General features: G+C 38.3%; 774 protein-coding genes, 13 tRNA genes, 6 rRNA genes, 1 other RNA gene, 8 pseudogenes, 1 CRISPR repeat array and 4 riboswitches (2 of these 807 cut by a window edge). Of the genes and pseudogenes, 329 read left to right on the forward strand and 473 right to left on the reverse strand.

Going from position 1 to position 922746, the window contains the following annotated elements:
* Positions 1–25 carry the final stretch of a DUF2251 domain-containing protein gene (locus SB028_RS14135; RefSeq protein WP_069367745.1) on the forward strand. It extends 380 nt beyond the left edge of the window, so only the last 25 of its 405 coding nucleotides appear in the window; its start codon lies off the left edge, out of view; it ends in the stop codon at positions 23–25.
* Positions 26–49: 24 nt separating this feature from the next.
* Here SB028_RS14135 and SB028_RS14140 read toward each other — a convergent pair.
* The 6 genes from SB028_RS14140 to xerD form a co-directional block, all read right to left on the reverse strand.
* Positions 50–123: transfer RNA gene (locus SB028_RS14140), tRNA-Gly, on the reverse strand.
* A 192-nt stretch (positions 124–315) separates the two neighbouring features.
* Positions 316–1830 (reverse strand): lysine--tRNA ligase, encoded by a 1515-nt coding sequence (gene lysS / locus SB028_RS14145; protein WP_069367744.1) that lies wholly within the window; start codon positions 1828–1830, stop codon positions 316–318.
* 8 nt (positions 1831–1838) lie between these two features.
* A protein-coding gene (prfB, locus tag SB028_RS14150) for a peptide chain release factor 2 (RefSeq protein WP_109371064.1) occupies positions 1839–2937 on the reverse strand; the annotation gives its coding sequence in 2 pieces (ribosomal slippage) (positions 1839–2861 and positions 2863–2937; 1098 coding nt in all).
* Positions 2938–3107: 170 nt separating this feature from the next.
* Positions 3108–4841 (reverse strand): single-stranded-DNA-specific exonuclease RecJ, encoded by a 1734-nt coding sequence (recJ, locus tag SB028_RS14155; RefSeq protein ID WP_069367743.1) that lies wholly within the window; start codon positions 4839–4841, stop codon positions 3108–3110.
* A gap of 9 nt (positions 4842–4850) precedes the next feature.
* Positions 4851–5558 carry a bifunctional protein-disulfide isomerase/oxidoreductase DsbC gene (gene dsbC, locus SB028_RS14160; protein WP_069367742.1) on the reverse strand — a complete coding sequence of 236 codons (708 nt, stop codon included), beginning with the start codon at positions 5556–5558 and terminating at the stop codon, positions 4851–4853.
* A gap of 33 nt (positions 5559–5591) precedes the next feature.
* Positions 5592–6530 (reverse strand): site-specific tyrosine recombinase XerD, encoded by a 939-nt coding sequence (xerD, locus tag SB028_RS14165; protein ID WP_069367741.1) that lies wholly within the window; start codon positions 6528–6530, stop codon positions 5592–5594.
* A 108-nt stretch (positions 6531–6638) separates the two neighbouring features.
* On the opposite strand from xerD, the gene fldB reads away from it, so the two are divergent.
* Positions 6639–7157, forward strand: coding sequence for a flavodoxin FldB (gene fldB / locus SB028_RS14170; RefSeq protein WP_069368022.1), 519 nt, complete (start codon positions 6639–6641; stop codon positions 7155–7157).
* 62 nt (positions 7158–7219) lie between these two features.
* On the opposite strand, the gene SB028_RS14175 is transcribed toward fldB, so the two are convergent.
* A complete protein-coding gene (locus SB028_RS14175; RefSeq protein ID WP_069367740.1) occupies positions 7220–7627 on the reverse strand; it encodes a protein YgfX in 408 nt (135 codons plus the stop codon).
* 481 nt (positions 7628–8108) lie between these two features.
* Entirely contained in the window at positions 8109–8384 is a 276-nt protein-coding gene (gene sdhE / locus SB028_RS14180; protein ID WP_036913402.1) for an FAD assembly factor SdhE, read from the reverse strand.
* Positions 8385–8652: 268 nt separating this feature from the next.
* Here sdhE and ygfZ point away from each other — a divergent pair, with 268 nt between their 5' ends.
* Both ygfZ and SB028_RS14190 read left to right on the forward strand, forming a co-directional pair.
* On the forward strand, positions 8653–9639 hold the full coding sequence (ygfZ, locus tag SB028_RS14185; RefSeq protein WP_069367739.1) for a tRNA-modifying protein YgfZ: 987 nt from the start codon (positions 8653–8655) through the stop codon (positions 9637–9639).
* A 31-nt stretch (positions 9640–9670) separates the two neighbouring features.
* Positions 9671–10273: an HD domain-containing protein gene (locus tag SB028_RS14190; protein ID WP_069367738.1), complete on the forward strand. Its 603-nt coding sequence runs from the start codon at positions 9671–9673 to the stop codon at positions 10271–10273.
* A 91-nt stretch (positions 10274–10364) separates the two neighbouring features.
* On the opposite strand, the gene gcvP is transcribed toward SB028_RS14190, so the two are convergent.
* The 7 genes from gcvP to SB028_RS14225 all read right to left on the reverse strand — a co-directional run bounded on the left by gcvP (position 10365) and on the right by SB028_RS14225 (position 19816).
* The gene (gene gcvP / locus SB028_RS14195) at positions 10365–13241 is read right to left on the reverse strand and encodes an aminomethyl-transferring glycine dehydrogenase (protein WP_260664939.1); all 2877 of its coding nucleotides are present in this window, start codon (positions 13239–13241) and stop codon (positions 10365–10367) included.
* A gap of 133 nt (positions 13242–13374) precedes the next feature.
* Positions 13375–13767, reverse strand: a complete 393-nt coding sequence (gcvH, locus tag SB028_RS14200; RefSeq protein WP_069367736.1) for a glycine cleavage system protein GcvH — start codon at positions 13765–13767, stop codon at positions 13375–13377.
* 34 nt (positions 13768–13801) lie between these two features.
* Positions 13802–14896, reverse strand: a complete 1095-nt coding sequence (gcvT, locus tag SB028_RS14205; protein ID WP_069367735.1) for a glycine cleavage system aminomethyltransferase GcvT — start codon at positions 14894–14896, stop codon at positions 13802–13804.
* A 413-nt stretch (positions 14897–15309) separates the two neighbouring features.
* The gene (ubiI, locus tag SB028_RS14210) at positions 15310–16545 is read right to left on the reverse strand and encodes an FAD-dependent 2-octaprenylphenol hydroxylase (protein ID WP_069367734.1); all 1236 of its coding nucleotides are present in this window, start codon (positions 16543–16545) and stop codon (positions 15310–15312) included.
* 144 nt (positions 16546–16689) lie between these two features.
* Positions 16690–17862, reverse strand: a complete 1173-nt coding sequence (gene ubiH, locus SB028_RS14215) for a 2-octaprenyl-6-methoxyphenyl hydroxylase (protein WP_069367733.1) — start codon at positions 17860–17862, stop codon at positions 16690–16692.
* 13 nt (positions 17863–17875) lie between these two features.
* Complete coding sequence (gene pepP / locus SB028_RS14220; protein WP_069367732.1) at positions 17876–19186, reverse strand: Xaa-Pro aminopeptidase; 1311 nt, start codon at positions 19184–19186, stop codon at positions 17876–17878.
* A gap of 51 nt (positions 19187–19237) precedes the next feature.
* Positions 19238–19816, reverse strand: a complete 579-nt coding sequence (locus tag SB028_RS14225) for a YecA family protein (protein WP_069367731.1) — start codon at positions 19814–19816, stop codon at positions 19238–19240.
* A 176-nt stretch (positions 19817–19992) separates the two neighbouring features.
* Between SB028_RS14225 and zapA the strand changes: the two genes are divergently transcribed.
* The 6 genes from zapA (at position 19993) to SB028_RS14255 (ending at position 27047) form a co-directional block, all read left to right on the forward strand.
* Entirely contained in the window at positions 19993–20322 is a 330-nt protein-coding gene (gene zapA, locus SB028_RS14230; RefSeq protein WP_069367730.1) for a cell division protein ZapA, read from the forward strand.
* A gap of 109 nt (positions 20323–20431) precedes the next feature.
* Positions 20432–20615, forward strand: a non-coding RNA gene (ssrS, locus tag SB028_RS14235) — 6S RNA.
* Between the two features lie 173 nt (positions 20616–20788).
* Positions 20789–21382 carry a 5-formyltetrahydrofolate cyclo-ligase gene (locus SB028_RS14240; protein ID WP_069367729.1) on the forward strand — a complete coding sequence of 198 codons (594 nt, stop codon included), beginning with the start codon at positions 20789–20791 and terminating at the stop codon, positions 21380–21382.
* Positions 21383–21491: 109 nt separating this feature from the next.
* Entirely contained in the window at positions 21492–23546 is a 2055-nt protein-coding gene (locus SB028_RS14245) for a peptidase domain-containing ABC transporter (RefSeq protein ID WP_318859621.1), read from the forward strand.
* 2 nt (positions 23547–23548) lie between these two features.
* On the forward strand, positions 23549–24910 hold the full coding sequence (locus SB028_RS14250; RefSeq protein WP_069367728.1) for an HlyD family type I secretion periplasmic adaptor subunit: 1362 nt from the start codon (positions 23549–23551) through the stop codon (positions 24908–24910).
* A gap of 19 nt (positions 24911–24929) precedes the next feature.
* Positions 24930–27047: a type I secretion system permease/ATPase gene (locus tag SB028_RS14255; RefSeq protein ID WP_069367727.1), complete on the forward strand. Its 2118-nt coding sequence runs from the start codon at positions 24930–24932 to the stop codon at positions 27045–27047.
* Between the two features lie 70 nt (positions 27048–27117).
* Here the strand turns inward: SB028_RS14255 and serA are convergent, their stop codons facing one another.
* Positions 27118–28368 carry a phosphoglycerate dehydrogenase gene (serA, locus tag SB028_RS14260; RefSeq protein ID WP_069367726.1) on the reverse strand — a complete coding sequence of 417 codons (1251 nt, stop codon included), beginning with the start codon at positions 28366–28368 and terminating at the stop codon, positions 27118–27120.
* 272 nt (positions 28369–28640) lie between these two features.
* Positions 28641–29297 (reverse strand): ribose-5-phosphate isomerase RpiA, encoded by a 657-nt coding sequence (gene rpiA, locus SB028_RS14265; protein WP_069367725.1) that lies wholly within the window; start codon positions 29295–29297, stop codon positions 28641–28643.
* 160 nt (positions 29298–29457) lie between these two features.
* Here rpiA and SB028_RS14270 point away from each other — a divergent pair, with 160 nt between their 5' ends.
* Entirely contained in the window at positions 29458–30357 is a 900-nt protein-coding gene (locus tag SB028_RS14270) for a LysR family transcriptional regulator ArgP (protein ID WP_069367724.1), read from the forward strand.
* Positions 30358–30431: 74 nt separating this feature from the next.
* Here SB028_RS14270 and SB028_RS14275 read toward each other — a convergent pair whose 3' ends face one another.
* The 10 genes from SB028_RS14275 to ampD all read right to left on the reverse strand — a co-directional run bounded on the left by SB028_RS14275 (position 30432) and on the right by ampD (position 44890).
* Positions 30432–31166 carry an oxidative stress defense protein gene (locus SB028_RS14275; RefSeq protein ID WP_069367723.1) on the reverse strand — a complete coding sequence of 245 codons (735 nt, stop codon included), beginning with the start codon at positions 31164–31166 and terminating at the stop codon, positions 30432–30434.
* A gap of 86 nt (positions 31167–31252) precedes the next feature.
* Positions 31253–31876: an arginine exporter ArgO gene (gene argO / locus SB028_RS14280; RefSeq protein WP_069367722.1), complete on the reverse strand. Its 624-nt coding sequence runs from the start codon at positions 31874–31876 to the stop codon at positions 31253–31255.
* 477 nt (positions 31877–32353) lie between these two features.
* Positions 32354–33214 (reverse strand): small-conductance mechanosensitive channel MscS, encoded by an 861-nt coding sequence (mscS, locus tag SB028_RS14285; protein ID WP_069367720.1) that lies wholly within the window; start codon positions 33212–33214, stop codon positions 32354–32356.
* Between the two features lie 92 nt (positions 33215–33306).
* Entirely contained in the window at positions 33307–33678 is a 372-nt protein-coding gene (locus SB028_RS14290; RefSeq protein WP_069367719.1) for a YacL family protein, read from the reverse strand.
* 137 nt (positions 33679–33815) lie between these two features.
* On the reverse strand, positions 33816–36413 hold the full coding sequence (acnB, locus tag SB028_RS14295; RefSeq protein WP_069367718.1) for a bifunctional aconitate hydratase 2/2-methylisocitrate dehydratase: 2598 nt from the start codon (positions 36411–36413) through the stop codon (positions 33816–33818).
* A 499-nt stretch (positions 36414–36912) separates the two neighbouring features.
* A complete protein-coding gene (gene lpdA / locus SB028_RS14300; RefSeq protein ID WP_069367717.1) occupies positions 36913–38340 on the reverse strand; it encodes a dihydrolipoyl dehydrogenase in 1428 nt (475 codons plus the stop codon).
* 201 nt (positions 38341–38541) lie between these two features.
* Positions 38542–40410, reverse strand: a complete 1869-nt coding sequence (gene aceF, locus SB028_RS14305) for a pyruvate dehydrogenase complex dihydrolipoyllysine-residue acetyltransferase (protein ID WP_069367716.1) — start codon at positions 40408–40410, stop codon at positions 38542–38544.
* A gap of 12 nt (positions 40411–40422) precedes the next feature.
* Positions 40423–43089, reverse strand: coding sequence for a pyruvate dehydrogenase (acetyl-transferring), homodimeric type (gene aceE, locus SB028_RS14310; RefSeq protein WP_069367715.1), 2667 nt, complete (start codon positions 43087–43089; stop codon positions 40423–40425).
* A gap of 163 nt (positions 43090–43252) precedes the next feature.
* Positions 43253–44023, reverse strand: a complete 771-nt coding sequence (gene pdhR, locus SB028_RS14315) for a pyruvate dehydrogenase complex transcriptional repressor PdhR (RefSeq protein WP_069368021.1) — start codon at positions 44021–44023, stop codon at positions 43253–43255.
* Positions 44024–44347: 324 nt separating this feature from the next.
* On the reverse strand, positions 44348–44890 hold the full coding sequence (gene ampD / locus SB028_RS14320; protein WP_069367714.1) for a 1,6-anhydro-N-acetylmuramyl-L-alanine amidase AmpD: 543 nt from the start codon (positions 44888–44890) through the stop codon (positions 44348–44350).
* A gap of 211 nt (positions 44891–45101) precedes the next feature.
* Between ampD and ppdD the strand changes: the two genes are divergently transcribed.
* The 6 genes from ppdD to yacG all read left to right on the forward strand — a co-directional run bounded on the left by ppdD (position 45102) and on the right by yacG (position 49812).
* Entirely contained in the window at positions 45102–45545 is a 444-nt protein-coding gene (gene ppdD, locus SB028_RS14325) for a prepilin peptidase-dependent pilin (RefSeq protein WP_069367713.1), read from the forward strand.
* Positions 45546–45645: 100 nt separating this feature from the next.
* Positions 45646–46746, forward strand: a complete 1101-nt coding sequence (locus SB028_RS14330; RefSeq protein ID WP_069367712.1) for an ATPase, T2SS/T4P/T4SS family — start codon at positions 45646–45648, stop codon at positions 46744–46746.
* A complete protein-coding gene (locus SB028_RS14335; protein ID WP_069367711.1) occupies positions 46743–47942 on the forward strand; it encodes a type II secretion system F family protein in 1200 nt (399 codons plus the stop codon). Before SB028_RS14330 ends, SB028_RS14335 begins: the two co-directional genes overlap by 4 nt.
* Before the next feature lie 234 nt (positions 47943–48176).
* Positions 48177–48800 carry a dephospho-CoA kinase gene (gene coaE, locus SB028_RS14340; protein WP_069367710.1) on the forward strand — a complete coding sequence of 208 codons (624 nt, stop codon included), beginning with the start codon at positions 48177–48179 and terminating at the stop codon, positions 48798–48800.
* Positions 48793–49545, forward strand: coding sequence for a cell division protein ZapD (gene zapD / locus SB028_RS14345; protein ID WP_069367709.1), 753 nt, complete (start codon positions 48793–48795; stop codon positions 49543–49545). The genes coaE and zapD overlap by 8 nt, the downstream gene beginning before the upstream one ends.
* Before the next feature lie 54 nt (positions 49546–49599).
* A complete protein-coding gene (yacG, locus tag SB028_RS14350; RefSeq protein ID WP_069367708.1) occupies positions 49600–49812 on the forward strand; it encodes a DNA gyrase inhibitor YacG in 213 nt (70 codons plus the stop codon).
* A gap of 76 nt (positions 49813–49888) precedes the next feature.
* Here yacG and mutT read toward each other — a convergent pair whose 3' ends face one another.
* The 4 genes from mutT to tnaC form a co-directional block, all read right to left on the reverse strand.
* Positions 49889–50281 (reverse strand): 8-oxo-dGTP diphosphatase MutT, encoded by a 393-nt coding sequence (gene mutT / locus SB028_RS14355; RefSeq protein ID WP_069367707.1) that lies wholly within the window; start codon positions 50279–50281, stop codon positions 49889–49891.
* A 125-nt stretch (positions 50282–50406) separates the two neighbouring features.
* A complete protein-coding gene (locus tag SB028_RS14360; RefSeq protein WP_069367706.1) occupies positions 50407–51657 on the reverse strand; it encodes an aromatic amino acid transporter in 1251 nt (416 codons plus the stop codon).
* Positions 51658–51730: 73 nt separating this feature from the next.
* Positions 51731–53134, reverse strand: a complete 1404-nt coding sequence (locus SB028_RS14365) for a tryptophanase (RefSeq protein ID WP_069367705.1) — start codon at positions 53132–53134, stop codon at positions 51731–51733.
* Between the two features lie 114 nt (positions 53135–53248).
* Positions 53249–53353, reverse strand: coding sequence for a tryptophanase leader peptide (gene tnaC, locus SB028_RS20760; protein WP_071788547.1), 105 nt, complete (start codon positions 53351–53353; stop codon positions 53249–53251).
* Between the two features lie 831 nt (positions 53354–54184).
* Here tnaC and SB028_RS14370 point away from each other — a divergent pair.
* From SB028_RS14370 to cueR (SB028_RS14385), 4 genes are all read left to right on the forward strand, one after another.
* A complete protein-coding gene (locus tag SB028_RS14370) occupies positions 54185–55870 on the forward strand; it encodes a ShlB/FhaC/HecB family hemolysin secretion/activation protein (protein ID WP_069367704.1) in 1686 nt (561 codons plus the stop codon).
* A gap of 33 nt (positions 55871–55903) precedes the next feature.
* Positions 55904–60637 (forward strand): calcium-independent hemolysin HpmA, encoded by a 4734-nt coding sequence (hpmA, locus tag SB028_RS14375; protein WP_069367703.1) that lies wholly within the window; start codon positions 55904–55906, stop codon positions 60635–60637.
* 282 nt (positions 60638–60919) lie between these two features.
* Complete coding sequence (locus SB028_RS14380) at positions 60920–63409, forward strand: heavy metal translocating P-type ATPase (protein ID WP_069367702.1); 2490 nt, start codon at positions 60920–60922, stop codon at positions 63407–63409.
* 108 nt (positions 63410–63517) lie between these two features.
* Positions 63518–63967, forward strand: a complete 450-nt coding sequence (gene cueR / locus SB028_RS14385) for a Cu(I)-responsive transcriptional regulator (protein WP_069367701.1) — start codon at positions 63518–63520, stop codon at positions 63965–63967.
* Between the two features lie 85 nt (positions 63968–64052).
* Here cueR (SB028_RS14385) and secA read toward each other — a convergent pair whose 3' ends face one another.
* Both secA and secM read right to left on the reverse strand, forming a co-directional pair.
* Complete coding sequence (gene secA, locus SB028_RS14390) at positions 64053–66761, reverse strand: preprotein translocase subunit SecA (protein ID WP_069367700.1); 2709 nt, start codon at positions 66759–66761, stop codon at positions 64053–64055.
* A gap of 99 nt (positions 66762–66860) precedes the next feature.
* Positions 66861–67388, reverse strand: coding sequence for a secA translation cis-regulator SecM (gene secM, locus SB028_RS14395; protein ID WP_069367699.1), 528 nt, complete (start codon positions 67386–67388; stop codon positions 66861–66863).
* Positions 67389–67433: 45 nt separating this feature from the next.
* Here secM and SB028_RS14400 point away from each other — a divergent pair, with 45 nt between their 5' ends.
* Positions 67434–67949 (forward strand): DUF721 domain-containing protein, encoded by a 516-nt coding sequence (locus SB028_RS14400; protein ID WP_069367698.1) that lies wholly within the window; start codon positions 67434–67436, stop codon positions 67947–67949.
* A 34-nt stretch (positions 67950–67983) separates the two neighbouring features.
* Here SB028_RS14400 and lpxC read toward each other — a convergent pair whose 3' ends face one another.
* The 19 genes from lpxC to leuO form a co-directional block, all read right to left on the reverse strand.
* Positions 67984–68901, reverse strand: a complete 918-nt coding sequence (gene lpxC, locus SB028_RS14405) for a UDP-3-O-acyl-N-acetylglucosamine deacetylase (RefSeq protein ID WP_036913397.1) — start codon at positions 68899–68901, stop codon at positions 67984–67986.
* Between the two features lie 98 nt (positions 68902–68999).
* Complete coding sequence (ftsZ, locus tag SB028_RS14410; protein WP_023581499.1) at positions 69000–70166, reverse strand: cell division protein FtsZ; 1167 nt, start codon at positions 70164–70166, stop codon at positions 69000–69002.
* 70 nt (positions 70167–70236) lie between these two features.
* Positions 70237–71493 (reverse strand): cell division protein FtsA, encoded by a 1257-nt coding sequence (ftsA, locus tag SB028_RS14415; RefSeq protein ID WP_006533748.1) that lies wholly within the window; start codon positions 71491–71493, stop codon positions 70237–70239.
* A 45-nt stretch (positions 71494–71538) separates the two neighbouring features.
* The gene (gene ftsQ / locus SB028_RS14420) at positions 71539–72324 is read right to left on the reverse strand and encodes a cell division protein FtsQ (RefSeq protein ID WP_069367697.1); all 786 of its coding nucleotides are present in this window, start codon (positions 72322–72324) and stop codon (positions 71539–71541) included.
* Position 72325: 1 nt separating this feature from the next.
* Positions 72326–72682: a hypothetical protein gene (locus SB028_RS14425; RefSeq protein ID WP_069367696.1), complete on the reverse strand. Its 357-nt coding sequence runs from the start codon at positions 72680–72682 to the stop codon at positions 72326–72328.
* A 5-nt stretch (positions 72683–72687) separates the two neighbouring features.
* Positions 72688–74151, reverse strand: coding sequence for a UDP-N-acetylmuramate--L-alanine ligase (gene murC / locus SB028_RS14430; protein ID WP_069367695.1), 1464 nt, complete (start codon positions 74149–74151; stop codon positions 72688–72690).
* A gap of 41 nt (positions 74152–74192) precedes the next feature.
* Positions 74193–75275: an undecaprenyldiphospho-muramoylpentapeptide beta-N-acetylglucosaminyltransferase gene (murG, locus tag SB028_RS14435; RefSeq protein ID WP_069367694.1), complete on the reverse strand. Its 1083-nt coding sequence runs from the start codon at positions 75273–75275 to the stop codon at positions 74193–74195.
* On the reverse strand, positions 75272–76465 hold the full coding sequence (ftsW, locus tag SB028_RS14440; RefSeq protein ID WP_069367693.1) for a cell division protein FtsW: 1194 nt from the start codon (positions 76463–76465) through the stop codon (positions 75272–75274). The genes murG and ftsW overlap by 4 nt, the downstream gene beginning before the upstream one ends.
* Positions 76465–77775, reverse strand: coding sequence for a UDP-N-acetylmuramoyl-L-alanine--D-glutamate ligase (murD, locus tag SB028_RS14445; RefSeq protein WP_069367692.1), 1311 nt, complete (start codon positions 77773–77775; stop codon positions 76465–76467). Before murD ends, ftsW begins: the two co-directional genes overlap by 1 nt.
* A 1-nt stretch (position 77776) precedes the next feature.
* Positions 77777–78859 carry a phospho-N-acetylmuramoyl-pentapeptide-transferase gene (gene mraY / locus SB028_RS14450; protein ID WP_023581493.1) on the reverse strand — a complete coding sequence of 361 codons (1083 nt, stop codon included), beginning with the start codon at positions 78857–78859 and terminating at the stop codon, positions 77777–77779.
* Positions 78853–80235: a UDP-N-acetylmuramoyl-tripeptide--D-alanyl-D-alanine ligase gene (gene murF, locus SB028_RS14455; protein ID WP_248619884.1), complete on the reverse strand. Its 1383-nt coding sequence runs from the start codon at positions 80233–80235 to the stop codon at positions 78853–78855. Before murF ends, mraY begins: the two co-directional genes overlap by 7 nt.
* Positions 80232–81719, reverse strand: a complete 1488-nt coding sequence (murE, locus tag SB028_RS14460; protein WP_069367690.1) for a UDP-N-acetylmuramoyl-L-alanyl-D-glutamate--2,6-diaminopimelate ligase — start codon at positions 81717–81719, stop codon at positions 80232–80234. Before murE ends, murF begins: the two co-directional genes overlap by 4 nt.
* A complete protein-coding gene (gene ftsI / locus SB028_RS14465) occupies positions 81706–83502 on the reverse strand; it encodes a peptidoglycan glycosyltransferase FtsI (RefSeq protein ID WP_069367689.1) in 1797 nt (598 codons plus the stop codon). Before ftsI ends, murE begins: the two co-directional genes overlap by 14 nt.
* A gap of 11 nt (positions 83503–83513) precedes the next feature.
* Complete coding sequence (gene ftsL, locus SB028_RS14470) at positions 83514–83831, reverse strand: cell division protein FtsL (RefSeq protein WP_069367688.1); 318 nt, start codon at positions 83829–83831, stop codon at positions 83514–83516.
* Positions 83832–84779 carry a 16S rRNA (cytosine(1402)-N(4))-methyltransferase RsmH gene (rsmH, locus tag SB028_RS14475; protein WP_069367687.1) on the reverse strand — a complete coding sequence of 316 codons (948 nt, stop codon included), beginning with the start codon at positions 84777–84779 and terminating at the stop codon, positions 83832–83834.
* A 3-nt stretch (positions 84780–84782) separates the two neighbouring features.
* The gene (mraZ, locus tag SB028_RS14480; RefSeq protein ID WP_069367686.1) at positions 84783–85241 is read right to left on the reverse strand and encodes a division/cell wall cluster transcriptional repressor MraZ; all 459 of its coding nucleotides are present in this window, start codon (positions 85239–85241) and stop codon (positions 84783–84785) included.
* 683 nt (positions 85242–85924) lie between these two features.
* The gene (gene cra, locus SB028_RS14485; protein ID WP_036912429.1) at positions 85925–86932 is read right to left on the reverse strand and encodes a catabolite repressor/activator; all 1008 of its coding nucleotides are present in this window, start codon (positions 86930–86932) and stop codon (positions 85925–85927) included.
* Between the two features lie 221 nt (positions 86933–87153).
* A complete protein-coding gene (locus tag SB028_RS14490; RefSeq protein ID WP_069367685.1) occupies positions 87154–88959 on the reverse strand; it encodes an AMP-dependent synthetase/ligase in 1806 nt (601 codons plus the stop codon).
* Between the two features lie 521 nt (positions 88960–89480).
* Positions 89481–90425: a transcriptional regulator LeuO gene (leuO, locus tag SB028_RS14495; RefSeq protein ID WP_069367684.1), complete on the reverse strand. Its 945-nt coding sequence runs from the start codon at positions 90423–90425 to the stop codon at positions 89481–89483.
* Positions 90426–91291: 866 nt separating this feature from the next.
* On the opposite strand from leuO, the gene leuA reads away from it, so the two are divergent.
* The 6 genes from leuA to mutH all read left to right on the forward strand — a co-directional run bounded on the left by leuA (position 91292) and on the right by mutH (position 99242).
* Entirely contained in the window at positions 91292–92851 is a 1560-nt protein-coding gene (gene leuA, locus SB028_RS14500) for a 2-isopropylmalate synthase (RefSeq protein ID WP_069730280.1), read from the forward strand.
* A 2-nt stretch (positions 92852–92853) separates the two neighbouring features.
* The gene (leuB, locus tag SB028_RS14505; protein ID WP_069367683.1) at positions 92854–93945 is read left to right on the forward strand and encodes a 3-isopropylmalate dehydrogenase; all 1092 of its coding nucleotides are present in this window, start codon (positions 92854–92856) and stop codon (positions 93943–93945) included.
* Between the two features lies 1 nt (position 93946).
* Entirely contained in the window at positions 93947–95356 is a 1410-nt protein-coding gene (gene leuC / locus SB028_RS14510; RefSeq protein ID WP_069367682.1) for a 3-isopropylmalate dehydratase large subunit, read from the forward strand.
* 8 nt (positions 95357–95364) lie between these two features.
* On the forward strand, positions 95365–95970 hold the full coding sequence (leuD, locus tag SB028_RS14515; RefSeq protein WP_069367681.1) for a 3-isopropylmalate dehydratase small subunit: 606 nt from the start codon (positions 95365–95367) through the stop codon (positions 95968–95970).
* Between the two features lie 291 nt (positions 95971–96261).
* On the forward strand, positions 96262–97941 hold the full coding sequence (gene sgrR, locus SB028_RS14520; protein WP_069367680.1) for an HTH-type transcriptional regulator SgrR: 1680 nt from the start codon (positions 96262–96264) through the stop codon (positions 97939–97941).
* A 623-nt stretch (positions 97942–98564) separates the two neighbouring features.
* Positions 98565–99242 carry a DNA mismatch repair endonuclease MutH gene (mutH, locus tag SB028_RS14525; RefSeq protein WP_069367679.1) on the forward strand — a complete coding sequence of 226 codons (678 nt, stop codon included), beginning with the start codon at positions 98565–98567 and terminating at the stop codon, positions 99240–99242.
* Positions 99243–99302: 60 nt separating this feature from the next.
* On the opposite strand, the gene SB028_RS14530 is transcribed toward mutH, so the two are convergent.
* The 3 genes from SB028_RS14530 to speA all read right to left on the reverse strand — a co-directional run bounded on the left by SB028_RS14530 (position 99303) and on the right by speA (position 103345).
* Positions 99303–100082, reverse strand: coding sequence for an acetoin reductase (locus SB028_RS14530; protein ID WP_069367678.1), 780 nt, complete (start codon positions 100080–100082; stop codon positions 99303–99305).
* 332 nt (positions 100083–100414) lie between these two features.
* On the reverse strand, positions 100415–101335 hold the full coding sequence (gene speB / locus SB028_RS14535) for an agmatinase (protein ID WP_318859627.1): 921 nt from the start codon (positions 101333–101335) through the stop codon (positions 100415–100417).
* Positions 101336–101437: 102 nt separating this feature from the next.
* Entirely contained in the window at positions 101438–103345 is a 1908-nt protein-coding gene (gene speA / locus SB028_RS14540) for a biosynthetic arginine decarboxylase (RefSeq protein WP_069367676.1), read from the reverse strand.
* A 689-nt stretch (positions 103346–104034) separates the two neighbouring features.
* Here speA and metK point away from each other — a divergent pair.
* Entirely contained in the window at positions 104035–105189 is a 1155-nt protein-coding gene (gene metK, locus SB028_RS14545; protein WP_069367675.1) for a methionine adenosyltransferase, read from the forward strand.
* A gap of 182 nt (positions 105190–105371) precedes the next feature.
* Here metK and bcsG read toward each other — a convergent pair whose 3' ends face one another.
* Complete coding sequence (gene bcsG, locus SB028_RS14550) at positions 105372–107117, reverse strand: cellulose biosynthesis protein BcsG (RefSeq protein WP_069367674.1); 1746 nt, start codon at positions 107115–107117, stop codon at positions 105372–105374.
* A gap of 846 nt (positions 107118–107963) precedes the next feature.
* Here bcsG and bcsR point away from each other — a divergent pair.
* From bcsR to bcsC, 5 genes are read left to right on the forward strand one after another with little or no spacing between them, the layout of a single operon-like run.
* Positions 107964–108155, forward strand: coding sequence for a cellulose biosynthesis protein BcsR (bcsR, locus tag SB028_RS14555; protein WP_069367673.1), 192 nt, complete (start codon positions 107964–107966; stop codon positions 108153–108155).
* 8 nt (positions 108156–108163) lie between these two features.
* Positions 108164–108901 (forward strand): cellulose synthase operon protein YhjQ/BcsQ, encoded by a 738-nt coding sequence (locus SB028_RS14560; protein ID WP_069367672.1) that lies wholly within the window; start codon positions 108164–108166, stop codon positions 108899–108901.
* The gene (bcsA, locus tag SB028_RS14565; protein ID WP_069367671.1) at positions 108901–111486 is read left to right on the forward strand and encodes a UDP-forming cellulose synthase catalytic subunit; all 2586 of its coding nucleotides are present in this window, start codon (positions 108901–108903) and stop codon (positions 111484–111486) included. Before SB028_RS14560 ends, bcsA begins: the two co-directional genes overlap by 1 nt.
* Before the next feature lie 56 nt (positions 111487–111542).
* Positions 111543–113867, forward strand: a complete 2325-nt coding sequence (bcsB, locus tag SB028_RS14570; RefSeq protein ID WP_069367670.1) for a cellulose biosynthesis cyclic di-GMP-binding regulatory protein BcsB — start codon at positions 111543–111545, stop codon at positions 113865–113867.
* A gap of 3 nt (positions 113868–113870) precedes the next feature.
* The gene (gene bcsC / locus SB028_RS14575; RefSeq protein WP_069367669.1) at positions 113871–117197 is read left to right on the forward strand and encodes a cellulose synthase complex outer membrane protein BcsC; all 3327 of its coding nucleotides are present in this window, start codon (positions 113871–113873) and stop codon (positions 117195–117197) included.
* An 81-nt stretch (positions 117198–117278) separates the two neighbouring features.
* Here the strand turns inward: bcsC and SB028_RS14580 are convergent, their stop codons facing one another.
* Genes SB028_RS14580 through SB028_RS14590 form a run of 3 tightly spaced genes read right to left on the reverse strand, consistent with a single transcriptional unit; the run spans position 117279 to position 118458 of the window.
* The gene (locus tag SB028_RS14580; RefSeq protein ID WP_069367668.1) at positions 117279–117692 is read right to left on the reverse strand and encodes a DUF6691 family protein; all 414 of its coding nucleotides are present in this window, start codon (positions 117690–117692) and stop codon (positions 117279–117281) included.
* A 4-nt stretch (positions 117693–117696) separates the two neighbouring features.
* Positions 117697–118131, reverse strand: a complete 435-nt coding sequence (locus SB028_RS14585) for a YeeE/YedE family protein (RefSeq protein WP_069367667.1) — start codon at positions 118129–118131, stop codon at positions 117697–117699.
* Between the two features lie 3 nt (positions 118132–118134).
* Positions 118135–118458 carry an ArsR/SmtB family transcription factor gene (locus tag SB028_RS14590; protein WP_036912417.1) on the reverse strand — a complete coding sequence of 108 codons (324 nt, stop codon included), beginning with the start codon at positions 118456–118458 and terminating at the stop codon, positions 118135–118137.
* A gap of 105 nt (positions 118459–118563) precedes the next feature.
* On the opposite strand from SB028_RS14590, the gene SB028_RS14595 reads away from it, so the two are divergent.
* The gene (locus SB028_RS14595) at positions 118564–119079 is read left to right on the forward strand and encodes a SprT family zinc-dependent metalloprotease (protein WP_139151977.1); all 516 of its coding nucleotides are present in this window, start codon (positions 118564–118566) and stop codon (positions 119077–119079) included.
* 68 nt (positions 119080–119147) lie between these two features.
* Here SB028_RS14595 and mgtE read toward each other — a convergent pair whose 3' ends face one another.
* The 4 genes from mgtE to hcp all read right to left on the reverse strand — a co-directional run bounded on the left by mgtE (position 119148) and on the right by hcp (position 124008).
* Complete coding sequence (mgtE, locus tag SB028_RS14600; protein WP_069367665.1) at positions 119148–120221, reverse strand: magnesium transporter; 1074 nt, start codon at positions 120219–120221, stop codon at positions 119148–119150.
* Positions 120222–120296: 75 nt separating this feature from the next.
* Positions 120297–120468: riboswitch (M-box (ykoK) riboswitch) on the reverse strand.
* Positions 120469–120684: 216 nt separating this feature from the next.
* Positions 120685–121020, reverse strand: coding sequence for a DUF6694 family lipoprotein (locus SB028_RS14605; RefSeq protein WP_069367664.1), 336 nt, complete (start codon positions 121018–121020; stop codon positions 120685–120687).
* A gap of 272 nt (positions 121021–121292) precedes the next feature.
* Positions 121293–122297: an NADH oxidoreductase gene (gene hcr, locus SB028_RS14610; RefSeq protein WP_069367663.1), complete on the reverse strand. Its 1005-nt coding sequence runs from the start codon at positions 122295–122297 to the stop codon at positions 121293–121295.
* Positions 122298–122355: 58 nt separating this feature from the next.
* The gene (gene hcp / locus SB028_RS14615) at positions 122356–124008 is read right to left on the reverse strand and encodes a hydroxylamine reductase (RefSeq protein ID WP_069367662.1); all 1653 of its coding nucleotides are present in this window, start codon (positions 124006–124008) and stop codon (positions 122356–122358) included.
* A 491-nt stretch (positions 124009–124499) separates the two neighbouring features.
* On the opposite strand from hcp, the gene SB028_RS14620 reads away from it, so the two are divergent.
* Positions 124500–125981 (forward strand): aldehyde dehydrogenase family protein, encoded by a 1482-nt coding sequence (locus SB028_RS14620; protein ID WP_069367661.1) that lies wholly within the window; start codon positions 124500–124502, stop codon positions 125979–125981.
* 184 nt (positions 125982–126165) lie between these two features.
* On the opposite strand, the gene SB028_RS14625 is transcribed toward SB028_RS14620, so the two are convergent.
* Complete coding sequence (locus SB028_RS14625; protein WP_069367660.1) at positions 126166–127566, reverse strand: alanine/glycine:cation symporter family protein; 1401 nt, start codon at positions 127564–127566, stop codon at positions 126166–126168.
* 195 nt (positions 127567–127761) lie between these two features.
* Between SB028_RS14625 and clcA the strand changes: the two genes are divergently transcribed.
* Positions 127762–129177, forward strand: a complete 1416-nt coding sequence (gene clcA / locus SB028_RS14630; protein WP_069367659.1) for a H(+)/Cl(-) exchange transporter ClcA — start codon at positions 127762–127764, stop codon at positions 129175–129177.
* A 73-nt stretch (positions 129178–129250) separates the two neighbouring features.
* On the opposite strand, the gene tehB is transcribed toward clcA, so the two are convergent.
* The 6 genes from tehB to SB028_RS14660 form a co-directional block, all read right to left on the reverse strand.
* Complete coding sequence (gene tehB / locus SB028_RS14635; protein ID WP_069367658.1) at positions 129251–130105, reverse strand: SAM-dependent methyltransferase TehB; 855 nt, start codon at positions 130103–130105, stop codon at positions 129251–129253.
* A 77-nt stretch (positions 130106–130182) separates the two neighbouring features.
* Complete coding sequence (locus SB028_RS14640) at positions 130183–131298, reverse strand: NAD-binding protein (protein ID WP_248619905.1); 1116 nt, start codon at positions 131296–131298, stop codon at positions 130183–130185.
* A gap of 76 nt (positions 131299–131374) precedes the next feature.
* On the reverse strand, positions 131375–132460 hold the full coding sequence (locus tag SB028_RS14645; RefSeq protein WP_139151976.1) for a linear amide C-N hydrolase: 1086 nt from the start codon (positions 132458–132460) through the stop codon (positions 131375–131377).
* 211 nt (positions 132461–132671) lie between these two features.
* A complete protein-coding gene (locus SB028_RS14650; protein ID WP_069367655.1) occupies positions 132672–133250 on the reverse strand; it encodes a YceI family protein in 579 nt (192 codons plus the stop codon).
* A 33-nt stretch (positions 133251–133283) separates the two neighbouring features.
* Positions 133284–133838, reverse strand: coding sequence for a cytochrome b (locus SB028_RS14655; RefSeq protein ID WP_069367654.1), 555 nt, complete (start codon positions 133836–133838; stop codon positions 133284–133286).
* A gap of 317 nt (positions 133839–134155) precedes the next feature.
* Positions 134156–134356, reverse strand: a complete 201-nt coding sequence (locus SB028_RS14660; protein WP_069367653.1) for a hypothetical protein — start codon at positions 134354–134356, stop codon at positions 134156–134158.
* A 495-nt stretch (positions 134357–134851) separates the two neighbouring features.
* On the opposite strand from SB028_RS14660, the gene SB028_RS14665 reads away from it, so the two are divergent.
* From SB028_RS14665 to SB028_RS14700, 8 genes are all read left to right on the forward strand, one after another.
* Positions 134852–135679: a MurR/RpiR family transcriptional regulator gene (locus tag SB028_RS14665; protein WP_069367652.1), complete on the forward strand. Its 828-nt coding sequence runs from the start codon at positions 134852–134854 to the stop codon at positions 135677–135679.
* 229 nt (positions 135680–135908) lie between these two features.
* Complete coding sequence (locus tag SB028_RS14670) at positions 135909–136658, forward strand: YadA-like family protein (RefSeq protein WP_069367651.1); 750 nt, start codon at positions 135909–135911, stop codon at positions 136656–136658.
* 227 nt (positions 136659–136885) lie between these two features.
* Positions 136886–137377, forward strand: a complete 492-nt coding sequence (locus SB028_RS14675) for an acetyltransferase (RefSeq protein ID WP_069367650.1) — start codon at positions 136886–136888, stop codon at positions 137375–137377.
* A 326-nt stretch (positions 137378–137703) separates the two neighbouring features.
* The gene (locus SB028_RS14680) at positions 137704–139263 is read left to right on the forward strand and encodes a sulfatase-like hydrolase/transferase (RefSeq protein WP_069367649.1); all 1560 of its coding nucleotides are present in this window, start codon (positions 137704–137706) and stop codon (positions 139261–139263) included.
* A 146-nt stretch (positions 139264–139409) separates the two neighbouring features.
* The gene (locus SB028_RS14685; RefSeq protein WP_069367648.1) at positions 139410–140294 is read left to right on the forward strand and encodes an OmpG porin family protein; all 885 of its coding nucleotides are present in this window, start codon (positions 139410–139412) and stop codon (positions 140292–140294) included.
* A gap of 36 nt (positions 140295–140330) precedes the next feature.
* Complete coding sequence (locus tag SB028_RS14690; protein ID WP_248619909.1) at positions 140331–142496, forward strand: autotransporter domain-containing protein; 2166 nt, start codon at positions 140331–140333, stop codon at positions 142494–142496.
* An 11-nt stretch (positions 142497–142507) separates the two neighbouring features.
* Complete coding sequence (locus SB028_RS14695; protein WP_069367646.1) at positions 142508–145582, forward strand: chondroitinase family polysaccharide lyase; 3075 nt, start codon at positions 142508–142510, stop codon at positions 145580–145582.
* 54 nt (positions 145583–145636) lie between these two features.
* Complete coding sequence (locus tag SB028_RS14700; protein WP_069367645.1) at positions 145637–148678, forward strand: chondroitinase family polysaccharide lyase; 3042 nt, start codon at positions 145637–145639, stop codon at positions 148676–148678.
* Between the two features lie 1703 nt (positions 148679–150381).
* On the opposite strand, the gene SB028_RS14705 is transcribed toward SB028_RS14700, so the two are convergent.
* From SB028_RS14705 to agaR, 11 genes are all read right to left on the reverse strand, one after another.
* Positions 150382–151443 carry a glycoside hydrolase family 105 protein gene (locus SB028_RS14705; RefSeq protein WP_069367643.1) on the reverse strand — a complete coding sequence of 354 codons (1062 nt, stop codon included), beginning with the start codon at positions 151441–151443 and terminating at the stop codon, positions 150382–150384.
* Positions 151444–151460: 17 nt separating this feature from the next.
* Positions 151461–152216 carry a 2-dehydro-3-deoxy-D-gluconate 5-dehydrogenase KduD gene (kduD, locus tag SB028_RS14710; protein WP_069367642.1) on the reverse strand — a complete coding sequence of 252 codons (756 nt, stop codon included), beginning with the start codon at positions 152214–152216 and terminating at the stop codon, positions 151461–151463.
* Between the two features lie 78 nt (positions 152217–152294).
* Entirely contained in the window at positions 152295–153125 is an 831-nt protein-coding gene (gene kduI, locus SB028_RS14715) for a 5-dehydro-4-deoxy-D-glucuronate isomerase (RefSeq protein WP_069367641.1), read from the reverse strand.
* A 42-nt stretch (positions 153126–153167) separates the two neighbouring features.
* Positions 153168–154337: an N-acetylglucosamine-6-phosphate deacetylase gene (gene nagA / locus SB028_RS14720; protein ID WP_069367640.1), complete on the reverse strand. Its 1170-nt coding sequence runs from the start codon at positions 154335–154337 to the stop codon at positions 153168–153170.
* Positions 154334–154768, reverse strand: coding sequence for a PTS galactosamine/N-acetylgalactosamine transporter subunit IIA (gene agaF / locus SB028_RS14725; RefSeq protein WP_069367639.1), 435 nt, complete (start codon positions 154766–154768; stop codon positions 154334–154336). Before agaF ends, nagA begins: the two co-directional genes overlap by 4 nt.
* A gap of 99 nt (positions 154769–154867) precedes the next feature.
* Positions 154868–155758, reverse strand: a complete 891-nt coding sequence (locus SB028_RS14730; protein WP_069367638.1) for a PTS system mannose/fructose/sorbose family transporter subunit IID — start codon at positions 155756–155758, stop codon at positions 154868–154870.
* The gene (agaW, locus tag SB028_RS14735) at positions 155748–156515 is read right to left on the reverse strand and encodes a PTS N-acetylgalactosamine transporter subunit IIC (protein WP_069367637.1); all 768 of its coding nucleotides are present in this window, start codon (positions 156513–156515) and stop codon (positions 155748–155750) included. Before agaW ends, SB028_RS14730 begins: the two co-directional genes overlap by 11 nt.
* Before the next feature lie 47 nt (positions 156516–156562).
* A complete protein-coding gene (agaV, locus tag SB028_RS14740) occupies positions 156563–157057 on the reverse strand; it encodes a PTS N-acetylgalactosamine transporter subunit IIB (RefSeq protein WP_069367636.1) in 495 nt (164 codons plus the stop codon).
* Between the two features lie 24 nt (positions 157058–157081).
* The gene (locus SB028_RS14745; RefSeq protein ID WP_069367635.1) at positions 157082–158272 is read right to left on the reverse strand and encodes an SIS domain-containing protein; all 1191 of its coding nucleotides are present in this window, start codon (positions 158270–158272) and stop codon (positions 157082–157084) included.
* 13 nt (positions 158273–158285) lie between these two features.
* On the reverse strand, positions 158286–159566 hold the full coding sequence (gene kbaZ, locus SB028_RS14750) for a tagatose-bisphosphate aldolase subunit KbaZ (RefSeq protein WP_069367634.1): 1281 nt from the start codon (positions 159564–159566) through the stop codon (positions 158286–158288).
* Positions 159567–159619: 53 nt separating this feature from the next.
* Positions 159620–160399, reverse strand: coding sequence for a transcriptional repressor AgaR (agaR, locus tag SB028_RS14755; protein WP_036912386.1), 780 nt, complete (start codon positions 160397–160399; stop codon positions 159620–159622).
* Between the two features lie 534 nt (positions 160400–160933).
* Between agaR and SB028_RS14760 the strand changes: the two genes are divergently transcribed.
* The 36 genes from SB028_RS14760 (at position 160934) to SB028_RS14935 (ending at position 203888) form a co-directional block, all read left to right on the forward strand.
* Entirely contained in the window at positions 160934–162169 is a 1236-nt protein-coding gene (locus tag SB028_RS14760; RefSeq protein WP_069367633.1) for an anaerobic sulfatase maturase, read from the forward strand.
* A gap of 39 nt (positions 162170–162208) precedes the next feature.
* A complete protein-coding gene (locus SB028_RS14765; protein WP_069367632.1) occupies positions 162209–163819 on the forward strand; it encodes a sulfatase in 1611 nt (536 codons plus the stop codon).
* A gap of 54 nt (positions 163820–163873) precedes the next feature.
* Positions 163874–165349 (forward strand): DUF2264 domain-containing protein, encoded by a 1476-nt coding sequence (locus tag SB028_RS14770; protein WP_069367631.1) that lies wholly within the window; start codon positions 163874–163876, stop codon positions 165347–165349.
* 114 nt (positions 165350–165463) lie between these two features.
* Positions 165464–166318 (forward strand): tagatose bisphosphate family class II aldolase, encoded by an 855-nt coding sequence (locus SB028_RS14775; protein WP_069367630.1) that lies wholly within the window; start codon positions 165464–165466, stop codon positions 166316–166318.
* Positions 166315–167286 (forward strand): sugar kinase, encoded by a 972-nt coding sequence (locus SB028_RS14780; RefSeq protein ID WP_069367629.1) that lies wholly within the window; start codon positions 166315–166317, stop codon positions 167284–167286. Before SB028_RS14775 ends, SB028_RS14780 begins: the two co-directional genes overlap by 4 nt.
* Positions 167267–167908, forward strand: a complete 642-nt coding sequence (locus SB028_RS14785) for a bifunctional 4-hydroxy-2-oxoglutarate aldolase/2-dehydro-3-deoxy-phosphogluconate aldolase (RefSeq protein ID WP_069367628.1) — start codon at positions 167267–167269, stop codon at positions 167906–167908. The genes SB028_RS14780 and SB028_RS14785 overlap by 20 nt, the downstream gene beginning before the upstream one ends.
* Before the next feature lie 5 nt (positions 167909–167913).
* Positions 167914–168495 carry a DJ-1/PfpI family protein gene (locus SB028_RS14790; RefSeq protein ID WP_069367627.1) on the forward strand — a complete coding sequence of 194 codons (582 nt, stop codon included), beginning with the start codon at positions 167914–167916 and terminating at the stop codon, positions 168493–168495.
* A 1040-nt stretch (positions 168496–169535) separates the two neighbouring features.
* Positions 169536–170033: a type VI secretion system contractile sheath small subunit gene (tssB, locus tag SB028_RS14795; RefSeq protein ID WP_069367626.1), complete on the forward strand. Its 498-nt coding sequence runs from the start codon at positions 169536–169538 to the stop codon at positions 170031–170033.
* A gap of 23 nt (positions 170034–170056) precedes the next feature.
* Entirely contained in the window at positions 170057–171604 is a 1548-nt protein-coding gene (tssC, locus tag SB028_RS14800; protein WP_139151974.1) for a type VI secretion system contractile sheath large subunit, read from the forward strand.
* Positions 171605–171616: 12 nt separating this feature from the next.
* Entirely contained in the window at positions 171617–172954 is a 1338-nt protein-coding gene (tssK, locus tag SB028_RS14805; RefSeq protein WP_069367624.1) for a type VI secretion system baseplate subunit TssK, read from the forward strand.
* Positions 172951–173619 carry a type VI secretion system protein TssL, short form gene (tssL, locus tag SB028_RS14810; protein ID WP_069367623.1) on the forward strand — a complete coding sequence of 223 codons (669 nt, stop codon included), beginning with the start codon at positions 172951–172953 and terminating at the stop codon, positions 173617–173619. Before tssK ends, tssL begins: the two co-directional genes overlap by 4 nt.
* The gene (locus SB028_RS14815; RefSeq protein WP_260665142.1) at positions 173619–175337 is read left to right on the forward strand and encodes an OmpA family protein; all 1719 of its coding nucleotides are present in this window, start codon (positions 173619–173621) and stop codon (positions 175335–175337) included. Before tssL ends, SB028_RS14815 begins: the two co-directional genes overlap by 1 nt.
* Positions 175338–175359: 22 nt before the next feature.
* A complete protein-coding gene (locus tag SB028_RS14820) occupies positions 175360–175851 on the forward strand; it encodes an Hcp family type VI secretion system effector (RefSeq protein WP_023583757.1) in 492 nt (163 codons plus the stop codon).
* A 299-nt stretch (positions 175852–176150) separates the two neighbouring features.
* Positions 176151–178820, forward strand: coding sequence for a type VI secretion system ATPase TssH (gene tssH, locus SB028_RS14825; protein WP_069367621.1), 2670 nt, complete (start codon positions 176151–176153; stop codon positions 178818–178820).
* A gap of 36 nt (positions 178821–178856) precedes the next feature.
* Complete coding sequence (locus SB028_RS14830; protein WP_077885087.1) at positions 178857–179387, forward strand: DUF3304 domain-containing protein; 531 nt, start codon at positions 178857–178859, stop codon at positions 179385–179387.
* Positions 179372–179902 carry a DUF3304 domain-containing protein gene (locus tag SB028_RS14835; RefSeq protein ID WP_069367620.1) on the forward strand — a complete coding sequence of 177 codons (531 nt, stop codon included), beginning with the start codon at positions 179372–179374 and terminating at the stop codon, positions 179900–179902. The genes SB028_RS14830 and SB028_RS14835 overlap by 16 nt, the downstream gene beginning before the upstream one ends.
* Positions 179887–180411 (forward strand): DUF3304 domain-containing protein, encoded by a 525-nt coding sequence (locus tag SB028_RS14840; protein WP_069367619.1) that lies wholly within the window; start codon positions 179887–179889, stop codon positions 180409–180411. The genes SB028_RS14835 and SB028_RS14840 overlap by 16 nt, the downstream gene beginning before the upstream one ends.
* Positions 180396–180926, forward strand: a complete 531-nt coding sequence (locus SB028_RS14845; RefSeq protein ID WP_318859641.1) for a DUF3304 domain-containing protein — start codon at positions 180396–180398, stop codon at positions 180924–180926. The genes SB028_RS14840 and SB028_RS14845 overlap by 16 nt, the downstream gene beginning before the upstream one ends.
* Positions 180911–181441 carry a DUF3304 domain-containing protein gene (locus SB028_RS14850; RefSeq protein WP_318859643.1) on the forward strand — a complete coding sequence of 177 codons (531 nt, stop codon included), beginning with the start codon at positions 180911–180913 and terminating at the stop codon, positions 181439–181441. The genes SB028_RS14845 and SB028_RS14850 overlap by 16 nt, the downstream gene beginning before the upstream one ends.
* Positions 181426–181956, forward strand: coding sequence for a DUF3304 domain-containing protein (locus SB028_RS14855; protein WP_069368855.1), 531 nt, complete (start codon positions 181426–181428; stop codon positions 181954–181956). Before SB028_RS14850 ends, SB028_RS14855 begins: the two co-directional genes overlap by 16 nt.
* Positions 181941–184613: a T6SS phospholipase effector Tle1-like catalytic domain-containing protein gene (locus tag SB028_RS14860; protein ID WP_069368854.1), complete on the forward strand. Its 2673-nt coding sequence runs from the start codon at positions 181941–181943 to the stop codon at positions 184611–184613. Before SB028_RS14855 ends, SB028_RS14860 begins: the two co-directional genes overlap by 16 nt.
* A gap of 122 nt (positions 184614–184735) precedes the next feature.
* Entirely contained in the window at positions 184736–187135 is a 2400-nt protein-coding gene (locus tag SB028_RS14865) for a type VI secretion system Vgr family protein (protein ID WP_069368853.1), read from the forward strand.
* Complete coding sequence (locus SB028_RS14870; protein ID WP_069368852.1) at positions 187128–187910, forward strand: DUF4123 domain-containing protein; 783 nt, start codon at positions 187128–187130, stop codon at positions 187908–187910. The genes SB028_RS14865 and SB028_RS14870 overlap by 8 nt, the downstream gene beginning before the upstream one ends.
* A 48-nt stretch (positions 187911–187958) precedes the next feature.
* On the forward strand, positions 187959–188216 hold the full coding sequence (locus SB028_RS14875; RefSeq protein WP_069368851.1) for a PAAR domain-containing protein: 258 nt from the start codon (positions 187959–187961) through the stop codon (positions 188214–188216).
* A 50-nt stretch (positions 188217–188266) separates the two neighbouring features.
* Positions 188267–188794: a DUF3304 domain-containing protein gene (locus SB028_RS14880; RefSeq protein WP_318859649.1), complete on the forward strand. Its 528-nt coding sequence runs from the start codon at positions 188267–188269 to the stop codon at positions 188792–188794.
* Positions 188779–189327 carry a DUF3304 domain-containing protein gene (locus SB028_RS14885; RefSeq protein WP_318859651.1) on the forward strand — a complete coding sequence of 183 codons (549 nt, stop codon included), beginning with the start codon at positions 188779–188781 and terminating at the stop codon, positions 189325–189327. Before SB028_RS14880 ends, SB028_RS14885 begins: the two co-directional genes overlap by 16 nt.
* Positions 189312–191750, forward strand: coding sequence for a DUF2235 domain-containing protein (locus SB028_RS14890; RefSeq protein ID WP_318859653.1), 2439 nt, complete (start codon positions 189312–189314; stop codon positions 191748–191750). The genes SB028_RS14885 and SB028_RS14890 overlap by 16 nt, the downstream gene beginning before the upstream one ends.
* A gap of 56 nt (positions 191751–191806) precedes the next feature.
* Positions 191807–192940, forward strand: coding sequence for a hypothetical protein (locus SB028_RS14895; protein WP_069369139.1), 1134 nt, complete (start codon positions 191807–191809; stop codon positions 192938–192940).
* Positions 192927–196283, forward strand: coding sequence for an ImcF-related family protein (locus SB028_RS14900; RefSeq protein ID WP_318859654.1), 3357 nt, complete (start codon positions 192927–192929; stop codon positions 196281–196283). Before SB028_RS14895 ends, SB028_RS14900 begins: the two co-directional genes overlap by 14 nt.
* A 45-nt stretch (positions 196284–196328) precedes the next feature.
* Positions 196329–197948, forward strand: a complete 1620-nt coding sequence (tssA, locus tag SB028_RS14905) for a type VI secretion system protein TssA (RefSeq protein WP_069368380.1) — start codon at positions 196329–196331, stop codon at positions 197946–197948.
* A gap of 32 nt (positions 197949–197980) precedes the next feature.
* The gene (gene tssF / locus SB028_RS14910; RefSeq protein ID WP_069368379.1) at positions 197981–199744 is read left to right on the forward strand and encodes a type VI secretion system baseplate subunit TssF; all 1764 of its coding nucleotides are present in this window, start codon (positions 197981–197983) and stop codon (positions 199742–199744) included.
* On the forward strand, positions 199708–200802 hold the full coding sequence (gene tssG / locus SB028_RS14915) for a type VI secretion system baseplate subunit TssG (RefSeq protein ID WP_069368378.1): 1095 nt from the start codon (positions 199708–199710) through the stop codon (positions 200800–200802). Before tssF ends, tssG begins: the two co-directional genes overlap by 37 nt.
* Complete coding sequence (gene tssJ, locus SB028_RS14920) at positions 200783–201340, forward strand: type VI secretion system lipoprotein TssJ (protein ID WP_069368377.1); 558 nt, start codon at positions 200783–200785, stop codon at positions 201338–201340. Before tssG ends, tssJ begins: the two co-directional genes overlap by 20 nt.
* Positions 201341–201342: 2 nt before the next feature.
* On the forward strand, positions 201343–201771 hold the full coding sequence (gene tssE / locus SB028_RS14925; RefSeq protein WP_069368376.1) for a type VI secretion system baseplate subunit TssE: 429 nt from the start codon (positions 201343–201345) through the stop codon (positions 201769–201771).
* Between the two features lie 83 nt (positions 201772–201854).
* Positions 201855–203240, forward strand: coding sequence for a VasL domain-containing protein (locus SB028_RS14930; RefSeq protein ID WP_069368375.1), 1386 nt, complete (start codon positions 201855–201857; stop codon positions 203238–203240).
* 9 nt (positions 203241–203249) lie between these two features.
* On the forward strand, positions 203250–203888 hold the full coding sequence (locus SB028_RS14935; protein WP_069368374.1) for a hypothetical protein: 639 nt from the start codon (positions 203250–203252) through the stop codon (positions 203886–203888).
* Between the two features lie 432 nt (positions 203889–204320).
* Here SB028_RS14935 and SB028_RS14940 read toward each other — a convergent pair whose 3' ends face one another.
* The 3 genes from SB028_RS14940 to SB028_RS14950 all read right to left on the reverse strand — a co-directional run bounded on the left by SB028_RS14940 (position 204321) and on the right by SB028_RS14950 (position 208103).
* Positions 204321–204614 carry a helix-turn-helix domain-containing protein gene (locus SB028_RS14940; protein WP_069368373.1) on the reverse strand — a complete coding sequence of 98 codons (294 nt, stop codon included), beginning with the start codon at positions 204612–204614 and terminating at the stop codon, positions 204321–204323.
* 731 nt (positions 204615–205345) lie between these two features.
* Positions 205346–206761 carry an NAD(P)/FAD-dependent oxidoreductase gene (locus SB028_RS14945; RefSeq protein WP_069368372.1) on the reverse strand — a complete coding sequence of 472 codons (1416 nt, stop codon included), beginning with the start codon at positions 206759–206761 and terminating at the stop codon, positions 205346–205348.
* Positions 206762–207680: 919 nt separating this feature from the next.
* Positions 207681–208103 (reverse strand): hypothetical protein, encoded by a 423-nt coding sequence (locus SB028_RS14950; protein WP_069368371.1) that lies wholly within the window; start codon positions 208101–208103, stop codon positions 207681–207683.
* 352 nt (positions 208104–208455) lie between these two features.
* Here SB028_RS14950 and SB028_RS14955 point away from each other — a divergent pair, with 352 nt between their 5' ends.
* The gene (locus SB028_RS14955) at positions 208456–208764 is read left to right on the forward strand and encodes a helix-turn-helix domain-containing protein (RefSeq protein WP_069368370.1); all 309 of its coding nucleotides are present in this window, start codon (positions 208456–208458) and stop codon (positions 208762–208764) included.
* A 544-nt stretch (positions 208765–209308) separates the two neighbouring features.
* Here SB028_RS14955 and SB028_RS14960 read toward each other — a convergent pair.
* Positions 209309–209385 (reverse strand) — tRNA-Arg (locus tag SB028_RS14960).
* 189 nt (positions 209386–209574) lie between these two features.
* On the opposite strand from SB028_RS14960, the gene folD reads away from it, so the two are divergent.
* The 4 genes from folD to SB028_RS14980 all read left to right on the forward strand — a co-directional run bounded on the left by folD (position 209575) and on the right by SB028_RS14980 (position 212936).
* Positions 209575–210447, forward strand: coding sequence for a bifunctional methylenetetrahydrofolate dehydrogenase/methenyltetrahydrofolate cyclohydrolase FolD (gene folD / locus SB028_RS14965; RefSeq protein WP_069368369.1), 873 nt, complete (start codon positions 209575–209577; stop codon positions 210445–210447).
* A 3-nt stretch (positions 210448–210450) separates the two neighbouring features.
* Positions 210451–210663, forward strand: coding sequence for a ribosome-associated protein YbcJ (gene ybcJ, locus SB028_RS14970; protein WP_069368368.1), 213 nt, complete (start codon positions 210451–210453; stop codon positions 210661–210663).
* A 650-nt stretch (positions 210664–211313) separates the two neighbouring features.
* Positions 211314–212255 (forward strand): 1-phosphofructokinase, encoded by a 942-nt coding sequence (fruK, locus tag SB028_RS14975; protein ID WP_069368367.1) that lies wholly within the window; start codon positions 211314–211316, stop codon positions 212253–212255.
* 237 nt (positions 212256–212492) lie between these two features.
* Positions 212493–212936, forward strand: a complete 444-nt coding sequence (locus SB028_RS14980) for a hypothetical protein (RefSeq protein ID WP_069368366.1) — start codon at positions 212493–212495, stop codon at positions 212934–212936.
* A gap of 89 nt (positions 212937–213025) precedes the next feature.
* On the opposite strand, the gene cysS is transcribed toward SB028_RS14980, so the two are convergent.
* Positions 213026–214417: a cysteine--tRNA ligase gene (gene cysS / locus SB028_RS14985; RefSeq protein WP_069368365.1), complete on the reverse strand. Its 1392-nt coding sequence runs from the start codon at positions 214415–214417 to the stop codon at positions 213026–213028.
* 375 nt (positions 214418–214792) lie between these two features.
* On the opposite strand from cysS, the gene ppiB reads away from it, so the two are divergent.
* The 7 genes from ppiB to SB028_RS15020 all read left to right on the forward strand — a co-directional run bounded on the left by ppiB (position 214793) and on the right by SB028_RS15020 (position 222558).
* The gene (gene ppiB / locus SB028_RS14990) at positions 214793–215287 is read left to right on the forward strand and encodes a peptidylprolyl isomerase B (protein ID WP_069368364.1); all 495 of its coding nucleotides are present in this window, start codon (positions 214793–214795) and stop codon (positions 215285–215287) included.
* Positions 215288–215299: 12 nt separating this feature from the next.
* Positions 215300–216022, forward strand: coding sequence for a UDP-2,3-diacylglucosamine diphosphatase (locus SB028_RS14995; RefSeq protein WP_318859656.1), 723 nt, complete (start codon positions 215300–215302; stop codon positions 216020–216022).
* A gap of 134 nt (positions 216023–216156) precedes the next feature.
* On the forward strand, positions 216157–216678 hold the full coding sequence (purE, locus tag SB028_RS15000) for a 5-(carboxyamino)imidazole ribonucleotide mutase (protein WP_069368362.1): 522 nt from the start codon (positions 216157–216159) through the stop codon (positions 216676–216678).
* Positions 216675–217742, forward strand: a complete 1068-nt coding sequence (gene purK, locus SB028_RS15005) for a 5-(carboxyamino)imidazole ribonucleotide synthase (protein ID WP_069368361.1) — start codon at positions 216675–216677, stop codon at positions 217740–217742. Before purE ends, purK begins: the two co-directional genes overlap by 4 nt.
* A 123-nt stretch (positions 217743–217865) precedes the next feature.
* The gene (locus tag SB028_RS15010) at positions 217866–219125 is read left to right on the forward strand and encodes a CynX/NimT family MFS transporter (protein WP_069368360.1); all 1260 of its coding nucleotides are present in this window, start codon (positions 217866–217868) and stop codon (positions 219123–219125) included.
* Positions 219126–219192: 67 nt separating this feature from the next.
* Positions 219193–220218 (forward strand): mechanosensitive ion channel family protein, encoded by a 1026-nt coding sequence (locus SB028_RS15015; protein ID WP_069368359.1) that lies wholly within the window; start codon positions 219193–219195, stop codon positions 220216–220218.
* Between the two features lie 177 nt (positions 220219–220395).
* The gene (locus tag SB028_RS15020) at positions 220396–222558 is read left to right on the forward strand and encodes an ornithine decarboxylase (protein ID WP_318859657.1); all 2163 of its coding nucleotides are present in this window, start codon (positions 220396–220398) and stop codon (positions 222556–222558) included.
* Between the two features lie 85 nt (positions 222559–222643).
* Here SB028_RS15020 and ybbP read toward each other — a convergent pair whose 3' ends face one another.
* Together ybbP and ybbA are read right to left on the reverse strand one after the other, a co-directional pair.
* A complete protein-coding gene (gene ybbP, locus SB028_RS15025) occupies positions 222644–225085 on the reverse strand; it encodes a putative ABC transporter permease subunit YbbP (RefSeq protein ID WP_069368357.1) in 2442 nt (813 codons plus the stop codon).
* Positions 225082–225768, reverse strand: a complete 687-nt coding sequence (gene ybbA / locus SB028_RS15030; RefSeq protein WP_069368356.1) for a putative ABC transporter ATP-binding protein YbbA — start codon at positions 225766–225768, stop codon at positions 225082–225084. Before ybbA ends, ybbP begins: the two co-directional genes overlap by 4 nt.
* On the opposite strand from ybbA, the gene tesA reads away from it, so the two are divergent.
* The 5 genes from tesA (at position 225739) to SB028_RS15055 (ending at position 229597) form a co-directional block, all read left to right on the forward strand.
* Positions 225739–226368 carry a multifunctional acyl-CoA thioesterase I/protease I/lysophospholipase L1 gene (tesA, locus tag SB028_RS15035; RefSeq protein ID WP_069368381.1) on the forward strand — a complete coding sequence of 210 codons (630 nt, stop codon included), beginning with the start codon at positions 225739–225741 and terminating at the stop codon, positions 226366–226368. The genes ybbA and tesA overlap by 30 nt on opposite strands.
* Before the next feature lie 50 nt (positions 226369–226418).
* Positions 226419–227204, forward strand: a complete 786-nt coding sequence (locus tag SB028_RS15040) for an SDR family oxidoreductase (protein ID WP_069368355.1) — start codon at positions 226419–226421, stop codon at positions 227202–227204.
* Between the two features lie 84 nt (positions 227205–227288).
* Positions 227289–228146: a co-chaperone YbbN gene (locus SB028_RS15045; protein WP_069368354.1), complete on the forward strand. Its 858-nt coding sequence runs from the start codon at positions 227289–227291 to the stop codon at positions 228144–228146.
* Between the two features lie 36 nt (positions 228147–228182).
* Entirely contained in the window at positions 228183–229106 is a 924-nt protein-coding gene (locus tag SB028_RS15050) for an SPFH domain-containing protein (RefSeq protein ID WP_006533996.1), read from the forward strand.
* 2 nt (positions 229107–229108) lie between these two features.
* The gene (locus SB028_RS15055) at positions 229109–229597 is read left to right on the forward strand and encodes an NfeD family protein (RefSeq protein ID WP_069368353.1); all 489 of its coding nucleotides are present in this window, start codon (positions 229109–229111) and stop codon (positions 229595–229597) included.
* On the opposite strand, the gene cueR (SB028_RS15060) is transcribed toward SB028_RS15055, so the two are convergent.
* Complete coding sequence (gene cueR, locus SB028_RS15060) at positions 229551–229964, reverse strand: Cu(I)-responsive transcriptional regulator (RefSeq protein WP_069368352.1); 414 nt, start codon at positions 229962–229964, stop codon at positions 229551–229553. The genes SB028_RS15055 and cueR (SB028_RS15060) overlap by 47 nt on opposite strands.
* A 132-nt stretch (positions 229965–230096) precedes the next feature.
* Here cueR (SB028_RS15060) and copA point away from each other — a divergent pair, with 132 nt between their 5' ends.
* Positions 230097–233039: a copper-exporting P-type ATPase CopA gene (gene copA / locus SB028_RS15065; protein WP_069368351.1), complete on the forward strand. Its 2943-nt coding sequence runs from the start codon at positions 230097–230099 to the stop codon at positions 233037–233039.
* Positions 233040–233408: 369 nt separating this feature from the next.
* Complete coding sequence (locus SB028_RS15070; protein ID WP_069368350.1) at positions 233409–234680, forward strand: YadA C-terminal domain-containing protein; 1272 nt, start codon at positions 233409–233411, stop codon at positions 234678–234680.
* A 71-nt stretch (positions 234681–234751) separates the two neighbouring features.
* Here the strand turns inward: SB028_RS15070 and SB028_RS15075 are convergent, their stop codons facing one another.
* The gene (locus SB028_RS15075; protein WP_318860131.1) at positions 234752–235921 is read right to left on the reverse strand and encodes an RNA-guided endonuclease TnpB family protein; all 1170 of its coding nucleotides are present in this window, start codon (positions 235919–235921) and stop codon (positions 234752–234754) included.
* 56 nt (positions 235922–235977) lie between these two features.
* On the opposite strand from SB028_RS15075, the gene tnpA reads away from it, so the two are divergent.
* The 3 genes from tnpA to ybaK all read left to right on the forward strand — a co-directional run bounded on the left by tnpA (position 235978) and on the right by ybaK (position 237880).
* Positions 235978–236403, forward strand: a complete 426-nt coding sequence (tnpA, locus tag SB028_RS15080; RefSeq protein ID WP_318859658.1) for an IS200/IS605 family transposase — start codon at positions 235978–235980, stop codon at positions 236401–236403.
* Between the two features lie 153 nt (positions 236404–236556).
* A complete protein-coding gene (locus SB028_RS15085; RefSeq protein ID WP_069367343.1) occupies positions 236557–237366 on the forward strand; it encodes a TraB/GumN family protein in 810 nt (269 codons plus the stop codon).
* A 34-nt stretch (positions 237367–237400) separates the two neighbouring features.
* Entirely contained in the window at positions 237401–237880 is a 480-nt protein-coding gene (gene ybaK / locus SB028_RS15090) for a Cys-tRNA(Pro)/Cys-tRNA(Cys) deacylase YbaK (protein WP_069367342.1), read from the forward strand.
* Between the two features lie 121 nt (positions 237881–238001).
* Here the strand turns inward: ybaK and ushA are convergent, their stop codons facing one another.
* On the reverse strand, positions 238002–239666 hold the full coding sequence (gene ushA, locus SB028_RS15095) for a bifunctional UDP-sugar hydrolase/5'-nucleotidase UshA (protein WP_069367341.1): 1665 nt from the start codon (positions 239664–239666) through the stop codon (positions 238002–238004).
* Between the two features lie 261 nt (positions 239667–239927).
* On the opposite strand from ushA, the gene SB028_RS15100 reads away from it, so the two are divergent.
* Both SB028_RS15100 and ybaL read left to right on the forward strand, forming a co-directional pair.
* Positions 239928–241166 (forward strand): MFS transporter, encoded by a 1239-nt coding sequence (locus tag SB028_RS15100; RefSeq protein WP_069367340.1) that lies wholly within the window; start codon positions 239928–239930, stop codon positions 241164–241166.
* Positions 241167–241404: 238 nt separating this feature from the next.
* Positions 241405–243165, forward strand: a complete 1761-nt coding sequence (gene ybaL / locus SB028_RS15105) for a YbaL family putative K(+) efflux transporter (protein WP_260664720.1) — start codon at positions 241405–241407, stop codon at positions 243163–243165.
* A gap of 118 nt (positions 243166–243283) precedes the next feature.
* Here the strand turns inward: ybaL and SB028_RS15110 are convergent, their stop codons facing one another.
* The 8 genes from SB028_RS15110 to SB028_RS15145 all read right to left on the reverse strand — a co-directional run bounded on the left by SB028_RS15110 (position 243284) and on the right by SB028_RS15145 (position 253492).
* A complete protein-coding gene (locus SB028_RS15110) occupies positions 243284–244594 on the reverse strand; it encodes an inosine/guanosine kinase (protein WP_069367345.1) in 1311 nt (436 codons plus the stop codon).
* A 103-nt stretch (positions 244595–244697) separates the two neighbouring features.
* The gene (gene wzz(fepE), locus SB028_RS15115; RefSeq protein WP_069367338.1) at positions 244698–245816 is read right to left on the reverse strand and encodes an LPS O-antigen length regulator Wzz(fepE); all 1119 of its coding nucleotides are present in this window, start codon (positions 245814–245816) and stop codon (positions 244698–244700) included.
* 163 nt (positions 245817–245979) lie between these two features.
* Entirely contained in the window at positions 245980–246960 is a 981-nt protein-coding gene (gene hemH / locus SB028_RS15120) for a ferrochelatase (protein ID WP_069367337.1), read from the reverse strand.
* Between the two features lie 164 nt (positions 246961–247124).
* The gene (gene adk, locus SB028_RS15125; RefSeq protein WP_069367336.1) at positions 247125–247769 is read right to left on the reverse strand and encodes an adenylate kinase; all 645 of its coding nucleotides are present in this window, start codon (positions 247767–247769) and stop codon (positions 247125–247127) included.
* A 181-nt stretch (positions 247770–247950) separates the two neighbouring features.
* On the reverse strand, positions 247951–249834 hold the full coding sequence (gene htpG, locus SB028_RS15130) for a molecular chaperone HtpG (RefSeq protein ID WP_069367335.1): 1884 nt from the start codon (positions 249832–249834) through the stop codon (positions 247951–247953).
* A gap of 255 nt (positions 249835–250089) precedes the next feature.
* Positions 250090–251277 (reverse strand): formate-dependent phosphoribosylglycinamide formyltransferase, encoded by a 1188-nt coding sequence (gene purT, locus SB028_RS15135; protein ID WP_069367334.1) that lies wholly within the window; start codon positions 251275–251277, stop codon positions 250090–250092.
* A 124-nt stretch (positions 251278–251401) separates the two neighbouring features.
* Positions 251402–252313, reverse strand: coding sequence for an EamA family transporter RarD (gene rarD / locus SB028_RS15140; protein ID WP_069367333.1), 912 nt, complete (start codon positions 252311–252313; stop codon positions 251402–251404).
* A gap of 231 nt (positions 252314–252544) precedes the next feature.
* On the reverse strand, positions 252545–253492 hold the full coding sequence (locus SB028_RS15145) for an aminoimidazole riboside kinase (RefSeq protein ID WP_069367332.1): 948 nt from the start codon (positions 253490–253492) through the stop codon (positions 252545–252547).
* A 270-nt stretch (positions 253493–253762) separates the two neighbouring features.
* Here SB028_RS15145 and SB028_RS15150 point away from each other — a divergent pair, with 270 nt between their 5' ends.
* Positions 253763–255235 (forward strand): glycoside hydrolase family 32 protein, encoded by a 1473-nt coding sequence (locus tag SB028_RS15150; protein ID WP_069367331.1) that lies wholly within the window; start codon positions 253763–253765, stop codon positions 255233–255235.
* Between the two features lie 23 nt (positions 255236–255258).
* Here SB028_RS15150 and SB028_RS15155 read toward each other — a convergent pair whose 3' ends face one another.
* Positions 255259–256254 (reverse strand): LacI family DNA-binding transcriptional regulator, encoded by a 996-nt coding sequence (locus SB028_RS15155; protein WP_069367330.1) that lies wholly within the window; start codon positions 256252–256254, stop codon positions 255259–255261.
* 467 nt (positions 256255–256721) lie between these two features.
* Here SB028_RS15155 and SB028_RS15160 point away from each other — a divergent pair, with 467 nt between their 5' ends.
* From SB028_RS15160 to allS, 6 genes are all read left to right on the forward strand, one after another.
* Positions 256722–257357 (forward strand): response regulator transcription factor, encoded by a 636-nt coding sequence (locus tag SB028_RS15160; protein WP_069367329.1) that lies wholly within the window; start codon positions 256722–256724, stop codon positions 257355–257357.
* Positions 257358–258299: 942 nt separating this feature from the next.
* Positions 258300–258962: a CDP-alcohol phosphatidyltransferase family protein gene (locus SB028_RS15165; protein WP_248620090.1), complete on the forward strand. Its 663-nt coding sequence runs from the start codon at positions 258300–258302 to the stop codon at positions 258960–258962.
* A gap of 3 nt (positions 258963–258965) precedes the next feature.
* The gene (locus SB028_RS15170) at positions 258966–259679 is read left to right on the forward strand and encodes a lysophospholipid acyltransferase family protein (protein WP_069367327.1); all 714 of its coding nucleotides are present in this window, start codon (positions 258966–258968) and stop codon (positions 259677–259679) included.
* Complete coding sequence (locus SB028_RS15175) at positions 259666–260601, forward strand: phosphatidate cytidylyltransferase (RefSeq protein ID WP_069367326.1); 936 nt, start codon at positions 259666–259668, stop codon at positions 260599–260601. The genes SB028_RS15170 and SB028_RS15175 overlap by 14 nt, the downstream gene beginning before the upstream one ends.
* A gap of 322 nt (positions 260602–260923) precedes the next feature.
* Positions 260924–261745: a CPBP family intramembrane glutamic endopeptidase gene (locus SB028_RS15180; protein ID WP_069367325.1), complete on the forward strand. Its 822-nt coding sequence runs from the start codon at positions 260924–260926 to the stop codon at positions 261743–261745.
* Positions 261746–262123: 378 nt separating this feature from the next.
* Positions 262124–263038: an HTH-type transcriptional activator AllS gene (allS, locus tag SB028_RS15185; protein WP_036934748.1), complete on the forward strand. Its 915-nt coding sequence runs from the start codon at positions 262124–262126 to the stop codon at positions 263036–263038.
* Between the two features lie 59 nt (positions 263039–263097).
* Here the strand turns inward: allS and SB028_RS15190 are convergent, their stop codons facing one another.
* The 7 genes from SB028_RS15190 to SB028_RS15220 all read right to left on the reverse strand — a co-directional run bounded on the left by SB028_RS15190 (position 263098) and on the right by SB028_RS15220 (position 271030).
* Positions 263098–264339 carry an MFS transporter gene (locus tag SB028_RS15190; protein ID WP_069367324.1) on the reverse strand — a complete coding sequence of 414 codons (1242 nt, stop codon included), beginning with the start codon at positions 264337–264339 and terminating at the stop codon, positions 263098–263100.
* 25 nt (positions 264340–264364) lie between these two features.
* Positions 264365–265270 (reverse strand): carbamate kinase, encoded by a 906-nt coding sequence (locus SB028_RS15195; protein WP_069367323.1) that lies wholly within the window; start codon positions 265268–265270, stop codon positions 264365–264367.
* A 47-nt stretch (positions 265271–265317) separates the two neighbouring features.
* Entirely contained in the window at positions 265318–266145 is an 828-nt protein-coding gene (locus SB028_RS15200) for a DUF2877 domain-containing protein (RefSeq protein WP_069367322.1), read from the reverse strand.
* Between the two features lie 42 nt (positions 266146–266187).
* Complete coding sequence (locus SB028_RS15205; RefSeq protein ID WP_069367321.1) at positions 266188–267453, reverse strand: DUF1116 domain-containing protein; 1266 nt, start codon at positions 267451–267453, stop codon at positions 266188–266190.
* 12 nt (positions 267454–267465) lie between these two features.
* A complete protein-coding gene (locus SB028_RS15210; protein WP_069367320.1) occupies positions 267466–269133 on the reverse strand; it encodes an acyl-CoA synthetase FdrA in 1668 nt (555 codons plus the stop codon).
* A gap of 547 nt (positions 269134–269680) precedes the next feature.
* Entirely contained in the window at positions 269681–270247 is a 567-nt protein-coding gene (locus tag SB028_RS15215) for a YceI family protein (protein WP_069367319.1), read from the reverse strand.
* A 105-nt stretch (positions 270248–270352) separates the two neighbouring features.
* Positions 270353–271030, reverse strand: coding sequence for a hydrolase (locus SB028_RS15220; protein ID WP_069367318.1), 678 nt, complete (start codon positions 271028–271030; stop codon positions 270353–270355).
* A 276-nt stretch (positions 271031–271306) separates the two neighbouring features.
* Between SB028_RS15220 and SB028_RS15225 the strand changes: the two genes are divergently transcribed.
* Positions 271307–272179 (forward strand): pirin family protein, encoded by an 873-nt coding sequence (locus SB028_RS15225; protein WP_069367317.1) that lies wholly within the window; start codon positions 271307–271309, stop codon positions 272177–272179.
* Positions 272180–272255: 76 nt separating this feature from the next.
* Here SB028_RS15225 and SB028_RS15230 read toward each other — a convergent pair whose 3' ends face one another.
* Positions 272256–273161 (reverse strand): LysR substrate-binding domain-containing protein, encoded by a 906-nt coding sequence (locus tag SB028_RS15230; protein ID WP_069367316.1) that lies wholly within the window; start codon positions 273159–273161, stop codon positions 272256–272258.
* A gap of 531 nt (positions 273162–273692) precedes the next feature.
* Between SB028_RS15230 and SB028_RS15235 the strand changes: the two genes are divergently transcribed.
* Positions 273693–275165, forward strand: a complete 1473-nt coding sequence (locus tag SB028_RS15235; RefSeq protein WP_069367315.1) for an anion permease — start codon at positions 273693–273695, stop codon at positions 275163–275165.
* Between the two features lie 134 nt (positions 275166–275299).
* Positions 275300–277908: direct repeats of the CRISPR family, unit length 28 nt; unit sequence TTTCTAAGCTGCCTGTATGGCAGTGAAC.
* A gap of 130 nt (positions 277909–278038) precedes the next feature.
* On the opposite strand, the gene cas6f is transcribed toward SB028_RS15235, so the two are convergent.
* From cas6f to cas1f, 6 genes are read right to left on the reverse strand one after another with little or no spacing between them, the layout of a single operon-like run.
* Entirely contained in the window at positions 278039–278671 is a 633-nt protein-coding gene (gene cas6f / locus SB028_RS15240) for a type I-F CRISPR-associated endoribonuclease Cas6/Csy4 (protein ID WP_069367314.1), read from the reverse strand.
* A gap of 8 nt (positions 278672–278679) precedes the next feature.
* The gene (gene csy3, locus SB028_RS15245) at positions 278680–279696 is read right to left on the reverse strand and encodes a type I-F CRISPR-associated protein Csy3 (RefSeq protein ID WP_069367313.1); all 1017 of its coding nucleotides are present in this window, start codon (positions 279694–279696) and stop codon (positions 278680–278682) included.
* A 20-nt stretch (positions 279697–279716) separates the two neighbouring features.
* Positions 279717–280619: a type I-F CRISPR-associated protein Csy2 gene (csy2, locus tag SB028_RS15250; protein ID WP_069367312.1), complete on the reverse strand. Its 903-nt coding sequence runs from the start codon at positions 280617–280619 to the stop codon at positions 279717–279719.
* On the reverse strand, positions 280616–281872 hold the full coding sequence (gene csy1, locus SB028_RS15255) for a type I-F CRISPR-associated protein Csy1 (protein WP_069367311.1): 1257 nt from the start codon (positions 281870–281872) through the stop codon (positions 280616–280618). The genes csy2 and csy1 overlap by 4 nt, the downstream gene beginning before the upstream one ends.
* The gene (gene cas3f, locus SB028_RS15260; RefSeq protein WP_069367310.1) at positions 281869–285333 is read right to left on the reverse strand and encodes a type I-F CRISPR-associated helicase Cas3f; all 3465 of its coding nucleotides are present in this window, start codon (positions 285331–285333) and stop codon (positions 281869–281871) included. The genes csy1 and cas3f overlap by 4 nt, the downstream gene beginning before the upstream one ends.
* Positions 285330–286307 carry a type I-F CRISPR-associated endonuclease Cas1f gene (gene cas1f / locus SB028_RS15265; protein ID WP_069367309.1) on the reverse strand — a complete coding sequence of 326 codons (978 nt, stop codon included), beginning with the start codon at positions 286305–286307 and terminating at the stop codon, positions 285330–285332. The genes cas3f and cas1f overlap by 4 nt, the downstream gene beginning before the upstream one ends.
* 495 nt (positions 286308–286802) lie before the next feature.
* Here cas1f and SB028_RS15270 point away from each other — a divergent pair, with 495 nt between their 5' ends.
* The 3 genes from SB028_RS15270 to SB028_RS15280 all read left to right on the forward strand — a co-directional run bounded on the left by SB028_RS15270 (position 286803) and on the right by SB028_RS15280 (position 289551).
* On the forward strand, positions 286803–287627 hold the full coding sequence (locus tag SB028_RS15270; protein WP_069367308.1) for a VanW family protein: 825 nt from the start codon (positions 286803–286805) through the stop codon (positions 287625–287627).
* Between the two features lie 222 nt (positions 287628–287849).
* Positions 287850–288431 (forward strand): YebB family permuted papain-like enzyme, encoded by a 582-nt coding sequence (locus tag SB028_RS15275; protein WP_069367344.1) that lies wholly within the window; start codon positions 287850–287852, stop codon positions 288429–288431.
* Between the two features lie 190 nt (positions 288432–288621).
* Complete coding sequence (locus SB028_RS15280; protein ID WP_069367307.1) at positions 288622–289551, forward strand: Dyp-type peroxidase; 930 nt, start codon at positions 288622–288624, stop codon at positions 289549–289551.
* Between the two features lie 41 nt (positions 289552–289592).
* On the opposite strand, the gene SB028_RS15285 is transcribed toward SB028_RS15280, so the two are convergent.
* The 5 genes from SB028_RS15285 to SB028_RS15305 form a co-directional block, all read right to left on the reverse strand.
* Entirely contained in the window at positions 289593–290810 is a 1218-nt protein-coding gene (locus SB028_RS15285) for a PD-(D/E)XK nuclease family protein (RefSeq protein WP_069367306.1), read from the reverse strand.
* Between the two features lie 53 nt (positions 290811–290863).
* A complete protein-coding gene (locus tag SB028_RS15290) occupies positions 290864–291211 on the reverse strand; it encodes a hypothetical protein (protein ID WP_069367305.1) in 348 nt (115 codons plus the stop codon).
* Positions 291212–291399: 188 nt separating this feature from the next.
* Positions 291400–293760 carry a penicillin-binding protein 1C gene (gene pbpC / locus SB028_RS15295; protein ID WP_069367304.1) on the reverse strand — a complete coding sequence of 787 codons (2361 nt, stop codon included), beginning with the start codon at positions 293758–293760 and terminating at the stop codon, positions 291400–291402.
* A 42-nt stretch (positions 293761–293802) separates the two neighbouring features.
* Positions 293803–299748 carry an alpha-2-macroglobulin family protein gene (locus tag SB028_RS15300; protein ID WP_069367303.1) on the reverse strand — a complete coding sequence of 1982 codons (5946 nt, stop codon included), beginning with the start codon at positions 299746–299748 and terminating at the stop codon, positions 293803–293805.
* Between the two features lie 324 nt (positions 299749–300072).
* Positions 300073–301191, reverse strand: coding sequence for a DUF3829 domain-containing protein (locus SB028_RS15305; RefSeq protein WP_069367302.1), 1119 nt, complete (start codon positions 301189–301191; stop codon positions 300073–300075).
* A 341-nt stretch (positions 301192–301532) separates the two neighbouring features.
* Between SB028_RS15305 and SB028_RS15310 the strand changes: the two genes are divergently transcribed.
* Positions 301533–301694, forward strand: coding sequence for a hypothetical protein (locus tag SB028_RS15310; RefSeq protein ID WP_248620079.1), 162 nt, complete (start codon positions 301533–301535; stop codon positions 301692–301694).
* A 112-nt stretch (positions 301695–301806) separates the two neighbouring features.
* On the opposite strand, the pseudogene SB028_RS15315 reads toward SB028_RS15310, so the two are convergent.
* From SB028_RS15315 to licT, 4 genes and pseudogenes are all read right to left on the reverse strand, one after another.
* Positions 301807–302120: pseudogene (locus tag SB028_RS15315) on the reverse strand (transposase); the annotation flags it as partial.
* 91 nt (positions 302121–302211) lie between these two features.
* A complete protein-coding gene (locus tag SB028_RS15320) occupies positions 302212–303036 on the reverse strand; it encodes a PHP domain-containing protein (RefSeq protein WP_069367301.1) in 825 nt (274 codons plus the stop codon).
* Between the two features lie 81 nt (positions 303037–303117).
* Positions 303118–305007 (reverse strand): beta-glucoside-specific PTS transporter subunit IIABC, encoded by a 1890-nt coding sequence (locus SB028_RS15325; RefSeq protein ID WP_069367300.1) that lies wholly within the window; start codon positions 305005–305007, stop codon positions 303118–303120.
* 107 nt (positions 305008–305114) lie between these two features.
* Positions 305115–305975: a BglG family transcription antiterminator LicT gene (gene licT / locus SB028_RS15330; protein ID WP_077885074.1), complete on the reverse strand. Its 861-nt coding sequence runs from the start codon at positions 305973–305975 to the stop codon at positions 305115–305117.
* A gap of 699 nt (positions 305976–306674) precedes the next feature.
* Between licT and SB028_RS15335 the strand changes: the two genes are divergently transcribed.
* On the forward strand, positions 306675–307292 hold the full coding sequence (locus tag SB028_RS15335) for a Fic/DOC family protein (RefSeq protein WP_069367298.1): 618 nt from the start codon (positions 306675–306677) through the stop codon (positions 307290–307292).
* On the opposite strand, the gene SB028_RS15340 is transcribed toward SB028_RS15335, so the two are convergent.
* Complete coding sequence (locus tag SB028_RS15340) at positions 307289–307453, reverse strand: hypothetical protein (protein ID WP_171729898.1); 165 nt, start codon at positions 307451–307453, stop codon at positions 307289–307291. The genes SB028_RS15335 and SB028_RS15340 overlap by 4 nt on opposite strands.
* A 412-nt stretch (positions 307454–307865) precedes the next feature.
* Here SB028_RS15340 and mutS point away from each other — a divergent pair, with 412 nt between their 5' ends.
* On the forward strand, positions 307866–310430 hold the full coding sequence (mutS, locus tag SB028_RS15345; protein WP_069367296.1) for a DNA mismatch repair protein MutS: 2565 nt from the start codon (positions 307866–307868) through the stop codon (positions 310428–310430).
* Between the two features lie 86 nt (positions 310431–310516).
* On the opposite strand, the gene SB028_RS15350 is transcribed toward mutS, so the two are convergent.
* The 17 genes from SB028_RS15350 to cysJ all read right to left on the reverse strand — a co-directional run bounded on the left by SB028_RS15350 (position 310517) and on the right by cysJ (position 329227).
* Entirely contained in the window at positions 310517–311671 is a 1155-nt protein-coding gene (locus SB028_RS15350; protein WP_069367295.1) for a hypothetical protein, read from the reverse strand.
* A complete protein-coding gene (locus SB028_RS15355; RefSeq protein WP_069367294.1) occupies positions 311668–312927 on the reverse strand; it encodes a hypothetical protein in 1260 nt (419 codons plus the stop codon). Before SB028_RS15355 ends, SB028_RS15350 begins: the two co-directional genes overlap by 4 nt.
* Before the next feature lie 171 nt (positions 312928–313098).
* The gene (gene rpoS / locus SB028_RS15360; RefSeq protein ID WP_069367293.1) at positions 313099–314082 is read right to left on the reverse strand and encodes an RNA polymerase sigma factor RpoS; all 984 of its coding nucleotides are present in this window, start codon (positions 314080–314082) and stop codon (positions 313099–313101) included.
* A 678-nt stretch (positions 314083–314760) separates the two neighbouring features.
* Positions 314761–315867 carry a murein hydrolase activator NlpD gene (gene nlpD / locus SB028_RS15365; protein WP_069367292.1) on the reverse strand — a complete coding sequence of 369 codons (1107 nt, stop codon included), beginning with the start codon at positions 315865–315867 and terminating at the stop codon, positions 314761–314763.
* A gap of 153 nt (positions 315868–316020) precedes the next feature.
* Positions 316021–316647 carry a protein-L-isoaspartate(D-aspartate) O-methyltransferase gene (locus tag SB028_RS15370; RefSeq protein ID WP_023582674.1) on the reverse strand — a complete coding sequence of 209 codons (627 nt, stop codon included), beginning with the start codon at positions 316645–316647 and terminating at the stop codon, positions 316021–316023.
* Positions 316641–317405, reverse strand: coding sequence for a 5'/3'-nucleotidase SurE (surE, locus tag SB028_RS15375; protein ID WP_069367291.1), 765 nt, complete (start codon positions 317403–317405; stop codon positions 316641–316643). The genes SB028_RS15370 and surE overlap by 7 nt, the downstream gene beginning before the upstream one ends.
* Positions 317383–318435 carry a tRNA pseudouridine(13) synthase TruD gene (truD, locus tag SB028_RS15380; RefSeq protein ID WP_069367290.1) on the reverse strand — a complete coding sequence of 351 codons (1053 nt, stop codon included), beginning with the start codon at positions 318433–318435 and terminating at the stop codon, positions 317383–317385. Before truD ends, surE begins: the two co-directional genes overlap by 23 nt.
* Positions 318432–318917, reverse strand: coding sequence for a 2-C-methyl-D-erythritol 2,4-cyclodiphosphate synthase (ispF, locus tag SB028_RS15385; RefSeq protein WP_023582677.1), 486 nt, complete (start codon positions 318915–318917; stop codon positions 318432–318434). The genes truD and ispF overlap by 4 nt, the downstream gene beginning before the upstream one ends.
* A 4-nt stretch (positions 318918–318921) precedes the next feature.
* Positions 318922–319668 carry a 2-C-methyl-D-erythritol 4-phosphate cytidylyltransferase gene (gene ispD / locus SB028_RS15390; RefSeq protein ID WP_069367289.1) on the reverse strand — a complete coding sequence of 249 codons (747 nt, stop codon included), beginning with the start codon at positions 319666–319668 and terminating at the stop codon, positions 318922–318924.
* 39 nt (positions 319669–319707) lie between these two features.
* Complete coding sequence (ftsB, locus tag SB028_RS15395) at positions 319708–319998, reverse strand: cell division protein FtsB (protein ID WP_069367288.1); 291 nt, start codon at positions 319996–319998, stop codon at positions 319708–319710.
* 329 nt (positions 319999–320327) lie between these two features.
* Complete coding sequence (gene cysC / locus SB028_RS15400) at positions 320328–320942, reverse strand: adenylyl-sulfate kinase (RefSeq protein WP_069367287.1); 615 nt, start codon at positions 320940–320942, stop codon at positions 320328–320330.
* The gene (gene cysN, locus SB028_RS15405) at positions 320942–322393 is read right to left on the reverse strand and encodes a sulfate adenylyltransferase subunit CysN (protein WP_069367286.1); all 1452 of its coding nucleotides are present in this window, start codon (positions 322391–322393) and stop codon (positions 320942–320944) included. The genes cysC and cysN overlap by 1 nt, the downstream gene beginning before the upstream one ends.
* Positions 322394–322405: 12 nt before the next feature.
* Entirely contained in the window at positions 322406–323314 is a 909-nt protein-coding gene (cysD, locus tag SB028_RS15410; RefSeq protein WP_069367285.1) for a sulfate adenylyltransferase subunit CysD, read from the reverse strand.
* A 12-nt stretch (positions 323315–323326) separates the two neighbouring features.
* The gene (gene cysG, locus SB028_RS15415) at positions 323327–324751 is read right to left on the reverse strand and encodes a siroheme synthase CysG (protein WP_069367284.1); all 1425 of its coding nucleotides are present in this window, start codon (positions 324749–324751) and stop codon (positions 323327–323329) included.
* Between the two features lie 205 nt (positions 324752–324956).
* Complete coding sequence (locus SB028_RS15420) at positions 324957–325688, reverse strand: phosphoadenylyl-sulfate reductase (protein WP_069367283.1); 732 nt, start codon at positions 325686–325688, stop codon at positions 324957–324959.
* Positions 325685–327415, reverse strand: a complete 1731-nt coding sequence (cysI, locus tag SB028_RS15425; RefSeq protein WP_069367282.1) for an assimilatory sulfite reductase (NADPH) hemoprotein subunit — start codon at positions 327413–327415, stop codon at positions 325685–325687. The genes SB028_RS15420 and cysI overlap by 4 nt, the downstream gene beginning before the upstream one ends.
* Positions 327416–329227: an NADPH-dependent assimilatory sulfite reductase flavoprotein subunit gene (gene cysJ, locus SB028_RS15430; protein WP_069367281.1), complete on the reverse strand. Its 1812-nt coding sequence runs from the start codon at positions 329225–329227 to the stop codon at positions 327416–327418.
* Positions 329228–329525: 298 nt separating this feature from the next.
* Here cysJ and queD point away from each other — a divergent pair, with 298 nt between their 5' ends.
* Positions 329526–329891 (forward strand): 6-carboxytetrahydropterin synthase QueD, encoded by a 366-nt coding sequence (gene queD / locus SB028_RS15435; RefSeq protein ID WP_109400217.1) that lies wholly within the window; start codon positions 329526–329528, stop codon positions 329889–329891.
* Positions 329892–329971: 80 nt separating this feature from the next.
* Here queD and queE read toward each other — a convergent pair whose 3' ends face one another.
* Entirely contained in the window at positions 329972–330643 is a 672-nt protein-coding gene (gene queE / locus SB028_RS15440) for a 7-carboxy-7-deazaguanine synthase QueE (protein WP_069367280.1), read from the reverse strand.
* Positions 330644–330809: 166 nt separating this feature from the next.
* Between queE and SB028_RS15445 the strand changes: the two genes are divergently transcribed.
* Entirely contained in the window at positions 330810–332177 is a 1368-nt protein-coding gene (locus SB028_RS15445) for an amino acid permease (protein WP_069367279.1), read from the forward strand.
* Between the two features lie 86 nt (positions 332178–332263).
* On the opposite strand, the gene SB028_RS15450 is transcribed toward SB028_RS15445, so the two are convergent.
* From SB028_RS15450 to gmhB, 10 genes and pseudogenes are all read right to left on the reverse strand, one after another.
* Entirely contained in the window at positions 332264–333445 is a 1182-nt protein-coding gene (locus SB028_RS15450) for a methionine gamma-lyase (protein ID WP_069367278.1), read from the reverse strand.
* A gap of 19 nt (positions 333446–333464) precedes the next feature.
* Positions 333465–333863, reverse strand: a complete 399-nt coding sequence (locus SB028_RS15455) for a hypothetical protein (protein WP_069367277.1) — start codon at positions 333861–333863, stop codon at positions 333465–333467.
* An 11-nt stretch (positions 333864–333874) separates the two neighbouring features.
* A pseudogene (locus SB028_RS15460) lies at positions 333875–335068 on the reverse strand (NAD(P)/FAD-dependent oxidoreductase).
* Positions 335069–335238: 170 nt separating this feature from the next.
* On the reverse strand, positions 335239–336024 hold the full coding sequence (locus SB028_RS15465; RefSeq protein WP_069367275.1) for an endonuclease/exonuclease/phosphatase family protein: 786 nt from the start codon (positions 336022–336024) through the stop codon (positions 335239–335241).
* 216 nt (positions 336025–336240) lie between these two features.
* Positions 336241–336317: transfer RNA gene (locus SB028_RS15470), tRNA-Asp, on the reverse strand.
* A 49-nt stretch (positions 336318–336366) separates the two neighbouring features.
* A 5S ribosomal RNA gene (rrf, locus tag SB028_RS15475) occupies positions 336367–336482 on the reverse strand.
* Positions 336483–336599: 117 nt separating this feature from the next.
* Positions 336600–339502, reverse strand: a 23S ribosomal RNA gene (locus tag SB028_RS15480).
* A 366-nt stretch (positions 339503–339868) separates the two neighbouring features.
* Positions 339869–339944 (reverse strand) — tRNA-Glu (locus tag SB028_RS15485).
* Between the two features lie 84 nt (positions 339945–340028).
* A 16S ribosomal RNA gene (locus tag SB028_RS15490) occupies positions 340029–341571 on the reverse strand.
* The 16S, 23S and 5S rRNA genes sit together here with 2 tRNA genes alongside, the layout of an rRNA operon.
* Before the next feature lie 395 nt (positions 341572–341966).
* Positions 341967–342533, reverse strand: a complete 567-nt coding sequence (gmhB, locus tag SB028_RS15495; protein WP_069367269.1) for a D-glycero-beta-D-manno-heptose 1,7-bisphosphate 7-phosphatase — start codon at positions 342531–342533, stop codon at positions 341967–341969.
* A gap of 193 nt (positions 342534–342726) precedes the next feature.
* On the opposite strand from gmhB, the gene metN reads away from it, so the two are divergent.
* The 7 genes from metN (at position 342727) to SB028_RS15530 (ending at position 349433) form a co-directional block, all read left to right on the forward strand.
* Positions 342727–343758, forward strand: coding sequence for a methionine ABC transporter ATP-binding protein MetN (metN, locus tag SB028_RS15500; protein WP_069367268.1), 1032 nt, complete (start codon positions 342727–342729; stop codon positions 343756–343758).
* Complete coding sequence (locus tag SB028_RS15505) at positions 343751–344404, forward strand: methionine ABC transporter permease MetI (protein WP_023582692.1); 654 nt, start codon at positions 343751–343753, stop codon at positions 344402–344404. The genes metN and SB028_RS15505 overlap by 8 nt, the downstream gene beginning before the upstream one ends.
* 66 nt (positions 344405–344470) lie before the next feature.
* Positions 344471–345286, forward strand: coding sequence for a MetQ/NlpA family lipoprotein (locus SB028_RS15510; RefSeq protein ID WP_069367267.1), 816 nt, complete (start codon positions 344471–344473; stop codon positions 345284–345286).
* Positions 345287–345416: 130 nt separating this feature from the next.
* Positions 345417–345827, forward strand: a complete 411-nt coding sequence (rcsF, locus tag SB028_RS15515; protein ID WP_077885071.1) for an Rcs stress response system protein RcsF — start codon at positions 345417–345419, stop codon at positions 345825–345827.
* Positions 345824–346531, forward strand: a complete 708-nt coding sequence (gene tsaA, locus SB028_RS15520; RefSeq protein ID WP_069367266.1) for a tRNA (N6-threonylcarbamoyladenosine(37)-N6)-methyltransferase TrmO — start codon at positions 345824–345826, stop codon at positions 346529–346531. Before rcsF ends, tsaA begins: the two co-directional genes overlap by 4 nt.
* Before the next feature lie 478 nt (positions 346532–347009).
* On the forward strand, positions 347010–348725 hold the full coding sequence (gene proS / locus SB028_RS15525) for a proline--tRNA ligase (RefSeq protein ID WP_248619918.1): 1716 nt from the start codon (positions 347010–347012) through the stop codon (positions 348723–348725).
* 321 nt (positions 348726–349046) lie between these two features.
* On the forward strand, positions 349047–349433 hold the full coding sequence (locus SB028_RS15530; protein ID WP_069367264.1) for a YceK/YidQ family lipoprotein: 387 nt from the start codon (positions 349047–349049) through the stop codon (positions 349431–349433).
* Positions 349434–349739: 306 nt separating this feature from the next.
* Here the strand turns inward: SB028_RS15530 and nlpE are convergent, their stop codons facing one another.
* Positions 349740–350420: an envelope stress response activation lipoprotein NlpE gene (gene nlpE / locus SB028_RS15535; RefSeq protein WP_077885070.1), complete on the reverse strand. Its 681-nt coding sequence runs from the start codon at positions 350418–350420 to the stop codon at positions 349740–349742.
* 262 nt (positions 350421–350682) lie between these two features.
* Between nlpE and SB028_RS15540 the strand changes: the two genes are divergently transcribed.
* Positions 350683–350943 carry a Rho-binding antiterminator gene (locus SB028_RS15540; protein WP_069367262.1) on the forward strand — a complete coding sequence of 87 codons (261 nt, stop codon included), beginning with the start codon at positions 350683–350685 and terminating at the stop codon, positions 350941–350943.
* A 33-nt stretch (positions 350944–350976) separates the two neighbouring features.
* Here the strand turns inward: SB028_RS15540 and tilS are convergent, their stop codons facing one another.
* The 19 genes from tilS to rpsB all read right to left on the reverse strand — a co-directional run bounded on the left by tilS (position 350977) and on the right by rpsB (position 373002).
* Entirely contained in the window at positions 350977–352308 is a 1332-nt protein-coding gene (gene tilS, locus SB028_RS15545; RefSeq protein ID WP_069367261.1) for a tRNA lysidine(34) synthetase TilS, read from the reverse strand.
* Positions 352309–352477: 169 nt separating this feature from the next.
* A complete protein-coding gene (locus SB028_RS15550) occupies positions 352478–353221 on the reverse strand; it encodes an SDR family NAD(P)-dependent oxidoreductase (protein WP_069367260.1) in 744 nt (247 codons plus the stop codon).
* 241 nt (positions 353222–353462) lie between these two features.
* A complete protein-coding gene (gene accA / locus SB028_RS15555; RefSeq protein WP_069367259.1) occupies positions 353463–354422 on the reverse strand; it encodes an acetyl-CoA carboxylase carboxyl transferase subunit alpha in 960 nt (319 codons plus the stop codon).
* 12 nt (positions 354423–354434) lie between these two features.
* Positions 354435–357917, reverse strand: a complete 3483-nt coding sequence (dnaE, locus tag SB028_RS15560; RefSeq protein ID WP_069367258.1) for a DNA polymerase III subunit alpha — start codon at positions 357915–357917, stop codon at positions 354435–354437.
* A 21-nt stretch (positions 357918–357938) separates the two neighbouring features.
* Positions 357939–358529: a ribonuclease HII gene (gene rnhB, locus SB028_RS15565; protein WP_069367257.1), complete on the reverse strand. Its 591-nt coding sequence runs from the start codon at positions 358527–358529 to the stop codon at positions 357939–357941.
* Positions 358529–359701: a lipid-A-disaccharide synthase gene (lpxB, locus tag SB028_RS15570; RefSeq protein WP_069367256.1), complete on the reverse strand. Its 1173-nt coding sequence runs from the start codon at positions 359699–359701 to the stop codon at positions 358529–358531. Before lpxB ends, rnhB begins: the two co-directional genes overlap by 1 nt.
* Positions 359702–359708: 7 nt before the next feature.
* Positions 359709–360512, reverse strand: a complete 804-nt coding sequence (lpxA, locus tag SB028_RS15575) for an acyl-ACP--UDP-N-acetylglucosamine O-acyltransferase (protein ID WP_069367255.1) — start codon at positions 360510–360512, stop codon at positions 359709–359711.
* Between the two features lie 3 nt (positions 360513–360515).
* Entirely contained in the window at positions 360516–360968 is a 453-nt protein-coding gene (fabZ, locus tag SB028_RS15580) for a 3-hydroxyacyl-ACP dehydratase FabZ (protein WP_069367254.1), read from the reverse strand.
* Between the two features lie 123 nt (positions 360969–361091).
* Positions 361092–362120: a UDP-3-O-(3-hydroxymyristoyl)glucosamine N-acyltransferase gene (gene lpxD, locus SB028_RS15585; protein WP_128860584.1), complete on the reverse strand. Its 1029-nt coding sequence runs from the start codon at positions 362118–362120 to the stop codon at positions 361092–361094.
* Between the two features lie 3 nt (positions 362121–362123).
* Complete coding sequence (locus tag SB028_RS15590) at positions 362124–362621, reverse strand: OmpH family outer membrane protein (RefSeq protein WP_036934019.1); 498 nt, start codon at positions 362619–362621, stop codon at positions 362124–362126.
* A gap of 92 nt (positions 362622–362713) precedes the next feature.
* Positions 362714–365119, reverse strand: coding sequence for an outer membrane protein assembly factor BamA (gene bamA, locus SB028_RS15595; RefSeq protein ID WP_069367253.1), 2406 nt, complete (start codon positions 365117–365119; stop codon positions 362714–362716).
* Positions 365120–365158: 39 nt separating this feature from the next.
* On the reverse strand, positions 365159–366511 hold the full coding sequence (rseP, locus tag SB028_RS15600; RefSeq protein WP_069367252.1) for a sigma E protease regulator RseP: 1353 nt from the start codon (positions 366509–366511) through the stop codon (positions 365159–365161).
* 9 nt (positions 366512–366520) lie between these two features.
* Positions 366521–367384: a phosphatidate cytidylyltransferase gene (cdsA, locus tag SB028_RS15605; RefSeq protein WP_069367251.1), complete on the reverse strand. Its 864-nt coding sequence runs from the start codon at positions 367382–367384 to the stop codon at positions 366521–366523.
* A 1-nt stretch (position 367385) separates the two neighbouring features.
* Positions 367386–368087, reverse strand: a complete 702-nt coding sequence (gene uppS, locus SB028_RS15610) for a polyprenyl diphosphate synthase (RefSeq protein WP_248619927.1) — start codon at positions 368085–368087, stop codon at positions 367386–367388.
* 283 nt (positions 368088–368370) lie between these two features.
* Entirely contained in the window at positions 368371–369564 is a 1194-nt protein-coding gene (gene ispC, locus SB028_RS15615) for a 1-deoxy-D-xylulose-5-phosphate reductoisomerase (protein ID WP_069367249.1), read from the reverse strand.
* A 191-nt stretch (positions 369565–369755) separates the two neighbouring features.
* Positions 369756–370313: a ribosome recycling factor gene (gene frr, locus SB028_RS15620; RefSeq protein WP_069367248.1), complete on the reverse strand. Its 558-nt coding sequence runs from the start codon at positions 370311–370313 to the stop codon at positions 369756–369758.
* A gap of 112 nt (positions 370314–370425) precedes the next feature.
* Positions 370426–371154 carry a UMP kinase gene (gene pyrH / locus SB028_RS15625; RefSeq protein WP_069367247.1) on the reverse strand — a complete coding sequence of 243 codons (729 nt, stop codon included), beginning with the start codon at positions 371152–371154 and terminating at the stop codon, positions 370426–370428.
* Positions 371155–371289: 135 nt separating this feature from the next.
* Complete coding sequence (tsf, locus tag SB028_RS15630) at positions 371290–372141, reverse strand: translation elongation factor Ts (RefSeq protein WP_004248719.1); 852 nt, start codon at positions 372139–372141, stop codon at positions 371290–371292.
* A 135-nt stretch (positions 372142–372276) separates the two neighbouring features.
* Positions 372277–373002, reverse strand: a complete 726-nt coding sequence (gene rpsB / locus SB028_RS15635; RefSeq protein ID WP_023582712.1) for a 30S ribosomal protein S2 — start codon at positions 373000–373002, stop codon at positions 372277–372279.
* Between the two features lie 598 nt (positions 373003–373600).
* Between rpsB and map the strand changes: the two genes are divergently transcribed.
* The 4 genes from map to SB028_RS15655 all read left to right on the forward strand — a co-directional run bounded on the left by map (position 373601) and on the right by SB028_RS15655 (position 378514).
* Positions 373601–374398, forward strand: coding sequence for a type I methionyl aminopeptidase (gene map, locus SB028_RS15640; protein WP_069367246.1), 798 nt, complete (start codon positions 373601–373603; stop codon positions 374396–374398).
* Between the two features lie 154 nt (positions 374399–374552).
* The gene (glnD, locus tag SB028_RS15645) at positions 374553–377198 is read left to right on the forward strand and encodes a bifunctional uridylyltransferase/uridylyl-removing protein GlnD (protein WP_069367245.1); all 2646 of its coding nucleotides are present in this window, start codon (positions 374553–374555) and stop codon (positions 377196–377198) included.
* Positions 377199–377232: 34 nt separating this feature from the next.
* Positions 377233–378057, forward strand: coding sequence for a 2,3,4,5-tetrahydropyridine-2,6-dicarboxylate N-succinyltransferase (gene dapD / locus SB028_RS15650; RefSeq protein WP_069367244.1), 825 nt, complete (start codon positions 377233–377235; stop codon positions 378055–378057).
* Positions 378058–378127: 70 nt separating this feature from the next.
* Positions 378128–378514: a DUF3461 family protein gene (locus tag SB028_RS15655; protein ID WP_069367243.1), complete on the forward strand. Its 387-nt coding sequence runs from the start codon at positions 378128–378130 to the stop codon at positions 378512–378514.
* Between the two features lie 144 nt (positions 378515–378658).
* Here the strand turns inward: SB028_RS15655 and SB028_RS15660 are convergent, their stop codons facing one another.
* The 7 genes from SB028_RS15660 to syd form a co-directional block, all read right to left on the reverse strand.
* Positions 378659–379102 carry a flavodoxin gene (locus SB028_RS15660; protein ID WP_069367242.1) on the reverse strand — a complete coding sequence of 148 codons (444 nt, stop codon included), beginning with the start codon at positions 379100–379102 and terminating at the stop codon, positions 378659–378661.
* A gap of 95 nt (positions 379103–379197) precedes the next feature.
* Positions 379198–380205, reverse strand: coding sequence for a hypothetical protein (locus tag SB028_RS15665; RefSeq protein ID WP_069367241.1), 1008 nt, complete (start codon positions 380203–380205; stop codon positions 379198–379200).
* A gap of 134 nt (positions 380206–380339) precedes the next feature.
* Positions 380340–380657 (reverse strand): hypothetical protein, encoded by a 318-nt coding sequence (locus SB028_RS15670; RefSeq protein WP_318859662.1) that lies wholly within the window; start codon positions 380655–380657, stop codon positions 380340–380342.
* 158 nt (positions 380658–380815) lie between these two features.
* Positions 380816–382261 carry a PTS glucose transporter subunit IIBC gene (gene ptsG, locus SB028_RS15675; RefSeq protein ID WP_069367239.1) on the reverse strand — a complete coding sequence of 482 codons (1446 nt, stop codon included), beginning with the start codon at positions 382259–382261 and terminating at the stop codon, positions 380816–380818.
* Between the two features lie 299 nt (positions 382262–382560).
* The gene (gene truC, locus SB028_RS15680; RefSeq protein WP_069367238.1) at positions 382561–383325 is read right to left on the reverse strand and encodes a tRNA pseudouridine(65) synthase TruC; all 765 of its coding nucleotides are present in this window, start codon (positions 383323–383325) and stop codon (positions 382561–382563) included.
* An 8-nt stretch (positions 383326–383333) separates the two neighbouring features.
* On the reverse strand, positions 383334–383657 hold the full coding sequence (locus tag SB028_RS15685; RefSeq protein ID WP_069367237.1) for a YqcC family protein: 324 nt from the start codon (positions 383655–383657) through the stop codon (positions 383334–383336).
* A gap of 466 nt (positions 383658–384123) precedes the next feature.
* The gene (gene syd, locus SB028_RS15690) at positions 384124–384675 is read right to left on the reverse strand and encodes a SecY-interacting protein (RefSeq protein ID WP_069367236.1); all 552 of its coding nucleotides are present in this window, start codon (positions 384673–384675) and stop codon (positions 384124–384126) included.
* Between the two features lie 156 nt (positions 384676–384831).
* Here syd and queF point away from each other — a divergent pair, with 156 nt between their 5' ends.
* The 3 genes from queF (at position 384832) to xni (ending at position 387892) form a co-directional block, all read left to right on the forward strand.
* Entirely contained in the window at positions 384832–385677 is an 846-nt protein-coding gene (queF, locus tag SB028_RS15695) for an NADPH-dependent 7-cyano-7-deazaguanine reductase QueF (RefSeq protein WP_069367235.1), read from the forward strand.
* A gap of 91 nt (positions 385678–385768) precedes the next feature.
* Positions 385769–387136, forward strand: coding sequence for a nucleotide 5'-monophosphate nucleosidase PpnN (ppnN, locus tag SB028_RS15700; RefSeq protein WP_069367234.1), 1368 nt, complete (start codon positions 385769–385771; stop codon positions 387134–387136).
* Between the two features lie 6 nt (positions 387137–387142).
* Entirely contained in the window at positions 387143–387892 is a 750-nt protein-coding gene (gene xni, locus SB028_RS15705; RefSeq protein ID WP_069367233.1) for a flap endonuclease Xni, read from the forward strand.
* A 100-nt stretch (positions 387893–387992) separates the two neighbouring features.
* Here the strand turns inward: xni and rlmM are convergent, their stop codons facing one another.
* From rlmM to SB028_RS15720, 3 genes are read right to left on the reverse strand one after another with little or no spacing between them, the layout of a single operon-like run.
* The gene (gene rlmM, locus SB028_RS15710) at positions 387993–389090 is read right to left on the reverse strand and encodes a 23S rRNA (cytidine(2498)-2'-O)-methyltransferase RlmM (protein ID WP_069367232.1); all 1098 of its coding nucleotides are present in this window, start codon (positions 389088–389090) and stop codon (positions 387993–387995) included.
* Positions 389083–389478 carry a DUF423 domain-containing protein gene (locus tag SB028_RS15715; protein WP_069367231.1) on the reverse strand — a complete coding sequence of 132 codons (396 nt, stop codon included), beginning with the start codon at positions 389476–389478 and terminating at the stop codon, positions 389083–389085. Before SB028_RS15715 ends, rlmM begins: the two co-directional genes overlap by 8 nt.
* Positions 389479–389521: 43 nt before the next feature.
* On the reverse strand, positions 389522–390442 hold the full coding sequence (locus tag SB028_RS15720; RefSeq protein WP_023582728.1) for a transcriptional regulator GcvA: 921 nt from the start codon (positions 390440–390442) through the stop codon (positions 389522–389524).
* A gap of 663 nt (positions 390443–391105) precedes the next feature.
* Here SB028_RS15720 and csdA point away from each other — a divergent pair.
* The 3 genes from csdA to SB028_RS15735 all read left to right on the forward strand — a co-directional run bounded on the left by csdA (position 391106) and on the right by SB028_RS15735 (position 393130).
* A complete protein-coding gene (csdA, locus tag SB028_RS15725) occupies positions 391106–392317 on the forward strand; it encodes a cysteine desulfurase CsdA (RefSeq protein WP_069367230.1) in 1212 nt (403 codons plus the stop codon).
* Positions 392318–392322: 5 nt separating this feature from the next.
* Positions 392323–392775, forward strand: coding sequence for a cysteine desulfurase sulfur acceptor subunit CsdE (csdE, locus tag SB028_RS15730; RefSeq protein WP_069367229.1), 453 nt, complete (start codon positions 392323–392325; stop codon positions 392773–392775).
* A 184-nt stretch (positions 392776–392959) separates the two neighbouring features.
* Positions 392960–393130 carry a hypothetical protein gene (locus SB028_RS15735; protein ID WP_171729896.1) on the forward strand — a complete coding sequence of 57 codons (171 nt, stop codon included), beginning with the start codon at positions 392960–392962 and terminating at the stop codon, positions 393128–393130.
* On the opposite strand, the gene tcdA is transcribed toward SB028_RS15735, so the two are convergent.
* On the reverse strand, positions 393082–393933 hold the full coding sequence (gene tcdA, locus SB028_RS15740; protein WP_069367273.1) for a tRNA cyclic N6-threonylcarbamoyladenosine(37) synthase TcdA: 852 nt from the start codon (positions 393931–393933) through the stop codon (positions 393082–393084). The two genes, SB028_RS15735 and tcdA, sit on opposite strands and share 49 nt — an antisense overlap.
* A 104-nt stretch (positions 393934–394037) precedes the next feature.
* On the reverse strand, positions 394038–395132 hold the full coding sequence (gene mltA, locus SB028_RS15745) for a murein transglycosylase A (RefSeq protein ID WP_069367228.1): 1095 nt from the start codon (positions 395130–395132) through the stop codon (positions 394038–394040).
* Between the two features lie 293 nt (positions 395133–395425).
* Between mltA and SB028_RS15750 the strand changes: the two genes are divergently transcribed.
* The 3 genes from SB028_RS15750 to SB028_RS15760 all read left to right on the forward strand — a co-directional run bounded on the left by SB028_RS15750 (position 395426) and on the right by SB028_RS15760 (position 395708).
* Positions 395426–395502: transfer RNA gene (locus SB028_RS15750), tRNA-Met, on the forward strand.
* 30 nt (positions 395503–395532) lie between these two features.
* Positions 395533–395609 (forward strand) — tRNA-Met (locus SB028_RS15755).
* A gap of 22 nt (positions 395610–395631) precedes the next feature.
* A tRNA-Met gene (locus SB028_RS15760) sits at positions 395632–395708 on the forward strand.
* Between the two features lie 214 nt (positions 395709–395922).
* Here SB028_RS15760 and amiC read toward each other — a convergent pair.
* Positions 395923–397185 (reverse strand): N-acetylmuramoyl-L-alanine amidase AmiC, encoded by a 1263-nt coding sequence (amiC, locus tag SB028_RS15765; RefSeq protein WP_069367227.1) that lies wholly within the window; start codon positions 397183–397185, stop codon positions 395923–395925.
* A 240-nt stretch (positions 397186–397425) separates the two neighbouring features.
* On the opposite strand from amiC, the gene argA reads away from it, so the two are divergent.
* Positions 397426–398760 (forward strand): amino-acid N-acetyltransferase, encoded by a 1335-nt coding sequence (gene argA / locus SB028_RS15770; RefSeq protein WP_069367226.1) that lies wholly within the window; start codon positions 397426–397428, stop codon positions 398758–398760.
* A 60-nt stretch (positions 398761–398820) separates the two neighbouring features.
* On the opposite strand, the gene recD is transcribed toward argA, so the two are convergent.
* The 12 genes from recD to rppH all read right to left on the reverse strand — a co-directional run bounded on the left by recD (position 398821) and on the right by rppH (position 417470).
* Entirely contained in the window at positions 398821–400731 is a 1911-nt protein-coding gene (gene recD, locus SB028_RS15775; RefSeq protein WP_069367225.1) for an exodeoxyribonuclease V subunit alpha, read from the reverse strand.
* 2 nt (positions 400732–400733) lie between these two features.
* Complete coding sequence (recB, locus tag SB028_RS15780; RefSeq protein WP_069730274.1) at positions 400734–404345, reverse strand: exodeoxyribonuclease V subunit beta; 3612 nt, start codon at positions 404343–404345, stop codon at positions 400734–400736.
* Positions 404342–407230, reverse strand: a complete 2889-nt coding sequence (gene ptrA, locus SB028_RS15785; RefSeq protein WP_069367224.1) for a pitrilysin — start codon at positions 407228–407230, stop codon at positions 404342–404344. The genes recB and ptrA overlap by 4 nt, the downstream gene beginning before the upstream one ends.
* A gap of 15 nt (positions 407231–407245) precedes the next feature.
* On the reverse strand, positions 407246–410629 hold the full coding sequence (gene recC, locus SB028_RS15790) for an exodeoxyribonuclease V subunit gamma (RefSeq protein WP_318859663.1): 3384 nt from the start codon (positions 410627–410629) through the stop codon (positions 407246–407248).
* Positions 410630–410644: 15 nt separating this feature from the next.
* Positions 410645–410986 (reverse strand): hypothetical protein, encoded by a 342-nt coding sequence (locus tag SB028_RS15795; RefSeq protein ID WP_248619937.1) that lies wholly within the window; start codon positions 410984–410986, stop codon positions 410645–410647.
* Positions 410974–411435 (reverse strand): DUF2509 family protein, encoded by a 462-nt coding sequence (locus SB028_RS15800; protein ID WP_069367222.1) that lies wholly within the window; start codon positions 411433–411435, stop codon positions 410974–410976. The genes SB028_RS15795 and SB028_RS15800 overlap by 13 nt, the downstream gene beginning before the upstream one ends.
* Entirely contained in the window at positions 411432–412076 is a 645-nt protein-coding gene (locus SB028_RS15805) for a prepilin peptidase-dependent protein (RefSeq protein WP_069367221.1), read from the reverse strand. The genes SB028_RS15800 and SB028_RS15805 overlap by 4 nt, the downstream gene beginning before the upstream one ends.
* Positions 412070–412579: a potassium:proton antiporter gene (locus tag SB028_RS15810; RefSeq protein WP_286138760.1), complete on the reverse strand. Its 510-nt coding sequence runs from the start codon at positions 412577–412579 to the stop codon at positions 412070–412072. The genes SB028_RS15805 and SB028_RS15810 overlap by 7 nt, the downstream gene beginning before the upstream one ends.
* 236 nt (positions 412580–412815) lie before the next feature.
* Positions 412816–413667, reverse strand: coding sequence for a thymidylate synthase (locus tag SB028_RS15815; RefSeq protein ID WP_069367220.1), 852 nt, complete (start codon positions 413665–413667; stop codon positions 412816–412818).
* A gap of 45 nt (positions 413668–413712) precedes the next feature.
* Positions 413713–414603, reverse strand: coding sequence for a prolipoprotein diacylglyceryl transferase (gene lgt / locus SB028_RS15820; protein ID WP_006535954.1), 891 nt, complete (start codon positions 414601–414603; stop codon positions 413713–413715).
* Between the two features lie 81 nt (positions 414604–414684).
* On the reverse strand, positions 414685–416931 hold the full coding sequence (ptsP, locus tag SB028_RS15825; RefSeq protein WP_069367219.1) for a phosphoenolpyruvate--protein phosphotransferase: 2247 nt from the start codon (positions 416929–416931) through the stop codon (positions 414685–414687).
* Between the two features lie 8 nt (positions 416932–416939).
* A complete protein-coding gene (rppH, locus tag SB028_RS15830; protein WP_069367218.1) occupies positions 416940–417470 on the reverse strand; it encodes an RNA pyrophosphohydrolase in 531 nt (176 codons plus the stop codon).
* 112 nt (positions 417471–417582) lie between these two features.
* Positions 417583–417674: riboswitch (TPP riboswitch) on the forward strand.
* Between the two features lie 106 nt (positions 417675–417780).
* On the opposite strand from rppH, the gene thiB reads away from it, so the two are divergent.
* The 6 genes from thiB to rluA all read left to right on the forward strand — a co-directional run bounded on the left by thiB (position 417781) and on the right by rluA (position 427266).
* Positions 417781–418752, forward strand: coding sequence for a thiamine ABC transporter substrate binding subunit (thiB, locus tag SB028_RS15835; RefSeq protein WP_069367270.1), 972 nt, complete (start codon positions 417781–417783; stop codon positions 418750–418752).
* The gene (gene thiP, locus SB028_RS15840; RefSeq protein ID WP_069367217.1) at positions 418752–420332 is read left to right on the forward strand and encodes a thiamine/thiamine pyrophosphate ABC transporter permease ThiP; all 1581 of its coding nucleotides are present in this window, start codon (positions 418752–418754) and stop codon (positions 420330–420332) included. Before thiB ends, thiP begins: the two co-directional genes overlap by 1 nt.
* Positions 420325–421026 (forward strand): thiamine ABC transporter ATP-binding protein ThiQ, encoded by a 702-nt coding sequence (gene thiQ, locus SB028_RS15845; protein ID WP_069367216.1) that lies wholly within the window; start codon positions 420325–420327, stop codon positions 421024–421026. The genes thiP and thiQ overlap by 8 nt, the downstream gene beginning before the upstream one ends.
* A gap of 89 nt (positions 421027–421115) precedes the next feature.
* Positions 421116–423470 carry a DNA polymerase II gene (locus SB028_RS15850; RefSeq protein WP_069367215.1) on the forward strand — a complete coding sequence of 785 codons (2355 nt, stop codon included), beginning with the start codon at positions 421116–421118 and terminating at the stop codon, positions 423468–423470.
* Between the two features lie 183 nt (positions 423471–423653).
* Complete coding sequence (gene rapA / locus SB028_RS15855) at positions 423654–426557, forward strand: RNA polymerase-associated protein RapA (RefSeq protein WP_069367214.1); 2904 nt, start codon at positions 423654–423656, stop codon at positions 426555–426557.
* Between the two features lie 55 nt (positions 426558–426612).
* Positions 426613–427266, forward strand: a complete 654-nt coding sequence (rluA, locus tag SB028_RS15860; RefSeq protein ID WP_069367213.1) for a bifunctional tRNA pseudouridine(32) synthase/23S rRNA pseudouridine(746) synthase RluA — start codon at positions 426613–426615, stop codon at positions 427264–427266.
* A 243-nt stretch (positions 427267–427509) separates the two neighbouring features.
* Here the strand turns inward: rluA and djlA are convergent, their stop codons facing one another.
* Positions 427510–428310 carry a co-chaperone DjlA gene (djlA, locus tag SB028_RS15865; protein ID WP_069367212.1) on the reverse strand — a complete coding sequence of 267 codons (801 nt, stop codon included), beginning with the start codon at positions 428308–428310 and terminating at the stop codon, positions 427510–427512.
* 430 nt (positions 428311–428740) lie between these two features.
* Here djlA and lptD point away from each other — a divergent pair, with 430 nt between their 5' ends.
* From lptD to apaH, 6 genes are read left to right on the forward strand one after another with little or no spacing between them, the layout of a single operon-like run.
* Positions 428741–431113, forward strand: a complete 2373-nt coding sequence (lptD, locus tag SB028_RS15870) for an LPS assembly protein LptD (RefSeq protein ID WP_069367211.1) — start codon at positions 428741–428743, stop codon at positions 431111–431113.
* A 50-nt stretch (positions 431114–431163) separates the two neighbouring features.
* On the forward strand, positions 431164–432501 hold the full coding sequence (surA, locus tag SB028_RS15875) for a peptidylprolyl isomerase SurA (protein WP_074454063.1): 1338 nt from the start codon (positions 431164–431166) through the stop codon (positions 432499–432501).
* The gene (pdxA, locus tag SB028_RS15880; protein ID WP_069367209.1) at positions 432491–433489 is read left to right on the forward strand and encodes a 4-hydroxythreonine-4-phosphate dehydrogenase PdxA; all 999 of its coding nucleotides are present in this window, start codon (positions 432491–432493) and stop codon (positions 433487–433489) included. Before surA ends, pdxA begins: the two co-directional genes overlap by 11 nt.
* Positions 433482–434300, forward strand: coding sequence for a 16S rRNA (adenine(1518)-N(6)/adenine(1519)-N(6))-dimethyltransferase RsmA (rsmA, locus tag SB028_RS15885; protein ID WP_069367208.1), 819 nt, complete (start codon positions 433482–433484; stop codon positions 434298–434300). The genes pdxA and rsmA overlap by 8 nt, the downstream gene beginning before the upstream one ends.
* A gap of 25 nt (positions 434301–434325) precedes the next feature.
* Positions 434326–434703 (forward strand): Co2+/Mg2+ efflux protein ApaG, encoded by a 378-nt coding sequence (apaG, locus tag SB028_RS15890; RefSeq protein ID WP_069367207.1) that lies wholly within the window; start codon positions 434326–434328, stop codon positions 434701–434703.
* A 2-nt stretch (positions 434704–434705) separates the two neighbouring features.
* Positions 434706–435527, forward strand: a complete 822-nt coding sequence (apaH, locus tag SB028_RS15895; RefSeq protein ID WP_069367206.1) for a bis(5'-nucleosyl)-tetraphosphatase (symmetrical) ApaH — start codon at positions 434706–434708, stop codon at positions 435525–435527.
* 442 nt (positions 435528–435969) lie between these two features.
* Here apaH and folA read toward each other — a convergent pair whose 3' ends face one another.
* Entirely contained in the window at positions 435970–436455 is a 486-nt protein-coding gene (gene folA / locus SB028_RS15900) for a type 3 dihydrofolate reductase (protein WP_069367205.1), read from the reverse strand.
* Positions 436456–436629: 174 nt separating this feature from the next.
* Between folA and SB028_RS15905 the strand changes: the two genes are divergently transcribed.
* The gene (locus tag SB028_RS15905) at positions 436630–437244 is read left to right on the forward strand and encodes a LysE family translocator (protein WP_069367204.1); all 615 of its coding nucleotides are present in this window, start codon (positions 436630–436632) and stop codon (positions 437242–437244) included.
* A gap of 44 nt (positions 437245–437288) precedes the next feature.
* Here the strand turns inward: SB028_RS15905 and SB028_RS15910 are convergent, their stop codons facing one another.
* The 4 genes from SB028_RS15910 to SB028_RS20765 form a co-directional block, all read right to left on the reverse strand.
* Positions 437289–438419 (reverse strand): hypothetical protein, encoded by a 1131-nt coding sequence (locus tag SB028_RS15910; RefSeq protein ID WP_069367203.1) that lies wholly within the window; start codon positions 438417–438419, stop codon positions 437289–437291.
* A 109-nt stretch (positions 438420–438528) separates the two neighbouring features.
* Entirely contained in the window at positions 438529–441741 is a 3213-nt protein-coding gene (pta, locus tag SB028_RS15915; protein WP_069367202.1) for an autotransporter Pta, read from the reverse strand.
* Positions 441742–442195: 454 nt separating this feature from the next.
* Positions 442196–443617 (reverse strand): cell division protein FtsP, encoded by a 1422-nt coding sequence (gene ftsP, locus SB028_RS15920; RefSeq protein WP_069367201.1) that lies wholly within the window; start codon positions 443615–443617, stop codon positions 442196–442198.
* Between the two features lie 284 nt (positions 443618–443901).
* Positions 443902–444216, reverse strand: coding sequence for a DUF2628 domain-containing protein (locus tag SB028_RS20765; protein WP_413242927.1), 315 nt, complete (start codon positions 444214–444216; stop codon positions 443902–443904).
* Positions 444217–444264: 48 nt separating this feature from the next.
* On the opposite strand from SB028_RS20765, the gene SB028_RS15925 reads away from it, so the two are divergent.
* Positions 444265–444660, forward strand: coding sequence for a hypothetical protein (locus SB028_RS15925; RefSeq protein ID WP_069369146.1), 396 nt, complete (start codon positions 444265–444267; stop codon positions 444658–444660).
* Between the two features lie 67 nt (positions 444661–444727).
* Here SB028_RS15925 and SB028_RS15930 read toward each other — a convergent pair whose 3' ends face one another.
* The gene (locus tag SB028_RS15930; protein ID WP_069369147.1) at positions 444728–444925 is read right to left on the reverse strand and encodes a hypothetical protein; all 198 of its coding nucleotides are present in this window, start codon (positions 444923–444925) and stop codon (positions 444728–444730) included.
* A 318-nt stretch (positions 444926–445243) separates the two neighbouring features.
* On the opposite strand from SB028_RS15930, the gene SB028_RS15935 reads away from it, so the two are divergent.
* From SB028_RS15935 to SB028_RS15945, 3 genes are read left to right on the forward strand one after another with little or no spacing between them, the layout of a single operon-like run.
* Positions 445244–446338: an S-type pyocin domain-containing protein gene (locus tag SB028_RS15935; protein ID WP_318859664.1), complete on the forward strand. Its 1095-nt coding sequence runs from the start codon at positions 445244–445246 to the stop codon at positions 446336–446338.
* Positions 446339–446359: 21 nt separating this feature from the next.
* Entirely contained in the window at positions 446360–446626 is a 267-nt protein-coding gene (locus SB028_RS15940) for a hypothetical protein (protein WP_069369630.1), read from the forward strand.
* Entirely contained in the window at positions 446623–447135 is a 513-nt protein-coding gene (locus SB028_RS15945) for a DUF6392 family protein (protein ID WP_069369631.1), read from the forward strand. The genes SB028_RS15940 and SB028_RS15945 overlap by 4 nt, the downstream gene beginning before the upstream one ends.
* A gap of 531 nt (positions 447136–447666) precedes the next feature.
* Here the strand turns inward: SB028_RS15945 and SB028_RS15950 are convergent.
* The 7 genes and pseudogenes from SB028_RS15950 to nudF form a co-directional block, all read right to left on the reverse strand.
* Positions 447667–448416: a 1-acylglycerol-3-phosphate O-acyltransferase gene (locus SB028_RS15950; protein ID WP_069369632.1), complete on the reverse strand. Its 750-nt coding sequence runs from the start codon at positions 448414–448416 to the stop codon at positions 447667–447669.
* Positions 448417–448480: 64 nt separating this feature from the next.
* Positions 448481–449206 (reverse strand): DNA gyrase C-terminal beta-propeller domain-containing protein, encoded by a 726-nt coding sequence (locus tag SB028_RS20770; RefSeq protein ID WP_409565603.1) that lies wholly within the window; start codon positions 449204–449206, stop codon positions 448481–448483.
* A gap of 33 nt (positions 449207–449239) precedes the next feature.
* Positions 449240–451438: pseudogene (gene parC, locus SB028_RS15955) on the reverse strand (DNA topoisomerase IV subunit A); the annotation flags it as partial.
* 32 nt (positions 451439–451470) lie between these two features.
* Positions 451471–453366 (reverse strand): DNA topoisomerase IV subunit B, encoded by a 1896-nt coding sequence (gene parE / locus SB028_RS15960; protein ID WP_069369634.1) that lies wholly within the window; start codon positions 453364–453366, stop codon positions 451471–451473.
* Between the two features lie 124 nt (positions 453367–453490).
* Positions 453491–454066 carry an esterase YqiA gene (yqiA, locus tag SB028_RS15965; protein WP_069369799.1) on the reverse strand — a complete coding sequence of 192 codons (576 nt, stop codon included), beginning with the start codon at positions 454064–454066 and terminating at the stop codon, positions 453491–453493.
* A 3-nt stretch (positions 454067–454069) separates the two neighbouring features.
* Entirely contained in the window at positions 454070–454909 is an 840-nt protein-coding gene (cpdA, locus tag SB028_RS15970; RefSeq protein ID WP_069369635.1) for a 3',5'-cyclic-AMP phosphodiesterase, read from the reverse strand.
* 226 nt (positions 454910–455135) lie between these two features.
* Positions 455136–455771, reverse strand: a complete 636-nt coding sequence (gene nudF, locus SB028_RS15975; RefSeq protein ID WP_069369636.1) for an ADP-ribose diphosphatase — start codon at positions 455769–455771, stop codon at positions 455136–455138.
* 214 nt (positions 455772–455985) lie between these two features.
* Here nudF and tolC point away from each other — a divergent pair, with 214 nt between their 5' ends.
* From tolC to SB028_RS15990, 3 genes are all read left to right on the forward strand, one after another.
* Positions 455986–457383 carry an outer membrane channel protein TolC gene (gene tolC, locus SB028_RS15980; protein WP_069369637.1) on the forward strand — a complete coding sequence of 466 codons (1398 nt, stop codon included), beginning with the start codon at positions 455986–455988 and terminating at the stop codon, positions 457381–457383.
* A 328-nt stretch (positions 457384–457711) separates the two neighbouring features.
* Entirely contained in the window at positions 457712–458440 is a 729-nt protein-coding gene (locus SB028_RS15985; protein WP_069369638.1) for a DUF1190 family protein, read from the forward strand.
* An 8-nt stretch (positions 458441–458448) separates the two neighbouring features.
* Positions 458449–459612, forward strand: a complete 1164-nt coding sequence (locus SB028_RS15990) for a glutathionylspermidine synthase family protein (protein WP_069369639.1) — start codon at positions 458449–458451, stop codon at positions 459610–459612.
* Positions 459613–459944: 332 nt separating this feature from the next.
* Here SB028_RS15990 and ygiD read toward each other — a convergent pair whose 3' ends face one another.
* A complete protein-coding gene (gene ygiD, locus SB028_RS15995) occupies positions 459945–460730 on the reverse strand; it encodes a 4,5-DOPA dioxygenase extradiol (RefSeq protein ID WP_069369640.1) in 786 nt (261 codons plus the stop codon).
* Between the two features lie 177 nt (positions 460731–460907).
* On the reverse strand, positions 460908–461561 hold the full coding sequence (ribB, locus tag SB028_RS16000; protein ID WP_069369641.1) for a 3,4-dihydroxy-2-butanone-4-phosphate synthase: 654 nt from the start codon (positions 461559–461561) through the stop codon (positions 460908–460910).
* A 124-nt stretch (positions 461562–461685) separates the two neighbouring features.
* Positions 461686–461845, reverse strand: a riboswitch (FMN riboswitch).
* A gap of 202 nt (positions 461846–462047) precedes the next feature.
* On the opposite strand from ribB, the gene ubiK reads away from it, so the two are divergent.
* Positions 462048–462368, forward strand: coding sequence for a ubiquinone biosynthesis accessory factor UbiK (ubiK, locus tag SB028_RS16005; protein ID WP_069369642.1), 321 nt, complete (start codon positions 462048–462050; stop codon positions 462366–462368).
* 98 nt (positions 462369–462466) lie between these two features.
* On the opposite strand, the gene SB028_RS16010 is transcribed toward ubiK, so the two are convergent.
* Positions 462467–463789 (reverse strand): 6-phospho-alpha-glucosidase, encoded by a 1323-nt coding sequence (locus SB028_RS16010; protein ID WP_069369643.1) that lies wholly within the window; start codon positions 463787–463789, stop codon positions 462467–462469.
* Complete coding sequence (locus SB028_RS16015) at positions 463789–465417, reverse strand: alpha-glucoside-specific PTS transporter subunit IIBC (RefSeq protein ID WP_069369644.1); 1629 nt, start codon at positions 465415–465417, stop codon at positions 463789–463791. The genes SB028_RS16010 and SB028_RS16015 overlap by 1 nt, the downstream gene beginning before the upstream one ends.
* Positions 465418–465717: 300 nt before the next feature.
* Between SB028_RS16015 and SB028_RS16020 the strand changes: the two genes are divergently transcribed.
* Complete coding sequence (locus tag SB028_RS16020; RefSeq protein ID WP_069369645.1) at positions 465718–466422, forward strand: GntR family transcriptional regulator; 705 nt, start codon at positions 465718–465720, stop codon at positions 466420–466422.
* Between the two features lie 94 nt (positions 466423–466516).
* Here the strand turns inward: SB028_RS16020 and hldE are convergent, their stop codons facing one another.
* The 3 genes from hldE to SB028_RS16035 form a co-directional block, all read right to left on the reverse strand.
* Positions 466517–467941 (reverse strand): bifunctional D-glycero-beta-D-manno-heptose-7-phosphate kinase/D-glycero-beta-D-manno-heptose 1-phosphate adenylyltransferase HldE, encoded by a 1425-nt coding sequence (gene hldE, locus SB028_RS16025; RefSeq protein WP_069369646.1) that lies wholly within the window; start codon positions 467939–467941, stop codon positions 466517–466519.
* A 172-nt stretch (positions 467942–468113) separates the two neighbouring features.
* Positions 468114–470948, reverse strand: coding sequence for a bifunctional [glutamate--ammonia ligase]-adenylyl-L-tyrosine phosphorylase/[glutamate--ammonia-ligase] adenylyltransferase (glnE, locus tag SB028_RS16030; protein WP_069369647.1), 2835 nt, complete (start codon positions 470946–470948; stop codon positions 468114–468116).
* Positions 470949–470974: 26 nt separating this feature from the next.
* The gene (locus tag SB028_RS16035) at positions 470975–471898 is read right to left on the reverse strand and encodes an inorganic triphosphatase (RefSeq protein WP_069369648.1); all 924 of its coding nucleotides are present in this window, start codon (positions 471896–471898) and stop codon (positions 470975–470977) included.
* 219 nt (positions 471899–472117) lie between these two features.
* Here SB028_RS16035 and SB028_RS16040 point away from each other — a divergent pair, with 219 nt between their 5' ends.
* Together SB028_RS16040 and SB028_RS16045 are read left to right on the forward strand one after the other, a co-directional pair.
* Positions 472118–472738, forward strand: coding sequence for a TIGR04211 family SH3 domain-containing protein (locus SB028_RS16040; protein WP_069369649.1), 621 nt, complete (start codon positions 472118–472120; stop codon positions 472736–472738).
* Positions 472739–472766: 28 nt separating this feature from the next.
* The gene (locus SB028_RS16045) at positions 472767–474005 is read left to right on the forward strand and encodes a multifunctional CCA addition/repair protein (protein ID WP_069369650.1); all 1239 of its coding nucleotides are present in this window, start codon (positions 472767–472769) and stop codon (positions 474003–474005) included.
* Here SB028_RS16045 and folB read toward each other — a convergent pair whose 3' ends face one another.
* Positions 474006–474356, reverse strand: coding sequence for a bifunctional dihydroneopterin aldolase/7,8-dihydroneopterin epimerase (folB, locus tag SB028_RS16050; RefSeq protein ID WP_069369651.1), 351 nt, complete (start codon positions 474354–474356; stop codon positions 474006–474008).
* Between the two features lie 104 nt (positions 474357–474460).
* Between folB and plsY the strand changes: the two genes are divergently transcribed.
* The 5 genes from plsY (at position 474461) to SB028_RS16075 (ending at position 478928) form a co-directional block, all read left to right on the forward strand.
* Entirely contained in the window at positions 474461–475117 is a 657-nt protein-coding gene (gene plsY / locus SB028_RS16055; protein WP_023582777.1) for a glycerol-3-phosphate 1-O-acyltransferase PlsY, read from the forward strand.
* A 627-nt stretch (positions 475118–475744) separates the two neighbouring features.
* Positions 475745–476443: an RraA family protein gene (locus SB028_RS16060; protein WP_069369652.1), complete on the forward strand. Its 699-nt coding sequence runs from the start codon at positions 475745–475747 to the stop codon at positions 476441–476443.
* Positions 476444–476458: 15 nt separating this feature from the next.
* Complete coding sequence (locus SB028_RS16065; protein WP_069369653.1) at positions 476459–476983, forward strand: prephenate dehydratase domain-containing protein; 525 nt, start codon at positions 476459–476461, stop codon at positions 476981–476983.
* Positions 476984–477057: 74 nt separating this feature from the next.
* Positions 477058–477456: a cupin domain-containing protein gene (locus SB028_RS16070; protein ID WP_069369654.1), complete on the forward strand. Its 399-nt coding sequence runs from the start codon at positions 477058–477060 to the stop codon at positions 477454–477456.
* 59 nt (positions 477457–477515) lie between these two features.
* On the forward strand, positions 477516–478928 hold the full coding sequence (locus SB028_RS16075) for a 3-deoxy-7-phosphoheptulonate synthase class II (RefSeq protein WP_069369655.1): 1413 nt from the start codon (positions 477516–477518) through the stop codon (positions 478926–478928).
* 80 nt (positions 478929–479008) lie between these two features.
* Here the strand turns inward: SB028_RS16075 and tsaD are convergent, their stop codons facing one another.
* Positions 479009–480028 (reverse strand): tRNA (adenosine(37)-N6)-threonylcarbamoyltransferase complex transferase subunit TsaD, encoded by a 1020-nt coding sequence (gene tsaD / locus SB028_RS16080; protein WP_069369656.1) that lies wholly within the window; start codon positions 480026–480028, stop codon positions 479009–479011.
* A 342-nt stretch (positions 480029–480370) separates the two neighbouring features.
* Between tsaD and rpsU the strand changes: the two genes are divergently transcribed.
* The 11 genes from rpsU (at position 480371) to SB028_RS16135 (ending at position 492963) form a co-directional block, all read left to right on the forward strand.
* Positions 480371–480586: a 30S ribosomal protein S21 gene (gene rpsU, locus SB028_RS16085; protein ID WP_001144069.1), complete on the forward strand. Its 216-nt coding sequence runs from the start codon at positions 480371–480373 to the stop codon at positions 480584–480586.
* A 112-nt stretch (positions 480587–480698) separates the two neighbouring features.
* Positions 480699–482447: a DNA primase gene (gene dnaG / locus SB028_RS16090; protein WP_069369800.1), complete on the forward strand. Its 1749-nt coding sequence runs from the start codon at positions 480699–480701 to the stop codon at positions 482445–482447.
* Positions 482448–482633: 186 nt separating this feature from the next.
* Positions 482634–484490, forward strand: coding sequence for an RNA polymerase sigma factor RpoD (rpoD, locus tag SB028_RS16095; protein WP_069369657.1), 1857 nt, complete (start codon positions 482634–482636; stop codon positions 484488–484490).
* 317 nt (positions 484491–484807) lie between these two features.
* Positions 484808–484884, forward strand: a tRNA-Ile gene (locus tag SB028_RS16100).
* 1580 nt (positions 484885–486464) lie between these two features.
* Positions 486465–487016 carry a fimbrial protein gene (locus tag SB028_RS16105; RefSeq protein ID WP_069369658.1) on the forward strand — a complete coding sequence of 184 codons (552 nt, stop codon included), beginning with the start codon at positions 486465–486467 and terminating at the stop codon, positions 487014–487016.
* A 60-nt stretch (positions 487017–487076) separates the two neighbouring features.
* Complete coding sequence (locus SB028_RS16110; protein WP_077885159.1) at positions 487077–487601, forward strand: fimbrial protein; 525 nt, start codon at positions 487077–487079, stop codon at positions 487599–487601.
* Between the two features lie 131 nt (positions 487602–487732).
* The gene (locus tag SB028_RS16115; RefSeq protein ID WP_171729956.1) at positions 487733–490135 is read left to right on the forward strand and encodes an outer membrane usher protein; all 2403 of its coding nucleotides are present in this window, start codon (positions 487733–487735) and stop codon (positions 490133–490135) included.
* Positions 490136–490161: 26 nt separating this feature from the next.
* A complete protein-coding gene (locus SB028_RS16120) occupies positions 490162–490902 on the forward strand; it encodes a fimbria/pilus periplasmic chaperone (protein WP_069369660.1) in 741 nt (246 codons plus the stop codon).
* A complete protein-coding gene (locus SB028_RS16125) occupies positions 490902–491531 on the forward strand; it encodes a fimbrial protein (protein ID WP_171729957.1) in 630 nt (209 codons plus the stop codon). Before SB028_RS16120 ends, SB028_RS16125 begins: the two co-directional genes overlap by 1 nt.
* An 11-nt stretch (positions 491532–491542) precedes the next feature.
* The gene (locus tag SB028_RS16130; protein WP_069369662.1) at positions 491543–492091 is read left to right on the forward strand and encodes a fimbrial protein; all 549 of its coding nucleotides are present in this window, start codon (positions 491543–491545) and stop codon (positions 492089–492091) included.
* Between the two features lie 11 nt (positions 492092–492102).
* Positions 492103–492963 carry a hypothetical protein gene (locus SB028_RS16135; protein WP_260663817.1) on the forward strand — a complete coding sequence of 287 codons (861 nt, stop codon included), beginning with the start codon at positions 492103–492105 and terminating at the stop codon, positions 492961–492963.
* Between the two features lie 233 nt (positions 492964–493196).
* Here the strand turns inward: SB028_RS16135 and SB028_RS16140 are convergent, their stop codons facing one another.
* Complete coding sequence (locus SB028_RS16140; RefSeq protein WP_069369664.1) at positions 493197–494726, reverse strand: methyl-accepting chemotaxis protein; 1530 nt, start codon at positions 494724–494726, stop codon at positions 493197–493199.
* Positions 494727–495850: 1124 nt separating this feature from the next.
* Here SB028_RS16140 and SB028_RS16145 point away from each other — a divergent pair.
* From SB028_RS16145 to SB028_RS16170, 6 genes are all read left to right on the forward strand, one after another.
* Positions 495851–496150, forward strand: coding sequence for a helix-turn-helix domain-containing protein (locus SB028_RS16145; RefSeq protein ID WP_069369665.1), 300 nt, complete (start codon positions 495851–495853; stop codon positions 496148–496150).
* A gap of 313 nt (positions 496151–496463) precedes the next feature.
* Entirely contained in the window at positions 496464–497027 is a 564-nt protein-coding gene (locus SB028_RS16150; protein ID WP_069369666.1) for a fimbrial protein, read from the forward strand.
* A 64-nt stretch (positions 497028–497091) separates the two neighbouring features.
* Complete coding sequence (locus tag SB028_RS16155) at positions 497092–497811, forward strand: molecular chaperone (RefSeq protein WP_069369667.1); 720 nt, start codon at positions 497092–497094, stop codon at positions 497809–497811.
* Positions 497812–497849: 38 nt separating this feature from the next.
* Positions 497850–500501 (forward strand): fimbria/pilus outer membrane usher protein, encoded by a 2652-nt coding sequence (locus tag SB028_RS16160; protein WP_077885160.1) that lies wholly within the window; start codon positions 497850–497852, stop codon positions 500499–500501.
* Positions 500502–500504: 3 nt separating this feature from the next.
* Positions 500505–501665 (forward strand): fimbrial protein, encoded by a 1161-nt coding sequence (locus tag SB028_RS16165; protein WP_069369668.1) that lies wholly within the window; start codon positions 500505–500507, stop codon positions 501663–501665.
* Positions 501666–501878: 213 nt separating this feature from the next.
* Complete coding sequence (locus SB028_RS16170) at positions 501879–502565, forward strand: HAD family hydrolase (protein ID WP_069369669.1); 687 nt, start codon at positions 501879–501881, stop codon at positions 502563–502565.
* A 59-nt stretch (positions 502566–502624) separates the two neighbouring features.
* Here SB028_RS16170 and SB028_RS16175 read toward each other — a convergent pair whose 3' ends face one another.
* From SB028_RS16175 to SB028_RS16200, 6 genes are all read right to left on the reverse strand, one after another.
* Complete coding sequence (locus SB028_RS16175; RefSeq protein ID WP_069369670.1) at positions 502625–503200, reverse strand: TerD family protein; 576 nt, start codon at positions 503198–503200, stop codon at positions 502625–502627.
* Between the two features lie 79 nt (positions 503201–503279).
* Positions 503280–503858: a TerD family protein gene (locus SB028_RS16180; protein WP_006536043.1), complete on the reverse strand. Its 579-nt coding sequence runs from the start codon at positions 503856–503858 to the stop codon at positions 503280–503282.
* A gap of 53 nt (positions 503859–503911) precedes the next feature.
* The gene (locus SB028_RS16185; RefSeq protein WP_069369671.1) at positions 503912–504952 is read right to left on the reverse strand and encodes a TerC/Alx family metal homeostasis membrane protein; all 1041 of its coding nucleotides are present in this window, start codon (positions 504950–504952) and stop codon (positions 503912–503914) included.
* A 34-nt stretch (positions 504953–504986) separates the two neighbouring features.
* The gene (locus SB028_RS16190) at positions 504987–505442 is read right to left on the reverse strand and encodes a tellurite resistance TerB family protein (protein ID WP_318859665.1); all 456 of its coding nucleotides are present in this window, start codon (positions 505440–505442) and stop codon (positions 504987–504989) included.
* A 25-nt stretch (positions 505443–505467) separates the two neighbouring features.
* On the reverse strand, positions 505468–506634 hold the full coding sequence (locus SB028_RS16195) for a TerD family protein (protein WP_069369673.1): 1167 nt from the start codon (positions 506632–506634) through the stop codon (positions 505468–505470).
* Positions 506635–507219: a TerD family protein gene (locus tag SB028_RS16200; protein WP_069369674.1), complete on the reverse strand. Its 585-nt coding sequence runs from the start codon at positions 507217–507219 to the stop codon at positions 506635–506637.
* A gap of 324 nt (positions 507220–507543) precedes the next feature.
* On the opposite strand from SB028_RS16200, the gene SB028_RS16205 reads away from it, so the two are divergent.
* The 13 genes and pseudogenes from SB028_RS16205 to SB028_RS16260 all read left to right on the forward strand — a co-directional run bounded on the left by SB028_RS16205 (position 507544) and on the right by SB028_RS16260 (position 519941).
* The gene (locus SB028_RS16205; protein ID WP_069369675.1) at positions 507544–508611 is read left to right on the forward strand and encodes an ATP-grasp domain-containing protein; all 1068 of its coding nucleotides are present in this window, start codon (positions 507544–507546) and stop codon (positions 508609–508611) included.
* 2 nt (positions 508612–508613) lie between these two features.
* Complete coding sequence (locus tag SB028_RS16210; protein ID WP_318859666.1) at positions 508614–509762, forward strand: phosphoribosyltransferase domain-containing protein; 1149 nt, start codon at positions 508614–508616, stop codon at positions 509760–509762.
* Positions 509755–510525 (forward strand): hypothetical protein, encoded by a 771-nt coding sequence (locus SB028_RS16215; protein WP_248619963.1) that lies wholly within the window; start codon positions 509755–509757, stop codon positions 510523–510525. The genes SB028_RS16210 and SB028_RS16215 overlap by 8 nt, the downstream gene beginning before the upstream one ends.
* 2 nt (positions 510526–510527) lie before the next feature.
* Positions 510528–511272: pseudogene (locus SB028_RS16220) on the forward strand (cysteine protease StiP domain-containing protein); the annotation flags it as partial.
* Positions 511273–511397: 125 nt separating this feature from the next.
* Positions 511398–511604, forward strand: a pseudogene (locus SB028_RS20775) (RNA-binding protein); the annotation flags it as partial.
* Positions 511604–512548 carry an HpcH/HpaI aldolase/citrate lyase family protein gene (locus SB028_RS16225; protein WP_069369679.1) on the forward strand — a complete coding sequence of 315 codons (945 nt, stop codon included), beginning with the start codon at positions 511604–511606 and terminating at the stop codon, positions 512546–512548. The pseudogene SB028_RS20775 and the gene SB028_RS16225, both read left to right, overlap by 1 nt.
* 285 nt (positions 512549–512833) lie before the next feature.
* The gene (locus tag SB028_RS16230; protein ID WP_069369680.1) at positions 512834–513325 is read left to right on the forward strand and encodes a tellurium resistance protein TerW; all 492 of its coding nucleotides are present in this window, start codon (positions 512834–512836) and stop codon (positions 513323–513325) included.
* A 512-nt stretch (positions 513326–513837) separates the two neighbouring features.
* Positions 513838–514476, forward strand: a complete 639-nt coding sequence (locus SB028_RS16235; RefSeq protein ID WP_069369681.1) for a vWA domain-containing protein — start codon at positions 513838–513840, stop codon at positions 514474–514476.
* 16 nt (positions 514477–514492) lie between these two features.
* The gene (locus tag SB028_RS16240; RefSeq protein ID WP_069369682.1) at positions 514493–515134 is read left to right on the forward strand and encodes a TerD family protein; all 642 of its coding nucleotides are present in this window, start codon (positions 514493–514495) and stop codon (positions 515132–515134) included.
* On the forward strand, positions 515134–515772 hold the full coding sequence (locus tag SB028_RS16245) for a vWA domain-containing protein (protein WP_069369683.1): 639 nt from the start codon (positions 515134–515136) through the stop codon (positions 515770–515772). The genes SB028_RS16240 and SB028_RS16245 overlap by 1 nt, the downstream gene beginning before the upstream one ends.
* Positions 515773–515877: 105 nt before the next feature.
* Positions 515878–516918 carry a TerY-C metal binding domain-containing protein gene (locus SB028_RS16250; RefSeq protein ID WP_069369684.1) on the forward strand — a complete coding sequence of 347 codons (1041 nt, stop codon included), beginning with the start codon at positions 515878–515880 and terminating at the stop codon, positions 516916–516918.
* Entirely contained in the window at positions 516918–518414 is a 1497-nt protein-coding gene (locus SB028_RS16255) for a PP2C family serine/threonine-protein phosphatase (protein ID WP_069369685.1), read from the forward strand. The genes SB028_RS16250 and SB028_RS16255 overlap by 1 nt, the downstream gene beginning before the upstream one ends.
* Positions 518415–518441: 27 nt before the next feature.
* A complete protein-coding gene (locus SB028_RS16260) occupies positions 518442–519941 on the forward strand; it encodes a helix-hairpin-helix domain-containing protein (protein WP_069369686.1) in 1500 nt (499 codons plus the stop codon).
* 47 nt (positions 519942–519988) lie between these two features.
* On the opposite strand, the gene SB028_RS16265 is transcribed toward SB028_RS16260, so the two are convergent.
* The gene (locus tag SB028_RS16265; RefSeq protein ID WP_069369687.1) at positions 519989–520363 is read right to left on the reverse strand and encodes a TonB family protein; all 375 of its coding nucleotides are present in this window, start codon (positions 520361–520363) and stop codon (positions 519989–519991) included.
* A 265-nt stretch (positions 520364–520628) separates the two neighbouring features.
* Between SB028_RS16265 and aes the strand changes: the two genes are divergently transcribed.
* Positions 520629–521597, forward strand: coding sequence for an acetyl esterase (gene aes, locus SB028_RS16270; RefSeq protein WP_069369688.1), 969 nt, complete (start codon positions 520629–520631; stop codon positions 521595–521597).
* Positions 521598–521608: 11 nt separating this feature from the next.
* Here aes and SB028_RS16275 read toward each other — a convergent pair whose 3' ends face one another.
* Positions 521609–522322 (reverse strand): NUDIX hydrolase, encoded by a 714-nt coding sequence (locus SB028_RS16275; RefSeq protein ID WP_069369689.1) that lies wholly within the window; start codon positions 522320–522322, stop codon positions 521609–521611.
* A gap of 153 nt (positions 522323–522475) precedes the next feature.
* Between SB028_RS16275 and SB028_RS16280 the strand changes: the two genes are divergently transcribed.
* Both SB028_RS16280 and SB028_RS16285 read left to right on the forward strand, forming a co-directional pair.
* Positions 522476–523495 (forward strand): SPFH domain-containing protein, encoded by a 1020-nt coding sequence (locus SB028_RS16280; RefSeq protein WP_069369690.1) that lies wholly within the window; start codon positions 522476–522478, stop codon positions 523493–523495.
* Positions 523495–524439: a sugar kinase gene (locus SB028_RS16285; RefSeq protein WP_069369691.1), complete on the forward strand. Its 945-nt coding sequence runs from the start codon at positions 523495–523497 to the stop codon at positions 524437–524439. The genes SB028_RS16280 and SB028_RS16285 overlap by 1 nt, the downstream gene beginning before the upstream one ends.
* A gap of 2 nt (positions 524440–524441) precedes the next feature.
* Here the strand turns inward: SB028_RS16285 and tetR(H) are convergent, their stop codons facing one another.
* Entirely contained in the window at positions 524442–525065 is a 624-nt protein-coding gene (gene tetR(H) / locus SB028_RS16290; protein WP_069369692.1) for a tetracycline resistance transcriptional repressor TetR(H), read from the reverse strand.
* A 90-nt stretch (positions 525066–525155) separates the two neighbouring features.
* Here tetR(H) and tet(H-J) point away from each other — a divergent pair, with 90 nt between their 5' ends.
* Entirely contained in the window at positions 525156–526370 is a 1215-nt protein-coding gene (gene tet(H-J), locus SB028_RS16295; protein ID WP_069369693.1) for a Tet(H)/Tet(J) family tetracycline efflux MFS transporter, read from the forward strand.
* An 11-nt stretch (positions 526371–526381) separates the two neighbouring features.
* Here tet(H-J) and SB028_RS16300 read toward each other — a convergent pair whose 3' ends face one another.
* Positions 526382–526726 carry a hypothetical protein gene (locus tag SB028_RS16300; protein WP_069369694.1) on the reverse strand — a complete coding sequence of 115 codons (345 nt, stop codon included), beginning with the start codon at positions 526724–526726 and terminating at the stop codon, positions 526382–526384.
* A 74-nt stretch (positions 526727–526800) separates the two neighbouring features.
* Complete coding sequence (locus SB028_RS16305) at positions 526801–527103, reverse strand: phage holin family protein (RefSeq protein ID WP_069369695.1); 303 nt, start codon at positions 527101–527103, stop codon at positions 526801–526803.
* A gap of 579 nt (positions 527104–527682) precedes the next feature.
* Here SB028_RS16305 and SB028_RS16310 point away from each other — a divergent pair.
* The 4 genes from SB028_RS16310 to dhaM all read left to right on the forward strand — a co-directional run bounded on the left by SB028_RS16310 (position 527683) and on the right by dhaM (position 531421).
* Positions 527683–527943 carry an ogr/Delta-like zinc finger family protein gene (locus SB028_RS16310; RefSeq protein WP_069369696.1) on the forward strand — a complete coding sequence of 87 codons (261 nt, stop codon included), beginning with the start codon at positions 527683–527685 and terminating at the stop codon, positions 527941–527943.
* 273 nt (positions 527944–528216) lie between these two features.
* Positions 528217–529281, forward strand: a complete 1065-nt coding sequence (gene dhaK, locus SB028_RS16315; RefSeq protein WP_069369697.1) for a dihydroxyacetone kinase subunit DhaK — start codon at positions 528217–528219, stop codon at positions 529279–529281.
* Between the two features lie 30 nt (positions 529282–529311).
* Positions 529312–529944 carry a dihydroxyacetone kinase subunit DhaL gene (gene dhaL, locus SB028_RS16320; RefSeq protein WP_069369698.1) on the forward strand — a complete coding sequence of 211 codons (633 nt, stop codon included), beginning with the start codon at positions 529312–529314 and terminating at the stop codon, positions 529942–529944.
* Positions 529945–529972: 28 nt separating this feature from the next.
* Positions 529973–531421, forward strand: coding sequence for a dihydroxyacetone kinase phosphoryl donor subunit DhaM (gene dhaM / locus SB028_RS16325; protein ID WP_069369699.1), 1449 nt, complete (start codon positions 529973–529975; stop codon positions 531419–531421).
* A 104-nt stretch (positions 531422–531525) separates the two neighbouring features.
* Here the strand turns inward: dhaM and SB028_RS16330 are convergent, their stop codons facing one another.
* The 10 genes from SB028_RS16330 to SB028_RS16375 form a co-directional block, all read right to left on the reverse strand.
* On the reverse strand, positions 531526–532362 hold the full coding sequence (locus SB028_RS16330) for a hypothetical protein (RefSeq protein WP_077885161.1): 837 nt from the start codon (positions 532360–532362) through the stop codon (positions 531526–531528).
* A gap of 6 nt (positions 532363–532368) precedes the next feature.
* Positions 532369–532905, reverse strand: coding sequence for a fimbrial protein (locus tag SB028_RS16335; protein ID WP_318859667.1), 537 nt, complete (start codon positions 532903–532905; stop codon positions 532369–532371).
* Positions 532905–533396 carry a fimbrial protein gene (locus SB028_RS16340; protein WP_069369702.1) on the reverse strand — a complete coding sequence of 164 codons (492 nt, stop codon included), beginning with the start codon at positions 533394–533396 and terminating at the stop codon, positions 532905–532907. Before SB028_RS16340 ends, SB028_RS16335 begins: the two co-directional genes overlap by 1 nt.
* Positions 533397–533412: 16 nt before the next feature.
* Positions 533413–533898: a fimbrial protein gene (locus SB028_RS16345; protein WP_069369703.1), complete on the reverse strand. Its 486-nt coding sequence runs from the start codon at positions 533896–533898 to the stop codon at positions 533413–533415.
* 5 nt (positions 533899–533903) lie between these two features.
* Complete coding sequence (locus SB028_RS16350) at positions 533904–534650, reverse strand: fimbria/pilus periplasmic chaperone (protein ID WP_069369704.1); 747 nt, start codon at positions 534648–534650, stop codon at positions 533904–533906.
* A gap of 26 nt (positions 534651–534676) precedes the next feature.
* Positions 534677–537172 carry a fimbria/pilus outer membrane usher protein gene (locus tag SB028_RS16355; protein ID WP_248619975.1) on the reverse strand — a complete coding sequence of 832 codons (2496 nt, stop codon included), beginning with the start codon at positions 537170–537172 and terminating at the stop codon, positions 534677–534679.
* 96 nt (positions 537173–537268) lie between these two features.
* The gene (locus SB028_RS16360; RefSeq protein WP_069369706.1) at positions 537269–537835 is read right to left on the reverse strand and encodes a fimbrial protein; all 567 of its coding nucleotides are present in this window, start codon (positions 537833–537835) and stop codon (positions 537269–537271) included.
* A gap of 1230 nt (positions 537836–539065) precedes the next feature.
* A complete protein-coding gene (locus SB028_RS16365; protein ID WP_069369707.1) occupies positions 539066–540343 on the reverse strand; it encodes a sigma-54-dependent transcriptional regulator in 1278 nt (425 codons plus the stop codon).
* Entirely contained in the window at positions 540321–542696 is a 2376-nt protein-coding gene (locus tag SB028_RS16370) for an ATP-binding protein (protein WP_069369708.1), read from the reverse strand. The genes SB028_RS16365 and SB028_RS16370 overlap by 23 nt, the downstream gene beginning before the upstream one ends.
* Positions 542697–542753: 57 nt before the next feature.
* A complete protein-coding gene (locus SB028_RS16375) occupies positions 542754–544043 on the reverse strand; it encodes an ABC transporter substrate-binding protein (protein ID WP_069369709.1) in 1290 nt (429 codons plus the stop codon).
* Positions 544044–544355: 312 nt separating this feature from the next.
* Here SB028_RS16375 and SB028_RS16380 point away from each other — a divergent pair, with 312 nt between their 5' ends.
* Positions 544356–545693: an MFS transporter gene (locus SB028_RS16380; protein ID WP_069369710.1), complete on the forward strand. Its 1338-nt coding sequence runs from the start codon at positions 544356–544358 to the stop codon at positions 545691–545693.
* 65 nt (positions 545694–545758) lie between these two features.
* Positions 545759–547210: a pyruvate kinase gene (pyk, locus tag SB028_RS16385; protein WP_069369711.1), complete on the forward strand. Its 1452-nt coding sequence runs from the start codon at positions 545759–545761 to the stop codon at positions 547208–547210.
* 105 nt (positions 547211–547315) lie between these two features.
* Here the strand turns inward: pyk and SB028_RS16390 are convergent, their stop codons facing one another.
* Positions 547316–547720 (reverse strand): Rap1a/Tai family immunity protein, encoded by a 405-nt coding sequence (locus SB028_RS16390; RefSeq protein ID WP_069369712.1) that lies wholly within the window; start codon positions 547718–547720, stop codon positions 547316–547318.
* 284 nt (positions 547721–548004) lie between these two features.
* Here SB028_RS16390 and SB028_RS16395 point away from each other — a divergent pair, with 284 nt between their 5' ends.
* The 4 genes from SB028_RS16395 to SB028_RS16410 all read left to right on the forward strand — a co-directional run bounded on the left by SB028_RS16395 (position 548005) and on the right by SB028_RS16410 (position 552148).
* Positions 548005–549192, forward strand: a complete 1188-nt coding sequence (locus SB028_RS16395) for an ROK family transcriptional regulator (protein ID WP_248619977.1) — start codon at positions 548005–548007, stop codon at positions 549190–549192.
* Positions 549193–549231: 39 nt separating this feature from the next.
* The gene (locus tag SB028_RS16400; RefSeq protein WP_069369713.1) at positions 549232–550533 is read left to right on the forward strand and encodes a hypothetical protein; all 1302 of its coding nucleotides are present in this window, start codon (positions 549232–549234) and stop codon (positions 550531–550533) included.
* 27 nt (positions 550534–550560) lie between these two features.
* Positions 550561–551721 carry an MFS transporter gene (locus SB028_RS16405; protein ID WP_069369714.1) on the forward strand — a complete coding sequence of 387 codons (1161 nt, stop codon included), beginning with the start codon at positions 550561–550563 and terminating at the stop codon, positions 551719–551721.
* Positions 551722–551881: 160 nt separating this feature from the next.
* Positions 551882–552148 carry a DksA/TraR family C4-type zinc finger protein gene (locus tag SB028_RS16410; RefSeq protein ID WP_069369715.1) on the forward strand — a complete coding sequence of 89 codons (267 nt, stop codon included), beginning with the start codon at positions 551882–551884 and terminating at the stop codon, positions 552146–552148.
* A 96-nt stretch (positions 552149–552244) separates the two neighbouring features.
* Here SB028_RS16410 and SB028_RS16415 read toward each other — a convergent pair whose 3' ends face one another.
* Positions 552245–553981, reverse strand: coding sequence for a pyridoxal phosphate-dependent decarboxylase family protein (locus SB028_RS16415; RefSeq protein WP_069369716.1), 1737 nt, complete (start codon positions 553979–553981; stop codon positions 552245–552247).
* Between the two features lie 692 nt (positions 553982–554673).
* On the opposite strand from SB028_RS16415, the gene SB028_RS16420 reads away from it, so the two are divergent.
* Positions 554674–555123, forward strand: a complete 450-nt coding sequence (locus SB028_RS16420) for a hypothetical protein (RefSeq protein WP_069369717.1) — start codon at positions 554674–554676, stop codon at positions 555121–555123.
* Positions 555124–555205: 82 nt separating this feature from the next.
* Here the strand turns inward: SB028_RS16420 and deoD are convergent, their stop codons facing one another.
* The 11 genes from deoD to SB028_RS16475 all read right to left on the reverse strand — a co-directional run bounded on the left by deoD (position 555206) and on the right by SB028_RS16475 (position 567882).
* On the reverse strand, positions 555206–555922 hold the full coding sequence (gene deoD, locus SB028_RS16425) for a purine-nucleoside phosphorylase (protein ID WP_069369718.1): 717 nt from the start codon (positions 555920–555922) through the stop codon (positions 555206–555208).
* A 77-nt stretch (positions 555923–555999) separates the two neighbouring features.
* Positions 556000–557226, reverse strand: coding sequence for a phosphopentomutase (gene deoB, locus SB028_RS16430; protein ID WP_069369719.1), 1227 nt, complete (start codon positions 557224–557226; stop codon positions 556000–556002).
* 66 nt (positions 557227–557292) lie between these two features.
* On the reverse strand, positions 557293–558615 hold the full coding sequence (deoA, locus tag SB028_RS16435; protein WP_248619981.1) for a thymidine phosphorylase: 1323 nt from the start codon (positions 558613–558615) through the stop codon (positions 557293–557295).
* A gap of 70 nt (positions 558616–558685) precedes the next feature.
* Entirely contained in the window at positions 558686–559465 is a 780-nt protein-coding gene (gene deoC / locus SB028_RS16440; protein WP_069369721.1) for a deoxyribose-phosphate aldolase, read from the reverse strand.
* Between the two features lie 520 nt (positions 559466–559985).
* Complete coding sequence (locus tag SB028_RS16445; protein ID WP_069369722.1) at positions 559986–561287, reverse strand: NupC/NupG family nucleoside CNT transporter; 1302 nt, start codon at positions 561285–561287, stop codon at positions 559986–559988.
* 369 nt (positions 561288–561656) lie between these two features.
* Complete coding sequence (locus SB028_RS16450; protein WP_069369723.1) at positions 561657–562439, reverse strand: TatD family hydrolase; 783 nt, start codon at positions 562437–562439, stop codon at positions 561657–561659.
* Entirely contained in the window at positions 562432–563496 is a 1065-nt protein-coding gene (locus tag SB028_RS16455) for a patatin family protein (RefSeq protein WP_069369724.1), read from the reverse strand. The genes SB028_RS16450 and SB028_RS16455 overlap by 8 nt, the downstream gene beginning before the upstream one ends.
* Before the next feature lie 120 nt (positions 563497–563616).
* Positions 563617–563961 (reverse strand): BON domain-containing protein, encoded by a 345-nt coding sequence (locus SB028_RS16460; RefSeq protein ID WP_069369725.1) that lies wholly within the window; start codon positions 563959–563961, stop codon positions 563617–563619.
* 834 nt (positions 563962–564795) lie between these two features.
* Entirely contained in the window at positions 564796–566385 is a 1590-nt protein-coding gene (prfC, locus tag SB028_RS16465) for a peptide chain release factor 3 (RefSeq protein WP_069369726.1), read from the reverse strand.
* A 671-nt stretch (positions 566386–567056) separates the two neighbouring features.
* Positions 567057–567503 carry a ribosomal protein S18-alanine N-acetyltransferase gene (gene rimI / locus SB028_RS16470; protein ID WP_023582914.1) on the reverse strand — a complete coding sequence of 149 codons (447 nt, stop codon included), beginning with the start codon at positions 567501–567503 and terminating at the stop codon, positions 567057–567059.
* Complete coding sequence (locus SB028_RS16475) at positions 567472–567882, reverse strand: DNA polymerase III subunit psi (protein ID WP_069369727.1); 411 nt, start codon at positions 567880–567882, stop codon at positions 567472–567474. Before SB028_RS16475 ends, rimI begins: the two co-directional genes overlap by 32 nt.
* Positions 567883–568011: 129 nt before the next feature.
* On the opposite strand from SB028_RS16475, the gene rsmC reads away from it, so the two are divergent.
* The 3 genes from rsmC (at position 568012) to SB028_RS16490 (ending at position 569389) form a co-directional block, all read left to right on the forward strand.
* Positions 568012–569028, forward strand: a complete 1017-nt coding sequence (gene rsmC / locus SB028_RS16480) for a 16S rRNA (guanine(1207)-N(2))-methyltransferase RsmC (RefSeq protein ID WP_069369728.1) — start codon at positions 568012–568014, stop codon at positions 569026–569028.
* Between the two features lie 152 nt (positions 569029–569180).
* A tRNA-Leu gene (locus tag SB028_RS16485) sits at positions 569181–569267 on the forward strand.
* Positions 569268–569302: 35 nt separating this feature from the next.
* Positions 569303–569389: transfer RNA gene (locus tag SB028_RS16490), tRNA-Leu, on the forward strand.
* Positions 569390–569454: 65 nt separating this feature from the next.
* Here SB028_RS16490 and SB028_RS16495 read toward each other — a convergent pair.
* The 5 genes from SB028_RS16495 to SB028_RS16515 all read right to left on the reverse strand — a co-directional run bounded on the left by SB028_RS16495 (position 569455) and on the right by SB028_RS16515 (position 575723).
* Complete coding sequence (locus tag SB028_RS16495; RefSeq protein WP_069369729.1) at positions 569455–569718, reverse strand: DUF1435 family protein; 264 nt, start codon at positions 569716–569718, stop codon at positions 569455–569457.
* 208 nt (positions 569719–569926) lie between these two features.
* Complete coding sequence (locus SB028_RS16500) at positions 569927–570475, reverse strand: GNAT family N-acetyltransferase (protein ID WP_069369730.1); 549 nt, start codon at positions 570473–570475, stop codon at positions 569927–569929.
* 2 nt (positions 570476–570477) lie between these two features.
* Positions 570478–572109 carry a Na/Pi cotransporter family protein gene (locus tag SB028_RS16505; RefSeq protein ID WP_069369731.1) on the reverse strand — a complete coding sequence of 544 codons (1632 nt, stop codon included), beginning with the start codon at positions 572107–572109 and terminating at the stop codon, positions 570478–570480.
* A gap of 419 nt (positions 572110–572528) precedes the next feature.
* Entirely contained in the window at positions 572529–573968 is a 1440-nt protein-coding gene (gene phoA / locus SB028_RS16510) for an alkaline phosphatase (protein ID WP_069369732.1), read from the reverse strand.
* 222 nt (positions 573969–574190) lie between these two features.
* Positions 574191–575723, reverse strand: a complete 1533-nt coding sequence (locus SB028_RS16515) for an alpha/beta hydrolase-fold protein (protein ID WP_248619987.1) — start codon at positions 575721–575723, stop codon at positions 574191–574193.
* Positions 575724–575801: 78 nt separating this feature from the next.
* On the opposite strand from SB028_RS16515, the gene SB028_RS16520 reads away from it, so the two are divergent.
* Positions 575802–575981 carry a hypothetical protein gene (locus SB028_RS16520; protein ID WP_069369734.1) on the forward strand — a complete coding sequence of 60 codons (180 nt, stop codon included), beginning with the start codon at positions 575802–575804 and terminating at the stop codon, positions 575979–575981.
* Between the two features lie 134 nt (positions 575982–576115).
* Positions 576116–576895, forward strand: a complete 780-nt coding sequence (locus SB028_RS16525; RefSeq protein WP_139151995.1) for a hypothetical protein — start codon at positions 576116–576118, stop codon at positions 576893–576895.
* Positions 576896–576975: 80 nt separating this feature from the next.
* On the opposite strand, the gene SB028_RS16530 is transcribed toward SB028_RS16525, so the two are convergent.
* The 4 genes from SB028_RS16530 to serB form a co-directional block, all read right to left on the reverse strand.
* A complete protein-coding gene (locus SB028_RS16530; protein WP_077885162.1) occupies positions 576976–578115 on the reverse strand; it encodes an ElyC/SanA/YdcF family protein in 1140 nt (379 codons plus the stop codon).
* A gap of 385 nt (positions 578116–578500) precedes the next feature.
* Positions 578501–579745: a multifunctional transcriptional regulator/nicotinamide-nucleotide adenylyltransferase/ribosylnicotinamide kinase NadR gene (gene nadR / locus SB028_RS16535; protein WP_069369736.1), complete on the reverse strand. Its 1245-nt coding sequence runs from the start codon at positions 579743–579745 to the stop codon at positions 578501–578503.
* 11 nt (positions 579746–579756) lie between these two features.
* Entirely contained in the window at positions 579757–581148 is a 1392-nt protein-coding gene (radA, locus tag SB028_RS16540) for a DNA repair protein RadA (RefSeq protein ID WP_069369737.1), read from the reverse strand.
* Positions 581149–581186: 38 nt separating this feature from the next.
* Positions 581187–582164, reverse strand: coding sequence for a phosphoserine phosphatase (gene serB / locus SB028_RS16545; protein ID WP_069369738.1), 978 nt, complete (start codon positions 582162–582164; stop codon positions 581187–581189).
* Between the two features lie 109 nt (positions 582165–582273).
* On the opposite strand from serB, the gene SB028_RS16550 reads away from it, so the two are divergent.
* The 4 genes from SB028_RS16550 (at position 582274) to SB028_RS16565 (ending at position 589262) form a co-directional block, all read left to right on the forward strand.
* Positions 582274–583002: a YtjB family periplasmic protein gene (locus tag SB028_RS16550; RefSeq protein ID WP_069369739.1), complete on the forward strand. Its 729-nt coding sequence runs from the start codon at positions 582274–582276 to the stop codon at positions 583000–583002.
* Between the two features lie 226 nt (positions 583003–583228).
* On the forward strand, positions 583229–584770 hold the full coding sequence (locus SB028_RS16555; RefSeq protein WP_069369740.1) for a YjjI family glycine radical enzyme: 1542 nt from the start codon (positions 583229–583231) through the stop codon (positions 584768–584770).
* A complete protein-coding gene (locus SB028_RS16560; protein ID WP_069369741.1) occupies positions 584742–585608 on the forward strand; it encodes a YjjW family glycine radical enzyme activase in 867 nt (288 codons plus the stop codon). Before SB028_RS16555 ends, SB028_RS16560 begins: the two co-directional genes overlap by 29 nt.
* A 153-nt stretch (positions 585609–585761) precedes the next feature.
* Complete coding sequence (locus tag SB028_RS16565; RefSeq protein WP_318859668.1) at positions 585762–589262, forward strand: autotransporter domain-containing protein; 3501 nt, start codon at positions 585762–585764, stop codon at positions 589260–589262.
* A gap of 76 nt (positions 589263–589338) precedes the next feature.
* Here the strand turns inward: SB028_RS16565 and SB028_RS16570 are convergent, their stop codons facing one another.
* The 6 genes from SB028_RS16570 to SB028_RS16595 form a co-directional block, all read right to left on the reverse strand.
* Entirely contained in the window at positions 589339–589983 is a 645-nt protein-coding gene (locus SB028_RS16570) for an ATP-binding cassette domain-containing protein (protein WP_069369742.1), read from the reverse strand.
* Between the two features lie 59 nt (positions 589984–590042).
* Positions 590043–590840, reverse strand: a complete 798-nt coding sequence (locus tag SB028_RS16575; RefSeq protein WP_069369743.1) for an ATP-binding cassette domain-containing protein — start codon at positions 590838–590840, stop codon at positions 590043–590045.
* Positions 590834–591646 (reverse strand): ABC transporter permease, encoded by an 813-nt coding sequence (locus tag SB028_RS16580; RefSeq protein WP_069369744.1) that lies wholly within the window; start codon positions 591644–591646, stop codon positions 590834–590836. The genes SB028_RS16575 and SB028_RS16580 overlap by 7 nt, the downstream gene beginning before the upstream one ends.
* The gene (locus tag SB028_RS16585) at positions 591643–592626 is read right to left on the reverse strand and encodes an ABC transporter permease (RefSeq protein ID WP_413242928.1); all 984 of its coding nucleotides are present in this window, start codon (positions 592624–592626) and stop codon (positions 591643–591645) included. The genes SB028_RS16580 and SB028_RS16585 overlap by 4 nt, the downstream gene beginning before the upstream one ends.
* On the reverse strand, positions 592611–594194 hold the full coding sequence (locus SB028_RS16590; protein WP_069369745.1) for an ABC transporter substrate-binding protein: 1584 nt from the start codon (positions 594192–594194) through the stop codon (positions 592611–592613). Before SB028_RS16590 ends, SB028_RS16585 begins: the two co-directional genes overlap by 16 nt.
* Positions 594195–594597: 403 nt before the next feature.
* Positions 594598–595587 carry a glycosyltransferase gene (locus SB028_RS16595; protein ID WP_069369746.1) on the reverse strand — a complete coding sequence of 330 codons (990 nt, stop codon included), beginning with the start codon at positions 595585–595587 and terminating at the stop codon, positions 594598–594600.
* 385 nt (positions 595588–595972) lie between these two features.
* Between SB028_RS16595 and SB028_RS16600 the strand changes: the two genes are divergently transcribed.
* Both SB028_RS16600 and SB028_RS16605 read left to right on the forward strand, forming a co-directional pair.
* The gene (locus SB028_RS16600) at positions 595973–597346 is read left to right on the forward strand and encodes a type II toxin-antitoxin system HipA family toxin (protein WP_069369747.1); all 1374 of its coding nucleotides are present in this window, start codon (positions 595973–595975) and stop codon (positions 597344–597346) included.
* Positions 597343–597714, forward strand: a complete 372-nt coding sequence (locus SB028_RS16605; protein WP_069369748.1) for a helix-turn-helix transcriptional regulator — start codon at positions 597343–597345, stop codon at positions 597712–597714. The genes SB028_RS16600 and SB028_RS16605 overlap by 4 nt, the downstream gene beginning before the upstream one ends.
* 128 nt (positions 597715–597842) lie before the next feature.
* Here SB028_RS16605 and hycI read toward each other — a convergent pair whose 3' ends face one another.
* The 14 genes from hycI to efp all read right to left on the reverse strand — a co-directional run bounded on the left by hycI (position 597843) and on the right by efp (position 612250).
* The gene (gene hycI / locus SB028_RS16610) at positions 597843–598343 is read right to left on the reverse strand and encodes a hydrogenase maturation peptidase HycI (protein WP_069369749.1); all 501 of its coding nucleotides are present in this window, start codon (positions 598341–598343) and stop codon (positions 597843–597845) included.
* A complete protein-coding gene (locus tag SB028_RS16615; RefSeq protein WP_069369750.1) occupies positions 598340–598753 on the reverse strand; it encodes a formate hydrogenlyase maturation HycH family protein in 414 nt (137 codons plus the stop codon). The genes hycI and SB028_RS16615 overlap by 4 nt, the downstream gene beginning before the upstream one ends.
* Positions 598746–599528, reverse strand: a complete 783-nt coding sequence (locus SB028_RS16620) for an NADH-quinone oxidoreductase subunit B family protein (RefSeq protein WP_069369751.1) — start codon at positions 599526–599528, stop codon at positions 598746–598748. The genes SB028_RS16615 and SB028_RS16620 overlap by 8 nt, the downstream gene beginning before the upstream one ends.
* Positions 599525–600079 carry a hydrogenase 4 subunit H gene (gene hyfH, locus SB028_RS16625; protein WP_069369752.1) on the reverse strand — a complete coding sequence of 185 codons (555 nt, stop codon included), beginning with the start codon at positions 600077–600079 and terminating at the stop codon, positions 599525–599527. The genes SB028_RS16620 and hyfH overlap by 4 nt, the downstream gene beginning before the upstream one ends.
* 11 nt (positions 600080–600090) lie before the next feature.
* A complete protein-coding gene (locus SB028_RS16630; protein WP_069369753.1) occupies positions 600091–601824 on the reverse strand; it encodes an NADH-quinone oxidoreductase subunit C in 1734 nt (577 codons plus the stop codon).
* A gap of 1 nt (position 601825) precedes the next feature.
* The gene (locus SB028_RS16635; RefSeq protein ID WP_069369754.1) at positions 601826–603394 is read right to left on the reverse strand and encodes a hydrogenase 4 subunit F; all 1569 of its coding nucleotides are present in this window, start codon (positions 603392–603394) and stop codon (positions 601826–601828) included.
* 4 nt (positions 603395–603398) lie between these two features.
* On the reverse strand, positions 603399–604049 hold the full coding sequence (gene hyfE, locus SB028_RS16640) for a hydrogenase 4 membrane subunit (protein ID WP_036934333.1): 651 nt from the start codon (positions 604047–604049) through the stop codon (positions 603399–603401).
* Between the two features lie 12 nt (positions 604050–604061).
* Positions 604062–605513, reverse strand: a complete 1452-nt coding sequence (locus SB028_RS16645; protein WP_069369755.1) for a hydrogenase 4 subunit D — start codon at positions 605511–605513, stop codon at positions 604062–604064.
* A gap of 6 nt (positions 605514–605519) precedes the next feature.
* The gene (locus tag SB028_RS16650; RefSeq protein WP_069369756.1) at positions 605520–606470 is read right to left on the reverse strand and encodes a respiratory chain complex I subunit 1 family protein; all 951 of its coding nucleotides are present in this window, start codon (positions 606468–606470) and stop codon (positions 605520–605522) included.
* A 12-nt stretch (positions 606471–606482) separates the two neighbouring features.
* Complete coding sequence (hyfB, locus tag SB028_RS16655; protein WP_069369757.1) at positions 606483–608498, reverse strand: hydrogenase 4 subunit B; 2016 nt, start codon at positions 608496–608498, stop codon at positions 606483–606485.
* Between the two features lies 1 nt (position 608499).
* Positions 608500–609120, reverse strand: coding sequence for a 4Fe-4S dicluster domain-containing protein (locus SB028_RS16660; RefSeq protein WP_069369758.1), 621 nt, complete (start codon positions 609118–609120; stop codon positions 608500–608502).
* A gap of 318 nt (positions 609121–609438) precedes the next feature.
* Positions 609439–610335: a pirin family protein gene (locus tag SB028_RS16665; protein ID WP_069369759.1), complete on the reverse strand. Its 897-nt coding sequence runs from the start codon at positions 610333–610335 to the stop codon at positions 609439–609441.
* Between the two features lie 159 nt (positions 610336–610494).
* Positions 610495–610971, reverse strand: a complete 477-nt coding sequence (locus SB028_RS16670; protein ID WP_069369760.1) for an RpiB/LacA/LacB family sugar-phosphate isomerase — start codon at positions 610969–610971, stop codon at positions 610495–610497.
* A 712-nt stretch (positions 610972–611683) separates the two neighbouring features.
* Positions 611684–612250: an elongation factor P gene (gene efp / locus SB028_RS16675; protein ID WP_036934346.1), complete on the reverse strand. Its 567-nt coding sequence runs from the start codon at positions 612248–612250 to the stop codon at positions 611684–611686.
* A 44-nt stretch (positions 612251–612294) separates the two neighbouring features.
* Here efp and epmB point away from each other — a divergent pair, with 44 nt between their 5' ends.
* Positions 612295–613323: an EF-P beta-lysylation protein EpmB gene (gene epmB / locus SB028_RS16680; protein WP_069369761.1), complete on the forward strand. Its 1029-nt coding sequence runs from the start codon at positions 612295–612297 to the stop codon at positions 613321–613323.
* Positions 613324–613545: 222 nt separating this feature from the next.
* Positions 613546–614184 (forward strand): NAD(P)H-binding protein, encoded by a 639-nt coding sequence (locus tag SB028_RS16685; RefSeq protein WP_069369762.1) that lies wholly within the window; start codon positions 613546–613548, stop codon positions 614182–614184.
* 103 nt (positions 614185–614287) lie between these two features.
* On the opposite strand, the gene SB028_RS16690 is transcribed toward SB028_RS16685, so the two are convergent.
* The 8 genes and pseudogenes from SB028_RS16690 to SB028_RS16725 all read right to left on the reverse strand — a co-directional run bounded on the left by SB028_RS16690 (position 614288) and on the right by SB028_RS16725 (position 622035).
* Positions 614288–614632, reverse strand: a complete 345-nt coding sequence (locus SB028_RS16690; RefSeq protein ID WP_069369763.1) for a DUF4156 domain-containing protein — start codon at positions 614630–614632, stop codon at positions 614288–614290.
* Between the two features lie 325 nt (positions 614633–614957).
* Positions 614958–616589, reverse strand: a complete 1632-nt coding sequence (locus SB028_RS16695) for a Na+/H+ antiporter (protein ID WP_069369764.1) — start codon at positions 616587–616589, stop codon at positions 614958–614960.
* Positions 616590–616981: 392 nt separating this feature from the next.
* Positions 616982–617815 (reverse strand): DUF4435 domain-containing protein, encoded by an 834-nt coding sequence (locus SB028_RS16700; RefSeq protein WP_069369765.1) that lies wholly within the window; start codon positions 617813–617815, stop codon positions 616982–616984.
* Entirely contained in the window at positions 617815–618903 is a 1089-nt protein-coding gene (locus tag SB028_RS16705; protein WP_069369766.1) for an ATP-binding protein, read from the reverse strand. The genes SB028_RS16700 and SB028_RS16705 overlap by 1 nt, the downstream gene beginning before the upstream one ends.
* Positions 618903–619156 (reverse strand): annotated as a pseudogene (locus tag SB028_RS16710) (class I SAM-dependent DNA methyltransferase); the annotation flags it as partial. The gene SB028_RS16705 and the pseudogene SB028_RS16710, both read right to left, overlap by 1 nt.
* Positions 619157–619366: 210 nt before the next feature.
* The gene (gene groL / locus SB028_RS16715; protein ID WP_069369767.1) at positions 619367–621013 is read right to left on the reverse strand and encodes a chaperonin GroEL; all 1647 of its coding nucleotides are present in this window, start codon (positions 621011–621013) and stop codon (positions 619367–619369) included.
* 52 nt (positions 621014–621065) lie between these two features.
* Positions 621066–621359 carry a co-chaperone GroES gene (locus SB028_RS16720; protein WP_036914050.1) on the reverse strand — a complete coding sequence of 98 codons (294 nt, stop codon included), beginning with the start codon at positions 621357–621359 and terminating at the stop codon, positions 621066–621068.
* Between the two features lie 169 nt (positions 621360–621528).
* On the reverse strand, positions 621529–622035 hold the full coding sequence (locus tag SB028_RS16725; protein ID WP_069369768.1) for an FxsA family protein: 507 nt from the start codon (positions 622033–622035) through the stop codon (positions 621529–621531).
* Positions 622036–622409: 374 nt separating this feature from the next.
* Here SB028_RS16725 and aspA point away from each other — a divergent pair, with 374 nt between their 5' ends.
* From aspA to SB028_RS16770, 9 genes are all read left to right on the forward strand, one after another.
* Positions 622410–623834, forward strand: coding sequence for an aspartate ammonia-lyase (aspA, locus tag SB028_RS16730; RefSeq protein ID WP_069369769.1), 1425 nt, complete (start codon positions 622410–622412; stop codon positions 623832–623834).
* A gap of 158 nt (positions 623835–623992) precedes the next feature.
* Positions 623993–625318 carry an anaerobic C4-dicarboxylate transporter gene (locus tag SB028_RS16735; RefSeq protein WP_069369770.1) on the forward strand — a complete coding sequence of 442 codons (1326 nt, stop codon included), beginning with the start codon at positions 623993–623995 and terminating at the stop codon, positions 625316–625318.
* Between the two features lie 181 nt (positions 625319–625499).
* Positions 625500–626072, forward strand: a complete 573-nt coding sequence (dicD, locus tag SB028_RS16740) for a division control transcriptional repressor DicD (protein WP_069369771.1) — start codon at positions 625500–625502, stop codon at positions 626070–626072.
* A 295-nt stretch (positions 626073–626367) separates the two neighbouring features.
* Positions 626368–626443 (forward strand) — tRNA-Phe (locus SB028_RS16745).
* A 612-nt stretch (positions 626444–627055) separates the two neighbouring features.
* Positions 627056–627703, forward strand: a complete 648-nt coding sequence (locus SB028_RS16750) for a CPBP family intramembrane glutamic endopeptidase (RefSeq protein ID WP_069369772.1) — start codon at positions 627056–627058, stop codon at positions 627701–627703.
* Positions 627704–628005: 302 nt separating this feature from the next.
* On the forward strand, positions 628006–628635 hold the full coding sequence (locus tag SB028_RS16755; RefSeq protein ID WP_069369773.1) for an OB-fold-containig protein: 630 nt from the start codon (positions 628006–628008) through the stop codon (positions 628633–628635).
* A gap of 84 nt (positions 628636–628719) precedes the next feature.
* Positions 628720–630915 (forward strand): hypothetical protein, encoded by a 2196-nt coding sequence (locus SB028_RS16760; RefSeq protein WP_069369774.1) that lies wholly within the window; start codon positions 628720–628722, stop codon positions 630913–630915.
* Between the two features lie 90 nt (positions 630916–631005).
* Complete coding sequence (locus SB028_RS16765) at positions 631006–635940, forward strand: DNA repair ATPase (RefSeq protein WP_069369775.1); 4935 nt, start codon at positions 631006–631008, stop codon at positions 635938–635940.
* Positions 635941–636601: 661 nt separating this feature from the next.
* Positions 636602–637567, forward strand: a complete 966-nt coding sequence (locus SB028_RS16770; RefSeq protein WP_069369776.1) for a helix-turn-helix domain-containing protein — start codon at positions 636602–636604, stop codon at positions 637565–637567.
* Between the two features lie 71 nt (positions 637568–637638).
* Here the strand turns inward: SB028_RS16770 and SB028_RS16775 are convergent, their stop codons facing one another.
* From SB028_RS16775 to fixA (SB028_RS16850), 16 genes are all read right to left on the reverse strand, one after another.
* A complete protein-coding gene (locus tag SB028_RS16775) occupies positions 637639–637923 on the reverse strand; it encodes a ferredoxin (RefSeq protein WP_060556296.1) in 285 nt (94 codons plus the stop codon).
* Positions 637920–639206, reverse strand: a complete 1287-nt coding sequence (locus SB028_RS16780; RefSeq protein ID WP_069369777.1) for an FAD-dependent oxidoreductase — start codon at positions 639204–639206, stop codon at positions 637920–637922. Before SB028_RS16780 ends, SB028_RS16775 begins: the two co-directional genes overlap by 4 nt.
* 63 nt (positions 639207–639269) lie before the next feature.
* The gene (locus SB028_RS16785; RefSeq protein ID WP_069369778.1) at positions 639270–640211 is read right to left on the reverse strand and encodes an FAD-binding protein; all 942 of its coding nucleotides are present in this window, start codon (positions 640209–640211) and stop codon (positions 639270–639272) included.
* Between the two features lie 11 nt (positions 640212–640222).
* Positions 640223–640999 (reverse strand): putative electron transfer flavoprotein FixA, encoded by a 777-nt coding sequence (fixA, locus tag SB028_RS16790; RefSeq protein ID WP_069369779.1) that lies wholly within the window; start codon positions 640997–640999, stop codon positions 640223–640225.
* A gap of 53 nt (positions 641000–641052) precedes the next feature.
* Positions 641053–642192 (reverse strand): acyl-CoA dehydrogenase family protein, encoded by a 1140-nt coding sequence (locus tag SB028_RS16795; protein ID WP_069369780.1) that lies wholly within the window; start codon positions 642190–642192, stop codon positions 641053–641055.
* A 95-nt stretch (positions 642193–642287) separates the two neighbouring features.
* Positions 642288–643607, reverse strand: a complete 1320-nt coding sequence (locus SB028_RS16800; protein WP_069369781.1) for a GntP family permease — start codon at positions 643605–643607, stop codon at positions 642288–642290.
* An 80-nt stretch (positions 643608–643687) separates the two neighbouring features.
* Positions 643688–644821 carry a 2-hydroxyacyl-CoA dehydratase subunit D gene (locus SB028_RS16805; protein ID WP_069369782.1) on the reverse strand — a complete coding sequence of 378 codons (1134 nt, stop codon included), beginning with the start codon at positions 644819–644821 and terminating at the stop codon, positions 643688–643690.
* Positions 644821–646062 (reverse strand): 2-hydroxyacyl-CoA dehydratase subunit D, encoded by a 1242-nt coding sequence (locus SB028_RS16810; RefSeq protein ID WP_069369783.1) that lies wholly within the window; start codon positions 646060–646062, stop codon positions 644821–644823. Before SB028_RS16810 ends, SB028_RS16805 begins: the two co-directional genes overlap by 1 nt.
* Positions 646059–646886, reverse strand: coding sequence for an acyl-CoA dehydratase activase (locus tag SB028_RS16815; protein ID WP_069369784.1), 828 nt, complete (start codon positions 646884–646886; stop codon positions 646059–646061). The genes SB028_RS16810 and SB028_RS16815 overlap by 4 nt, the downstream gene beginning before the upstream one ends.
* 35 nt (positions 646887–646921) lie before the next feature.
* Positions 646922–648157: a CaiB/BaiF CoA transferase family protein gene (locus tag SB028_RS16820; RefSeq protein ID WP_069369785.1), complete on the reverse strand. Its 1236-nt coding sequence runs from the start codon at positions 648155–648157 to the stop codon at positions 646922–646924.
* Between the two features lie 66 nt (positions 648158–648223).
* Positions 648224–649861: an AMP-binding protein gene (locus tag SB028_RS16825; protein ID WP_069369786.1), complete on the reverse strand. Its 1638-nt coding sequence runs from the start codon at positions 649859–649861 to the stop codon at positions 648224–648226.
* 470 nt (positions 649862–650331) lie between these two features.
* Positions 650332–651654 carry an MFS transporter gene (locus tag SB028_RS16830; protein WP_069369787.1) on the reverse strand — a complete coding sequence of 441 codons (1323 nt, stop codon included), beginning with the start codon at positions 651652–651654 and terminating at the stop codon, positions 650332–650334.
* An 85-nt stretch (positions 651655–651739) separates the two neighbouring features.
* A complete protein-coding gene (gene fixX, locus SB028_RS16835; protein WP_023582978.1) occupies positions 651740–652027 on the reverse strand; it encodes a ferredoxin-like protein FixX in 288 nt (95 codons plus the stop codon).
* Positions 652024–653316: an FAD-dependent oxidoreductase FixC gene (gene fixC / locus SB028_RS16840; protein ID WP_069369788.1), complete on the reverse strand. Its 1293-nt coding sequence runs from the start codon at positions 653314–653316 to the stop codon at positions 652024–652026. Before fixC ends, fixX begins: the two co-directional genes overlap by 4 nt.
* Positions 653317–653373: 57 nt before the next feature.
* Positions 653374–654312 carry an FAD-binding protein gene (locus SB028_RS16845; protein ID WP_069369789.1) on the reverse strand — a complete coding sequence of 313 codons (939 nt, stop codon included), beginning with the start codon at positions 654310–654312 and terminating at the stop codon, positions 653374–653376.
* An 11-nt stretch (positions 654313–654323) separates the two neighbouring features.
* Complete coding sequence (gene fixA, locus SB028_RS16850; protein ID WP_069369790.1) at positions 654324–655097, reverse strand: putative electron transfer flavoprotein FixA; 774 nt, start codon at positions 655095–655097, stop codon at positions 654324–654326.
* 600 nt (positions 655098–655697) lie between these two features.
* Here fixA (SB028_RS16850) and caiT point away from each other — a divergent pair.
* The 6 genes from caiT (at position 655698) to caiE (ending at position 662811) form a co-directional block, all read left to right on the forward strand.
* On the forward strand, positions 655698–657212 hold the full coding sequence (gene caiT / locus SB028_RS16855; protein ID WP_023582982.1) for an L-carnitine/gamma-butyrobetaine antiporter: 1515 nt from the start codon (positions 655698–655700) through the stop codon (positions 657210–657212).
* A gap of 41 nt (positions 657213–657253) precedes the next feature.
* A complete protein-coding gene (caiA, locus tag SB028_RS16860) occupies positions 657254–658396 on the forward strand; it encodes a crotonobetainyl-CoA dehydrogenase (protein ID WP_069369791.1) in 1143 nt (380 codons plus the stop codon).
* A 68-nt stretch (positions 658397–658464) separates the two neighbouring features.
* On the forward strand, positions 658465–659685 hold the full coding sequence (caiB, locus tag SB028_RS16865; protein WP_069369792.1) for an L-carnitine CoA-transferase: 1221 nt from the start codon (positions 658465–658467) through the stop codon (positions 659683–659685).
* A gap of 74 nt (positions 659686–659759) precedes the next feature.
* The gene (gene caiC, locus SB028_RS16870) at positions 659760–661316 is read left to right on the forward strand and encodes a crotonobetaine/carnitine-CoA ligase (RefSeq protein WP_069369793.1); all 1557 of its coding nucleotides are present in this window, start codon (positions 659760–659762) and stop codon (positions 661314–661316) included.
* Between the two features lie 76 nt (positions 661317–661392).
* Positions 661393–662178 (forward strand): crotonobetainyl-CoA hydratase, encoded by a 786-nt coding sequence (gene caiD / locus SB028_RS16875; protein WP_069369794.1) that lies wholly within the window; start codon positions 661393–661395, stop codon positions 662176–662178.
* Between the two features lie 39 nt (positions 662179–662217).
* Entirely contained in the window at positions 662218–662811 is a 594-nt protein-coding gene (gene caiE / locus SB028_RS16880) for a carnitine operon protein CaiE (protein ID WP_069369795.1), read from the forward strand.
* Positions 662812–662883: 72 nt separating this feature from the next.
* Here the strand turns inward: caiE and caiF are convergent, their stop codons facing one another.
* The 12 genes from caiF to SB028_RS16940 form a co-directional block, all read right to left on the reverse strand.
* On the reverse strand, positions 662884–663276 hold the full coding sequence (gene caiF, locus SB028_RS16885; protein WP_069369796.1) for a carnitine metabolism transcriptional regulator CaiF: 393 nt from the start codon (positions 663274–663276) through the stop codon (positions 662884–662886).
* Between the two features lie 561 nt (positions 663277–663837).
* The gene (fsa, locus tag SB028_RS16890; protein WP_069369797.1) at positions 663838–664500 is read right to left on the reverse strand and encodes a fructose-6-phosphate aldolase; all 663 of its coding nucleotides are present in this window, start codon (positions 664498–664500) and stop codon (positions 663838–663840) included.
* A 295-nt stretch (positions 664501–664795) separates the two neighbouring features.
* Entirely contained in the window at positions 664796–665407 is a 612-nt protein-coding gene (locus tag SB028_RS16895) for a lytic polysaccharide monooxygenase (RefSeq protein ID WP_069369807.1), read from the reverse strand.
* 390 nt (positions 665408–665797) lie between these two features.
* Complete coding sequence (locus tag SB028_RS16900; RefSeq protein WP_069369798.1) at positions 665798–668719, reverse strand: cytotoxic necrotizing factor Rho-activating domain-containing protein; 2922 nt, start codon at positions 668717–668719, stop codon at positions 665798–665800.
* Between the two features lie 203 nt (positions 668720–668922).
* A complete protein-coding gene (locus SB028_RS16905; protein ID WP_069730296.1) occupies positions 668923–671805 on the reverse strand; it encodes an RHS repeat domain-containing protein in 2883 nt (960 codons plus the stop codon).
* A 4-nt stretch (positions 671806–671809) separates the two neighbouring features.
* The gene (locus tag SB028_RS16910) at positions 671810–671941 is read right to left on the reverse strand and encodes a hypothetical protein (RefSeq protein WP_286145850.1); all 132 of its coding nucleotides are present in this window, start codon (positions 671939–671941) and stop codon (positions 671810–671812) included.
* A gap of 91 nt (positions 671942–672032) precedes the next feature.
* Entirely contained in the window at positions 672033–672389 is a 357-nt protein-coding gene (locus SB028_RS16915; protein WP_069366921.1) for a DUF2570 domain-containing protein, read from the reverse strand.
* Positions 672386–672775: a M15 family metallopeptidase gene (locus SB028_RS16920; protein WP_069366922.1), complete on the reverse strand. Its 390-nt coding sequence runs from the start codon at positions 672773–672775 to the stop codon at positions 672386–672388. Before SB028_RS16920 ends, SB028_RS16915 begins: the two co-directional genes overlap by 4 nt.
* Positions 672772–673089, reverse strand: a complete 318-nt coding sequence (locus tag SB028_RS16925; protein WP_069366923.1) for a phage holin family protein — start codon at positions 673087–673089, stop codon at positions 672772–672774. The genes SB028_RS16920 and SB028_RS16925 overlap by 4 nt, the downstream gene beginning before the upstream one ends.
* Positions 673090–673151: 62 nt before the next feature.
* Complete coding sequence (locus SB028_RS16930) at positions 673152–674012, reverse strand: hypothetical protein (protein WP_318859669.1); 861 nt, start codon at positions 674010–674012, stop codon at positions 673152–673154.
* Entirely contained in the window at positions 673951–677478 is a 3528-nt protein-coding gene (locus SB028_RS16935) for a SpvB/TcaC N-terminal domain-containing protein (RefSeq protein ID WP_318859670.1), read from the reverse strand. The genes SB028_RS16930 and SB028_RS16935 overlap by 62 nt, the downstream gene beginning before the upstream one ends.
* 59 nt (positions 677479–677537) lie before the next feature.
* Complete coding sequence (locus SB028_RS16940; protein ID WP_069366925.1) at positions 677538–684389, reverse strand: neuraminidase-like domain-containing protein; 6852 nt, start codon at positions 684387–684389, stop codon at positions 677538–677540.
* 423 nt (positions 684390–684812) lie between these two features.
* Here SB028_RS16940 and SB028_RS16945 point away from each other — a divergent pair, with 423 nt between their 5' ends.
* The gene (locus SB028_RS16945; protein WP_069366926.1) at positions 684813–685685 is read left to right on the forward strand and encodes a LysR family transcriptional regulator; all 873 of its coding nucleotides are present in this window, start codon (positions 684813–684815) and stop codon (positions 685683–685685) included.
* 4 nt (positions 685686–685689) lie between these two features.
* Here SB028_RS16945 and SB028_RS16950 read toward each other — a convergent pair whose 3' ends face one another.
* On the reverse strand, positions 685690–686151 hold the full coding sequence (locus SB028_RS16950) for a regulatory protein RecX (RefSeq protein ID WP_069366927.1): 462 nt from the start codon (positions 686149–686151) through the stop codon (positions 685690–685692).
* A 361-nt stretch (positions 686152–686512) separates the two neighbouring features.
* Here SB028_RS16950 and SB028_RS16955 point away from each other — a divergent pair, with 361 nt between their 5' ends.
* From SB028_RS16955 to SB028_RS16985, 7 genes are all read left to right on the forward strand, one after another.
* A complete protein-coding gene (locus SB028_RS16955) occupies positions 686513–687499 on the forward strand; it encodes a hypothetical protein (RefSeq protein ID WP_069366928.1) in 987 nt (328 codons plus the stop codon).
* Complete coding sequence (locus SB028_RS16960) at positions 687499–688641, forward strand: BamA/TamA family outer membrane protein (RefSeq protein ID WP_069366929.1); 1143 nt, start codon at positions 687499–687501, stop codon at positions 688639–688641. Before SB028_RS16955 ends, SB028_RS16960 begins: the two co-directional genes overlap by 1 nt.
* Positions 688641–689795: a DUF4056 domain-containing protein gene (locus SB028_RS16965; protein ID WP_069366930.1), complete on the forward strand. Its 1155-nt coding sequence runs from the start codon at positions 688641–688643 to the stop codon at positions 689793–689795. Before SB028_RS16960 ends, SB028_RS16965 begins: the two co-directional genes overlap by 1 nt.
* Before the next feature lie 275 nt (positions 689796–690070).
* Positions 690071–690865 (forward strand): protein bax, encoded by a 795-nt coding sequence (locus tag SB028_RS16970; protein ID WP_069366931.1) that lies wholly within the window; start codon positions 690071–690073, stop codon positions 690863–690865.
* 163 nt (positions 690866–691028) lie between these two features.
* Positions 691029–692447, forward strand: coding sequence for an MBOAT family O-acyltransferase (locus SB028_RS16975; protein WP_069366932.1), 1419 nt, complete (start codon positions 691029–691031; stop codon positions 692445–692447).
* The gene (locus SB028_RS16980) at positions 692434–693636 is read left to right on the forward strand and encodes a GDSL-type esterase/lipase family protein (RefSeq protein WP_069366933.1); all 1203 of its coding nucleotides are present in this window, start codon (positions 692434–692436) and stop codon (positions 693634–693636) included. The genes SB028_RS16975 and SB028_RS16980 overlap by 14 nt, the downstream gene beginning before the upstream one ends.
* Positions 693611–694843, forward strand: a complete 1233-nt coding sequence (locus SB028_RS16985) for an SGNH/GDSL hydrolase family protein (protein ID WP_069366934.1) — start codon at positions 693611–693613, stop codon at positions 694841–694843. Before SB028_RS16980 ends, SB028_RS16985 begins: the two co-directional genes overlap by 26 nt.
* Positions 694844–694910: 67 nt before the next feature.
* On the opposite strand, the gene SB028_RS16990 is transcribed toward SB028_RS16985, so the two are convergent.
* From SB028_RS16990 to gntR, 4 genes are all read right to left on the reverse strand, one after another.
* A complete protein-coding gene (locus tag SB028_RS16990; protein WP_069366935.1) occupies positions 694911–695849 on the reverse strand; it encodes a methyl-accepting chemotaxis protein in 939 nt (312 codons plus the stop codon).
* A 149-nt stretch (positions 695850–695998) separates the two neighbouring features.
* The gene (gntU, locus tag SB028_RS16995) at positions 695999–697336 is read right to left on the reverse strand and encodes a gluconate transporter (RefSeq protein ID WP_069366936.1); all 1338 of its coding nucleotides are present in this window, start codon (positions 697334–697336) and stop codon (positions 695999–696001) included.
* On the reverse strand, positions 697333–697887 hold the full coding sequence (gene gntK, locus SB028_RS17000) for a gluconokinase (RefSeq protein WP_069366937.1): 555 nt from the start codon (positions 697885–697887) through the stop codon (positions 697333–697335). Before gntK ends, gntU begins: the two co-directional genes overlap by 4 nt.
* A gap of 321 nt (positions 697888–698208) precedes the next feature.
* Positions 698209–699204, reverse strand: coding sequence for a gluconate operon transcriptional repressor GntR (gntR, locus tag SB028_RS17005; RefSeq protein WP_069366938.1), 996 nt, complete (start codon positions 699202–699204; stop codon positions 698209–698211).
* A 231-nt stretch (positions 699205–699435) separates the two neighbouring features.
* Here gntR and SB028_RS17010 point away from each other — a divergent pair, with 231 nt between their 5' ends.
* The 6 genes from SB028_RS17010 (at position 699436) to SB028_RS17035 (ending at position 706015) form a co-directional block, all read left to right on the forward strand.
* The gene (locus tag SB028_RS17010) at positions 699436–700467 is read left to right on the forward strand and encodes an ABC transporter substrate-binding protein (protein WP_069366939.1); all 1032 of its coding nucleotides are present in this window, start codon (positions 699436–699438) and stop codon (positions 700465–700467) included.
* Complete coding sequence (locus SB028_RS17015) at positions 700464–701462, forward strand: FecCD family ABC transporter permease (RefSeq protein WP_069366940.1); 999 nt, start codon at positions 700464–700466, stop codon at positions 701460–701462. Before SB028_RS17010 ends, SB028_RS17015 begins: the two co-directional genes overlap by 4 nt.
* Positions 701459–702253: an ABC transporter ATP-binding protein gene (locus SB028_RS17020; RefSeq protein ID WP_069366941.1), complete on the forward strand. Its 795-nt coding sequence runs from the start codon at positions 701459–701461 to the stop codon at positions 702251–702253. Before SB028_RS17015 ends, SB028_RS17020 begins: the two co-directional genes overlap by 4 nt.
* On the forward strand, positions 702240–703064 hold the full coding sequence (locus SB028_RS17025; RefSeq protein ID WP_069366942.1) for a class I SAM-dependent methyltransferase: 825 nt from the start codon (positions 702240–702242) through the stop codon (positions 703062–703064). The genes SB028_RS17020 and SB028_RS17025 overlap by 14 nt, the downstream gene beginning before the upstream one ends.
* Complete coding sequence (gene modD / locus SB028_RS17030) at positions 703061–703912, forward strand: ModD protein (protein ID WP_069366943.1); 852 nt, start codon at positions 703061–703063, stop codon at positions 703910–703912. The genes SB028_RS17025 and modD overlap by 4 nt, the downstream gene beginning before the upstream one ends.
* Before the next feature lie 156 nt (positions 703913–704068).
* Entirely contained in the window at positions 704069–706015 is a 1947-nt protein-coding gene (locus tag SB028_RS17035; protein ID WP_069367024.1) for a TonB-dependent receptor plug domain-containing protein, read from the forward strand.
* 100 nt (positions 706016–706115) lie between these two features.
* On the opposite strand, the gene SB028_RS17040 is transcribed toward SB028_RS17035, so the two are convergent.
* The 18 genes from SB028_RS17040 to SB028_RS17125 form a co-directional block, all read right to left on the reverse strand.
* A complete protein-coding gene (locus SB028_RS17040; RefSeq protein WP_077885047.1) occupies positions 706116–707159 on the reverse strand; it encodes an IpaD/SipD/SspD family type III secretion system needle tip protein in 1044 nt (347 codons plus the stop codon).
* 133 nt (positions 707160–707292) lie between these two features.
* A complete protein-coding gene (locus SB028_RS17045) occupies positions 707293–708537 on the reverse strand; it encodes an IpaD/SipD/SspD family type III secretion system needle tip protein (RefSeq protein ID WP_069366944.1) in 1245 nt (414 codons plus the stop codon).
* A gap of 4 nt (positions 708538–708541) precedes the next feature.
* A complete protein-coding gene (locus tag SB028_RS17050) occupies positions 708542–709366 on the reverse strand; it encodes a type III secretion protein (RefSeq protein ID WP_069366945.1) in 825 nt (274 codons plus the stop codon).
* A 27-nt stretch (positions 709367–709393) separates the two neighbouring features.
* On the reverse strand, positions 709394–711574 hold the full coding sequence (gene sctE, locus SB028_RS17055) for a type III secretion system translocon subunit SctE (RefSeq protein WP_318859671.1): 2181 nt from the start codon (positions 711572–711574) through the stop codon (positions 709394–709396).
* Entirely contained in the window at positions 711567–712082 is a 516-nt protein-coding gene (sicA, locus tag SB028_RS17060) for a type III secretion system translocator chaperone SicA (RefSeq protein ID WP_069366947.1), read from the reverse strand. The genes sctE and sicA overlap by 8 nt, the downstream gene beginning before the upstream one ends.
* 146 nt (positions 712083–712228) lie before the next feature.
* On the reverse strand, positions 712229–713293 hold the full coding sequence (locus SB028_RS17065; protein ID WP_069366948.1) for an EscU/YscU/HrcU family type III secretion system export apparatus switch protein: 1065 nt from the start codon (positions 713291–713293) through the stop codon (positions 712229–712231).
* Complete coding sequence (gene sctT / locus SB028_RS17070) at positions 713286–714059, reverse strand: type III secretion system export apparatus subunit SctT (RefSeq protein WP_069366949.1); 774 nt, start codon at positions 714057–714059, stop codon at positions 713286–713288. The genes SB028_RS17065 and sctT overlap by 8 nt, the downstream gene beginning before the upstream one ends.
* Positions 714060–714064: 5 nt before the next feature.
* The gene (gene sctS, locus SB028_RS17075; protein WP_069366950.1) at positions 714065–714319 is read right to left on the reverse strand and encodes a type III secretion system export apparatus subunit SctS; all 255 of its coding nucleotides are present in this window, start codon (positions 714317–714319) and stop codon (positions 714065–714067) included.
* Entirely contained in the window at positions 714319–714978 is a 660-nt protein-coding gene (locus SB028_RS17080; protein ID WP_069366951.1) for an EscR/YscR/HrcR family type III secretion system export apparatus protein, read from the reverse strand. Before SB028_RS17080 ends, sctS begins: the two co-directional genes overlap by 1 nt.
* 4 nt (positions 714979–714982) lie before the next feature.
* Positions 714983–715900, reverse strand: coding sequence for a FliM/FliN family flagellar motor switch protein (locus SB028_RS17085; RefSeq protein WP_069366952.1), 918 nt, complete (start codon positions 715898–715900; stop codon positions 714983–714985).
* Entirely contained in the window at positions 715897–717192 is a 1296-nt protein-coding gene (locus tag SB028_RS17090) for a hypothetical protein (RefSeq protein WP_069366953.1), read from the reverse strand. Before SB028_RS17090 ends, SB028_RS17085 begins: the two co-directional genes overlap by 4 nt.
* On the reverse strand, positions 717173–717634 hold the full coding sequence (locus SB028_RS17095) for a type III secretion protein (RefSeq protein WP_069366954.1): 462 nt from the start codon (positions 717632–717634) through the stop codon (positions 717173–717175). Before SB028_RS17095 ends, SB028_RS17090 begins: the two co-directional genes overlap by 20 nt.
* Complete coding sequence (gene sctN, locus SB028_RS17100; RefSeq protein WP_069366955.1) at positions 717618–718919, reverse strand: type III secretion system ATPase SctN; 1302 nt, start codon at positions 718917–718919, stop codon at positions 717618–717620. The genes SB028_RS17095 and sctN overlap by 17 nt, the downstream gene beginning before the upstream one ends.
* Positions 718920–718922: 3 nt before the next feature.
* Entirely contained in the window at positions 718923–719336 is a 414-nt protein-coding gene (locus SB028_RS17105) for a type III secretion protein (protein ID WP_069366956.1), read from the reverse strand.
* 8 nt (positions 719337–719344) lie between these two features.
* Positions 719345–721450 carry an EscV/YscV/HrcV family type III secretion system export apparatus protein gene (locus tag SB028_RS17110; protein ID WP_069366957.1) on the reverse strand — a complete coding sequence of 702 codons (2106 nt, stop codon included), beginning with the start codon at positions 721448–721450 and terminating at the stop codon, positions 719345–719347.
* A 16-nt stretch (positions 721451–721466) separates the two neighbouring features.
* Complete coding sequence (sctW, locus tag SB028_RS17115; RefSeq protein WP_069366958.1) at positions 721467–722552, reverse strand: type III secretion system gatekeeper subunit SctW; 1086 nt, start codon at positions 722550–722552, stop codon at positions 721467–721469.
* Positions 722553–722556: 4 nt separating this feature from the next.
* Positions 722557–724269 carry a type III secretion system outer membrane ring subunit SctC gene (sctC, locus tag SB028_RS17120; protein WP_069366959.1) on the reverse strand — a complete coding sequence of 571 codons (1713 nt, stop codon included), beginning with the start codon at positions 724267–724269 and terminating at the stop codon, positions 722557–722559.
* Positions 724253–724951, reverse strand: coding sequence for a helix-turn-helix domain-containing protein (locus SB028_RS17125; RefSeq protein ID WP_318859672.1), 699 nt, complete (start codon positions 724949–724951; stop codon positions 724253–724255). Before SB028_RS17125 ends, sctC begins: the two co-directional genes overlap by 17 nt.
* A 354-nt stretch (positions 724952–725305) precedes the next feature.
* Between SB028_RS17125 and SB028_RS17130 the strand changes: the two genes are divergently transcribed.
* Genes SB028_RS17130 through SB028_RS17160 form a run of 7 tightly spaced genes read left to right on the forward strand, consistent with a single transcriptional unit; the run spans position 725306 to position 729401 of the window.
* Positions 725306–726382, forward strand: a complete 1077-nt coding sequence (locus SB028_RS17130; protein WP_318859673.1) for a PrgH/EprH family type III secretion apparatus protein — start codon at positions 725306–725308, stop codon at positions 726380–726382.
* A 48-nt stretch (positions 726383–726430) separates the two neighbouring features.
* Positions 726431–726685, forward strand: a complete 255-nt coding sequence (locus SB028_RS17135; RefSeq protein WP_069366962.1) for an EscF/YscF/HrpA family type III secretion system needle major subunit — start codon at positions 726431–726433, stop codon at positions 726683–726685.
* 23 nt (positions 726686–726708) lie between these two features.
* Positions 726709–726993 (forward strand): type III secretion system inner rod subunit SctI, encoded by a 285-nt coding sequence (gene sctI, locus SB028_RS17140; RefSeq protein ID WP_069366963.1) that lies wholly within the window; start codon positions 726709–726711, stop codon positions 726991–726993.
* 2 nt (positions 726994–726995) lie between these two features.
* Positions 726996–727757, forward strand: coding sequence for a type III secretion system inner membrane ring lipoprotein SctJ (gene sctJ, locus SB028_RS17145; protein ID WP_069366964.1), 762 nt, complete (start codon positions 726996–726998; stop codon positions 727755–727757).
* Positions 727738–728301 carry a type III secretion protein gene (locus tag SB028_RS17150; RefSeq protein WP_069366965.1) on the forward strand — a complete coding sequence of 188 codons (564 nt, stop codon included), beginning with the start codon at positions 727738–727740 and terminating at the stop codon, positions 728299–728301. Before sctJ ends, SB028_RS17150 begins: the two co-directional genes overlap by 20 nt.
* Positions 728282–728980, forward strand: a complete 699-nt coding sequence (locus tag SB028_RS17155; protein ID WP_318859674.1) for a type III secretion protein — start codon at positions 728282–728284, stop codon at positions 728978–728980. The genes SB028_RS17150 and SB028_RS17155 overlap by 20 nt, the downstream gene beginning before the upstream one ends.
* Positions 728964–729401, forward strand: coding sequence for a hypothetical protein (locus SB028_RS17160; protein WP_286138941.1), 438 nt, complete (start codon positions 728964–728966; stop codon positions 729399–729401). The genes SB028_RS17155 and SB028_RS17160 overlap by 17 nt, the downstream gene beginning before the upstream one ends.
* Positions 729402–729407: 6 nt before the next feature.
* On the opposite strand, the gene soxR is transcribed toward SB028_RS17160, so the two are convergent.
* Positions 729408–729857 carry a redox-sensitive transcriptional activator SoxR gene (gene soxR / locus SB028_RS17165; RefSeq protein WP_069366966.1) on the reverse strand — a complete coding sequence of 150 codons (450 nt, stop codon included), beginning with the start codon at positions 729855–729857 and terminating at the stop codon, positions 729408–729410.
* Positions 729858–729961: 104 nt separating this feature from the next.
* On the opposite strand from soxR, the gene SB028_RS17170 reads away from it, so the two are divergent.
* The 5 genes and pseudogenes from SB028_RS17170 (at position 729962) to SB028_RS17190 (ending at position 735452) form a co-directional block, all read left to right on the forward strand.
* The gene (locus SB028_RS17170) at positions 729962–730384 is read left to right on the forward strand and encodes a DoxX family protein (RefSeq protein ID WP_069366967.1); all 423 of its coding nucleotides are present in this window, start codon (positions 729962–729964) and stop codon (positions 730382–730384) included.
* Positions 730385–730428: 44 nt separating this feature from the next.
* Complete coding sequence (locus SB028_RS17175) at positions 730429–731535, forward strand: efflux RND transporter periplasmic adaptor subunit (protein ID WP_069366968.1); 1107 nt, start codon at positions 730429–730431, stop codon at positions 731533–731535.
* A gap of 12 nt (positions 731536–731547) precedes the next feature.
* A complete protein-coding gene (locus SB028_RS17180) occupies positions 731548–734625 on the forward strand; it encodes a MexW/MexI family multidrug efflux RND transporter permease subunit (protein WP_069366969.1) in 3078 nt (1025 codons plus the stop codon).
* A 181-nt stretch (positions 734626–734806) separates the two neighbouring features.
* A pseudogene (locus tag SB028_RS17185) lies at positions 734807–735181 on the forward strand (type II toxin-antitoxin system RelE/ParE family toxin).
* Positions 735153–735452, forward strand: a complete 300-nt coding sequence (locus SB028_RS17190; protein WP_069366970.1) for a helix-turn-helix domain-containing protein — start codon at positions 735153–735155, stop codon at positions 735450–735452. Before SB028_RS17185 ends, SB028_RS17190 begins: the two are co-directional and overlap by 29 nt.
* 89 nt (positions 735453–735541) lie before the next feature.
* Here the strand turns inward: SB028_RS17190 and SB028_RS17195 are convergent, their stop codons facing one another.
* The 20 genes from SB028_RS17195 to yddG all read right to left on the reverse strand — a co-directional run bounded on the left by SB028_RS17195 (position 735542) and on the right by yddG (position 754589).
* Positions 735542–736867 (reverse strand): protein-tyrosine phosphatase family protein, encoded by a 1326-nt coding sequence (locus tag SB028_RS17195; protein WP_286138942.1) that lies wholly within the window; start codon positions 736865–736867, stop codon positions 735542–735544.
* Positions 736868–737074: 207 nt separating this feature from the next.
* Positions 737075–737401 (reverse strand): DMT family transporter, encoded by a 327-nt coding sequence (locus tag SB028_RS17200; protein WP_004245856.1) that lies wholly within the window; start codon positions 737399–737401, stop codon positions 737075–737077.
* Between the two features lie 83 nt (positions 737402–737484).
* Positions 737485–737901: a DMT family transporter gene (locus SB028_RS17205; protein ID WP_069366971.1), complete on the reverse strand. Its 417-nt coding sequence runs from the start codon at positions 737899–737901 to the stop codon at positions 737485–737487.
* Positions 737902–737936: 35 nt separating this feature from the next.
* Positions 737937–738641, reverse strand: a complete 705-nt coding sequence (locus SB028_RS17210; RefSeq protein ID WP_069366972.1) for a hypothetical protein — start codon at positions 738639–738641, stop codon at positions 737937–737939.
* A gap of 17 nt (positions 738642–738658) precedes the next feature.
* The gene (locus tag SB028_RS17215; RefSeq protein WP_069366973.1) at positions 738659–739303 is read right to left on the reverse strand and encodes a phosphate propanoyltransferase; all 645 of its coding nucleotides are present in this window, start codon (positions 739301–739303) and stop codon (positions 738659–738661) included.
* Positions 739303–739773: a BMC domain-containing protein gene (locus tag SB028_RS17220; RefSeq protein ID WP_069366974.1), complete on the reverse strand. Its 471-nt coding sequence runs from the start codon at positions 739771–739773 to the stop codon at positions 739303–739305. The genes SB028_RS17215 and SB028_RS17220 overlap by 1 nt, the downstream gene beginning before the upstream one ends.
* Positions 739774–739786: 13 nt before the next feature.
* Complete coding sequence (cutD, locus tag SB028_RS17225; protein WP_069366975.1) at positions 739787–740737, reverse strand: choline TMA-lyase-activating enzyme; 951 nt, start codon at positions 740735–740737, stop codon at positions 739787–739789.
* A 100-nt stretch (positions 740738–740837) separates the two neighbouring features.
* Positions 740838–744266 carry a choline trimethylamine-lyase gene (gene cutC / locus SB028_RS17230; RefSeq protein WP_069366976.1) on the reverse strand — a complete coding sequence of 1143 codons (3429 nt, stop codon included), beginning with the start codon at positions 744264–744266 and terminating at the stop codon, positions 740838–740840.
* 56 nt (positions 744267–744322) lie between these two features.
* Positions 744323–745471: a 1-propanol dehydrogenase PduQ gene (locus SB028_RS17235; protein ID WP_069366977.1), complete on the reverse strand. Its 1149-nt coding sequence runs from the start codon at positions 745469–745471 to the stop codon at positions 744323–744325.
* A 7-nt stretch (positions 745472–745478) separates the two neighbouring features.
* Positions 745479–745742: a EutN/CcmL family microcompartment protein gene (locus tag SB028_RS17240; protein WP_064721253.1), complete on the reverse strand. Its 264-nt coding sequence runs from the start codon at positions 745740–745742 to the stop codon at positions 745479–745481.
* Positions 745743–745768: 26 nt separating this feature from the next.
* The gene (locus tag SB028_RS17245) at positions 745769–747436 is read right to left on the reverse strand and encodes an acetaldehyde dehydrogenase (acetylating) (RefSeq protein ID WP_248620162.1); all 1668 of its coding nucleotides are present in this window, start codon (positions 747434–747436) and stop codon (positions 745769–745771) included.
* A gap of 73 nt (positions 747437–747509) precedes the next feature.
* Complete coding sequence (locus SB028_RS17250) at positions 747510–747788, reverse strand: BMC domain-containing protein (protein ID WP_006536328.1); 279 nt, start codon at positions 747786–747788, stop codon at positions 747510–747512.
* 14 nt (positions 747789–747802) lie between these two features.
* Positions 747803–748087, reverse strand: coding sequence for a BMC domain-containing protein (locus tag SB028_RS17255; protein WP_006536329.1), 285 nt, complete (start codon positions 748085–748087; stop codon positions 747803–747805).
* 20 nt (positions 748088–748107) lie between these two features.
* Positions 748108–748386, reverse strand: a complete 279-nt coding sequence (locus SB028_RS17260; protein ID WP_004249182.1) for a BMC domain-containing protein — start codon at positions 748384–748386, stop codon at positions 748108–748110.
* Positions 748387–749047: 661 nt separating this feature from the next.
* A complete protein-coding gene (locus SB028_RS17265; RefSeq protein WP_006536331.1) occupies positions 749048–749566 on the reverse strand; it encodes a FidL-like protein in 519 nt (172 codons plus the stop codon).
* Positions 749566–750420 (reverse strand): transcriptional regulator, encoded by an 855-nt coding sequence (locus tag SB028_RS17270; RefSeq protein WP_069366980.1) that lies wholly within the window; start codon positions 750418–750420, stop codon positions 749566–749568. The genes SB028_RS17265 and SB028_RS17270 overlap by 1 nt, the downstream gene beginning before the upstream one ends.
* Before the next feature lie 20 nt (positions 750421–750440).
* Entirely contained in the window at positions 750441–751034 is a 594-nt protein-coding gene (locus SB028_RS17275; RefSeq protein WP_069366981.1) for a TetR/AcrR family transcriptional regulator, read from the reverse strand.
* Between the two features lie 339 nt (positions 751035–751373).
* Positions 751374–752039, reverse strand: coding sequence for a hypothetical protein (locus SB028_RS17280; protein WP_069366982.1), 666 nt, complete (start codon positions 752037–752039; stop codon positions 751374–751376).
* 127 nt (positions 752040–752166) lie between these two features.
* The gene (locus tag SB028_RS17285; RefSeq protein WP_069367028.1) at positions 752167–753441 is read right to left on the reverse strand and encodes a bifunctional O-acetylhomoserine aminocarboxypropyltransferase/cysteine synthase; all 1275 of its coding nucleotides are present in this window, start codon (positions 753439–753441) and stop codon (positions 752167–752169) included.
* 233 nt (positions 753442–753674) lie between these two features.
* Positions 753675–754589 (reverse strand): aromatic amino acid DMT transporter YddG, encoded by a 915-nt coding sequence (gene yddG, locus SB028_RS17290; protein ID WP_069366983.1) that lies wholly within the window; start codon positions 754587–754589, stop codon positions 753675–753677.
* Positions 754590–755466: 877 nt separating this feature from the next.
* On the opposite strand from yddG, the gene SB028_RS17295 reads away from it, so the two are divergent.
* The 6 genes from SB028_RS17295 to SB028_RS17320 all read left to right on the forward strand — a co-directional run bounded on the left by SB028_RS17295 (position 755467) and on the right by SB028_RS17320 (position 761288).
* Entirely contained in the window at positions 755467–756027 is a 561-nt protein-coding gene (locus SB028_RS17295; RefSeq protein ID WP_069366984.1) for a fimbrial protein, read from the forward strand.
* A gap of 97 nt (positions 756028–756124) precedes the next feature.
* A complete protein-coding gene (locus SB028_RS17300; protein ID WP_069366985.1) occupies positions 756125–756805 on the forward strand; it encodes a molecular chaperone in 681 nt (226 codons plus the stop codon).
* Positions 756806–756840: 35 nt separating this feature from the next.
* Entirely contained in the window at positions 756841–759360 is a 2520-nt protein-coding gene (locus SB028_RS17305; protein WP_318859675.1) for a fimbria/pilus outer membrane usher protein, read from the forward strand.
* Positions 759360–759878, forward strand: coding sequence for a fimbrial protein (locus SB028_RS17310; RefSeq protein ID WP_069366986.1), 519 nt, complete (start codon positions 759360–759362; stop codon positions 759876–759878). The genes SB028_RS17305 and SB028_RS17310 overlap by 1 nt, the downstream gene beginning before the upstream one ends.
* Positions 759878–760951 carry a fimbrial protein gene (locus SB028_RS17315; protein WP_069366987.1) on the forward strand — a complete coding sequence of 358 codons (1074 nt, stop codon included), beginning with the start codon at positions 759878–759880 and terminating at the stop codon, positions 760949–760951. Before SB028_RS17310 ends, SB028_RS17315 begins: the two co-directional genes overlap by 1 nt.
* Positions 760952–760976: 25 nt before the next feature.
* Positions 760977–761288, forward strand: a complete 312-nt coding sequence (locus tag SB028_RS17320; protein WP_069366988.1) for a helix-turn-helix domain-containing protein — start codon at positions 760977–760979, stop codon at positions 761286–761288.
* A 99-nt stretch (positions 761289–761387) separates the two neighbouring features.
* Here the strand turns inward: SB028_RS17320 and potD are convergent, their stop codons facing one another.
* From potD to SB028_RS17480, 32 genes are all read right to left on the reverse strand, one after another.
* The gene (gene potD / locus SB028_RS17325; protein ID WP_069366989.1) at positions 761388–762431 is read right to left on the reverse strand and encodes a spermidine/putrescine ABC transporter substrate-binding protein PotD; all 1044 of its coding nucleotides are present in this window, start codon (positions 762429–762431) and stop codon (positions 761388–761390) included.
* A 113-nt stretch (positions 762432–762544) separates the two neighbouring features.
* Positions 762545–763324 (reverse strand): spermidine/putrescine ABC transporter permease PotC, encoded by a 780-nt coding sequence (potC, locus tag SB028_RS17330; RefSeq protein ID WP_069366990.1) that lies wholly within the window; start codon positions 763322–763324, stop codon positions 762545–762547.
* Positions 763321–764181: a spermidine/putrescine ABC transporter permease PotB gene (potB, locus tag SB028_RS17335; RefSeq protein WP_023583058.1), complete on the reverse strand. Its 861-nt coding sequence runs from the start codon at positions 764179–764181 to the stop codon at positions 763321–763323. The genes potC and potB overlap by 4 nt, the downstream gene beginning before the upstream one ends.
* Positions 764165–765280 (reverse strand): spermidine/putrescine ABC transporter ATP-binding protein PotA, encoded by a 1116-nt coding sequence (potA, locus tag SB028_RS17340; RefSeq protein WP_069366991.1) that lies wholly within the window; start codon positions 765278–765280, stop codon positions 764165–764167. The genes potB and potA overlap by 17 nt, the downstream gene beginning before the upstream one ends.
* A 545-nt stretch (positions 765281–765825) precedes the next feature.
* Positions 765826–767112, reverse strand: a complete 1287-nt coding sequence (locus tag SB028_RS17345) for a S8 family peptidase (protein ID WP_069366992.1) — start codon at positions 767110–767112, stop codon at positions 765826–765828.
* Between the two features lie 160 nt (positions 767113–767272).
* Entirely contained in the window at positions 767273–767863 is a 591-nt protein-coding gene (cbrC, locus tag SB028_RS17350; RefSeq protein WP_069366993.1) for a PF03691 family colicin E2 tolerance protein CbrC, read from the reverse strand.
* Positions 767864–768202: 339 nt separating this feature from the next.
* Positions 768203–769732 (reverse strand): hypothetical protein, encoded by a 1530-nt coding sequence (locus SB028_RS17355; protein ID WP_318859676.1) that lies wholly within the window; start codon positions 769730–769732, stop codon positions 768203–768205.
* 15 nt (positions 769733–769747) lie between these two features.
* Positions 769748–773086, reverse strand: coding sequence for a DUF1983 domain-containing protein (locus SB028_RS17360; protein WP_318859677.1), 3339 nt, complete (start codon positions 773084–773086; stop codon positions 769748–769750).
* Positions 773087–773485, reverse strand: coding sequence for a DUF6950 family protein (locus SB028_RS17365; protein WP_260664443.1), 399 nt, complete (start codon positions 773483–773485; stop codon positions 773087–773089).
* Between the two features lie 57 nt (positions 773486–773542).
* A complete protein-coding gene (locus SB028_RS17370) occupies positions 773543–774193 on the reverse strand; it encodes a hypothetical protein (RefSeq protein ID WP_072063031.1) in 651 nt (216 codons plus the stop codon).
* A gap of 18 nt (positions 774194–774211) precedes the next feature.
* A complete protein-coding gene (locus SB028_RS17375) occupies positions 774212–774793 on the reverse strand; it encodes a hypothetical protein (RefSeq protein WP_161769687.1) in 582 nt (193 codons plus the stop codon).
* Positions 774790–775389 (reverse strand): hypothetical protein, encoded by a 600-nt coding sequence (locus tag SB028_RS17380; protein WP_318859678.1) that lies wholly within the window; start codon positions 775387–775389, stop codon positions 774790–774792. The genes SB028_RS17375 and SB028_RS17380 overlap by 4 nt, the downstream gene beginning before the upstream one ends.
* Positions 775390–778671, reverse strand: coding sequence for a phage tail tape measure protein (locus SB028_RS17385; protein ID WP_260664446.1), 3282 nt, complete (start codon positions 778669–778671; stop codon positions 775390–775392).
* A 250-nt stretch (positions 778672–778921) separates the two neighbouring features.
* Positions 778922–779272: a phage tail protein gene (locus tag SB028_RS17390; RefSeq protein WP_260664447.1), complete on the reverse strand. Its 351-nt coding sequence runs from the start codon at positions 779270–779272 to the stop codon at positions 778922–778924.
* Positions 779272–779748, reverse strand: coding sequence for a phage tail protein (locus SB028_RS17395; RefSeq protein WP_260664448.1), 477 nt, complete (start codon positions 779746–779748; stop codon positions 779272–779274). The genes SB028_RS17390 and SB028_RS17395 overlap by 1 nt, the downstream gene beginning before the upstream one ends.
* Positions 779749–779759: 11 nt before the next feature.
* Entirely contained in the window at positions 779760–780161 is a 402-nt protein-coding gene (locus tag SB028_RS17400) for an HK97-gp10 family putative phage morphogenesis protein (protein WP_318860148.1), read from the reverse strand.
* Positions 780161–780550 (reverse strand): hypothetical protein, encoded by a 390-nt coding sequence (locus SB028_RS17405; RefSeq protein WP_318859679.1) that lies wholly within the window; start codon positions 780548–780550, stop codon positions 780161–780163. The genes SB028_RS17400 and SB028_RS17405 overlap by 1 nt, the downstream gene beginning before the upstream one ends.
* Positions 780537–780863, reverse strand: a complete 327-nt coding sequence (locus SB028_RS17410; protein ID WP_318859680.1) for a phage head closure protein — start codon at positions 780861–780863, stop codon at positions 780537–780539. Before SB028_RS17410 ends, SB028_RS17405 begins: the two co-directional genes overlap by 14 nt.
* A gap of 6 nt (positions 780864–780869) precedes the next feature.
* Positions 780870–781172, reverse strand: coding sequence for a head-tail connector protein (locus tag SB028_RS17415; protein ID WP_270756004.1), 303 nt, complete (start codon positions 781170–781172; stop codon positions 780870–780872).
* 86 nt (positions 781173–781258) lie between these two features.
* Complete coding sequence (locus SB028_RS17420) at positions 781259–782488, reverse strand: phage major capsid protein (RefSeq protein ID WP_318860149.1); 1230 nt, start codon at positions 782486–782488, stop codon at positions 781259–781261.
* A 15-nt stretch (positions 782489–782503) separates the two neighbouring features.
* The gene (locus SB028_RS17425) at positions 782504–783109 is read right to left on the reverse strand and encodes an HK97 family phage prohead protease (protein ID WP_006533922.1); all 606 of its coding nucleotides are present in this window, start codon (positions 783107–783109) and stop codon (positions 782504–782506) included.
* Positions 783099–784328, reverse strand: a complete 1230-nt coding sequence (locus tag SB028_RS17430) for a phage portal protein (protein WP_318859681.1) — start codon at positions 784326–784328, stop codon at positions 783099–783101. Before SB028_RS17430 ends, SB028_RS17425 begins: the two co-directional genes overlap by 11 nt.
* Positions 784318–784479, reverse strand: a complete 162-nt coding sequence (locus SB028_RS17435) for a hypothetical protein (RefSeq protein WP_006533924.1) — start codon at positions 784477–784479, stop codon at positions 784318–784320. Before SB028_RS17435 ends, SB028_RS17430 begins: the two co-directional genes overlap by 11 nt.
* The gene (locus tag SB028_RS17440) at positions 784476–786206 is read right to left on the reverse strand and encodes a terminase large subunit (RefSeq protein ID WP_252957043.1); all 1731 of its coding nucleotides are present in this window, start codon (positions 786204–786206) and stop codon (positions 784476–784478) included. The genes SB028_RS17435 and SB028_RS17440 overlap by 4 nt, the downstream gene beginning before the upstream one ends.
* Positions 786203–786697, reverse strand: coding sequence for a phage terminase small subunit P27 family (locus tag SB028_RS17445; RefSeq protein ID WP_161706117.1), 495 nt, complete (start codon positions 786695–786697; stop codon positions 786203–786205). The genes SB028_RS17440 and SB028_RS17445 overlap by 4 nt, the downstream gene beginning before the upstream one ends.
* A 232-nt stretch (positions 786698–786929) precedes the next feature.
* Complete coding sequence (locus tag SB028_RS17450; RefSeq protein ID WP_318859682.1) at positions 786930–787277, reverse strand: HNH endonuclease; 348 nt, start codon at positions 787275–787277, stop codon at positions 786930–786932.
* 86 nt (positions 787278–787363) lie between these two features.
* On the reverse strand, positions 787364–787783 hold the full coding sequence (locus tag SB028_RS17455; RefSeq protein ID WP_318859683.1) for a hypothetical protein: 420 nt from the start codon (positions 787781–787783) through the stop codon (positions 787364–787366).
* Positions 787784–788310: 527 nt separating this feature from the next.
* Positions 788311–788472 carry a hypothetical protein gene (locus tag SB028_RS17460; RefSeq protein WP_318859684.1) on the reverse strand — a complete coding sequence of 54 codons (162 nt, stop codon included), beginning with the start codon at positions 788470–788472 and terminating at the stop codon, positions 788311–788313.
* The gene (locus tag SB028_RS17465) at positions 788469–788930 is read right to left on the reverse strand and encodes a lysis protein (protein ID WP_318859685.1); all 462 of its coding nucleotides are present in this window, start codon (positions 788928–788930) and stop codon (positions 788469–788471) included. Before SB028_RS17465 ends, SB028_RS17460 begins: the two co-directional genes overlap by 4 nt.
* A 2-nt stretch (positions 788931–788932) precedes the next feature.
* The gene (locus tag SB028_RS17470) at positions 788933–789091 is read right to left on the reverse strand and encodes a hypothetical protein (RefSeq protein ID WP_318859686.1); all 159 of its coding nucleotides are present in this window, start codon (positions 789089–789091) and stop codon (positions 788933–788935) included.
* Positions 789073–789543 carry a lysozyme gene (locus SB028_RS17475; protein WP_318859687.1) on the reverse strand — a complete coding sequence of 157 codons (471 nt, stop codon included), beginning with the start codon at positions 789541–789543 and terminating at the stop codon, positions 789073–789075. Before SB028_RS17475 ends, SB028_RS17470 begins: the two co-directional genes overlap by 19 nt.
* Complete coding sequence (locus SB028_RS17480; protein ID WP_036904926.1) at positions 789543–789812, reverse strand: bacteriophage protein; 270 nt, start codon at positions 789810–789812, stop codon at positions 789543–789545. Before SB028_RS17480 ends, SB028_RS17475 begins: the two co-directional genes overlap by 1 nt.
* A 170-nt stretch (positions 789813–789982) precedes the next feature.
* On the opposite strand from SB028_RS17480, the gene SB028_RS17485 reads away from it, so the two are divergent.
* Positions 789983–790162, forward strand: a complete 180-nt coding sequence (locus tag SB028_RS17485) for a hypothetical protein (protein WP_290013701.1) — start codon at positions 789983–789985, stop codon at positions 790160–790162.
* Here SB028_RS17485 and SB028_RS17490 read toward each other — a convergent pair.
* The gene (locus SB028_RS17490) at positions 790152–790325 is read right to left on the reverse strand and encodes a hypothetical protein (protein WP_318859688.1); all 174 of its coding nucleotides are present in this window, start codon (positions 790323–790325) and stop codon (positions 790152–790154) included. The genes SB028_RS17485 and SB028_RS17490 overlap by 11 nt on opposite strands.
* A 250-nt stretch (positions 790326–790575) precedes the next feature.
* Here SB028_RS17490 and SB028_RS17495 point away from each other — a divergent pair, with 250 nt between their 5' ends.
* Positions 790576–791490, forward strand: a complete 915-nt coding sequence (locus SB028_RS17495; RefSeq protein ID WP_318859689.1) for a hypothetical protein — start codon at positions 790576–790578, stop codon at positions 791488–791490.
* Between the two features lie 109 nt (positions 791491–791599).
* On the opposite strand, the gene SB028_RS17500 is transcribed toward SB028_RS17495, so the two are convergent.
* From SB028_RS17500 to SB028_RS17555, 12 genes are all read right to left on the reverse strand, one after another.
* Positions 791600–792151, reverse strand: coding sequence for a DUF1133 family protein (locus SB028_RS17500; protein WP_318859690.1), 552 nt, complete (start codon positions 792149–792151; stop codon positions 791600–791602).
* A 26-nt stretch (positions 792152–792177) separates the two neighbouring features.
* Complete coding sequence (locus tag SB028_RS17505) at positions 792178–793203, reverse strand: DUF968 domain-containing protein (RefSeq protein ID WP_318859691.1); 1026 nt, start codon at positions 793201–793203, stop codon at positions 792178–792180.
* Entirely contained in the window at positions 793200–794003 is an 804-nt protein-coding gene (locus SB028_RS17510; RefSeq protein ID WP_318859692.1) for a KilA-N domain-containing protein, read from the reverse strand. The genes SB028_RS17505 and SB028_RS17510 overlap by 4 nt, the downstream gene beginning before the upstream one ends.
* A gap of 18 nt (positions 794004–794021) precedes the next feature.
* Complete coding sequence (locus tag SB028_RS17515) at positions 794022–794408, reverse strand: RusA family crossover junction endodeoxyribonuclease (RefSeq protein ID WP_318859693.1); 387 nt, start codon at positions 794406–794408, stop codon at positions 794022–794024.
* Positions 794409–794470: 62 nt separating this feature from the next.
* Positions 794471–794641, reverse strand: a complete 171-nt coding sequence (locus tag SB028_RS20780; RefSeq protein WP_198794126.1) for a Lar family restriction alleviation protein — start codon at positions 794639–794641, stop codon at positions 794471–794473.
* A complete protein-coding gene (locus tag SB028_RS17520) occupies positions 794638–795033 on the reverse strand; it encodes a hypothetical protein (RefSeq protein WP_318859694.1) in 396 nt (131 codons plus the stop codon). The genes SB028_RS20780 and SB028_RS17520 overlap by 4 nt, the downstream gene beginning before the upstream one ends.
* Positions 795030–795668, reverse strand: coding sequence for a phage N-6-adenine-methyltransferase (locus SB028_RS17525; protein WP_318859695.1), 639 nt, complete (start codon positions 795666–795668; stop codon positions 795030–795032). Before SB028_RS17525 ends, SB028_RS17520 begins: the two co-directional genes overlap by 4 nt.
* Positions 795665–796729: a conserved phage C-terminal domain-containing protein gene (locus tag SB028_RS17530; RefSeq protein ID WP_318859696.1), complete on the reverse strand. Its 1065-nt coding sequence runs from the start codon at positions 796727–796729 to the stop codon at positions 795665–795667. The genes SB028_RS17525 and SB028_RS17530 overlap by 4 nt, the downstream gene beginning before the upstream one ends.
* Before the next feature lie 181 nt (positions 796730–796910).
* Positions 796911–797090 carry a hypothetical protein gene (locus tag SB028_RS17540; RefSeq protein ID WP_318859697.1) on the reverse strand — a complete coding sequence of 60 codons (180 nt, stop codon included), beginning with the start codon at positions 797088–797090 and terminating at the stop codon, positions 796911–796913.
* An 88-nt stretch (positions 797091–797178) separates the two neighbouring features.
* The gene (locus tag SB028_RS17545) at positions 797179–797637 is read right to left on the reverse strand and encodes a YmfL family putative regulatory protein (protein WP_318859698.1); all 459 of its coding nucleotides are present in this window, start codon (positions 797635–797637) and stop codon (positions 797179–797181) included.
* Between the two features lie 15 nt (positions 797638–797652).
* Positions 797653–798315, reverse strand: a complete 663-nt coding sequence (locus SB028_RS17550) for a hypothetical protein (protein ID WP_318859699.1) — start codon at positions 798313–798315, stop codon at positions 797653–797655.
* 50 nt (positions 798316–798365) lie between these two features.
* Entirely contained in the window at positions 798366–798545 is a 180-nt protein-coding gene (locus SB028_RS17555) for a Cro/CI family transcriptional regulator (protein WP_318859700.1), read from the reverse strand.
* A gap of 105 nt (positions 798546–798650) precedes the next feature.
* Between SB028_RS17555 and SB028_RS17560 the strand changes: the two genes are divergently transcribed.
* The 9 genes from SB028_RS17560 (at position 798651) to SB028_RS17600 (ending at position 803737) form a co-directional block, all read left to right on the forward strand.
* On the forward strand, positions 798651–799289 hold the full coding sequence (locus SB028_RS17560) for a LexA family protein (protein ID WP_375804079.1): 639 nt from the start codon (positions 798651–798653) through the stop codon (positions 799287–799289).
* Between the two features lie 126 nt (positions 799290–799415).
* Positions 799416–799619: a hypothetical protein gene (locus SB028_RS17565; RefSeq protein WP_318859701.1), complete on the forward strand. Its 204-nt coding sequence runs from the start codon at positions 799416–799418 to the stop codon at positions 799617–799619.
* Between the two features lie 366 nt (positions 799620–799985).
* Complete coding sequence (locus SB028_RS17570) at positions 799986–800858, forward strand: recombination-associated protein RdgC (protein WP_318860150.1); 873 nt, start codon at positions 799986–799988, stop codon at positions 800856–800858.
* A gap of 81 nt (positions 800859–800939) precedes the next feature.
* On the forward strand, positions 800940–801473 hold the full coding sequence (locus SB028_RS17575; protein ID WP_318859702.1) for an HD family hydrolase: 534 nt from the start codon (positions 800940–800942) through the stop codon (positions 801471–801473).
* A complete protein-coding gene (gene ssb, locus SB028_RS17580) occupies positions 801466–801918 on the forward strand; it encodes a single-stranded DNA-binding protein (RefSeq protein ID WP_318859703.1) in 453 nt (150 codons plus the stop codon). Before SB028_RS17575 ends, ssb begins: the two co-directional genes overlap by 8 nt.
* Positions 801919–802175: 257 nt before the next feature.
* Positions 802176–802457, forward strand: a complete 282-nt coding sequence (locus SB028_RS17585) for a hypothetical protein (protein ID WP_318859704.1) — start codon at positions 802176–802178, stop codon at positions 802455–802457.
* A gap of 2 nt (positions 802458–802459) precedes the next feature.
* Positions 802460–803035: a hypothetical protein gene (locus SB028_RS17590; protein WP_318859705.1), complete on the forward strand. Its 576-nt coding sequence runs from the start codon at positions 802460–802462 to the stop codon at positions 803033–803035.
* Between the two features lie 2 nt (positions 803036–803037).
* Positions 803038–803244, forward strand: a complete 207-nt coding sequence (locus SB028_RS17595) for a hypothetical protein (RefSeq protein WP_318859706.1) — start codon at positions 803038–803040, stop codon at positions 803242–803244.
* A gap of 247 nt (positions 803245–803491) precedes the next feature.
* On the forward strand, positions 803492–803737 hold the full coding sequence (locus SB028_RS17600) for a pyocin activator PrtN family protein (protein WP_072065179.1): 246 nt from the start codon (positions 803492–803494) through the stop codon (positions 803735–803737).
* Positions 803738–803780: 43 nt separating this feature from the next.
* Here SB028_RS17600 and SB028_RS17605 read toward each other — a convergent pair whose 3' ends face one another.
* Both SB028_RS17605 and SB028_RS17610 read right to left on the reverse strand, forming a co-directional pair.
* Positions 803781–804068: a DinI-like family protein gene (locus SB028_RS17605; RefSeq protein ID WP_318859707.1), complete on the reverse strand. Its 288-nt coding sequence runs from the start codon at positions 804066–804068 to the stop codon at positions 803781–803783.
* 53 nt (positions 804069–804121) lie between these two features.
* Positions 804122–805204 (reverse strand): site-specific integrase, encoded by a 1083-nt coding sequence (locus SB028_RS17610; RefSeq protein WP_318859708.1) that lies wholly within the window; start codon positions 805202–805204, stop codon positions 804122–804124.
* 96 nt (positions 805205–805300) lie between these two features.
* Between SB028_RS17610 and dusA the strand changes: the two genes are divergently transcribed.
* Entirely contained in the window at positions 805301–806335 is a 1035-nt protein-coding gene (gene dusA / locus SB028_RS17615; protein WP_069368321.1) for a tRNA dihydrouridine(20/20a) synthase DusA, read from the forward strand.
* Positions 806336–806373: 38 nt separating this feature from the next.
* On the opposite strand, the gene SB028_RS17620 is transcribed toward dusA, so the two are convergent.
* Positions 806374–806688 carry a hypothetical protein gene (locus tag SB028_RS17620; protein WP_069368322.1) on the reverse strand — a complete coding sequence of 105 codons (315 nt, stop codon included), beginning with the start codon at positions 806686–806688 and terminating at the stop codon, positions 806374–806376.
* A gap of 191 nt (positions 806689–806879) precedes the next feature.
* Entirely contained in the window at positions 806880–807863 is a 984-nt protein-coding gene (locus tag SB028_RS17625) for a quinone oxidoreductase (protein WP_069368323.1), read from the reverse strand.
* 155 nt (positions 807864–808018) lie between these two features.
* Here SB028_RS17625 and dnaB point away from each other — a divergent pair, with 155 nt between their 5' ends.
* Genes dnaB through SB028_RS17640 form a run of 3 tightly spaced genes read left to right on the forward strand, consistent with a single transcriptional unit; the run spans position 808019 to position 811810 of the window.
* Positions 808019–809428, forward strand: a complete 1410-nt coding sequence (gene dnaB / locus SB028_RS17630) for a replicative DNA helicase (protein WP_023583065.1) — start codon at positions 808019–808021, stop codon at positions 809426–809428.
* Positions 809429–809468: 40 nt separating this feature from the next.
* Positions 809469–810560: an alanine racemase gene (gene alr / locus SB028_RS17635; RefSeq protein ID WP_069368324.1), complete on the forward strand. Its 1092-nt coding sequence runs from the start codon at positions 809469–809471 to the stop codon at positions 810558–810560.
* 53 nt (positions 810561–810613) lie between these two features.
* The gene (locus SB028_RS17640; protein ID WP_069368325.1) at positions 810614–811810 is read left to right on the forward strand and encodes an aromatic amino acid transaminase; all 1197 of its coding nucleotides are present in this window, start codon (positions 810614–810616) and stop codon (positions 811808–811810) included.
* A 102-nt stretch (positions 811811–811912) separates the two neighbouring features.
* Here SB028_RS17640 and SB028_RS17645 read toward each other — a convergent pair whose 3' ends face one another.
* The 3 genes from SB028_RS17645 to uvrA all read right to left on the reverse strand — a co-directional run bounded on the left by SB028_RS17645 (position 811913) and on the right by uvrA (position 818155).
* The gene (locus tag SB028_RS17645) at positions 811913–813262 is read right to left on the reverse strand and encodes a serine dehydratase subunit alpha family protein (protein WP_069368326.1); all 1350 of its coding nucleotides are present in this window, start codon (positions 813260–813262) and stop codon (positions 811913–811915) included.
* 61 nt (positions 813263–813323) lie between these two features.
* A complete protein-coding gene (locus SB028_RS17650) occupies positions 813324–814655 on the reverse strand; it encodes an amino acid permease (protein ID WP_069730284.1) in 1332 nt (443 codons plus the stop codon).
* A 665-nt stretch (positions 814656–815320) separates the two neighbouring features.
* Positions 815321–818155 carry an excinuclease ABC subunit UvrA gene (gene uvrA, locus SB028_RS17655; protein ID WP_069368327.1) on the reverse strand — a complete coding sequence of 945 codons (2835 nt, stop codon included), beginning with the start codon at positions 818153–818155 and terminating at the stop codon, positions 815321–815323.
* A 252-nt stretch (positions 818156–818407) separates the two neighbouring features.
* Here uvrA and ssb1 point away from each other — a divergent pair, with 252 nt between their 5' ends.
* Both ssb1 and zur read left to right on the forward strand, forming a co-directional pair.
* Positions 818408–818935, forward strand: a complete 528-nt coding sequence (ssb1, locus tag SB028_RS17660; RefSeq protein ID WP_069368328.1) for a single-stranded DNA-binding protein SSB1 — start codon at positions 818408–818410, stop codon at positions 818933–818935.
* Between the two features lie 317 nt (positions 818936–819252).
* Positions 819253–819783, forward strand: a complete 531-nt coding sequence (zur, locus tag SB028_RS17665; RefSeq protein ID WP_069368329.1) for a zinc uptake transcriptional repressor Zur — start codon at positions 819253–819255, stop codon at positions 819781–819783.
* Between the two features lie 23 nt (positions 819784–819806).
* Here the strand turns inward: zur and SB028_RS17670 are convergent.
* From SB028_RS17670 to SB028_RS17680, 3 genes and pseudogenes are all read right to left on the reverse strand, one after another.
* Positions 819807–820039: pseudogene (locus tag SB028_RS17670) on the reverse strand (type II toxin-antitoxin system RelB/DinJ family antitoxin).
* 162 nt (positions 820040–820201) lie between these two features.
* Positions 820202–820813 (reverse strand): transcriptional repressor LexA, encoded by a 612-nt coding sequence (gene lexA / locus SB028_RS17675; RefSeq protein ID WP_069368330.1) that lies wholly within the window; start codon positions 820811–820813, stop codon positions 820202–820204.
* Between the two features lie 127 nt (positions 820814–820940).
* Entirely contained in the window at positions 820941–821312 is a 372-nt protein-coding gene (locus SB028_RS17680; protein WP_006536373.1) for a diacylglycerol kinase, read from the reverse strand.
* Between the two features lie 130 nt (positions 821313–821442).
* Between SB028_RS17680 and plsB the strand changes: the two genes are divergently transcribed.
* Positions 821443–823926: a glycerol-3-phosphate 1-O-acyltransferase PlsB gene (plsB, locus tag SB028_RS17685; protein WP_069368331.1), complete on the forward strand. Its 2484-nt coding sequence runs from the start codon at positions 821443–821445 to the stop codon at positions 823924–823926.
* 102 nt (positions 823927–824028) lie between these two features.
* Here plsB and ubiA read toward each other — a convergent pair whose 3' ends face one another.
* The 3 genes from ubiA to pgi all read right to left on the reverse strand — a co-directional run bounded on the left by ubiA (position 824029) and on the right by pgi (position 827289).
* A complete protein-coding gene (ubiA, locus tag SB028_RS17690) occupies positions 824029–824883 on the reverse strand; it encodes a 4-hydroxybenzoate octaprenyltransferase (RefSeq protein ID WP_069368332.1) in 855 nt (284 codons plus the stop codon).
* Positions 824884–824911: 28 nt separating this feature from the next.
* Entirely contained in the window at positions 824912–825421 is a 510-nt protein-coding gene (gene ubiC / locus SB028_RS17695) for a chorismate lyase (protein ID WP_069368333.1), read from the reverse strand.
* Positions 825422–825642: 221 nt separating this feature from the next.
* Positions 825643–827289, reverse strand: a complete 1647-nt coding sequence (gene pgi / locus SB028_RS17700; protein WP_069368334.1) for a glucose-6-phosphate isomerase — start codon at positions 827287–827289, stop codon at positions 825643–825645.
* Between the two features lie 265 nt (positions 827290–827554).
* On the opposite strand from pgi, the gene lysC reads away from it, so the two are divergent.
* Together lysC and SB028_RS17710 are read left to right on the forward strand one after the other, a co-directional pair.
* Entirely contained in the window at positions 827555–828934 is a 1380-nt protein-coding gene (gene lysC / locus SB028_RS17705) for a lysine-sensitive aspartokinase 3 (protein WP_069368335.1), read from the forward strand.
* Positions 828935–829236: 302 nt separating this feature from the next.
* Positions 829237–829899 (forward strand): hypothetical protein, encoded by a 663-nt coding sequence (locus SB028_RS17710; RefSeq protein ID WP_318859709.1) that lies wholly within the window; start codon positions 829237–829239, stop codon positions 829897–829899.
* Positions 829900–829974: 75 nt separating this feature from the next.
* Here the strand turns inward: SB028_RS17710 and SB028_RS17715 are convergent, their stop codons facing one another.
* Together SB028_RS17715 and metH are read right to left on the reverse strand one after the other, a co-directional pair.
* On the reverse strand, positions 829975–830553 hold the full coding sequence (locus SB028_RS17715) for a hypothetical protein (RefSeq protein ID WP_069368337.1): 579 nt from the start codon (positions 830551–830553) through the stop codon (positions 829975–829977).
* 127 nt (positions 830554–830680) lie between these two features.
* Positions 830681–834358 carry a methionine synthase gene (gene metH / locus SB028_RS17720; protein ID WP_069368338.1) on the reverse strand — a complete coding sequence of 1226 codons (3678 nt, stop codon included), beginning with the start codon at positions 834356–834358 and terminating at the stop codon, positions 830681–830683.
* A 241-nt stretch (positions 834359–834599) separates the two neighbouring features.
* On the opposite strand from metH, the gene iclR reads away from it, so the two are divergent.
* The 3 genes from iclR to SB028_RS17735 all read left to right on the forward strand — a co-directional run bounded on the left by iclR (position 834600) and on the right by SB028_RS17735 (position 838315).
* Positions 834600–835436 carry a glyoxylate bypass operon transcriptional repressor IclR gene (iclR, locus tag SB028_RS17725; RefSeq protein WP_069368339.1) on the forward strand — a complete coding sequence of 279 codons (837 nt, stop codon included), beginning with the start codon at positions 834600–834602 and terminating at the stop codon, positions 835434–835436.
* A gap of 303 nt (positions 835437–835739) precedes the next feature.
* Positions 835740–837596, forward strand: a complete 1857-nt coding sequence (edd, locus tag SB028_RS17730; RefSeq protein WP_069368347.1) for a phosphogluconate dehydratase — start codon at positions 835740–835742, stop codon at positions 837594–837596.
* Between the two features lie 77 nt (positions 837597–837673).
* Positions 837674–838315: a bifunctional 4-hydroxy-2-oxoglutarate aldolase/2-dehydro-3-deoxy-phosphogluconate aldolase gene (locus SB028_RS17735; RefSeq protein WP_069368340.1), complete on the forward strand. Its 642-nt coding sequence runs from the start codon at positions 837674–837676 to the stop codon at positions 838313–838315.
* Positions 838316–838402: 87 nt separating this feature from the next.
* Here the strand turns inward: SB028_RS17735 and aceK are convergent, their stop codons facing one another.
* The 3 genes from aceK to aceB form a co-directional block, all read right to left on the reverse strand.
* Entirely contained in the window at positions 838403–840112 is a 1710-nt protein-coding gene (gene aceK, locus SB028_RS17740) for a bifunctional isocitrate dehydrogenase kinase/phosphatase (RefSeq protein ID WP_171729926.1), read from the reverse strand.
* A 70-nt stretch (positions 840113–840182) separates the two neighbouring features.
* A complete protein-coding gene (gene aceA, locus SB028_RS17745) occupies positions 840183–841487 on the reverse strand; it encodes an isocitrate lyase (protein ID WP_069368342.1) in 1305 nt (434 codons plus the stop codon).
* Positions 841488–841556: 69 nt separating this feature from the next.
* Complete coding sequence (gene aceB, locus SB028_RS17750; RefSeq protein WP_069368343.1) at positions 841557–843149, reverse strand: malate synthase A; 1593 nt, start codon at positions 843147–843149, stop codon at positions 841557–841559.
* 339 nt (positions 843150–843488) lie between these two features.
* On the opposite strand from aceB, the gene metA reads away from it, so the two are divergent.
* Positions 843489–844418 (forward strand): homoserine O-acetyltransferase MetA, encoded by a 930-nt coding sequence (gene metA, locus SB028_RS17755; RefSeq protein ID WP_069368344.1) that lies wholly within the window; start codon positions 843489–843491, stop codon positions 844416–844418.
* Between the two features lie 57 nt (positions 844419–844475).
* On the opposite strand, the gene SB028_RS17760 is transcribed toward metA, so the two are convergent.
* A complete protein-coding gene (locus SB028_RS17760) occupies positions 844476–845579 on the reverse strand; it encodes a glycerol dehydrogenase (RefSeq protein ID WP_069368345.1) in 1104 nt (367 codons plus the stop codon).
* A gap of 252 nt (positions 845580–845831) precedes the next feature.
* Here SB028_RS17760 and SB028_RS17765 point away from each other — a divergent pair, with 252 nt between their 5' ends.
* Complete coding sequence (locus tag SB028_RS17765) at positions 845832–846476, forward strand: epoxyqueuosine reductase QueH (protein WP_069368346.1); 645 nt, start codon at positions 845832–845834, stop codon at positions 846474–846476.
* Positions 846477–846602: 126 nt separating this feature from the next.
* The gene (gene idi / locus SB028_RS17770) at positions 846603–847139 is read left to right on the forward strand and encodes an isopentenyl-diphosphate Delta-isomerase (RefSeq protein WP_074454085.1); all 537 of its coding nucleotides are present in this window, start codon (positions 846603–846605) and stop codon (positions 847137–847139) included.
* An 86-nt stretch (positions 847140–847225) separates the two neighbouring features.
* Here idi and rrf (SB028_RS17775) read toward each other — a convergent pair.
* The 5 genes from rrf (SB028_RS17775) to SB028_RS17795 form a co-directional block, all read right to left on the reverse strand.
* Positions 847226–847341 (reverse strand): 5S ribosomal RNA (gene rrf, locus SB028_RS17775).
* Between the two features lie 116 nt (positions 847342–847457).
* A 23S ribosomal RNA gene (locus SB028_RS17780) occupies positions 847458–850361 on the reverse strand.
* A gap of 338 nt (positions 850362–850699) precedes the next feature.
* A tRNA-Ala gene (locus tag SB028_RS17785) sits at positions 850700–850775 on the reverse strand.
* A gap of 132 nt (positions 850776–850907) precedes the next feature.
* Positions 850908–850984: transfer RNA gene (locus tag SB028_RS17790), tRNA-Ile, on the reverse strand.
* Between the two features lie 71 nt (positions 850985–851055).
* A 16S ribosomal RNA gene (locus SB028_RS17795) occupies positions 851056–852598 on the reverse strand.
* Positions 852599–853214: 616 nt separating this feature from the next.
* Between SB028_RS17795 and purH the strand changes: the two genes are divergently transcribed.
* On the forward strand, positions 853215–854804 hold the full coding sequence (gene purH / locus SB028_RS17800; RefSeq protein WP_069368757.1) for a bifunctional phosphoribosylaminoimidazolecarboxamide formyltransferase/IMP cyclohydrolase: 1590 nt from the start codon (positions 853215–853217) through the stop codon (positions 854802–854804).
* 12 nt (positions 854805–854816) lie between these two features.
* Complete coding sequence (gene purD, locus SB028_RS17805; protein ID WP_069368756.1) at positions 854817–856106, forward strand: phosphoribosylamine--glycine ligase; 1290 nt, start codon at positions 854817–854819, stop codon at positions 856104–856106.
* A gap of 24 nt (positions 856107–856130) precedes the next feature.
* Here the strand turns inward: purD and SB028_RS17810 are convergent, their stop codons facing one another.
* The 6 genes from SB028_RS17810 to nudC all read right to left on the reverse strand — a co-directional run bounded on the left by SB028_RS17810 (position 856131) and on the right by nudC (position 860577).
* A complete protein-coding gene (locus tag SB028_RS17810) occupies positions 856131–856823 on the reverse strand; it encodes a DUF1481 domain-containing protein (RefSeq protein WP_077885125.1) in 693 nt (230 codons plus the stop codon).
* A 14-nt stretch (positions 856824–856837) separates the two neighbouring features.
* Entirely contained in the window at positions 856838–857110 is a 273-nt protein-coding gene (locus SB028_RS17815; protein WP_004246922.1) for an HU family DNA-binding protein, read from the reverse strand.
* A 193-nt stretch (positions 857111–857303) separates the two neighbouring features.
* Complete coding sequence (locus SB028_RS17820; protein ID WP_069368754.1) at positions 857304–857894, reverse strand: YjaG family protein; 591 nt, start codon at positions 857892–857894, stop codon at positions 857304–857306.
* Between the two features lie 74 nt (positions 857895–857968).
* Positions 857969–858637, reverse strand: a complete 669-nt coding sequence (gene nfi / locus SB028_RS17825) for a deoxyribonuclease V (protein ID WP_069368753.1) — start codon at positions 858635–858637, stop codon at positions 857969–857971.
* Positions 858630–859703 carry a uroporphyrinogen decarboxylase gene (gene hemE, locus SB028_RS17830; protein WP_069368752.1) on the reverse strand — a complete coding sequence of 358 codons (1074 nt, stop codon included), beginning with the start codon at positions 859701–859703 and terminating at the stop codon, positions 858630–858632. Before hemE ends, nfi begins: the two co-directional genes overlap by 8 nt.
* Before the next feature lie 88 nt (positions 859704–859791).
* A complete protein-coding gene (gene nudC / locus SB028_RS17835) occupies positions 859792–860577 on the reverse strand; it encodes an NAD(+) diphosphatase (protein WP_069368758.1) in 786 nt (261 codons plus the stop codon).
* Positions 860578–860722: 145 nt separating this feature from the next.
* Here nudC and SB028_RS17840 point away from each other — a divergent pair, with 145 nt between their 5' ends.
* The 7 genes from SB028_RS17840 to thiH all read left to right on the forward strand — a co-directional run bounded on the left by SB028_RS17840 (position 860723) and on the right by thiH (position 867133).
* A complete protein-coding gene (locus SB028_RS17840) occupies positions 860723–861403 on the forward strand; it encodes an HAD family hydrolase (protein WP_069368751.1) in 681 nt (226 codons plus the stop codon).
* Between the two features lie 44 nt (positions 861404–861447).
* Positions 861448–861570: riboswitch (TPP riboswitch) on the forward strand.
* A 141-nt stretch (positions 861571–861711) separates the two neighbouring features.
* The gene (gene thiC / locus SB028_RS17845; RefSeq protein WP_069368750.1) at positions 861712–863664 is read left to right on the forward strand and encodes a phosphomethylpyrimidine synthase ThiC; all 1953 of its coding nucleotides are present in this window, start codon (positions 861712–861714) and stop codon (positions 863662–863664) included.
* Positions 863648–864298 carry a thiamine phosphate synthase gene (gene thiE / locus SB028_RS17850; RefSeq protein WP_069368749.1) on the forward strand — a complete coding sequence of 217 codons (651 nt, stop codon included), beginning with the start codon at positions 863648–863650 and terminating at the stop codon, positions 864296–864298. Before thiC ends, thiE begins: the two co-directional genes overlap by 17 nt.
* Positions 864288–865037 (forward strand): HesA/MoeB/ThiF family protein, encoded by a 750-nt coding sequence (locus tag SB028_RS17855; protein WP_069368748.1) that lies wholly within the window; start codon positions 864288–864290, stop codon positions 865035–865037. Before thiE ends, SB028_RS17855 begins: the two co-directional genes overlap by 11 nt.
* Positions 865034–865234 (forward strand): sulfur carrier protein ThiS, encoded by a 201-nt coding sequence (gene thiS, locus SB028_RS17860; RefSeq protein WP_069368747.1) that lies wholly within the window; start codon positions 865034–865036, stop codon positions 865232–865234. Before SB028_RS17855 ends, thiS begins: the two co-directional genes overlap by 4 nt.
* A 1-nt stretch (position 865235) precedes the next feature.
* Entirely contained in the window at positions 865236–866015 is a 780-nt protein-coding gene (locus SB028_RS17865; RefSeq protein ID WP_069368746.1) for a thiazole synthase, read from the forward strand.
* Entirely contained in the window at positions 866015–867133 is a 1119-nt protein-coding gene (gene thiH / locus SB028_RS17870; RefSeq protein ID WP_069368745.1) for a 2-iminoacetate synthase ThiH, read from the forward strand. The genes SB028_RS17865 and thiH overlap by 1 nt, the downstream gene beginning before the upstream one ends.
* A gap of 231 nt (positions 867134–867364) precedes the next feature.
* Here thiH and SB028_RS17875 read toward each other — a convergent pair whose 3' ends face one another.
* From SB028_RS17875 to SB028_RS17955, 17 genes are all read right to left on the reverse strand, one after another.
* A complete protein-coding gene (locus SB028_RS17875) occupies positions 867365–868333 on the reverse strand; it encodes an Rpn family recombination-promoting nuclease/putative transposase (protein ID WP_069368744.1) in 969 nt (322 codons plus the stop codon).
* A 191-nt stretch (positions 868334–868524) separates the two neighbouring features.
* Positions 868525–872754, reverse strand: coding sequence for a DNA-directed RNA polymerase subunit beta' (gene rpoC, locus SB028_RS17880; RefSeq protein WP_069368743.1), 4230 nt, complete (start codon positions 872752–872754; stop codon positions 868525–868527).
* Between the two features lie 122 nt (positions 872755–872876).
* The gene (rpoB, locus tag SB028_RS17885; RefSeq protein WP_036933953.1) at positions 872877–876905 is read right to left on the reverse strand and encodes a DNA-directed RNA polymerase subunit beta; all 4029 of its coding nucleotides are present in this window, start codon (positions 876903–876905) and stop codon (positions 872877–872879) included.
* Between the two features lie 351 nt (positions 876906–877256).
* Complete coding sequence (gene rplL / locus SB028_RS17890; RefSeq protein ID WP_023583093.1) at positions 877257–877622, reverse strand: 50S ribosomal protein L7/L12; 366 nt, start codon at positions 877620–877622, stop codon at positions 877257–877259.
* A 63-nt stretch (positions 877623–877685) separates the two neighbouring features.
* Entirely contained in the window at positions 877686–878183 is a 498-nt protein-coding gene (rplJ, locus tag SB028_RS17895; RefSeq protein WP_069368742.1) for a 50S ribosomal protein L10, read from the reverse strand.
* Between the two features lie 324 nt (positions 878184–878507).
* Positions 878508–879209 carry a 50S ribosomal protein L1 gene (rplA, locus tag SB028_RS17900; RefSeq protein WP_069368741.1) on the reverse strand — a complete coding sequence of 234 codons (702 nt, stop codon included), beginning with the start codon at positions 879207–879209 and terminating at the stop codon, positions 878508–878510.
* 4 nt (positions 879210–879213) lie between these two features.
* Entirely contained in the window at positions 879214–879642 is a 429-nt protein-coding gene (rplK, locus tag SB028_RS17905) for a 50S ribosomal protein L11 (protein ID WP_069368740.1), read from the reverse strand.
* A 146-nt stretch (positions 879643–879788) separates the two neighbouring features.
* Positions 879789–880334 carry a transcription termination/antitermination protein NusG gene (gene nusG, locus SB028_RS17910; protein WP_004246900.1) on the reverse strand — a complete coding sequence of 182 codons (546 nt, stop codon included), beginning with the start codon at positions 880332–880334 and terminating at the stop codon, positions 879789–879791.
* 7 nt (positions 880335–880341) lie between these two features.
* Positions 880342–880719, reverse strand: a complete 378-nt coding sequence (gene secE / locus SB028_RS17915; protein ID WP_023583091.1) for a preprotein translocase subunit SecE — start codon at positions 880717–880719, stop codon at positions 880342–880344.
* A gap of 273 nt (positions 880720–880992) precedes the next feature.
* On the reverse strand, positions 880993–882180 hold the full coding sequence (gene tuf, locus SB028_RS17920) for an elongation factor Tu (protein ID WP_318859710.1): 1188 nt from the start codon (positions 882178–882180) through the stop codon (positions 880993–880995).
* A gap of 67 nt (positions 882181–882247) precedes the next feature.
* Positions 882248–884362: an elongation factor G gene (fusA, locus tag SB028_RS17925; RefSeq protein WP_069369619.1), complete on the reverse strand. Its 2115-nt coding sequence runs from the start codon at positions 884360–884362 to the stop codon at positions 882248–882250.
* 81 nt (positions 884363–884443) lie between these two features.
* Complete coding sequence (rpsG, locus tag SB028_RS17930; RefSeq protein WP_004246897.1) at positions 884444–884914, reverse strand: 30S ribosomal protein S7; 471 nt, start codon at positions 884912–884914, stop codon at positions 884444–884446.
* Positions 884915–885013: 99 nt separating this feature from the next.
* Complete coding sequence (rpsL, locus tag SB028_RS17935; RefSeq protein WP_004236497.1) at positions 885014–885388, reverse strand: 30S ribosomal protein S12; 375 nt, start codon at positions 885386–885388, stop codon at positions 885014–885016.
* Between the two features lie 127 nt (positions 885389–885515).
* Complete coding sequence (gene tusB / locus SB028_RS17940) at positions 885516–885809, reverse strand: sulfurtransferase complex subunit TusB (RefSeq protein WP_069369618.1); 294 nt, start codon at positions 885807–885809, stop codon at positions 885516–885518.
* Positions 885810–885840: 31 nt separating this feature from the next.
* Entirely contained in the window at positions 885841–886209 is a 369-nt protein-coding gene (gene tusC / locus SB028_RS17945; RefSeq protein WP_077885157.1) for a sulfurtransferase complex subunit TusC, read from the reverse strand.
* On the reverse strand, positions 886209–886604 hold the full coding sequence (tusD, locus tag SB028_RS17950) for a sulfurtransferase complex subunit TusD (RefSeq protein WP_069369617.1): 396 nt from the start codon (positions 886602–886604) through the stop codon (positions 886209–886211). Before tusD ends, tusC begins: the two co-directional genes overlap by 1 nt.
* A gap of 9 nt (positions 886605–886613) precedes the next feature.
* The gene (locus SB028_RS17955) at positions 886614–887318 is read right to left on the reverse strand and encodes a transcriptional regulator (protein WP_069369616.1); all 705 of its coding nucleotides are present in this window, start codon (positions 887316–887318) and stop codon (positions 886614–886616) included.
* A gap of 345 nt (positions 887319–887663) precedes the next feature.
* On the opposite strand from SB028_RS17955, the gene SB028_RS17960 reads away from it, so the two are divergent.
* Both SB028_RS17960 and SB028_RS17965 read left to right on the forward strand, forming a co-directional pair.
* Complete coding sequence (locus tag SB028_RS17960) at positions 887664–887822, forward strand: hypothetical protein (RefSeq protein WP_171729954.1); 159 nt, start codon at positions 887664–887666, stop codon at positions 887820–887822.
* Positions 887823–887968: 146 nt separating this feature from the next.
* A complete protein-coding gene (locus SB028_RS17965; protein ID WP_069369615.1) occupies positions 887969–888850 on the forward strand; it encodes a DMT family transporter in 882 nt (293 codons plus the stop codon).
* 93 nt (positions 888851–888943) lie between these two features.
* Here the strand turns inward: SB028_RS17965 and fkpA are convergent, their stop codons facing one another.
* Complete coding sequence (gene fkpA / locus SB028_RS17970; RefSeq protein ID WP_069369614.1) at positions 888944–889696, reverse strand: FKBP-type peptidyl-prolyl cis-trans isomerase; 753 nt, start codon at positions 889694–889696, stop codon at positions 888944–888946.
* A gap of 334 nt (positions 889697–890030) precedes the next feature.
* Here fkpA and SB028_RS17975 point away from each other — a divergent pair, with 334 nt between their 5' ends.
* Positions 890031–890249, forward strand: coding sequence for a SlyX family protein (locus SB028_RS17975; protein WP_023583298.1), 219 nt, complete (start codon positions 890031–890033; stop codon positions 890247–890249).
* 80 nt (positions 890250–890329) lie between these two features.
* Here the strand turns inward: SB028_RS17975 and slyD are convergent, their stop codons facing one another.
* The 4 genes from slyD to kefG all read right to left on the reverse strand — a co-directional run bounded on the left by slyD (position 890330) and on the right by kefG (position 893679).
* Positions 890330–890968, reverse strand: coding sequence for a peptidylprolyl isomerase (slyD, locus tag SB028_RS17980; protein ID WP_069369613.1), 639 nt, complete (start codon positions 890966–890968; stop codon positions 890330–890332).
* Positions 890969–891057: 89 nt separating this feature from the next.
* Entirely contained in the window at positions 891058–891261 is a 204-nt protein-coding gene (locus SB028_RS17985) for a YheV family putative zinc ribbon protein (protein WP_036914399.1), read from the reverse strand.
* 13 nt (positions 891262–891274) lie between these two features.
* Entirely contained in the window at positions 891275–893128 is a 1854-nt protein-coding gene (kefB, locus tag SB028_RS17990) for a glutathione-regulated potassium-efflux system protein KefB (RefSeq protein ID WP_069369612.1), read from the reverse strand.
* A complete protein-coding gene (gene kefG / locus SB028_RS17995; protein WP_069369611.1) occupies positions 893128–893679 on the reverse strand; it encodes a glutathione-regulated potassium-efflux system ancillary protein KefG in 552 nt (183 codons plus the stop codon). The genes kefB and kefG overlap by 1 nt, the downstream gene beginning before the upstream one ends.
* A gap of 121 nt (positions 893680–893800) precedes the next feature.
* Here kefG and SB028_RS18000 point away from each other — a divergent pair, with 121 nt between their 5' ends.
* The 3 genes from SB028_RS18000 to SB028_RS18010 all read left to right on the forward strand — a co-directional run bounded on the left by SB028_RS18000 (position 893801) and on the right by SB028_RS18010 (position 900040).
* On the forward strand, positions 893801–895735 hold the full coding sequence (locus SB028_RS18000; RefSeq protein ID WP_069369610.1) for an ABC transporter ATP-binding protein: 1935 nt from the start codon (positions 893801–893803) through the stop codon (positions 895733–895735).
* Between the two features lie 332 nt (positions 895736–896067).
* Complete coding sequence (locus tag SB028_RS18005) at positions 896068–897756, forward strand: methyl-accepting chemotaxis protein (RefSeq protein ID WP_069369609.1); 1689 nt, start codon at positions 896068–896070, stop codon at positions 897754–897756.
* A gap of 538 nt (positions 897757–898294) precedes the next feature.
* Positions 898295–900040 carry a methyl-accepting chemotaxis protein gene (locus SB028_RS18010; protein ID WP_069369608.1) on the forward strand — a complete coding sequence of 582 codons (1746 nt, stop codon included), beginning with the start codon at positions 898295–898297 and terminating at the stop codon, positions 900038–900040.
* 99 nt (positions 900041–900139) lie between these two features.
* Here the strand turns inward: SB028_RS18010 and SB028_RS18015 are convergent, their stop codons facing one another.
* From SB028_RS18015 to SB028_RS18025, 3 genes are all read right to left on the reverse strand, one after another.
* Positions 900140–901684: a methyl-accepting chemotaxis protein gene (locus tag SB028_RS18015; RefSeq protein ID WP_069369607.1), complete on the reverse strand. Its 1545-nt coding sequence runs from the start codon at positions 901682–901684 to the stop codon at positions 900140–900142.
* A 150-nt stretch (positions 901685–901834) separates the two neighbouring features.
* The gene (locus tag SB028_RS18020; RefSeq protein ID WP_069369606.1) at positions 901835–902695 is read right to left on the reverse strand and encodes an SIS domain-containing protein; all 861 of its coding nucleotides are present in this window, start codon (positions 902693–902695) and stop codon (positions 901835–901837) included.
* Positions 902696–903405: 710 nt separating this feature from the next.
* Positions 903406–904011, reverse strand: a complete 606-nt coding sequence (locus SB028_RS18025; protein ID WP_069369605.1) for a LysE family translocator — start codon at positions 904009–904011, stop codon at positions 903406–903408.
* A 99-nt stretch (positions 904012–904110) separates the two neighbouring features.
* Here SB028_RS18025 and SB028_RS18030 point away from each other — a divergent pair, with 99 nt between their 5' ends.
* The 3 genes from SB028_RS18030 (at position 904111) to SB028_RS18040 (ending at position 906244) form a co-directional block, all read left to right on the forward strand.
* Entirely contained in the window at positions 904111–905091 is a 981-nt protein-coding gene (locus SB028_RS18030; protein ID WP_069369604.1) for a hydrolase, read from the forward strand.
* On the forward strand, positions 905088–905309 hold the full coding sequence (locus SB028_RS18035) for a YheU family protein (protein ID WP_023583288.1): 222 nt from the start codon (positions 905088–905090) through the stop codon (positions 905307–905309). Before SB028_RS18030 ends, SB028_RS18035 begins: the two co-directional genes overlap by 4 nt.
* Positions 905310–905374: 65 nt before the next feature.
* On the forward strand, positions 905375–906244 hold the full coding sequence (locus tag SB028_RS18040) for a phosphoribulokinase (protein WP_069369603.1): 870 nt from the start codon (positions 905375–905377) through the stop codon (positions 906242–906244).
* Between the two features lie 89 nt (positions 906245–906333).
* Here SB028_RS18040 and SB028_RS18045 read toward each other — a convergent pair whose 3' ends face one another.
* Positions 906334–906741 carry an OsmC family protein gene (locus tag SB028_RS18045; protein ID WP_069369602.1) on the reverse strand — a complete coding sequence of 136 codons (408 nt, stop codon included), beginning with the start codon at positions 906739–906741 and terminating at the stop codon, positions 906334–906336.
* A gap of 313 nt (positions 906742–907054) precedes the next feature.
* Between SB028_RS18045 and crp the strand changes: the two genes are divergently transcribed.
* Positions 907055–907687, forward strand: a complete 633-nt coding sequence (gene crp, locus SB028_RS18050) for a cAMP-activated global transcriptional regulator CRP (RefSeq protein ID WP_004246872.1) — start codon at positions 907055–907057, stop codon at positions 907685–907687.
* Positions 907688–907780: 93 nt separating this feature from the next.
* Here crp and argD read toward each other — a convergent pair whose 3' ends face one another.
* From argD to ppiA, 3 genes are all read right to left on the reverse strand, one after another.
* On the reverse strand, positions 907781–908995 hold the full coding sequence (gene argD, locus SB028_RS18055) for a bifunctional acetylornithine/succinyldiaminopimelate transaminase (RefSeq protein WP_069369601.1): 1215 nt from the start codon (positions 908993–908995) through the stop codon (positions 907781–907783).
* Between the two features lie 117 nt (positions 908996–909112).
* On the reverse strand, positions 909113–909688 hold the full coding sequence (locus SB028_RS18060) for an aminodeoxychorismate synthase component II (RefSeq protein WP_069369600.1): 576 nt from the start codon (positions 909686–909688) through the stop codon (positions 909113–909115).
* Between the two features lie 372 nt (positions 909689–910060).
* Positions 910061–910630, reverse strand: a complete 570-nt coding sequence (ppiA, locus tag SB028_RS18065) for a peptidylprolyl isomerase A (protein WP_069369599.1) — start codon at positions 910628–910630, stop codon at positions 910061–910063.
* Positions 910631–910899: 269 nt separating this feature from the next.
* On the opposite strand from ppiA, the gene yihA reads away from it, so the two are divergent.
* The 3 genes from yihA (at position 910900) to SB028_RS18080 (ending at position 913168) form a co-directional block, all read left to right on the forward strand.
* On the forward strand, positions 910900–911532 hold the full coding sequence (gene yihA, locus SB028_RS18070; protein WP_069369598.1) for a ribosome biogenesis GTP-binding protein YihA/YsxC: 633 nt from the start codon (positions 910900–910902) through the stop codon (positions 911530–911532).
* A gap of 485 nt (positions 911533–912017) precedes the next feature.
* On the forward strand, positions 912018–912536 hold the full coding sequence (gene def / locus SB028_RS18075; RefSeq protein ID WP_069369597.1) for a peptide deformylase: 519 nt from the start codon (positions 912018–912020) through the stop codon (positions 912534–912536).
* Between the two features lie 173 nt (positions 912537–912709).
* Positions 912710–913168, forward strand: coding sequence for a hypothetical protein (locus tag SB028_RS18080; protein ID WP_069369596.1), 459 nt, complete (start codon positions 912710–912712; stop codon positions 913166–913168).
* Positions 913169–913222: 54 nt separating this feature from the next.
* Here the strand turns inward: SB028_RS18080 and polA are convergent, their stop codons facing one another.
* The 4 genes from polA to SB028_RS18100 form a co-directional block, all read right to left on the reverse strand.
* Positions 913223–916021, reverse strand: a complete 2799-nt coding sequence (gene polA, locus SB028_RS18085) for a DNA polymerase I (protein WP_069369626.1) — start codon at positions 916019–916021, stop codon at positions 913223–913225.
* 627 nt (positions 916022–916648) lie between these two features.
* Positions 916649–917272, reverse strand: a complete 624-nt coding sequence (gene dsbA, locus SB028_RS18090; RefSeq protein WP_069369595.1) for a thiol:disulfide interchange protein DsbA — start codon at positions 917270–917272, stop codon at positions 916649–916651.
* Between the two features lie 20 nt (positions 917273–917292).
* Positions 917293–918288, reverse strand: a complete 996-nt coding sequence (locus SB028_RS18095; protein ID WP_069369594.1) for a serine/threonine protein kinase — start codon at positions 918286–918288, stop codon at positions 917293–917295.
* 14 nt (positions 918289–918302) lie between these two features.
* Complete coding sequence (locus SB028_RS18100) at positions 918303–918572, reverse strand: YihD family protein (protein WP_023583277.1); 270 nt, start codon at positions 918570–918572, stop codon at positions 918303–918305.
* A gap of 220 nt (positions 918573–918792) precedes the next feature.
* Here SB028_RS18100 and mobA point away from each other — a divergent pair, with 220 nt between their 5' ends.
* Together mobA and mobB are read left to right on the forward strand one after the other, a co-directional pair.
* Positions 918793–919377: a molybdenum cofactor guanylyltransferase MobA gene (mobA, locus tag SB028_RS18105; protein ID WP_069369593.1), complete on the forward strand. Its 585-nt coding sequence runs from the start codon at positions 918793–918795 to the stop codon at positions 919375–919377.
* Positions 919378–919388: 11 nt separating this feature from the next.
* On the forward strand, positions 919389–919907 hold the full coding sequence (gene mobB / locus SB028_RS18110) for a molybdopterin-guanine dinucleotide biosynthesis protein MobB (protein WP_069369592.1): 519 nt from the start codon (positions 919389–919391) through the stop codon (positions 919905–919907).
* A 60-nt stretch (positions 919908–919967) separates the two neighbouring features.
* Here mobB and SB028_RS18115 read toward each other — a convergent pair whose 3' ends face one another.
* A complete protein-coding gene (locus SB028_RS18115; protein WP_069369591.1) occupies positions 919968–921626 on the reverse strand; it encodes an alpha-glucosidase in 1659 nt (552 codons plus the stop codon).
* A 192-nt stretch (positions 921627–921818) separates the two neighbouring features.
* On the opposite strand from SB028_RS18115, the gene SB028_RS18120 reads away from it, so the two are divergent.
* Positions 921819–922746: the 5' portion of a LacI family DNA-binding transcriptional regulator gene (locus SB028_RS18120; protein WP_141002578.1), read on the forward strand. The gene runs 77 nt beyond the window's last position; the window shows 928 of its 1005 coding nt (coding positions 1–928); its start codon is at positions 921819–921821; the stop codon falls past the right edge of the window.

The raw sequence follows: 922746 nt of genomic DNA on the forward strand, positions 1-922746 counted from the left end.
CGCTGTTGATGACTTTTTTAGATAATTTCTGGATAGGTTTGTTTGAATTTGGAGCGGGCGAAGGGAATCGAACCCTCGTATAGAGCTTGGGAAGCTCTCGTTCTACCATTGAACTACGCCCGCAATTGATTTTACTAATTATACGCCTCCTTGATTGAACGACAATCCCCCTTCTTATTCAAATGATTACTTTATCACCACTCAAAAGATAACCCTTTGTTTTAAAAAACAATAAAGCCACCTTTCGGTAGCTTTATTATTATATCGGTATTCCTTAATGCTATTCGCTAATAAATAATTTATTTAACATAATAATTATTTATTAGGACGCATTGCTGGGAATAAAATAACATCACGGATTGTATGGCTGTCAGTAAATAACATTACCATACGGTCAATACCAATACCTAAGCCTGCTGTTGGCGGTAAGCCATGCTCTAATGCCGTGATGTAGTCATGATCGAAGAACATGGCTTCTGCATCACCGGCTTCTTTTTGGCGGACTTGATCTTCAAAACGCTCTGCTTGGTCTTGTGCATCATTTAATTCTGAGAAACCATTACCAATCTCACGACCACCAATAAAGAATTCAAAACGGTCAGTGATAAATGGATTATCATCGTTACGACGAGCCAGTGGAGAAACTTCTGCTGGGTATTCAATGATGAATGTAGGTTGAATTAAGTGGCTTTCTGCAACTTCTTCAAAAATTTCACACTGAACACGACCTAAGCCCCAGCTGTTCTCAATCTTAATACCAATAGATTGAGCAATAGCAACCGCTTTATCCATATCATCAAGATCAGCCATTACGGTTTCTGGACGATATTTGCAGATAGCTTCTTTCATGGTTAATTTGGCAAATGGTTTACCAAAATCAAACTCTTGATCACCATATTTCACCAATGAAGAGCCGAGTACATTTTCAGTTAATGTACGGAATAATTCTTCAGTTAATTCAATCAGATCACGGTAATCTGCATACGCCATATAAAGTTCCATCATAGTGAACTCTGGGTTATGACGTGGCGATACACCTTCATTACGGAAGTTACGGTTGATTTCGAATACACGATCAAAACCACCGACAACCAAACGTTTTAAATATAACTCAGGTGCAATACGCAGATACATATCAATATCTAATGCATTATGGTGAGTAATAAACGGACGAGCACTTGCTCCACCAGGGATAGTTTGCATCATCGGCGTTTCAACTTCCATAAAACCTTTATTCACCATAAATTGACGGATACCCGCCATGACTTGTGAACGGATTTTGAAGGTTTTACGCGATTCTTCATTAGAAATCAGATCTAAATAACGCTGACGATAACGCGTTTCTTGGTCAGCTAAACCGTGGAATTTATCGGGTAATGGGCGCAGTGCTTTAGTTAATAAACGCACTTCTGTACAGTGAACACTTAATTCGCCCGTTTTCGTTTTGAAAACACGACCGCGAGCACCTAAAATATCACCCAGATCCCATTTTTTAAATTGCTCGTTATAGATACCTTCGGGTAAATCATCACGAGAAACATAAAGCTGAATACGGCCACCCATGTCTTGCAATGTAGCGAAAGATGCCTTACCCATAATACGGCGAGTCATCATACGACCTGCAATAGAAACTTCCACATTTGCTGCTTCTAATTCTTCAGCACTCATTGCATCATACTTTTGATGTAACTCGTCAGACAGAGAATCTCTACGGAAATCATTTGGGAATGCGTTACCATTATCACGTAAAGCGGATAATTTTTCGCGGCGTGTTTGCAGTTCGTTATTTAAATCAGGTGCCTGCTCCGCACCTTGTTGCTGTTGCGACATGTTTTTCCTCACAGGCCCGCTTTTAAGCTAGCTTCAATAAATTTATCAAGATCACCGTCTAATACTGCTTGTGTATTACGCGTTTCCACACCAGTACGTAAATCTTTAATACGTGAATCATCAAGAACATAAGAACGAATTTGACTACCCCAGCCAATATCGGACTTGTTATCTTCCATGACTTGCTTGTCTGCGTTTTTCTTCTGCATTTCCAGCTCGTATAACTTCGCTTTCATCTGCTTCATTGCCTGATCTTTGTTCTTATGCTGAGAGCGATCGTTTTGGCATTGAGTGACAAGACCTGTTGGAACGTGGGTAATACGAACCGCAGATTCTGTTTTGTTAACGTGCTGTCCACCCGCCCCTGAAGCACGGTAAACGTCAATACGTAAATCAGCTGGGTTGATTTCAATATCAATATTGTCATCAACTTCAGGGTAAATAAAGGCTGAACTAAATGAGGTATGGCGGCGGCCACCTGAGTCAAATGGACTTTTACGAACTAGGCGATGAACACCTGTTTCTGTACGTAACCAACCATAAGCGTACTCACCAATAATTTTGATCGTCGCTGATTTTAATCCTGCAACATCACCGTCAGACTCTTCAATAATTTCTGTTTTAAAGCCTCTTGATTCAGCCCAACGTAAGTACATGCGCATCAGCATACTTGCCCAATCTTGCGCTTCTGTACCACCAGAACCCGCTTGTAAATCAAGGTAGCAATCTGCACTGTCATATTCACCAGAGAACATACGACGGAATTCTAATTGCTCAAGCTTTTTATTTAAACCATCTAATTCTGCAATGGCTTCGTTAAATGTTTCTTCATCATCAGCTTCAACCGCTAATTCAAGTAAACCAGAAACGTCTTCTAGTCCTTGCTCTAACTGATCGATTGTTTCTACGATAGCCTCAAGAGATGAACGCTCTTTGCCTAATGCTTGTGCCCTTTCTGGCTCATTCCATACATCTGGCTGTTCTAGTTCAGCGTTAACTTCTTCTAAACGCTCTTTCTTGGCATCATAGTCAAAGATACCCCCTGAGAACATTTGTTCTTTCAGAGACTTCTTCAATTTGGTGTTTTACAGGGTTGATTTCAAACATACTTTTTCGTCTTTATGTTGTTTTCAAAAACAATTGGAATAAATTTTGAACCGCATATTGTAACGGATATATCTGCGGGTTTATAGCATTTATATACAATTGTCGATCAGATAGTTGTTACCATAACAACACGACTCTTTATATCACGATAAATTGTTTAACTATTCGTGTTAACAAGGCCAAATGTGCTCAACAAGCAGTTGTGCATTACGTTGCCCTCTAAACTCGTTTACATCTAATCGATAAGCTAACTCAACCATTTTTATACTGTTATCAGGCCATATATTGATATCAACATTAAATGCAATTGCATCAATCATAAGATGACTATTGACTGGCTGAAGCATCATTTTCAAATGCTTACTACCCACTATACGTTGTTGTAACAGCGTAAATTTACCGTCAAATAAAGGTTCTGGAAAAGCCTGGCCCCAAGGACCCGCTTCTCTAAGCATTTCTGCAATAGGCAATGAAAGTTGATTATCGGTTAGTTCACCATCCGATAAAATAACACCTTGCAACTGTTCATCAGAAACTAACTCTGCCATTAAAGATGAAAAATGACGCTGAAATAATGGAAATTTATCTTCTTCAAGTGAAAGCCCTGCCGCCATTGCGTGCCCGCCAAATTTCACCATCAAACCTGGATTTAATGTATTTAATCGTTCTAAGGCATCTCGTAAATGAACGCCACTAATTGAACGACCAGAGCCTTTTAATAGACCATCACCACTAGGTGCAAACGCGATAACAGGGCGATGCAATTTTTCTTTAATGCGAGACGCTAAAATCCCTACAACACCTTGGTGCCATTCAGGATGGTAAATCGCTAAACCATTTGGTAAATCCTGTTGCGTTCCCATAAATTGGCGGAAAATAATTGAAGCTTCTTCTTGCATACCGGCTTCAATTTCACGCCGAGTTTGATTTAATCCATCAAGTTCATTAGCAATTTCACGTGCCGTGCTAATATTGTCAGTTAAAAGTAACGCAACACCTACCGACATATCATCAAGGCGTCCTGCTGCGTTTAAACGTGGCCCTAAAGAGAAACCTAAATCACTACTCACCAATTGAGATAACGCTTTACGAGAAACCTCCGTAAGTGCTTTTATCCCTACACAACAACGACCAGCTCTAATTCGACGTAATCCTTCATAAACAAAAATACGGTTATTTTCATCAAGAGGAACAACATCTGCTACTGTACCAAGTGCAACTAAATCAAGAAAATCGGCCATATTGGGACGAGTTAAGTTTTGTTGCTCAAACCAGCCTTGTTTTTCTAATTCAGCTCTTAATGCCGTCATTAAATAAAAAGTAACACCAACACCCGCTAATGACTTAGATAAAAAAGGACAATCTGCTAAGTTAGGATTAATAATCGCATCAGCGGTGGGTAAGGTTTGCCCTGGTAAATGGTGATCGGTAACGAGGACACGAATACCATATTCATGAGCCGTATCCACACCGTCAAAAGAGGAAATTCCATTATCAACAGTGATAATAAGATCAACACCTTTTTTAGCAACATCATGAACAACTTGAGGGCTTAAACCATAACCATCATCAAAACGATTAGGAATATGATGGCTAACCTGCTTAAATCCCATTTGGCGTAATGCTTTAATCGCAAGTGCGGTACTGGTTGCCCCATCAGCATCAAAATCGCCGACAATAACAATACGGGATTGTTGCTGTAATGCCTCAATCAGTAATGAAATTGCCGTTTCTATTCCTGTTAATGTTTGATAATGAAGTAAGCCCTTTAACGATCGTTCTAGTTGAACTTCAGATGTTATTCCACGATTAGCATAAATTTGTCGTAATAAGGGATCTAAGTTATCTGGTAATTGAGTTACCTGTGCGATTCGACGACGCAGTGTCGGTTCAATAGTGACCATAAAACGTAATTACTTCTCTTTTTTATCTAATAATTCAACAAGGTTTTGAGCAGAAATATATCCACCATAAATACTGGCATTAGGTAATACAATAGCGGGTGTGCCTTGGATACCCATCATGGTGCCTAATTTAAAGTGTTCATTGATATTGATTTTTGTACACTCATCAATAGGAATAATTTTGTCCCCTTTAAATGCACTATCTAACGATTTATTAGGAAAACCACTACACCACACAGCATTCATTTCTTTACTGACGATATTATTGCCAACACCATTACGAGGAAATGCTAAATAACGCACTGTTATCCCTTGTTTATTCAGCTCAGGGACTTCTTGATGTAGTTTTTGACAATAAGGGCAACTGATATCGGTAAAAATGGTGATCACATGGCGCTCATTACGCGCTTTATAAACAATCATTTCATTTTTAAGTGAGTCTACTTTTTTCATAATAACTTGATTAGCAATACTTACAGGCTCACCATTACTAATGTTATAAATAGGCCCCGCGGTTAGATATTTACCATCATCTGTAATATAAAAAATACCTTTATCTGATAATACGGCATTTAATCCAACAATCGGTGTGGGTTGAATACTTTCTGCTTTAATTTGCATTTTTGCCAATTGCGCTTCAATCGAAGCATTGTCAGCAAGCACTGGCATTGACACCATCGTTAATAATATTGGCAACCAGAATAATTTCTTTTTCATTTGAATTCCTATTTAACGCCCACTCTTTAGCAGCTATCCCCTTGGATGATGTTGCTGATGAAGCACTTTCAAGCGTTCCGTTGCAACATGGGTATAAATCTGTGTTGTAGAGAGGTCACTGTGCCCCAATAACATCTGTACAACACGCAAGTCTGCTCCATGATTTAAGAGATGTGTCGCAAATGCATGACGCAACACATGGGGTGATAATTTTTCAGTATCGATCCCCGCTATCACAGCATAATGCTTTATGCGATGCCAGAACGTTTGTCGTGTCATTTTTTGCCCTCTTAAGCTAGGAAAAACAATATCGTCCGTTTTCCCTTGCATTAAAGTGGGTCTTCCATATTGCAGATATTGCTCTAACCAGTAAATAGCTTCTTCACCTAAAGGAACTAATCGTTCTTTATCGCCTTTACCAATCACACGTAACACACCTTGCCGTAAGCTGATATCAGAGAGTGATAATCCCACTAATTCAGAAACACGAAGTCCACATGCATAAAGAACTTCAAGCATGGCTTTATCGCGCAATTCAAGTGGCTCATCAATGCAAGGGGCATTAAGTAAATCATCAACTTGTCGTTCACTTAAATCTTTTGGTAAACGCTTGGGAAGCTTAGGCGTTGAAAGCAATGCGCTAGGATCGTCTAAACGTAATTTTTCGCGATATAAATATTGGAATAACCGACGCAATGTACTGAGTAATCGAGCTGCGCTGCTGGCTTTGTAACCCTCATCTAAACGTGTTGCGAGAAAAGATTGCAAATCCAAAGTGGTAACGGATAACCAATCTAATTTGTGATGTGCAAGCCATTGCCCTAATGCTTGTAAGTCTAAGCGATAAGAGCTGAGCGTATTTGCGGATAAGCCTTGCTCTAACCAAATATTGTCGAGAAATTGTTCAATAATAATATCAGTATCTTCATTGATATGAGCTGTCTTTTTTGTCGATAATTTGGTTTGTGACACCGTCTTACTCTCCCTATCTTTAGCTTATCGCCTTTACATTATGCCTTATAAAAAAATTTTTCTGGTACAATAGTGACCTTTATTGGCAAAAATATCCTAAAAATCTTTATGAAAATTGGTCTATTTTACGGTTCCAGTACCTGTTACACCGAAATGGCAGCAGAAAAAATTCGTGATATTCTCGGTGAAGAGTTCGTTGATCTTCATAATGTTCAAGAGTGTGATATCACGCTTATGGAACAATATGACATCCTTATTTTAGGTATTCCAACGTGGGATTTTGGTGAGATCCAAGAAGATTGGCTCAGTATTTGGGATACATTACCGACATTAAATTTAAAAAATAAGCTTATTGCAATGTATGGAATGGGCGATCAAGTTGATTATAGCGAATGGTTTCTTGATGCACTAGGTATGCTTTACCATCATTTATTACCAAGTGGTGTTAAATTTATTGGATTTTGGCCTATTGATGGATATGAATTTGTCAGCCCAAAACCGTTATCCGATGATGGTAAACATTTTGTTGGTCTTGCATTAGATGATGTAAACCAGTTTGAAGAAACTGATGAACGTTTATCACAATGGTGTATGCAAATTCTACGTGAAATAGAAGAAAATTTTTAACATCCTCCCTCCTCTAAAGGACAGGGTTTTACGGCACCTTGGATAAATTTAGTATCCAGGTATTAAATATCTGGATATTGCATTAATAATTGAGAGAAGTTACGCCACTCATTTTCATTCATACTGTCAAAAGCAACCCATAACGTGATTTGCTTTTTATTGAGAATGGATGTCAATGTTATTCGAGTACCGAAACGGCTGATCCAAGGGCGTTTTGTTATTTGCCATTCATGCAGTTTCCATTGAATTCGGTTGCCATTCAATAAAACAAAATCCCCTTTGATACGACTAATATTTTTTTGTGTGAAGTACCAACTACATATCAGAAAAAGCAACAATGGAACCCAAACATAAATAAAATCCGGAGGCCATGGATACAACAGCAAGCCTATCACAAAGGAAACATAAGCAACCGTTGAGAAGAGTTGGGTGAACCATGATACTGTGAGGTGCGATTTCCATAAAATCACGAGTTATATTAACTCCTGCTGTAATTCTATACGGATATAAATAAGTTAAAGATAATTAATAAAGACTAACCTATTTATCATGTAACTTCTTCTTTAACCTTGCAAATAGTTTATCTTCGATTTTAACTTAATTATTTATTATTACTTTCACTATTTAATATATATTCAAAAATACAACTTAATAATTAGTCTGTAAGTTCTACTCTTTCTTAATGTGATTTTAATAAAGCTAGCATACCTGATTTATTACGCATAGTGTGAAAAACATCGAGAAAAGGCGATTTAGGCGATCATTTTTAGATATAGTGCGCAAATTTAACGCAACTACATTTTTTATTTCAGTAAATTTTAGCGGGTTATTAATATTATTAACTTTTTATATAAAAATAAAAACGCCTTTATTTGATGAGAAAATAAAAGCGTTATTTTTAATCAATCTTAATTACTATTTAATCTATCGTTGATTTGATAATCTATTTTATTAATATTTATCAACGATCTCCGCCATTCTCGCTTTATTGCGATCTTGGATTAATTTCACCATATAATAGAGTGCATCATCATCAGGGCGTCCATGATTCATCAACCAGTTAAATAAATCAGGATCTGCACACTCGAGTAAACGAACAAAAAGGGCTTTATCGTTATCAGATAGCGTATCGTACTCATTCTCGAAAAAAGGCATGATAGAAATATCCAGTTCACGCATTCCACGACGACATGCCCAGTTAATTCGTGCTTTATTCTCTATATCGATAGTCATACTCTGCTCTTTACATTGTTCAAATCAAGAAATACCACTCACTATTTCTGCCTAGTACTGATAATAGTCTTATCGTAAGATTTTTAACATCAAAATGATCACAGTTTGCAGGTCTAGTCTCATGAGCAACTTATTGAACACGCTTTCATTTGTTATTTATCACGTTCATTTTCTGTGCGTTAAAAATAATAATGACTTGCATTGTCTTGCCACTCTTTTACCATAACTGATGTATCTGATTAATTTAATAGCTGGTGATATCATGACTCAAAATTCTACTCAGGCTAAACGCCCTCATGCAGCAATCAATTTGCCATTAACACTGGTTTCTTTAGATGAATGGTCACTGATAACAGCAACAGGTGCTGACAGTGAAAAATATCTGCAAGGTCAACTAACAACGGATATTGCAGCACTTCCAACAACGACACATACATTGGCTGCACACTGTGAAGCAAAAGGTAAAATGTGGAGCACACTTCGCTTATTCCACCAGCAAGAGGGCTTTGCTTATATTTTGCGTAAAAATGTCGCACAAAAACAACTTGCTGAATTAAAAAAATATGCCGTATTTTCAAAAGTAACCTTAGCTGAAAATACAGATAGCGTTTTATTAGGATTAGCAGGGCAAGGCGCTGCGCTTGCATTAGCTAATTACTTTCCAAATATCCCTCGTAAAGCAAACGAAGTCGTTAATCACAATAATACTTATATTCTTCAATTACCTTTACCTACGGAACGCTTTTTAATCGTAACAGACGAAGAAACCGCAAAAAATCTAGCTACAACACTAGAAGCAGAAAACAGTAATAGTGAGCAATGGTTAGCCTTAGATATTGAGGCTGGATATCCTATTATTGATACTCCAAATATTGAACAATTCTTACCTCAAGCAACAAATCTGCAAGCATTACCAATGAGCATCTGCTTTAAAAAGGGCTGTTATACTGGGCAAGAGATGGTATCTCGTGCGAAATTCAGAGGCGCCAATAAACGTGCAATGTATCTGTTATCAGGTGGTGCTACTGAATTACCAGAGATCGGTGGTAGCGTTGAATGGCAATTAAGCGAAGATAAATGGCGCAAAACGGGAACGGTATTAAGTGCTGTACGTATGGCTGATAATACGATTTTGGCTGAAGTTGTTATGAATAATGATATGGAACCTGATAGTGTATTTCGAGTTCCAAACGATAGCATCAGTCGCTTATCCATTAAGCCACTACCTTATTCTTTAGATGAAGAGTAATTCTTATTTATCATAATCAATACGGATTTTTATGACACAATTACCTAAAGGGGCATTTGGCCCCTTCTCTGATACGATTAACTTTATTATGGAGTTAGATAAACTAAAACGTGTTTATCGCAAAAATAATGTATTAGACAATAGCCGTTCCGAAAATACCGCAGAACATAGCTGGCATTTTGCCGTTGCCGCGATGAGTTTTCAGCCTTATGCTGGTAACATTGATATGGGGCGCGTTATTCAGTTAGCCCTTGTTCATGATATCGTTGAAATAGATGCTGGCGATGTAATGGTGTATGACGTTGCCGCTCGCGAAGCCATTAAAGAACACGAGCAAAAAGCCGCAAAACGTATTTTCTCTTTATTACCTTCCCCACAAAGTGAATATTTCCTCAATTTATGGCTCGAGTATGATGCAGCGGAAACGCCCGAATCTCAGTTTGCCAATATTCTTGATCGTGCCATGCCGATGCTGATGAATTTACATAATGAAGGTCAAAGCTGGGTCGAAAATAATATTCGTCTAGAGCAAGTCTTGGCTAGAAATCTGTTTATTGAAAAACAGTGGCCCGAATTCTGGCAATATCTCTACCCTCAATTATTAGAGGCGCAGAAAAAAGGCTGGCTGAAGTAATATCTTCAATACTGTGCTTGTTAAATAAAAAAATACCGAAGGCTAACTTAACCCTCGGTATTTAAATTTAAGAATATAGCTAGATTAAAGCTTATTCATAATCACTAATTGGCGCACATGAACAATGCAAATGACGGTCGCCATACACATCATCCAGACGTTTAACCGCTGGCCAATATTTGTTTTGTTTCGTTGCTTCACTTGGGAATACGGCACATTCACGACTATAACTGTGTGACCACTCTTGTACTAATTCGTATTGAGTATGAGGTGCATTAACTAATGGGTTGTCATCGATTGGCCATACGCCGTTGTCTACCTGTGCAATTTCAGCACGAATAGAAAGCAGTGCTTCAATAAAACGATCAATCTCAACTTTACTTTCAGACTCTGTTGGCTCAATCATTAATGTCCCTGCAACAGGGAATGACATGGTTGGAGCGTGGAATCCATAATCAATTAAACGTTTAGCCACATCCATCTCACTGATACCGTAATTCGCTTTTAATGGTCGAATATCGATAATACATTCATGTGCGACATAACCATCAGCACCAGCATAAAGAATGTCATAATCATTTTTCAGACGTTGTGCGATATAGTTCGCATTTAAGATTGCCACTTGGCTTGCTCGTTTAAGCCCTTGCGCACCCATCATACGAATATACATCCAACTAATTGGCAGTATTGAAGCGCTACCAAATTGAGCAGCTGAAACCGCACCTTGTGTCGTGACATTTTCCATTTCAACAACAGAATGTCCTGGCACAAATGGCGCTAAGTGTGATTTCACACCAATAGGCCCCATGCCAGGACCACCACCACCATGAGGAATACAGAAAGTTTTATGTAAATTTAAGTGGGAAACATCAGAGCCAATAAAGCCCGGTGTTGTGATCCCCACTTGCGCATTCATATTGGCACCATCAAGATAAACTTGCCCGCCATATTGATGAATGATTTCACAAACTTCACGGATCCCCTCTTCATAGACACCATGTGTTGATGGATATGTCACCATCACACAAGAGAGTTCAGCTTGATGTTTTTCTGCTTTGGCTTTTAAGTCGGCAATATCGATATTACCGTTATCATCACAACCCACCACGACCACTGTCATTCCTGCCATATGGGCAGAGGCTGGGTTAGTACCGTGTGCTGAACTTGGGATCAAACAGATATGTCGTGCACCTTCACCACGACTTTGATGATAACGACGAATAGCTAATAAACCTGCATATTCGCCTTGAGCTCCTGAGTTTGGTTGCATACACATCGCATCATAACCCGTTAATGCAGCAAGCCAATTGGAGAGTTGTCCAATCATCACTTGATAGCCTTTCGCTTGATAAGCTGGGCAGAAAGGATGTAGCTCTGTAAATTCAGGCCATGTGATTGGGATCATTTCAGCAGCAGCATTAAGTTTCATCGTACATGATCCTAATGGGATCATCGCTTGATTCAATGCTAAATCTTTATTTTCTAAACGATGCATATAGCGCATCATTTCTGTTTCACTGTGATACTGATGAAAGTTTTCATGTGTCAGCACAGTGTCTTTACGTTGCATAGAAGCAGGTATTGATACTGATGAAGAGGCAACTTGTTTATCAAGTGCATCAATATCACCAGCTAATGCTTTACCACTAATAACTTCAACAAGCTTTAATACATCTTCACGAGTTGTAATTTCGCTTAGCGTTACCCCCACGGCACCCACAATATCAGTACGTAAGTTGAGTTCAGCCTCTTTAGCGCGTTGTAGTACAGCCGCTTTATCAGCAGTATCAATCGTTAATGTATCAAACCAAGTTTTATGGCGTAATGCCATCCCGTTTTGTTGTAAACCTGCCGCTAAAATATCCGTTAGACGATGGATACGTTGAGCAATGGTCTTTAATCCCTCTGGTCCATGATAAACCGCATACATCGCTGCAATATTGGCAAGTAACACTTGGGATGTACAAATATTAGAGTTCGCTTTTTCACGACGAATATGCTGTTCACGCGTTTGCATCGCCATACGCAATGCACGATTACCCGCAGCATCACGAGAAACACCAATAATACGCCCTGGCATCGCACGTTTATATTCATCACGACAAGCAAAGAATGCCGCATGTGGGCCACCGTAACCCATAGGGACACCAAAACGTTGTGCTGAGCCTAATACAATATCAGCGCCTTGATGACCTGGTGCAGTAAGGACGACCAGTGCCATTAAATCAGCCGCAACACTGGTAATAATTTTGCGCTCTTTTAGGGCGGCTAATAACTTGCTATGATCATGAACTTCACCCGTTGTGCCAACTTGTTGTAATAGCACACCAAAAACACCTTCAAGCTCTAATACTTTTTCAGCTTTATCAACAACAACGTCAAAACCAAAAGTATCTGCACGCGTTCTGACAACATCCAAGGTTTGAGGGTGAATATCATCAGCGACAAAGAAGCGATCGGCATTTTTTAATTTACTTACACGTTTAGCCATTGCCATTGCTTCAGCGGCTGCCGTTGCTTCATCTAGCAACGATGCAGAAGCAAGATCCATTCCTGTGTAATCAATTGTCACTTGCTGGAAATTCAATAATGATTCTAGACGGCCTTGAGAAACTTCTGGCTGATAAGGTGTATAAGCGGTATACCAACCCGGATTTTCTAGTAAATTACGCAAAATCACAGGAGGTAATATAGAAGGCGCGTAACCCATTCCAATGTAAGAAGTAAAACGTTTATTTTGGCTGGCGATCGCTTTCAATTCAGCCAAAGCTTCTTGCTCTGTTGCCCCTGCACCTACATCTGGTGGTGTTTCTAATTGAATATTATCTGGAACAATTTTTTGAGTTAATTCATTTAATGAGGAGACGCCAACAGCACTGAGCATCTCTTTAATCTGTTCTGGTGATGAACCAATATGGCGACGAATAAATTCATCGCGATACTCTAACTGATTTAAAGTCTGTGTCATTGCAAGTAATTTCCTGAATTCACTATGAATGGATAGGTAAATAGCATATGGCTTAAAGCATGTTGAGATAGCATTACAATAGCAAGCTAACAAATAAAAACGCCCCGGCATTGATTTGACGGGGCGCTTCGTTTTACTCTTCGCTATCTACCAATTCTTGATAACCAGCGGCATCAAGTAAGTCATCTAATTCGCTTTCATTATTTGCTTTAATGCGAAATAGCCAACCGTCTCCGTAAGGCGCACTGTTCACAAGTTCTGGAGAACCCTCTAATTCTTCATTTACGGCGATAATTTCACCCGATAATGGTGCATAAATATCTGATGCTGCTTTTACGGATTCCGCGACCGCACAATCATCACCCGCGGCAACTTCTCTACCCACTTCAGGTAGATCAACAAACACCATGTCACCTAATAATTCCTGTGCATGTTCAGTAATACCAATAGTGTATTCACCATTACCTTCTGAACGGATCCACTCATGAGATTGTGCGTATTTTAATTCACTAGGTATTTGACTCATTGACCTTACTCTCCATTTAAAATAATTGTGCGTGTTATACCAATGCTCTACCTGATCGAACAAAACCAGGTTTTACCACTTCGACGGGCATCTCACGATTACGCATTAATACAATTGCGCTATCTTTTATGCCTGCTGGTACTCTTGCTAATGCAATACTAAAGCCTAATGTAGGCGAAAAAGTACCACTTGTAATAATACCTTCTCTTAACTCGCCTACATCATCCGTAAAGTGTACGACAGTGCCAGCACGCAACACGCCTTTCTCTCGCATAACAAGACCAACAAGTTTATCTGTGCCTGTTGTGCGTAATTTTTCTAATGCTTCTCGACCAATAAACTGGCGATCTTCTGGTGCCCATGCAATCGTCCATCCCATATTCGCTTCAAGTGGATTAATAGTTTCATCCATCTCTTGGCTATATAGGTTCATTCCCGCTTCTAAACGTAATGTGTCTCTTGCACCTAATCCTGCGGGCTTCACTCCCACCGCTAATAATTTTTTCCAAAAATCGACGGCTTGTTCTTTTGGCATTGCAATTTCATAGCCTGCTTCACCGGTATAGCCCGTTGTTGCAATAAACAAATCGCCAAGCTCCACGCCATAGAAAGGTTTCATAGCGGAAACGACTTGACGTTGCGCTTCACTCAATAAACTTTGTACTTTCTCTTGTGCATGGGGACCTTGAACAGCAATTAATGCCAAATCGTCACGAACGGTGATATCAACGACATAATCTGAAGCGTGTTGTTCAATCCATGCTAGATCTTTCTCACGAGTAGCAGAGTTCACAACGAGGCGATAAAAAGAGTCATCAAAATAGTAGACAATAAGATCATCAATTACCCCCCCCGATGCATTTAGCATACCGGTATAAAGTGCCTTACCTTTTTCGGTGAGTTTAGCGATATCATTCGCTAATAAATAACGTAGAAAATCTTTAACTTGTGAGCCATGTAAGTCAACAATAGTCATATGAGAAACATCAAACATCCCTGCATCACGACGTACAATATGATGTTCATCTATTTGGGAGCCATAATGTAGCGGCATCATCCACCCATGAAAATCGACCATACGAGCACCGCAGGCTACGTGCTCATCATACAACGGAGTCTGTTTTGCCATTTTTCCCTCTTTCTACTTTTACTTTAGATTATTCAGAGAACGCAACTTGTTAAATATAAAATTAAACTTGATTTGAAATCATAGTGTTAATCTCAAACTTAAGTTTATTTTTAAACATAGCTTTAACAAACACGAGCAATTAACGTACAACGCAAACGATACCATCTCTTTGAACTTAGCATTGTGAGAAAAAATAAACCATAAGTTAAAATAGGGTATTGTGTCTCTTCATCATAATGTAGACATATAGGTATGCAGAACTAATGATTGCAATTATGCGTATCAGCGCTCATTTTTAGTGAGAAATTACTAAAAAAAAGAATTAGCACAAAGAATAGACTGAAAAAATAGATTTTTTTAGTTCCATTTCTTCAGTCAGATATAAATAAAAGTAATGTGAAATAAGAGAGGAATTAGATTTTTTCAACTGAAGTGTAATTTTTATCACTTAGCCATTCAGGTAAATCAGAAAGTCCCATTGCTTGCTCGAGTAACTTAGGTTTTACCCCCGGTAAACTATCTGCTAACGAAAGACCGATATCTCGGACGAGTTTTTTAACGGGATTATTGCCAGCAAAAAGTTCACGGAATCCTTGCATACTTGCCAGCATGACAGCCGCCGCATGTTTACGACGACGCTCAAATCGTCTCAAATAGAGATATTCACCAAAATCTTTACCTTCTGCTTTTAAGCGACGGATCTCACCAATTAACTCCGCAACATCCATAAAACCAAGGTTAACACCTTGTCCTGCTAAAGGATGGATAGTATGAGCAGCATCACCTAATAACGCTAAGCGGGGAGCGGCAAACTGGCGAGCATAACGGCCTGTTAATGGTATTGTCATGCGATCGCTCGTTAATTCACATTGGCCTAAACGCATATCAAAAGTCACACCTAATGTGCGCTCAAATAGGATTTTTTCTGCGTTTTTATAACTTTCAGCAAGGTTGCTGGGTAAAGACCAAACAATAGAACAAGTATGAGGATCAGAAAGAGGGAGAAACGCCAAAATGCCTTCACCATGGAAGACTTGGCGTGCAATATTTTCATGAGGCTGTTCAGTACGAATAGTCGCCACTAAGGCATGATGTTCGTAATCCCAGAAAGTCAGGGGAATATCTGCGTGTTTACGTAACCACGAATTGGCGCCATCGGCTCCGACAACTAATCTTGCTGTCAACATTTCACCATCATTAAGGGTAATAAATGCATCATTTTCCCCCCACACTACGCGCTCAATCTGCGTTGATGAATAGAAGGTAATATCACTATGGCTTTCACATTTTTGCCAAAGGACTTCACGAATAAGGTGATTTTCGATAATAGAGCCTAAGTGGCTGAACCCTTCTTTTTGTGCTGAAAATTCAATACGTCCAAAACTATCTTGATCCCAAACTTCCATACCTTGATAAGGTGTAGCTCGTAATGCTTGTAAACTTTCCCAAACACCTAATTTTTTCAGCAACATTTCACTGGCTGTATTAATAGCAGATACCCGTAATGAAAAATCATCTTGTGGGTGAAAAAGCTTCGTTACTGGGTGATTTTCTATTATCGCTATACGTAATCCACACCCATGTAATCCACTGGCTAATGCAAGCCCAACCATTCCACCACCAGCAATAACAACATCAAATGATTTCATAATATAAGTATCCTAAAAAGCGATTATTTTAGAGCCGCTGTTCTTTTCTGCTTATTTTTACAACAAAAAAAAATTATAAAGCAAACTAGTTACTATTTTAGATATTGATCGATATTAACAATGACTATCAAAGATCAACACGCTCTAGTCTGTCCAGCCAAGTGTTTGATGCGCCAATTTATCTCTCATCATTGGGAGCAACTCCATCGTCATTAATCCTAAGTTGCGAGAGACAATCAGAGGCACACAACGATTTGCAAACACTTTCACCAATCCATCAGTAATAGAGATAGTTTTTTCTCTATCTTGTTGGCGAATTTGTTGATATTGAGAGAGTACTCGATAACTACCAATATCAATATTGGCATTAATCGATTGAGTGATCGTATTGGCGAGCGCCATAACATCACGCAAGCCAAGGTTAAAACCTTGTCCTGCAATAGGATGAAGCGTTTGCGAGGCATTTCCAACTAACGCTAAACGATGACCAATAATTTGATTGGCTTTTTGTAGTACTAAAGGGTAGCAATTTCGCTTACCAATATGCTCTATCTTTCCTAAACGCCAGCCAAAATCACGCTGTAAATGCGCGATAGTTGTTTCATCATCCCATTGAGAAACTTCATCCCATTTTTCAATAGGATGACACCACACTAATGAGCTACGCCCTTCACTCATGGGTAACATGGCTAATGGACCAAATTCGGTAAAACGTTCAAATGCTTTACCTTGGGGATCGATTTGCGTTTTAACATTAGCGATCATAGCCACTTGATGATAAGGCTCTCGCTGCCATTGAATATGGCACTGGTGACCAACAGGTGAGTGTGTACCATCAGCAGCAATCAGTAAATCACCCGATAATTGTGTACCATCATCAAGTGTTACCTTAACAACATCAATATTACGTTGAACCTGCTCAACTTTAGCGGGGCAATAAAGTGTGATATTGGATTGTTTTTTTAACTTAGCAAAAAGCTGACGTCCTGCATCATGCAATTCAATAACATAACCCAGTGCTGAGATATCATAGTCTTGTGCATAAATATTAACAAAACCACAATGACCTTTATCAGAGACATGAACATGATTAATGGGAGTGACAAAAGGTTTTAATGTTGACCAAAGCCCGATTTGCTCTAACCGTTTCGCTGTTCCATGCGCTAATGCGATCGCTCTTGCATCAAACCCAGGGTGCCCATTGTCAGGCTCTCTTGCTTCAATTAACGATATTGAAATTTTACCTTTATTTAATGCAGAGAGTGCCAGTGCTAATGTCGCCCCTGCCATTCCACCACCCACAATAATCACATTCATGCTGATTTTAGCCTTAAATTTTTCCTGCCATCAGAGCTTCAATTTCATCAGGATCTTTAACGACAGATGCCGTTAAATTCTCATTACCTGTTTCCGTGATAACAATGTCATCTTCAATACGAATACCAATACCACGATACTCTTGTGGTACATCTGCATCTGGCGCAATGTAAAGTCCAGGTTCAATGGTCAATACCATGCCCGGCTCTAAAATACGATCGCGCTCCACGCCATAATGTCCAACATCATGAACATCAAGGCCTAACCAATGACTTAAGCTATGCATAAAGAAACGCTGATAGGCTTTTGTCTCAATAAGATGCTCAATTTCACCGTGCATAATGCCCAGTTTAACCAGCCCTTCGACCATGATATACACGACATGCTCAGTCACTTCTTTGATACTTGTACCTGGTTTGTACAATTCCAAAGAAACATTGATGGATTTTAAGACAATGTCATAAATTTCGCGTTGTTGACGGCTAAATTTACCATTAACAGGAAAAGTACGAGTGATATCACCTGCATAACCTTCATATTCACAACCAGCATCAATAAGAACTAAATCTCCATCACGCATTTTAGCTTCATTTTCGGTGTAGTGCAGAATACAACCATTTTCACCGCTACCGACAATACTGTTATAAGAAGGGAAACGTGCACCATGAGAGACAAACTCATGTTCAATCTCACCTTGAAGTTGGTACTCATACATACCTGGCTGACATTTTTGCATCGCTCGCGTATGTGCTAATGCGGTAATTTTTCCAGCTTTGCGCAGTAATTCAAGTTCAAAATCAGATTTAAATAGGCGTTGTTCATGAACAATTGGACGCCAATCAATAAGAGTTTGAGGTGCTTTTAAGTTACGACGAGAACCTTTTCTTAAGGTTTCTAACGCACCAAAGACTATCTCATCAGCAAACGCATATTCACCTTGAGCATGATAAACAACATCTAACCCGTTTAGTAATTGGTAAAGTTGTTCATTCGCATCTTCATAAGGTAACGCCTTATCAACCCCCAATTTTTCAGGCGCAGCTTCTTGTCCAAGACGGCGACCAAACCAAATTTCAGCCGTTAAATCTCTAACACGATTAAAAAGCACACTATGATTATGTGTTTCATCACTTTTAATCAGCACAAGAATAGCTTCAGGCTCGCTGAAACCGGTTAGATAAAGGAAATCACTATGTTGGCGATAAGGATACTCACTATCGGCATTACGTTGCGCTGGTGGTGCGGCAAAAAAGATAGCTGCACTCGCAGGCTTCATTTGAGCTAATAATGCCTGACGACGGGATAAAAATTCTTGCTTATTCATACCCACTCCTGTCTTTCATTTATCTTTATGGTTATCTAATTAATGATGAAATTAATGTAGTACACGTTGCTCATTTTGTTTGTCATTTCCTTTGTCTTTTGGTGCGACAAAAGTGATATAACAAAGCTGAACAGAGACTTTTACATATTCACTAACTTCTTCAAGCGCATCTTCAAGTTCTTCTTGGTTTTCGTCTTCTTCGTAACCTAGTGCACCAATATTACGCAAATCAGTAATCACTTCAGTCAATTCTTTATGATCAGACAACTTAGGTTGAGCAACACCCAGGCCTAAAAGAAAATGATTAACCCAACCCGCAAGGGCATCAGCTCTTGAAAAAACAGATTCAGATTCGTCAGGTACTAACATAGAGAAGTTGAACACACTGTCATCAAGCTGTTCATGAGTGATGTGATAAAGTTCTTCGAGTGGCTCTGATAGTGTTTTAGGAAAAGCTAAACCTTCATTGGTCAGATCGTGTAATAAGGTTTTCCAACTGCTATCACGCACGGCACCGCAAATAAATCCTGTAATCAAACCATGCATTTCAGCCGCGGTTAAAGGTACTGTATGTTGCTGTAATAATGCATCAATAGTTTGGTAATTCGGTAATGTGTTCTGTTTTGACATAAGAATAAACGTCGCATTTAGGGGAATAGTTCAAGATATGCTACCATCAATAGAAGTCGCTGTACCAGTTAAGCCACGTTAATCATTGGAATTTTTGCAGTAATAGCGTTTAATACAGCGTTATAACCGTATACACTACTAAACACGTAGCACAGATTTTATGTCAGGAAGGAATCATGTCCGCACAACCCGTTGATCTTCAAATTTTTGGGCGCTCATTACGTGTCAATTGCCCACCAGAACAAAGAGATGCTTTACTGGCTTCTGCTGCTGAACTGGAACAACGATTACAAGATCTCAAAGAACGCAGTGGCGTTTCCAACACAGAGCACTTAATTTTTATCGTGGCATTAAATATGAGTCATGAGTTGGCAGAAGAAAAGTTAAAAACCAGAGACTACGCCTACAACATGGAAGAGAAGATAAAAATGCTACAACAATCCATTGAACAGGCTTTACACGATCAAGGCAAGCACCATGATCGCACTTTTTCAACATCGAAGTAGATTTGTTCAGAAAGCACGCGTATGCCACGAAATTCACAGATAATAGGTTGCTTTCTACAATTAAAATAATACAATAGTTCATAGATAAGGTGCTTAACGCACCCACCCAATTTCTCTGAGATGTTTGCCAGCGGGCCAGTCCCCTGAGCCGATATTCGAAACACATAGAACGTGGTGATCTGTTGCTTGTGAGCATACCCGATTCGTTCAGGCAGCCTAATGGTAGCAACACTATGTTCACCTTGGACCATGGGTTCAAGGGTTACAGCTTGCGGCGGCATCTTGGAGACCCCCTACTAAGGTTCTAAACACTAAGTATTTTATAGCGACTTAATGTTTAGAACTTTTTTTATGCTTCTATTCTCATATTTTGTTAACTTCTTCGCTTTTTTACCTCTAAAGTGTGATAAATTGATTCAAATGATGGTTGTCGCTTAATGCCAACTCCTTATTGATGGATTGATGAATGTCACACACTTCACTTTTTCAGCAAAGAGATGAAATCCGCAAAGCTATTCGCCAAAAACGACGTTTACTTACATTAAATGAGCAACAACAGGCTGCTAATAAACTGTGTGAACACGTTCTTTCTCACCCCAAAATCAAGCAGGCGCAGACTATTGCACTGTTTCTTTCTTTTGATGGGGAAATTGATACATCACCGTTGATCTCCCAACTATGGGCATTAAATAAACAGGTTTGCTTACCTGTATTGCATCCCTTTCATCGCCATCACCTCCTGTTTTTACGCTACACGCCTTCGACTATGTTGGTAAAAAATCGTTTTAATATTTCTGAACCGCCTTTAAATGTGAACAGGGTTATTCCTATCTCCCATATTGATGTTATTTTTACACCGTTAGTGGCATTTGATGCACAAGGTCAACGATTAGGGATGGGAGGCGGTTTTTACGATAGGACATTAGAAAACTGGCAACAAAAATCATTTTACCCAATGGGACTTGCTCATACTTGCCAACAAGTTGGATCTCTCCCTACGGCTAATTGGGATGTTCCATTACCTGAAATTATCACCCCTGAAAAAATATGGCATTTTTAAATCATTCTATTTTTTACTATCAATGATCATCTGCGTTTTTTTATATTCTTTATAAAAAAATTTTTTTTAAATATCTTTTATATTCTCTTACTAAAAGGTATTGATTCTAATGAATAGTAAAAAAGATATTCATTTAATTAAGTCTATTCACATTATTATTGGTCTAATTAAAAATAAAAAAATAAAAATAGACTATAATCATACAGTAAATTCATTAGAAAAAGACCACCAATTTAAATTAAAGAAAATAAAAAAAACTATTTTATTAAAAAAACAAATAAATCATAAATTAATTCTACTAGATAATAATGATAATGTATTTATCCTACTAAAAAATGACAACAATAACCTTCTTCTTTATAACACTCAAACAGAGAAAACAGAGAAAATTAGCAAAGATGATTTATTTGAACCTAAAAATATCTACCACCTTGATTTTAAAGCAAATAATGAATTTAACATTGCTTGGTTTTTACCTGTATTTAAAAAATATAAAACTCTTTTTTATGGTGTCTTTTTTTATTCATTGATTTTGCAGTTATTATTATTAGCATTCCCTTTAGTTACACAAATTATTATGGATAAAGTCATTATTCATCAGGCATTATTAACGCTTGATATTTTAGTTGTTGCTCTTGTTTTTATTGCTATTTATGAAGGGGTATTAAAAGGTATTAGAGAATATATCTATCACCACACGGCAAATAAAATTGACATTACCTTAAGTTTAAAGCTTACTGAACACTTATTTAAATTACCGATTAGCTATTTTAAATCTCGGCAAACGGGTGCCATTGTCAATCGTGTAAAAGAGCTAGATATTATTAGAGAATTTATTACTAATACATTGTTAATGTTAATTGCCGACTTCTCTTTTATCTTTATCTTTCTCTTTGCAATGGCAATGTTTTCTCTCAAATTAACTCTTCTCTTTATTATCACCATCCCTTGTTATCTTTTTTTAGCCAAATTCCTTGCACCTAAAATAGAATTTGCTGTTCAACAACTGTATCAAGAAGCAGCAATTAATAGTGGATTCCTCACAGAAAGTTTAGGGGGAATTGAAACAATTAAAAGCCTTTCCCTTGAACCTCGATTTACACATCAGTGGTATACACAAACACATCAACTCACGACTAAAAGCTTCGCACTTCAAAGAATTGATAATTTTTCACGCATTATTGTGTTATTTATTAACAAAACAACAATAGCATTTTTGCTATGGCAGGGTGCCTATGAAGTCATGTCACTGTCAATGACAATAGGTCAACTTATTGCATTTATAATGCTTCTGAGATTCTGTTTACAACCCTTTGCGACGGCAATCGATGTCTGGGGTAAATATATCAGAACTAAAACTGCGATCTATAACTTACAAGATATTCTTAATCTTCCCAAAGAACAGGATCTAGCAACACTGCAATCGAGCATCAAGGGTGAAATTATCTTTAACAACGTCAGTTTTTATTATCAAAGCAATACGCCTGCTATTTTAAATAATATTTCATTACATATTAAAAAACGTGAAGTTATTGGTATTGTTGGTACTTCAGGATCGGGTAAAAGCACTTTAGCACGAATGCTTTCAGGTCTTTATATTCCACAATCAGGCTGTCTAAAAATTGATGGTATCCCACTTACGCAATTTCATTTAACTCACCTACGCCAACAAATCGGTTTCGTGTTACAAGAAAATTTTTTATTCCACTTAAGTGTCTTTGATAATATTCGATTAACTCATCAACAAGCTACTTTAGAAGACGTTATTCATGTTGCCAAAATAGTCGGAGCACATGAGTTTATTCTAAAACTCCCCTTGGGGTACGATACTCTTATTACAGAAGGTGGATCCTCATTATCAGGAGGTCAACGCCAACGTATTGCGATGGCTAGAGCCTTATTACCATCACCTAAGATTTTAATTTTCGATGAAGCCACCAGCGCTTTAGATGAAGATTCTCAAACCATCATTCAAAACAATCTCCCCCTTATTACTAAAGATAAAACCGTTATTATCATTGCTCATCGACTTTCAACTATTAGAAATTGCTCTCGTATTATTGTGTTAAATAAAGGGCAACTTGTTGAAGAAGGAAAACATGAAGAGTTAATTGAAAACAGTCGTTACTACAAAAAACTTTGGCAACTTCAGCAAGGATGCTAAGCATGAAACTAAATATTCTCTCTATTTTTCTTACTTTTTTTCAGCGTAAACATAAAGTAAGTCATTACGATTTTTACCCTAACCATATTGCTCTTATTGAAAAACCTATTACACCTTATAGTCGTTATATTGCGATACTTATTTCATTACATGTTATAGCCTGCCTTCTATGGACTTATTTTGGTAAATTGAATATACAAGCCTCTGCAACAGGTAAGCTTATCGCTATCGAACATTCTCAACATGTTCAAATACATGAACATAGTCGATTAGCAACACTTCATGTAAAAGAAGGACAAAAAGTGAATCAAGGCGATATATTATTAACACTTGATATATTGGGTATTGATGAAGAAATAATAGGAATAAGAAAAAAAATAGATAATATTTTACAACTAAAAATACGTTATCAAGCATTAAGCCAAAAAATATCTCCTCAAAAACTTTACCATTTTAATACATTAAATGAGAAAGCAAAAATAAACATCTTAGCTAGTTACCAAAAAGAAAAGGACGAGTTTGATAGTAATATAAAAGCAATAGAGATAGACGCTGAAGTAAATAATAAAAATAAATTAATGATCTACAATGATTTATTGTCATTAAAAAAATTAAAAGAAAATATTGAACAACGATTCATATTGAAAGAAACACTATATATAAAAAAATTTATTAGTAAAATTGAGTATCTCGAAAATCAAAAAGAATTACTAGAAATAAAACGACTTATAAAAATAAAAAACTCAGAATATAACCTATTAAAAAGCCAAGAAAGACAACAAAATCAAAATCTAAATCGATTAGAGAAACAAAAACAGTTAGAGTGGCATGACAAATATAAACAATATGAAAGTGAACTACATATTTATAATCAAACCCTTAGTCATATTCAAAAAAAACAACAATTAAAAAAAGTACGTTCCCCAATAACAGGTACGGTACAACAAATTTCAACTCATACACTAGGCAGTGTATTACAGCCATCACAAGCAGTGATGATGATAGTCCCTGCTCATCAAGATAATATTGCAGAAGTTAATTTACTTAATAAAGATATTGGTTTTGTTCATCGAGGACAAAAGGCAATGATAAAAATAGACGCTTTCCCTTATACACGTTATGGCACTATTGAAGGAGAAGTCATCAATATTGCCAGAGATGCCGTACAACATGAACAACTAGGCTTAGTTTATCCAGCAATCATTAAATTAAACAAACAGACAATTAATAATAATCAAAGAGAATATCCATTGACTTCAGGTATGTCTTTAACGGCTGAAATAATCACGGAACAACGTCGTGTCATTGATTACATTTTAAGCCCAATAGAAGCTTATCGTCATAACGCACTGACCGAGAAATAAGCATAAGGTAACTTATATTATGGAAAACAGAGTTAATATGGAAGAAAACCAATATCATCACTCTATTATTGATGGATTACTTTATTTTTCTAAAAAAAACAGAGGAAATATAAAAAAAGAACAAATCATTCATTTTCTTGGTTGTGATAATCATTTTAATAAGTGGCATATTTTTGAAACAGCTCAATTACTAAACTTAAAATGTCGATTTGACACTTTTGATTATGATAATAAAAACAGTTCGATGATTAACACAATGATTGAAATAAATAATTATTGGTATATTTTAAAAAATACAAAAAATGAGAAACTCACTATTTTTGATCCTAAAAATAGCATTGAAAAAGAGTTTATTATTGATAAAAAAAAGAACCTCAATATATTATTACTTATTGCTAAAAAGCCATCATCACTATCAACAAAATTTAATTTTCGCTGGTTTATCCCATCCTTATTAAAACAAAAAAATACATTATTATTTATCTTTATTTTAGCTTGCTGTTGTCAAATTTTTGCATTAGTTACTCCTTTAATTTTTGAGATCATGATTGACAAAGTACTAACAGGCAGAAATCTATCTAATCTACATCTTTTTGGTTATCTATTAATAATGATGGCGATTACAGAACCGTTCTATATTTATTTACGTGATAAGCTATATATTTTTATTTCTTGTCAATTAAGCGCTGAATTTTCAGGAAAAGCATTTCAACATCTTATCCGTTTGCCTAGCCATTTTTTTTATCAACGCCAGTCAGGACAAATCATTACCCGTATTCAAGAGCTTTCACATATTCGGCAATTTATGACTAACTCAGCATTTATGCGAATACTAGATCTGATTTTTATTGTTGTATTTATTTTTGTCATGTTTACATATTCACCACTGTTAACGTGGATAACCTTAGGTGCATTAACACTCTATTTTATCCTCTGGCTTATTTGTGGTCCTTTTATTCGCTATTGGGTTGAGCAGGAATATCAAGCCAACGCGGATAGTACCAGTCTACTAACAGAAGCAATAAACGGTATTGAAACGATAAAAATAACTGCAACAGAAAATGATTTTATAGAAAAATGGCAATTCAAACTTACAGACCATATTAACAAACGCTTTTCTGGTGCTAAAAAAGCGTTATTTGCACAACAGTGCATTTCTATCATTCATAAAATCGCAACAGCTATTATTTTATGGCAAGGTGTTAATTTAATTATCAAAGCACAAATGACTGTGGGTGAACTTATTGCTTTTAACCTCTTTGCAGCTCATATCACACACCCTATTTTACGCTTAGCACAATGCTGGCAAGATTTTCAGCAAGCAACTATTTCTCTACGTCGTGTTGGTGATATTTTAAATACACCAACCGAACATCAATCTCATGGAATAGCAACCGTTCCTAAAATGACAGGAAGTATTGTTTTTTCAAATGTCTATTTCCGTTATACCCATAACACACCTGATGTTATTGAGGCACTCTCTTTGTCTATTCCAGCAGGGAAATTTATTGGTATTACAGGTCGCTCAGGATCAGGGAAAAGCACGCTTACACGTTTGATCCAACGTTTTTATATCCCTCAGCAAGGACAAATTTATATTGATGGGATGGATATCGCTATCGCAGATCCACTCTCTTTACGCAAAAGTATAAGTCTTGTTTTACAAGAAAATTTTTTATTTAGTGGTTCAATTCTTGAAAATATTCGTTTATCAAAACCGAACGCAAGCGAAAGAGAAATAATAGAAGCTTCCCAACTTGCTGGAGCTTTGGACTTTATTGAGCAACTTCCTTTAGGCTTTAATACTCAAGTTGGAGAAAGAGGCCACAATTTATCTGGAGGGCAACGTCAACGTATTGCACTGGCGAGAGCCTTATTAACAGATCCTCGTATCCTTATTTTAGATGAAGCTACATCAGCATTAGATTACGGATCAGAAGCACAAATTTTAGCGAACTTGCCTATGATTTGTAGAAACAGAACCATCATTAGTATTGCACATCGCCTCAATACATTAGCGCATTCAGATTATATCTATGTAATAGATAAAGGACGAGTACTAGAAGAAGGTACACATATTCATTTAATAGAAAATAGAGCACTTTATTACCAATTATGGCAGCAACAAACTCAATAATTAAAGATTAAAAATACAGAAAGGCTCGATATTTCGAGCCTTCAATATATTACGGATAACTTATCAATAATTAGTAAAGCATACGGGCACGGATAGTTCCCGGTAATGCTTTGATTTTTTGTAACACTAATTCAGCTTGAGCTTTTGTTTGTGTTGTAATATCGATGACAACATAACCTACGTTACCGGATGTACGTAAATACTGTGCAGCGACGTTGATGTTTTCTTCAGTAAAGACCTTATTGATACTATTCATCATACCCGGGCGGTTTTCATGAATATGCAGTAAACGGTTTACATCATCACCATGGCTTGGTAATGATACCTCAGGAAAGTTAACAGCAGATAATGTAGAACCGTTATCTGAATATTTCGCTAATTTACCCGCCACTTCATAACCAATGTTTTCTTGTGCTTCTTGGGTAGAGCCACCGATATGCGGTGTTAATATCACATTGTCAAATTTAATCAGTTCAGATACAAACGGATCGTTAGGATCGTTATTTGCACCCGGCTCTGATGGGAATACATCAATCGCAGCACCAGATAAATGTTTTGAGTCTAATGCTTGTGATAAGGCAGGAATATCAACCACAGTACCACGAGAAGCATTGATAAGAATGGAGCCTGGTTTCATGCGCTGAATTTCTTCATGCCCTATCATATTCTTGGTTGATGGTGTTTCTGGCACATGTAAGCTGACAATGTCACACATATTCAATAGTTCAGACAGATGGCGAATTTGTGTTGCATTACCTAATGGTAGTTTATTTTCAATATCATAAAAATAGACATCTAAACCAACACTTTCTGCCAAAATACCTAACTGGGTACCAATGTGACCATAACCAATAATACCCAATTTTTTACCACGGGCTTCAAAACAGCCTTTGGCTTGTTTATCCCAAATCCCACGATGCGCTTTCGCACTTGCTTCTGGAATACGGCGCAGTAATAGCAGTAATTCACCGAGCACCATTTCAGCCACGGAACGAGTGTTTGAGAAAGGTGCGTTAAAAACGGGAATACCGCGGCGAGCAGCGGCCTCTAAATCAACCTGATTAGTACCAATACAGAAGCATCCCACAGCAACTAATTTTTCAGCCGCCGCAAAAATGTCTTCTGTTAAGTGAGTGCGGGAACGAAGACCAACAAAACGTGCATCACGGATAGCTTCTTTTAATTCTTCATCCGATAATGCGCCTTTGTGATATTCAATATTGGTATAACCCGCAGCTCTTAAATTTTCTACTGCACTTTGATGCACTCCTTCAAGGAGTAGAAACTTTATCTTTTCTTTTTCCAAAGATACTTTGACCATTTACCCTGCCCTATCGTTATTACATTTAATGAAAAACAAAATCCTGTCTCATCAACATAACAAAAATAGATTTTGTGGCAATACAACCGATTGCAATGATGACAGAATAAGCGGTAAATAAAGTGATTTTCTACCGAGTAAAATGATTTTGACTTTGAAAATGGCAGGATTTTAGAGAGACATATAACTATCGTGTGATATATATCACTGAATTTGCAGTTTCTAAAATAATTTTAAAAATAGGTAGCCATCGCTACCTATCTTAAAAAGAACTACTTAAGGGTTTTCACACCTTCAGAGGTACCCATTAAAACAATATTTGCGCCACGGTTAGCAAATAATCCTACGGTTACAACACCCGGAATACTGTTAATTTTGTTTTCCAGTTCAATAGGATTAAGGATCGTTAAATTATGAACGTCTAAAATAACATTACCGTTATCTGTTACTACGTTTTCACGGTATTCAGGTAAGCCACCTAACTTAACGAGTTCACGCGCAACATAAGAGCGCGCCATTGGGATCACTTCTACGGGGAGTGGAAATTTACCTAATACATCAACTTGTTTAGATTCATCAACGATACAGATAAATGTTTTTGCTACGCCTGCAATGATTTTTTCACGCGTCAATGCAGCACCACCACCTTTGATCATCTGCATTTGATGGTTAATTTCATCAGCACCATCAACATAGATATCTAGAGAATCGACTTCATTACAGTCAAAAACGGGAATACCGTAACTTTTTAGTTTTGCCGTTGATGCTTCTGAACTTGAAACTGTGCCTTCAATTTGACCTTTCATTGTTGCTAAAGCATCAATAAAGTGAGAAGCCGTGGAACCTGTACCGACACCCACAATCATGCCTGGTTTTACATATTCAAGCGCGGCCCAACCTACTGCTTTTTTCAATTCATCCTGAGTCATTTAAATAACCTTATTTATCACGTTAATGGCTTAAGAATAGCATATTGCATTCAAAACTAGCACGAGACACATCAAAAACTGAGAAGCAACATTTTAACTCATTGCAACAAAAAATATGGCATAGTAAGCAATAGAATATAAAATCGAAGAGAGTCTGTTAATGAAACGCCCTGATTATCGAGCATTACAAGCCCTTGATGCCGTCATTCGAGAACGTGGTTTTGAAAGAGCCGCGCAAAAATTGTGTATTACACAATCTGCCGTTTCTCAGCGTATCAAACAGTTAGAAAATTTATTTGGACAACCGTTATTAGTGAGAACGGTTCCCCCTCAACCTACTGAGCAAGGACAAAAATTATTAGCACTATTGCATCAAGTAGAATTACTTGAAGAACAATGGTTAGGTGATGAAAACAGCGGTTCTACACCGCTTTTACTCTCTTTAGCGGTAAATGCTGATAGTTTGGCAACGTGGTTATTACCTGCTTTGCATCCAGTTTTAACACAACTGCCAATTCGACTTAATATTCAAGTTGAAGATGAAACACGAACACAAGAACGATTAAGACGAGGCGAAGTTGTTGGTGCTATCAGTATTCAACCACAAGCACTACCAAGTTGTCTTGTCGATCAATTAGGCGCTCTCGATTATCTATTCGTTGCTTCTCCTGACTTTGCTCAACGCTACTTTGCAAACGGTGTAACAAAATCTTCGTTATTAAAAGCGCCAGCCGTCGCCTTTGACCATCTTGATGATATGCATCAGGCATTTTTACAACAAAATTTCGGTTTATCGCCCGGTAGTGTGCCGTGCCATATCGTGAACTCCTCTGAAGCCTTTGTGCAATTAGCTAAACAAGGTTCAACCTGTTGTATGATCCCACATCTACAAATTGCTAATGAACTAAAAAGTGGAGAGTTGGTTGATTTAACGCCGGGGCTTTGCCAGAGACGTATGCTCTATTGGCACCGCTTTGCACCAGAAAGTAGAACCATGAGAAAAGTAACAGACGCACTCATTGATTTTGGTCGCAAAGTTTTAAAACAAGATGAAGAATGACACGACTATTTTCATTTTTAACACAAAAAAATAGGCTTCGCTAAGAAGCCTATTTTGTTTTTATTGCGTCATGATTATTTCGTGCGTTTTAATTCAAACACCACATCAACATAATCTTTAAATTCGATACTTTGTTGCTCATAAGTTTCTTGCACTGCCGCTGGTGCTTGGGCTTTTAATGACATTGCATCCATACGCACTTGTGCAATTGGATAAGGTGTTGCCTCTGGTGCACGATAGCTGACACTGTATACCGCACCTAAATCAGCACCAAACCCTTTTGCTACTGACGTTGCTTGATCAATGGCATTTTTAATCGCAACTTCACGTGCTTTTGTTTTGTATTGCTCAGGATTATTTACGCCAAATTCAACGTTATTAATTTCATTTAAACCAGCTGCTAATGCGCCATCAAGCAACGTATTAAGCTGTTCTAACTTCTTAATTTTGACATTCACCGTACGTGTTGCGGTATAGCCATTAATCACTGAGCGCTCTGCTTTTTTATCATACTCATAGTTTGGTTGAGTACGGATATTAGCAGCATCAATATCTTCCTTCACAACACCATTTTCTTTTAAGAAGGCAAAATATTTTGCAACACGCTCATCGACTTGCTTCTTCGCCTGAGCTGCATCTTTTGCTCTTTCGTTAACCTGAATATTTAATGTTGCCATATCAGGAGCGGCTTTAATTGTCGCATTACCCGATGTTGTAATATGTGGCCCTTCTGGCTCAGACGCCGCTAATACAAAAGAAGGTAATCCCAGTGTAAACACGGATGCTAATACAATCGCTTTTAATTTCACAAAAACCCCCTGACATAATAAAATTTAAGACCATCTTTTTATGGCTAAAAAGAACCTTAGCATATCTGATGTAAAGTTCTTTAAGATTAAAAGAGAGTTTTCCAACCTTGCGCTGCCAATTGAACAGCAATAAACCACATTACACATCCGACAAATAGATTAATAATACGTTGTGAGCGTACTTTGCTTAATATTGGAGAAAACCAAGCTGCCAGTAGTGATAATGCAAAAAACCAGCTTATAGACGCAAATATCGCACCACATGTAAACCAAGGACGCAGTTCTGACGTCAATTGCCCGCCAATGCTGCCTATCACAACAAAAGTATCTAAATAAACATGAGGATTAAGCCAAGTTACGGCAACTAATGTCACAATCACACGCCAACGGCTTTTTACCTGATTTTTACTTTGTGATAATTCAATATCTTTTGAAAGCGCAGTTTTAAATGCATTCCAGCCATACCATAATAAGAACGCCACACCTCCCCAAGTGATCAGTAATAAAAGTATTTCTGATTGGCTAAGTAGCGCACTTCCACCAAAGACACCGGCGGTGATCAAAATAACATCACTCAAAGCACATAATAATGCACTCATTAAATGAAACTGTTTTTTACTTCCTTGTTGTAAAACAAAGGCATTCTGAGCACCAATTGGCAAAATCATTGCTGCGCTTAATAGAAACCCCTGAAAAAAAGTCGTGAACATGCAAAATATCCCAATAATTATTCGTTTAATAATGGATGAATAATAGAGAGGTTTTGATATTAGAGGAAATGAATCATTCTTATTGATAATAAGAAAAACTAATGGTAATAAAATAGGAAAAATAAAGTTTCAGCAGAATGAGTAAGATGAAATAGCCATATTCATTAATAACATGAAAATAAAATTAAACCCGATTGTGATATGAGGTGTAACCACAATTAAGGCGATAATAAATAAGATAATACGTGTTCGTTTTTTCTCTGCTTTATGGGAATACCATAATAATAATAGTGCTAAAGCAAACACAATATAACTATCAAAATAATGAAAAACAAAAAAGAAACTCCTTAAGATTATCTCCATTAATAGTATCTAGCCCCTGTTATCATCAGTGTAACCTTATTATTTTTTCTTTGTTGTTATCATACAAAAAAGCCACGTTATTAACGTGGCTCTAGATCATCTATTATTGTGAGACTATTCTACTTTCGCTGTCGCACTTTGTGTTTGATGCATATAAACATCCATTTGTGGGAATGGAATACCAATATTATTCGCATCTAATGTGCGTTTAAAATCTTCCATCAGATCCCAATAAACAGGCCATGCATCACCATTAGTTGTCCAAACACGAACTACAAAGTTTAATGAAGACGGTGCCATTTCATGTAAACGGATAGTGACGCCTTTATCATGTTGAATACGTTTATCTTTAGCAACAACATCACCTAGGACTTGTTTCACTTTATCAATATCAGCATCATAAGCCACACCAACAATAATTTGTGTACGGCGATTAGGCTCGCGGCTTAAGTTGATTACTTCACTACTGATAATTTTACTATTTGGAATAACAATTATTCTGTCATCTGCTGAACGTAATGTGGTAGAAAAAATCTGCACATCTTTCACGGTACCTTCGACAGAACCAATCATCACATATTCATCTGTACGTATTGGACGGAAAATAACAATCAGTACACCAGCAGCAAAATTAGACAGTGAACCTTGTAATGCTAAACCGACAGCTAAACCAGCGGCACCCAATACAGCGATAACAGATGCTGTTTGAACCCCTAATCGCCCTAATACTGCAATTAAGGTAAAAGCAACAACGGTATAACGAACTAAAACAGACAAAAATGTCACGACGGTAGCATCAATGTGGCGCAGCGTTAAAACTCTTGCGACACCTTTACCAATCATTTTTGACACAAAAAGACCAACGAACAGTATCAAGAATGCAGCAATAATATTCACAGCATACTGAATAAAGAGATCCTGATTTGCCACAAACCAACCTGTTGCTTCATCTAAACTAGCCGGTAATTCATTCATTAGACCACCTTTTAAACTTAAAAACGTAATGAAAAGAATAGTAATTCAATAGTGTATTGTGGCAGATTTATTCAAAAAATATATAGGATTTGTTAATTTCTTCTATTTTCCAGAATAAATAACCGATATTTTTGCAGCATAGTAGCAAAATCATCTAAACCACAAAAAGAGATACTTTCATTATCGTAATAGCTCATGCCCTCTTCCATTTCATCCGTTTCAAAATGCAAGGTATTGGCTCTTACCATCACTTCTTCGTCATCAATAGAAAGACTGTATTCTTTACCGATAAGTTCCCACTGTTTTTCACTGCCTTTAATTCTTTCCATTTCTTCAAGAATTTGATCTATCAGGCTGATATCGCCTTGAATTTCATCATTCAACCAATAGCCTATTGCTTCATGATCCATCGAAAAACGGGCTAATATACCGCCAGTGAGATCTCGCTGAAATTCATAATCCATGGTGTACGCCCCTTATAAAGCTCTCGCTTTTTTAATAAAAAAATATCTTATTCTTATTATGACAAAAATAACAAAAAACGGGAGGCGTTTGCCTCCCGTTTGTTCATATAAAATACTTTAAAGCAATAAATTAACCGTTATACCGTTGTTTGGAAAATAACTTGGTCTGCTTTGTCTGTATATTGCTCTAGTTGGTCAAAATTTAGATAGCGATAAGTATCTTCAGCTGTTTCATCCACTTTATTCATGAAATCCAGATACTCTTGTGGCTCTGGTAAACGACCTAATAATGAAGCCACAGCCGCAAGCTCCGCGGAAGCCAGATACACATTTGCACCTGTACCTAAGCGGTTAGGGAAGTTACGTGTCGAAGTTGAAACAACGGTTGCACCATCAGCAACTCGCGCTTGGTTACCCATACAGAGTGAACAACCTGGTACTTCAATACGTGCTCCACTCTTACCAAAAACGCTATAATAGCCTTCTTCCGTTAATTGTGCTGCATCCATTTTTGTTGGTGGAGCAACCCATAAACGTGTTGGTAATTGACCTTTGTGTTGATCAAGCAGTTTACCCGCCGCACGGAAGTGACCAATGTTCGTCATACAAGAACCAATGAAGACTTCATCAATTTTGCTGTTTGCCACTTCTGATAATAGGCGAGCATCATCTGGATCGTTAGGTGCACACAGAATTGGCTCTTTGATCTCATTTAAATCAATTTCGATCACTGCCGCATATTCTGCATCTGCATCGGCTTCAAGTAATTGCGGATCTTTCAACCAGTTTTCCATTGAAGTGATACGGCGCTCGATAGTACGGCGGTCGCCATAACCTTCAGCAATCATCCATTTCAGTAAAATGATATTAGATTGCAGGTACTCAATAATAGGCGCTTTATCCAGTTTAATGGTACAACCTGCCGCTGAACGTTCTGCTGATGCATCAGCAAGTTCAAATGCTTGTTCTACTTTCAGTTCTGGTAAACCTTCAATCTCAAGAATACGACCAGAGAAAATGTTCTTCTTACCTTTTTTCTCAACGGTCAGTAAACCGTCTTGGATCGCGTAATAAGGGATAGCATGAACTAAGTCACGCAGTGTCACACCTGGCTGCATTTCGCCTTTAAAACGTACCAGAACAGATTCTGGCATATCTAATGGCATAACCCCAGTAGCGGCTGCAAAAGCCACTAACCCAGAGCCTGCTGGGAATGAGATCCCAATAGGGAAACGCGTATGCGAGTCACCACCTGTACCAACAGTATCAGGCAATAACATACGGTTTAACCATGAGTGGATAATACCGTCGCCTGGACGCAGTGAAACACCACCACGGTTCATAATGAAATCAGGTAATGTGTGATGTGTTGTAACATCTACCGGTTTTGGATATGCCGCGGTATGACAGAATGATTGCATCACTAAATCAGCAGAGAAACCAAGGCATGCCAAGTCTTTTAACTCATCACGAGTCATTGGGCCTGTTGTATCTTGTGAACCTACTGAAGTCATTTTGGGTTCACAGTATTCGCCTGGGCGAATACCAGGACGACCACAAGCACGGCCTACCATTTTCTGAGCGAGTGAGAAACCACGGTTGCTTTCTTCAACAGGTTTCGCATGACGGAACAATGTGCTAACCGGTAAACCTAATGATTCGCGCGCTTTTGATGTTAATCCACGACCAATGATCAATGGAATACGCCCTCCCGCCCGAACTTCATCAATTAATACTTCGGTTTTCAGTTCAAAGGTTTCCAGTAATTCATTCGTTTCATGGTTGCGAATTTCACCTTTGTATGGGTAGATATCAATGACATCCCCCATATTTAATTTAGAAACATCGACCTCGATAGGGAGTGCGCCCGCATCTTCCATAGTATTAAAGAAGATAGGTGCGATTTTACCGCCAAGAACAACGCCACCACCACGTTTATTAGGAACAAACGGAATGTCCTCACCCATAAACCAAAGTACAGAGTTAGTTGCTGATTTACGTGATGAGCCAGTCCCTACAACATCACCAACATAAGCCAGTGGGAAGCCTTTCTTATTTAATGCTTCGATTTGTTTAATTGGTCCTACGCTACCCGGCTGGTCAGGTTCAATACCTTCGCGTGCATTTTTCAACATTGCTAAGGCATGTAATGGGATATCAGGGCGGGACCAAGCATCAGGTGCTGGAGATAAGTCATCGGTATTGGTTTCACCAGTGACTTTAAATACGGTAACTGTAATTTTTTCTGCTAATGCAGGGCGCTCAGTAAACCACTGTGCATCAGCCCAAGATTGCATAATTTGCTTAGCATAAACATTGCCTGCTTTCGCTTTTTCCTCAACATCATAGAAGTTATCAAACATCAGTAATGTGTGAGAAAGCGCTTTGGCTGCAATTGGGGCTAACTTATCATTTTCCAGAGATTCGATTAAAGCATGGATATTATAGCCACCTTGCATAGTGCCTAATAATTCAACCGCTTTTTCTGGTGTGATAAGTGGTGATGTGGTTTCGCCTTTCGCGAGGGCAGTTAAAAAACCCGCCTTAACATAGGCAGCTTCATCAACTCCAGGTGGAACGCGGTTAACAATTAAATCAAGAAGAAATTCTTCTTCACCTTTAGGGGGATTTTTTAATAGCTCAACAAGTGCGGCTGTTTGTGTGGCATCGAGAGGTTTTGGAACGACACCTTCAGCTGCACGCTCTGCTACGTGCTTACGGTATTCTTCTAGCACGACTGTCTCCTCGCTTCTTTGTCATTTTGTATAACCCGGCTGTCTGCACCCTGTCTGTTGAAGGATGCCAGGTCAGAGGATCTTTTGCTCGCATAAAACATAAGAGGTTGTAAAATTATGCCCAGCTAAGGGCTATCAGCATAGCAAATCTTCAACACGATGTTAATTCGTTCACATAAAAGTAACATTAATCAGATTCAAATATCCACTTATTCAGATTAAAACACTTAAACAAAATATATAACAGGGACTTTTAACCAAGATTTTGGTTAATAACCACACTTTTTATAGTTTTTTTTATCCTCAAATTAGCACTAAAGCGAAATTCACGGTTAAATAAACAACAAAGAAAGACTAATCGCTAATACTCCCCCATCACTACGCAATACTTGTCTCAACAAAAAAGCATAAAAAAAGAGCCAAGTTCTATAAAGAACTTAGCCCTTATCATTTAAACTACTTTATTAAACTGTTTTCAGTAAATCAGTAAACAAGTCGCTTATTTTTTCTTTTTCGCTTTTGGATTTGGCAGGTCAGTGATACTACCTTCAAATACTTCCGCAGCCATACCGATTGATTCGTATAACGTTGGGTGAGCGTGGATAGTTAATGCGATATCTTCAGCATCACAACCCATTTCGATTGCCAGACCGATTTCACCTAACAGTTCACCACCGTTAGAACCCACAATTGCACCACCGATAACACGGTTAGTTTCTTTGTCGAAAATCAGTTTAGTCATACCATCAGCACAATCTGATGCGATTGCACGGCCTGATGCCGCCCAAGGGAAAGAAGCCACTTCATAGCTAACACCTTTCTCTTTCGCTTCTTTTTCCGTCATACCAACCCATGCAACTTCTGGTTCAGTATAAGCGATTGATGGAATAACTTTAGGATCAAAGTAATGTTTCTTACCAGAGATAACTTCTGCTGCAACGTGGCCTTCATGAACACCTTTGTGAGCCAGCATTGGTTGACCAACGATGTCACCGATAGCAAAGATGTGAGGTACGTTAGTACGCATTTGTTTATCAACATGGATAAAGCCACGATCATCAACTTCGATACCTGCTTTACCTGCGTCTAACAGTTTACCGTTAGGTACACGACCGATAGCAACTAAAACGGCATCGTAACGCTGTGGTTCTGCTGGGGCTTTTTTGCCTTCCATTGTTACGTAGATGCCATCTTCTTTTGCTTCAACAGCAGTCACTTTAGTTTCTAGCATCAGGTTAAATTTCTTGCTGATACGTTTGGTAAATACTTTAACCACGTCTTTATCAGCAGCAGGAATAACCTGATCAAACATTTCAACTACGTCAATCTGAGAACCTAGAGCGTGATAAACCGTTCCCATTTCCAGACCGATGATACCGCCACCCATAACCAGTAAACGCTCTGGTACGGTTTTCAGTTGCAGTGCATCTGTTGAGTCCCATACACGTGGGTCTTCATGTGGAATGAATGGTAATTCGATTGGACGTGAGCCGGCAGCAACGATTGCATTGTCAAACGTGATGGTCGTTGTACCTTCGGCACCTTCAACAGACAATGTATGAGAACCCGTGAATCGTGCTTCGCCATTAACGACAGTCACTTTACGGCCTTTAGCCATGCCCGCTAAGCCACCCGTTAACTGAGAGATAACTTTATCTTTCCAGATGCGAATTTTGTCGATATCTGTTTTTGGTGCGTCAAATACAACACCGTGTTCAGATAATGCTTTCGCTTCTTCGATAACTTTAGCAACGTGGAGTAACGCTTTAGAAGGGATACAACCCACGTTCAGACAAACACCACCTAACGTAGAGTGACGTTCAACTAAAACTGTTTCTAAACCTAAGTCAGCGCAACGGAACGCTGCGGAATAACCCGCAGGGCCTGCACCGAGAACCACTACCTGTGCTTTAATTTCAGTACTCATCGTGACCTCATTATTTATTTGTCCGGCGAGTCAGACGATAATCCATATTTAACACCGAGACTTACATACCGCATGCAGTTTACAGAAATGTTAATAAACTGAAAAGCGCTCTAACATGACGGATCTCACAACCTAAGATGTATGACTGTAAAATCCATCATCGTAATCAGAGAAACCGGCGCCAAGCACCGGTTTAAATAATTACATTACCAAACGACGTAAATCACTCATGTACTGATTAATCAGAGTGATGAATCGAGCACCGTCAGCACCATCAATCACACGGTGATCGAAAGATAGTGACATTGGTAAAATCAAGCGTGGTACGAATTCTTTACCATTCCATACTGGTTTCATAGAAGAACGGGAAAGTCCCATAATCGCAACTTCTGGCGCGTTAACGATTGGTGCAAAACCGGTAGTACCGATACCACCAAGGCTAGAAATGGTGAAACACCCGCCTTGCATATCTGCTGCTGTCAGTTTACCTGCACGTGCTTTCTTAGAAACTTCTGCTAACTCATAAGACAGTTCGAGAATGCCTTTTTTGTTAACATCTTTGAAAACAGGAACAACAAGACCATTAGGTGTATCTACAGCAATACCGATATTGATGTATTTTTTCAGGATCAGTTTCTGTCCATCTTCAGAGATAGAGCTGTTAAAGCGTGGCATATCTGCCAGTGCTTTCGCTGCTGCTTTCATGACGAAGACTAACGGCGTGATCTTAACATCCAGTTTTTTCTTCTCGGCTTCTTTATTTTGCTGTTTACGGAATTCTTCAACCTCAGTGATATCTGCTTCATCAAACAGATTTACGTGAGGGATCATCACCCAGTTACGGCTTAAGTTAGCACCCGAAATTTTCTGGATACGGCTTAATTCAACTTCTTCAATTTCACCAAACTTACTGAAGTCAACTTTCGGCCAAGGTAGCATGCCTGGTAATCCGCCACCTGCATTAGCAGGCGCTGATTCAGCACGTTTAATTAACTCTTTCACGTAAGACTGAACGTCTTCACGTAAGATACGACCTTTACGACCTGTCCCTTTTACTTTCGCTAAATTCACACCAAATTCGCGTGCTAAACGGCGAATAACAGGCGTTGCATGAACGTAAGCATCATTTTCAACAAATTCTTCTTTTGCTGCTGGTGCTGGCGCTTGTGCTTTCGCAGGTGCTGCTGGTGTAGAATTTGCTGGAGCAGGTGCGGCAGCGGCTGGAGCTGCAGGAGCTGGAGCAGCACCAGCAACTTCGAACATCATGATCAGTGAGCCCGTTTTCACTTTGTCACCCACTGCAATTTTGATCTCTTTAACCACACCTGCAAATGGTGCAGGAACTTCCATTGAAGCTTTATCACCTTCAACCGTGATCAGCGATTGTTCTTCAGAGATGGAATCACCTACTTTTACCATCACTTCAGTCACTTCAACTTCGTCACCACCGATATCTGGAACATTCACTTCTTTCACAGCAGATGCTACTGGTGCAGATGCTGCTGGAGCGGGTGCGGCTTGAGCAACAGGTGCGCTACCAGCAACTTCAAATACCATGATAAGAGAGCCTGTGCTCACTTTATCACCTGTTGCGATTTTAATTTCTTTCACTACACCAGCAAACGGTGCTGGAACTTCCATTGAAGCTTTATCACCTTCAACAGTAATCAGTGATTGTTCTTCAGCAATGCTATCGCCCACTTTGACCATGACTTCAGTTACTTCAACTTCGTCACCGCCGATATCTGGAACGTGAACTTCTTTTAGTTCGCTAGCTGCGGGTGCCGCAGCAGAAGGTGCTGGTGCGGCTTCTTGAGCAGGTGCTGCTTGCGCGGCACCCTCTGCTTCAAAAATCATGATAAGAGAGCCAGTTTGGACTTTATCGCCCACGGCAATTTTAATCTCTTTAACCACACCCGCTTGTGGTGATGGAACTTCCATAGACGCTTTATCGCCTTCTACGGTGATTAAGGATTGTTCTTCCTCAATGCGGTCGCCCACTTTCACCATCACTTCGGTGACTTCAACTTCATCAGCACCGATATCTGGGACTTTAATTTCAATAGACATTCACTTTACCTCTTACGCCAGACGTGGATTTACTTTTTCAGGGTTGATGTTGTATTTTTTGATTGCTTCTTCAACAACCTTCACATCAATCTCACCACGTTTAGCTAATTCACCTAATGCAGCAACAATCACATACGAAGTATCAACTTCGAAATGGTGACGCAGGTTTTCACGGCTATCAGAACGACCGAAACCATCTGTACCTAATACGCGGTAATCATCTGCTGGTACATAAGTACGAACTTGTTCAGCGAACAGTTTCATGTAGTCAGTAGATGCAACAGCTGGCGCATCATTCATAATTTGAGCGATATAAGGTACGCGTGGTGCTTCAGATGGGTGTAGCATATTCCAACGTTCACAATCTTGACCATCACGAGCCAATTCAGTGAATGAAGTTACGCTATAAACATCAGAACCAATACCGTATTCAGCAGACAGGATTTGCGCTGCTTCACGAACGTGACGCAGAATAGAACCTGAACCCAGTAACTGAACTTTACCTTTCGCGCCTTCCAGAGATTCCAGTTTATAGATACCTTTACGGATACCTTCTTCAACACCTGCTGGCATTGCTGGCATATGGTAGTTTTCGTTCAATGTAGTGATGTAGTAATAAACGTTTTCTTGTTTATCACCATACATACGCTCTAAACCGTCTTGCATGATAACAGCAACTTCATAAGCGAATGCTGGATCATAAGAGATACAGTTAGGAATAGTCAGCGATTGAATATGGCTATGACCATCTTCGTGCTGTAAGCCTTCACCGTTAAGTGTTGTACGACCTGAAGTACCACCGACTAAGAAACCACGTGCTTGTTGGTCTCCCGCAGCCCAGCATAAGTCGCCGATACGTTGGAAACCAAACATGGAGTAGTAGATATAGAATGGGATCATTGGCAGATTGTTAGTGCTGTAAGATGTTGCAGCTGCTAACCAAGATGCGCCAGCACCCAGTTCGTTGATACCTTCTTGCAGAATTTGACCTTTAACGTCTTCTTTATAGTAAGCAACTTGCTCACGATCTTGAGGCGTATATTGTTGGCCATTCGGACTATAAATACCGATTTGACGGAACAGACCTTCCATACCGAAAGTACGCGCTTCATCTGCAATAATTGGTACTAAACGATCTTTGATAGATTTGTTTTTCAACATCACGTTCAGGGCACGAACAAATGCGATAGTTGTTGAAATCTCTTTAGATTGTTCTTCCAGTAATTGGCTGAAATCTTCTAGTGTTGGAATATCCAGTTTTTCGTCAAAGCGTGGACGACGAGCAGGTAGGTAACCTCCTAAATCCTGACGACGTGCATGCAGATATTTGTATTCTTCTGATTCTTTATCAAAAGTAATATAAGGCAGATCTTTGATTTGCTCATCAGCAACAGGAATATTGAAACGATCACGGAAATGATGAACGCCATCCATGTTCATTTTTTTAACTTGGTGAGCAATATTTTTACCTTCTGCTGTTTCACCCATACCATAACCTTTGATGGTTTGAGCTAAAATAACAGTTGGTTGGTTTTGAGTATCTTTTGCTTTTTGGAATGCAGCAAAAACTTTCTTCGGATCGTGACCACCACGGTTTAATGCCCAGATTTCATCATCAGTCATATCTTTAACTAATGCGGCAGTTTCTGGGTAACGATTGAAGAAATGCTCACGGACATAAGCGCCGTCACGAGATTTAAATGTCTGGTAGTCACCATCCAGAGTTTCATTCATTAATTGAATGAGTTTACCGGAAGTGTCTTTACGCAGAAGCTCATCCCAACGATCGCCCCACATAACTTTGATAACGTTCCAGCCAGCACCTGCGAAGATACCTTCTAATTCGTTAACAATTTTTCCGTTCCCTGTAACTGGGCCATCAAGACGTTGTAAGTTACAGTTAATCACGAAACACAGATTGTCTAATTTTTCGCGAACTGCGATGGTGATAGCACCTTTAGATTCTGGCTCGTCCATCTCGCCATCGCCTAAGAACGCATAAACAGTTTGTTTAGTTGTATCTTTTAAGCCACGGTGATTCAAATATTTCAGGAATTTAGCTTGGTAAATTGCAGATAGTGGTCCCAGACCCATAGAAACGGTTGGGAACTGCCAGAACTCAGGCATTAATTTAGGGTGTGGATAAGAAGATAGACCTTTACCACCGATTTCTTGACGGAAGTTATTTAATTGCTCTTCAGTTAAACGACCTTCTAAGAATGCACGAGCGTAGATACCTGGGGAGATATGACCTTGGAAGTAAACTAAGTCGCCGCCATCAGTTTCATTATGTGCGCGGAAGAAATGGTTAAAACACACTTCATATAAAGTTGCAGAAGATTGGAATGACGCCATGTGTCCGCCGAGTTCCAAATCTTTTTTGGATGCACGCAGAACCATCATTACTGCGTTCCAGCGAATAGCAGAACGAATACGACGCTCTAATTCCAGATTGCCAGGGTAAGCGGGTTCATCTTCAGCAGGAATGGTATTGATATAATCACTGTGTACAGAACCGCCTAAAGCAATATTAAGACCACCATTACGGGCTTGTTTTAATACCTGATCAATCAGGAACTGTGCACGCTCAACACCTTCTTCACGGATGACCGAGTCGATCGCTTGTAACCAGTCGCGAGTTTCGATCGGATCCACGTCATTTTTCAGCATATCTGACATGGTGTATTCCTTATCTGTTATCTGTTTTTAATGGTTATGGGAGCCTATCTTCCCGTTATACCCAATTGATATGACGGGAAGATAGGCCCTGCTGTTATTACCGCTTCCCCTGAAAATCACAGGGCGATAGGTAGTACAGACTCAGCGGTCAGGATCTGTGCTACTAAAATAAATCAGGGTGTTGTTGTAGCCGGCGCAAAGAACGCTCACGGCGAGTATGTTCACGACTCATATCCAACAAAACATCTTCAATAAAGGCCAAATGGCGATGCGATGCTTCACGCGCAGCTTCTGGCTCTCTATTAATAATAGCCTGATAAATCTGACGACGATGCTCACTTACTGCAGTTAACATCTCTTTACGAGTGTAAAGAAACTCAAAATTCTGGCGGATATTTTGCTCAAGCATGGGCACCATGCATCGTAATAGATGCAATAAAACAACATTATGAGCAGCTTCCGTAACAATTAATTGATATTGCAATACGGCTTCAGACTCAGCGGCTAAATCCCCTTCTTCATGGGCTTTCAAAATGCAGTCATGGCTAGCTTTAATACGTTCAAGATCTTCATCTGTACCTCGTAATGCTGCGTAATATGCAGCAATACCTTCGAGTGCATGACGAGTTTCTAAAAGATCAAATTGAGATTCGGGGTGCCCGCTAAGCAGTTGAGCTAAAGGATCACTAAAACTTTGCCAGAGATTGTGCTGAACAAAAGTACCACCGCCTTGGCGACGGAGTAAAAAACCTTTAGCTTCTAATTTTTGGATAGCTTCACGCAATGAAGGCCGAGATACATCAAATTGTTTCGCCAGTTCACGCTCAGGTAAGAGTTTCTCTCCCGGACGCAGAGTACCTTCTAAAATCAGATGTTCAAGCTGTTGCTCAATAACATCAGAAAGCTTAGGTTGGCGGATTTTTGTATAAGCCATATTGCTAGAAGCCATTATTGGATAACTATTACCTTAGTGATTGAGTTGTCAATTGGTAATACCAATTTAATATAACGGATAATAAAGTAACAAAGTATTCACTAACTGTCCATACAGTTGTTGAGCGAAATCATAAAAACCTGCAAATTTTAACAAATTATTTTAAAAATTCATAAAAAGTGATAACTAGATCGCATTATCTAGATACCTTAAAAATAAATTTTTTAACGTTTTTTAAACACATAAACAGTCAAACTGAAGCGTGACAGCAATATTATTTTGAATTAAAAACCAACACAAATAAATTTATATTCAAACAAAACGTTATTTCGTTAACAAACTGCGGTAATAAGCCCAATTAAAGTGAGGTCCCGGATCGGTTTTTCTATTTGGTGCAACATCACTATGCCCGGTAATGTTTTCTTCAATAGCAGGATAAAGCGCAATAAGCGATTGAGTTACTTTCACTAATTGTTGATATTGCTGCTGGGTAAAATCACACTCATCAGTGCCTTCAAGCTCAATACCAATGGAGAAATCATTACATTTTTCTCTGCCTTTATATAAAGAAATACCAGCATGCCATGCCCTCTCAGTAAAAGGCACATATTGCACAATTTCTCCATCTCGACGAATAAGACAATGAGCCGATACTCTTAAGTTAACAATCTCACTAAAAAAAGGGTGCTCTTGCTCTGACAATGTATTGGTAAAAAGTTGGTCAATATAAGGACCACCAAATTGGCCTGGCGGTAAACTGATATTATGAACAATTAATAAAGAAGGAATCTCACCTTCAGGTCTCTTATCATGATTAGGTGAAGGAACCCGTCTAGCATCGATTAGCCAACCTTGTTTAATTTCCATATCACCCCTCTTTTATTTTGTTTTAGCCATTATCAATAGCTTTATTAACTCAGACTCATCAATAAATGCGAACGTTCCCTCAATAATAAGGGTTAAATATGTATCTCTCCTTTTTCTTTTCGATATTTTACTCAAACTTTATTTTATTTATTCGCTAATAAAGCCCTTTTTTTTCATACTTCTAGTGTCTATTACTCAAGGAGGACGCTAGATGAATGTACTTAATTATCAATCTAATGAAAATGGTTTTACCCTTATGGAACTTATGATTGTGATTGCTATCATCTCGATTTTAAGCTCTGTTGCTATTCCTGCCTATCAAGGTTATATCCAAAAAGCCGCATTAACCGATGTATTACAAACACTATCACCCTATCGTTCGGCAATAGAATTATGTCGTTATGAAAACGATCCTCAACACTGTCATTCTGATTCAACCTTTATGCCGCAACAATTTCATAGTCGATATTTGTCCGATATTAATGTACGAAACGGCGTGATTAGCGCAACAGGGAAATCACAGCTTGAGGGTCTAACGATCACAATGTCTTTAGAAAAAAGTGTTAACGAGCCCCTTCCGAAATGGAGGATACAGTGTTCAGCAAAAAGTCTTACGTTGCAAAAGCAGTGCAGTGAGATTTTAAAATCATATTAGTGCTTTCGATTGAAAGGAGCACTCATATTGAGTGTTCCTATTACGCACGTTACACATTGAAAATAACGTAGATAAATCAAAAGGTATATAGAGGTGAAGAATGGATATCACACACTCTGCAACAGAATTTATTGAGCATTTATTACGTGAAAGTATTTTAAAACGCGTCTCTGATTTACATATAGAGCCTCAACAAACCAGTGTAAGAATTCGCGCTAGGATAGATAATCATTTATATCTATTATCGTCTCCGCCAGATGAATTTTCTAAAGAAATAGTCACTCGATTAAAGGTACTTTCTAACTTAAATATTGCAGAAAAACGACTGCCTCAAGATGGACAATTTAGTTGGTCTTATCATGAAAAAAACTATTCAATACGAATAGCGACACTCCCCACACTGTATGGTGAAAAAATTGTTCTACGGCTTATAAATAATTTACAACAACCAGAATTGAATCATCTAGGCTTTCAACCCTCGCATTTAACGCTATTAAAGAAATATTTAAACTTACCGCAAGGAATGATTTTAGTTACAGGACCAACGGGAAGCGGAAAAACACTCACTTTATACAGTTGCTTACACTATTTAAATAAAGAGAACCTAAATATAAACAGTGTTGAAGATCCGATTGAATTACCTCTGAAGGGTATTAATCAAATTCAAATTTCTGAAAAATCAGGGATCACATTCACGACAATATTACGGGCATTACTACGCCAAGATCCTGACATTATTATGGTAGGAGAAATACGTGATCAATCTACTGCTGAAATGGCAATAAAAGCAGCACAAACAGGGCACTTAGTATTATCAACCTTACATACCAATTCGGCGTCATCGACATTAATGCGTCTACATAACTTAGGTATTGAAAAAGATCTTATTCATTCCTGTGTTAGTTTAATTATTTCACAACGATTAGTTCGTTGTTTATGCCCACACTGTAAAATATGCTTATTCGATAAACAGCATATTAATATAAATAAAGAAATGGTCGAATTACCCAATTGGCAAGCCGTTGGTTGCCAACAATGCTGTTCAGGATATAGCGGAAGAACAGCTATCTATGACTGCTTTGAGCCATCTAAACAAACACAGTCATCCCCTTATCATTTATTCTACTCCGGCTTTTCATTAATTAAACAAGGAATAACGACACTTGAGGAGGTTTATCAAACACTAGGAGATATTGAATGAGACTACAGCTAATCTATCGCTATGATGCATTAACGTATCAAGGGGAGTGGTGTACAGGAAAAATACTTGCGTCCTCGAATAACGAAGCATTTATTAACTTGACTCAACAACAAAAAACGCCCATCAATATCCGTTTATATAAAATTGTTTTATTTCAAGATGCTGATAAACAATATCGAATTCAATTATTAGAACAATTAGCTTTATTACTTCACTCTGGTTTAGCGCTTCTTCCTGCATTAACACTATTAAAAAATGAATGTCATTACTCGCATTGGCAATGTGTATTAGAAGATATTATTTTTAACTTAATGCAAGGAGGTTCACTTTCTAAACAATTAACTCGCTATCCACTTTATTTTCCAACTTCATTAAGTCGTTTTATTTTTATTGGTGAAGAAAGTGGAAAATTAGATGAAGTGATTAATCTACAAATAATTCAGTTAAAAAAACACCAAGAAATTGTAAAAAAAATCAAAAAAGCGTTTAAGTATCCTTTCTTTTTACTGACTGTATTAGTTTTTATTACCAGTATTATGTTGTTCTATGTTTTACCTGAATATCAATCCTTATATAGTACCTTTAATGCAGAGCTTCCTCATTTAACACTAGCCCTTATTACTTTTTCAACATGGCTTACTGATTATATCAGTATGATAACGTTTATCTTTATCGGATTAATATTTGTTTATCGTTTAATTCGTTACTCTTTCCCCTCTTTTTATTTCGCAGAACAAGCACTCTTTCTTCGTATTCCCTATTTGGGTAAATTTTTAAAGTATCAGCAATTACATCTTATTTTTCAGATAATGAGTATTACACAACAAGCAGGATTATCTTTATTACAAGGATTAAAAATAGGAACAGAACAACTTATACATCCTATTTATAAGCAAGTACTTTCTCAAATGAGTGACCATATTATGCAAGGTAAATCGTTGAGCTTATTTATGAAAAATGAGCCTCTTTTTACACCTATTTGCCATCAATTTATTATTTGTGCAGAAAATTCAGGGCAATTGCTCTATTTTTGCCAGCAACTCAGTGATTGGTTTTATCATCAACTCGATGAGCAATTAAATACAATGAGTGCTTGGTTAGAGCCAATACTGATGGCTGTCATTGCATTAATTATTGGTACATTAATCATTGCTATGTATCTTCCCATATTACAGTTAGGTGATACTATACAGTGAATCACAAATTTTATGAGTAACATGCTGTTATCATATGTTGCACTAATCTATTGATTAATGATAATTCTATTACATATTATGAGGTAGGGTATCAGGGTAGCAGAAAATCATCTATCATAATAACCGAATAAAACCCAAATATTGCGGTTATTATCTTGTGATAAAAACAAAATTAAGCTTTAGAATACCTAGACTCATAGTAAATTTTAATTCATTAAAAACAGATAAACACAAATGGCTTATACGGTTGCTCTTACAGGTGGCATTGGCAGTGGTAAAACTACCGTTGCTAATGCTTTTGCCTCATTAGGTGTACCTCTTGTTGATGCTGACATTATTGCTCGATTAGTCGTAGAACCTCACTCTTTAGGGCTAAATGCACTGCATCAGCACTTTGGTGACTGCATTTTGCTACCCAACGGCTCATTAAACCGAGCAAAATTGCGCCAGATTATTTTTGAAAATAATGAAGAAAAAACGTGGGTTAACAATCTTCTTCACCCATTGATACAACAAGAGACTCAAAAACAGATACAGCAAATTAAAGCGCCCTACTTTATTTGGGTTGTTCCATTATTAATTGAAAACAAATTAACGCATCTCGCCTCCCGTGTTCTTGTTGTTGATGTGACACAAGAAGAGCAAATAGAAAGAACCATGAAACGAGATGGCGTGAGCCGAGAGCAAGTTCTCAATATTTTAAAAGCTCAAGCTCAAAGACAGGAAAGATTAGCCGTCGCTGATGATATTATTGAAAATCACGATAATAGCCAAAATATGATCGAAAAAGTTAAGCAACTCCATCAGCATTACTTAGAATTAGCTCAACAAGCGTTACAGGACAATCGCCATGAGTGATGACATCACAACAATCATCTTCGAACACCCTCTTAATGAAAAAATGCGTTCATGGCTTAGAATTGAAAACTCATTGATTCAAATTAACAGTTTTAGTGCAATTGATTCATTGCCCACCGCACTCTCATTTTTCCGTGCAATATCAGAATTTATTGAAGTACTTGATCGTGGCGAAATCCGCGCTGAATTACTGAAAGAACTAGAAAAAAGACAAAAAAAATTACAGCAATGGCTGTCATTTCCTAATGTTGATAAAGCGATTGTCACTCAAATTATTGATGAATTAGCCCAAAATGCAGCCGTATTAAGTAAAGCGCCTCGTATTGGGCAACATTTAAAACAAGATAAAATCATCAGTTTAGTTAAACAACGCCTAAGTATTCCTGGTGGATGTTGTAACTTTGATGTGCCTGCATTACATCTGTGGTTAAGTTTACCTCAAGCAACTCGTGATGATAGATTACAAAACTGGTTGACGGGCTTATTACCACTACAAAACACATTGAATAGTTTACTCATGCTTATTCGCCAATCAGATACATTTAAGCCTGCACTCAGTCACCGTGGTTTTTATCAAGACAGTGCTGAAGAAGCTGAATTATTACGTATTAAAATAGCCATTGATCACCAGATCTATCCTCAAGTCTCTGGGCACAAAAATCGCTACGCGATCCGCTTTTTACCCCTTGATAGTGAAAATGGAACAGTACCTCTAGAGCTACCTTTTGAGATCGCTTGTTGCTAACATTATATTTATTGCTATAAGCATAACTCGCACCAATGAAATCGAGGAGAGATAATGAGCGAAGAATTAGTTGTAAAATGCCCAACCTGTCAAACAGAAGTGGTTTGGAATGAAAGTAGCCCTTATCGCCCTTTTTGTAGCAAGCGTTGCCAACTTATTGATTTAGGTGAATGGGCTGATGAATCAAAGCGTATTCCAAGCCAAAGCGATATTAATGACAGCGATGATTGGAGTGAAGCGCCGCAACAAGAGCCCAAAGACTTTTAATTTTCCAATCCTGAACATAAAAATAGCCACTCAACCAAGTGGCTATTTTATTTATAAACGCTTAGTTAGCACTATCCTACTTTTGCAATAACGCCACAATGCTACGGTTAGCAGGCGGAAAATCATCAGCATTTAACGATCTAATAGATGTCCACTTAAATTCTTGCCCTTCTTTGCCATAAGGCTCATTATCCCATTTCGTTACTAAGAAAAAAGATAAAGTAATGTGTCGATCTGGAAAATCATGCTCAACGGTTTCAAAAAGTGAGCATTGCGTTACATCAATACCGATTTCTTCTTGTAACTCACGGACTAGCGCCTGCTCTGGCGTCTCTTTATCTTCTAATTTTCCCCCAGGAAATTCCCAAAATCCGCCCATATGTGATTTTAGAGGACGTTGGGTGATAAAGACATTATTGTGTTGATCACAAATAATACCCGCAGCAATATGTAGCTTCTTTTTATCCATTATAGACAACCTATTGAATAGTCACGTCATTATAACAACTTAACGTTATTATAACGTATATCCAATGGTGCTACTCTGGTTTTCTTTCCCTGACTATCTGGATTAATTCACGATAACTCGATTAATTAACCATAAATAGGTAAGAATCCGAACTGTGCTAATGTTTGGCAAATAATCCCTACGGCACCAAAAGTGATAACAGCATAAATTAATCCTTTACCTCCCCACACTTTGAAGCCTGAATTTGGAAATTTCTCACGTGCTTTAAGTGCCATAACCGCAGGACAAATAATTGCCCATACACATGCTGCTGTTCCTGCGTAAGCAATCGCAATTAAGAAACCATTAGGGAAAAGTAAACATAATAGTAAAGGTGGAGTGAAACATAAAACGCCCGATTTTAAACGCCCTGTTTTATTATCTTCAAATTTTAGTGATGCTAAAATATAGTCAAATAGACCAATCGCTACCCCTAAAAATGAACAGAATACAGCACTAATAGAAAACCATAATAAAAAGCCTTCAATATATTTACTATTTAATACAGTGTATAACGAATCAACAAAGGCATCTAAGTTACCGCCCTTTTGGATAATCGTAATAAATTGCTCACGAGGTAAATTCCCCATGGTGCCAATCATCCAAAGTAAATAAATTACCAGCGCTAACACACAACCAATAATACAACTTTTTACAACTTTTCTTTCATTTTCATGATAAAGCTTATAAAGGCTACAAACATTACCATGATAACCAAAAGAAGTTATAGCATAAGGGATGATGATAAAAATAAAAGGATAAAGATATAATTGGCTTTTACCTTCAAAAGTTGCAGTAAATAATAAATCACCTCTCGCTTTAAAAAATAAGCCCGAGAATGCTAATACAAATAGAACAATCTTAATAAATAAAAATATTGAGGTTAAACGGCTAGCACAAGCGCCTCCCCACCATATTGTCGCCCCAAGTACTATGGTAAAGACAAAGAAGATCACTCTCAGATTTAAATTAAAACCATATAATGATGAAGCTTCATAAATAATCGACCCCGCAGCAGAGATATAAGCATAAATTAATATATACAAAACAAATATCAAGGAGGCATTCGCGAGATAACACGCCCATTTAGGTAATAACTCTTTCGATATATGAAAATAATTTGTTCCTGCACCATATTTCGATATACATTCAAGAATATAAATTCCAGAATGAAACATAAAGAAGCAAACAATAAATAATATAAAGAGTGAGTTAATAAACCAAGCACCAGACATTATTGTTGGTAGGCTAAACATTCCCGCACCGATCATGGCGCCACCCAACACAAATCCCCCTACAATAATTGAGGGTTCTTTATTTACTGACTTATTTTCCATTTTTTTAGTCCTTACTGAAATAAGGATAGGGCTCTCGCATTGCACGAGAGCCATTATTATTGTGGAGTATTATTTATTTGATAGGTTTTAATCTAGCAGTAAAGTGTCTTAATACAGGTGGTTCATATTCGAACTCAAGACCTTTAAGCGTTTTAAATTTATCTTTTAAGCCAATAAGTGCATCAGCAATATAATCCATATGGTCGTTAGTATAGACGCGACGTGCAATGGTTAAACGCATAAATTCCATATCTGCGTGTTTTTGTTCACCCGTTGCAGGATCACGACCTAATAAGAACGAACCAATTTCAACAGCACGGACACCAGACTCTAAGTAAAGTGCGTTAATGACAGCTTGAGCTGGGAATTGATCACCTGGGATATGTGGCACTAATTTTTTACAGTCGACGAAAACAGCATGTCCACCAGTAGGGTATTGAATTGGAATACCCCCTTCGCGTAGACGATCGCCCAAATATTGAACCTGACCAATACGATAATGCAGATACTCTTCTTCAGTACCTTCCTCTAAACCTTGTACCATTGCAGCCATATCTCGACCCGCTAAACCACCATAGGTAACAAAGCCTTCCATTGGTACACAGCGTTGTCTTGCTAATGTGAATACTTCTTCATTATCTCGAATTGAGACTAAACCACCGATATTTAATAGCGGATCTTTCTTCGCTGACATTGTTAATGCGTCAGCATATTTATACATATCTAAAATAATTTCTTTTATCGTTGCATTTTTATATTTAGGATCACGTTGTTTAATGAAATACGCATTTTCACAATAACGCGCTGAGTCCATAACAACAAAAATACCGTGTTGTTTTGCGATTTCGTAAACTTCTCTTAAATTATCCATTGAAACAGGCTGACCACCAGCACTATTACAAGTCACAGTTGAAACAATGGCAACAACGTTATCTGCACCATATTTAGCAATATTGTCTTTTAATTTAGCAATATCAAAATTGCCTTTCCAATCATCATAGGTTTCTGAATCAAATGCTTTTTCAGTCACAATATTAATTGCTTTACAGCCATTTAATTCAACGTGAGCGGCTGTTGTATCAAAATGGAAGTTAGAAATGAATACAGGATTTTTCGCTTTTCCATCTTTTTGTTTATATTTTAATAATACAGGGAAAAGAATATTTTCAGCACCGCGTCCTTGGTGAGCTGGAATAATATAATCGTAGTTAAATAACTCTTTGGCTTTATCTTTCAAATCATAATAGTTTCTTGAACCTGCATAAGCTTCATCACCTGTTATCATTGCTGCCCACTGGCGATCACTCATTGCGTTAGTACCAGAGTCTGTTAATAAATCAATATAAACAGCATGACTTGGTAATAAGAATGGGTTATATCCTGCTTCTTTTAATGCAGCTTCACGTTCTTCTCTTGAAGGAACACGAATTTTTTCTACCATTTTAATACGGAATGGTTCTACGATTCTTTTAGCCATGATAATACCTTTAATATAAATTAAATAATGAAATTAGAATAAATAAAATAATCTTCCCATTTTAATTAAATGGAAAAAGAGTATTAAATTATTTGGGATGGTTATAAAAAAGGATTATTTTTCAGGAAAGAAGAAGGCGAGTTCAGAATCAATATTAAACCATTTCTTCAATCTGAAGAAACCTCTTAATATTATCAAAACATTAAATGATGAGAACATACTTTAACCCTTATAGTCAGGAAATAGTACAATTTATGCGTTAATTTATATAACAGTTAAACACAATTAGTAATATAACAATAGTATATTTTGGACAAAAATCACACTATTCATAATAAATGATATATTAACGTGATCGCTATCACTTATTTCAATATTTAATAAAATATTTTTTATAACTTAAATTTTTATTGATACCATAAAGTGGTAATACATATATTTATATTGCATTTATCATAGAATAAAAACGCACTGTAAATAACCATGGTTTTTATAATGATTAATAATTTAACAATAAGACGCTAATCTTTTTACTTTTCCATTACCTGTTTTATTCATTAAAACAAAATAATAATTCATGAAATATTTATTTCATAATAAAACATTAATAAACTTATAAATAACAAATGAAAAGCTAATTTAAACTCTGCTTTTTTTATATCTTCGAATATCCTCTCATTATTTATTTTCTCTTTATAAAAAATGAAAAAAACGCAATTAACATGGCTAAATTGATGGTAGTTTAAGCAAGATAAAAAATAACACATGAGATTATAACTATAAAAATCAATACACTAGACATCATTTAAATAAATCATTTGTTTGAGTAATGATATTTGAGATATCAATCATTTTAGTTATGTCGTTATTTAATATCGAGAGAAATAAAAATTTCTCTTTATTTCATCGATTTTTAATTTCTTTTCATATTGAGAGTAGCCGGTATTTATTATTCTGAAATTAACGATAATATAAAAACATTAATTATTACCTATCTATATTTAAACAATATTATTTATATTTGAATTAATACCTTTATATTGAGGTAAAATGAGAAAAAAAGTTATTTTATTAACACTATTAAGTAGTTTTTCAGCCAGTGGATTAACAGCAAATGATGCCGGTTATTTAGGTTCGATGGGAGAATCGCGGCGCGCATTACAAGATAGTCAACGTGAAATAAATCAACTTATTGAACAAAATCGCTATCAACAACTTCAAGAAAATGTATTAGAGGTTTCACCTACCCCCACACTTATTACTGAATCAAAACATTGTTTACCTATTAATGGCGTTTACATTCAAGGAATTACTTTACTTAATGACAAAGATCTTGATTCTTTAACGCCATTGCCAGAGCAATGTATAAAAAGTGCTGACGTTAACCGTTTAGTCAAAGAGTTAACTCAACGCTACCTTCAGCATGGTTATATCACAGCCAGAGTCCAATTTTTACGCCCAAATCAAGAGCAACAACTTGGGTTGTATGTTATTGAAGGTTTTATTGAAAAAATAGAAGGTGGTGATCGAGGCGTTAACACTGCGTTACTTTTCCCTCATATTGAAGGAGAGCCTCTTAAACTTTCAAAATTGGACCAAGGACTCGATCAAGCAAACCGCTTACAATCGAATAAAGTGAAACTCGATATATTGCCTGGTACGCAATTAGGTGGCTCTATTATTCAGCTAACCAATCAGCGGCAAGCACCATGGCACATAAATATTTCAAGTGATAATTATGGACAAAAAAACTCAGGACGCTGGTTAGTTCGAACAAATGCAAGCTTAGACAGCCCATTAGGGTTATCTGATTTTGTTAGCTTAAATGCCAACATTACCACTGATAATCCCAATACACGTTTTAATCATGCTTATACCCTACTCTATTCTTTACCTTATGGCGCATTGACATTCAGTACGTTTGGTAGCTATTCCGAGTATGAATTTCATCAAGCATTACAAACACGTACTGTGCGTTTATCGGGTGATACCACACAAGTTGGTTTAAGGGGTGATTACGCTTTTTATCGTAGTCAAAAACAGATTGATACCTTAAATATACAGGTAACACATAAAAGAATACGTAACTATTTCAGCCAAATCCGCCTTGACCTAAGTAGCCCTGCACTTACAACGGTAGAGCTAGGCGTTAACCATTTACACATTATTCCAAGTGGTGTCATCAGCATTAATTTAAGTGCTGAGAAAGCCATTGGTTGGTTTGGTGCAGACGGATCACCTCATGTTACGAATAGCAATGGTAATGACTATCGCTTTACAAAAGTTAAGCTTTTTGCCAATTGGCAACACCGTTTTGCACTCTCAAATTCTACATTTTTATTCAATAGCGCCTTATTGGGTCAATATAGTCCTGATAGTTTACCCGGTGTGGAATGGCTTAGTTTAACGGATAAAAACGCCCTTCGAGGCTTTGATAAAAGCACGCTATCTGGCGATAACGGTGGCTATTTGCGTAATACGCTTTCTTATCCTTATCGAATAAATACATTTTCAATCACCCCTCGAATTGGTCTTGATGTGGGCCGAGTTCAACAACATGGCAACTCTGAAGGATGGCGTAGTGGCTATGGGCTAAGTTCGGGCTTAAACCTCCAATATCAAAAAGCACAATTCGATCTTGAAGTTGCTAAGGGACATTTACTTTACAACCAAACGAATTCCAATAAAACCAAAGACCCTACTCAAGTGTTAGTTAGATTTTCATATTTATTTTGATTCACACTCATAGCAATAAACGGAGAAAACTCTATGAAATCAAAAAACTTCAAGCTCTCTCCTTCGGGTAGGCTTGCTGCATCGTTAGCGATTATTTTCGTATCACTAAATGCATATGCTGGCGGTATTATTCCTGATGCGGGCAATCAAGGACCGAATGTTTCATCAGTTAATGGTGGCACTCAAGTCATTAATATCGTTACGCCCAACAGCGAAGGTATTTCTCATAACCAATATCAAGACTTTAATGTAGGCAAACCAGGCGCTGTTTTTAACAACGCTTTAGAGGCAGGACAATCACAACTTGCTGGGCAGCTAAACGCCAACAGTAACTTGAATGGACAAGCTGCTTCTTTAATTTTAAATGAAGTTGTTAGTCGTAACCCTTCATTCTTATTAGGTCAGCAAGAAGTTTTTGGTATAGCAGCGGAATATGTACTTTCTAACCCAAATGGTATTACCTGTGATGGATGCGGTTTTATCAATACTAGTCGCTCTTCTTTGGTTGTAGGTAATCCACTATTTGAAAATGGTGAGTTAAAAGGTTATAGCACGCTCAATAATACGAATTTGCTTTCTATTGGTAAAAACGGGTTACTCGCCCCCGGTCTTTTGGATTTAATTGCACCTCGGATTGATAGCAGAGGAAAAATAACAGCTGCAGAAATTTCTGCATTAACGGGTCAAAATACGTTTTCTCAACGTTTTGATATTCTTTCATCACAAAAACCTGCGTCAGCCTTAGATAGTTATTTCTTTGGTAGTATGCAATCGGGCCGTATTCGTATCATTAATACAGCTGAAGGGAGTGGTGTAAAATTAACGGGTAAATTTGTTTCTGATAACGAATTAACTGTCAAAGCAGACAATATTCAAACGGATAGTCAAGTTCGTTATGACAGTTATGACAAAGACGGTAGTGAAAACTATCAAAATTATCGAGGTGGTATTGCTGTTAATAACAGTGGTTCAAGCCAAACTCTCACAAAAACAGAGTTAAAAGGTAAAAACATCACTTTAGTCGCTGATAATAAAAACCAAATCAAAGCCTCTGATTTAATGGGGGATGATATTTTATTACAAGGGGCTCATTTAACTGTTGATGGCAAACAGTTACAGCAAAAAGACACGGATACTGATAATCGTTGGTTCTATTCTTGGCAATATGATGTCACTAAAGAAAAAGAGCAAGTACAACAAGTGGGTAGCCATATTGATGCCAAAAATAGTGCAACATTAACGGCCACTAAAGGCGATGTTACACTTGAAGGCGCCAACGTTAATGCGGGTAACACGCTAGCAATTAATGCCAATAAAGATATTAATATCCATGGATTAATTGAGAAAGAAAATCGCAGCGAAAATGGCTATAAACGAAACCATACTTCGCGTTTAGAGACAGGTAGCTGGAGTAATAGCCATCAAACAGAAACCTTAAAAGCGAGTGAACTGACTGCCGGTAAAACGCTGGGCTTAAATGCTGAAGGCTCTGTTACCGCTCAAGGTGCAAAATTACATTCTAATGAGAATGTTGTCGTTAACGCTAAAGAAGATATCCATCTTAATATTCAAAATACCAACAATGATAAAACCATCACCGACAATCATGTTGTTTGGGGAGGTATCGGCGGCGGTAATAATAAGAATAATAACAACAAACAAGAAGTCAGCCATTCAACACAATTAACGGCTGACGGACAGCTGTTACTTGCCGCAGATAACAGTGTCAAAATCACGGGTAGTCAAGTAAAAGGCAATCAAGGTGCCTTTGTTAAAACGACGCAAGGTGATGTTGTTATTGATAATGCGATTAGCGAAACCATCACTAAAACAGATGAACGTACAGGTACCGCATTTAACATTACTAAAAATTCTCACAAGAATGAAACTAACCAACAGCATTCAACCGGTAGTGAATTAGTTTCTGATGCAGAATTAACCGTAGTGAGTGGCAAAAATGTCAATGTAATTGGCAGTTTAATTAAAAGTGCCGATGAATTAGGTATTAAGTCTTTAGGTGATATCAATGTTAAATCTGCACAGCAAACGACAAAAATCAATGATGAAAAAACATCATTAGAGATCACCGGTCATGCTAAAGAAGTTGAAGACAAGCAATATAGTGCAGGTTTTCATATCACTCATACATCCAATAAAAACAATAGCACTGAAACTGAACAAGTCGGATCGACGATTAGTGGTGGCAACGTTAAAGTTCAAGCGGATAAAGATGTCACTTTTGCTGGTTCTGATTTGAAAACAACAGCAGGTAATGCCACTATTTCTGGTGACAATATTGCTTTTGTTTCAACAGAAAACAAAAAAGAAACAGACAGTACAGATAGAACCATTTCAGGTGGTTTTAGCTATACGGGGGGGGTTGATAAAATCGGTAGTAAAGCTGATTTCCAATATGATAAACAGCATACAACAACTGAACTCACTAAAAATAAAGGTAGTGAAACTCAAGTTGCGGGTGATTTAACCATCACTGCAAACAATGATGTAACGCATCAAGGTACATCACACAAAGTTGACGGTGCATATAAAGAATCCGGTGAAAATATCAATCACCTTGCTGCAAATGACAGTGCAACATCTCAAACAGACACCTTAAATATCGGTGTCGATGTGGGTGTCAATCTTGATTACAGTGGTGTTACTCAGCCAATTAAAAAAGCCGTTGAAGATGGTGTTGATGTCGCTAAACCTGATAGCAACAAAGGTATTGATAAAAAAGTAACCTTCAAAGATGCCATTAGTAATCTTGCTAACTTAAGTAACCTAGAAACACCGAATGTCGGCGTTGACGTCGGTATTAAAGGGGGGAGCAGCCAGAAATCACAAAGCGATAGCCAAGCGGTTTCAACATCCATTACTGCGGGTAAAATCAATTCTGATAGTAATAACAACTTGCATGACCAAAGTGCTCATTACCAATCCACACAAGGTGATGTATCACTAACCGCAAATACTCACACCAGTGAAGCAACTCAAAATAAACACCAAGCGTCTTTCCATGAAACAACGGGGGGTGGTCAAGTTGGTGTCAGCACGAAAACAGGTAGTGATATTACCGTAGCGATTAAAGGCGAAGGTAAAACCACAGATACAAACCTAACCACAACGAAAGCTAATGGTAGCCAGTTTAACTCAGCCGGCAATATCAATATTAATGTACGTGAAGATGCATATTATGAAGGTGCTAAGTTTGACGCTCAAGAGGGTAAAACGGTGATCAATGCTGGCGGTGATTTAACACTGGCACAAGCAACAGAGACTCACTCTGAAAGCCAACATAACGTGAATGGCAGTGCAAACCTCAAAGTAGGTACAACACCAAACAGTAAAGATTACGGTGGTGGCTTTAACGCAGGTGGTGCGAATCATCAAAAAGATCAGACAATAGCAAAAGCAGGTTCAGCGAATGGCTCTCAAGGTATTGAGTTAAATTCAGGTCATAATCTAACTTTACAAGGTACTCATTTAACCAGCGAAAATGATGTTGCTCTGATAGCAACTAACAAAGTTGATTTCCAAGCAACTGAATCTCAACGTACTGAAACGGGTAAAAACTTATCGGGTGGATTACAAGCAGGTTTCGGTCAAAAAACAGGAGAGAAATCTTCTTCTATCAATGGGTTAGGTGGCGCGGAATTTGCTATTGGTAGACAAGATGAAAAAACGGTCTCTCGTGAAGGTGGAACAATTGCTAACCAAGGCAATTTAACCGTCAACGGTAGCTCTGTGAATCTTCAAGGTACTCAAGTTAATAGCAAAGATGCACAATTAACGTCTCAATCTGGTGATACCACACTGACATCAGCACAATCCACGGATTACAAAAATAATTGGGGTACTGATATTTCTTTAAATGGCAAACAAACTAATACGACGCCAAAAGAAGTGTCTGAAGAAAATCCAGCGACCTCGATTCATAATATTGGTGGCAAAGTGTTAGTCAACGTTGAAGATCAACAAAAATCCACACACCAAAATGCTTCAGTTGATACAGGGACATTAACAGTAAATAGTGACAAAAATCTCGCTCTTTCTGGTGCCAATGTTTCTGCGGATAATGTGACAGGTCATGTGGGCGGTGACTTTACAGTGACTAGCCAAAAAGACAGCGATCGCCACGTTAATGTTGATGTCAATGTCGGTTACAACCACAATAATGATCCTAAATCTAGCCAAGTTGATAAAACAGCAAAAGCAGGTGGATCACTATTAGAAGACACGATCAAAGAAACAATTGATTCAGGTATCAAATCGGCAACTGATGTTATCTCTGATAAATATCAGTCACTTTCTTCAACTATCGCAGATAAAACCGGCATCAGTAGCGAAACAAAAGCCAAAATTGATAAAGGCGTTGGTACCGTAGGTAATGGTATCAAAAATATCGTAACAGGTGCTGAAGGCCATACAGCAAATGCGGATATCAACATTTCTCATATTGATAATGATGCCGTTACTCAAACCACAACGTTAACAAGTAAAAATGATATTTCACTAAATGTAAGCGGTACAACTAAACTGACAGGCGCTGAAATTAAAAGCGAGCAAGGACAGGTAGATTTAGGCGGTAGCAATGTCCAATTAAACAATATTGAAGGTCATCAATATGAAGCTGGTGCAGATCTTGATCTCAAATCATCCGCTGTTAATTTAGTGAAACAACTTGCAGGAGGTGACTTGTCATTAAAATCACCAGTTAAAGTTAATGAAACGGTAAACACTAAATCGTCTATTTCTGAAAAATAATAGACACGCAATAAAAGAGTAATGCCTATTCTTTTGTAAACCAAACCCGCTTGTTATCAAGATAAGCGGGTTTTTTATTTACCTGCTTCAATTTCTCTTAATTAGACGAAAAATTTACACTTCTTTAAAATTCAAATAAAATACAAAAAATAACAAAAAAAGTATAAGATATTGAATTAAAAACATAAAATCATATAAAATAAATTATCCTTGCTCCCTTGACCTTCCCCTAATGGTAAAGCCTAAGCTTTATCCTATACCATATTTAAGAGGGGAATTCTGATGAACACAAAGACTACGTTGTCCTCTGCCAATCGGCTGAGTTTACCTGTTGAAGGCATGACATGTGCATCATGTGTTGGTCGTGTCGAACGTGCCTTAAAAGCCGTACCGCAAATACAAGATGCTGTTGTCAATCTTGCCACTGAACGTGCTGATATAACATTTACAACGACTCCCGATCCTACCGTTGCTGTTAATGCTATTGAAAAGTCAGGGTATAAAGTACCCGAAGAGATCACTGAACTGGCAATTGAAGAAATGACCTGTGCATCTTGCGTTGGTCGTGTAGAAAAAGCATTAGCTCAAGTACCTGGTGTATTAGAAGCCACGGTAAACCTTGCAACTGAACGTGCCCGTGTGCGCCATTTATCAGGTTTGGTCTCAATTACCGATTTAGAAGCTGCCGTTGTACATGCAGGTTATAAACCACGTCGTTTATCTGATGATCCAGCAAATACACGAGATCTGGGTGAAGAGCGTCGTGAAAAAGAGGAACGTTCATTACGTCGTGCATTACTTATCGCCACGATATTCACATTACCTGTTTTTGTTATTGAAATGGGATCGCACTTTATCCCTGGTGTACATAGTTGGGTTACTCAAACACTGGGGCAGCAACTAAACTGGTATATTCAATTTATCCTCGCCACTATTGTGATGTTTGGTCCTGGATTACGCTTTTTCCAAAAAGGAATACCTGCGTTATTACGCGGTGCTCCAGATATGAACTCATTAGTGTCTGTTGGTACAGCCGCCGCTTATGGCTATTCGGTGGTATCAACCTTTATTCCTCAAGTCTTACCTGCGGGCACAGCAAATATCTATTTTGAAGCAGCGGTGGTGATTGTCACCTTGATCTTGTTAGGAAGAATGCTTGAAGCCAAAGCGAAAGGAAATACATCCCAAGCAATTAAACGTTTGGTGGGTCTGCAAGCCAAAACAGCGCGAGTTTCTCGTCAAGGTGAGACATTAGAAATTCCTCTCGATCACGTTGTGATAGGAGATATCGTTTTTGTTCGTCCTGGTGAGAAAATACCAGTTGATGGCGAAATTGTTGACGGTCACTCTTACGTTGATGAAAGTATGATAACAGGCGAACCTGTCCCTGTATCAAAAGAGATTGGCTCTGATGTTGTTGGTGGAACTATCAACAAAACAGGTGCTTTTAGTTTTAAAGTCACCAAAGTTGGTTCCAATACCGTATTAGCACAAATCATTCGCTTAGTAGAAGAGGCTCAAGGCTCTAAACTCCCTATTCAGGCACTTGTTGATAAAGTCACCATGTGGTTTGTACCTGCGGTAATGTTAGGTGCAACGATCACCTTCTTTATTTGGTTAGCTTTTGGTCCAGAGCCAGCATTAACCTTTGCGCTTATTAATGCTGTTGCCGTATTAATTATTGCCTGCCCATGTGCAATGGGATTGGCAACACCAACATCTATTATGGTGGGTACAGGGCGAGCTGCAGAATTAGGTATTCTTTTCCGTAAAGGTGAAGCCTTACAAGCCTTACGTGATGTCAATGTTGTAGCACTTGATAAAACTGGCACCTTAACAAAAGGTCGCCCTGAATTAACCGATTTAATTCCAGCAGAAGGTTTTGAATATAACGAAGTTTTAAGCCTTGTCGCTGCTATTGAAACGTATTCGGAACACCCCATTGCAGAAGCGATTGTTAATGCGGCTAAAGAGGCAAAACTCTCGCTCGCTACAGTTGAAAATTTTGAAGCAGTTCCTGGATTTGGGGTTAGTGCAACAGTAGGTGGAAGATCGGTATCTGTTGGTGCTGATCGCTTTATGAAACAACTGGGATTAGATGTTAGCCACTTTATCTCTTCAGCTCAACAACTTGGTGAGCAAGGGAAAAGCCCGCTTTATACAGCTATTGATGGACGTCTTGCTGCAATTATTGCCGTTGCAGATCCAATTAAAGAAACAACACCAGAAGCGATTAACGCCTTACATAGTTTAGGTCTGAAAGTTGCTATGATCACAGGTGATAACGAAGCGACTGCAAAAGCAATAGCTAAACAATTAGGTATTGATGAAATTGCAGCAGAAGTGCTTCCTGATGGAAAAGTTGAAGCCTTAAAACAATTTAGTAATAAAGGTGCCAAAGTTGCTTTTGTTGGTGATGGTATTAATGATGCCCCAGCGCTTGCACAAGCGGATGTTGGATTAGCAATTGGTACAGGAACCGATGTAGCCATTGAAGCTGCTGATGTCGTGTTAATGTCAGGTGATCTGCGTGGTGTCGTTGATGCAATCGCGTTAAGTCAAGCGACTATTCGTAATATCAAACAGAACTTGTTTTGGGCTTTTGCCTATAACGCCTTATTAATTCCAGTCGCAGCTGGCATGCTTTATCCCATTAATGGCATGTTACTTTCACCCATCATTGCAGCTGCAGCAATGGCGCTTTCAAGTGTATTTGTATTGGGTAATGCCTTACGACTAAAACGTTTTCAAGCACCGATAAAAAAACATTAATGCATTGATTTCCTTTATAGCCAGATTCAATAAGAGTCTGGCTCAATAGTATAAAACAGCTACTTTATACTTATAGAGAGTGCTTTATTATCCGATAAGGAGAACATAATGAATATTGGTCAAGCCGCAAAAAAGTCTGGTATTTCAAGCAAAATGATCCGCTATTATGAACAGATTGGCTTAATTCCAAAGGCTATTCGTACTGACTCAGGTTATCGCGATTACACTGATGCAGATGTCGCTTGCTTCCGTTTTATTCGCCATTCTCGAGCCCTTGTTTTTTCAACAGAACAGATATCAACGTTGTTAATTTTATGGAATAACGGAGAACGAGCTAGTGCTGATGTGAAATCTATTGCCCTCTCCCATATTGAAGATCTCAATCGTAAAATTACCGAACTACAACGAATGACAAAAACGTTAGAACATTTAGCGAAAGATTGCCAAGGCGACAATAACCCAGATTGTCCGATTATTGAGGGATTAGTTAAACCGAAGTCAGATCCTGAAAGTAAAGCTACAAAAAGTCATCTTTCCTATCTTCGCTCTTCAATTTAATTTTTTCTATCAACCATAAAAAATCCCGCTTATATAACTAAGCGGGATTTTCTTTGTTCAACGAAAGGTTAGATAACGACTATCATTAACCTAACTGACCATGACAATGCTTAAATTTCTTACCTGATCCACAAGGGCATGGTTCATTACGCCCCACTTTTTTACCTGCGGCAACTTGACCATCTACTGCTGACATTTGAGACTCTTTTGTCACTTCATGGCTTAATTGTTGTTGTTTTGCTAAACGCTCGGCATCTTCACGACGACGACGTTCTAACTCTTCAACTTCTTCAGGTAAACGAACTTGTACTTTGCTTAGTGTGCTGATAACTTCATATTTCAATGATTCCAACATGTTAGCAAACATAGCGAACGATTCACGTTTGTACTCTTGTTTTGGATCTTTTTGTGCATAACCGCGTAAATGGATACCTTGACGTAAATAATCCATTGCTGCCAAGTGCTCTTTCCACAATGAATCCAACGTTTGTAACATCACACCTTTTTCAAAGTTACGCATCATTTCAGCACTAACGATCTCTTCTTTCGCTTTATAGACTTCGATAGATTTTTCTAAAATGCGCTCACGTAATGTTTCTTCGTGTAATTCTGGCTCTTTATCTAACCATTCTTTGATTGGTAAATTTAAATCAAAGTCTTTTTGGAGACATGCTGTTAACCCTTCGATATCCCACATTTCTTCCAGTGATTGAGGTGGAATATAGTTATCAATCATTGATGTGAAGACGTCTTGACGAATGCTATCAATGGTTTCGCTTACGTCCGCCACATCCAGTAATTCATTACGCTGAGTATAGATTGCACGACGTTGGTCATTTGCCACATCATCATATTCAAGCAGTTGCTTACGAATATCAAAGTTACGGTTTTCTACTTTACGTTGTGCATTAGCAATTGCTTTCGTTACCCAAGGATGTTCAATCGCTTCGGTTTCATTCATGCCTAATTTACGCATCATGCCAGACACTTTATCTGAAGCAAAAATACGCATTAAGGAGTCTTCCATAGATAAATAGAAACGCGAAGAACCTTCATCCCCTTGACGACCCGCACGACCACGTAACTGGTTATCAATACGACGAGATTCGTGACGTTCAGTACCAATAATATGTAAACCACCTGATGCTAATACGGCATCATGGCGTTCTTTCCATTTAGCTTTGATTTCTTCAATTTGCTCTTCAGTTGGCTCTTCGAGTTTAGCCACTTCTGTTTGCCAGCTCCCCCCTAACACGATATCGGTACCACGACCAGCCATGTTAGTTGCGATAGTGACGGCTGAAGGTAAACCTGCGTTAGCAATAATATCCGCTTCCATTGCGTGGAATTTCGCATTCAGTACATTATGGTGAACATTCGCTTTAGTCAGCGCTTTAGAAATCTCTTCTGATTTTTCAATGGAAATGGTACCAACAAGAACAGGCTGACCATTTTGAGTCCGTTCACGAATGTCTTCAATAATAGCTGCAAATTTACCTTGCTCATTCATATAGACTAAGTCAGGGAGATCTTTACGTATCATTGGGCGGTTAGTTGGGATAACAATGGTTTCTAAACGATAGATAGAGTTAAATTCAAATGCTTCAGTATCCGCAGTACCTGTCATCCCTGCTAATTTTTCGTATAAACGGAAATAGTTTTGGAATGTGATTGACGCTAATGTCTGGTTCTCATTTTGGATCTTCACACCTTCTTTTGCTTCAACCGCTTGGTGTAAACCATCAGACCAACGACGACCTTGCATTGTACGACCGGTATGTTCGTCAACAATAATCACTTCGCCATCTTTAACAATATAGTCAACGTCTTTGGTAAATAGTGCGTGAGCGCGTAATGCAGCTGTCACATGGTGCATTAACATAATATTAGCAGGTGAGTATAATGACTCCCCTTCTTTCATCATGCCAGCTTCTGCTAATAATCCTTCGATTTTAACCAGACCGCGCTCAGTGATGTTCACTTGACGTGTTTTTTCATCAACAGAGTAGTCGCCTTCACCTTGGAAAGTATCTGAGTCTTCTTTTTCTTGAGGGATCAAGTGAGGGATCACTTTATTCATTTGGATATAAAGCTCAGAACTATCTTCTGCTGGACCTGAAATGATCAGCGGTGTACGCGCTTCATCGATTAAGATTGAGTCAACCTCATCCACTAATGCATAGTGTAATTTACGTTGAACACGCTCTTGAGGGCTAAATGCCATATTGTCACGTAGGTAGTCAAAACCGAATTCATTGTTTGTACCATAAGTGATATCAGCATTATAGGCTTCACGTTTTACTGGTGGCGCCATATTAGGTAAGTTGATACCCACACTTAAACCTAAAAATTCAAACAGAGGACGGTTATTTTCGGCGTCACGCTGTGCAAGATAGTCATTGACAGTAACAACATGAACCCCTTTACCTGATAGCGCGTTTAAGTATGCGGGTAATGTTGCTGTTAATGTTTTACCTTCACCTGTACGCATTTCTGCAATACAGCGCTCATTTAGAACCATACCACCTATTAATTGTACATCGAAGTGGCGCATACCAAAGACACGCTTACTGGCTTCACGCACAGTGGCAAATGCTTCAGGTAAAATATCTTCTTCTTTTTCACCATTTTTTAAACGCTCACGAAATTCATTTGTTTTCGCTTTTAGCTCATCATCTGTCAGCTTTTCAAATTCTGGTTCTAGTTTATTAATTTCAGCAACAACTTTGCGCATACGACGGATTGAACGATCATTACGACTACCAAAAATTTTGGTTACAATTTTACCTAACATAAATCTTTATTCTCATTTATGGCGTGAAACGCCGAAAACAGCCTCTGTATCTATCAATAAACAGAGATAATCATAATCTTATTAGATTAAGTGACTCCATTAAGCTGTTAGGTAAGGCCCTGCGCGGATACCACGGATTTGAGCAAGCCATAATCCGGTATGATAAGAAATGGTATTCTGAACTAAAATATAGCTAGAAAAAGGAAGGCTACTTAGTGCGGATGATGGCGTCTCTGTTAATAATGCATACAGAGTATCGAGCATAACCTCAGCAACATTAGAAACAGGTAACGGTTCATCTTTGGCTTTCACCATCAATTCAGGCGAATTAATGGTGAATGCAAAAGAGAGCTGTTTGATCACATTTTTTACTGCGTGTTGTTGCCAGTAATTAAAGGTGAAGGATGAGGCAGGATTCTGTACACTTTGGCGTAAGAATAAGTTATCAAACGCAATAAGTGCCTGACTTTGACGGTTTTGAGATGAAGGAGTATCAGTTTGCTGCGGATTTTCAGCATGAGCAGACAACAGCGAAGGCATTCCAATACCTGCTGCTACCATCCCTAAAAGCAGATGCGACCAAAAATATCGCCTGCCAAACTGTCGCCAAAAACTTATAATACTCATTAACCTTCGTTGCTCATTAATCTTTATTTTGTGGAGTCAAAATCTATGCGGGATAGTTACCCACAATCATTGGAAAAAATCTTCATTGAACTTGAAGGTTCCAACAAGAGTACATTACAACTTATACAACAGCGCGCAACGATTTTACTAAAATTAAATCGTGCCGTCATGGCTCTTTTACCCGTTCCTTTACGAGATAAGTGCCGTGTTGCCAATTATCGCAATGCTATTTTAATTATTGAAGTTGCAAACGCAAGTTGGTTGACCCGCTTACGTTATGAAATCCCATCATTACTTTCTGCATTGAGACAAGAAATTTTACCATCCTTATCCTCAATAGACATCAAAATAAATCCGTCTTTAGGAATAAAACAAGAAAAAAAATCTTTAATATCATCATTAAAAGAACAACAGCCTACAAAGAGACGTCATTTAAGTTTAGAAAGTGCACAATCATTGAAGTATTTAGCTGAGAAAAGTCCGAAGAGATTAAGAGAGAGATTAGAACGGTTGGCTGCACTTGCCGGAGAGAGTACAAGTACAGCCAAAGATGAACGTTAATTAGAGATAATTAACGTGCTTTCCTTCGCAGGAATTAAGCAAAGACCATTGAGGGTGCTTTGAAGGCTACTGGCATTTGTGCTTCGTCTTCAAATGTAACAAATTCCCACGCAGATTCTTTTGCTAATACAGCTTGGAGCAATTTATTGTTCAGTGCGTGACCTGATTTAAACGCGGTGAACTCACCGATAATGTTATAGCCACACATAAATAAATCACCAATTGCATCCAACATTTTGTGACGAACGAATTCATCTTCAAAACGCAGTCCATCGTCGTTGAGAACACGATAGTCATCAACTACGATTGCACAATCGAAGCTTCCGCCTAAACACAATCCTTTAGATTGCAGATATTCAATATCACGCATAAATCCGAAAGTACGAGCACGGCTAATTTGGCTCATAAAAGATTCAGCGGAGAAATCTAATTTATAACGCTGTGTACTTGCATCAATGGCAGGGTGATTAAAATCGATAGTAAAATCTAATTTAAATCCGTTGTATGGGCGCATTTCTGCCCATTTATCGCCATCTTCTACACGTACTGTTTCTTTGATGCGAATGAATTTCTTCGCGGTACGAAGTTCTTCAATACCGGCATCAAGTAACAAGAAAACAAAAGGTGCTGCACTTCCATCCATAATTGGAATTTCAGGTGCATTCACTTCGATTACGATATTATCAATGCCTAAACCAGCCAGTGCTGCGTTTAAATGCTCAACGGTTGATATACGCACATCGTCTTCGTTTACTAAGCAAGTACATAACATAGTGTCACGAACTGATTTTGCGTCTGCTGGAAAATCCACCGGTGGATTTAAGTCAGTACGACGGTAGATGACCCCAGTGTTTGCTGGCGCCGGACGCATTGTAAGCGTAACTTTTTTACCCGTGTGAAGTCCCACACCAGTTGCTTGTACAATTCGTTTTAATGTCCGTTGTTTGATCATCATTTTATCTCGCAATGTTATCCGTCCTACCAATCATTATACTTATAATTGGCAGGACAGTTTAGCACAAAAAGCGGAGATGCCAATCTTTTTGGCGATTAATCAGCCTGTTTTCTCAGGAACGCAGGGATATCTAAATAATCTGGTTCTTTGTTTGCCTGAGTCGATTGTTCGTTAACAGCTTTTGCAGCAGGCTTACTTTCTTCTACGGCAGAGAAAGAAGACATACTATTTTGCATTTGCTGGTAACGGTTCTCCATTGCGCTTTGCTGATTCTGTTTATTAGTTACCAGCGTAATTTCTGGACGCTTGTCCATACCAATACCTGTTGCAACCACAGTCACACGCAATTCATCATTCATTTCTGGGTCAAGGGAAGTACCGATAACCACAGTCGCGTTATCTGATGCAAATGCACGAATGGTATTACCCACTGTTTCAAATTCATCAAGACGTAAATCAAAGCCAGCTGTGATGTTAACTAACACACCACGTGCACCAGATAAGTCGATATCTTCCAATAATGGACTTGAAATCGCCATTTCTGCAGCTTCTTCAGCACGATCTTCGCCTTTCGCAGCACCTGAGCCCATCATGGCATAGCCCATTTCAGACATCACAGTTCTTACGTCAGCAAAGTCAACGTTCATTAAGCCAGGACGAGTAATTAGCTCAGCGATACCTTGAACTGCGCCTTTTAATACATCATTAGCTGCACCGAACGCATCTAATAATGAAATTCCACGACCAAGTACTTTTAGTAATTTATCATTTGGAATAGTAATTAATGAGTCAACATGTTTTGATAGCTCAGTAATACCTTGTTCCGCAAATGCCATACGCTTTTTGCCTTCAAAATTAAAAGGCTTAGTCACTACAGCAACGGTCAAAATGCCTAATTCTTTAGCCACTTCAGCAACAACAGGCGCAGCACCAGTACCAGTACCACCGCCCATACCTGCCGCGATAAAGACCATATCAGCACCTTCAAGTGCTGCACGTAATCCTTCGCGATCTTCCTCAGCAGCATTACGGCCCACTTCAGGATTTGCACCTGCACCTAAGCCTTTCGTAATGGCATTACCAATTTGAATAGTCTGTCCGACCGCTGTTTTACGTAGCGCTTGAGCATCCGTATTGACTGCAAAGAAATCTACACCTTCAATACGTTCACGAACCATGTGCTCAACCGCATTACCGCCGCCGCCACCAACGCCGATGACTTTGATCACCGCATCGTTGGTTAATTCCATAGGTTCAAACATAATTTCTCTCCGTTTTGTGCCTTCTCAGGGCCGCTTGCTCAAACGGCCTCTTTTTAAATTTGTCTGATTATTAAAACTCTCTTTTTAGCCAACCAGTGAGTTTCTTAAATAACCCACTGACAGCAGAGCGTTTTTCGGTTTCAGTTTCCTCACCAAAGTGAGATTCTTTACCGTAATGCAAAAGCCCAACCGCTGTTGAATAGTAGGGATCCTGCGCATAATCTGTTAGCCCGGTAATATTTAACGGTTTACCGATCCGTACTTGCGTGTGGAAAACACGTTGAGCACATTCAACAAGTCCATCAATCTGTGCAGCACCACCTGTTAGCACGATACCTGCGGCTAAATGATGCTTAATCCCTTGCTGTCGTAACTGTTCTTGAACTTTTAAAATCTCTTCATTAACAAGATTGAGCAGTTCGGTATAACGAGGCTCAATCACCTCAGCAAGCGTTTGTCGTTGCAGACTTCTTGGTGGTCTACCTCCGACACTTGGAACTTCAACATTTTCATCTTTACCAACTAAAGATCCTAATGCACAACCATGGCGAACTTTGATCGCTTCAGCATCATTTGGCGGAGTGCCAAATGCGTAGGCGATATCACTGGTTACAACATTGCCTGCATAAGGAATAACGCGGGTATGTCTTAATGCGCCACCGGTATAAATAGCGATATCCATTGTACCGCCACCAATATCAACAACACACACACCTAATTCACGTTCATCTTCTGTCAATACAGCGAAACTAGAAGCGAGTCCCGCAAAAATCAGTTGATCCACTTTTAATCCACAGCGTTCAACTGCTTTTACAATATTCTTTGCCATATCGTTATGGCAGGTAATTAAATGAACTTTAGCCTGCATACGCACGCCCGATAATCCAACCGGGTTTTTTATCCCTTCTTGATAATCAATGGCATACTCTTGCGGTATAACGTGTAAAACACGGTGTTCATCTTTTACTTTAACGGATTTCGCGGTATGAACCACGCTATCAACATCATCTTGGGTCACTTCTTCTTCTGAAATTGGCACCATACCAATCTCATTTTGGCAACTGATATGCTTACCTGATAACGCCAAATATACTGAGGATATTTGACAGTCAGCCATCAGCTCAGCCTGATCTACCGCCCGTTGCACACATTTTACGACGGATTCGAGATCATTAACGCCACCTTTATCCATGCCCCGAGATGGACAACTTCCCACCCCGATAATATTCACTACACCATCAGGCAGGATCTCACCGACAAGGGTAGCTACTTTGGCCGTACCAATCTCAAGACCAACTACTAATTTTCTGTCCGTCGCTTTGATCATTATTGTTCTGCCTTCGCCTTCATCGTGTCATCTGCCACGTCTTGTTTATTCATTCTCAAGTAATAAAGGAGCCCATCCGACTGCACCACCACTGTCATAACGCAGATCTACGTAATCAACTCGCTTATCTGTTTGTTGTTGCAGTATCGGATACAACTCAATAAAGCGAGCGATCCGTTTTTCGTTATCCTTACGACCTAACTCCAATCGGACATCATTGTCTAAAACTAATTGCCATCCTTGACGGGCAGACATTGACGCTGCTTTTAAATTCAGGTTACTTGCAAGAAGCTGATCTCTCATTGCCATATAACCTGACAACACCATTTTTTCGCTTCCTTGAGGGCCATATAACAAAGGATAATTTCCTTTGGTTTCTAACTGCGTTGGCAGACTGAAAACGCGCCCTTCTTTATCAAGAAAGTAAGTATCATTCCAACGGGTAAAGGGAACATATTCTACCAGATGGATTTTAAGTTCATCAGGCCACTGTTTACGAACAGTGACTTGCCTAATCCATGGCATGCGTTCAATTTTTTGCTGAATGATATTCACATCCTGTGTCATAAATGTGCCCGGTTGCCCTAAAGACAAAATGGCCTGACGCACATCATCATTCGTTGTGTAATGCCGCTCACCCGTTAATACAAGTTTTGAGATGGGCAGACGATTTGCGTCTTTCATCCAGTTAACTACTTGTATTCCACCCCAAACGATGGTGCCAATCACACATAAGAAAAAGATTAATCCTGATAAATAAGTCCCATTACTCGGTCTGCCAGAATGTTGCTTATCTTTGTGCTCTTTTATATTTAGCGCTGCTTGTGACATATTAACCCACTAACTCCTGAGCAACGTTTAAACAAGAGAATCGCCCATCCTTTTGTCCGATATTCCAGCGATTAATACTTTTCCTACATATATATACTTTACGAACACTTTTAGGTTTGATAATTAAATCACTAAATTGTTCAATCTGTTGAGAATTATTTACTTTAAAAGAAGAAATAGCGAATTTTTCTGCATTTTTCTTGCTTTTAAACTGATATTTTTTCTCAACATGGATTTGAGCAAGCGAATTTTCGATCGTTTTTTTCGCTAATATTGTGTCATTTTCCTCATAACACCCCATCATTACAGCTATTTTATTAACTATTTCACCATATATGATGTTCACTTGCTCAAACATCTGTCTTAATCCTCGCTGAAAGATGGCTGTAATTTCGTCTCGGCCAAGCGACGCGCTATTTTACCAATATTTCCAGCACCTTGAACTAAAACAAGATCATTATCTGTTAATACACCTGCTAATATTGATGAAATATTATCCACATCAGAAACCCAGATAGGATCTAGCTTCCCACGTTGACGAATTGTTCGACAAAGTGAGCGACTATCAGCACCTGCAATAGGTGCTTCCCCAGCAGAATAAACATCTGTTAATAATAAAATATCAACCTGATTGAGAACAGTGGCAAAGTCTTCATATAAATCACGAGTACGTGTATAGCGATGAGGTTGGAAAATCATCACTAATCGTTTATCTGGCCATCCTGCTCTCGCCGCTTTTATCGTTGCATCAACTTCTGTTGGATGATGACCATAATCATCCACTAGCATCACTTCACCTTCTTGACCATTAACATGCTCAAGACCGTAGTAACCTAAGAAATCGAAACGACGTCCAGTACCTTGGAAGTTAAGTAATGCGGCTAAAATATGTTCGTCAGCAATACCTTCTTCTGTGGCGACAGCAACCGCAGCTGTCGCATTCAATGCGTTATGGCGACCAGGTGCATTTAATACAACTTGTAAATCTGGCATACCTTCACGAGATATAGTGAAAAAACCCTGAGCACCTTTTTGTTCATAATGCGTAATACGAACATCAGCATCTTCACTAAAGCCATAAGTCGTAATATAACGCCCCACTTTAGGGATAATCGAACGAATAACATCGTCATCCAGACACATCACCGCACGACCATAGAAGGGTAAATTGTGCAAAAAGGTAATAAACGTCTCTTTTAGATTGTCAAAATTACCGTGATATGTGTCCATATGGTCTGCTTCAATATTCGTAACAACAGCAACCATTGGTTGTAAATGTAAAAACGATGCATCGCTTTCATCAGCTTCAGCAATTAAATACCGACTGCAACCTAAGCGAGCATGAGTACCCGCCGATTTAACAAGACCGCCATTAACAAATGTAGGATCTAAACCTGCTTGCGCATAAATATTTGAAATCATCGCTGTTGTTGTCGTCTTGCCATGTGTTCCAGCAATTGCAACACCATGACGATAACGCATCAATTCAGCCAGCATTTCAGCACGACGAATAACGGGAATACGTGCTTCTCTTGCTGCAATAATCTCAGGATTTTCTGCACTAATTGCTGTTGAAACCACAACAACACTTGCGCCACGAATATTTTCAGGGCGATGATTAAAATAGACTGTCGCGCCTAAGGCAACGAGTTGTTGTGTGACTACGTTTGGTGCTAAATCAGAACCACTGATTTGATACCCTTCGTTAGCCAACACTTCGGCAATTCCCCCCATACCCGCACCACCGATGCCGATAAAGTGAATATGCTTAACTTTTCTCATTTCAGGCACAAACGATCTTAATTTTGCCAGTTGTTGTGTATTCACTATTTACTTCTTCACTCTAAGTTAATGGTTACAAGTTACGTTTATTTTTTTGCCACTTCGATTATCACATTTGCTACGCGCTCTGTGGCATCCGTAATCGCAACACTTTTTGCTTTCTCTGCCATTGCTAATAAGGTTTCTCTATCCCAATTTTTCAGGATTTGTGCAATGACTTCTGGCGTTAAATCATTTTGTTCGATAATTCGCGCGGCACCCGCTTTTTCTAGTGGTAGTGCATTCCAATATTGCTGTCTATCTTTGTGCTGAAAAGGAACAAAAATAGCGGGTAATCCCGCTGCGGCAATTTCACTGACTGTTAATGCGCCGGAACGACACACAACAACATCAGCCCATTGGTAAGCTTGCGCTATATCATCAATAAATTCAGTAACTTTATATTCAGATTTAACTGAATTTTTTGCTAATTCATTCTGATAGCGTATTTTTGTATCACTTTCGCCACCTTTTCCTGCTTGATGCCAGATTGTAACATGTTCACCTAATAAACCAGCAACTACGGGTAAGGTATGATTTAATATTCTAGCACCTTGGCTACCACCAATAATCAGTATACGAATAGGCCCCGTTCTCTCTTTTAATCGTACTGACGGTGCTTCAAGTGCTAAGACATCTTCACGAACAGGATTGCCAACAACAGGGGCGTTAGGAAATGCCCCCGGGAAAGCCTGTAATACACGTTTTGCAATTTTTGATAACCAGCGATTAGTTAATCCAGCGATACCATTTTGCTCATGCAAAATAACGGGGATCCCGCACATCCAAGCTGCTACACCACCAGGACCTGAAACGTATCCTCCCATGCCAAGTACTGCATCTGGCTGATAGCGTTTCATAATAGCTCGTGCTTGAAAAATCGCTTTAATGATACGAATAGGTGCAGCGATTAATGCTTTAATACCTTTACCACGTAAGCCTGAAATACGAATAAATTCAATTTCGATACCGTGCTTAGGGACTAAATCAGCTTCCATTCTATCCGCTGTTCCTAACCATCGGATTTCCCAACCTTGAGATTGTAGATAATGAGCAACAGCCAGTCCTGGGAATACATGTCCCCCAGTACCACCGGCCATAACCATTAAACGGCGTCTACGCTCGCTCATTTCGGGCTCCTTACAAACGCCTGAGCTTGTGCTAGACGTGTTTCATAATCAATTCGTAATAACATCACGATGGCGGTTGACATAATAATCAAGCTCGAACCACCGTAACTAATAAGAGGAAGGGTTAAGCCCTTTGTTGGTAACATGCCTGCTGCTGCGCCTACATTGACCAATGATTGGAATGTAAACCAGATCCCGATAGAGCAAGCTAAAAAGCCTGAAAAACGTTGTTCGAGGAGCAGCGCACGTCGCCCAATTTGCATCGCGCGAAAAGCGATGAAGAATACCATTAAAAGCACCAAAACCACACCGATATAACCAAGTTCTTCAGCAAGAATGGAGAAAATAAAGTCGGTATGTGCCTCAGGCAAATATTCTAGTTTTTGTACTGAGTTTCCTAAACCTTGCCCAAGTAAATCGCCACGGCCAAATGCCATAAGAGATTGAGTAAGCTGATAACCACTGCCAAATGGATCTTCCCAAGGTTCTAAGAAAGAAGTAATACGTCGAACACGGTAAGGTTCAACGATAATCAACATAACAACAGCAGCGATGCCTGAACCGATAATGGCTAAGAACTGCCAAATTTTAGCGCCAGCTAAAAATAACAGCGCTAATGTTGTTACGAATAAAACCACAACTGTTCCTAAGTCTGGCTGTAATAACAATAAAATAGCCAGTACTAACATCACACCCATCGGCTTACAGAAACCCCAAAAGTTATTTCTGACCTCTTCAACTTTTCGGACTAGATAGCTCGATAGATAACAAAACAGTGCAAGTTTTGATAATTCAGCTGGCTGGAAATTAAAAGGTCCCACCGCAATCCAGCGTGAAGCCCCATTTACTGAACTCCCAACCACCAATACCACCAGTAAAAGGAGTATTGAACCAAATAACATTAAGCTGCTATAACGTTGCCAAATTGCCATTGGGATACGCATGGTGACTAACGCAAGACAAAATGCGACAACAATATAGATGCCATCACGTTTAGCAAATAAGAAAGGATCTTCTGCAAGACGTTGACCAACAGGCATTGAAGCCGATGTCACCATAATAAAGCCGACAACCGCTAATCCGAAAGTAAACCAGAGCAAAGTGCGATCATACGGCACAAATGCCGTATTCTCAGTTTGATAACTGCCCACTAGCCACTGTTTTAATCTTCGCATTGCGAATATGCTCATCAGCCAAGCTCCCTTGCTAAACGTGCAAATTCATCACCACGCTGCTCAAAACATTTAAACTGATCTAAGCTTGCACATGCAGGAGAGAGCAACACCATATCTCCTGATTTTACAGTAGGCGCTAAGGCGCGTATGGCTTCTTCCATTGTTACGGTTAATAAAGAAACATCTGGTCGCAAATTTGCCAATGCTTGTCCATCTTGTCCAAAACAGTACAGACGAATATTGTCACCGCTGATATAAGGTAATAAAGAAGTGAAATCAGCCGATTTTCCATCACCGCCTAATAAAAGATGGAGTGTGCCTTCAACTTCAAGTCCTCGTAACGCCGCTTCTGTACTTCCCACATTGGTCGCTTTCGAGTCATTTATCCAACGCACATTTTGATGTGAATAAACTAATTGAAAACGGTGAGCAAGACCGTGGTACGTTTTCAATACCTCGGTTGCCGCTTTACGAGAAATTCCCACAGCATCAGCCAGTGCTAATGCAGCTAATGCATTGGTATAATTATGTTGTCCTGCAAGATACATTTCAGCGGTTGAAAGGACTTTTTCACCTTTCACTTTTAAAATGCGATTTATGTTATCAAGCTGATAATCGCCTTGTCCAACACCAAAACTAACACAACGATTATCTTTACCCGCTAAAGGTAATGTTAATGCATCATCTTCGTTATAAACGCAGGTTTTAGCATTATCATAGATACGTAGCTTCGCTTCACGGTATTGTTCTAATCCTAATGGATAGCGATTCATATGATCTTCGCTAATATTTAATACCGTTGCAGCAGCGGCGTGTAAACTATACGTCGTTTCTAATTGAAAACTCGATAATTCTAATACATATAAATCATGAGGCTCAGTTAATAAAGTCAGGGCAGGAACACCTATATTGCCCCCGACGCCAACGCGAATACCATCCGCACTTGCCATCTCACCGACCAGCGTTGTCACAGTGCTTTTACCATTAGAGCCAGTAATCGCAACAATAGGTGCGTTAGCTTCACGGCAAAATAGTTCGATATCACCAATAATTTCAACACCATGACTGACGGCTTCAACAAGCTCTGGCGTCGATAGTGCAATACCAGGGCTTGAGATAATTAAATCAGCATCGTTAAGCCATGCTTGGTGAAAACTACCCGTATGATATTCAACGTCAGCAGGAAGCTTATCTAAGCCTCCTGGTTTTTGGCGTGTATCAATAACCTTAGGTGTAACACCTTGGCGGATAAAAAAGTCAACGCAGGAAAGGCCTGTTATTCCAAGCCCTACAACAACCACTTTTTTTCCTTGATAATTTGCCATCTTAACGTACCTTTAATGTCGCCAAACCAATAAGCACTAACATCAGTGAGATGATCCAGAAACGGACAATAACACGAGGTTCAGGCCAACCTTTTAATTCATAATGGTGATGAATTGGAGCCATACGGAAAATGCGTTGACCACGCAATTTAAATGAGCCGACTTGTAAAATTACGGAAAGTGTTTCAACAACAAAGACCCCTCCCATAATGACTAATAAGAACTCTTGACGTAATAACACTGCAATTGTTCCTAGTGCACCACCTAATGCAAGAGAACCGACATCACCCATAAAAACTTGAGCGGGGTAAGTATTAAACCAAAGGAAACCTAGGCCCGCACCCACAATAGCAGTACAGACAATCACCAATTCACCCGCATGCATCAAATAGGGAATTTTTAAGTAGCTTGCAAAATTAACGTTACCCGTCGCCCATGCAACTAATGCAAAACCCGCGGCAACAAAAACGGTTGGCATAATCGCTAAACCATCTAAACCATCGGTTAAGTTAACGGCGTTACTTGTTCCAACAATAACAAAATAAGCCAACAAGATATAAAGCATACCCAGTTGAGGCATAACATCTTTAAAGAATGGCACGACTAACTGTGTTGCTGGTGTATCTTTGCCAATAGCATACATACTAAATGCCACAACAAGCGCTAATACGGATTGCCAGAAATATTTCCAACGAGCGATTAAACCTTTGGTATCTTTACGAACCACTTTACGATAATCATCAACAAAACCAATCACGCCATAACCAATTAAAACCAGCAATACACACCAAACATAAGGGTTATCTAATCTTGCCCATAATAGTGTAGAGATGGATATGGAGAACAGGATCATAATCCCGCCCATTGTTGGTGTACCACGTTTGCTAAAGTGCGATTCTGGACCTTCGCTACGAACCACTTGTCCAATTTGCATTTTTTGTAACCATGCAATGAGATGAGGCCCCATCCATAAAGCAATAATTAACGCCGTCAATAAACCAACAATCGCCCTGAATGTCAGATAAGAAAATACATTAAAAAATGTATGGTATTTAACCAAATATTCGGCTAGCCAAACTAACATTCAAAGCACTCCTTTAATGCGTTCACAATATCTTCCATCGCGGAGCTTCGTGAACCTTTTACTAAAACTGAAACAACATCATGCTGCTGTAATAATGGAATTAATTGAGCAAGTAAGTCAGCTTTAAATGCAAAATGCTGACCACCTTGATTTTCATCACTAATAAAATGGCTGTGATGCCCAACAGTAAAGACCTGATCAATCCCTGCATTGTGAGCAAAACGGCCAACATCGCGGTGACACTTTTCTGAATCTTTACCTAATTCAGCCATATCCCCTGCAACAAAAATTTTATATCCAGGTAATTGTGAGAGCACTTGTAAGCCCGCAATCATCGAGCCATCGTTCGCATTATAAGTGTCATCTAACACCATTTTTCCTGATGTTAATTCAACAGGGTACAATCTTCCCGGAACTGCTTTTAATGTCGATAAACCAAGGCGAATATCTTCAAGTGTTGCCCCAGCAGATAGCGCCAGTGCGCTTGCAGCTAACGCATTCGCAATATTATGGCGACCTGGTAATGGAAGAGTGACATCAACACAACCTTCTGGTGTGTGTAAAGTGAAGTTTGTGATGAATTGCTTGACTACGATCTCGGTAGGATAAAAATCGGCATTACGTTGTGCAGATAAAGAGAACGACCATTGTGTTTGGCGCGCATTTAAATGATGTTGCCAAAGAGGTAAGTCATTACTATCAAGATTAATAATGGCTGTACCTTGTTCTTTTAAGTGCGTAAAAATCTCGCCTTTTGCCTGAGCAATACCTTCCAGTGAGCCAAAACCTTCAATGTGTGCAGAAAAGAGGTTGTTTACCAATGCACTATCTGGTTTTACCATATTTACGGTATAAGCGATCTCACCAATATGATTTGCACCTAATTCGATAACCGCAAAACGGTGCTCAGGTGTTAAACGAAAAAGCGTTAAAGGTACGCCAATATCGTTATTTAAATTGCCATGGGTATATAAGGTTTCACCACAGTGACGCAAAATAGAAGCCGTCATCTCTTTAACAGACGTTTTTCCAGAAGAGCCTGTCAACGCAACAATCTTAGCTGGGCTTAACGAACGAATATGTGCTGCAATTTCCCCCATTGCTAAATGGGTATCTTTCACAATAAGTTGCGGACAATCGACATCAATTTCACGATTAACTAAAACTGCAACAGATCCCTTTTCTTTTACATCAGCAATAAAATCATGTGCATCAAAACGCTCACCCGTTAACGCAATAAACAGGCAATCTTCATCAATTTTACGACTATCTGTTGAAATCGATTTGATAATAAGCTGATCCGCTTGGCTTTGAGTGATATGACTCAATGTACCTTTGGTAACTTGTGCAATATTTCCTAAAGACAGAGGGATCACGCTATCACCCCCAATAACCGTGCAACGGTTAATCTGTCTGAATAATCAAGGCGACGCGAGCCAACTAACTGATAATCTTCATGCCCTTTACCTGCGACTAAAATCATATCATTGGTATCTGCTTGCATAATCACGTTAGTGACCGCTTCAGCTCGACCTTCAATAGCCATCGCACGCCCCGGATCCATTAAACCTGAAAGAATATCTTGGATAATCGCTTGAGGCTCCTCACTACGAGGATTGTCATCGGTGATAACCACTTTATCAGCTAGCTCTTCTGCGACAGCGCCCATTAGTGGGCGCTTACCTTTGTCTCTATCTCCGCCACAACCAAATACACACCACAGTTTCCCCGTGCAGTGTAAACGAGCGGCTTGAAGTGCTTTCTCTAAAGCATCTGGGGTATGGGCATAATCGACAATAACTGTAGGGCGATTATCCGCACTAAAGACTTCCATGCGACCACAAACAGGGGTGAGTACAGATGAAGCATTAATCACAGCATTTAATGGGTATCCGAGTGCTAATAATGTGGCTAAAGCACATAAAAGATTACTAACATTAAAAGCCCCCATAAGTGGACTTTCAATTTCACCATCACCCCAGCTAGAACTAAAGTGAATCGTTGCACCCGCATCATGATAATGAATATGGGTTGTTTTAACGAATCGACCTTGCCAATTTTGTGGCAATTTATTTTCCATTGTCACAGCAACAGCATCAGGCAAACGTGATAACCATTTTTGACCAACGGTATCATCTGCATTAATGATTTTTTCCCCACTCTGATGGGTAGAAAATAGTAACCATTTTGCGTCTTCGTAGTTAGCCATATCACCGTGATAATCAAGATGATCACGACTCAAATTCGTAAAGACACTCGCCACAAAAGGCAATGCACTGACACGACCTTGAACTAAACCATGAGAAGAAACTTCCATCGCTGTCAATGTCGCGCCTTGATTTAATAATTGCTGTAACTCTAATTGAATATCAACGGCAGATCCTGTGGTGTTCATCGCAGGAACAACATGACCTAAAAGGCCGTTACCGACTGTTCCCATCACAGCACTTGTTTCACCTAAACCGTGTGCCCACTGTGCTAACAATTGTGTTGTTGTCGTTTTTCCGTTAGTCCCAGTAACACCAATCAGTTTCAGTTTTTCTGCAGGTTGATGATAAAAATGCCCCGCTAACTTTGACAACTCTGCATTGAGGTTATCAATATAAATCACAGGAATGCCGTGGCTTTCACGGATTTCACCATGCGTTGCAACATCTTGTGCTTCTGCTAATACTGCCGAAACACCTTGAGCAATTGCTTGAGGAATATAGCGTCTACCATCAGTTTCATGACCTTTAATGGCGATAAAAAGATCACCGCTCGCCGCTTTTCGGCTGTCGAGTGTCATGTCTTTGAGCATCAATGATGGTGCTTGTATCCCGAGTGCCCCTAATAGGTCACTTAAGTTAGGATCGGCCACTTGTATCCTCTTCTTTTTTAATCACAAATTCATTTTTATCGTCTGGCATCAATGCATCAGGTTCTACATTCATTGTTCGTAAAACCGCGCCCATGATTGTGCCAAACACCGGTGCAGATACTGCGCCTCCATAGTACTTACCTGCTTTAGGCTCATTGATTATCACAACCAATGCAAAGCGAGGACGACTTGCAGGTGCAACACCCGCTACATAAGAAATATACTGTTCAATATATTTACCGTCAGGCCCAACTTTTTTCGCCGTTCCTGTTTTAATCGCAACCCGATACCCTTTGATTGCCGCACTCACTCCCCCACCACCAGGTAATGCAACGCTTTCCATCATGTGTACGACGGTTTTCATCACCGGTTCAGGAAAGACTCGAGTTCCAGGTACAGGAGGGTCAACTTTCGTAATAGAAAGAGGTCGGTAAATACCAAAACTACCAATTGTTGCGTAGACACGCGCTAACTGTAACGGTGTTACCATTAGCCCATATCCGAATGAGAAGGTGGCCCTTTCAAGATCGGACCACCGTTGTTTTTTTATTGGAAATATGCCACTACTTTCACCAACTAGCCCCAAGTTAGTTGGTTTCCCGAATCCAAAACGTGAATAGACATCCACAAGTTCAGATGCAGGCATCGCTAACGCTAGTCGTGAAACACCAACGTTACTCGATTTCTGTAATATTCCTGTTATCGACAGCTCATTATATCGTCCTACATCTTTGATTTGATGGCCGTTAATACGATAAGGAACAGTATTAATAACACTATTTTCTTGAATAATATGATTGTGAAGTGCACTCATCACAACCATGGGTTTAACAGTAGAACCCGGTTCAAAAATATCGGTAATAGCACGATTACGCATCGCATCTTTAGGTGTACCCGCTAAATTATTGGGGTTATACGATGGACTATTTGCCATTGCCAGCACTTCACCTGTATTGACATCAACTAAAATTGCTGTTCCCGATTCAGCTTTATTTTTAATAACCGCATTGGTCAATTCGCGATACACCACAGATTGTAAACGCTCATCAATACTTAACATCAAGTTGTGAGCTGCTTGACTGTCTGTTTGAGCGATATTCTCGATAACACGGTTAAAACCATCTTTACGAACAACGCGCTCTCCAGGGGCACCTGTCAGCCACTGATTAAAGCTTTTTTCAACACCCTCAATACCATCACCATCAATATTTGTTACACCAATGATGTGAGCGGTTACTTCACCTGATGGGTAATAGCGTTTTGATTCTTGGCGCATATTAATCCCAGTGATTTTGAGTTTACTAATATAATCACTAATCTCAGGATTCACTTGGCGAGCCAAATAGATAAAACGAGCAGAAGGCGTTGCGACAATCTTTTGCTCAATTTGATTCACTGGCATTTTCAGTGCATCAGCAAGTGCTAACCAACGAGAGTCCGTCATATCGGGATTAGCATCTAATACAACTTTAGGATCTGCCCAAATGGCAAAAACAGGCACGCTAACGGCGAGAGGTCTTCCCATTCTATCGCTGATCATGCCTCTTGCGGTTGGTACTTTTTGCACACGTAGAGAACGCATATCCCCTTCACGAATAAGGGGATCGGGATTAATAACCTGTAAATAGGCAACGCGGATTAATAGCGCGGCTAAAGCGATACCAATACCACCGCAAAGCAACGCAAAACGCCAACTCACAAATCCTGTTTTTTCTTCAGGCTTGCGTAGTTTGGCATTTGACTTTGTCTTTGCTTTCGCTTTTGCCGAACGTGAAAATTTCATACTTGCCTTAATTATTTAGTAACCACGATGTTCTCTTTGGTTGGGTCAACATGGATCATCCCCAAACTATCACTTGAAAAACGCTCTACTCGGCTATGGTCTGCCAGCGCGTTTTCTTCAAGAATGAGATTGCGCCATTCGATCTCTAATACGTTTTTCTCCAGCACTAAACGCTCTTTCTCTGCTGTCAATAAACGAGTTTTATGTGCTGTCGTCACGACATACACTGCAGAAATAATCACTGCAACCAGTAAACATACTGATAATTTGCCATGACGCAGTAGATCCTGCCCAATAACTCCCGGTAATGAGTGTCGTTCAGTAGACATTTATTCCTCAATACGTTGTGCTACACGCAATACGGAGCTCCGTGCCCGTGGGTTTTCTTCAACTTCTACGCCTGTCGGTTTCATCTTGTGAATACTTGATAAGCGAGCACTTCCTAACTCTTTTATCTGCGCTTGTGTGAGAGGAATACCTGCGGGAACAACAGGTCCCTTGCTCTCATCTCGAATAAAACGCTTCACCAATCGATCTTCCAACGAATGGAAACTAATGACTGATAAACGTCCTTCAGGTGCTAACACTGAAACAGCACCTTTTAATGCTTTTTCAATTTCATCTAATTCGCTATTGATATAGATACGAATTGCCTGAAAACTACGCGTTGCTGGGTGTTTATGTCGCTCTTTTACTGGGCTTGCATCGCTAATTAAATCCGCCAATTGCTTAGTTCGAGTCAAAGGCTCTTCTGTTTTGTTACGTGCAACAATGGCGCGAGCAATACGCTTAGCAAAACGCTCTTCACCAAATGTTTTCAATACCCATGTAATGTCGTCTTCTGCGGCTGTCATCAGCCATTGTGCAGCTGATTGCCCTGATGTAGGGTCCATACGCATATCAAGAGGCCCATCACGCATAAAAGAGAAGCCGCGTTCAGGATCATCTAGCTGAGGAGAAGAAACACCTAAATCCAGTAATACACCGTCAATTTTTCCGGCCAAACCAAGCTCATTAACATACTGCTCAATATTTGAAAAAGGCCCATGAACAATAGAAAATCGAGCATCATCAATTTCATTTGCAACAGCAATAGCTTGTGGATCTCTGTCTATCGCAATCAAACGACCTTGTTCACCCAATTGCGATAAAATTAAACGGGAGTGGCCTCCGCGACCAAATGTTCCGTCAATATAAATACCTGAAGGTTTAATATTCAGGCCATTCACTGCTTCATCCAGTAATACACTGGTATGACTAAAATTATTCGTTGTCATTATTTAAAGTGATAAATCCAATAGTCGTGTCGATAACGGTTCCTGTGAGGTTTGCTCGGCGACAATGTCTTGTTCGATCTGTTTGTACCAGACCTGTTCATCCCACAATTCAAATTTATTGAATTGACCGACTAACATGACCTCTTTTGTTAGCCCCGCATGCTGTCTTAGCGTGCTAGCTAACAAAAGACGTCCTGCGCTATCCATTTGGCATTCGCTGGCGTGACCTAATAACAAACGTTGAACTCGACGTTCCGCGGGGTTCATGGAGGACAAAGCCGCTAATTTTAACTCAATCTTTTCCCATTCAGGAAGGGTATAAAGTAATAAACATGGTTGATTGAGATCGATGGTACAAACCATTTGACCTTCAGAAATCTCACTCAGCGTTGTTCGATAACGGGAAGGAACTGTTATTCGCCCTTTGCTGTCAAGATTAACGAGTGTTGCTCCACGAAACATCCTCATTACCCCCAGCTTTGTAATTTACACCACATTATCCCACAAATCCCCACAAATAGAGTTTACGGATGGTATGAAAACGTTGTCAAGCCAGATATAGGAAGCTTTATTTATATTTACAGTAATTTGATAAGCACACTGAAATGTTTAAATTATCGACGAAAAGAAAAATAAAACATTAACACTATGATTAATAGAGATTATTTTTTAAATTCTATTTTTAATCACAAAAAGTAATTATTTATAGTGATTACAAGGAAGAAAATCAGATAAAGAAATCATAATAAGTAAATCATGATTTTTATTATAAAAAACTAATTTATTGCAGTTCATTTACCTTTAGCCAACATAATAATTTGAGGTTGCTTTTATATAAATAAAAATAGCAAGATGAAAAAAAATAATTCAATATCATGAAGATAGTTATTTGTTTTTTTCTTAAGTTTCCCAAAATAAAATTTATCACTTATTAAATTTAAGCAATATCACTTATGGGTACGTCAAAATTTACTCGATTCACTTAGTAAAATGAGAGAAAGAGTAAAAAAAAGCTTAAGATTAATCTCAAATTTAATATTCTCTAAGCAATTCGACATTCTTAAATCAAATAAAACATCCCCGTTTTAATTTAATAAAACGGGGATAGGTATAAATGCAGATAATTACTAACAGAGCGATATCAATTAACGCGCACGTCCCAAACTACCTCGGCGGCATAAGTCACGACGAATACGTGTAATTCCTGCTTGTGGTTTTTGTTCTTCTTCAAGACTCGCAAGAACAAGTTCTAACACGCGTTCTGCGATATCTCGATGTCGTTGAGCGACAGATAAAACAGGACACTCAAGGAAATCCAATAACTCATGATCACCAAAAGTCGCAATAACCAATTGCGTTGGTAAACGACCACTGCGTTGTAAAGTCACATCCATAACCCCTTGTAATAAAGCAAAAGAGGTAGTGAATAACGCATCAGGCATTGGATTGCTATTTAACCATTCAGAAAAAGCAGCAGCCGCAGCTTCTCGTTCATAGCTATTTGCATATAGGTAGGTGACTTCTCTAGGATCATCTTTCCATACATTACGAAAACCTTGTTCACGTAAAAAACTCACAGAGAGTTCAGGAAGTGCACCTAAATAAAGTACAGATTGTGAAGGGAATGCTTTTAATTCTGTTGCCAGCATTTTGGCATCTTCTAAGTCATCACCAACAACGCTGATAAAATGTTCACTTTCTAATGCACGGTCAAGCGCAATAATCGGTAATGAGCGATTTGCCCAACGCTGATAGAAAGGATGCTCGGGTGGCAATGCTGTTGAAACAATAATCGCATCAACTTGACGTTGCAGTAAGTGTTCAACACAACGAATTTCGTTGTCTGGTTGGTCTTCTGAACAGGCAATCAGTAATTGATAACCACGTTGGCGCGCTTGTCGTTCAAGGTAATTTGCGATCCTGGTATAACTGGTATTTTCCAAATCAGGAATAACCAAACCAATAGAACGCGTACGACCAGCACGTAATCCCGCGGCAACAGCGTTCGGGTGGTAATTATGCTCTCTGACCACCGCCATCACTTTTTCAACAGTCTTGTCACTTACACGGTACTGTTTTGCTTTACCATTAATGACATAACTTGCTGTTGTTCGTGAAACACCAGCCAAGCGGGCGATTTCATCCAGTTTCACATTAGCCTCTTTTAATTATTAAATGTGTTATTTGTTACATATTGCTATGAATTTCAGTCATCATGCTGATCTGATTTTGTATTTTAACACAATTTACTGATAAAACCGTATGCGTCAACGTTTCCGTTTATGTCTTTTATCAATTATTTCAATCATCGTTATCTATCAATACGTAATTTTTAAAAAAAAAGCACCATTAGGTGCTTTTTTATCAATTAAAATTAATCTTGATACATTAATTCGATTTCATTTCGATAGCGTTCAGAAATAATTTTACGGCGAAGTTTCAATGTCGGTGTTAATTCACCCGATTCCATTGAAAAGCCTTCAGCAAGAAGAGTAAAGCGCTTAACTTGATGAAAACTTGCAAAGTTTTTTTGCATTTCACGTAAACGTTCATCAAATAACTCTTTAATTTTAGTATGGCGTAATAATTCCATACGATCTTGATATTTTAAATTTAATGCGCGCGCGTGTTCTTCTAATGCCTCAAAGCAAGGCACGATAAGCGCAGAAACAAATTTACGTGTATCCGCAATCACCGCAATATGCTCAATAAAGCGGTCTTGCCCTAATGTTCCTTCGATCATTTGTGGCGCAATGTATTTACCATTTGACGTTTTCATTAAATCTTTTAAACGCTCCGTGATAAATAACATACCATCACTATCAAGTGCACCAGCGTCTCCAGTGCGTAGCCATCCATCTTCTGTAAAGGCTGCCGCCGTATCTTCAGGCTTATTGAAATACCCTTTCATGACAATGCTGCCACGCACTTGGATTTCGTTTTCTTCGCCAATACGTACTTCAACGCCTGGTAATGGGGTACCAATCGATCCTAATTTATATTTGTTCTCTTCCCAACATGAAACCGTTGCGCAGGTTTCTGTCATACCATAGCCATATTTAATATTAATACCGGCTGCCAAGAAGAAACGGATCACTGCATCATCTAAACGAGCACCAGCCGCGGGTAAAAACCGAACTCGCCCCCCTAAAATTTGACGTAATGGATTTAACACTTTTTTATCTGCAAAACGATAACATAAGCGGGAAATAAAATTCTGTTGATGCTGATTCAGTTGTGCTTCACGCTTTTTTTCCCCCTGCTTTATCGCCCATTTAAAAATAAATTGACGAAATACTGAAGCTTGAGACACTTTATCTTGAATAGCGCTATACACTTTTTCATAAAAGCGAGGAACTGCGCACATCACCGTCGGTTTAACCGCACTCATTGCTTCTCTGACGGCATGAGTGTCTGTTAAATACACATTAACCGCACCTGTATGCATCACATAGAAGCTCCACGCGCGTTCAAAAACGTGAGAAAGGGGTAAGAAACAGAGCGAAACATCTTTATCAGATAATGAAAGGCGCTCATCATGTAGGTAAAGTTGCGATGCCAGACTTGTATAGTCGAGCATAACGCCTTTCGGCTCTCCAGTCGTTCCTGATGTATAAATCAGAGTAAAGAGATCATCTAAACTGCATTCATTAATACGCTGTTTTAATACGTCATCATGCTGAAATTCTAACTGATTAGTTAAACTTTCCAGATAGCATGAAGGTGTATTTTCGTTTAACACAACCTCAGAGTTAAAGACAATAATATGTTCAAGCTGAGGGCATAACGCTAATAATTCAGAAACAATATCGTATTGTTTTTGGTCACCAACAAAAAGAATGCGAATATTCGCATCATTTAAAATGTAAGCGGCTTGTTCAACACTACTTGTTGCATAAAGAGGAACCGTTACTGCACGTAGTTGCAAAGATGCAATATCAGCTAAGGACCAATCAATGGTGTTTTGAGAAAAGATCCCGATGTTTTCTTGAACATCCACACCCATTTCTAATAATGCATTTGAGAGTGCGCGTGTTTTCTTTTCAACTAACTTCCATGACATGTCGATCTTACGCTTAGCATCCCACTGACGATAAGCAATTTTATTCCCGCTGTGCAAAAACTGCATCTGCAATCTTCTAATTATATGATAATCATGAAGATTATTATTAGTTATCATAATTTTCCTGCTATTTATGGAAAAGCGACCGTGTAATGAAACTGAAATGAAGAAAAAGCGTCTCTTACAATTTCAGCTTACACATGTTCGCTGACTCGAATAAAAGTCTAAGTGATCCTCCCAAATAAAGGAATTCAAATTTACATAAATTTGTAAAATTGTGAGTTATGAAAAGTTTTGTCAGAAAAAGCTATATCATCACCGTGAGAAAAATAAATATTATGATCTTATTTTTTATGGAAGGCTGAAAAGAAAAGCTGATAAATAACAATGGGTAATTATCATAACTTAATCAATGAAAATCTAAATAGGAGGGATATTATTGCAAAAAATAGCTTTAACAGAGTTATAATACGAATAAGAGTCATTATTACAAAGAATGGGCAAAAATAGTGACAGCTATCTAATTTAGTTTACCTAACTGCATCAACGCCATTTGGGGTCATTGACCGAATAACTAATGTTACCTGCCACTATTTCTGCATAATTAGTCATAAACACTAATTATGAGCAAAAACACTCTAGTTTTGACAAACTTCACTTAATAAATTTTTCATCCATAAATGCCCTTTATCACGCGCTGTTGACTCATGCCAAATCAAGTAACATGGACGCTCTGTTTTTTCCCAAGGTAACGACACGGCTTTAATATCTAATTGCTCAGAATAACTCTCAACTAACCATCTTGGTGCAATAGCCACCAAATAAGTTCTAGATACAATATTTAATACACTATTTAAATCTGTCCCTTGATAAGTGATTAAATCTTCCCAATGAGTATCTTTATAATAAGGTGCACTAAATGAACCAACATCATCTAAAGAAACAATGGAATGTTGTTCATTTAATAACATTTCTTGAGTCACACTTTCTTTAATGCGAGGATGTTTATTAGAAACAGCCAAAACAACGTCGTCATTAAATAGTGGTTGTGAATGAAATTCAGTCTTTTCAAATTCCTTATAGCTAATAAAAAACTCAATTTCTTGATATTTTAATTGGTGCTCTATATTGCTATTTAAATAAGATTTAATATTAACATTAATATTAGGTGTTTCATTTTTAATTTGTTCAACTATTTTGGGTGCTAATTTTATATCTAAAGGGCTACAAATAGATAAATTAAATATACGTTCACTTTGTTCTGGTTCAAACCCTGCACCGGGAAGCTCGTTCTGAACCAATTGTAACGCTTGTCTCACGGGACCAAAAAGTTGTTTAGCTCTTAATGTAGGTTGAATACCTCGGCCATAACGAACAAATAATTCATCATTAAACATTACCTTAAGGCGAGATACTGCATTACTTACTGCGGGTTGTGACATGCCCAATACTTGTGCAGCACGAGTAACATTCTGCATTTGCATAACAGCATCAAATACCGTTAATAAATTAAGATCAACATTACGTAAATGCATATCTGCTGATTCTCTACTGGTAACTGTTGCTGATGTGTAATCCGTCATTTCTTACTCCACTATGTTATCATAATAGCCAAATAAATATTATTAACCGAATATTATTAATAATAGATACACTTTAACTATCACTTAAACTATTTATTAAAATTTATTATTCATCATCCATGCATATAACTAAACACATAAGTTTCATATCAATAAAAAATATATTTCATACAAATAATGAAATTTGATATTAAAATTACATGTATAGAAAATGATTATATCAATATATATTACAACCTGTTTTACCTTCTGCCTTGCAAATAATAAAACAAAGTATGATAAAAATCATAATAAAATAATGTACTTTCACTCCTAAAATAGGTATCCGACACCTATTACCTTTTATAATACAATGATTTTTATTCTTACATTCAAAACGTTGCTCACATTCATCAATCATCCTTTCCCTAATACCCTCTTTTTTTCTATCAACTGGCTGATTAAAAAAAAAGCAAACAATTGTTTAATTTTTCATTTCACTCTTTTTCAAACAATGTATGGAACATTAACCCAATCAATGAATGCTTAATAGTTATAATCATTAGTAAAAATTTAGATATTAGTCAGAATCACTGTGATAAATTTAAAAATAACACTGACAAATGAATTAATAAATTCCAATGCTTGACATCTTTATTGGTATTAGGTATCAATAAATACAGATTATTGAGAACTTATCTAAGGATGTTTCATGTTAAACGCAATTTTACTATCAAGCCTACTACTACTCGCAACTTTTATGCGCGGTCGGCTTATGGGTAAAAAGTGAAACACACCTGCCCTTAGAGAGAAAACCCGCGCTAGTCGCGGGTTTTTTTATACCTGGGAGAGCGCAAACAGCAAATAAAAAGAGAAAGGAACAGATTATGAGCAATAACGTGATTATTTTTGATACCACATTGAGAGATGGTGAACAAGCATTGCAGGCGAGCTTAAGCGTAAAAGAGAAGTTACAAATTGCTTACGCTTTAGAGCGTTTAGGTGTGGATATCATTGAAGCGGGCTTTCCTGTTTCTTCTCCTGGTGATTTTGAATCCGTACAAACCATTGCACGCGAAATAAAAAATAGCCGTATTTGTGCATTAGCACGCTGCGTTGATAACGATATTGATGTTGCAGCAGAGTCTTTAAAAGTCGCAGAAGCTTTTCGTATCCACGTATTCTTGGCAACCTCGGCATTGCACGCTGAACATAAATTGAAGAAATCATTTGAAGATATTATTCAAATGGGCGTGAACTCAATAAAACGTGCTCGTCGTTATACCGATGATGTGGAGTTTTCTTGCGAAGATGCCGGCCGTACTCATATTGATAATTTATGTCGAATTGTTGAAAACGCAATTAATGCTGGTGCAACCACGATTAATATTCCAGATACCGTAGGTTATACAACGCCCTATCAGTTTGGTGGCATTATCACCAACTTGTTTGAGCGTGTTCCCAATATTGATAAAGCCATTATTTCCGTTCACTGCCATGATGATTTGGGTATGGCTGTCGCTAACTCCATTACCGCAGTACAAGCAGGCGCAAGGCAAGTAGAAGGAACCATTAATGGCTTAGGTGAACGTGCAGGTAACTGCGCATTAGAAGAAGTCATTATGGCGATAAAAGTGCGTGAGCAAATGATGAATGTTCAGACACGCATTAATCACAAAGAAATTTATCGTACCAGCCAATTAGTCAGTCAATTATGTAATACGCCAATTCATGCTAATAAATCTGTTGTTGGCTCCAATGCATTCGCGCATTCATCGGGTATTCACCAAGATGGCGTTTTGAAGAACCGAGAAACCTACGAAATCATGACTCCAGAATCAATCGGATTAAAAGAAGTGCAATTAAATTTAACTTCTCGCTCAGGTCGTGCAGCTGTTAAACATCGTATGGAAGAGATGGGTTATCGTGAGACAGATTATAACTTGGATACTTTATATTCGGCCTTCTTACGCTTGGCAGATAAAAAAGGCCAAGTCTTTGATTACGATTTAGAAGCTTTAGCATTTATGGGACAACAGCAACAAGAGCCTGATGAGTTTGTCATGAATTACTTTAATACTCAATCTGGTTCATCAACCGTTGCTACTGCAAGTGTCAGCATTACTCATGGTGACAAAGAAATTACTGAAGCAGCAACGGGTAATGGTCCCGTCGATGCAGTTTATCAAGCCATCTCGCGTGCAACGGGTTATCCATTGAAATTAGTCACTTATCAATTAACAGCTAAAGGTGAAGGCAGAGATGCTTTAGGGCAAGTTGATATCGTCGTTGAATATCAAGGACGTAAATTTCATGGAATGGGTTTAGAAACTGACATCGTAGGTTCATCAGCGAATGCCATGATCCACGTTATTAATAGCATTTGGCGATCAGAGCAAGTCGAAATAGAAAAACGCAAACAACATACAACACAAGAAGCGGTTTAATTATGTCAAAAAATTATCATATTGCAGTATTACCCGGAGATGGTATTGGTCCTGAAGTCATGGCTCAAGCGCAAAAAGTGATGAAGGCAGTTAGTGAACGTTTCTCACTCAATATCACAACAAAAGAATACGATATCGGTGGCATTGCCATTGATAAACACAGCACTCCGTTGCCCACAGATACCTTAGTAGGTTGTGAACAAGCAGATGCGATTTTATTTGGTTCTGTCGGTGGTCCTAAATGGGAACATTTACCCGCAAACGAACAGCCAGAACGCGGTGCTTTATTACCATTACGTAAGCATTTTAAATTGTTCTGCAATTTACGCCCTGCTCGCTTATATGAAGGTTTAGAAGCCTACTGCCCATTGCGTGCTGATATCGCACAACGTGGTTTTGATATTTTATGTGTACGTGAATTAACCGGTGGTATCTATTTCGGTCAACCTAAAGGTCGTGAAGGTGAAGGTGCACAAGAGCGTGCTTTTGATACTGAAATTTATCATCGTTATGAAATTGAACGTATTGCACGCTTTGCGTTTGAATCGGCGCGTAAACGCCGTCATAAAGTAACCTCAATTGATAAAGCTAACGTATTACAAAGCTCTATTTTATGGCGAGAGGTTGTAACTGAGATCGCAAAAGAGTACCCAGATGTTGAAATTCAACATATGTACATTGATAACGCAACAATGCAGTTAATTAAAGATCCTTCTCAGTTTGATGTATTGCTGTGTTCCAATATTTTTGGCGATATTTTATCTGATGAATGCGCGATGATCACCGGCTCTATGGGAATGTTACCCTCTGCTAGTGTCAACGAAGAACGCTTTGGTTTATATGAACCCGCAGGAGGCTCAGCCCCTGATATAGCAGGTAAAAACATTGCCAACCCTATTGCACAAATACTGTCTGCTGCACTGTTATTACGTTATAGCTTTAATGAAGATAATGCAGCTCAAGCCATTGAAGATGCAATCACACAAGTCTTAGCAAAAGGCTATCGCACCGCAGATTTAGCGGGCGATGGTAACGCAATTACAACCACCGAAATGGGTGATCGTATTGCTCAATATATTCGTGAAGGGGCATAACATGGGTAAAACATTATATCAAAAAATTTATGATGCACATGTTGTCAGAGAAGTGAGTGATGAAACACCCATTTTGTATATCGATCGACATTTAGTGCATGAAGTCACATCGCCTCAAGCCTTCGATGGATTAAGAACAAAAGGTCGCCCTGTTCGTCAACCGAATAAAACCTTTGCAACGATGGATCACAACGTATCAACACAAACTAAAGATATTAATGCTTGTGGTGATATGGCAAGAATTCAAATGCAAGAATTAATGAAAAACTGTCAAGAGTTTGGCGTCACGCTGTACGATTTAAACCATCCTTATCAAGGCATTGTTCACGTGATGGGGCCAGAACAAGGCTTAACCTTACCAGGCATGACGATTGTTTGCGGTGATTCACATACAGCAACTCATGGGGCTTTTGGCTCATTAGCGTTTGGAATTGGTACTTCAGAAGTTGAACATGTTTTAGCAACTCAGACCTTAAAACAATCTCGTGCCAAAACATTAAAAATCGAAGTTCAGGGTAAAACCGCTATTGGGATCACGGCGAAAGATATCGTATTAGCCATTATCGGTAAATTAGGGAGTGCTGGTGGTACGGGCTATATTGTTGAATTTGCGGGTGAAGCCATTGAAGCTTTAAGCATGGAAGGTCGAATGACCTTATGTAATATGGCGATTGAAATGGGTGCTAAAGCAGGTTTAGTCGCACCTGATGACACCACTTTTGACTACTTAAAAGGGCGTCAATTTGCACCTAAAGGTCAGTCATGGGATGAAGCTGTCGCGTATTGGAGAACCTTAAAATCTGATCATGATGCAACGTTTGATGCCACAATCACGATTAATGCGGCAGAGATTGCACCGCAAGTCACGTGGGGCACTAACCCAGGGCAAGTTATTGCTATTGATCAAATAGTTCCGTTATTGAATAGCTTTAATGATCCCGTTGAACGCGCTTCTGCTGAAAAAGCCTTGGCTTATATGGGATTAAGTGAAGGTATCAACTTAACAGATGTCACTATCGATAAAGTCTTTATTGGCTCTTGTACAAACTCACGTATTGAAGATTTACGAGCTGCTGCTGAAATCGCAAAAGGCCATAAAGTCGCCTCGCATGTTCAAGCGATTGTCGTTCCAGGCTCTGGGCCTGTTAAAGCCCAAGCGGAAGCGGAAGGCTTAGATAAAATCTTTATTGAAGCAGGCTTTGAATGGCGCTTACCCGGCTGTTCAATGTGTTTAGCTATGAATAACGACCGATTAAATCCGGGCGAACGCTGTGCATCCACTAGCAACCGTAATTTTGAAGGTCGCCAAGGGCGTGGAGGTCGAACACATTTAGTCAGTCCTGCAATGGCGGCAGCAGCGGCTATTAATGGCCATTTTGCCGATATTCGTACATTTGCAGTAGCATCTTAAAGGAGAACATGATGAATAAATTTACTCAACACACGGGTATTGCGGTTCCTTTAGATGCGGCGAATGTGGATACCGACGCCATTATTCCTAAGCAATTTTTGCAGAAAGTAACACGTACAGGCTTTGGTAAACACCTATTTCATGATTGGCGTTTTTTGGATGATGAAGGCACTCAGCCTGATCCTGCATTTATTTTAAATCAATCAATTTACCAAGGTGCTTCTATTTTATTGGCACGAGAAAACTTTGGTTGTGGATCATCTCGTGAACACGCACCTTGGGCATTAACTGATTATGGTTTTCACGCTGTTATCGCCCCCAGCTTTGCGGATATTTTTTATGGGAATGCATTTAATAATCAATTATTACCAATCAAATTAAGTGATGGTGAAGTCTCACAATTATTTGATTGGGTAAAAGAACATGCGGGTACCCCAATTACCGTTGATTTAGTGGCTCAAGAGGTTAGAGCGGGAGAATTACATTTCTCTTTTGAAATTGACTCATTTCGCCGCCACTGCATGATTGAAGGATTAGACAGTATTGGATTAACGCTACAACACCAAGATGAGATTAGTGCTTACGAGGCAAAACAACCCGTTTTTATGCGCTAACTAGAGCAATTTTTCACCTTCTTCTACTTTCTGTGATGTTTACTTTGTCATTCTTGCCGTAAATTCATTTACGGCTTTTTTTTGCCCCAACAAAACTATTTCATACATAATCCATAAAAAAGCCAGTGATTAATCATCACTGGCCGGTAATCACCGAATGCTCAAATGGGGGAGTCTGTCAGTATTCGTCATTTCTGATAACTAACATGAGAGCTAACTTTAAACACAATCATTATCGGTTTAATATAAGGAAATTAAAATTGATCACTTTATTAAGGGATTTCCTCTTTTATGATCTCACCCCGCTTAGAGTTACAATTTATTCGCTTATGGCAAACCTTTCAGGGAAAAGCAACCGAAACAACGTTACAAGAATTAGCCCAAACCCTGCATTGCACACGTCGTCATGTCCGCTCTTTATTAAATAAAATGCAAGAAATAGGTTGGATACATTGGCAAGCAGAAGTCGGCAGAGGTAAAAAATCCACGCTTATTTTTCATTCTAATGCATTTGAGATCCAACAAAATCGCGCCGAAAGGCTGATAGAAGAGAATGATATTGAAAAGCTTGTCGCACTTATGGGTGATAAAGATTCTGTACGCCAAATGGTGCTCTCACAGATTGAAAAAAGCTTTCATCCCGGTCAACAATTGCTGCGTATTATTTACTATCGTCCTTTTAGAAATTTACTCCCTGGAACACCATTAAGACGCTCTGAATTACATTTAATGAGTCAGATATTCAACTCATTAGTCCATCTAAAAGAGGAAAATGGGGAAATCGAAGCCGAATTAGCTCATCATTGGCAAATGATCACAGAGCAACATTGGCGATTTTATTTACGTCCTTCTATCTATTTCCATCATGGTCGAGAGCTCACTCTTGAAGATATCAGTACATCTTTAATGAGAATGAAATACTGCAACCCTCTTTATGCACATATAGAACAAATTTCTTCACCTCAACCTTATGTGCTCGATATTTTCTTAAGCGAAGCAGATAAGCAGTTTGCAACGTTATTAGGCAGCCCACAAGCCGTTATTTTGCCACAAGAATGGGCATCACTCCCCTCTTTTGCACAACACCCTATTGGTACAGGCGCTTATCAAGTGATCGCTAATGATAAACACAAACTACAAATCAAAGCTTTTAATCGCTATTTTGGTTTACGGGCATTATTAGATGAAATTGATATTTGGGTGGTTCCAGAACTGAATAACAAGATGGTCTGTTCAACTATTCATTTAACAGATGATGATACCAATAAAGATTCGCTAGAAAGTCGTAAAGAGGAAGGGTGCTATTTTCTACTTTATGATAGTCGCTCCAAGCAGTGTCAGCAGACTGAAATAAGGGAATGGTTAAGCAGCGTGTTAACGCCTGTTAATATGCTAACGCATTGCGATCCTTTCTATCAACGCCATTGGTCTCCTGCTTATGGGTTATTACTTCATTGGCATCACAGTAAATTAATTCGCCAACATCCAAAACCGACTTCATTAACAAAACTCACTGTGACTCTTTATAAAGAGCATCATGAATACAGCACTATTGCAGATTTAATAAAAAGCATTTTATCTCAGTATGATATTGAACTGACTATTCAAATACTTGATTATGAACAATGGTATTATGGTGAAGCTAATAGTGATATTTGGTTAGCAACCGTGAATTTTTACAAGCCGCTAGAGTTCTCCATATTTGCAGCACTTTATGAATTACCCCTCTTTCACCAATGTTTGGGAGCATCGTTTTCACAAGAGCTCTCATTATGGCACCAAAAATCGTTGCCACTCGAAGAGTGGTGTCGCCAACTAACACAAGATATTTGGCTTTATCCTCTATTTCACCATTTGCTAGAACTACAAGGACAAAGAACCATACGGGGTGTCAAAATGAATACTTTTGGCTGGTTTGATTTTAAATCAGCATGGTTTACACCGGATATTGATACACCACAATTAAAATAGGTTCCTGTCTCTTTTCAGTGTTCAGATTAGCCCTTATTTACGTTAATTCACAGAAACCTTGAAAGTTATAAACATCCACATAAACACTTAGGGGATTTATTCACTTTTTCTGTGGATATCTATGTGAAAAAGAGTGAGATAATCAGGGTATAGTTTTTATATTGTTAGGAAGGCTGTTGATACAAATTTTAAAATATCACTTATAATTCAAATTAGTAGCAAGTTTTTAATGCCTATTTCAGCGATTGGGTAAAACAATTAAAATCCCCTTCGGCTCAAATCGTATAAAAAATATACACAGGGTGTTTTATCCACAGGTTATGCCGATTAGTTAAACAAAATAGGGTAATTTTGGCAAATATCTGCAAAAGTCAAGGCTGTAAATCAGAACAGTGATCTTACTTTCTGTGAGTTATCCCATAAAGCTGTGGATAACCTAGTGTAAAAGCCTGTTTATGATCTCAGGATAACCGTGCACAACTTAAAATAATAAATTTCATTTGGCGAATTAACTCAAAAAAATGATGATATATCATGCTATTATGATTTAAATAAAATAAAGCTAAATACGCTATCAATAACCTGTTTTTTCTGCCTATTATTTATACAAGAAGATAATAACTATGTTTATGCCACCACGAGCCCCCGAAAATGAACACGTTTTATTAGAACGAGCAAAAGCGCTTGCGGGTTATACTTTTGGTGAACTTGCTACCTTTGCACAACTTCCTATCCCCATTGACCTTAAAAGAGATAAAGGCTGGGTAGGTATGTTGTTGGAATATTATTTAGGTGCAAGTGCAGGTAGCAAACCTGAACAAGACTTCAGTGAATTGGGCATTGAGCTCAAAACCATTCCAATTGATAGATTTGGTATGCCTTTAGAAACGACTTTTGTCTGTGTCGCCGCATTAACTGGAAACAGCGGTATTACATGGGAAAATAGCCATGTAAAACACAAGCTTTCAAAAGTGTTATGGGTGCCTGTTGAAGGAGAAAGGACAATACCATTAGCACAACGTCGCGTCGCTTCTCCGTTACTTTGGCGCCCTAATAGTACGGAAGAAAATCTATTACGTCATGATTGGGAAGAGCTCATGGATATGATTGTGTTAGGTAAAGTAGAAAGCATTACTGCACGCCATGGACAAGTCTTACAAATCCGTCCCAAAGCGGCAAACAGTAAAGCATTAACAGAAGCTATTGGTGAAGATGGGCAGCGTATTATGACCTTACCTAGAGGCTTCTATTTAAAAAAGAATTTTACCGCACCTCTACTTGCTCGTTATTTCCAACTATAAAATACCCTGTGTCATTAAGTTAAATCACACAGGGTATTGATAAACAATCTTGATTAGTGATTAACGATAAACAATACCGCCATCAGTTAAAATTGCTTGTCCTGTAATATAGTCAGAGTCATCACTTGAGAGGAAAGCAACAAGGGCTGCGACATCATTAGGCGTTTGAGCACGCCCTAACGCAATACCTTCAACATATTTTTTATAGGTCTCACCTTTTGGTGCCCCAGTTATCTCCGAAAAACGCTCATCAATCTCAACCCACATATCAGTACCTACAATACCAGGGCAGTAAGCATTGACCGTAATACCCGCGCTGGCATACTCTTTTGCTGCTGCTTGAGTCAGCGCGCGTACCGCAAATTTAGTTGCTGAATAAACACCTAACATTGCAAAGCCATCATGCCCAGCAATAGATGAAGCGTTAATAATTTTACCTTTATGACCCCGTGCCTTAAATTTTTCTGCGGCGGCTTGAATACCCCACATAGTTCCATTTACGTTTATTTTGAAGATCCTATCCATATCTTCAGGTGTGACGTCAGCCAGAGGTTTTACTTGTGCAATGCCCGCATTATTAATCATGACATCAAAACCACCTAATGTCTTTTCAGCGTGCTCAACAGCTGCAAAAACGTCATCGCGCTGACTAATATCAGCAGTAAAAATTGTTGTTTTACGCCCTAATGCTTCAATCTCTTTTGCGACATCCGCTAACTTATCTGCTTTCAAGTCAACCAGAGCAATATCAGCACCATCTTTTGCTAAACGCAATGCAATGCCACGGCCAATTCCCTGAGCAGCGCCTGTAACTAAAATTACTTTACCATTCAAAGCCATTGTCTTTCTCCTGAATATTTACAGATGAAAAAGCCCTTATAAAAAGAACTTTGTTAATAGATTAACAGTAGCAATTAAACGGACGAGTGACAAAATTACAATTATTCACTAATAAATTCGGTAATACCGATCAAACATTCTGTAAATAATTATCATTCAGAATAATGGCTTAATAAAAAGGAAAATAAGCACGAGAAAGAGCAGAAAAAACATTCAAGTAGGATCTGAATTTGTTAGCAAAAAATGCTTAACTCATTCATAGATAGAGTAAAAAACAAAAAGCGATACCTAATAGATATCGCTTTCTCTTTATTTTCAGGGATTAACAGACCTTATTTTTTTGCGGCTTGCAGATATAACATATCAAGAGCAATAGTTGCTCCTGCAAGTGCTGTAATATCTGATTGATCGTAAGCGGGAGAAACTTCAACCAAATCCATACCGACAATATTTAACGGTTGTAATGCACGTAAAATCTTCAGTGCTTTATCGGTTGTTAAACCGCCTACAACTGGTGTGCCTGTTCCTGGTGCAAACGCAGGATCAAGACAATCAATATCAAAAGTCAGGTAAACAGGTAAATCGCCAACAATGCTTTTGATCTGATCGACAAGATCGGATACACCACGATCGTTAACTTGTGCTGCATTCAATACAGTGAAACCATTATCACTGTCATGATCAGTACGAATACCAATTTGAACAGAGTGGTTAGGATCGATTAATCCTTCATTGGGAGCATGGAAAAACATTGTGCCATGGTCAAATTTACTGCCATTACCATAAGTATCAGTATGTGCATCAAAATGAACTAATGCCATTTTACCAAAATGTTTTGCATGAGCGCGTAATAAAGGTAGTGTAACAAAATGGTCACCACCAAACGTTAAGCATTTTTTACCTGCTGCTAATAACTTCTCTGTATGAGCTTGTAACTTATCGCTCATATCCTGTGCATCACCGAAGTTAAAGACTAAGTCACCACAATCAACAACGCTTAAACGTTCACGCATATCGAAATCCCACGGCCAGCGATTACCTTCCCACGCTAAATTCGTTGAGATTTGACGAATAGCACCTGGTCCATGACGAGTTCCTGCACGACCAGACGTTGCCATATCAAAAGGCACTCCCGTAATAACCCAGTCTGCATCACTGCTGTAAGGCTGAAAATTCAGTGGAAAACGTAAAAAACCAAATGCATTAGAGATCAATGAATTATCAGTCTCATTACCTAACGTACTATTTTTCATGCTATTACCTCTGTTACTTATAAAAAATAAGCAACATATAATCAATATGATAGATAAAGAGTGATGTTTAAAGACATCACTCTTGCATTAAAAAGTGAAGAATTACTCTTCTTCTTCCAGATACGTATAACCGTATAAACCACTTTCAAATTCAGTCAGGAATTGCTCTTGTAACGCTTCATCTAACTGCGCATTTTTTACTTGAGTACGGAAACGATCTAACAGCACGGTAGGATTTAACTTAACGTACTGGAGCATATCGGCAACCGTATCACCTTCTTCACTTTGCTCATAGGTCAGATTACCTTTCTCATCAAGGTAAACGTCAACAGCGGCAGTATCACCAAATAAGTTATGCATATTACCGAGAATTTCCTGATAAGCCCCGACCATAAAGAAACCGATCATGGGTGGATATTCAGGATCATAAGCGGGCATTGGCATTGTGGTTTCAACCCCATCACCATCCACATAGTGATCAATAATACCATCTGAGTCACAAGTGATATCGAGCAACACTGCACGACGATCAAGCGGTTTATCTAGCCCTTCAATAGGTAATACAGGGAATAACTGGTCGATCCCCCATGCATCAGGTAAAGATTGGAACAGTGAAAAGTTAACATAGAACTTATCTGACATACGTTCTTGTAACTCATCAATAATAGGGCGATGAGCACGATTACTCGGATCCAAATCGTACTGAATACGACGGCAGATGTTCAAATACAGCTCTTCTGCCCATGCACGCTCTGTTAGGCTTAACATGCCGTGAACATATTGAGTATGCACATCGTGTAAGTCTAATTGGCTATCGTGTAACCATTCACGTAATGAACGACTATTCCCCTTCGTTTGCATCTCTTCCCAGGTTTCCCAAAGGCTAGCGATCGGTCTTGCAGCATCTTCCTCAGGAGGGGTTATTGCCGTAAATTCATTACGTTCAACACCAATCACATTAGAAATTAATACAGTATGGTGTGCCGTTAATGCACGACCCGATTCAGTAATAACGGTGGGATGTGGTAAATCATTTTCATCACATGCGTCACCAATCGCCCAAATAACGTTATTCGCATATTCATTAAGGCCATAGTTAACAGAGCAATCAGATTGTGAACGAGTACCTTCATAGTCCACACCTAAACCACCACCCACATCGAAATACTGAATATTTACACCTAATTTATGCAGTTCAACATAGAAGCGTGCAGATTCGCGAACACCGGTAGCAATATCACGGATATTTGCCATTTGTGATCCCAAATGGAAATGCAATAATTGCAGACTATCTAAGCGATCTGCTTGGCGTAACATATCAATTAACTGCAGAACTTGTGTCGCTGCTAAACCAAATTTTGATTTTTCACCGCCACTTGCTTGCCATTTACCTGATCCTTGAGAAGCAAGACGAGCACGAACGCCTAAACGAGGAATAACTTCTAAACGTTCAGCTTCTTCAAGAACCATTTTAATCTCAGACATTTTCTCAATAACTAAGAAAACTTTATGTCCAAGTTTTTCACCTGTAAGCGCTAAGCGAATATACTCACGGTCTTTATAACCATTACAAACAATCACAGAACTTGTCATATTGGCATGAGCAAGTACTGCCATTAATTCCGCTTTAGAGCCAGCCTCTAAACCTAAAGGCTCTCCTGCATTCACTAATGATTCAATAACGCGACGTTGTTGGTTAACTTTAATCGGATAAACTAAAAAATAGTCACCTTGATAACCATAGGATTTACGCGCACGATGAAACGCAGCATTAATCGAACGTAAACGATGTTGTAGTATTTGAGGAAAGCAAAAAAGTGCAGGTAACCGCAGATTCGATTGCTCTTCTTGGACTCGTTTAACTAATTCAGTTAAATCAAAAGTAGCCTCAGGAACATCAGGATTAGGACAAACGCTAATATTTCCCCGATTATTCGCTAAATAGTAACCGCCCCCCCAATATGCAATGTTATAGGTCTGCTGCATCTTACGAGCGATGTTATCATTCATGACATTCTCCTTAGGGAGTATGAGTTTATACCTTGCCTGTCACCATAGTAGTCAATTATCTGACAAAAATCTGAAACGACTGATAAATAACAGTTGGAAGTAATGACTCACTATATATTTTTATATGATTATCCAGCTATACGCAGGACATAATAGTAGAAAGTTCTTGAGTTAACCTATAACGAGTTAACACAATCACCTATTGGCAAGTAACAGACAACTTCGCTCTAAAGAAAAAGAGCTCAAAGAGGAAATTACTCTAGATATACTATGTGTATAGTATTGGTGAGTACGGTTTTGGTTTTTGAAAAGACTAACCTGTAGACAATGGATCATTACCCATTCACTCCACACATGGCTTAACCCTATAAGCCATTTCCCTAACAGAGAAACAGGATCAGAAATCCTGCGGTTTACACTGTGTTCAGATTTCACAGTAACCGCGAGGTTATACCTTTAGTTAGGTAAAAATGCAAAGCAAAAAGTACAAAAAAATTTTTTTTCTCTAATCGCTATTTTCTTGATACAAAAATAGCAAGTAACAAAAAATAAGATTAACTGTTTGATTCTGCTTTATCCCTATATTTGATTAAAAAAAACTGGAATTAAAGAGAAAAGAGTCCTAAAATGGACGTCTAGATGTTAAAACATCCATCCTTAAACCGTTTGTATTAAGGTAACGAGATATAATGACTACACACCTTTTTACTTCTGAATCAGTCTCAGAAGGTCATCCTGATAAAATTGCAGATCAAATTTCTGATGCTGTTCTGGATGCAATTTTAGAACAAGATCCAAAAGCACGCGTTGCCTGCGAAACTTACGTTAAGACAGGCATGGTGATGGTAGGCGGAGAAATTACCACCAAAGCTTGGGTCGATATCGAAGAAATTACACGTAACACTGTTCGTGAAATCGGCTACACCAGTTCTGACATGGGCTTTGATGCTAATTCCTGCGCAGTTATCAGTGCGATTGGTAAACAATCACCGGATATCAACCAAGGTGTTGACCGTGCAAATCCACTAGAACAAGGCGCTGGTGACCAAGGTTTAATGTTTGGTTATGCAACCAACGAAACTGACGTATTAATGCCAGCTCCAATTACTTATGCTCATCGCTTAGTTCAACGCCAAGCACAAGTCCGTAAAAATGGAACTTTATCTTGGTTACGCCCTGATGCGAAAAGCCAAATTACCTTCCAATATGACAACAATAACGTTGTTGGTATTGATGCTGTTGTGTTATCAACTCAACACTCTGAAGATATTTCACAAAAAGATCTGCATGAAGCGGTGATGGAAGAGATCATTAAGCCCGTTCTACCCGCAGAATGGCTAAATGAACAAACTAAATATTTCATCAACCCAACGGGTCGTTTTGTTATTGGTGGACCAATGGGTGATTGTGGCTTAACAGGCCGTAAAATCATTGTCGATACTTACGGCGGTATGGCGCGTCATGGCGGTGGTGCTTTCTCTGGTAAAGATCCATCGAAAGTAGACCGTTCAGCGGCTTATGCTGCACGTTACGTTGCAAAAAATATTGTAGCAGCCGGTTTAGCTGATCGTTGTGAAATCCAAGTTTCTTACGCAATCGGTGTGGCAGAGCCAACATCAATTATGGTAGAAACATTTGGTACTGAAAAAGTCCCAACAGCACAACTGGTTCTGCTAGTGCGTGAATTCTTTGACTTACGTCCTTATGGGCTCATTCAAATGTTAGATTTACTGCACCCAATCTACCAAAAAACCGCGGCTTACGGTCACTTTGGTCGTTCAGAATTCCCTTGGGAAGCAACAGATAAAGCTGAAATCTTACGTGAAGCAGCTGGCTTAAAATAAGTCTCTTACCAATAACGTCACGTGATTGATTTTACTAAGACCACATCTTTATGGATGTGGTTTTTTTATGGTTTCTATTTATAAAGTCTATAAAAAAACCCCGTATCATACGGGGTATCAATAAGAGAAAGCGAGAAATAGAAATTTATGATGAAACGGTTTCTTATAAAAAGTTAATAAAATTAATTAGGATAATTAATCCACTCACCACCATTTAATTTGATATAAGACTGTCCTTGATAATCAATCACAACCGTAGCTTGGTTTTCTGCAACATTAGCAGTTTGAGGAAGTTCACTGACTAATGCATTCCAATCGATAACAGATTGATTAAAGATCTCCCCATTTACATTACGAGAAATAAACTCAGAAATAGCTAAATAGCTACTTGGTTCATCAACAATCACAGGAGGATAAAATTGTGCTCGGTTTTTTATTCCAGTAAAACGAATACCGACAGGTACGGTAGTAATGCTTTGGCTTGGAATATCTCTTAACCCTGACATTTGTGTTTTATCACCTTGTAAAGCCGCACCATGCTCAGGCACAATCACCACCATCACTTTTCTTCCTTTTTTATCTAGCTCATTCATAAAGTTATCTAAATTATCAAGTAATGTAGAGGCTCTCTTGCCATAATCAGCAGTGCTATTCTCTCCTACATAGCGGTTACCATCATGTAGTGATATCAAGTTCACAAAGGTCACAGTCCGATTCTCATTAGACAACTCTCTCGCTTTCAACCAACGTTGTAATGTTTCCTTATCATTGTAAATTTTGGTGCCATCAAATGCGGTAATTTGATGAGAAAGATTTTCTTGATCTTGCAAAGCGATATGAAGATCACCAAGTTGCTGAACCTCTTTAAGGTAATTACCAAACTTTCCGTTATGGTCAAGCACTAATTTCTTAGCAAATCCTAATGATGATAAATTATCCATTAGCAAGCATTGTGTCTCTGTGGGATCGTATAAATCAGAGTGTTGAGTCTGACCACAACTTGCGCGTAATAATCTTAACGATGCAGGACCACTATAAGAAGATACTGTATTAAAGTGGCTAAATAGCACATCAAAGTTCCCCCAAATGGGGTGTTCTTGCAGTCCAACTGCCGCCACATCCGCGGTAGAAAGTGAACAAATATTGATAATCAAGATATCAAAAGGCTGGGCATTAGATGCTAACTGCGCAGGAAATGGTGTCATACGTTTTTTCTCATAACCATAAAACTGTGTAAGCCAATCATCCAATGCTTTATTACTGACCTTCTGGTTTTGTGGTGGATAAACGGTATTCATTGATGTGGTTTCTACCTCTTTACTCGATCCCACCTCAGGAGGTACTTGTGATTCGAATGATGCTGGCAACACTTCATGAGCGTTGATTGGTGTCGTATTTTTTTCACTATTAATGTTACTTTCTTGCATAAAAGTATTTGCTGAAACAGAAGGCACCACACCTTGAGAAAAATGAGTAAACTCACCAATATTTAGCCACAAAACACCGGCAATAATAAAAACAGATACCCTTACCCACTGTTCAATAAAAAGGTAGCCCACTAACAAAATAAAGGCGACACCAATCATTTTGATATTGATAAAGTTAACCGTTAATTCAACAAGGTAATCGAAGGAAAACGCTTTAAGCTGCCCACCTTGAGCAACGATGGTTGAAAAGCTGGGTAACCAAGTATCATGATAAAATAAAACTATCCCTATTGGGATAGCGACCCAATTACGCATTTTATGCCAACTATTTTTGGGTAATGGGAACAACAAAAAGGCAAGAAAAAGTAAATTGCTAAAAGCATCAAAATTTAAATAACCATACCAAAGTAAAACAAACTTTAGTAAGAAATAGAAATTCCAGGCTCCCAACCCATGCCAGTAATGTAAAAAATCGAATTGGGTTGCATTAGATTTTTTCATTTTAACTTCCTACTCTTTAGTATAAACAAATTCAACTCGACAGTTATATGATTTCTCATATCTGCCTTTTTATTACTTCTGATATTTAATTAACTACTAAACAAACATATAAGAGAATATTTATTTAAATCTAAGTAAAAACCCTCAAATAAAAAAATAACGAAAAAGAATATTTCGCCATAAAACTCACCTCTTATATAAAAGAAAAATAATTATACCAGACAACTTATTTAAGCCAGATTAAGAAATCACTAACGCTCTATTTATAGAATAGCGTCTATTTTTAAAAATGATGTTTTATTTACATTAAATAATAAAACACAGAGTTATCTTATTTTTATATTTCCAAACGAAGACGAGAAAAAATATATCAATAACATCAAAAAAACAATTAACAAGAATTATTAGCAACAAATAAACAATCACCTCAATATAAAAACACAACCAATCAATAAAAGACCATAATATAATGATTTTCATATAAAAAATGATAAAGATCAATATACAATACTGATCATCGAATTTGAATAATTTAATATATTGTTATAACCAGCTATTTTACATTTATTTTTTATTGATTTATTTTGAAGTAAATCTATTTTTGTTATTATTTAAAAATTCAATAAAAATAAAATACAAAGGAGAAAACCAATAGCTATTACTGACATACTTAAAATAATAAATACTCATTTTATGTGTTTTTACGTAATTGAAATTATCTATTTTAAAGCATATTCTAAAATAAACAGTTTAATGAAATAGAACGAATCATTAATTAACCACTATTTTTATCGGTTCTTTAACTTTGATAAAAATTCATCTCGCCTTTATATAGAGATTATTAAAATGAAAAACGAAAATTTTATTAACTCCAATATGAAAATAGAAAAAAATGATCTAAATAAGGATATCAACAAATTAAAAAAATTATTTTCATTAAATAACTATCACTATCAGGATATTAATAAAAAAGAAGAAAATAATGAGCTTATTTATCGCTGGCCATTACTTAATACATTTAATTATATAAGTAAATGAGGCTAACTATGCCACTTATTGTATTGAAAGGGCTCAGAGGCGGAGTAGGTACAACCTCGACGGCAATTGCACTTGCTCGGCAATTTCATCAACAAAATAAAGAAGTGCTTATTATGGATAATTGCACTGAAAATATTTTGTCTTTTTATTTTCCAGCACAGGAAAGAAGTACCACATTAAGTCAGGCATTATTAGCAGAAACGCCAATCGAGCAGAATACTTTTTACTATCGACCACACTATCAAGTATTACCTTTTGGCTTAGTGAATAAGAAAGATAATTTGCTCTTACAGTTGTCATTTTCCGCTAAACAACATCTTACTCATTTTTTAACGACATTTATGCAGTTACACCCTGATGCCATTATTTTAATGGATTTACAGCATACGCAAGACACTCTGTTCACGCCTTGGATAGAAAAAGCAGATATTTTTCTCTCTGTGACAATGGCAGAAAGCAACTGTCATATTCGCCTTAATCAACACACATTTATCGATAATGAATATGTATTGATTAACCAATTTCGTGCCACCAGCCAAATTCACCAAGATTTTTATCAATTTTGGCAAACGACGTCACTGCCATTATGCCCTATCGTTCTTCATCGAGATGAAGCCTCGCTAGAGGCCTGTGCTTCACGTTTACCTTTATATGATTACCGAACTAATTGCATGTTAGTAGAAGAAATATCGCAACTTGCTCAATGGTGTTTTTCGTTATTTGAGAGGAAAGAAGGACAGCCATAATGCCATCATCTTACGATACCTCGAAGAAAGCCGAAAAGAAGGTGACACAACATCTTCTTATTCGTTACTACACGTTTTATCGCCATAACGGTGCATCTCGTAGCGCAGCGATTATTAGTGAACTATTTATGGGCATTATGTGGTTTTTTTTACGGATGGAATCCCCTTTTTGGCGAAAAATTGCCAAAAAACAACGAGCACTCTATCCTCATATTGATCCTCGTTGTCCTAAAATTTTCGATCCTCTGCGCTATTTGTTACAAAGTATTTGGCTAGTTTGCCATTATGTCGGACATTTACTGATTAAAAAACCCATACAATTTATTTTTTATATTCGAAAATCCTATAAAAAACTCGTTGTTCATGTTTCACCTATTGCGGTTGGGATCATTGAACATAAGAAAAAAACCACGCCATTTTGGCAATATATTCTCTACTCCATCATCGCTATTTTTGCCATTTTCTTTATTTTACTCAGTATCACTCAGCCGTTTGATCTGACATTCCAGTTTGTTTTTGTGATTGTTATTTGGTTAGTTGCCTTAGCTATCCGTGATATTCCAGGGCGTTTCTCTTCAATCGTAATGGTGATATTAGCGCTGATAATCGCATGTCGATACATTTGGTGGCGTTATCACTCAACCCTTTATTGGGTTGATAATTTCAGCCTGTTTTTTGGTTTACTGCTTTTACTGGCTGAAACTTACGCATGGTGTGTGTTATTCCTTAGTTTTATGCAATGTATTTGGCCGCTGCATCGAAAACCCATATCGATGCCTGAAGATATTACACAATGGCAAAGCGTTGATATTTTCATTCCTACCTATAACGAAGATCTACACGTTGTTAAACCTACAATCTATGCCAGCTTAAATCTAGATTGGCCTAAAGATAAGCTCACTATTTATCTACTTGATGATGGTTCCCGTCCTGAATTTAAAGCGTTCGCTCAAGAAGTGGGTATTCGTTATATCGCTCGCGAAAAACATGATTTTGCTAAGGCTGGTAATATCAATCACGCCTTAACACTCGCTTCAGGTGAATTTGTTGCTATTTTTGACTGCGACCATATTCCAACGCGTTCCTTTCTACAATTTACAATGGGATGGTTTTTAAAAGATGAAAAAATGGCTTTGGTACAAACACCTCACCATTTTTTCTCACCTGACCCTTTTGAACGTAATTTAGGTAATTTTCGTGAAACCCCCAATGAAGGCACACTTTTTTACGGGTTGGTTCAAGATGGCAATGACACTTGGAATGCGACTTTTTTCTGTGGCTCATGTGCTGTTTTACGTCGTACTGCATTGGATGAAATTGGAGGCATTGCCGTTGAAACTGTTACAGAAGATGCGCATACCTCATTGCGCTTACACCGTCATGGCTGGAGATCCGCTTATATTCGCATTCCACAAGCCGCTGGTTTAGCGACAGAATCGTTATCCGCACATATAGGTCAACGTATTCGCTGGGCGAAAGGGATGGTGCAAATATTCCGACTTGATAATCCACTCTTTGGTAAAGGTTTGAGCGTGGCACAACGCCTTTGTTATTTAAATGCCATGTTACATTTTTTTTCTGGTATTCCGCGAATGATTTTCTTACTCGCACCACTGACGTTTCTTATTTTCCATGCCTATATCATTTATGCACCAGCGATTGCGATCGCGCTCTATGTTGTGCCGTATTTGATCCATATTTCACTCGCCAGCGCAAAGTTACAAGGCGCTTATCGCCACTCATTTTGGGGTGAAGTGTATGAAACGATTTTAGCGTGGTACACCACTCGCCCTGTCTTAAGTACCTTTTTCTCTCCTCATAAAGGAACTTTTAACGTGACAAGCAAAGGTGGCGTGATGGAAGAAGGTTTTGTCGATTGGCAAATTAACCGTCCTTATTTACTCTTTCTCAACCTAAACTTACTCGGCATTTTATTTGCTTTTTGGCGCATTGCAACGGGGGATCCCGACGAAGCATGGGCTGTTGCTATGTGTTTATTATGGGTGTGTTATAACCTTATCTTACTCGGTGTTGCGATTGCCGTTTCTGTTGAAACAAAACAACAACGCCGTTTTCCTCGTGTTCGCGTTAAAGTTCCAGCCATGTTGTTATTAAATAATGGCTCACTCTATCGCTGTTACCTCTATGATTTTTCTGATAATAGCGGTGCGATTTTATTACCTGACAATGTCACACTTTCACTCTCTCCAAATGAAAACATCACACTATTACTCAGTCAAAATCAGCGTGAACATGCCTTTAAAGCCAATATTTCACGTATTGATGGGCAAATTATTGGATTACAGCTTCTTGAAATGACAACGCAAAAAGCTATCGAGTTTACTGCATGTACTTTTGAGCGAGCCGATACTTGGGCTGACTGGCAAAATGAACTTCCAGCTGACAGACCTTTAAGCAGTCTCAAGAATATTATTTTTATCAGCATGCAAGGTTATAACACCTTATTAAAGCGTGCTCCTTACTTTATTTACGCCACTTTCCGCTTACTCGGTCTTTTTTTACTGTGGCTTTCATCGTTACTCCCTCAACGCGTTAATGTTTCACAAATATTTCATCACTCTTAAAGGAAAACTCCGTTTTTCTGGGAATTTACTAATAAACAATAAGATGGGTAACAATAATGAAAAAACGTTTTCTCATATTTGCCTTATTTATGCTCACTTCTTCAGTTCATGGCGATGAAACTCAAGAAGCGAAAACCAATATTTCAGAGCCTCCTGTTACAATAACAGAAGCGGCACCTGAAGCTATTTCTCAAGCAGAGCTGACTGGTGATACCCCCTTACCTTCTACGGATGTTACGCCTTCCTCTCACCAGAAAATATTAACATTTGCTGAGACAGCACCTAGCTATGGCGCGATCCATTTGACAGGTATTACCCCTGATGGTTATTTAGAATTTGGTGTACGTAGTGATGAATATGTTTCAAAAGCCACTCTCGATTTAGAATTTACACCGTCTCCATCACTACTTCCTGTGGAATCTCATTTTAATGTTTATTTAAATAATGAATTAATGGGAGTAGTTACCTTAAAACAGGAAGATTTAGGTAAGAAAAATCAAATTACGATACCTATTGATCCTTTATTTATTCAAGATTTTAACCATATAAAACTCTCTTTTATTGGTCATTATCGTGAAATTTGCGAAAATCAAGCGAATACAACACTCTGGCTTGATATAAGTAAAAGCAGTCAATTAAATCTAACCTTTCAATCACTCCGTTTAGGTAATGAATTAGCGTATTTCCCAGAGCCATTTTTTGATAGCCGTGATTTTGGAGAATTAACACTACCGATTATCTTCAGCCAGTCGCCTAATTTGGTTCAACAAAAAGCGGCAGCAATTCTCTCTTCTTGGTTTGGCACTCAAGTTGATTGGCGTAAACAAAATTATCCTGTTTATTATGATACTTTACCCAATCAACACAGCATTGTTTTTGCAACTAATAAACAAAAACCCACATTTTTAAAACAGCATCCTGATGTAAAAGAGCCAACCATCGAAATGCTGACACATCCAACCAATCCTTATATTAAGTTACTTCTTATTATGGGACGTGATGATAACGATTTGATCACAGCCGTAAACGGAATAGCTCGTGGGCAAGTTATCTTCAGAGGGAATATTGTTACAATTAATGAAGTGGAAAAATTGATCCCGCGTGAACCTTATGATGCGCCAAAATGGGTGCAGTTAAATAAACCTATCTACTTTAATACGCTACAAGACTATGAAGGCCAGTTGCAATCTCGTGGGTTAAACCCGAGCCCTATTACATTAAATATGACCTTACCGCCAGATCTATTTATGTTTAATAATACGGGATTACAAATGCAATTACGTTATCGCTACACCACACCTGCATTTCAAGATAACTCTCGTATGTCTATCTCAGTAAACGACCATTTCATTAAAGCTTATCCTCTTGAGAAAGAGAAAAAAGATAATCTCGTCATCGCTTATTTACCGCTTATTCAAGGGTGGATTGAGCATAAGAATTTATTGAATATTCCCGCTGTAAAATTGGGTGAGCGTAACCAAATTACATTTGCCTTTGATTACACCAACCCCATTCCAGGCGGATCAGTCGATCAGTGTATTACTTATCAACCCGTACCAAATACTGTCGCCATTGATGATTTATCTAGTTTTAATTTTACAGGTGATTATCGACACTATATTGCATTACCTGACTTACGCGTTTACAGCCATGCGGGTTTTCCATTTAGCCGTTATGCGGATCTGTCAGAAACCTTGGTTTTTGTTAATCAGCAACCTTCTCCAACACAATTATCTACCCTATTAATTTCAATGGGGAATATCGGCGCTCAAACAGGTTACCCTGCTCTAAATGTTTCATTAACGAGTTCATTGGATGAAGTGCAAAAAAGGGATGCTGATCTGCTACTTATTGGCACCATTCCACCCGCAATAAATAATGATAAACAGATGAATATACTGATCGATAAAGCACGTAGTGAAATCACTCTGCCTTCTCGTGAAACCAGTATCTTTAGCCACACTAATTATCAACCCGCTGATAAACGTCCTGACAGTCGAATTTCTCTGACTTCAAAAGGATCTATGGGAGCGATTATTGGTTTCCAATCTCCTTTCTTTTCACAGCGTAGTGTTGTTGCATTATTAGCCGATAGTACACAAGGTTATAAACTGTTAAATGAGGCAATAAGTGACAGTGGTAAGCGTGATGCTATGCATGGTTCAGTGGTATTAATCAGAGACTCTGGCGTAAATAGTTTGCGTGTGGGCGAGACGTATTTCGTCGGTTATTTACCTTGGTGGGAAGAAGTTTGGTATGTGTTTGCTTCCCACCCTATATGGCTTGGTTTAGCGGCAATTGTCGGCATTATTCTAGTTTCTCTTCTTATTTGGCGAGCAATGAAAATAAGAAGTCAACGTCGTTTGTCGACTAAGGACTAAGCTATGTGGCAATTTGATCACACACATCGCTACTCTATTCTTGCTTTCTTTTTGCTGACAGGCATTATGCCTGTCACGCAAGCTAATGAAGAGACGACGGAAGCCTTTTTACAAGAACAAGTAAGATTAGGAGTATCCACAGAAAATGAAACTTTAGTGGCTCAATCGTTGCATCGTTTAGCATTAATTAAACCCAATGATCCTAATATCTTATTAATGCAAATTCAGTTTGCCGTAAAACAGAAAGACAATGCAAAAGCACAACAGTGGTTTACCCAACTAGGTACTCAATTTCCACAATCAGAGCAATATCAGCGTGCAATAAAAACCTTATCACTGACAACCGATATTAATCGGCAAAAATTACAGCGAGCTCAGCTTTACCGTACCGCTGGACGCTATGATGATGCGTTAAATTTATACGATGAAGTTTATCGTGGAATACCGCCAGATGAGGCTTTAGCGATAGAATATATCCAAGTGCTTATGCAGTCTTCTCACGATGATAAGATAGATAGACTTAATCACATTTATCGCCAATATCCTCAGAATGCGACAATAGCAAACCTCTTCCAGCAACAATCCACACTAAAATCAGCAGTGACACCAAACATTATAAATACTGCTTCCTCTGTAAAATCAAAAACAGATATCTCCTCATTATCCATTACGACTTTAAAACAAAAAGCACGACAACAACCTGATAATGCTGATGTTGTAGGTACTTTAGGTGTACGTTATTCTAGATCCAACCAACGTGGTGCGGCTATTTTTTATCTGTCACAAGCGCTAAAATTATCACCCAATCATGATAATAGTGGTCAATGGCGAGCGATGTTGCAGGCTAATCAATATTGGCACCTCCTTTCAAAAGGCGATGATGCACTATTAAAAAAAGATTATGAATTAGCTGAACGTTATTTTAACCAACTCAATAAGTTAAGCCCTTATAAAAGTGAGCCTTATCTTGGTTTAGGTAACATTGCAGTTGCACGGCATCAATTAGCGCTTGCTGAAAGTTATTATTTGCAAGCTTTAAAATATCACCCCAATCACTCTGCAACTTTACATCGCCTGGCAAAACTTTATCGCCAGCAGTCACATGATAAAGCACAACAATTTATTCATGGTTTAACACCAAGCCAATATAACAATTTAGCCGAAGATTATGGCTATATTATCTCGGGTATAAGACAAGATTTAGCCGAGGATGATGAACATAAAGAGCAATACCTGAGTGCGATTGAAAAACGTAAGGCTATTGCTAAAGATTTTCCTAATGATGTTTGGAATATTTACCGCCTTACTGATGATTTATTAATCACACAGCAAGACGCTGTGGCTGAAGCGTATTTTAATCAGCTTAATCACCGTCTCCCTAATGATGCATCTCGTCTTTATGCCTACGCACTCTATCTCAATAAAACAGGACGAGGATCTCAAGCACTTGATACGCTAAAAACAATCCCCTTATCTCAACGCAGTGAGAGCATGAAAGCATTAGATAGCCAATTACGTTTTGGTGAAATAGTAACCCATGCAGAGTCTCTACGCGCAAAAGGGCAAGAACAACGTGCAGTCGATTATCTTTTTGCGCATATGCCGCCAGAACAAAAAATTCAGACTTATTTACTATTAGCAAACTGGGCACAAGAACGAAATAACCTTGAACAAGCCCTCAGTTATTATCATACCGCGCTAAGTTTAGACTCTAACAATGAAACGGCATTATTAGGTGCAACAGATATTGCTTTAGCACAAGGACAAGAAACACAAGCAAAACACTATCTTGCAAAAATAGAAACACTTTCACCTAGCCAGTTTAATAGCAATGCGATTAGACGCGTCGCCAATGCAGAAAAAGCCGTAGGTAACACAGAAAACGCACAACACTATTTTGCTTATTTAGCACAACAAATCGAAATAGAGCCAGACAATGCTGAGCCATTAGTATTACGCGATATTGCACGCTTTCAGCGTGATGAACAGCATAGTCAGCAAGCTCACTATTATTATCAACAAGCTATGCTCAAGGATGAAATAACCGATAGATTGCCAAAAGACAATATTGAATACACCACATTAATGCGTAATGACGAAAAAGATAATTGGCTCTCTCGAAGCCTACGAGCCGATGCCCACTCTCTTTATCGTCAACAAGCGTGGCGTTTTACTCTTGAGCACGATTATTGGGGATCTAATGGTAGCGAAGGCTATTCAAAGCTGCGCGCGCACACCACAATGTTACAACTCGACCATCCTATTTATGATGGTCGCTTCTTCTGGCGTGCAGACTTAGTTAATCTTCATAGTGGCAAACTAGGTACCTCACCTTATGATGCCAAATTTGGGACCTGCTATCGGACAGGTTGTTTTCCACTAGAACAAAAATCCTTTGGCATTAGCCCTGCCATTGGCTGGGAAAACAGTCAATGGCAATGGGATCTTGGTACAACCCCTCTGGGTTTCAACGTAACAGATTGGGTCGGTAGAGTCGCCTATAGTCATGATCTCTTTAATGTAGGCTGGACACTGGATGTGCATCGTCGCCCTGTTAATAGCTCGTTGCTTGCTTTTGCTGGTCAACGTGATCTTTGGACAAATCAAATATGGGGCGGAGTTAGAAGAACGGGCATTCGTTTAAGTGGGAGCTATGACTTAGGCGGAAAAGACGGTTATTGGGGCGAGGTTTCTGTTGATAAATTGACAGGTAAAAACGTTGAAGATAATCACAGTGTTCGAGGTATGGGCGGCTATTATTATAAGCTTATTAATGAGAACAACCGCCGAGTTTCTGTTGGGGTAAGTACGATGCTTTGGCATTATGATAAGGACTTAAGCGGGTATACTTTAGGACAAGGTGGTTATTATAGCCCTCAAAAATATATCTCTTTAGGGATCCCCATTAATTATCGTCAACGCACTGAAAATTGGTCTTGGGAATTATCAGGTTCCGTTTCTTGGTCTTACTCTCAAACGGATGACAGAAAGCGCTATCCCTTACAAAATCTCGTCTCTATCGATAAATTTAATCACTATATGAATGGACTTACCCCTGAAGATCGAGAAGAGATGATGAGGCTTTATTATCAAGAGCGGGATGCTGTTGATGAAGGTGACTCTAGCCATGGTTTTGGTTATACCGCAAGAGCATTAGTTGAGCATCGTATTACGCCGCATTGGTTTATCGGTGGGGCTATCGATATTCAACAAGCCAAAAACTATACTCCAAGCCATGCATTAATATACTTACGTTATTCATTTGATGGTTGGAATGGTGATTTAGATTTACCCCCAAACCCTCTTATTCCTTATGCTGACTTTAAATAACGTTCAATGTATAAATACACAAACGGGAAGCTCTGGCTTCCCGTTTAACGTTTTCGCTAAAATGGTGATAGCAAGTCGCCATTATTGTGCTTTACGAAAAAAGCCAACAAGCAACCAACCGACAATCATGGCAAGAACAAATAAAATACCTTGATAAAAACCAGCACCTGCCAATACCAAACCGGGTCCAGGGCAAATTCCAGCTAACCCCCAGCCAAGACCAAATAATACACTGCCTAGTACTAAGGGTTTATCAATCACTTTATTGGTCGGGATATTTAAAGGACATGCTAGTACACTTTGTTGCCTACGACGTGTTAATTGGTAACCTATCACACTGACAACCAGCCCTGCTCCCATGATTATCAATAAAGACGGATCCCAGTTCCCAGTAATATCCAAAAAACCGAGAATTTTTTGCGGATTGCTCATTCCACCAACAATCAATCCTGCACTGAATAAAAGGCCACAAAGAAAAGCAACAAACTTAGTCATTTTCTTAGCCTCCTATCACATGACGCTGAATATAAACGGTAATAAAAGCAGTTACCATAAAGACCAAAACGGCCACCATTGAGCGACGCGATAAGCGCGCTAATCCACAAATACCATGACCACTAGTGCAACCATTACCTAAACGTGTCCCGACTCCCACCAAGACACCGGCAATAATTAACATCCAAGGTGATGTTTCAATCACGGGTGATAAAGGTTTATCAAAAAAATAAAACAGTGTAGGTGCGATTAACATGCCAAGTAAAAATGCCCAACGCCAACCATTCCCTTGCTGCTTTGTTGATAAAACACCGCCTAGAATGCCACTTATTCCTGCAATGCGGCCATTAAATAACAGTAAAATGGCGGCGGCAGCACCTATCATCAGCCCACCAATTGCCGCACTTAAAGGCGTAAAGTGAACCCAATCTATATTCATAAATTAACCTGCTATCGGGCAATAAAGCTGATAAAGCGTATTGAGTAGTACAAGCACTTTTTCATCAGCAATAGAATAAAAGATACGTTTTCCATCACGACGAGTATTCACTAACCCTTCATTACGCAAAACGGTTAGTTGTTGAGAAAGTGTCGGTTGACGGATCCCTAAACTCTCTTCTAATTCACTCACACTTTTTTCGCCCTGACTTAATTGACACAATAATAAGAGGCGATCGCCGTTTCCTAGCGTCTTAAGCATGCTGGACGCTTCATTAGCCGCCAATTTCATTGCATCTAATAAATCAGGTTGAACTCGTTGTGTCATGGTAAACTCCATAATCAATATACTTTTTAATAATATGTTAATTTATATATTGTGCAAGTTTTCTTTTTATTGCGTGTTTGTATAAGGCGCTATATGCTCTATAACATGAAAACGGTAAGAATCCCCATCGCCTTAGTGCAAAGCGTTATGCGAACACTGCGTGAAAAATTGCAGCAGGCTAATCTTTATCTTAATACAAATTACCCAGAACCTACCCTACATTATAATCAGAGAGGAACTATTGCAGGCAGTGCCTATTATGCAAATTGGGAAATCCGTATTAATCCTACATTATTGATTGAAAATAAACAGAATTTTATTGAAGAAGTTATTCCTCATGAATTAGCACATTTATTAGTGAATCGCCATTTTGGTCGTGTAGCACCTCATGGGAAAGAGTGGAAATGGATGATGGAAACCGTATTACAAGTTTCCGCGAAACGAACCCATCATTTTGATGTCAGCACAGTTAAGGCTAAAACCTTTCCTTACGCTTGCCATTGTGAAGAGAAACACCAGCTGACTATTCGTCGTCATAACAAGGTATTACGTGGTGAAACACAATATCGTTGTCGTCATTGTCAGTCAATTTTGCAGTTTATAGAACATGAATTAACATAGATAAAAATAAAGCCGATGTATTAGATAAATAACATCGGCTTTACTTTGAAAAAATAGGTGGAATAGTCTTAAGCAAACTCGCTCATCACATGAGATGCGATTTCAAAGTAAATAATCAGACCTGTACCATCAATTAACGTCGCGATAAACGGTGCTGAAACAACAGCAGGATCAATACCTAAACGCTTTAAGACCATTGGAATAACAGACGAAACAATCGCACTCCAAACCGTGATTGAAATAAGCGTTAAGCCAACAACAATCATCACTTCCATACCCACGCCTAAGAACCAAGCACGCACAAAACCAGCAATCCCCATAGTCAGTGCAACCATTATGGATGTGGTTATCTCTTTTCTTAATACAGACCAAACATTACGTAAGCTCACTTCCCCTAATGCCATAGCACGGACTAATGTTGAAGTGATCTGAGTACCACTATTTCCGCCAGTACCAATCAGCAATGGAATAAAGAAGGCTAATGAAATTGCGGCTTCTAGTCTATCTTCAAAAGCATGTAATACGGTACTGGTATACGCTTCTGCCACAAACAGCATCAACAACCACACAACACGTTTACGCCATAATGTGACTGGACTCGTTTCTAAATAAGGTTGCTCTAAAGGCGAAGTCGCACCCTGCATTTGTGCATCAAGTGTATTTTCATCTTCAATTAATTCAGCAATATCTTGAGGACGTAACACACCCACTAATTTTCCAAAATGCATCACAGGTACACTGTCTAAACCACTATGACTAATCAATTGGTAGACATCGTGTCGATTTTGTTCTGGTGACACAGAGAAAAAAGTTTGACGCATCACATCAGAGACAAACAGATCATTCGCGGCTGTTAATAATGATTTAACAGGTAAAATCCCATTGAGATAATTATCTTTATCTACCACATATAAATAAGTTGGAATTAATTCATCTTTTAAATCATTAACCAATTGAGCTTTCACATTTTCAACAGAATCAGCGACAGAAACCGCAATATAAGACTGGCTCATATAAGCACTCACGGTTGCATCATCTTTTAAACGATTATATTGGTCTTGAGTTGAGTTATTTTGAGGTGTGTTTAAGGATGTATCTGCAACTAATACAGCATCCATTTTGTTTTGAGTATTGAATTTCATTTTGTGGTTCCCTATTACTGTTTGTGTTTAGCAAATCAGTTCTCCATAGGGGCGAAACCAGAAGCGAGAATGCAAAAGCTATCTACACGTCTCGGTTTTAGCACTATACAACGTATCCGATGAATACTGGAAGTTACATGGGGATATACCTTCGGTCGATATATCCTGTCCTAATCTTGGGCGTCTCTCGACGTCGTCAGATCAGTAACCTATGTTTGTATAGGAGCCTCGCCTAACGAGATACTGCACTTTTCTTGCGAATGCGGCGCGCATTATAACCACTCACAATATAATGGAAAGCACGATAGCGATTTTGTTTAAGTTCTATTGAAAAATAACTCGAAGCATTTACCATGCAATTAAAGAATACAAATGCATTCAAAAACAATATACAAAAAAAGAAATGAAGTTTTCCTATGAAAGCTAAAATTATAGAGTAAAAGATAATCTGTATATTAATTGATTATTTTAATGCTAATTTTTGTACTTTTATTTCTTCTGCTTGCAAAAATATCTCTTTTGCCGTTTTACCATCTAATGATTGGCACATTTTGCGCGTGATAATATCCGAATTTTTATAACGACCTGCGATCACTAAATCATTAAAATTAATATCATTAAGAATAGCTAATTCTATTGCTTCATCAAAGCGCGATTGTTCATCAAGGGGGAGTGAATTGCGCATTTCAACAATTGAGATACGTAGCGACTCGACATTCGAGCCATCAAGGGTTTGTTGAGGTTTTTCACAGCCAGATAACATGACACTAAATAAACAAATAACTAACAATTTTTTCATATATCCCCCTTACCCAGTCAATAGTTTAAATAATAGCAGAATGTTTATAAGGAAACTCCCCACTAACTAAAATATATTTTTAATTAATCATCATTTCCAATATTTTTATTATTATAAATAAAAGCCACCTTTAATTTAAAATAAAGGGAAGCATTTTCCAGATTATTCGATCTTTTAATGGGAAGAATAGACATAAAAAACCCTGTTAATAAAGTAACAGGGTAAAAAAGCAGGAAAATAGATAGAAGGAAATGCGACTTAATAGAAAGAGATTAAGCGAGTTCAACATCTCCTTTTAAACGACAGCTACATGCTAAGACATAACCTTGCGCTATCTCTTCAGCCGTTAATGTACTGGTACTGCTAACATCATAATCACCACTCGCAATACGTGTTTTACAACTACCACAAACCCCTGCTCGACAAGCTGCAAAAACAGGAACTTTATTTTCTTCCATCGCGGATAATAAAGTGACGCCAACAGGCACTTTAATTTGTGATAATGGATGGCGAATAGTCATCGTTAATTGTTCATTTTCATCGACACAAACAGGCTCATCACCAAAACGTTCCATAAAAATATTCTCAGCAGGTACACCAAGATTTCTTGCAAAACGTCCTGTATCTTCCATATAGCTATTTGGGCCACAACACATAACCGTACGCCCCGCAATATCAGGAACTAATGCCGCTAATTTTTCTTGGGAAATGCGTCCACTAAATAACCCTTTATTATCAGGCAATTTAGGCATCATGATAAAATTAAGATTATATGGATAGGCATTTGCCAATTCGATCCACTCTTTCTCAAAAATAAACTGGCTTTGCTCACGAATATTAAAAATAACGGTGATATCCGCTTTAGGTTGATTATTTAACAACCAACGCGTCATCGACATAACGGGTGTCACACCACAGCCTGCTGCCAACATCAAATAGCGCGCATCTTCTTTACCCGCACAAGTAAATTCCCCCTGAGCATCAGATAACCAAAGATAATCACCCGGTTTTACTTGTGATGTTAACCAACTTGAACCCACGCCATTTTCTAAACGGCGAACGGTTAAAGTGATAAATGGACTTAATCCCGGAGAAGATGAAATGGTATAAGCACGCATTATCTCATCACTATTATTGATACTCACCAGAGCAAATTGACCTGGTTTATACGAATAAAAATCATGATTAATTAAATTTAGCGTCCACACTTCAGGTGTTTCCTGAACAATAGAGTGAACTTGCATACGATTAGGACAAAGAGAAGTAGGCATCGTCATGGATATTGAACCCTCACCGAAGCCCATAGGCTTCGGTAATGATAATGAATTTAACACATTAAGCAGAAAGAATATCTTTAAGATCTTGTTCTGGTGTAGTAATAGAGCGCATACCAAATTTCTCATTTAGTATTGCCAGCAGATTGTCAGTTAAGAACGCCGGTGCTGTTGGGCCGGTATAAATGTTTTTCACACCCAATGAAAGCAGAGTCAATAAGATAACAATCGCTTTTTGCTCGAACCAAGAAAGAATTAGAGACAGTGGTAAGTCATTCACGCCACAACCTAATTTCTCAGCCAGGTTAACCGCTAGCATAATCGCTGAATACGCATCGTTACACTGACCCACATCAAGTAAGCGTGGTAAGCCTTCTAAAGTACCGAAATCCAGTTTGTTGAAACGGTATTTACCACACGCCAAGGTCATAATTAAGCAGTCCTGTGGAATTTCTCTTGCAAGATCGGTGTAGTAACTACGTTCACCACGGCTACCATCACATCCCCCCACTAAGAAAACATGGCGTAATTTTTTCTGTGAGACTAAATCAATCACAGTATCAGCGGCATTTAAGAGTGTTTCACGACCAAAGCCAACTGTAATTAAATGCTCAATTTCATTGTATGGAAAACCTTCTAATGATTGTGCTTGTGCAATCATTTCAGAAAAGTCATCACCCGTAATATGTTTTACGCCTGGCCAACCAACAATACTACGCGTCCAAATACGATCACCGTAATGACCTACATTCGGATCAATAATACAGTTTGAAGTCATTAATACAGGGCCAGGGAATTTTGCAAACTCAATTTGCTGATTCTGCCAACCGCTTCCGTAGTTACCGACTAAATGTTTGTATTTTTTAAGTTCGGGGTAACCATGAGCAGGCAACATTTCACCATGAGTATAAATATTGATCCCTTTTCCTTCTGTTTGCTCAAGTAACATTTGGAGGTCTTTCAGGTCATGACCTGATATTAAAATCGCTTTACCAGCAACAGGGCGCACGTTAACCGTAACTGGTGTCGGGTTGCCGTAAGCTTGAGTTTCGCCTTTATCAAGGATCGCCATAATGCGGAAGTTCATTTGACCAATGCCCATCGCATTTTCTAACAACTCATTCATATCAGAAGGATCAGTACCTAACCACGCCATATAATGGTGATATTCTGCATAAATTTCATTGTCATACTGACCTAAAACATGCGCGTGCTCCATATAAGCCGCAGCCCCTTTTAAGCCATACAAACACAGCATACGTAATCCATGAAGATCATCACCGATTTGTGCTTTATCCGCATTTAAAGCAAAAAGCTGAGCTTGCTTTTGTAAGCTACCTAAATCGTTACCCGCTAATTGGATTTCAGCCCTTGGATTAGTGACTTGAATGGCTGCATTTTTCGCTAAAGTACGAGATTTCAAACTTTCACGGAAATAGATAGCTTCTTTCGCATAACCGACAATGCGATCAGAATCAAAGTTGACGTTAGTTAACGTAGAGAAAAAAGCACGAGGCGCAAAACTATCTATATCATGGTCAATTATGCCAACGCTACGCGCTGCTAGAGCCCACGCTGAAAGCCCTTCTAATACAGCAACGAGTAAATCCTGAAGATCAGAAGTTTCTGCTGTCTTACCACACATACCTTGCGCATAGGCACAGCCATTACCTACAGGCGTTTTCATTGTTTGTTCACATTGCACACAATACATATCGTATTCCTTCTAATAAGAGATAATGCTTTATTTTTATAAGTTGCATTACAGATGCAACATAAGAATACGCCATTTTGATAAGAGAGAAAGTGCAATATTGAACAATTTAAACGTTGCTTGATCTAACGCAATTTCTAGCAAATCTTTTAATATCTCTTTTTTCTCCTTTGATTTGGCTTAAACCTCAAAAAAATGTCTAAGAAAGAGCGCGTTATTGCATTACATCGATAATGACTAAATAAGAAATAATATTTAAGAATTATTGATGGTTATTTTTTGTTTAATCATATAAAGACTGAGAGATGAAACGATTAAGTTTATTCATTCTTGTTAGGTCAGTAATATTCATTACTATTTTTTATAGTTAATATCACCTATTGCATTAATAGCTAATCAAATTATTTCAATTGATATATGTTATTAACACGAGTATTACGAAATGAAACTACATATTTGAATGATGCTCATCCCTACATTGGAGATTAAAAATGATTAAACTAAATAATGTTCCATCAGAATTTCGCCCTCTAGAAAGCTACAAAATGCTAATTGGAGGAGAATGGGTATCTAGCACATCACACAAAACAACCAAAACCTATAGTCCAGCTACGGGTGAATTATTAAGCGAATATCAATCGGGTAGTGCTGAAGATGTTGAACTTGCAGTGAGTGCCGCACGTAATGCATTCAAAACATGGAGTAAAACGTCACCTGCTGAACGCCAAGCTCTCTTATTAAAAATCGCGGATCGCTTAGAGCAAGAACAAGAACGCTTTGCTTGGATTGAATCGCTCGATAACGGTAAACCACTCAATGAGTCAAAAAACATAGATTTACCTGCCTCTATTGACCATTTTCGATATTTTGCAGGCGTGATACGCTCTCATACCGATGAAAGTGCCGTCCTAGATGAAAATACCATTAGCCTTGTGATTCGCGAACCTATTGGTGTTGTGGGTCAAATTATTCCATGGAACTTCCCATTATTAATGGCAGCATGGAAATTAGCACCAGCGATCGCGGCAGGTGACACCGTCGTTATTAACCCAGCAACGCTGACTTCCCTTTCATTATTAGAGCTAGGTCGTATTTTAAATGAAATATTACCAGCGGGCGTGATTAATATTGTTACGGGACGCGGATCTGTTGTAGGACAAGCTATTTTAGAGCACGAAGATATTGATAAACTTGCATTTACAGGTTCAACCAATGTGGGTTATACCGTAGCAGAAGCCGCAGCAAAAAAAATGGTTCCAGCGACATTGGAACTAGGGGGTAAATCGGCCAATATCGTGTTCCCTGATGCAAACATGAAAAAAGCGGTCAAATATTCTGCATTAGCAATATTGATGAACCAAGGACAAGCTTGTGAATCAGGTTCACGGTTGTTCCTACATAAAGATATTCATGATGAATTTTTGAAGGCATTAAAAACTGAATTTGAAAGTATTCGTGTCGGTGACCCACTTGATCCAAATACACAAATGGGAACGCAAGTTAGTCAAGATCAAATGGATACTATCTTAGGCTATGTTGAACTCGCGAAAAAAGAAGGTGCAACTATTTTAACCGGTGGTGAGCGTATTACAGGTGAAGGTTATGATGATGGATTCTTTGTTCGTCCAACGATCATCATCAACGCAACAAACCAAATGCGTGTAGCCCGAGAAGAAATTTTTGGCCCTGTATTGTGTGTCATTCCATTTGATAATGAAGATGACGTGATCGAAATGGCGAATGACTCTGAATATGGTCTTGGTGGCGGTGTTTGGACTCAAGATATTAACCGCGCCTTACGTGTTGCAAAAGCAGTAAGGACTGGTCGTATGTGGGTTAACACTTATCACGAACTCCCTGCTCATGCACCATTTGGGGGCTACAAAAAATCAGGTTTAGGACGTGAAACACATAAAATGATGTTAGATGCTTATAGCCAAGTGAAAAACATCTTTATCAGTATGAAAGAATAACACTTATCTCTTTTCTAAATTCTTATAAATATAATATCTATACTCATCTCTTCGCCTTCTCCCCAGAAGGCTTTTTATTATCTATAATTACTCACACCCCAAGTTGTTACCATAAAAAAACCACATACTTATCATAAAGTATGTGGTTTGATGTTGTGTTGTTAGCCAAATAAGTAAGAACGAGTTACTCTGCTTCAGCTTCTTTTTTACTTACTGAGTAAGCTTCTTTATCTAATTCAATCTTATCAGCGTTAACATCTTTTATATGATCTCTTGTTAAGCGATAAACAACAGGGCTTAATAACGCTAATGCGATTAAGTTAGGGATAGCCATCATTGCATTGAGTGTATCCGCTAATAACCACACAAACTCTAACGATTGCGTTGCACCAATCGGTAACGCAATTAGCCATGCAATCCGAAATGGCATAATCGCTTTAGATCCAAAAAGATATTGCACACATTTTTCACCGTAAAAACTCCAGCCTAAAATAGTGGTAAATGCAAAAATAGCTAATGCAATTGCCACAATATAGTTACCACCTGGAATCGCGGTAGAGAATGATGCCGCCGTTAATGTTGCGCCACTTTGCCCTGTTAGCCATTGTCCTGTGATAACAATGGTTAATCCTGTCACAGAGCAGACAATGATGGTATCAATAAAAGTCCCCAACATCGCAATCAAACCTTGGCGAACAGGGTTCTGTGTTTTTGCCGTCGCATGGGCAATAGGCGCACTCCCCAATCCTGCTTCATTTGAAAAAACACCACGCGCTACACCAAAGCGGATCGCAGCCCAAACCGCAGCACCAGCAAAACCCCCTTGCGCAGCAACAGGTGTAAATGCAGATTTAACAATAAGGACAACGGCATCTGGAATTGCAGTCACATTCAGTGCAAGAACAACAATACCTGCACCAAAATAGCCAACGGTCATAATAGGGACTAATTTACCAGCAACATCGGCAATACGCTTAATACCGCCAATAAGCACAGCACCGACTAAAATAACGAGTACAGCAGCCGTAATTGTTGTCGAAATACCAAAATTACTTTCCAGTACATCAGCCACGGAGTTTGCTTGCACTGTATTGCCAATACCAAACCCAGCAAAACTCCCAAAGACAGCAAAAACAGTACCTAGCCAAACCCAATTTTTACCTAAGCCATTTTTGATGTAATACATTGGTCCACCGACATAGTTTCCATACTTATCAACTTCCCGGAAACGTACAGCAAGCACGGCCTCTGAATATTTAGTTGCCATTCCCACTAATGCAGTCATCCACATCCAAAACAATGCACCAGGACCACCTAAGACAACAGCTGTTGCAACACCAGCAATATTACCCGTTCCGATAGTGGCAGAAAGTGCCGTCATTAACGCATTAAATGGCGATATTTGCCCTTCGCCTCTTTTATCATTTTTTTCAAATAAAAGCTTAAACCCTGTACCTAACTTCCTAATAGGTAAAAAACCAAGTTTAAACTGCATAAAAAGGCCGATACCAAGAATACCGACAAGCATCGGAACTCCCCATACCACGCCATTTATAGCACTTAATATATTTGTGATGAAATCCATAAGTTACCCTTTCTCGTCCAAATGTTATATAAATATGTATTTTTTGTTATCAACTACACTAAAGATGAAAAAGTGAAAATATGCTAGAAAAAAAAACGACTAATTCTAAAATTGACTTAGTTATGTGAGAAATATCACTTCATTATTAAATTACGCTATCATTAAGCTCATCGTTACAATACTTCAATCAAAGTTATGCATAATTATAAATCAGCACAAAACATTCAAAATGAACAACGTTTTAATTTGTTCAGAAAAGCGCAAGAAACCAACCTCGCACCACTAAAAACGCTACTATTATCCGCGGTGGTCGGCTCTCTAGCTGGATTAATAGGTGTTTTATTTGAAAAAAGCGTTAGTTGGGTGATTCATTTTCGACAAGAAGAATTTATTAAAACCTTTACTAATCCTTATATTCTAGCGATCTGTACATTACTTTTTTCCTCTATCTTAGCAATGCTGGGATATTACCTAGTCAAAAAGTTTTCACCCGAATCTGGGGGATCAGGAATACCTGAAATTGAAGGTGCCATGATAGATATTCGCCCAGTTCGTTGGTGGCGAGTATTACCGATAAAATTTATTGCCAGTATTGGAACTTTAGGTTCTGGTATGGTATTAGGACGAGAAGGCCCCACGGTTCAATTGGGCGCCAATATTGGTCAGCTCGTAAATGATATTTCTCGCGTTAAAGATAAAGAGTCACGTCATACTCTGTTAGCGACGGGAGCCGCAGCAGGATTAACCGCTGCTTTTAATGCACCTCTAGCGGGTATTTTATTTATTATCGAGGAGATGCGTCCTCAATTTAAATACAGTCTTATTTCAATTAAAGCTGTCTTTATTGGCGTTATTATGTCTTGCATTGTTTTTCGCCTATTTAATGGTGAAGGCGGTGTTATTCATATTGGTAAATTTTCATCTGCACCACTAAATACGCTTTGGTTATATTTAGTATTGGGTATGTTATTTGGTATTATTGGCGTTATATTCAGTAAATTACTTTTCTATGTCCAAACCCAATTTCAGCATTTTTATCAGGATAAAACATCTCGTTTTGTTTTAACCGGTGGCATCATCGGTGGTCTCTGTGGTTTATTAGCATTAATTATCCCTGAAATAACTGGCGGTGGATTTGATATTATTCCTGCGCTTAGTACGGGACAATATTCTCTTATTGCACTATTATTTTTCTTTATTTTACGAACTATCACATCCATTATCAGTTTTGCCTCTGGTGCTCCTGGCGGCATATTCGCCCCCACTCTGGCATTAGGCACCTTATTTGGCAGTGCTTTCGGATTAACTGCAACCTTACTTTTCCCTGATTACCAAATTCAAATTGGTACGTTTGCTATTGCTGGAATGGGTGCATTATTCGCAGCAACGGTAAGAGCACCGCTAACGGGGATCGTTCTCGTCTTAGAAATGACCGATAATTATCAACTTATCCTGCCGATGATCATTACCTGTTTAGGTGCAACAATGCTGGCACAGCTACTCGGTGGTCGCCCTATTTATACCGTTTTATTAGAACGCATATTACAAAAATCTGAGGAAAAAGAACAAAAAGATCAATCTCTCGATATTAAAAGTGATAAATCACCATAATAATAAAACTCACTTAAACAGATAAAAATACCCCAAATATTTGGGGTATTTGAAAAGAGACAATAGTGCTTAACTATTTTTTTCGTGCGATTAACGTAGCAAAATTTAAGGCGATACGATTGCCATTTGCATCTGTTTTATGTAAATGCCCGAGATCCTCATTATATTTAATAATTTCCCAGTCTTTATAATAATCCGCCAATTCGTTTGGACGCAAAAAGGTTTTAAATGGAATTTCAGTAGGATCACTATTTGGCGTTTCAACAGGACAAACAATCACATTAATACCGTTAGAATTGGTACATTCCTGCATATTTTTAATAATACTTTCAATACGCTCCCGTTGGCAGAACATCAATACAACGGTTGAAAGAATAATATCGTATTTCTCAGTAAGTGAAGCTTCATTAATATCATATAATCCACTTTTTACTGCCAATCCTGTTTGGGTTTTCACTGTTTCAATAGCATCAATATGTGAAGCATTAATATCTAACGCTGTCACCTCATAACCTTGAGATGCTAAATAGAAACTATTTCGACCACGGCCAGCACCTAAATCTAACACCTTGCAAGGCTGGGTAAACGTTGCCATATAACGGACTTCAGAATGCGGTAATGATAAGTCGTTTTCTTTAAACAGTTTATCTTCCGGGGCACATAAAAAAGAGAGCTGACAACGTATATCATCACTTGCTTTATCTATTTTATGCCACTGTTGAGGCTGAATTAAAGGCGGTTGATTTTCAGTATCACACTCAACTGAAATTTGTGAACCATCATCATTAAAAACAACAAATGTCATGTTACCTTGCAGTATCCGCATTTGGGCATAAGTGCCTTCCTTTGTATTGTGGCGTTCTAATAACGCTAAAGGAATGGATGTACGAGTCCACTCTGGCATGGTTTTATAACTTACAAGTTCCATAATTCAACCTCAATAAGATGCATTTTAAATACATCTTATGGCAATCATGATCATTCGTAAAGAAGGTTTTATCTAAATTATGATTTTAAATATTTGTTTAAAAGTAAATCAGTCACATCTGAGGAAGAAATAGACTCACCACACAAAACTTTCATCATGATTTCTTTACCTAATGATGCTAAAGAAAACAGCATATCTGGGCGTAACCGACTGATTTTATCTCTATTTTCATCTTGATTAATAATAGTAATCAATTTCGCATTAACATGAGAGCATTCTTGGATAGTGAGTAAAATAAAGGTATTTTCTGCATCACTTTCAGATAAAGTCACAATCCAACTTGCTTTCGCAATATTGGCTGATAGCAATGTTTTAAGATCCGTTGGGTCGCCTTCAATAATATTAGCTTGCGTATCATAAGAGGCGTTACTTTTATCAGCACAAATCGCAATAACGGATTTTCCTTGTTCTCTTAACCCTTTTTCTAATTGAGAAGCTAATGCCGATGAACCAATAATAATAAAATGATTATGCATTTTAGCGATCCTTTTCTTAACAATATCGCGAGTACCGCGTGCAAGAAATCCCATGACATACACAATGGAAGTAGTAAAAACGGTGATTCCCAAAATAACAACAGTGAGCGTAAAAATACGGGCATTCGTACTAATTGGCACAATATCGCCAAATCCTAGTGTCGTCATGCAGACAATAGAAAAATAGAATGCATCCATCAACGTTGTAATATGTGGCTTAAATTCATCACCAATATAAAGACTTCCTAGCATTGAGAATAACAGCAAAGACAGAATACATATAAAAGCCACAAAACTAGCGCTAGTTAAACTATGATGTGGAAATGCACGCCAACTCATTAACAATCCAATCACTAAAATAAAAGAAAAATAGGATTGAAAGTCCATTTGCCGATAAACAGCCACATCAAGAAAAACAAGGGTGACTAATAAAATCAAAGAGACACACCACGCAATTCTGGCGCCAAGATACATAAATATTGAAAGAAAAATTAATGCACAACCTAGCATGACCTTTGGTATATCGAGAAGTTTTAATACACCTAAAGATTTAAGCCATGCTGAAAATCCATGGATTTTCCAATCCAGATAAATACCGCGAGACAGTAAAATAGAGTAAATGATAAAAATACCATTTAAGATAAGTAATAAAGACATCGTTTTTCTTGTCACTTTAGATGTCTCTATTACATTTAATAGAGCGGATAATTTCATATTAGATATATGTGAATACTCAGTTATTTAAAGGAATATGATCTAATCCTTGAAATTTAAAAGGCTCTGCGGGTTTAAAATGACTTGTCGCATTAGCCGAATAGATTATCGACTGCTCTTCACCCAATGGTAATGTCATTACTTTCCCACTCTCTTTTGAAAAATCAATTTCCTTTAAATTAACCCAAAAAGTATTCGGCGATAATGCTGACTCGAAAAAATATAATTGGTTTTTATGATCAGCCACCGTTCTCCACCGTGTGGATGAAATTTCAGGTGATTCAGCCGTACTCAACCCATAAGGTACAGATACATTTCTGATCACACCGAATACGCTAGCGAGCGATTTTTTACTCGATTGAGTTTTAGGAATGGCATTCACATAAAAAGAAGCTCTGGCAAAACGATCTGAAGCACGATTAGTCCCAGGTAACATGACTGTTCCACCGATTTGCTGCCAATAACTATTCAATGCTAATTGTTCTGAAAAAATAGGAGAATTCGTCATCACTTGATACTCTTTGCTGTGATGAATCACTTGCTTGCCATTTATATATTCAATAATGGCGCTATCTCCCGTTGCATCCGAAAGCGAAAGATGTAGTGTTGCCATTCTATCTTGTCCGGGAACTTTATCCGTTAATACAATAAAAGGCTCACTGTCTAATGCATTCACAGCTTCTTCAACTGAAGCAAAATTATCTAACACATACTGAGCCCATGCAGAAATTGAAATAGCGGGTTTTTCTTTGGTATATGCGGGATAATCAGATTCTGCCAACCACAATAAATTAGCCACTAAACCTTTTTCATTCATACCATCTGTTGTAGAAATATCATAACCAGATGCAATCACACTTCCATATTTAGATGTCCATTTTATTGAGTTATCACCCGCTTCTCCTGAACGTTGCATCCCTTGTGGAAATATCCATAAACTTGTTCCTATGTCATATTTCCAGTCCATTGAGCGAGCAGTAATAATTTGGTTATTGTCACCTAAATAAACAACTCGAGTGCATGCATCAACATCGGTGATGCCAGCAGTAAAAAGACCAGATATAAATAGAGTCCCTAAAAAAGTATGACGTAATTTTTTCATTATTCACTCTTTCTCGTTAAATAAATGGATGGTTTCTTTATTATGACCGTTCTTTGCGCTGACTTAAAATCGATAAAACCTCAAAATAAATATTAGCCCTATTAAAAAATAGAAATTATGACTTAAGTATAGAGTCATTCATCATAATTGCGCATAAAAAAACCGATACATTAAAGTATCGGTTTGGCTTTATTAACTTACAAAAAGCATTTAATTACGCTTTTTTTACACCTTCGACAGAGATAATTAACTCTGCTTCTTGTGATTTTGGTCCTAAGTCCGATTTAAAATTAAACTCTTTCAGATTCACTTTACCTGTTGCTTCAAAACCAGCACGGTAACCTTTCCAAGGATCAGTACCTTCACCAATTAATTTTGCATTTAATGAAACAGGTTTAGTCACACCATTTAATGTTAAATCACCTGTCACTACATAATTTTCGCCATCACGAGTAACTTGAGTTGAGACGAATCGAGCTTCAGGATATTTGCTTGCATTAAAGAAATCAGCGCTACGTAAGTGCTTATCACGTTCTGCGTGGTTAGTGTCTAAGCTTCCTGTTTTAATCACGACATCAACTTTGTCTTTTGATGGATCTTCTTTATCGTAACTAAATGTACCATCGAAATCTTTAAAAGTACCGTATAACCAACTATAACCTAAATGTTGAATACGAAACTGTATAAATGCGTGTTGGCCTTGTTTATCAATGGCATAATCTGCTGCTAAAGCAGTGCTTGCATTAAATAATAACGCACCTGCTGTTAAACCTAATAAAGCTTTCTTAAACATTGTTATCTCCATAATTTCGTTTAATAAGTTTAATTATTTAGTCCGCATTCCTAGCATGCGTTTTAACGTAACATCTTTATCAATAAAATGATGTTTTAAACCACCAGCAGCATGTAATAGCGATAAAAGAACTACTGCCCAAGCTAAATAAAGATGAATATCACCCGCTAAATCCGCTTGTTTGGCTTCCCCTGTAAAAATCGCGGGCACTGAAAACCAATCAAATACAGATATAGCTTGCCCATCAGCGGTCGAAATTAAATAACCACTAATCAGAATTGAAAATAAGATTAAATATAAAAGCATATGTGCAATATGAGCACTAATACGTGTCAATTTACTGTAACTTGATAACGCTTTAGGTGGTGGAGAAATCCAACGCCATATCACACGTACTATCAAAACAATAAATAACAGAATACCAATACTCTTATGTATTTCAGGTGCAGAATGATACCAACTATCATAGTACCCTAGCGTCACCATCCAGAGCCCTAAAGCAAACATACCATAGACAGTAAGCGCCGTCCCCCAGTGTAAAAGGAGTGACAAGTGCCCATAGCGAGACGTATTATTTCGCCATTGCATAATAAAAACCCAATAGTTTCTAATTCATTAAAATAATGTTACTTATTTTAGTGTATTGGAAATAAATTGTTAGCCCATAATTCAACAAATAATTTGTTTATCATTATCAATAATAATCAATAAGTAATAAGCTCTTATTAGTCACTTTGTTGATTATCTAATCAATGACATAGTGAGATCAGTTTTTTCAAAATTAAGATAGGTGTATTGGCAGGTATTTAAAGACATAATAAAACATAAATATAGAGGCAAAAATAATCAACGAAATAAGATCAACACAACAATTGTCTAGCTATAAATACAATTGTATTGTTAATTTATCCTAGATTCGAACTTATTAAGCAAAATACAATAATAATTAAAGGAACCGTAAAAAAAACGGATAACCAGCGCATATCTCGTACAACACCAAAAATAATACCTACAATACAGATAAAAAATATAACAGGCATCATTTCTGAGTAATGTTCATGACAATAGTGCATTAATAAACTAATCCATGGGTGATCGTTTTGCATATAAAAATCTCAACGAGTAAGAGTAAATTTAAATTAAGATAGTGATAAATTACTATCATTAACAAATAAAACAAGCGTCGTATTATAAATATCGATCATTGCGCACAAAGATATTAAAAAACTTCACATTTAAAATAGAGACAACATTAGCAAATAAAAATAACAATCTAAGCTAAATTTACAATAACATAAAACAAACAAGGTCAAATAAAAATAAAATCATTAAAATAAAACCAACATCAATATTAATATAACTTTAGTTAAATGAAATAATCATTTCATTTAATCTCAAATAAAGAAAATTAATTTCATAAGGTTATAATAAAATTAACAAAGAATAAATAAAATAGAGTTTTAAACATCAAATAATTACCTTTAGGTCATTAATTTATTTGGAATTAACTCTATATTTCATTTTAATTACTATTAGCTAAAAACATTCAAATGCCACGCAAAAAATACTACAATTATACTAGTATTTTTATTGAGGGTACTATGTCTACTGCAACAAATCTGAATGAACTACAGGAACAAGTTCGCTCCCGCTATAATGGATTAAGTAAAAGGCTACAGCAGGTTGCACATTATCTACTTGATAATAAAAACAGTGTGGCATTTGATACAATTGCGATCCTTGCAGATAAAGCAAATGTTCCTCCATCAACATTAATTCGTTTTGCCAATGCATTTCATTTCAATGGCTTTAATGAAATGAAACAATTATTTCAAAACCACTTGATGAATGAAATGGTAAATGAAAATGAAAATTTAACTTATAAACAAAAATATAAAGAGGAGCCTCCTAATCTGAATGAGCCTGCCTATATCTTGCAAGAATTTGCACAAGCAAATAGCCATTCATTGCAACAATTGGCAAATCAAACTCACAGAGAAATGTTAAATAAAACATTACAATTGCTTGAACATGCTGACACAATTTATATTTGTGGTTTTCATCACTCATTCAGTGCTGCAAGCTATTTTTTTCATGCTCTCTCGCATATTCCTTGTGAGACTGTTTTTGTTAACAGCCTAGGAGGGATGTACAAAGAGCAATTAAGAAATATTACACATCGTGATGTGCTCTTTGGCATTCACTTCCATCCGTATTCAGATGAAATGCAAAAAATGTGTGAAATGGCGACTTACAAAGAAGCAAAACAGATTATTGTTACTGATAGCCCAATTAGTCCATTAGCGAGTTTAAGTGATGTTTGTTTAACGGTTAAAGAAGCTCAAATAAAAACCTTTCGTTCCCAAACGTCAACAATGTGCTTGCTACAAGCAATCTCTGTTGCTTTTGCTTTTAGAAAAAAACATTAATAACTTTTTTATCTTAAGCTGCATCTTAATTAAGATGCAGCTTTTTATAAAATAAATATATTTTTAAATATTATCTAATGAAATATAACCATTAACCACATATTAAATAGCTTAGCATTTTATTTAAAACTATTTTTGAGAGTAAATACAGAATGTTTTGTTTGTGATGAGAAAAATAATCATTTAGCATTAATTTATACCACCAAAGATTATTAAAGGATTAGATTAAATGTTATTTAAAAAATTATTTTTAATTGTTTTCTTATTTCCAAATTTCTCCTACTCGAATACACATTCAATAAAGAAAAATAGAGAAGAACCCGTCATTGTTAATATTCCCAGTATTTCACTAGGTGACCAAAGTAATGCATCTGGTAACGGTTCAATTGCAATAGGAACCAATAGCCAAGCTACAAATACATACTCAGTTGCTATTGGTCCTAACTCATTAGCAACAGAAGAAAATACAGTATCGTTTGGTAATATTGAAAATAAATACACTTCTCGACTAGTTAATATTAGTGATGGAAAAAACAATACAGATGCCGTTAATCTTATTCAAACTAAAAAAATGGTAGATAAAAATAGAATAGCAACAAATAATACCATCAATCAGCTAAAGAGAACGGTCAGTGCAGATATCAGTAATCTCAAAACTCATGTTAATGATTTTGACAGTTATTACAGAAAAAGATCAGCTGAAATAACAGACTCAATAGCAACGTTAGACAAAGAAATTATCGCGTTAGAAAAAAAAGTATTTGCCGGTATTGCCTCATCAGTTGCAATGACGAGCATTCCTTATCTCGCTCATCACACATTAAGTGGTGGAATTGGTATTAGTAATTATCGAACCGGCACCGCATTTGCCGGAGGTGTGCAATATAAGCCCAATAACGATATTGCATTTAGACTAAACTCATCCATTAATAGCGAAAAAGAAATTATTATTGGTGGTGGACTAGCTTATGGTTGGTAAACAATTTTCTTTACTATAATCAGATTATAAAAAAATAACTTTATAATTAAAGCAGTAATAATTTAAATAAAATTACTGCTTATTTATAATAAAAATATTTTAATTGATAATAAATAAATCATTCTAATAATTGATAAGTATAACTTTAGTGTTTCTGATATATTTTTTGTAATGTACATTATTTTTTATATACTAGGATTATAAAATAGAGTAAAAAGGAATAAAAAATGAATTATATATTTCAAAAAATGACGGCTAAAGATATTAGTGCAGTAGCACTATTATTACAAAAAAATTCTGAATCTCAGCAAGGTGGATTATATGGTGAATACCCTTTAAATAAAGTTGAGGCGATGTATCAGAGTAGTACTAGCGCTGTTGTTGCATTTTATCAAGAAAAGATTGTTGCTGTTGTTTTTAGCTTTCCTGTTACCTCTTTTTCGATCCCTCCAGTTGCTCAAGCTATTAATCAACGCTTTCCTGAAATAACGCAAAACAATTGGTTTTATGGCCCTGTTTGTATTGATGAATTACATCGAGGAAAATCACTATTAAAAGATCTCTACCAACAGATCTGTTCTTTACATGGCGGAAACCCTATTGCATTCATTAATAGCGAAAATATTCGGTCACTAAAAGCACATCAAAAATTAGGCATGAAGCTTGTTAAAAGCTTTGAGTTTAAAGATACGTCCTGGTGGATAATAAAAGGACAATGAAAACAAACGAAAGAAAAATACTTACACAATCTGTGATCCTATTTTCTGGCTGAAAATGGAAGCTATTCGGTATTTTTGCAACCGACATCACAAAACAAAAAATAACAATAAAAATCAATGAGATATAAAAACCAATAAAAAGTTAATCTATTCTTAACAATATTCCAACTCTTATTTTAGCTGTCAAATTGCTTACAATTTGACATCATTCTGTGATCTCCCTTTCAATTCTAGATCTTTCGTTAACTTACTTTTTGATCTTATACAAAAGTATAAATAAGATAAAAGACACCAAATCGAAAGTAAACGTAAAATAGGAGGAAGCAATGACTGTTTCCCGCAGAACTTTTATCAAAGGACTCGCAGCCAGCGGTGCAGCAATGACTGTCTCTACCCCTGTTATTGCTAATTCAGGGAGTTCGACTTCTAACACGCGATCGCGTCCAGAAAATGCCCCTAACCTATTAATTGTTTTCCCAGATGAAATGCGTGCTCATGCATTACAGTTTATGGGGGAAGATCCTTCAATTACACCTAATTTGAACAAATTTGCGAAGCAAGCCAAAGTAATGACGCAGATGGCTTCAAACTACCCTCTTTGTTCCCCATTTCGTGGCATGTTTATGACTGGCCAATACCCTGTTCGCAATGGCATTACAGGAAATGCACATGATTATGGTGGCAAAGTAGGTATTGATTTATCACCTTATGCAAAATGTTGGTCTGATGTTTTAAAATCTCTCGATTACAGCACTGGCTATATTGGTAAGTGGCACCTTGACGCACCTTACGAACCATTTATTGAAAGTTATAATAACCCAATGGAAGGTCGTTATTGGAACGAATGGGCAGCACCAGATAGACGCCATGGTTTTGATTTTTGGTATTCTTATGGCACTTATGATTTACATTTAAAACCAATGTATTGGGCAAACGATACCCCTCGTGATAAACCAATTTACATTGATCAATGGGGACCTGAACATGAAGCTGATATGGCAATTAAGTTCCTCAAAAATGAAAACAATCAATTTAGAGATAATTCAAAACCTTTTGCATTAGTGGTTTCAATGAATCCACCGCATTCACCTTATGATCAAGTACCGAAAAAATACCTCGATGCTTATCAAGGTAAAACATCAAAAGAGCTAAATACACGCCCTAATGTGCAGTGGGATTCTGAATATCAAGAAGGCTATGGTCCTCAATATTTCAAAGAATATATGGCAATGGTCAACGGTGTTGATGAGCAATTTGGTCGCATCGTAGATGAATTAGAAAAACAAGGTCTTGCTGATAATACTCTCGTCGTTTTCTTCTCTGATCATGGCAGTTGCTTGGGCGCAAATGGACAAGCAACAAAAAATAATCCTTATGAAGAATCCATGCGTGTTCCTATGATGTTTCGTTTACCGGGTAAAATTAAACCAGGCTCTGACGATGCATTAATGTCAGCACCTGATATTTACCCAACTATCTTAGGACTACTTGGGTTATCAGAATGGATCCCTGATTCAGTAGAAGGTACTGATCTTGCGGATAGAGTAATCACAGGCAAAGGTGACACAGCAAATTCTCAGCTTTATCTTTTTATTCCTTATGGTGAGCCTTCATTCGGTAAACGAGGTGTAAGAACAAAAACTCATACTTTGGTTATAGATAGACAAGATGGGCAACCATTAAAATATACTTTATATGACAATGTGAACGATCCATATCAAATGAAAAATATAGCCAAAGATAATATGCCTTTAATTGAGAAATTAATTAAAGAAGAATTAACCCCTTGGTTGGAAAAAACAGGAGATTCTTGGCGCGCCACTGAATTCATTACGGCAACAACCAACAAATTAAATAAAACAATATCAACATGTAAAGAAAAATAATAAAAATATCTGCGCCATAATTTTATGGCGCTATATATAAACCCAATTCGCTGATATAAAAAATCCTTTTAATAAAATAAAGGGAAAGATGTCCTACACCTAAAAATTGACACAAATAAAAGCGAATAAAGAATTGGATATACACCATGAACAAACTTCGTATTGCTCTTTTTTTACCTTTTCTTGGCTTAGGTTTAACTTCTTTTCATTCTCAGGCAGCTAATGTCAACGCCATGTTTTCTTGGGAAACAGCAGATTACGATACTCCCAATAACTATTCTGGTTATCGTGTAGATTTTAATATTAATCCCGATAAGTCTAACTGGTATTTCGATGTAGGTTTTCGTCAACGTGAACATGACAATAAGAACCGTTATCAGCGTTATGATTTACAGGGTAGTTATCGTTTTAAATTAAATAACGGTTGGATCCAACCCGGTTTAAAAGTACGTCAAGACCTCACTAATTATGATAATGGTAGCCGATTAACAATTGATTTTTATGAGTCAAAAACCAATTACCAATTTCCAATTAATAAAGATTGGGTTTTAACTGGTAGTGTTTTATTTGGTTTACAAAAGAAAGAAGACAAACGTAGTAATGGCGTCACAAACACGGATTACTTAGGTTGGGAAATTGAACCTGGTCTACGTTATTTTGTCACGCCTAATATTAATACAACCGTTGCTTATTTTGATGGTGGTAAGCAAGCAATACGACATCAAGAATATGACACAAAAGAAACAAACCATAATCAACAATTACGTATGTATGTAAACTGGACAACACCAATCGGATTAATTGTTTCTCCATCAATGCGTAAATCTATTTTTGGAAAAATAGAAGATAGAACAAATAAAGGCGTTTATATCGAAAAAGATATGACACGTTATACCTTACAAATGGCTTATCAAATATCACCACAATGGCGAGTCATGACGGAATATTATAATGAACGAGTTGAAAATAAAAATGATGGTAGTAAATCAACTCAGGATTATTTCAAAGTTTCATTCCGAGCAACATTCTAATAATTAAAACTATACAATTGTTCATGGAGTTATATTGTGAAAAATAAAAAATTATTATTTTTGAGCGCTGCGATTTTATCAGCTATTTATGGTTCAGCGTGGGCAACAGAATGTGATCCCACTTTAAATATTTGTGAAACCGTGAATGTTAAAGACGGTAATACCGCGCAAATAAATAAAGATATTACAGTTTCCCAAGGTGATGGCGTTGTATTTAATGGCTCGTCAACAGAATATAAAGCTCAAGCCATTACAAAAAATATTACGGTTACAGGGGATGGTGCAAGTGCCATCAAGATAAATCAAGGGGCTTCTTTTAGCAGTAATATCAACTTAAATGGTGCTAACGTGACCAGTGAGAATGGCGCAGCCATATTGGTTGAAGGTGAATTTCCTAAACGCGGTACCGGTGTTTATGTCAGAGACGGAGCCATTATTCGTGGAAAAACGGCGGCTATTGATTTTAGAACATTGAAAACAGGTTTTAGAAGTGATGTCAATGGTGAGATCCATGGTGATATTCTAGGAAATGGTCATGCGGATACTAAAATAAATTTTGCTTATCAAGGTGGTGCTCAAAATGCCCTATTTGATGGGTATAAAATTACAGGAGTTCCGTTAATTGAAAACCATGGCAATTTAACTATCCAAGGAAAAGACAGAACAATTCACTGGGAAGGGAATTTCATGAATAAGGAAAATAGCCAGCTAATTTTCCGCCTTGATGATAATACCAATACTGATGAAACTATTCTTCATGTTGACGGGGATGTTACCTTTAAAAAAGGCAGTCAAGCCAAATTAGATTTTAAAGGCACTAGTGTCGATAACATCATAAATAAAGATATTATTTTAATTTCTTCCAATTCAGCGATTAAAGATGAAGCGGGAATTACAGTTACGGACGCTAATGCTATTGCCCCCGATGTTTCACCTTTATTAGAAAAAACAGATTCATGGTTAGAAACCACACCACCTAATATTAGCGGTGGTGTTAGTGGCAATCAACTAGTTGCACGTTATGGTATTAGCTATGAAGGTGGCAATAATTTTATTAGTGCAGCTGAACGTGGTGGGGTCAATGAAAACGGATTAGCGGCAGCTAATTTTGTTATTCCAACTGTTTTAAATGAATTTAATAATACGCGTAGCCAAGTTTCAGACGAAGCACTGAGTCTATTAGTCGCAGCTGGAAATGACGATAATAATATTGCTGAATTATCAAACGATTTAGCCCCTATCGCTGATGGTAGTGATATTCAAGCAGGCTTAATTATGGTTGAAGATATGCGCAATAATATCGCTCATCGCTATTTACGTTATGACAACCAATTACCGATTGAAGAAAGAGAAGCTGGCTGGAATAGTTGGGCAAACATGCTATACGGTTATGGCACACAAAGTCATCAAGATGGCATTAACGGTTACAACACCTACCGCACAGGTATTCAAATCGGTACTGATTACGAAATTAACCAAGATGCGCTTATTGGTGTTTCTTTTGCTTATAACTACGCCAAAGCTGACGCGAAACAACGTAATGCAAGTAAAGAAATTAACCATTTTGAATTTATGCCTTATACCGGTTGGTATAGTGACACATTATTCTTAAACGGTAATTTAAATATTGGTTATTACACAGTTGATAGTGAGCGAGATATCGGTGGCAATACCGGATGGCAAGGAAATACCAAAGCAAAAGGTGATTATTCTGGTGTGCAATTAGGTTATCAAATTAATGCTGGAACCTATTTTGATTTTGATTTCATCCATATAAAACCGATGCTGACTTACCAGTATCAATGGCTCAATATTGATTCATGGGAAGAAACAGGCGCTGCATTATCTATGCGAACTAATGGCCAACGCTACGCTGTTAATCAATTAGGTGGTTCAGTTGCTTTATGGAATAGCTATCAAACCGCTTATGGCAAATTAACACCATCCCTTAATCTGCGTTACATCAAAGATATTGCAGGTAACAATAATATTAATCAACGTCATAGCCTCACCTATTTTAATACAGGGGGAAGTACCTTTGATGTTAAAGGAAATCGTGTTGGTGGTGACATTATTAGTGCTGAATTAGGGACAAATCTCGATATTACCCAGTCGTTGAATTTAGGTACAACAATGGGATATCAGCGTTATGACAAGTTCAATGAAGGACGCATTGGTTTCACTGTTAGCCAGCGTTTCTAAGGAGAAAAATAATGCCGATATTTCGCTTTACTGCACTTGCTATCACATTGGGGCTACTATCCGCCCCTTATAATGCGATTGCAGCCACCAACAATCCTGCATTTGATCCTAAAAATCTGATGCAGTCAGAAATCTACCATTTTGCGCAAAGTAACCCATTAGCAGACTTTTCATCAGATAAAGACTCCACACTGACGTTATCTGATAAACGTAGCATTATGGGAAGCCAATCCTTGTTATGGAAATGGAAAGGTGGAAGTCACTTTACGTTACATAAAAAGCTTATTGTACCGACAGATAAAGAAGCCTCTAAAGCATGGGGACGTGCATCTACCCCCGTTTTATCATTTTGGCTTTATAACGAAAAACCCATTGATGGTTATCTCACTATCGACTTTGGGGAGAGGCTCAATTCAACCAGTGAAGCGCAAGCAGGTTTTAAAGTAAAATTGAATTTTACTGGCTGGCGTGCTGTTGGGATCTCTTTAAATAACGATCTTGAAAATAGAGAAATGACCTTAAATGCAATGAATACCTCTTCCGATGGTACTCAAGACAGTATTGGTCGATCTTTAGGCGCTAATGTTGACAGTATTCGATTTCAAGCCCCATCTAATGTGAGCAAAGGTGAAATCTATATCGATCGTATTATGTTTTCTATCGATGATGCTCGCTATCAATGGTCTGATTATCAAGTGAAAACACGTTTATCAGAGCCTGAAATCCAATTTCATAACGTGCAACCTCCGTTGCCAGTGACGCCCGAAAATTTAGCAGCGGTTGATCTTATTCGCCAGCGCCTAATTAATGAATTTGTAGGTGGTGAAAAAGAGACAAATCTCGCACTAGAAGAAAATATTAATAAATTAAAAAGTGATTTTGAAGCACTCAATATTCGTGTTTTAGCGGATGGCGGAATACAAGGGCGACATCTGATCACAGATAAACAAACTATTATTTATCAACCAGAAAACCTTAATTCTCAAGATAAACCACTTTTTGAAAATTATGTCATTCTTGGTAACTACACAACATTAATGTTTAATATCAGCCGTGCTTATGTTCTTGAAAAAGATCCGACACAAAAAGCCCAGTTAAAACAGATGTACTTATTAATGACAAAGCATTTATTAGATCAAGGCTTTGTTAAAGGGAGTGCATTAGTCACAACCCATCACTGGGGATACAGTTCTCGTTGGTGGTATATTTCCACACTATTAATGTCTGATGCTTTAAAAGAAGCAAACCTACAAACTCAAGTTTATGATTCATTATTATGGTATTCACGAGAGTTTAAAAGTAGTTTTGATATGAAGGTAGGCGCAAACAGCTCGGATTTAGACTATTTCAACACCTTATCTCGTCAACACTTGGCTTTATTACTACTAGAACCTGATGATCAAAAGCGCATCAACTTAGTTAATACTTTCAGTCATTACATTACTGGTGCATTAACTCAAGTTCCTCCAGGCGGTAAAGATGGTTTACGTCCTGATGGTACAGCGTGGCGACATGAAGGTAACTACCCAGGTTACTCTTTCCCTGCCTTTAAAAATGCCTCTCAGCTTATTTATTTACTGCGTGACACTCCCTTTGCTGTGGGTGAAAGCGGTTGGAATAACTTGAAAAAAGCGATGGTATCGGCGTGGATTTACAGTAATCCAGAAGTCGGATTACCGCTTGCGGGGCGACATCCTTTTAACTCACCATCGTTAAAATCCGTCGCTCAAGGCTACTACTGGCTTGCAATGTCTGCAAAACCATCTCCAGATAAAAAGCTCGCGTCTATTTATCTTGCGATTAGTGATAAAACGCAAAATGAATCGACTACTATTTTTGGCGAAACTATTGCGCCAGCGGCTTTACCTCAAGGCTTCTATGCTTTTAATGGCGGTGCTTTTGGTATTCATCGCTGGCAAGATAAAATGGTGACATTGAAAGCTTATAACACCAATGTTTGGTCATCTGAAATTTATAACAAAGATAATCGCTATGGCCGTTATCAAAGTCATGGTGTAGTCCAGATAGTCAGTAATGGTTCGCAACTTTCACAAGGCTATCAACAAGAAGGCTGGGATTGGAATAGAATGCCAGGAGCAACGACTATTCATCTTCCTCTTAAAGAGTTAGATAGCCCTAAACCTCATACGTTAATGCAACGTGGAGAGCGAGGGTTTAGTGGGACATCTGCCCTTGATGGTAAATATGGCATGATGGCATTTGATCTTATTTATCCGACCAATCTTGAACGTTTTGATCCTAATTTCACCGCGAAAAAGACCGTATTAGCGGCGGATAATCATTTAATTTTTGTCGGTAGCAATATTAATAGTAGTGATAAAAATAAAAATGTTGAAACTACCCTATTCCAATATGCTATTACACCTGAATTAAACGCCATTTGGATTAATGGGCAAAAAGTTGAAACCTTTCCTTATCAAGCAACACTGACACAAGGTGATTGGTTAATTGATAGCAATGGTAATGGTTACCTCATTACTCAAGCTGAAAAAGTGAATGTCAGTCGTCAACACCAGACTTCAGCTGAAAATAAAAATCGCCAACCAACAGAAGGAAACTTCAGTTCGGCGTGGATTGATCACAGCGTTCAACCTAAAGACTCCAGTTATGAGTATATGGTCTTTTTAGATGCAACGCCTGAAAAAATGGGGGAAATAGCGCAGAAGTTTCAAGAAAACAATGGGTTATATCAGGTTCTTCGTAAAGATAAAGATGTGCATATTATTTACGATAAACTCAGCAATATAACGGGATATGCCTTTTATCAATCCGCTTCAATTGAAGATAAATGGATCAAAAAGGTCGATAAGCCCGCGATTGTGATGGCTCATCATCAAGGAAATTCGCTGACTATTAGTGCCGTGACACCTGATTTAAATATGACACGACAAAAAGCAGCAACTGCCGTGACTATCAATGTTATCGTCAATGGGAAATGGCAACCAACTGAACCTACTGATAAAAATAACAAAGTAAAATATCACGTTTCAGGTGATAACACTGAACTCACTTTCACCAGTTACTTTGGTATTCCACAAGAAATCAAACTTTCGCCTCTCTCTTGATATCACTAAAAGGAACGCATTTGTGTTCCTTTTTTATTTGCAGGAAATCTGATTATGCTAATTAAAAAACCTTTAGCACATGTAATGGCATTAAGCTTATGTTTATCATTACCCGCACAGGCATCTCCCTCTCTTTCTCATGAAACTTTCGGTGATATTTATCTCTTTGAAAGTGAAATACCCAATACCCTCACCGCCTCAGAGAAGGATCAATTATCACTAAGTAAACAGCACGCTAAAGATGGTGAACAATCGCTTAAGTGGCAATATCAACCACAATCAACATTGACGTTGAATAATATAGTGAATTACCAAGACGATAAAAATACAGCTACACCACTCACTTTTATGATGTGGATTTATAATGAAAAACCTCAAGCTTTCCCATTAACATTGCAATTTAAGCAAAATAATACCGTTGCATTAAGTTTTGATACTCAGCTTAATTTTACGGGATGGCGAGGTATTGCAGTTCCCTTTCGTGATATGCAAGGTGCTGCAAAAGGTTCGTTTGATCAATTAGTAATAACAGCCCCAGATCAGGCTGGAACTCTCTTTTTTGATCAAATTATTATGAGCGTACCGTTAGACAATCGTTGGGCTGTTCCTGACTATCAAGCACCATACGTAAATAATGCAGTAAACACGATGGTCAGTAAAAACTGGAGTGCTTTATTGATGTACGATCAGATGTTTAAAGATCATTATCCTACTCTAAATTTCGATACTGAGTTTCGCGATGATCAAGCTGAAATGGCATCAATTTATCAGCGTTTTGAATATTATCAGGGAATTAACAGCGATAAAAAAATTACATCAGACATGCTAGATAAAAATTTAGCCCTTTGGGCAAAACTAGCATTAACACAACACGCTGATGGCTCAATAACAGGAAAAGCACTCGATCACCCTAACCGACAAAACTTTATGAAAGTTGAAGGTGTATTTAGTGAAGAGACGAAAGAAACATTGCTTGATACCAATATGCTAAGAGATGTTGGTAAAACGCTTCTCCAAACGGCTATTTATTTGCGTAGTAATTCCTTGTCGGTAGCCGATAGAAAAAGATTAGAAGATCTTTATTTATTAGGGACTCGTTACGTTCTTGAACAAGGTTTTACACGAGGTAGTGGTTATCAAATTATTACTCATGTTGGATATCAAACCAGAGAACTTTTTGATGCATGGTTTATTGGTCGTCATATTCTGGCAAAAAATAACCTTTTAGCTCCCACTCAACAGGCAATGATGTGGTACAACGCCACAGGGCGAATTTTTGAAAAAGATAATGAAATCGTTGATGCAAATGTCGATATTCTCAATACTCAATTGCAATGGATGATAAAAAGCTTACTGATGTTACCAGATTATCAACAGCGCCAACTCGCCTTAGCACAACTGCAAAACTGGTTAAATAAAACCATACTAAGTTCAAAAGGAGTTGCTGGTGGCTTCAAACCTGATGGTTCTATTTTTCATCATTCACAACATTACCCAGCTTACGCTAAAGACGCATTTGGTGGTTTAGCGCCGAGTGTTTATGCATTGAGCGATTCACCTTTTCGCTTATCAACTTCAGCACATGAGCGTTTAAAAGATGTTTTATTAAAAATGCGTATCTACACTAAAGAGACGCAAATTCCGGTGGTATTAAGTGGTCGTCATCCCACTGGATTACATAAAATAGGTATTGCTCCATTTAAATGGATGGCATTAGCAGGAACCCCTGATGGTAAACAGAAATTAGATCCCACATTATCCGCCGCTTATGCAAAATTAGACAACAAAGCATATTTTGAAGGTATTAAAGCTGAAAGTGAACCTGTTGGTGCATGGTCCATGAATTATGCATCAATGGCAATGCAACGCAGGGCATCAACTCAATCACCGCAGCAAAGCTGGCTTGCGATTGCTCGTGGTTTTAGTCGTTATCTGGTTGGTAATGAAAGTTATGAAAATAACAATCGCTATGGGCGCTATTTACAGTATGGTCAATTGGAAATTATTCCTACTGATTTAGCCCAATCAGGATTTAGTCATGCTGGATGGGATTGGAATCGATACCCAGGAACAACCACAATTCATCTTCCCTATAACGAACTTGAGGCAAAACTTAATCAATTACCCGCTGCGGGTATTGAAGAAATGTTACTTTCAACAGAAAGCTATTCTGGTGCTAATACACTTAATAATAACAGTATGTTTGCCATGAAATTACATGGTCACAGTAAATATCAACAGCAAAGCTTAAGGGCTAATAAATCCTATTTCTTATTTGATAATAGAGTCATTGCGTTAGGATCGGGTATTGAAAATAATGATAAACAACATACAACAGAAACAACACTATTCCAGTTTGCCGTTCCTAAATTACAATCGGTGATCATTAATGATAAAAAGGTAAACCAATTAGGTACTCAATTAACTTTAAATAATGCAGATACCTTAATTGATCCTGCGGGCAATTTATATAAGTTGAGTAAAGGGCAAACGGTAGAATTTAGTTATCAAAAACAGCATTCTCTTGATGATAGAAATTCAAAACCAACAGAACAACTATTTGCAACAGCCGTGATCTCTCATGGCAATGCGCCGAGTAATGCAACTTATGAGTATGCGATAGCGATTGAATCACAAGATAATAAAGTACCTGAATACACTGTATTACAACATAATAAGCAGCTTCATGCTGTAAAAGATAAAATAACCCAAGAAGAGGGATACGCATTCTTTGAAGCAACCGAAATTAATTCCCCTCAAGCTTTATTATTATCGAGCAACTCACCAACGATGGTAATGGCTAAAATACAAAAACAACAATTAACGCTGAGTATTGTTAATCCTGATTTAAATTTATATCAAGGTATTGAAGCGGATCAAGTTGATAATAAGGGGAATCAGGTTGAGGTAAGTATTTATTCTCGCCAATGGCTGACAGCCGATCCTAAACCAACAAGTAGTACAATTACCATAAAAGGAATGTGGAAATTAGCAACACCTCAATCCGGTATTAATATTCAACATCAAAATAATAATACGCTAATTACGACAACAACCACACAAGCAAAACCAATAGTTATTGATTTGGTTAAGTAGAGTTTCTAACATTTAAATCATAATATCCCTCATAGAACGGGAGATTATGATTTATAACTCAGCTTAACGAATCAATTATTTACTTTAAATAATAAAGAGTCATACCTTTATTATTATTGCTAATAAATGTATTGTCTCATTTAAATAGTTTGCTATGCTCTACGCGGGTGCTTGGATCAATCTGGTTCAAGCATTTTGCAAGTACCAGAAAGAGAAAAGCCCCGGAAAATATATTGTATATTCACCGAGGCGGACTCAAACCCAACAACTTGATTCTGCCTCCTTATAAAGGAGCTGTCAAGAAGATGAACAAATATTCTCTGATTAGAGTGATTGTTATAAGTGTAAATATCACGCTATTACTGATAACTTTATTCTATAATAATCCAATCGAGAATTTCACTATTCAGAGTGAATATATAAATGTTCAGGTTAAGTTTATCAACAATAAACACTAACCTTGTGGGGGAGCAATCCCCCGCAGTTTTCTAATTAAGTGATTGCGGTTTAATCTAAGCGCCCTAATTTACAAGAAGAGGTAACCATTATCTGTTACCTCTTCTTTTATTTATAACTTAACGAATCAATTATTTACTTTAAATAATAAAGAGTCATATCTTTATTTATTATTGCTAATAAATGTATTGTCTCATTTAAATAGTTTGCTATGCTCTGCGCGGGTGCTTGGATCAATCTGGTTCAAGCATTTTGCAAGTACCAGAAAGAGAAAAGCCCCGGAAAATATATTGTGTATATTCACCGAGGCGGACTCAAACACGAGAACTTGATTCTGCCTCCTTATAAAGGAGCTGTCAAGAAGATGAACAAATATTCTCTGATTAGAGTGATTGTTATAAGTATAAATATCACGCTATTACTGATAACTTTATTCTATAATAATCCAATCGAGAATTTCACTATTCAGAGTGAATATATAAATGTTCAGGTTAAGTTTATTAATAATAAACACTAACCTTGTGGGGGAGCAATCCCCCGCAGTTTTCTAATTAAGTGATTACGGTTTAATCTAAGCGCCCTAATTTACAAGAAGAGGTAACCATTATCTGTTACCTCTTCTTTTATTTATAACTTAACGAATCAATTATTTACTCTAAATAATAAAGAGTCATACCTTTATTTATTATTGCTAATAAATGTGTTGTCTCATTTAAATAGTTTGCTATGCTCTGCGCGGGTGCTTGGATCAATCTGGTTCAAGCATTTCGCAAGTACCAGAAAGAGAAAAGCCCCGGAAAATATATTGTATATTCACCGAGGCGGACTCAAACATAGACAATTTGATTCTGCCTCCATTTTTATCGGAGTGCAAGAGGAAATGAAAAAATATTCTTTAATCGGACTCATGATCGTGACGATGATAATATCGAATAACGCATTATTACAGAATAAACCTTTCGTTTATTCACACCAACTAATGGATATTTAATAATTCAGATTAATATATTTTTACGTTATATTAATCTTGTGGGGGATTACTCCCCCACAATTTCCCAATCCTATTGTTGTGTTTTATCTAAGCACCCTAACTTATAATAAGAGGTAACAGATTATTGTTACCTCTTATTATTATATAAAAAACCGTCCCCTATTTTTGGTCGGGAACCTAGATAGGAAAATATTGCGCGGAAGGTATGTAAAGTGCAAGAAAAATAACAAAGTTCAATATCAACGCTCTAGGAATTTTACAAAAGACTTAAAACTTCACTTCCTGCTAATAAATAAGCACCAGCACCATAATCCATATTATGCTCAAACTTGACCTCTCGCGGATTAAATGCCGGAAGTTGTACCCAGCCTATCATGCCATTGTCATGAATACAGGTTTGTAATGCTGACCACGCTCTGTTTAATGCAGGTAAATACACCTCTTTTTCTAGTACTCCCTGATTAATTCCCCATGCGAGTCCATAACAAAATAACGCTGTTGCTGAACTTTCTGGTGCAGGAAAATTATCAGGATCGAGTAAGCTGGTTCGCCAAAAACCATCTTCATGTTGATAATCTAGGATGGATGTCGCTAATTCTTTAAATAATGCAATATAACGTTCACGACCATGATAATCATCAGGCATATATTTTAGGATACGAGGTATCGAAGCAAGAACCCAACCAATACCACGGCTCCAAAATACTTTTTCACCATTAGCCTCGCGTAATTCATTGCCTTCACCATCAGGAATATAGCGATGATCACGGAAGATAAGCCCTGTTTCAGGATCACGTAAATGTTCAATCGCATCCCAATAAGCCGTATGCATGTAATCCAAATAACGTCGTTCGTTGGTAATTTCAGCCAAAGTAGCAAAACCAGGAGGCGCCATAAAGAGAGCGTCACACCACCACCAATCTTCACGACCCGGTTTAGGATCATCAAGCATAATGTCAAATGCTTTAATGGTTGGCTCCAGAATTTCAGTTTGTTCAAAAAGCGGACTTACTGCAAGATAAGCTTGTACACAAACATGATCATCTGCGAAACGAGCATTAGGACCCGTTCTAAATCCTGTATGTAACGTGTAATTCAACACACCATTAAGATACTCTTCGTCTTGCGTTGCCTGCCATGCGGCACTTACGCAACTCCATAAAACACCGCGCTCCCAATCAGTGTCTTTAATAAAACGGGTTTTACCACTACGGCGGCGAACACTACGAACTTGATTAGCCGATTGATAACGATACACTCGCTTCATGTTTTGTAATACAAACTCTCTTTGCAAAGTCTCTGTATTAGCGTGTTCCATCCTACTTCTCCATGAAATTAACGAGCTAACCAACCACCATCAACCGCAATGGTGTATCCATTTACATAATCACTCGCTTTAGACGCTAAGAAAATCGCAGGACCAGCAACATCTTCAGGCGTTCCCCAACGTCCAGCAGGAATTCGCTCTACAATAGCGGCATTACGAACATCATCAGCACGCAGTGCCGCGGTGTTATCTGTTGCCATATAGCCCGGAGCAATAGCATTTACATTGATATTATATTGAGAAAGTTCAGTCGCCAATGCGCGAGTTAATCCCATGACTGCAGATTTACTTGCGGTGTAAGAAGGTACACGAATTCCGCCTTGATAAGAGAGCATAGAAGCAATATTAATTATCTTGCCTCCCTCTCCTTGTTTCACAAATTGACGAGCGACTTTTTGAGATAAAAAAAACAGTGTTTTCTGATTAATATCAATCACATCATCCCAATCTTTTTCACTAAATTCCAAGAGATCTTCGCGGCGAATAATACCTGCATTATTCACTAAAATATCAATGCGCCCCATGACAGAAACGGCTTCATCCACCAGCGCTTGCAATCCATCTTGTTTCATTAAATTTTGCGTAATGTAATGAAAGCGACGCCCCAATGCTTCTACTTGTTGACGAGTTTCAGGTGCATCTTGAATACCCACCCCCACAATATCTGCACCCGCTTTGGCTAAACCGATCGCCATGCCTTGACCTAATCCAGTATTACAACCCGTGACAATAGCAACCTTGCCATTTAAATCGAATAAATTCATAACAATAACCTCTTAGGTGTGGCTATAAAGCCACACCTTTTTATATGTAGGGTAAAAAGAAAATATGACTATTTGTGATTATTTCAGATCTTTCATTGCAACATGATCCATATCGTGGAAGACCTGATTTTCACCAACCATTCCCCAAATAAAGGTATAAGATGCAGAGCCAACACCAGAATGAATTGACCAGCTAGGACTTATCACGGCTTGCTCATTACGGACAACTAAATGACGTGTTTCCGTTGGTTCTCCCATATAATGGAAAACCACATTGTCCTCTTTCATATCAAAATAGAGATAGACTTCCATACGACGCTCATGGGTATGGCAAGGCATGGTATTCCATAGGCTACCCGGTTCAAGAACCGTCATCCCCATAGACAATTGGCATGTAGGCAAAACTGAAGGGTGTAAGAATTTATAAATAGTACGAACGTTACAGTTTTCTACATTACCAATTTTTTCTGGTGATGCTTGCTGTTGTGTTATTTTGCGCGTTGGGTAAGTATGATGGGCTGGCGCGCAATTCATATAAAAACGAGCCGGTGTTTCTACACTATCACTGGTAAATTCAACACTTTTAGCACCCATTCCAATGTAAATCGCTTCACGAGCACCAATATCAAACACTTCACCATCAACAATCACTTTGCCAGCACCACCAATATTAATGGCACCTAACTCACGTCTTTCTAAAAAGAAATCAACGCCTAATGCTTTACCTGCCATTAACGCTAAAGGCTGTGTTGTAGGAACAATACCGCCAACAATAATGCGATCTATATGGCTATAAGTGAGATTCATTTCCCCTTCACAGAATAGGTTTTCAATCAGGAACTCCTTGCGAAGTCCTTCTGTATCAAGCCTTTTAGCATGTTCACTATGAATTGGCTGACGAATTTCCATTATAAATACCTCATTTTTACAGATGGGTGCATAACTGAAAAACTATGCATTTTCCCCGGATACAGAGTAAATATGATTTCCTCTGATGAATGTATCGGTGAGATGAAAACACTCATCCACCACAGCAAAGCTGGCTTCTCGCCCCGCTTTGATATAACCCAATTTATCGCCGATACCGAGATACTCGGCAGGGATCGCACTCGCCATTTGCACGGCTTCCCACTCAGGGACATGAGCGAGTTGCACCATATTTCTTAATGCACTATCTAAGCTACAAGTACTTCCAGCCAACGAGCCATCGGCTGTTTTTGCTTGACCTTGGGTGACGCACACTGTTTGAGCGCCCAGCGTGTAATCACCATCAGGTAATCCCCCCGCACGCATGCAATCTGTAATTAAAGCGAGTTGTTGGTAGCCTTTCATGCGATACGCTAATTGCATCATAACGGGATGAACATGAATGCCATCTGCGATCAATTCCGCCAAGACATTGTGATATAACACGGCACCACAACATCCTGGCTCGCGATGATGAAGCCCCGTCATACCGTTATACAAGTGCACACCACAATCTGCGCCATGTAAAAATGCAGCTGATGCTTGTTCATAAGTTGCCGCTGTATGCGCCACACTAGGCTTAATACCTCGATTGACCAACCAATCAATCGCTTCCATCGAACCTTGAGCTTCTGGCGCAACAGCAACACGCAATAGTGTGTCACCCGCACTTTCAAGCAGTGTTTCTAGCTCTGATATTGTGGGTGCTTTTAGATATTTCACCGGATGCGAACCTCTATGACGTTCGGTAAAATAAGGCCCTTCTAAAAAACTCCCAAGCAACAACGCACCGGATGTTTGTGGCTTTGATAAGAACTCACGTACTTGTGATAATGCGAGGCGAATATCATCTATAGGCGCAGTCACCGTTGTACCTACCCATGCAACAACGCCCGTCTTCACTAAAGCATCCGCAATGGTTTGTAACCCTTGCTGAGTCGCATCCATTACATCAGCACCTTCACGTCCATGAATATGAATATCCACAAATCCAGGCAATAACGATCGCCCTTTTAGGCGAATAATGGGGCAATCTATTGGCGCTTGTGTGGTAATTGATTCAATAACATCGCCTTTAATATGGACATAGCAAAGATAACGAATACCTTCTGGTGTAAAGGTTCTATCTGCTAAAATGGCATATCGCTGACTCATAAACCGTCTTCTTCTTCAACATCATTACTGTCTATTTGCGCCAGCTGCTCACGAATATCTTGGATACTTTCTTGACCTATTTCGCGCAACGTTTGCACTAACTCTGACACTGAACCCCCCTCTCGTTCAAAAGCGGCATTCACAATCATTGGTAAATTCACACCGGCTAGCACTTCAACAGCCGGGTTTTGCATCATAATTGCCATTGCACGATTACAGGGGGTGCCACCAGGTAAATCCGTTAAAAAGAGATATTGCTGACATGACATTGAGTCAATTGCTTCACACATTTTTTCTTCTAATTCATCAGGGGAAATTGACTCAACAAAATCAATAAACGCGATATCTTCCTGTTCTCCAGCAATCGCTTTTACCGCTGATGCCATACCAGAGGCAAAATTAAGATGCCCTGAAACAATAAGACCGATCATGAGTGACTCCTTGCGGGCAGCAGAACACTCTCCTGCCCGTTTATAGCAAGTTAATAATGTATTTCGATTAACAATAACTACTGTGATAAAGGCTTTCTGTTATAAGAATCCTAATACGTGACCGACAACGCCAAATGCAAGCGTTGAGAAAATCAATACTGGAGGCTTACCCCAAAAACCCGTACTTTTCACCATTTTGTACATTAGGAAAACTAAGCACAGAGGCAGTAAATTCGGCATAATTTTGTCAAAGAGTGCGGTTTGCAATTCAACCACTTTCCCTCCGAGCTCCAGCGAGGCGGTGGTTTGTACCTTAATAAAGGTCGCACTAAGCGCACCGATAACAAAAATCCCCATGATATTGGCGGCTTTAGCTAGTTTTTCAGTGGCATCACTCATATTGACCATCGCCGCAGTGCCCGCGCGATACCCCATAAACATCAGCCCGAAATACACTAAAAAGTGAACAATTTGATATAAGAAGAAGAAAACAAAAGGCCCTGCTATCGAACCTTCCATTGCAATGGAAGCACCTAATGCTAATGTCAGTGGCATTAAGGTCATATGGTCAATAGCGTCACCAATGCCTCCTGTTGGTCCCATTCCCGCGACTTTCATCACGTTAACCGTCGATGGTTTTTCTTTATTTTCTTCCATTGCAACGGCTGTACCCAATAAAAAGGTAAACAGCTTAGGACTGGCATTAAAAAATTGCAGATGGTTTTTTAGTGATGTTGCATAGTCACGTTTATTATTCCCATGAATTTTCTTTAGCGCCGGGATAATCGAGAAAGCAAATCCCCCACCTTGCATACGCTCAAAGTTAAAGTTGCCTTCCATAAAGAGGCCTCGGAACGCACACTTCCAAAGATCACCTTTCGTAATCACTTTTCTGATTGTGGTATCTTGATACTCATCAATGCCATCAATCAAAGAACCCGTTTCTGGTTTATCCTGTGTTTTCAATACGGTGCTATTATCAGATACCATCTTCGAAATCCTCATTTTGCTGACTTGTATTTTTGTTATTACCACTAAAGAAGAAGTAGAGCGCAGCGGCTGATGCGCCTAAAATAGCGACCGCCATAATTGGGAGTTTTAAATAGGTTGTCATGACGAAACCAATGAAGAACACACCAGCCACTTCTTTTGACCACATGATTTTCAACAACATTGCGAAACCAATAGCAGGAACCATCTTCGCGCCAATACCTAAACCTTCAAGCAACACTTTCGGGGTATTATCATCAATCCACTGAGCCGCGTGTTCACCAAAATAGACCGTTACGAAGGCAACTAAAGCATAAAGTAACGAGCGAACAATGATCGTGATAATCAGTAGCCGCGATACTCCACCAGCATCAGCTCTTTCTGCGTATCTATCCGCTTTACCCATAGTGAAAGCCGTCATTGCAAAGAAGCCGATCACCAACATTTGCATTAACACGGCAATTGGCATACCAATCCCCATCGCAACTTCAGGTGATTGATTTGTCATTACGGCAAAAGCAACCGCTGCAATAGTACCTAGTGTGACATCTGGTGGCTGAGCGCCTGCATTAGGTACAAGTCCTAACCAAGCAAGTTCTAATGTTGCTCCCGCAATCAATCCAACCTGCATATCACCCATAATCAGGCCAACGACAGGACCTGTAATTAATGGTCTATGAATATTTAATGCAACGTCATACTTATCGATACCGCAAAAGAAGGCCCATAAAGCCACTAAAGAAGCTTCAAAAATCATAAATAATCCTCAAACCTGCTAATGCAGATTTTTTATTCAGGAAATTATCAGGCTGATGCGAGCGCTAACACATCAACAGGTGTCTGATCGGGAGTGTTTTGAATTGTGCAAGTCACCCCATTTGCGACAAGGCTTTTGAACGCATCAATGTCAGCATCATTGACTGATACGGTTTTCGCAATTTGGCGTTTCCCCTCATGAAAATGCATATTGCCAACATTACAGTGAGTAATGGGCACCCCCCCTTCCACTAAACGGGCGACATCTTTCGGGTTATTACACAAAACAAAAATTTTCTGACGAGGAGATGCTTTACTAATAACATCAATTGTTTTTTGAATTGAAAAGAAGCGAACAGCGTATTCACCTCCCGCTGATGCTTTCATTCCTGCTTGCATAAATGCGGCATTAGGGCCTTCTGCTGCATCATCATTAGCCACTAAAATCAGATTTGCTTCTGTATGTTTACCCCATGTAATGCGGATTTGACCATGGAGTAAACGTTCATCAATGCGGGTCCAGACAATATTCGGTGTGTTCATGATTAGCTCTCTTATTATATTTTATTAATTTAAAACAGACTGTGTGTCGTCTTTTTTGTGTGAGAACGGATAAATTGTGACGCCTTGTACAACACGGTTGATTTCTCCTGTCGGAGACGGGTTATCAGGCGTATTCCCTAGTGCAATGGAACTGTGAAATGCGAATGATTGCGCCAACATCAAGTAAGGGAACAATAGCGCCACATCAGAACAGTTCTCTAACGCTGGAATATAAACAAAACTCTCAGGTGAGAAAGAATTATCATTTCGTGCGGTGATCGCGATCACCTTGCCTGATGCATTATCGTGAATAACCTCTCGTAATAAGTCGGTCTCATATTGGCGTGTATAAGGATCATTAGAGAAAAACATCACCACTAAAGTTTCTTTATTTACGATAGACTTAGGTCCGTGCCGAAAGCCTAATGGAGTATCAAAACTAGCTACGACTTTGCCTGCGGTAAGCTCCAACATTTTTAACGCAGCTTCTTGGGCTAATCCTTGCAATCCGCCACTTCCTAGATAAATAACCCGTTTAAACTTACCCGCATATTTATCCCTAATAATTTGATTCGCTTTATTAAACTGCGCCTTATAGTGACTAAAAAAGGGCACGATAGAATCACTAAAGACGTTATCACCTAAGAAAATAGTCACAGCAGCCATCATCATGGATGAAAAGCTAGAGGTCATTGCTAAAGAACGGTCATTGGATTCTTCGGGCATCAACAATGCCAATGCACTACTATTATTTTGGCAGTACTCATAAAGCTTGCCATTGGCATTACATGTCAGCACTAAGTGATAACACTGTGATAAACACTCAGTTGCAACATCTAACGCCGCCACACTTTCAGGGCTATTACCTGAGCGGGCAAAAGAAATTAATAACGTAGGGATGTCTTCCGCTAAATACTCTTGTGGATCAGCTACCAAATCCGTTGTTGCTATCGCATCTACTCGACGTTTTATATGGCCACTTAAAATAGGGGCTAATGCTTTGCCAGCAAAGGCTGATGTGCCAGCGCCTGTTAAAATAATTCGCGCATGAGGTGCTGCGAGCGCTTTATTTAAAAAAGTTTCAATGTCAGTACGTTTTTCTTTCACTGACTGCCATGTTTTCTTCCAACACTCTGGTTGTTGCTCAATCTCTTTCGCAGTCCAAAATGCATTCAGTTGCTCCAATTGAGCGGTCTGATAACTTAAATATTCCATGGTTTCCCCTCAATTAATGGACATAGCACGCATCGGCATAAACCGATAACACATCACGAATTTTTGCAATAACAAAAGATCTCGGCGATCCATCAATCATGCCTTCTCTAAATTGAGTAAATTGATAAGGCAGATATTGGCTCAATAATGGTAATGGAATAGGTTTAACGGATAAGTTACTCATTAGCGTGTCAATGGCGGCATTAATTTCAGCATCAGGCCAGTAATAGCGAATGCGATCACTAAAACTATATACTCGAGCAAAGGCTTGTTGACGCTCATCACCATGATAGTATTTTTGCCAAAAACCTGGCTCACGACACATCAGCTGCTCCATTTTTTCACGTAATTTAGAGCACTGTTCCTGCGGGAATAAGGTTTCTTCAATGGAGCAAAGTGCGTATAAACCTTCACGCATTGCAAAAGTGAGTGCGGGTCCGACTTTTAAAATGGCAAAATGATCGTTAACTAGCTGTTTATAAGCTTCTTTAGTTTGATAATCCGTAGAATGGGCTTCGAAAACGAGGTGAGAATAATCATTGACAACTTGGCTTAATGCTTGCGCTTTTTCTTGTTGATAATCAATGATCCCCGTATGATCAAATTCAACGCCAGGTTGAACAACCAAACCAATGACGCGTTCCCAACAATCACCAATTCCAACATCTTGAAAAGCTTGACGATGGCACTCTAGTGTTTTGCGTGCTGCATCAGGTGACGTGACTTCCACAGTATCGAGTTCTTCAGCGGCACCACCAGGAACGGGCACTTCTGTACCAACAACATAAACAATATCACTTGTACCAAATGTCTCTTTTGCCGTATTTTCTGCAATCACGGCAAGACGAGCGGCACGAGATGCCACAATCTCATCCGTTAAAGGAATGGGATCATCAGCACAAGACATACTGCAATCAAGATGGATTTTCTTAAAACCGGCGGCAACATAGTGTGCAATCAACACATCTGCATTTGCCATCGCGTTTTCGGCGTTAAGATGTTGCCAGCGATTAGGGCCTAAATGATCACCACCAAGAATAAGCTTCTCGATAGGAAAACCGACATTTTCCGCCTGTTCGATAACATATTGGTAGAAGTCAGAAGGTGTCATTCCTGTATAACCACCAAACTGATCAACCTGATTAGAGGTGGCTTCAATGAGCAGAAAGGAATCATTATCCAGCGCTTGTAATAGAGCTGCTTCTATTACTAAAGGATGGGCAGAACAAACAGAATAAATACCATTCTGTTTGCCCGATTTATGTTGCTGAACAATCTTTTCTAAAGGATGCATTAAATACTAACTCCATAATCAACACCGGCGGTGTTGCTAATGGAGTTAGCAAATTACGATGCCTTATCGTCGACGATAATGACTTCAATTTTGTGATCTTTCAGTTCCTGAATATATTCCTCAGGAATACCTGAATCGGTCACTAGTATATCAATATCACCAAACTCTCTGATCATATGACAGCTGCGTTTACTGAATTTCGTAGAATCTGCAACCGCAATAATCGTTTCTGAGATATCACACATTAAACGGTTAAGACTGGCTTCCTGTTCATTGTGTGTGGTGATACCAACACGTAAATCGAATCCGTCAACGCCTAGAAAAACCTTATCGAAACGATAATTTCTAAGACTATTTTCAGCTTGTGAGCCTGAAAAAGACAACGCACTTTTTCGCAATACACCACCGGTCATTAATACTTCCACACCTGAGGTATTTGCTAACTCCATTGCGACATCCAGACCGTTAGTCATGACCACTACATTTTCGCGCGACTTCAAATGTGTCGCGATTTCGCGAGTAGTTGTCCCCGAGTCAAGAATGACGGTGTCTCCATCCTTAATCAGCGTTGCGGCAGCTTTCCCGATTAATGTTTTTATACCCGCATTTTGTCCACGTTTTTCGTGGATACTCAATTCGGCAATAAATCCTGTATTAGGAATTGCTGCACCATGAGAGCGAACGATATAACCATTTTTCTCAAGAAAACTTAGATCGCTGCGGATAGTGACACTTGAGACTTTAAATAATTCAGCGAGATCTTCGACTCTGGCTTTACCTTGTTGGTTTACCATATCGAGGATTTCCATACGCCTCTCAACTGCCGCTTTCACTTTCGTCTCCTTACGAAACCAAAACGATATCTTTCGATTGGTTTCGAATATAGTTTACTACGCCAATTTTTACCGACAATGCAAAAAAACAAAACTTTTGATCTCTTTCACAAAGTTTCGAATCACTGTCGATTGCTTACGATTATTTTCGTGTAGCGTCAATAATAACCTTGAGGCCACTAGTTTCCAATAAATAAAATGATATAACGCAACGCTATACTTATGATTACACCACATATAGCTAGATAAAACACAATAATATAGATTTAATTTCGCTTCATTTCACAAAGTTCAGATTAAAGTTTCAATACATTCATTTATTTTCGAAAAACAAATCAAAAGAAATAGCCCAAATAGTCAATAGAATATGAAATAGTATCGAATAGAAAGTATTTTTAACGAAAAAAACCGTATTAACCTTTCGCAAAAACCTTTCATTTACTTTCGATATTTCGTATTTGTGATTTTAATCTCTTTTGTTTTGATAAATTTTACGTAATGTAACAGGATAAAAAGAAACTCAGGAAATGACTAATGACATTAAATCAACCTGTTTATTTTCATATGATGGCAAAACCCACAAGCTACCACTGTAATATTAAATGTGAATATTGCTTTTATCTGGAAAAAGAAAATATTTTTCAAGATGAGACAAAAGAAACGGGTCATACCGTGATGCCAGATGGTGTACTTCGTCGTTATATTAAAGACTATATTCAGTCACACAGTGGAGATCAGGTTGATTTTTCTTGGCAAGGTGGTGAACCAACGCTTGCTGGACTCGCCTTCTTTGAAAAAGTCGTCAAGTACCAAAAACAATTTGCTAACGGCAAGACAATCACAAACAGTGTGCAAACCAATGCGATCGCCATTAATCGCCAATGGGCGCAATTTTTTGCTGATAACCACTTTCTATTAGGCGTTTCAATTGATGGCATTGAAGCCGTTCACGATAAATATCGTATATCAGTGAATGGCAGCCCGACTTTTGAACGAGTAAAGCGAGCAATTAAGCTACTCAATGAATATGGCGTTGAATTTAACACACTCACTGTTATTAATGACCAAAACTGGAATAAAGGAAAAGAGACTTACCAAGCCTTAAAAGAGTTGGGTTCAACCTTCTTTCAATTTATTCCTATTGTCGAAGTTGATAGGCGCTTTCCTCATACTCATGGAGGACATTATGCTCCGGGTCCCAATGCACAATTAGCGCCATTTTCTGTCCCTGCTGAAGGCTACGGACAATTTATCACTGAAGTATTTGATGAATGGATAAGACAAGGCGATATCGGGAAAATATATATTCGCCTATTTGATAGTTTATTAGGTACGTGGATGGGATATCCCGCATCAACCTGTATTCAATCTAAAACCTGTGGGCAAGCATTGATCATTGAAGCCAATGGTGATGTTTATTCTTGCGATCACTATGTCTATCCCGCGAATAATTTGGGTAATATCCATCAAAATAGCCTTGCTCATTTAGCCACTTCAAAACAGCAACAGCGTTTCGGTCAAAATAAATATGATAAACAAACGAGTCTTTGCAAACAGTGTGAAGTGCAAAGCTTATGTTATGGCGGTTGTCCTAAACATCGCATTATTGCCATTGAAGGCGAGAAACATCGTCATAACTACCTGTGCCGCTCTTATAAAAAAATATTTCATCATACAGCGATAGGTATGCAACTAATGCAACAAGCCATTTCACGAGGAGGCCTCGCGAGTGATGCGCTTCCTGCGATGAAAAAAAACTACCTAAAGTAACCCTTTTTTATTTTATCTTGTTTGTTTTGGAGACAATCCGTGATCTTACCTTCTGTTAAAAAAAGCTTACTCGCAGGGATCATTGCTGCATCGTGTTTAAACATCCCAATATCTGCTAATGCAGGTGGTACACCTGAAAAACCGAATATTTTACTGATAGTGATGGATGATTTAGGCACAGGGCAACTTGATTTTGTACTGGATACCTTAGATGTTGATGCATTAGCGCAACGCTCTACACCGCCACGTTATGAAGGCGATATCAATAAAATGGTAGAAGCTGCGCGCATTGCAATGCCCAATGTCAGTGAAATGGCTCAAAATGGTGCAAAAATGACCAATGCATTTGTTGCTCATCCTGTTTGTGGCCCTTCTCGAGCGGGTATCTTTACTGGACGCTCTCCAGCAAGCTTTGGTACTTACAGTAATGACGATGCTATTTTAGGCATTCCACAAGATATCAAGCTATTACCTTCACTTTTCCAAGAAAATGGCTACGCCACCGCCAGTATCGGTAAATGGCATAATGCAAAAGTGATCCGCAAACCCAAGATTAATGAAAATAAGCAGACCCGTGATTATCACGACAATATGATCTCAACACCAGAAGCAGGTTATGCTCCTCATGAACGTGGGTTCGATTACGACTTTAGTTATTACGCATCCGGCGTCGCTTTATGGAATTCACCTGCATTTTGGCGTAATGGTGTCAATGTTCCTGCCCCAGGCTATACCACGCATCTTTTAACAGATGAGACATTAAAATTTATCGATCAACATAAAGATAAACCCTTCTTTATTAATCTCTCTTATAGCGTTCCTCATATTCCATTAGAACAAGCCTCACCAGCTAAATACATGGAGAAATTTGATACAGGTAATGTTGAAGCAGATAAATACTTTGCGGCATTAAATGCAGCAGATGAAGGTATTGGTCAAATTATTGCAAAACTAAAAGCAAACGGTGAGCTAGAAAATACCCTGATCTTTTTCTTATCCGATAATGGCGCGGTTAATGAATCCCCTATGCCAATGAATGCAATGGATCGAGGCTTTAAAGGACAAATGTTTAATGGTGGCGTTAGAGTACCTTTTATTGCTTATCAACCCGGTACTATTCCAGCAGGCACAAAAAGTGATGAGATGATCTCCGCACTCGATATTTTACCCACAGCGCTACAAACAGCGGGTATTGCGATCCCTGACAATCTTAACGTTGAAGGGAAAAACATCATGCCTTTGCTTAAAGGCGAAACCGCAAAGTCCCCTCACAACTATCTTTATTGGGCAGGTCCTGGCACGAAACATTACAGTGAAGAAAACCAAGAATTTTGGCACGGATATCACCAATGGATAACCTATCAACGTAAAACACCGCCTACGAATCCTAACTTAGAAAAACTCTCTAAAGGTGCTTGGGCTGTACGTGATGGTGAATGGGCGCTCTATTTTTATGATGATGGGAAAAATCAACCTCACCTATTTAACGATAAAAAAGATCCGTCTGAATCAGTCAATCTTGCTAAACAAAATCCACAAAAAGTGGCAGAGCTAAAAAATGCGTATTACCAGTGGATCAAAGATAAGCCCAAGCCCGTTGTTTGGGGACAAGATCACTATCAAATACTTGTGGATTCTGCAAAACCTTAATATTCAACTTCCGTTTTGTTTCGCAAGGATGCGTCTTTTTTCTGAGATACGAAAATGGCTATTGAAATTGCATCTTCAGCACGACCCAAACTCCCTTATGAGCACCCAAACGTAGAAATCTACCAACGCTTATTTAAGGAAAATATCATTCGACGATTAGTCAGAAAATCAGCTTATCGTCGCTATGATAAAACGATCACTGATTTTTTTAATGATGAAAACCAGTCACTTTTCTCTTTATGTGAAATGCTGACACAGTATGTCACACAGGCTTTTCATCATTACCAAGTCTGGGGTTACTCTCATGCTTATTATCCCGGAAGCCCAGGACAACAAACGGCAAGAACGGATGCGCTTGAAGGTGTTAGCCGAGTACTTCCTCTACTTGCCGCATGGATAGTTAGCAGCAAAAAAAGTACGTTGATGGGATTAAATCATCAAGCTTTCAACTTACCTTTAATCATCAAACAAAGCTTTATTCATGGCACAGATCCACTTCATAAAGGATATTGGGGAAAGCTTGAAGATTACGATCAACGCATTTGTGAAGCCTCTGATTTAGCGCTTACTCTTTGGATCAGCCGTGAATGGGTGTGGAATACATTAACACCTGCCATACAACAACAAATCATGACTTGGTTCGAACAAGTTAATCACTGCGAAATTGTTGATAATAATTGGCATTTCTTCCCTCTCACCGTCCAATTTGTCATTAAAGCACTCACAGGAAAAGACACTATTGCCCATTGGCGCTATGAACGACTAAAAGAGTTTTATGTTGGTGATGGATGGTTTCGTGATGGGGCAAAAGGTAACTATGATTATTACAATGCGTGGGGATTTTACTATTCATTGTATTGGTTAACGCAAATTGATCCTCAATTTGATACAACATTTATTACTCAATCACTTAATACCTTTAATCAACATTACCTTTATTTTATGACGCCAAAAGGTATTCCTTTCTTTGGTCGCAGTGCCTGCTATCGCCTTGCGGTTTCTGCGCCATTATTAGCAGGTGTCGATTTACATTGTCCTTCAGTAAAAGTGGGCGAGGCAAAACGCGCGTTTGAAAGGAGTTTGCGTTATTTTATTTCTCAAGGTGCATTAAAAAATGGCGCCCCCACTCAAGGCTTATTTACTCACGATCCTCGTTTGGTTGATAACTACAGTGGACCTGCCAGTAGTTTTTGGTCATTGCGTGCCGTAATTATTGCGCTTTATTGTGCTGATCGTATCAACTTATGGCAAACACCTTCACTTCCTTTACCGATTGAAAAAGATAACTTTCGTTTCGAAATCCCTGCCATTCAAGCTTTAGTGACTGGTGTGAAAGCAACACAAGAGGTAAACGTCATTTTTTGCGAAAATTATACAACGCAGCAAACACCATTGACCCGCCGTTTAGAAAAACAGACCTTAGCACAAAAAGTTGCTGAAACCGTGATAGGGCAGTCCAGGCGACCGAAAAATAATTTATTACGCAAAGGGATCACCAGTTATAGCTCTAAAATGGCGCATTTTTTCTAATCATCTTTCATTTGCTTTCAGTGCGAAGGAAATAAAAATGTGATTTAGATCTTTTACCTTTCTATTTCTTTCGTTTATTATGTTTCGTAATTAAACGAAAGATGAGAGGCAAACATGTATCTGGTTTCTACTCGTAATATGCTCAATAAAGCACAGCGTGAAAATTATGCTGTGCCTGCTTTTAATATTCATAACTTGGAAACCATTCAAGTTGTGATGGAAACAGCTGCTGAAATGGCATCACCGGTGATCTTAGCGGGTACACCGAGCACGTTTGCTTATGCAGGTAGTGATTATTTGATCTCTATTTGTCAGCAGGCGGCAGAGCAATATCGTATCCCGGTTGCTCTACATCTAGATCACCACGAAGAGATCCCTGATATATGCCATAAAGTCATTTCAGGTGTCCGATCCGCTATGATCGATGCCTCCCATTTTCATTTTGAAGAAAATATTCGCATCGTCAAAGAAGTGGTTAATTTCTGCCATCATTGGGATTGCACGGTAGAAGCTGAGTTGGGTCGCCTTGGTGGGCAAGAAGATGATCTTATTGTTGATACAAAAGATGCACTATTCACCGATCCTGATTCAGCGGTACAATTTATCAAAGCAACGGGGATTGACTCATTAGCTGTTGCTATTGGTACAGCGCATGGTATGTACAAACATGAACCTCATCTCGATTTTGATCGCTTAGCGATTATTCGCCAAAAAACGGATATTCCTTTAGTTCTTCATGGCGCATCGGGTATTCCTGATGCAGATGTACAACATTGTATCGATTTAGGTATTTGCAAAGTTAACGTCGCAACTGAGCTGAAAATAGCGTTCTCTAACGCAATTAAGCAATACTTCTTGGATAACCCTGATGCAAGTGATCCTCGTCATTACCTTGTTCCGGGCAAAGCCGCAATGAAAGCTGTGGTTGCAGATAAAATTCGTGTCTGTAAAAGTGATGGGAAACTGTGAAGATAAACAAAACTGTCGCCATTATTGGCGAATGTATGATAGAGCTAAGTGGTCAACCTTTTTTACCGCAACAACAACGTTTTGGTGGTGATACGTTAAATACCGCGCTCTATTTATCACGACTCATCCCTTCATTACATCCCCACTATATGACAGGTTTAGGCACGGATACTTACAGTGCCTTAATGCAAAAAGCATGGGAAGATGAAGGGATCAACTGCCAATCTGTTATTACTATTCCCGATAAACTCCCTGGCCTATATGCCATTGAAATTGATGCTTGCGGTGAGCGTAGTTTCCACTATTGGCGTAATGATGCAGCAGCTCGTTATATGACAACTGATAATCGTTTTGCCGCACATCTCAATGCACTGCCTGATAATAGTGTGATTTATCTTAGCGGTATTTCTCTTGCTATTTTAACGCCAGAAGGTAAAGAAGCACTACTCGCGCAATTAACCCGCCTTAAACAACGAGGGTTCACCCTAATTGTCGATTCAAATTATCGACCACGTTTATGGGATTCAATACCTCATGCACAAGAGTGGTTTGAGAAGCTATATAGTATTAGTGATATTGCTTTAGTCACTGGTGATGATGAACAAATACTTTGGCAACAACCCGCGTTGACTGAACAAGACATAGCACAACGCCTTCATCAATGGGGTAATCAAAATGTGATTATCAAATTAGGTGTAAATGGCGCTTATTGGTCTGATGGCAAAAATACGGGCTATGTTTCTCCCAAACCCATTAATTCTGTTATTGATACTACCGCCGCAGGTGACTCTTTTAATGCGGCTTTTATTGCTGCTTGGCTACAACATCACAGCCTACCTACCTGCTGTTTGTGGGGAAACACCTTAGCGGGGCTCGTCATTCAACACCATGGCGCCATCATTCCTCATGAAATTACGGATTCATTCTACACACTCATCAAGGATAACCATGACACAGTCAATTGTTGATACTCTTTCATCACTGAAAGTGATCCCCGTGATCCAAATTAATCGCGCTGAAGATGCAATTTGGCTGGGTGAAATTCTAACCCAAAATCAATTACCTGTTGCCGAAATTACCTTTCGTACACCAGCAGCAGCCAAAGCCATAAAACTCATGCATGAACACTTCCCAGAGCTAATATTATGCGCAGGAACAGTATTGACTGCACAACAAGCAGATATGGCAAAAGAAGCAGGAGCTCGCTTTGTTATTTCTCCGGGCTACAACCCAAGTACCGTTGATTACTGCCTTAATAATGGCATTGATATTGTACCGGGTATTAACAATCCAAGCCAAATCGAGATTGCACTTGAAAAAGGCTTAACCTTACTTAAATTCTTCCCCGCAGAAGCCTCTGGTGGTGTAAAAATGCTAAAAGCCTTAGCGTCACCTTACGCTCAAGTCCAATTTATGCCAACAGGTGGAATTAGTTTAAATAACGTGAGTGATTATCTTGCTATTCCACAAGTTGTTGCTTGCGGAGGAAGTTGGATTGCCACCGCAGATACGATTGATAAACAAGATAAAGAGACCATTGTTAATCATATTCAAAGTATCCACTCATTACTAAAAACGCATAAGGAATAAATAAAATGAAACAGGTTGCCGTTTTATTAGCTGATGGATTTGAAGAAGGCGAAGCTGTTGTTTTTATTGATATCATGCGCCGTCTTGATATTCATGTCGATGTACTTTCTTGCATGGATACTTTGGTATTAAATACCTATTTTGAAACGAAAATCAGTGCCGACTATCTATTAACAGATAAATTCTCACACAGTTACGATGCAATAATGATGCCGGGCGGTCCTAAAGGTACTGATCGTTTATGCGCTAACAAGCAAGTTATTCAATTTATTAAACGCCATATTGCTGAAGATAAATATATTTGTGCACTGTGCTCTTCTGGAGCAAAAGTATTAGCGGCACATCATCTTCTTGAAGGTCGTAATTACAGTACTGGCGATAAACTTGCTGATAAGTATGATGATGGTCATTACCTTGATCAAGATGTAGTTGTTGATGGAAAGTTTATCAGTGCAAAAGGATTAGGTGTGAGTTTTGAATTTGCCTTTACGGTGGCTCGCCATTTATTAAGCGATAATACAGAAAAAGTAGACTGGCAAGCTAATCATATTTATTTCAAACACTGGCCTTTAGATTACCTAAAATAACCCAATTAATTACTATTAGCGATAAAAATAAAAAATAACCCACCTTAATAAATTAATTATCGAGGTGGGTTATAAAAAACATAAATTCAATTACTTATCAATAAATAATCGTCCCCCCCCATTATAGTTTGAACTTAACCTTTTTGGATGTTTTCTTCTGCTTGATAAAATCTATCAGATACAGAAAATGAATGACTTAACGTTATTATTAATTAATACTTGTGTACTATTGCCCCTTATAATCCTTTACTGTGCTCGTCGAAAAAAAAAGTAAAAATACTTATTATAAGAGAATAAAAAATATATTAAATAATCAAAAAGATATCACCATCATGTTATGAGTCTCTCTAGAAGTTCTTTATTTCTAAATTAATAGTTTTTCATTTTTAGAAATAAAGAAAATATAATCTCTATAATAAATAAAAAATCATTGCATTATCTTATTAAAAAATATTAATAAGAAAAAATGCCAAAAAAGAACAACCTGTTATTTTTATATAACTAATTAAAATATAGAAATAATAAAGATGATAAGATATTACTATATTATTATTTATTTTTACTTAGAAAATTGCGTATTTATACTTAATAGAAAACGTCATAACTTTACTCTTATTGTTCACTATTCATACACGTCATATAGCCAAATTTCTTCTATTTCTTTTATCCAAGATATCATTTCATAAAAAAACATTATGATAACAAAACACAATCAATAAGAGTATTTTATATGTATATATACCAACCAACACAATGAAATGAAAATGATATAAAAAAACATCATCTAAAATATTAATAATATATTGATAACATTCTTATTTTGATTATTAAATAATATATACCACTATATTGATCTCTGATAACTTATTTTCATTACATTTATTTTTTAGAGATACTTCCTAAAAATATAAAGATAAATTGATTTATTTAATTTTATTTAATATAAGATTAATTACATTAAATTAAGTCTCCTGACTGTGAGATTATTTTTATTCCACTCTCAAGTGATCTTTTATTCGTTTTAATACAAGGAATTTATTATGTCTGATAGTTTTCAAAATGAAGTTCCTAAAGCTCGGGTCAATATAAAGCTTGACTTACATACAGGTGGCGCACAGAAGAAAGTGGAATTGCCATTAAAACTTTTGGCTATCGGTGACTACAGCAATGGAAAAGATAAGCGTGTTCTTTCAGAAAGAGAAAAGGTCAATATAAATAAAAATAACTTCAACAGTGTACTTACCGAATTCTCTCCGTCCGTCAATCTTACCGTAAAAAATACATTAGCCAATGATGGTACTGAAGAGAGTATCAAACTATCGTTTAAAGAAATGGCTGATTTTGAGCCAGAGCAAGTTGCTCGCCAGATCCCTCAATTACGCGCCATGCTGGCAATGCGTAATCTCTTACGTGACTTGAAATCTAACCTCCTTGATAACATCACTTTTCGCCGTGAACTCGAAAATATCCTTAAAGATCCTGCATTAAGTGATGAGTTACGCGAGGAATTATCTCAACTTGCACCGAAAAAAGACTAATTGGATTTTATCATTACAGGATTATGCTTATGTCAGTTAATAGCGAAAGTATTTCAAAAAGTACAACAACTGTACTTGATGAGCCAGCGAATAGCGGTGTTTACGCCTCACTGTTTGAAAAAATCAACCTCACACCTGTTTCTCAGGTAAGTGATATTAATATCTTCCAAGATAACAGTGCGCTGGCAGATGCAACAGCAAATGAGCGCGTTACTGTTGCTGTTCAAGTCTTTCTCGACCGTTTGAAATCTTCGGGTCAAAAAGTTGAACGTTTAGATAGGAATCTACTCGACCATCATATTGCGGATTTAGATAGACAAATTAGTGAGCAGCTTGATGAAGTCATGCATCACGCGGATTTTCAAAAAATTGAATCGGCATGGCGTGGATTAAAATTCTTAGTTGATCGTACTGACTTTCGTCAAAATGTAAAAATCGAATTGTTAGATATTGCCAAAGATGATTTACGCCAAGATTTTGAAGATTGCCCAGAGACAATTCAAAGTGGTCTTTATCACCATACCTACATTGAAGAGTATGATACCCCTGGTGGTGAACCTATTGCTGCGATTATTTCGAACTATGAATTTGATCGCAGCCCTCAAGATATTGCGTTATTACGTAACATTGCAAAAATTTCAGCTTCAGCTCACATGCCATTTGTTGGCTCTGTTGGCCCCGCTTTCTTTGGTAAAAATTCGATGGAAGAAGTTGCGGCTATTAAAGATATCAGCAACTACTTCGATCGTGCCGAATACATTAAATGGAAATCTTTCCGCGATTCTGATGATGCCCGCTATATTGGTTTGACGATGCCTCGCGTTTTAGGTCGTCTCCCTTATGGTCCAGACACTATCCCTGTACGTAGTTTTAATTATATTGAAGAAGTAAAAGGTCCAGATCACGAGAAATATTTGTGGACAAACGCAACTTTTGCTTTTGCTGCTAACATGGTTAAAAGCTTTATTAACAATGGCTGGTGTGTACAAATTCGCGGTCCTCAAGCAGGTGGTGCTGTAAAAGATTTACCTATTCATCTTTATGATTTAGGCACTGGGAGTCAGGTTAAAATTCCATCTGAAGTCATGATCCCCGAAACTCGAGAATTTGAATTTGCCAACCTCGGTTTTATTCCACTGTCTTACTATAAAAACCGTGATTACTCTTGTTTCTTCTCTGCAAACTCAGCGCAAAAGCCCGCTATTTATGAAACCGCCGATGCAACTGCGAATAGCCGTATCAATTCGCGTTTACCGTATATTTTCCTTCTTTCGCGAATTGCTCACTATCTGAAATTAATTCAGCGTGAAAATATTGGTACCACAAAAGATCGTCGCTTATTAGAGCTTGAGTTAAATAATTGGGTTCGTAGTTTAGTGACCGAAATGACCGATCCAAGTGATGATTTACAAGCCTCTCACCCACTTCGCGATGCAAAAGTAGTGGTGGAAGATATTGAAGATAACCCAGGCTTTTTCAGAGTGAAACTGTATGCCGTTCCACACTTCCAAGTCGAAGGAATGGATGTAGATCTCTCGTTAGTATCTCAAATGCCAAAAGCGAAAGCATAAGGTGAAGCACGGATGAAAATATACCGCCCCCTCTGGAGTGATGGGGCCTTTTTGGCTCCTCAGCAATTTCAACAACAAGCAAGATGGGATAGCTATCTCATTAGCACCATCGCCAATATGACGATTGCATCAGCATGGGGCGTTATTTGTGCCGAATTTGATGAAAGCGCCTTAACTATCTCACGTCTTAGCGCACAAAAACTTATCGTTCGTTTTCCTGATGGCACATTGATTGATACAACGCTGGCAGACAACTTACCGCCAGTCAATGAGCTTAGCCATTACTCGCAACATCAAACTCTTGATATCGTTCTCGCATTACCTCTATTGCAAGCTAATGGAGGTAATCTTATGCAAGAAGGGCGCTCTGATAGACCACAACCGTTCTATCAGGAGTGGATAAAAGTACAAGATTTAATTGGTCAAGAACAAACGGATATCGCGGTGTTAAGACACAGCATCACTTTGCGTTATGCTCATGAAGAAAATAGCGCATACATGACTTGTCCCGTCGCTCGCTTAATCCGCAATGCCCAAGGTGCATGGGAAATAGATAAACACTTTATTCCCCCACTATTAAGTTGTAGTGCGAGCGATGAATTAACGACCTTATTTTCAGAATTTATGCATCGCTTAGTCGCAAAACGTCGTCGTTTAATGACTATGCGTCGCGAAAATAATGAGCAAATGGCTGATTTTGCTGTTGCTGATGTCTCGCTCTTTTGGCTACTCAATGCGATTAACAGTGCAGAGCCTGTATTAATTGAATTTCTCTCATCAATGGGACGTCACCCTGAGCTTCTTTATCGTGAATTAGTACGTCTCGCGGGTGCATTACTGACATTTTCACTCGATCATGAAAATAGTGATATTCCGCTTTATCAACACGCATTCCCTGAACAGGTTTTTCCACCTTTATTTAGCTTACTGAATACCCTGTTAGAAGCGAGTTTACCTTCACGCGTAATTAGTATTGCGCTTGATAAAGAAGGGCCATTCTGGCGTGGTGAATTGCATGATCCTCGTCTACGCGAAGGGGCTGATTTCTATCTTTCAGTGCGTTCTACATTACCCGCTCATTTGTTGATCACTCAATTTCCATTGCTTTGTAAAGCCGGTAGTAATGACGATGTTGCTAGTGTGGTTAACGTTGCACTTAACGGTATTCCATTACAACCTTTAACACATGTTCCTGCTGCTATCCCTCTGCGTTTAGAAAATCATTATTTTGCTCTTGAACTCAATAACTCTGCTGGTCAAGCCATGCTCTCTTCGGGGCACTGTGCTTTTTATGTACCAGGAACCTTAGGTGAAATTCAGCTCGAACTTTTTGCGGTACTTCGCTCATGATAACGAATACAAGAACAGCTAAAAATAACATGATTGATATGCTTTTTGCTGATACTTGGTTAATGGTTTGTCAGCTACGCCAAGGTGCTGAAATTACTGATGGCAAAGCCTTCTATCGGCGCGTCTGTGAACATATTGATAAAACGCGCCAACAACTCACAGAAAAAGGCTATTCCCAATCTGCCATCGAAAACATGCTTTATGCGCAATGCGCTTTAATTGATGAAAGCGTGATGAATCGTACTGAGCGTGATGACGGTTACTTACAGTGGATACAATCACCGCTACAAGCCAAGTATTTCAATACATTAGAAGCTGGTGACAAATTATGGGATAGGTTGCGTAATCTATTAAATGAACCGGCGCCCAACCAGGATGTACTTATCTGTTTTCACCGTGTGATCACGCTAGGGTTTGTGGGTAAATATCGCCAAACCGATGCGCCTGAACGTGAACAAATTATTGAACTACTCAATACTCAACTTCCCGCCTATGCACTATCTAGTGATTTACCTTTAGTGATGAAACCCAAGCATCGAATAAATCGTCGCCATATTTATTGGTTAGGCTGGTTTGGCGGGATTGTGGTGATAGCAATGCTGTGGTGGGGCTTTTCTGTGTCATTAGAAAATTTACTTCAACAATGGGTAATTCAAGGAAAGTGATGCAAAAAAACAGGATAAAACAGTGTATTACATTGTTTTCAGCAATCTTATTACTGTGGCTGCTTTGGGGATTTTGGTCTTTGGGTAAAGAGATATCCTTTTTTCTGACCGCCTTTATTTGTCTCGTCACACTCACTTTATGTGTCTGGTTTTTCCGTCAACACAAAGGTGCTCCCTACCTTGAGGATGCACTTACAAACCTGCTCCCTCCTGATAATTATCATGGCGCTGTCATTATTGTTTGTGGTCAATCACAAGCGCTTTTTCATGAAAATCAGACGTACCGAGAGACAGCTAAAGGTTGGTATATCTGTGCCTCTTCTCCAATGGATTTGCTCAGCATCACTCAACATATCGTTGATATTGCGCCTTTACAATTACGCCAATTATCAGTGTTATATGCCTTATTACCTGAACAACACTTACAGCAAGAAGAAATTACTCACGAAATACTTAATTGGCGTCGGGCTATCCATGAAAACAATAAAAAAATAGGTAAGGCATTACCTTTTTGGGTGGCGCTTTATCTTAATTCTCCCGTTAATTCTCTCAATTCACATTTTGATGGCACAACACCCTGGATAACCTATTTAAATGGTCAATCTGAGTTAGTTGTTATCTCTGATGATCTAGCAACTCAACCTATTTCAACATGGCTATTACAAAATAGAGAGCAAACTGAAAACCAACTCACTATGGCGCTCTGGCTTGACCAATTATTGGCTTGGTTAAAAAGTGAATTTATTCCTCTGTTTACGGTTACTCAATCAGGTGCTCCAAGTCTTATTCCTGTTGCTTGGACAATGCAATTTACGACTGTTCCTACCCTTTCAGATAACAGTTGGGCTCAATTTATTCACCATAAAACCACCTTATTTCCAGTTATTACAAAAAAATCAAATCATCACGACGAATTACCTTTACCAGACATTGTGATTGATAAGCTCGCTCACGATGTCAATTTACTAAAAATAGAAACGACCATTGGTATTGTTGGAATGATCTGTGGGTTATTTCTTATTGGGGCAATATCAGGAAGTTATCATCATAATAAACAGTTAATTTATGATATCGGTAATGATATTCATCACTTTAAAAGTATTACTGATGAAAATTTAGAGCCTAAAAAAGTGGCTTATCAACAGTTACTTTCAGATGCAACCTTCCTCTCTCATTGGCAACGAGAAGGTATTCCTGCTCGCTATTCTTTAGCGTTATATCAAGGCAATAACATCTTACCTTATTTACACGCCTTGCTCAGTTCATGGGCTCCGCCATTACCACCAGCACCTATCATCATGCAAGAAGCGCCTGAAATGGTGACGTTAGATAGTCTTGCTCTCTTCGCTTCTGGTCAATATGAATTAAAAAATGAGGCGACCAAAGTACTTGTTGATGCGCTTATCAATATAAAAGCCAAGCCAGGTTGGTTAATTGTTATTTCTGGGTACACCGACAACACAGGCAACCCCGATTTAAACCAAAAACTTTCACTTAAACGAGCTGAAGCCGTGCGTGATTGGATGATCAAAACCAGTGATATCGCACCATCTTGTTTTGCAGTGCAAGGATATGGTCAGCATCAGCCTGTTGCAGATAACTCAACACTTGATGGTCGAGCTCGTAATCGTCGAGTTGAAATTCGCCTGATACCTCAAGCTGATGCTTGTCAGGTATTAGCTGATGACCTTACGCCACTGAAGGATGGTGGCAACTAAACCTTAGAAAGGAGATGTAATTATGGCTATTCCTGTATACCTCTGGTTAAAAGATGACGGTAATGCGGATATCAAAGGCTCTGTTAATGTTCAAGATCGTGAAGGCAGCATTGAAGTCGTCGCTCAAGATCACAACTTATACATTCCAACAGATAACAATACTGGCAAATTAACCGGTACACGTATCCATACTCCATTTATCTTCGTTAAAGAAATCGATGCCTCTAGCCCGTATTTGTACAAGGCAGTAACAACGGGACAAACCTTAAAAAAGGCAGAGTTTAAGTGGTATCGCATCGATGACGCGGGTCAAGAAGTTGAATATTTCAACACCACACTTGAAAACGTCAAAGTCGTAAAAGTGGCGCCTAAGATGCACAACATCAAAGATCCAACCAAAGAGAAACACAATCACCTTGAAGAAGTTGAATTGCGTTACGAAAAAATCACTTGGACTTACAAAGACGGAAATATCATTCATTCAGATTCATGGAATGAACGCGCTACTGCGTAAAACTAAAGCAAACAGGCGGTTAACCGCCTGTTTTTAAAAATATTTAAATTACAACACTATTTAAAGCACAACGAACAAATACTCTAAATAGTTCAAGGTGTAGCTAGGCGACAAGTGAATGAGTCACTAAGAACATACAAAAGTATGTGACTAGTGCGAGTGAGTGCAGTCAACAACGCTACAACTTGAAACTTGAAACTTGAAATATGAAGAATATGACCTTATGAGCCTCGGTCTATGGCTAAGGGCGGTAGCGTACCTAAATCCCCTCAATAGGGACTTCATTACTGGGAGAAAACATGGAAAATCAATCTATCATGCTATTGCGTCGGTTAAATCCTTATTGTGCAAAAGCACTCGAAGCTGCGGCATCATTATGCCAAACTCGAGCTCATGCAGAAGTGACTATTGAGCACTGGTTATTAAAAATTCTAGAGCTAGGTGAAAGTGATATCACTGTTTTAGCTCGTCGCTATGAATGGGATTTATCCGCACTTTGGCAAGACTTACTTGACGCAATTGATAACTTGCCCCGCACTGTACGCAGCCAACCTCGATTATCCAAGCCCTTATTAGAACTGATTAAAAATGCATGGGTAATTGCTTCTCTTGATGAAGATATCGAACAAATTCGTAGTGTCCATTTACTTACAACGATGACTCGCCATCCAACATTAGTTCAATTAGATACCCTATGGCCTTTAATGACATTAGGTGAAACACAACTACAACGATTAAGACCTTTACTTGATGCCCAATCAGATGAAAGACCTGAAGTTCAACAACTTGCGGTGCATAATCACACTGCTGAAAATAATATAAACCACGAAAAAAACGATCAACCTTCAACTACCTCTGACAACGCCATTATTGGTCATACACTAAATGAAGCTCTACAAGCAGTATTAAATAAATTTACGATTGATGTGACAGAAAAAGCACGCCTAGGTGAAATTGACCCCGTATTTGGTCGAGATGATGAAATTCGCCAAATGGTTGATATTCTCTCCCGTCGACGTAAAAACAACCCTATTCTTGTTGGTGAGCCCGGTGTCGGTAAAACTGCGCTGGTTGAAGGATTAGCGTTACGTATTGCTGAAAAAAATGTCCCTATCAGTTTACAAACTACCTCATTACGCACTCTAGATTTAGGTTTATTACAAGCAGGAGCGGGCGTAAAAGGTGAATTTGAACAACGACTAAAAAATGTTATTGATGCCGTTCAACAATCACCTTCCCCAATTCTACTTTTTATTGATGAAGCACATACAATCATAGGTGCTGGTAATCAAGCCGGTGGCGCGGATGCCGCCAACTTATTAAAACCGGCATTAGCACGTGGTGAATTACGTACCATCGCGGCAACCACTTGGTCGGAATACAAACAATATTTTGAGCGTGATGCCGCATTAGAGCGCCGTTTTCAAATCGTTAAAGTTGACGAACCTGATGATGAAAAAGCCTTTTTAATGTTACGAGGATTAAAATCTCGTTATGCAAAATATCATGGCGTACACATTACTGATGATGCAGTAAAAGCCGCCGTAACGTTATCACGTCGTTATTTAACAGGCCGCCAACTTCCTGATAAAGCCGTTGATTTACTTGATACCGCCAGTGCGCGTATTCGCATGAGTTTAGACACCTTACCAGAAGAACTCACTCGCATTAAAGCCAAACGCTATGCACTTGAACTAGAACAAAAAGCGATCCTAGATGATATCACTATTGGCAATTTAACTAATCAAACAAAATTATCTGACTTATCTTCTCAAGATGCCCAATTAGCTCTTCAACTCGAAACACTAGAACAGCGCTTCGAACAAGAAAAAGAGATGATCTGTCAGTTAATTGAAAGCAGACAAGATCCCGAAAATACCGCAACGTCAGCACAGTTACAGCAACAACTTTCACAATTACAACAAGAAGCACCACTTTTAAACCCTGATGTCGATGTTCGTACCGTAGCGACAGTCATTGCAGACTGGACAGGCGTTCCCCTTTCAAGCCTACTTAAAGATGAACAAATTGGTTTATTAGAGTTAGAAAGTAACTTATCAAAATATGTCATTGGTCAAGACAGCGCTTTACTCGCATTAGCTCAGCGTTTACGAGCATCAAGAACCGGATTAGTGTCTGAAAATGGGCCTCAAGGTGTCTTTTTATTAGTGGGACCTAGTGGCGTTGGTAAAACAGAAACCGCACTTGCACTGGCGGAATGTCTGTTTGGTGGTCAAAAATCGTTAATCACAATTAACATGTCTGAATATCAAGAAGCTCACACGGTCAGTCAATTAAAAGGTTCTCCTCCAGGTTATGTGGGATACGGTCAAGGTGGTGTATTAACGGAAGCAGTCAGAAAACGCCCTTACAGTATTGTATTACTTGATGAAGTTGAAAAAGCACATCGTGATGTTTTAAACCTCTTCTATCAAGTCTTCGATCGCGGTTTTATGCGTGACGGTGAAGGACGTGAAATTGATTTTCGTAACACGGTTATTTTAATGACTGCAAACTTAGGCAGTGATTATTTAATGCAACAGTTAGAAGAAGCACCACAAAGTACCGATGGTGATTTGCAAGAAACACTACGCCCTATTTTACGCGATCATTTCCAACCTGCGTTATTAGCGCGTTTTCAAACATTGATTTATCGTCCTTTAGATGCAACGGCTTTACGCACGATTGTTGAGATGAAACTAAACGGCGTACTTAAACGTCTTTATACACACTATCGTTTAACTGGTGTTGTAGAAGAAGCTCTTTACGACACCATTGTTGATGCATGCCTACTTCCTGATACAGGTGCTCGCAATATCGATAGTCTGCTTAATCAACAAATTCTCCCCATCCTTAGCCAACAACTTCTTTTGCGCCAAGCCTGTGCTGAAAAATCACAATATGTCATTTTAGGCTTTAATGAAGAAGAGGGTATTACGTTGAGTTTTAGTGATGAATTGTCACATTGATTAAGGCATATCATCAAGGAATAGAGAAACCTAAGTATGCCCACAAAATTAACCCGTAAAAAAGTCATGGTGGTTATCGTTATTCTTGCCATTATCGCAGTAAGCTCACTGCTGTTCCCCAAGAAAAAACCCAAAGATGACTACCTTGCCGGAAATTTACACGGGTTTAACCATGTCAAAGGCACCTCGGTAAATTGGTTTAAGGTTAATGGTTATTATGGCAAAGGCGGTGGCGGAACCTGTTGCATTGTTGTGCCGGCAAAATGGACGCCCAATCAATGGGTCAATGTGGAATGGGAAGTCGATCCTGATGCTTATTCAGGTAAAGCACCGCCTTTGGGTACTGATGAATTTCGTCAATATATGAAACAGCATGAAGCCAATTATCGTCGCTATAGCAAAATGGTAGAAATTCCTGAGTATGACGACCCTTGTGATGTCAAAGTGCACTTTCTTCCCTGCCAAGAAGTCAAAATTACCCTGTCTTGTAAATCATGGGGACACCCTGACTACCCTGTCAATGAACCTGATGATATGGAAGAGCCTGCGGTATGCTCGAAAAAATAACTCGTAAAAAAGTGATTGTTGCTGGCGTTATTCTTGCCATTATCGCAGTAAGCTCACTGCTGTTTCCCAAGAAAAAACCCAAAGATGACTACCTTGCCGGAAATTTACACGGGTTTAACCATGTCAAAGGCACTTCGGTAAATTGGTTTAAGGTTAATGGTTATTATGGCAAAGGCGGTGGCGGAACCTGTTGCATTGTCGTGCCGGCAAAGTGGACGCCGAATCAATGGGTCAAAGTGGAATGGGAAGTCGATCCTGATGCATACCCTACAGATTCACCGGGGGTGACAGATCCCAAATTTGATGCTTATATGAAAAAACACGAAGCCAATTATCGCCACTATCAAAAAATGGTTGAAATTCCCGAGTATGACGAACCTTGCAGTATGGATGTCCATTTTCTCCCTTGTCAGGAAGTAAAAATCACCCTGTCTTGTTATGCGACTAATCACCCTGATTATCCCATTAAAGAGCCTAGCTTTATGGAGGAACCTGCAATATGTCCACAAAATTAACCCGCAAAAAACTCATGTTTGTTGGGATAATCATTACTCTTCTTGCTGTCTATTTTCTCTTTATCCGACAACCAAAAGTGGAATATTTAGCCGGTAGTATGAGTGGTATTAACCATGTGAAAGGCACTGCGGTGAATTGGTTTAAAGTCAATGGCTATTATGCCCAAAGTGCCAATGATACTTGTTGTATTATGGTGCCCGCAAAATGGACACCTAATCAATGGGTCAAAGTGGAATGGGAAGTCGATCCTGATGCGTATTCAGATAAATCGCCACCTTTAGGTACTGATGAATTTCGCCAATATATGAAAAAACACAAAGCCAATTATCGCCACTATCAAAAAATGGTTGAAATCCCCGAATACGATGAGCCTTGTAGTGTCAAAGTCCATTTTCTTCCTTGCCAAGAAGTAAAAATTAGCCTGTCTTGTTATTCCCCTTGGCTTCCCGAATATCCAATAAAAGAACCATTAGAAATGGAGGAGCCAGCAGTATGCTCGAAAAAATAACTCGTAAAAAAGTGATTGTTGCTGGCGTTATTCTTGCCATTATCGCAGTAAGCTCACTGCTGTTCCCCAAGAAAAAACCCAAAGATGACTACCTTGCCGGAAATTTACACGGGTTTAACCATGTCAAAGGCACTTCGGTAAATTGGTTTAAGGTTAATGGTTATTATGGCAAAGGCGGTGGCGGAACCTGTTGCATTGTCGTGCCGGCAAAGTGGACGCCGAATCAATGGGTCAAAGTGGAATGGGAAGTCGATCCCGATGCTTACCCCGGTGATATTCCCAAGTTTAGCGATCCTTACTACGATGAATATATGAGGTTACATGAGGCTAATTATCGTCGTTATAGCAAAATGGTAGAAATTCCTGAGTATGACGACCCTTGTGATGTCAAAGTGCATTTTCTTCCCTGCCAAGAAGTTCGGATCACATTATCTTGTTATTCCCCGGGGCACCCTAATTATCCGATTACGGTTCCAACAAAAATGGAGGAGCCAGCAGTATGCTCGAAAAAATAACTCGTAAAAAAGTGATTGTTGCTGGCGTTATTCTTGCCATTATCGCAGTAAGCTCACTGCTGTTCCCCAAGAAAAAACCCAAAGATGACTACCTTGCCGGAAATTTACACGGGTTTAACCATGTCAAAGGCACTTCGGTAAATTGGTTTAAGGTTAATGGTTATTATGGCAAAGGCGGTGGCGGAACCTGTTGCATTGTCGTGCCGGCAAAGTGGACACCGAATCAATGGGTCAAAGTGGAATGGGAAGTCGATCCCGATGCTTATTCAGGTAATATTCCTGAGTTTAACGATCCTTACTACAAAGAATATATGAGGTTACATAAAGCCAATTATCGTCGTTATAGCAAAATGGTAGAAATTCCTGAGTATGACGACCCTTGTGATGTCAAAGTGCATTTTCTTCCCTGCCAAGAAGTTCGGATCACATTATCTTGTTATTCCCCGGGAAACCCTAATTATCCGATTACTATTCCAACAAAAATGGAGGAGCCTGCAGTATGCTCGAAAAAATAACTCGTAAAAAAGTGATTGTTGCTGGCGTTATTCTTGCCATTATCGCAGTAAGCTCACTGCTGTTCCCCAAGAAAAAACCCAAAGATGACTACCTTGCCGGAAATTTACACGGGTTTAACCATGTCAAAGGCACTTCGGTAAATTGGTTTAAGGTTAATGGTTATTATGGCAAAGGCGGTGGCGGAACCTGTTGCATTGTCGTACCGGCAAAGTGGACGCCGAATCAATGGGTCAAAGTGGAATGGGAAGTCGATCCCGATGCTTACCCCGGTGATATTCCTGAGTTTAACGATCCTTACTACAAAGAATATATGAGATTACATAAAGCTAATTATCGTCGTTATAGCAAAATGGTAGAAATTCCTGAGTATGACGACCCTTGTGATGTCAAAGTGCATTTTCTTCCCTGTCAAGAAGTCAAAATTACCCTGTCTTGTAAATCATGGGGACACCCTGACTACCCTGTCAATGAACCCGATGATATGGAGGAGCCAGAAATATGTCCAAGCAAGTAAACTCCATTTTTATTGAAACGATAGAAACAGAAGCCACTAACGCTATTTCAACCATAAGATCACAAGGTGAGCCTTGCTGGGCTCCGCCTCTATTTCCTCAAAAAGGGCGCTTAGCGCTCACAAAAGAACAAATTCGTGCTAATCATGAAAAACTAACAAATAAAGAAAAAGAGTATTATCAAAACGCGAAAATACAAAAAAAAGCATTATGTTGTAAAACATTACATGTTAGTTTGTTTTTTGATGGTACTAATAATAACAATTACAATGATACTGAAGCATCAATTCCACCTCATCCCTCTAATGTTGCTAAATTTTATCATGCTTCTTCTCCTGAAAAGAATGAAGTTAAGAATAAGGGTTTCTATAGTTATTATATTCCTGGCGTTGGTACCCCTTTTCCAGATATTGGTACAGATGAATACTATTCTGATGGCTTAATTTTTGCAACAGGTGGTGAAGCTCGAATAAGTTGGGGATTAATTCAAGTTTGTGATGCAATTTACCATGCAGTAACAGGCAACGGGCTCTCTTTAGCAGATAAACGAGACTTACTTAAAGAAATGAGTACTGATTTAAATTTTGAATCAATGATAAATACCGATCTAGACTCTACTGATACTTTTTATGGTGCGACTGGAGCCACCGCTATGGGTAGCCTAGGATTAATCGTTGGTTCCGCATACAGTAAATTTAATAAAACCTATAATCCCGTCAAACCGCTAAATGATTTACTTAAACCGCTAAAATGGAAAATATCTAAAGTAAAACCGCATATTGTTGCGTTAAAAATTTATGTTTATGGATTTTCTCGAGGTGCAGCAGAGGCTCGCACTTTTGTTTACTGGCTTAATCAATTTTTAAATTATCATTTTGAAGAGTTACCTCACGCATGGAAAAAACCGTGTCCTTTGGGAACCATTTATAGTTTACCTGTTTCCGTTGAATTTCTAGGTTTATTTGACACTGTTGCTGCGGTGGGATTAGCTAATGTTGTTCCTGGTGCTACAGGGCATAATGGTTGGGCAAGTGGTACACAACAATTGCCAAAGTCATCACTTGTCAAAAATATTTGTCATCTTGTTGCTGCCCATGAACAAAGACAATGTTTTACTGTTGACTCAATTCGAACACCTGAAGGTCATTATCCCCCGAATTCTGTTGAAGTTATTTACCCAGGAGTACACTCTGATATTGGTGGAGGTTACCCACCTGGAGACCAAGGTAAGGCAATAAATGGTAGTGAAGAGTTATTATCACAAATCACATTACATGATATGTATGCAGCGGCAATCGATGCAGGAGCACCGTTATCGATTAGAGAAGATATTTTTATACAATTACCAGAAATTAAAAATGAATATTTTTTTCGGATAATGTCTGCTGATACACTAGAGGAATTTACAATATCAGAAAATTTAGTAGATAAATTTAACTCTTGGCGAGCCTATACTCTACCGGAGCAATCCGTCTTATCTCATAATACGACTAATAAGACATTATGTTTTATACCTCCACGTTTTATAACGAGCACTTTAGAATATGTGATGGAAATTCAGCTTATTTTAATCACAGCGTGGAGAATTGGTCGCTATGGCTCAGAACAAAGTGACGAAAATAATTTAACGCATCAACCCTTTTTTACACAGGCACCACAACACTCTGACATTTCAGTCGAACCTTATGATGCTAAATTTTCAAGACAAGCTACAGCTGTGTTAGCTCTAGAATATGAGAAAAAAGCAAAAGATATCGCTGAAAAAACATCACTCAGAAATGAAGAAAAAAAGGCAATAACTGACCTTTCTAATTGGAAACCAAGCGATAAAAATATGGGGCCTCCACTTTTTGATGCAACAAATGCCAGAGGGCAATTATGGGAAGCCTCTTTAGAATTTAAATTTGAATTAGAAGATTTAAAAGGAGTGACCAGACCAGAACCTCTAATTAAAATTAATCAAAGGTCAAGAACTGAATGTCAACAAGAAGCACAATGGTTTAAAAAAGTACATGGTGAAAGCTCATCAATATACCAAACACATTTAGAAAACTGTAAAAATGATCCTGAAGTTACTTTTCCATCTGATGTTATATCAAAAGCAAATTTACTAAAAGCATTTCAATCTGCTGATAAATATGTCTACATGGCGACAACTCAAAATGAAAGGCAGGAATATCTAAGTTTAAAAGCTATCAGTAATACTATATTTAGAAAAATAATATCTTTATCGATGAGAAAAATAACTCACGATGAAGACCTTAAAAAGGTTATTAGTTTACTTGATGATCAACTACATGATTCCCGCGCATGGTTTATGCACTCAGAGAGTGGACTTCGAGAACCTTTTAGCAGTTATTTTTTATCAAGAATGATCTACTTTGGTCATAAATCAAATAAATCTATGCAGTTAATTATGCAACCTGAAGGCATATATGGCTATTTAGATAATATAGCCTTACTAGGTATAGCATATAAACCTTTATATGGAATTATATTTTTAGATTTATCGACAGGAAAAGAAATACCTACGGATATCACCCAGCTTCCGCCTCCAACACATTATTTAGTTGAGCAAATATCAGAGCTTATTAAGAAACAAAAAAAGAAAGAATTAAATAACACAATGCAAGATTTACAAGTAATTATTAAAAAATAATATTTGTAATTATAAGTCACCTTTACCTCTTAATTAGTTATATCAATTAAAACTCTTTCACAAGGATAAACATCGAAAGTTTGTTCATAATAAACAGACAGGATATGTTTATATATTCAACTATGAATTTAAAAAAAATAACTCAGACTCTACTTAACGGACAAAATCGCTATCACCTTAATGTACAAGGTTGTGATGTTTTATTTGATGTTGAACATTTCACGGGTCGTGAAGCGATTAGTGATACCTACCATTATCAAATTACCTTTACTTGCCAAGCTCAGGATTTACAACCGCAACAACTGTTACGTCGTAGTGCGACACTCTCGTTTACTCCCCCACTCAATAGCATTGCGGAATTAGCCACAAAAGAGCCTATCACCAAACAAGTTCACGGCGTTATCACACAATTTCGGCGCTTATCTGGATCAGTAGATGAAGCCCGTTATCAATTAGTGATTGAACCCGTATTTGCTTTACTACGCCATCAAATCCGCACACATCGTTTCTTCCTCAATCAGTCTGTCCCTGATGTCGTTAGTCAAATTTTACGTGAGCATAATTTTAAAGATTGGGAATTTGAATTTACATTAAAAAATGAATATCCCAAACGTGAGCAAATCAACCAATATAATGAAAGCGATCGCCAGTTTATCGAACGACTATTAAGTGAAGTCGGTATTTTTTATTCGTTCTATTTGCAAGATCAAACACAAACTGAAGTGATCCGTTTCGCCGATCGCCAAAGTGCTTATACCTTTGATAAAACCCTGCCGTTAAATAGCCCATCAGGTATGAATGATAATTACCAAGAAAGTGTATGGGGATTATCATTACATCATCAAGTAGTCGAGCAAAATGTACTAACCAAAGATTACAACCATCGACAAGCACAAGACACCTTGATTTCAGCAGTAACGGATATGACTCGTGGTGAAGGAGATGATATTCACTATGGTGAAGTTTATCATTATCAAGCAAGACACCTTGCCCGCGGTGATAAACTCACCCCTGAAGCAGAAACCGCCAACTTTTGGGCACGACTTGATCATGAACGTTTTCTGACCCGTCAAACGCGCTTAAAAGGTGAAAGTAATGCTGACTTTTTATCACCGCTACAAGTGCTTTCCATTACTGACAGCACAATACCTTCATCATTACCTTCCGTATTTCAATCCCCTATTTTAATCACTCGCTTACGCTTTAGCGGTGGTCGGGAACAAGCACTACAAGTCCGATTTAACGCTATACCTTACAGTGAAACTCTTTGCTGGCGTCCAACCGTTAAACCTCGCCCAATTATCACAGGTACACTCACTGCACGCATTACCAGTGCTAAAGATAACGATATTTATGCGCATCAAAATGAAGACGGTTTTTATTGGGTAAAATTTGATGCCGACCGTGACGAAAAACCGATGGGTTACGAAAGTATGCCAGTACGTTTGGCAAAACCCTATGCGGGTGACACTTATGGTATGCATTTTCCGTTAATTCAAGGGACTGAAGTCGCTATCGCCTTTCATGAAGGCGACCCGGACCGACCTTATATTGCCCATGCATTGCATGATTCGCGTCATCCCGATCATGTAACGGATAGAAATAACACTCGTAATGTGATCCGTACCCCAGCAAACAACAAACTGCGAATGGAAGATAAACGCGGTGAAGAACATATCAAACTCAGCACTGAATATGGTGGTAAATCACAATTAAATTTAGGGCATATTGTTGATGCCAATCGTGATAAACGTGGCGAAGGTTTTGAATTACGCACTGACAGTTGGGGGGCAATAAGAGCAGGTAAAGGGTTATTTATTAGTGCAGATAATCAAGCCAAAGCAGGTGGTGAAGTGCTGGCAATGGAACCTGCAATATCATTAGTAAAAGGTGCAATAAATCAACTAGATGATTGCAGAGAAATTACTCAAGCACATCACAATCTCCAACCAGAAAAAGAAGGGTTAGATAATCTTTTAAAAAATACCGATAAACTAGCATCACCTTCTATTTTAATGCATGCACCAGAAGGAATAGGTATTGTTACCAATGAAACACTACTTATGCAAAGTGTTGAAGCACTCTATGCTCAAACAAAAGGTGAGATGCACCTATCAAGTACACAGAAAATAGCAGTAAATGCATATCAACAAATCTCGATGTTGTCTCAAAAAGAAGGAATACGCATTGTCTCTGGAAAAGGACCTTTTGAATTAGAATCACATGGCGATATCTTCGAAGCAACGGCACTTAAAGATATTACAGTACAATCAACTCAAGGTCATATTCAATTAACTGCTAAAAATGGAATTACTTTAGGCTGTGGCGGTGGATATATTAAAATAATGCCTGATGGCCAAATTGAAATTCATACACCGAGTCGTTTAAGCCTCAAAGGACAACATATTTGGAGTGAGCCAGCGAGTGAAGATTTCCCATTACCAGACCTTCCTCAATCTGTTTGTAAAGAGTGTTTAAAGAAAGCCCAAGAAAATGCTATGGGAGTCGCTATCCGTGAATAATACATTACAATCCCCATCAAAAGAAATAACGGATCAATGGATAAAACAATTAAAATTGATCTCAGAAAAAACACATCTAGATTATCTCGATATTGTTATTGACCAAGCTGGGTTAGAAAATCCCATCGTTCCCGCTTTAATCAAGATGGATAATGATATTAGATGGTTTTCGCTTTTCACTAATATGCCGGAAGAAGGTTTTTTAGAACAAGCTCCTATGCTTATTCGTATTGAATGGAATAAAAGTACACACTTAATTTTATTAGAAGAGTTGTTTGAATTGCTTTATTCAGAGCCTCGGTTATTAATAACATCATCCCCTCTTCCATTTAATATGTTATCTACTTTTTTACTTTCTCTTGCAGAAGTAGAATGGGGATTTAAATCTTGTTTACTTCGTTTTTATGATACACGCGTATTTCCAACATTAATAAAAGATATTCTTACACCTGAACAAAAAAAAAGATTTACTGATATTACTTTTATTTGGGGCTGGCTAGATAGAGATAATGATATGAGTTGGTTATTAGGCAGTTATCACCCAGAAATTGAGGATGATACTTTTCCAATAATGCAGTTTAATGATGCTCAAATAAATAAATTGGGCTGTATTAGTGATGCTGAAGAACTAAGGTCATATTCTGAATTTAATAACACATCCATAACTCAAGAAGAAAATTTCAATCACTTATATAACCTTGCTATTCAAGCTAATAATAGTGACCACTTAGGCACTGTAGAGGAATATATTCGCAAACACTCTGTTAAGAATTAAATTATTCATATTACTATTTTTCAAATTCACACTTAAAAAGAATATAAAATGAAAAAGATAATTAGAGTTGGAGATACTTTAAATCCTTATGGTGGACAAGTGATGACCGGAAGCAACTTAGCATATGGAAAACCTATAGCTTGTATTGGTGATTCTGTTATTTGCAATAAACATGGTGAAAATAAAATTATGGAAGGAGCAACAAATTCAATCATAAATAAAAAAGCCATTGCATTAGATGGACATCATTGCGCTTGTGGTTGTACTTTAGTAAGTTCCCTTTCCGATATAAATATTAAATCATAAACTAATTATTTATATTCCATTATTATTTTATAATATATAAAGTAGGTAATATGATTAAATTAAAAATAATATTATTAATTCTAGCCTATTCCTTTTTCCTTTCTGGTTGTGCCAATGCGGGCTCTTGGGGGGCGAAACCGGAAAACTCCATATTGGGAGCCGGGCTTCAGGGCTATAACCACACGCAATACAGTATTACCGGTTTTTCGATTAATGAAGGTTATGGCAGTATTGGCGGCACGGTCTGTTGTGTGATGATCCCCGAAAAATGGCGCCCTAATTTAATCGCGCATATTCAATGGGAAAAACTCGATAAAAGTAAACTATCTCCAGCACCTGATTTTGATCAAGTAGAAGCCTATAACCGCTGGGAAAAAGAATTAGACCGCTATACGACCTATCACGAAGCTTGGGTACCCATCCCACAATATGATAAAGAAGTGTGTGGGGTCGATGTTCATTTTTTACCTTGTGACGAAATGAAAATCACCACTTCTTGCTATAGCTATGGTGATCCTGAATACCCGATTAATGAGCCTCATAATATGAAGGAGCCCGCTGTATGTCCCCAAAAATAACCTTTTGGCAAATTTCCCCCAAACTTGCCTCGCTCTTAATTATCTCTTTTTTCCTTTCCGGTTGTGCCAATGCGGGCTCTTGGGGTGCAAAACCAGAAAACGCCATCTTGGGAGCCGGGCTTCAGGGCTATAACCACACACAATTTGAAATTTCAGGTTTTTCAATTAATGAAGGTTACGGCAGTATTGGCGGCACGGTCTGTTGTGTGATGATCCCTGAAAAATGGCGCCCTAATTTAATCGCACATATTCAATGGAAAAAGGTGGATACCACAAAATTTCCACCAGCACCTGATTTTGACCAAGTCGAAGCCTATAATCGCTGGGAGCAACAACTGCGCGATAATACCTCAACCCACGAAGCTTGGGTGCCTATTCCGCAATATGATAAAGAAGTGTGTGGGGTCGATGTCCATTTTTTACCTTGTGACGAAGTGAAAATCACCACTTCTTGCTATAGCTATGGTGATCCTGAATACCCGATTAATGAGCCTCATAATATGAAGGAGCCCGCCGTATGTTCGAAGAAATAAAAGCAGAACCAGTTTGGGTACCTAATCATTTCCCTGATAAAGGCCGATTAAAATTAACACAACAACAGATAGAACATAACTATAAAATACGAGAAGAAGAGAAACGAAATCATAGTTCCAGCCTTGCTGGCGTAAAAAATAATTGCTGTCGTAATTTACATATCAGTTTCTTTTTCGATGGCACCAATAATAATCGAGATAGAGATATGAAGGCTGAGCCTAAAACTGCCACCAATATTACGCGATTATTTGAAGCCACCAATGAAGATGAAAATAATCCTAATAAAAAAGAAAGAGAGTATTTTAAATACTATATGCCTGGAGTTGGTACCGCCTTTCCTGAAATAGCAGAATATAACTTCACTGATACGGGTTTAAAATATGCTACAGGGGGTGAGGATCGTATTAATTGGGCATTATTAATGTTAGCCAATACATTAAGAGTAGCTTCTGGTAATAAGAGGTTAGAGCTATCTGAATGTAGAATGTATTTAAAAGATATGGCAACCCCAACATATCTTCCTATTAGCGGTAAAGGTCGTCGCCGTGCCATTATCCACTCTTTAGTTAATAAAAAAGAGATTATTGAAGGATTACAACTTAAACCTAAAACATTAACGATTAAACTTTATGTTTATGGTTTCTCTCGTGGTGCGGCGGAAGCAAGAACCTTTGTTAATTGGGTGACGCAATTATTTGATACCCCAGAAGGAGCCGATAAACCTGTTCAAAAATTATGTGGTATTGATGTAAAAGTCGAATTTATCGGTATTTTAGATACCGTACCCTCTGTGGGTATAGTGCACTTGGCGCCCTTCTTTTCGGGTCATATGGATTGGGCAAATGGTACTCAGCAACTCCCCAGTGAAAAAGTTTTTCCTAACTTTATTAAATGCTGTCGTCACTTTGTTTCTGCCCATGAACAACGTTTCTGTTTTCCTCTAGATACAGTAAGACGGCCTTCAGATTGGGAGAATGAAAAAAATAAAGCAGATACATCTGAAAGTAATAAAAATATTGATGGAAATAATAAAAATACTGATGGGAATAATAAAAATACTGATGGGAATAAGTATGGTCGTTATCCTAAAATATCCGATATTGAAGAAGTGGTTTATCCTGGTGTTCACTCTGATATTGGAGGAGGGTATGAAGTTGGCGATCAGGGTAAGGCATTTGAAGACCCTTCCATGTTAGTTTCACAAATCGTCTTACATGATCTCTATCTTTCGGCATTTCTTGTAGGATCACCATTAAATATAATAGGGGAATCACCAAAAAACAGAAGTGGTGATTATATGAGTGCAAGTATTACTAGAGAAGTTCAATCATTATTCAAGATAAACCCAATTCTAATTCAACGTTTTAATGCTTGGCGAAAAATTACATTAGGGTTACCACCAGTAGCTACTACTAATTTCTCAGGAAGCTTCAATGCTTGCCGTGCAAATATGTCATTAGAAAAAATCGTCGAAAAGCAGATGGCATGGATGACGGCTTGGCGTATTGATAGATATGCCGATATGAATCTTTTTAATCAAGATTTTTATAAAAATGCAGTCCAGCATGGTACTGAAAAGATAAAGACAGATAGAAAAGAATGGAAAGAAAAACAAGATGAAAAAGAAAAACAACAAAAAGAAAAAATAAAAAATGGTACAGACACCATTTCACCAGGAGATCTTGCAGGACCTCCGCATTATGAGCCCATGCTAGGTAAAACACAATTAAGAGAAGGCGCTGAAGAATTTAAAGCGGACTATTATGATGAACGAAGAGAAGTTCGAAATTGGAAACAATTTTCTATCGATAATTTACTAACAAATATAATGTGCTTATTAAATACTGACGATGAAAAATCTGAATATTTTTATATGAAAAAAAGTGGTGATGATATTTATAAAAAAGGTGATGGATTTCCTTTATTTAAAGAAAACAATACGCTAGATCCCGAGAAATTATTAACAAGAGATTTATTTGATAATCAACTTCATGATTCTCGTGCTTGGTTTATGCATGATGCATTACAATCTAGAGAACCTTGGGCAAGCTATTTTAGCTATCGAATGATTTATGCGGACAGTGAAACTAATAAATTTTTATCACCTGTTGCAATAGCAGGAAAAGTAATTGGCATAGCAACATTTGTTGGAGGTATGGCATATATGGTGAGACAAAAGAACATTAAAAATGGATTAGGTGTTTTTGCTGGCACATTGGGTGTTATGTCAATGGAATATGAAGTAGTAAATGCAATAACAGGATTAGCACTTCCCCTTAATCCTGAAGATGTTAAACCTACTAAAAATGCGGGCCCTGTACAATCAATTGCCATAGCTCAATCTATTGTTGAAAAAACAGAAGGTGTTATAAATAGTTTAACTCAAGTTATTGATACTAAAAAAATCTTATCAATTGCTTAAATTAGTATTAATCCCATTTATTTTAATTCTATCTCTAAAAAATCAGGAGATATATCGTGAGATATCCTCCGCGTTACCCTGAATTTACCCAAGACAAACCGATAAATTGGAAAAAACTATTAAAGTGGTTATTTATATTTATTGGTTTCTCTCTTTTTTTTACTAATATTATTTTATCAAATAGTAAAATAGAGAATAAATATTTTATTTTATTTTCTAGTGTTATCATTCCTATCTTTATTTCATCATTCTTATTTTTAATTTATTTATTTTTAAAAGTATTAGACAATCATAACAATGAATTATTTAAAAAACAATTTGATGAAGACAGTAAAAAATGGTGGTTATACCATAGTGCTTCAATACCAATAAAAAACTCAATTGTTATTGGCTCTCTGGGTGAAAACCAATATAAATGGCGTCAGGCTTTAAAAAACAAACCGATACCTCCATCTTCTATAAGAGAGGAGGAGCAAGAGTGCATTCCCTGTTCAGCACTCATCGGAGATAAAAAAAACAGAGAAGAAATGATCGCTAAATTACTAGCTAATCACTTTATAAATACTGAAGAAAACAATATTGATAATATCAAAATAGATAATGTTTACTGGAAAGGTAGTCAAGGTAGTCTAAATAAATTTATTGAACATCTAAAAGATCATCATATATTACCACCATTAAAAACCATATTTATCGATTCAATAGATTCTTTAGATATTATTATTGATAACTACTATCTTCATTATAAGTCAGAGCATTACAACCTTGTTGGCGGTTCTAATATTTTTGATGACATCAATACAGGTAGATTGGCTGAAACCGGTTTTTTATGGACAATATTTCCAAATAAAGATGCTTACCATTTACATCGTTGTGAAATATCAAATAATGAAAACACTAATGAGTTAGCATCTCAAATAATGAAATATTCAGGGCTGGAAAATTCACCAGAAATAAATATATCGATTAATACTCAAGCATCTTATGCTTTTTTATCAACACCGCTCGATTCTATCGATAATATCGTACAAGATTACTTCGGCGATAGTACTTGTTCATCACCATTTATTGCTATTTCATTTGCTGTTCTACACTGTATGGATAATGCTATTAATAGCTGCGGATGGATTTCTGGGTATTATAATAATCAATATATAGCAGGGGTTATTCTCAAAGATGAAAATCAATGATAAGCTTTCTTCAACTCGGGATCTATTTATTATTTATGCTGTTATTCTTACAATATCCCTTTTTACATTATCTATACTTTATTATCTTTTTGGTAATGACATATTCAAAACAAGTTATTTACCTAAAGAAATTATATTTTTTACTTTTTCCAGTTGGATAGCTTTATTATTAGCTTTTCCATTTTTTATTTATGGATGGAAGAAAGTTATTCCATTACTCAGCAAACCTTTCTTATATAATACAAAAACGTTACCCGAAATAAACAAACAAAATAATTCATTTATTGATGATATATTTAAACAATATGGTCAACGTAATTCAAAAAATTTAATACGTATACTCCTTATCGGCACTCCCATTGCTATCGAAAAACTCACTCCCAACCTAACAACGGAGATCTGGCAAGAAAGTAACGGCACATTGCTTATCTATGGTGGCGATATCCATCAACCTATGGATGAAAATTTAATTCAAGATCTAAAACAGCTACGTCGCCGTCGTCCACTTGATGCCGTTATTTGGGTATCAGAAAATAATTTATCGCAACAACCGCTGGGTCATTCCTTATTTAATCACTTAAATTCGACCAACACCGATACCGCAAGCCGCTATTTCCACCAGCTCTTTCGCCTATTGCGCTGGCAAGCCCCCATTTGGCTTTGGAACATCAGTAATAACGGCGAAATAACCACAGATGAAACGCCCACCGTGCTTTATTCAGCTCCTTTCAAGGCGACGGCTGAAACGCTTTCCAATGACTTAAAAACGCTTTTACCTGCATTAGTGGAACAAGGTACACAAGCAGTCTTACATAATCAAACACAGACCTATTTACTGGCTTTAGCCCGCTTTTTGCAGTATGAAGGATGTGAAAAACTCGCCAATAACTTGGCTCCACTATTATCAGGTTATCGCTCGTTGCCGTTTGCGGGTGTGCTCTTTAGTACGGCGGGTAACGATAACGTTTCAGCCATTTCACCAAAAACCAATCAGTGGACATCTAATTCCCATTGGAAAGCGCTCATTACAGCAAATTCACAACTGCCTTATCAGTTAAAAGCCTCACCTTTAGGCTTAAATTCAAAACGTATTTTACAATATACTGTGGCGACCGCCATGACGCTGTGGGGCATTGGCATGGTAGTTTCTTACTTTATGAATCGCCAATTAATTACCCAAAGTCAGCAACAAGCGCAATTAGCAACGGACAATCACCAATCTGAACTTGCCCGCTTACAAGCCCAATATGGCTTGCAACAAACTCTTGGCTTATTGAGTCACCGAGAAAAAACCGCTGTGCCATTTTGGCTACGTTTTGGATTAAGTCGTAATAACGCATTGCTTAATCATCTGTGGCCCGTTTATAGCCAATCCATGTTGCCATTATTACGGGATTCAACTCAGCATCATCTTGAATCTTATCTGCAAGCATTTATGCAGCTCCCTCCTGAAAGTGCGGAGCGAATTGAAGGCGCTCAATCGGCTTATCAAGCATTAAAATCCTATTTAATGATGAGCGAACCTTCTCGTATCGAACCGGTTTTTTTTACTGAAAGTGTACTCAATATTTGGCATCAAAATGAAGATCTAAAAGAGGGTGAATGGCAAACCTTAGGCACAGAATTATTAACTTTCTATGCTTCTCAATTACCTTATCACGAGGAGTGGATAATTAAGCCTAATCGTACTTTAGTTGCTGGAAGTCGCACTATTCTTATTCGTCAAATTGGTCAACGTAATGGCGAATCTGCGCTTTACCAAAAAATCTTACAACAGGCACAGCATAACTTCGCAGAGATGACATTAGATGATATGACCGGTGATACCGATGTCAGTTTCTTACTCAGTACCTCTGAAACCATACCGGGGATTTTTACACGTAAAGCGTGGGAAGAATCGATTGAACCTGCTATCAAAAAAGCAGTTCATGAAAGACGAGAAGAAATCGATTGGGTATTAAGTGACACACAAAAAGAGACCGATATTGATATCTCTCCCGAAAAACTACAACAAAATCTGACAGAACGCTATTTTAATGATTTTTCAGGCAGTTGGTTAAGCTTTCTCAACGGATTACACTGGCGAGAAACACAAAATTTATCCGATACGATTGATCAACTCACATTAATGAGCGATGTCAGACAGTCTCCTATTATCGCCCTAATGAATACACTTTCTTATCAAGGTAAAACGGGTCGTCAGCAAGAAAAATTAGCTGACTCTTTTGTGAATTCCGCCAAAGACTTGTTAAACAAAGAGCAACAACCTGTCATTAGCCAAAAAGCCGAATTCACAGGTCCTCTAGAGCCTGTTTTTGCACCGATATTGGCGTTTACTGATCCGCAATCTTCAGCACAAAATAGTGATGCATTGAGCTTACAAGCCTATCTTACTCGCGTGACAAGAGTGCGCTTAAAACTCCAACAAGTGGTGAATGCCCCCGACCCCCAAGCCATGTCTCAAGCCTTAGCCCGAAGTGTTTTTGAAGGAAAAACCGTCGATTTATCCGAAACGCAAGATTACGGAAGCTTAATCGCCGCAAGTTTTGGTCAAGAGTGGAGCGGTTTTGGGCAGACACTGCTAGTACAACCGATGTCTCAAGCATGGCAGCAGTTATTAGCGCCGACGTCGCAAGGTATTAATACGCAATGGCGCAATGCGGTGGTAAATGACTGGAATAACGCCTTTGGAGGTCGTTATCCCCTTAAAAATACCCAAAGTGAAATTTCATTACCTTTAATGGCACAATATTTACGCCCTGATAATGGGCGTATTCAGCGTTTTCTTGAAAGCCATCTCAACGGAGTGTTGCGTAAAGAAGGCACCCATTGGGTACCCGATACCACCAATGCCCAAGGCTTAACCTTTAATCCCGAGTTTTTAAAAGCCTTAGATAAACTCAGCTATCTGGGGGATGTTGTTTTTGCGAATGGTGAAGCACGTCTTTACTTTGAATTACGCCCAGGTACCTCACCCAACATTATGCAAACGCATTTAATGATAGATAGACAATCTCTTCTTTACAATAACCAGCAACCCCAATGGCAGCGTTTTGTCTGGCCAGCGGATACCGTTGCCTCTGGGGCATCACTGAGCTGGATAACCACAAACACAGGCACGCGTATTTATGGTGATTATCGTGGCGTCTGGGGCATTATTCGTTTACTGGAAGATGCCCAAATTACACCTTATGCAGGGAGTACCAGCAGTTATTCTGTTAGTTGGAAAACCTTAAACGGACAATCACTAAATTACACCTTAAGAACTGAAATGGGTGAAGGTCCTATCGCTCTCTTGCAACTACGCAATTTTGTTTTACCAGAAAAGATCTTTTTGGATTAAATAAAAAACACATTCCCTATTATCTCAAAAGGAAATACGCTCACTATGTCCTTATTGGATACCTTAATCTCATCATGCTTTGCTGATGATACAAACAAGGTGCAACAACTTGCTCAACAACAAATCGCGTTATGGGATCGTTGGCTATTACCGGTTACTCCTAATCAACCTGTAGGTGATGATCCCAGTTATGAAGATGACTTTGAACGAATGAAAGAAGAAGTCAATAAACTCTCTGGCGCTGATACTGAACTCATTTGCTTACTTGCTGAAAACTTACTGCTCAATTTCTGCAAAGATATGCGTGTTATAACCTATTATATATGGGCACGTTTGCACAAAGAAGGTGAGCATGGGCTTGCCGATTCTTTGGGGCTTTTGGCTGGATTGCTCACCCGCTACCACGACACATTATTACCTAGCCGAGCAACCAGTAGAAAATCAGCCTTAGAGTGGTTATCAGGGCAACGCGTTTTAGATAGCTTATCGCTTTATCCCGAAGTCGATCACAATGAATTTTCTCGTATTATCGCCTTATTAGCCATTATTGAAACAGAGCTTGAAACATGGAATGAAGCTGAGCGTCCTCAACTGGCTGGATTACATCAAGCACTCGAAAAGCGTCTTGCTCAATCAGGTGGGACAAAGTCATTAGTTCCCCAAAACATGAGCCGAACTGAATCGACTTACAATAGCCCCGCCTCTTCTTCAATTTCACAGAGCACCCCCATAGAGACCATACAATCAGGTCGTGAATTATTAGATCAATCCAAAATGCTCGCTAATTATCTACGTAATCAATCTAATGGTTGGTTAGCTGGGCATAGATTAATGAAAGTGGTGAGATGGGATACGCTCCATCAACTTCCACCACAAAATCAGCAAGGTTGTACTCGTCTTTCTCCGCCCAGAACCGATGCAAGGGCGCAACTTAAACGCCTCTATTTACAACAAAGTTGGGGGGAACTGGCAGAGCAAGCAGATAAGCTTTTTGCCGAAGGTGTTAACCATTTTTGGTTAGATGTACAGTGGTATCTCTATCAAGCACTTAGTCAGTCTCCTGCCCCTTGGAATGCATGGTCTGATATTATAAAAAATGATTTAAAACAATTCCTTACTCGTCTTCCAGATTTAGAGAACTTATCATGGGAAGACGGTACACCATTTGCCGATGAAGTCACATTAAGTTGGATAAAACAGCATGTTATGGAAGAAAACTTTGATGCCATGCAAGGATTATCAAATAATGACTCTCACTCATCTGATGATCAATCAATACTGGCATTAGAAAACGAAGCAATCACACAAGCGGATAATGAAGGTATAGACGTTGCATTAAAATGGCTACAACATCGCCCAGATATCCGCTCTTCAAGACAAAAATGGTTATTAAATCTCATTATGGCACGAGTAGCAGAACAATTTGCTCGCCATGATCTAGCATTAAATTTATTACGTGAACTCGATAAAAAAGCGCTTTCGATGTCATTAACACAATGGGAGCCCAATTATATTTTTGAAGTAAAAGCACGACAACTTCATCTTTTACGAGCAAAAATTCAACGTAACACTTCAGATAGAACCCGTATAGAGCAACAGATGGAGCTATTACTCAGTGAATTAACTGCTATCGATCCGGTTCGCTCTGCAATTTTATATTCCTAATCTTTTACTCAACGAATCAAGGTATCAAATTAATGGATGATTTAACCCTTCGCTATTTTGATGCAGAAATGCGCTACCTTAGAGAAGCCGCCAAAGAGTTTGCGCAAGCGCACCCCGATAGAGCTGCAATGCTCGACTTAGATAAAGCAGGCACACCCGATCCTTTTGTTGAGCGTTTATTTGAAGGTTTTGCTTTCTCTATGGGGCAATTAAGACAAAAAATTGATGATGACTTACCCGAATTAACAGAAGGCCTTGTCAGTTTATTATGGCCTCACTATTTACAGACCATTCCATCATTATCTATTGTTGAATTAGCGCCTGATATTCAAAAAATGAAAATGACGGATAAAATACCTGCCCAATTTGAAGTGCTTTCTCGCCCTGTCGGTCCTAAAAAAACAGTTTGTCATTATCGAACAACTCAAGATTTAACGCTTAATCCAATAAAAATTGTCGCTGTAAACTTAACGACTGAGCCCGATGGACGCTCAACGATCAGATTAAAATTTAAATGTAGTGAAATGATTAATTGGTCTGAAGTGAGTCTTCATGCGCTCTCATTTTATTTATCTGGAGATATTCCGACAACTAATGCATTGCATTTGGCATTAACTAAACAAATTGCAAAAACCTATCTAAAACTCCCCCAATCAAAAGATAGAATTGCGATCCCTCTTTATTTTTCACCGAGAGGATTTGAGAATACAGACACGCTTTGGCCTAAAGGAGATACCACATTTAGTGGCTATCAATTATTACTCGAATATTTTTCTTTTCGTGAAAAATTTATGTTTGTTTCACTTAATGGATTAGATGATATTCACTTCCCTGAAGAAACATCTGCATTTGAATTAGATATTGTTCTCAATACATTGTGGGATAACGCGCTTACATTAAATGAGGAAAATATTCGTTTACATTGCGTACCCGTTATCAATCTTTTTAACATAGAAGCCGATCCACTAACGATTAATGGGCTGGAAAGCGAATATTTATTACGACCACGCCGTATTCAAGATGGGCATACTGAAATATATAGTGTTGATAGTGTACATGGCTCTCAGCGTACAAATGAAGCGGTTTATGTACCTTTTACCAGCTTTCGCCATCGTGGTGGAATGTTACGGCATAATGCGCCTGAACGTTATTATCATACCCGAGTGAAACGAGGTGTGACAGGTCTTCATGATACTTGGCTTATATTAGGAGGAGAAAAACAAGCGATTGATTTAGCAACTCAGACAGAAACCCTATCATTGCAACTCACAGGGACTAATGGGCAATTACCTCGCAAAGCACTACAAAGTACTTTACTTGATAGAACAGAGCAAACCCTACAGATCCCAATAACAGTATGTAATTTGTGTAAGCCAACACTGCCTCTTTATCCCCCTTCAGAAGATCGCTTCCACTGGCGAGTGCTAAGCCACTTAGGTTCTAGCTTTCTAAACATGATGGATAATGCTGAAGTGCTACGAGGTACTCTCGCGCTTTATGATTGGCGAGATGATGATATGAACCATAGAAAACTCAATGCCATTATTCATGTCGAGCATCATTTAATTGAACGCTTTGAGAAAGGTTTTTTACAACGAGGTATTGATATCGAAGTCACAATTGATAGCAATGGTTTTAATGGTGAAGGTGATATTCATTTATTTGGTGAAATGCTTAATCGCTTTTTTGCACTTTATGCTGATGTTCATCTTTTTAATCAATTAACACTGATTATTTTACCAACAGGAAAACGCATTCAATGGAAAGAAAGCCACAATCCGCAGCTACCCCGTTAATTCAGATGTTAGGTGAAAAGCTACCTTATGTAAATTTCTATCGCTTTTGCCAATTACTTGAAAAATCCACCCCTGAATTACCTGAATTAGGCAGTTCTCATGACCCGAAAATGGATCCTATTCGCTTTCGCCCACATCGTGGTATGGGATTTCCTGCCTCTGAGATCAAAGGAACAGATCCTCTAGATAAATACCGAAAAAGTACCATACCAAGCTTACATACTACCTTTTTGGGACTTTATGGTATCACATCACCACTCCCAACATCTTATCTTGACGATATTGCGCAATACCGCGATGGCACAGATTCACTCACTGACTTTTTAGATATTTTTAACCATCGCCTTACCACCCAGTTTTATCGGATCTGGCGTAAATATTCTTATCCCGCAACTTTTGGAGAAGGAGGATCAGATAAAACATCGCAATATCTTTATGGTTTAATTGGCTTGGGTATTCCTGGTTGTGCTAATCATGTGCAATCACCTTTATCTCGCTTTTTGGCACTATTAGGGATCTTACGTTTACCGACACGTACAGCCGAAGGCATTAGCGCATTAGTAAAATTATTAGCACCATCAACAAAAGTCCGTATTACACCTCATGATCCACGCAGAATTGCACTCGATACTCCCACCATCATGTCGTGTTTGCAACCTATAACATTAGAAAATAAACCCGTTTTAGGTCGCTATGCTATTGATGTAAATAGCCAAGTATTAATCAAGCTACATACAGAAAATAAAGAAGAAGCAAAGGGCTGGTTACCCGATGGCAGCATTTATCAGGATTTTATGGCATTACTTCGCGTTTATTTGGGTTCAAGAGTTAATGCACGACTACGTTTAACATTACCTAGACATTTATTACCGGATGCAACCTTGAGCACCTCTAAAAAACAAGGAGTACAGTTAGGTAGAACTGCCGTCATGCGACCTCACAGTCAGATTGAAACACAACCAGCATCTTTTATCACCATTGGAATTGGTTTTTATCAATATCTAACTCCCCGCACTCAACATTATAAAAGTGATTCATATGGCAATTATCAATTTTAAATCGCAAACATTTCTTTCTTATCCTCTGCGACTAGTACTGTTATTTATCATAACGTTTGCAATCGCAGGTTGTGGTTTAACTCAAACTATCAGTGATGGTACGGTTTCTTTAACTAAATCTATTTTTTATAAGCAAATTAAAATATTGCATTTAGATTTTACCGCAAGAGAAGCACTTAATACTGATGATAATGGTTCATCACTTTCCGTCATTGTTCGAGTATTCCAACTAAAATCCGCTGATACTTTTAATGATAGCGATTATCTCTCACTGTTTAATCAAAATGATGATGTTTTAACCTCTTCTTTATTAGCGCAAAAAGACTTACGTATTCGTCCTGGTGAATCTATTTCTTTTGATATGGAGATGGAAAAAGAAACTGAATTTGTCGCTATTGCCATAATGTTTCATACGCCTGATGAAGCCAAAAATAACTGGCGGATTGTTATTCCTAAAAACGAACTCGATCCTGATAAAGCACGTAAAATTGTACTTGCTGAAAATACATTAACATTACAACCTTTGGATAAAAAATAACGATGTCACACCCTTCTCTCTATGAAATGCTAACAGGCTATTTTTCAGGTGGATTACCTATCGATTCTATCTCAGAAGAAGATCAGGTTATTCTTTCTGTTATGGATAACATTCGTCGAATATTAAATTCACGAGCAGGGACATTAAAACATCTACCTGATTATGGTTTACCTGATATGAGTAAAATAATACAAGGATTACCGGGAAGTTCACATAAAGTAATGTCTATATTATCAACAACATTATTAAAATATGAACCGAGGATAAAATCAGTCTCACTAAGTATATTACCTGAAAATGAATTTGGAAAGTTGTGTTATTCTTTAGATATTGAATTACATGAAAAAGGACTTATACGTTATGGTACTGAGTTTTCACCTGACGGAAGAATATTCCTTCACCATTTGAAAAAACAATTTTATTTATCATGATATTGTTTATTTCTGCTTATTTTTAATTTTCTTTAATTAGATCTTTTTTATATTATTGAACCTTCAATTAACTTGAGGAAACTATGAACTCTTACTTAGATTCACTTTCAATTGGAGGTGATCCTCGTGTATTTAATCAATTTCTTGCTATTAAAGAAGAACTTGATAAACGTTTTCACCCAGCCCGTCCAGATATTAATTGGCAATATGTCCATGAATTGTGTATTTCTTTATTTAATCAAAATGGTGTCGATCTTCAAACCGCCTCTTGGTTTGTCATATGCCGCCAGAATCAAGCTGGACTTGATGGTTTAAATGAAGGGCTTTACCTTATTCACAAAATATTGACTCAACATTGGCAAACATTATGGCCAATACAAACACATACCCGTATCAATATTCTTTCGTCCTTAAGCCAACAGTTAATCTTAGGTATTCGTGGGACGACGTTTGTTTATTCTGACTTGCCTATTCTTTATCAAATAGAAGAATTATTAAAGAATATTAATCATCATTTTAAAACATTAGAAATTAAACATCTTGTTCAGTTTGATTATCTAGAGAACTTAATTATTGCTCAAGCTAGGCAATTAGAGAATGCCGATACATTAGATAATAATTTTAATTCTCCCGAATTATCTCCTACTATTAATAAGGAAGATAAGAACCCGACTAAAATTATCGATATTGCTTTATCTACATCATCTCCCTCTTCTAATACTAATGAAAGTATTGAATCACCAAAAACTTATATCTCTTCCTCAATATCATTAGAACCCTCTATGAAAAAGACATCTCGACAAGAGTTATGGCGGGGAGTTTTAATTGGTGCAATAATCAGTAGTTTATTCTTTTTTATTCTATTTTATTTCTGGTTATCTGAATTAAAAAATAATGATCTGACAGATGCTTTTCCTTATATTCCAACCATTAATGCCCATGCAGGCTCTCTTATTGAACAACAAACTGCAAATGGTCAACATATAACAAAGACACTCAATTCTGAACAGATTGATATAATCCAACAACGTTTAGATGAACTCACATTACTTTCTCCCATATGGGCACAGCGTTATGGACTCGAAATCATTACTTATTTGAACGAACAGTATGAAGATAATACAGAGCTTTTATCGTTTACACAGCTTTGGAAAAATAATCTAAAAATAAATGCCACCACAGATGAACAACTCAATCAATGGTCTAAAGGTATGACTGAACTCGATGGATTAAGCCAAAGATTAGATAGCTTTGATGGTAATCCTAAAAGTTACATTACAGGCTCTGAATTAAAATCGATCATTTTCAAAGCTCGTCAACATTTCAACCAAGCAAAACCTTTAGAAGAAGAGCTACGATTACTTGAAAAACAACCGACTCAAAATACAGTTTCAGACTATGAGTACCAACAAATAGACAATCATTTTAAACAATTATTGAATCGATATGCGTTATTACGTTCTGAATAAGGAAACAATATGTACTTGATAAGAAATTTAACAGCTATTAGCATTGTTAGTTTATTAAGTGGTTGCATTATGGGTTCTCCTTATGGAGGCGTTATTTTTGTTGGCCCCATAGATTTAATTAGAGCAACCTTAGACGCCAAAGAAGAAAGAAACAAAACATCTCAAAATACTCAATCAAAACCTGTTATTTATTATAAAAACGAACCAAGAACAGTAACGGTTGCAGATATCACATTAAATCAAGAAGATATTTTTTATTCTAAAAACAATATCGGCTCCATTAACTTTACATTTCCTGATGAGGATGAATACAAAATTATATTAGGGCTTAATTATCAAAATGAAAAATACCAGAAACTAGAATCTAAAATAAATTTACTTATGAATAATAGAGAAAATAAATTACCATTAATTGATTATGGAAAAAGAGATATTCGCTATCCTGATTATAAATTATCCTATATTAGTCTTTATATTTTTAGCGAAAAAAACACTTTTAAATTAAATATAACCCTTACTAACTCTCAATCAGAAAAAGAACTTAGCAAAAATGAAGATGTAATAATTAAAAATGAACACTCAATATTAAAATCAAAAATAACAATAGATGATAAAGATTATAAAATCGACAAAGTCACCTATTATTAATTTAAGTATAAATATTCAAAAACACGAGTAAAATCACGTATATTTAATCACTAAAATAATAAATTAATTAATAAAATTTATCTTCATTACAAATACGTATTAATAAAGTATACCTCACTTACATTCTATTTAAATAAACATAAAAATGTTTGTTATTTTATTGGCATTGGTTTCTTTTAGTGTTCAAGCATTGATTATTAATGAAAATAATCTTAAAGATATGCAGAACTTATTGATTAAAAACGGCGCTATAAATCATATAATAGGTACAACACTCTGCCATTAAATACACAAAAGCCATTCTATAATAAGATGGCTTTTTTACTATTATATATTGAATATTTAAAAGTAAAATTCTAATTAAAATAACGATAGAAGGAAAAATGTATTTATTTCAACTCAATATCAACAAGTCACATACCAATGCTATTTTTAAACTATTTTATTCTTTCTAAATATGACTATTTCACTTGGTTGAGTTATCGATTGTTTATCTTCAAAAACCATAAAATCTATTTTCTTAGCCTCTAAGATAAGGCTTTGAGGTGTGACATCTAGTATATAAGAAATAGTAATCAATTGATCTACTGTTATTTTTAAATGTCCATCTTCCAATTGAGAATAATGTAATATACTTATTCCTAATCTTTCAGACATCTCATTCTCTGTTATTTTCAATTGTCTTCTTATCATTTTTATTCTATTCCCAATTTTGGTGTTAACCATCCCTTTACTCTCCTTCTTTCATTAGATGATTACATCGATAAAAACACCGAGTTATAGTTAATAAACAATAAAAACATAAAGTGAAAATATTTAATTATGAGTTATTGAATAACAGTAACACTACTTACTTTCACTAATTCTGTTAATAAGGTTATTCCGATATTTTAAATTTAAAATAATTTACATTTCTATCTATTATTTAAATTTACATCAAATTAAGAATAACACCATAGTATTAAATATTGAATAAGGATTTAATACAGATCAATAAGTTAGCTGGTTTTTAGTTATGGTTTTATTAAAGCAGAGAAAGTGACTTCAAACAAAAACATACAGATGATATCAATGTTCTTTTGTGAGTATATTTATCATTAATATATAAACAATACATAATATAAAAATACATCTTGTTTTTTTATTTTATTACTCCATTCCAAATGAAATCATACACTTACTTTGTTTTATTATTCTTTATAATATTTTAAATAATCAATGAATTAGATACATTCAACATTGCCGCATAGAATTTATCATTGAGTGAAATAAAAAGAATATAAATCTTATAAAATGGAAAATATAAAGATTATTCATTTTTTATTTTATTATGATTGATATTACTGACTTAGTCGATTATTCAGCACCATTTTTCATTAATTAGAGACAATAAATTCAGTCATGATAAAAAATATACAAAAAAGCCCTCGAATTGAGGGCTTTCTAAACAAAATGGATTAGAACCTATACAGACTAAACGGTTTTGGATCTAGAACAGGTTTTTTGCCAAGTAATAAATCAGCCGTTAATTCTGCTGATACAGGGCTTTCTGTCATCCCCCAACCCGTTGCCGTATTAATCACTAAACCCGGATACTCTTTAACTTCTGAGATAATTGGGTTTTCATCTGGTGCAATAGCCATCGCACCGCTCCACTGATCAATTAATTTCGATTCTTTAAAGGCAGGGAATTCTGCTTTTAATTTTTCTAATGAAGCATTTAACTCAGGTAAATCAGGCAATGCTGTCATATTTCTAAATTGTTCAAACGGAGAAACTTCATCTAAGTTCCAATGTGTTGATTGCATAAATGAATTGATTAATTGTTCATTTAAAGAAATATGCACAGGGAAATCAGGTAGTGCTAATAATGGTAGATATTTATAACCATAAGTGAAGGATTCTTTCACCACTGGTGCCACAATGACACGAGGAGATGTTGCATAAGTACCATCAGCTTGTTCACGGAAGAAAATACCGCCCGGTAAAGCGACGTTGCCACCTGGTGCCGTTGGTGAACCACTGATTAGCTGTTGAGACTGATATGCAGGTAATGTTGGAACATCAACATTGAGGTTTTGCATAAATAAGCGCGACCAAACACCACCAGCAACAACAACTTGAGATGTTTTGATTGCACCTTTTTCAGTGACAACATCAGAAATCACACCAGCTTGTGTTTCTAAGCCACGAGCCGCACATTGTGTGTAAATTCTAACGCCGATTTTTTTAGCGTATTCAGCCATAACGAAGGTTGCAACTTCTGGATCGAAGCTACCCGAATCTTCTTCAAAACCGGCAATTTTCCAATCCGTTGTCGCACCGCGAAGACGTTGATTTAATTCAGCACCTTCAATAATTCTGGTTTTAAATGGAATATCGGAGCCAACATTCTTACTTCTCTCGTCAATCCATTTTCTTACATTTACTAAATCTTCTTCATCAAGAGGAACTTCTACACGGCCTTGAGTACGATAAGTAGTATCAATACCTACTTTCGCATTCATTTCACGCCAGCGATATTTACCTAAATGGTGTAATAAGAATGTTTCATCTGGCATTTTATAGCTAATTGCTTGGCCGTAGAATCTTGAAGATTGCTCACCCGCAATATTACCTTTCTCAACAATCACAACAGATAAACCTCGCTCTACAAGGTTAATGGCTGTCATAATACCAAGAATACCAGCACCAATAACAACAACGTCAGCCTGTTTTGGTAAAGCACCTTCCGTGCCTTCAACAAAACCATGTCTTGGCGTACCTGGGACAAAGCGCCCTTCGCGAGTTAGCATTGGTGTTAGAATACCCACGCCAGCGGCAGCAGCCACTACGGTCCCACCAATGATAAATTTTCTTCTAGATATCGCCATTTTACACGTTCCTTTTACTCAATGAATTATTAACATTAAAATAATAACGATATCTTATTTCATTTGTAAACTATTAGTAAAGCATTTGTAAACCCATTCATCTATTTTTTTCTTAAAAACCCACACTATTTAACCTGCTTATACAAAGAGGGTCATTAATTATCACTCTGTTTTTTATAGATTATTTTAACACCCCAAGTAAAATAGAAGCTTAACAGGTTAGTTATTTATTTTATTTTTCAACAGAAATATAAAATTTTTCACTATTAATGCTCTATAACCTATTTGTTAAAAATGGATTTATGACACATTCAAACTGCAAATAAACAAGCTAAATCAAACAAATTGATTAACAAATAATCCACATTTTATTACGTCAGTTGATCTTTTCGTCTGCCGATTTATGTATAATTTATTGCTCACAAAGGCTCTGTAATAACAACTCAACCTGAAGACACCATTAACACAACGGTTATATCAACTCATACGCAAATAGCCCTGTTTTAATGGAAAACAGTCAATTTATCCCGCCTTTATTAATAATCTCAATGCAGATATTAATGAATTATTGGCTCGATATTATCTCCTTTAAAAAGAAACTAAAGCGCTAGAATTAAAGCCGTATTCATATTAAAGAAGAAAAGAATCACAAATGATATTGTCTATTATTAAGAATGGATGTTAGATTGACATAAGAAAGATTAAGCATTATCACGAGATCATAATTATTTTCACAATAAAAGTGATGCATTTCTCTTTCTTATTCTTATTATTCTTATCATTTCTTATGGGTGATATAATATTAGAAATAAAATTCAAAGATAATAAAAAAAATAAAACACCCTTTATCAAAACCATTATAACCCACTGTTATAATTAAAGAAAAAAGTTAGACTAACCTTTATTACAAATAATCCGATTAATATAAATTATAATTTTCAGAATAACTAACATATAAACAATTTTCATATTTGTATATTTGCAAATATTGCTGACTATGTCTTATTTTGGGTTGACCATAATAAACAGGAATATCGAGTTTATCTGTATACTCTCTTAATTGTTTATAGGCTTTATTCCAATCATTAATAGAACAAAACGTCACACCTCCTTCTCTAAAACCACGGTCAATAATTCCATCACCTGAAAAAAAATAATTACTTGATATTCTAGGTACTGATTTAATAATAGATGAGGTATTTAATAAATATGAAAATAGATTATATCTTTTATAACAATAATCTCTTTCTTTCGTTTTCTGAAAATCAACAACAACCAGCAATATTAAAACAGACAATAAACTAAAAAAAGACAGTGCAATTCTAACTCTATTTTTCATCATATTTTATCTTATTAGTAATAATTAGGTATTAGTTTACGTCAAACACCTCAATAATCTCCATTAGTTTGATTAAAAATATAGCGTACGTTATGCAATAAAATCTTTTACTACGCTATATAAAGCCAAATAACCTTACATCAGGCTTAATTAACACTTTTATTACATCATCAAAAAACTAAAAAACTGTTAAATAGTAATACAATTTATCCAATTATTTGATTTAAGTAAAACTGCTTAAAACTGTTAATAAACAATAATTGATAATTTTTACCTATTAATATATTGATTTCGATCGTTTTTATCGATCTATTTGTTTTTTTACGTTATCATTTAAAAAATAGGAGATATTGATATGAGCGAAATTAATACCCTTGTTGGTCAACGGATAAAACAGAAAAGAAAACAACTAAAATTAACGGGCATTGAAATGGGACGGCGTCTTGGTATCAGTCAGCAACATTATTCACGTTTAGAAAATGGACATATAAAAATAACAGTAGACCAGCTTATTATCATCTCTTTAATACTTGGTATATCACCACAAAGTTTATTACTTACCCCTGAAGTAATGTCACCAATGCTAAATGCTTGGACAGAGAAAACATTATACTCAAGTGATATCATTGTATTAAGAAATAAAAAAAGACGTCATCAAAAATAAGAAAATATAAAAATTTATTATTTTAATTTTAACATTGTATTATAAATAAAAAATAATCGTAATAGATTGAAAATATTAAATTTACTTTTGTTTAATACAATATCTAAAATTATAGCCACAAGAATAACGTTCTTTTTTTATACTAATAATCCCATTGATATAAGAATATAATATTATAAAATCAATCGATTGATTGGTTGTTTAGTTTACAACATGAATACCATAGCATATTAAAAATATGTTTCTATTAAGTTAGGATTTTTTATTCATTAACACCTACACAAAAAACAGTACAACAATAATATATTTCATTAATTAACATTCAATACATAATAGTAAAATAGTTCTATAATATTTACTTTAAATATTTAATAAAATAAACCGCCATTGATTTTTCAATCCAAGCTTAAAAGTTCAACTCCTTGCGAATCTCTTTACCACCAGCTTAAAGCAAATAGTCAGTTCATAGATAGGGTTAAATTAGTTAATTCACTGAATTTTAGGCATAAAAAAAGACATCGGTTGATGTCCATTGACTTCGAAATGGTACGCCCTACAGGATTCGAACCTGTGACCTACGGCTTAGAAGGCCGTTGCTCTATCCAACTGAGCTAAGGGCGCCTAGAAAAACTTAGACGTCAGCAAGAGTGCTGATAACGGGTGTGAATTATACGTTCAACATTCTGAGAGTCAACGCTTTTTCAACGATATCAAACTATATGGTCAAAATATGGCAAGTATTCGACTGACAGATTGCTCTTGATCTGACAAAATAGGCAAATACCGTAATTGAATAATTTGGATGTATAGATGTCAGCAAGAATTATAGATGGGAAATCGATTGCGCAGACCATCAGAAGTGAAGTGGCAGATAAAGTAAAACAGCGTATTAATGCAGGAAAACGAGCACCTGGTTTAGCTGTTATTTTAGTGGGTGATAACCCAGCATCACAGATTTATGTTGGAAGTAAACGCCGCGCTTGTGAAGAAGTTGGCTTTATTTCTCGATCTTATGATTTACCAGATACTACCAGTGAAGCAGATTTATTAAATCTGATCGACCAGCTTAACGCAGACAACACCATTGATGGTATTCTCGTTCAACTCCCTTTACCCGCCGGAATTGATAACGTTAAAGTTTTAGAACGTATTCATCCTGATAAAGATGTTGATGGCTTTCACCCTTACAATATTGGTCGCCTATGCCAACGAGCACCTAAATTACGACCTTGCACACCTCGTGGTATTGTCACACTCCTAGAGCGCTGTAATATTCCTATGAATGGATTAAATGCCGTTATTATTGGCGCATCCAATATTGTTGGTCGCCCAATGAGCCTAGAGCTATTACTTGCGGGTTGTACAACAACAGTTACTCACCGTTTTACTAAAGATCTACGTTTTCATGTTGAGCACGCAGATTTAGTCGTTGTGGCAGTAGGTAAGCCTAACTTTATTCCCGGTGAATGGATTAAACCGGGTGCAATCGTGATTGATGTCGGTATAAACCGTCTTGAAAGTGGTAAAGTTGTTGGGGATGTTGATTTTGAAGCAGCATCACAACGTGCGGGGTGGATTTCTCCCGTCCCTGGTGGTGTAGGTCCAATGACAGTCGCCACACTGATCCAAAATACTTTGCAAGCATGCGAAGAATATCACGACCCCGAAACAGGAAATAATTAATCGATGGAAATATTTCAATTAGATGGACACGACTATGTCGAGCTTTGTGATTTATTAAAACTTCAAGGTTGGACTGAAAGCGGAGCAGCAGCTAAAAGTGTCATTGCTGAAGGTTTAGTGAGTGTTGACGGTAAAGTTGAAACCCGAAAACGCTGTAAAATTGTTGCTGGAAAAGTTGTCACCTTCGGTGAGTTTTCTGTCAGCGTCAGCAAATAATCAGCAAATTAATTGATATTGAAAAAGCGTCGCTACCTCAGCCGCGCTTTTTTCTTTTTTTAATCCTTTTTACCTTCAATACGCTTTTTTCTCTCTTTTTTTGTTATTTTAATTACATTTAAAAAATATAATGATATAACCATTTGAATTTAAACAAAATAATAGAATTTAATTTAATATATTTAAATAGAGAACATCATTTTAATGATTATCTATGCTTATAATTTCCTGTTGCAGTTCAGCAATTTGCACATTTTATAAAAAATAGATAAAAAGAAGTTATATAAGTTATTATTTTATATATAGATAACACTTTTTAACCATTACTGTAAAACTTCAGCAACAACCCTTTTTATTGATACTTTTATTCATTTATTCATGTTTAAATGCATTCAAATGTGATTTGGATCTAATTTATTTCTACTTTTATTAGGCAAAAGAATATTGTTTGTACTAAATTACAGGTTATAATTTGAAACGATTCAGCCTCGTGTTACTATTTTAGTTGTCATTTTGTGATCTTTCAGTCTTTTTCACCCTTTATCTAACAGGAGATTTTATGCTCGGCTTACCCACTCAAGGTATCTTTGTTTTTGCTAAATCACAGCAAAAATTGATGCCTGTTCTTTTATTTAAGGTAAGGAACTAGCATGAAACGCAGAGTAGCAACCATCACACTTAATCCAGCATATGATCTTGTTGGTTTAAGTCATCCAATTGAACTTGGTGAAGTTAATCGTGTTAAAACGGCGGGCTTTCATGCTGCGGGTAAAGGTATCAATGTCGCTAAAGTTTTAAAAAGCCTTGGTGTTGACGTCACTGTTGGGGGTTTTTTAGGCAAAGAAAACCAAGATGGATTCCAAAAAGAGTTTAGTGACTCCGGTATCGCTAACCGTTTTCAAATGGTTGAAGGACGTACTCGCATTAATGTCAAACTCACAGAACCCAATGGCAAAGTGACCGACTTCAATTTCTCTGGTTTTGAAATCACAAAACAAGACTGGACTCGCTTTGTTAACGACACACTAAGCTGGGCGGGTCAATTTGATATGATTTGTGTTAGTGGTAGTGTTCCTCCTAGTGTCGATCTCAATGATTTCACGGCATGGATGACACGATTACGTAGCGAATGTATGTGTTTAATCTTTGACAGTAGCCGAGAAGCTTTTGTCGCGGGATTAAAAGCCTCACCTTGGCTTGTTAAACCAAATCATCATGAATTAGAGATTTGGGCAGGTAGACCCTTACCAGAGCTTTCTGATGTTGTGCAAGCAGCACAAGCATTACGTCAACAAGGTATTGCTCATGTTGTCATTTCATTAGGCGAACAAGGGGCAATGTGGGTTAATGCATCGGGTACATGGATGGCGAAGCCCCCTAAATGTGATGTCGTAAGTACCGTCGGAGCTGGAGATTCAATGGTTGGTGGCTTAATTTATGGTTTAATGATGCGACAAACCAGTGAACATACCTTACGTCTTGCTACTGCCGTTTCTGCACTTGCTGTGAGCCAAACCAATGTGGGTATTCACGATCGCGAACAATTAGCGAAAATGATGACAGAAGTAGAATTAACGCCTCTAAAATTATAAGTAATAAATCTCAGTGGTAAATTGAATAATATTAAGTAGAATTACCACTTCTTCCATTAAATATATTAATGCTATGCCATAAATAATCTAAAATAGAATCTCTTAATTTGATTGGTATTTTTTTATTATTAAATCCATTTTTATTTTTTCTGTTTATTCGATAAACTTCACTTTAATAAAATTTAATAAAGATATTCTAAAGCTAATAAAAACTTATTTCTGTTTTTAGGAGAGGTTATGGAAAGGCCCATAGTACTTTTATGGATCCAAGTTATTTCAGTATTATTTTTGGGTGCAAGTTTATTTATATTAGTAGCAGGAACACCGATTTATTTATTAGCAATGGCAATGGGTGGAGGACAAACCATACTAATAGGATTGTTCATTATGCTGTGCTTAATTATAACGATGCTAATGCAAGTTATTGCATGGATAAAATTAGCTAAAAATAGTAGAAATGCTTACTCTTTTTTTAAAATTTCATGGCTATGTTTATCTATATCACTCTTTTTTATACTTAGCATTTCAATGTCATTAACGAATATGTCCGAAATAGGCTTTATTATTTTTACTATTATCGTTGTCTTAACACATCGACTCTTTTTCTCTGAAAATGTGATTGCTTATTTTGAAGATAAACAAAAAGATAGTAAAAGAGAAACGAATATTATTAGTCAATAAATTAATCACCTGACAAAAAAATATCGGATATTAAATACCCGATATTTTTTTATTAAACTCGTATTAAGCGTTATTACTCAATTATTGTATTAATTATTACGGCGCCAAACCGTTCCTTGAGGACCATCTTCTAAAACAATCCCCATCGCTGTTAACGCATCGCGAGCAACATCAGCCGCAGCCCAATCTTTATTTTTACGCGCATCGTTACGCTGTTGAATTAATGATTCAATTTTTTCAACTTCACCCGCATCATCTGCTTTTGCACCACCTTGTAAGAAGTGTTCCGGCGCTTGTTCTAATAAACCTAATACTTTAGCCAATTTACGTAATACTGCTGCCAAACCATTTGCGGTATCCATATCAACAGCTTTTAGACGGTTTACTTCTCGTGCTAAATCAAATAAGACAGAATAGGCTTCTGGTGTATTGAAATCATCATTCATTGCTTCAATAAATTGTGCTTCGAATGCTTCACCGCCAACAGGCTGTGCACTGGCATCTGTTCCACGCAATGCGGTGTATAGACGTTCTAATGCAGTACGAGCCTGTTTTAAGTTTTCTTCTGTGTAGTTTAATTGGCTACGATAATGCCCTGATAATAAGAAGTAACGCACTGTTTCAGCATCGTAATAAGCTAATACGTCGCGAATAGTAAAAAAGTTATTAAGTGATTTAGACATTTTCTCTTTGTCTACCATCACCATACCAGAATGCATCCAGTAATTAACGTAAGGACCATCATGAGCACATGTTGATTGCGCTATTTCATTTTCATGATGAGGGAACATTAAGTCTGAACCTCCACCATGAATATCAAAATGATGTCCTAATTCTTTACCATTCATCGCAGAACATTCGATATGCCAACCAGGGCGACCGTCTCCCCATGGAGATCTCCAGCTTGGCTCACCCGGTTTAGACATTTTCCATAAGACGAAATCCATTGGATTGCGTTTTACGTTAGCGACTTCAACTCGAGCACCAGCTTGTAGTTGCTCTAAATCTTGGCGGGAAAGTAAGCCATAATCAGGATCGGTATCAATCGCAAACATCACATCGCCATTATCGGCAACATAAGCATGCCCACGCTTAATTAGCGCTTCTGTTAATTCAATAATTTCAGCAATATGGTGTGTTGCACGAGGCTCTGAATCAGGACGAGCAATATTTAATGCATCAAAATCTTTATGCATTTCAGCTAACATACGAGTGGTTAATTGCTCACATGTTTCATTATTTTCAATCGCACGTTTGATAATTTTATCATCCACATCCGTTACGTTACGAACATAGTGAACATCGTACCCTAAGTAGCGCAAATAACGGGTTATGGCATCAAAAGCCACAAATGTACGTCCATGACCAATATGGCATAAGTCATAAATAGTGATGCCACACACGTACATACCTATTTTTCCTGCATGGATAGGTTTAAATTCTTCTTTTTGGCGAGTGAGAGTATTAAAAATCTTTAGCATCAGTGGACGTTCCCGTTTTCAACTGTACGTGTTTATTACGTTTTTATATAAAAGAAAATAACAACTACTATAACATGATATTAATTAGGATATTGGATCTTGAAAGCAAAGCAAACTCAAGATTAAGGTTTATATCTTACTCTGCTCAGCGCTTATTTTCACTGTTCAATCGCTGATAGTGAACAATCAAACTTCTGTTATTTGTTCAAATTTTGGCGAAAAATGTGTTTTTTCTTGTTTTAGTCTTTTAAAGAGGAAGAAAAGTGGCGCGAGAAAAAGATGCGTACTGACTAAATTAGGCAACTGTGATATAAAAACGAGACTGTTGTTTATGCCCAAATCTGGGTAAAGCTAAAATTATATTAGGATCTGAATATGGTTACTTTTCATACCAATTACGGCGATATCGTGATTAATACATTTGCAGACAAAGCACCTGCAACCGTAGAAAATTTTTTAGACTATTGTAAAGAAGGATTCTACGATAACACTATTTTCCACCGCGTCATCAATGGTTTTATGATCCAAGGTGGTGGTTTTGAACCAGGTATGAACCAAAAAGCGACCAAAGCACCTGTAAGAAACGAAGCAAACAATGGCCTAGCAAACAACCGTGGTACATTAGCAATGGCTCGTACGAACGATCCACATTCAGCTACTGCTCAGTTCTTTATCAACGTTGCAGACAACGATTTCTTAAACTTCCGTGCTGAAAATACAAATGGTTGGGGATACTGTGTGTTTGCTGAAGTTGTTGAAGGTATGGACGTTGTTGATAAAATTAAAGCAGTTTCCACAGGTCGTAGCGGTTTCCACCAAGATGTTCCTCGCGAAGATATCGTCATTAAAAGTGTAACGGTTAGCGAATAAGCCTCACTTTTTATGTATACGCTTTTTATTGCAGACCTGCATTTAAGTGAACATGAACCGGCAATTACTGCCGGTTTTCTTCGCTTTCTAAAAGAACAAGCCATTCATGCAAAAGCACTTTATATCTTAGGTGATTTTTTTGATTTTTGGATCGGAGACGATGATCCTAATCCTTTACATCAACAAATTGCTCAAGCACTGATGACGCTAAAAAATGCAGGAGTGCCTTGCTATTTTATTCATGGAAATCGTGATTTTTTAATTGGCTCTCGCTTTGCGAAAGAGAGTGGTATCACCTTACTTCCTCAAGAAAAAGTGCTCGAAATTGAGAACTATCGTATCTTAATTTTGCATGGTGATACACTTTGTACGGACGATAAAGCATATCAACGTTACCGTAAAAAAGTACATAATAAATGTATTCAGCGCTTATTCTTGCTACTGCCTCTATTTATTCGACTGCGTATCGCTGACAAAATGCGTTCACGCAGCCAGCACGAAAATCAATACAAATCAGATGCCATTATGGATGTTAACCCGCAGGCTGTAATTGATACTTTTAAACATTTCAATACAGAATGGATGATCCACGGTCATACTCATCGCCCAGCAATTCATACTGTCAACATTGATAATAAACTACATTATCGCGGTGTATTAGGTGCTTGGCATACAGAAGGTTCTATGTTTAAAGTGACGGCTGAAAAAATAGAACTTATTCATTTCCCCTTTTAAGTTATTTTGCTTATTGTCTCCATAAAAAGGCTATTTTTTCTCTACGCAAACGTTTTCCTGCGCATGTTAGCGTGATACTATCATGCTCAGTTTATTAGGCTATATCCGTTTATGCTTACAGGAGCAGTTAAGTAATGTCTTCTCAAGTTGGTCTAAATACCTCTTCCGCTCGTATCGCTATTGTAATGGGCTCTAAAAGCGACTGGGCAACAATGTCTCATGCCGCCGATGTACTAGACGCTCTACAACTTCCTTATCATGTTGAGATTGTCTCAGCCCATCGTACCCCTGATAAGCTATTTAGCTTTGCAGAACAGGCAAAAGATAATGGTTTTGAGGTCATTATTGCAGGAGCCGGCGGTGCAGCCCATTTACCGGGTATGCTCGCAGCAAAAACGCTCGTTCCTGTATTAGGTGTTCCTGTTCAAAGTGCAGCATTAAGCGGTATTGATAGCCTTTATTCTATTGTACAAATGCCAAAAGGCATTCCGGTGGGAACATTAGCGATTGGTAAAGCTGGCGCTGCCAATGCGGCTTTATTAGCCGCTCAAATTTTAGCGTTACACTCTCCAACTATTTTTGAAGCATTAACTGCATGGCGTACCGCACAAACTGACGATGTATTAAATAACCCAGATCCAAGGGAGGCACTATGAAACCAGTTTGTGTGCTTGGAAATGGTCAATTAGGGCGAATGCTAAGACAAGCGGGTGAGCCTTTAGGAATTGCGGTTTATCCCGTAGGATTAGATGCAGAGCCAGAAGCCGTTCCCTATCAAAAAAGTATCATCACGGCGGAAATTGAACGCTGGCCTGAAACCCCTCTGACCAAAGAATTAGAACGTCATACTAACTTTGTAAACCGTGATATTTTTCCATTACTTGCTGATAGATTGCCTCAGAAACAACTTATCGATGAACTAGGTTTGGCCACGGCAGCTTGGCAACCATTAACGTCACCAACACAATGGCCTGATATTTTCGCACAACTGGGTGATTTTATTATTGTAAAGCGCCGTGTGGGTGGTTATGACGGGCGCGGTCAATGGCGCATTCATCCGGGCGAAGAACAGCAATTACCGGCTGAGATTTATGGTGAATGTATTGTCGAGCAGGGTATTCCCTTTTCAGGTGAAGTGTCATTAGTGGGAGCAAGAGATTGTCGTGGGAACTGCGTTTTCTACCCTTTAACTCACAATCTTCACCAAGATGGCATTTTACGCATGAGTGTTGCATTACCAACCCCATCGTCAGAACAACAACTGTTAGCAGAAAAAATGCTGACCGCGATCCTTAATAAGCTCAACTATGTTGGTGTAATGGCGATGGAATGCTTTATCGTTGGCAATAAATTACTTATCAACGAATTAGCCCCTCGTGTTCATAACAGTGGTCATTGGACACAAAATGGGGCTTCAATTAGTCAGTTTGAGTTACACCTACGTGCAATTTTAGATTTACCGATGCCCAAACCTGAGGTTTGCCAACCAGCAGTAATGGTTAATTTGATTGGTACTAATGTCAATCCTCAATGGCTTTCATTGCCATTAGTTCATTTACATTGGTATGAAAAAGAGGTTCGTCCTGTGCGCAAAGTGGGTCATCTCAATCTTGTACATCGCGATAATCAACCACTGAAAGAAACACTCGAATTATTAAGTGCAATGCTTGATGATGCCTATCAGTACCCTATCGAATGGGCTTTAGAAAAATTAAGCTAGCAGTCCGACTCATAAAGTTAGAGAATAATAGCCTTTAAACGAACAGACCTTAAATAAATAGGTCTGTTATTCGCTATTTTCTCCTGATTATTCAGGTTACTGCACCCATTCGATGGAGTCAGGATGCAAGTCACGCAACAAGTTTTTGGGCCCGTTTATCAGTGGAGTATGCTGATATTATTGGGCTTTGTGTATTTTTTAGCTACCGCTACCACATTTACCTCTTTAGGTGTTGTTCTTCCTAGTATGATAAACGAGCTAGGGTGGAACTGGACTCAAGCTGGCCTTGGCTTTACGTTATTAGGATTAACCTGCGGTCTTGCGAGTTTTTTACCTACATTACTGATCCGTAAATTAAGTGTTCGTCTTACATTACTTATAGGGTTAATCATTTTTGTCAGTGGTTTCTATTTTCTTTATGAAACATACACTATTGCGCGTTATTTTTTGGGTACGGCACTGTTAGGTGTTGGTTTTACACTACTGGCTACTGTGCCTGGTACTTATGTGATTTCTCGCTTATTTGAAAAACAGTCTTTTGCTTTTGGTGTCTACTTTACCATTGGTGGATTAGGTGGTGTTGCTGGACCTTGGATCTACTTTTTAGCAACTCATTTATGGCATACATGGCGAATGCACTGGCTTATTTCAGCACTCACACTCACTGTTGTTACTCTTCTTACCATTTTATTTTTACGCGAAGGTAATAAAGAGCAAGAGCACGCAAAAAAAATTAGCCAACTTCAAACCAAAAAACGTATTTATCAAACCAAAGAAATTTGGACAGCTCGTCATGCTTTAAGAACATGGCAATTTTATGTTATTGCTGCGACTTACACCGCTTTTTTATGGTGTGGGATCACGGTTAATAGCTTTGCTGTTGCACATATTATTGAGAATGGTTTTGGCGAAACTATTGCCGCGACACTATTAAGTAGCATGGCATTTATCAATGCTTTCTCTCGATTAGCGGGTGGCGCAATTGGTGAATGGTTAGAACCTAAAAAATTACTTATCGCAAGCTTAAGTATTATAATCATTGGGTTACTTGCACTAAGTATGGCTAATTCTTGGATTTACCTGATCTTATTTACGGTTTGTGTCGGTATCGGGTATGGCATGACATTCTTAGCATCAAGTATATTGCTTGCTAACTATTTTGGTCGCACCCCTTACCTTGAACTATTTTCAGTGATGAATTTAATTTCAACACTGGCTTGTTTAGCCCCCTTCTTTGCAGGAGCCATCAAAGATATATCAGGTAGTTTTACCCCCGCATTCTTGATTTTAACCCTACCTGTTTTATTCATTTTAGCGGTCACTCTATTTATGAAACCGCCAGTTTATCCTAAATTTCAGCATGCGAGTGAGCAAGAAAAATAACCATGAAATAAGCAAGATAGCGAGTTTCGTATTATAAAAACGCATTTTCTAAGGAGACATGAAACTGATGAATGATGCATTAATAATAAAATACTCAATAGGTATTGGCATCGCTTTAGCCTGTTTTGTTGGTTTTGTCATCGTATCTCTTTTTCATGACAAAAAGAAAAAACGCCATAGAAATATTATTGTTCATATCAGCCAAGCTATCTTGCTTTGTAGTCTAGTGTTTATCTTAAGCCAATATTGTGAAATGGCCGTGGTCGATTTTAATCTCCATTTTATCTCATTTAGGATGATTAATTTTTTCACCTATATCGGCATTGCATTAATTTTAATGAGAAAATTTTTCTTACTCATTAATCGGCTAGAAGATGCTCAAATTAAAAAAGGCAGTGATCCGACTTCTGCTCGCATTATTTCTCGCATATTCAAAATCACGTTATTTGTCATTATCGTTTTATTGTTTGGTGAGCATTTTGGTATGAGCTTATCCGGCTTAATGACATTCGGAGGATTAGGTGGGATCGCCATTGGTATGGCAAGTAAAGATGTATTAAGTAATCTATTCTCTGGTGTGATGCTCTATTTTGATCGTCCTTTTAATATTGGTGATTGGGTACGTTCTCCAGACCGTAATATTGAAGGCACTGTAGTCGAAATTGGTTGGCGCATTACCAAAATCATTACGTTTGATCACCGACCACTTTATATTCCCAACTCCATTTTTTCCTCAATTAGTGTGGAAAATCCAGGAAGAATGACAAATAGGCGGATCCAAACTGAACTTGGCTTGCGTTATGAAGATTCAGATAAAATAGGTGTTATCGTTGAAGATATTCGCACCATGCTAATGCAAAATGACAAAATCGATACACAACAAACATTATTAGTCTATTTTAATCAATTTACAGACTCTTCACTCAATATCATGGTGTATTGTTTTACTAAAACAACGGTATGGGCACAGTGGCTTGAAGCTCAGCAAGAAGTCTATTTAAAGATAATTGAAATTGTGCATAAACATGGCGCTGATTTTGCTTTTCCATCTCAAACGGTTTATCTCGAGAAGTCTGCTCCCATTGCCCAATAATAGATAGAAAGTGGATACGTTTATTTCCATATAAATTCTCCATTGACTCATTGATTAAAATGGTATTTTATGCGATTTAAATGCATAGAACGCCATTTTTCTTTTAATTTATTTCAATCACATCCACAACCAAGTATATTGTTCGCCAATTATTCTATTGATAAAAACACGAGCATAATGAAAAAAATGAAGTTGGCGTGTCACCCTACTCTTTCACACTATTTTTATTGTGAACGTCCGATCGTTGATATTGTTGATGCAAATTTAGCGCAAGTATCAGCAGTCGTGTTGTCATTATCAGATATTGAGTCGGGCGAATTAGATCGCATTCATCAAACAGGCTTTCAACTCCCCGTATTTATTGCTGTTAATCTTAATGATGCAATCAGTGCTGAATTGCTCAATCAAGTTTCAGGGGTTGTAATTACGGATAAAAAAGCACATCAAAAAAATAGTGCGTTAATTAATAAAGCAGCACAGCAATATGAAGAGGATCTGACCACCCCCTTTTTTTCACGTTTAGTGAATTATGTTGCCGAAAAGAATATCGCTTTTGATTGTCCTGGTCATCAAGGCGGAGAATTTTTCCGTCGTCATCCTGCTGGTGAGCAGTTTTATCAATATTTTGGTGAGAATCTATTCCGCTCTGATCTTTGTAATGCTGATGTGGGAATGGGGGATTTGCTTATTCATGAAGGTGCGCCTTATGATGCTCAAACTTTTGCCGCGCAAGTGTTTAATGCCGATAAAACCTATTTTGTTTTAAATGGAACATCCTCATCTAATAAAGTTGCCTTAAATGCCTTATTGGCGCCAAATGATTTAGTGTTATTTGATAGAAATAACCATAAATCCAATCATCATGGCGCACTCATTCAAGCAGGAGCAACACCTGTTTATTTAGAGACGGCTCGTAATCCTTTTGGCTTTATCGGTGGTATTGATGCTCATTGCTTTGAAGAACACTATTTACGCCAACAAATTGCCGAAATTATCCCAGAACGTCAATTCGATAAACGTCCTTTCCGTTTAGCCGTTATTCAACTAGGCACTTATGACGGTACGATTTACAACGCAAGGCAAGTGGTCGATAAAATTGGCCATCTTTGTGATTATATTTTATTTGATTCTGCATGGGTGGGTTATGAACAATTCATTCCCATGATGAAACAATGTTCGCCTTTATTATTAACGCTTAATAAAGACGATCCTGGTATTCTCGTTACTCAATCCGTTCATAAACAATTAGCGGGATTTTCACAAACCTCACAGATACATAAAAAAGATGCTCACCTGAAAGGGCAATCACGTTATGTTAATCATAAACGTATGAATAATGCTTTTATGATGCATGCATCCACCAGCCCGTTTTACCCTCTTTTTGCAGCTCTTGATGTCAATGCCAAAATGCATTCTGGCAAAAGTGGTGAAGCAATGTGGATGAGTTGCGTAAAGCAAGGCATTGAAGCCCGCAAGTCATTACTAAAACAGTGCCAGTTTATTAAGCCATTTATTCCTGAAATGGTTGATGGACTTGCTTGGCAAGATCACGATACAGATGAAATCGCTCGCGATCAGCGTTTTTTCAATTTTATTCCTAATGATAATTGGCACTCATTTGAAGGTTACACCACCAATCAATACTTTGTTGATCCTTGCAAATTAATGCTTACAACGCCAGGGATCGACCCTCATACAGGAGAATATGGATCTTTTGGTGTACCAGCATCTATTTTGGCAAATTATCTACGTGAACACGGTGTTATCCCTGAAAAAAGCGATCTCAATTCAATCTTATTTTTGCTAACACCCGCAGAGCATCAAGCGAAGTTTGATCGCTTAATTTCTTTGATTGTTCAATTTGAAAAATACTTAGTGGAAGATGTGTTATTAGAACAAATATTACCTTCTGTTTGCCGTCGCTATCAATCTCGTTATCAGGGTTATACATTGCGTCAACTCTGTCAGGAAATGCATGATATTTGTGTCACGTACAATATCAAGTTACTGCAAAAACAGATGTTTAGAAAAAATCATTTTCCTAAGCGAGCACTAAGCCCGCAACAAGCTAATATTGAGTTTGTTCGTGGTAATGTTGAATTGTTACCTTTAAATAAATTAGCCGGCCGAATTGCCGCTGAAGGTGCCTTACCTTATCCACCAGGTGTTTTATGTGCTGTACCTGGCGAAATTTGGGGGGGTGCTGTTTTACGTTATTTTCAGGCACTTGAAGTCACAATTAATCAGCTTCCAGGCTTTTCAACTGAGCTTCAGGGGGTTTATATTTATGATGAAGGGGATGGCAGTAAGCAAATTTATGCTTATGTGATAAAAGAATAATTATCTTTTCACACAAAAAAATGCTGATATTTTAATAATATCAGCATTTTTATTTAACGCTATTTATTCGCCTTATTTATTTTCATTATTCGCCTTGAATTCGTCGATATTGCCCTTTATCTTGCAACAGTCTGACGCCTAAGATACTACCACATAATGAAAGCAATAATGCCGCAACAATAGGTACGGTGATCCACATTCCCCATTGCGGTTGCCAAGGGAAATTAAACACCGATATTTGTAATAAACTTAATGCGACTTCAGCGCCAATCGCCGCAGCTAATCCCGCCATTAAACCTAATAATGCAAATTCAGCCCAAAGAGTCCGTCTTAATAATGATTTACCTGCACCTAATGTTCGATACACGACTAACTCAATGCGTCGTTGTGTCATTCCTACCTGAATTTGAGCAACTAGCAATAAAGCACCACAGAGCATGACCAATCCAACCATAATCTCCAAAGCTCGACTGACTTGCTGTAAGATCTGCTGAACTTGCTGAATTAATGCACCTGTATCTAACACACTTACGGTTGGAAATTGACGATTGAGCGCAGTAATTAATGCGCCCTCGCCATTGTAATAAAAACTACTCATCCATTTTTCTGGCTGATTACTTAACCCTTCTTCAGAGAAAATAAAGAAGAAATTAGGGCGCATATTCTCCCAATCGACATGGCGAATACTAGTAACAATGGACTTAAATTCACGAGTATCACCGACAAATGTTAATTCATCACCCAACTTAATATCGAGTTTTTCAGCAACGCCTTGATCAAGAGAAACGCCATTCCCCATAGGAGGCCATGTGCCCTCAATAATCACGTTATCTTTTGGCAATTCGCTATGCCACGTTAAGTTAAGCTCTCGACGAACGGTGTTATTACCTGCATCACGTTTATCAGCCCACTCTTTAGCATTATGCTCATTAATTTGAGTTAAACGTGCTAATACCACCGGGAATGCATCCATTGGTTCAACATCATGTTTTGCCAATAAAGTATTAATTTCTTGAACTTGAGGCGCAGACATATTGATTAGAAAATAGTTCGGACTATCTGCGGGTAATTGCTTTTGCCATTTATCAAGTAAATCACCTTGAATAAGGACTAAAAGCGTTAACAACATAAATGAGAGCGCGAAGGCTGCAAGCTGAGTCATCGTTTGAAAAGGCTGTCGTAATAAACGAGTGACGGCTAAGCGCGCACTAAGTTGGCGAAATGTAAACTGTTTTAATACCCATAATCCTAACCAGCCAATTATTCCGAGTAAAAAAGCAATAACAATAACACCAAATAGAATTGACCAAAGTAAGACGCCTGTTCCTGCAAAAAGCGTTAAAGCGCCAACAATAATTAAGCCTACTATTGGTAAATAATAACGAAGAGGCCATATAGGCGCCGTAGTATCACTTCTTAATACGCGAGAAGGTTGTGTTGCCATTAATTGATAGTAAGGTCTTAATCCTGTTAATAAAGCGATTAACAACAAAGAGCCCACAGACCATATCCATGGCAAAAAGCTCGCTTCAGGCAAACTTTTAGGTAAAACTGGCGCTAAAATTTGTAGCAGTATTGCCTCAAAAATAAGCCCTACTAATGAGCCAACAACAATAGCACCAATAAGGATCACCCCCCATTGCCCAACGATCCATTTTCTCAATGCACGTTTATCTGCCCCCAACGTTTTTAGTACTGCAATTAAGGTATGGCGACTACGGCAATAATGAGCCATTGAAACAGCAACTGCCGATATAGCAAGCAATAGCGTCAATAGCGCTGAAAGCAAAAGAAAATTTTTCGCACGTTCCATGGATTGTGAAAGTGCTCCACTATCTTGTTTTAAACTATTCCAACGCTGATCGGGTTTTAATAGTGGGTCGAAACGTTGCTGATAACGATCAATAACGGACTCGTTACCTGCAAACATATAGCGATATGTCAGGCGACTTCCGGGTTGCACCGCACCTGTTGCTTCAACATCATCAAGACTAATTAAAATACGGGGTGCAATTTGAAACGGATTAAATCCACTATCGGGCTCTTGAATTAACACACCACTAATCGTAAATGAGGCATCGCCTACATCAATCTTATCGCCGACTTTTATATCAAGTAATTCAAGTAATCTGGCACCAACAAGTGCCGTTCCTTTTTCAGGTTTTAGCCCTGCTGGCTCTGTTTCTAATTCACCATACAGTGGATATAATTTATCCGCAGCTTTTACCAATGCAAGCTGTGGTATATCGCCTTCAGGAGCATAAGACATCGTAGTAAATTGCATTTGGCGACTGAGCGTTAACCCTTCTTTTTTCGCCGCTATAAGCCAGTTTTCATCAACGGGATAAGATGCCCGTAAAACTAAATCGCCAGCAATTAAATCACGACTTTGAGCGTAAATGCTTTTATCAATGCGATCGCCTATACGCCCTAAAGCAAGCACACAAGCAACTGCTAGCGCTAAAGAAAGCCAAACAATTAATAATGCAGGAGAACGCCATTCACGCCAAAACCAACGCCAAATCATGACTCCTCCTTAAGTTGTCCATCGACTAATCGTAATCGTCTTTGGCAACGAGCGGCTAGCTCATTGTCATGAGTCACTAAAATCAATGTTGTTGCATAATCTCGGTTAAGCGAGAACAACAAATCTGCAATTTTATCACCCGTCTTACGATCAAGGTTTCCCGTTGGCTCATCAGCAAAAAGAATAGCCGGCTGAGTACAAAATGCTCTTGCTAATGCAACGCGTTGTTGCTCACCGCCAGAAAGTTGTGCTGGCATATGATATAAACGTTCGCCTAATCCTAACAGCTTCAGCAAATCAACAGCACGTGCATGACTGTGTTTTTCTGACTCACCTTTTAATAATGCGGGCAACTGCACATTTTCGAGTGCATTCAATGTTGGGATCAGCATAAATGATTGAAAAACAAACCCGACATGTTGGGCTCGCAACTTGGCGCGTTCTTCTTCATTCATTTGAGTGAGTTCTTTCCCCATTAAATGCACACTGCCAGAGCTACCATCATCTAATCCAGCAATGATACCTAATAGGGTCGATTTGCCCGATCCTGACTCACCGATTAACGCAATTGTTTGTGCAGACTCGACAACTAGCTCAACACCCTGCAATATAGAGATCTGACTATCACCTTCTCCTACTTGTTTGGTTAACTGATGAACTTCAAGAACCTTTTCCGTCGACATACATTTTTCCTTATCGTTATGATGATGTTTAGCTTTAAGGCGATTGCTGCTGATACCTTTCTAATCTTTGGTGACAGCTTGAGTGCAGGATATCGTCTTCCAATTGAAAGTGCATGGCCACAACGCCTTGCTGATAAATGGAAAACAACCCACCCTGACATTAATGTTATCAATGCAAGTATTAGTGGTGAAACGGCCTTTCAGGGACAAAATAGGCTTCCTGATTTATTAAAACAACATCAACCACGTTGGGTTTTAATTGAATTAGGTGCAAATGATGGCTTACAAGGATACCCTGTTGCACAAACAAAAGAGGCATTACAAAACATCATTACACAAGTAAAAGATGCCGGCGCAACGCCACTTTTTATGCAAATAATGATTTCACCTAATTACGGTAAACGTTATACACAATCATTTTCAGCAATCTATCCAAAGCTCGCTGAAGATAATGCGCTTCCTCTGCTCCCTTTTTATATGGAGCAAGTCGCTGATAAACCTGAGTGGATGCAAAATGACAGCATACACCCCAATGAAGATGCTCAACCTTTTATTGCGCAGTGGATGGATGAAACATTATCCCCTTACTTAACACGTTAGACTATTCTGACAGTAGTTGACGTAGATTAAACGAGATTAATTGTAAAATTATGCAAAAAACGGTATTGATTACAGGAAGTTCCAGTGGGATAGGACTCTGTGCAGCAAAAGCACTAAAGAAAAGAGGCTATCGCGTTCTTGCTGCTTGCCGTAAAGGTGAAGACCTTGAACGCATGGAAACACTGGGATTAGAACCAATCCATCTTGACCTTGATGATCCCAAAAGCGTTGAAAATGCGGCTCTAGAAGTTATTCAGCTAACAAACGGTCGTTTATATGGATTATTTAATAATGGTGGATTTGGTGTTTATGGCTCATTAGATGCCATTACTCGTCAACAAATGGAAAAACAGTTTTCTACTAACTTTTTTGGTTTACATCAGCTTACTACATTACTTCTACCTGCAATGTTACCTCATGGTGAAGGAAGAATTATTCAAACGAGTTCTGTAATGGGGATTATTTCAACATCTGGTCGAGGCGCTTACGCTGCCAGTAAATATGCCGTAGAGGCGTGGTCAGATGCGCTAAGAATGGAAATAGCGCATACCGGTGTTAAAGTCAGTTTAATAGAGCCAGGTCCAATACGAACTTGTTTTACTGAAAATGTCGCTCAAGCTGAAAAAGATAAGCCGGTAAAAAACCCTGGGATTGCGAGTCGTTTCACATTAACACCTGAAGATGTCGTGAAAAAGCTTATTCATGCTTTAGAAAGCCCAAAACCTAAGATACGTTATCCCGTAACCTTATTAACTTACGCCGTCAGAATACTAAAACGTTTTCTACCTGATGCGTTAATGGATGCTATTCTCAGTCGCCAGAGCGGCAAGGCTTGATTTTTGCGATTTCACCCTTACTTATTAATGAAATAGCGTTATAAATCGCATCTATATTTAAAACTCTCAAAAAGGGAAAAATTAATGTTAGCAACTGCACATATTGTTGATGTAAATGAATCAAATATTCAACAAATTATAGAACAATCCATGACTAAACCAGTTATGATGTATTTCTATTCAGAACGTAGCCCTCATTGTGCAGAGCTTGGCGCAACATTAGATAAACTGGCAGCCGAATTTGCTGATCAATTTATTTTGGCAAAATTGGATTGTGATGTTGAACAAATGATAGCCTCACAATTTGGACTACGTGCTATTCCAACTGTTTATATTTTACAAGAAGGTCGCCCAGTTGATGGTTTCCAAGGCCCTCAACCTGAAGAAGCGATCCGCCAAGTATTAGCCAATGTATTACCAAAACCAGAAGAGTTAAAAGCGGCGCAAGCGGCGCAATTACTTTCTGAAGGAAAAGCCGAAGAAGCGTTACCTCTACTCAAAGAAGCACATCAACTCGCACCTAAAAACAGTGAAATTACGCTCGCACTGGCGGGGGCTTTAATTTCTTTAAATAAAAATGAAGAAGCTCAAACTCTGTTAATAACTATCCCATTACAAGATCAAGACAGTTACTATCATAGTTTGTTAGCCCAAATTGAATTACAAAAACAGGCTGCTGATACGCCTGAAATTCAACAATTACAGAATGATTTTAATCAACAACCTGAAAATACCGATCTTGCCATTCAACTTGCACTAAAATTACATGAAGTTGCTCGTAATGAAGAGGCGTTAGCGTTGCTATTTAGCTTTATCAAAAAAGATCTAAATGCAGGTGATGGACAAGTTAAGAAAACCCTGATGGATATTCTATCAGCCTTAGGAACTAATGATAATTTGGCGTCGAAATATCGTCGTATGGTGTATTCTTTACTTTATTAATTTTATTATCTTATCAAGAAGACTTAGGACAGGTATATGGAAATAGTCATTGGTATTATCATCTTATTCGCTATTATTTTAGTTTTATGCGGTGTTAAAACCGTTCCACAGGGTTATCAGTGGACTGTCGAACGCTTTGGTCGTTACACTCGTACTTTGGCTCCAGGGCTTCAAATTCTCGTGCCATTTGTTGATCGTATTGGTCGCCGTATCAATATGATGGAACAAGTACTTGATATTCCTTCTCAAGAAGTTATTTCTCGTGATAACGCCAACGTCAGCATTGATGCCGTCTGCTTTATTCAAGTCATTGACCCTGTAAAAGCGGCGTATGAAGTTAATAATCTTGAGCTTGCGATTATCAACTTAACATTAACGAATATCCGTACCGTATTAGGCTCAATGGAACTTGATGAAATTCTTTCTCAACGTGACCAAATTAACAGCCGCCTTTTACTAATTGTTGATGATGCAACAAACCCTTGGGGTATTAAAATTACCCGTATTGAAATTCGTGATGTCCGTCCACCAAAAGAATTAATTTCTGCAATGAATGCTCAGATGAAAGCAGAACGTACTAAACGTGCTGATATTCTTGAAGCTGAAGGTATTCGTCAAGCGGCGATCTTAAAAGCTGAAGGTGAAAAACAAGGACAAATACTGAAGGCGGAAGGTGAGCGTCAATCTGCGTTCTTACAAGCAGAAGCTCGTGAACGTGCTGCAGAAGCAGAAGCCAAGGCAACACAAATGGTATCTGAGGCCATTGCAAAAGGTGATATGCAAGCCATAAATTACTTTGTTGCACAAAAATATACTGATGCACTATCTCAAATTGGCTCAGCTAATAACAGTAAAGTGATTATGATGCCATTAGAAGCAAGTAATCTCATGGGCGCGATTGGCGGTATTTCTGAATTACTTAATACCAAAAAAAGTGACTCTGGCAACAAGAGCAATTAATTATGATGGAATGGATTAGTGCTCAACCTGCACTTTTCTGGCTTTGTCTTGGTGGCTTGCTGTTAATTACAGAAATGTTAGGAACAGCAGGATACCTTTTATGGTCAGGAATGGCGGCGCTGTGTGTATCGTTGATCACATGGATATTACCCATTAGCTGGCCTATTCAAGGTGTTTTATTTGCGCTCTTAACGGTTATTAGTGCTGTGCTTTGGCACCTTTGGCTTAAACGCAGAAAACTATCAAAAGAAGCTGAAAACTTAAATCAGAAAACACATCAACTGATTGGTGTTCATGCTGTTTTATTATCAGATACTGAAAATGGTTTTAGTCGCGTAAAATTAGCTGATGGCAGTTGGCGTGTTTATTCAGACACGCCATTACTTGCCGGCGATAAGGTAACAGTAATCTCAATTGATGGTATTACCTTACAAGTGATTGCGTTTAAACCGACTGTTTCTGATGATGACAACACCCTGACAAATGATTGATGATTGGGCAATCAGCACCATCATCACCAGGACATTCGCTAGCTAATAAAAGTAATCGCTGGCGAATGGCATTAAGCTCATTAATTGTTTTTTCGATTTCAGCCACTTTTTTTAAGGTGGCTTCTTTCACGTCAGAACTATGACGAGAAGGATCTCTTAACAACATCAATAAAGCCCTGCACTCTTCTAAACTAAAACCAACCTCTCTCGCTTGGCGTAATAAAGTTAACTCTTCAATATGTTGAGCTTGATAATAGCGATAGCCGTTTTCACCTCTTTTGGGTGGGGTTATCAAGTCTTTTTCTTCATAAAACCGAATAGCTTTAGCCGTTAATCCTGTTTTAGTTGCTATTTCACTAATATTCAAAATTCCCCCTTGACCTTCCCCTCGCGGAAAGGTTTAGCCTTTATCACTGATAAGAAAAAACCTTTAAAGAAAGCAAGTTACCGAATATTGCGCAATAATAGAGGTAACGCTTTTATGATGGAGATAATTAACATGGCAAAAACTATAATATTCGCACTAAAAGGACTTTCATGCTCCCATTGTGTTAATAGTGTAAAAAAAGCACTTGATGCTCGCAATGACATAGAGCAGGCAATTGTAACTATTCAATACGCTAAAATTGACAGTGATGCAACCGCTGAAAGTTTAATCAAAACAATTGAAGATGCAGGTTATGAAGCAAGTGTTGCAACACTGCCCGACGTAAAACTAAGCCTAAGTGGGCTTAACTGCATGAAATGTGTCGGTAAAACTGAAAAAGCATTATTAGCCGTTGAAGGTGTTGCCGCCGTTAATGTGACAAAAGAGTCAGCCGAAATTTTTGGTGACGCGACTGCGGATACTTTAATTGCAGCGATAACAGCTGAAGGCTTTCAAGCAAGCTTAGCGCCCACAGACAACACAATTCAGTTAACGCTATCGGGTTTAAATTGTGGTCACTGTGTCGGTTCAGTTAAAAAAGCGCTAGAAAATACGGCAGGGGTTGAAACGGCTGACGTTGAATTAACTCACGCAAAAGTAACCGGTTCCGCAACCGCTGAAACCTTAATTACTGCCATTAAAGACGCGGGTTTTGAAGCACAACTCGCAGGTACTGATTTCCCAAAAACTGAGCCGCTGACGCAAACGCATGCACAACTGGAAGCATCGTCAGCGGCTATTTGTGATATTCCAGTTGAGAATACTGATATTGATAATGGCGCTGAAATCGATGTTGATGATGACAGTAGTGTTCAACTTTTAATTGATGGCATGACCTGTGCAAGTTGCGTCAACAAGGTTCACAAAGCATTACAATCCGTTGATGGTGTTGAAAATGTGCGTGTAAATCTGGCTGAGCGCAGTGCATTAGTGACCGGTGAAATCGATCATGATGCTCTTGTGACTGCGATTGAAAAAGCGGGTTATGGCGCTGAAATTATTCAAGATGATGTAAAACGCAGAGAACGTCAGCAAGAAGTTGCTGTTGCCAATATGAAACGTTTTCGCTGGCAAGCGACATTAGCCTTAATTGTTGGCATCCCTGTAATGATTTGGGGAATGATTGGCGACAATATGATGCTCACAGAAGCCAATCATAGCATTTGGTTAGGCATTGGTATTGTAACGCTATTTGTGATGGTTGTTGCGGGTGGGCATTTCTATCGTAGCGCATGGCAGAGTTTAAAAAACCGCAGTGCAACAATGGATACCCTCGTTGCATTAGGAACAGGAGCAGCATGGCTCTATTCTATTACCGTGAACTTATGGCCAGAAGTGTTCCCGGCTCAAGCTCGACATCTCTATTATGAAGCCAGTGCAATGATTATCGGTTTAATCAATCTGGGTCATATGCTTGAGCAAAGAGCGCGTCAACGTTCATCTAAGGCACTAGAACGACTATTAGATTTAACGCCACCAACAGCAAGAGTGATCACTGAAAACGGTGAAGTTGAAATGCCATTGGCGGATATTAAACAAGGAATGACTTTACGTTTAGCAACGGGTGATAAAGTACCGGTGGATGGGGATATAATCCAAGGCGAAGTGTGGATGGATGAGGCAATGCTAACAGGTGAGCCAATTCCGCAGCAAAAAACCGTGGGTGACACTATTCATGCGGGAACAACGGTTCAGGATGGCTCAGTGCTATTTAAAGCGGCAGCCGTGGGAAGCAAAACAACACTTGCACGTATTATTAAATTAGTTCGTCAAGCGCAAAGTAGTAAACCCGAAATAGGTCAATTAGCGGATAAAATTTCAGGCGTATTTGTACCTGTTGTCGTTGTTATCGCGCTTATTGCAGGTGCTATTTGGTATTTCTTTGGCCCGTCACCACAAATTACCTATGCACTGGTCATTATCACAACCGTTCTTATCATCGCATGCCCTTGTGCTTTAGGTTTAGCTACGCCTATGTCGATTATTTCAGGTGTAGGTCGCGCGGCTGAATACGGCGTGTTAGTCCGTGATGCAGATGCACTACAACAAGCGAGTAAGCTAGATACTTTAGTCTTTGATAAAACCGGTACATTGACAGAAGGTATGCCTCAGGTCACTGAAATTCATACTTTCAATCAAGTAGATGAAACTCTAGCGATTACCTTAGCCGCTTCTTTGGAAAAAGGATCTAATCACCCATTAGCCAAAGCTATTTTAACACGAGCTGAAGGCATTCATTTACCTGACGTAAACAAGTTTCGTACCTTAGCAGGTATGGGATTAAGTGGTGAAATTAATGGTAAAACGGTACTTTTAGGTAACCCTAAATTAATGGTCGAATCGGGTATTGATATTAGTGAAGTGAATTCATTAATTGATTCTCAAGCCTCCAAAGGGGTAACGCCGGTTTTATTAGCGCAAAACGGCAAAATTGCGGCATTACTTTCTATTCGCGATCCAATCCGTGAAGATACCGTAAGTGCATTACAACGTTTACATCATCAAGGTTATCGTCTAGTGATGTTAACGGGGGATAATCCAATTACCGCAAATGCAATAGCAAAAGAAGCGGGTATTGATCAGGTTATTGCAGGCGTCATGCCTGAAGGTAAAGCACACGCCATTACAGAACTTCAAGCTGAAGGTCGTCGTGTTGCCATGATTGGGGATGGTATTAACGATGCTCCCGCATTAGCTAAAGCAGATGTCGGTATTGCCATGGGAGGCGGTAGTGATATTGCGATTGAAACAGCCGCGATTACCTTAATGCGTCATAGTTTGCATGGTGTTGCCGATGCGCTTGAGATCTCAAAAGGTACGCTACGCAATATGAAACAGAATTTATTCGGCGCCTTTATCTATAACAGCTTAGGTATTCCTATTGCAGCAGGTATTTTATACCCATTTACAGGTACATTATTAAACCCTGTCGTTGCAGGTGCCGCAATGGCGCTGTCTTCAATCACGGTTGTAAGCAACGCAAACCGCTTATTACGTTTTAAACCCAAGCAATAACACCTAAATATTTATTAAGATATATTATATTAGAACCTCTTTTACTGATCGGTAAAAGAGGTTTTTTATTATCTTATTTTAACATTTCTTTAATGATTACTATTACTATCAACAAGTTAAAAAAAAGCCGATATTTCTATCGGCCAGTCAAAGAGGAATTTCTCATTATACAAGAGAGTCATCACTCCGCTCTCTTAACGCTAGGATAGCAATATATTATTAAACTTTCATTCATTTTATTAATCTACATAAAAAATATATATTTATAAAAAAGGAACAAAATAAAAAAGGGAAATTTTTATTATTGTTTATAATCAAAATAATTCTTATTATATATTTCTATTGCTAATACCTTAAAAGGATTTAAAAATGAAAGTTAATAAGTTACTTATTGTTTCGTTACCACTAATTTATTCTACAAATGTTTTTTCTAATAACTCAATAATAGAAACATATTTTAAATCAGATAATGATAAATATATTAAACATCAAAAATATTTGCGTAGTTTTGAAAATTTCAAAAATGAACAACAAGAGAGAATTGACGCATATTATCGAAGTTATATTTCTTCAAATGATAATGGTGAGGAGGTAACTGTTGCAAAACCTTTATTCGAAGAGATAGTCCAATCTTTAAGAAATAATAACCAAAGAACTGATCTAGATTTAATAAAAAAAACAGGATCTATAGATCTAACCAATTATTCAAAAAAAGAGAAAAACGAAATTACTAAAGTATTAGATCAAGAATATAAAAGATTAAATAATAAAAAATCACCTGATACACAAGCAAAACAAGACTTATTGACCGATCTAAAAACTTTATCAAGGACAATTAAAAACAGTGCTGAAAATGAAACTTTTATTATTTATAACAATAAAACAATAACAAAATCAATATTTGACGTTATTGATCATGACCTACGAATGATTACATCTGTTTCACAAGGTGTACTTATTGAAGTGGAAACTGAAATTGAAGGTAAGTTTAAAAATATACATAGTGATTTATCTCAAAAAGAACACTCAATAAATGAAAACAAAAAAGAGATAAATACGCAAGCAACAGCAATTGGTCAAGTTGCAAAAAGCGCTTATGAAAATAAAATAAAGACAACGACTCAAGAAAAAACACTTGGTGAAGTAAAAGAATTAGCCAATAAAAATAGAAAAAATATAGATAACCAAGAAGAAACACTTGATAAAGTAAAAGAAATCACCAATGAAAATAAAGAGTTGGTGGATAAATATTTAGTTAACGATTTTCAGGTTAATGGTGAATCTAAAAACTTAACAAGTCATTTTAATTCTTTATATATGGAAAGTTTTTTAAATAGAGAAAATATTAATTCGGTTAGAAATGATTTTGAACACTTTAAACATGAAACAAATAATCGTTTCTATAAAGTTGAAAAACGTGCCAACCAAGGTATTGCTTCTGTTGCGGCAATGAGTCATTTGCCTTTTACTGATTCAGCAACATTTAGCACGGCTATTGGCATCGGTAATTATCGTAATGCCACAGCCCTTGCTTGGGGTATGCAATATCGTATTAATGAAAATATTAAAGTAAGAGCTTCTACCGCATGGAATAACGCAAATAGTTTTGTTTCAGCAGGAGGTGTTGGGATCAGTTGGTAACATTAACTTGATAAAGTAAACAAAGTGAAAGGTGACTGCTCCTCGCCGTAAACGGCGAGGCTTCCCACTTCTCAGACCGCAACCCTCTGTACGACGGATTTACGCGGGTCTCCATGGGCTGAAACGACGAGTCCCGCCGCGTGTAATTCCAATATGCCCTTGTGTCGGATATTGATTGCCGCATTGATATCTCGGTCATGTTCAACTCCACATTCAGGGCATTGCCAGATACGCTTATGTAGTGGCATTTCTGACATTTTATGACCGCAGCAATGACAGGTTTTCGAACTGGCAAACCATTGATCCAGTTTTACCAGATGGACGCCTTTTTCTGCGGCTTTATATTCCAGCTTTGTGATAAAACCATGCCAGCCTGCATCACCGATAGCGCGAGCCAGACAGTGGTTTTTCATCATATTCGCCGATTTCAGTGTCTCGACAATTACCGCTTGGTTTTCGTCAACAATTGCACGAGAGAGTTTGTGTTGAAAATCAGCACGGGCATTGGCTACCCGTTCGTGTACACCTGCAAGCTGTATTCGGGCTTTACGGCGATTAGCACTCCCTTTTTGCTTGCGAGATAAGGCTTTTTGTTTTCGACGTAGGTGACGGCTGGCATTGATAAGGTGGCGCGGATTAGCAATCTTATTGCCGTCTGATTTGATGGCGTAATGACTCAGCCCCACATCAAGCCCCGTGATATTTGATATCAATGTTGGCTTTGCCGGTGCTTCTACCCCGTCATCACAGAGTAGTGACGCATAGTATTTTCCGGTTGCGCTGCGGCTCAGTGTGATACTTTTCAGCGCCCCCGTAATTTCACGATGTAAACGCGCTTCAATCGGTGCGATTTTCGGGATTTTTATCGCGCCATCAATGACTTTGATCCCGACACAATGATAGCTAGATTGTCTGCCATGCTTACTTTTAAACGTGGGAAAACGGGCTTTTAGTTTCGGATTAAAAAAGTTGGAGAAAGCCACGTCAAGGTTAATCACCGCCTGCTGCAATGCTATGGAGTCATATTCTTTAAGCCACCCATATCTGCGGGATTTTTTCGCCACTGCAAGCAGCGGTTTAAGGTCTTTACGCGGGTTTAAATTTACGCCGTGCCGCTGGTAAGCGTCTTTCTTGATGTGCAGCGCTTTGTTGTACGCAAAACGAACCGCACCGAACTGAGCGTTGAGATATTCAGCCTGTTCTGGTGTTGGGTAGATGCGTACTTTTGTTGCTCTTAACATCATCAGCGCTCATTGATATAATGTTTTTATTTTAACATATTAGGGCAATATATCAATTGAGTAATCATGATGATTTACTGGCGGGATCCCTCAGAAAGCGGCACAGTGTCAGTAAACTGGTCGTGCCTCTGATCTTTACGACAAAGTATCGACGTAAGCTATTTGACGGACAGATGATCGCTCAACTGCGTGATGCATTTGACTCCGCTACGGCAAAACTTGAATGCGAAATTATTGAGATGGACGGAGAGCCTGACCATGTGCATCTGCTGGTTGCTTACCCGCCAAAACTGACGGTCAGTGTGATGGTCAACAATCTGAAATCAGTATCGTCGCGCCTGCTGCGCCAGCAAAACACACATTTACGGACGCAAAGTAAAACGGGACTTTTGTGGTCAAGGTCGTACTTTGTCTGTAGCACCGGAGGGGCAACGATTGAAACACTCAGAGCCTACGTTCAGAGCCAGTCAACGCTTGATTGATCTTTAAAGCCCTGCGGGCTTTATATCCCCGCCCGCACTGGGCGAGGGTTTACGGCGTTTTTAGCTAAGTAAATACTTGGTTTTCACTGTTTCATTCAATTAGAAATCCGTTATGCTGAGACTTAGTGACCGACACTAAAAGGAGCAGATAAAATGACGGGTATTTTTCAAAAAATCAAACATTGGGTAGGAATAAAAAATACGGTCCATTACCCTTACCCCGCTATTGATATTACGCTACCTAATCATGTTTCTTTACACCTTGTGGGGAGTATCCATATGGGGATCCCCACAATGTCACCACTTTCCAATGTACTTATCAACGAAATAAAAAATGCAGATGCGATTATAGTTGAAGCTGATATCTCGACAAACGTTCAACCTTTTGATCAAGCATCCCTTTTTAGAGAGTCACTAGAAACACGCTTAAATAGCGCTCTTTTTTCGCAAGTTACACAGCATTGTGAAGATCTATCCCTTTTTCTTTATCAACTCGACAATAAGCCACTTTGGCAAATCGCCTTAATTTTACAATCTACCCAAGCGATGCAACTTGGATTACAACCTCAATATGGTATTGATTATCAAGTTATCCAACATGCTAATGAATACGAAAAAAGCATTATTGAACTCGAAGGCATTGAGAGTCAGGTCGCATTATTATTAGATTTCCCTGATGATGGTCAGCAATTACTCGAAGACACACTAAAAAATTGGCACGAGAACGCACGTACATTGCAAATCATGATCAATTGGTGGTTAAATTATGATTGTAGAGAAAAACAACCACCTTTACCGAATACCTTTAGTAAAGCAGTATTTGATATTTTAATGGAAAGTCGTAATCAAAAATGGGTAAATATATTATCAAAATTACCCGCTGGCCGTTATGTTGTCACGGTAGGTGCCCTTCATTTATTTGGTGAAGAGAATTTGATCGATTTATTGATGCACCAAGTATAAAGATATTGTTGTGACCTTATAAATAGGAATAACTATGACTCCCGCTGTAAATTTACTGGAAAAACAAAAAATCAAATTTACCCTTCATCCTTATGAGCATGATGCTAATGTCCATAATTTTGGTGATGAAGCTGTTGAAAAATTAGGTTTAGATAATCGCCAAGTATTCAAAACGCTTCTAGTTTCTTTAAATGGTGATGCTAAAAATCTTGCTGTTGCCGTAACACCAGTTTCTGGTCAGTTAGATTTAAAACTTGTTGCTAAGTGCTTTAAGGCAAAAAAAGCAGATATGGCAGATCCTCAAATTGCACAAAAAGTCACCGGTTATTTAGTGGGGGGAATAAGCCCATTAGGCCAAAAAAAACGTCTACCAACAGTGATTGATGAACAAGCGCTTGAATTTGACACTATCTTTGTCTCTGGTGGTAAGCGTGGCTTAGATATTGAATTATCGGCGGAAGATTTGGGATCTGTGTTAGGTGCTCAATTTGCACTTATTCGTAAAGAGTCATAATCATTAATGATTTCTTATTTTAAGGTTCATCCTCAAAATAAGAAATTAACGTGATTTAGCGCCAAAATAAAAGGCGACAATAAATGTCGCCTTTTGCTTATATAAACGTTATTGATAAGCTTTATTTTTTGTAAACAATTTCGCCTTTAGGTTCGAAATCAGCCGCTTTCAATGGAGAGTGAGATTCGATATAACCTTTTAATACTTCAGCATCAACAAAACCGGTATTCACATACGCAGGATGAGTATCAATCTTAGGATAACCATCACCACCAATACCGTTAAAGTTTAGTGTCGCCATACGGTAAGTTTTCGTTTTATCTATTGGTTTGCCAGCAATTTTAACATCGCTAACGTTACAATCTGCATCTACGGTTAAGCTAACATTGTAGAATTGTGCATAAGCACCAGAGTCTACTTTCATACATGCAACCGCCGATAAATAAGGCTCGACTTCTTCACCTTTGAAATCAACATAAACCAGTTCATTCGCGAAAGGTTGAACTTTCAGTACATCTTTGTAAGTGATATCACCAGATTCAATAGAATCACGAACACCACCACCACTCATAATTGCAAAATCTGCATTCGCACGTTCAGCTTGAGCTGATAATAATAAACGTGCCATATTGGTTTGAACAAAACGAACTTTACTACGGTCACCTTCTAATTTACCAACAACCTCACCCACTTTAACATTTAATTGCTCACCGCCTTTTTCTTGATAAGGCGTCAACAGTTTCATCATTTCAGGGTTATGAGGAATTTCTTCTGTATAGTAAACAAGTTCTGTTGTACCGTCGTCTTTCTTCACTTTCTGATTTAAGTTGATTGGGATTAATTGGTAATGTTTTAACGTGAATTCACCATTACGGAATTCAAAGTCTGCACGACCAACATATTTACCCCATTCATGAGCCTGAACAATCCATGTACCATTTTGGTTATCTGGCGCACAAGGTGTTCCCGGTACATAATCCGCTTGTTTGTAATTTTTATTCTCTTGAGACATACAAACAGGATCTTGTGAGTGACCACCCACAATCATATCAAGATAACCTTTTGGCAATGCACGTGCCATTTCCACATCACCTGGTGCATTAGAGCCGTGATTACCATCATCGTAGTGACCCATATGAGTTGCTGCGATAATAATGTCTGGTTTTTCCGTTGTACGCAGTTCTTCTACAACTTTTTTAGCCTCATCCGCCGGCTTGCGGAACTCAGTGTCTGGGAAGTTTGCTGGATTACCAATACGCACAGTATCATCCGTAGTCAAACCTAATACTGCAATTTTAACACCTTGCTTATCAAAAATGGTGTAAGGCTTAAATAAGCGCTCACCTGTGCTTTTTTGATAAATATTTGCAGATAAGAATGGGAACGTTGCCCATTTTTCTTGTTGGCGTAAAACATCTAGTGGATTATCAAATTCATGGTTACCCAGAGCCATGGCATCATAACCCACAAGATTCATACCTTTAAAATCAGGCTCTGCATCTTGTAAATCAGATTCTGGAACACCGGTATTGATATCACCACCAGATAACAACAGTACACTACCGCCTTTTTTAGCGACTTCATCACGAATGTTATCAACAACTGTTTTTTGTGCAGCTAAACCATATTCGCCACGATCGTTATGCCAAAAATGGCCATGGTGATCATTGGTATGCAAAATAGTAATTTCGTAGGTTTTATCCTTTTCCCATGCCTGAGACATCACAGGCGTCATCGCTAAAGAAACGGTCAACGCGCATGCTGATAATTTAAAAGATAAGCTCATGGTATATCCCCATGTATATTATTTATTGAGAAGGTTCTGCCATGGTTCTACTGTAGAAAAAGAAGACAGAAGTTAAATACTTTTGCTGTATTTTATGACGTAGGTTATATAATTTTTTTATTATTTCATTGATCCAATAGTTTTTTTGAGACATCAATCAAACTCTATTTCTCATAAAAGCACCCAACTCCAAATAGATGTAAAATAAACCAATAAAAATAGAAACAATTTATTAACAAAACAATGTGACAGGGAATTAAAATGAGCAATGCCGATCCAACGCATCCCCAAGAAGAAACTGACGTTTTACAACGAAAAGCCAATAAGCGTAATACGGTTTTTAGTATTTTAACGGCGATCAGTTTTTCACATCTTCTCAATGATATGATCCAATCATTGATATTAGCTATTTACCCTATGCTGCAATCTGAGTTTTCTCTCAGTTTTGTACAAATAGGGATGATAACGTTGACGTATCAAATTACAGCATCCTTATTGCAGCCTTTTATTGGGCTCTATACTGATAAATACCCTAAGCCTTACTCATTACCCATTGGTATGGGTTTTACGCTAACAGGGCTTATTCTCCTCGCCTTTGCAAATACATTCCCAATGTTATTACTTGCTGCAGGATTAGTCGGTACCGGATCCTCTGTTTTTCATCCTGAGTCATCTCGTGTTGCTAGAATGGCATCAGGTGGAAGACATGGATTTGCACAATCACTCTTTCAAGTAGGCGGGAATTTAGGGAGCTCTTTAGGCCCTCTTTTGGCTGCTTTACTGATTGCACCTTATGGCAAAGGCAATGTCGGTTGGTTCTCCCTTGCTGCATTGCTAGCCATTGTAGTGCTATTACAAGTTAGCCGTTGGTATAAAATTCAACAAGAAGCTCAGAAAAAACAATCTAAAGGACTAAACAACAAAATACGATTGCCACGTAAAACCCTTTTAGGCTCTCTGGCCATTTTACTTATTCTGATTTTTTCTAAGTATTTTTATCTTGCAAGCATCAGTAGCTACTATACTTTCTATTTAATACATAAATTTGGCGTTTCAGTACAAAATGCACAAATTCACCTGTTTGTATTCCTCTTTGCTGTCGCTGCTGGCACCATGATTGGTGGTCCCCTAGGCGATAAAATTGGCAGAAAATATGTTATTTGGGGATCTATTCTCGGCGTTGCACCTTTTACGCTAATACTGCCTTATGCCAGCCTTTACTGGACTGGCGTGCTTACTGTTTTCATTGGTGTAATATTAGCTTCAGCATTTTCTGCTATCTTAGTTTATGCTCAAGAATTAATTCCGGGCAAAACTGGCATGGTTTCAGGGCTTTTCTTCGGGCTTGCTTTTGGGATGGGAGGGATTGGTGCTGCGGTATTAGGTTATATTGCAGATCTGAAGAGTATTGAATATGTCTATCATATTTGTGCTTATCTCCCACTATTAGGTATTTTCACCCTATTTCTCCCTAATTTTAGGGTAGATAAAACTGAATAACTTGTAATTCTCCCTGTTATCTAAATGAATGAGTAACAGGGTATTTCTTACTTTAAAAGGTAAGACTGATTAAAATAACATAAAAAATCGCATTTGCATCAAAAAAACCAGTCAACTCGCTATTTTTATAAATAATCGATAATTTTTAGCGAATTTATTGCATGAATACGTTAAACTATCAGCCTGCTATATTACTCGCCCCCCGATACATGTAGTTTTATAAAAAGAAGGAGAATTGATGCCGCATTCAACACCTCTCATTACCACCATTGTTGGTGGGTTAGCACTTGCTTACATTTTAGGCATGATTGCTCAACGGCTAAAAATCTCACCTTTAGTAGGATATCTTGCTGCGGGTGTACTTGCCGGTCCATTTACTCCCGGCTTTGTTGCTGATACCTCCCTCGCGCCTGAACTCGCTGAAATTGGCGTTATTCTGCTAATGTTTGGTGTAGGTTTACACTTTTCGTTAAAAGATCTGATGGCAGTAAAAGCGATCGCTATTCCAGGTGCTATTGCGCAAATTGCAGTAGCAACACTATTAGGATTGGGATTATCCGCATTTTTTGGCTGGGGCTTATTTAGTGGCATTGTATTCGGTTTGTGTCTATCAACAGCAAGTACTGTTGTTCTTTTACGAGCACTTGAAGAAAGAGGCCTGATTGATAGCCAACGAGGTCAAATTGCTATTGGTTGGTTGATTGTTGAAGACTTAGCAATGGTGTTAGCCCTTGTACTACTCCCTGCTATTGCCAATATGCTGGAAAGTAGCGATCAAACTAATGTTTCTCAACTGATGATTAATTTAGGTATCACTATCGGTAAAGTGGTGGCCTTTATCTTAATCATGATGATTATTGGTCGTAAGCTGATTCCTTGGATTTTAGCTAAAACCGCGGCAACAGGCTCTCGTGAACTGTTTACACTGAGTGTACTCGCCCTTGCTTTAGGTATTGCTTATGGCGCTGTAACCTTATTTGATGCGTCTTTCGCATTAGGGGCATTCTTTGCAGGCATGGTGCTTAATGAGTCTGAATTAAGCCACAGAGCGGCTCAAGATACTTTACCGTTGCGAGATGCTTTCGCGGTTCTGTTCTTTGTGTCTGTCGGCATGTTATTTGATCCAATGGTATTAATTGAGCATCCGTTTGGTATCTTAGCAACGCTGGCTATCATTATTATTGGTAAATCCGCCGCTGCATTAGTCCTTGTACGAATGTTTGGGCATTCCAGACGCACCGCTTTAACCATTTCAGCCAGCCTTGCTCAAATTGGTGAATTTGCCTTTATTCTTGCGGGTCTCGGTGTCGCGCTAAACGTTTTAGAACCAGATGCACGTAATCTTGTTTTAGCGGGTGCTTTAGTTTCTATTATGCTAAACCCCGTTCTGTTCTCTTTATTAGATCGCTATCTGGCAAAAACAGAAACCAAAGAAGAAATGGAACAGTTACAACAAGAAGAGCTGGAAGAAGAGATGCCTGTTCCTGTTGATATTTGTGGTCACGCTATTATCGTCGGTTATGGGCGAGCAGGAAGCATGCTTGCTGATAAATTATTAACTCAATCTATTCCATTAGTTATTATCGAAAATAGCCGTAATAAATTCGCTGAATTAAAAGAGAAAGGTTTAAATACCGTACTGGGTAATGCATCAACAAAAGAGTCACTTGCTTTAGCCCGTATTGATTGTGCGAAATCTTTATTACTGACGATACCTAATGGTTATGAAGCTGCAGATATCGCTGAAACGGCAAGAAGTATGAACCCGGATTTGAATATCATTGTTCGTGCGCATTTTGACGATATTATCGTGCGTGCTAACTATGATGAAGAAGCTTCTTTTATTCTTGAAAAAGGGGCTAATCACGTCATTATCGATGAAGATCAAACGGCATCGGCAATGGCGAATATGCTAATTAAAGAAGTTGAATTTGGCTGTGCTATTGATGAAACACCTGAAAACGGTCAACAAATCATTGCACCGAGTGCTGCGCAATAATCACATACAGTGAGTCACTTAAATCCACAGAATTTAAGTTAACAAAAAAACCTATCAATAAATATTGATAGGTTTTTTATTTCACACTAACAAAAGAAGATTTAGAAACAAGACAAAATTAACGTTCCCAGTAGGCTTCTTCCAAACTATCTTCTTTTTCAGGTAAACCACGCGTCAAACGTGGAGAGTGCTGACTGAGTACTTGATAACTCACTCGATTAGCATATTTACACACTTGTGCTAATGATGAATAAGTTAAATAAGTCCGTGGATGCTTACTTGAGTTAGGCACATTAATACGATGATAGCTATTCGCTGTAATATCATGCAGTAATGCTGATAATGCCGCATCGCCCGCACCATTTGTATTCATGATTTTTTCAGGACCACCCATATAAGGCTCAATATGAGAATACACTTTCTCCGGCTCTTCACAATCTTTACGGCGCATTGCACGACTAAATTCATAACGATTAAACTCAGCAATTGCCCCTGGTAATAAAGGATGCGTAGTTTGGCGCTTAAAGTCGTGTTCTGTATAACCGCCCATATAAAGCCCAGCAGGTCCCGCGGTACAAAGCACTAAATCAACCCATTCTAAAGCAACATCCGAAGCCAACAGAGGATCCGCATGTCCTGTTAATTCAAAAGCTTCATCTTCATTCATTGCGACAACAGAAACGTGCTCTTTTAAGAAATCACGCCACCATTGTGGATCATCTGCAATCACATATTTTGTCCCAAGCGTGAGAACGACAGGCACATCATATTTTTTCGCATACTCAATCGCTTTCATGGTCGCTAAGGGCATCGGTTCACCGGGTTTACAGCGAACTAAGTAAGCCGTTAATACCAATGCGGAAGCTTCTGCAATCACCTCTTCAGGAATGCTTTCAGGTCTAAGTTGATTCATTTGACCCGGGCTAATCGCAAACGTACGCTCACCATTTTCAGTGATCAACGTAAAACAGCGCCCAATAGCACCATCAACACCTTGGAGGTGATTAAGATCAGTACGGCTAGATGTGTTACATAAATAACGATAAGCATAGCTACCAATCTGAATGTTATTACACATAGTGCCTAATAACACCGAGCGATCGTCAGCCAATACAGAGTAGTTATGTAACGTATTACCAATAGTGCCACCCGCGAATTCGTGTGTTATCAGATTATGGTCTGTTAACTCACGATAAAGTGCCTCTGCGACATCATCTTCAATAACAAGAGAGTGTCCCTGACTCAAGTTATAACGGTGAATAAACGCTTCATCAACTTTCGCTTCAATATCAACCAAGGTTTGGTCAATACCTACGATATAAGCGCGAGAAGATTCGCTCTCCGTCATATTGATGATGGGTTGTAATAAAGGATCTCGTAAACTAACGGGAAAATAGTGTTTGGATTTTCGTTTGCCAGGGAATTTCATTGTGAACAATGCTACACAGCTAAAAAAGATGCGCAATGTTAACACAATATTGTGGGAGAGGCAGTAGGTGTACGTCCGTACACCTACTTATTTAAAGATATTTTTATGCGGTTTTACGACGGCTTCTTGCCATATAGCTCAGTAAAACACCCATAACAGATAGAATGAAACCAACAAAAGCAGCACCAACTAAAATCAGGGCACGTTTAGGTGCATCTTTTTTAGTTGGCTCATAAGGTTTCAGCATATATTTGAATGGTACAAATTGAAGATCATCTAATTTTACTTTTTCTAATTGCTTCATATTGTATAAGCGGTTTTTCAGATCAGCACTCACCGTTGTTGGGTCAGTAATCGCTTCAGTGATCGCTAATTTGCTACTTAATGCATCAGAACCCATAGCAATAGAGTAATCTGGGTCATCTTTAATTTGTGCACCTTCACTGGAAATAGGTTTTTTCACTCCCGCCGCATTCGCAATTTCTAACGCATATTTTAGGCGTTGCACATTCACATTACGCGCATTAGCGATACGCTCTAAATCCATCTCATAGGCTTTTTGCGCAAAGCTTAACTTACGCTCAATTTGATCATCAATTTCGTCTTTTACTTCTACACGTACTTTAGTCGAAATAAAGCGAATATAACCAGAAAGTAAATCGTAAGCTTCTTCAGGCGTTGGGGCGGTAAAGCTGAGATTAATTTCACCACTAAATTCTTCTTCACTATTTTTAGCATCTGAAGCTTTTAAATTAATATCTTTCGTTACTATCGTTTCAATTAATCTACGTTTATCCAGTGGCGTTGGCTCTTCCATTTTTGCCAACAAGTTTTTGTAATAATCTGTACTCACTAAATATTCTTCACGTAATACACGAGAGTTATAGTTATTAATAAACTTTTGATAAACAGATGAACCATTCACACCTGTATCAACATCCACTAAGCTAAGCTCAGTCAATGTTGCTCTTAATTGCTTCATTTCATCCAGCATTGGCTTGGTAATTGCAGCTTGGCTCGTCCATTTTTGTGGTAAAAAGCTTGCAACAGTAAAGCCAACGATAGCAAATAATAACGTAATACCAATAATGACAAATTTTGATTTATAAATAACAGAAAATAATTCAAAAAGATCGATTTCATCATTCTGTTTTAGATAGAAATCGTCAAAATGTCCTTTATCAATTTCTGAAGATTGTGGTTTTGAAAGCTTACTATTCATTTTCCTGCCTAAATTTATGTAATGCAGTGTCCGTTTATCAGCACTTTTAGTGATTTCCACTAAAAGACTTAAAAAATGAGAAAAGATAAGTTTATATATAACTGAAATATGATCAAATTAATATATCATCAAATCCGATAATTTTATTTATCGAATTCAGTAATTATTTTTCGCATACCTCTCTGATCATCGCTTCTAATAAGTCAATATGCTCTGGATCATCATTTAATGCAGGAATGTATTCGTACTGTTTACCACCACCATGAATAAAAAACTCTCGATTCTGTTCATTAATTTCTTCTAATGTTTCCAAGCAATCAGATGAAAATCCTGGGCATACAACCTGCACATGTTCAACCCCTTCACTTCCCAGCTTTTCCATCGTTTTATCCGTATAAGGCGATAGCCAAGGTTCACGACCAAAGCGTGACTGAAATGTCAACATGACCTGTTCTTTAGGATAACCTAACTGCTCTTCTAATTGCGCTTTTAGTTTTTCTGTTGTGAGGCAACACTCATCATAATAAATATCACCCGTTTTGATAAAGCGCTCAGGAATACCATGGAAAGAGAGAACTAAACGATCGGGTTTACCATATTGCTGAAAGCTTTTCTCAATAGAGGTGACTAACGCTTTGAGATAAAGCGGATGCGTAGGATAACTACGAATAAAATGAAGAGAGGGTATTGTACGCCTATTTTTAAAAATTCGACTAACACCATCAAATACCGCAGCCGAAGTAGAGCAAGAGTATTGAGGGTAAAGTGGTAACAAAATAATGTTCTCAACACCTTGTTGTAATAGTTTTTCAACTCCTTCATTGAGTGATGGATTGCCATAACACATCCCTAACTCCACGGGTATATGAGGTAATCTTTGAGCAACAGCCCGTTGTTGCGCTCGGCTATAAACTAAAAGTGGTGAGCCCTCATCCATCCAAATCTGTTGATATAACTTAGCCACTTTAGGTGAGCGAAATGGTAGTATCGCCCCTTGTAATATTGGTTTCCAAATCAAAGGAGAAACATCAACAACTCGAGGATCACTAAGAAATTGAGCCAAATAACGTCGAACAGCTCCCGTTGTTGGCGCATCAGGTGTGCCAAGATTAACCAAAAGAACACCATACTTAGCATCATTCATACTATGACTCCTTAGAGTTATTTTATTAGGATAACCAAAGAGTAGAAGAATAAAGGAAAATAATAGATTGTGCTTGTCAATTTATTGGATCAGTCTTTTTACCTTATTTTAAAGAGATAAAAAAAATCCCGGCTCAACCGGGATTAGTCATCATAATGACGAAATTAGCCAAGGATACTTTTTAGTTCAGCATTAATTTCGCTTACTTTTTGTGTACCATCAACTTTGAAGTATTTCGCATTACCTGCTTTAGCTTCATTTTGGTAATAAGAAACTAACGGTGCAGTTTGAGTATGGTACTCAACTAAACGTTTACGCACTGTTTCTTCTTGGTCATCTTTACGCGTTGTTAATTCTTCACCCGTCACGTCATCACGATTTTCCACTTTAGGCGGATTAAATTTTATATGATAAACACGACCTGATGGTGCGTGAACACGACGACCAATAATACGCTCAACAATGATTTCATCAGGTACAGAGAATTCCAGTACGAAATCCACATTGATACCCGCTTCTTTCATTGCATCAGCTTGTGGAATTGTTCTTGGGAACCCATCCAACAAGAAACCATTACGGCAATCGTCTTGTTTGATACGCTCTTTAACTAACGCAATAACTAATTCATCAGTCACTAACTGACCATTATCCATCAGTGCTTTTGCTTTCAGTCCTAGTTCTGTACCGGCACTAACTGCCGCACGTAACATATCACCAGTTGAAATCTGTGGGATACCATAGTTCTCTTTAATGAATTGAGCCTGAGTGCCTTTACCAGCGCCTGGAGCGCCTAGCAGAATGATACGCATCGCGTAAATCCCCTTGCATTTAATTTTTTATATTTAAACTCGAAAACGCATTACCATACCATTTTGTGAGGTCATCGCTCAAGAAATCACGGTAGCGATTGCATTTTATTTTTATCGAAAAAGAAAAAACCACGCTCTCTTTTCAGAGAAACGTGGTTTAAATGTTTGAAAACGAAAACAGTTACGCTTTTTGAACTAAAAGTTGATTCACTAAGCGAATAAACTGGTTTGGATCTTCTAAAGAGCCTCTTTCAGCAAATAAAGCCTGATCCAGTAATAAATTTACCCAATCTGCAAAGAGTGCGTCATCCGTAAGTTCTGCTGTTTTCTTCACTAATGGGTGATTTGGGTTTAGCTCAAAGTTGTATTTCACTTCTGGCACTTGTTGTCCTGCTGCTGCAAACAATTTTGCCATTTGTGTTGTCATTTCGTCAGCACTGGTTGTCACAATTGCAGGAGTATCTGTTAAACGATGGGTTAATTTCACATCTTTAACTTTATCCCCTAGCAAGGTTTTAATACGTTCAACAAAAGGAGCTAATTGTTTATCTGTTTCTTCTTGCTCTGCCAATTTCTCTTCATCAGCAAGTTTATCAAGAGATTCATCAGCTTTACTTACAGACTGGAATGATTTGCCATCAAACTCAGTCAGGTAATTCATCATCCACTCATCTATACGATCAGATAACAGCAGTACTTCGATACCTTTTTTGCGGAACAACTCTAAATGAGGACTATTTTTCGCAGCCGCATAACTATCAGCGGTGATGTAATAGATTTTTTCCTGACCTTCAACCATACGGCTAACATAATCTTCCAATGACACTGTTTGCGCATCACTGTCGTTATGCGTTGATGCAAAACGTAGTAATTTTGCAATAGTTTCAATGTTAGATGAATCTTCTGCGGGGCCTTCTTTCAAGACTAAACCAAACTCTTTCCAGAATGATTGATACTCTTCCGGCTTGTTTTCTGCCAATTTTTGTAACATCTGTAATGCACGTTTCGTTAATGCACTGCGTAAATTACGTGTCACAGAGCTGTCTTGTAAAATTTCACGCGAAACGTTTAGCGGTAAATCATTAGAATCCACTAATCCACGGATAAAGCGTAGGTAATTTGGCATAAACTGCTCAGCTTCATCCATGATAAAGACGCGCTGCACATACAGTTTTAAACCATGACGTTGTTCACGATTCCATAAATCCCAAGGCGCTTTTGAAGGCACATATAATAAGCTTGTATACTCTTGCTTACCTTCTACGCGGTTGTGTGCCCAGCTTAGTGGATCTGCAAAGTCATGAGAGATATGTTTATAAAACTCTTTATATTCTTCATCACTTACTTCAGCTTTATTACGAGTCCAAAGTGCTTGCGCTTTATTAATTTTTTCCCATGTTACAGTGCCGTCTTCTTCATTTTTCGTTTCAATTTCAACAGGCAAAGAAATATGGTCGGAATATTTACTAATGATACTACGCAGGCGCCAATCATCTAAATACTCATCTTCACCTTCACGTAAATGAAGTGTAATTTCTGTACCACGCTCCGCTTTTTCAATATCAGCAACGGTGTAATCACCTTCGCCTTCAGACTCCCAAAAAACACCTTTATCTGCACTTTCACCAGCCGCTCTAGTGCGTACTGTTACTTTATCTGCAACGATAAACGCAGAATAGAATCCAACACCAAACTGGCCAATGAGTTGGCTATCTTTAGCTTGATCTTGTCCGATTGATTCTAAGAATGATTTTGTACCTGATTTTGCAATAGTACCGAGATTATCAATAACTTCATCACGGGTCATCCCAATACCATTATCACTGATAGTCAGAGTACGAGCTTCTTTATCAGTGGAAATGCGTACATGTAACTCACCGTTATTTTCATACAGCGCTGCATCTGATAATGCACGGAAACGTAATTTATCAGCCGCATCTGATGCGTTCGAAATCAATTCGCGAAGGAAAATTTCTTTATTGGAGTAAAGAGAATGGATCATTAATTGAAGAAGTTGTTTAACTTCTGACTGAAATCCTCTTGTTTCCTGACCTTTCATACTCATTTTTACCTCAATTAATCCTAATTTGGCGAAAAAAATCAATATGAGTAAAAAGTGGGGATAGTTAAGCAAGTTTCAAGGGTTGAGTAAAAAATTAAGCGAATAAAAATGATTAAGTGTCTTATATGATTAAAATTTGAATCCAGATAATACTTACTGTCTGTTTTTCTCTCTGTTCTCAAGCGTATTTTATTAACGCAGGACTTCACCGCTAAGTTAAGTTCTCATCTTAGCGGTAAGTAATCTTATGTTATATCGCTATTTTTGGGCGTCATTGACAATAATAGCGTCAGCACCTGCAATTGCTTCATCCAATGCATGTTTTATTGTATCAGCATGAGCAAGCACAACACCAAGACGGCGAGAGCCTACAATTTCAGGCTTAGCAAAAAGGCGAATTTGGCGATCCGCCTTCAACGCTTTTTCAATACCAGAATAAACAATATTTGTACTATAAAGCGCGGGTAAAATAACCGCCGATGCGCAAGCACCTAATTGGCGGATCCCCCCAATGGGATAGCCTAAAAAAGCACGAACATGAAGAGCAAACTCTGATAAATCTTGAGAAATGAGTGTTACCAATCCTGTATCATGAGGGCGAGGTGAGACTTCATTAAAGAAGACCTCATTGCCTTGAACAAATAATTCAACACCAAATAAACCATAACCCCCTAAGTTTTCAACCACTTTACTCGCGATATGCTCTGCTTTAGCAAGTGCAATATCACTCATTTTCTGAGGCTGCCACGATGCTCGGTAATCCCCCTTTTCTTGTCGATGCCCAATAGGAGCACAAAAATGGATCCCATCAACAGCATGAATAGTCAGTAACGTGATCTCAAAATCAAACGGGATCATTTTCTCTACGATAACGCGCCCTTTTCCTGCTCTCCCTCCCTCTTGCGAATACGTCCAAGCCTGAGCTAAATCGTTTTCGTGACGAATAACACTTTGCCCTTTTCCTGATGAACTCATGACAGGTTTTACAATACAAGGGAAGCCGATTTCTAATGCGGCTTTTTTAAAGCTCACCTCATCGTCAACAAATTGATAGTTTGATGTAGGTAAGTGTAATGTTTCTGAGGCTAAACGACGGATCCCTTCTCTATCCATCGTCAGCTTTACAGCACGCGCACAAGGAACAACGTTTTGCCCTGCTTGTTCTAATTCAATCAGTAACGTCGTTGCTATAGCCTCAATTTCTGGAACAATAAAATCCGGTCGCTCTTGTTCTATAACTTGTTTTAATGCATCGCTATCAAGCATATTTACAACATGATGGCGATGAGCAACATGCATAGCAGGAGCATTGAGATAACGATCAACGGCAACCACTTCAATACCTAATCGTTGGCATTCTATCGCGACTTCTTTGCCTAATTCACCCGCACCTAATAACATCACTTTTGTTGCATTTGGTGTAAGAGCCGTACCCAGCACTGTCATTTTTTATCCTCGCCATTAATAAAAACCGCAACCACGCAAACGATTGCATTTCATATAGCATAACGGATTTAGCGTGATAGAAAAATAGCCAGACAAAAAATAATCAAGCAGGGAAATAAAACAATTACACCGTTTGGCTACGTTTTCCTTTTTGAATTTTTAGATAATTAAGGCGTTTTCGAATAAGCGCTAAGATACAGCATAAAAGCCCTAACCAAATCAGCGAAAAACTCACGCCTTTTACTTCATCAAAAGCTTCATGGAATAAGAAAACAGCCAGTAAAAATTGAATGGTCGGTTCAATATATTGCGCCAATCCGATGACAGTTAATGTGGTTCGTTTAACGGCTGCGGTAAAGAACAATAATGGCAATATAGTGACAGGTGCGGTTAAAACATAATAAAAACGCGTCAGATTGTCAGCAGAAGGTAGTGCACTTTTATCTGTTATCAATAACCAAATAGTAACCCCTATTGCTAATGGCATTAACCAGAGCGTTTCCATAAATAAAGAAGTGATCACATCAAAACGAATAAATTTACGGATCAAACCGTATACAGCAAATGCGCCTCCCATCATAATAGCGAGTACAGGTAATTCGCCGTACATCCACAATTGATAGCCCACACCCGCACAGATTAAGACGACAGCCCACTTTTCTGCTGGATTCAGCTTTTCTTTAAGAAAGATAACGCCTAATAAAATTGAGAAAAGTGGATTAATAAAATACCCTAAGCTCGCTTCTAATACTTGTTGATGTGTTAATGCATAGGTAAATGTACACCAAGAAACGGCCATCGCCATTGAGCTAAATAGACACATAAAAATAGAGCGCTTATCTTGTAAAACAGCGTACCATCGTGTCCTATTTTTAATAAAGAGTCGTACGAGTAATAAAAGAGGAATAGACCAGATCAAACGCTGAGCCAACATTTCTAATGGTTGCGCGCCAGGTAACAGCCGATAAAACAGAGGGGTTATCCCCCAAAGAATATAAGAAAAAATGGCTAATACCGCGCCCGATTGAGCCCACATTTAATGTTCCATCAATAAAAGTCAATAAGATTGAATATCATACGCTTAAAATGGGCGAAACTATATGATCAGCATCGCTGATTGCTCAAACATCAATACGGCGATAGAGATAAGATAAAAAAATCTCCATAAATAACCACTCCGAGAAAAGTCGTTATAAATGGAGAATAGGAAAATTCCATTAAGGGAAAACCGTGGTAAAAACCACAACCAGAAAAAATGGGTGAAATGTTAGAAAATCTCCCTAACATGTAAAGGCGGTTGTTGCTGAACAAAATCATGTAATTTTTTACGACTGGGTGCCGCTGCTATCGCTCCTTTTTGAGTGGTGGCTAAAGCGCCACAAGCAGCCGCTTGCGTTACTATTTTTGATAAATATGGTTCATCTTCAGCAAACCCATATTCAGCAAGCGCAGCGAGCAAACCCGACATAAAGGCATCACCAGCCCCTGTTGTATCAATACATTCAACGATAAAGGCACTAAATGCGATTTGAGTATTTGGTGTTAAAACTAAACAACCTTTAGAGCCTTGAGTGATCACTTTTAAACGAGCGGGATAATCTTCTAATTTTTTAAGTGCATTATTCAATGTCACTTCTTGTGTCATCCACGTAAGTTCATCTTCTGATAATTTTAATATGTCAGCTTTATGCGCATAATTATCAATAATTTCGCGCATTTCTTCATGATCACGCCACATTTGAGGACGCAAATTAATATCAAAACTCAGTAGTGAACCGCTTTCTTTAATATTTTTGATTGCACAATCTAAGGTTGAGCGACAAATAGGATTAACTAATGCTAACGAGCAAAAATGCAAAATATCTTTTTCAAACGCAGGCAACGATTTTTCTGTTAAAAATTGATCGGCAGACTCAGCAACTAAGAAAGTAAAATCACGCTCACCATTTTCTTGCAAAGAGACAAGAACAGTACTGGTACGGTGAAACTCATCAAATTCCATTGAACCAGTATCAACCCCCAGATCAAACAATGTTTTTTGCATAAAATGGCCGAACGCATCTTCACCGACACGTCCAATAAAACCACTTTTTTGACCCAGTTTAGCCACACCCGCCGCAACATTGACAGGCGCGCCCCCTGCGCATGCTTCATATTGCATGTTTTGCAATGGGATCAAGTCAACAACAGCGTCACCTAAAGACCAGACTTTCATAATCTCTCCAGAAGATAAGCAATTATTTTTCTTAACTATATTCTGTTTCTATGACTATTCATAACGAAGAAATAAAGATATTGCTCGTAAATCCACACTGATAACGTTAACATAATAAGATAATATGATAAAGTAAATTTCATACATCGTATTTTTTCACTCTAAATGTTATCGTTAACAACAAGAGTAATAGTGTGATTAATCTGTTCCTTACCTTTTCTGTACGCTTAAAAACACACTATTCACGCTAAATAGAATAAGGATAATGATATGAAACACCGCTTAGAACAATCAACAAAGGCCTTAAATACTTTAATTGAAAAACGAGGTAATAAATTTTATCCCCAGTTTCATTTAGCCGCGCCTGCAGGTTGGTTGAATGATCCTAATGGTCTTATTTATCATGATGGTTTATATCATGCCTTTTATCAGCACCACCCTTATTCTCAAGACTGGGGGCCAATGCATTGGGGACATGCCACAAGCTCCGATATGATCCACTGGCAACACCAACCGATTGCACTAACTCCGGGAGATGACTACGACAAAAGTGGTTGTTTCTCAGGATCAGCAATTAGCCATGAAGGCAAACTCTATCTTTTCTATACAGGGCACAACTGGTTAGCAGACGAAGGTGATGATAGCCAAATCTATGAAGCACAATGTGTTGCTATTAGTGAAGATGGTATTCATTTCGAGAAAAAAGGGATCGTCTTAGAGCCACCTAAAGGTTATATGCATTTTCGTGATCCGAAAGTCTGGTATCAAGAAGGTAAATGGTGGATGGTTGTTGGTGCGCGTGATGAAAAAGATCAAGGACAAGTCCTACTCTTCTCTAGCGAAACCTTATTTGTAGAGGGTCAGCAGTGGAACAACGATTACACTGTTTTAGGGAAAACAGATGATAAAAATGTTTATATGTGGGAGTGCCCTGATTTCTTCCCTATTAGTCAAGAAAACGAATTTGCCATTGTCTTCTCACCACAAGGAAAACGCGCCGAAGGCTATCAATATCGCAATCTCTTTCAATCAGGTGCATTAATTGGCCAGTGGTCACCAAATCAACCATTTAAACCACAAGGTCACTTTATTGAACTCGATAATGGTCATGATTATTATGCACCACAATCATTTACGACACCTGATGGCCGTCGTGTTTCTATGGGATGGATGGATATGTGGAATTCACCAATGCCTTCAAAATCTGAATTCTGGTCTGGCTGCTTTACCCTCCCTAGAGAAATCACTTTTGATAAATCCAAAAATCGCTTACGCATGATCCCCGTTAAAGAAATCGAATCATTGCGCCAAAAAAAGCAGATGATTCAACCTGTTACACTCAGTAATCAATCTATCGAGCTAATAAATAATGCTTCCGCTATCGAACTCGATTTAACGTTCTCTTTAGACAGCCACGCTGAAAAATTTGGCTTATGGCTAGGTGAAGGTCTTGAGCTCTTTGTCGATAATCAATCACATCGTTTCGTTCTTAACCGTCATTATCCTCAGCACAACATAAGTGGCGCGAGAAGTATTCCATTACCTGAAGGTTATGAATTGAATTTACGTATTTTTATTGATCGCTCATCAATTGAAATCTTTGTCAACAAAGGTGAATTTACCCTTAGTAGCCGATATTATGCTCAAGAAGAAACTCAAGCTTTACGTCTTTTTGCCATGAATGGTGATGCAACATTGATTAATGGTAAATATTGGCAGCTAAATAGTATTTACTCATATTGAGAAGATAAGTAAGACGTGAGTCTTTAAATAGACTCACGTTCAACTAATTGACAAGGTACATGTAGGGTATCTTTATGGTTTCGTTCTTGAATAATATGTAACGTCGCTTCTTTACCTAATTCATAATGAGGCAATTGTACGGTCGTTAAGGGTGGATAAAACAACTCTCCTGTACCAATCATATTATCAAATCCCAAAACAGCCACTTGCTCTGGGATCTGTAACCCCATAGAAAGTAAAACTTGGTACGCTAAAAACGCAATACGGTCATTACCACAAATGAGGATATCAAAGTCAGCTTTTTGATGAATACAATGCTTTTTCAATATTTCAATGACATCACGGTAGTGCTCATCTCCAAACATCATCGTATATTGTTGAAGATCCGCCAATGGCAACCCAGCTTCTTGCCAAGCATCTTCAACCGCTTTACGACGAATAGGACCAGCAACAGACTCTGTGGGTATATAAAAACACAATGGGCGACGATACCCTTTTTCGATGACTTTTTTCATCGCAAAGTACTGCCCATGATAATCATCAGGAATATAAGTTGGAAAAGCGTGGGTTTTATCCAAACAGTTTGCTAACACTAAATTCTTATCACGCAACTTTTCATGTACCGTGATTTCACGCAACCCCATCGTGGTATAGATAATCCCATCTGGGCGTTGAGCCAAAAGTTGCCAAATGGCATTTTCATAACAATCTTGTGCAGTCAAATTGACCACAAATGAACTCCAACCAAATTCTCTTGCGGTTTGTTCTATGGATAAAATCATTTCAACAGAAAATGGTGTCGTGGCGGTATCAATCGCTAAAACACCAATTGATGACACTTTTGTTCCTTGCCCACGAATTTTTCGTGCAGAATAATCTGGAACATAGTTAAGTTGATCAATCGCATTTTGGACTTGTTTCAGTGTTTCTGGTTTTAATAACTCAGGGTTATTAATTGCTCTTGAGACTGTCATCAAAGAAACGGAAGCAAGTCGAGCTACATCTTTCAGTGACGCCATAGCATTGGCTCGATTGGTTTATTAAAAAGGGACAATAGAAATAAAGTGCTATTTTACAAGAAGTAAAGTCAAAAATCCACAAGGGGAATTATATTGTAACTAAATACGACAATTAATGACTTCATAAAAAGGCACCCAAATATATTATTTTTTTACTTATTAAATGGGTTCAATATAGTTAAAATCACTTACGAAAAAAAACTTAGTTACAATTAATATTAGTTATTCCTCCCTTCATTATAGAAATAAATTATTCTTATATATAAAATGCAAATATTGAAACAAAACAAAGTTCTGATATTTTATCTATAATATAATACAGAAGTATTAATCATTTTTAATTTGATATATTCTGAATATGGCTCCGTTGCATGAATGTTACCCTACATCAAAAAACTTATAAATTAGTCAAATTTCGTTACTCATTCACTTTTAGTGTAAGAGCAGAGTAAAACCAGGAGCAACATATGGAATCAATAATCCACTTAATCACTTTTGAAGATGACAGTACAAAAGTTCAACTTAAAGCTGTTCTTTCTTCTTTAGCGGCTAATGTGAAAACCTATTCAAATGAACAGGCTTTCTTGAAATACTATTTTTCATCGATAAAAGGAGCTCATAAAGAGTGCATCATAATTAATACAAAAAACAGTGCAGCCCCCTCAATTGCACTGATTAAAGAACTCAACAAATTGAAAAATATCATCCCTGTTATTATTATTTCGGGGGACAGTTCCATTGAGAGTTGTCGTAACGCATTTAAATCAGGGGCATTTGAATATTTAACTCGCCCACTAAATGTGAATGAGCTTCTTAATATTGTCTCGGAATCTTTCCTACATTATGAAAGTGAGGTTGAGGAATTCCGAACATATATATCTTTAAAAGATAAGTTTAGTAAGTTATCTAATAGAGAAAAAGAGGTTATGGAGATGATCCTTGAAGGAAACACGAGTAAAGAAGCGGCAGAAAAACTTTCGCTATCACCTCGTACCGTTGAAGTTCATCGTTCAAACATGTACACAAAATTGAAAATAAGATCACTACCACAATTAGTACAAGAGTATGATTTCTTTAAAAAATATGACTTAAGAGCAAGCTGATTTACAATGTGATTTTTATTTATCAATAGGTTGTATTATCTGGCGATATAACAATATGACCTGTTTAATTTTCATTATATTTTTATTAATGAGAAAAATCTGTGCCTCTAAAAATATTCTATTTTGGATGAATTACACCTAATATGGGAATAATTAATACGTTAGATACCATTCTACGATAGAAAGGGTGGCAACTTATTTTGATGCCCCCTTTTCATTTGTGTTCGTTTAATTTCCATTTAAAACATCTGTATATATTATTTTCATAATCGCTATTATTAATAACTATTATGATTGTTTTTTATTAATAATAGCAATATAAGAACAGATGATCCCCTTCATTTGATTTAAATCATTTTTACTTATAATAAAGATGAGCATTCTCATTTTTAATTTCTCATTTCCTTTATTCTTTTTTCACGAAGAAAATTATTAATGATTAAAAAATAATACAAAAGAAATTCCAGTCTCTTTTTTTTATGCCTATTTAAAGACTGTTTATGCATTTTGATTTTTGATTTAAACAAAAATTTCTTTATAATAAAATTCTAATCAAAGGGTTTTGATTATGCTTATTCAAACAGTAAAATAAGAAATAATAATAAGTATTTTCCTTTACCTCCCCTTTTACTTAAGAAATTTATTCTTTTCATAGTTTAATTACTGTAATACATCATTTACTATTTCTACTTAATAATGATCACATTAAGAGTATCATCAAACGATTAATTCATATAAGTATAATACATTAGCACCGAGTAAGTATTAACACTTATTGAAATAAATAGTTATTGAGGATTGATTTATAGTCTTAATAAGAGCATAACAATAAGGAATTAATCCCCATAAAAAAATATAAGATAAACTTATACGTTTATTCTTATTCTAAGTTTGTGCAAATGCCTTTATGCTATACCTTTCTAACTCGCTTTTTATAAAAAAATGAACGCTCAAGATAAAAACCGTCGCCCGATAAAAGCAAGACAAACAAGCTGGGCTACAAAATGCAGTCGATACTTACAACGAAAAGGGGCAACCCCTAACGGTATTTCCGTGTTTAGTGTCATATTTGCATTACTCGCAGGCTTATCACTTTTTTGTGCTCTCTATTATGCATCTGGGTTATTACGCTCAATGTCACTGATCTTTGGCGCTATCATGATCCAAGGTCGCCTCATTTGTAATTTATTAGATGGTATGGTTGCCGTTGAAGGCGGCATGAAAAGCCCAGTAGGTGCTGTTTATAATGAATTACCAGACAGAATCGCCGATACCTTCATTATTTTGGGGGTCGGTTATGGTCTCTCTTCTGACTTTTCTATGGCCATCACATTGGGCTGGGTGGGCGCTTTTTTTGCGGTAATGACCGCTTATGTTCGTGTATTGGGGGGGACTTGTGGATTAGATCAACAATTTACAGGCCCAATGGCAAAACAACACCGAATGGCATTATTAACCTCAGTAGCTGTTATTGCTGCATTTATTCCTGGTCTTTGGGGAGTATGGCTCTTTTTTATTTCATTATGGATTATTATCTTAGGTTCAATGCTGACCACAATTTTCAGAACCCGTCAAATTTTACGGGATTTAGCACAAGGTGTCTGATTAATGAAAAATGGAAAACTAGCTTTAGATGCAAAAGTAGTATCATCCGTCTTAGTCTCTATTTGTCGATTCTTAACAGGTATTCGCGCTAAACAAACCTCGCCTATTGCAAAAGATACACCTTGTATTTATTACGCTAACCACTCTAGCCATCTTGATGGTTTAGTCATTTGGTCTTGTCTTTCGCCCAATATTCGCCCTTATGTTCATCCCGTTGCTGCTGAAGATTATTGGAATAAAAACCGCTTACGCCGTTATTTATCTCGTCGTATCTTTCGAGCTATTCTTATTCCTCGTCATGCGGCAAAAATGAATTTTCCACCAGAAGAAAATTCTTGCGAAGAGCACGTAGAACAACCCCAAAATAGCTCAGCACCCAATAAAGCCAATGCTCTTGCTCTGATGCAAGAAATTTTAGACCAAGGGGATTCTTTAATTATTTTTCCTGAGGGTACTCGAGGTAATGGTGAATCTATTCAAGATTTTAAAGCTGGCCTTTGGCATCTCTCCCGTAAAAATCCGAATGTACAATTAGTCCCTATTTACCTGGAAAACTTAAATAGAGTCCTTCCTAAAGGTTCTCGCTTAGTTGTTCCTGTTATTTGCAGTGCAATTTTTGGTGCTCCTATTGGATCTACTCATGAAAATGAAAGTAAACAAGCGTTTCTGGTAAGAGCAAAAAGTGCATTAGAGGAGCTACACAATGGAACCTATTAATAACGAAGTCCTCTGGATCTTTATTGGGCTCTTCTCATTCTTAATTATCGCCAGCATTATTGGTGCTATTTTAGCGGCAGTAAAAGGTCCGACATCCACTATCACGAATCTTAATTCAAGGATCAATGCGTGGTGGGTAATGTGTATTATTGCGGGTGTAGCAATAGGGATTGGGGCAATCGGATCTGTCGTCCTATTTGCCATTATCTCATGGCTTGCATTACGCGAACTGATTACGTTAACCCCCACACATCGTGGCGACCATGAAGCGCTCTTCTGGTGTTTCTTCGTTATATTGCCTATCCAATACATTCTTGTCGGTGTGCAATGGTACAACTTAATGGCGGTATTTATTCCCGTTTACGCCTTCTTATTAATACCAACACGTATGGCTCTTTCAGGTGACACTCGCCACTTCTTAGAACGTATGGCGAAAGTACAATGGAGTGTGATGATAGCCATTTATTGCCTAAGTTATGCACCGGCACTTTTAATGTTGCCAATTGAAGGTTTCGAAGGTCGTAATATCAATTTACTGCTCTTTTTAATGATAGTGGTACAGGTTTCTGACGTACTTCAATATGTGTTTGGTAAATTATTTGGCAAACATCCTATCGTGCCTAAATTAAGTCCCAATAAAACAGTGGAAGGTTTTTTTGGTGGCATTATCTCCGCCAGCCTTATTGGTATGATGTTGTGGTGGGCAACGCCTTTTTCATGGTGGGCGGCATTTTTACTCTCTTTAGTCATTACATTAGCCGGTTTTGCAGGTGGTTTATGTATGTCTGCAATCAAAAGAGACAGTGGAGTAAAAGATTTTGGCACCATGATCGAAGGTCATGGCGGCATGATGGATAGAATGGATTCCCTCTGTTTTGCAGCGCCTATTTTCTTCCATGTTATTCGCTATTTTTACGTTTAGTTTTACCTTATTTAATCCAAAGTAAACTCGCCTATATTCCCCCAAATGCCGATATTAAAACTATCGGCATTTTTATACTCCCTATTTTGCTCATACTTATTTATTTAATATCACAAATTGACTATCATTATATAAATTAAACAATTGTTTTAATTTTAGATTAAAAATCAATGTTTTATATTTGCATTAAAAATCAAACAATTAAATAAAAAAACCGCGAATAAAGAGGTCAGATTTCTCTATTTTTTTATTTATAGTGATAGCCTAAAAGGCTGCTATCTTTTACCCTAGCGCTCCTTTTCATTTTAGATTTTTTACAATTATGATTACTTGGTTACTTCTTGCTTTTTCTTTATTATTTTTGGGTTTCAATCGTACTCTTGCGTTTACTACACTGATATTTACAGCACTTAGCGCATTTATAACTGGTGTTATTACATGGCACGCCCTTCCCGTTATTTTGAGTATTCTCTTACTGGCTCTTGCCTATTCCCGCTATAAAAAACAGCCTCTACTTAAAGCTATCATCATTCTTGCGCTTGTCATTATTGCCAGTGGATTAACTTTTCACCTTATTCCTGGCTTTAACAATTTACGTTACCTTTCACACGCCATTATCGGGATGAAAAGCGCGCCTTTTTCTTTTTATTTCAATGCAGATAAAGCATTATTGCCTTTTATTTTTCTGATCTTTATTCCTACACTTTTCGTCTGCGAGCCATTAAGAGAAGCAAATAAATTACAGTGGGCAATGCTAATTATTGCTATTCCTGCATTGTTACTAATCGCTGTAACGTTAGGGGGATTAGCAATTGAATTGCATTTTCCGTCGTGGTTACCTGCGTTTATTCTCGCAAATCTCTTTTTTGTATCACTCGCTGAAGAAGCATTATTTAGAGGTGTTATTCAGCAAACATTATCACGTTACCTCCCCCCTTATATTGCGCTATTAATCGCAGCCATTATCTTTGGTTTAGCGCATTTCGCTGGTGGATTATTGCTGATCATATTTGCGTCATTGGCGGGTATTATTTATGGATTAGCTTGGATGTGGAGTGGTCGACTTTGGGTTGCAACACTATTTCACTTTGCACTTAATCTGACTCACCTGCTCTTTTTTACCTATCCATTTAAAATAGCGTGATCTCTCTTTTTCATATCACAACGATGACCTATTTTTTATCCTGACATTCACTGCCTTTTACTGATATCTTAACTTCGTCAGTAAAAGGATAAGTGAAACGTGAAAGCAATCACATAAATAGAATACAGATCTTCTTATTTGCGCCCATCATCCGATGAAATTTTTGTTAGTATGCTTTATCGCTTATCTATAAATAATCAAAACTTCATACGGCGAACAATAATAAGCCCAAAATAATAACATCCATTAATACGATAAGAAGTTGTCTTACTTTGCAGTATAGACCTCAGAAAAAATAGGTAAGCTTTGCTTTGTTGGCTTTTTTAATTCAGCATAATCTGCTGATATTTTGCCCCTCTTATTACCAGGACAAAAGATATGTTAGACCAAGAAATGATCCGTACTTTTATACAGGTCGCTGATTGCCAAAGTTTTACCAAAGCCGCCGATGTACTTCATAAAACATCAGCGGCGATCAGTTACCGTATAAAAACATTAGAAGAAAATATCGGTACCCAACTTTTTAATCGCACCACCAGAACAGTTACACTCACACCGGCAGGAGAATATCTATTAGAAAAATGTCGTCAATGGATTGTATGGTTAGAATCAATGCCTGTTGAACTTCAGCAAATGAACGCCGGTGTCGAACATCAAGTCAATATTGTTATTAATAATCTTCTCTATGATCGCACTGCGGTTGCCAGCATGTTGGCTTGTCTTCATCAACGTTTTCCTTCTACCCAATTTCATATTACTCGCCAAGTCTATATGGGGGTTTGGGATGCGCTTATTAACGAGGATTATCATTTTGCTATCGGTGTTACAGGTAATGAATCCCTTAAGAATAATATTAATATTTGTGCGATGGGTGAGATCCAATGGCAATTTGTTGTCGCGCCTAATCATCCTTTAGCCAATATCAGTGGTGTATTAAGTGATGATCAAATGCGTATGTATTCTGCTGTAAATGTTGAAGATACATCTCGTCATCTTTCTAAACGTACTGCATGGCGTTTATCGGGTCAGCATGAGATCCGAGTACCTGATTTACACACTAAATTAGCCTGTCATTTAAAAGGCGTGGGAATAGGATTTTTACCATTAAGTTTATGCAAACCACTTATTGATAGCGGACAGTTAATTGCCAAAGAAGTAAAAAATCGTCGTCACAACTCTCCGCTTTCATTAGCATGGTGTGAAGATAAAAAAGGTGCGGTAGTCAGTTATTTAGTGGAATTATTTAAGCAAAATCATCCGAGTGTGCAATCGTTTTACGATCCTTTAAATTAAAAAGGCAAACCGAAGTTTGCCCTTTTACTGTGTAGTCCAATGACTATCTGAATAGCGAACTACGCTTTTGCTTCTTCATTATTGTTGCTTTCTTTAATAAAGAGGCTAGCCACAATACCGATACAAATTAGGATAGCGGCAAAGTAGAAACCCGAGTCCATGCTACCGGTTTTGTCTGATAGGAAACCCGTTAATGTTGGTGCAAAAACAGAACCCAACATACCGATACAGTTATAAACACCAAATGATGTACCTAGTGCATGTCTCGGTGAGTTATCAGCAACCACAGCAACAAGTACAGGGTTTGTACTAATTTTACCGACAATACCGTAAAGGATCAGCGCACCAATTAATACCGGCATTGATTCTGACATTGGTACCGCAAGAATAGCGACTAATGACAGTGGTAACATGATTAATAATACGGGTTTACGGCGACCAATTTTATCTGAAACCCAGCTAAATATCAGTGAACCAGGAATAGCAAACCATGGCATTAATGATGCGATAGTTGAAATTTGTGTCCCCGTAATTCCACGCTCAGTTTCTAAGTAGTACGGTAACCAAGTGACTAATACAAAGAAGCCATAAATTGAGCAGAAGATGGTGACATACGCAAGGTTGATATTACGATTACCAAATAAATCTTTAAATGTCAGTTTAACTTTCTGTTTTGGTGCGCCATTTTCTGTCGCTGGTTGTGCTTTTGGCTTATCTTTAATGATCCATAACATAACCAAACCAATGATAATAATTGGCACACCAATAATATAGAACGGAGCACGCCAGCTCATTCCCATCTCACCAACAGAAATACTTGAGATGTAATAACCAATAGATAAACCAAACGCCATACCACTATTGATAATCGCACTACCTAATGTAATACGATGTTTTGGTATCGCTTCCGAAGATAGACCATACTGAGGACCATAATAAAAACCTTGGAATATCCCCACCATGACCCATGCAAACATAAAGGTCACATAAGTTGGCATCATCCCCGCAATAATGGTGAATCCACCAAAGAGAACAACACCTGTTACTAATACTTTTTTCTTACCTAAATAGTCACCAATCATACCTGATGGAATATTTAGTGCAGTATATCCGATAAAGAAAATACTCATAATGGAGCCAAGTTGAGCTTTAGAAAGATCAAACTCAGCACCAATATTTACCATTAAAGGACCAATAATGGCACGGCTACCATACAAAGCAATCCAACCAAAGAAGAAGATAATGGTCAGTTTGACCCAATAAGGGACTTTGCCTTTCTCATTCACTTGTGCATCGTTCATAATGACGCTCCTGAAAGAATTTTTATTAAGACTTATAAATTAAAGTGCCAGACTGACCTTCAATAACTTGTTGAATATTTTGTAATGCACCAATATGAGCTTGTTGCCCTGTTGCATTCACAAAATCACTCACTGCCATAATTTTTGGTCCCATTGCGCCATCAGCGACAGCCATTGGTGCAAGTTCTTCTGGTGTTGCTTCACGAATTGCAGCTTGTTCTGGTGTACCCCAATTTTTATAAATAGCGTCGGCCTCTGTTAAAATAACAAAGTGTTCTGCATTTAATTCACGAGAAATTAAAGCTGCCGTTAAATCTTTATCAATAACAGCTTCACTACCAATAAATTCATTATTTGAGTTGTTGACTGGAATACCACCACCTCCACCACAAATAACTATATGACCTTTATCTAATAAAAGTCTTACAGCTTCGATATCAATAATCTTTTTCGGTGTTGGTGATGGAACAACTCGACGATAATGTTTACCATCTTGTTTAAATGTCCATTGATACTTCGCAATTAATTCTTCTTTATCAGCTTCATCATAAATAGGGCCGATAAATTTACTTGGATCGTTAAATGCTTCATCATTAATATCAACTGAAACTCGAGTCATGACTGTTGTAATTGCTTGCTCAGGATCATTCTGATTAATTTTCTGCATCATCATATAACCAATCATACCTTGGCTTTCTGCGACTAAAATATCCAATGGATATGCAGGAACATCTTGATATGCAAGGTTTTGTAGTGCAAGTAATCCAACTTGAGGCCCATTACCGTGTACTAATACAACACGATACTCTTTAGCTAATTTATTAATTGTCTCTGACATTAATTCAATATTTTTATATTGATTTTCAGCAGACAACACTTCTCCGCGTTGCAATAATGCATTTCCGCCTAAAGCGATAACAATTGTTTTCATAATTATCCGTATCCGAATGTTTATATAAATTCTTTTATTAAAAAAAATTAATCAATATGCTGTTGTTGTTTTTTAGCTTGGTAACCAATCCATAATCCCAGTAATGTATCCGCGCCGGAATGATGACCAATAGAGAGTATTTCCAACATATCCTTAAAAATAATCTCTTTATTCTTTATTTTTTTACCTAATTGAATGAGATAGGTAGAAAATATTCCCTGTGTGGCATATTCCAAATAATGCTTACTGACAATGGTGGTCAATTCAGATAAAGGCGGTGTGTTATTAAAAAAATTATTAATTTTATTTTCTGGCTCTGCTAAATAATGTGCAAATAACATTCCTACAAGCATATCATCTGAACTTGGCGTTAATCCGGGGCCTTTCCCTGTAAAAATAGCCCAGTTAACTGCATTGCCTAATAGCTGAGTATGAAACAGCTTAGTTAATAACTTAATTTCGCTAAGTTGCGCAATTTGACGGTAATTTTTCAATGATCCGTATAATCCCGTTGCAATCGCAGGGGATAACAAAGAAAAGAAACTTTCTAACCAACGCAAATCTAAATCCGCTTTATCTTGTAAGCGCAAATTTTCACTTGGACCCGCGATCAATGTCAGCTTATTGGCGAGTATCGCTTGATGGTTTTTAAGGTTCATGACAATCGAGGGATGGCACTGTTTTGCAAAATAATCAAAATCCGCTTGTTTCAGTAACCATCCCATCGGGCTTAATCCTCTTCCTTCACGATGAAAAGTCATTAAGCGTTGTTGAGGACAAATGAAATTCAAAGCATGGTCATAAATGCCCACACATTTAATCTCACCTTCAAAATCAGCGATATGCTGGCTGGTCTGAAGTGCTTGAATTTGCATAATGCCCCCTTTATTGCTGTACTTTGTCGTTAAAAAACGAGATTAAGCGTCGATACCTAGCTCTTCAGCGAGTGCAACAATCGCTTTTTCAAAGCAACCTAAAGGTGCGCGTACAGTACCTGCACCAATCTGACCAACACCTGGCTCTTTATGTGCAATACCCGTGTTAATCAGTGGAGTGATCCCGGTTTCAACAACACGACGAGCATCTAAACCTAAGCATGCACCTTGGAAATCCCAAGTCGGTATTTGCAACATCATGTTACGAGCAAGATAGATCTCAGCCATTTCTTCAGTCACTTCACGAGCCGCATCCATACCACCAGATGCACCGACAAAGCGAGTTACACCAGGAGCCGCAACCATTGCAGCACCACCAATACCGAAGGTTTCAGTAATTGCACTGTCACCGATATCTGGGTTTGCATCTGCTTGGCTAAAACCAGAGAAGAACAGACCTTGTGGTGTATTTACCGGAGCGGTAAACCATTGGTCACCCATTCCGCTGATTTTGATACCAAAGTTGCTACCATTACGTGTCATCACAGTGACGATAGTCCCTTGCTTGATTTGAGCACCCGCATCCATCGCCGCTTTACAGTACGCCATTGCTAAGTTCAGGAAGAATTGGTCTGTAATGCTCAGGAATTTAGTCACTTTTGTGATTTCAGCTTCTTCAAAATCTAAAGTGCCTAATACTGGTGCAAGCTGACGCAGTAACAGTGCAGATGCAGCAATGTTACGTTGGTGGAATTCATCACCCATCGTAATTGCTTGCCCCATAATTGCCGTCAAATCGATACCGTTTTCAAAGGTTGCAATGGCCGCTTTTAATACTGGCGCTAAGCTATTTTTCATCCAATGTAAACGCTCTTGCACATCAGGACCGTAAGCACCAAAACGCATTACTTTACCGATACCTTCGTTCATGTTGCAGTAAGCGTAGTTACCATGGATGTGGTTTTTGATAACCAGCATTGGCATATGCGCAGAAGTGATCCCTCCCATTGGACCTACTGCATTTACGTTATGGCAAGGAATAAACTCAATTTCCCCCGCTTCTAACATCGTTAATGCTTGTTCTTCCGTTTCTGCCCAGCCTTCAAATAAAGAAGCTCCGATACAGGCACCACGAACAGGGCCACTCATTTCCTCCCAAGTTACTGGTGGGCCAGCGTGAAGTAATTTTTTACCTGTCTCTAAAGTAGGAACAACTTCTTTTGCTAAGCTAACATCACACCAGTGAGGACGGGCTTCACGGATACGTTCGATAACTGCTTCATTCGCTTGTTCGATAGTTGAGTACATATCTGCAATTCCTTATTTCAATTTCTTTAATATTTCAGCCAGTTTTTTATTACCACCTGCGACGGGTGCCCACTGATAATGAACAACAGGGGTACCACTTGATTGCAGATCGTCCGCAAAGCTACGTAATCCTGCATTGATCACAGAGATCCCGTTAAGCAGTGGCGATACTTCGGCATGTGCTTCTGCTGGATGTGGCTGGATTAATTCTTTTGCTAATAAAACGGCTTCTGGCAACGTATCCATCACAATAATGCCCGCTTCTTTTAGCTGTTTTTGCTGTTCGCTGCGGTTTTGTGGATCGTCTTCAGTCCCCGTGATAGTTGCGATAGTGATCAGTGGATTTGCTTCGCCACGTTTCTCATTCAGTTTTTTGATTTCCTGAATTAACGCGCCGGCTGGATCTTGAGTTGCGCCATAGCCAATAACAAAATCAACCAGTAGCACGCCAGCTTCTGTTTTATTGCTTAGCTCACTGATAAATTTGTTACGTGTAGAGGGATCAATCATTGGGTGTGGTTTACCCTGTGTATAGAAATCATCACCCATATCGATAATTTTGTGGCCATCAGCATCTAGCATTGTGCCTTGTTTATGTTCGTTATCGACTTCAACATTGAGTTTTTCAGATAACAACATGGCGCACTCTGCTGCTAACGTCCCCCCCGCATAAAGACCAATGATTTTCTTACCTGCTACTTTTGGCAGTTCTGCAGCAATGTCTTCAACACGAGCTAACTCAGCCGCAATGCGTGCGGTTTCATCTAAAGTGCGAGTGAAATAGATATTGTCGTCTTGAAATTTCTCAGGAGTTGTACCTAAGAATTGAGCCACAATCGGTTTATTATGGCGTTTCATTTCAGCAATAATTTTTTGACGAACAGCGGGTGCTGGTGGCTTAGAAACAAAAGCGATAACCCGAGTATTAGGATCAGCAGCCAACATATTGATAGCAGTGACCGCACTGATCCCACCTATTTGCTCTGTTAAGTCACGACCGCCTAAGCCAATTGAATGAGAAATACCTTGGCGCTGTAAAACGATTTGAGAGGTAATTTCTTGAATACCTGTCCCTGATGCGCCAACAATACCAATTGAACCTTTCGGTGCAATGTTAGCGAAAGCAAGAGGAGCACCTGCAATATTTGCTGTACCACAGTCAGGTCCCATAACAATCAAACCTTTTGCCGCTGCTTTTTCTTTTAATGCTTTTTCATCTGCGATAGAAACGTTGTCAGAGAACAGCATAACGTTACAGCCATCTTCTAACCCCGTATCGGCTAACTCAGCAGCATATTCACCAGCAATAGAGATAAGTAGCATATTGGCATTAGGATTTTTTTGTTTAGCGGTACGCCAGCTACGGACTGTCGTTAATTTGTTACCACCTTTTTGACCACTTGCAATTTCGGCAAGTGCGTCTTCTAATGCCGTTGAAATCATATCGATAATGGCAGGATCGTCTGATTCCGCTTTAATCGAAACACAAATGTCATTCGGTGTTGCTTCGTTAAACATGTCATGCCAGAAACCGGTGACATCAAGAAGAGATTTATTCGCTGGTGTTCCCATCATGACGGAAATTTCTTCCACCTCAGGGGCTTCACTTAATTTTCGGGAAATAATCATCAGGCTTACGGAATCCTGAAAGCTCCCTTTTTTAATAAAAGCATGGATCATTATGATATCCTTAACGCATTTAATATATGTAACAACACATATTTATTTGCATTTCGTTTTTTTGATAATAAGAAGCCTATTTGCTTAATTTATTAAGCAATATAAATAAATGTCTGATTTATTAATTTCTAATCTCTGTATATAAACATACTGAAGAAAAATAGAAATGTAGAGTGATAGAAGTCACACTTATTTATTGTAAAAAATTTTTATTTAATCGGATGATATTTATTAAATAAATTATGATGAGGAAAGTTTATTAATTCAGGAATAAAACCAAAAACTTTAGAAGGAAATTTAACGTTCCTTAAACAACTTGCAGAGCGTAAAATTCAAATAAAACAAAGATAAACAATACTGGTATCACAATTATTTAACATACAACAATAAATAATTATTATCAACAAATAAAAAAATCCCGTCTTCTTTCTTAAATATTTAAATTCGTCTTTATTTTTAGCGGCGCTTTATTTTATTCAATAACAAAAAAAGCCTTGTATTTAATAAGGCTTTTAAAATAGAAAGAATATTTAATATATGACTTAAGTTACTGCTTAATAGCTTCGACTTGAATTTTTAATGTCATATTATCAGCCATCCCTTCCTTGACTAAAAAGTCCACTCCCCAATCCGAACGTTTAATGACTGTTTCAAAATCGCCACCACAAACAGGCGCATTAAATACAGGACTTTCATAACAATTAAATTTAGTGGCTGTTAATTGAATAGGTAGCGTTTTTCCTTTCATTGTTAATAACCCTTCAATAGAAGTGGGCTTATTATTAGAAAAATGCCATTGAGTTGAAGAAAACTGAATGGTTGGGTATTTATCTACATCCAAGATATCAGCACTTTTCACATGCTTATCAAATGCTGTTAATCCCGTATTTAATGTTTCAACTGGAATAGAAACATTTATTTTTCCTATATTTTTTTCTGGAAGATAAGTTAAATCTCCTTCAATTTCATAAAAACCCCCACTGTTGGTCGAAGTCCCGAAGTGATCAATATAAAACATAGCTTTAGTATGTGTCGGTTCAAGTTTATATTCATTTGCTTGTACTGTGGGCACAAGTAATAATGAGGATAATACAGCAGGAAAAATAAATTTCATTATTGGTTCCTAATCTATTTTTATAAAAATATGCCCATAAAGAAAAGGCTTTATAGGCATCTTTAAACACAGAAAATACAAATTAAAAAGAACGTTGAAAATTAATTAACGCTGAGAATCTAAAACTTCATTATTTTTTAATACATCTTGCGCTTTGCTATAACTTTCAATTAATAGCTGATAAGCAGGGAAAATTTGAGTATACGCTTGCGCCCATTGTGCAGCGTCAGCACGGTTCCATGTTTTTTGAATTTCAGAAGCAACAGCGGCGGTATCCATAGGGACTACGCCCGCTTGAACAATACGAGCTAAGGTAATTTCTTCAGCCATTTTGCTGTAAGTACCCGATGCATCAATCACTGCAAAAACTTGATACCCCTCAGCAACGGCACTAATTGCAGGGAATGCCATACACACACTTGTAATAGTACCAGCAATAATTAATTGCTTTTTACCTGTTGCTTTAACGGCTTCAACAAACTCAGGATTATCCCAAGCATTAATTTCGCCTTTGCGTGCAACATATTTTGCATGAGGTGCATTTTGATGAATTTCAGGAATTAATGGACCATTAGGACCTTGTGGTACAGAAGCCGTAGTAATAACAGGCATGTTAGCTAATGTTGCCATTTTTGCTAATACAGAAGCACGCGCTCGTAATTCAGTCATTGGCATATCACCTACGGTTTGAAATAAACCACTTTGGTGATCAATTAATAACATAACAGCATCTTCTGGATTAATTACAGGGCGCTGACCATTAAAGTTTGCTGGAGTGCTCATTTTTTTATTCCTTTTAATTAATTTGATTATTAACATGATTGAAGAACAATATTAGAGAAAAACATTTTTATCTTTTTTCTCTTTCGTTGTCATAAACAATAATCAATTAATAAAAAGCTCGGTAGTAGCAATTATGATAAACACTATTCTAAAAATAGAACACTGAAACATTTTATTATTGTTCTATTTTTAGGATGATGAAATCTATTTTTGCCACTACTTAAATATATTAGTCACTTTAAAATAGAACCTATAGAAATTTTATAGGAACATTTTATGAAAAAGATCATAGGTATTTATAAAGCACCTCGCCAACATTGGGTTGGTGATGGTTTTCATGTTAGCTCGCTCTTTAGCTATGGTAACCATGGTAAATATTTAAATCCATTTTTACTTTTAGATAGAGCAGGTCCGACTGATTTTCCCGCATCTCAAGGACATAATCGTGGTGTCGGTGAACATCCTCACCGCGGATTTGAAACAGTCACTATTGTTTATAAAGGTGAAGTCGCACACCATGATTCCACAGGAGAAGGTGGTGTAATTGGTCCAGGTGATGTGCAATGGATGACCGCTGCATCCGGTATTTTACATCAAGAATATCATTCTGATGCATTTACCAAAGAAGGCGGTGTGTTAGATATGGTGCAATTATGGGTTAATCTTCCATCTGAGGCTAAATCAGCCCCTGCTGGCTATCAGTTATTAAAAGAAAGTGCGATCCCTGTAATTCCTTTGGCAGATAATGCGGGTCAATTGCGTATTATTGCTGGGAATTATCACGATTCGCATGGCGCAGCAAAAACCTTTTCGCCAGTGGATGTATGGGATATCCAATTAAAACGCACAAAATCAGTGACGCTACCCACTAAGAAAGATCGCTATGTTGGCTTAGTGGTTTTACACGGTAGTGTTTATCTTGATAATCAAACCCAATTACAAACAGGTGATTTGGTTATTTTAGATAATGAAGGTGGCTCTGTTAGTCTTGAAGCGATTGAAGATGCCGTCGTCTTATATCTCAGTGGTGAACCGATTAGTGAGCCTGTTGTAGGCTATGGTCCTTTTGTGATGAATAGCGAAGCACAAATCAGACAAGCCATTGATGATTTTAACCAAGGTAAATTTGGTCGTATTCCTAACGAGTAACACGTTTAAAATACGACATAGCACAATAAACGTATAAACGGCTCCCTTTAGTATTCGGAGCCGTTTTTATCTTGCTCTACTCTTTTAATGGCGACATATTATCAGCAAGGTATTCCAGTAATACCTGAATCGCTGGCAATAATCCTTTTCTTGACGGATAAACTGCATGAATAACATCTTTAGGAAAACGCCAATTTGGTAATACTTCAATTAACGAACCATTTTGTAATTCTTTTTCAACCACACTCAGTGGTAATCGTGTTATTCCTAATCCTTTTAATGTTGCTTTATAAAGCGTAATAACATCGGTTGTCGCTAATTTGGGTGTGACATGTTGTGTGGAAACCGTGCCATTTTCATGCGTTAACGTAAGTGTATATTGTTGTGAGTGTTCACTATTTGCCAAAACAGGATAATCTGCAAGTTGTTCGGGTGAACTTGGGATCTCTTGCCCTCTAAATAACCGAGGACTGGCAACGAGAACACGTCGAGAATAACCTAGAATTTTCATTGTTAAACCTGAATCATCTAGCGGTAATGCTCTTACCCGTAAAGCTAAATCAAGGCCTTCACTAATGACATCAACGGGTCGATTAATAGCTAATATCTGAATATTAATATCCGGATACTTTTCCATAAAATCGACCAAAATATCTTGAATATAAATTTGTAATAATGCGACTGGACACGAGAGTTTAATGGTGCCATGTGGGTGCCCTTGAGCTGAACAAATAACTTCTTCCGCAATTTCAGCTTCTGCAACCACATTTTTACACTGTTGATAAAATGTCTGCCCAATTTTAGTGACATGAAATTGACGTGTAGAGCGATAAATCAAAGAGACATTGAGTTTTTGTTCTAAATCAGCGATACGACGACTTAGTTTAGATTTAGGTATACCTAATGTTTCTGCCGCTTGAGAAAAACCGCCAAACTCAACGACTTTCACAAAATAGTAGAGATCATTTAAATCATACTTCATTGTGTATCACCTATTAGGTTATTTTCAATATTTAGCTGAATTGTTTCAGGTTTAGATATTATGACAAAAATAATTGTAAATATTATTTACTCTTATTCAGATATTGTTAATAACATTATAATCACATAGGTTAATAAAATAAAGATGACCCCAAATAATAACATACTTCGTTATAATCTTATCAATTTAATATTATAAATGTGATATAAGATAAAATTACATATCATAATTATATTTTATTTCCACCTATTATTTAAATTGCTTTTTATTATTAAAGTTTATCCACAATAAAAAACTAATAGAAACATAAATAAAAACAAAAAGATAAATAATCACTCTGTATTTCAATAACATTAGGTTACATAAAATCACTTATTTTAAAATTCAGTTAAAAAATAATTTTATTTTTATGACACTAATCAATGAATATTTAATAATATGTTAATAAAATCATCTTCAATAACAATATTTATTAGCTTGATTTTTTACTTCCGATTATTTATTTAACCTGCAACTTAATGGAATAACCTGATGAATAAATTAACTCCATTACGACCGATACCTACATTAATCGCCGTTTCTATTACCCTTATTATCTGGTTTCTTATTCCAGTACCACACGGTGTTGATCCCAATGCTTGGCATTTATTAGCGCTCTTTGTCGGCACTATCGCCGCCATTATTGGTAAAGCACTTCCTATTGGTGCCGTTTCTATTATTGCTATCGCATTAGTCGCTGTTACAGGTGTCACTAATCCTAATTCAACCAAAGCGGCTATTGGTGATGCATTAAGTGGATTTTCCAATGATCTTATCTGGTTAATTGGTATTTCTATTATGGTATCAATGAGTTTAAATAAAACCGGACTCGGCGCTAGAATTGGTTATTATTTTATTTCTCTCTTTGGAAAAAGAACCATTGGGATCGCCTATTCATTAGCGATTGCCGAAACCATATTAGCCCCAGTAACGCCAAGCAATACCGCTCGTGGTGGTGGAATTATCCATCCGATTATGCGTTCAATTTCAGACAGCTTTAACTCTAAAGCGGAAGAAGGTACAAGTGGTAAAATAGGCCGTTATCTCTCTTTAGTGAACTACAATATAAATCCTATTACTTCCGCCATGTTTATTACGGCAACAGCTCCTAACCCGCTCATTGTCAGCCTCATTATTAGTGAAACAGATCCTACACATGAACTTAGTTGGTCTATGTGGGCAATTGCCGCTTTTGTACCCGCTATTGTTTCATTAATTTTAATGCCTATTGTTATTTATCTACTTTATAAGCCTGAAATAACCAGCACGCCAAATGCGCCTCATTTTGCTAAGGAGCGATTAGCACAATTAGGACCTATTTCATTGCCAGAAAAAATAACGCTTGCTGTTTTCGCCTTGTTATTAATTATGTGGGCAGGTGTCCCCGCATTATTATTTGGTGATGCATTTAGCGTTAATGCAACAACAGCAGCATTTATTGGTTTATCGATTTTATTATGTACAGGCGTTTTAAATTGGGATGATATATTAAAAAACAAAGGTGCATGGGATACCGTAGTTTGGTTCTCTGCATTAGTTATGATGGCATCCTTCTTAGGAAAACTAGGATTAATTAAGTGGTTGTCACTCAGTGTAGGAGCAAGTATTGATAGTATGGGAATAAGTTGGGTCAGTGGCATGATATTACTGGTACTCATTTATGTTTATTCTCACTATTTCTTTGCCAGTACTACCGCTCATATTACCGCAATGTTTGCCGCGTTCTATGCCGCGGGTTTAGCCCTTGGCGCCCCTCCCATGTTATTAGGCCTTATTTTAGCGTTCTCTTCTTCATTGATGATGTCATTAACACATTATGGTACAGGTACAGCCCCCATTATTTTCGGTTCAGGCTACGCGACATTGGGCGAATGGTGGAAAACGGGATTTGTGATGAGTGTGGTTAATCTTATTATTTGGATCACGCTTGGCAGTGCATGGTGGAAAGTATTGGGGTATTGGTAGGATTTGATATCCTCCCATCTTAAAGGACGGCGCACCTGATAAAGTAATAGAGCAATGGCATTCTAAGCCGTTGCTCTATTTTCTGCCTATATGGCAGTGAACTTCATCAGTAGAATTCTCTGTCAAATGAATCATTTCTAAGCTGCCTATATGGCAGTGAACCAGTAATGATCCGTTGCTCATTCCATATGAGCTTTCTAAGCTGCCTGTATGGCAGTGAACCAGTAATGATCCGTTGCTCATTCCATATGAGCTTTCTAAGCTGCCTGTATGGCAGTGAACATAAATGCGTTGAATGCGGTCTGTGCTTGCTTTTTCTAAGCTGCCTGTATGGCAGTGAACCCAACTTAGATACAAACACCATGACTACTGATTTTCTAAGCTGCCTGTATGGCAGTGAACTAAATGATATTGAGTCAAAAGGGTCTGTTTTTTTTCTAAGCTGCCTGTATGGCAGTGAACATATGTTGTATATGTGTGTCTTTGTCGATAGTTTTCTAAGCTGCCTGTATGGCAGTGAACTCACCTATTAGCTTTTCAGCGCGGTTTAAGATTTTCTAAGCTGCCTGTATGGCAGTGAACTAAGACATATCCAGCATGAACACGCTAACTAATTTCTAAGCTGCCTGTATGGCAGTGAACGGCAACAGTACGAGCCACTAATAACGTTTGTATTTCTAAGCTGCCTGTATGGCAGTGAACGTCTGTGCATTGACAATAAAGGTCAGCAAATTTTTCTAAGCTGCCTGTATGGCAGTGAACATAAAGAAGATTCTTATAACTTTGACGGTACGTTTCTAAGCTGCCTGTATGGCAGTGAACGTGACCCATTCCAATTTACAACGCTTGTTGCATTTCTAAGCTGCCTGTATGGCAGTGAACGGGAAGTCACTGTTAATGGCACTAGAGTAACATTTCTAAGCTGCCTGTATGGCAGTGAACCGGCAGCAGATGCCTATTTACAGCACGCTAGATTTCTAAGCTGCCTGTATGGCAGTGAACATTCGTCGCGCGTTCGTGTCTCGCTTTGGCTTTTTCTAAGCTGCCTGTATGGCAGTGAACAGTCAGTCAGTTACGTCGGAGGGCTTACTTATTTTCTAAGCTGCCTGTATGGCAGTGAACACGCATTTAAACAATTGTGGACGGAGTTATCATTTCTAAGCTGCCTGTATGGCAGTGAACACATCCGCAGCAATACGCCCCATTTCCTTATCTTTCTAAGCTGCCTGTATGGCAGTGAACTTTGATTTATGGAAGATGCGAAAGATAGGAAATTTCTAAGCTACCTGTATGGCAGTGAACAAACGAATTTGAGCGGTACTGTCATTTAAAAATTTCTAAGCTGCCTGTATGGCAGTGAACTTCAAGAAATAAATGATGAATTATTTAACGGTTTTCTAAGCTGCCTGTATGGCAGTGAACAGACGCATTTAAAACTTTTAAAGAATTTGTAGTTTCTAAGCTGCCTGTATGGCAGTGAACTTAATAATTCCCATACTGCACAAGATTTAAAATTTCTAAGCTGCCTGTATGGCAGTGAACACGGTCGAAAGGGTGGAAGTATGATTAAGAACTTTCTAAGCTGCCTGTATGGCAGTGAACAGGATAGAATTGAAAAAACGGGTGAGCAACGATTTCTAAGCTGCCTGTATGGCAGTGAACACTTGATTATCATGACAGTAGGCTTGGCGCATTTTCTAAGCTGCCTGTATGGCAGTGAACTAAAACGTGTTTTAACTTGTGTTTCACTCGCTTTTCTAAGCTGCCTGTATGGCAGTGAACTTGGTGGCGCTAAATATTCTCAGCACTTACTATTTCTAAGCTGCCTGTATGGCAGTGAACAAAATATTGTGGCTTATGATGTTGACTACAACTTTCTAAGCTGCCTGTATGGCAGTGAACATTCGGTCGATTAGTTAAAGATACCCCCTACGTTTCTAAGCTGCCTGTATGGCAGTGAACTCCAATTAAAAACGATTGAAAGTGAGGGAAAATTTCTAAGCTGCCTGTATGGCAGTGAACATACAGACTCTATGCATCATATACATTGTGATTTTCTAAGCTGCCTGTATGGCAGTGAACGTGCTGGTCAACAAGTTGCGTCGGCTATTATATTTCTAAGCTGCCTGTATGGCAGTGAACTTCCATTATTAATGAATAGTATTCGTAATATTTTTCTAAGCTGCCTGTATGGCAGTGAACAAGCCTATCAATTGATAGGCTTTTTCTTTATGTTTCTAAGCTGCCTGTATGGCAGTGAACTAAAAAATAAAGGAATAAAAGATACGGGTAAATTTCTAAGCTGCCTGTATGGCAGTGAACATAGCGGAAAAAGTAAGAGCGTCTGCCGATGTTTTCTAAGCTGCCTGTATGGCAGTGAACAGGAATACGCCAAGTAGACGCCCACGCAGTAACTTTCTAAGCTGCCTGTATGGCAGTGAACAATTAGCTGATCAGGCAATTGCTGAAAATAACTTTCTAAGCTGCCTGTATGGCAGTGAACAGTGAGATACACCGCCTTTTTTACCAGAACAATTTCTAAGCTGCCTGTATGGCAGTGAACTTGATTATCTGGAGTGTGCGCAAATTGATAATTTTCTAAGCTGCCTGTATGGCAGTGAACGCAGGCATTCCTTCACCTAAAAGGATTAATTGTTTCTAAGCTGCCTGTATGGCAGTGAACCAATGCGTCGCCAAAAAGAAGAATTTCAGCCATTTCTAAGCTGCCTGTATGGCAGTGAACAAGAAATAAAAACATAAAAAACAAGTTATAACAATAGGCTAAAGATAAATTTGGGTTTTACCCCTTTATTTTACCTACTATTATAACTTATTGATTTATCATTCCATTATTAAAGAGCGAAAAACAAAGGTCAAAAACAAGGTACTGTTGACAATAATTCTTGCTTAGATTGAGATAAACTTAATCCATAACAATTAAAATGCTGTTGTTGTGGCGAACTTATAAAAATCTGCTTTATAAACAAAGGAAATTTTTGTGTCTCTCCATTTCGTTGTTTAGTCCGCTGACTCTCCATCCAAATAAAAGGTAATTGACTATGCTTAGGTCGTGTTTTTTCTAATTCAGATAAACATGATTCGATAGTTGCACCGGTTTTTTTAGCCCATAATACAGCTTTCTTATACATCTCTTTTTCTACACGCACCTTACCTTTTATATGCTCACGAAGATAACAAACTGACGTGGTATATTCAGGTACTGGTTGGATAGACTTAATATGCACATAATCTGATAAGCGAGTTAACCAACGAATGATATCTAACGTTTCTAAAAGCTTTTCTTCAGGCGAAAATAAACGTAATTTTCGTCCTAAGAAAAAACCAGGGCTTCCATATTCAGGAAAACCAATGGCAATTAAGCTTTGATTATTTTCCTGTTTATTTTCAACCAATGCTAAATGGATCTGCTGATAAATTTTCGTCCATAAAAAAGCAAGATCTATCTCTGCATCAGGCAATAAGGTCAGTTCTTGATAAAACTTCATGACTCACCTCATTTATCACTTTCACCAAACACACCACCACGAACTAAAATAGCCATCACATAGTGTTCATCCGTTTCATTTTCAAGCGTTTCACCTCTAGCCCATTTATCAAAATGAGTATAAAAATCTTGCTTGTCTTTAGGTGTTCTAAAGGCTGTCCCTAAATTAGTTACGGCTCCATAGGGTTCAATTGCAATCGGTAAGCCATTCTCATGGTATGCGGGATACCATGTATCAATAGAGCGCAGCGCGTTACCGATTTTTTGAGAATGCATGGCGGCCAATCCATTAACGTGATAAAGAATTTTACTTTTCTTACCTTTCCCTTTATCAAGCACTAATTCTTCACTTGGATAAACTTCTTGAGCTTTCCCTAATTGCGAATAAGTCGTGATTTCTAATAAAAGTGCCGGACTTTTTCCACTCAATGCATTAGCAATTAACTGTCCTAACTTTGCCACTTCATCATTTTTCTTATCAAAGTTACGAATATTTAATTCTAATGCTTTAAATATCCAGGTTTGTTCCATACCTTTATTCAAGCACTTAACAACAACTTCAATATTTTCAGCACCGACACGGTTACGCCATAAAAAACGAGCGCATGCAATATTATAAGCATAGCGATAAGCTAATTCGGTAAAACCTGTACGCTCAATATAATCTGTAACGGCTTTTGAATAACTCTCTTTAAAAATAGGATTATTACACGCTGATGGTGTTTCAACGCCCCCCAATACTTTTAAAGTAAATTGATGTTTTAACGTGTCTTGATTAATACCTAAAGCACATGCATCCACTGTTTGTAAATTTGCTTTTTCAACTTCTGCGTTTAATTTTACTGGGTCATTTTTTATAGCCTGTTTTAATCGGTTTGAAATAGTCCCTCTAACTGATTTTTCTTGTAATTTAAGAGGTGTAAATTCATTTTTATTATCCCAACAAGTGCCATAAAAATAACCATCAGAAGGAACGAGTTTTTTTTCAAATGCCAAAACGGATACAGTATCATTTTTTTTAGCCATGATTTTTCTCTCTTTTAAAATTAAATAGAATATTCATTATCTTGTTGACATAAATAAAGATTTTTTTCAGGATCATAGGAATATGCCCAAAGCATATCCCAAATAGAATTAAGACGATGAGCCATCACAAACTCACCTAATGTCACAACGCTCTCAGCAAAGCGATGAGGCACGTCGAGATCTCGTTGATTTTTGGCTTTAGCTAATGCTGAAATACCATGGAATCCCGTGGCAATAGGTACAATCCAACCTGATGTTTTACGCTGTGTTTTCCATTCAATACCTCCATTTTCCTGTTTTTCACACTGATGGCTAACCAGCAAAAAATCCAGTAAAGCATCAAGAGCATCTTTGCCTTCATCCATGGCTGATTTCATTAAATCTCTACGTTCAAGTAATCCATAACCTGGCATTAAACGACGCAAAATTTGATGCTCTTCATTGGGGTCATCTTGACTCAATACAAATGTTTCAGGCTCTTCAACTTTTAATATATCGCCTCCTGCAATTTTCATGGTTAGCAAGAGCGATGATAATGTTTTTATAAAAGCGTCTTGTTCAAAGCGACGTAATTCTTTTTCATCTTCTGAATGATAAGCAATGACTAAAGAAACCTCTAAATGGCAACGTGCTTCTTCTATAAAAGCGGTTCGTTTACCCTCTTTATCTAATGGATTAGCAGTGCCAACAATCGAGTTAACAAAATCGCCTGGGCCTTTAAAGGTTTGCAAATCACATTGATGACTAACAATACCGGTTGCATAAAAATTCAGTGAGTTAAATCCTTGCTGATTAAGTTTTCGTTGTAAAGCATGTGCGAAACCTAACCAAGCCGTTATGGCAGGGAAACCAATAGTAAAAGGACTCGATAATGCATTTGCATTATGAATTTTTATATGTGGAATTAATAATAAGCGATTCATTTTAGTTCATCCTTATTTTGACGAATAATAGCGATAATGCGCTCTAATTCGCCATCACCGAGTGTTATCGCCTCTTTATTTGCAACCTTTTGGTAGTCATAAATAAACTTCTGCGCAATAGCATTAATGAGTTTTAATAGCCACGCATTTTCTTCATTACGTATTTTTTTATTTTCAGGGAATAACCATATCTTTTGATATTCTGGTAGTTCTTGCGGTCTTACCTCATTATTTTTAGAAAATTCATCTCTTACTTTCCACATCATAAAAATAATATGATCAATATATTGCTCGACATACCATTCAAATTTCTCACGTAATTTATAATTATTTTGTTTATTATTAAAAAATGAAGATATTTGATTAAATAGATCTTTTAATACCCACGGATTTAATGTATCAAAAAAGAAATCCTGACGAGGTAATCGCAGATTACGCTTTTCTAACTGTGGTGGTAATGAAATTAACAGATGCGCTTTTCCGGCATTTTGGCTACATTTGACTGAAATATTTTGAGGTTGGGTTCCCCCAAATCCTATCGTGGTAATATCGTAAATTTCTTTAAAACCTTGTTCGCTAAATTCGTTTTTTCGTTTTAACTCTCTTATTCGCTTAGCCTCTTCAGAAAAACGAATATTATCGATTCGTTTACGTAATTCAAAAAGGTGACCAGAATGTGTTAGTAACGATAATAAGTGATAATTGTCTTTAATAGGAAAATAAACTTGTTTTATTTTAGAACTCGTGATCACTTCATTATTAGGCGTGATCATCTGTAAAAAGCCCATCTTTAAATTATCATAATTTTCTGTTTTAATATTTAATAATGATTTTGCGAGCGAAGTATCGGCCTTAACATGATCAAGCAATGTTTGACCATCATTCATAGTTAACGTTAAAAACTTATAAACATCTAACGCAGCTGCATTTCCTAATGCATCTGCTTCAACATCTACATTCCCTGTTCGTAATAAGCCATCGTTTCTTTGTTCTGCTTCCGCGATAATTGAACTCGCATAACCATTTTTATTTTTACGGGCACTAGAGTGACTAAAAGTACAAGGGTGGGTCGATATTGATATTTGTCCAGCGCGCTTAGCTGCATCGGGTAACCACGTTTCTAAAGCAAAACGTGCTTCGCACTCCAATTCAACTATAGCGATATCCTCTTCGCTCATATTGGCCTTTTTCTTATCTTTCAACCAATTTTCTTTTCGTTCAGAAAAGAAAGCATCTATTGCAGGATCAATCATTTTGTATCCTTATTAAATTTATACGTTAAACGGCAAAGTCCCATTTGATCGTTATAATGATATTCTGCGCTAATCTCTTCATTCCATTGGGTATAACTGATTTCACCTAATATTTGAGATGTTTTTATCATCTCCTCATAAGGTTTCTGATATTCCTTTAATAAATCAATATAATCTCTGACTAACCATAGCCTTTCTATTTCAGATTCTGATAAATTATAACGTCGTATGCGACATAATTTATCCACTGCGACCCAACCACTCTCTGAATCGAACTGTTTAAATACGGGATCTTTATTTTCATCGGCTAATAATAAAGAGAGTCGTATTGTAGGTTTACTTCGGCGAAACTTATTAATTTGTTGAGGTAATGCCGTTAACCACCAATAGTCTGAGGTATATCCCCATACTTGCTCACAACCCGCGACAGGTTTAGCAACAGCATTTCTGCGATTTCTTAACATCTCTAGCCCCGTAGAGGCTATCGCTGTTGGTGTAGAAGAAAGAAGGTAATCACAACCTAAAGTATGATGGATAGCCTTATGTTCAAGGTCGATAAGGCTAGAGTTAGGTGTTGGTTTTGCTGATTTTTGAATTCGGGGTATCGCATTAATACCTTTATTTAACTGCGCTTCATTGACTAATAATGCCAAATCATGTGTTTTTAATTGGCACCCTTTATATTCATAACCGGGTTTCTCAAAAGCATATTTGCTTTTTCCTTCGAACCCTTTCCAATTAAACTGTAGAAGTGAAACATTAGGTTGTTCAACTTCACCTTCACGATGACGACGAACACGCCCTGATAATTGAATAATTGAACGATAAGATGAAGGCTCGATAACCGCCCAATCAAAATCATGATCTCGTCCAACCTCTTCAACAGGCGTTGCCACTAGAATAAAAATTAAGTGTTTTCGTTGAGTGTTATCGATATGCTTTCGAATGATCTCGTTATTTAAAAAATCAGGTAATTCCCCCTCTTTTTCTTTACGTTTAAGCACTTCATCTAAATGTTTTTCTTGAGCATGTCTTAACAATAAAACTTGTTGGCTATGGTAAGGCATAATACGAACATCAACCTTGTCATCCCACTCTGCTTCTAATAAATAAAGGGTTAATTCAATGCATGGATTGATATTCGCGACTCTCACGACACCGAAAGAAATGTTCTTACCACTTTTATCATCGATAAAATGGTGTTGATGATGCAATTGGATAATAGCCTGTTGAATATGTTGGAAATAATATCCTTCTATATCTTCAATATTCTCTGAACGAGAAATAGGAAAAATAAAACCCTTCGATTTAGCAGGGATCCCCACTAACTTACTTGCTCTTTTTCCAATAAAATCATTGTGATGTGCTAAATAACTTATTGCTGATTTTTTATTATCATAGCTTAAGGTTTCTATTTTAGTTTTAAATTCATCAACCCAAACACATCCTATTTGTTCTTTTTCATTTCGGCTAATCGCGTATAAATGCCATCCTTCTTGATAAGCACCATAAAGCGCTAAGGCTGTATCTGGTGTAATTGTCGCAGATGATATCATGACCTTTCGCCCCATCATTCCTGCTAAATGAATCAAACGACTAATAGCGATAGCATCTTCACCCAAAAAATCGTCAACTTCATCAATCACCAAATCAGATGACATTAATCTCAATGTCGGTAATAAATAACGACCACCTCGTATCACTTCTGTTGCAGAAATAATATGATCGATAGTACAAGCAAGAATAGGGGCATAAAGTAAGGCGCGTTCTTTTGGTTTTGTTAATACTGTTGAGAGTAATTCTTCAGGTAAAATATCAACCCAAGCATTGTCATCCCAATCAATATTATCAAATTCATCTTGCAGTGATCCTTGTGATTCAGAACCTAAGTCTTCTTCAAAAGAAATATTCTCTTCTGCGAGCTGTTGACTGTGTTTATCTTGTTCACTATCGTCATGCAGTCGTAAAATAGCCGAAGAACCAATTAATACAGCAAGTTGATTTGATTCTAAACCTATTCTATTTCGATATTCATCTCCCGTTTGTAACGTTAATGTTCTTAAGCCTAATGCTAAAATATACCGTAGGCTTTCTTTATCTTCAGATAATGCCCGCATTATTTTGGCATTGGCTAACGTTTTTCCATACCCCGTGCTTGCCATATTAACAATAAAAAAGCCTTTCACAGCATCTTCTGTTTGTTCTCGATAATCCGTTATTTTTTTTACGGCATTATCTTGCCAAATAAATTTTTTAGGTGTGCCTTTTATTGGATCTAACGTATTAATATCAAGTGCAATCGGTGGCTCTGTTTCAAAATAAGGTAATAGTTGCGCAATATTTTGTGCGATTTGAGCAACGTTAATTAGATGTTCATCTAATTTTTGTTTATAGACTTTTATACCGTGAGAATATCCTGTGTTAGCATAAAGTTTACAGTCGCTATGCCAGTTAGGATCTCTATCTTGAGACGAATAGTTATGATCACCTAACATTAAACATAATCGTGCATAATGCGCAATAACGCGCCAACTACCGTCTTGTATCGCTTGATTAAAAAGAGGAAGATTTTGATAAAGATGGTTTGCAGCAATAGATAATTTATCTAGCCAAAGCGTCGAATCTAATAATAAACCCTGCGGAAATTGAAAACATTGTTTTTTCTTTTTCTGATATTCATTGTCATCATAATTATTTTCATATCCCCAATCGGCACTCATTCTAGAAAGTAAATCTGCTAATGATGTATTTTCACTATTTTTATTTTTATCTCTTTTGTGTTTTTCTTTTAAAAAAGGTAATCGGTGATGACTTAATATTAACCAAATAAGCAAAGAAGCCATGTCGGGCAAATCAGTAATACTATTTTTATTATCATTAGAAAGATGCTGAATTATGATATCTGTATCAAGATTTTTATTAATAAAAACGTCAAGCCAATTTTTATCACTTTCTGTTTTAGAAGTACTTTTAATAACCGCTCTAAGTAATAGAACTGAGATCCATTCATGACGAAGAGGATCTCCCTTGTTTTTTTCTTTATTTGTGGGGTCTATTTTACGTTGAAATAATAAAGATGCTTTTCCCCAATCATGTAATAACCCAGCAAGCCCTGCAAAAGCTGAAATTAAAGGTAAATATTTCCAGTTATTTTCATAATGACTGCCGAGTAAATCCTTTTCTGTCGCATTAACTGGGACATAACCATTATTATTAAATTTCTTTTTATTACCCACAATCCATTTTAATTGAGAATGAGAGCGAGAACGAACCCAATGGCAACTTACAGCAGTACTTCTACTTGCTGTTTGACGCAACATTTTATAAACCGTATTTAATCCATCTTCGGTAATTAAGGTTTGCCATGTGTTATTACCAATTCGATTAGCAAACGCATCAAGTACTCTACGTGTTTTTTTAAGGGCATTTTTTTCACATTGAGAAACAAATATCACCATCATAATGTTTGTTCCATCATCGCGGGTTTGGTTACAGATTGCAGTGCTATATCTTTAACAGCATCAAACATAAAATCTAATGCTTTATGTTCAATAAAAAGTTGGAGAATTTGTTGGCGAAACTCTTGTTCAGTAGCCTCTTCTTTAGCGCAAATAAAAGCCCAAGGAAGGATAATTGCATCCTTAATTAAATCTGCAACATCAAATACTAAAGCGCCACGTCTTGTTTTTCCATGCATAACAGCAAAACCGTGTGGAATGCCTAATACCCATAAACAACTTGCCGCTAAACCATAAGCTAAGTAGTTACCATGATTAAGAAAGCTATTCGCTTTATCTTCTGATTGATGTTTCCGAGTAAATTGGCTTGAACCGACTTTATTTGCTGCATATTTATATAATGTCTTAGTTAACTGAGCTTCGGTAAGGAGTAATTGCGTGGTATTTTCAGCAAGTTCAGTGCGCGAATGGAAATTTTCAAAGGCATTTTTTAGCTCATTGCTATGATAAATAAAACCTTCATTTTTTAAGATCCGATTATCTTCCCATACCGACGTTAAATAACTCATTCTTAAATTTTGAAATTTCTTTGCAACAGCTAAACGTTTTTTTTCATCGAACCAAAAACTAAGCCATCCTTGAAGATACTCAGTAGGTCTATATTCTCCTTGTGGTGTTAACCATTCTATTTCGGTTCCCATATATAAAGGAGTACCGCCACCACCAGAAAAACCAACTAACACGCCAGCTTGCGATAACATACGTATAGCGGCTTGAGTTATTGATGTGCCATTTCCAAGTAGAATAACCGTAGTATTAGCAATAGGAATATTGAAATAGAGATTTTCTTTTTTGGCTTCAGTTAAATAGAGCACTCGCCCATCTTTTTGCATCACTCGACAATATTCTAAATAGAAAATATTCGCCCGCTTAGAATGCAAAATTGTTTTTAAGTCTGATGATGAAAAATCGTCCATACTTCTCTCTTCCGACAATAAAATAGTAAGTATATCTTATCATTTAAGAAGGTAACTGTTTATCTCCCCATTTTGTGATTTATATGATGAATATTGATTGCTTAAGGAATAGACTCAAAAAAAGAGTAAAGTTTCCCATATTTAACTCTCGCAATGACAGTTCTCTAACCGATTCTGGATGACTGATAATGACTTTCTAACGATTTTAATGTTACTGAAACCACAGAACACCTATTCTACACTCAAGTGCTAGCCATTTTGTTGGCGTTTATTTATTACCTTAAATTATGGCGCAGCATAAAGAGCAGTATCCAAATGTGAAATTAAGCATGGATATTTCAAGCTCAAACTTTAACGAAAGGTATCAATAATTAAATTTATGAGTTAAATGTTTAACGCTATTATTTTAAGAATATCGACGTATCAATATTTTCATTAACTCGTTATTATACTCATGGTTATCCCTTTCTATTTACTCTTGTTTAAAAGGATTTTATGCGTAGAACACTCTCGTCTTATCACCCTATTCTTTATACTTTGAGAGTGGCGCAGCGTCGTTTATTTCGTTCTCTTAGCTGGCAATTTTCAGGTCGAAAATACAGCAAGAATATTCAACCAGAGCAAAGACTTTCTTACCGTCACATAAAACACACATCTAAATTAATTAGTCGCCGTGGCGAAAGTGATATTCAATTGCAATACAATAAAATAACAAATCTTAAATTAGTTGAAAAAGCGTTAGATGGCATCGTGATAAAACCTGGAGAGTATTTCTCTTTTTGTTATTTAGTCGGTAAGCCTAGCTATAAAAGAGGTTTTATTGATGGTATGCAGCTCTCCTATGGTGAAGCAAGAAAAGGTGTAGGCGGTGGTATTTGTCAGGCCAGTAATTTAATACATTGGCTAGCACTGCACTCTGAATTAAAAATAATTGAAAAGGCAAACCACAGTTTTGATCCTTTTCCTGATGAAGGACGCGTTCTTCCATTTGGCTCAGGTGCTGCTATTTTTTATAACTATGTGGATTTAATCTTATATAATCCAACATGTTATGATTACCAAATTAGATTGCATGTCGCTGAACATCAGTTAGAAGGCGAACTTCTTTGTAATAAGGCAAGAGAATATCGTTATCATATTTATGAGAAATCTTCTTCTTTTATCAAAAAAGGGGAGCATGTATATCGTTGTAATGAAATTTGGCGAGATGTTTACACAAAAAATAATGTGGGCGCTTTTCCTCAATTAATTACATCAGAATTGCTTTACGAAAATAGTGTCATTGTGAAATATGATATTTCTGATGAACAACTAAGTTAAGTTACTTAAATATAGCTTGATTACTTGATTAGAATATTAACTTAATATTCTAATTTCATCTTCTTATTTTGAACAAATAATCAGATCCCTCTGAAAATTAAGATCATCTTAAATTAGAATGTTTTTTTATCTTAATTTCATTGAGTTTTTAAATAGAAACCTTATGTATTTATCATTGTCAAAGAATGGTGATAATGTCTCTCTTTAATAGGTCATATAATGATGATAAAAATGGATTATCCACAAAATTTAGAAGTTGGTGATATCGTATTTACGTGTATTGGTACCTCTTTATTTCGTCAAATCTCCTCCGCTTCTTTATGTTGGAGTAATCATGTTGGCATTATTATTGGACATAATGGGGAAGATTATTTAGTTGCCGAAAGTCGAGTTCCACTCTCAACCACAACCACATTAACTCGTTTTATTAACCGCTCTGCGGATAAGCGTTATGCAATACGTCGTTTATCAACACAACTCTCTGATGAGCAAAAAAATGCCCTTGTTGCTCAAGTTCCTGAAAGATTAAATAAGCTTTACCACACTGGTTTTAAGTACGACTCTTCCCGCCAGTTTTGCTCTAAGTTTGTTTTTGATATTTATAAATCAGCACTCTCCATTCGTATTGGTAAAATAGAAACATTCCAAGAGTTATTAAGTAAAAATCCTAATGCTAAATTACAATTTTGGAAATTATGGTTTATTGGGCAAATACCATGGGAAAGAACCACAGTCACTCCTGCCAGTTTATGGCAGCATCCACACCTTTATTTAGTTTATAAAAGTCATGAGAATATTAATTAATACAGTATATTAATATGATAAAATGTAGAGAATACAATACAATTTTTGATACTGTTTATTCATAAAAATTCGAATAAAGATCTAATCCTCTCTTTGTAAGAGAGGGGTTTTTAGTGTAAAACTAAAAAACAATATTTTGTAAATATAGCTTAATTACTATTCATTTATTATTCGTCATTTAGGGATCACTATGAAATACCAAGATGTTACGAAATCACCCTGTGAGAATGCTTATTTTTTAGTTTTTAACCTCACCCACTCACCTGAAAATCGTAATACACTGATCGATTTTTGTAATAATCTTTCTGGCTTAATACGTAGTATGAGAACACGTTTTCCTGAATTAGAAACGAGTTGTGTCATGGGATTCGGTGCAAATGCATGGACTACGTTATTTCCCAATCAGCCAAAACCCAAAGAACTAAATACTTTTAAAGAAATTAAAGGTGATACTTATACTGCGGTTTCTACACCCGGCGATCTTTTTTTCCATATTCGCGCGCTCAAAGTTTCAGCTTGTTACGAATTAGCGTCTATCATCAGTCAAAAGCTAAAGAATATTGTTACACCGGTTGATGAAGTGCATGGGTTTAGATATTTTGATGGGCGTTCTATTATTGGTTTTGTCGACGGAACAGAAAATCCAGAGTCCGAAGATGAGCGTGCTTCTTATGCCGTTATTGGCGATGAAGATCCTGAATTTACAGGAGGTAGCTACGCCTTTGTACAAAAATATATTCACGATATGGAAGCATGGGAAAAACAACCACTTATTGAACAAGAAAAAGTCATTGGCAGACATAAATTCAATGATGTAGAGTTAACCGATGAAGAAAAAGAACCTGGCTCACATAATGTTGTAACCAACATTCAAGATGAGAATGGCGAAGATCTAAAAATTGTCAGAGCCAATATGCCTTTTTCTAATCCATCCAAAAATGAATATGGAACTTACTTTATTGGTTATGCGCGCTATTTTTCAACAACTAACCGTATGCTAGAAAATATGTTTGCAGGTACACCTGAAGGCCATACGGATAAATTACTTAAATTCAGTACCCCTGTAACCGGTACATTATTTTTTGTTCCATCCCCCGAATTTCTGGATGATCTATCGTAATTTCTATTACAAGTAGATATATAGGCTTATTATTTATATATCTACTTTTTATTCTCAGAAAGTCTCTCTATTTCTTGATTTATCTTGTTCAATAGCAATTCAAAATTAGAGTAAACCTGCCCATAATTATCGATATATTTCCATCCATACCAATAATTTACTCCTATTTTATAAGAGTTATCAAATACATTGTTCAATAGTTTAATAATGTCTTCTTTGAGTCCTGGCTCTTTATAAGAATGAACTTTTACACCAATATAAATATTCGAACTGTCTTTTTCGATAGCAACAGAAAATTTATTTTTTTGATAATTGATTAAAACACCAACATGTTTTTCATTTTTTTCACAGTTATTATCTGAAAATTCTAACTGAGGATAATCAGTTTTTATTTTATTTCCCCATAAAGTAAAAACACGATCTATTTCTCTTATTAAAAGTATATTTAAATTTTTCCTTAATGAATCTGTATCACTAATGATCTTTTTTATCTCGTCAATGCTATCATCAATATGATTTTCTGATACATTTATCTCATTAAGAATATAATCATTTATTTGATCATTCATTTTGTTTTTTTCTTCCTCATATTTATTGAGAAATTCATTTTCTAAACTATCTTTATATTGATAAACAAAAGAATCAAAAACTTTATCATTTTCATTTATCTGTGGATAAACATCTTTTTCTAGCCATGTTAATATTTCACTTTCAAATGAAGACAATTGAAAATAAATATTATTATTTTCTTTATATTTACCAAGGCTCTCTGGTCGATAACTTTCTTTTTTATGCCCTGTTAAATATAAAACAAAAATATTTTCCTCTTGATATCCATCAGAAATAAATTGCTCAATATACCTTTCCAACTGCTGTTTTTGATCAGGTGCATTACAAACTTTATTTTCTATAATAATGGCATAAAAACCATCTTCAAGACTAATATCAACTCGATTTTTTTCTGTTTGAATTTTTATTTTTTTATAGTTAAAAATAATTTCCTTCTTCAGTACCTGCCTTAAAAAAGATGGAATGAATTTATACTTATTATCTTTCTTATTATTTAATATTTTCTTTAAAATAATACTGTGCTTATTCTCATTGATATTAAGCACATCAACTAAATTAGTAAAACATAAAAGATTATCTTCTAATTCATCATATTTTAGCGCTGTATTTTTTACTAATTTTATAATGGATGAATATTTGTTTTTTACTGATTCATCAAAAAAATTTTCCTGTTTATTATAATCAGTCATACACCCTCTTAAATTAAAAAGCCATCTCATGATGGCTTTTTAGATTAGATCAATTATAAACCGAAAACATTGACGTAAAATTCTTTGCCATCATCTGTACTTTCAATGGTATAAGTAATCGGAATTGAATTTTTACCGCCTTGACCTTCAAAAGAAAGTTCAGCAGCACATGAGTAAGTATCTCTCTTCTCATCATGCTCACGGGTACGTACGCTTTCTACTTTGATCTTAATTTGATCGATCAGTGCTGCCATTTTTTGGTCGCGTAATTCATCTTTAGTAATATCAATCACTAAATTTTTGGCTTCCGTGCTATTACAGTTAGGTGTTGCATCGCCACACCCTACTAAAGGCAATGCTAATGCTCCTAATAAAGCTAATTTTAAAAATTGAGTTTTCATGTTAATTAATTCTTCCTTGCTCACAAGATAAAATAATTTTTCAATATTTTACCTAATAATTATCTCGTCACAATATAGTGAGTTAACAGTTAGAATAAGATAATGATAGAAATTGATATTTTGGCGCTAATGCCATCATTAAGTAAAACCAACAAACTTTAACGCCAATATTAATGTACTTCGATTTCTTATTTGTTAATCACACCAAGAATATCAACTCGAATATTTCGTGTATCCGCTCTTCCTTTATCATCTACTGCACGAATACGATAGCGGCCACTCTCTTTAGGATACCACTCTATTGAGCGCTGATTTGTACTACTTCCTAGATAAGCCTCATCAACAAACCAATAAATAATATTGCTATCATTATCCGCTGTTGCATTAAATACAATTGATGTGTTTGGCGATGAAGAACGTCTTAAAGTATAGGTGGTATTACGTAATGGTGATAATATGCGAGGAGGCATTCCGAGAATAGCACTACCTCCATTTTTACAGTGAGTAGTTGAAGGAGGTGTTCGCTTTGGTAGCCCTGCCTGAGCAAATACTTTAGCTAAATCAGAAGGCCAATATTCAAACACTTCAATCTTAACCCGCTCTTCATTATATGGAGGACAGACAACTTCTCCCGTCGCTTTATCAATTGCTAGAGGCCGATAAACTGTATCAACTTTAATGGGTGATTTACCAGGAATAAACCATGTTTTACCTTTACGTTGACACCATGGCGTAGGTAAATTACCACTCGTTAAACAAACATCAACTTGTTTTATATTTTCAGGAAGTTTAAATCTAGGCTCTTTTAAGTTCGGATAATCTGCAATAATATTATCTATAATATTAAAAAATAGAGGTGCTGCTGCTTCAGCTCCGATTAATGCACTATTTCCTTTACCATCAAAATTACCTATCCAAACAATTAAAACATAAGGTCCAAAAACGCCACTACTCCATGCATCTCGAAATCCCCACGATGTACCTGTTTTCCAATAAATAGGTAATGCCGTTGATTTTTGTGCCAATGTATCACCAGGTCTTCGATGTTGGCTTAACATATCCAGTGTAATAAAACTCGCTTCTTCACTTAATAACTGAATGGGTTTCGCAATAGCATCCGTACTTTGCATTCTTAACGGTTTAAGTTTGCCTCTATTGGCTAATATTGCATAGAGCTTCGCTAATTCTTGTACTGTAATTTCACCGCCCCCTAACACCAGCGATAGACCGTAATGTCTCTCACTCGCCATATTGCTTATACCTGACATTTGTAGAAACTGGTAAAGGGTTGGATTTTTCAATTGAGCCGCTATCGATACAGCGGGAATATTTCGACTGTAATTTAACGCTTGAGTGGCAGAAATAGGTCCTAAAAAGCGTAAATCAAAGTTTTCTGGTGCATAGCTACCAAAGGTAGAAGGGACATCTTTTAAAATTGTTCGAGGATGTAAAATACCTTGTTCTAGTCCTAATGCATAGATAAAAGGCTTTAATGTTGAACCGGGTGAGCGCTTCGCATTAGTGCCATTAACTTGCCCATGAATATCAGCATTATAGTAATCAGCTGAACCAATCAACGCTTTAACCCCCATATCTCGTGTATCAACAAGGATCACAGAAGCATTTTTAACACCAAGATGTTTATTTCGTTCAATAAACGCATCAACTTGTTTCTCAACTAATCGCTGTAATGGGAGATCAAGCGTTGTAACTATATTAGTGGGTTTTCTTGGGTTAAACTTTTCCTGTTTTTCAATTTGCTCGATGAAATGAGGCGCTATATAGGGCATTTTTTCCGGCTGACGTAGCCGAAGTGGTAATTGAAACAATGCAGATAAATTGGCATCGTTAGGGTATTCTTCCAACCAATAATCATAAAGCTGATTACGCGTTTTCATTAAAGAAAGGCTAATACCATCACTATTTGGCTCGATCCGATAACTCGGTGATTGAGGTAATACGGCAAGTGTTAACGCTTCAGGTAATGTTAATTCTTTAGGCTTTTTATTAAAGTAAATCAGGCTTGCGGCACCAATGCTCTCTATATTTCGCCCATAAGGCGCATAGTTAAAATAGGCTTCTAAAATATCATGTTTTGAATAACTGAGCTCTAACTGAATGGCTCGCAATACCTGAATAAATTTGCCCCCGACTGTGCGTGTATTTAATTGCCAGTGCATACGAGCAAGCTGCATGGTGATTGTTGAACCACCTTGCAATCGTTCACCATAAATATAACTAACAAAAAAACCACGAATTAAACTGTAAGGATTAAATCCAGCATGATAATAGAACCACCGATCTTCATATCGCATGGCACTATTTATCATCAAGGGCGAAATATCGTCTAAATCCGTCCACAATCGATAACGTTCATCATTAGCCAGTGTTAAACGTAGTAAATTTCCATTGCTATCATAATAGGCCGTTGAAGATAAAAAACCTTCTGAGAGTGCAGGATGTGGAAAAAGGCGAAACCCTACACAAAAGAGGATAACTAAAAAACCTCCCATCAATATATTTTGTAAAACTCGCTTGCTTCTCGTCATTTTAAAACAACCAGAAACAAGCACCTGAAACTTCAATTAGTTTCATTTTACATTACCATTATTTTGTCTCTGTTTATTGACCGTCATAACACCTTTACCTATTGCTAAAGCTTGTATTTCCCTGTCATACATAGCTTCAGCAAATGCTGGCGGTATAGCGAATATTCCCGAATTAGTGGCTTTAATTTGATAGACAAACTCTTGTACTTGTTGAGTCGCAGTACCATAAATAATGACACGATCTTCTCGAATATCGCTGTATTCTGGTGACCATCGCGTTCCTTTAGTTCCCGTTGGTGATAACCATTCGACTTCAGAGTTATCCACATCGTCCATTGATTGTTGTACGACTTCAAAGCCTCCGGGCAGTAAGTCCACCAGCACAACATTATTCACACCTTGTTTTGCATTCGCTCTAATTTTTATATGTACATAAAGCTTTTCACCTAAGGTTGCGCTATTAACAACCTCACCTTTTTCATTCACATAATCACGAGAAATTTCTAATCCTCGTGAAATTGCTTTTTTAGGCGGTTCGCTATCAAAACCAGATTGTGTGACAACATACCAAGCCGCATTATTCGTTGGATTATTAAATAAGATCTCTTTAATACCCGCTTTAAATTGACCTATCGCAGTGGCATTTATCATAGATGAAATAACAATAGGTGGGTTTTCACCACTTTTTACGCTCACTGTTAATGGCTGAGTTGGCGTTGTCATATTTTGGATCTGTTTAGTGTAATACTCTAATGCCAAGATACTCATTGCAGATGATTGCGTGGTATAGCGCTCTTCCTTAAAACTCATTACCATATTTTCCAGTAGTTGTGGCGGAATATCTCGCGCTTTTTCTGGGAAATGCTTCACAATCAAATATAGCCTTGTACTGTCTTGGATCAGAGGATCTAAATAGTTATGTGACCACCACGCTTTCCTATAAGCTTTACTTAGCTCTTGCCATGTAGGTTTTAATAACTCATCCGCTTGTTTATCCATTTTCAGCATTTTGTAAGAAGCCGCTAAATATAAAGCGCCTAAGTCACTCTGCCATGTTTTTGGGTAATTTTTTTGCATTCGTGTTTGGATCGCTGCAATTTCCCCCGTAGTCACCTTACCTTGACGTGTTAATAAATAAACAGCGAAAGCACGCATTCTCAGTTCGTCTTGATTATTCAATCCTGTATTGACGGCCAGCTTAGTTAAGTATTCGTTGGATGATCGTAAAAGTGTTTCAGAAACAGGATAATTCGCTTCTTGTGCCTCAAGTAAGAATTGAACGACATATAAAGTCACAAATGGATCCGTTGATGGTGTTGAACGCCATGTTCCAATAGCACCTTGACCATTTTGACGAGTCAGTAATGTCGCCATAGTCTGTTCAAGTTGAGTACGAATTTTATCTTGTGAATATATCGTCTTCATTTCAGGATTACGTTGATGGAATAGCAACGGTATTGCCTGACTTGTTATTTGCTCTGAACAATTATAAGGATAATTAGCAAGGTATTGTGCCAATGCACTGCTTAGTACTAAAGGCGAGTAAGAAACACGTGCATCCCTTTTTGCATACTCATCATACATTTGGCGAATAGACGTAACACTCTGCTCTTTACCATCCATACGGCCTAAGCTTGATTGAGTACGATAAGCTGAAGCTGGACGAATAGAGAGATTTACTGTTCTCTGGGTAACTTTGCCATCCGCATTCACTGAGAACGTAATAGCACCATTACCCAATTGTGATTTTGCTTTTAGTCTAAAGGAAACAACCGTTTCTTTTTTCTCACCTAATGTCAGTTGATAACGGTTCTGTCCGATAACCTCTAATTGAGGCTCTGGTGTTATCGTCACATCGAGTTTTGTTGCTGTACCGTTAAGATCTGTTTGGTTATTTGCAATCCCTAAAGTGACATCAAATTCATCATTAGGCGCCACTGTTGTAGGAATATGAGGACTTAATACAAAATCATCACGTACAGTCGTATAGCGTTGCATATTCCCGATACGAGTTGGTGTAACGGAAACTGCCATGACTCTTATTTTGCCATTAAAATACTCTGGCACTTTATAGTTAAAAATAGCTTCGCCATCAACTTCCGTAATACCAGACCAATAAGCAACAGGCGCTTCTTTCTTGCGTTTAAATGGATTCAGATAGAGATCAACGGCTTCCCCTGCATCCCCTCCTGGCGCTGAAGCCAATGACATCATTTTGCTAAATTCAGGTAGAATAAGATCCAGTATTTGCGTGCTTTCAACTTCTAATGAACGTTTACGGAAGAAGTAATCCAATGGATCTTTTAATTTATATCGAGCAACTTGCAAGATACCTTCATCAACGGCAAAAACCGCAACTTGTTGTGAGGTATCTGTTTTTACTGTAATCGGTAAGGTATCACCCGGTTTAATAACATCTGGTGACTCTAATTCAATTTGAGCTTGGTAATTTTCACGACTTATTTTAAACGGCACAACCCCATAACTAAGAGGGCTCATGAATATTTCATCAGAGTTTATATCTCTAACAAATTGAACATTGATATATCCATTGCCTTCCAATTCTGCAGGTACTCGGATTTTTTGTACCGAATTTGTTGTTGAAGATGTAAACCATTGCCAAGAATACACCTTGTCCTTTTCTATCGTGATAATACCACTCCCCACATAAGGGGCATTAATAGCAATTTCGATCTCTTCATCCGTTTTATATGTGTCTTTATTTAAAGTGAGTTGTAACTCCGCTTCGCGATCAAGTGAGCGAGTCACATTCGCATTACCCGCAACAGTATAATTAATGCGATTAAGTACACTGCCCTCTTTATTTTTGATTAATAATACAAAGTTACCTGGTGTTTGTGTTTCTAATGCAAAAGAGCTTCCCTTTTCATTAATAGAAAAAGGAACATCATCAATAAATACTTCTTTAAGTTTAGATTGATATTTATAAACGCCTGAATTTTGTCGAGTTAAAACAGAGAGATACTTTTTCTCATAGCGTTCTAGTGTTAATGACTCTTGAGAAATTTGTGTTAATGTTGGATCAATCGCAATAAAAGTAAGGTTCCGCTGTGCATTTTGATTAATATAATCAAGCGTTCCATCGGCTTTTACACCAATCAGATAATCATGAGGAGATACCATAACACGCGCAGCTGCTGTTACAGAACGACCGCTCCCCGCATCAAACGCTTCAGAGATAAGTTGTAATTGATAAGTAGCATCATCATAAGATGTTAAACCTAAATCAATCTCAGCTAGCCCTTCTGCATTCGTTGTTGTTTCTTCTAAATCGGTTTCAAAGCTGTCGTGATTACGACGGTTTTCATAAAAACGATAATCAGAATAACGTGAAAAATTAGGATAAATTGGCCTTAAAGTTAATTTGGAAACAACACGTCTATCTTGTGCTGGAGTACCAAATAAATTTTGTACATCGATTGAAGCTTTTAATTCAGAAGGTTTCACCCATCCCTGTTGTCTATCTGGCGTCAGATTAAGTGCAACTTTAAGTAAGTCAGGTTCAAACTCTTTAACCATAATCGTTGTACTACCTAATAAACTAGCATCTTTATTATTTTTACCGACTAAATAGAGATAGATATTCCAATCTCCAGTAGGCGAATTTTCTGATGTGGTATAGTTTAATTCGTTGAAACCAAATTCGTTTAATACCATTGATTGATTTAACATCAATGTATTACGAGGATCTCGAATTTCAACGCGTAAAGGGATACCTTCCAAGGCTGTTTTCCAGTCAAAGGTACGTGTAATAAGGCCAATATTGAACGTTTCACCCGGTCGATAAACGCCTCTATCCGAAAATAAGAAACTATCAAGAGTACGGGGATCTTTTGGTGTATCATCACCATAAATATTAAAGCGAGATAGGCTGAGTTTCCTATCGTAATAAGCATCTGTTGGTAAAAATGAAATATCGCCCTCTTTTTCAACTAAAAAAAGAACAGCGGTCTGCTCATTTCTAAAATCTTTAAGATTAGGAAAAGCGACATGACCATCAGCGCGAGTCGTTTTACTCAGTAATGTTGTTCCATTTTTAGCAATAACGGAGACTTTCGCATCACTAACGGGCGCACCGTTATAGATAGATTGTACGAAGACATCTCGAGAACCATCAATCGATGATTTAGCGATGATCCCTAAGTCAGTGACAACAATAAAGCGTGCATCAGAAACTTCTTCATCTTCGTCATCTTCATAATACTCGTCGTCTTCATCGTCTGGTCTTGATGCTTTATTCGGATCCCAAGCAGTCAGTTTTAATAAAAATATTCCACGTTTAGCATTAGGATCAGCAGATAAATAACGGCTTAAATCAATCCCTTTATACTGAATTTCACCTTTATTTTCATCATCCAGCGCGGTTTGATACGTAAAATGCTCAGTAAAATACTCATCATTGAGACGATTAAAGTTTGTTGATGTAAAATATTTATCTTTAAAAGAAACGATGTGTTGTAACTGACTTGGAATAACTCGTTTTATATCAAGTTGTAGCCCGGGTAAATTGCGAGCTGAAACAGTGATCTGCTTATCCCCTGTCATGGCAAGCAAAGCACCTTCAGACACAAAGTTCAACATTTTCGGATAATCAGGCACACTGACGATTTGATAGCGATCTTCTTTTAATTGATATCCGCCCACAGATATTATCCCGCTAGGGATTTTGACCAATATGTAGCGATAAGCTGGCGCATTGTATTTAAAAGCAAAACTAGCTTGGTTTTCTTGCTCATTATCATTCATCTCAAGTGTTAACTTCTCTGACTGAGCAAGAATAGTTTGACTGACATCATTCAGGTTCCAATCGTAATAATCGTCTTCATCTTGGCGAATATCCGTATTTTCTAATTCTAAATTGTGTTGAGGTAATAACCACGCAGAAACTTCGTTTTTTATCTCTTTTTCATTTAATTCATCACTTAATGAAATGATCAGTACCCGCGCATCTTTTCCATTTTCAGACTCAACCAGCTCACTTTCTATATTTGAAATATTCAGGCTATATAGACTGGGGATCTCAACATAATATGTTTTTTCTTTTGATGTTGTATTCGCTGTTACTGTTGTGGCAATACCGGGGTCAATTTTAAGAAAAACCTTACTATTAATATCTTTTAGCGCTAATTGCTCTGAGTGAACCCAAGCCGTTAATTTTTTATTATCGTAATTGATGGTGTATTTCAGCTTTTCATTGTCGCCATATTTCATTGAAAGGCGTTTTTCAAAACTCTGAATATCAACAGGCGCGTTAAACGAGATCTTAATTATGGCATGTTTTTGGGATGGATTTTGTGGATCTTGATAAAACTCACTATTCCCTAAATGATAGTCAAAAGGGGCGGTTTTAAACTCATACTTGTTTGATTTTAACGAAAACTGTGGTGCTAATAATTTAGTTTCATCAAGTTGAATTTGATATTCTCTGCCCATAGCGAAAGGTTTCTTGGCGGTAAAAACAAGGGTTGAGCCATTTTGCCACTGCCAGTTACCATCAACCGAAGGTGTTAATGTCACACCTTCAGTGACTTCTTTATCAATAAGCGTAATCGGTGCCGCAGACCGAGAAAATGATAAAATGATTTTCTGTGATTGAGGCTTATCATTTGCATAATCGATTTGTTCTGGACCGATAAGTTTCACATTAACATTTTGTACAACGATAGGTGCTACATCGATAGGAACGGGTCGATTGAGATAACTGTGATAACCATAATAGCTACCAAATGACGCAGCAATAAGAAAAATAATAGAGCCTAATGCAGTTTTAGGGTGACTCACTATACCAGACTCAATTTTTCGTAAATGATGGGTTACAACGTCAATCCAGACGGGCGTACTCCATTGTATTTTCCCTATAAATGGGCGAAGTATCTTCTCTAAAAAACGAATACAAAAAACAATGATCCATCCCAGTAAACGGATCAGTTTAAAAGGGAGAGAAAGTAAAAAACGTAGTACGTCCATATAGATAGTCCTATATTGCGCTGATAAAAACACATTTTCTTATCAGTAAAATTAAGCCAAAGCGCAAAAATAAATAGCAATACAATAATAAAACAGGTTCCAATTTAAGAATAAATACTTATCATTAATTTAGAATTTAGTTATATAAAGACAGATTACATTCTTAATATTTTTTTCCTAGCATTCCATGCTATTTCAAGACTCTTCTGAGCATGCCTTTGGAACATCGTTTTCTAACCATCATTTAATGCTTAATAAAAAAACAAATTTTTCCAAGAAAAATCGCACTATAAAAGTGCGATTTATATTTTAATAACGTAAATATTATTTTGCTATTAAAGAATTATAATTCTGTATCAAGTATTTATACTGATTTGAAATCGTATCTATGTTACCTGATATATCTTTATTCTCCTTGAGTTTTTTCTCTAATACTTTTAACTCAATAATAAGCTGTTGATACCATTTTAAATATTTTTGAACCGAATAATCAGTGCCTTTCATATTTTCTTTATTCATCAATGCTTCATTACCAAATAATTTTTCTAATTCAATTGATTGTGCTTCAATTTTGGTAATTGCCGCAGAAAGTGCAGCTACATCAATTTTATCGGGATTGATTGAATCAAGTGTATTCGTTACTGTATCCAATGATTGCATAATTTGATAACGAACAACTAAGCCTGCCTTTTTCACTAATTCAAGTTCTTCAATATGCATTGCTTGATAATAGTTTTCATATGCCTCAGTGGCTTTTTCTTTATCATCAATTAGTTTGATATAAGCATTTCTCACATCTTCATACAAAGTATTTGCTTGTGCAAAATCATCTAAGCGATAAGTTTCTTTTACAACGAGATAATCGCCAAGTTTCAATAATTTTCCATATAAATCAACATAACTCTCACCATAAGCATTACCCACAACATCTAATTCTGGGAGTGTAGGAGGAAGTGTTTTCATAAATTCAAAAGATCCTTGGACGGTTTCTGCACCCGATTCACTCAAATGTATAGAGAAAACATCTCTTACTGACATGATAGTACTACTTGCTTTCAATCTCTTTATTTGATCAGTTTCAGTCTCAATCACTTTAAAAGGCGTTAAATCAATTGTTTTACCTTTGTCAGAACTTAAATTTTCTAGCACCTTCTTGGTATTATCTAAAAGATCAACATTAATTATGCCTGCTGGTCTGCCCGTTTTTTTCTGCATAATGGGGCCAAAATCTTCATTAAACGCGGCTAACCACAAGTTACCTTTCTCAGTTTTTTGACTAAATTGAACTTCATCGGATTGAATATTTTCTGACTCAGGCTTAGATTGTGTTGTTTGTTCTGTCTTATTTTTATCTTGTGAAGGTGTTCCTGTATTTGAATTATCACAACCAACGACTGATATTAATAAAAGACTTATTATCGATGCCAATATACTCTTTTTCATAATCCCTCATTATATTATTAAGTAGCAAACTCGCTATAAACTATAATGAGTTTAATAATTAATGACTATTATTTATTAATTTTATTTGAAGTATAACAACAACTCTCTTTATAAGAGTATTGTAAGTTGATTAGTAACGTATATTTACTTAAATATAACGTTATATATTTATAAATATTTTTTAATGCATTTATAAATATCCGATATTCGCTATTTTCAATTCTTTCTTTTAACGTCGAGATAATGTGTTTTAATATAAAACCAATAAACTCGGTGCTATCGCTAAAATAGCCCCAAAACCTAGCCTGATATTCTTGTTAATAACCTCTTAGGTAGAAAAGATGTCTTCGAGCTATCAACCATTAGAATGTCTTGAAAAGCAAACGATTATCAATGCAACAATAGAAGGCTCTAAAAGCGAGTATACAGTGATTTTTGATGGTTCAGGGCGGGAAGGTAAGCCATCGGTCTTATGTAGCTCCAGACAGCCTTACAAAGCATGAATATTCAAAAGCATAGAGGTGTGGCGACAGAACGACTACTCATAGGTTTAAATGCTGTTTTAATAAAAAATACCAGCAAATCAAACAATAAATAATCAGCTTTAAATGGATATGCAAAAAGATGTGTAATCTTGTGCTCAATCTCATTAGATAGCGTCGTTTGGTGTTTTTTTACCAATTGTGGTTCAAAAAAGCCATTGCGGTCGCATAGGGTTGCTAGCTCAAAGTTACCTGTTGGGGTTTTAATCGTCTTTTTGGTAGTCCCATTTCGATGATTAGTTTTAATGTCATTGAAGTAAATGAGAGTCTAATTCGGCGGATAATGCGCCTCTGTTGACTGTTTAATTAATGGGGGCAGGATGCGGTCAAAGCCTGCCCCTCTTGAAGTGCTTTTAGGGCTTTATCAAAATCGAAAGGTTGTGTTATCAGTCATTTCTTTTTGAGGTAGTTTACTGGAATGACACAGAATTTCTAACACGCCCTTTAATCGTTTTACCATATCAAATCAGACAACTGATTACTTATTTGCTTCTTTTTTTAAAGTCTCAAATTGTGCTTGATTTAAGCCAAAATCACCAAATTTAAGTAACGCAGGATCATGGAAATCGCTACCTCCACTTTTTAGCAAACCAAATTTATTGGCATAATTTTGGGTCAATTCATAGTCGATAGGCTTCATTCTAGAGTGGCTTATTTCTAATCCTTTCAAACCAAACTGAACATATTTTTCTATTTCATCATAGTTACCATAGACACACGGATGAGCAAGTATAGGAATACCACCATCTTGTAAAATAGCAGCAATACCTTCATTAACAGGGATATATCCCATTTTTAAATCCGTTTCTATTTTTGTTTTAGATCCAAAAAGTTGTTTATAGCGCTCTTTGGTCATTTCCTCGGGATACTTTTCTCTCAATGCTTGGAATATATTCATTTTAAAAACAATATTATATTTTGAAAACTTTTTCGCATCTTCATAACAAATATCATAGCCTTGTTGATTGAGAGATAATATTAATTCTCGGTGAAACTGATCACGACAGTTGAGTGTGTTATCACACAACTTGTCAACGTTGGGCGTTTTTTCGTTAAGCCAAAGCCCCACTACATGGACTTTCTTATAGACGTCAAAGTCATAACAACTCATTTCAACACCTTTGACGATATTTAATCCAAGACGCTCCCCTTCACGGTAAATTTCATCGTAATGATTGGTTGTATCGTGATCAGTAATAGCTATAGTCTTAATACCGTTTCTAAACGCATTTTCAAGGACATCTTTTATTTCACAAACACCATCACTATGGTTTGTGTGAACATGTAAATCAGCATAAATCATAAAGAAGTACCTCTATTAATTCTTCCATTATAAATGGTCGTGCAATAATAGTGACTCGTAGTAAGCTAGATAACACCGTATTTAACCCACAGTAAGTAAAACTGTATTTTGGTCGACATGTTTTTTATCAGTCTGAACAACGTCTAGCTTATGATCATCATTAGTAATGATGATCATCGTTGTTGGATCATAGCCGGCAGCTATTATCGCATCTAAATCAAATTCAATTAGCGTATCGCCTTTTTTAACTTTCTGACCTTTAACTACACAGCATGTGAAGTGCTGTCCTGCTAAGTTAACAGTATCAATCCCCACATGGATCAACATTTCGATATTGTTAACTAGTGTTAAGCCAATCGCATGACCAGAAGAAAAGGTAATATCAACAACGCCATCTGCAGGTGCAATCACTTTTCCTGTTGTGGGGATAATTGCAATGCCAGGTCCCATAATGCCAGAGGCAAATGTTTCATCATTAACTTCTGAAAGTGCAACCGTTTTACCTTGAAGTGGTGAAATTAACCCAACCGGTAATTTATTATCAGGTGTTTGTGGTTTTTTGTTGGTTGATGCAGCTTGTTTATTATTTTCTTCTTCGTCACGGATTGGATCGTCAGTAGGATCATCAAAACCAATAATAAGCGTTGCAATAAAAGTGGCTACACTGGCAATCAATAAGGTAATTATTGCATTTACCACTTGGTTATCCGTATCAGATATCCACATTGGTAAACTTAATAAGCCCGGAGTGACATAAACGAATGCTTTTAACTTAACAATACCGGCAAATAATCCCGCAATAGCACCACCAATCATACAAGCGTACATTGGTTTTTTCAGTTTCAGGTTCACACCGTACATAGCAGGTTCAGTTATACCACCAAAAAAGGCGGTAATACTGGCAGAAAAAGCTAATTGTTTTAATGTTTTGTTTTTAGTACGAACAGAAACAGCTAAAGAAGCAGCAGCCTGAGACATATTAGAACATAGCGCCATCACACGAATAATGGGGTCAAAACCTTTTTGCTCCACTAACATAATACTGACGGGACTAAGTGCTTTATGCATACCAATAGACACTAGCCATGGATAAATGGCCACTAATAATGGAATAGCAATAAAGCCAGTATGCTCTTGGATTAAGATCACCCCATCAGCAATTAATTGCGCGAACCATGAAGTGACAGGACCAACCGCAATCAACGCAATTGGCGTAGAAACCAAAATCACCAATAATGGCACCATAAACACTTTAACCATTTCTGGCACAATTCGAGCAATAAATCGTTCTATATAAGACATCATCCAGACAGTAATTAAGGCAGGGATCAGCTGAGATGAATATTTAACCAAAGCAACAGGAATATGCATAAACTCAACAGGCTCACCGGCTTTAACTAAGCTTGTCCATTCAGGACTGACCATCGCTAAACAGACCATCGCAGCTAAATATTGGTTACAATTAAATATTTTCGCTGCCGAGAAACCAATAAATACCGGCATAAAATAGAAGGCCGTATTAAAGATAAAGTTAAGGATATAATAGGTTTGGTCACTTTTATCCAACCAACCGAGCATCGTTAATACAATTAGTAAAACTTTCCCCATACCGGCACCCGCTAACAGAGGGATAACCGGAGCGATAGAGCCAGTAATTGCTGATAATACTTTATTTACGATAGACTGTTTCTTCTGGTCTTTATTATTATCATGAGGAATATTATTTGTTTTTATCATTTTTGTTAGTTCATTAAATACTTTATCAACATCATTACCGATAACCAGTTGATATTGTCCTCCCTTCATCACGTCAGATAATATTTTACTATTCGCTTTGGCTTTTGAAGGATCAATTTTATCTTCATTATGTAATGTAAAACGTAATCGAGTGGAGCAGTGTACTAATGACTTTATATTATCCTCGCCACCAACAATAGCGAGAATTTGTTTTGCAAATTCTTTATAATTCATAATATTGCCTTTTATTTATTCTGTAAAAATAAATTAAAGATATATGGATAGCGTTGGTTATCACCTAACCAACTAAATTTAAATGATTTATTATTACGGCATGTTTTTTATTTATTCATCTTTTTATTATCCTCTGCAATTTTTGCAATATGGATTATTAGATATAAAATTTCATTGTCATCTAAGGTGCAATTATATTTATCTTTAATAAATTTACTTATTTTTAAACAGCACATATAAGGTTGATGGTACTTGTCTTTTATTATATCGAGTAACTCATTTTCTAAAGGCTCATGATCATTTTCAGGTTGTGAAAATAGTCGGATGGAGAAATAGCGAAGATGTGTCACAAAACGACGATAATTTAACGACTCTATGTCGTACTCTATATTTAAATAATATTTAACTATATTAGTAATGCTTTGGATAAAGTGGGTCACTTTGTAGGTTTGCTGAATATTATCGTTTGTTCTAATACTGGCAATATGTAATGCAATAAATCCTGCTTCATCTTCTGGCATTGAAATATTAAATCTATCATTAATTAATTTTAAACCATAAAGACCAATATCAAACTCTTCACAATAGAAATTTTTTATCTCCCACAATATTTTATTTCTTATAAAAGTCCCTTCTTTATACCGTTCAATACTGGCTTGAATATGGTCGATCAATGCAATATAGATACTATCTTGTGTATCTAAGGTCATTTTTTCTTTTGCATACTGAATAATATTGTCTGCTATTTCTACGTAATCTAACGTAATATTCGATAAAAGGTCGAGCACTCTCTGCGGACAATTTTTAGGGCTTAAGATAAATTTTTTAGTTATTTGTTCAGATGTTATCTCATCACCTACTTTTTTAGCGTAGGCAATCCCTTTTCCCATGACGATAATTTCTTTTTCTGCTTCATCCAGAGAGATCACAACACTGTTATTTAATATTTTTTTAATTTTCATGTTCATCTGGCATGCTCAAAAATTTTCTTTTATTAAGGCTTAAAAACGCAAAAACCCATTTGTAGACAAAAAAAGACTTTTTCATCTACAAATGGGTTTTGTGTAGTAAGCTAGGTACTATTACAATCCCTACGTTTACTGGGGAAGTTAACATGGGATTTTTATATCGTCAAACTTAACACGGCAAAGTTAGTAATAGATCACAAATAACCACGGATTATATTTGAGTTACAACTAGAGAAATGCAATAGACTTATGCTAGTAATGAGGCAAAAGGAGATAAAACCTATAAAGGTAAAATATCTTAATACCAATTGCACAGCAAAATACACATTCACAGAACATCATAAAAATGAGCCAACACTCACAAACGAGATAAACTTCAATACGTTAAGAAAGACGACACCATGACTGACAGCCAAAATTTCGAATCCCCCCCTCCATGATGCATGGGTGTGTCAGTATTGATATATAACGATATTTATTAATTTTTCAGCAAAACCTACAATTCAACCTACACTTAATTAATCCGTTGATTTATAGGTAGTTATTATTTTATTTAACCTAGCCAGCGCTTATACTCTAAATAATTCGAGGTGCAGCTAGGCGACAAGTGAATGAGTCGCTAGGAGCATACATAAGTATGTGACTAGTGAGAATGAACACAGTCAACAACGCTGCAACTTGAAGTATGACGAGTATAAAATGAATAGATATGATGTATCTAATAGCGAAGGAAAATTTGCTGATGGTTCTGATGAAGAAGTGCTAGCTAATAAGCTAGGGCTTTCAAACGTTGATGATATCAATGATGCAGAGCTTGTCCTGTTAGAAAAACTGTATCAAGTCATTTTTGAAGAACAATTTCCCACTGAGCAAATTACCGTATCACTTATTCAGCGTTGGCACCGCCAATGGTTAGGGAATGTTTACGAGTGGGCTGGTCAGTTACGTACGGTGAATATTAGCAAGGGTGGCTTTATGTTTGCCCCTGCGAGTCGTGTTGCAAAGTTACTTGCTCAATTCGAGAAAGGATATTTAGCGAAATACACGCCCTGCACCAACATGAGCCGAGAACAAGCCATAGAAGCTATTGCCACAGTACATGTGGAATTAATTCTGATACATCCCTTTAGGGAAGGAAATGGACGCTTATCGCGTTTACTCGCAGATGTGATGGCAGTACAAGCTGGTTTCCAGCCGTTAGACTATGAAAGTTGGACTCAACACCCCGAGCAGTATATCGCAGCAATCCACGCAGGGTTAAACCTTAACTATAAACCCATGAAATATTGGGTTAATGAAGCCTTAAAAGAAAACTAAATCGCCAGTTTCAAATGTCCAAACTTCTCACGTTTCGCTTTCATTTCTTCTTCAAGGCGACGGGACTCTTGCCCTGTTTCAATCGCCGTAGAGGTTGCTACCGAGCGAATAAGCTGCTTGCGAGTTGGTTTTGTTGATTGAATTAATTCATTCTTTTTCATGGTAGTCTCACTTCAAACAGGCGATAGTGCATTTTATCACCGTTAGTTTATATGACAACCAACAGTACAGTTATCCATACCGATTAACGCCCTGAAAACGGTGACATCCTGACGTTTGCGTAATAAGTTTCTGGATTTGCGGGGCGCATACAGTAAAGCCTTCATACTTTGCAAGTGCGTGCGGGCGGAGGCAAGGCGCACCGCTGGAAGTTGTGAAACAATACGTGGCTGATGATCCTACGGGCTTCTTAAGCCCGACCCAATTCCCCTCCCACCTTATGTCAGTAGGAGTACCTTTTGGAGGTAAAAATGGTATGATGCCGTATAATGTTTGTGAAATAAAACTAGATATAGTTCAACAACTAGCACCCACAAACGGGATAAACTTCAATACGTTAAGAAAGACGACACCATGACTGACAGCCAAAATTTCGAATCCCACACCCCCATGATGCAACAGTATCTTAAGCTAAAGGCAGAGCACCCAGAAATCTTACTGTTCTATCGTATGGGTGATTTTTATGAACTGTTTTTTGATGATGCTAAAAAAGCCTCTCGCTTATTAGATATTTCATTAACAAAACGAGGTCAGTCGGCAGGTCAACCTATTCCTATGGCGGGTGTTCCGCACCATGCTGTTGAAAACTATCTGGCTAAATTAGTTCAATTAGGAGAGTCCGTCGCGATTTGTGAACAAATTGGCGATCCGGCAACCAGCAAAGGCCCTGTTGAGCGCAAAGTTATTCGTATCGTTACACCAGGTACGGTCACTGATGAAGCTTTACTTGAAGAACGCCAAGACAACCTTTTGGCCGCTATTTGGCAAGATAAAAATGGCGCTTTTGGTTATGCCACTTTAGATATCACATCTGGACGTTTTCGAGTAACAGAAATGCCTGATAGCGAAAGTATGGCAGCAGAGCTGCAACGCACTCACCCAGCTGAGCTACTCTATCCTGAAACCTTTGAATCAATGGCATTAATTGAACGCCAGCAAGGCTTACGTCGTCGTCCGATTTGGGAATTTGAACCAGAAACCGCAAGGCAACAACTGAATCTGCAATTTGGCACTCGTGATTTAACGGGCTTTGGTGTTGAAAATGCACATTTGGCACTCTGCGCTGCAGGATGCTTATTACAATATGTGAAAGATACACAACGCACCGCATTACCTCACATCCGTAACATCACGATGGAACGCCCTCAAGATTCAATTATTCTAGATGCGGCAACCCGTCGTAATCTCGAATTAACACAAAATCTTGCGGGAGGTACTGATAACACACTCGCATCAGTGCTTGATCTTTGTGTTACTCCCATGGGAAGCCGTATGCTGAAACGTTGGATACACTCGCCTTTGCGCCAACGTGAACAACTTATTAAACGCCAAGATGCAATTAGTGCATTACAGCCTCTCTATTTTGAACTGCAGCCTTTTTTACGACAAATTGGGGATTTAGAGCGAGTTTTAGCACGTTTAGCACTTCGTTCAGCACGACCTCGTGATCTTTCTCGTATGCGCCATGCTTTCCAGCAATATCACGATATTCACCAAGTGCTTGAACAAACCAATATGCCTTACATTAAAGAATTACAAAAGCGTATTAGCCAGTTCGATGAATTATGTGAATTACTTGAACATGCCATAGTTGAAACACCACCAGTATTAGTACGTGACGGTGGTGTTATTGCTTCTGGTTATAATGCCGAATTAGATGAATGGCGAGCATTAGCCGATGGTGCAAGTGATTACCTTGATAAACTTGAAATTCGCGAACGTGAAAAATGGGGTATTGATACACTTAAAGTGGGCTTTAATGGTGTACATGGCTATTACATTCAAGTCAGTCGTGGACAAAGCAATTTAGTGCCGATGCACTATGTTCGTCGTCAAACGTTGAAAAACGCTGAACGTTACATCATTCCTGAATTAAAAGAGTATGAAGACAAAGTATTAACGTCTAAAGGTAAAGCATTAGCTATCGAAAAAATGCTTTATGAAGAGATTTTTGAAAAGCTATTACCTCACCTTACAGCATTACAAATTAGTGCTGAGGCTTTAGCTGAAACAGATGTTCTCTCTAACCTTGCCGAGCGTGCTGAATCATTAAATTATACTCGCCCAGAATTAAGTGAGAAAACAGGTATTCAAATCACAGGGGGACGTCACCCTGTTGTTGAGCAAGTCCTTAGCGAACCTTTTATTTCAAACCCATTACAATTAGCGCCTCAACGTCGTTTATTGATCATTACAGGTCCAAATATGGGAGGAAAAAGTACTTATATGCGTCAAGCCGCATTAATTACTTTACTCGCTTATATTGGTAGCTTTGTACCAGCGGAAAAAGCCTTAATTGGTCCAGTCGATCGTATCTTTACGCGTGTAGGTGCTTCTGATGATCTTGCTTCTGGACGTTCTACTTTTATGGTTGAAATGACAGAAACAGCCAATATTCTGCATAATGCGACAGAAAACAGCTTAGTTTTAATGGATGAAATTGGTCGAGGTACATCCACTTATGATGGATTATCTCTAGCTTGGGCTTGTGCTGAAAACTTAGCAAATCGCATAAAAGCGATGACTCTTTTTGCAACCCACTATTTTGAATTAACCACACTACCTGAAAAACTTGAAGGTACTGCAAACATTCACTTAGATGCCGTTGAACATGGCGATACGATTGCTTTTATGCACAGTGTTCAAGAAGGTGCAGCAAGTAAAAGCTATGGTTTAGCCGTCGCATCGTTAGCAGGTGTACCAAAAGAAGTGATCCGGCGCGCCAAGCAAAAATTAAAAGAGCTTGAAATGTTATCAGGCAACTCAGGCGCTGGTCATGTTGAAACATCACAACTGATGTTATTAACAGAAGCGGAACCTTCAGAGGTTGAATTAGCGTTGGATAAAATAGACCCTGATGCACTCACACCTCGACAAGCCTTAGAACAACTTTATCGTTTAAAAGAGATGATAAAATAAGTCATACTGCTAAATATAAAAAATGGCGCTATGTTTATTTTCATAGCGCCATTTTTATAACGTTTTAATCAAAAATAAATATGCCTTTAATTAATTAAAGTATGGCTATATTTTAAACGCTCACCTAACAGTAATAACGTATCTTCATCACCATAGTGATCAAATAAACGAATAAATGAAGATAACGCTGGGTTAAACATCATATCATCAGTGATTTTTTTATAATAAGTATAATCTTTTGTTTTAAATGAAAAAATTAACGTGACTTCATCATCATTATAACCTTTATTTAAGATTAAATAATCATGACTTACCATCAAACCACTCAAATATTTATAACCACTTTCATAGAAAGTTACTAAATTCCCATCAAATTGACGTTGAACAACAGAATAAAGATCACGAGATGCATCTTGAGTAATAAGATAGATATCACCTTTATCATTTTGAGCAACTTCTTTTACCCGCAATGGTAGCCAACGTGTTTTTGTCACTTCTTTACTGATTAAATTTAGCGTAATTTCTAACGTGTTTGTTGTGTAATGATGATTGTAAAAAATGACAAGAGAATCGCCTGAAAGGGCATAATGAAATTGTGTAAACTCACCAAAATCTTCTGCATAATATTGCTTCACCAGATCTTCTGTATTAATAGAATATTCCCAACTCTCCCCTTCATCTAAACTTGTTAGTATCGTTTTATTATCAACTAATACTAATTGTGATGTGGATTCTGAATATAATAATTTTCCACCGATAAGCGCTAAAGGAAAACGATAATAACCACCGTTAGCCTCTTGCCAAGGAATTAAATCGGCTACTGTAAACTCTGCTAAATCTATATGTTGGCGCCCCTGCTGTGTAAATAAAACACATTTATCAAGAACACAATAAGCGTTATAAAAGCTACCTTTGCCTTGTGATACAAAGCGAGTGCCTTCTTTATCAGAAAAATACAGCGTATATTTTCTCTGATCATCTTGGCGATGAAGTCGACCATAAATATCTACGTCATATCGCCCACTATCGGATTCACTCTTAATTAATATCCCACTAGAAGTATAAAAAACCTTACGCGAATTATAATGAGAATAAGGATATGAAGATAACTCAGAAGAGTTTTCATTTTTCCATTGCCACTTAGAGGCAAAGCCATGAAAAAGTACACCATAAAAAAGCAGTAAGCTTAAAATAAATAAACTTGTAATAATGATAAAAGGCTTACGGAAAAAAGGGTTCATTGACGCAGCTCCGTAATATATACCGGTTGTTTGTTTTCAACACATTGCTGCTGAAGTAAAAAATGAGTTTGATAACTGCTATTACCTTTTTCTGATAACAAAATATAAAGGTTTGAAAACAATGCAGTTAAAAAGGCAAAGCCGGTTATGATTAAGCTATAAATAATACCTATTCCTAAAAGGGAATCCCCCATAGAATACCAATCCCATTTATCCCAATAATTGCCATTATCGTAAACATCAGAAATAGAGAAAATAGCCACAATTGAGAAAATAAAAACACTGACTAATGCGGTTATTAATAGCGATAAGCGATATGTACGCTGGTGCCCAATATACATGTGTCCTGAAATTGAATAAGCGCCGTTATCTGTATGATTATAGACTCCCAAGACAATAGGCCCTGAATTCTTATCTTCGGCTTGCCAAAAGAACAATTCAACCTCATCACCATCAGCAAGAAATAAATTATGATCAGAATAAAATAAGCGCTCTCTATAACTTAATACAAAAGGATGTTTATCAATCAAACAGGATATTTGCATTATTACAGTTTCGCTATTGCGGGAATGTATTTTAATTCTATCAACATGATGAAGTTTTATTTTCCCTCTAACTCGTTGTACTTTATTACCTTTTATATGAAGAGTTAGATTTTTACGAGCAATACGTTTTGGTAATTGAGTTGTTTTTATGCTTGGAATAATCAATTGTTCACCATCAGGAGCAATGATATCTTGCTTAGCAATGACTTTATCTAACGCTTTTATTCTCTTTCTATGTTTGGGTCTGGTGAGCTGAAAATAGCGATAAGCTTTTTCTCCGATATAACTCACCCCAGCCATTACAGCACCAAATGAAATCACCATGGAAACAACGATAAAGAAATTAACGTCTAGATAGAGCAATGAATAATAACTCCACCCACTCCCCATAACGGTAAGAATAAATGCAAGCAATAACCATTTTTGTTGTTGTGCGGTTAGCGTGAATTTTCTTTCAGGCTCAAGTCTTCCTTTTGTATCATGATAAATCCATTGCACCCAGAAACTGCCATTTTTCAATAACTCGGCACAGATTTTAAGCTCATCACCTTGTTTTAAGCGTTTAAGAAAATCTTGAGAATTAGCAAAATCAGCTTCATTGAGATAGAAGTTTTTACCTGATGCAATTAATCTCACCATTCCCTTTGGAGAGATCTGACTTTGGTTAAAATCGCAACGTTCTAATTTAACGTTTAAAAAATAATCTTTCATATCTTCCTTTATCACTTTCATCAGGCTAATAAGATGCAAAACGGCGCTCTTTGTTTTATCGTTTTAAATCGCATAATACAAGATAAAGAAAAGCCGATTAGCAAACTCACTAATCGGCTTTGGTAATAACAATATATCAATTAAGGCGATAAACAGAAAATAGGTAGCTAACTATGCTTTGAAAAGAGCTTCAATACATAATCCCTGACTTTGTAGAATGTCTTTTAAACGACGTAGCCCTTCAACTTGAATTTGACGAACCCTTTCTCTTGTCAGACCAATTTCTCTACCAACATCTTCTAACGTTTCCGCTTCATAGCCTAATAACCCAAAACGACGTGCTAATACTTCACGTTGCTTAGGATTCAATTCAAATAACCACTTTATGATATTTTCCTTGAGGTTATTATTCTGAATTGTTGATTCCGGCCCTTCTTCATTTTCGTCAGAGATAATATCAAGTAATGCTTTATCTGAATCACCCCCAATTGGGGTATCAACAGAAGTAATACGTTCATTTAAACGTAGCATCTTACTCACATCTTCAACGGGTTTATCTAGTGTTTGTGCAATTTCCTCAACACTGGGCTCATGATCAAGTTTGTGTGCTAATTCCCTTGCCGTTCTTAAATAGACATTCAGCTCTTTAACGATATGAATAGGAAGGCGGATAGTTCGAGTTTGGTTCATAATGGCACGTTCAATCGTTTGACGTATCCACCATGTCGCATAAGTTGAAAAACGAAAACCTTTTTCAGGATCGAATTTTTCAACCGCTCGAATAAGTCCTAAATTCCCTTCTTCAATTAAATCAAGCAGGGCAAGACCTCGATTTGTATAACGACGAGAGATCTTAACAACTAAACGTAGATTACTTTCTATCATTCGTTGTCTTGAAGGAATATCACCTCGCAACGCTCTGCGAGCAAAGAAAACTTCTTCTTCAGCGGTCAGCAAAGGAGAATAACCAATTTCTCCTAAATAAAGCTGAGTTGCATCGAGCGCACGCTGGTTGACTCCTTCAATAAGTTCAATTTCATCTTGAGCATCAGACTCATTTTCAGCCTCTTTTGCAGCAACTTCATCGAACTCTTCCATGTTCTCTTCAATTTCATCTGTATATAACTCGTCTACTCTTAGCGTACTTTGGCTCATCAGCTGCTCCTACCCTTGATAATTTAGGCAAACGACTCATGATTAAAGTCTGTTTACCAGTTTATCGCTGTGTCACGACACAACGGGTTTACTGATTTTCCCTTGTAACGAATTACAAAATAAAAGATAACATAATCTATTTTACTGTTAATTTTATTCTTTCTTTATTCAATATATAACTTAACTATTGAGCGCAGGTTATTAACAGTTTTTTTATTATATTTTACGTATATTTATCTATACGTAAAATTACTCCATTTAATGCGCTATTTGTGACTACTTGCATCTAAAAAACAAATAAAAACACATAATAATACCCAATGATTTATATTATGTACTATTATTAAATAAGATAATCTAATAAAGAAAATATCCAGCTAAACAAGGGGTTGTTTTAGCGTTCATCTTTTAATAACAGCCAGCCTTTATTCATTTTTTATATAACATTTTTTAGCATACGCATTCATTGGTTGAGAATCAACCATGTAATTTAACGTTATCTATAATTTTATATTAACCTCTCATTTTTAATACTTTTTAAATAAGTACTTATACTTGGATTAAATTTATTTGTTTCAATATTTTAATTAATCACAGATAAAGAAAAGCCCTCTTCTTTTTCTAAAGAAGAGGGCTTAATTTTAGGATTATTCACTATACGTGTAAAAAATCACTTATCTATTTCTTAGGTAAATAACTCAATGGGTTAAGTGATTTTTCTTTATAACGGATCTCAAAGTGGAGTCGGACTGAGCTGGTTCCAGAGCTACCCATTGTGGCAATTTGCTGACCCGCATTCACATTTTGCTGCTCACGTACCAAAATAGTGTCGTTATGTGCATAGGCGCTGAGGTATTCGTCATTATGTTTAATGATAACGAGGTTACCGTAACCGCGTAATGCGCTACCTGCATAAACCACTTTACCCGCAGCCGTTGCAACAATCGGTGATCCTTTTGTACCACCGATATCAATACCTTTATTACCACCAGGTGCACTTGAGTAACTTTCGATAATCTTACCTTGTGCAGGCCAAATCCACTTACCGGAAACTGCTGTTGGTGCCGGTGTTGCGGTAGTTGTCGTATTTGTATTGGTTGTTGGTGGTGGAGTCGTTGTCTTTGGTTGCGTGGTTGCTGGTTTAGTAATCAATGGTCCCATAGTACCGTTATTTGTTGGTTTAGTTTGTGTTGTTTGAACACCTGTACTACTGGATTGATTAATAACCGATGTATTGACATTGGTATTAGTCCCAGTATTGACCTGACGATTACCAATATTCAATACCTGCCCTACGTTTAAACTATAAGGTTCTGGAATATTATTCATCGATGCTAGTTCTTTTACATCACTATCTGTTATCCAAGCGATATAGAACATAGTATCACCGCGTTTTACCGTGTACGTATTACCGTTGTAGTTTCCTTTTGGAATACTGTCGTAGTTACGGTTATACACAATACGTCCTGAGCCATCAGTGCTTACATTTTGAGCTACTGGGCGAGACTGGCTTTGAGGTTGCTCCATGCCTCCATTAGACGAAGCGGAGTTCACCTTAATAGAAGGAGGAGGTGACGATTGTAAGGGGGTAGTTCTTTCAATAGGCGTCGCATTACTGTTAGTCGTCACAGGTGCGGTTGATACCGTATTATTTGAAGAGCTATCATTTACAGAGGTAATTGGCGCAGGACGATAAGGTGTGTCTGCACAGCCTGTTAATGCAAATCCAATTACCGAACACATGATTGCCCAGCGGATATGCTTAATTGGGCTTTCTGAATTCATACTTCCTTCTCCCTTTAAAAAGGCATTAGCATCTAGCAATTTGTCGAGTTAAACAAAAAGACTGCAATTTTTTGAAAATATTTCATTTATTAGTGCAGATTACGACAAGCTATTAAAAATCAGTAATAAAAAACGGTCAGATTTATCTGGAAGTTATGCTAACTCACCTGCAATTAAAGGAACAAATCTAACGGTTTCTATAGATTGATAGTGAAAATCATTACCTAAACGTCGGATAAACTTCAGTATTTGTTGCTGTTCACCAACAGGTATTATCATCCTGCCACCATCAGCTAACTGCATCAATAACTGTTGTGGCACTTCTGTTGCACATGCTGTCACTATTATGGCATTAAAAGGGGCTTTTGATGACCAGCCTTCCCATCCATCACCATGACGAGTCGAAATATTATGTAAATCAAGATGTTTAAAGCGGCGTTTAGCTTGCCATTGCAATATCTTTATACGCTCAACAGAACTAACATGATGAACTAAATTTGCTAATACTGCTGTTTGATATCCTGAACCTGTACCAATTTCTAATACAGAATCCGTATTCTGTAATTCCAATAGCGTTGTCATTTTGGCAACAATATAAGGCTGTGAAATAGTTTGCCCATTGCCAATAGGCAAAGCTGTATTTTCATAAGCCTTATGAGAAAGCGCTTCATCAATAAAAAGCTCTCTTGGTACTTTACTCATTGCTTCCAACAGGCTCTCATCCTTGATGCCATGCTGTTTTAACATTGTCAGTAAGTCTTTCATTGACCGACTTAACATGTTTTTTTGACCTCTGCTTTATTTAACCAATTTTGTAGTAAATCGAGTGCCTTATAGGCTGTTAAATCGACATGTAATGGGCTTATCGAAACGTAACCTTCGTCAACAGCAGCAAAATCTGTATCAGGACCAACATCATTTTTTTCACCTGGTGGTCCAATCCAATAAAGGCTATTTCCTCTAGGATCGGCATGCGTATATACATGTTGTGAAGCATGACGACTACCACAGCGTGTAATGCGAAAACCTTTTACTTCATCAAGAGGAATATCAGGTACGTTAATATTGAGAATATTTCCAGCTCTTAACGGTACCTGTTGTAACATTGCCAAGACTTCACAAGTTACTTGAGCGGCAGTCTCAAAGTGCGTTTCACCATCAAGTGAAACCGCAATCGCAGGTAAGCCTAAAAAACGCCCCTCTGTTGCCGCTGCAACAGTACCAGAATAAATAACATCATCACCCAAATTAGGACCATGATTAATACCAGAAACCACAATGTCAGGGCGAGGACGCATTAAATGGTTTACACCAAGATAAACACAATCCGTTGGGGTTCCCTCAATAATCGCAATATCCCCATTCTCAAGCTCTTGCTTACGTAGAGGCCTGTCAATTGTTAAAGAATTAGATGCAGCACTACGGTTGCGATCAGGTGCAACAATTTGTACATCATAACGCTGGCGCAATGCTTTAGCGAGAGTCTGTATTCCTTTAGCCGTTACACCATCATCATTACTCACCAATATTTTCAGCATCATCATTCCCTAATAAAATTAATTCACGTACAACGCTAGTTGCAAAGCTTCCTGCTGGTAAAAAGAATGACAGAGAAACCGTGGTGTCATCTACCCAATTCCATGACATATTTTCTGGAAATACATTGATAGCACGTCTTGTATTATCAACGCGTTCTTGTCGAGCCAGCGACCAGAAGGATCCATATTCTGCCAGATTTTCAATTTCAAAATCCAATGCTTGTGATTGTGTACCTAAATCACCTTTACCCGGCAGAGGTGCTGTAATATGAACATCATGCTCTTCATAACGGATTTGTGTTTGAGCCAGTTCTGTTTCATCAACGACAAACCAGCTACCTTTTCCATGAAGCTGCATGGCGTCACCGAGTATCACTTTTGAATATAAACCATGCTCTAATCTTTTGCTGACGATATGATTAAACATCGCACTACGGGCTGCTGAAAGATAAAAGCTACGTTTTCCTCGTTCTTTTACGCGGATTTCGTCCGTTGCCCAACGCATGGCTTGTCGTAAATTCTCACCATTACGACCAAATCGTTGAGCACCAAAGTAGTTAGGAGTACCTTTCGCTTTTATTTGCGCTAGTCGAGTATCAACAAAATCGCGATCAGAAATTTCTCGTAACACCAATGTAAAGTGATTACCTTTTAGCGTTCCTATACGTAATTTACGTTGCTGACGACTCGTTTCTAGAATTTCGCAACCCTCTAAAACAAACTGGCTAAAATCAGGCATCTCTTTACCTGGCATCCGCAGACAAAACCATTGTTCAGTGACTGCATTTCTATCTTTTAGCCCCGCATAACTCGCATCACGAGGATGGATCCCAACAAATTTTGCCAATTTTTCAGCAACAAAAGCCGTGTTGCAACCTGTTTTTCTGATTTTCACCATGACATGCTCGCCTTCGCCATCAAGGGTGAAACCAAGATCTTCACAGACAATAAAATCTTCAGGAATTGACTTTAATAAGCCTGTTGCTTGTGGTTTTCCATGTAACCAATGGAGCTCAGGTAAATCACTCATTCAGGTAATGACTCTTTCATTAATAAAACAACGGCTTCACAGGCAATGCCTTCTTTTCTACCAACAAAGCCAAGCTTTTCTGTTGTGGTCGCTTTCACATTAATATCATCAACATGACAGTGAAGATCTTCAGCTATATTGACGCGCATTTGCGGTGTATGAGGTAGCATTTTGGGTGCTTGAGCAATAATCGTGACATCCAGATTACCAATTCGATAACCTTTTGCTCTTACTCGAGAGAATGCTTCACGGAGAAGTACACGACTATCTGCGCCTTTGTATGCTGGATCAGTATCAGGAAACAATGTACCAATATCTCCCATTGCCACCGCACCTAAAATAGCATCTGTAACAGCATGTAATACAACATCACCGTCAGAGTGAGCTAGCAACCCTTGTTCATAAGGAACTCTGACACCACCAATAATAATAGGCCCCTCACCACCAAATTTATGTACGTCGTAACCGTGTCCAATTCTCATTTTATTATGTGTTCCTTATACTGGTGATTTGGCGTGAGAGGAAGAACTCTGCAAGCGCTAAATCTTCTGGCTGAGTAACTTTGATATTATCTGCACGACCTTTAACTAATAAAGGTTCATATCCAGCAAACTCCATCGCTGAGGCTTCATCAGTGATCATTGCTTTTTGTGAGAGTGCATTTTCGATATTTTGTTTTAATAATAATGCAGGAAAGAATTGTGGCGTTAAAGCGTGCCATAGCGTTGTTCTTTCTACTGTTTGTTCAATATGATTATCTTGTTGATGACTACGTTTCATTGTATCGCGAACAGGCGTCGCAAGAATGCCTCCACAAAATTGTGGATCCATAACATTTTCATCAATTAATTTAATAAGATGATCAAGATCGCCAAAATGCAGGCAGGGTCTTGCTGCATCATGAACTAATGCCCATGTATTTTCAGAAAAATGTTGGGTGACATACTCTAAACCTGACAATACAGAGTCAGCACGTTCACCACCACCATTAACCGTAATGATCCTTTCATCTTGTGCTAAAGGTAAAGAGTGAAAATAGCTATCATTAGGACTGATCGCCACGATAATTTGCGTTATACGTGGGTGTTTTAATAAGGCATTAATGGTATGTTCAAGAATAGTCAATCCGCCAATCTTCAAATATTGTTTTGGACAGACTGATTGCATTCGGCTTCCAATACCTGCCGCAGGAATAACAGCAACAATAGGAAGAGTAGAGTTTGTTATATTCATTATGCTATTTGTATCAGGACACACTATTAATTCAATAAATTAACGACGTGGTTGAGATTTATCGCTCACAATACGGAAAAATGTCTCATTAGGCTTTATCATTCCTAATTCACTACGAGCGCGTTCTTCTAGCGCTTCTTGCCCGCCATTGAGGTCATCAATCTCTGCAAATAGACGATCATTACGCTCTTTTAACTGCGTATTTTGCGCCACTGCAGATTCAACTTCTTGAGTTACTTTGTTGTAATCATGGATACCATTTTTACCTAACCACAATGAATATTGTAGCCAGCCAAGTAAAATCAGAAGTAAGACTGTTAATTTCCCCATTACCACCCCCAAGATTAATGGGCTAATCATCCCACAACTCAACCACAGACGCCACAAAAGTGCTGGAATATATTACATTATTATTCCTATTATCCTCACTATAAACATGGATAAGTTCTGTAAAATTCAGACTAAGGTTTGATTTTTTCTTATTACGACAAAGTGCTATGGGGTTAATTTATAAATAAATGAATGCTCAATTAAAGCGTGAGTTGTCGTTTACGTGGTATGCCGATATAAGCGTTTTTGACTCTAGTTACATATATTATCTCTACACATGCTCCTTTTATGGGATGTTTATGCAGAGATAATTTAATGTCATCATAAAATTAACGGTAAATTTGCTTTTGCCGTAGATAGGTGAGAATTTGTTGGATTAGCTCACTTATAGAAAGTGTGCCGTCTAAATGTAATTCAGGATCTATGGGCTGCTCATAAGGCGAATCTATGCCTGAAAATTGCTTTATCTCACCCCGTCTTGCTTTTTGATAAAGCCCTTTTGGATCGCGGGCTTCGCAAATAGAAAGAGGTGTATCAACAAAGATCTCAATAAATCTTCCTTGCTCAAAGTGATCTCTAACTTGTTGTCTGTCTTTTTGGTAAGGCGAGATGAAAGCCGTTAAGACAATAAGCCCCGCATCTACCATCAATTTAGCCACTTCTCCCACACGACGAATATTCTCATGTCTATCTTCTGCACTAAATCCGAGATCACAACATAATCCATGTCGCAAGTTATCCCCATCCAATAAATAGGTATGAATAGGTGAATGATTTTGTGAATATTGATAAAGCGTTTGTTCTAGCACATTAGCAAGAGTGGATTTACCTGAGCCAGATAATCCCGTAAACCAAAGCACACATCCTTTATGTGCTTGTTGTAATTCGCGTTCATGTAATCCAATGTTATGAGGATGCCAAACAATATCGTTGCTTATCGTCACTATTTTCCTCCTAACAGATCTCTTGCGCCCCAATGAGGAAAATGGCGACGGATAAGCTGATTCAGCTCAACTTCAAACGCATCATATTGCGTCGTTGCTTGTAGCGGTTTATCTTGTGCCTCTCGGATCAATCCAGCACCTACCGTAACATTGGTTAATCTATCAATAAAAATAAGCCCCCCTATATCAGCATTGGTTTGATAATTATCAAGTACTAACGCTTCTTCAAAGGATACCTCTACACGACCAATTGCATTTAAACTTAAGTGATCTGTCACTTGTTGGGTGAGTTTATTTACATCTACTTGATAATGTATATTCTCTATTTTGGCTCGACTCTTTTTACCTGCAACTTTAATATCGAAGAGATGACCTTGTACCAAAGGTTGCTCTGACATCCACACCACATCAATGAATGCGTGAGTACTAATATTCGCTGTTGTATCACTATCATCAACAATAATATCACCACGACTAATATCAATTTCATCGGCTAAAACGAGAGTGATAGCTTGCCCAGCTTTAGCTTGAATTAAATCACCATCAAAAGTCACGATCCGTTTAATCGTTGAACGCTGCCCTGAAGGTAACACTTTGATGTGTTGCCCTTGAGAAAGCACACCTGAAGAAATCGTGCCACTGTATCCTCTAAAATCAAGATCAGGGCGATTCACATATTGAACAGGAAAACGCAGTGCTTGCGCATCTGAACCCAATTTAACTGGCGCATCTTCTAATAATGAAAGCAACGTTTTTCCTTGATACCAAGGGGTATTTAATGAAGGAGAAACGACATTGTCACCATCAAGGGCAGAAATAGGGACAAATTCAATGGTGAGATCGGTTGGGAGTTGATCGGAAAAATGAAGATAATCTTGCTGGATCGAATCAAAGATTGCTTGCTGATAATCCACCAGATCCATTTTATTAATTGCAACAATTAAATGGCGGATCCCAAGTAGAGTGCTGATAAAACTATGTCGCCGTGTTTGTTCTTGCACGCCTTTTCGAGCATCGATCAGCAGAATAGAAAGTGAACTTGTTGATGCTCCTGTCGCCATATTACGAGTATATTGCGCATGCCCTGGTGTATCAGCAATAATAAATTTACGCTTTGAAGTTGAAAAATAGCGGTACGCAACATCAATAGTGATCCCTTGCTCTCTTTCTGCGGCCAATCCATCCACCAGCAAAGCCAGATCGAGCTTCTCCCCTTGAGTGCCGATCTTCTTACTTTCGTTTTGTAATGTAGAAAGCTGATCTTCGTAGATCTGCCTTGTGTCATGAAGTAAACGGCCGATTAGAGTACTTTTTCCATCATCGACATTTCCACAAGTTAGAAATCGCAGTAATCCTTTGTTTTGCTGTGTTTTTAGATAGCTTTCAACACCACCAAGCTGTGCAATTTCACCTGCGATAAGTTGATTAGTTTTAACGGCGGCTAATCCCATAATATATTCCTCTTAAAAATAACCTTGGCGTTTTTTCAGCTCCATTGAAGCGGACTGATCACTATCAATTAAACGCCCTTGTCGCTCACTGCTGGTAGAAATCAGCATTTCTTCAATAATGGCTGGGAGAGTTTCTGCTTGAGAGGGAATTGCACCAGTCAAAGGCCAGCAACCTAACGTTCTAAAACGGACTTTTTGCTGAGTGATCACTTCACCTGATTTAAGATCAATTCTATCGTCATCAACCATAATCAAGGTGCCATCACGCTCAATAACGGGTCTATTTTTGGCAAAATAGAGAGGAACAATATCGATATTTTCTAAATAGATATATTGCCAAATATCGAGTTCAGTCCAGTTAGATAATGGAAATACACGAATACTTTCACCTTTATTAATTTGACCGTTATAGTTTTTCCATAATTCAGGCCGTTGATTTTTTGGATCCCAACGATGCGATCTATCTCTAAATGAATAAATGCGTTCTTTTGCTCGTGATTTTTCTTCATCACGACGAGCGCCGCCAAATGCAGCATCAAAACCATATTTGTCTAATGCTTGCTTTAACCCTTCCGTTTTCATGATATCTGTATGTTTTGCGCTACCATGGATAAATGGATTAATACCGAGTTCTACACCTTGTGGATTACGATAAACCTTGAGATCAAAGCCATATTCTTTGGCCGTTTTATCTCGAAAATCATACATTTCTCGAAATTTCCAACCCGTATCAACATGCAATAAAGGAAATGGTAATTTAGCGGGATAAAATGCTTTACGCGCTAAATGCAGCATTACAGAGGAATCTTTGCCTATTGAATAAAGCATGACGGGATTTGCAAATTCAGCGACAACTTCACGCAGAATATAAATACTTTCTGCCTCTAATTGCTGAAGATGCGTTAACTGTGTTTCATTCATAACAACCTCGTTTTAGGCAAAATGAACCAAAGATGAATGGTGTGAAGGTAAAGACTGATAAACGTGTCTGTCACCGAACCACGCGAGCTGGTGGTGCAATGCGGCAACTTCTCCCACAATCAATAAAGCGGGTGTGGGTGCTTTTTCGGCTAACTGTGCTAATTGGGTTAAATTGCCTGTGAAAACTTGCTGTTCACGACGTGTGCCACAACTGATAACCGCAATAGGGGTTGATGGAGAACGCCCAAGCTTGATTAAACGCTGACTAATAAGCTCGGCTTTTGTTGTTCCCATATAAATTGCTAGCGTATGGTTCGCCTGCGCTAATGAAGCCCAATCAGGCTCTATCCCATCGGGTTTACAATGTCCTGTCATAAAGGTAACGCTTTGTGCATATTGACGATGTGTCAATGGAATACCCGAGTATGCACTTGCGCCACTTGCCGCAGTAACACCGGGAATAACTTGGAATGAAATACCATGTTGTACTGCAACCTCTAGCTCTTCGCCACCTCGCCCAAAAATAAAGGGATCGCCTCCTTTTAATCGAACAACACGTTTACCAAGTTGCGTATATTTCACGATCAGTGCATTAGTTTCTTCTTGAGAAACACTCGGTCCCCCTGCTCTTTTACCTACACAAATCGTATCGGCATCGCGTCGTACAAGCTCTAAAACCTCAGGGCTGACTAAACTGTCATAAAGTACAACTTCAGCTTGCTGAATAACTTGTAAACCACGAAGTGTTAATAATCCCGCATCACCAGGACCTGCTCCCACTAATGCTAATTCTCCTTGTTGATAATCCTTTTGTTTTAGTTGTTGTTCGAGTTGAGCTTCTGCTTGAGCGAATTGATCACTCGCCACTAAAGTTGCAAACTTGCCACTAAAGGCTTGTTCCCAAAAGCGACAACGTGCCTGAAAAGTCGCTAAGTGTTGTTTCACTCTATGGCGCCATTTTCCTGCAATGGTTGCCATTGCGCCTAATGAGGTGGGCAATAATGCCTCTAGTTTTTCCCGTATCATTCGCACTAAAACAGGTGCTTTTCCCGCAGATGAAATCGCAATCAAAATAGGATTTCTATCAATAATGGCAGGAAAAATAAATGAGCATTGAGGCTGTGAATCCACAACATTGACAAAAATATGTCGTGCTTGAGCATCAAGATAAACTTGCTGATTAAGCGCACTGTCATCAGTAGCGACAATCACGAGCATCATGCCTAATAGATGTTCAGATTGATATTTGGCTGATACCCATTCAATTTTGTCTTGCTGATAAGCAAGATGTAATTCATCACACAACTGAGGTGCAATCACTCTTAAGCGAGCACCAGCTCTTAACAACAGCAAAGCTTTACGCGCAGCAACATGACCACCACCAACCAATAACACTGGGCGTTCTTTTAATTCCACAAATAAGGGTAGGTAATCCATACGCGCATTTCACCTTCGTTGTTCACTTTATAACTAACGACTATAAAAGGTGCTTTGGGGGTTATGAAATGACAAAAAGCTATGTGATGGAACAGAAAGGAATAAGGAAAAATAAAATATTTTCAAACAGTTATAATTTTAAATACGACAAAAAGGGCAATAGATAAGCTCTATTACCCTCATTACTTATTGGTAGTTAATGACGTTATTCGTGTAATCCACACTCACGTTTTAAGCCAAAAAATCGTGTTTCTTCTTCACTCATACCCTCTTCCCATTTTCGGGTTGTATGAGTATCTCCCACAGAGAGATAACCTTGCTCCCATAAAGGGTGATAAGGTAAGTTGTTTTCTTTAAGATATTGATAAATTTTCTTATTATCCCAATCCACGATGGGTAGAAACTTAAAGATCCCTTTTGCGATTGAAAGCACAGGCAAATGTTCACGGCTTTTAGATTGTTGTCGGCGAAGACCTGCAAACCATGTTTGAGCCTGTAATTCACGTAAAGCTCTTTCCATTGGCTCTACTTTATTTATCTGATTATAACGCTCGATACCTTCAATACCTTCTAACCAAAGTTTACCGTAACGCGCTTCTTGCCAAGATGAAGATATTTCAGCTCGATAAACTTTCAAGTTAAGTTGTAACTGCTGAGTCAACGTATCAATAAATTGGTAGGTTTCAGGAAACAAGTAACCTGTATCGGTTAAAATTACTGGAATATCAGGATATTGCTGAGTCATTAAATGCAAACACACTGCGGCTTGGATACCAAAACTCGAGCTTAATACATAAGCTTTAGGTAAATGCCCTAAAGCCCATGTCACTCGTTCAATGGCGCTTAATTGCTCTAACTGTTGATTAATCTGGCTCAAAGCATGTGTCTGCTCTTCAACCGGTAACTGTTTGAGTAAATCAAGCTGAAATAAACTCATATCACCTCCTGTACTTCATAAAAATCAATGGCTGAATTCAGTACAGGTTTAACCACATCAGTGCGGATAAGAAAATCACCGAAACCTTCATTATTATCGCGAGAAGACGCCCATTCACCAATCAGCGTATCAAGTATTGCTATGATTTCTTGCGAAGTAATATTTTCACGATACATTCTAGGGATACGTGTTCCGATGCGATTGCCCCCTAAATGCAAGTTGTAGCGATCAGGGGCTTTACCCACCAGCCCCACTTCTGCAAGCATTGCTCGACCACAGCCATTTGGGCATCCAGTTACGCGCACAACAATGTGCTCATCGCTTAAACCATGTTTTGTCATTAAGCTATCAAGTGTGTCGGTGAATGAGGGTAAAAAGCGCTCAGCTTCTGCCATCGCTAATGGGCACGTTGGGAAAGAAACACACGCCATCGCATGTTCACGCAGTGGTGTAACTTGGCTATTGATCAAACCATATCGACGAGCAATTGCCTCAATATTGGCTTTTTCACTCTCTGGTACACCTGCCACAATCAAATTTTGATTGGCAGTAAGTCGGAAATCGCCTTGATGAATTTTAGCGATTTCAGCGACACCTGTTTTTAATGGAGCATCAGGCGTATCAATCAACCGTCCGCTTTCAATAAATAAAGTCAGGTGCCATTTATCATCCACACCTTTTAACCAACCAATTTGATCACCTCGGTGAGTAAATTCATAAGGTCGAATAGCCTCAAAAGTTACCCCCGAACGACGTTCAACCTCTTTCTTAAAGGTCTCTACGCCAACACGTTCCAGTGTATATTTTGTTTTTGCATTTTTACGTTCAGTTCGATTTCCCCAGTCACGTTGAGTTGTCACAATAGCTTCTGCAATTGCCAATGTATTCTCAATAGGGATATAACCAAACTCACTGGCTAAGCGAGGGAAAGTATTCTTATCGCCATGCGTCATGGCAAGACCGCCCCCCACCAGCACGTTAAAACCAACTAGATGCCCGTTTTCAGCAATCGCAACAAAGTTCATATCATTAGCATGAAGATCAACATCATTATGAGGCGGGATCACTACTGAGGTTTTAAACTTCCTCGGTAAATAGGTTTCCCCCAAAATAGGCTCTTCATCTGTTGTTGTAACTTTCTCTTTATCTAACCAAATTTCCGCATAAGCATGAGTGCGAGGTAATAAATGTTCTGATATTTTTTTCGCCCACTCGTACGCTTCTTGGTGTAATGAAGATTGCACTGGATTTGAAGTACATAGCACATTACGGTTAACATCATTCGCAGTAGCGAGAGAATCCAATCCAGTTGCTGCAAGCATTTGATGGGCAGGTTTTACATTACCTTTTAAAATGCCATGAAATTGAAATGTTTGACGATTAGTAATACGAATACTGCCATAAAGCGTATTTTCAGTCGCAAACTTATCAATGCTAAGCCACTGTTTAGGCGAAATAATGCCACCGGGTAAGCGGCAGCGTAACATCATCGCATGACGAGGTTCTAACATTTGCGCCGTACGTTCAGCGCGAATATCTCTGTCATCTTGTTGATACATGCCATGAAAGCGGATCAATAGAAAGTTATCGCCTTCAAAACCGCCCGTTAAACCATTTTGTAAGTCTTCTGTAATAGTGCCGCGTAAAAAATGACTCTCTTTTTTCATGCGTTCACTATCAGCCAGTTTCCCTTCAACCACTAAGGGTGCTTGAGTGTGTGATTTCATTTAATAAACATCCCTCTGATAACGCCGCTCTAGACGTAGCTCACTTAAGTATTCATCTGCTTCTTCAATATTTTTATTGCCATACTCCATTACAATCTCTAATAACGCCTGTTCAACATCTTTAGCCATTCGTGATGCATCACCACATACATAAAGATAAGCACCTTGTTGTAACCATTGCCAAATCTCACTGCCCCGTTCACGCAATTTATCTTGGACATAAATTTTATGTGCTTGATCCCGTGACCATGCTAAATCGATATGAGTTAACAGACCGCTTTTGACATAACGTTGCCATTCCACTTGATAGAGAAAATCTTCTACAAAATGAGGATTACCAAAAAACAACCAGTTTTTACCTGTTGCAGCATCATTTTCGCGTTGCTGCATAAAACCTCTAAAAGGTGCAATACCTGTACCTGGACCAATCATAATGACAGGCGCGGTATTATCTTCAGGGAGGCGAAAATGTGTATTTTTTTCAATAAAAACATTAACGCTATCGCCTTCTTTCAAACTATCTGCTAAAAAACCTGAGGCACCACCGGTATAGGAACGTGAATTAACGTCGTAACGTACAACCCCTAAAGTCAGATGGACTTCGTCTTCAACTTCTTGTTGTGACGATGCAATAGAGTAAAGACGAGGAGTAAGTGGACGTAAAATATCAACAAACGCTTGTGCCGTAGGTTGCGCGCAATATTGTCGCACCATCTCATTAATAGGGTGTTTGTCTGCATATTGCTGAAGCTTGGTTTTATCAGCTATCAATGACAATAAATCTTCATGGCGCGTCAATTGTGCATAGGCCTTGACGATAGGAGCGCTATTTTGAGTGAGTTCGCAATGGTGTAATAACGCTTCTTTTAAGGTAAATGTTTGCGATTTTAACGTGACAGGCTCATCCCCCTTTAGCCACAACAAAGCAATAAGTTCATCGACTTTTTCAAGTGAGTTATTAAACCAAACTCCCAGCGCATCACCAGGTTGATAGTGTATATCAGAACCTTCAAGGCTGATTTCAATATGGCGAATATCTCTATCTGAATTTCGACCAGTGATTTTTTGATTAGTCAGTAATGTGGCAGTAAAAGGCGCATCGCGATGATAAATAGAGGTCTCAATCGTATCCGTCGTACCTGACTGTGTTTGTTGTAAGACTTGCGTACTTTGTGCGGGTACTCTCGCTTTTACACATTCTGTAAGCTGCTTTATCCATTCATCCGCAACAGATTGATATTCAACATCGGCATCAACTCTTGGTAATAAACGTGTTGCACCCAGTTGTGCTAGTCGTTCATCAACGTCTTTTCCTGCCTGACAGAAATGTTCATACGAAGTATCACCTAAGCCCAATACTGCATAAGCCGTTTCTTTCATATCAGCGGCTTTTTTAGAGTTCAGATATTTATAAAAAGCTATCGCTTCTTCAGGCGGATCACCTTCACCTTGGGTCGATGTAATAATGATTAAGGTTGTTGTTTTATGGATTTGCTTAAACTTATATTCACCTGCGGAATATAGTTCCACATTCAATTTTTGAGCAACCAGATTATCTCGTAACCGCTCTGCAAGATAACGTGCATTACCCGTTTGAGATGCAGAGATCAAGGTAATGGTTTCCTGTTCTGGTACTTGTACGGGGGTAATCGTTGTCGATGTGGGTAAAACAGAATGATTAAGCTGTCCCCACAAATAACCAGATAGCCATGCAATTTGCGCTGTTGAAAGATCTTTTGTTGCATCCTGTAATTTACTCAATTGCTCCTGTGTTAATGGAAGCATTGATAATAATGGAGGTTGATTGCTCATTTATCCTGCCTTAAAAAAGCGAAGCACTTATCTGTGCTTTATTGTTCTTTGATAGTATTTCTAATATTGAGAGGGTATCCCACGACTAGAAGATGGATTAAAGACCTGTTGGCTCTATCTAATAACCTTAAATGCTAAATTTATTTATTGGTTTCCTTTATCAATATAATGAATAAGCAAAAAGGGACATAATAAGCTATTAAGATTAAGGGAGATTAGGCGTGATACGCTAAATCGGCTACACTGGTAGCGTTCGTTCTATTTGTGTCTTTTTTTTACTAATTAAGTCAAGAGAGTTTTGATGACAACCACCATCTTTAAAGATTTTCAGTTTGAAGCAGCCCACCATTTGCCACATGTCCCTGAAGGCCACAAATGTGGACGTCTTCATGGTCACTCTTTTCTTGTTAGATTAGAGCTAACAGGAGAAGTTAATGCACACTCAGGTTGGCTTATTGATTTTGCTGATGTGAAAGCCGCATTTAAACCTACTCTTGAGCGTCTAGATCACTACTATCTTAATGAAATTGAAGGCCTAGAAAATCCGACCAGCGAAGTGCTAGCAAAGTGGATTTGGCAACAAGTCAAACCATCATTGCCTCTATTATCTGCGGTGATGGTGAAAGAAACATGTACAGCAGGCTGTATTTATCGCGGTGAGTAAACGGGTTTTAACATTAAACGGTGATCACCTAAAAGAAAATCAGCCTATTATTGGCTGATTTTTTTATATTAAAAACACGATCACGCAATATTTAAATACTTATGCGTTTGCATTGAGAAACGCCAATTACGTTCAATACAGGTTTTAATACATAATGTCGTCGCACTCTTTTTACAACTAATGGGTTGTAAAGCAACAACGGGTTCTGGATGTTCTGTACGTAATGTCAGTAAGGTATCCAACGCTTCAATATCTTTTTCACGCCCAACGGGATGTTTTATTTCATTAGCTCGATTGATTGCGCTGGGTAATACTATAAATCCCCCTTTCATACCTACTTTTGGGGAAAGTGTCACCCATGTTTTCTCACTACATAAAATATCGTGAGTACCGCTGGTTTCTATTTGGCAGGTAAAACCGGCTTGCTCAAGTCCTTCGGTTAAAGGATATAAGTCATATAAGCAAGGCTCACCGCCCGTGATAACCACATGTTTTGCACTATAACCTTGCTGTTGGAAAAGTGATAAAATCTCTGCAACGCTGGCTTCTCCCCAAGCATCACTTTCTTGCGTTTTAATAGGAATATCGCCAAGAGGAACTTTTTTTTCGTCTTCTTTTTCCCAAGTATGTTTGGTATCACACCAACTACAACCTACTGGGCAACCTTGTAATCGAATAAAAAGCGCAGGAACGCCAGTAAAAACACCTTCACCCTGTAAGGTTTGAAACACTTCATTAATGGGGTATTGCATAAGAAACTCTGATATCCAATGAATGCTGATGATTATTACAGATAACTATCTCACCGTAAGAGGCTTTATGATAAGGTACATGGTTTGTTTTGAATAGCTAACGTGCGAGAAGACACTGAAAAAGAGGATAGCATTCCTCCGTTGGACAGAGATGGGAATACTTTAGATGCAAAAAGAGAATCAACTTTCACGAGGATTATCAGGGCGGCACATTCGTTTTATGGCGCTAGGCTCTGCAATCGGTACAGGTTTATTTTATGGATCTGCTGCTGCCATTGAGAAAGCGGGCCCAGCTGTATTGCTTGCTTACCTTATTGGTGGTGCGGCAGTATTTATGGTTATGCGTGCATTAGGTGAAATGGCAGTTCATCATCCTGTTGCAGGCTCTTTTTCACAGTACGCAAGCCATTATATGGGGCCTTTAGCTGGCTTCTTGACGGGCTGGAACTACGTTTTTGAAATGCTGATTGTTTGTTTAGCTGACGTCACGGCATTTGGTTTCTACATGAAACTCTGGTTCCCAGATGTTGATCAATGGATATGGGTATTAGGGATCGTTTGCTTTATTGGCGCCTTAAACCTTTGCCATGTGAAGATATTTGGTGAAATGGAGTTTTGGCTTTCTATCGTTAAAGTCACTGCTATTATTGCCATGATAATTGGTGGTATTGTCATTATGATGTATGGCTTTGGCCAGCAAACTGAGCACCCTATTGGTATCTCTAACTTATGGGAGTTTGGTGGTTTTATGCCAAATGGTATTGAAGGGGTTATCGCTTCGCTTGCCATTGTAATGTTTGCGTTTGGTGGGATTGAAGTCATTGGTATTACAGCCAGTGAAGCTAAAGATCCTGAAAAAACCATTCCTAAAGCGATCAATGCGGTACCGTTTCGTATCTTATTATTCTATGTACTGACGATTTTCATTCTAATGTGCATTTTCCCTTGGCAACAAATCGGTCATAACGGCAGCCCTTTTGTACAAATTTTCTCAAATTTAGGGATCAATTCAGCAGCAAATATCTTAAACCTTGTGGTTATCACCGCCGCGATTTCTGCGATCAACAGTGATATCTTTGGTGCTGGTCGTATGATGTACGGTATGGCTCAAGAAGGACAAGCACCAAAATCCTTTATGAAGCTCACTCGTAATGGTGTGCCTTGGATGACAGTGTTAGTGATGTCTGTTGTCTTGTTGTTGGGTGTAATACTTAACTACCTTATCCCAGAGCAAATCTTCGTTTTAATCGCCTCGATTGCGACATTTGCAACAGTTTGGGTATGGCTAATGATTTTACTTTCTCAAGTTGCTATGCGTCGTAAGATGAGCGCAGATGAAGTGAAAACACTTAAATTCCCAGTCCCACTATGGCCTGTTGCTCCAGCATTAACGATCGTCTTTATGGCGTTTGTTATCGCAATCTTAGGCTATTTTGAATCCACTCGAATGGCATTGGTTGTCGGTATGGTATGGGTAGCAATTTTAACTGTTGGCTACTATGTGGGGATCAAACCGCGAATGCCCCAGAAATAAATGACGTTCTGATGTCAACAATTCCGAGTCAGACAATAAAGGCTGTGGATTAATTCACAGCCTTTTTCTTTTTTATACGATCTTCACTAAGCCAGTGCTTGTTTTAAATCAGCAATAAGATCTTCCACATCTTCAAGACCGATTGATAATCGAATCAAACCGTCACTTATGCCATGCCTTTGTCGTTCTTCTGCACTATAAGTCGCATGAGTCATTGTTGCTGGATGCTGCGCTAGAGATTCACAATCACCTAAGCTAACTGCTCGACTAAAAAGGTTTAAGCGATTGAGAAACTCTCTGCCCGCTTTGATTCCCCCTTTTAACTCAATGGCTATCATACCACCGGCTAAACGCATTTGACGTTTTGCAAGTTCATATTGAGGAAAAGAAGCCAGCCCTGGATAATAGATAGCTTCAACTTTAGGATTATCTTCAAGATATTGTGCGATGCGTTGTGCATTCTGGCAGATTTGCTCCATCCTTATGCCCAGTGTTTTTATTCCTCGCAATATTAATGAGGCATCATGAGGAGATAAACAAGCACCTGTCATATCCTTTAAACCTTCAACACGAATTTTATCAGCTAATTCATACGTTGTTACAATCGCACCTGCCGTTACATCGCCATGACCTGATAAATATTTAGTCATAGAGTGCACAACAATATCGGCACCAAGATCTAAAGGTTGCTGCAAATAAGGTGAACAGTAAGTACTATCTACCATGACTAGAACATCATTCTGATGCGCTATTTCTGATATTTTTGCGATATCACTCACTCGCATATTAGGATTAGCTGGCGTTTCAAAAAAAATTAATTTTGTTTTCTCTGTGATCGCTTCTTTCAGTTTTTCAAGGTTCGTTAAATCAACGTGCTTTATTTTAACGCCAAATTTAGCAAGTCCATGATTGAAGAAAGTAAAAGTACATCCATAAAGGGTCATATCTGCAATTAATTCATCACCCGGTTTTAGTAACGACCAGCAACTAGAAGTAATCGCCCCTATACCTGAAGAAAAGACAATTGCCGCGTCACCTTTTTCTAATTGAGCTAAACGTTTCTCCAATAAATCCAGTGTTGGGTTTGAGATCCGAGAATAAAAATGCCCTTTTTGTTTTCCAGCAAAACAATCAGCACCATATTGTGCCGTTGGAAAAACAAAAGTGGATGTTTGAAAAACAGGAGGCACTAATGCCCCCTGAGAATCTAATGGAGAATAACCATAATGTATTGCTTGAGTATTAAAATGTTTATTACTTTGCGTCATTACATCTCCTAATTATTAATTAAATTTTTATTTGTTGGTTATTTTCCCCGATAATTTGAACTGTTCTTAGAATAATGGAGATCCCTTTAAGGGTATTCGGATCCCTTAATAAGGCGAAAGTTGAACCTAATGTATATTTTTTATCTTGGTAAATAGACTCTTTTTTTGCCATATTATAAGCAGTACCTAACTCCCACACTGGAATTAATGTTTCTTCAAACGCGACCGAAAGTTTTTCAACCGTTGCATTATCCATAATATCTATTGAGTCAGATATTAAAGATAATAAATCGACAATATTATCAAAACGCTTTAATGCTAATAATGGTCTTGCTTTTTCTAATAAATGCTGAAGATGCAATTTGTCTTCATCGGATAATAGTTGAATGTCTGCTGGGCTTAAATTATTTTCACTCATTATTGTATCCTCTATAATAATCCTCTAACAGTTGCCCAATATAACCCTCGGTTATAACTATTACGCAGTAAGCCGCCCAGCTTTGTTGGTGGTGTAGGAATGACGTCATGCTTATAGTCATATTGTAATGGCATACCTGCTGATAATCCCATTTGCGCTACCGCTTGCACACGACCATCATAAATGGCAGCAGGATAGCCGTAGCGAAGTTCACCACAGATATTATTGGCAATCACACCAGCTTGGTTATGACAACTACCACCGGCTTTACTAATAGGTAAATCAACAGTATCGCCAAGAACATACACTTGATTTAATCCATAAACTTGTAATGTTTCAGGATCAGTAGGTAACCAACCTTCACCGTTATTATGTTCACTTAACCCCGTGTTACGAATTGCCTCAACCGCAGTGATTGGCGGTGTACTCATAAGAATATCAAATGGCTCTGCTTCGCCCTCTTTTGAGTAAGCTATTTTCTTATCAGGATCAACATGGCTCAACGTAAAGCCTCACTTAGCTTTAATATCTCTCTCAGAGAATACCGCAGGAAGAACCTCACAAACCTCTTGTTGCATAAAGAGGCAATTTCTTAGCAATTGAGCAACCGTAGGATAGGTATAAACAATTTCAATATTTTTTCTCACCCGACGCTGGCGAAGAAGTTCATCCAGCATCAATGTGGTTTCCATAGGAGCGATACCACATTGATGAGGTACATTGGGTGTTTCAGGGAAGCTAACAGTAATAAATACACGCCCTTTTTCAATTGTCGCAAGTTTATCGGCAAGGGCTCTGGCAGCTTCATATTGATAAAAATGATTTCCCGCTTCTTTTAAGCCTTCAATTCGATGAGGACTAGGAACACAACCTGTTGCTAATACTAAAAAATCATAATTATATTTTTTCTTCGATTCGCAATAAATAATTTTATTATTAAAGTCAAATTGCTCAGCTTTATCAATAACAAATTCAATTTCAGGTCTTAATAAACTTCTTTCGGAACGCATTAGCTCTTCTTTTAAAAAAAGATTAAATGCAATATACATAAATGCAGGTTTATAATAATGATTAGGATTATCTGAAATAAGCGTTATTTTAATTTTATTCGAAAATATTTCATCATTTAGTTTTTTAGCTAGGATATTAGCGAGAATAGTTCCGCCAGTACCACCGCCAATAATAATTATATTTTTAGTTGGCATTTCATTTCCTATATCTAGTAATAATAGATAGACAAAAAAAGTATAGTAAATGAAGTTAATATAACAAATAGATTAAATAGATTAATAAACTATTTATAAAATAATAATACTAATTGATACTTGATACAATCATATATATTTTAAATATTAACCATCGTTATCATCACTAATTAATAAAATGTCGCAATTAAAGGATGGTGATCTGAAGCATCGGTGATCACAACTTCAGCATTATTCAGTGATAGTCCTCGATAAAAAATATAATCTAACGGCTTACCAAATGCCTTGGTACGCCAATCGTTATCAAAAATAACCTCTTTAAGTCTTAACCTTCTTGCAAAACGTTTTAATACATTCACTCTTGGACGACTCCATGCATTAAAATCACCAGCAAGAATAATGGGACCTTTATGATTCATTATATGAATAGATAAATTACTTAATTGACGCTGATACACATCAACACCAAAACTAAAATTAATTGCATGTACATTAATTACCATTAAATGATCGCCCGTAATTAATGGGTATACCGTAATTAATGCTGATTTAGCCAGTCGTAAAAAAGGCTCTTTCTCTCTAAGAGGACAGCAATAAATAGGATGGGAACTTGATAATGTCATCACACCTGCGGGGTGTTGTTGAAAAGCCAAAGCAGGGACTTGATCTGCAATTAAATGGTGAGTTCCAGCAAAACGAACAAGCTCTGGTGTGGTTTGTGCTTCTTGCAACAGAAGTAAATGCGTATCTGTTGAGAGCGTTTCCAACATATTACGCCAATTGAGTCGTTGCTGTTTATAAATATTCCAAACGGCAATTTTTAGAAGGCCGTCTGTGTAAAGAGGCATTCCGATAGGTAAAGTATCCTTACTTTCACTTAAAGGCGGGCTGGGTTCAATCCTCTCAACAGGTTGACCTGCCACAAAACGCACTGAATAAGTTGGTTTTTTCGCCATTAGCAACCTCAGATAAACAGCAAGATATCTTGCTATAACTAAAGTATACCAAAGGCAAGCTTTACTCTCATCCTTAAAAGGACACTATAATCAACAAAAGTAATTATTTTTATATATAACAGTTATATTTACTTAAAATTATCTGAATTAACTTAAGTTTTATTCTAAATTTTAAGCAAAAAAAACCTAAGTCATTAGACTTAGGTTTCTTAATGTTGGCGGAACGGACGGGACTCGAACCCGCGACCCCCTGCGTGACAGGCAGGTATTCTAACCAACTGAACTACCGCTCCGCGTATTCTTTTGCGATTAATGTTATTTAACACTAATGCTTTAATTAATGCCTGGCAGTTCCCTACTCTCACATGGGGAGACCCCACACTACCATCGGCGCTACAACGTTTCACTTCTGAGTTCGGCATGGGATCAGGTGGGACCGTTGCGCTATGGCCGCCAAGCAAATTCTGTTTTATTACCCGTCACTCACCCTTCAACGGCTCGTCACCAGTAATTATCAATCTTAAACAAGCTTACTTCATCGTTTCGTCTCTCTGACAAAACACCTTCGGTGTTGTCAGGTTAAGCCTCACGGTTCATTAGTACTGGTTAGCTCAACGTATCGCTACGCTTACACACCCAGCCTATCAACGTCTTAGTCTTAAACGTTCCTTTAGGTCACTCAAGGTGACAGGGAAGACTCATCTCGAGGCAAGTTTCCCGCTTAGATGCTTTCAGCGGTTATCTCTTCCGCACTTAGCTACCGGGCAATGCCATTGGCATGACAACCCGAACACCAGTGGTGCGTTCACTCCGGTCCTCTCGTACTAGGAGCAACCCCTCTCAATCTTCCAACGCCCACGGCAGATAGGGACCGAACTGTCTCACGACGTTCTAAACCCAGCTCGCGTACCACTTTAAATGGCGAACAGCCATACCCTTGGGACCTACTTCAGCCCCAGGATGTGATGAGCCGACATCGAGGTGCCAAACACCGCCGTCGATATGAACTCTTGGGCGGTATCAGCCTGTTATCCCCGGAGTACCTTTTATCCGTTGAGCGATGGCCCTTCCATTCAGAACCACCGGATCACTAAGACCTACTTTCGTACCTGCTCGAGCCGTCACTCTCACAGTCAAGCTGGCTTATGCCTTTGCACTAACCGCATGATGTCCGACCATGCTTAGCCAACCTTCGTGCTCCTCCGTTACTCTTTAGGAGGAGACCGCCCCAGTCAAACTACCCACCAGACACGGTCCCCGATCCAGATTATGGACCTAGGTTAGAACATCAAACGTTAAAGGGTGGTATTTCAAGGTTGACTCCATGCAGACTGGCGTCCACACTTCATAGTCTCCCACCTATCCTACACATCAAGGCTCAATGTTCAGTGTCAAGCTATAGTAAAGGTTCACGGGGTCTTTCCGTCTTGCCGCGGGTACACTGCATCTTCACAGCGAGTTCAATTTCACTGAGTCTCGGGTGGAGACAGCCTGGCCATCATTACGCCATTCGTGCAGGTCGGAACTTACCCGACAAGGAATTTCGCTACCTTAGGACCGTTATAGTTACGGCCGCCGTTTACTGGGGCTTCGATCAAGAGCTTCTCCCTAAGGATAACCCCATCAATTAACCTTCCAGCACCGGGCAGGCGTCACACCGTATACGTCCACTTTCGTGTTTGCACAGTGCTGTGTTTTTAATAAACAGTTGCAGCCAGCTGGTATCTTCGACTGGCTTCGGCTCCATCCGCAAGGGATTTCACTTACCGCCAGCGTGCCTTCTCCCGAAGTTACGGCACCATTTTGCCTAGTTCCTTCACCCGAGTTCTCTCAAGCGCCTGAGTATTCTCTACCTGACCACCTGTGTCGGTTTGGGGTACGATTGTTGGTAACCTGAAGCTTAGAGGCTTTTCCTGGAAGCAGGGCATCAATTGCTTCACCACCTTAGTGGTTCGTCATCACACCTCAGCATTAAGTGACCGGATTTGCCTAATCACTCTGCCTACATGCTTGAACCGGGACGACCGTCGCCCGGACAACCTAGCCTTCTCCGTTCCCCCATCGCAGTTACCACCAGTACGGGAATATTAACCCGTTTCCCATCGACTACGCTTTTCAGCCTCGCCTTAGGGGTCGACTCACCCTGCCCCGATTAACGTTGGACAGGAACCCTTGGTCTTCCGGCGTGCGGGTTTTTCACCCGCATTATCGTTACTTATGTCAGCATTCGCACTTCTGATACCTCCAGCATACCTCACAGTACACCTTCGCAGGCTTACAGAACGCTCCCCTACCCAACAACACATAGTGTCGCTGCCGCAGCTTCGGTGCATGGTTTAGCCCCGTTACATCTTCCGCGCGGGCCGACTCGACCAGTGAGCTATTACGCTTTCTTTAAATGATGGCTGCTTCTAAGCCAACATCCTGGCTGTCTGAGCCTTCCCACTTCGTTTCCCACTTAACCATGACTTTGGGACCTTAGCTGGCGGTCTGGGTTGTTTCCCTCTTCACGACGGACGTTAGCACCCGCCGTGTGTCTCCCGTGATAACATTCTTCGGTATTCGCAGTTTGCATCGAGTTGGTAAGTCGGGATGACCCCCTAGTCGAAACAGTGCTCTACCCCCGAAGATGAGTTCACGAGGCGCTACCTAAATAGCTTTCGGGGAGAACCAGCTATCTCCCGGTTTGATTGGCCTTTCACCCCCATCCACAAGTCATCCGCTAATTTTTCAACATTAGTCGGTTCGGTCCTCCAGTTAGTGTTACCCAACCTTCAACCTGCCCATGGATAGATCACCGGGTTTCGGGTCTATACCCTGCAACTCATTCGCCCAGTTAAGACTCGGTTTCCCTACGGCTCCCCTATACGGTTAACCTTGCTACAGAATATAAGTCGCTGACCCATTATACAAAAGGTACGCAGTCACCCCATAAAGAGGCTCCTACTGCTTGTACGTACACGGTTTCAGGTTCTTTTTCACTCCCCTCGCCGGGGTTCTTTTCGCCTTTCCCTCACGGTACTGGTTCACTATCGGTCAATCAGGAGTATTTAGCCTTGGAGGATGGTCCCCCCATATTCAGACAGGATAACACGTGTCCCGCCCTACTCGTCGAGTTCACAATAACAGCATCTTCGGATACGGGGCTATCACCCTTTACTGCCGGACTTTCCAGACCGTTCTCCTGATGCTGCCATTGATTAAGACTCTGGGCTGTTCCCCGTTCGCTCGCCGCTACTAGGGGAATCTCGGTTGATTTCTTTTCCTCGGGGTACTGAGATGTTTCAGTTCTCCCGGTTCGCCTCATTAACCTATGTATTCAGTTAATGATAATATCCATGGGATATTGGGTTTCCCCATTCGGAAATCGTCGGGTATAACGGTTCATATCACCTTACCGACGCTTATCGCAGATTAGCACGTCCTTCATCGCCTCTGATTGCCTAGGCATCCACCGTGTACGCTTATTCGCTTAACCTCACAACCCGAAGATGTTTCTCTCGAAGACGACTTTAAAGGTCATGGCTACACAAGCATCAATTCGTTGTTGGGCAGTGCTCGTAATGCTCACATACTTAAGTATGCTGCGCTTACTGCGCGCTGTCCGCCTAGAATTGCTGTTGTTCGCTCATGACACTCGCCTTGGAGTATCACAAATTCAAGGTCTGAGATTTTGAGAGACTCATCAATATACCTCGGTGATATATTGATTTGTTTTCAATTTTTCAGCTTGTTCCAGATTGTTAAAGAGCATAATAGGTAAAATAACTCGCTTGAATTATCTTAACTATTCCCTGATTTTCATCAGATATAGTGTGGTACGCCTTTCACTCATACCGCGCATTGGCGTCCCCTAGGGGATTCGAACCCCTGTTACCGCCGTGAAAGGGCGGTGTCCTAGGCCTCTAGACGAAGGGGACTTCAGTCAGCTTCGCAGACGCGCTTTTGCTCGTTCTTCATCAGACAATCTGTGTGAGCACTGCACATAACACGTATCTCTTAGGTAAGGAGGTGATCCAACCGCAGGTTCCCCTACGGTTACCTTGTTACGACTTCACCCCAGTCATGAATCACAAAGTGGTAAGCGCCCTCCCGAAGGTTAAGCTACCTACTTCTTTTGCAACCCACTCCCATGGTGTGACGGGCGGTGTGTACAAGGCCCGGGAACGTATTCACCGTAGCATTCTGATCTACGATTACTAGCGATTCCGACTTCATGGAGTCGAGTTGCAGACTCCAATCCGGACTACGACAGACTTTATGAGTTCCGCTTGCTCTCGCGAGGTCGCTTCTCTTTGTATCTGCCATTGTAGCACGTGTGTAGCCCTACTCGTAAGGGCCATGATGACTTGACGTCATCCCCACCTTCCTCCGGTTTATCACCGGCAGTCTCCTTTGAGTTCCCACCATAACGTGCTGGCAACAAAGGATAAGGGTTGCGCTCGTTGCGGGACTTAACCCAACATTTCACAACACGAGCTGACGACAGCCATGCAGCACCTGTCTCAGCGTTCCCGAAGGCACTCCTCTATCTCTAAAGGATTCGCTGGATGTCAAGAGTAGGTAAGGTTCTTCGCGTTGCATCGAATTAAACCACATGCTCCACCGCTTGTGCGGGCCCCCGTCAATTCATTTGAGTTTTAACCTTGCGGCCGTACTCCCCAGGCGGTCGATTTAACGCGTTAGCTCCAGAAGCCACGGTTCAAGACCACAACCTCTAAATCGACATCGTTTACAGCGTGGACTACCAGGGTATCTAATCCTGTTTGCTCCCCACGCTTTCGCACCTGAGCGTCAGTCTTTGTCCAGGGGGCCGCCTTCGCCACCGGTATTCCTCCACATCTCTACGCATTTCACCGCTACACGTGGAATTCTACCCCCCTCTACAAGACTCTAGCCAACCAGTTTCAGATGCAATTCCCAAGTTAAGCTCGGGGCTTTCACATCTGACTTAATTGACCGCCTGCGTGCGCTTTACGCCCAGTAATTCCGATTAACGCTTGCACCCTCCGTATTACCGCGGCTGCTGGCACGGAGTTAGCCGGTGCTTCTTCTGCGGGTAACGTCAATTGATAAGGGTATTAACCTTATCACCTTCCTCCCCGCTGAAAGTACTTTACAACCCTAAGGCCTTCTTCATACACGCGGCATGGCTGCATCAGGCTTGCGCCCATTGTGCAATATTCCCCACTGCTGCCTCCCGTAGGAGTCTGGGCCGTGTCTCAGTCCCAGTGTGGCTGATCATCCTCTCAGACCAGCTAGAGATCGTCGCCTAGGTGAGCCATTACCCCACCTACTAGCTAATCCCATATGGGTTCATCCGATAGCGCAAGGTCCGAAGAGCCCCTGCTTTGGTCCGTAGACGTCATGCGGTATTAGCCACCGTTTCCAGTAGTTATCCCCCTCTATCGGGCAGATCCCCATACATTACTCACCCGTCCGCCGCTCGTCAGCAAGAAAGCAAGCTTTCTCCTGTTACCGCCCGACTTGCATGTGTTAGGCCTGCCGCCAGCGTTCAATCTGAGCCATGATCAAACTCTTCAATTAAAAGTGTTTGATGCTCAAAGAAATCGAAAACTTAGCTATTCATAAATGAATTTACTTTTGTTGTTCACTCTTCAAGACTTGATACATCTAATATTTTAGAAGATATCGTCTCTGCGAGTGCCCACACAGATTGTCTGATAATTTGTTAAAGAGCAGTGCAACATTCGCTGCCGTTTCCGGTCTTCTGCGTTGTTGCGAGGAGGTGCATTCTACATCTTCCTCATTGAGTGTCAAGCGTTTATTTTCAAGGCTTTTCACTTTTTTCTTTGTTCTCTCAGTCAGTTCGCTTAGCGCCCTGTGCCGTGACAACGAGGACGCATTATAGGGAGTTTTCTGAGACTGGCAATAGTTTTTTAAAAAAAAATGTTCGTTTGTTGGTAAATTAAACGAAGTGCCTATTTTTTGTGGCTTTTTAACCATTTTGGCAAGTCTGCAAGGCTATCGAGAACAAAATCTGCACACTGTTGTGTCTCTTCAGTTATCTCTTTTCCTGTACGAACAAGAATTTTATGACCCACTCCCGCAGCTTTTGCTGCCAACATATCTTCTTTTTTGTCGCCAACCATATAAGAAGCGGCCATATCGATGTTCAGTTGTGCTTTCGCATCCATAAACATACCGGAGGCTGGTTTGCGACAATCACATACTTTTTTATATTCTTCTATCGTGGCATCCGGATGATGAGGACAATAATAGATACCATCTAAATCAACCCCCCTATCTGCTAAAGACCAATCCATCCACTCTGTTAGATGTAAAAATTGATCTTCACTATAATAGCCGCGACCAATACCTGATTGATTAGTCACGAGCACCAAGGCATATCCCATCGCTTTTAATTCGGCCATTGCCTCAATAACGCCATCGATAAATTCAAAGTTATCAATTTCAGACACATAACCATGGTCTATGTTAATAGTTCCATCGCGATCTAAAAAAATCGCAGAAATCCCCTTGCTCACAGCATTACTCCATTTAGATATTTTTATTAGTATCGCATGTTTTTTCTTATATAGAGAATGATATCCATGGCTTTCTTTCTTTAATTACTCATCAACTCTTTTTTATTGACTTGGACGTCTAGACGCCTTAACATCTATTTTAACTCGGGCAGAATAGTCTTTATGTCCCATATCTACTTATATAAAGAAAAACATGATTAAACTGACGAATATAAATAAAGTGTTTAAGCAGGGAGAGCGTTCCATACAAGCGCTATCAAACATTAACCTGCATGTGCCACAAGGGCAGATTTTTGGTGTCATCGGATCGTCAGGAGCGGGTAAAAGTACACTGATACGTTGTGTGAACATGTTGGAAAAACCAACTTCAGGTGAAGTGCTTGTTGATGGTCGAGATCTCACTAAGTTATCTGATAAAGAACTAACAAAAGCACGCCGCGGCATTGGCATGATTTTCCAACATTTTAACTTACTGTCTTCTCGTACAGTATTTGATAATGTGGCACTGCCATTAGAACTTGATAATACGCCTCGTGCTGAAATTAATAAGCGTGTTAATGAGTTACTTGAATTAGTCGGTTTGTCAGATAAGAAAGAGTATTACCCAGCAAACTTATCTGGTGGGCAAAAGCAACGTGTTGCCATTGCACGCGCGTTGGCAAATTCACCAAACGTTTTACTGTGTGATGAAGCAACTAGTGCACTTGATCCGGCAACAACACGTTCTATTTTAGAATTACTAAAAGACATTAACCGTCGTTTAGGCCTTACCATTTTATTAATTACCCATGAAATGGATGTCGTAAAACGTATTTGTGATCAGGTTGCTGTAATAAGTGGTGGTCAATTAGTTGAAAGTGATGCAGTGAGTGAAGTTTTCTCTCATCCAAAAACACCTGTTTCTCAGGCTTTTATCCAATCAACACTACAATTGGATATTCCTGAAGATTACAAAGAACGTTTAAAACCAGAGTGGGAGGAAGGTTTATTCCCATTGTTGAAACTTGAGTTTAACGGTCAATCAGTTGATGCACCATTAATGTCTATCGTAGCTCGTCGTTTCGACGCAGATATTAATATCTTAAGTTCACAAATGGACTATGCTGGCGGTGTGAAGTTTGGTGTGATGTTAGCTGAGTTACACGGTAAAAATGGTAATACTGAAAAGTCGATTGCATTTTTAGAAGAGCATCATGTGAAAGTAGAGGTTCTCGGTTATGTCTGAAGGAATGGTTTATTTATTAATTAGTGGGATCTGGGAAACCTTAGTCATGACCTTCGTTTCAGGCTTCTTTGGTTTTGTCATCGGGCTACCACTGGGTGTTTTACTTTATGTCACTCGTCCTGAACAAATTATGGCAAATCCACCTGCCTATCGTGTTATCTCAGCACTTGTGAATATTTTTAGGGCGATCCCTTTTATTATCTTACTTGTATGGATGATCCCTTTTACTCGTTTGGTTGTAGGAACATCTATTGGCTTGCAAGCAGCCATCGTACCATTAACTGTTGCAGCAGCACCTTTTATTGCTCGTATGGTCGAAAATACGCTATTGGAAATCCCACAAGGATTAATTGAAGCATCTCGTTCTATGGGTGCAACACCAATGCAAATTATCAAGAAAATTTTATTACCAGAATCTTTACCAGGTTTGATTAATGCTGCAACCATTACACTAATTACATTAGTGGGTTATTCAGCAATGGGTGGTGCTGTTGGTGCAGGTGGTTTAGGTCAAATTGGCTATCAATATGGTTACGTTGGCTATAATGCAACTGTAATGAATATTGTGATTGTTCTGCTCGTTATTCTTGTTTTTATCATTCAGTTTTTCGGCGATCGCTTAGTGAAGCTGACAACACATAAATAATTAGATTGAAGGTTTCAATTATTAAATCGAAACCTTTTAATTAACGGATCAAATAAGGGTAAATGTATGTCATTAAAATTTAAATCGCTCGCAGTCGTAAGTGCTTTAGTTGGCGCATTAGTATTAGCGGGTTGTGGTGAAAAAGAAAAAGATCCAAACCATATTCGTGTTGGTGTAATTTCTGGCTCTGAGCAACAAGTTGCTGAAGTCGCAAAGCAAGTTGCTAAAGATAAATATGGTCTTGATGTAGAACTTGTTACTTTCAATGACTTCGTCATGCCGAATGAATCATTAAGCCGTGGTGATATCGATCTTAATGCATTTCAACATAAACCTTATTTAGATCAGCAAATTAAGGATCGTAATTTTAAGATTACTGCAGTAGGAAATACGTTTATTTATCCTATCGCAGGTTACTCTAAGAAAATTACTGATTTAGCTGATTTACCTGATGGTGCTCAAGTAGCTATCCCTAACGATCCTACTAACTTAGGTCGTTCACTACTGTTATTAGAAAAAGTAGGATTAATTAAATTAAAAGATGGTGTAGGCTTATTACCAACTTCTTTAGATATTATTGAAAACCCTAAAAATCTAAAATTAGTAGAATTAGAAGCACCTCAATTACCACGTTCATTAGATGATCAAAAAATCTATTTAGCGGTAATCAATACCACTTATGCAAGCCAAGTAAACTTAACGCCAGCAAAAGACGGTATTTTTGTTGAAGATAAAGACTCTCCATATGTAAACATCATTGTTGCACGCGAAGATAATAAAGACAGTGAAAATGTGAAGAAATTTATTCAAGCTTACCAAACAGACGAAGTGGATAGTGCTGCAAATAAAATCTTTAACGGCGGTGCTGTAAAAGGCTGGTAATACGTTAGAATTTAACGTAATGATAAAAAAGGCGGACATTTGTTCGCCTTTCTCTTTTTTACTTGGCTAATTTGCATTAAATTAGTGCCGTTTAATTTTTGTATAGACAATAATAAAGAGGATATTACCCATGCACATGCGCTTGCTACTTATTGGCATCATGGCGCTGTTTATGACAGGCTGTTCAATGCAAAAATCATCTGATGTTGATCAGTCTAAATTTACGGATATGCGTTTAAATAAACCTGGGCAACCACAAAAACCAAAGTCACAAACTTTACCTTCAGTACGTATTGTTGAAAAAACGGAAGACCTTTTAGGTGCCCCTTTTAAAGATCTTGGCGTTGTCGCGGGAGAATCATGTCGCCAAACATTACAAGATCCACCAGCAAGTTTACCTATTGCTAAAAAAAGAATGGCAACAAAAGCAGCCTATAAAAATGCGAATGCCGTTTTGTTGCATGAATGCCAAATAGTCACAGGCTTAGGATGCTATCAATCCGCTATATGTGAAGGCACAGCACTACTCATTACAAAATGAACACCTACCAAATGAATCCTATAGGGCATATTTCTAGCCCTTATAAAGAAAAATTTGCCGTTCCACGCCAGCCTGGACTCATCCAGGATGGCGGCGGCCAACTTATTCTACATGCACCTTATAATCACCCTGATACGGTTCGAGGCTTAGCGCAATTTAGCCACCTTTGGTTGATTTTTGTTTTTCATCAAACAGCACAACAAGGTTGGCATCCTCTCGTTCGTCCCCCTAGATTAGGCGGTAACGCCAAAATTGGTGTATTTGCAACTCGCTCAACCTTTCGCCCCAACCCAATTGGTATGTCATTGGTTGAATTGAAAAAAGTAAACACAGCAAATCAGTCTGTTATTTTAGAATTGGGTAGCCTTGATCTTGTGGATGGCACGCCTATTCTTGATATCAAACCTTATTTACCGTTTGCAGAATCTCGCCCTAATGCGATTGCAGGGTTTGCACAAGAAGCGCCCAATAACGAAATGCCTGTTTTCTTTTCGCCAGTTGCAACAGACCAACTGCAACACTATGCCAATGAGTACCCTCATCTTTCACGTTTTATCACCCAAGTATTACAGCAAGATCCTCGTCCTGCTTATAAAAAAGGTGAGCAAAGTGATAGAATTTATGCCGTACACTTACTCGAATTTAATGTTCGCTGGCAAGTCAATGGACAACAGACACTTGTTCTTAGTATAGAACCGCGGTAACTTGCTATTATCTTCATTGATATTGTTATCATGAATAATCTAATCTGAGAGTCATTCTCATGTCTTTAGACAAATCAGATTGAAAAAAATGCTTTGCCTCTTTTGGCAGACCTAAGTCACTGGTAGACTAGAGCGTGTTGACCTTTGATGGTCGATTTTTATTCGAATTAAAAGCATTTTAAGCAAGGCGAGAGGTTCGCCGCCTAATGAACTAGGCTAGCGCCTCTCAACGCAGAATAAAATGAGTGAAACGTCTTTTAATCGAATCCGTAGGGCTGTTTTTATTTTTAAGTGGTCATTGTTAATGACAATCAATGCCAAGCCCAAAATAGTTGAATATGTTGCTTGTTTTATAAATTTCTTTTGCTGTAAAAATAAGCAGAAAAGATCAACACGCTCTAAAGTCTTTCCCTAATTATATTGATGTAGACTGGCGTGACAGTCAGCCTAAGTATTTTTGTTCTAATGGAACCTAATAATGCGTACTAGCCACTATTTGCTCTCTACTTTAAAAGAGACACCTGCTGATGCAGAAATTGTCAGCCATCAACTTATGCTTCGCGCAGGCATGATCCGTAAACTCGCTTCTGGTCTTTATGATTGGATGCCGACAGGGGTTCGTGTTCTAAGAAAAATTGAAAAAATTGTTCGTGAAGAGATGGACAATGCAGGATCACTTGAGATTTCAATGCCCGTTGTTCAACCCGCTGACTTATGGCTAGAAAGTGGTCGTTGGGAACAGTATGGTCCTGAATTACTGCGTTTTTCAGACAGAGGCGAGCGCCCATTTGTTTTAGGCCCAACCCATGAAGAAGTGGTTACGGATATTGTTCGTAACGAGATTACTTCTTACAAACAACTTCCACTGAACCTATATCAAATTCAAACTAAATTCCGCGACGAAGTACGCCCTCGTTTTGGTGTTATGCGCTCTCGTGAATTTATCATGAAAGATGCATACTCTTTCCACATTTCTCAAGAGTCTTTACAAGAGACTTACGACAGAATGTACGAAGCTTACAGCAAAATCTTCTCACGTATTGGTTTAGATTTCCGTCCAGTACTTGCAGATACTGGCTCTATCGGTGGTAATGCTTCTCATGAATTCCAAGTTTTAGCAGACAGTGGTGAAGATGATATCGTCTTTTCGACTGGCTCTGACTATGCAGCCAATATCGAATTAGCAGAAGCAGTCATGCCTGAAACTCCACGTGCAGCTGCAACTGAAGACTTACGCTTAGTGGATACACCAAACGCTAAAACCATCGCTGAATTAGTTGAACAATTCAATCTACCAATTGAAAAAACAGTTAAAACACTGATTGTTCATGGTACGAAAGAAAGTGGTCACTCATTAGTTGCATTATTAGTCCGTGGCGATCACGAACTTAATGAAATTAAAGCAGAAAAATGCGCTATCGTTGCAACACCTTTAACTTTCGCTACTGAAGCTGAAATTCGCCAAGCTGTCAATGCAGGCCCAGGTTCATTAGGCCCAGTTAATCTGCCACTGCCCGTTATTATGGATCGCGCTGTCTCTGTAATGAGCGATTTTGGTGCTGGTGCAAACGTTGATGGTAAACACTATTTTGGTATTAACTGGGAGCGAGACCTACCTGTTGCTGAAATTGCTGACATCCGTAATGTTGTTGAAGGCGATCCAAGCCCAGACGGTAATGGAACATTACTCATCAAACGAGGTATTGAAGTTGGTCATATTTTCCAACTCGGCACAAAATATTCAGAAGCATTAAAAGCAACCGTACAAAACGAAGAAGGTCATAACCAAATCGTGACTATGGGCTGTTATGGTATCGGTATAACTCGTATTGTTGCTGCCGCGATTGAACAAAACCATGATGCTCGTGGTATTATTTGGCCAGATGCGATTGCACCATTCCAAGTTGCTATTTTACCAATGAATATGCATCGTTCTTATCGTGTTAAAGAAGTCGCTGACAAACTTTATAACGAATTACGCGCTCAAGGAATTGATGTTCTGTTTGATGATCGTAAAGAACGTCCGGGTGTCATGTTTGCTGATATGGAACTTATCGGTATTCCACACACGATCGTGATTGGTGATCGAAACTTAGACAACAACCAAATCGAATATAAAGCGCGCCGTAGTGATGATAAATCACTGGTTAATGTTGACGATGTTGTTGCCTTTATCAAAGAGCAACTCGCTTAATCATTAGGCCTCTTATTTTATGAGGCTTGATTAATAAGTAACAAGCGTGTCCTTTCATACACGCTTGTTACTGCAATAATCATATCTCAATTACCTCTTTTTATACTTTTCCTTCCGGCTCTAGCTCCCAGAACAACGTGATATACCGCTGAGAAACACTCATTGCGACATATTAAGATCCCTTTAACACAAACCATTATCATCGCGCCGTTAGCTATTTTTTATACTGGGAAGTTCAGAATACTCTAATAATAAATAAAATTAATATGAGTATATTATTTCGTTATATAAGCAACTATTCTAAATCACATAGGAAATGTTATGAAAAGGCTTGGAGCAATACTTAGTATTATTCTTATATTATCTGGGTGTGGGACATTAAATAGATCGAAAAGTAATAATGATTATTACCGAGGTACGAATGCTGATGTCGAAGTTATCAATGAACCTATAATTTGGTTAGTTACTTTCGGAATGTACCCTATATTCTCAATTATCAGTTTACCTGTTGATGTTGTTTTTGATACCGCCCTTCTTCCCGTTGATCATGTGATAAAAACCCAGAAAGAAAAAGCGTACTCCGAAGAGCGCAATAGACATAAACAAGAAACCGACAGTATTTCAGATGATCAGCAACAATCGGCGTTAACGCCTTCCCCTGCTCCTACTCCAACTCATGAGCGCTGGCTAGAGAACAAAACAAAATAAATTATTACTGTAATAGCATTAAAAAATAATAGGTTATTTAAAGTATATTACGAAAAGGAAATTGTTTAGATAATGCCGTAATAGGAAATTTCTTTGATCTATTAAAAATAGAGTATTTTATACTAAGTAATACTAAGTAGTTTAAAGAGATAGATGAATTAGAAAAAGGACTTTGTGAATATATTAAAACCTAAAATTAAAAAGACTGAGTTCAGTTCAATACTAGACTCAGTCTTTACTTAACTAATTTAAACTGTCTAATAAACGCAAAGCTATTCATTTTTATTAGAACAAAATCGCTAAAACTTAACTTCTGCCACTACGATGGTTTCCACAAGAGCCATGACGGTTAAAACGCGGTTTCTCATCAGTAACAACTAAAGCGCTATCAAATTTTCCATCTTCCATTGAAGGACGAATACTGTAATAACCATTAACTTCAAGGTAAACAGGTGTTCCACCATCAACACCCGTTGAGAAATAGCCTTTTTCCAATTCAATACCACTGGCTGCGTAAACACGCCCTGATTGACAATCTTTAAACGTACCAGCATCAGCAAAATAGGTAAATTCACCTGCAAGCTGTTTAGGCTGAACCTTAGCTAAAGTATAATTTAGTTCTGAATTAATAACGTTACCATCAATATCAAGCATGACTAATTTATCTTCACGAGGTAAATAATAGCTTTTCTCACCATAGCTATTAGTCAACGTCAGCTTATCTTTACCTAATACCCATGTTCCTGATTCAAAGAAACTACGTTTATCATCAGGTGAACCTTGATAGCTTTGCTCCATAACATAAGAGCCATCTTGATTAACAAGAATTGTCGTGTCGATACCAGAGCAATCGGCACAAGGTAGAATACTGTTGTAAGTTTGGTCTACAATTTTTCCATCCAGTGATAAGCCAATATTATTTTGGCAACCTGACAGTATAAATAACCCAGCAGCAACGGCTGCAAATAAAAATTTTTTCCCCATCATCGACTCCCTACATTCTGGGTACTTTTTAATAAATGATCATCCCTATGATTCTAGCATTTTTTAAAATAAAAGGGGGCAATAAAACGAGCTTTAAGATAAATGCACCCATAATTGTCAATTATTTATCAAATCAATTCGAATAAAGAACTATTTCAGAAAATAGTTATAATAACTATTGTGCTCACATCGAATAACAGCATAATGATTTTATTCTGAATTATTCACTGGCGGCAACACCGCCACGAAAGAGTGGTGAGGGAATATGTCAACAAATACAGAATATCAACCAATTAACTGTGATGATTATGAATATCTGGAGTTAGCATGCCAGCGTGGTTTAGCACTCCATATTGAATTACATAATGGTGAGCTTATTGAAGGTATTGCAGATGACCTTTTCTTAAGCAAGAAAGTTGAATACCTAAAAGTCAAAACATCTGAAGGCTCTAAAGATTTACGGCTGGATATCATTGCCAGTTTTTCTAATCCCGAACTTGGGACAATCACTATAAAATCGGAATAACCGAATAAAGAACAGCCGCCAACTGGCGGTTGTTCATTCATGAGCCGCTTGCCACTCAATAGTCATAGCATGTTCTGATGTTGCTTTTCCCTCAACAGTAACAAATGTATCAATAGCTGCAATTAACGTATCATTATAATAAATCAAAGGTATCCGAGTCCTACGCCAAGGTGCAACTTCAAGCTCTTGCCAAATCTTTTTACTATGCCGAGCGTGCTCGCGCCCGACAATACGCAAAGATGCTTGCGTTAAACCAAAACGCACGGTGACTTTTTCATCACTTAAAGGCTTTCTGATGGTGTTTTTCCCTGTTTCCGCGACAAGTGATAGGATCCCTAATCCACTAGGTAAATATAAAGGCTTATCGAGCGACCACTCAATAGCGTGATCAACAGGCTCTTGGATGATTGGAACTAAATAAAGACGCTGTTTATAACGTCTAACTTCATCTTGATAAAATTGTAATCGAGGCTCTGCATCTTCTTTTGCTAAAGCGACTTCTTGCCATAATCGTAAGATTTGTTGTCTTGATGGCATGGTTTTATTCTGTTTAGCAAACCAGCGCCGTAGTAAAGCATTGCGCTTAATAACACTACAATGGGCAAGTTTATTAATATCTAAACTGTGCTCACTTCCCATTAAACCAGTCAGTTCTGAATCTAACAGTTCGTCCAGCAATGCTTCTTGTTCACCACACAACGCTGCACTTCGAGTTACCGCTTGTGAAAAATGTGACCAACGTTGAGTGAGTAAAGGCATTACACGCAATCGTAAAAAATTGCGATCATAACGATCATCTTGATTACTATCGTCCTCTATCCAATCTAGCCCTTGTTCAGTCGCATAGGATTCGATTTGCTCACGCGTAATATTGAGTAATGGTCGAAGTAAATAGCTCTTTTCAAATACCATTTTTGCTGGCATTGAAGAAAGTCCAGCTGGACCGCTACCTCGCTTTAAAGCCAGTAAAAAAGTTTCGGCTTGATCATCTTGATGTTGAGCTGTCACTAACACTTGTTGTGGCTGTAAATATCGACGAAAGGCTTGGTAACGCGCCTCTCTAGCTCCATTTTCAAGACCACCTTCTTTAGGATCAACATTCACTTTTTCACTGATAAAATCGACACGCCATTGCTGACAACACTGTTTACAATGGACAAGCCAATCATCTGCTTTGGTATTTAATCCATGATGAATATAAATAGCCGTTAATGCTAAAGGTAATTGAAATTCATCACGCAAACGTACAAGTCCTTGTAATAAAACGGTGGAATCGACACCGCCACTAAAACCTACCAAAATTTTAGTGTAAGGATTAATTTGTTGTTTGATTTCTTTAAGAAGTAAGCCGTATTCTTGTCTCATTGTGCTGTCATTTATCAGTGATTTCAGATGATTATGTTAAGCTTTTCTACCTGATTTTGCACGAATACAACCTAGTCCTGAAAAATGAATACGAAATTTAAGCGATTGTATTACTCATGAATAAAAATAAGGCGGAATAAACACCATTCTGCCTTAAAATAAACACGATTTACGCAGTAAAACCACCATCGACCAAATAAGAGGCACCAGTGACAAACGAAGCAGCGTCACTCGCCAAAAATACAACCACATTAGCCACTTCTTCTGGTGTACCAAGGCGACCAATAGGATGTAAGGCGACAAGTTTTTGCTTATCTAATTCACGCCCTTCCAATAAAGGAGTATCAATATAACCGGGGCAAACTGCATTAACACGAATACCTTTGCTCGCATAATCAATAGCAAGTGTTTGTGTCAGTAATTTAACGCCACCTTTTGAGGCACAATAGGCAGGAAATTCGTGTTGACCAACAAAAGAGCAAATCGAACTACAATTAACAATTACCCCTGTTCGTTTGTTTTTCAGCCAATATCGAATGGCTGCACGATTAATCAGAAAGAGTCCGTTAAGATTAACATCTAATACCCCTTTCCATTTTTCATAGTCTAATTTGTCTGCGATGTTATCGGTCAAAACACCAGCATTAGCAAAAATGAAATCCAATCGCCCATATTTATTGGCTACATAATCAATCAGCTGTTCATTCTCTTTTTCACTTTTCACATCCATTTGTATAAATTCACCAGAAAGTCCCTTTTCTTTAAGGTATTTTTCTGCTTTTTGCCCTCGAGCTAAATTACTGCCCGTAATAATAACTGATGCACCTAAAGATAAAAATCTTTCCGCAGAAGTTAAGCCAATCCCACTATTACCACCTGTAATAATCCCAACTTTACCATTAAACGATATCATCGTGTTTTCCTCTCAAAAGAAGTAAATGCTCCTATAAAATAATAGATATCGTTGATTATTCTTTTAGTAAAAAAGGAATTTAATATTGTTTTTGAGATCGACTTAACACATTGATATATAATAAATTATCGTTAATATAACCTAATTTCATTGTCTCAGTAAGAGATAATATTTAGAGTCAAAAAAAACCTCATGTTATCAACATGAGGTTCTCTTTTATTTATTGAATAGCATTATGCTATCAGCAGTAACCGTATTCCATTAAACGTTGGTAACGACGGTTTGTTAGCTCTTCTGATTCAAATGCATCTAACTCTTCTAAATCAGCTTTGATTTGTGCTTTTAATGACTCAGCCATTTCATCATAGTGACGATGAGCGCCACCTAAAGGCTCAGGGATCACCGTATCAATCAGCTTTAACTCTTTTAAACGATTTGCTGTGATCCCCATGGCTTCAGCAGCTAATGGTGCTTTATCAGCGCTTTTCCATAGAATAGAAGCACAACCTTCCGGTGAAATAACAGAATAGGTGCTGTATTGCAACATATTCACTTTATCACCCACCCCAATCGCTAAGGCTCCACCAGAACCACCTTCACCAATAACAGTACAGATGATAGGTACTCCAAAGCGCGACATTTCACGTAAGTTACGTGCAATCGCTTCTGATTGACCACGCTCTTCAGCACCCACCCCCGGGTAAGCCCCCGGAGTATCAATAAAGGTGATAATAGGAAGGTTAAAACGTTGCGCCATTTCCATTAAACGAAGTGCTTTGCGGTAACCTTCTGGTGCTGGCATACCAAAATTACGGCGGATCTTTTCTTTCGTTTCACGCCCTTTTTGATGTCCAATAACCATGACAGGACGACCATCTAAACGCGCAATACCACCCACAATCGCTTTATCATCAGCATAAGCACGATCGCCCGCTAATTCTTGGAAGTCCGTAAAGATACGATGAATATAATCCAGTGTGTAAGGTCTTAATGGATGACGTGCAAGTTGTGCAACTTGCCATGCACCAAGATCAGAAAAAATCTTACGCGTTAGCTCTAGGCTTTTTTCTCTTAAGCGTGAAACTTCTTCATCGATATTAATATCAATTTTTTCATCATGTTGGCTAACTGCAGTTAGCGAATCAATTTTCGCTTCTAACTCGGCAATTGGCTGTTCAAAATCCAGAAAATTAAGACTCATAACATTCCTATTTTAGTCAAATTCTAATTCTACCTGCTCATTACCCAGCAGAGTTCGCAGATCCGTTAAAAGCATATCTGTTGGCGTTACACGCCATGTCGCACCAAAACGTAAACGTGCGCAGGCATCATGCTTTTCAAAATAAAGATGAACCGGTATCGTGCCTGAACGATGAGGTTCTAAAACGCCGCGAAGACGATTTAATAATTGCTCATTAATTTGCCTGTCCGATAATGAGATAGCAAGCCCTCGTGCATATTTTTCACGAGCCTGGTTGATATCCATAAGTTCGCGGACTGTCATTTTAAGTCCACCATTGAAATCATCAAAGCTGACCTGCCCAGTAGCAATTAAAATCTTGTCTTGTTCTAACAAATGTTGGTATTTATCCAATGCATCAGAAAATAACATAATTTCTAAGCGACCTGAACGATCATCTAAGGTACAAACGCCGATCCTATTTCCACGTTTCGTTGTAAATACTTTAGATGCAAGTACTAAACCTGCTACCTTCACCATTTGACCACGAGGTGTTGGCACTAAATCTTTTAGACGTGTTCCTGCTGCATATCGTTCAATTTCTTTTAAATAACGCGTAATCGGATGACCTGTTAAATATAAACCTAAAGTCTCTCGCTCACCTTCTAAAACAACTTGGTCTGGCCATTTAGGGATATTGGCATAAGAGCGCTCAACTTGTTCAGGTGCTTCTGCTAACACACCGAACATGTCCGATTGCCCTATTGCTTCAGCTTTGGCATGTTGGTCTGCGGCTTTTAATGCATCTTCTAATGAAGACATCAAAGCAGCACGATGAGGCCCTAGCTTATCGAATGCGCCTGACATTATCAGTTTTTCCATCACTCGGCGATTCAATTTTTTCGTTTCTGTTCTCGCACAGAGATCAAAAATATCTTTAAAGTGACCGCCTTGCTGACGCGCTTCTACAATTGCTTCAATGGGGCCTTCACCCACACCTTTAATGGCACCAATACCATAAACGATTTCGCCTTCATCATTGACATGGAAATGGTAAAGGCCGCTATTAATATCGGGAGGAAGAACCTTTAAGCCCATTCTCCAGCATTCATCAACTAATCCCACCACTTTCTCAGTGTTATCCATATCGGCAGTCATTACTGCAGCCATAAATTCAGCTGGATAGTGGGCTTTTAGCCATAATGTTTGGTAAGAAACTAATGCATACGCTGCTGAGTGTGATTTGTTAAATCCATAACCGGCGAATTTCTCCACCAAGTCAAAGATCCTCATAGCGAGCTCACCATCGACACCGTTTTTGATAGCCCCTTCTTCAAAAACAGAGCGTTGCTTTGCCATTTCTTCAGGTTTTTTCTTACCCATTGCGCGTCGTAACATATCCGCGCCACCTAGCGTATATCCCGCAAGAACCTGTGCAATTTGCATAACTTGTTCTTGGTATAGGATAACACCATAGGTTGGTTCTAGGACAGGCTGTAAGCTTTCATGTTGCCATTTGACATCAGGATATGAAATCTCTTCAACACCGTGTTTACGGTCAATAAAGTTATCTACCATGCCTGACTGCAATGGCCCTGGACGAAATAGAGCAACAAGTGCAATCATATCTTCAAAACAGTCAGGACGTAGACGTTTGATGAGATCTTTCATACCACGGGATTCCAACTGGAATACTGCGGTCGTTTCTGAACGTTGCAACATGTCAAAACTACGCGGATCCGTTAATGGGATCGCTGAGATATCAACAGGTTCGAGTGACTTTTTAGCTCGTCGGGCATTAATCATCTCTAATGCCCAGTTAATGATGGTGAGTGTTCTTAAACCTAAGAAGTCGAATTTAACAAGACCTGCGTATTCAACGTCGTTCTTATCAAATTGTGTAACGGGGTTATTTCCCTCTGCATCACAATAAAGTGGGGCAAAATCGGTGATTTTCGTTGGTGAAATAACGACACCACCCGCGTGCTTACCCGCATTACGAGTTACCCCTTCTAATTTACGAGCCATATCAATAAGAGATTTAACCTCTTCATCAGCTTCATAAATCTCAGGTAATTGAGGCTCGGCAGCAAACGCTTTTTCTAGGGTCATTCCCGGATCAGGAGGAACGAGTTTTGAAATTCTATCAACAAAACCGTAAGGGTGTCCTAAAACACGACCAACATCGCGAATAACCGCTTTCGCAGCCATCGTACCAAATGTAATGATCTGAGATACGGCATCGCGGCCATACATTTCAGCAACGTGGTCAATAACTCTATCGCGTTTTTCCATACAGAAGTCGACGTCAAAGTCTGGCATCGAAACACGTTCAGGGTTAAGAAAACGTTCGAAAAGCAAGTCAAACTCAAGGGGATCAAGATCGGTAATTTTCAGTGAGTAAGCCACGAGTGATCCCGCACCTGAACCTCGCCCAGGACCAACAGGAACACCGTTATCTTTAGACCACTGAATAAACTCCATCACGATAAGAAAGTAACCAGGAAATCCCATCTGGTTAATTACTTTCAACTCGATATCAAGGCGCTCATCATATTCAGGGCGTCTTTTTTGTCTCTCTTCTGGATCTGGAAATAAAAAGGCTAGACGTTCTTCCAAACCTTCTTGTGATTTTTTAACAAGAAAATCTTCTGTACTCATATCCCCTGTCGGGAATTGTGGAAGAAAGTATTCTCCTAAACGGATCGTGACATTACAGCGTTTAGCGATTTCAACACTGTTTTCTAATGCTTCAGGTATATCAGCAAATAACTCACACATCTCTTCTTCTGTGCGCATATATTGCTGGGGACTATAATTCTTTGGACGTTTGGGATCAGATAACGTAAAACCATCATGAATTGCGACACGAATTTCATGTGCATCAAAATCATCACTGTCGAGAAAACAGACATCATTGGTTGCAACAACAGGCAGACCTTTTTCAGAAGCCAGTGCGACTGCTTCATGAAGATAAGTTTCTTCATCAGTACGACCAGTACGAATAAGTTCTAGATAATAACTATCGGGAAAATGGGTTTGATAATACTCAAGGCACTGATCAACTAAAGCTCTATTTCCACGAAGTAGAAACTTACCCACATCCCCCATTCTACCGCCAGAAAGCAACAAGAGCCCTTCTTTATAGGTTGTTAACCACTCTTGTTTAATCGTCGGTCCGACAGCACCATAACCGTGTTTGTAAGCTTCTGAAATCAGTAAAGTAAGGTTTTGGTAACCAACATTATTGCGAGCAAGAATAGTCAGATGTGCATATTCATCACCTAATAATTCTGTTTCAAGATAAACATCAGCACCAATGATTGGTTTAATGCCAGCACTATGTGCAGCACCATAAAATTTCACTAACCCACATAAGTTAGTGAAATCAGTAATCGCAAAAGCTGGCATTCCCAGCGAAGCCACTTTCTTCACAAGAGGCCCTGTTTTTGCCAATCCATCGATCATTGAATAATCGCTGTGTACCCTAAGATGGATAAAACGAGGATCTGCCATAGTGTTTAATTACTCTGTGGATTACTTTAAATTTAAAGCACGTTTTACAGGCGCAAAACTTTTTCGATGATAGGGTGTTGCCCCTAATAAGGCTAGTTTTTCCATATGGAAAACAGTTGGATACCCTTTATGTTTAGCAAAACCATAATCAGGGTAAAGCTTATCTAACTCTTCCATTTCTCTATCACGAGTCACTTTAGCAAGTATAGAAGCCGCACTAATTTCTTGAACTAAACTATCACCTTTTATAACCGCTTGAGAGGCCATTGGTAATTTAGGGCAACGGTTACCATCAATCAAGACCATATCAGGTGTCATTGATAATCCCGCAACAGCGCGTTCCATTGCTTTCATGGTAGCCCAAAGAATATTTAATTCATCGATTTCTTCGGGCTCTGCACGACCTATCGCCCAACATAATGCTTTTTCTTTTATTTCGTCATAAAGCGCATTACGCTTTTTTTCTGTTAGTTTTTTGGAGTCTGTTAATCCTTTAATTGGATTCGCTGGATTAAGAATAACGGCAGCTGTAACCACCGCCCCCACTAATGGGCCTCGACCAACTTCATCAACTCCAGCAATAAGATTTGCTTTTGGATATACAAATTCCATTATTTATCTACCAATTCTAATACTGCATTTGCTGCTTGCTCATCTGCATTACAGCGAATAGCGCTATGTAGCTGTAAAAATATCTCTTTTAATTGGCGTACTTTTTCTTTATCGGTTAAAAGAGGTAAAAGTTGTTGTGCTAACGCTGAGGGTTCGCACTCTTCTTGCAATAATTCTTTGATAATTTCTCGTCCCGCTAACAAATTAGGCAACGAGACATAAGGTGTTTTAACTAACCGTTTTGCTAACCAGAAAGTAAAGGGTTTCATGCGATAACCAACAACCATCGGGCATTTCGTTAACATACATTCTAATGCGGCTGTACCTGATGCAAGCAAAGTCGCATCACTTGCTGTCATGGCTTCTCTTGCTTGTCCATCAAGAAGCTGTATTTCAAGTTCGGGCGCCACATTTTGATGTATTTGTTCAAATTGGGCTCGTCGCTTAGCATTAACTAATGGCACTACAATATGAAGAGAAGGGATCTGCTGTTTTAGTAACTGTGCCGTTTTTATAAAATCAGCACTTAGCATCTCTACTTCAGCATGACGACTACCAGGAAGAAGAGCTAAACAAGGCGCATCTTCAGATATCCCTAGATGTTCACGAGCAGCCTTTTTGTCTGGATTTAAGGCTATGGCATCAGCCATTGTATGACCAATAAAACGGCAAGGAACCTGATACTTATCATAAAACGCTTTTTCAAAAGGCAGAAAAGCTAAGACGAGATCTGTCGCTTTACCAATTTTGAAAACACGTTTTTGACGCCAAGCCCACACTGAAGGACTGACATAATGAATCGTTTTGATCCCTTTTTGCTTTAAACGATCTTCAAGAGTGATATTAAAGTCAGGTGCGTCGATCCCGACAAAAACATCTGGCTTTAATTCTGTAAATCGTTGAGTGAGATCTTTTCTGATCTTTAATAAGCGAGGTAAGCGTTCAAGAACTTCGACGATCCCCATGACAGCCAGCTCTTCCATCTCATACCAAGCTTCACAACCTTCAGCTTGCATAAGCGGACCAGCAACACCGACAAAGCGAACATTAGAGTGCTTTTGTTTTAGAGCGCGGATTAATCCCGCGCCCAAGATATCACCGGACGTTTCACCAGCAACTAAGCCGATAACTAACGGACGCTGAATAGTAGATAATTGGCCTGACAAGGTCATATCCTAATTAGCGAATAATGCCACGGTTAGATTTTGCAGAGTTTTCCAGAAAATCACTGAACAATTTAACATGCGGATTATTATTATCTGCAACTAATTGTCCAATCTCTTCACGTGCTTCTTCCAGTGTTTTACCATTACGGTAAAGGACTTTGTAAGCATTACGAATGGCATGAAGATCTTCTTTAGCAAAGCCTCGGCGTTTTAAACCTTCAATATTCAACCCATAAGGGGTTGCGTGGTTTCCTTGTGCAATAACAAAAGGAGGAACGTCTTGTGCCACACCTGAACATCCACCGACCATAACGTGAGAGCCAATCTGACAAAATTGATGAACAGCACTCATACCACCGATAATCACAAAGTCACCTAAAGTGACGTGACCACCAAGTGTTCCGTTATTAGCAATAATACAATGGTCACCGATAATACAATCATGCGCAACGTGTGTATTAATCATCAGTAAGTTGTCGTTACCTATTTTTGTGATATTACCACCTTGGATTGTTCCACGATGGATAGTCACACTTTCACGAATAAGGTTACGATCACCAATAATGACTTGCGTTGGTTCACCACGATATTTCAGATCCTGATTGACTTCACCGATAGAAGCGAATTGATAAATCTGATTATCTCGGCCAATGCGTGTGTGACCATTGATAACAACGTGAGATTTAATATCAGTACCTTCACCAATCTCAACATTAGCACCAATAACACAAAAAGGACCAATGTGAACATTAGCACCAATTACCGCACCCTCCTCAATAATTGAAGAAGGGTGAATGACTGCGGATTTATCTATCATAGGCTAGACCTCACGGCGGCGAGCACACATCATTTCAGCTTCGCAAGCTATTTCCCCATCAACTTTAGCGACGCCTTTAAAGCGAGCAACACCACGACGTTCTTTAATGAATTCAACCTCTAGGATCATCTGATCCCCAGGTAAGACAGGACGTTTAAAGCGAGCACCGTCAATAGCAGCAAAATAGTAGAGTTCACCAGGTTCCAGCTTTCCTACACTTTTAAATGCTAAAATACCTGTTGCTTGTGCCATGGCTTCGAGGATCAGTACACCTGGAAAAATAGGTTTTCCTGGAAAGTGACCTTGAAAGAAAGGCTCATTAAAAGATACATTTTTTACTGCTCTTAGAAATTTCCCTTCTTCAAAATCAAGGACACGGTCAACCAATAAAAATGGGTAACGGTGTGGAAGTAAATCTAAAATTTCTTCGATTTGCAGAGTATGATTCTCACTCATTGCAATACTCTTCCTGTCTAATAAAACTGAGTCTAATTAATAATGACACGACCTGCTGTGACTCAAAAAGTGAGTTAACCCGCAGGTCGCAAAATGAGTAACTTTCGTCAATGACGTATATTGTTACTTGTCGCTACTTTCTACTTGACGTTCAAGCGATTTGAGCCTTTTTTGCATTTCATCAATTCGCAATACAAGTGCTGCGGTTTTACGCCATGCTTTATTTGATTGCAGCGGAATTCCTGAAGAATAAACACCCGGCTCAGTGATAGGACGCATTACCATTCCCATACCTGTTACCGTGACTTTATCACAGATTTCCATGTGACCATTGATAACACTTGCTCCACCAATCATACAATAGCGACCTATTTTCAGGCTGCCCGCCATGATCACACCACCAGCAACAGCGGTATTATCACCAATAATGACGTTATGTGCGATTTGGCACTGGTTATCAATGATAACACCATTACCGATAACTGTGTTATCTAATGCGCCTCGGTCGATTGTAGTACATGCACCGATTTCAACACGATCACCAATCACCACTGAACCTAATTGTGGAATTTTGATCCAATTACCACGTTCATTAGCATAACCAAAACCATCTGAACCAATCACCGTACCTGATTGAACCAAACAATCCTTACCAATGATAACTTCATGATAAATAGATACATTTGCCCATAAACGGCTATTATCGCCAATATGTGCTTTTTTACCAATAAAACATCCTGCACCAATAACTACGTTATCACCTAACTCAACACCTGACTCAATGACAGCATTTGCACCAATTGAGACGTTATTCCCTAATTTAGCATCAGCGGCAATAACAGCAGAAGGATGTATATCTTGTGCCGGCGCCGGCGTAGTATCCATAATCTGTGCCATTTGAGCATAGGCAAGATACGGGTTTTTCACTACCAGTGCGGCAACGGGGCAAAATGGAAGATCAGCTTCTGTTAATACAACGGCAGCAGCCTGACATTCACTTAATTTTTCACGATAGCGACTATCGGAAAGAAATGTAATTTGTTCGCTATTTGCTAGGCTCATTGAAGCAAGACCGGCGATAGTGATATCACCATCGCCGTGTAACTGTGCATTCAACTGCTGAGCAAGATCAGCTAATCGAATTGAAAACATCTATTATTTAACCTGTTTTTGAACCTGAGCAGTAATATCTTTACCATCTGCGAAATAAGGTACAGTGTTAGCATCAAGGATCACATCATAGCCTTCTTTCTTCGCTACTGCATCAACAGCATCTAATACACGTTTCATGATTTTGTTACGTTCTTCAGCCTGACGACGACTAAAGTCTTGCTCAAAAGCTTGTGCTTTTTGTGCGTATGCTTCACGTTTAGCAACCAGATCTTTCTCTGTATTTGCACGTTGTGTTGCATTCATCGTTGGTGCATCTTTTTGATATTTCTCAACAGCGGTCTGTAATGCTTTACCTAAGTTCTGCAATTCAGTGTCACGTGATTTGAATTCATTTTCCAATTGTTTCTCTACCGCATCACGGTTAGGAATTTGTTGGAGAACTTGACCGATGTTCACAACACCTACTTTATCTGCGGCTTGAACACCTGCTGACATGGTCAATGCCATTCCAAGGGCAGCGGCACATAACAATTTTTTCACGATTAAACTCCTTAAAACCAAAAATAATTTTTTGTCAGAAATCGGATGCCTTTTTCAACATTGTGGATCAGGCATCAACTTTACTTACATCGCTACCACGTTCTACCAATATTAAACTGGAATTGCTCCGATTTATCGCCTTCGTAATCTTTTACTGGCTTAGCATAAGAGAATACTAGCGGACCTAAAGGAGATAACCATTGTAATGCAACACCGGTTGAAACACGTATATTACTTGCTTTACCGTAATCTGGCATACCTGCGGTCCAATTAGAGTTAGTGCTATTCCAGTTGGTATCCCATACGGTACCCGCATCAACAAACAGAGACGTTCTGACTGATGATGAGTATTTATCATCAACAAATGGCGTTGGTGTGATCAGTTCAAAACTGGCAACTGCCATGGCATTACCACCGACCGCATCGCTAGATAATGAAGGATTAATTGTCGTATTTCCATTTTCTGTGACTTTTTTCAAATAAATCGCTTTAGGACCGATATTATTTGAACGGAAACCACGAACAGTACCAGAACCACCAGCATAGAAGTTTTCATAGAATGGTAATTCTTTACCCCCTAAACCGTCACCGTAGCCTAAACGACCTTTAAACAAGGTTACCCAAGACTCTTTTTCATCAATTGGGTAATACGCCATACCGTCCCAAGTCACTTTATAGTACTTGTTGTCAGAGCCCGGTACAGTCACTCGACCACTTAAATTGCTTCTTACACCTGATGTTGGGAAGAAACCTTTGTTTAAGTTATTAAATGTCCAACCCAGACTGACAGTATAATCATCCGCATTAAAGGATTCTCGCTTATCAAAGCCTGGGTTTTCACCCATACTTTCAAGGTAACGCCACATTGCAACCTGAGGTTCCATACGTGACAGACCATTGTGAGTATAGCCTATGCCAAGACGTGCTGAGTTATATTCATTAATTGGGAAGCCTAACGTTCCGTCAACACCATAAGATTTATTGGTATAACCAGATAAATCGGCATCATTCGCACGGAAGTCGTTATAGAAAATACGACCACCTAAGCTAACACCATTAACGGTAAAGTATGGGTCAGTAACAGATAATTCAGCGTAAGTTGAGTAGTCATTTTTACTCGCATTAATCGCAACAGCGTTACCTGTACCTAACCAGTTATCTTGCGTAACCCCCACTTGGAAGCTCACACCACTTTCCGTACCGAAACCGACACCAAAGTTAATAGAACCTGTGTTACGCTCTTTTACACGATAAACAATATCAACCTGATCAGGAGACCCAGGAATACGCTGTGTTTCCGTTTCGACGGTCTCAAAATAACCTAAACGGTTTAAACGCTCTTTGCCTTGTTCAACTAAATCACTACCTAACCATGCACCTTCCATTTGACGCATTTCACGGCGTAAAACAGAGTCTTTAGTGATGTCATTACCTGCAAAACGGATTTGGCGAACATAAAAACGATTTCCTGCATCTACGTTTACATGCAGTTTAACTGTTTTATTTTCATCATTAATTTCAGGATTTGTCATCACGCGAGGATAAGCATATCCATAGCGACCTAACAGATTTTTAATATCATTTTCTGTTTTAGTCACTTGCGCGCCATTATAAAGAGAGCCCGGTGCAATTTGGATAAGATCTTCAATCTCTTTGGTATAGCCAGCCGTATTACCATTGATCTCGGTATTTTCTACCGTGTATTTATCACCTTCTTTCAGGTTAATGGTAATATAAATGCCTTTCTTGTCTGGCGTTAAACTGACATTCGTCGATTCAATATCAAAACGAGCATAACCACGATCAAGATAGAAACTTCTTAATGTTTCTAAGTCACCAGCCAGTTTTTGCTTCTGATATTTTTCATCAGCGGCTAAGTTCCACCAAGGTACATCGTCACGTAATTGGAAGCGGTTGACAAGCTCAGCAGTAGAAAACGCTTTATTACCAACAATGTTGATTTGCTGAATAGTTGCTGAAACACCCTCTGCGAACACGAGTTTTAAGTCAACACGGTTACGAGGCAGCGGTGTAACAACGACTTTTACAGTTGCATTATATTTACCAACACTATAATAGAAGTCTTCAAGCCCTTTCTCGATATTCGCTAACATTGTACGGTCAAGTGTTTCACCAATACGAATATTAGAAGCATCAAGGTTCTGTTTTAGCATCTCTTCCTTGATTGCTTTGTTACCAGAGAAAGTAATGCTGGCAATAGTTGGACGCTCTTTTACCTGAACAATCAAAGTATTTCCGTCACGTAGGACGCGAACATCATCGAAGTTTCCTGTCGCAAATAATGAACGGATAGTTCGGCTGATATCATCACTACCTACCGAGTCTCCAACTCGGACAGGCATGTTCAGTAATGCTGCACCAACGGCGACGCGTTGAAGACCTTCAAATTGAATGTCCTGAACTACGAATCCGTCTGAACCGTATGCAGTGGCGCTGCCCAGCAGCAGCGACGCTATAAGCAACTTTTTCATCGCCATCGTTGTTTTGTGTTTTCCTAACCGGTCCCTGCTTACCAATTATAAGCGAGAGAAATCATTGAAAAGTGCAAGTCCCATTAAAAGCATCAGTGCCATAATACCAATGCGATAACAGAAATCTTGTACACGCTCAGATACCGGCCCTCCCTTTATCTTCTCGATAACCAGGAAAAGCAGGTGCCCGCCATCTAAGACAGGCAGGGGAAACAAGTTAATGATCCCCAAATTGACACTGATAAGCGCCATAAACATCAAATAATAAATAAAACCAGAATCAGCAGACATTCCTGCGCCTTTCGCGATAGAAACAGGCCCACTAAGGTTAGTTAATTTGACGTCACCTACGACTAACTTACCAATCATTTTGACAGTTAAACCCATTAACTGCCATGTTTTATCAGATGCTTCATAGAGCGCTGAAAATGGGTTGTATTGTTGCATGATCAAATATTGCTCTTCAGGAGGTAATATTTGCAATTGCGCACCAACTTGCCCGACTTCAGTGCCATCTTTTAGTGCAACAGCTGTTGGCGTAATATTCAACATCAACGACGAGCCGTTACGTTCAACAAGAAGCGCCAAGACTTTATTTGGACTTTGTCGAACAAAATAAGTAAATGGATGCCATGTATCAATTGGCTGACCGTCAACTTTAACGATACGATCCCCCGCCTGTAAACCCGCTTTTTCCGCAGCGGAGCCTTCCGTGACTTCAATAATCTTTGAGTCTAACCGTGCGCCAACAGGCATTATCCCTAGGGACAAGATAGGATCTTGTTTTTCAGGATCAAAATTCCATTGTTGTAAATTCAGTATATTCTCACTCTCAGAAAGCGAATTTGGTTCTGAAACAACGAATGAAACCTCTTTGGCACCAATTTTACTCACTAATGCTAAACGAACTGCATTCTGATCAGGCGTTTCGATACCTGCAACGGATTTTAGTTCCATTCCAGGCGTTAATTTTGCTTGTTCGGCGATAGAATTCGGACGAATGTCTGCAATTATAGGTTTTAATGCAGGGACACCTATCATAAAAACTATCCAATAGGCGACTATCGCTAACAAAAAGTTAGCAATAGGTCCTGCCGCAACAACGGCAGCACGTTGGCCAACTGTTTTATTATTAAATGCCAGATGACGGCGCTCAGGTGCAACCTCAGCAACTCTTTCGTCTAACATTTTTACATAGCCGCCTAAAGGTATCCATGCGATAACAAATTCAGTGCCATGTTTATCTACTTTTCGCCAAATCGCTTTTCCAAAACCGATAGAAAAACGCTCGACATAAATACCACAGCGCCTAGCTACCCAAAAATGTCCAAACTCATGTACCGTAATTAAAATACCTAAAACGATAATAAATGCGGCAAGATTCCACAGGATACCCATTACTTACCTTTATAGTTTAAAGCCAGAAGAAATCAGAAAGACTAATCCTGCAAAGACGGGGATAGCCGCGGTCAAACTATCAATTCTATCAAGTACACCACCATGTCCCGGTATTAATTGGCTACTGTCTTTAATGCCTGATACACGTTTAAACATGCTTTCTGCTAGATCACCGAATACTGAGACGACAACAACAACGCCTGATATTAATAACAAGTTATTAGGTACTTCCGTCACGGGTGCAAAATAAGTAAATAACCACGATGCAACACCTGCCGTAATCAACCCACCAACTAACCCTTCAAGCGTTTTACCTGGAGATACTTTAGGTGCCATTTTATGTTTACCCATTAAACGTCCAAAAGCATAAGCACCAGAGTCAGCAGCCCAAACTAATAACATGACATACAATAACCACCATGCACCCGTATAAGTGTCAGTGTTATACCCCAACATACGCAGCGCCATCATGCCACAATAAAAGGGAACAATCGTCAATATACCGAACAATAGCTTAATAAAAACTGAATTTTTCCACATATTGGCTGAATTCGGATAACTTACAACTAATAAAATTGCGGCTACCCACCAAATTAAACCTGCCCACAAACCATTTTTTATCATTGGAGTATCTAGTAGGTAGTCAAAATTTGGCAAAGAAAACTGCATAACGAGTAACAATGCAGCAAAACCGATCCCTGTCGCAATACGTTTACCCTGAGAATGCCAGCCAATAAATTGTGCCCATTCCCAACCCGCTAAGCCTGATATTGCGATAATCGCTAATCCAAAACCTACAGGAGGAAGCAGAAATAGTGCAGCAATAACAATAGGGATTAAAATTAATGCGGTGATGACACGATACTTAAGCAAGTTATCCTCCCAGATTTATAGTATCTGTTTCTGATGTAGTACCACCGAAACGTCTTTCCCGTTTAGCAAAAGCATCTAGTGCATTCTGAAAAACTTGTTCATCAAAATCAGGCCATAAAACCTGTGTAAAATAAAGCTCAGCATAAGCAATCTGCCAAATAAGAAAATTACTTATACGATGCTCACCACCTGTACGAATAACAAGATCGACGCCAGGCTGATTATGCAAGCAAAGATGTGAAGATATTGCACTTTCATTAATATCTTCGAGATTAATTTCCCCTTTTGCGAGGGATGTCGCTAATTGTTTTACACTTTGAGTAATATCCCAACGACCACCATAATTAGCCGCAATATTTAAATTAAGTCCTGTATTATTCGCGGTGAGTGCCACAGAACTTTTAATGCGGTCTTGTAAACGGCGGCTAAAACGGCTGATATCACCAATGACAGTCAATTTAACATTATGTTTATGCAGGCTCTTCACTTCATTATCTAAAGCGAAAACAAACAATTCCATGAGAGAACTCACTTCCTGCTCTGGTCTATTCCAGTTTTCGCTACTAAATGCATATAACGTTAGTGATTCAATTTTGTGTTTTACGGAAAAGCTAACCGCATCCCGAACTGCTTTAATTCCCGCGCGATGCCCCGTTACTCGGAGTTTCCCTTGCTTTTTAGCCCAGCGCCCATTGCCATCCATAATGATAGCAACATGCTTTGGTTTTGATGCGGATGAATCGTCACTGGATAAGTTCACTCAATTTAACCCTTTGCTAATCTGATACTGATACAGACAGTCCTCTTCGGATAACCTATGCACAAAAAAAAACCGTGTCACCCACGGCCTTTGGCAAAGCCTCAAAGTTGCTAAAGCAATAGCCTTAGTAATGAACTGTTAATTTTCATTATTGTCTTTAGTTATTCGGCAACTATACCATTAGCCAGAAAGACGAACAAACACCCTATATTAAATATAATCACCATTATACAAATTGTGTGATTATCTGATGAGTTTCTAATCTGGCTAATTTATCAATTTCTAGAACATCATTAATGCTTTGAGGCTCTGATAGGTCAAAATGTTCAACAACTTTACGATTAATTTTAGCAATATCAGTAAATTTCACTTTTTCGTGTAAAAATGCATCAACAACCACTTCATTAGCCGCATTTAACACTGTTGTTGCCGCTTGTCCACGTTTTGACGCTTCAATAGCAAGTGCTAAACAAGGGTAACGTTGATAATCTGGACGAATGAACTCTAAAGATTGAATCTCAAAAAAATCTAATGCTTTTGCACCAGATTGAGTACGATGAGGATAAGCCATTGAGTACGCAATTGGTGTTCTCATATCAGGTTCACCAATCTGAGCAATAATACTGCCATCGCGATAACGAACCATTGAGTGAATGACAGATTGTGGATGAATAATAACTTCCATCTCCTCTTCAGAAGCATTAAAGAAATAACGAGCCTCAATATACTCAAGCCCTTTATTCATCATCGTTGCAGAATCAACCGAAATTTTACGTCCCATCGACCAATTTGGGTGTGCACAAGCTTGATCTGGCGTCATTGACTCTAACGATTCTAATGGTGTGTACCGAAACGGTCCACCAGAACCTGTTAACAAGATACTCGTCACACCTTCATCAGCTAAAGATGCATGACCTAGATTTTCTTGGATTGCTTTAGGTAAACTTTGATAAATTGCATTATGTTCGCTGTCAATGGGTAAAATTGTCGCACCATATTTAGCAACCGCATCAAAGAAAAGACGTCCACTGGTTATCAGTGATTCTTTATTCGCGAGTAGAATTCTTTTGCCTTTTTCAATGGCAGCAAGTGTCGGCTTTAATCCTGCAACACCGGTTATCGCAGACATGACTTGATCAGCGTCATCAAGAGCCGCAATTTCATTGATCGCATGAGAGCCAGATAGGATTTCTGTCTTACAAGATGTATTAGCGAGTAACTGTTTAAGCTGATTAGCACTTTTTTCATCAGACATCACAGCGTATTTAGGTTGGAAAGCAAGGCACTGTTGCGCCATCTTATCTGCATTTTTTCCTGCTGCCAGAGCAAGAACCTGATACTCATCAGGATTATTTTCGATGACGGAAAGCGTGCTCGTTCCGATAGATCCTGTTGAGCCTAAAATAGTTATTTGTTTCATTTATTAATCAATCAGTATGTCTACAACGTTTTAATTAAAGAGAATTATATCAGTATGACGAGGTAAATGAGGATTAAAGATGAAAACTTTAATAAATAATGTGACAAAAGAAGATATTACACACAAATTTTCAAATCAATAATTAAAAATAATGCCGCTAAAAAGCGGCATTATCGAAAAAAGATATAAAATTAGAATTCCATTAACTCTGCTTCTTTCAGCGCTAATGCATCATCAATTTTTTTAATGAACATGTCAGTTAACTTCTGAATGTCATCTTGTGAGCGGCGTTCATCATCTTCGCTGATTTCTTTATCTTTCAGTAATGCTTTTACTTTATCGTTAGCATCACGACGGATATTACGAACAGAAACGCGGCCTTGTTCTGCATCACCACGAACAACTTTGATGAGGTCTTTACGACGTTCTTCAGTTAATGGAGGCAGTGGGACACGGATAATGGCGCCCGCAGATGAAGGATTTAAACCCAAATCTGATGCCATAATCGCTTTTTCAACAGCGGGTGCTAAAGTACGGTCGAATACAGTGATTGCCAGTGTACGGCCATCTTCTGCAACAACGTTAGCAACTTGGTTTAATGGCGTTGGCGCTCCGTAGTATTCAACTACAATGCCATCTAAAAGGCTAGGAGACGCACGACCAGTACGAACTTTATTAATCTGGCTTTTCAGTGCTTCAACGCTTTTATCCATGCGTTCTTGAGCATCTTTTTTGATTTCATTAATCACGTTATAAACCCTTGGGAACTGGTTATCTTCCAGTCGATATGAAATCATATCGACATAAATGAATTGGCGTACTCTAGATGTTAACGCCAAATTATACCGTTGTCTCTGTGTATTAAGCGTGAGAAATCAAAGTTCCTTCACTTTCACCCATTACAACCCGACGTAATGCACCCGGTTTATTCATATTGAATACGCGGATAGGTAAATTATGATCTCGGGCTAATGTGAATGCAGCAAGATCCATGACTTTCAATTCACGTTCTAATACATCCTGATAAGTCAGTGTTTCATAAAGTACTGCATCAGGATCTTTGGTTGGATCGGCAGAATAAACGCCGTCCACTTTCGTTGCTTTTAATACAACGTCAGCTTCAATTTCAATACCGCGTAAACACGCAGCTGAATCGGTAGTAAAGAATGGGTTGCCTGTGCCCGCCGAGAAAATAACAACTCGACCATGGCGTAATAGGCTAATTGCTTCTGCCCAACTATAGTTATCGCAGACACCATTCAATGGAAATGCAGACATAAGGCGAGCATTTACATAAGCACGATGCAATGCATCACGCATTGCTAAACCATTCATTACCGTCGCGAGCATTCCCATATGGTCACCCACAACACGGTTCATACCTGCCGCAGCAAGACCCGCGCCACGGAACAAGTTACCACCGCCAATTACGACACCGACTTGTATACCTAATTCAACGAGTTCTTTGATTTCCTGAGCCATGCGATCAAGTACGCTCGCATCGATACCGAAACCTTCTGCGCCTTGCAGGGCTTCGCCACTCAGCTTTAATAAAATTCGCTGATATACAGGTTTTGCATTGGTAGCCATGGTGTTCTGTCCTAAGCAGATTAGTTAATTGGAGGTTTTAGATAGCTTCTCTTTTAAACAAAAAAAGCAAACAGCCAGTGGAGATTACAACAAAATAGAACCGCCTTAAGGCGGTTCCATTAACGCAAAGCGTTATTATTTGCTCATTGCCGCAACTTCTGCTGCGAAATCAGCTTCAACTTTCTCAATACCTTCACCCACTTCGAAACGAACGAAGTTAATGATTTCAGCATTGTTTTCTTTCAGCAGATCGCCAACAGTTTTGCTTGGATCCATTACGAAATGCTGACCAGTCAGAGAAATCTCACCAGTGAATTTGTTCATACGACCAGTAACCATTTTTTCTGCGATTTCGCGTGGTTTACCTGATTGCATTGCGATGTCCATCTGGATTTGGTGCTCATGCTCAACAACATCAGCAGGCACATCTTCAGGGCGAACATATTCTGGTTTGCTTGCAGCAACGTGCATAGCAATGTGTTTGATCAGTTCTTCGTTAGCGCCTTTAGCTGCAACTAAAACACCGATGCGAGCACCGTGCAGGTAAGTACCTAATTCTTCGCCTTCTAAGATAGCAACGCGGCGAATGTTGATGTTTTCACCAATTTTTGCAACTAATGCAGTACGAGCATCTTCGAATTTCGCTTTCAGTGCTTCGATATCGTCAGTTTTGTCTGCTAATACTGCAGCCATAACATCTTTACCGAATGCGATGAAGCCAGCATCTTTAGCAACGAAGTCTGTTTCACAGTTCAGTTCAACCAGCGCACCGAATTTACCATCAGCAGCAACTTCTGCAAGGATGATACCTTCAGCAGCAACGCGACCTGCTTTTTTAGCCGCTTTTGCTTGACCTGATTTACGCATGTTGTCGATAGCTAATTCGATATCACCGTTAGCTTCAACCAGCGCTTTTTTACATTCCATCATGCCTGCGCCAGTACGTTCACGCAGTTCTTTTACCAATGCAGCGGTAATTCCAGACATTTGTTTCTTCCTCGACTTTTCTATGGGCGAGCCATAGATGTTCTCATAGCAGATGTGTAAAGGGGGCCTATTGAGGCCCCCTAACCAATATATAGCAATACCTGGTTAAATAAGGGCTCTTACGAGCATGCCTTATTATTCAGCTTCGACTAAGCCTTCTTCAGCCTGAACAGCCAGATCTTGAGAACGACCTTCACGAACAGCTGTAGCTGCAGCGGTCAGATATAATTTAACCGCACGGATTGCATCGTCATTACCAGGGATAATGAAGTCGATACCATCTGGATCAGAGTTAGTATCAACGATAGCAAATACTGGGATACCCAGGTTGTTTGCTTCTTTGATAGCAATGTGTTCGTGTTCAGCATCGATAACAAACAGAGCGTCAGGTAAACCGCCCATGTCTTTGATACCACCCAGGCTGTTTTCTAACTTACCAAGTTCACGAGAACGCATTAACGCTTCTTTCTTGGTCAGTTTGTCAAAAGTACCGTCCTGAGATTGTGATTCTAAATCTTTCAGGCGTTTGATTGACTGACGAACAGTTTTCCAGTTAGTCAGCATACCGCCTAACCAGCGGTGGTTTACATAAAACTGGTCACAGCTTTCTGCTGCTTCTTTAACAGCTTCAACGGCAGAGCGCTTAGTACCAACAAACAGGATTTTGCCTTTACGAGAAGCAATTTTGTTCAGTTCAACCAGAGCTTCATTGAACATTGGAACAGTTTTTTCCAAGTTAATGATATGAACTTTGTTACGCGCACCAAAGATGAATGGTTTCATTTTTGGATTCCAGTAACGAGTTTGGTGACCGAAGTGAACACCAGCTTGCAGCATATCGCGCATTGAAACAGTTGCCATTTTAGACCTCTATAAATTTAAATTTGGGGTTATTTCGTCCACAAATCCCATACGACCGACTCATCAGCTGCAAAGGTTTGACCTTTACATAAGAGCACCCCGGCGTTATGTGCCGATTTGTGTGTGTAATTAACACAATTGAATGTTTCAGATTTACTGCTATTACCCATGGTGTGATGCAATAACAGAACTCCGGCGCGCTTTATACCACAATTAACCTCAAGAAACCACTATTACTTACGTTTGTCATGGGCTTAATTTGACATAAAAACACACCCTTTGGATAAAGAAAAAACGAGATCAACGCAGGTATAATAAATACTTCCCCAATATCAATTCACTAGAAAAATACAAAATAGAAAAGCGCAATATGTAAAGACAATGAGATTAAGAAGGCGTAATGTTCGTCATTAATCCTCGATATCAGACAGATTACACACATCCTCTTTATTGGCACATCTACTTTCTGCTGATATCATAAATGGTAATCAGAATTATTTCTTATCATCATTCATTTAGCCTGCAATACAAAATATGAATACAACAAAGCATATTATCTAGTTCGTATTGTGGCTTTTAATCTAGACGAAGAACTCAAATGGCTATTGTAATCAAGACAGAAGAAGATATTCAAAAAATGCGCGTCGCAGGTCGTCTTGCGGCAGAAGTTCTTGAAATTATCGCACCGTTCGTAAAACCTGGCATAAACACCGCTGAATTAGACCGTATTTGTCATGAACATATTGTTAACGAACAACAGGCTATTCCTGCTTGTCTTAACTATCATGGTTTCCCTAAATCAGTCTGTATTTCGGTTAACGATGTTATTTGCCACGGCATTCCTAGTGAAGAAAAAATCCTTAAAGATGGTGATATCGTTAATATTGATGTCACTGTTATTAAAGAGGGTTTTCATGGCGACACCTCAAAAATGTTTATCGTAGGTAAACCAACAATACAAGGTGAACGCTTATGTCGTATCACTCAAGAAAGCCTCTACCTTGCTATTAAAATGGTTAAACCGGGTATTCGCTTACGTGAACTTGGTAAAGCCATTCAAAAATTTGTTGAAGCCCATGACTATTCTGTTGTTCGTGAATATTGCGGTCATGGTATTGGTGAAGGATTCCATGAAGAACCTCAAGTTCTACACTACGATGCAGATGATAGCGGTGTTGTGTTACAAAAAGGCATGGCATTCACCATCGAACCAATGGTAAACACAGGTGATTACCGTATTCGTACAATGAAAGATGGCTGGACTGTTAAAACGAAAGACAGAGGTTGGTCTGCACAATACGAACATACATTAGTTGTTACCGATAATGGCTGTGAAATCATGACATTACGTAAAGAAGAAGAACCGTTTATTTCTGCCGTATTGGTCAACGAATAAGCATCTTTAGCGAAAAATGTAAAAGCGACATATTTTTTCAAGGTATGTCGCTTTTTTTATTTTATTTGCTACGAAACAGCAGAATGACTAGTCAGGTTATCGTTTTAACATTAGTCTTAATATCATAAGCAAACATTGAGAAAGAAGACGAATAATGACGAATAAAAATGCATTTAAAACACCGCCCCCTTCCCCTTTTTTGCTGACTGAAAATACCCTAAATTGTACTGAACTTAAGCAATCAATCGAACAATTTCAGTCTTGGTTAACAGATGCCTTTCATCATGATGTTGATGTCGCGTTATTACTTCAAGCCCGTAGCCATTTTATTGACCAACTCTTAACGCAATTATGGCGCTATACACAACTGTCGGATTATCCAGATCTTAGTATCATTGCTGTCGGTGGTTATGGTAGACAAGAGTTGCACCCGCTTTCTGATATTGACCTTCTCTTTTTAAGTGAAACACCTTTATCTGCAGAAGCAGAAGATAAAGTCAGCAAACTCATCACATTACTGTGGGATGTACGCCTTGAAATTGGTGCCAGTGTAAGAACAATGGAGGAATGTCTTTTAGAAGGCCTTTCAGACTTAACCGTTGCAACAAACTTACTAGAAGCACGCCTCATTTGTGGAAACGATCCCCTTTATCAGAAATTAATTAACCATATTTTTAGCCAAGGATTTTGGCCATCACCTGATTTTTTTGCTGCAAAAGTTGAAGAACAAAAACAGAGACATCAGCGATACCATAGCACGAGTTATAACCTAGAACCTGATATCAAAAGTAGCCCTGGTGGACTACGCGATATCCATACTCTCATTTGGGTCGCACATCGCCACTTTGGTGCTACATCAGTTTCTGAAATGGTCAACTTTGGCTTTTTAACGCCAGCTGAAGGACAAGAGCTATTAGAATGCCAATACACGCTATGGAAAATTCGTTTTGCTCTTCATCTTGTGCTTTCTCGCTATGACAATCGCCTGTTGTTTGATAGACAACTCAATGTTGCTCAACTTTTAAATTATGAAGGTGAAGGCAATCAGCCCGTTGAAAAAATGATGAAAGATTATTATCGCGTAACTCGTCGTGTCAGTGAGTTAAATAATATGTTACTTCAGCTATTTGACGAAGCTATTCTTGCTCTGCAACCTAATGTAAAACCACGTCTTTTGGACAATGAATTTCAACTGAGAGGCTCTTTAATTGATGTTGTTGATGACAGTTGCTTCCTTGACGATCCTATCGCTATTATGCGCCTCTTTTTACGTATGGCTGAGCATAAAGAGATCACAGGCATTTATTCAACAACCCTTCGCCATTTACGTTATGCTCGCCGGCATTTAGTTCAGCCTTTATGTGAGTACCCACTTGCACGTCAAGTTTTTATGCAGATATTACGCCATCCTCGTGCGGTTTCTGGTGCATTTGTTCCAATGCATAAACACAGTGTACTCGCGGCTTATTTCCCGCAATGGAATAATATTGTCGGCCAAATGCAGTTTGATTTATTCCATGCCTATACTGTTGATGAACATACCATTCGTGTTTTACAAAAACTTGAAAGCTTTAGCCACCCAGAGAACCGTGAAAAACACCCTCTTTGTGTTGATATTTACCCAAAACTCCCACAACTTGAATTATTACGTTTAGCTGCACTTTTTCATGATATTGCGAAAGGACGTCATGGTGATCACTCGGAGCTTGGCGCACAAGATGTGGCGATTTTTGCACAACAACATGGTTTAAATCAGAGAGAATCTGCATTGGTTGAATGGCTTGTTAGTCATCACTTACTTATGTCTGTTACAGCGCAACGACGGGACATTCAAGATCCTGACATTATTTTTCAGTTTGCATCAGAAGTAAAAAATGAAAGCCGATTACGCTATCTTTTGTGTTTAACCGTTGCGGATATTTGTGCAACCAATAACACGCTATGGAATAGCTGGAAACAGAGCCTACTACGTGAATTATTTCTCTCAACTGAAACACAATTACGCCAAGGAATGCACTCTATTCCCGATTTACGTGAACGTATTCGCCACCATCGTTTGCAAGCGCTAACTATTTTACGCATGGAACAGATTGATGAAGATAAATTGCAAGCAATTTGGGGACGTTGTCATGCTGACTATTTTTTACGGCACACACCCGAACAAATTGCATGGCATGCACTTGCATTAATTGAGCATAATAGCGCAGATCCTATGGTGTTAATCAGCCAACAAACTGAACATGGTGGCACTGAAATCTTTATTTGGTGTGCGGATAGACCTTCCCTTTTTGCCTCTGTTGCTGGTGAATTAGATAGACGCAATTTAAGTATCCATAACGCTCAAATTTTTACTAACCGCGATAATATGGCGATGGATACCTTTATTGTGTTAGAGCCGAATGGTAAACCTTTGGCAATTGATAGATACAATGCAATCCGCAACGCCTTGATCCAAGTTGTATCCGCACCTTATAACACCAATGCAAAAACACGCTCATTACCTGCCAAATTGCGCCATTTTGACGTTCCGACAAAAATTAACTTTATCGCGTCTAACCATAATAAGCGCACCTATATGGAACTATTTGCACGAGATCGTCCAGGATTATTAGCAATTATTGGTAAAGTTTTTGCTGATCTTTCACTTTCATTACATGGTGCAAGAATAACCACAATAGGCGAACGTGTTGAGGATTTCTTCGTATTAACTGATAGCGAAAATAAGGCATTAAACCAAAAAATGAAGGATGAAGTCGTAGAAAGGTTGACAAAAGCCCTAGTTTCAAAGGATAAAATATAGGAACCCACGACAATACATATAGGAAATACTATTGATGCAAGCATTACAATCTATTATTGATAACGCCTTTGAACATCGTGCTGATATCACTCCAAACAACGTTGAGCCTCATATTCGTGATGCGATTAATAGCGTTATTGCACTGCTAGACAGCGGAAAACTGCGGGTCGCAGAAAAAATTGACGGTCAGTGGGTGACTCATCAATGGTTAAAAAAAGCGGTTCTGCTCTCTTTTCGCATCAACCATAATCAAGTCATTGAGGGTAGTGAAAGTCGTTATTTTGACAAAGTGCCGATGAAATTCGCTGATTATGATCAAGCACGTTTTGAAAAAGAAGGTTTTCGTGTTGTTCCTCCCGCAGCGGTTAGACAAGGCGCTTACATCGCTCGCAACACTGTTTTAATGCCATCTTATGTCAACATTGGTGCTTACGTCGATGAAGGTAGCATGGTTGATACATGGGCAACCGTAGGTTCGTGTGCTCAGATCGGGAAAAATGTCCATCTCTCGGGGGGGGTTGGTATCGGCGGTGTTTTAGAACCACTGCAAGCAAACCCAACCATTATTGAAGATAACTGCTTTATTGGTGCTCGCTCTGAAATTGTTGAGGGGGTTATTGTCGAAGAAGGTGCCGTTATTTCAATGGGCGTCTATATTGGGCAAAGTACCAAGATTTACGACAGAGAAACCGGCGAAGTACATTATGGCCGAGTCCCTGCTGGGTCTGTTGTTGTGTCAGGCAATTTACCTTCTAAAGATGGAAGCTACAGTCTTTACTGCGCCGTGATAGTGAAAAAAGTTGACGCCAAAACGCGTGGAAAAGTGGGTATTAATGAATTGTTAAGAACTATCGACTAATATAAGAACAGCGGATAGAATTAATTCTGTTCGCTATTCTTTCACTCATCTTTCTATCAGGTGCCAATATATGTACGATAATTTAAAAAATTTAGGGATCCCGCATCCTGAAGATATTGACCGCTATACCCTACGCCAAGAAGCTAACAACGATATTTTAAAAATCTATTTTCGCAAAGATAAAGGTGAATTCTTTGCAAAAAGCGTAAAATTTAAATATCCACGCCAACGTAAAACGATTTCTGATAGTCAATCAGGACAAGGTTTTAAAGAAGTCAATGAAATCAATACTAACTTACGTTATGTCATTGAAGAATTAGATCAAATTTGTCAACAAGACCAAGTCGAAGTCGATTTAAAACATAAAATCCTGGACGACTTGCGCCATCTTGAACACGTTGTCGCAAATAAAATTGCTGAAATTGAAGCTGATTTAGAAAAACTGACTCGTCGTTAATAACAAGGCATTTTAGCTGTTATATCTGTCAATTTTATAAAAAACACCGCTTAGTTACTGTATAAAACAGAAATAAGCGGTGTTTTAAAATACAAAATAGGGTTCATTATTTATTAACCAATTAAAGATCAGATTATTTTCTACTTAATCTAATAGGCCAACCCAGTTTTCAAGCCAATCTATTGCAAATACTTCTGGCTCAGCAACATCCATGCCGTCTATTTTTAATATTTCGCCGATACGCTTTGCTTGGTGCTCTTGTAACAACTCATCAAATTTCATCCCCGCACCACAAAAATAGTCATAACTACTATCACCTAAGGCAATCAAGCCATAACTTAGATTTGGCTGATATCCTACATTATCGCGCAATTCATGAAATAGAGGTGCAAGAGTATCAGGTAAATCACCTTGTCCAGTACTTGACGTTATTACAAGCACTGTCGAATATTTTTCCCAATCTACAAGTGTGCCTTCTTCATAAATATTGGCTTGATGTTTATGTTCAAGCAAAATACGTTGAGCTTCTTCAGCAACTGCTAATGCATTGCCGTAAACAGTTCCCACAAAAATGCCGATTTTAGCCATAATGTTTTATCCAAATTATATTGTGAAAAAATCAAATATTTTTGGATTTAACATATAAGAATTCCTCTTTGTACTCAAGAAAATTAAATTATCAACTAATTAAATAGAGAACGTTTAACGTTATCCCATTTTCTATTTTCACCATATAAATAACTTAATAAAGTTCTAGGAATTTCCATTTCAGATAATGTAGCAGTTACAATTTCAATAATTTCATTTTTTAAAAAAATATCATTTTTCTTAATATCATCACCACTAAGATAAGATGATATTTTTTTAATTTTATCAAGATGTTTATTTAACAATCCTATTGCATTAGCATGTTTTTTAGGAAATATCCATTTATATACTCTAGATAAAATACTCGTTTCTTTTCTTTTAATACAATCAGATAATATTTTTTTATATTCATTTGTTTTCTCTTCCATTGATGTAATCGAAGAAAAAACGTTGTTTTTTCCTTTTATAATAAGATAAGAAGCCACATTTTTTATTTCATTTTCATATCGATCACAGTCATCAGAAAAAGGTTTAAGCGATTCTAGTTTTATCTTTAAAGACTCCGTATTAGATTCTATTTTTTTGATCTTTTTCAATAGGTCATTGAGATCACTTTGTTCTAATTTATCCTTTTTTTTCGTTTGTTTTATATAATCTTGATAAAACAAATCAAGATCCTTGGATGTTTCATTAAATTCATGATAACAAGCAGCGCAATCTTGTATGAATTTATCATCAAGTGTTGTATGAATACCCTCACCATCTTTAGTGAAATTAAAGATATCATTAAGTCTTACATATTCACGATATTTATTAAATTTATTTATTATATTATATAATTCAAGAATATTTTTATTAAGAAAATTAAATAATATTTCAAATTTAGCAAGCTCAATTTTATTATTTTCTTCATTTAATAGATTATCAACTTTATTAGTATGGGTTTCAATATTATTAGCAGCTTCTACATTACCTAGTTTAACAAGTATATATTTTTTATCATCTACTCTAAAAGGTAGGCTACCCCCTGGATTTAACTCTATTATTTTATTTTTTATCTCTTTAATTAACTTACTAATAGATTTCCTCTCAAATCTACACAAAAAACCCTTCTCAAAAAATAAATTAATAGCTGGATTATTATCTTTATTAAGAATTTTATTTTTCAGAGAAGAAGAGCCTGTTTCACTAATTATAGCATCAATAAATTTTTGTACAATATCTAATGAGTTAAGGTCTACAACTGTAAGATAATTACAATTTTTTTATCTAAAAAAAAACCCCCTAATTTATTATTAGCTTTATTAATTTTATCTGAATGATGAGGGTTATCTTTTATATATTCATTAATTACATTAGTTAATTCACTTTTTATTTCAGTGAGAAAATGCTTATCAACATAAATGCTACTCATTTTATTTTTTAAAATAAAAAAACTATCATTAGATAATGAGTTTGAACAATTAGCTATTTTTTCAGATAGTAAAAATGCTACATTTTCTCTTTTATCATTTGCAGGTAAAAAACTGACTAACTTATCGAAACATACTTCCATTATTATTACTCATCTTCAATTGTAATATTACAACTATAATACTATTGAATAGCAAATAATAATTTCAAAAAAGAGTTTAATTCATACATATTATGATATAAAAAAACACGCTCAATAATAAATTTAAGCGTGTTTTTTTAATTAAAGGCTATTATTTATCACTCACCAGAATTCAAAGACCGAATATATTCATCCATCTCTGTTTTTAAGTTATCTGATTTAGGACCAAAAATCGCTTGAATACCTGAACCAACAACCACAACACCCGCGGCACCGAGTCTTTTCAGTTCATCTCTATCGACTTTTTCAATTTCTTTAACGCCAATACGTAAACGAGTAATACAAGCATCTAAGCTACTAATATTATCTTTACCACCAAACGCAGCGACTAAAGATTGTCCCATTGCACTTTTATCAGCTTGTTTCGCGTTTTTATCTTCTACTTCTCGGCCTGGCGTTTTTAGGTTTAGCTTCACAATTAAGAAACGGAAAATAGAATAATAAGTTATCGCATAAAGTATTCCAATAATTGGGAATAGATACAGTTTACTGCTGTTACCACTCAATACGATAAAGTCAATTAAACCATGAGAGAAACTTGTTCCATCACGCATACCTAACAAGATACAAATAACAAATGCTAAACCCGCTAAAATAGCATGAATAACATAAAGAATAGGTGCGACAAACATAAATGAGAATTCGATAGGTTCAGTGATCCCTGTTAAGAAGGCAGTCAATGCTGCAGAAATCATGATGCCTCCCACTTTTACACGATTCTCAGGACGTGCTGTATGCCAAATAGCGATGGCAGCCGCAGGTAAGCCGAACATTTTAAATAAGAAGCCACCAGATAACATCCCAGCAGTTGGATCACCTGCCATATAGCGTGGAATATCACCGTGGAATACTTGTCCTGCGCTATTTACATATTCACCCACTTGCATTTGGAACGGCACGTTCCAAATATGATGTAAACCAAATGGGACTAACGCACGCTCTACAACACCATAAATACCAAAAGCAACAGCAGGGTTTTGATACGCAGCCCACTCAGAAAAACGCTGGATAGCTGTACCGATAGGTGGCCAAATAAAGGATAGAAGAATACCCACAAAAATCGCAATCAAACCAGAAATAATAGGGACAAAGCGTTTACCTGCAAAGAAACCTAAATATTCAGGAAGTTTAATACGATAAAAGCGGTTAAACATTGATGCGGCAATAATACCCGCAATGATCCCACCGAGTACCCCAGTATCAGTTAAACGTTGTATTTCAACACTATCAGGTGATAAACCTAATACCCAAGGTGCCACTACCAGCATAGTTTTTGACATAATGCCATAAGCCACAACAGAGGCCAGTGCTGATACCCCGTCATTATTGGTAAAACCTAAAGCAACACCAATAGCAAAAATAAGTGGCATATTAGAGAAAACCGAACCGCCTGCTTCTGCCATAACTTGAGAAACAGAGGAAGGGATCCATGAAAGATCAGCGGAACCAACCCCTAATAAAATACCGGCAATAGGCAGTACAGATACCGGTAACATCAAGGATTTTCCGATTTTTTGTAAAACAACAAATAGGTTTTTAAACATCAAACAGACTCCCGGAATGTGGGTTTTTATATGTTGTAAGTCTTTATTTATTTAAAGTAGCGTGGGTTTATTTCATAAACTTATCTAATGATAAGCCTTATTTATTTTACATCATAAAATAAATCGCTTAATGAATACATGATTGCTGTCACGTTTCAAACATGTGATCAGATCAATTAATAGAATTATATATTTTACAAATAGTTATATTAGATTATAAATTTGCGCAAACTATCAAGACCTAAGTAAAAAAATCTTGATAGTCACGTATTGAAAGCAATATTGAAATAAGAAAGGAATTAAAAATGGTGGGCTAAATCTTCACCATGCTGCTCTAATTCAGCTCTTAAACCACGCCAACCAAATTGATTAATAAGGTGTTGCCAAGGCAGATCCCATTTAGCTGTTAAGTTAAGCGGTTGCAATGTGATTGGATGAATTAAGTTTAGATGACTTGCATGTAACATCAAGCGATGAGATTGAAAATGATTTACGACACCACGGTTTTGACGTAAATCACCATGAGCGGTATCACCAATAATGGGGTGTCGAATATGAGACATATGACGACGTAATTGATGCTTGCGCCCCGTCTCAGGACGTAGTTCTAATAAACTAAATCGAGATGTAGGATAACGCCCAATAGCCACCTCTTTTTCAACAGTCCCTAATGGCTGGCAGTGCGTTACACAATCTTGAATTTTGGGAGGTTGAGTTGCAAATTTATCTGCAATTTTGTCGTGTTCCTCGACTAAAGGACTATCAATAACAAATGCTTCTTCAACGTATCCTCGAACAACAGCATGATAAATTTTTTCGGTTTTATGTTGTTCAAAAGATTGAGCTAGCGCCCTAGCAACATCCGAAGAAAGCGCCATGACTAGAACACCTGATGTGGGTCTATCTAGACGATGCACAGGGAAAACATGTTGCCCTATTTGATCTCTTAGTGTTTGCATGACAAACACGGTTTCATGTCTATCTAACCAACTGCGGTGAACAAGCCAACCCGCAGGTTTGTTCACCGCAACAAGATGCTCATCTTGATAAATAATATCTAGCATTATTGACCTTATGATTTAAACATTGCGTCAAGTTCACGCAAATGATTGAGTAAATCAGTCACATCTCGGCACTTATCTTCTTTAAATGCTTCTTCATAATAAGGTGCGATTGCAAATGTATTAGGTAATGGCATCTCATTTTCAATCATTGATGACAATCGTGGAATTAATACCCACTGTAACCATTCATGAGCACTCATTGTATCAATACAGAAAGGCTCAACACTTTCAAATGCTTGTTCAGTAGGAGATTCTAATTGCCATAGCTCAATGTTCTTCATCTCTTCTTCAATCAAGAGCAATTTCGCTAAAATGCGTTGTTCTAATGTCATCATTTATCCCTTATATAAAACTTACGAATAAGGATAACATTGGGATGGAATAGCAGAAAACAAATAAAAAAATAAAAGGAGCCGAAACTCCTTTTAGACAAGAAAAATAGTTGTCTGTACAACACATGCGTCCAAGCAAGACCGTCTTTATCTATCCTTGTGATTAAATCCGTATCCACATTAATGGAAATATCCTATTTCCTGTGTCCTTGATTACTCTACATTTTATCGGTCACCAAACAGTCCCTTAGTTGGTGGATGTAGAATGCCAATAATTGATTAGTTAAACAACCCACAAAACAAAAGCAATTAAATAGCCAGAACTATAAATAAAATCAATAGGTTAATAACTTATTGTTCTACCTAAATAAACCAATCATATTTTTATCGATGACGTTTTTTGATAAAAAAACATACGTTTTTTTTGTAAGATATATCTCACAAAAAAAAGGGGTTATAGACTACGTCACTCATTATATACGGCGATTAATTCTGATAGAAAAAGAGATAAATTTTCAGCTAAAACTTCTCTTTTCTTTTGACCAAAAGTTTCAAGAATGACTTCACCAGAAACATTGCACACAGAAATGATTTCATTTTCCGAATCTGTGGTACCAATAAATAATGTAGGGGTGAGTTTTAAACGTTTTTGAGTGACCAAATGTCCAATAATGTTTTCTTGTAAGCGAATAAAATCCTCTTCACTCCACACTTGGATCAAGCTGAAGTCTATCTCTCTAAACCGAACCTGCATATCACCCGCATACTGAGTAGTAAAGTAATCGTGCAATTCAGGACGAATAATAATCCCCATCGCTTTTTCAACTTTTTCTAGTTTATCCGTTCCTATAAAAGGTTGCGGTAACCAGTAAACAACTTCATCGCCCGTTCTTGATATACAAATAGAAGGAACACCATAAAGATCTTCACTTGCAGGAGGTAAGCCTGATTTTTCTTGCCACAAATCAACATATTTTTGCGTAAAGGCTTTTAATTCAGAGGAGATATTTTCAGTCATGATTATCTGTTTTATCTATTAAAATAAGAGTTCCCTTTATGTTACCTGATTATGTCACTAATTCAGAGCATCAAACATAAAGCATTCATATACTATTGATGTTTCAATAGTATAATTAACCTTCTTTTATTTTCAGCTAAAGTTAGGATGTAAATTATGTCTTTATATCAAGGTGATAAATCTCTTGAAGCATTATCTCTGGGCAAAGAGACTCAATATCATGATCAATATGATGCTGGATTATTGCAAGGTGTGCCACGTAGCCTTAATCGAGATTCACTCTCTTTAACTGCTGAAAATTTACCTTTTCATGGTGGTGACATTTGGACTATGTACGAGCTCTCATGGCTTAATAATAGAGGCTTACCACAAGTTGCTATTGGTCATGTTGAATTAGATGCTACCACTGAAAATCTTATTGAATCGAAAAGTTTTAAGTTATATCTCAACAGTTTTAATCAAACTCGTTTTGAAAGTTGGGATGCCGTCGAAAAAACCTTACTTAACGATTTAACGACTTGTGCTAAAGGCAACGTTAACCTGACTATTTATCCACTTTCGCATTTTACATCACAACCTATTGTTGATTTTGCTGGAGAGTGTATTGATGAACAAGATATTGAAATTGATAATTATCAGTTTGATACGCAATGGTTAAACGAATCGACAACCGATACACTCGTTGAAGAAACTCTGGTTAGCCATCTGTTAAAATCAAATTGCCTTATTACCAATCAACCGGATTGGGGATCAGTCGCTATTCAATATAAGGGGAAAAAGATTAATCGTGAAAAACTACTGCGCTATTTAGTTTCATTTAGACAACACAATGAATTTCATGAACAGTGTGTTGAGCGAATTTTTCACGATATCATGCAATTATGTGCACCAGAAACATTAACTGTTTATGCAAGATATACGCGACGTGGTGGATTAGACATCAACCCTTGGCGTAGTAATTGTGAATTTGTTCCAGAAATTAATCGATTAGCTAGACAATAACGGGAATAATGCCTGTATGTTAATATGATCTGTGTTATATCAAGATCAGTTGCACTTCAGTTTGTTATTTCAGGAGAAAAAGGAGTCCTACGTGATAACTCATGTCAGCCCATTAGGTTCCATGGATCTGCTTTCACAGCTAGAAGTTGATATGCTAAAGAGAACCGCAAGCAGTGATCTTTACCAGCTGTTTCGCAATTGTTCTCTTGCTGTACTCAACTCTGGTAGCCTTACTGATAGTAGTAAAGAGCTGTTATCTAAATACCAAGATTTTGATATTAACGTACTGCGCCGTGAACGTGGCGTAAAACTAGAGTTAGTCAATCCTCCTGAAGACGCCTTTGTTGACGGAAAAATTATTCGCTCGCTACAAGCTAACTTATTTGCAGTGCTTCGTGACATATTGTTTGTTCACGGGCAAATCACGACAGCAAAACGTGATCTGCACCTGAACTTAGAAAATAGTACTCATATCACTAATACTATATTCTCCATTTTGCGTAATGCTCGAGCGCTTCATATTGATGAAGATCCTAATATGATCGTTTGCTGGGGGGGGCACTCAATTAATGAAACTGAATACCTTTACGGCAGAAAAGTAGGTAACGAATTAGGGTTACGCGAACTCAATATCTGCACTGGCTGTGGACCTGGTGCGATGGAAGCACCAATGAAAGGGGCTGCTGTTGGTCATGCCCAACAACGTTATAGAAATAGTCGTTTTATTGGTATGACAGAGCCTTCAATCATTGCGGCTGAGCCACCAAATCCATTAGTTAACGAACTGATTATTATGCCAGATATTGAAAAACGTCTGGAATCTTTCGTGCGAATTGGGCATGGCATTATTATTTTCCCTGGCGGTGTAGGGACAGCGGAAGAATTACTGTATCTGCTTGGTATTCTTATGTCTCCAGAAAACCAAGATCAAGTATTACCACTGATTTTAACTGGTCCTAAAGAGAGTGCAGACTACTTTAATGTACTCGATGACTTTATCGCCAATACATTAGGTGACGAAGCTCGACGCCATTACCAAATTATTATTGATGATGCGTCTGAAGTTGCTCGTATCATGAAAAAATATATGCCTTTAGTAAAAGATAATCGTCGTAGTACTGGTGATGCTTATAGTTTTAACTGGTCAATGAAGATCAATGCGGATTTACAGCTTCCTTTTGAACCAACGCATGAAAATATGGCATCGCTTAACTTAAGTACCGATCAATCACCTGAAAAATTAGCTGCTGACTTACGTCGCGCATTCTCCGGTATTGTTGCAGGTAACGTAAAAGAAGTGGGGATGAAAGCGATTGAAGCTTACGGTCCTTATAAAATTCATGGCGATCGTGAAATAATGCGTCGCATGGATATTTTATTAGCGGGCTTCGTTGAGCAACATCGAATGAAACTTCCGGGCGGTACAGCTTACCAACCATGTTACGAGATTATCAGCTGATTTATTATGATACATTTGCTGATAATTGATGCTTTGAACCTGATCCGTCGCATTCATGCGGCGTCAGGTTCTTCCTGTCAAACTGTGTGTGAACAGAGTATCAATCAACTACTTGGTCATACACAACCGACTCATGCCGTCGCGGTCTTTGATGAAGATGACAGAGATAATAGTTGGCGACATCAACTCTTACCCGATTATAAAGCGGGTCGTACACCAATGCCTGATGATTTACGACAACAATTGCCTAAAATTAAAGCAATGTTACTCAATTTAGGCATACAAAGCTGGCACTCAGGTGGTGATGAAGCAGATGATGTTGCTGCAACGTTGGCAACCAAAGTCGCAAATGCAGGCTTTCGAGTCACGATTATTTCAACAGATAAAGGTTATTGCCAATTACTTTCTCCCTCTATTCGTATACGTGATTATTTTCAACGACGCTGGTTAGATTTAGAATTTATTAAAGCTGAATTTGGTGTCGCCCCTTCCCAATTGACCGACTATTGGGGATTAACAGGAGTAAGTAGTAGTAAAGTTGCCGGCGTTCCTGGAATTGGCCCTAAAAGTGCGACTGAGCTTTTACAAATTTACCCAGATCTCGAATCGCTCTATCAACATATTGATGATGTTCCTACTAAATGGCAAAACAAACTTATTACCCATAAAGGATCTGCATTTATCAGTCGGAAAATCACGACGTTACGTACTGATATTCATTTAAACGGTAATTTACAACAGTTACGTTTAAAATAGCTAATATCTTTGAATGACGAAATTTCATAAAAAAAGCTAAGCTTCTATTTATCAGCTTAGCTTTTTATTATCATCAATAAAGGATGTGCTTTAAGCGTTTTTAGAACTCACGATCGGGTCGATAAGCAGCCCAAATATTTTGAATATGAACTGTTATTTCTTCTCTATCGTGATAAAGGTGCTTAGCTTGGATCTTAGCATTAATCCCTTTTTCCGCTAACTCTGACTTTATTTTTTCAAGGATATGAGAGACTTCCTCATAACGCTTTTTCATTGGCAATTTTAGGTTAAAAATAGCTTCACGACACCATTCATTAGCAATCCAAGTTGTCATTAATGCAGCAACTTTAGCTGGTTTTTCAACCATATCACAAACAAGCCATGTGATATTTTTAGAAGTGGGCTCGAATTTAAAACCATCAACTTGGTGATGACGAACTTGTCCTGTATCCATCAAAGATTGTGCCATTGGACCATTATCAACAGCATGTACCATCATACTGCGTTTCACTAATTGATATGTCCAACCGCCAGGGCAGGCGCCTAAATCCACCGCTTTCATTCCACTTGCTAAGCGCTCTTCCCACTCCTCATAAGGAATGAAAATATGAAATGCTTCTTCAAGCTTTAATGTCGAACGGCTTGGTGCATCGGATGGGAATTTTAATCGAGGAATACCCATATAAAATGCAGAATTATTAAAACTATAGGAATAGCCTACATAACAACATCCCGGTGCAATAAAAAACACATGGATAATAGGACGGCTAAAATTCTCGACTTTCAGCAAGATTTTCTCATCACGTAAATGATGACGTAATGGCACAGTAAATTTACGACAGAATTTTAATAATTCCTTGCTTTCGTTAGTGTCTGCAACTTCAACTCGAAGCTCACCCGCTTTTTCGACAACGCCTTTTAGCATTCCAACAATCGGTGTAATTCTATCTTCTGGCGGTAAATCTTTAAGTAATTCACCCGTCACAAACATCTGACGAGCAAAGATTAATTCACGGAAATTAACTTCACGCGCGATCTTGTCAGCTTCACCTTCTTGGTAACATTCAAAGATCACATAACCACTCCCCTCTTTAACACGAGGAAAACCGTAAACACCGATTTGACTAGCTTTATCCGTAATCTCCGCCGCGCACTCTTTTTCAAAACCTTGGCGACAATATAATGCAACTTTATTCATGGCGAGACGCCGGTGCCCTTAGACGCAAAGCGCCAATAAAAATTAAAGCCCAACCAATAAGAAAACTAAATCCACCAATTGGCGTAAAATAAGATAATAATCTAACTTGTGTTAGCGCCATACAATAAAGGCTACCGCTGAAAAGTAGAATGCCAACACCAAAAAAAATACCCGCCCAATAAAACCATAAAATAATTTTACGCATTAATATTGCCGCGATCCCGACAAGCAATAAAGTATGGACGATTTGGTAACGCATCGCTAACTGAATGTATTCCCAATGTTGTGGCGATAAATGAGGTGCAAGCTTATGCGTTGCAAATGCACCAAAAGCAACATAAAAGAAACCACTAATCGCGGAAAACATAAGCAATGTACGACTATTCACTGTTTATTCCTTCCTATCTAGAAGATATTTGCCAATTGCAATATTAAGATGATGTCAGTAAACCCAGCTTTTCTTGCTCATTCGCTGCTTGAGATAAAATCCATTGGCGAAAAGCCGCAATTTTACCCAATTCAGCCTGACTATCTTGGCAAACTAAATAAAATGCATTTTTACTGACAAGGACATCTGGAAAAGGTCTTACTAATCGACCCGATTCTATTTCACTACGTGCCATCACATTATTAACTAATGCAACGCCTTGTCCATGTACAGCAGCCTGTATCACCATTGAACTATGGCTAAAAATAGGCCCTTGTTGCACATTTATCTGATTTTGTATCTCTAATTGACGCACATAAGCTTGCCAATCTCGACGAGATGTATCATGCAGTAGTGTATGATAAATCAGATCGGATGGGGTTTTTAGTGGTTTTTCACCGGTAAGTAAAGATGGAGCACAAACTGGGATCAAATATTCCGCATAAAGGCGGTCTGTACGTAATCCGGTCCAATTCCCCCGACCATAAAAAATGGCGACATCAACATCGTCAGCCAGCTTATCTTCTTCTCTATCAACAGCCTGAATGCGTACATCAATTCCCGGATAAGCTTGATTAAATCCAGACAGTCGTGGTACTAGCCATTGAATAGCAAAACTTGGAGAAAGGCTAACGGTAAGTGCACCTTTCGCGCTTCGGGCTAATAATTTGCGAGTTGCCTCGTTAATTGATGAGAAAATTTCCTTAATATCGAGGTAATAGCTCTGCCCTTCTTCTGTTAATAAAAGAGAACGGTTACGTCTTCTAAATAATTTTAACCCAAGGAATTCTTCTAATGTTTTAATTTGATGGCTCACTGCTGCTTGTGTCACAAATAGTTCTTCAGCGGCTTTAGTAAAACTTAAATGACGTGCCGCTGAATCAAAAACCCTAAGCGCATTTAATGGCGGTAAACGTTTAGACATATTCGGTTCTTAAACCCCTATTTTGACGATTAGTAGACCCTAACTTTCATCATTAGTTTTTTTTATGCGAAGCATTATAAATTGTCCCTTGATGATTAGCCAGTAAATACCTATAGTAAGCGCACTTCCTAAGCCGGAACGAAAAGTTGTGTAGTAGTCATACTACAAAACTTTTGGCTTTGTGGTTGTGATGTTGTGTTTGCAAGTTGTCTGGAAATTCCAGACTTAGTAGCTGATGCTACTGTTTTTTTTCACTTCCTGTACATTTACCCTGTCTGTCCATAGTGATTTTATAGTGCACCGCCAAGGCGGTGCTTTTTTTATTCCCTATTTTTCTCTACTTTTTAATTATTCACACACACCATTTTGATGTTTTCATCCATTTTTTATAATGAATTTATCATCATTATTCTAAAAAACTCACCGCAAATTATCCCCAATAAATTTAAACAAGAAAAAAATAGGATATTAATCTGCTCTCAGTGATTTTTTATTGAATGAACTTTCATCACCTTAATCGTGTTATTATGGGCGCAATGACCCATAACAAACCGATAATCTCAGGTTTCCGTTATAAATAAATATAATTAACCGTATAATCTATACGCCCTGTTTTTAACGACAAATCACGAAAATTTATTCGTCTACCAATACAGCCTAATTATGAACGTATTTTCACCTGATTTATTTCGACAACAATTTCCTGCCCTCCAAGAAAAAACGATTTATCTCGATAGTGCAGCAACCGCATTAAAGCCTCTTGCCATGATAGAAGCCTCAGATGCGTTTTATCGCCATAATTTTGCGACGGTTCACCGTAGCCAATATCAGCATGCTAAAGAGACAACGCAACAATATGAGGCGGCACGCAAACAAGTTGCCGAACTCATTAAGAGTGCGGATAGTGATACGATTATTTGGACAAAAGGCACCACAGAATCCCTCAACTTTATTGCTCAAGGTTATTTTCGTCCACGCTTACAAGCCGGTGATGAAATAATTGTTAGTGAGCAAGAGCATCATGCAAACCTTATTCCTTGGTTGATACTGGCGGAACAAACAGGCGCACGAGTGATCCGCTGGACAATTGAAGATCATTTTTTACCTTCAATTGATAGCTTAAATACTTTAATCAATAAGCGGACACGAATTGTCGCGATTAGCCAAATGTCGAATGTGACAGGCGCTCAAATCGCATTAGATAAAGTGTCTCAATGTGTTCATCAATATGATAACTGCTTACTGGTTGTCGATGGAGCACAAGGTATTGCGCATCACCCAACAGATGTCACCACACTTGATATCGATTTCTATGTTTTTTCTGCTCATAAACTTTATGGCCCGAATGGATTAGGCATTTGTTATGGCAAACGAAAACATTTAGAGGAGATGGCACCTTGGCATGGTGGCGGAAAGATGCTAACTAACGCAACATTTGATGGTTTTACTCCAGCCCCTATTCCTCAGCGTTTTGAAGCAGGAACACCTAACATTGCGGGTGTTATTGCATTTTCAGCCACATTAGCATGGTTAGAAAAACAAGATATGTATCATGCGAACCAATATGCTCTTGAGCTTGCTGAAGAAGCGGAGAAGCGTCTCAGTGACCTAAATGGGTTTATCAGTTACCGAGCCGCCAACTCATCGGTTGTTTCTTTCAATTTCGAAGGCATTCATCATAGTGATTTAGCAACATTAATCACAGAGAAAGGTATTGCATTACGTACAGGGCAACACTGCGCACAACCCCTTATTGATTCATTAAATATTTCAGGCTGTTTACGCATTTCTTTTATGCCTTATAATCAGCACGCGGATATTGATGCTTTTATTGATGCCATTAAATTTGCTCTAACACTCTTAAAAGATGAATAATTGAAATGAATAACAACACCTCTCTGCTGGCAACTCAGCATCCATTTGGTCATGAAATTACCTTAGCGATCTTGCTTGAAGATTTCCAAAAATCAAAAGCATGGGAAGACAAATATCGTCAATTAATTCAACTTTCGCGTAAATTACCTACATTACCCGATGAGTTAAAAACAACAGAAAAAGAGATCAAGGGATGTGAGAACAGAGTATGGCTAGGTGTCGAGTTAAATAATGACGGCAAATACCATGTTTATGGTGATAGTGATGGTCGTATTGTAAAAGGCTTACTAACGATTATTTTAGCTGCTGTTGAAAATAAAACGGCGCAAGAAATAGCGGATATCAATATGTTAGCGATTTTTGAGCAATTAGGGTTGGCTAATCAAATTAGCCAATCTCGTACTGACGGAGTGAATGCAATCATCACGCGATTGAAATCACTCACCTCCCAGTATTAAGTTTGATACTCTAAATAATTCAAGTCACAGCTAGGCGACAAGTGATTGAGTCGCTAGAAGCATATAACCTGTGATCAAAAATAAAATTTATTAATAAGTTAATATATAACAAGTCGATACTCTAAATAATTCAAGTCACAGCTAGGCGACAAGTGATTGAGTCACTAGGAGCATACATAAGTATGTGACTAGTGCGAATGAACGCAGTCAACAACGCTGTGGCTTGAAGTATGACGAGTATCATGAGTATGTGGCTAGTGCGAATGAACATAGTCAACAACGCTGTGGCTTGAAGTATGACAAGTATCATGAGTATGTGGCTACACCATCAACAACGCGACAACTTGAAGTATGACGAGTACGTTGCGCCTTTGCTAGCATCTTCTTCAAAGCATGAGACACTGCAATAAAACCAAACGACGCCGTTACCATCGTTACGGCACCAAAGCCAGCTGAACAATCCATTCGTTTCACACCATCTGCCGTATTTTTTGCCGCACAAACCGTACCATCGCCTTGTGGATAAACAAGTTGTTCTGTTGAGAAAACACAGTCGATCCCTAATTTTCCCTTACTATTTTTTACGACATTAAAATCAGATTTCAAACGCTCTCTTAATTTAGCCGCTAAAGGATCTTGAATTGTTTTTGCTAAATCAGCCACTTGAATTTGTGTGGGATCAATTTGCCCACCTGCGCCACCTGTTGTGATCACTGGAATTTTATAGCGACGGCAATAAGCTAATAATGCCGCTTTGGGTCTTACACTATCAATGGCATCAATGACATAATCAAAGTTGTTATTCATCATTTCAGCGACATTATCAACCGTGACAAAATCATCAATACTGGTCACTTTGCATTCTGGATTGATTTCTAAAATACGCTGTTTCATCACGTCGCATTTTGGTTGACCCACACTTTCTTTCAACGCATGTATTTGGCGATTTGTGTTCGTCACACACACATCATCCATATCAATTAAGGTGATAGCACCAATACCACTACGTGCTAATGCTTCTGCCGCCCAGCTACCGACACCTCCTATACCCACGACACAGATATGAGCCTGGGCAAAATAAGACAACGCTTTTTGCCCATAGAGTCGCCCTATTCCAGAAAAGCGTTGTAAATATGAATCTGATAATGAATTTTGCATAATGCGATAACAACCTAAATAACAGAAATAATCATGGCTATTAATAGCCATGTCGTTTGCATAATTTTACCGTTAATAACGAGCAGATAAAGAGTAAATCGTTTTTATGACGAAGGTTTTAATAAGCTAAGTTGTGATTTTTTTAATACCCAAACACGCCCATAGTGATTATAAAAACCGGCCATATGACCCGCATCTTTACCAATTCCATGATAAATGTCGAAATGATGGCCTTTAATTGCCCCGCCAACATCTAATGCCACCATTAAACGCATTTGATATTCGCCTGTAAAATTCCCCGTATTATCAAGGACAGGAATTTCAGCAAGCAATACCGTTCCGGGGGGAATAATGCTTCTGTCAGAAGCCACAGAGGCGAGAGCAACGAGAGGGATTGCACTTGCGCCTCTAACAGGTGTAAAAGGCTCTGGTTTGAAAAAAACAAATGATGGGTTTTCTTCTAGTAATTTTCTCACTTCAGTATCATTGTGCTTATCAGCCCAATCTCTAATCGCGAGCATAGACATATCTTTTCTTTCTACTTCGCCATTATCAATAAGCACTTTGCCAATACTACGGTAAGGGTGTCCATTTTTTCCTGCATAACCAAAGAACGTTAAAGGTTTACCATCACCAAAGTCAACATAACCACTTCCCTGAACTTCCATCATAAAATTATCCATAATGGAATTACTGTAAGCTGCAATTAAAGATTTACTTAATGCACCATTGTAAATAGCAGCACGAGAAGGTAATTTTGAACGACTATTGGCAGGCATTTTATAAAGAGGGTATTGGAATTCACCTTGTTGCGTTAAGCGAGCTTCAAGAACAGGTGTATAATATCCAGTAAATTGAACATTACCGTAGTTATCAACGCCTTCCATCTGAAATGCAGAAAGATTGAACTGACGCAATTGACGTGTATCTGCGCCAGAGCGTAGCCAGTTTTCTACCGCCTGATAAGTCTCTTTATTGCTATTATACAAGCGAGATGATGTTTGGTTTATCTGATTTACTTGTTGTAAATAATCAGGGCCATTAATAGGTGTACCTTGTGTATTTGGCGAACTTACCTCAATGAGATCTTGCTTAAGTTTTCCATCTTTATACTGTTGCCCTTGCTCTGTTGGACGATGACATCCTGTCAAGGCAAGCGCTAACATACCTAAAATTAACGATTTTCGCCAAGTAACCATTTTTGACCCGCTTAATGACTGAATTTAAGTGTTGATTTTGAGTTAGAAAGATACCAAAGCAAAATCAATAAAGATATGAATATACAATTTGTTAAGGCTTTCTATTATCACCCAATCAATATGACTTTCAAACATCAAGTCTATATTCTAAATAACTTGAAGTATGACAAGTATAACTGCCTAAATTTGCACCTTGATGTATTATTTCTGACCGTTTTTAAAAGAAAACTGTAAAAATTTCATAAAAAACTTGCAACTCAGCAGATCCTGAGTATAGTGCCCCTCTGTGGAGACGCGGGGTGGAGCAGCTTGGTAGCTCGTCGGGCTCATAACCCGAAGGTCGTCAGTTCAAATCTGGCCCCCGCAACCAATTCACAAAGTAGTCAGTTATAGTATCAGTCGCGGGATGGAGCAGCATGGTAGCTCGTCGGGCTCATAACCCGAAGGTCGTTGGTTCAAATCCAGCTCCCGCAACCAATTCTATAAACAATAATTCAGTCGCGGGATGGAGCAGCATGGTAGCTCGTCGGGCTCATAACCCGAAGGTCGTTGGTTCAAATCCAGCTCCCGCAACCAATTTCTCTTCGAAATTTCCTCTTATTTTACTGTCTCTCTTCATTTGCAAACCCAATCAACTTATCTCATAAACTTGTTACATTAAATTTCTATTACTTCAATAACATATTGTATTAAATGGATTTATTGTGCTATGAACACAATAAAAAACGCCAATAGAAAGCACATGATATTGGCTTTCTATTGGAATAAAAGAAAAAGGTATAGAAAGAGATTAGCTACGATCAGCTAAGGTTAATTCACCACCATTGGCAAAATAGGCTTTGATCCCTTTGAAAATAGATCCTGCAATCTGTTGCTGGAACTGAGCCGTTTTTAGCTTTTTCTCTTCTTCTATATTACTAATAAACGCCGTTTCAACAAGAATGGAAGGAATTTCTGGCGCTTTTAATACCGCAAAACCAGCCTGATCGACTTTATTTTTATGCAGTTTATTAATACCACCTAATAGTTTAAGCACTTCACTACCAAATTTTAGGCTGTCATTAATAGTCGCCGTTTGCACGAGATCGAGCATTGCATGGTCTACATAGCGATCACCACTTTTACTCACCCCACCAATTAAGTCAGACTCATTTTGTGTTTGAGCAAGATAGCGTGCCGTATTACTGGTTGCGCCCGTTTTTGATAATGCAAAAACAGATGAGCCTCTTGCAGAGCGGTTTGTAAACGCATCAGCATGGATAGAAACAAATAAATCTGCCTGCATTTTTCGCGCCTTAGCAACACGTACTGTCAATGGAATAAAGACATCTTCATTACGTGTCATATACGCCTTCATTTTGGCATCTTTATCAATAAGCGTTTTTAAGCGACGAGCAATTTGCAAAACGACATCTTTTTCACGCGTTTTATATTTACCAATTGCCCCGGGATCTTCCCCTCCATGACCTGGGTCAATCATGATAATAATGGGTCTATCTCGTCCAGCCCTACCTGGTTTACGAGTATCTGTCTGTGCTGGCACCGCTTGTTGTAAATCGCCGTCATTATATTCGCGCAACAGTGCTAAAAGAGGATCATCTTCCGTGTCAGCACCATGACTTGGGTAGAAATCTAACACTAAACGGTTTTTAAATTCAGCCACAGGTTTAAGTGTAAACATTTGTGGTTGTACAGGCGTTTTTACTTCAAATACCAGTCGTACTGTTTTAGGTGTATTTTGACCAACACGAATAAGTTTTAAATATGGATCGCTAGTCTGAACCTGATTAGCGACACCTTTCAGCACGCTATTAAGTTGAATACCTTCTAAATCCACCACAATACGTTCAGGGTTTGATAATGCAAACTGACGATATTTCAGTGGGGTGCTGGATTCTATAGTCACGCGAGTATAAGTCGAGGCAGGCCAAACCCTCACCGCAACAATAGATGCAGTAGCAGCAAGACCTACGGGACTAACACTTAACAATAATAACGCGCCAATTCCTTTAACAAGACGACGACGAGTTTGATTGTGCTCAGAATGACTCATGAAAATATTCCAAAGAAACGATTAACGTCAATAAACTCTAAAAAGAGATAAAAAAAGTTAAGAACAAAAAACTTTACCCAATCCACACTTCACTGTCACTTAAAAACAGCACAATTACTCACTTTTACACAAATATTCTGCCTTCAGGGAAAACAATAAGATAGGATTTTACTTGCCATTCTCTTTCAAAAAGAATAAAAATACATTAAATGCGAATAAAAATTCACTTGAGAGGGTTTTATGAAAGAGCGTAGCACCGAATTGGTCGATGGATTCCGCCACTCGGTTCCGTATATTAATGCACATAGAGGCAAAACATTTGTCATTATGCTGGGTGGCGAAGCAATTGCTCACGAAAACTTCCCATCAATCATTAATGACATTGGGTTGTTACACAGCCTAGGCATTCGTTTAGTCGTGGTTTATGGTGCTCGCCCACAGATTGATACAGCTCTTGAAGTACAAAAAGTATCACCGATTTATCATAAATATACGCGCATCACAGATAACAAAACCTTAGAAATCGTTAAACAAGCGGCGGGAACACTGCAACTCGATATTACGGCTCGCCTATCAATGAGTTTAAGCAATACGCCATTACAAGGTGCGCATATTAATGTGGTCAGTGGTAACTTTGTTATTGCACAACCATTAGGGGTTGATGATGGAATTGATTATTGTCATAGCGGAAAAATTCGTCGTATCGATGAAGAAGCTATTCATCGCCAATTAGACAGTAATGCCATTGTCTTAATTGGACCCGTTGCCGTATCTGTTACGGGTGAAAGCTTTAATCTCACCTCAGAAGAAGTGGCAACCCAACTTGCAATAAAACTTAAAGCACAAAAGCTGATTGGTTTTTGCTCATTCCAAGGTGTTGTCGATGAAGAAGGTCATATTGTTTCTGAACTGCTGCCGAATCAAGCTGAAGATAAAATTCGAGAGCTACAAACAGAAGGTGATTACCACTCAGGCACAGTAAGATTCTTACGGGGAGCAGTTAAAGCCTGTCGTCGTGGTGTAGAGCGTAGCCACTTACTCAGTTATCAATCAGATGGTGCTCTTATTCAAGAATTATTTTCTCGTGATGGTATTGGCACTCAAATCGTCATGGAGAGTGCAGAGAAAGTTCGTAGAGCGAATATTAATGATATTGGTGGCATACTTGAACTTATTCGCCCACTGGAACAACAAGGTATTTTAGTCAGACGTTCAAGAGAGCAATTGGAAATTGAAATTGACCAATTCACTATTATTGAACGCGATAATATGACTATTGCATGCGCTGCACTCTACCCTTATCCATCCGAAAAAATTGGTGAAATGGCTTGTGTTGCAGTACATCCAGATTATCGAAGCTCTTGTCGTGGTGAGGTTTTGCTACAACGCATTTCAGCACATGCGAAGCAATTAGGGTTAGAAAAGCTGTTTGTTCTAACAACTCGTAGCATACACTGGTTTCAAGAAAAAGGATTTGAACCAGCTGAAATTGATAAGCTACCTATTGAAAAACAAGCACTTTATAATTACCAACGTCGCTCTAAAATTTTGATTTTAGACTTACATAAAGAATAATGCCCCAAAAAAGACAGGTATCCCTCTCAAGACCTGTCTTTTATTATTTTTTATGATTAACTAATAACGTAACTTATCAACTAACCCACTTCGGCGTTGAATACGTGTTTGTATTGCCGATTTCACCATAGACTCCGAAGCATAAAGAGAAAGTTTCTGTTTAGCGCGTGTTAATGCGGTGTACAACAATTCACGGCTCACAACGGGTGAAAATTTATCAGGTAGTACTAATGCCGTATGAGTAAATTCAGAACCTTGTGACTTATGCACTGTCATTACATACGCCGTTTCATGTTGCGGTAATCGACTGGGTTGGATTGCTTTTAATTTTCCATCAGGTAGTTGAAAAAAGGCCTTCATTTCATCTTCATCATTATTGAGCATAATGCCAATATCACCATTAAACAGACCTAGCGTACTGTCATTTCGTTGGATCATAATGGGCCGCCCAATATAATCACTTTGATAACTATGGAGAGGGCGACGGATCAATCGCTGGCGATGCAATAGCATTTCAATTCTGTCATTCAAACCACTCACACCAAAAGGACCTTCTCTTCGCGCACACAATAAACGGTATTGGTTAAATGCATTAAGAATAATATCAGGCGAGGCTTTTTGAGAAACTAAAGTGAGATATTCTCGATAGGCATTAACAGCATCTTGTATCATCAGTAAATAACTTTCTTTTGACTCTAAAGCGATAAAGCTCACATCTTGTGGCTCTAATGCTATTTCAAGCTGTTGTGGGCTAATTTCTGCTTTTTTTAATAATGTAATCGCTGTTTTGGTTTGCCCTTGATTAACCGCAAAAGCAAGTTGGCCTATCCCTGAATCCTCACCAAAACGGTAACTTTTACGTAATAAGCACAGAGAATCACTGACGACAGATACTGGAGTTTGAGAGATAGGAATAATATCCGTAGATTTAACCAATTCACCTTGAGTTAAGTGATTAATCTGATCAAATCTTTTTTGGCTGAAACCCTCTTCAGAAAAACGGCAAATATCACCTAATACAGCCCCTGCCTCAACAGAAGCAAGTTGGTCTTTATCACCTAAGAAAATAACGTGACATTTTGATGGGAGTGCATCAATTAAACGAGCCATCATAGGTAAATCAACCATTGAGGCTTCATCAACAATTAAAATATCAAGCTGTAATGGATTATCTTTATGGTAGCGCACTTGCTGGCTTTCAGGCTGAGCCCCCAATAAACGATGAATAGTTTGTGCCTGTTTTGGCATCCACTTATTTTCTTCTTCGCTTAAATTAAGTTGTGCTAAGGCGTTGCCTAAAGATTCCGTTAATCTTGCAGCCGCTTTACCTGTGGGAGCTGCTAATTGAATAATCGGCTTTTCATTCGAGGTAAGCATCACAAAAGCAGCTAATATTTTAGCAACTGTTGTCGTTTTCCCTGTTCCGGGACCTCCCGAAATAATAGAGATGGGACTTGTAATTGCAACACTAGCAGCCACTTTTTGCCAATTGGTTCCTTGGCTTTCCTTCGTTGCTGGAAAAAGTGCGTTGAGTACCTTAATTAATTCATTTTCATCAATATCAACAAGTGTATGCTCTTGCCTAAAAAATTGAGCAACTCTCTCTTCATAGCTCCACATTCTTTGTAAATAAAGAAGTTCATTATCTAAAATAATGGGAGAAGGTGAATCATCACCACTTTGATTAACGCAATGACAATGCGTCAACTCTTCTACTATTTTTTGAGCAGAGGGTTTACCCATTTTTTGCCAAATTTCTTGTGAAAACTCTTTTTGCCTACCATCAAACAGTTGGTTTTCTTTAATAATATTCAAAGGCAAACAAACATGACCCGCTCCGGTTTGAGCACTCAAATAAGCAAATATAAAAAGTAAAATAGGGTTTTCATCTTCAACCAGCATTTGCGCAAATCGAAGATCTAAAGGTCGTAATAAGTTTTGTGTAATCGCTTGTTCTAATAGTTTGATCATTCTTATTTCTCACCGACTACATCAGGTTTGCTACTTTTACCAGCAAAGAGTGAATCTAGTGCCAAAACAAAAGCTTCATCAGGCAAATAGGCATAAACGCCATTTCCAGGGTGGGCTTTGTCTATACCACGTAAGAAGAGGTAATAAATTCCTCCAAAGTGGCTTTTGTAATCATAATCAGGAATGCGCTGTTGTAGAAAACGATGTAACGCTAAAGTATAGAGCTGATATTGCAAGTCGTAGCGATGATCCATCATTGCATTCATCATCGCTTCTTGAGTGTAATCCTCACTCGATTCACCTAACCAATTCGATTTATAATCCACAACATAGTATTTACCTTCCCAAAAAAAGACTAAATCAATAAAACCTTTGAGCATCCCTTCTACTTGTTGAAATTGCAAAGCGGGACAACGTCTTGATAGAGGATCAAACTGATTAATTAATTGCGTCAATTGGGCTGATGATACCTCTTTCTCAATAGGTAAATAGAATTGTAATTCATCAAGTTGTTGTGATTTTGGAATATTAGCAAGACATAATCCTTGAGAATTAAGCGATGTATGAAACAGCGTTTCCATCCATGTCACTAAAAGGGGAGCCCACTTTTCATCAAAGCCTTGAGCTGTCAATTGTTCTTGCATCCATACTTCATCAATCGGTTGCGAAAAATCTAATACTTCCAGCAAACTATGTAAGAATGTGCCTGCGATAGCGCCACGAGGAAAATGATGAATAGAATGTTCATCAACCCCTTCTTGTTGTTTCTCACCTTTAGCATCTGTATCAAGCCCAGGGGCGATAGATTGCACCAAAGCCTCAATATCACCTAAATCAACATGATAACGACGACTTGAATGCTGATAGGTGAGTCCTGAATAGCTCGTTATTCGCCAATTATCGTGGATCTGACGTTTAAATGTAGCGGCTTCAAGTTTTGTTTCAGCCATTAATACAGGCTGATAGCGATGTGCTGATATATAATCAAGCGTTGTTACACTGATATTATCATCTAATAAAGCGTAGATTGATTGATGCAATAATTCACTATTGCCCTCTTCGCCTTGCTGTAATAAATACCCTAAAGCATTTTTATGCAGATCGGTCATCCCTGATTTACGTTTAGCGCCTTTAACAAGAGGAGCGACACCAACATAACAGCAGAATTTAGAGCGTGTTAATGCAACATAAAGTAAGCGTAAATCTTCAGCTAAACGCTCTTCATCCGCTAAACGTAAGCTTTCAGGTCGGCTAAAAATATCTAATTTTGCGTAAAATGTCTCTCTATCATGATAAAGCGTCCCTTTTTGTTCTTGGTAATTACAAGCAAAAGGTAAGCAAACAATCGGATATTCAAGACCTTTAGATTTATGGATAGTACAAATTCGCACTAAATTTCGGTCACTTTCCAAACGCATTTGTTGGCTTTCAGATTGCGCATCAGGATGAGAAATCTGTTGCGCTAACCAACGAATAAGAGCATGTTCACTATCGAGTTGTAATGATGTTTCTTGTAATAGTTCACCAATATGCATGATATCTGTAAGTCGGCGCTCACCATCAATACTGACGAGTAAATTTTCCGCAATTTGATTATCCATCATGATTTTACGCAACATCGGTAAAACACCACGCTTTTGCCATAATACATAGTAATCAGCAAATTTCTCCACGTAGCTATTCCAGCGTGCCTCACTGTGGTTCAGATCATCAATTTGCTTTGCACTAAAACCAAATAATCGGCTGGCTAAAGATGCCCTTAAAATACGTTCTTTCTCTGGCGTTACAACCGCCTGTAATAACCAAAGTAGATCTTTAGCTTCATTGGTTTCAAATACACTTTCACGATTGGATAAGAAAACGGATTGTATTGAAAGCAAATTCAGCGCATCACGGATCAGTGTCGCTTCTCTACGGCTACGCACCAGTACCATAATATCAGCGGACGTAATGGCTTTTTTTACACCTTGTTCAATCAACCAAGCCTGTTGCTGATCCCCTGCTGATAACCAATCACGAATTTGTGCAGCACATTGCGCTGCCATGATTTGCTCATAATTCCCCGTAGAAACACTCTCACCTTCAGCAAGCCAAATATTAAAAGGTGAAATCGGTTTATCATGGTAAACAAAAGCCATGTTTTGGTTTTTTTCAGCCGAGCTTACTTCAATAAAAGGGATATGCTCAAATAAAAATGGGGCATTAGATCGCATAAAAAGCTTGTTAACGGCATTCACCATACCCGGCGCAGAGCGCCAGTTAGTATTTAATGTATAGTGATGAGATGTCTGCTTTCGGGCTTGAATATAAGTAAAAATATCCGCACCACGGAAAGCATAAATTGCCTGTTTGGGATCACCGATAAACAACAATCCACTGGTTTCATGCTCACCATAAATTGCATCAAAAATACGATATTGTTGAGGATCCGTATCTTGAAACTCATCGATCATTGCAACGGGGTAGCGTTCACGAATAGCGTGCGCTAAAACGTCCCCCCCTTCACGTTTCAATGCTCTATCTAAGCGTGTTAATAAATCATCAAATCCCATTTCACCACGACGCATCTTTTCATTTTCAATGCCTTGGCGTATTTCTGGGATCGCGTTGACCAGAATAACATCCCGCAGAGTCAAGCTCTGCTTTGTTAATCGTTCAATTTCAACAAAAAGAATATGCTCTGGTGCAGGACCTTTGGTCGCTTTCTCATTTAACGTTTCTTGAGAAAAACGAATTAAACAATCAGGTAATTGATAACTTTTTGTTTCAAATGTTGCCGCCCATAACGTGATTTCTTCAATCCATTTAGGTAAGAAACGACTGTTATAACTGCGTTTATCAACACCAGAAGCTGTTATCCATGCTTCAACTTCATGATGATGTGCATTCCAACGCGTTTTCACCTTGTTAATAGCTTCAATAACCGCTTGGTGGCGCTCTTTCACTGACTCATTTTCGCTGTCTAATGCCACACCTTCAATTTCTGGCATTTCACCTTGTAAATAAGGCTGTATTTCATAAAGCAGTTGCTCTGGACCAGACCAAATCTGGCTAACCGCATTAGCAACGTCATAAGAAAGGGGATAACAGTGTCGACGCCAAAAATCAGCACAAACACGTTTTTTCAGCTCATATTCATCTTGGATCAAGACTTGTTCAAACAATACACCTGATTCAAAGGCATTGTTTGCCAACATACGCTGGCAAAATCCATGAATAGTATAAATAGCCGCTTCATCCATTTGACGCTCAGCTTCTAATAACCACTGCGCGGCTAACTCTTTATTTGGGATTTGTTTGAGTAATTCTTGGTATGTTTTATCACCACTATCAACATAATGACGGATACAGGCAAGTCTTAGTTCATGGATATTTTTACGGATACGGGCTCGTAATTCATCTGTCGCCGCATCCGTGAATGTCACAACTAAAATCTCTTCAACACTGAGAGGACGGTAGAATGCAGACTCTCCGCCTAATCCAAGAAGCAACCGTAAATACAATAACCCTATTGTATACGTTTTTCCTGTCCCAGCAGACGCCTCAATGAGGCGCCTTTGGTACAGAGGAAGTGTATAAGGATTTAATGGCTGTGCCTGTATCACTTCACTCACTCTTTAATTTCCTCAACAGGTAAGGTTTTTTGTAATTCGCTTACCGTGGCGTAACGTTTCCATTGTTTATTTTCAGCATAATCAGCATCTTTGCCATCTTTACCGATAACTTGAGAGACAAAAATAAATCCATTCGGTTTTATAATTGCTTTTTCATAAAATTCAATAGCTTGTTTTAACGTGACTTTATTAAGTTCAGCTAATAATTTTTCACGTCCATCATATTTTAAGTTATTACGGTTGAAATCCGTGCGATAAAGAGAAACTTCTTCATAGAATGTTTGAGGTGGCTGTTTAACTTCGGTAATAATCGCCTGTTTATACTGATTAAAATCAGCCTCGTTCATTTTCTTCAAACGTTCGTAGGCTTGTTGATAAAATGCGTTATAACGCTTATTTAAATAGACAGGCGGTTTTGCATTACTCTGCAGTAAAAAACCGAGACCAGATTGTTCCCCCATCGTACCTTGATAAGCAAAGACAGCATAACCTAACTGTTCTTCTGTTCTTAATTGATCATAGAACCAAGGTTTGATAACAGACGCGAGTACTGAAGAAATAGCCTGACCTTCAAGGCGGCTATAACCTGTTGGGATATAAAGCTCCCCTAATGCGTTATCTGTGCTCTTCGATTTATTTTGGAATTCAACCGCATTTAATTTATTGAATACTAACGTTTCACCGATCCAATATTCTGTGCCTTGATTACCTAATAATTCGTGTGCAGATTTCGCGATATCGCGGCTTTGCTCTGGTGTTAAGTTACCAATAATCAGTGCTTGAAGCGCTGCGTTTTTGATGACTTCACGGCGATTATCAATAATATCTTGCAGTGTAATTGACCCTAATGCTTTGAGTTTGTCAGCTTCTTCATAGTACGGGATCGTATTTAATCGGCGAGCCGGCAACATAGCTGCTTCAAATGCTTTTAGGTTATGAGTCACTTCAAGTTGTTCACGATACCAAGATTTAGCCTGTTCGAGCTCTTCTTGCGTCGGTTCAAAACTCATATAGCTTTTTAGTGTCGCATTCACAAGTTCTGGTAAATGCTGTGTATAGCCATTCATTGAAAAATCAATACCTTGCCCTGATGAAGATGAGATATTCATTCCAGCAACAGACGCTTGGTAAGATAATTCGCTTAATGCTAAACCAGCGAGATAATCCGTTAAGGTTTGTGTCACTTGCTGCTTAACAGTAATGTCTGATGTCTTATTCACTAAACTTAATGTCACACTGGCTTTAGGCTCATCAGAAAAATAGTGCGATGGCATATAAAACAAGCGAGCGCTTTTATCTTGCCACAACAATTGGGGTTTGATGATGTTGCTATCCCCATCAATCAGTGAAAGATTATTAGGAATATAAGGGTTAAGTGCTGGCAGTGATAAAGAGATATCATCCGATAATGTTTGCCATGTTTTTAATTGCTTATCTGTAATTTTATCAACCTGATAAGGAGCATTAACAAAGTAGGCTTGTTTGTTAGAAGGTTCATTAGGGCTTATTACCCAAATGCGCGCTTTCTCTGGTGTAAGAGAATCAAGACGAGAAAGGATTGCTGAAGGTTCATAATTATCAGCAAGATAATCCGCATTTAGGATATTTTTGATTGGATAACGCAACATCATATCCGAAATACCTTCTATGTAATTCATATCTCTTACAATAGAGCCATAACGGAATGAAAGATCTAATACATTCGCAATTTCATCAAAGTAACGCTGACTAATACCTTCGGTTTGAATTAAACGAATATACGAAAAGATAGCGGAAATCACTTTGTCTTTTTGCGCTAAACCTTTATCTGTCAACGCAACATAAATCGTAAATGAGCCTTGGTTACGGTCAATATATGGCTCAGAAAATGCACTAATACTTTCAGCTAAACCTTGATCTTGTAGCCATGTTGCTAATGTACCAGCGCTACGATTACCGATTAAATAGCCAATGTATTCATCAGATTTGCTACGAAAATCAGCGACATTATTATCAATACCAAATTCAATCTGTAAGGTTTTTTGTGGTAAAGCGGGTACCAGATGGATCATTAGCCCTTTTTCTTTATCCGTCATAGCAGGTACTGTGGTGACAGGTACATCTGCCTTTTTATTCGGGATACGAGCGAAAGTATTTGCAGCTAATTTAGATAATTCATCAAGTGATTTATTACTATAAATAACACCATTCATTAAATTGCCAGAATAGTGTTTTTGATAGAATTTTATTAGTTCATCTTGAAGCTTACTATTTGGCTTATCACTTAATGTCTCCAGATTCCCCCCCATAAAGCGAGAACTTGGATGTAAGGGGTTTAACGTTTCGGCTCTGACTTGCCAAAAACGCATACCATCGCGCGCACGCGCCATTGTCAATTCTGCATTAACAGCATTACGTTCACGATCTGCATTTTTAGGATCAAGTAAAGGTTCAGCTAAAGCATCAGCAAGGCGATCAACTGCTTCATTAATAGCACTATTTTCCACTTCTAAATAGAATGCAGTGCGATAAGTCGTAGTACTCGCATTATGAGAACCGCCATTCTTTTGTAAAAATTCAGACATACTGCCTGATTGAGGATATTTCACCGATCCCATTAGCACCATATGCTCTAAATAGTGTGCAAGACCTTGCTGACTATCTGGATCTTCTAATGCACCAACAGGTAATGCAACCGCCGTTAATGATTTAACGGCTTTTTCATCAGAAACCAGTAATACGGTCATTTCATTAGGTAGTTTAATCGCTTGATATTGCCGTGGATCGCTCTCACTTTTTTCAATACTATCAGGCAAGACTTGCCAGAGTGGATCAGCAGCAAAGCTGTTGATACTCACGAGCATCAATAGCAACATGATCCATAGTTGCGAGCAGTATTTTCTCATCTGATATGAGCTCCCTTATTTTTTCAGAAATGGAATTATTGGTTTAAATATTGTTAATGCCGTCTGTTTGACTGTTTGTAAAAACGGCTCGTCTAATTGAGAGAAAGCACGCTGAACATACATGTCACTCATTTCACCATCTCGATTATAGCTATCCGTTAAATGTTGCATCAGCACTAATTCTGCTTTTTCAAGTGTTTCTTCATCATCAAGTAAAAATGCTTGTGATTTTTTATCATAGCAAGCTTGTAACCAAGCCCAGCCACTTTTTGCAAACAGTGCTAATGGGCTGTTTAATCCTTGTTTATAATCACTGATCAACTGATCTAAAGTTGAATAGGCAATGTCAGGATCAACAGGTAATAAACACCATTGAGTCTCTCTTCTGCCGTAAAACCGGCTTTCCCCCGCGCCCTCTTTCAAACAATAGACTAGGTGCTCAATCCAAAGCTGTAATAAGTCATTAGCCGTTAAGCTGGCTGGTCGCCAGCGTAATAAACCATCAGCTTGTACCTCATTTAAACGACCAGTCAATGGCATTGCACTAAAGCGTTGCTCTAATGTGACAGAATGTGTGGCTGATCGTTCACTTCTTATCTTTTCAGCTAAAGGCAGTAATTCTTCTATTTGCTGTTCCCAATAAATCTGCCCAAATGCGCTTGCAGGAAGTTGACCAGCGGCTTTAATACGCTCAAATAGTGCTTCTGTTGAGGTTTGATCAATCAATGCTTTTAACAACCATTGATTCAATAGATAACGTTGAAGCGCATTTATCACAAATGGCTCTTCTTCAGGTAATTCTGTTTCTTCAATAACAAAGTTTGTTTTTAATCTTTGTTGGAAGAAAGCACGAATAGGATGACGATAAAAGCGTGCCAACGCATCAACAGAAACATGATCTATTGTGTCATCATCATTAAGTGATTCCGTAAAACTTTGATGAACTTCTCCTTGCCCACTGGCAGCGGGTAACCATTCCGCGGCATAAGAACGAAAAGAAGCATCGATTCGGAAATTTTCTTGAGCAAAAGGAACACGGGTATGTTGTGTTAATAAATGCTGGTTTATACGGATCGCACTATCATCGACATTGAGTGCCCCATCCTCTGGTAAACGGAAATTTTGCCCAATATAATCTTGTAACTCTTTGATTAAAACTGATGGATTACATTCTCGATCGTCACGTATCGATTTTCCGATATAACTGATATAAAGGTATTTTTCAGCTGAACTAAGCGCTTCAAGGAATAAATAGCGGTCATCATCACGACGTTTTCTATCACCACGACGGCGTTTTTCTGCCATTAAATCAAACCCTAATGGCTGAATATTACGGGGATAAACACCATCATTCATGCCTAATAAACATACCGCCTTAAAGGGAATGGAGCGCATAGGCATTAATGTACAAAAATTAATGCTACCCGCTAAAAAACGCTGGCTAATTTTTTCATCATCAAATCGAACGGTTAATTCATCACGAATAAGGACTAGTGGAATTTCATCTTGATATTGCGCTTTCAATCCATTCTCAATTACTTTCTGCCATTGTTGAGTAATCAGCGCTAAAACTAATTCTGTCTCCTCATCAGACTCAAAAAACGCATCAACTAATTGTTGTCCAATTTCTAGCCATGCTTCTAATGAACGGGTTTCACTCAAACGTGTACGCCAATCACTTAATGTATAAAGAAAATCTGCAAGATGTCCTGCTAATTCAGCAACTAATCCACTCGATTCATCGTAAGGAAGAACGCCTTTCCAAGGACCATTTTCACTTTCCATCGCATAGCCAAGCAACATCCGTAGCAAGCCAAATTCCCACGTGTTTTTTCCCGTGATGGGTAATAAGAAGGAAGCCACATTCTCATCATCTAATCCCCAGCGTATTCCTGATTCGTCGACCCAACGACGTAGTAGTTTTAGTTCATTTTCAAAAATAGAAAAATGCCCAGCCAAAGTAGGAACTTCAAGCAGTGCCAACACTTGTTCAGCGGTAAAACGACTTTGAGGAAGCTCTAATAACGTAATAAAAGCTTGTAATACGGGGTGTGCTTGACGTGCTTTTCTATCTGAAATAGTAAAAGGAAGATAACGTTCTGAAGGCGCATTACCAAACACAGCTTGAATATAAGGTGTATAGCTATCGATATCCGCAACCATCACAATAATATCACGCGGTAATAATTCAGGATCTTGTTCTAGTAAATGCAGTAATTGATCTTGTAACACTTCCACTTCGCGCTGTGGGCTATGGCTTGCATGAAACGTCAGTGAGTGATCATCTGGCGAAATCACACGTTTATTTTCACTACACTCATAAGTTTCAAGTGTTGTCCCTAATTGTGAAAAATCTTCCAAATCAAGGATATCAGCTTGCAATTGATGAAGTAAATTATCTCTTGGGATCTCAACAAACGCATCTAACACATCGGTATATTCAAGTTCAGAGAGGAAATAAAGATTATCTTTACCCAATTTTCCCCATGACGCTAATAGTGGATTACCGATATTTTGCTCACCCTCGTCGTTAAATAACGAAGACGCATTTTTTTCGTCTTTAAACCAAGGCAATTCATGTAACTGCTTATAATGGCGTGGTTTTCGACTATTAAGACGGGAGAGAAATTTAGGATCTTGAATATCTCCCCAATAGTAACGACAAGGATTGGTAAAGAGTAAATAGATCTCGGTATGACGTCCTATCGCTTGTAATGCCTGTAAATAAACTTGAGGTAGCGCTGAAATCCCACAAATAAAAATACGCGGTGAAAAACAGTGTTGAAGCTCCCCTTCTTTTGCATTATTTAATGTCGAAATAAATTGCTGATAAAGATTAGAGCGGTGCCATTCAGGCTGATTAAGATCTTTTGTATATTGCTGTAATGCTACCCACAATATTTTTTGCCAACGTTGGTTTTCACTCAGCCCTTCGATTAACTCATCTTTTTCCCACGAAGCTAACCAATCTGAACGATAAACTAAATATTGGTCAAATAAGTCAGCCACACGCCCTGCTAGCTGATGAAGCTTACGTTTGTCTTCATCATCATCAAGATAATGCAGTAAGGGTTTAAATTCGTCATGAGATAAAAATTCAGGCAGCAATGCCATTAATTTCCATGTCATGGCATCTTTAGTAAAAGCACTTTCTTTAGGTATACCTGATAATACCCGAGTAAACATTTCCCAAATAAAGGTTGCTGGTAATGGATAGCGGATATTAGCAGCAATACCCAAGCTTTCAGCTAGCTGGATTTGCAACCACTGAGACATGCCGGGGCTTTGTACAAGGATCACTTCTTGTTCAAAAGGAGAAGAAAGTGGTCTGGTCTGCATAAAGTGCACCATAAGTGACTTTAGTAATGACAACTGATTTGAGTGATATATATGAAACATCAGATCCTCATCTTATTAATAGCATGACCAGTAAAACAGCCCTATTTCAGGTAATATATTATTGGCAACATAACCTTCTATTAGCTGACAACCTTCAGATTTTAAAAGTGAACGTGTCATTATTTTTGAGTTAGATGCGAAATAGTCAGGTGATTTATCAGACATTTGTTCAAATAAAATAAAAAGTTCCTGCCCTGCCTGCTGAATTTGAATTAACTGCTGAAAGTCAGCTTTTAATGATTGACTATACCCTATAATAGCGACAAAACTAATATTAAAAAACAGTAATATAAACATCGTATTAAGTAGAATAGCGCCACTTTCTGATTTATTTTGAATTTTATCTATAACACACACTCCTTATACACTAATGGGCAATAATCTAGCCATCCATTCGGATGCGAAACAATGGATTGATTTTTATCCTTCAAAAGATCAACCCATTGATAATGGTATATTTTATAACCATTTATACTTTCTGCTTGTCCTTGCAATAGGCCTTTTTCTAAAGAAATCAAAAATAAACAACTTTTTATTTTAGGGTTTGCATGAAAATGACGACATTGCCATTTATTTATCTGTGACGATAAAATTTCCCAATTCAATTTTATTCCCCATGCCAATGCTGACTCAGCAAATAAAAATGCCTGTCGTGCTTGTAACTCTTGCATCACTATTTGTTGAGATTGCCTGTAATAATAAGCAAAATTTCCAAGCGCCGATAAACTCATCACAATAAACCCCATGACGACAAGTAAGCTTGCAACCCCTTGCTCATTTTTATTGTGAATTAAATCAATACTCATAACGTAGTCACATTCCTTAACCGAATATCATTCTGATAATGTAATTTCACAGTAGGGGATTGTTTTAAATGAAATTTTAAAGAGATTGAAAGATAAAAAAGTGGTTTCTCTGTGATAAGACATTGCCTTGAGTAAGGGCGTAAAATAAACTCTGTCACTTCAATTTCATGACTTTCAAAAAATCGTTGCCATCCCGAAGAAGTACAATTTTGTACTCCTCTTAATTGCTCTAATTGCCCATTTTTAAGCCGATAACCAAAATAATCACTCTCTCTTGAAAAGGGCGAGTCCCATCGACCATTACTATTTACGTCATAAGCGAAAATAACGCAGCTGTTTTTATCTTGATAAGCATACTGTCCTATTTTTAATGGTGAAGTGTACAACACCTTTGACTGCGAAACGTTGGCACAATCACCGTGACAATATCCAGTACGCCTTAGTTGTGTTTCTAGTACCAATAACCTTTCTCTTAAAAAAATATCTAACTGATGCTGTTGGTAAGAATGGTGCAACGTATTCATTACATAAGGATAAGCTCGACTAATGCAAAGAAACAGAACACCACTAATTGCCATGACAAAAAGGCATTCCATCAACATCATGCCAGATGAGAATGAAAATATTGCTCGCTTTAACATGGCGAAAATACCTTAATTTTCTGGCTACATGCTCTTATTCTACCTAAAGATGAGATCACAATTTTCACTTCACCCTCTGAACTTTGAAGCACAAAACTCATCGGTCTTAAGGTTTGACGGATCTCCCCAAACGTAAAATTTGAAACTGTTGATTGTGTAAGTTGAACGCCAGAAACTAATTGAAAAATCGTTTGTTTTTCAGTTAAGTGCCGTTGATGAAAAGGAATAGTGACGATTTTATTACTGGGCGATAAATGAAACGATATTTTCATTTTTATATTAAACAGTCGCGCTTGTTGTCGCTGATAAGAAAGAAAAGCAATAGTTTCACGTACACTATGTATCAATTGACGTTGGTGAGTAAATTGCTGATAGGTCGTAATTGATAAGTAACTTAAAATCGAAGCGATCATCATGACAATAAGCATTTCAAGTAGGCTTATTCCAAATTCGCTCTCTTGCTGATGCGCCCTACTTAGGCTTATCTCCATGTTATTGTTCATTTATTTCTCCCTTCCTTTTTAACCTACTGTGAGAATGCAGACAAAACATCTAACGGTAAATAAAGGAAAGTGCTTTTTTCGAACAACAACGCAATAACCGTATTTTCAGAGTAAACACAAAAATAGTCATCAACAAAGCTGGGATAGCTTTCGTTAATTGAGACTAAATTTAATAAATAGAAATAAAAAAGCCTCTGTTTATCACTAAACAGAGGCTTTTAAGTACAAAGGAAAGATCAAACCGTAAATGGATATTTTATCGCTTCATGGCATTGATAACCTTCAACAGTAAAATCATTCGTTGTTACCCACGTTTCGATATCTTCCAACGTTTTTATTTTTGGATTGATATGTAATGTTGGCAATGGCAATGGTTCTCTTTTTAATTGTACATCTCGCATTAGTGGTAATTGATTTTCATAGATATGTGCGTTGATTATCTTATGAAATGCTTTACCCGGCTTATGCCCTGTAATTTGAGCCACCAGCGCTAATAAAACAAAACACTGTATTTGGTTGAAATTTAAACCTAATGGCACATCGCAACTACGTTGATAAGAGGTTAAATAAAGCGTATCACCCACTAATGAAAATGTGTGTGTATGCATACAAGGGCGCAAACAACCTAACTCAGTTTCACCTGGGTTATAAAATGTTACGATCTCACCACGATCATCTATACCTTTAGTCAGGTTATCGATCACTTTACGTAATTGATCAAAATGAGAACCATCTGGGCGTTGCCATTGACGTCCTTGAACACCATAAACACGCCCCATATCGTCTTCACCTTTGCGATGAGGATTGTTTAGCCATGCCCCATTTTCATTGGCGTTTGCATTCCAAGTATTACAACCAATTTCACGAAATTGACTGGCGTTGTCGTAACCACGTAAATACCCTAATAATTCTGCGATCGCGGCTTTATAGAAGCTTTTACGAGTCGTTATCAACGGAAATTGATTATTCGCAACATCATATTCCAGATCGGCATTAATCACCGTTAAGCAACGGGTTCCAGTCCGTTTATTATCAATCCATTGCCCTTCATCGATAATGCGTTGACACAATGCCAGATACTGCTTCATGTTGTCTCTCTTGTAATTAGCTAATAATAAAAAATTTATCTCACACTATTTGTGAGTTGGTGTTGGATTTTGTGGTGTCTTTTTATCTTGACGATAAGCCCATACCATAAAAATAATACCCAACAAAATCATTGGAATTGAAAGTATCTGCCCCATACTCACACCGCCAAATAATCCTAGTTGCGCATCTGGTTGACGGAAGAATTCAACAATAATACGGAATGCACCATAACCAATGAGGAACAAACCTGACACACTACCGACTGGGCGACTTTTACGCACAAAGATATTCAGAATAATAAATAATACTACGCCTTCTAACAGCATTTCATAAAGCTGTGATGGATGGCGGGGTAAAACCCCATATTCTTGAATAATAGGCAATAACGTTGTTGGATCTTGGGCAACAAGCTGGAGATCTTCAGAACGAGAGCTTGGGAATAAGAAAGCCCAAGGTGTATCTAATGTGACACGTCCCCATAATTCGCCATTGATAAAGTTACCAATACGACCTAGCCCTAATCCAAATGGAATTAATGGTGCAACAAAGTCTGCCACTTGGAAGAATTTACGTTTAGTACGTTTAGCAAACCAAATCATGGCACAAATAACACCAATTAGGCCACCATGGAACGACATGCCGCCATCCCATACTTTAAAGAGGTAAAGAGGATCATTTAAAAAGACAGGTAGGTTATAGAATAAAACATAACCTAAACGACCACCGATAAACACCCCTACAAAACCGACATAAAGTAATGTTTCAACTTCATTTTTATTCCAACCACTATTCGGTTTTGCAGCTCGACGATTTGCAAGCCATAAGGCAAAGACAAACCCAACTAAATACATCATACCGTACCAATGTAATGACACGGGTCCGATAGAGAACATAACGGGATCAATCTCTGGAAATTTAAGGTAGCTTATACTCATTATTCCCTACTTCACTTAATCAATAATTTCTATGCTGATTATTTTTATTACCAACACAGAAAAGGCTTATACGAAGGTTTGCTAGATACCTCCGCGAATTAATCCACCTAATCCTTGCCGTTCCATAAATTCAGAAGACAATTTTTTAATTTCTGTTGCCGTTTCAGCTTGCAACACCTGTTGCATAAAAAGCTGTAACATCACAGGATCAAGATGGCGCAATAAGTATTTTACCCTAGGTAAACTACGACCACTCATGCTTAACTGCCTAAAACCGAGCCCTATTAACAGCAATGCACCTATCGGCGTACCTGCCATTTCACCACAAACACTCACTGGCAACTGATAATATTGGCATTGTTCCGCAATCAAATTCAGTGAACGCAATAACGCAGGATGCAAATTATCATAAAGTGATGCTACATGCGTATTATTACGATCGACAGCAAGCAAGTATTGAGCCAGATCGTTTGTTCCAACAGAGATAAAATCAACCCGGTTAGCTAATTGTGACAACATAAACACCAATGAAGGCACTTCAAGCATAATGCCTAGCGGAGGTGTAACACATTCACATTTTAGCTCTCGACTCACTTCATCACATGCACGTAGCAGTAATGTCCTTGCTTCGTCAATTTCATCAATACTTGTCACCATCGGCAACAAAATTTTCAAATTTTTAAATTCGAGGTTTGCTTTTAGCATGGCTCGTAACTGAATAAGGAAGATTTCTGGTTGATCAAGTAATATTCTTATTCCTCGCCAACCTAAGCAGGGATTTTCCTCATTAATCGGCATATAAGGAAGTTGCTTATCAGCACCAATATCTAAAGCACGCAATACAACAGGTTTTTCAGGGAAAAAAGAGAGTATTTCGCGATAGCGATTTTTCTGTTCATCTTCAGAAGGAAAACCGCTTTGTAGCATAAAAGGAATTTCTGTCCGATATAAACCAACACCATCTATTCCTACGCTAATGCGTTGTTCATACTTTATGTTTAATCCCGCATTCAGTTGAACACTAACTGCCTCACCATTTTTTAAAAGCGCTTGCTGTTCAAGTTGCTCTTCTGCAATTTGGCTTAATACGCTCTCTTCATCAATAATTTGTTTATATTCTTGAGTTATAAAAGGCTCTGGTTCAATAAATATCTCACCACGATAACCATCAAGAATAAGCATGCGATTATGTAAAAGCTCAGGCTGAATATCTGCTCCCATAATCGCGGGTATTCCCATTGCTCTAACAAGAATGGCAGAATGAGAATGAGTTGCGCCATCTCGAACAATGACACCAGCAAGCTGTTGCTCTGGTAACTCGGCCAATAAACTGGCACTTAATTCATCAGCTACCAAAATAAAGCGCTCTGGCCAAATGTTGGTTGAGCTTAGATCATCATCTAGATGGAATAATAAACGACGCCCTAATGCTTTAAGATCAGAGGCTCTCTCTCGCATATAACCATCTTTTAGACTAGAAAATTGGGCAGCCACTTTTTCAACCACGACTTTAACCGCCCATTCCGCAACATACCCCTGCGTAATGATTGCCGTCATTTTATATTTAAGCTGTGGATCATTAAGTAAATGCGAGTAGAGATCAAATATGGCCGCACTCTCTTTTTGCGAATTCGCCATAAATCGCTTACTAAAGCGACGACATTCTGCGGTAGCATCTTCTAAAGCTACCGTAAGTCGGTTTAATTCTGCTTTTATATCAAGAGCACTGGCTTTAAACACATTTTCAAGGATAGGTTGAGAGACTTCTTGCCAGCCATAAGCCATCACCACGCCAGTCGACACCGAAAGTGCTTTAATACGACTTTGTCGATATTGCCCGAAAAGCCCTTTGGTTTGGACTTGCGATAAGGTGGCGCCGAGCTGTGTCGCCAGCGTCACCATAAAAGATTCTTCGCTTTCATTAAATAAGCGACGCTCTTTTTGCTGAACGACTAATACACCAAGAAGTTGGCGACGATAGACAATAGGAACGCCAAGGAAAGCACGGAGATCATCTTCTTTAACTTGAGGAAGGTATTTAAAGCTAGGATGTTCGCGAATATCAGCGAGGTTGATAAGCTCTGAAAGACGCCCGACCTCACCAACAACGCCTTCATCAAATGAAAGGCTAACGGCTCTTCCTTTTGGTTTTTTTAACCCTTTGGTCGCCATAAGATAAAAACAACTACGTTGTTTATCAGCAAGATAAATAGAACACACATCCGTGTGCATTGCCTGACACGTTTCCTTGACTAAGAGTTCAAGCGCTTCTGGAAGCCCTGCTGCCATAGCCACTTTTTCTACAATTTCTCGCAAACGTGTCAGCATAGTGTTATCTAATACCTTTTACGCCGATATCCATACGATGAACGCGGTAAAGACATTTGTTCTTGCAATGGCATGACTACTGGTGCGAACTCTTTCATGACACGTCGATAGACATCGCGTTTAAAAGAGACGACTTGTCGAACAGGATACCAATAACTCACCCAACGCCAGCCATCAAATTCTGGCGTTTTGCTTTGTTGAACATTAATGTCTTTATCATTACTTGTTAACTGCAAAAGGAACCAACGCTGTTTTTGTCCAATACAAACAGGTTTTGTGTCCCAACGCACCAAACGCTTAGGTAACTTGTAACGTAACCAGTTACGTGTGGAGGCAAGAATTTTGACATCCTTGCGACTTAACCCAACTTCTTCGAACAACTCTCGGTACATTGCCTGCTCTGGCGATTCTCCAGGGTTAATTCCTCCTTGAGGAAACTGCCATGAATGTTGCCCATAGCGACGAGCCCAAAGCACTTGCCCTTGCCGATTACAAATTACAATCCCTACATTCGGGCGGTAGCCATCATCATCGATCACTAGACTACCTCAATAACCAAATTTGAAAGATAACTCATTGTTTCATACTACTCACAGACGGTAAACCACTATCAACAGACTTTGCATGACGCGCGTATTTATCTACAATGGGAAAGTCTCAACGGGGTGCCTTGTTAGGCTGAGAAAAACTCGTGGAACCTGATCCAGATAATACTGGCGTAGGGATTTGAGTCAGGATGTTGCAAGGTTCATTAATTTGCCATCCTCACTCCTCAGATCCTACCTGACTTTTACTGAGGAACTAAACGTGTTAACTAAATCACTTCGCTTTACTTTCCTTCTAAGCGCAATGGGCATTATGAGTACTTTTTCAACCCAAGCCTTAGCACAAAAACCCACACTGACTGTTTACACTTATGACTCATTTACTGCAGATTGGGGCCCTGGACCTGCAATAAAAAAAGCGTTTGAACAGCAATGTGATTGTGAACTAAAACTGATTGCGCTGTCTGATGGTGTGTCTCTACTTAACCGCTTACGTATGGAAGGTGATAAAAGTAAGGCAGATATTATTTTAGGATTAGACAACAATCTGATCCACGCAGCAAAAGAAACGGGACTTTTCGCACCAAGTCATATCGACACCTCCAAACTTACCTTACCTGAAAAATGGACTGATGATACCTTTGTGCCTTATGACTACGGTTACTTTGCTTTTATTTATGATAAAAACCGCATAGCTAATCCCCCAAAAAGCATGGCTGAACTGCTAAATAGTCAAGAAAAATGGAAAATCCTCTATCAAGATCCTCGCACCAGTACCCCTGGTTTAGGTTTAATGCTATGGATGCAATCGCTTTATCCTGAAAATACGGCCACTGAATGGAAAAAATTGTCAGAGAAAACACTAACCGTCACTAAAGGTTGGAGTGAATCTTATGGCTTATTCTTAAAAGGTGAAGGTGATTTTGTGCTTAGCTATACATCATCTCCGGGATATCACATTTTAGCGGATAAAAAAGATAACTATGCGGCTGCAATTTTTGATGAAGGGCATTACTTACAAGTCGAAGTTGCTGCAAAACTCAAGTCAAGCAAACAGCCTGAATTAGCGCAGCAATTTATGCAGTTTATGTTGACGCCTGCATTCCAAGAAACCATTCCCACTACCAATTGGATGTATCCTGTTATAAATATGCCATTACCGGACGTCTATTCCGTGATGCCTAAACCCGAAAAATCATTGCAATTCAATGCAGATGTTGTCGCAAAAGAGCGCCAAACATGGACTCGTAATTGGCAATCTGCGGTTAGTCGCTAATGGGAAGATGGCTTATCCCGGGGCTATGTGCTTCGGGTTTACTGCTTATTGTGGCGTTATTGTCATTTGGCGCATTGTGGTTTAATGCACCAAGTGGCGAACTGTCCTCAATTTTCGCTGATGAATATTTATGGCATGTCATCCGTTTTACTTTTTGGCAAGCTTTTTTATCTGCACTGTTTTCGATATTACCTGCTATTTGGCTCGCCAAAGCCCTCTATCGACGCCAATTTAAAGGGCGAACACTGTTTTTACGCCTATGTGCCATGAGCCTTGTATTACCCGTCCTAGTTGCACTTTTTGGTATTTTAACAGTTTATGGCAGAGTAGGATGGATTGCTCAAATTTGTGAATGGCTAGGAATCGACTACCAATTTACCCCCTATGGTTTGCAAGGCATTTTATTAGCTCACATATTTTTCAATATGCCATTAGCAACCCGAATGCTATTGCAAGCTCTTGAGAACATTTCATCAGAACAACGCCAATTAGCCTCACAACTTGGCATGAATGGCTGGCAACGTTTTCGTTTTCTTGAATTTCCCTATTTGTGGCGTCAAATGCTCCCCACGGCATCACTGATTTTTATGCTCTGCTTTGCAAGCTTTGCTACTGTATTGGCATTGGGTGGAGGACCTGCGGCAACGACTGTCGAACTCGCGATTTATCAAGCATTAAGTTATGACTACGATTTACATCGCGCTGCACTTTTAGCCTTGATCCAGCTCTTTTGTTGTTTAGGTTTAGTGCTTATTAGCCAAAAGTTAAAAGGCACCCTTTTTGTGGGAAACAGTCAAAAACTGCATTGGCGTGATCCCTATGATCCTCTCTTTAGCAAAATAACCGATGGTCTAATTATCACTCTTGCGATCCTCTTTTTAGTACCGCCAATTCTAGCGGTAATAACGGATGGTCTTAACAGTCAATTTATACGAGTCATACAGCAACCTGTACTTTGGCAGGCGTTTACTACCTCACTGATTATTGCTATTGGTGCGGGTATTGTTTGTGTTGTGTTAACGATGATGTTGCTATGGAGTAGCCGAGAGCTTCGCTTACGGCACTTTAAAAAAGCAGGGCAAGCCATGGAAATGAGTGGATTGATTATTTTGGCGATGCCGGGGATTGTGTTGGCAACAGGCTTTTTCCTTCTATTCAATAATACGATTGGATTACCCGAATCACCGTATGTTTTAGTCATTTTAACCAATGCATTAATTGCTATTCCCTATGCCTTAAAAGTGCTTGAAAACCCGATGAATGATATCGCTTCACGTTATGGGCTTTTGTGTCAGTCACTCAATTTACAAGGAATAAACCGACTTCGTTGGATAGAACTGCGTGCATTAAAAAAACCGATTTCACAAGCACTTGCCTTTGCTTGTGTCATTTCTATTGGTGATTTTGGTATTGTTGCCCTATTTGGTAATGAAACATTTAGAACATTGCCTTTCTATCTTTATCAGCAAATTGGCGCTTATCACACTCAAGATGGGGCTGTCACAGCCATGATCTTATTGCTACTTTGCTTCTCTCTTTTTAGCCTAATAGAACGATTAGCTGGAAAATCTCATGATTAAATTAGAGCAGCTTGCTTACACTTATGAACACCAACATCTCTTATTTAATCTCACGGTTAATGCAGGAGAACGCATTGCCGTGTTAGGACCGAGTGGTGCCGGTAAAAGTACATTACTCAGTTTAATCGCAGGATTTTTACCATCAGAACAGGGGAGTCTGTTTCTTAATGGTCAAGATCATACAAAAACAGTACCTGCTAAACGCCCTATTTCCATGTTATTTCAGGATAATAATCTATTCCCTCATTTAACTGTAAGGCAAAATATTGGCTTGGGGTTAAATCCAGGCTTAAAGCTGACTGGCACTCAAAAAGCACTATTAGAAAGTCGGGCAGAACAAGTGGCGCTCAGCGAATATCTTGAACGCTTACCTTCTCAATTATCAGGAGGTCAGCGTCAACGTGTTGCTATTGCACGTTGTCTTGTTCGTGAACAACCTATTTTGTTACTTGATGAGCCTTTTTCTGCACTTGATCCCGCTTTACGTATTGAAATGTTGGCACTACTTGAGCAACTCTGCCGTGAAAAAGCGTTAACCTTATTGATGGTTTCTCATAGCTTAGAAGATGCTGCAAAAATTGCCTCAAGAGCGATTGTGATAGATAACGGTATGATTGTGTATGATGGAAATACGCAATCACTAATAAATGGTGAAGTGGATCAATCACTTATTTTAGGTATCCCGTTTAATTAATCTCCCCCACAAATTAACTGTATAAATAACCATTATATTGACTATAATAAACGCATCTTTAGTGAATTATTTGTGTTTATTGGGTGCTGATGATTGGTCATACGGAACAAGGCTTTATTCTTACTCGCCACTGGAGCGACACACCAAAAGGTATTGTCGTCTCTTATTGGCTGGCTACGGATAATGGTCCACGTAAAGTGACTGTGCCTGTGCAACGCGCTATTGGTTTTGTTGCCCGACAACATGAAACGGTTTTACGCTCACTCGTTAATAAAAATTCTGATATTGAAATTCGCCCTCTCGATTTAAAAGATTTCGAAAGACAGCCTGTTTTTGGTGTTTATTGCAAACAATACCGTCAACTTGTTCAGCTTGAGCAACAACTTAAAGAGCACCATATCCGTCTTTATGAGGCGGATATCCGCCCGCATGAACGTTATATGATGGAACGCTTTATCACCGCACCTGTCTGGTTTCGTTATCAACAAAATAATATTGTTACATTAAAACCCGCTCCTGATTATCGCCCTGCGCTTCGCACCGTTTCTTTAGATATTGAAACCAGTGAATTTGGTGAGCTTTACTCTATTGGGCTTGCTGGCTGTGGTGATAATGTGGTGTTTATGCTTATTGATGAGTTGCCCACAGAGTGTGAAAGCCGACAACCTCAAGGCTATCGCTTATGTTATGTCAGTAGCCGATCGCGTTTAATTGAAAAACTGAATGAGTGGATACAATATTACGATCCTGATGCGATTATCGGTTGGAATTTAATTCAATTCGACCTGCGTATTTTGTACACACATGCACAAAGGTATGGTGTCAATTTATTATTAGGTCGTCAGAATAGCCCGTTAGAGTGGCGAGAGCATGGGTTTAAAAAAGGGCATTTTTTTGCTTCAGCTCAAGGGCGTTTAATTATCGATGGAATTGATGCTTTGAAAATGGCGACATGGAATTTTCCCTCTTTTAGCCTCGAATCCGTTGCGCAAACACTGCTAGGTGAGGGTAAAGCTATCGATACACCTTACGCCAGAATGGATGAAATTAACCGTCGCTTTAAAGAAGATAAACCCGCGCTAGCTTATTATAATTGGCAAGATTGCGTCTTAGTAAACCGTATCTTTGATGCGACGTCCCTTATGGCTTTCTTATTAGAGAGAGCTTGTGTTACAGGGCTTTCCGTTGATAGAAGTGGTGGATCTGTGGCTGCGTTTACGCATCTCTACCTTCCTTCAATGCATCGCATTGGATATGTTGCGCCTAACCAAGGTGAAAAACCTGAAGAACATAGCCCCGGAGGTTTTGTTATGGATCCCACCCCCGGCTTATATGATTCTGTTGTTGTGCTTGATTATAAAAGCCTTTACCCCTCGATTATTCGTACTTTTTTAATCGATCCCGTAGGTATGATTGAAGGAATGCACCAACCTGATGACAAATTTTCTATTGCGGGATTTCGCCAAGCTCGATTTTCACGAGAATTGCACTGTTTACCCGCGATTGTATCGCAAATTTGGCACGAAAGAGATAATGCAAAATTACATAAAAATGCCCCGCTCTCTCAAGCGCTTAAAATTATTATGAATGCTTTTTATGGTGTTTTAGGCTCTGTGGGTTGTCGTTTTTTTGATCCTCGTTTAGCGTCTTCTATTACGCTACGCGGTCATGAAATTATGAAAAAAACGAAAGAATTGATTGAAGCCAAAGGCTATCAAGTGATTTATGGTGATACAGATTCAACCTTTGTTTGGCTGAAATCACCTCACACAGAACAAGAAGCACAACAGATAGGGTATCAATTAGTACAAGACGTTAATCAATGGTGGAAAACACATCTGTTTGAAAATGACCAGCTAGATTGCAAATTAGAACTAGAATACGAAACTCATTATCGTCGTTTTTTAATGCCCACGATCCGAGGTATGGAAACGGGTAGCAAGAAACGCTACGCCGGACTCAGCAATGATAAAATGGTATTTAAAGGGTTAGAAACCGTCAGAACAGATTGGACGCCTCTCGCTCAAAAATTTCAACAAGAGCTTTATACCCGCATTTTTCATCAGCAGCCTTATCAGCAGTTTATTCGTGATTATGTCGCAGATACGCTAGCAGGAAAATATGATGATAGATTAGTGTATCGTAAACGGTTACGCCGAAAATTATCAGAATATCAGCACCACGTCCCCCCTCATGTCAAAGCAGCTCGTAAGGCAGATGAATATAATTTATCCCAAAATAGACCCCAACAATATCAGCAAGGCGGTTGGATTAGTTATATAATTACTCTCTTGGGGCCTGAGCCGTTAGAGCATATAACGACTGCACCTGATTATGAACATTATATCAATAAGCAGTTAATGCCTATTGCAGATGCTATCCTCCCCTTTATACAAGATGATTTTTCAACCTTGTTAAACGGACAAATGACACTCTCATTTTAAGTTGTGTCATTTTGCAGGTGACGGTTTGCTTTGCATCTATTAACATAACGCCCCTTTGGTGATAATTAGCTTTTCTTTGTTCAAGAATAAGCCTTTTTTATCCCGCAGATTTTAATGACAACACCGCAATACTGCATTCATTAATAATTCCTAAATTATATATTTGAGAGCTGAGTTTTATATATGCCTTTTACTCTTGGTCAACGTTGGATTAGCGATACTGAAAGCGAGCTTGGACTGGGTACTGTTGTGGCAGTTGATGCCCGCATGGTCACCTTACTTTTTCCTGCCTGTGGTGAAAACCGCCTTTACTCCCGTCATGATGCACCCATAACGCGGGTGATGTTCAATGCAGGAGATACCGTTACCAGTCACGAAGGTTGGAAACTCGCCATCGATAACGTTGTAGAAGATAACGGCCTACTTATCTACCATGGTGTACGTTTAGACACTGAAGAGCCCGCACAATTACGCGAAGTGTTCTTAGATAACAAACTCACTTTTAATAAGCCTCAAGATCGCCTTTTTGCAGGCCAAATCGATCGAATGGATCGCTTTGCATTACGCTACCGCGCTCGTAAATTTATGAGCGAACAGTTTAAGCAAGCACAAAGTGGTTTACGTGGTATTCGTGCGAGCCTTATTCCTCATCAGCTCTATATTGCTAATGAAGTGGGAAAGCGTCATAACCCTCGCGTATTATTAGCTGATGAAGTGGGTTTAGGTAAAACGATAGAAGCGGGTATGATTATCCACCAACAACTCATGGATGGTCGTGCAGAGCGCGTGTTGATTATTGTGCCTGAAAGCTTACAGCATCAGTGGTTAGTTGAAATGTTACGCCGTTTCAACCTGCGTTTCTCTCTATTTGATGATAGCCGTTATAGTGAATCTTTATTAGATAGCGATAATCCATTTGAAACAGAACAGATGATCATCTGTTCTTTAGATTTTGTACGTAAAAATAAGCAACGATTTGAACATTTGGTTGAAGCAACATGGGATATGTTAGTTGTCGATGAAGCACATCACCTTGTTTGGAGTGAAGATGCGCCAAGTCGTGAATATCAAGTCATTGAAGAGTTAGCAGAATCTATTCCTTCTGTATTGCTATTAACGGCAACCCCAGAGCAATTAGGCCAAGAAAGCCACTTCGCCCGTTTACGTCTGCTTGATCCAAGTCGTTTTCATGACTACAACGAATTTATTAATGAGCAACAAAAGTATCGCCCTGTTGCCGATGCGGTCACTATTTTGCTATCAGAAGATGATTTAAATACCGAACAACAAAACATCATCAGTGAAATGATCAGCGAGCAAGATGTTGAGCCATTACTGAAAGCGGCAAATACGCAAGGTGAAGAACGAACTAAATCTCGTCAAGAACTGATCCATATGCTAATGGACAGACACGGAACGGGGCGTTTGTTATTCCGTAACACCCGTTCTGGTGTTAAAGGTTTCCCAAATCGCTTACTTCACGCGATAAAACTGCCATTACCAACACAATATCAAACCGCAATTAAAGTGGCTGAGATTATGGCCGCGAAAAAGAGCCTCGAAGTTCGAGCAAAAGAGATGCTCTATCCTGAACGTATTTACCAAGAGTTCGAAGGTGAAAACGCAACATGGTGGAACTTTGATCCTCGTGTTGAATGGTTATTGGGTTTCTTAACTGCAAATCGCCATGAAAAAGTACTCGTAATTTGTGCGCAAGCATCAACAGCACTGCAATTAGAACAAGTTTTACGTGAGCGTGAAGGTATTCGCGCGGCCGTCTTCCACGAGGGGATGTCATTACTTGAACGCGATCGCGCAGCGGCTTATTTCGCTTCCGAAGAAGAAGGTGCTCAAGTTCTGCTATGTTCAGAAATCGGATCGGAAGGACGTAACTTCCAGTTTGCTAATCAGCTGGTTATGTTTGACCTTCCATTTAACCCAGATTTACTAGAACAACGTATTGGCCGCCTCGATCGTATTGGTCAAAATCGAGACATTGATATTAGCATTCCTTATCTTGAAGGTACTGCTCAATCCGTATTATTGCGCTGGTTCCATGAAGGGTTAGATGCCTTTGAGCATACTTGTCCAACCGGTCGCACTATTTATGACAGCCAATATAATGCTCTCATCAATTATCTTGCACAGCCTAATGAATTAGCTGATTTTGATGAATTTATTGTCGCTTGTCGTAAACAACATGATGAAATGAAACGCAAACTTGAACAAGGTCGCGACCGTCTATTAGAAATGCATTCTAACGGTGGTGAAGTTGGCGTTGAATTAGCCGGTGAAATTGCAGCTCAAGATAACGATCCTGAGTTAGTGAACTTTGCACTGAACTTGTTTGATATCGTCGGTATTAATCAAGAAGATCGTAGTGATAGCTTAATTATTTTAACGCCATCGGATCATATGTTAGTCCCTGATTTTCCAGGATTACCACAAGATGGTTGTACTATCACATTTGATAGAGAGCAAGCGCTATCACGTGAAGATACCCAGTTTATTAGTTGGGAACACCCAATTATCCGTAATGGCTTAGATTTAATTTTATCTGGTGATACAGGAAGTTGTGCTGTTTCTTTATTAAAAAATAAAGCATTGCCAGTGGGAACCCTGTTAGTTGAATTGATTTATGTCATAGAGGCACAAGCCCCTAAACATCTTCATTTAAGTCGTTTCTTACCTGCGACACCAGTTCGCTTATTACTTGATCTAAAAGGTAATAATCTTGCTTCTCAAGTTGAGTTTGAAAGCTTTAACCGCCAATTAAACGCGGTTAATCGTCATACTTCAAGTAAACTGGTCAATGCGGTACAAAGTGAAGTTCACCATGTACTTAAAGCCTCTGAACCGCTAATGGAAGTCGAAGCCAAAGGACTTATCCAAAAAGCGAAAGAAGAGGCCGATCGCGTGCTAACTCATGAATTATCTCGCTTAAACGCTTTACGTGCGGTAAATCCTAATATTCGTGATGACGAAGTCGAAGCAATTGAAAATGAACGTACTCATATTCTTAACCATTTAGATGAAGCAACATGGCGTTTAGATTCAATTCGCCTCATTGTTGTTACCCACCAATAATCACCGTTAAAGCGGGGAGTATTTCACTCCCCGTTGTTTTGATGAGATAGCCACTATGATGGAAGTGTATAACCCGCCAACTGATCCTTGGTTACATGTTTTATATCAAGATGAGCATATTATCGCCGTTAATAAACCCAGCGGATTACTGTCAGTGCCGGGCAAAGCCCCCGAGCATAACGACAGTATAATGTCGCGCATTAAAGGCGAATTTCCTCATGCTGAGTGTGTTCACCGCCTTGATATGGCAACCAGTGGCGTTATCGTTGTTGCACTCAATAAAGAAGCTGAGCGTGAACTAAAGCGTCAATTTCGTGAACGCGAACCTAAAAAAACCTATATCGCACGCGTTTGGGGACATATTGAAAAAGAAGAGGGATTGATTGATTTACCTTTGATTTGCGATTGGCCTAATCGACCAAAACAAAAAGTCTGTCATGAGACAGGGAAAGCGGCACAAACTTTTTATGAAGTGTTGGAATATGAAGAGAATGCGACAAGAGTAAAACTTTCACCTATTACTGGGCGTTCACATCAATTGCGGGTACATATGTTAGCGTTGGGGCATCCTATTTTAGGGGATCGCTTTTATGCACATCCGCAGGCAAGAGCAATGGCACCTCGCCTGCAGTTACATGCTCAGGAATTATTTATTACGCATCCTGCTTTCCGATCCCCGATACATTTTGAATGCCTTGCCGATTTTTAGTGTTCTATGACACTAAAACAGTCACTGAACTCAATGAAGCAAGGAGCAGACAAAGCGCTAATCCCATAACCCCAACAAGAACACGGACGTTTGACATGGATAGAGTTCCTTTTTTAAGAGAAGAGAGAAAGAAATAATTAAATTTCACTTATATTTTACCGTGATAAATAATAAACTCAACTCAGTGTAAGTTATCTCTATCACGGAATAATTCTCTCTTTTCTCATCTTCATTTACAAGATGTTAACGAAATCCTTTTTCTTTTTTAATCAAATCGTAAGCAACCTGTATAGACTGTGCTTTTTGTTTTGCAATTTCCATCATTTCTGGCGGTAAACCTTTCGCAACAAGTTTATCTGGATGATGTTCTCCCATTAATTTTCTATAAGCCCTTTTAATGGTTTTAACATCATCACTCTCATCTACGCCGAGTACCTTACACGCATCAGAGAGCGTTGGCCCTTGAGGTTGAGGCTGATAACCCTGTCTATTCTGATAATGAAAATTCTGACCAGCCTGCATCATTGCTAATATATGTTCAAAATGTGCACGAGAAAAACCTAGCTCATCGATAATGATAAATAGCATTTTTCTTTCATTTGGATGCAGTTGACCATCCGCGAAAGCAGCTTGTAATTGGATTTCCAGAAACATCTGAAGCAAGTCTCGGCGTCCAGCACAAATTTGTCGAACGCGTTGCAATGTGGTCCTCAATGGAAAATCAGGTGATTTACCTTCTCTAAAAGCTTGTTGTGCAGCTTGGCGACCAACGCCATGCAGATTCATGCGATCCATTAATTCGCTGGCAAGAGAGATATCCGTTTGGGTCACTCGCCCTTTTGATTTTGTCAGGTGGCCTAAAACTTGAAAGGTTGCAGCAAAGAAAAAAGCTTGTCTATCACGCGTATAGCGCCCACCACTTCCTAATTTACTTCGTTGCATGTCATAAAGGTGCCCCAGAAAAACACCAATAACAATGCCCCAAAAGCCTATTCCTGCAAAACTACCAATGGTAAGGCCTAATAATTTTCCCCAATAGCGCATAGACTCCTCAAATCTTCAATGCTCTGACTGCAATTTTGCATTATCATACTATTCATTTGCTTGCACACCTAACACCAAGCGACCTCTAAATAGACTTTTTCTTAAAATGAAGAGATTTACTGTTTCTCTTTGGGCAGAGGTAATGCTGTTTTCGTTTAAATTGTGTTAAAGTAAAATGAGTGACCAAACGAATAACTTTAGCGTTGTTATACAGCATGAAATACCGCATCAGCGCGGTGTTTTTTTGTTTCTAATAAGGCTATAACCCTATTTCAACACAGAAACATCGAAAAAATGAGGCTTACGCCTATTTTTCGGTTACCGTTAGAACAATGTTCAGAACGTTGGGCTGGTGTCGCATAACTCCCTGCGTTAGTTTCTCGCTGTTTATCAGCACGAAGCCACTGATGACGGAAGCACATAAATACTTATGAAAAAAAGTTATCCCACACTGCTGGCCACCCTAGTTTGGGCCACAATATACGGTCAGCCTGCTTATGCTGATCTTGCCTCCCAATGTTTACTGGGAGTTCCTGTTTATAACAAACCGTTAGTACAAGGCGATCCTAATAACTTGCCTGTCACCATCACTGCAAATGATATGCAAGGTGAATACCCTCGTATGATCAAATATAAAGGTGATGTTGATATTAAACAGGGAAACCAAACCTTAAGTGCCGACAGTGTTGAACTGACACAGACAGAGGGAGAAGCGCCATTAAGAATGGTCACCGCAACGGGAAATGTCTCTTATGATGATCCTCAAATCATCTTAAAAGGCCCTCGTGCTTGGTCCAATCTTAATAATAAAGATACGGATATTGAACAAGGTGATTACCAGATGGTGGGTCGCCAAGGTCGTGGTTATGCCAATAAGATGCAAATGCGTGGAGAAAACCGTTATACCATTATGGATAAAGGGATGTTCACCTCTTGCTTACCTGGCGATGATAGCTGGAGTGTTGTCGGCTCTGAGGTTATTTTAGACCGTGAAGAACAAGTTGCTGAAATTTGGAATGCACGCTTTCGAGTCGCTAATGTCCCTATTTTTTACAGCCCTTATCTTCAATTGCCTATCGGTGATAAACGCCGTTCTGGTTTCTTAATTCCAAACGGAAGCTACTCTCGTAGTTCAGGATTTGATTTCCAACTCCCTTACTATTGGAATATCGCCCCTAATTACGATGCAACGATTACAACTAACTATATTAGCCGTCGTGGTTTAAAATTAGATAATGAATTCCGTTATTTAACAACGCCGGGGCGCGGTACTATCGCTGTTGATTGGATTAACCACGATAGCCAATACAATAAAGATAAAGCAGAAAATAAATCAGGTTATCTTCCCCGTGATTCTGCAACACGTTGGCTGTTTTACTGGGGTCATAGTGGTGTCATGAACAATGTGTGGCGATTTAATGTCGACTACACCAAAGTCAGTGATAACAAATACTTTACTGATTTTACTTCTCAATATGGTAATACCACTGATGGTTATGCGACCCAGAAATTTAGTACGGGTTATGCACAACAGAACTGGAATGCCACTTTAACCACCAAGCAATTCCAAATCTTCTCTGATAATAAAGATGCAAGAGCTTATCGTGCCGAGCCTCAGCTTGATCTGAATTATTATAAGAATGATATCGGGCCGTTTGATTTCCGAACTTATGCTCAGTTTGTCCGTTTTACCAGCGTGGGTGAAAATACGCCTGAAGCAAATCGTTTCCATATTGAACCAACGATTTCACTCCCTACGTCAGCAGGTTGGGCAAGCTTTAATAATGAACTGAAAGTGATGGCAACCCATTACGATCAGGACATTCCTGATGCTTATAAGAAAAGATATCCTAACCAATTAGACGACAGTGTTAATCGTGTATTGCCACAGTTTAAATCTGATATGAAAGTGGTTTTCGAGCGTCAATATCAAACTAATGATATTACACAGACTCTTGAGCCACGAATACAATATCTTTATGTCCCTTATAAAGATCAGTCTAATATCAATAACTTTGACTCCGCATTATTACAGTCAAACTATAGCGGACTTTTCCGCGATAGAATGTATGGGGGTCTTGACCGCATTGCTTCTGCAAACCAATTAACCACGGGTATCACTTCGCGTTTTTATGATAGTGAATTAGTTGAACGTTTTAACGTTTCTGTAGGTCAAATCTACTTCTTTGAACGTCCAAGAACAGGCCCAGCTTCTATTGGTAATGAAATCATTAATAGCAAAGATGAAACGGGTTCAATGGTTTGGGCGGGTGATGCCTACTGGCGGATCACGGATACCGTAGGTATGCGTGGTGGTTTACAATATGACCGCCGTTTAGGTAGCGTATCAATGGGCGATGCAATTATGGAATATCGCGCGGATAGCGATCATCTTCTACAGTTGAGTTATCGTTATGTCGATCGTGATTATATCCAAGCAACGCGTGTTCGCCCTTATGACGGCGGTATTAATAAACTTCCTGAATACCAAAAAGGGATTTCACAAGTCGGTGTTGTAGGTAGCTGGCCATTAGCAGAACGCTGGGGACTTGTGGGTGCTTATTACTTTGATACCAAAGAGTCCGAACCTGTTAGCCAAATGGTGGGTGTGCAATATAATACCTGTTGCTGGGCTGTGAACGTCGGTTATGAACGAAAAATTGTTGGCTGGAAAGTTGACCACAGTGATATTGACAATAAATGGTCAATCAACGTGGAACTCAGAGGCCTAAGTAACAATCATAGTTTGGGTAGCCAGAAAATGCTTGAACGCGGTATCTTACCTTATCAAAGAGCATTCTGATTTAATCAGACTACGGAATTGGCTGAATAAATATGTCACCCCGCAATAAGATGCGGAAAATACATAATGGGAAACTTATGAAAAATTGGAAAACGCTGTTTATCGGCTTAATGATCACGGTCGGTGCAGCTACCAGCTCAACAACATTTGCTGCTCAAGAATTAAACCGTGTATCGGCTATCGTCAATAACGGTGTCGTTCTAGAAAGTGACGTCAATAGAATGCTACAGACGGTCAAAATGAACGCAAAAAATGCGGGACAAGAGATGCCTGATGAGCAAGTCCTTCGCCAACAAATTCTAGAACGTTTGGTGATGGATAACATCATTTTGCAAATGGCACAACAAATGCAAATTGATATTCCTGATGCTGCAGTAGAGTCTACAATTCAGGGTATTGCTGCTGAAAATAAACTTTCTCTTGATCAACTGAAAAAACGTCTTGCTGCCGATGGCATTTCTTATAACGAATATCGCCAAGATATCCGTAAAGAGATGATGTTAGCAGAAGTGCGCAATAATGAGGTGCGTCGTCGCATCACTATTTTACCTCAAGAAGTTGACTCGCTCGCTAAACAAATTGAAAACCAAGCAAGTCAAAGTGTTGACCTAAACCTGAGTCATATCTTAATTCCATTATCAGAAAACCCTGCGCCAGCAGAAATGGAAAAAGCAAAGCAAGTCATTGATCGTATTATGAATCAGCTTAAGAATGGTGCGGATTTCGGCAAGTTAGCAGCAACTTATTCTGCTGATCCACAAGCGTTAAATGGCGGTAATATGGGTTGGGCATCTATTGATGAATTACCAACGTTATTTGCAAAAGAGTTAGCAAATGCGCAAAAAGGTCAAATCGTAGGACCTATTCACTCTGGCGTTGGCTTACACATTATCAAAGTAAACGATATTCGTGGTGGCTCTAATACCCTTTCTGTTACAGAAGTTAAAAGCCGTCATATTCTGCTAAAAAGTTCACCAATCATGAATGATGAACAAGCCTACGCCAAGTTACAGCAGATCTCTGCCGATATTCGCAATGGTAAAATCACGTTTGCTGATGCAGCAAAAGAGTACTCAGAAGATCCGGGTTCTGCATTACGCGGTGGTGAGTTAGGATGGTCAATGCCTGATGTTTACGATCCCGCATTCCGTGATGCGTTAATGCGCTTAAATAAAAACGAATTAAGCCAACCCGTACGCTCAAACTTTGGCTGGCATTTAATTGAATTAGAAGACACACGTAGTGTTGATAAAACAGATGCCGCAAATAAAGAACAAGCATACCGTTTACTCTTCAACCGTAAATTTAATGAAGAAGTACAAAACTGGATGCAAGAGCTGCGAGTAGGGGCTTATGTGAAAATAATGAACGAGAATAATGCAAACTAAGCAAATAAAACCACTTGTTATCACCCCCGGCGAACCAGCCGGGGTTGGTCCTGACCTGATTATCTCATTAGCACAAATGAGTTGGGATTTACCTTGGGTTGTTTGTGCTGATCCTCAGTTACTTAAAACAAGAGCAGAATTGTTAAATCTGCCTCTTTCATTAGTTGAATACGATCCAACCTCGCCACCTCGAGTACATACACCAAGCCAAATTTGCGTACTCCCAATCGCTCTTCACACGAATGTCATTCCAAGTACATTAGATGCACTCAATGGATTATACGTTGTAGAAACATTAGCTCGTGCTTGTGATGGCTGTCTAAATGGTGAATTTTCAGCGCTTGTGACTGGACCTGTACATAAAGGCATTATCAATGATGCGGGTGTCCATTTTACAGGACATACCGAATTTTTTGCTGATCGTAGCCACTGTGAACGTGTTGTCATGATGCTGGCGACAAACACATTAAGAGTCGCATTGGCAACCACACATTTACCATTACGAGATGTGGCAGATGCAATTACAGGCGAGCTTCTGCATGAAATTATCACCATTTTAAACCACGATTTAAAAACCAAATTTGGTATAGTCGAACCTCAAATTTACGTCTGTGGTCTTAATCCTCATGCGGGAGAAGGCGGTCATATGGGACGTGAAGAAATTGATATTATTGAGCCTGCATTAACACAATTACGTCAGCAAGGCATTCATCTTCATGGGCCTTATCCTGCTGATACCTTATTCCAACCTAAATATCTAACACATGCTGATGCAGTACTTGCAATGTATCACGATCAGGGATTACCTGTGCTAAAATATGAAGGTTTCGGTCGTGCCGTGAATATCACTCTCGGTCTTCCTTTTATCCGTACTTCTGTTGATCATGGCACCGCCCTTGAGCTTGCAGGTACGAAAAGCGCAGATGCTGGCAGTTTTTGCACCGCATTAAATTTAGCCATTAATATGATACAAAATTGTAATGAATAATAGAGTCCATCAGGGGCACTTTGCCCGCAAACGCTTCGGGCAGAACTTTTTAACAGACAGCTATATTATTGAAAGTATTGTTGAATCCATTTATCCTCAACCTGGTGAAGCCATTGTTGAAATCGGCCCTGGTTTAGGTGCAATTACAGAACCAGTAGGTGCAAGAATGGATAAAATGACGGTTGTCGAAATTGACCGTGATTTAGCCGCTCGTTTAGAAGTTCATCCTACATTAAAAGACAAGCTGACCATTATTCAGCAAGATGCAATGACAATCGATTTTGCGCAATTAGCAAAAGAGCGTCAGCAGCCTCTGCGTGTTTTTGGTAACTTGCCTTATAATATTTCAACACCACTTATGTTCCACTTATTCAGTTTTGCTGACGCTATTTCTGATATGACATTTATGTTGCAAAAAGAAGTGGTTAATCGTCTTGTTGCGAGTCACGGTAGCAAAACTTATGGTCGCTTAAGTGTGATGGCACAATATTATTGTCAAATCATCCCTGTACTTGAAGTTCCCCCTACTTCATTTAAACCAGCACCAAAAGTTGATTCAGCGGTTGTTCGCTTAATCCCTTACAAAGAGAAGCCATACCCAGTAACGGACATTGCAATGCTTAGCCGTATTACCGCTCAAGCATTTAATCAACGACGTAAAACACTACGTAATAGCTTGGGTGGATTACTTACAGCAGAAGATATGACAGCACTTGATATCGATCCAACAGCAAGAGCAGAAAACATTTCTGTTGAGCAATACTGTAAAGTGGCAAACTGGTTATCGCAAAAGCAAGACTCACAAGCATAAGATAGAACCAGAGACAGGAGGCACTATGTTCACCTCATCAAAAGTGGCGATACAGGTACAAAGCGTTTACATTGAAAGCCAATCTTCCCCAGAAGATCAACGATATGTTTTTGCTTATACCATATCAATTCATAATTTGAATAAATGTGCAATTCGCCTCCTGCGTCGCTATTGGTTGATCACCAATGCACAAGGTAATACCACTGAAGTTCGAGGCGAAGGTGTTGTCGGCGAACAGCCACTTATTGAGCCTGGCACACAATACCGTTATACCAGTGGTGCCGTTCTTGAAACACCAATGGGAACAATGGAAGGTCATTATGAAATGATTGATACTGACGGCCGATTATTTCAAATAGAGATCCCTGTTTTCCGCCTTGCGCTTCCAACATTGATAAACTAACTATGGCAACGTATTTAATTGGTGATATTCATGGCTGTTACCATGAACTGCGCCACCTTCTTGATAAAGTCAGTTTCGATCCTACACAGGATACATTGTGGCTAACAGGTGATCTTGTTGCTAGAGGCCCTGACTCACTTGAAGTACTACGCTTTGTAAAAAGCTTAGGCTCTTCCCTTAAACTCGTCTTGGGCAATCATGATCTTCATCTTTTAGGTGTATTTGCAAAAATTAGTCGCAATAAGCCAAGAGATAAGCTAAATGATTTACTTAATGCACCTGATGCAGATGAATTAATTAATTGGTTAAGACGCCAACCTGTATTGCAAGTTGATGAAGACAAGAAAATCATCATGGCTCACGCGGGGATCACGCCCCAATGGGATTTAGAAACAGCTAAAATGTGCGCTCGTGAAGTCGAAGCTATTTTAAGTAGTGATAGCTATCCTTTGTTTATTAACTCAATGTATGGCGATTTACCAAACAACTGGTCACCAGAACTTTCGGGTCTAGCACGATTACGCTTTAGTACTAATGCACTCACACGTATGCGTTACTGTTTTCCTAATGGTCAACTCGATATGATTTGCAAAGATAAACCTCAGGACGCGCCTGCTCCCTTAAAGCCCTGGTTCGATTTACCAAGCCAATTACCTGAAGGTTATAGCATTATATTTGGGCATTGGGCCTCTCTTGAAGGAAAAGGTACGCCTGATAATATTTATGCATTAGATACGGGATGTTGTTGGGGGGGAAATCTCACTTGTTTACGTTGGGAAGACAAACGATATTTCACGCAATCTAGCCTATCTACTCCCAAATAATCCACTTATTATCCCCTTCCTTCTTTTCCAAGCGCAAAATGGCTACCTGACCTTTTGCGCTATGTCTGCGTTATCCTCACACATTCTCTAAATGACTCTTTTTTTATTCTAAAGAGAACATTTTATATGCAAAAACGAACACCTTAAAATATGTTCAAATTTAATTATTAATAATCAATATGTTATTTTTTTTCAAAGTAAAATAAGTGTAAAAAAACACGATATTGAGAATAAAAAATCTCTATATTGATTAATATCTCATATATTATTCTTATAAAGTGAATTTATTAAAATATAAATAATGATTAGTTTAAAATAATAATTTTTTATAAAAGGGAATATTTAAGTAGGATAATAAATCTTACTTTTTATTATTTTTATAGGAATAAAATAAGAATAATAAAAAGGGAGATATTTAATCTCCCTTTTTATTTAATTTTTGTTATTTTCTTCTTTTTAATATTTCGAAGCAGTAGTTATGTGAGTTATTTTCATCTGCTTCATGGTATTCCATAAAAGTAGAATCCCACTCATCTGGCTCATAATCTGGGAATGTTGTATCACCGATGACTTCAGCATCAATGTGAGTTAAATAAAGTGTATTTGCCATAGGCAGAAATTGTTCATACACTTTACCACCACCGATAACCATGATTTCATCATAATTTTCAGCAGCTTGCAAAGCTTCCTCTACAGATTTAACCCAAACGACATCGCTATCTGTTCCAGGTTGACTGCTTAAAACAATATTAAGACGATTCGGTAAAGGACGCCCGATAGACTCATAAGTCACCCGCCCCATAATAACGGGTTTATTTAGCGTATTCTTTTTAAACCATGCGAGGTCACCCGGTAATGTCCAAGGCATTGCCTTTTCCATACCAATAATGCGATCCATCGCTAATGCTGCGATTAAACTAATATTCATTTACACACCTACGGGTAAAGATGGGAAAAAACTGTTCACACTATACGTAAAGCTAAAACCTGAGTCGATACAAATTATGCTTCCTTGATAATAAATAATTGCTTTATACTCGAAGTGTTAACTTAATCATATAAGATTCAATCATTATAATATTGTTATATACAAGGCGCTATTATGCTTGAAACTTCTTTAGTTGTTTTTACAATTGCTTTACTCGGGATGATCTCACCAGGCCCTGACTTTTTTCTCGTTGTAAAAAATGCGGCACGTTATCAACGATCTGCTGCAATGATGACAGCAATGGGAATTGTGGCTGCATTACTTGTACATATGTCATATTGTGTTGCCGGTATTGCTGTTCTTATCACAACAACACCTTGGCTCTTTTCCATTTTAAAATATGCAGGGGCAGTTTATTTGCTATGGATTGGCTTTCAGAGTTTGCTGTCAAAATCTAATCATTCGATTGATGAAAAAGCAGCACTACATTCACAAATCAGTTTTAAGAAAGCCTTTATGCAAGGTTTTCTCTGTAATCTACTCAATCCTAAAGCCACCTTGTTCTTTCTTGCCGTTTTCACTCAAGTGCTAAGTATTGATTCAAGCATTGGTGAAAAATTATGGTATGCCTTTATTATTTGGGGATTAGCGGTCGTTTATTGGCCCTTACTCGTCTTATTAATTCAAAGTGCGCCAGTAAGAAAAATACTCAACAAAATCCAAAAAAGTATTGATAAAGTACTTGGTGTAGTATTGATTGGTTTGGGGATTAAAGTGGCATTGAGTTAAATAAAAACCTCTTTAATAGGATTTATTAGAGAGGTATAACTCATTTATAATAAATTTAAACTCCAATCATTATCACTCTTTAAACAATCAACAATATCCAGTAAAACCCTTTCGTTCTCAAGATAATTAGACTTATTTTTCATTTGGCTTAAAATAAATTGATAATTATCTCTAATAAATTTCGCTATATTGTTTTTCATTTCATCACTGTTTATATTTTCACTAAAAATATTCTTTATTTTTCGATTATAATCAGATATAAAACATTCATCCTCTGCTGTTTTTTCTTTTTCTTTAATAATATCCTCGTATTCTAACACGCCCGACCCAAGCATATTGTCTACAAACTCCCTGACACCTTCATTATTTTTTAATTTATTTATTAGAAGATCTAATATCGATTTTTTAAAAAACTCATTATTATAATTACCAACATTATACTTTGCTAATTTATCAATATAACATTTAGTTATATTGATAATAAGATTTTTCTCCATTTCCATCGAGTAAATATCGTGCATTGTATTAACCAAATCCATTATTGAATTATCTAATTTATTAGTTCCTTTCCCACCAATCTCTTTACAAGCGTAATTTAATGCCATATCAATATGTTGTTTATAGTTAAAATTAATATAATCTGGCATACTAGTGCATTCTGAATTATGTCTACTCAATTGTTCAATTTTTTCTTTTTGATAGTTATTAATCACATCGAGAGAAATGCTCATTATAGTAATAAAGTCTCCTTTTGTTTGTGACTTTTCATAGAGATAATTTCTTATTAAATTATTGGCATAATCATAAAAATCATTTTTTATTGCAACATTTAAATTTAAAAAGAACGAATCTAATAGCTCACTTTTAAAACTAACAAAGTTAGAGTTTATTAATTTACAATTATTAAATCTTATTCTCTCCACTTTTGGAAGAAGAGTGGATAAATTATTCAATTTAGCATTTTGACTTTTATCCAATAGAAAAGTCACACCAACCTTTAAATTAAACAACTCTTTAATAAAAAAAGACAATTTAGATAAAAAAGTATTATTTTTCTTTTCGACATAAAAACTAGAAAATGTATTTAGTATATTTTTTATTTTATGTTTTTCTTTTATATTCACATAACACTTTTCTATTAAACCAACTTGTTGAGTAATATTATTTATCTTCATAACAACTCCTTATCTTATAGTAAGACAATCCTTTATTTCTCTACATCTTTATACAAAAAAAAAGCCCTTATGACTAAGGACTTTAAATATTAAAAAATAACAAATAAATTTAGAAATTAATTTTCAATGTTGCATTGATACCACTTGAACTTACATCACTATTATATTGGCCTTGGTAAAACAGCCCGAAAGTCGTTGATTTACTTAATTGTGCATCAACACCTAAGCCAACACCAAATAAATTATCCAATTTACCACCACGTAATGTTGCATCACCGGAATTTGATAAGAATAGGCGTGATTCAGGGCGATTGTCACCAAATAAATGGCTAGCAGAAATATCGCCTTTTAATGCCATATTAACGTTACCCGCCATAAATGGATATCCACCACGTAAACCAATAGTACCGACTTGAATATCTTGTGAATCAGTCTTAGTGGTAAATTTCATATTACCGACATTTTCATTGATATCATCTGTTGATACACGCAACCAGCTAAATCCTGCATATGGCTCAATAGTGTATTGATTAGTATTAAATTGAGTATAAGCACCTTCTAAGAAGATTTGAGTAATTTTTGCATCATAACTTGTAGAGTTATAACCCGCATTTTGTCCTACCCAAAGTGTTCTTTTTGCATCTCTATCTTGGTTAGTATGTGTGAAACCATAGTTTAATGAAGCCACATCATACAAATTAGACACACCATAAGCACCAATATGGATATCGTTGCTGTCTATTTTACCGTGTTCATTACCTTTATATTTAGTTGAACCCGCACCAAAGAAGAGACCCGCCTTAGTATTTTCAGTCACATCAATTTCTGCGCCTAATAACCCCACATAGAAATCAACATCCATATTGCTGTGACCATAGTCAGCATTCCCCCATTGACCAATGCCTGTCATCCAAATACGTGCGTTGCTGTTATCCAATTTAGCATAACGACCTTGACCAATACCCATGGCCTGATCTTTCACTGTACGCGTTAACCCTAAAACATTAACCACACTCGCACTGTTGGCATTTAAATACATATCACTGCCTAATGATCCGTAGGTCTTATTCAGATCTCTTTCATTCATAGGAAGTACAGCATTAAATAACTCACCACCGCCTGTATTATCTAAAGCATTAGCAATAGAACGACCATTTTCATTATTTGCGAAAGTTGCCAACGAGGTATTTTCTTTCTTACTTAATGTCCCTGTAATGACGTTGTCTTTTACAGAAACATTTTTATCAAATAACGCATAATCATTATTTGGATTATTATTCGCTAGCATTTTTGTTTTAACACGATTATCAACTAAATTTCCTGCATTAACTGTACCTGTTGAAATCGTGTTATTAAGGTAAATATCTTTTAATTGGCCTACATTATCTGCACCAATATCTAGATTTGCGCCTTTATTTAAGGATATATTGCTGACATTAACATCATGTCCAACAGTCACTAAATATGTGCCTTTATCATTGATATTAATATTAGTTTTATGGCTTTCATTAGATGTTAATTGACCTTGTTGAGTAAAGGTATCGTTATAACGATCAATTACACTTAATTTACCACCGTTAACATTAACCGCTTCTGTACCAAACGATTCTGTAAAACCATATAAAGTACCTTGTTCAACGGTTGTGCCACCACGATAAGTATTATCGCCCGTCATCACTAATGTACCTTCGCCTTGCTTGACTAAAGCGCCATCATATAACCCAGCGTCAATTTTCGCTTTAATAGCATCAGCGCGTTTTTGGTAATACGCTAGGCGCCATTTTTCAGCATCTTCTTTGCTGACAATGTGTGAGGTTGGATCTGAATTACCATCGTTGATAACAAAATCAGTTCCTAAAACATAATCACCACCAGCAGCAATGCCTTTATCTGTATATTCCTTCAACCATGCGAGATCTTCTTGTTCACGTAAATCTAATGCGGCTTGTGAAATATCATTTGTCCAAACATCAAGTGGTGTCATGCTTAGGTTATATTCAAACTTCCCTAAGAATTGACCAGGACCATACATCCCTTTATCTAAATCTGGAGTCCCCCAACCATAACGTACATCTGGCGTGCCTTCAGCCGCAGTCCAGCTATCATATAAAGATCCATCTGGGTTACGATGATTAGCCGTTGTAAACATCACGTCACGCACTTGCATCGCATTCATAGAGCCATAACGTGACATCAGTACACCCATCGCACCAGTAACATGAGGTGCTGCCATTGATGTACCACTAAAGGTATCCCAACCAGCATTTCCGTCTTCATCGACAACTGATGAATAAATGAAACGACCGGGTGCAACCACCGTCCACCATTTCGCATTCCCTGCTTCATTAAAGATTTTTTCTAATTCATAACCTGACTTGTCCTCATTCTGTTTAAGACCTGCCACTGCAATCCAATGTTTTTCTGCTTCAGGATTAAAGTAAGGATAGAGAGGACGATAATAAGGCTGAGCAAAGTCGCGGTTACCCGTGGTAAAGACCTGAACAACATTCGTACCTTTTACTGCGTCATAAGCAGCATCAACAAAGGATGGTTTATCGCCATAAACTTTTTTAAAGTAGAAATATTCGTATTCTGTTTGCGCAGTAGTGTCTACTGGCATATGTTCAGTAGTATCACCGCCATCAGGGCCTTTTGTCGGAACGGTATTAATAATTCGTGGGTTGGTTCCCCAGCTATTATTAATGACCTGAGCGCCAGCATCGACCATCGCTTTCCAACCAGTATAGAAATAGGTGTAATCTTGGTAAGGTCCGTAGTTATTGCTATCTGTTGCCCCCGTATTTCCTAAATAAACATCAGCCCCCCATGCAACTCCATGCATGCCATTACCGTCACGACTTGCGCCTACCGTGCCTGTAACGTGTGTTCCGTGTGTATCATTCACACCTTTGATCCAGCCACCGTCAACATCAAAGGCTTGATCTTTTTCATAATGTCCCCCCATTTTTTGAGGGTAACGCATACCTGTTGAACCATATTGACCCTTGGCTTTAACTGCGTGGAAGCGCGCGTCATTTAATTCTGGATGTGATAATAATGCACCTGAGTCCATTACACCGATTTTCACACCTTGCCCATGAAAACCAAGCGCATAAGCACTAGAAGCATTCATCGCAGCAAGTCCCCAGTCTTTTTGATACTCTTGGCTTTCCCAACTTTTTATATCTCCTAATTGCCCAGCTTCTGAATATGCTACGGAATATCCAGAAAAAAGAAGTGCTGATGCAACAATGGAAAGTTGAAATATATTATTATTTTTTTTATTCATTTTGTGATGACTTAAAACTATTTCGTTGTTCATTCTGTACCTTCAGTTATATTAAAATTTAATAACATTAATTAAGGAGCAAAAATAAAAGACGCTGAAATTCTCTAGTTTCTAAGAAAATAATTACTTGAAGAACATCGCAAAAATATTATTTAATACCACTAAGATAGATAAATTGACTATACAATCACAAATTAACAGATAAATTAAACAAAAATAGATCGCTTGTTATTATATTACAAACAACTAAAATTAACCTATTTCAATATCAACATTAGTAATTACAATATTTAAATCAACTTAATAAAGAGAACTTAAATAAACAAACAAAAACACCAAATTAATTAACAATTTTTTTTGAGACTATTTTTCTCTATTTAACTCTAGTCTAAAAAAATATAATCCACATTATTTTTAATATAAAAAAAACAGTATTTTTATTTTAAAAATACTGTTTTTATTTTAATGTAGTGTGACTACATAGTTTTTATTCCAAAGGCGTGACTTCCATTTGTCCTACCATTCCTTTATCTGCATTTTCTAATAATTGGCTATAATACAGGAAAGGAAAATGCGAATAAGAAGGCTGTTTTAATTCCACCAGTAATTCACTTTGATTTTCAATCCAAACAGTATCTTTCCAACCGAAATCTGCGGGTTCTGGTTTTTGACCATTATGGTTAATCACTTTAAAACGGGCGCCTTCAATATGAAATGGTTGTGGTGTTGATACTGTGACAAGCCAACGTTCCCACCCATTTTGCTTACCGACTAAATCAATTCTTGAAAGCTCCCAACGAGCATTGTTTATTCCTGGCGGGCTGTTATGCAGTTGAATAGTTCTAGGCTGAATAGACGTGGTAATTCGTGTATCATCTACCGCTAATTGAGCCGGTGCCTTGTCAGTTATTAATGACATTAATCCCGTTGGTTTAATGGTTAGTATATTGGTATTACGTAGCAAATCAGAAGGTTCAAAAATACCACGGAGCCTATCCATAAAGCCCGCACTTTGCCCAGCGGTAATTGTGACTTCACCACCTTCAGACATATCAACCAATATTTCACGTCGCTCACCTGGAGCCATTGGAATTGATTTCAGCTCTACGGGGGATGTTAATAACCCCTGATCAGAAGCGATAAGGTAAAGTGAACGACCATCATTTGCGGTTAGTTCATAACGACGGGCATTAGATGCATTGACTAAACGTAAGCGGATCCAACCTCTAGAGACTTCAATATAAGGATCTTCACGCCCATTAACCAGCAATGTATCACCATAGAAGCCATCACTAGCAGCTTCTTTGTCATATTGTGGCGTACCAAAATTATCAATCCGCTTATCTTGAATAATAAGCGGAAAGTCATTCACTCCATAATGTTTTGGTAGCGGTAGGGATTTGCTCTCTTCATCTTCCACAATCCACATTCCCACTAGCCCATTATAGACATGAGGTGCCATTTTAAAGGGAGTATTGGCGTGATACCAACATGTTGCTGCTTTCTGACGAATAGGCAATACAGGTGACCAATAAGCACCGGGTGACATTAATCTTGCTGCACCACCGATTTGAGTACCAGGAACTAATAAGCCGCTTACCGTCATTGATACTGCTTCATTAAGACGGTTACTATAAATAAGTTTTATATCATCGCCACTTTTGACTCTAATTGTCGGTCCCGGCGTTGAGCCATTGATCCCCCAAACTTCCGCTTTTTGCGTACCATTAAACGCCCAATGCACTTTTTGCAATGTCAAAAACAGTGGCTGACCACGACGAGATTCCAACAATGGCGGTATAGGTAATTGTTTATCATTAACTGATTCAGCACGAACAGAAGAAGATATAGAGCCCAGACATACCGCTAAGCCTGAAGCCTGAATAAACTGGCGACGACTAAATGACATACTTTCTCCGCAACAAAATACAAATATTCCTATCGTGTGATCAAACATACGGTGACAGGAAAAAAAGCTGCTGTGATTTAAAGACAAAGGACTTAAATGAAATTACGGGAGCATAATAGCGCGGATATGACATAAATCCTAAAAATAGTTGATAACCAGCACGCTAAAGGAACAAGCTAAGAAACCATGACCCAAGAGCCAATCATGGAGAAAAGCAAAGACAAGATGACGATGTCGCTTCGCTCCATTATAATTGGTACCACATTGGGGCATTAGGTATTATTTTATGTTTTTTTAGTTATTACATAACCTATGCTAGTTAACTTATCAACATACAATCCGTTGATGCTGAACCCTTGAATTATTGAATACCCCAATCTAACAAGCCATAAAACTAAAATTAAAAACTGCGATCCATCAGAATGGGCCCAGATGCTTAAAACAGTCCAAAAGATGCAAAAAAATAGCCAGAAAAAACCGACCTTCCACATTTTTCTAAACAAAAATGGCCAAAATCCAAAAAAAAATGCGAACCATGAAAATCCGCACTTAACAATTATATTATGATTACCACTTGATAATGTCAGTTTTTGTATCATGATACATTAATTAATTAATTGATTTACAATAAAAAAATAGGTTCTTGAATGAATTTCAAAATATTTCTGTTTCTGCTAATTACAAGTGCTATGACATTTAGTGCCTCATCATTTGCCAATTCAAAATTAGAAATCATTAATGAGCTGAAATCTACCTCTATCATATTAAACAAAAATTTACCAAAACGAATTGATGACTATACTGTGGCTGAAAAAGTAAAATCCACTGAGAACGGACTTATATTCAGCTACACCACATCAATAAAAATAACCAATGAAATCAGTGATAAACTTAAAGATAATGTATTAAGAATGGTAAGGATGAGTTGGTGTGATAAACATTGGTTTAACAATTCTACCTACCCAGTTACTGGAACTTTTATCTACAAAGGTGCAGAAAAAAGCACTGCATTTTTTATTTTTAATAGGTATGACTGTGATTAAAATAAAAAACAATTCTATTTCATTAAAATCAACAGATAGGTTCTTCTAATCCCTTTTATGTTAAACGCTACAAGTCTCTCATGTGGCGTTTTATCGCCTCTTCACTTTCAGTAAGCCATGCATCTCGTTGCTCTTGGTCTTCTTGCTCCTTTTTCCATTGCTCTATTTGCGCCTGACTAAACCGATTTTTCCTTTTTACCATTTGGTTGAGCCTTTTCCATTTACGCATTTCAGTTTCGTTTTTTAATTTTTTTTTCGTTTTCATACGTTCCCTCATAAAGAATTGCGTGCTTTTAAAGACTTTAACCGTATTTTTAGGTTTAAAAAAAGAAATGTTAAAAATGAGCCAAAACGGCACAGAAACCGTTCTAAACTTTCAGGGTGGATTTTGGGTGTTATGGGGTGTATTTGGTGCTTAAAATCGTGCTGATGCGTTCTGATGGTGATTAACGGGCGGTTTTAAGGTGTAAACTCGTCCGTTTAACATAATGGGTCTTATCCGTATTTCAATTATTACTGAATCAATATCTTTTTTATTCACTATTCTTACTTCATTAAATCTCTTTATTTTAGGAAGCGATAGATGCCTGAATACCTTATTCACGGAAAAAATAACGAGGAAGGAAGAACGACTGCGGGGGGACAAGTAACACCGGTTTCTGTCATGCCCGCTAAACTTTTTATGGAGGCACGCTCACTATCCTATGCTCCACCTAAACCCATTGAATTACCTAAACCCATTTTGAAACCGACGGCTTCTTCTCATCAACGCGTGATTAAAATTGTGAAAGCGATGAAAGATGTAGCGACGGCTTCTCGGGGAGGACTTTTAACTTTACTATTTCACTCCGAGCCGGCGGGTGACCCAAATGAAGACCAACTCTTTATTGGAAGAATTATTAATTTTCCTCTTCTGGTTGGCGGATTTTCTCGTTCACCGCAGACTATCAAAGGACAAAATTATGCGGAAGAAGCCACGCTACGACAGCTTGCGCATAAAAAAAGTACCGTCATCACAGGTGTGCGATTTCGGATTGTTGAAAATGAAAATACGGCATATGCCAATAAAGTCGCTGGCTATATCGTCAATGAGGCCAGCGGTCTTAATCATGTCAGAGTCCGATTTGCTACACGTCATGAAGATGGTACCGCGTCATTTTCAGACCCTGACATTGAGGGCGAATTTCATTGGGATATGGCAGGGAATACCGCAGAATATATCCCCTCAAACCCCAGTGATGCTTTTCAAACTGTTAAATTTAGTTTAAATAACGGACATCAAGAGACCCTTATCCATGATGGGGGGGAGGTGGGGTATACCACACCGCCACTTCCGTTACCCGAACCCCAAGAAATTTGGCGCTTGCCTAACCCTATTCCTGAAAAGACGTTGAATGCGCCTCCCGGTTTTCCAGAAGAACGGCAGAATGGTTGGGTAGAAACCTTTCCGTTGGAAGAAGACGATTTTAATGATTTTATTATTGTCGACCCTTGGGGGGAAGTGCCTGCCATTTATGTCTACTTTCAAAAAAGGATCGTGAATTTTTTAGAAGTCGATTATTACGGGAAATTGAAAAAACTCTCTAAAGGGGGGAACTATGACGTTGACCATATTCCTTCTCAAGCGGCGATTAAACTTTATTTAAAATCAATAAACCCAGATATATCAAAAGACTAGCTTAATGAATGGGTTGATCAAGTGGCTTCCGTCGCTATCCCTAAATCAGTACACCCAAAATGCAGTGAAACCTACGGTGGCAAAAATAATAGTTGGGTTGAATTAGAGGATGATACCAAGCTACGTCGAAAAGAGTATGACGGTCAGGATTTAAAAGAAGCGGTTGAACGAAATTGGGAAGTAGAGCGACGATGTTTAAAAGCGGAATATAACGTATCGGATGAAAAATTAGATGAAGTATTGGCAGAATTACATCGATTAAATAGAGAGGAAGGATTATATCAATGAGTGTGAATATTGAAGCCTTAGTACGGCGATTAGGGGATACTTATGATGAACTTTATAACGACGGGTTAATTCCTTATAAAACTAAACCGCAAGGCAATTCGGGAGAAGATGTTTTAACGTTACAGATGAGCAAAGAATATGTTTTTTTAGCTTTTGAAAATCCATCAAAAAAACTCGCTGAAATTACACTGACATTAATCCCCGATAAGATGAAAAATGGCTGGGTATTTCCCAATAAAATCCCGTTTGGGTTAGAACAAGTCATGACCGACCAATGGCTTTATCAACATATAGGTAATCCAATTAAGCGAACGCCTGAGAGGTATATTTTAAAAAGTTTTTTTTTAGGAAAAACAGAAGTATTTACATTAAAAGAAATGACCTGCTCAAATCAAAAAGTCGCTTTAATAGCGAGTTTTCATCCCACCATGAAAAATTTTGTTCAAGATATCACTTTTGAATTATTAGAAAATTTAGAAGCACGTTGGAAATCTACCCCCTTCAAATAATCCCTTTTATGTTAAACGGGCGAGTTAGTTAGCGAAAACCGCCCGTTCATCCACATTAAAGCCCCTCAAAACGATTTTAAGACACGATTACCCTATCAAACACCTAAATCTACGCTGAAAGTTTAGAACGGTTTTGCGAGCTTCTGAGTGCGTTTTTAACATCATGCAAACTGACAAGTAAAACGATGCGAAATCGCTGAAAGACACAAACTTGTTTTGTGGCAAGAAGCAATTTGACCAACCGAGTAAAACGAGGGCGGTAGGCTTTTTGTTTTTCTCCTGATGAGCGTCCAGCGAAGAAAGGGAAAAACAGGGGGAGCCGAAACGAAATGACACGCCCCAGCGATGGCAAGTGAACCCCAGTGAACGTGTTTCGTTTTGGGGGCAAAGCCCCCCGTCAAGCGAAGCGTCTGACCACCACATTTTTGAGCGACCAAATACAGGGCGAAAAAAGGGGGTGGTCAGACGAACGCAGTGAGTTTGACGGGCTTGGGTGAATGGCTTTTTTCGCTAAAAGAAAATAAATCAGTCTTAATTTAATTTACCGGGAAAATCACGTTTATTCATTTCTTCAACTTCTTTATCTAGCTCTTCGATTTTCGCTTTCATAATTTGACGACAATCTTCTGCTAATTCTCGAACTTGATCTTTGGTATATTTTGAAACATCAATTGGAGGCAACATTTCAACAATAACATAACCATTATTCCAACGGTTTAGCTTAATTTTGCCCTGCGTTGTGGAAACACACACAGGAATAATCGGCACACCTGCTTGAATGGCAGCATGGAACGCCCCTGTTTTAAACGGTAATAAGCCACGACCACGGCTACGAGTGCCTTCTGGGAACATCCAAACAGAAATCTTCTTCGATTTAATTTGCTCAGCAACTTGTGAAATAGTGCCATGCGCTTTAGAGCGGTTTGCTCTATCAATCAAAATATTACCGGTTATCCAATACAACTGACCAAAGAAAGGAATAAAAATTAAGCTTTTTTTACCCACTGTGACGGTATTAGGTTGTACCGCATTTGACATTGTCACCATATCAAAATTGTTTTGGTGGTTTCCGATATAAATACTTGGGCCGTAGCTTTTCGCTTCTTTAGGAAAACGCTCAACGAGTTTGATACCAAAAATCGTCGATAATTTGCCGAACAAACGTCCGTAAGTCATTACATGTTTAGGATTTCTTGGTGAAAACATGCAATAAATCATTCCAACTGTCACCACAATAATGGTGTAAAGAATGACAATGATGCCTCGAATAATAGCTAACATAAGTTCTAGCGTCCTAAATAGAAGTGGGTCAACAGACCCACTCAATATCAATTAAGTATTAGATTTAATTTGTTTCAATATCAATATGATCGATAACTTGAGCACCGCGAGGTAAAGAGGTTCCGCGACGTCCACGTTTGGCTTTAAAGCTCACTAATTCATTCATCGACATTGTCATTTTGCGTTTACCAAAATGCAGAGTAACAGAAGCATTTTCAGGTAATACTCGTAACCAAGCGACTTTATCCTCACCACTTGCCGCTTGTGAAGCAGGAATAGAAACCATCTGGTTTCCCTTTCCTTTTACCATAGTTGGTAGTTCTGCGGCTTCAAAAATCAGCATCCTACCGCCTTTTGTAATGACCATAATGAGATCAGTGAGCTCGTTGTTCAAGCGTTGTGGCGGTAATGGTAATGCATTTTCAGGTAAAGTCAGTAGTGATTTTCCTGCTTTATTTTTAGACGTTAGATCATCCACCTGACAGATAAAACCATAACCGGCATCAGATGCCATTAAGATCTTATCGGTACTTTCACCCATAACAACATGACGTAATTGCGCATTTTTCTGAATTTTTAGTCGTTCAGTTAGCGCATCGCCTTTGCTACGACCAGAAGGTAATGCATCAACATCAACGGTATAGCTTTGACCCGTGGTATCAATGAGGTGTACTGGTTGATTACTCATACCTTCAACGGCATCAAAATAATCATCACCCGATTTGAAACCCACTGATTTAGCATCGATATGATGACCTTTTTGGCAACGAATAAGCCCTTTTTCAGACATAATGACGGTAACAGCTTCAGGATGTAGATGTTTTAACGGAATAGGTTCATCACCCGCATTACCGCTAAAATAACTGATCTCTTCTGCTTTAAGCACTTCTTGCTGACCATCAACAGTAAAGATTAATGCTTCATCTTTAGGTGCAAACAGCATTTGTTCAATCACATCACCTTGCTCTTTTCCTAAAGCAACAAGACGTGTACCACGCCCTTTTTTATTCATTTCATTCAGTTGTTCTGCTGAAATGGCTAAAATACGTGTTTTGTCAGTGATGATAATAAACCAGTGGTGTTCATTTTTCTTTTGGGGATCAACTAAGAACGGTGCTAATAACTCAGTCTCTTCAGGAACGGTTAATAGCCCTTTACCTGTCTTATTCTTCGTTTCCATCTCATCGTAAGAAAGAACCGAGCCATAACCTTCTTTTGTTGCCAGTAAATATTCTTGTCCAGCACTGCCCGCTAACATGTATTTCACGCTGGCTTCTGGTGGGAATGTCAATTTACCCGTTAATGGCTCACCTTGGCTACGCCCTGATGGCATATCATTTGGGCTTAAGGTGTAACTTCTTCCGGTTGAATCAAGGAACAGGACTGGTTGATTACTCATGCCTCGGACTGCACTGTGATAGCTATCACCCGCACGATAACTCATGCCACTAGGATCAATATCATGTCCTTTTGCATTACGTACCCAGCCCATTTCAGAAAGCACAATAGTGACAGGCTCTGATGGCAACATATCTTGCTCATTCACGACCTTCGCTTCTTCTTGAGGGCGAATAGGTGAACGACGATCATCACCAAATTCTTTTGCATCAGCTTCAATTTCTTTTTTCAGTAACGTATTTAAACGACGAGGTGAACTTAGCAATTTCTCAATGCTGTCGCGTTCTTTTTGAAGCTCATCACTTTCGCCTTTTAGTTTCATCTCTTCAAGTTTGGCTAAATGACGTAAACGTAACTCTAAAATAGCTTCAGCTTGAATATCAGATAACTCAAAACGACGCATTAATTCTGCTTTTGGTTCATCTTCATGACGAATAATTTCAATCACTTCATCAATATTGAGATAAGCAATTAATAAACCTTTAAGAATTTCTAAGCGACGTAAAACTTTTTCTAAACGATGATTTAAGCGGTTTGTTACTGTTTGGCGACGGTACACTAACCACTCATTTAAAATCGTTAGTAATCCTTTAACAGCAGGACGGTTATCTAACCCAATCATATTTAGGTTAACGCGATAACTTTTTTCTAAATCAGTATTCACAAACAAGTAGTACATCACTTGTTCTAAATCGACGCGATTACTACGAGGAACAATAACAAGTCTAGTCGGATTTTCATGATCAGATTCATCACGTAAATCTTCCACTAAAGGCAGTTTTTTCGCTCGCATCAATGCTGCGATTTGCTCAAGTACTTTGGCACCAGAAACTTGATGAGGCAATGCAGTGATCACCGCACACCCTTCTTCTTTCTGCCATACCGCTCTCATTCTGATAGAGCCACGCCCTGTTTTATAAATCTTTTTGATATCGTCTTGCGCGGTAATAATTTCAGCTTCAGTCGGATAATCAGGGCCTTGAACATATTGCATCACATCAGATAATCCGGCATCAGGATTATCTAAAAGCATCACTAAAGCTTGTCCTATTTCACGCGCGTTATGCGGTGGAATGTCTGTTGCCATCCCCACTGCAATACCTGTTGTGCCATTAAGCACGATATTAGGTAAGCGTGCAGGCAACATTTTCGGCTCTTGCATCGTGCCGTCAAAGTTAGGGATCCAATCTACCGTACCGTGTCCTAATTCACTCAATAATGTTTGTGAATACTTAGAAAGACGTGATTCGGTATAACGCATTGCAGCAAAAGATTTTGGATCATCTGGTGCCCCCCAGTTACCTTGTCCATCAATTAACGGATAACGGTAAGAGAACGGCTGAGCCATCAGTACCATTGCTTCATAACATGCACTATCACCATGTGGATGATATTTACCTAGCACGTCACCCACAGTACGGGCTGACTTTTTAAATTTAGCGCTATTACTTAAACCCAGCTCCGACATCGCATAAACGATGCGACGTTGCACGGGCTTTAACCCATCTCCAATAAAAGGTAATGCACGATCCATAATGACGTACATGGAATAGTTGAGATAGGCATTTTCTGTAAATAAGTGGAGCGGTTGGCGCTCTACACCATCATGAGTCAATTCACTCATTCAATTTTTTCCTCAGACTCTTGTGGTATCCATTACACTTCGATGTCAACTTCATCGCCTTTCTCTTGTAACCAATTTCGGCGATCTTCAGAGCGTTTCTTCGCTAACAACATATCCATCACGCCTAGGGTTTCTTGATAATTTTCTTCATCAATCACCAATTGCACTAAACGACGCGTATTAGGATCAAGTGTTGTTTCACGCAGTTGAAGTGGGTTCATCTCACCCAAACCTTTAAAGCGCTGTACGTTAGGCTTTCCTTTTTTACGACTTAAACGCTGTAAAATGGCATTTTTTTCTGATTCATCAAGGGCATAATGAACTTCTTTACCTAAGTCAATACGGTAAAGGGGTGGCATCGCCATATAAACGTGCCCTTCCTTAACAAGCGCAGGGAAATGGCGCACAAATAAAGCACACAATAGGGTGGCGATATGTAAACCATCTGAGTCCGCATCCGCAAGAATACAAATTTTACCGTAACGCAGTTGGCTTAAATCATCACTATCAGGATCCATACCAATAGCAACGGAAATATCATGCACTTCTTGTGAAGCAAGAACTTCATCAGAAGAGACTTCCCATGTATTTAGAATTTTACCGCGTAAAGGCATAATTGCTTGATATTCACGATCTCGAGCTTGTTTAGCCGAGCCGCCCGCAGAGTCCCCTTCAACTAAAAACAGTTCGGTGTAACGTAGATCTTGAGAAGTACAATCAGCCAATTTACCTGGTAATGCTGGCCCTGAAGTGAGTTTCTTTCTCACTACTTTTTTAGCGGCTCGCATACGACGTTGAGCGCTACTAATTGCCATTTCAGCAAGTAATTCACCGACTTGAACATTCTGATTTAGCCATAAGCTAAAAGCATTTTTTACTGCATTTGCAACAAACGCACTGGTTTGTCTTGAGGAGAGCCGCTCTTTAGTTTGCCCTGCAAATTGGGGATCTTGCATTTTCACGGATAATACATAAGCACAACGCTCCCATGTATCATCGGCGGTTAATTTAAGACCTCTTGGTAGTAAATTACGGAATTCACAAAATTCACGCATTGCATCTAACACACCTTGGCGTAAACCATTTACGTGTGTACCACCTTGAACCGTCGGAATTAAGTTAACATAGCTTTCAGTGAGTAGATCGCCACCTTCAGGTAGCCATAGCATAGACCATTCAACGGCTTCATTATCACCCTCAAATTTGCCCGTAAAAGGCTCTTCAGGAAGGCGAACAAATTCAGCAACAGCTTCACTTAAATAATCGGTTAAACCATCAGCGTAGCACCAATTTTCTTGGGTGTTGTTTACTTTATCTATAAAAGAAACAGTAACGCCTGGACAGAGTACTGCTTTGGCTTTCAATACGTGAGATAAGCTTTTAGAAGAAAAACGAGGAACATCGAAATAAGCGCCATCAGGCCAAAAATGTACACTCGTTCCTGTATCTCGTTTTGCACAGGTACCAATCTCATGTAATTCTTCAACCTTATCACCATTTTCAAAGGCAATTTGGTAAACTTTACCCTCACGACGAACGGTGACTTCAATACGTTTTGAGAGGGCATTAACAACAGAGATCCCGACACCATGCAACCCGCCAGAAAATTGATAATTTTTATTAGAGAATTTTCCTCCGGCGTGGAGGTGAGCAAGGATTAACTCGATAGCAGAAACGTTAAGTTCAGGGTGAATATCGACAGGCATTCCTCGCCCATTATCGATGACTTCGATAGATTGGTCTGCATATAAAATAACTTCGACCTTTGATGCGTGTCCCGCAAGCGCCTCGTCCACGCTATTATCTATCACTTCCTGTGCCAAATGGTTCGGTCTTGTGGTATCTGTATACATCCCTGGACGGCGACGTACAGGCTCTAGACCATTAAGAACCTCAATATCCTTTGCATTATAACTTGATTGAGTCATTGTTTTAATCTGCGGTTCGCTGTTAGAAAAATACTGTTTATAATAACAGGTGTTGGCGGCAATATGATATTAATTTTCGGGTAGATACATCAACCTACGTTTTACAGGTTAATCGACCGAAAGGCTAAATTATCTTTAAAAATTGAATAATTTTCGGAAAAAAACGTTCAAAACCCACAAAAGCGTGGTTTCCACCCGATTCTACTGTTTGCCTACACGCGCCAAGATATGAGACAGCTTGACGATAATCAAGTATTTCATCGCCAATTTGTTGAAGTAGCCAAATTAGTTCGGGTGATGTGATAGTGGGAATACGCAAAGCAAGTAACTCATCCATATGGTGAGGTTCTAACCTATACTTTTGATGTGTATAAGGATTTTCATTCTCACCCAAGAAATCTTGCAAAAGATCGAAAGGACGTATCGCAGGATTTACAACAACAGCGGGTAAATTAAAACGTTGAGATAGCCAAATAGATAAATAGCCACCTAATGATGAGCCAATTAATCCAAGTTTCTCATCAGCACTCTCTTTAACTAACGTTTCAATTAGCTGAGCGGCTTCTTGAGGATAAGGTGGCAATTGAGGTACTAACAATTCAATTTCAGGATATGTTGCTTCAAGCCATTGGCGAAAAGCCTGTGCCTTTGCTGATTTTGGTGAGCTATTAAAGCCATGTAAGTAAAGAATACGAGGCATCACTTAATATCCATCCGCATCCAGATCAGGGCAAAATTCAGTACCTGCTAAACGGTAAACTTGTGTTTCAATGTCGCCCTTATCATCAGATAAAAGTGACATTTCTAAATAACGCCAACCCGGAGAAACCGTATCTAATGTAAAATTTGTACAATGAGGGCGAAACTGAATGCACGTAGAAGGCGTCGCCAACAAACGAATACCATTCCACATTTCATCCATTTCTTGATGGATATGACCGCAAAGCATCATTTTGACTTGAGAATGGTCTCTTAAACGCTCAGCCAATTCTTGAGAATTCCTTAAACTGTGTTGATCTAACCATGTACACCCTGAAGGCATAGGATGATGATGCAACAAGATAATCGTATCTCTGTGCTTTTCACTTTCGAGGCAGCGTGTTAGCCAATCTAACTGACAATCTGATAACTCACCATGAGGAACGCCTTGAATTTGGCTATCTAATAACAACATTTGCCAATTATCACCAATCAACACTTGTTTAGCTGACAAAATTCCTGCCTGATTTAAAGCATCAATCATCGCAGGTTGATAGTCATGATTACCCGGCAACCAAACACAAGGTGGTGTTAGCGTCGCAATGCCATCAGCAAAATGCTGATAAGCTTCAAAGGTTTGATCTTGGACTAAATCACCTGTCGCAACAATCAAGTCAACATCAAGATCCTGCTCTCTAATCGCATTTAATACTGCATGGTAACTACGATAGGTATTTATACCCAGCAGAGTATCTTCCACATTAGCAAAGAGGTGGGTATCTGTGATTTGTAATATTCTTACGGTGTGTTTATGTTTCACCGATAATTCAAGCTGGCTTTCCAAAAGGTTTCCTTGTTTCACTCTCATTAGCCGTTATGTTAACGTATTTTCGTAGTAAAGATCTGCCAACCAATACACATTTCAAAAGATTAGTGAGAAATATTCTCGCTTTCAATCACGTTTTTTTCACTTCATTTTACAATTTAATTCATTTGATATCGTATACTTAGAGATAGTTACTCTACTTGATAATATCATTAAAAACACTTATTTAAGGTAGATTAGCGCATTAACTTATCGACCAACGCTTTCTTAATGATATATGGTGAAGTTGTAACCATTGTAGTGCAATAACAGAGGCTGCATTATCAATAATGCCGTCCTCAACCCATTGATAAGCTTGTTCCCGACTCACTACATGGACACGAATATCTTCGTTCTCGCTCTCTAACCCATGTATCCCTTTTGCTGTTGTTGCATCAACTTCCCCCACATATACATGCATCCTTTCACTCGTTCCTCCAGGGCTTGAAAGGTAACTCACAATAGGCTCGCACCGTCCCACTTTAACACCCGCTTCTTCTTGGGCTTCTCGTCTAACAACCTCATCAGGACGTTCACCTTGCTCAACCATGCCTGCAATCACTTCAAGTAACCAAGGTGTCTCACTGGTTTCATAGGCGGGGATCCGAATTTGCTCAATTAAGACGACTTCATCACGATTAGGATCATAAGCGAGTAAAACGCCGGCATTTCCACGTTCAAAAACCTCACGTTTCACTTCTTCGCTCCACCCACCTTCAAAAAGACGATGCTTAAAGCGATATTCGGTCATGCGGAAAAAGCCTTTGTATAAATCTCGCTGACCAAGCAGTTTTACATCATCACGACCGTATAAAAATGGTATATTTTCCCTTTTCTTCATACAATGTTCCTTAAGTTATATTTAAGCGTATTTTTTATTGCTTATGTTTAATACAGATTTAAAGAAATTTGCCAACAATTCATGTAAAGTTAATCTAAAATAAAAGGATATGGCACAAATGGCTACCCCTACTTAGGGAAACAATCTGCTAGAATTATCCCCAATCAAGATTAACAGAGGCAACTCAGCGAAACTGTTGCAACAAGGAATTAAAATGAAAAAACTGCTCTCTCTTTTGGTCACGGTGAGTTTGGCAGGATTCAGCTCTGCAAGTCAGGCTGAGGATCTGCTTCAAGTTTATCAAAAAGCAAAGGACAGTAACCCTGAGTTACGCAAGTCATTAGCTGAACGAAACAGCGCTTTTGAAAAAATCAATGAAGCTCGCAGTCCATTATTGCCTCAATTAGGATTGGGGGCATCTGCTGATTACAAAAGTGGTTATCGTGACGCTAGAGACACTGAATCCAATTCTATTGGCGCTAGCTTAAAACTAACACAAAGTGTGTTTAATATGTCTTTATGGCGCCAGTTGAACATGCAAGAAAAAACAGCGGGCATGAGTGATGTCACTTATCAAACAAGTCAGCAAAAACTGATCCTAGACACCGCGACCGCTTACTTTGATGTTTTGCGCGCTATTGATTCATTATCCTTTATTGAAGCGCAAAAAGAACAAGTTTATCGTCAGCTAGATCAAACAACTCAACGTTTTAACGTAGGTTTAGTAGCGATTACTGACGTACAAAATGCGCGTGCTAATTATGATAGCGTACTGGCGCAAGAAGTCGCTGGCCGTAATCAATTAGATAACGCATTAGAAAAACTACGCCAAGTCAGTGGTATTTATTACATTAATCTGGCATCACTCAACATCAGCCGTTTTTCAACAACCCCACCCGACTCCATTGAAAAACTGCTAAAAGATGCTGAAGCGCGCAACTTAAGTTTATTAAGCGCACGCTTAGGTCAAGATTTAGCACGCGAGAATATTCGTTTAGCGCAATCAGGTCACTTACCAACCGTCGATTTAAATGCATCTACGGGTGTTTCTAATAGCCATAATCACGGTAGCGCATTACCGCCAGCAACAGCGGGTAATAGTCGCAACAGCTATAGCGGTCAAAATAGTATTGGTCTGTCTGTCAGTATTCCTTTATATACAGGGGGCAGAACAAGCTCACAAGTTGAACAAGCACAATATAACTTTACCAGCGCTAGCGAACAATTAGAGTCGGTTTATCGTTCTATTGTCCAAATCGCGCGTTCTTCTTATAACAATATTTCTGCGTCAATCAGTAGTATTAAAGCGTATCAACAAGTGGTTGTTTCTGCTCAAAGCTCTTTAGATGCAACAGAAGCGGGTTATCAAGTCGGTACTCGTACTATCGTTGACGTATTAAATGCGACCACAACGCTTTATGATGCTAAACAGAAATTATCAAACGCACGTTATGACTATTTAATTAACCAATTAAATATTGAATACGCACGTGGCACATTGAATGAAAATGATTTAATTCAGTTAAATAATACACTGGGTGCAGAAGTTTCTACTTCACCAGATAGCATTATTCGCCCGTTAACAAGCCCTGCTCTTAACGTTGCACCTTGATCGTGAATTAAGGATCGAGTCACTTATACAAAACCGCTTTCAGCGATAAACTGATAAGCGGTTTTTTTATGCTTCTTCTTCACATAACATATTGTGTTATGGCTTAAATTAAAATTTCAACAATATCTATATTCTTGTATTAACAAATACCTTAATTACAATTAGGTTAAAAAGAGAGGATTTACCTAATTTCATCACCCTTAACCTTATAAAGATCACAATTTTCTGGTTATCCCTGATGATTAGGCGTTTCTTATTTATTTTCTAGACTATTTAACCTATCCTAGCTTTTATTTTGAACGTTTTACCTTTTATGGATCTTATCAATATGCCAATGAAACGTACCAAATCGATTAATCGTGATGCTTTCCGTAAAGCATTTCGTCCTTATCGTCTGGCGCCTGTTGCAATCGCCATCACTGCTGTATTCGCGCTTTCAGGATGTGAAGAGAGCGATGAGACAGTTTCACTGTATATGAATGCACAAGAATGTGCCCAAGCGAATCCTTCACAAGCGGCACAGTGTGAAGACTCTTATCGCACTGCATTGCAAGAAGCTCAACGTACAGCCCCGAAATACGCAACATTAGAAGACTGTGTTGCTGAATTTGGTGATGCACAATGTACACAAACAGCGTCGATTGACGGACAACCCGTTAGTACTGAAAATGCCAATAATTTAAACCCAGACAGCTCACAAGTGGCTCAAGCTAACTCTGGTGGTAGCTTTTTTATGCCATTAATGGCGGGTTATATGATGGGTCGCTTAATGGGGGGCAGTGCACCAGCACAACCTCTGTTTAGTTCCCGTAATCCAACAAGCCCTGCAAATGGTAAATTTGTGGATGCCACAGGTCGTAACTATGGTCCTGCTGTGGGTGGTCGCCAAATGAACGTCCCCAAAACTGCCATGACCCCCAAACCATCAACAACCTCAACAATAACACGTGGTGGCTTTGGTAATACGGTTTCAAGACAAGCTGCGGCTCAACGTACCAGTGCAACAAATAATAACCGTAGCTCAACCGGTTCATCTTCTTACCGTTCAGGTGGTTAATTAAAACCATGAAACGTGAAAATATCATTGAACGCCCGGATTGGCGTGAAAAAGCAACTGAATTTGGCTTTAACTTTCATACAATGTATGGCGAGCCTTATTGGTCTGAAGATGCTTATTATCAATTCTCAATGGAAGAAGTTGAAACATTAGAAGAAACGACGGAAGAGTTGCATCAGATGTGCTTACAAGTCGCTGATAAAGTGGCTAATAGTGAAGAGTTACTGACGCGTTTTCAAATTCCTCGTCACTGTTGGGATTTTGTACGTGATTCATGGAAATCGTCTCAACCTTCTCTCTATTCACGTCTTGATTTAGCGTATGACGGTAAAAGTCCGGCAAAACTGTTAGAAAATAATGCAGATACACCAACATCGCTATATGAATCTGCTTTTTTCCAATGGATCTGGCTTGAAGATCAAGTCAATGCTGGTCGTTTACCGCAAAATGCGGATCAATTTAATAGCATTCAAGAAAAGCTAATTGATCGTTTTGCAGCGCTTCGTGATCAATATGGAATGCGTTATCTGCATATGTCGTGTTGCCAAGATACGGAAGAAGATCGTGGTACAGTCCAATATTTACAAGATTGTGCAGAAGAGGCAGAAGTCACGACTGACTTTGTCTTTATTGAAGATCTGGGTTTAGGTGAGCGTGGTGAGTTAACGGATCTGAAAGATCAGATAATCAGCAATATGTTTAAGCTTTACCCTTGGGAATTTATGTTCCGTGAAGACTTCTCAACTAAATTGGCTGATGCGGGTATTCGTTGGTTAGAACCTTCTTGGAAGAGCATTATCTCAAATAAAGCATTATTGCCAATGCTTTGGGAAATGTTCCCTAATCACCCTAATCTGCTACCGGCTTATTTTTATGAGGGTAAAGCGCCTGAGTCATTATCACGTTATGTTATCAAACCACTGTTTTCACGCGAAGGTGCAAATATTCGCATCGTTGAAAATGGCAAAGATATTGCTGTCGCAGATGGCCCTTACGGCGAAGAAGGTTTTATTGTTCAGGACTTCCATCCACTGCCAAAATTTGGTGATAGCTATACATTAATTGGTAGCTGGCTGGTTAACGACCAATCAGCAGGTATTTGTATTCGAGAAGATAGAGAGCTTATCACTCAAGATCTCTCACGCTTCTATCCACATATTATTTTAGACTGATATAAAACCTGTTGTGTCACTCTTCAAGCACCTCACTTACTAATTTAAGTAGTGAGGTGTTTTTTATTTCATGGATTATTCTCAAATTTTTTGTTTAATCCTGTTTTAGATCCCCGAAATAATCATGAAGCTTATCAGACATTTATCCAAATAAAAATAAAATCAATATAAACAAAAGGTTAAATACATTAATTATATCTATATAGAAAATTGGAAAGGCCAATAACGAGGGAAATATAATGAGTCGATACATTATATTTAATATAAAAAAGGCCAAATTACATAAAAGCGAATTTGACCTTTAGATTTATAAATTAGTTTATCGAGTAATCTTATCCAATTTGAAACGTCATCATGCTTAATGATTTATTCACAATATCATTATTTAGCAACGTTACTTTTTCACCCTCTTGTTTTAAACCTAATAGATATAACGCAGGTAAAAAATGATCGGGTGTAGGATGTGCTAATCGCCCTTCTTCTGTTGATAAGATCGTAAATAACGCTTCAGGTGCTTTATCGCTTCGTAAGCTATTTTCAACGGCATCATTAAAGGCTAATGCCCAAGGATAAGGTGTCGCATCACTATTTTGCCAATCCATCATTCTTAAATTGTGAACGATATTACCGCTACCAATAATTAAGACACCTTCTTTACGCAGCTCAACCAATTTTTGTCCCAATTCATAGTGCCATTGTGCTGATTGATGTGCATCAATGCTTAATTGAACAACGGGAATATTCGCATTGGGATACATTTTTTCAAGTATTCCCCAACTACCATGATCTAATCCCCATTGATCCATATCGAGTTTTAATTTAATCGGATCAATAAGATCTTCAATCAGCGCTGCTAAACCTATCGAGCCGCGTGCTGGGTATTTTATTGCATACAATTCTGGTGGAAATCCATAAAAATCATGAATTGTTTTTGGTTGCGACATTGCCGTTACATAAGTTCCATCAGTGTACCAATGGGCTGAAATTACTAAAATCGCTTTAGGCTGAGGAAGCGTTTCCCCTAATTTTGACCAGAGGCGAGTATATGTATTATTTTCTAATACATTCATTGGACTACCATGCCCAATAAACAGCGCTGGCATCATTTTTGTTTCCATAGCCACCTCTTATGGCGAGTGTTCTTATTACATAAGCATACTGCCTTCTTACTTGAAATATAGTCAAAGAAGTATGAAATAGTTATTCAAAAAATATGAAAAAAGCCACCTAAGTTTCCTTAAATGGCTTGAGATAAGTGTGTGTGTGTTTTCAGTGTCGTTTATAACATGTTAATTTCAGCCAGCTTTTTTCTCCTCACGAAGACGATAAGCCACTAAATCTTCAATAGTTAACACTGGCATATTGTGCTTTTTAGCAAAAGTAATCACTTCTGGTGCTCTTGCCATTGTGCCATCGTCATTGGTTAATTCGCATAACACGGCAACAGGTTTAAAACCAGCTAATGTTGCTAAATCAATCGACGCTTCAGTGTGTCCACCGCGCGTTAACACACCACCCGGTTGTCCTCGTAATGGAAATACGTGACCTGGGCGATTTAAATCACTTGGTTTTGCATTCTCAGCTGCCGCCGCACGTACTGTGGTTAAACGATCAGATGCTGAAACACCCGTTGTAACACCTTGTGCAGCTTCAATGGTTACTGTAAACGCCGTATGAAAATGACTGGTGTTATTTTCCACCATCATAGGTAAATCAAGTTGCTGACGACGTTCTTCTGTAATACATAAACATACAATACCACTACCATGGCGAATAGACATCGCCATTTGTTCTGTGGTCATTGTTTCTGCGACAAAAACCATATCGCCTTCATTTTCACGGTTCTCGTCGTCGAGCACCATCACGCCTTTACCCGCACGAAGGGCTTCTAGAGCAAGTTCAACACGTTCAAATGGATTACCGAATTCGGAAAGTAGCGTCTGATTCATGGTAAAAAAACCTCAATAATTAATGAAAGTTACCAGAACCAGGGCAGTCTTAGGAGTGGATCTCTGCTTAATAAATACACAAGCAGAAACAACAGGAACGGATACAATGATCCTACTGATGCTATTTTATTCTCTCCCATCCAGACTTTAACTGTCGGCTCCAGAATTACACTGGATCTGCTGACCTTTGCGTGACTATGGCAACACAAAGCGCTCGCGGGCTTTACCTAAGTATTCAGGTATCTACCGCCGGTGGGGACTTTCACCCCGCCCTGAGATTAACGGGGAAACTATACGCTTTAAAATTATAAGAGGCAATAATCAATCGGTGACAATCTTTGTTTCATCACATAATCATTTTACGACATACGGTTATTTAACTATTTATAATAAAAAAGTAACAATAATCTTGATATCTGGTTTTATTCCCTCTGTCCTCATATTACACTTAGCCTCAGCTTTCTATTTTATTTGTGAGGACTTTCCATGTTGGACCCAAAAAAACTTGAACAAGTCGCACGCCAAATCCAAAATGTTCTACCACAAGGCATTAAAGATTTTGGTGATGATATTGATAAAAAAATCCGCACTGTTCTGCAATCCCAATTAAACAAATTGGATTTAGTCAATCGCGAAGAGTTTGATGTACAAACTCAAGTCTTATTACGTACTCGTGAAAAACTTAATCGTTTAGAACAACGTTTAAATGAACTAGAAGCGGGTCTGCAGGCGAAACCTCAAGCTGAAGTGGCTCAAATTGAAGAAGTTGAAATTGTGGTAGAAACTCCCGCAGAAAATAAAGCTTAATCCATCCACTTTATTGCTTATTTAATCGATAAAGTAAAAACCCTGTACCTCATAAAGATACAGGGTTATTTTTTAAGACTGAATACATCCATTGACAACTATTTTAATTCTGGCCAATAGTCTTTATTCGCTTCAATTAAATCATCTAAAATCGCTTTTGCAACCGTCGCACTAGGTACCGTTTTAGACATCGTAATCGCCTGCCAAAGTTTTAAATATGATTTTTCAATCCACGCTTCTACCACTAATTTTTCAACTGCAACTTGCTGGCTCATCATCCCTTTTTGGAATAATGGAATTTTACCCATGACTAAAGGCTCTGGCCCATGACTTCCAACAATACAAGGGATCTCAACCATCGCTTCTGGATCAAAGTTAATAATTGAACCGTTATTAGGAACGATCAGTAACATTCTTTCTTGAGTATTAAACGCAATCGCTGTTGCCAGATCCACAATGTAAGAAGCATGTTCATCTATCTCGAGATGTCCTGCTGATGATTTACCCGCACTTGTGATAGCACGACAAGCGCTAAATACATTCTTTTCTCTGTGCTCCATCACTTCATTTGCACGAGTATGATGAGGATCTGAATGCTCAACGACATAATCTGGGAATAAATAGTATTTCAAGTAAGTATTTGGCATTGTTGATGGATCTAACGCCCACACATCTTTTGCTTTACCGAATGTATCATTCCAACTAGCTTCAACAGGCTCACCTGCTACTTTGGGAATGTATCCATGTTCGGCAACATGTTTACGAATAACAGGCAGTAAATCATTGCCCTGCAAATCTTCAACCTGAGTCCACCAGCCAAAGTGATTTAAACCGTAGTAACGAACCCGCATCTCTTTGCGTGATTTTAATCCTGCAATTTGCGCCATACGTGATTCAATGCCAATTGGCATATCACAAATATTTAAGATCTTCGCATTAGGTTTTAAACGACGAGTGGCTTCAGCGACAATGGCTGCTGGATTAGAATAATTTAGCATCCATGCATTTGGTGAATATTTTTCCATATAGTCAACCAATTCTAATACGCCACCAATAGAACGCATACCATAAGCAATACCACCAGGCCCACAAGTTTCTTGCCCTAATACACCATGGCGTAAAGGAATTTTTTCATCTTTTTCACGCATTGGATATTTACCAACACGGATATGTGCCATAACAAAATCAACATCTGTAAAAGCAGTTTTAGGATCTGTGGTATAGCAAAACTCAATTTCAGGTGCTTTTTCAGTAAGAATGATTTCACAAGCTTTAGCAATAGTTTCTTGCCGCTCGGCATCATTGTCATAAAATTTGATGGCTCTTAATGGAAAACGTTTTAAATTTTCCAGTAGCATCAAAATAATACCGGGTGTAAATGTACTACCGCCACCTGCAATTACGACTGAGAACTTCTTCATTATATAGCCTCCGACAAGGTGATATTTTGTGTATCTTCTTTCATAAGTTGTTCAATCTTGTCTCTCACTTGAGAAACGTGTAGCCCGATAATAATTTGTAATGCATGACCTTTACGCACCACACCATGTACACCGAGCCCTTTAAAATAGGCATCTGTTTCAACTATTTCGTTATCTATCACTTCAATACGTAAACGTGTTGCACAGTTATTTAAGGATTTGATATTTCCACTTCCCCCTAAGCCTTTGAGAATGCCTTTAGGAAGTACAAGCTTATGGTCCTCTTTTTCCGTTTTTGAACTATTTGAAACTTGTGACTTTTTATTTTTATAATCTTGTTTGCTATAAAGCTTTATCTCTTCGTCATTGTCTTCACGACCTGGTGTTTTTAAATTAAGTTTGATAATTAATGTTCTAAACACCACAAACCAAATCATTGTAAAAATAAGGCCGATGACAATTTGCGTGATAATCATTCCGTAATGGTTGTGAAACATAGGGATCCAATTCATAGGAAGAAAATTGTCAATGATCCCCCCGCCCATATTTCCAACAACCCCAAAATGATAAAGCGTCGTTGCTAATGTGGCGGCTAACACGGCATGAATTGCAAACAATAGTGGTGAGATAAATAAGAATGTGAATTCTAAAGGCTCTGTTATTCCTACAAATACAGCGGTCAATACAGAAGGTATTAGTAAACCTGCAATTTTGGCTCTATTTTTAGGTGCTGCAGTGAAATAAAGAGCAAGTGCTATACCAATAGAGCCAAAGACTTTGCTATTACCATGTAACGCAAAACCACCTTCAGGAAATAATTCTTTTAAAGATTGGGTGCTTTGACTGAAATATTGCATATTTTGCGCCCAATCAACTTGAATGCCATGTTCAGTAACTGCTGGGCCAAAAATAAAAGGTCCATAAATAAAATGATGTAAACCAGTAGGAATTAAAATACGTTCAAGAAAGGTATATATCCAAACCCCTAAAGAGCCTGATTCAACCATAAACACTTGCAAAGATTGAATGCCAATTTGTACTTTAGGCCAGAAAAATAACGTTATCCACGCTAAAGGTAACATCACAAAAAAACTAATTAATACAACATAAGATGTTCCTTGGAATATACCTAGAAATACAGGAAGCTGTTTATCGAAATAACGATTATGTATACCTGTTACAATACCAGCAATAATAATCGCACCGATAATACTGGTATCTAATGTTTTGATACCAGCAATCATTGTAAGGCCGCTATTTCCGCCGATTTCGCTTGTAAAGTCCACACCAAAATAACTGCCCCAAACAATCCCCATTGCATTAATAAAATAATTCCAAGTGAGAAAACTTACCATAACGGCAAGACAAGCTCTTGCTTGTGCTGTTTTGGCTAAACCTATTGGTAAACCAATTGCAAAAATAAGAGGCATATTACGGAAAACAGTCCAACCGCCCTCTTCAATAATATGAACAATTTGAGAAAATAAACTATCGGGTCTTAATAAATCTTCACTAATAAATAATGGGTTTTGTAATAGAATTGCAATGCCTACAACAATACCTGCAAAAGGAAATAGCAGGACAGGCGTAAACATGGCTCCACCAAATCGTTGTATTTGACTGAGCATAAAAATATCCTCTTATTTACTGCTACTGGGACGACATGCTATTTAATTTGTTTTTATTCTGTAAATGCAGATTAGATTCTTTTCTCTTTATTCTCTCACTCGAAATGAGTTATTCGTGATCTAATTCATATTATCTTTTAAGCAAAATGATCTACATTTTTATAAAAAAGTAGATCACTTTTTATTTTATGATAACGTTCACATTTTCGACTTATAAATCATTTTTCTATATTTCAAAAGATTAGACTCATAAATTATAAATATTGAAAGCCGTTTTTTAGAATAAAAAGAGGTATAAAAGTGATCTATAAAGACATTGCAAAAAGCCTAAGAATTCAAATAAATTCGGCAGGATATCAAATTGGTGACACATTACCTGCCGAAAAAATATTAGCAGAGCAATACTGTGTATCAAGGATGACTATCCGTAAAGCAATAGACTTACTGGTTATCGCTGGTTTATTAGAACGAAAACAAGGCTCAGGGACTTATATTAAAGAGAAAGACGTTCATCATGAAAATGCAAGCTTAAAAGGTTTTGTCGAATTAATGGCAAATACAGGTCATAATGTAAGAAGTGAAGTAATAGAATTTAGTGTTATTCCCTGTCCTTTATCTATCGCGAGTAAATTACGAATTAATTCAAATGAACGTATTTTTTATTCAAGGCGAATACGTTACGTTGATAATAAACCGCTTATTGTTGAAGATAGTTATATGCCTGTTAAATATTTTAGTAATTTAACATTAACTCATTTAGAAGGTTCTAAATTTGATTTTATTGAAAATATTTGCCAAATAAAAATAGCAGGAAGTTATGAGACATTTCATCCTATTATGCCAGATAACAATATTTGTCAATTATTAAAAATAGAAAATAATATTCCGATATTAAGACTCAGTACATTATCATACAGCATCCATGGTGATTATATTAACTATTCAATAATGTATAGAAATACCCAAGATTATATTGTTGAGTATCATTTAAAACGAGAACAATAATTATTGATAATAAATAATATTAAAGATTATTGATTAATCAGCATAGAAAAAGCACTCCAAAGAGTGCTTTTGAGAACGGACTAAAAGCGTTTAACTATTTCTTTTTAATTGCGTTAATGATATTTGTTGTAGAAATACCATCTTCAAAATTCAGCACTTTTACTTCGCCACCAGCCGCCCAAACTTCTTTGCTACCCGCGATATCTTCAGGTTTATAATCACCCCCTTTAACTAAGATATCGGGTAATACAGAGGCAATTAAGCGCTGTGGTGTATCTTCTTCAAAGGCAACAACCCAATCGACTGCACCTAAAGCCCCTAAGACTGTCATACGCTGTTCTAATGGGTTAACGGGACGACTTTCGCCTTTTAAGCGCTTAGTAGAGGCATCACTATTTACAGCAACAATAAGGCGATCACCTAATTTGCGTGCATTGGCTAAATAGCTAACATGCCCAGCATGAAGAATATCAAAACAACCATTCGTCATAACAATACGCTCACCACGCTGACGCGCTAATTCAACGGCTTGTTTTAATTGTTCTTCATCCATCATGCCAAACCCATTGTCAGAACGACCACGGATCGCATTTTCAAGCTCAATAGGTGACACGGTTGATGTTCCTAATTTACCGACAACAACACCAGCAGCTGCGTTAGCAAGGAAACAGGCTTCACCTAAAGGTTTGCCAGCAGCTAGTGAGGTTGCTAATACACCGATGACTGTGTCACCCGCCCCGGTAACATCATAAACTTCTTGTGCTTGGGTCGGTAAATGCAATGGTGCCTCATTCGCACGAAGTAAACTCATTCCACGCTCTGAGCGAGTGATAAGCAATGCTTCAAGATCCAAATCTCGAACTAATTGAGTCCCTTTTTCTACTAGCTCATCATCCGTTTTACAAACACCAACCACCTGTTCAAACTCTGACATATTGGGCGTTAATAGCGTCGCACCGCGATAACGTTCAAAATCTGATCCCTTAGGATCGATTAATACAGGGACACCCGCTTTTTTCGCCAGTTGGATCATCTCTTGAACATGAGAAAGCGCCCCTTTGGCATAATCTGATAAAACCAATGCGCCAATAGAAGGTAATGCTTGCTGAATACGTTCATAAATAGGTTGAGGATCAACATTGTTAAATCCTTCTTCAAAATCAAGACGGATTAATTGCTGATTACGAGAAAGAACACGTAATTTTGTGATTGTTGGGTGTGTCGCAACAGAGACAAAATCACAACGCACATTGACCTGATTTAATGTATTGCTCAATGCTTTTGCAGCTTCATCAATACCCGTTAAACCCACTAAACGCGAATGAGCACCAAGAGACGCAATATTCATTGCAACGTTTGCTGCACCACCTGGTCGCTCTTCTGTAGTATCGACTTTAACCACCGGCACTGGGGCTTCTGGTGAAATTCGGCTTGTTGGGCCATACCAATAGCGGTCTAACATGACGTCACCGACAACCAACACATTGGCCTTATTAAAATCCGGCAGCGTTACTTTCATCCCATACTCCACATTTATTTTCAAAATAAGCCGAAATAATACCATAACTTGTTAGATAAAAAGAGAGACACTTGGCATCCTCCCCGCCCTAATGAACAGTCCAACTTTATGGGCTAAAGGACGTGGTTTTACGGCACACCTGATAAGACTTCATGCCAACAAACCTTTACGCTTATTCACCAAGCCACTTTCGTTTACTTTTTAATACACACTCTCGCTCTGCGATAAAACAGTGATTATCCACAATGGCAGGTAATGCTTGTAACGCCAGGTGATGTAATTCATTACGCAATGTGACATAAGCATGTGTCAAAGCGAGAGCTTCGTCCTCATCCATCACTTGATGTTTTGCCATTAACTCAAAAATACGCACATTATCAGACCAACGAGTTAAAGCCGGATATTGATGAGAAAAGCGCAATACTAAATATTGTGCGATAAATTCAATATCGGTAATACCACCAGATGAGGTTTTTAAATCAAACTTGTCCACTTGTGTTGGCGCAAGATGTTGCATCATTTTTTTACGCATATCGCGCACTTCATTTTGTAACACATCAGCATCACGAGAAAGACATAACGTTTCATGACGAATACGTGAAAACATCTGTTGTAATTTATCATCACCATAAATCATTCTAGCGCGAATTAAAGCTTGATGTTCCCAAGTCCACGCTTCATTTTTCTGATATTCATCAAAAGCTTGAATAGTACTCACCAACATACCCGATTCACCCGAAGGACGTAAACGAGCATCCACTTCATACAACACACCAGAAGATGTTCTGGTACTAAACAAATGGATAATACGCTGTGCTAAACGCAGATAAAACTGGCGGGCATCAATCTGTTTTTTCCCTGTTGTTACCGTATTTATTGGACAATCTAATAAAAAAACCAAGTCCAAATCAGAGCTATACCCTAATTCCCATCCTCCCAATTTACCGTATCCAATCACCGCAAAACCCAGCCCATCACGATGGGCTAAATGTTCAGGTTCACCATAACGTTTTACCATATATGACCAAGCTTGATGAACAACAGCATGAATAATCGCTTCAGCTAAATAGGTTAAGTGATCGCTAACCTTCATAACCGGCAATACCCCAGTAATATCTTCAGCAGCGATACGTAGCAATTGGGCTTGCTTAAACTGGCGTAATGCTTCTAATCGTTGTTCTTCGTCTTCTTCTGGTACACGTAATAAATATTGACGTAATTCATCACGATACGCATCTAAAGGCAGGGGTTGATAAAGAGAACTGGGATCAAGTAATTCATCTAATAATAAAGGGTGAAGCGCTAATTGCTCAGCGATCATCGGAGATGCCGCACAGAGTCGTATAACATGCGTTAAAACTTCGTCCGACTCTTGCATCAACTCTAAATACGTTGTGCGACTCACAATACTTAATAACAAAGGCGTTACACGTTGCAGTATCACAAGGGTTTGAGGTTGCTGACAAATTTTAGCTAATAGTTTTGGCATTAAGGCATCAAGAACATCGCGTCCTCTCGGCCCAATTGTTCGCTTGCCAATATCTTGGCGAAAATGCTGCAACGTTTGATTTATCGCGCCAAGCGCTTCGATGGTTAATGTTTCATGAAATAATGACGACGTTTCAGGCAAGCGACCTAGTAGCCAAAGACGCTTAAATTCAGAGATATCATCTTCATCATCATTTTCATCTTCTTCACCAATTAATTGCGTAAAAATCGTGGAAACAGCCTGCATCTTGTGATTAATTTCTTGATAAAGTGTTTCCCAATCATCAAATCCCATTGCAAAAGTTAACCGTGCTTTATCTTCTTCACTTTCAGGTAAGGTTTGGGTTTGTTGATCGCCAATAGATTGCAGTAAGTTTTCTAATCGTCGAAGGAAAAGATAACTTTCGGTCAGTTGGGCAGTTTCTTGTGACGTTAACAGCTCAAGTTTGGTGATAACATTAAGCACAGTTAATAATGAATTACTTTGTAACTCAGGCTCTCTTCCCCCACGGATTAGCTGGAAAACCTGGGTAATAAATTCGATTTCACGAATACCACCAGAGCCTAATTTTATATTATCAATCATGCCACGACGACGAACTTCACGACTTATCATGGACTTCATATTTCTAAGTGATTGAATAACACTAAAATCAATATAACGACGATAAACAAAGGGACGCAACATTTGTCGTAAAACTTGACAATACGCTTTCTTCTCTGCACCTAAAACCCGCGCTTTGATCATCGCATAGCGTTCCCAATCACGCCCCTGCTCTTGATAATAATCTTCTAGTGCGGCAAAGCTCATGACCAAAGGTCCACTTTCTCCAAAAGGGCGTAATCGCATATCAACACGATAGACAAAACCATCAATAGTATGCTGATCCAGAGCCTTAATAAGCTTTTGACCTAAGCGAGTAAAAAACTGTGCATTATCTAGCTCTCGGCGTCCTCCCTGTGTAAATCCATTTTCAGGGTAGGCAAAAATTAAGTCGATATCAGACGAAAAATTAAGTTCAAACCCACCTAGCTTTCCCATTCCTAAAATCAGTAATGGCTGAGGTTTTCCCGCATTGTCACAAGGTGTTCCCCATTGTTGGCAACATTGCCGATAAAGCGTATCTCTCGCAACACAAATTAATGTTTCAGCTAATACACTCAAATGTTTTAGCACACAAGGAATATCACCTAATTGAAAAAATTGTAGCCATGCAATACGCACTAATTGTTGATGACGAAATTGGCGTAAGATCCGCATCACTTCATCTTCATTATCAATATTAGCTAATTTTGCCGTTAATTGAGATTCATAACTTTGCCATTCCATATGGGTCGGTGGATTTTGCCTGATATCAATCAACCATTGAGGATTAGCACGTAAATGCTCTGTTGCAAAAGGGCTAAAAGCAAAAAACTGTTGTTCAGATCCACTAAAAGGCGCGAGCGCATTTAATTGAGAAGAGAACCCACATTGTGCTTTATTCCACAATTGTTGAAATATACCGATAACAGACATAAATAGACTCTCAAGTTGTCAGGAAATTAAGCAATAGACAGTAACCACGCCATAGAAGATAACTTAAAGTGCAACCATAAAACATGGTAATAATCGGTTGCTGTTGTAAATGTTAGCGGCGAAAGAGCTCTGAGTGATTGTTGCATAGATTCAGGCAAATCTGACTGTTTTTTACACCAATCTGAAAATAACGCCAATATTGCTGGCATGGTTATTGTCGGTGGTGTTGGGTTAGCAAAAATCGCTTCTTCTAAAGCTTGTATTGCACTTAACCATTTTGTGAGCTGCTGAGCGACGGTATCACTGGGAGAAAGATTTACCACACTTAACGATAAAGCAGGTTTATTGTTAGCTAAATAATAACCACGAGCCGCTTTGCTGCGAGACGCAAGACGCAATCCGCCCTTTTCCCCCAAATAAGTCGCTAATGCAATAACATCTGATACATGACCTTTTTTAAGTTCTAATTCAAATTCCTCTATCGGCAACTCATATTGATGAGTGCGAATAGTCCCTTTATCTAATACCACTTCAATTTGGCTATCTTGAAAATCCACCAGCCAGGTTTCGCGATAAAAATCCGTATTAAACAACACCTCAAGTTGTGTTTCTAATAGAGTAAGATCGGTATTTTCAGGCCAGATTTCTGCTGGAAAGCGAGCTAAATCCAATTTAGGTTGTTCTAATTCCACGTTATATTCTGGACGTTGATGCAAACCTGCAACGCCTTTACCCGCTGTTTTAATTGTCATTTCATAATGATCATCAACACCACGAATACGCAGCCCCATATCCCAACGACGAATTTGATTATCTGTCGTCTCAAAGTAAAGATTAGTCAGCTTTTTGGGTGCAACGTGCTGATGAGGTAAAATCAGAATGCGCTGAATAATGTGAGGAATAGCGGCAGGTATGGCACTCATTTTGAGTTCGGTTTCTAATTGGCTCATTCTATTTCCCTTAAGTAAATCAATTGATTAGTAAAATATTTGACGCATTTTCATTTTGCAAGTGATAGCCTAATAACAATGATGAATAAAAGGCAGATTATCCCTATATTCTACCAGTTAAGAGTGTTCTCATTCTGGTTTACTATTTGCTTACGCAAACTTTACTCTTTAGTATCAGTAAAAATATTCTCTTGTATAGATAAAAAAGTTGAAAACATAATGCGAAAATTACCCTTACTTTTTCTTTCCTTACTTGGCTTAGGCATTTCTCTGAGCTCACACGCAGAAACTCGTTATGTTTCCGATGAATTATCCACTTATGTACATAGTGGACCAGGAAATCAGTATCGAATTGTTGGCTCTTTAAATTCGGGCTCAACCGTTACTGTACTTTCGCGTAACGCCGCAACGGGTTATGTACAGGTTAAAGACGATAAAGATCGTACTGTTTGGTTACCAGAAAACCAACTCAGCACCCAACCCAGTATGCGAACTCGCATTCCTGCTATGGAAAAAGAGATCCAAACACTACGCGATAAACTGGCAAATATCGACCAGAGCTGGAACCAACGTACTATCGATATGCAAAATAAAGTTTCAAACAGTGATGACATCATCAATGGCTTGAAAAAAGAAAATGAACAAATGAGAACAAAGCTCGCTGTCGCAGAGAAAAAACTCGATTTTGCGAATCAACAATTAGATGACAGACAACGCGATATCATCTTACAGTGGTTTATGTATGGTGGCGGTGTTGCTGGCGCAGGTCTTATCTTTGGTCTGATCCTTCCACATATTATTCCGCGTCGTCGTAAACGTAATGATCGTTGGATGAACTAATATCCTCGACCAAAGGAACAGAGATCCCGTGAAAATATATCTTGTTGGTGGCGCAGTGCGTGACCAACTTTTACAGATCCCAGTAAAAGACAGAGATTGGGTCGTTGTAGGTGCAACACCTCAAATGCTGTTGCAACAAGGCTATCAACAAGTAGGTAAAGATTTTCCCGTTTTTCTTCATCCTGATACACATGAAGAATATGCACTTGCACGTACGGAACGAAAATCAGGATCAGGTTACACGGGATTCACTTGTTATGCCGCGCCTGATGTCACATTAGAAGACGATCTTGCACGTCGCGATCTCACGATTAATGCCATTGCTTATTCTGCTAATGGTGAATATGTCGATCCTTATCATGGCATAGATGACATCAATGCGAGACAGCTTCGCCATGTTTCTGAGGCCTTTTCTGAAGATCCTTTAAGAGTTTTACGAGTTGCACGTTTTGCTGCACGGTTTGCACCTTTAGGATTTAATATTGCATCAGAAACACTGCAATTAATGAAGACGATGGTACAAAGTGGTGAGTTAAATACACTGACTGCTGAACGCGTCTGGAAAGAGACTGAAAAAGCCCTTGAAAGCTCTGCGCCTCAAATCTATTTTGATGTTTTACGTCAATGTGGTGCTTTACGCGTTCTTTTCCCTGAAATTGATGCTTTATTTGGTGTACCTGCTCCTGAAAAATGGCACCCAGAAATCGATACCGGCATTCACACCCTACTAGTACTTAATATCGCCAGCCAATTAACCGATGATATTACAGTACGCTTTAGTGCCTTATGTCATGATCTGGGTAAAGGGTTAACACCGCCTGAAAATTGGCCTCATCACCACGGACATGGTCCAGCAGGTGTCCCTTTAGTTGAAGCTTTATGCCAACGTTATCGCATTCCTAATCATATTCGTGATTTAGCGCGCCTAGCAGCAAGGTTTCATGATCATATCCATCGTATTGATAGAATGCGTCCTTCTAAGATAATCCGCCTATTTGATGCTATTGATGCATGGCGAAAACCTGAACGCGTTGAACAATTAGCCATGGTGAGTGAAGCTGATGCAAGAGGACGTCAAGGAGCAGAAAATCTCGTTTATCCACAACGCACGTTTTTTTGCCAAGCCTTCGCAATTGCAAATAATGTGGATATTAAGCCAATTATTGAAAGTGGATTAAAAGGAAGTGCAATACGAGATGCGCTAACCAAGCAACGAGAAGTCGCGATTATCAAATGGAAATCGCGACTTAATCAGGATCGACACTAATTACGCTTTACGCTCAATGATCACACCTACATTGGTAGCTTGTGCAACAGCGCCAGGTTTAGCTAATTTAATTTTTACTCTAGGCACAGCAAATTGAGTTATCAATAGCTGTGCTACTTCTTCAGCAACACGTTCCACTAATTCAAAACGTCGAGTCTCAACATAATCAATAATTGCATTGCTCACACTCGCATAATCCAAACAATAAATTACATCATCAGTTTGGGACGCGCGTTTGTTATCCCATTCCATTTCGATATCGAACACTAATTTTTGTTTTATGGTTTTTTCCCAATCATAAACACCGATTGTGGTTATTACTGATAATTGTTCAATAAATACGATATCCATCACGTCATCTCTTATTTTTTCTGCTCATCGGATACCACTTCCGATGAAATATGCGTATTATCCATACATGCCTAACGAACTTACATCAACATTGGAGAATACAAATGAGTGCTAACGCACTTGGAATGATCATCTTCGCCTACTTGTGCGGCTCAATCTCCAGCGCGATATTGATTTGCCGACTGGCAAGACTACCTGATCCAAGAAAATTTGGCTCTGGCAATCCCGGAGCGACCAACGTCCTACGTATTGGTGGAAAAGCGGCCGCAGCGGCAGTACTTATCTGTGACGTCCTAAAAGGGATGATCCCTGTTTGGCTCGCCTACTACTTAAATGTGCCTCCTTTTTACCTCGGTATTGTGGCAATCGCGGCATGCCTTGGGCATATTTACCCTGTTTTTTTCCACTTTAAAGGCGGAAAAGGCGTCGCCACTGCATTTGGTGCTATTGCTGCCATTGGCTGGGATTTAAGTGGTCTTATCGCAGGAACGTGGTTACTCACCGTCTTACTGAGTGGCTATTCATCGCTTGGTGCGATTATCAGCGCACTGCTTGCCCCTTTTTACGTCTGGTGGTTTAAACCAGAATTCACTTATCCCGTCGCGTTATTATCATGCCTTGTACTTTACCGTCATCATGACAATATTCAACGTTTATGGCGTGGCCAAGAAAGTCGTATCTGGCATAAATTGAAGAAAAAAACCGAAAAAACAGAAAAAGAGATCATTCAAGAAGCGAAAGAGCAAGAAAAAGAAGATTAATCGCCTTTACCCCAAAGCTCAACTAGCTCTGATATAGGTTGGCAACTTTTAGGTATAAAACGCTCGATAAATCTCATCGAGCGTTTTATGGTTTAATGATAAGTAAGATCATTTCTTTATTTGGTCAACAACGCCCAATTTAAAGTCAAGGGAATTATCGCGTTGACTTACTCGTTTTATTACATTCTCCAATTGTAGATTGGAAAAATATCCATCTTATTTAAAACGGATCAGTCAGAATAAAAAAGCACCTATTCAATTAATAGGTGTTTTTTCTCTTCAAAACAAATTGAACTAATCATCTCTAGTTTAAATTGCAATTAATAGTCAATTAAATAATATTCATAATAATATTACCTAAAATAAATATATCATTTTTATTAAAATAGAATTAATTATATAAGTTAATTAAAAAAAATAATTAATCTTAATTAATATCGTTCATTAAAAATCATAAGAAAACATTATAGAAATCATAAAATTAAATACAAAATACAACTATTAGATTATATCAACCTCGAGTTTATTAAAAATAAATTACTTGAATATCTATCAACTTATGCCTATTAATTAATAGGCATCAAAAAAACAAAAATCATTTCAATATTCATTTTGTTGGAGCTACCCATGCTTGCAAAAATAGATAAAAGTATTATTGATTCAATAAAAAAAATGAAATTAAGCACATCAACACTCGTTGATATTCTTGATGGGTTAGGAAAAACAACGGTTTTAAACAGCCAATTAAAAATTATTAATAAAGAGGATTTTTATTCTGTTGCTCAGGCTTATACCGTTCAATGGAAATTAATAAGAAAACAGAAATCTATCTTAGAAAAACAGCCCTCAACTTGGGAGCAAGTAAGCCCTTTTCTCGTTCCTGAATTAACAGAGGCCAAAGGATTAATCTATATTGCCGGCGGCTATGAATTAATTACAGAGGCGGCTCTTGCGGGTGGAATGAGTTGTACTTATTTTGAGAAGCTCGGATTTGAAGCCGTTATTCTCGGAGGAGCTGTACGCGATAAAAATGAACTGATGGATTTAACAATACCCGTTATTGCCACTAATCTTACTCCCACAGATACACAAGGAGCCTACCTTGTGAGTGAGACCGGAACTCATTGCACAATTGAATATTCAACGATTTATAGTGGCGATCTCGTCGTTTCAGATCCTAATGGCACCGTAATTATTCCTCTAGATCTCATTGAGAGCGTACTACAAAAAGCAAAAAAAATTCATCGCATTGAAAGCAGTATGATAAAAAAAATCAAGCAAGGGGAACGCTTACCTGAGCTAATTAACACAACTGGTCGTATATAATTGAGGCATCATAAAATGATAAATATTCATACATTAGGGCCTTCTGGAACAAACTGTGAAAAGGCTGCACACTACTGGTTAAATAAAAATAATCGACAAGGTAATATTATTCTTCACCCTACGCTAGAAACAGCAGTGAAAGAAATGGATAACAGTTCAAATAGTGTTTTGTTAGGTTGTATTGTTTATCCCTATTTACATAATATCGTTTTTAGCAATCTTTCATTTATCAAATTAACCGATTGCTTTGTTATGGACACCCATAATATGTTATTTGCCAGTCGATTTAATAATATTAATGAGATAAAAAAATTAGGCTCTCACCCTGCGCCTAAAGATCTATTTAAAAAAATAAAAGAACTCGATAATATAGAGAAGTTATTATTTAATTCAAATAGTGAAGCAGCTCTCCAATGTAGTTTAGGTAATGTTGATGGTTGTATTACAACTTTAAACGCAGCTGAAAAACACCATTTAAACATTCTCTCTGATTTTGGCCCTATTCCTATGGGGTTTTCAATTCATTCTAAATTAATTTAATTCAGTTTTTTATTATAAAAAATTTATATTTAAATTAATTATTAACTTGTTTATTTAATAATGAGGCTATCAATATGAGTTTATATTTATCTAATGAAATGATCTCTTACGATATGGATTTGAATAGAAATGAAGGTGAAGAAAGTAAAATCCAAGCTAAGTTTATTCATGGAACTGATTTTACAATTGCATTTTGGACATTTAAACCTAATGCCGTTATCCCTGAGCATAAACACGAGCATGAGACTGCAACAACAATATTAAAGGGTTCACTCAAACTCACTGTTAATGATCGCATCGTATATTTACATGCAGGTGACTCTTTTATTATTCCCTCTTGGGCGATTCATCACGCTATTGCACTAGAGCCTTCTGAAGTTATTGATGTGTATACCCCAGTAAGAGAAGACTATGTCGCAAGACAAAATGGCATTATCAAAACCTATTTAGAGACCTCTCAACCACAAGAATAAGCGTGTAGCGAGGCTTAATCCTCGCTTATCTTTTCTCGTTAGTTATAGGAGTACTCGCAATGCTTAGCACTTATGATATTGATGTTTTGACTGGACGTAATGATAAAGCACACCAATTCGCTAACAATAAGCTATTAAATAATGTGGTTCCATTATCATGGCGACCTTCATCGTGGAAGGCATTACCGTCCAAACAACTACCAGAATATCCCGATATTCATGCACTGACTTATTGCCAAGAAAAATTAAAAAACAGTCCACCGTTAGTTCTAGCATCAGAAATAAGAGAATTTAAAAATTTATTAAAACTAGTAGCGAAAGGAGAAGCTTTTCTCCTTCAGGGGGGGGATTGCGCAGAATCTTTTGATAATTGCCAATCAACTATTATTCGAGATTTAACCTTTACCTTGGCACAAATGTCTGCATTGATAGAGCAATCAACCGGATTACCTGTGATAAAGTTGGCACGTATCGCGGGTCAATATGCCAAGCCTCGTAGCCAGCCTTTTGAAACACAAAACGGCTTAACCTTACCCAGCTATCGCGGTGAAATCATTAATGGTTTAGATTTCTCAACCAAAAGCAGAGAGCCTGAACCCTTAAGAATGATCACGGCTTATCATCATTCTGCGGTCACATTAAATTTGTTACGAGCAATGAATTGTACTCAATATGCGAGGCATAAAAACGCACTAGAGATTAAAACCTACCCAGGTTCAACAGAGCCAGCTCACTATTCTAATTTATTGGAGCAACTCTATCATTCTCAGCAATATATTATCAATAAATGTCCCGATACTTCCTCCTATTATATCAGCCATGAAGCATTACTTTTACATTATGAAGAGGCAATGAGCCGCCAAGATTCTGAAGATAATAAATGGTATAACTGCTCAGCGCACATGGTTTGGGTTGGAGAAAGAACAACCGATATTGATCACGCTCATATTGAATATCTTCGCGGGATAGAAAATCCTATTGGTATAAAATGTAGTTCAAGAATGTCAGGCGAAAAACTTATTTCGCTTATTGATAGGCTAAATCCTGAAAATGAAGTAGGTAAAATCATTTTAATTGTACGAATGGGAAAAGATGCCATTCATTCTCATCTACCTGAATTGGTTAAAGCCATACAACATCATCATCGTTCTGTTATCTGGCTTATTGATCCTATGCATGGCAATACACAGTCTACAAGCGCAGGTATCAAGACTCGCCATTTTCCTGATATTGCCTCAGAAACTCGTGCTTTTATTCATATTCTTCATGATATGGGGATTCAGGCAGGAGGAATACATTTAGAAATGACAGGACAGGAAGTCACGGAATGCACAGGTGGATTACAACAAATTAATCCTACAGACTTAAGTCATGGGTACCAAACGTTATGTGATCCTCGACTTAATCGAACACAATCATTAGAACTTGCTTTTCTTGTAGGACAACACTGGACAACAATGTCTTATAGCTAACTCTAAAATAATGAGATAAAAAAGCGCTTTGATAACATACCAAAGCGCTCCATCTTTGAATTATTTTTAGCTTATTACGATTAACGTGTTAATGCAGGTAATTCCGCTAAAGGCCAACGTGGTCTTACTGTCACACTTAACGGGCCTTCAGTACCGCCTTTAAAGCGGATCATGCCTGCTAGTGCAATCATTGCACCATTATCAGTACACAATTCAGGGCGCGCATAAAAAACTTCACCGTCTAATTGTTTCATTACGGTTTCCATTTTTGCACGCAATGTACGGTTAGCACTGACACCTCCCGCCATCACTAAACGTTTAAAACCAGTTTGTTCTAACGCTCTACGACATTTTATCGCCAGCGTATCAACAACCGCATCTTCAAATGCACGAGCAATATCCGCGCGAGTTTGGTCTGAATCATCATTTTGACGGATAGTATTCGCCGCAAAAGTTTTTAAACCTGAGAAACTAAAATCAAGTCCAGGTCTGTCGGTCATTGGACGAGGAAAAACAAAGCGACCTTCTGTACCTTGTTGTGCCATTTTCGATAATACTGGACCGCCAGGGTAATCTAATCCCAACAATTTTGCCGTTTTATCAAAAGCTTCACCAGCAGCATCATCAATAGATTCACCTAATAAGGTGTATTCGCCAATTCCCGTCACACTAATTAACTGTGTATGCCCACCAGAAACCAGAAGTGCGACAAATGGAAATTCAGGTGTTTTCTCTTCAAGCATAGGTGCCAATAAATGGCCTTCCATATGGTGAACAGGGATCGCAGGAACATCCCACGCAAAAGCTAATGAACGTCCAATAGTTGCGCCTACAAGCAACGCGCCAACAAGACCAGGGCCAGCGGTATAAGCAACCGCATCAATATCTTGTGCCGTAAGATTTGCTTCTTTTAGTGCCGCTTGAATAAGCGGTACTGTTTTACGGATATGATCCCGTGAAGCAAGCTCAGGAACGACACCACCATAATCAGCGTGCAGTTTAATTTGGCTATAAAGTTGATTCGCTAATAGACCGGCTTTATCATCGTAAATTGCGATACCGGTTTCATCGCAAGATGTTTCAATACCTAAAACTCGCATGACGCTTCCAAATTCTTCTTCGCGGACCCGCGTAATAAATCAATTGTACCATTATTTCGATGATTTTATACGCCTTCAACACATCTTTTACATACCAGCATGTGACAAATTCCTTTTTCTGTTCTATAATTATCCACCTATTTTAAATGATTTAAATGTGTGGTTAGCGATTTTCGCTTTTCGTGTTCTCCCCAAAAAGACACAAAAGTGAGAGTTTGCGTTTCAATTTTGTGCATCTCTTTACAAAGTGCCCTGCTTTGAAGTAAAATTCCGCACCATTTTAAATGTCGGCTGGCTAAAATAATGCCAGCGCAAACCGATTTCTATTGAGGTGAGAGGCACATGCCGGTAATCAAAGTACGTGAAAACGAGCCATTTGACGTTGCTCTTCGTCGTTTCAAACGCTCTTGTGAAAAAGCAGGCGTATTAGCAGAAGTTCGTCGTCGTGAGTTTTATGAAAAACCAACGACTGAACGTAAACGCGCTAAAGCATCAGCAGTAAAACGTCACGCTAAAAAATTAGCTCGCGAAAACGCACGTCGTACTCGTCTGTACTAATATTTTGCGGCTTATACCGCAACGTATGCAGACACTGTAGTCGCAGTTAAAGGCCGTGCTTTCTTCTGAGAGCGCGGCTTATTCTCGTTCAACAACAGGCGTAAAAGGGCTTATGGCTGGACGAATTCCACGTTCATTTATTAATGATTTGCTAGCTCGAACCGATATCATCGATCTTATCGACGCTCGCGTGCCGTTAAAAAAACAAGGCAAAAATCATTCAGCGTGTTGTCCGTTTCATAATGAAAAAACGCCCTCTTTCACAGTAAATAGCGACAAACAGTTTTACCACTGTTTTGGTTGCGGTGCGCATGGCAATGCTATTGATTTTTTGATGAATTACGACAGGCTCGATTTTGTCGAAACCATTGAAGAGTTAGCAGCAATGCATGGGTTAGAAGTTCCTTATGAATCAGGAACCGGCAGTAGCCCTATTGAACGACATATAAGACAAAATCTCTATCAAGTGATGGAGAAATTGAATCAGTATTATAGTAGTGCTCTTAATAAACCTGATGCACAGGAAGCAAGAAACTACCTTGCGCATCGTGGGCTGAGTGAAGATATTATTACCCGCTTTTCTATTGGATTTGTACCAACAGGTTGGGATAACGTCCTAAAACGTTTTGGTCAAAATGCCGATAATAAAGCCTTACTTATTGAAGCGGGTATGGTAATAACGAACGATAATGGTCGCACTTATGATCGTTTTCGCCAACGAGTCATGTTTCCTATCCGAGATAGACGTGGTCGTGTTATTGCCTTTGGTGGACGCGTTTTAGGTGATGATTTACCTAAATACTTAAACTCCCCAGAAACAGAGATATTCCATAAGGGACGTCAACTTTACGGACTTTATGAAGCGCAACAATCTAATAATAACGTCACAAAGCTATTAGTTGTTGAAGGTTATATGGATGTTGTGGCATTAGCGCAGTTTGGTATTGATTATGCCGTTGCCTCATTAGGAACCTCCACCACAGCAGAACATATCCAGTTGCTCTTTCGGACAACGGATAACATTATTTGCTGCTATGATGGAGATAGAGCTGGACGTGATGCCGCATGGCGAGCATTAGAAACCGCCCTTCCTTTTTTAAATGATGGCCGCTCTTTACGTTTTATGTTTTTACCCGAAGGTGATGATCCCGATTCATTGGTTCGTCGTGAAGGTAAAGAGGCTTTTGAAAAACGTATGGAACAAGCGCATTCATTATCAGAATTTTTATTTGATTCGCTCGTTCCTCAAGTGGATCTGAGTACTCAAGAAGGCAATGGGAAGCTATATAGTTTAGCCAGACCATTAATAGATAAGATCCCAAGTGAAACTTTACGTCTATATTTATTAAGAGAGCTTGGAAGCTTAACGGGAAATCCCGATATTGAGCAGATGGATCGTTTATTTGGTAGAGCGCCGGTTAACCACGAATTATCGTATCAACCGACAAAATTGCGCACAACACCAATGCGTATATTGATTGCCCTGCTGATACAAAATCCAGAATTCTCTAAATTAGTGCCCCCTCTTGAGGGATTAAATACAGAAAAAATTGCAGGTCTATCACTTTTTATTGAATTAGTTTCTGTTTGCCAAGCACAACCCGGTCTGAATACAGGACAGATTATCGAACTCTATCGAGAGAATAAATTCGGTAAACAGCTTGAAAAATTGGCAATGTGGAACGATATAGATATAGATGAGATCGCAGAGAAAACCTTTACAGACACGTTAGATCATCTTTTTTTAACTGCAATGGACGAACGTTTAAACGCGCTTATTGCGAAAGAGAGAACAGAAGGTCTGACGCAAGATGAACGCGAAGAAGTCCAATTGATAATACAGGCACGCGTTAAAAAGTAAACACAGAATTAAGATTAAAAACACGGCTTAATTGCCGCTATCGGTAGGTACTAAAAACCTACATTTGCTACGCTGAGGGGATCGTAGCAATCGACAATGAAAATGCCCCTCCGTAGTTATTGTTGGCTAAACAGTTATCGCCGACCGACACCAACCCAAATTACTTTGAAGTGTGGATACCGTCTTATGGAGCAAAACCCGCAGTCACAGCTGAAGCTACTTGTTACTAAAGGTAAGGAGCAAGGCTACCTGACCTATGCTGAGGTCAATGACCATCTGCCGGAAGATATCGTCGATTCAGATCAAATCGAAGACATCATCCAGATGATTAACGACATGGGCATTCAGGTTATGGAAGAAGCACCTGACGCCGATGATCTGATGCTGGCAGAAAATTCAAATGATACTGATGATGATGCTGCAGAAGCCGCCGCTCAGGTACTTTCTAGTGTAGAATCTGAGATTGGCCGTACAACCGACCCAGTACGTATGTATATGCGCGAAATGGGTACTGTTGAACTGCTCACCCGGGAAGGTGAAATTGATATCGCAAAACGCATTGAAGATGGTATTAACCAAGTTCAATGCTCTGTTGCAGAATATCCTGAAGCAATTACTTATCTTCTTGAACAGTACGATCGCGTTGAAGCTGGCGAAGCACGTCTTTCAGACTTAATTACTGCATTTATTGACCCTAATGCCGAAGAAATGGCAGAAAGTGAAGATGTCAACTTAGACAAAGATGATGATGAAGTTGACAACAGCGCTGAAGACGAAGATGAAGACGAAGATGAAGATGGCGACAATGACAGCGATAGCGATGATGATAACAGCATCGATCCTGAATTAGCGCGTCAGAAATTTACCGAGCTTCGTGAGCAATACGAAAAAACTCGCCAAACAATTAAGGCGAAAGGTCGTAACCACAAAGATACAGAGCTTGAAATCTTATTGTTATCTGAAATTTTCAAACAGTTCCGTTTAGTACCAAAACAGTTTGATTATTTGGTTAACAATATGCGTGAGATGATGGACAGAGTCCGTGCTCAAGAGCGTCACATCATGCGTCTTTGTGTTGATCAAGTTAAAATGCCAAAGAAAAACTTCATTACACTGTTTACAGGTAACGAAACCAATGACACATGGTTCACTGCTGCTCGTGCAATGAACAAACCTTGGTCTGAAAAGCTGGCAGGTATTGAAGAAGAAGTACAACGCAGTCTACAAAAACTGCAACAAATTGAAGTTGAAACTGGACTGACAATCGAACAGGTTAAAGATATTAACCGTCGTATGTCTATCGGTGAAGCAAAAGCACGTCGTGCGAAAAAAGAGATGGTCGAAGCAAACTTACGTCTCGTTATCTCTATCGCGAAAAAATATACCAACCGTGGCTTACAGTTCCTTGACCTAATACAGGAAGGGAATATCGGTCTAATGAAAGCGGTTGATAAATTTGAATACCGTCGTGGTTATAAGTTCTCAACTTATGCAACATGGTGGATCCGTCAGGCCATTACTCGTTCAATCGCTGATCAGGCGCGTACAATTCGTATCCCTGTTCACATGATCGAAACGATTAATAAACTGAACCGTATCTCTCGTCAAATGTTGCAAGAGATGGGACGTGAGCCTTCACCAGAAGAGCTAGCAGAACGCATGCTGATGCCTGAAGACAAGATCCGTAAGGTACTAAAAATTGCTAAAGAACCAATCTCCATGGAAACCCCAATCGGTGACGATGAAGATTCACATTTAGGTGATTTTATCGAGGATACAACGCTCGAATTACCTCTCGATTCTGCAACATCAGAAAGCTTACGTTCAGCAACTCACGAAGTGTTAGCGGGTTTAACATTACGTGAAGCGAAAGTTCTGCGTATGCGTTTTGGTATCGATATGAATACCGACCATACCTTGGAAGAAGTGGGTAAACAGTTTGATGTTACCCGTGAACGTATTCGTCAGATTGAAGCGAAGGCACTGCGTAAATTACGCCACCCAAGCCGTTCTGAAGTGTTACGTAGCTTCCTTGATGAGTAATCAACTTACTTTTCAATAAAAGTTATATTAAACGCCTGTGGTATCACAGGCGTTTTTTTATGGAATTTCAATACAGTATCGGCAATCGACTTAATCTACGATAGATTTCATCTACACCTATTTATAAAAAATAGCCTTATTATTTATATTATTGTACCTGTACGTCCGCTTCTCCATACAAACATTAAACTATGTTATTGATATCACAGTTATTCTCTATTTTATTTTTTTATTGTTTAGATTGAACAGAATTTGCGCATACAGTCATTCAAAGGCTAGACCTCACGCCAAATGGCACGTATAATCTCACTCCATCAGGCCCCTTAGCTCAGTTGGTTAGAGCAGTCGACTCATAATCGATTGGTCACTGGTTCAAGTCCAGTAGGGGCCACCAAATTTAGCTATTAAATCAGCGCATTAAGCCACTTCTTAGCAAGTGGCTTTTTTGTTTCTATGGACAAAGCTGAATGTTGCGCTATTTTTCTAATTATCCACTATAACCTTCTATAAAACCCCTACTCCACATTTTGATATCACTCATCCATCTTTGTTGTTCAATATCCTCAATATCAATTTATATAAAATGATAGCTGTATTTAAGGTATCTGTATTTAAGAAGCCTGTATCGAATTCACCCTTTACAAGAAAAGTGATATCTCTTTTTACATTTATACTTTTATAACCATATTAGAACATCTGAATTGGAATTTCTGAATTAGAATATCTAAATCTTTTTTTGATTTATTCAATTCTGAGATGATAAAGCGAAATGGTAAATCACAGAAGAAATAAATCCCTTGTTTTATCAATTCTAAATTTTCATAAATTTATTTTAGATAAAAAATCGAATTTTGAGTTATAGATAATATCTAATAATGCCTAGAATCATAAAAAAAACTCAATATAAAATAAATCATAAAAAGAAAACTTCATAAAAAACCAATTGTTAAATTCAATTAACTTTTATTTAAAACAAACTTCACTTACTAGTTTATAGTGTAAATAATTAAAAATAAAAAAAAGTAAACTTATTTTTTTACAAAAATAAATTACAAGTTAATTGTGTATTTTTCATAATATTTACTCGTTATTATATTTTTATAAAAAACTAAAAAAACAAATAAAATGAGTATTTGAGCATTTTTAAAATAATGCAACCACATGTTATATTTATATAATATAAAAAACATATTTAAACGACAATCTAATAGAGAACAACAATTAATGACTTAAATAGAAAAGAAATAAATTAATATACACTTATTGAGTGTTTTGTTTTTAATGAAATATTACAATCACCCAATTTTCAGTGTCTTGATTTTATAAAACATCTCGAGTAACTTATTTAGTCAAGAACGTAATGAAGGAAATTATTTTATTGTGTTCATTAAAAATGACTAGACATAAAACGACTAGACATAAAACAATATAAATAGGTAAATAGGCCATGTGATTTCTATAATAAATGTGATATTAGACTTTTTCATAAAATGATTGGAAAAGAAAAAATAGAGTTCGTAAAAAACGTTTCATGAGTTAATGACTGATGACAAGTAAAAACTGGCTGAGTTATTAAATACCCAAAAAAAACAAACGTTTAGATAAAAATGTAATGTTTTAATATTACAGCCAATATACTCGTTATTATACTTAATATCCTAAACGTCTCTATTGATGAATTTATCAAAAATGTATATTTAGATATTTTTGATAAGAACATCTGAAACTAATAATTTCCTTAATCCTTTTATTTAAATAAATATTACATACTAAATAAGTTTTATTTTCATATTAAGCTAAAAACTTATTCCATTAGCATTTACCTTAATGGGTAAACATAATATTCCTTTATTTAAAATTAAAAGGAAAATTATGCTTATCTTATTATGGAGATAAGATGCTTATGTCCATCATTCTTTAAAGTGTTCATCCGTTAAAGTTAATAAGATGTTATTTATATTATAGAGGAAAAGTATGAAAAAGGTTATTCTTGCTACTTTAATTACTACTGCCGTAGCTTTAAGTTCGTCAGCATTTGCTGCTGGTGGACAAGGTCAAGGTTCTGGTCAAGTTAAATTCCACGGTTATATTATTGATGCTCCATGCTCAATAGAATCAGATAATCCAATCGAAGTTGATTTCGGTCAAATATCTCGTAAAGCACTGACCGCGAATAATAACACCGGTGAAAGTCATGTTAGAACATTTAGCATTGAATTAGCTGACTGTGATATTTCTGACTTAACTGAAAAACAAGTTACTACTACATTTAGCTTCACTGATGCAGGTCAAGATACCAACTTAGTTGGATTTGATGGTAAAGAAGCAATGGGTGCTGGTATTGTAATTACTTCTGGTAACAACAAAGTATTGAACAACGTTGCCACTAAACCACACAAATTAACTACTGGTCCTAACTCTCTACAATTCGCTTCTTATGTGAAAGGTCTAGGTGGTGCAGCTGATGACGCTATTAAAGTCGGTGAATTCTACGCAACCGCTAACTTTACTTTAGCATACCAATAAGAAATAGCAGGTCAGTTTTATATTAATAAAACTGACCTGTTCTGCTAATTGGAACTATTAATGAAAAAATGGATATCTCTTTTATCATTATTATTAGTCACTTCATATACGTATTCGTCCACAGAACCAGGACATGGTCGAGTCGATATGAGGGGGACTATAGTTGAGACACCCTGCTTAATTGATACAGGAAGTGAGGATCAATCAATAAATTTAGGTATTATTCCTATTTCATATATGTCTCAATATGGCGCATCACCAGAAAAAACATTTTCAATTAAATTGATAGATTGTCAGTTAGTGTCAACAGAAAAAGAAAACTTTCTGTGGGAAAGTTTCGATGTAACTTTTGATGGTGCTAATAATGGTAATTATTATACCGTCAATGGAGATGCAAAAGGCGTTGTTTTACAAATAAAAGATACCCGTGAGCAATTAGCTATACCAGGGAAGAGTATGGATAAAATACAAATCTCACCTGGGGATATGCTTTTAAATTATAAATTAAGACTTATTACTGATGGCTCAGATATAAAAGCTGGTGATTTTCATACTATTATTATTTATAGAATCAGTTATTACTAATTCTAATTATTCGGATAATCATAATGTTATTATTGAAAATAAAAAATGTATTAGTAAGGAAACTGATCATAATAAGTGCCTTTTTTATTTTTAATCCGGCATATTCAAACGCATTTGAATTTAGTGCAAATATGTTTAATTTAGAAGATGGCGAAAATATTGATGTCACTCAGTTTTCTAAATCAGGGTATATTCTACCAGGAACCTACACATTAAAAATTCAGCTTAACGAAAATGTTATTGCTGAACAACCAATCACTTTTTATGCTGATGAATCTCGAGAAACAGGTAGCTCAGTCTGTTTATCACCAGAACAAGTTTCATTATTAGCCCTAAAACCAGAAATACTGAAACAAACCACTTGGCTAAATGATGGAAGTTGCCTTGATTGGAGTTCACTCTCTGGTGCAACTTATACGGGTGATCTTAGTACATTGACATTACATATTAGTATGCCTCAAGCCTATATTGAATATTCAGATGCAACATGGGAGCCCGCTTCACGTTGGGATGAAGGTATCTCTGGACTTATATTTGACTACAATATAAATGCTAAAACACATAGACCCCATAAGTCAGGAAATAATACATATTCGTTAAATAGTAATGGTGTTGCTGGTATTAACTTAGGTGTTTGGCGTGTTCGTGGTGATTGGCAAGGACGTTTAAACCATGATACAGGCTCTCAAGATGCTGTAAATACAGATTTTAAGTGGAGCCGATTTTATGCTTATCGTGCAATTTCCCAGCTAAAAGCTAAATTAACGTTGGGAGAAGTTTATTTAGAATCAGATCTATTTGATACATTTAGATTTATTGGTGCGGTATTAGGTTCTGACTTATCTATGTTACCACCCAATTTACGTGGGTATGCTCCAGAGGTTAATGGTGTCGCACAGACCAGTGCTCAAGTCATTATTTCGCAACAAGGACGAATTATTTATCAGACTCAAGTTGCCGCCGGACCTTTTAGCATTCAAGATTTAAGTAGTGCAGTTAGTGGTACTTTAGACGTTAGAGTTGAAGAGCAAGATGGACGTGTTCAAGAGTATCAAGTTAATACTGCAACAATCCCTTATCTCACTCGTCCTGGACAAGTGAGATATAAAGTCGGTTTTGGACGCCCAGCAGATATGGATCACCGAGTTAATGGGGATGTATTTGCCACTGGTGAGTTCTCATGGGGGGTAACAAACGGCTGGTCATTATTTGCAGGTAGTATTAATAGCCAAAATTATAATGCGTTTTCTGTTGGTTTTGGACGTGATTTACTTGTATTGGGTGCACTGTCATTTGATGTAACTCAATCTATTGCTAAGCTTTATAATGGTGGTGACAAGGATAAGTACCAAGGTCGTTCATATCGAATCAGTTATTCGAAAAGGTTTGATGATATAGATAGCCAAATACAATTTGCTGGATACCGTTTTTCTGAACGTGATTTTATGAGCATGTCTCAATTTTTAGATGCTCAACAAAATAATGGTGTTCGGGATAATCACCAAAAAGAATTATATACCGTTACACTAAGTAAAAACTTTAGAGATTATCGACTTTCAACAGGTTTAAATTATCGTTACCAAACATATTGGAATCAGCCTGACCAAAACCGTTATGATTTCACTGCAATAAAATATTTTGATATCGGTAATTATAAAAATTTATCTTTATCATTAAGTCTCTTTAAAAATAAAAGTAATTGGGGTAATGACCAAGGTGCTTATGTAAGTATGACCATGCCTTGGGGAACTGGTGGTAATTTAAGTTATAGTTCAAACATTGATAATGATAATAATATTTCAAATAGCGTTGGCTTCTTCAATCGCATTGATGACAACACTTCATATAGAATAAGTGCGGGTAATCAACGTAAAGGTGCTCTTGCTAATGCTTATATTTATCATGAAATGAATAATGCTAAGTTAAGTGCGACTGCAGATTATGTTCATAATCAATATACGGCATTTGGTTTGAATATGCAGGGTGGTTTGACTATGACAATGAATGGTGGGGCCATACATAGAAGTAGTTTACCTGGTGGTACACGTCTGTTAGTTGATACCGATGGTGTTGCAAATATCCCAGTTCAAGGATATAGCACTCCTGTCTATACAAATGCTTTCGGCAAGGCCGTCTTACCTGAAGTGAATAGTTATTATAAAAATAAAATTAAAATTGATATTAATAACCTTCCTGAGAATGCTGAGGTTAATGACAACGTATTATTAGCAACGTTGACTGAAGGTGCTATTGGTTATCGTAAATTTGAAGTTAATTCAGGTATGAAATTAATGGTTGTTATTAGATTAAGTGATGGAAGTTATCCTCCTTTTGCAGCTCAAATAACGAATTCAAAAGATAGAAATACCGGCATCGTAGGTGAATTTGGTAATGCTTATATAACAGGTATTAATCCAAATGAATCAATGACTGTTAGCTGGGATGGAAATAAAAAATGCCAAATTAATTTCCCTGATAAAATAGAAAACAATGGCCAATCTTTAATACTAGTATGTTCCGATGTTATGGAATAAAAATTAATTCTAATAGAGCTGACGTTATGACTATTCTAAATAAAAATTTTTGTATCGGGTTATTATGTGTTATTTCCACGAGTGCACAAGCAGCACTTTCCTTAGACCGTACACGAGTGATATTTGAAGGAGATAAAAAATCTGTTTCTTTAAATGTTGCAAATACAAGTGAAAAACTACCTTATCTTGCTCAAGCGTGGATAGAAAATGATAAGGGCGTTAAAATTCAGTCGCCATTTGTTGTTGTTCCTCCTGTACAGCGAGTTGAACCTGGAAAACCGACGCAAGTTAAAATAGAAGCTATTAATGTCTTACAAGCATTACCTCAAGACAGAGAAAGTATATTTTATTTTAATCTAAGAGAGATCCCACCTAAGAGTGAAAAAGTTAATGTATTGCAACTAGCGTTACAAACTAAAATTAAGCTTTTCTATAGACCAGAAAAGTTAATTATGAGTGGAACGGATATTATTAATAATCCATGGCAAGAAAAAGTAGTGCTACAAGAAAATGGTAGTAACTACACTGTTGAAAATCCAACTCCATATTATGTCACTATTGTTAATATGGCAAAGGATGAAAAAAGTAAAACAGATCCTAATTTCAATCCAATCATGTTAGCGCCATTTGGTAAAGATACTATAAATGTTAATCCATCAGTATTAGGTTCTAAACCTGTGATTACGTATATTAATGATTATGGTGGACGTTCTCATGTATCTTTTTCTTGTGTAAGCAATAAATGCGCTGTAAAAGAAAAAGGCTAATGATGAAACTATCAAATTTTATTTTGTATAAAGTTGTTGGATTAGTTGTTTTTTCTTTATCTTTAAATGCAATGGCACAAAAAGATCCCAATCAAACGCTATTCCGACCATACACTAGTACTGAAGGTATTGATGGTGCTAAAGGGCAACTTTATGTTTATGGCTCTCTTGTTGAAAGTCCTTGCAAATTGGCAATGACATCTAAATATCAAGAAATTGATTTAGGTATTATTGGTACTGCTGAACTTCAAAATATTGGGAAAGTGGGTAAATCAATACCTTTTTCTATTGAACTAATAGATTGTATTAGAACACCAGCAAGTGCAACAAATAAAAAGCTGGATACTTCTTTTTGGAGTCATATTCAACCATCTGTTAAAATAAAATTTTATGCCAAAACAGTTCCTTTTTACCCTAATCTAGTTTCTGTTACTGGCGCAGAAGGTTTTGGTTTATCTATTCTTGATAAAGATAAGAAGACAATATCGTTGAATGAATATACGACACCTGAGATTTTGCAGCCTGGTCAAAATATTTTGACTTACAATTTAGCGCCTGTACGAATCTCTCAAGATTTAAAAGCGAGCAACTATACAGCGATTATTTACTTTTTACTATCTTATGAATAGAGATATTTATTATGAAAATGATAAAAGAAATAATTTTAATAATATTTGTTCTTATTTTTATACCTAATATTTCCTATTCTGCTTCTTCAGGAATAAATCAGACCAGCATCTATATTCATGGTTCAATATTAAACGCGCCTTGTAAAATAAGAAATAAGATTATAGATGTAGAATTTGGCGAAATTATTGGCAAATATCTTTATATACACGATAGAACACGTAGTATCCCTTTTTCTATTGAATTAGATGATTGTAAAACTTATATAGCCAATTCTGTTATTGTTACTTTTACTGGGAAGCCTTCTTCCGGTGAGGGACTAGGTGGTTTTCTTGCATTGGATAGCAGTAGTGTCGCCTCTGGGGTAGGGGTTGGTATAGAAACAGATAGTGGAAAATTTTTACCCCTAAACCAAAGTACAAAGGCTATGGGCTTAATTAGTGGCTATAACGTTTTAGCTTTTAAAGCCTTTGTTAAAGGTGATGATAGAGTATTAAGAGATAAGTCACTCGGTTTTGGTGAGTTTTTGGCGACAGCGACATTCGTATTGGAATATCCATAAGGTCATATATTATGAGAAAGTTACTTGTATTTCTATTATTTTTTCCTATGCTATCTTTTGCTAACAATGCTTGGTATGTAAGTATTCCTAAATATAGAATTAATCCAAGTGCTCCAGAAACTAAACAGTTCGAATATACTTCAGTTTTATATTTAAGTGAAGAAGGTTTAAAATCAAAAGAACCTTTAAATGCTAATTGTTCGAGAGGGTGTTGGGTAGGCGTAAACACGCAGACTTTATCTCGTGGTCCTGGTGATGAGCGTTATCTAGATCCAGAACAAGAAAATATTTATTTTAGAGGTAGAACTGTTGGTGACGCTTTAACAGCAATGTATGAGCGTTTGGGTTCCTACTATTATGTAAACCAAGCAACAGCACCAAATAGAATAGGTGAAGGTATCGTGTGGTGTGGAGCAATTGGTATATCTACATCAGGTGCTGATATGTCATATAAAATAATGTCTGGGGGCGAGTGCAGTAGTCTACCTAATCCGCCTGATGTAGAATGTTCTTTAGAAACCGCTGGTATTGATTTGGATCACCGCGAACTCGTTGCAGATGAAGCTGAAGGAAATACGGTGTCTGGTGATTTTATCATTCGTTGCAACCAAAATGCTCAGATGTATTTATCGTTAATGAGTCCTAATGAAGAAAATAGTAATCCTAATATAGGTACTAGAGTAAGATTAAAAGAAAATGAACTATATAGCTTACTCACTATTAATGATAAACCCGCTGTAAATAGGACTCTGTTCAATCTATCTGCTAAGGATAACAGATTTACGGTTACATCTACTCTTTTCACTCCTACAGGTCAAGTAGAGCCTGGACCATTCTCAGCTTTTGCTTATGTTATTATGTCGTATGTATAAAATTTTATACATGCATCTCGAGTGAGTTGTTGTGTAAAAGTGGTTTGTTTAAACTTTTATACAAAACTCACTTTTTAAAGACCGACCTTTTTATCTGATATACCGCATATTTTTATTTCTCACTATCAACAGATCTCCCATACTGATAGAACAAAAAGGAAAAAGCTCACTCTACTATCTCGAGCAAAGTGAGCTTATTTTACTATACGATATTGAGTGACTAATTTGACTTATTAGTTTTGTTCTTTAACCTTAAAGATTGATACTTTATCTGTTAAGTTTTGTGCTTTCTCATCTAAAATCATTGTCGAAGTTGCACCTTGTTCAACTAATGCCGCATTTTGCTGAACAACAGAATCCATTTGGTTAATGGCTACTGCGATCTGTTCAATACCCACTTTTTGCTCTTCTGATGCAATACTAATACCCTGCATAATATCGCTGACTTTAGTAATAGAAGAAACGATCTCTTGCATATGTTCCCCCGTTTTATTAACCAACTCTCTACCATGCGCAACATCCGCAACAGATTCTCTGATAATTTGGTTAATTTCACGCGCCGCATCTGCACTTCTTGCAGCTAGATTTCTCACTTCTGTTGCAACAACCGTAAATCCACGGCCTTGCTCACCTGCACGCGCCGCTTCAACGGCTGCATTTAACGCCAGAATATTCGTTTGGCTTGCGATGTTATTAACCACATCATTGATTTCAGCAACTTTTAATGTTCCTATCTCGATTTTCTTCATCGAGTTAATTGCATCATTCATAATGTTAGAACCATCAATCGCTAAATCGCGTGTCTCTGCAGTAATGGAGTTTGCTAAAATCGCATTATCAGTATTATTCACCACTGCTATTTTTATCTCTTCCATACTTGCGGCTGTTTGTTGCAGAGCACTTGCTTGCTCCTCTGTACGAGAAGAGAGATCTTGGTTACCAGAAGCAATTTCTGCTGAACCTTTTTTGATCTCTAGTGCTTCTTCTTTAACAAGTTGAATCGTTGATGTTAGCGCCGTTTGCATATCCCCCACATTAGAGAATAAAGTGCCAAACTCATCATTTCGTTTCTTAGGCAGTGTGAAACTTAAATCACCCTCTCCCACTTTCTGCAAAATAGCTGACAGCGTATTCAAATTAAAGATAAACGTTTTATTTACCCAGCGAATGACAATATAAAGAAGCACCAGAATGATCCCCAACGCAATGATAGTCGTATAAAGTGACAACTGCACCATCCAAGCTTGCTGTGCTTTAATATCATCATTTACACCTTTAGTGATGATAAGATATTCATCAAAAAGATCAGATAACCGATTGAAGTCACTGGAAAGGTTTGATTCTGTATAATCTAGCGTATCAATAGGTGCAATAAGTTCATCTAGAAGATAATAGAATAATACGGATAGTTGTTCTGAATTACGTTGAGCATCAGGGCTTATCTTCTTCACACCGACCCAATGTGTAATCGTTGCTTTTGATTTTTCTGCAAGCTCTTTCGCTTCAGCAACCAGTGATTTAATTGTTTCTTGCTTGTTCTCATCCGTCATCGTTTTCAACAACATGAGGTAGTTAACGTGAGAACGAATCGTCGCTAATTCATACCTTGCTTCTTGAACACTATTCAATCTGGTATTCAAGGAATCCAATGATGCGAAGTTTTCTTGCATTCTATAAATAAAAAACGACGACAATACAGATGATAATAAGAAAATGGCTAACAGTATGATAGAACCTACTTTAGCTGATCTTTCAATACTCATGAAATAATCTACCCCGGCAATAAAATAATACAAATGTACTCATTTATCGGCACGAAATAGATTTTATTTACTTATTAATCAGAATTATCGATACAAACACTTATTACAATTCTCAATCAATGATGCTAATTAGTTTTTTACTCTATTTTCAAACTCTTAATGCAGATCATATACCATAATGAAATAGTATTTCAGTGTTATTAATTGGCTTGTTGCGAGGGGTTGATTTTGATTAAAAAGAAAAATGGGTAAAAAATTTAAGTTCACCACAACACAATAAACACGGTTTAGAAATTAAAAAATCTTAAGTATTTTTACGGTTTAATGCATAAATTTGAAGTAAATAGTTTAAGAAAAAGCTATAAATTGAGTATAAATACCTAGCATACTATTAACAAAAAACTATTATCATTAAAATGAATAAAATAAGGACTCTATTTATATATCTACGCTCTTATAGTAAGAAACCAGCAAGACTAGAAAATAAGCTAACCATCATTACAACTAATACTTAAAGTTAAACTCACGTTCTTAGTATAGGCCAATCAAACGCTTTCCTTTTTAATATCTCTCCAAAAATGATTGTGTTAGATCAATTTTTACCTTTTCCTCCATTAAGTTAAAAATAGGGTTAAACATTTTATTTAGAAAGACACATAATCTATTTTCATCATATTACCCAAGTTTTAATTTTATTCAGAGGATTCTTACCCCTCATATTTTTCACAGATACTCATAATGCGTGTAAATCTATTTAATTACAATAAGTAACCCTTTCATATAATTCATCTTATAAAGATTAAAAATGAAACATAAAATGACATATGGCTCATCAAACCCTATTTTCCACCCAAAGAAAAATCATATAATGATTATCAAAATTAGTTATCAGTTTCATTAAATTACTTAACGTATTGATATACTTATCACTTACTAAAAGTTAAGTATAACCTTACAATAATTACTCTCTCAATAGGTGAAACCTATTATAAATAGTAATCGCATAGGGTAAATCATTTTTACGCAATAATTGATGTGTAATATAGTTATTTAAACTTAAATGACTAATTTTAATATGTGATAACTTCTATATATATTAGACCTCATGTTATTGGAATTAACTTATGAACGATCTAGACACTAAAGTAGGTTTTTTTTTTAAGAAGGCTAGAAAAGAGAAAAAATTATCAGGTCGTGAACTGGCAAAAATAATCTCTGTCAGCCAACAACAAATATCCCGTTATGAAAACGGTAAAAATAGCATGTCTCTTACCTTAATAAATAAGTTACTTATTATTTTTGATAAGACATGGGATGATTTGAATCGTGAAGTAATAAGCACTTATAACCAAAAAGGAACAAGCTTACAATCTAAAAAAAAGGATTATAAATGTAATGCAAGTGTTATTAGTCAGCTAAATTAAAAAACATTTAACACACTCGCATAAAGGCTACGACAAATAATTAACCATGAAAATAAAACATTTCATTATGTTTTATTTTCATGAGCCATTATCTTTATAAAATAGAGGTATTAGCAACAGACAAACTATTACTTTGCATAAAAATAAAACTTATTAGGAAAATAAAAAATACTTATTAAGTATTTTTATTTGCCATGGATTGCCTTTATTTATTTTCACAGTAATAGCATGTAAATAAATCACTAAATATTAATTTAGATATTTAGTGATTTATTAAAATGTAATTATCTAATATAAAACAAAGGAATTTAGAATGAAAAAATCGATCATTGGTGCATCATTAGCAATGGCATTTGGTCTGATGGCGGGTAATGCAATCGCTGCTGATAATACAGGTACTATTACTTTTAATGGTGAATTAACAGATACAACGTGTAAAGTTGATATCGAAGGCCAAGGTCCTGATGCGACAATTACACTACCAACAGTCAGTACCAATGTTTTACAAAATGCAGGTGATGTAACTGGACGTACTGCATTTAATATGAACTTATCTGATTGTAAAGTCGGTGAAAAAGGTCATAGCACTGTTTCTGCCTTCTTTGAAACTGGAGCCACTGTAGACCAAGCAACAGGTCGTCTGAACAACATGGATGTTGCTGCAACAGGTGCAAAAGAAGTTCAATTACAACTGTTAGATGGTGCTAACTTCGAGGCAATTAAAGTAGGTAATACATCTCAAGTAAATGATACGACTTACTACACAATTACTGATGATAAAGCCACTCTCCCATACGCTGTTGAATACTACGCTATCGGTAAAACTGAAGCGGGTAAAGTAACAAGTAGCGTTGTTTATACTCTGCAGTATAAATAATCAAAATAAACAGAGGGGAGCGCCTCCTCTCTGTTTGCTTTTTATTAATGGAATAAAGATAAATATGATAACCACTAAATTAATTAAAAGCTTTTTTATTAGTTTATTATTAATCATTCCAACATGGGTAAACGCTGGTGTTATTATTAGTGGCACTCGTGTTATTTATAATGAAAATGAAAAAGAAGTCACAGTAAAAATTAGTAATGAAGGGAAAGTACCTGTATTAATTCAAAACTGGATTGATACTGGTAATGTTGATGCAAAACCTGAAACTATTCAAGTTCCGTTTGTATTAACGCCCCCCGTATTTCGTATTGAACCAGAAAAATCACAATCATTAAGAATTCGTTTTACAGGTGCCACAGTATTACCAAAAGATAAAGAATCTATTTATTGGTTAAATGTATTAGAAATACCACCAAATGCGAATACAGAAGTAGATAATAAATTACAAATTGCTTATCGCTCTAGAATAAAACTATTTTATCGCCCTGATGCACTAAAAGATAAAATAGGGGCAATAAATGCCGCAGAAAATCTTCAATTTTCAATTACTGGTAACAAGTTAAAAGCAATTAATAATTCACCTTACTTTGTTTCACTCGTTTCTATCACGCTTGCAGATAATGAGAAAAACCCAATTGATGGTGAAGTCGTTCCTCCATTAGGTCAACACGAATTTACGCTCCCCAATGGCGTGTCGGCAAAATTAGGTAGCAAGATTGCTTATCGTTATGTGAATGATTGGGGTGCAATGAAAATAGTGGAAACAAAACTCTAGCACTCTCAATACTTCATAAAACACATGGGAATATTCAAATGAGCAGTTATATTTTAAAAACTATTATAATATCTGCCAGTGCGACTTTATTTTTAGTAACACCTTATACTTATGCAGAAAATATAACAGAGATTGAAAATAATAAATGGCTATCTAATGGCACACCTGTGTTATCGAACAATACGCCACCTTTATTACAAAATAGCGCTGTCTCATCAACAGAAAAGAGTGAGTCTTCTCATGCAAATGGAAATGGAAATGGTGCACTCTCATTTAATCCTATTTTTATGAATACTGCTCAAGGTGAGATTGATATTAGTCGCTTTAATAAAGAAAATACTTTCTTGCCAGGTACATGGAATGTTGAAATCTATGTTAATAGCCAATTTATGGCAAGAATGCCCGTTACCTTTAAAGATATGCCAAATGGTCAAGTATCACCTTGCTTAACTAAAGATATTATCAGTCTGGTGGGCTTTAAAAGTGATAAAATTCTCCCGCAACTAAAAAGTGCATTAGAACAGCATGAATGTATTGCATTAGCCGAGCTTGTCCCCTCAACGGAAGTCAACTATGACCATTCAGTCCAACGTTTAACGATTAATACACCACAGGCTCTTGTTGGCTATAAACCTCGTGGTTATGTGAGCCCATCACTTTGGGAACGAGGTATAAATGCGCTATTAGTGAGCTATAACGCAAACTATTTTATGTCTCGCAATAATGGCACTAATGACAAATCAGCTTTCGTTGGTGTTAATAGCAACCTTAATTTAGGGACATGGAGTTTCCATCACACTGGGAACTATTCATGGAATGAACAAAATGGTCATGACTACACATCAACTTATAATTATTTGCAACGCATTATCACCACAATAAAAGGTGTGGTTCAAGTTGGTGATGTTCTTACGACAGGACAACTTTTTGATTCTCAACCACTAAGAGGTATTCAGCTTTTTAGTGATGAGAAAATGCTGCCTGACTCACAACGCGGCTTTGCGCCGACAATCCGTGGGGTCGCAAAATCCAATGCACGAGTCATTATTCGTCAAGATGGACGAGTGATCCATGAAATTGCCGTGCCACCGGGTCCATTTGAAATTGATGATCTTTATCCATCAGGATATGGCGGTAACTTGGATGTCACCATCCAAGAATCTGACGGCTCGCAACAGAATTTCAGAGTCTATTACGCTTCCGTTGTCCAGTTACTGCGCCCTGGACAACATAACTATACAGTGGCAGCGGGTCATTTAAATTCATCAGCAGTTGATTATGATCCAACATTATATCAAGCCACTTATCGCCGTGGATTAACTAACCTGATAACAGGGTATGCGGGTATACAGAGTACAGGTGCTGATTATTACGCCCTTCAAGCTGGTTTTGCATTAAGCACCCCATTAGGGGCATTTTCTGCTGACATCACTCAAGCCCGTTTGCACTTGAATACAACGCCATCAAAAGTGAATAGCGGACAAAGTTATCAAATCAGTTACAGTAAATTTATTCAAGACACAAATAGTAACCTGACGATTGCTGCTTATAAATTTAATACCGAAAAATTCTACGATTATAGCGCTGCTGTTCAAGCAATAAATGAAGAACGTAACGGTCGAAGTATCAATAATATTTGGCGTCCAAAAAGCCGCTTTAATGTCACAATTGATCAAGGTTTACCTGAAGGTTGGGGAACATTCTATGTCAGTGGATTTACGCAAAACTACTGGAATAATGATACCACCGATTTGCAATACCAACTGGGTTATAACAACCGTTGGAAGCGTCTCTCTTATGGCTTAAACGTCGGTCAAGCTCGTAATGCGGAAGGTAAAAAAGAGACATCTTTTGAATTGAACTTTATTTTACCACTCTACGATTTAAGTGTAGATCATATGCCAACCTTAACCGCCGCCTTAACACGTAATGGACGAGGTGATGTCGGTGAGCGTATCGGGATCTCAGGCTCTGCCGGTGAAAATAACCGTTATAACTATGGCATAACTGCAATGAATACTCACCATGGTGTTGGCTCAAGTATGACCTTAAACGGTAGTGCAAAAACTAACTATACCAACTTAACGGCTAACTATGGTTTAGGTGAGCATTATCAGAATGGTTCGATTGGTGCTAGCGGTTCATTAATCGGCTGGTCTGGTGGTGTGGTTGCAACCCCTTATCAAGGTAATACTTTTGCCGTGGTTGAAGCAGATGGCGCCAAAGGTGCGAAAGTCAGTGGTTATCCGGGGATTGAAATCGATGGCTTTGGTCATGCTGCCGTGCCTTATTTAACCCCATATCAAATGAATGACATCACGATTAACCCGAAAGGCATGTCAAATAATATCGAGCTACAAAATACACAAGCCCGTATTGCACCATTTGAAGGTGCGATCACGAAGGTAGAATTTAAAACCAATGCAGGTATCCCTCTGTTAATTACAATTCAACGTGATAACGGCGCTATTCCATTTGGTAGTGTCGCTTACGATGAGCAGAACAATGAAGTAGGTAGCATAGGTCAGGGAGGACTTCTCTACGCTCGCGTTGAAAAAGCATCTGGTCGTTTAACCGTGAAATGGGGGCCAGGTGAAATACAGCAATGTAGCATTAACTATAGTGCGCCAGCACAAGATAAAGATAACCCAAGTAGTTTTGTTCAATTAACTCGTGTCTGTGGAGAATAAAGTATGAAGCCGATTATTAAAAACTCATTAGCCTTAATGCTTCTACTTTTTCCTGCTGCAGAGGCCATGGCAAAACCTGATGTCAAATGTATAATGGATAATCCTGCATTTAATCGCTCGATGATAATAAACGGTACTATTTTTGTTGGACCTGATATGCCAATAGGTTCCATTGTTTATCAAGGACAGATAGATTATGCAAACAAAGCACTAAATTATAGGTGTCTTGGTGATTTTTCAGAAGATCCAAATAGAGTAATCCAGTTTATGGAAAGACAAGAGTTAAAAATACTAAGCACGACTGGGACACCGGTAACCAGTGCGGGTATTCCAGCGAATGTTTTTAGAACAAATAATCCAGGTTTAGGTATTGTATTTTTCGCAAGCCGAAATAGAGAGAATACATTACCACTTGGCATTCCTAAATTATCTTGGGAAGGACAACGAGAACTTAATGGAAATCGAAAAGCAATGCAATATTTTGCTGCACCACAATTACACTATTCAATAATTAAAATTGGTCCAATTCAACCGGGTGTTTTTGATCTAACTAACATTGCACATATGCAACTTGATGTTAATTATCCCGATAAAAACAAAGTTGATGCGCCAGAATTTCCCTTTGTTTCTTCATATATAGATATTACAGGCTCCATAACAGTGGCATCTTCAAGTTGTAAAACGCAAGATTACACGGTAGAACTTGGTTCACATAAAACAGCCACACTTACTGCCAAAGGCAGTTCAACCAAATGGATAAACTCCGATATTATATTAACCAATTGTCCTGCCTTTAGAGGTTATTACTCAGGGGATAAAGGTAACGTATACACAAGTGAAGCGGGTCAACATTTTCCAGATCGCGATCCTAACGAACTAAAAGTGACCATTAAACCCGTAAACCCACCAATTATTGAGTACCCAGGCACTTTTGAGGTAAACGATGTACCTGGTGCGGCTAAAGGTGTGGGGATACAGCTAGCTTATGGCACGACTGGCGAAGATTTTGTTAAATTTAATACGCCAACCGCTTTTACACAACCCATTACGGAAAAAGCAGGAACGGTCAATATTCCATTGCGCGCGCGCTATATCCGTGTTGATGATCGCTTATCCGCCGGTGCTGCCAATGGCGCTGCAACCTTTATGATTGAATATTATTAACCCCTTATTCTGTTTGCCAACAGTATAAAGTCTCCCCCTTAGCCTAAACACTAAGGGGCTTTTTTATAGTTTATTGTTCTATTTCCTATCAAGAAAGAGTAAAAATCATTATTTATCAATAGATAAGCCTCCCTCTATCTCATTTTTAGAACAATGATATAATAAGTAAAATATATTTCTCAAACTCTGATGATTTACGGAGCCTTACCCTGTATGCAACCCCAATTTGAAAACGCGAAAAACACCGTAAAAACGTTATCAGTGTTTGATTTTGATGGCACACTCACCTATCACGATAGCTTTATTCCATTTTTAAAATTCGCTTTTGGTAAACGTAAGTTCTCACGCCGTTTAATTAAAATGGTATTACCAACATTGCGTTGTTTTAGACGCAAACTCACCCGTGATGAATTAAAAGAAGTGCTGATCAAAACTTTTTTAACCAATATTGACGAGCAGTGGTTAAAAGAAAAAGCAGAACAATTTTGTCAGCTTTACTGGACTAAATTAATGCGCCCTGCTGGCTTATTCGCTGTTGCAGAAGAAGTCAATAGCAATGCTGAAGTGACGATTTGCTCTGCATCACCTGCGATGGTGTTACAACCTTTTGCAAAGCGATTAGGGATTAAGTTAATAGGAACAACACTTGAAGTTGTTGATGGAAAGCTGACAGGAAAAATTATTGGTAATAACTGCCGTTGTGGTGAAAAAATAAAACGGCTAGAAGCCGTCTATGGAGACTTAACACAATACCATTTAAGAGCATGGGGAGACTCTCGTGGCGATCATGAATTACTTTTTGCTGCGCAAGATCCTCATTGGCGCCACTTTCATACAGGTCGTCGTAAAACGAAAGGTTCACCAATCAAAGTCACCACAAAAAAGAGTCTTAATGACTGATTATTTTCTTATCAAGATAAAATAAATAGCCCCCGCAGAAGCGAGGGCTAAATAGGATCTTAGATATTTACGCCGTGTTGTGCGGCTAACGCACCTAAACCGCCTGCAAAACCTTGACCCACAGCTTTGAATTTCCACTCTGTACCATGGCGATATAACTCACCAAAGATCATTGCTGTTTCTGTTGATGCATCTTCAGAAAGATCAAAGCGTGCAATTTCAGTGTTATTGTCGTTGTTATAAACGCGCATAAAACTGTTGCTGACCATACCAAAGTTTTGTTTACGGTTTTCTGCATCATAAATAGTGACTGCGAATACCAGTTTTTTCACTTCAGCAGGGACTTTTGATAAAGTGATTTTGACTTGCTCATCATCACCATCGCCTTCCCCAGTACGGTTATCTCCTTGGTGTTCAACGCTTCCACATTGACTCACTTTGTTATTAAAGAAGATAAAACTGGCGTCTGAAAGTACTTTTCCATCTTCACCAACCATGAATACTGACGCATCTAAGTCAAACTCTGCGCCATCTGTCACGCGGGCATCCCATCCTAGACCAACCATAGCAACCGACATTGTTGGTGCTTCTTTAGTCAGAGAAACATTACCACCTTTAACGAGGGAAACTGCCATATCAAAGCTCCTACTTTATTGAATAAACTGGCAATCACATCTTATGACTGCCAGTGGTTAGTATTTTACCAATCAGTTATCAAGAGGCATTAATACCGTATTGAGCACAAACTGAGCCTAAGCCTCCCGCGTAACCTTGACCTACGGCACGGAACTTCCACTCTGTACCATGGCGATATAACTCACCAAATAACATTGCAGTTTCCGTTGAGGCATCTTCCGTTAAGTCATAACGAGCGACTTCGATTTGGTTGTCGTCATTAACTAAACGAATAAATGCACCTGATACTTGACCAAAGCTTTGGCGGCGTGCTTGCGCATCATGGATAGTGACAACGAAGATAACCTTATCGACATCATTTGGGATCATGTCTAATTTGATTTTCAACGCTTCATCATCACCATCGCCTTCACCTGTACGGTTATCACCGGTGTGAACAACTGAGCCATCAGCAGATCTTAAATTGTTATAAAAAATGAAATCGGCATCGCTACGCACTTTTCCATTTGCTGCTAACAGAAATACAGACGCATCTAAGTCAAAATCTTGACCATCTGTAGAACGGGCATCCCAACCAAGTCCGACAAGGACGTTTTTCATCGTTGGGGCTGCTTTGCTCAGAGAGACATTACCACCTTTAGAAAGAGAAACGCTCATTTTATAACCTCTTTAGTTTTGTTTTTAATATTCTGATTTTTCAAGAATATTTATTAATTTGTCTTACCTTCATCATCTTTTTTCTCTGGGAATACAAAGCTTGCAATAATCCCCAGAGCAAGAACACCTAGCACAACAAATAAGCTAGTTGTCGCGGAGATGCTGTATCCATGTTGCCAGATATGATCTGTTGCATTTAAACCCAATTTGGCAGCAATAAAGAACAACAACACAATAACCGCTTTTTCAAGGTAAACCAGATACTGTTTTAACGCTTCTAACACAAAGTAGAGCGTACGTAAGCCTAAGATTGCGAACATCATTGCACTATAAACGATGAGGGGTTCACGGCTTACTGCGATAATAGCGGGAACCGAGTCGAAAGCAAACATCACATCGGAAAGCTCTACAACCGCCACACACAGCATAAGTGGGGTTGCATATAACGCTGCTTTTGTACCACGACCGATAGTAATTTCTTTGTTTTCTGGTTTAGCTAATTCAGCATCGACTTCTTTTTGTGTTAATACAAAAGCGTGCCCTGTGATTTTTGGCCATATAGGGAAAAATCGTTTAACTAATCGATACGCAAGATGTTGTGAATAGTCTTCAATTTCTTCACTATCATCACCGCTTTTCAGCATCATCACTGCCGTCCAGGCAACGATTAAGGCAAATACTATCTCAACATATGGTCCTAAACTTAACAGTCCTGTACCGATGGCAACAAAGATCCCGCGGAAAACGATAGCACCGATGATCCCCCAATAAAGAACGCGGTGACGGAAGCGGTCAGGTACAGCAAACCAAGAGAAAATCGCCATCATGACAAACAAGTTATCAACAGAAAGCACTTTCTCTAATGCATAACCTGTTACGAATAAGCTCGCAACTTCTGCACCATGGTGAACATAAAGGAATCCTGCGAATGCCATTGCAATGGCAACCCAGAATATAGACCAAAATATGGCATTCTTTAACGTTATCGGCTTATCTGCGCGATGCATAAATAAGTCGATAAAAATAGCGCCAATCGCAAGTACAACAAAGACAATGACAGTTTCTGTCGGAAAACCAATATGTGTGGATACCATAATAATTCCTGAACGGTTCCCTATATTAAATTAATTACAAACCAAATTCTGCGGGCTCAAAGCCTAATGCAATGGCCATAGCACGCACAGCTTCTTTTTCATCATTGTCAAAATCACCATCACTTTTCGCAACAGCAATACCGACACGAATAGCTAATTGCGCAGCTTCTGGCTGATCTTTCATTGCCAGAATATACTTCATGGTTTCGCCTTTACCGACTTCAGTATCGAACTCGAAACTCAAGATTAGCTTATTAAAGAATTCGATAACTTCAGAAGTATCAAAAACTTTAAGTTCATCCGATGCTTTTAAAAAACCGAGCATCTTCTGTTTTTCTTCAGAACTCACACCGTCACTGGCAATAGCGATACGTGCACAAACCGCAACAGTACCTTGCATAAATTTTTTGTTTTTAAAGCGACCAACTTGCTTAGCTAACTCAGAACGCCCTGTATTAAAACCTTCTTTTAATTTGTTAAAAAAACTCATGGTATTTTTCCTTATATCAACTTGATCACTTAGAACCCGCTGTCCAGCGAAATCCCCACCCGTAGGCATTATCCATATCACGGTGGCCTTTAAAAAACTCATTGAGACGTTCAACTTTTATTGATCCATTCTCATTAACTAGTCGGGCAATTGCACACATACCACGACCATTGTTGCCATCCGTTAAACGTGTCTCGATAGGTGGCTGATCAGGTACATGAATGGTCACTACGCCATCCGTTTTGCTCCAATTTGGTACACCTTCATAAATAAACGCGAAGATCAGCACTTGCTTAATATTTTTCCATTCACGCCCATTCACAAAGATCCATTCACCACCAGCAACATCTCCTGTACGATCATCGCCTTGCAATTCAACATAAGGAATACGATTGAAATCACCAAATCCGTTTCCTAATGCTTGAATAACTGACTTATGCCCTTGTTGAAGTTCAACAAATGCACCGATATCTAAATCGATACCTTTATTACCGCCAAACAGTCCACCTAATAATCCAGAGCTCCCACTTTTGCTCTCACGATGCCAATCAAGATTGATTCGAATTTTACCGAAGTCATCTTTCTTCGTTAGGCTGATTGCCGGTTTTTCTTTAGTTAAAGAGACCTTACTTAAGTTCACCGAACTTGGCGCGGGTGTTGGAACCGGTGCCGGTTTCGGTGCTGGTGCTGGCTCAGGATCTGCAATATCAACACCAAAGTGTTCAGCTAATGGTTTTAAACCACCGTTAAATCCTTGCGCGATAAAACGAAACTTCCAACTACCATTACGACGATACAATTCACCTAAAATTAATGCTGCTTCAGGACGACCGTTGATATCAACATTACCGTTCGCCACAACTTCGTTATTAGCATCAACTTGAATTGATAATCGTTGTAAATTTGCGATAGTTTGTCGACCTTCACAAGTCGCTGTAAACGCAATTTTTTCAACATCTGGGCGTAAACGCGTTAAATCCACAGTAAAAGAGGTGCTGTTTCCTGCTGTTGCATAAATAACGGTGCGATCATCATTAGTTGTCTGTCCATAAAACACCATATCGGTGTCACCATTCACTTTACCTGTCGCATAAAGCCTAAAAGCAGATACATCAACAGGTGCACCTGATTGAATTCTAATGATTAGTGTTTGATTAGGAACAGGTAAATTCCCACCTGGAGTCATATTCATTTATCGCACCACCGTAGCCACAATATCAGGCATCATGTCGTTAATAACACGACCTTTACAAGGCGCACCAAACGCAGTGAAATCCCATTGACCATGATTACGTTGTAAAGAAGCAATCACGATACCTGTATGAGAGCCTTGCTCTGTTAAGGTATAACGCACCAGCTCTTTATTTGTTGCTTTATCAACAACTCGGCAGAATGCGTTTTCAACTTCATTAAATGTTTGCCCACGGAAACTATTTACTGTGAATACCAAGTATTCAACATTTTTTGGTAAACGATCTAAATCAACGAAAATTGTCTCATCATCGCCATCACCGTCACCCGTTAAGTTATCACCAGAGTGAATAACTGACTGACAACTTGATTTTAATTTTCTAAACCAAATGGTATCGATTTGATTACCACTTGCGTCAAGTAATACGCAGCTTGCATCTAAATCAATAGAACCACCACCACCAAAAAGACCGCCTAATAATCCTTTTTTCTTAATCGGATCCCAGCCCAAACCAAACATTAAATGGCTCAGTGTAGGTGCTTGTTTACTGAGAGAAACTGTTTGATTCTTGCTTAATGAAACCATAATTAAATTCCTTCAGAGGTAGAGTGAAACAATAACGCCATTTGTGATTAATTCCATATCATGAAAATCATCATATCATGATGAAGTACATGAGCAAGACTATTTTTCTTACTTAAACTTAAAGTTTTGTCAATTCATTGATATATATCTCATTTTTATTGCAATAAAATGTTAAAAACATAAGATAATCATAATAATAACCGGCACAATCATCTGATTTTAAAATTAACCAAAATAAATCATATTATGATTGACACTAATCTTCGAAATCTTCATGATTATAGGACTTGAACTCTACACTTTTATTTCACGGTATACAGCGTAATGAACAATACGATTTGGTTTATGGAAGGTTTATCATCACAACGCGATATTATTCAAGGTGTTAAAGACTTTGCAAAACAACAGCACCAAGAAATTGTTGTGCTCGCATCTCATCGTCATACTCGAAATGAGATTTTATCGCTTGCAGATGGGGCTTTTTATGAACCTCATGAAGAGACATTACGCTTACAATTTATCTCGGATGTTGTAAAACAACATCACGTCAATGCCATTCATACTGGTCGTAATAGCACATGGTTTGAATTACACCGTCAAGAAATTGAGTCTTTTGGGGTAAAATTAACCACTGGGGCCACACAACCTGAGCAGCTTCAATTAGCTGATAATAAAGTCGCCTTTGCACAAGCGATGGAAGAGTGTGGGCTTCCTGCAGTACCTTCTATCTGTATTGAATCTATTGATGAACTAGAAGCATACATAAAAGCGCCTCCTTTTGGTGAATTACCTTTATGTATCAAACCTGTAAAAGGGATTTATGGCATGGGTTTTTGGCGCTTTGATAATCAAATTTCGGCAATGGCACTGTTTAATCACCCAGAGAATCGCCAAGTTAATCCTCAACAATATCTTGATGCATTAAAAACCGTGGAACATTTTGAACCTTTAGTCTTAATGCCTTATTTACCTGGTCCTGAATACTCTGTTGATATGGTGGTAGAACAAGGTGATGTTATTGCCGCTGTTGCTCGACGCAAAGAGGGCGCAATACAACATCTAGAAATTTCAGGTGAGGCTTATGAATTAGGCAAAGCATGCGCAACAGCGATGAAAGCTGACGGGCTTGTGAATGTGCAAACTCGGCATAATCATCAAGGACGCCCACTCTTACTTGAAATTAATATGCGCCCTTCTGGTGGTATTGGTTATACCCAACATTGTGGAATAAATCTTGCCGGTATTTTTGCTTTACGCCAATTAGGATTAATGAGTATTGAAGAGGCTCAAGCCGAAAATAACCATTTTACACCAACAAAAATACGTGTAATCACCGATTCTATTGTTTTCAATTCAACGTTAACAAACGTAATCAGTACGGATAATAATTAATAATGAAAAATAGTATAAGTGACTCATCCATTTATCGTCGCCCTCTTTCTTGTGGCACATTAAGTGTGACACCAAATTGCTCTATTGAGTTACTTGATGAATTATTTGATATTGCAGAAAGACGCAACCCTAAGCGTGCATTTCTATTTGTCAGTAAAGTATTAGGGCGTCATATCCCTGTTTCACCGAAAAAAATGCGTGAAACTTATCAAAAACTCGCTCGTCAATTTCCTGATCCACTTGAAGGCCCTGTTTTGTTTATTGGTATGGCAGAAACCGCGGTAGGATTAGGTGCGGGTATTTTTGATGAAGTGAGGCATCGCTATCAACAGGCCATTTATCTAACATCAACACGCCATCCTGTTGATAACGGTGAGCTATTGTGTGAATTTAAAGAAAATCACAGTCATGCAACAGATCACTTGCTTTATTTGCCTAAAACAACAGAGCAACGCCAGTGGGTACTACAAGCAAAAACCGTTGTATTGATTGATGATGAAGCGACGACAGGTAATACCTTTATTAATCTGCTTTCCGCATTACGTGAAGAAGGTGGATTAAGCCATATTGAACAGGTTATCGCGGTAACCTTAACTGATTGGAGTGGTAATGCTATCGCTGACCGCTCCCCATTACCGATTAAAGCCCTCTCTTTAGTGCAAGGGAAATGGCAATGGGATGCCGATCCAAATGCACCTTTGCCGGTTATGCCGAATGTTAATATCACTGCATCAGGACAAGTTGCGATCACCGGTAAACAGAGCTGGGGACGATTAGGGATGACAACGCCCGCCTGCGATCTGGGTTTATCCATCAAAGCGTCTTTGGGTGAAAAGATCCTTGTTTTAGGATCGGGAGAATTTGTCTGGGAGCCGTTCTTACTCGCGGAACGCCTTGAAAAACAAGGTGCTATCGTAAAATATAGTTCGACAACGCGTTCACCGATTTCAACCAATTTTGCCATTCAATCAGCGATTACATTTACTGATAATTATGGTTTAGGTATTCCTAATTTCGTCTATAACGTGGCACATCAACAATTTGATCGCATTTTACTTTGCTGTGAAACACCCGCCGAAAGTATTGATAGACAATTGATTGAAGCCCTCAATAAAGTTGCCCCTATTGTTGAGGTAATAAGTTATGACTAAGCCCGTTATTTTAACTGATCTCGATGACACCCTATTTCAAACACGTCGTAAGATGGTGGATGAATTAGCACTAGAACCCTATAAAACTGGCGCGCTAGATAGAAGCTTAGAACCCCGTAGTTTTATGACCCAAGAACAAGCCATGCTTGTAGATTGGATGTTAGAGCACGCGGATTTAATCCCTGTTACTGCACGGGGAACAGAAGAGATTAGTCGCGTCACCATTCCTTTTCATTCTTGGGCGATCACCACACATGGTGCGGTGATATTAACCCCTGAAGGTCATGCTGATGCACAATGGAAACAGTGCATCACTCAAAGCTTAGTACCCTATACACCGCGTTTGTTGACGCTACAACAATCAATTACGCAATTAATGGCGGAACGCAATATTGATGGTTGGGCTCGTATTAACTATGAATACGATGATTTGCCTATTTATTTAGTCATGAAGCATAACGATAGCACCCGATTAGATGAACTGTATGCCATAGGTGATGAAATAGAAAAAACATTCTCAACCGACGGTTTTTATATTCATCGCAACAGCAACAATATCGCTTGGTTACCTGAGCCTATCGAAAAAGGCAAAGCGGTTACCTATTTGCTTAATAAATTAAACGCTGAGCGGGGTGTTTTCCCTGTGATTGGACTCGGTGACAGTCTAAGTGATCATCGCTTTATGAAATTATGCAGTTGGTATGGACTTCCTCGTCAAAGCCAATTTGCCGATGCGATCAATACAAAAATTTTTGGAGAATAAACATGATGGATCATAAGCCTTTTTCAGGCTCTTATGTATCAGGAGATGTCGATTTCCTACTTCAACCCGTTAATATCGAAATGACGCCTGTTGAGTTAAAAGAAGCGCTAATACAATCGGGTCAACGCCACTATTCTGACATGCTAAGTCAAGAGCCAGAGCCAACAACATGGCATTTAGATCTCTTTGAAAAAGCACTAGAAACAGGTGCGACACGCTTAGCAACCGAAGTTATCATGTTGGCTAAATCACTGGTTGAACACTTTGGTGATACCCCAATTATCTTAACAAGCCTTGTTCGTGCAGGTGTTCCTTTAGGCGTTATGTTGCAACAAACATTGCGTAAAATGGGGAAAACCTCTTACCACTACGGCATTAGTATTATTCGAGATAGAGGCATTGATAGTGAAGCGCTTTCATGGATAGAACAACACCACGGTACAGAAGGTATTGTGTTTGTTGATGGATGGACAGGCAAAGGCGCGATTACAGGTGAACTTATTCGTTCATTATCAGGACGAAAAGGCTATCCACCTCAACCTCGTCTTGTCGTCCTCGCGGATCCTTGTGGCTGTGCATGGTTAAGTGCCAGCGATGAAGATTGGCTTATCCCATTTGGGATCATGGGGGCACCTGTTTCCGGATTAATTTCACGTTCAATTTGGACGGAAGAAGGCTTTCACGGGTTTGTGGATTGCCAACATTTAAAACAGTATGAATGCAGTCGTTACCTTGTTGATACGGTGGGAAAAATCGTTAATACATTAATCGATAACACTATTCCACTCGCCACATTTAAAGAACAACAATCAGACTTAAAAAAGCTAAGCGAAAACGTCGTTGGTTCACTTGCAAACAAATATGATATTTCAAATATCAATCGTATAAAACCCGGTATTGCTGAAGCCACACGCGCTGTTTTACGCCGTGTACCTGACCATGTTCTTGTGAGAGAAATAACCGATCCTGATGTCGCTTTACTGGTTTATCTTGCACAAGAAAAAAATATTGCTGTTATTGAAGCAGGGCAAGCGCTTGGTCAATATCGTGCAGTGACTATCATTAAAAAGGTGAAATAATGATTGAACGATTATCCCCATGGAATTTAGGGGCAACACTTTATATGCCCGCAACACGAACAGATATCGCCACAACGATTATCAACCAGAAAATCGAAGGGCTACGCTCTTTAATTATCTGCTTAGAAGATGCCGTGAGTGATGCTGATATTCCTGTTGCATTAGAAAACTTGGCCGTATTATTAAATACTTTAGCAGAGCACAAAAAAAACAGTGATTGTAGCCATTGGCCACTGCTATTTATTCGCCCTCGCCACACTGAAATGGGTCAATGGATCACTGAAAATCTTGATGTCAGTGCCATTGATGGTCTTGTTTTGCCTAAGTTTACGCAAGCTTCTCTGCCTATTTGGTGGAATATTATTGAAAACACGCATTTATGTATGATGCCAACACTTGAAACAGAAGAAGTGTTTGATGTTATTCAAATGACAGAGCTTGCAAACCACCTACTGGCTCACCCTTGCCATAACAGAATTATTGCATTACGTATTGGTGGCAATGATTTAATGAATGTCATTTCTCTTAGACGAAACCGCCAATTAACACTTTATGATGGTCCAATGGGTTACGTGATAAAAATGTTAGTTGCTGTTTTTGGTGCTCGCCAATTTGCCCTCACAGCACCTGTTTGTGAGCATATTGATGATCATCACATTATGGATAAAGAGCTATCACTTGATATTGCTAATGGTCTTGTTGGTAAAACGGCCATTCATCCAAAGCAAATTCATAAGATTGAACAAGCACTTATGGTGTCTCAATCCGATCATTCCGATGCATTACGTATTTTAAATTCAACACAAGCGGTCTTTAAATCACAAGGTGCAATGTGTGAACCTGCGACACATCGTCGCTGGGCATTAAGTATTTTAACCAGAGCTAAAATTTATGGCATTATTCCTAACCAACAAAATAATGCTCAACGTTTTAATGCAACATAAAATACTTTATAACGGCTTGTAATCAATATGGGAGGGAATAATTATCTTATATTGATTTTGATTTATAAGTTTCTAGTTAAAGCGTGTTATCTTTAACTAGAACTTATAAAAATACATGTAAATATTTTTATTTTAAACAGTACGTTTTTTTTATTTCAATTATTAATTTATACTACATTTAATAGGAAGCTTATTTTATTTATCCTTGTTAACAAAGAACAAGAATAATAAAAATTATTGCTGAATATTTTAACACACAAATGACAAAATAAGTGGTAACTAAGCATGCAATTAAGCACTCGTCAGATCAGAGTCTTTACACTGGCAATCCTTTTAAGCTCAGGGAAAAAGGTTCCAACCATTAAGATTATTTCTGCTCTTGAATGCTCAGAGCCTACATTAACTCGCGTATTAAAAGAGATAAGAGATTCTTATGGTGCTGAAATAAAATACAGTAAAGCTTCTCGTGCATATCAAATGACTGAACGAGGTCAACTCGATAGCAAGGCGTTACGTCGTATGCGTGAGGCATTATCCTCCAGTGAAGATATTCGCCACAATGGAATGACAAGCCGCGTTTATCTCGATAAAGATAAGAAGAAATCGGTGTCACTTTCATTAAAAATGTCAGCATTACGCAAGATTGATAGATTATCTTATTTAAATAATTCCACGCGTAGTGAAGCTGTTGAATTATTAGTTGATCACTATATTGAAAATTTAATTCAATCAACACTCGCTGAAATAGCTGAGAAAGAAAAAGAAAAAAAGAATTAAAATTTAAATAATAAAAAGTAACTTGATGCTTCGGCATCAAGTTATTTATTAGAAAAATGAAATAACGACAAAAACATATAAAAATATTTATTTAAAAAGATCGTAATATATTTCCAATACCCTTATTTAATTTTAAATCAATTTAAAAATAAAAAAAACAACAACACATTAATACTTTGAATTTATTGATTTTTATAATTATCGTTATTTGTGTCCAAAAAGTATTTATACTTAGTCATTATTAGTTGTTCATTTATTATCACTCTTTTTAAGACGGCCTATTTCTTTAATAAAAGAAAATCACCACATCACTCAATTTAAGGGTAATAAATAGGTTAATTTCTCTTTTATTTCACTTTTCATGCTATCTTCATTCAGATTAATAATATTGGACAATCATCACTGCGTTTTTTCGCTAATTTATTTAAACTAAGCATAATCTCAATTGAACACCTTCATGAGTCGGTTAGTATATTAATCGCTTATTTCTATCTCACTCACAGGATAAATGCATGAGAAGATTGCCAGTTTACCTTTTACTTGATACATCGGGTTCCATGTATGGAGAACCCATTGCAGCAGTAAAAAATGGTGTTGAAATGCTCTTATCAACACTACGCCAAGATCCTTACGCATTAGAAACCGCTTATATTTCTATCATCACCTTTGATTCCACTGCACAACAAGTTGTGCCACTCACTGATTTAATCAATTTTAAAGTACCTGATTTAGTCGCAAGTGGAACAACAGCACTCGGTTCTGCGCTCACTTTAGTATCTAGTCGCATTGAAAAAGAAGTACAAAAAACCACGGCTGAAACTAAAGGCGATTGGCGTCCGCTGGTTTTTGTGATGACAGATGGCGCGCCTACTGACGATTGGAAAAAAGGCGTTGAGAAATTTAAAGCGGCACGTACTGGCGTTGTTATTGCTTGTGCGGCAGGACAATCAGCACAAACTGATGTACTCAAAAATATCACTGAAATTGTATTGCAGCTAGATACGGCGGACGCCAACACGATTAAGTCTTTCTTTAAATGGGTTTCTGCCAGTATTTCTGTGGGGAGTCAAAAGGTCGATTTAACTAAGAAAGATATTAGCGATCTTGATGACTTACCACCGCCACCTCCTGAAGTTAACGTTGTGCTCTAAATAAAAAGGAATGAATATGTCTGTTAGTTTAAAAAAAGGACAAGGTGTTAGTTTAAAGAAAAATGAATATGACCTTTCCTCTGTCACTATCGGTTTAGGCTGGGATATCAACGAAGAAAAACGGGGATTCCTTGGCGGGCTTTTTGGTAAAAAAAACGAAGAATACGATTTAGATGTTATCGCCTTCTTATGTGGTAAAAACGGCAAAGTAAACGATTTGGGTAAAGTAGAAGGTGGACAACCTTCTCTCGTCAATGGCGATATTATTTTCTTTAATAGCCTACAACACAAATCAGGGCAAATTTGGTTAACGGGTGATAACCGAACAGGCGCAGGTGATGGAGACGATGAGCAGATCATCGTAAAATTAAACACACTTGATCCTAAATTTACCAAAATTGTTTTTATTGTTCAGATTTACAATGGACGAGAACTACAACAACACTTTGGTAAAGTACAAAACGCCTTTATCCGCGCTGTCGATGCAAAAAATATCGAAATGGCTCGTTTTGATTTATCTGGAGGCGAAGCCTTCAACAATCAACGTTCAATGCTGTTTGCTGAATTAGTCAGAGAGGAAAATGGCTGGAAACTTAACGCCATTGGTGAACCGTCAAGTTCAGATAGCTTTATTTCTTACTTAAAGGACTTCACTTAATGAGAAGACTTCCTGTTTACTTGCTGATTGATACTTCAGGATCAATGAGAGGTGAATCTATTCATGCTGTTAACGTGGGGATCCAAACAATGCTCAATGCATTGAGACAAGATCCTTACGCATTAGAAAGCGTGCATATCTCTATCATTACCTATGATAACGAGGCGCGTGAATTTATCCCATTAACGGCATTAGAAGATTTTCAATTTTCTGATATCACCGTACCTAGTTCTGGCGGTACTTTTACAGGTGCTGCGCTAGAATGTTTAATCAAGTGTGTCGATCGTGATATCAGGCGTTCCGATGGTGACCAAAAAGGGGACTGGCGTCCTCTCGTCTTTTTAATGACTGATGGCACACCTTCTGATGCTTACGCCTACGGTGAAGCAATTAAAGAAGTGAAAAAACGTTCATTTGGTTCGATCATTGCTTGTGCTGTTGGACCTAAAGCCAAACATGATCATCTTAAAGAACTGACATCTCAAGTGGTCGCTTTAGAAACGCTAGACTCCAATGCTTTTTCTGGCTTTTTTAAATGGGTTTCTGCCAGCGTCGCTTCTGGCAGTTCAAGTGCTGGCGTGAATACAGATAAAGATACCCTACCGCCACCACCGCCTGAAATCCAACTGGTACTGTGATCCCCAAAAGCAAAGCGCTCCAAAAGGCTTTGCTTTTATTTTATTCAGGCTTGGGTTTATCCATCACAATACATAACAGCTACGATAAAGTGATAAGGTATAACAATGAGAAGGCTACCCATTTTCTTTGTTTTAGATTGTTCAGAGTCGATGATAGGTGAAAACCTAAAAAAGATGAATGACGGTCTAACAACTATTATTAACGATCTCAGGCGAGATCCGCACGCCCTTGAAACCGCGTATGTCTCTGTTATCGCCTTTGCTGGCGTTGCAAAAACAATTGTTCCACTCACTGAAGTCATCTCTTTTTACCCTCCTCAACTTCCTTTAGGAGGAGGCACTTCATTAGGCAGCGCATTACGAGAACTCTCTCACCAAATCGACACTCAAGTAAGAAAAACCACGCTCGAGCAAAAAGGCGATTGGAAACCTGTCGTTTACCTTTTAACTGACGGCAGACCTACTGATGATTACGCGCAAGAGATCAAACGCTGGAAAGCTCACTATGCCAACAAAGTTAACTTAATTGCGATTGGATTAGGCTTAAGTGCAGACTTACATGTCCTATCGCAATTAACTGAAAATGTGCTGCTATTTACCGAAGCACAAGAAGGCGACTTTACACGTTTCATAAAATGGATAACGATGTCAGTGGTTTCTCATAGCCGAAGTGTTGGCGAAGAGCCACCGCCACTTTTAAGTCAAACAGAGCATATTGTTCGGCTTGCAAAAGATGATGTTGCTCGTGCTTATGATGAATCTTGTGTCACGTTTGTCGGACGTTGTAGTCACACTCGTTCACCTTACTTAATGAAATATGAACGTCCTCCAATGAAAGCTTCAGGGCTTGATTTTAATCTCAACCTTAATGGCTTTAACTTAACGGGTTGCTACACCTTAAATGAAGATTATTTCGCATGGAGTGACCTCAGCGCCACCGCATATCAAGTTAACACCAGCGAACTTCACGGTACACCTGGCTGCCCATATTGCGGTAATGCAACGGCTTTCGCCGTTTGCCAATGTGGTAAATTACTCTGTGTAAATGGTCCTGAAACCGTGATTTGCCCTTGGTGCGATAACAACATCACCTTTGGTGATAACAGCAACCAATCTGACTTTGATGTTACACGAGGTAAAGGCTAATGGATAAAAAAGCCCTACTCACAAAACTGATTATTGATGACACGTTAACACGACATCGCATTCCGGTGCATGAAGAGCTCATTATTGCGCTATATGAAGACACAGAGATCGCTCAACACATTGATTTTATTATTAATAAAATCAATGCTAAAACGGCAGAAAAGATAACACCACAAGGCAAAGTACAACCTATTCTTCTGTTATTGCCACCCGCTCGTGATTTAGTCGCTGAAGAAATCTCATTACCCAAAGCGCACTCATTAAAACCCGGTCAAATTCCAACCCACGCAACATCAATGCCAATAGAAAAACCGATTATTCATCCCCCTACTGCAAAAATTACCCTTTCTAATGCCAAAGTCGGTACAGCGTTCAATTCGACACTCAATATCGAGCTAAATACCCTCGAAATTGCCCAAATTGAAGCGGTTGATGTTCCTGAAGGACTTGGAATAACCTTTGACCATGAAAGTCGTTGCTTAGTTGGTATGCCAACAAAAAGTGGTAATTTCACCTTGGTGATCCATTGGTCTGTTAATGCTATTCGCTATCAAAATGAAGTCTTATTAATCATCAATCCAGATCCTCGTAGCTTATGGCAAATTAATGAACCTCCTGCTGATAGCCCTTATCCCAAAATACATATTGATAGCAAACTGATCCTTGAAAAAGACATTCGTATTGCGGGTGCAAGCCGTCGCGGACGCTCTCATGAACATGCGGGTACCTTCCGTGATGATGATTTTTATATTCACCACGATAACCAAAGCCAATGGAGTATTTTAATTGTTGCAGATGGTGCCGGCAGTGCTCGCTATTCTCGTGAAGGCTCACGCATTGCTATCAATACGGTAAGTCGCTATTTAAAATCACAGTTAAGCGTGGAAAATGGAACGGTTAAACCTCATCTTGAAGCCATTCATCAATGGAATGACAACAACGCAATTAATCAAGTAGGAAGCTTTTTCGCTCAACTCTTTCGTAATGCGGCGCAATTAGCGATTAATAATCTTAAAAATGAAGCCATTCATATTAATGAGCCTGTAAAGTCTTTTTCTACTACCTTATTAGCCACGGTTTCTTTACGTATCAATGATGAGTTATTTGCTGCCTCATTTTGGATGGGAGATGGTGCGATTGCTGCTTATGGTCCCGCAGGAAAAGTGCGTGTTTTAGGTATTCCTGATAGTGGTGAATATGCAGGACAAACCCGTTTTCTTGATGATAATGCCCTCAACGATGCAGAATTTAATCGACGCATTATTATTGGCAAGTGGAAAGACATTTCACATCTTATTTTAATGACTGACGGGGTGTCCGATCCGGTATTTGAAACGGATAATGGCTTACAAGATCCCAACAAATGGGCGGCACTTATTGATGAAATATCGCCTTGTTTAGCCTCTCCTGAAAATGCAGCTAATGCATTGGCTGAATGGCTGAATTTCTTTTCAGCAGGCAATCACGATGACCGCACTCTGGTTGTGGCTTGGTAATCATAAAAGAGAGAATGGGTGAGTTTCATGGCAGAGATCATTACCTGTACAACACAAAGTGGAAAAACAGTTCAGTACGTCAATGAGATTATTGGCTCTGGATCAATGAAAGATGTCTATTTTTCCCCTGACCGAACCTATGTTGTTGCCTTCTACAAAACAAAACAGAATGCACAAGCCAAAGATAGAATCGATATGATAACAGGCTCTTATCGACATAATATCTTTGAACAAAGTGGTGGCGAATATTGGAAAAACCTCTTTTGCTGGCCAACGGATGTTGTCGAACATCAAGGCAAAATTGGTATTGTTGTGCCGACTTATCAATCCCACTTTTTCTTTAAATATGGCTCTAAAAATAATGATTTTCTGGCGATAAAAGGCCGAGAAAAAGAAGGTAAATGGTTTGCAAGTGCGAATAACCAAAATAAATTTCTCGATCCTCGCGAAAGAGGTAATCTACTAAATTACCTAAAAGTGTGTTTATTGCTTTCTCGTGCTGTACGCCGAATGCATGCGGCAGGCTTATGTCATAGTGATTTAAGCTATAAAAACGTTCTTATCGATCCTGAGCAAGGTCATGCCTGTGTGATTGATATTGACGGTTTAGTGGTTCCAGGGAAATACCCCCCTGATGTAGTAGGAACCCCTGATTTTATTGCGCCAGAAGTGGTAAAAACCAGCCATTTACCAAAAGAAGATCCTAACCGTATCTTGCCAAGCATCACGACAGATAGACATGCACTTGCGGTATTAATCTACATGTATCTGTTTTATCGTCATCCTTTACGGGGCGGTAAAATTCACGATCTTGACGATGAAATGCGTGATGAAACACTCTCTATGGGTGAAAAAGCGTTATTTATTGAGCATCCAACCGATCGCAGTAATGCCGTAAAACTTAATCAGGTAAAACCGTCATCACTACCTTGGGCTGATCCTGAAAAGATCCCATACACGATTATGGGACCTTACCTCACCCCTCTTTTTGAAAGAGCCTTTATTACAGGGTTACACGATCCATCACAACGTCCTACCGCTGATGAATGGGAGACGGCTTTAGTCAAAACAGTAGATTTAGTTCAGCCTTGTCAAAATAAAGATTGTGAACAACAATGGTATGTTTTTTCTGGGAAAACACAGCCCGTCTGCCCTTATTGTCACACACCTTATAAAGGCCAATTACCGATTTTAAATCTCTACTCTTCACGTAAAGCAGGTAGCTTTAGACCAGACGATCACCGCTTAATGGTTTGGAGTAATCAATCACTCTTTCCTTGGCATGTTAATCGTCTTATTGCCCCGAATGAACGTACGACTGATGAACAGAAAAAACGTGTCGGTTATTTTGTTTATCACAATTCAACATGGTGGCTGGTTAATGAACGTATTGAGGGATTGATGGTATTGCCAGAAAAAAAACAGATAGCCATTGGCGATAAAATTGCCCTAACTGACGGATTACAATTTGTATTATCCACAGAAGAAGGCGGGCGACTAGTTGTGGTGCAATTAGTCTCAAATTAACGATCATGAGAGAATAATCCACTTAATAAAGGATTATTCTCTTTTTATTAGTGAGATACTGTCGATTTAAAATCAACGACCGTAATTAAATCTTTTGCTGGATTTCCCGTTTCATAGCGCCACTGTTCTATCGCATGAATAAGTGATAAACCAAATACATCCGCGAAAAGTGAATCCAATATTCTGATATTTTGGACTCTGCCGTTTTCATCTACATCATATTTAGCCGTTACACTCCCTTCAATATTATTAGCTTGCGCTTTTACTGGATAATGAGGTAATGACTGAGATAAAACTTTTGGTCTTATTTGCTCCGAGCTTATTTCTTGTTTATTAATGTCGACTGGCGTTGATTTAGTCGCACACCCATTTAATAAAAAAGCAGTTAAAAACAAACCTGATATCAACAATATTTTTTTCATTATTCTTCTTCAACAGTCTTCAACAATCATTTTAATCACGCTTATATCTTAACACTTCTGATAATCATTTTTATTTTCAAATATAAGTTTAATTAAGAAAAATTGTGAAATTCATCATGCTTTCGTCATTTTTAACTAAAAGATAAATCACACTTTCTACTCTTACACGCCCAGCTATTCGCTAACGTTCAATATTGGATACCAAGATCCCAGTTTATTAAGCCCTAGTATTTACAATACCGCACAGTGATCAGTGGAGGGGCTAATGAAAACTAAAAATAAAATCAATGTACTAGAACTTATTTCGCCAGAGATGAAGCAGGTTATGCAAATTTATGCAGATAATCCGCAACCTGCGCCAGAAAGTAATGACTACCCTTCTATGCGCCTTGCTTATAATCAAGATAGACGTTATTGGAATGCTGATGCCCCCGAAATGTTTGGCATTCAAGATATTTCGGTCAGTACCTCTTATGGAAAAGTATTAACGCGTCTTTATCACCCCAAAGAAAAAACACCCGCAACACTCTATTATCTTCATGGTGGCGGCTTTATTTTAGGGAATTTAGATACCCACGATCGTATTATGCGTTTACTTGCGTCTTATACTGGTTGTGCTGTGATTGGTATTGATTACTCGCTATCACCAGAAGCGCATTATCCACAAGCGATTGATGAATCGGCACAAGTTTGCCAGTTTTATTATCAACATGCAGACCATTACGGCATTAACACTCAACACATTGGTTTTGCAGGTGATTCTGCGGGAGCCATGTTATCGCTGGCTACTGTATTATGGCTACGCGATAAACAAATTCACTGTGGTAATATCAGTGCCGCGTTGCTTTGGTATGGATTATATGGCTTACGCGATTCCACCAGCCGTCGGCTTTATGGGGGGGAATGGGATGGATTACGCCAACAAGATCTCGAAGAATATGACAATGCGTATTTAACTGCGCTGGGTAGTCGTGATGCACCTTATTATTGCTTATTTAATAACGATTTAACGCAAGATATTCCACCTTGCTTTATCGCCAGCGCGCAATACGACCCTCTTATTGATGATAGTGTCACACTATTCAAAACGTTAGAAGCCCATCAATTAGCTTGTGAATATAAAATGTATCCAGGCACATTACATGCCTTTTTACACTATTCACGTATGATGAAAGTGGCAGATGACGCCATTCGAGATGGCGCTAACTACTTTGTAAAACAACTGACGTTATAAAAAACGACTTTTTAAAACTCAAGATTACGAATAAAACGATAATCCGCAGACGCCTCTTTAAGTCGATACAAACTTGCAGGGCGTCCTCTCTCTGCCCGTTTTTCGCCAGTATCAATCAATAAATCTGCTTGCTCAATGCGTCGTCTAAATGATTTTTTCTGGATCGCTTTACCTATCAGAATTTCATGAACATGTTGTAACTCTGGCAAGGTAAATACTTCTGGCAATGCAAATCCGGGAACAATTGAATAGAGTGATTTTTGCTTTAATCGCTCTCTGGCTTGTGAAATTAATTCTTGATGATCAAAAGCTAAGTGTTGTTGTGCCACTTTATCAATCGGACACCACACGACTGAATCGACAGTATCAATATGTGTTTCACACACTTGATGAGCAATCAACGCGGTATAACAGACCGTCACAGACCAGCCTCTTGCATCACGCTGATTATTTCCCACTGAACAGAGTTGCTCAATATAAGGGGGGATCACACCCGTTTTCTCTTTTAATTTTCTTAGCACAGTATCTTCAAGGCATTTGTCCTGTTCTTCATCGACAAAACCTCCTGGTAAACCCCATTTTCCTTTTTCAGGATGCTCCCCTCTTTTCACCAACAATACTTTTAACTGCTCTTCGTGATAAGTAAACAGTACAGCATCAACGGTGATCAGTGGAGATAGGAAATCACGGCGGTTATAACTGGCTAAAAAATCTTGTTCATTCATGATGTAAGCTTTATTAGAAAACGATGAAACTATTTTAAGCCTAAACCACAAAAAATCAAATTTTGTCATAAAGACACTAAATCAGTTGACAAGCATAGTGTCTATAAGACACAATCCAATTATTGTCATAAGGACACTAATTGGAGAAAGACTATGTTTAACTTAAATTACTTTAAAGCTGATTCATCAACATTCATTATTAAATCGGTAAACGGCAAAATTCGCCAGCAAGGTAAAGGTTTAAGTTTTTGGTATAACTCAGCCACAACCTCTATTGCGGCATTACCTTTAAATGCGCAAGAAGCGCCTTTTATTTTTAACTTCCAAACCTCAGACTTTCAGGGATTACGTATTCAAGGACAAATTTCATTTCAGATAAAAGCGCCTGAAAAAGCGGCAGAAGTACTCAACTTCAACTTGAGCAAAAACGGCAAATCTTATGCGTCAGAAGATCCACTCAAGCTCAGTGATCGTGTTGTACGTATTGCACAAACCTTAATTCAAGCAAAGATCCAAAGTACACCACTGAGAGAAGCATTATTACTGAGTCAATCATTAGTTTCTTTGGTAATGAAACAATTAATTGAACATCCCTCATTAGAGGCATTAGGTATTGCGATTTTAGATGTCTCTATTGCGGCAATCACGCCATCGCCAGAAACCTTAAAGGCTCTCGAAGCGGAAGCGAGAGAATCCTTACTGAAAGAAGCCGATGATGCCATTTATGCACGTCGTAAATTCTCAGTAGAACAAGAGCGCACGATTAAAGAGGCTGAATTAGAAACCGATTTATCGGTTCAACGTAAACGCCAAGAAATTGAAGAAGCACGTTTAGAAAATGAACGGACATTATTACGCGAGCAAGCGGAAATTGAAAAAGAGCGCCTTGAAGCGAAGGTTAATGCCGAAGCAAAACGCAAAGAACTGGTCGCGTTAAGTGCAGAAAATCAGCGAACACAATCAGAAGCCGATGCTTATGCTATTGAAGCGACTATGCGTGCTTATCGTGAATTACCGGTTGAAAACCTAAAAGCCATGGCACTAGCAAAAATGGACTCACAACAATTAATGGCAATGGCATTTGAAACCTTAGCGCTGAATTCAGGAAAAATTGGTGAACTGAACATCACTCCTGATTTATTTAGCCAATTTATGAAAAAAGGGAATAAATAATGCAACGTAACGAAGATTTTCGTTTTGTGCTAGTGATGAGAAAAAGTCGCTTACAAGAATTAATTGAGCGCTTTAATACGTGGTCACAAGCCAAATTCTATTTAGAACACAACAATGTTGAGGTAAAGGATTACCTCAATGAACACAATTTATATCAAAAGCAGCTCACAGAAGCTGAGCTGATTTTAAAATCATTAGGACGTTTTCAGCTCTTAGAAAGAAGTTTATTGCCTAGCTATCAATTCTCACCTCACGATATTGTAGTGGTGATCGGTCAAGACGGGCTTGTTGCCAATACGCTGAAATATCTTAATGGACAGCCTATTATTGCCATAAACCCAGATCCATCACGATGGGATGGTAAATTATTGCCTTTCGAAATGGGACAATTAAAAGAGATAGTCATTAATACCATTAATCAAAAAATGCCCTTTAAAACAGTTACTTTTGCACAAGTAACAACCAATGATGGTCAATCATTATTAGCGGTTAATGACGTATTTATAGGCCCAAAAAGCCATACTTCTGCACGATATATTTTACAATGGCATGGTGCTCAAGAAGCACAATCTTCATCAGGAATCATTGTATCAACAGGATTGGGATCGACAGGGTGGTTTCAATCTATTCTTGCTGGCGCAATGGCAATTACAGGAGAAGCCTCGCACCCTCTGTTACAAGGTTTTAGTTGGAGCGACCGAAAATTACAGTTTAGTGTAAGAGAGCCGTTTCCAAGCAAAACGACAGGTGTCGCTCTCACTTTTGGTACTATTGAACCAGATTCACCGTTGCAATTAGAATCTTTGATGCCAGAAAATGGCGTGATTTTCTCTGATGGCATCGAAGATGACTATTTACAATTTAATGCAGGTTGCATTGCCCACATTGGTATTGCTGACATACAAGGTCAATTAATTAGCCCAAAAGGACGTCAGCGTATTTAAATTTATTGAGCGCTCTTTAATACCGTTTCAAGTCCAGAAATCATCACATCAAGGACAAACAGAAATGCAGCATCACCATTATCACTATCCATAATTGCAACGGCTTGGGTTAATAATGGCGGATAGGCAATAACATCCGTCTCTCTTGTTTCACGCTCTTTTTGGCTTTCTTGATGCTCTTGCGTTTCAAGAACTGAACCTAGTGTGAAATGCGCGATAGAACTCAGTGCATACACGGCTTGAGATAAACTAAATCCAGCATCACACAAAAACTGAAGTTGTTGTTCTGATGTCTCAAATTGGCTTTCAGACGGGCGTGTGCCTGCATGAATTTTCCCCCCATCACGATACATCAATAAGGCTTGACGAAAACTTTTCGCATTATTTCGCAAAAAATCCTGCCACGTTTCATTAGGCAATGGCAAAACATGATGATGATGCTTTTGCAAAATAGTTTCTGCTAGTGCATCCAACAAAGCACGTTTATTTTTTACATGCCAATAAAGCGTGGGTTGCTCAACACCTATTTTTTGTGCCAATTTACGCGTTGTTAACCCTTCAATACCAACTTCATTAAGTAAAATCAACGCATTATCAATAACTTGTTCTTTATCTAACTTAGCCATCTTTACCTCAAACTAAAACAGTCTTGACAATCTATCACTGATAGAGATATTTTACACCATCTCTATCACCGATAGATTTTTAGGATCTCAATGAATAAATCAATTATTATCATACTGCTGATCACCGTATTCGATGCCATAGGTATCGGACTTATCATGCCAGTACTCCCTACGCTATTAAATGAATTTGTTAGTGAAAATTCACTGGCGACCCATTACGGTGTGCTATTAGCACTCTATGCGACTATGCAGGTTATTTTTGCACCTCTATTAGGACGACTGTCTGATAAATATGGCAGAAAACCGATCTTACTGTTTTCACTTTTAGGTGCCGCTCTTGACTACCTTTTAATGGCATGCTCAACCACACTTTGGATGCTTTATATTGGTCGCATTCTCGCAGGTATCACGGGTGCAACAGGTGCCGTATGTGCATCTGCTATGAGCGATGTGACTCCCACTAAAAATCGAACTCGCTATTTTGGTTTTTTAGGGGGGGCTTTTGGTATTGGTCTTATTATTGGTCCAATGCTGGGAGGATTATTAGGTGAAATTAGTGCACACACACCGTTTATCTTTGCAGCCCTTTCGCACTCGGTATTATTAATACTCTCTTTGTGCTTTTTCCGTGAAACACAAAAAAGAGAAACACTTGTTACAAATAGCACATCGAAGCACCAAACAGCATCAAATTCAGTTACCCGCTTTATTAAGAAAAGCCTCTATTTTTGGCTGGTAACCTATTTTATTATCCAACTTATTGGTCAAATTCCTGCCACTATCTGGGTGCTGTTTACACAATACCGCTTTGATTGGAACACAACCTCTGTCGGCATGTCCTTGGCTGCTCTGGGTGTATTACATATTTTCTTTCAAGCCGTTGTCGCCGGAAAGTTAGCGCAAAAATGGGGTGAAAAAACAACCATTATGATCAGTATGTCGATTGATATGATCGGCTGTTTATTATTAGCATGGATAAGCCAAGTTTGGGTGATCTTGCCAGCATTAATTTGCTTAGCGGCTGGAGGAATGGGGCAACCTGCTTTACAAGGTTATTTATCGAAAGCCGTCGATGATAATGCCCAAGGGAAGCTGCAAGGCACACTTGTAAGCTTAACCAATATGACGGGAATTATTGGGCCACTCTTATTTGCCATTATTTATCGTTATAGTATCGCTTATTGGGATGGCCTGTTATGGTTGATAGGATCTGTACTTTATGGCGTATTATTAATCAGCGCCTATCTTCATCAAAAACGCAATAATAGCGATCTGAATTTAGCATTATCTAAGCATAATCATTAAAAAGAGGTGCTTTACTTAAAATAGGGGATCCCGACTTCGCATCGTGTGTTATTAAATACCGCAATAAAATCGGCATCAATACAATAAGTTTCAAAATTTGCTTTTGCGATTTCTTGATCGTGTTGATAGTCCAACAAAAGAAAAAAAGACTTTATTTCTGATACATGCTCCAGACAACAATCTGAAGGAAAAAATTGAAGATCAAGACAAGCATCCATGTTTGCTTGATCTTCGATTGCCGTTATTAACATCCGTTGTTCTAACGCTATATTATCTCGATGCCATCCTTGAGCAATCCAACCCAAACTAAACGCCAGTAGTGCAATCCATGCATATAACGCTTGAGTGTTGAACATGACCTAACTCCTTAGTCATTCGAGACAAAACTGACTTTATCGATTTTTATTATGATGAAAACATGTTGCACTTTTTACTTAGTATCATCTTTTTCTTTCCCTGAAAAAAGTTGATTACCTCGTTTACGTAACCAGATTTCGACTAACTGATAACCCACAATACCGAGCGCTGAGCCGATCCCCATAACTGCGACAGAATCAATTCCAGGCCATAAAATAAGCAGTGCGCCAGCAACAACAGAAACCGCAGAGCCTAAAATAATTTTGCCGATAAACAATCTTAATGTTATTGTCTCATTCGCAACGAGCATCTTCCCTAATGCAATAAAAGCGCCCACTATCACTAATAATATCAATGTGCTGTCATATTCATCCATGAATACACCTCATCTCTGATCACTTTTTCTTTAACCGCAAAAAGAACCCTCACCTCCTAATATTTATCAGATAATCTGTAAGACTTAGTAGTAAACCACGACCCTGTGTAACTGAATAAATTCCCGATTGAGGTAACGCCAGTTCCTTTTATTTCAATTATGTGCAATATCCATTTGCAATAAACAACAGGCGATCCAGTTATATTACTACCAACTTTCTTGTTAACTTGTAATAGATATCTTCGTCTATTGTTTTTCTACCCACTCCGTCAATCAACAAAAAAATAATAAACAATAAATTCAATATGTTGCTTATCTTTGTATGATTTAACGTGAAGCTATTATCTACAAAGTTTGTATTTCAAGCTAGTGTTCTTGTTCGGTTAACATCGGTTATCAAGCCTTAACCGACCATAACCGAACTATTGATATCATTCAAAACAAATAAACTTGTTTTAAGCATCTTTAAACAACCTTAAAACAAAGATTTATATAAAAAAACAATAAATAGGCTGGTTATAATACAAATTTAAGCTAATATAGAGGGTATCTATGAGTCTTTAGTAAAGAGAAAATGATATGCGTGTCTTAACTATTTTTTGTCCTGAATGTGGTGAAAAAGCGCTTATAAAGAAAAGTAATCGTAAACACAAAGAGTTATCCGATCTCTATTGTGCTTGTCGTGATCCTGAATGCGGGCATACCTTTGTTTTAAACCTCACGTTTAGCCACACCCTTATGCCAAGTGCAAAAAACAAAGAAACATTGTTATTAGATGTCATTAAAAATCTTTCTCCAGAACAACGAGAGAAAGCACTTACACTTTTGCAAAACATATAGCCATCCCGAACAGACACGCTTTTTTTCATTTATTTTTATGATCTTGCTCCCATTCTGGCAGGTTATTTGACTAACCTATTCTTATAGAAAGATAAATGATGTAGATTCATTTTTAAGCTAAATAAAAATAATTCTTATGTTTTAAATAAAACAAACACCGCTTATTGATGCCGTGTTTGCCAATCCTCTAATCAATAATTTGTCAGCCCCCCAAACCAGAAACCCTATTTCTGATTTGAAGACGAAACACAAATTTCAAATGGAGCATTTAAGATGAAAAAGCTGATTAATCGAGTTGATGATGTGTTATCTGAACAACTACAAGGCTTTGCAAAAGCCCATCCTGAAATCAAACTTCATCCCTCCTCTTTTTATGTCACGCGAAAAGATGCTCCCGTAAAAGGTAAAGTTGCTCTATTGTCTGGCGGTGGTAGCGGGCATGAACCGATGCATGCGGGTTTTGTGGGTAAAGGAATGCTTGATGGCGCATGTCCAGGTGAAATATTTACGTCACCCACACCGGATAAAATGTATGACTGCGCCAAAGCGATTGATAGTGGTGAAGGCGTTTTAATGATCGTGAAAAATTATACGGGTGATGTGCTTAACTTTGAAACCGCAACAGAACTGCTTCATGACGATGGTATCAAAATCGCCACGGTATTAGTTGATGATGATGTGGCAGTAAAAGATAGCTTATATACCGCAGGACGCCGTGGTGTTGCTAATACTGTTTTGATAGAAAAACTACTGGGTGCAGCAGCTGAAAGAGGTGATCCTCTTGATGAACTAGTGACATTAGGTCATTACATTAATAACAATGGTTTTTCTATCGGTATTGCCTTGGAAGCCTGTACGGTGCCAGCAGCAGGAAAACCGTCGTTCACTTTACCTGAAAATGAAATGGAGTTCGGTGTAGGTATTCACGGTGAACCGGGTATTAACCGCCGTAAATTTATTTCTCTCAATGATACTGTTGATGCCATGTTTAATACCTTAATTGAAAATGGTCATTATCAACGAGTGATCCGCAATTGGGATCGTGAAAACGGCACTTGGATTGATGAAGAGCAGGAAAAACAGCCTTTAAAATCTGGCGATCGCGTCATTGTTTTAGTTAATAACCTGGGTGCTACACCACAATCTGAACTTTATGGTGTTTATAACCGTTTAACTCAATGCTGTGAAAAATTTGGCTTAACCATCGAACGTTCTTTAATTGGCGCTTATTGTACTTCACTCGATATGTCAGGGATCTCCATTACCCTACTCAAAGTGGATGATGAATTGCTCTCTTTATGGGATGCCCCAGTGAATACACCCGCAATGGTGAAATAAGTTATTCATAAAAATAAAAAGGAACAAATTATGGCATTAACTCAAGCACAAATTATTCTTTGGTTACAACAATGTGCACAGCTGTTTGAACAAAACAGCGATTATTTAACGGATTTAGATCGTGAAATTGGTGATGCCGACCACGGTTTAAATATGAACCGTGGCTTTAGAAAAGTGCAGGAAAAATTACCTGAATTTGAAGGACAAGATATTGGCACAATCCTCAAAACCACAGGCATGACATTACTCTCCAATATTGGCGGAGCAAGTGGTCCTCTATTTGGTACCTTTTTTATTCGTGCAGCCAAACCTACGGCTTCATTACAAAACCTAGAACTTAATCAACTTGTTGAAATGATAACAGAAGGTGTAGAAGGCATTGTAAGTCGAGGAAAAGCAGAACCCAATGACAAAACTATGTGTGATGTTTGGTGGCCTGTGGTTGAATCATTAAAACACGCTAATGAACAAAACCTTTCTATCAAAGAAGCCCTCACCCAAGCACAAGTTGTCGCGGAAAAAGCGGCTGAAAATACCATTCCGATGCAAGCGAGGAAAGGACGAGCAAGCTACTTAGGTGAGCGCAGTATCGGACATAAAGATCCTGGCAGTGCTTCTGTGGTACTGATGATACAAGCCCTTGCAAATAGTGTTAATGCATAACTGACCAAGCAACCAATAAAGGTCTACCATGATAAATATTGTTATTGTTTCTCATAGTAAACATCTCGCTGATGGTGTGGCAGAACTTGCCAGTCAGATGCTTAATCCAACGCATTGCCAACTTGCTGTTGCCGCAGGTGTCAATGATGAAGAGCATGCGATTGGTACGGATGCCGTTAAAATTATGACGGCAATAGAATCGCTTTCACAAGCACAATCTATTGTTGTGATGATGGATTTAGGGAGTGCAATATTAAGTGCAGAAACGGCGATTGAGTTACTTGATCCAGAACTTGCTGAGAAAGTCACCCTCTGCTCAGCGCCTTTAGTTGAAGGTACGCTTGCAGCCGTTGTGGCCGCATCTTCCGGGGCATCTCTAGAAAAAGTGATTGAGGAAGCTTCAAATTCTTTATATCCAAAGAAGATCCAACTCGGTGAAAATTTCGTTCAACCTAAAAACGATATTAATGCCCCTGTTAAAATTCACGGCAAAGAGGCAAGTTGGATAGTACGTAATCCCCATGGTTTACACGTAAGACCCGCCGCAACTTTAGTTGAGGTTCTTTCTGCTTTTCAAGCTGATTATCAATTAGTTAAAGGGGATAGACGTATTAATCCGCTCAGTTTAAATCAGCTTTCATTAATACAAATTCATCAAGGTGATGAGATAACACTCATTGCCTCGGGTGAACAAGAAGATGAGGCGATTGCGGCTTTTCTTGAACTTGCTCGAAATGGCTTTGGTGAAGAGTTACCTTCAGATTCTAATACCATTACATTAAAAGGTCATTTAACCCCAGTATCTCAAGTTAAAGCACCGGCTTTTATTTGGCATGAAATAGAACTCTCTCCCCTCGAAGATTTATCAAAACCGATTAATATTGATGCTGAAATTGGCAAATTTAATTTTGCAATAAAAAGTACACTAAAAGCACTCAAACAGAGTGCCAATAAAGCTAGCCAAAAATTAGGTGAGCATATTGGCGCTATTTTTAACGGCCATATCATGATGTTAGATGATGATGAGTTAATAACAAGCGTGATTGATCGTATCAAAGAAGAGAAAATCAGCGCCCAGCAAAGTTGGTCGGATGAAATGCAAGAAAGAACACAGTTGTATTGTGCACTTACCGATCCCTATTTACGCGCGCGTGAACTCGATCTTCGTGATCTGCGTAATCAAGTGCTTTATCATTTACAAGATAAAACTCGCCCAAGTTTTGTCCCTTCACAACCCGCTATTTTGGTCGCAAAAGAGCTTTTTCCTTCTACATTAATTCAACTAATTGATAGTCAATTGGTCGGTATTGTTTTAGCAAAAGGGGATAGTCACTCTCACAGCGCCATTATCGCGGCTGAAATGCGCTTACCTATGTTAGTTAATTTAGGTTCTGCGGTATTAAAAGTCACTGAATCCCAAAAATTAACATTAGATACCAATAAGGGCGAATTAGTGATTGAACCGATAACGCGATAAACTTCGTTTCAAATTAACCACATAAAAAAAACCCGCACAATAATGTGCGGGTAAGTCAACGAAAAACGCTATCGATAATAGGTCATTATTGACTCTTATAATTATTAGGGTATTGATAATACCAATGTCGTAGTACCGCTAAAGTTACCTAATGAAGGTGTTCCAAAGGTTTGAAGTTTCGAGGTAATATCAACAGTCATATATTGATTTTGTATTGCATTAACTTCAGTGCCAATCGATGCAGGAGAGCCATTTAAGGTTAAAAATGAGCGGATACTTCTATCTGGATTAAGATCTAAATAATGATCAACTTGTGCACTTGATATTCTGACTGGCATATCGGTATTACAAGTAAAAGAAAATTGCCGTGTCACTTCATGATTATTAACTTGTGCCACATCAAGCACGCCATGAGACAAGGTTAAATTATCACTGACAAATGCACATTTTCCTGCTGGAGGGGGGGCTATACCACAAACACCATTAGGAACAAGCTTGCCACTCCCTCCTCCTGCACTCGTTGTTAAAAAGAAGCCTATACATTCGTCTGTTTTCACCGACCCAGCATGCTGACTATAACCAACATAAGGAAAAGATAAACCACATTGATTAACCAAATAATCAACTACCGCTTTTTCATTCGGTAGATCGGCAATATTTTCACGACAACGCCAAGGCGCCCTATCGGCAACACCACCTGTGTCTTTCCCTTTATGTAGATGGTTTATTTGTATATAACACCGTGCTCTTCCAGGAAGCACTAAAGCACATGGGTTAGGGTACGTTTCAGTCGCGTGCCAATATTCCATGACAAAATGATAACGTGTTTCAGGCTTTGTAATAGAAGTAATATAAGAAAAATAGCCTGCGGCTTGCACATTAATAAGAGAACAACTCCATAACACAATGAATAACTTTAAAAGTTGCTGTATTTTTTTCATTATCTTTTACTCATATTTCAAAGAAAACACGGCAGTCGCAGAGAAGTGCCCCGGTTTAATTGATTTGTCTGCAATAGCTTTTGCTGTTGCTTGTAAATAAGCAATAAAGTTAAGCTCAAAAATGCCATTATTAGGAATATTATATAAGCTGGTGTAATCCCCTAATTTAACAGGGACACCTTCTTTAGTCGTAATTTTTATTCCTAAGTCAGGATTATTAGCGCTATCATCTAATGCTAATAAGCCAGCAAGTTCATTATGAGTTTGCCCTTCAAACTTAATTTTTACTTGCTTAGCAATAGAGATATCACACTCTGATAAAATAATTTTGAAATCCTTTTTCTCGAATTCAAAATAACTTTTATAAATATCATCCAAGCGAATTTCATCAAATACCACATTGACTTGAGCATTTTCGGGTAATACTTTACAGGGCGCGATAATTAATGAACCAAAGATATTAAGATTTTCAGCTGCAAAAACAGAAGAAGAAAATAATAAACAACCACCAATAAGACAAGCAGATAACATTGATTTATTCATTATTGGTACTCCACAAATAAAGTGCCGCCTGCAGTGAAATTACCGGGTGCCAATTCACTATTTTCTTTTTTCACTAATACTGCCCAAATTTTTTCAGGGTTATTCAAATTAACCGAGTATTTTTTATTTAAATCAATAATAGAATCGCCCATCATAAATTTTACAGCTAATTCATTAATATTGGTTCTCAGGCCATTAGGATCGAAGCTACTTTTACTTCCATCAATCGATAAATACATATTCCAGTTATTTAAATTTTCTTCACACGTAATTTGGTAATTAATTTCTCTTTTTTGGTCATAATCTTTGATTGTTTTTATCGCCACAGGACCAAAATTCACCTCAATCATATTGCCATCATTCACTTTACAAGGTGGTGGTGTTAATAAATTACCTTTAATCAGTACTTGTGCTTCATTATCTTTTGCCAAACTAAGTGAAGATGATATTGAAAATAAAAATAACATGATGAGGAATGGATAATAATGCATATTGTTTATTCCTCTGTTAATTGTAATAAACCTGCATGGTTGCAGTTGCATTAAAAGTGCCCGTTGGTAGTGCCGAGCCACTTTTTTTAACGAGTACAGCATAAAGCGCGGGGGGTGTTTCATATTTAAATTGGAACGAATTTCCCATATAAATATTGTTATCTTCAGCTTTAAAGAGCACACCTAAGTTAGTTACACTTGTTTTTAGGTAACGAGTGTCAAATCCTGCATTATCGCCTGTGAATTTTATCGACATATTGGGATTACCTGTTGTTTTACAATCCAAGGTGTAATCCATTTTTTGTTTATAATTTTCATTTTCTATTCTTGTGGTCATCACATCATTAAAATTCACTTCGATAGGTTTACCATCGTTAATCTTGCAAGGACGTGACTCTACACTCCCGCTCACCGTGACTTTTAAAAAACCAGAAACGGCCCATGCAGAAGGAGAAAGAAAACTCATACAAAAAAACAGTATTACACCTCGGAATATAAGCATAATGATTACGCCTTCTTATCTTTGATATTGGCTGAACAAATATTTCCACGGCATTGGAAAGTAAGTTCAACCAAACCGCCAAAATCATTGAGATATTCAATTGCTGGCGCTGCGCCTAAATCACCGACTTCTGTACCTAATGTACGTTGACCAAAAGGTTCAATCATCACCGCCTCAAACCCCTTAACCTCAGTATTATTTTTTCTCACTTTGGTGATAGTCAGATAATAAGGTGAAGGATTTTTCACATTGTAATGTCCGCCCTGTTTTTCAATCACAATGTCTTTTTCCATTGGATTAGCCTCTAAACGGCTAGGTACAACAATGCTCTTTGGTCGATAAAACATCTTAATTTTTGTCTGTAATGCAATTTGCAAAACATTGGGAGAATCACTACGAGGAGGAATTTCACGCACATTAAGATAATAAATACTTTCTCGATCAGTCGGTAACATATTCGTTGCTGGCAATGCTTGTATTTTTATTTGGCTTTTGTTTCCAGCTTCAATGCGTTGAACTGGCGGTGTTACCACAAAAGGAGAATTAATCTTTTCATCATGGCTATTTTCAAGCCAAGACTGTGCTAGGTAAGGTTTAGATTGATTTTCATTTTCTAAAATCATACTGACTGAGCGCTCACCTTCATTATATAAAACACGAGTTCTATCTAATGCGATAGCGGAATAAGCGGATTGAGAAAAAAGGCAAAGTGTAACAATAGCGCCCAATGTTCTTATGTTGATATATTTCATTTCATTCACCGTTGACTTAAATTTAATTACTTACAAGGAAGCAATAACATATTGCTTAAATTATTTTCTAGCACTTGAGGTAATTGAAATTGGCAAGTTTCACCATTCCACGCAAGGTCTAACGTTTCACCTGCTTTTACACCTGATAAATACACAAAACCGTCATCTGAAATAATGCCGACTTCTAATTTGTCTTTGTTATAAACACTAGCACCAAAAGGAGGATGTTTATTATTTTCCGTGGTGATCACCGCTAAAACTTTTTCACCTTCAACCACATTAAATTTGCGATAACCAATCGCTCCTTCGGTTAACGTGGCATATTGCGATGATTGAACAGCATCGGCTTTCTCAGGAAGATTATTAATATCAATTGTGATATTGCTACGAGAATAATTTTGTACGCCCATTAAAACCGCTTTACCGTGACGGTTGGTTTCAATCGGGGTGAGTCCCGTTCTAATGGGAATATCTTGAACATTATTGGTATCAACCAATATGCGTGAATTGCCCATTGAGGTCACACGGTGGAATGCACCGCCTTCTGGCGTGACGGTTATTCCGCCCATCAATTGCATTGATAAGGCACTTTGATTGCTCTCAGTATAGGTTCCACTCGTGGTAAGCTTGGCTAAATTGCCATCATAATTATAGAACCCAGAGAGATTAACTTTATTGCTATCCCAAGTTCCTGCTGAAAGATTATAAGTACTACGATCATTTAAGCGCTCATAATAGTTAACACTGTTGTTTGTATTATGACGATTAAACGATCCCGAATAACTAATATTGGCATCATTACGCTCAAGTGGCACCCCCAATGACACATACACCCCTTCATCATTGTTATAACTAGATTCCACTTTATAAGCTGACAAATTAATCGAAAGATTTTTAAAATCAGCCCAATCAAAATAACTTGAAACCGTAAAGCTGTAGTTATCTGTTGAAGGGCGATTCCAATAGGTTTGGCGAGAATAGTTTAAATAGGTATTAATATTATAATTAGGGAACGCCGTACCAAATACCGCAGTATAAAGTTCTTTACCACTATCGATCTCAAGTCCTCGATAACGCCCATCTAAAAACTGCGTCATACTTAAGTAATCACGTTGAGAAAAGCGATAACCTGCAAACGTTATCTGACTATTTATTTCATCAAATTGTTTTGAATAGGTCACATTATAAGACGTACCAGATAAGGTTTTATCATCAAAGTTACTGCCCATTTCAGCGCGTGAAGCGGAAATATTAAAAGAGAGCACCCCAAATGGGGCCAAGTCTTGCCCTAAACCTAAAGCGATATTTTGATATTCCGTTGATGCCAATAATCCACCATAAAGCGTGGTGTTATTCGCCGCCCCCCATGAAAATGATCCTAATGAAAATGCGGGACCTTCTGTATCATGTTCATTTTTAGTGGGTTTACCCATTACCAATTTGTATAAAAACTGTCCTGGTCGAGTCAGTGTTCCTAAACGTGAGGTTTCCATTTTAAATCGTTGAACAGAGCCGTCTTGTTCTTCAATAGAAACATCTAAGGTACCGCCCCCGAATGTATTGACATCTTGAATACGAAACGGCCCTGGAGTGACTTCATTTTGGTAAACAATACGCCCATCTTGGCGAACAACTACCGTAGCATTTGTTCTCGCCACGCCAGCTATCTCCGGTGCGTAGCCTTGTAAGCGAGGTGGGATCATTGCATTATCGCTTTCTAAAGAAGCGCCCAAATAACGGAAACTATCAAAAAGTTCAGAGGATAAATATTGTTCACCTAACGTAAGTTTTGCACCTAAAGAACGAATAGCACGAAAGACATAAAGCTGATTCCAGCGCCATGATTTCTCATCACTATTTAAATTCCCGCCAGACGCTTGCCAGTCAGAACGAAAACGCCATGCCCCCATATTAATGCCCATAATACCGGTAATATTGGTGCCAGTTTCGGTGCCTTTACCATTATGTTCATAGCGAATTAGACGGTTATTCATATTGTAATCAACAAAAAAACCAGCAATGCCATCATCCCAACGAGAAGGCGGATCCCAACTCGGATCTTGATACTCCATAAAGGCTTGAGGAATACTGATATTGAGAATGCCGGTATAGAGATCACCTACTGCATTCATATTAGGAACTGAACGGAAATCAAGACACTGAATATTATTCGTTGTTAGCCAAGTGACTTTTTTTTCCCATTCAGGCTTTAAACCCAAAAGAGGATAAACATCTGGAGTAATACAAGGAATAGAGAGTTCTGCGTTGTAATCTGGTGCAAAAAAGAGTATCGGTTCTTCGTTTCTTACTCTTTGTTTATTAACGTCTGTGACCAATAAATGAGAGCCAGGCTGAATATAGTTTGCATAAGAAAATTTTGTAAAATCGGTATTTTCAATACCTTTATCTGTTAAGAAGTCGGTATTAAAATCGACTGCTTCTTCTGCAGAAACAGGTAACGAAAAAGGGAAAAAGAATAAAAGCATTACTTTTGTGATCGTATTTATTTTCATGCTTTTCATTTTGCTATGCCATCCTCAGCATTATTAACAGAAGATAATATTGATGAGATGCATGGCGCCTAGACGCCACACATCTTATTAAATAAAAAACAACAATTATTCGTAAATAACTTTGAAGTTAGCTACTGTGTCGAAAGAACCCGTTGTTGCTTTCTTATCATCTGCCTCATTACCTTTCACATAAGCGGCGAATTGCAGAGTAGTAACAGAACCATCACCATTACTTAAAGCATGACCTGTTGCTGGGAAACCTTGACCAAAAGTGATTGGGTTATTACCACGGTCAGTGATAACAATACCTGCGTTTTGCACTTTGCCACCTAGACCCAGTAATTCACCCGTATAACCGTCAAAACCACTTACAGTTGCGCCCGTAAATGACACTTTTGCAGTTTTATAAGTGTCAGTTGAACAGTTTTTCAGGACAATATCGAAGTTCTCGCTATTTGAGCGATATTTATCGCTAGTCAGTTCATGCAATGCGATTTCACCAAATTTAACGGTTTGATCTAAACTTTTATCATCGATTGAACATGGAACATCATTAATAAAGCCAGTAAAACGCACTTTACCTTCACTACTTTCCACTGGATCAGCAGCTAAAGTAGGAGCAGCAACAACTAAAGATAACGCAACACCTAAAGCTAATTTAGTAAATTTCATAAAATTTCCTTTATACACAATAAAGATATTGATATTTCTTGGTTTCTGACTAAATAAGCGATAGGTAATACAACCTCACCGCTTTTTTACAATTTAAAATTCACTGTTCCATTAATATTGATTTATAAAAATCAAATAGGGGATATCCTACAAATGCGTCCTTTGCATTCATATTAAAATTAATTTATGGAATAAATTAATCATATTCACTTTTTAACGTCATATTTAAATGTTTTAGAAATTAAATTCCTTAATTAATAAAAACATCTTAATTGGACATATAAATAAGTAATAAAATTTAATCAGAAAGTAAGAATAAAAAATTAAAGCAAAGAAACGATTTAAATATTATTTCCTCACTTGTTTTGCAATAAAATACTCGCAAAAGGTGTAAGTTAAGTCAAAAGTCAAAAAATGATATTATTAGTAACAATCCATGATAGTTACTAAATAAAACAATTCATTAAATGAGTAACTTAAGTATTTAAACCTAAAATTAAAGGTATGTTAGATATTATTACTTAATAAAAAATAAAATTGTCATCATTAACACTTACAATGAGTAATAAAAATACAAAAACCAAGAAACCACTATTTCTTAGCTTTTTATATCAAAAAATAGTTTAATATAAATATCTTCATCTTTTTAAATAAACAAACACAACATATATACAAAACCACTTAGGATTTATCTCAATTAAAACTTTATATTATATTTTATTAATTAATTAAAAATTAGATTATCTAATTATGACAAAAATGTTTAAATATCATTTTTTCTATTCTTAATAAGAACTAAAATAAATCATAAATAAAGAGTCAAATAAGTTCATTTATATTTTCCCATACTTAAAAATGACACATTCAATTAACAATGATAAAAACACTGTTTTATTTTCTTAATTTACTGATAACAAATAGCTTTATATTATTAATTTTAAAATTAACTTTATGGTATTTTATCCCTACTCTTCATAATCATTTTAAATAAACTATTTCTACTGTTTATTTAATAGTTTTTCTAATGATTACTCTTTTTAAGAACATCTCAATGTTATTTACTGACTCAAGAAAAAGAATTTTAAGCTGATATTGTTATGAGTGCTAATTTTGTGATGGTAAAATAAACAAAGAGCGGGGAATAAAAAATAAGACATCAGAAAAAGTGAGCTAAAAAACTGTGAAAAAGCGCCAAGTATGGCGCTTCTTGGTTATTAAACAACACGTAAATTAAACTTTGGGTTTATAACTTTCTTTATCAAGATCGTGTTTTTTCATTCGTAAATACAGCTTCTTACGAGGAATACCCAAATAATCCGCTACGTCACTCACTCGCCCCGCAAATAAATATAAGGCATCTTCAATTAATCGACGCTCATACTCATCTACCAGATTATCCAAAGGGCCTTCTGGTGGAATAATGGCGCGATGTTGTTCACTATCCACCATTTTTACAATACCGACTGCATAGAGTTCGGCAACATTTCGTAACTCACGAATATTACCCGGCCAATCGTAGCGCTTTAAAATATCGAGGTAATTACGATCAATCTTGGGTACTGCAATACCAAGACGCTGTGCGCTTTGTCGTAAGAAAGCTCTAAATAACGGAATAATATCGGGGCGTCTTGCACTTAATGGAGGCAGTGAAAAAGTGATTTGCGAAAAATAGTAATAGAATTCAGGAATTAATCGACCTTCTGTTACTAACTGCTGGGTATTGTTTTCTAAAATCGCAATCGTTCTAAAATGGCGTTTTCCTTGGCGTTCCATATCAAGCAGATAAGAGCTTAACCAGCGTTGTGCTTCTGATGATAAATCATAAGGGGAACGTAAAATCAGTGTTCCGACTTCATCCGCCTCAATTTGAGCAATCACTTGTTTGATATCCGATAGATTCTGACAATCGACTGTTTGGATCGCTTTATCACTGTGCGGGCTTAATTCATGCAATAATTGAGCAAGTAGATGACGCCCTGTTCCCATCTCCCCCTCTATCATTAAATCTTTATCGATATCGGCAATTTGTTGTACTTGTTCTCTGATCGCAGTGATTTGCGCACTGTCTCCCACTAATCGCTCTTGTGTGGTGCTTATTACCGCATTTCTAAGTGAGAGAATAGATTGACGCTCTTTATGTGCTTTCGCCACTAACGCTAAAAAAACAGGGGGATTAATGGGTTTCTCAATAAAATCATAAGCGCCTTTTTTTACCGCTTCCACCGCTAACGGTATATCGCCATGCCCCGTGATCATGATAACCGGAATACGAGCGTCAATGTCTTTAATGCGCTCTAATACCTCCATGCCATTCATTGCTGGCATATAAATATCAAGCACAACAGCCCCCTGCCATTCTGGTGTTAAAAGGCTTAATGCTTTTTCTGGAGAGTCGGTTACTCTAGCAACCATCCCCGCAAGATTGAGTAAATGACGATAAGATTCAAGAATATCTTCATCGTCATCAATTAATAAAACGTCGATATCAGGCATGTGTGATTGTGTCATCTGTAAACTCCAAAACAACCATGGCGCCACCCTTTAATGTAGAAGCCAAGTAAATTTCATAACCAAACCGTTGCATAATTGAACGGCAAATGGATAACCCTAACCCAAGCCCCACATCTTTTGTGGTTGTAAATGGGGTAAATAGTTTTGGTAAAACCTCTGAATTGAATCCTTTTCCACTGTCGGCAATCGCCACTAATTTTCGTTTGGGATCAACAGATAAAAGATCAATGGTGATCTGACTTTCCCCCCCACCCGCAATGGCATCCATTGCATTAACAAACAAATTAACCAAAACTTGCTCAATTTGTGTTGGGTCTGCACAAATGGTTAATTCATCAGGAATATTATTCGTAATAATGCACTGCTCTCGTTTAGAGCGAGACTCCACCAGCACCATCGCACTATCGACCAACTCTTTTAATGGTGCTGAAACAAAGCTAATTTCAGACGGCGATTTACGTGAAAAATTACGCAATGCCGTAATGATCCGATTCATTCGTGCACACAGCTTTTCAATACGTTCGATAGAATCAGGTAATTGATCATACTTTCCCATCTGTATGGTCAGTTTTGCACTGTATAGATAGGTGTTGATTGCAGAGAGTGGTTGATTAAGCTCATGTGCAAGGCTTGTCATCGCCTGCCCAACAACCGCCATTTTAGCCGCTTGTACTAACTCTTCTTGGGTCTGAATTAAATGTTTTTGTGCTTGCTCACGGCGCAACATTTCTTCATTTAATTGTTGGTTTTTATCCTGTAAATCTTGTGTTTTTAATGCCACCATTTGTTGAAGCTCTAATCGGCTTAACTCTTGGCGCGTAATATCGGTGATAGTCACAATATATTTGTGTTCATCTTTATGTGGATATTCTCGAATATTAAATTGTAAGAAATGGGGTTCACCCGCTTTTACCATTCGAATAATACATTCACTCTGCCCTAAACGATAAAGCTGACTGGTTGAGCTAAATTGCGCTTTAAGCATTGTGCTCGCCTCACCACTAAACAGTAGCCAAAGTGGCTTATTACTTTGCTCTTTTCCTGTTCCTAGTAGCGTTGCTGCACTTGGATTAACGGTTTCCATTCTGCCATCGTGGTGACAGGTAATTAAACTCGCATCGGTATTATTAATAAGATTTAACGCATTACTGGCTTCCACTTCTTTCATTTGACGCCAAAATCGACGAAGCCGTCGACTTAACAGACCAATTTCATCTTGCCCTTCAATCAGTACAGGCTCTGTTAAATGACCTTTGGCAACATGCGCTAAGTCATCACTGAGTTTATTCAATCTGGCGATAAGTCTTCTATCAATCAAGATTTTCATCACAATAATACTCAGCAATAGTGACGCAATAATGATAACAACAATAACAATCTTCCCCGTAGCCATAAGCTTACGGGTATTATCATTAAGCTTATTGAGTGCTTCACTTGTAGCAAAAACATTGCCTCTTACGGCATTATCAAACTGTGATAATTTTTCATTCAGTTCAGGGGTTAATGCTTTGAGCTTTTTCTCGTTATCGACATCATCAATCAGTGTTTGATAGATATCACCGTCATAACGAGTGATCGCAATAATCTCTTGTAATACTTGGCGGTGAGCAATCGTCGATGGATAACTTTTTAGCTTCTGATTTAAGGCGATGATTTCGTCAATTTTAACGCTGATATAATGAAAAGCGACATCAATATCACGACTATAACGTTGGTGAGCAATCTCTTCGACTAAACTAATTAACTCATTTTCTGTGGTAAATAACTCTTGTAGTAACGTAGATTCTAATAATAGCTGTAAGCTGTTTTCCTGTACGTTTTTCTCATTGATCATTTGGCTAACATGCCACTCAATTTCATTCAGTAGCGGTTTAATATCTTCACCAACGGCGTCATGCATCCATGCCAATTGCCCTAATAATTGTGCAAGGCGGTTTTCTAGTTCGCGCCGTTTATCCAATAACATATCTTGTTGATTAATAAGCTCTGTTAGCTCATCAACAAGTTGAGTATAAAAAGCACGCTGTGGTTTTTGTTCAATAGGAAATTCACGCAAATTATCGAGTAACTGATGAATTTCCTGCTGCTGTTGCTCTGAGACTGATTTTCGCTGTGTCTGCTCTCGCTCTTTTAATAGCATTTGTAAATTGGTGCTATAACGTTCCATATTATAGCTGGTGGTTAACATCGGTAGCGATCCTCCTACTGACGCATTAATTTGTGTCGCCAGTTTTCCCCACATAAAAAAGATAACCACACCAATTAATAAGGTGAGTAAAGAACTAAAGATAAACGCCATATACAGGCGTCTACCTAGTTTGCCAAATTGTTTAGGCACTAATAATTTCATCCGTAATACCTTTCATAAAAACAGCGCTTCCTGCTGTATATTTGAACCACAAGGCGGTTAGGGTGATTTTGTCTCTTTCAATAAAACTAATGCTTGTTCCAACCTTTCAGCTTCTAATGTACGCCATTGATACAGCACAGCGAGTGCTTGATCAGAGTATTCCCGCTGATCCGCTTCCTTCATAAATAAGGCTTGTAATGTCGGTGAATTAGCCTCTTTTTCACTAATAAGTACCGAGCTTGCTATTTTTCTCGCTTTACTAATCGCAGAAATACGTTCTGGCGTTTTATTTTCCTGTCTTTCTGCTTCGTGAATATCATTCCAAACTTGGCGCATTAACGGAAAATTATGGGTGATCATTTGATCAAATAATGCATTAACGACTTCACTACGACGATAAGCCTCATTGCTGTTTAAAATAAATTCCGTGTTATTAGCAAGTTCATCGTTATTACGTAAGATTGCTTTGCTTAATGGGATCTTTGCCATATCACTTTTATAGATGATCTCTTGTCCTTCATCCGATAAAAGAAAGGCGATAAATTTGGCGGCGGTGTCTCTTTTACTGCTTTCGGCAACAATAGCGACATAAGCGGGTAAAATAATCGACTTATCAAAATAGCTAAATTCGACAAAATCAAATCGCTTTTGATGGTTAAAAGCGTAGTTATCGATAATGGGTCCAGCGCCGACAATGCCTCTGGCGATAGCATCACTGACACGAGAACTCCGTGCCGAAATTGAAGAAAGGTTACCACTGGTTTCGAGTAGGATCTGCCATCCACGCTCCCAGCCGTACTCTTGTAGCACATTTTCCACCATCAATTGCATCGTGCCAGAGTTTGCCGGAGTGGTCATGGTTAAGTGCCCTTGGTAAATCGGATCACTTAAATCAACCCAGCTTTTAGGTGCTGGAATACCCAGCTTTTGTAGGTATTGCGTATTACTCATAATGCCAATACCAGAATAGCCAACAGTGGTTATTTTATCGTTTAATATATCACTATGGCGTGTTAGCCATTTCGGCGTTTCGTAATTTACGGGTAATCGCGCGAGTAACCCTTCTCTGTCTAGATGATGAAAAAAGTTAGCCGATGACGACATCACAATATCAACTGGCTGTGTGGGGTATTGTTTCATCATCCGTGTTGCAATCGCGACGCGACGATAAACCACTTGCACTTTAGTGTCTGGATAACGAGCACTAAAGGCCTCTGTAAGTGGTCGCATTGGTGTATCTGAAAGTGTCGTCAGTATAACAAGTGGCTGCTCATCACTACGCACAGGTGTGATAAACAGCCAACTAAACAATAAACAGACGAGGCTTAATACTATTTTTATTCTCATGACATACCCCTGGTTTTGTTTTGAATAAACATAAAAATGTGTCGAACTTCAAACTTCTGATATTTAGCAATATTTATTATTTTGAACTAATGAGTCCTTAATGACCCATTTACAACAATGATATGACGATATCTTCACTCATTTTTAAACCAACACCTAATAGCAATGTTACAAATTTGACTCACCGATTCAGCAGAATGTGTCATCGATGACTCAAATTCTCTCTTTTGCACCAAGATGACCTAAATGAATAGCATCAGCTCTGAAAACTAAAATCAGCTTCAGACATGAATAATATTCGGAGTCATCTCTATGCTAAGTTTCTTTAAAACCAGAAAGGATCTGCCGCTAATAGAAGCGTCAAGCGAAAAGATCCGCGCAATATATAAAAAGCACCAATGGCAGGTCTTCTTTGGTCTTGTTCTTGGTTATGCCATGTTCTATGTGGTTCGTATGGCACTCGGTGTGGTGAAAAAACCGATGCTGGATGCAGGTATCGTAACCACCGCTGAACTCGGTTTAATGGGTTCTGCGTTCTTCTTTACCTACGCATTTGGTAAGTTCTCTAACGGCTTCTTGTCAGATTATGCCAATATTGGACGCTTTATGTCCATCTCGTTAATTGCCTCTTCCTTTGTTTGTATCTTCATGGGAATGTCAACGGCGAGCCTGTTCTTTATCCTGTTATGGGGTATTAACGGTTGGTTCCAATCTGTAGGTTCTGCACCTTCTTGCGTCTCTATCTTCCAATGGTTCTCACCAAAACAACGCGGTACGGTTTATTCCATCTGGGGTGGCTCGCGTAATATCGGTGAAGCAATCACATGGGTATTAACCGCGACCATAGTGAGCTTCTTCGGCTGGCGTGCTGGTTTTATCGGTGCAGGTATCGCAGGTATTGCTGCAGGTATCATCTTACTGATGATTTTAAAAGACCGTCCTCGTACTTATGGCTTACCTGATCCAGCAACCGCGTATGGCGAAGAGTCAGAAGCAGTTAAATCAAGTGATCCTAAAGAAACACGTCGTGCTCAGTTATTCGTATTAAAACAACCCACAGTGTGGATCATCGCAGCAGCATGTGCGGCGATGTATATCTCTCGCTATGCGATCAGTTCATGGGCTGTTCTATACCTACAAGGTTCAAAAGGTTACTCGCTGATTGATGCTGGCTTTGCCATGTCTACTTACCCAATCGCAGGTTTCTTCGGTGCAATCTTAGCGGGTATGGCTTCAGACAAACTGTTTAACGCTAACCGCCATATTCCAACACTGATTTACGGTATCGCCAACATTGCAGGTTTTGCACTGATGTTCTGGGGTCCACAAAGCCGTGTTATGGATGCAATTGCATTAAGTATGGTTGGTTTTGCAATGGGTGGTCTGGTTGTGTTCTTAGCAGGTTTAACCGCTTGTGACCTAATGCCGAAAAACGCAGTAGGCGCAGTAAAAGGCTTTATCGGACTGTTTGCTTATATTGCAGCATCAGCACAAGAACTGATTTCCGCCTCACTGATTAAAGTCACTCAAGTTGGTGATGTCACTAACTACGACTTCACCACCGTACAGTATTTCTGGATAGGTTCTGCCATCGTTTCCATGATTTTAGCGACGCTAGTCTGGAATGCGAAAAAAGTTACCATGGATTAATGAATTAATTAAGTTGTCATCAAGGGATACCGTTGGGTATCCCTCTTTAAAAAGAGAATGTCATTATGCGTAAGACAAAAATTGTTGCGACTCTTGGCCCAGCTAGCTGTTCAGAGCAGATGATTGAAAAGCTGATTATGGCAGGTGCTAACGTATTTCGTTTAAACTTTTCACACGGCACTCGCGAACAGCATCAAGCCACTGCCGCAACTATCCGTCAGGTCGCAGAAAAACATCGTGTATTTATCGGGATCTTAGCAGACCTGCAAGGCCCTAAAATTCGTATCGCTAACTTTAAAAATGATTCAATTCAATTAAAACAAGGCGATAACTTTATTCTAAATGCAGATTTAGACAGCACATTAGGCGACGAACAACAAGTTGGTTTGGACTATCCACAACTTGTTCAAGAAGTCACACCAGGGAATATTTTGTTACTTGATGATGGCAATATTCAATTACAAGTCAGCGCCGTCAATAATAATCAAATAGAGACCGTCGTTACTGTTGGTGGAAAACTCTCTAACCGTAAAGGCATTAACTTACTCGGTGGTGGTTTATCTGCTCCTGCATTAACAGACAAAGATAAACAAGACATACACACAGCAGCCGCTATTCAAGCAGATTACATCGCCGTTTCATTTCCACGTAATGGTGCGGATATTGAATATGCCCGTGGTTTAGTGATTGCCGCGGGAAGTGACGCCAAAATCGTTGCTAAAGTTGAACGTGCAGAAGTCGTTTCTTGTGAAGAAAACATGGATGACATCATTAAAGCCTCTGATGTCATTATGGTAGCGCGAGGCGATTTAGCCGTAGAAATTGGTGATGCCAGCTTACCGGGTGCACAAAAACAACTGATTGCACGCTGTCGCGCATTAGGTTGCCCTGTGATCACCGCAACTCAAATGATGGAATCAATGATTGAAAGCCCGATGCCAACCCGTGCAGAAGTCATGGATATTGCGAATGCGGTGGGTGATGGGACAGATGCCGTGATGCTATCAGCTGAAACAGCAGCGGGGAAATATCCTGTGGAAGCCGTTATTGCAATGGCTCGCGTAGCTGAAGGGGCTGAGCGTTCTTTTGCCGCGAATGTTGAAAATCCATGGCAATCGCCATCTTACTATTCACAAACAGGTCGTTGGATTGCACTCGCTGCTGCGACAACAGCTTTCCATGACGACAAGCATTTAAGTGTTGCGGCATTAACAGAAAATGGCAAATCAGTGACCTTATTGTCACGCTTTATGCCAAACAATAACGTATATGCATTAACAGATAATCCCGCACTTGCCGGTCAATTAACTGTATTACGTGGTGTAACGCCGGTCGCTTATCAACGTCAAAACAATAATGACTGCGATGAAAGTATCATGCAAAAACTGCAGACTGAAGGATTATTAACAGACATGAATTCACTCTTGATCACCCGTTTATCAACCTTTGAGAAAACCGGTGAAAGCGATTGTTGTCATCTTGTTCCTGTAAAACAGGTTGAAGTGGCAACGGCTTGAGTGTCTTCCATCAAGGAGCTTATGAGAGAGGCAACCTGAAGTAAATAACAAGAAAAAGAGCACACCAAATCATTTTAGCCACAAGGACTGTGGCTATTTTTATCTCTACTTATTATCGCAAGGATAGGCATCTTTTAATGCTAAAATATAAATTAACTCCAACGGCGTCTCTTTTTGTTTACTTTTCACGTCAGGATTTTTATCTAAATAAGCATCAATATGCTTAACCATAAAATCACTGTTTTGTTCCACTTTTTTAGGTGGGCAATAAAGTGGTTTAAAATCATGACTTTCATTCTCTAATCTTACTGACACCGCATAAAAATTAAATCCATTGGCAATACCATTAAGATAAGCTTGTGTCACGGACTCTAATTGCTTATTAGCAGGATTATCTTGAGTAAGCAATTGTTTAACTTGAAGATAAGCACTCAGCGTTATCGCTTGTGAATACAGTGGGAATAGCAATAGCATCCCGATTAACCCTTTTAATAACATTCCTTTTTTCATGCTGATTTCTCTTTGGTTCAATAGATATTGATTTCATTCTAATCGGTTTATTGCATTAAAAAAATACGCCATGAATATATGCAATGAAGATCTTTTAGAGGATCACATTGTATAAACCAAACTCATCAAATTGTGATCGCAAACTCATTTAGGATGGTTTCTAAACTAATTGATCGCTTTATACTTTACAAAGTAAATAAAACGGTGCATAACTATCAATCACAGACGATTTTATATAAAAAAAACATCTTTTAGTTTTGTTTCTAAACAAATGGAGTAGTAACGTGACACCGAACGTACCCAATACATTACGGCAAATGAATGCCTCGCTTGTATTAAATGTCATTCGTCATCAAGGTCCTTTGTCACGGGCTCAGATAGCCAAAATTAGCGGAATTACAAAAGCGACGGTGTCTGAAATTATTAACGATCTCCTTGAAGAAAAAATCGTTTATGAAAGCGGTGTCAGTTCACCCGCAGGACAAGGTAGAAAAGGTATTTTAGTGAACTTCGATCCTCAACACAGTTTAGGTGTCAGTATTGATTTAGGTGGAACCAAAATAGCTTATGCGGTTTTTAACTTAAATGCCGAATTGTTGTATGAGTATCAAGAACCTACCTTTGATACTGACGATCGTGAGCACTTTATTACGCAATTTGCACAAAGTATTGAAAATGTGATCGAAAAAAGCGGCGTAGACCGTCAAAAGATCAACGTTATCGGTGTCGCCACACCAGGGATCATCGATATCAAAAATGGCGTTGTGCTAGAAGGTTCTCCTAATTTACCTCAATGGGATAACTTACCTTTGGCACAACAGCTGACAGAAAAACTCAATGTACCCGTAGTACTAGAAAATGATATTCGCGCAGCACTTGTGGGTGAAATGTGGAAAGGCCGCTGTCGCCATACGCACAGCTGTGCACTAATTGGTATCGGCACAGGGTTAGGCTCCGCCTTGCTGATGGATGGAAAAATTATCCGCGGCGCAAACAATGCAGCCGGTGAAATCGGCTATATGATGTTTGCTCGTGATCATCTTTTTCGTAATTGGCGCAATAAAGGGTGCTTTGAGAGTTTCTGCTCTGGCTCAGGTTTAAGTGAGCGTATGGCGAGCTTACGAGGGGAAAATCTTAGTGCGATTGAGATTATTCAAGCTTCCCTACATGGCGATCCACTTGCTCAATCTTTAGTTGAGGAAATGGCAGATTATCTTGCTATCGGCATTATGAATTTAGTCGCCATTGCAAATCTGGAAAAAGTGGTATTAACAGGCGGGATCACCCGTTCTGCTGACACCTTTTTACCACGTGTTCAGGCAAATCTAGATAGACATTTATTTGCTAACACCAAAGTGAATATCGAGCTTTCTGAATTATGGGAAAAAGGCCCGCTTTATGGCATTGCCATTCTTGCCTTAGCCACGGCTTACCCTTCAATTCAATTTATGCCCGAGATCCAATTGAGATAACCCTAATAAAAAAGTCGTTAAACGAGATGGGAGTGACTCATGGCAGGAATACATCTTCACCCACATGATATTTTAGACGAAGGCATGCCCGCTATTCTTCAGCGCCTTGACGGTATGAAGCATGTTGAGCATTTATTTGTCGAAATTAATACTATTTTTGAACGTAACCCTTATCCTATTGGCGATCTGCCTCATAATCCTATTCATAATGTAGTTATGGGAACAGGTACACTGCATATCAATACTCATACTGATTTTCCTCGTCTGAGCCAACGTGTTGATCCCTCTATTTTAGCGGGCGCAGATCCGCTAATGACGATAAAAAAAGCCACTGACGGTGGAAAATATAAAGTCATTCCCTGGGCTAATATTCTTAATGGCGATTTTATCGGTGATGTGGAAAATAATCAGGTTGTCGATTTTAAAGGCCGTCCACAATCACATTGGCTCTGTCCTAATGCCCCTGATGTTGCTCAATTATGGCAAAAGACATTCACAGCATTAAAACAACATTATGGTTATGACACCTTTTTAATTGACCGAATTCGTTTTCCTGATTGGGCGGGTCAAGAAGTCAATCCTGCAGGATTATTTACCTGTTTTTGCCCTCATTGTGAAAAGAAAATGGGACAACAAGGCTTACCCGTTAATGAAATCAAGCATCGCCTTGCTGCTTTAGCTGATTCATTAAAACAAGGGGATTTTGAAACGCCTGTTACAGCATTAAAAGAAGAACCGCTGTTAAAAGCATGGCAACGCTTTCGCCAACAAAGTGTGACTCAATTAGTTGAAAAATTACTGTCTGATGCCAAACAAACGGCGGGGGGGATTACGTTATGGCTTGATCTATGGCCACCCGCTTATAGTTGGATCTTAGGTCAAAATTATCATGAATTAACGCGTTATTCTTCAACACTCAAACATTTCCCTTACCATAAATTAGGGGGAGGTGCAGATGTTCAAGGATTAATTAATCATTTTGCCCATGATAGCGAAAGCCAAGAGCGCGCATTTACTGCGTTCAAACGCTTATTTGAATTACCTTATGATATTTCATACGAAACCTTTAAACAGCAAGGGTTTCCTATTCACTTTGTTGCAGAACAAAATAATAAAGTTCGCCAGCTTTCACAGCCAAATACCTTTATTTATAGCGGCATTCAAATGTGGAATTTACCCGCATCTCAATTGATTGAAGCCGTTATTGCCGCAGAACAGAGTGCTTGTAATGACTTGCTTTATTATTGTTATGGATGGGCGACTCAAGAATTATTTGATGCGATTGGTGAACACAATACACCTAATAATAACACTTATAACAACAACACAATTACAGAATAATACACCGCGGAAAATCAGGAACAAATTATGGCTAAACAACAAAAGTGGAAAGTTTTTTTTCTTCTGTTTGTCACGATGTTTTTACTCGGTGGCATTCAGAATACAAAAGGTCTTATTCTCGAACAAGTTCAACATGATATTTCATTAAATATGAGTCAAGTTGGCTCATTAATTACCTTTTTTCAAATCGGTTTTTTAGTCGCCAGTTTATTAACGGGCTATTTTACCGATAAGAAAGGGTTAAAAGTCATGATGTTTATTGGTTCATTAATGATGGCCGTTGGTTTAACAGGCACTAGCCTTGCTTTTAACGTGATGCTGTTTTTTGGCTTTTACCTGGTCATTGGTTTAGGGATTGGCTCAATGCTGGTCTCTATCGTTACTGTTATTCCGACTTTCTATAAAGAAAAAGCGGGAATGATGTTTAACGTCTCTAACGCCATGTTTGGTGTAGGGATGATTGTCACCCCACTTATTTTACAATATCTATTCTCACACTCTATTTCATGGCGTACTTTTTATGTTGGTGTTGCCGTTATTGTTGCTGTGATTATTTTAGTATTAAGCACCTTAAAAATCGAAAATAGCGCGCAAGTCGATATGAAATTCAGTGACTTTTTAGAGTTACTGACACAAAAATCACTGTTACTTGTTATTTTATTTATCACTTTATATGTGGCTGCCGAAGCCGCGTTTTTAAACTTCTTCCCTATTTTCTATACCTCTATGGATATTGGGAATATGAGTAATGCGCAAAAAGCAGAAACTGCCGCTTATGTCATTTCTAGTTTTGCTTTCTTATTTACTATCGGCCGCTTTATTGGTGGCTTTATTAACCTTGCATTGGGTGACCGCAAAACATTAATTTTATTTTCTCTATTCTCACTGATTGCCATTATTGTTAGTCGTATCTTTGTGCAAGATGTTGTTTATCTGTTTATGGTGTTTGGTTTTGCATTATCAGTTCTATTTCCAACAGCCGCAGCTGTTGCTACAAAATTAACTAGCAAAAGTGGCTCAGTAATGGGACTTATTTATGTTGCTTCAGGATTGGGCGGGGCTTTAGCCGGTTCGTTAATCGGTCAGGTTTCAGAAAGCTATAATGTTTCTGTTGGCTTTAACCTTATTATCGTATTCGTCGCCCTTTTCTTTATCATTTCTCTGTTTATTAGAGAACAAAAACAATAACAACGATCTATTATGCCTCTGAAGTTTTCCCCCTCTTTATGAGGGGGTTTTTATTTCTATCGTGATATCTTCACAATATATTTTCGCTTTTACACTGTTGATTTTTTCGCCACCGCCCTAATAATAGTATCGATATTCACTGTTAAAATAGGAGAATATAATGGCGAGTGGATGGGCTAATGATAGTGCGGTTCAAGAGCAAATAGATGCCACCATTAATGATGCAATTGCAAGAGCTCGCAATCAAATGACGCAAGGTGAAAGTGCAGAATTTTGTGATGAATGCGGCGAAGCGATCCCTCCAGCTCGGCAAAAAGCCGTTCCTGGTGTACGTTATTGTTTAAATTGCCAAGAGGCATTTGATAAAAAAAACAATACGTTTAGCGGGTATAATCGTCGTGGTAGTAAAGATAGTCAACTCAGATAAACTGTAACTATTATCATATAAAACAAAAACTGTACCTTAATATGTATTTTCCCTACTAAAGTACAGTTTGTTTTATTTAACTAATCCATGAATTGATTAAATTTTTACGGCTTTTTTCGAGCTCAGATTTTGACTCAATTCAGTTAAAATCTTCATAAAATTATCAATATGTGCACGCTCTGTATTTGGGTTCATAAATACCGCTTTTTCACCAGGAAGATAAATATAGCGGTTATTTTTTGCATATTTAGAACAAGCAATAGAATCAACCCAGTTAGTAAATAACCCTTCTCTACCACGCTGTAAGAAAAGTTTTCTATGCCATTGGGTATTATGAACCATAAAATCATATGCTTCTTTATCAGTAGAACATGTTAGTTCTAAGTCAAAAGCAACGTTAGGATCTTTGACTAAATTAGGATCATACAGTTTAAAACCAACACTTGGTCCTTGGTTTTGCGGCACGATCACTTTCGCATTCCCCATTTCCAACAACTGATGACGCATATAGTTCGCATTTTGCAAACAGTGAGCAATAATCGTTTGGTAACCCTCAATCCCCATATAATGCATTGCAGAATAAGCACCAAAAATGCCTACACCACTACGAGTACATTCAATTGTAGATTGTAAGTGAGTCTGCCCTTCTAACTCATGCTCAAAGTAGGTGAAGTTTTCAGGATCGTTTTCAAGTGCGACAAAGTCATTACCGTTTTTCACCAACACTAAACTTGAGGTATAAGGTACATAACCCCATTTGTGGAAATCGATAGTGATGGAGTCAGCATATTTCAGATGTTTGAATTTCTCAACATTCTGGCGTAACCCTTCTAAAGTGACATCATTAATTGCCAGTGGGTTAGTGCTAAAATCATATTCTAAGAAGAAAATGATCGGCCAACCAACAGCTGCGTCAACGTGTACGTGTGGCTTAACTGTGATCTCGAACTCTTCACATAAACGGTCACGTAACTCACAAACACCTTTCACATCATCGACACCAAAGGTATCTGTTGTTCCCGTGGTTAACATAATCGTTGGCACTTTACACTTAACTGTAAAGCACGCCCTTAATTCACGCTCTAGGTGCTCTAAATTAATGGTGTTATCTTCAGACACTTTAATACGGATGGTTTTGTTATCAACATCAACGCCTAATAAGGCAAGATTAGTCATATTGGAGTAGTGACCACCTTGAGAATTAATGATGCGATAATCTTGATCCGCTGCCATACCTAAATGCTTAGAATTAGGCATTGATTTGCGTAAACCAAATAGATAACCATATAAATTACACATAGTGCCACCTTGAGTGAACACACCAGATGCAATTTCAGGATCATAGCCAACCAATTTAGCGACTTTTTTAATCGTCACTTTTTCTAACGCATCAGCAACACCAGAATATTCACAATACACCATATTAGGATTGCCCATTAACCCTAACATTGAACCATAAACACCAGGATCACTCGGCATTGCAATCACGTTTTCAACCGCTAATGGGTTTTCCCAGTTTTTACACAGTGTCGACACTAACATCAGTAATTCATTAGGATCGTTTTCTGGGTAATTTATGTTGTGTTGGATTTGCGTATCCGCCATTAAACGATCGAATAGCTGTTGCCCGTTTGAGTAACGTTGTAATTGGTCATTATCGTTAGCTGTTGTTTTTCTAAACTGTGTGATCGATTGGATTGTTTTATCCTGAAATATCGGCCAATACTTCGGATCTCGGCTGAAAAAGTGAGCAATAACGTCGTGGTATTTCTTCTCAAATTCGGCATTAAGAACGTTAGCAGAAGATAAACCTAATAAATCTTGATTTTTCACTATATTCTCCAAATAGAAACCGACAAATGTTTAAATTGATTGCATAGCAATACTATACATTTTCTAATTAAATGAGTGAGTGCTTCAAGCGATCGCATCGTTTCTATTGGAAACCACATAAAACAAAATATTTCATTTAATATCAATACAATATAAATATTCGGAAAGTTAAATTTACAGATGTTATTATTTTATTTATATACTTATGTGACTAATATCACAGTAGAAATAACGTTATAAAAAAAATAATCACCCTCAATACTATTAACTATTTGAAATATAATCAAAATATAATAATAACACGCTAACCAACTGATATTACTAAACTCTTTGTTTTATTAATTGAATTAATCTGTTATTTCCACAATTGGTGCAGTAAAAATTACATTTAATTTAATTACAACGAGCAAAATCAAACGAAATCACTATGATTTTTTTCATATTTAGTAAATTAATTCTAATTTTAACTATTATTAGGTACAAAATATTGGATAAGATTGGATTTATATATGGTTTCAAGTGAAAAAATAAACAAGGAAATTATCATAGTCAATTATTCTAGTAATGCCGTAAATATTAGTTAAACCCAAAATTAGTCACATGACTAAACAATCAGAATATTTACTCTACATATTTCGTATTCTTTGCCGATACTTAAGATAATAGAGTGGGTAATTAACGGAGAACACAATATGAAAGCATATATCGCTGTTGCTGCTGTATTCATATTATTATCCGCAAGTGTCCATGCTGAAGAATTTACCTGCCAACTTGAAAATGGTAAGTATGTCAGCGTATTCGTTGAACATGGAAAGCCGCCTGTTTATCGCTATGGCACACTCGCTAAAACAGAGATAACACTGCCAGTACCTCAGCAACCCAATAATAATGTCTTTTATGGGCATCAGATGTTTGTTGCAGGAGCATCAAGCTATATTCGTTTTAAGAATGGAAACTATAGCTATGTCGTTTATGACGGTGAAGGGCGAGGCTGGAATTTTAACGGTGTCATTGTTTATAAAGACAATAACATTATCAGTAAGAAAGAGTGTAAAGAGCCATTAATACCAAGCCTGAATAATATCAAAAAGTATGCCATCAAAATGGATCCTTATTTAGAAACGTATATTTATGCTCCATAGTTTCTTACTAGATTAATTAGGCATAAAAAAACCCAATTTAACAATTGGGTTTTTATTCTTTTTAAGCAACAAAATGTATTGATTAGTCTTCTAATAACAGAACCGATTCTAATGCAATTTCAATCATTTCATTGAAGGTAGTTTGACGCTCTTCTGCTGTGGTCTGAGTCCCTTTTTTGATGTGGTCAGAGACAGTACAGATAGTCAGTGCTCTTGCGCCGTATTCAGCTGCAACACCATAGATACCTGCGGCTTCCATTTCAACACCTAGAATGCCGTATTTTTCCATGACATCAAACATTTCTGGATCAGGGGAGTAGAACAGATCAGCAGAGAAGATGTTACCAACGCGAACTTTAATATCTTTCGCTTTTGCTGCATCAACTGCATTTTGAACTAATTGATAATCAGCGATAGCGGCGAAATCTTGGTCTTTGAAACGCAGGCGGTTAACTTTAGAGTCAGTACATGCACCCATACCGATAACAACGTCACGCAGTTCAACATCGGGTAATACAGCACCACATGAGCCTACGCGGATGATAACTTTCACGCCGAAATCTGTAATTAATTCTTTCGCGTAAATTGAGCAGGAAGGAATACCCATACCATGGCCCATTACAGAAACTTTACGGCCTTTATACGTACCTGTAAAACCTAACATACCACGAACATTGTTTACTTGACGAACGTCTTGTAAAAAAGTTTCAGCGATGTATTTAGCACGAAGCGGGTCGCCCGGCATTAAAACGACATCAGCAAAATCGCCCATTTCTGCGTTAATATGAGGGGTAGCCATAATTCTTCCTTTTAATTGATCTTTTTACTATTTAAATATAATTCGGTAGGCATATTGCTATACCTACCGAAGTAAAATTAAAACATTGCTTTACCATAATCGACTGGTGATAAGCCAAAGTATTTAACAACCGTCTGGCCAATATCAGCGAAGGTTTCACGATGACCTAATGAACCTGGTTTAACTTTCGGACCATAAACAAGAACAGGAATGTGCTCACGAGTATGGTCAGAACCTGGCCAAGTTGGGTCACAACCGTGGTCTGCAGTTAAGATAAGAATGTCATCTTCTTTTACCAGCGCCATTAATTCAGGTAAACGACGGTCAAATAACTCAAGAGCTTCACCATAGCCCACAACATCACGACGGTGGCCGTAAGAGGAGTCAAAGTCAACAAAGTTGGTGAATACAATTGTGTTGTCACCTGCGAGTTTCATTTCTTCAAGTGTCGCATCAAACAGAGCATCAATACCCGTTGCTTTCACTTTCTTAGTGATACCTACGTTTGCGTAGATGTCAGCAATTTTACCGATAGAAACAACGTGGCCTTGTTTTTCATCAACCAGTTTTTTCAACATTGTTGGTGCTGGTGGTTCAACCGCTAAATCATGACGGTTACCTGTACGAGCGAAGTTACCCGGTTTGTCACCGATAAATGGACGTGCAATAACACGACCGATGTTGTAATCGCCTTTATTTAGTTCATCACGAGCAATTTCACACAGCTCATATAATTTATCTAAACCGTAAGTTTCTTCATGACAAGCAATTTGGAATACAGAGTCAGCAGAGGTATAGAAAATCGGTTTACCGGTTTTCATATGCTCTTCACCCAATTCATCCAAAATCACCGTACCAGATGCATGGCAATTGCCTAAGTATCCAGGTAATTTTGCACGTTTAACGATGTTATCTAACAGCGCTTGTGGGAATGAGTTTTTCAGTTCTTTGAAGTATCCCCAATCAAACAGAACAGGAACACCTGCGATTTCCCAGTGGCCTGACGGAGTATCTTTACCAGAAGAGATTTCACTCGCGTAGCCATAAGCACCGATAATTTCTGCATTTTTATCTAAACCAATAGGGAATTTACCTGTTGATTCTTCTGCTGCTTTACCTAGGCCTAAGCGGCAAAGATTAGGTAAATGAAGAGGTCCTTTACGACCATCTCTATCTGCTTTACCTTCAGCAAACGCTTGTGCGATATGCCCTAAAGTGTCTGAACCTTGGTCACCGAATTTCTCCGCATCACCAGCAGCACCGATACCGAAGGAATCTAATACCATGATATGTACACGTTTCATAATTCTCTCTCCTGTGTCATTCTCCGTAGACTACGGATATGTCACTTATAAATCATAATTGAGTTCTTATTCGCTGATTTGGCGGTACACCATTGGGGAAGCTTCGCGTTTGCTATCACCAATTACCATCGCTTTACGGACTTCAGCCGCAGCTTCTTGCCATGATTTTTCACTGTTAGCATGGATCATTGCTAAAGGTGTGTCTGTATTGATCTCAGCACCAAGCGCTACGATATCGCTTAAGCCCACACTGTAATCAATAGCATCTGTTGCTTTACGACGACCACCACCTAATGTCACAACTGACATACCTAATGCACGCGTATCCATTTCTGTGATGAATCCTGTTTTCTCAGCGAATACAGGTTTACTTAATACCGCAGTTGGCAGGTATTTATTGTAGTTTTCAACAAAATCAGTTGGGCCTTTCTGTGCAGCAACCATACGACCAAAGACTTCTGCTGCTTTGCCGTTATCCAACACATCTTGTAGTTTTTGACGGGCTTGTTGACGATCTTCCGCTAAGCGGCCTGATACTAACATTTCAACACACAGCGCCATAGTGACTTCAAATAGACGTGGATTACGATATTCACCTGTTAAAAATTGAACAGCTTCACGAACTTCAACCGCATTACCTGCACTAGAAGCTAATACTTCATTCATATCCGTTAATAGTGCAGTTGTTTGACAACCAGCGCCATTTGCTACTTGAACAATTGACTCAGCCAGCTCTTCAGATTTTTGATAAGTCGGCATAAAGGCACCCGAGCCAACTTTAACGTCCATCACTAATGCATCTAAGCCTTCAGCTAATTTTTTACCTAAAATAGACGCGGTGATAAGTGGGATTGAATCAACTGTAGCAGTAATATCACGGGTAGCATAAAAGCGTTTGTCAGCAGGTGCTAATGAATTAGTTTGTCCGATAATGGCAACGCCAACATTACGAATAATGTCGCGGAATTTTTCATCATCAGGGAAAATATCAAAGCCTGGAATTGCTTCAAGTTTATCTAATGTTCCCCCTGTGTGACCTAATCCACGACCCGAGATCATAGGAACATAACCACCACAAGCCGCAACCATTGGCCCTAACATCAGTGAAGTGACATCACCCACACCACCAGTAGAGTGTTTATCAACAATTGGGCCATTTAAATTTAGGCTTTTCCAATTCAGCACTGTACCGGAATCACGCATCGCTAATGTCAAAGCAACACGCTCTGGCATTGTCATGTCGTGGAAATAAATAGTCATTGCTAATGCAGCAATTTGACCTTCAGAAACAGTATTATCTCTGACGCCATTAATGAAAAAACGAATTTCTTCCTCAGTTAAAGGATGACCATCACGCTTTTTACGAATAATTTCTTGGGCAAGAAACACTGCAACCTCCTGGTTTTATAGCATTGGTAACGCCCACAATAATGAAAAGTGGGCGTCTTTCACGAATGGATTAGTAACCACTAGACGATTTTTGTTCGCCATGACCTAATGTGGCTAATAAATTACCTAACAAGCTTGACGCACCAAAGCGGAAGTGACGGGCATCAACCCAGTTGTCACCCATAATGCGCTTAGCTAATGCAAGGTATTGAGCTGCTTCTTCCGCGGTACGTACACCACCCGCTGGTTTGAAGCCAACCTCTTTGCCAACACCCATATCGTGGATCACTTGGATCATTAACTCAGCGCTTTCCAGAGTTGCATTTACAGGGACTTTACCTGTGGAAGTTTTAATAAAATCAGCACCTGCTTTGATTGAAATTTCAGATGCTTTGCGGATAAGCGCGGGATCTTTCAGCTCACCCGTTTCAATAATGACTTTCAGTAAAGAACCTGCTTCTGCACAAGCTTCTTTACATGCTTTAACGATATCAAAACCAATTTGCTCATTACCTGCCATAAATGCACGGTAAGGGAAAACTACGTCAACCTCATCTGCGCCATAAGCTAATGCCGCGTTAGTTTCGGCTAATGCGATATCTAAATCATCATTACCATGAGGGAAGTTAGTTACGGTTGCGATACGAACGTCTGGAGTACCCTGCTCGCGTAACACTTTACGTGCTAACGGAATAAAACGTGGGTAGATACAAATAGCGGCTGTATTGCCTTCTGGGCTTTTAGCCTGATGACATAATGCAGTCACTTTTGCATCAGTGTCATCATCATTTAATGTTGTTAAATCCATCAAAGACAGCGCAAGACGCGCTGCAGCGGTTAAATCTGTCATAAAACTCTCCAACGATGTTTCTCAAGCCCTTTTGGGCGTACGCTTAAGGTTAGCGATTAAATTTGTTGGCGAGCGGACTTGGTTCCTTGAAGATGTTGTTGTAACTTGCACTACAACGACAGCTGAGCTCCCTCTCACCGCACTATGCTCACTTCGGCGACCCGTCATTGAGCCTTCGCCATTCCATGAAGTTTCAGCACATCTTATTTGAACACGCTAAGGAACAATTAGATGTGCTTTACGTCACACTAATTAAATGTAACTTGCAAGCAATGACATAAAAATGTGATAAAAATCACAATTTGGTCATTTTCTGGTTTAATGTTACTCGAATAGCGTTTCTAAGTCGTCTTTATAACGTAAAAAAGTGTGATAAATATGAAATGATATCACTATTGACTCTATTCAATACAAATTGTGAAATTTCTTACACAATAAAAGTAGTTAACATTACAGCAGAAAACAAACAGAAAAGAGCAGACAGGTAAAATACCTATCTGCTCTTTATAATCAAAATCAATTATGCAGCAACAACAGCCATTGCGGTTAATGCAAAGAAGAAACCTGCGATTGTTGCACTCATTAAGTTAGAAAGCGTACCCGCTAGCACCGCTTTCATTCCTAAACGCGCCACATCTTTACGACGGTTTGGTGCCATTCCACCTAAACCACCTAGCAATACAGCAACAGAAGAGAGGTTAGCAAAACCACACAGTGCAAAGGAGATGATTATCTTCGTTTGCTCTGATAGTACCATTAGCCCTGAACCCGCAACAATTGCGTCTTCTTTTAGGTATTTACTAAATTCAGAGTAAGCATAGAATTCATTGATAACAATTTTTTGTCCAATAAATGAACCTGCGATGGTCGCTTCACTCCAAGGTACGCCAATAAGGAAAGCAATTGGTGCAAAGATCCAACCTAACACTAACTCTAATGAGAAGTTTTCATAGCCAAACCAGCCACCAATTCCACCAAGAATACCATTAACTAATGCAATCAATGCAACGAAAGCAAGTAGCATGGCACCAACGTTAAGGGCAAGCTGTAAACCTGAAGAGGCACCCGCAGCCGCAGCATCGATAATATTGGCAGGTTTTTCTTCATCCGCCATTTTATCAAGGGCATCTTTTTGATCATCTGGCGTTTCTGTTTCAGGGATCAACAATTTAGCAAAGAGTAACCCCCCCGGAGCAGCCATAAAAGAGGCAGTGATCAGATACTCTAATGGCACGCCCATACTTGCATATCCAGCAAGAACAGAACCCGCAACAGAAGCAAGACCACCACACATAACAGCAAAGAGTTCTGAGGTTGTCATTCTTGCAATATAAGGACGAACAACAAGCGGTGCTTCGGTTTGTCCAACAAAAATATTTGCCGTTGCAGACATAGATTCTGTTCGTGATGTACCAAGTACTTTTTGTAAGCCACCACCGAGAATTTTAATGACTATTTGCATAATGCCAAGGTAATACAGCACGGCAATGAGTGAAGAGAAGAATACGATAACAGGTAGTACGCGTAGGGCGAATACAAACCCTCCCCCGCCAAACAATTCGAACATTTTATCTGATACTAGGCCTGCAAATAGGAAGCTCATCCCATTATTGCCATAATCAATAACATTCTTAACACCATCAGAAATCGCAAGAAGCACCTCGCGACCACCGTCGGAATAAAGAACAAATGCACCTAAGCCAATCTGAATAAGGAATGCGCCACCAACTGTACGTAGTCTAATTGCACGTCGATTGCTGGAAAACAGAATGGCTATCAAGATTAATGTTGCCATTCCGACCAAGCTCATAATGAGTTGCATTGAAGGATCCCTGTTCACATAAAAATTTAATGGATTATCAATAATGCCCTTGCCAGAGCTTATTGACTCTTTTTTGCCGGATAATTATACCTAGTCTGAGAAAAGAACCCTCAATATCCATCACAAATAGAGTCTGAAAAAAGTAACACAAAAGTCACAAATGAGAAGTTGATCACACAAATAAGAAAGAAAGCGCATTTGTTGGATAGGCTAATTAGAAAAAAGACGCTTGGGATGAATAAACCGTATTTTCAATCTTAAATCGAGAGAATAAACGAACACCCTATTCATATTAATAAGATTAAAATAAGGGGTTTTTCATCTTTAGGTGAATCCCATTTTGATTCAATCACTAAGTAATAGTGTTGACTAGGTAATAGTGTTGAGCCCAAATAATTGTAGGCTATTAAGATAGAGTTGCTCTGCTATCGCCTCAGGTGATCCTTGACGTAGCTCACAGAGTTGGGAAAAAATGTTCTGAATTCGTTCAGGGCGATTAGGTTTACCTTGAAAACCATTCACTGGCATATCAGGTGCATCTGTTTCTAATAATAAATATTCTAGTGGTAACGAAGCAATTGCGCGGCGAGTTTTTTGTGCGCGTTCATAAGTAATAGTGCCACCAACGCCAATAAAATAGCCTTGCTGAATAAACTTTTCTGCCTGTTGTTGACTTCCTGCAAAACCATGAATAACCCCTTTGCGAGGCACATCATAACGGCGTAAAAGCGCACTTAACTTATCGTGGGTTTTACGTGAATGTAGGATCACGGGTAAATCACATTCAATCGCGAGTTTAAGCTGTGCAATTAAAAATGCCTCTTGCTTCTCAGACTGAGGGTTATCCATATAGCTATCAAGCCCTATTTCTCCGATAGCTACACAACGAGAAGTTGATTTTAATTTCTGTTCTAATTCCAATAGATGCTGTTCAGTGTGCTCTTCAATATATAAAGGGTGTAAACCCAATGCACAATATAATTGATGGTGATTGTTGGCGAGCTCTGCAACAACATCAAAATTCCAACGTGCAACGGCGGGAATAATGATTTTTTCAACATGAGCCTGACGCGCTAGCGACAAACTGTTGACAATATCATCATAAAAAACCGGAAAATCAAAATGGCAGTGAGTATCAATAAATTTATTCATTCTGAATTTGTCTCACGTCAGGATGTACGCTTCGAGTTCCTTGTTGAATAATAGAAGCCTTCTCCGCTTTATCAGCCTTAGCTTCTTGTTCAAACAAACTAAAGACTTTTTTATCGTGTTGTTTGAATTTTTTCTTAGAAAAGTGTTGACCTATTGTCGCCAGAAAATAGCGGCCACAACGTCTACCTACATGATAATCATGATTTAATGCATTTAAACGACTTCCTAATGCACTAGATTGCAATGTCGTTGGTGGATATATTTCAATAACAACAACATCTTCTGGAGGAGATTGGATAAATTTAATGGTCTCAGTATAGGTTTGGATATGTACTTGAGCCATCGCCATAAAGCGCTGTAAACGGCTATTTTCGAACCATTTCCCCATACGTTCAACCCATTCGGTTGTGTATTGATATTCAGAAGGTACGGTACGAATAACAACAATAGTACGGCAACCACGCCGATAAGCTTCTCTCACAGGAATAGCATCACTAATGCCACCATCATGATAAACAACATCATGAAATAAGACACCATTACGATAAAAAGCAGGAATAGCACTGGATGCTTTAATTATATCAAGCCAAGTTGGTTCATCAGGTTGAAAATAATTGGCCTGAAAATTATCAGAACGACTCGCCACCATATAAAATTCGCGCCCCGTATCAAAACGGCGTAGTGCTGTTGGCATATCAAGAGGCATTTCTTTTGCTGTCGTGTCTATATACCAATCAAGATCGAGTAAATTGCCACCACGGACAAAGCGGATAGGATTAAAGAATTGATTATTGGTTGTATAGCGATTGATAATTTTGCGTGCATATCCACGCTGACCACAGGCAAAAGCAGATAAATTTTGCGCCCCCGCAGACACCCCAAGTAACATATCAAAGGGATCAAATTCTGAACGCATAAACTCATCAAGGACACCCGCAGTAAAAATCCCACGCTGGCCTCCGCCTTCACACACTAAAGCAACTTTACCTTGTGGCAGTGAGGATTGAAATTCGAGTGCCGTAATATTATTTAATGTGACAGGTATATACTTCCCCATAATGTCTCCTTTATACAACTTATCAAAGGATACCCGCACATTTTTTTAACGTCATTACTTTTATATATTAATACAAATAATTTAAATAATATTTTCTTTGAATATAAAAGAAAATCATGTTTATGATTTAATATTTACATCTGAGTCTACGCCTTTAACACCTTCAATTTTTTCAATGAGTTGTAAGATTTTTTCTTCTTGTGCTTTACTATCGACAAAGCCTGAAAGAAAGACATGTCCAAACTCAGTACGAATAGAAATATTCTCACTATCAATATCTTGCATTGGCGATAGCGTATCTTTAATTTTATTAGAAATAGAAGTATCACTTAAATTGTGACCTGTATTTATTCCACTATTATTAATTTCGCTATACCACGATGTTTCAGCTGATACGCCCATACTAACAAAAGCTAAACCCATCGACATGGCTAACGCTAATTTTAGCGTTTTATATTGTTTCATTGCTCTCCCCCGCATCACAATACTTGTGATAGGAAATGTGTGTTTTAATATCTGTATTTTTATGAAGCACTACAAAATTTTAACAATCTAAGCTATTACATTAATAAGCTGTTGTAGTTAAATAAAGCAAAAAATAACAAATAAAGACTAATCCTAATTATTTTATTCTAATTATAACCGATAAAACTATAAAAAAACTTACATATATTTATAAATAAGTATAAAAACGAGCATAATGTTAACAGAAAAAAAAGAGGTTAATTCCAAATGAAGAAGGGCTTTTTGGCAGGATATTAGTGATATACAAAGTAAATTTAACAAAGAAAAACGAAGAAACAAAAAAGGCTATATTAAAAATATATAGCCTTTTCATTAAGTTAAATACTCTAAGTAATTCAAGCTACAACTGTAAGTATGCCAACACTCTTACTCTAAAAGCTACACCTTGAAGCAGAAGAGTAGATACTCTAAATAATTCAAGATGTAGCTAGGCGACAAGCGAATAAGTCGCTAGGAGCATACATCAGTATGTGACTAGTGCGAATGAACGCCGTCAACAACGCTACACCTTGAAGCAGAAGAGTAGATACTCTAAATAATTCAAGATGTAGCTAGGCGACAAGTGAATGAGTCGCTAGGAGCATACATCAGTATGTGACTAGTGCGAATGAACGCCGTCAACAACGCTACAACTTGAAGCAGAAGAGTAGATACTCTAAATAATTCAAGATGTAGCTAGGCGACAAGTGAATGAGTCGCTAGGAGCATACATCAGTATGTGACTAGTGCGAATGAACGCCGTCAACAACGCTACAACTTGAAGTATGACGAGTATCAGTGTTCACGCGTCTGATGAAACTCAACATCAGGATAACGCTCACGTGTTAAATTCAAGTTGACCATCGTTGGTGCGATATAAGTTAAGTTATCACCACCATCGAGTGCCAAGTTTTGTTCATTTTTACGTTTAAACTCTTCGAGTTTTTTCTCGTTATTACATTCAACCCAGCGTGCTGTTGAAACGTTAACGGATTCATAAATCGCTTCAACGTTATATTCACTCTTAAGTCTTGCAACAACCACATCAAACTGAAGTACACCGACAGCACCGACGATTAAATCATTATTTGCCAGTGGTCTAAAGACCTGTACAGCGCCTTCTTCTGATAACTGTACCAATCCTTTAAGTAGCTGTTTCTGTTTTAACGGATCACGTAAACGAATACGGCGGAATAACTCAGGGGCAAAGTTTGGAATACCGGTAAACTTCAGGATCTCACCTTGGGTAAAGGTATCACCAATTTGAATTGTACCGTGGTTATGAAGACCGATAATATCCCCAGGATATGCGTGTTCAACATGAGAACGATCGCCCGCCATAAAGGTTAATGCATCAGAAATCACCACATCTTTTTTGATTCGAACTTGATGCAGTTTCATGCCTTTATCATACATACCTGATACAACGCGTAAGAATGCAACACGGTCACGGTGTTTAGGATCCATATTGGCTTGGATCTTAAAGACGAAACCAGTGAATGTCTCTTCAGAAGCGGTCACTTCACGCATATCTGTTTGACGAGGCATTGGTGCTGGTGCCCATTTTACAAGGCCATCAAGCATATGGTTAACACCAAAATTACCTAATGCAGTACCAAAGAACACGGGGGTTAATTCACCCGCTAAAAATGCCTCATGATCAAATTCATGGGAGGCACCTAATACTAACTCTAATTCATCACGTAGTTGACTTGCTAAATCATCACCAATAGCTTCATCAAGCTCTGGATTATCTAGCCCTTTGATAACGCGAGAATTTTGAATAGTATGACCTTGACCTGTTTGATAAAGATACGTTTCATCTTTCAGAATGTGATAAACCCCTTTGAAGAGTTTTCCGCAACCAATAGGCCACGTAACAGGGCTACACGCAATTTTTAATTCTGTTTCAACTTCATCCATGAGTTCCATTGGATCACGGATATCACGGTCAAGTTTATTCATAAAAGTCAGAATTGGAGTATCACGTAAACGCGTTACTTCCATTAACTTACGAGTACGATCTTCGACCCCTTTAGAGGAGTCAATTACCATTAAACAGCAGTCAACCGCGGTTAAAGTACGATAAGTATCTTCAGAGAAATCTTCGTGCCCTGGGGTATCTAATAAGTTCACTAAGCAATCTGCATAAGGGAACTGCATCACTGAGGTTGTAATAGAAATACCACGTTGTTTTTCCATTTCCATCCAGTCAGATTTTGCATGCTGATTTGAACCACGACCTTTTACGGTTCCTGCACGTTGAATGGCTTGTCCGAATAACAACACTTTTTCAGTGATGGTTGTTTTACCCGCATCGGGGTGGGAAATAATGGCAAAAGTTCTACGACGAGCAACTTCTTGCTGAAAAATAGGATTAGACATCAATGGTGATCTTCTGGTTGATAGACGAGAGAATGTAAGACACTGATATATTGCTATAAATAATAATTAAAGTGACTATAAAGACATTCAACCCGTAAGTTAATCGTAATTGGCGCTTATTTTCGCCTATCTTGTCTGTATAAACAATCAATGGTTACTATTTTATCTACTTGAGAGAGTGATGCCTAGTGTTTGAAAAAATTAATCACGCCTATTGCCTTATAGATAGAGCAGCCTTGTTTTCATTGATACTCTCAATACCTATGTTTGCTAAACATTTCACAAGCTGCTTTTATGAGCTATCAATAAAGTAAAGAGTTAGCCTCTTTATTTTCGGTTAAAATCTAGAGAGACATAAAGAGCTAAATAAATACATCTCTATTTACATTTAATTTTGTCTATATTTAGAGACAAGTCACTTTATTTAAAACAAAAAATAATACTCAATTTACTTATTTTAAATACCATTCACCTTTTTAACACCGTTATAATCACCTAATGTTTTAAAATTAGACGATGACAAAAGTGAAATTACCTTGATGAATTTACATTAAGTAAGAATAAAGATAAATTTAAAACAAAAATAATAAAAAACAAAACATTTACACATCGAATAAAATAAAAAACGCCCAACAGAAGGCGTTTTAAATTTAACTTAAATAAAGATTTAATTAGAAAGAAATAGGATAAGCCATGATAATCGCATCCTCATTCCCTGTCTTTGTGGGGTAATAGTTTTTTCGTTTTGAAACAAAATTAAATCCTATGGATTCATAGAGATTGAACGCTTTTTCATTAGATTCTCGCACCTCTAACCACAAGGTGGTTATATTTTTTTTCTCAAGTGTTTCAATCAGTTCTAATAAAAGTGCTTTACCGTAACCTTTCCCTTGATAATCAGGATGAATGGCAATATTAAAAAGTGTTGCCTCATCTAATATTAATTGCGTAATTGCGAAACCTACAATAATATTATCAATGCAAATTTTTAGATTAAAATAATGACTACCTTGGTTACTATAAAATGTTTCTTCACTCCAAGGGAATGAATGACTTAATTTTTCAATTTGCCATGCTAATGGTAAATCAGCAGGGTTTAAGAGTGAAATGGTCTTCATATTGAGAGATTTGTTTCCAAAGATCGCGTTTTGCATCAGCATCAAAATATAACTGATGTAATGAAGGGCTTCTCAGAGAAATATATTCAGAGGGAAGTATGAGATCAGTGCCTAATAACCAGCAGGGAAGATCAAATGATTCTGTGAGCATGCTCACATCATCTGTTGTAATACAATAGATTTCGTCTTTATCTATCCCCATGGCGCTAAAAATATCAGAGAAAAGCCCGTTATTTAGATCAACGGTATCATCAGTAATGATAAGTAAACGTGTTGTATCCGGAAATTGAACAGAATGCTCGCCTTTTAACACAGCAGGCTTACGAAGTACCCACTGACGAATTCCAAGTTGGGATAACATTCTGTCTTTACGGCTCATTATGCTTACCTATCAAGTGTAGAACAACGGTACATAGTATCAGAGGGCATAAACTACGCCAATAAATAGCGTCGGTTTCTTTATATCTGATATCATGCGTCTTATGTTTTTTAAGGAGTAATAATCATAATGTCCTCACTGTCCCCTGCTAGCGAAGTTATTCTTCGTCACCTAGATCATTTCGCAGACAGGCATGTACTTATTGCAGGTGATCTTCAAGATACTTTCGCAGCGCAAATTCAGGCGAAAAGTGTCAGAGCATATACAAACCAATATCACCAGTGGCTACCATTACTAAAATCAATGGGTGATAATGCACTCTTTGGTTTAGTTGCAGATCAATCCTTTGTGAAATATTGCAATACCTTGATCTATTTTTGGCCTAAAAATAAAAATGAAGCCACTTTCCAACTGCGTAGCCTTTGCTCTAACTTACAAGTGGGTACTGAAATCTTTATCGTCGGTGAAAACCGTAGCGGTGTAAAAAGTGCCACAGAATTAATGAACGGTATCGCTAAACTTAAAAAAATAGATTCAGCGCGCCGTTGTAGCCTATTTTTTGGTACTCAAACATATCAAACCCTATTTGATCGTAATAACTGGTGGCAAACTTATCGCCATGATGATCTGACTGTAATGGCTTTACCCGGTGTCTTTAGTCAAAATGCATTAGATGATGGTAGTCGTTTATTACTATCAACGTTTGACGATGCAATGGTTGGGGATTTACTGGATATGGCATGTGGTTGTGGTGTTCTTGCCACTGTACTTGGCAAGAAAAACCCAATGTTAAAACTCACACTGTGTGATGTGAATGCAGCGGCAATTTCTTCTAGTATCGCCACCTTAAACGTGAATGAATTAGAAGGTCGCGTCATTGCAAGTAATGTCTATTCAGCCGTTGAAGAAACTTATGATTGGATAATCTCAAACCCCCCTTTCCATGATGGTTTAGGGACAAGCTATGCCGCCGCTGAAGATATCATTCGCCTTGCCCCAAATTATCTGAAAAAAGGGGGTAAATTACGCATTGTAGCGAATTCATTTATCCCTTACCCGGATATACTGGATCATGTATTTGGTTCTCATGAAGTGCTTGCATCAACAGGTAAATTCAAAGTTTACCAAGCAACCAAGAAAGAGTAATCACAAGCCCTGTTATTTATAACGGGGCTTTATTTTTAGGGAAGGTTTTAAGTCATCATTCAAGGTATTTTATTTTTCATCTCCAGAATAATTTATTGAAAAAATAATTGACGCTAAAAATAAAAAGCATAAAATCCGCTTCCTGTCTGAATGCGAGAGTGGCGGAATTGGTAGACGCGCTAGCTTCAGGTGTTAGTGTTCTTACGGACGTGGGGGTTCAAGTCCCCCTTTTCGCACCAAACAGACAATGTATAGAAATTAATTGAGTAAGACTGCGAGGATGGCGGAATTGGTAGACGCGCTAGCTTCAGGTGTTAGTGTTCTTACGGATGTGGGGGTTCAAGTCCCCCTCTTCGCACCACTCAATCACTCTTCTTTTTTTCCTGTAATAACATCTCGTCGATGACTTGCTAAATATTCTATTCTCTATCCATGATACGCAACCACCAGTGTCATCAAACTGTAGGTTAATACAACACCTGCGGGGATCATTACCCACATCTGTAATTTCTTATGGAATAGCATCAAGGTTGATAACAGCATTGAAACGACTAAAACCAGCGTAAAGGCGGATGTTCCTACAATAGAATGTGTGAGTACGGTTACTAAAGAAGAAACCGCTAACATTTCCCATAAACTAATGCGAGATGTCCAAGATGTCACTGAAGATATACGTGTTGGTTTAGCCATAATAACCTACCACTAATGATAATGATTTTCATTATTATATATAACACCTATATCAAATCAACTTATATAAAGAAAAAAACTTGTTTTATATCCTTATTTTTTAAATGGTTATGTCTCTCTTTTAATAGAAGAAATAAAAATGCCCTATCATGTTTCCACGATAAGGCAATTAATTTTATTATGTTATTGTTATAGGCAATAACCGAAATTAAGCGTTATTTGGCTCAATAAAATGAAAGACTAAATGAATATCTTCAGGCTCTCTTTCATAAAGTTCAGGATCAGGTGTATCAATTAAACGACACCCTAAATGCTGATAAAAATTTACGCTATTTTCAGAAGGTGTTGATGAAATATATAACCCATCAGCTCCTTTTTGCTTCGCATATTCCACACAATAATCAAATAATATTCGTGCTAAACCTTGCCCACGTTGCTGATGGCTGACATGTAAAAAAGAGAGTTGAAGTAAAGTGCCATTTTGACCTCGTTTTTGCGGATCAACACTCGCAGCTGCAACTAGTTGACCTTGTTCAAAAACGCCCCAAAAAGGCGCACCTCGGTCAAAACTTTCGAGTAAAACAGGCGTATAGTGTTCTGCTTCACCTTCTGGCCAACCTTTCATATCAAAGCGTTGCGCTGTTAAAAGCAACGTTCCTTCTTTTAAGACATATAGCTTTTCAATAAGCTCAGTTCGATCAATTTCCCATACTTGTGGAATTTCATTTCGTGTTAATTGACGAATAATATATTTCATAATTAAAGATTAACCTGTTCTGATGATGATTCACTTCGTTCTAGTGCGTGATAAGCCACAGCACAGAACAAGGAATTCAACCGTTTCATATCACCAAGCAAACTGGTATGCAGAGAACTGGTTTCAATACTTTGCATATTATGCAAATGAAGACGTTCAACATGTGCAAACGAGTAACGCTGATTGAGTAAACGGAAACGATGTTTTGCTCGACGTAATTTACGAGCATGTTCCATGTTGCCGGAAACAAATACCGACATCGCCAGATTCAGATTACTTTGCAGACGCTCAAGGAGTGTCTGTAATTCACGACGTCCTTCCTCCGATAAAAATAAGTGGTGATTTAAACCTTTGCTCACCACTTCAGCTGACATACGCGCAATAATAGCGGATGATTGTTGTAAATTCATCGCTGTATCAATAATTTCAGCCCAACGTCGGGAATCTTCAGTTCCTAGATCATGCTGTTGAATTTGAGCCATATACAATTTAATGCTGCTGTGAAGTAATTCCACCTCTTCTTCTAGCTGGCTAATTTCCCTTTTTTGCTGACGATCGCCTTCCATTAATGCAGTAAAACGTTGCAGCATTTGTTCTATTACATCACCTAATCGTAGTGACTCTCTAACCGCATTAGCAATCGCCAATGAAGGCGTATCAATAGCTGATTGATCTAAATAACGCGGCGCCATTTCAGATCCCGTCACAGGTAATTCAGGAATAAGTCGCTGACATAATTTTGCCATTATGCCTACAAAAGGGATCATCAAAATACAGCGAGCAAGATTATAAATAACATGAAAATAGATAACGACTTCAGCGGGTGAAAATCCATATTGCTGAATTTTATTTGCAATGAGGGTTATCCAAGGTAAAACCAATAAAGCGCCAATTAATTTAAAAAATAAGCTTCCTAACACCACTTGACGCGAAACAACACTTTGCCCTCGGCTACTCATTAAGGCGAGTAATCCACTCCCAATATTAGAACCAATCACAATGCATAGGCTGATATACAAAGGCATTAGCCCTGTTGCACTCAATGTCGCAGTTAATAACACTGCCGCAAGACTTGAGTAGCTTACCATCGCAAATAAAGCACCAACGAGAAGAGCTAAAATGGTATCTCCACTTAATGAAGTAAAGATAGCTTGTACCGCACTGGCATGAGTAATTGGCTCAGCTGAGGTGACTATCAGTTGTAAGGCTAAAATAATTAAGCCAAGGCCAATGCCTACTCGCCCTAACTGCCCTACTCGCTCTTTTTTACGGCTTAGAAAAGTGATCACCCCGATAAGGATCAGAAGTGGAGATAGCCAAGAGAGATCAAACGTCAGCACACGCGCCATAAGTGCAGTACCCACATCTGCACCTAGCATAATAACAAGTGCGGGTGTAATCGAAATCAGTCCTTGTGTCACAAAAGAGATAACCAAAAGTGCCGTCGCATTACTGCTTTGGACTAATGCCGTTACTCCCACCCCCGCGAGGAAGGCGTTGGATTTTTTATTAATACTTTTACCTAAAATTCGGCGTAAATCGGAGCCAAAAACACGCATAATACCTGTACGAACAATATGAGTTCCCCAGACAAGAAGCGCAACCGATGAGAGTAAATGAAGCAGTGTCAGCATAGAAAAAAGAACCTTATTTTTATCGTTGTTTGTTTGACTCTGTTCTCCTTCAATCTCATAAAAAAGAGAAAGACCATGAGCAGATAAACTATCTGAAAAAGATTTTTTGCTGGTAATGCCTGAACAAAAATGGATGTTATTAGGCAAAAAGATATTGCAACTTAAGTGCAATAATCAATGGAGAAATTGAGAATTTTGTATGAATAAATGTGTAATTTCGATTAATTATAACAGAAAAGTGCTAATTTTCAAAATTAGACTATAAATAACCTATTGATTTATTATCACTTTATCGACATAAGATCGTATAAATAAAAAAACGCGACTAGAGGGTATCTCTCTAAGTCGCGATAAAATACAACAAGTTTAGTAAGGCAATTCGACTACAACTTCAGACAGACTATAAATTTAACGGGAACTTATTTCAGACCCATCGCGTCACGCATTGTGAAGAATAAGTCTGTTTGGTCAGTTAACCCAACCACATTCGCCGCATGTGGACCATAAGCGGCAACACGAAGTTGTGAGCCAGTGTGTTCTTGTGACTCTTCTTCTGAGTTACCGTAGTTCACTACCATCACTGCACCATCTTTAGTGATCAGCGCTTGAGTTAACCCGCTTGATTTCACGTCCGCCTCAATAATTTGGCTTGAATGAGCATGATCAGCAGTTACGATAATCAAGGTGTCGCCGTTTTGTTTAGCAAAATCTAAACCGATTTGTACCGCTTCATCTAATGCAACCGTTTCACCGATTTGTCCGCAAGGATTCGCATTATGATCTTGCTTATCGATAGAGGCGCTTTCAACTTGTAAGAAGAAACCATTTTCATTCGTTTTCAGTAAGTCGATCGCTTTTTTAGTCATTTGTGCCAGTGTTGGCGCATTTGGATCGAGTTTAGAGTTAGGTTTGCACTCTAGAGGTGGATTATTTAAATTACCATGATACGTGGCTTTAGGGCCTTCCCAAGCCACAGCCATATTTCCTTCATGGAACAAACCCAGTACTGGCTTATCTTGGTTCGCAAGCGTAATTGCATCAAGTGATTTTGCATCTTTCACGATTTGATAACCACGCTCAATCGCTTGTTGCTCTAACGTTTTGCCTTTGTATTCACCCGCGGCAGCGGTTTGAGCAAAACTTTTCGCACCGCCCCCTAATGTAACATCTGCACGAGTGACTAATAATTGCTCAGAGATAGAACCTCTGCCGCCATTCTCTAATGCATTGGTTGAGCATTTTTCTAACGTTTCAACAGGGCCATAACATTTGCGTCCTGTTACATGCGAGAACAGCGCTGCTGGTGTTGCATCTTGAATTTCTGATGTTGTCACGTTCCCAGTAGCCTTTCCATTAGCTTTTGCTAATTCCAAAATAGTTTGGTGATCCTTACCAAACACATCAATCCCTAATGCACCATTATAGGTTTTGACACCCGAAGCCCATGCTGTTGCAGATGCAGCGGAGTCTGTGACATAGTTAGGTTTTTGTGTTTTTCTATCTAAAGCATAGTGTGTGTATTGACCCGTAATAGGTAAGGCATCGATACCTTTAAAGAAACCACCAGCACCTTCCGCATAGTTACGCGCAACAGTAATTTCCGAATCCCCCATACCATCACCAATAAAGAGGATCACATTTTTTGCTTGGTTATTATGTAAAGCTGCTTTTAATGCCTCAGTTTGATCCTGGGTCATACGGCGAGCACCGCCAAATTCCGTGATATTACCTTTTGCTGCACGATCTTGTGCCAAAATTGCATCAGCAGCAACGGGAGCTGCAAAAGAAGAGAAACTCGCACCAGCCAATAGCGTTGTTACAATAATGGATAAAATAGAACGTTGGTAACGATGAGACATAGCTTTTTCCTTGCACTCTAAAATAAAAAACAGGATTCATGTTTTAAGTCAGGAAAAGCTTACGGCTGTTAAATGACAAAGAAATGAAGAGTAAAAGTGATTTAGATGACACCTTTATGACAAGTTGATGACAAACAAAAAGCTTATACCGCGAATGCATGTATAAGCTTCTGTTGGATTAAAACATATTATTAAGGCGTGGTATTAAGACGCGCCGTTAAATTAGTCATTCTCTTGGGTTAATGCTTTTGCCCCCAAATACAGGGTTTCACACCAAGAAATATAATCATGTCCACTCGCCATTTCGAGTGATTTAACAGGATAACCTTTTTGTTCTAAAACCTGTTTAAGATGACGATTATTATTTAAAATCCCCCCCTTATCACCACGACTTTCAAATAACCCCGCCTCTAAAAAAAATTGTAGTGGCTTTTTATCTGCTTGCTCAAATTGTCGAATAAGCCACTCAGGCTCTTCATTTTCAGGCGCCCACCAATAAGAGCCAGACATACTCAGCACTTTACCAAAACGATCAGGGCGATTAAATGCAACCCATGAAGATGCTAACCCGCCATAACTTGAGCCTGATACAATCGTCTCTGTTCCCGATACGTCAATCCCTTTCTCTTGTTCTAGCCAAACAAAGAGTTCATCTGCCAAGAAACGATAAAAATCAGGATTTGGTGGCAATTCAACACTACGGCGATCGCTGTCAATACTATCAACAAATAAGATCATCATCGGTGTCAATTTACCTTCCTCGATCTGTTTATCAAAAAACCGATCAATACCATATTGACGACGATAAGTTTGACCATCAAATAATACGAGGATCCGTGGTGTTTCCATTTTTTGTGCTGGCAGATAAAGCGCTATTTCACGATCATTATTTAAGATCTCACTGTGAAAACGAACAATCTCTGTCTTGCCTTTCATTGTTCTATCAAGAATATCGGGTAATTGACATTCACGTTTACTGTCCAAGGACAATAAAGAAAAGTGATTATAGATATCCTCAGATTGACTTGGCGAATTTTGAGAATTCAACGGATCGGCTTGTGCGGTGGTTAAAATCGCACGACGTTGCTCAAAAGGCTCTGAATTTTTAATAACAGGTACATCAGGTGCTAATTTATATTGCATTAGTGTATCGTTAGGAACGATATAACTACGGTACCAAATATCACTATTTGCTAAATGGGTTAACGGATCATGATTACCATCGGGTGATCCCAATAAATAGACATTCGATTTCGCGCCTCGCCATAAAAAGGTAACTAACTTTTTGTCATTATCATAAGGCTCAATCAGGGGAGCACCTTCCTGATGAACTTGTTGCCAAAACGCCTGAATACGTTGTTGATTTAGTTGTTGAGCAAGTGTTTGTAAACGGGGACTAACAGGGGCAATTCCCGCATCGTTATCTAACGGCTGATAAGGTTGTGTTGTTAGCGTGAATTGCCACTGCTTTTTAGCTTCGCCCTGTGCAACCAATTGATAATTCGCAGTTTTAGGTAATAAAAAACGTACTTTTTGCTGCCCATCAGAAGGAATATCTTTTAATAAACTGCGAATATGAGTGCCATCTTGTTTCTCTAACCGTAGGTTTTGTATCCCTTTTATGTTTAATTCAACATAACGCTCACGCTCTAAATGAGCAGCAAAACACAGCGTATTGTTATTATCAAACTGGCCTGTTATTTCTTTGCCTTCCGTTACGGCTAAACAATTAGCAAAACTGGGAAAAGAGGCCATCAACGCGCATATCATCAGAGGAATTCTCACTTTATTATTCTCGTTATAAACTATTGTGATAAACAATAGTAATGATAATTGTTATCAATTCAATTAAATAATTCAAATAAAAAAGATGTTAACTATCCAAGTCGTGCTGCAAAAAATGTAGCGTTAACGCCTGTGACTGTGGTCTGTGATGTCCTTGCATTACCTATTGTTATCTTAGCAACACCGGCTATTTATCTTTTCTTTCCTGAGATATTAGATAACGATTAAATCCCAATTGGAGTGATTTATTATTTTATTTGGATTTATCTTAATGTTTCCCTATTAGCCATCTTTATAAACTACACTATATAATAATTGCTATTTTTATATTAATAAAACTATCTAAGAGATATTACTTTATTATGAATAGACTTATTTTACGTGTTATTTATCTCATTACACTAATATTTTCTATATCGAGTTTATCTGGATGTCTCACTTCTGCTATGTGGAAAGGTAATCCACCTAAAACTAAAGAATATGTTCACTACGAAGAATTCAATGATAATATTGTTGCATCATTTAAATATGAAAATTTTGTTTTAGAAAGAGATACAACTGTAAAATGTTCTAGTTTCTGCTCACGTTATCCTTCGTCTGGTATTGGTTTAGTCGGTGAAAAATATATTTATCTTGTGGAAGATGGAGGATCTAGTCTAGAACAAATGAATAATGTTATTCAAACAGTTCCATTGATAAAATTTAAAAACATAGATAGCTTAAAACAATTTAATTATTATAAAGCCAATAGTGGCTCACCAGTACCTTCTTTTTCAGGTGAGTTCAGTATTTTTACTGTTGATCGTTCAAAATTAAATGAAGATGAGATCACTTCACTTAAAAAATATGGTTTTACCGAAAATAAAGATGGCTATTATAAGGGTTATAAAATAATAGGAATGATATTTACACGAGAACAATTAAGATTTAATTTTTATCCTAAAGATAATCTTGCAATGAAATATAACTTAGTATTTCTTTCTGCCAAAGAAGAAGAGAAGAATAATCCAAGTCGAACTTTGCGTAATTTTGCATTAACACCGTTTACGCTGGTAGGAGATGCCGTTCTTCTCCCTCTAGTGATCATTGCAACGCCTATAGTTCTGCTTACCACACCTATTGGTGTACCAATTTCAAATTAACCGTTGTTAACTTACGGCAAATAGAAACCCAACATAGACGTTTATTCATATCATTGGGTTTCTATTCTAGCTTAATTAAATTAACGCTCTTCTAATGGATAGCTACGGAAGCTCCATAATCCTAATGCTTTTAAGCCATCACGATAAATACCCTGTATATCTGATTTGCTGGCTTTTTGTAATTCCGCTAATGGCTTATCGGGCGCAACAACGGTCAAGTAAGAGATATCACTTGGTCCACTTTGCCAACTCGCGAGAGTAAAAATTGCATCAGCACGACGAACATGACTACCAGAGCTGATAATTACTGCGGTTTTAATACGATGTTTGGTTAAAGCATAACGGCTAAATAACGCATTTTCGACAGTGGTACGTGCGTAGTTTTCTTGGAAAATACGTTCAGCTGGAATACCATTTTTCACCAACCAATCCGCCATTAATTTACCTTCTGTTTGATGCGCTTTAGGTACACCACCTGTCACAACAATCATTGCTTCAGGCAATTGTTTAGCGACCTCTAACGTTTTATTTAAGCGTTCAATTAAAATCTTATTCATTGTGCCATCGGGATTTAACGCATAACCTAATGTCACAATCGCGTTGTTATCTTTGGTTTTTTTCAGTTTTGCTAAATCAGCAGGGGTTAATTTATCACTTAATGGCATTTTGCTGACGCGATCGATTTCGGCAAAGAATCGGCTAATTTCTTCTGCTTTTGCCGGATTTAATGATTTCAATTTATTGAAATAGGCTTCGCTCTCTTTATTTTGACCTTCAAAACGTGTCCATGAAGTGACGTAAATTAACGCATCAATATCATCAGGTGCCGCCTCTAAAATCTGTTTATAGATAGTGATCGCACGAGGAACATCATTGTTATAGATATAAGCGCTAGCAGTACTAAATAATAAATCGAGGCGGTAAGGCTCTAATTTATAAGCTTGCTGCAGTTTTTGCGCCACAATTTCCATATTTGATGGCAGTTTTCCCGTAAAACCCGCATCAGAGACACGCGCTGGTGACTTAAAGGCATCTAATGCATCTTGGATCAAACTATCAACCGTTTGGCGCTGAGAGACATACTGCTGATAGCTATTATCTGGTTGATGAACTTTTTGATAAGCCAATGCATTTGATGAGACGGTAAAACCTAAAGCAGCAATCGCTAACGAAATGACTGTTTTCTTGATATGAAGTGAAACACGGGAAGGTTGCGCCATTATCTTGTCCTTTTACGAAAAATAGTCTACTTCTTCACTTGAACGAATGAAGATAGAGCGTGTGACTCCTCACACCTAATGGCAAAAGAAATACACACCGATAAATCTATACCTGATATCTATCATAAAGATCCCTGAATTTATTTTCAGTAACCTTTTTCACCTTATTGAAAAAAATAGCATTATTATGTAGATAACCGACTTTACAAATTTTTTATGTATTTTTATCTTTTGAACAGAGATTTAATTCTAAGTGATCATCCGTAATGAAGAATAGTAAGTGGCAATGATTTATTCTTTACGAAAAATGAAAGAGCTGAAGTATAATTAGGTTAATGAGCAAATGTAAAAAACGCCATAACATGGCGTTTTTTTAATCATAATATTATTCAATATGCTTTGATTGCATCATCAATAATTCTCTGACTAATTCAACACAACTTAAGAAGCGCTCATCATAATCCGGAGAATTCACTTTGATATACTCAATATTGTTTTTATCAAGCATTTCTATCAGCAAGGTTTGGAAATAACGCCTCTCTTTATCACTGCCTAAGCTACGTAAACCATCTGCTACCCACGGCGTGTTATTTTCTAGCAAAATAACTAGATCAAAACGGTATTCATCAATCAGAGCTTGAACAAAGGGATGCTCTTTACCTTCATAACGTAAACAGAATGCCTGTGTTGTGACAAAATCCGTATCAACAAAAGCCACTTTGTTGGCATATTTAACCGCAAAATCAATATATTGGGCATGTCCTAATGCAATTTTATCATAGTCAGAATATTGCAATGCCATCTCGTCTCCGCCTAAATGAGAGAAAACGTAATCACGACCATATTCCCATGCACTGGTCGTATTAAAAATATTAGCAAGCTTATTGACCAATGTTGATTTACCGCTAGATTCACCGCCTAAAATAGCCACTGTACGCACAAAGAAAGGCTTAACTTCTGTTGGAATATATTCCCAATATTTAAAAGGAGCTTGGCGAATTTGACTACCACTGATATTCATAAATGAACGTTCTGGATCGATAAGTACCGTTTCAATCCCTAAGAAAGCGTTATATTGATCCGCGTCATCACGTTCACTGGTATAGATAAAGTCAGGTGTAATTTGCTTTTCGCGTAAAAACGTTTTTATTCCTTCACTCCACATTTCCCAACCATGGGGCTGAGGCTCAATACCATGTTCATCAAATTCATGAATACGAATATTTTTTTGATATTTAAAGGTTTGTAATAACCAACGCAATCTGTCACTCACTGTTGGCTGTTGCGACATTGCACTGTTAATAAATAGATTTTTATCACGCGGCTCGTCATGACAGAGGATCACATGTAATTCATCAACTTGACTACAAGCGCGTTGAATTAAATAAATATGTCCTGTATGAAGAGGATAAAATTTGCCAAAGATCACACCGATGGTTTTCTTTTTCACTGGGTATTCTAACCCTAAAAATTGGTGTAATGCCGACATCTTTTGAGCACTGGGACTCTTGATTTTATTGTTAATCAATTGGCTAAGATAGCCTTTTGTCATATCACTTTCATCAGCAACCTGTTGTAAGGTATACCCATTTTTTCTGATAGCCTGTTTGATATAATCAAAAGGTCCCATAATTAGCTCCTTTAGAAGTCTTCTAAATCATCAAGAACAGATAATGCATCTGACAGCTTTTTCACACCATACACTTTCATATCGGGTGGTTTTTTCTTTGGCATATTGGCACTGGGTACAATAGCGCGTTTAAAGCCATGCTTGGCTGCTTCTGCAATACGCTCTTGCCCACTTGGTACAGGTCGAATTTCTCCCGCAAGGCCAACTTCACCAAATATCACTAAATCACGCGGTAAAGGACGATTACGAAAACTTGATACTAATGACAATAACAACGCTAAATCAGCGCTGGTTTCTGTGACTTTAACGCCTCCAACCACATTGACAAAAACGTCTTGATCAGACATTTGTAACCCGCCATGACGATGTAAAACCGCAAGTAGAATAGCAAGGCGATTTTGCTCTAATCCCACCGCAACACGGCGAGGATTCGATAGCATAGAGTGATCAACTAAGGCTTGGATCTCAACCAATAAAGGTCGAGTGCCTTCCCATACCACCATCACAGAACTGCCTGATGTGATTTCATCCCCTCGACTTAAAAAGATAGCCGATGGGTTGCTGACCTCTCGTAATCCTTGCTCAGTCATTGCAAAGACACCTAATTCATTAACGGCACCAAAACGGTTTTTATGACTACGTAAAGTACGGAAACGAGAATCTGTTTCACCATCAAGCATAACAGAGCAGTCAATGCAGTGTTCTAATACTTTCGGCCCCGCCAATGTGCCATCTTTTGTGACATGCCCCACCATAATAATGGCAACATCATTGGTTTTAGCAAAACGAGTCAAATAAGCCGCCGTTTCACGTACTTGAGCAACACTACCCGGTGAAGATTGAATATCCGCCATATGCATCACTTGAATAGAGTCAATCACCATCAATTTAGGCTTTTCTTGTGAAGCAATTAAACAAATTTGCTCAATGCTGGTTTCTGACAACATATTCAGTTCTGCTGTCGGTAAACCTAATCGATGAGCGCGCATAGCGACTTGTTGTAGTGACTCTTCACCCGTGACATACAGCGTTTTCATTTCTGTGGCTAAACGGCACATAGTTTGTAGTAATAACGTACTCTTACCCGCGCCAGGGCTTCCCCCAATTAAAATGGCACTTCCGGGAACAACGCCACCACCTAATACACGGTCAAACTCTTTAAATCCTGTGGAGAATCGAGGCAGTGCTTCAAGGCTAATTTCCGATAGCTTTTGAACACGGCTCACACCTTTTGCATCCCCTGCAAACCCACTAAAGCGATCATTACGAGAAGAAGGGGCGGCAGCAAGACGGATTTCTGTAATTGTATTCCACGCATGACACGCTGAACATTGCCCTTGCCAGCGAGGATAATCTGCACCACATTCATTACATACAAAGGCTCTTTTTGCTGCTTTTGCCACACTTCTCTCCCTACGATAACGAGACTAAAAAAACGCGTTTAGCGCTCTTCATGTTTTAAACCACCACTTAAAATACACATCACACCCATTAAGTCAGCATGACGAATAGCGACTTTTGCCTGAGCATATACTTTCGGTTTTGCATGATACGCAATGCCAAGCCCTGCTTTTCTCAGCATTTTCAGATCATTTGCACCATCACCAATAGCAATGGTTTGTTCCATTGGGATTTCTAAATCTTTCGCTAAACGCGCAAGCACTTGTGCCTTGTATTTCGCATCAACAATGGTGCCTTTAACTTTGCCCGTCAATTTGCCATCTTTAATTTCAAGATGGTTTGCAACAGCAGCAACTAAACGTAATTTTTGTTTTAAATTATCAGCAAAATACGTAAAGCCACCAGAGGCAATCGCAATATGCCAGTCCATTGCTTGAAGTTTACGCACTAAGCTTGTTAATCCAGGCATGAGTGGTAAATCATCCATGACTTTTTGTAAAATAGAGGCATCCGCACCTTTAAGTTCAGCAACTCGGAGTTTTAAGCTTTCACTAAAATCCATTTCACCTTGCATCGCGCGTTCTGTTATTGCTGCAACTTTATCTCCTACACCCGCCAGTTTGGCAATTTCATCAATGCACTCAATTTGAATAGCGGTTGAGTCCATATCCATCACTAAAAGCCCAGGAGAACGTAAACGAGGGATCTCACCTAGAGGAACGACATCTAGGCCACATTCATCAGATAAACGACGAATTCGACGGGTTAAACTACCAGCAATACGCACGACTTGATAATCATCAATACGCCATGAAGAAACCACTACGATTGCCACGCCTAATTTATGTTGGAACTCACTAATTCTTTTTTTATCGAGTTCACGTCCATACAGTAACCATCCGCTATCGCCAGCACGATAATCCAGTGGCATCACCTCTTCACCACTCAGTGATAACGGCAGACCTGGCCATTTACGGATTTCATCCGGTAAATAGCAATAGGTCAGACTATTTGACATACTTATTCTCCTGTTTTCCCCTGTCTGAACAAAATAATCGTTATTCAGCCTATTCTATCTCTGACTCATCTGGCAACATGCACATACTTGCTTACGCAAAAGGATGAACATGCTTAAAGACAAACTAAAATTCAAACTACAAAAAACGGCAATTATACTGATTTGTATCGCACTATTGGCATTTCTTATGCAAGGTGCGTCTTATTTTAGTCGTGCTAATCAGCACGCCCGTATTACTCAGTTTGAAGAGCTTGCAAAAACGCTGGCAGAACAAGTTGCGTTCTCTTTATCCACTTATTTAGATGACAGTAGCAAAGATAACGTAAATCCCCTCATTATGGCTAATTTAAATCACCTAACTCACAATAGTCGGGTGCTTGATGCCAGCCTTTATTTAGAAGATGGTACACAAATAGCGCATAGTGGTGAAAATGTTACTGTTAAAGAACGATTAGCACTAGAAGGACAAAAAAGTGGAGGTTCTTTTAATCATCAACTTGTTGTGCCTGTGCCGGGTAAAGATAAACCCAAAGGTTTTTTAAGACTGACATTAGATACTCATCAACTTGTGACTGAATCAAGCCAGGTCGATAATACGACAAATTTATTGCGTGTGATGTTATTAGTCGCATTGGCTATTGGCTTTTTGCTTTCACATAATCTTCTTCAGTTAACACCGGTTCATTGGCAACAATCGCCTTATTTATTAACGGCTAATTTACCGCCTCGCACTGAAAAAGAGGAGGTTGAAGAAAACGAGAATAAGGAAGAGAAGGGACCAAAAGAGCAAGTTAACGCGAAAAATAACGGCTCAGAAAATGAAACAGATAAAACATGACGTTTGATTCTTTTCGTTGATCAGTCAGTGAGTTTAGTCACTCATTCACTAAACTCACTTTTTCACACCCTATCATTTAGATATATCTAATTTATGCGTATTTTTGTGCTATTCCCCTAATCTTTAAAGGGGTTTTGTTTAAAGTCACGGTAAATTCTTATCAAGTCATTAACCTAAAAAGATAAGTTTTAAATCTTTTTCTGGCTCTTTGAGTACTGAGGTGGTTATGACTGAACAATCTGTTATCCAACGTTGTCAACAAATCGTAGAAAACCCAACCCTTTCTCCTGAACAAAAACGCCATTTTCTCGCGTTAGAAGCGGAAAACATGTTGCCTTATCCCTCGCTTCCTGAAGATGCAGCTAAAGCACTTAATGAACGGGTTATCTGTGATATGTATGAAGGTCATGCTCCTTATAAACCGCGTTATGTGTTACCAGACTATGCGAAGTTTTTAGCGCAAGGCTCTCGCTATTTAGAACTTGAACCTGCACAAGATTTTGATGATGCACTGAATATGCTCACAATTCTTTATCATCATGTTCCTTCCGTCACGTCGATGCCCGTTTATTTAGGTCGTATTGATAAAATTTTACTGCCTTATGTAGGTGACCTGACGGAAGAGCAGCTCTATCCAAAATTAAAGCGTTTCTGGCGTTATCTTGATAGAACACTGCCAGATGCCTTTATGCACGCCAATATTGGTCCTGAAGACTCTGTTCTTACGCGTTTAATTCTTAAAGTAGATGTTGAGCTTCAACAAGTCGCCCCTAATCTCACCTTTATTTATGATGCAAATTCGACGCCTTCTGACTTATTGCATCAAGCTATCACCAATATTTGCCATAGTAGTAAGCCCCATATTGCCAACGGTACATTACAAGATGCAGTCTTTGGCAAAGATGAATACGGTATTGTTAGCTGTTATAACTCACTGCCTCAAAGTGGTGGCGGGAGTACTTTAGTCCGGATTAACCTTAAAGAAGTCGCTAAACGTAGCCAAAATAGCCAAGATTTTCTTGAGAAAACATTGCCATTTTATATGCAAAAGCAAATAGAGATCATTGATGCCCGTTGTGCATTCCTCTATGAAAAATCCAATTTCTTTGAACAGAGCTTCTTAGTAGAAGAAGGACTGATCTCACCAGATCGTTTTGCCCCCATGTTTGGTATTTACGGTATGGCAGAAGCCGTGGCACTTCTATTTGAAAAAGAAGGCAAGCAAGTCGCTTATGGTGATCATGAATCTGCCAACAAACTTAGCTATATGATCAGCGAAAAACTCGCACAATTTGTCGCGGATACCCCAGTAAAATATGGCTGGAAACATCGCGCAATGCTACATGCACAATCAGGTATTAGCTCGGATATTGGTACCACACCTGCAACGCGTATCCCTTATGGTACAGAGCCGGATCCCGTGACCCATTTAATGACGGTAGCGCCTCATCATCAATTTTACACTTCAGGGATCAGCGATATTTTAACGGTTGATGAAACCATTAAACAGAATCCTGATGCGTTAATGCAACTCTGTTTAGGGGCATTTTCTTCTGGATTAAGAGAATTTACCGCCAACGTAGGGGGTAATGATTTAGTCCGTGTGACGGGTTATATGGTGCGTTTATCTGATTTGAAAAAATACAAAGAAGAAGGCTCTCGCCTTAATACCACTTGGTTAGGTGATGAAGCCACGGCAAATTGTCATATTGCTGAACGCAAACCACGAGTGATTAGCCATGAACAGCAGATGCGTTTCGATAAATAAAATACTGCCCTTCTCTTGTGTCGATGGCCCAGGCAATCGCCTGGCCATCTTCCTTCAAGGATGTAATTTGCGCTGTAAAAATTGTCACAATCCCTACACCATGGGGATTTGTGACAATTGTGGTGATTGCATTCCAACTTGTCCACAACAAGCACTTTCATTAAAGAATGGTGTGATAAGTTGGAACAGCGTCAGTTGTGAACAATGCGATACCTGTATTCAGCAATGTCCACGTCAATCAAGCCCGATGACTTTAACCTATACCGTTGATGAATTAATGGCTATTACACGTAAATATGCAGCATTTATTAACGGCGTAACAATAAGTGGTGGTGAATCAACGCTACAACTTCCCTTTCTTATTGAATATTTTAAAGCAATAAAACAAGCTCCCGATCTTCAGCATCTCACTTGCTTAATTGATAGCAATGGCACGCTTTCTATTAACGGCTGGCAAAAAATAGCCCCTTATATGGATGGAGCGATGATCGATTTAAAAAGTTGGGATAATGATATCCATACTTATTTAACAGGAAGAGGTAATCAACGGATTAAAGAATCAATTAAATGGTTAGCAAATAATAATTTACTTACAGAATTACGCCTTTTATATATTCCAGAAAAAACCGATTACTTAGAAAATATTGAATTACTTTCCCAGTTTATTAATTCACTTGGTGAATCTGTGTTGATCCGTATTAATGCCTTTCATCAGCATGGTGTTTATGGTGAAGCTGTAAATTGGCAATCTGCCAATAAAGATGACATTCATCGACTGAAAATAGAACTTAATAAAAGAAACAACACATTCATAAAAACACCTAACATATATTCATAATAAAAATATATTAAATAAAATAAAACAAATTAAAAACTAATAATATCTAAAATAATTGAAATTAAATTTTTTAAATAAAACACTCTAATATTGACAGGTTTATACGTTCAAATTAATCTTCAAAAACCTGCAAAATAGACGGAGTCATTTCTTATGTTTATAAATAGAAATAAATTAAAAATTTCAATTATTATACCACTAATAATTACCCCTTCATTAAGTTACTCTAGATATATTACTTCCGAATTAATAGAAACATCTCCTATTGATTTTAAATTTTATGAAGTAAGTAAAAATAACTTAGCTCTACCAAATAATTTTTATCATCATGGAAAGCTATCATCTAAAACAACGCCAACAATATTATCATCAAAATATTCAAACATAATTATTCTATCTAACAATAATAAAAATAGTATAAGTTATGATGCTGGGGTTAATTTCCAAAGCTTAGAAATTGAACATTATAGTAATATAAATTTTCTTTCGTTATCAGAAGATGGGCGTTACATTACAGCTTATGGGAATCATCTTGAAAATAAAGAAAAAAATGTATTAAACCGATTTTTTATCTATGATACTTATCTAAAAACGGTTCATCAATTTAATTCAAGAGAAAATATTTCTTATGATAAGGAAGATTATTTTTTTACAACAAAAGATGGTAGATTTAGCCTTTATGCTGATTATTCAACAGAGTATGAAACCATAAAAGAAGCTAACAATGATTATCTTCCTTATAATAAAATGTTCTACTTTATCTATGATAATAAAACTAAAAAAACAATATCACTAAAAGATATTGAAAATACGGACATAAATAATCATTTAGAAAAAAACAGATTTAAATCTTTCCTAAATTTAGATTTTATTAATAAAATTATAGATAGAAAACCTATCTTGACAGGTGTTTCTTTTGATGGGAAATATTTATATGGTACTTTAAATAAAACATCATCTATTTCAGAAAGTAAATCTGCTTTTATTTATGACTCAACTAACAACACCATTAATTATATTTCAAAATCAGAATATGGTGATGCAAAAATAAATGCAATGTCAAAAAACAATATTGCAGTAGGTTGGTTAGAAGATAGAGTAATGTATAAAAATGAGCGAAATAAAAGACTACTTAGACAAGCATTTATTTACGATACAAAAGAGAAAAAAACCATTATTCCTAGCAGAATAAACCCAGATAATAATTATAATAATGATTATTATAATTCAGAAGCTACTGGAATTTCAGACAATGGTAATACTATTGTAGGTTGGGTAGAGCAAGGATATAAACGAAATATCAATAGAACCTTTGATTATAATAAAGATTTAGAATCAAGATATCCTAGAAGTGCCTTTATCTACTTTAGAGATAAAGATACTTCATTATTGCTACCAAACTTAAACCATTCCGATGAATTAGAATCTGAAGCACACTCTATCTCAAGTGACGGAAAGGTTGCTTTTGGTATCGCTAATAATAAAGATAATATCTGGAGATTTGTTAGTTGGAAAATAGAAGAAGCCGATATAATAGATAAAGATTATCAAACATTAATTGCTAATAATAATATTTCATCTATGAAGAATATAGTTGATAATCTTTCTTTAGATATTAATAAAAAAAGAGAAAAAATTAGACTCTCGCTTTTAGAAAAACAAAAAGAGACTGAAAAAAGAAGAAAAGAAGCAAATTTAAATAAATTAAATTTAGAAAAAAAATTAGACGATCCTGATTTATTCAATGAGTATATTAGCGAATATACAAAATATCAAGATACCGAGGAATTAGCAAAAACTGAACTCGATAATATACAAAATACTTTAAATAATTTCGAAACATTAGCATTAACACCAGAATTAAAAGCCAGCGAATATCAATACAACGTATACAAAGAAGCGCTTGATATACAACAAGGCATAGCAATAGATAAAAATAAAGAGGATCAAGATAAAACAACAATAGAGAAAGAGCGCTTAGCCGAAATCGCCAAACAAAAAGAGCAAGCTGAAAAAGAGCGCTTAGCCGAGATTGCCAAACAGCAAGAACAAGCTGAAAAAGAGCGCTTAGCCGAAATCGCCAAACAAAAAGAACAAGCTGAAAAAGCACGCTTAGCCGAGATTGCCAAACAGCAAGAACAAACTGAAAAAGAGCGCTTAGCCGAGATTGCCAAACAGCAAGAACAAGCTGAAAAAGAGCGCTTAGCCGAGATTGCCAAACAGCAAGAACAAGCTGAAAAAGCACGCTTAGCCGAGATTGCCAAACAGCAAGAACAAGCTGAAAAAGAGCGTTTAGCCGAGATTGCCAAACAGCAAGAACAAGCTGAAAAAGAGCGTTTAGCCGAGATTGCCAAACAGCAAGAACAAGCTGAAAAAGAGCGCTTAGCCGAGATTGCCAAACAGCAAGAACAAGCTGAAAAAGAGCGTTTAGCCGAGATTGCCAAACAAGAACGCCTCGATAAAGAACGCGCAGATAAAGCCAAAGCCGATAAAGCCGAGCAAGATCGCCTAGCCAAAGAGCGCGCTGATGCCGATAAAACCAAAGCCGATAAAGCCGAACAAGAACGCCTCGACAAAGAGCGCACAGATGCAGATAAAGTCAAAGTTAAAGAACTTATCCCTGTAGAAGATGAACTCGCACAACGCGCTAAAGAAAAGGCAAAAGAGAAAGAAACGACTAAACCATCTATTATTATTAGCAAACCTATTGATATTGAAAACACCCATAAATCCATGCAATTAATGGCTGAAAACGGCTATAAACTTATGGATATGCAACAAGGACAGCTGCGTTATTTAGCTTCTGCAACTTGTTCTGTGGGTACGGAAAGCGCCTGTATTAGTGGCTTTGCACACTATCAAAACGTCAATAAAGCCAATGCGACACAAACCGGACTAAGTGGTGCTTATCGTTTTGATATTAACCAAATTCCTTTAGTTGTAGGGCTTGCCATTGATACTGATGCCTATTCTTCATTACCTAAAGGCTATCAATATCAAGGTTACGCATTACCTTTAATTGGTTTTAGTTTAGATTTAATACCGTCACTCAATGCTGAATTAGAGAGCCATGCCTTACACTTATCCTTAAAAGGAGCCTATTTAAATCGTAAGGTGTCGATTGAAAGGCCGGTATTAGATAATACAGAAGCAGGTAAAGGCAACGCAAGGGTTTCAGGGTATCATATTGATTTACAAGGTTATTACCCTTATGCGCTAGCGGATAGTTTATTACTAACGCCATTTGCAGGACTTACTTTTAACCAAATCTCACGTTCAGCTTATAGTGAAACTCAAAATGCGCAATTTGCAGCACATTATGATGCTCTTAAAACGCACTCACTGTTAGCCAAAATGGGATTAGGTATGGACTACTTATTAGGCTCATCTTTCATCTTACATACTAAAGCGGGTTTATTATGGGATCTATCACATCATCAAGGCGATTTCCGTAGCCATATTGATTATTTAGGTCAACAAAATATCGATTATTCAGAACATAAGAAACCGTTAAAACAACGTCCATTTGCTAATATTGGATTAACTTATCAGTTTGATAAACGGTCTTCCATTAACACATCAACAAACTGGGAAATGACCACATATCGCAATCACGATATGCAGTTTGGCATTAGCTACACTTATCGTTTCTAATTCCTTATTGTTATATTTAGGGTTAATTTTGTTGTATTACTTGGCTTCCTATAGAAGATATAGGAAGCTTTTTTTATTAACCGATTGAAGAATTCGAATTTGACATAATAGAGCTGTTTTTTTCTTGATCAACCCACCATACTTTCGTCGATACTTTCTCAAGTAATGCTTTATTGTGGCTAAAGATAATCAAGCTTAAAGGCCGTCTTTGACTTTCATCGATTAACACTTTCCAAATTTCAGCTTGAATTTGTGCATCCAACTGTGCCGTCACTTCATCTGCAATCAATATTTGAGTGCGTGGATCGAGCGCCCTTAATAATGCAATGCGCGCCAGCTCTCCGCCCGATAGTTCATTCGGTCTACGTGTTAACCATTCTGATTTTATTCTCAATTTTTCAAGCCAACTTTTATCTGGCGACCAAGCATCACGAACGCTATCACCCGTTGTTCGGAATGGATTAAAACATTTATCAGGATGTTGAGGAACTAATTGAATCGGGCAATAACCCTTTTTAGACAACGGGTTACCATTAACAAGAATTGAACCTTGAGTGGGAGGTTGCCATTGAGCTAAAACACGACCTAATGTCGTTTTCCCCGCGCCACTTGGTGCTGAAATACCAAGTCGCTCTCCCGCATCTAACGTAAAGGAGAGATCTTGCCATAACACTTTACCTGCTTGTTCCACAGATAATTGTTTTAACGCTAAAAGTGGCATAAAGATAACTCCAGAAATAACAAATAAAATGTATAAAAATAAAACTTAAGAACACCCTATTATAAGGGATTAAGTGATGCGTCTTTTGTATTTATAAATTGTTGTTCAGGTAATGCATTCCAAAGTGTCTTCAACCATTCACTACCTTCATGACGATTAAGTAAATTAGCTGGAATAATTTCGTTAACCTCCCCCTGATTAAGCACCGCTATGGTATCTGCAAACCGTGCAGCTAAGGCTAAATCATGCGTAACCCAAAGCACTGATTTACCTTGATTGCATAATTCTCTTAAATGCCCTAATAACAAACACGCATGTTCATCATCAAGCCACGAGGTGATTTCATCAGCCAAAATATAGTGTGCATTAGAGAGTGTCGCATTACAGGCTAATACACGTTTTGCCATTCCACCAGACAGTTTTGCTGGATAGGTTTTTACCAATGAACCTGAAAGATGATAAAGCCCTAACTGTTGCACGATATCCTCAGATGTGACATTGGCACCACTTAAACGTGCAGAGCGACTTAATTGATCACCGATGCAGATCAATGGATTGAGAGCACTGACACCTTGAGGAATATAACAAAAAGTATTCCCACGATAAGCAATAAGTTCCCGTTCACTTAGTGTATAGCCATTCAGTTTAATCGCGCCACGAACTCGCATATTCGCAGGCAAAAGTCCTAGCGCACTTTGTAATAACAGGCTTTTACCTTCACCACTGCCTCCCACTAATGCCAGCATTTTTCCAGGCTTAATATCCAATGAGATTGATTTTAGCAACGGCTGCCAATTGCGTTTTCCTAACCAACGAAATTGTGCAATATCAATGGAAAGCTGTTCAAAACTTAACATCCTGCCCCTCTTAGCCATAATTGTTGCATTGATTTAGCAAATTGATCGAAAATCAAGACTAAGCACATCAAAATTAACCCCGGAAACACCACCATCCACCAAGAGCCTGTACTTAAATAACGTAGTGCATCTGCCAGTAATAAGCCGAGTGAAGGTTCATGAGCTGCCTGACCAAAACCAAGGAAACTCAATGCCGCGCTATGTAAAACTGCATGAGGAAACATTAACAAGGTTCCCACAATCCACTGAGGTAATAACATGGGGATATAGTGTTTTTTCACGCACTCAAAAGGCGTATTACCAATGCGACGCGATAACATCACATAATCAGCTTCTCTAATACGTTGAATTTCACCGCGTAAAATCAACGCCAATTTAGGCCAATGTGTTAATGCCACTGCCCAAATAACTCCTTGTTGCCCCCCACCTAACGTAAAACAGATCAAAATCAATAGTAATAAGTGAGGTAATGCCAATAACGCATCAACAACGCCTCTGACAAAAAAATCACAATAACGATTAATGGAAGAGATACCCGCGAAAATTAATGCAATAGCACCGCTAACAACTGCGCTTGTTACACCAATATTTAAGCTACTTAACATTCCTTGAAAACAACGTAACCACAAAGAGCGGCCAAGATTATCCGTGCCAAACCAATATTGCTCTGAAGGCGCTTGATTTCTTGCCAAAAAATCCATTGCAATATCAGTATGAGAAATAGAAAAACCGTAAGCCACTAACCCAATCAAAGCCAGGGTCACAAAGAGAAGTTTCAATAAAGGCTTGTTCGGATCGTAAATCATAAGTCTCGCAAAATTCCTTTATTAATCCGTCTTAATAGCCCATTAGAAATGCTATTACCAAAGAAAATTAAAATAGTGCTAAAAACCACAATACCCATTAATAATGGAATATCGCCACGTAATCCCGCATCAACCGTGGCTTGCCCTAAACCGGGATAAGCAAACACTTTCTCAGCCAAAAGAGAGCCACCGAGTAATTCACCAATAGATGCAAACTGTAAGCAAAGTGCAGGAGTAATGGCATGACGTAGAACATGAAATAGCATCATAGCCCACCCTTTATCACCTTGTGCTTTCGCAAAATGGATAAATTCACTGCCCATTACCTCAGCGACTTTAGCGCGAGTGTGTAGTGCGATATTTCCGGTACCTAATAATCCAAGCGCAATCATAGGTAAGAGAAGATGAGAAAAACGCTGACTTAACGTTGCTGTTTCGGCACTACTTCCCATCGGCCACGCACAACAAATTGGCGCCCAATGCAAAGTGACAGAAAACAGAGATAACAGCAGCAATCCCACCCAGAACGTCGGTAATGCAGCTAATAAATAAGATAAAGTAGAAATCATTCTATCAGGCCAACGATTAAGATATCGACCTGCAACCAATCCCATCACAACACCAATAACACCTGAAAACACCCACGCAGAAAAAAGTAAGATAAACGAAGGTCCTGCACGTTCACGAATAACATCAATAACAGGCATGTTATACAACATAGAATAACCAAAATCGCCTTGAATGATTTGGCTAAACCAAAGCCAAAATCGCATCCATAACGGCTGGTCAATTCCCCAACGTGCGGCAATTAAAGGGTATTGCTCAGGAGGAACATTCAGTAGGTCACTACCGATATAAGTCTTAATGGGATCGATCGGTGAAAAACTTAATAAAATAAAAACACCTGCTGTTGTCACCAACAGCAGGCAGAGTAATCGCAGGAAAAAACCTGCACTTTGACGTATTACTGACAAGTCCACTTCCAAGTATCTACACTATTTAATAATGACCATGAACCATGAATTTCAGGTGTTCCGGTACCCAAATCAACACAAGGGTTAGTAAGGTAAGTGTGTTGCACATTCATTAACCAAGCCCAAGCTGCATCACCTTTTACACCCACGCCGTTTTTACCATCCCACTCAACCGCTTTCCAATGAGGAACGGCTTCTTGCCATGTATGAGCATCGAGGGCAGCTTGCAAGTGTTTTTCGACCTCAGGATTTTTGTAATAACCTGGATTATAATAACCAACGCCAGCCGCATTTTCGCTGTAGTGATGATATAACTCCATAGGATCAAGGCTCCCCCAACCAAATAAAGTTGGATTTGAGTGCATATAGCGCTCTACTGTATCCCAACTCCCTGATTTAAGATCCATTTGAATACCAATAGGTTGCACTAGCGCACGAATTGATTCGGCTAAATCGCGACGAGTTGCATCACCACTGGTATACCATAAGGTAAGTTTGGCTTCTAAACCGTCTTTTTCGCGAATACCACTTTTATTCAGTTTCCAGCCTGCATCTTCAAGAATTTGCTTCGCTTTTTCAACATCACCATCTTTAAAGGCAGCATCAGTTTGATCCCAAGGCAAACCTTTTACGCCGGTATATGCCGGAACGGCATAACCATCAAGCACTTGCTCTGATAAGAGTTTGCGGTCAAGGGCATAGTTAATCGCTTTACGAATAGCGATATCTGCGGTGATATCATTACCAATATCATACCCTTGGGCGTTTTTTTCACCTGATTTTACCATTGGAAAAACGATACCACGGTTTTCAACACTTGGTCTTTCCCACAATTTGGTATTGGGTAAATGTTTAGCTATTGCAGCCGTTGCAGGAGGAATACGCACAATACCTAACTGCCCACTTTGAGCAGCAGCAAAAGCAGCATCTTCATCGAGGAAAACAAAAATGAGTTTTTCAAAATCGTTTTTCTTACCCGCATAATAAGGGTTAGCTTCAACAATTAATTGTTGACCAGGTTGAAAACTTACCATGCGATAAGGACCTGCACCAATGGGCTTTTGTGCGTAGGTTTTTTCATCATATTTATCAGCTGAAACGATACCTAGCGAACCCAGTACGTTAACAAAAGTACTTTGTGGTGCTTTTAGCGTAATAGTGACATGTAAGTCATCATCTGCTTTTGCAGAAAGGAAGTTTCCCATATCAACTTTACCGCCACTTGCAGCCGCATTGTTATAGGTAAATACGATATCTTTTGCTGTAAGTGGTAAGCCATCAGAGAATTTTAAATCTGGCTTTAACGTTAATTTCCATGTTTTACCATCTTCACTTGGCTGATAGTCACTTAACATATTGCTATACCAAGAGAGATCCGCATTTTGCTTTAATAATGGGCTATGGAGAAGTAAATAGCTGCCATGACTCCAACCCAGCATTGGGTCGAAGCCTTCTGTTGGCTCTTCACCAATAGCTAATTTTAATGTTTGAGCAGAGGTTGCAAAAGGGGCACTTAACGCGGCTAAGCAAGTTAACGTTACTAATGATTGACGCCAACCAAACCGAATAGACATAAAACATTCTCCGATTTTTTAGATACGACTTATCATCAATCTCTATCTCAATAAGATGAAGAGGCTGAAGCAAGATAAATAACAATAATAATTATGACGTTCTGCAACTTAATGCAGATAAAGATTAAACTCGTGTCATCATAATAAGTTTTTTTATTTAACTACTCGAATAATATTCAACAGTTTATTGATTTTACATAAACTTTTATTAAGCAGTAATACTCATTATGGCAAACTTCTAGTCAGTGCACAGTATTTTTCTAATAAATAAGTTATATATTTATCATTGAATTTATTAGTGAGCGTAAAACGAAATAAAGTGACTTTTTAACGAAACTCCATTCGTGCATTTTATTTAATATGCATTAAAAATAAAAAGGCGCATTATTGCGCCCTCTTGTGATCATGAATTTAATATTCTTTTTAATTTAAAATAGCGCCGACCTAAACGCCAACGTAATCTAAAATCTTTCGCATTTTTCCAAATTAATGACCATATTCCTCGTTCAAAAAGCGTTTTAACCATCTGTTTTTTAAGTTCAATACACTGAATAGAACCAATTGAGTGGATAATCCCTAATCCTTCTTTTGCGATTTGCCAATAGCATGCATTAATATTTTTAGTGACGTTATTATGTTTTTTATTAATAGCATCCAGCATTTCTAATATTTTCATGTAATTATGAATTGTTCTAACATGAATAGTATCATTAGGTGTCGTATGAGAAACTGATCCAGAATGAATAAAATAATTATAATAGCGCTCATTAATATATTTAACGCGCTGAGCTGTTAATAATACCTCCGTCGTCCACGGGATATCTTGATGATGTAAGCCCGGTTCAAAATAATAACCATGAGCAAGTAAAAACTCACGTCGATAAATATTTAACCAAGTTACATGTAAGAATTTTTTAGAGTTTAATGCCATTTTTAACCATTGCGGCCCCGTTAAAACCCCTGTTGTCTGTAAGCGATTCGATGGAAATATCGGTCGTGAAGGACGACCATCTGCATAGACATAATTGCCATTGCAAGTCGCAATGTCTAAATCATCAGCAAGCGCGATTTCGAGTAGGCGAGGATACATGTTTGCATCAATACTATCGTCAATATCAGGAAAAGCGACATACCTTCCACGCGCCACATTAAAGCCTGTATTACGAGCAACAGAAACACCTAGGTTTTCCTGTGTCAAAATAGTGACATCGGGGAATTTATCTTTCCATTCATAAAGTAATTTTAATGAATTATCCTTAGAGCCATCATCAACAAGAATAAGTTCCCAATTTTGTAGTTTCTGCATTCGTAAATAACTGAAAAATTGTGATAAAAACTGCTCGCCATTGTAAATAGCCACCACAATACTTAATTGAGGTACAGAAGAAGACATAACCAACCTTTTATTCTCTTTAAGATATAGTTTTTCTCTAGATATACCGTTTAAGAATAGGAAAGAGACCAACCTGAATAGGTTGTTATTTTTGCTTTTCTTCCGTTATAAATTAAGAGAAAAAGTAACTTTTCTGCCAATTCAAAGTAAAAATCATTATCGTTAAAGAATTAGTATAGTTAACTTCTGGAATACTCGATGAAGGAAAGGTTAAGCAACGTTATTTTTTAAAACAGATAACTAAAGGAAAACTTAAGGTTAGAGAGAAAAATAGATGTTATTAGCAATAGGCAAACTTTATAATGAGTAATATAAGTTACACAAATCGTTTTTTTATGATTTAATGAGTAAAATATCACTCATTATTTTTTACGAGGTAGTGAATATGGAAAAAATAACATTACAAGCATTTATCGCTCAAGAGTGGAAAGATATCGCTATTATTCATTTTCCTGAGCATGATCGCGCATTATATGCAAGTAAGTATGATATTACCTACCCAATCACTGAACTAGAGTATGAAACAAATTATTCAGTGGACTACCTTTATCAGGATGATAACTACGCTGTTTCTATTAACCATCCTGTTTCGCTTTATTTTGATGATAATGGCTCTCCTGGTTGGCTTAAATTTTTAGATGATATTATGCCTAGCGGTGCAAGTCGAAGGTATTGGGTCCAATATCTTGACATTGCAAATCTGACTATAGAGCAACAAAATTATGAATTATTTTATCATGGTACTATTTCACCTATTGGTAATTTACGTGTAAAAGAATCATTACCAGCACCGTCCAGTTTAAACAAGGATCTTGTTTTTACTATTGATGATGTCAAAAATAGAGCCAGTGACTTTCTAGATTACGCACAACGTAAAGGTGCAGCAGCGGGGGGCGCAACGGGTGCTGGAGGTGAAGCACCGAAATTATTATTAAGATGCAGTAAAAATGAAGAAGTTTGGATTGATACTTATCAAGATGATGTATCTAATCTCGATAAATATTACTTAGTGAAATTTCCAAGAGGAAATCGTTCAAGTATAGATTGTGATATTTTAAGAACAGAATATCATTTTTATCATGAACTGACTGCAATGGGTTTTAATACTATTTCCATTGAGGGTATGCGTCTAGAAGAAGGAAATAATTATCCTTCTTTATGGCTTCCTCGCTTTGATATCAAAAGAGAAGATCATAAAATTATTCGCCTAGCAATGGAATCTGTCTATTCCATGCTAAATAAGGCACCAGGTACAACGCTATATCATGAAACAGTCATCAGAGAATTAATTGATAAAATTAGTCAAAGTAATATGGTTACCCAATTTGGTTTTCAATTTGATACAAGTGATTTTATTATTGAATGGGTAAGGCGAGATTTATTAAATATTATTTTTGGTAATAGCGATAATCATGGACGAAATACTTCTTTTATAAGATATAACAACGCAATTTATCTCGCACCTATTTATGATTTTGCACCAATGAAAGCTGACCCAGAGGGGATTGCCAGAACAACAAAATGGAATTCACAAAGTGAAATAGGTGGCGAATACAGTTTTATTAATATTGCAAATTCTTTATCTGATTTAATCCCACAAGAACAGCTACTGAACGCGCTAAAAGAAACTGCACTACAACTTATTACATTAAAAGAAAGATTAGAAATAAGAGGTGTACCAACCCAAATACTCACAATGCCTTCATTTGGTTTTGATTTTATATCTAATAAGCTCGAACGTTGGGGGTTGTTATCATGAATGATGTAAACCATAAAAGCCCAATCAGTAAAATCCCTGTCAGAGTATCCAAAAAATGCCCATCTGTAGCAACAGTGGATAGAAAAGAACTCATCAACCAAACGATGTTTCAATTGTTATTTGGCGAAATAAGCCAAGGAGAGGCATTAAAAATATTAAGAATCAAAGTATTAGGTTTAAATCAAGAGCGCTATGCAAAGCTTATTCATATATCACGTAAAACGCTATCAGAAATAGAAAATGGCAAAGGTAATTACTCTGCTGATATAATTAACAAAGCATTTAAACCATTTGGGTTAAAAATTGGACTGATCCCTTATTCCCCCCATGTTTTGCTTTCATTACTTAAAGATCATATCAATGAGTAATATAAGTTACACAAATCGTTTTTTTTATAATCAATGACACTGATATTACTCATTAACAAAAAACATCCGCAAAGCGGATGTTTTAGTTTTTATTTATATTAATAATATATTGGATACTTGTTATACTTTTATTCTTCAATTTCTTCTTCATCGCAGACTTCAAGTGCTGGAAAGTAATCGACTCGCCAAGACTTGATCCCTTGATACACCTCATCAACGGCATTTTTTACCGCGTCAGTCATTGGATAATAAAAACCGACCAAATCAGGTTGGATCCCTAAGAAAGTGATATCTGGAATATCATCTTTTAATTGATCGATAAGAAAATTCAACGGCATATTATGAGTGCTCATAATAAACATTTCAGCGATATAGTCGGGATCTATCACCCTAATCTCACCAGGATTTAAACCAATATCGGCGGCATCAACAATGACAACACATTGAGGTTGTAATTCTCTTACTTGATAAGAGACATTTTCAGGCGCACTCCCGCCGTTGATAACAATCCATCCATCAATGGGATTTGCTTCCATTAACTCAGCAAGTAGAGGGCCAGCACCATCATCACCCATCATGCTGTTACCAACCGTTAATACCACTTTAGGTGTTGTCATTGCTTTACTCATGGTTTTCTCTTCACAATCAAATAAATAGCAGGTTCTGCGTGGATCTCACCGAGCAATTTAATCAGCGTTTGACTCCACTCACTAAAAACAGGATCGTCATTTTTGATAATCGGATCAAAGGCTAACGCTAATAAGTGAGTATGCTCAGAGTTAATATTGATTTCACCAAACGTCAACAATCCTTGCATTTTGCGTTTAGCTTCACCTTCAGGCAATAAATCAATCCATGCTTTATATTTTTCTAAAGGACAGATTAGCTCTGTTTTTAAACAATCAATCATACCCACGTGGTGACCAATCGCGAGCGAATAGTACATCACCTGTTGCGCTTGCTCTGGAATATCATCATCGCTATCAACAAACTTTTGTCTTAATGACCAAAAGTAAACTTTAGCGTCGTCATCAGGCATAGATGCCCCCTTGGCTTAATGAGTAAACTAGACGTTTTACAATCTCGGATAAACGAGGATCATTCGCTTGTCGTAGCCATTCATCAACACGTCCACTGACTTCTTGAAGCGTGGCACCTTCTAATAATGTGAGGAAGTGATCACTGATTTGTCTTCCTTGATAATAACCCGCAAGACGACGAGCTTCACGCTCAATCATCACCCGAGCATCTAAAGGAATAGAAGGCAAAATAAGGGATGCTTTTTCATTCTCTACTTCAATGTGTGATTCACCTTTTAATTTTTGATCTAACAAACCCAAAGCAACAGCAAATCCATAAATCGTCGCTGCTGGTGTTGGAGGACAACCAGGGATCCACACATCAATAGGAACGATAGATTCACTCCCTCCCCATACACAATAAAGATCGTGGAAAATACCGCCGCCACAACCACAAGCGCCATAAGAGATACAAATTTTTGGATCTGGCGCTGATTCATAAGCACGTAACGCAGGTACGCGCATCTGGCGCGTTACTGCGCCAGTGAACAATAAAATATCAGCGTGACGAGGCGAGGCTACCACTTTGATACCAAAACGTTCTGCATCAAAAACAGGGGTAATTGCGGAGAAAATTTCAATCTCACAACCGTTACAACCACCACAGTCAACACGATAAACATAAGCTGAACGTTGAATATCTTTCAACAATGTCTGTTTTAGCTTTTTAACTTGATCATCAAGAGTGATAGGCTGGCTAACATGATGATTAATGGGAATTTCTGGTAGACTCATTTTATTGTACTCCCAATTTCGCCCATACTAATATTTTCACGACCATCAGATAATAAGTTATGTTTACGCTTACATTCAGGGCAAGTTTCAAATTGTGGGCGCATCGCTTCTACAGTTTGCTCATCCCAGCCCGATTGCACTAAGAGTTCCATCGCATATTCAACTGATTTTCTAGGCGTAAAGGGTTGATGGCATTCACGGCAATTCAATAATTTAAATGTTCCTTTAATATAAAGATCTGACTTTTTAGTCACTGCCGTTTCAAACATATCGGATAAAACAATCGCTCTTGTTGGACAAACTTCTTCACAACGGCCGCAATAAATACAGCGACCAATGAATAATTGCCAATGACGCTCGCCTGTTTCCAAATTCGTTTCCATGGTTAATGCATTCGCAGGACATGCAGCAGTGCAAGCACCACACACAATACATTGCTGTGCATCATATTCAGGCTTACCTCTGAAACCATCAGGTAAATCCAGAGGTTTAAACGGATATTTGGTCGTTGCTTCGCCTGTTTTGATTATGGTTTTAAACAATTTTAACATCGTTCATTCCCTCACTTGAGCGGCGAATTTTTACGTTCGATGCTGTAACGTTCAATTTCTTTGTAAGAAACTGTTTTAGATTTACGTTTTTTCACATCGACGAGCGTTACCCTGTCAGTACAGGAATAACAAGGATCAAGACTACCGATAATTAACGGTGCATCAGAGACAGTATTCCCTTGCAACATATAGCGTAATACTGGCCAGTTAGCATAAGTGGCAGCACGGCAACGCCAGCGGAATAATTTTTGGTTATCTCCCAACATACTCCAGTGAACATCTTCACCACGTGGTGCTTCAGTAAAGCCCAGAGCAAATTTATAAGGTTGATAAGTAAAGCCTTCCGTTAATAATGGGCCTTCTGGCAAGTTATCTAAGGCATATTCAATCATTGCCATTGAATCCAAAACTTCTTTAATACGTACCATCACACGAGAGAATACGTCGCCACCTTCATAACTAAAGAGTGTCAGAGGTAGATTGCCATAATCTGCAAATGGATGGTCAAAACGGACATCACGTTTAAAGCCACTCGCTCTTATCATTGGGCCTACTGGGCTAAAATCACGAGCCACTTTCTTATCCAAGATACCGACACCGACAGTACGTTGTTCCATATTGGGTGCAGATAGAAGTATATCCACTAATTCAGTGACTTCTTTGCGCATTTCTCTCACAAGTTGGATGGTCTTCAGACGCTGATCTTTTAAAATATCGCGACGAATACCACCAATTAAGTTCAAGCCATACGTTTTACGCGCCCCAGTGAGCATTTCTGCAATTTGCATTGATTTTTCACGAATACGGAAAAATTGCATAAAGCCAGTATCAAAGCCGGTGAAATGGCTAGCTAAACCAATATTTAATAAATGGCTATGAAGACGTTCAACTTCTAATAAGATAGAACGAATAGTATGCGCACGACGTGGGACTTCAATACCTAACGCATTTTCAACAGAGGTCACATACGCCACACTGTGAGTAAAACCACAGATACCACACACGCGGTCTGATAAGAAGGTGACTTCGTTATAACCCATTCGCGTTTCAGCCAATTTTTCCATACCACGATGAACATAGAACATACGGTAATCAGCATCGACAATATTTTCACCATCTACGAATAAGCGGAAGTGTCCCGGTTCATCTGAGGTAATATGCATAGGGCCAATTGGCACAACTCGCGCATCTTGCTTACCTTCATTCACAAAAGGATAAGTTTCAACTTCGGTTGTTGGAGTGGGACGTTGACGATAATCCATCGCATCTTTACGCAATGGATACATCTCTTCAGGCCAGTCATCTGGAAGCACTAAACGGCGTTCATCCGGTAAACCAACAGGAATAAGACCATACATATCACGAATTTCACGTTCCCCCCACACTGCGGCGGGAACTCTTGGTGTCACAGACGGAAATTCTAACGTGATTGGGCTAACATGGGCTTTTACAACAACCCAACATTTCTCACCCTCTTCCATTGATAATGCGTAATAAACCGCATAGTCCCCGTTTAAACTACGTTCGTCATTACCGAATAAAACGGGTAACCAACCGCCTAAGCCGTAATACAGGTATTCCACCACTTCAGGAAGTGATTCCGTTTTTACTGTTATCGTCAATTGATCAGCGGTTTGTCTCTCTTCATCAAGAACGGCTGATGGAAACTTTTCACGAACTTTGGCAACGTAATCTCCGCCCAGTTCTTTTCCCTCTTTTCTACTGACATAATTTTGGTAGCTCACGTTACATCTCCTGAACCGATGTGGATGGACTGCTGATTAAAGCCGTTGGCCATGTATAAGTAGGTGACTCACTTTTATCAATATTCATCACGATATTAGCGGCATTTTCTAACAACTCACTGACAGGCTTAGGAATGTGAGTTCCCATTAACAGCATAAGTGCAATCAGAATGACCATTGGTAATGTGGTTAAAATTCCCAGTTCACCTTTAGCAACAACATCAGGTTTTGGACCAAAGACAGTTTTAGCCACCATACGAACCAGACCACCTAAGACGACTGTCAATAACAATAATAATAGGATAGTTAAGCCAATGTGCTGAGATGCTAAACCTGCCACAACAATCATAAATTCACTGATAAAGACGTTGAAAGGAGGCATACCGCCTAACGCTAAAGCGCCCCCCGCAAACAGAGCGGCACTTAATGGCATCACTTTAAACATGCCTTTCACGACATTTAAATCACGAGTCCCATATTTCAATAACACGTTACCTGAGCCACAGAACAACAATGCTTTCGCTAAACTGTGGTTTAAGGTGTGGAATAAAGCAGCCAAAATACCAATGGGTCCGCCAATTCCTAATGCAACAGCAATTAATCCCATGTTTTCCACACTGGAATACGCTAAAAGACGTTTCATATCGCGCTGAATAAGAATAAAGAACGCCGCAATAGCAACAGAGAGAAAACCAAAGATTAACAGTAGATTACGTGTAAATTCAGTACCAATTGCCGCATCAATAATGATGTAGTAACGAATGATGATTAACAGCGCACAGTTCAGTAACACCGCTGATAACAGCGCACTGACTGGGCTTGGTGCTTCACTGTGCGCATCGGGTAACCATGCGTGCATTGGGAATAAACCCGTTTTGGTACCGAAACCGATTAAAATAAAGACAAAAGCTAAATGCATCAGTGTTGGGTCTAACTGGTCTGTATATTTCAACACTTCAGTCCAGAAGATAGCCTGATCTGGATCAGGCATAAAGCTTGCGGCATTGGCATAAACCAAAATAGTACCGAAAAGGCCAAACGCCACACCCACACTACAAATGATGATGTACTTCCACGCAGCTTCCAGAGAAGAACGTTGACCATAAATTCCGACTAAGAATGCGGAGCTTAGGGTTGTTGCTTCAATGGCTGCCCACATTAAGATCAAGTTATTACTCGTAATGGCTAATAACATGGTGAATAAAAAGAGGTGGAAGAAACCATAGTAATTACACAAAGTGCGTACTGAAATTTCGCCCTCATTCACTTCGTGATTCATATAGCCAATAGAATAAAGCCCTGTTAAAAAGCCGATAATACCTAAGATGGCAAGGAATAATGCACCTAGGCTATCCACATGAACCCAATTAGCAGCAGCCAATATTTCGCCATGAGACATGACATCAGCCACAGTCCCTAATGCAGCGACCAACAATACGGTGATACCAATAGTGTGGATCCCCGTCACAACAGGACGCGCACCCGCTTTTAATAACGGACTTAAAAACGCCAGTATTGAAAATACCAACGGTGCAAACATTAAAATTGTTAACATGGTTGTTTGGTTCATCTCCTCACCCCTTCAGCGCGGTCAGTTGATCCACGTTCAGTGTGTTGAGCGTGCGGTAAATCTTACGAGCCAACACTGCCATAACAATCACAGCAAAGATGGCGTCAGTGGCGATACCGATTTCGACCAGTTCTGGTGCTCTCCACGCTAATAGTGCCAGTGTTAAGTGAGAGCCGTTTTCCATTAAACAGTAACCAAAAGCTTGTTTTAGGATATTTCGCTGAGTCACGATACAAAGTAGACCCAACATAAAGTGTCCTAGAGAAACTGCGAGTGCAGGTTTCAAATCAACAACCATGGGTATTTGAATTGGCTCAACCACAAACCAACTTAAAATGACGATAACAGCGGCCAATAACATTAAAAGCGCAGGGCTGATAACACTGATATTCGCACTAGGATCGGATAACTTACGGAATGCAAATCCTAAAATAAGTGGTACAAGCAGAACTTTTGTAAAGAAGGCGGTAATCGCCCAAAGTGTGAGTTGGTGTGCATCTAATGTATTGGCTAAAGTGACGAAAATCATCACTAAAACGAAAGATTGCAATGCATAGAACCAACATGAAGCAATCGGCTTTTTAGCGCCAATTACCAGTAGCGAGGTGATCATCATTAACCCCGCTAAATTGTTTACGATAAGTGCTCCAGTCATGATTTATCTCCCTTATCCTAGCCAAGTGACTGCGATAACACTGGATGCAAAGGACATCACAATCAGTATTCCAATCACAATTTGCATTGCCATAGGAACAGGTTGCCCTTCTGCAACTTCTGAACTTGGTTTGCCCGGAACAACACGACCAAACCAGTAGATAAACCAAGTGAAACTAGCAACAGACTCAATCAGTACTAGCACCATAATTGGTGTCATCACCCAGAAAACACTCGACAGTTCAAAACCTGCGGCAAAAATTGGGAATTTACTAAAGAAGCCATTCATTGGAGGAACACCTGCAATTGCTAACGCAGCAACACAGAAACCTACACCCAATAATGGATATTTATTAATTAACCCTTTTAAGCGAGGCAACATACGAGTACCACAGCTATAACTCAGTGCACCCGCAACTAAGAAGAACAAACTTTTCGCGAAGGCATGGTTAAAGATGTAAGCAATACCGCCTTCAAACGCTTCGCGCGGTCCAAAGATAGAAATAGATAATGCAAGGAAGATATACGAGAGCTGAGTGATAGTTGACCATGCTAACAGGCGTTTCATATCTTTTTGTGGCAGATACATCATAAAGCCATAAATCAACGTGATAACCGCCATGGTAATCCCCACCCAACCAATAAGATGAGGAACATCACCACCTGCTGACATAATTGCGCGAGCAAAGATGTAAACACCGACTTTTACCATTGATGCCGCATGTAAGTAAGCACTCACAGGTGTTGGAGCTTCCATCGCATCAGGTAACCAAGCTTGCAGAGGTAATTGAGCTGACTTACCCCAAGCGGCAAAGAGAATGCCACCAAACACAATCAGTTTGGTTGGTTCATCTAAAGTAGCAATGGCCGTTAATTCAAATGTCCCTGTACTCACAAACAAGGTTGCCGCCGCGAGATAAAGACCAATTGAAGCAACATGAGTGATCAACAATGCTTTCATTGCTGAGCGGAGCGATTTTTCAGATTGGTAGTAACCGATTAATCCCCAAGAACATCCCCCTGTAATTTCGAAAAACAGGAGTTGACCTAAAATAGTCGATGAAAGGACTAAACCTGCCATTGCACCAATAAAAATCAGTAAGAAGGCATAATAGCGACGAGTACCATCATGAGGATGCTCACGGTTGCCATTGGTCAGATAGCCAGTAGAGTAAAAACTCACCAACAATCCTAAGAACACAACAGCGAAAGCAATCAAAGTACTGACACGATCAATGGTAAAACCAAAGAGCGCTATATCACCATATTGTACTAGCGTAATTGTGGTATCGACTTTACCTTCAGCGAGGAACTGCCAACCTAAAACAACCGTTCCTAATGTGGCTAATAAAGCGAACAGTGTACATAACCACTTCGCCATCCGATTTGGCATTAAGGACGTAATCAACGCCCCCGCAAATGGGATGAGTAAGGTCGCAAGAGCTATATTTTCCATTGTAATCATCGCTCCTTATAGACCAGTTAAATAGAAAACAAGAGCCAGTGCCGCAACACCGAATCCTAACCATGTCACATGGTGAGTCAGTAAGAAGCGACCACGCGCTAAACTGTTTTCAACCAATGACGCTAATACAAACACCACTAACAATTTCACTGCCATTAACACTAACGCAATAAGCAGTGCAATAAAGGTGAATTCTGTGGCTTTACCGAAAGGAATAAAGATGGCTAAGAACAGTTCAGCCACAACGACTTGTTTTAAACCAAGACCCAATTTCACCATGGCGAAACCAGACCCTGAATACTCAGTTAATGGCCCTTCTTGTAGCTCTTGCTCAGCTTCCGCAACGTCGAATGGCATTTTGCCCATTTCGATAAAAGCGGCAAAAGCACAAGCTAATAAGGCGAGTAGAGTGGCCGTTGGTGATACCCAACCTTGAGCAAGTGTTGCACTAATCGTGCCGACGTTGGTTGAACCCACAATTAAAGCCACCACAATCAGTGATAACACTAAAATAGGCTCCACTAACACACCCAGTGTTAATTCACGGCTAGCACCAATACCCGCAAATGGGCTTCCTGAATCCAGACCAGATAAAGAGAAGAAGAAACGATAAAGTGCAAACAGATAAATCAGTGCGATAAGATCAGCGGCCCCCGCAAACAGCGACGTTGCTGTAAAGACAGGCAGTGCCATAGCAACCACCAGCATACTTCCCAGCAACACGTAAGGCATCACTTGGAAGATCACGCCAGATTGCTCAGGCGCCACGGATTGACGTTTGAATAACTTAAAGATATCTCGATAATCTTGCAAAATTCCAGGGCCTTGACGCGAATGCATCTTGGCGCGAATTGTGCGCGAAATACCTGTACATAATGGGGTTATCGCCAATAAAAAGAGTGCTTGTATAAGTGCGAATATTCCCATCATTAACGTAGGTGCTTCTTGGAAAGTCATAAGTCCCTCTCCTTACGCTGCGATGACTAAAAGCAAGATGACCAGCGCTGCGACAACGTATAGACAATAGAGTCTGAAATCCCCGCCTTGTAGGCATTGGATACGTTTTGCAAAACGTTGGATACCACGAACCAGAGGATAAATAATGCGTTCATCCCAGAATGGTTCGACCTTTTCAGCACCGAGCTGTGTTTTATTAAAACCACGAGATAGCAATGGAGATGGATCAAGTTGTTTACGCATACGATAAAGTGGTGCAAACATGCTACGTAATGCTTGAGTAAAGCCACCTGCTGACACTGCCATGTCTTTTTCCCAGACATAACCACACGCCCAAGGGTTACCTTTACGACGAAACGCAGGTTGATTGCCTTTTAGACCGAGGTAAATCAGGAATGGGATAAGCGGTAGCGCGATTAATAAAACAAATGTTAATGCTGGAGAGAACATGGCTTGTGATGCGGCATCAGGAACAAGCATTGAGCCTTGAGCCACCGTTAATGCACTGGTTTCGCTAAGAGACATTGCGATATTGGCAATGATTGGCGCAACAAAAGCTGCCCCCACACCTAACACAACACAAAAAAGTGCTAATAAACCCATCGCAATCGTCATTGGTAATGGTACTTCTTTTGCTTTGGTTGCTTGCTCACTACGAGGGCCACCACAGAAGCTAACACCATAGACTTTAACGAAACACATTGCCGCTAATGCTCCAGTAATTGCCAGCATAATAATGGCAATAGGACCACTTAAGCGCATCACAAAGTTACCTTCGTAACTCATCGAGAATAGAGACTGATAGGTATACCATTCACTCACAAAACCGTTTAATGGTGGCAACGCTGAAATCGCCATACACCCAATTAAGAATGCCGTTGCAGTGTAAGGCATTAGTTTGGCTAATCCCCCCATCTTATCCATATCGCGGGTGTGAATTTGATTAATAATGGCGCCAGCACCAAGGAATAATAATCCTTTGAACACCGCATGATTTAATAAATGATATAAAGCGCCCAACAGGCCAAGTGCTGCAATAATAGGATGGTCTGTTGCCATTCCTACCATACCGACACCCACACCCATTAAGATAATGCCAATATTTTCAACGGTATGCCATGCAAGTAAACGTTTTAAATCGTGCTCTGCTAAGGCGTACATAACACCCAATACAGAAGAAACTGCACCGAATGCGAGGACAACAATTCCCCACCACATTTCAGTTGCACCCAATAAATCGATACCGACTTTGATTATCCCGAAGATACCAATTTTGACCATCACACCTGACATTAATGCCGATGCATGTGAAGGGGCTGCGGGGTGAGCTTTTGGTAACCAACTGTGTAATGGCAACATACCGGCTTTGGCACCAAAACCAAAGAATCCCAGTAAAAACACCACAGAAGCCATTGCTGGAGAAAGAGAAAGTTGACGGAATGAATCAAAATCAAGGCTTCCACTTTCACGCCACATCAAGAAGAAGGCAATCATGATTAACACGGAGCCTGCGTGGGCGATAAAGAAGTAAAGTAAACCTGCGTGAATAGATTCGTCATCTTGGTCAGCAATGACTAAGAACCAAGAAGCCAGTGACATCATTTCGAACAGGATAATAAAGTAGAACGCATTATCCATCACCACTAAGCCAACCATAGACGCAATAAACAGATTCATAAAGAATCCCATGCTCCAAGCGCCACGGCCTTTGTATTCTTGTACATACGCAAGGGAATAAAGTGCACACACACTGACCAGTAATGAAATGACGAATACCATAAAGGCGCCTAACATATCCATGCGCACCACAAAGGCGGCAAAATCGAAAGGCCCTGCGGCGGTAAAAGTCGCAATTTCACCACCAAAAATAACGGGTAATGCACTTAAAATACCTAAGACACCACCAATGATTGCGCTGATCCCTGAAATAAGGATTGCCAACCCTTCCTGTTTTTTTAAAAACAGTGCAATAACGCCACCAACAACATACAGGATGACTGACCACAGCAGTAACTGAAGAGGTTCCATATTACTTCCGCTCCTGTGCCAAAGTAGATAAATCGTCAAGACTTGTCATGGATCCCATCACTGAGTCTAAGCGACGCGTTTTCATCTGCTCTTCAAGTTTGTCTTCTTCGACTAAATGCAATGCATCGGTTGGACATACGTTGACACAAGCAGGGCCTTCATCAGAGAAAGCACATAAATCACATTTCACTGCGATTGCGCGGACACCCACATTCCATGCAAGGAATGGATTCGTTGTTGGAAGACTTGCTGGCACATCAGCCAACATTTCTTCAGGCACAAAATGTTCAAAAACAGCGGGTAAGTTAACGGGCTTACTGCCTGATGGTGTAATTGCACCAAAAGGACAAACCAGACCACACAACTTACAGCCAATACACAGACTCTCATTAAGAAAAATCATATTATCTTCATGAGTGATGGCATTGACTGGGCACACGCGAGCACAAGGAGCATCCTCACAGTGCCGACAAAGCATCGGTGCTGTCTGATCCTCCACTTTTACCACTGTAAGACGCGGATGCGCCTGTAACCCCACAGCTTGGTGAACTTCTGAACAAGCTGCCATACAGGTATTACACCCTATGCATCGTTGTGGCTCTGCAATTACAAAGCGATTCATTCGCCACATCCTCCGAGAAAAATGTTTAACAGCATTACTGTCGTCAATTTTTCTTTAGATGAAGCATATTTCATGCCAAAAGAGGATTTAATTTATTTATGATAAAAATCATTAGGTTAAAAAAGATGAGGAAAACAAAAAATGACGTGTCGACAATTATGACGTTGACAGTAAGTGGTGAGTTTTAAACAACAATTTTCGTCATCACAGTAATGTGATATCAACAAGGTGAAGCACAAAGAAAAATAGCTGAATTATCTGTGGATCATTCAGCTAAATTTAACTACATCATATTGCAACTTAATTTATCGTTTAAACTTAAGGCATAACAGGTGATACTAGCGGTGTTCTTTCATCATTTACCACTTTACCAAAACGTTCACTGCCCGTATTCCAATCGGTAATTGCCTGTTGAATTTCTTCTTTGCTACGACCAATAAAATTCCACCACATCAAAATTTGTTCATTTAAAGGCTCTCCACCTAAAAAGAGAATTTGGGCATTATCACTAAGTTCAATCATTAATGACTCGGCGTTTTGTATCCCAATATAAGCAAGTTCATTCGCAGCAAAGGTCTTCCCGTCTATTATCATTTCTCCCGTTAAAACAAAAATCCCATATTCATATTTAGCGTCTAATGATAAGGAAATACGCGTGGCATGTTTTGCCATAATATCCATACCGACCATAGGTAATAGACATAATACGGGAGAGTTGTGGGTTTGATAATTACCGATTAATAACGTGAAGTCAGCACCTTCAGCCTGCCATTTAGGCAAATCAGGATAGTGATCAAAGCGTGGCGGCATATTTCTTTTATCGTTTGGGAGCACGATCCATAATTGCGCCAAATGGACTTCTTTTTTATCACCGTGACTATCTTCTGAATGGCTAATACCGTGACCTGCGGTCATTAAATTCACTTGTTGAGGTCGAATAACTTGCTGAAAACCTAAACTATCACGATGTAAAATTTCCCCTTCTAGCATCCAAGTAAAGGTTTGCAAGCCGATATGGGGATGTGGCGAAATAGCTAATTTATCGACAGTGTCATTAAAAACGGTAGGGCCTAAATGATCGAGAAAACACCAAGGTCCAATTAAGCGTTGTTTTTTATCAGGTAAAACACGATAAGTTTCAATCCCGCCAACATCACGGGTTTTAGAGGTAATACGTAATGGGGCATTTGCGGTATCAGAGTGTTGATGTTCCATTGTTCACCTACTTTTAATTTATTGCTAAGTCATAAACATGCTTTATTTATTATCTAGTATAGATACTAGACTCTTATCTATTTAATAAGCAAAATATATCACTTAAGCAAAAAATAAGCCTGAAATTTCAGGCTTATAAAAGTGAATAATAAGAATGACTTAATTTTTATAAATTTTCTTTTCTACTTGTTTCATTGAAGTTAAGCCAGATTGTAAATCTTCTGGTGTTGCTTCTGAAAAACCGTCTGTGAAAGTTGCTGACAAATATGCATCAACCATCATTTTAGCTTTAAATGGTGTTATTAATAAGCCACCCATTGCCATCATATTACAATTATTAATTATCTTACAAAAACGGGCAGTAGTGACGCTTTCACACACTCCACAATAAACATTTTTATGTTTATTCGCACTGATACTGACTCCCATGCCTGTACCACAAAAAACAAAACCAATATATTCAGGATGTTCAGAAATAATCGAACCCACTTTATCACCCGCATCACAATAGCCAATAGGGCCTGATTCTGTGAGATCTTTTATCGTGTAATTTTTTCCTGACAAATAAGATTTAATCGTATTTTTAAGTTCAAATCCTGAAGGATCAGCAGCCAGAATAATCGTTCTATTTTCCATATAGCCTCCTAAATTAATTTAAGCACCACTGGTAAATATAACTAATTGATAAAATTGAATCACAAAGCTATTATTTATATTTAACCTAAATAAAGTATAGTTTAAAATTCTATTATCTGTATTTCAATACGGGAAATTTACAAAAATGAGGAAGTAAAAAAATGGACATTCATGCCATAAATAAGACAATGAACCTAGAAGATAAGTTAATGTGATTATGTCATAAATTGAAATGATAAAAAATAAAAGAGATATTTCAAAGTAAATGTCTATATTGAAAGGGTTTCCCTAGTACAACTAAAATATAAAATAAAGATCAATAATATTACAGGATTAATGTTTTTATCTATACTCTTCAATATCTCTTAAAGGAAAGTCAAAAAACTTCAAATAAATATTGCTGTGGATTATCTTTACCAAAACAACCTACCTATTCATTCTAAGAAAATGGCTATTTTTTACCAATTCCAATATTGAATAGCGCATTCAGTTTTGGCATTAAAATATAATGAAGGGATAAATAAATTAGAAACAAAATAATAACATAAAAAATCAAATAATGCAGTAATACGAATTATTCAATTTTTTAGAAAGAAACACTCATTAATCAATATTTATAAATTAAGGTAAAAAAATACCGCAAATAGTTAACATTATCTGCGGTAATTATTTATTGTGCTTAACGCTACATCCAGTAAAATAATCTATGCGATTATTTTACACGCGATACGTATTCACCTGAACGGGTATCCACTTTGATAACTTCACCGATTTGTACAAACAGTGGAACTTTAACAACCGCACCAGTGCTTAATGTTGCTGGTTTACCACCTGTACCTGCGGTGTCACCTTTCAGACCTGGATCAGTATCAACGATTTCTAATTCAACAAAGTTTGGTGGAATAACAGCGATAGGACGATTATCCCACAGTGTTACGATACACTCAGCTTGGTCAATCAACCATTTTGCGTTTTCGCCAACCGCTTTCTCATCGGCAGCTAATTGTTCGAATGTTTCGTTGTTCATGAAATGCCAGAACTCACCGTCGTTATACAGGTAAGTTAAGTTGATATCCATGACATCTGCACCTTCAGCAGAATCAGTAGATTTAAATGTTTTTTCCAGTAATTTGTTAGAAATCAGTTTACGCAGACGCACACGAGCAAATGCCTGACCTTTACCTGGTTTAACAAATTCACATTCAGTAATGACGGCTGGCTCGCCATCTAACATGATTTTAAGACCTGAACGAAAATCGTTGGTATTATAAGAAGCCATGAATATCCTCTAACTTTTTTAATTTAAAATGGCATAGCCAAAAAATGGCACACATTGTAACTCATAATCACCCCACCAGAGAAGTCTGGTTAACACAACTCGCGCAGGCAATCAGTGATCCTGTTGAATTACTCCAACTTTTAGCGTTGGAAGATCACGCTGATCTCCAAAAAGGGGCTCAGGCGCGACGACTTTTTCCGCTAAGGGTTCCCCGTGAATTCGTTGCACGCATGAAAAAAGGCGATCCTAACGATCCATTACTTTTACAAGTATTAACTGCAAATGCTGAATTTACCATAACACCGGGATTTTCTACGGACCCATTAGATGAGCAACAAAATGCGGTGCCGGGTTTATTACATAAATATCAGAATCGTGCATTGCTTCTGGTCAAAGGTGGTTGCGCTGTCAATTGTCGCTACTGTTTTCGTCGTCATTTTCCCTATGAAGATAACAAAGGAAACAAAGCAAATTGGCAAAAGGCAATAGAGTATATCAAAAATAACCCAAAACTCGATGAAATCATCTTCTCTGGAGGCGATCCTCTTATGGCGAAAGATGATGAGCTTGATTGGTTAATTACACAATTAGAAGCGATCCCTCATCTTAAGCGCTTACGTATCCACTCTCGCTTACCCGTGGTTATTCCTGCACGTATTACTGATACCCTATGTAAACGCCTGCAACAATCGCGTTTACAAAATATCATGGTACTGCACATCAATCATGCCAATGAGATTGATGATACATTGAGAAAAGCCTGTTCAAAGCTAAAAAATGCCAACGTCACACTATTGAATCAAGGTGTGTTATTACGAGGTGTCAATGACCGTGCTGAAATCCTTGCGGATTTAAGTCGCGCCCTCTTTGATGCTGGCATTATGCCATATTACTTACATGTTCTCGATAAAGTACAAGGTGCTGCTCACTTTATGGTGCCAGACAATGAAGCGAGAGAAATTATGAAAGCACTAATGAGCTTAGTTTCAGGTTATATGGTACCTAAACTCACTCGTGAAATTGGTGGTGAACCAAGTAAGACGTTACTTGATTTAGGGTTACGTCAAGAGTGATCCATGATACTAACCCATACTATTTACGTTTAGATGATGTCATTAATCCAACATAATCACACAAAAGTGACTACACTATAAAGATAGGTTTTGTGGTGATTTTCATAAAAATCATTTATCTAATTAAGTTATGTTCACTTTCTTTCATTATGAAAAAGCACCTTCTTTGGTGCTTTTTGTCTTTTAAATCAGTGAACACTTAAATAATATTGAGGAGACAATATGAACATAATGGTAATCGGTGCAAAAGGTCGAGTTGGGTATAAATTAGTTGAAACATTATTAGCTAAGGGACACTATGTCATCGGAACTACCAGAAAAATCTCACACTCATCTAAAATCAAAAATTCACATTATCGTGAAATTGAACTAGATATCACAAAACCTTTGTCTTCCATTTCTCATAAATTCCCTGAACATGTAGATGCCATCTATTTTACAACGGGCTCTAGAGGGGACGATCTATTACAGGTTGATCTACATGGTGCCGTAAAAACCATGCAGATTGCCATGAAGAAAGGTATAAAAAGATATATCATGCTTAGTGCAGTAAATTCTTTATTACCTGATAAATGGACCACATTAGTTGATTATTTTACTGCTAAATATTTTGCAGATCTTTATCTGATCAATCAGACCCACCTCGATTACACAATAATTCAAGCTGGTTATTTAACTGAACATTCAGGAACACATAAGATCTGCACAAAAAAAGAAGAAATACCCGCTGATGGCGAAATATCTATTGATAATGTAGCCTTAACACTGGCTGAAATTTTAGACAAGAAGAATACCTTTAAAAAATGTATTCCAATATTAGATGGTGATATCGAGATAAAAAAGGCTATTAAGCAGATCTAAATACTCAATAAAGTTACCCTTAATAATAAAAAACAAATCTGACCTCAAAGAAAAGAGATATTGAGGTCAGATCTTGGTACTTAAAAAGTAACCACATATTCAATTACTGACACTTATAAACTTGCCCACTCATTTTGCTATCTAATGGTGCAAAGCTATCAACAAAGCTACCTGCGTCAGTACCCACGTTAAAAATAACGTTACCTCCCATTGCGGCTGCTTTATTACGCAGATCATTAGCAGCACCTCGCAGTGATTGGCTTTCAGTACGGGAACCTGATAACCAGTTATTTTGAACACCTGTCACTGTTCCTAATAATTGGCATTCACTGCCTGGTTGCGTATCAGTGATTTGTACCTGTGAGCCCGCAGTGCTTAATGTGTTTGTTGCAGAACAGCCTGCTAGTAACAACGCTGCAGCAGCTCCCAATAACAATTTAATTCGCATGATCCCCTCATTTATTTGAGTGTCCGTTTAGTCATGACAACAATATACCTTGTCATCCCTATTGTGCGCAAAAATAAATCATCATTGCTATCTCACATTAGCCAATAGCTTTAAGATATTATTTTCGCTTTAAACTTATTTTAACGTACTAATTCAGCTTTGAGATAGACAAAGCAATAATGCCTCTATTCTACACCGCTTTTATGCTTTTAAAACGGTCTGATCTCTTTTCGACTTACACAGTGCGAGAATGAACACACAATTCGTTCATTTTTTTAAAATCGTCAGACAATCAATCATCATCTGACGATAATATTGCCCTAAATTAACTCAAATGATGATTCAGCGCTTCTTCTTTTAAATCTAATTCATGGCGTAAACGATGAAAAATATGTTCGCTAATATGACGTGATTTACGTAACTGCTGTAATGTATCACGCTCTATTTTTAACGCACTGCGCGACAACTGGCGCTCCATGCTAAACAAGCGTTTCAGATCAAGCGCTCCTTCTTGCACACTGTCTTCACTATCAAGGCGACGGCTATAAATTTCTAATAAATGCGAACCAGCTTCATTGCGTAGTGACATCTCATCAAGATCTTCACAAGGCTGATTCATTAACTCATTAATATGCGCAATCGCTGCTTCGTTTAACGCTAAACGCGTACGAATTTCATCATTTTCATAAGGTAAATCTTCTGATAGCCCTTTAGTTAAAATCGGCAATGCAATTGTGGCTATCAATAATGAACAGAGAATAACGCCCATCGCAATAAAAATGGCGAGATCTCGTGTTGGGAAAGGTGAGCCGTCTGTCATTAATAAAGGCAAAGTTAAGATACCCGCTAACGTAATCGCCCCTCTGACACCAGCCGTTGCCATAATCGCCATTAAGCGCAGATCATGGCGAGATAAACGTTTATCAGGAGAGCGGAATACTGTCAGTGACATAGAGATCCACACCCATGTAAAACGTAGTACAGCAAGCCCTATTGTAATAACGATGATATAACCTAAAACAGCCCAAGGATTAGTTGCACCCGCTGATTGCGTCACTTCAGGTAAAATTTTCCACATTGCAGGAAGTTGTTCACCTAATAGAATAAAAATCATTCCATTAAGCGCAACTTGAACCGTATCCCAAACCGCTTTACTTTGCATACGTGTGGCGGCTTGCATACGACCAACAATTTTTTCGTAGTGCATTGCAATACCTGCAACCACTGCGGCTAAGATCCCCGACACATGGAAATGCTCTGCCAATAAATACGCAATAAACGGCATCAATAAGCTGATCAAAATTTGGATAGCCGGATCTTCACCGGTACGTTTAACCAAAAACTGATTTAATCGGCCAATCACGCCAGCCACAATCAAACCAATCGCCGCACCACCTAAAGCAACTAATAAAAATTGCCCCGTTGCTGAAGCAATAGAAAAAGAGCCTGTTAATGCTGCTACGACCGCAAAGCTAAAACAGACTAAGCCTGTAGCGTCATTAAGCAACGACTCGCCTTCTAAAATATGTGTCATACGTGAAGGAAGTGGTGAATTTACAGTCATCGCGGAGACTGAAACAGGATCGGTCGGTGACAAAATCGCCGCTAAGGCAAACGCAATCGCAAGCGAAATAGATGGAATAAGCCAATGAATAAAAAAGCCCATGCCAATTACGGTGACAACAACTAAACCGATCGCCAATGACATAATCGGTTTAATTTCTTGAAATAACGCCTCTTTAGGAATACGCCAACCATCTAAAAATAGAAGCGGTGGAATAAAGAGAAACAAGAAAAGATGAGGATCAAAAGCCACCTCAAAACCAAAAATCGACAAACAAGCCCCCACAGCTATTTGGATCAACGGCAGAGGAATTTTTTCTGACAGCAATCGTGAGATAAATACACTCACAATCACGGCAAAAAGAAAAATAAGCACAATGGCAACGACAGACATGGTGAGCACCCCAAATTATTTAATATTTTTTAAGCGGTGCAGTAAAAACGATCTGTTGCCTAATTGTAAAGAAATAAGTTATTTCTAATTATATAAAAAATAAATTATTAGAGACTTCTGAAGTGAAAATGCATAAAAAACCCAAGCCTAGGCCGTTCCTGAGCGGAAACTTCACTGGTGAAATAGAGTAGAAATTTCTGCTCAGGCTCATCTATTTTGAGTAGTTTTTTGTTGTTAGCACAGAAACACGTACATATCCAACAGCGTGACATTATTGAAATCTCACTTATTGAGTGAATAGATGAGGCGTTGTTCTGGGTCATATCAGAAGACGATGCGGTTGTTGGCAAACTTCGGACAAAGCCCTGATTCTAGTTCTTTAAATTTCATAATTAATTATCTTCTGGGATTAGATTCATTCTTTCCCAGACAAATGCCAGATCTCCCGGGACTGGCATTTCTCGGAATAAATCTTCAACAGAAATGGCACTATGAATAGCAAATAACTGTCTGAAAGCAGGCGTCACTACTGCTTTAAAGAATTTTTTTCCATGAACAATGGTGCGCAGATTTTCATCATCAGTCTGGGCCCGAATTGCAGTCAGTTTCTCCTGATATCTCTGCCAGAGCCCCTGAGGCTCAAGATGGTTATGCCAGCTAGCGCATTGCGCACGAAAAATTTGCTCGTCCACAATCAACTCAGGGTTGAGAAGATCGCGGTTGAAACCAAGTAACCTAAGTTCATCCCAAAGCGGGTTTATTATTGCCCATAAAGCACCAAATTGAACCCACTGATCGAGATTTTCAGTAATGGATACAGTAATAGATTGAATTGCCGCTTCTTGCCCATCAGGGAGCTTTGCTTTTTGCTTTTGCGGCAAACAGTGCCAAAGCTCCCTCGGGACAGTAAGATAATTTTCGATACAGAATCTGGGCAAAACTAGCAGGTTAGGCAATTGTTGTTGCCGTTGGCTCAATTGGGCGTTATCCCACTCATCACGATCAACAATGCCCAACCAAGTCGGTTGTTTTGACAAAATGTCTACAACATTGCGTTTGCCTCCAACTTCTGAAAGAACCCATTTTGTTTCCCATTGAGGATCAACTTTTTTTAAGAGCTGAGTAAAAACGAGTTCATCCGTTTTTCCTTCAACGATTAATGCTCGTTTACCTTCAGTGATCTTTGTCTCAAGAATGGTCTTGATATGCCACTCAAACTCCCTCATTACTCACCGTCCTTTTCAATAGAAAGAGGATAACGCAGACCCAGGCTTTCATAGCGTTGCCAAACATCGGTCGCATGGGAAGTTAAAATTAACTGCCCCTTCTTTTTCTGAATAATATTTTCCAGCGTCGCAAGCAGAGGCTGAACTAAGGAAGGATGAAGATGTAGATCCGGCTCGTCGATTAATACAACGCCACCTAGCTGAAGCCAACGTTGTACCATAAAGAGCATGATCAAAACTTGATGCTCACCAGAACTCATTTCATCTAGAGTATGAGTATCGCCGTTAGCAAGTTTGACCTGCTGACGTTGCCCCGGTTGAATTTCCTCTACAATGACTTTTCCAGAGAAGAACTGATTCAGTGTTTTTATCATTTCAGGGTAGAGCGCAGGGAGTGTCGCTTTCATATTGAACAGTGATGCTTCAAGCTGACCCTTCCAGTCAGAGGAGGGAGAGTAAGTCGCTAACCAATTTTTACTTAAGTCATCAGGCGCTAATGAAGAAATACTTTTTTGGGGCACAATCCAACGCCGTTCTTCCGCATCCAGATAGATGATATTTGGGATTGATAGATCCATATTTGAATGAAGCATTCCTAGTACAACTTGTGCACGAGTAACAGAAAGTTCCTGCAACCACTCTTTAAGTACATAATCAGTGCAAAACCCATTCACCGTAATTAGACTATTTTTCCTTTTCCCCTCGCTAACTTCTCCAATCCAAATAGTGTTAGACGGTTGTTCATCGACGATTTTATCAAGATAATCCTCATTTCCGAAGAATAAACCAACACGAACAGGGGACTGGTTAGAGCATTTAAGATCAGAGAAAACTACAGCAAAAGAACCCCAGCGTTGGAGCCATTTTTTTGAAGAATGGCCCGTAGCCATTGATTTGTTATGATCAAGCCAATACCCTAATGCATCCCACAACATAGCAATGCCGCGAAGCAGTGTCGATTTACCGCAGCCATTTGGGCCAGTAAGGAGGACGTTCCCCTCAACCTCTCCCGTCCAGTCGTTTTTAAAGCTAATTTCCGCGTCGCCTAACGGGCCGACACTTTGTGTATAAATCGCCGCTATCTTCATTAAATCTCCTCAGGTACACTGCTGGTAATAGCCTTCACATCCACCAGCAGATCGCCAAATTTGCCGTAGTTAACCTTAACACCATCACCAAATCAATAGTGATACATCTATCAGCGTAGTGCCACAAGCGATCATCGAAGCTACATAGTTTGTTAAATTTTTTGGTCAACCCAATCAGCGTTTTTTTCAGATGCGTGGTGGCAGTACCAGAGTCAACATTCTTAAGCTGATCGTTAATCAGATCAATATTGCCCTAACATCCGAGTGCTTTAGGCGGGGTATCATGATAGAAAACAAATAAAAATAAATTAGATTTAAAAAAGATCCCCCTAGTTATAACCACTACAACATAAGAAATCTTGGGACAGTATTAGATATTACAGAAAGATAAGTCAACAAAAAAAGCCTGTAAACTATAAGCTTACAGGCTTTCTTAGGAAGCAGTAGTATTTAGACTACATGATTACATCATGCCGCCCATTCCACCCATGCCGCCCATACCGCCAGCAGCACCTAAATCCATTTTGTCGTCTTTAGGTAAATCTGTGATCATCGCTTCTGTTGTGATCATCAGACCTGCGATAGATGCAGCAAATTGCAGTGCAGAACGAGTCACTTTAGTTGGATCTAAGATACCCATGTCAATCATATCGCCGTAATCATCAGTTGCAGCGTTATAACCGTAGTTACCTTCACCTGCTTTCACTTTGTTTACAACAACAGAGGGTTCTTCACCTGCGTTAGCAACGATTTGACGCATTGGAGATTCCATTGCACGTAATGCAACGCGGATACCGACTGTTTGTTCTTCGTTATCACCAACCATCTCACGCAGAGCGTTAGCAACACGAACCAGCGCAGTACCACCACCCGCAACAACACCTTCTTCAACGGCTGCGCGAGTTGCATGCAACGCATCGTCAACACGAGCACGTTTTTCTTTCATTTCAACTTCAGTTGCTGCACCCACTTTAATGACTGCAACACCGCCAGCTAATTTAGCAACGCGTTCTTGTAATTTTTCACGGTCATAATCTGAAGTTGCATCTTCGATTTGTTGACGAATTTGAGATACACGACCACTGATTGCGTCTTGATCACCTAAACCATCAATAATCGTTGTTGTATCTTTGTTGATAACAACGCGTTTTGCTTGACCTAAGTCTTCTAATGTCGCTTTTTCTAACTCCATGCCGATTTCTTCAGAAATCACAGCACCGTTAGTTAATGTTGCGATATCTTGCAGCATTGCTTTACGACGATCACCAAAGCCAGGTGCTTTAACAGCAGCCACTTTAACGATACCACGCATGTTGTTCACAACTAATGTTGCCAGTGCTTCACCTTCAACATCTTCTGCAATGATAAGCAGAGGTTTGTTAGCTTTAGCAACACCTTCTAAGACAGGCAGTAATTCACGGATGTTAGAAACTTTTTTGTCAACTAACAGAATGAATGGGTTTTCTAATTCTGCTGTGCCCGTTTCAGGTTTGTTGATGAAGTAAGGAGACAGATAACCGCGGTCAAACTGCATACCTTCAACAACATCTAGCTCATCTTCTAAGCCAGTACCTTCTTCAACGGTGATAACACCTTCTTTACCTACTTTATCCATCGCTTGTGCGATCAGTGTACCGACGGTTTCATCAGAGTTAGCAGAAATTGTACCAACTTGAGCAATCGCCTTAGTATCTGAACATGGAACAGACAGTTTTTTCAGTTCTTCAACTGCGGCAACAACCGCTTTATCGATACCGCGTTTCAGATCCATTGGGTTCATGCCAGCGGCGACTGCTTTTAAGCCTTCGGCAATGATTGATTGTGCTAATACTGTTGCAGTTGTAGTACCATCACCCGCCGCATCATTGGCTTTAGAAGCAACTTCTTTCACCATCTGTGCACCCATGTTCTCGAATTTATCTTCGAGTTCAATTTCGCGTGCAACAGACACACCATCTTTAGTAATAACCGGTGCGCCAAAAGATTTATCTAAAACAACGTTACGACCTTTAGGACCTAAAGTTACTTTAACTGCATCTGCAAGAACATTAACACCACGTAACATTTTATTACGAGCATCTACACCGAATTTGACGTCTTTAGCTGCCATCGTATATTTCCTTTGAATTCGTTCAGTTTAAGAAGATCTTAAAAGAGAAAAATTATTCTTCTACAATTGCTAAAATGTCACTTTCAGACATGATAAGCACGTCTTCGTTATCAATTTTTTCTGTTTTAACGCCATAACCATCGTTAAAAATTACGATATCGCCAACTTTAACATCCAGCGGTTTAACATCGCCGTTTTCCATAATACGGCCTTGACCTACGGCTAAAATTTCGCCACGCGTTGATTTACCCGCCGCTGTGCCAGTCAGTACGATACCGCCTGCTGATTTAGCTTCGACTTCTTTACGTTTAACAATAACACGGTCATGTAATGGACGAATCTTCATTAATAGTGCTCCTATAAAAAAGTCCATATCAGGATTAAGGTTGATACCAGTGCCCAAGATGAACCAGTACCATGTCGATACAGGTGGGGGCATCCAGTAAAACTTCAAGGGGAGAAGTGTGATTTTTTTTCAAATTTTCCCCATTTCAGTTGATTATGCTTTCGGATAATTATTTTTTGTCAGAAAAATGGTCGTTATCCTGATCTTCAGCCTTATTATTCAGCTGGTTACTTGGTGAATCTTCTTTACGCTGAAACTCGCCTTCAAATGTTGTTCCACTTTGACGAGAAGAAAATCCACTTTGGCCATGACCCGCTGAATAAACTTGAATTCGGGAGATCAGCTTCGTCACTAATAATGCTTGCAATGGTGGTAATAACAACAGCAAGCCTAAGAAATCCGTAAAAAAGCCGGGGATCAACAGTAAAATACCCGCCAGTATTAACGAAACGCTTTTCACCATTTCTGCCGCAGGCACTTCACCCACAGCAAGTTTTTGTTGCATTGAAGCAATATTTTTTATGCCCTGATTTTTGACCAGTGAGACACCAACACAAGATGTCAGTACCACAAGAAACAGTGTTGTAAGAACGCCAATAGAAGAGGCTACATTGACGAAAATAACCGCTTCTATATAAATAAGAAGACAGATAACAATTAATGGGAGCCAACGCACTTGGTTCTCCTTTTTTATAAAAAAGATTCATATTATTAATAGAAAGGAGTGTGAACTACATCTAAGGTGATGATTTACAAACTCGCTTTTTCTTAGTTTATCTACATAATAATGGGGAGCCTAATACTCCTTTTCAAGGGGCGTTAAAAACAGCAGTAGAACTGTAAAATCCATGAGATAGATCACAAAAAGAAAATATTTAAACGTTATTTACTTATAAAGTGATCCAGCTTAAAGGTATTTGTTCACAACCCGAATATGATCATGTCAGTACCAAGCAAAACGGTAAGTTATATTACATTATTAACCGTTAACGATATATTTTATTAACAAGCGCATAACTAGACAGTTAAAATTTTAATAAGAAGGTTCTCATGTCAAATAAAACTCGTATCGAAGAAGACCTGTTAGGTAAAAGAGAAGTTCCTGCTGATGCTTACTACGGCGTCCACACTTTACGTGCTATTGAAAACTTCTACATCAGTGATCGTACCATCAATGATGTTCCAGAATTCATCCGCGGTATGGTAATGGTGAAAAAAGCAGCGGCATTAGCAAACAAAGAACTTCACACTATTCCTCGCGAAATCGCTGATACGATTATCAAAGCCTGTGACGTTGTATTACAAACAGGTAAACACATGGATCAATTCCCAGTTGATGTATTCCAAGGCGGTGCAGGTACTTCATTAAATATGAATACCAATGAAGTTATCGCAAACATCGGTCTGGAACTAATGGGTCACCAAAAAGGTGAATACCAATACCTAAACCCAAATGACCACGTCAATAAGAGCCAATCAACAAACGACGCTTATCCTTGTGGTTTCCGTGTAGCGGTTTATAACTCTATTATCAAATTAACTGAATCTATCGAGCTGCTGAAAGCAGGTTTTGATAGAAAAGCGGTTGAGTTCAAAGACATCCTGAAAATGGGTCGTACTCAATTACAAGACGCTGTACCAATGACTTTAGGTCAAGAATTCCACGCTTTCTCTGTACTGATGAAAGAAGAAATCAAAAACCTGAAACGCACTGCTGAATTACTGTTAGAAATGAATTTAGGTGCAACGGCTATCGGTACTGGTCTGAATACAGCTCCAGGTTACCAAAAACTGTCTGTTGAAAAACTGGCAGAAGTAACGGGCTTAGCATGTGTTCCAGCAGAAGACTTAATTGAAGCAACTTCTGACTGCGGTGCTTATGTGATGGTACACGGCGCATTAAAACGCTTAGCTGTAAAAATGTCTAAAATCTGTAATGACTTACGTTTACTGTCCTCTGGTCCTCGTGCTGGTCTGAAAGAAATCAATCTTCCAGAACTACAAGCGGGTTCTTCAATCATGCCAGCTAAAGTAAACCCAGTTATTCCAGAAGTTGTTAACCAAGCTTGCTTTAAAGTTATCGGTAATGACACTTGTGTAACTATGGCTGCTGAAGCAGGTCAATTACAATTAAACGTAATGGAACCAGCAATCGGTCAAGCAATGTTCGAATCAATCTCTCTATTAAGCAACGCTTGCCGTAACTTAGTAGAAAAATGTGTTGATGGTATCACTGCAAATAAAGAAATCTGTGAACACTTTGTATTTAACTCAATCGGTATCGTTACTTATCTGAACCCGTTCATTGGTCACCATAACGGCGACATCGTTGGTAAGATTTGTGCAGAAACTGGTAAGAGCGTACGTGAAGTTGTTCTAGAACGCGGTTTATTAACCGAAGAACAACTGGATGATATCTTCTCTGTTGAGAACTTAAAAAACCCGGCTTACAAAGCAAAACGCTTCGATGATTAATAATTGTGTTTTATAACATGACACTGTTAAACATAAGAATGAGCTCTTAAAAATACAAGGCACGGACTCTTTAAGAGACGTGCCTTTTTACTTGATTGTAAAAACAAAAATTTAACTTATCTTTCTCATTTTTTTAATTATCTCAAGGAGTAAACGCTATGTTAGCCGTAGAATTGATTATCGTTCTGCTGGCCATTTTCCTCGGTGCGAGACTTGGGGGAATTGGTATCGGGTTTGCCGGTGGTTTAGGGGTTTTAGTTTTAGCTGCTATCGGTGTTAAACCTGGTTCAATTCCTTTTGATGTTATCTCCATCATTATGGCTGTTATTGCCGCAATCTCTGCGATGCAGGTTGCTGGTGGTTTAGATTATTTAGTTGATCAAACAGAAAAACTATTAAGACGTAATCCTAAATACATCACAATACTTGCGCCTATTGTGACTTATTTATTAACTCTCTTTGCTGGTACAGGTAATATTTCTTTAGCGACATTACCCGTTATTGCTGAGGTTGCAAAAGAGCAAGGCATCAAACCTTGTCGCCCATTATCAACAGGTGTCGTTGCTGCACAAATTGGTATTACAGCATCACCTATTTCTGCTGCGGTTGTTTATATGGCATCAGTCATGGAAAACCCTGCAATGGTCGGTGAAGGTAATACAGTAAGTTATATCACTCTGTTATCTATTTTATTACCAGCGACTTTCCTTGCTATTATTCTGATGTCATTCATCATCTCTTGGGTATTTAACTCAAAACTGTCTGATGATGCTGTCTATCGTGAGCGTTTAGAACAAGGTTTAGTTGAATTACGCAATAGCAAACAGCGTAGAGAAACATTACCAGGTGCTAAGTCATCTGTAATGCTGTTCTTACTGGGTGTTATCTGTGTGGTTACTTATGCAATCATCAACAGCCCAAGCTTAGGCATTGTGAAAGAACCGTTAATGAACACCACTAACGCTATTCTTATCATCATGCTGAGTGTTGCAACTCTGATCACTATTTTCTGTAAAGTTAAAACTGACAACATCCTTAACTCAAGTACCTTTAAAGCAGGTATGAGTGCTTGTATCTGTATTCTGGGTGTTGCATGGTTAGGTGATACTTTCGTTTCAAGCAACATTGATTGGATCAAACTGACTGCGGGTGATTTAATCACTGGTCATCCTTGGTTATTAGCGGTTATTTTCTTCTTCTGTTCTGCACTGTTATATTCACAAGCAGCAACAGCAAAAGCGTTAATGCCAATGGCTTTAGCTTTAGGTGTATCTCCATTAACAGCTATCGCGTCTTTCTCTGCGGTTTCTGGTCTGTTCATTCTGCCAACTTACCCAACACTGGTTGCAGCCGTTCAAATGGATGACACTGGGACAACACGTATCGGCAAATTAGTTTTCAACCACCCATTCTTTATTCCTGGTACTATTGGTGTGGTATTAGCTGTCGGATTTGGTTTCCTCTTCGGCGGTATGATTTTGTAGTCTGAAGTAAAAAATTAAAACATTGCAAAAAAAAGCGCTTAACGCTTAAAAAATAAAATAAGAAAATACCCTGTCGCAAGATGGGGTATTTTCATTTTAGCCTCTCGCTCCTCGCTTTCATTTTTAGCTAAAGTCTGCTAATTATGATGTACTCGCGACAACGTGATTTAAGGAGATTTCCGTGCAACGTGAAGCGTTATTAGACCACGTACTTATCCAGTTAGAACAATACGGCTTAGCGGCAACTTTATCCGAGCTTCTTCAAGGTTCGGGTATCAACGAATCTGATCTTCACCCTTTCTGGCCAGATAGAGACGCCTTGATTTTTGATTGTTTGCGCCACCATGGACAGCAAATTGATATTTGGCAACGCCAAGTCATGTTAAATGAAGATCTGACTATCGAGCAAAAATTACTCGCCCGTTATGATCAACTCGCGATACGTTTAGAAAAGAACCGTTTTCCTGGTTGTCTATTCGTTGCGGCTTGTAGCGCCTATCCTGATGAGCACGCTCAAATTCACCAATTAAGCCAACGCCAAAAGCAAAGTTCATTTGACTACTCTAGAACACTACTACGCGAACTTGATATCGAAGATAGTGAGTTAGTTGCCAAACAGATGGAACTCATCTTAGAAGGCTGTTTAAGCCGTTTAATGGTGAATCACCATGCTGATGATATTATTACAGCAAAATTATTGGCGGAGGATATTCTTAAAATTGCTCAATGCCGTAAAAATGGCGCATTAAGTTAGTTTTAGGTAATAGGAAACGAGAAAAATGCTCTCTTTTTTGCTTGAACTCGATTTCTATCTGCTGAGTCGTAAAAAACAAATTTAATCATCAAAAAAAGAGAAAGTTTTCTCTTTGATATACAAAAAAGTGAATATCTTTACTGATTGTTATTTAAGCATTTTTTACTAAAAAACAGCTTATGATGAAAATTTAAACTTAAATAGAATAAAAAGAAGGCAAACGAATTTATTTTTGCATTTTTTATTAAAAAGACGTTGACGCATCCCGCTGAATACGGTTTAATGCGCCTCGTTAGCCCGAATAGCTCAGTCGGTAGAGCAGGGGATTGAAAATCCCCGTGTCCTTGGTTCGATTCCGAGTTCGGGCACCATCTTTAGAAAAACCAGCCTTAGGGCTGGTTTTTTGCTTTTATCAGGGGCGCCGTAAAAACCCGACCTTCAGGGCGGTGAGGATATCAAAGGCGAAGCTAATTGTTGTTAACAAATGCACTTCATCATCCTTCCCTTTTCTATTTCTCCCTAGCTCATTCCTATCTATGAGAAAATAGTTCAAAATAAATACAACACTATCAATAGTATGTTGGTTCAGATACATTTGCCTCAGATGAGCATTAAGGAAGATAGATGATAAAAAAATGGCATGGAATGCTTAATGTTAAAAAACGGCTCCATGCCAAAAGGTATTCACAGAATAAAAAATTCTCAAAAAGACCAGGAATAGTATTCAGGTTGAAATATCTAATCTAGAAAATGGTTTATATAGATTAATTTTGATTTTTTACTTCTTATCCTTATTTTATGCGCAGCTATTCATTTTGGTTCAGATAACAACCACAATTAGTTTACTCATTTCATTTTTCATTGCTGTATCTATTATTTGTTTTTCTTCATTACCTATATTACGATATAAACTTCTTATATTTATAAAACACAAAAAAGAATATCATCGTAATTTTCATCTATATCCTAATAAGACGTAATAAATGGAATTTCCTAAAGATCGAGTTTACCACTCCGTCATCTGCGTACTGGCTTTTATAGGTTACTTCTTTTCCTCTTTTAGCCTATTGCTAACGCCTTCACCTACTACATTGTTTCAATCGCCTTATATCATCTCATTAGTCAGTTTTTTTATTTATCTTCCCTACTGCCTAATTATTTGGTTTGCCTATCAAAAACATATTAAATTAATGCCATTAGGTCGTCTTCAATGGAATACACTAAAAGCCCCCTTTTTAGCCTTATTGGGTTTATATATTATTAGCCTATTTTTAGGATCTGAAGATGATTCATGGGTTACAGAAATTGAATCTATTACAGGTTTTGCTTTCTTCTTTTTTGCCCTCTCTGTTATGTTTATCGCCCCGATTACCGAAGAAATCATTTTTAGAGGTTTTTTACTTAATGCAGGTATGTGGTATGGCAATAAAGGGAAATGGATTGCGATTATTATCTCGTCACTTCTATTTGCGGCTATGCACACTCAATATGAGTCAATCACTACGTTTATTCTTATTTTTATTGTGGGTATTGTCTTTTGCCTCGTCAGAATAGGAACGCGTTCATTAATCGCGCCGATAGTGCTTCATGGAATACACAACACAATTAGTATCATTTTTTTTATGTTATAGCGTTTTTATTTAATAAATTTCTATTTTTTATAACAAAACACTTATTTACTTTATAAGAAATGATATTTAATAGATGAAAATATTTTATTATTTTTTAGAGAAAGATCTGATTCTCTACGGAATAATAACGAATATTATTTATGGTTATCTCAATAAGTTATATTAAATTCTATAAAAGATAAAATAGAAAAATAAATAGAGAATGTGATTATAACTGCATGCTTTTTCAACATATTAAAGTATGATAAGAGATATTAATATGACAAGAATATGATCATTTTCTTAAATTAAGAGAACTTTTTATGAATTTGTTTTTCCAAAATAGCCTCGCTTTTCCCAGTATTATTTTTAGTGCATTACTTATTATTATCTCTTTTTATTGGCTTTGTGCTGCTTTTGGATTATTAGATATTGATTTATTTAATATTGATAGTGAATTGGATATTGATGCAACAGGTTTCGCCGGTTGGTTAACAAAATTAGGATTAGCAGGAATCCCTGTCACTATCATTTTAACCTTTTTTACTCTTATTGGCTGGTTTATCAGTTATTTTACTAACTATTGGATTATCAGCACGATTGAAACCAATTTCATTTACTATTTAGCGGGCTTTGTTGCTTTAATTATTATCTCTTTTATTTCTCTTAATCTTACTGCGGTATGTTTAAAACCCATTCGTAAAAAGCTCATATCGCGTAATAAGCCTAAATCAGTACACCAATTGATAGGGAAATTAGCCATAGTACGATCAGCGAATGTAACGGAAGACAAAGGTGAAGCGGTTTTAGAAGATGGGGGAGCAGGTTTAATTTTACAAATTAGAGCACCAGAACACGCAAACATTAAACGAGGTGATAGCGTCGTTATTATTAGTTATGACGCGCTCACTCACAGTTATCAAGTCGTAACGGAAGATGAGTTTCATCATTAATACATATTCGATGAGATCTCATTTAGTTAGCAGACAAAAATATTAAAAAATGACGGTATCGTCTGAACCTATGGAGAAAAAAGTATGGATTTGGCTTTCGTTATGCCTTTCTTAACTGTCGTTGGTTTCGCAATTCTAATTATTTTAGGATTATTTGGATTATTCAAGGCGTTCTATATTAAGGTGCCTCAAGGCACAGCCTTAATTGTCAACGACATGACCTCACAACCTAAAGTCCATTTTACGGGTGCATTGGTTTATCCTGTTATCTATAAAAAAGAGTTTATGCGTATTTCTCTTTTAACGTTAGAAGTCGACCGTCGTGGTAAAGATGGTCTGATTTGCCAGGATAACTTACGTGCAGATATCACGGTTGCTTTTTATCTACGTGTTAATGAAACCACTGAAGACGTACTGAAAGTCGCAAAAGCTATTGGTGTTGATAGAGCGTCAGATCATCAAGCCGTCAGTACCCTATTTAGTGCTAAATTTTCAGAAGCATTGAAAACAGTAGGTAAACAGTTTGAACTGTCTAAACTTTTTGAAGACCGACAGAATTTCCGTGATCGCATCGTTGATGTGATTGGAAAAGATCTAAATGGTTATGCATTAGAAGACGTTGCTATCGACTATTTAGAACAAACACCGAAGTCAGCACTTGATCCTAATAATATTTTTGACTCCGAAGGTATCCGTAAAATCACGGAAATCACCGCTATTCATAATATTGAAACCAACCAAAAAGAGCGCGATCAAGAGCTCGCTATTCAAAAGAAAAATGTTGAAACTCGCGAAGCCAGCCTTGCTTTAGAACGTCAACAAGCCGATGCGGAAGCACGCCAAAAACGAGAAATCGACAACATTCGCGCTCGTGAAATGTCAGAAACGCTACGAGTTCAAGAAGAAGAGCGTCTTAAAGCCGAACAAGCACGTATTCAGACTCAACAAGAAATTGAGATCCGTGAAGAAAACCGAATGCGTGAAGTGGAAGTTGCACAACAAAATCGCACTCGCGCAGTTACTATTGAACAAGAGCGTGTTAATCGTGCACGTGAGTTAGAAATTGTTGCTCGTGAACGTGAAGTTGAGTTACAACGCATTGAGAAAGAAAAAGCGTTAGAAGAAGAACGTAAAAACATCTCAAATGTTATCCGTGAACGTGTTGCCGTAGAAAAAACGGTTGCTCAAGAAGAAGAACGTATTAAAGAAGTACGCGAAGTTTCAGAAGCAGAGCGTATGCGCCAAGTGACAGTGATTAATGCACAAGCTGAAGCGGAAGAATCTTTAGTTCGCCAAGTGAAAAGAGCTGAAGCCGATGAGTCTAGTGCTAAGCATAAAGCTGAAGAAATCAGCACGATGGCGAAAGCTGAGTTAGAAGCCTCAGTAAAACAAGCAGAAGCGAAAAAACGTTTAGCTGAAGGTATTGAAGCTGAACACGCAGCATTAGGACTTGCTGAAGCTCGTGTACGTCAAGCAACTGCAGAAGCTGAAGAGAAAGAAGGCTTGGTACTTGCAAATGTCACCGCTGAAAAATTATTAGCGGAAGCGAGAGGCATGAAAGAAAAAGGCTTAACTGAAGCACAAGTGATGGAAGCTAAAGCACTCGCTCAGCAGCAACAAGGTCTTGCAGAAGCCAAAATTTTAGAAGAAAAATTAGCCGCTCAAGCACGTGGTGAAGAACAACAAGCCAATGCAAAAGAAAAACTAGGTTTAGCTGATGCTAAGATCCTCGAAGAGAAACTTGCGGCTCAAGCGCGTGGTGAAGGTCAATTAGGTTCAGCACAAGCGGAAGTTATTCGCCAACGCTTGAAAGCAGAAGCAGATGGTTTAACTGATAAATTTAAATCTATGGATCACCTTAGCGATACAGCTCGTTCGCACGAAGAATTCCGTATGCGTCTTGAAAAACAATTCGAGCAAGCTATGGCATCCATTGAAGCCAATAAAGAAATTGCACGCGAACAAGCTGATGTATTGGCAGCTGCGCTAAGCAAAACCAATATTGAAATTGTGGGCGGTGATGGCAACTTCTTTAATACCTTCTCTAAAGCACTCAGCTTAGGTAAAGCCGTTGACGGTTTTATGGATAAAAGCAGTTTTGCCAAAGAGAACGTTGAAAAACTGATTAACCGTACTCAACAAGATAAAAAACTTGATATTACTTCTTTACTAAAAAACCCTGAAGTTCAAGATTTAATTAATGGATTTATGGCGACAAAAGGCGCCAATCAGCTAATTAAAGATGTGACAACTAAATCAGACTCCCCTAAAGAAGAATAATTTCATTTAAAGGAGATGAAAAGACATCGTGTTTATCTCTTTGTCTTTTCTTTTGTTTTTATCGTTTAAGCCAAGGAAATCCGTTATACCATGTCTGAAATTTTGGATACGAATCGCGAGCAAGAAATACTCGATAGCGCCGTTGCACAAGGTGGTGCGTATGAAATTTTACGCAAACGCCTCACAGAGCAAGGTCAACAACTTCATCAAAAAGCCGCTAAGCTAAATCAGCATCGCTTAGATGAATTTGGTCAAAGCCAAATGGATATTATTGGTCGTATTCGGATCCGTACTGAAAATAACTGCCAAGCCAGAGATATTGTTCGTGTAGGTGAGTGGTTACTATTTGGTTATAACGTTTTCCTTGGATTAAAACGTGAAATACATCTTGAAGATGTTTTCTCTCTTTATCGTTTAATTGAAAATGAGGGTGAATTTGATGTTGAGGCTGTCCCTTATGAAAATACGTTTTTAAACGATAATCGCTTTATTCAAGATTTTACTGAGCTTTATACTTACTATAAAAACACACAACTATTACAGCTAGTTGAGCGTGACGGAAAATTACTTGCTAGCTTCCAAATTGGTGAGCGCATTACGGATGTGCGTGTTTTTCGTTGGGCGATCTCAAGTGATAAACAGCGTATTGAATATATTGATAATCGTGGTGAACGCGATATCGCGCTTCCTCCTGCATATGATTTTGAATGGACAAAAACCCAACGTGAAGATACGGTCAATGGTCGTTTTCCTCATATCAATATTCTTGATACCGTTTTTGTCGAGACAACCGGCGGTGATTTAACGGTTAAATGTGAAAATAATACTGAAGATGGTTTAGGTATTTATCGTGAAGCCGTATTAGATAAAAACCAATCTCTCGATGATGCTCAAATTGAATATGCTCAAACCGGCAGTTTAATTCTGTTAAAAGTCTTACCGTATCGAGAAGAGAATTGGCGTTATTTGGTCTACAACATGTTGACGCAAACTGTACAACGCATTGATGCGATTGGGCAAGCTTGTGTCCAATTACCTGAAGATCATGGCATTATTTTCCCTGGTGGCTATTACTTGCAAAATGGCGAATACAAAACCTTTGATCAACCGATGGAAGGGATGTATTTCCGCCGTCTACGCCGTTCACCTAATGGTGAAGACGTGTTATATGTTTTCTACTCCCCTTCACAAGGTCGCCTCGCACTTTTCAATTACAATATGATTGAGCGCAAACTTGCTGTACCTTTAGTCGGGCATGGCTATGCGATGTTAGAAGACGGGAAAATGGTACTGTTTGAAGGTGAAGGCGAAGAAGCAACGCGTGTTCATCCGATGCAAGTTTGGCAAACACCTTTCTATTCTGAAGAATTTGCTGATAAACAACCACCTCGTAATGGTTTCTATGGAAGAATTGGTAACGCAGATTTAGTACGAGGTATTTCCGAAATTTTACATGTTGCAAAAGAGATTGAAGGTAACCAAATTTCTATTGCTCGTTATGAGCAACTTAGCTCACAACCTAAAAATTTGCTCGATCTCTATTATTGGTTTAACGATGAACACTGTTTAGGGATTGGAAAACTACTCAAAGATATCGCTCAAACCAGCGAATTAGTCCTCGATGAATATGAAAAAGTAGAAAGTATTCGTCAGCAATCTACTAAATCCATGCTTGAAGCGGTTAATCGCCAAAAATCACTACTGGCTTTAACTCTGCCTGATAGTTGGACTGATATACAACAATTTGTTGATAGCTTAAATTCACTGAATGCCCATCGTGGACATCTTATTTCCTTACGTGAATTCCGTTATATGGATTTAACCAAGTTAAGTGCGATGGAAACGGAAATTACAGAGGCTCAACAACGTGTTTCTCAAGCTACGGCTCTTTTTCTGGCTAGTGATAAAGCATTACAACCATTTAAAGCTCAGCTTGTTACCTTTGAAAACCTCATTGAGAAAGCACAAAACAGTGCGCAGTTAGATATCCCAATGAATGACATGGAAAAAATGTCTGCTGATTTGGATATGCTCTCTAACTTAATGGCATCTTTAACATTCCAAGATGTTACTCAACAAACGTATATTATTGATGCAATTTCACAGATTTATGCTCAACTAAACCAATCCCGCGCTCGACTACAACAAAAACGCAAATCACAAAATAGTGTCGAAAGTGTGGCACAATTTGGCGCCCAATTTCGCTTGTTTAGCCAAGGGATCACCAATGCATTATCCCTTGCAACCGATCCTGAACGTTGTGACGACCAGCTTTCTCGCTTATTGCTTCAATTAGAAGAGCTCGAAAGCCAATTTAGTCATCATGATGAATTTCTTGATGATATTCTCGCAAAGCGTGAAGAGTTAGTAGAAACCTTTGAGTCGCATAAACAAGTATTACTTGATGAGCGCCAACGTCGATCACAAAGCCTGCTGACTGCGGCAAATCGCTTACTAGAAAATCTACAACGCCGAACATCTCGCCTACAATCACAAGATGAGTTAAATGCCTTTTTCGCATCAGATCCCTTATCATTGAAAACACGAGAAATTATTGAAAAACTAAGAGAAATCAATGATAACGTCAAAGCTGATGATATTGATGCACGTCTAAAATCTTCTCGTGATCAGGCTATTCGAATTCTACGAGATAAAACTGATATTTTTGAAGACGGTGGCAATGTCATTAAATTAGGACCTCGTCACCGCTTTAGTGTTAATACACAAGAGCTTGATCTCACTATCTTGCCTAAAGAAGATAAGCTTTGGCTATACCTAACAGGAACTGATTATCAAGAGCCCATTGAAAATGCGGAGCTTGCGCAATTACAGCCTTATTGGAATGCGTCACTTGAGTCTGAATCAGACACGGTTTATCGTGCCGAATACCTTGCTTACTCCATTATTTATGCAGCAGCGAAACGTCAAGATGATCTTGATTACGAAACACTAAAAGAAGCGCTCACCATTCCTGAAAAGCTTGAAAAACTGGTGCGCGATTTTGCAACACCACGTTATAAAGAAGGCTATGAAAAAGGGATCCACGATCACGATGCGATCGCAATATTAAAAAAACTGATCCCAATCGGGGAAAGCGCCGATCTTCTACGTTATAACCCGACTGCACGCGCAGTCGCCGCACTATTTTGGGAAACAAAACAAAATGAACAATATCCTGCTTTGTGGCCTGAACGGGCAAGAACAGCACTTAATATTCAGCAATTATTTCATACAGACGATGCATTAACCGATCTGCAAGCTGAAATTGAAGCGGACATACGCCTATTTCTTCATGATAATCCGATTGAGTGCGAACACTATATACCGATACAAGCCTCTGAATATTTAAGCTTTGCTTTGGCAAGAACACCCATTGAATTGGTTTATAGCAAATACGCTAAAGAGCTAGTAATCGCACTGCAAAGTCGATTAGAAGAAGCACATATGTGGATAGACTTTAATCGTTCACAGCTAAACTTAGGTACACGATATGCACAGCGTTGGGCACTGATCCAAAATTGGCTACAAGGGTTATGCTCTCTCCCTAATTATGCCGATCTTACACCTTATATTCCGGGTGCTATCGCGATCATTATTTTAGATAAAGTCGCATCAGCACGTTATAGCGAAGCCGATTTATACTTTTCAGTCACGGGCTTATTAGGCTCTCACGCAACAATTGAAAACCAAACGTTATCACTCAGTTTAGATGATTATTTCAGTCGAATGCGCGGGCAAAGAAAGAACTTTATTCCTGCATTTCGACAGTACCTTACATTGCGACAAAAAATCGTCAATGATGAACGTGAACGTTTAAAATTGCATGAATTTAAAGCCAAGCCATTAAGCTCGTTTGTCCGTAATAAGCTGATTAATGATGTTTATTTACCGATTATTGGCGATAATATGGCAAAACAAATTGGTGCTTTAGGGGAAGGAAAACGCACCGATTTAATGGGACTATTATTAATGATCTCCCCGCCGGGCTACGGTAAAACCACATTAATGGAATATGCAGCAGCACGCTTAGGTCTCATTTTTATGAAGATCAATGGTCCTGCATTAGGGCATAACGTGCTATCACTCGATCCGGAACAAGCACCTAATGCAACAGCGAGACAAGAGCTTGAGAAACTCAACTTAGCGCTAGAAATGGGTAATAATGTGATGTTGTATGTGGATGATATTCAGCATACTCACCCTGAATTCTTACAAAAATTTATTTCACTCTGTGATGGAACAAGACGTATTGAAGGGGTATGGAAAGGAAAAACCAAAACCTATGATATGCGTGGTAAAAAATTCTGTGTCGTGATGGCGGGGAATCCTTATACCGAATCTGGAGAAGTCTTCCGCATTCCTGATATGCTGGCTAACCGTGCTGATATTTATAACTTAGGTGAAGTATTAGGCGGCATGGATGAAGCCTTTGCGCTGAGTTATATTGAAAATAGCCTAACCTCTAATGCTGTATTAGCACCACTTGCACTGCGTGATCTGAACGACCTCTATATTTTAGTTGATAAGGCGATGGGGAAATCTGTCTCTACCAACGCATTAAGTTATCCTTATTCTGATGCTGAAATTAATGAAATTGTGATGGTTCTTAAGCATTTAATTACCTTACGAAATGTTATTTTAAAAGTAAATCAGCAATATATTGCCAGTGCCGCTCAATCCGATAAATATCGCACAGAGCCTGCTTTTCGTTTGCAAGGCAGTTACCGCAATATGAATAAGTTAAGTGAGAAAGTGTCTGCGGTAATGAATGATGACGAAATTGAACGCTTGTTAGACGATCACTATCTTGGTGAAGCACAACTGCTCACTACGGGTGCCGAAGAAAACTTACTCAAACTCGCTGAACTGCGTGGAAAATTAACAGAGAAAGACACGATCCGTTGGGAACAAATCAAGAAAGACTTTATGCGTAATAAAGCATTAGGGGGTGATAATGCTGATATTGGCGACCGTGTTGTATCGCAGTTAGCCAACCTTGTTGAAAGTGTGCAAGGTCTACGCTAAAGATAGAAATAGCCCTTTTCAGCCCACTTATTTTAGTGGGCTGTGCTTATCGAGACTATTCTATAAATTAAGTCATTTAATAAACTAATCTAGTTAATAAAAAATAAATTTTTTTAAAACACATTGCTATTAATATTTAATAATATTAAAAATATAATATATCACTGTATTAATATTAAAATTCAATAATTATATAATTAAAACTCATCACTCATTATATTTTAACCATAAAAGATAAAATATTTTAACAATCAATTATATTCAGTACATAAAATCTATATTAACTCACACTCTGAAAAAAATGAAATAAATAAGATAGTAATAAGAATCACTCTTAATCTATTTATGCGATCTCTCTCTAAAGATAGGAAATTAACTTAGGATTAATAGGATAGAAATGATAACATAAAAAATGATATAAATTAATTTTATAATTTACATGATGTTAGTTTAAATAAATTAAAAATTTTTAAATATATTATCTTCAATTTATTAACAAGATAGATAATGAATGTCTCTGTTAATCATTATTTAAACGCACTATTCTAATTTTAAGATTAAAGTGATAAAAACATTATTCTATTTCGACCTAGTTTAAATCGTTTTTATACTAAATTGATAGCAACACAACAAAAATACTTTCAATAAAAGTGGGCGTACTATGAAAAGCATGTTTACGACTCGGGAGCTCCCTGACGTAGATCGGTTTTCCGTATTCAGGGATACAATAAAAGACCGCTTTTTATCGTCTTATGAATGCAATGAAGTCGAATTGCCTCCTCACTCTCGATTTTATGCCAACATTGTCGAGCAGAAGGTGACAAATATTCGTTTTATTCAGCTAGAGTCTAATGGTCACTGGGCAAGCAGCCGTCCTTTAACCCATAAACTTAGCTTAGAAGAGCATTTTCAAATTGAGATACAGCGTTCAGGGACCAGCCACCTTACTCAAGATGGAAGAACCGCATTTCTACGGCAGGGAGACTTTTGTATTTTTGATATGGCAAGACCCGTATCATGGTCTTTTGATAATGATTACTCATTATTTAAAATTTTGATCCCAAGAGAAAAACTCGCATCACGCTTAGGTAATACCCAAAATCTTACCGCAAGAGCAATTCGAGGTAATAGCGTGACAGGATCTCTCGTTTATAGCTTTGTCATGCGTTATATTCCTTTCCTAGATTCAATGCCACCACAGCATGCGCAACAACTTGCTGATATTTTATTGAATTTAATTACGTCCGCTTTCAGTGAATACAGTATTGCAACTCCTCCTCAAAGTTTAGGAAGGTCAACGCTGTTTTATTTTGCTCAGCACTATCTTGAGCAACACCTGTCTGATCCAGATCTCAGCGTGAATGAATGTGCCAATGCTTGTGGGATCTCCGTGCGCTATTTACAGATGTTATTTAAAGAACAAAATACCTCTGTACTTCGTTGGATCTACCAAAAACGTCTTGAGAATTATAAAACGGCTTTAGTCAATCCTCTTTTAGCAGAGAAAAATATTACACAATTAGCGTATGAATGTGGATTTAGCGATATTTCTAATTTAAGTCGAAAATTTAAATCCGAATTTTTTATGACCCCATCAGAGTATCGGAAAATACATTCATTAAGATAAATAAACTTATTATCTCCCCCTCTAGTTAAATTTTTGGAGGTTATTCTAGAAGGGGGATAAAAGTTATCACATCAGCCGTAACGAAACTCAATCCCTAATGTGCCACACGGATATTCCCATTTTTTTAAAATCGTCTCACCACATAAAACACGGCAAGTACCACACTCTAAACATCCGGCATAATCAAAAAGATATTGCCCCTTTTCATCTTTTTTATATAAACCCGCTGGGCAAGCTTTCATTAAGATTTCAAATTGTGCAGGATCAATATCATCCTTTAAGACGATATGTGGATTTTCTTCATCTACATTAAATTTATTGACCCCTAATTTAACGTCTACGTTTACTTGGCTCATAAAGAACGTACCCCCTTAAATCCATCTTTAATTAAGTTCATTACACCGACTTTCTTAACTTGAGACAGTATTTTCTTACGCACCGGTTTTTCTGGACCATTAATCACGAATAAGTCATGCATGACATTGGCAGCCATTTGCGGATAATCCGTAAAGAATCTTGTATTATCGAGGAAAGAAGGTAAGTCTTTGTATAACTTCATATCTTTCATGACGAAACTGTCATTTAATAAAGATTGATAGCAACTGAGTTCTTTTTGGCTATAGCTGTTTTGCTCTTTCGCCATTAATACGGCTTTTGCAGCTGCTTCACCAGAAGCAATCGCTAAATCCATCCCTCTTACGGTATAGCCAACGTTGAGACAAAATCCAGCAGCATCTCCCGCAACTAATACGCCATCTTTGACTAATTCAGACACCATATTCATGCCACCTTCTGGCACCATATGCGCTGAATATTCTAATAATTTGCCATCTTTAATAAGCGGTGCAACAACAGGATGTTGTTTAAAGTCTTCTAATAATTGGGGAACCGTTTTTTCGAACTTATCGACATTATGTAGCCCCAAAACAAGGCCTAAAGACACCGTGTTTTTGTTGGTATATAAAAATCCGCCACCTAAATATCCGCCTGATGGTGCGCCAGCAAAAAGCCAAGCTAAACCTTCATCGTGAGTACACCCAAATCGATCTTCCATTTGTTGTGGCGTGAATTCCAATAACTCTTTAACCCCCACCGCTACGGTGTGAGGATTAACTTTTTGTGTCATCCCTAACTGTCTTGCTAATAATGAATTAACACCATCAGCGAGGATAACCACATGGGCTTCAATTTCATCATCACCCGCTTTAACACCACACACTTTTCCGTCTTTCACCAACACTTCATCAACACGAACACCGGTGATCACTTGTGCGCCAGCGTTTTCTGCTTTTTCCATTAACCATTGATCAAAAGAAGAACGTAATACGGTATAAGAGCGAGCGGCTTCCTCTTCTTGCTGAGTATGTTGATAATCTAAAGTGACCCCATCGGTTTCTGTGAGCATGGAAATTTTTTCACGTGTCACAAGGCGCTCAACGGGGGCTTCTTGAGCAAAATTGGGAATGATTTTTTCAAGACTGTGCGCGTATAAACGTCCGCCTGTCATATTTTTACTGCCAGCGAAATTACCTCGCTCTACAACTAAAACATCACACCCTGCTTGTGCTAATACATAGGCAGCAGTACCACCAGCAAGTCCACCACCCACAATAATGGCGTCAAAAATATCGTCTGACATACTTTCCTATCCTTTTATTATGTGTGGCCGCTTAGCAAATAATCGCTAAGCGACCTACGGTGATTAGCCGCCAAGCTTCGCGGTTAATGCAGGTAACACTTTGTAGAGATCACCAACAATACCGTAATCCACCATATTGAAAATGGGGGCGTTTTTATCTTTGTTGATAGCAACGATGATTTTTGTTCTATCCACACCCACCATATGCTGGATTTGCCCTGAAATACCGACAGCCACATAAACATCCGCACCCAAAGTCACGCCGGAAACGCCAATGTAGCGATCGTGTTCCATCCAGCCTTCACCTTCAGCAATTGGACGTGAACAACCGACTTCGCCTTGAAGGGCTTTCGCTAATGCTGACGCTAATGCAATATCATCCGCCTGACCAAAACCGCGTCCGACACCCACAACACAATGCGCTTTACCTAAATCAACGGTACTACCTTGTTTTGGCTTACGCGCTAATACTTTTAATGTATGTGCAGGCGCGATAAAGGGACTTTGCACCACTTGTGCATTGGGTGCGTCTTTGATGGTTTCCACATCGAGTGCACTGCCCATAGTAGCAATAGCATAAGGTGAGCGGATTTCTGCTTTCGCATGCGCTAACCCCCCATAGACTTGGTGTGTGGCAATCACCGCATTATTTTCAATAGCAAGACTTAATGCATCACTGACAACTCCCGCTTTTAAAGTCACCCCAAGACGCGCTGCAATCGCTTTTGCGCGTTTTGATGAAGCAAGTAGAACCAATGCGTTCTCACCCGCTTCTTTAATAATTTCGGCAAAAGAAGCCGCATAATCTTCAGCAATTACACCGTCTTGCGGGGCAAAGCAATAAACACAATCAGCGCCTAAATTGACACATTCACGCGTGCTTTCATCATCGCCAATAAACAGCACATTAAACTTTTCACCAAGACCACGCGCAAACGCAATCAGCTTTGCTAAATCATCCGCTTTTTCGGCATAAACAAAGGTAGTAGGTAGTAAACTAGCCATTTTTAATCTCCTTATTGATTAACCGCTTGGCGTAAATGTTCAGCAAAAGTGGCAATATTTTCATCTGAATCACCGTCTAAAATAATACCCAGGCGATCAGATTGCTCTGGCGCACAAACTTGTGTTTGCACCACTGTCAGCGCAGAAATATCCACACCGATATCACCTAACCCTAGCTTTTCAACGGGCTTTTTATTCGCGGCTAAAATCGCTTTCATTGAAGGGAGTTTGGGGGTGTTAATGCTTGAAGTGACACACACAATGGCAGGCAATGTCAGTTCAAGTTCTTCAGTGATATTCTCTAAATCGCGTTCAACAATGATTTTGTCACCCTCAACGGTGATTTTATTTACGGCGTTTACACAAGGTAACCCCAAATATTCACCTACCGCTAAACCCGTTTGTTGTGCATATAAATCGCCAGAACCTTCACCGAAAACTAATAAATCAAAACCCATTTTTTGTGCTGCTTGCGCGATAATATTGGCGGTATCCGTTGAATAAAGTGCATGACAGGCATCATCAACCACCAGTGTTAATGCATCAGGACCACGCGATAAAATATCTTTTTTGATTTTCGCGTTTTCAACCATGGCACTTGTTCCCACACTTAATGCAGTGACAGTGCTATCACCAAGGGTAGAGGCAATTTCTACTGCAGTTTCAATTGCATTTAAGTCATACAAACTAATTTTTAACCCCGCATTATCAGTTGCGAGTGTACGATCAGGCCGTGTTGTGATGTCTTGTTCGTCATGAACAACCTTACAGCAGGCAATAAGTTTCATAATTCACATTCTCCGTTTTGCACAATGCAACAAATTAATAAGCTCAAATCTCATTACGCTAAAATATGCTTAGCGATAACCATGCGTTGCACTTCACTTGTGCCTTCAAAAATTTCAGTCAGTTTTGCTTCACGCATCAAACGTTCAACAGGGTAGGATTTGGTGTAACCCATACCGCCATGTAATTGAACGGCTTTTTGAGTCACATAAGTGGCAGCTTCTGCGGCATAAAGTTTGGCTTGAGCAGATTCGCGAGTGTAAGGAAGACCAGTCATTTTGGCAGCAGCAGCCCGATAAACCAGCATACGGGCGCAATCAACACGGGTTGCCATATCCACTAATACCCATTGAATACCTTGATTAGCAGCAATGGGTTTACCAAATTGAATACGCTCTTTGGTGTAAGTGATCGTGGCATCTAAGGCACTTTGCGCGATCCCTAGTGCCAGTGCTGAACAACTTAAACGGCCACCATCTAAGGTTTCCATTGCAATATTAAAACCTTTACCTTCTTCACCTAGCATCGCACTGGCAGGAACCACACAATCACTGAAACTCACAGAGCAGGTTTCAGAGCCGTTCATCCCCATTTTGTCTTCAGGTAAACCAATGCTGATACCTGGGTTATCACGCTCCACTAAGAATGCGGTGATCCCTTTTACACCTTTGCTTTTATCTGTCATCGCAAACACGATAAAGAAAGCACCTTGAGGCGCAGCAGTGATCCACAGTTTAGAACCATTGATCACATAGTTATCACCTTGGCGAACGGCTGTTGTCTCTTGAGCCGCGGCATCACAACCCGCGCTAGGCTCTGACAGACAAAAGCACCCTAATTTTTCGCCAGAAACCACACCCGGCAAAATACGTGCTTTAGTCGCTTCATCAGCATATTTTTGAATAATGGGTCCTGTTAAAGAACATTGCGATCCCATGATCATGGCGTGAGAGGCACTCACTTTTGCCATCTCTTCAGTGGCTAATACATAGCTAATTGCATCGGCTTCTGTTCCGCCATAAGCTTCGTCAATATTAAAACCAAAGAGTCCTAATTCAGCCATCGGTGCGACACTTTCACTTGGAAAACGGTGCTCTTTATCAATTGCCCCCGCAATGGGTTTAATTTCGTTTTCAACGAACTCTCTGACCATATCGCGGATCAGGACTTGTTCTTCTGTTAGCTGAAAATCCATGTTTATTTTCCTCTGAGAATATTTAGGGTTATCTCTATGGCGTGCGATTTCACGTTTGTCGTCTTATCGCACGCATTAATGGGTTAACGTTATTTCTACATCGTCGCGATAGATGCCGGTAAAAAGGTGTACAGCAGCAACATAAACATCATGGCTAACAGTGGGATAGCGAGGGTTAATGTCCCCACAGGGCCGTATCCCTCTTTATGGCTGACACCACAAACGCTAAAGACAGTGATAATCAATCCGTTAAATGGCGGTGTTGTACTCATAGATGCCATGGTGGCGACACGGTGTAATGAACCTTGATCAACCACGGTGGCAGGGAACATCGCAGCAATCATTGGCATGGCGATACTTAATGCACCAGAGCCTGAACCACTGATAAACACCAGCGCACCGACAGAAATCGCTGTGACGACAAGAGGATTAAGCCCCGATTGCGCAATCGCTTGGAATGATTCTTTGAATGCGGGTAATGTCATAACTAACGCACCAAATCCAACAATAACCGCCGTGTTAAAGAGGGAGGTCACCCCTTCCATCGTTCCTGCCGCTAAATTAGGAACAAGTTTTTTCCAATCGAGATAGCGCAAGTACACAATCAAGGCGGCAATAATGGCGCAGAACAGCGCAATAGCGGGATCCCATTTCAGGATATTCAACACGACAAGCAGAATAACCATAGGGAGTAATGCAACGAGTACATTAGGTAATTGGCGATCTTTTTTACCTTCCTCTGCTTTCGCTGTTTTTTCGTCTTCAACCCAGCCTTCACCTTTTGCTTTTACACGCTTAAATAACCAAGTGAGATAAATAATGACCAAAGTGACTTGAAATAATGCCGTCAACATACCCGGTACTAACCCCGCAGTCGCTGACGTACCTAAGAATTTCATAGGGATAAGGTTTTGGATCTGAGGCGATCCTGGCATTATCATCACAAAGGTACCCGCACCTGCAAAATAGACAGCGGGAATAAGTCTGCGAGGAAGATTCGCTTTGCGGAATAAACTCACCATCATTGAATAAACGGTAAACAGTGCAACAAACACGGAAACACCGCCGTAGGCTAAAATGGCACAAGCCGCAACTAATGAAGGAATAACGGCTCTTTCACCAAATTTACCAATAATAAAAGAGGCAACACTATCAGCAGCGCCACTGATAGCGGTTAATTTGCCAAAAATCGCACCAAGTACGAAAATGAAGAAGAAGCTACCAAAATAACCACCTAATCCCCCGGTATACACTTGTAATAGTGCATCGACAGGATTAAGCATATCTGGTGATACAAGCCATGCAGTCACAGCAAGAAACAAGCTAGTGGTAAAGACAGAAATAAAAATATGTATGCCTTTCATACACATAATCATTAATATCGCTAGCCCGATGATTAAACAAATAATACCCATGATTGCCCCACTTATCGGTGTTAGGGTTCAATTGACCTGCGTAAATCACGCAGGTCTTTTGTGACTATTAATTAACGTTGTTAAGCAGAAAGCACATCTGCAAAAGTTTGCAGCGCCGTTCTTGCCTGTTCATATGTTTTAGTTTGCTGGTCTATTTCGATAATGATGGAAGGAATGCCTTCTCTATCGAGAAATTTCTTCACAATAGGGGCATCAAATTCTTCAGGATCACAGAACTTCGTCAGTAAATAGACGACACCATCAGCGCCCGTCTTTTTCACCATATCGGCAATTAAACGACCGCGTTTTTTCTCTGGGTCATACAGCAATGAGCACCCTTCTAGCTGAGCAATTTGCTCTGCCATTGCTTCATAAGGTGAATTATTTTCAGGAATATCTTGGCGGAATTGACGGGATTCATGAGCGACTTCATCCGCCACAATTGCCATTTTGTTATCAGCCAAAATTTGTAGAATAGAAGGGCTATCCGCAATAATGCCTGTAACCACAATCTTGTGCCCTTTCCAAGGTTCTAGAGACAAGCTTTTGCATTGTGCGACAATGGCTTCAACGGCTTTTGTATGTTCAACAACATCCATAAAATAACCACTTTTGATCACGGTATTACGACGTTGTGGTGTGACTAAATTTGGATGAAGTGCCGCGATATCTGAAAACTCGCGTAATGCGCGACGGCGCTGATTAAACAGATGGATGGCTCTTTTCAATCCATCGTCTGTCACCGGCTGACCTGAAATTTCCCCTAATTGCAGTGCAATTTTTTTGTATTGTTCGGTTAAGAAAGCAATACCTGCTGGGGTTTTACGGTTCTGTGGGTGTACCAATTGAATAAAAGGCACTTGTGGTACACCCGCTTTCCAGTTTTGCCCTAAGCATTTTAAGGTGTCACAAAGAGAAGGAATTAAGGCTGCTGACAGTTTATTCAGCGCACCATCCAATCCCATCTCAAGAGAAGACAGCACTAACGCACAATAGAAAGGAGGAAAATATTTCTTCGCTTCTGAGATCTCACGTCCTTCTGCGCCCCAAATACCAAAAGGCACCATACCCGCCGCATAGACAATTTCATTTGGTGTATATTCAGGGAAGCAGCCAACAACCTTTTTACCACGACGAATAAAACCCTCTAATTGAGCAACAGGGTTATCCACCACGGCTTGTAACTCATCAAACAACTCCGTTAATGTTTTCATTAGATGTCTCCCTTTTTCATTTCTGCTTTGTTAGCAGCCATAATTTCAGTCAATGCTTCAACACGGGTGACATACTGCGCTTCAGAGAAAACACGAGGATCAGCTTGGTCGCCATCAAAAGTCACAGTAGGGATCTTAAGTTCATGACGAATACGGCGCTCAATTTCAGGCATAATGCCACTCCAGAGCTTGCAACTACGGTTAACGTGAATAATCGCACCATCAACTTTATTCTGACGGCTCACGTTAATACGCATATCAGCAGCACGCTCAACAGAGACACAGTTAGGGACGTAAGAGTAAGCACGCATCATCTCGTCACTGTTTTGATAAATCACACCAAACGCAGTGGCATAAACCGTGGCAGTCACGTTGATACCCTGCTCTTTTAACGGCGTCGATGTGGCTCGTAAATAAGGCCAGCACGCAATACCTTCAAAGAGAACACGGTATTTTTCTTCACCGCGGTAAGTTGATTTTTTCTCTTTGATATTTTGTTCCATCTCTTCACACAGTTGTTCAAAAGCCAGTGCGGCTTCTAATTTTCCGCGCGCACAAACAGCAACAGCCATGTGATTAAACAGATCAAAACCATTCATTGGAGACGGCTCATATTGGCAATATTCTGCCGCTTTTAACCATGCTCGCCCTGTACGTTGTGAGATCTCACAGACTTCTTTAAATTTCTCTTCTGAGAACACCTTGCCTGTGACTTTTTCGAGTTGTTTGATGGCATCATCAAATTGCGCTTGAACATATTTCACCGTGACATCATCGGTGTCGTAGTCATTTTTATAAGGAATATCGATAAGGATCATCGGGATATTCAACTCATAAGCGATATTTTCATACCATTTGATCATACAGTTACAGATGTTGTTACAGCACAGTAAGAAATCTGGCTGTGGCATATCCATCTCTTCACACTGTTTAATATCCATATAAGAAAGGCTGATACGAGCATAAGCACAGATATCGTTGGAATATCCCATGCTTTCTGCATGCTCACACATTTTTAACCCTGCACCTTTTGCGGCAATTGCAGCAGCTTGGTTTTCAGGATAAACCACACATAAACCTAATGTTTCAGCAATTTCTTGAGGGAAGTTAGAAGCACACCACCCTATTTTTTCACCACTGTTTTTCGCATCCCACGCACGCTGATAAGCATCAGCAGCGATTTTTTGCAGTCGTTTTTTGGCTGGAATATAATCCGGCGCATTCATATCTACATTGCTCATTTTGATGTTCCTATTGTTAACGCATCGTCTTCCCGTTGATGGCGGTACGCTTCAAAGGCATAAATGGCGGCACCTATCGCCCCGTTGTATTGTGATAATGGTGAGGTGGCGATAGGGACGTTCAGCTCTTCGCTAACATAACGAACAACTTCAAAATTACTGGCGACACCACCTGTCATAACCACAGGGGCTTCCACACCGACTCGTTTGGCAAGACCCGCAATACGGCTAGCCACAGAGCGGTGAATGCCATTAATGACATCGGGTATTGTTTCGTTATTCGCGAGATGGGAGATCACTTCCGATTCAGAGAACACGGTACAAGTTGAGCTAATTGTGACTTTTTTAGTGGACTTAGCACCCTCTTGAGCGAGATCGGAAATCTTGGTTTCTAATACTCGCGACATCACATCTAAAAAGCGTCCTGTACCCGCGGCGCATTTGTCATTCATCACAAAGTTTAATAAACGGCCTGCACCATCCATATGAAGTGCTTTAACGTCTTGGCCACCAATATCAATCACCGTTTTCACACCCGGAAAAAGAAAGTGCGCGCCTTTCGCATGACAGCTAAGTTCACTCACCTCTTTGTTGGCTTCTTTCAGAGAATTACGGCCATATCCTGTTGCGCAGATCCAACTGATCTGACTGAGATCGCCACCAAACTGGTGTAACACTTCACTGATCGCTTTTTCAGGTCCAGATGTCCCAGCACCGACTGATGCCAACGATTTCGCGACAATAGCATCACCATTTTTCATGATGACGCATTTTGATGCAGACGATCCGATATCAACGCCCATTGTGAAAATGTCTTGTTGCATGCCTTTGCTCTCCTGAAATTAAAAAAGTAAGCGGATTATTCTTTCCACGTCATCACATCTTTATTGGCTTCAAGGTTTGCTATCTCTTCAGCGCTATACCCTAATTCAGCTAATACAGATGGCGTGTCTTCGCCTAACAAAGGACCACGGCGATATTCAGGTAAACCACTTTCTAAGAAATCAATCGGTGGACGAACTAAGGCTTTTTCACTGCCATTTTTGTATTTCATGTTGTAGAAGGTGTTGATTGCCCAAGCTTGTTTATCTTCCAACACTTCTTCCCAAGTTTGTGCAATGCTGAATGGGATATCGTTTTTGGTGAAAATATCCGCCCACTCTGACGCTGTTTTTTGCTCAACTTGTTGCCAAATCAGATCATACAATTCAGGAGAACGATTATTTTTTGCGACTTCTTGTAGACGTGTATAGCGGGCATCCTCAGCTAAATCAGGACGACCAATACACGAAATAAAGGTTGGATAATAAGCATCGTAAACGGGCATGCAGACTTGAATAAAACGATCATCTTTCGTTTTATAAGCCAGAATAAATGGGCTGGTGGTTGTACGGCGATCAATAGGATAAGCTTGACCATAATCTGGATATTGCGCCGCTTGGATCATAATCGCTTGGGTGTAAATAGAGGTATGCAGTAAGTTTGTTGAAACATACTCACCTTGACCAATATTTTTAGCTCGGATATAAGCGGCTAACACACCTGAAACCAAGCCTAATGCACACTGGTGATCGCCAAGACCGGGGATCACGTTCATCGGCACGGTGCCTTTTTGGTACAGAGAACCTAAAATACCACCACGGGCAAAGAATGCGGTGTAGTCAAAGCCGGGTAAGTCTTTATCTGGGCCTTCATCGCCATACCCTGTCACACTGGCGTAAACTAATTTTGGGAAACGTTGTTTTAACGTTTCATAATCTAAGCCCGCACGCTCTCTTGCGCCAGGACGCCAGTTAGTTAAGAAAATGTCCGCTTTTTCTAACAATTCAAACAGGATTTTTTTCCCTGCTTCTGTTTTCGTATTTAACACAATCCCACGTTTATTGGCATTTTCTAAATCAAAACTGGTGTTTTCATGTTGATCTAATGGACGGCCTTCTGTTGGTGCGGTATAGCGTAAATTATCGCCATTTGGAGATTCGATTTTGATTACGTTCGCACCCATGTCAGCTAAAATACGCCCCGCTGCAGGTACTGCGATAAAGGTCGCCAACTCAACTACTGTGACGCCTTCCAGTGCTTTATGACTTGTCATTTTTTCTCCTAATTATTTTTAGACTTCATACTGCTGTTGTCAGAATATGGATAAATCCGTTGTCACTTAACCCGCTACTTTGGTTTTTTCATCCTTGATTGAAACGCGATAACCCAGTTGAGATTTCAGCGCTTGCACATCAATTTTTCCGCAAGGGGTATGAGGAAATTCAGTAAAGAAATGGAGTTCTTTGGGGATTTTGTAGCGAGCCAGTCGCTCTTGTAGAAATTCACGTAATTCACTTTCATCAATGCTGTGGCCTTTTTGCACACAAATAGTGGCAATCACTTCTTCACCTAAATCGGCTGAAGGGATCCCAAATGCTTTTGTCGCATCAACACCCGCATATTCAGCAATGGCATCTTCTATTTCACACAGGCTAATATTTTCACCACCACGTACCACAATCTCTTTTATACGATAGGCATAGTGATAATTTCCTTGTTCATCGATACAGCCGATATCTCCCGTGTGTAACCAACCCTCTTCGTCTAACGCTTCTTTGGTTTTGTCTGGCGCATTGTCATAGCCCATCATCACATGAAAGCCACGCGTGCAAATCTCACCTAAACTGCCTACTGGCACAGGTTTACCTGTTTTCGGATTAATAATTTTCATTTCAACAAAAGGTAAAGGCTTACCAATAGAATGACGTTTTATCTCTAAAGCATCATTAGGAAGAGTTTGCGTGCAACAAGGTGAAGCTTCTGTTTGACCATAAGAGACGGTGATCCCTTTCATACCGAGGATCGTTTCAATGTCATCGATTAACGCAGGCGGAAAACTTGCTCCTGCAATAATGCCTTTATCAAGACTCGATAAATCATAGTGAGAAAATTGTTCATGCTTCATTAAACGACTAAAAATGGTCGGTACACCATGCATAATGGTGCAACGATGATGTTGGACGGCTTTTAACACATCTTCAGCATTGTAATTATCAAGAAGAACAAGTTGGCACCCTGTTGTTAACGCAAAAAAGAGACAAGAAGAGAGTCCAAAGCAGTGGAATAGCGGAACCGCAAGACAAATCACATCGTCATACGTAACACCTAAGCGCTGTGCTGACAGCATGGCATTATTAATGACATTATATTGGCTTAACATGACACCTTTAGGCATTGCTGTACTGCCAGAGGTCATTTGAATAGTCAGCAAATCTTTTACGCTAACTTGTTCAACAGCATGTTGATATTCTTTATCTGATATTTTTTGGCTAATTTCTTTTAATTGAGATAAAGAAACACTTTTTTCTGCTTGTTGATTTCCCATGCTAATAAATAATTGAGGCAATACGTCTTTATTTTTTGATGCTTTTTTAGAAAGACAATTAATCACCTCAATAAAATGATTGCTTTTAAAACCATCAGAAAAGCAGAGTGCTTTAATTCCCGTTAATCGACATAAATCGAATAACTCTCTTTTTTTAAAATGAAAGTTAATACAAACAACAGGAACACCAATTTGAGCAGCAGCAAGAAAACAAATTATCCATTCTTTACTATTAGCAGACCAAATCCCTAAACGGTCACCTTTTGTTAAACCCATGGCTAAAAAACCACGCGCAACACTCTCGACTTCTTGTTGTAATTGTTGCCAAGAAAGTGTCTTTTTACTTTGGTTTTCAATTAAGGCCGTTTGTGACGCATATTGCTTCACTACATTGTTTAGACATTCTTTAACTGTCATTTCTAATAAGGTCATAAATACCTACTCAACCGCTTTTTTGCTGATGTTTACGTCTGTAATGACCTTATTCTGGGTAGGGGAAATGATTCATTCTTGGTAAATAACGAACTGTTTTTCGTCATTTGAATAATCTAAGAGAGATTTGTGATTAAGGTCTAGATTTGGTGGGTTAAATATAATTTGTAATTGAAGTGTAATTAATAACAATAAGATAAAATTGAAACCAAGGCGTTATAAAGGTGTTATTATTAATAAAAAAAGAGAGCGGTGTTTTATTTAAATAAGAAAACAACACCACTCTCTTTTTTTAAGATAAATATATACAGATTATTTAAAAATATAAAAAATCCTTATCAATATATATTAACGTAATAATTTAAATAAAAATAATATAAAATAAATACAATAATGATTAAATTTTATAACTTGTAAATAAAAGTAATGTAACTCACTTAACTTATTTTATTCATGATCAATAAAAGGGATTATTTACTCCGACGCATTGGCATCGTTGAAGTTTGGTTGAGTGTTAATCCTTTCGTTTCTGGTGCAAACAAGATTGAAACGATCATACCGAATAAGGAGATCGCCGCCCCCACCAGCATCGTAGTACTAATGCCATAAGTGGCAATAAAGGCAGGAAGCGCACAGGTTGAGATAACGGTACCAATACGGCTGATTGACATAATAATGCCCACTGCCGAAGCTCGAATATCTGTCGGAAACAATTCGTTAGGATAGAGCCATTGTAAAATTCCGGGACCGCCAGAAAAGAACGCATAAGTCGCAAAGGCTAAAATAACAAATAAGATAGGTAGAGCAGGAAAAATACCGAGTACCAATAATGCCAATGTCATCATTCCAAAACTACCAATCAATAAGGGACGTCGTCCTGTTTGGTTTAACCAAAACATTGCGGGAATACACCCAAACATAAAAAACAGGCTGATCACCACATTACCCAGTGCCGCACTTCTTCCTGCATCCCATCCTAATAAACCAACGATTTGTGGGCCAAAGGTATAAATGGCAAACATGGGGATAACTTGGCAAGTCCAAATCACCGCAACAAATAGAACAAAAGAGAAGTGGCGTTTATTAAATAACTCGATAAAACGCGTTGTCTTGGCATCTTCTGCTTCAAATACCACGGGTTCACCAAAGAGTTTTATCATCATCTCATTACACTCTTTAATACGCCCTTTGCGTATTAACCAAAGCGGAGATTCAGGTAAATCAAAACGACCAATTAAAATAATTACACAAGGAATAAAAGCACTGCCCAACATCCAACGCCAGCCATCTACAACATCATATAAAAGATAACCGACTAAGTTGGCACAAGTCGCCCCGATATACCACATTGCAGCAATAAAACCGACGGCAAAAGCACGTTGTTTTTTATTGGAAAACTCAGTGATCATCGAAGTCGCGATAGGATAGTCAGCCCCAATCACAATACCAATAAGAAATCGCATCACTAACAACCCTACTGGCGTTGAAACAAACATCGTTGCAATAGAGATAAGAGCGATGGCGACAATATCGATAAGAAACATTTTTCGGCGACCCACTTTGTCACAAATATAACCAAAGAGGGATGTACCAATAAAAAGCCCTGCTAATGTTGCAGCACCAAGTAGACCAATCCATCGTGTATCGAGTTGTAATAATGGTGTGAGTTGCTCTAACGCCACACCGATAATCACTAATACATAGCCATCAAGAAAAGGGCCGCCACTCCCCCATAACATCACCCGACGATGTACAGAGGTAAAACGAATATCATCAAAGTTTCTGGGTTGCATGACTGTGTCCTGGTATTTTTTCTAAATAAAACAAAAAAGAAAAGCTCCCAGGCCGGAGCAGCACTGGGAGAAAAGTAGCGATACATCATCCGTAACGATATTCCACGCCAAACGTTCCGCGTGGGTATTCCCATTTTTCAAGCGCACTATCTAAACCAAGAATTCGACAAGTTCCACACTCTAAGCACCCTGCATAATCAAAACTGATGGTGCCATCTTCTTGTTTTTTATAAAGACCGGCAGGACAAGCTTTGACTAAGGTTTCCAATACCTGCATATCAGGTTGCTCTTTAACGACGATATGTGGATTTTCCTCATCGACATTAAATTTATTGATGCCTAATTTGACATCGACATTTACGGGAGAACTCATATTGCTTTTACTCCTTTGATCCCATCTTTAATCAGATTCATCCAACCTACTTTTTTGGTATGACGCATCATGGTTTTACGCATTGGTACTGGCGCTTCACCGGTTACGGTAAAGAGATCTTTTGCAATACCAACCACCATTTCAGGGTAAGCGGTGAACATACGAGGGTTATCAAGTAAATCAGGCATACGTTGATAGGCTTTCATATCGCGTAACGGACCGGCTTCTAAATGTTTGAGATATTCATTGAGCGTTTGTTTGCTAAAATCATTTTTCTCCATTGCCGATAGCACGGTTTTTGCAGCAGCTTCACCTGATGCCATCGCTAAATCCATGCCACGAATAGTAAAGCCAAGGTTCATACACATCCCTGCGGCATCACCCGCAATCAATACACCATCGCGTACTAATTCGTTTTGCATTCTTAATCCAGCTTCAGGAACAACGTGTGCGCCGTATTCCACCATTTTTCCGCCTTCAATTAGCGGAGCAACAACGGGATGCTGTTTAAAATCTTCCAGCATTTGGGGGACGGATTTTTTAGCGTCTTTAATATGGTGAAGCCCGCAAACAAGACCTAAAGAAAGCGTGGTTTTATTGGTATATAAAAAACCACCGCCCATAAGCCCATCAGTAGGCGAACCTGCAAATAACCAAGCCGCACCTTCGTTATCTTTTAGGTTGAAACGATCTTTAATGACACTTTCAGGCAGTTCGATGATCTCTTTTACGCCCACAGCCACATTTTCAGCCGCAACACGTTTCGTCATACCTAGCTGTTCAGCCAAGATAGAGTTCACACCATCGGCGAGGATCACCGCTTTCGCTTCTAACACATCACCATCGGCCTCAACACCGACAATTTTTCCATCACGTTCAACGAGTTTGTCAACACGGATCCCTGTAATACATTGCGCACCCGCATTTTCGGCTTGTTCCATTAGCCATTGGTCAAACTCACCACGTAATACAGACCAAGACGCCGTTTTGGGATCCTTTCCTTCCGTATTTTGGTAATCAATTGTCATTGCGCCTGTTTCAGTCATAAATGACAATTTTTCGTGAGTAATAACGCGTTCAACAGGCGCTTCTTGCGCAAACTCAGGAATGATGCGTTCAAGAGTATGTGCATACATACGACCACCGGTTACATTTTTCCCGCCAGCGTAGTTACCTCTTTCTATTAGCAATACTTGTGCACCTTCCCTTGCCAAAACAAGTGCAGCCACAGATCCTGCTAATCCTGCGCCAACAATAATGGCATCGAAAATATCTTCGGAATCGGACATAACATCTCCAGAATTTGCGATAAACAGCAGAGAAGTCGCCTTCTCTGCTTAAATAAATCAGTTAGATAATTGACGAGTTAATGCAGGTAAAATTTTCATTAAATCACCGACAATGCCGTAATCAGCGAATTGAAAGATAGGTGCATTTTTGTCTTTATTAATAGCAACAATAGTTTGTGCACCATTAGCGCCGACCATATGTTGAATTTGTCCTGAAATACCCGCAGCTAAATAGAGTTCAGGTTTCAGCATTAGGTTAGAAATACCGACATAACGCTCGTGTTCCATCCACTTCTCATTTTCAGCAACAGGACGAGAACAGGCGATTTCAGCACCAATGGTTTTCGCTAAGTCTTCTGCAAGGGCGATATTTTCTTTACTGCCGATACCGCGACCCACGCTGACAACAAAACGTGCTTTGTCTAAATCAACTGCATTGATAGCGCGTGGTTGAATCGAATTGCGAACAATGCCTTGAGCTGGGGCAATCCATGCGACTTTTTGTGCACTACCCGTCGCCTCAGTTTCTGGTGCAATATCAAAAGCGCCCACACTTGCAGTGACAACACAGTAAGGCGTTTTCAGCGTTTCATCGCCAAAAGCTAAACCACCGTAAACCATATGTTTGGTGACTAATGCCTCTCCTTCTGCATTTAAAGATTGTGCGTCGTTAGAAACAACCGCTTCTAAACGATGACCTAAACGTGCTGCGATTAATTTTCCGCGACGTGTATTAGGCAGTAGCACTAAACCTGCATCACCTTTTTGTTTGATGGTTTCAACCATGCTTTGTGCATAGTCTTCAATAATGCGATCATCAGGTTTACCTTCTAATTGAAAAACGTCGGTTGCACCTAATTTAAAAGCAGCCACACTTTGTTCATCATTCAATGTAAATACATTGATAGATTGTCCTAATGAAGAAGCGCCACCCATTAATTCTGGTAAACGGGAAAGTGCATCACTAAATACCCAAACAGTTGAAAACTGGCTCATAACTCCCCCTATTACTTAAGAATTTTACGTAAATGTTCTGCCAACTCAGCAATCTGATCATCGCCATCACCTTCAATGATGATGCGTTGACGAACTTTCTGTTTCGGCGCAGCCACTTTTTGCTCTGAACGTGCAGTAATCACATCCAAACCAAGATCGGTGACACTCCATTGCTGAACAGGTTTCTTGGCGGCACCAAGAATAGCTTTCATCGAAGGAATTTGAGGTATATTTATATCGGTAGATACCGCGATAACAGCAGGTAATGGAATGGTTAGTGTTTCAATTTCCGTTTCTAATTCACGCTCAACCGTAATTGAATCATTAGAAATAGAAACTATTTTGTTAACGCCATTGATTGCAGGAATATTTAAGAATTCCCCCACCAGCAAGCTAACTTGTTGTGAGCTCAGATCCGCAGAGCCATCACCACAAAGAATTAAATCATAACCTTTTTTAGTCGCAGCCGCTGCCAGTGCAACCGCTGTTTGATAAGGTAAAGAAGCTTCAAATTGATCATCAACGACAACCACTAATTCATCAGCACCACGAGAAAGAACATCTTTACGCGCTTTCGCATTTGTCAGGGCTTTACCGCCAACACTCATTGCCGTGATTTGAATACCATCAAGTTGCGTCTTAAGCTGATTAGCGGCTTCAATCGCATTTAAATCATATTGGCTGATTTTGGTGTTAGCGCGGGAAAAATCCAGCGAATTATCTGCGCTATTGACCGTAATATCCTGCTCATCGGGAACACTTTTGTAACATGTAATAATATTCATTACATCTCCTGAAATTAATAAATAATGTCATTTACTCTGGCAATGTAATATAGAATTAACACAATTAAGAGATGAAAAAATTAAACCTAGGTCACCAATATTGAACATAGATAAATAAAGAATGGATAGGTTTCAATATTGCTAAACATATCACCAATATTGAAATTAGTTTTAATTAAAGTGAACAACTTTCAATATTGCTACCTCGATCAACAATATTGAAGATAATAAATATAATGGTATTTAACGTTCAATATTGCCACCAAGATCAACAATATTGAAAGACAGAATATAACAACCCGATTACATACAACGAGATAAAGTTAATTATCAATAAGTTAGAATGAAAAGAAAACGTTATAAAACGTAACATAAAATCGACAAAAAGAATAGTGTGAAGTGAATAACAGAATGGATTTTTTATAATATCCATTATTCATCATCATTAATTGGTTTGTGAATTAGCCAATAACTTTATTTTTCTATTATGATGAAACGCCAATAGACGAAATACTTATAAATAAACTTACAAGTTTTATTAGATATTAGGAATTAACACTACTTAAACTTCTGCGTTAAATATATTTGGAAAATTTACCTATGAGCAAAGATAATAAAAAGGCAGGAATAGAACCGAAGGTTTTTTTTCCGCCATTAATCATTGTTGGTATTTTATGCTGGCTAACGGTACGTGATCTTGACGCTTCAAATGAAGTGATTAATGCCGTATTCAGCTATGTTACCAATGTCTGGGGCTGGGCCTTCGAATGGTATATGGTCATTATGTTCGGAGGTTGGTTTTGGTTAGTCTTCGGTCGTTATGCCAATAAACGCCTAGGGGAAGATAAACCTGAGTTTAGTACCGCAAGCTGGATCTTTATGATGTTTGCGTCTTGTACATCCGCCGCCGTCCTCTTTTGGGGATCAATTGAAATATACTACTACATTTCAAGCCCACCTTTTGGGATGGAAGCTTACTCAACCCAAGCGAAAGAAATTGGCCTTGCTTACAGCTTGTTCCACTGGGGACCTTTACCTTGGGCAACATATAGTTTCCTTTCTGTTGCATTCGCTTACTTCTTCTTTGTTCGCAAAATGGAAGTGATCCGTCCAAGTAGTACCTTAACCCCATTAATCGGTGAAAAACACGTTAATGGTTTATTCGGTACCATTGTTGATAACTTCTATTTAGTTGCTCTGATTTTAGCAATGGGTACAAGCCTCGGGTTAGCCACACCGCTTGTGACGGAATGTATTCAATACTTATTTGGTATTCCTCATACCCTGCAATTAGACGCCATTATTATCTCTTGCTGGATTTTGCTTAACGCAATTTGCGTGGCATTTGGTCTGCAAAAAGGGGTAAAAATTGCCAGTGATGTGCGTACTTACCTTAGTTTCTTAATGCTAGGTTGGGTATTTATCGTCGGGGGTGCGAGCTTTATCGTCAATTACTTCACCGACTCTGTCGGTACATTGATGATGTATATGCCTCGTATGCTGTTTTATACAGACCCTATCGGTAAGGGCGGATTCCCTCAAGGTTGGACTGTCTTCTATTGGGCATGGTGGGTTATCTACGCCATTCAAATGAGTATTTTCTTAGCACGTATCTCTAAAGGCCGTACTGTCCGTGAATTGTGTTTAGGGATGGTGTCAGGTTTAACCGCAGGGACTTGGTTAATTTGGACAATCCTGGGTGGTAACACTTTACAACTCATTGACCAAAACATTCTCAACATTCCACAACTGATTGAACAGTATGGTGTGCCTCGCGCAATCATCGAAACATGGGCGGCATTACCGTTAAGCACCGCGACAATGTGGGGCTTCTTTATCCTCTGCTTTATTGCCACCGTCACCTTAATTAACGCCTGTTCTTACACACTGGCAATGTCCACTTGTCGCTCGATGAAAGAAGGCTCTGAGCCACCTTTATTAGTCCGCATCGGCTGGTCTGTGCTGGTCGGTATTATCGGCATCATTCTGCTAGCTCTTGGTGGTTTAAAACCCATTCAAACTGCCATTATCGCTGGAGGATGCCCACTATTTTTCGTCAATATCATGGTCACCTTGTCCTTTATTAAAGATGCCAAAGTACATTGGAAAGACTGATCCGCTATACGCAAAGAATGACATATTAAGAGGTTATTAACATGGATTTTAGATTGAATGATGAGCAGGAACTGTTTGTTGACGGTGTCCGCGAATTAATGGCAAGTGAAAACTGGGAAGCTTATTTCGCACAGTGTGATCGCGAAAGTAAATACCCAGAACGTTTTGTCAAAGCCTTAGCGGATATGGAAATTGACAATCTGCTTATCCCTGAAGAGCACGGTGGTTTAAATGCGGGTTTTGTGACTGTTGCTGCAATCTGGATGGAATTAGGTCGCTTAGGTGCGCCAACTTACGTGCTTTATCAATTACCAGGGGGATTTAACACCGTCTTGCGTGAAGGAACGCAAGAGCAAATTGACAAAATTATGGCGTTCCGTGGTACAGGTAAACAGATGTGGAACTCTGCTATCACAGAACCCGGTGCAGGCTCAGACGTAGGTAGCTTACAAACAACTTATACCCGTAAAAATGGCAAAGTTTATCTCAATGGTAGCAAATGTTTTATCACCAGTAGTGCCTATACCCCTTACGTTGTTGTGATGAGCCGTGACTCCGCATCTCCAGATAAACCTATCTTTACTGAATGGTTTGTGGATATGAGCAAACCCGGCATCAAAGTCAACAAGTTAGAAAAACTGGGTTTACGTATGGATAGCTGCTGTGAAATCACTTTCGATAACGTTGAACTTGAAGAAAAAGACATGTTTGGTCGTGAAGGTAACGGCTTTAATCGTGTAAAAGAAGAGTTCGATCACGAACGTTTCTTAGTGGCGCTCACTAACTACGGTACAGCAATGTGTGCCTTTGAAGATGCAGCGCGTTACGCCAATCAACGTGTGCAATTTGGCGAAGCTATCGGCCGTTTCCAACTTATTCAAGAAAAATTCGCTCATATGGCGATCAAACTCAATTCAATGCGCAACATGTTATATGAAACTGCATGGAAGAGTGACAACAACTTAATTACTTCTGGCGATGCCGCTATGTGTAAATATTTCTGTGCAAATGCGGCATTTGAAGTCGTTGATAGTGCAATGCAAGTACTTGGTGGTGTCGGTATTGCTGGCGAACACCGTATTTCTCGTTTCTGGCGTGACCTTCGTGTTGATCGTGTCTCTGGTGGCTCTGATGAAATGCAGATCCTGACATTAGGACGTTCAGTACTTAAACAGTATCGCTAATTAATCACGAAGACTCTCTCATCATGAGGTGGGAGAGTGTTCACTCTGACCACTTACGAGGTGACGCTATGACAGAACATTTACCAATGCCACAATTCGGCCCACTCTCAGGGGTGCGTGTTGTGTTTTCAGGAATTGAAATTGCAGGGCCATTCGCAGGACAAATGTTCGCAGAATGGGGAGCGGAAGTGATTTGGATTGAAAACGTTGCATGGGCTGACACCATTCGCGTTCAACCTCACTACCCTCAACTTTCTCGCCGTAACTTACATGCTCTTTCACTCAATATTTTTAAAGATGAAGGTCGTGATGCATTCCTAAAATTAATGGAAACAACCGATATCTTTATCGAAGCCAGCAAAGGCCCAGCCTTCGCACGCCGTGGTATTACTGATGAAGTATTGTGGGAACACAACCCTAAATTGGTTATTGCGCATTTATCAGGTTTTGGTCAATACGGTGATCCGCAATACACCAACTTACCAGCCTACAACACGATTGCTCAGGCTTTCAGTGGTTACCTTATTCAAAACGGTGACAAAGATCAGCCAATGCCCGCTTTTCCTTATACCGCGGACTATTTTTCAGGAATGACAGCAACGACTTCCGCACTCGCGGCACTGTATAAAGTTCAACAAACAGGTAAAGGCGAAAGTATTGATATTGCCATGTATGAAGTGATGTTGCGTATGGGGCAATACTTCATGATGGATTATTTCAATGGTGGCGAAATTTGCCCTCGTATGACCAAAGGGAAAGATCCGTATTACGCAGGCTGTGGGCTTTACCGTTGCCAAGATGGTTATATCGTGATGGAAGTTGTCGGTATCACTCAAATTGAAGAAATTTTCAAAGATATTGGTCTTGCTCATCTGCTTGGTACACCTGAAGTACCTGAAGGTACTCAACTTATTCACCGTATTAATTGCCCTCATGGCCAATTATTTGAAGACAAGTTAGATGAGTGGTTAGCAAAACAACCTCTCACTAAAGTCCTTAAACGCCTTTCAGAACTCAATATTGCCAGCGCCAAAGTGCTGACTATTCCTGAGCTTGAAGGCAATCCGCAATATATCGCGCGTGAATCGATCACCGAATGGCAAACCATGAATGGCGAAACCTGCAAAGGGCCAAATGTGATGCCGAAATTTAAAAATAATCCGGGAAAAATCTGGCGAGGAATGCCATCTCACGGCATGGACACTGATGCGATTTTGAAAAATATCGGTTATAGCGACGAACAAATCAGGGGGCTGGTCGATAAAGGACTGGCCAAAATCGTAAAGTAACACTGTGAAGTTCAGACGTTATATAGATATAAAACACGTCTGAATTGACAGCAAAAGAATAGGGTAACAGTTTAATGGATGTGATTGGCAAACAAAACTTACGTCAAATGTGGGATGATTTGGCTGAGGTTTATGGCACAAAAACAGCGCTAATTTTTGAATCCGCACAAGGACAAGTAAGGCAATTTAGCTACAGTGAATTAAATGAAGAGATAAATAGAACCGCAAATCTTTTTCATGCTAGTGGCATAAAAAAAGGCGACCATGTTGCTTTACATCTTGATAACTGTCCTGAGTTTTTCTTTTGCTGGTTTGGCTTGGCAAAAATTGGTGCTGTGATGGTGCCCATTAATGCACGCTTTATGTATGAAGAGAGCGCATGGATAATCAATCACTGCCAAGCGCATTACGTCGTAACTCGTGATAATTTTTATCCGATTTACCAACCTATGTTGCAGGATGAACAATGCCCTTTAACGCAGCTGTTTTTAATCACAGAAAACAGCCTCCCTGCTGAAAAAGGCGTTATCGACTTTTTAAAAGAGAAAGCCAAGCACCCTGTTATGCTCAATCATTACACACCATTAAGTGTAGATGATACTGCTGAAATTCTTTTTACCTCCGGAACGACGTCTCAACCCAAAGGTGTCGTTATCACTCACTATAACCTACGCTTTGCAGGTTACTACTCATCATGGCAAAACGCATTACGCGAAGATGACGTTTATCTTACTGTAATGCCTGCTTTTCATATTGACTGCCAATGCACCGCATCACTCGCCGCATTTTCTGTGGGTGCCACCTTTGTATTGTTAGAGAAATACAGTGCCAGAGCCTTTTGGAAACAGATCCTTAAATACCAAGCAACGGTAGCGGAATGTATTCCAATGATGATGAGAACCTTAATGGCGCAACCTATTTCATCAGAAGAAAAGCAGCATAAATTACGTGAAGTGATGTTTTATCTCAATCTTGCCGATGAAGAAAAAGATGCCTTCCTTGAACGCTTTAACGTGCGATTATTCACCTCTTATGGCATGACAGAAACCATTGTTGGCTTAATTGGTGACAGACCTGGCGATAAACGGCGCTGGCCATCAATTGGTAGACCCGGTTTTTGCTATCAAGCCCAAATCAGAGACAAACAAAACAATGAAGTTCCTGATGGCGTAGTTGGTGAGATCTGCGTAAAAGGCGAGCCAGGAAAAACTATTTTTAAAGAGTATTACAACCGACCTGATGCAACCGCAAAAGCATTAGAGCCTGATGGTTGGTTGCATACTGGCGATTATGGTTATCGTGACGATGAAGGCTTTTTTTATTTCGTTGATCGCAGTTGCAATATGATCAAACGCGGTGGAGAGAATGTCTCTTGTGTTGAGATTGAAAACATCATTTCTTCACATCCTAAAATTCAAGATGTGGCTGTAATTGGTGTACCTGACAATATTCGTGATGAAGCGATTAAAGCCTTTGTCGTACTGGTTGAAAATGAAACCTTGAGTGAAGAAGCGTTCTTCCATTTCTGTGAGCAAAATATGGCAAAATTCAAAGTCCCCTCTGAAGTTGAATTTAGAGATGGCTTGCCTCGTAACTGCTCAGGAAAAGTGATTAAAAAGCATTTGAAATAAAGCATAGGTCGGTTTAACCACAAATGAATAACCTCAATCATAAATGCTTATTTTTGATGATGAAAAGGAATACAACATGAGCCAGTCATTACATCTAACAACGCGCGGTTCAATACTTGAAATTGTATTAGATAGACCAAAAGCCAATGCTATTGATGCGAAAACCAGCCATGAAATGGGTGAAGTCTTTATACGTTTTCGTGATGATCCCAACTTACGTGTTGCGATTATTACAGGTGCTGGTGAGCGCTTTTTCTCTGCGGGATGGGATTTAAAAGCGGCGGCTGAAGGCGAAGCGCCTGATGCGGATTTTGGGGCGGGTGGCTTTGCAGGTTTAACCGAGCTTTTCAATCTGGATAAACCCGTCATTGCTGCGGTTAACGGCTATGCTTTTGGTGGTGGCTTTGAATTAGCGCTTGCCGCCGACATGATGATTTGTTCAAACAATGCTTCTTTTGCCTTACCTGAAGCCCAGTTAGGCATTGTGCCTGATAGTGGCGGTGTTCTGCGTTTACCTAAACGTTTACCACCAGCTATTGTCAATGAAATGCTGATGACAGGCCGTCGTATGAATGCTGACGAAGCGCTTCGTTGGGGTATTGCAAACCGTGTTGTTAGTTCCGCTGAATTAATGGATAGCGCTCGCGAACTCGCTGATCAAATTGCTCATAGCGCGCCACTGGCTGTGGCGGCTTTAAAAGAAATTTATCGCGCCACCAGTGAGCTTTCTATTGAAGAGGGTTATAAATTAATGCGCAGTGGAGTGTTAAAACATTATCCAAGTGTCTTGCATTCAGAAGATGCCACCGAAGGACCACTTGCCTTTGCGGAAAAACGTGCACCTGAATGGAAAGGCCGATAATTATCGTTAATTTCGATAATACAACAAAGAGGAAAACGGATGAGTATCTACGCGTTTGAAGGTCTTATTCCTGTGGTACATCCAACCGCCTATATCCACCCATCTGCGGTATTAATTGGTGATGTCATTATTGGTGCAGGTGTTTATATCGGCCCTTTAGCCTCACTTAGAGGCGACTATGGGCGCTTGATTGTTGAAGCAGGCGCAAACCTTCAAGACGGTTGTATCATGCACGGTTATACCGATATGGACACCATTGTTAGAGAAAATGGGCATATTGGGCACGGTGCCATTCTCCATAGTTGTATTATCGGGCGTGACAGTTTAGTTGGTATGAATAGCGTGATTATGGATGGTGCCGTCATTGGTGAAGAAAGCATTGTTGCCGCGATGAGCTTTGTAAAAGCGGGCTTTCAAGGAAAAGCGAGACAAATGCTAATAGGCAGCCCTGCAAAACATGTGCGAGATATTACTGATAATGACATGGAATGGAAGCGTATGAACACGCGTGAATATCAAGACTTGGCAATTCGTTGCCGCCAAAGCTTAGTGGAAATCACGCCATTAACAGCACCTGAACCTAATCGCCCTCGTTTACGTGGCACAACAGAGGTAAAACCGAAAGGTCAGTAATAAACAACGACAGGCGTTACAAGCGCCTGTCGTCACTATTAAATTTGTTTAGTATGGAACGAAGCCACTTAATTAGCGACGCTGAGATTTTGACAACATCCATTGCCATTTTTGCTCATGGTTCAATCCATGTGGGATCATCGCCGCCAATTTTTCAGGCGCACTTTGACTTCTTTTTTCTTGAGTATGGCCTTTTAAACGTGAGTAGACTTGAGGATCAATATGGCTGACTTTGATCATTCGTTGACACTGACAGCCTCGACCTTCTAATTGGTTAGGTACACTTTTTGTTTCACATTCAATCTCTTTTACATCAGAAAGAATGTAAGAAACGATATTAATGGCGTTGCATTGAGGAATATCGAATTTTTTTGCAATTTCTTTTGCACTTACCCAACGTTCTTGCTCTTGAACCCAATCAGCAATTGACAGATAGAGTGGTTTATTCATGTATTCTTCACACATAATTACTCCAATATCACAAATAAAATATTATTTATCGCTAAATAAAGATAATAACTATATATGTTAATTATCATTGCACCGCGGAGTATCGGTTTTCCCTGTTAATTTGAGAAGTTAACAAACTTATCAAAATAATACTTAGTTTATTTTTAACAACCAAACCCTTTAATTAACACACCTGTCACAACTTATTATTTTGTTATTAAATCCAACTTAATAATAATTAAACCGAGTGAAACAAAAAATTAATTAAATATTAAACATACTGTAAAAAAATCAAAGTATCACATTGATTTTAAAGCCATTAAATAACAAAATAAAAAATAAATAGATTATATTAATAATCCATTTATAGACTAACATTATAGTAATAGATTTTAATTTAGATTGCCAGAAAGGTGACTTATTATTAGATGTAAATCAATAATCGTTTATTTTAAGCTATATTAACCTAATTATTAATACATTAGTAAAAGTGAAGATTAATGTCTCCGTATACCTAAATAGATAAATTAAGTGCTATATAACGTTATAACACTTAATCTCATATTCTTCGTTTGATTATAAAAAACGGCGATCAAATGTCGCTTGCCAATCATCAGTGAATCTATTTACTGCATCGTCCACCACGGGTGAACGGATAATCGAGTAAGCAAGCTCAATCGGTAATGTCACCGAAGAAGCGCCTGCTAATAAACAATCGACCACTTGGCGTGGCGTTTTAAAACTCGCCGCTAGGATTTTTGTGGGTAAATTATGCATGGTGATGAGAGTTTGTAACTCTTTTACCACTCTTACGCCATCAGAGCCTTGCCTATCCATTCGATGCACATAAGGCGCAATATAATCTGCGCCAGCTAATGCTGCCATTAATCCTTGAGACACACTGTAAATCGCTGTGCCTAATACCAGCATATTTTTTTGCTTTAATTGTTTAATAGCAACAAGCCCTGCTTCTGTAACGGGAATTTTAATCACCGTATTATCAGCAATATTACCGATACGTAATGCTTCTTCAATCATGGTATCGACATCACTGGCAATGACCTGTGCAAATACTCGGCCTTTGCCTCCCATTGCTGCTTTTAATTCAGGCAATAGCATTTCAATATCTTGTGCGGATTTAGCAATAATGGAAGGATTAGTGGTGACACCAGCAATAGGAAGAACTTGAGAGAGTTTTCTGACTTCTTCGATATCCGCGGTATCTAAATAGATTTCCATAATCGCACCTCAATGATGTTGTTTTAAGCTAAATAATTATAGGTATAACGTAGAAAGTAACACTGTGCGCGAGGGATTTCTAGTGGATCCAATAAAAATAGCGCCCAAGTAAAGGCGCTACTAATTAAATAACGATAATAAATAGTTATAGTTTCTATTTAATAAAAAACATTAGTCCTGATTTAAATTTAGCATTTAAAATTTAGATTTAGGATTTATTTATAATTAAAAAGAAATAAGATTAAGTATAATATATTTATTGATATTAAATAATTTTTCTATTGAGTTAAATTGATTATTTTTTAAAATCAGCATCAATAACTTGATAAAAAGCGTTACCTGTATCCGCAATATCCCAAACACCTAAAATAATCTGATAACCAGAACGCTCTGGTATATTACAATTTAATTCTACGGTTTCTGTGGGTATTTTTCCATTATCATCTTGTTGGCAGAATGGCGTTAAATCAAAGTCAGCACGGGTCAGCGGTTTATTCACATCCCAACCTGGTTTGGTAATAAAGAATCGCCATGATGCAGTGCTATGCTTTGCAGTTAATGTCCACTTAAAGGTATTTTCTCCACTTTTCATTGCTACTTTATGCCAGCGATCAGCACTTTGTGCATTTAAAGCAGAAAAATTTGCCTTTCCACCACTGGCAATTTCACCGTCTGCAGGACCACCGTCAGGGAAACCTTTAAGTCCTTCAATAGATTGAGGCTCATATTGTACAGGACCACAATCTTTATTTAACTTGCCTCCTTTTGCTGAACAAAGGAAAGCTCTACTAGGAGGCGCATCAATATAGCCATGTTTTAATGTCACATCCGCTGACGCTGTTGAAATAAAACCCGCTGATGATAATAATAACGTTGCAGTAAATACCATAAGTTTATTTTTCTTCATCATAAAACCTCATAATTATTAATAAGTATTTTTAAATATAATGATTACATCAATCACATTAGATATTAGTCAAAAAAAGACAATTAAATATGTATTTATTAATATTTGTGAGCAGTATCGCGATTTTATTTAATATTAAAACGGGAATAAAACGCCATATTAATATTAATTAGATGATGATTTATTATTGAAATAATAAATTAAATTATTTTTTAATACTTTATTTTATAAATTATTAAAAGCATTCAAATTATCAAGATAAGATAATAACAACCCAAATGAGGCAAGAAAACTGCCTCACTGGGTTGTATGTTTTAGATATATATTTTAACGAGATTACATTCTATCAATCAACAATCGTGAACGATGTTCTCTTGTAACAACGATGAGTTAGTGTAAACGAACTTTCATTGAGTCAAGAACAGTAATTTTGTTGGTATTCTGGTTGATAATTACATCTTCCGATAATACTTTTACATTGATTTTCCCAGCATCTCGAGCCAATAAAGCGTAACTATAGCCAGCTCTGGGCTCGAAACGAGAAACTTTATGTTGATTATTATAATCAAATACAGCGATATTTTCTTGAACTTGATCTATCCTCGTACCTTGTTTCCCAAGATAAGTTATTGCCGAACTTTCAAACTCACTTAATGTACCAATCAAGTCATTATTATGATTTCCTGATACCGATAAATTCTTACCCGACAGGGCTCTAAAGCTGTGTTGTATTGTGTTCACCCCCTGAATACCCGTTTTCCAGTTATCGTCTCCGGGTTTTTGTCCGGTATGAACTGCATAAAGTTTTTCCTTATCTACAGCGTATTGCATCGTACAGCCACTTAAAGCTCCTGACGTAATGACAATGGGGTTTTTCTCCTTAATATCATCCAACCGGATGCTGATGCCCACACTACCTGATCTACCACTCATAACTTGAATAGCGGTAAGATTATCAGAAAGTATTTTGTGCCCCCAATAAGTTCCTATTGTTCCAGAGCCAGACTCACTGGAAGAAACCTGAGATCCTTTGAATATATGAACTGATTGGTATAAATCACCGCCTCGTTTCAATAATTCCGGACGATACTCTCTTAACACGGGATTATTATCAACTGAATCAAACCGACTGATGGCGAATGGCAATGTCGTCTCAGAACTCTCTCTATTACTCCCCACAAATAATCCACGATTTCGTAGAGGAGTAATAGATCCCTTTTGTAGCTTCATATCATCTGATGCGAAAAGAAGAGAGAAACTGCTATTAGGCATTCGTCCATCCGGATCATGCAATGTCACGGGATTATTACGCACCATACGATATAAATTTAGTCCATCAATCGTACCTGCGGGGTCGGCACTTAACCAACGCCCCACCCACGGTTGATAATAACGATAACCGTAGTAATACATGCCCGTAGCATCTTTTTCTTTCCCTGAATAACGAATGGTTTTGTAATCTGCTTCTACCGCATTTTCGCTAGACCAAATTGCCGTTCCCCCATAAGGGTAATACTCTTCATAGCTAACTAATTGCCCTTGACCATCCGTTTCTAATCCACTGTTGCCAACACCATTATCATAGCTATAACGCAGTGAATTATTTTCAATCCCTTTTGGTGAACCTATTTCCCAACACAATGCTCTGACTTTGGCACTCGTACCTGCTTGAATTTGTACAACGGCATATTTCTCTGTAATAGCACTTGCGCTCACCTCCCATTGTTCAATATTCGGTAAATAATGCGTCGTGACTTTTTCTAATCCGCCACGAGCAACCTTACGCCCCCGCATTTTCGTCACACGTTGCCCAGTATTATTGTATTGGTAAGTTTCACCTTCATATAAAAAACCACTCTCTATTACCTGATTTGTGGCTTTTAAATGATTGCGTTTATCCCAAATAATGGCGTCACCATTGAGAAGCTGGGTTAAATTACCACTCTCATCAAAATAGCGATCCACTTTTTGGGGATCTGCACATTGGGACTTTAATAAAGCCCGATTGGTTTTATTTGAAACAACGATATCTTGAGTAAAACTTTGTTGCGCAATCGGTGAATTATGGCGAATTTGCGTTAAATTTCCGCCTCTATCATAAGCGTATAACCGCGTGTAATTAGTATAGCTTTGTGTATCTTTCACTAACATTGTCACAGGCTGAGATTGTATTGACGCGGGCGTTGCTTGATTGGCAGATTCACGGCCTGAGGCGCTGATTAATTGATACAGTGAGTCATAGATATAACGATTTTCAGGCACCACTTTCTGATTACGCCAGTAACGAGTCGCTTCAGCATCATTTTTCAAACAAATAATATTACCGACAGGATCGTACTCATAACGCAAATCTTGCATGATTTTCGCCCCTAATGCATGACCTTGGGGACGCTGTGTTTTAACATGCAACAAACGTTGCGTTTCAGGCTCATATTCATAAGTGATGACTAATCCATTACCCTGTTCTTCACGCAGTTTTTGCCCCGCAGCTGAATAGGATAATGCTTTCAAAATAATCTGTTCTGACTGCCCTTTTAATGTAAGCCAAGTCTGTTTTACAAAACCGGCAATATCATAAGTCATACGACGTTGATGGCCTGCACAATCAGTTTCTGTTAGTACAGCACCCGTGGCGTCGTAAAGATATTGAGTGGTAAATTTTTCAGCTTGTTGAATATCATTTACTTCACTACTCGAATTCCAGTCAATAACACTACCATAATGTAATTGTTGTGTTTCTGATATTACCGCACCTTGTAACGAATAATGGCTATACATTTTTTTACCCGCAGTATCAAAGTGTTCAATACATTTTCCCACTTGATTGGTATCGATTAACTCACTCTCGTTTCCTTGTCCCCATTTAAGTTTTTGCACCACGACAATTCTGCTTTCACCCAGTTTTTCTTCTTTGACTTGTTCTAAATAACGCTCAAACCATTGATTACTGTATTCATAAGTTGTCACCGTTCCTTTTCCATTAATCTGCTGTGCGATAGTTCCTTCAATATCATTGATATTAAAACTATTGCCATTATCAACACCTTGTGAAAGTGATAACGCGCCCCCTAAACTCACGGTTTGTTGAATATTCGGTTGAATAGTTGAGTCTGCTTGTTGTGCTTCATACAGTCTGGCATCAATACTGCGTTCTAAATAACCGCGAGCATGATAGTGATGGCGCGTAATGCGTTCATCGGTTTGATTAACCGTATCAGGATGACGGCAATAATTAATTTCACGGATTGTTGATCCCCGATTATCAAGAACTACCACCGTTGGTGTTCTTGTGTGTAATTGTTTATTTAACATCTTTTTAATTCCTTTCAATTTTCTTTTTATCGACAATAATTATTTCGTTAATGATTAATGGCGGTTAAATATATTTTTTCATGAAGATAGATTATTAATTTATTTCTAGGCTAAGTACCTCGTGATTAATTTAATTGCACTTAATTCTTAGCCTATAAGCATTATTAAATCAAAACATCATCATTAATAGATTGATAATAATATTATTTTAATGGATGCAGGCTAGCTGTTATCGGATCATATACAGTCTTTGCGTTGCCTGATTCGCCACGACAAAATGAACAGACAATATTGTCATATTTAATATTGTTGGCTTTTAACTCGCGGAAAAGCTTTCCTATTGTCGTCGCTGAAGAACCCGGTTTGCCATCAATCCTGGTCGAGCTTTTCACAGTAACAATATCCGTTTTTACTGTTTGTTTTTGATTGGTTTGTATAATCGCTTGATTGACAGCCAATGCATTACTTATTTCATCTAGTATATCTTCCCCAATCTCGGCTATGTCATAATTTGTAATACTAAATCGCCTTTTCTTATCGTTTCTTGTTGCTTTCCAATTCGTATCATGAGAATCACCTGTCACTGCCCTTATTCCCAATAATTCCATTTCGTCAATCGCGACTTGATTATGTAACTCCAGATGATGATTTGAAATAGAAAATAACGTAAGACTCTTATCCATTGCGATGTTTTCAAGCCCAGGATCCATTAATTTAGTCCTGTGTGGATTTAAAAATTCTAATGTCATTCCATTGGGTATTGGAACAACTCCACTGTTTGCGTTAAAACCACCATGGGCAAAGACAATAAGTTTTTTTGATGGAGAATCTGGGGTTGAATAGAGTGTAAAATGCTTACCTAACTCACTAACGGCATAATGAGTCTCTCTTTTAAAGTCGAGTGAATCTTCTTGATTCCAAGTCTCAGCCTGTTTAATAATCGATTCCCCCCAATCATTGGTTTTTATTTCATGAAATGACGTCGGTAATCGATTGATAAAATGCTCACTTGTTGTTGCAGAAGTCGATGCGGTTGAAGGCGTGGGCGCTCGGCCATCAGGATCATGTAACGTTACGGGATTATTACGCACCATACGATATAAATTTAGTCCATCAATCGTACCTGCGGGGTCGGCACTTAACCAACGACCAATCCACGGTTGATAATAGCGATAACCGTAATAATACATCCCTGTTGCATCTTTTTCTTTCCCTGAATAACGAATGGTTTTGTAATCTGCTTCTACCGCATTTTCGCTAGACCAAATTGCCGTTCCCCCATAAGGGTAATACTCTTCATAGCTAACTAATTGCCCTTGACCATCCGTTTCTAATCCACTGTTGCCAACACCATTATCATAGCTATAACGCAGTGAATTATTTTCAATCCCTTTTGGTGAGCCAATTTCCCAACACAACGCCCTGACTTTGGCACTCGTACCTGCTTGAATTTGTACAACGGCATATTTCTCTGTAATAGCACTTGCGCTCACCTCCCATTGTTCAATATTCGGTAAATAGAGCGTCGTGACTTTTTCTAATCCGCCACGAGCAACCTTACGACCTCGCATTTTCGTCACACGTTGGCTCGCACTGTTATATTGATAAGTTTCACCCTCAGTTAAATACCCACTTTCCATTATCTCTTTTGTGGCTTTTAAATGATTGCGTTTATCCCAAATAATGGCATCACCATTGAGAAGCTGGGTTAAATTACCACTCTCATCAAAATAGCGATCCACTTGTTGGGGTTCTGCACATTGGGATTTTAATAAAGCCCGATTGGTTTTATTTGAAACAACGATATCTTGAGTAAAACTTTGTTGTGCAATCGGTGAATTATGGCGAATTTGTGTTAAATTTCCGCCTCTATCATAAGTGTATAACCGCGTGTAATTAGTATAGCTTTGTGTATCTTTCACTAACATTGTCACAGGCTGAGATTGTATTGACGCGGGCGTTGCTTGATTGGCAGATTCACGGCCTGAGGCGCTGATTAATTGATACAGTGAGTCATAGATATAACGATTTTCAGGCACCACTTTCTGATTACGCCAATAGCGAGTCGCTTCTGCATCATTTTTCAAACAGATAATATTGCCCACAGGATCGTACTCATAACGCAGATCTTGCATGATTTTCGCCCCTAATGCATGACCTTGGGGACGCTGTGTTTGAACATGCAACAAACGTTGCGTTTCAGGCTCATATTCATAAGTGGTGACTAATCCATTACCCTGTTCTTCACGCAGTTTTTGCCCCGCAGCTGAGTAGGTTAAAGAACGTAAAATCACTCGCTCTGATTGGCCTTTTAAGGTTAGCCAAGACTGCTTAACAAAACCGGCAATATCATAAGCAAGACGGCGTTGATGGCCTGCACAATCAGTTTCTGTTAGTACGGCACCCGTAGCGTCGTAAAGATATTGAGTGGTAAATTTTTCAGCTTGTTGAATATCATTGACTTCACTACTCGAATTCCAGTCAATAACACTACCATAATGTAATTGTTGTGTTTCAGATAACACGGCGCCTAATAATGAAAAGCTATCGATCGTTTTCTTTCCTGCGATATCATAATGTTCAATACATTTACCAACTTGATTATTAGCAATGCATTCATCCCATCCTTGAGCCCACTTCAATTTTTGTACCATGATAATATGGCTTTCACCCAGTTTTCCTTCTTTGACTTGTTCTAAATAACGCTCAAACCGTTGATCACTGTATTCATAAGTTGTCACTGTTCCTTTTCCATTAATCTGCTGTGCGATAGTTCCTTCAATATCATTGATATTAAAAGAATTCCCATTATCAACACCTTGTGAAAGTGATAACGCGCCCCCTAAACTCACTGTTTGTTGAATATTCGGTTGAATAGTTGAGTCTGCTTGTTGTGCTTCATACAGTCTGGCATCAATACTGCGTTCTAAATAACCGCGAGCATGATAGTGATGGCGCGTAATGCGTTCATCGGTTTGATTAACCGTATCAGGATGACGGCAATAATTAATTTCACGAATTGCTGATCCACGATTATCATGAACTACCACCGAGGGTGTTCGTATATATAATTGTTGATTTGACATAGTGTTATAATTCCTTAATTGATTTTCTTTTATGATCCAATTCATTGCTATTACGCTGATTTTTTAAGGCTAATATTTCGGCAACGGCTTTTTTATCGGTATTACATTTTTCTAATACCAACATTAAACGTGCCACATAATCAGGATAATCCCCCCATACTTGCACATTAAAAAACGGTGCTGAACAAGGCTGTAGTAAGTGTATTGGTACAAATTTTTCAGGTGCTTTAACGGCGGTTAAGGGTGCTTTGCTGCAACTGGATAACAGCGTCAGGCACAGACTCATTAGCACAAGGCGTTTGAGCCAGAAGTTGCCGTAACTCTTGGCGTATTGCATGATTTTCTTCCTCTAAATAGTGTTGCTCCTCTTGTTGATGTGTGAGCGTTTCAGCGATTTTTTCCGCTTGTTCGTGCCATTGCATTAATTGTGATTGCAATGTACGTTGTTGATATTCAAGCTGGCTATTTTGTTCTGATAATCGATTAATTTGGTTATGTTGATAGCGGATCACCAGAAGCGTGGTCAGAATAACTAACAACACGCCTCCTTTTGATCCCCAGCGTAAAAGCCAGGTTATACTCATGAATATACCTCTCTAGACAGCTCATAATGGGGGCCATCACGAAACGAAACCCAATCACCGCCCCAATTCATTGAAACACCCAATTGATGAGCCGCTTGTTTCATTGCTTTTGATATAGATTCAAACGCAGACCAATCTTGCCAAGGGATCGCGCCATTCACTAAAGGTACAATATCTACAGCATGACCTGTTAAATGACGACTATTGAGGGTTTTGCTTTTACCTTCCTTCATTAGCTCTTTTTGACGCGCGAATGAACGTAGCCCTTCGATGACGACAAAATCATATTCACTCAATGTCAGCGCCTGATGAACCACTTGTACCAAGTCTTGATGCACACCTTTTAAGTTGTTTTGACTACGTTGACTTAATGTATACATCTTCATTTAGGCTCCCTAAGATTGTTCACACCAAAAATACGATTCCATAGCCAAATCAACGTGGTACTCCCCATTGAGCCAAAAAGCCCCGCAATCATGTAAGACATATAACGGCTTGCCCCACTTTCAAAGCTCAATAATCCACCGAGTAATCCTGTGAATACTGAAATCACGATCTGACTACCAATGCCACACCAAGACCACTTAATTTGTTTTTGCCTAATTTCCATTAAATACCTCACGATACCTCCCCAGGCTGAAAATCCACCGATAATCATCCAAGCCAGCGCATCGCTTTCAGATGGGATTGCTACCAGCATAATAAAATTCCTAAATAGAGCGGATTAAACGATGCTTCCTATTAATCCGCATAAAAAACCACCTACACTAGGGTGTCATTTTCATCTTCCTGAGCCATAAACCACGGTGTGACTATCGTATTGCGTTGATAGTGGTTTGCCGTATTCACTCGATATAAACGACCTAATGCATCGTAATAATGAGTATCCGCAAAACGATTAGGCTGAGATGAACTTTCCGAAACATAACGCCAGTCATTCAGAAAATAAGGCTGATAAACGCGCTTTACATTCCCTTTGTTGTCATATTCGGTTTCACCTGAAATTGCCCAACGTGTTGTGGTCCTTTTTTGCTGTGCTTGTTGTACACTGCCCACCACTAACGCCCCTTTTTCACTGCGTAAAAAGGCCTCACCAGCTTCCACTCTGACAGAAGTTTGCAATAGGCGTCCAAGACCATCGCTAAAGGCGATTTGTTGGCGAATTTGCTGTTGTGGATCACGGTCATAACGGTCTGTCATAATTTGCAATGCATGAGGCGGTAATTTTGCTGATGTCTGCATCCAACTGTCTGTGACATACACAAAACCCGTTGCAATAGGTAACGTTGATGTCAACGCTAAAGCCCCATCGATGGTTGTCGGCATAGTAAACGCTTTATCGCTATAACCGCTCTGCTCACCGTTTTCCGTTCCTGAAAAACGCGTCGTTGTCACACGACCTAAACCATCAAACGTCACTTGATGAATATTATGGTTGGCATCAGTAATTGAATTAGGCGATAAAAAACGCCAATCGTAAGTAAGATGAAAATCTTGCATATTTAAGGGGGATTTTTTACCCATTAATACGCAGAATTGCTTATCCCAGAGCAAGGTGTAATCACAAGAAAGTGCCGTTTTTTTTATAAACAAGAGGTCGATAAAACTGCGCCAATGAACCATAGGTTTTGATACCTAATAACGGTTTCACCCATAGCGTTTTGCCTTTTTCTGACTCATCAGCAAATAAATATGCTTTTTGCTGATAACCGGCATTTTTCATGACTTCATCCAGTTTTAAAGTGGGATAAGGCTGTGAAATCGCGTTTGCTGTTTCTTCATCTAATTCCGCCGTTTCACTAGAGGCTAAACGCACAGGAAAATCAGGCTCTAGTAATGTGGCACTTCCATTAACATCCATATAAGCAAGCTGTTGTTGCCCAACAAATACTGACTTTTGTGTAAGTAAATTATTGCTGGCTAATAGTGCTTCGACATTTAAACCATCTTTAGGCTGCTGCTCTGCTCCATATGTCCAAATATCTTGACGACTTGTTGCGATAACACTTAGCTGATAAATCTGTCTTTCTGAATGATTAATATGATGACAAGTTTGACGTGATAAACTTAAACGCAGTGTATGTTGTTGCGCATCATAACTGGACGCCCATAACGTCTCGGGTAGGCTTTCATAATGCTGATAAGGGTTTTTCGCCCCTTTAGGACGTCTTGGATAATCAATCGAAACGGCTTTAGACACAAATCCATAACCGTCTTGCTCTAAGATAATGTGTTGATGACAAATGGGATCAGACGCAATACGCTCATAATGATAATCACGACTTTCCACTATCGAAGGCATCACCACGGGTGAACGTCCTTGCGATTCAATTAAACGCACTTGCGGGCGTTGTTCCGTAACGGCATAAGGCACATCGGATACAACCGTATTGTCTAATCCATAGACCTCTTTTCTGAACAATTGACCTTGCAACCCACGCTCAAGCCAATAATTTTGTTGTTGACATAAATCGCTATCGCACGCTTTTTCTGCACGCCCTTCACCTTGCGTAAATCGAGGAGAAAAATGTGGAAATGCCGCGTTATCACCTAGCCAAAATTCATCAGCAAATTTGGCATCAACAGACGGTTTCCCAGTAAAAAACCACTGACGCGTTAATGCATTTGGGGTTTTATCCGTGCTGTTTTCTTCGCTTTTAAATGACTCCGCATTAGTGGCTTCAACACAACCAAAACCACGAAACTCTTTCTCTTTACCATCCCACACACCGTGGCGGTAATTTAGAGTCTGTGTGAAGCGACTTTGGGTAATTTCATCAATGGTTTCGGTTTTCCAAAGTGTATGCAGCGGAAAAGGTAAATAGCTAACTGCTTTTTCTTTGCGCTGTTGCTGACGAGCTAATTTTTCATCTAACCAATATTGCGCTGAACTACGGTAATGCAGATTTTGAATAAGCCCCATATTGTTATTAATAGACATTAATAACCACGGCTTTTTGTTTTGTAACGAAAGCACCCAATGTTGCGGTGTTGGATAAGCTTTTGTCAGTAAAATACTGGCAACACCAAGGCCTTGAACATCCGCCACTTGAAGTAGACAATGATTATCAAAACGCACATCTTTAGGTAATGCGATATCATCACCACGCACAAATTGATTACCACTTTGGTTAAAATACACCTCTAAATGGGTCGATTGTGCGTAAATAATATCGGTCGTACCGCTACCATCTAAGTCTGCTAAATAGAGTTGATTAGGGTTGAATTTAAGACGATCAGCAGAAAACCCTGGAATGGTCATCGGTAAGCTAAACTGCCCCTCACCTAAATGTACCCAACAGGTCACACCTTGATAATCTACTTTAATCAGATGTTGCTGCCCTGAACCTAATACATCACTAAATGCGACTAAGGTACGTCGATTAATATTCTTAATCGGCAACGTTACGCCATCAGCCTGCATGATATCTTTGCTTTTTTTCCAGCCTTGCGCTGAACCGGCATAAAGGCGAATACTACGAGGACCAATTAAGGCTAAATCAGCAAAACCGCTGCCTGTTAATGAAGTCAGTTCAGCTCTATGATGAAAATACTCCACAGGAATGGCATCAAGTGGCACAAAATTCAGCCAATTCTCTGCGTTTTCTTCATCTTGCGTGTAATAGCCATTCACATTACCTTGTGTGACTAACCACTCCAGCTTTCCATCACCCGTCACGTCGGTCAACATAGCTGAATTTCGCAAGGAGGGAATAACAGGAAGCTTTTTCGCTTTATCCCATGTTACGGCATTCGGATTTTGTTTCTCTTCTTTTCTAACGGGTGCGCGATACCACCAAGCACCTCTGTCTTGATACAATACGCCCGCCAATCCTTCACCGAATAAATCAACATATTGATAAGGTTGTTGTGGTGTAAAAGAAGCAAGCTCATCCAATGATTGCCACTGTGCTTGTTTCATTGTACCGACTTTTTGCCAATCAAATTTAATGGGGGGTAATGTCACTAACGATTGAGTGTCTTTATTGTCATTAAACGCGGATTGTTGTGCTGAAACCAACATGCTACCAGCTGTTGATTCATCGTAGGTCAGCGTTAATCTTGAAATTAATTCTGGCGTTTCAGCTTTGGCACTTTGCTGCGCTAAGCTTTCTAAACGGTGATACATCAGCACTTGGCGACATAAACGACGAGTACGCAGTTCAAAACCGTAATTAAATTGAGAAAAACAGTCTTTACGCACTGCCCACGATGAACCACTTTGCCATTGCGGATACGTTGCTAATGCACTATCACGCTCACCGTAATCAAAGACCAAGGTAAACAGAGCGTTATTGGGTAATGTGTTATCAGTTTTAGTACATGAAAAGGCTCTTTCACCAATAGGGTTACCGTAATACACCTTCTCTAAATAACGCTGTGTATTGGCATTTTTATGGGCTTGAATTTCTTGCTTATCACAACCTTGCTCATCTTCCGCACGGTAGTGATATTCAATTTGTTCACCCGTCGCTGAAATAGACGCATTGAGGTTCCATTGCGCAATATGTGCGCTGTTTTGGCTATCCACGATCTGTGCGGTGGTTTCATAACCGAACAAATGAACCTCACCATTTGCACTCAACATCACCCAAAACTGTTTAGGCGCATTAGTTGGTGTATTAGCATCATTTAATGACCAACACTCAAAACGGCTAAAGCTTTTTTCAATACGTGAACGATATGTTGTCACTTGATATTGATGAGCAAGTTTTACGCCTAGTAACTCGTTACGTTGTGCTGTTTCAATTTCACCTTTCTTATTGATAATCGGTACAATCACTTCACCTTCAGGCCCAACAAACTCATCTTGTTGGGTATACGAAGGGATACCTTTTGAAGTACGACGACGAATTGACATCACCCCCACAGACCAACCAAAACCAAAAGCGCCATTACCTGATTGATTGTGATAAGCCAATCCTAACGCAGGTGCATAACCACGACCTTGGCTAATAGGTAACGGTAAACTAAAAGTGGCTGCGCCATCAGGGCCAATTGCGCCCATATTGCCGGTTAGCCCTGTGACAGCACCGCCTCCTTTCGGTAAATTAGGTGCATCAAAGGTCAATTTCTCTGAATTTTGCATGTAGAACTCCTGACAGGCTCCCTCAGGAGCCTGTAATTAATTAATTAAGATTTAGATAATTAACGAATGGTGTAATTAATATGAAGAATGATGTCGTTCAGTGTCAGTAACATCTCTTTTTGCTTATCTGTCGCATCAGGGAAGCTTAAAGTCAGTGTACTGGTGTCATTCACGGGTAAACCTTCAAATGGCAGATAACGATCATCATTGAAATTCAGTTGGAACTGCCCACTGTCATTCATGCCATGAGAAATCGCAATTGCATTACAGCCTCGTGGTTTCACCGCACTACCGCCATAATTCAACACCGCTCTAATATTCTGATAAGTGCCTGTTAACGCAGGTAATGTCACACTAATTTGTTTAACACGACGTAATTTGCCTAGATCCTCAGGATAATCTTTGTCAATGGCTAAATCAGAGAGCTTAATCGACGCTTGTAATTGACCATTTTTCAGCGTAATACCATTTTCTGCTGTACCTAACTGTGTTTTAGATTGATTAATCACATCTGTTACTTGCTCAAAACCAAACGAGTTAGTGCTTAGCCCTTGATATACATCGCTCAATGAAACAATTTTGGTAATTTCTAATGCGCGTTTATCTTTTTCAAGGTAACTGTTTTCCATTTCAGTCAGGTTATGCATTAGACTTTCACCTGCCATCAAACCAGAGTAGTTACCCTGCCATGCACCTGGGCGAATAAAGGTTTGAGTTTCACCTAAATCATACTGATACGCCAATTCCGCCATACGACAACGTGATACAGTTAAGTCATAGAAGGGTTTATAAATTGCCATTAATTTACCGCGTAACCAGTTATACAGGGCTTTATTGGTAAATTTATTTTGTAAAAAAGTTAAGTGCTCTTGTATTTGTTGCTGTTGCAATTTCAAGCTATCTAACTGCAAATTCGCGGCTTTTTTACGTACTTTTAAGGCTTCAAGTTGTGCATCAATTTGTATCAACTCAGCTTTTGCATTATCACGAAATACTCCCCATTCTTCGCGACGACGACGATAAAACTCTGATTGATTTAATCTATCTGCAGAAATCCGGGTTGCAGCACCTGACAGTTGCAAACCAATGGATGTAGCATTAAAGATAGCGCCTAGTCGTGAACCACCGAGAGCCATACCATAAATATTTGGTACAAGATCAGCAGCGGCACCTGCCATATTGAGCCCTTGACTGGCGGTATTGAACACACTCGATGCCAGATAGAGATCCATCGCTTGTTGTTCTGAGGTACTGATATTTTCATCATACAATTTGCTGTAATGTCTAGCGCGGTTTTGTGCCCCAACACGTAACGCTTCTAACGATTTCTTGTTATGAGCAAACTCCTCAATACTCTTCATTTGATACTTCATATTTTGCAGAATAATTTCACTACCTTGCGTAGTCAGTAATTCTGATAATGCTTGTGCATCTTGACGTTCTATAATACTAGACAGTGAGCTACCAAACTGCATCAACTGATTTACTACCGATTTTGCACTGTTTAACATCACAGGGAAGCGCTGTGTTGGCATCACAGCATTTGGTAATGAACCATTCTCTTGTGACTGGTTCACTGCTATATTTTGCAACATTTTAGGATCTACTGGCGTTGCATACATTGGTAACGACAGTGGTTGCCCATCAATCGATAAATTGTGACGTAAATTAAACAAACGCATTTTTAACGTATCGCGATACTGCGCTAACTTCTCATTAATTTGTGGTAAAAAAAGCGAGGTTAAGGTATTTGCTGTACGTAATAATGTTGCTTCTTTTTTCTCGTCACTAACAGAAGACGTTGATTGGTTAGTTTTGGTTGCAGCATCAATTAATGCTGGTGCTGACCACACATCGTTCTCTAATAGTTCTGTTTCATTTCCTAATAATTTCAGCGCTTGTACATACCACATTTTAGCTTCATTTAATGTATCACGCTCAAGTAGACGATAAGCACTGTCGCCTCGTGCCACAAGAATATCAAGGCACTTCATAAACGTAGCCAACTTATAGTGCATTGGATCAGCTTGTGCCACCGCATCAGGATCGGTTGAATCCAGTTGATCATTATCCCAAGCTGTATCTGCTAATAATGGCTGTGAATTCCAAACACGATGAGTGTGAGTATTGCTATCAATATAACCATTTGGGCTAAACACATAACGTAACCAACGACTTGCTTCATCGTAATTTTGCCCTTCTAACATCACATTTGCTAACATCATCGGGGTGTAATAGAACAATTCCCAAAAGTAGAGGGCATTAGCGCCATTAAAATCCATCGGTACATCAGCGCCTTTTTCCAAAGCGGGTTCAGGCAGTCTCTGAGAACTTAGCGTTAAAATAGCATCAATTCCGTTATTCGCACGTTTGACTAATTGACGTGCAAATAATGTATTTAAACGTACTAATAAAGGTTCATTTGCCACAGTCATTGAAATATATTGAGCCTGCTTTTGATTTGTTTTTAAGCTAATAATACTCTCACTTATATGTTCTAATTCACTGACTTTAAAGTAACATAAGCTTTCAGAAATAATTTTTTGTGCCTTATTAACCGCTGTCACATTCGCAGTTAATATAAACTCACCATTGTCATTAAATTCACTCTGAGGCACATCAAGCTTAAGCTCTTTATTTTTACTATTGAAGCTATTAGTACCTTCAATTAAAGACGTATTAGCGTTAGACCATTGTTCAAGAGAATAAGTGACTTTATTATTCTGACTAGAAGATAAAGTTATCTGAATGTCATTAACCATTTCGTCATCACGATAGATAACTTTATTTAAATCACCAATAGCTACTGGATAAGAAATTCCTTTCCCATATGCTCCCATAAGCAATTGACTCGTTGTTTTTCCTGAAATATGAAAAAGAAATCTTGGTGCTTCTTTATTTAGAAAATGTTGTAACGAGAAATTGCCTAATTCATTAGAAAGCGTAAAAGAAATTTTGTTTTTTGATGTATATTTTAATAAACCATTTGACTGTTTAGTGAAAAAAGCCAGCTCTACGCTATAATCTTCTCCATTATTAATATCTGAACCTTTAATTACCGCGCCTTTGGTATTGTCATAAATAAAGAAGTAAATTATATTTTTTATAACATCAAAGCCTAAATAATAACTACAATCAGTTTTTTCATTAAAAGATAAAGTTGTCAATTTACCAACACTACCTGAAGTATAAACAATGTCCTCTAATATAGAGCCACTCTTTAATAAACCTTTAAAGATATCTTTAATAGGTGCAGGAGCTAGATGTCCATAATTAACATCACAGTTAACAAAAGCAGAAAGGTAACAAGATAATGTTTTATTTTTCGATTCGACACTGACACCATTAATTAAACTTCCTGAAAGAGAGACATTTTGAGAGTCTATTGTTTTTATATCATCAATAGGATCATGAGATATTGAGTAAGCTAATTTACCTCTTAATAAAAATTTATTATTAATATTTTTAGTGAATTTATCACTACTTACATCAAATTCAGACTTGACATTAATATAAATATTTTTTGCATTTTCTCCATTTAAATCTGAAATATTTGAAAACACCATTTCATTATCAATAGAATAAACTTGGCACTCTTTGTTTTCATCTTCATAGCTATCACTTGTGACATAGGTTAAAAAATATAATTTATCTAATTCTTCATTATAGCTTAAATGAAAGTTTCCTTTTTTATTTTCCACTATATTATCAGATAATTGGAAATCAATAGGTGAGCTCCAAGTACCATCATAACGGATATGTGATAAATTTAAACTATAGCATATCTGCTTAGAAATCGGTGTAGATGTACTTTTTTCTTTATTTTCAGTTTCTTTACGTTCAATCCAAGCAATATATAATCGATTATTAAAAATAACAGGACGAATTAAATTATTGTAAGGGTTGGCACCATTATCAATTTTAGTCCACTCTGTCCAAGCATTTGCTGCCATGATTCCTTTTTTTATTTTACTATGATCTGCACTACGCCAATAATAACTTACTTTTTCTGATGCATTACAACCAATAAAATAAGTATATCCATCTTCTAATGTCACACCATCATGGTAACCACTAATCACATCTAAATTAGCAATTTGTTCAAAAGAAGTTAAATAAGTTTTAAATGCATCATCAATCGTATCACTATTAATACTATTTTGACTGATTGTCTGTAACAGCGTATCCATCATTTTAGTTTGACCAATACGTACTGTAGGATCAATATAGTTTTCAGGATAATAAGTTAATAAAGAGACGCTACTCCAAGTGCTATAACGCTTATTATATTTATCCCAATCTTTAAAAAATTGACGAGACTTAATAGGCGAGTGTTCATTTTTTATATCTAAAGATAAGAACTCATTAATATACAACTGTATACTTGCAATAGCTTGCTCTATCTTTGTCGTTTTTATTTCAGACGAAACTTTATTGTCAATCAATAAATAACTATAAATATCATCTCTAGTTACTAAATTTAATTCAGCAAACTGATGAATATAAAATGCACTTAGTGCAACACTCTCTTTTTCATCCATTTTATTTTTTAGTAAAATAACTTGTTGAGCATTTAAGCCACTTTGTAAAATTTTACTGACTCTATCCCAAGCCAAGTAATCTTTCTCTTTACTCTCACTTGTAGTAAATTTTAATTGAGTTAATAGATTAAAATTATCAGGTGTAATATTAAATGTTTTTATCATATCAATATAGCTAGAGATTTCTTTGATATTATCAAATTTAATTTCATCATCTAGTTTTAATAAAGAAATAATTTGCTCAATTACCTCATCAGAAACTTCATATACTTTTGATAAAATTGAACTAGTTTTATTACTGCCAAAAAGGTTAACCAGTTCATCTTTATTATTTATTTTATCTAAATAGAAACGATGAAATTCAGATATATCTTTTATTGATTCGATATTAGGAAGAACAGCTTTATAATTAAGTAAACGTTTTTCTCCCAATATATTTATTTCGTTTTCATTTAATCCTAACTTAGTAAATATAGAAATCATTTGACACAACATTTGTATATAAGTAACAAGTTTATTTTTATCTTCTAATGTTTTATCATTCTTCTTTACCAAATCTCTAAAATCATGAACAGATAAGTTTAATATCATATTACTGTCGAGATATGTCCATATAGCACTGGCAACACTTAAAGAAGGAAGGGATAAATGATAGCCGAGTATACCTAAATAGGACGGTATAATTGCCCGCTCAGTGAATTCATCTATATAAGAATCATTAAAATTCATTAACTCGTCAAAAAGCTTTTCCATTTTTTGGGTATAACGCAAATCATATTCTTTTGCTGTCATTAAATATAATTCTGAAATACTAAATTTATAATCTTTAATAAACTTGCAATAATTATTTATTGTATAAATTAAATTACCTGCATCATCTGATAACGATTGTTTATTAATGGGTTTACTGAAAGGCTCAGGCAACATATCGAGTAATAAAGAAAGAGAATAAATATCTAAACCATGTACTGTTGCTAATAAATATACTCGATATAACAGTGATATATTCTCTATAGAACAAGTAAATTCTGTTGTTTTACCCGAAGCTAATTTCCACATAGTAACAATGCCAATATCATCGACATGTAATGCACGTTTTAAGGTATTAATGCGTATAATATCATCTGGAGATGATGAATTAAAATCAAGTGCTTTATTGTCTGCGATAAATTTACTTTTACCTAATGGAGGAGAATTAAATAAAATATCAAATAGCGATAAAGAGTTATTCAATGTTTGATGATTAATATTAGAACCATTAAGTACTAGAGATTGCTCAATATTAATATTGTATTTCTCCATAATATATTGTACATGAAGAATAGAGCGAATAACCTCAGAGTCAATATTATTATCATTATTTTTTGCTCTAATTAAAACATGTAGATTACCAACAGAGATCCCTGTTGCTTTATGTAAGCGAATAATTTTATTTAAGAACAACATGCTTTTTGAATCTAATTCATTATTTACTTTAAGTATATTAAATAATGGCAATATTTCTTCTTCTGAAACAGAATAATATTCTGATAAGAATTTTAAATTACTCTTTAAACTGATATCTTTATGTCCGAAGTTTTTCTCTATTAGTTCCTCAATTTTATCGTCAGAGATTACTTCTGTTAGGATAGCATATAATTCAGGAGAAATAGATGAACTAATCGTTGAGATCCATTCTGTATCTAAAATATCAAGATAATCCTTAGCTTTTACTAATTTATCAACCAAGCCATCGCGTAATAACAATGTTTGTCGAATAGTTTCATAAGGTTGGTGATAAGGGTTTTCACCCATTACGCGATTTGTTGCTAGTTCTTGAAATAAATCTTTATCATTACCTAATTTATGTTGTAATGCATTCGTTAAAATTTGATTTGATAAAGAAAGCGTGGAAATTTCTTTATCCATATTTTCTTGAGAAAGCACTAATTGTGCTAAATCAGGACGACGGTTATCAAGACGATACTTTAATTTGCCAGTGCGTATTTCTTTTGCTTCACGATAAAGCTCTGTTAAATAACCTGCCGGTGAAAACATCGATGCAACAGATTTAGAATCAACATAGTGGTTGTCTCGACTTGGGATCCAATCACCTAATGCACGGCTTTGTGCGGATTGTGGTTGAATACCTAAAGCCACGGCATTTTTTACTTGTGGATTATTACGTGTCAAATAATGTGCTTCATTTAATTTATTAATTTTTGCAGCGTCTTGAGCTTTTTTATATAGTGTTTTTGCTTCATGCCAACTAAGTTTCTCTTCACTCAGTGCGTGAATTTCATGAAGCGACAAGGGAGCGAGATCATTTAATGTGATATTTTCCACTGCATCAGAATTCATTTTTGCTAAAAGTGTATTAATGTTTTTCATTAAATATTTTCCTAATATAAGTTAATTTAAAATAGAGAGAATAAAATCGTCGTTTTATCTCGAAATTTAAAATATCAAGAAAATAAAAATTAAAAATTGAATTTTTTATAACTTGTTATTGAGTTTTTTTATTCTTTGTAGGTTAAATGCGTTTTAAAATAAGAAAAAAAAACAAGAAAAGATATCTAAATAACAAAAAGATACAGCAATATAAAACAATCAATCATTTGATTTTATTTTTATCAAAAACATTCTAATTTATTATCACTTTTAGTCGTCAGGATTATTTTTTAATTATTCTTTATCATTTTTTTTATTTTTCGTCGCGCTAAAATGATTATTGATAAATATCAATATAACGATTTCATTTGGGAGGATTATTTATTCGTAAGATATATATAAATAAATATGGAGAACATCTGCATGTTTTTCTCACGAAAAATAAATCAGTTCTTTGCCGTCGCCAGTTGTCAAAGCCTAGTCAAAGCAGCAGAACAAATCAATGTGACCCCATCCGCGTTACGCCACGGTATAAATGAACTCGAAAGCCAAATCGGTAAATCACTGATTAAACGTTCTAAAAATGGGATGGATCTTACCCCTGCGGGAAAAACGCTTTATGAACGTTTATATCCTTATTATGAAAAAATTAGAAAAATTGAAAATCAGATATTGAATTCAAACGGAGATAAAACATTACTGTCTATAAAATCAGATGGCCTTTATTATCCTGATTTAAAAACAAAAATATTGGAGATCCGACAAAAGAATAATCAATATAGCCTCTCTTTAGAAGATGGTTATATTGATGATATTAAAGAAGAACTTTTTGATAAAGAGTTTGATCTTGTGATTTCGTCCCTTGAGTTTGACTATCCACAAAAAAATATCAATGCAATTAACTTATGCACACAAAAAGTCGGCTTATTGGTGAGTAAAAAACTGTTTGAACAATATCCCAATACCAAAACATTTTTTGCCAAAGAAACCTTAATACAAAGAAGCAGCAGTTTGCAAAACCCCATATTTTCAACGATTTTAGATAAGCTAAAAAATCAAGGTTATCAATATCATACTTTAGGTTTAACAGAAATGGCGGATGTCTTACACTGCGTTGATGAAGGGGCGGGTTACTGTTTTATGCCTGAAAATATTCATTATATTTCAACCATTACAAACGATGAAGTGCAGTTTATACGGTCTCCTTTTCCTTTTGATATTTTCTTACATCAAAAAGTCTATTTTAAAAAAGAGAATGATAAAAAATTAGCCGATATCGCAATGGCGCTACGTTAATCGATTAAAACAGCGCATTAATATAATCAGAAGTAAATCCACGATATTGCAAATAACGAATTTGTTTGGCTCTCTCTTTAAAATCTTTGGGTTTAGCGCCACCAAATTTTTTTTCATAAACCTCTTGGCAAAGGGTGTACCAGTCGGTTTCATCTTCTTCAAAGAGACGTTCAATAATTTCACTAGGGAAACCTTTTGCTCGCAATTCTTGGCGAATACGCAAAGGACCATAAGATTTATTTAAATAACTGCGAAAAAAAGCATAAACAGTTCGATTATCATCAAGATAATGATTTTCTAATAAATGTTCCATCACTTGAGGTAAACATGCCTCATCAGTGACAGTTTGTGCATCTCTATCGCTTTCTCTTATTCTTCGTGCTAGGCGACGTTGTAGCTCTATTGTGCCGTAATCACGGCGAGAGAGCATAAAAATAGCGTACTGATAAAGCTCTTGATAGGTCATAACGTTCCTTTATTAAAAGAGTCCATGTGAAATTATGTCTATTATCATAACGGTTTATCATCGAAATAGCTTATTTCGACGTTAATTTAATCTTTAATAAAGAGAACCTAATAAAACAGCAATAACTAAAAGAAGAATTATCATTCTCTTTTATAATTTTAATCGACTACTTTTATTAAGATTAACTGAGAAAAAATAAGGCTTTTTACTTAATCAAGTCTTAATGATCCTATGATAATGCAAAATAAAAGCATTAATTACCATATATCGCACTTATAGATGGTGACCATTAATAAGAAAAAGATTAAAATTTCCGGCTACTCTTTTACTACTTACTTTTTTAATTTTCTGTGGGTTATGTATGAACTTTTCCAATTTAAATAAGGTGGTATTAGCCGCCACTCTTCTTGCAACTGGCTTCTCTTACGCGGATAGCGATCGCCCACTGCTTTCTTTAAGTGTTAGCCAGTCTGGTGGTACTGCTTTAAATAATGAAGGTTCATTAGATACTCGTACCCCAGCAAGCCAATCTCGTGTTTTACCGATTTGGGGTGATGAAGCCCGTGCCCGTGGTTATGATATTCCTGAGCCTTTTGGGATTGGTTATAACTATATGAATCTACGTCAAGATATCGTCGTGGATAAAATTGGCTTTATCATGCCTAAAAATCCAGAAACAGCAGGCGCACTAAAAATAGATGCCGGTCATACACGAGAAAAAAGCGAAACCCATATGCTAAAACTCGATAGCTGGGTATTCCCTTTTATGAATGTCTATGGACTTTATGGGCGCACTAAAGGTACGTCAAAAACAACGCTCAATGGCGGTACTTTTCTAGGTTTCCCTTTAGCTTTTATCGAAGGTATGCCTTTTGATCTCGATTTTAAAGGTGATACTTATGGTGGTGGTTTTACTTTAGCGGGCGGTTATAACCAATACTTTGCTACTTTTGATTTAAACTACACCAAAACGAACCTTGATATTTTGGATGGTGATATTAAAGCCTTGGTTATTTCACCTCGTGTCGGTTATGAATTTGTCTTTGAGCCTTTAATTGCGGGACAAGGTAATACTAAGCTGCAAGTCTGGACAGGGGCGATGTACCAAGATATTACCCAGCGTTTTAAAGGTGATATTAATAAATTAAACCTTCCACCCGCATTTGCAGGATTAATCCAAGCATTAGATGATCCTGGTATGAAATTCGATGTTGAACAGCATCTTGCTCATAAATGGAGCCAAACTGTGGGTGCACGTTTAGAAGTCACTCGTAACTTTAATGTCATTACAGAACTCGGTTTTAATAACCGTAATAGCTTCTTTGTTTCCGGTGAGTTCCGCTTTTAATGGTTAAATACCCTTTTATTTTGGGGCTGGCAATTGCCAGCCTCTTTACTTCACACACAGCACAAGCACAACTCTTCCCTGATAGACAACAAATAGACCAATGGTTAGTGGGCTTAGGGGGAGAAAATAGTTTCGACCGCAGTAAAACTATCGACTGGGGTATTTTACCAGGGCCTTTCTATACGCCTGAATTAGAATTAGGTGTCGGTATCGCTCTTATTGGTCTTTATCAAGCCGATAGTCGCCCTGATAGCAAAATCTCTTCTTTCTCGTTAAGTGGCTTTGGTTCCTCGACAGGTGCTTTTGGCATGACCTTTAGCAATTACACTTATCTTGCGGATGATACGTGGCGCTTTTATCTCACTGGCTCGTTAAACAATGTGCCAACCAATTATTGGGGAGAAGGTTATCACGAAGGCCGTGTTAAAGATCATTTTGGTGAATACCGCTCTCAAGAGTTGCACTTAACACCGACTTTATTGCGCCAAATCACCCAAAACACCTATATAGGCTTAGGGTGGGATTATTCAAATTTACAGGCTGCAACCCCAGACGTCCCCTTTAAAGCGTATATGGAAAAGCGCGATTTACCCTTACGCACCACAAGCTCAGGGTTAAGTGTCCGCTTTACTTACGATAGCCGTGATTTTTTACCTAATGCGCGTCAAGGGCAGGCATTTGATATTAGCTATACTCACTATTCTCCTGATACAGGGAGTAATAACCGCTTTAATGTGACACAAATGCAATATAACTACTATTATCCTTTAAGTGACAGTGCGGTTTTAGCTTTTGATAATTATGCCCGCTTCACATCAGGCGATCTGCCTTGGAGCCAACTTTCTAAGTTAAGTAATGGTCACCAAATGCGCGGTTATTATGAAGGGCGATATCAAGATAATCATGTATTTTCAACCCAATTAGAGTATCGCCAAAAACTGGATTGGCGCCATGGCATTGCACTTTGGATTGGAGGGGGGACGTTAAGCGACCAAGCGCGTGATTTAGGTAAAGGTCATTGGTTACCCAGTGTCGGGGTGGGTTATCGATTTGAGTTTAAACCACGTATGAATGTGCGTCTCGATTTTGGTATCGGTAAAGAAAGTACAGGATTCTATTTTCAAGTAGGTGAAGCATTTTGATGTTTAAGCGGTTTCTTTTTATCAACACCATTATCCTCTTCTTATTTATTGCGGGTTGTACTCACGTCACACCGGTTAAATCTTTGCATGCCAATATTGATAGTGTGACTCACGAAGAAGCCACTCAACGTTGGCAAACACCTGCACCATTAACAGCCCCCAATGGCTTAAGACCTTGTTGTGCTTTTGGTTACAACTTAAAAGTTAAAGCGTTCGAAATTCCTATTCCCTTTTATCGTATTAATAACGTTGTTGAGGCCTCTGCACTAGGCAATCATCGTTATAACGACAGTTTTTGGTTAGGAACCGCAGCCGTCTTAGGCTTAGGAAGTGAACAATCTGGTCTAATTTATTCCCGCAAAGGGGGATTTCTTGATATCGCCCATATTCGTGATACTGCGGATTACACTTATTATCTCTTTAGTCATATCTATCCAAAATTAGGTCAAGCGTGGACATTAACGCTCAGTAATGAGTTAGCACAACGTAAAATCCACTTTAATGCATTCACGCCCCCTAAAAACGAATTAGAACGTTATACCTTAAGCGCTTATCTTGCCGCACACCTCGGTTATCGCCTTGCGGTATGGCATGAAATTGCACAGTGGTATGGCTTTCGTTCAGTGCCGGGATTCTCCGAAGGTATCTCTGCATTTTCACCTGAAGATCTCTACTCCAACTTAATTGGTGCGCGGCTTTCACTCACGTTGATCCTGAATGGTCACGCCACCAGCCTTGAACAGTATAATCAATCAATGCAGGGTATTATTCCTTCTGCGCTTTACCAATTAGAAGCTCAACCTCGCCAAGTAACACAACAATGGTTTGATGTTATTGATGGACAATGGTGGGATAGTCAGCAACGAGTTCCCAATAAATTTCTCGTTTTAATGCGTGATTATCACATCTCAGACCAGCGCTATCCCGTGTTACCTTTCGAGGAAATAACACCGCCTCATTACCTCACGTTACCTAGTGCTTATTCTGGTTATGTTCTAGAACAATTAGCAGAATTTCAGCTTTGGCCAACCGACGATATGGAAAATTTACCGCATCCTAAAACCTACTGGCGTGAAGCGGATTTTACTGATTTAACAGAAAAAGTACGTGAAATTGATAATAAAACTAGACCAAAAACAACAAAAACTGACTAAATAACAAACAAAATTGACACATTAAAAACGCTTATTTTTACTAAATTTAGGTTAAGTCACATCTTTTTTCATAAGATAAATTTAAGTTTATGACAAAAAAGCACTTTTTGTTAAAGGAAAAAAGCAATTATAAAACGAGGCTTTCCAGTAAAACTTATACATTTATTTAACAAGTTACTCGTAGTTATCCTAATGTGAGGTGATAATTTGTAGATATGGAAAAAGTAATTTGCTAGTATTCGTTCGATTTTTATCCAGTTAAACGAGGAGAAGCAATGCCCTCTCAATTGATGAGGACAAGTGCCGTCTTCGCTTTCTTGATTTCACTACTCTTTACTGGTGTAAGCTTTGCTTCAACCAGTACCGGCAGTTCCCAGATGCTGCAGGCGTATTCTTTCAAAAGCACGTCAACACCGTTGCCAGATTTGAAAAAATACCCTTCGGGAACACAGCGTAAGAAAGCGTTTTTAAATGTCATAGTTCCTATTATTGACAATGTTAATAATAAGATTTTGAGAGATCGTGAGTGGTTAACTGCTCAACGTAAAGCCCAGCACTGGGGTAGCGCAGATTTGAAAAAATTGCGTGAAATTTGTCAATACTATGGCGTTACATGTACCAGCCCGAAAAAAGTAAATTGGGATTCGTTATTAACTCGCGTTGACATTATTCCGACACACTTTGTCGCAACGCAAGCAGCAACGGAATCTGGCTGGGGAACATCGAAGTTGGCACAACAAAATAATAATCTATTCGGTATGCGATGTGGGAGTCAGTCTTGCAATAATATTCCAGGGAAAACCAAAGGCTATGCAGCCTACCCGGATATTGAAGGCTCAGTGATTGCTTATATGCGTAATCTCAATACGCACCGCGCCTATAATTCATTGCGCTCCTCACGAGCACAGCAAAGAATGACGCAGCAACAACTCGACTCTCGCCAGTTAATCACTGACTTGAAAGGTTACTCAGAATTGGGTTCAAGTTATAACGATTACCTGACCGAAATGTTCGACTCAAACAAAAAACTGATCACTCAAGTTCAGTTACAGTCGAAACAAGATAGTTAAGCTTTAACAAGCTTTCATCTGACAAAAAGCCACTTTTCTTTCTAGAGAAAAGTGGCTTTTATTTATCACAAGATAATCTTTTGATTGAAAGCCTGCTTAGAATTCATAATATATGGGGTAACACGTTTGGTATGACTTTTAAATCACACCCTTAGAGCCCTTTATGAATTTTTTTTCATTCGAGTTTCTCGGAGCCTTTGTTAGTTTTTTTATTCTATACTGGCTCTTTCAAAAGCACGTCAAGATCCAAAATATCCTACTGATTACAGTAAGTTATGCTTTTCTTTTTTATGCGGACTATCGTCCTGCGATAATCTTATTAAGTTATACGCTCTTTATTTATTTACTGGCGAATATATTAACTAAGTACACATCCTCTAAAGTCATATACTGGCTATTAGGACTACTCGTTGCGGTCTATTTTACTGCCTTTAAATATTATTCATTTTTCCAAGAAACACTGACACAAGCATTCCAGCAATGGGGACTCAGTATTGAGTTACCTCTTATTGAGTTGCTTGCGCCATTAGGGCTCTCTTTCTATATTTTCCATTCAGTCAGTTATGTCGTTTCTGTTTGCCGAAAAGAGATCCCTAAAGCGCCCTTTTTGGATGTCGTTCTTTACTTGTGCTTTTTCCCAAGCATTGTTGCAGGTCCGATTAATCGCGCGAAAGAGTTTCTCCCGCAAATTCAGGCACCGACACGTAAAATCATTGATTATAAAGGGGCGATAATGCTAATTGTTTTAGCTATCGCAAAACTCTTTTGGTTAAGTGGTTGGTTCTCAACAAACTATGTCGATCCGGTATTTAATGCCCCCGATTTAGCGCAAAGTGGACAAGTGCTAACAGCTGTTTATGCCTATGCATGGCATATCTATTTCAACTTCTCAGGTTACACCAATCTTGTTACTGGTATTGCCTTATTATTGGGCTTTGTTGTACCTCGTAACTTTAATGCGCCTTATTTAGCGATAAACTTAGCCGATTTCTGGCGTCGCTGGCACATTAGTTTATCTACCTTTATTCGTGATTACGTCTATATTCCTTTAGGGGGTAATCGTAAAGGTGTGATTCGACAGAACTTTAATGCCTTTGCCGCAATGGTAATTTCTGGATTATGGCACGGTGCAGCAATGACTTTTATTATTTGGGGAGCTATTCACGGGATTGGTGTGGTGTTATTGAATATTAAGCACCGCCTCTTTCCTGCGAAGAAAAATGCCCCTCCGAGTGCACTATCGTCATTAAATATGTTGTTGTCATGGATAATCACGTTCCACTTTGTTTGTTTTGCGTGGATCTTTTTCCGCAGTCAAACGGTGGGAGATGCTTTAGTCTTAATACAGCAACTCTTTAGTACAGGTGCTTGGGCATCATTACAAACAGAAGGCTTAACCCTCTTTATGTTCTGGGGACTTTTCTTACTTTATCCTTGCTTTGTGACATTAAAGGATATTGTGGCTCGTCTTGAGAAAAAAGTGCCGTGGTATGTTTATCCGCTACCACTTGCGTTGATCCTCACGATTATTTTCATGTTGTCTCCAGATGGGGTGCCAGGATTTATTTATGCCAGCTTTTGATTTCTGCTCAAACTTAAAAAAGACAGCAAAAGTTGCCTTAATGGTGCTATTTAGCACCCTCTTTCTGATTTGGCTGAACCAAACATCACTAGAGCGTTTTTGGCAACAACAATATCATCGCCCTGCACCTTGGTCTGGGCTTTCTCACTATTATGCTTGGCAAGTGGGTGGGCAACTACGTGATGGTGTCTTCATTGCGGTAGAAAGCTATGGTGATTATCTACGGGTTCACCACCCTGATAATCAAGCAAAACCCATCGTACAAAGCGCAGTGCCTGAGCAACTTCCTGAAGGCTTTGCTGTCGGTCTACACTTCTTTAACGGTTATACACGACCAGCATCACAATTAACACAACGCTTTCCTCAATTATTAGCGCGTAAGCAAGCAATGAGTGGGTTACCTTACCATTCGGTTACGGATGTATCGGATGCCGCATTAGAGGCTTTAAAACCGATTGTCCCCAAAACAGAAATTACCTTATCCCCAAAAGATAAAGTGTTATTTGCGGGCGATTCAATGATGCAAGGTGTTGCACCTTTACTTAAACGTCAACTACAAACGGATTACAACATCAGTAGCATCGATTTAAGTAAACAAAGTACAGGACTTGCCTATCCACGTTTTTTCAATTGGCCACAAACCATTGCGACACGTTTAGCCAGTGACGATGCCATTAAATTATTAGTGGTCTTTTTGGGTCCTAACGATCCTTGGGATATGCCGCCTGATGGCGGAGGACGTTACTTAAAATTTGCGAGTGAAGCATGGGAATCCGTCTACCGTACGCGTATTGCAAGCATTATAGAAAATGCCCGACAAAATAATGTCACGGTTATTTGGGTTGGACCACCGAATATGCGCAAGCAGAAGTTATCCGAAGGTATGGCATATCTTGATAAACTTTACCGTGAAGAAGCTGAGAAAATGGGTGAAATTTATCTATCCGTCAATGATATGTTTAAATACGAAAAAGATATTTATTCTGATTATATGGGTGATGGTAGCAGTCGTGTTAAGTTAAGAGCGGGTGATGGCATTCATTTTAGCTTAAAAGGTCAGCAAATTATTGCCCAACACGTATTCTCACGTATTCATCTTCAAGAAGAAATTAAAGAAGATAATGCAGTCGATGATGTAAAAGATAAAAACACGGTTATTGTAAATGAAACACTTAGCGCACATCCTTAAGCGTAAAACGTTAGTCAGTAGTTCAATCATACTGGCTTTAGTTTCACTCTTAGTTGCTTGTAACCAAGATACTGAAAAAACAGTCAAGCTACCTACACCAACAGTCTTACCCGCTGATGGTTCAAGACAGCTTTATAACTATCATGATCCTCACTTTGCGGATTTTGTTAAAAAATTACAGCAAGGTCGCCAAACTGTACATATTGTTCAGTTAGGAGATTCCCATACTGCGGCTGATTTTTTCAGTGGTAAGTTGCGTGAACGTTTTCAGACTGATTATGGTAATGGTGGTATTGGTTTTATTCCTCCGACAAATATCGCCGGTCAGCGTATTGCAAACGTACAATACCAGAGTGATAAAAAAGCATGGACACTGCTTTCAAGCAGAAAAGATAGCGATCCTGATTTCCCATTAGGGGGTTTTATTAGTGAACCTCAAGCAAAATGGGCAAAATTACAGTTATATGAAAATCCAGTCACTCAACAGCGCTATCAGTTACAAGCACTTTATAAAACGCCAACAACAGCGCAAGTGAATGTACAGTCATCGACAAGCAAAATACTGTCACTATCGCAAACGCAAGGTAAATGGCAGTTTTCAAACCCAACAGCCATAACATTCCCTGTTAACATTACCGTTAACAAAAACCAACCTGTTAAATTAGGCGGTTGGTTGATCACCAATCAACAGCCCGGCGTAATGCTTTCTTCATTAGGCATTAACGGTGCCACGATCAATATGATGGATAAATGGGGAGAACAGTGGACTGAAACGTTAGGGCAATTACATCCTGATATGGTGATTTTGGCTTATGGCACAAACGAAGCCTTTAATGATACCTTTGATTTAGTTGCCTACCGTCAACAGCTTACGGATAAAATTCGCCAAATTCGCCAGCAAGCGCCGAATAGTGCCATTTTATTAATTGGCCCTTCTGATTCAGTCAAAAATAAAGAAGCGCTTGATTGCCGTTCACAACAACCCCAATGGCTAAGTGATATTGTCAGAATTCAAAAAGAAGTCGCCCAACAAGAGAAAACCCTTTTCTGGGATTGGCGTAATTATATGGGTGGCGAATGCTCAATAAAAGTATGGGCATTGTATGATTTAGCAAGACCAGATGGTGTTCATCTTTCTCGCGAAGGTTACGAAAGCAGCGCCAATACACTTTATAGTCAATTGAACACGTTAATAAACAAAGGCTGATCCACGCTGTTCAACACACAAAAAAGGAGCTTATCGCTCCTTTTTGATTTTTATTTATCTAATTGAGTTAGTAAGTCACGGAGTTTAATAAAGCATCAATATATTTGATAACATCAACACTGGCTTGTTCCATTCCTTCTATATATTGCGTTACGGCTTCTTGATCACCATTTATATTGGCGCTTAATGCTAAGCGTCCACATTCATGGACTAATTTATGTGGCTCTTCTAAGCGACGAAAAGCCTCTGTACCTGCAAATTTCCGTCCATCACCTTGGTAATACCATTTCCCTAATCGACATTCAGTGTGCTGATTAACGCAGTGCTCATCATCTTTATTTAATAAATGGATATAAATAGCTTCTTTCCATAAAACATGATCGAGTTTGACGGTATTAAAAAATTGCTGCATCGAAATAAAGGTAAAAATATGTTTGAGCTCGCTTGCTTGCTCTGACAATGAGGTTAAATTTTGATGCCCTTCTTCAACTTGAATTTTTATTTGTTGAACCTGTTCTTGGTTTTTTTCCGTGGTTTCTTTAACAGGAATAAAGCGAGCGCCTAAATTATTATTAATGCTAGCAATAGAAGAAGCTTGTTTCTGGATTTCTAATGATAACTTTTTCATTTCTTGGGCTAATACTGAAAATCCAGCACCTTCTCGTCCTATATGCCCTGCTTCAATCGCTGAATTTATTGATAAAAGATTCGCCTGACTGGAAAGCCTATCAATATTACTGGCGCTCTCTTTAATTTTTTTTAGCCAACCAGAGAAATTTTCTATCTCTTCTCGATTATGCGTAAAATGCGTATCAACCTCATTCAAAAATTGAGTTAATAAGCGAGAATTATCTAACATTCTACTGAAGAGATGTTCCATCTCATCGAGTAAATTCAGCTTATCTTGTAGCTTATTACTTGATGCTAAAATCGAATCACGTATAAGCGTGATTGTATGAATATTACAATCCGTGTGTTTAATAAAAAGCGAATTATAGTCAACCATATATGATAGTCCTAAATGAGCCCACTTAATAAAGAAACCTATAGGTTAACGAAATGTGCAGCATTTTCTGTCATATTTGATAGTCATTTATAGCAATGAAAAAAGCGCGTCAAAAGACGCGCTAATAATTGAAACACAAAGATTAGAGATCAAAGAAAAGAGAAGAAAATCATACCAATCACAGCACCTGTTGTACCAAGAATAGTTTCCATTAATGACCATGTTTTTAAGGTTTGTGCTTCTGTCGCACCCGTAAATTTACCAAACAACCAGAAACCTGAGTCATTAACATGGCTAAGAATAATAGAGCCCCCTGCAATACATACTGATAATGCCGCCATTTGAGCACCACTGTAACCTAACTCATTGATAACAGGTAAAACTAAACCAACGGTGGTTAAACAAGCAACCGTTGCTGAACCTTGAATAACACGTACTGCACCTGCCAGAATAAAACATGCGACGGCGATTGGCATACCTGCGCCAATTAACGCATTCCCTAATGCAGGGCCCACACCTGAATCGACTAAAACTTGCTTAAAGACACCACCAGCCCCTGTCACCAATAAAATGATCCCCGCAGGTTGGATGGCTGCAGAACAAATCTCCATTACTTTTTCTTTGCTCATTCCACGACGGATTGCCAAGCCGTAAATAGCCACTAAACAAGCGACAAGAATAGCAATAAAAGGATGACCAACAAATTCAAGGATATTGTACAGCGTTGAACCTTGCTCTACGAAACGCGCACCAATGGTTTTACATCCCACAAGAACTAAAGGTAATAACACAAGTGCAAGGCTGAAACCAAAAGAAGGCATTTTATTCTGACCTAAACTCGGTTCCGATAAATCTTTTGGTAATGCTAAGGTGACATAACGACTGATAAAGTTACCGAAGATTGGACCTGCTAATAACATGCCCGGAATAGCCGCACATAAGCCAATTAAGATCATCCAACCAAAATCTGCATTCATTTGATCAGCTAACAGCATCGGCGTGGGTCCCGGCAATAAGAAAGCTGCCGCACCGGCAACACCCGCAAAGAGAGGGATCGCCATTTTCACCACATTGCCGCCAGTACGGCGAGCAACGGCAAATACAACACCAATTAATAAGACAACAGCAACATCAAAAAACAGAGGTAAAGCACAAATTAAACCCGCAATACCTAATGCGTAGTTAGCACGTTTCTCACCAAAGTATTTTAATAATCGCACGGCAATTTGGTCTAATGCCCCTGTTTCGTGCAGGATTTTACCAAACATTGCACCTAGCGCGACAACGATAGAGAGGAAACCTAAAGTTCCTCCCATGCCGTTTTGCATAGTTTGTGTGATTTTCTCCAAAGGCATACCTGAGAAAATACCCGCGCCAATAGCAACAATCATTAATGCGATAAAAGCATGTAAACGTGCATACATAACAAAAAAGAGCAGTAATAAAACAGAGCCAACCGCCGTTAGCACCAATGTTAATGTACTCATACCGTTTCCCCTTCCAAAGTCCCTTGCGTGACTGAATTAATCTTATTAATTACACTTTCAATCACATCATCAAGTGGCATTGAAATATCAATTTCATACACATCGTTTTCAGCCTTTGTTGGCTCTTCTAAGGTTTCAAATTGAGTCACTAACATTTGAGGTTTAAAGAAGTGCCCTTTACGCGCTTTTAATCGACTTTCAATTAGCTGATAGTCACCTTTTAAATATAAAAAGTGCAGACATTGATTGCCCTCTCTTAATATATCGCGATATTGTTTTTTCAATGCAGAACAAACAATTAATGAAATATTATTGGTTCTTTGCATCGCAAACGCAGCATCATTTAATGCGTGTAGCCAAGGTTTACGATCTGCATCATTTAAAGCCTGGCCTGATGCCATTTTAGTAATGTTTGAGCGAGGGTGGAGAAAATCGCCATCCAAAAATGCTGCACCTGTACGTTGTGCAACACCACTTGCGACCGCAGATTTACCGCTGCCTGATACCCCCATTAAGATGAAAACATGGTGTAGGGATTGGGTATCGTTCATAGAATGCTCCTTTAAGGCAGATATTAAGTCTTTTTTGTAATGTTACCCGTAACTGTTACGGGTAACATATCCGAAGTGGTAAGGTGAATACAACCACGAAGATCAACTAAGAAGTGAAAATGTGAGGTGACTCTCAAATGAAAGTAAGATGATCTACAAACTGACAACAAAACATCTGATCAACTTCTTTTTATTCACTGTAATATTGGACGTAATAACACGGAAAGAGAGAAGGTATCTCAATAAAAAACCCTATTGTTAATCATATAACAATAGGGTTAGTAAAATTATTAATTTAATTAATATCAATGAGTTATATATTTAAATGCTTTCACCCGTAATAATACGGAAACCAACATCAATCACTTGACCTCGCGCAATTTTACCTTTCATTCGTTTAAGCAATAAATCAGCGGCTTGTTGCCCCATTTCATCACGAGGGGTAAAGATACTTGCCAGACGAGGCGTCATCACTTGCCCCACATCATGTCCGTGGAAACCCGATATTGCAATATCCTCTGGCACGGCAATACCTAAACGCTGACATTCAAAAACAGCACCTATCGCAATATCATCATTAGTGCAATAAAGTCCATCTAAATCAGGATATTGCTTACGTGCAGCATGTAATAATTCAGCCCCTAATGAATAAGATGAGCTTTTTGGTGTCATCACATTACCGACAGGTAAACCCGCATTTTGCATTGCTTTTTCATAACCTTTTAAACGCATTAAGGTTCGTTCATCCTGTCTTGCGCCAAGGTAGATAACACGTTTGCATCCACGTTTGATCATCTCATTGACCATCTGTTCTGAAGCATCAACGTTATCTAATCCTACTGCCGAATCAAAACACGGCGAAACGCTGTCCATGATCTCCACCACAGGAATACCCGCCGTCTCTAGCATTTTCATTGTTTTTGGTGTGTGCGTTCTTTCAGCAAGAATAAGCCCATCGATATTATAAGAGAGTAATGAAAGCAGACGCTCTTCTTCTTTTTCAGCACGATATCCATAGTGCGCTAACATAGTTTGATAACCGTATTTATCGGTCACTGATTCAATGCCTCGAATAACTTCGGCAAACACTTGGTTAGTTAAAGAAGGTAGTAATACCCCAATCGCATGACTGGTCGAATTCGATAAAATATCAGGAGCGCGATTAGGAATATAATTAAGACTCTCTAATTCACGCGCAATTTTTTCTCGTAAAGCTTCCGAGACTTGTTCGGGGTTACGCAAAAAACGACTCACTGTCATTTTGGTAACACCAACTCGTGAAGCGACATCCTGTAATGAGGGGCGTTTTTTCTTCATTTTATATCGCAACTATCCAAAAACACTCGTATTAATACGCACTTTAATTTTCCAAGAACGCTGATTATAGCCCTAGGTTATACACTATTTCGAATAAAGTTTTTTAGATGTCTGCCTAGATTTGATTTTGACTGATGATCCCTTGACTTAAACCAAAGGAAAGATAGTATTCTTCGCTATATAATTAATGAAATAACGATATCAATCTAAAATAATAAATAGTGTGAACTTATGGCGATCCACAGACGACAATTTCTAACGTACCTCACAACCATTGCGACATTATCAGCACTTCCGAACACGGTAAGAGCAGCAATAACCTCACGCATTGCAGCACAATTTGGGCATATTCCCGCATCAACCACGATCCATCGCGTGATAAGTGCTGGACCTCCGACTGATCAATTGTTACTCGCATTAGCGCCTGAAAAACTATTGGGTTTCTCCTCACTTAATTTAGAAAAAAATCCTTTATTTTCAGATGAGCTGCGTAAATTACCCCGTTTAGGGCGCTTATCAGGACGAGGAAGTACACTCTCTTTAGAGGCTTTACTAGCGTTAGAACCCGATATCATTATTGATAGTGGTAATGTGGATGAAACCTATCGTTCATTAGCGAAACGTGTTTCTGATCAAACCGGTATACCCTATGTATTAATTGATGGCACATTAAAGGATAGTCCCGCTCAATTACGTCAAACGGGAGCTTTATTAGGTGTTGCAGAAAAAGCAGAAACATTAGCGCTCATTGCAGAGCAGTATCTTAATGATGCTACCTTGTTTGCTTCTACACAAAAAACAAGCCCACGTTTTTACCTTGCTCGCGGTGCAAAGGGGTTGCAAACGGGTGCAAGAAACTCCATCCATACTGAAGCCATTGAAACCTTAGGTTTTGAAAATGTGGTAGATATCCCTAATTTCAAGGGACTAACAGATGTTTCACCAGAACAACTATTAATGTGGGATCCTGAAATTATCATCACACAAGATGAAAATGCCTATCAGCAAATAATGCAACACCCTGTATGGAAAAGCATTCAAGCCGTTAAAAACCACCAAGTGCTGTTATTTAAAGGCTTGCCATTCGGTTGGCTAGATGGACCTCCAGGTATCAACCGTTTAATGGGAATGCGCCGCTTACAGAGCCATTTTGATGCTCGAATAGAAAATCAAGCCATTCAAGATCTACAAAATTACTTTATGCATTTTTACCATACACCATTAAGTAGTGAGCGATGCCAGCAATTGCTGAGGTATTCATGAGTCAATCAGCACGCATCATGCTTTTATTTATAGTATTCGCCATCGTTGCGTTAATTGCGCTCACCAGTGGTAAGTATTCACTTACATCTAATGAACTATGGACGCTGGTAAGTAATAAGTTGACGGGCAATACAGAGTATAACCGTACTGAAACGGTCTTTTGGCAAATAAGATTTCCTCGTGTTCTGGCAGCGATCTTAATAGGTGGTGGATTAGCAATTGCAGGGGCTGCTTATCAAGGTATGTTCCGAAATCCATTGGTATCACCAGATATTCTAGGCGTTTCGTCTGGTGCGGGTGTCGGAGCCGTCTTCGGTATTTTTCTTGGACAATCGATGTTGTCGATCCAACTTTTCGCCTTTGTGGGAGGATTAGCAACTGTTGCCCTCGTTTACTTTATTGCACGACTTGCGAAACAGCACGATCCCGTACTTTCACTTGTATTGGTCGGTATTGCCATTAGTGCATTATGTGGTTCGGCAATCTCATTAATGAAAATTCTTGCCGATCCTTATACTCAGTTACCTTCAATCACCTTTTGGCTTCTTGGCGGGCTTTCAACTATTACTGCCTCTGATTTGCGATCTGTGGCGCCTTTAATGTTAGTGGGCTTTATTCCGCTGATTTTACTGCGCTGGCGTATGAATATACTCAGTCTTTCCGATGAAGAAGCCAGAGCATTAGGTTTAAATGTCGAAATCACTCGACTTGTCTTTATTTTGTCAGCCACACTCATCACAGCAAGTGCCGTTTCTATCGCAGGTATTATTGGGTGGCTCGGCTTAATTGTTCCTCATATTGCAAGATTGTTAGTAGGCGCCAACTTCAGCCAACAACTCCCTGTTTCCTTACTTGTGGGAGCTATCATGTTGTTAATGACAGACACACTCGCGCGTACAATTGCCAATATTGAACTTCCATTGGGTATTTTAACGTCTGCCATTGGTGCGCCATTCTTCTTAATGTTATTACTCAGAACGAGGAAAGGCTCATGATCATTGCTAATGCAAAGCAGCTCGCTATTGGCTATAAAGGCAAAACCTTAATTAAAGATCTCTCATTTCACATTAAACAAGGGCAAATCATCTGCTTATTAGGTGCCAATGGCTGCGGCAAAACGACACTGATGCGAACGCTGTTAGGGCTAATACCTTGTATTGACGGTGAAATTAATATTGCGGGCAAAAACATAAGTAAGTGGTCACCAATAGAACTTGCTAAAATGGTAGCATATGTTCCTCAAGCTACACATATCCCCTTTTCATTCAATGTTATCGATATGGTCGTGATGGGACGAGGAGCGCATATTTCCTTTTTTTCTATGCCTAGCGCACAAGATAAAACCATGGCAATGGAAACCTTAGAAATGCTCTCGCTTTCTCATCTTGCTCACCGAACTTTTGATACTTTAAGTGGTGGTGAAAAACAGATGGTTTTAATTGCACGTGCACTGGTGCAACGACCTAAGTTGTTGATTATGGATGAGCCAGCCGCAAGCCTTGATTTTGGTAATCAAATCAAACTGCTTACCCAAGTTAACGCATTAAAAACACTGGGTATTAGTGTTTTTATGTCTACACATCATCCTCAGCACGCCGCCTCTTTGGCTGATGATGTCATTTTACTGACACCTCATACCCCTGTTTTGCAAAATAGTCCTGAAATTTTGCTGACACCCAATAATTTAGCGCACCTTTACGGTGTACAACCCACAGATATTCAGGCGCATTTTCACGCCTACTCGGATAATAACAATGAATATAGGCAAGAATATGAACACAATTGAAACCACGGATTTTGCTGAACTTTATAAAAATCACATGATACAGGCTGAAAGAACCAAGAAAGAGCCAGCACATTGGGACAAGCGAGCTGAAAAAATGGCAGAAACCTGTGCCAACCCTCGCGATCCTTATTTAATAAAATTTCGTGAAATGATGGATTTTACCGGTGCTGAAACCCTATTAGATGTGGGTTGTGGCCCTGGCTCTATCAGCATTCATGTAGCAGATAAATTCAAAAAAATCATTGGTATTGATTACAGTACAGGTATGTTAACTGTCGCTAAACGTAGAGCTAAACAAGCGGGTATTAACCACGCTGAATTTATCACTTGTGCATGGGAAGATAGTTGGGATGATCTTCCTCATTGTGATATCGTTGTTGCCTCACGCTCAACATTAGTGATGGATTTACAAGCTGCACTCTTAAAGCTTAATCGTCAAGCTAAACTACGCGTTTATACCACTCACACCGTTTCTCCAACCTTTGTTGATCAACGCATTATTCGCTTACTGGGTCGAAATGTTCCTACGCTTCCCACGTATATTTATGCTGTAAACATGCTGAACCAAATGGGTATTCACCCTAAAGTGGATTATATTCGTAGCCGTAACTGTCAGAGTAATTTCAATAGCCTTGAGCAATTTATCGAAGGCATCAACTTCTCCGTAGGACCTTTAAATAAAGACGAAATTGTCCGCTTAACTCATTACTATCATGAAAGCCTTGAAAAAGGTGTTTCACTGATTTCACCAACTCGTGATTGGGCGATGGTTTCTTGGGATGTCGTCCCTGAAAGTGAGCTAACCCTATGATTTATTATCCTGATGCCTTTCTTGATAACTTATTGATGGAAGATATCCAATATGGCGATCTCACTAGCCGAGCGCTCAATATTGGTGATCAACTCGGTACGATGACCTTTACACGCCGTGAAGCAGGCTGTGTCAGTGGGATCACGCTAGGTTGCCGTTTATTAGAAAAATTAGGGTTGGTCGTCACTGCACATCGGCAAGATGGTGATTTTGCTGATAAAGAGGATTGTTTAATCACGGCAGAAGGTCGTGCTGATGCGCTACACCAAGGCTGGAAAGTAGTACAAAACGTGCTGGAATGGAGTTGTGGCGTGAGTGATTATATGGCAAGAATGCTGGAAATCTATCATCGCTACCAACCTAAAGGGCAAATAGCGTGTACACGTAAAAATATCCCTAATACCAAACTACTGGCAACCCAAGCAGTACTTGCGGGCGGTGGGATTATTCATCGCCAAGGTTGTTCTGAAACTATCTTACTCTTTGCTAATCATCGTCGATTTTTAGCAGAGCCGGATAATTGGACGCAACATGTCAAGCAATTACGCCAAGCCGCACCTGAAAAATGTATTGTTGTAGAAGCTGACGATATTGAACAAGCGAGAGAAGCGCTAAAAGCACAACCTGATATTTTACAGCTAGATAAATTCTCTCTTAAAGATATTTCACAGTTACAACAAGAAGCGTCTCAAATTGCGCCTCATTGTCACTTATCGCTGGCAGGGGGCATTAACCTCAATACTATCGAGAAATATGCGCAAACGGGCATCACCTTAATGGTAACGTCTTCACCCTATTATGCCTCACCCACCGATATTAAAGTTCGGCTTTATCCCAAAATTAAATAAAAAAACAATACATTATAAGTAAGTGAGTATTTACATATTTTATCAATAATACACAAAATGAGTGCTAACACATTGTCAGTACTCATTTTATTCATTTATTTTGCACCATTCGTTATATAAAAATTTACATATAGATTAAAAATTGAGATTGGAATGATGAAATTAAAACCTCTATGCTACTGTTTATCTCTTGCTTTACTGCCAAGTATTGCAATCGCTGATACCACTTATGGTCAATCAACGCCTGATTTATTAACCGTTTGGAGTAGCCCTATTGCTGCCAATCCAGACGTGTTAACGCAAGCGCAGATGCTTGAACAAAATAAAGTGAATGCAGCACAAGCCATTGCAACCCTACCCGGTGTTGTGATGCAAAAATCAGGCAACCGTAATGAATACACCATTAAAGTGCGTGGTTTTGATAGCCGTCAAGTGCCTGTCTTCTTTGATGGTATTCCAACGTATGTTCCTTATGATGGCAACTTAGACTTAGCGCGTTTTACCACTAACGATCTAGCCAGTATTGAAGTAAACAAAGGTTATACCTCATTACTGCAAGGCCCTAACTTAATGGGAGGTGCAATTAATATCACTACGGCGACACCGAAAAAACCATTAGAAGGAAGCATTGCTTATTCTCAAGGTTTTGCTCGCGGCGCTGATTATGCACATAACATGAGTGCTCGTTTGGGTGCCCGCAATGATTTAGGCTTTATTCAAGTTAGTGGAAGTCAATTAAAACAACGCTTTACACCAATCCCCGGTGCTGATGAAAATAATGCAGTAGCAGGGACTCATGGGCGTCGGAATAATTCAGCGACGGATGATAAACGAGGGATGCTCAAAGTCGGTTGGACGCCACGCGCTTCTGACGAATATACCCTAACTTATGTAAAACAAAACGGTGAAAAAAATAGTCCACCATCAACATTAGGTAAAGGTAAATTTAAATATTGGGCATGGCCAGATTACAATAAAGAGAGCTATTACTATAGCGGTATCACTCAAATTACCGATGGTATTAATCTACAAAGCCGTGCATACCACGATAAATTCGAAAACACCCTCTATATGTATCCTAAAAAAGGTGGTATCCCTGACTATAGTCACTATGACGACTACAGCACGGGCGCTGCATTGCAATTAGGTATCGATACACGTGACAGTGACCAACTCTCTTTTGCCGCACATTGGAAAGATGATGTTCATCGCGCTCAAAAAGAGAAAGGCGGTGATTGGATGCGTTATAAAGACAGAACCTGGTCTTTAGCCACAGAATACCAATGGGTTGTCACCAATGATCTCGATTTAGTGAGTGCCATTAGCTATGACTGGCGTGACAGTATTGACACCGATAAAGGGGCTAATGACAACAAACAAACCGCTTTTAACTGGGAAATGATGGCTAAATATTCTTTAGCCAATGATGACTCAGTCCGCTTCTCTGTGTCTGATCGTAGTCGCTTCCCTACCCAAAAAGAGCGTTATACCACTGAAAAACCGAAAGATGGATCAAAAGGGATTATTAATCCTGATTTAGATCCTGAACGTGCATTATCTTTTGATTTAACCTACAAAGGACACATTACAGATAAATGGGGCTACCAAACTAGCATTTACTATAACCGTGTCAGTGATGCGATTATGGCACACACAGTTTATCGCGATGGTAACGCATTTTTCCAAAACCAAAATAGTGGACGCGTTAACTATATGGGTCTTGATTTAGGGACTAAAGGCAATGTGACAGATTGGTTAGAGCTTGGTTTAAACTACAGCTATATCCACAGTGATCCTAAACAAATCGAACATATTGAAGGCTTACCAAAACATAAAGCCTATATGTGGATGACGTTTATTCCAGTAGAACAAGTTCGCGTTACCATTATGGAAGAAGCACAAGGCTGGACTTATAACCGTATTGATGAAGATAACAAACTGGCAGGTTATGCTAAAACTGACCTTCGTTTAGATTACAATTTTGGTTATGGTGTTTCTGCTAATGCTTCAGTAAACAACCTGTTTGATAAATCTTATGAATACACACAAGGTTATATGGAAGATGGTCGCAATTATTGGTTAGGTGTTGAATATAAATTCTAATTTATCAATCATAAATTTAAGAGCTGATATTTATTTTAATATCAGCTCTTTTTGTCCTTAAAATAAATTTATTGTCCATAATATTACTCAATATAAAAAATTAAAATCGCAAAAATCCTTTTGCCATTTCTAATAATGTATCCATAGTGCTACTCACTATTTTAACAAAATTATCATAGTTACTATTTGCCGTGCTATATTTTTTTGAAAGCTCATCAAGATTCGTATTGACCTGTTTTTCGACAGCATCCAATGTTTTTTTCAATAAATCAAATTCTGTTTGTAAAATATCATGAGGATCTTGAGGCATTGCTTTTAAATAGTTTATTAATTTATCCACTCCCGACAAATCGATATTCACATCAAACCAAAAAGACAGATTAGGCTGAACAGATGATGAAAGATTTTGCCTTTCTGATGTTACACCTTTAATCTGATTTAATAATTTTAGTACTTCCAAAGAAGCATTCTCTGCTTCAACAACATTTTTATAATATATTTTCTCTCCATTAACCACTCTGGAATATCGACCATCACTCTCTTTTTTGAAAGACATATCCATTTTAAGAATATTATTATCTGAATAATTTGCACTTATCATATTCAAGTTATTAAGTAATTTCTTAACGTCAATATTTATATATCCATCTTTACTACTAGCCTTTACTGCCGTACTTAGCTCAGCTAATTTTTCTCTAAGATCTTTAACAAAATCCATATACTTGGAAAAAACATTTTTAAAAACATCTAAATAATCATTTTTACCCAAAATAATGGATTTTTTAACTTCATTAAATAAATCACTTAATGAGTCCGTTGGATACTTATCAATTGGTTGATCAATATTTACAACATCAGAAATTTGATTAATTTTATTTAAGTTTTTTTGTTGATTAATGTAATTCTTTACATATTGTTCATCAAGATAAAAACCTTTTTCTTTTGGTGATAGGTTTTCTAATATTTTATTTACCTGAGGCTCATTAGTAGAAATATATTGATACTCTCTTTTTACATCCTCTAGCAAAAAATGCGCATTATCTAAAAAATCATCTTTATTATATTCAATCTTATTAGATGATTTTGGTGTTAAATCTATTTTTTTATTACTTTGATAGATATTAGAATCAATAATAGTTGGCATAATATTAACCTTTTATATTAATTAAATAAAATAAGTCGTTTGAAATAAAAATTCATAATTATAGATAGTATTAATATTAGCATTGTTGAGTCATTCTCTCTAAAAATAATTGTTAATTTAAATATATAAATTTTTAGAATCGCAAAAAACCTTTGGCCATTTCTAATAATACATTTATTGTATTGCTGACAATTTTGACAAAATTGTCATAGTTGCTATTTGCAGAGCTATATTTTTTAGATAGTTCATCTAAATTACTATTAATCTTCTTTTCTAAAGCATCAAGTGATTTTTTAAATAAATCAAATTCTGTTTGTAGTAGATTATTAAACTGTTCTTCATCCCGCTCTTTTTTTAATCTTTTAATTTCTTCATTAGCCCTTGACTCAAATCCACTTACAATTTTCTTCTTTAATTCAGAACTCATATATATGCTAACTGTTGCGAGGTCCTTATGATAACCATTAATTATGCTCTCCTTTTTACTTTCTATCTCTTCATCTGTTAATATTTTTTTATCTGGTATTTTTTTCTTAACTTCATTGATAATCTTATCAAAATCATCAAAATCAATATCAACAACAAAATCAATATTGATATCGTTATTTGTTTTTGATGAATTATCATTCTTTACTAATTTAACTCCTTTAATATTCTTCAATAATTTGTCAACTGAATTTAAAGCATGATCAACCTGTGATCTATTTGAATATCTTATTTTTTTCTGTTCTATACTTCTAATATAGAATCCATTATCATATTCAAATTTAAAATTAATTTTAAAAAAAGGATTTCCTTCGAATTTTTTAATAAAGTTATTTTTTGTTTTTTCTAATTCTTTCTTAAATTCAATAAAATCAACAGCCAGTTGTCCATCTTTTTTTGCTGCTTTAGAATATTTACTTAAGGAAGTTATGGCAGTTCTTAAATCTCTTACATAATCCATATAACGAGAGAAAATATCTTTCAAAACATCTAAATAATCATTTTTACCAACAACAATAGATTGCTTCACTTCTTGAAAAAAATCACTTAATGAGTCTGTATGATAACCATAATTAGAAAGAGTACTTTTTATCAATGGTGATGAGTCATTTATTGAATTTAAACATCTTTTACTTCCTATCATATTTTTATTATACTGTTCAGAGAGGAAAAAAAATATTTCCCTCTCTGTTTTTTCTTTTAAATCATTACAAGCTATCCAGTTTTCAAAATCAAAGTCTTTATATTTTTGTTTTATATTTTTTATTAACTCATCTATTTTATTAAAATCTTCTTTTTTATTTTCTGAAGAGGAAGTAGCATCACTAGTTGGTGAAGATGTTGTCAAAGAATTGGGTATATAATGCAAACTTGAATCAATAGGTTTAGGCATTAATTTATCCTTTTACATTAGCACCAATAGCAGAAGCCGCTTCTTGCTGAGCATGAATAACAGCTTCAATAGCTTGCAATAACGCTTTTATAACTTCAGTTATTTCTCGTTGTATTTCATTATTATTATTAATAACGTGATTATTAATACTTCCTCTTGCTTCTAGTACTTTTTGTTCACCATCAAGAATAATTCCTCGAGATTGTATAGTTTGATCGGCAACTCTAGCAAGAGGATCAGCTGTAGACGTTATTAAATGACCTCCAATCATTGTCGGATTAGAATGCCCAATAAGATCTTTCCCCATACCTTTAACAGAAGTAAATGCTCCCATACCATGTATTGCCATTGAAACACCAGCACTGGTAATTGCAGCACCAATCATAATATTTGCTTTTTTATCTAAATTTTCTTTTATCTGATCTGCAATATTTAGCTCAATATTCATCAACATAACACCCATTTCTCTGGATGCCTCAAACTTCTTAATCATCGCTTCTAAATATTTAACCATTAAATTAATTAATTTCATCATGTCGTCTGACAAGAAATTAAAAGATCCTACACCTGAATTTTTAACATCATCATAAATATCATTATCATTATTAACTTCAAGTGCTTTTGTTATTTTTTTTATATCGGGTGATTTTATTTCTGGTTCAGTTAAAACAGGTCTTATATTATCTTTTGCTATCGCAATAAGTTCATTTACTTTAGATACAATTTTGTTAACTGAACTTTCATTATCAAATTTACTCTCATCTTTAATAACTTTTTTATTCTCAATTTTATAATTATTAGATAAAGCATGATCATTAGTAACTTTCATATATAAACCTCATTAAAATAGTCTGTATTAAAAAGACATACTCTTTATCATATCTGATTTGACTTTATTACTTATAGATGATCCTTCACTCATCTTTTTTAAAATCTCGGTTATAGCATCAATACTTTCATGATAGCTTTCCATTATCTTATCCATCAATTTTTGAATTAAATTTAATATAGCATCTAATTTTTTACTATCCGCCACCGATTGCAAAATATTAGCTGAAATGACAGTACTATAAATATTAACTGCATTTGTTGCCGTTGAATTTACTAATTTAGATACAACGACAGTACGATTTAGCATAATCGACGCTTTTTTGGAAATATCCTTAGCCAATTGCTTATTAATTTTTTCCATGGCTTCTTCGACTGCTTGTATAATAATTTCTTTAATCATTTTGCCTAATACAGCTTCAAGGGTATCGTGTAATACTCTTTTTAATGTATTTCTCATTTGTTGATTAAATATTTTATTTGCAACATCCGTAATGCCTTTCATTATAGGACCAATAACAAAACTTAATGCCATTGCAGCAGCGAATAAAACAATCGCAATTATAATTTGTAGTGCCATTTTTAGTTTTTCTTGAATAGCACTTTTCATTTCTTCAATGGCTTTCTTATCTATACCAAATGCTTTTAATCCATCAATAGTGCTATTAATGGCATCAGCAAGAAAATCAACAATCTTATCTATTGCTTTCATAATGGATTCAGAAATGGGAGCCATAACTTCATCCATAAATGATTTACCTGTGGTAGCTTGAACCACTTCATCAGCCACAGTTAAGGCAACATCAGCCACAAATAATGTTATAGCAACAGCCATTAATACCATCGAAGCACCCGCCGTAAAAATAGAAGCAACACCTGCAACAAATGCGAGTAATCCACTTAAAATTTTTAAGCCTATGCCTGCCCAATATTGAATTTCTTCTTGTTTTTTAAGTTGAGCTTTTTGATCTTTAATTTTATCTTTTAGTGATTTTTCCGTCACTTCCTGCATTTCTTCAAAAAGTTTTTGCTCATTTTCAGTTCGTTGTAACATCACCTTTAATGTAAGTTCTCGTGTTTTAGCCAATAAAAAAGTGAGTAATGCCATTCCCGATAATGAGTCAGACATTATTTCAAGCTCTAAAGCACTTTGTGAAACTGTCAATGTTCTATATGTTTCTCTTATTTCTTCCAGTTTTCCTTTGACTGACTTATTTTCTTTTTTATTTATTAATGCTTTTAATTCATCGCGATGTGTCGTAATTTTACTTAACTTATCATCGCTCATAGGAATGTCAGGCATATACTTAAAAACATCATCAAAGAAAGTGGATAATTTTTCATATACCCCATTTAATTCATCCAATGGCGTTTTTGAAATATCAGTAGGGAGTTTCATAAATGGAAAGTTTTTTTCAATTAACTTTTCCATATCTTCTTTAGATTTAATTTTCCCTGAGAGTAATTCTTTAATCAATGAATTAGGTATCTTATTGTTTTTTAAAAAAAACGCGACATCTTTTTCTGTTTTAAATTTTTTATCTTTTATCTGACTATAAATTTCCATCCAATAATCAATATAAGCATTTTTATTATTTTTAATTTCATCTACTAGTGAATTTATTTTCTCCTTTAAACCATCAATGCCTTGAGATAATTCATTTAGTTTATTTAAATAATGATCAAGTTTATCAGGATCCTTAATTCTATCTAATACATTCTGATCAATGATATTTTGATAAGACAATTGCAGGAATAAAAAATTATAATCTTTATTCTTTGATTGATTTGGTTTTGAAGGTGTGGATGATGATTGTTTTTTAGATATAATTGAATTATCTTCTCTCTTTTGATCATACAAATGATTCTTGTTAGTAAGAAAGTCGGTATTTTTATTTTCAATATCACTTTTATTTAATTGACTTACTTCACTTTTTATATTTTTATTTTGTGATGAGAAAGTCGTTATTTGATCTTTAATATCATCTTGAACATTGATTATTATATTATTGTTTTTTTGTTCACGAGGTACACGAAGAGAAGGAGCCAATAAATTATTTTCTTTCTCTTTAAATTGTGATGCGACAAGATGCTCACTTGCCGCATTAATTTTTGTTCCTTGTAGTACACTATCTTTATTTACTTTTTCCACTTCTTTAGAAGTTGAAGGTGTAGATAATACAGTGCTATCACTATTAACTTTAATCATACTGTTCTTCCTTTTCGGTATTCAAAACAGCAAGAGGAATATCTTTCAATGATTCTAAGTAAACATTCGCTCTCTCTTTTATAGAGAGATCATTAATATTCTTTGAAACTTGATCAAAGCAATATTTTGCTTTCTCTTTTTCACCCAATGATAAGTTACATTGTCCCGCATAAAAAACAGGTCGATAATCATTCTTTGCATTTAAATAAGCTAATGCATAAAGATCAATAGCTGCTTGATACTGCTTTTTTAATTGTTTAACAGCGGCGAGTCCCATAATGTAATCAACATTATAAAAATCATAGAGGCATAAAAATTTAAAAATAGCCTCTGCTTCATCCAGTTTTCCTTTCTGGTAAAAATCATACGCAAATGAATAAATTCCTTCCATAAATCCTTCTGGGATAGCGCCTTCATCCTTAAGTGATGTCCCATTTTGAACAATAGAAACAATATAGCTTGCTAATTGATCAAGTTCTTTTTCTGACATTTTTTCATATACTGACATAATGTTAATCCTTTCATCTATGATGAATAATTAATGATAGAATTCTAAATCAACCATTAATTAATTACTTTAATAAAACACACGTCTATATTTATAAATATAAATACATTATTTTTATAATTAAAATATAAATACACATGGAAAATTTATTGATGGCGCGTATAATCCATTTCTTCTCTTAGTAAGCCTTCAATTTCTATTCTCTTAAGCCAAATAAGAATATCCATAATATCCAATAAATCTTGGTCTATCATTACCTCAAACAGATGATATTTATGATAGAATTTTCTCGCAAGTTCAGGGTAACGAATAACAGGTGTACCTACTTTTTTCGCATAGGCTTTCACGGCTAATGCTTTTTCATTAATACATTTCAGTGAAACTAATGGCATAACACCATTATCGGGGTCAAAATAAATACCTACGGCAACATGGGTTGGATTTACAATAACAGCTGATGAATCACGAATCACTTTTTTCATGGGTTCATCAAGTAACTCTTGATGTATTTGACGGCGTGTCGATTTTATTTCAGGATTACCCTCCATATTCTTATTTTCTTGCTTAACTTCATGTTTTTCCATCATCATATCTTTCATAAAGATAAAGAAATCAGCAATAATATTTAAAATAAGTATGGGTATTGATAATATAAAAAATACAAATATAAAACTGACAACTAGTGAACACCATTTATCAATGACAATATTTAGTCCTGAACGATATAGTGTAAATATCTCATGTCCATGTACAACAATAAAAATATAACACGTGACTAAAAATACAATTATAAACAATAATGTTTTTAAAAGATCTTTAATTGTTCTTATACTGAATATTTTTTTAAATCCAGAAATAGGATTTATATTATTAAGATCGATTTTAATGGCTTCCGTGGCCAGTTTAAAACGTGAACTAAATAAAGAAGGAATAGCACCGGATAGAAAAGTAACAATAAGAATAGGCATAAAAATATCAAAAAATAATTTTGAAATAACGTCAACATAACTCTTCAAAGTAATATTTGCTGGATTAAGCAAGAGAGATTGATAAAATTGACTAAATTCATCTAAATCAACTTGATTAAATAAATACATAACACCTATAAGATAAACAAGGCCAGATGTTAGTTCTTTACTTTTAAAGTTTTGTCCCTTCTTTGCCGAATCATCAAGTTTTTTTTGCGTTGGCTTTTCTGTTTTCTCAGCCATGATAAATACTCATGAAAATAGTATAAAAATATCTATTATTAAAAAATTCATACAGCTCTGTCGTCATCGCTGAGGCAAAGAACAGAAGTAGAGATATAAAGGCAATAATCCCTTTTATACATAATGACAGAGAAAAAGCATTTAATTGAGGACAAAAGAGAGAATAAACACCCAACGCAACTTCACTCAAAAACATAATGATAAGAACGGGTGATACTAAAACAATAGCAGTACGGATCATGTTATTAAGCCAATGACCAATAAACGAATAACCAATCTCTTTATTAAAATACCCCATAGGAAATACATCATAACTATCTTTTATCGAACTCATTAATAGTGTTAACCCTCCTGTCGATAAAAAATAAGCTACACAAAATAGTCCAGTCAATGAGGCAAATTCAGAAGATTCAATTCCGGTTGTTGGATTAATTGTATCACCGATACTTGCCCCTCTCTGATTATCAACAAATTCACCAAAAGCAGAAGCTATCCAAAAGGGTGTAGCAAATACTAACCCCATTAAAAGACCAATAATTAATTCACTTAAAATTATTATTTCCCATGTATTTCTTATTTCATCAGTAATTAAAACACTTGGTTTTATTCCCATAGAAATATAAAAAACAATAATATATTTTAATAGTTGGCTATTTAACACTCGGCTATTTAAAAAAGGAATAAAAAGAAAAATAGGAAATAATCTTGCAACAAGTAAAAAAAGATCGATTAAATAAAGTTGTATATACCCTAGCAGTATTAACATTTTATTTATCCAGCTAACCCTAATGTCATCATCTCTTTGGCATACACGAGCACCTTATCACCCATCCATCCCATCGTTACTAACAGACAAACAAAAACACCCACAAGTTTTACACCGAAAGGTAATGTCTGCTCCTGTACTTGAGTGATGGTTTGTAAAAGACCGATTGCCAACCCGATAAATGTTGCTATTGCAATAGGGGCAGCCGAAAGTAATATCACCAAATAAACAGCTTTATTCGCTGCATAGATCATATCCATTAGCTTACCGCCATAAGGTCAAGATATTGATTAATTAATCCCTTAGCGAGAAGAGTCCAACCATCCATAGCAATAAATAAAATTAATTTTAAAGGTACAGATAATGTTATTGGGCTCATCATCATCATACCTAGAGCTAATAAAATACAGGAAACGACCAGGTCAATAACAATAAAAGGTAAATAAAGATAAAAACCAATGATAAAAGCAGATTTTATTTCGCTTAGTGCATAAGCAGGAAGTAACGATAATAACGAATTTTCTATATTTTCTTTATCACCATAACTATCTGGTCGATTTCCTTGTGCTTGTTCAAAGAAATCTAATAATTCAGGCTCAGAATATTTGTACAAATATCGTTTATATTCTCCCAATGCATTATCTGAAAATTGTTCAATTGAATCAGGGGAAGTCATATCAATTGGGTTTTCAATAAGATATTGATAGGTATTTTTTGCTATTGGTGTCATTACAAACAGTGCCATCATTAATGCAATCGCATTAAGTACCATATTAGAAGGAACTTGTTGAACCCCTAAAGCATTACGAGTCATAACCAACACGATAGAAAATTTTAAATAACATGTCCCCGCGGCAATAATGAAAGGTGCTAATGTAGCTAATGATAGTGTTAAAATAAGTGTTGTTGAACTTTCCATATCTTTAATCTTGCTTTAAATAAGCACGTTGGATTTCAACAGCGAATCGCTCACCAACTTTAATTAACTCCCCTTGAGCAATAGCAATCCCATTAGCAATTAATGTGATATGACGTAATGCATTATCCGGCAAAGTAATTTGTTGTCCCGGTGATAACTCTTCAATTTGTTCAAGTAACATGGTTTTACTTGTTAGTAAAAAAGAGAGAGTAACAGGTATAGATTGAATCGCTTTTAACTCTATATTTTTTTGCAATGTAATTTGTGTATCTTCAACTAACTCTTCATGCTCTGTTTCATGAGTCAATAACTTTTCATCTAAAACCACAGTATTTTCTCCTTCTTGCCATTGATAACGCATCCACGTTTTTTCACCAACAGTAAGTATGAAATCTACATTATCAATCAATACAATATCACCCAAAGAGAGCGTTTTTAATAATGAGAATGACACCGTGCTTCTTCCAAACAGAAAGTGAGTAATAGCACTAATTTTATTTTTTGGTGACAATGCCCATTCATAATTTTTTTGGAAAGAACTAATAAATATGTCACCGAATTCGGTACTAATAACAGGATAGGAAAAATTTTCTTGTTCTCCTAGGCAGATATTATCAATCATTAAAGACATTGGCTCTTTCGAAAAAGGAAACAATATTTGTGAATATTTTTGTGAGAAAAGCGTACGAAGATAAACTTCCGGAACAAGCTCCCAATCTATTTTTTTCTCAGGATAAATTTTATCCATTACTTGGATAACTTGGACAATACCAGTAAATGAACCAAATGTATTATTCCCTTTTATTTTAAAATACTGGGCAGAAGAAATAGGTAACCGAGATGTATATAAAGAAGATAGAATATTCATTGAATAACTATCTTCTTTATTATTAATACTATTTTCAGGTTCTAATCTTATCATTTTTTATCTTCTTTATTTTCAGAAGAGGAATCTATCTCATTAACATGCCAATAATTATTGTCACTCTCTAATGAAAGAGATAATCGTCCTTGATATTGACTAAAACTTTCTAAAGAAGATTGATAGACTCGCCCAGTAGAAGCGATTAGTTGAATTTGTTTATAGACACCAAAATTTACCTTCATTTGATGATATTCTTTTCCCCATTTTTTAAAAATATAAGTAATGCTGGGTGGTTGAGATAAGGTAGATACTTTTTTATAAAGTATGCTAAAGGCAGGGATATCAAGTATTTTTCTGTCAGATACTGGCTCTGATGATATTTTCTGATATTCTGGCATTACGTTATACAAAGGTAATATATCATTGTTTTTTTCTCTTATTTTTTCTTTATATTTATTTTCTACATGTGAATTTTCATCCTCAATGTTTATTTCAACAGTATTTCTATTTATTTCTTTATTATCTGAAAAACTTATTTTTTCAGAGACATTATTATTTCCAATAATCAAACCATCTTTGATATTTTTATTTTTCTCTTTAGTTTCTGAATAACCAATTTCTTCAGATAATTTATTATTTTCAATAATCGAGCTATCTTTGGTATTTTTATTTTCAATAGTCATACTATCTTTAGTATTTAACTTATCGTCTTCACGAGGATAATCTTTACTCTCAATTTTTTCTTCTTTTTTATCAACAGGGATTTTCTTTTCTATTTTTCGACTAACTTTATTATTTTCAGTAGCAGTTAACTTATTAAATTTTTTATTGATTTCTTTATTATCCTCAAAATGATTAGGACTTTCACCACAATTCAATTTGAGGTTATTTTCTATGACCATTTTACTAGTGGTCGTGTTTTTTTGACTTCCATGGTGCAAGACATTTTTTTGTTTTAATGTACTTTCATTTGTAGAAGAATAAATTTGTGAATATATTCTCCTTTGGGTTAATAAAAGCCCTTCTGTGTTTAAAGAGTCATCTTCTTCGTCTTTTTTATCATCTAATTCTAATTCATCAACGACCTTATCAGATTTAATATTTGTATTTTTTTCTAAACCATCTCTTAATTCAGTAGGTCGTTTACAATCAAGATGATAAAAATCATCTAATTTCTGTTTTATTTTACTAAATTCTCCAGGAGATAGTCTGTCTTTTTCAAGATGTAATAATTCTATTATTGTAGAAAATGGTGATAATTTTTTAGAATAAACAGTTTTCATATCACTATTTTGATCAGAGCTTAAAATATTATTTAACCTTAAAGTCTCAATCTTTATGGACATCATATAACACCATCTCCTGAATTTCGTTTTGCTCTAATCTTTCAATATATAACTCTTTTTCTCGTATTTTTCTTTCAAGATAAAGCGTCATTTTATTTTGTTTTTTAATTACTGCATCCCTTTCTTTTTTCAAAAACAGGCTATTTTTTTTTAGTTTTTCTAATTGATACTCTATTTCTTTAATTTGAGTACTAACAACATTCAATGAAGATAATATAATCGCTTGTTTACGTTTTTGTTGATTTAAAGAAATAGTCGAATAACTGCCTGCTTTTTCATAAAAAGGGATCTCTTTTTCTAATGCTGAAGCTAATATGATCTGTTCTTCTTTCTTATTTTCTGCTTCTTTTATTAATTGTTGATGCTTTTGTAGCTCTTTCTCTATTCTTTGTTGACGCCTAGCAATAGCATTTATCAAAATTTGCTGATTAAGAGGTAAGCGCATAAAGTTGATTCAGTGTTTGTTGAAAGTCTGCTTTTTCTTTAAATGACTGAATAAGAAAAGCCTCTATTACTGTTTGCTTATTGACTGCCAGATCATTTAATTCATTCTCTCCCGGACGATACTCACCCAATTCTTGTAATTGTTTAATATCTTGCAAACGCATCAACATTTGTCTTATTTTTAATGCCGCATTTTGTTGTTTAGTACTCGTTATTTGCTGAAAAATACGACTCACACTGCCTAAAATATCAATAGCGGGATAATGGCCTGAAGCCGCTATTTTTCGTGAAAGATAGATATGTCCATCCAAAATAGAACGAATTTCTTCACCTATGGCGTCTGGTTCATCATCACTTTCAAGTAAAACCGTATAAAACGCCGTAATAGAGCCTTGATGAGTAACTCCTGGTCTTTCTAAAATTGCTGGTAATTTATCAAAAACAGAAGCTGGATAACCTTTACGAACAGGAAGCTCACCCGCGGTAAGTGCCACATCTCTTAACGCTCTACAGTAACGCGTCATAGAATCAATAAATAACACGACATTTTTGCCTTGTTCTCTGAAATATTCAGCAACCGTAGTAGCAACTAATGCCGCATTACAACGTTCTATTGCTGGCTGATCGGAGGTAGAACAAATTAATACCGTTTTTTCGCATCGTTTGTCTTTTTTTAATTCCTCGACAAATTCAGTTACTTCTCGCCCCCTCTCACCAATTAGTCCAATAACAAAAATATCAGCCTGAGAGAAACGGATAAACATATTCATCAACATGGTTTTACCCGTTCCTGCACTGGCAAAAATTCCCATTCTCTGCCCTAATCCACAGCTTAATAATCCATCAACTGCACGAACACCTGACTCAAATACATCTGTAATAGGACGACGATCACTAAATGAGGGAGGATGACCATCAATAGGTAAATAGGAATAGAAATTTTCTTTTACCTCTTTTTTATCATTGAAACGTAAGAGATAATTACCTTTAATATCAATCATGCTCCCTAAAATATTAGGACTTAAAGCAACAGAAAAAGCCTTACCTGTTGGTACTACAATTATTTGCAGAGAATAACCTTGTGAACTCCCCATCATACTTAAAATAGTAATACCATTACGAAAGCCAATCACAATCGCTTCACCAATAATTTGTCCATTAATAATAGAATCTTTTAATAAACAAATTTCTCCAATAAATACACCACGCAACATCACTTCAAGGATATTGCCTTGTATTCGTATAGGATGAGCTGCATGATGAAATATTGAAAATTCTTTATTCATTTTTTAATTAATAAATTGTTGATGGATACTATTCATCACCTGAAAATATTCGTCTATTGCTTTTGCCATTGATTCACCATTTTGTAAAGCAATAGGCATAAACGAAGCTCGTAGCTCTAATTCAGATTCTACTTTGACTAAAGCTGGTTGACCTGGATAAAAACTTTCAGTTTGATTATTAATACTATTTAATAATAATGAAGTGCTGGTTTGTGATAATAAATTTTCATTATATTCACCAAGTACAGACCAGATCATTGGAACTTCATCAACAACTAATAAATTTATATCCGGCATGTCTCCCAAGCTAATAGTTATTGTCGAATGATTATCAACAGATTTCCCTTCTGAGAATAAATCATTTCTTCCAATCACATTCATTGCATCCATAATTAAATTTGCTAGATCAAAAGACATAACTTCTCCTAAATAGATTGTAAAACGTTAATTTCAATATCTGATGTGACTTCATCATAAGACAATACAGATAACTGTGGATATTGTGTTTCTATTAATTTTTTAACAAAACGCCTTATATCTATTGCTGTTAAAAATAAATAATCTTGTATATATTTAATTTCATCAATAGCAGTAGATATTTTTTCTATTATCATATCAAGTTCAGCCGGTTCTAAGTTTAAAAATGTTCCTGAAGAACTCTGCCTTATTCCGCCTCGAATTATCTCTTCTATATTATTCGATAAAATAATCACATTAATTTTTCCATCATTTGAAAAGAAGTGGCTAATATAACGTGAAAGTAAAGAACGAATATGTTCGGTTAAAAGTACCGGATCTTTCTCTTTACTCCCCCATTGTACTAACCCGCCTATAATTGTTTTTATATTTCTAATAGGAATTTTTTCTTGTACTAGGCGTTGTAAGACATCATTAATGCGCTGAATAGAAACTTGTCTATAACATTCTTTTAAAAGTTCTGGTGAGTTTTCCTCTATTTTATCAAGAATATTTTTTGTTTCTTGTATCCCAAGAAATTCAACAATGTTAAATGTCATTAAATTAGAGAACCTCTTATAAAAATAAGCCTCTGGTAATTCTAATTTATAGCCTAATAATTCAATTTTATCCTTGTCACTTTTATTAACCCAATAATTTTTAACATTATTATCATTTATTTCTATTGTTTTAAAATTTAAAGATGAAAATTCATCATTAGGGTTTTTCACATGAATTAATGGGAAAGGGCAATCAAACTCATCAGCCTTAACTTCATTTATTAAAATGATGATTTTATCATTATCAATATTATCTGAATAATGAATAATAATATCAGGAAGTAATACACCATATTGTAAAATAAATTCTTTTTTTAACCACTTTTCAAAAACCAGTTTTGAAAGATATATCTTTTTCTTAGAAGAGACAGTAATAATTAAAGGTAATGTTTCTGCTTGAGATAATGTAATATCTTCTTTTAATAAGCTATTCTCAGATTCTAACTCATTTTTATTTGAAAATAGATTTGAAATAAGTCCTTTTTTACTATCTGAATCTGAATCACGATCTTCACTCTTATCTTTTTGATTATCCTTTATCACTTCTTTTTTATTTACTTTCCATTGCTTTTTAAAGAAATATCCCCCTAATAAAACAGACAGAATAAGAAATACGGGGGTTGGAAATCCAGGTAAAAAACCAATGATAAAAGCGAGGATCGCTGTCACTAGTAAAGCAAAATCTTGAGCAAGTAGCTCATTCATAATACTAAAACCAAGATTGCTATTCTCACCGCCAACACGAGTGACAATAAAACCAGCACTAATAGAAATCAGTAATGCCGGGATTTGAGCAACTAGCCCATCACCAATAGTTAAAAGCGTATACGTATGTAGTGCCTCTGTAATGGAGAGATCCATTTGTGCCATACCAACAGAGATCCCGCCAATTAAGTTAACAAAGATAATCACAATACCAGCAATTGCATCACCTTTAATAAACTTCATTGCCCCATCAAAAGAACCATATAACTGACTTTCTTGCCCTAGTTCTTTCCTTCTTATTTTCACTTCTTCGTTATTAATGATGCCTGATTTTAAATCTGCATCGATGCTCATCTGTTTTCCTGGCATTCCATCCAAAGAAAAACGAGCAGCAACTTCTGCAACTCGTTCTGAACCTTTCGTAATAACTAAAAATTGTACGATGGTGACGATAGAGAAAACAACAAAACCAACGACGAGATTTTCACCAATAACAAACTCACCAAATGAAGTAATTATTTCCCCAGCATCAGCATCTAATAATATTAATCGACTTGTACTAATAGAAAGAGCAAGCCTAAAAAGTGTCGTAATAAGCAATAATGCAGGAAACGTCATAAAGTTCAATATACGAGTAATATAAAATGAACTCATGAAGATAAGTAAAGAAATAGTAATATTGAGCCCAATAAGAAAGTCTACAATATAAGTTGGCAACGGTATAATTAACATCATAATAACCAAAATCATAACCGATAATACGATTAATTCTGGTTTGTTTTTTATTGCCAATAGAAATCTATAAATCATAGAGATTATCCATAAATTATTTTATATATTTTCTTTGTTGATATTGTTCTAATCGAAGATAGTTATCTATAAATTTTTGCATAATTATTTGGCATTCATCTCTAAAATCATCAGATAAATATAATGATTCTGGATATTCATTAAACATTGTTTTTAGGCCTTGTAATAATTTCATTTTTATATTAATAAAATAATTAAGCCATTCATTTTCTAAGAGAGAATTTAAATATTTTTCCATTTCATCAGGAAATGTCATACCATAAAAAATTATTTGATAAAACTCTTTTTCAGTTATCGTATTTTTTAAATCCTCTACCTCTAATTTTTTTATGTTTATTTCTATAAAGCTAGATAAAATACGTAATTTGTTAACTCTCTCAAGCAAATAACCAAACTCTGAACTTTGAGAACAACTTGGCATAAGTGATTGCATATCACAAATTAAGCTTTGTGTTAAAAAATTTAAAATGATAGTGCACTGTTTAAGATCATATTCTTCAATCCACATTTTAAAAAAATAAATAGGTTCAAAATCAAGATTAATATAGCTACGATAAAGGTTTCTTAACGTTGAGGCATCAAGAGAAAGCAGCTTAGCAAATGCTTTTGCTTGTAAAGCAATATTAATACCCGCTCGAATTTTCTTTCCATTTTCACCTTCGAGTAGATTATTTATCTCATTCTCAATTCCTGCATTTAATTGCGCACCTAATTTCTTTTTTCTTAGTAACTCTCGTAAAACCATCACGAGATCACTTTCATCTGGAAAGATTTTACGCAAATATTGGAGCAATTCTTGCAAACTTCGCCCTGATTTTCTAAATAACATTATTACTTTATCTAGTTTTTTATCAGCTCCCTCTTCTGCAATATATAATGTGCTTTGCCCTCTATTGGCTTTTTTATCTAATAGCTGACCAAAACGTTGTGAAAAAAGAGTAGCAACCATCGACATATCATCAGATATCTCTATTAACTGATTTTGATAATTTTGGTTTTCACTAATTTTAGGTTGTTTATATTCAGTTTCTTGTTGGCTTTTTTTACTAACATTACTAAGTGCAGACTGTGTTGAGGTTGAGGTGCTAATTGGTCCAATCATGATATTACCTCATAAAAGCCTGAAGTTGTTTTAATGCCTGAGACGTTTTTTTATCCATTGGTTCAAATGGATTTTCAGTGATAGAGCCTAAAGATTCAGTTTGCATCTTTTCTAATAAACGGGGTTGTAGCATAAAAATACGGATCATCTTTTTATTATTATCAGATTCATACCTGAAAGCTCGACCTATTAAAGGAATTGCACTTAGAAAAGGAACTTTACTTTCTGCTTTCACATTATCTTCTCGGGTATATCCACCTATTAATAAGCTTCCACCTTCCGAAACACGAGCAACAGTACTAATATTTGTACGATTAATCACAGGAAGTTTTTCAACACTTTCATCATTCCCATTGTCATCTTTTTTTTCTGCACCATCTTCAAGATTAATGATCATTTCAATATCTTTATTTGAATCACCAATACGAGGTAATACACTGATCATCGTGCCAAATGTTGTTGATTCTAATGAAGCAACTCGTTCACCTTTTATTTGAGTATAAAAAGTTGTATTGTTATCAAAAATAGCAGGGGTATTTTCTTGTGTTAATAACATTGGGCGAGATACCATTTGAGCCTCACCATCTTCACTCAATGCTTTTATTTTACCTAAAAAGTTAAAACCAGAAGCCGCACTTAAACTTGCTGTGTTAAAAAAGAAGCCGCCTTTGCCAGCGCCATAACTAGCTTGCCAATTAACACCTAAGCTATCAGCTTTATTTTTAGAGATATCAATTATCCATAATGATAATTCGACTTGTCTTTTCGGTTTATCTAATTGAGCAATAAGTGAACCGATTAATGCCAACCCCTCTCGACTTGTCTTCACTAAAAGACTGTTTGAACCCGGTAATGGCACTAATTCGACGTTATATTGTCCTATTTTAGTGATAATAGGCGCATTAGTTTCTTCACTATCATTTATCGCTTCATCGTATTTCTGACTATCATTATTTTCTAGCGTTTGATGAGGATCTTTCACTGGTCTTGTTATTTCTTTAGAGGGCATAAATAGCTGCTGTAAGACAGACGTAATACCCGGTAACACGACTTGTTTATCGCGTAAAGTATAAGTTCTATCTTGTACAAAGGTATTTTTTAATGGAAATATCTGTACAAATTCATCCCCATAGCGAGAACTCCCCACGGGTACTTGATTATTGGTATTTTCATCAAGTTGCTCTTGTACATCATTATCTAAAAATACAGCTGCGGCTTTAACTAATTTAATATAAACAGGAGGGCCAGAAATATAAAAAGTACGTTGATCTCGACCTGCACGTAATGGATAGCGCTGATCATATAATCCTACATCTTGTAAATACTCTTTTAGCTCGATTAACCCTATGTTTTTTACCTGAAAGAGTTCCTGTAATATCTCACTGCTCTCATAAATATAGATTGATTTTCCATCATTAAAATAGAGCAATGACAACCGTTTCACCATCAATTCAAATGCTTCTTCTGGTGAAGAAATATCAAAATTTCCAGTTATTCTTTCCTTTTTTACAGCATTACTCAGAATAAAAGGTTTATTTAACTTATCTGATAATACAAGAAAAAATTGTTCTACTCGTGTATCAACAGCAATAAATACATCAGGTTTTTTCACCTGATGTGTATAAATAACCTTCCCTTCCGCGGCTTGAATTTGAAAAGAAAAGCTACAACATAGTGCTAGCCCAATAGCACAATAAATTTTATTTTTTATTTTCATAAAGATGTTGACCAATTCGACGAAATTCTGTTGGTGTAATACCAAATAACGTCTTAATTTCATTAGAAAAATGAGATGCCGAACTAAATCCATTATCAACAGCAATTTGTGTTAATGATTCATCAGTTGATAGCGTGGTTAAAATTGAAGATGCGGCACGCCATGAACGTAATTGGCTTTTCCCACAATTACCTAAATAACGCTTACACAGTCGTCTAAAATGTGTACCTGATACTCCATATCGCTCTCCAATTTGTGCAATATTACTTTTCTTTTCATCTAAATAACTAATGAGATGTAAAATAAGCCAATAACTTTCACTATGTCTTATTGTGACAAATAGAGGCTCTAATTGGCTTTCTGGTTTTATTGCTTCATTTATTAATACATATTCTAGCGATTTATTAGCATCGTCTATATAAAAAATCTGCTGATTAATATCAAATTCAGATCCTATTGCGGTCATTTTTGAAAAATCACGGGCATAATCAATAAATGCTAATAATCTTGCACAAATAAAAAATGATCGTTTTTCTATTTTCCATGATTGATTTTCAGACTGAAAAACAACATTTTCATTTTTTGAATTATAAATAAAAGCCTTTCCTTTTATAATTTTAGTCGTTTTCTCATCATATATTTTTAATGGAGATTCATTATCAAGAGGAATACAGAAAAACAATTAATTTCCGAGTAATATATTTCTATCACCACTTATTTTTATATCATTTATTAACATAGCAAATACTTAACCTTATCCTGTCAATTAATTTTAAAAATTAAAGATAGTAAACTATCAAGCATCTTATCTTTATGTTTTTACTTTATATAACACTACAATAATATTACTAATTATTAACTATAAAGATAAATAACAAATTTTTTACGTTTATTATTTAAAAAAAAAGCTAGTAATGTATCAATACCCACCATCAAATAAAAAACATGTGTTTTTTTTTAAAAGAAATTTAATGATTATTTTACTAAACTATATTTATATTATGAATTAATAACACTCTATCATTAGGTTAAATCCATGTTATATTATATTTATATTCTTTCTGGCCCATTAAAAGAAACAATAATTCCTTTACCCCCTAATCACTATTCATTTATTTTACAAAGTGACGAAGATCAGGATCGTAAAGAAGAAAATGATAAAGTGGTGCTTTATATTCCTTGTGATAAGGTAGAGTGTAAAAAAAAGCTCGCTATTATACTTGATGAAAATAATAGTGAAAATAACAAATATATAATTCAGCATAGTTTAATACCCGAGGAAGTTGGTAAAGAATATTCATTACCACTGAACACCCCTATTTATTCCAATGATATTCCTATATTTTTAATGAGTGACAATAATGATTTCACTCTTGACTCATCGTATTTTAAGAAAAATAAAAAGAAAATTTTTACTCGTAAAAAAATATTTATATTATTAATTCTGACAATCCTATTTTCCATCTCATTCATATTCTATATAAATAGAACAATAGAGAAAAAAAACGTATCAACCCTATCAAAAAGTCAATTTTTTAAAGGTTTTCAAGGAAAAAATGGATATTATTGCACTTTTGATAATTCATATATCACATCAAAAGAAAAAATCGGTCCAGAAAATAAAATTTTTTATATAGATAAAAGTAAAATAGAAAATTTAGTTATTAAAGGTAGTTACAAAAAAATACATTTAATTTTAAATGATAAAACTAAACCTATTGTTAATTTCATTTACCATAATAATAATGAAAAAATAAAAATTATTGATGCCATAAATAGTCATTTCTCGGAAAATTGTTATCCTACAATTAAAGAAATATCTATTCCAAATATTATTAATGATATAAATAAATTAGAATTAACAAAAACAATAGGTTATACGGTTGAAGAGAAAAATAATCGTTTAACTTTTATCTTTAATAATGAACTAAGTGCAAGCAATAAAGAAAAACTTAATACTTATATCAAAAAACAAACGGCTATTTTTGGGAGAAAATTTATCTTTTACCGTGAAAATATAAGCAATCCAATGTTGAAAAATAAAGCGATTTTACAAGAAGATCGTGGATATATTTTTCTAGATGATCAACATCGCTATTTCCCTCAAGGCTAATAGTGATATAAGCAGTAAATTAGAATTGTAATTAGAGGAAGAATTATTATGCCAGCCTATCCTGTTGCCGATGATGTCAGTACTATTGATAGATTCAATGACTATTTTCAAGAACCTGTAAAAAAACAAAGTGAAACATTAAAAATTGCATTAGATGCATTAAAAGCAGATACATCAAATGCCGCAGCATTAGCGGATTATCAAGCGAAACTCGCTGAATATAATATTACGCGTAATGCACAATCAACATCGATTAAAGTAGTGAAAGACTTAGCAATGAGTATTATCGGGAATATGCGTTGATTTTTATTTAATGGAGATGATATATGTCTATTACCCCTGTTATTCCTGTGCATTTATCAACACAATCAAACGCTAATAGTGATAGTGATGATAATTTATCTTCAATAATGATTAATACGGTGACAAGTGGTTTTCAGTATGAAAAACAGATCCAAAAAAAGCTAGCGACATTAAATAAATTAAGTGATGTTCAAAGTTATACCGAGTTACAAACCACACTAAATGATTATACAATTACAATGAATCTAGCAAGTACTTTAGCCAGAAAATCATTGAATATTGTTGAAACATTACTCAAGGCTCAATAGTAATGAAAATACGATATTTGTTATTGGCATTATTATGTTGTCTATTTCCACTATTAAGTGGCTGTAAAGATCAATCGCTACTCACTAATTTGGATCAAAGACAGGCAACAGAAATTCAAGCTGTTTTACAAAAGCACCAAATAACGAGTACTCGTAAAGCACTAGGAAAAGGGTTATTTGATATTTCTGTTAAAAAAGAAGATATGGGTATTGCCATTCAAATTTTAGAGGAATATCAATTACCCACATTATCTCGAATTGAAGTGACTCAGCTATTTCCATCAGATGCATTGGTATCATCGCCTCAAGCCGAAAAAGCACGTTTAATTTCTGCTATTGAGCAACGATTAGAGCAATCATTACTCACTATTGACCATATTATTGATGCTAGAGTTCATGTCAGCTATCCCATTTCTCCTATTGAACGAATTATTCCGGCACCTCATGCTTCAGCATTGGTTTTTTATGAAGAGGGGATGATTGATAATGAGCAATTAAGTGATGATGTTCGTGCTTTTATTCATAATGCCTTTAACGATATGGATGAGGATAATATTACCGTTTTGTTATACCCACGAAATATCAATAAATTCAATATGATAAATAATCAACTTTATCAAAATAGCTCTGATTCATTTTTCAGCTCTTGGTTATTTTTAGGTTTATTATTAATGGTTATCACCTCTATCATTACGGTGTCATTAATAATATTCCGACGTAAAAAAATACAGAAGGAAGAAAATGATGACAAATCTAACTTCTGATCAATTCGACATGATATCCAGTGTAATGTATGAGCCACTTAGCTATCTTCATGCAGATTACAAGGTATTGGCATCAAATAAAGAAGATATAATCTGGCAGAAATTAACTAATCGCCAATTAATTCAGCAATACCAACTTATTAATCAACTAGATTGTGACATCGATATTATTGTAGAGAAAATTTTTACTTATTGGACTTTACTTCCACGTTGTGCTCTTTTTTTAGGCTATTTGTACTCTAGAGAAACGCTTTTATTATCTGGTAATTACTATCAATTAGAACCACAATTAAAAGGGTTTTTATCTCTTTATCCTGTGTTAAATATAGATAAAAAGATAACGACTTCACTGGAAAATATCGCCCCAATAAATATTGGCTATCAATTATTGTTTGATTTTATTAGTTCAATTTCGATGGCGCTTGCTCAGCGCTTTACATTACTTTTTGCACCACAATCTTCATCGATAGAACTCCCTCAATCACTTTTTTTATCTCGTTCACTCTTTATTTTGGTACTAGATTATGCTGCGCTCTCTGTCTAAAGATCTTTTAACATACACTTGTGAAGGGATATTAATACGTGCGCGCTATGTTCGGCAGCTCGATAATATTTATAAAACAGAATTAGCCTCTAAGCATGCAGCAAAGAAAATGATTCAAGATTTTAATCATAAACTGGATAAGCATAATAAAGAGATCTCAAATCAAGCTTATAGTAAAGGGTTGCAGGTATTATTAGGAGATATATTAAATTTTGCCATTCAATATCAAGAGAAACTGGCACATTATGAGTTTCAGCAAAGAGAGCAATTAACAACAACTATTGCGCAATTTTTTAATTCACCTGAGATCCAAACTGAAATTATACACCGTTTAATTTCAGCAATACCTTCAGAAAAAAAAATTACGCTCAATATTCCAACAACATTACGCCATTATCTTGAGAATAAACTCAATAATCTTAATATCGAATTAATCTCTCATGAGCATAAAACGATTGCTATTCATGCTGATGATCAAATTACTTTTTTTGAGCCTTCTCTATTAATTGATGATCTTAAGGCACAATTCCATCGTCCCTATACCGAATCTTACCAACCTGTTTTTACTCAAAACATTAAAGACATTTTACTGAAATATATTAATACATTCGATGTATTCGATAATACTCCTCCTCAACGTAACACCACTAGTGAGAATAATAATGATGATGAAGATTAATACGTTAGAATCACAAGTGTTATATGGCTCACAACCCTCTTTATCTACACCTGAACCGATCGACAATAAAAAACCAGATCCTTTAATGGCTACATTGAATTCTTCTTTTTATCAATCTTTAAAAGGATCCAGCATCAATAGTGTCAAAGATGTATTGACGTTATTGAACAAATTTGATGTCAAAAATGAAAACAACCAAACCTTAAAAGAAAAACGCCAAGTTGCACTATTAATCTATGCACGCCAAGCGAGTGAATTAGAAAATAGCGATAATAAAGATATTATTAATCAGGCGTTAATTTCTCTTCTTTCTTATCAAGGTTTTTATCATCAATTTACTCTCGATTTATTAGGTATGGACGATAACCAAGAAGACTACGAGGGATTTTTTAAACCTGATAGTACTTCGCTTTCATTTTAAGGTTAATTATAGGATCTGAGCGCCCACACCTTTCTCACCTAAAATATCATCCGGATTACGTAATGGACAATCACTTAACGATAAGCAACCACAACCAATACAGTGGTCAAGGCCGTTACGTAGTCGTTTAAGACGACGAATTCTTTCATCTAACCGCACTTTCCAATCCGTTGATATTTCGTGCCATTGTTCTGCGGTTAATTTACTATTTGGTGGATATTTTCCGAGTATTTCCTGAATTTCTTTTAACGGAATACCTGTACTTTGCGCCGCTTTTATAATTGCCACATAACGTAATACAACTGGAGGGTAACGGCGCTGATTACCTGCACTTCGATAGCTTTCTATCAATCCTTTTTCTTCATAAAAATGCAATGTTGATATCGCAACACCACTTCGTTTTGCTACCTCACCGACGGTGAGTGCTCTATTAAAATCTATTTTTTCTTTTTTCATTTTTGCCTCTTGACCTCAACTTAACTTGAGGTTTTATAGTCTTGCCACAATGCAAAGTCAAGTCAGCAAATTGCCTGATTTTTAAGTTTATCGAGGACAGATACATGCCTAACGCAATTGCACGTATTCTTGAAAGCCAAGCATTATGGATTATCGCAAGAGTGCTAATTCTATTGTTATTTCTATCGTCTGGGTTTGCCAAGATATTTGATTATGAAAATAGTTTGGCAGAGATGCGTGCAGCAGGGTTAACCCCTGATTGGTTTTTTAATATTGCCAGCGCGATCGTTTTACTTTGTGGTTCGCTTTTAGTGCTTTTTGATCGCTATCTATGGTTAGGTGCTGGCGCATTAGCCACTTTCTTATTTTTAACCATTGTGATTGTACATACGTTTTGGAATATGACGGGAGATAAGGCGATGCTGTCCATGTATTTTGCTATAGAGCATACCTCTGTGATTGGGGGACTTGTGACAACGGCAATGGCTAGTCATTTCAGAGCGTTATGGAAAAAAACTAACGCATAAAATAATAAGAAATATAAAACCTTCATTATGGGATCAACAATAATATGAATAAAAAACTTACTCTTACTGTATGTGCCTCACTCTTTTTACTCAGTGCAGGTGCGGCGGTTTATGCAACAACATCCTCTGATGAAGATGCATCACAACAATTTGCTTATCCTCCCACTAAAGTGGCGTTAGCAACCGTACAATCATCAAAATTACCAAACAATATGCAAGGAGTGGGTGAATTAGAAGCCGCACGCCAAATTTATTTAGCTGCTGAAACCCATGGTCGAATTGCTGTCATTAATTTTGAGTCAGGACAAACGGTTAAAGCAGGTCAAGTTTTAGCTAAATTAAATGATGAACCTGAACAAGCCGAATTACTACGTTTACAAGCACAATTAACTAACGCAGAAAAACTCTATTCTCGAACAAGGCAACTTTATAGTAAAAATATGGTGGCAACCGCGCAATTAGATAGCACGTTATCTGAACGAGATATGATTGTCGCCTCCATTCGTGAAGTGAAAGCGCGAATTGCACAAAAAGCAATTAAAGCGCCCTTTGACGGTATCGTTGGGATAAAACTTGTTCATGAAGGCCAATATTTAAATGCGGGTGAACGTGTCGCTTCCCTTGTCGATGCAAGCCATTTAAAACTCAATTTTTCACTTGATGAGCAAGCTGCACCAAAAATTTCAACCAAACAGCCCATCAGTATCGAAGTCGATGCTTACCCTGATATTGTTTTTACGGGTTCAGTAAATGCGATTGATCCTCTTATTGGCTCATCACGTACTGTGCAAGTACAAGCAGTTTTACCGAATACCGATAATAAATTAAAAGCGGGCATGTTTGCTCGTGTTCAAGTTATTTCTCCTGATAGTCCGATGGTATTAACCGTACCAGAAACAGCAGTCACTTATACTGCCTATGGAGATACCGTGTTTGTAGCGCAATCTGACAATCAAAAAAACCTTATCGCTAAGCGTGTCTCTGTGAAAGTTGGATTGCGCTACAACGGCATGATTGAGATCAAAGAGGGGCTTGCCCTCGGTGAGCAAGTTGTCTCATCGGGCCAAATTAAATTAAGTGATGGCATCTCAATTGAACCCATTGAGCAAGATACATTAGCGTTGGCTCAATCAGCGACAACAAAACCATAACGGGAGCTAATCATGAAATTTACCGATATTTTTGTTCGGCGCCCTGTTTTGGCATTAGTTGTTAGCACACTCATTTTGTTACTGGGCGCATTTGCATTCAGCAAACTGCCAATTCGCCAATACCCAATGTTACAAAACTCCACAATTACGATTGCAACAGACTACCCAGGGGCATCCTCTGAACTGATGCAAGGATTTGTGACACAACCGATCACACAAGCCGTTTCCTCTGTTGAGGGTGTGGATTATATTTCCTCTTCTTCTGTTCAAGGAAAAAGCTTAGTCACCGTCAGAATGGAATTAAACCGTGATCCTACCCAAGCCTTGACGCAAGTAATGGCGAAGGTCAATCAAGTTCGTTATAAGTTACCGGAGCAAGCTTATGATCCCGTGATCGAGCTTTCATCTGGCGAATCTACTGCGGTAGCTTATGTCGGATTTTCAAGTGAACAGCTTTCTATTCCAGAACTTACTGACTACCTTTCTCGTGTTGTTGAACCGATGTTTTCATCCATCAATGGCGTTGCCAAAGTACAAGTTTTTGGTGGACAACAATTAGCAATGCGTTTGTGGTTAGATGCAGACAAACTGGCTGGACGCAACTTAACAGCCAGTGATGTCGCTGAGGCTGTGCGTCGTAATAACTATCAAGCGGCACCTGGTAAAGTGGAAGGTGAGTTTGTTATTGCCAACGTTTATGTCAATACGGATCTCACTAATGTCGAAGAATTTAAAGACATGGTTATCATTAATGATGGCAATAATCTTGTTCGCTTGCGTGATATTGGTACTGTTGAGTTAGGTGCTGCTGCCACTGAAACCAGTGGCATTATGAATGGAAAAAAAGCCGTCTTCTTAGGCCTATTTCCGACACCAACAGGTAATCCGTTAGTCATTGTTGATGGTATTCGTCAACATCTTGTTGATATTAAAAAAACGTTACCGCCCAGTGTCGATGTTGAGCTTGCTTTTGAAACGTCACGCTTTATCAAGGCATCGATTAACCAAGTCGTACAAACATTAATTGAAGCGATTTTAATTGTGATTGCAGTGATTTATCTCTGCTTGGGATCGTTCCGTTCTGTGCTTATTCCTGTACTTGCCATTCCATTATCAATGTTAGGTGCTGCTGGTTTAATGCTGGCATTTGGTTTTAGTATTAATTTGCTCACTTTGCTAGCCATGGTGTTAGCCATTGGATTAGTCGTGGATGATGCAATAGTGGTTGTTGAAAACGTACATCGACATATTGAAGAGGGATTATCGCCTGTTCAGGCAGCTTTAGTGGGTGCGAGAGAAGTGGCTGGTCCTGTTATTGCGATGACGATTACTTTAGCCGCGGTTTATGCTCCGATTGGTTTAATGGCTGGATTAACAGGTGCATTATTTAAAGAATTTGCCATAACGCTGGCAGGGAGTGTGATTGTATCCGGAATTGTGGCATTGACCTTATCCCCTGTAATGAGCTCGTTAATGCTAAAGCCAAAAGAAAATGAAGGCAAAATGGCGAAAATGGCCGAGTTTGTTTTCGATAAAATGGCTCACTACTATGGTTATGTACTTAATTTCTCTTTAGCTAATCGCTGGTTAACCGTTGTTTTCGCCTTAGCTGTGTTTGTCAGCTTGCCATTTTTATATAGTCAGTCAAAACAAGAGCTGGCACCTTCAGAAGATCAGGCAAGTGTTTTAACCGCCGTAAAGGCACCACAACATGCAAATCTTGCCTATGCTGAGCGTTTTAATCAAAAGCTTGATGAAATTTATATGAGTCTGCCAGAAACAGACAGCACATGGATTATTAACGGTACTGATGGGCCTTCAGCCAGCTTTGGTGGTATTAACTTTGATGGTTGGGATTTACGTGAGCGCAATGCAGATCAAATCCAAGCTGATTTACAAAATCGCGTCAATAATGTGGAAGGTACCCATATTTTTGCTTTCCAATTAGCCTCTTTACCTGGATCAGTGGGTGGATTGCCAGTACAAATGGTATTACGTAGCCCATTAGGTTATCCCGTTTTATTTGAAACAATGGAAAACATTAAACAACAAGCGAGAGAAAGTGGTCTGTTTGTCGTGGTAGATAGCGATTTAGATTACAACAATCCTGTTGTTCAAATCGCCATAGACAGAGCGAAAGCCAATAGTTTAGGTATTCGTATGCAAGATATTGGTGAATCACTCTCACTCTTAGTGGGTGAACATTATATCAATCGTTTTGGTATGGATGGCCGCTCTTATGATGTGATCCCACAAAGTGTACGCCATCAACGTTTAACGCCAGCAGCACTTGCTGGGCACTATATTCGTACTCAAGACAATGTGTTAATTCCATTATCGACAGTGGTCAATATTACGACACAAGTTGAACCGAATAAGCTCACGCAATTTAATCAACAAAATGCTGCAATATTCCAAGCTATTCCTGCTCCTGGCGTGACGATGGGACAAGCCGTTGCGTTTCTTGAAAATGTGGCAGATTCATTACCAGCCGGCTTTAGCCATGACTGGCAATCTGATTCTCGCCAATTTACCCAAGAAGGAAATACCTTAGTCTTTGCGTTTATTGCAGCACTTATCATTATTTACTTAGTGTTAGCTGCGCAATATGAAAGCTTGGTCGATCCTTTAATTATCTTAATCACAGTACCATTATCTATTTGTGGCGCATTAGTACCATTAGCTTTAGGTATGGTGACATTAAATATCTATACACAAATTGGTTTAGTCACCCTGATAGGACTTATTAGTAAGCACGGTATTTTAATGGTGGAGTTCGCTAATGAGTTGCAAGTTCATAAAAACCTAAACCGTCGTGATGCGATTATTGAAGCAGCAAAAATTCGGCTACGCCCTGTTTTAATGACCACGGCCGCAATGGTTATTGGGCTTATTCCTCTGCTGTTTGCCAGTGGTGCAGGAGCAAATAGCCGCTATGGATTAGGGCTGATTATTGTGTCAGGTATGTTAGTCGGTACGCTATTTACGCTGTTTGTGTTACCCACAATGTACAGCTTCTTAGCACGAAACCATCAAGTCAGCGCTCAAACTGAGCGTCAAAAGCAGTTACAGCAAGTTAGTGAGCAATAAAGCTAAAAAATAAAAACAGTTATGTCGTAAAACCAATCCCCATTGTGAATGCAATGGGGATTTTATTTATTAATGGGAATACTTTGAAAAATAAACACTACCTTGCTACTCTAACGAGTATTGAAATATAAGTTGTAGCTTATTACCTTATAAATAAGTTATAACTTATATGAGGTGAGCCGTGTGGAATGTACTCTTTACAAATAATTTCGATTCTTGGTTATTAGAACAAAACAACGAGTTACAAGAACGCATTTTAGCGGCCTTACAGAATTTATAGGTTTATGGGCCTAGGTTACCAAGACCATATGCTGATAACATCAAAGGTTCAAAATATCCGAATATGAAAGAGCTCCGGATACAACACACAGGAAAACCGATACGAGTATTTTTTGCGTTTGACCCAACTAGAAAAGCCATTGTGCTATGTGCAGGCAATAAAACTAATAATAAGAAATTTTATCAAACGATGAGCCATATAGCGGATCGAGAATTTACCTCATATCTTTTATCAATAAGAGAAGACAATGAAAACACTTCAACAAGCTATCGCTGAACGTTCTCCTGATAGCCAAGAACGTATAAAAAAAATGGCTGATGAATTGATACTAGAAACAGGACTACAAATTTTAAGAGAAGAGTTAAATATTTCACAAAAAGAACTTGCTACTCATTTAGGAATTTCTCAACCTGCGATTACCCAAATAGAGCAAAGAGGTAACGATCTAAAACTGGCAACATTAAAACGCTATGTTGAAGCGTTAGGCGGTAAACTTAGCTTAACGATTGAATTACCTACTGGTGAAGATCGTATTTTCCATCTTTAAATTTAGAAAAATAACAAAGAATAATATGGTAAAACCAATCCCCATTGTGAATGCAATGGGGATTGGTATACTTATTTTTTGAATACGTATTATCTTGTTTTAATATCATTATTAAGCAAAGGGATATTATTTATTGCAAATTTAGCTAGCTCAGCAATTTGTTCTGGTTTATACAGTGCTCTAATACTGCGTTTTTTCCTTAAATCAGCGATGATACTCTCTAGACTTTTTTCTTCTGTATTTCCTGCTTCTGTATTTCCTGCTTCTGTATTTTTTGCTTCAATCATTTTCATCATTTCCATTAAAGCAATAAATTCCCCTGTTCTTCCTAATCCAGCAAGGCAATGGACCGCTATATTTTCTTTTGTTGGGGTTATTTTTAGTTTATCGCCAATAACATTAATTGTATTTTGTAATTTTGTCGCATCTATTCCTGTATGATCTTTCCAATTAAAAATATGCACAAAGTTTATTGTTTTATCTTCCTTACAACCTTTTTTAGTGAAGAGTCTAGAGTATACTTTGCAATCTAAATGTGTTTTATTTCCTAAAATGTCATTCTCTCCATTTTTATTTTCTACAACTCTAACGGTTCCATCTTTATCTTGTATTTTAACCTTACTGAAATCCCACTTCCTAATGAGGCTAGATTTTATATCATCTGAATCTGAACCCTCTCTAAAATATTTAAACCCTTCCGTTTCAAAATCTTTTTTATTATATTCACTACCCAGTTTTGAGAGATCTTTTTTAATATCATCATTCGAGGCTAAAATATAAACTGTATTTATGTCATTATCAAATAACATATTAAAAAAACTTCTTAAGCTTTCTTTGTTATTGAATGGGTATTGAGATGCGATAGTCATATAACGAGAATCATCAGCGCTCACATTATTAGCAGGTAAATAGATGCCATTTGATTTAATAAGTGTATCTTTACAATATTTTAGCTCTCTTTCATATCGAGAGTTTTTAACAGATTGGTAATTTTCTGAATGATTTTTTTCTAATTCAGATTTCATATCATATAATCTATCAAATAACACTTCACATTGTTTCTTATTATATTCATCTATGCCTATTTGATCGCTAATCATCTTTAAAAAAACAACTTTTTCAGCACTCTTTTTTAGATCTACATTTGTGTCATTTAATTGAAATTTTTCTAAGTTTTCCATTCCTCGTCTAGCACGTAATCCATTCTTCTTCTTTTCTTCTTGTGGTGGCGATTGTGATAAATTCGAGCTAGAATGTTCTCCTATAGATGGTCGTGGTGGTGAATTAAGATCTCTATTTTTGTTACTAATATCTACTAGATTATTTTGAAACGAGTGTTCTTTTTCTTTAACTTTATCTGCAGTAGCTCTTAAATATATTGTCCTTAAAGCAATTGGTGATGAAGAAATTGGCATATTTATTTCCTTGTAATTTAAAATTTCATTATCTTATTAAGGAAATAGTTGGTATATAAAAAAAACTCCTTTTTAAATAGCATTAAAATTAAAAAAGATATAATAAAATAGCCTTTAGATAATGTTCATAAGAAACACCGATACCATTTCTAATGGTATCGGCATCTTCTATTTAAAATGAAATAAATATATCGCTTATATATTTTTTTACATCGTAGAAAATGTATTCATAATTATCCCACCAGAAATAATCAATGCCATAGAAAATATTGCTGGTAGATCGGGTTTTTGTTTATATAAAATCATCGCTACTAATGTTACACCCACAATACCAAACCCACACCACAGTGAATATGCTACACCAACAGGGATATATCCCATTGCGCGTGTTAGGGCAAAATAACAAATACAGTAAGCCGCAATCACTAAAACAGAAGGCGCTAATTTACTAAAACCGTTGGTCTTTTTAATCATTGACGTGCCCGTGATTTCAGAACCAATAGACAACGCCAGCCATAAGAATCCGGTAAACATAATGGTTATCCTTATTTATTTTAATAAAGTACTTATTTATTAAAAAATAGTTTTATTAAAAATAGATTTATTAAGAAGTAGATTTATTTATTCACTGGCGATGCAGTCTGTTTAATATTAGGTGTTTCCGTTGTTTCTTTTTCCTCTTCTTCTGAGCCCATTTTGGAGAAGAGATTCATAATCACAATACCACTGGCAATAACGGCCATGCCGATGATTGCCGCAGTATCAGGATGTTGTCCATAAAATGCCATACCTAATGTTGATACGACGAGTATCCCTGTTCCTGACCACGTAGCATATGCCAACCCTACAGGAATATTTTTTACTGCACGCGATAATGAGTAATAACAAATAACGTATAAAACAACAATTAAGCCTAACAATAATGTTTTAGTTGTTCCTTCACTATTATCAAACATTTTTAAAGTAGAGGTTGCTGAGGTTTCTGAAATAATAACCGCCAGCATCCAAAGCCATGATTTAGCTTTTGGTGACATAATAAGACTCCTGAGTTATCAGATATAATTTAAGATTAATTTTTCAAACTTTTTAAATATTCAATAGCAGAATCCGTTAATTTATCTTGCGATAAATGATATTCTCCAGGCTTATTCATTACTTCATTTAAAGTAATATAGCGATTATTATCTTTCTGTTTAATTTCAGGTTTATATTCAGGTTTAGTTTTATAACTAACATCATAATTTATTAAATTAGCTTCAATATCATTTATAGGTTGGAATATAATACCCATTGATTTTAATCGGCTAATATTTTCCTGAATAAGCAGGTTGTACTCTTTATTTTTATTTAAACCTAAAATCTCATTTAATTCACTTTCTGGTTGGCAAAAATAAGGTAATGCCATAACAGGAATATTTTGAGCAAGTGCAGAATGAATTAACTTCCCTTCTTCACTGATAAATAATCCATTAATAATTTCACCCACCAGCTTTTTATCAAAATAAGGTACAAACAGTGCGTGGTAAGTCGATAATTGCTGGTAATCAAACTCACTCGCGTTATACATATCTCCTAGATGACGCCATTTCGACAAATCATGACTGACTTGTGCCTGTGTTGTAACAAAAAGAGAAAATCGAATATGAGAAAACGTGTTGATACGTTGACAGATTTCATCTTGGTATCCCGGTGCAGGTGTAAGCGCTAACAACACCGATTTTTTCATTCTTCTTTCTATTTCAGCTACTATCCTTTCAATTAACTGATTGTCCATTACGTCACCTCATTGCCTTAGCTGACAATAAAAACGCTATCGTTGTTACGAAGTCCTGCTGCATTCGCCTCATCAGTATCGATATGAAATTCCAAAGCAAATTTTTCACTCACACGAACAATGACCTCATCAAAAATCAGGCTACGCTCACCTTCTGTTTTAATGTGTACTTTTTGACCATTAGTGACGTTGAACATTCTGGCGTCAATTTCACTCATATGAATATGACGCTGAGCACAAATCACCTGCTCTTTTAATTCAACATGACCCGCAGGTCCCATTAAAACAGCATTGCCAGAACCAACTAAATCACCTGATTCACGTACAGGTGCTTTTACACCTAATGCAAAACAGTCCGCTTTTGAAATTTCTAATTGACTTTGTGGGCGAACGGGGCCTAAAACACGCACTTTACTGATCGAGCCTTTAGATCCCACAACAATCACACACTCTTTTGCGGCAAACTGACCCGGTTGTTTAAGATCTTTAAACCGGGTGAGTTGATAATCTTTGCCAAATAATGCTTCAACATCTTGTTGTGAAAGATGCACATGACGATTAGAAATACCAACAGGGATGGCCATTCCTTGTGTCTCTCCCGACATCATTCCATGTGCGGGTAAGCGAGAGAGAATTTTCCCCATGAGTTGTTGATTAATCATTATTTTTTACCTTTACGGCTTTCTGGTTTGATCTCTTTTTTACTACTTTGTGCTTTATCTGTAACGTTCTTAGTTTCAGAAGCAATATTTTGAGCCTGTAAATCTGCAACGGCTTTTGGGGCTTCAACTATTGTTTCAATAACTGTTTCAAGGGCAGTCTCTTGCGTTTTTTCAGCAACAGCCGATGCTTTTTTCTTACTTTTTATTGTCAGTAATTTAGTGATCACACTTGGCTCTGGTCTTGCGATAACCAATGAACCAATCACTAACTCTTTTTGGCTCACGACATCAATACCATGATCAACCGCTGTTCTTACTGCACTGATCTCACCTTGAAAACAGACTGATACCAAGCCAGATCCTACTTTTCGGTATCCGATAATTTCTACATTTGCGGCTTTACAGGCGGCATCTGCTGCTTGAATGGCTGCGGTTAATCCACGAGTTTCAATCACACCTAAACTGTTCATCTTTCTCTCCTACTTAGTGACGGACAAGACGGATATCGAAATCAAATTTCTTAAAGAAGGCTTCTAAACTATCTAGCTCTTCTGGCGTATAACTTGGATCGTTTTTTATCGGATAGATCATTTCCAATTTTTCGTACTTATTACGTCCAAATTGGTGATAAGGAAGAATATCGATACGCTGAATATTGCCACGTTTTGAGAGTTCCATTGCGTAGTTAATCGCGCCCGTGATCGCATCATAAGAGTCGTTATAACCTCGTACTAAAGGCATACGGATCACCACATTGGCACCTAGATCCATTAAACGCTCTAAATTACGACGGACATTCTCATTACCAATACCAAACAATGCTTTATGCTGAGTCGTATCAATGTGTTTGATATCAATCAGAAATTGATCAACCACTTCCGCTAATTTTTCATAATTCGCCACGTTAGTGGTCGCTTGTGTTTCCACAGCGGTATTGATCATCATCTTTTTACATTCTCGTAAAAGCGCAACCGCAAAATCAGTTTGTAAACTCATTTCACCGCCACCGATTGTGACACCACCGCCTGAAGAGATATAAAAGTCATAATCTTGCATGATGATTTTCATTAACTCAGAGACAGAAACATCTTTTCCCATAATATCAAGCGCATCAGAGATACAAACTTCTTCACATTTGCGACAACCAATACAATCAACAGCGCGATCAACACGGTGAACTTGCTTACCACTTTCATTCGTTGTCATGTAGTGCACACCCGCAGGACAAACATCAACACATTTACCGCAATCTACACATTTGTCGTGAGAGTACATCACCTGAAATTCACTGCTAAGACCTTCTGGATTTGAACACCAAGGGCAGCGGATATTACAGCCTTTTAAAAAAACGAGAGTACGAATACCATCACCATCATAAATAGAGTATTTCTGGATATTAAATATCCGACCTCTTGTTTCTGCCGCCGTCTCCATCTTTACGCCTCCAAATCTGCATCAAACATCCCTGTTCGATAAATTTAAATCTTGTCTTGTCGATTAAAAGGGATAGCTTGTGCCACCCCTATGGCTATGATCAGAATTTCTCAATCACAGTACGACTGATAATTTCATCCTGAACTTCTTTACATAATTCAACGAAGTAAGCACTGTAACCTGCAACACGAACAATCAAATCGCGGTATTTTTCAGGCTCAACTTGCGCTTTTTTCAGTACTTCATTATCAACATAGCTAAATTGCATCTGGCCGTTACCCAGAATTGAAGCGGTTCTTAATAAAGTAATTAAACCTTGGCGACCTTCATTGGTATCTAATAAACCTTTCAGGAATTTGAAGTTATGAACCATACCGATATTCATGGTTTCAACATTCATCTTGCTGATTGATTTGATGATCGCCGTTGGGCCATGTTTATCAGCGCCTTGTGTTGGGCTGATCCCATCTGACAATGGTTTCCATGCAAAACGACCATTTGGTGTGGCTGCTGTTAACTCGCCAATTGGCGTATTGTTAGAGATAGACAGCGTGCCGTGGCTCAGCGTGGAATAGAGCATTTTATATTTACGACATTCACGCTCAGTCCACTCCGTAATATCTAATGCATATTGGTCAACAATATCGTCATCGTTACCAAATTTTGGTGCATTTAAGCAGTCACGTAATAACTCATCATGACCTTCAAAGTTAGCTAATAGCGCATCGCGGATTTGTTCTAAGGTGTATTTTCTATCTTCATAAACAAGTTTGCGAATAGCTGCCATTGAGTCCACATAAGTCGCTAAACCGGAGAAGATAAGGCCAGGACCATGGTTAACCATTGCACCACCCGCAGTGACGTCTTTACCTTGTTCCATACAGCCTTCAACCAGTAAAGACATTAATGGTTTCGGTGCAACATCACGGTGAACGCGTTGGCTGATCACAGTACCAATGGCGGATAAACGAACGATATGTGCCACTTGCTCTTTTACAGCACGGTCGAAATCTTCATAGGTACGCAAGTCACGTAAATCCCCTGTATCTAAACCTTGGTAGCTATCAAACAACACCATACGACCGCGATTTAATACAAACTCAATGGCGATAGGCCATTGGGTATAACCTGTTGATGTCCATTGATAAATTCGACCTGATTTTTGTGGCTCAACACAGCCCATCAAGCAGTAGTCACGAGCATCCTCAAAGTCAAAGCCTTTACGTAGCATCATCTTGATATGAGAATCATCGAAGTGACAAGCTGGGAAGCCCATACCTGCTTTTACGACATCAACAATTTTTTCCATATATTGCTGTGGCGATTGGTTATGAATACGACATGCCAGTGATGGTTGATACACTTTCACAAAGCGTACAGCATCCATAATCAGGTAAGTTAAATCGTTACATGCATCGCCACCAGAGCGTTTTTGTCCGCCAATGGTTAAGTTGATAAACGGCTGATAACCCGCGAAGTATTTCGCACCTAGTTCACTCGACATCCACATTAACTCAGCACATTTGATGATAAAGGCTTGCATCATTTCCAGTGCTTGTTCACGCGTTAAACGACCTGATTTGATATCGTTTTCATACATTGGGAAGCAGTATTGGTCTAAACGACCTAAAGAAAGACCCGTTTGGTTCTCTTCAACTTCAAACAGTGACTCAACTGTCCAGATACTTTGCAGTGCTTCTTGCAGTGTTTTAGGGGGATTAGCGGGTACATTTTCATTAACTTGAGCAATGGTTAGTAACTCTTCACGACGTTGTGGATTGCTCTCTTTTGATGCTAATTCACGCGCATGTTCTGCAATGCGATGTGCGTAAGCAATCACACCTTCACAGCTTTCAATAGACGCTTTGTAGAAATAAATACGGTCGATATCCGCAGGATTTTCCATGCTTAATTCAGCCAGTTTTGCTTGCGCATCGGCTTTAATACCGTTCATGCCCTTAGTGAAAAGCAGTACGTCATAACCTGGGCAAGTATCACCACCACCATTGATTTGGTGATAAGACAGATCACTAACAAAGGTTTCACCACTAAATTCCCACACACCTGCTTCGCGATATTGAGCTTCACAGATCTCGTCTAAAGAACGACCTTCCCAGAATGGAACAATCTCTTCGCGAATAACTTTTTTGTCTTCTTCTGAAATTTGGAATGGATCTTGTGGACGTGTGCTCATGGTATCGAGTTCATCACGAACCCAGCGCCATGCGATATCAGGAGAGAAAGCACCTGCACGCGCTTTTCCACAAGGATGTCCAACTATCAGCTCTTCATCTTGAATTAAGATAGGTGCAGTTTCACATGCACGACGGAATGCTTTAGCGCGCAGTAAAATCGGTGGCAAACCTGGGTTATTTCGGACGATTTCAGTAAATGCTAGTGCCCTGTAAATAGAGACACTTGGACGTGCTTCTAAGTAGCGATTACGTAAGCGTTGTAAGCGAGGCGTTAACCCTTCCATCACCTTGAATTCGCCCGCATCAGCATTTGATGTAACAAAGTGTGCAGAAGGAGCGGCGTATTGAGGCTGTGAATTCGCACGACCATTATATAAACGCACTTGCAGTGAACTGTGTAAGGTTGACAGATTAGTGCGAGCGGATAACAGCATCTCTGACAGTTCGTTAATGCTGACACGTGGATCGTTGATATCAACACCCTGTGTCATTGCATCAAACATGGGATAACCATCAACTTCTTTAGTTGCACGTACTTCTGAAAGTTCAGCTAATTTCAGCCATACACTTTCAACAATTTCATACGCTTGTGCTTGTGTTAAACGACCTTGGTCGATATCACGTTGATAGAATGGATAAAGTGCTTTATCAAATCCCATTGGATTAATGGCATAGCTACCATTTTCTAGATGTAAGACTAATTGCAGTAAATAAAATACTTGAACCGCTTCTTTAAAAGTCTCTGCTGGTTTTGCAGGCACTTTACGTAATATTGCTGCACTATCTAATAATTCGGCTTTACGGTAAGGATTACCTTCCATTGCGGCTAAATTCTCTGCTTTTGCAGACAGAATTTGTGCAAAATACAGTGCTGCATCACATGCATAAATTGCTGATTTACAGTAATTAGCTTCATCCATACTGCTACGATTGACGGCACTACCAATGCTTCTAATTCTGTCTTCAAGCTGTGCTTTGATGGCTAAGAAACCTTGGTTTACCACCAGCATATAATCAGGTGATGCAACGCTATTATTAATACTTAAGAAGCGATAGATAGAGTCGCTACGCACTTCTTCTTCAGTATGAAAAATGGCACCGCGTGGTGTTGATGATTGGCTACCGATAATCAGTTCATCTTGTGCGATATAGCTTGGAAAATGGCGGATAAACTCATAAAAACGTTGCGCAGGTTTAATCGCTTGTGGAACACCTGCAATGCTGTTATCTAATGAATCAAAAATTGTCGCACGCTCTGTACTGATTGAGCTATTGCGTGAAACTAAACGTTCTGCCAGCATTTTTACGCGTGGCGTCAAAGAATATTTGGCCATGTGAGGCTCTCCTGATGTTCTTTACTTGACCTAATCGGTATTTATTCGGTTGAGCATTAGCTGTGTGATACACCGGCAAATGCCTGACGATACAATGTTTCTAATTGGTGTGTGTTCACGTCACGCGGATTTGTCGGTGTACAGCTATCTCGTAAAGCCTGTCCGACCATTTCCGTTAAACGAGCATAAAAGTCCGCTTCACTGACACCGGTATCGCGAATACTCTTCGGCATACCCATTTCATCTTTCAATACATTAATGGCGACGATTAAACTGGTTACCCCTTCTCTTACTGTATTAGCTGGAAGTCCCAAGCTTTGAGCAAGATAGGCGTAACGTTTTGCTGCTTCACTATTACAATCACCATGAAGATTGGCGTTAAAGGCGACAACATGTGTCATCAATAACGCATTTGCACGACCGTGAGGAACGTGGAATACACCGCCTAATGCGTGAGCAAGACTGTGAGTTATCCCCAGCGAGGCGTTAGTAAATGCCATGCCTGCGATACAAGATGCGTTATGCATTTTTTCGCGAGCAAATAAGTTGTCACCTTGATGGTGGCAATCAATAAGATGACCAAAGACTAACTTGACGGCTTTCTCTGCCATCGCATCGGAAAAATCAGATGCGGCTTTAGAAACATAAGCTTCTAGTGCATGACAAAGGACATCCATACCGGTATCTGCCGTAATGGCAGGTGGCACAGATTTCACCAACTCAGGATCGAGAATGGCGACATCAGGCAACATAAACTCATCAACCAAGACCAGTTTTTCATTGTGTGATTTGATCACTGAAAAAGAGGTCACTTCAGAACCCGTACCACTGGTGGTTGGGATCGCAATAAATTGAGGTTTTGTTCTGTTGCTCTCTTTACGGGTATGCCAGAGGGAGTACATAACGGCTTTCGCAGCATCAATCACTGATCCACCACCAAGTGCGATAACCAAGTCTGGATAATGAGCATCCATGATCTTCATACCACTGACGATGGCTGAAATATCGGGATCGGAAGCAACATCATCGTAAATGTGGAAATCAATACCTCGTTGCATTAACTTGTCAGTGACTTTATTTGCAAAGCCAAACTTCACCATTGCTTTATCTGTCACCACAAATGCGCGGCGGGCAGTTAACCCAGAAAGAAAATCCAGTGCATTGGTGCCAAACTGAATTTGGGGTTTTATCAGAAACTCACTCATGTCGTTATTACTCCTTACTGTCCCGATAAACCTTCTCAACAATGGCAACCACTGACATCGCCTTGTAGCGATCTTTGTTCAGCGCAAAGTATTCTTCAGCCAACACAACATCGTTGATACCTGCACCTACACTATCCACTGCAACATACGTTTTGTTTTTCAGTGGCTTAAGCTCATCATCTAAGGTGGCTATCATCAATAAATTGCTACCTTTAAGTTCTGGGCTTTTTTGTGTCGCTACTACGTGTCCGATTACCTTTGCGAGGATCATGGTTTATATCGCCTTATATCAATGAGTTATTTACTCAGACGTCCGAGAACTTCCTTGATAATGCGCTCCACGTTTTCTTCGGTAATATCACCTTGTTCAATCACTTGTTGTGTACAAGCACTGACAGTCGTTGCATAAGGAGATGCACCAAAGCGATCATCACCTTGAACTTGACGTTGTGCAGTGGCACATTCAGCATGAACCGGGGTTAAAGAAGGTGAACGAAAACGGTCATCATCAAGAATGCTGGTCTGGTGATTTGCACTGGAAACAGAGCAAGCAGAAACAGCAGGTTGAGTAACTTCTTGTGCTAAAGGACAAGGTTGTTTCAGCTCTTCAACGGTACGCACGCCATAACCTACTTTACGAATATTCAGTAGATTCATCGGACCAACATTGTCAGAGCTAGAACCACCACCTACAGCCCCACAGCCTAAGGTTAACGCTGGAGTAATATTAGTGGTTGCACCGATGCCACCTAATGCCGCTGGGGTATTAATCAGAATACGGTTAACCGGTTTTTCTAGAGAGAACTGACGAATAACATCTTCATTTTTGGTATGAATAACTAAGGTATGACCTAAGCCTTCGTTAGTCAGTAATTGCACCACGCGATCGCACGCGGATTTCCAATCTTCTTCGATATACATGCCTAAGATTGGGCATAGTTTTTCACGCGAATACGGGTTTTTTGGGGAAACGGTATCTTGTAATGCGATTAATACACGCGTATTCGCGGGTACGCTAAAACCAGCACGCTGACTTAAATAAATCGCATCTTTACCCACAACAGCTGGGTTAATTGTGCCGTTAGCACGCAGTAACATTGAAGCCACTTTTGTTGCTTCTTCGTCATTCATAAAGTAAGCACCTTGCGCTAATAGCTCTCGGTGAACTTCGTTATAAATGCAACGTTCAACAATAATGGATTGCTCTGATGCGCAGATAACGCCGTTATCGAATGTTTTACTGGTGATGATATCGCTCACGGCTTTTTTGATATCTGCACTGCGTTCGATAAAAGCAGGGCCATTACCTGGACCACCACTGATGGTTGGTGTACCTGATGCATAAGCGGCACGCACCATACCTTCACCACCCGTCGCTAAAATTAATGACACATCTTTGCTGTGCATTAATTCTTTGGTCGCTTCTAATGTCAGTAATGTCACACCATCAACAATACCTGCTGGTGCTCCAGCCTCTAAAGCCGCTTTTTTAACAATTTCTAATGCACGGAAACTGCACTGTTTTGCATTTGGATGCGGAGAGAAAATAATCGCATTACCCGCTTTCAGTGCAATTAGGGTTTTATAGATAATGGTTGATGTTGGGTTAGTTGAAGGGACTAACGCCGTGATAACACCTAAAGGCACGCCAACATCCATGACTTTTTTCACTTTATCGTCATTGATAATGCCAACGGTCTTCATGTCTTTCATATGTTCATACACACGCAATGACGCGAAAGTATTCTTCAGAACTTTGTCTTCCCACTTACCAAAGCCTGTTTCTTCGTTCGCCATTTTTGCCAGCTCTTCTGCGTGACGAGCCGCTTCAAATGCAATGTGTTTTACAATGCTGTCGATTTTTTCCTGCGAAAACTTAGCATAAACAAGTTGTGCATTTTTCGCGTTACGAACTAGCTCACGAGCCAGTTGTCTGGATTGCAAATCTTTATCTAATGCAACCATGTCTCCCCCCATACAGGAGTTAAAAAATTTAGCTGAATAACTTATTTCTTTGCTTTACAGCACGCCTGAATAATCAGGCTTTGTGCTGTTGTGCGATTTTCTCGATATCGTTATGCGGTCTTGCAATAACACGAGAAGTCACGACAGTGCCGATACGTTTTGCCGCTTCAACACCTGACTCAACCGCTGCATTGACTGCACCGACATCGCCTTTCACCATTGCTGTCACTAAACCTGAACCGACGTTTTCATAACCAATCAGTTCAACATTGGCTGCTTTGCACATTGCATCAGCAGCTTCAATGCAAGCGACAAGCCCTTTGGTTTCAACTAGACCGAGTGCTTCTTTCATATTTATTTCCTTCGTTATTCAGTCACTTTGTACTGGGCAACGATTTTTTGAATATCGTTATGTGGACGAGCGATGACTAATGAAGTCACAACAGTACCAACACGTTGAGCAGCTTCTAAGCCAGATTCCACAGCGGCTTTAACGGCACCTACATCGCCTTTCACCATTGCAGTCACTAAACCTGAACCCACATTTTCGTAGCCGATTAACTCAACATTTGCCGCTTTACACATCGCGTCTGCAGCTTCGATACAAGCCACCAGCCCTTGAGTTTCAATAAGTCCTAATGCATCACCCATACGTTCTCCTAAGGCAAAAACTATGCCTTGTGTTTGATAACAATTTTGTTGATGTCATTGTGAGGACGAGCAATCACGAGCGATGTAACAACTTCACCCACGCGTTGTGCTGACTCCACACCTGAATCCACAGCAGCTTTCACTGCGCCTACGTCGCCTTTCACCATCGCAGTCACGAGACCTGAACCCACATTTTCATAGCCAATAAGTTCAACGTTCGCGGCTTTACACATAGCGTCAGCGGCTTCAATACATGCCACCAGACCTTTGGTTTCGATCAGACCTAATGCATCACCCATTTTCATTTCCTCCGAGAAGCCGTTTAACGGTTTACGTTTGCCCATTATGTCTGCGTGGTGATTTTTTAAACGCAGACGTTGGTTTCAAAATCACTATAACGCGCAAAAATAAAAACAAAATATAAATCCATAATAACAACGCATATAGAATTTAATTCTGTTATTTAGTGTTTTTTATCTCTCTATTTATATATCCGTGCTGTTAATTTGTTTTTTTCATCGTTATAAATTTATTGATTTTCATAAAAAAAAGATGAAAAAATAGCCAAATTAACTTTGTTAGAAGGATGTTGAAAAGGTGAAAAAAGGCAGTACATATCGACGAGAAAGATGTGCGGAATATCACTGATATTTCAATGTGAGATCAATAATTGGAAAAGCGTAAATCAAGTCTATATACAAATCGTGCTATTTTTTTGTTGATCACATATTTATCAAATTTATATCTTTACGACGGTGTATAAAAAATAAAGATGAGCACTCTTTACTATAAAAGTCATACCGACAATCCATTGAAATCACGGAATAGGCAAAGAGTTAACATCAGGAATATGTGAGAAGAGATGGTCAATTAAGAGGATAGATATATTGAGTTTTAGATAAACAAAAAGGCGACTATATAGAGGCCGCCTTGCAAAATAGAATCAGATAATCAGGACGATTAATCGAATTTACTGCCCGGTTTTAAGGTACAAATATAGAGCGGTGAATTGAGTGAACTGAGTAGTAATGTTTTCTCATTTAACTTTTGCGCATTAATAAATAACCCATCATGACTGTCTGACATTTCACGCATAAAATAGTCAAAAATAACGTCTGGAGATTCATCAATTGATGATGCACTGGCATCCCATTGGCTAACAAAATAGTGACGTTCTGTTGGTGAAACACGCTTGGTTGTATAATCAAATTTCACATAGCGTTGTAAATATAACCATCCTGCTTTTGAGGTGGTATAACCTTCAACAACAATAGACCCTTTACCATTAGCGCCAAATGAAAAATGAATATTCCCATTTACATTTTCATCTTCCATATTTTCAAAACGCATAATGCCCTTGGTAGAGCAAACCATGACACCTTCATTTTTAATGGTTAATAATCTTGTTGCTGCATAAGTCGCGACCAAGATAAAAATCAGGGCCGATAAAAAACATAAAAGTTTCCCTGAGATTTTCATTAGTATTTCCAAGAATAGTAAAAGTAATTATCACAATAACTAAATGGATTATCTTCGTTTTTAGCACAGTGCGCTAAAAATACTCGACCCAATCCATTTGTTTGTAATTTATCACCATAAAAGAAAACAAATCGCTCACCTTTCACACACTGTAAATTAAGCTTCTTTCTTACAGCGTCAAAATTGCGAACATAATTATCACTTACCGCAGAATTAATCATGGCTTCATTAGAAAGTAACTCACAATCATTATGCGTTAATGGTGTCAGTGAAATTGGCTTTGATTGGTGTTGATTAAAAAAGATGATCACCGCAAGAAATACCGCACCTAATAGAAAACCAATGCTGGCTAAATACCAACAAATTTCTGGTTTCTGTTTTTGTTGTGGTGCTTCTTCTTGTATAGGCTCTAAAGGTGTTTGCGTTAAAGATAAAGGTGTCGTTGTTTCAACCACTACTTTGTTTTCATCTTTAACTAGAATAGGTGATCCTTCATTTGTTTGAATTGAAGGTAAGAGCGTTGAATCATCAATGAGTTCAACTGATATATCTGGATTAAACTCTAATCGTCCTTTCGCAATAGTCACAATGATATTTTCAATACCATAATGGCGAAATGTTTTTCGTAATAAACTCAAATATTGGTTTAAATTACTGTTTGATGAAACTAATCCATTATCATCCCAAACACGTTTTAATACTTCATCACGATTAACAACGCCGGGATGCTGAATAAAATAAAAAAGTAACGCATTAGCGGTAATAGAAAGATGAGTATCAACACTCTCTTTTTCTAACGATATCGCGCCATCCGTTGCGTCGTAATAAATTAAGGCATTTATTTTGTATTTCATTGTGCCCTCATTCATCCTGATTAAAATGACTGATTTTCTGTGTTTGCCATATAGTCAAATGTCATTTCAGATAATCTTTCGACTAATGCGCTACGCTCTTCTTGTGAAAGTGTAGGGCCTTCTGTTAGTTCAGATAACCAAAGACCATCTGCTGCATAACGAATTAATGTTCCTAAATAACTATTATCTAATTTATCGCCTTTGGCTAAATGATCTAACATCCAGTCTCGCCAACATTGACGCATAATAGGCTCATTTGGCATAGCTAAAGATAATATGGCTAATTGGCGACTTTCGTCTGACTGTTTTAAATCAGAAATATAAGTTAAATAGGCGCGAGAAAAACGCCCTGCTTCAATCGGATCATTTTCCATAATCACTGCAATGCGACTATCCATAATATCCAATAGCCGTTTAAAGACTGCCTGCACTAATTCTAATTTTCCGGGGAAATGATGAAGTAGACCGCCTTTACTGACTCCTGCTTCTTTTGCCACGGCATTCAAAGAGAGAGAGGCTATTCCTTCATTAGCCACAATAACACTTGCCGCTTCCAATAATTGCTCTTGTACTCGGATAGGGTCTTTTTTTCGGTGATGTGCAGTTGTATTCATGCATAGGATAATACCGACCAGTCGGTATGTTCCTTATTGATCAAAATCAATCTGATTTATACTGATACTTATTATATGTAAATAATGGAGTTGACTTCACATTCCTTTATTTATTAATCAAATTTAATTTAAAAAATTAAATTATTTTACAAGATTGATCGGGACGATTAATTTAAAAAACAAAAGGAGTTTAGAATTTGATTTTTATCAAAAAATCACTGCATTGATTAACTATTTCATTAATGATGACAAATAAAATAAGAATAAAGAAATCAATATTAAATTAATTTCTTTATTTAAAATTAAATTTATTTTTTATAAAAATAGAATTAGCATTATTTAAAGAGTATTAAATTTTGTGCCATTTTCAATGGTAGTAAAAAACAACCTAAAAAGTTCATCATCTGTTGGAATGGTATCATAATTATTTTCCTCAGATAACGTATCATCGGAAGGTGAAGTATAAATATCCTCCTCATAAAAATCCGTAGAATCAAAAACCTCACTATATACGTCCTCAACTGTTACTGAATTATTTTCATCTATTGATTCATATGTATTTTCTTCTGGAAGATTTATTTCTTCATATTCATGTTCTTCTGGACTATCTTTTAATTCACATCTACTTTCACCTGAATCATATATTGAATTATATCTACTATCAACTGAACCATATATTGAATTATATCCACTATCAACTGAACCATATATTGAATTATATTTGCTTTTATCTAAACCCTCCATTTCACATTGACTATTTAAAAACATTTCTATATAAAAGAGCGAGGTTCCTCTTGAAAATTCAATATTTTTACAGAAGTTAATAAGCTCAAGTCCATCGGATTTCGAACCTGTCGAAACCTGTCTAAAAGGAGTATTACTATTAAATAATCCTGTTATACCAGAACTAAGATTAGAGAAAAAATCAACAATATTACTTATTACTTTTCCTATTCCCATTGTCAGTTGACTCGCTGTATCTCTAAATATAGAGGTAACATTCATAATATATCCTTATATTAATGATGATAAGATCAAAATACCTAAAGATACTAATAAAACAAGGGATTTTAAATATAAAAAAACCTCCTTTAAATAAAGAAGGTTTTTAATTCTTAATGTATAACTTTAATTAAATACTGGCTTTTAATGCCTGCTCTAAATCTGCAAGAATATCGTCGATATGTTCAATGCCGATAGATAACCGAATTAAATCGCGTGAAACACCTGCGCGTTCTAATTCTTCATCATTTAATTGACGATGCGTGGTTGATGCTGGATGACATGCTAATGATTTAGCATCACCAATATTCACCAGACGAACAATGAGTTGCAATGCATCTATAAATTTAGCCCCTGCTTCTGCACCTCCTTTAATCCCAAAAGAGAGAATGCCCGCTGGTTTACCTGACATATAACGTACCGCTAAATCATGCTCAGGGTGATTGCTTAAACCTGCATATTTAACCCATGCAACTTGAGAGTGATTTTGTAAATATTCTGCCACTTTTTGGGCATTTTCAGTATGACGATCCATACGCAGTGCCAGCGTTTCTAATCCTTGTAGGATCAAGAATGCATTAAAAGGTGATAGAGCCGCACCTGTTCCACGCAAAGGCGCAACACGACAACGAGCTATATAGGCAGCAGCACCAAAGTGCTCGACATAATTTACCCCGTGATAAGAAACATCTGGTGTATTTAATATTTCAAAACGATCTTTATGCTCAGCCCAAGGGAATTTACCAGAATCAACAACAATACCACCGATAGAATTACCATGACCACCAATATATTTGGTTAAAGAGTGAATAATAATATCCGCACCATGCTCAAAAGGACGGCATAAATAAGGTGTTGCAACCGTATTATCAACAATTAAAGGTACACCATGACGATGAGCGATATCAGCCAATGCTTGAATATCGACAATATTTCCACTTGGATTTGTAATGGTTTCACAAAATACGGCTTTTGTTTTATCGTCAATTAACGCTTCAAGGGCTGCAATATCATCATGAGGGGCAAAGCGGGCTTCAATACCAATGCGAGGAAATGTGTGCGCCATTAAATTATAAGTGCCACCATAAAGCTTAGCGACGGAAACAATATTATCTCCCACTTGTGCAATAGTTTGAATTGCATAAGTGATCGCTGCCATGCCCGATGCTACGGCAACCGCTGCAATTCCACCCTCTAATGCGGCAACACGTTTTTCTAATACGTCATTGGTTGGATTCATGATACGGGTGTAAATATTACCAGGTACTTTTAAATCGAAGAGATCCGCACCATGTTGCGTATCATCAAATGCATAAGATGTTGTTTGGTAAATAGGTACAGCAACGGCTTTTGTGGTTGGATCAGGTGAATAACCCGCGTGAACAGAGAGTGTCTCAAGTTTCATAGCAATTCCTTGTTGTTGCATTTGTTCTTATCGTATTACTTAATACATCTTCTTTATTGGAGATGCTGCAAGTGTAACTATTCAGTTTATAAGTAATATAGATAAGCCGATATTGCCCTCATCGCATAGTGAAAAAATTTCAACTTACACAAATGCTTCTTTTTAAATAGAGTCTATTGAGCCAATGACCTCTATTTACATCAATATTTAACTTAAGAACCCTCTATTTTGCATTATTTTACCGTTTTACGTGGTTTTATCGTTTTTTGACGAGTTGCCAACCAGCAAATTAAAGAGCCACCAGTCACCATCATGACCCCCTGCCAAAATGAGAAAGAGAGTGCAGTAGACAATAATATTGATGAAAATGCAGTAGAAATAACTGGAGTGAAATAAGAGAGTGTCGCCAGTAATGTCACATTACCCCTGATCATACCGATTGTCCAAGCCGCATTTGCAAGTCCAATAGCAGCCCCTGTTATTAATAATAGCGTGATACTTTTTGTATTGACGATCCACTCTACGGGGGCTGAAACTAGGTATTGTCCCCATAATGCAAGTGACGTTAATAGAAAGAAAGGCACAATACCGTTATTCCCGCCAGACATAAGCCGAGTTAAATTACTATAAAATGCCCACAGAATAGCACCTGAAAACGCCAATATATAACTCAATGGGTTGCTTTGAATATTCATCCATAACCCATTAATTGTCAGCGGATTATCGCCACTAACAACCCAGACTAGTCCACTAAATGCACATAATAATCCGATGATCAGTAAAATTGAGAATCGCTGCTTATTAAGTATTACAGCAAGGGCTAACGTAAAACTAGGCCATAAATAGTTAACCATTCCTAGCTCTATGGCTTGTGTTCTGTCTGTGGCAAATCCTAACGCTAGAGATAAACACACTTCATAAGTGACAAATAATACCCCTCCCCAGAAAAGATAGCGTTTAGGGAAGCGTGATAACTTCGGTGCACCTAAGATCAAAATAAGAAAGAGTGTGCCTGTGGTATAAATCAGTGCGGCACCTCCCACAGCACCAAAATACTCACTAATATTACGAATTAAACCAACAATGGTGCTCCAAAGAAGAATAGCAACAATGCCATATAATGTCCCTTTTGATGAGCTAGATATCATTTTGTGCCTTCTGATTTAAGATTTTATCATTAGAACCGATATTAAAATAAAACCAGCATAATTGCTTTAGCCATTTTTATGAAAAGATAATCAAAAAAAAATTGAATAGTGAAACATTTTGTTACAATTAATATTAAGCAGAAAACAGATTGATTTACTCCCATAGGTAGTGAAAAAAGCATCATCAATTTTATATTTCTAAAATATGTCTTTTAATTTCAATTTAAAATGAATAAATAATATTTCTACTTTTTTTATCAAAAATATATTTGAAGTTTATATTTGAATAAAAAAATAGACAACATTGCCTTTTTTGAACATGAAAAGTGTTATTTCTTGTATCATTTTATAAATAGTTTCACCATGAAATATATTTTATGAAACATCATCTTATAGGTATTTTTACAGGCTCTTTTTAAGATGCTCTTTATTGGTCTACGAAAAACGATGAAAACAAAAAGAAAAAACACAATAAATATCAATATGATATGCAATATCATAAAAATCATTAGATAAAATAATCTATTTTCCCACTTTTTAACACTAGCTATTGCCGATAGTTATTACGATATCAATAGATACCATCTATAAAAGAAGCTAAAAACGATCGTTTAAAACGATTTCTCTATTTTTTTTGGCACATCTATAATTTTTGTAAATTTGACTTAGGTATGAATATAACTGTTTTATCGTTTTTACGATAATTGCGGCAATCTGCCCTCTGTTAAATATATATAAATAGTCTTACGTTACACGTCTAAAAACCATTTATCCCCCTTTTATTCTCTATTTAAAAATAGAGGATAAATAGAGTTAGCTATTATCTTAATTTATTAAGTTAATGGTTAGATATATATTTAAAAAATAGGAATAATTAATGAAAAAGTTATTATTATCTGCAATTATCACTTCTGCAATGGCTGTGATTGCCACTCCTGCATTTGCAGAAGACACTGTTACTCCTGCACCCACAGAAGTAACAGTCAATGGCGGTACTGTTAACTTTGAAGGTTCTGTTGTTAATGCAGCTTGTGGTGTTGATAGTAGCTCAGCAAACCAAACTGTTCGTTTAGGTCAATTCCGTGTTGCCGAATTTACTAAAAAAGGTGATGAAACAGGTCGCATTCCTTTTAGTATTAAATTAAATAACTGCGATATTACCGTTTCAACATTAGCTGCAATTACTTTTAATGGTACCGCTTCGGATGGCGATGCAAGCGCATTTGCATTACAAGGTAGTGGTGCGGCGGCAAATGTCGCATTAAAAATTACTGACTCCAGCAGTAAAAATGTTATTCCAGGCCAACCATCAACGACTCAAAAATTAATTGAAGGCGAAAACCAATTAAATTATAACGCATCTCTTGTTTCAACAGATGACACCGTTAAGGCGGGTAGCGCAAACGTTACCACAAACTTTATGGTGACCTATTCTTAATAGCTAATTATTTTTGATTGATATCTTATTGCCAAGGACGGCATATTTTTCTCAAAAATACAATTACCCTATATTCATTACCTAATATATTTCAATCATGAAAAAAATACTTATATTTCTTATTATTTTTCTCTTTCCATTATTATCTTATTCTAATGGTGTTTCATTAGGTGCTACACGTATTATTTATAATTCAAATATTAAACAAACCAACCTTGTTATTACTAACTCCGATAAAGAAAATAGCTTTTTAATTCAATCATGGGTTTCTGATAATCAAGGCGTTAAAAATAACGATTTTATAGTAACACCTCCTTTATATATTCTTGATGCAAATAAAGAAAATGCATTAAGAATTATGTATACCGGTGCATCTCTACCTGAAGATAGAGAAAGTTTATTTTGGATGAATGTAAAAGTGATCCCGTCATTACAAGATGAACTCGCTAATGAAAACACACTACAAATCGCAATACAGAGCCGCATAAAGCTTTTTTATCGCCCTGGAAATTTGCCTGCTTATAATGAAAAAGTTGCAAATGAGATTTCTTTTTCTTACCAGAATGGTGAGCTTATTGCGAATAACCCAACGCCTTATCATATCACTATGGTGAATTTAGCAGTAGCGGATAATAAACTCCCTGCAAGTATCATGATCAATCCTTTCTCTCAATTAATGTTAGGAAAAATAAAGAGCAATGCGAGCTTAATTTCATTTCAAACAATAAATGATTATGGCGCGCAGACGGCAGTATTAAAAAAAGAAATTTCTCATTAATGATTGCATCGGCTCCAAGCGTCTTGGTCAAAAACATGATTAATAAAAATACAGTTTATTTTTTCTTTTCTGGTGCTATGACTATATCAATGGCGTTGCCATTGTTGGCACACAGTGCAAACCGATTTAATCCTGCTTTTTTGGCTGATTCTCCTGATTCTGTCGCCGATTTAAGCTATTTTGAAGCTGGAAATAGTATCAAACCGGGAGATTATCCTCTTGATATTATTTTTAATCATGAGTATCTGAGAACAGAAAACATTCATTTTATTAGCCAAGATAAAACTGTAATTCCTTGTTTAAATAAATCTTTTTATCAATCACTAGGTATTAATATTAAAATATTTTCTGATATTGAAAATACCTTAGATAATCAATGTATTAATATTGAAGATATTATTCCTGACTCTGTTGTTAATTATGATATTGATAAACAAGCATTAAAAATTCAAATCCCTCAAGCAGCTTTAGATCTTAAAGCCCGTGGTTATATTCCACCAGAGAAATGGGATAACGGCATTACTGCAGGAATATTAAATTATACCTTTAGCGGCGCCAACAGTTGGGGAAATTCTCATAATAATAGTTACTATCTCAATCTACGTAGTGGGATCAATATTGGTGCTTGGCGATTAAGAGATTATTCCACTTGGAATTCATCAAATGGAAAAAATCAGTGGAACCATATCAATACTTATCTTCAACGCAATATTGTGTCACTAAAAAGCCAATTACAAATTGGCGACAGTTATACGTCATCAGCACTTTTTGACAGCATTAATTTCCGAGGTATTTCCTTAGAAAGCGATAACACGATGTTACCTGATAGCCAAAGAGGTTTTGCCCCTATTGTTAGGGGGATCGCAAATAGCAATGCCAAAGTCGTTATAAGACAAAATGGCTATATTATTTATCAAACCTTTGTTGCCCCTGGCGCATTTGAAATTAGAGATCTCTATCCAACATCAAATAGCGGCGATCTCTATGTTTCGATTGAAGAAAATGACGGCAGTAAACACGATTATGTTGTGCCGTATTCTGCCGTGCCCATTTTACAACGAGAAGGTCAAAAACAATTTGTGATCCAAGCAGGTGAAATTTGCCAAAATAATCAAAATAAAAAACCACGCTTTTTGCAAGGCCATCTGATCTATGGATTACCTTATGACACAACGGCATACGGTGGCGCTTTAGTTACCGCAGAATATCAATCTTATGCGCTTGGGGTTGGTAAAAATATGGGCACCTTGGGTGCCATGTCAACGGATATCACTTTTGCTCATAGCAAACTCCCTGATGATTCAATATCAGAGGGCTACTCTTTACGCTTTCTCTACGCAAAATCACTTAACCAATTTGGTACTAATTTTCAGTTATTAGGCTATCGCTATTCTACTTCTGGCTTTTACACACTGGAAGAGACGCTCAACACAAGTATGTCTGGTTATCTCTATGAAGATAATCAACAAACACCTTCGCGTTATTTTGATCTGCGTAATCATAAAAAAGGCAGTCTCCAGATCAATTTGTCACAACAACTTGCCGATTATGGCTCTGTTTTTATGACAACACACTGGCAAAACTATTGGGGAACAAATGAGAAAAACGTATTAGTCCAAACAGGTTATAACGGCAATATTAAAGGGCTTTCTTACAACATTATTTATAGTTATAACCGCATGATGAACAGTGGGGAACGGGATCAAACACTTTCTCTTGGGGTTTCTATTCCGTTACAACTTCTTATGCCTTCAAGTTATCAATCAAGTAATAGTGCCTATCTCACTTATAATTACAGTCATAATAATAACGGCTATTCTGCCCATAATGCAGGTGTTGCTGGCACATTACTCGATGACAATACGTTAAATTACAGTGTTCAACAGGGATATAGTAATCAAGGAGGGAGTTATACAGGCAGTGCTTCTCTTGGATATCAAAGCCGATATGGCAATCTCAATGCTGGCTATAACTACCATCAAGATGCTCAACAACTCAATTACAGCCTTGCAGGCGGTATGTTGTTACATAGTGAAGGGATCACATTAAGTCAGCCATTAAGCTCAAATACTATTCTCGTTGATGCTGACAAAACAGCAGATGTCCCTATTGATAATGCGACGGGTATTTATACTGATTGGCGCGGATTTGCTGTTATTCCTTATGCGACAGCTTATCGTCAAAATAAAGTGGCACTTGATACCACCACACTCCCAGACAATGTCGAGATTGAACAAAATATTCAGCAAGTTATTCCCACTCAAGGTGCCGTTATTAAAGTTAACTTTGACGCTAAAACGGGATATCGCTTATTACTGACACTAAAACAACAAGGGCGGCCTTTACCTTTCGGTGCAATTGCCACCGATAAGCAAAACCATCTCTCCGGTATTGTGGGCGATGACGGTTTGCTCTACCTCTCTGGCGTCCCTCATTCAGGCCTATTGGATGTTCGCTGGGGCAATGGATCCTCTAAACATTGCCAAGTCAATTATCAATTACCTTCTGAACAACATAATGAGCCCTTTATAAAGATGACACAGGAGTGCCAATAATGCGCAGATTAATGGTTATTTTAGCTTTATTGATACTTTCTATAAGCAAAGGCAATACCTATGACACGCTGATCCAAATTAATGCCAGAGTGACAGGCAACACTTGCACGGTAGAAACCAATTCAAAAAACATTACGGTAAAATTGGGTAATATTGCGACGAAAGATTTCACTTCAACGACAATTGCTCAACAACGTACACCGATTATCCCTTTTAGTATTAAGTTGATAGATTGCCAACCCGAAGCCAGCGGCGTAAAAGTCAGTTTCAAAGGCACACCGTCTACATCCGATAATACATTGCTTGCGATTAATCAAGATGGGGCTCAAGGTGTTGCTATTGCGCTTATGGATAAGTCAGGTACACCTATTGCCATCAATGAAAAGAGCCAACCTTACCCCTTATTGCCTAATCAAGATAATACCTTGCAATTCTATGCCCGCTACGTCGCAACACATTTACCTGTAAGTTCAGGTCAAGCTAATGCAACCACGACTTTTTTACTGGAGTACCAATAATGAAATATTCCCTTTCTTTCTTATCATTACTGGTTTTTTTAGTGCTTATTCCTGAAAAAATGGCGTGGGCAGTAGCAGATCCGCTCATTGTATCTCCGGTTCCGATGAGTTTTGATGGTGCAGCAGACGGAACCCCCGCAGGTACTCCAATTACTTCAACATGGATTGGAGAAACATCCGTTTATAATGGTTTTAAATGTGAGAATAAATTTCTACAAAAATGCTGGGTTGAAACCCTTTATGCTAATGCATTAGGTTCAAAAATAAGTGGCATTTACTATTACGAAGGCAGTAATCGATATCCCGTTTATGCCCTTGCTGGTGTAAAAGGCATTGGTTATGCCTTTGGTTTAAAAGATAACAATGACAGCGTTTCTTATGTTCCTATTGATGTAGGCACAGGCTCAAGTGCGACGGTTATTTATCCCGCAGTCGGATCAACAGTCAACAAAGGTGTAGATCGTGTTTCATTAAAAGCAAAAGTTGTCTTTGTTGTCACTGACGAGCACTTAGAAACGGGTGTTTATAATATTCCTTACACTGTCATTGCAAATACGTGGTCTGAATATGGTGGCGGTCATAAAGGTAACAACACCTCACTTGTTGCAATAAATCCTGTAACAATCACCATTAAGGCCCGAGGTTGTACAGTTAATACCAAAAATCTCACTTATAAATTAGGTGATATCTCAATGCGGGATATGAGTGCGATCGGCTCGACATCAAAAACACAAACCAAATCTATTTCAGTAACTTGTGATACTAATGTTCACTTGTATGCCAGCATGACAGACCAATCCACTTATTCTAATAATACAGATACCCTCACCTTAACATCAGATTCAGATGCATCAGGCATTGGTATTCAGTTTTTCTTTAATGATAACCCTAGCCCAGTCACTTATGGACCCGACATTAGTGCCACGGGACAACCTAATCAACGTTTACTTCATATAACAACGTCTAATAACGAAAACTACACATTAAACCTGTCGACTCGGTATATCACAACTGGAACATTAAAACCTGGTAAAGCAAACGGGTTAGCCAGTCTGACATTTTCTTATCAATAATGATTTGTATTTTTAAGGCTGATAAATGATAGATAGCAGCAAAACCATTAATTTTCGAATAGGCCAGCGAATACGCCATTTACGAAAAAAATTAAAATGCTCAGGGACGTTATTTGCAAAAGAATTAGAGATAAGCCAGCAACAGCTTTCTCGTTATGAACGTGGAACTAATAGGATCAGTATCGAATTAATTTATCGTATCTCTGAAAAATTTGATGTTCATATTAGTTATTTTTTACAAAGTGATTATGCGTCATGTATTGAACAACGAAAAAAAACTCAAGAAAAAAATAATCGGTTAATTGCCGAAAGCTGTATTAAGAATGATTTTAATTGAGCATAGCCTATTACCTTTTTGCTTATCACTGACTCTCTTTTTCTTCTTTTTTATAAAAAAGCCACCTTTCAGGTGGCTTCAAATTATATTCAAACGCGATTAGCGTCCTGCTTTTAATTTTTGGTAATAGCTTTCGTATAATACCGTTGCATCACCCACATCATTTTGCCATTCACCTTTATTAATAATCTCTTCTGTTGGATAAAGAGAATTATCTTTTGTGATCACATTTGGCAGTAACTTTTGTGCGGCGAGATTAGGTGTTGGATAACCAATATTTTCTGCGACTTTTGCTGCAATTTCAGGGCGTAATAGGAAATCGATAAGTTTATGAGCACCTTCGACATTCTTGGCATTAGCAGGGATAGCCAAACTGTCCATCCAGAAAATACCCCCTTCTTTTGGCCACACCATTTCAATCGGTGCACCCGCATCGCGAGCAATAAATGCAGAGCCATTCCAAATCATCCCTAAATTAACTTCCCCTTGCATATAAGGGTTAGCGGGGTTATCTGAATTGAATGCTAATACATTTGGCATCAGCTTTTGTAGCTCTTTATACGCTTCTTCAATCTCTTTAGGATCTGTAGTGTTACCTGAATAGCCTAATTTCAATAAAGCCATTTGAAACACTTCACGAGCATCATCGGTTAGTAATAAGCTATCTTTATATTCAGGTTTCCATAAATCTGCCCATGAAGTAATGCTACTCACATCAACTTCATCGCTATTAATACCAATAGCCGTCGCCCCCCAAATATAAGGGATGGAATAATCATTTTCTGGGTCGAATGATTTATGCAATAAGCTAGGATCGAGATTATCAAAATTGGTTAGTTTTGATTTATCGATTTTTTGTAGCATACCTTCATGACTCATTTTAGAAATAAAATAAGTGGAAGGAACCACCAAATCATAAGCACCTTCTTTGTAGGTCTTTAACTTGGTATACATGCTTTCATTGGATTCATAGGTGGAATAAATCACCTTAATCCCAGTTTCTTTCGTAAACTGTTCAAGCAAACCAGGCGGCACATACTCCGTCCAGTTGTAGAAATATAATGTCTTACCATCATCAGCAGATGCTGTGCCGATACTTAATGCCATTACGCTGGCAGCAAGTACTGAGGACCACTTTTTCATTTATGTTTCCTTCAGTGGTTGATGCGTTAATATCAAATAGGCAGCGAGCCTACCTCCAACAGATTGGTCTTCAAGACCCCAAAAAGTGCGAGAAACTCGCACTAATACATTGTTTACGCTTTGCCAGTTCTGTCTCTTAAGATCAACTGACTAATTAACACTAATATTAAGGATAGACCTAAAAGGATGGTTGCAAGTGCATTCACTTCTGGCGAAACCCCCACTTTTACCATTGAATAAATTTTCAGTGGTAAAATTTCATAGCTTGGCCCCGTCACAAAAGAGGAAACGACGACGTCATCCATAGATAACGTAAAGCTTAATAACCAACCTGAAGCCACTGCTGGCATTGCTAATGGCATAATGATTTTACGTAAAATAGTAAATTCACCCGCCCCTAAATCTTTAGCTGCTTCCAACATTTTTACATCAAATCCACTTAATCGTGAGTACACAGTAACCACAACAAATGGCAGACAAAATGTAATATGTGAAAATAGAAGCGACCAAAATCCTAATGAAACACCTAGGATCATAAACAGGACAAGTAAAGAGATCGCCATAACAATATCTGGCGACATCATCACAACAAACAGCATTCCACCCACAAATTTTTTGCCACGAAAACGGTAGCGATAAAGTGCAACCGCCGCTAATGAGCCAATTAATGTCGCAAATGTCGCAGACGTGACTGCCATTGTTAATGAATGCCCAGCCGCTTGAAGCAGGCTGTCATTATTAAATAAAATGGCATACCAATCTGTGGTAAATCCTTTCCAATTAATCCCGAAACGTGATGAGTTAAAAGAGTTAACTATCAGAATGATGATCGGGATATAAAGATACGCGTAAATAATGGACATAAATCCACCACGCAATAACCGTCCTATCATTCTATTTCTACCTTCTTATGCAGTAACTTCACGGCTCGGTAATACACAAACAGCATTAATCCCATCACCAAGGTTAAACAAATACTTGTGGCTGCACCGAAAGGCCAATCACGAATATTTAAAAATTGGCTCTTAATGACGTTACCAATTAATAAATTTTTCGCGCCCCCCATTAAATCAGCAACAAAGAATAAGCCCATCGCAGGTAACATCACGAGTAAACAACCCGCAATAATGCCCGGCATGGTTAATGGAATAATAATGCGAATAAAGGTTTGAAATTTATTAGCCCCTAAATCGCGCGCTGCTTCTAAACAAGGTTTATCTAATTTCTCAATGCTGGAATATAACGGTAATACCATAAAAGGTAATAAAATATAAACCAGCCCCAGCACAACGGCTTCTGGGGTATAAATAATTCTGAGTGGTTTATCAATAAGTCCAATCCACAACAAGAATTCGTTAAAATAACCTTTCGTACTTAGGAATATCTTTAATCCATAAATACGAATAAGCGAGTTTGTCCAAAAAGGTACAATCAATAAAAACAACATTAATGGCTGTATTTTCTTAGGCATTTTTGCAAGGAAATAAGCAAAGGGATAACCTAATAGTAAACACGCTAATGTTGCGACCACCGCCATATTAATAGAATGCAGTAACACTTCTGCATACATAGGATCAAATAAGCGATAGTAGTTATCGAGTGTAAAGACCATCTCGACAAGATTGGCATCATCACGAGTTAAAAAACTGGTCGCAATGATCATGATATTCGGCAAGAAGACGAACACCATCAACCAACCCACAACACCTGTAATTACGATGTTTTGAAATAGTTTACGTGTTTTCTTCATCTGCCAGCACGACCTCCCAGCTTTCAACCCAAGTTACTGCAATTTTTTGGTCTAACGAGTGATCAACATCTGGATCATCTTCATTAAAAAATTCACTGACCATCACCACCTTGCCATTTTCCATCTCAACAACAGAATCTAGCGTCATGCCTTTATAGTTACGTTCACGAACATAACCAATTAGCCCAGGAAGGTTTTCAAGATCGTGAATTTCTTCAACACGGAGATCTTCAGGTCGAAGTAATACTTTGAGTGGCTGGTTTTGTGTCACAGGTAATGTGGTATAGATATCACATTCATGACCTTCAACATCAGCACGGATCCGCGTTTCATCAATGCGATGAAGAACGCGCGCATCAAAGATATTAATTTCACCTATAAATTGCGCAACGAACAGATTGGTTGGCTCTTCATAAATTTCTCGCGGAGTACCATCTTGCTCGATACGGCCTTCACGCATCACCACGATCCGGTCTGACATAGTCAGCGCCTCTTCTTGGTCATGAGTCACGAAAATAAAGGTGATCCCTAATTTACGCTGTAAGGCTTTTAATTCATTTTGCATCTGTTTACGTAATTTGTAATCCAGTGCCGATAATGATTCATCAAGCAATAAGACCTTGGGTTTATTCACAACCGCACGCGCAATCGCGACACGTTGTTGTTGCCCCCCAGAAAGGTGCGCAGGACGGCGTTGTGCGAAATCTTCAAGTTGCACCATACGCAAGGCTTCTTCAACGCGACTATTAATCTCATCAGCAGGTGTTTTTTGCATACGAAGACCAAATGCGACATTTTCAAAAACCGTCATATGTGGGAAAAGCGCGTAACTTTGAAAAACGGTATTTACAAAACGTTGTTCTGCTGGGATATCCGTAATATCTTGCCCATCAAGGATAATTTGCCCATCATCAACGTCTTCTAAACCCGCGATTAAACGCAAAACCGTCGTCTTACCACAGCCCGAAGGACCAAGGATGGTTAAAAACTCGCCATGGTTGATAGTGAGATCGAGGCGGGAAATAATTTGTTTTCCGTCGAAACCTTTACTTAAGGATTTTAATTCGACAACTGGTATCAGAGATGTTTTCTCAGTCATTTAAGGTAATACTCTATCCCGAAGAATAATGCAGATAGAACCGCCACTGGAAAAGACTGTGTGAGCTGCCGGAGCATTATGCTCCACAGAAGCCCAAAACCAGCGACGCCGTATGTATAGTACAAGCGGAAAATAATAAACGCAGTGGCGTGAAATTGAAAGCAAAAAGGCGCATAAACAATGAAAAACTATTCATATTTAAGTTTTTCATCATAAACCACGCCCTTGATAATTTATATTAAAAATGCAATGAAATCAAAAGGCTATTAATTCATATAAATCATAAAAATCGATTAAGTTTATGATTAAATAATTTTTCTCTTAGAAGTTGTCTAATTGCCTTATTTTCCAATAAAAACTTATTAGCTCGTTTATTTTCAACGCCATTTTATAGCCATTTTTTCATACAAAAAAGAAGTTAAATTATGCTTATTTTTACATTTCCATTTTATTTTAATGATAAAAACCTTATCTATCATAGAGATAAAATTTAAATAACACCTCCTAATATTTAGAAGGTGTTAAAGGTATTAATACGATTAAACTTAATGACGTTTTATTAATTTTTTTAAATACAGAATTGCATTATCCACATTAGGTAAAGGACCAATTTTTTCATTTATCAGTGGAAAAGTGCCTGTTTTTATTAATAAGTCACGCATTTGTATCGGCGTTAACACACTATTTGTATGGTCTTTATACCAAGATTGGATCACTGCAACGGCTCCCGCAACTAACGCACTAGCTGACGATGTTCCACTAAAATTAGCCGTATAAGTATGATTATCATCACTTCGAAAGAGATCGCCATAGCCCGCTGTTGCAACATCCTCTCCCCACGCTTGTACATGAATAGGTGAACCATGCGTTGAGAAAGGCAATCGGTTTAATGTATAAGGCGAACCTGCACCAACACGTATTGAGTTATTATCATGGCGTTGTCGATAACTGTCATAAGCCGGTGAATCCAGATCGACTCCCCCATTTCCTGCGGCCATAATCACAATAATTCCCGCATCTGTTAATGCGCGAGTCGCTTCCCAAATATGCATTTCATAATCTGCGGGTACGTAAGCTTGATGTTCACAAATTGTCTGCATTTCATATAAAACAATATCACCCGCATGTAATATGCGTTTACTGGCAATGATTGCATCAATACGTCCACAAGTTAATTCAGAAATGGCATAGAACATGTCTAATTTATAAGCAAGTCCAGTGATCCCTTTGCCATCATTTTTTCCCATAATTAATCCCGCAACCGCCGTTCCATGATCGGCCTGTCCCGTTCTTTCATTAAATGGTAATAATGATGTAATATTATCCGTTGATAAATCATGGTGAGAAAGATTAAAATCCCATTCAATATCAGCAACTTGTATTCCTTGCCCATATGCTTCTTGTTTCCATGCTTCGCTAATTCCTAGTCCTGTAACTTTATTAATATTTATCGTTTTTTCTGGTGTATTTAAGTATTGCTGATATTGAGTTAAGTTAGGTGTAACATTAGGAGGTTCAATAGGTTGTATCGGTACCGCTTGTACATATTCAATATCAGGATGTTGTTGTAATTCATTAATCACTTCATCTAAAGAATAATGATACTCCTCTGGTAAATTAAGATAATAATATTTATTTAGATCATTAAAGTTTATTGAAACAGAATCAATATAATTTTGGGGCGGTAATTGATGAGTAAATGACATTACTGGAATTAAAGGGATATTATTTAAAATAGGATGATACATTCCATGGGAATTAGAAAATGACAGTTTTTTATTATCACAATCAAGATTATTTAATTTTATAAGGATCTTTCTTTTAATGTTCATATTCAACACTCCTCTTTTTATTTTTTTGCTTTATAGCGTAAAATCTTGAGTGGTGACTATTTCCATTTTTAATAGAGACAATACAAATAGGATATTTTGTAAAAATAAATATTAAGTCTATATTCTAAAACTAGACTTAATATCATTTAAATAATGTTTATTAACTAAAATCAATATGTAGGCGTAGTTTTCCACAGCAGCAACATTTAAATAAATAACCTTGGCATCCACCATCATCCCATAAACGCTCTGATAAATCAGAAAGTTCAAAACCAACGTCTTGAATATCTTGTTCTAAAGAAGCAAATTGTTCTAATTTATCTTTGATATCGCCCCATTCTACATAATCAATAAAGGCACAAGGTTCATCGCAATGTATTAGCCAATGCTCTTGTTGCCAGCCATGATAACCAGGCGTCCGTTTTGTTAATTCATCGAGTTTGTTTTTATCTATAGGAGGTAAAATCGAACCACAATACTTCCCTTCTTCGTCATAGAGAACTTCTTTGCCTTCAATGCTTTCAATATCTTGAAAGTTACCATCAAATTTTTCACTTGCCGAACCATCAGCAATACACCAAGGGCATAATGCATCAATATCTTCTACTGAATAGAAAGGGCTACCATAATAGATATCAGTTTCCTTTCCACAACAATCACATACAACGATATCACCTGTAATAAAAGCCTCTGTCTTTATCGGGTCTGGATGATATTTGAAATAAGGTAATACTCTTTTTTCTGTTGGCATTATGTTTTCCTATTTTATCGTTTATGATCACTTATCTTCAGCTTTATAAATACATCCTAGCATCAGATCCTGCATGTGTAAGCTATCCTCTATGCTATAATGCGCGCTCATTTTATCTCCTTTATAAATTAGAGATAATCAACGCCTAAATAGACGAAAGAATTACAACATGTCAGAAAATATAGAACTCAATAAATCAACAGAAAATCATGATATTAATAGCAATTCAAAAAAATATAATTTGAACCGCTTCTCTGTTGCGCCGATGCTCGATGGAACCGACCGAGTTATATAATCAATCAGTTATCAATTTCTGGTGCGCTATTGGTGTCCTGATTATTAAAGTAATACGTCATTCTTACCTAACCCAAATTTCTCTTTCATCTCCTCTTCCTTTTGTCTGCGTTCCTCTTCCACTTTCTGCACCTCTTCCATCTCACGCATTCTCACGTTATAGATTGATTGCTCTGGCATCTGTACACGCACTGAAATAAAACGATCGGATGGAATATCAATCGGATCACCGTCGTTGTAACCATCAATATCATTACGAGCGAACTTAGGTGCATTAGGATGAGTGCGGTGATAAGTTTTAACGAGAATAGAACCGTCTTTGTTAACTTCAGAGTCTACCCGAATAAGTGGCTGTTTATTGACATCGAGTGGAATTTCAATACCACCATCGATACCACCCCAGCCTGCGTCAGCGTTAAACCCAAGAACTCCTTCAATGAGATACTCACCTTGAGCTACTCGAGTAACCGTAGCGCCTTCTGATTCATCGTTAGTGTTGAATGTGCCGTCGGGATTGATGTCGATGATTGGAGAGGCTCGCTTAATAAGCCCGTTACTATCTACCGTTGTATTCCTGTCAGTCCATAAATTATGAACATATTCAGATGTCGCATTGCCCGCAACAACTCGACATGAACCACCATTCCAAGAAGACACTAAGGCCTGATAGGTATCTTTTGATTTAAAATAAGCGATTGGTGAACCACCGAGTCCATACTTTGTTGTTTGCTCATTTCTGATAATTTGCGTAACTGTATTTCTATTCATTAATACAGCACGAAGCTCAGCTTCTGAAATGTTTGTTGATGGTGTCTCAGAACCTCCCCAACCAAAATCGCCGCTTCTCATCGCTGGCTTACCATTTATTAAGCAAGATGATTCAGTTAAAACAATAGAACCGCCATAGCTGATATCCAGCGCATTAACATAGGTTCCACCGCCACTAGACCAACCTGCTATCTTAAACTTATCATTATCCCCTTCTGTACTCATTCCTGCTCGCCAACGAATAACCCCACTATCCGATAAAAATGCTAGCCATGCCGCCTGGTCTTTATTTCGCTTCAGCACAGCCTTATCAGCACCAGCGTTAGCTAGTGATAAATTAGCTGATGTTGTTAAATTGCCGGTAATCACACCGCCTATTTTATCCAACTTTCCACTAATATCCCCCTGCATCTTATTAATACTATCTAGCGTAACAATCTCACCATTTGGCATCTCAATTTTTGTCTGGCCCGTTTGAGTCATCCATGTGTTCATTGCATCAAGGAAATACTCAACATAACTATTAATAGCGACCATTGTTCTTGCTGCATCACTATTATTATCTGGCTCAGTAATATGAATTGAGAATGTTGTATTCGTTGCTGTGGCTAATGCGGGTTGTGCTAATACTAATTCAGTGTCGGAATTAACAGATTTAATCATATACGGAATATTTGTTGTTCCCGATTTAATTAAAATAGTCATTCCGATATTAATAGCTGGATTATTATTTTTAAATTTAGTGCCAGTGCCTTTGACAATAGCAGACCCTGACACTGTATTAACAGTGCCTGTTGTGTATATCATGATTTATTTCCTAGCTTAATTAATTAGAAATTCTTCGCTTGAATCAGGAAATGCAAAAACTCTTCCTCTTAGGATAAACTCTGTCCATTCCCCCGCATTCCCTCCAGTCACATAAGGTATTTTTATACCAACACTACTAATTCCCTTTCCTGCCGGAATTTTTACGACAAATTCGTTGCAAACATATTCATCTTTTCTTTGATTTGATGGATTCCCTGACCAAACAGAGACAGTTTTTGTATTAAAAACCCCATCAACATAAATCTCGGCAACACCTCTCCCATCTCCCATATAGGGAGCCATATATCCCATTAATGCTCTGTTCGGTGTTTTTGTTCCAAACCAATCGGGGATATAATCTTCTTGATGTAGTGATCCGCTCACCCACAAATAACATGAAGTGTCTCGTTGTTTAAATTTAAACAACTCTTTTATTCCATCACCTTTCCATTTGTCATTTATATAAATCTCATCAGAAATTGAAACAATATTTCCTATTAACTTTCCAACCTTAACCGTCCCATTGAAATTACCATCAGCGCCGTCAATCGTCCCTCTGAATATTGCATTATTAAATTCAGCATTACCGGTATTGGCATCAATATTAAATCCCGTCTTACCTAATTCGTAATTCTTGGATTTAATGGCTTCAGATAACACCATTTCACGAACATTCGCTTGATCTAAAAACGCTTCTTTAATAAAGAATTGTCCATTTTTGGCATACATGAATAATTCCATCTTGCCGTTACTTGGGTTATACCAAGCAAAGTTATTCGCGTTATAACCAAAGAATGATTCCAATTTTCCATTCTTGACTTGAGCGCTAATAACCTGTCCTGCTGCGTTATATTTAACTTTGTTATGAACAATTGTGATATTAATGGAATGCGTGACAACGCCGTCGCCAGATTGATTGAATGTGGCTTGCATCTTCTCCTGAATCAAACCTTCCTGTTCATCAAGCTTAGCTTGAACTTGCGTTTTGTTTTCAGCAAAAGCCTTATCTGTGTTAGAGATGGCAGTAGAGTTTGAAACGATATCGGCTTGAGCCTTATCCATTTCCGTACGAATTTCAGTAAATCGCTGACCAAAAGCCTCGTCAAGCTTGGTAATTGACGTTTGAGTCTCTTTAATTGCAGACGTGTTATCACCAACAGCGGAGTAAATTTCTTTAACTTCCTGTGCCCATGCTTCCTCTTGAGTTGCATTAGCTTGCCATAGCTCACTAATGCCAGCTTGAGATTCAGCATGTTTTATTAGCAACTGCCTGAAATTACGATGACTTGCGTTACTTAAAATAATTGCGGTCTCAGCATTCCAATCAAGCTTATTATCCAGCTCTTTAAACGCATCCGTTTCTCTAACCGTGTTATCTAAATCATCAAATATGTCGTCTGGCAATGAAACTGGAATACCTGAAGCTTCTACAAATGCAGATTTACCATAACTATTGATCGTTCGGATATAGAAATAGTAAGTGTGGCCAGCTTTTAAATTCTCTTGCGTCCAGAAATTTCCTTGACCAACTTTGTTTGTTTTGGTGATCACTTCATTTTCAGAGAGATTAGCGAGTTTTTTCTCACTAAACCAAAACTCAAAGGTATAACCAAAAACAGCACTATCACCCTGTTTAGGTGACGCCGTTAAACTAAACATACCTGGCGTTATTTCAACACCGATTGGTGACGGAGGTGCTTGAATTGCAAAATCACTGATAGCCGGTGCAGACATAGCGCCAGCAACATTAATAGCTCTCACTTCGACACGATAAGTACCTCTCGCTAAACCGTTAATATCAACACGCTCACCCGGTACCTGAATAGACTGTATAACCTTGCCATTCTGGAGAATATTAACCGTGTTATAGCGAATATCAGATGCCACGTTCTGCCATGATATGTAACCTTGAACGATATCGGTGACAGCAAGAGGAACAAAAGCCAGATTGATCGGTGCTGGTACGCCACCAGTGGGTAGTTTAGTGAATGGAGGTCTAACAAAAGGTTTACTGGCTAAGTCTTCATAGATATAAGGACCATCTTCTTCGAGAGTAATCTCTACCCCCTCTGATGGGTGAAATTTCCAATCAGCAATGCGAAATTCTAAATCGCTAATCCCCAGCGAAGGTAATTCGAGTTTTACAACATCACCAGGGCGATAAGTATAACCATCTAAATTCATGCGCAATTGAATACGACGACCTGCGCGTTTTTTACGTAAATAGAGATTGGCTAGTCGATTGGCTTGGTATGGGCTAGTAACAAAACGATAGTCCATATTTTCTTTAATTTCTAAGCCATCTTCTTCTATCCATTCATCAATAACCACTGGCTCAAAATCGGTTTTGTTATACTGTTGTTCTGCGTCAACAAAAGTGCCATAAATCGCATTAGTTGCATCACGTAATGAAAGTTCGGGTGTCACCGTCACTGTATCGATAATTTGTGACTCATCAATCGTCAGTAGTGCTGGCCCATTATAGACTTGCATCATAATGCCATGCTTACCCGCTATATAAGTGGGCTCTCCAGCAATACATTTATGCATCATCTCTAATACAGAGGCAGGACTTTCTTCAAGTTCATAAGCGCCATTTAAGGTGTATCTAGGCTCACTTTTTCCATCTGGCGTTTGTACGGTTTCATCACAAATATCTGCTGCACTTTTAAATGCATCCCAATCAATATCGGAGTCTGGAACACCTAAGTAATGGCGATAGTAATCTAATATGACCAAGGCACCATTATTGGACCACGCTATTTTTTCGGTGCGGGGATCGTAAATTTCTTTTCCCCATAGTTCACTTTTAACGTTAGGAACACCATAAGGGAATTTTTCTTGATCAAAGCGTAATGTTAAGCGTAACCATGCAAGCCCTCGACCAATCATATCCTCTTTCCATGAAGGGGCATGTTTTAATAGGTATGGATCCGCCTCAGTTCTACTGTTATGAAATTCGTATTGTGCGTTGTCGCCTAAATCTTCAATTTTGTCATCATTGAAATAAATTTGACCTAATTTATGGATAGGGTGGGATGCTATGGCTAAAGCCATATAAAGTTCTTCGTTTTCGTCTTGCTCGCCTTCCTCTTCTTCAGCAAAGAAAAGCAAACCTGACATCATTGTTTTACCTACAACCACGGTTTCTGGTGCTGATGCTGAACGCAACATCTGTTTACGTTCGGACTGATCCCGATAACCTGAGCCGGGTACTTTATCTTTAAAGATAAACGCACTCGCTGCTTGAACAGCAATACCAGCAACAATCAATGCGGTACCCAAACCACCTGTGGCAATAACCCCTGCTATCATTAAACCAGCAGAGACAACGCTTGTGACTGTCTTACCCATTTATTGTACTCTCCATGCTTTAATTGGTTTATTGCTCACAGCGCGAACTCCATCCGTTGAAACTGCCCATAGTTTGCCAGCCCACAAAATGCCTAATGTTTTTCCTTCATCCCCTTCAAACATCACAATGTCGCCACGGCTTGCTTCGTTTGTTGGGATTTCATCAAAAAAACGGCTCACAGCGCCGTCCAATGTCCCAAACTCTTTTTGTAATACTCTGAATGCACCTGTTTTTGTTTTGTAACGCCCACGAATGCTTTCGCAGGGATCGAAATCGCAAACAGCAATGATGCAATCAGATGCAAACAAACAGCAATCATGCTCCCCCCATACAAAAGGGCGATTTATGGCATTCTTTAAAGTTTCAGGAAGGCGAGTGGTCCATTGCGGGTGTCTCATGGTTTTCTCCAGACAATAAAAAACCCGCCGAAGCGGGTTAATGAAAATATAAATATATCATTTAAATTTTAGCGATTTCTGTATATACGACTCTGTTTTCTCATCATAAGTAACCACGGTAACATAATAACTTCTTATCATTGCTCCAAAACCATTTTGAGAGTCTACGTAAGAATCAATCTGAAATGAACATTTCCCTGCGATTGCAATATCCACTTCAGAATAATGAGGAAACTTTGCAGTGGTTGGTGATTTTAATGTTCTTTTGATTATACTATTGGATGCCAAATAAGCTCTTTCTTCACTATTACAATAATCAATTCCCTTTTTTTCATCACCAGAAAAATAAGTTAAAAACAAATAAAACAGAGGACCAGCAATAAGAATAAAAACAAATAGATATATATAGTTATTAATTGGTTCTACTTTTCCTTCTTGGCTTATAATCTTATTGTCATTTATTTCTATAGGAAGTTTACCTTTTTCGAAGAGGAATTTTTCTAAATTCTTAGTCTTTATATGATAGATAATTTCACTATCATCACCAAGGGTAGCAGTGGCTAATCCATTCTTAATCATAGAAAGAAATATTGCGTTAGCCTCATTTATATCGATATTAAATGATAACAACAACTCCTTTGGTTTTATTTTTTCCTTGCTAATTAAAAAATAAAGTATGTCCTCATATAAATTATAACGTTCCGCCATAGAATCACCGATTTATATCTATTTATAAATAAACGCAGGTGCATTTTTCTTGCTGCCCCAATAAATAGCCCGATCAGCCATCTGCGCCACATAACGAAATATCCTATCTCCATTTTTACGTTTAGACCATGATTCATCAGTAAATCTGTCGGGTAACCCATAAGACCATCGTTCGAAACGGTTTGAAACAGTGACCGCAATTTCATTTTCTTCACCTGTTGTCACACCGATTGTGGATATTTGTCCTGCAAATAAAACTTCTGCAAGCGCAGGTTTCCCTTCTTCATTTAATGCAACTAACATCAATTGTGCATTTCGCCCACGAACCCGCTCGTTCATCACTTCGCCAATCAAGGATGAATCGAATCCTGACAATTTCATAATAAGTTGTTGTGGGCTAGTGGTCATATTTTCACCCACAGACTCAATGGCACCAAATTGCCCTACACCTTGATAAACTTCACCTGCAATAATGATATTGCCCACACCAGTATGTGCTCTTACAACACCTGATTTGAGATCTAAACGAGAGGCAACAACCAAATAATACCCCTCGTTAATTGCCTTAACCATGTCATTACTAAAGGGATGATATTTCATGTTAATGCCTCCTCGAATGACAAAGAAGTGCTTGTGAGGATGCCCGGTTTACGCTGGAAATTACCTTGATCGTTACTGGTTAGTTTAAAAATACCGTATGGCGCTTCATTTTCTATCAAATCATTTACTGCCGGTGCATAACGTAATATAGGGGCAATAGAAATTGTTGCATTTCCTTGCGCATCACTGATCACATTAGCTGTCACTCGCTTTAATTCATTATTAACGGTGATATAGTCACCGATCCGTAGCACAATACTATTAGGTAACCAATCCTTAGTTTCTAATAATTTTCCAGATTGATTGGGTTGACTAACTTTAGGTTTACCACGCTGAGTTAAACCAGAGCGCGCCCAATCACTAATTTTCACTCGACCACTTTCACCATCTAACTCGGCAACAAACGCCTCTAAAACCCTTGCTTGCTCATCAGTCAAATTATTAAATGACATACTGCAACGCCAACGCGAGCCGGGGAAGCGCACTGTTTGCACACTTCCCGTAAAGGTTGATGTAAAGGTTTTACTGTTACTCACAAGTTGCCAGCTTAATGTGGCTGGCACGATGAATTGTGGCCACGATAATATCGTTGCCATTTATCGTAGATTCCTTCTTAACGTTCCATTGGTTTGAAAGTCTCGCATAATGTCAGATTTAGCTTTTGATGCACCTTGTTCTGCCCCCATTCTTGCTGCTTCCTGTATAGCCTGATAAAGCGCTTCATCGCCATTACCTGTTACGTGAAATGTTTGGTGAATAATAGTGTCACCTGAAGAGATGGAATTAGTACCCGTTGCTCTAACGCCTAAAGATCCATCAGGTCCGCGTTTTAAAGGCATGATCGCCTCGCTTCCAGCTTCCCCCATCAAGCCAAGATTAGGCGTACCACCTTTTGCAAAAGCAAATAATGTCGGTGAACTAACCACCTGATTGCTATATTGGCTGAGGCTTGGTGAGCGGTAAACATCCCCTTTGGCGTTCGCTTTTACACCTACCTTACCCGCTTTAGCGCCACTTGCTGCACCGCTACTGCCACCAGCAAAACCGCCTATTAATCCCGTCAATGCATTGGTAATTTGAGCTTGAATTGCAATACGAATAAGATCAGAAATAATTGAACTGGCTAATGATGAAGAAAATTCTTTAATGCCCTCTGAAAAGGACTTCGTTCCCATCAACATGCCTGTCATTGCATTAGCGGTTCGTTGTTCAACAGCATCAACTAAATTCATTTGCATACGCTGCCACATACCTTGGGAGGCATACAGCTCTTTGCTTGATTGATATTGTGCTTCTTTTGACTTATTTGTAGCCGCAATAACTAACTGTTCATAGCGTTCTTTGCTAACTAAACCATCCTCATAGTAAGCCTGATAAAGCGCCTTTTGTTCTTCCAATTGGTTTCTGAGTTGAATAATGGGATCTATTTCGCCAAGAATGCTGATATTAGGGAGAGAAATACCTTTTGCTTGCTCTGATAATCGATACTTTGTCGTATCTTGTGCCATTTGGCGCCGTGCATACTGATATTCTTTTTCAGTTAATAACTGCTGATCAAAGAGTGATTTAAGCTCTTTTGTCATCTCTTGTTCATTGCGAATCGATGCGCGCATGGGAGAGTATTTTTCCGCCAACTCTGCACGTTGTTTCATATGATTTTCAGCATTGAGTGTTTTTAATCGTTCATACTCTTCCTGCTTCATACCACCAGCTTTTAAGTTTTCTTGGAGCTTGCGCATTGTTTCCGATTCGCTTAATGATATGCGCTCCAAGCTCGTTGCATGCTCTTGTTCTATTTGCATACGTAATTGGTGGTATTGACTAACTTTCTTTTTAGAATCTGAAGTTAAATCATTATCCCCGCCGCCACTTCCTCCATCACCAATAGATTTATCTTCCTTCGGTTCCGGTGGCTTTTCTCCCTTATCTAGGCGGGTTGTGGCATCAATAATATTATTAATTTTAGCTTCAGTTATTTTTATATTTTCGTTAACAGTTTCAACACTTGCTTCTAATCTTGTTGCCTCCTTCTCCCAATCCGTGGCAAAAGGTAAATCTTTAGTCCATGGCATTTCTTTTTGGTCAAAGGCCTGACTTCTAGCATCATTAAGCTCTTTAACCATTTTATTTCTTTCAACAACAATGCTTTGTAGTTCATCTTGTGTATTAATTAGTTTCAAATTTAATTGCTTTCGAGATAACAACATTAATGCTTCTGTTGTTTCAACTATTGCATCTTTCAAATTAAGGGCGCTATTTCTTGCCTCGACTGCTTTATTGCGAAAATAATAAATCGCTGAACCGGCAAGCATCGCAGCGCCAACAGGCCCCCCTAGCGAGGAAAAAACTCCCTTCAATGCCATACTCGATGCACGCAATGCCCTTTGACTATAAGAAACACGACTGTTTGCCGCTGCTAATTGATTTTTACCAGCGCTTTCTAAGCGATCTGCCTCTCTTATTTGACGATTTAGTGCTAAATATTCCTTTTGATAACTCGCTGTAATACCGTGCTGTCTATTCAATACAGATTGGGTTCCTAGCCTTCTAGCCTCTTGTTGAGCTTGCTCTCGCATTGCTTTTGCCGAATCAATCGTAGCTTGTGCCGAAATTCTAGTCTGTTTTACACTATTTCTTACTGCGGCTTCATTTTTTACCCATTCTTTGGTTTGGTCTTGAAGCCCTCTAGTCATTCGTGCGCCAATGACAGGTAAAACAGCATAAGTAGCTACATCAGCTAAAATAGAAAAATTATTCGTTAATGTATTTACTGCTGAAGTAACATTTTGTACCCCTGTTCGTAGAGGACCATCAGCACTTGAACCCACAGCAAGAGCAATACCTTCAAATGCAGTTGCCATTAATTCTAAATCACCATTTAAATTATCAGCGCGCTTACTTGCCTGTTCATATGCTGTTTCTGTGTCAGTCAACGCCTTGGTTAAATCCACAAGTTGATCTCTATTTTTAACCAAAATAGTACCCGCACTGACATTGGCGCGACCAAATATCTTTGTTGATGCAGTAGTAGAATAGTTTTTCTTGTCGAGGTTCTCTAATGCTGTGGCTAGGCCAACAACAGATGGACGCAAGTTTTTATCTGCTGAACGCTCTAATGCTAAAAAGACATTACGTAGCATGGTTCCTGCCGTTTCTGCCTTAATTCCTTTTCCAGCTAAAACTTGAATAGAAGCATTGAGTTGCTCAAATGAAACACCAGATTGAGATGCTATGGTTCCTGCATTCTTAATCGCTTGAGCTGTTTCATTAACTTCCGAGGCACCGTATTTAGCTCCTGCTGCTAGCACATTAATATAACGCTCTGAAGAAACTGCAGATTCACTAAACTGATTAAGGCTTAATGTAAGAGATTTCGCCGCATCAGCCAACTCAACACCTGAAGCCTGTGCTAACGTAATTGATTTAGCCGTTACCTCTTCTAAGGCACCTGCTGTCTGCAGTAATGACGGTTTTGCTGACGCAATGAGTTTCATCGCATCCGCGACTTTTATCGCACCAAACTCCGTAGTTCTCCCCATTTCCAAAGATGCATCTCTGTACTCTTTCATGCGCTCAATCGAAGAACCTGTAATCGCACTCAGATCAGAAAGTGCCTGACCATACTTACGAGAAATATTTAAAATGCTACCAATTGATAGGCTTACCCCGCCCAACATCGCCAGCCTTCCTGCGACATTTGTCACCTGATGGCCGATCGAATAAAATCCATCTGCAACTACTTTTGTTTCACGCTTTGCTTTATTGGAAAAACGCTCTGTTTCTCGCCCTGCATGATTTAATGCACCGGATATATTGCTTCTAAAACTGGCATCATTCAGCAATAACCCAACCCGTAAATCGGCTAAATTAGTGGCCATAATCTTTATCTTCCTATCATTTTCATTACGTCAGAACATTGCTGTTCAACAGATTTAGAGGTGTTTGTTGGTTGATGTTCAGTAGAGGGGGTGTTTGATGGTGGTATGACACCTGATTTTTCTGATTTAAGCGCAAAATAAGCCTGCCAACCAAGTAGTGTATTGGCAGGCAAATTGAGGACACGATAAGGATCAATTTCCCCCAACTCTTGGGAAAGTTGATAGGCAAAATAAAGTAACGGACTATCCGTTAGTTTTTTTTTGCCTCTTCTAACGTACCAACAGAGTGTTTTTTGACGATATCAATCGCTTCAATAAGGATCGCATTATCGTGAACGTTAACCAGCTCTTCTGGTTTGGGTAGTAACGATTTACTTATCGGTTTACCTTCATCATCAACAAGACAATTCAGTAGCATGCTGACATTTTTTAATGATGATTCGCGAAATTTTCCATGTTGATTCAGCTCAGATACATCCATTTCAAGTTGCATCAACTCGTTAGCCGTCATGCGACGAATGTTTACCTTTACTCCACATAGAATATCGACTTCAATAATTTGAGGTTTTGCGGTAAGTAAAGACGCTTTTAATCCTTTCATTAATCATTCCCTTCTGTTGGTGGCGTTGCGGTGGAAGTGCCCCAAACTAGGTTATTTTGTTTACCTTTAACGGTAATTTGAATGGCCTCGTTAGCTGGTGCTGAGATGTCATTTAGTTCCCAACCTGATAATGAAAGGATCATCGTTGCGGTACGTTTATTAGGAAGCTCACAATAGAACTGCACCGTTTCACGCTTTTCTGCTGCATTCAAGAACGCAACAAAGTTTTCATTTTCAGGGTCGTCAATAAAGCCTAACGACTTTTCAGGTCCTTCCGGTAAATCAGAGATAAATTGTTTGTTTTTATCGATGAGTGTCGTGACGTCAACAAAGCTCCCTGATTGTCCTGTGGCACCTAATGCCTTACAGTTAACCAGTGGCTTCATTTGTTCAACGGTATCACCCGCTTTACCAAATTTCACAATAGTGCCCGCGGGAAGCATGGCGTATTCTGGCGATGTTTTTTGATCTGCCATTATTTTTACTCCTAAGTATATAAAGAAAGGGCATGGCGAATATGCTCAGTTAAGGTATTGAGCACCGCACGTTGGTTATAATCGAGGGCTGGACGAATAAAAGGACTGGCAACTTGCTTGATGGTGCCGAACTCTTGAGCGCGAGCTTTCATATAATGAGGTTTTGTCGGTCCCACGGTGACCATGACAGCCCCATTCGTGTTTTTTACTCGTGTCGTTTTGATGGTGATATTGTCTCGCATATGAGGCTCTGTGCTTTTCGCATCAAACCCTGCATGGGCTTCCATATCATCTTTCACGACTTGCATGGCTTCTCGCCCTGCATCGCGTAATATCTTGGTTTTTAACTCAACTTCTAACTGCTTTAATTTCCGACCTAATTCATCCAACCCTGTCACGCTAAGGTTGGTTATCACGTTGCATCCTCGGGATAAGTGATAATAAAATCACGATAAATGCGGTAGATTTTACGATTTTCCGTTTGCTCAATCATGTCCTGCAGAAAGTTACCTCGCTGAACAGTTTGAACAGGATGGTTGCCAATATAACCGTGTTGAATAGCCTCCCACTCACGACAGAGAGTCGATTCCAGCTTTAAGGCTTTTGGGTAGTCATCAGATATTTGAATAACGATTTGAAAACGAGCTTGAACCAGTGATGTGCGGGCTAATCCAGAGTCTATCTTTGGGTCACTAATCCGTTGATAGATGACCCCTTCTAATTTATCGGAGGGGAGTTTTAACGGATAAACTAACAACCCCGTAATACGTTCCAAATCGGCTTTAATATCAGCTTCTATCATGTTGGATATTCGCCTCCGTAGTAATAATGGCTCTATCTGACTGATTGCGATCAACAGCCCGAACGGTAAATAATCGCCCCTGATAGCCAACCAGCCACCCCATATCAACATCAGAACGAGGACGAATAGTGAAATGATAGGTCTCAATTACCTGATCTTGGTCAGCGGTGCGAATTTTACGGTTCGACATTGATTCGGCTTTAGCCCATACCTCTGCGACTTTTTTTAAAACGACTTTTTCACTCCCAAGATCGTCACGTTCGTTGACATAATCGGAAAGAGAAATGCGTTTATTGAGTTCACCGGCTTTCATCATTCCTCACAGATTAATATGACGATAGGGATCGAGTAGCAATTTAAATCCTGCTGGTAATATGGCTGTTTCTCTATTTTCATAGAAATTACCAACGGCCAGCATAAGAGCTAACTCAATATCATCAGTGATTAATAAACCGTCAGGATCTTCCTCTGGAATATCCTTTTCATAGAGATGTCGATTGATATACCCTTCAGCTCGTTGCTTTGCTGCCATCAGATAAGTTTTTAGCAATTCATCTTCTAAGGTATCACCCTCATCCAATCGACATTGCTGCTTTAATTTTTCTAGTGTGGGTAGTGGCATAAATCCCCCGATACCTGCGACCTACACAGATCGCAGGCACAAAAAAACCGCAATTAAGCGGTGACTGGTTTACATATCGCTAATGTTTATTTAGTGCCACCAGCACCTTTACCCACCAGCGCTTTAATTGCAGAAGTGTCTTCAAGTACGCAGTCAAAACGATGGAAGGCTAAGAATGCGGTCTGGTCATAATCAGCATAACGCTCAACCAAACGTTTTAACGTCATGTAGGTAACACGGCGTAAAATGAAGCGGTCAAAGTCACCACAGAAGATGAATTTTTTACCCGCTTCCATTTTGTCGATAGCCTGATCAACAACATATTGCATACCTAAAATTTGTGCTGGTGCAACACCTGAAATAGACGGAAGCCATAAAGGGCGTTTTTGCGCATCTTCCATTAATTTTAGATTTTTCAACGTATCATCATTAAAGGCAAGACGGAATTTAGGGCTATTGCGGTAAGCAGGATCAATCGCATGCTCTAATTCGGCAATATCTTTCCAGTTTAATGACGCACCTGATGCCTCAACCGTGCCTGTCACCGCAGTTTCCAAACCTGAAGGTTGTTGAGGTGTTCCTGTGCCAGTACCTTTAATTAAGTATTTTGCTTCACCACGACCAATGCGTTGAGCAATACGTGAAGCCAGATACGCTTGAATATCCACACCACTATCTTGCAGTAGCTCATTGGATACACGGATGATTTTCGATGTTAATTTTTTGGCTCCTAAAATGGCGGTGCCAAACTCAACATCTTGCTCACCTGCTGCGGTATTTTCGCCCAGTAATTCACCTTCTTCATTAGTACCATCAGATGTTGACCACGTAATATCTTGACCGGTGGCAGTTGATAAAATTTGAGCCACACTTGCGATACCACCATAGGCTTTCATTTGATCAACAATCTTATTTAACATCTGAGTAGGAACAGTGTAACCCCCTTTTTCATCAGGTGAGGTACCTTGAGCGCGGATCTCTTTTACCGCTTGACGCTCTTCAGCAGTAAGTTCACCAAAACCACAGCGCAGGAAGCGATCAAACGCTTGGTTGCGACGCTCTGCTTGCTCTGTTTCAGGGTTATTCGGTTGTTGACCACGCTGTTCTTTCTCTTTGTCATCAACCAAATCTTGATCTAATGAGCGTAGTTGCTCTTCACGCTGAATCTGAGCATCTAAATTTTCAAGTTCAGTTTGCGCTTTATTCCATTGAGTGCGTTGCTCTTCAGTCATCACACCATCACCCACTTTTTCGTGAATGGCGCGCATATCAATCGCGATAGTGTTACGTTTTTGTTTTAATTCATGAAGCTTCATAGTCATAGTATTACCTTATGCATTGAGTAAAGTCATAAGACGCTCACGCGCCAATTTTTGGTTAATTGCTTTTTGGAGATCGCCACTGTCTCTGGCTTCTTTCCATGCATTCATTGAGCGAACCGCAGAGTCTGCATCTTGATACGCCGGATAGGTGACAGGGCTGACATCATAGAGTCGAGAAAATCGTGTTATTTCACGGATCACGACTCCCTCATCATCTTGGTACCAGTCTTCACCATCCCGCGCGACACGAAAGGCAAAAGAACTTTGATTGATATCGCCACGTTGCATCGGTGCCAACACTAAATCACGAATGGTTTGTGTATCAGGTGCCGTAATATCGTAAACAAGCCCACGTTCATTGACGCTAAGCGACAAGGTTCCTGCTGTGGTTCGCCCTAAAATATAATTTGGATCGTGATTAAATAACCCGCGCACATCATCATTGAGTACATCATCAAATGCGCCTGGCTTAATGATTTCACGGAACCCATAAATCAGCTCAGATCGGGAATCGAAAACAGAGCCTAAACCCACGATATGTGTCGGCTTATTTTCCTCTCCCGCCTCTGCCCGAACCTCACCGACATAACATCGTGTTTCTTTTTCACTGCTCATCGTTATCCCCTTTTTGTTCTTCTGCTTTTCCCCCTGCTGGCTTGGAGGCATTGACACTCACTAACATTTCATCAAGACCATCGACAGGATTCATGTCCTCAAAGGCACGCGCCTCATTACGGCTCATCCAACCATCTGTAATCGCAAAGTGGTAGAAATCAGCACGTTCCTTTGGTGTTCCACGTAATAAACCCGCTAAATTAAATCGCACATAAAAGCCGGCGGTTCGCTCTTGTCGAGTAAATAAGCGTCGATTTAATTCCTGTTCCCAGTTCACCACCCACGGCATGATGGTATGCCGTACAAACTGAATGGATTGTTCTGAGATGTTTGAGAAAGTGGCTTTTTCGAGGTCGTTAATCATGTGAGCTGGTACATTGAAGATCCCTGCAATCATTGAGCGATTAAGTTTCAACATATCAATCAATTGAGCATCAACAGGAGAAACCGTCAGCGCCTTGTAATCCAGATCGGCAGGTAAAAGCATGGTTTTATTTTCTTGACTTCGTAACATTCGGGAAGCTTTTTGCCACATATCTTTCAGTCGCTCCCAGCCGTCTTTCTGTAAATCACCCTTCACTGAGACGATACCTGCCGGACGAGCATTACCACCGAAAAACGAACTTGTGTATTTCTGCCCGGACATACCCATGCCGATGGTTTCCGCATGTTGAATGATTGGGCTGATCCCCATTCTTTGATTATTCCCTAACGACCGAATATGGATCATGTCATCGGGGCTAATAGCAAAGTTACCCAATTCGTTATAAACACCGTAAGTGTATCGACCACCAGTATTAAGCAGTGTCGTTTCCCACGGCATACAAGCTTCTAAATTTGTCACCTCGCCTTTTCGGTTACGAATAACTTGGGTATAACCATTTCCCCAACCCAACACATGACGCTCTTTTGTTTCGCGCCACTTATAACTGGTTTGCCACTCGTTAGGCTCATCATGAACTAAATAAAACAAAGGATGATCACGCGCAGTTTCTACCCTATTACCCGACTTTCGCATTACATGCAGTGGCATCTGGGCAATAGACGATGAAAGCACATAAATACAAGCGTAAACGGCGGCTAATTTCATGGATGTTTCAGGGCTAACATATACATCAGCCGTAAATAATCCGTCATTATCAATAGAGTCAGCCGTAATAGGTGTGTTAGGGTTCTCTAAACTGGGTGAGTCGTTGCGAAATAGAGCATCAATTAACACGTTTCCCCCTCATAGCTACCGCCAAGGCATAAGTTATTGCAATGCAACCACCGATAATCAGCGTGTTAGCAACACCATATTTTAGATAACACCCCGCCATAACCGCACCAACACCAGCCAGTGCAGTGATATCAAGTAATAAGTTTTTCATAGGAATAAAAGGTCTTCGTTAGGATCTAAAGAGGAAAGGAAGTCACGCTCTTCATGTAGCATTGCTCGCCCAATTGCCATAATTAATGCAACTGCACCGTCAATTTTGTTCTCGTTCTGCTCTTTAATGGGCCTCACCACATCGTCATTACCTGGTAGATATTTACCAACCACATTCCCCATACACCATGTCATAATCGGATTACCATCATGATGAAAGCGCCCAGAAGCAATTGCAGCTTCAAGCTCTTTCATTGGATCTGACATATTTGTGTAGTTTTGAACGATTGTGATAGGGTTTAGCCCCTCATCGGCTAAATGATGCGATAAGTTAGTTGCTCCATGAGGATCAATTGGGCTTTCACTAATGGGTGTATTGAGATTATCTGCTATTGCATCTTCCAAAATAACGCGGTAATCAATCTCCGCACCATCAGTGAGGGTTAAATGTTTTGTTTCTACCCATTTTTTAAATCGTTCTGCAGTACGCTGATTTTCAATATCAGCACTAAAAACTGCATTGTAAGGCACATAAAAACTAGGTGAAATGCAGTAATAATGACGCTTGCCTTCTATTTCACGAGTAAACAACTTTACCCGCGAATTCATATCTATTTTTCTAGCTAAGTCAAGACTTTGATAGCAAGACTGACCTTCAAACATCTCTAACGTGAGTGTTTTATCCTCACACGCTCGCCAACTCAACATGTTAAAGAAAGCCGAACGAGCAGAAACCCAGATATTTAAATGTTTAGTTTTGAAAATACTGGCTAATCGAGGGTTGTTTTTAGCTCTATTTTGCTGACTAATAAGAAACTCACTATAAACAGAAACCCCCATATTGGGATTAGCTTTCTTCAGTGTATTCGGATCAGTCCAATCATCTTTTTCATCAACGGTATAAATGACACCAAATAATTCATCATTAGGCACTGTTCCATTGAGCATTTCGATCACTTCACGGCGCTTATCGTAACATGGTCCTTCGATATTATAACCCGCTGTTGTGATAGCCCACATCAACGGCTGACGTCTAGCACCCATTCCTGTTAGCATCGTTGTGTAAAGGGAGTCAGTATCATGCTCATGGTATTCATCCACAATTGCACAATGTGGAGATTGACCATCACCTGGGTCACCAATCAGCGGTTCAAAACGCGCCCCATCTTCAGGGCGATTCATGTTTTTTGCATTAACTTCAATGCCAAATGCCTCGGTTAACAACGGAGTGCGCTTACACATCAACTTAGCTGGTCTAAATACTTCCCATGCTTGTTTTTCTGTCGTAGCACCAGAATAAACCTCCGCACCAAATTCGTTATCACAAGTAAAGCAATACAGCGCAACGCCTGCGGAAATAGCTGATTTCCCATTTTTACGCGGAATTTCGGTATACACTTCACGAAAGCGACGAAGTTTTGTTCCTTTTTGAACCCACCCAAATGCACTACAAACGATAAATAGCTGCCAAGGTTCAAGCGTAATAGGCATTCGTTTAAATGCCCACTCACCTTTGGTGTGGGGCAATAACTGAATAAACTTTGCAGCTTGCTCTGCTAAATCCTTATCAAATCGATAGCGAAATTTTCGCGATTTCTCTTGCGCCATATCATCAATATGTCGCTGGCAGGCATCAATCACATACTGACATGCCACAATCTTGCCACGCACCACATCACGCGCATATTGATTTGCCGCATTGACGTTCGGGTAAGATTTACGGCTCATGATGAAATAATCCTCATAAAGGGGTTATCTTGCTTTTTTTGCCCCGCAAGACCAATTAATCGCTGACGACTACTCGGATCTAAACCCAGCATTGCGCCCGTACGATCCATTTCACTTTCTTGTTCTTTTTTTGTCGTTAAATCAGGATTTTTTATTGGCCCTCCCGTGGCGCCAATTAAGCGAGTACCATCACGCATGATCGCAATTACCGCATTACGCCAAATATGATAGGCGACACACCAACGTTCAAGCACAGCGAGATCAGTAATACATAATATGCCTTGACCACAAAGCTCCTTGATTGTGACTTCCCACATAACAACAGCAAGCTCTAGTTTGTTTTCGGTAAACCAATCTGGTGGCGTCACACCTTTTAATGGTGTGAATACCGGCTCGTCTTTATTGAGCGCTCGTTTCCCCGGATTACCGGCCAATTCTTTTCTGGCGGTAGGCTTCGGGCGACGACCAGATTTGCCCGGAGTGCCAGCCATAAATAAACCTCCAAATAATTCAGGATCCGATGCATAAATATGGCTAAACAATTAGCCAGTTTTAATTTCATTTTTCGCGGGTATAAAAATTGACTTAAGGGGGCAGTCCTATAAGGCGAAAGTGGTAGAGATTTGACCCTCCCCTCCTCCCCATATGTTATAGTTTCAACATGAAATTAAATATTTTTATAACTTTATATATTTGTTATATATCAATGCGTTATGAGTTTACCTAAATTCTTTCTTTCGCTGTCTTAGTTCTATGACATTGAATGCATAGCGACTGCAGATTATCTTCTGCATCGGTACCCCCATGTGCCTTAGCAATGATATGGTCGACTGTTTTCGCTTCAGTTGCTCGTCCTACTCTTAAGCATTCCTGACACAAATACTTATCACGTTTGAGTATACGTGCTCGTAACTTATCCCATCTGGTACCGTAGCCACGTTGATGACGGTTCTTGCCTTGCTGGTGGGTTTCCCATCCTAGGTTCTGATGATCTTCGCAGTAACCATTACGTTCTGTTGTTGTCTTGGCGCATCCCTGTTTGCGACACGCTCTTGGTATTCGAGGAGGCATGTTATCTCCTATAATTTAAAGGTCAGATATCTGCCATTTTAAAGAGGAGGATAATACCCTTTATTGAACATAGGGTATTTTCACCTTTACTTCTGACTACACCACGTTTGGTTATTTAGATCACTCACAGCTTGTGCCCACGCTTGATGCTGAGTTTCCATTGCTCTTTTTAACTCAGTGATAGCAATATCTTGTTCGTTGGCTTTCATGCGTAAATCTGCCAGCAGAGCATTGATATCCTGCTCTACTTCACCAATAGCAAGCACACCACTAAATAACGCATCACCTGATGCATTAAATTTAATCTTTGGTGAACCAATGACAGCATCTTTAATGGAACACTTGCCTAGAGCTGCAATAAATAAATCGTTGCGTTGTTCTGGTTTAATGCTGACCTTGATACCCACATCTTGCATCAACTGTTTAATGTGGGTGAGTTGCTCTTCTAGCTTATCTAACTCACTTGTATCTACTGAGACTTTTAATTGAATAGTGTTATCTGACATTGTGTTCTCCAATAAAAAAGCCACCAGCGATTAACTGATGGCTATCTATATAAACTCTATCAACGCCACTCAGTGAATGACGTTTGTAGAATTAATTATGTCTCTCCATAGTCACGCCGTTTCTTCTCTCATAGCTGACGTTGCTACCCGTACTAGAACTGAGTGGATTCATTGTTTTTGATTCTCACTATGCGCTCACTGTGAGGTAATGCAGGTCATGGCTAACATAGGAGACAGCGACAATGCGACGCATTAATAATGCATGGAAATCTATTTGATTTATTCAATAATAGATGGGTTATATTTGTAAGTTTATGTACAAGTAATTATACTTAAATCTCAATCAACCCCGTGTTGATATCTAATTAAGCTCCATTTGCTTTACTTTACTTTACTTTGCGCTCCTTTTGGGGCGCTTTTTATTTTTAAAAATAGTTGTATACTCATTAAGTATTTTATTCTTTTTTGCTTCATTTTAACCGCCCTGTGGGAGCCCAAACTCACAGGGTTATTTTTATCTACTTACTTCAATTTCCCGTATTGCTTTCTTGTAATAGATGCTCTGCAAGTTTCAATGAAAAATAATGCGCGTATTTACTACCCGCTGAATCATATTTGTACTCGAGAGGCTCGCTCTCTTTCATGAATGATTCTATTTTTGAGGCTAACACTTCTTTATCTTCATTCATTGAGTACACTCCGTTCTAATGTAATCCTGTAAATACAAAGTTTGCTGCTCGTTCTCGACTATCATTTCTCTGAGACGTAAATAATCTTGTTCAACTGCTTTGTTAAGTCGTGCGGTGGTTTCATTGCTTCTGCTTTCGGTGGAATTCTTGGTGACTGCTGGACACTCGGCTTTGACGTACACCCGCTTATTACCAGAGTTAACAGCATCACGAAGAGTGTTGATTTCATTCTTTGCATTAACAAGCTCCTGTGTGTGCCTTATATCAAGCTGATTGAGTCGCTCTATACGTACTTGATAGTCAGTATTGATAGCCTTCTGCTCTTCAAGTGTGGCGGTAAGTTTTTTATTGTTATCTGTCAGCGTGTTAATTCTTTTAGCTTGTGCATTAATCAGCACGCAACCACCAGCAACAATACCCACCATCACAATGACAATGTAAATTTTCCAGTATTTCATAATTAGTACCGATGATGTGAGAGAGCTATCTGACAGCGCTTTTCTAAACTGGTTTTATCGTTAACACATGAATTATCAATTGAGAGATAAACACCACCAGCGACCGTAATGAGTAATACGAGGATAAAGCTGATAACGACAATTAAAGATTTCCATGACATAGTGCTGACTCCGCATCTCTACGACTGACTAACCCTCGCCAAACCTTTCCGCCCGCATAAACCCAGCGCTTCATTTCTTCACAAGCGCCATACTGATCACCTGCGTTTAATTTCTTTAGCAATGTAGAACGTGCAAAAGCTGAAGTGCCGACATTGAATGCGAAGGAATATAGAGAAGCTTTTGTTTTATCATCCAATGGAACTTTAACCAGGACATCAACTTGTTGTTGCGTTCTAATAAAGTCTTTCTGCAGTAATTCATCACACTCTTGCTGTGTGTATGTCTTGCCTTGAATGATGTCACTCCCTGTGTGTCCATAACAAACCGTCAGAACTCCGGCAACATCGCGGTAAGGTTCATAACGCACACCTTCAAAGTAACCAATTACTGTTATCGCAATACTTACCGCACCTGCACTCGCAACTGCAGCTACCTTCTGTTTTAGATTCATTAAATGTCCTTTTTAGCTTTAGTCAGCATCTCGCCAACTATCTTTTCTATGTCTTGCGGATCACTAGAACAATTTCGATGAACTAATTCAGCAAATAGCGCTGTTCGTTTCCGCTGTTCTCGCTGTGTCATAAAATAAGTTGCTAATCCAAGGAGCATGCTGAATCCCATCCCTATTACAAATCCCCATTCATAAAGTGAGAGACTTGCAAAAAAGGCAGTTAAGCCAGCTGTTCCGTAGGTAGCATTGGTCAATTTTTCCATGCGCATATACACCCCCTACGGAGTGTCCGTTGATGATTAATGTGAGTGAGTTAAACGTGAAAATATGAAACTTAAGTTAAACTGATGAGTCAGCCCAGAGAAACTTGCCGAAGGATTGGCTGATTCACTTCGGTGTGAGGAATTTTATGCAATTTAATTTAATTCATGTTTCAGGCATGGACCGAGCTAATGATAAGAACACATTAGATATTGCCTTACGAGGTTCGGATGGATCGATCCACCATTTCACAATAGATGTCACAGGTAAAGTTGTAGAGAATTTAACATTAAGAGATATTGAAAAATTAGCTATACAACACGCAAAGAATAGCTTTGCTAACTGTACTAACGGCTAAAGCTTTCGACTGCAGTAATTCGCGTGCTTAGTATATTTAAATCGCAGCTCGTTGCCTTTTGCATATCAGCGAGCTGTTTTTGTAACTCTGTTATTTGTTGCCCTTGTTGCTCGACTTGCGCTGACAATATACTAATTGATACTTCTAAATTTTGATTACTCATAACTACCTCTCTTATACGAAAAAAGACCGCCTAAGCGATCTTCAAAATGAGTTGTTCGGAATAACCGAACATGTGAACCATCCGGAATTACCGGATAGTTGGATCACCACAATTCAGATAATAACTTTTATTAAATATCAATAGGTTAATCGAAATCCCCCTCATTATTGAGGAGTAACTAATTGTTAAGGATCACTAACCTAAATTTCATTGTATAATAATTGCTCTGTACAAAAATAAAGGTATTACAATGGCAAATAAAATATATCTACAAATAGACGATGAAATTGTCCAAGTACCTGACTGGAGCATTATAAAAAATAGGGAGCATTATACTGAAGCACTTGACATAAAAGGAAAATCATTAGATAAAATAATAGGTTACTACGAACTTGATGAAAAAATATCTTGTGGTCTGAAAAATTGTAATACTCCTCATTTACGAGGGTATATTGTAAAAACCGATGCAGAAATAGAAACAAATATTGGTAATGCCTGTGGTAATAAATACTTTGATGTTATTTTTGGTGAAATGTCATCGGAGTTTTTAAATAAAGTCGAATATGAAAAATTAAAACAAAGTGCCCGACTAGCTAAACCAGAAATATTCACTTTGTGGAAGAAAATAAATGAATTAACTGTGGGTCCAAAAAACATTTTATGGGCAATACGTTTATTTAAAGATATATCCGACCCTAATATAATTGGAAGATCTGCTTATAATAGACTTCAAATTATGTATGGCAATAATGACAATAAAGTCTACTTAACCACGCTCACAACGGCTAAAGAAAAAGAGTTAGCCGAAGTTGCAGGCCGACGTATTGATGAAACAGTCGATATCGTTGTTGGACAAATCAAGTATATAGATTTTTTATCAAAGGATGATAGCTTGGATTCTATCTTTTATTCTGAATTAAAAGCACCAGTATCGGAATTGGAATCCTGTGATCCCGAAAGAACATCAAGAACCAAACTAAAGAAAATAATGGTAAAAATAAACGCCATAAATACAAATATAACTAGATTGAAAGATAAACTGGAAATAGCGAGACTATTTTTCACAAACAAAAATTTATCACAATTACTTAAATGGATGGAAAAAGATGAGAATGTAAGTAATGCTGATATAGAGCGGTATCAAATATTTTTGGAAAAGCTATAAATAAAAAAGCCCCGCATTAGCGAGGCTTTAAATTCATTTACTGTGTTGCGTGTATAACTTCGCACAGCATATATGAAGACTATAACTTTATCGGCAAAATAGTCAAGCTTTATTCAGAATAATGATACTCTCTATCAAATCTATCGCACATTGGGCGATAGAGCATAAATTCAGCCACATTTAGCCATGCTTTAACTCTGTCCTGATATGTACGCAAGCAATAACGACCATCTTTCTCACAAAGCTCTAATGCTATCTCATGTTTTGATTTTTTATAAACATAGTGCTGCTTAAGAATATTCAGCAACCCAGCATCTGCATTCATTACTTCACAAATAACCTTATCCATTTCACCACCTTCAGTATCAGAGCAAAACCACATACTGCTAAGCGTTTTTTTATCCTTAAACTCATCTAGAAACATCAATAAAGTTTCTTTGGATAATCCCGATGTATGCATTCTATTTATTGCATCCTTTAAGGCTTTTTTTGTGATTGTTGGTTCTTCCAATAATTGATTGAACATACTTGTAGCGCTAGGAGCCTTACTAAAAGCCGCCCATCTTCCCCACATTTTTAAACGCCCACGGATCCACACACTTTCCAGTGTACGTAATTTTAAATGCTCTTCGCCTTTACCTACTGTCAATGGGTAAATCATCTAATACTCCTCGTGCCGTACACACGTTAAATAAATGCACCGATACCTAATGAACGGTTTAAAAAATGAAATAACAATTCGAGTTGATTGCCGTGAGTAGCTTCCCATTGCTTCGGGTCTCGATGTAACTCGTCATGATGAATACGACATAATGGAATAGTGAATAAGTCGTGAGCCTTAGTACCCATACCTCCCATACCATGACCTATGATGTGGTGCGGATCATCAGCCTGTTGCCCACACACGCAACAAGGTTGAGTTTTTACCCATTGCAACCATTTGATATTTTCCCAACGTTGCATTTTTGGCTTAAGAAGAAATGACGCTGGTGGCTCAGGATCAACGACAACTTTAATAACCGGTTTTATCACATCTAAACGCTCATTCATTGCTGATAGCGCTGTCACGTTACTTGGAATAATGTCAGCTTCAGGAAAACCACCATGAACTCTGCGTTCTTCTTGTTTATCTGACCAATTTAAAATCTGGCGTAATATTGGTTCAGGTAATTCATCAACTAATTTATGCATTACTGCAAATGAGAAAAAATCAGGTATTGTCAGCTGGTGTCCACTATCTAATCTCAAACGACTACGAATAGTATCTAACATCCAATTGATACGATTTTTATGAGCTAATTCAGCAATCCAACCCGAAGATGAATGGCGAATATGATTATCATGATGCCAGCAAGTGCGAATAACTCCCGCTTCATTAAGGGTCGTTACTAATTCATGGTGATGATAATTGTCTTCATCGTTATCAATCTGACAGCATTTGATATTACTAATAACCCACGAATCCATCGGTGCAACCTTATCTATGGCGTGGATCACTTTTTTGCTATTAAGAAATTGAATGATGTGCTTATTGTTTAAAATTGGCTGTTCATCGCCAGTTAAAGCTCCTGAGGGAAGAACATCTAAACTTTTCGGCACATCACTAATAATCACGCGATGGTGCTTTTTAAATTGCTCGAGTAATTCCGCTCCCGGCTTAAGCAATACAACCCCGAGTTCTGGCTGAATGTAGGGTGTTAATAATAATTTCATGCACTCACCTGTTTATTCAGCATCACCATACGGATCAATTCATCCGTTTTACTCTCAAAGAAATGTGGTTGGGTTTCACGAGGATTATTAGGGCTGGTCATATTCTTCCCAAACTGACAACCTCTTGCCGTAACAGACCAAAATTCTTTAGTTTTGTTAGCAGTTTTCGTGCTTGGACGTGATAAACGCTCAACAATGCCTAGTTCGGCTAATCGTTTATAGGCTTGCTGTGCTGAAATGGGTAAGTTGTGTTTGTTGATCAGCGTTGATAATGCAACTGTTGGACGACTGGAACCATCCATGGAACCACTTGGCGCATCAATCGCATAAACAGGCGCTAACTCAGGTAAGCCCGCCATTGCTTGTAATTTTTGATAAGCACCTAACTTTGATGAATTCGAGAAATTTAAACTTTTAGACATTGATTCCAGTAGTATCACGCCCGCCTGCACTTTATCACTGAGTTTCTCTTGATGTTGTTGTGTCACTAAGGCATCAAATGTGCGGATCACTTTTAAATGAAAAGAAGCACTGATCCACATTGCGTAGGCATACACTAATTCTTTGCAAACATAGGTGCCTTGATTATATCCACCAGCCACAGTGACAATAGGCGCTCCTGTGATCTCAGGAGCGGTCGAAATTTCATCAACTAACTCTTTAGTTTGAGCTAATGAACTCCAATTTGATGGCTGATGCCGTTTTTCACCACCTGACACTCTATGTAAATCATTTAAACAATAACGACCGGCTACATCTCTACGAACCTGAAAACCATCAATAACAATTAATCCATTCATGCTATTTCTCTCCACGTTTTAATCGTGACCGTACATCACGTTTTTACTATGCTGACGAATGATTATTTCAAGCTCCCCGCCTTTAATAACGTCCATCCATTCAACATCCATTTTTTTAATCTGCTTATCATCCACCCATACACCAGCATGAGTAAGGGCATCAAAAGGTGCTTTTAAGAAATTATCAATATCTCTAGCCTGCTTAGTTGGTGGGTATAATTTCACCGAAACAAACACGTCACTCTCAATAGCCTTAGGTCTACGCTTTAATTGTTCATAGACTGCTGCAATCGCATTTGCTCTAAAGACTCGTCCTTTTGCACTGACTAAGGTTCCTCTTTTGGTATTTCTCCAATAAGTATTTACACTAGGTGGAAATGGCAGCGTGAGCATGAGTTCAGGCATAAGTCCCCCACAACCCAATAGCCAGCATGAGAACAAACCAAAAACCTATAAACAGCGCGTATTTAGTTAGCATTGTTCATCTCCCTTTTATTCCAAGCCTTCAAAGCACCGTCGAAATCATTAGCAATAGGTCCTCGTGCCCCACATTTTTGACAACGAGTAAATGTATTGAACATCACCTGCATGACTTCCAGTTTTTTAGAATTACAGAATGGGCAGTGAGCATTGTTCATGAGTGATTACCTCTTGCTGCTCTTACTAATGAGTCATACGGCTCAGTGGGTAATTTACCCATATATGCAAAATTAGAGGTGGCGTGTTTTACCCATATGATTGTTGGAATACCTCGTTTTTTAGCTTTCTGAGCATTTAGCTTTTCGAGGTAGACAGACTCTCCTGACTTACGCTCCTCTATCATTACGTTATGAACTTTTTTAGCCTCATTCGTCACTTGATAGTAAAGCGGGTACTTTTCACTAACTCTGGTTAATGCACCGAGACTATGAAGATGAGCAAGTGCACGAGAGGCACCACCTAAAGTGGTTTCTAAATCACGAGTAATAATGTCGCGATCTACGACTTCACCAACTTTGTATAACGCTAAGATTTGCTCTGTGATTTTCATGCAACACCTCTCGATACAAGCCACTTCGCTTGCTCAACAAATGTTTTACCGATTTGCTCTAACTCACTGCGTTGAATGTAATCAATGGCTTTACCATTCCACGTTTTATCAAACACCACGATAGCACCAGCAAAAAATGCCCCTGTTGGTACTTGGTTTTCATCTGCAGGAACAAACCATTGTGGAACATCAAAACCGACACGACCGCGAATAAAACAAATATGGTCCGCTTCTTCACACCACCATGTTTCGCTTGTGGCCACTTTCAACAAGAAAACATAGCGCCCACCTTTTTCACGCATAGCTAACGCATGATTCATGATGTGGCGAACACCAGTAACAGGTTGTTTTTCATGATATGAACTACGTGAGTACGGTGGATTAGCGAAAGCAGAACCACCAATTTCCTTGAGTTTTTCCGACCAGTCCTGAGTAAGCGCGTTATCCTCAACCGTGTAGAAATGAGGGCATTTGCTGTTTTGTGCATCAGTAAATAGATCTAGCGTGAACGGCCCATAGAGTGAATTGATACCCCAAAAAAGATTTTCAGGTGTTCGCCACTGATCGCCAATTTCTTTTAATTTATGGGCTGATTGGCTTTTCAATGTCTGTAATTTCAATGCGTAATCAATCATTGCTGAGCCTCCTGCGCAACTTGCTCTGTCGCCTGTTTCCAGATACCACGGAATGAAGCTAAACCAGCAACTTCATTCATACGACCAAGACCATTTTTCTTTGCTTGCTCAACAGCTAATGCTTGAATACGGCTCTCAGGTTTCCAGCCGGATGTGAACATTTTTCTAAAAGTTTCATCGCGCTCAACTGTATTAATTTCTACCGAAACTTCACCAGGCTTTAACCAGCGACCATTCACACATTCAGGTCGTCCAGCATCACGCCATTTAATCGCCTTATCTTGATATTCAATACAATTTTCAGGAATAAATAGCGTCTTAGGACGTAAGTAATCCTGCATCTTTGGGTCTTTCTGCCATTTAGCTGTGAGATAATCGGTGATTAACATTAGGTCTTCAGAAGTAAATCCTTCTGCTAATCGAGCCCTGATATGACCTGTTGTGGTTTTACCTTCACGATATTTGGAATTTGTCGCCTTATTGAAATAATCTAAAATTAATTTTTCAGGCTGGTTGTCGGGTTCAGTAGGAACCTGACAAGAAGAGTTAGTCTCTGTTGTACTCTCTGAAGTAATCTCTGTTGTATTCTCTGTAAGATCAGGCCATTTTGACCCGTTCAGAACAGCGCATTTTGAACTGTTTGAAGGTTTCAATTTGCGCTTATCGATAAGGTCATTTTGAACTGTTCGATTAGATGAATTATCACTGCTCGATTGGGTCATATTGACCTCATCGGTCAGCAGGTGATGACCGTAGTTAATCGCGTAATAATTAGTACGGTCATGGTTCGATTTATTGATTTGCTCAATGCGTAAAACGCCCTGCTTTTTTAAATTAGTAAAAGCACGTTTAATCGTTGATTCAGAGAAAAAAGGAAATTGATTCTTCCACTCTTCGACGGTGTTATAAATCCAGCGCGAGCCGTCATATTCAACACCTGAAGTAGTTTCAGTTAGCCAATATTGAATTTGCTGTAACAGCATCGCCTCATTTAAACCAAGACGTACCGCTAATTCAGGAATAACGACTAAAGGGCGACTTTTTAGTAATAATAAACTCATCTTGCCACCTCATTACTTAATACGTGTGTACTTCTCTTTAAATCGTTGCAAGGGTTCACATTGCGGATCGTCACAACCATCCAGCATAAAAATGACTCGCTATTTTTCTCTGTCATAACGAACAACATGAACAACAATACCTCGGTGATTTTTGTAGTAGCGATCAAGTTGGTTTGGGTTCTCATTGTTCATTGCCCGCCCTTAAACCATGTTTTGAATTGAAATCATCTACCAGCCAACGCATAAACTGGTAGTTGGTTTCTTGGTACCCGTCTGGTACTTTAATTTCATAGACAAAACGACCATTACGCATTGAAGCCCGCACTTGCGTGCGACATGCTAAATTTGGTAATCTACTCATGCTAATTTCTCTTCACACAATTGAAATTTGCAAACCGAAGCCAGAGGCCGTACACCTTTGGCTTCACCCTTTCTGGATATAACCATCTTTAATTTCTCTTTTGATGTAACGAAACAAACGCATTCATAAATGTGCGGATCTGTGAAATTAATCCATCCAACATCATTTTTATTTTTTGCTCTTCATCACCATCAATAACGCCATCAGCTAAACTTTCTTTCATGTACAGAGCTAAGCGCCCTTGCATTTCGTCAACATTGCTACGTAATGCGAATAGTTCTGTCTGATCTAAATCAGCAGGGCTAATCCTGTCCACGAGTAAGCGATTTGATTCACGAGCGACAAATTCAGCAAATAAAACGGTCTTAGAAATATCTTGCATCGCTAACAGCTCGTTTAAATCAAACGAACGGCACCCGTTTTTCTCATAAAGCTTGTTGTTGAATGATGTTAAAGACAGACCAAGCGCACCAGCCATTGCCTCACGTCCACCAGCTGTTGCCTCACACATTTCTTTCACTACCTGTTTTATTGATTGGTTACTCATAGATACCTCTCTTTATTAAAACCACAGCCATTGGCAAAAAGTCTTGCGTGGCATGATGTAAGGCTTTTCTGGATTATTTCTATAAAACCGTTTTGCCTTTAACTCATGGAGCTTCATCCAGCGCTTACGTTTTGCTAATATTCGTGGACTAATACATTCGCTAAACATTATCCCTAGTGGGATCATCACTAAGGACGCAAATAACATACCGATAAGGGATGATTTAATATGCTCGATGTCTTCTTGGGTCACTTGGTCTTGTTTCTCAAAACTAGCCTCAGCCTTATTACTTTCTTTTGGGCTATTTTTTCCTTTTTCTTGGGAACTTGGCTCGGTCACTCCCTCGCTCGGAGAAGAGACAAAAGAAAGGAATTCAACGCTATTGCAGATCCGTTGTTCTTGCTTCTTGATAAATTCCTCGACGACTGTAAAGACGGGAAAAGAGACATGCCTCGTATCACTCGTGATGACTTCAGAGCCTTGCGCCCTCACTTGACCACAAGACAATGCAACAACTATAACCATGCCGTAGACAGATTTTTTGATACTCTTAAAAGCAATGAGCTTTATGAGGATGATTGGATTTATCCTGTTATTAGGAACCCTGCAGAGATGATCCCCAATATCAATAACCTTATGGTTTTTATTAAACGCCGTTAATTTTATTGAGTGACTCATTCCTACCACCATTGATAAATTCTTGTAGTTAACTGTTTTAAATGGATTTGCTATTGTTTGTATAATTCAGGGTTATATTTAAGCTTCCCTTTGGTTAGCTTTTCAATTTCATAAGCCCGGCCTTTTGGAATGATATACCCCCAACCGCATACAGATGGGTGCTTAATACCAAGAGCTTTTGCTGTATTACATGTCCCACCAAAAAAACTGATTACATCTTCCTTTTTCATTTGTAATCCCATAATAATTAGTTGATGAATGTAATGTAGGATATCTTACATCATATTGTCAAGATTCTTACATTATTAAGTGGTAGGTTTTCCTACATGAAAGAGATGAATGAACGAATTAGACAAAGACGTCTTGAGCTAAAAATGACGCAACAGGATCTAGCAAAAAAAGCTGGAGTTAATCGAGTGACAGTTACCGGATGGGAAAAAGGAGATTATCAGCCAAACGGCGCTAACCTGCAGGCCCTTGCTAATGCTCTTGAGATAAACCCTACGTGGCTTGTTGATGGAAAAGAGGAATCGTCATCTAACGTTTCATTTTTTAAATTCAATAAATCAGGAGGAGAGTATCCTCTTATTAGTTGGGTTAGCGCTGGGAATTGGTGCGAAGCGATAGAGCCATACCATAGAGGTGCTGTTGATATCTGGTATGAAACAACAGTTCATTGCTCTGAGGAGTCCTTTTGGCTAGAAGTTAAAGGTGATTCAATGACATCGCCTTCAGGTTTAAGCATTCCTGAAGGAATGGTAATACTTGTTGATCCAGAAGTAGAGCCTGTAAGTGGTAAGCTGGTGGTCGCTAAGCTAGAATCTGAAAACGAAGCTACATTTAAACAATATATTATTGATGCAGGGAATCACTACCTAAAGCCATTAAATCCCCAATATAGAATGATCTCAATAAATGGCAACTGTCGAATTATTGGAGTTGTTGTTGACGCTAAAATAGCCCGCCTACCCTAGTATCTCCCACCCTCTTCTTGAGGGTTTTTATTCCTTCAACTTTAAATGTAAGTTTTCCTACAAAACAACTTGACATAATCATGTCGGATATCCTACATTAAATACATCAAATATGTGGGAGAAATTATGACAACCGAACCAGTAATCATAGCACCAGATAAATTCACTGATGGTGACGCTATAAAATGGATGAAAGATAAATTGCAATCTATTGATCATCTGTTTGAGCTACATGCTAAACGTGAAGAACTAGTGAATGATTTATCAAAATTGGATGCTGAAATAGCAGTGTACACAGAAAGAAGTGCGTTACAGATACAAAGTAAATGATTTTTATGTATGAAGAGAGCGTGTGAAGAGAAACAATGGCTGACTGAGTCTTTTACCATTAAAAGGGGTTGTGGTGATAATGTTCTGCTCAGTCAGCCATTTTTATAAAGTTAGTTTTATAACCAAAGAGCGTGGGCGTGAAAAAAAGTAACCTGCAGTCAGCTAGAAATCCGAATCCCAATCGGGCTGATGAAACCACAGGTGGTCCGCTCTTTTTGATTATGAATCTAACAATAAGTAAGGGTACTGGCATTCATCCATGACAGTCCATATCAGGTATCTACTGTAGCTAGTACCCTTTCTTATTGTGTGAAGTGAATAAACTGTGTGAGGAGAAATAGCGTGTCTCTTTTTAATCAAAAAGCAATGATTGTTTATAACCTAAACAGACCTATTGATGCAGAAGAATTAAATAGCTGCATCCAAAAATTAAAGTGGGTTGAATGCAAGCCAACAGATATGTCTACCATTGGTTTTGTTTCGCCTGCATTTAATGATGATTTGGTCTTTGAGGGGAAAGGTCATTTGTTATTGGCAATAAGAAAGGAAGAAAAAATCTTACCTCCTTATATCATCAAGAAAGAAACTCAGCATAAAGTAGAAAAGCTTGAGGGAGAGCAAGGTAGAAAGCTAAAGAAAACAGAAAAAGCTACAATTAAAGATGAAGTTATTTACTCTTTGTTGCCACGAGCATTTAGCAAGCATTCAACTGTTTACATCTGGATAAATACAATCGATCATCAAATAATTGTATTTACAGGAACGAGTAAAAATGCAGAGAGCAGTCTTGCTTTATTACGCAAAGCCATTGGCTCTCTCCCTGTTGTTCCATTAAGATTTGATTCAATTGAAATATTATTAACTAATTGGGTAAAAGATAATTCTATTCCAGCTCAATTGCAATTAAATGGTGAAGCTGAATTAATTGCCATCTTAGAAGAAGGTGGAATTGCTAAATTTAAAAAGCAAGATTTGATTTCAGATGAAATTTTAACTCATATTGATGCAGGTAAATTCGTTACAAGTTTATATTTAAATTTTAAAGATCGAATTGATTTTACTATTAACAGTGATTTTGTTTTTAAAAAAATAAAGTTTTCAGAGCAACTGATTGATACTAATGAAGATATTGATAGAAAAGATATATCATTAAGATTTCAAAGTGATTTTTATTTGGCGACAGAAGAACTATCTAATTTAATTAAATATTTATCAAATCAATTTAAAGCGCCATATTAATTTATTTAGCTAACACTGGGGAAATTTAATCTCGATTAATTCGAGAGGGATCTTTATTACTTAAATTATGTGGAGAGAATAATGTCTTATATTGCAACTGCAACGAATAAGCACTTCTATTACCTCGATGTACGGATCGAGGATATAGATATTCAAGACATTGCGACGGGTTTAGCTAATGAATGTCGCTTTAATGGACAGATTGATAATTTCTATTCTGTTGCTCAACACTCAGTATATGTCCGCTATTTAGTTGCACCTGAATATGCTTTAGAAGCCCTACTTCATGATGCCAGTGAAGCCTATGTCAAAGACCTGCCATCACCACTTAAAAAGCTATTGCCTGAATATAAATTAATTGAATTACGTGTAGAAAAGATTATCCGCAAAAAGTTTGGGCTACCTGAATCTAAATCTGATGCGGTTCATTTTGCTGACTTAATGATGTTAGCCACAGAAAAGCGTGATTTAGACATTGATGCAGGTAGTAACTGGTTAATGCTTGAAGGTATTCCAGCAAGTGATTTTGTTGTTAACCCACTAACACCACCACAAGCAAAAGCCCTCTTCTTACGTCGTTTCAATGAACTTTATAAGGGGACTGAAAATGGCTAACGGATCAGTAAACAAAGTAATTATTATCGGCAATTTAGGGCGCGATCCTGAAATTCGCTATCTTCCTTCTGGTGGTGCTATTGCTTATTTAGCTGTGGCCACATCAGAAAAATGGCGTGACAAACAAACAGGTGAAAATCGCGAAAAAACAGAATGGCATCGTGTCGTTCTGTTTGGAAAACTCGCTGATATCGCCAGTGGCTATTTGTGCAAAGGCTCGCAAGTTTATATCGAGGGCCAACTACAAACGCGCGAATGGGATGATAACGGCGTTAAACGATACACAACAGAAGTTGTTGTAAGGATTGGAGGCACAATGCAGATGTTAGGCGGTGCTAGTAAATCAGCAGGATCACAACCGGCACAACAACCGCAACAGTCAAAGCAACAAGCTCCACAATATCCTGAACCACCAATGGATTTCTCAGACGACATTCCGTTTTAACACCCTACCCATTTAACCAAAGGATATATTTGCAAGGATGCAAACAGGAGATAGATATGAGAAGGAAAAAGTATCAATGCCATGACTGCGGAGATGAAACAAAAATAATCCAATCTCATGATCAGACGTCAAATACATATGGTTTCATAATTCAATGCCTTAATTGTGGGTATGAGGCTGGTCTATTCGACACCATTGAAGATGCGGAGATGGTAATCAAGTGTAACTCGCAGGGATGCAATGAAGAGGAATGAATAATGGCAATAGTTCAGTTTTATATAGCAGGCGGTAAAGGCGAAGACCCGTCAGGAATTAGTGAAGATAACCTCTATGAATTACCAGATGATCATAATTTCAGTGCTGATGATGACCTCGATTCATGCATTGAAGCATGTGCAGAATATTATCACGCTGATTGTGACGGATGGGGAGATAGATGGCCCTTGTTATTCATGTTGTGGATTGATGACCAATATCTTGGCACGTTTGAAGTTGAGCGTGAGTTTGACCCAGTGTTTTCAGCAAATAAGGTGGAATGAATATGAAAGAACGCGGAATTATTTTTAATGCGGAAATGGTGCGCGCCATTTTAGATGGGCGTAAAACTCAAACTCGTCGCATCGTTAAAAATGTAATGCTTGATAATGGAATATGGCTAAAAAAACCGACCAAAACAAGAAGTGGCACAACTACACATGTCTTGGATGCTCCAAAACATAATTTGTGCCCCTTGGGTAAAATTGGTGATCGCCTTTATGTTCGTGAAGCATTTAAAGCTGGAGTATGCACTGAATCAACAATTGCATATAAAGCTACACATAAACCATCTAATTTAGAAGAAGGATGGTATGAAGAAATTAAGTGGACTCCATCTATTCACATGCCTCGCTGGGCTTCACGCATCAAGTTAGAGATCACCGATGTTCGTGTAGAGCGTTTAAAGGATGCTGGCGATACTGAGTTTAAAGCTGAAGGTTACCCTTTAGAACGTGAATTAACTGGTGGTAGTATGGATCCGTTTTGCTGGTTTCGTAACCTTTGGGATTCAGTGTCACCTACTAACTTTAAATATGCAGATAATCCGTGGGTGTGGGTGATTGAGTTTAAAAGGATTTAATGATGAAAATAAAAGGTCAATTAATTAGTAGTCAGCGTTATTTAAATGAGTATGTTGTTTTAGATAAAGTTAAAAGATTTAAAGTGTTTATTGTCGATATATTGCATGTAACTTTAAGAGGTAAGCAATATACATTATTAGTAAATGGGCATCATAATTTCGCAGCTGCAAAAAAGGTTAGGGATAAAACCGCAATACAGAACACCTAAAAAATTATTAAAAGCATTTAACTTCTGGTCTCAAAGTGAAAGAGAAACTTTTATTATAAATAACCTAACTGATAGCCATTTATATGATGTAAATACAGGTGAGGTTGTGCAGGAGTTAATGGAACCAGATTTTAATAATATGTCATTTCAACGAAATCTAACAAACGGATTAAAATTGTATCAGCAATAACCACCAGCATTAACTAATATCTATTTAAACTGTGTACGGACAGTGTGGAGAGAAAATATGAATACAGTATTTTTATTGTTAGCTGAATATGAAACGTCTCAAATTCCTCTATCTGTTGTTGCTGAGAAATTCCTTAGCATATCGCCTTCTTGGGCTGATAAAAAAGCTAACCTTGGCGAGTTACCATTTCCAACATACAGGGATAATCAAAAATCAGGAAGATTGGTGCATATTGTAGATTTAGCGGAATGGATAGATAAAAAAAGAGAAATAGCAAAACAAGAATTTGAACACCTTCAATGAGAAAAACAAGCTGGAAAATAGATATAATCCAGCTTGTTATCTTTTACTTATCAAAATATTCAAGCTCATCAGAGTTAGACGACTCAACCTCAGGCATCCAGCTTGTATCGCTCCATATTTCTTCTAGTGCATCGGTTATTTTGTCTTTTTTTTCATTTTTCTTTAGTCCATCAATGATTAACTTTGTTTGTGAGCCCCACAAAGCGCTAACCTCCAGCTCAGAATAAGAAGAGGAAAGTTTCTTTTCTACTTCTTTTTTCAGCACGTTAAACATATCTGGGTGGGTATTTTTTTGAATTGCTTTATCAAAAACTAGTTTTATATGAATCATGAACACCTCCAATCACTGTTTATTTATACAGTATAATTTAGAAGTGAAAAAGATCAACTTTTATTCAATTTATTGAATTTATCATGCAATGATTTGGGGTATAACTCTGTATATACCTGCCAGAGAATATTTAAGGATCTATGTCCTGTCACTTGAGCCACTTCTTCAATACTAAAGCCCGCTTCAAATAAACGACTCGCCCCTTCTCTTCTCAAGTCATGATATCTAAGATCTTCAATCCCTAATGCGTTTCTAGTGCGCTGAAAACCCACCGTAACTGATCTAGGATTATAAGGAAAAATTCTATCGCTTGTTTTTGGTTGACGATTCAGTATTGTCCATGCATCACCTAGTAATGGTACTGACATGTGGTTACCTGATTTTTTTCGCGGATCTTTTCTATCTCTAACAATTACTGATCTGTTTTTCTCATCAACGTCTGTCCATAGAATTTTGCACACTTCACCAATACGCATACAACTCAGAATAGAAAAATCTAAAATATCAACATAAGGGATAATGCACTCTCTATGCTCACTCCGTTTTTTCAACGCTTCTCTTAGTTGTTTTAATTCTTCTTTTTGTGGTCTCCGACTACGCCGTTGCGATTTACCAATCAACCCCATTTGAATTAGTAACGGGCGAGCTTCATACGCTGGATTGGCAGTATATTCTATGCCATAGATAGGTTTCGCTGATTTTAATACCGAGGTTAAATAACTAACATCATGGTTAATAGTTGATGGTGATGCGCCTGATGCGTGTCTATGCCTGCAGTGGTCAACAACATGTGAAACGGTAAGTTCTGTTAGCCCATATTTAGACAAATCAGAATCAAACAGCATTTCTAAAACATACCGTTTTGTTCTTCCTGCTTTCCCACCAAGATCTGGATCATTTAAATATTTAAACAGTAAATCTCTGACAGTTATTTTTGCTGCATCAGTTGGATCTGGTATACCGTTTTGCTCTAGCTCTAAAACACGTTTAGTTCCCCATGTTTTTGCATGAGCCTGTTTGGTGAACGTTCTGCTTTCATTATAAATTCTCTTTCCACCAGCTTTCACAGAAACAGAACATCTGTATCGAGCAGTGCCATCTGCTCTATCACGTTTTGATATGGTATAGTAAGCCATCTCTATATAAATCCTCTCTCACTCTCAGCGGGACACCAAATTTTGGTGTCCTCACTGGTGTCCTGATAAAGAGAAAATACACTAAAATGGGTTATAATGCACGAAAATACACCAACCGATAAAACATTAAAAAACAAGCAAACACAGGGCATTCAAGGCAATTACCCACTAAATAGATTCTCTGTTGCGCCGATGCTCGATTGGACTGATCGTCATTGCCGTTATTTCTTTCGTCAGTTAAGTCAAAATACACTGCTTTATACTGAAATGGTGACAACAGGTGCCATTATTCATGGTAAAGGTGACTATCTAAAATACAGTGAAGAAGAGCATCCCGTCTCTTTGCAGTTAGGTGGAAGCGACCCTCAAGCTTTAGCGCAATGTGCAAAACTAGCGCAAGAACGTGGTTATGATGAAATTAATTTAAATGTCGGTTGCCCTTCAGATCGCGTCCAAAATGGACGCTTTGGTGCTTGTTTAATGGGTGATGCACAACTTGTTTCAGATTGTGTGAAAGCGATGCGTGATGTCGTTGATATTCCCGTGACAGTAAAAACACGTATTGGTATCGACAACCAAGATAGCTATGAATTTCTATGTGATTTTATTGATACGGTTAGCCGTGATAATAATTGCGATACCTTTATTATTCATGCGCGTAAAGCATGGTTATCGGGTTTAAGCCCAAAAGAAAACCGTGAAGTTCCACCTTTAGATTATCCTCGTGTTTATCAATTAAAACGTGATTTCTCGCATCTCACGATGGCAATTAATGGGGGCATTAAGTCACTAGAAGAAGCGAAAGAACACTTAAAATATATGGATGGTGTTATGATTGGTCGTGAGGCTTATCAAAACCCGTCAATTTTAACACAGGTTGATCATGAGCTTTTTGATACTCAATTACCTATTACTGACGCCGTCGCTGCGGTAAGAGCTATGTATCCTTATATTGAAAAAGAGCTCTCACAAGGCACTTATTTAGGTCATGTTACACGCCATATGTTGGGGATTTTCCAAGGTATTCCTGGTGCTAGACAATGGCGACGTCATTTAAGTGAAAATGCCCATAAACAGGGTGCTGATTTATCTGTTTTAGAAAATGCACTTAAATTTGTCACTGAAAAATAATTAATAAAACCAGCCAATTAATGGCTGGTTTATTTTTATTAAAGTAATGAGAAGAAGCGATTATAATTTGCAATCAAATAAGCTATTTGAAATTCAAATGCTTCTTTTACTTCACGTTTACCTTCTTCTGAACCATCTTTCTTTTTAATATCAAAAAAGGCGTTTTGCATTAGTTGAACTGATACATCCATCGACTTTTGAAATGCAGATAAATTATTATTTTCACCCAATCGTTTAAATAATGCTTCTATCTTTTCATCAGCAACATCACGAATAAACTGTAATTCAACATTACTGACTTTATTATCCTCATAGATAAAATCTATAAAATCATTTAATTCATTTTTTTGCATAAACACTCCAGGATCTATTAATAACATTCGCGAAAAAGTAAATTAAAAGAGATAGCGTTAAAAATAAATCTAAAATAAAAATATGGTTTTTTTTTGACAATCGAATTAGACGTGATTTATATTTATTAATAATAAATATTAAAAACCTATTTAATTTATTTTAAATAGGTTTTAGTTTTTTAAAATTATAATTAAGGAATAAGTAAGCTTGATCCTTGAGATTGTCTACTTTCAAGATAACGATGTGCTTCTTTCACATCTGATAAAGCAAATTTCTGATTATCAGGCACACTTACATCAATTTTACCGCGACCAATTAACGCAAATAATGCTTCACTTGCCGTATCTAGCTCTTCACGCGTTGTGATATAACCCGAAATAGAGGGGCGTGTCACATACAAAGAACCTTTTTTATTGAGAATACCTAAATCAACACCTGTTACAGCACCTGATGCATTACCAAAACTCACCATTAAACCACGACGTTGTAAGCAGTCTAACGAATCTAACCAAGTTGCTTTACCCACAGAGTCATAAACAACAGGTACTTTCTGGTTATTAGTTAACGCTAAAACACGTTCCACAATCGATTCAGTCTGATAATTAATCATCTCCCATGCTCCTGCGGCTTTTGCTTTGGCCACTTTTTCATCACTGCCTGCTGTACCAATCATTTTTGCACCAATGGCTTTCGCCCATTGGCTTGCAATTAGACCAACACCACCTGCAGCAGCATGGAATAAGAAGGTTTCATCCGCTTGTAACTTATAGGTCTCATTGAAGAGATAATAAACCGTTAATCCTTTTAAAAAAGAAGCTGCAGCTTGTTCAAAAGAGATATTATCAGGCAGACGTGCCACTTTATTTTCTGGTACATTATGCGTATCGCTATAAGCCCCTAGCGGAGATTGCGCATACACAACTCTGTCCCCTTCTTTAAGTGAAGTCACTTTAGCGCCTGTTTTGATAATAATACCCGCAGCTTCAGTGCCTAATCCGCTTGGGAATTGGCTGACAGGATATAATCCGCTACGTACATAAGTATCAATATAGTTAATGCCAATTGCCTTATTGGCAACTTGAACGTCATGATCGCCAAGAGGAGCCGGTGTAAATGTTGCTAACTCAAGAACATCTGCATCGCCATGTGTTGCAAATTGAATACGTTTAGCCATGACTATCTCCTTTGTAGGATAAAAGGTTGAATAAGCGAGCGCAAAAAGACCTTTAGAGATAATGACAAAGGATAGCTATTTCTACAAGGCACAGATAATTGGGTTAGCGTATACTAATACGCTGACTGACACTTTTTCGATTTTATGCAGGATTTATGGCCAGAAACAAGACCACTGACAAGCTGATGTCTGATATTAAAGACCGACAAATGGAGGGATTAAAACTACCTCCCCATTCGCTGGAAGCAGAGCAGTCCGTGTTAGGCGGTCTGATGATAGATAATGAACGTTGGGATAATGTTTCTGAACGTGTCACCGCAGAAGACTTTTATAGCCGACCTCATCGTACTATTTTCTCGCAAATGCAACGTTTGTTGGAATTAGGCAAACCTATCGACCTTATTACGCTATCCGAGGCATTAGAACAAAATGCCGAGCTAGACAGTGTAGGAGGATTTGCTTACTTAGCTGAGCTTTCAAAAAATACACCAAGTGCAGCGAACATCAACGCTTACGCAGATATCGTCCGTGAACGTGCTGTCGTTCGCGATATGATAAAAGTTGCCAACGAAATTGCAGATGCGGGTTTTGATCCCCAAGGACGCACCAGTGAAGATCTTCTCGACTTTGCTGAATCAAGAGTGTTCCAAATTGCTGAAACAAGAGCCAATAAAGACGAAGGCCCTAAAGCAATAGATGCAATTTTAGAAGAGACGGTTGAAAAAATAGAACAGCTCTATCAAAAACCGCATGATGGTGTCACAGGGGTTTCAAGTGGTTATCAAGATCTTGATAAAAAAACCGCAGGGTTACAAAAGTCAGATTTAATTATTGTTGCAGCGCGTCCTTCTATGGGTAAAACCACATTTGCCATGAACTTATGTGAAAATGCGGCAATGACGGAAGAAAAACCCGTACTGATCTTCAGCTTAGAGATGCCCGGCAACCAAATCATGATGCGTATGTTGGCATCGTTATCTCGTGTCGATCAGACAAGAATTCGTACAGGTCAGCTTGATGATGAAGATTGGGCGCGTATTTCAAGCACCATGGGTATTTTGCTTGAAAAACGCAATATGTATATCGATGACTCATCGGGTTTAACACCAACAGAAGTTCGCTCTCGTGCTCGCCGAATTTATCGTGAACATGGTGGTTTAAGCCTGATCATGATTGACTACTTACAGCTAATGAGAGTACCTTCATTATCTGAAAATAGAACACTAGAAATTGCTGAAATTTCTCGTTCTTTAAAAGCATTAGCTAAAGAATTACAAGTTCCTGTGGTTGCTCTATCACAGTTAAACCGTAGTTTGGAACAACGTGCTGATAAACGTCCTGTGAACTCCGACTTACGTGAATCGGGCTCTATTGAGCAAGATGCTGACCTTATCATGTTTATTTATCGTGACGAGGTTTACCACGAAAGTAGCGATTTAAAAGGCGTTGCAGAAATCATCATCGGTAAACAACGTAACGGCCCAATTGGTACAGTAAGGCTTACCTTTAACGGCCAATGGTCACGCTTTGATAACTATGCTGGCCCTGCTTACGACGATGAATAATCACTCACCTTGACTCAATTAAAGGAAGTATTGGAATAATATGAAAGCGGCAACCGCAGTGATAGATCGCCGCGCTCTGCGTCACAATTTTCAGCATGTGAGAGACTATGCCCCACATAGCCACCTGATAGCTGTCGTGAAAGCAAACGCTTATGGTCATGGGTTATTAGAAACAGCATATACCTTAATGGATAATGCTGATTGTTTTGGTGTTGCACGTATTGGTGAAGCATTAACTTTACGAAGTGGGGGAATTGTAAAACCCATTCTTCTGTTAGAAGGCTTTTTTGATATCGTTGACCTCCCTATTTTAGTCGTTAACCACATTGAAACTGTTGTTCACAGCCAAGAACAATTAGAAGCATTAGAACAGGCAAACTTGGATGAACCGGTCAAAGTATGGATGAAAATTGATACAGGGATGCACCGTTTAGGCGTGCGACCTGAAGATGCACAAGCCTTCTATTTACGACTTTCCGCCTGCAAAAATGTACAACAACCGGTCAATATTGTGAGCCATTTTAGTCGCGCTGATGAACCTGATGTTCCTGAAGCAACACAAAAACAAATCTCACTATTTCAAGATTTTATTCAAGATAAAGCGGGTGATAAGTCTATCGCTGCTTCTGCGGGTATTTTATTTTGGCCTCAAGTCCATTATCAGTGGGTTCGCCCCGGCATTATTACTTATGGTATTTCTCCTACTGGTGATGAAAGAACGGGTAAAGACTTTGGCTTAACCCCTGCAATGACACTGAAAACAAGCCTGATTGCCGTTCGTAAACACAAAGCGGGTGAACCTGTTGGTTATGGTGGTACATGGGTCAGTGAAAAAGACACTTATCTTGGGGTGATCGCGATTGGTTATGGCGATGGTTATCCTCGCAGTGCACCTTCAGGTACTCCAGTGTGGATCAATGGCCGAAAAGTCCCTATTGTTGGCCGAGTTTCTATGGATATGATCAGCGTCGATTTGGGAACTGAACTCATTGATCATGTTGGTGATGAAGCTATTTTATGGGGAGATGTGTTGCCCGTAGAAGAAATTGCCAAATATAGTGGTATTAGCGCCTATGAGTTGATTACGAAATTAACTTCACGCGTCATCATGGAATACCTAGACGAACAATAATACACACGATATTGTATCCCTATGACACACTAAAAGTGATTGGAGAAGAAGCCGTGTTTCAACAGGTTGAAGCGTTTCCGGGAGATCCGATTCTCTCATTAATGGATGTTTATAACAAAGACCCTCGTCAGGATAAAATTAATTTAAGCATCGGTCTTTATTATGACGAGGAAGGCAAGACGCCTATTTTAGGAACAGTTTCAGTTGCGCGTCAGCAACTTAATGCCATGACACCTACCGCAACACTTTATTTACCAATGGAAGGGCTAGCGCCTTATCGCAGCGAAGTTCAAGCTCTTCTTTTCGGTGCAGATAATCCACTCATAGCAGAAAAGAAAATTGCCACAATCCAAACATTAGGGGGATCAGGCGCACTAAAAGTGGGTGCTGATTTTCTTCATCGCTATTTTCCAGGATCAGAAGTGTGGATAAGTGATCCCACTTGGGATAACCATGCCTCTATTTTTGCGGGTTCGGGTTTCAACGTGAATTACTACCCTTACTTTGATCCTGAAACCAAAGGTGTAAAATTTGAAGCACTGTTAGATTGCTTTAAAAAGCTACCTGAAAAAAGTATCGTATTAATGCACCCCTGTTGCCACAACCCAACAGGCTCTGATCTAACTAAAGATCAATGGGATCAAGTCACTGAAGTATTAAAAGCTCGTCAAGCAATTCCATTCTTAGATATTGCTTATCAAGGCTTCGCGGAAAATTTAGATGAAGATGCTTACGCTATTCGTACGATGGCACAGGCAGGATTACCGATACTGATCAGTAACTCTTTTTCAAAAATATTTGGGATCTACGGTGAACGTGCTGGCGGCTTATCAATTGTTTGTGATAATGCCACTGAATGTGAACATGTATTAGGTCAGTTAAAAGCGGGTGTACGTCGTATCTATTCAAGCCCTGCAAACTATGGTGCACAAATTGTCAATAGAGTGCTCTCTGACCAAGTGTTAACTGCACAATGGCAAAAAGAAGTCGCGCATATGCGTGATCGTATTAAAGAGATGCGCGTTACTTTAGTCGAAGCTTTAAAAGTTGCACTGCCTGAAAAGAACTTTGATCATCTATTAACTCAACGCGGTATGTTTAGTTATACCGGCTTTACACAGGCACAAGTTGATAGATTACGTGACGAATTTGGTATTTATCTTATTGGTACTGGCCGTGTTTGTATGGCGGGTGTTAATACAGGTAATGTTCAGCGTATTGCTCAAGCTTTTGCAGCTGTCAGTATTTAAGCCAATCAACACGATGTCATCATAAAAAATACCTGCCTATTTTCATAAGCAGGTATTTTTCTACTATACCACAACATCACTGTCGCTTTCGGTTTTTACCTTTTATATATTGACAGCTTGCTTCTTTTCCCCAGCATTATGACGCGCTTTTTCTTCCATAATCTCAATAATTTGAATATCTGTATGTTGCATTGCACAACTGGCTAATGCACAGAGATTCGCTATTGAACTGTCGACATCGTCACTAACAATACCATCAGTACCCGCAACACTTTGATTTTGCATCGCCATCAGTACAGCTTTATAGGCACTCGCTGCGCTACTTGATACTTTCATTGCACAGCTATTCGATGCGCCATCACAGATAATGCCACTGATATCACCAATCATACTGTTGATAGACATACTGACAGTCGTAAAATCTTTTGTGAGTAACCATGCCATTCCTGCAGCTGCTCCCATTGACGCAGTTGTTGCCGCACAAAGAGCAGAAAGTGGTGGAAAATGGCTATGAACATAAATTGCCATTAAATGAGATAAAACTAATGCACGCAGTAAGGTTTCATCATCAGCTTTCATAAATTCAGCAACAACCATTACAGGTAATGTTGCGGCAATGCCCTGATTACCTGAGCCTGAATTACTCATGGCAGGTAATACTGCCCCTCCCATGCGAGCATCAGATGCTGCTGATGCTCTGATCATGATCTCATTAAGCAAGTCTTTACCTAACAAACCTTTCTCTTGTTGCAGAATTAAGGTACGACCGATCGCTAATCCATAAGTGTTTTGCAGCCCCTCCGCTGATAAAGCACCATTTAAACGCGCGGCATCGAGCATAAACTCAATTTCACTCACTGGCACATTAAGTGCGAAGTCATAAATATCTTCAGCACAAACATCAGCAAAAGGTTTTTCATCAGTACATTCACCATTATGAGTAAGCGCTGATTTATCTTCCTCAAAAACAACGTTACCGTTACATTCACAGCGCACAACATGTGTATGCTCTCTTGCAATACTGACAATGGCATAACCAGATTGGCTATACACTTTTGCTTCAGAGTAAAGCACATCTTCACAAGGTGCTTTTACACCAACAGTCACTTTACCTTGAGCAACCAGTGTCTTCGCCTGAGCAACTGCATCAGAGGATGCTTTTAACAAAACCTCCAGTCCAGCATCAGGATCTCCTCCTGTTGCGCCTAATGCGGCTGCAATAGGTAGCCCAGCCATTCCCGTTCCCGGCACCGTTACGCCCATTCCGTTTTTCATCAAATTTGGCGAAACCCAAGCTTCAATACGAACCACCGGCTCGCTTAAAAGCGCCGTTGCTTTCGCCGCTGCCAATGCTAATGAAATGGGTTCAGTACAGCCTACCGCAGGTTTAACACCTTCACGTAACTGACGAACAAACTGTGACCATAAATGAGAATTATTGTTCTGGCTCATAATCTAACACCTTGGATTAATATCGTTTTTAATAACAGCTAACTCGAACCGCAGTTGACGACTATGAGAATGCCAAGAACGGAGAAACACAAAGTAGCAGACCCGTAAAGATAATCAGGTAGAGTGACGCGCCTTTGTATTTGTGTAACATCGGTACTTTGTACACTAAGTATGCAGGAATAAGACAACCCACCATACCGAAGATTGGGCTACAAATTGAAGTGAAGCTGAGTACTGGCGCATTCAGGATGATGGCACCCCACGCTAAAAGTACTGCAAAAATCATGATGCCGTTTTGTACCCATTTTTGGTTGATTTTCTCTGCTGGAATATAACGTTGCAGAATATTCATGACGATCCCTTGTGTCGCTTCACGGAAGCCTAAGTAAACACCAAAGAATGCGGTCATTACGGCGAAGATATTCAGCATAACGCTGACAATCGTGACCCAACCACCCGGGAAGAATTTCGCAGCAATCGCTAGTGCTGAGATATTTTGTTCATACGCTTTAACGGCTTCATCATGACCCATTGCTAATGTAAATGAGATTGCATAGAAGAAAACCGTACAGAACAACACACCGAACGCGATATTCATTGCACGTAGTGCTTTATGACGAGCAACTTCACGGTTTTTATTACGACCACGGTAAGAGATAACCATTGGACTTAATGTTTGGATAAACAGAATTGAAGTCAATGTAAAAGGTAATGTAATGATTGCTTCTTTAATTAAACGTCCAGCAGGTGGTAAGGCGCCAACATTATACAGATGCCACATACCAATCATTGAAAGACCTAATGCCGCAACAACCAGTAATTTTGTCATTACCATAAAGCTTGATAGCTTAAACAGTAATTGTTCACCACGAGAAGAAATAGCCACTAACGCACAGATTAAAATCAGACCATAAAATGGATTTTCTGATAATAAACTGTCAGTTACACCAAAAGTTTGTAGATAAGAAGCACTGTCATTCGTGATAGCGGTGGAATAGACAAACATCCAAATCACTAACATCACAAAATAGAGAGCACCTAATAAAATACCCCAGTTTTTACCGAGATAGCCGGTGATAACGCTTGGGTAGTCTTTACATTCAGGAGATTCAGCCAACGTATTAATAAATAAACGTTGGAAAAGGTACATTGCGGGGTAACCAATCACGGAGGAAAGTAAGAAAACCCACAATCCCATCAGACCTACCTGTACAGGTAAAAACACGATACCTGCACCGATAGCCATACCGATACTCATGATAACCCAGCCCACATCATTGCCGTCGAATTTAATTGCTGCACGCCATTGTTCTTCTGTCATACCTGCTCGGCGAGCGCCAGCACTAGTTGCGGGATAGCTTGTTGTCTCTGTTTTTGAGGAAGCCGTTTCCATATTAGTACTCACTTTTTATATTGTAATTGTTAATAGCAAAACGAATTTTGGGGGTAAAAAGAACTATCTAACTTCGCGATGACCTAATAGACTTACTTTTTGCAGGTATTTTTATTATGGGATAAATGATAGGAAATATTGCGGAGAAAAAAGTTGTTATAAATCGTGATAGCTGAAAATGTTTTGGAAAATAATTCTCTCACAAGGAGAAAAGTAGGATAATCTCTTCAAAGGGAACAGTAAATAATAACCTTCCCCCTGCTGTAACCTTTGAAAATACATAACGCACTGATTAATATAATAAAATAGATATTGTTATACAATAATAGTCAAGTATAACAATTGAAACAAATCACCAAATAAACTGTGCTGTCCATCACGATATACTATGATAATCCTTTCTATTTAGCTTTGTTATCTCGTATTTAGTTAAAATACCGTTACAAAACAGCATAATTAACCCTTTAATCTACTTTTTATAAAAATAGGCGACTAATAAGATAAAAATAGATATGGGAGTGTATCGCCAAAAGAGAATTCTTTTTTGATAGAATTAAATTCTATCATACTCGATGGATTTACTTTTCTTGAAGAAAGGTGCGCTACAAACAGTAAACATTTATTGTCCGTAGCGCTTAGATCATAAGGGAATAAGTAGCGTGCTCTTAATAGCCACGCTCTAAGATTGGTTTTAAAAATCTTGCAGTATGTGATCCTTCAAACTCTGCAACTTGCTCTGGTGTGCCAGAGACTAAAATTTGTCCACCACCACTTCCGCCTTCAGGACCAAGATCCACTATCCAGTCTGCTGTTTTGATCACATCAAGATTATGCTCAATAACAACGATGGTGTTACCCTGATCGCGTAACTGATGAAGCACTTCAAGCAACAACTCAATATCAGCAAAATGAAGCCCTGTTGTCGGCTCATCAAGAATATAGAGAGTCTGTCCCGTCCCCCGTTTTGATAACTCTTTTGCTAACTTAACTCGCTGTGCTTCACCGCCCGATAACGTGGTCGCTGATTGCCCTAAGCGAATATAAGAAAGGCCAACATCAATCAATGTTTGTAGTTTACGAGCCAATGCAGGGACTGCATCAAAAAACGCTCTCGCCTCTTCAATGGTCATCTCTAACGCTTCGTGAATATTTTTTCCTTTGTATTTAACTTCAAGAGTTTCACGGTTATAACGCTGACCTTTACATTGATCACAGGGGACATACACATCAGGTAAGAAATGCATTTCAACTTTTAAAACGCCATCACCTTGGCAAGCCTCACAACGCCCCCCTTTTACGTTGAAACTGAACCGACCCGGTGTATAACCACGAGTACGAGACTCAGGAACCCCCGCAAAGAGCTCACGAATAGGAGTAAAGACACCGGTATAAGTTGCAGGGTTTGAACGAGGAGTACGGCCAATTGGGCTTTGGTTAATATCAATAACTTTATCGAAATATTCTAACCCTTCAACATCTAAATAAGGTGCAGGAACACTATTTGTAGCCCCATTTAATTGACGTTGTGCAATAGGGAATAACGTATCGTTGATCAGCGTTGATTTACCTGATCCTGAAACACCCGTAATACAGGTAAATAAACCTACGGGTAATTTTAGATTTACATTTTTTAAGTTATTGCCTTTCGCGCCCAGAATGGTCAGCATTTTTTCGCGATCAACAGGCACTCGTTGTTCTGGAATTGCGATACGACGTTCACCACTTAAGAATTTCCCCGTTAATGAATTCGGGTTATTAATAATATCATCAAGTGTCCCTTGAGCGACAATTTCACCACCATGAACACCCGCACCAGGACCAATATCAATAATATGATCAGCAGCACGGATGGCGTCTTCATCATGCTCAACAACGATCACCGTGTTACCCAAATTACGTAAGTGGATCAACGTTTCAAGTAGGCGATCGTTATCTCGTTGATGTAACCCAATTGAAGGTTCATCCAATACATACATAACGCCAACTAATCCCGCTCCAATCTGACTCGCTAAACGAATACGTTGTGCTTCACCACCAGATAACGTTTCTGCTGAGCGAGAAAGTGTGAGGTAATTTAATCCCACATTGACCAAGAATTTTAATCGGTCACCAATCTCTTTTAAGACTTTTTCTGCAATCTTTGCACGCTGACCGCTCAATTTTAGATTTTGGAAAAAGGTCATTGCATGACCAATACTGTAATCTGCTATTTCAGGTAATGTCGTATTTTCAACATACACATGACGCGCTTCTCGGCGTAACCTTGTACCACCACAAGAAGCGCAAGGGCGGTTACTAATATATTTAGAAAGCTCTTCGCGTACCGCACTAGATTCAGTCTCGCGGTAACGGCGTTCCATATTATTTAATACACCTTCAAAAGGATGATGACGAACAACAACATCACCACGATCGTTTGTATATTTAAATTCAATATTCTCTTTGCCAGACCCCGTTAAAATGACTTTTTGAATATTATCTGGTAACGAATCAAAAGGGGCTTCAACATCAAAATGATAGTGTTCACCCAATGAGCGAAGCATTTGGAAATAGTAGAAGTTACGGCGATCCCATCCTTTAATTGCACCACCAGCAAGTGAGATTTCTCTATTTTGGATCACTAACTCAGGATCAAAAAATTGCTGAACACCTAAACCATCACAAGTTGGACAAGCGCCAGCAGGGTTATTAAAGGAGAATAAACGCGGTTCTAGCTCGCTCATACTATAACCACAAACTGGGCAAGCAAAATTTGCAGAGAAAACAATATCATCTGCATTACTATCATCCATATCAGAGATAACGGCAGTACCACCAGAAAGCTCTAATGCGGTTTCAAAAGATTCTGCTAAACGTTGAGCTAGATCGTCACGAACTTTAAAGCGGTCAATCACGACTTCAATAGTGTGTTTTTTCTGTAATTCTAATGTCGGCGGATCAGAGAGATCGCACACTTCACCGTCAATACGTGCACGAATATAACCTTGGGCAGCAAGATTATTCAGTAGCTTGATATGCTCGCCTTTACGCTCTTTCACCACAGGCGCTAACAACATTAAACGTTGGCCTTCTGGTCGCTCTAGTACATTATCAACCATTTGGCTAACTGTTTGAGCAGCCAATGGAATATCGTGATCAGGACAACGAGGCTCACCAACACGCGCAAATAAGAGGCGCAGATAGTCGTGGATCTCTGTAATCGTTCCCACTGTCGAACGCGGATTATGTGACGTCGATTTCTGCTCAATTGAAATAGCGGGAGATAAACCTTCAATATGATCAACATCAGGCTTTTCCATCAATGAAAGAAACTGACGAGCATAGGCAGAAAGTGATTCAACATAACGTCGTTGCCCTTCTGCATAAAGCGTATCAAAAGCTAATGAGGATTTACCTGAGCCAGAAAGTCCCGTAATAACAATAAGTTTATCGCGAGGAATGACCAAATTGATATTTTTTAGATTATGGGTGCGAGCGCCCCGTACTTCGATTTTATCCATGAACATATCCCGGATTGAGAGAGTCGCCGAAAAAGAAATAATCGGATAATTATGACACAAAGTTAACTGAATGGATATACAGTATATATAGTGAAATTGAATGATGATGTAAACCTGTCATTTTGAGACAAAAAAATGTCGACAATGTTCACAAATGAGAAATTCATTACTCGTCATATTCAAATTTTAGCGTACGTGATAAACTTATTCGCTTATGATTTCAAAAAATTTACTTTCGCAGGAGTACCTCACATGGCGAGCAGAGGCGTAAACAAAGTTATTCTTATCGGTAATTTAGGGCAGGATCCAGAAATCCGTTATATGCCAAGTGGCGGTGCAGTTGCTAACCTAACACTGGCAACTTCAGAAAGCTGGCGCGATAAACAAACCGGTGAAATGAAAGAAAAAACCGAGTGGCACCGTGTGGTAATTTTCGGCAAGTTAGCGGAAATTGCAGGCGAATATCTGCGTAAAGGTTCACAAGTGTATATCGAAGGTCAATTACAAACACGTAAATGGCAAGACCAAAGCGGTCAAGACAGATATAGCACTGAAGTTGTTGTTAACATTGGCGGCACAATGCAGATGTTAGGTGGCCGTGGTGGTCAAGATAGCGCGCCTTCACAAGGTGGTCAAGGCGGTTGGGGGCAACCACAACAGCCACAAGCATCACAACAATTTAGCGGTGGTGCACCATCTCGTCCAGCACAACAACCTGCAGCAGCACCCGCACCAAGTAATGAACCACCAATGGATTTTGATGACGATATTCCGTTCTAAGATAGCTTATCTTAAGAATATCAAAAAATTAACCCAGCTTAGGCTGGGTTTTTGTTGCTCATCATCATTACATACCACCATTAACATCCTCCCCGCCCTCAATGAACTGAAGAACGGGGTTTTACGGCGCATCGGATAAAGCTATTTTCTCTATGTAAACCCACTTATTTTACATAGGAAAAACTAACAACAGATCTTTTTAAAAAGAGCATAATTCCACAGTTATTTTTATAAAACCCCACTTTACACAAAGGTTTACTCTTGAAAAATATGATAAGATCTGTGTTATTAACAACGTCTGAGAGCATCTTATCCCCATGAATGAAGAGAAATTGCTCGCTCAGGCAGAAAAGATCTGCCAGAAACGAGGTGTTCGCCTGACTTCACAACGTCTGGCAGTATTACGTCTGATAATGCAGCAACCATCTGCTATCAGCGCATACGACTTATTGGATTTATTACGCCAAGTTGAGCCACAAGCAAAACCCCCCACGGTCTATCGCGGGTTAGAGTTTTTACTTGAGCAAGGATTTATCCATAAAATAGAATCCACCAACAGTTATGTACTTTGTCATCATTTTGATGATGTCGAACATACGTCAGTCATGCTAATTTGTGACCGCTGTTTATCTGTCACTGAAAAAAATAGCCATAAAATCGAAGATGCGATTTCATCGCTGGCAAAAGAGAGTGGATTTCATTTACGACATAGCGTCATCGAAATTCATGGATTGTGTTCACAGTGCCACGAAGCACAAGAGTGTACCCATCCTGAAGGTTGTCATCATGACCATAGTATGGATGATAATCTTAAGCAGAAAAAAACCGGTGACTATAAGCCTCGCTGAGCCTATAAAATACAGAAAGCCAGCTAAATGCTGGCTAATACGTGTTCTACTTTTGCATTCTCATTAGCTAAAATATCCTTATCTTCATCTTGTTCACCAACAACGACAAAAAGTTCAGAGAAAGGTAACTTTTCATTTTCAGCAACATAACGTAGAAACAATCTTATCGCATCTGAAGGAGATAAGTTCATTTTTCAACATGTTGATAAGCTTCTTTTTTTAGCTCATCGTCTACTCTAGCTTCTATTGTTGTCATAAACACCTCTGTAATTAAAACTTATCATATTGTAATGACATTTGTCGTGCAGTGGTGTTTTTTTATACAAATTAAAATAATAAAAAATGCAGATGATTTTGTGTTTTTACAGATCATCTGCATCTTGTAAAAATAAGTTGTATTGACTTACTTTGGTACAAATTATAGCCATTCGCCGTTACGAATAACGCCAACGGCTAAACCTTCTACAGTAAAGTTTTGTTCGCGTAAGTCGACGATAATAGGTGAAAACTCTGGGTTTTCTGCATGAAGTTCAATTTTATTACCGCTTTTCTTAAAGCGTTTTACTGTCACTTCATCTTCAATGCGAGCCACAATAACTTGCCCGTTGTGAACATCTTGCGTTTTATGCACGGCAAGTAAATCACCATCCATAATACCGATATCTTTCATTGACATACCATTAACGCGCAATAAAAAATCGGCACTTGGTTTAAATAGCATTGGGTCAACTTGATAATGGCTTTCAATATGCTCTTGCGCTAAAAGCGGTTCACCCGCAGCAACTCGCCCAATTAATGGCAACCCTTCTGGCTCTTCTTCCATTAGCAAACGGATACCTCTGGATGCACCAGAGACAATTTCTATCACGCCTTTACGAGCAAGAGCTTTTAAGTGCTCTTCTGCCGCATTTGGTGAGCGAAACCCAAGTTGGGAAGCTATTTCAGCCCGTGTTGGTGGCATACCCGTTTGCGAAATGTGATCACGAACCAAATCGTAAACCTGCTGCTGCCTTGCAGTTAATGCTTTCATTCCGCCCCCTGTTTGTTTATACAGTCAAACTGTGAGTATATACAGGTATATGATGATTTGAAACCTTAAATGAATATAAAACACGCATCTTTGGATTATTTTTCGACAAAAATCGATTTTTTTAACTTTATGCGAAGAAATGCCCCCAAAGAATGGTTACCCAAGTAAATAATCCCAATATAATAGCAATCAACACGGCAGCAGAACCCATATCTTTTGCACGTCCGGATAATTCGTGGTATTCAGATCCAATTCGATCGACAACGGCTTCTATTGCACTATTTACCAGTTCCAAGATCACAACCAATACAACGGAACCAATGAGTAAAATGCGCTCTAGACCACTGACATCGATGAAAAATGAAAGGATAATTGCAACCAAGGTCACAATCGCTTCTTGTCTAAAAGCGGCTTCATTAATCCAAGCGGCACGAATGCCTTTATATGAATAGCCACCAGCTTTGATGATTCGGGTAAGACCTTTATTTTGATTAGCCATAATAAACTCTATCGAAAACAAACGATTATTTTGCCACTTTTCTCTATTAATATTGTCACAGCACCACAGATCTACGAAAGACTTTCTGTTATGCTTTCGAAGTATTGCTAATAAGAGGCTACAACTATTTATGTCAGCTTGGCGTAAACTATATTATAACACATTGAATTTACCACTAAAATTACTGGTAAAAAGTAAACGAGTTCCGACTGATCCTATCACTGAATTAGGGTTAGATACGTCGCGATCTTTCCTTTATGTTCTGCCTTATCATTCAAAGGCTGACTTACTGACATTAAGACAGCAGTGTCTCTCTTTAGGATTGCCTGATCCGCTGCAACCTATTGAGATCGGAGGAACTAAACTTCCTGCGTATGTCTTTATTGATGACGGCCCAAGAGTATTCCGTTACTACTCCCCCGATCCTCGTAAAGATTCCGTGAAGACGTTCCATGCTTATCTTGATGCACATCGTAATAACCCACATCTTGATATTGAGATGTTGCCGGTTTCAGTGATGTTTGGACGCTCTCCAGGTCGTGAAGGTCATAATGGCGTTCCCCATTTACGCGTGCTTAATGGTATCCAGAAATTTATTGCTATCCTCTGGTTAGGTCGTGATAGTTTTGTTCGTTTTTCGCCCACAGTATCAATGCGTGAAATGGCGAACGAACACGGTACTGACACCAGTATAGCTCGAAAACTTGCCCGTGTTGCTCGTATCCACTTCTCACGCCAACGTTTAGCGGCTGTTGGCCCTAAATTGCCAGCACGCCAAGATCTCTTCAATAAATTGCTTTCTTCAAAAGCCATTGAAAAAGCGATTGAAGATGAATCAAAAGCGAAGAAAATCTCACTTGATAAAGCGCGTAAAAATGCCACAGATATCATGGAAGAAATTGCTGCTAATTTCTCATATGAAGCGGTGCGTATTAGTGATCGCGTATTAAGTTGGACATGGAATAAGCTCTACCAAGGTATCAACGTTTATAATGCCGAACGAGTACGTAAACTCGCGCAAGATGGGCATGAAATCGTTTATGTTCCTTGTCACCGTAGCCACATGGACTATTTACTACTTTCCTATGTGCTTTATCATCAAGGTTTAGTACCACCACATATCGCAGCAGGTATTAACCTCAATTTCTGGCCAGCAGGTCCTATTTTCCGCCGTTTAGGGGCTTTCTTTATCCGAAGAACCTTTAAAGGCAATAAGCTTTACTCCACTATTTTCCGCGAATATTTAGGTGAGTTATTTACACGTGGCTACTCCATTGAATATTTCGTTGAAGGTGGACGCTCTCGTACAGGTCGATTGTTAGATCCTAAAACAGGAACACTTTCAATGACAGTACAAGCCATGTTACGCGGTGAAACACGCCCTATCTCTGTTGTTCCAATTTACATTGGGTACGAACACGTTATGGAAGTGGCAACCTATGCCAAAGAGTTACGTGGCGCAACAAAAGAGAAAGAAGGCTTTATGCAGATGGTCAGAGGGTTACGTAAATTACGTAACCTGGGTCAAGGTTATGTGAACTTTGGTGAGCCGATTTCTGTTGTACAATATTTAAATCAGGCTGTACCACAATGGCGTGATGATATTGATCCCATTGAGCCACAACGCCCAAGTTGGTTAAATCCAACCGTAAGTACACTGGCTGATAACATTATGGTTCACATCAATAATGCAGCATCTATTAATGCGATCAACCTTGTCTCAACAGCCTTGTTAGCATCACGTCAGCGCGCACTAACAAGAGAGCAACTGTTAGAACAAGTTGATTGTTATCTGCAATTATTACGCAATGTGCCTTATTCGACAGAGATGATCGTGCCAGATAAAAATGCTAAAACTTTATTAGAGCACGCCCTACAATCAGATAAATTCCAAGTCGAAAAAGACAGTCTGGGTGATATTGTGGTACTTCCTCGTGAAAGTGCGGTATTAATGACTTATTACCGTAATAACACAATTCACTTAATGGTCACCCCGTCATTAATTGCAAGTATCGTCTTACATCATGAAAAAATTCATCGTGATGATTTAATGAAACAAGTTGAGCTAATCTTTCCTCTTATTAAGGCAGAACTATTTATTCGTTATGAGAAAGAAGAACTCCCTGAAGTCATTAATACTTTGATTGCAGAATTGTGCCGTCAGCGCCTTATTTGTTGTGATAGTGATGGCTTACTACGTATCAACCCAGCGCGTATCCGCCCATTACAGCTTTTAGCTGCCAGCGTCAGAGAAACACTACAACGCTATGGCATTACACTCTCTTTACTCAATTTTGCGCCTGAAATTAGCCGTGTACTATTGGAAAAAGAGAGCCGTATCTTGGCACAACGTCTTTCCGTCTTGCATGGTATCAACGCACCTGAATTCTTTGATAAAGCGGTATTCTCTACCTTAGTTTCAACACTACGTGAAGAAGGGTATCTCAATGATAATGACGATATCCTAAAAGCAGATGCATCAACCCTTTACCAAGTGATTGCAAAATTAATGTCTCCAGAAATTCGCTTAACCATTGAAAGCGTGGGGATCACTGAAGATAACAATTCAGTCCCCCCTGTTAACGAAAAGAGTGAGCCTAACGCTGACGAATAATCAGTAAATATCGCCATGACCGAAATAGAAAAGGGATAAGCTCATTGCTTATCCCTTTTTATTTCTACTTAATAATAGAGAATACTTTAGCGCTTACTTACCTTAAAAATAACTAAATAAAATACCTGCAAATAAAACAAATCCAACATAGTTATTATTCATAAAAGCTTGAAAACACGGAGCTCTTTCCCGCTCTGCAATAAGCTTCTGTTGATAAATAAACAGAGCGGTTACTAACAATATTGACCAGTAGTAGATACCTTTCAGATTCAGTAAAATACCGATACCCACTAATAATGCCAACATCACCAGTTGTAAAATACCAATAATAATTTTGTCATAACGACCGAATAAAATGGCGGTAGATTTAACCCCTATTTTTATATCATCATTACGATCAACCATTGCATATTGCGTATCGTAAACAACAGACCAGACAATATTGACAAGAAATAATAGCCAGCACACTAATGGCAAACTTTCAGAGACAGCTGCAAATCCCATCGGGATTGACCAACCAAAAGCCATACCTAAAATAAGCTGAGGTAAATTACTAAACCGTTTAACGAAGGGATAAAACCATGCGAGTGCAAGCCCTGCGACAGAGAGCCAAATAGTCATGGTATTCAGTGTTAGGACTAATGCAAAAGACAAGAGTACCAACACGAGAAATAAAATTTTACTCTCTTTTTCTGTCACCGCCCCACTAGGTAATGGTCGATTTTTAGTTCGTTCAACACTGCCATCAATTTTCCGGTCAGCAAAGTCGTTTATTACACACCCAGCGGCACGCATAGAGAACACGCCAATAGTAAAGACAATCAGAATATGCCAATCAGGAAAGCCTTTAGCAGCAATCCATAAAGCCCAATAAGTTGGCCAAAGTAATAATAGCGCTCCGATAGGTTTATCTATACGCATTAAACGGCTATATGCTTGCCATTTACTTTGCGTCATACTTCCCTCCAATTTTAGCTCCCCCTAATTACTTCTCATACACAGGTGATGCAGGCAGAAACATCTCGGTTAATAATAAAGGTTTATCTGAAAGCTGGAAACGAGAACGACGTAGCCAATTCCCATTTTGTTGCCCGATATGAATAAAATCGCGACGTAAGGTTGTTTCCTGAAACAGATAACGCCCAAGAGGAACGGTTCTTAGATTGACCAGTTTTCTATCTTCACCTGTCAATGTCTCTTCTGGTACTAACGTCCGCCCTAATAACCAAGGAATATCGTCACCACACAATACCACTTCTCTTAACCAATAACGCTGACTTTTAGGTAAACACGCACTTTCATCAGCGGGTTCAATAATGTCAATAAATCCTTCTTGATAAGGCATTACGGTAACTTTTTGGCAATGTTGTTCAAATCGCCGTGTCATTGAACCTAATTCCATTAACCAACTTAATGTACTTTCCTGAATACTTGCATGTTCCTCACTGGGTAGCCAATGGATAGGTGCAGGAGTAATTATTGATTTTTTGAACATTTATTCATCATCACGCTTTGATGATCCTAGCTTATGTGAGTCATGATGCATAAGGATATCATGATGTGACTAATGGAAGTTAAAAGCTGATAACATTTCGCATAAATAATCTAAAAAAGCGTTAAAAGAAAATTAGATTGAGTACTAACTAAACAAAAAACAAAGGAGGTTATAAGAACCTCCTTTTTACCTAACCAACTACTTATATTCAGTTTATTCGATTAACGCCATGCTTTATAACGATTGATTAGATTATTTGTTGAGCTATCATGGCTGTTAACACTTTCCTTACCTTTCAATTCAGGAAGAATACAGTTAGCTAGCTGTTTACCTAATTCAACCCCCCACTGGTCAAACGTGAAGATATTGAAAATAACACCTTGTACAAAGATCTTATGTTCATACATTGCAATCAAGGCACCTAATGAATAAGGCGTAATTTCTTTTAGCAGAATAGAGTTAGTTGGGCGATTACCTTCGAACACTTTGAAAGGTGCAACATACTCCATGGTTTTAGGATCTTTTCCTGCTGCGGCAAATTCCGCATCAACTTGCTCACGCGTTTTACCAAAAGCGAGCGCTTCTGTTTGAGCAAAGAAGTTAGACATCAGTTTTGCGTGATGATCTGACAGTGGGTTATGACTAATGGCAGGTGCAATAAAATCACAAGGGATGATTTTTGTCCCTTGGTGGATCAATTGGTAAAATGCATGTTGCCCGTTTGTACCTGGCTCCCCCCAAATGATAGGACCCGTTTGATAATTGACTTTGTTTCCATCACGATCAATATACTTACCATTAGATTCCATATTGCCTTGTTGGAAGTAAGCAGCAAAACGATGCATGTATTGGTCGTATGGCAGAATCGCTTCAGTTTCTGTGCCAAAAAAATTGTTATACCAAATGCCAATCAGCGCGAGGATCATTGGAATGTTATTTTCAGCTTCTGTTGTTCTAAAGTGGTTATCCATAGCATGAGCACCTTCCAGCAATTGCTCAAAGTTGTCATAACCAACAGATAATGCGATAGATAAGCCAATGGCTGACCATAATGAATAACGACCACCAACCCAATCCCAGAACTCAAACATATTGGCAGTATCAATGCCAAATTTTGCGACTTCGGTGCTGTTTGTGGATAACGCCACAAAGTGTTTAGCAACAAATGCACTCTCTTTCGCAGAGGCTAAGAACCAATCTCTTGCTGAATGCGCATTTGTCATGGTCTCTTGTGTGGTAAATGTTTTTGATGCGATAAGGAATAACGTCGTTTCAGGATCACATTGTTTCAGCGTTTCCGCGATATGCGTACCATCAACATTAGAAACAAAATGCATAGTAAGATGATTTTTATACGGGCGTAATGCTTCTGTCACCATATAAGGACCGAGATCAGAACCACCAATACCAATATTCACAACATCAGTAATCGCCTTGCCGGTATAACCTTTCCACTCACCACCAATAATTCGCTCACTGAATATCTTCATTTTATTCAGCACAGCATTCACTTCTGGCATGACATCTTTGCCATCGACGATGACGGGAGCATTGCTACGATTACGTAATGCAGTATGCAATACAGCACGATCTTCAGTACGGTTGATTTTTTCACCCGTAAACATGCTATTTATCGCACCTTCAACGTCACATTCCTTCGCCAAAGCCTGTAATTTTTCTAATGTTTCTTTCGTTATACGGTTTTTTGAAAAATCCACTAGAATTTGGTCTGAAAACGTTTTTGAAAATTGCTCAAAGCGTGATGGTTCCTGAGCAAACAGTGTTTTCATCTCGGTGTTTTTGATCGCCGAAAAATGGTTTTCTAATGCCTTCCAAGCTAGGGTTTGGGTCGGGTTTATATTTTTCATTCACAATACTCTCTTAAGATTACAATCTAATATTCTCAAATTGTAGCCTGACATTTAATAGTTACAGTCAATTCTTTCTCATTTGATGATATTGGTCAAAACCATTCAACAAATCTAGTACTAATTACTTACATAGGTAAAACCGATAATGCGGAGCTGATTATTAATTAAATTGATTATTCTTCACTCTGCATTGACTCTCTACTTAATAACCGATATTCCTAAGTGTGTCCAACATCTCATTTTTGCCTAAAGGAATACGACAATGACTGATAATACTGCTACGCCTTCATCTGCATCATCGCCATACACTATTGCTAAATTTGGTGGCACCAGTGTTGCTAACTTTTCAGCAATGGAAAAATGCGCAGATATTATTCTTAAACAAAAGTCAGTTCGTGTCGTCGTTCTTTCGGCATCTGCAGGGATTACTAATTTATTAATTGAACTTGCAGCCGGTACGGAGCTTTCACAACGAGAAGCTTTGCTGTCACAAGTTCGTGATATTGAGTATGCGATTATTAACCAACTTTCTCAGCCAGATATTATTTCTCAAGAAATAAATCGCCTGCTTGAGAATATTGAAATGCTCTCTGAAGCAGCGTCACTTGCCACATCCGATGCATTGACAGACGAATTAGTCAGTCACGGTGAATTAATGTCAACCTTGTTATTTGTTGAATTATTGCGTGAAAAAGGCATACAGGCAGATTGGTTTGATGTCAGAAAAGTGATGAAAACGAATGATCTATTTTGTCATGCTGAACCCGATATGGCACAGCTTACCGAGCTCACACAAAGCCTGATCCAACCTCGTCTAGACGAAACCGTGATTGTCACTCAAGGTTTTATTGGTCAAGAGCCAAAAGGAAGAACCACCACGCTTGGACGTGGTGGTAGCGACTATACGGCGGCACTGATTGGCGAAGCACTCAAGATGTCTCGTGTGGATATTTGGACGGATGTACCCGGTATTTACAGCACGGATCCAAGAATAGTGCCCGAGGCACATCGTATTGATCAAATTGCCTTTGATGAAGCGGCTGAAATGGCAACTTTTGGCGCTAAAATTTTGCACCCTGCCACACTATTGCCGGCTGTACGTAGTGGTATTCCTGTTTTTGTTGGCTCAAGCAAGGCACCCGAAGAAGGGGGGACTTTAGTGTGTGCACAAACAGAAAACCCGCCTGTATTCCGTGCAATTGCACTGCGTAGAAAGCAAACATTACTCACATTACATAGCTTGAAAATGCTTCATGCGCGTGGCTTCTTGGCTGAAATTTTTACCATTTTATCGCGCCACCATATTTCGGTTGATGTGATAACCACATCTGAAGTCAGTATTGCTTTAACCCTTGATACAACGGGCACTACCAGCGCATCAGGGAGTTTATTAACTAATGCACTCTTAACAGAACTATCCGCATTATGCCGTGTTGAAGTAGAAGAAGATCTGGCATTAGTTGCCGTGATTGGTAATTCTCTTTCACAAGTGAATGGTTTAGGTATTAAAATTTTCGGTACATTAGAAGATTACAATATTCGTATGATTAGCCATGGTGCAAGTACCCATAATTTATGTTTATTAGTTGATGGCAAAGATGCGGATAATATTGTGCGTAAATTACATGATACGTTGTTTTAATAAGGTTATATTGGAGGAGAGAGATAATTTTTATCTCTCTCAAAATTCAACCTTTATTATCGAATAAGGTGTAAGTTTTAAAGCACTTCATTGAATAATAATTAGAATTAAAATCTAATTTTATTAATGGAGTAATAAAAATGAAAATCGGTGATAACCTTTGTAGCTTTATTAAAAACAATGCAGAAAAAATAACATCTTCTAATGCAAAGAATATTTTAAAAGAGATAAAAAATCAGCTTTCCTCGATCGAAAATTAAAATCATATTTATACAACAGTAGAGAAAAACACAATCTCTATTTTGAAAAAAATTGAGCTAAAAAAACCTTGTCCTCCAGATATAGAACATCATAATTTATTAGATCAAAAATGTATTGAATCAATGATGAAAATAAATAATCTTTGCAAAAATAAAGATATTTATATAATAAAAAAATACAATACTCTATTAAATACACTTGAAAAAGAAAAGATAAAAGAAATAAGTGAAAAAAGTGAAAAAAGTAAAAAAAGTAAAAAAGAAATTCTTTTAAAAAACAAAGAAGAGCTATTTAATAAAATAAAAGGGCCCAATAAGAAATTAAAAGAAATCATTGACGCACATTATCAATGTTTTCAGGAAATAATAAAAGAAATTAAAGATATCAAGGGTAAAAAAATCCTTGAAAAAATAAATGAATATAACAAATACAAATCAGAAATTCTTGCAAAAATAAATAACCATGAAATTGATAATGAAAATTTAATGAGCCTTACTGAACTTAGTCAACATGTAAAAAAACTTCAAGAATATGATAATAATCTAGATAAATTTATTGAAAGCACAAACAATATCACTCACAGATATGAACATGAATTAAATATACTTAGCGACAGAAATTTTAAATTATCTGATGATAAAATTTTAAAAATGGTAGATCATCATGTAGGTAAATTAAAAGAAATGAACTTACAAATTAATTAACCCTTTCATTTTAAATAAAACAAAATTAAAACTTTCTAGTAGGCTTCTTTTTCTAGAAGCCTACTTTTCAATCAGTTAATATACCCGATAACCGCCATATTTTTTCGCAAATTGATTAAATTTACCAAAATCAATTAAAGCAATTTCTAAAGAACGATGTGCTAGATGTGACATCTTCGCAATTTTTTCAACAAAAACGCGATTATCTTCCAGTAACTTAGCGGTCAGTGTCGCTGCAATGATTTCACACTCATTTGATGTCACTATCCAACCATCATTGGTAGCAAATTTATGAATGGGGATATGACCTTCTTTTTCACTTTCTTTAGCTAATAACGCCTCTTCTTCTTTCATTGCCTGTTTAAATAATTCTATTTCTTCTTCCACAGGCTCTGGAGAGGTGGGAATTTGATGATAAATATAGTCACCCACTTCTTCAATTCGTGCAGGTGTCATTTCTGCTTTTAGCCAAATGTTATCAAAGGCTTTTTCGTCTAAAATAGCATCCGTATCTAAACTTCCGGTGAGTTGCATCAGATTTAAAAAAGCATTAATTAAAACTTCACTTAACGGATAATTTCCTTTTGCTAAAGAAGGAAAAGGCACTTCAGCGCCAGCAGGTGGGGTTTTCTGAAGGTACAAAGTATAGTTCATTGTAATGTCCTTTTTTCTGATACAGGCTTATAGCTTATACACCTTTAATGGGATCGACTAGTGAGAATAACAAGGGGATATTACTATCCCCTCACTGTTTATTACATTATTGAGTTCTGAAAATAAACTAAGGTTCATACCCTAAATTAGGTGCAAGCCAACGTTCAACCTCACTCACGCTCATCCCTCGGCGTTTTGCGTAATCTTCAACCTGATCTTTTTGAATTTGAGCAACGGCAAAATATTTACTGTCAGGATGACTAAAATACCAACCCGATACTGATGCACCGGGCCACATGGCATACGCATCTGTCAGTTTCATCCCAATGCGATTTTCAACATCGAGTAATTGCCAAATTTTGGCTTTTTCTGTGTGCTCAGGGCAGGCTGGATACCCTGGTGCAGGTCGTGTTCCTTGGTATTTTTCTCGAATAAGTTCGTCATTAGAGAGGTTTTCATCAGCGCTATACCCCCAAATCGTTGTTCTGACCCGTTGGTGAAGGTATTCAGCAAAAGCTTCTGCTAAGCGATCGGATAACGCTTTTACCATTATTTTATTGTAATCATCATGAGCATTCTCATACACATTTGCGAGGGCATCTTCTTCTAATCCCCCCGTGATGGCAAAAGCACCAAAATAGTCAGCAACACCACTTTCAACAGGCGCAATAAAATCAGCTAAACAGTAATTAGGAAACGCATTTTTTTCCGTTTGTTGACGTAAATGGCAGCTTTGCAAAAGTACTTGTTGGCGACTTTCATCTTGATAAATGACAATATCATCACCCAGACGATTAGCAGGAAATAGCCCCATAATCCCTTTAGGTGTTAACAATTTTTCACGACTTAATTTATCCAGCATTGCATTTGCATCGGTAAATACACGTTTTGCCTCTTCGCCGACCACATCATCTTCTAAGATTCGCGGATATTTACCCGCTAAAGACCACGTCATAAAGAAAGGGGTCCAATCGATATATTCACGTAAGGTTTCAATACTTGCTGTGATCTCTTGTACGCCTAATTGATTAGGCGTTGGTGGTGTGTAATTTTGCCAATCAATTTTGAGCGCATTTTTTCGCGCAACCTCTAAAGAAACAGGCGGTGTACGCGGTTTTTTTCTGGCGTATTGCTGACGTACTACTTCATATTCACGACGCGTTTTAGCAACAAAATCGGCTTTTTGTGTTTCAGATAATAGTGCGGCAACAACACCTACAGTTCTCGATGCATTTTGTACATAAACGGTAGGGTGACTGTAATTGGGTTCTATTTTTACTGCGGTATGCGCTTTAGATGTTGTTGCTCCCCCAATCATTAAGGGTAGAGAGAAACCGCGTCTTTCCATCTCTTTAGCGACATTTACCATCTCATCCAGTGAAGGCGTGATCAGTCCTGAAAGACCAATAATATCAACTTTTTCATCAATCGCTGTTTGTAGGATCTTATCACAGGGCACCATCACTCCCAGATCGATGATCTCATAGTTATTACATTGCAAAACAACACCAACAATATTTTTGCCAATATCGTGAACATCCCCTTTTACCGTAGCCAGTAAGATTTTACCTGCTGAACTCCCAGCTTGCTTAGAGGCCTGAATATAAGGCTCAAGATAAGCAACGGCTTGTTTCATTACACGAGCTGATTTCACAACTTGGGGTAAGAACATTTTGCCTTCACCAAACAAGTCGCCCACCGTATTCATGCCATTCATCAATGGCCCTTCAATCACTTCAATGGGGCTTGATGTTTGTTGGCGACACGCTTCGGTATCTTCAACAATGAATTCAGTGATCCCTTTCACTAACGCGTACTCTAGACGTTTTTCTACATCCCATTGTCGCCATTCTGCCAACTGATGATTTTGCTCATCGCTTTTACTACCACGATAACGCTCTGCAAGTGCTAATAAATTATCAGTGCTCTCTTCATGGCGATTTAATATGACATCTTCAACCGCATTACGCAGCTCATCAGGTAATGAGTCATAAATAGCAAGTTGCCCTGCATTTACAATTCCCATATCCATACCATTTTTTACTGCGTAATAAAGAAAAACAGAGTGGATCGCTTCACGAACAGGATCGTTTCCCCTAAATGAAAATGAAACGTTAGATACCCCACCAGAAATTAAGGCATAAGGTAGTTGAGATTTAATATCTGCACAGACCTCAATAAAATCAACAGCATAATTATTATGCTCTGCGATACCTGTTGCGACAGCAAATATATTAGGATCAAAAATAATATCTTCAGGTGGAAAACCCGCTTGCTCTGTGAGTAGTTGATAAGCTCGGCGACAAATTTCAATTTTGCGTTCTCGAGTATCTGCTTGCCCTACTTCATCAAAGGCCATAACAACAACAGCAGCACCGTATTTACGTACCAATTTAGCATGTTCAAGAAAAGGTATTTCCCCTTCTTTCATCGAAATGGAGTTAACAATGCCTTTGCCTTGAATGCATTTTAACCCCTCTTCAATCACTTCCCATTTAGAGGAGTCAATCATTACCGGAACTTTAGCAATATCAGGCTCTCCAGCAATAAGGTTAAGAAAACGCGTCATCGCTTCAACCGCATCTAACATGCCTTCGTCCATGTTGATATCAATGATTTGAGCACCATTTTCAACTTGTTGACGCGCAACTTCTAACGCCTCTTGATAATTACCTTCTTTGATTAATCGCTTAAATTTAGCAGAGCCTGTGACATTAGTTCGTTCTCCCACATTCACAAACAGTGAATTCTCATCTATGACTAATGGTTCAAGACCTGAGAGGCGACATGCTTTTTTTAAGGAGGGTAATACTCGCGGTGCAATACCTTCTACCGCTTGTGAAATCGCGAGAATATGCGCAGGTGTTGTTCCGCAACACCCACCCACAATATTGAGAAAACCCGCTTGTGCCCACTCTTTAATTTGCGCAGCCATCTCTTGAGCATCTAAATCATAGCCTCCAAATGCATTAGGCAATCCCGCATTGGGGTGAGCGCTGACATAAGTTTCAGAAATTTGTGAAAGTGTTTGAATATATTGACGTAACTCTTTAGGACCTAACGCGCAATTTAAACCAAATGAGAGCGCATCGGCATGACGTAAAGAGTGGTAAAATGCTTCTGTGGTTTGACCCGTTAGCGTTCTTCCTGACGCATCAGTAATAGTGCCAGAAATCATCACTGGCAATTCAGTATTGAGTGATTCAAATTCACATTTAATGGCAAAAATAGCCGCTTTTGCATTTAGTGTGTCGAAAATAGTTTCGACCATAATTAAATCAACACCGCCTTTAATTAATCCGCGTGTTGCTTCTCGATAAGCGTCCACCAGCTTATCAAATGAAATATTACGAAAAGCAGGATCATTAACATCAGGGGATATAGATGCTGTTCTGTTTGTTGGTCCCAAAACACCCGCTACATAACGAGGTTTATCGGGTGTTAAGGCGCTCCATTTATCTGCACAGGCTTTAGCTAATTTTGCCGCTTCTTCGTTCAGTTCAAAACAAAGCGGCTCCATATGATAATCAGCCATCGCGATAGACGTCGAGTTAAAGGTGTTGGTTTCAACAATATCAGCGCCAGCTTGAAAATAAGCATCATGTATATCTGTAATGATCTGGGGTTGAGTTAAGACTAAAAGATCATTATTCCCTTTAACATCACAATCCCAATCAATAAAACGCTCGCCTCGATAATCAACTTCTGTAAGTTGATATTGTTGGATCATTGTTCCCATTGCACCATCAAGTACTAAGATACGTTTTTCTAATGCTTCCACCAATGGTTGTTTTATGTTTGCCACGTTACGTCCTCTTAATCGAGAATATTTTTATGCTTATTTTCCGTTGTTTTTTTATCCTACCATATCTTTTTATAAAGATTTCTAAGACGAAGATGAGAGATTTTCACTCAGTAATAAACGCTTTTAATAAATATCTCTAATCACACATTTTGTTTTGAAAAATGCAGTGATCAGAGGAGTTTTATTACGCGAGATAGTTCATAATAGATATTAATATGGATAGCATTTCTGGAGTGTATGCATGACAGTTTCCCCTACAAATAAAAAAGTGCGTAAGACGAAAACAACTGCCACTCAAAGTACCGCACAAGGAGGCCCTGTTCAGTCGTTAAGTCGTGGATTGACATTATTGGAATATATTTCCGAATCTCCGGGTGGTATCGCCTTAACCGATCTTGCTTTTCAAGCTGGATTACCCAATTCCACAACGCACCGCCTACTCACGACACTTCAACAACATGGTTTTGTTCGTCAAGTTGGAGATTTAGGCTTATGGGTTGTAGGTACACACGCTTTTATTGTTGGCAGTAGCTTTCTACAAACCCGTAATCTTTTGGTCATGGTGCATCCTATTTTACGTCAGTTGATGGAAGACTCTGGTGAAACCGTTAATCTAGCTATTCTTGACCAAATTGAATTTGATGCGGTAATTGTCGATCAAGTGCAATGTAATGCGTTAATGAGAATGTCAGCTCCTATTGGTGGTAAATTACCGATGCATGCCTCTGGTGCAGGTAAAGCGTTCCTTTCTACTTTGCCAGAAAATAAATTACTGCCTTTGCTACAGAAAAAAGGTTTAATGGCTTATACACCTCACACCCGAACACTCCCTTCTTCCCTTAAAGAAAATTTAGAGCAAGCGCGTAAACAAGGTTTTTCTTTCGATGATGAAGAACATGCTTTGGGTCTGCGCTGTATAGGTGCTTGTATTTATGATGAACACCATCAGCCTTTCGCGGCTATTTCACTTTCAGGCCCCGTTTCTAGAATAACGGATTCACGTATCACCGAATTGGGTGCAATGGTTATCAAAGCAGCAAAACAAATTAGCCGTGAATACGGTGGTGTAAAAAGTTAATCCCGATATCTACCTTCCTTGTAACCAACAACAAGGAAGGTATTTCCCATAATAAAACGATTCAGCTTTGTAAAAAAACAACAATTCTCTCTTTATTCTCTTCAAATATTAAAAACTGTTACTTATCATCTTAAAAAATTGATGTTGATCACAGATGTTGTTTAAGACGAATTAAGAGTATTGCAACTCTTCTTGTTACCCGTAACAATGTTACCGGTAACAAATACTATGGCGAATTTAACAATTCTCTTTAAAGCTAATAGTAACGCTCATCACCCTTGTGTGAATAAAGGAAGCATCATTATGACCCCTAAAAATCATGACTCAATTCAGAACGACTTTGTTCCCCTTAACGAGACCGTAAAACAAGTGACTGAACGTATTATTGCTCGCTCACAAGAAACTCGTCGTGCTTATCTGAAAAAAATTGAAACCGCAAAAAGTCAAACAGTACATCGTGCTCAATTGGCTTGCGGTAATTTGGCTCATGGTTTTGCGGCTTGTCAGGCTGACGATAAAAATCGCCTGAAAAATATGGTTCATAATGATATCGCTATTATTACTGCTTACAATGATATGTTGTCAGCTCATAAGCCATATGAAGATTATCCTCAAAAAATAAAAAAAGCATTACATGCCGTTGGTGCCGTGGGACAAGTCGCAGGTGGTGTTCCTGCAATGTGCGATGGTGTCACTCAGGGTCAAGATGGTATGGAGCTATCGCTCCTCAGCCGTGATGTTATTGCAATGTCAGCGGCTGTGGGTTTATCTCATAATATGTTTGATGGCGCACTCTATTTAGGGATCTGCGATAAAATCGTTCCTGGGCTGACTATGGCGGCGCTCTCTTTTGGCCATCTTCCTGCTATTTTTGTTCCAGCAGGTCCCATGACTAGCGGTTTACCTAATAAAGAAAAAGTCCGTATTCGCCAACTCTACGCTGAAGGTAAAGTGGATCGTCATGCTTTGTTAGAAGCCGAGGCCGCGTCTTATCATGGTATTGGAACCTGTACCTTTTATGGTACAGCAAACTCTAATCAGATGGTCATGGAAATGATGGGATTACATTTACCTGGCGCTTCTTTTGTCCATCCAGATACACCGTTGCGTGATGCATTAACAGATGCAGCAGCAAATCAAATTGTACGATTAACAGAAAACTCAGGTAATTATCTTCCTATCGGGCAATTAGTTAATGAAAAAGTTATTGTTAACGGCATTATTGCACTACTAACAACGGGGGGATCAACGAATCTCACCATGCACTTAGTCGCAATGGCACGCGCAGCGGGAATTATGATTAATTGGGATGATTTTTCTGAACTATCACAAGTTGTTCCTCTTATTGCACGTATTTATCCTAATGGCCCCGCCGATATCAACCAATTTCAAGCTGCGGGAGGTATTGCGCTGATCATTCGTGAATTACTGAAGAAAGGTTTAATTCATCGTGATGTACACACTGTTGCTGGATTTGGTATTGAACGTTATACCTTAGAGCCTTGGCTAAATGACGGCAAACTTGATTGGCGTGAAGGCACGACAAGTTCTTTAGATAAAGAAGTGATTGCTGATATAAATACCCCATTCTCATCGCATGGTGGCACACAAGTGATGCAAGGTAATTTAGGCAGAGCCGTAATGAAAACCTCGGCTGTACCTGATGAAAATAAAATTATCGAAGCCCCTGCGGTTGTGTTTAATAGTCAACATGATATTGCCGCTAAGTTTGAAGCTGGCGAACTCAATAAAGATTGTGTGGTTGTTGTGCGTTATCAAGGACCACAAGCGAACGGTATGCCTGAATTGCATAAACTGATGCCACCTTTAGGTGTATTAATGGATAAAGGCTATAAAGTGGCATTAGTGACAGATGGTCGACTTTCAGGCGCTTCAGGTAAAGTTCCAGCCGCAATTCATGTTACACCTGAGGCGATAAGTGGTGGTTTATTATCCAAAATACGTGATGGCGATATTATTCGTGTTAATGGTAAAACAGGTGAGCTAACGTTACTTGTCGATGAACAAATATTAAATGCTCGCCAAGATGAAATTCCTGATTTAAGTGCCAATAATACAGGCTGTGGTCGTGAGTTATTCGTTAATTTACGCCGTCATTTATCAGGTGCTGAACAAGGTGCTTGCTGCATTGATTTTTAATGTAGACAAGTTTTGAGACTTAACGAGGAGCAGATTGAATTGATTTGCTCACCACTTTCTGATTAGGAAATACAATCATGGATCATTGGAATACAAGTGCAGAGTCTGTACTAAAATCAGGGCCTGTTGTTCCTGTTATTGTTATCAACCATATTGATGATGCCGTCCCTGTCGCTAAAGCTTTAGTCGCTGGTGGTGTAAAAGTTTTAGAAGTGACATTACGTACAGAATGTGCAATTGAGGCTATCCGCCGTATTGCAAAAGAAGTTCCTGAAGCCATTGTGGGTGCGGGTACCGTCATTAATCCTCAACAATTAGCACAAGTCACTGAAGCGGGCGCTCAATTTGCTATTAGCCCAGGATTAACAGAAGCATTACTCAAAGCAGCTGTTGCGGGAACGATCCCGTTGATCCCCGGTATTTCAACAGTTTCAGAATTAATGCTGGGCATGAGTTATGGTTTAAATGAATTTAAATTCTTCCCAGCTGAAGCTAATGGTGGTGTAAAGGCATTAAAAGCAATTGCAGGGCCATTCTCATCAGTTCGCTTCTGCCCAACAGGTGGTATCTCACCAGAGAACTACCGCAATTACCTTGCTCTCGAAAGTGTGCTTTGTATTGGTGGTTCTTGGTTAGTACCTAATGATGCGGTGAAAGCAGGCGATTTCCAACGCATTACTGAACTGGCAAAAGAAGCTATTGCGGGTACCCAGCGTTAATTATCTCTGTAAAAAATAGATTTTATCCATAAAGGTAGGTATCCCCTTGTACCTATCTTTATTTTATCTTTTTACTAGGATAATTTATTAATTAAATCGTTTAGCTTGGGAATAGGCATAAACATCTTCAATATACCCTTCTTTAATTTTTTGCTGTTGCTGTTGCCAATATTCTGGTGATAAAAGCTCACGATGTTGAGCTTCAAAATAGTGGCAAACTCGCTTATCACTACATAGAAAATAGCGAAACTCTTCAGGAAATACATCATTGAGTCCAACGCTATACCAAGGCTCGCTCGCTAATTCATCTTCAGGATAACGAGCTGGAGGGATCGCACGAAAATTCATATCTGTCATATAACTGATTTCATCATAGTCATAAAAAATCACACGATGATGCCGAGTCACACCAAAGTTTTTAAACAGCATATCGCCAGGAAAAATATTCGCCGCAATAAGCTCCTTCAACGCTTGCCCATAATCTTCAACAACGGCTTTAAGTTGATTATCATCGCACTGCTCCATATAGATATTCAGCGGTATCATTCTCCGTTCCATATAAAGATGGCGGATCAGTATCTTATCGCCCAGATCTTCCAGTTTATTAGCGATCTCTTGCTCAAGGATCGCCATTAATTCAGGACTAATTCTTTTTTTGTCGATCACAAAATTCTCAAATTCTTGAGTATCCGCCATCCGACCAACACGATCATGCTCTTTAACCAATTGATAGCACTCTTTTACACGCTCTGCGGTGATCGTTTTTTGTGGCGCAAACTTATCTTTGATCACTTTAAAAACGCGATCATAAGTTGGTAATGTAAATACCAACATCACCATCCCTTTTACACCAGGCGCTTCAATAAATTGTTCTGATGAAAAATTCATAAAGGCAAGATATTCACGATAGTATTCTGTTTTACCGTGTTTTTGACACCCTATCGACATATAAAGCTCAGCGATAGATTTGCTTGGTAATATATCTCTTAGCCATGCGACTAATGCTGCTGGAAAAGGGGCATAAACCATAAAATAAGAACGAGCAAAACCAAAGACAATACTTGCTTCATCTGCCGAGATAAGGCAGGTATCAATCAATAATTGCTGCTCAACATTATGAATGGGTAATAAGAATGGAATATATTGATTATTAATCACTATTTTTCCAATCAACCAAGCCGCTTTATTTCGATAAAAGAGTTCATTTGCGATATGAAATACTGCATTCTGTAATTGTTCAGAAGAGAACTGAGCGGTAAGTACATTACAAATAGAGTGAATGTCACGTTGTTTATTTTGCCACGGTAGCCTCAAAGGTAAGCGTGATAAAATGTCTTGCAATAATGTGGGTAAATCACTCTGAATAACAAACGGCTTTGATAACGGTCGAGGTGCTTGTGTAAAACGATAAGCAGGTTGTGATGAAAAAACAAATAGGTTTTTTGTATTCAATTCACGATGGTAAAACAGACGACAATAAACAGAATTAAAAAAGCTCTCTGCGATCTCAAATCGAGGGTAATTGGGCAATAATTGTGTATAGTTCTCTTTCACCTTTTGTAGAAAAAAACTCTCTTTATCAATATCATGTCGAATACATTTAAGTTGCTCAACCACTAATCCAACATGATTATCGTATAAACGGATGCGCTCTTTCATCGCGATTTGAACACCATGCCAATCCGCTTGCTCAAAACGATATTGTGCCCCTGATGTTATCTCAAGGAAACGACCATATTGGGCATCAAAACCTTGTAAAATTGTTTGAGCAATTAAATCTTCTAGCGTCATTAACAACCTCACGAAAAAGAGGAGCATCCTGCTCCTGAATTATCACCACAAAAACAGATAATGATATTTTTGGATCTTAGAATTGCTGCTCTTCTGTTGAGCCTGTTAGTGCCGTTACCGAAGATATGCCACCTTGAATAATCGTCGTTACTTTATCGAAATACCCTGTTCCCACCTCTTGCTGATGCGATGAGAAGGTATAGCCTTGATTAAGTGCAGCAAACTCTTTTTCTTGCACCTTCTCAACGTAGTGTTTCATTCCTTCGCCCTTAGCATAATCATGTGCCAGATCGAACATGTTGAACCACATGCTGTGAATACCCGCTAAAGTGATAAACTGGAATTTATATCCCATTGCGGAAAGCTCATCTTGGAAATGCGCGATCGTGCGATCGTCGAGGTTCTTTTTCCAATTAAAGGAAGGCGAACAGTTATAAGCCAACATTTTTCCAGGATATTTATCGTGAATTGCTTCTGCAAACTTAGCCGCCATTTTCAAATCAGGGAGTGATGTTTCACACCACACCAGATCAGCGTAAGGTGCATAAGCAAGCCCCCGACTAATAGCTTGATCAATACCCGCATGTGTACAAAAGAAACCTTCAGGTGTGCGTTCTCCCGTTAAGAACGAGCTATCATAAGGATCACAATCTGACGTTAAAAGATCGGCCGCATCGGCATCTGTTCTCGCAACAAGTAATGTAGGCACATCAGATACATCAGCGGCTAAACGTGCAGCCACCAGCTTTTGTACAGCTTCTTGAGTTGGAACCAGTACTTTCCCTCCCATATGGCCACATTTTTTCACCGCCGCTAGCTGGTCTTCAAAGTGAACACCTGCTGCACCAGCTTCAATCATTGCCTTCATTAATTCAAAGGCATTTAATACGCCACCAAAACCCGCTTCCGCATCAGCCACAATAGGAAGGAAAAAATCAATATAATCTTTATGTTGAGGACCAATACCATTTGACCATTGAATTTGATCAGCGCGTCTAAACGTATTATTGATACGTTGAACAACATTAGGAACAGAATCAACTGGATATAGTGACTGATCAGGGTACATACTTGCCGCAGTGTTAGCATCAGCAGCCACTTGCCATCCTGAAAGATACACCGCTTCTAACCCTGCTTTTGCTTGTTGCAACGCTTGTCCCCCCGTTAAAGCACCTAATGCATTAACATAACCTTTCTTCGATTTTCCATTTAATGATGACCAAAGCCTTTGAGCGCCACGTCTTGCTAAGGTATGTTCTGGGTTAACCGAACCTCTTAATTTAATGACATCTTCAGCACTATAAGGACGAGTAATACCTTTCCAGCGAGGTTGTTCCCACTCTTTCTCTAATTGGGCGATTTGCTCTGATCGACTAGTCATAAAAACAGCTCCTATAAATACGGTAGTGATGATGTTTGAAGTTTATAAATACGTTTTGACGTCTATTTTTTAATTTAAAAGTTGGTAACCCGGTAAAGTCAGAAAATCGACTAATTCATCTTGGGTTGTGATCTTATCCATCAAAGAAGCCGCTTCTTTAAAACGCCCTTCTTCAAAACGAGTATCACCGACTTCTTGGTGTATCACTTCAAGTTCTTCTTTCAGCATTTTACGGAAGAGATCTTTAGTGACGACTTGCCCATCAGACAGTGTTTTTTGATGGCGGATCCATTGCCAAATAGAGGTGCGAGATATTTCCGCTGTTGCCGCATCTTCCATTAATCCGTAGAAAGGTACACAACCATTACCAGAAATCCATGCTTCGATATATTGCACCGCAACACGAATATTCGCTCTCATACCCTTTTCTGTGCGCTCACCTACACAAGGTGCTAATAACATTTCAGCTGTTATTTTTTCATTACGCTGTACATCAAGTTGATTGGAACGTGCCCCCAATACGGCATCAAAAGCAGACAATACAGTTTCAGCAAGACCAGGATGAGCAATCCAAGTACCATCATGGCCATTTGTTGCTTCAAGTTCTTTATCATCAAATACTTTTTTCAAAATAATGCCGTTTTGCTCTGGATCTCGACTCGGAATAAACGCCGACATTCCACCCATAGCAAAAGCACCACGTTTATGGCAAGTTTGGATCAGTAAACGCGAATAAGCACTTAAGAAAGGTTGAGTCATCGTGATCCCCTGTCTATCAGGTAATACACGATCTGGGTAATTTTTTAATGTCTTGATATAGCTAAAAATATAATCCCAACGACCACAATTAAGCCCAACAATATGCTCTTTCATATGAAAAAGAATTTCTTCCATTTGAAAAACAGCAGGTAAAGTTTCAATTAATACGGTGGCTTTAATAGTGCCTGTTGCTAAACCAAAACGTTTTTCAGTGAAATGAAAAACATCACTCCACCATTTAGCTTCTTGCCATGTTTGTAATTTAGGAATGTAAAAATAAGGACCACTCCCTTTTTCTAATAAGGCTTGGTGGTTATGGTAAAAATACAAAGCAAAATCAAATAATCCTCCAGCAATAGGCTTCCCTTGCCATAGTACATGCTTCTCAGGAAGGTGAAGTCCTCTTACTCTGGCAATCAATACCGCAGGCGACGCTTTGAGTTGATAACATTTGCCTTGTTCATTGGTATAAGAAATAGTGCCTTTAACGGCATCGCGCAAATTGATTTGACCATCAATCACTTTGTCCCATGTAGGCGCTAAAGAGTCTTCAAAGTCCGCCATAAAGACTTTCACATTGGCATTTAATGCATTGATAACCATTTTGCGATCAACGGGTCCTGTTATTTCAACGCGACGGTCTTGAAGATCTTTAGGTATAGGATTAACTTTCCACTCTGATTTTATAATGGAATCTGATTCCGAAATAAAATCAGGAAGTTCACCATTATCAACTCTGTGTTTCCAGCTATCTCTTTCCGCTAACAAAGCATGACGTCTATCTGAAAAATGATTGACTAAATCAGTTAAAAAAGATTTAACATCTTGATTTAATATCTCTTTATCCTGTTCGCTAAAAGATTTTGTAAAATTTAATTCTTCTGTGGTTAACGATTGTGACATTCTGCATTCCCCTAAAAGCTTTTACACACTTGATTAAGATTAATGCAGTTTTTACAAAAATCAAAAATGAATTCCATTTTTATTTAAATAATTTTTAACAATGTGATTACATCGGTGTTTTTTTATTGTACAAAAACCAGAATTTCAAAATAACTCGAGGGATCTGGAAGAGATCGACAACAGAGAGAGAAAAGGAATGTTAATTCCTGATGATTGTGGCTATATAGTTTTTTCTTATATGAATATTCTTCATACACAACATGAAGACCTCGACATTCAAAAGGTTATTAGCTAAATTTAGGCTTCTAGATGTCTAGATGTTTTTTAGAGGTTATTGAAATGCCAATTAGAGTACCCGATGAGCTACCCGCAGTCAGTTGTTTACAAAAAGAGAATGTCTTTGTCATGACATCCAGTAGAGCGAGTATTCAAGATATTCGTCCATTAAAAGTGCTTATCCTTAATTTAATGCCAAAGAAAATAGAGACAGAAAATCAATTTCTGCGATTACTTTCGAACAGCCCTCTTCAAATTGATATTCAATTATTGCGTATTGACTCTCGTATTCCCAAAAATACTCCAGTAGAGCATCTAGATACTTTTTATTGCGATTTTGACCAAATTAAAGAGCAAAATTTCGATGGACTTATTGTCACAGGCGCACCATTAGGACTAGTTGAATTTGAAGATGTGGCTTATTGGGATGAAATAAAAGAAGTCATTACATGGGCTAAAGAGCATGTTACTTCTACACTCTTTATTTGTTGGGCAGCTCAAGCTGGATTGAATATCTTATACGACCTGCCTAAATACACGCTAGAACAAAAAATTTCAGGCGTATATAGTCATAACACTTGCTCCCCATTCTCACTGTTAACACGCGGATTTGATGAGACATTCTTTGCTCCACATTCTCGTTATGCGGGTTTCCCTATCAACTTTATTCAAGATAATACTGATTTGGAGATCCTTGCAACTTCAGAAGAAGCGGGGGCTTATTTATTTGCATCAAAAGATAAAAGAGTTGTTTTTGCAACGGGACACCCAGAATACGATCCCAATACACTAGCAGATGAATACCATCGTGATGTTAAAGCTGGGCTAGATCCTCAATTACCAGAAAACTATTTTCCTAATAATGATCCGAGTAAAAAACCTATCGCTTCTTGGCGTAGTCATGGACATTTATTATTTGCAAATTGGTTGAACTACTATGTTTATCAGATAACACCGTTCGACCTTGCCCAAATGAATCCAACATTAGATTAAAGAAAAACCCCAAAATTAATTTGGGGTTTTAAGATCATCATTTACCAAACTAAGTAATTATTTATAACGATGAGCTAACGCGTTCGCTGCAACCATGGCGTTATAAACATCTTCTTCAGTCACGCTCATTGGCATATTGCCCATAGTGTCGCCTTCAGCACAGGCGATCTTAGCAACAGTACGCCATTCGCTTTCAATAAACTCTTTCATGCCCATATCTTCAAGTGTCAGTGGTAATTCTGCCGCTTTAATAATACGGATCACTTCATCAATTTCTTCTTGTGGTGCATTTTCTAACACTAATTGAGTTAATAAGCCGAATACCACTTTTTCGCCATGTTGAACACGGTGTAAAGACTCAACAGCAGACATACCATTATTTACTGCGTGAGCAGCCGCTAAACCACCGGCTTCAGCACCAACACCACTCAGGTAGATTGTTGCTTCAATAGTTTGCTCCAATGCAGGAGTGGTAATTTTATGGCGAATAGCATCCATTGCTTTATCAATGTTTTCACTTAACATTTCAAAACAAAGTTGTGCTAAACCAAGACCAGTACGTGATGGACGTTGATTGACTAAATTTAAGCCGTCGGCTTGATAGCAAGCACGTGCTTCAAAGTAAGTTGCTAGAGCATCACCAACACCTGCTGAGAAAAAGCGTTGTGGGGCTGATGCAATAATAGCGGTGTCTGCAATAACAACATCTGGGTTTTGTGGTAAGAATAAGTATTTATCAAACTCACCATTTTCTTTGTATAACACAGATAAGGCAGTACAAGGTGCGTCAGTTGAAGCGATAGTTGGGAATAAAATAACAGGAATGTGTTGATAATAAGCAACCGCTTTAGACACATCTAATGTCTTACCGCCCCCAATACCAATAATAACGTTCGCTTTATTTTCAACGGCAATTTTGCCTAGGCGATTAACTTCTGCTTCTGTACATTCGTAATTAAATTTTTCAATCAGTGAAACAATGCCATTTTCTTTTAGAGAAGGAACGGCTTCTTTAGTTACTTTTTCTAAAAAAAATTCATCACTAATAATAAATGCATTATCACCAAAATCTTTTACATATTTACCAGCAGAAGACAGTAATTTACTACCAATGAAGAATTTTTTTGGCGAGGTTACAGAGCGAGGTAATATAGATGACATAACTAAATTCCTTTATTTTAGATTTTGCTACAAACAGTAGCAGAATTAGTATTTCATCTTACCTCTCATCATAATATGAATCTAGTAAACTCTCTGATAGTTATTACCTAAATCATTTACTTTTATTATTTTTAATTTATATAAAACAAATAGTTATTTTTAAATAATTTTAAAAAAGCAGATTATCTAAGTATTTATTACTATAATAAAGGCATCATTTTACAACTAAAATAATGCTATTTAGGATCATTTATGACGCTTATACGAGAAAAGCTCACATTACCTGCAAATGCAAATAAGCTTTTACTACATTCTTGTTGTGCTCCTTGTTCTGGTGAAGTCATGGAAGCGTTACAAGCATCGGGTATTAATTACACGATCTTTTTCTATAATCCCAACATTCATCCTCAAAAAGAGTATTTAATTCGTAAAGAAGAGAATATTCGTTTTGCTAAAAAACATAATATTCCTTTTGTTGATGCTGATTATGATACTGATAATTGGTTTGAGAGAGCAAAAGGAATGGAAAAAGAGCCTGAACGAGGTATTCGATGCACAATGTGTTTTGATATGCGCTTTGAAAGAACGGCCCTTTATGCCGCTGAAAATGGTTTTTCCGTTATTTCCAGCTCTCTTGGGATCTCACGTTGGAAAGATATGAAACAGATAAATGGCTGTGGTGAAAGGGCCGTAGCGCCTTATCCTAATATGGTTTATTGGGATTATAATTGGCGTAAAAAAGGTGGCTCAGCCAGAATGATTGAAATAAGTAAACGTGAACAATTCTACCAACAAGAATATTGTGGATGTATTTATTCATTAAGAGATACAAATAAGCATCGCAAATCACAAGGTAGAGATCTTATTAAGATTGGTGTTCAATATTATACCCCTTAGCGTTTTCTTTTTATGGCATCATCACAGTGATGCCATAAAAAGAACAGCACGATGAATCGTTATTTGATATACAGTCATGTTATATTCACGCTATAACAATATATTATTTTATTAAGGTGACCTCTTGTGGAAGACGCTGTTATTCTCGTAGATAAAAATGATAATGAGCTGGGAACAATGCCAAAGCTTGAAGCTCATATTGTAGGCGCCTTACATCGAGCTTTTTCAATATTTATTTTTAATTCAAATCAGCAATTACTTATTCAACAACGTGCAATATCTAAATATCACTCTGGTGGTTTATGGGCAAATACATGTTGTAGCCACCCACTTCCAAACGAATTACTTTCAGATGCTATTCATCGTCGTTTAGATGAAGAATTAGGCATGAAATGTGATATGCAATCTATTGGAACTATTCTGTACAACGAGAAAGTAACAGATGATTTGATAGAGCATGAATTTGATCATCTATTTATTGGGTTTAGCAATGAATTGCCACATAGCAATTCGGATGAAGTAATGGATTACCGTTGGATCTCTCTCGATTCTCTTTATCAAGATATTGAAGAAAATGCACAAAATTACAGTGCTTGGTTTCGGTATATATTAAATCGGATGGGGATTGAGCAATTTTCTCGTTGGAGCCAAGGTATTATTTAGTAAGTATCTTGTTAATTTTTTATCTTTTAAAAACCTAAAACGCAAAAAAGCCAACCCATTGGGTTGGCTTTCTCGTCTTATTTAATGCCTGGCAGTTCCCTACTCTCACATGGGGAGGCCCCACACTACCATCGGCGCTACAACGTTTCACTTCTGAGTTCGGCATGGGATCAGGTGGGACCGTTGCGCTATGGCCGCCAAGCAAATTCTGTTTTATTACTCGTCACTCACCCTTTAACGGTTCGTCACCAGTAATATCAATCTTAAACAAGCTTACTTCATCGTTTCGTCTCTCTGACAAAACACCTTCGGTGTTGTCAGGTTAAGCCTCACGGTTCATTAGTACTGGTTAGCTCAACGTATCGCTACGCTTACACACCCAGCCTATCAACGTCTTAGTCTTAAACGTTCCTTTAGGTCACTCAAGGTGACAGGGAAGACTCATCTCGAGGCAAGTTTCCCGCTTAGATGCTTTCAGCGGTTATCTCTTCCGCACTTAGCTACCGGGCAATGCCATTGGCATGACAACCCGAACACCAGTGGTGCGTTCACTCCGGTCCTCTCGTACTAGGAGCAACCCCTCTCAATCTTCCAACGCCCACGGCAGATAGGGACCGAACTGTCTCACGACGTTCTAAACCCAGCTCGCGTACCACTTTAAATGGCGAACAGCCATACCCTTGGGACCTACTTCAGCCCCAGGATGTGATGAGCCGACATCGAGGTGCCAAACACCGCCGTCGATATGAACTCTTGGGCGGTATCAGCCTGTTATCCCCGGAGTACCTTTTATCCGTTGAGCGATGGCCCTTCCATTCAGAACCACCGGATCACTAAGACCTACTTTCGTACCTGCTCGAGCCGTCACTCTCACAGTCAAGCTGGCTTATGCCTTTGCACTAACCGCATGATGTCCGACCATGCTTAGCCAACCTTCGTGCTCCTCCGTTACTCTTTAGGAGGAGACCGCCCCAGTCAAACTACCCACCAGACACGGTCCCCGATCCAGATTATGGACCTAGGTTAGAACATCAAACGTTAAAGGGTGGTATTTCAAGGTTGACTCCATGCAGACTGGCGTCCACACTTCATAGTCTCCCACCTATCCTACACATCAAGGCTCAATGTTCAGTGTCAAGCTATAGTAAAGGTTCACGGGGTCTTTCCGTCTTGCCGCGGGTACACTGCATCTTCACAGCGAGTTCAATTTCACTGAGTCTCGGGTGGAGACAGCCTGGCCATCATTACGCCATTCGTGCAGGTCGGAACTTACCCGACAAGGAATTTCGCTACCTTAGGACCGTTATAGTTACGGCCGCCGTTTACTGGGGCTTCGATCAAGAGCTTCTCCCTAAGGATAACCCCATCAATTAACCTTCCAGCACCGGGCAGGCGTCACACCGTATACGTCCACTTTCGTGTTTGCACAGTGCTGTGTTTTTAATAAACAGTTGCAGCCAGCTGGTATCTTCGACTGGCTTCGGCTCCATCCGCAAGGGATTTCACTTACCGCCAGCGTGCCTTCTCCCGAAGTTACGGCACCATTTTGCCTAGTTCCTTCACCCGAGTTCTCTCAAGCGCCTGAGTATTCTCTACCTGACCACCTGTGTCGGTTTGGGGTACGATTGTTGGTAACCTGAAGCTTAGAGGCTTTTCCTGGAAGCAGGGCATCAATTGCTTCACCACCTTAGTGGTTCGTCATCACACCTCAGCATTAAGTGACCGGATTTGCCTAATCACTCTGCCTACATGCTTGAACCGGGACGACCGTCGCCCGGACAACCTAGCCTTCTCCGTTCCCCCATCGCAGTTACCACCAGTACGGGAATATTAACCCGTTTCCCATCGACTACGCTTTTCAGCCTCGCCTTAGGGGTCGACTCACCCTGCCCCGATTAACGTTGGACAGGAACCCTTGGTCTTCCGGCGTGCGGGTTTTTCACCCGCATTATCGTTACTTATGTCAGCATTCGCACTTCTGATACCTCCAGCATACCTCACAGTACACCTTCGCAGGCTTACAGAACGCTCCCCTACCCAACAACACATAAGTGTCGCTGCCGCAGCTTCGGTGCATGGTTTAGCCCCGTTACATCTTCCGCGCGGGCCGACTCGACCAGTGAGCTATTACGCTTTCTTTAAATGATGGCTGCTTCTAAGCCAACATCCTGGCTGTCTGAGCCTTCCCACTTCGTTTCCCACTTAACCATGACTTTGGGACCTTAGCTGGCGGTCTGGGTTGTTTCCCTCTTCACGACGGACGTTAGCACCCGCCGTGTGTCTCCCGTGATAACATTCTTCGGTATTCGCAGTTTGCATCGAGTTGGTAAGTCGGGATGACCCCCTAGTCGAAACAGTGCTCTACCCCCGAAGATGAGTTCACGAGGCGCTACCTAAATAGCTTTCGGGGAGAACCAGCTATCTCCCGGTTTGATTGGCCTTTCACCCCCATCCACAAGTCATCCGCTAATTTTTCAACATTAGTCGGTTCGGTCCTCCAGTTAGTGTTACCCAACCTTCAACCTGCCCATGGATAGATCACCGGGTTTCGGGTCTATACCCTGCAACTCATTCGCCCAGTTAAGACTCGGTTTCCCTACGGCTCCCCTATACGGTTAACCTTGCTACAGAATATAAGTCGCTGACCCATTATACAAAAGGTACGCAGTCACCCCATAAAGAGGCTCCTACTGCTTGTACGTACACGGTTTCAGGTTCTTTTTCACTCCCCTCGCCGGGGTTCTTTTCGCCTTTCCCTCACGGTACTGGTTCACTATCGGTCAATCAGGAGTATTTAGCCTTGGAGGATGGTCCCCCCATATTCAGACAGGATAACACGTGTCCCGCCCTACTCGTCGAGTTCACAATAACAGCATCTTCGGATACGGGGCTATCACCCTTTACTGCCGGACTTTCCAGACCGTTCTCCTGATGCTGCCATTGATTAAGACTCTGGGCTGTTCCCCGTTCGCTCGCCGCTACTAGGGGAATCTCGGTTGATTTCTTTTCCTCGGGGTACTGAGATGTTTCAGTTCTCCCGGTTCGCTTCATTAACCTATGTATTCAGTTAATGATAATATCCATGGGATATTGGGTTTCCCCATTCGGAAATCGTCGGGTATAACGGTTCATATCACCTTACCGACGCTTATCGCAGATTAGCACGTCCTTCATCGCCTCTGATTGCCTAGGCATCCACCGTGTACGCTTATTCGCTTAACCTCACAACCCGAAGATGTTTCTCTCGAAGACGACTTTAAAGGTCATGGCTACACAAGCATCAATTCGTTGTTGGGCAGTGCTCGTAATGCTCACATACTTAAGTATGCTGCGCTTACTGCGCGCTGTCCGCCTAGAATTGCTGTTGTTCGCTCATGACACTCGCCTTGGAGTATCACAAATTCAAGGTCTGAGATTTTGAGAGACTCATCAATATACCTCGGTGATATATTGATTTGTTTTCAATTTTTCAGCTTGTTCCAGATTGTTAAAGAGCATAATAATTCGCAGTATACTATTGCTAATATACTCTGAATTATTCATTTATATTCAAGAGATTATGGTGGAGCTAAGCGGGATCGAACCGCTGACCTCCTGCGTGCAAGGCAGGCGCTCTCCCAGCTGAGCTATAGCCCCATAATGCAGTCGAAATAACCAGTGTTTCAACCATTATCTTTTTCAAGATAAATCGACTTGAGACAAGGCGTGAAATAACGAAGTTTACTTAAAGTAAACGAGTTCTTTCACAACGCAGTATTCAAGGCGATTTGGTAGGCCTGAGTGGACTTGAACCACCGACCTCACCCTTATCAGGGGTGCGCTCTAACCACCTGAGCTACAAGCCTATACCGGTATTTCTGCTCGTTCTTCATCAGACAATCTGTGTGAGCACTGCACATAACACGTATCTCTTAGGTAAGGAGGTGATCCAACCGCAGGTTCCCCTACGGTTACCTTGTTACGACTTCACCCCAGTCATGAATCACAAAGTGGTAAGCGCCCTCCCGAAGGTTAAGCTACCTACTTCTTTTGCAACCCACTCCCATGGTGTGACGGGCGGTGTGTACAAGGCCCGGGAACGTATTCACCGTAGCATTCTGATCTACGATTACTAGCGATTCCGACTTCATGGAGTCGAGTTGCAGACTCCAATCCGGACTACGACAGACTTTATGAGTTCCGCTTGCTCTCGCGAGGTCGCTTCTCTTTGTATCTGCCATTGTAGCACGTGTGTAGCCCTACTCGTAAGGGCCATGATGACTTGACGTCATCCCCACCTTCCTCCGGTTTATCACCGGCAGTCTCCTTTGAGTTCCCACCATAACGTGCTGGCAACAAAGGATAAGGGTTGCGCTCGTTGCGGGACTTAACCCAACATTTCACAACACGAGCTGACGACAGCCATGCAGCACCTGTCTCAGCGTTCCCGAAGGCACTCCTCTATCTCTAAAGGATTCGCTGGATGTCAAGAGTAGGTAAGGTTCTTCGCGTTGCATCGAATTAAACCACATGCTCCACCGCTTGTGCGGGCCCCCGTCAATTCATTTGAGTTTTAACCTTGCGGCCGTACTCCCCAGGCGGTCGATTTAACGCGTTAGCTCCAGAAGCCACGGTTCAAGACCACAACCTCTAAATCGACATCGTTTACAGCGTGGACTACCAGGGTATCTAATCCTGTTTGCTCCCCACGCTTTCGCACCTGAGCGTCAGTCTTTGTCCAGGGGGCCGCCTTCGCCACCGGTATTCCTCCACATCTCTACGCATTTCACCGCTACACGTGGAATTCTACCCCCCTCTACAAGACTCTAGCCAACCAGTTTCAGATGCAATTCCCAAGTTAAGCTCGGGGCTTTCACATCTGACTTAATTGACCGCCTGCGTGCGCTTTACGCCCAGTAATTCCGATTAACGCTTGCACCCTCCGTATTACCGCGGCTGCTGGCACGGAGTTAGCCGGTGCTTCTTCTGCGGGTAACGTCAATTGATAAGGGTATTAACCTTATCACCTTCCTCCCCGCTGAAAGTACTTTACAACCCTAAGGCCTTCTTCATACACGCGGCATGGCTGCATCAGGCTTGCGCCCATTGTGCAATATTCCCCACTGCTGCCTCCCGTAGGAGTCTGGGCCGTGTCTCAGTCCCAGTGTGGCTGATCATCCTCTCAGACCAGCTAGAGATCGTCGCCTAGGTGAGCCATTACCCCACCTACTAGCTAATCCCATATGGGTTCATCCGATAGCGCAAGGTCCGAAGAGCCCCTGCTTTGGTCCGTAGACGTCATGCGGTATTAGCCACCGTTTCCAGTAGTTATCCCCCTCTATCGGGCAGATCCCCATACATTACTCACCCGTCCGCCGCTCGTCAGCAAGAAAGCAAGCTTTCTCCTGTTACCGCCCGACTTGCATGTGTTAGGCCTGCCGCCAGCGTTCAATCTGAGCCATGATCAAACTCTTCAATTAAAAGTGTTTGATGCTCAAAGAAATCGAAAACTTAGCTATTCATAAATGAATTTACTTTTGTTGTTCACTCTTCAAGACTTGATACATCTAATATTTTAGAAGATATCGTCTCTGCGAGTGCCCACACAGATTGTCTGATAATTTGTTAAAGAGCAGTGCAACATTCGCTGCCGTTTCCGGTCTTCTGCGTTGTTGCGAGGAGGTGCATTCTACATCTTCCTCATTGAGTGTCAAGCGTTTATTTTCAAGGCTTTTCACTTTTTTCTTCGTTCTCTCGACTAACTCACTTAGCGTGGTTTGCCGTGACAACGAGGACGCATTATAGGGAGTTTTCTGAGACTGGCAATAGTTTTTTTAAGAAAAAAAATCGTTTGCTTAATTCCACAGCAAAACCCCAACTTATACGCACTTATTAACAACTTTATCCACAACTCACCTTTTTACATAAAATTAGCATGTCAAACGCAAACGTTTGCGTTATTATAACGGTCAATTAAGTAAGATTGATTTTGTGTCCATCTTCTGAAATGTTAGTTATGCAAACACAATTTCACTGTATTAATGTGATTTAACTTCACCATTACTACCGTTATACCAACCCCAAGGGATAAAACTCATGCAACATCTTCGTCCTATCCGCCGTGCACTTTTAAGTGTGTCTGATAAAGCAGGTATTTTAGAATTTGCTAAAGCACTTGTTGAAAGAGAAGTAGAACTCTTATCTACAGGTGGAACCGCACGTCTATTAGCAGAAGCTGGCCTACCGGTTATTGAAGTCTCCGATTACACTGGTTTCCCAGAAATGATGGATGGCAGAGTGAAAACGCTGCATCCTAAAGTACATGGTGGAATTTTGGGGCGTCGTGGGCAAGACGATGCAATTATGGAGGAGCATGAAATTCGTCCTATCGATATGGTCGTCGTAAATCTTTATCCTTTCGCTAAAACCGTCGCTCGCCCAGATTGCTCATTAGCCGATGCAGTGGAAAATATCGATATTGGTGGACCAACAATGGTTCGCTCCGCAGCGAAAAATCATAAAGACGTTACAATTGTAGTAAATAGTAATGACTATGAAAGAGTGATTGAAGAAATGGATAATCACGAAAATAGCCTTACTTTAGATACACGCTTTGATTTAGCGATAAAAGCCTTTGAACATACAGCAGCTTACGATGGAATGATTGCTAACTATTTTGGTCAGAAGGTTGCACCTTATTATGGTGATACTTCACAGCCATCAGGTCCTTTCCCTCGTACCCTAAATCTGAACTATATAAAGAAACAAGATATGCGTTATGGTGAGAATGCTCATCAGCAAGCCGCTTTCTATATAGAAGAAGATATTGAAGAAGCATCTATTGCCACTGCAAACCAATTACAAGGCAAAGCACTTTCTTACAACAACATTGCCGATACTGATGCCGCATTAGAATGTGTAAAATCATTCTCCGAGCCTGCATGTGTTATTGTGAAACATGCAAATCCTTGCGGTGTTGCAACTGCGAACACGCTCACACAAGCATATGACAATGCATTTAAAACCGATCCCACCTCTGCATTTGGTGGCATTATCGCATTCAATCGCCCATTAGATGCAAAAACAGCAAGTGCGATCATCGAACGTCAGTTTGTTGAAGTCATCATTGCCCCTTCTATTAATGAAGATGCACTACCCATTTTAGAAACAAAACCAAATGTCCGTGTATTGGCTTGTGGTCAATGGCAAACAGCAAAACCCGCGTTAGATTTCAAACGTGTTAATGGTGGGCTGTTGGTTCAAGATCGTGACTTGGGCATGGTAAAAGAAGAAAACTTAAGAGTGGTTACTCAACGTCAACCAAGCGAACGTGAACTTAAAGATGCACTCTTCTGCTGGAAAGTCGCAAAATTTGTAAAATCAAATGCCATTGTTTACGCTAAAAACGATATGACTGTCGGTATTGGCGCAGGACAAATGAGCCGTGTGTACTCTGCAAAAATTGCGGGTATTAAAGCCGCTGATGAAGGTTTAGAAGTTGCGGGTTGTGCAATGGCATCAGATGCATTCTTCCCATTTAGAGATGGTATTGATGCCGCCGCTCTTGCGGGTGTGACTTGTGTTATTCAACCTGGTGGCTCAATTCGTGATGATGAAGTCATTGCGGCTGCCAATGAACATAATATTGCAATGATTTTCACTAATATGCGTCACTTCCGCCATTAATAAGGTATTGATATGAAAATTTTGATTATTGGTAATGGCGGTCGGGAACATGCTTTAGCTTGGAAGGCCGTTCAATCACCGCTGGCAACACAGGTTTTTGTTGCTCCTGGTAATGCTGGCTCAGCATTAGAAAATGGTGTTGAGAATGTGGCTATTAGTGCAACCGATATTCCTGCATTAGTTACATTTGCCCTCGAAAACCAAATTGATTTAACGATCGTAGGCCCAGAAGCACCTCTGGTTATGGGTGTTGTCGATGCATTTAAAGAAGCGGGACTGACCATCTTTGGTCCAACAAAAGGAGCCGCTCAATTAGAAGGCTCTAAAGCCTTCACAAAAGATTTTTTAGCTCGTCATAACATTCCAACTGCGGCTTATCAAAATTTTACAGAAATAGCGCCTGCACTTGAGTATCTCAATAAAGTGGGCGCGCCGATTGTTATCAAAGCAGATGGTTTAGCAGCAGGTAAAGGCGTTATTGTTGCAATGACGCAAGCTGAAGCTGAAGCTGCAATTAAAGATATGTTGGCTGGCAATGTTTTTGGTGATGCAGGACATCGTATTGTTATCGAAGAATTTCTTGATGGCGAAGAAGCTAGCTTTATCGTTATGGTTGATGGTGAACACGTAATTCCAATGGCAACAAGCCAAGATCATAAGCGTGTTGGCAATGGAGATACGGGCCCTAATACGGGGGGAATGGGTGCATATTCACCGGCGCCTGTTGTTACGCCAGAAATCCACCAGCAAGTCATGGAAAAAATCATTTATCCAACAGTAAAGGGAATGGCTTCCGAAGGTCATCGTTACCAAGGTTTCCTTTATGCTGGTCTGATGATTGATAAACAAGGTATCGCTAAGGTTATTGAGTTTAACTGTCGTTTTGGCGATCCAGAAACTCAACCTATTATGATGCGTATGCAATCTGACTTAGTTGATCTCTGTTTAGCTGGCGCAAAAGGCAACTTAAAAGATAAAGATTCCCATTGGGATCCTCGTCCAGCTTTGGGGGTTGTGATTGCAGCAGGTGGCTACCCAGCGGATTATCGTCAAGGTGATGTTATCAAGGGCTTAACACCAACATCCTCAACAACGGCGAAGGTATTTCAAGCTGGAACAACACTCAATGACAAAGGCGAAGTTATCACTGCCGGTGGACGAGTACTATGTGTAACAGCATTAGGTGATGATATCGAACAAGCCCAAAAAAATGCGTATGCTTTAGCTAAAGGTATTCATTGGGATGGTAGTTTTTATCGCCATGATATTGGTTATCGCGCGATTGCACGCTTAAAGAAATAGAGAATTAACAACAAAAGGGGGTGATCACAAGCTCTCTTTTGTTGGTTCCCATTTACAAAAATCGTGATCTGCGACCATAAGTAATTGCTTACCTTCTGGTGAATCAAGCCAAGCAACATAAGAAGGCTTACTTGAATTACGTGTTCTTGTTTTTAACCAACGTTGTTCTGAACCTTCAAATGAAACACTCACCTTCTCTCCAGCACATGTTGTCATTGTATTTTGATACCAGACACCCTGTATTAAATTTACTTTCCCAATAGTAAGCGCTTCGCTGATTTCACGCTCTTTACTTGCAGCAAATACCATTCTTAAACGCTCATCTTCTGTTAATGCTCGTTTTTGCTTCTGGCTCTCTTGTTGCATGAAAATAACTTCACCACGTTTATTTAAACGAAGGTGCCAAGATGAGGGATCGTTAGGATTGAGAATTTCAGAGCGAACTTGCCAAAGCCTATTTTGGCGATATTCATAGAATGTGATGACCGTTTCTGGTTTTTTATAAAAACTATAAACGCTCATGATCACTTGAGGTTCTGACGCTTTATTATTTAAACGCCATAGTCGCACAACTCCATCGTCCGCAATATAACCTGTTGCAGAAAATTCAGGTAGTTGCACAGTAGAAGAGCAGGCGCTGAGCAAAAAAGCAAATCCTATTGCTAACAGCCCCTGTCGTTTCAACAAAAGGGGAGTAAATCCCCCTCTATTGTTCATTCCGTTCAAAGGAATTATTTTACTGCGTCTTTCAGTGCTTTACCGGCAGTAAATGCAGGAACATTAGCTGCTGCAATTTTAATTTCTTTACCAGTTTGAGGGTTACGACCAGTACGCTCTGCACGGTGATTTACCTTGAATGTACCGAAACCAACTAACTGTACAGAATCGCCTTCTTTCAGAGCACCTGTTACTGAATCGATAAACGCTTCAATAGCAGCTTTTGCTTGAGTTTTTGTCAGATCCGCTTTTTCAGCAACTGATTCGGTTAATTCAGCTTTGTTCATAAAATAGTCCTTAAAGTATGTTTTATCGTTTGAAAAACATCTGGTGAAAAAACTTAACTTATTCTCTTTTTAAAAGGATAAATTAAGTAAAACACCTGAGCCACTTCTTTTCGTACCCAATGTAGAACATACACAGGGGTGATGTGAAGTCTTTAAACGTCGCTTTTCAAGCACTAAATCACGTTTTTCTGATTTAGTGCGTTAATTCTATACCGATATTGCTCATTCCAGCTTCACGAAGGTCTGCTCGTAGACCTTTGATCAGTTCGACATCTCTTTCTTCACATTCTACAAGTAGACGGTAAATTTCCCATTGGATATCGAACTCTTCAATAACAGCAGGTAAAGATCTAAGCTCTTCTTCACTCATTTCTCTTTCTGCTTGTGTCATTTCAAGTGAAGCAACTGTCCCTACTGATAATTTGCTCACTTCAATAGCGTGACTTAATGATTCACCGCTTAAACGTGAGTGAACAATTTCACTAAGCGCAACACAGGCGTCAATCGCAGGATAGACACCATAAATCTCGAACAGAGATGCATCAGGAATAGCTTCTTCTAATTTCTCTAATTGAGAATCAAAATTAACTTTTGCATCTTTCACCGTTAAAGTTTCCCAAACCAGATCGAGAATACGGCGATAAAGCATTGGATCGGTAAAACCTGTTTCACGACAAAATACCTGATAATTTGGGTACATTCTCTCACACAGGCATGCCATAAACGTCAGGTGTTGCCAAGCTTCTAGCTTTTCTAAACGTAAATGGATTGGGTTCTTCAACATTCGTGATTACTCATTTTCTTAACTTAGGCGCAGTTTACCTGAAAATTCAAAATATCCACATATTTCCCGAACATTTAGAGCTTATTCTTATTCAATTGCTCAAATAATCGCCTATTTGAAGCAATACCATCAGCCCAACGCGTTGGTTCTGGCAATCGATATCCTTTCATACACAATTCAACCCACTGCAAAGCGCCTTTCATACTCACTTTATGACCCGGAGAAATATACAGAGGTTTACATTTTTTCTTACTGCGATAAATCCATCCTATTTGCTCATTCTTATCCATTAGTGGCTCATAGCTTCCCATCTCTTCATTAACGGCTTTATCAGTACCACATAAACGACTTTTTGCCACACCAATAGTTGGTGTATCCACTAGTAAACCAAAATGACTTGCAACACCAAGCCTTCTAGGATGAGCAATACCTTGTCCATCAACAAAAATAAGAGAAGGCTTTTGTTTGATTAATTGCCAAGCAGTCAGTAACGCTGGACACTCTCTAAATGAAAGTAAGCCAGGGATATAAGGAAGAGTTGTCGGTATTCGGGCTATTTGATATTCAAGAATTTCAAAAGATGGGTAGTGCATTACTACGATGGCGGCGCGAGTAACTGCGCCACCGTCTTCAAAACCAACATCAGCACCCGCTATGCAAATTGGTGCTGTAAATTGGTCTGTTAAAATAATCTGTTGAGCTTTCTCTGTCTGCTCCTGACGTAATTGTTGGGTATTAATCATTATCCTGATGATAAGGCTTCGATAAACGGTGAACCGCATCAATAAATGCCCCAGCATGTTCAGGTGGAACATCTTGATGAATACCGTGCCCAAGATTAAAGACATGACCATTGCCTTTACCAAACCCAGCCAAAATAGTCTCGACTTCTTGTTCTATTCTGGCAGGTGGTGCATACAGCATAGAAGGATCCATATTACCTTGTAACGCAACTTTATCCCCGACTCGGCGACGAGCATCTTCGATATCAATCGTCCAATCTAGTCCTAATGCATCACAACCAGTCGCAGCCATCGCTTCTAGCCAACGACCACCACCTTTAGTAAATAAAGTAACTGGCACTTTTCTTCCATCATATTCACGGATAAGACCATCAACAATCTTATGCATATAGTGTAATGAGAAAAGTTGGTAATCACGACCTGTTAGCACACCACCCCATGTATCAAAGATCATGATAGATTGTGCACCCGCTTTAATTTGAGCATTCAGATACAGAATAACGCTATCTGCCAGTTTATCCAGTAATAGATGCAATGCTTGAGGCTCTGAATACATCATTTTTTTAATTTTTGTGAAGGCCTTACTACTTCCACCTTCAACCATATAAGTTGCCAGTGTCCAGGGGCTTCCTGAAAAACCAATTAATGGCACACTACCTTGCAATGCATGACGAATGGCACGTACTGCATTCATCACATACCCCAGTTCATCTTCAGGATCAGGAATAGGCAATTTTTTAATATCATCAATGCTATTTATTGGTGATTTAAAGCGAGGACCTTCACCCGTTTCAAAGTAAAGACCTAATCCCATTGCATCTGGAATAGTTAAAATATCAGAAAATAAAATAGCAGCATCTAAAGGGAAGCGTCTTAAAGGCTGTAATGTGACTTCACATGCTAATTCTGTATTCTTGCACAATGAGATGAAATCCCCCGCCTGTGCCCGTGTTTCCTTATATTCAGGAAGATATCTGCCTGCCTGACGCATCATCCAAACTGGGGTGACATCAACAGGTTGGCGCAACAGCGCACGTAAATAGCGGTCGTTTTTCAACTCACTCATGACTAACTCCATTAACAGTAATAGGGCCGCAAAATAGCATGCATTGTAACATGCTGGAAAAATAACTGTTGGCAGACCGCGCCTTTATTTAGTTCTTTTCTTTATCTTGTCTAATATTGGCTATCGTATCTTCGATCAAACGTCGGGCAATCGTGTCTGGCGGTGGGATCTGCGGTAATTGATCATAGCGATACCAACCTGCACTCGTTAATTCAGAAGGATCATGACGTAGCTCACCACCATCATAATCAGCTAAAAAGCCCATCATTAAGGAATGAGGGAACGGCCAAGGCTGAGAGGATACATAACGAATATTGCGAATACGAATATTGCTCTCTTCAAACACTTCACGGGCCACGGCTTCTTCTAACGTTTCACCAACCTCAACAAAACCAGCAAGTACCGTGTAAAGAGGTGAATGTTTGTGCCTAACATGGTGTGCTAATAAGATTTTATCTTCATGGCGAATACCCACAATAATACAAGGGGCAATTTGTGGGTAATAGCGCTCATGGCAGTTATCGCATAAACATGCCCATTCGCTTTCGCTATGACGCATTTTAGAACCACAATAACCACAAAAACGGTGAGAACGATAAAACTCAGCCAGTTGGACGCCACGACCAACTAATTTAAATAAGTTTTCATCTTGTGAGGCGATAAGTCTGGGTGAGCACATGTCGTTATCCATTTTTCCATGAATAAGCCAAACGGTTTCACCTTGCCATTCACCCACAATTTTGGCGTGTTGACCAATGAGATCCCAATCTTTAGCTAAACCAAATGGAAGTTCACCTTTAGGTAGCCACACGCGCCCCCCAAGACTAACTGTCCACCAGCCCTTTTCTGAACCTGTTAATGTATATAAATGCATAACGACCATCTATCCCAAATAATGATATAAAATAGAGGATACTCTCTTTAGCAAGAAGCACTCAATGAATTATAACTACCTTCTATAATTCATTAACATTCTTAAAATATAAATATAAATTTTATTAATAATAAGAACGCTTAGAATGACAGATAAAACCAAAAGTAAGATTGCTATTTTTGATCTAGATGAAACGCTTTTAGCCGGCGATTCTAGCCGCTTATGGACAAACTATTTGTGGGATAAGAAAATAGTCACTGATCCTCAGTTTTTAAAACTAGATGAGCAAATGATCGCAGATTATTACGCTGAAACGTTAGACATAAAGCAATATCTTTTTCAACATTTAGCGTACTTTAGACATTATGATATAAATACAATAAATCGACTAGTTAATGATTTTACCGAAACTAAAATTCAGCCTTTGCTTTACCCACAAGGAATATCAATAATTACACAATATCGACAGCAGAATATTCCCGTTATGATTATTTCAGCAACAATGTCTTTTTTAGTTCATGTGATTGCAAAGCAACTTAATGCAGATATTTCAATGGGGATTGATATGCAAATTAAGGACAATCATTACACTGGGTTTATTGAAGGTATTCCGACATTTCGAGAAGGGAAGGTTGAGCGCTTAAATCAATGGAAAGAAGCTAATAACATAAAAGATACTTATGTTTATTTCTATACTGATTCATCTAATGATCTCCCTTTATGTTACCAAGCAGATCATGTTATCACGGTTAACGCCGACCCCAAATTAGTACAAATTTCTGATGAACAAGCATGGGGACAACAACATTGGAATTTAAATAAATAGCCCATGTCGGACTTGTAGTTTTTAAAATCTTTCATATACTGAACATCTTCTTGTCGGAGTGCCTAGTGTTTATAAGGCTATTATAAATACAGGCTGAGACCGTTAATTCGGGATCCGCGGAACCTGATCGGGTTAATACCCGCGAAGGGAACAAGAGTGATTCGACCTTTTGATAGCTTCATTGCGTATATTTTTTACACATCTATATACACCTATCTGTCGATACTCCCTGCGACCTCCAGACAAGCATTTTTCTCAATATTCACCCGACAGGCAACTCGCCTGCATGATATTTATTAGGAAATGCTATGTCCCAAAATCAAAATATATCCGTTAAAGATATTTCACCAACCAACAACAAACAGCGCCCACGAAAAGAACAGCGTGATGCAGCTCAAAAGTTTATCAGCACCATTCGAGGCGTAAGTTTCCCAAATTCAAACCGTATTTACCTCGAAGGCTCACGTACTGATATTCAAGTACCAATGCGTGAGATCCAACTTGATAAAACGCTAATAGGAGGATCAAAAGATTCCCCTATTTTTGAAGACAATGAGCCTGTACCGGTGTATGACACATCGGGCCCTTATGGTGACCCTGCGTCTCAACTTGACGTTAATTTGGGATTAAAAAAAATACGTCAACCATGGATTGATGAGCGTAATGATACTGAAGTGCTTTCACTTTTAAGTTCAGATTTCACCCAACAGCGCCTTTCTGATGCTGGATTAGAACATCTACGTTTTCCCTTAAAACCAACCCCCAAAAAAGCACTCAATGGCAAAAGTGTGACGCAATTACATTATGCCCGCAAAGGTATTATTACGCCTGAAATGGAATTTATTGCTATTCGTGAAAATATGGGGCGTGAGAGAATTCGTAGCGAAGTTTTACGCCAGCAGCATACAGGGTTTAGCTTTGGTGCTCATCTTCCTGACAATATTACGCCTGAGTTTGTACGCCAAGAAGTTGCAGCAGGTAGAGCAATCATTCCAGCCAATATCAATCACCCTGAATCAGAACCCATGATTATTGGGCGAAATTTCTTAGTGAAAGTGAATGCCAATATCGGCAACTCTTCTGTAACCTCCTCCATTGAAGAAGAAGTTGAAAAACTCATTTGGTCTACACGCTGGGGAGCGGATACCGTAATGGATCTCTCAACGGGCCGTTATATTCATGAAACACGTGAGTGGATCATTCGCAATAGCCCTGTTCCTATCGGTACAGTTCCAATTTATCAGGCACTAGAGAAAGTTAACGGTATTGCTGAAGATCTCACTTGGGAAATATTCCGAGATACTTTGTTAGAACAAGCAGAGCAAGGCGTTGATTATTTTACTATTCATGCAGGTGTATTGTTACGCTATGTGCCAATGACAGCAAAACGCCTAACGGGTATTGTCTCTCGTGGCGGTTCGATAATGGCGAAATGGTGTTTATCACATCATAAAGAGAATTTCCTCTACGAGCATTTCCGTGAAATCTGTGAAATTTGTACGGATTATGATGTTTCCCTTTCACTAGGCGACGGACTAAGACCGGGTTCAATTCAAGATGCGAACGATGAAGCACAATTTTCTGAATTACATACCCTAGGTGAACTAACAAAAATTGCATGGGAATATGACGTTCAAGTCATGATAGAAGGCCCAGGCCACGTTCCAATGCAGATGATCCGCCGCAATATGACAGAAGAATTAACACATTGTCATGAAGCACCATTTTATACATTAGGCCCTCTTACTACCGACATTGCACCAGGCTATGACCACTTTACCTCGGGTATTGGTGCCGCAATGATTGGGTGGTTTGGCTGCGCGATGCTTTGTTATGTCACACCTAAAGAACACCTTGGATTACCTAACAAAGAAGATGTAAAGCAAGGGCTTATTACTTATAAAATCGCTGCTCATGCTGCCGATTTAGCCAAAGGACATCCCGGTGCTCAAATTCGTGATAACGCAATGTCAAAAGCTCGCTTTGAGTTTAGATGGGAAGATCAATTCAATTTAGCGCTTGATCCTGAAACTGCACGTCAATATCACGATGAAACCTTGCCTCAAGCATCAGGAAAAGTCGCCCACTTTTGCTCAATGTGTGGTCCTAAATTCTGCTCAATGAAAATAACGCAAGAAGTGCGCGATTATGCAGCGGGCATGGAGCAAATGTCTCAAGCCTTTAAAGAGCATGGAAATGAGTTATACCACAGTGCAGAAATCGCCAGTATTGAGGTGACTGAAAATGAACAGATCCTCTAACACACCTTTTGCATCAACAGAAAAAAAGCTTGGGCTTTATCCCGTTGTTGATTCTGTTGAATGGATCGAACGCCTGTTAAAGGTAGGCGTTACTACCCTGCAATTACGCATAAAAGATCAACAACCAGATGATATTGAACAAAAGATCATTGAAGCAATAAAATTAGGTAAACAGTATCATGCAAGACTGTTTATCAATGATTATTGGCAACTCGCCATTCAACATCACGCCTATGGTGTTCATCTCGGTCAAGAAGATATTGATATTGCTGACCTTTATGCCATTAAACAATCAGGCTTACGCCTTGGTATTTCCACTCACAATGAAACGGAATTACAAAGAGCGAAAGCATTACGTCCATCTTACATCGCATTAGGGCATATCTTTCCAACCACAACAAAAGATATGCCATCTAAACCTCAAGGTTTGAAGGCACTCAAACAACAAGTCGAACAGACACCCGACTTTCCAACTGTTGCTATTGGTGGGATCTCACTAGAGAAAGTGCCCGATGTTGTTGCAACCGGTGTCGGCAGTGTTGCCTTAGTCAGTGCAATAACGAAAGCACCTGATTGGCAACAAGTGACTCGTAAATTATTAGAATTAGTGGAGGGAAACCATCATGCTAAATGATAATGAATTTATGCGTTATAGCCGACAAGTGATGTTAGAAGATATTGGATTAAAAGGTCAAAGCAAGCTTCAACAAGCAAAGGTACTGATCATTGGGCTTGGTGGTTTGGGATCTCCAGCATCACTTTATCTTGCTGGTGCGGGTATTGGTGAGCTTATTTTAGTTGATAATGATGAGTTACATGTTTCTAACCTACAACGTCAAATTCTTTATCGAACTCAAGATATTCCTGACGCAAAATCAGAGATCGCAAAGCAGTCTCTGGGGGCATTAAATCCAGAGATAAAAATTACCGCTTATAAACAACGCATCAATGGCGACTTATTATCTAAATTAGTTAAAGAGGTCGATTTAGTCTTAGATTGCACAGATAACATGCTCACACGCCAAGCAATTAATCGTGCTTGTGTCACACAGCAAACTCCGCTTATCAGTGGCAGTGCCGTAGGGTTTAGTGGGCAACTGATGGTATTTGAACCGCCTTTTACTCATGGTTGCTATCACTGCCTCTATCCCGATGAGACAGAACCACAACGAAATTGCAAAACAGCTGGAATTCTAGGTCCTGTCGTCGGCGTGATTGGCACTCTTCAGGCACTGGAAGCAATTAAATTACTCTCTGGCTTACCCAGTTCTCTAAGTGGAAAACTTCGCCTTTTCGATGGTAGAAAACAAAATTGGAGTACTTTGCGTTTAACACCATCAAAAACATGTCCTGTTTGTCGAGGGTTAGCATGAACATTACCGTAAATGACGAACAATATTCTCTGGATATGCCTGTCACTATCTGTCAGCTCCTTATTCAGTTAGCACAACCCCCTATTGGTGTAGCACTTGCTATCAATGAAACCATCGTTCCCCGTGAAAATTGGGAAACACATGTTATTAATGATGGCGATACTATTCTTCTCTTCCAAGCAATTGCAGGAGGCTGAAATGTTAAAAATTGCTGATACAACATTCACATCTAGACTTTTTACAGGTACAGGGAAATTTGCAACACCAACACTAATGACAGAATCCATTAAAGCTTCGGGTAGCCAATTAGTCACGATGGCAATGAAACGGGTGGATTTAAAAAAGGGTAATGATGATTTAATCGCACCACTAAAATCATTAGGGGTAAAATTATTACCTAATACATCGGGTGCAAAAACGGCACAAGAAGCGGTTTTTGCGGCTCGTTTAGCCAAAGAAGCCTTTGGCACCTATTGGATAAAATTAGAAATTCATCCTGACACCAAATATTTATTACCCGATCCTATTGAAACACTTAAAGCCGCTGAGATCCTCGTTAAAGAAGGTTTTGTTGTTTTACCTTATTGCAGTGCTGATCCTGTTTTATGTCGTCGTTTAGAAGAAGTTGGCTGTGCAGCTGTAATGCCTTTAGGTTCTCCTATTGGCTCGAATCAAGGTTTACAGACTCGTGATTTTCTACGAATTATCATTGAACAAGCCTCAATTCCTGTTGTTGTTGATGCGGGCATTGGCGCACCAAGTCATGCACTCGAAGCTTTAGAATTAGGCGCTGATGCAGTATTGGTTAATACTGCAATTGCTGTTGCCAAAAATCCGATTTTAATGGCGCAAGCATTTAAAGCTGCGCTTGATGCGGGTGAATTTGCCCGACAATCAGGACTAACTACACCCGCTTCCGTTGTAAATATGCAAGCACAAGCCTCTAGTCCATTAACTCAATACTTAGAGGCATTCTGATGGATACTTTTTCTGATTATTGGCAACAGCTTGATTGGGATGACATTACATTAAAGCTCAATAGTAAAACCAATGCGAATGTTGAAGCCGCATTAAATCGTCACGTTCTAACACTTGATGATTTTATGGCGTTAATTTCACCCGCTGGTCGTCATTATTTAGAGCCAATGGCTCAGCGCGCTCAACAATTAACTCGTCAGCGTTTTGGTAATGTTGTGGGATTATATGTACCACTTTACCTTTCTAATTTATGCGCAAATGACTGTACGTATTGTGGTTTTTCAATGAGTAACGCCATTAAACGTAAAACATTAAATGAAAGTGAAATCATTGCCGAATGTAATAGCATCAGACAATTAGGTTTTGATAGTTTGTTATTAGTGACTGGGGAACATCAAAAAAAAGTGGGAATGGATTATTTTCGCCAATATATCCCTCTTATTCGAGAACATTTCAGTTCATTAATGATGGAAGTTCAACCTCTTGCGACAGAAGAATATGCAGAATTAAAAACACTGGGTATTGATGGCGTGATGGTTTATCAAGAAACCTACCATGAACCTACTTACCAACTTCACCATCTAAAAGGTAAAAAACAAGATTTCCATTGGCGACTACAAACACCCGATAGATTAGGGCAAGCTGGCATTGATAAAATAGGTTTAGGTGCATTGATTGGCCTTTCAAGCCAGTGGCGTAGCGATTGTTATATGGTGGCAGAACATCTCTTATTCTTACAAAAACGCTATTGGAAAAGCCGTTACTCTATCTCTTTTCCTCGTTTACGCCCTTGCGCTGGTGGGCTCAGCCCAGCATCGGTAATGAATGAAGCTGAATTAGTACAATTGATCTGTGCTTTTCGCATTTTGGCGCCTGATGTTGAACTTTCACTTTCAACACGTGAATCCCCTTATTTTCGCGATAATACAGTGCCATTAGCCATTAATAACATTAGTGCCGGTTCTAAAACTCAACCAGGTGGATATTCTGATAGTCATGAAGAATTAGAACAATTCTCTCCTAATGATAATCGCCATGTAAATGATGTTATTAACGCATTAAAAGAGCGAGGATTACAACCTGTATGGAAAGATTGGGATAACTATTTAGGTCGTTAATTAAAGTTTAAATAATATAAAACCGCTTTTAATTAATTTAATTATAAATAATAAAGGCGGTTTTTATTAAAAGAACTAATAATAAAAAATACTCAATAAAACATAAGTTAAAAAGGTAATATCTGTGTTACACACTACATATTGAATTATTTTTATAATTTAGCAATTAACTAGAAAAACAAATTAGAACAACTGTTATTATTTTTATAGAATTCTATTTATTCTACATTATCATGCTACGGTCAATTCTTTTATTTCTTGTATACTTAAACCAGATACTCTTTCGATAAATGAAAGATCAAAATTCTCTTTCAATAAATTTGTTGCCAATTCTAACTGCACTGATTTTCTGCCTATTTCAATACCTACCGTTTTTCCTATTTCAATACCTTCATTTTTTCCTATTTCAAAACCTTCATCTATACCTAATTTAAATCCTTTATTTTCTAATCGCCACGCTATATTCATAATTGTCTCTCTATGGTTATCTACTTGTTCAGCTATATTATTTATAATGAATTCAAAATCTGATGCATCCATGATTGAGAACAAATATTGTACAACAGCAACAGTGTCTTCATCTCTGCAGTTTTTCTGATTTATTGCTTTTGATAGAAGCATTGCAATCTGATTAAGATCATCACAACTATTAACGTGTTTCATCGCAATTTCCATGACTGCCGCTTTTTTATGTGTCAGCAAAATATCATCATCAATTGAGGTCAAATCAATTAAAGAGAAGTCATTAGAATAAAGTTGACTAGCAAGTGAAGAAAGTGGAAAACATTCCATCCAATTAACAGGAAAAGGATAAGGTTTCTTCTTTCCATGATAAAACAAGATGGGAACAACGAGAGGTAAAGACTTATAACCTTGCTGCAAATGCTGGTTCATGGTGCAAAATGCATAGTGCATCATACGCCAAGCTATCATTTTATCAGGTCTAGATTGGTGTTCTACAAGTAAATAAATAGGAACATCACCCTCTTTGGTTTTCACCAAATATAAAATATCAGACATCCGAGAACGTAATTTTATATCAATAAAAGAAGAATTCTGTAATTGTAAAGTTGAAAAATCACAATAGCCTTTTAATTCTTCTGGTAAATGGATAAAAAAGAAATCTTTAGCATTATTGATATTCATCATGAAGCGTTTGAATGCAGCATCATGAGAAGAAATTAAAATAGGTTTATTCATCGCTGACTCCGTGCTAAATGTGGACCGCCAGCTTACAGAAAAAAATGACATTTTACTTAGTGAAAAATTATCATAAATATCTGAAAAATATAAACTTAATTATTTAACTTACTTATATAAGTATAAAAAAGCAAAAAAATACCCTCGATATCTATCGAGGGTATTTATATTTAAAACTAATGCAGTATCAATTAGTTATTTGATGAACCACCAAAACCAGCATTCAGTAATTCTGCTAAGTTAGCAGATGCTTCATCAGCACTGATTGTTGTTTCTGTTTCATCTGTCGGCAGTTGTGATTGACGACGCTTCATACGATCTTGGTGATACGCATATCCAGTACCGGCTGGGATCAAGCGACCAACAATAACGTTTTCTTTCAAGCCTCGTAATTCATCACGTTTACCCGCTACCGCAGCTTCCGTTAGAACACGAGTTGTTTCTTGGAACGATGCAGCAGAGATGAAGGATTCAGTTGCCAGAGATGCTTTCGTAATACCTAATAGGTCACGAGAATATGTTGCTGGTACTTTGCCTTCTTCTTCCAGAATACGGTTTGATACTTTAACGCGAGCGTATTCAACCTGTTCACCTTCGAGGAACTCAGAGCTTCCTGCGTTCTCAATGGTAACTTTACGTAGCATCTGACGAACGATAACTTCAATGTGTTTATCGTTAATCTTAACGCCTTGTAAACGGTAAACTTCCTGTACTTCGTTAGTGATATAGCGAGTAACCGCATGAACACCACGTAAGCGCAGAATGTCATGTGGTGATTCTGGACCATCGGAGATAACATCACCGCGTTCCACAACCTCACCCTCGAATACGTTAAGCTGACGCCATTTAGGGATCATCTCTTCGTATGCATCACTGCCATCTAATGGAGAAATAACCAGACGACGTTTACCTTTAGTCTCTTTACCGAACGAAACAATACCGCTGATTTCAGCAAGGATTGCAGGCTCTTTCGGACGACGAGCTTCAAACAGGTCAGCAACGCGTGGTAGACCACCGGTGATATCTTTAGTACCGCCAGATTCTTGTGGAATACGCGCTAAAGTGTCACCTGCGTTAATTGTAATACCATCGTCTAACTGAACAATTGCTTTACCTGGCAGGAAGTACTGTGCTGGCATATCAGTATTCGGGATTAATACGTCATTACCTTGTGCATCAGTGATACGCAATGCTGGACGTAAATCTTTACCGCTACCTGTACGCTCTGCTGAATCCAGAACAACCAGTGAAGAAAGACCTGTTAATTCATCTGTTTGACGTGTGATAGTTTGACCATCAACCATGTCTGCAAAACGGATGATACCAGAGACTTCACTCACGACTGGCATTGTATGTGGATCCCAGTTCGCAACAGTTTCGCCACCGTTAACTGCTTCGCCATCACCTTTTGCTAGTTGAGCACCGTAAGGAACTTTGTAGCTTTCTTTCGTACGACCGAATTCGTCAATTAAACGTAATTCTGTGTTACGAGAAGTGATAACTAATTTACCCGCAGTATTAGTAATGAACTTCGCATTGAACAGCTTCAGAGTACCTTTGTTACGTACTTGAATGCTAGATTCTGCTGCCGCACGAGATGCCGCACCACCGATGTGGAACGTACGCATCGTTAACTGTGTACCTGGCTCACCGATTGACTGTGCTGCGATAACGCCGATAGCTTCACCTTTATTGATGATATGACCACGAGCAAGATCACGACCATAACATTTCGCACACACACCGAAGTCTGTATTACAGGTTACAACTGAACGGACTTTTACGCTGTCAACAGAGTTTTCTTCTAACAGATCACACAGTTTTTCATTTAATAGAGTGTTACGTGGAACAAGAATATCGGCAGTACCTGGTTTCAGAATATCTTCTGCAGCCACACGACCTAATACACGTTCACGCAGTGGTTCTTTAACATCACCACCTTCGATAACCGGAGTCATCATAACACCTTCGGTTGTACCACAGTCGTCTTCTGTAACGACTAAGTCTTGTGCAACGTCAACTAAACGACGAGTCAAGTAACCGGAGTTTGCTGTTTTCAGTGCGGTATCCGCAAGACCTTTACGAGCACCGTGAGTTGAAATGAAGTACTGGAGTACGTTCAAACCTTCACGGAAGTTCGCTGTGATTGGTGTCTCGATGATTGAACCATCTGGCTTAGCCATCAGACCACGCATACCTGCTAACTGACGGATCTGAGCAGCAGAACCACGAGCACCAGAGTCAGCCATCATAAAGATGCTGTTGAAAGATACTTGTTGTTCTTCTTCACCATTACGGTTAATAACAGTTTCAGTAGACAGATTTTCCATCATCGCTTTTGCTACGCGCTCATTCGCCGCAGCCCAAATATCGATAACTTTGTTGTAACGTTCACCTGCTGTTACCAGACCAGATTGGAACTGTTCCTGAATTTCTGCAACTTCTGCTTCTGCTTCCGCAATGATCTCTGCTTTTTTAGCAGGGATAACCATGTCGTCGATACCTACTGAAGCACCTGAACGTGCTGCGTAAGCAAAACCGGTATACATGATTTGGTCAGCAAAAATAACCGTTGGCTTCAGGCCCATTACGCGATAACAGGTATTCAGCATTTTAGAAATTGCTTTCTTACCTAATGGTTGGTTAACCAGTGCGTAAGGTAGACCTTTTGGTACGATCATCCATAAAATAGCTCGTCCGATAGTAGTATCTTTTAAGCTAGTTTCAGTGGTGATGTTACCTTCGCCATCTTTAATCTCTTCAGTGATACGTACTTTGACGCGTGCGTGTAAAGAGGCTAAACCTGCGCGATAAACGCGTTCAGCTTCTTTAGGACCACTTAACACCATGCCTTCACCTTTGGCATTGATGCAGTCACGAGTCATGTAGTAAAGACCTAATACAACGTCCTGTGAAGGAACGATGATTGGGTCACCACTTGCTGGAGACAGAATGTTATTTGTTGACATCATCAGCGCACGAGCTTCTAACTGTGCTTCTAATGTCAGTGGTACGTGAACCGCCATTTGGTCACCATCGAAGTCGGCGTTATATGCCGCACAAACGAGTGGGTGTAACTGAATAGCTTTACCTTCGATAAGGATTGGTTCAAATGCCTGAATACCTAAACGGTGAAGTGTTGGTGCACGGTTTAGCATTACTGGGTGTTCGCGGATAACTTCATCTAAGATATCCCAAACAACCGCTTCTTCGCGCTCAACCATTTTTTTAGCGGCTTTGATTGTTGTCGCTAAACCACGGGTTTCCAGTTTTCCGTAAATAAATGGTTTGAATAACTCAAGAGCCATTTTTTTCGGTAGACCACACTGATGCAGACGCAGGTATGGACCAACGGTAATTACAGAACGACCAGAATAGTCAACACGTTTACCTAACAGGTTTTGACGGAAACGACCTTGTTTACCTTTGATCATATCAGCCAAAGATTTCAGAGGACGTTTGTTAGAACCTGTAATCGCACGACCGCGACGACCGTTATCTAATAACGCATCCACAGACTCTTGTAACATACGTTTTTCGTTACGTACGATAATGTCTGGTGCTGCTAAATCAAGCAGGCGTTTTAAACGGTTGTTACGGTTGATCACACGACGATATAAGTCGTTCAGATCTGAAGTCGCAAAACGACCGCCATCAAGTGGCACCAGTGGACGTAAGTCTGGTGGTAGCACAGGCAGTACAGTTAAGATCATCCACTCAGGTTTATTGCCTGATTGCATGAATGCTTCAAGTAACTTAATACGTTTAGTCAGTTTCTTACGTTTAGTTTCAGAGTTAGTTTCATTTAACTCTTCACGCAGTGTTTCACACTCTTGTTCCAGATCCATGCTCTGTAACAAGTTCTGAACAGCTTCTGCACCCATCTTCGCATCGAATTCGTCACCAAACTCTTCTAATGCATCAAGATATTGCTCTTCTGTTAAGATTTGCCCGCGCTCAAGGCTAGTCATCCCGCCTTCAACCACAACATAAGATTCGAAATACAGTACACGTTCAATATCGCGCAGTGGCATATCCAACAGCAGACCGATACGGGACGGCAGTGATTTCAAGAACCAAATGTGAGCAACTGGAGAAGCTAATTCGATGTGACCCATACGTTCACGACGAACTTTAGTTTGTGTAACTTCAACGCCACACTTCTCACAGATAACACCTCGGTGTTTTAAACGTTTGTATTTACCACACAAACATTCGTAATCTTTTACTGGTCCGAAAATACGGGCACAGAAAAGACCGTCACGTTCTGGTTTGAACGTACGGTAATTAATTGTTTCTGGCTTTTTAACTTCACCAAATGACCATGAACGGATCATATCAGGTGATGCCAGAGCAATTTTGATCGCATCAAACTCTTCGGTCTTGGTTTGCGCTTTCAGAAACTTTAATAAGTCTTTCACGAAATGGCTCCTGTCGGAGTTAGACCTGCCAGGCAAATGACCCCTGTCATTCACCCCTTTAAACCAGTGTAGTCACTGTTTGACAGACTGCCATTTCTAGCAGTCTGTCTATATGGAATCCGTTATTCGTCTTCCAATTCGATGTTGATACCCAGTGAACGGATCTCTTTCAACAATACATTGAACGACTCTGGCATACCTGGTTCCATCTGATGGTTACCATCAACAATGTTTTTGTACATTTTGGTACGACCGTTAACGTCATCTGACTTAACAGTAAGCATTTCTTGAAGAGTATAAGCTGCACCGTATGCTTCCAGTGCCCACACTTCCATCTCCCCGAAACGCTGACCACCAAACTGTGCTTTACCACCAAGAGGTTGCTGAGTAACCAAGCTGTACGAACCAGTAGAACGGGCGTGCATCTTGTCATCAACTAAGTGGTTCAGTTTCAGCATGTACATGTAACCAACAGTTACTGGACGCTCAAATTGTTCACCTGTACGACCATCGAAAAGTGTAATCTGACCAGAAGTTGGAAGATCCGCTAATTTCAGCATCTCTTTAATTTCCATTTCTTCTGCACCATCGAACACTGGTGTTGCGGTTGGCATACCTTTTTTCAGGTTTTCAGCCAGACGTAACACTTCTTCATCGCTGAAGGTGTCCAGATCAACTTTCTGACGAGGTGCCATACCCAGATCGTAAGCTTTCTGGATAAATTCACGTAATTTAGCAACTTCTTGTTGCTGTTTCAGCATCGCGTTGATCTTATCACCGATACCTTTAGCAGCCATACCCAAGTGAGTTTCAAGGATCTGACCGATGTTCATACGTGATGGTACACCTAGTGGGTTCAGTACGAGGTCTACTGGATTACCGTTTTCATCGTATGGCATGTCTTCAATTGGGTTAATCTTAGAGATAACACCCTTGTTACCATGACGACCAGCCATCTTATCACCCGGTTGGATCTGACGTTTAACAGCCAGATAAACCTTAACGATTTTCAGCACGCCTGGTGCTAAATCATCACCTTGAGTGATTTTACGACGTTTAGCTTCCAGCTTCTTCGCGAACTCAGCTTTCAGTTCATCATACTGTTCTGCTAATTGTTCTAACTGGTTTTGCTTCTCTTCATCCGCAATACCCAGCTCTAACCAACGTTCACGAGGTAATTTATCTAATTTCTCAGCTTCAATACCGCCAGCAATCAGAACACCACGAATACGAGCGAATAGACCCGCTTCAAAGATACGCAGTTCTTCAGTTAAGTCTTTCTTAACTTCACGCAACTGTGATTCTTCGATTTCTAATGCACGTTTATCTTTTTCTACGCCGTCACGGGTGAAGACTTGTACATCGATAACTGTACCAGACACACCATTAGGAACACGCAGAGAAGAATCTTTAACATCAGACGCTTTTTCACCGAAGATAGCACGCAACAGCTTCTCTTCTGGAGTCAGTTGAGTTTCACCTTTAGGTGTTACTTTACCAACGAGAATATCACCGCCTTTCACTTCAGCACCGATATAAACGATACCTGATTCATCCAGTTTAGATAACGCTGCTTCACCGACATTCGGGATATCCGCAGTGATCTCTTCAGGCCCTAACTTAGTATCACGAGAGACACAAGCGAGTTCTTGAATGTGGATAGTAGTGAAACGATCTTCTTGAACAACACGTTCAGATACAAGGATGGAGTCCTCGTAGTTATAACCATTCCATGGCATAAATGCCACGCGCATATTTTGGCCTAATGCTAACTCACCAAGGTCTGTTGAAGGACCATCGGCTAACACGTCACCACGATCAACAGGCTCACCTAAAGATACGCAAGGAGTTTGATTAATACATGTGTTCTGGTTAGAGCGAGTGTATTTAGTCAAGCTATAGATATCGATGCCCGCTTCACCAGCGTAAGTCTCATCTTCGTTAACTTTGATAACAATACGAGAAGCATCAACATACTGAACAACACCACCACGTTTAGCAACCGCAGTAACACCAGAGTCAACCGCTACTGCACGTTCCATACCGGTACCTACCAGTGGTTTATCACCACGAAGAGTAGGAACAGCCTGACGTTGCATGTTCGCACCCATCAATGCACGGTTGGCGTCATCATGTTCAAGGAATGGGATCAGTGAAGCACCGACAGAAACAACCTGTTGAGTTGAAACGTCCATGTACTGAACTTGGTCACGACTAAATAAGCTTGACTCACCTTTATGGCGGCAAGTAACTAATTCTTCAACGAAGTGATTGTCATCGTCTAATACGGAGTTAGCCTGAGCAATGATGAAGTTACCTTCTTCAATTGCAGACAGATAGTGAATTTCATCTGTTACAGCGTTGTTTTCAACAACACGGTAAGGCGTTTCTAAGAAACCGTACTCGTTAGTCTGTGCATAAACAGATAATGAGTTGATCAGACCGATGTTTGGACCTTCTGGTGTTTCGATTGGGCACACACGACCGTAGTGAGTTGGGTGTACGTCTCGAACTTCGAAGCCTGCACGTTCACGGGTCAAACCACCTGGACCTAATGCAGAGATACGACGTTTGTGCGTAATTTCTGATAGCGGGTTATTCTGATCCATAAACTGTGATAACTGACTAGAACCAAAGAATTCTTTGACAGCAGCAGAAATCGGTTTTGCGTTGATCATATCTTGTGGCATTAATGCATCAAGATCGCCTAAAGACAGACGCTCTTTAACTGCACGTTCAACACGCACCAGACCAACACGGAATTGGTTTTCAGCCATTTCGCCAACAGAACGAATACGACGGTTACCTAAGTGGTCAATATCATCCACTTCACCTTTACCATTACGGATATCAATCAGTTTTTTCATTACTTCAATGATATCTTCTTGGCTCAGGATGCCAGAACCTTCAACTTCGTCACGGCCTAACGAACGGTTGAACTTCATACGACCAACAGCAGACAGATCATAACGATCTTCAGAGAAGAATAAGTTCTCAAATAAATTTTCTGCTGCTTCGCGTGTAGGTGGTTCACCAGGACGCATCATGCGATAAATTTCAACTAATGCGCTTAAACGATCGTTTGTAGGATCGACGCGGACAGTTTCTGAAATATAAGCACCATGATCTAAATCATTGGTAAACAGCGTTTCAATCGTTTTATGACCAGCTTGACTTAAGCGAGCTAACACATCTAAAGAGATTTCCATGTTAGCAGCACAAATCAGTTCACCTGTCGCTTCATCAATATAGTCACGAGCAACCACTTTACCTGCAATGTATTCAACAGGTACTTCAATGCGATCAACTTGCTCTTTCTCTAATTGACGAATATGGCGAGCGGTAATACGACGGCCTTTTTCGACATACACTTTGCCGTTTGCTTCAATATCAAATGAAGCCGTTTCACCACGCAGACGTTCAGGCACTAATGTCATCATCAGCTTGTTATTGCTGATTTCAAACAATGTTTTTTCGAAGAATAAACCTAAGATTTCTTCAGTGCTGTAGTTCATTGCGCGTAAAATGATAGTCGCAGGTAATTTACGGCGACGGTCAATACGGACAAAAAGGTTATCTTTAGGGTCGAATTCGAAGTCTAACCATGAGCCACGATAAGGGATAATACGTGCGTTATACAGTACTTTACCTGAAGAGTGTGTTTTACCTTTATCACTATCAAAGAACACACCAGGGCTACGATGTAACTGGGAAACGATAACACGCTCAGTACCATTGATAACAAAAGTACCATTATCGGTCATTAATGGGATTTCACCCATATAAACTTCTTGTTCTTTGATGTCTTTAACGGTGCCTTCTGGGGCTTCACGTTCATAAATGACCAGACGCAGTTTTACACGCAGAGGTGCTGAGTAAGTGACACCGCGGATCTGACATTCTTTAACATCAAAAACAGGCTCGCCTAAGCGGTAGCTGACATATTGTAATTCAGCATTACCACTGTAGCTTTGGATAGGAAATACGGAACGGAAAGCTGCTTCCAGACCGTTTTGACCATCAGGATCTTGCTCGATGAACTTCTGGAACGAGTCAAGTTGGATAGAAAGGAGATAGGGAACATCCAGAACTTGTGGACGTTTACCAAAATCCTTACGAATACGTTTTTTCTCGGTATAGGAGTAAACCATAGGGTTCCTCAGCTCGCTGAAAAGTGACCCACTCTGCCTACCCTTAGTTATTTAAGGGCGACACGACATTCTGCTAACACTATTTTTTGTAGGTAGGAAAATGTAATTTTCCATAATACTTATTGCTATTACTCTTAAATCATTTCATTGCATTGAGCTAACTACCGAGCTTTTGGAGAACGTGGATCGTAGTTACTAACACAGTATATTAAGTCGTCAATAGCAAAAAATATTGAGGTAAAGAGAAAGCCAAAAAGTGTGAAAAAGCTACTCTTACCTTACAGCGCAAAAAGGCTGGTGACCAAAAAATCACCAGCCATCAGCCGTTAGGCTGCACTCTGGGAAGTTAAATTATTTAACTTCAACCTCAGCGCCTGCTTCTTCCAGAGCTTTCTTCAGAGCTTCAGCATCATCTTTGCTTACGCCTTCTTTCAGAGCTGCTGGTGCAGATTCTACTAAGTCTTTAGCTTCTTTCAGGCCAAGACCGGTAGCGCCACGTACTGCTTTGATTACTGCTACTTTGTTACCGCCGATAGCTTTCAGGATAACGTCAAATTCAGTTTTCTCTTCAGCAGCTTCTGCTGGACCTGCAGCAACAGCAACAGCTGCAGCAGCAGATACACCGAATTTTTCTTCCATCATAGAGATCAGTTCAACAACGTCCATTACAGACATTTCAGCAACTGCGTTTAAGATATCGTCTTTAGAAATAGACATAACAAGTGTTCCTAAAATTCAGAAAAAGTTTATACGTAAATAAAGCAACGAAGAAATTGGCTATTAAGCAGCTTCTTTCTGATCGCGCAGAGCAGCCAGAGTACGAACCAATTTGCCTGCAGAGGCTTCTTTCATGGTTGACATCAGGCGTGCGATTGCTTCATCGTAAGTTGGGAGTGTAGCCAGACGATCGATGTTCGAACCTGGGATAAACTCACCTTCAAAGGCAGCCGCTTTAATCTCGAATGCTGGGTTCGCTTTCGCGAAATCTTTGAACAGACGAGCAGCAGCGCCCGGATGTTCAGCAGAAAATGCAATCAAGGTAGGACCAACAAATACGTCTTTCAGCACTTCATAAGAAGTACCTTCAACAGCACGACGCAGAAGTGTGTTACGTACTACACGTACAGTAACGCCAGCTTCACGACATGCTTTACGCAGTTCGGTCATTTTAGCTACAGTAACGCCACGGGAATCCGCAACAACTGCAGAAAGCGCACCTTTGGCAACTTCGCTGACTTCAGCAACAATCGCTTGTTTGTCTTGAAGATTTAGTGCCATTAGCTTCTTGCTCCTGGATTAACCGAGTAAAAACTCGGGACTCACATCACTTATTACCACAATGGTATAAGCGCTAAAACACGGTGAGTAGAATCCAGAATATATAATTCTTTATTGGCTCTCTCACCGTCTACGCAGGAAAATTAAGTAATTACTTACACCTGCGGTCTTGGACGGGGTCTGGATAGGCCAGACTCCAACCGAAATTCAGAGAATTTAGTTATGTTGACTTAAAAAATACAACATAGCTAAACTCAAGGCGTCAAATTCTATACAAATTTGACGCCAAGGTAAAGTCTTTTATGACTTTAGTCTAATCTAAGATTAAACTGTCGCGCTTAAGCTAGCTTGATCAATCGCAACACCTGCACCCATAGTGGTAGACAGGCTTACTTTCTTGATATAAACGCCTTTCGCTGCTGATGGTTTTGCTTTTTTCAGAGCAACCAACAGTGCTTCTAAGTTTTCTTTCAACTGAACTTCGTTGAAATCAACTTTACCGATAGTGGTATGGATAATACCATTTTTGTCGTTACGGTAACGAACCTGACCAGCTTTAGCATTTTTAACTGCTTCAGCAACGTTAGGTGTTACAGTACCCACTTTCGGGTTTGGCATTAAGCCACGTGGGCCAAGGATTTGACCTAATTGACCTACAACGCGCATTGCATCTGGAGATGCGATAACAACGTCAAAGTCCATTTCGCCAGCTTTAACTTTAGCAGCTAAGTCGTCCATACCGACTAATTCAGCGCCTGCTTCTTTAGCAGCTTCTGCATTTGCACCTTGTGCGAATACAGCAACGCGAACTGAACGGCCAGTACCGTGTGGAAGTACAGTTGCACCACGAACGTTTTGATCTGATTTACGTGCATCGATGCCAAGGTTAACAGCAACGTCAACGCTTTCAACGAATTTAGCAGTAGCCAGTTCTTTCAGTAAAGCAACAGCTTCAGTGATTTCATACTGTTTAGTTACTTCAACTTTTTCACGGATATTGCGCATGCGCTTGGTTAGTTTAGCCATCAGATTAGTCCTCCACTACCAGGCCCATGGAACGAGCAGTACCTTCGATTGAACGCATCATAGCTTCAACGTCAGCACCAGTCAGGTCCGCAGCTTTAGTTTCTGCGATTTCACGAACTTGAGCAGAAGTAATTTTACCTACTTTCTCTTTGTTCGGTTTACCAGAACCTGATTTCACGCCCGCAGCTTTCTTCAGCAGAACCGCTGCTGGAGGAGTTTTGGTAATAAAAGTGAAAGAACGGTCAGCGTAAACTGTAATAACAACAGGAATTGGTAAGCCTTTTTCTACGCTTTCAGTTTTAGCGTTGAATGCTTTACAGAATTCCATGATGTTAACACCTTGTTGACCCAGAGCTGGACCAACTGGTGGACTTGGATTAGCCATACCTGCAGAAACTTGCAGTTTGATATAGGCTTGGACTTTCTTAGCCATTAATTAATTCCTCAATTTGGGTATATCGCCCGGCTAGGGCTCCCCGATTTTACTTTGTTCTGTCTTATGACAAAACAACTCAAAACGAAAGGTGGAAAATTGTAGATAACTTTTCCACCTTTTGCAAGAAAGCAACGTAAAAAGGTTTAACCTTTTTCAACCTGACTAAAGTCTAATTCAACTGGTGTCGCACGACCAAAGATTGAAACAGAAACTTTTAAGCGGCTTTTCTCATAATCAACTTCTTCAACTACACCATTAAAGTCAGCGAATGGACCATCGCTAACACGAACCATTTCACCTGGTTCAAACAGTGTTTTAGGACGTGGTTTATCACCAACTTGTTGTAAGCGATTCATAATCGCATCAACTTCTTTATCACTAATTGGTGCAGGTCTGTCTGAGGTTCCACCAATAAATCCCATGACACGCGGTACATTACGGACTAAGTGCCAAGTTGCATCGTTCATAACCATTTGGACAAGAACATAGCCTGGGAAAAATTTACGCTCACTTTTACGACGTTGACCGCTACGGATCTCAACCACTTCTTCGGTTGGAACCATAACTTCGCCGAATGAGTCTTCCATTTCGTTTAATTTGATATGTTCACGCAGAGATTGTGCAACACGGCCTTCAAAGCCCGAAAATGCCTGAATGACATACCAGCGTTTTTTTGGAGAATCAGTCATGAACACCTCACAGGCCAGTAATAAATGAAACAAAACGAACCAGAATGCCATCCAGTCCCCAAAGAACTAATGACACAATAGCCGTCACTGCAGCAACAATTAGGGTTGTTTGCAATGTTTCTTGACGTGTTGGCCATACTACTTTACGCATTTCAATACGCGCTTCACGAGCAAATGCTAATGTTGCTTTACCTTGTGTTGTCCACAACGCGATCCCACCCGCTGCTACGAACAAAGCAACAACCGCTAAAGCTCGTAACGCTAGGTTAAATTCACGATAAAGATAGTTGCCACCCACTGCTACTGCCAGCAATAAAACGGTAATGATCCACTTAGCGATATCACCACCACGTTTGCTATCTTGAGCTCCGCTATTCGCACTCATAAATTAACCTGTCATATGATGTAAATAAATAGCCAGCTTGCCTCGCAAGAGCAAAACAAATCAGACTAACCATAAAATCAACTATGATTGCATCTGACACAGTGTCATATCTCTATGACATTCGTATCTGCAAGATACTGGACTCGATTCGTTGTATCAGAGCCTATCTCACCAATAATTTACATCAAACTAGTGATGAGATAGGTTCTTTTTCAAACAACGCATAAAAAGGGCATCAATCGATGCCCTTCTCTAGGAGAATTACGCGAGTAATTAACCTAAAATTACTTTAGCAACAACGCCCGCACCTACTGTACGGCCACCTTCACGGATAGCGAAACGTAAACCGTCGTCCATCGCGATTGGGTGAATCAGTTCAACGATCATGTTGATGTTGTCACCTGGCATTACCATTTCTACGCCTTCTGGTAATTCGATAGTACCCGTTACGTCAGTTGTACGGAAGTAGAACTGTGGACGGTAGCCTTTGAAGAATGGAGTGTGACGACCACCTTCATCTTTGCTCAGAATATAAACTTCTGCTTCGAATTTAGTGTGTGGCTTGATTGAACCTGGTTTAGCCAGTACTTGTCCACGTTCGATTTCTTCACGTTTAGTACCACGTAACAGAACACCAACGTTCTCACCTGCACGACCTTCGTCAAGTAATTTACGGAACATTTCAACGCCAGTACACGTTGTTTTAGCCGTATCTTTGATACCTACGATTTCAACTTCTTCACCAACTTTAATAATACCACGCTCAACACGACCTGTTACTACTGTACCACGGCCTGAGATTGAGAATACGTCTTCGATTGGTAACAGGAATGGTTTGTCAATTGCACGCTCTGGCTCTGGGATATAAGAATCCAGTGCTTCTGCTAATTCAACAATTTTTGCTTCCCACTCAGCTTCGCCTTCCAGTGCTTTCAGCGCTGAACCACGGATTACTGGCGTGTCATCACCTGGGAAATCGTATTGAGACAGAAGTTCACGAACTTCCATTTCAACTAATTCTAACAGTTCTTCATCATCTACCATGTCACATTTGTTCAGGAATACGATGATGTAAGGAACACCAACCTGACGACCTAACAGGATGTGCTCACGAGTTTGTGGCATTGGACCATCAGTTGCTGCTACTACCAGAATAGCGCCGTCCATTTGCGCAGCACCCGTGATCATGTTTTTAACATAGTCGGCGTGGCCTGGGCAGTCTACGTGTGCGTAGTGGCGAGTTGGAGTATCGTATTCTACGTGTGAAGTAGAAATGGTGATACCACGCGCTTTTTCTTCTGGCGCATTATCGATTTGATCGAATGCACGAGCAGCACCACCGTAAGTTTTAGCTAAAACTGTAGTGATTGCAGCAGTCAGAGTTGTTTTACCGTGGTCAACGTGGCCGATAGTACCAACGTTAACGTGCGGTTTTGAACGTTCAAATTTTTCTTTAGACACGACTATATTCCTTAATATCGCTCCCTCTAGTCGAGGGAGCGTAAACTAAATTGAACTCGAAAGGATCTTATTTCGCTTTACGAGCTTCGATAATAGCCTGAGCGACGTTGCTAGGCGCTTCGTTGTACTTCAAGAACTCCATAGAGTATGAAGCACGACCCTGAGTTTGTGAACGCAGGTCAGTTGCATAACCGAACATTTCAGCCAGTGGTACTTGAGCACGGATGATCTTACCGGTAGGCAGATCGTCCATACCTTCAACCATACCACGACGACGGTTTAAGTCACCGATAACGTCGCCCATGTAATCTTCTGGCGTTTCAATCTCAACTTTCATGACTGGCTCAAGCAGAATTGGCTTAGCTTTCATGAAGCCGTCTTTAAATGCCATTGATGCGGCAATTTTAAACGCGATTTCTGAGGAGTCAACATCATGGTAAGAACCGTAATGTAAACGAGCCTGAATATCCACAACAGGGTAACCTGCTAATGGACCAGATTTCAGCTGTTCTTGAATACCTTTATCAACAGCTGGGATGAATTCTTTAGGAATTACACCACCAACGATATCGTTGATAAATACGTAGTTCTCTTCACCACCTGCTGGTAATGGAGACAGGTCGATAACCACATGACCGTACTGACCACGACCACCAGATTGTTTCGCGTGCTTACCTTCGATATCAGTTACTGTATCACGAATAGTTTCACGGTAAGCAACCTGCGGTTTACCTACGTTCGCTTCAACTTTAAATTCACGACGCATACGGTCAACTAACACGTCTAAGTGCAGCTCACCCATACCAGCAATGATAGTCTGACCAGTTTCTTCGTCACTTGATACGCGGAAAGATGGATCTTCCTGAGCCAGACGGTTCAGAGCGATACCCATTTTTTCTTGGTCAGCTTTAGTCTTAGGTTCGATAGCAACAGAGATTACTGGCTCTGGGAATTCCATACGTTCTAAGATGATTGGTGCTTCAATTGCACACAGAGTATCACCTGTAGTTACGTCTTTCAGACCGATAGCAGCCGCGATGTCGCCTGCACGAACTTCTTTAATTTCTTCACGCTTGTTAGCATGCATCTGAACAATACGGCCAAAACGTTCTTTTTTGTCTTTAACCGGGTTCAGAACTGTGTCACCTGAGTTTACAACACCAGAGTACACACGGAAGAATGTTAAGTTACCAACAAATGGGTCAGTTGCGATTTTGAATGCCAGAGATGAGAATGGCTCGTCGTCGCTTGAATGACGTTCTGCTGGAGTATCTTTACCGTCTGGTAACATACCTTTGATTGCAGGAACATCTGTTGGTGCTGGCAGGTATTCAATTACCGCATCCAGCATTGCCTGAACACCTTTGTTCTTAAATGCAGAACCACAGGTAACCAGGATAATTTCGTTATCTAGAACGCGTTTACGCAGAGCAGCTTTGATTTCTGCTTCTGTCAGTTCTTCACCGCCCAGATATTTGTCCATCAGATCTTCTGATGCTTCAGCAGCTGATTCAACTAGGTTGTTATGCCATTCTTCAGCTAAATCTTGCAGATTTGCAGGAATGTCTTCGTATTCGAAGGTAACACCTTGGTCTTCTTCATTCCAACGGATTGATTTCATTTTAATCAAATCAACAACACCGGTGAAATTTTCTTCAGCGCCTACTGGAATTTGCAGTGGAACTGGGTTTGCTGCCAGACGTGTTTTGATTTGTTCAACAACACGCAGGAAGTTTGCACCCATACGGTCCATTTTGTTAACGAACGCGATACGTGGTACATGATATTTGTTAGCCTGGCGCCATACTGTTTCTGACTGAGGCTGAACACCACCAACTGCACAGTAAACCATAACCGCGCCATCAAGAACACGCATAGAACGTTCTACTTCGATTGTGAAGTCAACGTGTCCTGGGGTGTCAATGATGTTTACACGGTGAGGCTCAAACTGTTTAGCCATACCAGACCAGAATGCAGTAGTTGCTGCGGATGTGATAGTAATACCACGTTCCTGCTCCTGCTCCATCCAGTCCATTGTTGCTGAACCTTCGTGAGTTTCACCAATTTTATGGTTTACACCGGTATAAAACAGAATACGTTCACTTGTAGTGGTTTTACCGGCATCGATGTGCGCACTAATACCGATATTACGGTAGCGTGCTATGGGGGTTTGACGAGCCATTTTTTCCTCTCTCGTGGGCGTTCAATTCAGGTAAAGGACAGCAGAGCTGTCCTGAAAAGAGTTGCAATACTCCGTGGATTATTACCAACGGTAGTGTGCGAACGCCTTGTTTGCATCTGCCATACGGTGAACGTCTTCACGTTTCTTAACAGCAGCGCCTTTGTTTTCAGCCGCATCAGATAATTCATTTGCCAGGCGAAGCGCCATGGATTTATCACCGCGTTTACGAGCAGCTTCAACAATCCAACGCATTGCTAATGCATTACGACGAACTGGGCGTACTTCAACTGGAACTTGGTAAGTTGAACCACCAACACGGCGGGATTTAACTTCCACAGTAGGACGTACGTTATCTAATGCGATTTCGAACGCTTCCAGTTCAGTTTTGCCTGAACGCTGAGCCAGGGTCTCAAGCGCATTATATACAATAGATTCTGCAGTAGATTTTTTACCGTCTACCATCAGAATGTTTACAAATTTAGCCAGCAGTTCTGATCCGAACTTAGGATCTGGCAGAATTTTACGTTGACCAATTACACGACGACGTGGCATGGAAATACTCCGTTTAAAATTCAGGGTTGTCCAAAACTCAATGAGTTTATTTTGACATTATTTGTGAAAAAATGTTTGGCCTTACTTAACGGAGAACCATTAAGCCTTTGGCTTCTTCACACCGTACTTAGAACGAGCTTGTTTACGGTCTTTAACACCAGAACAGTCCAGCGCGCCGCGAACAGTGTGGTAACGCACACCTGGTAAGTCTTTAACACGACCACCACGGATTAGGATTACGGAGTGCTCCTGCAAGTTGTGGCCTTCACCACCGATGTAGGAAGAAACTTCGAAACCGTTAGTCAAACGCACACGGCATACTTTACGCAGTGCTGAGTTTGGTTTTTTTGGAGTGGTAGTATATACACGAGTACATACGCCACGCTTTTGCGGGCAAGCTTCCAGAGCTGGAACGTTGCTTTTAACAACTTTCGAGCTACGAGATTTGCGTACCAGCTGATTAATAGTTGCCATTTAAAAAAAGCTCCTGGTTTTTGCTTCGTAAACACGGATTTGAACTCTGTCTTGTCAACAAGACAAAACATGAGGACGCAGAATTTTATTGCTGACGGGCTCATGTGTCAAGAATTATACAGCAATTCTATGCTCCCCAATGAATTTGTTGGGGGTGTTTTACCGTCAAATCGACAAAACCACCATAATTGATAAGTTTAATATGATGAGATACTTGATCTTTTAAGCCTCTTGCTAAAACATCATCAATTAATGCGTAAACTGAAATTTGCTGTTGAAGACAATATTTTAATAAAGGATTATCTTCGAGGACTGCGAGTACACCATCTTGTATTAACAAAACATCATCTTCTTTTGTCAATAAAGATAAAAAAGTCGCTAAATCACTTTGATAAATAGAGACAGAATAAGTATACAACATAACTGTTCAACCTTCCTGACTAACTTCTGTATTAAAAGCGTAATACCACATCATATTCACTCAATTTTTGAGCGATATCTTGATGGGATATCACCTGAACATCCAACACAAAAGAAGTTTGAGAGGATAATCCACGATGAACCATGTCTTTCTGAGATATATAGACATTTGTCACATCATACAAGGGTAGTACTTTAAATGTTGCCGCATGATGACGTGACAATATCCCTTCAGGCTGTTGATTTTCAACAAGTTGAAACACACCATCAGAGATAAAAAAAACGCCAATATCTTCTGTTAATGCAGAGGTTGCAAGTAAAGCATCTAAACCTTCTCGCCCTGCACTATTACCATGAGGCGCTTGAGTAAAAAGGAATGCGATCGAATTCATTTTCTTCATTAAAATTGCACCACACGGGAACAGGTCAACATCGCTTGAGCCAGTGATCCTAAACCACTTAACTCAAATTCAGGTGCCATGTTATAGCTATCCATTTCCTGCTCTTTGGCTTGCTGCTCATCAATAATTCCTCTACGCAATGCGGCAGCAACACAAACATGCAAGGGAATTTGATGTTTTTTCGCCAAGGCAACCCACGCTTTAGGAAGATCAAATTCATCATTTGCAGGCGATACCCATTTATTTGCGTTCACAACACCTTCCCGATAGAAGAAAATTTGTGCAATTTGATGCCCTTTTTCAAGAAGGGCATTTGCGAATAAATAGGCACTCGAAGCTTGTTCAGTTCCGTAATGAGGCCCCGTAACCACTAAGCAATATGTCAAGGAACTCATAATGTTGCCTTATTCGCCATTTTTAAACTGGCGAATATAGAGATACACAGTATGTTTTGAGATGTTTAAGCGGTCTGCAACCTGATTAATAGCATCTTTGATATCAAAAATACCTTTCTCATAAAGGCTTAATACGACTTGTTTATTCTTAGCATTATTCGCAACTTCACGATCATTATTAACTTCTTCAATCGTGAACTCTAATGTTTGAGCGACTAAATCATCAACGGATGATGCAAAGTTAACATCAGATGCGACTTCATGCGTTTCTTCAGGAATAAAGGTTTTGATTATTTCAGAAAATGGGACATCAAGGTTCATATTAATACACAATAAACCAATGACACGACGTTCACGATTACGAATAGCAATCGTGATTGACTTCATCAATGCACCACTTTTCGCTCTAGTAAAATAAGCCTTTGAAAAACTTGAATCTTCATCTGTGATGTCATGTAACATTTGTAATGCCAAATCGGTAATTGGAGAACCAATCTTACGACCAGTATGTTCTCCATTCGCGATTTTAACCGCTGAACATTTCAAATCTTCCAGAGAGTGCAATACGATTTCACAATGATTACCAATAAGCATTGCCAAACCATCCACGGCAGCTTCATAGGACTTTAGTACTTCGTGATCAGTTTGAGTAAAAGGTCGGCTATCTAGTTTTTCAAACTCGCTGCTGTCACCATTAAATAACGGGCTAGACATTTGATTATATAATCCTTAAAGGCTTTAATTATGATAATGACTTGAGGTTCTATTTTTTATAACGATTCGTCATTGCGGATCAATTCAATATTAAAAAAAATTAAATATAAAAACAGAATTAAGAACGATTCTGACGTTAGATCGTCAGAAGATCTACGTCAAGTAACTTAGAATAAGAGCTTTGTGATAGGTCACAGCTTTTTTCATTTTTCTTTATATTTTGTACTCATTCCTATCTTTTATTTTTACAACCGTCCCTTTTTAAGGGGCCAGGATAAAGATTGACACTATTGAATAGATTACCTATATTCCAAATTATTGTTATTTTAACGAGTGATTAATCCTATGAATATACTGATGAAATGCCAATCTCAGCAAACCTCATCAATAATAGGATTAATTTCTGTTGCTTCTATACCTATTGAAATTCTCTCTTCACCACCTCCGCCTGTGAAAGTGGTTGTAGTCAATACAACGGTTGTTGTTGCAACTCACATTGCTTGATTGATTTGCTTAGCTTAAGAACGTACTTAACCAACCTCAATATAATGATATTTTGGTTAGGTTTATTCATTGAGATTTTATCAATTAGCTAATACTCACTAAAAATAATCAAGCGCACTCATTGCTTATTTTACCGGTATCTCAGCATGTATTTACATCAATATTGGGCAAAACTCGGCCCAACGACATTATTCGTTTTATTGTGGAGTAGTGGTGCTATCTTTTCTCGTTGGGGATTAGATAATGGTAGCTCATTTGCTATTTTAACGTGGCGTTTTATTATCGCTTTAGTATTTCTCACTTTCTTGTGTATTCAGCGCCATCGCTTTTTACCCCCCAAAGGAAGCCGTTTAAAAACGGCATGGGTTGGCCTACTTATTATCGGTGGCTATTCCATCTGTTATCTTTTAGCACTCGCTAATAGCATTACACCTGGAATGCTAGCCACCATTATGGGTGTTCAACCGATTATTACCCTATGGATAATAGAGCGTAATTTTACAGCGACACGACTATTCGGGCTTTTAATCGCCTTAGCAGGATTAGTATTAGTCGTTGCCCAAAGTTTATTTAATACAGCGTTATCATTAACGGGAATGATTTATGCCTTAATTGCACTACTTTGTATGAGCTTTGGCGCAATCTCACAGAAAAAACTGCAATTAGCCCCCATGGATGCCCTACCGTTACAATATGTTGTTAGCCTTGTGTTGTGCTTGTTATTTGTCCCCTTCCAGCCATTTCATGCTTCATTCGATATTGGCTTTGTTATTCCAGTCCTTTGGCTTGCGGTGATCATTTCTGTAGTTGCACAATTGCTACTATACCGCTTACTCACAACCGGTAATTTAGTTAATGTCACGAGTTTATTTTATTTAGTACCAGGCGTGACAGCATTAATGGATTACATCTTCTTAGGTAATAAGATGTCTTGGTTGAGCTTAGCAGGGATGGGAGCAATTATTGTCGGCTTGCTGTTTGTTTTTAAAAAGCCCAAAGCCATTATTGTAGAAGAGGCCGTAGACTAACACTCTGTGTTTATAAATGATCAACGATACATTAGAAATAAAAATGCTGACATAAATGTCAGCATTTTTTAGTGGTAGTTAACGATAAGTGAATTACTTCTCGCTTTCAACACTCAGTAATTCAACTTCAAAGACTAATGTTGAGTTAGCTGGAATACCACTTGTTGCACGTTGTCCGTAGCCTAATTCTGGTGGAATAACTAACTTGATTTTACCGCCTTCTTTGATGTATTTCATACCTTCTGTCCAGCCAGGGATAACGCTTTTCAGGCTAATTGTCAGAGGTTCGTTACGATCATAAGAGCTATCAAATTGTTTACCATCAATCAGCATGCCTTTGTAGTTTACAGTAACACGATCAGCATCTGTTGGTGTTTTACCTTTCCCAGGATTTTCAACTAAATAGAGTAACCCTGATTTGGTTTTTACCACACCTTTTTCCGCGGCAAACTCTGTACGGAATTTATCACCCGCAATTTTGTTCTCAGTCGCTTCTTTTTCCATTTTTGCTGTTGCAGCAGTACGGACTTGATCTTCAAAAGCCGCTAACGTTAATTCAATTTCAGAGTCTGATAATTTTGATTTACTGTTAAATGCATCCTGAACACCCGCTAACAGTTGTTTAGAATCTAAAGTAATACCAATATTTTTTTGTTCTTGTAACGCAGCTTCCATATAGCGGCCCATCGACGCGCCTAACGCATAGGCATTTTGCTCATTTTGAGTTTTAAATGCGCTATTTAGTGTTGGCACTTTAGCGGTTGCTTCTTCAGCGAATGCATGAGGTGCACTGAATGCGAAAGCTAAACTGGTTGCCAGCAACGTCGTTTTTAATAAAGATTTCATCCCATTCTCCAGTATATGTTTGTGAGTCGCTACGTTTTACAAACGATCATCATAGATCTTCATAAAAACGTTTTGCATCACATCTTGCTGTCGTTGCGGTATAGATCTCATCCGCGGGTAGCAATTTTATATGAATTTAAAAAATTTGCCGACACTCTTAACAGTTAATGTTAGGATTTTTGTCAGCACAGAGTGCTACCACATTAGCAAAATAGTCTTTTATCTCAAACCAGATTTATGTCTTCCTGTGTATATATCAGTAAATAAGATTAAATTTCGTGAGTTTTTGAGTCATATTCGTCGTAATAGGACATTTTAAAGGAGGAAAAACACAATGGATATTAAGGAAGTAGAACGATTGCTCATTCAATTAGAAAGCAAAGTTGCTTTCCAAGATGCGACTATTGAAGAATTGAATCAAGTCGTCACACAACAGCAAATTGAAATTAGCCGCTTTAAGGAAGCCTTAAAAATTGTTTCTGAGCGCTTAAAAAATTCTCAAACCTCAATACTTGCTAGACCTGAGGATGAAACGCCTCCACCTCACTATTAAGTCGTCGTCCGCTGTTAACATCAAAACGGAAAACAAAAAAGGAGCGCTTAAACGCTCCTTTTGATCTTTTCAACGAAAGATTAGTGCTGGCAACCACAACCGCCATTGCCGTGACCATGACCACCATGACCATGACCGCCGCCACCGCAGCATCCACCTTCTTCACCGTGTGAATGGCCATGTCCGTGACCACCGCCACAGCATCCGCCTTCTTCACCGTGACCGTGGCCACCACAACATTCGTGCTCTTCTTCTTCACCGTGTACGTGACCGTGAGCTAATTCTTCTTCAGTCGCTTCACGAATTGCAACGATTTCAACATGAAACTTCAGGTTTTGACCTGCTAACATGTGGTTACCATCAACGATAACTTCGTCGCCTTCAATACCTGTAATTTCTACTGGTACTGGACCTTGATCGGTATCAGCAAGAAAACGCATACCCACTTCTAACTCATCAACACCAACAAAAACATCTTTCGGTACGCGTTGAACTAAGTTTTCGTCGTATTGACCATATGCATCATCAGAAGCAACTTCTACGTCGAATTTTTCACCGACTTCGCGACCTGTTAATGCATTTTCTAAACCACTGATTAAAGAACCACGGCCATGCAGATAGTCTAACGGTGCACTCACCGTGGACTCATCAACTAAAACACCGTCTTCTGATCTTACTTGATAAGCCAGACTAACTACCAAGTCGTTTGCTACTTTCATGACATCTCCTACATACCCGTGGGCAAAATTTTCCCGATTGTAACGAAAAATAAATCTTCTGTATCGGGTTATATCAAAAAAACCTACAATTATTGTGGTGTAAAGATCCCAATGACTTGTTCATTTTCACGAACAAGCGAGTTAACCTCACCCTCTGTTTGCCGTTGCTGATGGCCACATTTCGCACATTCCACAATATCCACTTTATCTTCACGCCACATTTTAAGTGTATCTTGAGCTTGACAGTGTGGACACACGGCTCCTGCGATAAAGCGTTTACGGGTTGCAGACATGGGGTCAATTCTCCTATTTATCAATAGATTTTTTTTCTTTATGTATTTGAGGAATGTCTTCTGTTAAAGAGTCATCCCAAATATCAGGCTGATGGTGCTCTTGACGAATTTCTTCACTAAAAAGCTCTTCAAGTTCCCGTCTCGCTTCTTTTACTCGTGAAACGTTAGAGACTTCTTCCGGAGATTCATCCACCAGCTTTCTCAATAAGTTAATATCCAGACGACGAAAATGCTGTTGTGCTCGATATGCTTGATGAGGATGCATGCCTAATTCAATTAATGTTTTGCGTCCTAATTCTAAGGCGCTAGAAAATGTTTCACGGCTAAAATCTGTCACCCCTGCTTTGAGCAACTCATGAGCTTCAACTCGTCCTCTTGCCCTTGCAATAATATGCAAATTAGGAAAATGATGTTGGCAAAGATGAACGATTTCCATCGTAGCTTCAGGTTCATTACTGGTAATAACAATCGTTTTAGCATGCTCTGCGCCAGCAGCACGCAATAGATTGAGATCGGTTGCATCACCGTAATAAACTTTATAGCCATATTTACGCATGGTGCTTATGCTTCCAACATCATGCTCTAATACTGTGACGTTAATCTTATTTGCCATTAACAAACGCCCTACAACCTGCCCCATTCGACCAAATCCGACAAGAATGACCTCTGGGTGATTATTTTCAACAAAAGGCTGTTCGTCTGTTTTGGCTTCATTATAACGACGAGCAAACACAGCGTCTGTCATTTGCATCACAAGAGGCGTTGTCATCATAGAAAGTGTGACAACAACCAACAATAATGCCATTTGCTGACTCTCTAATACGCCCATAGCCATCGATGTCGAGAACACAACAAACGCAAATTCACCACCTTGGCTTAATACCGCCGAGAATTGTAAACGCGGGGAAAAATGCAATTTGGCTAACCAAGCAATACTGTAAAGGATCAAGGCTTTCACAATAACCAGCACTAAGACGCCCAATAATACTTGTGGAAGATAGCGCCATAAAATACCGATATCTAAAGACATACCGACAGAAATAAAAAAGAGTCCTAAAAGTAGACCTTTAAAAGGTTCAATAGCGATCTCTAATTCATGTCGATATTCTGAATCTGCCAATAACACTCCCGCAATAAAGGTGCCCATTGCCATGGAAAAACCTAAGGTTTCCATAAAAATAGCGGCACCTAATACAACAAGTAGTGCGGCAGCAGTAAAAACTTCTCTGACGCCAGACTTCACCACTAAGCGTAAAAGTGGACGTAATAAATAACGACCACAAATCAGCAACCCAGCAAAAGCCGCGACTTTCACACCAATGCGATACCAATCGCTACTTGCCGTTTCTCCGGCTAACAAAGGAATAACAGCCAAGATAGGAATAACCGCCATATCTTGGAAAAGTAAAACAGCGAAACCTAATTGCCCGCCTTCATTGTGGTTCATTCCTTTCTCATTCATAAGTTGCAATGCCATCGCCGTAGAAGACATCGCAATACCTAATCCACCAATCACAGCGGCCTGCCATGAGAAAGACGTAAAAACAAGAATAAGCCCTGAAAAAATAGAAGCGGTTAATACCACCTGCATTGAACCCACACCAAAAATGGCACGTCTCAGTTCCCATAACTTGGCTGGATTTAATTCCAAACCAATAAGGAACATTAAAAAAACCACCCCTAATTCAGCAAAATGTAAGATATTATCGACATCTTTAAACAGCCCTAATCCCCAAGGTCCGATCGCAATACCAGCAATCAAATAACCGAGTACAGCACCAATTTTAAGACGCTGTGCAATAGGTACCATAACCACGGCAGCACACAGGAAAAAGAGAACAGCTTTAATCATCCAATTATCTTCCATTAAGCTTGCTCCCCTTCAAGTGGTGCACTTAGCCAATGACGATAAGCTTCACCGATATAAGTCAGTGTTGTTTTAGATTGTTGTCTTGCTGAATACACAACCATGGGTGATAGCCAGCGCATACCACACATTTCGGCCATTAATTCAAAAGGGCGTAATAATTCTGTGAGTGTGTAGTGATTCTTCCCATTATGTTGATAAGCCAGTTCTGGCTCTCCCGTTGTAATTACACAACGAAATGACTTACCTTTTAATTGTGCCCGACCTGCTTTATTGGCAAAGGGGCGAGTTAACACTCGGTCTTGCCACTCTTTTAATAATGCTGGACAACTATATGTTTGTAATGGAAATTGAAAAACGATCACTTGGTGCTTACACAGCAAGGATTGTTCATGGTGTATATCAATAAAAAAATCAGGATAAGTAGCATATAAATCATGGATAGTTATATTCTCTAAATCCCTCACCGCTTTTAATAATGCTTTATTAGCAATTGATTGGCGCGGCTCGGGATGAACATACACCAGCAATACATTTGATGCGTTTGACATCATTCCTCCTTACAAAACGTGTCAGAAACGGTTTTTTCCGTTACCATGCACGCATTGTGACCAACTGTTACGAACAACTTACTCTATATATTAATTTACATACTCTTAATAGACGATATTTATGATTGTTTTTTCTTCTTTGCAAATTCGCCGTGGTGTCAAAGTGTTACTGGACAATGCCAGTGCAACCATTAATCCAGGGCAAAAAATTGGTCTAGTCGGTAAAAATGGCTGTGGTAAAACCACATTACTTTCTTTATTGAAAGGTGAACTTCAGGCTGAAGCAGGTAATGTTACCTATCCTAGTACATGGTCAATGGCATGGGTTAACCAAGAAACCCCCGCACTTGATGTACCTGCTATTGATTATGTTATTGATGGTGACAGAGAATACCGCCAGTTAGAACAACGATTACAAAAAGCTAACGAAATAAACGATGGTCATGCTATTGCACTGATACACGGACAATTAGATGCCATTAATGCATGGACAATACAATCGAGAGCAGCGACCTTACTGAATGGTTTAGGGTTTAGCCAACAGCAACTTAGCGAACCTGTAAAATCATTTTCAGGTGGCTGGAGAATGCGTTTAAACTTAGCACAAGCGCTGATTTGTCGATCTGACCTACTACTTCTCGATGAGCCCACCAACCACTTAGATTTAGATGCTGTTATTTGGCTAGAAAAATGGCTAAAAAGCTACACTGGTACACTTATTTTAATTTCTCATGATCGTGATTTTCTTGATCCTATCGTAGATAAAATCTTGCATATTGAGCAAGAAAAAATCTTTGAATATTCAGGTAACTACTCTTCGTTTGAAATGCAACGAGCAACTAAACTCGCACAACAGCAAGCTTTGTTTGAAAATCAACAAGCCAAAATTGCACACTTACAGAGTTTTATCGATAGATTTAAAGCGAAAGCGACAAAAGCAAAACAGGCTCAAAGCCGTGTAAAAATGCTTGAACGCATGGAACGTGTTTCTCCTGCACATTCAGATAACCCATTTCAATTTAGTTTCCGCCAACCTGAAAGCTTACCCAATCCACTTTTATCAATGGAGAAGGTCTGTGCGGGTTATGGTGAAAAAGTTATTCTCAATGATATCAAACTCAATTTAGTTCCCGGCTCACGTATTGGATTATTAGGGCGTAATGGGGCAGGTAAATCGACGCTGATTAAATTACTTGCTGGCGAACTACAACCCTTACAAGGGAAATTAGCTCTTTCTAAAGGCATTAAACTTGGTTATTTTGCTCAACATCAATTAGAGTTTTTACGCGCTGATGAATCAGCACTGCAGCATTTAACCCGCTTAGCGCCCAAAGAAACTGAACAAAAATTACGTGATTACTTGGGGGGATTCGGTTTCCATGGCGATAAAGTCACCGATGCTTGTGGTCAATTTTCTGGCGGTGAAAAGGCACGCTTAGTTTTATCACTTTTAGTTTGGCAACGCCCTAACTTGCTATTAATGGATGAACCAACAAACCACCTTGATTTAGATATGCGTCAAGCACTGACTCAAGCTTTAATTAGCTTTGAAGGCGCAATTGTTGTTGTATCGCATGATAGGCATTTATTACGCTCTACCACTGATGATCTCTACCTTGTACATGATGGTCAAGTCGAGCCATTTGATGGTGATCTTGATGATTATCAACAATGGTTAGTTGATCAAAATCGTCAAGAAACACAGGCAAATAAAAGCCAACAAGATAACAACAATATCACGACGACTGCCAATTTAAGTGCTCAGGATAAAAAAGAGCAAAAACGCAAAGAAGCTGAATTTAGACAACAAACCCAGCCTTTACGCAAGAAACTTACCACATTAGAAAGCAAGATGGATAAATTAAGCCAAGAGCTTAGTGATATCGAAAGCGTTCTTTCTGATAGTGGTATTTATGATACAAGCCGTAAAAATGAGCTTTCTGATTGCTTAAGCCGACAAGGTGTTACGAAATCCGCCCTAGAAGAAGTGGAAATGGAGTGGATGGAATTACAAGAAACATTAGAAAAAATGACAAACGCATTTGAAGCCCAGTAATACAATGTCATTTCTTAAAAAAGGAACTATTTTTAAGTAAAATAGTTCCTTGCTTTTTTTCCTTCAATTCATTCTTAATATTTATACAATTCATTTCACTTACCGTATTGATATCATTTTACAATAGCATGATTTACACAAAACATAATCTCTCCCTACCTAGCAATAACCCAATAAAAATAACAATCTAACGTTTATTTTCTACCTATTTATATTAAGTAAGGGAAATAAATTCTTTCACGCTAAAGTTTTTAACATTTCAGCCGAATTAATCATTCTGCTAAGTGGACCTCCCACTTACCAACGAAAAGGCAAAGCTAATAGGTAGGGTTATGTTAAAACGAATTAAAATCTCTCAAGGTTTAATGTGTGTCCTGACTCTGTTTTGTATTATTCAGATTATTTCTGGAGTACAAAGCATTCACGATGCCTACCAAACTCAAAACACTCTTAAAAAAATTTCATACAGTTTCGATCAACTACGCACGATGGATAATACCTATGCGGAGTTGAATACATTACGTACTGATATTATTGCACAAGCATTTAGTTATATATCAAATCCTCAAGCTGAGGATACAAACATCACTACATTTATGCAGACCATGCCTGCCCGTAAAGCGCAAGTTGATGCATTGATGAATGAGTATGTTGAACTATCCGCGCAAACAGGTTTCGATCAGCAACGTATGGCTCAGATCAAACAGCTTTATCAAAAGAGCCGAGCTGATCTTGATTTACTGGCACAGTATTTAAGTGAACGTAACACTAACGCGATTCGTTTAATTTTAAAAAGTCCGGCAAACACTAACTTCACGAATTCATTGTATGAAGCTACCGACTTTATTACGGATGAAGTTGTTAACCCTTCAGTGATTGAAGCAGAAGATAACTACCATAGCATGTTGTGGATAGCATCACTCTTTATGGGTATCTTCCTCCTCTTTACCACCCTGGTTCTTATTTGGATCCGCAAATACATTATTGTACGCATTAACCAAATGATCACCTATCAAGACGCCATTGCTAAAGGTGATTTAGTCAGTCGCATTGATAGCGATGTATCAGGTAAGACTGAAATCGATCAGCTTATGCTCGGCTTACAGCAAATGCGTGCGCAATTAAAAGAGATGGTAAGCTCTATTCGGAATACGAGTGCAACTATTTACACTGGCGTACAAGAAATTGCAGCGGGTAATAATGACTTATCAAGCCGAACTGAAGAGCAAGCGAGCGCATTAGAAGAAACGGCATCCAGCATGGAGCAGATGACCGCAACTATTCGTAATAACACGGAAAGCGCCCGTGAAGTGACAGAGCTGGTTATGAGTACTGCTGATATTGCCGTTCAAGGTGGTGAGCATAGTAATAAGATGGTAATGACAATGACCGATATTGCCGATCGCTCACAAAAGATTGGTGAAATCACCGCGGTTATTGATGACATTGCTTTCCAAACCAATATATTAGCGCTTAATGCTGCCGTTGAAGCCGCCAGAGCTGGCGAACAAGGTCGTGGTTTCTCAGTGGTAGCCAGTGAAGTTCGTAATTTAGCACAGCGTAGCGCAGAAGCGGCAAAAGAGATCAAAGAGCTTATTGAATCGACAATATTACGTGTTAAACAAGGTAATGATCTCGTCGAACAAGTTAGTTTATCAATGGGTGAGATTGTGACATCTGTGAATCATGTTTCAGGTTCGATGAAAGAAATTTTATCTGCATCGGAAGAGCAAACGCGAGGAATTGCACAAATTAGCCTTGCTGTTAACGAGATGGATAAAGCAACTCAACAAAATGCGGCGATGGTTGAACAATCAACAGCGGCTTCTGCCACATTAAGTGAACAAGCAAGTATGTTGGATACTATTGTGAATACATTTAAAGTTGAAGATGAAAAAACCGCCCCCGTTCAAACTAAATTACCTGTATTTTCAGCTAAATCACAAGACACTGAAACAATAAAAACACCAACAATCAAAACTAATCATCATGAAACAGACGACAATTGGGAAAGTTTCTAACGATATCTCTCACACAACGTCCTGTGAAAGCTTGGTGTAGAAAATAGCCCAAAACAATATAATAAAACCTCTACCTACACGACTCCCAGTCATTTTTCTGGGAGTATTTCTTTTCCTTCACACATAAACACAAAAAAAGATCGTTTTTTATACGAAATAATAATATTTTTTAAGAAATATTAAGAACATTTATGAAAGCAATAACTTTATTTTACTTATCATAAGATAAAAAGATAAATAAAAATAAAATACTGCTTATTATCGCTTTAATATCCGACAAAACATTATTAATATTTATATTTTAATAATTAACACTAAAAATAAGTAAGGCAATATACTTATAGTGCTTTCTGTTAATCATTAGAGAATTTTAGCCATTAGCTGACAATTAAAGCTAAAAAAAGAAATATAAGTCATCTTTACTATTAAATAGAGTAGAAAAAGTAAAGTTTTTGAATATTAAGCCGAATAAGTTTAATTGATAAATAGTTATCGCTCCTTGCTGTGTGTCCTACAAACCAATTAAATAGGTAAGGCTATGCTGAAACGAATAAAAATATCTAATGGCTTAATGTTTATCTTAATACTGTTTTGCGCCATTCAACTTTTCTCTGGAGCAATGAGTATCCGTGATGCGAGTTTAACAAATAAGCGGATCTCACAATTAGCGAATGGCTTTGAACAGATAAAAACGATGGATTATGGTTATGCTGAGTTAAATAAATTACGTGAAGATATGCTAAATATTATGTTTGATGCTCATCTCACACCTGATATTGCAGAAAATAAAATCTCTGATTTCCTTTCCTCTTATCCAAAAAGAAAACAAGAAGTTATACGTATTATTACCGCATACTTCACGGCGACCGAAGAAGCCAATTTTGATCCTGAAAAAATAGGGAACATGAAAAAGCGCTTTAATCGTGTGCTTTACGATCTTGACCAACTTGTATCATGTCTAGAGATCCGCGATTACTACGGTTTTCAATCTCTTTATGCTCATAATACCAATGAACGATTCACTCAATCCCTTTATGAAGCCACCGATTATCTCAGTGATAATGTTGTTACTCACGCAATAAAAGCAGCTCAAGGTAATTATGAACGTACCCTGGCATTAGCTTTTATCTTTATGTTTATTTTTATTCTTTTCACTGTCCTTGTTGTACTTTGGATACGTCGAAATATTGTTTTACGTATAAATCAAGTTGTCGATTATATGTCGGAGATTTCACAAGGAAACTTAGTAGAAAATAAAGATGTCACAGTAAAAGGAAATAATGAAATCGACCAATTAATTACAGGTATTCAATATATGCGTACCGAATTGTCATTAATTGTGAATGCGATCCGCGGAACAAGTCATCATATTTATACCGGTGTTCAAGAATTATCTGCGGGGAATACCGATCTTTCTTGTCGTACTGAAGAGCAAGCGAGTGCATTAGAAGAAACGGCATCAAGTATGGAACAACTCACAGCAACAGTGAGAAATAATACAGAAAGTGCTCGTGAAGTTTCACACCTTATCCGTCAAACTTCCAATATTGCCAGCAAAGGGGGCGATGTCACCAATAGAATGGTGAAAACGATGACTGACATTGCTGATAGCTCACAAAAAATTGGGGAAATTACAGCCGTTATCAATAGCATCGCGTTCCAAACCAATATTTTATCATTAAATGCTGCGGTTGAAGCCGCCAGAGCTGGTGAGCAAGGTCGAGGCTTCTCAGTGGTTGCCACTGAAGTAAGAGAATTAGCACAGCGCAGTGCTGAGGCGGCAAAGGAAATTAAAGAACTTATTGATGCCTCTATTAGCCGAGTGCGTCATGGTAATGAACTTGTTGAACAAGTGAGTATTTCTATGGGCGAAATACTGACATCCGTAAAACATGTAGAAGATTCAATGACTGAAATTTTATCTGCGTCAGAAGAGCAAACGCGAGGTATAACTCAAGTCTCTCTTGCTGTCACTGAGATGGATAAAGCCACCCAGCAAAATGCGACGATGGTTGAACAATCTTCCGCTGTTGCCAGCCTATTGACTGAAGAAGCCGGTAATCTTGAACAAATCGTTGAGCAATTTAAAACGGTCGAAAGTGATCAGCTCAATAAAAAAGTACAACACAGCGTAATAGAAAAACAGTTCTCATCTGAAAAATCACTATATACAAAAGATGAAAAGATAAAAAATACCGTCAAAGATGAAGTGAAAGAGGGAAAATCGACAAAAGGCGCAGCAACGGTAAATGATGGTGAAGATGATGATTGGACTAGCTTTTAACTCATTGATTTGATCATGATAAGAACATGATTTAGATAAACACAAAGACACCTATTTTTAGTAGGTGTCTTTTCCTTTTACTTCTTAAATAATGACAAATTAATTAAATACATTGATTGCACTCACTAAGTAGTTAGTTTGTACTTTCATTTCACCTGAAATCATTGAGGCCTTAGAAACATAATTCGCATTTTCATGCGTAATCGATTCCAATTTTTCAACAGCGCGACCAAGCTCTTTTAAACCCGCACTCTGTTCTGATGATGCAAGACTGATTTCACCAATTAAATCGGTCACGTTTTTAACATGCACCACAATATCTTCCATTGTTCCAACGGTTTCATTGACTTGCTTTGAACCGACTTTGATATTACTACTTGAAGCACTGATCAAGGCTTTAATCTCTTTCGCCGCTTCTGCGCTGCGCTGCGCTAATTCTCTTACTTCAGTGGCAACCACTGAGAAGCCTCGACCTTGTTCGCCTGCTCTGGCAGCCTCTACGGATGCATTAAGTGCAAGGATATTAGTTTGGAAAGCAATACTATCAATAACACCAATGATACTACTAATGCGATCAGAGCTTTTCGCAATATCATTCATCGTATTAACGATATTATCCATTGCACTACCTCCTTTTATCGCTGCTTCACACGTGATATTCGAAAGATTGTTTGCCTGCCCTGCCGTTTCACTATTACTGCTGACTGCTGTCGTTAACTCATTCATCGTTGAAGCAGTTGCTTCAACATTGCTAGCAGTTTGCTCTGTTCTCACATACAGATCGCGATTACCTGCGGCTAATTGATCACAAGAAATATCCACTTGATGAATTTGATGACTTACATCACTGACTAACCAACGGAACATACGTCCTAATTGATTAACTGAACGCTGTGTCATACCTATTTCATCAATACGATTTATATATGTAACGTTATGCTCATCGCCAGTTGCAACACGATTTGCTTGCTCATTAAGTAGTCTGATTGGCTTAACAATCTGAAAATAGAGAATACGTTCATTTGCCATCAGTAATACCAACAAAATCGCGATATGCATAAAAAGGGCATAACCCGATAAACCCACAAGCCATGCACTTAACAACATAAAAGGTAAAGGTAAAAGGATAAAAAGACGGAGTCGTTTTTTTAATGAAATAGTTTGATTCCATGATCGCCAACGCTGCCATCCTTTATAAACAAAAGCACCTTTTAAAAACGTGTGTGAAGGATACTTACCTTGATTAAATGCGGTATAAAGTACTGAAGCTTGTGCGACTTCCTCTTTTTTTGCGGCGGTCCTCACCGACATAAAACTTTGAATTTTTCCCTGACGTATAATAGGGGTGATATTCGCTCTGACCCAATAGTGATCCCCATTTTTACGCCGATTCTTCACAATCCCAGTCCAAACTTCTCCTTGCTTTAACGTTCTCCACATATCCTTAAAGACTTCTGAAGGTATATCTGGATGTCGGACAATATTATGGGGTTGCCCCACAAGCTCTTCCAATGAAAACCCACTGGCTTCGACAAAATCCTCGTTGGCATAAATAATATTGCCATTAAGATCTGTCGTCGACATCAGTGTTGCGTTTTCAGATACCGGGAATTCTCGCTGTGTCACCGGTTGATTGTTACGCATTAGTTACTCTCCTCGACATTGAAATTAAATCATCTCAATAAAAAAAAGACTGCCTAAATAACTATCGTTTCGGCTGTTAGGAGAATAACTTTAATAATAAGTGAAAATACTTACTTTTAAATATTAGTTTTTTGAATCAGTTCAAAATTTTTAATTGTCCAGGCTATTAATTAATGCCTGTGAACTTAACACTAATGTCTTCGCACACTCATCACGTTTCTGTAATAACGCCATAAAAATAAGGTCAGTGATCGTGTTTTGTGCTGTACGTGAAGAAATTGAAGCACTTCGCCACTCCCCCTCATCCGCAATTGTTTCTAATATATAATCAGACATTCTTCCTAATGGAGAGTGTTTTTCTCCTGTAATAGCAATGATTTTTGCTCCCTGTTTTTTAGCCACAGAGGCTGCAACTAACATATCTTTTCTTTTGCCACTATAAGAAATAACTATCTGTAAATCCTTTGGACTTAACATTTGAGCAACAGATATTTGTATATGATGATCTGTTTCAATCAACGTTGTTATCCCTATTTTCTGTAATTTATAACTTAAGTCTCTCGCAACTAATCCTGAACCCCCAATCCCAATAATCTGAACTCGCTGAGCTTCATCAATAAGCTGGATCACTTTTTCAAAATGAAGATAATTAATTTGGCGAGTCGTATCGACAATTGAATTATTTTTCTCTTGTGCGAGTTTTTGCGCGATAACCACTAAACTATCTTCAGAGCCTATTTGATTGTGTAATATGCTAGGATTTATACCTGAATTTGCATTCTTTCGCCCAAGCTCTTCACTAATTGCGAGCTTCAAAGAAGGAAAGCCTTTAAATCCTATTTTTTGACTAAATTTAACAATGGCAGATTGACTCACACCCATAATTTCAGCAAGTTGCTGTGACGATAAAGTGATTGTTTTTTCTGGATTATCTAAAATATAGTCTGCTATTTTTCGCTGATTTGTAGCCATACCTGGCTTTATCCAGGCAATTTTCGTTAATGTTGGCATAATGACAATATCCACTTCGAGTATTATATAGTTATATATGGAATAATTCTTGATACAGCGTTTAATATCTCAAGTAATTAATTTTTTAGAATAAAATCAATTAAAAATAGAAAATAAACAATAATAAAGTATAGAAAAAATCACCTTATTATTGGAATGCTTATTTTTATAATAGTTTTATAATTATCGTTTCAATCAGACCTAGATTCATCAATTCCTACTTTTATAATAATTAATTTATTTCCCGCTCTATTTTAAATAATAATTTATTCTTTTAAGTCAATAGCGTGATATAGACCTAATCTATTTGCACTCAATAATTTTTTATTTTCAAATACTTCCATTAAGTTAACAACAAGTTAAAACATAAATGTAATAAAATTTGCTTTAATAGAAACCCATAAAAAGAATAAATAATTCCTATATAAAATAGTTATTTTTCAATTTTAGTGATGTAAATAATGAGAAATAAAAACCAAATAGTTAAATAATAGGCTCTCTATATAATGACTCAAAATTAATCATCATTTTTATAAAGCGTATTTTAACATGAATGGCAGCACCAGTGAGCGATCGTAGATCTCTCTTTTTATAGAGAAATACTCTTTTTTTGACACATATCAAGGGAGATCATTTTAACCAATCTTAAAAAAGCATCATTTAAATCAAAAAAGTTTAATTACCTCTTGATTTATACCTATTTTCTGAATTTACTCTATCCAAATCAAAGGGACACAGAGTGCCGTTAATAATCCCATTGCGATATTGAACATAAACCAAGAGCGTCTGTTTTGTAAAAATAGGCTAATTAATGTCCCACCTAATATCCAAACAATACCAGCAACGAAATTAACAATGACCATGACAATACTAATAGCAATCACAGAGCTATAATAAGCATCACCTGATAAACTGAAGCTTCCTACTGCGCCTAATCCCATCATCCACGCCTTTGGATTTAGAAATTGCAATAATCCGCCCTGAACCCCACTTACAGCATGGCGTGTTTTTGCTGGAATATCTAAACGCTGATAAGATGATGTTGCTGTTTTCCAAGCAAGCCAAAGCAAATACGCACTCCCAACTATCTTCAATCCGATATGCAGTGCAGGATAAATTATCAATAATGCGGCAACACCAAATGCAGAGCTCAATAAAACGCATTGCATGCCTAGCATAATACCGGCCATTAACTTTAACGAGCCTTTAAAGCCTACATTTGCCCCTGATGAAGTAAGCAGTAAGTTGTTTGGCCCTGGTGTTATTGCGGCAATAAACAGGAAAACAGTTAACGAAAAAATAAGGCTAATTGTCATGGGACATGCTCAAAGATGTGACAGACGTTTTATTTTCACCGAAAATAGCAGTATGTTATTTAGCAAACAAGTGTTAATTCATTTTGATAGACGGAAAATATGTCTCAATACTTTAATCCAATGCGTTGGGCTAAAAATCCACATTTACAAACGCTTTTACCAAGAATTGTACGTAGGACGCCACAACTGACTCCATATTGGCAACGTCTTAATCTTCCAGACAACGATTTTGTCGATTTAGCGTGGAGTGAAGATCCGACAACCGCACTCAATAAACCCCGTTTAGTCATCTTTCATGGCTTAGAGGGGGGATTTAGTAGCCCTTATGCTCACGGTATGTTAGCCGCAGCAAAAGAGAGAGGCTGGCTAAGCGTTGTGATGCACTTCAGAGGATGTAGTGGTGAACCCAATAGACAAAATCGTATTTATCACTCAGGTGAAACGGGAGATGCTCGCTACTTCTTAAATTGGTTGAAAAAGGAATTTGGTGAGCAACCAACCGCCGCTGTTGGCTATTCGCTTGGTGGAAATATGCTTGCCTATTATCTCGCAGAAAGTGGTGAAAATGCAGTTGTAGATGCAGCCGTTATTGTCTCCGCACCATTAATGCTAGAGCCATGCTCAGCAAAAATTGAACATGGTTTTTCTCGTTTTTATCAATGGTATCTGTTAAAAGAACTCAAAAATAACGCAACACGAAAACTTATACGCTATCCCGATTCCTTACCTATCAGCTTATTGACGATAAAATCCATCAAAAAACTACGCCAGTTTGACGATCTTATTACATCTAAAATTCACGGATTTAAAGATGCGTTAGATTATTATCGCCAATGCAGTGCATTACCTTTATTAAATAAAATAAAGAAAACTACACTTATCATTCATGCTAAAGATGATCCATTTATGTCTGCGGATGTTATTCCTGATGTTAAAACACTCCCAAACAACATTGAATATCAACTTACAGAGTTTGGCGGCCATGTAGGGTTTGTTGGTGGGAAACTCTCTAAACCCGTGATGTGGCTAGAAAGTCGTATCCCTGATTGGTTAGCAACTTATTTGGAGAAAGCAAAATGATAATACCTTGGAACGAGCTTTCAACAGAAACACTAGACAATCTTATTGAAAGTTTCGTTTTACGAGAAGGTACTGATTATGGTATCCAAGAGAAAACGCTTGAACAAAAAGTCGCCGACGTAAAAAAACAACTTAAATCTGGTGAGGCCGTGTTAGTTTGGTCTGAACTTCATGAGAGCGTCAATATTATGCCTGCATCGCAGTTTCGCTCTGGTTAGTTATTCAAAGCCAGCGATGTATCGCCATCAATAAGGGCCAACCTTATTTAGCAAAAGGATAACCTATGTCAATCAAGCATCCGATCATCGCAGTAACGGGCTCAAGTGGTGCCGGAACGACCACAACAAGCCAAGCTTTTCGTAAAATATTCCAACAACTCAATGCAAATGCTGCATTGATTGATGGAGATAGCTTCCATCGCTATACTCGCCCTGAAATGGATATGGCGATAAGAAAAGCGAGAGAACAAGGTAGACATATCAGCTATTTTGGCCCTGAAGCAAATGATTTTAACTTACTGAGTAAGACCTTAAGTCAATATAGTGATACAGGACAAGGTCAATCTCGCAAGTATTTACACTCTTATGATGAAGCAACACCCTACAACCAATTACCAGGAACATTTACACCTTGGGAGCCATTAGCCAATAATACGGATGTTCTTTTTTATGAAGGATTACACGGCGGCGTTGTTACCAACGAACATAATGTAGCTCAACATGTTGATCTATTAGTCGGTGTTGTTCCTATCGTAAACCTAGAGTGGATACAAAAGCTTATACGAGACACCACAGAAAGAGGACACTCACAAGAGGCGGTAAGAGATTCGGTTGTACGCTCAATGGATGATTATATTAGTTACATTATTCCTCAATTCTCACGCACACACATTAACTTCCAACGAGTTCCAACGGTCGACACTTCAAATCCTTTTTCAGCCAAAGCAATCCCGACTCTTGATGAAAGCTTTATCGTTATTCGTTTTCGAGGCTTAACCGATATAGATTTTCCCTATTTACTTGCAATGTTGCATGGCTCATTTATGTCAACAATAAACACTATTGTTGTACCGGGCGGGAAATTAGGATTAGCGATGGAATTAATTATGGCACCATTAGTCAAAAAATTATTAAATGGTGAAAAGATAAGTTAACCAAAATAGAATTTATCTCTCTAAAAATAATATCCCATTTATTAAGGGATATTATTTTTTAAATTAAACTTTATTTTAAAATATCAAAATTAGTCAGCATTCTTTATTTCAAATGAATGTGTAATATTAGCTGCTTTTCCTAGCATTAAAGAAACAGAACAATATTTTTCTGCGGATAATTGAACTGCTCGTTCTACAATTTTATCCGTTAATTCTTTACCTGAAACAATAAAATGCAAATTGATATCAGTAAATAAACGAGGGGCTTCTTCACGTCGCTCTGATGTTAATTTTACTTCACAATCAGTCACTTGATGACGACCCTTACGTAAAATACTGACAACATCAATAGCACTACATCCACCTGCAGCCATTAATACCATTTCCATTGGACTTGGAGCTTTATCACCCGAATTTCCATCCATCATAATTTGATGGCCAGATGAAGATTCGCCGACAAAAGATAAATCTTCAACCCACTTAACTCGTGCTTCCATTTATTTTCCCCTAAAAGATGACATAGACTAAAAGAGTACATTCTCATAATTCAACTAGCAATTAGCAAATAGGTTTATTATGCTGACTGCGTAAAACGAGACTTAATGCACTAATTGTGTTAAAAACAATATCTGCTTGATGATAGTGGTTAAGATCAATGCATTATTTTCTCATTTATTATAATCTACTCCATATTAACTTACCGTCTTCTCAGGAAGTTAATAGGTAAAGCTAGGATTTTTAAGCATGCTGTCTCAAAAAGGAACCTATCCGTTTTGAAAGGCTGCATTTAACGTACAGAGGATAACGCGAATGGTTCTCGGCAAGCCGCAAACAGACCCGACTCTTGAATGGTTTTTGTCACACTGCCATATTCACAAATATCCATCCAAGAGCACGCTGATCCACCAAGGTGAGAAAGCGGAAACACTTTATTATATTGTTAAAGGTTCCGTGGCTGTTCTTATTAAAGATGAAGAAGGAAAAGAAATGATCCTCTCCTACCTAAATCAGGGGGATTTCATCGGTGAACTTGGATTATTTGAAGAAGATCAAGAACGTAGTGCATGGGTTAGAGCAAAAACAGCCTGTGAAGTAGCAGAAATTTCCTATAAAAAATTCCGCCAATTAATTCAGGTTAACCCTGATATTCTGATGCGCCTGTCTGCTCAAATGGCGAATAGATTACAAACGACATCAGAAAAAGTAGGCAACCTTGCTTTCCTTGATGTAACAGGTCGTATTGCACAAACTTTATTAAACTTAGCAAAACAGCCTGACGCAATGACACATCCTGATGGCATGCAAATTAAAATTACACGTCAGGAGATTGGTCAAATCGTTGGTTGTTCACGCGAAACAGTAGGCCGTATTCTGAAAATGTTGGAAGATCAAAACTTGATCTCCGCACACGGTAAAACTATCGTCGTTTACGGGACTCGCTAAGTATCCCCACTCGAATAAATAATAGCCATAAAAGTGCTATTGGTATACTTGTTGTATAAACCCCATCCTCGTTGATGGGGTTTTTAGTCAATACTACCCTCTTACAAATTCCGCAATAGCCGCTTTTAATGCCACCATTCCTTCTTGTAGCTCTTCTTGGGTAATAATTAACGATGGCGTAAAACGCATCACATCGGCTCCTGCGTTTAACATCATTAAACCATGTTTGGTAGCAAGAGCCAGTAACTCTTTGGCTTTACCTTTATATTGTGGTGCCAATTGCGCACCAATCAATAAACCTTGCCCACGGATTTGCGAAAAGACATTGTACGTTTGATTAATGTCCATCAGTTCATCTACAATCCATTGATAGCGCTTTTCTACCCCCGCAAGTACCTCAGGTGTATTAATCAAATCAAATGCAGCATTGCCCACAGCACAAGCTAATGGATTTCCCCCATAAGTTGTACCATGAGTCCCTACGCCCATAGCAGAAGCTATCTCATGTGTCGTTAACATCGCGCTTAGTGGAAAACCACTTCCTAGCGCTTTTGCAGTTGTAATAATATCGGGTGTCACATCATAGTTCATATAGGCGAAAAGCTTGCCTGTACGCCCCATACCTGTTTGTACTTCATCAAGAACAAGCAGGGCTTGATGCTTATCGCACAACTCACGTAGCCCTTCCATAAACTCAGGTGTTGCTGCCGTTACCCCCCCCTCACCTTGAATTGGCTCTAAAATGACAGCGCAAGTGTGATCGTCTATTACCGCTTTAACCGCATCCAAGTCATTAAAAGGAACATGCACGATATCTGCTGGCTTAGGACCAAAACCATCTGCATATTTAGGTTGCCCACCCACAGAGACTGTAAACAGCGTTCTGCCATGGAATGCATGGTGAAAAGCAATAATTTTCGTTTTATAAGGACTATGGCGAGTAATGGCATAATGGCGAGCCAATTTAAATGCTGCCTCGTTCGCTTCTGCGCCTGAATTGGCAAAAAAGACACGTTCTGCAAATGTATTATCGATTAATTTTTGTGCTAAACGTAATGCAGGTTCATTAGTAAAAATATTACTAACATGCCAAAGTTGTTCACTTTGTTCTTTTAAGGCTTGATTAAGAGCAGGATGAGCATGACCCAATGCTAAAACAGCAATACCACCAGCAAAATCAATATATGATTTTCCCTGCTGATCCCAAACACGGCTCCCCATCCCTTTGACAGGAATAAATTCTGCGGGTGAATAAATTGGCAACATTACCTGATCGTAAGTTGCCCTGTTGATGCTTTGCTTTGTCATGATCCCACCTGATCGTTATTCACATTCAATATGAAAATATAATCACTAAATATGAATAAAAAATCAAATGTGGTTTTGTATAAAAAAGCGTTATTTCGCTATTTAAATGCTATCCATTTAATATTTAAGGAAATTATTTAATAGCTCATGTCCCTGTTCACTTAAAATACTTTCTGGATGGAACTGAACCCCTTCAATTGGCAATGTACGATGACGAATTCCCATAATTTCATCAACATTTCCATCATGTTGACTCCATGCCGTCACTTCAAAAGGGACTGGTAATGTTGTCGCATCAATCACTAAGGAGTGGTAACGCGTCACACTTAAGGGTCGATTAAGTCCCTTAAAAACACCTTGTTGATTATGATGTATTAATGAATTTTTACCATGCATGACTTCTCGTGCTCTGATAACCGATGCACCAAAAGCTTGCCCTATCGCTTGATGTCCAAGACAAACGCCAAGAATAGGAATTTCACCAGCAAACCGCTGTATAGCCTCAAGAGAGATCCCTGCTTCATTAGGAGTACAAGGTCCTGGCGAGATAACAAGATGTGCTGGCATCATCTTTTCTATCTCTTTAAGTCCGATCTCATCATTACGCTTAACAACAACCTCAGCACCCAATTCACAGAAATACTGATAGAGGTTGTAGGTAAACGAGTCGTAATTATCAATAAGTAACAGCATATTAGCCTATCCGACTGATTTTCTTATCATTATCTATTTTATTACTATTTTAAAGCGAGTGTAGATTTGCCAAAATAGCTCGTTGTTTAACCGACTTGGGTACAACAAAGCCGATTATCATAGCACAGGTGTAAAATATGAATAGTAAGCAAGAAAGCCTGCTGATTTATTGAGCAATAACAAAAATGACGGTAATTGATGGTGAATAGAGTGATTAATAGCGCAGTACATACTTATTACAGGGGATCACACGAAAAAAGAAGGATAAAAAATATTTTTTCGTGCTAAAAACCCCGGAATGAAAACATTCATTCCGGTTTATATGCATTTTATCTTATTAGAATAAGTAAATATCCTATCCTAATAATACGTTTATTGTTTTACGACTTCCGCAGATAAAATAGTGACCGTTTTTACTGGTACATTTTGGTAAGGTCCAATATTACGAGTTGGAGCTTGTGAAATTTTATCGACTACATCCATTCCTTTCACAACTTTACCAAATACGGCATAGCCAAAATCACGTTGACCGTGATCTAAAAATGCATTGTCAGCCACATTAATAAAGAATTGGCTGGTTGCGCTGTCTTTATCTGATGTACGCGCCATGGCAATAGAACCTTTTACATTACGTAATCCATTGTCGGCTTCATTTTTAATTGGCGCTCTGGTTTGTTTTTGCTGTAAATCAGCAGTAAAACCACCGCCTTGAACCATAAAACCGGGAATAACACGATGAAAAGTGGTGCCGTTATAGTACCCATCTTCGACATACTGAATAAAATTTTTCGTTGTGATTGGTGCTTTTTTATTATCCAGTGAGATTTCAATATTGCCTTCAGAGGTGACTAATTTAACGAAGGTTTCTCCCGTTGCCATTGCAAAAGTCGCTGTTGTTAAAGTGCAAGCGGTAACGAAGGTGACAAGAAAACGTTTTAACATGCAGGGATCCTTTACTTTAATAGTCTACAACTTACTTAATATGCAGCGATTCTAATTCGCTGAGGTAAATAGTGCCAATCATTTACCTTTATTTACGCTCAATAAGTCTAATTACGTTATAACAGGGTAAATTTTAATTTTTAAGCACTGTTATAAGTCATTAAATTGCGCCAAAATAGAGCAAATAGTATTTTAGATATTCATTTTCATGCAAAATTGAAATGAGTATGCATGAAAAGCCGCATTATTTCAGAGAGGTTTATACCATAATGACCCAATTTAATTACCAAAAAGCACATTTCATCATCAGTGCGCCTGATATCCGTCATTTACCACCAGATACAGGAATTGAAATTGCCTTTGCGGGTCGCTCTAATGCCGGTAAATCCAGTGCTTTAAATGCGTTAACCCAACAAAATGGACTAGCCAGAACCAGTAAAACCCCAGGTCGCACACAATTAATCAACCTTTTTCAAATTGAAGAGGGCTTACGCTTAGTCGATCTACCAGGTTACGGCTATGCTCAAGTTCCTGAAGAAATGAAGCGTAAATGGCAACGCTCTTTAGGTGAATACCTACAAAAAAGAGAATGCTTAAAAGGCGTGGTTATTTTAATGGATATTCGCCATCCATTAAAAGATCTCGATATGCAAATGATTGATTGGGCCGTAGACTCAGAGCTTCCTACGCTCGTTTTACTGACTAAAGCAGATAAATTAGCATCAGGTGCGCGTAAAAAGCAGTTAATTAGCGTACGTGAAGCGCTAGCAAATAAAGTAGGTGATATTCGCGTAGAATATTTTTCATCATTGAAAAAAATTGGCATTGATAAACTACGTAATACACTTAATGAATGGTTTTCAGGTTCAGAAGAGCAGCCTACAAATGATGATAACGCTTAATTATCTTCTTTTCTCTCAAAGATAATGTTTTGATCTTCTATTGACAAAGGGAAAGTCACTTTTCCCTTTCACTTCTCACATAAACCACTTCAATGAATTTTAGGTAAAAAAATGCTCCAGTCGAAATAAAGTCGACTGGAGCAGCTAATATTCAGCTAAATCCGATTACGTGAAGTAAAAGGTCTGAAAGATAGAACATCTTACCTCTGTACCCTACGAGAGATAATGTACCCTATTTTATTGGCTAATAAAAGCCCTTTTGTAATTTTTTTTCACATGCAGACACGATTCAGCTATGTGATTATGTATTCAAAGCATAAATAAGTGTAGTTTAATTACATAATTATGAGACTTTAATCACCTACATGAATGTGATTAAAAATAGAACAGATCACACAAAAGGTGCGGTTTATCATTAATGATTTTGTGATACGCTTATTGCGAGACCGTAGTAAATATGTAATTAGCGATAAAATGAGGTATCCATGGCTGTATTAACGCTCTTGCGTTTTCCTGATGAGCGTCTGCGCAGAGTCGCAGTACCAGTGGAAAAAGTAGATGACGAAATACGCACATTAATCGATGACATGATTGAAACCATGTATGCAGAACGAGGTATTGGCTTAGCAGCCCCTCAGGTTAATGTATCTAAACGCATTATTGTAATTGATGTTTCTGAAAACCGAGATCAACCGATTGCACTTATCAATCCTGAAATTATCAGCACTGAAGATGAAATGATGGATATGATGGATGGGTGTCTATCTATTCCCGATTCTTTTGCTCCAACAGAGCGTTACCGTTTTTTAAAGGTTAAGGCATTAGATAGAAATGGGGATGAAATTGAACTTGAAGCCTCGGATTTATTCGCAGGCTGCATTCAGCATGAGTTGGACCATCTTAATGGCAAACTCTTTATTGACCATTTATCTCCGTTAAAACGTCAACGTATTGAGAAAAAACAAAAGAAATTGAGCAAATTGATAAACTCACAAGTTGCTTAATTATTCACTTATCTCTTTTTCATATTTTGTTGATGAATTTTGACATAAAAAAGCTCGGTTATTAACCGAGCTTTTCTTTTTCTTGCCCTAATAAAAATAAATTTTCACGGTTTTTCTCTCCATCCCCTATACAATAGATTTAAAATATCAACAGCACATTCATTGAGGCAAAAATGGAAAATAGTCGATTTAAGGATTTATGTGAACAACTCAAAGCAGCCGGTGCAACAGACCCCAAATCATGGGTAAAGAGTGAGTTACAGGAAAATATTCCGCAAGTCGCTCGATTCCTCGTGTTAAAAGGACTTACCGATATCTATCATGATGTTGACGAAAATATCGGTGAAATGGATATTTACTCTGATGAGGTAACTGACGTATATCAAAAGCTTGCTTCCCAATTTGATAATCAAGAACTTAAGAGACTACTGCATTTCTATGGGAAATCCGTTATTGGCAAGGTGATTGATATGCTTGATCAAGGCTATCTTTATGATGTTAACGCTAAAGTAGGTTGGTCTTTAATGGAATTAAATGAACAAGGTGAAACAACAGATAGATTAATCCAAGGATTGCATGAAGACTTTCTTGAGTTTGATGAGTCAGAGCTTGTTCCCAACACAAAAGCATAAACAATAAAGGGCACAACTGATTGCGCCCTTTATTTGATAGCTGAGATTTAATATTTAATGGGCTTCATCCCAGTTATTACCCACTCCGACTTCCACTTTCAACGGGATCGCTAATTTCATACTGCTTTCCATCAATTTGTGGATCATGATATTTGCATTCTCTAAATAAGACTCTCGCACTTCAAATACTAATTCATCGTGTACTTGCATAATCATATGCACATCTGCTGGACATTCATTGCAAATCCAATTATCCACAGCAATCATTGCTTTTTTGATGATATCTGCCGCTGTACCTTGCATTGGAGCATTAATCGCCTCACGCTCTGAAGCTTTACGACGAATTGCATTCTTTGAATTAATTTCTGGTAAATAGAGGCGACGCCCTTCTAACGTTTCAACATAGCCTTGTTCAGAAGCTTGTTTACGAGTGCGCTCCATATAGTCCAATACACCTGGGTAGCGTTCAAAATAGAGATCCATATAACGCTGAGCTTCTCTTCTCTCCACACCAATCTGCTGTGATAAACCAAATGCGCTCATACCATAAATAAGACCAAAGTTGATCGCTTTCGCACTACGACGTTGTTCAGAGGTAACTTCGTCTAAAGGTATACCAAACACTTCAGATGCAGTAGCTCGGTGAATATCTTTACCTTGAGCAAAGGCATCTAACAAACCTTTATCTTGTGATAAATGTGCCATGATCCGCAATTCAATTTGTGAATAGTCGGCTGCAACAATTTTAAAGCCTTCACGGGCAATAAATGCTTGGCGAATTCGACGTCCTTCTTCATTTCTTACTGGGATATTTTGAAGATTCGGATCGCGAGAAGATAAACGCCCCGTTGCCGTCACTGCTTGATGATATGAAGTATGTACACGCTTCGTTTTACTATTCACCATCAATGGCAATTTATCCGTATAGGTCGATTTTAATTTCGCAAGACCACGATGCTCTAAAATTAAACGAGGTAATTCATGGCTATGCGCTAATTCTTCCAATACTTCTTCATTCGTTGAGGGCGCCCCTTTCGGGGTTTTCTTGATAACGGGCAATTGCAATTTATCAAATAAGATTTCTTGTAACTGTTTAGGTGAAGAGAGGTTAAATTCTTGTCCTGCTAACGCAAACGTCTCTTTTTCAATTTCTGCTAAACGTTGTGTAATCTCTTGAGATTGAACAGCTAACACTTGAGCATCAATTAATACACCTTTGCGTTCCATTCTCGACAACACAGGAACTAATGGCATTTCAATATCGCGGTAAACATGGTTAAGAGGCTCAATGGCTTCTATTTGAGGATATAGCGCTTGATGGAGTAATAAAGTGATATCAGCATCTTCAGCAGCATATAACGTCGCTTGCTCAACCTCAATTTGGTTAAAGGTCAGCTGACCTTTACCTTTACCAGCAATCTCTTCAAATGTTGTGGTTTTATGATTTAAATGTTTTTCCGCTAAGGTATCCATATCATGGCGGCTACTCACACTATTTAAGACATAAGACTCCAGCATAGTATCAAAATAAATACCGTTTAATTCGATACCTTCATTTTCCATAATGCCACGATCAAACTTCAAGTTTTGCCCAATTTTTAGAATGTTTTTATCTTCTAAAATAGGTTTTAATGCCGCTAGCACTTCATTAACAGGAAGTTGCTCTGGCGCATCTAAATACTCATGACGCAATGGAATATAAGCCGCCTTACCCGGTTCAATAGCAAATGACAGCCCCACTAAACGAGCATCAATATTATTTAAACTGTCAGTTTCTGTATCAAATGCAAATGCAGGCGCTTTCTTAAGAAGTTCAACCCATCGCGTTAAGCTTTCATGCGTTAAGACAGCTTCATAATTCTCTTGTGTAATAACAGGAAAATTAGCTGATGCAGGTACTTCTTTGGGAGTAATGGCTTCAGAGGAGTAAGGTACAGCAACTTTGTGTGTACTCCGTTGAGCTAACCATCCACCATTTTGAAGATCACTGATCCAACGTTTAAACTCATAACGCGTAAACATCGCTAGTAATTGATCTAGATTTGGCTCATTAACCACTAAATCATCAAACGTTTTATCGAGTTCAACATCTGTTTTAATCGTTGCCAGCTTATAAGAAAGTTTTGCCACTTTCTCATGTTCTGCCATTTTGGCGCCCAGTGTTTTAGCACCACGGAAACTCAATGTGGCGATATTATCAAGCTGTTGATAGATATCATCTAAACTACCAAGTCCTTGTAAAAGGCCTAATGCCGTTTTCTCACCGACACCGGGAACACCAGGAATGTTATCAGAAGAATCGCCCATTAATGCGAGGAAATCAATAATCAGTTCAGGAGGAACACCATATTTTTCTTTAACTTCATCAGGACCTAAAATAACGTTGGTCATGGTGTTAATCAGCGTAATCTTTGGCGTCACTAATTGCGCCATATCTTTATCGCCAGTACTGATTAAAACATCATGCCCATCAGCCGCTGCTTTTAGTGCCAATGTTCCAATAACGTCATCTGCTTCTACACCTGAAATAGATAACAATGGTAAACCCATTGCTTGCACCATCTCATGCAAGGGTGCTATTTGTTCACGTAAATCATCCGGCATTGGAGGACGATTAGATTTATATTCCTCATACAACTCATCACGGAATGTTTTACCTTTAGCGTCAAACACAACCGCAACATGGCTTGGTTTATACTGTATTATTAGGCTACGTAGCATGTTCAACACGCCGTACATCGCACCCGTTGGCTCACCTTGGCTATTGGTTAGCGGTGGAAATGCATGATAGGCGCGATAAAGATATGAAGAGCCATCTACAAGGATAAAGGGGTTTTCTGCTATCTGGACCATAATCTGTTCATCATTGTTCTGAGGTTCGTTGATATCACTAGAATGCCACATCACAGCCCAATAGACGAATATTACCTGTTCTTAAATGCAGAAATTCGGCTTAAGTGCCCAATTATTTATTATTGATCGAACTTAACAGAAAGAATAAGTATGGATGATAATTTAATATTAATTAAAGTGATTTTTTATCAAAAGCCATATCCATTAATCTGATTTCAATTATAAAAAGAGTAAAGCGTAAACGTACTGTGTAATTTAGAAAGTATTTAAGATAAAGCCATTCTCTCATCATTAATATTAATGTTAGTGTCATCTTTTTCATTAAAGATTTATTTTTTAGTCAATATCAAAACAACCTGTGGATAACTCTGTGAGTAGTTTTGTAAACCTCTCTATATTAATAAGTTAGCTTTCTTTTCAATTTATTAACATAATTAAAAAATCAATCACTTAGCGTATTCATCAAGATATTATCAATTAATTGTCGTATTTTTTATTAATGTGGATAGTTATATTATGACAAAATAAGAGAGTAAAAAAATAGCACTCTTATTTCTTGAGTGCTATTTTTCATATAAGAATCTATATACTTTTACTTAGTCTATATAGGAAAAGTTTAAGTCTCTCTTATTTTTTCAGCAATAATTGATTCACAATATCCGAATATGTTTTTGCATATTCCTCTGGTGATTTTGCACTGATACCATCATTTTTCATTTTATATTTGCCACCAACTATCATGGCTGGAACACCATTGATTTGGAAATCAACGACAGCATTCTGTTGTTGGCTAACTAAAGAATTCACGACAAAGCTATTCATTGCTGCATCATAATCTTCGCCTTTAACGCCTGCGTTAATAAAAGCATTACGAATATCGTCAACAGAACGAATAGATTGAGTTTCTTGAATACCTTTAAATAAAACGGGAGCAACTTGATCTTCAACGCCTAAAGCCATAGCCACAGCCCAAGAACGTGTCAGATCTTTACCTAAAGGTCCTAAGAAATCAACGTGATAACGGACAACATTGGTGTTTTCTGGCGCATTCTTTTCAACAGTGCTATTGACTTTATATACTTCAGAAAATTGATAACAATGTGGGCAATAAAAAGAGAAAAACTCAACAACATCAGGCGATGCTGTAATAGGTTTGGAAAGATTCGTGTACTGTTTTCCTTCAGAAATATCAGCAGCAGAAACACTGAATGCTAACACCATACTTGCTAACGCCAGCCAAATTTTTTTCATTTCTCATCGTCTCCTAAGAATTAATACATTGGGCTAAGTTGTGAAGGAGGCTCATTTAATTGCTCCACTTGCCCCTTGAATAAGGCTAATTGTTTAAACCAAAAATCTTGATCTTGAAACCAAATAAAGGCACGAGGAAAAGCAGGATCATTCCAGCGTTTTAATACCCACGCGAGATAATGCACCATTCTCATTGCTCTTAGTGGCTCAATTAATGACAACTCACGTAAATCAAAATCTTGATATTCATTATAAGACTCAAGGATTGTATCCATTTGTATAACTTGCTCTTGCCGCGAGCCGTTTAATAACATCCAAAAGTCTTGTACCGCAGGTCCCATTCGGGAATCATCAAAATCAACCATCACCACGTCATCACGCCACAATATATTACCAGGATGGCAATCACCATGTAGCCGTAACATTTGCCATGCAGAGTCCTCTATTCTAGGACGCACATCATGAATAAGTTTATCTATAACCTCTATAAACTGAGGTTTGAGGTTATTAGGAATTAATGCACTACTTTCAAATGCTAATTTTGGCGCTCTCAGATATTCTGCAATAGAAAGGGTTGGACGATACTCATAACTCTTCTTTCTACCTATTTGATGAATGCGCCCTAATGTGCGTCCAACTTCTTCTAGATGAAATAAATTATCCGTTTCATATGCTCTTCCCCCTATGCTGGGAAATATTGCAAAATAAAACCCATCATCAGAAAAGTGGACTGTCTCACTATTAATCATTAAAGGAGCCGCAACGGATACCTCGGCTTCCTTTAATGCTAAAACAAATTCATGTTCTTCTTTTATTTGTTCATACGACCAGCGTTGAGGACGATAAAATTTCACCACATAACGTTGTCGATGTTCATCTACAAATTGAAAAACACGATTTTCATAGCTGTTTAGCTCTATTAACCCTGACTCAGGATAAAAACCGATTTTAACTAACGCGTCCCAAATGTTATCAGGTGAAAGTCCCTGAAAATTAAATGAGGCAGACATTTCCATTTTCTATCCTGAATTTAATCTTTAATTACACCACGAGCACGTAAAATAGCGGTTTTAAAATCTTCTTCGTAATCTTTTTTCAGTCCTGGTATCACATCTGTCGGCGCTGAGCCGCGCATTTTTAGATGGTAAATCAAAATATCATCAGTCAGATCAGATAATTGACCTTTAAAACCCGCTTCATCAGCCAGTTTCTGCAATAATTGAATTAAGTTTAAATCAGAATTTTCTTCCCAAACTGGGTGCAATAATTCCATAACTTCATTAAGACGGTGACATTTCATACAAAAAATCCTTATTATTAATGACAACAACAAAGTACCAATTATTATCCGATAGAAAAAGGAAACCTCTGTCAATATGCGTAAAGATTACGCTTTTTTGATAAAAATTGCTGTTGCTTTACATGAAATCTCATTAAGTCGATATTTTTTATTAGTATATCGTCTTTCCTTGATAAAAATCGTTCGGAAATTTTAGCCAATTTATTCACAAATATTGAATATGAAAATGAAGAATATTACAGGTGGTATACTTGCAGGTGGCCAAGCGACACGAATGGGAGGGGCAGATAAAGGGCTTCAAATTTTACATGGACAGCCTTTATACCGCCATATTGCCCAAAAATTAGCACCTCAAGTTGATAGTATACTGATTAGTGCTAACCGAAATTTAGAACAATATCGCCAAAGCCAATATCCGGTTATTACAGATGAAATAGAAGGATTTTCTGGGCCTTTAGCTGGCATGCTCACGTTATTAAAGCAAGCCTCAACACCTTGGGTTGTTTTTGTACCTTGCGATGTTCCCTATTTTCCTCTTAATTTAGTTGAAAAACTCTATGAGCAAAAAGGTGAAGCGTTAGCCGTTTATGTTGATGATGGTGAAAGAGAACATCCTACCTTAGCACTGCTAAATCGTCGTATTATTCCTATGCTAGAAGCATATTTAGCGCAAGGTGATCGAAAATTAATGCTGTTTATGAAACAGATAAATGCGCACCCTGTTTTATTCGCCGATCAAGCGAGTGCTTTTATTAATTTGAATACGCCTGACGACATTGAAAAAGCCAACAAATTAAAAAAATAGGAATAAAAAACATGGCACAAGCAGATTTACCCCTTTTAGGGATCACAGCATGGAGTGGAACCGGTAAAACGACACTACTGAAACAACTTATTCCACAATTACGCAAAAGAGAAATTCGCGTAGGTATGATCAAACACACTCACCATGATATGGATGTGGATAAGCCCGGAAAAGATAGCTACGAGCTTAGAAAAGCAGGTGCAGACCAGACATTAGTCGCAAGCCAACAACGTTGGGCATTAATGACAGAAACGCCAGAACTCCCAGAATTAGATTTGTATTATCTCGCATCTCGTTTTGATGCAGATAAGCTAGATTTAATCTTAGTCGAAGGATTTAAAAGCGAAACCATTCCTAAAATTGCACTTTATCGTCATATCAATGAGCGTAATTTTAATGATTTACTTGATGAGCACGTTATTGCCGTTGCCAGTGATTGTGATTTAAGCGTAGATTTTCCACTACTAGATATCAACGCACCTGAAGCTATTGCTGAATTTATTGCAGATTGGCTGAAGCAGACGAAATAAAAAATTATAAGTCATAGAGCGCCTTATAAAGGCGCTCTATTTTTAATTAGATAAAATAAATTAAGCAAAAATAATTGCTTGATAAGGCTGAAGGATAAGCTCGCCTTGTGCATTTTCCACTATTGGGCTGTTATGCAAATAAATATCTTTCGCTTTTATGGTTAGTGCTTTTTCTTCACCACTGAAATTACAGTAAATATTGATTGAGTTATCTTCATAAATACGTTTAAAAGCAATCACATTTTCTGGTGAATTTAATGGCAAAAACTCACCATAAATCAAAATATCGCTGATCTCTGAATGTCGTCTTAATGCAATTAATTGTTGGTAATAAGCGAACAGAGAATGCTTATCTTGCGTTTCTTTCTGTGCATTAATATCAACATAGTTAGGATTCACTTTTAACCATGGTTTACCTGTACTAAAACCACCATTTATTTCAGTATTCCATTGGAAAGGTGTTCTTGAGTTATCACGGCTACGATCATTAAAATATTCCATTATTTGCTTATCGCTATAACCTAATTTATGCCCCCATTCATATAATTTAAAGACATGTAAATCATCATGTTCCTCTAATGTCATAGGACAATTTGTCATACCGATTTCTTGTCCTTGATAAATAAAAGGTGTTCCTCGTTGAGTTAATAAAAATGTCGCTAACATTTTGGCACTAGTTGGATTAATACCACCTTTAGGGAGAAATTTATTTAATGAACGAGGTTGATCATGATTTTCTAAATAAGGTGCTCCCCAACCAACTCGTTGAGTATCTAGTTGGCTTTTAATAAATACAGGTTTTAATCTTTCACCTGTGATTGGATTAAGGGTGAATGGCTTTTCATTGCGAATATCTAAGTCAGCGATACTAAAATCAAATACCATGGAGAAATAACCATTTTCACCAACATAAGCACACAAATCTTTTTCAGGCACATCAATTTCTGCAACCGTCATACTATTTGCAGGCTTAAAAGTATTCTCGGCTAATTCAGTTAAGAACTTATCAATACCCGGTTGATTTAAAACCCAAGGTACTAAAGATGCAGAACCATCGTCTTTGTCAGGCTCAAATTGATATTCAGATAAGGCTTCAGGGGATTTTTTTAAATTACCAATCGCATCAATGCGAAATCCTGCAACACCTTTTTTGATCCAGACATTAATCATATTGATAATATCTTTACGTAATTGTGGGTTTTCCCAATTTAAATCCGGCTGTTCAGGGCCAAATGAATTAAAATACCAACGATTAGTTTTTCCAACACGGCTCCAAACCGAGCAATCAAAATAAGTGCGTAAATTATTAGGGGGAGTCGATTTATCCCATTGTTTAAAAATATAATAATCGGCATATGGGCTACTAGGATCTTCAATTGCTGCTTTAAACCAAGGATGCTCATTAGAAGAGTGATTTAAAACTAAATCGAGTAGAATTTTTATATCACGCTTTTTAGCTTCGCTAATAAGGGTATCCAACGCGTTATTATCGCCAAAAATAGGATCAACCACAGAATAATCAGCAATATCATAACCATTGTCTTTCATTGGCGATTTAAATATGGGACATAACCAAATAACATTTGTACCAAGTGACTGGATATAATCTAATTTTTCGGTGATCCCAGCTAAATCCCCAACACCGTCCCCATTACTATCATAATAACTCTTGGGATAAATTTGATAGACCACCGCTTCTTTCCACCAAGTACTAGACATATTCACCTCACCAAGGTAATTCGTATATATGGAACTGTTCCATAATTAATATAGAATACTATAAGCACTAAAAGAGAGGGTAAGGTAATTAACATACTAAAATGTGAAATAGCTCATATTAAAAAAACACAATTACCTCAATAAAGATGGGTTTCTCATAATCATATTAAGATATATTAGGTCATCAACTAATTGAAAGGAGCAACAGCATATTCAATGGCGGGGATCCGGGATGTCGCAAAAAAAGCAAATGTCGCAGCAAGCACTGTTTCTAGGGCATTAAATAATAGTGGTTATGTATCTCAAGCTGCGCGAGAAAAAATAAAAAAAGCGGTAGAGGAATTAGACTATATTCCTGATACTTGGCTAAGAAATTTATATCAACAAAAAAGCGCGGTTGTTGGTGTCATTATTAATAGCCTTGAATATCCTTATTTTGCGACTGTGACACGTTTTATTGAAAATAAGCTCGCTGAAAATGGCTATAGCATGATGTTATGTGCAACACAAAATAGCAAAGTACGTGAACGTATATTTTTTGATATGCTTAAACGAGGTCAGATCGACGGTATTATTGCAGAATATCTGCTATTGGATGATAGTGAATATCAGCATATTCAAAGACCCGTGGTAACACTAGATCGTCATCTTCATGATATTCCATTAGTTTGCTCTGATCACCATACTGGTGGTCGATTAGCCGCAGAACACCTTATTCAAAAAGGTTGCCAAAACATTCTCTATATTGAAGATAATTCAAGTTATTTATCATCAACTCCTTCATATCAAAGCTGTTTAGCTTTTAAAGAAACGCTTATTCAGGCTGGTATTAAACCTATTCCTTGCAAAGTAAATTGGAAAAAAGAAGAAAAAGATTATTTTCAATCGTTTGCCAAAAAAACACTTTCTTTGCATTCAGATATCGATGCTATTTTTGCTGCGGATATTCCCGCCATAGCATTATTTAATGAAGCAACAAGGCGAAATATCGTCATTCCAGAACAACTAAAAATTGTCGCTTACGATGGCAGCCCCTGGTTAAATCAAACACTGCGGCAATTAACCTGTATTGAACAGCCCTTTGAAAAACTAGCTGAAAAAAGCGTAGAAGTAATTAGTG

Source organism: Proteus vulgaris, assembly GCF_033708015.1.
GTDB lineage: Bacteria > Pseudomonadota > Gammaproteobacteria > Enterobacterales > Enterobacteriaceae > Proteus.

Excerpts from the sequence above, each read along its gene's own strand:
- SB028_RS16060 (WP_069369652.1), top strand. The coding sequence starts at position 475,745 with ATGCTTGCAAAAATAGATAAAAGTATTATTGATTCAATAAAAAAAATG.
- SB028_RS16075 (WP_069369655.1), top strand. The coding sequence starts at position 477,516 with ATGCTTAGCACTTATGATATTGATGTTTTGACTGGACGTAATGATAAA.
- SB028_RS16700 (WP_069369765.1), bottom strand. The coding sequence starts at position 617,815 with ATGAGGGAGTTTGAGTGGCATATCAAGACCATTCTTGAGACAAAGATC.
- SB028_RS14255 (WP_069367727.1), top strand. The coding sequence starts at position 24,930 with ATGGAAAACAGAGTTAATATGGAAGAAAACCAATATCATCACTCTATT.
- caiE (WP_069369795.1), top strand. The coding sequence starts at position 662,218 with ATGAGTATCTACGCGTTTGAAGGTCTTATTCCTGTGGTACATCCAACC.
- speA (WP_069367676.1), bottom strand. The coding sequence starts at position 103,345 with ATGAATGATAACATCGCTCGTAAGATGCAGCAGACCTATAACATTGCA.
- map (WP_069367246.1), top strand. The coding sequence starts at position 373,601 with ATGGCTATTGTAATCAAGACAGAAGAAGATATTCAAAAAATGCGCGTC.
- ribB (WP_069369641.1), bottom strand. The coding sequence starts at position 461,561 with ATGAATCAGACGCTACTTTCCGAATTCGGTAATCCATTTGAACGTGTT.
- SB028_RS17975 (WP_023583298.1), top strand. The coding sequence starts at position 890,031 with ATGGATATTAAGGAAGTAGAACGATTGCTCATTCAATTAGAAAGCAAA.
- csdA (WP_069367230.1), top strand. The coding sequence starts at position 391,106 with ATGAACGTATTTTCACCTGATTTATTTCGACAACAATTTCCTGCCCTC.
- ygiD (WP_069369640.1), bottom strand. The coding sequence starts at position 460,730 with ATGGAAACAAAAATGATGCCAGCGCTGTTTATTGGGCATGGTAGTCCA.
- pyrH (WP_069367247.1), bottom strand. The coding sequence starts at position 371,154 with ATGGCTACCAATGCAAAACCTGTATATCAGCGAATTTTATTAAAGCTG.
- SB028_RS16380 (WP_069369710.1), top strand. The coding sequence starts at position 544,356 with ATGCTAAGTTTCTTTAAAACCAGAAAGGATCTGCCGCTAATAGAAGCG.
- rsmA (WP_069367208.1), top strand. The coding sequence starts at position 433,482 with ATGAATAATAGAGTCCATCAGGGGCACTTTGCCCGCAAACGCTTCGGG.
- SB028_RS17160 (WP_286138941.1), top strand. The coding sequence starts at position 728,964 with ATGATGATGAAGATTAATACGTTAGAATCACAAGTGTTATATGGCTCA.
- SB028_RS14875 (WP_069368851.1), top strand. The coding sequence starts at position 187,959 with ATGAAAAAGATAATTAGAGTTGGAGATACTTTAAATCCTTATGGTGGA.
- SB028_RS16990 (WP_069366935.1), bottom strand. The coding sequence starts at position 695,849 with ATGGTTGACTATAATTCGCTTTTTATTAAACACACGGATTGTAATATT.
- SB028_RS14585 (WP_069367667.1), bottom strand. The coding sequence starts at position 118,131 with ATGAATATAGATTGGGTTCACTTTACGCCTTTAAGTGCGGCAATTGGT.
- SB028_RS14650 (WP_069367655.1), bottom strand. The coding sequence starts at position 133,250 with ATGTTTAAGAAAGCTTTATTAGGTTTAACAGCAGGTGCGTTATTATTT.
- SB028_RS17420 (WP_318860149.1), bottom strand. The coding sequence starts at position 782,488 with ATGAAGCTTCATGAATTAAAACAAAAACGTAACACTATCGCGATTGAT.
- purH (WP_069368757.1), top strand. The coding sequence starts at position 853,215 with ATGCAACATCTTCGTCCTATCCGCCGTGCACTTTTAAGTGTGTCTGAT.
- rplA (WP_069368741.1), bottom strand. The coding sequence starts at position 879,209 with ATGGCTAAACTAACCAAGCGCATGCGCAATATCCGTGAAAAAGTTGAA.
- ampD (WP_069367714.1), bottom strand. The coding sequence starts at position 44,890 with ATGGAAATTAAACAAGGTTGGCTAATCGATGCTAGACGGGTTCCTTCA.
- tilS (WP_069367261.1), bottom strand. The coding sequence starts at position 352,308 with ATGAGACAAGAATACGGCTTACTTCTTAAAGAAATCAAACAACAAATT.
- nlpD (WP_069367292.1), bottom strand. The coding sequence starts at position 315,867 with ATGAATTCAGAAAGCCCAATTAAGCATATCCGCTGGGCAATCATGTGT.
- rcsF (WP_077885071.1), top strand. The coding sequence starts at position 345,417 with ATGCACATGCGCTTGCTACTTATTGGCATCATGGCGCTGTTTATGACA.
- agaF (WP_069367639.1), bottom strand. The coding sequence starts at position 154,768 with ATGATCGGTCTTATTGTTTCAGGGCATCTTAATTTTGCCTCTGGTATG.
- SB028_RS16705 (WP_069369766.1), bottom strand. The coding sequence starts at position 618,903 with ATGAAGATAGCGGCGATTTATACACAAAGTGTCGGCCCGTTAGGCGAC.
- SB028_RS17500 (WP_318859690.1), bottom strand. The coding sequence starts at position 792,151 with ATGATTTACCCATTGACAGTAGGTAAAGGCGAAGAGCATTTAAAATTA.
- SB028_RS17360 (WP_318859677.1), bottom strand. The coding sequence starts at position 773,086 with ATGGGTAAGACAGTCACAAGCGTTGTCTCTGCTGGTTTAATGATAGCA.
- SB028_RS16015 (WP_069369644.1), bottom strand. The coding sequence starts at position 465,417 with ATGCTCAGTCAAATACAACGATTTGGTGGAGCCATGTTTACGCCTGTC.
- SB028_RS17305 (WP_318859675.1), top strand. The coding sequence starts at position 756,841 with ATGATTAATAAAAATACAGTTTATTTTTTCTTTTCTGGTGCTATGACT.
- SB028_RS17560 (WP_375804079.1), top strand. The coding sequence starts at position 798,651 with ATGAATGAACGAATTAGACAAAGACGTCTTGAGCTAAAAATGACGCAA.
- SB028_RS16360 (WP_069369706.1), bottom strand. The coding sequence starts at position 537,835 with ATGAAATTTACTAAATTAGCTTTAGGTGTTGCGTTATCTTTAGTTGTT.
- SB028_RS16355 (WP_248619975.1), bottom strand. The coding sequence starts at position 537,172 with ATGAAAAGCATGAAAATAAATACGATCACAAAAGTAATGCTTTTATTC.
- allS (WP_036934748.1), top strand. The coding sequence starts at position 262,124 with ATGTTAGACCAAGAAATGATCCGTACTTTTATACAGGTCGCTGATTGC.
- SB028_RS14595 (WP_139151977.1), top strand. The coding sequence starts at position 118,564 with ATGAAAACGGTAAGAATCCCCATCGCCTTAGTGCAAAGCGTTATGCGA.
- ubiA (WP_069368332.1), bottom strand. The coding sequence starts at position 824,883 with ATGACGCAAAGTAAATGGCAAGCATATAGCCGTTTAATGCGTATAGAT.
- murG (WP_069367694.1), bottom strand. The coding sequence starts at position 75,275 with ATGAGCGAGCGTAGACGCCGTTTAATGGTTATGGCCGGTGGTACTGGG.
- SB028_RS17515 (WP_318859693.1), bottom strand. The coding sequence starts at position 794,408 with ATGCCTGAACTCATGCTCACGCTGCCATTTCCACCTAGTGTAAATACT.
- lpdA (WP_069367717.1), bottom strand. The coding sequence starts at position 38,340 with ATGAGTACTGAAATTAAAGCACAGGTAGTGGTTCTCGGTGCAGGCCCT.
- tsaD (WP_069369656.1), bottom strand. The coding sequence starts at position 480,028 with ATGCGAGTTTTAGGTATTGAAACATCTTGCGATGAAACCGGTATCGCA.
- mltA (WP_069367228.1), bottom strand. The coding sequence starts at position 395,132 with ATGGTTACTTGGCGAAAATCGTTAATTTTAGGTATGTTAGCGCTTGCC.
- SB028_RS17570 (WP_318860150.1), top strand. The coding sequence starts at position 799,986 with ATGATTGTTTATAACCTAAACAGACCTATTGATGCAGAAGAATTAAAT.
- caiA (WP_069369791.1), top strand. The coding sequence starts at position 657,254 with ATGGATTTTAGATTGAATGATGAGCAGGAACTGTTTGTTGACGGTGTC.
- SB028_RS16560 (WP_069369741.1), top strand. The coding sequence starts at position 584,742 with ATGAACAGCAGATGCGTTTCGATAAATAAAATACTGCCCTTCTCTTGT.
- SB028_RS16950 (WP_069366927.1), bottom strand. The coding sequence starts at position 686,151 with ATGACCTATCAAGAGCTTTATCAGTACGCTATTTTTATGCTCTCTCGC.
- rarD (WP_069367333.1), bottom strand. The coding sequence starts at position 252,313 with ATGTGGGCTCAATCGGGCGCGGTATTAGCCATTTTTTCTTATATTCTT.
- caiB (WP_069369792.1), top strand. The coding sequence starts at position 658,465 with ATGACAGAACATTTACCAATGCCACAATTCGGCCCACTCTCAGGGGTG.
- sgrR (WP_069367680.1), top strand. The coding sequence starts at position 96,262 with ATGATCTCACCCCGCTTAGAGTTACAATTTATTCGCTTATGGCAAACC.
- SB028_RS15205 (WP_069367321.1), bottom strand. The coding sequence starts at position 267,453 with ATGTACTCAACTATCGAACAAGCGAATGAAGCAGTTATCGAACGTATC.
- rplL (WP_023583093.1), bottom strand. The coding sequence starts at position 877,622 with ATGTCTATTTCTAAAGACGATATCTTAAACGCAGTTGCTGAAATGTCT.
- SB028_RS15320 (WP_069367301.1), bottom strand. The coding sequence starts at position 303,036 with ATGATTTATGCTGATTTACATGTTCACACAAACCATAGTGATGGTGTT.
- recD (WP_069367225.1), bottom strand. The coding sequence starts at position 400,731 with ATGATCAAACTATTAGAACAAGCGATTACACAAAACTTATTACGACCT.
- nlpE (WP_077885070.1), bottom strand. The coding sequence starts at position 350,420 with ATGATGGGGAAAAAATTTTTATTTGCAGCCGTTGCTGCTGGGTTATTT.
- SB028_RS16670 (WP_069369760.1), bottom strand. The coding sequence starts at position 610,971 with ATGGAAAATAGAACGATTATTCTGGCTGCTGATCCTTCAGGATTTGAA.
- metK (WP_069367675.1), top strand. The coding sequence starts at position 104,035 with ATGACTACACACCTTTTTACTTCTGAATCAGTCTCAGAAGGTCATCCT.
- SB028_RS14240 (WP_069367729.1), top strand. The coding sequence starts at position 20,789 with ATGTCACACACTTCACTTTTTCAGCAAAGAGATGAAATCCGCAAAGCT.
- rplJ (WP_069368742.1), bottom strand. The coding sequence starts at position 878,183 with ATGGCACTAAATCTTCAAGACAAACAAGCGATTGTTGCTGAAGTCAGC.
- SB028_RS16365 (WP_069369707.1), bottom strand. The coding sequence starts at position 540,343 with ATGACACAATCACACATGCCTGATATCGACGTTTTATTAATTGATGAC.
- SB028_RS15195 (WP_069367323.1), bottom strand. The coding sequence starts at position 265,270 with ATGAAAACAATTGTTATCGCTTTAGGCGGAAATGCATTATTGCAACGC.
- SB028_RS16110 (WP_077885159.1), top strand. The coding sequence starts at position 487,077 with ATGAAAAAATGGATATCTCTTTTATCATTATTATTAGTCACTTCATAT.
- crp (WP_004246872.1), top strand. The coding sequence starts at position 907,055 with ATGGTTCTCGGCAAGCCGCAAACAGACCCGACTCTTGAATGGTTTTTG.
- SB028_RS16145 (WP_069369665.1), top strand. The coding sequence starts at position 495,851 with ATGAACGATCTAGACACTAAAGTAGGTTTTTTTTTTAAGAAGGCTAGA.
- dhaK (WP_069369697.1), top strand. The coding sequence starts at position 528,217 with ATGAAAAAGCTGATTAATCGAGTTGATGATGTGTTATCTGAACAACTA.
- SB028_RS16815 (WP_069369784.1), bottom strand. The coding sequence starts at position 646,886 with ATGCAACAAGACATTTTCACAATGGGCGTTGATATCGGATCGTCTGCA.
- SB028_RS16245 (WP_069369683.1), top strand. The coding sequence starts at position 515,134 with ATGAGAAGACTTCCTGTTTACTTGCTGATTGATACTTCAGGATCAATG.
- adk (WP_069367336.1), bottom strand. The coding sequence starts at position 247,769 with ATGCGTATCATTCTGCTAGGCGCTCCAGGCGCTGGTAAAGGCACTCAG.
- folB (WP_069369651.1), bottom strand. The coding sequence starts at position 474,356 with ATGGATATCGTATTTATTGAACAATTATCAGTAATAACCACAATCGGT.
- nudC (WP_069368758.1), bottom strand. The coding sequence starts at position 860,577 with ATGCATTTATATACATTAACAGGTTCAGAAAAGGGCTGGTGGACAGTT.
- SB028_RS17385 (WP_260664446.1), bottom strand. The coding sequence starts at position 778,671 with ATGGCCACTAATTTAGCCGATTTACGGGTTGGGTTATTGCTGAATGAT.
- SB028_RS17090 (WP_069366953.1), bottom strand. The coding sequence starts at position 717,192 with ATGATGTCCATAAAGATTGAGACTTTAAGGTTAAATAATATTTTAAGC.
- pyk (WP_069369711.1), top strand. The coding sequence starts at position 545,759 with ATGCGTAAGACAAAAATTGTTGCGACTCTTGGCCCAGCTAGCTGTTCA.
- caiC (WP_069369793.1), top strand. The coding sequence starts at position 659,760 with ATGGATGTGATTGGCAAACAAAACTTACGTCAAATGTGGGATGATTTG.
- SB028_RS15270 (WP_069367308.1), top strand. The coding sequence starts at position 286,803 with ATGCGTAGAACACTCTCGTCTTATCACCCTATTCTTTATACTTTGAGA.
- SB028_RS18100 (WP_023583277.1), bottom strand. The coding sequence starts at position 918,572 with ATGAAATGTCACCGTCTTAATGAAGTTATGGAATTATTGCACCCAGTT.
- SB028_RS16345 (WP_069369703.1), bottom strand. The coding sequence starts at position 533,898 with ATGCTTATATTCCGAGGTGTAATACTGTTTTTTTGTATGAGTTTTCTT.
- SB028_RS16605 (WP_069369748.1), top strand. The coding sequence starts at position 597,343 with ATGAATGATGTAAACCATAAAAGCCCAATCAGTAAAATCCCTGTCAGA.
- SB028_RS18045 (WP_069369602.1), bottom strand. The coding sequence starts at position 906,741 with ATGGAAGCACGAGTTAAGTGGGTTGAAGATTTATCTTTTGTCGGCGAA.
- SB028_RS14250 (WP_069367728.1), top strand. The coding sequence starts at position 23,549 with ATGAAACTAAATATTCTCTCTATTTTTCTTACTTTTTTTCAGCGTAAA.
- SB028_RS14365 (WP_069367705.1), bottom strand. The coding sequence starts at position 53,134 with ATGGCTAAAAGAATCGTAGAACCATTCCGTATTAAAATGGTAGAAAAA.
- SB028_RS16925 (WP_069366923.1), bottom strand. The coding sequence starts at position 673,089 with ATGCTGGTAGCAATCCCATCTGAAAGCGATGCGCTGGCTTGGATGATT.
- SB028_RS17315 (WP_069366987.1), top strand. The coding sequence starts at position 759,878 with ATGAAATATTCCCTTTCTTTCTTATCATTACTGGTTTTTTTAGTGCTT.
- lysC (WP_069368335.1), top strand. The coding sequence starts at position 827,555 with ATGACTGATAATACTGCTACGCCTTCATCTGCATCATCGCCATACACT.
- tusC (WP_077885157.1), bottom strand. The coding sequence starts at position 886,209 with ATGAAGAAAATGAATTCGATCGCATTCCTTTTTACTCAAGCGCCTCAT.
- tolC (WP_069369637.1), top strand. The coding sequence starts at position 455,986 with ATGAAAAAACTGCTCTCTCTTTTGGTCACGGTGAGTTTGGCAGGATTC.
- SB028_RS15685 (WP_069367237.1), bottom strand. The coding sequence starts at position 383,657 with ATGACATTAGAACAACGCATTTTAGCGAAATTGCTCTTGATTGAAGAA.
- leuD (WP_069367681.1), top strand. The coding sequence starts at position 95,365 with ATGATGAATAAATTTACTCAACACACGGGTATTGCGGTTCCTTTAGAT.
- SB028_RS15210 (WP_069367320.1), bottom strand. The coding sequence starts at position 269,133 with ATGATCCATGCTTTTATTAAAAAAGGGAGCTTTCAGGATTCCGTAAGC.
- SB028_RS14425 (WP_069367696.1), bottom strand. The coding sequence starts at position 72,682 with ATGTTTGAGCAAGTGAACATCATATATGGTGAAATAGTTAATAAAATA.
- SB028_RS17215 (WP_069366973.1), bottom strand. The coding sequence starts at position 739,303 with ATGATTAATCAACAACTCATGGGGAAAATTCTCTCTCGCTTACCCGCA.
- SB028_RS14860 (WP_069368854.1), top strand. The coding sequence starts at position 181,941 with ATGTCCAAGCAAGTAAACTCCATTTTTATTGAAACGATAGAAACAGAA.
- SB028_RS14655 (WP_069367654.1), bottom strand. The coding sequence starts at position 133,838 with ATGCAATGGCGAAATAATACGTCTCGCTATGGGCACTTGTCACTCCTT.
- rpoB (WP_036933953.1), bottom strand. The coding sequence starts at position 876,905 with ATGGTTTACTCCTATACCGAGAAAAAACGTATTCGTAAGGATTTTGGT.
- SB028_RS16795 (WP_069369780.1), bottom strand. The coding sequence starts at position 642,192 with ATGGATTTTCAGCTAACAGAAGAACAAGTCCTGATCCGCGATATGGTC.
- SB028_RS16125 (WP_171729957.1), top strand. The coding sequence starts at position 490,902 with ATGATGAAACTATCAAATTTTATTTTGTATAAAGTTGTTGGATTAGTT.
- SB028_RS16515 (WP_248619987.1), bottom strand. The coding sequence starts at position 575,723 with ATGGCCTCTTTTCCCAGTTTTGCTAATTGTTTAGCCGTAACGGAAGGC.
- SB028_RS14950 (WP_069368371.1), bottom strand. The coding sequence starts at position 208,103 with ATGATGAAAAATAGAGTTAGAATTGCACTGTCTTTTTTTAGTTTATTG.
- secM (WP_069367699.1), bottom strand. The coding sequence starts at position 67,388 with ATGAGTATTATAAGTTTTTGGCGACAGTTTGGCAGGCGATATTTTTGG.
- aspA (WP_069369769.1), top strand. The coding sequence starts at position 622,410 with ATGTCAAATAAAACTCGTATCGAAGAAGACCTGTTAGGTAAAAGAGAA.
- SB028_RS17490 (WP_318859688.1), bottom strand. The coding sequence starts at position 790,325 with ATGAGTAATCAAAATTTAGAAGTATCAATTAGTATATTGTCAGCGCAA.
- ftsQ (WP_069367697.1), bottom strand. The coding sequence starts at position 72,324 with ATGTCACAAGCAGCGCTAAATATAAAAGAGCACAAAGATAAGCAACAT.
- SB028_RS14190 (WP_069367738.1), top strand. The coding sequence starts at position 9,671 with ATGACACAATTACCTAAAGGGGCATTTGGCCCCTTCTCTGATACGATT.
- SB028_RS16155 (WP_069369667.1), top strand. The coding sequence starts at position 497,092 with ATGATAACCACTAAATTAATTAAAAGCTTTTTTATTAGTTTATTATTA.
- SB028_RS17105 (WP_069366956.1), bottom strand. The coding sequence starts at position 719,336 with ATGTCTTTTGATCTAGCAAATTTAATTATGGATGCAATGAATGTGATT.
- ybbA (WP_069368356.1), bottom strand. The coding sequence starts at position 225,768 with ATGTCGACGGAAAAGGTTCTTGAAGTTCATCAGTTAACCAAACAAGTA.
- SB028_RS16445 (WP_069369722.1), bottom strand. The coding sequence starts at position 561,287 with ATGCAACTCATTATGAGCTTGGTCGGAATGGCAACATTAATCTTGATA.
- SB028_RS16165 (WP_069369668.1), top strand. The coding sequence starts at position 500,505 with ATGAAGCCGATTATTAAAAACTCATTAGCCTTAATGCTTCTACTTTTT.
- SB028_RS17820 (WP_069368754.1), bottom strand. The coding sequence starts at position 857,894 with ATGTTGAAGAACCCAATCCATTTACGTTTAGAAAAGCTAGAAGCTTGG.
- SB028_RS16170 (WP_069369669.1), top strand. The coding sequence starts at position 501,879 with ATGCAACCCCAATTTGAAAACGCGAAAAACACCGTAAAAACGTTATCA.
- SB028_RS16570 (WP_069369742.1), bottom strand. The coding sequence starts at position 589,983 with ATGCCACTTTTAGCGTTAAAACAATTATCTGTGGAACAAGCAGGTAAA.
- ppiB (WP_069368364.1), top strand. The coding sequence starts at position 214,793 with ATGGTTACTTTTCATACCAATTACGGCGATATCGTGATTAATACATTT.
- polA (WP_069369626.1), bottom strand. The coding sequence starts at position 916,021 with ATGGTCCAGATAGCAGAAAACCCCTTTATCCTTGTAGATGGCTCTTCA.
- tssK (WP_069367624.1), top strand. The coding sequence starts at position 171,617 with ATGAAAATATACCGCCCCCTCTGGAGTGATGGGGCCTTTTTGGCTCCT.
- csdE (WP_069367229.1), top strand. The coding sequence starts at position 392,323 with ATGAATAACAACACCTCTCTGCTGGCAACTCAGCATCCATTTGGTCAT.
- ptrA (WP_069367224.1), bottom strand. The coding sequence starts at position 407,230 with ATGAGAAAATACTGCTCGCAACTATGGATCATGTTGCTATTGATGCTC.
- aceE (WP_069367715.1), bottom strand. The coding sequence starts at position 43,089 with ATGTCAGATATGCTGAAAAATGACGTGGATCCGATCGAAACTCGCGAC.
- aceF (WP_069367716.1), bottom strand. The coding sequence starts at position 40,410 with ATGTCTATTGAAATTAAAGTCCCAGATATCGGTGCTGATGAAGTTGAA.
- SB028_RS16530 (WP_077885162.1), bottom strand. The coding sequence starts at position 578,115 with ATGGCGCAACCTTCCCGTGTTTCACTTCATATCAAGAAAACAGTCATT.
- cysS (WP_069368365.1), bottom strand. The coding sequence starts at position 214,417 with ATGCTAAAGATTTTTAATACTCTCACTCGCCAAAAAGAAGAATTTAAA.
- ybaL (WP_260664720.1), top strand. The coding sequence starts at position 241,405 with ATGCCGCATTCAACACCTCTCATTACCACCATTGTTGGTGGGTTAGCA.
- bcsG (WP_069367674.1), bottom strand. The coding sequence starts at position 107,117 with ATGAAAAAATCTAATGCAACCCAATTCGATTTTTTACATTACTGGCAT.
- tsf (WP_004248719.1), bottom strand. The coding sequence starts at position 372,141 with ATGTCTGGAATTACCGCTGCATTGGTAAAAGAACTGCGTGAACGTACT.
- SB028_RS17200 (WP_004245856.1), bottom strand. The coding sequence starts at position 737,401 with ATGTTTACCGGATTCTTATGGCTGGCGTTGTCTATTGGTTCTGAAATC.
- surE (WP_069367291.1), bottom strand. The coding sequence starts at position 317,405 with ATGCTGAAAATATTGGTGAGTAATGATGATGGTGTAACGGCTAAAGGA.
- SB028_RS17135 (WP_069366962.1), top strand. The coding sequence starts at position 726,431 with ATGCCAGCCTATCCTGTTGCCGATGATGTCAGTACTATTGATAGATTC.
- SB028_RS16340 (WP_069369702.1), bottom strand. The coding sequence starts at position 533,396 with ATGCATTATTATCCATTCCTCATCATGTTATTTTTATTTTCAATATCA.
- SB028_RS16690 (WP_069369763.1), bottom strand. The coding sequence starts at position 614,632 with ATGCGAATTAAATTGTTATTGGGAGCTGCTGCAGCGTTGTTACTAGCA.
- purD (WP_069368756.1), top strand. The coding sequence starts at position 854,817 with ATGAAAATTTTGATTATTGGTAATGGCGGTCGGGAACATGCTTTAGCT.
- SB028_RS16120 (WP_069369660.1), top strand. The coding sequence starts at position 490,162 with ATGACTATTCTAAATAAAAATTTTTGTATCGGGTTATTATGTGTTATT.
- rpiA (WP_069367725.1), bottom strand. The coding sequence starts at position 29,297 with ATGACTCAGGATGAATTGAAAAAAGCAGTAGGTTGGGCCGCGCTTGAA.
- def (WP_069369597.1), top strand. The coding sequence starts at position 912,018 with ATGGCTGTATTAACGCTCTTGCGTTTTCCTGATGAGCGTCTGCGCAGA.
- sctC (WP_069366959.1), bottom strand. The coding sequence starts at position 724,269 with ATGAAAATAAAAAATAAAATTTATTGTGCTATTGGGCTAGCACTATGT.
- SB028_RS16390 (WP_069369712.1), bottom strand. The coding sequence starts at position 547,720 with ATGAAAAAAGGAATGTTATTAAAAGGGTTAATCGGGATGCTATTGCTA.
- SB028_RS16250 (WP_069369684.1), top strand. The coding sequence starts at position 515,878 with ATGAGAAGGCTACCCATTTTCTTTGTTTTAGATTGTTCAGAGTCGATG.
- soxR (WP_069366966.1), bottom strand. The coding sequence starts at position 729,857 with ATGAAAAAAGAAAAAATAGATTTTAATAGAGCACTCACCGTCGGTGAG.
- SB028_RS14745 (WP_069367635.1), bottom strand. The coding sequence starts at position 158,272 with ATGGAATATTTAAGTTATCAGACCGCTCAATTGGAGCAACTGAATGCA.
- SB028_RS17280 (WP_069366982.1), bottom strand. The coding sequence starts at position 752,039 with ATGAATGTTACCTCTATATTTAGAGATACAGCGAGTCAACTGACAATG.
- SB028_RS17300 (WP_069366985.1), top strand. The coding sequence starts at position 756,125 with ATGAAAAAAATACTTATATTTCTTATTATTTTTCTCTTTCCATTATTA.
- SB028_RS15190 (WP_069367324.1), bottom strand. The coding sequence starts at position 264,339 with ATGAACGATGCACAAGTGAATGAGAAAGGCAAAGTCCCTTATTGGGTC.
- SB028_RS15015 (WP_069368359.1), top strand. The coding sequence starts at position 219,193 with ATGAATGATGCATTAATAATAAAATACTCAATAGGTATTGGCATCGCT.
- SB028_RS17875 (WP_069368744.1), bottom strand. The coding sequence starts at position 868,333 with ATGAATAAACCTATTTTAATTTCTTCTCATGATGCTGCATTCAAACGC.
- SB028_RS17085 (WP_069366952.1), bottom strand. The coding sequence starts at position 715,900 with ATGATAAGATTAGAACCTGAAAATAGTATTAATAATAAAGAAGATAGT.
- fixA (WP_069369790.1), bottom strand. The coding sequence starts at position 655,097 with ATGAATATTATTACATGTTACAAAAGTGTTCCCGATGAGCAGGATATT.
- SB028_RS16930 (WP_318859669.1), bottom strand. The coding sequence starts at position 674,012 with ATGGTTCATTGGCGCAGTTTTATCGACCTCTTGTTTATAAAAAAAACG.
- recC (WP_318859663.1), bottom strand. The coding sequence starts at position 410,629 with ATGTTTCATATATATCACTCAAATCAGTTGTCATTACTAAAGTCACTT.
- SB028_RS16410 (WP_069369715.1), top strand. The coding sequence starts at position 551,882 with ATGGCGAGTGGATGGGCTAATGATAGTGCGGTTCAAGAGCAAATAGAT.
- SB028_RS15455 (WP_069367277.1), bottom strand. The coding sequence starts at position 333,863 with ATGAGTGAAAATAATTTAAGCCCAGCAGACATTCAACTATTATCCGAT.
- tssF (WP_069368379.1), top strand. The coding sequence starts at position 197,981 with ATGGATGATTTAACCCTTCGCTATTTTGATGCAGAAATGCGCTACCTT.
- SB028_RS17645 (WP_069368326.1), bottom strand. The coding sequence starts at position 813,262 with ATGAGCCAGAACAATAATTCTCATTTATGGTCACAGTTTGTTCGTCAG.
- ptsG (WP_069367239.1), bottom strand. The coding sequence starts at position 382,261 with ATGTTTAAAAACCTATTTGTTGTTTTACAAAAAATCGGAAAATCCTTG.
- SB028_RS16915 (WP_069366921.1), bottom strand. The coding sequence starts at position 672,389 with ATGAGTATAACCTGGCTTTTACGCTGGGGATCAAAAGGAGGCGTGTTG.
- SB028_RS16210 (WP_318859666.1), top strand. The coding sequence starts at position 508,614 with ATGAAAAATAGTATAAGTGACTCATCCATTTATCGTCGCCCTCTTTCT.
- SB028_RS16595 (WP_069369746.1), bottom strand. The coding sequence starts at position 595,587 with ATGTCTTCTTCTGTACCTCAATTAAGTATTGTGGTGGCTATTTACAAT.
- gntR (WP_069366938.1), bottom strand. The coding sequence starts at position 699,204 with ATGAAGAAAAAACGCCCCTCATTACAGGATGTCGCTTCACGAGTTGGT.
- SB028_RS15925 (WP_069369146.1), top strand. The coding sequence starts at position 444,265 with ATGAATTTCAAAATATTTCTGTTTCTGCTAATTACAAGTGCTATGACA.
- uppS (WP_248619927.1), bottom strand. The coding sequence starts at position 368,087 with ATGGATGGCAATGGGCGCTGGGCTAAAAAGCAAGGGAAACTCCGAGTA.
- rluA (WP_069367213.1), top strand. The coding sequence starts at position 426,613 with ATGATGGAAGTGTATAACCCGCCAACTGATCCTTGGTTACATGTTTTA.
- SB028_RS14675 (WP_069367650.1), top strand. The coding sequence starts at position 136,886 with ATGAATTATATATTTCAAAAAATGACGGCTAAAGATATTAGTGCAGTA.
- SB028_RS17840 (WP_069368751.1), top strand. The coding sequence starts at position 860,723 with ATGACAGATAAAACCAAAAGTAAGATTGCTATTTTTGATCTAGATGAA.
- SB028_RS17440 (WP_252957043.1), bottom strand. The coding sequence starts at position 786,206 with ATGAGCCGTAAATCTTACCCGAACGTCAATGCGGCAAATCAATATGCG.
- SB028_RS14770 (WP_069367631.1), top strand. The coding sequence starts at position 163,874 with ATGGCTATTGAAATTGCATCTTCAGCACGACCCAAACTCCCTTATGAG.
- SB028_RS16230 (WP_069369680.1), top strand. The coding sequence starts at position 512,834 with ATGCAATTAAGCACTCGTCAGATCAGAGTCTTTACACTGGCAATCCTT.
- djlA (WP_069367212.1), bottom strand. The coding sequence starts at position 428,310 with ATGCGCTATTGGGGAAAATTATTAGGCCTTACCATTGGTAGTTTTGCA.
- SB028_RS16980 (WP_069366933.1), top strand. The coding sequence starts at position 692,434 with ATGCCAGCTTTTGATTTCTGCTCAAACTTAAAAAAGACAGCAAAAGTT.
- tsaA (WP_069367266.1), top strand. The coding sequence starts at position 345,824 with ATGAACACCTACCAAATGAATCCTATAGGGCATATTTCTAGCCCTTAT.
- SB028_RS16975 (WP_069366932.1), top strand. The coding sequence starts at position 691,029 with ATGAATTTTTTTTCATTCGAGTTTCTCGGAGCCTTTGTTAGTTTTTTT.
- SB028_RS16565 (WP_318859668.1), top strand. The coding sequence starts at position 585,762 with ATGTTTATAAATAGAAATAAATTAAAAATTTCAATTATTATACCACTA.
- SB028_RS16335 (WP_318859667.1), bottom strand. The coding sequence starts at position 532,905 with ATGAATAAATCAATGTTATCTGCTTGTCTTATTGGTGGTTGTTTATTA.
- SB028_RS15945 (WP_069369631.1), top strand. The coding sequence starts at position 446,623 with ATGAGTGTGAATATTGAAGCCTTAGTACGGCGATTAGGGGATACTTAT.
- hldE (WP_069369646.1), bottom strand. The coding sequence starts at position 467,941 with ATGAAAGTAACGCTGCCGGATTTTAATAAGGCCAATGTGTTGGTTGTC.
- SB028_RS16845 (WP_069369789.1), bottom strand. The coding sequence starts at position 654,312 with ATGAGCCAGTTTTCAACTGTTTGGGTATTTAGTGATGCACTTTCCCGT.
- kduI (WP_069367641.1), bottom strand. The coding sequence starts at position 153,125 with ATGGAAATTCGTCAGCCAATTCATAGTGAACATGCTAAAAGGCTTGAT.
- SB028_RS15220 (WP_069367318.1), bottom strand. The coding sequence starts at position 271,030 with ATGAGCACTCCAGCAAACTTTAATGGTCAGCGCCCTGTAATTAATCCA.
- SB028_RS15045 (WP_069368354.1), top strand. The coding sequence starts at position 227,289 with ATGTTAGCAACTGCACATATTGTTGATGTAAATGAATCAAATATTCAA.
- SB028_RS15155 (WP_069367330.1), bottom strand. The coding sequence starts at position 256,254 with ATGGCGTCACTGAAAGATGTAGCTCGACTTGCTTCCGTTTCTTTGATG.
- SB028_RS14705 (WP_069367643.1), bottom strand. The coding sequence starts at position 151,443 with ATGGAACACGCTAATACAGAGACTTTGCAAAGAGAGTTTGTATTACAA.
- SB028_RS17550 (WP_318859699.1), bottom strand. The coding sequence starts at position 798,315 with ATGAGTCACTCAATAAAATTAACGGCGTTTAATAAAAACCATAAGGTT.
- SB028_RS16695 (WP_069369764.1), bottom strand. The coding sequence starts at position 616,589 with ATGTCTGTCGTTGCCATTGTGCTTATTTTTCTTTTTGCCGTGATTGTG.
- SB028_RS15300 (WP_069367303.1), bottom strand. The coding sequence starts at position 299,748 with ATGGACGTACTACGTTTTTTACTTTCTCTCCCTTTTAAACTGATCCGT.
- dnaG (WP_069369800.1), top strand. The coding sequence starts at position 480,699 with ATGGCTGGACGAATTCCACGTTCATTTATTAATGATTTGCTAGCTCGA.
- SB028_RS17130 (WP_318859673.1), top strand. The coding sequence starts at position 725,306 with ATGTTATATTATATTTATATTCTTTCTGGCCCATTAAAAGAAACAATA.
- mutS (WP_069367296.1), top strand. The coding sequence starts at position 307,866 with ATGACTGACAGCCAAAATTTCGAATCCCACACCCCCATGATGCAACAG.
- dapD (WP_069367244.1), top strand. The coding sequence starts at position 377,233 with ATGCAAGCATTACAATCTATTATTGATAACGCCTTTGAACATCGTGCT.
- SB028_RS15040 (WP_069368355.1), top strand. The coding sequence starts at position 226,419 with ATGCAAAAAACGGTATTGATTACAGGAAGTTCCAGTGGGATAGGACTC.
- rpsB (WP_023582712.1), bottom strand. The coding sequence starts at position 373,002 with ATGGCAACTGTTTCAATGCGCGATATGCTGCAAGCTGGTGTTCACTTC.
- efp (WP_036934346.1), bottom strand. The coding sequence starts at position 612,250 with ATGGCTTCTTATAATACCAACGATTTTCGTTCAGGTCTTAAAATCATG.
- tssG (WP_069368378.1), top strand. The coding sequence starts at position 199,708 with ATGGAAAGAAAGCCACAATCCGCAGCTACCCCGTTAATTCAGATGTTA.
- SB028_RS14855 (WP_069368855.1), top strand. The coding sequence starts at position 181,426 with ATGCTCGAAAAAATAACTCGTAAAAAAGTGATTGTTGCTGGCGTTATT.
- gcvP (WP_260664939.1), bottom strand. The coding sequence starts at position 13,241 with ATGACACAGACTTTAAATCAGTTAGAGTATCGCGATGAATTTATTCGT.
- SB028_RS17625 (WP_069368323.1), bottom strand. The coding sequence starts at position 807,863 with ATGGCTAAACGTATTCAATTTGCAACACATGGCGATGCAGATGTTCTT.
- ushA (WP_069367341.1), bottom strand. The coding sequence starts at position 239,666 with ATGAGCTTATCTTTTAAATTATCAGCATGCGCGTTGACCGTTTCTTTA.
- SB028_RS17390 (WP_260664447.1), bottom strand. The coding sequence starts at position 779,272 with ATGAAAGGATTAAAAGCGTCTTTACTTACCGCAAAACCTCAAATTATT.
- gcvH (WP_069367736.1), bottom strand. The coding sequence starts at position 13,767 with ATGAGTCAAATACCTAGTGAATTAAAATACGCACAATCTCATGAGTGG.
- SB028_RS15510 (WP_069367267.1), top strand. The coding sequence starts at position 344,471 with ATGTCATTAAAATTTAAATCGCTCGCAGTCGTAAGTGCTTTAGTTGGC.
- SB028_RS14530 (WP_069367678.1), bottom strand. The coding sequence starts at position 100,082 with ATGGCTTTGAATGGTAAAGTAATTTTAGTTACAGGCGCTGCTCAGGGA.
- SB028_RS17275 (WP_069366981.1), bottom strand. The coding sequence starts at position 751,034 with ATGAATACAACTGCACATCACCGAAAAAAAGACCCTATCCGAGTACAA.
- SB028_RS15660 (WP_069367242.1), bottom strand. The coding sequence starts at position 379,102 with ATGGCTAAAATCGGCATTTTTGTGGGAACTGTTTACGGCAATGCATTA.
- lysS (WP_069367744.1), bottom strand. The coding sequence starts at position 1,830 with ATGTCGCAACAGCAACAAGGTGCGGAGCAGGCACCTGATTTAAATAAC.
- fixA (WP_069369779.1), bottom strand. The coding sequence starts at position 640,999 with ATGAAACTTATTGCCTGCTGTAAGGTTGTTCATGACGAACAAGACATC.
- groL (WP_069369767.1), bottom strand. The coding sequence starts at position 621,013 with ATGGCAGCTAAAGACGTCAAATTCGGTGTAGATGCTCGTAATAAAATG.
- SB028_RS16600 (WP_069369747.1), top strand. The coding sequence starts at position 595,973 with ATGGAAAAAATAACATTACAAGCATTTATCGCTCAAGAGTGGAAAGAT.
- SB028_RS16525 (WP_139151995.1), top strand. The coding sequence starts at position 576,116 with ATGAATAGACTTATTTTACGTGTTATTTATCTCATTACACTAATATTT.
- syd (WP_069367236.1), bottom strand. The coding sequence starts at position 384,675 with ATGACTGAAAATATCTCCTCTGAATTAAAAGCCTTTACGCAAAAATAT.
- SB028_RS16450 (WP_069369723.1), bottom strand. The coding sequence starts at position 562,439 with ATGAATAAATTTATTGATACTCACTGCCATTTTGATTTTCCGGTTTTT.
- rlmM (WP_069367232.1), bottom strand. The coding sequence starts at position 389,090 with ATGAATAAAGTTGCATTATATTGTCGCCAAGGTTTTGAAAAAGAGTGC.
- SB028_RS17190 (WP_069366970.1), top strand. The coding sequence starts at position 735,153 with ATGAAAACACTTCAACAAGCTATCGCTGAACGTTCTCCTGATAGCCAA.
- SB028_RS17250 (WP_006536328.1), bottom strand. The coding sequence starts at position 747,788 with ATGAAAGAAGCACTCGGTCTAGTTGAAACCAAAGGGCTTGTCGCTTGC.
- mraY (WP_023581493.1), bottom strand. The coding sequence starts at position 78,859 with ATGTTAGTTTGGCTAGCCGAATATTTGGTTAAATACCATACATTTTTT.
- dnaE (WP_069367258.1), bottom strand. The coding sequence starts at position 357,917 with ATGGCAGATCCTCGTTTTATCCATCTTAGGGTACACAGCGATTATTCA.
- SB028_RS15070 (WP_069368350.1), top strand. The coding sequence starts at position 233,409 with ATGAAAGTTAATAAGTTACTTATTGTTTCGTTACCACTAATTTATTCT.
- SB028_RS16330 (WP_077885161.1), bottom strand. The coding sequence starts at position 532,362 with ATGAAAAAAATACAGCAACTTTTAAAGTTATTCATTGTGTTATGGAGT.
- tehB (WP_069367658.1), bottom strand. The coding sequence starts at position 130,105 with ATGGAACTTGTAAGTTATAAAACCATGCCAGAGTGGACTCGTACATCC.
- SB028_RS15050 (WP_006533996.1), top strand. The coding sequence starts at position 228,183 with ATGGAAATAGTCATTGGTATTATCATCTTATTCGCTATTATTTTAGTT.
- SB028_RS15325 (WP_069367300.1), bottom strand. The coding sequence starts at position 305,007 with ATGAATTATAAAGAATTTGCAAAACAAATTCTCGCTATTGTTGGTGGC.
- SB028_RS17475 (WP_318859687.1), bottom strand. The coding sequence starts at position 789,543 with ATGAATCTAAAACAGAAGGTAGCTGCAGTTGCGAGTGCAGGTGCGGTA.
- nagA (WP_069367640.1), bottom strand. The coding sequence starts at position 154,337 with ATGAGTCAGCGATATGCCATTTTAGCAGATAGAACCTTTACACCAGAA.
- SB028_RS14835 (WP_069367620.1), top strand. The coding sequence starts at position 179,372 with ATGCTCGAAAAAATAACTCGTAAAAAAGTGATTGTTGCTGGCGTTATT.
- SB028_RS14490 (WP_069367685.1), bottom strand. The coding sequence starts at position 88,959 with ATGATAACTAATAATAATCTTCATGATTATCATATAATTAGAAGATTG.
- dhaM (WP_069369699.1), top strand. The coding sequence starts at position 529,973 with ATGATAAATATTGTTATTGTTTCTCATAGTAAACATCTCGCTGATGGT.
- SB028_RS16240 (WP_069369682.1), top strand. The coding sequence starts at position 514,493 with ATGTCTGTTAGTTTAAAAAAAGGACAAGGTGTTAGTTTAAAGAAAAAT.
- caiD (WP_069369794.1), top strand. The coding sequence starts at position 661,393 with ATGAGCCAGTCATTACATCTAACAACGCGCGGTTCAATACTTGAAATT.
- SB028_RS15020 (WP_318859657.1), top strand. The coding sequence starts at position 220,396 with ATGAAAAAAATGAAGTTGGCGTGTCACCCTACTCTTTCACACTATTTT.
- hyfB (WP_069369757.1), bottom strand. The coding sequence starts at position 608,498 with ATGGAACCTCTTCAGTTACTGCTGTGGTCAGTCATCCTGTATGTTGTT.
- SB028_RS16825 (WP_069369786.1), bottom strand. The coding sequence starts at position 649,861 with ATGACCTTATTAGAAATGACAGTTAAAGAATGTCTAAACAATGTAGTG.
- SB028_RS14865 (WP_069368853.1), top strand. The coding sequence starts at position 184,736 with ATGAATTTAAAAAAAATAACTCAGACTCTACTTAACGGACAAAATCGC.
- SB028_RS15280 (WP_069367307.1), top strand. The coding sequence starts at position 288,622 with ATGAAATACCAAGATGTTACGAAATCACCCTGTGAGAATGCTTATTTT.
- ssb1 (WP_069368328.1), top strand. The coding sequence starts at position 818,408 with ATGGCGAGCAGAGGCGTAAACAAAGTTATTCTTATCGGTAATTTAGGG.
- SB028_RS17505 (WP_318859691.1), bottom strand. The coding sequence starts at position 793,203 with ATGAAATTATTATTAACACCCTACATTCAGCCAGAACTCGGGGTTGTA.
- SB028_RS17080 (WP_069366951.1), bottom strand. The coding sequence starts at position 714,978 with ATGGAAAGTTCAACAACACTTATTTTAACACTATCATTAGCTACATTA.
- SB028_RS16765 (WP_069369775.1), top strand. The coding sequence starts at position 631,006 with ATGTCTGAAATTTTGGATACGAATCGCGAGCAAGAAATACTCGATAGC.
- SB028_RS16255 (WP_069369685.1), top strand. The coding sequence starts at position 516,918 with ATGGATAAAAAAGCCCTACTCACAAAACTGATTATTGATGACACGTTA.
- sctJ (WP_069366964.1), top strand. The coding sequence starts at position 726,996 with ATGAAAATACGATATTTGTTATTGGCATTATTATGTTGTCTATTTCCA.
- SB028_RS16935 (WP_318859670.1), bottom strand. The coding sequence starts at position 677,478 with ATGCAAAATTCAGAGAAATTGACCTTTGATGCACCTAATTTACCGAAA.
- SB028_RS18040 (WP_069369603.1), top strand. The coding sequence starts at position 905,375 with ATGTCAATCAAGCATCCGATCATCGCAGTAACGGGCTCAAGTGGTGCC.
- SB028_RS17410 (WP_318859680.1), bottom strand. The coding sequence starts at position 780,863 with ATGAAAGCCGGTGAACTCAATAAACGCATTTCTCTTTCCGATTATGTC.
- thiC (WP_069368750.1), top strand. The coding sequence starts at position 861,712 with ATGTCCCAAAATCAAAATATATCCGTTAAAGATATTTCACCAACCAAC.
- SB028_RS16660 (WP_069369758.1), bottom strand. The coding sequence starts at position 609,120 with ATGAATCGCTTTGTAATTGCAGAGCCACAACGATGCATAGGGTGTAAT.
- SB028_RS17265 (WP_006536331.1), bottom strand. The coding sequence starts at position 749,566 with ATGAAAATCTCAGGGAAACTTTTATGTTTTTTATCGGCCCTGATTTTT.
- SB028_RS14640 (WP_248619905.1), bottom strand. The coding sequence starts at position 131,298 with ATGTCTTTATTACTTATCTTAAATGGTATTTTTATCATTTACTCTATT.
- potB (WP_023583058.1), bottom strand. The coding sequence starts at position 764,181 with ATGAAGAAAACACGTAAACTATTTCAAAACATCGTAATTACAGGTGTT.
- SB028_RS15160 (WP_069367329.1), top strand. The coding sequence starts at position 256,722 with ATGGAATCAATAATCCACTTAATCACTTTTGAAGATGACAGTACAAAA.
- SB028_RS17110 (WP_069366957.1), bottom strand. The coding sequence starts at position 721,450 with ATGATTTATAGATTTCTATTGGCAATAAAAAACAAACCAGAATTAATC.
- SB028_RS17545 (WP_318859698.1), bottom strand. The coding sequence starts at position 797,637 with ATGAGTAACCAATCAATAAAACAGGTAGTGAAAGAAATGTGTGAGGCA.
- cbrC (WP_069366993.1), bottom strand. The coding sequence starts at position 767,863 with ATGCCAACAGAAAAAAGAGTATTACCTTATTTCAAATATCATCCAGAC.
- apaG (WP_069367207.1), top strand. The coding sequence starts at position 434,326 with ATGTTCACCTCATCAAAAGTGGCGATACAGGTACAAAGCGTTTACATT.
- SB028_RS16965 (WP_069366930.1), top strand. The coding sequence starts at position 688,641 with ATGTTTAAGCGGTTTCTTTTTATCAACACCATTATCCTCTTCTTATTT.
- SB028_RS16900 (WP_069369798.1), bottom strand. The coding sequence starts at position 668,719 with ATGTTAAATAAACAATTACACACAAGAACACCAACGGTGGTAGTTCTT.
- nadR (WP_069369736.1), bottom strand. The coding sequence starts at position 579,745 with ATGGGACCTTTTGATTATATCAAACAGGCTATCAGAAAAAATGGGTAT.
- ptsP (WP_069367219.1), bottom strand. The coding sequence starts at position 416,931 with ATGCTGACACGTTTGCGAGAAATTGTAGAAAAAGTGGCTATGGCAGCA.
- SB028_RS17375 (WP_161769687.1), bottom strand. The coding sequence starts at position 774,793 with ATGAAATATCATCCCTTTAGTAATGACATGGTTAAGGCAATTAACGAG.
- leuC (WP_069367682.1), top strand. The coding sequence starts at position 93,947 with ATGGGTAAAACATTATATCAAAAAATTTATGATGCACATGTTGTCAGA.
- SB028_RS16235 (WP_069369681.1), top strand. The coding sequence starts at position 513,838 with ATGAGAAGATTGCCAGTTTACCTTTTACTTGATACATCGGGTTCCATG.
- SB028_RS17065 (WP_069366948.1), bottom strand. The coding sequence starts at position 713,293 with ATGGCTGAGAAAACAGAAAAGCCAACGCAAAAAAAACTTGATGATTCG.
- SB028_RS16780 (WP_069369777.1), bottom strand. The coding sequence starts at position 639,206 with ATGTCAGACGATATTTTTGACGCCATTATTGTGGGTGGTGGACTTGCT.
- hcr (WP_069367663.1), bottom strand. The coding sequence starts at position 122,297 with ATGACGATGCCTACTTCTCTTTGTCCTAATCGTATGCAAGTTCACTCT.
- purT (WP_069367334.1), bottom strand. The coding sequence starts at position 251,277 with ATGACAGTGCTGGGTACGGCTCTTACACCAAATGCAACAAAAGTGATG.
- cueR (WP_069367701.1), top strand. The coding sequence starts at position 63,518 with ATGAATATTGGTCAAGCCGCAAAAAAGTCTGGTATTTCAAGCAAAATG.
- SB028_RS14580 (WP_069367668.1), bottom strand. The coding sequence starts at position 117,692 with ATGACTAAGTTTGTTGCTTTTCTTTGTGGCCTTTTATTCAGTGCAGGA.
- SB028_RS17295 (WP_069366984.1), top strand. The coding sequence starts at position 755,467 with ATGAAAAAGTTATTATTATCTGCAATTATCACTTCTGCAATGGCTGTG.
- SB028_RS14840 (WP_069367619.1), top strand. The coding sequence starts at position 179,887 with ATGTCCACAAAATTAACCCGCAAAAAACTCATGTTTGTTGGGATAATC.
- SB028_RS15275 (WP_069367344.1), top strand. The coding sequence starts at position 287,850 with ATGATAAAAATGGATTATCCACAAAATTTAGAAGTTGGTGATATCGTA.
- SB028_RS16720 (WP_036914050.1), bottom strand. The coding sequence starts at position 621,359 with ATGAAGATTCGTCCATTACATGACCGTGTTATTGTTAAACGTAAAGAA.
- SB028_RS14245 (WP_318859621.1), top strand. The coding sequence starts at position 21,492 with ATGAATAGTAAAAAAGATATTCATTTAATTAAGTCTATTCACATTATT.
- sicA (WP_069366947.1), bottom strand. The coding sequence starts at position 712,082 with ATGTCAGTATATGAAAAAATGTCAGAAAAAGAACTTGATCAATTAGCA.
- SB028_RS16685 (WP_069369762.1), top strand. The coding sequence starts at position 613,546 with ATGAACATAATGGTAATCGGTGCAAAAGGTCGAGTTGGGTATAAATTA.
- ppdD (WP_069367713.1), top strand. The coding sequence starts at position 45,102 with ATGAATGTACTTAATTATCAATCTAATGAAAATGGTTTTACCCTTATG.
- rpoS (WP_069367293.1), bottom strand. The coding sequence starts at position 314,082 with ATGAGCCAAAGTACGCTAAGAGTAGACGAGTTATATACAGATGAAATT.
- SB028_RS17370 (WP_072063031.1), bottom strand. The coding sequence starts at position 774,193 with ATGGCGGAACGTTATAATTTATATGAGGACATACTTTATTTTTTAATT.
- SB028_RS16580 (WP_069369744.1), bottom strand. The coding sequence starts at position 591,646 with ATGATTTACGATCCGAACAAGCCTTTATTGAAACTTCTCTTTGTGACC.
- metA (WP_069368344.1), top strand. The coding sequence starts at position 843,489 with ATGCCAATTAGAGTACCCGATGAGCTACCCGCAGTCAGTTGTTTACAA.
- SB028_RS14685 (WP_069367648.1), top strand. The coding sequence starts at position 139,410 with ATGAACAAACTTCGTATTGCTCTTTTTTTACCTTTTCTTGGCTTAGGT.
- SB028_RS17150 (WP_069366965.1), top strand. The coding sequence starts at position 727,738 with ATGACAAATCTAACTTCTGATCAATTCGACATGATATCCAGTGTAATG.
- SB028_RS17320 (WP_069366988.1), top strand. The coding sequence starts at position 760,977 with ATGATAGATAGCAGCAAAACCATTAATTTTCGAATAGGCCAGCGAATA.
- glnE (WP_069369647.1), bottom strand. The coding sequence starts at position 470,948 with ATGTCTGTTATCGGTATATTTCAACAATTGTGGAATAAAGCACAATGT.
- SB028_RS17365 (WP_260664443.1), bottom strand. The coding sequence starts at position 773,485 with ATGAGACACCCGCAATGGACCACTCGCCTTCCTGAAACTTTAAAGAAT.
- SB028_RS16960 (WP_069366929.1), top strand. The coding sequence starts at position 687,499 with ATGGTTAAATACCCTTTTATTTTGGGGCTGGCAATTGCCAGCCTCTTT.
- hemH (WP_069367337.1), bottom strand. The coding sequence starts at position 246,960 with ATGAATGATGCTAAGTATGGTGTTCTTTTGGTTAATCTTGGCACACCT.
- SB028_RS15910 (WP_069367203.1), bottom strand. The coding sequence starts at position 438,419 with ATGAAGATAAATAATATTACTCAACAAGTTGGTTTAATAGAAAAGTGT.
- SB028_RS16400 (WP_069369713.1), top strand. The coding sequence starts at position 549,232 with ATGGCAGGAATACATCTTCACCCACATGATATTTTAGACGAAGGCATG.
- SB028_RS15800 (WP_069367222.1), bottom strand. The coding sequence starts at position 411,435 with ATGAGTATTGATTTAATTCACAATAAAAATGAGCAAGGGGTTGCAAGC.
- SB028_RS17855 (WP_069368748.1), top strand. The coding sequence starts at position 864,288 with ATGCTAAATGATAATGAATTTATGCGTTATAGCCGACAAGTGATGTTA.
- SB028_RS14890 (WP_318859653.1), top strand. The coding sequence starts at position 189,312 with ATGTTCGAAGAAATAAAAGCAGAACCAGTTTGGGTACCTAATCATTTC.
- ftsL (WP_069367688.1), bottom strand. The coding sequence starts at position 83,831 with ATGTCTACTGAACGACACTCATTACCGGGAGTTATTGGGCAGGATCTA.
- aceA (WP_069368342.1), bottom strand. The coding sequence starts at position 841,487 with ATGACTAGTCGATCAGAGCAAATCGCCCAATTAGAGAAAGAGTGGGAA.
- cysN (WP_069367286.1), bottom strand. The coding sequence starts at position 322,393 with ATGGGATTAGCCGCCGTTAAAACTAATCAACTTATCGCAGGTGAAATT.
- gntK (WP_069366937.1), bottom strand. The coding sequence starts at position 697,887 with ATGAACGATACCCAATCCCTACACCATGTTTTCATCTTAATGGGGGTA.
- SB028_RS14955 (WP_069368370.1), top strand. The coding sequence starts at position 208,456 with ATGAGCGAAATTAATACCCTTGTTGGTCAACGGATAAAACAGAAAAGA.
- SB028_RS17015 (WP_069366940.1), top strand. The coding sequence starts at position 700,464 with ATGAGTCAATCAGCACGCATCATGCTTTTATTTATAGTATTCGCCATC.
- SB028_RS16300 (WP_069369694.1), bottom strand. The coding sequence starts at position 526,726 with ATGTTCAACACTCAAGCGTTATATGCATGGATTGCACTACTGGCGTTT.
- SB028_RS14815 (WP_260665142.1), top strand. The coding sequence starts at position 173,619 with ATGCAAAAAAACAGGATAAAACAGTGTATTACATTGTTTTCAGCAATC.
- purK (WP_069368361.1), top strand. The coding sequence starts at position 216,675 with ATGAAACCAGTTTGTGTGCTTGGAAATGGTCAATTAGGGCGAATGCTA.
- SB028_RS16785 (WP_069369778.1), bottom strand. The coding sequence starts at position 640,211 with ATGGCTAGTTTACTACCTACTACCTTTGTTTATGCCGAAAAAGCGGAT.
- SB028_RS15930 (WP_069369147.1), bottom strand. The coding sequence starts at position 444,925 with ATGAAAACGAAAAAAAAATTAAAAAACGAAACTGAAATGCGTAAATGG.
- SB028_RS18030 (WP_069369604.1), top strand. The coding sequence starts at position 904,111 with ATGTCTCAATACTTTAATCCAATGCGTTGGGCTAAAAATCCACATTTA.
- SB028_RS17985 (WP_036914399.1), bottom strand. The coding sequence starts at position 891,261 with ATGTCTGCAACCCGTAAACGCTTTATCGCAGGAGCCGTGTGTCCACAC.
- deoD (WP_069369718.1), bottom strand. The coding sequence starts at position 555,922 with ATGGCTACCCCTCATATTAACGCAGAAATGGGCGATTTTGCTGATGTC.
- lexA (WP_069368330.1), bottom strand. The coding sequence starts at position 820,813 with ATGAAAGCATTAACTGCAAGGCAGCAGCAGGTTTACGATTTGGTTCGT.
- SB028_RS17715 (WP_069368337.1), bottom strand. The coding sequence starts at position 830,553 with ATGAACTATACTTTGTACCTTCAGAAAACCCCACCTGCTGGCGCTGAA.
- thiE (WP_069368749.1), top strand. The coding sequence starts at position 863,648 with ATGAACAGATCCTCTAACACACCTTTTGCATCAACAGAAAAAAAGCTT.
- SB028_RS16800 (WP_069369781.1), bottom strand. The coding sequence starts at position 643,607 with ATGGGTATTATTTGTTTAATCATCGGGCTAGCGATATTAATGATTATG.
- prfC (WP_069369726.1), bottom strand. The coding sequence starts at position 566,385 with ATGTCTAATCCTATTTTTCAGCAAGAAGTTGCTCGTCGTAGAACTTTT.
- pta (WP_069367202.1), bottom strand. The coding sequence starts at position 441,741 with ATGAACAACGAAATAGTTTTAAGTCATCACAAAATGAATAAAAAAAAT.
- SB028_RS18000 (WP_069369610.1), top strand. The coding sequence starts at position 893,801 with ATGATTGTTTTTTCTTCTTTGCAAATTCGCCGTGGTGTCAAAGTGTTA.
- kefB (WP_069369612.1), bottom strand. The coding sequence starts at position 893,128 with ATGGAAGATAATTGGATGATTAAAGCTGTTCTCTTTTTCCTGTGTGCT.
- dsbC (WP_069367742.1), bottom strand. The coding sequence starts at position 5,558 with ATGAAAAAGAAATTATTCTGGTTGCCAATATTATTAACGATGGTGTCA.
- SB028_RS16460 (WP_069369725.1), bottom strand. The coding sequence starts at position 563,961 with ATGAAACAATATAAAACGCTAAAATTAGCGTTAGCCATGTCGATGGGT.
- truC (WP_069367238.1), bottom strand. The coding sequence starts at position 383,325 with ATGCTAGATATTATTTATCAAGATGAGCATCTTGTTGCGGTGAACAAA.
- SB028_RS16375 (WP_069369709.1), bottom strand. The coding sequence starts at position 544,043 with ATGAGAATAAAAATAGTATTAAGCCTCGTCTGTTTATTGTTTAGTTGG.
- SB028_RS16500 (WP_069369730.1), bottom strand. The coding sequence starts at position 570,475 with ATGAAATATATTATTCGTCAATTAACACGAAATGAAATTCCACAAGTA.
- fixX (WP_023582978.1), bottom strand. The coding sequence starts at position 652,027 with ATGAGTTCTCCCGTAAATGTCGATGTCAAATTAGGCATCAATAAATTT.
- tnaC (WP_071788547.1), bottom strand. The coding sequence starts at position 53,353 with ATGTTCTCATCATTTAATGTTTTGATAATATTAAGAGGTTTCTTCAGA.
- cas1f (WP_069367309.1), bottom strand. The coding sequence starts at position 286,307 with ATGGACGATTTTTCATCATCAGACTTAAAAACAATTTTGCATTCTAAG.
- SB028_RS15145 (WP_069367332.1), bottom strand. The coding sequence starts at position 253,492 with ATGAAAGTCTGGTCTTTAGGTGACGCTGTTGTTGACTTGATCCCATTG.
- hemE (WP_069368752.1), bottom strand. The coding sequence starts at position 859,703 with ATGAGTGAGTTGAAAAACGACCGCTATTTACGTGCGCTGTTGCGCCAA.
- SB028_RS16895 (WP_069369807.1), bottom strand. The coding sequence starts at position 665,407 with ATGAAGAAAAATAAACTTATGGTATTTACTGCAACGTTATTATTATCA.
- parE (WP_069369634.1), bottom strand. The coding sequence starts at position 453,366 with ATGACTCAATCAAGTTATAATGCAAAGGATATTGAGGTTCTTAATGGT.
- SB028_RS15450 (WP_069367278.1), bottom strand. The coding sequence starts at position 333,445 with ATGACGCAAAGTAATAAACATTTTAATACTCAAGCAATACATTATGGT.
- SB028_RS18060 (WP_069369600.1), bottom strand. The coding sequence starts at position 909,688 with ATGCTGTTACTTATTGATAATTACGACTCGTTTACCTACAACCTCTAT.
- SB028_RS16755 (WP_069369773.1), top strand. The coding sequence starts at position 628,006 with ATGAATTTGTTTTTCCAAAATAGCCTCGCTTTTCCCAGTATTATTTTT.
- SB028_RS16635 (WP_069369754.1), bottom strand. The coding sequence starts at position 603,394 with ATGAACCAAACAACCATGTTAACAATTTTAATGTTTGCACCGTTGGTA.
- pepP (WP_069367732.1), bottom strand. The coding sequence starts at position 19,186 with ATGAATAAGCAAGAATTTTTATCCCGTCGTCAGGCATTATTAGCTCAA.
- rsmC (WP_069369728.1), top strand. The coding sequence starts at position 568,012 with ATGTCCTCACTGTCCCCTGCTAGCGAAGTTATTCTTCGTCACCTAGAT.
- rpsG (WP_004246897.1), bottom strand. The coding sequence starts at position 884,914 with ATGCCACGTCGTCGTGTAATTGGTCAACGTAAAATTCTGCCAGATCCT.
- fruK (WP_069368367.1), top strand. The coding sequence starts at position 211,314 with ATGAAACGCAGAGTAGCAACCATCACACTTAATCCAGCATATGATCTT.
- ybaK (WP_069367342.1), top strand. The coding sequence starts at position 237,401 with ATGACTCCCGCTGTAAATTTACTGGAAAAACAAAAAATCAAATTTACC.
- SB028_RS16620 (WP_069369751.1), bottom strand. The coding sequence starts at position 599,528 with ATGAGTCTACCAGAAATTCCCATTAATCATCATGTTAGCCAGCCTATC.
- SB028_RS15530 (WP_069367264.1), top strand. The coding sequence starts at position 349,047 with ATGAAAAGGCTTGGAGCAATACTTAGTATTATTCTTATATTATCTGGG.
- SB028_RS15175 (WP_069367326.1), top strand. The coding sequence starts at position 259,666 with ATGGAACCTATTAATAACGAAGTCCTCTGGATCTTTATTGGGCTCTTC.
- folA (WP_069367205.1), bottom strand. The coding sequence starts at position 436,455 with ATGAATATTAGTTTAATCGCAGCATTAGCGATGGATCGCATTATTGGT.
- SB028_RS15305 (WP_069367302.1), bottom strand. The coding sequence starts at position 301,191 with ATGAAAAAGAGTATATTGGCATCGATAATAAGTCTTTTATTAATATCA.
- SB028_RS17415 (WP_270756004.1), bottom strand. The coding sequence starts at position 781,172 with ATGCCACTACCCACACTAGAAAAATTAAAGCAGCAATGTCGATTGGAT.
- potC (WP_069366990.1), bottom strand. The coding sequence starts at position 763,324 with ATGATAGGACGGTTATTGCGTGGTGGATTTATGTCCATTATTTACGCG.
- cysD (WP_069367285.1), bottom strand. The coding sequence starts at position 323,314 with ATGAATGAAACACAGTTAACGCATCTTCAGCAATTAGAGGCAGAAAGT.
- SB028_RS16205 (WP_069369675.1), top strand. The coding sequence starts at position 507,544 with ATGAACAATACGATTTGGTTTATGGAAGGTTTATCATCACAACGCGAT.
- SB028_RS16265 (WP_069369687.1), bottom strand. The coding sequence starts at position 520,363 with ATGAAAAAAATATTGTTGATATCAGGTTTGTTTTTAACTGCTTTTTTA.
- SB028_RS17235 (WP_069366977.1), bottom strand. The coding sequence starts at position 745,471 with ATGAGTGAGTTTCTGATAAAACCCCAAATTCAGTTTGGCACCAATGCA.
- murD (WP_069367692.1), bottom strand. The coding sequence starts at position 77,775 with ATGGCAAATTATCAAGGAAAAAAAGTGGTTGTTGTAGGGCTTGGAATA.
- fkpA (WP_069369614.1), bottom strand. The coding sequence starts at position 889,696 with ATGAAATCTTTATTAAAAACGACGTTGCTGGCAACCAGTTTAGCTTTC.
- SB028_RS17735 (WP_069368340.1), top strand. The coding sequence starts at position 837,674 with ATGGATCATTGGAATACAAGTGCAGAGTCTGTACTAAAATCAGGGCCT.
- ybbP (WP_069368357.1), bottom strand. The coding sequence starts at position 225,085 with ATGATTTGGCGTTGGTTTTGGCGTGAATGGCGTTCTCCTGCATTATTA.
- modD (WP_069366943.1), top strand. The coding sequence starts at position 703,061 with ATGATTTATTATCCTGATGCCTTTCTTGATAACTTATTGATGGAAGAT.
- sctE (WP_318859671.1), bottom strand. The coding sequence starts at position 711,574 with ATGATTAAAGTTAATAGTGATAGCACTGTATTATCTACACCTTCAACT.
- potD (WP_069366989.1), bottom strand. The coding sequence starts at position 762,431 with ATGAAAAAGTGGTCCTCAGTACTTGCTGCCAGCGTAATGGCATTAAGT.
- SB028_RS15990 (WP_069369639.1), top strand. The coding sequence starts at position 458,449 with ATGAAACGTGAAAATATCATTGAACGCCCGGATTGGCGTGAAAAAGCA.
- SB028_RS16555 (WP_069369740.1), top strand. The coding sequence starts at position 583,229 with ATGACTGAACAATCTGTTATCCAACGTTGTCAACAAATCGTAGAAAAC.
- zur (WP_069368329.1), top strand. The coding sequence starts at position 819,253 with ATGAATGAAGAGAAATTGCTCGCTCAGGCAGAAAAGATCTGCCAGAAA.
- SB028_RS14930 (WP_069368375.1), top strand. The coding sequence starts at position 201,855 with ATGAACTCTTACTTAGATTCACTTTCAATTGGAGGTGATCCTCGTGTA.
- cutD (WP_069366975.1), bottom strand. The coding sequence starts at position 740,737 with ATGGAGACGGCGGCAGAAACAAGAGGTCGGATATTTAATATCCAGAAA.
- SB028_RS17175 (WP_069366968.1), top strand. The coding sequence starts at position 730,429 with ATGAATAAAAAACTTACTCTTACTGTATGTGCCTCACTCTTTTTACTC.
- SB028_RS15370 (WP_023582674.1), bottom strand. The coding sequence starts at position 316,647 with ATGTTAAGTCGGTCAATGAAAGACTTACTGACAATGTTAAAACAGCAT.
- SB028_RS15150 (WP_069367331.1), top strand. The coding sequence starts at position 253,763 with ATGAAACACCGCTTAGAACAATCAACAAAGGCCTTAAATACTTTAATT.
- SB028_RS17285 (WP_069367028.1), bottom strand. The coding sequence starts at position 753,441 with ATGAAACTTGAGACACTCTCTGTTCACGCGGGTTATTCACCTGATCCA.
- queF (WP_069367235.1), top strand. The coding sequence starts at position 384,832 with ATGTCTTTATATCAAGGTGATAAATCTCTTGAAGCATTATCTCTGGGC.
- alr (WP_069368324.1), top strand. The coding sequence starts at position 809,469 with ATGAAAGCGGCAACCGCAGTGATAGATCGCCGCGCTCTGCGTCACAAT.
- SB028_RS17595 (WP_318859706.1), top strand. The coding sequence starts at position 803,038 with ATGAAAATAAAAGGTCAATTAATTAGTAGTCAGCGTTATTTAAATGAG.
- tssL (WP_069367623.1), top strand. The coding sequence starts at position 172,951 with ATGATAACGAATACAAGAACAGCTAAAAATAACATGATTGATATGCTT.
- SB028_RS16065 (WP_069369653.1), top strand. The coding sequence starts at position 476,459 with ATGATAAATATTCATACATTAGGGCCTTCTGGAACAAACTGTGAAAAG.
- SB028_RS16175 (WP_069369670.1), bottom strand. The coding sequence starts at position 503,200 with ATGGCAGTTTCCCTCGTTAAAGGTGGTAATGTTTCTCTGACTAAAGAA.
- SB028_RS14995 (WP_318859656.1), top strand. The coding sequence starts at position 215,300 with ATGTATACGCTTTTTATTGCAGACCTGCATTTAAGTGAACATGAACCG.
- SB028_RS17010 (WP_069366939.1), top strand. The coding sequence starts at position 699,436 with ATGGCGATCCACAGACGACAATTTCTAACGTACCTCACAACCATTGCG.
- SB028_RS15815 (WP_069367220.1), bottom strand. The coding sequence starts at position 413,667 with ATGAAGCAGTATCTGGCATTGTGTCAACGCATTATCGATGAAGGGCAA.
- plsY (WP_023582777.1), top strand. The coding sequence starts at position 474,461 with ATGAGTGCTAACGCACTTGGAATGATCATCTTCGCCTACTTGTGCGGC.
- SB028_RS14400 (WP_069367698.1), top strand. The coding sequence starts at position 67,434 with ATGCGGGATAGTTACCCACAATCATTGGAAAAAATCTTCATTGAACTT.
- leuB (WP_069367683.1), top strand. The coding sequence starts at position 92,854 with ATGTCAAAAAATTATCATATTGCAGTATTACCCGGAGATGGTATTGGT.
- tssC (WP_139151974.1), top strand. The coding sequence starts at position 170,057 with ATGCTTATGTCAGTTAATAGCGAAAGTATTTCAAAAAGTACAACAACT.
- SB028_RS14900 (WP_318859654.1), top strand. The coding sequence starts at position 192,927 with ATGAAAATCAATGATAAGCTTTCTTCAACTCGGGATCTATTTATTATT.
- tssH (WP_069367621.1), top strand. The coding sequence starts at position 176,151 with ATGGAAAATCAATCTATCATGCTATTGCGTCGGTTAAATCCTTATTGT.
- SB028_RS16150 (WP_069369666.1), top strand. The coding sequence starts at position 496,464 with ATGAAAAAATCGATCATTGGTGCATCATTAGCAATGGCATTTGGTCTG.
- hycI (WP_069369749.1), bottom strand. The coding sequence starts at position 598,343 with ATGAGTAAAGCAATGACAACACCTAAAGTGGTATTAACGGTTGGTAAC.
- SB028_RS20770 (WP_409565603.1), bottom strand. The coding sequence starts at position 449,206 with ATGTCTGAAAAAGGGCTTATTCGTTGCCAAAAAGGTCATCATATCGAT.
- ftsI (WP_069367689.1), bottom strand. The coding sequence starts at position 83,502 with ATGAAATTTTCACGTTCGGCAAAAGCGAAAGCAAAGACAAAGTCAAAT.
- ubiK (WP_069369642.1), top strand. The coding sequence starts at position 462,048 with ATGTTGGACCCAAAAAAACTTGAACAAGTCGCACGCCAAATCCAAAAT.
- SB028_RS15180 (WP_069367325.1), top strand. The coding sequence starts at position 260,924 with ATGATTACTTGGTTACTTCTTGCTTTTTCTTTATTATTTTTGGGTTTC.
- cysG (WP_069367284.1), bottom strand. The coding sequence starts at position 324,751 with ATGGATTACCTACCCTTATTTGTGGAATTAAAAGAACGCCCAGTGTTA.
- SB028_RS16160 (WP_077885160.1), top strand. The coding sequence starts at position 497,850 with ATGAGCAGTTATATTTTAAAAACTATTATAATATCTGCCAGTGCGACT.
- SB028_RS16945 (WP_069366926.1), top strand. The coding sequence starts at position 684,813 with ATGTTTTTCTCACGAAAAATAAATCAGTTCTTTGCCGTCGCCAGTTGT.
- SB028_RS16350 (WP_069369704.1), bottom strand. The coding sequence starts at position 534,650 with ATGAAATATATCAACATAAGAACATTGGGCGCTATTGTTACACTTTGC.
- SB028_RS16760 (WP_069369774.1), top strand. The coding sequence starts at position 628,720 with ATGGATTTGGCTTTCGTTATGCCTTTCTTAACTGTCGTTGGTTTCGCA.
- SB028_RS17555 (WP_318859700.1), bottom strand. The coding sequence starts at position 798,545 with ATGAAAAAGGAAGATGTAATCAGTTTTTTTGGTGGGACATGTAATACA.
- proS (WP_248619918.1), top strand. The coding sequence starts at position 347,010 with ATGCGTACTAGCCACTATTTGCTCTCTACTTTAAAAGAGACACCTGCT.
- SB028_RS14845 (WP_318859641.1), top strand. The coding sequence starts at position 180,396 with ATGCTCGAAAAAATAACTCGTAAAAAAGTGATTGTTGCTGGCGTTATT.
- SB028_RS16405 (WP_069369714.1), top strand. The coding sequence starts at position 550,561 with ATGGCTAAACAACAAAAGTGGAAAGTTTTTTTTCTTCTGTTTGTCACG.
- cysI (WP_069367282.1), bottom strand. The coding sequence starts at position 327,415 with ATGAAATCACACACTCAAGCACCCTTAGTGGTTGAAGGGAAACTGGCT.
- SB028_RS16200 (WP_069369674.1), bottom strand. The coding sequence starts at position 507,219 with ATGGTTTCATTAAGCAAGAATCAAACAGTTTCTCTCAGTAAACAAGCA.
- SB028_RS17395 (WP_260664448.1), bottom strand. The coding sequence starts at position 779,748 with ATGGCAGATCAAAAAACATCGCCAGAATACGCCATGCTTCCCGCGGGC.
- SB028_RS17045 (WP_069366944.1), bottom strand. The coding sequence starts at position 708,537 with ATGCCTAAACCTATTGATTCAAGTTTGCATTATATACCCAATTCTTTG.
- accA (WP_069367259.1), bottom strand. The coding sequence starts at position 354,422 with ATGAGTCTTAATTTTCTGGATTTTGAACAGCCAATTGCCGAGTTAGAA.
- lpxC (WP_036913397.1), bottom strand. The coding sequence starts at position 68,901 with ATGATCAAACAACGGACATTAAAACGAATTGTACAAGCAACTGGTGTG.
- SB028_RS16135 (WP_260663817.1), top strand. The coding sequence starts at position 492,103 with ATGAGAAAGTTACTTGTATTTCTATTATTTTTTCCTATGCTATCTTTT.
- SB028_RS16810 (WP_069369783.1), bottom strand. The coding sequence starts at position 646,062 with ATGAGCAATGTAGATATGAATGCGCCGGATTATATTCCAGCCAAAAAA.
- tusB (WP_069369618.1), bottom strand. The coding sequence starts at position 885,809 with ATGTTGTATACTTATTCTGTCTCTATTTATCAAAGTGATTTAGCGACT.
- csy3 (WP_069367313.1), bottom strand. The coding sequence starts at position 279,696 with ATGGCTAAAAAAAATGATACTGTATCCGTTTTGGCATTTGAAAAAAAA.
- plsB (WP_069368331.1), top strand. The coding sequence starts at position 821,443 with ATGTCAGCTTGGCGTAAACTATATTATAACACATTGAATTTACCACTA.
- ppiA (WP_069369599.1), bottom strand. The coding sequence starts at position 910,630 with ATGTTAAAACGTTTTCTTGTCACCTTCGTTACCGCTTGCACTTTAACA.
- dhaL (WP_069369698.1), top strand. The coding sequence starts at position 529,312 with ATGGCATTAACTCAAGCACAAATTATTCTTTGGTTACAACAATGTGCA.
- SB028_RS17575 (WP_318859702.1), top strand. The coding sequence starts at position 800,940 with ATGTCTTATATTGCAACTGCAACGAATAAGCACTTCTATTACCTCGAT.
- SB028_RS16805 (WP_069369782.1), bottom strand. The coding sequence starts at position 644,821 with ATGAAAACATTAACGGAGTTGTTTGATGAGTTACAAGCCGTGGTGGAT.
- SB028_RS17210 (WP_069366972.1), bottom strand. The coding sequence starts at position 738,641 with ATGGACAATCAGTTAATTGAAAGGATAGTAGCTGAAATAGAAAGAAGA.
- SB028_RS17520 (WP_318859694.1), bottom strand. The coding sequence starts at position 795,033 with ATGAAAATCACAGAGCAAATCTTAGCGTTATACAAAGTTGGTGAAGTC.
- SB028_RS14225 (WP_069367731.1), bottom strand. The coding sequence starts at position 19,816 with ATGTCAAAACAGAACACATTACCGAATTACCAAACTATTGATGCATTA.
- SB028_RS16275 (WP_069369689.1), bottom strand. The coding sequence starts at position 522,322 with ATGAATGAACAAGATTTTTTAGCCAGTTATAACCGCCGTGATTTCCTA.
- tcdA (WP_069367273.1), bottom strand. The coding sequence starts at position 393,933 with ATGCAAAATTCATTATCAGATTCATATTTACAACGCTTTTCTGGAATA.
- ftsP (WP_069367201.1), bottom strand. The coding sequence starts at position 443,617 with ATGTCATTTAGTCGTCGCCAGTTTATTCAGGCTTCAGGCTTAGCGGTA.
- ftsZ (WP_023581499.1), bottom strand. The coding sequence starts at position 70,166 with ATGTTTGAACCTATGGAATTAACCAACGATGCGGTGATCAAAGTCATC.
- SB028_RS17765 (WP_069368346.1), top strand. The coding sequence starts at position 845,832 with ATGACGCTTATACGAGAAAAGCTCACATTACCTGCAAATGCAAATAAG.
- tesA (WP_069368381.1), top strand. The coding sequence starts at position 225,739 with ATGAACTTCAAGAACCTTTTCCGTCGACATACATTTTTCCTTATCGTT.
- SB028_RS14980 (WP_069368366.1), top strand. The coding sequence starts at position 212,493 with ATGGAAAGGCCCATAGTACTTTTATGGATCCAAGTTATTTCAGTATTA.
- SB028_RS16185 (WP_069369671.1), bottom strand. The coding sequence starts at position 504,952 with ATGGTATCCACACATATTGGTTTTCCGACAGAAACTGTCATTGTCTTT.
- SB028_RS14830 (WP_077885087.1), top strand. The coding sequence starts at position 178,857 with ATGCCCACAAAATTAACCCGTAAAAAAGTCATGGTGGTTATCGTTATT.
- SB028_RS17355 (WP_318859676.1), bottom strand. The coding sequence starts at position 769,732 with ATGATATACACAACAGGCACTGTTAATACAGTGTCAGGGTCTGCTATT.
- iclR (WP_069368339.1), top strand. The coding sequence starts at position 834,600 with ATGACAGTTTCCCCTACAAATAAAAAAGTGCGTAAGACGAAAACAACT.
- tssE (WP_069368376.1), top strand. The coding sequence starts at position 201,343 with ATGTCACACCCTTCTCTCTATGAAATGCTAACAGGCTATTTTTCAGGT.
- SB028_RS17155 (WP_318859674.1), top strand. The coding sequence starts at position 728,282 with ATGCTGCGCTCTCTGTCTAAAGATCTTTTAACATACACTTGTGAAGGG.
- aceB (WP_069368343.1), bottom strand. The coding sequence starts at position 843,149 with ATGTCACAATCGTTAACCACAGAAGAATTAAATTTTACAAAATCTTTT.
- SB028_RS17590 (WP_318859705.1), top strand. The coding sequence starts at position 802,460 with ATGAAAGAACGCGGAATTATTTTTAATGCGGAAATGGTGCGCGCCATT.
- SB028_RS17435 (WP_006533924.1), bottom strand. The coding sequence starts at position 784,479 with ATGAAAAACTTATTACTTGATATCACTGCACTGGCTGGTGTTGGTGCG.
- sctS (WP_069366950.1), bottom strand. The coding sequence starts at position 714,319 with ATGGATATGATCTATGCAGCGAATAAAGCTGTTTATTTGGTGATATTA.
- SB028_RS14760 (WP_069367633.1), top strand. The coding sequence starts at position 160,934 with ATGACATTAAATCAACCTGTTTATTTTCATATGATGGCAAAACCCACA.
- SB028_RS17450 (WP_318859682.1), bottom strand. The coding sequence starts at position 787,277 with ATGCCTCCTCGAATACCAAGAGCGTGTCGCAAACAGGGATGCGCCAAG.
- SB028_RS14670 (WP_069367651.1), top strand. The coding sequence starts at position 135,909 with ATGTTATTTAAAAAATTATTTTTAATTGTTTTCTTATTTCCAAATTTC.
- SB028_RS14850 (WP_318859643.1), top strand. The coding sequence starts at position 180,911 with ATGCTCGAAAAAATAACTCGTAAAAAAGTGATTGTTGCTGGCGTTATT.
- rimI (WP_023582914.1), bottom strand. The coding sequence starts at position 567,503 with ATGAAGACCATTTCACTCTTAAACCCTGCTGATTTACCATTAGCATGG.
- SB028_RS17050 (WP_069366945.1), bottom strand. The coding sequence starts at position 709,366 with ATGAAAGTTACTAATGATCATGCTTTATCTAATAATTATAAAATTGAG.
- nudF (WP_069369636.1), bottom strand. The coding sequence starts at position 455,771 with ATGAAGAAAAGGGAAAATATACCATTTTTATACGGTCGTGATGATGTA.
- SB028_RS16550 (WP_069369739.1), top strand. The coding sequence starts at position 582,274 with ATGCTTAAAGACAAACTAAAATTCAAACTACAAAAAACGGCAATTATA.
- hyfH (WP_069369752.1), bottom strand. The coding sequence starts at position 600,079 with ATGTTAAAATTGTTTAAAACCATAATCAAAACAGGCGAAGCAACGACC.
- SB028_RS17960 (WP_171729954.1), top strand. The coding sequence starts at position 887,664 with ATGAATATACTGATGAAATGCCAATCTCAGCAAACCTCATCAATAATA.
- rplK (WP_069368740.1), bottom strand. The coding sequence starts at position 879,642 with ATGGCTAAGAAAGTCCAAGCCTATATCAAACTGCAAGTTTCTGCAGGT.
- slyD (WP_069369613.1), bottom strand. The coding sequence starts at position 890,968 with ATGAAAGTAGCAAACGACTTGGTAGTTAGTCTGGCTTATCAAGTAAGA.
- ftsB (WP_069367288.1), bottom strand. The coding sequence starts at position 319,998 with ATGGGGAAATTAACAGTCTTACTTCTGATTTTACTTGGCTGGCTACAA.
- SB028_RS17610 (WP_318859708.1), bottom strand. The coding sequence starts at position 805,204 with ATGGCTTACTATACCATATCAAAACGTGATAGAGCAGATGGCACTGCT.
- SB028_RS17485 (WP_290013701.1), top strand. The coding sequence starts at position 789,983 with ATGGACCGAGCTAATGATAAGAACACATTAGATATTGCCTTACGAGGT.
- dnaB (WP_023583065.1), top strand. The coding sequence starts at position 808,019 with ATGGCCAGAAACAAGACCACTGACAAGCTGATGTCTGATATTAAAGAC.
- licT (WP_077885074.1), bottom strand. The coding sequence starts at position 305,975 with ATGAACATGAAAATTAAAAAAATATTAAATAACAGTGTTGTGATCTCT.
- SB028_RS15290 (WP_069367305.1), bottom strand. The coding sequence starts at position 291,211 with ATGAAAACTCAATTTTTAAAATTAGCTTTATTAGGAGCATTAGCATTG.
- SB028_RS15235 (WP_069367315.1), top strand. The coding sequence starts at position 273,693 with ATGAATAAATTAACTCCATTACGACCGATACCTACATTAATCGCCGTT.
- ygfZ (WP_069367739.1), top strand. The coding sequence starts at position 8,653 with ATGACTCAAAATTCTACTCAGGCTAAACGCCCTCATGCAGCAATCAAT.
- SB028_RS15465 (WP_069367275.1), bottom strand. The coding sequence starts at position 336,024 with ATGGCGAAAAAACCAACTTATTCAGTGCGTTTTGTGGCAGGTCAACCT.
- SB028_RS17270 (WP_069366980.1), bottom strand. The coding sequence starts at position 750,420 with ATGAAATACAAAATAAATGCCTTAATTTATTACGACGCAACGGATGGC.
- SB028_RS17605 (WP_318859707.1), bottom strand. The coding sequence starts at position 804,068 with ATGATTCATATAAAACTAGTTTTTGATAAAGCAATTCAAAAAAATACC.
- copA (WP_069368351.1), top strand. The coding sequence starts at position 230,097 with ATGGCAAAAACTATAATATTCGCACTAAAAGGACTTTCATGCTCCCAT.
- thiH (WP_069368745.1), top strand. The coding sequence starts at position 866,015 with ATGGATACTTTTTCTGATTATTGGCAACAGCTTGATTGGGATGACATT.
- SB028_RS14625 (WP_069367660.1), bottom strand. The coding sequence starts at position 127,566 with ATGGATTTCATCACAAATATATTAAGTGCTATAAATGGCGTGGTATGG.
- SB028_RS15350 (WP_069367295.1), bottom strand. The coding sequence starts at position 311,671 with ATGAACCCTTTTTTCCGTAAGCCTTTTATCATTATTACAAGTTTATTT.
- sctI (WP_069366963.1), top strand. The coding sequence starts at position 726,709 with ATGTCTATTACCCCTGTTATTCCTGTGCATTTATCAACACAATCAAAC.
- SB028_RS15655 (WP_069367243.1), top strand. The coding sequence starts at position 378,128 with ATGTACGATAATTTAAAAAATTTAGGGATCCCGCATCCTGAAGATATT.
- SB028_RS16130 (WP_069369662.1), top strand. The coding sequence starts at position 491,543 with ATGAAAATGATAAAAGAAATAATTTTAATAATATTTGTTCTTATTTTT.
- zapA (WP_069367730.1), top strand. The coding sequence starts at position 19,993 with ATGTCCGCACAACCCGTTGATCTTCAAATTTTTGGGCGCTCATTACGT.
- SB028_RS15215 (WP_069367319.1), bottom strand. The coding sequence starts at position 270,247 with ATGAAATTTATTTTTCCTGCTGTATTATCCTCATTATTACTTGTGCCC.
- ftsW (WP_069367693.1), bottom strand. The coding sequence starts at position 76,465 with ATGAGCATATTCGCAATGCGAAGATTAAAACAGTGGCTAGTGGGCAGT.
- kduD (WP_069367642.1), bottom strand. The coding sequence starts at position 152,216 with ATGAATTTATTCGATTTAAATGGCAAGGTTGCTATTGTCACGGGTTGT.
- SB028_RS18035 (WP_023583288.1), top strand. The coding sequence starts at position 905,088 with ATGATAATACCTTGGAACGAGCTTTCAACAGAAACACTAGACAATCTT.
- mscS (WP_069367720.1), bottom strand. The coding sequence starts at position 33,214 with ATGAATGAATTACCGGCTAGTTTAGATGAAGCAACAGGTTGGTTTGTG.
- xni (WP_069367233.1), top strand. The coding sequence starts at position 387,143 with ATGATACATTTGCTGATAATTGATGCTTTGAACCTGATCCGTCGCATT.
- SB028_RS17525 (WP_318859695.1), bottom strand. The coding sequence starts at position 795,668 with ATGATTGATTACGCATTGAAATTACAGACATTGAAAAGCCAATCAGCC.
- surA (WP_074454063.1), top strand. The coding sequence starts at position 431,164 with ATGCGGAAAATACATAATGGGAAACTTATGAAAAATTGGAAAACGCTG.
- SB028_RS17455 (WP_318859683.1), bottom strand. The coding sequence starts at position 787,783 with ATGTCAGATAACACTATTCAATTAAAAGTCTCAGTAGATACAAGTGAG.
- yacG (WP_069367708.1), top strand. The coding sequence starts at position 49,600 with ATGAGCGAAGAATTAGTTGTAAAATGCCCAACCTGTCAAACAGAAGTG.
- SB028_RS17025 (WP_069366942.1), top strand. The coding sequence starts at position 702,240 with ATGAACACAATTGAAACCACGGATTTTGCTGAACTTTATAAAAATCAC.
- sctT (WP_069366949.1), bottom strand. The coding sequence starts at position 714,059 with ATGTTAATACTGCTAGGGTATATACAACTTTATTTAATCGATCTTTTT.
- clcA (WP_069367659.1), top strand. The coding sequence starts at position 127,762 with ATGCATAATTATAAATCAGCACAAAACATTCAAAATGAACAACGTTTT.
- SB028_RS14785 (WP_069367628.1), top strand. The coding sequence starts at position 167,267 with ATGACACAGTCAATTGTTGATACTCTTTCATCACTGAAAGTGATCCCC.
- SB028_RS14790 (WP_069367627.1), top strand. The coding sequence starts at position 167,914 with ATGAAACAGGTTGCCGTTTTATTAGCTGATGGATTTGAAGAAGGCGAA.
- pdxA (WP_069367209.1), top strand. The coding sequence starts at position 432,491 with ATGCAAACTAAGCAAATAAAACCACTTGTTATCACCCCCGGCGAACCA.
- SB028_RS17815 (WP_004246922.1), bottom strand. The coding sequence starts at position 857,110 with ATGAACAAAGCTGAATTAACCGAATCAGTTGCTGAAAAAGCGGATCTG.
- truD (WP_069367290.1), bottom strand. The coding sequence starts at position 318,435 with ATGAGTGATTTACCTGAGCTCCATTGGTTACATGGAAAACCACAAGCA.
- SB028_RS15230 (WP_069367316.1), bottom strand. The coding sequence starts at position 273,161 with ATGAAGTATGATTTAAATGATCTCTACTATTTTGTGAAAGTCGTTGAG.
- rsmH (WP_069367687.1), bottom strand. The coding sequence starts at position 84,779 with ATGACAACGAATAATTTTAGTCATACCAGTGTATTACTGGATGAAGCA.
- SB028_RS14560 (WP_069367672.1), top strand. The coding sequence starts at position 108,164 with ATGCCACTTATTGTATTGAAAGGGCTCAGAGGCGGAGTAGGTACAACC.
- SB028_RS15335 (WP_069367298.1), top strand. The coding sequence starts at position 306,675 with ATGAATAGATATGATGTATCTAATAGCGAAGGAAAATTTGCTGATGGT.
- SB028_RS15340 (WP_171729898.1), bottom strand. The coding sequence starts at position 307,453 with ATGAAAAAGAATGAATTAATTCAATCAACAAAACCAACTCGCAAGCAG.
- agaW (WP_069367637.1), bottom strand. The coding sequence starts at position 156,515 with ATGATTTTTGAAGCTTCTTTAGTGGCTTTATGGGCCTTCTTTTGCGGT.
- cysJ (WP_069367281.1), bottom strand. The coding sequence starts at position 329,227 with ATGAGCAATCAACCTCCATTATTATCAATGCTTCCATTAACACAGGAG.
- lgt (WP_006535954.1), bottom strand. The coding sequence starts at position 414,603 with ATGAGTATAAGCTACCTTAAATTTCCAGAGATTGATCCCGTTATGTTC.
- SB028_RS15310 (WP_248620079.1), top strand. The coding sequence starts at position 301,533 with ATGTCTTCGAGCTATCAACCATTAGAATGTCTTGAAAAGCAAACGATT.
- bcsC (WP_069367669.1), top strand. The coding sequence starts at position 113,871 with ATGTGGCAATTTGATCACACACATCGCTACTCTATTCTTGCTTTCTTT.
- SB028_RS16940 (WP_069366925.1), bottom strand. The coding sequence starts at position 684,389 with ATGAAAAACATTAATACACTTTTAGCAAAAATGAATTCTGATGCAGTG.
- SB028_RS14370 (WP_069367704.1), top strand. The coding sequence starts at position 54,185 with ATGAGAAAAAAAGTTATTTTATTAACACTATTAAGTAGTTTTTCAGCC.
- dsbA (WP_069369595.1), bottom strand. The coding sequence starts at position 917,272 with ATGAAAAAAATTTGGCTGGCGTTAGCAAGTATGGTGTTAGCATTCAGT.
- SB028_RS18080 (WP_069369596.1), top strand. The coding sequence starts at position 912,710 with ATGGAAAATAGTCGATTTAAGGATTTATGTGAACAACTCAAAGCAGCC.
- SB028_RS16775 (WP_060556296.1), bottom strand. The coding sequence starts at position 637,923 with ATGAGCCAAGTAAACGTAGACGTTAAATTAGGGGTCAATAAATTTAAT.
- SB028_RS20765 (WP_413242927.1), bottom strand. The coding sequence starts at position 444,216 with ATGATACAAAAACTGACATTATCAAGTGGTAATCATAATATAATTGTT.
- argA (WP_069367226.1), top strand. The coding sequence starts at position 397,426 with ATGAAAGAGCGTAGCACCGAATTGGTCGATGGATTCCGCCACTCGGTT.
- bcsA (WP_069367671.1), top strand. The coding sequence starts at position 108,901 with ATGCCATCATCTTACGATACCTCGAAGAAAGCCGAAAAGAAGGTGACA.
- ubiC (WP_069368333.1), bottom strand. The coding sequence starts at position 825,421 with ATGTTCAAAAAATCAATAATTACTCCTGCACCTATCCATTGGCTACCC.
- folD (WP_069368369.1), top strand. The coding sequence starts at position 209,575 with ATGTCAGCAAGAATTATAGATGGGAAATCGATTGCGCAGACCATCAGA.
- secA (WP_069367700.1), bottom strand. The coding sequence starts at position 66,761 with ATGTTAGGTAAAATTGTAACCAAAATTTTTGGTAGTCGTAATGATCGT.
- bcsB (WP_069367670.1), top strand. The coding sequence starts at position 111,543 with ATGAAAAAACGTTTTCTCATATTTGCCTTATTTATGCTCACTTCTTCA.
- SB028_RS16035 (WP_069369648.1), bottom strand. The coding sequence starts at position 471,898 with ATGAGCCAATTAGAAACCGAACTCAAAATGAGTGCCATACCTGCCGCT.
- SB028_RS15055 (WP_069368353.1), top strand. The coding sequence starts at position 229,109 with ATGATGGAATGGATTAGTGCTCAACCTGCACTTTTCTGGCTTTGTCTT.
- bamA (WP_069367253.1), bottom strand. The coding sequence starts at position 365,119 with ATGGCGATGAAAAAGTTGCTTATAGCGTCGCTGCTGCTGGGCAGCGCC.
- SB028_RS14620 (WP_069367661.1), top strand. The coding sequence starts at position 124,500 with ATGATTAAACTAAATAATGTTCCATCAGAATTTCGCCCTCTAGAAAGC.
- rseP (WP_069367252.1), bottom strand. The coding sequence starts at position 366,511 with ATGGGTATCCTGTGGAATCTTGCCGCATTTATTATCGTTTTAGGTATT.
- SB028_RS17035 (WP_069367024.1), top strand. The coding sequence starts at position 704,069 with ATGAAATTAAAACCTCTATGCTACTGTTTATCTCTTGCTTTACTGCCA.
- rnhB (WP_069367257.1), bottom strand. The coding sequence starts at position 358,529 with ATGGAATTTGTATATCCAAAAGCAAATCTTATTGCTGGAGTTGATGAA.
- SB028_RS17170 (WP_069366967.1), top strand. The coding sequence starts at position 729,962 with ATGCCTAACGCAATTGCACGTATTCTTGAAAGCCAAGCATTATGGATT.
- mobA (WP_069369593.1), top strand. The coding sequence starts at position 918,793 with ATGAAAATGAAGAATATTACAGGTGGTATACTTGCAGGTGGCCAAGCG.
- SB028_RS14935 (WP_069368374.1), top strand. The coding sequence starts at position 203,250 with ATGTACTTGATAAGAAATTTAACAGCTATTAGCATTGTTAGTTTATTA.
- SB028_RS16735 (WP_069369770.1), top strand. The coding sequence starts at position 623,993 with ATGTTAGCCGTAGAATTGATTATCGTTCTGCTGGCCATTTTCCTCGGT.
- SB028_RS18095 (WP_069369594.1), bottom strand. The coding sequence starts at position 918,288 with ATGGAAATGTCTGCCTCATTTAATTTTCAGGGACTTTCACCTGATAAC.
- SB028_RS15670 (WP_318859662.1), bottom strand. The coding sequence starts at position 380,657 with ATGGAAGTATGTTTCGATAAGTTAGTCAGTTTTTTACCTGCAAATGAT.
- tssB (WP_069367626.1), top strand. The coding sequence starts at position 169,536 with ATGTCTGATAGTTTTCAAAATGAAGTTCCTAAAGCTCGGGTCAATATA.
- SB028_RS17205 (WP_069366971.1), bottom strand. The coding sequence starts at position 737,901 with ATGTCACCAAAAGCTAAATCATGGCTTTGGATGCTGGCGGTTATTATT.
- SB028_RS16285 (WP_069369691.1), top strand. The coding sequence starts at position 523,495 with ATGCAACGTAACGAAGATTTTCGTTTTGTGCTAGTGATGAGAAAAAGT.
- SB028_RS14730 (WP_069367638.1), bottom strand. The coding sequence starts at position 155,758 with ATGGTATCTGATAATAGCACCGTATTGAAAACACAGGATAAACCAGAA.
- potA (WP_069366991.1), bottom strand. The coding sequence starts at position 765,280 with ATGACTGAGAAAACATCTCTGATACCAGTTGTCGAATTAAAATCCTTA.
- SB028_RS16985 (WP_069366934.1), top strand. The coding sequence starts at position 693,611 with ATGAAACACTTAGCGCACATCCTTAAGCGTAAAACGTTAGTCAGTAGT.
- epmB (WP_069369761.1), top strand. The coding sequence starts at position 612,295 with ATGGCACACATTGTAACTCATAATCACCCCACCAGAGAAGTCTGGTTA.
- SB028_RS16645 (WP_069369755.1), bottom strand. The coding sequence starts at position 605,513 with ATGATTACAATGGAAAATATAGCTCTTGCGACCTTACTCATCCCATTT.
- pdhR (WP_069368021.1), bottom strand. The coding sequence starts at position 44,023 with ATGGCTTATACAAAAATCCGCCAACCTAAGCTTTCTGATGTTATTGAG.
- SB028_RS15540 (WP_069367262.1), top strand. The coding sequence starts at position 350,683 with ATGTCAACAAATACAGAATATCAACCAATTAACTGTGATGATTATGAA.
- cas6f (WP_069367314.1), bottom strand. The coding sequence starts at position 278,671 with ATGAAGTTTTATCAAGAACTGACCTTATTGCCTGATGCAGAGATAGAT.
- SB028_RS15850 (WP_069367215.1), top strand. The coding sequence starts at position 421,116 with ATGATTGGTCATACGGAACAAGGCTTTATTCTTACTCGCCACTGGAGC.
- mobB (WP_069369592.1), top strand. The coding sequence starts at position 919,389 with ATGGCACAAGCAGATTTACCCCTTTTAGGGATCACAGCATGGAGTGGA.
- SB028_RS16040 (WP_069369649.1), top strand. The coding sequence starts at position 472,118 with ATGCGAAAATTACCCTTACTTTTTCTTTCCTTACTTGGCTTAGGCATT.
- fusA (WP_069369619.1), bottom strand. The coding sequence starts at position 884,362 with ATGGCTCGTCAAACCCCCATAGCACGCTACCGTAATATCGGTATTAGT.
- SB028_RS17380 (WP_318859678.1), bottom strand. The coding sequence starts at position 775,389 with ATGGCAACGATATTATCGTGGCCACAATTCATCGTGCCAGCCACATTA.
- SB028_RS17310 (WP_069366986.1), top strand. The coding sequence starts at position 759,360 with ATGCGCAGATTAATGGTTATTTTAGCTTTATTGATACTTTCTATAAGC.
- thiQ (WP_069367216.1), top strand. The coding sequence starts at position 420,325 with ATGATTAAATTAGAGCAGCTTGCTTACACTTATGAACACCAACATCTC.
- caiT (WP_023582982.1), top strand. The coding sequence starts at position 655,698 with ATGAGCAAAGATAATAAAAAGGCAGGAATAGAACCGAAGGTTTTTTTT.
- SB028_RS16820 (WP_069369785.1), bottom strand. The coding sequence starts at position 648,157 with ATGACAAGTCATAAAGCACTGGAAGGCGTCACAGTAGTTGAGTTGGCG.
- SB028_RS16010 (WP_069369643.1), bottom strand. The coding sequence starts at position 463,789 with ATGAAGAAGTTCTCAGTCGTAATTGCAGGTGGCGGTAGTACATTTACA.
- rpoD (WP_069369657.1), top strand. The coding sequence starts at position 482,634 with ATGGAGCAAAACCCGCAGTCACAGCTGAAGCTACTTGTTACTAAAGGT.
- hpmA (WP_069367703.1), top strand. The coding sequence starts at position 55,904 with ATGAAATCAAAAAACTTCAAGCTCTCTCCTTCGGGTAGGCTTGCTGCA.
- SB028_RS16070 (WP_069369654.1), top strand. The coding sequence starts at position 477,058 with ATGAGTTTATATTTATCTAATGAAATGATCTCTTACGATATGGATTTG.
- SB028_RS14380 (WP_069367702.1), top strand. The coding sequence starts at position 60,920 with ATGAACACAAAGACTACGTTGTCCTCTGCCAATCGGCTGAGTTTACCT.
- SB028_RS14335 (WP_069367711.1), top strand. The coding sequence starts at position 46,743 with ATGAGACTACAGCTAATCTATCGCTATGATGCATTAACGTATCAAGGG.
- SB028_RS16505 (WP_069369731.1), bottom strand. The coding sequence starts at position 572,109 with ATGCTGACACTGCTTCATTTACTCTCATCGGTTGCGCTTCTTGTCTGG.
- SB028_RS14605 (WP_069367664.1), bottom strand. The coding sequence starts at position 121,020 with ATGAAAAAATTGTTAGTTATTTGTTTATTTAGTGTCATGTTATCTGGC.
- SB028_RS16225 (WP_069369679.1), top strand. The coding sequence starts at position 511,604 with ATGATTGAACGATTATCCCCATGGAATTTAGGGGCAACACTTTATATG.
- tssJ (WP_069368377.1), top strand. The coding sequence starts at position 200,783 with ATGGCAATTATCAATTTTAAATCGCAAACATTTCTTTCTTATCCTCTG.
- SB028_RS14590 (WP_036912417.1), bottom strand. The coding sequence starts at position 118,458 with ATGACACAACGAGTTCAACCTGATTTATTAGATGCAATGAAATTGGCG.
- lpxD (WP_128860584.1), bottom strand. The coding sequence starts at position 362,120 with ATGTTTTCAATTCGATTAGCTGATCTTGCTCAGCAGTTGAATGCACAG.
- ybcJ (WP_069368368.1), top strand. The coding sequence starts at position 210,451 with ATGGAAATATTTCAATTAGATGGACACGACTATGTCGAGCTTTGTGAT.
- SB028_RS17405 (WP_318859679.1), bottom strand. The coding sequence starts at position 780,550 with ATGATAGAAGCTGATATTAAAGCCGATTTGGAACGTATTACGGGGTTG.
- cutC (WP_069366976.1), bottom strand. The coding sequence starts at position 744,266 with ATGGCCAAATATTCTTTGACGCCACGCGTAAAAATGCTGGCAGAACGT.
- tssA (WP_069368380.1), top strand. The coding sequence starts at position 196,329 with ATGTCCTTATTGGATACCTTAATCTCATCATGCTTTGCTGATGATACA.
- SB028_RS15100 (WP_069367340.1), top strand. The coding sequence starts at position 239,928 with ATGAGCAATGCCGATCCAACGCATCCCCAAGAAGAAACTGACGTTTTA.
- SB028_RS17470 (WP_318859686.1), bottom strand. The coding sequence starts at position 789,091 with ATGTCATGGAAATCTTTAATTGTCGTTATCAGCTTTATCCTCGTATTA.
- SB028_RS17425 (WP_006533922.1), bottom strand. The coding sequence starts at position 783,109 with ATGAGCAGTGAAAAAGAAACACGATGTTATGTCGGTGAGGTTCGGGCA.
- ubiI (WP_069367734.1), bottom strand. The coding sequence starts at position 16,545 with ATGAAATCATTTGATGTTGTTATTGCTGGTGGTGGAATGGTTGGGCTT.
- SB028_RS16305 (WP_069369695.1), bottom strand. The coding sequence starts at position 527,103 with ATGGATGAATATGACAGCACATTGATATTATTAGTGATAGTGGGCGCT.
- SB028_RS15720 (WP_023582728.1), bottom strand. The coding sequence starts at position 390,442 with ATGTCTAAACGTTTACCGCCATTAAATGCGCTTAGGGTTTTTGATTCA.
- hcp (WP_069367662.1), bottom strand. The coding sequence starts at position 124,008 with ATGTATTGTGTGCAATGTGAACAAACAATGAAAACGCCTGTAGGTAAT.
- SB028_RS14665 (WP_069367652.1), top strand. The coding sequence starts at position 134,852 with ATGTCTACTGCAACAAATCTGAATGAACTACAGGAACAAGTTCGCTCC.
- SB028_RS15075 (WP_318860131.1), bottom strand. The coding sequence starts at position 235,921 with ATGTTAAGAGCAACAAAAGTACGCATCTACCCAACACCAGAACAGGCT.
- SB028_RS14945 (WP_069368372.1), bottom strand. The coding sequence starts at position 206,761 with ATGGCGATATCTAGAAGAAAATTTATCATTGGTGGGACCGTAGTGGCT.
- sctN (WP_069366955.1), bottom strand. The coding sequence starts at position 718,919 with ATGAATAAAGAATTTTCAATATTTCATCATGCAGCTCATCCTATACGA.
- csy1 (WP_069367311.1), bottom strand. The coding sequence starts at position 281,872 with ATGATTGATCCTGCAATAGATGCTTTCTTTTCTGAACGAAAAGAAAAT.
- SB028_RS17465 (WP_318859685.1), bottom strand. The coding sequence starts at position 788,930 with ATGAAATACTGGAAAATTTACATTGTCATTGTGATGGTGGGTATTGTT.
- SB028_RS14880 (WP_318859649.1), top strand. The coding sequence starts at position 188,267 with ATGATTAAATTAAAAATAATATTATTAATTCTAGCCTATTCCTTTTTC.
- SB028_RS18015 (WP_069369607.1), bottom strand. The coding sequence starts at position 901,684 with ATGCGTAACAATCAACCGGTGACACAGCGAGAATTCCCGGTATCTGAA.
- SB028_RS16190 (WP_318859665.1), bottom strand. The coding sequence starts at position 505,442 with ATGAGTTTTTTTAACAAATTAAAAGAAGGTTTTAATACAGGGCGTTCT.
- SB028_RS16280 (WP_069369690.1), top strand. The coding sequence starts at position 522,476 with ATGTTTAACTTAAATTACTTTAAAGCTGATTCATCAACATTCATTATT.
- sctW (WP_069366958.1), bottom strand. The coding sequence starts at position 722,552 with ATGATTGGACCAATTAGCACCTCAACCTCAACACAGTCTGCACTTAGT.
- SB028_RS15420 (WP_069367283.1), bottom strand. The coding sequence starts at position 325,688 with ATGAGTTTATTTCAGCTTGATTTACTCAAACAGTTACCGGTTGAAGAG.
- SB028_RS16495 (WP_069369729.1), bottom strand. The coding sequence starts at position 569,718 with ATGGCTAAACCAACACGTATATCTTCAGTGACATCTTGGACATCTCGC.
- SB028_RS14940 (WP_069368373.1), bottom strand. The coding sequence starts at position 204,614 with ATGGTTAACACCAAAATTGGGAATAGAATAAAAATGATAAGAAGACAA.
- uvrA (WP_069368327.1), bottom strand. The coding sequence starts at position 818,155 with ATGGATAAAATCGAAGTACGGGGCGCTCGCACCCATAATCTAAAAAAT.
- SB028_RS17510 (WP_318859692.1), bottom strand. The coding sequence starts at position 794,003 with ATGAATGGATTAATTGTTATTGATGGTTTTCAGGTTCGTAGAGATGTA.
- SB028_RS17255 (WP_006536329.1), bottom strand. The coding sequence starts at position 748,087 with ATGGGTGATGCATTAGGACTTATTGAAACTCAAGGGCTGGTGGCTTGT.
- ispF (WP_023582677.1), bottom strand. The coding sequence starts at position 318,917 with ATGAGAATTGGACACGGTTACGACGTACATAAATTTGGTGGTGAGGGG.
- thiP (WP_069367217.1), top strand. The coding sequence starts at position 418,752 with ATGGGAAGATGGCTTATCCCGGGGCTATGTGCTTCGGGTTTACTGCTT.
- kefG (WP_069369611.1), bottom strand. The coding sequence starts at position 893,679 with ATGTCAAACGCATCAAATGTATTGCTGGTGTATGTTCATCCCGAGCCG.
- SB028_RS15110 (WP_069367345.1), bottom strand. The coding sequence starts at position 244,594 with ATGAAATTCCCTGGCAAACGAAAATCCAAACACTATTTTCCCGTTAGT.
- mgtE (WP_069367665.1), bottom strand. The coding sequence starts at position 120,221 with ATGAAATTCAATACTCAAAACAAAATGGATGCTGTATTAGTTGCAGAT.
- SB028_RS17585 (WP_318859704.1), top strand. The coding sequence starts at position 802,176 with ATGGCAATAGTTCAGTTTTATATAGCAGGCGGTAAAGGCGAAGACCCG.
- thiB (WP_069367270.1), top strand. The coding sequence starts at position 417,781 with ATGGGCATTATGAGTACTTTTTCAACCCAAGCCTTAGCACAAAAACCC.
- SB028_RS15935 (WP_318859664.1), top strand. The coding sequence starts at position 445,244 with ATGCCTGAATACCTTATTCACGGAAAAAATAACGAGGAAGGAAGAACG.
- SB028_RS15010 (WP_069368360.1), top strand. The coding sequence starts at position 217,866 with ATGCAAGTCACGCAACAAGTTTTTGGGCCCGTTTATCAGTGGAGTATG.
- SB028_RS15550 (WP_069367260.1), bottom strand. The coding sequence starts at position 353,221 with ATGATATCGTTTAATGGTAAAGTTGGGATTATTACAGGTGGTAATAGT.
- hyfE (WP_036934333.1), bottom strand. The coding sequence starts at position 604,049 with ATGACTGGAGCACTTATCGTAAACAATTTAGCGGGGTTAATGATGATC.
- SB028_RS17480 (WP_036904926.1), bottom strand. The coding sequence starts at position 789,812 with ATGCGCATGGAAAAATTGACCAATGCTACCTACGGAACAGCTGGCTTA.
- SB028_RS16590 (WP_069369745.1), bottom strand. The coding sequence starts at position 594,194 with ATGTCTATTCGGTTTGGTTGGCGTCAATCATTAGTAACGTTAACTTGC.
- aes (WP_069369688.1), top strand. The coding sequence starts at position 520,629 with ATGAAAACTAAAAATAAAATCAATGTACTAGAACTTATTTCGCCAGAG.
- SB028_RS16420 (WP_069369717.1), top strand. The coding sequence starts at position 554,674 with ATGAAAGCATATATCGCTGTTGCTGCTGTATTCATATTATTATCCGCA.
- SB028_RS16310 (WP_069369696.1), top strand. The coding sequence starts at position 527,683 with ATGCGTGTCTTAACTATTTTTTGTCCTGAATGTGGTGAAAAAGCGCTT.
- kbaZ (WP_069367634.1), bottom strand. The coding sequence starts at position 159,566 with ATGCATCCTTTAGAAAAGATTGTTCAGCAACATAAATCGGGCAAACAG.
- SB028_RS14330 (WP_069367712.1), top strand. The coding sequence starts at position 45,646 with ATGGATATCACACACTCTGCAACAGAATTTATTGAGCATTTATTACGT.
- SB028_RS17095 (WP_069366954.1), bottom strand. The coding sequence starts at position 717,634 with ATGCGCTTACCTCTTAATCAGCAAATTTTGATAAATGCTATTGCTAGG.
- SB028_RS15905 (WP_069367204.1), top strand. The coding sequence starts at position 436,630 with ATGCTTGAAACTTCTTTAGTTGTTTTTACAATTGCTTTACTCGGGATG.
- yqiA (WP_069369799.1), bottom strand. The coding sequence starts at position 454,066 with ATGCCTCGTATTCTTTACTTACATGGCTTTAATAGCTCACCAAAATCA.
- SB028_RS14820 (WP_023583757.1), top strand. The coding sequence starts at position 175,360 with ATGGCTATTCCTGTATACCTCTGGTTAAAAGATGACGGTAATGCGGAT.
- SB028_RS15810 (WP_286138760.1), bottom strand. The coding sequence starts at position 412,579 with ATGAACAATAACATGGAGATAAGCCTAAGTAGGGCGCATCAGCAAGAG.
- SB028_RS18010 (WP_069369608.1), top strand. The coding sequence starts at position 898,295 with ATGCTGAAACGAATAAAAATATCTAATGGCTTAATGTTTATCTTAATA.
- pbpC (WP_069367304.1), bottom strand. The coding sequence starts at position 293,760 with ATGACGAGAAGCAAGCGAGTTTTACAAAATATATTGATGGGAGGTTTT.
- rpsU (WP_001144069.1), top strand. The coding sequence starts at position 480,371 with ATGCCGGTAATCAAAGTACGTGAAAACGAGCCATTTGACGTTGCTCTT.
- SB028_RS17040 (WP_077885047.1), bottom strand. The coding sequence starts at position 707,159 with ATGCCAACTATTATTGATTCTAATATCTATCAAAGTAATAAAAAAATA.
- secE (WP_023583091.1), bottom strand. The coding sequence starts at position 880,719 with ATGAGTGCGAATAGCGGAGCTCAAGATAGCAAACGTGGTGGTGATATC.
- ubiH (WP_069367733.1), bottom strand. The coding sequence starts at position 17,862 with ATGAATGTGATTATTGTGGGTGGTGGAATGGCAGGGGCGACATTAGCA.
- rapA (WP_069367214.1), top strand. The coding sequence starts at position 423,654 with ATGCCTTTTACTCTTGGTCAACGTTGGATTAGCGATACTGAAAGCGAG.
- SB028_RS18005 (WP_069369609.1), top strand. The coding sequence starts at position 896,068 with ATGTTAAAACGAATTAAAATCTCTCAAGGTTTAATGTGTGTCCTGACT.
- nfi (WP_069368753.1), bottom strand. The coding sequence starts at position 858,637 with ATGATTAATACCCAACAATTACGTCAGGAGCAGACAGAGAAAGCTCAA.
- SB028_RS14775 (WP_069367630.1), top strand. The coding sequence starts at position 165,464 with ATGTATCTGGTTTCTACTCGTAATATGCTCAATAAAGCACAGCGTGAA.
- SB028_RS17240 (WP_064721253.1), bottom strand. The coding sequence starts at position 745,742 with ATGATCCTCGCAAAGGTAATCGGACACGTAGTAGCGACACAAAAAAGC.
- SB028_RS15950 (WP_069369632.1), bottom strand. The coding sequence starts at position 448,416 with ATGTTAGCTATTATTCGAGGCATCATTGTCATTCTTTACACCATTATT.
- SB028_RS17345 (WP_069366992.1), bottom strand. The coding sequence starts at position 767,112 with ATGAACATTAAAAGAAAGATCCTTATAAAATTAAATAATCTTGATTGT.
- pgi (WP_069368334.1), bottom strand. The coding sequence starts at position 827,289 with ATGAAAAATATAAACCCGACCCAAACCCTAGCTTGGAAGGCATTAGAA.
- dusA (WP_069368321.1), top strand. The coding sequence starts at position 805,301 with ATGCACGAAAATACACCAACCGATAAAACATTAAAAAACAAGCAAACA.
- SB028_RS14270 (WP_069367724.1), top strand. The coding sequence starts at position 29,458 with ATGAAACGCCCTGATTATCGAGCATTACAAGCCCTTGATGCCGTCATT.
- phoA (WP_069369732.1), bottom strand. The coding sequence starts at position 573,968 with ATGTCTCATCGTTACCAACGTTCTATTTTATCCATTATTGTAACAACG.
- SB028_RS15805 (WP_069367221.1), bottom strand. The coding sequence starts at position 412,076 with ATGTTAAAGCGAGCAATATTTTCATTCTCATCTGGCATGATGTTGATG.
- queE (WP_069367280.1), bottom strand. The coding sequence starts at position 330,643 with ATGCAATACCCCATTAATGAAGTGTTTCAAACCTTACAGGGTGAAGGT.
- SB028_RS16920 (WP_069366922.1), bottom strand. The coding sequence starts at position 672,775 with ATGAAGATGTATACATTAAGTCAACGTAGTCAAAACAACTTAAAAGGT.
- argD (WP_069369601.1), bottom strand. The coding sequence starts at position 908,995 with ATGACAAAGCAAAGCATCAACAGGGCAACTTACGATCAGGTAATGTTG.
- fixC (WP_069369788.1), bottom strand. The coding sequence starts at position 653,316 with ATGTCCGATTCCGAAGATATTTTCGATGCCATTATTGTTGGCGCAGGA.
- SB028_RS17460 (WP_318859684.1), bottom strand. The coding sequence starts at position 788,472 with ATGAATGAAGATAAAGAAGTGTTAGCCTCAAAAATAGAATCATTCATG.
- SB028_RS16665 (WP_069369759.1), bottom strand. The coding sequence starts at position 610,335 with ATGGAACATCAACACTCTGATACCGCAAATGCCCCATTACGTATTACC.
- SB028_RS16575 (WP_069369743.1), bottom strand. The coding sequence starts at position 590,840 with ATGTTAAGTTTTGAACAGCTTTCCATTGATATTGCACAATTTCGTTGG.
- ftsA (WP_006533748.1), bottom strand. The coding sequence starts at position 71,493 with ATGATCAAAGCGACGGACAGAAAATTAGTAGTTGGTCTTGAGATTGGT.
- lptD (WP_069367211.1), top strand. The coding sequence starts at position 428,741 with ATGAAAAAAAGTTATCCCACACTGCTGGCCACCCTAGTTTGGGCCACA.
- metN (WP_069367268.1), top strand. The coding sequence starts at position 342,727 with ATGATTAAACTGACGAATATAAATAAAGTGTTTAAGCAGGGAGAGCGT.
- SB028_RS15225 (WP_069367317.1), top strand. The coding sequence starts at position 271,307 with ATGAAAAAGATCATAGGTATTTATAAAGCACCTCGCCAACATTGGGTT.
- SB028_RS15085 (WP_069367343.1), top strand. The coding sequence starts at position 236,557 with ATGACGGGTATTTTTCAAAAAATCAAACATTGGGTAGGAATAAAAAAT.
- argO (WP_069367722.1), bottom strand. The coding sequence starts at position 31,876 with ATGTTCACGACTTTTTTTCAGGGGTTTCTATTAAGCGCAGCAATGATT.
- SB028_RS15985 (WP_069369638.1), top strand. The coding sequence starts at position 457,712 with ATGCCAATGAAACGTACCAAATCGATTAATCGTGATGCTTTCCGTAAA.
- SB028_RS17650 (WP_069730284.1), bottom strand. The coding sequence starts at position 814,655 with ATGGAAACGGCTTCCTCAAAAACAGAGACAACAAGCTATCCCGCAACT.
- SB028_RS17445 (WP_161706117.1), bottom strand. The coding sequence starts at position 786,697 with ATGGCTGGCACTCCGGGCAAATCTGGTCGTCGCCCGAAGCCTACCGCC.
- leuO (WP_069367684.1), bottom strand. The coding sequence starts at position 90,425 with ATGACGGATTACACATCAGCAACAGTTACCAGTAGAGAATCAGCAGAT.
- SB028_RS14700 (WP_069367645.1), top strand. The coding sequence starts at position 145,637 with ATGCTAATTAAAAAACCTTTAGCACATGTAATGGCATTAAGCTTATGT.
- SB028_RS15170 (WP_069367327.1), top strand. The coding sequence starts at position 258,966 with ATGAAAAATGGAAAACTAGCTTTAGATGCAAAAGTAGTATCATCCGTC.
- SB028_RS14360 (WP_069367706.1), bottom strand. The coding sequence starts at position 51,657 with ATGGAAAATAAGTCAGTAAATAAAGAACCCTCAATTATTGTAGGGGGA.
- SB028_RS15165 (WP_248620090.1), top strand. The coding sequence starts at position 258,300 with ATGAACGCTCAAGATAAAAACCGTCGCCCGATAAAAGCAAGACAAACA.
- SB028_RS14885 (WP_318859651.1), top strand. The coding sequence starts at position 188,779 with ATGTCCCCAAAAATAACCTTTTGGCAAATTTCCCCCAAACTTGCCTCG.
- SB028_RS17680 (WP_006536373.1), bottom strand. The coding sequence starts at position 821,312 with ATGGCTAATCAAAATAAAGGTCTTACCCGAATCATCAAAGCTGGTGGC.
- SB028_RS16905 (WP_069730296.1), bottom strand. The coding sequence starts at position 671,805 with ATGTCAAATCAACAATTATATATACGAACACCCTCGGTGGTAGTTCAT.
- SB028_RS16830 (WP_069369787.1), bottom strand. The coding sequence starts at position 651,654 with ATGCAACCCAGAAACTTTGATGATATTCGTTTTACCTCTGTACATCGT.
- SB028_RS16180 (WP_006536043.1), bottom strand. The coding sequence starts at position 503,858 with ATGAGCGTTTCTCTTTCTAAAGGTGGTAATGTCTCTCTGAGCAAAGCA.
- recJ (WP_069367743.1), bottom strand. The coding sequence starts at position 4,841 with ATGGTCACTATTGAACCGACACTGCGTCGTCGAATCGCACAGGTAACT.
- csy2 (WP_069367312.1), bottom strand. The coding sequence starts at position 280,619 with ATGAATCGCTTATTATTAATTCCACATATAAAAATTCATAATGCAAAT.
- coaE (WP_069367710.1), top strand. The coding sequence starts at position 48,177 with ATGGCTTATACGGTTGCTCTTACAGGTGGCATTGGCAGTGGTAAAACT.
- SB028_RS17495 (WP_318859689.1), top strand. The coding sequence starts at position 790,576 with ATGGCAAATAAAATATATCTACAAATAGACGATGAAATTGTCCAAGTA.
- htpG (WP_069367335.1), bottom strand. The coding sequence starts at position 249,834 with ATGAGTATGAAAGGTCAGGAAACAAGAGGATTTCAGTCAGAAGTTAAA.
- SB028_RS16115 (WP_171729956.1), top strand. The coding sequence starts at position 487,733 with ATGTTTAATTTAGAAGATGGCGAAAATATTGATGTCACTCAGTTTTCT.
- SB028_RS16370 (WP_069369708.1), bottom strand. The coding sequence starts at position 542,696 with ATGAAATTATTAGTGCCTAAACAATTTGGCAAACTAGGTAGACGCCTG.
- deoC (WP_069369721.1), bottom strand. The coding sequence starts at position 559,465 with ATGACAGATTTAACCGCTGCAGCGCGTCTTGCGCTGTCTTTGATGGAT.
- SB028_RS17195 (WP_286138942.1), bottom strand. The coding sequence starts at position 736,867 with ATGCCAATTTCTTCATCACCAATTGCTTTAAGGACAATATATTTAAGA.
- SB028_RS16105 (WP_069369658.1), top strand. The coding sequence starts at position 486,465 with ATGAAAAAGGTTATTCTTGCTACTTTAATTACTACTGCCGTAGCTTTA.
- glnD (WP_069367245.1), top strand. The coding sequence starts at position 374,553 with ATGACGAATAAAAATGCATTTAAAACACCGCCCCCTTCCCCTTTTTTG.
- SB028_RS16140 (WP_069369664.1), bottom strand. The coding sequence starts at position 494,726 with ATGAGTATTGAAAGATCAGCTAAAGTAGGTTCTATCATACTGTTAGCC.
- leuA (WP_069730280.1), top strand. The coding sequence starts at position 91,292 with ATGAGCAATAACGTGATTATTTTTGATACCACATTGAGAGATGGTGAA.
- SB028_RS18115 (WP_069369591.1), bottom strand. The coding sequence starts at position 921,626 with ATGTCTAGTACTTGGTGGAAAGAAGCGGTGGTCTATCAAATTTATCCC.
- SB028_RS17620 (WP_069368322.1), bottom strand. The coding sequence starts at position 806,688 with ATGCAAAAAAATGAATTAAATGATTTTATAGATTTTATCTATGAGGAT.
- SB028_RS17565 (WP_318859701.1), top strand. The coding sequence starts at position 799,416 with ATGACAACCGAACCAGTAATCATAGCACCAGATAAATTCACTGATGGT.
- SB028_RS16970 (WP_069366931.1), top strand. The coding sequence starts at position 690,071 with ATGCCCTCTCAATTGATGAGGACAAGTGCCGTCTTCGCTTTCTTGATT.
- fldB (WP_069368022.1), top strand. The coding sequence starts at position 6,639 with ATGAAAATTGGTCTATTTTACGGTTCCAGTACCTGTTACACCGAAATG.
- SB028_RS18025 (WP_069369605.1), bottom strand. The coding sequence starts at position 904,011 with ATGACAATTAGCCTTATTTTTTCGTTAACTGTTTTCCTGTTTATTGCC.
- SB028_RS16195 (WP_069369673.1), bottom strand. The coding sequence starts at position 506,634 with ATGAATATGACTCCAGGTGGGAATTTACCTGTTCCTAATCAAACACTA.
- lpxA (WP_069367255.1), bottom strand. The coding sequence starts at position 360,512 with ATGATAGATAAATCCGCAGTCATTCACCCTTCTTCAATTATTGAGGAG.
- mutT (WP_069367707.1), bottom strand. The coding sequence starts at position 50,281 with ATGGATAAAAAGAAGCTACATATTGCTGCGGGTATTATTTGTGATCAA.
- SB028_RS15200 (WP_069367322.1), bottom strand. The coding sequence starts at position 266,145 with ATGCAAATTCAAGCACTTCAGACCAGCCAGCATATCGCTGATTTTGAA.
- SB028_RS16615 (WP_069369750.1), bottom strand. The coding sequence starts at position 598,753 with ATGCCTGATGACGACGCTAAAGTTTACTTTTGGTCATTAAGACAAAAG.
- SB028_RS17955 (WP_069369616.1), bottom strand. The coding sequence starts at position 887,318 with ATGTCTAGCCCGTTATTTAATGGTGACAGCAGCGAGTTTGAAAAACTA.
- SB028_RS14680 (WP_069367649.1), top strand. The coding sequence starts at position 137,704 with ATGACTGTTTCCCGCAGAACTTTTATCAAAGGACTCGCAGCCAGCGGT.
- SB028_RS17020 (WP_069366941.1), top strand. The coding sequence starts at position 701,459 with ATGATCATTGCTAATGCAAAGCAGCTCGCTATTGGCTATAAAGGCAAA.
- SB028_RS16955 (WP_069366928.1), top strand. The coding sequence starts at position 686,513 with ATGAACTTTTCCAATTTAAATAAGGTGGTATTAGCCGCCACTCTTCTT.
- fabZ (WP_069367254.1), bottom strand. The coding sequence starts at position 360,968 with ATGAGTGAGAATCATACTCTGCAAATCGAAGAAATTTTAGATTTACTT.
- SB028_RS15355 (WP_069367294.1), bottom strand. The coding sequence starts at position 312,927 with ATGAAAGATTATTTTTTAAACGTTAAATTAGAACGTTGCGATTTTAAC.
- cas3f (WP_069367310.1), bottom strand. The coding sequence starts at position 285,333 with ATGATGGTGATATTTGTTTCTCAATGTGAAAAAAATGCCCTTAAAAAA.
- lpxB (WP_069367256.1), bottom strand. The coding sequence starts at position 359,701 with ATGACCTTGTCAGGCCAATTATCTACTATTCAGCGTCCGTTAGTTATC.
- rpsL (WP_004236497.1), bottom strand. The coding sequence starts at position 885,388 with ATGGCAACTATTAATCAGCTGGTACGCAAATCTCGTAGCTCGAAAGTT.
- SB028_RS15505 (WP_023582692.1), top strand. The coding sequence starts at position 343,751 with ATGTCTGAAGGAATGGTTTATTTATTAATTAGTGGGATCTGGGAAACC.
- SB028_RS16750 (WP_069369772.1), top strand. The coding sequence starts at position 627,056 with ATGGAATTTCCTAAAGATCGAGTTTACCACTCCGTCATCTGCGTACTG.
- SB028_RS15445 (WP_069367279.1), top strand. The coding sequence starts at position 330,810 with ATGCAAAAAGAGAATCAACTTTCACGAGGATTATCAGGGCGGCACATT.
- SB028_RS16770 (WP_069369776.1), top strand. The coding sequence starts at position 636,602 with ATGAAAAGCATGTTTACGACTCGGGAGCTCCCTGACGTAGATCGGTTT.
- gcvT (WP_069367735.1), bottom strand. The coding sequence starts at position 14,896 with ATGGCAAAACAGACTCCGTTGTATGATGAGCACGTAGCCTGCGGTGCT.
- yddG (WP_069366983.1), bottom strand. The coding sequence starts at position 754,589 with ATGATATCTAGCTCATCAAAAGGGACATTATATGGCATTGTTGCTATT.
- SB028_RS17540 (WP_318859697.1), bottom strand. The coding sequence starts at position 797,090 with ATGAGTAGATTACCAAATTTAGCATGTCGCACGCAAGTGCGGGCTTCA.
- SB028_RS15285 (WP_069367306.1), bottom strand. The coding sequence starts at position 290,810 with ATGACTGATTATAATAAACAGGAAAATTTTTTTGATGAATCAGTAAAA.
- SB028_RS14695 (WP_069367646.1), top strand. The coding sequence starts at position 142,508 with ATGCCGATATTTCGCTTTACTGCACTTGCTATCACATTGGGGCTACTA.
- SB028_RS16475 (WP_069369727.1), bottom strand. The coding sequence starts at position 567,882 with ATGAGCCGTAAAGACAGAATGTTATCCCAACTTGGAATTCGTCAGTGG.
- SB028_RS17965 (WP_069369615.1), top strand. The coding sequence starts at position 887,969 with ATGTATTTACATCAATATTGGGCAAAACTCGGCCCAACGACATTATTC.
- SB028_RS17530 (WP_318859696.1), bottom strand. The coding sequence starts at position 796,729 with ATGAGTTTATTATTACTAAAAAGTCGCCCTTTAGTCGTTATTCCTGAA.
- ispC (WP_069367249.1), bottom strand. The coding sequence starts at position 369,564 with ATGAAACAAATAACTATTTTAGGCTCAACAGGATCTATCGGAACGAGC.
- thiS (WP_069368747.1), top strand. The coding sequence starts at position 865,034 with ATGAACATTACCGTAAATGACGAACAATATTCTCTGGATATGCCTGTC.
- yihA (WP_069369598.1), top strand. The coding sequence starts at position 910,900 with ATGACCCAATTTAATTACCAAAAAGCACATTTCATCATCAGTGCGCCT.
- SB028_RS17245 (WP_248620162.1), bottom strand. The coding sequence starts at position 747,436 with ATGGTTGCATTAGATAAAGATTTGCAATCCAGACAACTGGCTCGTGAG.
- SB028_RS14660 (WP_069367653.1), bottom strand. The coding sequence starts at position 134,356 with ATGCAAAACGATCACCCATGGATTAGTTTATTAATGCACTATTGTCAT.
- ispD (WP_069367289.1), bottom strand. The coding sequence starts at position 319,668 with ATGAATATAACAAACTCTACTCTTCCTATTGTTGCTGTTATTCCTGCG.
- SB028_RS17810 (WP_077885125.1), bottom strand. The coding sequence starts at position 856,823 with ATGAACAATAGAGGGGGATTTACTCCCCTTTTGTTGAAACGACAGGGG.
- SB028_RS17600 (WP_072065179.1), top strand. The coding sequence starts at position 803,492 with ATGAATACAGTATTTTTATTGTTAGCTGAATATGAAACGTCTCAAATT.
- SB028_RS18020 (WP_069369606.1), bottom strand. The coding sequence starts at position 902,695 with ATGCCAACATTAACGAAAATTGCCTGGATAAAGCCAGGTATGGCTACA.
- caiF (WP_069369796.1), bottom strand. The coding sequence starts at position 663,276 with ATGTGTGAAGAATACATGAATAAACCACTCTATCTGTCAATTGCTGAT.
- serA (WP_069367726.1), bottom strand. The coding sequence starts at position 28,368 with ATGGTCAAAGTATCTTTGGAAAAAGAAAAGATAAAGTTTCTACTCCTT.
- SB028_RS17220 (WP_069366974.1), bottom strand. The coding sequence starts at position 739,773 with ATGAACAGTTTAGGTGTGATTGAAACTCGTGGATTAACCGCAGCCATT.
- bcsR (WP_069367673.1), top strand. The coding sequence starts at position 107,964 with ATGAAAAACGAAAATTTTATTAACTCCAATATGAAAATAGAAAAAAAT.
- fsa (WP_069369797.1), bottom strand. The coding sequence starts at position 664,500 with ATGGAAATCTATTTAGATACCGCGGATATCGAAGAAGTCAGAAAACTC.
- SB028_RS17760 (WP_069368345.1), bottom strand. The coding sequence starts at position 845,579 with ATGTCATCTATATTACCTCGCTCTGTAACCTCGCCAAAAAAATTCTTC.
- SB028_RS16260 (WP_069369686.1), top strand. The coding sequence starts at position 518,442 with ATGGCAGAGATCATTACCTGTACAACACAAAGTGGAAAAACAGTTCAG.
- SB028_RS17260 (WP_004249182.1), bottom strand. The coding sequence starts at position 748,386 with ATGGGTGATGCATTAGGTCTGATCGAAACCAAAGGTCTGGTGGCATGT.
- nusG (WP_004246900.1), bottom strand. The coding sequence starts at position 880,334 with ATGACTGATTCTCCAAAAAAACGCTGGTATGTCATTCAGGCATTTTCG.
- SB028_RS17865 (WP_069368746.1), top strand. The coding sequence starts at position 865,236 with ATGTTAAAAATTGCTGATACAACATTCACATCTAGACTTTTTACAGGT.
- serB (WP_069369738.1), bottom strand. The coding sequence starts at position 582,164 with ATGTCAAATAGTCTGACCTATTGCTATTTACCGGATGAAATCCGTAAA.
- agaV (WP_069367636.1), bottom strand. The coding sequence starts at position 157,057 with ATGAACACACCGAATATTGTCTGGACCCGCATTGATGAACGTTTACTC.
- SB028_RS16650 (WP_069369756.1), bottom strand. The coding sequence starts at position 606,470 with ATGACTTTCCAAGAAGCACCTACGTTAATGATGGGAATATTCGCACTT.
- apaH (WP_069367206.1), top strand. The coding sequence starts at position 434,706 with ATGGCAACGTATTTAATTGGTGATATTCATGGCTGTTACCATGAACTG.
- ssb (WP_318859703.1), top strand. The coding sequence starts at position 801,466 with ATGGCTAACGGATCAGTAAACAAAGTAATTATTATCGGCAATTTAGGG.
- speB (WP_318859627.1), bottom strand. The coding sequence starts at position 101,335 with ATGAAAAATAGTACGTTAGGTAATGAGACTGATAATTCATTGATCTCT.
- deoB (WP_069369719.1), bottom strand. The coding sequence starts at position 557,226 with ATGAAACGTGTACATATCATGGTATTAGATTCCTTCGGTATCGGTGCT.
- SB028_RS17180 (WP_069366969.1), top strand. The coding sequence starts at position 731,548 with ATGAAATTTACCGATATTTTTGTTCGGCGCCCTGTTTTGGCATTAGTT.
- amiC (WP_069367227.1), bottom strand. The coding sequence starts at position 397,185 with ATGAGTCATTCTGAGCACAATCAAACTCGTCGTCGTCTTGTTAAAGGA.
- mraZ (WP_069367686.1), bottom strand. The coding sequence starts at position 85,241 with ATGTTTCGTGGAGCAACACTCGTTAATCTTGACAGCAAAGGGCGAATA.
- mutH (WP_069367679.1), top strand. The coding sequence starts at position 98,565 with ATGTTTATGCCACCACGAGCCCCCGAAAATGAACACGTTTTATTAGAA.
- edd (WP_069368347.1), top strand. The coding sequence starts at position 835,740 with ATGACCCCTAAAAATCATGACTCAATTCAGAACGACTTTGTTCCCCTT.
- SB028_RS20780 (WP_198794126.1), bottom strand. The coding sequence starts at position 794,641 with ATGAACAATGCTCACTGCCCATTCTGTAATTCTAAAAAACTGGAAGTC.
- purE (WP_069368362.1), top strand. The coding sequence starts at position 216,157 with ATGTCTTCTCAAGTTGGTCTAAATACCTCTTCCGCTCGTATCGCTATT.
- gntU (WP_069366936.1), bottom strand. The coding sequence starts at position 697,336 with ATGAGTACATTAACATTGGTGCTAACGGCGGTTGGCTCTGTTTTATTA.
- SB028_RS16455 (WP_069369724.1), bottom strand. The coding sequence starts at position 563,496 with ATGGGGAAGTATATACCTGTCACATTAAATAATATTACGGCACTCGAA.
- SB028_RS16215 (WP_248619963.1), top strand. The coding sequence starts at position 509,755 with ATGACTAAGCCCGTTATTTTAACTGATCTCGATGACACCCTATTTCAA.
- zapD (WP_069367709.1), top strand. The coding sequence starts at position 48,793 with ATGAGTGATGACATCACAACAATCATCTTCGAACACCCTCTTAATGAA.
- tusD (WP_069369617.1), bottom strand. The coding sequence starts at position 886,604 with ATGAGTTCCTTGACATATTGCTTAGTGGTTACGGGGCCTCATTACGGA.
- SB028_RS14290 (WP_069367719.1), bottom strand. The coding sequence starts at position 33,678 with ATGGATTATGAATTTCAGCGAGATCTCACTGGCGGTATATTAGCCCGT.